Below are 922,746 nucleotides of genomic sequence, written 5' to 3' on the forward strand. Positions count from 1 at the left end.
GATTTTTGCCACGGTACTGTCGTAATCAACCGCCGTATCTAAACTAATCCATAACTCGGTAAAATTCGGTCCTACCACTTCGTCGGCAACTTCAGCCCGGCCAATATGCGAACCGAAATTGCGCACACCGGGAATCGCCCTTAGTTCCTTGCTGACCTGTATCGTAATGCGGCGCATGGCTTCCAGCGAGGTACCGGGCTTTTCGACCCAGTGCATCAAAAAATCGGTTTCCTTGAAGTTGGGCAGAAACGACTCACCGAGTCGCGGTAATGCGATGGCTGTCGATATAAAAGCCATCATCAGGAAACCTGTTGCCCATTGCGGACGGCTGACGATAGCCGGCAAGAGTTGACGATAATGCCGCTTTAAAACCTGCGTCAGCGGCGCTTCGCTTTGGCGTGGCTTGGCATTCGGCAGCAGCATCAGGCACAAAGCCGGCGTCACGGTCAGCGCCACCAGCAGCGAAGCCAGAATCGCCAATAAATAGGAAAACGCCAGTGGCCTAAAAAAGGTGCCGGCCAAGCCGTCCAGGAAAAACACCGGCACGAACACCAGCGCGACGATCAAACTGGCAAACACCACCGCACTACGCACTTCCAGTGAGGCCTTCAAGACTACGCGGAAATTTGACAGCGGATGGACCGCCTCTCGGTTCAATCGCAGCCGACGCATGATGTTTTCGACGTCGATAATGGCGTCATCCACCACTTCACCGACTGCAATCACCAGGCCGGCCAGTACCATGGTGTTAAGCGTGCCGCCGCGCAAATACAGCACCAGAGCAGCCGTCAGCAGCGACAGCGGAATCGCCGACAGGCTGATCACGGCAGTTCGCCACTCGAACAAAAAGGCGATCAGAATGACCGCCACTAAAATGCACCCCAATATCAGTGCATCACTTAAATTATTTAACGAACGTTCGATGAAGGTTGCCGGACGAAAGATAGTCGGATCGATGTCGACCTCATGCAGACCGGGTTGCAAAGCCGCCAGTGTCGCTTCGACCTTACGAGTCACATCCAAGGTATTGCCCCAGGGTTGTTTTTCGACAATCAGCAGTAAGCCCGGCCCATCGTTGATCACCGCATCGCCAATCGGCGGCGGATGACTTTCAACGATTTCAGCCACATCGCCCAAGCGCAACGGCGCTCCGCCAGTAAACTGCACCACGGTGCGCGCCATATCGTCCGGTGTTTGCAGCGAAGACACGTGTGTCACCGGCAGGCGTTGATTGGGTAGATCAACAAAGCCGCCAGCCGATACGGTGGCCGCATCGCCCGCCGCACGCACCACCGCATCCAGCGTCACGCCGTTGGCGGCCAGGCGATCAGGATCGACCCGCACCTGTAACTGCCGATCACGTTGCCCCCAAATGGCTACGTTGGCCACACCCGGCACCGCCATCAAGCGTGGGCGAATGGTCCACAAAGCCAATTCGGACAATTCCATTTGCGACAGTTTTTTCGATGTAACGCCAATCTTCAGCGCCCGACTGGTGGACGATAACGGCGATAACATCACCGGAGCGCGAGCCACAGCCGGTAGTCGTGGTGTGACGGTGGCGACGCGCTCCTGCACCAACTGTCTGGCCCGCATCAAATCCGTACCCTCCTGAAAGATACAGACCACTGACGACAGACCCAACACCGACTTGGAACGAAGGGTTTTGAGCCAGGCCGTGCCGTTGACCGCGTTTTCCAAGGGTACGGTGATCAGGCTCTCCACTTCCTCTGTGGACAATCCGGGTGCTTCAGTCTGGATTTCCACCAGCGGCGGCGCGAATTCCGGGAACACGTCCAACGGCATTTGCCGGGCGGCTTGCACACCCAATATCACCAGTACCACAGCCAAGGCCAACACTAATAGACGTTGGCGTAAGGCAACAGTAATCAACCAGCGCATCATTTGCCGACTCCAAATTCGGTGCCGAACAATTCGGCCACACCGGAAGTAACCACTTCGATACCCGCCACGATGTCGCCCGTTATGGCGGCTTGATCGTCAACCACCCGCAGTACCTGTACCCGTCGGCGCATATACCTATTGGTTTCCAACACTTGATATATCCAGCTGCCACCACTCACGTCATGCACAATCGCCGACCAGGGTACGACGAGATTTTCGTCATCGCTACGCAGCGGGATTGAAACACCGACCCGCTGACCGGGGCGTAATGAGGTATCCGAATTTTTCACCGCATAGAACAGATCGACCGTGGCGGCAGCCGGATTGGCGGAAGGCGGCGCAGCGACCGGCACGGCAGGACGAGAGACATTTTCAGGCGAATCTTTCAGCCCGCTAACACGGGCTTGGGCTGTGGTGTTCAATCCCGATACATCATCGACATAGACCGGCACCCGCACCCAAAACGTGCTCCGGTTGTTGACGTCTAACAGCGCTGGACCAAGCAAATCGCGGCGTTCGTACGCGGTTTTTAGATTGGCCTCGGCCAAGCCTAGCTGTATTCGTGCATCATCGACCGAGCGTTCGGTGCCCACCTTGTCGCGGCGCATCTGTTCGGCGCGATTCAAGGCTATTTGCGCGGCTTGCACTTGCACCTTGGCCTGTTCCACCTGACCGTCGGCGTCGATTTGCGATTGCGCCAAACGCACGAGCTCTGCCGGTGCCAGCGATGGCAGAATGGTATAAACCGATTGCTTGTTACCTTTTCCTGAACCATTCAGCGCCGGCAACGTGATCTCGCCGCCAAACAAGCGCGTGCGCGTTAGGGATCGCTTGTCAACCGTTGTGGTAATGATGCCGAGCCGGTTGACGGCTTCCGCTGTCAAGACAACTTTGGTCAGATCGCTTTCCTTCACGGGATGTTCGATTTTGGCAGGCGGCGGCGATGTCGATTCGGCGGCCGGTAGGTTGCCGGTCATTAGTAATAAAACTGACAGCAGGAGTCGACAAGTCGATGACTTGTGGTTTGGATGTGCTGGGTTCATAAATATCCGACCTTGGAGTCCAGTAATGTGTAAGTTAAGAAGGCTTCAGACGCTGGCCAACGCTGCGTTCCAGCTCTGCGTGGGCGCGGCGTAAATCGGCGGCGGCTTGCGCGGTTTTCAATTGCGCGTCCAGCCAACGGCGTTGGGTTTCGAGTACGAAGAGGTAGGTGACATTGCCTGCCGCGTAGGCGTTTTTAGCATCCTGTATGGCGGCTCGCAGCGGCGGCAAGATAGTCTGTTGCCACTGTTTCAGACTTTCACTGGCCTGTTGCAATCGGGCATGGGCTTCGCGGACATCCAAGGCAATCCGTTGTCGGGTGGCGACATATTGCCTGGCGGCCTTATCAAAGCGTGCCTGGGCTTGCGCGACGCCACCTTGATTTTGATTAACGATAGGCAATGTCACGTCTAAGCCTGGTCCTGCCAATAAAGGCCCGTTGACTTGCTTGGCGTTGAGGCTGGCGGTGAAATTAAATACCTCGGCGCGCGCCAAGCCGATACGTTCGCCTGCGGCTTCTACATTAATTTCTGCGGCACGTAGATCGGGGCGAGCCAGTAACGCCTCCGCGACCAGTTTTTCCGACTCAAATTTTTCGCCATTGGCTGAGGCTTCCGTACTGATGGCATTGGGCCACTGTTCCAGACTCAGGCCGACCAGATGCCGTAAACGCTCATTCGCTATCTCGCAATCGTGTTGCAGGCGGCTTTGTTGTTCCTGGGCTTGCAGGGCATCGACTTGAGCATTGGTGACTTCCAGCTCGCTGGCGTCGCCAGCGCGCAACCTAGCTTGTGTGAGTTCGGCAATATTGTGAATCAGGGTCACAGCGGCTTGAGCCAGTTGCAGGCGTTCCTTGGCTAACGTTAGCTCGGCATGCGCCAACCTGACGTCGCGAATCAAGTCCAATCCAGTCTGCACCAGGCGTTGCGCGGTTTGTTCAACATCCAATTTGGCCAACTCGACCCGTTGTGGGCGCAGCCAGAAAATTTCCAAGGGGTAGCGTATCGTCAGTTCCAAAGGTTTTGCTCCCCAAGGTACCAACATCGAAAATGTGGGATTGGGCAGCATCCCGGCTTGCACGAGATCGGCGCGAGACAGGCCTAAATCCGCCAAGGTCGCGCGAAAGGCCGCATTGTTCCAGAGCGCCAAACTGACCAACTCGTCATCGGATAAGCCGTCATTTGAAGTGACATTGGCGGGCCATGCCGTTTCGTCGGCACCGGTTTCGGCAAAATGCTGACCAGTACGTCGCTCCAGATCGTCGGCAACGTCATTCAAATCCATGCCTTGTGGAGTACAGGCCGTCAACGACAAAGCGAGAAGCGTTATTGGAAAACGACTGGAAACAAAAGGTGTCATGCGCTCGCCTCCGGGAACGTCACAATCACCTTGAGGCCAACTCCGCCATCCCCATCGGCCAGCCTAATATCAGCCTGATGCTGCTCGGCTATTCGCCGCACAATGGATAAGCCAAGACCACTGCCTGATTCGGCGCTATTCAATACGCGGTAGAATCTGTCGAACACGCGAGCCCGCTCATCCAAGGCAATGCCTGGCCCGGTGTCGTTGACTTCCAGACGAATCGCAGTGGCTTCGCCGGTGACACTGACGTCAATCCGTGCATCTGCTGGTGAATAGCGGATGGCGTTATCGAGCAGATTGCCGAGTAGAATGCGCAGCGCCTCTTCGGTGCCGGCAACCCTGACATGATCGGCGTGCGACAGGCCGAGATCGATGTGGCTATGGGCGGCTTGTGGGGCAAAATCGGCTACCACGTTCCGCGCCAAATCATCCAAAAATAGCGGCGTGAGCGGATAATCGCCAGCCTCCGGATCGAGCCGAGCCAAGATCAGCAATTGCTGAACCAGATGACTGGCACGGGCTATACCTTGTCGTAAAGTTTGCATAGCTAGATCACGCTGAGCGGGTTCAGTGGCACGCTCGGCCAGTTGTGCTTGCAAGGACAGTGCAGTGAGCGGACTCCGCAGTTCGTGCGCCGCATCAGCAGTAAACTGGCGCTGTGCCGCCAGTGCCTGATCCAATTGACTCAGCAGCGTGTTTATTGCGCTGACTAAGATGCTAACTTCTTCCGGTAAGCCCATATTCGGGATCGGATCTAATGAATGAGGATTGCGACACGTCACTGCTTCAGCCACCTGAGCCAATGGCGCTAAACCGCGACCAATCGCCCAGCCAACCCATAAAGCTAATCCCGGCAGTAAAATCAGTAACGGCGTCAATACATGCAAGGCAACTTCGTTGGCGGTTTCACGGCGTTCTTGAGCCGTTTGAGCCACCTGGACAAATCCACTATCGGTTTTTAAATTAAATACTCGCCAGTCTTGGTTCTGCCAGTTAAGCGTGTCGTATCCCAGTTTTCCGCCTTGCGGTAATGGCGAAAACGAATGGGATCGAAACAGAATTCGACCATCCGGGCCACGGATCTGACTGACTAAATCAATCCCATCGCTGTATTGCGCAGGGCTGCTTGTGCTGGGTTTAACATCTTGCAAGCTGTTTGAATGGGACAAGGAATAAGCGGCTTCACGCAACACCTTGTCGAATAGTTCGTCAATTTCTTCGTGAACGTTCAGCCAAGTCGGCACGGCAAACGTGATACCGGCAACCAGCAAGACGGGTATTAACCAATAGGTTAGCCGGTTGCGAATAGAAGTAGTCATGGCTTCACCACTTTAAAACCGACGCCACGGACATTAAAAATAATGTCAGCACCGAGTTTGCGGCGCAGATTGTGCAGGTGGACATCGACCGCATTACTCGCCACTTCCTGGCCCCATCCATAGAGGCGCTCTTCCAATTGCGGACGAGACAGTACAGCGCCAGGCTGTTCCATCAAAGCATGTAGCAATGCGAACTCGCGGGCGGATAAATCTACTAAGGTGTCGTGTAACCAAGCCTCGTGACTCAGCGGGTTAATGCGCAAGGCGCCGTATTCAATGTCTGAAGTGCCGCGTCCAGCACTTCTGCGTACCAGCGCATGAATACGGGCAACGAGTTCTTCCAAGGCAAACGGTTTGACTAGATAATCGTCGGCGCCGCTATTAAGACCGGCGACTCGATCACTTAGCCCATCGCGTGCTGTTAGGATTAACACCGGGATGGTGTTGCCGGATTTACGAAGTTCGACCAGCAGTTCCTGGCCGGATAGACGCGGAAGCCCTAAGTCGAGCAACAGTAAAGCGTACTCGTTCGCCGCATATGATAGGGCTTGTTTGGCTTGTTCACCGTCTTGTACCCAATCGACCACGAAGCCATCCCACTGCAATCCATCTCGGATCGACTGGCCGATCATCGGATCGTCTTCCGCTAATATCAAACGCATGTTGACCTTTAAAGTTTCTTCATCTGGCCAACAGTGTAAATGATCAAGATTTAAGTAATAGTTAAGGCGCTTCGAATGTTCGAGAAGGTATCGATAACGGTCGTTCGTTATTGGAGTTGATCAAGGGCGGCTTGGGGTCGAGGCTGTGTAAAAACGCAGGAATAAAATTAAAAAATTAAAATTTCCTCCACCTTTCTGGTTATTTCGCCTATTTGTGGAATAAGTCTTTCCACCCAGAAACAAAATAGCCAGTCAAGCTAACTTATTTTTCCACCGTTCTTTGCAGTTTTACGTTTTTACACGGCCTGGGTCGTTAACGACAATTGTTTCTTGGTGAATTTAAATATCTTGGACGTCGGCTTTCAAGATAGCCATGGCTATGAAGCCGGGCTTAGTGAAAAGGCTAAATCGTCAATCGTTCAATTCAATTGCTGACCAGACTTAAGGCGTGTTTGGGCGGAATGAGTTTACGTTTGCGTCTGCCAATTCACAAAACTGGCAAACCGGTCGAAATTTGCTCTCGTAGAATACCGAAAAATTATGTCGACAGCGTGGGCAATATTTCAAGGCGACTTGTCCTTCGCGCATACCTTGCGCTAAAACCCAGGCTTCGTTGAAGTTGGCGGGCCGAACTTTGCCATAAGGTCGCTCTTCGGGGATAAGGTGTTCATAGGATCGATGGAAATAATCCCATGTAAACAAAATGGCCGGCACGTCCATTCGCGACTGAGGATTAACCTTGCAGGTGATTTGATAGATTGACAGAAATAACGTCAGATATAGAAACGACTCGCGTGATGCCGGAATGGTTTTAGCCAGCGGTAATTGACCATTGGAGGGGCCGTGAAAGTGAATGGCATAGTACATGGCCTTAAGCTCATGTTGGCTAATCGTTTTAATATGCGCTTTCACGAACGTCGGCCGCAATTTTCGTTTCAGTAATTGATAGGCAAGATAATGATCTCTTAGCCGGTCTTCGTAGGTGTACCAAGCACTCATGCTATATCGCCTGATCCCGTGAGCAGTATTAGCAAGTCACGCGCCTGGCTATCACACGTATCTCCCTCATGCACTGACTGATCGACCTGAAGATAACGCCCCCAAAAGCTGGCATTGAATCTGGGGGTAAAGGCCAGGCATTCACGCCGAGCTATCTCCCTAATTTGCTGCACCTGCAATTTTTTCAGGATACCCACTGCTTCTGGCGTTAATCCCAAGCTAAACATCGCCTGTTCTTCTTGTCCGGACAGCACCATTTCCCTCGCTAACAACAGATAATCCAATTGCAGATGATAGAGGCTATCCTCCATCTCAAATCACCTGTTTCACTCGGTCAGCTATGGCCATCACACTTTGTCCATAGGCTTTCGCGGCCTTTTCATCGTTCCAACTATAGTAGCGTCCAATCCCCAAAGCCAAGTCATGCGGAGCTGAACCAATGGCGGTTGCTAATAGTTCGGCACCTATTTGTACATTGGTAATGGGATCCAGTAATTGCGCCGGCGCGCTCACTCTGTGACCATGCCAGCGGACATTGATTTGCATTAACCCCACGTCTACCAACCGATTGCCTTCGTCTATCGATTGCTTGAGCAAGGCATGGGCTTCTCGCTGCGAGGCTGGCATCAAGGATTGTCCGGATTTATTAAGTGCCCATGGCCAGGGTTTTACTGCGGTCGGATCGGTATCGTTCGCGGATTCTTTTAATGCAACCGCATACAGTATGTAAGGATCCAAATGGTGCTGCTTTGCAATCTGCCACCAAAGCGTATTTTGTAGCGTGCGTGCGGCGCTAGTCGCTCGCGTCTGTTTACTGACATTGCCATGGGCTAAACACGATGCACTGCAGACCATAAAGCTCAGCAAAATCGGCAGCGGATAGAGACAATGCTGTTTAGCGGCGCATAGCCGTCGGAAACCGGATTTCAAATCGATAGTGTGCATAGCAGAAGTGACTGGTAGGGTTGCCCCGAGTCTACTGAAAAAATCACTATTTCAAGCGTTCAAAAAAGGCCTTATTTCGACCTAATTACACCCTCAATAACTCCCCAACAAACCAATTTATAGAAAATACAAGCGGTTACGCATTGTCAATCACTTTTTATCACTGAAGCATCGGCTACCACCTTGCCAAGCCACGCCCCGCAAGGCTTTGCGCGGAAAGTACCCCAAAAACACCCACTTTCCGCGCGTGACGATTACAAAACCAGTCTTTTAGTATTACCCCATGTCGTAATCCATTAGAGAACAGAGCATGGCCACCCTAGAAGACGATCTGACGCAACTGAATTTTCAATATCTGATGCTATTGAGAGAATGCGCCCGTAGCAATCCCATGGAAGCCGCCTGGCGGTTTGGTGTCGTTCCAGAGACGGTCGATCGTGTAGCCGATTTGTCGTTGGAACAGATTAAAGAACAGGCGGCGATTAACCGTGCCGTGATCAGTTTGCTGCCATTGGGTAACCACCCGGTTTCAGCCGCCGCTCATGCGGCCTTGCTGGTTCATGGTGCTCATGATCAGGGTGATCATCATGGATAACGGCGGCTTCGTTGACTTGTCGCATTTTGGCGCTGAACTGATGTTGGCAAAGACATTGTTCGACTACGGAGCCAGAACACCGGTGGTTTCTGCTCTCTGTGGTATCAAACGTAAAACAGCCACACGCATTTACAGGCTTGCGCAAGAACAAGCACCGATTAAAGGCATGCTGCCTTGGGATCCACACTGGATAAGTCGTTCAACCATTAACAACCTGCACGCCTCAATATTCTTGGGGTTAATTCAGGATTATGTTTCTGGTCGTGCCAATGGTACTGAGCTTGGGCTGCAGTTTTGCAACGCATATATGTTGTACTGCAGTATCGTTGCCCACAATCCCAAGCCATGCAGCCGGGAGGCAGGATTCGAACACCATAGAGTGTTGGATATCAATCGAGCATGGCAACTGACAAGACAATTTCATGCCTCTGCATTGCATTTTGTGATGTGTCTTTGCTGTCAATCGCGATTCCTGATCCCCCGCCAAGAAAATCAACAGGCTGCCCGCTGTCCCGTATGTGAAAACAAGACTGGCAGTGTAGCCCGTCAACATCGAATTTCGCGGCCATTTTCACAAAATGCCGGCAAAACTTTGACCATATGTCTTGACCGTTTCTAACGGCCAAGGAGAGTCATAATGTATTTACTTGTTCAATCAATTCAATCTCGAACCCTACTGGATGCGGCGGAAGGAAAAAATTTAGCCCGTCTGGCACGAGAATGCTTTTTCAACCATCAACCCTTAATCCTTGACTTTGTCAACGTCGAGCAGGTTACCGCGCATTTTTGCCAGGCGTTATTGTGCCCGTTGACGAACGAGTTCGGCGCGGATTATTTGAATCAATGGTTACAGATAAAAAACCTGTCCTCCCACGTCAGGCAAATCATACAGTCTGCCATGGGCGAATTGGATGATTACTTTGATTGTTTGGAGCGCGCACAGGCTCAGAGCGTTGATCAGGAAATAACGTCGTTGAATTGTTTATGGCTTATCAAAGCCCGTGATCTCTGTCGAGATAACCCTCTGTTCGCTGGTTTTATGCTGGGCATTTCGGATAAGGCGTTAATTGAGGCCATTGGTCGTTTGTCAATTGAGGACATTGAGCATATCGCTCAATCGGGTTGGCTGTGTTTTGCGCCAAGGATTTCAAATCATTTTTTTGAGTACATAAATCGCAAGCAGCACACTGCCGTTGATGTGTTGCTGACGTTAAGGGAGGGCGTGAATCATGGAGGCTAAAAAAATGATCAAAACGCTTAAACAGTATCAGTTGGCCATTACCCTGATTCAACGCCAAGCCAGAATCGCGGTTATTGTCAGAGAAACTACCATCCCCAGAGAGCTGATAAAGGCCACTTACAAGGAGATTCTGGGGCGATCTGGTAGTTCGGGTCCCATCAAAGAGTCAATTCGTGGCTTGACGCACAACATGAAACGGTACAAGGAAGCCACGCTCTTCGCCAAGATATTTCGTGCAATTGAAGCCGAAAACATTCACGGCGATATTCATAACGTTATCCAGGCATTCGATTTTTTTAAAATTTCCTTGCCCAGTGGCAGCCTCGATTTCACCACGGCATGGTTGGTGGCACGAGACTTGAGAAATAAAAAATTGCTGTTGACGGAGTGTGGTCATTGTTATGCAGCGGTATTGATCATTTTGGGCAGCGAAAAGTCGCTAGACCGGTGTTGTGTTTGTAAAACCGCTTTATAACAGTCAATAAGTTGAGCAGTTTTTTCTATTAACAGCTAGCAAAATGCCGGGCTACCGTGCTCACGCTAATGGAATTGAATTTAGAGAATATGTTTATCTAACCAATTGATATGACAGATCTTGTCTCTATTGATCAACTCAAAATAGCTACTGGTTACGATAGACCCGGTGACATTGAGCGATGCCTAAGAAAAAATGGCGTCCGTTACCTATATGGACAAGGTGGTAAAATTTTTACCACGATAGATGCAATCAACGCCGCTATGGGATTAAAATTGAACGATACAAACGCCATAGTTGAGGAGATCGATTTTATCGATTAACCAAGATGCCCAAAGGTCCACCACGAACAGCTCCCATCCCAGCACGCATTGACGCAAAAAAATTGCCAACCGGCGTTTGGTGGAATAAATCCGGTCTTGGTAAGTGGATGATTAAGATTAAAGATAACGCCACGGGAAAGTGGAAATCGAAACGCTTATGTGGGCCATCAGCGACATTGGCAGAAATTTGGCAAGCTTGTGAAAGTCAAAATTCGGCAGTGGTTACTACTTTCTCAACCATCAGCAGAGACTTTCAAGCTACTCCAATTTGGCGAAAACTTGCGACATCCACACAGAAAGATTATTTGGATTGTCATCAGCATATTTGCGGACGAAGCATTTCAACGAACGGCAAACTGGGTGATCTGCCAATTACCTCCTGGACAGTCGGGCTTGTTCGAAAATACCGTGATTCTCGAGGCGAATCCTCTGAAAGCCGTGCCAATAAAGAAATCGCTTATATTAAACGCGTATTTTCATGGGCATACGAATACGAAAAAATCAAAAGCAATCCCACTCTCGGGGTTAAAAAATTATCAATCAAACCTCGTCAGCACTACGCAGAAGATCGGGATTACGAGTTCATGCTACAAGTTGCAAGAGCGTCAAATTATTGGTATGTCTGGCCAGCCATGGAAATTGCCTATCTTTGCCGCATGCGTTTGTCTGAAGTGCTGGATCTCACTGATGCAAACGAATTGCCGGAAGGCCTTCTGATTAAACGCCGCAAGGGATCTCGTGACAACATTACAGAGTGGAATCCGCGACTGCGTTCTGCGTGGGATTTCGCGGTGTCTACTAGGAACCGGATTTTGGCAGAACGAAAGCAACCTCATCCAATCCGTGCAGAAGATAGGCACATTATTGTCAGTGAACGTACAGGGGATAAAATTGTCGTCGACAGCCTAAAAACAGCTATGGGGCGAATCACTGTTTCAACAAAAAAAGCAGCTGAAGAAATGGGGGTAAATTGGATACCCTTCACTTTCCATGATTTAAAAAGGAAAGGTGTAAGCGATACCACGGGCAACAAACTGGATGCCAGTGGGCACCGGACCGCTGCAATGTTGAATGTTTATGATGTAAAAATGAAGACGGTAAAACCATCAAATGAATGACTATTTGTCACCAGCTTTGTCACCAGCTGGTAGGAATGAGACCAATAACTCTTCTTAAGTTATTGAATTTATTGGGGTGAACGATGGGGCTCGAACCCACGACAACCGGAATCACAATCCGGGACTCTACCAACTGAGCTACGCTCACCATAATGATGAATTTTTGCGATGGCACGCTTGGCAGGACTCGAACCTGCGACCCTCGGCTTAGAAGGCCGATGCTCTATCCAGCTGAGCTACAAGCGCAAATCTTGGTCGGGGTAGAGAGATTCGAACTCCCGACATTCTGCTCCCAAAGCAGACGCGCTACCAGACTGCGCTATACCCCGAATTGACCTTCTTATTATCCCGAAGAGCAGAAGCGCTCCAGAAAGATGTCTATGATAAAGACATTGATCGCTTACGTCAACAGATTTTTCACATTGATCTGATAAACCGATTTTGGTCCTCAAATAGTTGGTACAAAAAGCCCCAAAAAAGCTTTAAAACTCTCAATAATATGATCCAGAACCGGCAAAGTATTAAACAACACACTCCAGCCCATCTACTTTTTGGAAGCCTCGCGGCAATGCTGTGCCACGATTGGCACGATTGCCAGTGTATTGAGCAATATCCATAGACTTGAGGGTGACATGTCGTTTACCAGAGACGATTTTCAATTCGCTATTCGCCGACAACGCCGTTACCGCAACCACTGCATCCTTACCGGCAACCAAGTCCCCGCCAGGAATCTGAATCAGCTTATTACCCTTGCCTTTCGCCAGTTCGGGCAGATCCAAAGCTGGAAATATCAACAATCTGCCCTGCAAGGTCGCAACCGCAAGCAAGTCGTGACCACTTGGAATCGACGCCGGCGTTAAAACTTTGGCGCCAGTCGGCAAGCTCAACAACGCCTTACCGGCTTTATTTTTACTTTGCAGCTCTTTTAGCTGCACTCGAAAACCGTAACCAGCGTTACTGGCAATCAATAACCAATCGTCGGGTTGCCCCGCAAACACATCGGTAAACAAACTACCCGGCGGCGGATTAAGCCGGCCAGTCAGCGGCTCACCCTGACTCCGCGCGGAGGGCAAATCATGAGTCGTGATGGTATAGACTCGACCCGTGGAGCCCAATACATAGGCCGATTGCGTGGTCCGGCCTTTCGCTGACGATAAATAAGCATCGCCGGCCCGATAGCTCAAACTTTCGACTTCTATATCATAGCCTTTGGCCGCCCTGATCCAGCCTTTTTGCGACAAGATAATCGTCACCGGTTCATTGGCAATCAGCTCAGTGGTATCCAGGGCCTGAGCCGCATCCCGCGCGACGATGGGCGACCGCCGATCATCACCGTATTTTTCCGCGTCGCGCTCGATTTCCTTGCGTATCAGTCGATTCAATAAGCGTTCGGAACCCAAAGTTTTTTCCAAAGCCTGGCGCTCCTGCTCCAGTTCGTCCTGCTCGCCACGAATCTTCATTTCCTCGAGCTTGGCCAAGTGCCGCAATTTCAGCTCAAGGATCGCTTCCGCCTGCAAATCACTCAAACCAAACCGTTCCATCAAAACCGGCTTGGGATGATCTTCGCGACGGATGATGGCGATCACTTCGTCGATATTCAGATAAGCGATTAGCAAACCTTCCAGAATATGCAGGCGCGCCAAAACCTTATCCAAACGATATTGCAAACGGCGGCGCACAGTTTCGGTTCTAAAGCTGATCCATTCGGTCAAAATCATCCGTAGATTTTTGACCTGCGGCTTCCCGTTCAAGCCGATCATATTCATATTGACCCGGTAATTTTTCTCCAGGTCAGTGGTGGCAAATAAGTGCGACATTACCGCATCGACGTCGATGCGCTTGGTCTTGGGAATCACTAAGAGGCGCGTTGGATTTTCGTGATCGGATTCGTCGCGCAAATCCTCGATCATTGGCAACTTTTTCGCCAGCATTTGCGCGGCAATTTGCTCCAACAGCTTGGCGCCGGAGACTTGATGCGGCAAAGCCGTGATAACGATATTACCGTCTTCCAGCTCGTATTTGGCACGCATCTTTACCGAGCCGTTGCCAGTCGCATACATTTTTTGAATATCGGCACTAGCCGTGACGATCTCGGCATCGGTTGGATAATCAGGCCCTTTGATATGCGTCAGCAAGCTTTCGAGTGGCGTTTCAGGATCGTCCAGTAATTGCAGACAAGCGTTGGCAACTTCGCGTAGATTGTGCGGCGGAATATCGGTCGCCATACCCACTGCGATGCCCATGGTGCCGTTCAGCAGCACATTCGGCAAGCGGGCCGGCATTAAACTGGGTTCTTTCAAAGTGCCGTCGAAATTGTCCGTCCAATCTACCGTGCCCTGTCCCAATTCACTGAGCAAGGTTTGCGCGTAAGCCGTCAGCCGCGATTCGGTGTACCGCATCGCCGCGAACGATTTCGGATCATCCGGCGAACCCCAGTTACCCTGACCGTCAATCAATGGATAGCGGTAAGAAAAGTCCTGGGCCATCAACACCATGGCCTCGTAGCAAGCCGAATCACCATGAGGATGATATTTACCCAGCACGTCACCGACGGTACGCGCAGATTTCTTGTATTTGGCCAGCGCCGTTAGGCCCAACTCGGACATCGCGTACACGATACGGCGCTGTACTGGCTTTAGACCGTCGCCGATGTGCGGTAAAGCCCGATCCAAAATGACATACATGGAATAATCCAGGTAGGCTTTTTCGGTGAATTCTTTTAGCGGGAGCTGTTCGAAATTTTCCTGTACACCCATGGTTTTGCGAGTAATCCTGTTTAGTAAGCCGGCGAATGGCGGCGCGATTTAGGGCGGCTAAAATACCATAGTCGCGAAAGGATGGCGTATCGGAAATAGCGTGCAATCAGTCGGACGAGCCTGGCGGGATCGTGAAGGACAGGGAAAAATCTCGTGTCAGCACCAGGTGAGGCATGCAATTTAACAAGCTCTGTTACACTGTAATCTACAGTGACATTAATTCAAGGCAAACGTGACTGAAACCAACCCCACTAAGGTCACTTGCCAAACTTGCAAGCTGGCCGAATTATGCCTGCCTTTCGGTTTACGACAGTCTGAAGTTGCGGAACTGGCGACAATAGTCCGTGACCGGCGCCCCCTGCAAATGGATGATTTACTCTATCGGCAAGGCGATACTTGCCACAGCTTGTATGCAGTCAAATCCGGCTCTTTCCGCAACTTTATCGCTAACGCGGAAGGCGAGGAACAAACCATGGGCTTTTATTTGCCGGGAGAATTAATGGGATTGGATTCTCTGCAACACGGGCGTTTTACTTGCTCGACTGTTGCACTGGAAACTGCCTCAGTTTGCGAATTGCCGTTAAGCAATCTCAACGAACTATGTGGCAAGATACCTAGCTTACATAGCCAGCTGATGCGCATTTTAGGTAAGGAAATTGCGTCCGATCACGACAAGATCATCTTGCTGGGACATCGCTCCGCCAAAGAAAGGATGGCTACTTTTTTGTTGATGCTCTCGCAACGCTATGCGGCATTGGGCTTTTCCAGCACAGCATTTAATTTAACGATGAGCCGTTTACATATTGCCAATTTTCTGGGTCTGACGATTGAAACAGTCAGCCGGCAATTAGCTTACTTAAGCCAACAAGGCATTATTTCGGTCAAGCAACGCGGGATACAAATCCACAATTTGGGTGAACTAAAAACCGTGGTTAGCTCTTGCACGGTAAATTGCGCTGTCGATGCCAGCACCTCGGATTGATATTGCCGCAAAGCGAAGACACGGCAATATCGCATTCCAAACTAAAGCCCTTATTTGACTTCTTTAGAGGAATCAGCTTTTGGCTTGCTCGGACCGACACCTTGCTCGCCGCATGCGGCTAGGGTGCTGACGGCGATAACTAACAATAATACTTGGCTGATTAATTTCATAATTTTTCCGGTTGTGACGATGTTTTTATAATTCGCCTTTACCGCGCAACTGCGCGTTATCAAAGGAGATGCTGTCCAAGCCTTAAGGCTTGGACAGCATCATGACATTGATTAGGCGAAGCCATTTGATCGATGTCAAATGCCCCCATGACGGTCGGAATAATTTTAGAGAGTCGATAGAGCCGTGCTTGACTCCTCATTGCACAACGCACCCACATTACTAACAAATCAGCAGTGGTCCGATCCGCTCTTCTCTTCTTATCAAAATAGCCACAACAATGCTAAATTCCTGTTTCAGAGAACATCTGTGATAACCCTAAAAATCGAAATCACTTGCCAGCTGTTCCTAACAGAATCATGTAAATAAATCCGGCAGAGTAAATCCTATGAGTACATTAAAAAGCCTTTTAATCGCGACCCTTTGTATAGCAGGTCAAAGCACGCTTGCTGACAGCCTCTCTTGGAAACCTGACCTGCCCAGAGCTAAAACCGCGTTCGAACGAGAAACACGTGTAGCGTTGCGGGAAGGACACCACGTCGAACCCACTATTTTTCCGGGCTTTTATGCGGTCCGTTCGGGGCAGCCAGGCGCTCCATCCGCCTATTTTCGAGAAGATATGGCTTGGCTGGGAAATGTACGGACTCAGGGATGGAGCATTCGCTCTCCCTTGGAAAGCAACTCAGAAGGCAAAAGAAATTGGCTGAAAGAACAGATCAAATATCTGCCATTTGAAAATCTTATTTTTATTCAACGCAGAAAACCGGCAGTTGCGATAATTTGGTCAGCTCCAGATTGTCCATTTTGCCGAAAACTTGAAAGAGCGCTTGAGCAAGAAGATGTTTCCGCTTTTATTGCACCGATTGGATTAACTGAAGAAGGCTACCGGCAAGCGGCCAATATTTATTGTTCTAGCAATGCCGCAAAATCCTGGCAGGCAATGATACGCGGAAATACATCTAGCGAACCCACTAGTGCAGATTGCTCATATCCACGCGAAATGATGAACGATATTGGATTTTTCTTAGGGATGGGGCGAATGGCGACACCTATCGTCGTCTTCGCGGACGGTTCTACTATAAGCGGCTGGGATGATCACCAGGCTCTCGCATTGCTACGCGAGAAAATTAAGCAGTCACTATTTTTTCCGAATCCTAACACCGACCGGTAACGCTCAAACTATCTGGAGGCATCAGCATGACATTGAGTACCGCAAACCGAGGTCTGCGGTACTTCTCAAAGAGACTGCCTGAAAGAAAAAACTACTATCATGAGCGGGCATTCTGATTTTCCCAACTACCCGCTCCAATCTTCAGGCTATTTATGACACCTAAATTAAGCAGCGATCGTATTAACCTTACCGTTACGACGCGCCAAACGGCTCATACCCAACAAACCGCCACCTAGCAGAGCCAAGGTGCCTGGCTCTGGAACGGTTTCTACTACTGGTGGAGTCACAGCACCGAAGCCGTCGAGGTAGACATAGCCTCTATGCCCGGTTGGCTCACAATCCGCAGCCAATAAGCTCAGCTGGTAAGTATGACCTAGCGTAAGGTTGGTCAACTGCTCAACTTGCCAACTAGTGTAATAGTATCCGGTTGAAGCGTTATAGGTAAAACGCGAGTCAACGCCGGAACCGGTAGTAGCCGCGTTATATTCTCTGTTTACCAAAACCGACATACTGGTCAAATCTGTTAAAGTTAATTTGAAAGTGGCGGCATCATTGACACCATGAGCACCTTGCAATACCGCAGCCCACGCAAAGAAAATGCTGCTGTCTTGATAATTGCTTACCGTTTGCGTAATCGCGGAACCATAACCACCAGTAACAGTGTCTTCCACTCGATATGAGTAATTCCCGCTATAGACCCGATTAAGATTGTTCCCTGTATTGGCATCAAAACCGGCAGTCACGATAGCAGAATGATTTATGGCTGGATTGTAGTTACTGCCTCCTGGCAAGTAATTCACAGGATCCAGAGTAGAGTTAAATTCGTTACCTCTGAAGCCGCCGCCAGTTGTCCAACCGCTAGTGTCGCCAGTTTCAAAATTACCATTCACAAATCCCGCGTGTGCAGCTGGGGTTATTAGCACAGCAGCAACAAGCGCCGCAAAAGCATTGGTTTTCATAGTATCTCCAAAAAAGTGGATATTAAGTTCTCGATGGCGGCAGCTAAAAATAGCTGCACGCACCTGTTAGATAGCAAAATACAGACCACTTTAAATAAATGAAAACCAATTAATTGATGTGCATATACTTTTTCTCTCGAAAAACCCAAAACGCAATTGGCTTTTTACCGAGAATGTAAAATATTTCGACGTTTAATTCCTCGATACTCGGAAAAGGGTAATGCCTTTTGACGCGGAGCATATTCCCGTTATTGACCGAAAAAATTTACGCTTCTGCTGGGAAAAAACAAAATTCGGGGAAGTTGTTCGATTTGTGGAATCAGGCTGGTCGGCACTCGCTCACTGAACCACGCGCGGCATTATCCCGGACCAGAGATCAGGGACTTACAGGACGATCCTAGAGGCCCGGCACGGCTGCGCCGGGCATTGTATTCTAAAGAATTGCAGAATAATCAGCGCCCACCTCGGCGATGATGACCTTCATGCCTGTCGTCCGCGGATTCGCAACGTCTCGGAGAATCGGCGCTAACGGCATTTATCGACGCGTCGCGCGCTGCGACCCCGGTGTCGGCAAAGTCGGTAAACAAGCCATCCACACCCAAATCAAAGTAATAGGTCATTTCCTGTTGCGGATCGGCGAAACCGTAGCCACTGGCATCGTTGCGAAAAGTCCAGGTGTGTACCAGCAAGCCTTTGTCGTGGGCCATTTCCACCACGCCGGTACTGCCTTCTAGCCGGCGGTCGTTGATCGTGATGCTGCCGTCGCCGTCACGGTCCACACCATCGGCCACCGTTTTTACCAAATACGGCTTCCAAGGACCAATTGCATCCGCGTAGGACTTAACAAAATCCAGACCTTCGTTGCTCAGCAAGTCGGCAAAAGTACGTTGATCACCTTTTATTACAAAGTCATAAGGCTGTTTGTAAGGCGCAACCAGAGATATTGAGCCGTCCGCATTGACGTCGTCTGCATCAATCAGCTGTACCAGTTTAATGTCCGTCTTGCGGCTTAAATATTGCAGATTGCTGACTTCGAAAGACTGGATAAACACCGGTGCGCAAGCACTGTTGCCGTATTCCTTATGCAGTTTTTTCAACAATTTGTCTTCGAAGAAATGCTTGCCAAATAGCGGCTTACCTTTAGCGTCCTGCAGTTCGGCGTGATAAGTGGAATGCTTGATTTCAGGGTAGATGCCAATCCGGCGACCGGTTTTTGCGCTTTGCTGCTTGGCCAGCGCGATTACTTCGTTCAAAGTGGGGATTTCAAACTCACCGTCATATGAATTATCCCGGCCGCGGGTTTGGATGGCGCGCAGGGTTTTGATTTCTTTCAAGGTAAAGTCGCTGGCAAACCAATCGGTTACCGCAAAGCCATCCACCATACGAGTAGTCTTCCGATCAGCAAATTCCGGATGATTGGCCACATCGGTGGTGCCGCCTATCATCGGTTCGTGGCGGGCAATCATCTGGCCGTCCTTGGTCAGCACCAGATCCGGTTCGATAAAATCCGCGCCCAGTTCAATCGCCAAAGCATAGCCTGCCAACGTATGTTCGGGCCGATAGCCTGACGCGCCGCGATGGCCGATGACCAACGGACCGGCACTGGCGTGTTCGTGATGTTCGCTGTGCGGCAGCGCCTGGGCAGTGTTTTGCGCACCGATGGCAGCCAGCATGGCCATAGTCAATAACGTGGGTTTCAACATGAATAGAGTCCTAATTTTGCTTGAATTTAAAGGGCTTAACCAGAGAAATGGCCGGGCGGCACTACCGTCCCGGCCACTTGGCTTTTAGTCGTGATCGCGGTCGTTATGATCGTGCTCGCGTTCACGTTCGGCTTCCGCCGCCAGGGTTTTGCTGAAGACCACAGCGCCGTCGATGTCCTTAAAATCCACCGTCATAGCGCGGCTTTTCTTGTCGATATTCACTTCACCAAAAAATTGCAGGCCGGCGTAAGGCGACAGATTGGCTTGGCCGGCTGGCGGCGCTTTGGAGAAAACCACTTGCGGACCGAATGTACCGTCGGTGCTGTTGGGGCCGAAGGAGCCGGCATTTAACGGACCGGCGACGAACTCCCAGAACGGCGCAAAGTCTTTGGATGCTGCTTTGGCAGGATCGTAATAGTGCGCAGCGGCATAATGGACATCGGCAGTCAGCCAAACCAGGTTGTTGATTTGCTCATGCTTGATAAAACTCAACAGACGAGCCATTTCCAATTCCCGACCCGCTGCCGGTCCATCGTTGCCGTTGGCTACGGCCTCCCAACGCGCTTGGCCTTGGGCCGTGTTACCGTCGCCGATATTCAAACCAATCGGCATGTCGGCGGAGATGACTTTCCAGGTGGCTTTGGAGTGTTTCAACTCGTCCTGCAACCAAGCCATTTGCTCCGCACCGAGGAAGGCGGTTTCGGCATTTTCTTGAGTTTGCAGATTGGCAGTGTTAGGGCCGCGATAGCTGCGCATATCCAATACAAATACATCCAGCAGCTTGCCGTAAGAAATTTTGCGATAAATCCGTTCAGATTCTTCGGCATCGTGCGGACGCAACGGCGCATACTCAAAAAAGGCTTTGGTAGCGCGGGCGATCAGCGTCGGTACATTCTTTTCGGTGTAGCGCGAATCGGTGCTCAGGTCTTTGGAATCCGACCAGTTATTCACCACTTCATGATCGTCCCACTGCCAGATTTGCGGCACTTCGGCATTGAAGCGGCGGATGTTTTCGTCTAACAAATTGTATTTGTAACGGCCACGGAACTCGTCCAAGGTTTCCGCAACTTTGCTCACTTCCGGCGTAACCACGTTAGTCCAAATCTGGCCGTTCTCGGCCAGTTTACTTTCCGGAATCGGACCATCGGAATAGACATTGTCACCACTTTGAATGAAAAACTGCGGCTGGACTTGGCGCATGGCTTCGTAGATTTTCATGCCGCCAAAACTTTCGTTGATACCCCAGCCTTGACCAGCGGTGTCACCGCCCCAAACAAAGCGGATATCGTCGCGCTTGCCGATCGTATGAAAATGGCCGACCACCGGTGCGCTTTTGCCACGGGCGTTGGTCAAATCCTCAAACCAGACTTTCACATAAACGTCTTTGCCATCCACTAATCCAGTCAAGTCCTGGCGGGCGGTAAAATCGGTCTCGGCCAATGCATACGGGCCGCGGACACTAATCGCGTCCTTAAACTGCGGGTTATAGGCATATTCCACCATCATGCGCGCCGGGCGATCCGCGCGGCTCCACACGATAGCGCGGCCGGGCGCTAAATCGCCGATCTGAATGCCTTGCTCCATTTGCGGTACATCAACGGTTTCTGCAAATACCGGCGCGTTCAGCGTTAACAAGCCGGCTATTGCCAATGCCAGTTTGGCCGGTTTTACGAATAGCGGCCTGGGTTTTAGTAATTGCATTGCGACTGCTCCTAAACGTTGTGAAGAGGCCGGGATTATAGGCAGCGACAAATGACAATCTGATTAAGGTCCTAAGAGAAAGAACCGGAAGGGCTTTTGGGCGATTCCGGCGGCAGAGACGCTTTCCGCTTGCTAGGCAACAGGCAGGCAAAATCCACCGCGTTTTGTGACGCACCTCGCATTTAGGCACGGTTGTTGCTAAGCAACATTTTGTCTTTCGCTTTTTATTTCAATTAGTTACGATTGGTCTATTATTGATACTCCGTTAAAGCTCGGCGCTTGGTTCACGGGTGGATTAACAATTGCTTAGCTGCCAATAACGGCACACGTAAGCAGCCCGGCAAGTTGTTTTACCCAGCGCGCATATCAACATGCCATTCAAGCCGACATCACTAAACAGTCATCGGTGTATGCCAGCTATAGCATTAATAACTATAACAATAGCAAGCAAGAGGAAGGAATCATGATCAAACCCGGAAGCACGTGGCGCGGCGCCAAATCCAAACAACTGAATCGTTTATTGACGATTCCGGTATCTCATATCAGCGAATTAGTACGTTGGATGCTCGACTACGGCGGGGTGCCGTACCGGGAAGAAGGTAGCGTGCCGATGCTGCATTTACCCGCCTTCTTGTTGGCGGGTGCCGATGTTAAGGCCATGCCGGTGCTGATCACCAGCGAAGCAACCTTATGTAACATGCACGAATCGCTGCAATACATCGACGCCCGTTTGCCCGCCGAACTGCGGCTGTATCCGCGCGACGAGAAAGGCCTAGCGGAAACCGAACGCTTGCTGGCCTTGCTGGTGGACAAATTAGGCTTGGCGACCCGCAATTACGGCTATGCGATGTTGCTGCCACACAAAGAAACCGTGCTGTCTTTCTGGCAACAGCGGGTACCTGCCTGGCAAAAATGGTTAGCCGAACGCGCTTATCCGCTATTGGCTCAAGCCATGGAAAAATCCCTACCTGCCGATCCCGGACAAATCGAACCCTGCAAACAACAAATCGAGGCGATCTTTGCGGAGCTGGATGCGCTGCTGGCCGACGGCAGAACCTATTTGTTGGGCAACCAACCCAGCATCGCCGATTATTGCCTGGCAGCACTGTCTGCACCAGTGCTGTTGCCGGCCCAATTCGGCGGTGTACAGCCTAGCAAAGCAGAATTGCCGGCCGCATACCAGGCTTTTGTCGAGCAATTGGCAGCTACCCCCACCGGCACTCTGGCCTTGAAAATGTACCGCGAGCATAGGCCCGCGCCCGCACCTGTCCTAGATCATCACCCCACTTCCACTACCGCGCAAAATATCGTCAGTTATTACCTGGCGCGCGGCGTCGCGATGCTGACCGGCGCCACGGTGCAACGCTGGCTATTCGGATTGTTACGTAAACATAAACCGGTACTGGTGCTTGGCAAACGCGCCTTAGTGACCCGCGACAGCGACGTGCGCGAAACACTGGCCCGCGACACCGAATTTACCATCGCCGAAATCAACGCGCCCAATATGCAGCGTCTGAACGGACCGTTTTTCTTAGGTATGGACCGCTCGGAAGCCTACAGCAAAGAGCAAGGCGCGCTGCGCCGAGTGATCAAGCCTGGCGAAGACCAATTGATTCGCCTCATCGTCCGCCAGCATTGCGACGAGATGATCCAGGCTGCGTTGCCGGTGGGCCGAATCGACATGGTGTCGCAATTAACCCGGCCGGTAGCGCGGCGCTTTATCCGCGATTACCTGGGGGTGCCGGGACCGGACGAAGTGACGATGATGCGCTGGATGCGCTCACTGTTTCACGACCTGTTTTTGAATCTGAGTAACCAACGCAGCATTCAAATCACCGCCGAACAGTCCTTTCATGAGATGGGGCCGTATCTGCTCAATCTGATCGCCGAACGTCGGCAGCACATCAAACAAGGCCAGCAGTTTGAAGATTTTCTGTCGCGGCTCATCAAAATGGGCATGGATGGCGAACACGATCTGGACGACGACGGCATCCGCCGCAATATCTCGGGCTTGATCGTCGGCGCGCTGGATACCACCTCGATGGCAACTACCTTGATTGTCGAACAACTGCTCAGCAAACCCGATGTCTTGCAACGCGCCAAACAGGCGGCGAACGACGAAGACAAGCTTTTACATCTGTGCTTCGACGTATTCCGTTTCAATACGATGGCCGCGGCCATGCGCCGGCATTGCAAAAACGGCGCGGAGATTGCCGGCGTGAAAATCCCGCCCGGCACTGAAGTCTTCGCCTTTACCGCCTCGGCGATGTTCGACGACAGCGCCTGGCCGGAGCCATTCAGTGTGCGCGATGATCGCGCGCTGGATCGTTACATGCACTTCGGTGACGGCATGCACCGCTGCTTTGGCGAATACATCAATCGTATCCAGATCCCCACCTTGGTAGGCGGTTTGCTGCGCTTGAACAACTTAAAAATAAACAGCGGCATTTTGTACGACGGACCGTTTCCCGATCAATTTGTCCTGAGTTTTGATCGGTAACTTTTTACCAGCACGATAATAATTTCAAGAGGACGTGTGTATGCAACAAAATCCCATGACCGTTATTACGGAAATATTGCCGGACCAGCTGCAAAAGCTGGAAGCGTATCTGACGCCTATAGGCACCGATATCAAAAACAATCCGGCGATTAAATTTTCCAATTATCAACAGCTGCACTATTGCACTTTTTTCGTCATCCCCGGTAAACATCCGTCCGAGGTGGATACCGGCGAGCCGGCGCTACTGGCTTTCGAAGCCAATATCGACGGCGAGGTGAAGCAATTTATCAAAGACTTGATCGCCGGCAATCCGGATTTTGTAAATACCGTTTACAGTTGCTGCAAGGATTATCCTGGCAACAACGCCAGCCAACTGGCCGAGTATTTAACAAAAAATGATCATGGCGCCAATGCTTTTTACGTCGCCCATCCCGGCCAAACGCGCAATACGATTTACGAGCAACAGCAAATCCGTGAACGCACCGAAGCCTACATCGATGCCAATCGAGCGGAACTGGCGGCCAAGCAGCCGACCGAAATTCACGCCGACATCGTCAAACATTTAGGCACGATCAACAAACCCACGCCGCAACCGTTTTTAAACAGCATGGGACAAATGATCTTCAACGGCTTACTCGTAGCGTTGGGGATTTTATTGGTCGGCGGCTTCTTCGGCATGTTCGGACCGCTGGTGGAATTTTTGGCGGTACTAGCGCTGATAGCCGGCGTCGCATTCGCAGTGCTGTTGCGCTGGAACGAAATGCGCGATAAGCAGGATGACAAGCCTTGGACAGTCTCCGAACAGATGCAAGCCATCCAGCGCGTCGAGGATAGGCAATTACAAAACCATCTGACCAGCGTCATCGAAATCAAGCCCGGCTGGTTCAGATTGACCACCTTAAAAATAGTGCTGGCCGGTATCAATTTGGTCGCCAAACTGGTGGCGACCAAAGGCGACTTGAGCGGTATCGTCACCATCCATTTTGCCCGCTGGGTGATTCTGCCCGGCAATAAACGTCTGTTGTTCATGAGCAATTACGACGGCAGCTGGGAAAACTACCTGGGCGAATTTATCGACCACGCCAGCGTCGGCTTGACCGCCGTATGGAGCAACACCCAATTGGGCAAAGACCGAGGCTTTCCAGATACCCAATGGCTGGCCTTGCGCGGCGGCTCCCGCGACGAACAACGCTTCAAAAATTTCGCCAGAAACAGCCAGCTTGCCGAGTTGGTTTGGTACAGCGCCTACATTGATTTGTCCGTGAAAAATGTCGCCAATAACCGGGCGATCCACGAAGGCTTGTTTTCCACGACTAATCTGGCTGCTTGGCTGAAATGCTTATAAAAGGACTCCAACAATGACCACCATCGATAAATTAGACGACGTACAAGGCATCGTGTTTAGCGGCTATAACAAATACATGGCCTGCTGCAGTTATTATTTGTTAAAAATCGACGACGCGGCCAAAGCCAAGCCCTGGCTGAAAAACCTGGTCGAACAAAATCAAATCAGCCACGGCGCGGATAAACCCACCGATGAAACTGAAAACCGTATCAACCTGGCGATTACTTATTCCGGTTTCGAACAGCTCAATCTGGATAAAGACAGCCTGTACAGCTTCGAACTGTCCTTCCGGGAAGGCATGCATTCCGAACATCGTTCCGCACTGCTCGGCGACCGCGGCATCAACGACCCCAGCGGATGGGATTGGGGTAGCGGCGCCAAACGCGTGGACCTGTTGTTCATGCTATTTTCCAAAAACGAGGCTATCCACAACGCCAGCCAGAAATACCATGAAAAAGCCTTTAAAGGCGCCGGCTTAAGCGTGGTCCAGCGCTTGGATGCCGGCGAGAAAAAGCAGGACGCCAACGGCTTTACCTTGGAGCATTTCGGCTTTGCAGACGGCATTTCCGACCCTATCGTAGACGGCTTCCCGACCACCAGCGGCACCGGCGAAATCGCTACCGGCGAGTTTTTGCTGGGTTATCCGAATCAATACGACGGCAAACTCACCAAAATGCCGCAGTTGGGTAGTGTTGGCGAAGCGTTCGGCAAAAACGGCACTTATTTGGTGTTGCGGCAATTGAAACAGGATGTCGGCGCGTTCTGGCAGTTCATGGAAGACGAAGCCGCGCGGCAAGGTATTACCGCCGATTATCTGGCTGCCAAATTCGTCGGCCGCTGGAAAAGCGGTGCGGTGGTGGAGCCCAATCAAGACACCGATCCGAATAAAGTTAATAACAGCTTTGACTTCACGAAAGACTCACACGGCACCGGCTGCCCGCTGGGCTCGCACATTCGCCGCGCCAATCCCAGAGCAGTCGGCTTGGGTGCCACCGCGGAAGAAGCTTTGAAAGTCGCCAACCGCCACCGCATCCTGCGCCGCGGCCGCAGCTACGGCAGTTTTCTGGATAATCCGGCAAAAGACGACGGCACAGAAAGGGGTTTGTTATTCATCTGCTTGAACGCCAATATCGAACGCCAATTCGAGTTTGTGCAACACACCTGGATTAACAGCGTCAAATTCGCTGGCTTGTACGACGAAGACGATCCGTTGATTGGTAGCGGCGTCGCAGAGAACCGCAATTTCACCATTCAGGATGAACCATTGCGGCGGCGGGTTTGCGGGTTTCAACAGTTTGTGACGACGCGCGGTGGCAGTTATTTCTTTCTACCCAGCTTGAGTGCGCTGGGTTTGCTGGCTAGTTCCTGATTGAGCATTTGCAGAAAGCATTGCTATTGAATACGCTTGGCGAAAGGAGCACCAGCCCCTTTCGCCAAGCTGCGACAACCATGCCAACACCTTCCAAACGTTCCTTTCAACGCTAACTTTTGGTGCAACACATCTAAATTATCGGCGCAATCAGCCAATTAATCTTTTCAGTTTGCATCATGGCAAACTCCATCTGCTTCTTCTATGCTTAAAATCAATTATTAACGGCCGGGAGGAGTTGATGAGCATCAAGAATTGGCCCACAGACGAGCGACCCCGCGAAAAACTATTGCAGCGCGGCGCAAGCTCACTGACCGACGCCGAGCTACTGGCGATTTTTCTGCGTACCGGCACGCCCGGCAAGTCGGCGGTGGACATGGCCCGCGATTTGTTGAGCGAATACGGTTCCTTGCAGGCGCTACTCGGTGCCGATCAGCAACGCTTTTGCCGGAGCAACGGTTTAGGCGATGCAAAATACGCCCAATTACAAGCCGTACTGGAAATGGCCCGCCGCCATTTCGCCGAGATATTGCAACGCGGCAGCGCCTTGACCAGCCCGGACATCACGCGGGCTTATCTCAGCGCCCAATTGCGTAGCTACAGTTTTGAAGTGTTCGCCTGCCTGTTTCTGGACAACCAGCACCGGGTGATTCAATGGGAAGAGCTGTTTCGCGGCACCATCGACGGTGCCAGCGTCTATCCGCGCGAAGTAGCAAAAAGGGCCTTATTTCATCATGCGGCGGCGGTCATATTTGCCCACAATCACCCGTCCGGCATCAACGAACCCAGCCAGGCCGACCGGCAAATTACCGACAAACTCAAACAGGCCTTGGGCCTGTTTGACATCCGCGTACTGGACCATTTCATCGTCGGCGACGGCCAGCCTTTTTCGTTTGCCGAACATGGCTTGCTTTAGCGAAAGACAGCCGCTACTGGCTATCTTGGCCGATGGTTGGCTTATACTGGCTCAACACCCGCTCCGCCAAGCGCGAAAACGGCATGCTTTGGATCCACACCGAACCGGTGCCTTTCAGTGTCGCCAGAAACAAACCTTCCCCGCCGAACAACATACTTTTCAAGCCGCCGCTCATGCCGATGTTGTAATCGATGTCGCCGCTGAACGCCACCAGACAGCCGGTATCCAGACGCAAGGTTTCGTTACGCAATTCCTTACGAATCACCGTGCCGCCGGCGTGGATAAAGGCCATACCGTCACCGCGCAGGCGTTGCAGAATAAAACCTTCGCCGCCGAAAAAGCCGCTGCCCAAGCGTTTGTTAAAGGCAATATCCACTTGAGTGCCATAAGCGGCCGCTAAAAACGCCGATTTCTGGCAAATCACTTCTTCACCCAATTCAGCCATGTTCAATGCTGCGATTGAGCCTGGAAACGGCGCGGCAAACGCCACCCGGCGTTTTTGCGAACCGTGATTGGTAAAATGAGTCAAAAATACCGACTCGCCGGTCAGCATACGTTTGCCGATACCAAACAATTTATCCATCACGCCACCGGAACCGTCGCCCATCTTGGCTTCGAAGTCTATATCCTGCTCCAGATACGTCATCGCCCCCGCTTCGGCGATCACGGTTTCTTTGGGGTCGAGCTCGACTTCGACCATTTGAATGTCATGACCGATAATCTGAAAATCGACTTGATGGCAACGCATAGGTATCTCCTCTTATTTAGTTGAAAAATTAAACGCTTGCTGAGCAGACTCAACCGAGCTGAAAAAATTCATAGCAGTCGCGGCCATGCTGTTTGGCAAGATACATGGCCTGATCGGCGTGACTGAGCAAACAGTCCGACGTCCCCTCATCCAGCGGACATAAGGTAATACCGCTACTGACGCCAATCTTCGCGATTTGGCCGCCGATATAGTAGGGCTGGGAAATCGCCTGATGAACACGCAGCAACGCTTGCTCGCAGTGCGGTTTGGATTCCAGACCGCCCATCAATAAGGCAAATTCATCGCCACCTAATCGGCACACCGTGTCATCCTCGCGCAGATTGGCCTTTATCCGCTTAGCCACCTCGATCAGCAATGTATCGCCAGCCTCGTGGCCGAACTGGTCGTTGACCTGTTTGAATCCGTCCAGATCCATATACACGACGCCCAATAAGGTACTATCGCGTTTACAGCGCGCCAAGGCCTGACAAAATCTATCGTTGAACAAGATGCGGTTAGGCAATTGCGTCAACGGATCGTGATGCGCCAAGCGCTCCAGTTCCTGCTGCTGGAGTTTGGCTTGGGTAATGTCGGAAAACAAACCGACATAATTCAGAATTTCGCCGGTGCGGTTGCGCATGGCCGAGATCGTCAGCGATTCGACATATAACTCGCCGCTTTTCTTGCGATTCCATATCTCGCCTTGCCAGCAACCCTCGGTTTGCAGGGTTTGCCATAAGTCTTTATAGAATTGCGCATCGTGTTTTCCTGATTGCAGAATACTATGATTGCGTCCGATTACTTCCTCTCGGGCATAGCCGGTTATCGCGCAAAAAGTCGGGTTGGCATCGATAATATTGCCGGCCGCATCGGTAATGGTGATGCCTTCATGCGCATCGCTAAACACCCTGGCCGCCAATTGCAACTTATCTTCGGCGCGCTTGCGCTCGGTAATGTTGGTCAAAATACAATGAATAACCGCCGGACGAGTTTTATCGCCTTGTAAACGGCCATCCAGAATCACGGTCAGCATGTGACCCAATTTTGTCAGCAGCGACAATTCGCATTCCAGCAAACCGTAATGATTCAGCAAATGCAGTTTTAGCCGAAAATCCTGTCCGGTTTCCGGCGAAATGAACTCAAACAGTGTTCGGCCTATCAGTTCATCAACGTCGTAGTCCAGCAGTGCGCAGAGTTGCGGATTGACATCCAACAAATTTCCTTGCCTATCCAGTGCCAGATAGGCCACCGGCGAGTTTTCGAACAAGCTGCGGAACCGGCTTTCGCTTTGCCGTAACGACTCGGTCAATTGCAGGGCAATCGCCGCGTTTCGGCGCACATTGATATAGGCCAAGGTAATAAAAAACAGCAAAAAGCTGATCAGCACCATCGCCAGTACTTCAACCCAGGGCGGCTCGAATTTCGCGGTCTTGCTGAAAGCTGGCATGGCACTGTAACGCAAGGTCCAAAAATGCCCGCCTAAATCCAAACGCTGTATGCGGGTCTTGGCATCGTCCTGGGTTTTAAACACTGACGGCACCAAGCCGGTCTGGCTATCGTAAAGCAAGCCATCGGCGCTGAGATCGTCCTGATCAAAAATTTCCAGGCGCAAAGCCAATAAATCCTGTCCCAGGATAGCTTTCAGCAAGTCGTTCATACGATATGGCATGTATACCCAGCCCAGTAGCGCGGAACGGCGCTGCTCTAAGGTTTGCGGGATGCTGCCATTGCGATACACCGGGAAATACGCCACTATCCCGGCTTGTAAATCCGCCTTGGTTTCCTGGATTAGAACCACCTTACCGGTATAAGCCAACTCGCCGTTGTCCCGCGCGCGCTCCATCGCTTTGCGCCGAACCGGTTCAGAGTACATATCGTAGCCAAAGGCGCGGAGATTACGGCCAGTGAACGGCTCCAAGTAGATAATGCTGGAATACTCGGTGCGCGGCTCTAACGGATTAACTACATAGTCAGGAAAACCCTGGCGGCGAATATCGGCAATATGCTGTTCAAGCTGCCCGGCGGGAATCCAGACCGTATAGCCCACGCCTTGCACCCCAGGATGGCTGCGATCCAACTCCAGCATTTCGACAAAAGCGCGCCAGTCCGTACGGGTCACTTCTTGGCTAGCGGCAAACAAGCCGGCGGCGCTGCGTAGTGTTTGGCCATGCAAAGCCATGCGTTTGCTAATGTCACTGGTAAGGCGTTGGGTTTCGAAATCGAAATATTCCTGTAAGCGCTGTTGATAGCGCCAATTCAGATCTTGCCAAGCCACAAACAAAGCGGACAGCGAAATCAGCAAAATCAGGAGAGCCGGATAGTAATGCCGGTAGCGCGCCAATAACTTTTGTGGAGCAGGGCTAGTAGTCATGCTTTCCCCTGTTGATATCGGAATATTCCGTTTCAGACCGTCGGCCAAACTTAAGCCACAATCTAGGCTTAAAAGTATAGCGTGGTCGTAGGGATTAGTATCCGGCGAAATTTCAGCATCAAACCTTCGGTCATCACTACTTGAAGATAATCCCTTGAGCGCTTCAGCATAGCTAAATCATGGGCCGGCGCTTCTCTAACTTGCCGGCAGTTTGGGCAAGGTATTAGATGGCGAATGGGCGGCGACCGGGAGAAGACAATTGTTTAAATGGGCCTGTTACGGACCCTGTGTAGGCAGTTGGACTCCCGCAGAAGCGGGAGTGCCTATATTTTAAGAACCTGCTTAATGCGCCAGCAAATTGACCAAAATCTGTTGGTAAATCCGGCTTAAAACTTCCAACTCGTCCAGGCCGATATGCTCGTTAACCTTGTGAATGCTGGCGTTCAACGGCCCCAGCTCAATCACTTGCGCACCCGTTGGGGCGATGAAGCGGCCATCGGAAGTTCCGCCGCCGGTATCATCCAAAGTGCTGAAACCACAGACACTTTCGATCGCCGCGTGCGTGGCGTCGATTAATGCGCCTTGTGAGATCAGGAATGGATTGCCGGACAAGCGCCATTGCAGATCGTATTTAAACCCGTGTTTGTCCAAAATCGCCTGGGTGCGGCTCTTGATCGTGGCTTCATCCAATTCGGTGCAAAACCGCAGATTGAACTGCACTTCCACCTGGCCGGGAATGATGTTTTCCGCGCCAGTGCCGCCGTTGATGTTGGAAACCTGCAAGCGGGTTGGTGGAAAAAATTGATTGCCATGATCCCAAACTTCTTCGGTCAACTCTTTCAGAGCCGGCGCGAAAGTGTGAATCGGATTTTCCGCCAGCTCCGGATAAGCCACATGGCCTTGAATACCCAACACAGTCAGCTTGGCGCATAAAGAACCGCGCCGACCAACGCGAATCACGTCGCCGATTTTTTGGTCGCTGGACGGTTCGCCAACCAGGCACCAGTCGATCTTTTCGCCGCGCTGTTCCAGCACTTCGACCACTTTGACCACGCCGTGGGTGGCAATACCCTCCTCGTCACTGGTCATCATGATGGCTATCGAGCCTTTGTGCTCGGGAAATTCGGCAACAAAACGCTCGACGGCTGTGACAAACGCCGCGATGCCGCCTTTCATGTCCGCCGCGCCACGGCCGTAAAGCTTACCGTCGCGGATGGTTGGCTCGAACGGCGGCGAATCCCACGCCGCCAGCGGCCCGGTTGGTACCACGTCGGTATGCCCTAGAAACACAAATAGCGGCGCTTCTTGCCCTTTTCGCAACCAGAGGTTTTGGGTATCGGCAAAATTCAGGCGTTCGTCAGTAAAGCCAAGCTTGGTCAGGCGCTGCGCCAGCAAATCCTGACAACCGGCGTCGTGGGGGGTTACTGATTCGCGACGAATCAGCGCTTCTAACAAAGAAAGGGTTTCGCTCATGATGCGGTTGGATACTGATCGGGGTTAAAGCCGACGATCAGTTGCTGTCCATCATCCAGAATTGGGCGCTTGATCAGGATCGGCACAGCCAGCATGAGTTGCAAGGCTTTGTCGGGGGTTAAATCGGTTTTTTGGGCGTCGTCCAATTGGCGCCAGCTGGTACTGCGCTGGTTAAGCACGGCATCCACGCCCAGCGTATCGACAAAGCGCTGCAGCAAAGCCGCATCCAGTCCATCGATTCGATAGTCGTGGAAGCGGTAGGCAATCTGCCGCGCCTCCAGCCAGGTCCGCGCCTTTTTGACGCTATCGCAGTTTTTGATGCCGTAAACTACGATCATGCAGGATTAGCCTTCTTCGCCGGCCAGCAATTCTTCGATGCTGGGTAGCGAGTCGTCAGCTTTGGCGCGCGCTTTGTAAACGTCGACAAATTCCATGAAGGCTTGCTCCAAATCGTCCAGCACTTCTTCTTCGTCTGTCACTTCATCTTCAGGAATCTCCCCGGATTCCAGGTAGTCTTTTTGGATAGCAATCTCGCCGTTCAGGGATAGCAGGGCGAGGATTAGGGCATTATTGGAAATATTTTCTGGCATGGTGTGCTCGCAGGTTAGGATTGAAGAGAAAAACGGGGCCGGCAACTGGCGGCATTTAAATCAACTGCGCGTAGGCAGCGTATCGAAAGGGTCGCATTCATGCTGTGTTGCCTCCTTGGAACTTATACCCGCATTGTAACGCATAGCCGCTCATCCTTGCCATGCGTTAAAACTCCCTCATGCGCCGTCATACTTTCCCTGATCGGCTATTTTCCGCCGGGCATGCTCCCGCTTCGATTCTCAACCGCTAGCTTACCAGCTACATTTGCAATTACACCGCTTGGTTCGGAAAACTCCTCTCTAGGTCTTCATAGCCGCAAAAGCTCGAGCGGCAGACCGCGTCCGGTCGATCTATTCGCTTAAAGCCGTTTTAACTGTATCCGCGTTCTAAACACCGGCAGCCAGCTTCTGCTTGAAAAATGCAGGCAAGGGACGTTTTGCGGCGTGATAGTCACTTGCCAATCCTCATCTCGAAAAAACCTAAGCTTGAGGTTGGCGTCGTCCACCACCCACACCTCGTCTAGCCAGAAAGAGCCGTAGGGCACGCCAAAAGAACGCACCGCCAGCACTTTAAACTGGCTATCCAGCAAGATTATCTCTGTGGCTTCTTCAAAGGGGCAATCCCAATCGCAAATTAACAGGTATTCATGCGCGGGAGTTTGAAATTGATGCAAAAGCCGATAGCCAGGCACATAAGACGAACTCGGCAAGCCATGTATCAATAATTGGGTCTGCAACGGCCAAGTTTGATATTCGCCGGCGTGGCTTTTCAGGGAAAAAATATCAGTTGTTTACATCGTCTCGACCTGGATAAAACTAGGTTACGGCTTGATTTTCTCACAGTCGAAAGTTCGACAATCCTGAGTCTATCGGCAGCACCTGCTTACAGAAACATCATCAAGGCAATCTGAAATCCCCCATATTCCCAGCCCTGTTGTTTACAATAGCCCTCAAGGCACTTATTTTTGAGACAAATGACCGCAGACTGGCAACTTATGCCGTATCGCGCTCCCTACAAACCCACTCAAATATAGCCATACCTAATACCGTAAAACCATTACAGCACAGGATACATTTTCCACGATGAAATTCACCGACACAGGCACCCTAGTCAATTGGCAGTTAGACGACATTCATATTATCCAACCCTTACACGATAAAGCCGGCGGCGGCTCGCGCGGCGGCGTGTATCTGTGCATACCCAATTTTGAAGAATTATCGCCGCCTTTCGCGCTTAAACACGGTGAATACCGCATAACGCCTTGCGAGACTGATCTACCGCACCAAAAAAACCTCACCGCGCCGGACGAAACCAACTGGGGCAGCGTCGAAGTAATCACCGATTGGCAAGAGCAGACGGAAGCCAACAGTAAAACCCTGACCGTCAGCACCCGCATTCGCGCGGTGTCGGAAACCGCCTTGGTTCGCCCCGGCTTTCACCCCTATTTTTCGATTTCGCCCAACAGTTTTATCGATATTGCGGACACGCATATTGAGGTCTCGGCTCTCCCGCACGATAGCTTGAGAGTACATCACGCCAACTCGCCAGCGGCACCGATCAAGCTAAGCACGGCAGATTACGTGGTCACAATGACTTGCGACATCTCGCCATTGTCGGCAGGCTTGGCATTGGCGTTTGGCATTTGGAGCGACAAAAAAGCCGAGTATGTCTGTATCGAGCCGATCATCGGCAAACAACCCGGCCCGGACGGCCTGCCGATGCCGTTGACCTTGCAACAGGATGAAGAGTTGGTGATGGTGTTTACGATTCGGGCGGAGAGATTGATATTTGCGAGTTAATTTATCACATTCGTAAGATGGGCTAAGCAACGTGTAGCCCATCGTATGATATTGGGTTAGCCATTTTCTCCAAGCACTTTGCGTAGTTCGTCCTCAAGCGCATCAAACAGCAGATTACAATCTTCGTTGAACTTTTCAAAGAAATAGAAATGCGTACTTACATTTGGCTCTTTTGCTTCTAGTACCGAACGCGTAAACCCTTCAGATGTCAAACGCATCTCACCCAAAATACGTTCCATAAGTAACGCAATATGCCTTGGTAAGAATATCTTGGTGTGACCGAAATACACTTCACACTCATCGAGTGCTACTGAAACTTCATTTCGTTTTTTAATACGGCTGTTGATATCGACGTCGCCAAAAAATTTGAGGTACGCCTCTGTATTGCACTTCAAACGTATTAACTTTACATATGTTTCTTTAATTACTTCAACACGCTGATCATGTAGGCGTGTGAAGGTTAAGTTTTGTTTAGCGATCGTGGCAGAGAGCTCCGCTTTTTTATCTTCAAGATCAGCATCTGACTGAAACTTTAGCTTGTCCTTGTGTGCCTCCAGATCTTTAGAAAGGCGATGTGCTAAAAAGTTTTTGAACAGCCATACTACAGTTGCGACTGCTGCTGTTCCTCCAAACGAACCCAGAATCATATCTATCCAATTCACCGAGCCTGACTCCGGACATAGGGCGGTAGGCTGGGTCGAATGCAATGAAACCCAGCATTGACGAACCTAAAGCTGGGTTTCACTTTCGTTCTACCCAGCCTACAGTTCCGACACTAAACTCAATCCCGCAACAACTCATTAATCCCGGTTTTGCTGCGGGTTTTTTCGTCCACCTGCTTGATAATCACCGCACAATACAGGCTGTGGCTGCCGTCTTTGGAAGGCAGGTTGCCGGAGACGACCACGGAGCCTGCGGGAATGCGACCATAAGTCACTTCGCCGGTCATGCGGTTGAAAATTTTGGTGCTTTGACCAATATAGACGCCCATCGATACCACACAGTTGTCTTCGACGATGACGCCTTCGACGATCTCGGAGCGGGCGCCGATGAAGCAGTTGTCGCCGATGATAGTCGGGTTGGCTTGCAGAGGCTCCAATACGCCGCCGATGCCGACGCCGCCGGACAAATGCACGTTTTTACCGATTTGCGCGCAGGAGCCCACGGTCACCCAGGTATCGACCATCGTGCCGCTATCGACGTAAGCGCCAATGTTGACGTAGGACGGCATCAAGATCGCGCCCGGCGCAATGTAAGAACCGTAACGAGCCACCGCATTCGGCACCACGCGCACACCGGCTTGGGCGAAATCGGCTTCGCTGTATTGACCGAATTTGGTCGGCACTTTGTCGTAGTAACGCACGTCGCCACTTTCGATGACTTTGTTTTCGTTGATACGAAACGACAGCAGCACGGCTTTTTTCAGCCATTGATTGGTCACCCAATCGCCGTCTTTTTTCTCGGCGACGCGGGCTTCGCCTTTGTCGAGCATATTCAAGACTTCGGCAACCGCGTTGCGGACTTCGGTTGAGACGGTGGACGGGCTGATTTCGGCGCGGTTTTCAAACGCGTCGTTAATGATGGTTTCCAGATTTGACATGGTATTTCTTAGGGTTAGTGATTAACGGGGATAGGATATGCCGACGCTAGGAGGCGCATCGCCTTCGCGACCGATGCGCTTCACGTTGTTCAGCACATCCTATGGGTTGTTTTCATTAAGAAAAGCTTTGATACGTTGCGCGGCCTCGACGCATTCCTCAATCGGCGCGACCAAGGCAATGCGGACATGGTTGGCGCCGGGATTAATGCCGCCGCTGTCGCGGGATAAATAACTACCGGGCAACACGGTAATGTTTTGCTGGGCAAATAATTGTTTAGCAAACTCAGCGTCATCAATCGGCGTCTTAAGCCAGATGTAAAAACTGGCTGGCGGCCGGCTGATGTCGCAGACATCCTGCAAAATCTCGATGAATGCGCTGAACTTATCACGGTACAACTGGCGGTTGTGCTGGACGTGCTCCTCGTCGTTCCAGGCGGCGATGCTGGCGTGCTGGGTCGGCACCGGCATCGGGCAGCCATGGTAGGTGCGGTATTTGAAATACTGCTGCAACACCTCGGCGTCGCCGGCCACGAAACCTGAGCGCAAGCCGGGCGCGTTGGAGCGTTTGGAGAGACTTTGGAAAATCACGCAGCGCTTAAAATCGCTATTGCCGGCCTGATAAGCGCTTTGCAACAAGCCTTGCGGCGGCTGGGCTTCGTCGTCGTACAGCTCGGTGTAACACTCGTCAGAGGCAATCACAAAGTCGTACTTATCGGCCAAAGCTAATAACTTCAGATGATCGGCTTGTGTCAACACAGTGCCGGTAGGGTTACCCGGCGAGCAAATAAACATCAGTTGGCAGCGCTGCCAAATTGTCTCCGGCACGCTATCAAAGTCCGGCAAGTAACCATCAGCCTCGACCGTATTCAGATAATACGGCTCGGCGCCGGCTAGCAAAGCCGCGCCTTCATAGATCTGATAAAACGGGTTGGGCATGATCACCACCGGCTTGTCGGCCGGATTGACCACGGCCTGCACCAGTGAAAACAAAGCCTCGCGGGTGCCGTTGACCGGCAAGACCTGGGTCTCGGCATCCACACCGCCGGCCGGAATGCCAAATCGGCGGCAGGTCCAGTCGGCAATAGTCTGGCGCAATTCCGGTAAACCTTTGGTGGTGGGATATTGGGTCAAGCCATGCAAATGCCGCAGCAAAGCTTCTTGAATAAAATGCGGCGTGGCGTGTTTCGGCTCGCCTATCGACAAGGCAATGTGCGCTTTCTCGGCCGGCGGCGTAATGCCTTGTTTCAGCGTGGCAAGTTTTTCAAACGGGTACGGATGTAACTGGGATAAATGCGGGTTCATTATTTGCTGCAACGCGGTTGTCTGCCGGCACCCCAGGCTTGTTGCTGTAGCTGGACGGCTCTGCCCATATTTTGATTCAAATTATCGATGCGACTGGCATGCGAGGGATGGGTGGACATAAATTCGATGGGCTGACCGCCTTGCGCGGCTTTGTCCATCTTCAACCAAAGGTTCACGCTTTGCCGCGGATCAAAACCGGCTTTAGCCATTAAATCCAGGCCTATGGTATCGGCTTCGGTCTCGTGAATCCGGCTGTACGGCAGGATTACGCCGTATTGCGCGCCCACCCCCAGCAAGCCCAAGGCGGTTTGACCCAACGCGGTTTGCGGCTGCGTCACCGCCTGCACCATAGACAAACCGGTGCTAACCGCGGTTTCTTGAGACAAACGCTCATTGCTGTGTCTGGATAATACGTGGCCGATTTCATGACCGATTACCGCCGCCAGTTGATCCTGATTATCCACCAGATTGATCAGACCGGTATGCACGCCGATTTTGTTGCCGGGTAAGGCAAAGGCGTTCAAGGATTCATCTTCAAACACCACTACTTCCCATTGACCACCCGTCTGCTGGGTAATCGCGTAAGCCACGCATTGGGCGAACTGGCTGTAGCGCTGATTACCGCTGATCGGGTTTTTGCTCTTCATGCTGCTGAAGGCTTGCAAACCCATCTGATCGACCTGGTTGTCCGGCATATAGATAAACTGCGAACGGCCGGTAGGGCTGGTGGCACAAGCGTTTAGCAACAAGGAAGCAGCGGTGCAAAGAAAGAGTTTTTTCAACATGGCGACAACATCCGCAAGGAAAAGAAGCGGCATTTTAACGTAACTTGTGAGCCGGAGTTAAAAGCTTTTTGGCCGATCAAGCCCTGTTCCGACTCTGGATTGAACTCAGGCTATTTGCAGAACAGCCCCTGGAAACATCTCGATCAGCCGCTTCCGAAGAAATAAAAATCGCCGGGATTAGGCGTTTTCCAGCATGTGTAAAAGTTGCTGCAAGCAAAACAGCGTTGCCTGCTGGCGTATCGACTGCCGGTCGCCGCTGAATTGTTTCTGCAGGCAAGCACCGTTAGCACCGCGCTTTTGCCAGGCGATAAATACGGTTCCGACCGGCTTTACCGGCGTACCGCCGTCCGGCCCGGCAATGCCGGTGACAGCCAAAGCCAGATCGGCCAGACTATAAGTCAAAGTGCCCGCCACCATTTCCAAAGCAGTCTCCTCGCTAACCGCCCCCACTCTCTCCAAAGTCTGCGGTTTGACACCCAGCATATCGATTTTGGCATCGTTGCTGTAGGTGACGAAACCCCGATCAAACCATCCGGAGCTGCCCGGCACATCGGTAATTGCCTTGGCAATGCCGCCACCGGTGCAGGATTCCGCCAAAGCCAGACGTAGACTCAGGGTGTTTAGTCGATTGCCGAGCGCTTCGGCGAGTAAATAGCTGGGATCGTGCATGACAGTCCGGTTAGCTGATACGGCATCAAGCCGAGAAGGGATTTTGTTGCAGCGAAAGCTCATCGCTGCAACAGACGGGAGAATTTACTTAGGTAATTTGGCGATTTCCGAGACTTTTTCGAAATCGGCGCCGACGCTGATGATAAAGCTGGTCACTTGCTCGATACTCATGTCCGATTTAATCACTTTCGACTCGTGAACAATCACCGCAAACCCTGAAGTAGGATTGGGCGATGTCGGCACAAACAACACATAACGGTCGTCGGTCTTGTTGGTTACGTAGGCAGGTACCCAAATGCCCTCTTTTGGATATTCGATATAAACCACTTCGCGCGGCTCTTGCAACTGATGCCCGGCGATCATGTTCACCAGCTTTTTGGTGACGCGGTAAATCGTGCTTAACAGCGGGATGCGCTCGATCAGGTGTTCGAACATCGCGATGATGGAAAACCGGCCCAGGCTGACCCGACTCCCCACATAGGTAATGGTCGCGAAGCTGGCGGCAAACAACAGAAACGTCACCAGATAATTATCGGAATAACCGTAAACGAATTGAAACAAATCGGTAAGTCGGTCTTTCACGAACAACACGATCTGCACAATCACCATAATCGGAATAAATGCCAGAACGCCGATCAAGGTGTGATTAAGGATTTTCTTCATGATGCGCCTACCTTTATTAGTTATAGTTGTTAGGAAACTAGGTTTTAGCAGAGTTATGCCGGTTAAGGAAGTCTCGATGCATGCATTGCCTCCGAAACACCCCTAGCCTTACTCAAGGTAACATTTTATAAAGGCCGCGCGTGGCAATCGCCATCAGCGGCAGCATTACTCCGGTCAAGCACAGCAGTGCGTTTAAGGTCATCAGACTGGCGCTGGCATCCCATATAGTTAAAGAACTATTTAAAGAGATATTGGACGGTGCCAAAAACGGAAACAAGGACGCTCCCATGGTCAAAATCACCATCACCAGCATCACGGCACTAGCCAGCAGCGCCCAATATGCCTTATCCAGACGGGACAACACCAACGCGGCTATCCCGCAGACAAAGGCCAAAGCGGGTAAGGCCCATAAGGCCGGTTCGTGCTCGTAATTGTCCAGCCACAAACCATCGCCGCGTTTCACAAATTTGGTCAAAGGGTTGGAAACCCCATTCGGCATAATATCGGTGCTGACGTGATAGCCCTCCAGATGAGTAATCCAACCGCCGGCCAAAGCAAACAACACCAAAAACGCCAGGCCGCTGGACATGGCCAGCGCCTTGCTGCGCTGATATAGCTCGTCTTGGCTATGCGTTTGCAGGTAAATCGCGCCATGCACTGCCAATAAGGCTACGCAGGTAGCGCCGACCAAGGACGCAAACGGACTGAATAGCCCGGAAAAGCTGCCCAGAAAAGCAATGTGCATATCACTGGCCAGATGAAACGGCACGCCTTTCAACAGATTGCCAGCCATCACCCCCAATAACGCCGCCGGCAGCAAGCCACTGATAAACAAGGCCTTATCCCATTGTTTCAGACTATCCTCGCGCGTCACGCTAGCTCTGAAATACCAGCCCAAAGGCCGCACGAATAGCGACAACACCATCAACAACAGCAAAGGCTGAAAACTGGCAAACGTGGCCGCATACACCGTCGGCCAGCCGGCAAACAACACACCTATAGTTGCCAATAGCCAGACCTGATTGCCGGCGCTGGTTGGCGCCAACCTGGCAACCAGCCCGGCGCGCTGCGCTTCGGAGGTATGCAAAAAGGGTAACAACAGGCTGACGCCAATCTCGATACCGCTACTCAGGACAAAACCTATCACGAACAAACCCAACACGCCCCAACAAACCAAGCGCAGCATTTCATAATCAAGCAACATAACTAGGCTCCTGGTTAATCGGCAACGCGGTGGCGCTACCCTGCCCGATAAACTTTAAAGTTAACATGACAGCCAGCGCCAGCAGGCCGGTATAGGTCAAACCGTAAGCCGCCAAGCTGACTGCCAGATCAGCGACAGCCAATGTGGAAACCCCTTGCCAGATGGGCAGCATATCGGCCACCAGCCAAGGCTGCCGGCCGAACTCCGAGATAAACCAGCCGCTGGCGCTTGCCAACCACGGCAACGGTAAGGCATAAACACTGGCCTTCAATAACCAGGCATGCCGCCAACCGACGAAATTGACCGCGTTTGCCGCTACAAACAGCAGCGCCAGCAAAGCGCCGGCGGCAATCATCAATTTATATCCCCAATACAAACGCCCGCCAGCCGGCACGCTGGCGCTGACGGCTTGTTCTATCTGCGCCGGACTGGCATCGGTCACGCTCTCTCGCCAACGCTTCAGCAATAGGCCGTAACCCAAATCAACTTTGGCGGCGGCAAACGCGGCCAACAGTTCCGGCTCCTTTTTGTCGTCACGCAATTCTTGCAACAGCGCGTAAGCTTTTATGCCATTGTCGATGCGCTGGCGATTTTGTGCCAAAGTCTCATGATTGGGCAGACCGTTAATGGCTGCCAACTTGTTATGCTGCATCGCGCCGGCGCCATAAACACTGGTGTCGCCTATCGCCGCGGTAGCGATCACACTCGCCAATCCCAAAGCGGCCGCGATGCGGTAAGAACACTGTGCCAATTCGGTTTCGCGCTGCTTCAGTAAATAGTAAGCGCTAATAGCCAACACAAAACCGGCAGCCACCACATAACTGGCTAGCAGACTATGCACAAATTTCGCCAGTGCCAGCGGATTGCACAGCACCATCGACACATCAAGCAACTCCAGGCGCAGCGTTTGGGTATTCAATTCCGCACCCACGGGATTTTGCATCCAGCCGCTGGCGATCAGAAAGCCGAAAACACTCAAGTGACAGCCAATCGCGATTAGCCAAGTTACCGCCAGATGTGTGCCTTTGCCCAGGCGCTGCCAACCCAATAAAAACCAGCCCAGACCATTGGCAGCTATAAACAAACCGGCAAACCCCAGCAATAGAGGTAGGGCAAACACATCGCCGACATAATGCGCAAAATACGACCAATGGGTGCCGAATTGACTAGCCATCACCAGAGAAGAAGCCATACTCAAGCCAAAACCGATGGCGAACAACTTGCCCCAGAACTGCGTGATACGTTGATAAACGCCCTGTCCGCTGAGCACAAACCAGGATTCCATAGCCGTCAGCAAGAGCGACAAACCCAGCGTCAATGGTACGAATAAAAAATATTGCACCGCATGCAGCGCAAACTGCGCCCGCGATAACTCAACAACCGTTTCGGAAATCATCCCCACTCCTCGGTCAATCTCAAAAATGCGGGCAATTATAGAGTTATCCGCTTGCTTGTCTGCGATTTTTCTCGACCGATTCGCATTAAAACCCGCGTGAAAAACTGGAGAATACAGACGACTGATATACACTTTTCAACTTACAAGCACACATTCCAAAACCTCATGGGCTTTACTCCGCGCCACATCGTTGGACTGAAAATAGTCGGTATAGCCCTGCTCTACGCCATGCTGGCCAAACTGGTACTGGCTTTCTTTTCCGACAACGGCAATGTCACGCTGGTTTGGTTTCCAGCTGGTCTGGGGATGGCCACGTTTCTGTTGGGCGGCAAGCGCTATTGGCCGGGCGTGTTCATCGGTGGGTTTCTTGCGGGCATGTTGGTCGGCGACTCCTGGTTAATCTCCGCCTGCATCGCCACCGGCAATATCCTGGAATCCTGGCTTGGCGCCTGGCTACTGCTCGGCAACCCAGGCTTTTCGATATCGCTACGTCATCCTCGGGATTTTGCCTGGCTGACCTTGACAGGCATCATTGCCGCCTGCTTCAGCGCGCTGATCGGCCCCATGACCTTGTTTTTAAGCAAGTATCTGCCTGCCGAAGCCCTGCTGCCCAGTATGCGACACTGGTGGATGGCCGATGTATTGGGAATCGCCTTAGTCACGCCTTTAATTCTGATCTGGCGACACTGGCCGAAAGACTGGTTCGCACCCAAACGCTTGCTGGAAACGCTGGCCTTCATAGCAACGAGTTTTTTGAGCGGCCAGGCGGTGTTTTTAAGCTGGTTTCCCACCCTGCTGAACGCTTACGGCGAAACTTATTGGGCCTTCCTGTTTGTGGTTTGGGCCGCGGTCCGATTCGGCCGTCACGGCGTGCTGCTTTTGGTAACCATGACCGCCATTCAATGCCTGTGGGGTTTACAGCATCAGTTGGGCGCCTTCGCCACCACACACCTGCAAAGCGGCCTGCTAAACATCTGGTTTTACCTGTTCATCCTGGCTAGCGTGGGCATCCCATTGGCCCTGACTTTATTCCATCAACAACAAATCAACCAGGCCTTGCAGCAAAGTGAAGCCCGCTTGAGTTTTGCATTGGAAACCATCGATACCGGCGCCTGGGATATGGATTTGCAAGATTATTCGGTGCAACGCACGGCCATACACGATCAAATCTTCGGCTACAGCCAGCTGCTGTCGCATTGGACCTATCATACTTTTCTCGGCCATGTCACACCGGAACATCGGGATATGGTCAATGCCGGTTTCCAGACTGCCTGCACCCAACACAGCAACTGGGATTTCGAATGCCGGATTCGCCGTATCGACGGTGCAATCCGCTGGATTCGCGGCTCCGGTTGCCACCAACTCGGCAATAGCCCGCGCATGACCGGTATTCTGCAAGACATCACGGCATACAAATTGGCTGAAGAAGATCGGCAATTAGGTATGTTGTTTTACCAAAATTGCAGCGAAGCGATGATGATCACCGAAGCGGATGCCACCATCGTCTCGATTAACCCGGCATTCAGCCGCATTACCGGCTACTCCGCCGAAGAAATAATCGGCAAGAACGCCCGGATTCTGGGCTCCGGCCGGCATGACGATAGTTTTTTCCAAGCCATGTGGCAAATCATCAATAGCAAAGGAAAGTGGCAGGGCGAAATCTGGAATCGACGTAAAAACGGCGAGCTCTATGTCGAGCAGCTCAACATCAACACCATTTTCGACCGCAACGGCCTACCGCTAAAGCGTATTGGCCTGTTTTTCGACATTACCCAGCGTAAGCTCGGTGAAGAACAACTGTGGAAACAGGTCAATTTAGATCCGCTCACGGGTGTCGGCAACCGCCGACTGTTTTACGACAGACTGGAGCAAGACATTAAAAAAGCGCAGCGCGGCGGCTGGTTTTTGGCATTGCTGGTGGTGGACATCGAGCACTTCAAAGACATTAACAAGCGCTTTGGGTATGCGCAAGGCGACAGCATTTTGCAGGAAGCCGCACAACGCGTGCTGGCGAATGTGCGGGAAACCGATTTGGTGGCGCGAATGGATGGTGCGGAATTTGCGATCATCCTTGCCGAGCTGGAAAAAACCGACAGCGCGGAGCGCATCGCGCAATTAATTATCGAAAAACTCGCCGAACCGTTTACGCTGGAACACGACACAGCCCAACTCAATTGCCGTATCGGTATCGCCATCTGCCCTGATCATGCCGACAATACCGAAGCGCTAAAACAAGCCGCTATGGATGCCGCCAAAAAAGCCGCTTCGCAAACTTACCGATTCGCCAATCCGCCGATCACGTTTTAACCGCGATTCAGTCACGCCTCAACACACGCGCTGCCGCGGAAACACGCAGCGGAATTTACTGCCTTTCCCCAGTTGGCTTTCAATGTCCAGCTTGGCATCATGCCTGACCAACACATGCTTGACGATGGCCAATCCCAAACCGGTGCCTGGGATTTTTTGATTGCGTTTCACTTCCGCGCGGTAGAAGCGTTCGGTAATTCGGGGAATATCCACACTGGAGATCCCGTCGCCAAAATCTTCCACTTCAAAATAAACGCTGCCGTCGGGCTTGCCCCGCCAACTCACTTTAACCGGTGAGCTAGGCTGCGAATATTTCATGGCATTGACCAACAGATTGCTGAAAGCGCTACGCAATTCCTCCATATCGCCACGCACATTCGCTCGGCTATCCAACACCAGCTCGACGCGGCGCTCATCCTTTTCCAACAAATCGCTTTCCTGGCAAACCTGCACAAGCAAATCAGGAATATTCACGCATTCGAATTTCTTGGTTTTGCTCTCCAGCCGCGCCAGTAGCAGTAAATCATCGATCAAGGCTTGCATGCGCTCGGTTTGTGCCGCCATGTTTTGGAATGAGCGGGTGTAGGGGCTGGCGCCGTCATCCAATTCTTGCAGGGTTTCCAGATAACCGCGCAATACCGTAATCGGCGTGCGCAACTCGTGCGAGACATTGGCTACAAAGTCGGTACGCATCCGTTCGATATTCTTCAAATGGGTGACATCCTGAGCCATCAGCAGACGCAATCCGGCCCCATAGGGGAAGATGCCGATTTGCAAAATCATGTTTTCGTTGATCGGCGAGGGAATACAAACCTTGTTGTGGTAATCCTGGTCCTTCAGATACTGAATAAACAAGGGGTGCCGGACCAAGTTAGGAATCCGCTGCCCGTTATCGGAACGTTTCAGGCCCAGATAGTCATAGGCCACTTTGTTGCTCCACTCGATTTCGCCGTTGCTGCCTAGTACCACAATGGCGTCAGGCAAGGCGCTGGTCGATTTGCGAAACCCATCCAGCATTTTGCCCAGCTTCTTCTTCTGGCGTTTTTGGCTTTTGCGAATTTTATAAAAGTGGTAGTAGATGTCGCCCCAGATCCCTTTAAAATCGGGACGCTCTCCGCGGCCGCCCTGGCTTAACCAACGTTCCAGGCGGCTCACGTTGATCGATTGCTTAATGTAGAGCAAAAGGGTGATTGCCCATAAGAAATAGCTGAGGTGCCCGACAAAAAAACTCAGCAGTAAAGCCGGTATCAGTAAAGCAATAGCAATATTTATTTCCCGCTGCCAACGCTGCATGAATAATCAGTTTGCCATCGAAAAGCGGTAGCCAAATCCGCGTACGGTCTGAATCAATTCCTCGCGGCCGTATTCGGCCAGAATTTTGCGCAAGCGGCGAATATGTACATCCACGGTACGCTCCTCTATGTACACGCTACGCCCCCAGACCTGATCCAGCAGATGGGTGCGGCTGTAGACCTTATCGGGATTGGTCATGAAAAACTGCATTAATCTAAACTCGGTAGGACTGACTTCTAGACTGCGGCCGGCGATAGTCAGTTTGTGTTGCTCGGCATCCAAAGTGAGGTCGCCGACGCTGAGCTGCCCGGATTCCGACAACTTGCCGCTGCGACGCATCACGGCCTTGATCCGGGCGATCAGTTCTTTCGGCGAAAAAGGCTTGGTCACATAATCGTCGGCACCGATTTCCAAACCGCGAATTTTGTCCTCTTCTTCGCCGCGCGCGGTGAGCAAAATGATAGGCAATTCCTTGTAACCCGGCTCGTTTTTCAAGCGTCTGGCCAATTCCACGCCGCTGATGCCCGGCAGCATCCAGTCCAGGATAATTAAATCCACCATATTATCGGCCAAACTCTCCCTGGCCTGCTCGGCACTGCCAACGGCGATCACAGTCAAATTGGCCTGTTCCAGCACCATGACCAGCATCTCCCTGATCGCTTCTTCGTCTTCCACGACCAGGATTTTCAAGTTCGACATAAGCATGTTTAGTCTAAAGGGTCCAAGGATCAGGCTAATTTAGCAGCGCTATATTACCGTTTTGTGACAAAAAAAGCCGGCCAATCCCCGAGCTATCGTCCCTTGCCAGGGTCCGACATCGGCCGCGCCGTCACGCCACTATCGCCAACCGGCGCGACAAAGGCATCGGAAACTAACGCGCCTACATTGCCGCCGCTCAGCGCTTCCAAAAACGCCACCAGGTCGTCGCTTTCCCGGTCAGACAAGCCCAGCGGTTTGAGTAAGGGCGACAAATTTTCATTTGCCGCACCGCCTTGATTATAAAACTTCACCACCTCGGCCAAAGTCGGTAAAGAACCGTTATGCATATAAGGCGCGCTGAGCGCGACGTTACGCAACGAAGGAGTTTTGTAAGCCCAGCGGTCAGCGGGGTTTTGACTGATTTCGTAATAGCCCAAGTCGCCGGGCTTCTCGGTATTCACACCTTTCAGATGCTCGCTATTCACAACCACAAACACGCCCGGCGCCACTTGCACCCGTTGTTTTTCCGGCGACTTTTGCATGGATTCGGCATAGCCAACCCCGGTGTTATGGCGTTTTTGATCGGTGAACAAGGCAGTTTTTTCGCCGATGCTATGACAAGTGCTGCAAGCGGCTTTACCGGTAAACAAAGCAAAACCCCGCCGGGCCGCTTCACTAATCGCCGCTTTTTGTTTACCGAAATACCAGCGGTCGAACGGCGAATCAGCAGAATTTAATGTGCGCTGATAACTAGCCAAGGCCTGACCGATGGTTTCCATCGTCGGCCCTTTGTTAAAGGATTTTTCAAACAACCCGCGATAATCGGCACTGGCTTTTAGCTTGTCCACCACATAACCAATTGACGGATTCCCCATTTCATTATGCGCCAGCAGCGGTCCCCAGGCTTGTTGCTCCAGACTGTTTTCGCGGCCATCGTGAAACAACAACTGCGCGTAGCCGACGTTATACAACGACGGACTATTACGCCGCACGCTACGCCCTTCAATACCCACCGCCGTGGTCATTTCGTTATTACTAAAGCCTTGTTCCGGGATATGGCAGATGGCACAAGAAAAAGTATTGTTCAGCGACAGCCGGCGGTCGAAAAACAACTTGCGGCCCAATTCGATTTTGGCGGGCGTCAGTGGATTGTCTTTGGAAACTGGCAACTTCGGCAAACCCAGTGGCGGCTTTAGCGCAAAGTCGATCAACTTTGCCGGCTGGCCCTGGCGCTGTGCCAGTGCCAGGGAGCGGGTTTGGTAATCGACTTGCTGATAATTTTGCTTATTGTCACCGGGCTGGAACAACACATCCGCCGGCACAGTGGAGGGCGCGACTTGCGGCTTGGCATCGGCCAGCAAGGTCTTTACATCATTGATCAGCGTGTCGGCATGCAGAAAATCCACGCTATAGATATTGCGGACGTTCTTGTCTTTATCGATCAAATACACCCGCAACAAATGCGAAAACGTGCCGGTGAACTGGCCTTTATCGTCGTAGACTTTTTGTACGTTTTGCTGATAACCGTCGAGAATGGGCTGCAAGCTGGCCTCGTCTTTGGTGGTCAGAAATTGCCAATCGAAATCGCCGGTTTTAAAACCCTCGCCGTAATGGCGCATCATTTCCGGGGTGTCTTGCGTGGGGTTAAAGCTCAGCGTCAACAACCTGAGTTTGTCCGCCAATTCCGGCTGTTTTTGCAATTGCCTACTGATTTTGTGCAACACCTGGGTCGCCAACGGGCAGCCGTTGACGTCACTGCAGGCGGCGTAAATAAAGCTGAGCAATACCAGTTTGTCGCCCATTAAGTCGTGGAGGTGTTTGGGTTGGTTGTTGGTAGTTATTACTTCGCCGTTGGCGGCTTTGGTGATGATGGGTAGGGCGTAGGTGCCGGGTTTTGCGGGTTCAAATGGCAATGCGGTGTAGCCGGGGGCTAAGGGTTTGGTTTCTTGAGCTTGGCTTATAGGCGTTATCAGGTTAAGGAGAAAGCACAGTAACGCTATCATTCCCATGCTCCAGCGTGGGAATGCCGCTGCAGACGCTCCAGCGTCCGCTTTCAGACAAAGTAGACTGAGGCGATAAGGAAGTTTCATGATTGTTGTTTATTTGGGATAGGTGTCGCTGACGCGACGGCTTATTTTAATGTCGGTTCGCGGACCGACAACCGCGATACTTTCGCTACGAAAACCATCCCTGGTTTTCGCCCTGCGGGCCAGCCTATCGGCTGTTCAAATTCGCTCCAGGCGAATTTGTGCTTGGCCAAAAGAAAGTATCCAAAGAAAAAGCCCCCCCCGGACGCCGCTTATTCCCTGCGCGCCGAAGCTTTTGAACGGGGTTGCCGAAAGGGGCTTCCTGCCCCTTCGTCAACGTGCGGCATCCATGCCGCACCCCTACGGGCTGATCCGTTCAAAAGCTCCGGTGCTCAGCGCGGCATACGGGAGAAAAACCATCCCGAAATTTGAAGGACACTTTGTTTTTACGTAAATAAAGTAGCCTCGATGCAGTGAAACGGAATCGAGGGGAAGATAGCTTCGATTATCCTCGATTCTACTTCGCTCCATCGAGGTTACTTGCTATAGCCTTGACGAATAAGTACCTCCGATGCAGCACGAATTCTCAACCAACTTGCAAAGCCACCGATATGGTCATACTCGAATGGCAGCCCATGAAGAGAACTAAGATCAATTTCAATTACTGTGCCGCTAACTTTAATCGAGATCATTCGTGCATATTGCGCCCCTCGCACCTCCCACAGAGGTAGCGCTGGATTGTGCGCAAACGCACATCTGACCATATAAACCAGCGTACGCAATTCATCATTCGGTTGCCGAGAATTCGGATTGTTTTTGAATCCAGCCACTTCGAATGCGGCGTCCAGTACCATCGCAGACGCGCCGAAAGCCATACCGACTAGGGCTTGCGCAGGAGTAATAACTGCTTCGATGTCTGAAAATGATCCCGAAGGAAAGCCGACGTTTTCTCGCTCGAATAAAATGGATACATCGGCATCAAAATCCTTCAGTTCCAGATGACCAGACTCGCAGTAACACATGAGGCGAATCGCAAATTCTAGGTAACGAAACGCATTGTTAACATCCACGAGCGCTTCAGTGGCAGTATTTAGTAACGACATCAGAATACAAACTAACTTTGACAGTAGGATGTCAGAATAGAACGCGTCATTGCCTCGCGATAGTGCTTATCCCGTATTGAAGGGTTTCTACGTACGAATTCAACATATGTATCGGCCATATCTTTGACAGATACGCGCTGTATGCAAGTAGCGAGCTCTATGACCTTATTTACTCTAGGAGCCATATCTTTCATTTTGACATCTTTCACCAAGGCTGAAATCTGTGGATCATACTTGTATGTATCCGTTGCCCCCTTCCCGACACCTTCGATGAATCCATCCATATAAACCTTCACAATCAGCAAACAGGACGTACGCTCAGCTTCTGAGCTGGCGGTACAAAGTTTCTCTAGATCTTCGGCCTTGACTGATTGGGCAAACAAGCTTGCAGAGAAGAATATGCAGATAAATGTGAGAACTAAGTGTTTCATGGCATTCCATTAAAGTTAGGTAGAGTGGGTACAGTTATGTAGGGTACGCACCGCGTACCTTTTTAGGCTTTGAACAAGCAATGAATTCAAGATGGTACGCGATGCGTACCCTACTTCTACCGCCACCTTTAAAATCAAATTTCGCAGTCACCTTCCAATCTCTGGGTGAGGTTTTCGTCCCGTATGCCGCGCCGAGCACCGAAGCTTTTATCGAGATCAGCCCGAAGGGGTGCGGCAGGGATGCCGCACGTCGGCGGAGGGGCTGGGAAGCCCCTTCTGCCGACCCTCGATAAAAGCTTCGGAGCGCAGGATCAAAGCGGCATCCGGGCCGCCTTTTCTTTGGATACTTTCTTTTGGCCAAGCAAAAGAAAGTATCTCGGCTGTCGGGCCGAGACCCGACTTTAAATCAAGCCGTCGCGACAGCGACACAAATACGACAACCCCGGAAGTTACCCCGAACACGAAAGTTATTTAGGCGAACCCCCATACAAAGAATAAGCCCCAAACCGCATTTGATGCGCCCTACCCAACTTCTCTTTTGTAAAATCAATCGAGAACTGCTCGGTCAACTTGCTGCCATCCCAGCTATAGGCTTTGAAGAATTGCTCGTTATCCGCCCCCTTCTTGTCCCAATTGGCCAGCAGCGACGAGGTGTAATACAAGCGCTTGCCGTCCCAGCTTGAGGACACCATATTCACTTGCGCGCCGATTTTTTGCTCGAACACTTGCTTCGGGTGGAACGGATCGCTGATGTCGAAGCGGCGGGTCATGCCATCCATGAAGGTATTCACCCACAAGGTTTTATCGTCGCTGGAGATGGAGATGTCCACCGGCAACGGGATTTTGGCCGGTTCGCCGATGTCGGCAACATCTTTAGCTTGCCATTCGCCTTTGTCGTCTTGATGTATCAGCCAGATTTTCGAAGTCAACGCGGTGCTGGTGAAGCAGTAGTTGTGGTCTTCCGCCCAGGCGCAACGGATTTCCAGAGGCGCGCCGGGTACGTCGAAGACTTTTTTCGGTTGACGGCTGTGTAAATCCCATTGCACCACGGTGTTGCCGAAGCGTTTCATCGCTTCCGGGTCGGCCAGCATTTTTCCGAAGTCCATCATGTAATTCGACCAGCCGGTAAACGACGAAGTCAGCATCAGGTTTTTGCGCGGCAATACTCGTACGTCGTAGTTATAGCCGTCGGCATATTTGCCGGATTTGATCGCGCCTTCCAGGTTGCTGTCGGTCGGCAGCCAGTAGGTGGCGATGTAATCGCCGGCGTTGCTGTATTCCACAATCGCGGTGCGGCCGCCGTGGTCTTTGTTGTTGGACAAACCGGTGATGATCATTCGCCCAGGCAAGGCGTACAAGCTGTGCGGGCCCACCACGCCGCCGCTTTTGGCGACGAAATCAGTGATAGTTTTGCTCAACTTAGGCTTGGCGGGATCGGTGGCCACGTCGAAGATGAAAATCTTGTTGGTATCCAAGCCGCCGGCCCACAGAAATTTACGGTCGTCGGTAAAGTCGGAATGGTGGGCTTCGTTACGGCCACCCACCGACAAACTGCCGATCACCTTGCCGTATTGTTTGGATTTGGGATTGACGTCGACGGTGACCAGCTTGTCCTGCTCATCGCCGACGCCTTCCGCGCCCAAGGTCCAGATGTACACAAAATCTTCCTGGCCAGTAATTTTCGCCATATATGGCGAAGCGCAGGTTTCATCGGCACTGGCCGACAAGCTAGCGGTGCCGAGCAATAGCGCGGTGGTGAAGGTGCTTAGTTTGAATGTCATGAGTTCTCTCCCCTGGTTGTTGTTATTGTTCCCACGCTCCAGCGCGGGAATGCATGTTGAACCGCTCTAGCGGTTCGGGACGCAGGAGCGTCCCTGGCTCGGTTCCAACGCCGGAGCGTGGGAACCATGAAATGCTTAATCGCCCGTAGTCGGATCGATGATGCTGGTAATTTGTTCGATCCGATTGGCAGGAAACCCGCCTTGTGCGGCATGCTCGCGAATCGCTTGTTCGCTGTCGGCGATGTAGACGCAATAGATTTTGTCGCCGGTAACATAGCTGTGCAACCATTGAATCTGCGGCCCCATATTGCGCAGCACGCCGCAGGATTTTTGCGAAATGCCTTGCAGCTCGGCTGGCGTCAGTTTGCCAGCACCGGGAATGTCTCGTTCGATAAGATATTTGGGCATGATGACCTCCTAATAAATGACCGGTCGTCTAATTTGCCGGCGTTAAAAAATGCTGCCTACTTGGGCAGCGGTTATTTCGATTCGTAGACTGGGTAGAGCGAAAGCGAAACCCAGCTAGGCGCTTGCCAATTCTGGGTTTCCTTGCATTCAGTCCCGCCTGCTCACTTCTTCAAGTAAAAACGGATATTCATGTTCAAAGAGCAATTTAACAAAATCGAATAATTCATGATCCTCTTGACCGGAAGTATGCCGCGATATGCATAGATAATAGTTTTGATGCCTATACTTTGCGAAAATGATCCATTCTCCGGTGAGCCCCGCCAATCCCTTCCTATCTGTTCTTTCCTTATATGCGCCAATTACCATCTCGTGAGCAAGACGCCCCGGCCAACCAAGATTCGACGGAGATCTCTCTTCCTCAAATGTAACTCGCTCAAACAACGAGTTGAATTTTGGACTATTTTCGAAACCCAGCCCCCAATGATTGTAAATATTTTTCACAATGAAGCTTGCATGATGAAAATGGGCCTTCCAAAGACCCTTTAGAGGTAAATATTTAAAAGACTCGATACGCTGTTGACAACCACGACCGACACCTTCAAGTTCTTGTATTACTTCAGTAATTGCAAACGAGTTATAAATCCTATGCTTTTGAATTGCGGCTAACTGAATCAGCAAAAACTGACTTACACGAGATAAATCGACATTGCATAAGCCTGGGTGATTATTCTTAAAATGTTCAACTTCATCCTTAGAAAGATCAAAACCTTCGTATACATCTTCAGAAGAATTATTCATTTGGTTTTAACCAAGATTCCGAGTGAAATATTGGCTTATTTCAAATTCAAAAAACATCGACAATGAAAGATCACGTTTTATTTCAAGCCCGAAAATAATCATCCAACAAATCCCGGCAAACCGCCTGTAACGGCTCCACCGATTGCTCGACTTTCATCCGCAGCAACGCACCCTGCCAGCCGTTCAGCATCAAATCCGCCATGCTTTTCGCGGAGCGATCCAACCGCACCGAGCCTTGCCTTTGACCGCGCTCCAACGCCACTTGCTGCAAGGCACTGTAGCGACCGACGGCATCCAACAAAGCATCGCGGCATAAGGGACTGGTATCGCCAATCTCGCCCATCAAATTGCCCAACAAGCAACCGCCTTTGAAACCACTTATCGCCACTTCACCGATCAAGCCGGTGTAGTAGGCTTTCAAAGCCGCCAAACCATCCAGTTCCGGGTCTTGCAAATGGCCAGACAAGCGCAGGATAAACGGCTCGATGTAATGGTGTATCGCCTCGGCGGCGAATTGCTCTTTGCTGCCGAAATAACTGTAAAACGAGCCTTTCGGGATTTGCACCGTATCCAAGATCTCTTTCAAGCCAGTGGCGTGATAGCCTTTTTCCAGTAGCAAGCTGACGCCCTGCTCCAGGAGTTTGTCTTTTTTGATCTGTTTGGGTGCCAATTTCGCCATGGAGTGCATTATGCGACCGGTCGCCTTATTTTGTAAATAAGTTTTTTCTAATTTAGAAAAATAATCACCTGCTCCTTATAGAGCAGGACGCGCGTCCGCGCTCCACATCAATTTAAGCGTGTCTCGTAACCACTTGTTCGGCAACCTGACCTAGCTCATACTGCTTCTTACAGCATAACCCAGCACAGCAACCGCCAAACCTCAACAAATTAGCGCCTTTCGGCAAGGCAATTAGCGATTTTTCCCGCCTAATATGCTATTTTGAAGCCTCTGTTATTTTTCCCTACCCAATCAGCAACATGAGCATAAAATCAGACAAATGGATACGCCGCATGTCCGAGCAACACGGCATGATCGAGCCGTTTCAGGCCGGGCAAGTCCGTGAATCCGCGCAAGGCCGCATCATTTCCTACGGCACCTCCAGTTACGGCTACGACGTGCGCTGCTCCAACGAGTTTAAAATCTTCACCAACATCAATTCCACCATCGTCGATCCGAAAGATTTTGACGAAGGAAGTTTCGTGGACGTGAAATCCGACGTCTGCATTATTCCGCCCAATTCGTTTGCCCTGGCGCGCACCGTGGAATTTTTCCGGATTCCGCGCGATGTGCTCGTCATCTGTTTGGGCAAATCGACCTATGCCCGCTGCGGCATTATCGTCAACGTCACCCCGCTGGAGCCGGAATGGGAAGGCCATGTGACTTTAGAGTTTTCCAACACCACCCCGTTACCGGCAAAAATCTACGCCAACGAAGGCGTCGCCCAGATGCTGTTTTTCGGCGGCGACGAAGTCTGCGAAACCTCTTATCGAGATCGCGGCGGTAAATATCAAGGCCAAACCGGAGTAACCTTGCCCAAGGCTTGAGTGCCCAATTCTTTAAACGCCACATCACAATCCACTAAATACATGATGCCGACCAGTCAAACCGAGACGCTCGACCAGTATTATCAGCAAGTTCACGACATTATCCTGAAACGCCAGGATTGGATCAGCGGCCTGCTGCCGGCCAGTACCGCCGTCACCACCCACGGCAATTACACCGACGCCTGGGTAAGGGACAATGTCTACAGCATTTTGGCGGCCTGGGGCCTGGGGCTGGCGTACCGCAAAGTAGAGGGGCAGCAGGAGCGCACCTATCTATTGGAACAAAGTGTCGTCAAATTGATGCGCGGCCTGCTGACGGCGATGATGCGGCAAGCGGCAAAAGTGGAAAAATTCAAGCACAGCCAGGACCCGCTGGACGCGCTGCACGCCAAATACAAAACCAGCAGCGGCGAAGTGGTGGTGGGCGACAGCGAATGGGGCCATTTACAGCTCGACGCCACGTCCTTGTTCTTGTTGATGCTGGCGCAAATGACCGCCTCCGGTTTGCGGATTGTGTTCAGCATCGACGAAGTCAATTTCGTGCAAAACCTGGTGCATTACGTCAGCCGGGCTTACCGTACGCCGGACTATGGCATCTGGGAGCGGGGCAATAAGATGAATCACGGTCTGGCGGAATTGAACGCCAGCTCGATAGGCATGGCCAAGGCTGCGCTGGAAGCGATGTCCGGCTGTAATTTGTTCGGTAAGGACGGCGGCCAGACCGCGATCATCCATGTGATCAGCGACGACATCGCCCGCACCCGGATTACTCTGGAAGCCCTGCTGCCGCGCGAATCCATCTCCAAGGAAGTCGATTCGGCAGTACTCAGCGTCACCGGTTTTCCGGCCTTCGCGGTGGACAATAAAGCGCTGCGCGAGCGTACCGAGGCTTTAATCGTCGATAAACTGCAAGGGCGCTACGGCTGCAAACGCTTCCTGCTGGACGGCCACCAAACTGTTATCGAAGACCATCAGCGCCTGCATTACGAACCCAATGAGTTGAAGCAATTCATGGACATCGAGTGCGAATGGCCACTGTTTTTCTGCTACTTATTACTGAATAAACTGTTTGCCGGCGATAGCGAAGGGGTTGGCGATTATCGCCGCCGCCTGGAAGACTTGCTGGTCGAACAAAACGGCCAATGGTTGCTGCCCGAACTTTACATCGTGCCGGAAAGTGCCATCGCCGCCGAAAAACGCCACCCGCATAGTCAGACGCGCATCGCCAACGAAAACGTACCGCTGGTCTGGGCGCAGAGCCTTTATATATTGGGTGGCTTGCTGCAAGACGGCTTGATCAGCATGGACGACATCGACCCGCTGGGGCGCTACAAGGCTACTCGCCTGTATCCCGACTCTACGCTGCAGATTGCCTTGTTAGCCGAAGACGAACAGGTGCAAAGCGAATTGCGCGAGCGCGGCATTCCCTCGCAAACCTTGACCGAGATTGCGCCGATTCAAGTCCGCGACGCCAGCGAATTGGCCGACGCCTACACCCAAGTCGGCCGCAACGACCGCATTGGCCTCAGCGGTAGGCCGCTGCGGCAATTGCGCACTCTGGCCACCTCCAAGCTCTATGTATTGGCCGGCGAGCCTTTATTGTTTTTGCCGCAATTTATGAACCAAAAAGGGTTCTATATTGCGATGGACAACCAGTTGCTGATTCAGCGACTGCGTACTGAAATGGCGTACATCATCCGTCACTGGGACAACCCCGCTCAACCGCTGTTGGTGATCAACATCAAGCACAACATGCTCGGCAATGAAGACCGGCAAGTGTTGCTGGGGTTTATTGAACAACTCAGCCAAGGCAATGTGCAAGGCACGCCGGTTAAGCTGGGGCTATTGACCGATTTTGTGCAAACGGCCAGCCACGAAAAAATCGGTAACCTGCACGGTTTTTGTTTTTCCCAAGCCAGTTGGGAAGACGTCGAGCGCCCTTTTGCCAATTCACTGGCTTATGCCGACCAAGCCCCGCAAGCCTTGGACAGTTTCGTGTTAACCGAGTGGGAAATCGGTGACGACAGCCAATTAGTCGAGCAACTGCGCAACAACCCCAACCTCTACGCCCAGTTAGAAGCCCTCACCTTGCTCTGCCAACGCCACGGACTGGATTACGACACCGGCTTACGCAACGATGATAACCAGCCAGGACGCGTGCGCGACTTATTGGAAGAAGTCTATGCCCGCGCCGGCGACCGCCACGCCTGGTATGTGGTACGGCGTTGCGCCAGCTTGCTGGGCAAATATGACATTAACCTGGAGCAAGCCGCCACCGAGATTCTGGTGCGCCAGCATGGCCTGACCGTGGGCCGTGCTTACAGCGGCAAAGCCACCTTGCGCCGTCCGACCGATTCCTGGCAAATCCTGGATACCATCCGCACCTTTAACCCTAACGACAGCAGCCAGCAGATCATCGTGCAGGAATTGATTATCTACCTGGGGATGCTGATCAAGTTAAAGCCGGAACTGTTCGCCGACATGCACACTATTCGCGTCGGCCACATCCTGCAATTGATTATCGCCCGACAAAAGCGTCTGAGCAGCAGTTCGTTGGATCAGGCGTTTAGCGATATTTTGTCCCTGCCACCGCATCAAGTCGCGGACTTATTGCAAGAGACTTTAGAAGATTACAACAACAGCGAAAACCAGTTGGGTCAAGTCGAAACCCTGCACTGCGAAGGCCCACAGCGTGACCTTGCAGCCGCGCGTTTTCCGGAATCGATGAATCCAAAAGACCGCGGCGACGCCGACGATTGGTATGCCTGGCGCGAACAGCAAGGCAGCGTCGGCCGTGAGAACGAAGCCTTCTTCGCCGGCGTCTGGGACTTGCTGCACCATTGCAAGGGCTTGATGGTCGGTGAAAAATACAATAGTAAACGCCGGATCGACAGCGAGATCATGCTGGCGCAAATGACCGCTGGCGAACAAAGCTTCAGGCTGCATATCAACCATATTCTGAATAAAATTCAAGCGCCGGTGTATCGGCAATTGAGCGTGGAAGCCTTGCGCGCTCTAGCATCCATCGTCCGCGATTATCCCGATTTATACATTGATGACACTTTGGTTACGGATATTTTGATCGGCCACGCGGTCAGAATAAGTTGGCTGCAACAGCATCCGCACTACCGCGATCATTACGAAGAATGCGTATCGCTGGCTTGGCAAGCGTTTTACCAACTGCCGCCGCATGCGCTGGCCAACGCGATACTCGATGCTTTGATCCACTTGCTCAACAACGCCACCCCAACCTCATGAGGACGCATATGATTCTAGCCGGCGACATTGGCGGAACCAAAACGGTTCTGGCCTTACTCGACAGACAAGCCGACGGCACGCTGAGCTGTTTGCAGGAACAAACCTTTGCCAGCGGGGAATTTCAAACGTTTGAGGAAATTCTGGATCTGTTCCTGAGCGACAATCCGCCGGTGTCGTCAGCTTGTTTCGGCATCGCCGGCCCGGTGGTCAATCAACGCTGCCAGACAACGAATTTGCCCTGGCTGGTGGACGGCGAACAACTCAAACTCCGCTTGGGCACCGAACGCGTGAAATTGTTGAACGATCTGGAAGCCATGGCAATTGGCATGCTGCACCTGCGAGACCAAGACTTCATCGAGCTAAATCCCGACGCCGAGCCGCAAACCGGCAATATTGCCGTAATCGCCGCTGGCACCGGCTTGGGCGAAGCCATATTGCATTGGGACGGCGAACAGTATAATCCGATTGCCACCGAGGGCGGTCATTGCGATTTTGCCCCGCAAAACCCGCAACAAGACCAACTTTTGATTTATCTGCGCGACCGTTATCCTGCGCATGTCAGCTGCGAACGGGTGCTGTCCGGTATCGGCTTCAGCAATATCTACGATTTTCTGGCGCACATCCGCTTCGCTCCTCCCTGCCCCGCGGTTCCCCCGGCCGGCGAAACCCGCGGCGTTGATCGCAACGCGCTGATTTCCCGCCTGGGTGTGGACGGCGAAGATCCCTTGTGCCGCGAAACCGTGCGCTTGTTCGCGGAACTTTACGGCGCGGAAGCCGGCAATTTGGCTTTAAAAGCCTTTGCCACCGGCGGCGTCTTCATCGGCGGCGGTATTGGCCCGAAAATCAGATCGGTTTTGGAATCTGGGGAATTTATCCAGGCTTTTGTCGCCAAAGGCCGGTTTCAACCCATGCTCACCAAACTATCGGTTAAGTTGGCTTTGAACCCACGCACGCCCTTACTGGGGGCGATGCATTACTTTGCCGGTCAATAAGCATTGGGTATTGATCGGCATAAAATAGTACGGCACTGTCGGAATCGGCTAGGCTTATAAATCAACCTTTTAATAAGCCTTTGCTAGAGTTACCTACTAGCAGTATAGCCAAGTCATGGTCCAGTCCAAGCAGAAACAAGTCAGTTTGCAAAAATCGCTATCAATCCTTCAAGCCGCACTCGACTCCAGTACCGACGCTATATTGGTAGTCGATCTGTTCGGCAAAATCGCCACCTTCAATCCTCAATTCATGCGGATTTGGGGCATCCCGGCAGGTTCTTTAAAGATAGGCGACGATGAAAAATCGCTGAGTTATGCCCTGAAACTCCTAAAAGACCGAACCGCCTTCCTAAACCGAATCGAAGAGATTTATAAATACCCCAAGCAACGTTACGCCAGCGAACTGGAGTTTAAGGACGGCCGCTTTATCGAAAGCTATTGCCAACCACAATATCTGGATGGCCAACCGGCGGGCCGGGTCTGGAGTTTTCGGGACATTACCGAGCAAAAAACCTCGCGCAGGCGTTTAGCCCAATTAAGCTTTGGCATGGATCAAATGCATGACAGCGCTTATTTGATTACCGAGAATGCCAGCTTCATTTATGTCAACAACCAATCCTGCAAGGCTTTGGGCTATAGCCATCAAGAGCTGTTGCGGTTGAGCGTGTTTGATGTAGACCCTTGCTTTCCGCGCCAAGTCTGGGCCGCGCATTGGGAGGAGCTGAAAATTAAGCGCTCGAACAAGTTGGAAACCATCCACAAAACCAAAGATGGCAGATTGTTTCCGGTGGAAGTGGTGGCCAATTATTTCGAATACGCCAACGTCGGTTATAACCTGGCTATCGCTCGGGACATTAGCGAACGTAAGCGCATCGAAGAAGCCCTGCAACAGGCCGCGCTGATTTATCAAAACAGCAGCGAAGCCATGTTGTTGGCAGACTCGGATGATCGCATCCTGACCGTCAACGCCGCCTTCACCACCATTACCGGCTACCAATCCGATGAAGTGGTCGGTAAGCACATTGGCATTCTAAACAGCAGCAACCACAGCGAAGCCATGTGGCAAGCCATTCAAAGCAAGGGCAGTTGGCAGGGCGAAATCTGGGACAAGCGTAAAAACGGCGAGTTATATGCCAAGTGGTTAACCGTCAACACCATCTTTGATGCGCAGCAGACCATGCAGCGGCGGGTGGCTTTGTTTTCCGATATTACCGTAAAGAAAAAAACCGAAGGCGTGATCTGGCAACAAGCCAATTTCGACCCATTAACCCAATTGCCGAATCGGCGCATGTTTTACGACCGGCTGAGCCAGGACATCAAAAAGGCCCACCAGGAACATAAGCGTCTGGCTCTGTTGTTTATCGACCTGGACTTATTCAAGGAAGTGAACGACACCCTGGGACACGACATGGGCGACGAGCTGCTGCAAATCGCCGCCCACCGTATTTTAGCCAGCGTGCGGGAGACCGATACCGTAGCCCGCCTGGGCGGCGACGAGTTTACTGTGATCCTGAGCGATGTCGGCGACCCCGGCAACGCCGAGCGCATAGCCGGCAACCTGTTGCAAAAAATGACGGAGTGTTTTCAGCTGGGTAACGAAATTGCCTATATTTCCACCAGTATCGGCATCGCTTTTTTCCCGGATGACGCCGACAACCTGAAATCCCTGTTAAAACATGCGGACCAGGCCATGTATGCCGCCAAGCGCCAGGGCCGGAATCAGTATTGTTTTTTCATCCCCACCATGCAGGAATCCGCGCAGGCCCGGCTGCGGCTCAGCAACGACCTAAGACAGGCTCTGGCCGGGCAGCAGTTTTATTTGTGTTACCAACCCATCGTCGAACTGGCTACTAATACTGTGCGCAAAGCGGAAGCACTGATCCGCTGGCAACATCCAACACGCGGCCTGATCAATCCAGCGGATTTTATTCCGATTGCCGAAGAAACCGGTTTGATCAGCAGTATCGGTAATTGGATTTTTCAGGAAGCCGCCGAACAAACCAGCCGCTGGCGGCAATCGATACACGAAAAATTCCAGATCAGTATTAATAAATCGCCGGTCCAGTTTCGGAATGAGCGCGAAAGCCATCGCGATTGGCTCGAAAGGCTGGAGGCGCTGAGTCTTTCCGGGCAAAGCGTCGTCATCGAAATTACCGAAGGCCTGCTACTGGATGCCAATAGCAGCGTGGCCGAGCAGCTGTTGTCGTTCCGCGACGCCGGCATTCAGGTGTCGCTGGATGATTTCGGCACCGGCTATTCCTCGCTGTCTTATCTGAAAAAATTCGACATCGATTATCTGAAAATAGATCAGAGCTTCGTCCGCAATCTGGCGATCGGCTCCGACGACATGGCCTTATGCGAGGCGATCATCGTGATGGCTCACAAATTGGGCATAAAAGTGATTGCCGAAGGCATAGAAACCTCAAGCCAACGGGATTTGCTTACTGCGGCAGGTTGCGATTTCGGACAGGGTTATTTGTTCGCAAAGCCATTACCGGCTCAGGAGTTCGAAAGGTTGTTTGCCGATTGTAAGCTTTGAAAGATCGACAACGGGGGGGAGTAAGGGAAGTATGCCAGGCAGGCATTAACATCGAAAACAGTTTAGTTGGGAGCCACCGAGAAAACACGTCTTCCGGTGGCAGCCGTTAATCAATCCAGACTGAATTGATTAGATGCGTCCTTAGTGAGCGGCGCTATAAACTTTCATCATTTCTTTGTAAAGTTCCAGAGTCGCTTTCAAACTTGCTGAGGCATTGGCGTCGCCTTTTTCGATCTCATCGCGAGCAACTTTCAATTTGTCACCAGCTCTTTGACGCAAACGCTCGGTTTGCTCATAACGGAACTCTTTTTGCGACTGGCGAACGTCGCCCAGTGCTTTCAAAGTGCCTTCTTTGTCGCCTTTTTCCAACAAACTTACAGCTTCTTCTACTTTGGCAACGGTCGCTTCACCGGCTGCACGAACTTTGGCGTCGCCAGCACTGTTTGCATTAGCTGATGTGGAAACTAATGCTGCGGCGATCACTAAAAATGAAGCCAAGGTTTTTTTTACTGTGTTCATACAAATCCTACCAATTGATATATAAGTGTTTTTTATTGCCACATTAAAATTACAAATTTAAGACTGTACATTTTAATCAGGCTGCTTGGTCAAAGCATTTTTATCGTACCATAGATTTACAAAATCGCACCGAAACAGCCAAAAATAGCCAAATTACCATACGAATAAAGCGGTATAAATCATTACGTTACCAGACCAGCAATATGCTTGATAAAGCCGGCTTCATTGACGAAGGTAATATCGTACATTTTGGTCAACCCCGACACCTGCTCATCACTAACACCCAGGACCAGTAACAGAAAGTTTTCCTTAGCAATATCCAGCCTACGCCGCATTTTGCAGTACTTTTCGATAAAGGAACGAAATTCTCCGGATTTACACTCTATAAATACCGGTATACGCCCGTTAATTAGAAAAAACACATCCACTTCATATTTATCTTCGTTCGCAAACTGAATATTAAAGTTTCTTAAGCAAGAGAAAAGTCCTTTACTTTCGTAGAAGTGTTTCAGCAATTTCATAAACACATACCACTCCAACCATTCACCATTAAAAAATCCGACAATGGCCGACATACTCTGTAACGTCAAATGGACTCTCTTTTCATTTTTATTATAAAAATACTTGGCAACAAAAGAGAATTCGTACAGGTTTTTACAAAAGCCGGTAATGGTTTTAATTTGATTTTGACTGTAATCGTTTAAATTCAAAACGACCGATGCGTAGTTATTTCTTTGGGCTTTTCTAATTCTATCCAGTACATCCTGCAACACCGGGAAGTTATCGCCCAATTCAACCGCCACCTCATCATAAAAACCTTGCGTATCCAAGGCGTTATGATTTACTTCGACCTGAACATTCTTCCGCTCGAACCAGCTGATAATAGGCTTGTACTGCATGCTATTGGTCATCACCGCAGTATTATGCAAATCCACCTCTTCGACTTTAAGCAAGCGCGTATCGGATCGCAGAACTTCCGTACCGGGGCTCGCCGCCTGCTCTAACTCCCGATATTTACCCAATAACACACCGTATTTATCGATCAGTTTCTTCACAAAAACGACGGTATCGTGAATTGCCGATGCTTGTTCGCAAACCGGACACTTAACCGTTTTGCCCACATGCTCGTTCGGCACTTCACGTAAATAGGCACAATTGTTACAGCGCAGAATTGCCATAAGGCGTCCTTGAATATTTATTACGGTAATGAATGTACTTGGCTGGATTCAAAATAACCACGTAATCAGCTTGCACTAAAACAGGCGTTTAGCTATTAACCCGGCCCTTAAATAGCGTTCGCCTTTATGTCCTTTAGAGTAAGGACCTTGTCGAAGGGCACGCCAGCTTGAGCTGCGACGAGCTCAGCCCGAACCGAACATCAGAGCCAAATAGGGCCGGTTTAATAATCCCGTTTTATGACAAACCTAAATCTAACGGGTAACGCGGGCCGCTGTGTCACAAATCACCCCATCGGTCTTGCAATTGTAGACATGCCTGCACAGACCTCAACTGAAAAATACGGCAGAAACACCTATCTAACTGATATAAAACAAAAAATCAGATACGCCGGTAATTTTTGAATCTGGATCAAAATTTGCTGAGAAGTTTAAAACGGCTGCACAAGCCTTATCCCGCACTCTCGATCACAGGTGATTTATGAGCAAAATCGGCATTTTTTTCGGAACGGATACCGGCAGCACCCGGCTAGTGGCAAAAAAGATTTTCAGTTTGTTAGGCGAAGAGCTGGCCGACAAACCCAAAAACATCAATCGAGTTAAACCCGAAGAACTATTACAGTACGACGCGCTGATTTTGGGCACCCCCAGCTACGGCATAGGGGACTTGCCTGGTTTGGGTGCCGGATGCCAGGAGCGCAGCTGGCAAGAGTTTGTACCTACCCTGGATGGCGCCGACCTTTCCGACAAACGCATCGCGCTATTCGGCTTGGGCCATCAAGAACGCTACGCCTCGCGCTTCGCCAGCTCCCTGATCCAGCTTTATCGGGTGTTTTACGGCTACGGCGCCGAAATGATCGGCCGCTGGAGCACGGAAGGTTACACCTTCGAACATTCCGACTCGGTGATAGACGATCAATTCGTCGGTCTGGTATTGGATCAGCGCGGCCAACCGCATTTGACTGACGAGCGCATCAGAGTCTGGCTGGCGCAAGTGACGCCGCAGTTGTTGCCGGTCTTGGCGGAGGCCGCCTAGATGTCGGCCTCATCCTTAGCAGAACAAGATCATTTTGATCTAACCCCCTTAGCCGACTGCTCCCACTGCGCTTACCGGGATACCTTACTGGCCACAGGCACCTGCAAACCGGGTGATCGCTGCGTGGTAGCGGAAAGCGGCCGACAAATCGACCGGTTTTTCAAAGCTCATCCTGTCTACGCGTTAAATTACACCCAAGACCCTTTCTGGGAACGGCGCGCGATTGCAGCCCAATATTTGCCGACCAATCATTTACGCCCCTTACTCACCGACCCGGACGAAGCCGTGCGCAGGGTGCTGGCCTACCGCGTACCGGTGGAATGGCTGCTGGAATTAAGCCAAGACAGCGATAGAGAAGTCAGGGTCACCGTCGCTGATCGCCTACCGGAAAGCCAGCTCGAATTAATGGTCAATGATCCGGATTACTTGGTACGCACATACGTTGCCAAGCGCTTGCCTAAAGGCCGCCTGTTTCGTTTAGTCGCCGATCCGGACAACGAAGTGCGCCGCACCGTCGCGGAACGCATACCCAGCGTGAGCTTGGGCTTGATGGCCGATGACCAGGAAGTGAATATTCGACGTATCGTCGCGCAACGCATGGAGGTTGATGATCTAGCCATGATGAGCAAGGATGAGGACTGGACCGTACGTTACGAAGTGGCGTTGCGCGCCGAGCCGGAACTGCTTAAACAGATGTTCGACGACATCGACGAAGAAGTCAGCTTTACCGCAAGGGAGCGCTGGGAAGCTTTGACGATGGAGGCAAGGCATGCCGCAGACTGAACACATCGTCGGCCTAACCTATGCGGATCGCCTGCGGATGGCGACCGAATCTCGCCACCAAGCGCTGCAGGAACACCTGGGTTCTAAATTGGCGGCGCTGACCTCGCTGATGGGGCCGATGAGCGACGGGCCGGAATGGCCAGCTGGCGCGGCCTGGCTGGCGGCTCGGCATAGCCAGAACGCTTGCGTGATCTCGGATGGTTTATCCGACCCCTGGGTGGAACGTGACAGACCGGAAACCGGCCTGGGCCTGGAAGTATTTATCGAAAGCCCGGATTCCGGTGCCGCCGCCGATGTACCGCTCAGCAAACTCGCAGACACCTGGTTATTTCCGCTAACTGCCGAAGTCAGCCACACCCTGGCCGGCTTTCCGCGTTTAAGCGAACGGCTGTTGAACGGCGAACTGCTATCGATGGAATTCGCTATCGACCACATCAAGGATGGCCGCGGCCAAATTGGCGCCTTATTGGGCGCTAATAGCCAACCCGGCAAACCCCTAACGCTAGCAGGCGGCGAGATAAAACTGGTTGCCATCACCTTGCTGACCGGCAGCGAATTGAAATATCTGCGCGGCAAAGGCGAACCAGCCCGTCACGAGTTGGCCGACAAATTGAAAACCGCCGGTGTCGGCCATTTATCCTTACTCCACCGCCCCTCTGTGGTCTGATCTGTATGCCTCTTACGCCCAAAATAGACGCCTGGCTGCTGGAAAACGGCTTTCAATTAGGCCTCAATCCTCACGGCAAACACCCATTGATTCTGTCCGCCCAACAAGGCCGGAGCGATGTGCTGGCCTATCTGTTGGCGCAAGGTGCAGATCTTACGGCACTGGACGCGTACGGCAACAACGCGCTTTGGGCCGCATGTTTTGCCGAAGCGGGCGAGTGCATCAGCTTGTTGCTAGAGGCTGGCATCGATATTAATTATCAAAACCCTAGTGGCGCCAGCGCGCTAACTTATGCATCTTCCAGCGGTAAGCACGCCGTGGTCAGGCAATTGCTGGAAGCCGGCGCCGATCCGCTACTGACTACGCAGGACGATTTCAGCGCGCTGGACCTGGCCGGCAATCGCCAATGTTTGCAGTTGTTGCGTAGTGCGGTAAAAACCTTGCAGGCATAGCGCCGCGGGAGTTTATTCACTCGGGCCTTAAATAGCCGCGCTCCCGCGAAGGCGGAAGACCAGCGGCTACACTGGATTCACTGTGCGTTCTCACAATCCTCCAGCCTCTCCTGAATGTATCGGGATCGCATGCCGCAATAGCACTCCGTCCCAAATAAACAGAGGTGGTTGGCCGCCCATCTAAACCCTAAGCCGGATAGCCCGCCTATTGCCGCAATCCCAGCTCGGGCATAGAATGCGGCCTTTCTCAACATACTCCGAGGACGCACCATGTCAGACTCTTATTGGTTTAGAACCGGCGAAGCCACCGTATTTTCCAGCGAAGGCCAAGGCACCGACGCCATGCCGGAAATTCTGATTGGCGACGTCAAAGGCCCGGCCGGTCATGCTTTTGCCAATCTGATGGGCCAGACCGCAGGCCACACGCGCATGTTTGCGATCCGCGCCACTAACCAACAAGTGCGCCCGGCCACCATCATGGTGCCGAAAGTCACGATCAAATCCTCGGCTTACGTTAACTTGTTGGGCGGCCCGGTACAGTCCGCGGTAGCCGATGCGGTGATCGATAGTGTTGCCGACGGCGTTATTCCGCGCCTGCAAGCCAACGAGTTGTGCATCATCGCCATGATCTGGATAGACCCCTCCTGCGCGGAAAACCCGGAGCTGGACCGCAAAGATTTGTACCGCACCAACTACGAAGCGATGAAGCTGGCAATTTCCCGAGCCATGAGCAACTCGCCGAGCATCGACGAATTGATCGCCAACCGCCACAAAATCTTCCACGAAATGTACGACCCAGAGACTGGCGAATCGCAGTGGTAGGATTATAAAGCAAACCGTCAGGGAGCCGCGATAGCGGCAACCTGACTTACTGCTTGACCCGCCATAAAGCGTATTGTCTGAGCATCACCAGATTCAAAGGCAAATCAGCCCACTCTGCAGCCTAATCCCTTTGCCACCTCCAGCAAGCAGTGTTATTATCCCCGCGCCGTATCCGCCCGCACCGCAGCGAGCGATTCGCGTCAACGGGGACGCAATAGGCTGGTTTTCAAGGTTATACGTTCGTCCTCCGCTTTGTTAAAATCCGCCGTTTTTTTGCCCTCGCGGCCAACCCAGTTTGCTAGGGTGTAATATCAATGCCGCTTGTTCCAATTCCGCAGAGTTTGACTACATGCCAACCCAACCGCTCGAAACGCTGTTCCGCTCCGAAGTCTTGTCCATGTCGGCCTACCATGTCGCCGATGCCAGCAACTTCATCAAACTCGATGCCATGGAAAATCCTTATAGCTGGCCGGAAGACATTCAAGCACGCTGGTTGGAATCACTGAAAACCTGCCCGATCAACCGCTACCCGGACCCGGAAGCCAAGACCCTGGCGGTCGCATTGCGCCGAGCTAACGGCATTCCGGAGCAAGCCGCCTTGCTGCTCGGCAACGGCTCAGACGAAATCATTCAAATATTACTAATGGCTTTAAGCGCCGATGCCGCTGTGTTGGCACCGGAACCCGGTTTTGTGATGTACAAGCAAGTGGCACAAAGCCTGGGCCTGCGTTACCTTGGCGTGCCATTGCTGGCAGACAGTTTTGAACTGGACATGCCGGCCATGCGCGCAGCGATTGCCGAATCACGACCTGCCCTGATTTTTATCGCCTATCCCAACAATCCCACCGGCAACTTATTCGATGCCGACGCCATCAAGGAAATACTTAGCCTAGCCCCCGGCTTGGTAGTGGTTGACGAAGCGTATGCGCCGTTTGCCGACGCCAGTTTTATCGGCGAGATGGGAGATTATCCTAATTTACTGGTGATGCGTACCGTTTCCAAGTTGGGGCTGGCCGGCTTACGCCTGGGATTTCTGGCCGGCAATTCGGCAATTGTGGAGCAGTTGCATAAAGTCCGCTTACCTTACAACATCAATAGCCTGACCCAAATCACGGTGGGCTTTGCGTTGGATCATGGCGAGTTTCTGCTAGAACAAACCCAAACGCTGCGAGAAGAGCGCGCTTTAGTTTTTCAAGCCTTAGACGAGACACCCGGCGTTCGCGCCTACTCTAGCGCCGCTAACTTCATTTTGTTCCGCACCCTCAACAAAGCCGCAGACGACGTATTTGCCTCTTTGAAATCGCAAGGCGTGTTGATCAAGAATCTGTCCCCACAAGGCGGGCTGTTACACAATTGCCTGCGCGTCACCATCGGGAAACCGGAAGAAAATCAAGCCTTTTTAAGCGCGTTGGCAGTTGCTTTAAAGTGATGATTCTCACTATCCGCAAAGGCCTGAAACCCTTGAATAGCGCTGTCGCAAGAACAATTTCAATAATCACGGACAGTAGGGTATATTTGCTGAAAATTATAATAATCGATGTATCGCGATATACATCACATCATCAGGAGTGTTACTTATGAACCACGAAGGCGTCGATCATTCCAAACGCCAGTTTCTGACCTCGGCACTGTCGGTGGTTGGTGCAGTGGGTGCCGGCTATTTGGCCGTCCCCTTTCTCTCGCAAATGCAGCCCAGCGCCAAAGCCATGGCCGCGGGGGCTCCCGTCGATGTCGATATCAGCAAGATGGAACCCGGCCAGCTAATTCGTGTAGCTTGGCGCGGCAAGCCGGTGTGGGTCTTGAATCGAACGCCGGAGGTTATATCCACTCTGGCGACGCTGGACAGCAAACTGGCGGACCCGGTATCCAACGAATCCATGCAGCCGGAGAACAGCAAAAATCCGCTGCGTTCCATTAAACCGGAAATTTTTGTCGCGGTCGGCCTGTGCACGCATTTAGGCTGCTCGCCCACGTTTCGCCCGGAAATTGCCCCTAACGATTTAGGCCCGGACTGGAAAGGTGGTTTCTTTTGCCCGTGTCACGGCTCCTGGTTCGATCTGGCCGGTCGTGTGTATCGCGGCGTTCCCGCCCCTACCAATCTTGAAATACCGCCTTATCGATATGAAACAGACAATCTGATTGTCGTTGGCGAAGAAAGCGAGGCAAACCCAGCATGAAGCGAAAAATGAATCAATGCAGCGAATGGCTGCTGGAGCGTTTTCCACTCTCCGATTTGTGGAATGAACACATGGCGCATTACTACGCGCCCAAAAACTTTAACATCTGGTATTTTTTCGGCTCGTTGGCCCTATTGGTGTTGGTCAATCAGTTCATCACCGGCATTTTGCTGACCATGAATTACAAGCCGGACGCCAAACTGGCTTTCGATTCGGTCGAATACATCATGCGCGACGTCAACTGGGGTTGGCTGGTGCGTTACATGCATTCCACCGGCGCTTCGGCGTTCTTCATCGTCGTCTATCTGCACATGTTCCGCGGCCTGATTTACGGCTCGTTCAAGCAACCGCGCGAACTGATCTGGATCTTCGGCATGCTGATCTTCGTCTGTTTGATGGCGGAAGCGTTTATGGGATATTTGCTGCCTTGGGGCCAAATGTCTTACTGGGGCGCCCAGGTAATTATTTCCTTGTTTAGCGCGATTCCAGTGATCGGCGACGAGTTATCACTGTGGGTGCGTGGCGACTATGTGGTGTCCGACGCCACGCTGAACCGCTTCTTCGCGTTTCACGTCATCGCTGTGCCGCTGGTATTGTTGATCCTGGTATTCCTGCATATCGTAGCGCTGCACGAAGTGGGTTCCAACAACCCTGACGGCGTTGAAATCAAGCTGTCAAAAGATCCTTGGGGACATCCGGTCGACGGCATTCCCTTCCACCCTTACTATACCGTCAAGGACATCGTCGGTGTCGGCGTGTTCATGTTCTTCTTCGCCACGGTGATTTTCTACATGCCTGAATTGGGCGGCTACTTTCTGGAGCACGCCAATTTTATCCCGGCTGATCCCTTGAAAACCCCGGAACATATCGCCCCGGTCTGGTATTTCACCCCGTTCTACGCCATTCTGCGCGCGGTACCGGATAAATTTGCCGGCGTGATTGCGATGGGCGGCGCGATTGTGGTGCTGTTCATGCTGCCTTGGCTGGATCGCAGCCCGGTCAAATCCATTCGTTACCGTGGCGGCATCTTCAAAAAAGCCGTGGCATTGTTTGTAGTCGCGTTTATCGGTTTGGGTTATTTGGGAACTCAGCCTGCTACGCCAGGTGCCACCACGGTTGCTCGGGTATTGACTGCAGTTTACTTCGGATTTTTCCTGTTGATGCCTTTGTATACCCGTTGGGAAAAAACCAAACCGGTACCGAATCGCCTGACCGACCAGCCGAGCCTGGAAGATCGCATTCCCGCTCTGCTGGCCTTAGTCGATGAAGTCGTTGAGGTACAGCAAGTTCCTGACAATATCGGCGGTACTATCGCCAAGAAAAGGCCGAACTGGTCCGGCATCTCAGCCGTACTGATTCGTTTTGCAAAAAACCTGAAAAAGAGCCTGGATTAAGCCATGAAAAAGATACTCTACACTCTTTTGTTTTTGCTGCCTTTCAACGTGCTGGCCAGCAGCGGCGTCAAGTTGGATAGCGCCGACATCGACCTAACCGATACGATGGCTATGGAACGCGGCGCGAAATATTACGTTACCTATTGCTTGGGCTGCCATTCGGCAAAACACATCCGCTATAAACGTATCGCGATAGATTTGAAACTGGATGAAACTGAAGTGCTGAAAGTGGTGGCGCCTTTCGGGGCCGGCATTTACGATCAGATGCATTCGGCGATGAACGCGCACGACGCGGAAAAATGGTTTGGCACCACGCCGCCGGATTTATCGCTGATTGCCCGTTCGCGCGGCGCCGACTGGTTGTACACCTATCTGCGCAGCTTCTATGCCGAGCCGGGAAAAGCACCTTTAGGCGTTAACAATGTCGTGTTCCCTGATGTCGGCATGCCCAACGTGTTCTGGCAACTGCAAGGTACGCAGTCGGCGATTACGCAGAAAATTGACGGCCATGACGTTATTACCGGTCTGAAACTGGAACAACCCGGTCAAATGACACCCAAGGAATTCGACAAAATGGTCAACGACCTGGTCAATTTCCTGGTTTACGTTGGCGAACCGGTACAATTGGAAAGACAACAAATGGGTAAATACGTGCTGTTCTTTATCCTGATGTTTATCGCTCTGGCTTATCTGCTGAAAAAAGAGTACTGGAAAGACGTACACTAATTACAGCTTGAGCTCGTTATATCAAACCGGTATCGGCTGAGCTGATACCGGTTTTTTTATGGCCGCGGGTTTAACAAACAATCGATTTGTAAATCCGGTTAAAATCTCGATTAGACTCTCCGTAACGCAATACAGTAAGCTCGAACACTGGAAACAACTCTATCCTTGACCGTCGAAAGCCAATATGAAAAAAACTAAGCCAACATCTGAAACAACTGTCTCTGCCACTGAAAAGCCTGCTCCAGCGAAAGCGACTAAAAAATCCCCTAGCAAATCGGTTGCCGTTAAAACAGCACAAGATACCTCCGCCGCCGCACCGGGCAAAACCCAAGCCAAAGCTAAACCCAAAGCAACTAAAACGCCTAAGGCCGTAAAAGCAGCGGCTGAAGCACTGACCGCCCCGGAAAGTATCGAAAAAGCCCCAGAAGCGGCCACCGCTAAAGCAGCCGCGAAAAAAGCCAATCCAAAGCCCAAAGCCGCCCAAGTAGAGTCTACTGTGCAAGCCGAGCCAAGTGGCACTGCGCCAGTCGAGATTTCCATGCTTGAACGCATAGGTTTAACCGCGGGGGTTATCTGGCATCATTTGGCTGAAAACGGCGCGACACCGGTCGCCAAATTAGTTTATGTACTCCCGGAGGAAGAGGCCATCATTCAAAGAAGTATCGGTTGGTTAGCCCAAGAGGACAAAATCACGCTGTCGGCCAGAGGCGGTGACCAAGTCGAAACCATCGTGCTGAAGGGCTAGCTTTTGCGGCTGAGACAATCGTTCCTCACACGACACTTAGCCGCTTGCTTTGAATATAACAATTGTTGAGGCATAAAGACCTCTCGCTTTAAACGACAAGCAACAGACGGTCAATTGCGAGAGCCATCCAAACCTCAGCAATGACCAAATAAGCGCTCTATTAATTATTCGGAGGATGAACCATGAAAAACATTATTTTGGCAATCGTAGCTTTATTTTTCTTAAGCCAAACGACGTATGCGGCCGACGCAGATTGCGAAGCGAAGGCGACTGAAAAAAAACTGGCTGGCGCCGCCAAAAATAGCTTTCTTAAAAAATGCGAGAAAGACGCCAAAATCACTGCCGCTAAAGCCAGTTGCGATGCAAAAGCAGCTGAGAAAAATTTGAAAGGCGCGGCCAAAAACAGCTTCACCAAAAAATGCGTCACTGACGCAAGCAAATAGCACTTTCGATAAACACCAATCCTCCGTCCCTAAGAAATGCCAGCAGCGAATTTCTACTGGGGGTCCCCAAAGTTGCAATCGCTCCGAAAATGCGTTTTTTGCAAAATGACGTGTTTCAGCCCCACTGACATTTACGCGACAGCTATTAACCCCGCGCCTCAATAAGCTAGCTCCCAAGCCGGGAGCCCAGTTGCTGCACTGGAGCCCCCTCTTCTCGGGAATGGCGGCCTCAGGAAACTTAAGAACCGCGTTAAACATAGCGGTTTCGAGAAGCCCGCTTTACGTCACCCAACCTGCAACAGCCCACAAGCAGAAAGTTTTTCCGAGAACTTGAAAATTTTATTTGTTCTGTATTTGTTTTCATTGTATGCTTTATCAAAACAAATACAGAACAACCATGACACTTACCCGTAAACAACAAGAAATTTTCGACTTCCTGCTACAAAACCAGGAGCTATTCAGTCATCCGCCGACACTGGAAGAATTGTGCGCAGCGATGGGCTTGAAATCACGCGGTTCCTTGCATAGCCAGATTAAGGCGTTAATCGATGCCGATTTGATAGAAGCACCGGAACGCAAGCAACGCGGCATCCGCCTGACCGAACATGCCAAATCGCTGCTTAACAAAACCGAAGCATCCGGCATGTTGCCTTTTGTCGGCACCATAGCTGCCGGCAGACCGATAGAAGCGATCGAAAACATTTCTTATATGGCAGTGCCGGAAGAATTGAAAACCGAGAACCCTTGTTATGTACTGAAAGTAAAGGGGGATTCGATGCAGGAAGAAGGCATCTTCGACGGCGACTGGGTCATCATCGAACAACGCAGCCATGCCCGTAACGGCGAAATCGTCGTGGCATTGGTCGAAAAAGCCGAAGCAACATTGAAATTTATCGAGCAGTACCCACACGAAACCCTGCTAATTCCCGCCAATTCCTCGATGCAGGCCATGCGTTACCGGCCCGAGCAAGTGGAAATACAAGGGGTATTAGTCGGACAAATGCGTAGCTATACCAACCACCACTAGGAGGAGATTATGCTTCATCAATCCGTTCATATGCGCGATCAAAAAGCCAATCAAACAGCCATGCTGAACAGAGCGGACCGACAGGCCGCCATCAACATGATCGAGGAAATTACGCTGGTAGTGGTGCTGTGGGGCGTGTTTTTACTGGCTACCGGCTGATGTCCGTAACCATAAGCTGCACGGCATGGTCAGTGGGCATCCGGCACTATGTATAAGCTGAGTTTTTATGTGCCGGTGAGCCATGCCGAGCAGCTGAAACAAGCGTTGTTCGAGCAGGGCGCCGGGCGTATCGGCGATTACGACAGTTGTGCCTGGCAAGTGCTGGGAGAGGGCCAATTCCGACCTCTTGTCGGTAGCGAGCCCTATCTGGGCAGTATCGGTGAAATAGAGCAGGTCGCCGAATATAAGATAGAAATGGTCTGCGCCGATGATTTAATTAAAACGGTGGTGCAAACCTTGCTGGCTTGCCATCCTTATCAGCAGCCGGCCTACGAGGTTTATAAGATCCTCAGCATCACAGACTTATCCTAGCCTGTTCAAATCAGTTTTAGGATCTGTGCACACGCTGATTCCATTGGAATTCGAAGCGTATCAAGCGGAACTATCGATTGCCACTCGCTGGCAAAATGGCCCATCGTCGGTTTTTATGTCTTGATAGCCCCGTCATTCCCACAACAGGCAATCCAGTTTTTTGAATTTCCCGGCTTCCCGCTTTCGTTGCAACGACAAAGCAAGGATTTTTGAGACATTCTTTGGAATTTCCTTAATGCCCCCCACTTTCCTCATCACCCTCTTTCTTGGTGATTTCTTCCAAAGCAAGACCGCCGGCCAACGAACTGGGATTTTTGGTCGCCGACCCCAAACCTTCGCTCAAATTGATTTTCAGTTTTAAATTATTCGGCGAATCCGAATTGCGCAAGGCCTCCTCCAAGGTGATCACACCGCCTTTGTAGAGTTTGAGCAAATGGCTGTCAAAAGTCTGCATGCCAATATTTTCGGATTTTTCCATCGCTTCCTTGATGGCGTGAATATCGCCTTTATGGATTAAATCGCTGACCAATTTCGTGCCCAGCAAAATTTCGATAGCTGCCACCCGCTTGCCTTCGACAGTAGGCACGAGACGTTGGGAAATAAAGGCTTGCAGATTCAAGGACAAATCCATCAATAACTGCGGACGGCGCTCTTCCGGGAAAAAGTTGATGATCCGATCCAAAGCCTGATTGGCGTTATTGGCATGTAATGTGGACAAGCAAAGATGCCCGGTTTCGGCAAAAGCCAAAGCGTGTTCCATGGTCTCCTGACTGCGAATTTCGCCAATCAGAATCACATCCGGCGCCTGCCGCAAGGTGTTTTTCAGCGCATCTTCATAACTGAGGGTATCGACCCCCACTTCACGTTGATTGACCAAGGATTTTTTATGCGGATGCACAAACTCGATAGGGTCTTCGATGGTGATGATATGCCCGGACGAGTTGCTGTTGCGATAATCGATCAAGGCTGCCAACGATGTCGATTTACCGGAACCGGTGCCGCCGACGAACAAAATCAGCCCGCGCTTTTCCATGATTTTATCTTTCAGGATTTGCGGCAAGCCCAAGGCGTCGGCACTGGGAATATCGACCTTGATGTTGCGGATCACCAAGGCGTGGCAATTGCGCTGTTTAAAAATATTCACCCGAAACCGTCCGATTCCTTCTTCGGTGATAGCCAGATTCATTTCCGGCACCTGTTCGAAGGCGGCGCGTTGCTCGGCGTCCATGATGCCGTCGGCAATCTCCTTGATACGTTCACGGCTAAGTTTGACGTTTTCCAGCGGTTTTAAGCTGCCTTGGAACTTGGCCGCCGGCGGAGCGCCCGCCGTCAGGTAAAGGTCCGAACCATCGTGTTGGACGAGGATTTTTAGATAGTCTTTAAATTCCATGCGGGCGACTCTCGAATTGATATGCCCAAAGTGTAGGCCAATCCGCCGACAAGTGAAGCCGGGACTCTATTCGCTCGATTGCTCGAGCATGCCCGTTAATTTCTTTGCCAGAAAATGTAATAGCTCGTTTATGCTTGCATTCCCAAACCATTGCTAATTCGTCGAGATGCCAAACCGCCGACTCAACTTGAGTAATTTTGCCCATGAAACCGACTTGCTCTACGGGATCATAGACAGCATTAAAGAAGCCGTCATCGTTTTCGACGCAACGCACACAATCATCTGCGTCAACCGCTGCGCCGAACTTTTGCTGGGGATTGGCTCAACAGCCGATTGGGAGAATCGACATTACCTGTTTGCCGCGGACGGCAACACGCCTTTTCCTGTTGGGCTTTTACCGTGTTTCCAGCCTGTTGGCCCAGGCATGGCGGAAGCTATCGAATTAAGTGTAAGGCGCGCAGACGGCAGCAATGTCCGCGTCAGCGCTAGCGGTCGAGGCCTACCGGATCGGCATGGCACTATATCGGCATGGCTAACGATACTTTCGGACATTTCGTTGCCAAACAACCCGGAGAAACATGCCGAAATTTTAGAGCGCCAACAGAATTTAGGCTCCGTCCTCAACCATATGCCGGCGATGATCGGCTACTGGGACAAAAATCTTATCAACAAATTTGGCAACAAAGCCTATGAAGAATGGTTCGGCTTTACTTCCGAAAACTTGCTCGGCAAACATATTCGCGAAGTCATCGGCGACAATCTCTATACGCTGAATAAGCCGTTTATCGATGCCGTGCTGAAAGGAGAACCGCAGTATTTTGAGCGCACCATCGTCAATGTCGCGGGCGCAGTTCGTCATACCCAAACCGCCTATTTGCCTGATGGCACGGTAGGGCAAGTGAAAGGGTTTTTCGTTTTGGTGACCGACATTACCGCATTGAAGTTCGCGCAAAAACGCGTCAGCGAGTCCGAAGCCCGCCTACGTGCGATGTACGATAGCCTGCCATTCTTGGCCTGGATGAAGGACAAAAACGGCAAATATATTCAAGCCAACAAACATTGGCTAAACGCCGTGGGCATCGACCATCTACGCGATTCAGAAGATGTGACTGATTTCGAGATCTGGCCGGAAGGCCTAGCTGAGCATTATCGCGCGGTTGACCAAGAAGTGATGCTGACTCGGCAACAAATATCGCTGACCGAGAGAGCCTTCGACGCTGGACGGGAAACCTGGACCGAAACAATCAAAGCCCCCATCGTCGATGATAAAGACGATGTACTGGGCACCATCGGTTTGGCGCGCGATATAACCGAAAGCCGCAGCGCGGAAGAGCGACTCCGCAATTACAGCGAACGCTTGAGCTTGGCCACCAAAGCCGCCGCAATCGGCATTTGCGAGTGGGATCTGGCGTTGGGCGTCGGGGATTGGGATGAACGCATGTACGAGATGTTCGGTATTCCTTTGGGGACGCCCATAGACTACCAGACCTGGGAGGCCTTGGTGGTGGTCGAAGACTTACCGCGTACCGAAGCCACCCTTCGCAAGCTGATTCGAGACCAGCAGGAAAAGCATTGGGAGTTTAGGATTCGCCGGCAGAGCGACGGCGTCTTACGCTTCATTCAGGCTTCAGCCATCATAGTCGGCGACCCCAAGAGCGGCGGGCAAAAAATCGTCGGAGTCAACATGGATGTCAGCAATTTTAAGTTGATCGAAAATGCCTTGCGCGAAAGCGAAGCGCATCTGGCTAACGCCCAAGCCCAGGCGCATTTAGGCAGTTGGTCCTTGAACATCAGAGAGCGTTCTCTGAAATGGTCTGACGAAAATTACCGAATATTCGGCATGCCTTTGGGCACGCCGATAAGCTACAAGCGCTTCTTGGAATGTGTCCATCCGGCTGACCGTCATTACGTGCGCCGCGCCTGGCAGGCTGCCATGCGTGGCGCGCCTTACGACATCCAACACCGTATCGTAGCGAACGGTAAAATAAAATGGCTTAGGGAACGCGCCGACCTGGCATTTGCCGGGGATGGCAGTTTCCTGCGCGGCATAGGCACATCGCAGGACATCACCGAGCTGAAAATAATAGAAAAAGACCTGGAATCGTCCCGCTTGCAATTGCGGCAACTGGCCGCCCGCCGAGAAAAGGCCCGTGAAGAAGAACGCAAGCACATGGCCCGCGAAGTTCACGACGAACTGGGACAAATGTTGACTGCTCTGCGCATGGAAATGTCGCTGCTGCGTATGAAATTCGCCATCAGCAACCGGGGGCTGGCGGAACAAGTCCGCAACATCATGGAATTACTGGACCAAACCATCCAGGTTACCCGCGATGTGGCAACCTCGTTACGCCCCTCGGCGATAGAAATGGGAATCGTGCCGGCTTTGGAGTGGCTGGTAAGAAAATTCGCGGAACAATCCGGGATTCAGTGCGATCTGTTGTATCCGGAAGATGATTTCGATATGGACGAAGAATGCGCCATCGTGATTTTTCGGATCGCCCAAGAATCGCTGACCAATGTGCTGCGGCATGCGGCAGCCAGCCAGGTAAAAATTGCCGTCAATTTGGATAAGGACCACTATTGCCTGAAAATTGACGATAATGGTCGTGGTTTCGACGCCCATGCGCCCACTAAGACCAAGTCTTTTGGCCTGATCGGCATACGTGAACGCTCCTTGATGTTGGGCGGAGAAACCAGTATTTCCAGTGCCCCGGGCCAAGGTACCTCTATCCAGGTACGTATCCCGGCTAACCCTAAAAGACCAGAACTATGATCCGACTAATTATTGCCGACGACCATGCCATTGTGCGGGGCGGTCTGAAACAACTATTCGCACTCTCCACCGATATTACCGTCGTCGGCGAGGCCGAAAACAGCCAGCAACTGTTGAGTTTTCTCGATGAAAACTCCGTTGATCTGGTGTTGCTGGATCTGACCATGCCCGATCTAGGCGGCGTGGAAATGATCAGCCGGATTCGCGGCCAATATCCGGCATTGCCCATCCTGATTTTGAGCATGCACAACGAACTACAAATCGTCTCGCGCGCTCTAAAAACCGGCGCGAATGGCTATCTAACCAAGGATAACGATCCGGAGACCTTGCTGATAGCGATCCGCCGAGTCGCCAGCGACGGCCGTTTTATCGACCCTAAACTCGCCGAAAAAATGGTATTTGAATTCGAGAGCTCCGAGCCAAGTAAACCGCATGAAAAACTATCCGAGCGCGAGTTTCAAATCTTGCAGTTATTGGCTAAGGGCCAAAGCCTTAACGACATCGGCAGGGACCTGGCGATCAGCAACAAGACTGTCAGCACATACAAAGCCCGGCTGTTTGAAAAATTGCACATCAGCAATAACGCCGAATTGATCCGCTACTACGATGCACACCGCCTGAATATGTAGCCCCTTGCCTGCATAAGCAGGAAATGGACTACAAAAAATTACATTTTTACTTGCCTGAAATTTCGGATTGACTGATATTCAGACGCCCCACATTTACATATGATGCAGAATCCAGAATTTTGAATGTATCGGGGTTCATCTATGCAAGTATCGGTAACAGGTGAATTGTTTGAGGTGACTATCCGTAACACCTTGGAGTTTGCAAAATGCCGTGAATTACTGGCGTCATGCAAGGCCCACTCCAAAACCAATCCGCGCGCCGGCGCCAAGATAAGGCTCGAGAATATCCCTACATTCAATATGTGCGGTATTGCCACTATCTCGCTAATCTGCGACTGGATGCATGCCGGCGTCGAACTGCATCTGCAAGGCTGTGGCGGCGACGTACATCAGATTTTCGATACTGGCATATTCGATAAATACTTCAGCAAACACGCGCCATTCGTTCGCGCCGCCTGCCATGACTGCCTGGAGCCCACAAAACCGCGTTTAGCCAAGGATTGCCCGATACATAAAAAACCGTCCACGGTTACGGCCAGACCAAACCGTACTGGAAAATTAGCGTGAAAACATCATTCTTCGATTTTTTCAGCGCGGGCGGACTGATGCCGCACGGGTTTTGCCTGAAGTGGACGCCTGGTCTGCTCTGGTCGTATGTGATTTCCGATGCCTTAATCACCCTAGCCTATTTCGCGATTGCCGTCATTCTGGCTTATGTCGTATCGCAGCGCCGAGACCTGAAATTTCGCGGCATCTATTTGATGTTCAGCTCATTTATTCTGGCCTGCGGGGCATCGCACTTGATGTCCATCTTCCTGATCTGGCAACCCTTGTATTGGTTGGATACCACCATAAAAGCCTTGACGGCAACCATCTCCTTGGCAGCGGCAATATTGCTGCTCAAGTTGGTGCCGCATGCATTGAAACTACCGAGCAATCGGCAACTGGCAGCCGAAATTGCCGTGCGCACGCAGGCGCAACAGGATCTACAAGAAAGCGAAAGCAAACTAAAAGCCCTCAGCCAGCAACTCATCAGCCTGATAGAAGCCATTCCCGACGCCATTCTGTTCAAAGACGGCGACGGCCGCTTGTTATTCGCCAATGAGCACGCGCAACAGTTATTCCGATTTGACGGCATGGATTGGCAGGGCAAGACCTATCTGGAACTGGCAGATCAACAGCCGGAGACACTAGACAAGCATATAAAACTATTTTCGGATGAAGAAGCGGTATGGAAGGCCGGGCACTTGATCATGTTCGAAGATCACATTGTCAACGACGAGGGGCGTTTGATCGAAATAGAGGTACGCAAAACGCCGATTTATCAGGAAAACGGCCAACGCAAAGGCATGGTGGTGATTAGCCGGGACATCAGCAACATCCGCTGGGCGGAGAGTCAATTGCGCATTGCCGAGCGCGCGATCGAGTCCCAGGAAGGGATCATGATTACCGATGAAAATAATATCATCCTGCGCGTCAACAACGCCTTCACCCGGTTGACCGGTTACCAGCCGGACGAAGTAATCGGCAACAAGCCCTCGATTTTAAAATCCGGCCGCCACGGCCAAGAGTTTTACCGGGAAATGTGGGCCGCTCTGAAGCGCGAGAAATTCTGGCAAGGCGAAGTGTGGGACAGGCGCAAAAACGGCGAGGTCTATCCGAAATGGCTGACGATCAGCGTCGTGACCGGCGCGGACGGCCACACCTGCAACTACGTGGCGGCCTTTACCGACATTAGCCAGCACAAGGAAGCGCAAGCCGCCATTCACCGCCTGGCCTACTACGACCCGCTCACCGACCTGCCCAATCGCCGCCTGTTGCAAGACCGGCTACATCAGGCTTTACACAACAGCCGTTGCGTGCACAAGCATGGCGCGGTGTTGATGATCGATGTCGATAACTTCAAAACGATTAACGATACCCAGGGCCACCAAATCGGCGATCAGCTATTAATAGAAATTGCCTCGCGCCTAAAGACCTGCGTTCGTCAAGGCGATACCGTTGCCCGGCTGGGCGGCGACGAGTTTATCGTGCTGCTGGAAAATCTGGGTAGCGCGCAAGCGGAGGCAACCGCGAATGCCGAAGACGTTGCGCACAAAATATTGTGCGCCATCAATACCGGCATGTTGTTAAACGGTAAGGAACATCTCAGCTCCATCAGTATCGGGATTGCCATATTCGACGAACACAACAACTCGTTCGACGACACGCTGAGACGCGCCGACGCGGCGCTGTACCAGGCCAAGGATGCCGGCCGCAACACGCTGCGCTTCTTCGATCCGCAGATGCAGGCCTTATTGGAATCGCGCGTACTGCTGGAGTTCGATTTGCGCCATGCCCAAGCCCAAGACCAGTTGAGCCTGCATTACCAGCCACAGGTCGATAAAAACGCCCAGATTTTTGGCGCAGAAGTGCTATTACGCTGGGAACACCCGCAAAAAGGCATGATTTCGCCGACCGAGTTTATCCCACTAGCCGAAGAATCCGGGTTGATTCTGCCTATCGGCGAATGGGTGTTGCAATGCGCCTGCGAGCAACTAAAGGCCTGGGAACAAAATCCGCTCACCCAGCATTTACAGCTTGCCGTCAATGTGAGCGCCAGACAGTTCCGTCAAGCCGATTTCGTCGAATCGATCTGCCGAATTCTTAACAACTCGGGCGCCAACTCGGCGAAACTCAAACTGGAACTGACCGAAAGCATGGTATTGCACGATGTCGGAGACGCCATCGAAAAAATGCAAACGCTGAAATCATTGGGCGTGCGTTTTTCGATGGACGACTTCGGCACCGGCTATTCCTCACTGAGTTATCTAAAGAAGCTGCCGCTTAGCCAACTCAAAATTGATCAAAGCTTTGTGCGTGACCTTATCGTTGACCCTAACGATGCCGTAATTGCCCAAACCATTATCGGCATGGGCCACAATCTGGGCCTGAATGTGATTGCGGAAGGCGTGGAAACCCAGGATCAACGCATCTGCCTGGAGCGTATAGGCTGCGATGCTTTTCAAGGCTATCTATTCGGTAAGCCCATGCCATTACCTGAGTTCGAACGCGTTATACACAGCTTGAACAGGGCGATTCGACCACAAAACATCCGTAACGGCAGCTAAATGGTCGTCATTTTAAGCCCCCATTGATTTTCTACACCACTTGGCGGCATGGCATGCTTGATCGTCCGTCTGCCGGTTCACTCACTCTTATAACAATAAATTTAACGGGGGAAATCTTATGTTCTTAATGAACTGGCATTCGGTCGGAGTCAAAGTGGTGGCAATAACCACGGGCATACTCTTCATCCTAGGCTTGGGCTTGTTGTTGATGTTTGCCAACATCGAAAAACAAAAACTGATAGGCCGCAAGATTGAATCGTCCCGGCAATTGCTGCTGCTATCCGAATCAATTCGCGACAATGTGACCGAAAAGTGGCAAAGCGGCCTTTATTCGCCGGAATACCTCCGGCAGTTAGTACAAGGCAAGGATGAAGCCAGCCGCCGGTCGTTGATTGTCGCGACAGTCCCCACCGCCAATGCCTGGAACGTGATAGAAGCCAAAGCCAAGGAAGGCGGTTTTCGTTTTAAAGCGCCGGCACTTAATCCGCGCAATCCGCCCAGAAACATGCCGGACCAACTGGAACAACAGGTTTTGGACAAATTCCAAAAAGACCCGGCGCTAACCGAATACAGCATGGTCGACGAGGAAAAACAAGAAATTCGCTATTTCAGACCGGTGAAAATGACCAAACAATGCGAGCTTTGCCACGGCGACCCGCAAACCTCGCAAGACTTGTGGGGCAACGGCAAGGGCCAGGATTTACTCGGTTATGCCATGGAAAACCGCCGAACCGGCGACTTGCACGGCGCATTCGAAATCATCACCCCCTTCAGCACCGCCTTTAGCGAGTTGAAGCAAACCGTGTTTTACGCTATCGGCTTTTTGGGTTTGACGCTTTTAATCGTCGGTATCACCGGTTATCTGGTGATGAGCAAAATCATCATCGGCCCACTGACCGCATTGGCGCTGAACCTGCAAGCCATTTGCAGCGGAGACGGCGATTTGCGCGCCAGGCTCAGCGCATCGGGTAAATCCGAGTTTGCCTGGGTGGCCTCCAGTTTTAATGCCTTCGTGAAGAAAATCGCCAAAACCGTTGAAGAAATCAGCGTGACCAGCGACCGGCTGGCGCAGGCAGCCAACAAACTGGCAACCATCACCCAATCCACCCAACAAGGCGTAGAGAAGCAATTGCAAGAAACCACGCTGGTGGCTAATGCGATGAAACAAATGACATCGACTGTACAAGAGGTCGCCAAAAACGCGGTCAAAGCATCCGAAGCCGCCGAAAATGCAGACCGGGAAGCCACGTCGGGCAAAAATATCGTCACGCAAGCGGTTGGCGGTATTAACGAATTAGCCACCGAAGTGGAAAATGCCGCCAATGTGATTCACGACCTGGAAACCGACAGCAACAGCATAGGCGAAGTATTGAGCGTGATTCAGGGCATCGCCGAGCAAACCAATTTATTGGCGTTGAATGCGGCGATTGAAGCGGCCCGCGCCGGCGAGCAAGGCCGCGGCTTTGCAGTGGTGGCGGATGAAGTCAGAACCTTGGCCAGTCGCACGCAAAACTCGACGCTGGAAATCAGGCAAACCATAGAAAGGCTGCAAGGCCGGGCGAAACAAGCGGTTTCGGTGATGGAAAACGGCAGAAAACGCGCCGCCTCCAGCGTTGAGCAAGCCGCTTCGGCTGGGGATTCGATCAATACCATCAGCGAGAGAATATTTACCATCAACGACATGAATAATCAGATCGCCACCGCCGCGGAGCAACAGACAGCGGTCGCGGAAGAAATTAACCGTAATGTCAGCAATATCAGCCATGTGTCCCAAGAAACCTCCAGCGGCGCCAAACACACCGCCGATGCCTGCCACGAGTTGCTTGAACTGGCCAATCAATTACGCCAGACGGTTGGCCATTTCAGAATTTAAAGCCATCGCTTCGCCGGCCATCAGCGGCCGGCGAATCAGCGACCAACCAGGGCAAACCCCTGATTTTTTGGTGGATTTTCCCGCCGAAATTTGCCCAATTAATTGTTTGCCCGCGTTGCTCACCGCCGCATATTGCTGAAATCCACAGTATAATGCGGCGTTTTTCCTGCTAGACATCCGATTTATGAGTCAACAAAGAAAAGCGGTGGCGCTGATTTCCGGCGGCCTGGACTCCATGCTGGCTACCCAAGCCATCCTTGAGCAAGGTATCCATGTCGAGGGCATCAATTTTTTCACCGGCTTTTGCGTGGAAGGCCACACCCACGCGATACGCAAGCAAGACGCCGACAAGGTCAAACGCAACAACTCGCTGTGGGTGGCCGAGCAGCTGGGCATCAAGCTGCATATCATCGATGTTATCGAAGAATACAAAAACGTCCTTCTAAACCCCAAGCACGGTTACGGCGCCAATCTCAATCCTTGCCTGGATTGCAAGATTTTCATGGTCAACAAGGCCAAACAGTGGATGGTGGAAAACGGCTTTGATTTCATCATCACCGGCGAAGTGGTCGGCCAACGCCCGATGTCGCAGCGCAAGCAAACCATGCCCATCGTCGCCGCTCAATCCGGTGCCGACGATTTACTGGTCAGACCCTTGTCCGCGCAAAACCTACCCGCCACGTTGCCGGAACGCGAAGGCTGGATCAGTCGCGAGAAAATGTTTGGTTTCAGCGGCCGGTCACGCAAACCGCAAATGACCTTGGCGAAAGAATATGGATTTACTGACTACGCCCAACCCGCCGGCGGCTGCTGCTTTTTGACCGACGAAGCCTATTCATTGAAGTTGGTTGATCTATGGAAAGCACGCGGCGAGCGGGATTACGATCTGGACGACGTGATGCTGCTGAAAGTGGGCCGCCACATTCGCCCCAAACCACATTTCAAAGTCATCATAGCGCGCGAGGACGGCGAAGCCCGCTTCATGAGCGGTTATAAAAAAGAATTTATGAGTATGAACTGCGCCAGCCATCGCGGCCCGCTGGCCTTAATCGACGGCACGCCCAGCGAAGACGATTTGCTGCAGGCCGCTCAGATTACCGCCCGCTACGGCCAAGGCCGCGAAGCCGAGCAGGTGGAAGTGACCATCCGCGACCGGGAAGGCAACGAGCGCAATGTTTTCGTTAAACCTTTGCTTGCCGACGACATTCCGCAAGAGTGGTTCGTATGAGTGAACATGTTTTGAACGCCCGCCGCCTGCTTTGTCCGTTGCCGGTGATCCGCACTCAGGACAAAGTCAAAACCCTGGTGACCGGCGACGTGCTGACTGTCGAGTGCACTGATCCGGGCGTGATGCAGGATATTCCGGCTTGGTGTCGGATTAATGGGCATCGGGTGTTGGAGACTCGGGCGGATGGTGGGGAGTATGTGATTGTGTTGGAAGTAGGCTGAGCTGTTTGGTTGGTTGTGTCGCTGTCGCGACGGGTTTTAGATGTCGGGTCTCGGCCCGACAGCCGAGATACTTTTCTTTGCTTGTCCAAAGAAAAGTATCCAAAAGAAAAGACACCCGGATGCCGCTTTTTTCCTGCGCGCCGAAGCTTTCGACGGGGATCGACAGAAGGGGCTTCCTGCCCCTCTGTCGATGTGCGGCATCCATGCCGCACCCCTGCGGGCTATTCCCGCCGAAAGCTCCGGTGCTCGGCGCAGCATACGGGAGGAAAACCGTCGCGATAGTAAGAATTGCTTTATTTACGGAAATGGATGATATACAGAAACCATCTAAAAACTTCTTTGGCGTCAGAATCATGACTGATATTGGAAACAGTAAAGCTCACTCGACCGTTCGTTCGTCTCCACGCGACGCGACAGAAAACGTTATCCCCCATTGGAATCCCACAACAGAACTGGACGCCATCTGCAGGAACGTAAAGGAGCTTCGGCATCGCGGCGCATCCGAAGAGGCTATCACCACACACTTTGGAGAACAACTGCAGGCCATTACTGCCAGACAAAACAAAGAAACCGCTGAAGTAGTAGTCGATATTTATGCGTCACAAGCCTATGCAAATGGATTCGTTTCCCCAAAGTGGAATCTTCTTTCTATAATCGCTCTAGCGACTGTTTTTGCTGGTTTTTCCTTGGAGCTTACCATAGGCAACCAATTTGTCTTTTCAGCCGCGAATCAATACCGCGCTGCGTTCCCTTGGTTGACGGCATTCTTAGCTATCATTTCTGCTTGGATATGGTTTTCCCTTCAGCACAAAAATCACATCTGGGCGAAACACTACCCTACTTGGTGGGTCCGCTGGCTTCTTGTGTTTCCCGGCATGGTTGCTACATCTTCGATCATAGTCGCTATATCTCCACTAGGCTGGTTAGCATTGTATGGGTGGATTTTTGGTTCGCCAACTGAAGGTCACGAAGCAAAGATGCTTAGTGTTGCCGCTTACCATTCAGGTTCGCGCGGTTGCCATCAAAACGCAGAAATCATCATAAACGGCAACTCGGCCACAGTCTGCCTCGACAAAGCCATATCAGGTAGAGTGCCTGCGGTTGGCGAAGCTGTAACCGTGGCTGGCCGGATCTCAAGGGCTGGTGTGTTCGTTGATGAGATACGCGCAAGGTAATGAAACGCGGTAAGCCACGTAGGTACGCACCGCGTACCTTTTTGAGTTTTAAGCGGCCAGCCATTTGAACATGGTACGCGATGCGTACCCTACTTATTTTGAATCAAGCCCGGTAGGGTGGGCACGGCTGTTTGTGTCCACGCGGTTTTATAGTTATCGGCTCAACAAGGTGGGCAAAAAAGCGTTGCCCACACTACATTTGAATGTGGTGTTAAGGTTAAGGCCACGAAGTGTATCTAAATTACGGGACGGTTTTGTCCCGTATGCCGCGCCGAGCACCGGAGCTTTTGGACGGAATAGCCCGTAGGGGTGCGGCATGGATGCCGCACGTTGTCGAAGGGGCAGGAAGCCCCTTCGACAACCCCGTTCAAAAGCGAGGAGCGCAGGGAATAAGCGGCATCCGGGTGTCTTTTCTTTTGGGTACTTTTCTTTGGACAAGCAAAGAAAAGTACCTCGGCTGTCGGGCCGAGACCCGACGTTAAATCAAGCCGTCGCGATAGCGACACAAAGTAGAACAGCTAATTAGTATTAACAGGTTACAACTATGGCAGTAGGACAAATCGACTTCCCCACCATGCATGCCGTCAAAGGCATCAAACTCGGCACCTGCAATGCCGGCATCAAACAAACCGTCCGCGACGATATTTTAGTCATCGAAATGGCGGACGGCGGTAGTTGCGCGGCAGTATTTACCCAAAATGCCTTTTGCGCGGCACCAGTGCATATCGCCAAAGCGCATTTGTCGCAAAACCCGCGTTGGTTGCTGGTCAATTCCGGCAACGCCAATGCCGGGACCGGCAAGCAAGGCTTGCAAGATGCCTTCGCTTGCTGCGCCAATCTGGCTGGGGAAGTAGAGGCCTTGGCGCAACAAGTGTTGCCGTTCTCTACCGGCGTCATCGGCGAACCGCTGCCGGTGGAAAAACTCACGGCGGCATTGCCGAGCGCCGTCGAAAACCTAGCTGAAAGCCATTGGGACAAAGCCGCGCGCGCCATTATGACGACCGACACCTTTCCCAAGGGCGCTTCGCTCGTCATCGATATAGCCGGCCATCCGGTGACGATCACCGGCATTTCCAAGGGCGCCGGCATGATTCAACCCAATATGGCGACCATGCTGGGTTTTGTGGCTACCGATGCCCGTATCGAGCAATCCTTGTTACAACAATGTTTGTCCGCGGCAGCGGAAAAATCCTTTAATCGCATTACCGTAGACGGCGATACCTCAACTAACGATGCCTGCGTGCTATTAGCCAGCGGCAGTAGCGCAGCCCCGGAAATTTTGGCCGGCAGCGCGGAGTATGCGGCCTTCGCCGAGGCCGTGATGACGGTTTGCAAACGCCTGGCGGAACTGATTATTCGCGACGGCGAAGGCGCTACCAAGCTGATGCGCATTGTGGTCGAACAAGCCCGCGACAGCGCTGAGGCGGTGCAAGTCGCCAAAACCATTGCTCACTCACCTCTGGTGAAAACAGCGTTTTTTGCCAGCGACCCGAACTGGGGTCGGATTCTGGCGGCGGTCGGCCGGGCCGGGGTCGAAAACATGGATCTGGATAAAATCGAAATTTATCTAGGCACGGTGTGCATCGTCGAAAACGGCGGCAGAGCCCGCTCTTACACGGAGCAAGACGGCCAGCGCGTGATGAATCAGGAGGAAATCGTCGTCACCGTCAGACTGGGACGCGGCGTGATTAGCGAGGAAGTGCTGACTTGCGACTTTTCCTACGATTACGTGAAAATCAACGCTGAATACCGTACCTAAGCGCGGGAAAAGCATGTCCACCCATAACCAGCTTCTGCATGTCGCGGTCGGCGTAATCCGCGACGACGACGGCAGGATTTTGATTACCCAACGCGCCAAACACGCGCATCAAGGCGGCTTGTGGGAATTTCCCGGCGGTAAACTGGAAGCAGATGAACCGGTACAGCAAGCACTAGCCCGTGAGCTGGCGGAAGAAGTCGGTATTCAGGTACAAACCGCAACACCGCTGATCAAAATCAACCACGATTACGGCGACAGGCATGTGTTATTGGACGTCTGGAATGTCACGGCTTTTACCGGCAAGGCCAGAGGCTGCGAAGGCCAGGCGATGCGCTGGGTTGATGCCGAGCAACTAAGGGAGTTTACCTTCCCGGCCGCCAACATCCCCATCATCGCCGCCGCGCAACTTCCGCATTATTACGCCATCATGGAAGGCCGTAGCGCTGCCGAAGCATGGGACAATTGCCAACGGATTTTGGCGACTGGCATCAAACTACTGCAATTTCGGGTTAAGTCTTTACCTATTGCCGATTTGCAAACTGTCTTCGAGCAAGTTTCTCAGCTTTGCCGGCAGCAACAGGTTAGCTTGCTGGTCAACGCCGATTTGCCTGTCGATACGGTTAATGCGCAAGGCCTGCACCTGAGCAGCCGCGCCTTGCTGGCCTGTCATGAACGGCCAAACGGCTATCGCTGGGTGGCGGCATCGTGTCATAACCTTGATGAACTGAAACACGCAGAAGCGCTGGGCCTGGACTTTGCGGTTTTAGCACCTATCCAAGCAACCGCATCCCATCCGGACGCCACGCCGCTAGGCTGGCAGGCTTTGAGCGAATTGCTTGAGCACATCAATTTACCGGTGTTTGCCTTGGGAGGTTTGGGGAAGCACGACCTGAACCGAGCCCTTGCCGCCGGCGCCCAGGGCATAGCCGGCATCAGCACCTTTTTAGCGGCAGATTAGCAAGATAAACTCCGGCTTAGTAGGATTCGAAATCCGAATTTTCGTCGTCTTCGTCAAGCAGCGGCGGACCGGGGATTTTGTGAGCTTCGGTAGCCCAATCACCTAAATCGATTATTTTGCAACGTTCCGAACAGAACGGTTTGAATAGTTCGGCCGCTATCCAGGCTACCGGCTTGCGACACGTGGGGCATGCCACCATAGGTGGGGTATTCGTGGTCATCAGAACATGCAGCGGGTCAAGGAAAATTCGACATCGTCGAGCGTCTGGCTGGGCCGGTTTTCATCGACAGACGGGTTCATAAAACGAATGCTAAACCGATGCTTGCCGCCACTGATTTCGGCAAAACAAGGCATATCGGCGGCTAATCCCACGCGTAGCAATTGCACCGGATGATTTTTATTGTCCAGCGCCAATTGGAAAAATCCGGCCTTGGCAAGTTCCTGCGTAGGCACGCTGCTTTGCCTGATAAAACCCAGGATCAAATCGATAGCCACGCGAATATCCACGAACGGTTGAGTCCAGCGTTCCAGGTCTTTTTGCTGCTCGGCTTCGTGTTGCTCCAGCCAGTAATGAAAGGCAGGCAAATCAAAAGAACAGCTGCCGCCGGGGATGGAGTTGCGCTGCGAAATACTTTGAAACAAATCGCTTTCCATCACGCTGATGCCGATTTTGCCGTTCGCGCTATACAAATTACGGCTGGCTTGATTCAGCTCGAGCAGAATTTCCTGCAATTTTTCATCATCGACGCCGTGAGTATGCGCCAGTTGATTCAATACTTTGGTGTGCCTATCCAGCTCTTTGATCAACTCGGATTTCAAGTCGCTGCGGCTGAAGATCATCAAGATGTCGAGTAAAACCGAAATGGCGGCGCGTTTATCGAAAACCGAAGCGCCCAACATGAAGTGACTGAGCTGTTGAAAGAGTTGCTCCAAGCGCATAAACACCCGAATTCGTTCATTGAGAGGGAATTCGTAGATAGTTTGTGTATTCAAGCCGATTGTGTCCTGACGGTGGCTAACAAAATGTAGGAATTGTGCAGTCTTTTAACCTGTTCTGCAAGCTGCTCGGGGCCGGCGATATTCTCGATGACATCGTCCGCTTTGCTTAAGCGGTCTTGCCGCGACATTTGGCTGTCGATGATGGCTTGCACTTGCTGACGAGTGAGTTTATCGCGCGCGGTAACCCGTGCTATTTGTACATCCACCGGGCAGTCGATTAACAAAACCCGATCCACGACATAAGGATTTTTCGACTCCAGCAGCAGCGGCACGGCAATTATGCAATAGTCGGCCGTTAGCGTATTTACCTCCGCCGCAATTTGCGCATAGACCAAGGGATGCATGATGCCATCCAATTCACGCTTTTTGTCCGCATCAGTGAATACCGCATCGCGCAGTCTGGCGCGATTCAAGCTACCGTCCTGGTTAAGCATCTGTTGCCCAAAAGACTTAGCGATCAGCGACAGAGCAGGCTGCCCCGTCTCGACCAACTGTCGGGCAATCAAATCTGCATCGACAATGGGCACACCAAATTCGGCAAACAACCGGCAAACCGTCGATTTACCGCTGCCTATGCCGCCCGTCAGACCAATCTTCAGCATCGCCTACAAACCGGCACTATGCAGATATAAGGCATTCAGCTCCGGCCCGAACAACATCGCCAGCCAGCCGGCCATAGCCAGATAAGGCCCGAAGGGTATCGGTTTGCCGGCATCGCGTTTGCCGAACACGATCATCGCAATGCCGATGACCGCGCCCACCAAAGAAGACAGGAGAATAATCAGCGGTAGATATTGCCAACCCAGCCAAGCACCGAACAGCGCCAGCAGTTTGAAATCGCCATACCCCATTCCTTCCTTGCCGGTCAGCAATTTAAAAATTTGATAAACGCTCCACAGGCTCAAATAGCCTACAACCGCGCCGATAATCGCGTCGTGGCTATTCGTGTAAATATCAAACAGGCTTAACAGCAGACCCAGCCACAGCATGGGCAGCGTGATCGAATCCGGTAACAATTGCTGATCGATGTCGATAAAACTCAATGCAATCAAACACCAAGTCAAGGGCAATGCAAACGCTAAAGCCAAGCCGTAGCCGAAATGCCAAGCCACGACCGCAGAACACAGCCCAGTAAACGCTTCGATAAGCGGGTAACGGATGGCGATTTTCACCCCACAATGTGCGCATTTACCGCCCAACAACAGGTAACTGATGACCGGAATGTTTTGATAGGCTTTGATCTCGGCTTTGCAAGACGGGCAATGCGAGGCCGGCAACATCAGGTTGAACACTTCGCTTGCTTCATCATGCGGGAGCTGCAAATATTCCCGGCATTCGCGCCGCCAACCCGTCTGCATCATCACCGGCAAACGGTAGATCACCACGTTCAGAAAACTGCCGACCAACAGGCCCAGCACGCAAATGACGCTAATCAGAAACAGCGGATATTGTTGTAGAGTGGCAAAAACCATGAGGGGAGAGGATGTGTGTAATTCGGCCCCGGCGCTCGGCCCAACGATGGCAAGCAGCCGGGGAATAACAAAAATTAAATAGCGGCGCCCAGCTTGAAGATAGGCAGATACATCGCGACAATCAAGCCGCCGACGAGGATACCCAGGATCACCATGATGATTGGCTCCATCAAACTGCTCAGGTTATCGACCAGGTTATCCACTTCTTCTTCGTAAAAGTCGGCTACTTTGTCCAGCATCGCATCAATGGAACCGGACTCCTCGCCGATCGCCACCATTTGTACCACCATATTCGGAAACATGCCGGTGGTCTCCAAAGCAAACTTCAATTGCTGGCCGGTGGAAACGTCGTCGCGCACAGCCATCACCGCTTCGTAAAACAAAATATTGCCGCAGGCCCCGGCCACCGAAACCAGCGCTTCAACCAAGGGCACGCCAGCCGCCGACATGGTGGACAGCGTTCTGGCAAAACGGGCGATGGCCGATTTTTCCAGAATCATCCCGACGACCGGGATTTTCAGCAAAGTCTTATCCAGAAAATGGTTAAACGCCTTCGAGCGCTTTTTAAAATAATTGAATACATAAGCGGTAATACCGATAACCCCAATTACCGCCCACCACCATTCCTGCACCCACGCCGACAGCTCAATAACAAATTGGGTAAATGCCGGCAGGTCGGCACCGAAACCTTTAAACAAATCCTCGAACACCGGCACCACGAAAATCAGCAAAATCGCGGTGACGATAAACGCGACCACCAACACCGCAATCGGGTAGGTCAATGCTTTTTTAACCTTCTTTTTGATCGACTCGGTTTTTTCTTTGTAGGTGGCAATCTTGTCGAGCAAAGTTTCCAATACCCCTGCATGTTCCCCTGCCTCGACCAAATTGCAGAACAGGGCATCGAAATACAGTGGCTTACGGTTTAGGGCCTGGGCTAGGGTGTCGCCGCCTTCCACATCAGCTTTTATCGATAGCAGCAATTCCGACATACTGGCGTTGTCGTGTCCCTTGCCGATAATGTCGAACGATTGCACCAAAGGCACACCAGCGGCCAGCATCGTCGCCAGCTGTCTGGCGAACACCGCGATGTCGCCGGGTGTGATTTTCTGCACTCTGGCACCGAATAAGGGCTTGGACTTGGCTTTGATACCGATGACCCGAATGCCCATCCGCCGCAATTCGGCGCGCGCGATGACCTCGCTCTTGGCGCTGATGGTGCCTTTGGTTTTCTTGTTTTGCCTATCGAAACCGTCCCAATTGAACTCGATTTGCTCATCTTGCTTTGCCATGATTATTCCTTGGTGACCCGGTCAATTTCTTGCAACGAGGTGACGCCTTGCTTAATTTTTAATAGCCCCGACATTCTTAAATCGTTGATTCCTTCGCTTTTCGACAATTCTGCCATTTGCATGGAATTACCGCCGTTCAAAATCAGCGCACGCATTTTTTCGGTAATAGGCATTACTTGGTAGATCCCTACCCGGCCCTTGTAACCGTTATTGCAATGTTCGCAACCCACCGGACCGTAGACTTTAAACGTACCGATTTCCTCCTGCTTAAACCCGGCCGACAGCAAGGCGCTTTCCGGATAATCGACTTCCTGTTTGCAATGCTCGCATAAGCGCCGCGCCAGCCGTTGCGCCATGATCAAAATGACCGCCGAAACAATATTGAACGGCTCGATGCCCATTTGCACCAACCGGTTGATGGTTTGCGGCGCGTCGTTGGTATGCAGCGTGGACAACACCATATGACCGGTTTGCGCAGCTTTAACGGCGATACTGGCGGTTTCCAGGTCGCGAATCTCACCGACCATGATTATGTCCGGGTCTTGCCGCAAAAACGCCCGTAGCGCTTCGGCAAAGGTCAGCCCAGCCTTGGGATTGACATTGACCTGATTGATGCCTTCCACGGTGATCTCCACCGGATCTTCGGCGGTGGAAATATTGGTTTCGATACTGTTGAGAATATTAAGGCCAGTATAGAGCGACACGGTTTTTCCGCTACCGGTCGGCCCGGTGACCAACACCATGCCGTAGGGCTTGTGGATCGCCTCTAAAAAGTGTTTCTGCTGCTCGGGCTCGAAGCCGAGTTTCTCGATGCCAATTTGCGCACTGGTCGGGTCGAGAATCCGCATCACCACTTTTTCACCGAACAACGTCGGACAGGTGTTAACCCGAAAATCGATGGCCCGGTTCTTGGAAATCTGCATCTTGATCCGGCCGTCCTGCGGCACCCGCCGCTCGGCGATGTCCATTCTGGACATGACTTTCAGCCTGGAGATAATCCGGTTGGCAATCCCCACCGGCGGACTGGCCACTTCCGACAAAATTCCGTCGGCCCGAAATCGGATACGGAATTTTTTCTCGAAGGGCTCCAGGTGTATATCCGAAACGCCGCGTTTGATCGAGTCCAGCAGAATTTTATTCACAAAACGGACGATAGGCGCATCGTCGATATCCGAACCCATTGCTTCGTCGGCGGGTTTGCTGTCGTCGCCTGCAGAAATATCGATATTGTCCAGATCGTCGTCCAACAGATCCTTCATCGACGTGTCGGCAGCTTCCAGCGCCGTGTCTATCATCCTGATCAGCTTGTCTTCTTCGACCAGAATATTTTCGGTATTGTGCCGCGTATGGAACTTGATCTCGTCCAGCGCCTGAAAATTGGTCGGATCGGCGGTGGCGACAAACAAGCGATTGCCGCGCTTGAATAAAGGTAAGGCGTGATGCTGGCGAATCAATTTCTCGCTGACCAGTTTGATCGGCAGGAACGAAGGATCTATGGCATCCAGATCGAAAAACGGTACGCCAAACTCCGCCGAAGCCAGCGTCGCCACGGTTTTGCTGTCCGCATACTTATGCTCCACCAGATAGCTGATAAACGCTTGTTTACGCTTCTGCGCCTCCTGCAAACAGGTCGCAGCCGATTCCTCGGTCAACAAACCTTGCTGAATCAGGCATTTGACCAAGCCGCTGAAATGGATGTTAGAGGGTGCTGTCGCCATGAAAAAAAGTCTGGATTGGTTTTACTGCAACTAAGTGCTGCAACTATAGATGAAGTAAGGATTTTATCCAAACTCATCAAGCCATGCTCAAGACTTTAACATGGTTATATTGGCATGCCGCCAAGCGCTGTTTTTAAGCTGGCGATCATTTGGAACCGCCAGCGGTGCCAAGAACAGCACCGCTGACGAAGGGGACAAGAATCAGATTTCGTGATAAATCGCAGCGCCTTCTTCCAGGAATTGCTTGGACTTTTCTTCCATACCAATTTTCAAGGCTTCCGCTTCTTCCAGGCCTTTTTGCTCGGCGTAATTACGCACATCCTGGGTGATTTTCATCGAGCAGAAGTGCGGGCCACACATCGAGCAAAAGTGCGCGACCTTGGCCGAATCTTTCGGCAAGGTTTCGTCGTGGAATGAGCGGGCTTTCTCAGGATCCAGCGCGATGTTGAATTGATCTTCCCAACGGAACTCGAAACGCGCCTTGGACATGGCGTTGTCGCGAATCTGCGCGCCGGGATGGCCTTTCGCCAAATCAGCAGCATGCGCAGCAATTTTGTAGGTGACGATACCTTCGCGCACGTCTTGCTTATTAGGCAGGCCCAAATGCTCTTTTTGAGTCACGTAGCACAGCATCGCACAGCCGTACCAGCCAATGTTGGCAGCACCGATGGCTGAAGTGATGTGGTCGTAGCCGGGCGCAATGTCAGTGGTCAAAGGTCCCAGGGTGTAGAACGGCGCTTCGTAGCAATCTTCCAATTGCTTGTCCATGTTGACCTTGATCATTTGTAACGGCACGTGGCCGGGGCCTTCGATCATAGTTTGCACGTCGTGTTTCCAGGCGACTTGGGTCAATTCGCCCAAGGTTTCCAGTTCGCCGAATTGCGCGGCGTCGTTGGCATCGTAAATCGAGCCGGGACGCAAACCATCGCCCAAGGAGAACGATACGTCGTAAGCCTTCATGATTTCGCAGATTTCTTCGAAATTCGTGTAGAGGAAGCTTTCGGTGTGATGCGCCAAACACCATTTGGCCATAATCGAACCGCCGCGCGACACGATACCGGTCAGGCGTTTGGCGGTTAACGGCACGTGATGCAGGCGCACGCCAGCGTGAATAGTAAAGTAATCCACGCCCTGCTCGGCTTGTTCAATCAATGTATCGCGGAAGATTTCCCAAGTCAGTTCTTCAGCTTTGCCGTCGACTTTTTCCAAGGCTTGGTAAATCGGCACGGTGCCGATAGGCACAGGTGAGTTCCGTAAGATCCATTCGCGGGTTTCGTGGATGTTTTTACCGGTCGACAAATCCATGATGGTGTCAGCGCCCCAACGGATGCCCCATAGCATTTTCTCGACTTCTTCTTCGATGGAAGAAGTCACGGCAGAGTTACCCAGGTTACCGTTGATTTTGACCAGGAAATTCCGGCCGATAATCATCGGCTCCAATTCCGGATGGTTGATGTTGGCCGGGATGATGGCGCGGCCTCTGGCAACTTCGGAACGGACGAATTCTGGCGTGATGAAGGACTGGATATTGGCGCCATAGGAAAAGCCGGGATGCTGGCCTTGATAGCGGTCGCGCATTGCTTCCAGATTCTGGTTTTCGCGGATGGCGATATATTCCATTTCCGGGGTAATGATGCCTTTCCGTGCATAATGCATCTGGCTGACGTTGTGACCGGACTTGGCGCGGCGCGGATTGCGGGTCAGTTCGAAACGCAGATGCGCGGTTTTCGGATCGTGTAAGCGCTCGTGACCATACTTTGAGGTCGGTCCACTCAATAATTCTGTGTCACCTCGCTCCGCAACCCAGTTACCGCGAATCGAACCCAAACCTTTATGTAAGTTCACATCCACATTAGGATCGGTGTAAACCCCGGAGGTATCGTAAACATAAATCGGTGGATTTTTTTCCGCGCCGAAGTGGGCCGGGGTGTCCGACATGCTGATTTTACGCATCGGCACTTGGATATCCGCGCGACTGCCCTGGATATAAATTTTCTCGGAGGCGGGGTAGGAATCGATTCTTACGCTACTACCCGTGTCGGTAGTAATCTCATTGCGGACAGCGCTCATGCTTATCTCCAAAATCTCAATAAATCGCAAGCGCAGGGAAGATAGGGCTTTCCTACGCCGGTGTTAACCGGTTCAGGTTCGAAGGGTTTTTCTCAGCTTTCCGGGCTTGCATACAACGGAAAGCACCCCTAGCCTTTCAGGTGACTTGCTAAGTTAAATGATAATTGAGCCAATTGCAAGCGCAGCGCCAAGCTCCCAAGGCGCAAAAAGCTTATAAAACAATGGGTTTTATAAGCCTATCAATCACTGCCGACACTCTTGCTATCATAAACATTCACCGCGACGCCAGAGCATATGCAGCCACAGCAATCAACGGACGGAAAAAACCAGGAGAAAACATGGCATCCCTAAAAAAACAAAGCAAACGCCTGCTCAACGACATAGAGGATTCAGCAAATCAGTTGGTATATTTGACCAGCGATTTAAGCTTGCTTGCAGACACAAACAAACTGGCGCTAAGCCTAAAAACAAACATCGAGACATTAAACCGGCAATTAGCCGGCTTAAAAAAGGCAGAATTCAACGCCACCTTGGCAGAATCGGAGATACTGGAGATCTTGGATGAGCTAATCGATAGTGATCCGATCAGCACACTGGAACAACGTCTGTTTGCAGCTCATACCGATCAAGAATCGAACGAAGTAGGCGAGTTTTTCCAACAGTTGCTAGATAAAATCGAAAAACTGTATTCGCCGCTACTATCGGCCATCCAGCAATTAACTGCGATGAGGGATAAGCTGTAAGCCGTCAGTGACTGCGTTGCACCGAGAAGCGCGCCAACTCTTCAAGAGCCTGTTTGTAATCGGAATCAGGCAAGGATTGTAGTGCAGCAATCGCCTTTGCAGCCGCCCTATCCGCACATTGCTCGGTGTATTCTATCGCGTTGGTAGCTTTGACTACTTCATAGACATCGTTAAACGCCTCGCGCGAACCTTGCCGAATCGCATCGACCACAATTTTAGCCTGCTGCTCGTTCCCATGCTGGATGGCATAGATCAACGGCAAAGTCGGTTTACCTTCAGCCAAGTCGTCGCCCAAGTTTTTACCCAGTTCTTCGCTATTGGCTTTGTAATCCAATGCATCATCTATCAACTGAAACGCCACACCCAATTGCTGACCATAAACCGCCAGCGCTTCTTCCGTAGCCGGGTCTGTTGCAGAAACGACTGCCGCCAAACGGGTGGCCGTACTAAACAAAATGGCGGTTTTACGGGCAATGACTTCTAAATATCTAGCTTCACTGGTCTCCGGGTTATTGCAATTCAACAGCTGCAGCACCTCACCCTCGGCAATCGCAGTGGTGGTTTTGGACATGATGGCCATCACCCGCATGTTATCGGTGCGAACCATCATTTCGAAGGCACTGGAGTATAAATAATCACCCACCAGGACGCTTGCGGCATTACCCCACACAGCGTTGGCCGACTCTTTGCCGCGCCGCAGAGCCGATTCGTCGACCACATCGTCGTGCAACAACGTGGCGGTATGAATGAATTCGATCACTGCCGCCAGGATCAGATGATGGTCATCAACCTTGCCCAAGGCTTTTGCCGCCAACAGCAACAGCATCGGCCGCAATCTTTTTCCGCCATTACCGATTATGTAATGTCCAATTTGATTAATCAGCACAACATCGGAACTCAGTTCCTCTAAAATCAACCGGTCGACGGCTTGAGTTTCCGCACTGGTTAAATTTTTGATGGAATCGAAGTCTATAGTGACTGACGCTGGCGTTGAAACTTTAGCTATCATGTGATGTTGTGAACTCGTCGCTCGGTAGCGTATAACGTGAATAACCGGTCATGCTATGAAGAATACCGAGTAGTGTCAATAGCACTTCCCGCATAAGCCTGCTCGACAGCAGGTTTCTCCTGGAATTTTAGTTTGACTGTGACTTAAATAAAAAATATAATCCTCTGTTCACTATTAACAGATTATGCTTGATGGAGCTTACGCTGATGTATGCGGTAATTCAAACAGGTGGTAAACAGTATCGGGTCGCAGAGGGTACTACCTTAAAAATAGAAAAACTTGAGTTGGGCGCAGGCGACAGCGTAGAGTTCGACAAAGTGCTGATGGTCCAATCAGGCGACTCCATAAAAGTAGGTCAGCCATTTGTCGAAGGCGGCAAAGTGACTGCGACCGTGGTTTCCCAGGGCAGACACAAAAAAGTCAGAATCATTAAATTCAGAAGACGTAAGCACCACATGAAACAAATGGGGCATCGTCAATACTACACAGAAATCCAGATTACTGGCATTTCTGCTTAATATAACGAGGATAAGAAATGGCTCATAAGAAGGCAGGCGGCAGTACTCGTAACGGCCGCGACTCACAGGCGCAGCGCCTCGGTGTCAAACGTTTCGGTGGTCAAGTGGTTAAAGCCGGCAACATTTTGGTTCGTCAACGTGGCACCCAGTTTCACCCTGGCACCAATGTCGGTATCGGCAAAGACCACACCTTGTTTGCAACAGTCGATGGCAAAGTGGTTTTTGAAGAAAAAGGTCCTAAAAACCGCAAATACGTCAGCATTGCAGCAGCGTAAATTTCTTGGCTGTGCTGATTGGCACAACTGAAAAGAAAAGCCTCGTTTTCAGCGGGGCTTTTTTGTTTATACCGGTAGATTATGAGATTTGTTGACGAAGCGGAAATCCGCGTAGAAGCAGGCGACGGCGGCAATGGCAAAGCCTCATTTCGCCGCGAAAAATATATTCCTTTGGGCGGCCCGGACGGCGGCGATGGCGGTGACGGCGGCAGCGTTTATCTGGTCGCTACCGAAAACGTCAACACGCTGGTGGATTTTCGCTATCACTCGACACATCGCGCCCAACGCGGACAGAACGGCGGCAGCCGGGACTGCACCGGCAAAAAAGGTGACGACTGCTTCGTCCCAGTCCCACCTGGCACCATCGTCTACGAAGCTGATACCGGCGAAAAAATTGGCGATCTTACCAAACCTGGCCAGCAACTATTAGTCGCTAAAGGAGGCTTCCACGGCCTCGGCAACACTCGCTTCAAAAGCAGCGTCAATCGTGCCCCGCAACAAACTAGCAAAGGTTCGGCCGGCGAACATCGAATGTTACGCCTGGAATTAATGGTTATCGCCGACGTAGGTTTATTGGGCATGCCCAATGCCGGTAAATCCAGCCTAATCCGCACAGTCTCTTCCGCACGCCCCAAAGTCGCGGACTACCCATTCACCACCTTACACCCCAACCTGGGCGTCGTGCGTGTAGACGATTTACGTAGCTTTGTCATCGCAGACATTCCCGGCGTCATCGAAGGCGCCGCAGAAGGCGCAGGCCTTGGCTTGCAGTTTTTAAAACATCTATCCAGAACCGGCTTGTTGCTGCACATCGTAGATATTGCCCCCTACGAAAGTGACGAAACACCCGTCAGCGCTGCACGTAAAATCATTCGCGAAGTGGAAAAATGGAGCGACGACCTGTCCAGCAAGCCTCGCTGGCTGGTACTAAATAAGATCGACAATGTGCCTGACGACGAAGTCGAGCAACATTGCCAAGCCATCGTCGACGAACTCGACTGGACCGGCCCGGTATTCCTGATTTCCGCCTTAAAAAATCAAGGCACGCAGGCACTAATGTACGCCATCATGGACTTTCTCGACCAACAAAAGACCGAGCAGGATCAGCAAGCGCAGGAGCCGCGTCATGAGCCGTTCTGAGTTTTCGCAAGCCCAGCGCGTTGTTGTCAAAATCGGCAGCTCGTTGCTGACCGATGGCGGACGAGGCCTCAATAAACCGGCCATCGCCGGCTGGGTCGCGCAAATGGCCGCCCTCAAACGCCAAGGCGTCGATGTGGTACTGGTATCTTCCGGCTCTGTCGCGGAAGGCATGTCCCGCTTAAAGCTAAAAACCCGGCCGAAAACCTTACATGAATTGCAAGCCGCCGCCTCAGTAGGACAAATGGGCTTGGTCAGACGCTTTGAAGACGAATTTCAAGTACACAGCCTGCTGGCCGCGCAAGTATTGCTGACCCATGACGATCTTTCTGACCGCCAGCGCTACTTGAATGCCCGCAGCACTTTACTCACCTTGCTCGATTTCGGTGTCGTGCCGGTCATCAATGAGAACGATGCCGTCGCTACTGAAGAAATCCGCTTCGGCGACAACGATACCTTGGGCGCCTTGGTTGCCAACTTGGTAGAAGCCGATTTGTTGATCATTCTTACCGATCAAACCGGCTTATTCGACGCCAACCCTAGTTTGAATCCAAACGCTCGACTGATTTCCAGTATTAGCGTCAACGAAAGCCTGCTTGACGAAGTTGCCGGCGGCAGCATCAGCGGCCTGGGACGTGGCGGCATGTACACCAAAGTCCGGGCCGCCAGACTGGCCGCGCGCTCTGGAGCAGCAACAGTGATCGTATCCGGCAAAATTGACAACGTCATCCACGCGGTATTCGACGGCAATGATTTAGGTACTTATTTAATACCCAACATTGCACCTCTGGTGGCGCGCAAACAATGGCTGGCCGGGCAATTACAACTGAAAGGCAGCGTGGTATTGGACGATGGCGCGGTAAAAATCCTGAAAGATGCCGGCAAAAGCCTGCTCGCGGTCGGCGTTAAAAGCGTACAAGGTTCGTTTAAACGTGGCGACCTGGTCTCTTGCCTGGATTTGCAAGGCAATGAAATCGCCCGCGGCTTAATCAATTACGGCGCGGACGACACCAATAAAATCGCCGGCAAACCCAGCAGCGAATTCGAAACCTTGCTGGGCTACGCCGACGAAGACGAACTTATCCATCGCGATAATTTAGTGTTGGTCTAAGGCTAGACAACTTCGCTACCAGCCAAGTCGTCTACCATCAATCTCAGGTATTCTGGATAACAATATTCGGAAACCGGCCGCTGTAATCCCGCGAGCGCATCGCCAACTTGGCGGCCATTTTCCGGGCAATCGCTTTGTAGATTTGCGCCGACCGACCATCCGGATCGGCTACTACGGTAGGCCTGCCGCTATCAGCGTACTCGCGAATCTGTATATCCAGCGGCAAAGAGCCCAGCAAATCCAGCTTATTCTTGACCGCCATCGCCACCCCACCGCCTTGCCCGAAAATCGCCTCTTCGTGTCCGCAATTGCTGCAAATATGCACGCTCATATTTTCCACTAGCCCCAATATAGGCACGTTGACCTTTTCGAACATCCCCAAGCCGCGTTGCGCATCGATCAGGGCAATATCCTGCGGTGTAGTCACGATCACCGCGCCACTCACCGGTATTTGTTGAGCCAATGTCAGCTGAATATCGCCAGTACCGGGCGGCAAATCGATAATCAAGTAATCTACATCCTGCCACTGGGTTTGATTCAGTAATTGCTGCAACGCCCCGGTAACCATAGGCCCACGCCAGATCATCGGTTGGTCCGGGTCTATCAAATAGCCTATGGAAATGGTCTGCACGCCAAACGAGATTTTTGGCAACATGCTTTTGCCGTCCGGGCTATCAGGCTTGCCGGACAGCCCCAGCATGGTCGGAATGCTGGGGCCGTAAATATCCGCATCCAAAATACCGACATTGGCACCTTCTGCCGCCAACGCCAGAGCCAGATTAACGGATGTGGTCGATTTGCCCACCCCGCCCTTGCCGGATGCCACCGCAATAATATTTTTCACATTCGGCAAGGGCTTTAACGCTTTTTGCACCGAGTGCGAAACCACATTGAAACCGACCGACACATCCAGCTTGCCGACGTCAGGCAAAGTTTGCAGACGCTGAGTTACCGCCGCCTTTAACTCTTCAAGATAACTTTTAGCCGGATAACCCAACTCGATAACGACACTGACATCATTGCCATCCACACTGATTTTCTTCACGGATTTTGCCGACACCAAGTCGGTTTCCACATTCGGATCGATAAAGTGTTTAAGTAAATTTTCGACAGCCGTTTTGTCAATGTTCGCCATGCGGAACTCCGAAGTAAGGGGAAATAATAACCAAGTAAAATAGTGCGAATATGATACCACCTTAACAGGCTGCCATTAAATCCACGCCATTGTTAAAAAATAGTTTTCTCTTTAAGAATAATGCTTTATCGTAATGACTTAACTATTAGCCTTAATAGTTAATTCTTAATTAGGACTTAATGCTGCCTTCATCTGATTTTAATTTGGATCGCTTACCTTCAATCATTCAGCTCCGTCACTATCCGCGCCTATCATAAACATGTCAGCAGTCATTCAAAACCGTGCTGTTTCACCGATACCGCTAGTATTCGTTGCGACAATCATCAGCGCCTTGCTTAGCGGTTGCCAAAGCATACCGTTGTTTTCCGACAATCAGCCGGAACACATAGTCTGGAACTCCAAACCGGACAATATTGCCAGTCATGAGTTTAACCTGAGCAGTGGCCAAGGCATGGTCGGCACGCTAGCCAGTATCAGCAGCCGCGAAAACGATACGCTGTCCGACATCGGCCGCCATTACGGCTTGGGTTACAACGACATTACCATCGCCAATGCCAATCTCGATCCTTGGACATTGCCTGCCGAGCAAACCGTGTTGCTGCCATTGCGCTTCGTACTCCCCGACGCCCCGCGCAAAGGCATCGTGTTAAATCTGGCCAATATGCGCATGTTCTATTACCCCAAAAATCAAGCCAATACTGTGCTGACTTATCCGGTGGGCATTGGCCGCCAAGGCTGGAACACACCGTTAGGACAGACCCAGATTGTCGCAAAAAAGGCCAATCCGGACTGGACGGTGCCGGAATCGATTCACCGCGAACATCAGGCATTGGGCGACCCGCTACCAAAAGTGATACGTTCCGGCCCGGACAACCCCTTGGGCAGCTACGCCATGCCCTTGGGTTTCAGCGGCTATTTGATCCACGGCACCAACAAGCCTTACGGAATTGGTTTACAAGTCAGTCATGGCTGCGTACAGCTATACCCTGAAGATATAGAAGTCTTATTCAACAAAGTAGAAGTCGGCACCCCGGTTCGTATCGTCCACCAGCCGTACATGGCAACCTGGCAAGATGACATGCTTTATCTGGAAGCCCATCGGCCCTTAGACAAATGGGAAAAACAACAAAAACAGCTGCAAAAAGATATTCGGAAAAAATTGCAACAGCTAGCATCCGAAAAGCAAGCAACGGTTGACTGGAGCAAAGTCGAGCGTATTTTACAACGGGCCGACGGCGTCCCCACCCCGGTATTGCCGAACAGTGCAGACCTACCCGAACTCACAGCCGATGCGGTGCAACTTGCCCATCCTGAACAATTCTTCGGCCAACCGGTCATCGACGAATTGAGCGACAACGACTGGTCGATTCTGGCCGCCAGCTTCGAAAATGAGACCGACGCCCAAAAGCTCGCGGCCATGCTCAATCACCAAGGGCCGCCGATTCCTGCGCGTAAAATTGCCAAAGATGGTAGCTTTCAAGTGGTTGCCGGACCGTTTAAGAATAAGAAAGAAGCCAAAACCGTTGCACAACGCATCAAATTGAATTTCGACATGGACGTTAAAGCCATCGATCCGAAGCAGGCTTCAAGAAATTGAGTGCAGCCAGGACTTATTGGCGTTCCAGCAAGGACTGCCGCAACAAGGCCGACGCCTGCTCGGCAGGAACGGGTTTGCTGAAAAAATACCCCTGTCCGTAATTGCACTGCTGTCCGCCCAAAAAATCCAACTGACTCTGATCTTCGACACCTTCGGCCACCAGCTCCAGTTTCAGCTGCCCCGCCATTGCCGAAATAGCCGACACTATCGCTCTATCGTTGGCATCCGTGGAAATATCCTTCACGAACGATTTATCGATTTTTAAGGTATCGAGCGGAAAACGCTTCAAATAACTTAACGAAGAATAACCGGTACCGAAATCATCCACCGAAATCCGCACTCCCAACTGCTTGATCTGACTCAGCGTGTCCAGCGTCGTATCCAGCTTATGCATCAAGATGCTTTCGGTAATCTCCAACTCCAGCAACTCCGGCGAAAGCCCGGTTTCTTGCAACACATCCAACACCACATCCAGCAACTGGCGCTGATCTTGGAAGCGGTGAAACTGCCGCCCGGACAAATTGACCGCAATTCGAATCGGCATCCCGGCCAACTGCCAGGCCCGTGCTTGTTTGCATGCGGTGCGCAATACCCAAGCACCTATCGGGACGATCAAGCCAGTCTCTTCCGCCAAGCTGATGAATTGATCCGGCATGACGATACCCATGGCGTGATTATGCCAACGGATCAAAGCCTCCATACCGATGATGCAACCATTATCGATTTTCACCTGCGGCTGATAATGCAATACCAGCTCGTCCAACTCCAGGGCCTGGCGCAAATGATGCTCCAGCTTCAGATAATGCTGAGCAGCACTGTTCATTTCGGGAGTAAAAAACTGGTAATTATTTTTACCCAGTTTTTTGGCGTGATACAAAGCGGAATCGGCCTGCGCCAGTAATTCGTCAAACGAAAGCGAATTATCCGGATAAATACTGATACCGATACTGGCCCGGGAATAGATTTGATGCTGATGAACCTGTAAAGGCTCGTTCAAGGTATGTAATATTTTGATGGCCACTTTGGCGGCATCCAGACTATCGGCAATGTTAGGCAGCATGACAATAAACTCATCGCCACCCATCCTGGAAGGTGTATCGCCTTCCCTCAAACAACCGGCAATTCGCTTGGCAACAGCTCTAAGCAATTCATCGCCCACGGCATGCCCAAAGGTATCGTTGATCGCCTTGAAGTTATCCAGATCGAGAAATAGAAACGCGATAATCTCGTTCTTGCGCTGCGCTTGCGTAATGAACTGCAAGGCTCTATCGGTTAATAAGGTGCGGTTCGGCAACTCGGTAAGCGCATCGAAATGGGCAATGTAATCCAGGCGTTGCCGTGCGCGTTTCACTTCCTCAATTTCCCGGGCATTATCGATTACCAGCGACAGTGAATGCGCAAAACTCAACGCCAACTCTTCATCGTTCTTGGTAAACAGCTCGCCACTGTATTTGTCGCTGAGATAGATACGACCATACACCCGGCCTTGGTGGGAAATAGGCACCGCCAATAAGGATTTCATCTGCGGATGATGCGGCGGAAAACCGGCGCTGCGCGGGTCCTTACCCATATCCGCAAGCCTCAACGAGACATTTTCCTCAATCACAACCCCCAACAAGCCCCGGCCTTCCGGTAAATGACCTATGCGCTGAGCCTGTTCATCGCTGATTCCGGCATAAATAAATTCATTCATCGCACCGACATTGTCGACAATGCCAATAGCGCCATAACGGGCATCCAATAGCTTGCAAAGCGCATCGATGCCGGCCTGCAATAACTCGGTTTCGATTGAGGTGTGCGCCAACACGCCCAATAAACTGCGCGCAGCATCGTTCAATGCCGCCAAACGTTCGACCCACACGACAGTTTGCTCGTGGTTGGTTTCCGCTGCAATCTTAAGACGCATAGTCTCTTTCAGTAACTGCCGTTCGCGGTTTAGTAGCGCTTCCAAAATACTTTGCCGGGTAACCACGCCGACGAATTGACCTTTATTGAGCACAGCCAAGGCGCCCAGCTGATTGTCATCCAGCAGACCTAAGGCTTTGCGGACGCCAAGCTTGGGAGCGACACTAAGCATCGGCCGATGCTCCACCAAATCCGCAAAAATCCAATTGGGATGTTTTGATATATCGTGATCGGTGGCTAACCCGCAAAACTCTTCCGCCGGAGCGTCCCGAAACACGGCAAAAACAATATCGCATGCCACGCTATAAGGACGATCCTCCTCCTTGACCCTAGAAACGTGCGGCCATAAACAATCGCCAACCGCCAGTTGTTTCATAGCTTGGTATTGAGTTGAACGGAAATATCCATCTCCGCATGCAATATTTCATCGGCACTCATCAAGGGCTTTATCTGATTCAACACAAAGTCGATCAACGCGCCTTTACTGATGCGTTTTAGCAAGCTTTGTCTCACCAAAATATCGCTGATCACATCGTCGTCAAACTCAATATGCTCAAACGGTGCTTTTACCAATAATTCGATTGCCCGGCGCATGGCGATGCAACCAATCGGTGACTCCTTACCTAGCACCAACATGTCTTTTAACGGTGGAATAGCGTATTCGCCCAAGTTGGCCGAAATATGAATTTGATTTTGGCTGGCTTTATACATGGTCTAAAGATCGAATTATCTGACAAATTGAAAGGTTAATTTAGCAGATTTTCAGCTTTGGGAATTATTTCAGCAGCCGCCGACACCAGCTTGTAGGCTTCGCTTACCGCTCTGCCACAGGTTATGAGAAGGGAGAAAGGAGGATTTAAAAGTACCGCTAAAATCATGCGCTTTAGCGGAGTATTCATCCGTAGCGGCTAAAGAAAGCCCTCGGAAAGCGGGAGTTTGCATTGCGTTTGCCGGCTTGCTTAGTTAAAGAACGAGGCAACCAAGCAAACCGGTAAACGCTATCCGGACAATCGATTAAGGGGATTGCCCGGTCACAAAACAGGCGGCAGTGCCCGCCAAAAACAACTATCTTGGTTCAAACCAAACCATTCAAAACCCTCTATCAAACCGACTCTTAAACTCCCTGGATTCGTCATTCCCGAGAAGGTCGCCACCGTTATGAGCACTCAGCGAATCCAGCATAGCCACTGGATTCCCGCCTTCGCAGGAGCGACGATATTTAAGAACTGGATGAATCATATCGTAAAGTCTTGGCCGGCAAGTGATTGAACCGGATAGATTTAACAAGTATCAGTTGCCGCCTTTGAAGGTAATTTCCAACGCGTGCAAGGAATTAGCGCAATTGGCGCTACCTTGAATAGCCGGGTCATCGTGACAGGCTTGGTTTTGGGCGCGAGCTTCCTTAATGTTAGCTACATACCAGGCGACGGTTTTGACATCCTCGCCAGCCGCTTCATTCGCATTAGTAACATTCAACGCCGTGGTCAAACCCAGCGCGGCAACAGCAGCGGCTACTATCATCATATGTGCTTTTTTCATAAAAAACTCCTTGGCTTTTCGATTATCGGGGGGACGATTAAAGCCCATGCAAACCCGCATGAGCTGGCGATAATCTAGCAAAGAATCCTAACGTTTAAAATGTGGCCGATTGCCGCGCGACAATATGTCTCTACAGTGCGGCATATCACACAATTTTGCACAAAAAACCCCAAATGCAGCTGACAAAAAGCGTTAATAGCAAATCCCAACAAAAGACAGCGGGTCAGCCCGGACAGGTTTGTTGGAGAAAAGAGAAGACGGCGCAATAAGCCAAAGCCATTGCGCCAGGGATTTATTTGATTTTGACCAGTTCCTTACCATTGCTGGAGAAACTGCAGATACCGGCTGCGAAATAATTGCATTCGTCCGATTGCTCCAGCTTGGCACCGTTAGGCGCCAGATGAATCTTGATTGAGCAAGAGCGCGCTTCGCCCTCAATATGTTTTTTCAATACCAATTCGTTCTCACCGACACTTTTGGCTTCATCGGATACCGTTGCGGAACAGGCGTGCTTGCCGGCTTCATCGGGATTGGGTTCGAAATCCACATCCACCGTGGCGTTAATTTCTTTACCTAAGGTCGTGACCTTCAAATGCTGTACATGATTGCCGTCGCGCAACAGATAATGATCAGTAGCCGCCGTAGCAGTACCGGAAGCCAGCATCGCGATGGCCAGAAACAACGTTTTTCTCATGATGTTACCTCTTCTTATAAGTTTAAGTGGTTCAAAAAGGGCTAAGGCCGATCCGACTTTAGTATGCCATGCCGGACGGTATAGCGCTTAAGCTGGAGGCTTGATTGGGATTGTACCTTACTGATCCCTATTACCAAACATCCCGCGCCCCCGCATCCGGGTAACCCACCAGCAATCGGCAAACCGCTGCCCAAACCATGAAAGCCCTGGCGATTTATGCCATAATCCGCCCTCATTTTCCCAGGCTGTTTTAACCCCATGTCTAACCGAAAAATCCTTGTTACCAGCGCCCTGCCGTATGCCAATGGCCCGATTCATTTAGGCCACCTCGTCGAATACATCCAAACCGACATCTGGGTACGGTTCCAGAAACAACGCGGGCACAATTGTTACTACGTTTGCGCCGACGACACCCACGGCACGCCGATCATGCTGCGCGCGGACAAGGAAGGCATTACCCCGGAACAACTGATCGCCGACGTGGAAAAACAGCATCGCGCCGATTTCCAGGAATTTGGTGTCGCGTTCGATCAATACCACAGCACCCATTCGCCGGAAAACAAAGAATTCTCAGCGCTGATCTACAAACGCCTGCGCGACGGTGGTCATATCAGCCAACGTAGCATCACCCAGGCTTACGATCCGGTGAAAAACATGTTTCTGCCGGACCGTTTCATTAAAGGCGAATGCCCGAAATGCGGCGCGGCCGATCAATACGGCGACAGCTGCGAAGCCTGCGGCGCCACCTATTCGCCCACCGAACTGAAAAACGCCGTTTCAGCGATCTCCGGTGAGCGCCCCATCGAAAAAGATTCCGAGCACTATTTCTTCGAACTCGGCCATTTTGCCGAGATGCTGCGCGACTGGACCACCGCCGGCCACTTGCAACCGGAAGTCAGCAACAAGATGGCCGAATGGCTGGAGAACGGTTTGCAGCAATGGGACATCTCCCGCGATGCGCCGTATTTTGGTTTCGAAATTCCAGACGCGCCGGGCAAGTATTTCTACGTCTGGCTGGATGCACCCATCGGTTACATGGCCAGCTTCAAGCATTTCTGCGACCGCCAGAGCCTGGATTTCGACCAGTTTTGGCAAAAAGACAGCACCACCGAGCTGTACCATTTCATCGGCAAGGACATCATTTATTTCCACGCCCTGTTCTGGCCGGCCATGCTGCACGGCGCAGACTTTAGAACGCCCAGCGCGATTTTCGCCCACGGCTTTTTAACCGTCAACGGCGAGAAAATGTCCAAATCGCGCGGCACCTTCATCAAGGCCCGCACCTACCTGGACCATCTGAATCCCGAATATCTGCGCTATTACTTCGCCGCCAAACTCAGCGCCGGCGTCGATGACATTGATTTAAACTTCGACGACTTCAGCCAACGCGTCAACTCCGATCTGGTCGGCAAAGTAGTCAACATCGCCAGCCGCTGCAGTGGCTTCATCGCCAAGCGTTTCGACGGCGTACTTTCGGCGGAATGCGCCGAGCCGGCCTTATTCCAACAGTTTGTCGACGCTAACAGCACCATCGCCGATCTGTATGAAAGCCGCGAATTCGGCAAAGCGATGCGGGAAATCATGGCACTGGCAGACAAGGCCAACCAATACATCGACGAGAAAAAACCCTGGCTGATCGCTAAAGAAGAAGGCCGTGACGCCGAGTTGCACGCGGTATGCAGCATGGGCGTCAACCTGTTTCGGCTGCTGGTCGTTTATCTGCGCCCGGTCATTCCAACGCTGGCAAGCAACGCCGAGAGCTTTTTAAACATCCCGGCGCAAACCTGGCCGAGCGATGCCCAGCCGCTGCTCGGCCATAAAATCAATAGCTTTACACCGTTGATGACCCGGGTAGAGCCAGACAAAATCGCCGCGATTGTGGAAGCCTCCAAGGAAAACCTGGAAAAAACCCCGCCGGTAACAGCTAAGCCAGCCAAACCAGTTGCCGCCGTGACCACAAACCCGGAGCAAGTGGCAAAAGCCATAGCCGAACCCATCGCCGAAGCCATCGAAATCGAAGACTTCGCCAAGATCGACTTACGCATCGCTCGCATCGTCAAAGCCGAATCGGTGGAAGGCGCGGAGAAACTGCTGCAACTCACTGTCGATCTGGGCGACGAAACTCGTAATATTTTCGCCGGCATTAAATCGGCCTACGCCCCGGAAGAATTGGAAGGCAAACTGACCGTGGTAGTGGCTAATCTGAAGCCGCGCAAAATGCGCTTCGGCACCTCGGAAGGCATGGTGCTGGCGGCTGGCCCCGGCGGCAAAGACATCTGGGTGTTATCGCCGGACCAAGGCGCACAGCCGGGCATGCGGGTTAAGTAAGGCAAAGCAGTGGAGATTGATCATTATTAGTCCGGCTCTATTTATCACGGGTATCCCACTCGGGCTGAGCGCGTCGAAGCCCAGGCTGCTGCCCTTCGGCAGGCTAACGGTATTTAAGGGCCAGCTTAACAATTGGCTATGAGCGAACAAAACGCGACATCCCTGGCCGAACAAATCGACGCACTACTACCGCAAACCCAATGCCGTAAATGCGGCTATCAGGGCTGCCGGCCTTATGCGGAAGCTATCGCTAGTGGCGAAGCGGACATCAACCAATGCCCGCCCGGCGGCGACCATGGGATCCAATTGCTGGCCGATTTATTAACCGTAACCGTCAAGCCTTTGAATCCGACATTCGGTGTCCATCGCCCACTACACGTAGCCGTGATAGATGAGGCAGCTTGCATAGGCTGCACAAAATGTCTGCCGCCTTGCCCGACCGACGCCATCCTGGGTGCATCCAAGCACATGCATACTGTCATCGCCGCCTTATGTACCGGCTGCGAATTATGTATTGCCCCCTGCCCGGTCAACTGCATCAGCATGATCCCGGCAAACGCCGAATGGACCGCCGATAATGCGGACCAATCCAGACAGCGTCACCAAGCCAAAAACCAGCGCCAAACCCGGGCGGAAGCGGAAAAGTCCGAACGGCTGAATCGACAAAAACAGCTGCTGGCGAAACTTAATAAAGGAAAAACCACCGTTTAAACCCGGATTGGCAATGACTTTAACGGCATTTAATCTTATAATGGCGCGCTTACCCGATTCGGCCCAGTGGCCGATACGTATCCTGAAAGTAAATCCTCTTAGGTTTTCAAGATTAGGGTAAAAAGCCTACACCGCTTGACCGCAAATCACATTGCGCCCGTAGCTCAGCTGGATAGAGCGCAGCCCTCCGGAGGCTGAGGCCAGAGGTTCGAATCCTCTCGGGCGCGCCATTTGACATGTTTCCTACCCTATCTTGACTCTGCGTACCAAGGTACCGAGAGGCCTCTAATAGCAAATACTCTTTGCCATGCCCGCAAACCCGCTTCCGTGACGCAGCGCCAGGGGTGTTTATTACCATGGCCCCTAAATACCGTCGACTTTAATGAGGGCAGGCACTGAGTCTATCGAAGGGCGAACCAGTTCAGGCTTCGACGAAAGTAGCCTGAATGGGGCAGCGGGGATAACTAGACCTGGGTGAATACTATTTGCCCCGCCCATAACGGCTCTGGATTCCTCATTCCCGCGAACGCGGAAATCCTATATGGCCGCAAGCCTCCGGCCGTTGCGGGCGCGGCGATATTTAAAGACTAATAGATAGGCGAATCCGGATTGAAGTCACTCAACACGTTTTCAAGTTCCTCCAACAAGCTCTTTAAGGCTTCGGCTTCTTGAAGCAAATCGCTATTTTCCTGGCGGACGACTCGCACCGGAACGGCATCAGCTTTAATGCTTGGTTTATCCGCTGCCGATTTAGCCGGCATATCGATTAATAGAGCCTCAAGCCCGCGACCCAGGCCGCGTTTGGGTGGAATATTATTCATATCAAGTTAATGACAACAGCAAGTCCGCTGCATTTGCGGCCGCTTAAGGCCATCATCTCCGGCGCATCCACCCTGGTAACTTTGGCGAAGCCTCGCTGCAACATCATATAAATTCCTCTTCTAATCCCGGGGAACCGAGCTAATACAAACCGAATCAACGAATACCGGAAATCATCCACTTCGCCTGCCAACGAGCCATTTTAGCAATTTCCCTACCGGCAAGCCGATCAGAAATACCCGATCCGGCAGAATACCCACCGTATTCCATGCCTCGACACTTGCACCAGCGCCACGAATCAATAGGAAACGCAACACAGCGAGGACCATCCAGCAGGCGTCAACGCCAATAAGCCAGAATTCGGTTTGGCGATGTCACACCATGCCCTGCTCTTGCAGCATGGCGTAGGCGGCGTTGATTTGTCGGGTTTCTTCCTCGGCGAGTTGTTTGATTTTTTCGCCAAACACGCCGACTCGGTCCGGGTGGTATTCGGAAATTTTCTTTTTGTATGCCGCTTTGATGTCTATCGGTATGGCATCAGCAGTCAGGCCGAGAATTAAATAACAATCCGCTAACGATTTGATGTGTTGATCGTCTTCAGGTAGTTTTATTTCGGTTATATACACATTGCGATGTTCGTCGATGTCCAATTTGAATTGTGCATGACACTTTCGGCATCGCGCTTTATTACTCTCGATGGGCAACGTAAATTTAATGTGCTGCGCGCAGGATGGACAGGAAATTGTCCTTACATTGGCAGGCGTTCTAAGAGCGAGCTGTTTTTGATTTTGATTTTTGCGTCGAGTTTTTCTGGCATTGAATACCAGCAGCCCGACCAAAATAATGTTCAATATTAACGATGCGGACAACGCAATATTGGTCATCATCCAGGCTAATTGACTGATCGACGAAATTTAAAATAATGAAGCGGTGTTAAACAGGCGCCCCGTACTCGTTTGCACGGTCATCGCCTTTTGACACCATCCAGATGAAATACGGAATGATGCCGATGATGGTCAGAATAATCAGATACCACCAGCCGCTATGCCCGGTATCGTGTAATCGGCGGATATTAACAGCCAACGATGGAAATAAAATTACCAAGTTGGTGATCGCTGTGACGGTTGCTGGCTCGCCGTAGGACGATTGATCTATGATCCCCGCCATCATCGATACCAATAGCGTGAAAAGCGCAAACCACCAGTATTCAGCGCGTGATGCTCTGCCTGTAAAAACAAATGCCTTTGCAAAACAGCCGGACACCGATTCGGTAAACGTCATATCCCGTCCGTTAGTCACTGGCCCGCGATAGCCGGTATTCGATTGCATGGCGGCGCCACACTCAAGGCAGAAATTCGCATTTTCCGGATTTTGTTTTCCACAATTTGGACAATACATTTTGCTCTCCGACAGACTCTTTACGTAACGATATTACTGCGATATGGAAAATTGTGTAGCCCGTTTGCACATTTTCATTCAGTTTCGTACAGCCGCTTTGGCAAAAGGGATGAAACCCTTTGCAATGCTGAACGGCTACCATCCTTGCGCGGCATGCCAATGACCAAACTAATCCCGGCAAATAGAGAAAGCACCACCTCACCAGGTTTATCGCCACTTTTTACGACACGATAGACGCAGAAAAATCAGGTGGATCTTGCCTGAATGAGTGAACAAAAAACGGCTGGCAGTCCTTTCGCAAAAGGGCTGCATAACCCGACTAAACCGCGTTGCACGGTTTACGCGGATTAACTATTTATTCTGGTCGTCCACCGCATCGGCATCGTCTTTCGGGGCGGCATCGACAACGCGTTTTTTCGGCTTCTTAATAGCGGTCTGCTGATTGATCCGTTCAAGCTGGGCTAGAAAGTACGAGTCGTAATTCCAGTTTGGTTTTGCTGCGATGGGTTCGGGTTTGGTATCTCTGATATCGCTCATAGTATTTTCGTTGATTACACTCGTTTGTGGGCAGATTAACTGCATTGACATAAATTAGCGCGCATCGCCAGTCACCCAGAATCGCATAGGCACTTCGCCTGAAACATAAAGTTTGATTCCGTGGATTATTTGAACGACTCGCGCTGGACGTATTAAACAGCAGCCGGCTTTAGCATTGAGGTTTTGCCTACCATAATATCCGCGGCTTTCAGCATGCGTTTAAATACCGATTCCTGGCAGTAAGGAATATTATGTTTTGCGCACAGCGCTTTCACTTGCGGCTGCAATTTTTGGTATTGGCTTAGCGGCAAATCCGGCCATAAATGGTGCTCAATTTGATAATTCAACCAGCCGTAGAAAAAGTCGTTGAAATTAGACCCGGTTGGATAATTCACCGAACCCAAAATCTGCCGCAGATAAAACTCGCCTTTACTATGCGATTTTTCATCGAACATCATCACGTCGTCGCCGGCATGATTGGGGATCATCACCAGAAAGCTATGCATATTGGTGAAAATTTCCGCCAGAATCGAATTGATCAATACGCTGACAGCGGCAAACGCACCCAACGGTAAAAACAGCAGCGGTATTAGTACAAAACGATACGCGCTATACGGCAATACGCTTTGCAGCCATAGCGCCTTACCTTGCGGGGTAAACAGGCTCCAGGCACCGATACGTGTGGTCTCGGGCTTGGGTTTACCTTGCAGGCGGGCGGCATTTAAAACCAATTCTTTGTGCGTGCGCGGGGTGTAATAAATGATTTTCCAGATACCGGAAAAAAACGCCACAATGGCATAGCGCTGCCACATCGGCAGTTTGGATTGCCGCAACCATTCCATGTTGTGCTGGGCATTGTTGGGATCGGTCTCCTCACCCAGATTGTAATGATGCAATAAGTCGTGTTCGTGATGCCAACCGGCCGGGGTCATCCAATCCGGCCAATCCAAAAACCGCCGCCAACCCTGTGCAAACTTCTTGCTGGTGTAGTTTTTGTCCACGTCCCGCATTTTATCGAAGGCTTTATGCACGATGGGATGACCCACCCCGGTCCAGCGGGAAAAACTACCTTGACTGATCAACAATGCGGAAATCGGGTTGGGGAAAATCCAGGCGGTCGCGTAACCAATGAGAGAGCAAACCTTTCCCCAGCGTTCGACTTTTTTTAAATGTTCGAAATCGGCAGGACCAATATCGGCTAACGCTTGTTTGTGAATTTGACTGATGTCTTTGGCTAATTGTTCGCGATCAACCGACTGGTAACTATTTAAACTCAAAATGTATTGTCTCTGTATAGTGCAAGGGAAGGATTAGAACACCTTCGGATAAAATGTCAGGATTTAAAGCGTCCGGACGGCGCTAAAAAATAGCTGTTTAATCAGCCGCCGGCGAGGGACAAACCGACTGACCGAGCAAGATGGCATAAGTCTATACACCCTCTGCAATTTTGCAGGCTTTCTCAACCATCCCGGAGCTTTGCCCGTGGGTATCACTAAGCAACTTTTGCAAATGTCTGAAAAGGGTAGCGTGTGATTTAAATGGTGCCGGCAATAGGAATCGAACCTACGACCTTCGCGTTACGAGTGCGCTGCTCTACCTGCTGAGCTATGCCGGCGTGTGATTGTCTATTTGTAGATGGCTTTGGGGTCTTTCAGTACCGACTCGGTGGTTTGCCATTCAGCATCTTTCAGGCTGCGGTAAAAGCAGCTTTCCCGACCGGTATGACAGGCGATACCGCCTTCCTGCTCAATTTTAAGCAATATTACATCAGCATCGCAATCCAATTGCATGTCGATGACTTTTTGTCTATGCCCGGACTCTTCGCCCTTGCGCCATAATCGGTTGCGGGAGCGCGACCAGTAGACAGCATAGCCTTCGGCTGCGGTTAAAGCCAAAGACTCACGATTCATCCAGGCAAACATCACCACCCGGCCGCTATCGTGCTGTTGGGCAATGACCGGCACCAAACCGTCTTCGGTCCACTGGATTTCCTCCAACCAACTTTCACTCATAAGCGCACCTCTATACCTCTGGCTTGCATGTGTTTTTTGGCTTGCTCTATCGTGTATTCGGCAAAATGGAAAATGCTGGCGGCCAAAACCGCATCGGCTTTACCTTGGGTAATGCCATCGGCTAGATGGTCCAGATTGCCGACGCCGCCGGAGGCAATAACCGGAATACTGACCGCTTCGCTGATCGCCCGGGTCAAGGCCAAGTCAAAGCCGGATTTGGTGCCGTCGCGGTCCATGCTGGTCAATAAAATTTCACCCGCGCCGTAGTCTTTCATTCTGACAGCCCACTCGACCGCATTGATGCCAGTCGGTTTGCGGCCGCCGTGGGTAAAGATTTCCCAACGGCTTTCCTCGCCTTCCTGACTGACTTTTTTGGCGTCGATAGCCACCACGATACATTGCGAACCAAACTTTTCGGCCGCTTCCTTAACAAACTCCGGCCGAAATACTGCCGCGCTGTTGATACCGACCTTGTCCGCGCCGGCATTAAGCATACGGCGGATGTCTTCCAACACCCGGATGCCACCGCCCACGGTCAGCGGTATGAATACTTCGCTGGCGACCTGTTCGACCACATGGACGATGGTGTCGCGGTTGTCGTGGGTGGCGGTGATGTCCAGAAAAGTGATTTCGTCGGCACCTTCTCTATCGTAGCGACGAGCAATTTCCACCGGATCACCGGCATCGCGGATGTCGACAAACTTCACGCCTTTAACGACGCGGCCGTTATCGACATCCAGGCAAGGAATAATACGTTTGGCTAAGCTCATGGTTTACGATTTAACGGCTAATAGCTCAGACATCGGCTCCGCCGAAAGACTCGGCGAGCTTTTCGCCTTCGGCAAAATCCAGTGTGCCTTCGTAAATGGCGCGGCCAGTAATGGCACCCATGATGCCTTCGTGTGCCACAGCGCCAAGTGCGCGAATATCGTCCAAGTTTGTAATGCCGCCCGAGGCGATGATAGGAATGTGAACCGAACGCGCCAATTTGGCGGTCGCTTCGACATTGACGCCTTGCATCATGCCGTCGCGGGAAATATCGGTGTAGATGATGGCAGCAACGCCGTTGGACTCAAATTTTTGCGCTAGGTCAATCACGTCGTGGCGGGACAGTTTCGACCAACCGTCGATCGCTACTTTGCCGTCACGGGCATCCAGGCCGATGATGATGTGGCCGGGAAACTCAATCGATACGTCGCGCACGAAATGCGGTTCGCTGACGGCCTTGGTGCCGATAATTACGTACTGTACGCCGGCTTCCAGGTAAGCCTGGATGGTGTCTTCGTCGCGGATACCGCCGCCGATTTGCACCGGCACATCGGGATAAGCCTGGACGATGGCGTTAATAACCTGGGCATTTTTCGGTTTACCGGCGAAGGCACCGTCTAAATCGACTAGGTGCAATCGTTTTGCCCCTGCTTCAACCCAGCGCCCGGCCACAGCCACCGGATCGTCCGAGAATACGGTATCGTCTTCCATACGACCCTGGCGCAAACGGACACATTTTCCTTCCTTCAAGTCAATTGCGGGTATCAGCAACATATTTAAATCTCGACAGTTAAAACACTAAATCTAAAGGTTAGTAAAGCCAACGTCTAAGGGTTGGGGAGTTACGCGTTTCCATCCCAGGCCAGGAAGTTTTGCAATAGCTGCAAGCCGACGGTCTGGCTTTTTTCGGGATGAAATTGCACGGCAAATTTATTATCTTTTGCCAGTGCGCAGGTAAATGCTTGCGGATAATCGGCGGTGGCAGCACTGTCGCGCTGATCATCCGGAGCCGCATAATAGCTGTGTACGAAATAAAAGCGGCTATGATCAGGAATATCCTGCCAGAGCGGATGTGGAGTTTGTTTGACCTGATTCCAGCCCATGTGTGGAATTTTCAGCACATTGCCATCACCGTCCAGCATTTGATCGGCAAAACGGCGGGCATGACCGGGGAATATATTCAGACAGGCAATACCGTCATTTTCCTCGCTGTCGGTCAGCAAGGCCTGCATACCCAGGCAGATGCCCAGAAAAGGTTTGCTTTGCGCTACTTCGCGGATCACATCCGCCAAACCACTCTCGTTCAAGGCTTGCATACAATCGCGTATCGCGCCGACCCCCGGAAATACCACGCGATCCGCCGAGCGAATCACCATGGCATCGGCCGTTATTTGCACGTTTACCCGGCTATCGGCATGTTGAAGCGCTTTGGCAATGGAATGCAGATTTCCCATTCCGTAATCGATAACGGCTACTGATGACATAAAACTAGAGATACAAGGTCGGGGTTTCTAGGCGAAAAGTGTGGAAATTATAGACTGCCTTTAGTCGAAGGCATGATGCCAGCCATCCTCTCGTCGTGACTAATTGCCATCCGCACGGCCCGGCCGAATGCCTTGAATACGGTTTCGGCAATATGATGGGCATTGCCACCCTTCAGGTTATCGATGTGCAAAGTCACGCCGGCATGATTGACAAAGCCCTGGAAAAACTCTTTGAACAAATCAACGTCAAAGCTGCCGATAAAGGCGCGTTTGAATTCCACTTGGTAGAACAAACCGGGTCGGCCGGAAAAATCTATTACCACCCGCGACAAGGATTCATCCAGCGGGCAATAGGCGTGACCATAGCGATAAATGCCTTTTTTATCGCCCAGCGCTTTGGCAAAGGCTTGACCGAGCGTAATGCCGATGTCTTCCACACTGTGATGGGCATCGATATGCAGATCGCCATGGGACACGATCTCCATGTCTATCAAGCCGTGTCTGGCTATCTGATCCAGCATGTGATCCAAAAACGGCAAGCCGGTAGTAAACGCGGCTGTGCCGTTACCGTCGAGATTAATGGAAACTTTGATCTGGGTTTCGAGCGTATTGCGCTCAACCTGGGCGGTGCGTGGGTTCATGCTTAATGCGGATGGCTTATTTCGGCGCTAGTTTACGTGATTGTGACAACTACGCCAAACTCTTGCTGGCGATCTCATAGACATCCTTAGATAGATGCTCGGTAGCGACGATACGCTGTAATTGCTGTTTCATCAAGCCCTGCCGGGCTGCGTCATAACGCCGCCATTGCGCCAGCCCGGTCACCATCCGCGAGGCGATTTGCGGATTGAGGGTATTCAGCGCCAAAACCTGGTCGGCCAGGAAGCGATAACCCTCACCGTTTTGGGCATGAAAATGTAGCGGATTGGCTTGGCTGAAGGCGCCAATCAACGACCGCACCCGATTTGGGATCTTCATATCAAACGCCGGATGTTTCATCAAGGCCTGCACTGTGGCAAAGGTGTTAGGCATGCTGCTGGTGGCTTGCAAGGTAAACCATTTGTCGATAACCAGCGCTTCTTGCCGCCATTTCTCGTAAAAACTATCCAGACTTCTGGCCTTGGCCGGATGGTTACTGTTGACGATAGCCGACAACGCCGCCAATTGATCGGTCATATTCCGGGCGCTGTAAAATTGCTGCTCGGCAACATGATAAACGTCCTGATTTTCCAGCTTGCTCAAATAACTCAAACAGGCATTTTTCAAGCGCCGCCGCCCCACCGCTCCGGCATCGAAACTACCGGATTCGTCGCGGTGATGTTGGACATATAGCTGTTTAAACTCGGCTTGTAATTGCTCGGCCAGTGTCTTTTTGACAAACTCCCGGGCTTGATGAATCGCTTCGACATCGATAACAGCCATCTGCCCGGACAAATAACTTTCTTCCGGCAGCGCCAGCAGCAACGCTTGATAAGACAAATCACCGCCGCTATCGGTCAACACGCTACGATAGGCATCGACGATAACCGGCTCCAACTGCAAAGGCCGACCCAACTCAATAGCGTCGACCAGCTTAAAAATCACTTGCACCGCCAACTGTTGACCGGCTTCCCAGCGGTTAAAGGTATCGCTATCGTGCCGCAGCAGAAAGTCCAATTCGTCCAGGCTACGCTCCATTTTCAGGGTAACCGGCGCGGAAAAGCCTCTTAGCAGCGACACTACCGGCTGCTGCGATAACCTATCAAAGCTAAAGGTTTGCTCCGCTTCCGTGACATTCAAGGTGATTTCCGCCTGACTGGAAGCCTTGTAATGAATCTGCGCAGCCGAACCGTCGGCGGCGAGTAAACCCATTTTTAAAGGAATATGCAGCGGCGCTTTCACCGGTTGATTTGGGGTGGGTGCGCAGCTTTGCTGTATGGTCAAATGCAGATGTTGCGATTCGGCGTCGTATTGCTGACTGACCGTCAATACCGGCGTGCCGGCTTGGGAATACCAAAGACGAAATTGATTTAATTCCACACCGTTAGCGTCTTCCAAGGCCTTGACAAAATCCTCGCAAGTCACCGCCTGGCCGTCGTGGCGCTGAAAATATAAATCACAGCCATTTCTGAAACCGGCCGCGCCCAGCAAGGTGTGCAGCATCCTTACCACTTCCGCGCCTTTTTCATAGACGGTCAGCGTGTAGAAATTGTTGATTTCGATATACGCTTCCGGACGAATCGGATGCGCCAGCGGGCCGGCATCCTCGGCAAACTGCCGGGTGCGCAAGGCGTTGACGTCTTCGATGCGTTTCACGGCCGGCGAAGTGCGATCACCGCTGAATTGCTGGTCGCGGAACACGGTAAAGCCTTCCTTCAAACTCAACTGAAACCAGTCGCGGCAAGTGACGCGATTGCCGGACCAGTTATGGAAATATTCGTGACCGATCACGCCTTCGATGTGCTCGTAATCGCTGTCGGTCGCAGTATCCGGGCGCGCCAACACGAACTTGGTGTTGAATACGTTCAGGCCCTTGTTTTCCATCGCCCCCATATTGAAATGGTCGACCGCGACGATCATGTACAAATCCAGGTCGTATTCCAGGCCGTAAGTCTCTTCGTCCCAGCGCATCGCGTTTTTTAAGGACTGCATCGCGTGAGCGCATTTGTCGACATTGTGCTGCTCGACAAATATTTCCAGCGCGATATTGCGACCGCTCATCGTAGTAAATTGGTCAGCCACGCATTCCAACTGCCCGGCCACCAAGGCAAATAAGTAACAAGGCTTGGCGAAGGGGTCTTCCCAGCTTACCCAGTGCCGATTGCCATCCAATTCGCCGCTGCCGGTTTTATTGCCGTTGGACAGCAAGACCGGATATTTGCTCTTATCGCCAATCAAAGTGGTTTTAAAGCGGCTCATCACATCCGGCCGGTCCAGAAACCAGGTGATTTTCCGAAAACCCTGCGCCTCGCATTGCGTGCACAGCATGCTGCTGGACAGATACAAACCCTCCAGTGCGGTATTGGCTTGCGGGTTGATGATGTTTTCGATGACGACTTGAAACGGCCTGTCCTGCGGTACTTCATGCACGATCAAGGCTTCCTCGTCCAGCATATACTGGCTTTTCTCCAGCGCTTGGCCGTCTATCGCAATGCTCACCAGCTGCAATTCCTCGCCGAGCAATTTCAATGTAGCGCTGCTGTCCTGGCTCAGCGGATTGCGGCGTAAACTCAAGGTGGAGCGCACCTGCGTGCGTCGTTCGTCCAAGTCGAAATGCAATTCGACCTGATCGATCAGATATTCGGGCGGAGTGTAGTCTTTCAGGAAAACCGTTTGCGGGCTTGCATCGCGCATCATTTATCGCTCGTCTTGTTTGACAGGTTGTGGCGGTTTATAAGAAATCAGCCAGTAAGTAAGGCCCAGCGCCACGATGACCGCAGCGATGGCCATAATATAAGCCGGATCCAAATCCTTGAAATCCAGCATGATCACTTTTCGGGCCACGGCCATCAAAGCGGTGGCTATGACCATTTTAATCGGTAGCGTGTCGTGTTTGATGTACAGCGTGATGTTGATAAATATCTCTATCGCGATCAACACCGCCATGAATGACCCAAAAATCACCAGTATGTCGGAGACCGTCAGCATCAAAAACGGCGCCGCGACCACACGCTGATACATCACATAACCCACATCAGCCACGCCCCACAAAATCACCAACACCATCAGCACCGCCAATATTCTGACCGCGAAATGAATTACCGCATGCAGGACTTTGAGCATGGCATCTTCCGGAACCGGCGGCACTTTTACCTCGTGGCTTTCCTCGCGCAAATTGCGGTTAGCGTTAGGGCGAGAAGATGCTGGTGGTGGCATGGAAGGTCGAACGGGCGGTTTAGTGTCCATCTACAACTCCTGGTTTTTCTGCCAAGCCACATAAGCCAACAAAGCCCATGCGGCTAAAAAAGCCAGGCCGCCCAACGGCGTAATCATACCCAGCCAACCGATATTGAATATCGCCAGTAAGTATAGACTGCCGGAAAACAGCACGACGCCGGCCACCAAACACCAGCCGGCCCAGCGCAATAATTTATGCTCCGGTAACACCGCAATCAAGGCCAGAACCAATACATGCCACATCTGGTAGCTTACCGCGGTTTTATAAACATCCAGCAGATGTTCGGATAATAAATGCTTCAAGCCATGCGCACCGAATGCGCCCATCGCCACGCCGATAAATCCGCCAACGGCAGCTAGAAACAAAAAAGGTGGACGCATCATTTCTCCAACAGGCGCGGCATCAGTTGCACCAGATTACACGGCCGGGTGCGGTAATCCAATTGCTCCTTGATCAAGGACTCCCAGGCAGTCCGGCAAGCACCGGTCGAACCAGGCACGCAGAAAATATACGTGGCGTTTGCGACACCGGCGATGGCCCGCGATTGCATCGTCGAGCTTTTGATGTCCTGATAAGAAAGCATCCGAAACACTTCGCCAAAGCCATCCAATACTTTATCCAGCAGCGGCTGAATCGCTTCCGGGGTGCCATCGCGCCCCGTCACGCCGGTGCCGCCAGTGGTAATCACCGCATTGACCTGCGGATCGGCGATCCAATGACTGACGGCGGCGCGGATCTGGTAAATGTCGTCGGGGACGATTTTTTTATCGATCAAGTTATGACCGGCAGCAGTCAAACCGGTCACTAAGGTTTGCCCGGATACGTCGTCCAGTTCGGTACGAGTATCAGACACCGTCAACACGGCAATATTGATAGGAATAAACTCGCGGACTTCGCTCACGGCAGGGCTCCAGATAAAGGCTACCGCATTCTATGTAAAGCGCCGCCGGACAAGCAAGCATTGTTTAATTCGCTGGCTGTCATACCGGCTTAACCGATAATGCCGTAAACTCCGGACATTGATGTCAATTCAGTTAGCTGCCGCCTACTCGATCATGCCTATCCAGATTTCCCGTTACGAAAAAATCGCCAGTCTGGCCGCCTTGTGCCTGCTGCTATTTGCCTGCTATCAGGTATTAAAACCGTTTATTTTCGATTTGTTGTGGGCGGCAATTCTGTGTTTTGTCACCTGGCCGCTATATCTGCGTTTGCGCGATTGGAAGCTAACCGCCAACTGGGCCGCCACCGCCATGGTCCTGCCGATAGGCATATTACTGCTGACGCCGTTCGTCGCCGCCACGCTGACATTTACCGAAGACATAAACCACTTGCTGCAATGGCTGAATCAAAGCCGGCATGTGTGGCCGGAAGCGCCGGCTTGGCTGCAATCCTTGCCCTTAGTCGGCGACAACGCTGTCGCGGCCTGGCAAAGCGTCGGCGAAGACTCCAGCCGCCTCGTCAATCTGGCCCGGCAATATGCTTTGGGCGCCAGTAGCTGGTTGCTGCAACAAGGCATAGGTTTGGCCGGCGAGCTGATGCATATGGGCCTGGCTATTTTGGTGCTGTTTTTTTTCTATCGCGACGGCGAGCGCGTTGCTCAGCATGTCGTGATTGGCGTCGAACGCCTGGCCGGCGAACGCACCCAACGCATCTTGCACATCGTGCGCTCCAGCCTGAGGGCGGTGGTATACGGCATACTCGGCACCGCGTTGGTACAAGCACTGGCTTCCATCCTGGGTTTTGTGATTGCCGGCGTGCCTTACGCCTTTGTACTGGGCGTCATCGCTTTCTTTTTAATGATCATCCCTGCGGCCGGGACGGTGATTTGGCTGCCGATTGCCTTGTGGTTGCTGGCAGAAGGCGAGACCGGCTGGGCGATCTTCATTGCCCTGTGGTTTTTGCTGTTCGTGGGCACGATAGACAACTGGCTGCGGCCGATATTGATCAGCAGGGAAGTGGAATTGCCGTTTGTGTTGATCGTATTCGGCATTTTCGGCGGCTTGTTGGCGTTTGGTTTTATCGGCGTATTCATCGGCCCAACCTTGCTGGCCACCAGTTACGCCCTGATCCTGGACTGGCTGATCCGTAACGAACACGAGGAACAAAACAACGAAGCCGGCTTGAATGACAGCTGATTTTGCGGCTAGTTGACTGCAATACCAACGCTGATTGCCGGCCCCACACTAGACTGAAATACGCCAAAGTAAGTTATTGCTATCATTGTCGCCAGTTTCCTGGTAGATTCGAAGCCGTGATCGAACCGCAGTGAGATCACAAACGACCGACAATGACAGCAAAACTGCAACCTTGCCCCTCGTACTCCTACCGTCTCCTCTTGTAATTGCCTTCCGGCAGCCCGAAGAAACGTCTTAATTAATTCAGCACTACCCCAGCAAAAATCGAGGCTTTATGATTTTACGCACACCCCCGCCACCCCGTATCGGCTGGCACTACGATACCTATTTCCTGGCCCAATTAAACAAAACCAAGAAACAGGCAACAGCGTCTTAATACCCGCTAGTTCGAATACGCTCGCTAAACTATAGCGACAAACGCCAATTCGCCGACGATTGGTCATTGAAACCAAAAGTTTTGTGGCCTGAGGTTTGCTTCCGTCACTGACGGAGGATAAAAATCATGTCGGTGAAACACCCCTTTACCATCTGCCACGCGCAACAAGTTCCCGAACTCGGCAAATTTTCGTTTAACCTGCTGTATCGAGGCACGCCGCGACATGCGGTTCTGGTGCGCTTCCACGGAGCGGTTTACGGCTATCTAAACCAATGCGTACACATGCCTAAGACGTTGGATTGTGAGAACAACAACATTTTCGACGCATCCGGACGCTATTTGCAGTGTTCCATGCACAGCATTTGCTACGACCCGGTCAGCGGCGAGTCTTTAAGCGAAATTTGTTTGGGCAAAAAGCTGACCGCATTAAAGGTCAAAGAACAAGACGATTGGATTTATTTAGTGGATAAGAGGACCACAATTAGCGAGTGAGGCCTGGACCCGGGGCGAACAATAAGCATCGCCCCATTGACTTTCAGACGGTTGCCCGGCAAACCCATCCGACCTTAGCCGTGCGCGGCGCCTTCCTTAATCTGCTGTTCCAGCTTTTCGTGCGCGCGTTCCAACTTGGCAAACACTCTTAAAATATCGGTAGCGGATAATATGCCTACCAATTTGTCTTTTTCCACCACCGGCAAAGCGCCGACTCTGTGTTCCGCCATCATTGCCGCTGCTTCCGAAGCAGGCGTTTCCGGGGTAACGGTGTAAACGCCGCGATGCATGATATGCACGACTTTTTGCGAGACCACATGCAGTTGGGTGTTGTCTTTGTTTGTCTCGACTGCATTGGAATTACTTTTTGGCCCCAGAGCCTTGTATAAATCCCGGTCGGAAACAATACCGACCAATTTGCCTTTTTCAACCACAGGCAAGTGGCGGATTTTCTCGTAATGGATCAAAAAGAACACACGATCAATCAGATCGTGCGGTTCCACGGTAAATACCTTGGTGGTCATTAACTCTGCTACACGCATGCTGTTTCTCCAATAAAAATGTCTAAAAAAGTAAGTAAATTCTGACGCAATAGTGACACTATAGCCAGGCAAAATTAAGAAATATCGCCGATTGATGGCTTCACGCAACCATTCAGTCGCGAAGAACGGGTCGTGAACCCTTCGCCCGCGGCGTTTAAATCAATTCAATAAATCGTCCCGCCCAAATCCAGACAGGTCAGATAAAGCCGCATATCAAATTCCCATTGGTGATAGTCCGGCGCCATGTACTCGCATAATTTGTAAAACGCCTTGTTATGCTGTTTTTCGCGCAGATGCGAAAGCTCATGAACGACGATCATCTGCAAAAACTCCGGCGGCGCCAGTTTAAAGATCGCGCCGATGCGAATTTCATTTTTTGACTTTAAATTGCCGCCCTGCACCCGCGAGACTACCGAATGCAAACCCAAAGCCTGATGCAAGACATCGATTTTGTCGTCGTAAACAACTTTACTGAGAGGGCTGGATTGCCGCAGAAATTGATTTTTAAGATCCATCGTGTAGACATAAAGCGCCTTGTCAGTCTTAATATCATGCGGCCGGGGGTATTTTTTCAGCAGTAGCTCGGGCAGTTTGTCGCTGTCGATCAGCGCATGCACTTGCGCGGTGATGGCAGGCGCATAGCAGGCCAGGTATTTTAACGGGCGCATAAGCTAAAACCGCGCACCGCTTGGTTCAATCCCATGGCGGCTCGTCTCCGTCATAGGCTACGAAGTTTTTATCGCTTGACCGAGTTGTGCCGCCGACGACACTGTCGGCTTTTGAACTTTTCGGCTCGCCGCCGGGCAATTGCCCAACACCGGACTCCACCTGCCATTTGGCAAACAGCGCCACGTCTTTATTGGCGGGGACATACCATTTCTTGACAGCAGCATCCCATCTGGCGCCAAGCGCTTTCGCCGCATCCTTTTCGGCATAGGGTACGTTCAGATAAATTTTCGCGTCAGCCATTTACCGCAGCCGGTCAAAGATTAATTGCATCGCAATATTGTAAAGCATTGCTTATGCAAGCGACGCGGATAATCCAATCTTAGCTAGAAAACCTAACGCTGAACCCGTTTATCAAAATGCCCGCCGGCTCAGCCAGGCGGCAGGACAATCAAGTTCTAAGGTTTTTTGCGACTCGAACCCATAGTGCTGGCAAAAGTGGTCGCCGCGAACAATGCCGAGGAAACAATAAAATCACCCGAAATAAACTCAATAACGCCAGTCACAAACACCAGCCCGGTCAAAATATCTTTATGTAAGCGTTTCATGGTCGCTTCCCGAAGTAATTAATGCATTTAGACTATATGCCCGCCTACATTAATTAACAATGACACTAAAAACACATTGATTAATCGCTAAAAGGAAACAACCTAATAAACCAAACCCCAAGCCGGTTTAACTGGGCTTATCGACTACGTAGACGCCGAAACGGCAGCGCCAACAGACCGACAAAGCCCAGTTGGTTACTATCGCGAAACTCGGACAAACCTATCATCATGGCAGTCTGTGCTTCGCGCGCTTGTGGACAATAGGTTTTGAACAATCTATCCCAGCATGACAGCGAGAAGCCGTAGTTGCTGTCGGTTTCCGGTTGAAATGCCGAGTGATGAATGCGATGCATGTCGGGTGTCACTATCAAATAGCGCAAGCCGCGCTCTAGCGCAGGCGGCAAGCCGACATTACCGTGATTGAATAACGCGCAACCGTTCAATATGACTTCAAAAGCGATCACCGCGAGCGGATCGACCCCGAGCAACAGCACCAGCGCAACCTTGTAAAGCATGGATAGCATGATTTCCAAGGGATGAAAGCGCACCGCTGTCGTGGTATCGAAATCCATATCGCTGTGATGCACTTGATGCAACCGCCAGAACCAGCGCCAGCGATGGGCGGCGATATGTTGGGCGTAAATTGCCAGATCCAGCAGCAACAGGCTCAGCGTTATCGACAACCAAAGCGGCACCGGCAACACATGGAATAAACCGATTTGTTGCTCGGCAGCCCAATTCGCAGCCAGCCAAGCCGCGGCACCGATGCTAAGCCGCATCACGCCGACATTCAGAATCGCCAAGCCCAGGTTGACCGGCCAGCGTCGGCGGCGCTCTGCCGCCAATCGCCGCTTGGGCCGCAACCACTCCCAGGCCGCCATTAACAAGAATATCCCCAAAAACACGCTCAAGCGCACCATTGCTTCCATCACTGCCTCCGATAATACCGCGCCGCCAGTGCATCCGGATGAGCTCCGAAAAAATACCGCAGCCGCAAGCACCACATCAATAATATCGTTCTGAGGATACCGTGTTGTTGCCAACGCCGCGCGGCAGTAACGACCTTAGCCTTTAAACAGCAAGGTTTACCGAGCTTTTTCAGCGCCGCACTGATGGCAATATCTTCCATCAACGCAATTTCCGGAAAACCACCCACAGCCTGAAATGCCTGGCGGGTGATGAAAATGGCTTGATCGCCGGTAGCAATACCGGTCAACCGGGAGCGCGCGTTCATCATGCCGGCAATCAATTTAAAAATGGCTTGAGGGCTGTCGAATTGCACATCAAAACGCCCCCACGACCAGCCTTGCTCGACCGCCGACAAAATTAAATCGATAGCCTGATCCGGCAGCTAGGTATCTGCATGCAAGAACAGCAACACCTCGGCTTGGGCGTGATGCACACCCAGGTTCATTTGCCTGGCCCGCCCACGCTGACTTTGCAAAACCTGATCGACCAAAGGCTTCGCCATAACTGGACTGGCATCACGACTGCCGCCATCGACCACCAGCAATTCGCAGCGCGATCTCAGCGCCTGCAAGGCTTGCAATGTATCGGCAAGCCGCGCCGCCTCGTTGACTACCGGAATGACAATGCTAATCTGGGGTTTCATTGAGCTAACGCATCTTCGTCTGCACTACCGATTACAGTTCGTTTCTAACAAAGGCAGCAACGCTTGTGCCAGCAGCATTGAGCAAGACCGCGATTAAAGCACGCCCCGCTCTATCTCTTGCAAATAGATAAATTCCGGTGCTTTTACGCCGGCCTGTTTTCTGATTTCCACCAATTCGGCTGACTCGAAAAAGCACCGGGCAGCGTCCAGCGAGGTCCAAGCAGAAAAGTGGACGATATTATTGGCATCGTTATCGTAGCGCAGCAGTTGGTAGCTGATTTCTCCTGCGCATTTCCTGATCTCGGCTGCCTGATCGAAAATCTGCTTCCAGGCCGGGTAGGCGGCAACCTCATGGATGATTAGTACGTGTGGCATAGACTTCACTCCTTGCGGTCCTATGGTTCGTAGGGCTCGCCGTCTTTATGGGCGAATTGCCAATTGCCGTCTACCAGCAACGCTTGCAAGTCATCGTCCGGGTAAATGACGGCGTCACCAGCCGTCCTGTCGCCGATTTCCAGGTATTGCACCTCTGCGTTCGAGCGATTCAGCAACTGGTGCGCATTGCCGGTGCCGGCTTTAAACCCTGCGCACATACCCGGCGCAAGCATAGTTTCCCCTGCATCCGTCACCAGTATTGGGTGGCCTTGCAATATGTAAATAAACTCGTCTTGCAGCGAATGCGCGTGGCGTAAAGCCGAACAGGCACCGGGCGCCAGCATGCTTAGATTGACACCAAAATTTGCCAGGCCGAATAGATCGCCGAGGCGGCGCTTTTCTCGCCCCGCCATGCGCGAGGCAAATGGCTCCGGGTAGAGCGATGTAGTCCGCGCCCTCAAATCTTCCGCCGCCACGGCGATTGGCGTATGTTTAATGTTCATGCTTATCTCGCAAGTAGAAATCCGCGCGCAAAGCCTAAGGCCTTCAGCATCTGGCCCGGTTTTTTTAAAATCCAGTGGATATTAGCCCAAGCCTTTGGGCACGATAACCAAGCTGGCTGACATCCTGAACAAGCACACGACTTCCCCAAAGCGCCGAGATTATCATGCTCGCTGGTTCGGCAGCGGTGCTTGAAAAAAAGCTGACCTCTGCGGCGCGCTCAGCGGAAACCGGCAGAAGATTGCCTTGCAGACGCCGCGCCAGCTCTTTTGCCACGGCGGTAGCCGGGTCGATTATCGCCAGGTCAGGTCCCACAATTTCGCGAATCAGCGGCGCCAGAAACGGGTAATGCGTGCAGCCTAATACGATGGTATCGGCACCGGCCAGCAACAGCGGCGACAAGTAACCGACCAAAAGCTCGCGGGTCACATCACTGTGCAATTGCGCCTTTTCAACTTGCTCGACCAGACCGGGACAAGGCTGCAACAATATTGCAATGTCTTTACCGTAGGCCGCGCACAGCCTGGCGACACTAGGACTGGCCAGCGTGCGGCTGGTGGCCAGCACACCGATCACTCCGGATTTCGTGGTTTGCGCCGCTGGTTTGATGGCCGGTTCCATCGCCACCACCGGCACCGGGCACCAAGCACGCAGCTTTTCGATTGCGACCACGGTAGCGGTGTTACAGGCCACCACGATGGCCTTCACACCGGCATCAAGCAGCAGCTCGGTAATCGTTGTAGCCCTATCCGCAATAAACTCCGCATCCCGGTCACCATAGGGTGCATAGCCGGAATCTGCCACATACAGCAAATCTTCCATGGGTAGCGCCGCGCGGATGGCTCGCAGCACGGACAGGCCGCCAACGCCGGAATCGAATACGCCAATGGGGGCGTCAGTGCTTAACGCTGTCATGGATGGATACTGTCTATTCTCAAATCGATCAGGCCTGGCGCTGTTGCAAATATTCTTCGTTAAGACGGATGGCTTGCAGGGCTGCCGGACGCGCATAGATCCGCGCCACATATTCCTCGAACAACGGGCGCTTCTCGATGCTGCCGAACATCATGCCCCAACCCAGCTGCGAGCCGACATAGACATCCGCAGCGGTAAATTGCTCGCCGCAAATATAAGGTCCGGGCCGCAGGGCTGTTTCGACGGCATTAATTGCCGCCTCGTAACTACCGAAGCCGACAAAGCCATTTTTGCCCTCAGGCACCTGCCAACCCAAGGTCTTGGCGGTAACGGCCTGTTCCAGCGGACCGGCCGCGAAAAACAGCCAACGAAAATAGTCCGCTCGGGCGGGATGGTTTGCAGCCGGCAGCAGATTCTTCTGCGGAAAACGATCAGCCAAATACGCGCAAATGGCGGCGGTTTCCGTGACGAACGCCGCACCGTGTTTCAGCGCCGGCACTTTGCCCAGCGGGTTAAGAGCTAAATAGTCGGGGCTTTTCATCGCGGCACCGAATTCCAGCCAGACCGTTTCGTAAGGCTCGCCGATTTCTTCCAGCATCCAGTGGACGATGCGCCCACGCGACTGCGGATTGGTATAAAACACCAGATCGTTCATTGTGCGATTCTCCTTGGCGGGATGTTGAACTAACGGTATATGGCGGCGGATTTTACACCGATAAACTCGCCCCGACTCAGACGATCTTTTGGGGCCGGCTGTAGATTCTGACTCATCAGGAACAATATTCAGCAGCTATCCCAGCGTTTCCAATGCAGTCAGTGATTCGGTCACTACCCGTTTGAACTCGGCGTAGTCGGCCTGATTTAAACTGTCCTGCTCGAGCGACATACAAAATGTTGTCGCTGCCTGCTCCACACGATTTGCCCCCAAGTTAGCGGCTACGCCTTTCAAACCATGCAGCAGGTCTCGCGCCTTTTGCAAATCGCGCTTACCCAGCAAATCATCCAGCTCTATCAACGTGCTTGCGATGCTATTTCTGAAACTACCCAGTAACTCGCTCAAAAAGCCTTCGTCGCCATCCAACAGATCCAGCGTGTTGCTGAAATCAAAACCGGACAAATCTCGTAAGCTAAACGCGGAAACGTCAAGCTCATGTTTAACGGTCCCGTTTGCCGAAGCGCCAACCGGACCTCGCCTTATCTGCCGGCACAACACCTCAACCAGCTGCATCGGTTGAATCGGCTTGACGACAAATTCGTTCATGCCGCTGGCCAGGCATTTGTCCCGCTCCTCTTGGGTCACACCGGCGCTCAGTGCAATAATCGGCAGGGATTTATACTCGGGGTTACGGCGAATCTGTTCGGTGGCAGCTAAACCGCTCATCACCGGCATATGAATATCCATCAGCACCGCATCATAAGCATGCTCTGCCAACATAGCCAGGGCATCGCGGCCGTTGCCAGCAAGATCGACACTAACCCCGCATAAGGCCAAAAATTCCTGCAAAATTTTCTGATTGATAGCATGGTCTTCGGCCACCAGGATACGCATGCCCCGCAATGCGCTACCTTGCTCGGCAAGAGTCTTAGACAAGCCACCGGCCTGGGTGTCAGTATGCTGCCGCGCCGCCGGCAAGTCGGCTTGCTGCGCGGTAACGCCTAGCACTAAGTCAAAACTAAAATTCGAACCCTGCCCCGGATTACTTTCGACATGAAAATCACTGCCCATTAGTTGCAGCAGCTTTTGGCTGATGCTCAAGCCCAACCCTGTGCCACCGAAGCGGCGAGTAATCGACCCATCCAACTGACTGAAGGAACGAAACAACTTAGGCAGATCCGCTTCGGGAATGCCGATACCGGTATCCATCACGCTGAAACGAATCTTTACTTGGGCACCTTGCAATTCCAGCAAGGCCACTTGCAGCGTGACGCTGCCTTGTTCAGTAAACTTCAGCGCATTTCCCAGCAAGTTGGAGAGAATCTGTTGCAAACGCAGCGCATCACCCACCAAGCTTAAGGGCACATCGGGCGCAACGTCTATCTTGATGTCCAGACATTTTTCCGCGGCGTACAGGGCGAACAGATTATGCAGGTTATCCAACACGTTATTCAGGTTGAATTCGACCTGTTCGACACCCAGTTTACCGGCCTCCATTTTTGAGAAGTCGAGAATGTCGTTGAGTATGCCGAGTAAACTGACCGAACTACCATGAATCTTTTGCAGATAATCCCTTACCTCAGCGGATACCGGCTTATTCAATGCCAGCTGCGACAAACCGATTACGGCGTTCATCGGTGTGCGGATTTCGTGCGACATGTTCGCCAGAAACTCCGATTTGAAGGCCGCCATGCTCTCGGCGGCTTCTTTGGCTTCGATCAAGGCCTGTTCCACCCGCTTCTGCTCGCTAAGATCGCGAACCACGCTTTGTAACACCACGTGGCCGTCCAGGCTAATCCGCGCCAGCTTCACCAAAGCCGGGAAAATACGGCCGTCGGCACGCCGATGCAGCCACTCGAACTCCAAGTGGCCGTTTTTGATCGCCTTAGCCATATACTCGTTCGCCAGCTCTACTGAATCCCTGCCGTTTGCCTGGTTTGGCGGCGAAACCTTACCTGGGTGCAAGCGGCAGAACTCGGACACGGCGTCGTAACCGAATAAATCCAAGGTAGCCTGGTTACAATCCAGAAACCCGCTGCTATCGGCCATCATGACTGCATCGCTGGAACTGTTGAACAGCTTTCGATACTTCAACTCGCTTTGCTGCAGCACTTCTTTATTGGCTTTGGCTTGGGTAACGTCCTCGGCAATGAACCAAATATAATCGTGACCATCGGTGCCGGCGACTTTGGTGCCGCTTAGTTGCAACGACACTGGCCGCCCTCTTTTATGGGTAAACGTGGCTTCGTCCGAACCATACTGCCCGGTTCTGGCTAACCAATTTAATTGTTCGGCCAAACTCTGCTCTTTATCGGCGGATAAGCTTAAATAATCCAGCTGTTTGAGTTCGTCCTCCGCATAGCCTGTCATCCGTTGGAACGCATGATTGAATTCAACGAATTTGCCCTGCACGTCCAGTAAAGCGATGCCCAAGGGCGATAGCTCGTATAAATCCCGAAGCTTTTGGCCCTTCTCCGCCAAGCTGATATAAGCATTCTTTAAGCTTGAGTTTGCCGCATCAAGCTCGGCGGTACGCTGATCGACCAGTGCCGCCACCATCGCCGCCCTGCCGGTGGCCGACAACAAGTAAACACTTAACAGCATGGTAAACAGCAATCCACCCAGCAACACCATCCACGGTAACCACGAGGCATGCGTCGCAATAAACACGGCTTCCGGCTGGGCCATAACTTCCAACAACCGATTGCCAAAACGGATGGAATACCTGGACTCGTTTATGCCGGTCGTCAACGGTTTCAGCGCCCCGTACAACGGTATGGCGTGGTTTTCCGCATCGTAATAGAGTAATGCCACGTTCATATCTTCAAGATTTAAGCCTTGCATGGCCGCCTTCACCAAGGAATCGATGCGCACCACTGTGGACAAAAATCCGCTAAACACTGGCTCCGAACTGTTGGTATTAGCCAGGTATACAGGCATCATCAGCAATAAGGCTTGATTAGCTTGCCCATCTTGCACCAATTGAATAGGCCGGGTGACGCTGACTGCTTGACTGGACCTGGCTTCCGTCAACGCTTCTCGGCGATTGGCCTCGGAATTCAAGTCAAAGCCCAGCGCCGGTTTATTAGTTGATAAAGGCTCGATGTAGGTGACCGGGAAATACTCGGCACGCTCCTGAGCCTTGATAAACTGGCGATCCGCAACCAGCTCCTTGATCGTAAAATCTTTATATCCTTCATCGCGGAACGACTGTTCGTAAGACGCCCGCTGTTCGTTGGGGATCTGGGATACCCAGCTCAGCGCTTGAATGTGCGAATTTTGTGTCAGCACACCATTAGCAAAAACGCCGAATTTATCCCGGTCAACCGGTCCGGCCGCTTGAAAGAAACTATTGAGCGAAAAGGACGCTTTTAACACGGCGGAAAAGTTGTCTGCCAAGGCTTTATTAACCGCGCTGGCATTGCTGTCAAATTGCAACTGTAGCCGACTATCTTCCGCTCGCAAAACCAGTAGAAAAGTAACGATCAGCCCGGCCAACATGGCTACCAGAGGCATAGCCACGCCTATCAGCCTGGGGCGCCAGAGCGCTCTTGGCTCTGCAAACAAGCAAAAAACCAAGGGGGATATAATGATGGTCCCCAAACAATCGCCTATCCACCAATTCCACCAAGCCACCAAAATGTTGGCATGGGTTAAAACACCCAATCCAAGCAAGGTGCTGACCCCGAAGGAGGCGGCGATCAAACAACTTAAAGGTCCAACTAATAAGACATACCGAAAAATTTTTTTGCCGTTATCCAAGCGCGGCGCGCCTTGCTCCAGAAAGCGTTGCGACAACCAAGCACCGGCCAATGCTTGCAACGTGCTTCCAACAGCAATGCCCATTGCGACATACGCCGCCTGCGGGGTCAACTCACCGCTTAGATCATAGCCATAGAACAGATTGGTCAGGAACGATCCGCACCCTATCGCCGGCCAAACTTTCTTGCCCCAGAGTAATACCGCAGCCAGCGCAATCCCGGCCGGCGGCCAAATCGGGCTGGCATAGCCCGGCGGTAAAGCCAGACGCAGCCCTGCCCACCCCGCGAACACAATACTGGCTATCAGAAAAATATATCGGTAAAAGCTCAAACGCATTCCTTCTCTGCCCAACAAGCCAAGAAAAGTGAGAGAAGGTGATTATAGGTCAAATGTTTTGCTAGAGATGCGGATAGGCCAAAACCCAAACCATCCGCTATGACAAGGCTTCATCGCAAATCCAGTTTAGCAACTGGGCTCCCGCCGACGCGGGAGCGACGATACTTAGAGGGCCGTGACAATCTTTATGACAGGCACTTAGCCCGGTAAGGTTGCCATATCGATCACAAAGCGGTATTTCACGTCGCTTTTCAACATGCGCTGATAGGCATCATTGATGCCGGCCATCGGAATCAGCTCAATATCGGACACAATGCCGTGCTCGGCGCAGAAATCCAGCATTTCCTGGGTCTCACGGATGCCGCCGATCAGCGACCCGGCCAACGCACGGCGGCGAAATATCAGGTTGCCAACGTTCGGCGAGGGATGCGGCTCGGACGGCACGCCGACCAGACACATCGTGCCGTCGCGCTTCAACAGACTGAGATATTGATCCAGATCGTGCTGCGCGGCGACGGTATTTAAAATGAAATCAAAGCTGTTTAAATGCTTTTCCATCTCGTCGGCGTGTTTGGAAATTACCACTTCGCTCGCACCCAAGCGTTTAGCATCCGCTTCTTTACCTGGCGAAGTTGTAAACAACACGACTTCCGCACCAAAGGCGTGGGCAAACTTCAAGCCCATGTGACCTAATCCGCCCAATCCAACGATGCCTACTTTGTGGCCTTTGCCGATTTTCCAGTGCCGCAACGGCGAATAGGTGGTGATGCCGGCACATAACAAGGGCGCTACCGCCGCCAATTCCAGCTTATCGGAAACACGCAACACAAACCCCTGATCGACCACGATCTGGCTGGAGTAGCCGCCGTAAGTCATTTTGCCGGTGTGTTTGTCCGGGCTGTTGTAGGTAAATATTGTCTGGTCGCAAAACTGTTCCTGATGATCTTGGCAATCAGGGCAGACACCGCAGGAATCCACCATGCAGCCTACCCCGGCCAAATCACCCAACTTGAAATTAGTCACTTGGGAGCCGACTTCTACCACCCTACCGACAATTTCGTGGCCCGGCACTATCGGAAACGTCGTGCCGCGCCATTCGTTGCGCACTTGATGCAAATCGCTATGGCAAACCCCGCAATACAGAATTTCGATACGCACATCCGTGGGGCCGGGTTGCCGGCGCTCGAAATGAAAAGAACGTAGCGGGGTTTGCGGGTTGTAGGCAGCATAGCCAACCGTTTTAAGCATATCGATCTCCTGCGTTTAGAAGGTTTACTGATTGCCCCTGCGCCGACCCACTTGGCAGGATGGCGCAACAGCCAATTCCGGATGCTAACTCGTCAATTTCAAATACTTCTGATACAGGCTGTCCTTATCCTCCACCACATCCGGATCCTTATCGATACAATCCACCGGACAAACTTCCATGCACTGCGGCTTGTCGTGGTGGCCTATGCATTCAGTGCATAGGGACGGATTGATCACGTAAATATCATCACCTTGCGAAATGGCGCCGTTCGGGCACTCCGGTTCGCAGACATCGCAGTTGATACAGTCGTCGCTGATAATGAGCGCCATAATTACTCCTCGGAAAATTTTTCGGTTAAGCGTTGTTTGACGACATCCGGCACGAAGCTCGACACGTCGCCGTTCAGTTGGGCGATTTCGCGGATCATGCTGGACGAGATAAATTCGTATTGTTCGGCGGGGGTGAGAAATACCGTTTCGATATGGGGCGACAGGCGGCGGTTCATACCGGCCAATTGAAATTCGTATTCAAAATCCGACACCGCGCGCAAGCCGCGGATGATCACGCTGGCTTGATGTTGCTTGGCGCATTCGACCAGCAAGGTGTCGAAACCGATCACGCTGACATTGCTGAACTCGGTGACCACTTCCTGAATTAACGCAACGCGCTCTTCCAGCGAAAATAGCGGCTGTTTGCCGCGACTGACCGCGACGGCAACAATCACATGTTGGTAAAGTCGGGAGGCGCGGTGGATCAAGTCCAGGTGACCGTTGGTGATGGGATCGAAGGTGCCGGGATAAATCGCGGTAATGTTCATCGGCTTTAGAAACAGGCAAAAGCGGCTTATCTTAAACCATTCGCCGCGGCAAAAGTATCCGATTGCTTTTGCAGCAGGTGGTAGCTGACTTCGCCGGCCGTCTTGGCTTTCAGCAAGCGCCAGCCGGCGGGCAGATCGTCCAGCGGCCGATTGCGTTCGCATTCCAGATAGATTTTGGCGTAATCGGCCAGCCAACCCTTGGCATCCAACAACTGGCAGGTCGGCCCGATTAAATCTTGCCCAAACGGCGGATCGAGGAACACCAAATCAAATGGCTGCGCCGGCCCGTTTAAAAAATGACTGACATCCTGTTGCACCACCTGAATCTGCTTTGCTGCCAATTTGGCGATGTTCTCGCGGAGCTTTTGACAACTACCGGGATTGTTTTCCACTTGCACCACGTGCTTGGCACCCCGCGAGGCAGCTTCCACCCCCAGCGCACCGCTGCCGGCGTACAAATCCAGGCAGCGGCTATTCAGAACGTCGGCTTGCAGCCAGTTGAACAAGGTTTCCCGCACCCGCGACGGCGTCGGCCGCAAACCCGGCGCGTCGTCGAATACGATTTGCCGGCTACGCCATTCGCCGCCGATGATGCGGATTTGGTTAGACATTTTATTTACCGGCACCGACCGTCACGGTTTGCAACAGCTCAGGTTTTACTCGGCGTTTGAACGCATCCTTGATTTGCTCGATACTGACGGCTTCGATATTGCTCTGAAAGGTATCCAGATAATCCAGGGGCTGCTGATAAAAGCCGATCATCGCCACATAATCGGTCAGCTTGCTGTTGGTATCGAAACGCATCGCAAAGCCGCCAGTGATGTTTTGCTTAGCAGCGGTCAGCTCTTTATCGCTGGGGCCTTTTTCCAGAAACTCGTTGAAAGTCTTCAGCAACACATCCAAAGCTTGCTCGGTTTGATCATTGCGGGTTTGCAAACTCATCATAAACGGCCCTTGCCGGTACATCGGCGCAAACACACTGTACGCACCATACGCCAATCCGCGTTTCTCCCGCACTTCTTCAAACAACCGGGAAACCATGCTGCCGCCACCCAAAATATGGTTGCCTACGTACAAGGCGAAATAGTCTGGATCCTTGCGATAGGTGCCGGGCAAACCGACCAACACATGGGTTTGCGTGGAAGGAAACTCGATGTGCTGCTTGCTGGCTTTGCTGGGCATCGTCACAGCAGGGATTTCGGCGGGTTTGCTGCCGACCGGTAATTTGCTCAGCAACTGATTCGCAGTCTGCTCAGCTTGCTCCCGACTGACGTCACCGACGATGACCACCATTGCGTTGGCAGCCACATAGTATTTTTGATAAAAGTTTTTCAGATCATCAGCGCTAAAACCGGCCACTGTTTCCACCACACCCGTCTCTGGATGGGCGTAGGGGTGATCACCGTACAACGCTTTATTGAAGGCAATACCGGCCAGCTCGCCCGGCGATTCTTCCCGGTGTTTCAAACCGGCCAGAGTACGGGCTTTTTCCCGCTCAAAGTCGGCTTGATTAAAGGCCGGCTTGCTCAACACGGTTTCAAAAGTCGCCAGGGCTTTGTCAAACAAGGCTTTTTCGGTCAAGGTTCGCACCGCCAGCCAAGCCATGTCTTCGCTGACGCCGGCTGAATAGTTGGCGCCTACCGATTCGAAGCGCTGGGCAATGTCGTCGGCGCTCAACTCACCGGCGCCGCTATCCAGCAACGCAGAGGTCAACGCGGCAACGCCGAACTGCGCTTCGTCGCGGGCGCTACCGGCATCGAATACTACTCGCACGTCCACCATCGGCAAACCGGCGGTGCGTACGTAGTAAACCCGGCTACCTTGCGGGGTTTGCCAGTTTTCGATTTTGGCGGCGGACCAGACGGTCTGGCTCAACAGTAATAATGCCAAACCAATTAAATTAAAATGCATGATGGCCTCCTATGGCTTTTGCAGGTTTGGCGGCTTGAGTGATCGGTTGCGGTTCGAGATAAGCGACGGTCAAGGTGTCCTCGATCAAATATTTACGCGCCACTTCCCTAACCTGCTCGGCGGTGACTTGATTGACCTTGTCCACATACTCGTCGGCTTTTTGCCAGCCGATACCCACGGTTTCCAGCGTGCCCAACTGCATGGCTTGATAGAAGTTGGAATCTTTCTGATACACCGCGCTGGCCAACACTTGCGCCTTGATGCGTTGCAATTCGTCCTTGGCTATCAGTTCGTTCTTCAATTGATACACTTCATCCAGCAAGGCGTATTCCAGATCAAATACGGTTTTGCCTTCGGCGGGGGTGGCTTCCAATAGAAAAACATCGGGCAAGCGCGAGGTAAAGTCATAACCAGCACCGGCCGATACCGCGATTTGCTTGCCCCTCACCAGACGCGAAGACAAGCGAGCACTATCGCCGCCGTCCAGCACGCCCGCCAGCACTTCCAGCGCGTAGGCCTCCCATTCCGGCTTGGCGGTTTTTAATACCGGCACTTTATAGCCCATCATCAGGTAGGGCAGTTTGGCTGGAGCTTTCACGGTGATGCGCCGCACGCCTCTCTGCTCGCTTTCATCCTGAGGCTTTACCGGCTTCAACACGCTGGGTTGTAGCGGCGCGAAATATTGCTCAGCCAGCTTTTCGACTTGCTGCGCATCGACATCACCGACCACCACCAACGTGGCGTTATTGGGTGCGTACCATTGCTGATACCAGGCTTGCAGGTCTTCGACTTTATAATTGGCAATATCGGACGGCCAACCTATAACCGGATTTTGGTACGGGCTGTTAGTGAAAGCCGTCGCCATGAATTGCTCATGCACTTTGGCGCGCGGCTGGTCGTCGGTGCGCATGCGCCGTTCTTCGGTGACCACTTCCAGTTCTTTTTTCAGTTCCTCGGCTTTTAAGTCCAGATTGCGCATCCGGTCGCTTTCCAGTTTAAAGCTGATTTCCAGACGCGATTTTTCCAGGGTTTGGAAATAAGCCGTGTAATCCTGACCGGTAAACGCGTTCTCGTTGCCGCCGTTTTCGGCGATGATCCGGGAAAACTCGCCGACCGGATATTTTGCGGTGCCTTTGAACATCATGTGTTCCAGCATGTGCGAAATCCCAGTGATACCGCCCGGCTCGTAACTGGACCCAACTTTGTACCAAACTTGCGATACTACCACCGGCGAACGATGGTCCTCCTTTACCAATAGTTTTAAGCCGTTGCTGAAAACATGTTCGTGTACCTTGCCGGCCTCGGCATGAGCCGCGACAGCAGGGCAAAGCAGCGCTAACGCCGCGAGCCTATAGTTCATAAATCCCTCGTTGACTAAAAGATGGTGAGCGCTTGTGATTATTTTAATAATCAATGGTTCACTGTTATTCTATATGTTTAAAGACCTGTAAATCCATTTGGTACTTGATGACCGACACCACCTCCGCGCTATCCTGGAAAGACTACTTAGAACTCTGTAAGCCCAGAGTCGTGGCATTGATCGTGTTTACCGCCATCGTCGGCATGTTGCTGGCCGTGCCAGGGATGCCGCCGCTGGATAACTTTTTCTACGGCAGCATAGGCATCGCCCTGGCGGCATCCTCGGCAGCGGCGATCAATCATTTCATCGACCAAAAAGCCGATGCGCAGATGGGCCGCACCAAGAACAGACCACTACCTACCGGCCATTTAAACTCGTACCAGGTCTTGGTGTTCGCTAGTTTTATCGGCTTTGTCGCCATGGCCATCCTGACCATCAAAATCAACGTGTTGACCGCCTTCTTGACGTTTTTGTCACTGATCGGCTACGCATTAATTTATACGGTATACCTTAAAAAATTGACGCCGCAGAATATCGTCATAGGCGGCGCGGCCGGCGCAGCGCCACCGGTATTGGGCTGGGCGGCGATTACCGGCGAAGTCCATCCGCACGCCTTACTACTGTTTTTAATTATCTTCGTTTGGACCCCGCCGCACTTTTGGGCTTTGGCTATCGCCAAGCGCGACGAATACGCCAAAGTTGCAATACCAATGTTGCCGGTCACGCATGGCGTGGAATTCACCCGGCTACAGATTCTGCTTTACACCATTTTATTGCTGATTAGTACGCTGCTGCCCTATCTAACCGGCATGAGCGGCGTGATTTATTTACTGGCCGCCGTGATATTAGGCTTGGGTTTTATCTATTACGCCGTGCAAATGATGCGTAAAAAAGACAATAAAACTGCAATGCGCACCTTCGGCTACTCCATTGTTTATCTGATGCTGATTTTCGCGGCGTTGCTGATCGATCATTACTTCCCACTGTCATTCTCATGAGCTTGTTGACCCAGGAACATCCGTTCGCGGAATTTATCAAGATACTTGGTAAAGGCAAAAAAGGCGCCCGGCCGCTAACCCAAGACGAAGCCTACCGGGCCATGCAAATGATCTTGGCCGACGATCAAGTCGAGCCAATTCAACTTGGCGCGTTTTTGATGCTGATGCGCGTCAAGGAAGAAACCTGCGAAGAATTGGCCGGCTTCGTGCAGGCTGCACGGGAGAGTTTTGCCTTCGAATCGAAAGTAGCCGTCGATTTGGATTGGTCGTCTTACGCCGGCAAACGCCGCCATCTGCCCTGGTTTTTGTTATCCACGCTGCTGCTGGCCGAAAACGGCATAAAAGTATTCATGCACGGCGCCGGCGGTCACACCCAAGGCCGTTTGTATACCGAGAACGCGCTGCAAGCCCTGGGAATCAAAGCTGCAACCTCGATAACCGAAGCCGGCAAACAATTAGAGCAAGGCAATTTCAGCTATCTGTCACTGGAATTTATTTGCCCAAAACTGTACGACATGATCAATCTGCGGCCGGTTATGGGCTTGCGCTCGCCGGTGCATACCCTGGTTAGACTATTGAATCCGTTCGACGCCACAGCCAGCATTCAAGGCATCTTTCATCCCAGCTACCGGCAAGTGCATCAAAAAGCCGCGTTGCTGCTGAATCAAAAACACATGGCGGTGTTAAAAGGCGAAGGCGGCGAAACCGAGCGCAATCCTGATGTGGAATGTTTGGTGCAAAGCGTCAATAACGGTGAGCTTAACGATGAGACCTGGCCGGCCTTGTTTGAACGTCGGCATATGAAAGCCGAAGACATGGGCCCGCAGCTATTGGCGCAGTTCTGGCGCGGCGAGGTTAACGACGAATTTGGCGAGGCAACCGTGATAGCGACTGCAGCGGTGGCATTGAAGCTATTGGGCAAAGCCGACAACCAAGAACAAGCCCACCAATTGGCGACGGACTTTTGGGCCGCGCGCAATCGGCAGCGTTTTTAAATCTCAGCCCGACAGCACTTTAAATCTAGCCTGCTTCCAACGGCGGATAGCTAAAATTAGGAATCCCCTTAATGTAGTCGCGCTGCAAATGCAGATACTGCAAGCCCATCAGCGTGGAAATCTCGTCGTGATCAATCCAGACCACTTTAACCTCGCCTTCCAGATTCAAATGTTTGTAATCGAACTTGGCCACCGTACCGTCCGGCACTTCAACTCTGCCCAGCATGCGTATCATCAAACCATCCACCGAGACATTTTCGGTATTGAACGCATAATCGTTGCCGTTGAAGACAATATGGCCGGGCGCGGTCATGTTTTTGCGGTAGGCGCGACGGCTGTAGAGCAAGTTATCGGTATCGTAAGACAGGTTGCGAAACTCGATGGCAATTTCAAATCCGTCCTCGGCTGCTTCGGCGCGCACCATTTCCGCCTCGCCGGCCAAGCGCATACTGGGCAGATAAAAATCGACTATCGGCGAAACTTGCAAAGCATTAAAAATGTCTTTGATGCCATTGACCTGAGGCTCGACCTTTAACACCGCCAGCAAGCCGGACAACGACAGATTCACGACCCAAATTTCGTGTTCTTCAAAGCCCAGATATAGCAATCCTTGGCTAGCCAGGTTTTTGCGATAAGCGCGTTTTTCGGTCGTTGGCATGATAATCCTTCTGTTTGGCAGGGCTTTTGAAAGGTAAGTCCTTTTAGCAATCTATTTTATTGAGACATGAAAAGCAGAATAATTTCTCTCGCTAGTCTAGCCGTTTTATCGGCGTGTACAACCATGCCGCCGAAAAACCCGGAAAATATCTGTCAAATCTTCCGGGAAAAAGACGACTGGTATCAAGCCACCTTAAGTTCTGCGCGGCGCTGGGGCGTACCGATTGCGGTGCAGATGGCCATCATCAACCAGGAATCCAGCTTCGTTGCCGACGCCCAACCGCCCCGGCCCTTGATTCTGGGCTTTATCCCGTGGTTTCGTTCCAGCAGCGCTTACGGCTATCCGCAAGCCAAGGACGAAACCTGGGCGGACTACCAGCAAAAAGCCGGCAACGGCTGGGCCGATAGAGAGGATTTTGCCGACAGCTGCGACTTCGTGGCTTGGTATTGCGCCACCAGCAACCGCAAGTTGGGCATCCCCACCTCCGAAACAGACAAACTATATCTAACCTATCACGAAGGGCTTGGCGGCTATCAGCGCAGCAGTTACTTATCCAAGCAATGGTTGCTGAACACCGCGCAAAAAGTCCATCAGCGCGCCTTGCGTTACGACGCGCAACTGGCAAGCTGCCGGCAGGAGCTGGAACAAAAAAACTGATAAACTAGCCGCCCCAATCATCTAACGGGAGTTTTCATGAAATCCACGAAACAACGTGTCATCGCCATTTTAATCGCATTTATTACAGGATTTGCTATGTTCTCACTGGCCAACGCCAACGCCCCCACCCCAGCCGAAAATAAAGCCGCCGGGGAAAAATTTCTGGCCGAAAACGCCAAAACCGCCGGCGTGGTCACCACCGCCAGCGGCCTGCAGTATGTGGTATTCACCGAAGGCACCGGCGCGCAACCCAAAGCCACCGACAACGTCACCGTCCATTACAAAGGCACCACCATCGACGGCAAGGAATTCGACAGCTCCTACGGCCGCGGCGAACCCGCCACTTTTCCATTGAACCGCGTCATCGCGGGCTGGACCGAAGGCGTGCAATTGATGAAAGAAGGCGCGAAATACCGTTTCTTTATTCCTTCTAACCTGGCTTATGGTGAGCGTGGGGCGGGACGGGATATTGGGCCGAATGCGGCGCTGATTTTTGATGTTGAGTTGATTAAGGTCAACTGAGTTTTTGTGTCGCTAGCGCGACGGATTATTTAGAAGTCGGGTCTCGGCCCGACGGCCGAGACACTTTCTTTTGCTCCGCCAAAAGAAAGTGTCCAAAGAAAAGGCGGCCCGAACGCCGCTTATTCCCTGCGCTCCTCGTTTTTGCCGGGGGTTGACGAAAGGGGCTTCCTGCCCCTTCGTCAACGCGCCGCATCCCTGCGGCGCCCCTTCGGGCTACTCACTCAGTACATCCATGTACCTCGCCCTTCGGGTGCTGCGCATGCAAATCGGCTATCCTGCCGATTTGTCCCGTCAAAAGCTCCGGTGCTCGGCGCGGCATACGGGGTAAACCCATCCCATAATCCAAGATCAAACCAAGGTACGTCGAGCGGCATCCTTAAGCATGCTGCAATATTGTTTTTGGCTCGAACAAAATCTGAATCCTTTTTCCAGCTAGACTTTGACATAACATGTATATCACCCAATTCAGGGAGATATACAGAAATTATGTAATCACTTGTTATGCTCTTTGGAAATAAGTTATGGAAGATATAGTTGAATACCTTGGTAGAGGTTTGTTTGTATTCGTCAGGTTACTTGTAGCCCTAATTTGGAGTGCAATAGAGCTTGCGTATGAAAAAGTTTTTTGGTGGCTCGGGTGGCCGGTCTTAAGAGCTTTAACGTTAGGTAAGTTCCCAAAGGAGGGATTCATCCAGGATAATCATGCTGCGCCAATAATACATTTTCTTGTGAGTCTGGCTGGCGTTACGTCTCCAATGGTTGCTCTTTATATCCTTGCACAGAATTATGGTTAAAGTAAGCTTACGCATAACTAAGCGCTTCACCCGACCAAAAACCGCGATGCGGTTTTAGTCGGGTGAGCTCCACGTTAGAAATCACAGGACTCATATGCCCGCACCCAAACGCACCCCGAGCCAAGACGAAATAAAGAAATCCGTTGACTCCTCTCATACCCCGATCTCCAACTGGAAGGACCTCCATGGGAAGTTAGAATCAATGCGGGACTCCGGCTGGATATTTAGAGGCGTGTCATCACCGACACACTACTTGGTGCCGAGCATTGGCCGCGAAGTGGTTTACGGACAGTACAAACTAGCACAAGAACAGAGACTATTCGAAGAGTTCAAGAATCGCGCAATCGCCCTCGTAAATGACCCAAGATTTGACGATTGGGATTGGCTTGCATATGCGCAGCACATCGGCGTTCCAACACGCCTTCTGGATTGGTCAGTTAATCCGTTGGTAGCTCTGTACTTCGCCCTTGAATCAGACGCAGACACTGATCGAGTGATCTACGCCGTTCAATATTCAAAGTACATCCACGAAGTGGATCATCGCAACACAAGCCCATTTGCTAATACAAAGGAAGGTCGCTTCACCGCACCACTTGCATTCGATCGAATTCGTGCGCAACGAGGGATGTTCACGATCCATCCACATCCCACGAAAGTCTTTCATCCTGACGGTCTCCGAAGCTTTCTGCTCAAACAATCTCTCGTAAAAAACTTTCGAAAACGCCTTTTCAAGTACGGCATAGACCACTGGCACATTTATCCAGATGCTCACGGTCTTGGACTTCAACTAGCCTGGCAGTTCAAGAACAAAGTTGGTCTGGGTTCTCTATTTGTCTAGGCAGCTCGGTAGGGCCGATTAGCGCAGCGTAATCGGACGCATGTTGAATCAAATCTATCAAGGCATGCCCTGCCAAAGAATACTTGGAATATTCTTCTTTCCTCCGAATACGCTTCGCTATTCGGAGCTACTCCACCACATCCAAAACTATTGTGAAAACTTTCGAGCTTGCCAGTGGTTGTCTCCCGTATGCCGCGCCGAGCACCGGAGCTTTTGGCGAGAATTGCCCGAAGGGGTGCGGCAGGGATGCCGCACGTCGGCGGAGGGGCTGGGAAGCCCCTTCTGCCGACCCTCGGCAAAAGCGAGGAGCGCAGGAAACAAGCGGCGTCCGGGTGGCCTTTTCTTTGGATACTTTCTTTTAAGTATCTCGCCTGTCGGTGCGAGAACCGACTTCTAAACAAGCCGTCGCGCCAGCGACACAAAAACACAACCTCCCTACGCCAACACCCTAGCAAACAGCCTGTGAGAATATTCCTGCTCCCGCTGCAAAATAGTTTCGTTTTTTATATCCTTGAGTTTTTTCACCAACACTTCCCCGGTTTCCGGAAAGAAATACACCTTACGGGGATAGATACCGAGCATATCGTCAGCCAGGACCGGAATGTTCCGGCCGGCCAGATAACTGCGTAAAAACTGCGCACTTCGAGCGCCGACATTATTGCGTTGCATGCCGTTAAGAATATTACCGCCGCCAAACACCTTGGCTTCCAGCTCGCCCTCTTCCGCCCCCATGCCGACCAGATGATTGATGAAATTGTCCATACCGTTACTAGCCATGTTCTCCATGCGTTGGTTGAGCGGCTGGTCTGCGTTGACGTTCACCACCATGAATTGATACATGCCGCCTATGCCCCGCCGCCGATCTCGAATACAGGCAATCACGCAGGACCCCAACACGGTAACAATAAGCTCGCCGGAATTGGTCACACAATATTCGCCGGGAGTGATTTTGCAGGCGCGAATGCGTTGGTGCGGGTCGTAGTAGGTTTCGGAGAATTTTTTCGGATGCATAGCCAGGACCATCTTGAGAGTTGTAGAACATTGATGCTTAGCAAGCAATAAATCGGCCACTATGCAATTTACTTTCCGCCTCAAATCTTTAGCATTTCAAAGCACGACCTTACCGAAGCGGTTGTAAAACGCTTCGACAACTATTGCTTGATCGGGTATCTGCCGGCGCGCCAAAACACAAGCACCAAGACTATCGACACACAGAACCACCAACGGGCCGGAGTGGTGCGTAGCGCTCGCGATTGGCGCACAACTGTTTTTGCCATTGCCCCAACCCGCGTCGTCACCGGCATATCCCCGCAGCCCCGGCAAACCATGCTGAATGCAGCGGTTGTTTGCAGTTTTGTTATAAAAATATCCGCCTCAGTAGCAGCACATTTTAGTATCCTAGCCAGCCATTCCGTACCCAGCCGTCAACCATGAGCCAATACCCACTTTTTGCCACCACACCTAAGGCGATGGAAGGCATCCTCGCCAACGAAATCAAAGCCCTGGGCGGCCAAAACGTCCGCGAAAAAATGGCCGGCGTGGCTTTTGAAGGTGATTTGGCCTTGGCTTACCGGGTCTGCCTGTGGTCGCGCACCGCCAATCGGGTGTTTTTGCCGCTGAGCAGTTTCGAGGTCAAATCGCAGCAGGATTTGTACGACGGCGTGAAAAAGATCAACTGGTTCGAACACATCAAACCGGACGACAGCCTCGCGGTATCGTTTAGCAGCAAAAACAATCCCGCCATCAACAATACCCATTTCGGCGCCTTGAAAGTCAAGGATGCCATCGTCGATCAGATGCGTGCCAAGTTCAACAAACGCCCCAATATCGACACGGATCGGCCCAGCATCCGCGTGAACGTGTATCTGCACAACGAAACCGCGCAACTGAGCCTGGATTTGTCCGGCGAGAGTTTGCACAAGCGCGGCTACCGCGACATCAACATCGCCGCACCCATAAAGGAAAACCTGGCGGCAGCGATTTTGCTGCGCGCCGGCTGGCCGAAAATCGCCGAGGAAGGCGGGTCCTTGCTCGATCCGATGTGCGGGTCCGGCACTATGCTGCTGGAAGGCGCGATGATCGCCGCCGATTACGCACCCGGTTTGCAGCGTGATTATTTCGGCTTTTTAGGTTGGAAAAAACACGATGCCGCAATTTGGCAAAGCCTGCTGGACGAAGCCAAGCAACGCCGCGATATTGGCTTAAGCAAAATGCCGGTCATCGTCGGTTTCGATCAAGATCGGCGCACCGTCGTGGCCGCCTTGCAGCACGTCGAAAATGCCGGCTTAACCGGCAAGATTCATATTGAAAGGCGCGACATTGGCGACGCAACGGCAGCGGAAAGCTGGCCCAAGGGCTTGATCGCCTGTAATCCGCCCTACGGAGAACGACTGGGCGACGAGGCGGAAACCTCCGAGCTGTATCGGCGCTTTGGCGAGGTATTGAAGCAGCGTTTCGTCGGCTGGCAGGTGGCGATGATCATCAGCAACCCGGAACTGGGTTTTAGATTGGGCGTGCGTTCGCAAAAGCCAATCACTTTGTTCAACGGCGCGCTGGAGTGCAAATTGCTGCGCTTTAATATTGAAGAACAAACTTTTTTTGAACCCAAAGCAAAATCCCAGCAAGAACGCATCGAACAAATCAGCCGGCGCACCGAAACCGAGCAGCCTGACAATCAAGCAGACATGTTCGCCAACCGCTTACGCAAGAATCTGAAAAAAATCGGCAAATGGGCCAAGCAAAATCAGGTCAGTTGCTACCGGCTGTACGATGCCGATTTGCCGGAATATGCGGTGGCAGTGGATGTTTACCAAGGCGCACAAACCTGGGTCAACGTCCAGGAATACGAATCGCCGAAAACCATCGATCCCGCCAAGGCCAATCAGCGCCTGGCCGGGGCGATGGTCGAAATCCCCAAGGTGCTGGAGATACCGAAGGAACAAGTGTTTCTGAAAATCCGCCGCAAACAGAAAAGTACTGATCAATACGAAAAGCAGGGCGAATCCGGCCGTTTTCATGTCGTTGAAGAAGGCGGCTGCAAGTTTTGGGTGAATTTCGAAGACTATCTGGATACCGGTCTGTTTCTGGACCACCGGCCGATTCGATTGATGATACAAAAACAAGCCAAGGGCAAGCGTTTCTTGAATCTATTTGCCTACACCGGCAGCGCCAGCGTGCATGCTGCAGTCGGTGGCGCAGCATCCAGCCTCACGGTGGACATGTCCAACACTTATCTGGACTGGGCCAAGCGCAATTTTGATCTGAACGGCATTCAAGGTGATCACAAACTACTGCGCGCCAATTGCGTGGAATGGCTGGCGGAACAGGCCGGCGCCAAAGACAAACCGCAGTTCGATCTAATCTTTCTCGACCCGCCAACCTTTTCCAATTCCAAGAAAATGGACGAAGCCTTTGATATTCAGAACGATCATCTGCATTTGCTACGCAGTGCCGTAGCTTTGTTAGCACCGGAAGGCGTTCTGTACTTTTCCACCAACTTCCGCCGCTTCAAGCTGGATAAGCAAGCCTTGGCGGATTTACAGATAGAAGACATCAGCGCAAAAACCATTCCGGAGGATTTCGCCCGCGATCAAAAAATTCATTATTGCTGGAGGATTAGCCGATGAGCGAATGTTTACACATCATCGTCAAGGGGCGGGTGCAGGGCGTGTATTTTCGCGCCTATACCCAAAAGCAGGCGGTGAAATTGAATGTGAAAGGTTTTGTCAGAAATCTGGCCGACGGCTCGGTGGAAATCGTCGCCAACGGCCATGCGGAGGACGTGCAAAAACTGGTGGCGTGGTGTCACAAAGGACCGATGTTGGCCAAGGTCTCCGAAGTAATCGTCAATCCACATAATTCCAGTGAGCATTTTGAGTTGTTCGAGATTAGGTAGGTATTGCCTGATCAATGCGCGTGCGTTCGTCAATAGGGAAACAGAACGCTAATATTCCCTGAAAGCGCAAACACACAGACGGCGCTGGCAATGGCGGCCAATATGTAACCGCAGACGCGGACTTTTAGCCATAATCCGACTGAAAACAAAACCAGCACCAACAAGGCCAGAGATAAGGCTAGCCAAAAATTGATCTGCACAAAATATATCAACCACTGAGCAGCGATATAAATCGCAATGGCTGCTCCCGCTAGGAGTAGTAAAAGTTCGTACATATTCCAATGGACGCGAATTTAAAATTCGTCTGATTGTTGAAATTAGAGAACTTTAACCAAGAACAACGTTTGAAGCCAATTCTCTCGCCCCATTCCCGCCGTCTCTGCAACGCTTATAACTTCTACCCACCTTCCCCGCCAAATCGGATTACAATAGACAACATTTATTCTCAACAAAGGGCGCAGCTTAGACGCCCGCCAGCAATCGGCAGGAGCAATTTTGGCAGACAGAATTATTCGCATCGCTACCCGGCAAAGCCCGCTGGCCTTGTGGCAGGCCGAGCATGTCGCGGCACGGCTGCAACAGGCATTTCCCGGCTTACAAACCGAACTGGTAAAAATGGTCACCCGCGGCGACAAAATTCTCGACGCGCCATTGGCCAAAGTCGGCGGCAAGGGTTTGTTTGTCAAGGAACTGGAACAAGGCATGCTGGAAGGCACAGCCGACATCGCGGTGCATTCCATGAAAGACGTGCCAGTGGAGTTTCCAGAAGGCCTGCACCTGGCGGTAATTCTGGATAGAGAAGATCCGACCGACGCGTTTGTTTCCAATCACTATCGCAGCCTGGCCGAATTGCCCGCTAACGCGCGCATTGGCACCTCCAGCTTACGCCGCCAATGCCAAATCAAGGAAAAATTCCCGAATGCGGAAATCCTGAGTTTGCGCGGCAACGTCAACACCCGGCTGGCTAAGTTAGATGCTGGCGAATACGATGCCATTATTTTGGCGTCGGCCGGTTTGAAACGTCTGGGAATGGGCGAACGTATCACCGCCCAATTGCAGCCGGCAGAAAGCTTGCCGGCGATGGGTCAAGGCGCTATCGGTATCGAATGCCGGATCGACGACGTCGAGATTCACGAGTATTTAAAGGTGTTGCACGACGAGGACACCAGCATTCGAGTTGGCGCCGAGAGAGCGATGAACGCCCGACTCAACGGCGGCTGCCAAGTACCGATTGCCGGTTTTGCCGAAATCAAAGGCGAGCGTTTATTGCTGCGCGGCCTGGTCGGCAGCCCCAACGGCACTTTGTTATATAGAGCCGAGGCGGAAAGCAGCCTCAGCGACTTCGAAGCGTTGGGCAAAACCGTGGCCGAGGATTTATTAGCGCAAGGCGCGGATCGGATATTGCGCGAGCTATACCAGTGAACTCAGCTTTAATCGGCGCGCGGATCTTGGTGACACGACCCGCGGCGCAGGCTGAAAATCTGTGCCATTTGATAGAACAACACGGCGGTGTGCCGATACGCTTTCCGACCCTGGAAATCGTCGAAACCCCGCCCGATCCGCAGTTGTTAAGCCAAGCCGCCGCCAGCGACTGGCTGATTTTTACCAGTACCAACGCTGTGGATTTTGCTATCAAGGCGTTCGGTGGCAAAATGCCGGCCTTGCGTAAATTCAAAATCGCGGCTGTCGGTGCCGCGACCGCCAACGCCTTGCAGCAAGCGGAATGGCCGGTGGATTGCGTGCCGGCCAGCGAATTCAACAGTGAAGGCTTGTTGGCTGAACCTGAATTGCAAGCTGTAGCCGGCACGCGCTGCGTCATTGTGCGTGGCGTCGGCGGCCGGGAGAAACTGGCGGAGAGCTTGCGCAGCCGCGGCGCGGAAGCGAGTTATCTGGAAGTGTATAGCCGCCGGCAGCCGATGGCGGACAGCGCGGACTTGCGGAGAGACATAGCCCAAGGGCGGCTGGATGTAGTGACGATCACCAGCGTCGAAGCTTTACAAAACTTGTTGGCGATGCTGGATGACGAGTCGATAGTATGGTTGAAATCGATACTTTTAGTCGTCGTGAGCAAGCGGATAGGCCAAGCGGCCGAAGATTTCGGATTTAAACAGATTGCAGTGAGCGCACAGCCCACGGATGCAGCGATTTTAGAGACCTTGACGACGTTATTGAACGGGGAAAACAGTGGCCGAAGTAATTGAAGAACAACAAGAAAATCCAGCTCCGGTAGTGGTGGTTAAAAAGTCTCACGCCGGATTGTGGATAGGCATCACCTCTATCGTATTGGTGATTGCTTTGGCGGGTGCGGGTTTTTTCTTTTTCCAGCAATTGCGCTTCAGTCAAGATACCGAAAACAATCAGGATAACCTGAAGATACTTGAACTGGACAAAGAACTTAACGGCCTGCGCGAACAGCTAAATGGCGTGCAAACGCAAATCGCCAATGTCAACGCGGAGATGACCGGCAAAGACAATCATTTCAACGAAACCTTGGCCGATTTTTCCAAACTGCATGAAGAACGCCTGGGCACTGCGCGCAAAGAGCTGGAAGCCTCAATTGTGGCCTTGCAACGGCAGTTGGGTAAAACCCGTGGCGACTGGCTACTGGCCGATGCCGAATATCTGTTGACCGTTGCCAATCAGCGTTTGCATTTGGTCGGTGACGTCACCACCACCCGCGAAGCGCTGGAAGCTGCCGATCAACGGCTCAGAGAAAGCGGTGACGCGGCGGTATTTAAAGTCCGTGAGCAAATCGCCAAGGAAATTGCTTTGTTAAACGGCGCCACCGTGCCGGACATCGTCGGTATCTATTCCGGCATCCAGCATTTACAAGACGCGGTGGAAAATTTATCGGTGTTTCTGCCGCATGCCGGCAAGCAGCCGGAAAAACCCGAACCCAATAGCGACCTATCCGAACACGGCCATGAAATCTTGAATACGGTCGCCAAGCAGCTGGAAGGCTACGTGGTGCTGCGCCACACCGAACAACCGGTCAACGCCATCCTGACCCCGGAAGAAGCGCACTTTATCAAGCAGCAGCTGAAGGTCCGGCTGGAGATGATCGAAATTGCGCTGGTGCAACAAAACGATACCTTGTTTGCCAGCAGCATCGCCGACGCCAAACAATGGCTGAAGAAAAATTTCGCGGAAAATCAGCAAACCGATAACTTCTTGGCTGAACTGGACAAACTGGCGAGCGTGCAAATCCGCAGCCAATATCCGGATGTCAGTGGCTCGTTGAAGCTGCTGAAAGACATCAGTAAATTGCGTATCGAATCCGATAAAGCCGTGCTGAATAATCCGCCAGAGGAAGCCGCCACACCGGCAAATCCCACTGCCGGTCAGCAATAAGCGAGTGGCATTATGAAAAATCTCATGTACTTTCTCGGGTCCTTGCTTTGTGCGGTTTTGGTGGCGTTTTTGCTGCACAGCTGGCTGGTCAAACAAAACGATCCCGGTTATGTGTTAATCGGTTTCGGCCACTGGTCTTTAGAAACCTCTTTGACCGTATTTGCGGTTGCGCAAGTGATCGGCTTTTTCGTTCTCTACAATTTTTTCCGCTTGATGGGCGTGTTGATTCGCATGCCCAACCAATTTGCCAAGCGCCGCCGCAATATCCGTTTTAATCGCTCGCAGGAAGCCCTGGTTGCCGGCTTATTCGATGCGGCAGACGGTAATTGGGAGCGCGCGGAGAAAGTGCTGATCAAGCATGCCGCGCATAGCGGTGCCCCGTTACTACATTATTTGACTGCCGCCAGAGCCGCACAATCGCGCGGTGCGCTAGACAAGCGTGACGAATATCTGCAAAAAGCCAGCGAACAATCCTCGGATACCAATATGACCGTCGGCTTGACCCAAGCCGAATTGCATCTGTCTGAAAAGCAATTCGAACAAGCCTTGGAAACCTTGGGTAAATTGCACTCAATCAATCCCGGCCATGCGCGGGTTTTGAAAATGATGCATCAGGCTTATCAACATTTGGGTGACTGGGAGGGTTTGAGCAAAATACTGCCTTCGCTGCAACAACATAAGGTGTTGATGGAAACCGAGGTTAAATTACTGGAAACGGAAACCTACAGCCGCCTGCTAAAGCAAACCATTGCGCAGGGTGACCGCCAAGCGATCCAAACCTGCTGGGAAGGCATCCCCGATCACATTAAAGCGCTGCCGGGTATCGCCAATATCTATTTTGCGGCGATGATTGCCGCCGGGGTCGGCGCCAGCGTCGAATCGGCGATGCTTAAGCAATTGGGCCGGCATTGGGACGACACCTTGCTGGTGTTGGTTTCGAATATTGAAGCCGAAGACAAAGCCAAACAATTGCAGTCGGTCGAACAATGGCTGGCGGTTTACCCCAGCAATGCAGTGTTGTTAAGAGTGCTGGGCAAGCTGGCTTTGAAAGCCGAGCAAATGGAAAAAGCCGAACAATATTTGTTGAAAAGCCTGAATACCGAAGCATCGGTGGCGACCTATCAATTACTGGGCGAATTATTGTTTAGCAAAGGCGACAAGGACCAAGCCTGCGATTACTTCAAACGCGGCATGGAGTTAGCATCAGCCGAGCTGATTAGCGGTGTGGAATCGATTCGCGCAGCTTAACAACTTAAAAAAACCCGCAATCAGTTCAAATCCTGAATAACCTCGGCGTCGGCATATTCGCTTTTGATAATCAAAATTTCCGGCAAATTCTTTTTTAACAGCGGCGCTAATTTAGGATCGAAATGTTTGCCGGATTCCGAGGCGATATAAGCCAACGTTTCTTCCACTGACCAGGCCGGCTTATACGGACGTTGCGACGTCAGCGCGTCGAACACGTCGGCTAGCGCGCAAATCCTGCCGGCGATAGATATATCTTCTTCTCTCAAGCCATTCGGGTAGCCGGTGCCATCCCACTTTTCATGGTGATGTTGCGCAATGGTGCGCGCAGCGCGCATCAACTCGGTCGGCGAGCCGGATAAGATATTGGCGCCCATTTGCACATGAGTTTGCATGATCCGCCATTCTTCAGGATCCAGCTTACCGGTTTTTAACAGAATCCGGTCCGGAATACCGATTTTGCCTATATCGTGCATCGGCGCCGCATTCAGAATAATTTCCGCTTCCTGCTCAGTTAAACCATACGCCAAAGCCAACAACTGCGCATATTTACTCATGCGAATAATATGGTTGCCGGTTTCGTTATCCCGATATTCGGCGGCCAACCCCAGCCTGCGTATCACTTCCTGACGAGTTCGATACAATTCGTCGGTTCTGGATTTAACCTGTTGTTCAAGAAGGCGGTTTTGATCGCGGACCTGATTATGCATCAAGCGCACTTCCAGCAGATTGTGGATGCGGGTAATGGCTTCCAGTTGATCGAAGGGCTTGGTCAAAAAATCCTTGGCGCCCAAACTCAACGCTCTCAGGCGGGTCTCCATGTCCGGTTGCGCACTCAGCACCAACACGGGCAAATAGTCATCCCTAAAGCGCTGTTGCAGCTGCTCCATGACATCGAAACCGCTTAAATGCGGCATGCGGATGTCTAATAAAAAGGCATCGAAACGCGTGGTATCGCACAGAGAAGTTACTTCGCGAGAATCGCAGGTCGATTGAATATTCCGATAACCCTGGCGCTGCAAAATTTTTTCCAACAATTTGACGTTAGCGGGTTCGTCGTCGACGATGAGAATGGCGGCTTGCAGAATATGCTGTTTTAAGTCCACGTTGCTGTTTTCAAAGAATCATGAAGTGGGGAGCGAAAACCTAGCGGTCCGGCTCGTGCCGAGCCGTCCCTGCTGAGTGGGTTATCCGCGAGATTCTGAGTATAGACAAATTAGTTGAGTCTGCTTTTTACAGCATGACGCCAACATTCAATCTAACAGCCAAAAAGATTCCAGAAATACAAGCCAGCCGGCCCAAGATCGAAATATTCAGCGACAGCGAATGGCCATACAGGAAATATCGTCTTGCGCTTCCCGGTTCAGCATATGCGCTTCCAAGGCTTGTTGTATTGCCGCTACTTCAGCACCGGGCGGCGCCGTTCTGAGAATTTGCAGCACACGCTCTTGGCCGAATAAATCGCCGTCAGGATCCTGGGCATCGGTCAAGCCATCAGAATACATAAATAACTCGCAAGCCTCCCGCCAATGCCAGATTTCGCAAGTATCGTCGAATTGCCGGTTGTCGAGAACGCCGGCAGAGGGGTGTGAGGAACGAAAGGTGTGAGCCGGATTGCCTTCGCCATCCAGCACATAAACATCGGGTAAGCCGCCATTCCACAATTCCACCGACTTTTTTTCACCATCTATCATGCCCAATACCAAAGCCACGAATCGGCCCGTCGGCATCTGACTGTGCACCAGGCGATTGATCTCGCGGACGATAATGGGGACGGCCAAGCCCTTTTTAGTCATCGCCTGAAATGCCTGATTGACAATAACCGTCGGTAACGCTGCCGCCAAGCCATGGCCGGTCGAATCGGCAAGCATAAAGTAAATTTGTTGCTTGCTGACGCGTCTGGCGCAAATCAAATCGCCGCTAAAAAGTTTGGCCGGCAATAACCAAAACTGCAAATGATCGTCTTTCAGATCGCTCTGTTTAATTAACCTTTCAAAAATACTCTGTAAAAATTGCTGCTCCGCTTCATTTTCGTCGCGATAGGCTTTAAGTAGCTGGGTATCGGCAATAATCAGGTTTTGCATATCGATCACGCGTTGTACCGAACCTAATTTAGCGGCAAGAATGGCCCGATTGAACGGTTTTTGCAGATAATCGTCAGCACCGGCTTGCAGCCCATCCAGGACATTTTGGTCATCGGCTAGCGCGCTGAGCACAAAAATCGGCACCCACTTGTCCTGGGTCAGTTGTCTAATCGCTTTGATAGCCTCCAGCCCATCCATGACCGGCATCATAATATCCATCAGAATTAGGTCGGGATTTACGCTGGCCAGTGATTTAACCGCCTGCTCCCCATTTTCGACCAGAATGACTTCATGCTGCATCTTGCTCAGTAATTTATCGAGCAATAGCCTGTTTTCGTAGAAATCGTCGACAACCAATATTTTCATTAGGATTTGTACCGTTATACAAGCGAATCGGCAGTCTACCCTAGTTAAATAGGGTATCCCACATCGCATCCACTTTTTTGATGACATCCTCACTCATTACAATCGGACGCCCCCACTCCCGGTTGGTTTCGCCCGGCCATTTGTTGGTCGCATCGAAACCGACCTTGGACCCCAAGCCCGACACCGGCGAAGCAAAGTCCAGATAATCTATAGGCGTGTTTTCCAAAATCGTCAAATCCCGAGCCGGGTCCATCCGCGTGGTAATCGCCCAAATCACGTCCTGCCAATTGCGGACATCGACATCGTCATCCACCACGATCACAAATTTGGTGTACATAAACTGGCGCAGATACGACCAGGTACCCAGCATCACCCGCTTGGCGTGACCGGCGTATTGCTTCTTCATGCTGATCACCGCCATGCGATACGAACAGCCTTCCGGCGGCAGATAGAAATCAACAATTTCCGGAAACTGCTTTTGCAGGATGGGTACGAAGACTTCATTTAAGGCCACACCCAAAATAGCCGGTTCATCGGGCGGACGGCCGGTGTAAGTGCTGTGATAGATTGGCACCTGCCGCTGGGTAATGCGTTCGATGGTAAACACAGGAAACTCATCGACTTCGTTGTAATAACCGGTGTGGTCGCCGTACGGCCCTTCCGGTGCGGTTTCGCCCGGATAGATAAAGCCCTCCAAGACAATTTCGGCACTGGCCGGCACTTGCAAGTCGTTGGACAAACATTTGACCACTTCGGTCTTACTGCCACGCAACAAACCCGCGAAGGCATACTCGGACAAAGAATCCGGCACCGGTGTGACCGACGCCAATATCGTCGCCGGGTCCGCTCCTAGAGCCACCGCCACCGGAAACGGCTTGCCCGGATGCGCTTGCTGCCATTCCTTGAAATCCAATGCCCCGCCGCGATGCGCCAGCCAGCGCATGATGACTTTGTTTTTGCCGATGACTTGCTGGCGGTAAATTCCCAGGTTTTGCCTGTCCTTGTTCGGCCCTTTGGTGATTACCAAAGGCCAGGTGATCAAAGGCGCGGCATCTTCCGGCCAGCAGGTTTGAATCGGATAAACGCTTAAATCGACTTCGTCACCGACCCGAATCACTTCCTGACAGGGCGCGGAGCTGACTATTTTCGGGGCCATATTCAACACCTGCTTGAATACGGGGAATTTTTCCAGCGCGTCTTTCATGCCTTTGGGCGGCTCAGGCTCTTTCAGATAGGCCAGTAACTCGCCGATACCGCGCAATTCGGAAACGTCTTTGGCTCCCATGCCCATCGCTACCCGCTTCGGCGTCCCAAACAAATTGCCGAGCACGGCGATGTTGGAACCTTTCGGGTTTTCGAACAGCAAAGCCGGACCGCCCTGCTTCAACACCCGGTCGCATATCACCGTCATTTCCAACACCGGATCGACTTCCTGTTTGATGCGCTTTAGTTCGCCCTGCTTTTCCAGCTGGGCGATAAAGTCTCGTAAATCTCTATATTTCATGCATGGTCCTTAAAAGGGGGAGGCCGAACTTCGTGCCATGGAGTGCAAAAATTAAACCGGCAATCATACGCTGAGTTAAGCTAGACAAGAAAACCAAAGAGACAAGTAATTAGACTATGATCTCTTATGAGCTAATTTTTTTAATCCGAACCGTTTACATTTGATTATTCCATTGCCAGAAATCAAACCCGTGCCATACTTTTGACGAGGGGTCAGCTTGCCGCGTTAACAGTCGTAGATGTCGGAGCAGCATTTGAGAGCTAGTCCCGAAAGAAAGATTTAATTTTATTCGTGGAGATTTGTTATGGGATTTGCATTAACTGATGTATGTGGCTTTCGTCCTGCAACTTATGCGGGACGTCCAATTCCAGAAAAAGACTTGGCGAGCGGAGGGCTAGGAAAATTCGACACCCACTTCGGCATCAATGGGGACGTATCGGCGATTGTCAATGATGGCGATATTAATACATACGGCCCTCGCGCAATCGATTTGAATCAACGCGGGGGTATTGTTGCCGAAACGCTTTGGAATAAGTGGCAAGACAATCCATCTGATAGTGACGTATCAGGTTTTTTGACTTTTTTTGAAGAAGTCGGTGGCAAAAAGGCCCCAAAGAACACGCAATATCCGGTAGGAGCGAAGATTAGCGGCGTCGATGTAGGAGGAGATGAAAAATATAAGTTCGGCGCGACCAACAAAAAAACTTCTAGTATTTCCGACGAGAATAGTGAAGGCGCCATGTTTCAGTTGGGTACTCGCTGGTCTAAAGTGGCTTTAGAACATACCGTTAAAAATGGAGGGCGTATTCACTTTCATTTAGATGGGATGGGAGATATTAGCGACCTTTTGAATAAGTTAGGCGATTTTAATTACAACGTCACGACCCGAGAGTTACGCTATGTCTACCGTAATTGGATTAGATTGGGTAAGTCTGCGATTTTTTATAATGGCTTTTCTAAAACTTCGTCTGGAATTTACAAAGCGGTTATCGTCGATAGACCCTGGTAAAAAGTACTAACGTCCAGCGTAGTGAAGGCACTTTTGTGCCGATGGCAATAAGTAACACCCTCGGCGCGACGCATTCCGAATGTGAAAAATCCATAACCATACAAGCTAACTGGAAACTATTGGACGCTCTTTACTGGAAACTTTTCAAAGCCGTTTGGCATATCGCAACCGTCGCGAAAACTTTACTGATCAACCATCAACCATCAACGCCTCAACACGTGTAGCGGTGGCTGATTAACCACCTGCCTAACCCCCCAGTACCCTGCCAGCCCCACTGTTATCGCACCTATCGCCGGCAATGCGCCCCACAAATGGTAGCCGGGACGGTAATCGATATGCATCACGCGAGTATACAGCGCATACAAAATCGCTTCGCTAGCCAGTGCCGCCATGACGCCAGCCAAGGTGCCGAGCAAGCCAAACTCAATCACATGCGTGGTACGTAAAAAGCCGCGCCGAGCACCCAAAGTCCTCATCAGCGCACCTTCGTAGATCCGTTGATCCAGCGTGGCATAGACGGCGGCAAACAACACGGTAAAACCGGCCGCCAAGGCGAAATACAGCAGTAGATTGATGGCCTTGGTCAACTGCGTCAGGATCATCTTGAACTGCTTCAAGATCTGATCAACTTCCAGTATCGTGATGGCCGGATACTTTTTCAGCAGCGTATTCAACAGAATTTTTTGGGTATCGGCCAGATAAAAGCTGGTCATGTACATGGTCGGAAAGTTATCCAGCGTGCCGGGCGAGAAGATCATGTAAAAATTGGGCCGCATCGTATCCCACTGCACGCTGCGTAGTTGGGCTACCTTTGCACTGAATTGCGCGCTCCCCACCGTAAAGGTCAATTCATCGCCCACCTTGATTTTTAGGCTTTCCGCCAGTTTTTGCTCTACCGATACCAGTCCCGGCTGATCGGCTTGCCAAACACCGCCATCGGTGGCCTTGTTATCGTCCGGCAATTGTACCGCCCAGGTCAGACTCAATTCGCGTTGGGTAGCGCCTTCGCCCTGGGTGTCTTTGCTGACCCGGCCTTGCACCGCTTCGCTATTGATCGTTACCAAGCGCCCGCGCACCACCGGATAAAACCGGCTGCTGGCGATTTGCGCCTGCTGTAATTCGTTTTGAAATGCCTGCTGGCGTTCCGGCAGGATATTCAAGGCAAAATGATTCGGCGCCTGTTCCGGCAATTGCTGTTGCCAGTTGTCGATCAAATCGCTGCGTACCGTAAAACTCAGAGCCATGGCGGTGAGCGTGATGCTGAAGGCCAATATCTGGCTGACACTGGCCTGGCTGTTCCGCAGTAATCCCTGCAAACCGAAACGCCAATTCAAGCCCATCCTCGGCAACAGCTTACGCGCCAGCAATAACAAACCGTATATCGCCGCCCCTAAGCCCAGTAATGTCAGCGTGCCCAAACCCAATATGATGGAGGTCATTTTCGGGTCTTCGGTATAGCGCCAAATCAAGCCGCCAATAATCGCCAGCGCCAAACCGTAAATCAACCATCCGCTGGTGGGTAAGGGCTCCAGCTCACGGCGCAACACCCGCAATGGCGAGACTTTTTGCAAGCGCAGCAACGGCGGCAAAGCAAAACCCAGCAAGATTGCCAAGCCCGTCGTCAACCCAAAAAATACCGCCAACCAACTGGGACTGGCCAATTCTTCCGGCAACAAGGATTTTAACAGCTCGAATAAACCAAACTGCACCAACCAGCCCAGGCCGCAGCCGACGCCGCTGGCTAACAGGCCCAACACCAAAAACTGCAAACCGTACAGCCAGACAATTTCCGCTTGCTTACACCCCAGGCAGCGCAACAAGGCAGTGGCGTTGAAATGCCGTTCGGTGTAACGGCGGGTAGCCATCGCAATCGCCACGCCGGCAATCAAGATCACCACGATGCTGGACAAACCCAGGTAACGCTCGGCGCGCTGCAATGCCGATCCCAGTTCCGGGCGATCCTCATGTATATCCAGGATTTTTTGCGAACTGTTCAGTTGCGGCTTCAACCAGGTTTTAAAGGTAGCCAAGGCCTGTTCGTCACCGCTGAACTGGAAGGCGTAACGCACATGACTGCCGGGTTGAATCACGCCGGTCGCGGCCAAGTCGCTTTGATTGATCATCACCCGCGGCGAAAAGCTGTAAAAGTCGCCGCGTTTGTCCGGCTCGTAACTCAACACCCGGCCGATGGTCAGAGGTTTTTCGCCTACCGTCAATTTATCGCCGATTTTTAGATGCAGAGCCGGCAAGATGCGTTTGTCCACCCAGACCAAGCCGGGTTCCGGGCCCTGGCTGGCGACGACTTCATCCTGCGACTCGGCATCGCTGGTTTTCAATTTGCCGCGCAGCGGGTAGCCGCTGCTGACCGATTTTACCGAGGCCAACAGCATTTCCTGGTTTTCCAACAAAACGCTGGCAAACTCGCTAGTTTGCGAGTGGGATAAACCCAATTCGCCGGCCTTGGCCAACCAGGTTTCCGCTATGAGCGCCGGCGCAGCCACCACCAGATCGCCGGCTAAAAACTCGGCGGCTTGCACCGTCATGGTCCGATGCAAACGGTCGGCGAATAGCGATATGGCGGTGGAGCTGCTGACCGCAATCAGTAACGCCAACAACAATAAGGTCAACTCTCCGGAACGGCTGTCGCGCCACAACAGTTTCAGCGCCAGATTGACGCGTTTCATACCATGCTCCCGGCATCCAGACGAATCGTGCGCTGACAACGTCCGGCCAAAGTCATGTCGTGAGTCACCAAAATCAAAGTGGTATGTTGTTCTTGATTGAGCTCGAACAGCAGATCGATGATGTGCGCGCCGGTTTTGCTGTCCAGATTACCGGTCGGTTCGTCGGCAAACAAGATGGCCGGCTGGGTGACAAAGGCCCGCGCCAAGGCTACTCGTTGCTGTTCGCCGCCCGACAATTGCTTGGGGGTATGCGTCAAGCGCTGCGACAAGCCTACTCTGTCCAGCAAGGCCCGGGCAGCGGTCGCCGCTTGAGCATGCCCGCTGAGTTCCAGCGGCAGCATGACGTTTTCCAGAGCCGTCAACCCCGGCAGCAGTTGAAACGACTGAAACACGAAACCGACCAATTCGTTGCGCAGCAAGGCGCGGCCGTCTTCGTCCAATTTGGTCAGATCGCGGCCATTGACGACCACCCGGCCGGTGCTGGGCGTATCCAATCCAGCCAGCAAACTGAGCAGGGTGGATTTGCCGGAACCGGACTCGCCGACAATGGCCATACTCTCGCCCGGATTGATGATTAAATTCACCGAGGACAAGATGTGTAAAATGCCCTCGGAAGTTGGCACCGATTTACCGAGCTGTTCGGTAACGATAATCGGGGAACTGGTCTTATCAATATGAGTATTCAACATGTATAGCGTGGTCCTTGCCGTAATTCTGGGTTTACTACCGATAAACGCCATGGCGAAATCGATAGTGGTATTGGGTGACAGTATTAGTGCCGGTTACGGCATCGAAGTTCAGCTGGGCTGGGTGGCTTTGTTGCAAAACAAGCTGACCGACCTGCATAGCGACTATGTTATCAGTAACGAAAGCATCAGCGGCGATACTTCGGCTGGCGGCCTGGCGCGACTGGAGCAAATTTTATCGCGGCATAAACCGGATATTGTGTTGGTGGAGTTGGGCGCCAACGACGGCTTACGCGGTTTATCGCCGGCGGAAATGAAAAATAATCTGACCGAAATCACCCGGCGTTCGCAAAACGTCGGTGCCAAAGTGATGCTGCTGGGGATGAAGATCCCGCCCAATTACGGTAAGCGTTATGTCGAGATGTTTTACGAGGTTTTTCCGCAGCTATCCGCGGAATTGAAGATCCCGTACGTGCCGTTTATCCTGGAAGAGGTGGCGTTAAACCCGGAGATGATGCAGGCCGACGGCCTACATCCGAATGAGCTGGCACAACCGGTGATTGCCGAAAAGATTTGGGGATATTTACAAGCCTTGCTATAAACGCGAATCGCTAATTTGCCGCCAATGCTTGTTTAAACGCCGGCAATTGCCGATAACCGGCGATTTCGCCAGCCGTAAACATCCATTTCATTTTTTTTTGTAAGCGTTGCTGCTCGCGCGGTTCCAGCCAAAAACTCACGATCCTGCTCAGATAATGCCGCAGCAAATACAGTGGGATACCGGCTATATTTTTTCCGCCGGGTACATCGGCATACGCCAGCACCTGACAACGGGCCACGTTGAACATCCACCGGCAGACGTAGGCTTTCGTCATCCGCTCCGGGATGTTGCAGTGATACAGCAATGCTTCCGGCACATACCAAAACTCGCCGCCACCGCGCCGAAAACGGCCCATGTATTCGGTGTCTTCGGTAAACGGCACCGAAGTGCCCGGCCCAAGTTCTTCGCGAAACCAGCCATTTTTGGCGACGGCCTCGGCTCTTAACGCCGTATTGACGCCGCCCGGAATCACCTGTTCATCCAAAAATTGCTGGGACATGCCGAAATCGCGGGTATTGGTAATGCCACGCGGCAAGGCAAACTCACCTTCGGTATGCAACCAGTCGGGGATGTCGCCCAGCCATTTGGGTAATACTTTGCCGGCAAAACCGTCGATTTCCGGATGCAGCGCTGCGGCATCAATGTAAGCCTGCAGCCAGCTTGCTTGCGGTTCGACATCGTCGTCGGTGAACACCAATAATTCACCTTGCGCTTGCTTGATGGCGCGATTCAAAGCGCGGGACTTACCGGGAATCGGCTCAGTGACGCAAAGCACCGGCAGTCGACCACGCTCAGCTTCGGCGGCGATCACCGCAACAGTGTCGTCGCTGCTGCCGTTATCAACCATCAGCAATTCCCAGCGGGTCTCCCTATTCAGCCGCATGGCGGCCAATGCGTCGAACAAGCGCGGCAATATCGACGCTCTGTTACGGGTGCTGATAATCACGGAGGCGTTTAACATAGGTTGCAGACCTAATTTTGAATTTTGGATTAAGCAATATTACAGCGGATGATCGAAATAATCGCCATCGATCCCGCTTCGGTACCAATTTTGCAAAATGTTGCCGGCTAGCGGCGGCTCGCGATAGATCAGATAGCGGTTACCGCGCGACGGCACTGCTTCATAGCCAAGACTGCGGAACAGACTGGTCAATGACGGCGAGGCGACTTCCAGACTGCCCCAGCTAATCCCGTTCTCCCGCCAATAAGCAAATAGGTAATACAACAGAGTCTGTAAGGCCGGCTCATCGTCCAAGGGATAAAACACGTCACGCAATACTGCCATGCTGATAGCATCCCCAAAGCCTTGCTGATGCCAGACTGCATAAGCGCGCAATTTGCCGGCGGCGTCGCGCAGCGCGAAAAGCCTTAAAGGACAGGTAGGGAAATCGAATAAACGCCAATTCAAATAGCGACTGCTACGTTCCAGACAAGCGGCATAGCCCGCTTTCGCCCGTTCCCACAATTCATCAAACTCGGTGTCACAACGGAAAACCTCCGCGAATGTAAAACCGCCGCTACGCAATTTGACATTACGTAAGCGCAAGTTGATGTCGAATATGCTGCCCAACAAATAGCCCAACGATTTGCCGGCGCGTTTCTCCCAGGAGCCGCGATAACCGACGCGCAAACGATAAAAATCGTTATCGCTGCCGCCAATCGGCACAAAGCCGCATTTTTTGAAGGCTTTCTGGGTAATCACGCCGGCAGTCACCGTGCCGTTGAACCGGGCAAATTCGAGGCTGTGTTCGATCAGCTTGGTGGCTAAGCCCTGCCCGCGAAACTGCTCATCTACACAGGTATTGGAACCGAAGGCAAGCGTTACGGATTCGCCGTTCAACCACCAGGGTTGCACGAACATGGCCCGGAAACCCGCCAAACGCCCATTGTGCCAAACCCCGACGCCGGCGCACGGCAAGGCGTTCTGCCATGGGTTATGCACGATACGGGATTCGAACCATTGCTGGATATATTCGGGGTGTTGCTGAAACTCCTCGAAATTGGCAACGGCAATTCGAATGCAATCCGGAATATCCGCCAGTTGGATAGGTCCATAAACAAAATGGTCTGCAACAGCGGACATAGGCTTTCTCGAAAAGATGCGGAAAATGATTAGCGAGGCCTAACTATCGTTAGCAAAGGCATCAACGAAAATCGAAAACTATTATCGGTGCAAACTTGCTGTAATACCAAACGACAGCTTAGTTTTAAAAGGATTGACGGGGCAGGAAGGTGATACTGGGCAACGCGCACACGTTGCCCAAGTCCACACCATAGCTGTATAGCGCTTACCGGACTGAATTCAAAACTGCTTTGGCATCAAGCAAATTGCTGCGTTTTTTCAAACCCAGGATGCCCAGCATCCCGCTGAGAAAAAACCAGGCCGCCGTGGGTAAGGCGGCTTTCAATTCAGCTGTTTTGCTTTCGTCTATCACTGGCTGGAAAACCGTGCCAAGCAGACCAAGTAAACCCGTTTGCGAAACAATGTCGCCAAGCCCTGCTATGTCCGACAAAGCTTGCTGAAATGTCACGACTGCACTGGTTTTGACCCGTGTAAACAGTGTCAGCGCATAGTCCTGCAAGGGCTTATCCGCTACTGGATTCAATGGAGGCTCCTGATAAGCGCTTGGCAAATCCGGCAAAATCGTTTGGAAGGATTCGAGCGGGTTTAACGTATTTTCGGTTGTAGCCGCTTGCGCAAGCTGTATCCCCCAAAACGATAAACCGATAAAAAATAACGCGGAAAGTAACGGCTTGTTTGTGTCCATATTAAAACCCCAGAATTAATCAATTAGTTAAGAGGTGAAACCCTACTCACACAAGCCGGACCGATTACGGCAGACATCGGCTCATAGTATAGGCATCCATACACAGGAGAATAGCACTATACGTGCCAAATGCAAGAGGCTGATTTATATCAATATTTCCCATCCACCTTTAAAACTTGTTGGCACAGAAGCCACAAAAAGCCGATTAAATGCTGCTAACACAACAACTTAGCGGCCAACGGCGTCATCAAAACCTCAACAGCAAATTCCACCGAACCAGCCGGTTTTTTCTGTTCGAATCCAGTGACCGGCAACACCGCCACCACCCAAGCTAAAGGCTAATCTCCCATCGACAAACGGCGGTTTTCTTGTTGAAAGATAGCCATAAATTGTTAGAGTAGTAGGCAAGTGACTGAACACTAAGACTCGGGAGCATCATGTTACGCAAAATACTGATCGCCAATCGCGGCGAAATTGCCGTCCGAATCATTCGGGCCTGCGCGGAAATGGGCATTCGTTCAGCAGCTATCTATTCAGAAGCCGATCGATTTGCCTTGCACGTTAAAAAAGCTGACGAATCGCATTACATCGGCAGCGAACCACTGGCCGGTTATTTAAACATCTACGGCTTGGTGGATTTGGCCTTGCGCACCGGCTGCGATGCCATTCATCCCGGCTACGGTTTTTTATCGGAAAACGCCCAATTCGCCAAAGCCTGCCAGGAACGTGGCTTGGTGTTTATCGGCCCGTCCGCGGAAGTGATTCAGCGCATGGGCGATAAGACCGAAGCCCGCAGCGCGATGATAGCCGCGGGTCTGCCGGTGACGCCCGGCTCGGACGGCAACCTGGATAGCGTCGAACACGCCTTGCAGGTCGCCGAACAAATCGGTTATCCGATCATGCTGAAAGCGACATCCGGTGGCGGGGGTCGCGGCATCCGGCGTTGCGACAATCCCAACGAATTGCGGCAAAACTATCAGCGAGTGATTTCCGAAGCCACCAAAGCCTTCGGCAGCGCCGATGTGTTTTTGGAAAAGTGCGTGGTCAACCCGATTCACATTGAGGTGCAGGTATTGGCCGACCATTTCGGTAACACCATCCATCTTTACGAGCGTGATTGCTCGGTGCAGCGCCGCAACCAGAAATTGATCGAAATTGCCCCTTCGCCGCAACTGGATGAGGCGCAACGTCAGTACCTGGGCGGTTTGGCTGTGATGGCCGCCAAAGCGGTCGGTTACACCAATGCCGGCACGGTGGAGTTTCTGCTGGACACCAACGGTCGCTTCTACTTCATGGAAATGAACACCCGGGTGCAAGTCGAGCACACCATCACCGAAACCATCACCGGCGTGGATATTGTTGAGGAACAAATCCGCGTCGCCGCGGGTTTGCCGCTACGTTTCAAGCAGGAAGAAATCGTCAGACGCGGTTATGCGATTCAATTTAGGGTCAATGCCGAAGACCCGAAAAATAATTTCCTGCCCAGCTTCGGCCACATTAGCCGCTACTATGCCCCCGGCGGCCCCGGCGTGCGCACCGATACGGCGATTTATACCGGATACGAAGTGCCGCCGTTTTACGACTCGATGCTGGCTAAAGTCATCGTCAGCGCGATGACCTGGGAAGATGCGATCAATCGCGGTGAGCGCGCCTTGAAAGACATGGGCTTGTTCGGCATCAAAACCACGATTCCGTATTACTTAAAAATTCTCGGTCATCCGGATTTTCGCCGCGGTCGGTTCAACACTGGCTTTGTCGAAGCCAATCCCGATCTGATCAACTATTCCAACAAGCCGCGACCGGAAATTCTGGCCAGCGTGCTGGCGGCGGTTGTCGCCTCTCATACTGGCCTGTAAACCCAAGGAAACCCCATGAGCAAAGTTTACGTAACCGACGTTATCCTCCGCGACGCCCACCAATCACTCATCGCCACTCGCATGCGCACCGAAGACATGCTGCCGGCCTGCGCCATGCTGGACGACATCGGCTATTGGTCTCTGGAATGCTGGGGCGGCGCCACCTTCGACGCCTGTCTGCGTTTCTTGAAGGAAGACCCCTGGGAACGGCTGAGCAAGCTGAAAGCCGCCCTACCCAATACCCGCCTGCAAATGCTGTTGCGCGGGCAAAACCTGCTCGGCTACCGGCATTATTCGGACGACGTGGTGCGCAAGTTTGTCGAAACGGCAGCTCTCAACGGCATGGACGTGTTCCGCATCTTCGATGCACTAAACGACATCCGCAACCTAGAAACTGCCATCGAAGCCACCAAAGCCGCCGGCAAACATGCGCAAGGTACGATTTGTTACACCACCAGCCCGGTGCATGACATCGCCAGTTTCATCAAATTGGGTAAAGGCCTGGCCGACTTGGGCTGCAATTCGATTGCCATCAAAGACATGGCCGGTCTGTTGACGCCTTACGTCGCCGGCGAATTGGTCAAAGCACTGAAAGATGCCGTCGATTTGCCGCTGCACCTGCATTGCCACGCTACCGCAGGCTTGGCAGAAATGTGTCAGCTCAAGGCTATTGAAGCCGGCTGCGAACATGTCGATACCGCGCTGTCCTCCTGGGCCGGCGGCACCAGCCATCCGCCAACCGAATCATTGGTCACCGCGCTACGCGGCACCGATTACGACACCGGCCTGGATTTGGATAAACTGCAATCGGTGAATCAGTATTTTCTGGAAGTACGAAAAAAATACCGCCGCTTCGAAAGCGAATTTACCGGCATAGACACCCGTGTGCATATCTTCCAGGTGCCCGGTGGCATGATCTCCAACCTGGCCAACCAATTAAAAGAGCGCAATGCTTTGGATCGCATGGCCGAGGTGTATAAAGAAATTCCCGAAGTCCGCAAAGACTTGGGCTACCCGCCATTGGTGACCCCCACTTCACAAATCGTCGGCACGCAAGCCGTGTTGAACGTGCTGACCGGCAAGCGTTACGACACCATCAGCAATGAAGTGAAACGCTACCTGCACGGCGGCTACGGCAAAGCGCCGGCGCCGGTCAATCCGCAACTGCTAGCCAAGGCAGTCGGCAAGGAAGAAGTGATCGAGTGCCGTCCGGCGGATTTGCTCAAACCGGAATTCGAACATCTGCGTCACGAAATCGCCCATCTGGCGATGAATGACGAAGACGTGCTGAGCTTTGCGATGTTCCCGGAAATTGGTAAACAATTTTTGGAGCTGCGCTCCACCGACAGCTTGGTCGCCGAACCCCTGGAGTTGGAAGAAGCCCCTGTGTCTGCGGAAGTTAAAAAAGCCGCCACCGAATTCAACGTGGCGCTACACGGCGAGCAATATCACGTCAAAGTCACCGGTGCGGGCCCGAAAAACCAAAGCTTGCGGCATTTTTACTTCACCGTGGACGGTATGCCTGAAGAAATCGTCATCGAAACCCTGGACGAAATTGTGCTGGACGGCGGCGCGCAAGGCGCGGTGCAAAGCGCCATCGCCAGCAAACGCCGCCGGCCTAGCGAGCCGGGCGACGTGGTCACCAGCATGCCTTGCAATATCATCGATGTGTTGGTCAAGGAAGGCCAAAAAGTCAAGGCCGGCCAATCTTTGCTGGTGACTGAAGCGATGAAAATGGAAACCGAGATCACGGCGCCGATAGCCGGCATCGTCAAAGCCATTTATGTGGCAAAAGGTGATGCAGTTAACCCTAATGAGGTTCTGGTCGAAATTAATTAGGAGAAAAGACTAAAGGCGACAGGTAAAATGGCGCGTTTGCCGCAAGGATGACTATTATATTTTTGCGGCTGTTTGCTTCGGCGAATAATTTCACCACTACAATTATGTCGGCCGCTCGTCTTTTTAGATTTTCATCTTTCGCCTGATTACTTTGAATCCTAAACCCGTCACCGAAGAATCCATCCGCCACGCCGTCGAACTGTTACGGCAAGGCCAATTGGTCGCCTTTCCGACCGAAACCGTATACGGACTCGGCGCGGATGCAGCCAATCCCGATGCGGTTGCCAAAATTTTTGCCGCGAAAGGTAGACCGGCCGATCATCCGCTGATCGTGCATATTGCCAGCGCCGCACAAATGCACGATTGGGCGGAAGCCGTGCCGGAAGCGGCATTAAGGCTGGCCGAACACTTCTGGCCGGGCCCGCTGACGATAATATTGAATAAAAAATCGACCGTTCCGGCCTCCGTTACCGGCGGTCAGGATACGGTGGGGTTACGGGTGCCGGCCAATCCGGTTGCGCTGCAATTATTGTCGGCCTTCGGCGGCGGCATCGCCGCGCCATCGGCCAATCGCTTCGGCCATATCAGCCCGACACAAGCCGAACATGTCGCGGAAGAACTCGGCGATAGCGTGGGCTGCATCCTGGACGGCGGCGCTTGTTCGGTGGGCGTGGAATCGACCATTATCGATCTCAGCGACGGTGTTCCCGCCATTCTCAGACCTGGCCGGATTACCCGCAGCCAATTGAAAGCGGTACTGCAAACCGATGTGCGCCTGTCGACGCAAAGCAAGATTCGCGCCCCCGGCATGCTGGCGGTGCATTACGCGCCCAATACCATGGCCTTGCTGTGCCCGGCCGATACCCTGATCACGATGACCGACGATTTGTGCGCACAAGGCAATCACATCGGCATCTTGGCCTTCAGCACGGAAATCGCCGAAATTCCCTGTCTGCATTTACTCAGATTACCGGCCGATGCCGAGCTTTACGAACCGGCTTTGTATAGCTCCTTACGCGCCCTGGACAATCTGCAGCTAGATACCATCCTGATTGAGCAACCGCCCGACAACGAAGCCTGGGCAGCGGTCAACGACCGGCTGAATAAAGCCACGGTTTAACATGACCGACGAAGAATGGCTGCGCCATGCCATCCGCCTGGCACAGCGCGCCGAAAGCCAAGGAGAAGTCCCGGTCGGCGCGCTGCTGGTTCATGAAGGCCGCTGCATCGCCGAAGGCTGGAATCAACCCATACAAAGCAACGATCCCACCGCCCACGCGGAAATGGTCGCGCTACGCAAGGCCGGTCAAGTCTTGAACAATTATCGCCTGATAGACACCACCCTATATGTCACCTTGGAGCCCTGCGTGATGTGCATGGGCGCCATCGCCCACGCCCGGGTCAAGCGTTTGGTATTCGGCGCTTATGACCCCAAACGCGGCGCAGTCTGCCATGCGCTGCAACTCAGCGATGCGGCGTTTTTAAATCACCGCGTGGAATGGACGGGGGGGATTCTGGAGGCGGATTGCGCGGAACTACTCAGCGATTTTTTCAAAGCCAAACGCCAGCAGTCGAAAGGCCGATAATACATCCAACCCAAACAAATTATTCAATTGGCCTATCCGCTAGCATGTCGAATAGCTGCCTGCCTATTGCCTGGATCCGCTTGCAGTTATTGATGCGTAAAGTACCTTGATAACAACCCTCTTAAATCTTTAATGCCTTGGCGAGCAGGCTTTTTTATTGGTTATGCCTGCCTAAACTGTCTTCAACTCTCAATTAGACAGCCTGTTTACTTCATTTGCGTCGATTCTGAATGTCTATTCTCAGGCTCTTCGGCTACATTTTCCAAATGCCGATGAAACATAAAACGCTGTAGCGTACCGGTATAAGTCACACCCGAGTGGTAATCGTAAATCTCCACTTTAGATTCTTCCTCGGTTTGCAATGGCGCTTTTAACTTGGTGCTTTCATGATGTTCCGCAATAGCGGCAGTTGCAAATCCCATACTCAAAACGGCAGATATGGCGAGTTTTATCGTGTTTTTAACTCGTTTCATGATGATCACTCCTATCCAGTAGCAAACGATCCAGGCGTTTTCGAGACTTTCCGAATTGACGATCGTTCCTAAATCCACTGTTGATTAAAACACGCGTAACTGACTCGCTTGAAATTTGCTAAACACGCTCCCATTTTGCCGACGGAGCGGTTCAGTGGAATTGATTATCCAGCGCTGCCGCCATTTTAAAATAGCTCTGATCCGTTCCCACGATTCTGGGTAGGAACCAACAAACCGGAGGCCGACATGCAACATCCCAATCATCCCGATTCGCCCGATGTATTCATTAAACGCGTATTCGCCGTCGGTGCAGTGGCCGCCCTGCTGATATTGCTTTGGCATTGGCAGCCGGGAGCACCGGTGACCGAGTCCGCCCCGATCAGAACCGTCACCGCGCGCGGCGATTTGGCGGCGGACGAAAAAAGCACCATCGAACTGTTCGAAAAGTCGCGAGATTCGGTGGTTTACATCAGCACCGCCGCGCTAGTGCGCAATGTCTGGACCCGCGACGTGTTTGCAGTTCCCAAGGGCACGGGTTCCGGATTTATCTGGGACGAAGCCGGCCACGTGGTGACTAACTTTCATGTCATTGCCGGTGCCAACGAAGCCACGGTAAAACTAGCCGACGGCCGCGATTACAAGGCGGCGCTGGTTGGCGCCAGCCAGGTGCATGATATTGCGGTGTTGAAAATCGGCGTCGAGTTCAAACGGCCGCCGCCGGTACCGATCGGCACCAGCCGCGACTTAAAAGTTGGCCAAAAAGTATTCGCTATCGGTAACCCATTTGGCTTGGACTGGACCTTGACTGGCGGCATCGTCTCCGCGCTGGACCGCTCGCTGGGCGGCCAGGAGGGACGGGCTGTCGAGCATTTGATACAAACCGACGCGGCCATCAATCCCGGCAACTCCGGCGGTCCGCTACTGGATTCCGCCGGCCGCCTGATTGGCATCAATACTGCAATTTATAGCCCGAGCGGCGCTTCGGCCGGCATCGGTTTTGCGGTGCCAGTGGTTACGGTGATGCGGGTGGTGCCGGAATTGATCAAGCAAGGCAAATACATCCGCCCGGCCTTAGGCATCGAAATAGACCAGCAGATGAACGAGCAATTGGCGGCTTTGACCGGCACAGCCGGCGTCGCAGTATTGCGGGTGCAACCCGGTTCGGCGGCGGAAAAAGCCGGCCTACAAGGCGTATCGATAACGGCCAACGGCGTGGAGCCGGGTGACATCATCGTCGCCATCAACGGTAAGGAAGTCGATACGCTCTCAAAACTGTTCGCCCGCCTGGACGACCAGAAGATCGGCGACGTCGTGAAAATCCAGGTCGTTAATAACGGCAACAAACGGGAGGTCGAAGTAACTTTACAGCCGGGAAATTGATTGCTTCAGCGGCATGGCGCCGATCTCGCCATTTCGGGATCGGCTGGTATGCTCGGTAAAGACATTCCTCAAGCAGACCAAGCCATGCCGACCGCCAAATCACCCAGGCTGAACCCGAATAAATTACTGCTCAGCAAATGGACCGCTGTTACCCCGCAAAACAAGGAAAAACACTTTATCGTCAGTAAATTACTGCTGCCGGACGATCCTGACGCGCCGCTGGAAATGATCGAGCTGGAAGCGGTGTTTAGCAAACGGGTGCAAATCATGCCGTGGCGGGATTTACGTAATACCGACAACTGGCGCCAGGGCTGGCATTGAGCGATGAGCTACAACCTGGTTTGGTTCAAGCGTGATCTGCGGGTACACGACCATGCGCCACTGCTGAACGCCGGCCGCAACGCGCCGGTGTTGTGTTTGTTTATCATCGAACCCAGTTTGTGGGCGGCGGCCGACGCAGCAACGCAACACTACCAATTTTTACGGGAAAGCCTGCTTGATTTGGATGCTGCGTTACGTAAACGCGGCGGCGGTTTACGTATCGAAGTGGGCGAAGCCGTGGCGGTTTTGCAGCGGCTTTGGCAGGAAGCGCCGTTCCTGGCGGTGTATTCCCATCAGGAAACCGGCAACTGGCTGAGCTTTCAGCGCGACTTGGCGGTGCGAGGCTGGTGCCGGGAACGCGGCTTGCATTGGCAGGAATTTGCCCAGTTTGGTGTGGTCCGCCGATTGCGAGATCGCGATGCGTGGAAAGCGCATTGGGAAGCGCTGATGGCCGAACCCTGCCTGGAACCTCCAGTTTGCGATTGGATAGCCGTCCCTAAACTGCCGATCTTGCCCGAGCCGCACACCCTGGGCTTAATCCATCCCGACCCGCCGCAGCGCCAAATAGGCGGCCGTCGCCAAGGTATCGAAACCTTGCGTGACTTTCTGTTCGACCGTTGCGGTGCTTACCGAGGCAGCATCTCCTCGCCCTTATCCGCACCGACGGCCTGTTCGCGACTTTCTGCTTACCTGGCCTTCGGCTGTTTAAGTTTGCGGGAGGTCGTACAAGCCACCCGCCGCCAGTTGGCTGCTTTACCGCGCGGCGATGCCCGTCGAGCCGGTTTGACGGCTTTCATCAGCCGCTTGTACTGGCATTGCCATTTCATGCAAAAGCTGGAAAGCGAACCGGAACTGGAATTTACCAACCTGCATCGCGGCTATGACGGCTTGCGCGAAGCGGACTGGAACCCGGCGCATTTTCAGGCCTTAAGCGCAGGGCAAACGGGTTGGCCATTGGTCGATGCCTGTGTGGCGATGCTACAGCAAACCGGCTGGCTGAATTTCCGCATGCGGGCCATGCTGGTATCGGTGGCGAGTTATCCGCTATGGCTGCATTGGCAACCGGTCGGCACTTGGCTGGCCCGGCAATTTCTGGATTATGAACCCGGCATCCACTGGAGCCAGATGCAAATGCAAGCCGGCACCACCGGCATTAATACCACCCGAGTCTACAACCCGATCAAACAGGCCCGAGACCACGATCCGCACGGTCATTTTGTCCGACATTGGCTGCCAGCCTTACGCCGCGTGCCACAGGAATGGCTGTTCGAACCGTGGCGCATGCCGGTAAAACTGCAACAGCAATGCGGCGTAAGCGTCGGTGTCGATATTGCCGAACCGCCGGTCGATCTTGAACGCGCCACCCGGCAGGCCAAAGCCCGTCTTTACCAACTGCGAGGCCGCGCCGACGTGAAAGTCGCCAAGGCCGCTATCGTCGAAAAACACGGTTCGCGCAAACAGCCGATCCGCCGTAAAACCAAAATCGCTGTCGGCGACTGGGTACAAACCCAGTTCGAGTTTTAATGCATCAAAAAGCCCTGCTACCTGCCAAGCCCTGCGCGGTCTGCGGTCGCCCCTTCGTTTGGCGTAAAAAATGGGCCAGGGTTTGGGATGCGGTGAAATATTGCTCAGAGCGTTGCCGCCGGCAACGCGGCACGGCCAAGACCGCATGACGACCTTGCGGCTCATTCTGGGCGATCAGTTAAATCCGCTGCACAGTTGGTTTGCACAAACCGATAGAGAAGTGGTTTATACACTGATGGAAATCCGCCAGGAAACCGATTACGTCTTGCATCATGCGCAAAAAATCATCGGCATTTTCGCGGCGATGCGCGATTTCGCTCAGCATTTATCGGCCCAAGGCCATCGCGTGCATTACCTGAAAATTGGCGATAGCGGCAACCGCCAGTCGCTGACCGCCAATTTGGATGCGTTGATTGCGCAGTATCGGGTCCAGCATTTTGAATACCAACTCCCCGACGAATGGCGTTTGGATCAGCAATTGCGCAGCTATTGCCAACAGTTGCCCATCAGCAGCCAAGCCTGCGACAGCGAGCACTTCTATAGCCAGCGGGATGAAGCGGCACAACTGTTCGGTGCCAAGTCGCATTGGCTGATGGAAATGTTCTATCGGCGCATGCGCATCAAACACCGGGTGTTATTGGCGGACAATCAGCGACCAATGGGTGGACAATGGAATTACGATCACGACAACCGCAAGACTTGGCCGGGCACACCGGCGGTCCCTGTTGACACTCGGCCCCGTCACGACCATAGCGCGATTTGGCAAAGCATCGTCGCGGCGAGCGTGAACAGTTTCGGCGCGGCCGACGCCGATGATTTCCGCTGGCCGCTGAATCGCACTGAAGCCTTGCAGCAACTGGAAGCCTTCATCGCCGATAGCTTGCCGCAGTTCGGCGATTTTCAGGATGCCATGAGCCGGCGCAGTTGGCGGCTGTTTCATTCGCTGCTGTCGTTTGCGCTGAACACCAAAATGCTCAATCCGCGCGAAGTGGTCGAACGTGCCGAACAGGCTTATCGCCAAGGCCACGCGCCACTGGCGGCAGCGGAAGGCTTCATCCGGCAGATTCTCGGTTGGCGCGAGTACGTGCGCGGCGTGTATTGGGCAAAGATGCCGGACTATACCGCGCACAATTATTTCGGCCACGACCGACCTTTACCCGCCTGGTTCTGGACCGGCGAAACCCAAATGAATTGCCTGGCGGCCGCCATCGGCCAATCGCTGCAGTATGCTTATGCCCACCACATTCAACGGCTGATGGTGATCGGCAACTTCGCCCTGCTGGCGGGCCTGGCACCGGAAGCCGTGCATCGTTGGTATCTGGGCGTGTATATCGACGCTTTTGAATGGGTGGAATTGCCTAACACGCTGGGCATGAGCCAGTTTGCCGACGGCGGCCTGCTGGCCACCAAACCCTATGTATCCAGCGCCGCGTACATCGACCGGATGAGCGATTATTGCAAGGGCTGCCACTACGACAAAAAAGCCCGCACCGGCGAGCGAGCCTGTCCATTCAATGCGCTGTACTGGGATTTTTTTATCCGCCATCGCGACAAGCTAAACCACAACCCGCGCCTGAGTATGGTCTATCGCAATCTGGATCGGTTTACCGCTGCTGAGCTTGAGGCGATCACTCGGCGTGCGGAAACGGTTTTGGAGGATTTGCCGGGGCTTTGAAACTACTTTTAATCGGGCTCTTAATAACGCTGACGTTTCCGTTTAGGATAAATTGGACCAGCCGTTTTTTGCAACCATAGCGGATACTTTGAATGATGAGTGTAATCAGTAAACCAGCCAATCCTCAGGGCAAGGGAAGCGTCGCGGTATTGGACAGTTTGCAGCAGGCCAAAAAGCAGCTGATTGCCCCCGCCAAAAACATTCAGCAAATCAGCAGCGATTTATTTACCTCGTTGTTTGTTTTGAATAGCCAAATTCGTTTTAAACCGACCACGGGACAAGCGTATTGGCTGTATTTTAAGGATGAGCAATATCGCCTGTCGTTGATTGCGCCGGAACAATGGCCGCCAAGCCAGTCCGGCCGGTGCATAGGCACTTGCGAATTACAGTCGGATTTAACCTGGACCTTGGCCTTATCCGAGGCTTGCGCCAATGACGGTGCTTTTATCCAAGAGATTGCGGATCAGCGCCTACAACTGGAACAGACACTACAACAGGCCGAAAAAATCGACGATGTATTGCCGGTTTATCTGGAAACCCTGCCCTACTATTCCCGAGTACTGGCCGCGACGCTGGCCTATTCGCTGAAGCAATCCATGCAAAAATCGGGTATTTTGGGTTTGAGTTTTCGGCAAGCGGAAAAGTTACTAATAAACCATATCGATTAAATAATCTCGCAGACGATTCGACCCAACGTCTTTGATTTTAAGGCGTTAAAGCCAATAGTCTAGCCATTGCCGTCATTGGGCTATAAAATCGAATGTCGGTTTTAGTAATGTTTTCGATCATTGATGATGTCAAAAATAAAATGCAGGTCGGGCAATGCTTTTCTGCCCACCTTTTGAAGATAACAGCTTTAATTCCGCGTGGGCACAAAAAACCTGTGCCCTACTAGGCTGGCCTTATTCGAGTTTTCAGAATTAGGTCAAGCAAGGAATCTATCCCGAAAACTGGGTGGCGTTATGCCGCTGGATATTGAAGGCATTGAATAACTCGAAAGATGCGCCGCCCGTTGGTTAGCGCATCCTAGGGGCTAAATTATCTTCGATCTTCTATACAACCAGACTCCCAAGGATCTGGTGCCGGATTTAGCCAGCTTTCAGCTGTTACAGCATCTTTAATAGCACCTTCAAGTTCAAATAATGCTCGGCCATAAATAACCGATTTATTTTTTTCGCCCGAATTAAAAGTAATTTTCATATATGACATATCAGTCCATGTTAAATGCTTTTTCTTCATTTCCTCTGAATAATCATCAGGGCGATCAAAAAAACCAACTTCGTCGAACTTTGCTATTAAATCCTTAATCTTTATTTTTTCTATATTTTTATAGCGATCTCCTTTTATATGTACATAATGCTTACCCTGCCAATGAACATTACCGGTACTGAAAATTTCGATTTTATACTCATAAGCGCAAGTGCATGATGGGCAATATGTTTGCAACGTGATAATGGGGCGGCTATTTTTAGCCGAAGCCACCGTAGAATAAAATATCCAAAAGAACACACTGAGCAATATCGTAATTGCCGTTTTTTTTGATTCTTCAATTTCACATTAATCTCCCTCATTTCCTGTACTTTTTGTCAATCATGAGCAAGCAGACTTGATGGAATCGAGGATTCGAAGGCCAACACCCTTAAAAATAGTCAGCTAATGGCCGATAGTCGCCCAAACTCTCGGGAAAAGCCACCCTTCAAACCGTTCGCATTGTTAATTTAGCGCCTCTGTCAGTTGGGCGTTTTGGATAGCAATTGAGGCAAGGTGTGGCCGCCATACTCGGTCGAAGACGGCCCACTTGCTCAATTCACCTTAGGCCTCGCCGCTCCTCGGCAACGGGCCTTGATACAATTCCGCCATCGCCTGAAACACGTAAGCCAATAGCGGCTGGTCGATAAACGTGCCGAAGAACAGATAAGGTTCGGCCTGATTGGCGGCGCGAATCTTGGCATGAGTTTCCGGATTATCGCCGGCGTAGGCGCGGAACAATTCCAGCCAGGTCCGGGCCAGTTGCTGCATGCGCGGATCGCTCGGCGGCGTGCCGTCTTCCCTATGTTGGCGTATCGCGGCGATCAGCGGCGGCCACTCGTCGGCGCGCTTACCATAGTTCTCGCGCATAAAGCTGAATTCATCGGCAGCGAGGTATTTTTCGTAGATCGTCAATTTAGTCTCGATGAACGCGCTTTGAATGTAAGCAACGAGTTCCGGGGTCACGCCGGTTTTGGCTTGCATCGTCGGTTCACCGACCATCATGGCGTTGAGTTTGACGAGTAGCCGAGGATCGCCTTGGGTGTCGCGCTCCAGCATGCTGATCCATTGCCGTGCCAATTCCTGGGCCTCGGCACTCTCCGGCACAAACCCGGCTTGCATCGCCTCGTGCACCACTTGAACCAGTGCCGCCCATTCGCCGGCAGTGGAGTTCTCGTCTATATCCAGTAGCGGCAAGCGCTTCAGGTCGTTGGCGGAAAAATATTTATCGTACATGGTCATCATCTCCAGTGTGGTTAGCCAATCGGCAAGCTCCGGCTCTTCTCCGCGCGTTAATTGCAGTTGCAGGCCACACAAACGCTCGCGCAAGGCTTGGCTTTGCGCAATCTGCCGGTCCAAGGCTTCAATCTGCCGTTCGACGATAGTCGCGAGATTCAGTCCGGAGTTTGCCAAAATGTCTCCGATGTCGGCCAGCGACAAACCAAACCGCCGTAAGGCTTGAATTTGATGCAATCTGGAAATGTCCGCCCGGTTATACAGCCGGTAGCCGCTATCGGAACGCGCGGAAGGCTTAAGCAAGCCAATGCTGTCGTAGTGATGCAGGGTACGGACCGTCAGTCCGCAGCGTTTGGCGAGATCGCCCACTTTAAGCAGCATGGATTAGCTCCTTCGTTATGCGTGCCGCCAGCATAGAGCGTGACGTTGCGTCAGGGTCAAGCGCCATGGTTAAGATAAATTGATCGCCGATTGGATCTGGGTTATTGAAGTGTTGATGGCCGCTTCCGGGGCCTCAAGCCATCACATCCAGTTTCGGCGGCAAGGCCATGCCGTCGATACGTTTAACGTTGCTCAACACTTTTTCCAGAAAAGCGGTGTCTTCGTGACGGCTTTTCTGAAATTCGATCTGCCCTTCGATCTGGCCCAAATAATCCATCTTCACGTCGCCGACATTGCCTGCGCCGGACGAGTTGATGGTGGCGGTTGGAATGTAAGGCACGACGTCTAGCAAACCGTCCACGCCGGATTTGATCAAGGCGTTGATTTCATTGAGCGAGACCTGGCACATATTGACGGTCCGCGGCGCTTGGCTCTGATCGGCTATCTCGGCGACTTTTGCGATTGCCGGAGACGGCAAGGTTTTTCCGCTGACTGCGTGACTAGCGGCAAGGTTGGGTCCTATAGTCGAAATATTCATCGCAAACTCCTGGTTTTAGGGTGAGTATCCATCGCACCTAGCAAAATAGACGCCATTTGTTGAGACTTGAGATTATCGAATTGGCGTTTTTACGAGTGGTCTTTGTCGGCCGGCGGCAATAACCGGCTCAGCAGGGCATATAAGGCCTCCGGGTCCAAGGGCTTATGCAGTACCAGGTAACCTTCCTGCTCGGCTTGGGCCAGGGCCGGGGAATTGAATTCGCCGCTGATCATCGCCCCGGCGGCGTCCGGGCAGCACTCCAGCAAGGCTTGCAACAACTCGAAGCCGCTTTCGCCCGAGCGCAAGCGCTGGTCGCAAAAAATGGCGTGCGGTGCGAAGCCGGCATCGAGCAGGGCCAATGCGTCGTTGGCCGATGCCGCGCAAGCCGTTTCCACGCCCCACGAATTCAATAAGGCTTGCCAGGCATTGCGCACTTGCGGTTCGTCGTCGATCACCAGGCAACGGCCGCTAAGCACTGCGGCTTGCTCGACCGGTGCGACGGCTTGGTCAGCCGCCATAGCCCACCGCTCGGGGCTGGGAGCGGCGGCCGACAATCGCAACCAAAAGCGTGAACCGCGGCCTTCTCGCGAACTCAAACCCTGGCTGGCGCCCATCAAATCCGCGCAACGCGCCACCACCGCCAAACCCAAGCCGTGTCCGGCGTTATCGATGCGCCAGGCATGCTCGGGACGAAAGAATGGCGAGTAAATCCGCTGTTGGTCATCTTCGGCGATGCCGACCCCGGTATCCCAAACCTCGAACTGCCAACAAGCGCTGCGCCGCCGCGCCGCCATCAGCACCCCGCCTTGCTGGGTATAGCGCAAGGCATTTTGCATCAGGTTGATCATGGACTGGCGCAACAACATGGCATCGGCGGTGACTAAGGCTCGGCCGCCGCTCAACCGCACTCTGAGATCGATTTGCCGTGAGCGGGCTTCTTCTCGAAACAGCGTCGCGACATCGTTCATCAGCGGGTCTAGCGCGACAGTTTGCAGATTGACCGGCTGGGCACCCGACTCGATTCTGGACAAATCCAACAGCGAGTTGAACATCTGCGTCACCGACTGCACGCTTTGCCGCAAATCCTGCAAGGCTGGGCCCAACAGTAAATCCCGGTTGCGGCGGGAAATCGATTCGATCAAAAAGCCCATCGCATGCACCGGCTGGCGCAAGTCGTGGCTGGCCGTGGTCAGGAACTGGTTTTTGGCGCGTAATGCGGCTTCGGCTTCAATCTTGGCAAGCCGATAGTTTTCGGCCAACTTGGCGCTATCTTCTTCCAACTTTATCTGTTGCAGGAAGAAGCGATGGGCAATGGAAGAGTGCCGGTATATCGATAAGACATAACTGAGGCACAAAGGTAACGTCAAAAACCAGTGTTCGGGAAACACCCAAGGCGTTAGTAGAGTACACCCGCCCCAACCCGCGGCAAAGAAGCGCCGAAACGCGCTGAATACCGGCGATTGATGGGTGGCGTTGGCCGCCATGATGGAGGCGAGGGTCATATACAGCGTTAATGCGTATTCGAAGGGTACCCGTCCGGCCACAACGATTACCAGCGCGGCCAAGCCCGCGCCGTGAAGCAGCGCCATCCTCTGAATGACCGGCAACCATTTGGCGACTGCCGCAAGCGGATCGAGACTGGCCCTATCACGCCGGTATTGCCGCTGTTGCAGGCGGACGGCCACGACGGCGATAAAGTACGACAGCGTCCAAACCAACAATCCCCAGGCGTTTTGGTCGAGGTAATGTTTCCAGTATAAGAAGGGCATGCCGACGAAAGGGATGATGCTGATGCTGTAAACCAAACGGTTATGCGTCATATCCAACAGGCTAGCTTGGCCGGCCGGGCTGATGTCTGCAAAGCGCAGCGGCTTGCTGTCCCTTGAATCTGGCAGTGTGGCTTGCATCAGGAGCCTTCCAGCTTTTTGCCGCGCAACATAGTGATTACCTCAATCCGATTGCGCGCACCTAGGCGTTCCAAAATACCGGTGACGTGCTCTTTGATGGTTTGTTCGGACAGCGACAGGTTCAAGGCGATGCGTTTGTTGGGCAAACCTTTCAACATCATTGCCAGTACTTGGCCTTGGCGGGCGGTCAAACCCAGTTCGGCGGCGGTGACCGGCAGTTCCTTGAGCGGCTGATTGATGCCTGCCACGGCAAATGGACCGGTCCTAAACCAAGTGTCACCCCGCAGTAACGCGGCCACGGCACGACCGAAAATCTCCGGCGCTTCCTGCTTGTGCAGAAAGCCGTCGGCGCCGGCCTCGCGAGCCTTGTCAGACACGGCCGCATTGTCGTCTGCGCTGATTGCCAGCAAACGTGTCGCCGGGTACTGCCGTTTCATTTGCACTAACAACGGCAGCGACGCACCTTCCGGCAGCCAAAAATCCACAACAGCCAACGACGGCGGCTGGGCGGCATCGAGAATCGCCCAAAACTCGGCGATGCTGGATACCGGCCGGGCCTGGCCGAAGCCGCAATGCGATAGCAAAAAATCGGCGATGCCGCTCGCCAACAGCGGATGGTCGTCGATAACCAACGCGCTAGCCGAATTTGTCACGCTCAACTCTCCCTAATGGTCGATAGCCTGGTTCGGCATTTTGCGTCGAACCAGGCTATTGCTAAAACATGCAAAATAATTACATCTTAACAAACCGCCGATGCGCACCAACACCCTACTACGGTAGGGTTACGCCGCCGCGCCGCGCTTCCGATAATGCTGCCCAGGCTTGTCGCCGTTCGTCAGGGTTCCGGGCATTTGCATCCGTGTAAAACGACTGTTTGGAGAACGCTTTTTTGATCTCACTGATTTATCAATCAAAAGCAACCCACGACGAGATACTGCAAATGACAAATTTTATAAGACATTCGATGCCGTTACATCAACCTTAGGTCTATCAATTAAAAAGGGGCGACGCTATGAAAACGTACTTTCCATCGTTACCGGTTATGGTTGTTTTAACCATCAGTGGGCGTGTTTTACGTTTGCGCGGCAATGACAAGGCGAATCCATGAAAAATGTTATGGCAATCATTGCCTCGTCCATGCTTTGTTCATGTGGTTTTATGACGCCAGCCAAGCAATATTCGGGCGGTACCCTTAGCGCTGACGAGATTGCGGTAATCCAAAGTGTTGTGGGTGCCCCTTTTGCCGATGCCTATCACGCGACCATTATCGGCTACACGAAGATCGAAGCCAACGGCGCGGGTGAACAAAAGGAATTTGGCTGGCCGGGTTTTACGGACTACCCCAGCGAGATTCATGTCTTGCCTGGAGAGTATGAAATTCAAGTCTATTGCTTTAAAGGATTTTCGAGTCATAGACCCAAGAAAACCCTGGCGTTACAAGCAGGCCAAACCTATTTGCTCACATGCGATGTCCGAAGCGATCAGGCGTTTATCGGGGTGAGCTCGCGCGCCAGTTAGGGCGGTTGGGTTTTGCCCGCCATGGTTAACTCGATCCATGATTTTTGCCCGGTCAAAACCCATTTTCCGAGACCAACGCGCTGCTTAGCAATACGTTACAAGAATGGCAATAGCTGATGCCAATGATTGAATCGGCGCCGCGCAGGTTTGCCTTATGCCTGATCGTATCTCTGTCGATACATCTTGGGATAGTGTTGGCGTTGAACGATATAGATCGGCCGAGGAAATCGGCTGACCGTTTGACAGCGCTATCAGTGGAATTCAAGATCCTACGCTTAGCGGAACAAGATAGGCAAAATCAGTTGCCGCTAAGTCCGCCATCCAGGGTAGCCGGACGCAGATCAAGGACGCTTCCAAAGCCGGTGCCGATTTTGACGGGTCGTGGCGACTCTTCGCCGCGGCAAACGAACAACGCCGCGGCGCGGACCGACAAGTCAGCGAATCCCGCGCCTCCCGAGTCTGCCAAACTCGACCTATCCAAGGTATTGGACGATATGCGCCAAGTCGCCCGAGAATCGGCCGAACTTGAAGGGGAGAATAAGTTTGATCGCCGCAAATTGGCGGTTGCCCCGGAAAATCTTAAGGCGCCGGATAGCGGGCCCATGGCAGAAACGGAAACCTATACGCTTCCCAACGGTTACCAGCGCCGATGTGTCGTCAACGCGGACGGCGTAAAGCAATGTATGAGTAAAGAGGCGGATGACGGCGGTATTTGGAACGCTAAGATTTATTTACCGGACTCGCTGCCAGCCGACGGCAAATCCATCGAATTCGCTCGACGTCTACAGCAGGCTGCCGGAAAACATTAGCGCCATCGGTCGACTCGATGAAAATGTATGACTTTAGGGTTGCTTCGTGACTTCAGCCCGGCCAATGTAGGCTTGAGTTAATTGCGCGGCGCTTGCCAATGCTAGCCAGCCGAACAGTAGGCTTTCGGTAAGGCGTTGAATCAGTCCTCTATGGCTGGCCAGAATCGGCAGCGTCATAAACGCAAGCCCAGTCAGCACTAGAACGCCGGAAATTTTCAAAGGGATGGCGATGCGGGAGCCAGGAATACGCCCAAACAGCAGCAAGCCATAACCGCCTCCCAGATATTCAAGCGCACCGAACAGGTTATGAATTTGCTGGCGCCAGGAGCCCATAAGCGGAGAGCCGGGATCGCACGGGAATAGCGCGCAAAAGACATAAGCCGTTCCCACCCAGGAAAACGCCAGTAAACCCCGGCGTAGCGTGGGGTTCTGCTTGAGCATGCGGTACTGGCAGGCCAGTGCCAGGCATTGCATCAAGCCCACTGGCAGGAAAAGTCCGTAATTGATTTGGTGCGCCAATGGCGTTCCGAACGCAGACAATTCGCTAATGGTCTGGCGCACGGCGTCGTAGTTGGGGAGCGTTTGGGCGTAGTGCCAGTTACCCCAAGCCAACAGGCCCGAGGAAGCCAGCCCCAGCCACCCGGCAAGACTAATATTAGGCGATTTCATTTTTCTTGGTTATCCCTGTTAGCGGATCGGATGGCAATAGCCGGCTCAGCAAGGCGTACAGGGCCTCCGGGTCCAACGGTTTGTGCAGTACCAGGTAACCTTCCTGTTCGGCTTGGGCCAGGGCCGGCGAGTCGAACTCGCCGCTAATCATCGCCCCGGCGGCGTCCGGGCAGCGTTCCAGCAAGGCTTGCAACAACTCGAAGCCGCTTTCGCCGGCGCGCAGGCGCTGGTCGCAAAAGATGGCGTGTGGCTCGAAGCCGGCATCGAGCAAGGCCAATGCGTCGTTGGCGGACGCGGCGCACGCCGTTTCCACGCCCCACGAATTCAACAAGGCTTGCCAGGCGTTGCGCACTTGCGGTTCGTCGTCGATCACCAGACAGCGGCCGCTCAGCGTTTCGCTACGGCCGGCCGGCGCAAAATCCGGGTCGCGCGCCACAGCGCGCCGCTCCTCAATCCGCGCGGACGGCAGCCGTAGCCAAAACCGCGAGCCTCGGCCTTCTCGCGAACTCAAGCCCTGGCTGGCGCCCATCAAATCCGCGCAACGCGCCACTACCGCCAAACCCAAGCCGTGGCCGGCGTTGTCGATACGCCAGGCGTGTTCGGGGCGGAAGAACGGCGAATAGATATGCTGTTGATCGGCTTCCGCTATGCCGACGCCGGTATCCCAAACTTCGAACTGCCAACTGTCGTTCCGCCGCCTCGCCGCCATCAACACCCCGCCGCTTTGGGTATAGCGCAAGGCATTTTGCATCAGGTTGATCATCGTTTGGCGCAGCAACATGGCATCGGCGGTGACTAGGGCTCGGCCACCGCTCAACCGCACTCTCAGATCGATTTGCCGTGAGTGGGCTTCTTCCCGAAACAGCGTGGCGACATCGTTCATCAACGGGTCCAAGGCCACGGTCTGTAGATTGACCGGCTGGGCGCCCAGCTCGATCCTGGACAAATCCAACAGCGAGTTGAACATCTGCGTCACCGACTGCACACTTTGCCGCAAATCCTGCAAGGCTGGGCCCAACAGTAAATCCCGGTTGCGGCGGGAAATCGATTCGATCAAAAAGCCCATGGCATGCACCGGCTGGCGCAAGTCGTGGCTGGCCGTGGTGAGAAACTGGTTTTTGGCGCGTAAGGCGGCTTCGGCTAGATCCTTGGAGGCGCGGTAGCCTTCTTCCAGGAATATCTGTTGCAAAAAAAACCGGTGCACGAGCACCGCGTGTTTGTAAATCGACAAAATGTAGAGCGCGGACAGCGGCATTACATAGGGCCAATGCGCGGGGAATACCCACGGCAATAGCAGTGTCGAGGCGCCCCAACTGGCAGCGAAGAAACGTTGGAAAGCACTCAGGATAGGCGACTGGTGGGTGGCGTTGCCGGCCACAATCGACGCGCAGGTGACCAGAAACAGCATCGCAAACTCAAAGGGATAGTCGCCGCTGCACATGATCATCACCGGTACCGACAGGCTGAATCCGTAAAGCAGCGCCAGCGCATGCACCTTGGGCAGCCAATCGTGCATTGCCCGTTCGGCGCCCAGTTGTGCGCAGTCGCGCCGATAGCGGCGAAACAACAGACGAACGACCAGCGCTACCGATGTAAACACACCTGCCCAAGCCCAAAAGGCGCGAGCGTCCCGGCCGATTTGATGCAGCCAGACAATAAACGGTGCGGCGACCACGGGGATCAAACCAAAACCGAAGGCAATACGCCCGAAACTCAAGTCCAGTAGGCGTAGTTGACCGTTCGGACTGATGTCCGAGAAGCAAACCGCCTCGTCTTGGCGGGGATTAGAAAAAAGTTTTTCCATTTTGCTCTTCCGGTTCTGTTGCCGCCCAGCCTTAGTGCGGTTAGTCAGGTTTTCGTGTCCGGATACCCGTGCGTTAACACGCGGTTTTATAACCTTCCGCTAGCCACCGGCTCTGTGTCAAGGGAGCACGGAGCGTCGCCTTGAGCTCCGTGTCGAGTATTACTTCAGCATTTGCCTGCCGCCTGCAGCAAAGCGTTGCAACTTGCCTTGTTGGTTTTACCTACGTCGCTTGATCCTTTGGTGAAATCGGTACACATGGCGTCCGCTCCACTTGCCATGCCCCAGGTCGCGAATTTCCCGAAACCGGATGGCTCTAAAATCTCACATTTAAAGGTCGCACCATCATTCGTTTTAACGGTGTACTGCATGCCGTTATAACCAGCGGGGGCTTCGGTTGCCTGTGAATTGGTGATTTTGAAGTTGCCAATTTCACGGCCAATCGCCATTGATATTTTACTCTCCGCTTTGTTGTTTCCTTGGGCGGGAGGGTTATTTGCCGTTGTTGCGCAGCCGGACAGCATCAACACGAGAGTTACCGTCAGAAGTTTTTGTGCCATTTTTGATTCTCCAACGCTCCAAGCTAAAGAAACGCAAGGCATGGGAGCGTGAAGATATGCCTAACGTCGAGTGGCGGCAGCAAGCCGCCCAACTAAGTATCTGGGTTAGTGTTGGCTGAGTAGTCGAGTGCCAGCACTAGTCGCTTTTCGGCTGCTGGCTCGGAACTAAATCAGGCCGGTTCAAAACATGCAAAATAATTACATCTTAACAGGCTGTCTGGGCGGCACACACCCTACTCCGGTAGGGTTCCCTCGCCACGCGGCACTTTCGATAATGTCGCCCAGTCTTGGCGCCGTTAGTTGTTCGCCAAGTGTTCGTATCCTATTAAGAACGACCTTTTGGAGAAAACCGATGAAACGTAACAACTCATTCGCTGCATTGTTCACGCTCTGCACACTGGCGGCCGGAAGCGCGCAAGCGCAGTTGTTCGACCGTGGCGGCGGGCTGATCTACGATAGTGCGCAAAACGTCACCTGGCTGGCTGACGCCAACTACGCCAAAACCAGCGGCTTCGACGCCGAAGGCAAGATGAGCTGGCAAAACGCCGTGGCCTGGGTGGACGGTCTCAGCTACTCGGACAGCGTGCGCGGCACCACCTACAGCGATTGGCGCTTGCCGACCTTCAACGACCTGGGCGTGCCCGGTTGCGACTATGGATACAGCGGTAGCGATTGCGGTTTCAACGTCTCCACGGCCAGTTCGGAGCTCGCGCATCTGTTCTACGGCGATTTCGGTAACAAAGGCTCCCTCGATTCGCGTGGCGGACCGCAGTCCGGCTACGGCATCGTCGACGATCCGGCGACCGCCGACGACGAAAGTCTGTTCAGCCATATTCAATCCTTTGGTTACTGGCTGGGTACCAGTTACGGTGGCGACGCCAGCAAAGCCTGGTACCTGAGCACCGCGACCGGCATGCAAAACTACATCAGCAAAGGCACCAATTATTACGTTTGGGCGGTGCGCGACGGCGATGTCGCGGCGGTGCCGCTGCCCGGTGCGGTGTGGTTTTTTGGCGCGCCATTGTTGGGGTGGATGGTTAATCAGCGTCGCCATCCACGGCCTGCCAATGGGCATTTCTGAAATGACCCCTTGGCGAGTTTCGGTGGCACCGAGTTTAGCGTTTAGATTTTTTAATCCTTAGGAACAGATGTATGAATAATTTTATTGCGCGTAAATCCCAATGGGCATTGTCGGTGTTATTGGTCGGCGGTATCAACATGCCGGCCAACGCCGCGTTGCTAGATAGAGGCAACGGCATGCTTTATGACACCGTTTTGAACGTGACTTGGTTGCAAGATGCCAACTACGCTAAAACCAGCGGCTATGACGATGATGGCTTGATGAGTTTGACGGAAGCCAAAACTTGGACCGAGAATTTAACGTTTGGCGGGGCGACAAACTGGCGACTGGCGAGCAATAGCCCAATCAATGGCGTTGATTTTGTATTTTCTAGTGACTTCTATAGCGGCTCGGCCGATCAAGGCTATAACGTTGTCAGCCCCAACGCCGAATTGAGCTACATGTTTTACGTCAACCTTGGACTGCATGGCCGGTACAACACCAACGGCACTCCGCGAAGCGACAATGGTGTATTTGGTAACGGCAATCTGTTCGAGCTTGATGCGGGTGGCAACGTAGTGGGTGGTGCCGATGCGGGGCTGATTAAAAATTTGCAAAATAGGGCGTATTGGCTCAACACAAATGAAGGCCCGGCCTCTAATTGGATTTTTATGCCTTACGACGGTTGGCAAGGCGTTTATTCCAATGAGAATCAGCTTTACGCCTGGGCCGTACATGACGGCGATGTGGCGGCTGTGCCGTTGCCCGGTGCCGTTTGGCTGTTCGGCGCAGGTCTGGCCGGTTTGCTGGCTCGTGGCAAGCGCTAGCAAAACCATTGCTCCCGGCAATTTGGCCAGGAATAACCATCGTGAAACACGCCCAGCGCTAATTCGACTGATAGGGGAAGCGGCTGATGAAATTTAGACCATCAGTAATGGTCATTCTGTTGCTATTGCTAATCGTGCTAAGCGGCTGTGCCGCCACCATCACGAACGTGACAACGGCGGAAGTCGCCGGCCGGAAAGTAGAATTTGCGCTTAGCAAGCAGCAGACCGTACCGGTCATCTTCGAAAACGGACTGGGAGGCACTTTAGAAGGGTGGGCAGAAATTTATCCCACGATAGCACGCGATAACACGGCCTTGGTATACAACCGCGCCGGCTACGGTAACAGCGAAGCGTCGGCAACGGCCCGCGACGGCCGGCATATTATCGAAGAGTTGCGCGGATTGCTTGCCAGCCAAGGCCTAATCCCGCCTTATGTGCTGGTGGGGCATTCGTTGGGCGGGTTGTATATGCAATGGTATGCCCGGCATCACCCAGACGAAGTCGCGGCCTTGATTCTGGTTGATTCCACTCATCCTGCTCAACTCAAAGGCGCTGGGGCAATCGAAAACTGGCCGCTCTGGGTGCGTTGGCTGTTCGATTTGATGATATCGGCAACTGCCGAACAAGAGCTGGCCGCTCTGGACCTGACCGGTGACGAAGTATTGGCCGCTCCACCCTATAGCGGCGGACCGATCATAGTGCTGAGCGCTGCGCAACCTCTGGAATATACCTCGGAGCTGGCGCTCGACGCCAATCAAAAACGCAAGGATATTGCGCGGCTATATCCGGGGGCAATTCAACGCTGGGTAGATAGCGGCCACGTCATTCCGCTGGAAAAGCCGGAGTCTATCATTTCCGCCATCCGCGAAGTCTTGTTGACCATGCAACCAAACACCACCAAGCCGAATGTTGCACCCGCACCCTAAGTGGGACCTACCCAGCAGTAACTCAGTTTAGCTTTTGTTTTTTGAATCAATTTGTGCGCCCGCGAGAGGCGCGACCTGAATCATCACAATCTGTGAAGGATCAAACTCATCATTAGAAAATGCAACCATGGCCATATAACCATCGCCTGAAGAGAATACCTAATTCGCTCAGACACTAAGCCATAGTATCCTCCAGCATTGATCTCCAAGGTCAAATTACCGGAGGTGCGGCTGCGCTGGTGATCAGTTTCCGCCAGCAGACGCTTGTTTCGCCTTGCGCGGTGTGTTTAACGATGCGCCGGCCCAAGGCGTCGTAGCGGTATTGCGTCGTGCCATTTGGCGTTTCGGCGCGGACCAGACGGTTGTCGCTATCGTATTGGTAACGGGTGACGATGTGGCCGGCCTTGCCGCGTTTTTCTTCGGTTAGGTTGCCGGCCGTAAGCGCGAGAAGCGTTTTAATTCAACTCATGGCGACACGTTACCGCGTACGATTGCGCTAACAGTATCTACACCCAATGTTCTGTCCCATACCCAGGAAATATTTTTTCTTCAAAAAATCGTCGTCCTTGCCGGTATCAAAAAAATGAAGAAGGCGATCTCTAACATGCACATCACCCCACATATTCGTCAATTCATATGTCTCTATAATTTCCTTATCGGCTGGAAATGATAGATCCTCTTGCACCACTCGCCCCGCAGTGGTGCTGATATTTCCTTCCGTGCCAATATCGATAAGATTCCCACCCTTAAAGGGGTAACCGCCATCAAAATTAAGCTTGGGCTTTATCCAGTATGGTTCACAGGACGCAGCGCTCGGCTTTACATCTTTATCTGAAACTTTTTTGTCAACCAAATTATGTAACACGATATTTCCAATAAATAGCGTAAATATTGGATCGACTTCGTTTAGATCAATATTATGCCAATTGCCATCGCCACTAGGGGCTGTTGCCATTTTGTCATAATCCCTTTGAAAATCGATTGGCGAGCCTCATTGATTGAGTTTTCAATCAAACGATAGCTAGCCAATGCCACGCCAACTGTTTACAGATATTCACTGGGAAAAGCTAAAAACGATTATGTTGAGTTTTAGCATTTACGATAAGCCCGGTCTTCGGCAAACGGTCGAAGGGATTTTTTATCGTTTGCGTGTTGGCTGCCCTTGGCGAGACTTACCCGTCGCGTTTGGTAAGTGGAATGCTGTGTACAAGCGCTTCAATGCCTGGTCACTGCAAGAAAAACTGATGGGTATCTTTCAGGCGCTAGTGATTGAGCCTGATTTGGAATGGCTATTTAGTCGCCCCTGAAAAGCCACAAATTCACGGCTAAAGCATTGAAACACAATAAATAATTGAAGAAAAAGACGGGCAATAATTGCAAGAAATTAGTAAAATAGATATTAATTTCTTGCAAATTTTTATCGAAAATGAAGCCAAAATCCCAAGAAAGTAGCGGCCAAATCGATCTATTCAACACACCACTGGCCGACCTGTTGAATCCGAAGCATGAGCTTTACCAACTGGCAAATTTGATCGATTGGAAAGTACTGGATGATGCGTTCGGTGAATTTTTTACCGAGAACCAAGGCGCTCCGGCGTTGCCAACGCGTCTTATTGCCGGGCTTCATTACCTCAAACATGCGTTTGCACGCTCGGACGAAGCGGTCGTGGCACAGTGGCTTGAAAATCCCTATTGGCAATATTTTTGTGGCGAAGAGTATTTCCAACACCAGATACCTTGCCACCCCACGTCACTGACCTATTGGCGAAAACGGATCGGAGAAGAAGGTTGCGAGTGGATGTTATCGGTGACGATCCAGGCTGGCGTAGCCAGCAAGACCGTGAAGAAACAGGATTTTGAATCGGTGACGGTTGATAGCACGGTGCAAGAGAAAGCCATCACGTATCCGACCGATGGAAAATTGTATGAACGCTGTCGCCAGCACATGGTACGTCTGGCTGAGCAGCATGAGATTACACTACGGCAGAACTACAACCGCAAAGCCCCCTATTTGCTGATGATGGCGAACCGGTACAGTCATGCCAAGCAAATGAAGCGCAAACGCAAAATGCTCAAACAGCTCAAAACTTTGGTGGGTCGGGTTTACCGAGATATCGAGCGCCAATTGACGGATCAATCCGATGCAGTCAAATTGGCTTTTAAAGAGACGCTAGAGAAAACCCAACGGATTTTGAACCAACAACCCCAGGATAAAAACAAGCTGTACAGTTTCCACGCCACGGAAGTCGAATGCATTTCCAAAGGCAAAGTCCACAAGAAGTATGAATTCGGCGTCAAAGTGGGCATCACCGTCACCAACAAAAGTAATTTTGTGCTCGGCGCCCGCAGCTTTTCCGGTAATCCCTACGATGGACACACCCTGGAATCGTGTCTGGAACAGGCGGAGATTCTAAGCGGTACACGCGCAAAAGAAGCTTTTGTGGATTTAGGATACCGTGGTGTCGAGGTCCCGAACGTGACCATTTACAAAGCCCGGCAAAAGAGAGGAATAAACACCCGGCGACTCAAACGCGCCCTCAAACGCCGCAATGCCATCGAACCCGTCATCGGGCACCTCAAAAACGACGGATTGCTGGGCCGCAATTACCTGAAAGGCGAACTGGGCGATGCCATGCATGCCATCTTATGCGGTGCTGGCCACAATATCCGTATGATCCTCAGGCAGTTGAGGATTTTTTTGCCTCATTTTTGGAGACCGCCATGTCGGATTTTGGCGCGGCCATTGAGCGCGCCGTTTTTATTGTCGGCCTGAATGCTGGTGTTCGGAAAATATCGGCTTTTTCAGGGACGACTATTTATCGATGGCAGCATTGTTAAAGCCCATCAACACAGTAGCGGTGCCGCCCATGAAAATCCAGCAGCCATCGGAAAGTCGGTCGCAGGCAACACGACCAAAATCTATATGGCGGTTGATGCCGGAGGCCTTCCCATCCAGTTCTCGATCACGGGCGGCGAAGTCCATGACTGCAAAGAGGCGCCGGAATTTGTGGCCAAGCTACCCCTGGCGGACTACATGATTGCAGACAAAGGGTATGACAGCGAGCTATTACGGATTCAAATTCGAGACCAAGGTGCGGTGCCCGTCATACCAAGAAAACAAAATTCAATAATCGGGACTGAGGATATGGACTGGTGCCTCTATAAATATCGCCACCTCGTCGAAAACGTATTTGCGCGGCTGAAACATTTCAGAGCCATTGCTACCCGATATGACAAACTGAAACGCAATTTTGAAGGCGCTATCGCCCTCGCTTGCGCATTCATATGGTTACCGATGTAAAACGGCAACAGCCCCTAGTAATATTGAAAAACCGCATGGTCGCTCGACCCAACATTTGCCCCAACGTGTAAAGGTCCTCGCGAAGCTTAAGGCTGACCACATTATTGTGTTTCCAGACGATTCTTTTGGTCATTTCTCGATCTCATTGTTCCGGTCGGGTGACGATTGGCCGGCCTTGCCATATTGTTCTTCGATCAGGTTGCCGCACGAACATAGGCTAGGCTTTGCTGCATACGATTACACTAAAGCTAATAGCGCCTATGCGGGCTAAGATTTTCGCAGAAATTTCTCTGGCTCATCTCTTACTTCCACAATAACGTTCCGCACAATATCTTCAACGCCAGAACTATCTGTTTTATATTTATTAAATACAAAAATCACACCTTTAGCAACGTATGGCAGCGCATACGACACTTTATCTACAAAATCTACAATTTCTTTATATGGAATAAAAATAACAAATTCAGCCGCCGGCTTTTTTCGCACCAAATTCGGCCCTTTTATATTAAGCTCATCGGTCTTACGAGTTGCGGAAATAATAAATACTAATTTGAAATCAGCGTTTTTAAAAATTCTATTAAAGTGTGAAATTTCCTTTCCAAGAACATCTAGCTCTTCTCGCAACCTTTTAAGCAACAAGCTCGGCAAATCAAAGTCCGTATCTAATTCCACATATATTTGCCCAAACTCAATATTCATCATCACCCGTAATCTCCTTTGAGTTTAAAGCTTCTTTGATTGCCCTTCGGCACCGAGCCGTATTTTTCAAAGTGTTCTTCTAATTTTGCCGTCTCAGCCGCCTTTGCTTCTGACGTTGAACCATAACCCTCCTCAATGACCTTGCTTTTTACATTTTCCCTTCCAAACCAATCCGCAAGCATTCGGTCATGCTGGTATAGACGTGTAGGCAGGCCACTGGATTGTGTAACCCTATTCAAATCAGCTTTTCCTCAGCAGAAAACTCTACTTTTAAGTCCTACTTTTTTCAGGGCGATTACCGTCCCTTGCCGAGTTTTTCTTCGATCAGGTTGCCGGTCGTAAGCGGGCGAGGCTTTTTGATTCAAGATTTTGCAATACTTCTCCACCTACGATTTAAACCACGTGATGCTATATTGCAAAACCAGACTCCTATGTTTGTACCAATATTTGTAACTTACATTCTTTCGCGGCCTAGCAATCGATTCCGATTTACGGGTTTTCGGCCATTTCCAATATGCTCCGCAGCACTTCATTTACGCCAGAACTATCTCCACTATATTTATCAAAAATACTCACCAATCCGCATCGCAAATTTTCGACAACATAAGAAAACTCATCATAAGAGCTATCGAGTTTTTTATAGGGAATATGAAATACAAAATCAACACGATTATATCGATTAAAAAATGTAGGCCCCATGACCAAAGGCTTATCTTTTTCACATGTTGCCGAAATAACAATGCCAAGCTCAAAATCTTGCCCGTTAAATATATCCTTAAAGGGAATTATTTCTTTATTCAATGAGTTTAATCTTTTCCGCAACTCCTTCATAAGAAAGCTTGGGATTTTATAACTTAGATCAACTTCTGGATAAACTTGACAGGTAGATATATTCATCGCATCAAATACCCTTAGTTTTTGTCGGCTTGCCGACCGGACTCTGGCAAAGCCATCTAATTCAAAGCTTGACCGCAAATCAGTACACTTCCCTTCGTACCGTTACGCTGGCGCTAATCGTACCTATGCAGGCTAATCTTCATATTCATCAGATTCGACAAGCTGGTTTACAAACCATTGAAAAGATACGCCTAACTTCTTTTTTGCCTTCTCATGATTTTGTTCGTCATTCAGCGCTTCATCCCATCTGTCAACCGCATAAAAGTAAACTTCGCCAAATGTATCGATGCAAAAGTAATTTCCCCCATGATCAATGGCAAACGGAATCAATGCCTTGGGCATTACATTCTTTGCAACCATCAGTAAGTAACTATCTTCCAAAGTCCGCTCGGTTCCAACCGGGAATTTCATGGGCAAGAATTTTTTAACCCATAAAGAACAGCCATCCTCCAAAATCCAAAAACTATTTGAAGGTATACCGCCGTTGTGCATTAAATAATGATTTACTAATTCTTCCGGCAAAACGGGATTCAAATATTGCTGGATATTTACAATATCTTCCGGAGATAAATTCGACCTACCCTTTGAAAAAAATATTTTTGACACGATAGCAGTATCTTGCATTATCTACTTGAGTTTTCAACATATAAATTTTTGCAATATGCGTCACTCGTTATAAAGAGCAGCCACGAACTCGTCAAAGGAGCCGCATACGTATATCTTGTCGGCTGTATCAGTGGTGAGTAGATATACACGTTCATAGTCATCATCCAGTAATGACATGTAGAATATGTTACCGCCAGCATCATTGGCAAAAGGCAGAAAACAACCATCGGGCTCAGATACCTGCATATCCCTTACTAGCCTCTCGATAGGTAGGAATCCATATTTAATAGGGATAAACCCATCAATCGAAAATACGTGTAGGTTTCCCTTAACATAATTCGAATTTGGAAATCCTCCGTTGTTTCTCAAATAAAGAAGTGGCCCCAATGTTTTGAACAGAAAATCGCTGATTTAAAGTGAAATCCCTGCCATGGTTTAGGCTGCCAAGTTGATGCTTGGCAGCCCATCGTTATACGCCTGATGCGGCGTTTTTCGTTTCAAACGGGAATGCGGTCGATCGTGGTTGTACCACTCGAAATAATCCAGGATCGAAGCGCGGGCTTGGCCGACGGAATCGTAAGCATGCAGGTAAACCCGCTCATACTTGACCGAACGCCATAGCCGCTCGACAAACACATTATCCCGCCAAACGCCCCGACCGTCCATGCTGAGCTGACAACCTTGGCCTTTCACCGCGTCGACAAATGCCTTGGCGGTAAACTGACTGCCTTGGTCGGTGTTGACGATGTCCGGTCTGCCATAGTATTTGAGGGCTTGCTCCAGCACATCCACGGCATGACAGGCTTCCAGGGTGATCGCGACCTTGGCGGCCAGCACTTTGCGACTGGCCCAATCGACGACTGCCGTTAAATACGCGAACCCTTTGGCCAGCGGGATATAGGTCGTATCCAGGGCCCAAACCTGATTGGCTCGGTTGATGGTCATACCGCGCAGCAGATAGGGATAGATTTCGTGGCCTGGTGTCTTCTTACTGGTATTGGGTTTGCAGTACACCGCTTCGATGCCCATTTTCGTCATCAAGGTTTTCACACGCTTGCGGCCGATCTGGACGCCTTGCCGATTCAGCTGATCCCGTAACTGGCGAGCGCCCATAAACGGGTGCTTCAGGTGCAGTTTGTCGAGGCGGCGCATAATGTCTAAATCGCGCTCCGCAACTGGCTTGGGCAAGTAATACACACTACCACGACTGATACCTAATAGCTTGGCTTGCCGACCAATCGGCAACTTGGCTTGACGGTCGATCATCGCTTTGCGCTCAGCAATCCCGCCTTGGTGAGCGCGCCCTCTACCCCGCAGGGCACAAGTAAAAAATCATTCTCCAACGTCAACTGGCCGATTTTCGCATGCAGGGCTTGCAGATCGACCGGCGGCGATTCGGACTCCGCAGGCTTCCCAAACACTTCGGCAGCCCGCTCGCTCAGCTGCTTTTTCCAATCGACAATCTGATTTTGATGCACCTCGAATTCCTGCGTCAATTGGGCTAAGGTTTTATCGCCCGCCAAGGCCGCCAGCGCAACTTTGGCTTTGAAGGCCGGTGAATGTTTCCTTCTCGGTTTTTTGGACATCTTCTGCTCCATTTTTTGTCCTTACGGACGTTCAAAAGTAGCAGGGTTTTTCACTTAGTCGGCTGTCCAATTTTTTGGGGCCATCTCTGTATTGGGCGGTGTCATTCGGCGTTTCGGCGCGGACCAGGCGGTTGTCGCTATCGTACTGGTAGCGGGTGACGATTTGGCCGGACTTACATGTTCGTTAGCAGGCGCCGCCCCTATTAGGACGAAGCCTTTTGATTCAGGGCAAACTTGCGGATCTGTAAGATTCCTGGCGGACGAGTAAGTTGACGGCAATCCTCCCCGCAAGTCGTAATTACACGGGAGACTTAATCAGCATCGATTCTGTAGTCACAAATTCGTTGGATATAATCTCACAGTGTCGGCTTTGCCTTGAACCCACCCATGAATATCACTTGGCATACCATTTACATCTAACAAAATAATACTTTCTGCCAATTTAATTACAAGACACCCATCGCCTTCATATGAAACCACTTCTGCAACAAAGGAAAATCCATTATTATCTAACGCTATCCCACTAGTTTTATTATTTGAAATTGATAGAGTCACTCCCCACTGCAAAGTGTCCTCAACATCTATCTCGACATCGATTAATTGTCCTGCCGCCAACAATTCACCCTCCCAAATACCTCTTCCAACTCCAACAGGAGTTTCAAACTTGATGTTTTTTTTACCTTTAGATGAATCAATGTTTATTATCTTGATAATCATAATTAATTCTTAGGAAGTGGGACGCGAACAACTTTGTTATCTACATTCATAACATTACTTACAGAATCAAATGTCCATGTTTCTTCGTGATAATGATGTTTGGTTGGAGTGCTATTCATTTCATGAGAACCATATCGAATACTCCGTTTCCCATCAGCTGAAACAATACGGTCAGGATCAGGTAATCCCGTTCTAGGGTGTATATTTGAGTGAGGTCCAGGCCCTAGGAACTCATCCCACTTATCAACTGCGTTCTCGGGTTTTACGGGCTTACTTGCGTAAACTTCTTTGTGATACCCCTTTGCTGGCAAACTATTTGTAGTTTCCGAACACGTCAATCCCAAAGGATCAATCCAATTCACCGGATTCGGTACGTATTGGTATAGGTTATTCCCACCCAATAGCCCTATCGGGTCCTGATGAATAAACCTCCCTGCATTAGGATCGTAATAGCGATTCAGGTTGTAATGCAAACCGGTTTCTTGGTCGTAATACTGGCCTTGGAAACGTAGTGGGTTGTCGATGGCTTCGACGTCGGCCAGGGCCAGATTGCCGTAGGCGCGGTAGCGGGCGGACCAGACGATTCTGCCATCGGTATCGGTCAGCTCCCTGGGCGTGCCGAGATGGTCCAGGTGGTAGTGGTAGGTGGTGCCGCTGGCTTGGCTGTTGTCTTGTTCGTACAGCGCCAAGGGCCGGAAGCTGCCGGGTTCGAACAGGTAGGTGCGGCTGCACTGGCTATCGATTTCCGCCAGCAGGCGCGGGCCGTCGTATTGAAAGCGGGTTTCGCCTTGCGCGGTGTGTTTGGCGATGCGCCGGCCCAGGGCGTCGTAGCGGTATTCGCTGATTCCTTGCGGCGTTTCGGCGCGAATCAGGCGGCTGTCGCTATCATATGGTAGCGAATGAGATTTGGCCGGCCTTAATTTGTCCCGCCGTTCCGAGCGTTTCTTCGATCAGGTTGCTGTCCCGGAATAATTGGCTAGTTGATATACTGCTTCAGCTCTTTGTAATGCCCGAACCAATACATAAAGTTATCTCGATTCACTCCATCTTTTCCTGTCCAAAAATCCACGGGGTATTTCCAATCCGAACTACGTGTCTTTCTAGGAGCCAAACTTATATTCACATATCTATGCAACAGTCCTTCGTGACTTGGTGTTTGCAAAACGCCACAATAGCCAAGTGTTTCGAGGAGAACTTTTATCTGCTCCTTGGTCGCTTTAAAAGATAGAATACTTTTTAATTGCTTTTGAAGAGTTGAAATTGTAGTTAATTGATCTGCCCGTCTGATTGCCTGCAAAATGCTTCCAAATATTTCGAAATCCAAAGTATTTGGATATACATCAGACAACTTTTGATGCTGCAAAAGAAAAAAACTAATCTCAGCTGGACTTCCAGAAAATAGTCCACCACAAAAAAAGCGCAAATTGTTAAGCGCGGAAAGATCTACAACCCTTTGCTTTGGATAGGAGCACAATTTGCAATAGTGCCCATCCAGCATGTCAAATTCGTGATGCGGAAATGACTGCATGATTGCATATGCTGCCAATCCACTCCGATAATCAAGTCTGTTGATACTAAGACTAGCCAAAAAAAGATTTGTAAAATGTTCCTTGCGGCAATCGGAAAAAATCTCAAAGCAAGCCCTGACGGCTTCGTCATGGTTAATATTCTCCTTATCGAACATTAGCCCTTTATCCTTTGCATATATGAAATCAGCTTGCAAAGTATCTTCCGGGCGAGTCAGATTATACTTGCGCAATATCTGGAGTGCTTTTTCATCTACTTCATTCATACAACTACGCCCCACATTCGGTCTTTATTGGTTTAAGGTCGCTCACGCGATTAACTCCATTTTCTTTTAGATGAGCGTCTGCCGTGTCCATTCTAAGGCGACCTTGTACCGAGTTTTGTTTAACTTCAGATATGCCATTAATTTTATTACCCCTCACGTTCGGACTTCCTCGGCCTAATAATTCATTTTCTGCGATACCGCGTTGCTCAATGCCTCTAACCGTATCATAAGGCGTTCCATTTGGCGTAACCTGTGATATTTTGTCTCCTGCACCAAATCTCATCCCATCCGCGCCTTTGGTTCTGGAATGGCGCCCCATCACATCTGCCAGAGTCTCATTATCAGAGGCACGGCCATGGTAATAAACTTCTCCATTAGAGTTTGTTAAAAAATAATTCCAATCTAAACCCAAAGGATCAATCCAATTAAGCGGATTTTGCACATATTGGTATAGGTTATTCCCGCCTTCCAACCCAATCGGATCCTGATGAATAAACCGCCCCGCATTCGGATCGTAATATCGATTCAGGTTGTAGTGCAAACCGGTTTCTTGGTCGTAATACTGGCCTTGGAAACGTAGTGGGTTGTCGATGGCTTCGACGTCGGCCAGGGCCAGATTGCCGTAGGCGCGGTAGCGGGCGGACCAGACGATTCTGCCATCGGTATCGGTCAGCTCCCTGGGCGTGCCGAGATGGTCCAGGTGGTAGTGGTAGGTGGTGCCGCTGGCTTGGCTGTTGTCTTGTTCGTACAGCGCCAAGGGCCGGAAGCTGCCGGGTTCGAACAGGTAGGTGCGGCTGCACTGGCTATCGATTTCCGCCAGCAGGCGCGGGCCGTCGTATTGAAAGCGGGTTTCGCCTTGCGCGGTATGCTTGGCGATGCGCCGGCCCAAGGCGTCGTAGCGGTATTCGCTGATTCCTTGCGGCGTTTCGGCGCGAATCAGGCGGTTGTCGCTATCGTACTGGTAGCGGGTGACGATATGGCCGGCCTTGCCGCGTTTTTCTTCGATCAGGTTGCCGGCGGCGTCGTAGCTGTAGTGGCGGTCGCCCATCATCAGCAAGCGGTCGCCTTCGACGAGGCCGGCTTCGGCGCTGGCGCCCAATAGGTTGCCGGCCGGGTCGTGGACGAAGCTTTCCGGGCTGAGGCCTTCGCTGCGGATCAGGCGAGCGGCGGGGTCGTAGTGGTATTGGCTGCGGCCTTGGCGCAGGTCATCCAGTTCGCGCAGTTTGCCGGCCGTATCGTAGCTGTACTGGCGACCGATCAGCGGCGCTTGGCCTTTGCCGGCGACGCGTTGCCGCAATAGGCGGCCCAGCGGATCGTAGTCGTAGTCGGTGTTGAGTAGGCCTTGGCTGCGGCCAATTTCCCGGCCCAGGTCGTCGTAGCGGTGGCTGGTGAGGGTTTGGCCGTCGAGTTCGATGCTATCCAGGTAGCGCTCGCCGAAACGGTAGTCGATGCGGTGCCGGTTCGGGGTTTCCGTGTGGATGCGTCGGCCCAGCAGGTCGTATTTGTGGCGGACGATGGCGCCGTTCTGATTTTCCTGGTTGATCTGGCCCAGGGCGTTGTAGCCTAGCAGCACCAGGCTGTCGGCATTTTTCGCCAGTTGTAAGCGGCCCAACGGATCGTAGCCGTATTGGCTCAGGCTGCCGTCGGCGGCGTGTTTTTTCAGTAAGCGGCCGAGGCGGTCGCGTTCGAAGCGGGTGACGTTCCAATCGCCGTCGGCGCCGGGTTGCAGGTAGGCTTCCAGCGCGCCGGCGGCGTTGTAGCGGTAGCGTTGGATGCGGCCGTCGAAGCCGATTTCTTCGATGAGATTTTCGTCGCGGTCGTAGTTAAGGCTGTAGGTTTCGCCTTTCGGGTTGATCAGGCCGATCAGGTTGCGTTCGCTGTCATAGCGATACCGCATTTCGTGGCCCAGCGGATCGATGCGGGCGGTGGGTTGGGACAGGCCGTCGTCGTAGCGGTATTCGGTGGTGTGGCCCAGGCCGTCGATGTAGTGGGTCAGCAGGCCGGCGGCGTTGTAGCGCAGTTGCACGGTGCTGCCGTCCGCGTGTTGTACCGCAGTCACGCGGCCGGCCGCGTCGTAGCCGTAACGGGTGGTGCGTTTGTCTTGATCGACGATGGCGACGATACGCTCGTCATCGTCGTATTGGTAGCGGGTCTTGATGCCGTCGAAGCCGATCTCGCCGACCAGGCGTAATTGCTCGTCCCACAACAGCGAGCGGGTTCGGCCCAGTGCATCAGTGATGCGCACCGGCACGCCTTGGGCGTTGTATTGGTATTGGGTGACCGCGCCGTTGGCGGCGACGGTTTCTTCCAGACGGCCGCCTGCGTCGTAGCGGCGCAGCCAGCGCTGATCCAATGCATCGATCAGTTCGACCGGACGGCCTTGTTTGTCGTATTTGACGCGTTGGCTAAAGCCCAGCGCATCGGACACGCCGACCAAGCGGCCTTCCTGGTCGTAGCTAAAGCGGGTGACGCCGCCGTCCGGTGCCACGGTTTGCGCCAGTTGATTGTCGGCGTTGTAGCTGTGGCGGGTTTCCCGGCCTTCCGGGCTGCGCTCGGAAAGCAACAGGCCTTGCGGATCGTGGCGATACACTGCGACGCCGCCGCGCGAATCGATGGCATGGCTGACGCCGTCCGGCAACCATTCGAAGCGGTAATCGTAAACGCCGTTATCGCCCCAGTTGTGCAGACATTTGCCTTGCGGCGTGTCTTGATCCCATTCGAAGTAAAAGTTAAAGCCGCTGGGCAGGGTGCGGCGGGCGATGACATGGTTGCGATAAGCGTAGCTTTCGCCTTGATCGAGGCGGTCGTGAGCGCCGATTAAGTCACCTTCGTCGCTATAAAGATAATTTACCAACGGGTCGCCGGCCGCTTCGAATCCGCTCCCTTGTCGTTTGCCGGGACGAATAGAAACGATGCGCCGGCCTTGGCGTTCCAGCAGTAAATGCTTGTTCCAACTGGCGGAGATGCGTTCGACGTCGCCGTTGGCGTCGCGATGAAAATACAGACTTTGACCCTGGCTGTTGTGCCAGGCCCGCAAAGGGCAACGGCCAGACCGACCGGTGAAGGTTTTCGCCAATCCGCTAGGTTCGACGATGCGATACTGGCCGCTTTCCCGGTACAAGCGAACTTGTTCCGGTAGATTAATGCTATGGGCTCCGGGCTTGGGCAAGGGCAAATCGATACGCTGACCATCGGCATTGCAGAACGTCACGCGCTCGCCGATTTCCAGCCACTCGTCCAACGGCGTCAGCCAGCCGTAGCCCAATTGGTGATCGACATCGGATTGGCTGCTACGGTAATAACGCCGCCAAGGCAAGGGCAATGGGCCATCCCAAGTAAAGTCGATTTTTTCCAGCATTTCCTCGCCGGTAAGCATGCTGATCGGCTCACCGGCGGTTTTGCAATCCTTACCCGGACATGCGGTTTGTTTAGAGGTGGAGGCCCCGCCGGCGGCTTCACCCTCCGCCGCCGCACCCGCCGGCGCTTTACCGGATGCCGTTTTGCCGGTTGCTTGCGATGGCGTTACCGCTTCCGAGGCGGCTCCCGATTCGCGGGCCAAGCCTTTTTTTCCGCGTAGCGAGCGCACTTTTGCTAACAGCGCGACAAAGGCCGCGACACCGATCACCGCGATGGCGTCCGCCAGGTGCGTGGCGGCTTCGTCGAGATCTTGTTCGTTACCGGCGGTGGCTGTGATCGCCAAAAATTCGCCCAGGTCGCGGGCGACGCCGAATACCGCCAGTCCGAACATCAGGATGCCGCCCACCAACATCAGAATATCGACGATTTCGCCAACGCCAAACACATGGGCGCCCGCCCAAATCACCAATGTTGCGGCCATGATCGCCAAGCTTTCCGGACTGAGCAGCGCTTCAAACTCGCGGCGCATACTGCCAGACAGTTTCGGCGCGGTTAAACGCAGGGCTTCGGAGAATTTGCGTTCCAGCGTCCAGCTCCCCACCGTTTCCATCGGTATCGGCATAGGCATGTTAGGTGCGGGAGTCGATTGGACTGCGCTACTACTGGCACTTGCGGGTGGCGGCATCGGTGCAGCAACTTGCGCTTTATCCCCTTTCAGCAGATAAAACCAGGTGTCTTTACCGACGATACCGTCAGCGTTAATGCCGACGCTTTTTTGATACTGGCGCACGGCATTCGCGGTAGCCTGAGCAAATCGCCCATCAAGGACCAAGTTTGGCGATGGGCTAAGACAGGCGTTAAGTAGGCTTTGCAACTGCCGAACCTCGGCACCTTGCGAGCCGGGCTTTAATATCGGCAGACCGCTACGAGTCGGAACTATGCGCGGCGCGGCCTTGGCCGGTTGGCCGGGTAATACGCCTATGGGGGTCGGCCGTGGCGAAGAATCGCGGATCGTCGTGCCGGCATCGATGTTGCGTGGCCGGATCTCGGAGCCCGTTGGCCTGGGATCTTTCCATCCGGCCATCTATGCCTCCATCCAGGCACACGCTGTAGCCAGGATGGACGAATTGTCGTCGCGACCCAGCTCGACGCCGGCCCGGCGTCCTTTATCCCTGTTGTATTCCAGCATTATCCTTACTCTATCCGGTTGGTTTCGCGCGGCGGAAAAATGATCATCAGTTGATCATCACCATCCCGCCTTTAAGGGTCAGCATGCCATCACCACTCACCGTGGTCTGCAAGCCCTTCAACTCGGCCTGGGTGTCTGCCTGGATTTTAACGGTCATGCCTTTGATCGTAACGCCACTGTTGTCGATTTTGATGCTGTTGGAGCCCACTTTGAGCTCTATGGACTGCCCGGCTTCCTCGGAAATGCTGCCGGCACTGACCTTGATGGTCCGATTCCCCTGGCTGACGGTCAAACTGTCGTTGCCTTTATTGATTTCAACGGTGTGATTGCCAGTTTTGACCGTCAATTTATCATTGCCTTGATCCAGCGTGATGGTGCGGTGATTGTAGATGTCCACGGTTTGGTCGCCGGCATCTTTTTTCTCAAAGCCGATTTTTTGCACGTCGTTATTTTCAACGATGCGCGTAAAGTTTTTCTCGGCGTGCATGTAGAGCTCTTCGTTACCTTTCTTGTCTTCGAAGCGAATTTCGTTGAAATTTTCAGCGGCCCCATTCGGCGTGCTGCGGGTTTTAATACCGCTTTGGGTTTTGTTGGCATCCAAAGCATACGGCGGCATTTGTTGGGCGTTATACACGCGCCCGGTGATGATAGGGTTATCCGGATTGCCTTCCAGAAAATCGACGATCACTTCCTGGCCGACGCGCGGAATAAACATAGACCCCCAATTGTTGCCGGCCCATATTTGCGCAACCCGCACCCAAAATGAGCTATTTTCATTTTTTGTGCCGAGCCGATCCCAGTGAAATTGCACCTTAACCCGGCCATATTGATCGGTCAGGATTTCGTCGCCGCCGCCACCGACGACTATGGCGGTTTGCACACCCTGCACTACCGGCACACGGGTGCGCCGAGGCGGACGGTAGGCGTATTCGGTACTGATAACGGAATAGGTACATTGAAACTCGTCCATGCCGCCCGCTTCGGCAATACCGTAGTCGTTGTTTTGGATCTGGAATTGGGTGGATACCGTCAGATATTCACGGTTTTGATCGGCGCGCGGAAATTCCGACAAGGTGAATTTTTGTCCTACCGCCAGCGTGCGCACATTGCCGAGCGCAACGGTTTGCTCGTGCTCCGCGCGCAGTTCTTCCATGCGCAGGCGCGAGTAACGCTCACCCTCGCTGTCTACTTTGAACTCCCCCGGGTAGTCGTAGACGGTTTTGCTGGCTTGAGCATGTTCGCCAGGCAGCTCTTTGACTTTGTCCAAAGGCGCGGTTGTCGCCTCGAAATCAAAATCCTTTAAGCGGTAACTGCCGGAACGAATTTGCCGTCCAAGCCGCCATTGGTAAAAATGTTCCTCGTCGCGCCCGCCCTGGTTTGCGGCAGGGTAGTATTTGACCGTGGCCGGTGTCGCAGCCGTCAACATGGTAATGTCGTCGCACAACACCAGCGAATGAATGCTGTCGGTATGCGTGAAGTAATAGTAGATACCTTCTTCTTCGAGCAGCCGGCTAATAAAATTGAAGTCGGTTTCCCGGTACTGCACGCAAAAATCGCGGGGCTGGTAGGTGGTGGAAAACTTTGTGGTTACGTCGGTATAACCATGCTCGGCGAGGACAGCCTTGACCATGTCCGGTACATTTTTGGTTGCCGGCGCCGGCGATAAAACCCGGCAGTTACTGGCTTGCGTCAGTAACCACACTTTCGGATGTACGATAGCCCGGTAGAAATACAGGTCGCCGAGCATACCGAATTGGTTTATCTGCGTGACAATGCCGTTGAACGGCCGTAGCGCACCGTTGTCGAGTTGCAGTTTGACGGTAATGCTGGTGCCCAACACCGTTTGCAGATCAATATCGCCGTTCTCGCTCAGCAATTCCAACTCGTACTCAAACAAACTGCTCAATTGTTCTTTACCAGTCATCCGATACAGCACGAAGGTATCCGCACCGGCGGCTGTCACCACCGAAGCGGTGCGAGATTCTTGAGAAAGTGGCATGGTGAAATCCTAACGCTAAAACGATAATTTTGTGATAAAGCCGGCGTCAGCCACCGATCAGTACCGTAGGGTAACCAAGGACAATGGTGCCGCCGTGGGCGCACATATCGCCCATCCTGGCGGCCGGCATGTTGGCTATCAAAACCGTCGCCGAGCCTTTGGCAATAGTATCCGGCGGCCCAACGCAAGTCGCCATGTCGGTAGCGCGTGCTGCCGGCATTTTGCCTATCATCACCGTGGGCGCACCAGGAGGCAAAATCGGCCCCCCGACATGCGGCACGGGGCCGGTAAACATTGGACAAACATGCATATCAGTTATACGTGCAGCCGGCTGTCCCATCGCAATCTCCTTAAGCGGCCTGCCAAAGCCGGCCGTTACCGCCGTTGGCAATATCAATAGCCTGATCGATAAAAAACTGGTATTTCTCGTAGGCTTTTTCCGGCTGAGTCAATACCGCCGCCAACATTACCGCACCGGCCACCGCCTTGGCCGTCAGATTATCCGCGGGAGGCACCGACGGCGCATCTTCCGGTGCCATACTGCCGTCACTCCAAAACGCGGCCATGGCTGCCCATGCGGCAGGATTTTCGAAGGATGCGCTGTGAGCGGCAGCGTTAGCGGCCCGGCGATTCGGCTCGGTTGGCTTAAACACCCACAACTCCGCAGCATCAAGCGCTTTAACCACTTCAGGGGGCGTTTGCGGGCTCACCACACTGCGCGCAGAAAGGCAGGCCCACCAGGTCGCTTCGCGCTTGGGTAACGCTCTGGCCATAAAACGCACGGCATCGGGATAAAGTTGCTGTTCGAGCAATTTATTCAAAAAATCAACCGGCGCAGGGTCGGCAAGCAGGCCTGCAGTTGCCTGCTGATCCAGTTGAATATCCTGGCAAATCGCCGAGGCTTTAGGTATCGATACTTTAGTTAATGACACTGCGCCAGCCATGTATTCCCCACTTTCCGTTCACCTTTCAAATATAAATCGAAAAACCGTTCAGCTTATTATGCAGTTTCTCTCACTACGCAGACTCATCATCGTCACTCCATTCTTTTTCATATCCGGCGTTAACCAGATAAGATCTTAGTGTGTTCATGATGTACTCATCATAGGCTTGAAGATCGCGATGACCGGCAGCATCCAAACCTTGCTCAGCATCTTTAACCGACTCGTCGACCATCTGCCAGAAAAACGCCGTCAGCAGTTTGGCCTCGTTGGCGTTTTTTACATATCCTTTGTCAATAATCTCGATGATGCCATTTGCTTGTAGTTTATGAGCATAGTGCATGAGTATTTCTTTTTCCTCAGGATACTTGTAGGCTATCATTTCAAGAACCTTTCCACATGCGGATATACTGCCATTCTATCGGCAATCATCAATAATTTTGCCACTAAGGCGTCGATGGTCATGCGCTCGGTGACTGTTAACAAATAGTGCTGACTATCCCGAGTATCTTGCACAAACCTTAACCCAGCCGGCAATTCAAAGCTCGCCAATAACCAGTTAATATCAATCGACTTATCTTTATTCCATTTACGCTTTAATTTTATCTGATCTTTTAAATGATTCCATCCAGCGGAAAATGAAAGCCCCATTTGCTCATGCGGCTCCACCCAGTTTTTACAAGGCGAAAACAAATAGTCCTTTTCCCGTATACCTTTAATCATCGCTCCTTGACTATGATCTATATACAAGGTCGGATGCTGTCCGGCAACAATAGGCCGAGCCCGAAACTCCCCCAGCCCTTTAATATATTCCCGCAAATCATTGACTGAATTTAAATGTGTCATCTTTGTTCACAGGGAATATGCATAGGCAACTAATGAGCGCTTATCGCCAGCTTTTCAAAGATACGGCACACCCACCCAAACTTCAATAAAATCTAAACTTCGGCATTGCTAATTTGGCCGCCCACACAACTCCTAATAGCATTAGCGTATTCGGAGGAATGTAGACTTTAATTAGTCCGAATACGTTTCACTATTCGGACCTACAGCCCTTCGAAAGGATCGATATTCGCCCAATCGGTCTGCAAGACCGCCTGCCAGCAATTGGTTTTACCGTGAGCGCCGCTGCCGGTGGCATTGGGCAAATCGACCACCATGCCGACATGGTCGCCAGCCAAGCCTTCCACGCTAACCGGATCGCCGGCTATTCGAAAATTGATGCCAGGGCAATCGGAAGCCCCTTTCGATTGCCAAGTCCGAATCATCATTTGCGGTTTCAAAATATTCACGTGCGCGGCCTTGATCACTTGCGCCATCGCTGGCGCATTGAAGGTCACGAACGGCACACCTTCCCAAACACCAACCACTTGCGCCAAACCGCCACCCAACGAATGACCGGTTAGCGATAGCCGCCGGCCGCCAGCGATTTGCTTGGCGGCCTTCAGCATCTGCAGAGCCGACGAGCATTGGTTGGGCAGAATACGCAAACCGATTCTCAGGTCCGCCCCAATATCGGAGAATAGTTTTCCTTTTTGCCCCGGATTCGTGCCGCAGCAACCGACCACGACATCGGTGCTGTTGCACCAAATACCGCCTTGAAAGCCGTCACCGTACCAAGTCCCCGATTCCCATTTCTTCACCTGCCAGTCATCGACCATGTGTCCCGGCGGCTCGGCACAATACTGATTGGTATTTTTGTAATATGCGGCAATCGCAATTTTTGCAAAATCTAAACAAGTGGCCATAATCGATCCGCTAAATGCTGCTCATTAAATGAAATATCGACTGACATAAAGTTAAGTTAGAAAGATATGTTGAATTTTGACCGGCTACGTTTATTCCGCCAAGAAATAGCTGTATAGGCAGATGCCAATTAACCGCGGCGAATGCTGTCCCCTTCGATCACTAGGGTGGTGGTACCCGTGCCGAACCGTTGCATCACACGACTGGCTTCATTGGCAATTTTTTGACTCATTCCTTTTTCCATATGGCCATTCACCAATCCAAGCACTGTGTAAGAAACGCTGTCGAACAATAGATTTAACTGTGCATTTCCGCCAACATGGATATGATTCACATTAGTAGATCCCGGAGCACTCCTACCCTTTGCAGTTTTGTTGAAAACCATGCGCAGAGCACCTGCCAGAATCGAATTACCAGCCAATACCTCGCCTACCGCATCATTTACCACCAAGCCCTGAGCTAACGGTTCCGGCATGGGCATGTCGACATAATAGGCCAAGTGACCATCGCAACCGCCTTCGCCGCAGTCGTAGTCGCCGTAAGGTAACTTCTTGGTGGTTTTGGTCCCGCATTTGTTGCAAACGTATTTATATACCATCACTGAATCTCCAAAAAAAATCGTTCTTGTAAGTCTAAATATTTCACATAGTTGACCAGCATTTCGCTATGCCGTTAGATATTATCACCTTGCGTTTGCCAAAAGACTTAGCTTATAAGCCTACTTAACAGATTGTTGAATTTCTATATTTGGCGCGTTAGCGCAATCTACATTTACTAAAAAGTCTTCATATAAACCACAATATATAGCCAGCTTGTCGCTCCAAAAACATTTGTTCAACGGTATTTCAACAGCCTTCTAGGGTGTTGTTTTCGTTGCAGATTTATTCAAACAAAATCTTTGTATCTGGGTTTTAGCTTTATTTGGCGGCGTAGGTGTGCCGGTCCGATTCTCAACACGGCAAGCCAGCCAATGGACAACACAAGTATCATTGGTATTTCCTGCTATTTCGGTAGCGAATTTGAGTATTTCGTTCAACGTAATCTCATCGGTATCCAAGCCGAATTTCCGGTCGGTTATTTTTTTGTCGGAACCATCCCAACCACTGGTTGCAAAACATCCAAAACTGTGGCGATTAGGATCATCCTTTGGGCCGGGGCCGTGGACAATGTAATTAAACAAAAACTTGTCAGCAGCCTGCCCGCCCGTAATCAGGGAGGGCCAATCCGCTCCAAAACTGGGCATCAAATGACTGTAATTGGTAAGCGGGGTATTCTTCTCTATGGGCTTCATCTCAAGCTTTCCGCGTAATCTCAACAATCCACCTTCGAGATCCGATTTATTCTGGAATTTTTTTTTCATGATTTCATCTTTTAGGCTCGTCGCTAAATCGGCACTAATCTCTTGCCCTGGTGGCACATAAAAGACAACCCAAACATTATTTGGTAAGGTTAGTGTATCGGGATCGTCCGTCCCATCTACAAGAATCCCGCCGTGGCCAATCGCGCAAAAATGTTGCATACCCATAATCGATTACCTCAAAAATAATTGGCGCCTTAAATCGCCCGCATGCCGCAGCACAAAAATGCGGAAAATATCAAAACTTCAGTTCCGCAAAATTTAGGAGAGGTGTTGTTCGCCAACCTTAGTCCCATCGCTTTGAATACTTTTATTTAAGTTGTTACCGCTTTCATTGGCATGAACGACAACCGGACTTCCTCGGTCACCCGAAATCAGAACGCCACAGCCGTTGAGTTGATAAGTCAAAAATTTTGATTGCGTACCCAGCGGCATCCAGCACAGCCGGTCAAATCCCCACGGCAACAGACAGGAATCGCCGCTCATATCAAGAGTACCGGTAAGCGTGTATTCCCCGGTAATCGAACTTTGACTGTCATCGATTCGGCCAATGGACAATGAACAATCCACGACATTGTAAATGCCAAAACGTCCGGTCGCTCCGGGAGGGGAGGGAACCTTGCCTTGCAGGAAACGACGTTTTTGTCTTTTACCGCAGTACCGTCAATCAGTTTTTCGTACCATGCCATTTGCGGAGCACCTCATTAAAGTGGGCGAATAAGTTGACGAGCGACGCATTTCTCTTTTGTTATGGCGTTGAGCGAATGCGAATAACGCTACGTATCTGGATCAGAGACCGCGTGCGTCACTCAAACTCAAACCCATACCCAAAATCCCCATTCTCAACCTTAACGTGTACTCGCTCAATCGCGACTCCCTCCATCATCCGGGTCAAAAACTCCTCGCTGATCTTCGGCAACACGGTATTGGTCAAAATGGCGTCTATCATCCGCCCGCCACTTTCCAACTCGGTACAACGGCTGGCAATGAGTTTGATGACTTCGTCGTCGTAACTGAACGGGACTTTATGCGATTCTTCGACGCGTTTTTTGATCCGGCCCAATTGCAAACGGGCAATTGCGCCTATCATTTCGTCGTTGAGAGGGTAGTAAGGAATAACGACTAAACGTCCAAGCAAGGCTGGCGGAAATACTTTTAACAAGGGCTCCCGCAAAGCCTTGGCAATGCCTTCCGGCTCCGGCATTAAATCCGGGTCTTTGCACAAGTTGGCAATCAAGTCGGTGCCGGCGTTGGTGGTCAGCAAGATCAAGGTATTTTTGAAATCGATCACCCGGCCCTCGCCGTCTTCCATCCAGCCTTTGTCGAACACCTGGAAGAAAATCTCGTGCACGTCGGGATGGGCTTTTTCTACTTCGTCCAGCAACACCACGCTGTAAGGACGGCGGCGCACGGCTTCGGTCAACACGCCGCCCTCGCCATAACCGACATAGCCCGGAGGCGCGCCTTTCAAGGTGGAAACGGTATGCGCTTCCTGGTATTCGCTCATGTTGATGGTGATGACGTTTTGCTCGCCGCCGTACAATGTTTCGGCTAGCGCCAACGCGGTTTCGGTCTTACCAACGCCGGAAGTACCGGCCAGCATGAATACGCCGATAGGCTTGTTCGGGTTATCCAACCCGGCGCGCGAAGTCTGGATGCGCTTGGCGATCATCTCCAGCGCGTGGCGTTGGCCGATGATGCGCTGCTCCAGTAAATCCGGCAGTTTCAACACCGTTTCGATTTCATTTTTCACCATCCGGCCAACCGGAATGCCGGTCCAATCTTGCACAACAGCGCCTACAGCCTGTTGATCGACGGTTGGCAGAATTAATGGTGACTCGCCTTGTTGTGCGTGGAGTTGAGCCTGCAAGGCTTTCAATTCAGTTAACCAATTATCGCGGTCATTGGCCTCACTACTGGCATCTCCCTCCGCCGGTTCGGCTGCATCAACAGCGTGTCCAGCCGATCTGAGTTTGCCGCGCAATTCCAAAATCTTGCCGACCAATTCCTTCTCGGCATTCCAACGCTCTTCCAGACCAGCCAGCCGTTCCTGTTCGGCAGCCAATTTTTCGTTAGCCGCTTGCTCCCGCGCAGCCACTTCGACACCGACTGCTTTTTCCCGACCGATAATCGCCAACTCAGTTTCCAAGGCTTCTATACGTTTACGGCAGTCGTCTACTTCGGCGGGCACCGCGTGTTGGCTAATGCCAACCCGGGCACAGGCGGTGTCCAGTAAACTGACGGCCTTGTCCGGTAATTGCCGGGCCGGGATATAGCGGTGGGATAATTTGACGGCGGCTTCCAGTGCTTCATCCAGAATCAACACCTGGTGATGTTTTTCCTGCACCGACACCACGCCGCGCATCATGCCGATGGCTTTGGCTTCGCTAGGCTCCAACACTTGCACGACCTGAAAACGCCGGGTCAAGGCCGGGTCTTTTTCGATATGTTTTTTGTATTCCGCCCAGGTAGTGGCCGCCACGGTGCGCAATTGACCGCGCGCCAGCGCCGGTTTTAATAAATTGGCGGCATCGCCGGTACCCGCCGCGCCGCCGGCACCGACCAAGGTGTGGGCTTCATCGATAAACAGAATGATGGGTTTGGGCGAGGCTTGTACTTCTTCAATAACTTGCCTTAGGCGGTTTTCGAATTCGCCCTTCATACTGGCACCGGCCTGCAGCAAGCCGACATCCAAGGTCCGCAAGCTCACATCGCGTAATGACGGCGGCACGTCGCCGGCGACGATCTTCAGCGCAAAGCCTTCGACGACCGCAGTTTTACCAACGCCCGCTTCGCCGGTCAGAATCGGATTGTTCTGCCGGCGGCGCATCAGAATATCGATAACCTGCCGAATTTCCTCTTCACGACCAACGATAGGATCGATTTTGCCGTTACGCGCCTGCTCGGTCAGGTCAACGGTAAATTGTTTCAGCGCCTCCTGCTTACCCATCGCTGCCGGTGCGATAGCGCCGCTGGCTTCACCGGGCGTAGCTCCAACCAGCGAACCATCATTGGCAACCAAACCGTCTTCCGGTGAACCGGACACAATCTTCGGCAGCTCGTCGGAAACCGTATCCGGTTTGAGTTTTTCGAACTCTTTGGAAATTCCCAGCAACTCGTTGCGCAAGGATTTGGTTTTCAACATGCCGACCAACAAATGACCGCTGCGTACCTGGGCTTCCCCGAACATCAGCGTGCCGAATACCCAACCACGTTCGACACTATCCTCGATATGCGGCGAAAAATCGGAAATAGCCGTAGAACCGCGCGGCAAGCGGTCCAGCGCGTTAGTCACGTCCTTGGCAATGACCGAGGCATCCAAACCGTAATGCTTCACCAAGCGGTGCAAATCGGAGTCTTGCAGTTGTAGCAGTTGGCTTAACCAATGCACCAACTCGACATAGGGGTTGCCTCTTAGTTTGCAAAACACCGTCGCACCCTCGACGGCTTTGTAACAAACCTTGTTCAATTTCCCAAACAACTTGACTCGGCTAATTTCCGCCATGGTGTTTATTCCTCGCTAAAGTTTAAGTGTGGTTCAGCAGGCAGCATCAGCCTGTATAAACGGATTAAGCGTTAAATCATCGGCATCGCCTGCACCGCGACGCGGTCCCAACCAAGTACTCCAACCCAATTGCGCATCGCCGTTCATACTATTCGCGCCGGGCGTTTCGGGTTTTCCTAAGGCCAGTTCTTCCGGCACTTCGGCCTTTTCCAGGATCAATTGCGCGTCCCAGACCATTTCGTCACCGACATAATTGCGGACGATAGCCACCAACTTGGGCAATAACGCCCCACCCGGCAGCAAGGCCAAATACAGGCTGCGACGCAACGGCCCGATAACGACACGAAATTTATGTTGGCAACCCCAGACGCTGGCGCCGATCACAACAGAGCTCCCCAGAGAACAGGTGTCTGCGCTCCAGCCCAAACGCGTTTGCTCACGGGGCTGAATGTCCATCCACTCGCCAACGAATTCTGCAACGCGCACCGGCACTTTAAAAATATCCGAGACAATGGCCTGTAAACCTGCAGGATGTTTGGTCTGCGCGGCAAAATGCCCGGCATAAAACAATTTGCCCCGATCTGTCAGTGCGTCCCGGTTCTGAAACGGCGCCCCGGATATACCCAGCATGGCACCCACGTAAAACCCGAAGCGATCCGTATCCGGCCGGTCGTAATGCACTTCAGGCCGGGCATTAGCCCAAGCCCGGTAAAACAAACTAATCATGCGATGATGAAATACATCGGCGAAACGAGAGAACGTCGGATCGTGATGGTGGCGCTGCCGCTCCCGGGCATATTCGGTCAAATGCAGAGGCAGCGGACCGTTGGGACCGAACAAACCCATAAAATTGACTGCCAGCCTCGGTTTAGTCGAACCCGTGCCGCCAGGAGAATAGTGATCGACTGCGGTAGCCGGAAATTCCAGCTCCGGCTCCTGGGAAAAACGCACAGCATCATCAACTGCTTTGACGCTGGTGCCGAAGCGCGGTTTGTCCCTGTTCATACATTCGATCAAGCGCACCGCCTCAAAAAAATCGAAGCGCGACGCATCCTTCGTCAATTCACCAATTAAATCGTGTGCCGACATCCCATCCTCGCAGGCCAACGTGCCACTTCACCGCGGTCGCTGGTACGCACCACCGTCTCGACGAAAGAATTGATCGATACATACCGAGCGAAAAACCGCTCCAATACCGTTGCCAATAGAAAATAGCCACCACCTTCAAACGCCGACTCGTCCAGCGTGACGGTAATTTCCAGGCCGCGCCCGAACACCATCGGCCCCTTGGCATCGATGCGCCTGACCACATTTTTCGCAGCGACGGAAAGTACGCCCTCGATCTGCTTCTTGATAGCCGGCTCGCGTTGATCGGCATACAGGCCCAATAATTCCCGCAATGCCGCCGCACCGGTCTTGGCATCGGTATCCAGCAGCGACAGATAGTTCAGTGACAAATGATTGATCAGGCGCCACACGGTATCCGCCTCATAAGCAGCGGGCAGCGGCCGAGTCGGGCCGGCGATGCAGCGTATCGACTTCACCGGCGCACTAACCTGCAAGGTAAAGTCAGTATCGCCTTGACCGACAGGCATCACCAGCGGCAAGTCACGGTTGGTGCATAATGTTTCCAATCCCAATTGCGCCAACTTACTGGAATAAGGTGTCTGAGCCGCATCGACCAACGAGACAAAAACTTCGCTGCCGATATAGCTGGAGCGCACGCCTTTTCTACGTTGATTGGATGACAGCACGCGATTCACGCGCCGTAGACTGAAAAATGCGGTTTCACCGGCGTGTTGATAGGACGCTTTAGAGCCGTAAAAAGGCAGAAATGCTTGTTCGCTCCCCTGATCGGCACCGAAACCGGTGGCTTCATTGACGCTGTGAACTTCGTAATCCATCGGCCGGCTGCGATCCACCACAACGTGATATTCAGACTGACGCTGGTCGATATGAATCCGGTCGGCACGTTTAGGGAACAAGTTGATAGCCGGCACGCAGAACAAGGCCAAATTGTTTTGATCCAAAACATTAATCAGTTGCGGCTCACTTCTATCAAACAGTATGAACAGCTCGATCTGTTCGCTATCGCAGACGGCGGCCACGTCATCCAACCCGCCCAGCTCGACAAACAGATAACGATCAGGGAAAGCGAAATATTCCTGCAATATTCGATAACCGTCGAACGAGCGCGGCGTCTGTCTGAGTAAAGCCTCATCCGGCTCGAAACCCAGACCGCGTACTACCCCTGCAGACAGCGTACGAAATTCCGTCGAAACACCGTTCTGGAAACTGCCGACGATGCCGCTTACATTTGCCAACAGTTGTTCGTACAAGCGATACGGGATATTGCCGACACCGCGCAGAAACAGCGGCAATCGGTCTAGGGCAATTTCGTTGAACTTTAAACCGCCGACACTGTTCAGGACGATACGTAACGCCGCCTTGACCGGTCCGCGAAAATGCTTGGCCGTCAAGCCGCGACTGGAAACGGCGGCCAGACTTGGCAGATATTCAATTTGGCCTATCTGCAACGGTAACAGTTGCAAGTCTTGCGACGTGCGGTACTCGCAGGCGGTTTGTTCGCCTCTGGCGATCTGACTGCGCAACACGGTATCCTTGGCTATCGTGATCCCGTCTGCCAGAGCCGCTTCGGCAAAATCGGGTTTCAACTCCACCACGGTCATCGATGGCGTAGCCGACAAATAGTGCGGATAGATAATCTGTAATAATTGCTGGGTAAAGTTGGGGAATTCGGAATCGACCTTCAATTGCACCCGAGCCGCCATAAAAGCGAAGCCTTCGAATAAGCGCTCTACGTAGGGGTCGGAACATTCAAAGGTATCCAACCCCAAGCGATTGGCTATTTTCGGAAACTCTGTGGCAAACTCCGCGCCTACTTCACGGACGTATTGCAATTCGCGGTTATAGTATTTGAGCAGCCGGGGATCCATGGTTAACCGTCCAGTTCCTTGACGCTGATTTCGCCGGTTTCCAGATCCAGATCGCTGCGAATGTATAAATGTATCGGCAACGGCTGCGCCCACAAATCGCCTTCGATACGAAACGACAGCGCCTTGTGATTCATTTGATCATCGGCTTTCGCCAATTCCACCGACAGCGAATCCGCCAAGATTCTCGGCTCGAAATCATTAATTGCCTGCCTAACCTTGCGTTCAATCTTTTTAACATCGATCCCGGTCAGCGAAACGCCGGACAAGACTGGTGTTCCGTAATTCAGTACCGAACGCGCTACAAACGGATAGTCGGCCAAATTGACCATACTCTCGAAAGCGGCGGTATTCAGCAGCCAGCTTAAATCGCGTAATACGCTTTGCCGCAACTGGCGTAAGGACATGACGCGTTGCTCACGGGTTTCCGCGCGTTTGTCGGGAGCTTCATCGGTCAACCGATCCAGCAAGGATGGTTGAAGACGTTCCGCATGCAGTAAATCGGCCATTATTCCAGCCCTGCCGGCGCATTGAACTCTATGGTACGGACATCCAACAGCGCATAATCGTCCACGTCGGTGGCCAATAGGCGTTGCCCCTTACCATGCATGACACCCTCGGCGACTTCGTTCCATTCGGTTAAACGCGACAGGCGGATGCGGGCGTCCGAGTCGGCTTCCGAGCCCGGATAACGGCAAGGTATCAAGCCGCTGGCTTCGCCGCCATTGATCCAGGTAAATTGCGCCGGTATCCATACCAAGTCGCGTAAATCGGTGGGTTTTTCCAGCTGTATCTTGCTGATCTGCATAAACGGCACCCAGTAATAGCGGCCATTGACGATGGCCTCCAACACTGGTCCCAAACGGCTATCAGCGTCTGCTAACCATTCAAACGGTGTACCGTCCAACGCTCCGGCAGTAGCCGGTGCCTGCTGCAAAGCCTCAGTTCGTAATGCCACGGCCTGCTGAAAATCACCGCTGTTTTCCCGTATTAACGCTTCTAACAGTAAAGCCAACCACGCTGGCGGCTCGCCAAAAATCAGCGGCGTTTTGCGTGCGGCAAACACGTCTTTGCGTAAGGCTTCACAGAGTAAAACTTGTTCGTAGGTACTAACCATCAATAAGGTGGAGGCGTCCAAGTCGCGCAACACATTAAGTTGATTTAGCGCCTTGTCCCATAGGCCCCGCACGCAATACAGCTGAAACAGCAGGATCCGAGATTTAGGATCGGCCGGATTTTGCCTGATGTGCTGCTGGGTCTGCTGCAATGCCGCGTCCAGCTCGCCTTCGGCGATAAGACGTGAAACGTCCTGCATACGATTCTCCGATGAGTGCAAAAATAACCCCAGTGGTGTTGGTTCCACCGGGGTCGGGGATTACACGGTTTCGTTTTTCATCAAGTTCCAGCCTTTGAATGCGCCGGCGGCTGGTGCTTCGCCTTCGCCGAAAGTGTTGTACTTCATTTTAACTTCGTTGAAGTTGATGGATATGCTCTCGTGAGGGCGGTCACCACCGCTGGATTGGCTGTAACCGCTGACGATAGCGTCGGACAGTTCGATTTCCAGATACACTTGACCCTTGGCATCTGCGCCGCCGGTTTGGATGAAATGGAATGTTGCTGTACCCAAGCTTTTGCCACAGATGGACTGCATCCACAGGTCCACGGACGCGATGTCCATGCTTTTAGTCAGGGTGACTTCGGAAAACGAAGGATTGCTGGTATCGCGGTCTTTGCCGACGCCGCTGGTCGAAATGGCACGACCTACGCCCATTTGCAAACTGTCCACGGTAATCCAGTCCGTATGGCTGGCTACGGTGCTATCGCCTTTAATTTCGGTCGCGAATTTTAATAAGATCATAGTGCTCTCCTTTCGAAGTTAGTGAAAAAATATAAACGGGTATCCACCCACAGATTTACAGCTCCGGCAAGCCGGGATATAAAACGACTGACCGCCACTGCCGGGAATTTCGTATTACTGCCCCGGCAACTAGCGTACTTCCTAGCCTTATTCAACGAATAGGACCTAACCTTTTTGCGACGGTAATTTAGATGTCAGTCGCAAGGAAACCGTCAAGCCTTCCAACTGATAGTGCGGCCTCAGAAAAAACTTAGATTGATAATATCCAGGATTACCCTCGACTTCCTCGACCACCACTTCCGCACCAGCCAATGGTCGACGCGCTTTATCTTTTTCGGTAGCCACAGCGGGGTTGGTCAACACGTATTGGCTGATCCAGGTGTTCAACCACGCCTGCATGTCTTGGCGTTCCTTGAACGATCCGATTTTGTCTCGAACGATGCATTTCAGATAATGCGCAAACCGGCAGGTGGCAAACAAGTAAGGCAGACGCGCAGCCAGATTGGCGTTGGCGGTAGCATCCGGATCGGTGTATTCGGCCGGTTTCTGCAGCGATTGCGCACCGATGAACGCGGCGAAATCGGTATTTTTTTTGTGCAACAAGGGCATGAAACCGCTTTTGGCCAATTCCGCTTCACGGCGGTCGGTAATGGCGATCTCGGTCGGGCACTTCATGTCGACGCCGCCTTCGTCGGTCGGAAACGAATGCACCGGTAATCCTTCCACTGCGCCACCGGATTCAATACCGCGAATCTGCGAACACCAACCGTAATATTTGAAGGAGCGATTGATATTGACTGCCATCGCGTAAGCAGCATTGGACCAAGTATATTTACTACTATCGGCGCCAGAGGTATCTTCCTCGAAATCAAACTCTTCGACCGGATCGGTTTTCGAGCCATAAGGTAAACGGCTCAGGAAGCGCGGCATAGCCAAACCGAGGTAACGGGAATCTTCGGACTCCCGCAACGAGCGCCAAGCCGCGTATTCCGGCGTTTGAAAAATTTTGGTCAAATCGCGTGGATTGGCCAATTCAGACCAACTCTCCATTTGCAGCACCGATGGCGCCACGCCGGAAATGAACGGGGTATGCGCGGAGGCACTGATTTTTGCCATCTCGCCCAACAATTCCACATCTTGCGGACTGTGATCGAAATGGTAGTCGCCCACCAAGCACCCGAAGGGTTCGCCGCCAAACGTGCCGTATTCTTCTTCGTACAGTTTTTTGAACAGCGGGCTTTGGTCCCAGGCGGTACCTTTGAATTTTTTCAGGGTTTTACCCAGCTCGTTTTTGGTGATATTCAACACGCGAATTTTCAACATTTCGTCGGTTTCGGTGTTGTTGACCAAATAATGCAAGCCGCGCCAAGCGCCTTCCAGTTTTTGAAAGTCGGGATGGTGTATGACGAGATTCAATTGTTCGGTGATTTTCTGATCCAGGCTGGAAATAATCGACTGGATAGTTTTAATGGCATCATCGGATACTTTGGAAACATCCTGCAACGCGTATTGCGCCAGCGTTGTTACTGCGGTATTGACCTGATTGGCCGCCTCGGTGCCTGGTTTGAACTCCTTGGACAATAATGCGGAAAAATCGTCCAATTCCAGGGTTTGGGTAGCACCTTGTCCGCCTTGGGTTTCTAATTCGGCCATGGCTTACTCCCCTTTCCCTTCAGCGGCATCACCGCCTGCTTCCGCCGGTTTCGCCGAAGCAGCCAAGGTTTGTAACAACGCGGGGTCGTTAACTAACTTCGCGATTAATTCCTCTGCGCCGGTTTTGCCATCCATATAGGTAATCAAATTGGACAACTGGGTTCTGGCTTCCAAGACTTTATCCAAGCCCGCCACTTTTTTGGCAACGGCTGCGGGAGAAAAATCATCCATACTTTCGAACGTAATGTCGACATTCAAATTGCCTTCACCGGTCAAGGTATTGGCAACTTGGAATGCGACCCGCGGTTTCATCGATTTCAATCGATCATTGAAATTATCGACATCAATTTCCAACAATTTACGATCAGCCACCGGCGCCAACGGTTCAGCCGGCTTGCCGGACAAATCCGACATGACGCCCATCACGAATGGCAATTGCACCTTTTTCTCGGAACCATAGAGTTCGACATCGTATTCAATCTGCACCCGGGGAGCCCGGTTTCGTTGTATAAACTTCTGACTACTTTCAGCCATTGTATTCTCCGCTTGACATTAAGAAGGACTACCAAAAATCAGTTTCTAACTTGGGTCGGGACCCTTTATCGCACTTATTTGGGAAAGCGCATCCGGCATTAAGTTTTGGACGATTTCCAAGAAATCCGCAGTTGCCAGATGCTTGGCCCGGCGCAACAAGATGGGCACGGGACTGGACGGCTCGTAATCCGCATAATATTTACAAAGCGCATCCAATGTTCTCACCACATCTTGGCGCGACTCAATGGCACCGCTCACCGCTTTGGATTTAACTGGCTTTACATCATTAGCTGCCTCGGCGGTGCTTCCATCGTCGCTTGCCTCAGTCTCGGCATCGCTAGACAACCGCGACCCGGCGTAATGATCGAAATCATCCCGGACTTCCTTCAGTAAAGCTTTCAACGGCGTCAATACCGCGCCTTGGCTGGCTCCGACTTTTTCGTTGACGAAAGCGTCGATCCGCTCGACGATCTTGATACTGTCGACTAAGGCCTGATAATTATCAACTAACGCCGCGTCATCCATATCCAGAAAAGCCGCGTTGATAGCACCATTGTCTGGCTTTGTCAGGCCCTTGGGCACCTCCAGCCGATCAGTTGCATACTGAATGTCACGCAAACAAAACCTGCCGATGGCTTTCGACTCAACCAGCACCGCCAAACTAAGAGGCCTGATTATCAGGTCGAAGCTGGCAAGCTCTTCCAAAATATTGATTCGCGACGTCGGATCCATACCGTCGTCGGGATCGAGCTGAGGGTGTATGGAATCCCAATAACGGGTCAAAGATTCTTCCAGAAAGCCCAGCCCATCGCGAAAACCTCTCCACCCTTCAACGTTGATCAGTGTCCGGACCAAGTACAAAATGACTTGCAAATCCTTGGAACGCTGCAATAACGCCAAAGCCTCCTTGTAGACCTCGCGCCAGTTAGGCGGCAGCGCCTTCTCGCCAGAAAACTGATTTTCCGGGGTTCCTAAAATATTGGTGTCCAATGCCACTCTGGCATTGTCATATTCAAGGTTCTCGCCGCAAGGCTGCTCCGCCGAAACAGGTTCTAGTAATCCGGACAAATCCGCCATTTTTACGCCTCTATCGTCATCCAATTGTTAACATCAACCGATTGAAAAGCGGTAACGAAACCGTGTGCCTTGCGCCCCGTTTCTTACAATCGACCCAATTCTATAGTGCCCCGGACTTGTTACGCCTGTATTAAGCCCAAAACCAATTCGCATTAGTCTAGTCGGTTTTTCATGTCGCGCTTTAAACTAAAAAACCCTAAATGTCGCAGAATCTTATACCTATCAAGTTGCATTTGCTTATCAATAGATAACGCATCTGGATCATTTAACATGCCAACTCATGCCCCCTCCGCCCGAAAAACCGTAAGGCATTGATATAAATTAACTTATAATTCAAACGGTGTGCTAAAACACAACATGAACACCCCATTGCAGCGCCAGGTCGGCACGATATTTCGTAACGGATACGATATTCGGTACTTGCGGTGATTGGCTACCGCGAGGGGAAATACCGTTTTCCATTGAGAAAATCCGTCAACTGTTCGTGCCGCAAAAACCTCTCGCGTGCTAGCCACCGAATGATCACATCGGCTGCTCACATCATTGGGTCTATCTGTACTATACAAACTTTGACAGACATTCCCCAAAGACACCAACTACCACAGCCGTCCGCTCGGGGATTCACGCGTTTATACAATTGTTAAATCGTCTTACGCCCAAAACATTCGAGGAACCTAAGAACCTGGACGGCAGTATCCTGATTTCGGCTTAACCACTAAATTCGGCGACTAGTACGGTAATATTATCTCGGCCGCTTCTGCTCAACGCTTGGTTAATCAGGGCTTCGGCGGCCGACTGGCAACTCCCTGAACCCATCAATTCCGCAATTTCGGCTTCCGATAATTCTTTATCCAAGCCGTCGCTACATAGCAGATAACGATCACCGCCGGCAGCCTGAAAGCGCAGCACATCCAACGCCAACGTCAATTGCCCACCCACCGCGCGGGTAATCACATTCGCTCCCACTTGCTGGGTCGCCACTTCCCGAGTCATCACACCAGAATCCATCAATTCGTCGATCAAGGTATGGTCGCGGGTAATCTGCGTAAACTCGCCTTGGCGCAATTGGTATAAGCGGCTGTCACCAGCCCAAATGGCCGCGCACTGGTCGCCCTTGGCCAGCAAGGCGACTACCGTGGTTCCGACAATACTGCCTGGCTGGATGCCCGAGGCAAAGCGGCATAAATCGTCGTTGATCTTATGTAATTTGAGGGAAACAGCTTCGACCTGATTATCCAGATTTTCGGTAAATTCCAACGTCGATAAAGAATCCACCACCAAGCGGCTGGCAACATCGCCGGATTGATGCCCGCCCATGCCATCAGCAACCACCCACAGACCCAGCGACGGGCAATCGAGCAAGGCATCCTCATTGTGCTTACGCTTATTGCCGACCACCGTAACCCCGTAGGAAGCCCACTTTGTCGAGTTTGGAAGCGTTATGTCCTGGCTCGCCGTCGCGCCTACCGCAGAGGCGCTCGGCTCTCTCCCGACTTTCTTCACGCTTTGGTCTTGGCGATAGCTCTGCACCTGCCAAGATCTGCCAGCCTGCGGCATACCCTGTAAAAAACTCGCGTAAGCATCGATAGGCGGCAAGCCTTCGCAAACCAGCAAATTGGGGCGATTCGATTGGCCGCCTTCACTTGCCCAAATGCTATAACCCGGTATAAAGCGATCCAGCAAACTCTGACTCAAGCGAGGAAACAGCGCATCCGTCTGATCCAGGCCCTCCAAATCGAAACGAAATGCGAGCTTGCCGTTAAATGCCCCCAATCCGCCGCTAGAATCAGCTTGAAAATACTGCGGCGTCAAATTGTCAGCCGAACCGATTTCCATCAGCCCCTTATCAAACCGATCCAGATCGCAGGAGTCGTTCAACACCGATAGCGCAGCATCTTCCAATTGTGCAAACCATTCCGATTCCGGCGAAAACAAGGACAGCAAAGATTCCGCACTGACGGCTTGCGCCAACGTCAACGGATAATAGCGCCCGACCCTATCGACGCTGGGCATCATGACACCGGCCCAAGCACTCGCACCGCACACGCCAGGTCTCAAAGCAAAGCGCCAAAGCGGGCTAACCAAAAACAAGGATAACCAACTATCTCCTAATGTTTCCTGGCTGGAACGCATCGATGCCTGTAACCACTGGTCCCATGGCTCGATAAAGTGCCTGGGCAGCCGCCGACTGACAAAATCGCCAAGGCCCGGCACTTTTCCAAAAAAGCCGACGCTCAGTCCATCCATAGAACTCATAGTGACTCCGGACAACGGAAGCTTTGATATTCGCTGATGCCAAACGGATTGTTGACGCTGGCCGCGCGCAACTCAAATTTTGCGGTATAGCCCTCCAGTTGTACGGTCAAATTGAAGCGATCCGGCAAACCAGTGGGTTGGATGTTGAATTCGTCGAACATCCTGAACAACGCCCAGGCCCCTTCCTTGGACTTGCTGACTTGCTTGCCGTCCAAACCTTCGAACACCACTCTGACACCGGCACTATTATTGGTGCCGGGCCACTGAAACTTGGTGAGTTGCTCAGGACCGTGGCGGTAAACCAACTCCTGGCCTTCGACATTTAATCTGAAGGTACTGACCTTGTCGTCCAAGGCCAAGGGTTTTAACTCGAATTGCACTTGCGGGACCGCGCCGCCACTAGGAAAAAATGCGTCGCGAATTTTCGCCGCGATCTGGAACTGGCGAATACTGGCTGCCGATAAACCTAAAGCCTTATCAGAACTAAGCTCCTGCCACTGCACCGCCGCAGTATCAACAAATGCCTTGAGATTCGTGTTAAAAAATTGATCGACAATCCCGTTAGCGGCAAAAACTTTACCGAAATCAGCCATCAACACGTCCTGCTGGGTATTTTTTGCAAACGGATAACGGCCGGCCAAAGCGCTTTTGCAGGGCATCGTCACCGCGGTTTTCAACATTTCGTTGAGCTGCCCTTTCGCGCCGGTTTTGATTTGTTGCCCACCCGTGCTAGTCAACGCGTTCAGTGAGGCTGCGACCGGACCGGGTAAACGGGCAAATTCCATTTTTGCGGCTTGCAACGGATCGACACCACCGCCGGCAAACCGCGCCGCTTCGGTAGACAAAGCCTGGCCACCGCTATTGGGTGCCGAACCAATCTGCATCAGATAATCGTGCAGATTTTTGATACTCGCCATCGTCGCATTGATCGGAGCAGGCCTATCGGCGGCGCCCCGCACTTGCATATTGTAAGGTTCGAAGTAAGTCTCCAAGGCCTTGACCGGGTCAACACCGCCGTCACTTTGCTTGGCCATCGCCAGCAGTTTTTGGGTAGCAGCCTCCGGAACCGCCAAGGCCCCGCCTGTGGATTTTGCCAACGCATCGGCCAATTCGGATGAGAGCTTACTTAACGCGGTATTTTTTTCGACCAACTCCAACAAGAGCTTCAATGGCGAATCGGGACGCGATAGCAGATCCAGCGTATCAACCAGCTGATTATTGCTGGGCTGCGGGCGGAACTTAACCGCCGTCAGCACGCTATCCCAGGTCTTTTGGTAATCTCCCAAATACAGGCGTTTGAAATCGCTATATAAACGATCAATTTCGACTGGCGTACTTGCGCCGTTTACACCGAGTACCCAATTCTGTTCGCTGGCTTCCTTGACGTAAACCATGCCTTTTTTCAGAAACAGCTCCGTATAACCGTAACTGCTAAACAAACCGGGCACCACCAACGTATCCAATTCTTTGCCGTTCGCGGTAAACACTCGGCCGCCGTTCGGCGCCAGTTGTCCGGCGACCGAAATGTCGTGACTGCGATCAAACAGCGCCTCACTTTTAAAACGGCTATAAAGTTGATTGACCAGAGGAATTTGCGTCAATTTATTACGTACCGCGTCGACAAAGCTGTTGTCGATAGCAGCCGGATCCAAATTCAAAGCCAACAAATTATCTAGATGTAACTGTAATTTGGCTTGAGTCTCCGGGTCAGTAGCAAACATTTGCTCCCAATCCAATTTCACCCAAGGCTGGGCAACTTTGGCGTCCATCCGCTTTGGCTCGCCGAACATCAGGTAGACACGCAATAATTGGTAGAGTACATCCAGATTTTTGCCTTCATCGCTTTGCATACGCTCTTTCAAGCGCAGCGTAATCAAGGCTTGAAAATTTTCGCGAAGCAAGCGTTGATAGGCAATATCAACAGCAGAATCGATTTTATCGCCCTGATATAAGCCAAATCCGCTGCTCCAACCGGTTTGCGCATACACGTCTTTGGCGGCTTGCAAGGCATTAAGCTTGGGCAATAAGGCCAGAAAACCGGAGCGCGAATCAGTGGGAGACAGATTGCTGGCCCGGTAAATTTCTATTTGCTTTTCTACATCGGCAATCGCCGACTTATTCGTGGCAAAACTGACCATCCAAACCACGACCGCTATCGCTACAAGCGCAAAGGTGGCGGCAAAGCCGGCGAGGTTCATCAAACGAAAACGCCGCTCGACCTTTGGGTCCACGCCAACCAATTCGGCTTCGGGAAACACGACTTGCTTCAGAAGTTTAGTCAGAAAATAGCTTTTACCGCGCCCGCTCATTAACGGTGTTGCTTGCCTTTCCAATCTAAAGCTTGAGGCCAACGCTGCCATCACTCTATCTATCGGCGTCCCCTCTTGGGTGCCGCTGTTGAAATAAACCCCGCGTAATAGGAAAGGCTCTTCGTAGCGATTGGTGGCAAATGCGGCATCCAGAAACCCGGTCGCCACCGATTTAAACAGCATCATTTGTTGCGGAAAATCAAAAATAGCCGTACGCCGCTGCACATCGCGCTCTTCCTGGATACGCTTCAAACGGCGTTGCACCAACCTCTCAGTTAATTCGTCATAGGCCTTTTCGAATTGCAGTAAGTGAGCGGCCAGATCTTCTTTATCGTTATCGGCACGAATAAACGTCTCACCCCACACCTGGCTACGCTCGTCTTCGGTTAAATTGGCGAAGAAATCGCTAAATCCCGCTACAAGGTCCACTTTCGTGAACAACACGTAGACTGGCAATTGCACACCCAATTGCGCATTAAGTTCCGTAATCCGCCGCCGAATTGCTGCGGCATGTTGGCGTAACTCTTCCTCGGTCTGCTGAATTAAATCGCTGACACTCACCGCCACAAATACCCCGTTCAGAGGGCGGCGTGGTCGATATTTTTTTAATAGCTGCAAGAAACCGTGCCAGGCGGTCGCATCCACTTCTTGATGGCTATCTTGGGTGGTATACCGACCGGCAGTATCCAATAACACCGCTTCGTCGGCGAACCACCAATCACAATCTCGCGTGCCGCTGACACCTTTTACCGAATGCTTGCCCAAGCGTTCGGCCAAGGGGAAATGTAATCCGGAATTGATTAACGCTGTGGTTTTGCCGGAGCCTGGTGCGCCGATAATGGCGTACCAAGGTAATTCGTAAAGATACTGCTTCCGACCGCGTTGTTTGGCGCTGGTAGTTTTCAGTAAAGTCAAAGCCTCATCGAAACCGCGATTCAACACATCCAGCTCGGCCGCCGAGGCCGTTTGCGCATCGTTTGCATCAGCGCCGCCAGCCAAATCGGCCATCAAACGCTGCTCGCGCTTACGCGACAACAGCCACCCGACCAACCGGTAAATCAACCAACATCCAAATATGACGCTTATCGTTATAATCCGGCTTGAATCGGTCTCCAACGGCACACTGCCGGCAATTGCGATTAAAGGCCCGATAAACCAAATCAGTACCGACAAAATCACGATACCGATCAGTTCTAGCACCCACTTTGTTTTAAAAAAACTGATTATCCGTTCCACGCGGTATTCTCACTTAATCAAGATGTCGACGCGCCGATTTAGGGCTCGATGTTCAGGCGTATCATTAGGCGCCAAAGGCTCGCCATCGGCCCGGCCTTCTGCTCTGGCCGAACCTTTTAGTTGGGCGGATGCGGTCAAAATTGCCAATACGTTTTTAGCGCGTGCTGTGGACAAATGCCAATTGGATGGAAAGCGCGCCGACACGATGGGCTTGTCGTCGGTATGACCGGTTACCAAGATCGAATCTTGTTCATTCTCGAGTTCTTTGGCGATTTTTTTCAACATCGGCAGAAACTCCGGTTTCACTTGATCGCTACCGGAGGGGAAGGAATTACGAACGCGAATGATGCTATCGTCCACTACTTCGACCATATTCTGGGCAATTTCATCGCGTAATAACGGTTTAAAGCGTTCCAATCGGTTGGCGACAACCGGTGCAGGCGGAGTGATCGTAGCGGCCGCGGCCGCTTGTACCGGCTCCTTGACCAATTTCAGTAATTCCCGATAGGCAGGATCGGATGCCGAATTAATAAAAAATGCAAAACCCAGATAACAAAGCAGCAACAGACCACCTGCTACGCTGGCGAACACCCATAAGGGCACTTGCGTTATCAACGAGCTATTTCCGCTTTTTTGCCCATGCCAGCGTGGAGACAGCTCCGTTGGAAAATCCCCTCTTACTCGCTGAATCAATTGATACAACTCAAGACGTTGTTTTTCCAATTCGTTAGCACCATTGGCCATGACCCGATATTTACCTTCGAATCCAAAACTTAACAACACATAGCAAAGCTCGATGAGCGGCAAATTTTGCGCCGGCTGTTTCACCAGATGTTCGAGTATTTGGAAGAAGCGTTCGCCGCCCCAGGCTTCTTTATGAAATAGGATAAGCAGGCTTTGATGCCCCCAATTACTCTGCGAGCCCCAAGGCGTGTTTTGGATAATTTCATCCAGAAAAGTACATAAATCGTAACTCGCCATACGCATGGTTTCTTGCTGAAACCCGGCATTCAAGCCACGGTTCTCGAATTCTCTGACTTCTTTAGCCAACTTTTGCTTTAGTTCATCAACCCCGGAATAGCTAACGGTTGCTCTAAGTCTAGCCGCCAAAGACAGAATGCCGGCTGATAAGGTCAGTAATGAACCGCTATCCGCTCCGGAAAGTAAACTGAGCGACGGAATGTTGATATTTGAGGCCGGCTGCAGGGGCTGTGGAGATGGCGGTATTTGTGTAACTGATGGCTGTTGCGGCATTCGTCCACCTGGCGAGGGCCGCAACACTGTTTTGTCGTCGTCGCCGAAAGGTCCTTGTTGCACCATGTCATCACCCTTTTTTTATTGCCCAGAATTCCAACTCCAATCCCGGAAAATTACCGCCAATATGAAACGCAAAGCCGCCGGAGTCCATCATTTTCTTCCAATACGGGCTTTGCTTATCGAGTTCGAAATAAGAGCATCCGGCGTGATACGGCAATTGCCTTGGGGCAACGGGCAAAGGATGAATTGAAATACCGGGCAGTGCAGCTGTGACCAATTGCGTGATCTCTTCCACCGGGCCAATTTTCACCTGCGGTGGAAAATGCGTACGCAACATCTCCGAAGATACTTGTGCGCTGGCTGCCAAGACGTAGATTGCCTGCTCCAATAATTTCACATCGGGACGCCCCGAGTAATAAACCGACTGGCTATGTTTGGTTAACGGAATTTGAATCGCATTTTGTTCAAGCACCATGCTTAGCAGGCGTCTTAGCTCATCAATTAACGGGATAAAGCAAATACGCAAATCGTCATGTCTATATTCGGGCAGCACTGCGGGGCGTTTATTTTGGCGGTAGAAGGTCGCTAGATCTCCCATCAGCTGCAAGCATAACGAAAAAAATGCTTCTGGATGTAACAGCGCATCTCCGGCCAAATGTGCCAGCAATGGCTCATAACGATTGATGGTTTGCAGCAACATAAAGTCTGCAACCTCAGCCACTCCTGCACCTTGCGAGGTTCCCGCCACGCGGGCCGCCAAAGCCTCCCCTCTGGTATGCAACAGGCCTTGCAGCTCCCGGACGAAGCCGTTCAAAATACTACTGGCTGACGACTGTAGCACCACGGGAATGTATTTGTCATCCAGTACGACTGTTTTGTCGGCGCGCACCTCAATGATATTAGCGACTCCCAAGCACAGATAACCTGACCTTTCTTGGTTGCCAAGCATAAGTCTCGGACGAATGCTACCAATCTGCACGGGATAACGAGCGTCGTAACCCGCGTTGTTGTCTCTGACGTCCCTATGAGTAATGCGGTATCTCGCCAATCCATCGGGGTTATTGTCGCTATCAACTTCAACAGAGTCCGGACGACTCAGCGGCAATGCTAAATAAACCACTTCATTGGCGATGTCTTCAGAAACATCAAGTGGTAGCGGCAGCTCGTCCTCGTTTGGCAAATGGAATGGGGTACCATCCTGGAAAATCCCTCTAGCAACGGCCAGAGTGATTTTTCCAATCGCCAATTGCCCACTATCCAGTTTTAACGAAGAAAAGCCCCAATCATATGCCCTGATTCCGTAACAGCGGCCATCAATACGGCTTTCAAGATAACGATCATGTTGTTGAAAGTGCTGAGGTCTAAGGAACATGCCTTCCGACCAAACAATCCGGTTATTGATTGACATACTCTATTCGGTACCGTTTATTATTTAATAACAATGACTTATGAAATTTTCGCCACCAACTCAATTGAGTTGCAAACTTTCACCGCCTCGCAAATAGACGCATCTGCTTTTCATAAGCTTCAGCGAACTCTTCTCCAAAAAATCCTTCAATTGTTTGTGTTTTCAGTTCCGGATATTTTTCGCAAAAAAGCTCCCAACACTTGGCTTTTCGCTGAAAAACAATCCCTTCGCCCAACACCTTTTCGAAAGTGTCTGGATCGAAACGATGCAAAATCTCCCCTAACGCGGCCTGAATACCCGCCGTCATCGCCAATTGATGAAACTTAACATCCTTGAACGCTTCAGTTACTGCATCATTTGAATTTATAAACGCGGGATTATTCGGTGCGAGCATCAGCTTGAGCACACTTTCCACATCTGGGTTGAATTTTAGCGGGTTATTGTCAAATGAACGGATTGTGGTGACGGAAACTCGAAATTCACTTTTCATTTCCGCTCGTGCGCGTAAAACATCCATCAAACCTTCGATCAAATTTCGGAATAACACACCGGTCGCTTTCATCGCCTCCGGCCACTGCTCTTCTGTCAAAAACGATTGATCTTTTATTCCCGCCCCATCCAAAAACATCTTCATGAGCGAAGCATCACCCGATTTAGAACTGACATATGGCTCTTTGCTCGTTGTTATCGTAATTCCTACACTGGATTGCGAAGCCGCCTGCTCATCCTCACGCTCAATATTAGACGTATTTTGGAATACGTCTTTAGAATCTACCGCTATGCTCGAAGAAATAGACTCGGATATATGTATTGCTTCCAAACTCGGGAGCTCTAACTCGGGAGACGCGTTGAATGGTGTATTCAAAGCACCTAAGGAATCTAAGCCTTTTAAGAATTCGGCAATATCTTTACCATCGCTCTGGGGAGGTAACACCTCGGGTGCGGTAAAGCTATCGTGAAAAGGGGAAGCAGGCGGGCGCTCTCCGAAGGGAAAACTCGCTGCGTTAGGCGAAATCGAGAAATTTAGAGGTTCGTTGACTATTGACTGCTGATCATTTTGAAACGATTCGGCAAATGGTGAAGGCGAAAGATTCTCAACGCTCATGGGTGGAACTGGTGATATTTCGGCTGAAGACAGTTCCACAATAATTTCATATTCGCCGATGCGCAAAATTTCACGATCTAACAATCTGGCTTGCGTATCATTTATATTCAATCCGGCATTTGATAAATATGTACCATTTTTGCTTGTGTCTTTGATCAAATAACCACCGTCCTCATAAAGGATTTCAGCATGATGGCCTGATACAAAGTTTTCCGCATCAGGTAATACCAAGGTATTTCCTGCTTTTCTACCTATTGTTCCGCCTAACTGACCGAATTCGGCACTCAATTCAGTAGGTAGTGGCAAACCTTTGTAAGAAAGTACTTTTAAGATAATTGGCACGATTGTCGTCCTACCGTTAGCATTAGTTAAATAGCTTAGCAACTTACGTCAGCATTTATCTAAAAACTTAGTCATTTTAGCAGTCTAACTTTATTACTTGGCGCGATTCTCAATCATAAGAACAGTCATCGCAGATTGTTAATTGTCGAAATAATAATTATACAATGAGTAGAAAACCGCCTTCTTTTTTCTAGCGCGTGTACTATGCTGCCTCTCAAGCGAGGAATGCATATTGAACCCGATGACGTTGCCTATTTAATCTCGCTGCACGAATGCATTTTAATACTAAGAGGATACCGCCGTTACTTGATAACCCGGCGAGTTAAGCCGGGATGTAGTGTTTAGATTAGCAAGCTATCTTATGACCTGGGGAAGTTGCCTAACGTCAAGGCAAGTACTGTACAGTTCTCTCAGAGACTAAGGATAACGACGGCGATGATACATTCAGCTAGTGACAGTTTCCGCAATGTTTCTGGCCTTTAGTTACCTTTCTAATATCGTCGCTTTGCAGCCAGAAACTCCAGTTTCATTCATTTTTAACCTGAAGATACTGGCAACCCTTCCAACGGCACGCCTTGCTCATATTTGGGCTTGTACTTCACTTTTGAGTGATAACTAAAATAGCTTTCGTGAAAAGTTTACATTTTATTCATTCAATTAAATTTCGAATGATTTATACCTGGACTGTTTCGTCAGATTTTACTATTTTGCATTTTTCAATTTTTCCTCTCCGCCAGTCACTAATCCAGACATACATTCGACTACGCTTTCGACATAATTTGAATGCGCTTCTGCAAGCTCTTTAGGTGCACCGAAACTTTCTCGTAATTCGATTAAGGTCTTTTGTGGATCCGTTGACTTATTGAGATCTAACATTTTCGCGTAATTTTTATACGCTTTGCGCCTTTCAGGGTCTAATAAGAATAACCCAGGCATAGCATTCGACGAAGTATCGACGACACATTTTGTCATTACTTCCGGCTCAATTCCGTAGTCCTTAATATCTTTATCTTGCTTCATCTGCTCCAACACCACGGACTGATACTCTTCTTTTTCCGAGCAACCGCTCAGTACTAACACCCCAACAATTACTAGCACTTTTTTCATTTTTAACGTTTTCCTGCACTTTCCGAGCATATTAGCCAAAAAAAACCCCCGCTATCTTTCAATAGCGAGGGTTTTCAATTTCTTCCTAAGTATTTCGACTTAGAAAACTTTCAACATTAGATGAAAGTTGGGATCAGAGGAGCATCAACTGTTACCAATTGACGGTTACCTTTTTCATCCCAGAAGAACAACAGACCTGCGAAGCGGCTGTCTGGATCGTAGATCAAGTCAGCTAAGCGATATACTTCCCAAGCAGCATCAGAAGCAGTTACTTCGACAGTGCGTGTTTCGCCTGGAGCCAGAGGACTGTTATCGCTAACAGTTAAACCTTCTTCAGCCAGCAAATCATCTGGGTAAGCAGTATCATCTTCATGAACCGCTGGATCTAAGAAACGTACACCTGCAGTGTTGAACTCACCCAAACGAACAGCTGAATCGCCATTGTTTGTAATGGTCAAGGTCATTTGCATCGCACGACCAGGAACACGGTATGTAGCATCATCAACTTTAACTGAAACGTTAGCTTCAGGCATTTGATAAGTTTTCATGCCGCGCAACAAACCAGCTTGTAAAGGAGTTGTTACAGGATATTTTTCGTTGGTTGCCCCCATAGAGGCAGCAACGATAACCAATGTACCAACAGCAAACACCATACCGATTTTTTTGTCACCTGCAGAAATTAAAGAGTCTGCTTTGCCAGATGCTACAGCGATGTGACGTGGAACGAACAGAGGACGTTTGATCCAGAACAACAGCCATGCGAACGCGATAGCGAACCATACTGCGTGCCAGAAATAAACGTTATCCAGAGCGTAGTTTTCCAAGTTGATTGTTTGACCAGTCAAAGTAGTAACTGGGTTAACAAACTCGCTCATAGAACCAGTAATGGTTACCCATTTACCTGGACCGATGATAGGACCACCGCCTTGTACGTTCATCATAGAGTGAACGTGCCAGTCACCTGGACGACGAGCTTTCAACAGAACTTTAAACTCGTAAACTTCGCCCAATTCCAGAGACACTGAACGAGGAACCAATTGACCGCCGATCCAAGAGCCTGCACGGATAAATACAGGACCAGGGATACCAACGTTCAAAAATGAAACTTCTGGTTTATCAACAGTCTCTGGCCAGCCTGCGAATACCAGGAATTTACCAGAAATTGTCATAGTTTCATTAACAGGCACTTCTTCTTTTGACCAGTTCAAGTCAAACCAGTGAATCGTCCGCATACGCATGAACGCAGCCTGTGATTTTTCACCGTGAGCAGATGCTGTTGGAGCATAGAACATCGCTGCTGTCATTGCGACCAACAGTGCGACAAAGGACAGTTTTGCAACTTTGTCTTTTATTATTTTCATATTTCCTCCTCTATCACTAGAGAATTTTAATTAAGACTTTCTGGTAGTTATCTAAAACCACCAGGTTCATTTTCTTACTATAATTAAGACGCGTCGTCAGCGATGAAGTCGGTTTTAGCGAACCATCTGCCGAAGAAGTGCCACAAGAAGTAAATAATGATAGAAACGAATCCAGAGAAGAACGCTGATACTGGAGCAACGTCTTTACCGAAAGTTCTTAATGTACCTTTCTCTACCATACGGATGTACTCAGGTGTACCGGTACGAACATAGTGGTAACCTTGTAAGTCAGCCAAAGTCATCATCATGCCGTTGTATTCTACAGGCACGTGCAATGGCGCGATTACAGGCCAGTTACCTGGATAGAACAACAAGCCATAAGCCAAACCACCCAATACAGCAGTCAAAGTCATGCTGTTACCCAACATCAGGATAACGTCAAGAACGATAGCGCCTGGCAGCAGGTTAGATGGGAAGCAAATGTTAACTGGGAAGTATGTCCAACCCCAGAAATTCATATAACGGTTGATCCACTCACCAACCATCAGAGCAACAACAGAAATAGTTGCACCGATTGGCAAACGGTATCTCCACCACAAGCATGCTTGAACAGCCGCAGGGAATGTAATAGAAACAATAGGTGCCACGGTTACCCATAGACGTCTATCTTTCCAGTCAGTCCAGAAATCCCAGTCACCGCCAGTCAACATATAGTGAATGTGGTAACCGCCCAGAACTGCTGTGAACAGTGTAAAAAGAATCATCCAGTCAAACGTACGGGAAACTTGTACCGCTTCCGCACGTGAACGTACAGCTGATTGAGATGCGCTCATTAGCTTACCTCCTAAAGAATTAAAATTATATTTTTTCACTTCCCTTTATCCTACCGCCACTTAAACAAAGCAGCGGCAGGAAAGGAGATAGTATTTTTACTTTTAAAGATAAGCTATTAAGCCAAATCTTTTTTCAGCAATTTTGCAATTGCCATTACTTCGGTATTCACAACACCCATGATAGCCAGAGCAGCCCAACCAAAGAATACGAAACCGTAGTGCAATGGAGCAACGAACAACTCTTCCATAAACCAGAATGTGTGACCCCACTCGTTCAAACCTACGTTAGGCAGAATCATGAATGGACCGATAACCGCAATCAGATACATCAAGTGCAGACCTTCGTGGTATGTAGGCAATCTTGTTTTTGCATACATGAAAGCAGCCGAACCAGTGATGATGTAGATTGGGTATGACAGGTAAAACTCAATGATGTGACTTGGAGTAAAGTCAGTATCACGAACGATAGTTTGGTGCCATGTACCGTCTTGCTCTGTGAAGTAAGAAGCACCCCAGTAGATAGCCCAACCGTAGCAAACCAACCATGTCCAGTGTGTGAAATGACGACGCAATTCTTCACGTGGAGTGATTGACATGACTTTACGGTCACGAGTTTTCCAGATATAGCCATTGATACCAGCAAACAACAGTACTTCGATAACGATTTCGATGTACAGCATGTTCATCCAGTATGTTTCAAACTCTGGAGCAAATGAGTCTAAGCCAGCTGACCAGCCATAAACACCTTCGTACCAACGAATGAAAGAATAAAAAACCAAGTACAGGGTAATACCTGCCCACAGGTTTTTTTGATTTAAAAGCGGTGCTTCCGCAGCATCAGCCTTAACTGATTCAGTTGTAGCAGCCATTTCTACCTCCTAAAAGATTATCTAAATCCCCGATCGAATCGGGAGTTCTTTGTTTTTCCATGTTATTTAGCCTTCTTATTGAAGACACCCCGGTCCCTTGAGGTGCGTGGCAGTCTACCACTTGCCAAATCCTTGTCAAGATAAATTAAGCTATTTTATGTGAGTGCCTGTTGTCACCTATTAGCAAATTTCCTGTCAACAAAACTCGGACACCTATCCGAGAGACGTTTCGATAAAATCGCCCTTCGAATTCAGCTGGGATAGAAAAATACCAAATACTGTGTATACGATAAGTCGCCGCCCTAGTGGATCGGACTAAGCTTTGCCATATATCTGCCTCGCGTATCGCCTCACACGCTGATAATCTTGGAAACGGAGCGTTAGTTTTTAGTCCCCGAAGCCGTAGCGCCGGGCGGGCTTTCGAAGCGAAGCGGAGAAAACGTGCGACTGGCTGGTAGCCAGCAAACTGGTGAAAGTCCAGCCACTGCCCAGTGAGATGGGAAAATGTAGGCGAAAGGCAAGGGCGTCCAAAGAAACTCGGTATTGCTACCCAAGGGGAATCTGTGGGTATCGCAATCGAAGCCATTCAACGGGAACAGCAGTAAACCCTCGATAGCCTGAACTAGACCAAAACGCCTTGAGAGCCCTTGCTCCAAGTGGCCCCACTTCGGTACAGCCTTTGACGATCTCAGTTATGGCTAACCTCCAGACGAAATCTCCGACCAGGGAATTGTCACAGTGAGCCACCGTATCGGCCTCGACGAAGCCGGACGGGGTTTCGTCCCTATGATGAGTGCGAGTGGGAATTCGGGAGAGCTTAACAGCGAACCAGGCTTGGTGCCGAACATGCTCTTGGGATGCTGAACGCGCAATGGCTTGAGCAAGCGATCCAGGGTCACCACCGACACCTTCAACAAGTCAGCGCGGACGTTGTCCGCCAAGATGCCGTATTGGTCTTCGTAATGCGGCAGCCAACGTGGAATTGCCGCCTTCAAGCGCTTGCCGCACAGTTGATGACTGGCGAACCAGATGCGCTTCAAAGGTTCCAGCAATACCTCATCTTGATATTTTCGCTTGGGTCGAAGCCGTTTGGTTGGCGAAGCGACTGGCTTTGCTTTTCGATTCTGCAAACCAATCTAGTACTCGCTGGCGTAGCCGCAAACCTTGCAAAACATCGTTCACGATCTTTTATTTAGTGCTCTACGCTTTGTCGGTAGCGTTTTTGGATGGCTTATAATAGGGGCTCGTCGCTCGTGTTTTTCCATGGTGGTAACCGTATAAATGGGGCAACGACCCGTTTTTATGGACCTCTTCGGTTACTTTTAATTTGAGGCAACGCCCCATGGCTTTGAAATGAAAATGGTAGATAACATAAAAGCTGACCACCACATGCTTCATTTTCACGAAATTTAGCGCTGGATACTTAGGAATATCGTTTACTCTAACTGGGGCCAGAACTAAGGCTGCACACCTATTGCGCGGCGGTCACTTTAGCCAGCAAATTAATGAGCTCGCCATTATTAAACAGATCGATAACGATGTCGCAGCCACCGATTAATTCGCCGTTGATATACAGTTGGGGATAAGTGGGCCAGTTCGAGTATTCTTTTAAGGCTTCGCGCACTTCAGGATCTTCGAAGATATTGACGTGGGCATAATCCGCGTTGCAGGCTTGCAAGACTTGCACCACGCGGCTGGAAAATCCACACTGGGGAAAATCCGGCGTGCCTTTCATGTATAAGACCACGGGATGACTGGCTAATTGGGCTTGGATTCTGTCTATTGCACTCATGCGTTTTCTCGCTAAACATTGTGTGAGGGGATTCTAACAACCCCATTCGCAAAAGAGAAGGGTGTTGGTATATGGATGATTTGGGGTCAAAAAAAAAGCCCGGCTATTGCTAGCGGGGCTTTCGTATTAAGAGCTTGGCGATGACCTACTTTCACATGGCAACCTGCCACACTATCATCGGCGCTAAGCGGTTTCACTTCCGAGTTCGGGATGGGATCGGGTGGTTCACGCTTGCTATGTTCACCAAGCAAACTGGTTTGGCTGGTTTTAGTCAGCCGTCATAAACAGGTTATAAGCCTTTGGCTTTTAGGAAAATACCTTTGGGTCATGCGTTCGCAATTAACTTAGGTTGTTTCCGGTCCTGTTTTTCATGGAAATCTGTATCGAGTGTGTCGTTTTCTTACGTTTATCAGCGTGTCAGTGACACCCAAACGCATTGGGTGTTATATGGTCAAGCCTCACGGGCAATTAGTACACGTTAGCTTCACACATTACTGCGCTTCCACACCGTGCCTATCAACGTCGTAGTCTCCGACGGCCCTTCAGGGGACTTAAAGTCCCAGTGAGATCTCATCTTGGGAGGGGCTTCCCGCTTAGATGCTTTCAGCGGTTATCCTGTCCGAACGTGGCTACCCGGCAATGCCATTGGCATGACAACCGGAACACCAGAGGTTCGTCCACTCCGGTCCTCTCGTACTAGGAGCAGCTTCCCTCAAATCTCAAACGCCCACGGCAGATAGGGACCGAACTGTCTCACGACGTTCTGAACCCAGCTCGCGTACCACTTTAAATGGCGAACAGCCATACCCTTGGGACCTGCTTCAGCCCCAGGATGTGATGAGCCGACATCGAGGTGCCAAACACCGCCGTCGATATGAACTCTTGGGCGGTATCAGCCTGTTATCCCCGGCGTACCTTTTATCCGTTGAGCGATGGCCCTTCCATACAGAACCACCGGATCACTAAGACCTACTTTCGTACCTGCTCGACTTGTCCGTCTCGCAGTCAAGCACCCTTATGCCTTTGCACTCATTGCCTGATTTCCGACCAGGCTGAGGGTACCTTCGTGCTCCTCCGTTACTCTTTAGGAGGAGACCGCCCCAGTCAAACTACCCACCAGACACTGTCCCTAACCCGGATAACGGGTCGAGGTTAGAACTCCAAACATACCAGGGTGGTATTTCAAGGTTGGCTCCACGAGAACTGGCGTTCCCGCTTCAAAGCCTCCCACCTATCCTACACAAGTAGGTTCAAAGTCCAGTGTCAAGCTATAGTAAAGGTGCACGGGGTCTTTCCGTCTAGCCGCGGGTACACTGCATCTTCACAGCGATTTCAATTTCACTGAGTCCCAGGTGGAGACAGTGTGGCCATCGTTACGCCATTCGTGCAGGTCGGAACTTACCCGACAAGGAATTTCGCTACCTTAGGACCGTTATAGTTACGGCCGCCGTTTACTGGGGCTTCGATCAAGAGCTTCTCCGAAGATAACCCCATCAATTAACCTTCCAGCACCGGGCAGGCGTCACACCCTATACGTCCACTTTCGTGTTTGCAGAGTGCTATGTTTTTGCTAAACAGTCGCAGCCACCGATTTTTTGCAACCCCCTTCCGCTCCAGTCGCGAGGACCTTCACGTAATGAGGGCATACCTTCTCCCGAAGTTACGGTATCATTTTGCCTAGTTCCTTCACCTGGGTTCTCTCAAGCGCCTTAGAATTTTCATCCCACCCACCTGTGTCGGTTTGGGGTACGGCCACTAGTAACCTGAAGCTTAGAGGTTTTTCCTGGAAGCAGGGCATCTATCACTTCGCTGTTCTTTCGAACCGCTCGTCATCACGTCTCAGCATAGAGCACCCCGGATTTGCCTAAGATGCATGCCTACCTGCTTAAACTGCCACTTCCAACCGACAGCTGATATAGCCTTCTCCGTCACCCCATCGCAGTTACTACTGGTACAGGAATATTAACCTGTTTTCCATCGACTACGCTTTTCAGCCTCGCCTTAGGTGCCGACTAACCCTGCGTCGATTAACGTTGCGCAGGAAACCTTGGGTTTTCGGCGAGGGGGTTTTTCACCCCCTTTATCGTTACTTATGTCAGCATTCGCACTTCCGATACCTCCAGCCCACTTCTCAATGAACCTTCGCAGGCGTACGGAACGCTCCTCTACCACTCACGCTTAACGCGTAAATCCGTAGCTTCGGTACTATGCTTAGCCCCGGTAAATCTTCCGCGCAGACCGACTCGACCAGTGAGCTATTACGCTTTCTTTAAAGGATGGCTGCTTCTAAGCCAACCTCCTGGCTGTCTGTGCCTTTCCACATCGTTTCCCACTGAGCATAGATTTGGGGACCTTAGCTGACGGTCTGGGCTGTTTCCCTTTTCACGACGGACCTTATCACCCGCCGTGTGTCTCCCGTGCTTGCACTTGCTGGTATTCGGAGTTTGCATCGGGTTGGTAAGTCGGGATGACCCCCTAGCCGAAACAGTGCTCTACCCCCAGCAGTGATACACGAGGCGCTACCTAAATAGCTTTCGAGGAGAACCAGCTATCTCCGAGCTTGATTAGCCTTTCACTCCGATCCACAACTCATCCCCGTATTTTTCAACAGACGTGGGTTCGGCCCTCCAGTTAGTATTACCCAACCTTCAGCCTGGTCATGGATAGATCGCCCGGTTTCGGGTCTACACCTTGCGACTAAACGCCCTATTAAGACTCGCTTTCGCTACGCCTCCCCTATTCGGTTAAGCTTGCCACAAAATGTAAGTCGCTGACCCATTATACAAAAGGTACGCAGTCACCCCACGAAGGGGCTCCCACTGCTTGTACGCATACGGTTTCAGGTTCTATTTCACTCCGCTCTCCGCGGTTCTTTTCGCCTTTCCCTCACGGTACTAGTTCACTATCGGTCAGTAAGGAGTATTTAGCCTTGGAGGATGGTCCCCCCATATTCAGTCAAAGTTTCACGTGCTCCGACCTACTCGATTTCACTAGAAAAAGGTTTTCGTGTACGGGGCTATCACCCTGTATCGCCGGACTTTCCAGACCGTTCCACTAACCTTATCCTAGCTTAAGGGCTAGTCCCCGTTCGCTCGCCACTACTTAGGGAATCTCGGTTGATTTCTTTTCCTCCGGGTACTTAGATGTTTCAGTTCTCCGGGTTCGCTTCAGTGAGCTATGTATTCACTCAAAGATGACGTGCTTATGCACGCCGGGTTTCCCCATTCGGACATCTCTGGATCACAGCCGGTTTGCAGGCTCCCCAAAGCTTTTCGCATGCTACAACGTCCTTCATCGCCTCTTACTGCCTAGGCATTCACCGTATGCGCTTATTCACTTGACCATATAACCCGAATACGTCTGTATTTTGGTTATACTGTCAGCTGACATTTTCGCTGATTTTTTCTGCTTGAGAACGACATGCTGCTTGTATTCCACCTGCCTCATTCGAGCCAGACTTCATCCAAACCGCAACTCGTTTTAGTTTTGATCATTGCTGATCGTTACTATAGTTACAGATTTCCATATTGTTAAAGAGCTATCGGTACGAATACCAATGCTATAAAGTCTTTATCTATTAACGAAGATAAAACCTCATAGCGTTGATGTTCTAACATCGACTATCTATTGGCGACGAACTGGTTGACCCTCAGCATTCAGCGTGATGGTGGAGCCAGGGAGGATCGAACTCCCGACCTCCTGCGTGCAAGGCAGGCGCTCTCCCAGCTGAGCTATGGCCCCTAAAACAGACTAAAGACCAAGACTCAAGCAGAAACCCAACTATTCGCAACCCTATCTATCTAAGCAGGAGTGTTGCTTGATCGTTTTCCGCCTTATTGCTTTCGCCTTTTATGCGTTGGTGGGTCTGGGAGGAGTTGAACCTCCGACCTCACCCTTATCAGGGGTGCGCTCTAACCAACTGAGCTACAGACCCAGGTGCGTCTTTCAATCGAAATAATTTGTTGTGAGTACGTGCAACGGTGTGCCGTCTTTGTAAGGAGGTGATCCAGCCCCAGGTTCCCCTAGGGCTACCTTGTTACGACTTCACCCCAGTCATGAATCACAAAGTGGTAAGCGCCCTCCCGAAGGTTAAACTACCTACTTCTTTTGCAACCCACTCCCATGGTGTGACGGGCGGTGTGTACAAGGCCCGGGAACGTATTCACCGCGGCATTCTGATCCGCGATTACTAGCGATTCCGACTTCACGCAGTCGAGTTGCAGACTGCGATCCGGACTGGGACCGGCTTTTTGGGATTCGCTTACTCTCGCGAGTTCGCAGCCCTCTGTACCGGCCATTGTAGCACGTGTGTAGCCCTACCCATAAGGGCCATGATGACTTGACGTCGTCCCCACCTTCCTCCGGTTTATCACCGGCAGTCTCCCTAGAGTTCCCGGCATGACCCGCTGGCAACTAAGGATAAGGGTTGCGCTCGTTACGGGACTTAACCCAACATTTCACAACACGAGCTGACGACAGCCATGCAGCACCTGTCTCAGAGTTCCCGAAGGCACTCCGCTATCTCTAACAGATTCTCTGGATGTCAAGGGTAGGTAAGGTTCTTCGCGTTGCATCGAATTAAACCACATGCTCCACCGCTTGTGCGGGCCCCCGTCAATTCATTTGAGTTTTAGCCTTGCGGCCGTACTCCCCAGGCGGTCAACTTAATACGTTAGCTCCACTACTAAGTTCTTTAAGAACCCAACAGTTAGTTGACATCGTTTACGGCGTGGACTACCAGGGTATCTAATCCTGTTTGCTACCCACGCTTTCGTACCTCAGCGTCAGTTTTAGTCCAGGGAGCCGCCTTCGCCACTGGTGTTCCTTCAGATCTCTACGCATTTCACCGCTACACCTGAAATTCCACTCCCCTCTACTAAACTCTAGTTGCCCAGTATCAAATGCAGTTCCCAGGTTAAGCCCAGGGCTTTCACATCTGACTTAAACAACCGCCTACGCACGCTTTACGCCCAGTAATTCCGATTAACGCTTGCACCCTCCGTATTACCGCGGCTGCTGGCACGGAGTTAGCCGGTGCTTCTTGTATAGGTAATGTCAGTCTACCGGGTATTAACCGGCAGGTATTCCTTCCTATTGAAAGTGCTTTACAACCCTCAGGCCTTCTTCACACACGCGGTATTGCTGGATCAGGCTTTCGCCCATTGTCCAATATTCCCCACTGCTGCCTCCCGTAGGAGTCTGGGCCGTGTCTCAGTCCCAGTGTGGCTGATCATCCTCTCAGACCAGCTATGGATCGTCGCCTTGGTAGGCCTTTACCCTACCAACTAGCTAATCCAACATAGGCTCATCTATTAGCGCCAGGCCCGAAGGTCCCCAGCTTTCCCCCGTAGGGCGTATGCGGTATTAGCGTGAGTTTCCCCACGTTGTCCCCCACTAATAGGCAGATTCCTATGCATTACTCACCCGTCCGCCACTCGTCAGCGCCCGAAGGCCTGCTACCGTTCGACTTGCATGTGTTAAGCATACCGCCAGCGTTCAATCTGAGCCATGATCAAACTCTTCAGTTTAATTTTAACTTGTTACTAAATAAGATTAGTAACCAATCTTGGCTCGACTACAGAACATCTTTTCTTGCGAATTGACGTGGTTTCTGTGTCGACTATTTTTAAACAGCACATAGTCGCTACACATACCCACACAAATTATTTCGATTTCGTTTGTTAAAGAGCTAGAGCATTTCGCCCTGTTGAGCCGACATATTCTACAGCGTTTTCAATGTTTGTCAAATTTATTTTTAAGTCATTTCAAAAACCGAAACCCAAAAAACAAACCCGCCAAACCAAGCCGACCACTTCACCGCTAAAATTTAAAAGTCAGAGCAGTGAAGAGCCGCTCATTCTAATCACTCGCCAGCCTCGCGTCAAGAACTTTTTTATTTAACAGTCTTCAACCCTTGCGCGAGCGCGGATGCGCTTGATCATAAACAGCCGCTAAATGTTGAAAATCCAGGTGTGTGTATATCTGCGTAGTAGATATATTGCTATGCCCTAATAACTCTTGCACAGCCCTAATATCTTTACTCGCTTCAAGCAGATGGCTTGCGAACGAATGCCTTAACATATGCGGATGAAGGTGCTCCGCTATTCCGTTTTTTTTGCCCCAACGATCCAATCTAAGTTGCACACTTCTTCGAGATAATCGACGTCCCTGCAAGGAGACAAACACCGCCTGCCCCTCCCCCTCAGGTCGACTCACCAGCCAAACCCTAAGCGCATCAAGTGCTTTGCTACCAACAGGCAATTGCCTTTGCTTGCCGCCTTTACCATAGCGCACTCTCAAAAAGCCTTCGCTAAGATCGATGTCCGGCAAATCAAGCATTACCAGCTCGCTCAATCGCAAACCTGATGAATAAAACAATTCGAACATCGCCAAATCGCGGACTTCCAAAATCGAATCTGGCGTCGCATTTAACATCCCCACCAGCTGATCGACATCCAAAACATGCGGCAGCCTTTTTGACGCCTTAGGAGCTTGCACATGCTGAGCAGGGTTATGCTCCACTTGCTTGGCTTTGAGCAAAAATCGATAAAAACTACGTAGCGCGGCAAGTTCGCGCTGAATCGTCTTGCTGCCGATACCGTTTTTATGACGCCCAGCAATATAATTCCGCACATCACGATCCTGAACTTGCTGCCAAAACATGAGCTCTTGCATAGAGCAAAAACTTTGAAATCGTTTTAAATCCCTTTGGTAGTTTGTTGACGTATGATCTGCAACGCGCCTTTCCGAAACCAAATAGCGAAAATACCGCAGTAAGGCGTCATCCGCCTCGGCATGCATGACAATCAATCCGTTTGGTGTAGCAATGAAATCAGACGGGTCCCGATAATCTCACTCATTTGAGTAAGAAATATACTGCCCATACTATAGTGAAAGCGCGACTCATCGCGGCTACCGATTGCCAACAGCCCATCAAGCTGCGTAAACACCATAGGAATGATTGCACACGAGCGAACTTCCGCTGCCACATCACCAAATAAAAACCTCGCTTGCGCCAAAGTCGGCCGACCGCATTTCGGCTGGCTTGTGGTTAATTCATTGGAAAAATGCTTCAAATTAGCATCGTCCGCCCCGACGAATAAATTACTGATAGGCGATAGCGGTTGCTCTTTAATGATTTTAATGGCCACGAAGTCAGTGAAAAAACACTCAGCCAACACTTCACTCAAATTTGCTACCGCATCCTCCAGGGAATTTGCTTCCAGCATAGCTAGGGTCAATTCATGCATGCGATTGAACGACGCGTCGTTTTCCCGGGCAATATCGATCAACGCGGTCAATTGATTTTCTTGCTCCTGATGCTTCGCCCGAAACATTTCCAGTTGCTTAGATATTAGAGATATTGCATTTCCGCTGGGATGCGGGATATGCATCTTCTCCAGCAAATCCAGATGATTTTGGAAAAACTCGGGATGCTCTTGCAGATAGGCCTTAACGAGGGCTTCAGTCAATAAGACTTTTGATTCACTGCTCATAACTTAATTTGTCCTTCGAATACCGTGGTCGCGGCTCCCGTCATCATGACAGGATGACCAATACCAAGCCAGCTAACGATTAATTCCCCGCCAGGCAGTTGTACCTGAACATTCTGCTCCAACAAACCTTGCTCAATACCGGCCACAACAGCAGCACAAGCCCCGCTGCCACAAGCCAGTGTTTCAGCTGCGCCACGCTCGTAAACTCGCAACTTGATTTGTTGACGATTAACAATTTGCATGAAACCAATATTAGCTCGCTCCGGAAACAGCTCATGACACTCCAGTCTAGCGCCGACAGATGCAACGGGCGCGCTAATTACATCATCGACCTGGATAACCGCATGAGGATTACCCATAGAGACAGCTGCGAACGCAACTTCTGCCTCCGCCAACATCACTTTATATAATTTAGACTGTTCGGAAACTTTCAGCGGTATTTGCTCAGGCTCCAGTGCGGGAACCCCCATGTCAACGGTGATCAAACCGCCCGCATCGAATCGAAGCGTCAGTTGTCTCGCGTCAGTATCAACAATAATTTCGTCTTTATTACTTAAGCCTTTGTCGCGCACAAAGCGTGCGAAGCAACGCGCACCGTTCCCACATTGCGCAACCTCGCTACCGTCAGCGTTGAAAATCCGGTATTTAAACTCGGCGTTATCGCTGACCGGTTTTTCCACCAATAACAATTGATCGCAGCCCACGCCAAAGTGGCGATCCGCCAAAAATCGAATCTGCTCTGTCGTCAATTGGATTGGCTGGTTTATGGCGTCGATCACGACAAAATCATTGCCCAAGCCCTGCATTTTGGTGAAATTAATCATCATCGCTACTCAGGCAAAAGCTGCTCGCCAACCCACAGTTGCTCCAAGGTTTCTCGAGCTCGAATAAGATGCGTTTTATCGCCATCCACCATTACCTCGGCCGCTCTTGGCCTCGAGTTATAGTTTGAACTCATCGTAAACCCGTAGGCTCCCGCTGAGCGAACCACCAATAAATCACCTTGTCTCAACTTTAACGACCGCGCTTTACCCAGAAAATCGCCCGTCTCGCACACCGGCCCGACAATGTCCCAATCCAACTCGGCCTGATCGCTTTCGGTGTTCGCCGGAATGATTGCCTGCCACGCCCCGTATAGAGCCGGCCGAACTAGATCATTCATGGCCGCATCCACAATCGCAAAATTTTTATTCGCTGTTGGCTTAAGGTATTCCACTCTGGTTAACAATATTCCCGCATTGCCGACGATCGCGCGCCCCGGCTCCAATAGAATTTCAAAACTCCGTCCCGCTAAACGCTGCAGCAAAGCTGAAATATATTCAGAAGGTTGCGGCGGATGCTCATCGCGATAACAAATACCCAGCCCGCCTCCTAAATCGAGGTGGTGCAATTCAATACCTTCCTCTTGCAGTTCATCGACTAACGCCAACACCCTATCCAACGCATCCAAAAACGGCACTGTTTCAGTTAATTGAGAGCCAATATGGCAATCGATACCGACTATTTGGATATTAGGCATCTGTGCGGCACGCCGATACTCATGAATGGCTTGCTTGATATCGATCCCGAATTTATTTTCTTTCAAGCCGGTGGAAATATAGGGGTGCGTCTTAGCATCAACATCCGGATTGACCCGAAAAGACACGGGAGCAATAACACCCAGCTCACCGGCTAAACGGTTGATCCGATCAAGTTCGCCGCTGACTTCAATATTAAAACAGCGTATACCTATTTTCAGCGCCGCCAAGATTTCGTCCTCGCGTTTACCCACACCGGAAAACACAATTTTTTCAGGACTGCCGCCCGCAGTTAATACGCGCTGCATTTCCCCAAGCGACACAATGTCGAACCCAGATCCCAGTCGCGCCAGCACGTTGAGAACAGCAATATTTGAATTTGCTTTTACGGCATAGCAAATAAGGTGCGGGTGCCCGGCAAAGCCTTGATCGAAGGCTTGCCAATGCATCTCCAAGGTCGCTCGCGAATAGACATAGCAGGGAGTGCCGTAATTTTGGGCAATTTTGTCAACAGGAATGCTTTCGGCAAACAACTCGTGTTGCCGATAATTAAAAAAATCCATGGCTTATTTGTCTTGTTTGGGTACGTAAATTGGCGGCGGGCTATCCGGCATATATAAAGGCCCGGTTTGACCGCAGGCCTGCAACAACAGCGCCCAAAGAACTAGAGTTAAAATTTTGTTTGTCGTCATGTTCGTAACGATTATCGGGTGAATGCGGAATATAGCATAGCCGCCATCTTAAAAGAACGAACGCGATACAGCCAACCAATCTCGGCAAGCCACAAAAAAAGGGGCATGAAGCCCCTTTTTGTCACTAGGCCAGACGACGACTCACTTTACCGTCATAGACTCTTTCACCACTTTAGGCGTGATAAACACCAACAACTCTTTTTTGGTATCGTTTTTTACACTTTTCTTGAACATCCAGCCAATCACCGGTAAATCCGACACCCAAGGCACAGTATTGTAGGATTCCTGAACAGTTGACTCATAGATGCCACCCAACACCACCGTTTCGCCATCTTCAACTTGAACCTTGGTTTTCAATTGCCGGGTGTCGATAGGTACGGTTGCATTACCGCCAGTAGCCAAGGGTGTTCCGGGCGAATCTTTTTTGATGTCGAGCAGCATGATAACACTGCCACTCGGCGTAATCTGCGGCGTGACATTCAGCTCCAACACTGCATCGACCAGCTCCGTCACCGGACCAGTCGCCTGACTTTGGGTTTGATACGGAATCTGCACACCTTGTTTGATTGAAGCTTGCACCATGTCGCTAGTCATTACCCGCGGATTGGATACCAACTCGCCTTTACCATCATCTTGCAGTGCACTAATCTCAAGGTTCAAAAGATAATCTGCTCCGCGCGCCAAGGTCAATGCCAAAGCACCACCACTGGAAGCAGCCAATGCCGATCCCAAATCCGACAGAATTTGCGAATTTTCGCTGGTTTCGGCGCCACTGGCCGTCATTCCGTATTGCGTTCCGCTATTTACGTCGGTTTTATGTGCCACCCCAAACTTGGTACCCAAGTTCTGCGCAAACGAGGTATCAGCTATGACGATTCGCGATTCGATCAGCACTTGGCGCACAGGTACGTCCAATAGCTTGATCATTCTCCGCACATCTTCCATAGCCTTTGCCGTATCCTTGACAATCAGCGTATTGGTCCTGGCATCGACAATCGCCGTACCGCGTGGCGATAGCAATCGCATACTTGCTGGACCGCCCCCTTGGCTATTCTGGCCGGAGCCGGCCTGTTGCGACGCGACGGAACTACCGCTACCACCGCCGCAACCACCACCTCCGCCACTGCTTGCACCTGCGCCGGACTGACCACCTTGCGAGCTATTCCCCACCCCCATTAATACACCGCAAATCTCGCCTGCTTTTGCGTAATTAATCTGAATATTTTCGGTTTTTAACGGCTCCAGCTCTTCGAATATTTTTTTCGAATCCAGCTCTTCCTGCTCGATTTTCATGATCTCAGCAACCGGCGCCACCATCACCACATTGCCGTTCTGCCTTTTTGCCAAACCTTTGGATTTTAAAATCAGCTCCAAAGCCTGATCCCAAGGCACGTCGTTCAATCTAAGCGTCACATTGCCCGCTACCGAATCGGCAGCAATGATATTCAGCTCGGTAAAGTCGGCCAAAATTTGCAGCACCGAACGCACTTCAATATCTTGAAAATTCAATGACAACTTATTGCCGATATACGGGAATTTTTCTTTTTGCTGCGCTTCCTTCTCCGCTGGTGTCAACGGCCGAAACTCAACCGTCAATAAATTTTCGGACTGATAGGACGAGTAATCGTAATTACCATTGTTGGGTGTTATGACAATGTTGACGCTATCTCCTCTCGGAGAGGCTTCGATTTTTTGTACAGGTGTCGCAAAGTCCGACACGTCAAAACTTTTAACCAAAGACTCCGGCAACCTGGTGTTTAGGAAACTTAAAACCACTTTACCGGCATTTTGCTTAGCGTCCACGACGGTATTTGCCGCGGATAAACCCAACAACAAGCGTCCCTCACCGTTTGGGCCGCGTCGAAAATCAATACTTTTTATGTTTTGTTCCGGCAAAAATTTACTAATCACCGAATCCTTCGCAGCAGGCGCTTGCTGTACGGCTCGGTTTACCGCAGCAACGGTCCCGCTGGACTTCAATACCACATAAAATTTATTGCCCTCGATTTTGGTTTCGTAAGGTACTTTTTCTACCAAATTGATAATAACTCGAGTCCGCCCCGACGCCTCAACCACATACACCGTGCCTGCAGCACCTTGATTGATGGGAAAGCTCTTTTTTGCCAGATTACTTTTTACGCCGGCAAAGTCCAATGCGATTCTAGAAGGGTTATCGGTCTGGAAGATTTTCGGCTCCACTATCGGGCCATCCATTTCCAGTTGCACTTGCACTTGGTTTCCGGCCAAGGTGGAAAACTCTAAGTTGTTTATCGCTCCGTCATCGGCATGCACCAGCGCAACATGCATAAAACAACTGAGTAACACTGAACACCAGAAACCGAAGCCGGCCACTTTCCATCCGTTTTTATTTTGTTTAATACTCATTTCTATAACCCTTTTTCATCGGCCAATGCTAGTGAAGACTGCTGTTCGCGCCAAGTGCCCGGCTTATCAGGTACGATTTCCATTAGCTCTATTTTGTCGTCAAGAATACGCAGTATCTTGCCGTAATTTTGCCCCATGTGATGCCCAATCTGGACGCGGTGAATAGTCCCATCTCTAGCTCTTACTAACCCCCAATAGCCTTTGTCGTTACGTAACGTTCCAACCATGCGTAGACTGTCCAGAGGGTAGGCTTCCAACTCTTCCTTGCGGCGCTCTATATCAGGTCTAATACCGTTGATACCGGAGACATCGACATTACTATCGTCATCTTTTCTTTCAATTGACCTGAACGGATCCCTCAATCCATCGGGCTTGAATATAAACGATTCAACCACTTTAATTTCAGGCAAGGGTTCGATAGCGGACTTGGGGCGAGCTTTTACCTCTTGAATATATTTGGTCAAGTCGCTGACATCGTCGCCACCGCATCCTACCATCCCGATCAAAAGCAAACTCAACATCGGTAGAGTCGGAAGCACTTTCACACCGGCGCACCTCATTGCCCTCTCCTTTTCTTAGCCGCCGGTCCGCCAGCGGCTTGCGCTGTTTCGCCCTCGTTATAGGTTTTTATCGTTGCCGTCATGCTCATACCATCTTTGCCTTCTTTACCCATCGGCGTCATGACCACATCGTGCACCGTCACAATCCGGGGCAGGGAAGCCAAACCGCTAACAAATAACCCCAGCTCTTCATACTTCCCTACGACATGGATACCAATTGGTAACTCAGAATAAAACTCCCTGTTAATTTCGGTACTGGGCTGAAACAATTTAAACTCCAGACCACTTGCCAAACCGGTTTGGGAAATATCCACCAATAAACTGGCGACTTCAGCTTTGGTAGGCATCTGCTTCAACATCTCGCCCAGCGACGCTTCGATTTGATCCAGCTGATCGCGGTAATCCTGGAGGTTGACAGCCTTTTTCTGCTTAACTTCAAACGCACTTTTCAAACTCTCTTCTTGTTTTTCAAGCACATCCAATTCATCCAACTGCGGCACCGTCACAAAGTAAACGCCAGCCGCCGCTGTTAATACCGCAAAAATAAGGATGACGATGATTTTTAGTGGCGTTGGCCAGCTGCCCGCCGAATTAATGTCCCAATTGATTTCAGACAAATTCATTTGACGGCTCCTGATTGAGGCTTATCTATCTTCTTACCTTGCTTGGCTGTCAATGTGAAGTCGTTCATCTGCCCGTCCTTCTTGCCTTCACCTTTGATGACAGTAAGCACCGAGGTATTCATCCACGGCGAGTTATCGATAGCCCGCATGTAAGCGGACACCCGCGCATTCGATTCCGCCTTGCCGTCCAAAGTCAAAACCGACCCGGCTTGGGTAAATTTCGTCAGGTAAATACCATCCGGCGTGGTTTTGGCCAATTCATCGAATAAATGCACCACCTCGGGACGGCTTTCCTGCAACTTTTGGATGACTTCAATTTTGGTCAATAACCGGTTTTTCTTATCTTCGATTTCTTTGATTTCTTGAATTCTCTTATCCAAGATGGCTATTTCGTTTTGTAGTAGCGTGTTTCTGCGGGTCTGATACTCTTTGATCCCTTCGATATACATATAGACCACGACCAAAATCAGTGCTGTCACCAAAATACCGGCACCAATACCCGCCACAAAATCCTGCTGCTTCTTTTTACGCAGCTCTTCTCGCCAGGGGAGTAAATTAATTCTTGCCATTAATCGAAACTCCTTAACGCTAAACCGCACGCTATCATCATCGCAGGCGTATCGTTGCTCAGACTTTGCGGTTTGACCCGGTTAGAAAGCGCCATATTGATAAATGGATTGGCAATGTAAGAAGGAATACCAAGGTCGCGTTCCACTAATTTGTCCAAACCCGCGATTGACGCGCAACCACCGGCAAGTACCAAGGCATCGACGCCGCGATTGGCGCTAGAGGAAACGAAGAATTGCAACGATCTGGCGATTTGCTGCAGCATGGCTTTTTTGAAGGGCTCCAGCACATCCGTGACGTAATTGTCCGGCAGGCCGCCGTGCTTCTTGGCCAAACCGGCTTCTTCATACGACAGACCATAGCGGCGCTGAATCTCTTCAGTTAGCTGTTTTCCGCCAAAGCCCTGCTCCCGGGTATAAACAGTTTTACCTTCATGCAGAATGTTCAGAGAGGTCATGGTTGCGCCAATGTCGGCAATCGCAACAGTCATATTACCGGCACCTTCCGGTAACTGATCCGCCAATAAGGAAAACGCATTTTCCATCGCAAAAGCTTCCACATCGACAACAACAGCTTTCAGGCCGGCATAGGCCAATGCGGCCACCCTATCTTCAATATTTTCCCGCCGAGAAGCCGCCAGCAACACATCGACCATATCAGGGTTATTTTTGGTGATGCCCTGAACTTCGAAATCGAGATTGACTTCGTCCAGTGAATAAGGAATGTACTGATCCGCTTCCACCATGATCTGCTCCTCCATGTCCCTATCGGACAAGGAGGCAGGCATCGAAATGATTTTGGTCATCACCGACGAACCTGCAACCGCAACGCTCGCCTGCTTTGCCCGAGTGCCGGATTGCTTGACCGCCGCTTTTATTACTGCGCCGATTTGCTCTATATTGGTGATGTTCTTATCGACTATCGCATCTTGAGGTAAGGGCGCCACCGAGTAACTTTCTACCCGGTAACGAGCACCGACCCGGCTCAATTCCAACAATTTAACCGCAGCTGTACTAATATCCACACCCAGTACAGCCGACGGATTCCTGCTCAACCAGCTCATGAATGAACCCTTTTTAGATCGAATATGATTGAATTTGGCTCAAGCATGCTCAGACGAGTCTTGCAGAACCCACATGGGCCTGAAGTATAGTAGATTTTTTTATTTTCATCCCCTTAGATAAACCACTTTACAAGTAACTTTAGGTTGTTCCTATTATCAAAAGGGTTTATTTTGACCGGCAATTTGTATTTTAGCAGTGCGTTTGAATTTCAGTGCCCATTAAGAAAGACCCCAAACCCAAATCCCTGATCAAGACAGTTTTTAAGTGGCTGACCATCTGCTTGTTCGCTTTCATCGGTACGTTTCTGGTTGCTGTTTATTTTTTTCTGGTCGAGTTCGACAAGGAACTCCCGGATATAGACCAGTTACAACACGTTCAATATCAGATGCCGTTTAATATCTACAGCCAAGATAAGCTACTGATAGCGCAGTTTGGCGAGAAACGCAGAATCCCAACCGACATCACGCAAGTGCCGCCCCTATTGATCAAGGCATTCATTGCAGCGGAAGATGATCGTTTCTATAAACATAACGGTGTCGATTTCAAAGGCCTGCTGCGAGCCGTCGGCCAGTTAGCCCTTACCGGCAAAAAGAGACAAGGTGGCAGTACCATCACCATGCAAGTTGCCCGCAATTTTCTGCTGAGTAACGAAAGAACCTATTTGCGTAAACTCAAGGAAATCATTCTTGCCCTGAAAATTGAGCGGCAATTTTCCAAAGATCAGATTATGGATCTTTATTTGAACAAAATTTATATGGGTCAGCGCGCCTATGGCGTCGCAGCGGCCGCGCAAACCTATTACGGTAAAGATATTTCCGAGTTAGCCCTGCACCAACAAGCGATGATTGCCGGCTTGCCAAAAGCACCATCGATTTACAATCCGATCGCCAATCCGCAGCGCGCCTTAGAGCGGCGGAATTATGTGTTACGCCGAATGCTCGATTTAAACTATATAAGCCAGCGGGATTACGAAATTGCCGTTCAAGAGGTCGATAACGCTGAAATTCAGGCGATAAATGTCGAGCTACAATCGCCACACATCGCGGAAATGGTTAGGCAAGAAGTTATGTCTAAGTATGGGGAGACAGCCTATACCTTAGGTTTGAAAATTTTCATCACCGTCCCTAGCCAATTTCAGTTAGCCGCGGAAGACGCTTTGCAAAAAACACTGCACGAATATGACGAGCGCCACGGCTATCGCGGTTTTCCACATAAGAATGCGCAAAAAAATGGCGTTCAACTTGAGGACAATGTTGTTGGGGATACCCAACAAGCCTTGGTAACAGCAGTAACCGATTCCGGTGTAACCGCAAAACTCTATGACCATACGCAGATCGGCATAAGCTGGAAAAATATTGAATGGGCAAGACCGTACCCGGAAAAAAATATTGGCACCAGCAAGGCTTTTCTCAAACCGAACGACATCATCTGGGTTAGACCGGTAGAAAATAACGAATGGGCACTCACGCAAATTCCGACTGCTGAAGCTGCTTTTGTAGCGCTTAATCCCAACAATGGCGCGATTTTGGCGTTATGCGGCGGCTTTGATTTTTATCACAGCAAATATAACAGGGCTACGCAGTCCAAACGCCAGCCGGGCTCGGGATTCAAGCCTGTTATTTACACAGCCGCATTAGAAAAAGGCTTCACCGCAGCCAGCATTATTAATGACGCCCCCATCGTAATCGAGGATCCTTCGCAAGAAAACGACTGGCGCCCCGAAAACTATAGCCGCCGCTTTCTGGGGCCGACGTCATTGCGGGTTGCACTCCGGGAATCGATCAATCTGGTCTCAGTGCGATTGCTGCAGGAAATCGGAATACCTCAGGCAATCGATACAGCCATGCGCTTTGGTTTCGATAAAGAACAATTACCCGGCACACTGTCTCTGGCCTTGGGTAGCGGCTATGCATCACCGTTGCGTATGGCGTCGGCCTATGCAGTCTTTGCCAATGGCGGCTTTTTGGTAAAACCCTACCTCATCGAGCGCATCGAAGATCACAAAGGTAACCTGTTGTTCCAAGCCAACCCACCCCTGGCATGCGCCGATTGCCCCGACCAAGACCCGCCACCAAACCGCGCGCCGCGCGCTATTTCAGCAAAAATTAATTTCCTGGCAAACAGCCTGCTGAGAGATGTTGTCCAGCGCGGCACGGCAACCCAGGCCAAACAATTGGGCCGTAACGATTTGGCGGGTAAAACCGGCACCACGAACGAACAAAGAGACGCTTGGTTTAACGGTTTTGCTACCGATATAGTGGCCTCTGCATGGATAGGCTTCGATAATTCATTACCGCTTGGTCACGGCGAGACTGGCGGTAAAGCAGCGTTACCGATGTGGATTAAATTCATGAAGGCCGTACAACAAAACTTCCCGGAAAAGCCATTAATGCAACCAAACGGGATCGTCCAGGCCTACATTAATCCGGCGGACGGATTACTGCTGGATCAGGAAGCGAGAGGCGGTATTTGGGAATATTTCAGCGAAGAAACGGTACCAACGGCAAAATCCGCACCTAAATCTGAAGACTCGGCAGAGGACGAGATTTTTGCTGAAGAAGCGTTATTTTGAAGGCTTTATATAGCTTGGAAGAATCTGGCCGCCAATTGATCGACGGCCGAACAAGACTTCTTGAAAAAATCTTTATTTTCCGAATTTTTTACGGAATTTATCAACACGGCCCGACGTATCAACGACGCGTTGTTTACCGGTATAAAACGGATGGCAAGAAGAACACACCTCAATGTGTAAATCAGAAGCCAGCACAGAACCGGTTTGAAAAGTATTGCCGCACCCGCAAGTAACGGTAATTTGTTTATATTCTGGATGTATTTCTGGTTTCATAGCGCTCACATACCCGTTCCGGGCTACATACTTGATAGAGAACTGCTTATGATACGATTTCAGCAAGCAATCTGCAACACAAAAACGGCTTTAAGCACTAAGCTAGCGCTCACGGGCATCGCTACCGATTCCAGACCGCATTAATAACATTACCAGAATCAACGCAGGCAGCCCGATAACCGCTGAATAAGTAAAGAAGGCATAATAGCCATAGTCAGCAACTATATCCCCTGAAAATCCGCCAATCAACTTTGCCGGCAAGGTCATTAGCGAACTAAACAATGCGTACTGAGTGGCGGTATATGCAGAATTGGTGAGACTAGACAAATAAGCAATAAACGCTGCGGAGGCTATGCCACCACTAAGATTATCGGCACTAATGACGCCAGCCAGCAACATAATATCCGGCCGAACTGTCGCTAAAGCTGCAAACAATAGATTGGTCGCCGCGACAATGACAGCGCCTAGTAACAGGGGCCGCATAATACCAAAGCGAACCACCAGAACGCCGCCTAGCGAAGTACCGATAATTGTCATGAAAAAGCCGAAAATCTTACTGACATCGGCAATATCTTTTTTACTGAAGCCCAGTTCTAAATAAAACGGGTTAGCCATCACACCCATCGCAATATCGCTCATTTTATAAACGGCGATCAGCGCTAAAATCCAGACACCGGCCTTACCGTTGCGCTGAAAAAACTCGACAAATGGACTTACCACCGCATCCGAAAACCATGCCACTAAACGCGCTAGGCAGCTAGAATCCTGCGTAACACCCAAGGCTGTCTCTATTCTTTCTTCAAGCTGCCTGACCCGAGAGTCGACGGCATGCTCTGGCTCAGAAACCAGTAATGTCGCCGCTACGCCGACCAACATCGCAGCGGCCATTGCCTCATAAGCCAGATGCCAACTTTGATATTCGGCAATGTAAAAGACCCCCGCCCCCGCAACCAGCAAAGACAAGCGGTAACCGAAGACATACGTCGCCGCCATCGCCCCCTGGTACTGCGGCGCGACGGCTTCGATCCGATAGGCATCAATCGCAACATCTTGAGTAGCAGAGCAAAACGCCACCCATGTCGCCAACCAAGCTAACTCTTGCAAGTGATTGACCGGCTCCAACTCGCTCATCCCCAATAGCCCTATCCCGACACCGAGTTGCGCGAATAACATCCAGCTTCGCCTTTTTCCCAACAAGCGGTCGAACAAAGGTAGAGGCAATCTGTCGACAACCGGCGCCCAAAACACCTTGATTGAGTAAGCCGCACCAACGAGACTGAAATAACCGATAACGGATAAAGAGACCTGCGTATCAGCCAGCCAGGCCGACAAGGTCGTTGACACCAGAGAGAAAGGAAGTCCGGCGGAAAAGCCGAGGAAAATCATACTCAGCACCCTGCGCTGAGTATAAATAGAGAAAGCGCTACGCCAACTATTGACAGTCTTTGTCACGCGCTTTCCCTAGTTTTATTGCAGTTTTATCAAAATCGACGAATTAACCGTTGATCAGATAGTGGGTAACGATACTCGCCGCATAGCCTGCAGCGATAACCGGCGTCCATTTCAAGTGACTGAAGAAGGTGTATTTGTGATTGGATTGCCCCATCAACGCTACACCTGCCGCAGAACCCACCGAGAACAATGAACCACCCACACCGGCAGTCAATGTCACCAACAGCCATTGATACAAATCCATATCCAGATTCATATTCAGTACCGCGAACATCACAGGAATGTTGTCAACTATTGCTGAAATAATACCGACCAGGATGTTGGCAGTGGTTTGACCCAAGCCGTCGTACATCGCGCCGGACAACAATTCCAGGTAACCGATATAACCTAAACCACCTACCGCGAAGACCACACCAAAGAAGAACAGCAAGGTATCCCATTCAGCTTCCTTTACGCGATCAAATACATCAAGATGCACCGCATCAGCCGATGCGAAGCGCATCTTTATGTAGTAGATAAACAACATCAATATGGACAACCCTGCCATCATGCCCATGAACGGTGGCAAATGCAGAAATTGTTTGAAGCTAACCGCCAAACCGATGGTAACGCCAAACAAACCGCAAACCACCCAGCCACCGGGCTTCAATTCCACAGCCGCCTCGTTGGTTGCTTTCGGCTGACCACTTGGAATCGCTTGCGCCATGAAGAAGGCTGGCACGACGAAATTGACGACAGAGGGAATGAACAACTTGAAGAAATCGAAGAACTCAGCATAACCCGCTTGCCATACCATCAAGGTAGTGATGTCACCGAACGGGCAAAACGCGCCACCGGCGTTTGCCGCAATCACTAGGTTCACGAAACCGATTGAGACGAATTTCTCATTATCCGCGCCCACGGCCATCACCACGGCACCAACCAACAGCGCAGAAGTCAGATTGTCCGCTACGGACGACAGGAAAAAGGTAATGATGCCGGTGATCCAGAACAATTGCTTGTAGCCAAATTGTTTACGAATCAACCACGAGCGCAGTGCTTCAAACACATTACGTTCCGCCATAGTGTTGATATAGGTCATTGCCACCAGCAAAAACAACATTAATTCGGCATATTCTTTTAGATCGTGCTCAAAAGCCTTATGCAGCTCTTCACCGGAAACACCGGCTTCCTGAGCCAATATCGCCACATGCCCCCAAATGACGGCCGCGGCAAAAATAACCGGCTTGGATTTACGCAAATGCGTAAATTCTTCTGCCATCACAAATCCATAGGCCACCAAAAAGATCAGAACGGTATAAATGCCCCGCTCGGTTCCGGTTAAGCCGAGATTGTGAAACTCTTCAGCCATGGCGATTTCCGGCAAAAACAGCAAGCCGGCCAAAATTAACAGTAAGCGCAACAAGATAGCCCCCTTTATCCTCTATGTTTTAGTCATTATTGAAAGCGGAAAAAACTAACCGGGCATGTTATCACCATACAATATTCTTTGTCATTTAATCCCGGCCAGTATATTATTCAGATACCTAGCAAAATAGTATGTAAACTAAGCATCGCCTTTAAATGTATCAATATAACAAGCAAGATCAAACACTTATCGAAGAGCGCGTTAATGAGTTTCGCGGTCAAACCCAACGCTTTTTAAGCGGCGAACTCGGCCCCGACCAATTTAGAGCCTTGCGGCTGATGAATGGATTGTATGTGCAAACTCATGCACCCATGCTCCGTGTCGCAGTACCTTACGGACTACTGTCATCCAAGCAATTGCGCAAGCTGGCGTCGGTAGCCCGCGACTATGATCGCGGCTATTGCCATTTCACCACCCGCCAAAACGTGCAATACAACTGGCCGGAACTTAGTCGAGTACCTGACCTGCTTGCCGAACTGGCGACGGTGCAAATGCACGCCATTCAAACCAGCGGCAATTGCCTGAGAAATACAACCTCAGACCCCTTAGCGGGCATTTGCAAAGACGAGATCGAAGATCCGCGTCCCTACTGCGAAATTATTAGACAGTGGACGACACTGCATCCGGAATTTGCTTATCTGCCGCGCAAATTCAAGATTGCCGTCAGCGGCGCGACGCATGACCGCGCCGCCGTGCAATTCCACGACATTGGCGTCTATTTGGTTAAAAACGAAGCTGGCGAAATCGGCTTCAGAGTTCTGGCGGGCGGCGGCCTGGGTAGAACCCCCATCATTGGTCAAACCGTTAGACTTTTTCTGGAAAAACAACATCTATTATCGTATTTGGAAGCGATCTTACGGGTCTACAACCTATTCGGCAGACGCGACAACAAATATAAAGCCCGCATCAAAATCCTGGTCAAGGAGACCGGATTGGAGAAATTTACCGCCATGGTCGAAAGGGAATGGCTGCGCATTAAGGAAGATATGATTCTGAGCAATGAACGGATTGAGGAAATCAAAGCACAGTTTTTACCACCCGCTTACGACCCCAGCGCCGCCATTGACAACACCCTGACAGCGCAGTTGGCCGGCAACAGCGATTTTACGAAGTGGTTTAAATACAATACCGTCGAACACAAAATTGCCGGCTATCGCGGTGTTTACGTTTCGCTAAAAGCCCCGGACTCTCCTCCAGGCGACATGACTGATAAACAGCTTGAAGCGGTAGCCGATTTGGCTGATCAATATAGCTTTGGCGAAATTAGAAGCACTCATAGACAGAACTTGGTCTTGGCTGACGTGAAACAAGCCGACCTATTTACAGTATGGCAGCAACTAAACGCCATCAAATTGGCTACGCCCAACATCGGCACCGTCACCGACATGATCTGTTGCCCGGGCCTGGATTTTTGCTCGCTGGCCAATGCCGGCTCTATCGGCGTAGCAAAGGAACTCAACGAAGCATTGGATGATTTGGATTACATCCACGACATCGGCGAGATCAAAATCAACATGTCCGGCTGCATGAACGGCTGCGCCCATCAAAGCGTTGGCCATATCGGCATCCTCGGTGTGGATAAGCATGGTGAAGAGTGGTATCAAATCACCTTGGGCGGCTCTTCTGAAAACGAAGCAGCAATAGGCGAGCGCCTGGGGCCATCAGTTCCCAAAGACCAAATCACCTCGACCATCACAACGATATTAGACGTTTACATCAAGCAACGCCTTGAAGACGAAGCATTCTTAGAGACCGTAAAACGCGTTGGCCTGGAACCATTTAAAGAAAGAGTTTATGCAAATCATTAAAGATCGACAGTTGGTAGAAAACACCTGGACTTTTATTGCCGACGACACTCCGTTACCAGAAAATGGCGACATTACAGTCACATTAGCGCGTTGGCTGGCAGATAAAGAACAACTAGTCAAACGCTCCAGCCAAACCGGTGTACGCCTCATCCCCAGCGATCAAATTGAATCGCTGACTGACGACTTAAGCAAAATTGGTGTAATAGAGCTTAATTTTCCGATATTCGGCGATGGCAGACTTTTTTCGCAAGCACGCTTGTTAAGGAGCCGCGACGGTTATCAAGGGGAAATTAGAGCCGTTGGCGATTATTTGCCTGACCAAGTTTTTTATTTGGCGCGCGTGGGCGTTAATGCGTTTGAGTTTTCCGATCCAAACCATATCCAAGAGGCTCTGGCGGCCATGAACAATTTCTCGGTACGCTATCAAGCATCGACAAACTAAGCCAAAATCAGCGAGTTGTCTTAAGTACCTGACAAGAAGTAAAAGCCACACAATAAAAAACCCGCTTGACGAATATCGTCAAGCGGGTTTTTCTTTGCCCTATATCTGGACTACTTTTTCATAATGCTGATACCTTTCAGCAGATTCAACGCTTCATGCAAAGGATAGTCGCGAATTTCCGCTTCTGAAGATTCGTTGGTATCGCCATCTTTTTCAGACGGGTCTTTCGCATCATCTTTATCCTCTTCTTCGGATTTTTTCTCCGGCTTCGCGTTACCGTTAGTCAAGTGGTGCGTCAGATCGGCTTCTTTAATCGACTCGATCTTGGCTTTTTCCAATGATTCCAGCTTAACTCTCGCCAAAGTCACATCAGGCTCGATGCCCTGCGCCTGAATTGAGCGACCGGATGGCGTGAAGTAACGGGCTGTGGTCAACTTCACCGCCGCGCCATTACTGGTCGGCAGAATGGTTTGCACCGAACCCTTCCCGAAAGACTTTTCGCCCATAATGATGGCTCGTTTATGATCCTGCAACGCACCGGCAACAATTTCCGATGCCGATGCCGATCCGCCATTAATCAACACCACAATCGGCGCACCATTAATAATGTCATCCGGCGTTGCACTAAAACGCATTTCTGAGTTTTTGATTCTGCCTTCGGTGTAAACGATCAAACCGGACTCGATAAACGCATCACTGACATCAACAGCAGCATTCAATACACCGCCAGGGTTGTTACGCAAATCCAACACGATACCTTTCAACGGGCCTTCGTTTTCTTTTTTCAGCTCGTCGACCGCATCCAACAAACCCTGCCCTGTACCGGATTGAAAACTACTGATCCTCAAGTAACCGTAATTTTTTTCCAACAGTTTGTTTTTAACACTTTTGACTTTGATGATGTCGCGGGTCAATGTAAATTTAAGCGGCGCTTCTTCGCCTTCCCGAACAACAGTCAATACGATGTCGCTACCCGGCTCGCCACGCATAATTTTTACTGCATCGGCCAGTGTCATGCCTTTAACCGGCTTGTCGTCCAGTCGCACGATCAAATCGCCCGCCTTGATACCGGCGCGCTGAGCAGGCGTATCATCAATCGGCGAAACGACTTTAACAAAACCATTTTCCATACCCACCTCAATTCCCAAACCGCCGAACTGACCAGTGGTGCCTTCTTGCAACTCTTTGTATTCTTCGCTAGCCAGATAAGCCGAGTGCGGATCAAGGCCTGACAACATCCCGCGAATCGCATCTTCTAACAGTTTTTTGTCAGATACAGGCTCGACATAATCCTGTTTAATACGCCCGAATATCTCGGTAAATGTCCGCAACTCATCGAACGGCAAAGCCTGTAAATCATCGACCTTGGTCGAAACCGGCGCTTCCTTTTCCGCCAGCACACTACTGCACAAGCTCAGCGTCGCACCCAAAATAAACCCGACCAATAAAATCAATATATTTCTGTTTTTTAGCATGTGTTCTAAAACTCCAACAACCTGTTCCTGTAAATGATTAACCCTTGCCCGGCTTACGGCACCATTGCTCGGGATCTATGGGCCGACCTTGTTTCCTGATGCCGAAGTACAATGCCGCATCAGCACGCCCCCCGCTACGCCCAACCGAAGCCAGTGTTTCACCGGCTCTAACATGCTCCCCCACGCTTTTATGCAAACTTTGATTGAATGCATACAAACTCATATAACCCTTACCGTGATCGACAATGATCATCAAACCATAACCCCGCAACCAATCGGCGTATACCACTCTCCCGGCATTAACTGCATGAATATCGGCACCTTCGCGAGCGCTAATCACCACGCCGTCCCAGGTTGTTTCGTAACGGCGACTACCGAAACGATCCGTTATCGCCCCTTGCACCGGCCAAGGCAGCTTTCCTTGCAACTCGGAAAAAGAAAGACCCGCCGGTTCGCGAACAGGATTAGCTTCGGATTTTTTTGGCGGCTCGGGTTGTTCAGCAGGCTTTTCGTGCTTATCAAGCACACTCTCCGGCTCAACCGCGGGTTCATTATCATCAGTTTTCTGCAATGACGCTACCAAGGCTTGCAATTTTTTCTCGTCATGCATTAAGCCAGCCAGCTGGACGCTTTTCGATGCATAGTCTTGCTGAATGCCGGCAAGCAAGGCTTCTCGCTGCTTTTTCAGCGTCTGCATCGCCTCGGTTTCTTGTTGTTTCTTGTCGAGAGACACTTGCAATAACTGAGTTTCCGTGTCTTTTTGGGCTTCCAACTGCCGCAAAACATTGAAATCCTCAGCCATGGCCTGAAGCTTTTCTAAGCGGGCCTTACTGATGTAATCGTAGTAAACCAACATGCGACTCGATACCGCCGGATTACGTTGGTTAAGGATAACTTTCAAACCTTCCTTATCGCCGCCCATCGCATAAACCGACTTAATCAGCCCCTCAAGCTCTTTCTCCTGACTACGCATGTCCTTTTGCGTGGCAACGCTTTTATTCCGAACCTCCTGCAATGCCTGTTCTTGCTGCCTGATTTCAGCCTTAATAGCTCGCAGACTATTCGCAAGATCGCCGTATTGCCGCTCCAGTTTTTGCAACTGCTCTAATAACCGAGACTTTTCAGCCCCCAGGCTTCTGACGTCATCGCCAACTTGCTGAATTTGCGATTGCACTTCTACCAAGCTGCGGGCTTTTACGGGATCGCCCTTAGCCGGCAATGCCCAGGCAATGGCAATCCAAGCAATCAAAAAATATTGGTAAACACGCATCAACTAGGCTACCAGCAATAACCGTCCAATCATTTCCGCGGGGAGCAGCGATAACGGTTTTGCTAGACTGACCATTTATTACAGACTCCAAACATTAGTTTTGCGGGCGTTAAGGCAGATAAAATTTGGCCTAGTCAAAAAACGAGCCAACCCAAGCAGCTCCGAGCTATTTTCCTAAGCCTCTAGCCGAGGGTATTGAACAATAAAGCCCACTCTGTTAGATTTGCTCACCTTTTATTGCGTTAGCGCAAGCAATTAAACCCACTTGCACCATAGCGACATTATACCAGCACAAGGATGTCGTCATAGTTCGAAAAGTGCCATTGTTCGCTCACTGTTCTTAACTTTTGCCACGATCATCGTTATTAAATGGAAGACAAAAACGATACCATCCTCTACGACGACAACGATATTAATCGGGCCGCGCGCTGCTTGAAAGCAATGTCTCATCCATTGCGCCTGAAAATCCTGTGCGTACTGGGCAATAACTCGATCAGTGTACAAGACATCGTTGAGCAAGTTGGCACCAGTCAAAGCAATATTTCCCAGCACTTGGCAATACTGCGAGACAAGGGCATTCTCGATTACAAAAAAGAAGCCAATCGGGTTTACTACTTTATCGACGATGAGCGCGTAATACACCTGATTCAAATGATGCGCAGCGTTTTTTGCGGCACGTAAAGAGCATTCAATAACCACTAAAATAAACCAACGCGATGGACCAATATATAGAATTTGCCACCAACCACTATTTGCTAGCATTCTCGCTGGTATGCGTAATCTTTTTGCTAATCCAGGATTTGCTCGCGAACTCGTTTAATAAGTACGAAAGCATTTCTCCGTTGATAGCAGTCACCAAAATGAACAGTGACGATGTCGTTGTGCTTGATGTGCGAGAAACCAACGAGTTTGTCAAAAGCCACATCGAAAACGCGATCAACATTCCCTTGGGCAAAGTAGAAGAACAACTTGGCTCTCTGGAAAAGCATAAAAATCATCCTATGATCGTGACCTGCCAGACTGGCGCCCGCTCGGTGGCGGCTTGCAAAACGCTGACCAAAGCCGGATTTGAGCATGTATTTAATATGACGGGCGGCATGCAATCCTGGGAAGATAACAAGCTCCCCATCAAAGTCAGCAGTAAAAACTAAAAATTAATCAACCAACCTTAACAAGTAATCATCATGGCCGAAATCAACGCATCCAGCGAAAAGCAGTTCGCGATTCAAAAGATCTATACCAAAGACATTTCTTTTGAAACCCCCAATGCTCCAAAAATATTCACCCAAAAATGGGAGCCAGCACTGGATCTTAATCTCGGCACGCACGTTCAACACATCGAAAACTCGATATACGAAGTATCCCTGACATTAACTGTCACCGTAAAAATAGCCGATACTACTGCCTATTTAGTTGAAGTGAATCAATCCGGGATTTTTTCTATTGCGGGATTCAGCGAACAGGAAATGGGGCCAATGCTGGGCAGCTTTTGCCCCAACGTCTTGTTCCCTTATGCGAGAGAAGTCATTTCCGATCTTGTCAATAAAGGCGGTTTTCCACAGCTAATCTTGGCACCGGTCAATTTCGATGCACTGTATATGCAGCACTTGCAACAAGCGCAAACCCAACAGGAACCTGAAGCTAAAACTCTAAACTAAGCGGGATGCCACCATCTATCAGTATCCTTGGCGCCGGCTCATGGGGAACCGCTTTAGCGGTACAAGCAGCCAGAAATGGCTGCAATACCCTATTGTGGGGACATAATCCCAAACACATAGCCGCATTAAAGCAAACCGGCGAAAATGCACGCTATTTACCCGGTGTCCATTTTCCGGAAAACCTGCAATTCACCGACAATCTTGCTAAAGCCGTGGGGTTCAGCTCGGTATTGCTTATTTCGGTCCCCAGCCACGCCTTTAGGGACTTATTGGCGCAAATCAAACCCATGCTCAGTGAAAGATCCCTCATCGCGTGGGCCACCAAGGGTTTCGATTCCCAAGACGGCGCCCTGTTAAGCGAGGTGACGGCACAAATACTGGGGGCGAATATCGAATGCGCCGCACTCTCCGGCCCTACATTCGCCCAAGAAGTAGCTGCCGACCTTCCGACCGCGCTCACTATCGCCTCTAACTCGGAAGGCTTCGCCGCCCAACTTAGCGAACGATTGCACAACCAACGATTTAGGATCTACACCAGCAACGATATTATTGGCGTTCAGGTAGGCGGAGCCTGCAAAAATGTTTTGGCAATCGCGGCCGGCATCGCTGACGGCCTTGGCTTTGGCGCCAATACACGGGCCGCGCTAATCACTCGCGGCCTAACGGAAATAATGCGACTCGGCATCAAGCTTGGCGGCCAAGCCGACACTTTTATGGGACTAGCCGGTCTGGGCGACCTGATTTTGACTTGTACCGACAATCAATCCAGAAACCGCCGCTTTGGCTTGGCATTAGGCCAAGGCAAAGACCAAAGATACGCATTAAGCGAAATCAATCAGGAAGTCGAAGGCGTATCCGCCGCTCGAGAAGCGCACCGCCTATCGCAAAAATACAGCGTCGAAATGCCAATTACCGAACAAGTCTACAAGGTTTTATTCGAACAACTCCCACCCAAACAGGCCGTCCAAAACCTGCTGACACGTGATCAAAAGCCGGAAAGTTTGTAATTTTTGTCTGAAATAGCCCAACGATATCAATCCAAGGGCTTTATCACTATTTATCCCAACCCCTCTGATCGCCAATTTTTTGCTCAGCAAAACCAGCCTTATCGCGAACCCCCCCCGCTCACTACAGCAAACCGCGCGCAAAAAGTGAGAATTAGCACTTAATAATTGCAATCCACATCAAAAACCATCATTAACTTTTTGATACAAATCATTTTTACTCGAAACCCTTACATCTACCGCCGAATACGCACCAACCCTGCGTAAGTCCTTGTAGAAAAAGAAAGAATTTAATTTAAATGCCTCTTGACTAAGCACCCGTTGAAAACTATAGTGGTGCAAAAGTGATGTAAAGTGGTCAGAAATGGATTTTTTTGGAATTTTTGAGGTTCATCTTGTTTCGAGGCATAAGTTCAATCAGTTTGGATGCGAAAGGGCGCATTGCAATTCCTACCCGCTATCGGGAGGAGTTACAGGAGTCCTGCGACCGCCAAATGGTTGTGACTGTTGCAGTTGACGACAAATGCGTCGGTGAACCGGGTTGCCTGTGGTTATACCCGTTACCTGAGTGGGAAAAGCTCGAACAAACCATCAGCAAACTGCCGACATTAAACAAAATGGCCGGCAAGCTGCGGCGTTTTGTGATCGGCAATGCCTCGGAATGTGAAATGGATAGCCAAGGACGCCTGCTGCTACCGGAAACCCTCCGAGAGTTTGCCGGCATGGAAAAGCACATCATGCTGGTTGGTCAGCTCAACAAATTTGAAATATGGAACGAAGCAGCCTGGAAGGCCAAAGAACAGGAATGGATGGACGGCAACGACACAGAGGGCCTTGAAGAACTTGGCTCGCTGTCGTTTTGACGGAGATGACCGCCCATCAGACGGTTTTGTACGAAGAGGCCTTAGAGCAGCTCAACATAAAACCGGACGGTATTTATCTGGACTGCACCTTCGGGCGTGGCGGACACAGCAGCGGCATTCTGAAAGCACTGAATAGCGCCGGCAGATTGCTGGCGCTTGACAGAGACATGGATGCGATTGCTAGCAACGAAGCCAAGCGCTTGCTGGAAGACAGCCGCTTTAGTTTGCATCACGCCAGTTTTTTGGAACTGAGCGCCATTATTGAACAACAAGGCTATAAGCGTAAAGTCGACGGCATTCTGATGGACCTGGGCGTATCGTCCCCACAACTAGACAATGCGGAACGCGGCTTCAGTTTTTTGCGTGACGGTCCTTTGGACATGCGCATGGATAGCAATCACGGCCTATCGGCTGCAGAGTATTTGGAGCGAGTCGACGAAAAAGAATTGGTTCGCGTGCTGTTTGAATATGGAGAAGAACGTTTTGCCAGGCGAATTGCCAACGCTGTTATCAGTCAACGCCAGCAGCAGCCGGTGCAGACGACCTTACAGCTGGCAAAACTGATCGAAAACAGCGTGCCGTTTCGCGACAAGCACAAACATCCTGCAACCCGCAGTTTCCAAGCGATCAGGATAGAGATTAACCAAGAACTCGAACAGATTAAAATCGGATTGAAACAAGCCGCGGACGTATTGGCACCGAGCGGACGTTTAGTCGTGATCGCCTTTCACTCGCTGGAAGATCGTATCGTCAAACGCTTCATTCGCGACCAAGCCGGCCCGAAAATCAATCCAGGCAAGCTGCCGATCAAAGAGCAAGACATCGAACAAGGTCAGTTACGCAAAATAGGCAAGTCGATAAGAGCACAACAACAGGAATTGCAACAAAACCCACGCGCACGTAGCGCGGTCATGCGAGTTGGGGAGAAACGTTAATGGCGATTGCAAGAAATATCCTGCTGACATTACTGGTGGCGATGCTGATGATTTCAGGCATTGCCGTGATTTACAGCAAATACCAATCGCGCCTGCTGTTTATCGACATTCAGAAAAAAGAAAAAGAGCTCGACGATTACGAAGTGGAATGGGGCCGATTACAACTCGAATTGACCACGCTGACCGAAGAAAACCGGGTTGAAATCGAAGCAAGAACGCGGCTGATGCTCACTTTGCCGGCCCAAGACAAAATTATTTATATAAAGCCGTAAATGCGAATTGCCTCCGGCGCGGGCACGATACCGCGCCACAATACAGATTTTGTGATCCGCCGCAGAGTGCTGCTGTCGGTAATGTTGTTGGCCATGCTCGGATTGGTTGCGCGCGCGGTTTACCTGCAAATTCTGGATAAAGAATTTCTGCAGGACAAAGGCGATATGCAACACGTCGGCGTGGTCTCGGTATCAGCATATCGCGGGCAGATTAAAGATAGGAATGGCGAACCGCTGGCGATCAGCACCCCGGTACAATCGATTTGGGTCAACCCGCGCCAACTAAGAGATGCGGAACAGGACAAATTGACACCGATGGCGAAAATCCTCGGTTTTCCGGAAAAGGAACTGCGCGCGCTGTTAAAAAAGGAAAAAGACGCCAATAAGCGCTTCGTCTATTTACGCCGGCAGATTAACCCGGATATCGCCGAAAAGGTCAAAGCGCTGGAAATTACTGGCGTGTACTTCGAGCGAGAGTTCAAGCGTTACTATCCGGCTGGCGCGGTATCCGGGCATCTATTGGGTTTTACCAATATCGACGACATTGGCCAGGAAGGCATAGAGCACGGCTACGAACACATTCTGCGCGGCCAGCCCGGCAAAAAGCGCGTGATCAAGGACGGCAAAGGCCAGATCATCAAGGACGTGGAAAATATTGAAGAAGCCATCCCGGGCCGCGACCTGGTATTGACTATCGATGAACGCCTGCAATACCTGGCTTATCGGGAATTGCAGAATGCGATGATCCAGAACAAGGCACATTCGGCATCCTTAGTGGTGTTGGATGCCAAAAACGGCGATGTCTTGGCGACTGTCAGCCAACCGGCTTTCAATCCCAACAACCGTAAGGAATTGAGCAGTAACCGTTATCGCAACCGGGCCATGGTAGACAGTTTCGAGCCAGGCTCGACGGTCAAACCCTTCGTGGTAGCAGCAGCACTGGATGGTGGCTATATCAAGCCGAATGTATTGATAGAAACCCATGGTGTCTATCACTTGGGTCGTAACGTCGTTAAGGACGTGCATAACTACGGCACGATGGATTTGACCCACGTGTTGCAAAAATCCAGCAATATCGCGGTCACGCAAATCGCGATGAGTATGCCGCCGGAGTACTTTTGGGGCGTATACAGCAGACTGGGTTTCGGCACCTCCGCCGGCGTTGGTTTTCCGGGAGAAGCTAGCGGCTCTTTGCTGGATTATCAAGGCTGGCACGAATTCGACCAGGCGATTTTATCGTTCGGTTACGGGGTTTCCACCTCGATTTTACAATTGGCCAGAGCTTATACCGCTTTGGCGGACGACGGCATCATTCATTCCGTGGCTTTACTGAAGCGCGACGAAGATCCTGACGCTCAACGGATTTTCAAACCCGAAACCGCTAGAAAGGTCAGGGAAATGCTGGAACACGTGATCAGCAAAGAAGGTACGGCATACCAAGCCAGAGTCGAAGGTTATCGGGTAGCGGGTAAAACCGGCACCGTGAAAAAAGCCGGAGCGGGCGGTTATAGCGAAGATAAGTATTTATCAGTGTTCGTAGGCATGGCCCCTGCCAGCAATCCGCGCTTCATTATCGCGATCGTGGTGGACGAACCCACCACCGGCCAATATTACGGCGGCCTGGTGGCGGCACCGGCTTTCTCGAAAGTGATGGCGGGCGCACTGCGAGTTTATGGCGTTGAGCCGGACGGCATGGACAACATGCATTTATTGTTGAGCAAACAATGAAGCTAGCCCAATTGCTAAACGGACTGACAGTAAATCCAGCGGATTTGGAGATTCGTGGATTGTGTTTGGACAGCCGAAACATCCAAGCCGGCGATGCTTTTGTAGCATTGAACGGCGCAGCCCAGCATGGCATCGCGCACGCGGAACAGGCCGTTGCCAAGGGCGCGATAGCAGTTATTTACGACCCAGGCGGTGCGGATATAAAGATAGTCGGCACATTAAAAGCCCCTTGTTTGGCGATAACCGGCTTATCCCAAAAACTGGGCGAGATAGCGGCAAAATTTTACGGCAACCCATCGCAACTATTGGCTGTAATCGGTGTGACCGGCACCAACGGCAAAACCACCTGCAGCCAATTAATTGCGCAGGCTTTGCCGGCTTGCGGCGTTATCGGCACGCTGGGCTGGGGCGACGTTGGCAGCTTACAGCCGACCTCCAACACCACGCCGGATGCGCTGGCAGTGCAGCAGATGCTGAGCGAATTTGTAAAACAGAGTAAGCGTAACGCGGCCATGGAAGTATCCTCGCACGGATTGCACCAAGGCCGGGTTAACGGGGTGAGTTTTAAAGGTGCGGTCTTCACCAATTTGAGCCGCGACCATTTGGATTATCACGGCAGCATGGCTAAATACCTGCAAGCCAAACTGACGTTATTTAAAACGCCGGGCCTGCAATTCGCCGTGGTCAATCTGGACGATGCCAACAGCGCCGAGGTATTGCAGAGCCTGCCGGACGCAGTGCAGTGCTGGACCTACAGCGCGACAGGCATGCGCGGGACCGCTAAAGAAGCCGTAAGCGCCGAACAGGTAAAACACAGCGCCGCCGGCATCGAATTCGACGTCATATGGCAAGAGCAAAGACGCCGGGCAAAGACTTCGCTGGTGGGCGGCTTTAACCTGGATAACGTGCTGGCCGTGCTTTGCGTACTGCTGGCAACCGGCAGCGAATTCGACGCGGCGATCACGCAACTGGCGAAATTAACCGCCATTCCCGGCCGCATGGAAAAATTCGGCGGCAACGGCAAGCCGACGATATTTGTGGATTATGCCCACAGTCCTGACGCACTTGAAAAAGTGCTGAAAGCCGTGAAGGGCGCAAACCGACTGCGAGTCGTATTCGGCTGCGGCGGCGACCGCGACAAGGGCAAGCGCCCACAGATGGGCAAGATTGCCGAAACCTGGGCGGATCAAGTCATCGTCACCGACGACAATCCGCGCAGCGAAGCACCCGCAGCGATTATTAAAGACATTTTGAGCGGCTGCCAAAGCCAAAAAATAACGGTAATTAACGATAGAACCACGGCCATAAACACAGTGATACGACAAGCAGACCCAGACGATTGCGTAGTGATAGCCGGCAAGGGCCACGAGAACTATCAAGAAATCGGCGGCGTAAAGCAGCCGTTCAGCGATAGCGCGGTCGTCAAGCAAGCACTGGCGGCCTGGAGCAAGCAATGAAGCTGCAACTTAGCGAAATAGCCCAAGCCGTCAACGGCACGCTAATCGGCGAAGACAGAGAAATCCACGCCACCGGCATCGATACCCGCACCTTACAAGCCGGCGCGCTGTACATCGCAATAAACGGCAAAAATTTCGACGGCCACAGCTTTATCGATAAAGCCGAGCAAGCCGGTGCGGCTGCGCTGTTGCTTGAGCAAGCCGCCGCGTCGCCTTTACCGCAAATCATCGTTGCCGATACCCATTTGGCGTTGGCGGAGCTGGCTGGATACTGGCGCAAAACCTTGTCGGTCAAAGTGGCCGGCGTCACCGGCAGCAACGGCAAAACCACCGTCAAGGAAATGATTGCGGCGATTTTCGCCACCCAAGGCCGCACTCTATCGACGCAAGGCAATCTGAACAACGACATCGGCGTACCGCTGACGCTGTTGAAACTGGATGACTCTCATCGCTACGCAGTCATTGAAATGGGCGCCAACCACCCTGGCGAAATTGCTTATACCAGCCGTTATGCGCAAGCCGATGTCAGCGTCATCACCAATATCGGCGCCGCCCATATCGAAGGTTTCGGCAGCATCGAAGGCGTGGCCAAAACCAAAAGCGAAATCGTCAAAAGCCTCGCTGAAGACGGCGTCGCGGTATTAAATCGCGATGATGCTTTTTACGATTTCTTGCTGACCACGGCCGGCAACCGTCGCAGCGTATCTTTCGGCTTGCACCCCGCAGCCGACGTTACTGCGTTAAATATTGCCACAGCCTTGGACGCACAAGGCTTTAACACCTATTTCGAATTAAAAACGGCGACCGACAGCTTACCAATCCGCCTGCATCTGGCCGGCACCCACAATGTGAAAAACGCTTTGGCCGCAGCGGCAGTAGCACTGCAATTCGGTATCAGCCTGGCAGACATTAAACAGGGCCTGGAACAACTCCAACCGGTCACCGGCCGTATGCAACCCTTATTGGGTCGTAAGGGCAATATCGTCATCGACGACACCTATAACGCTAACCCCAACTCGCTGAAAGCCGCGCTGGACGTGCTGACCGATTGCGGCGGCGAATCTTGGGTGGCCCTGGGCGCTTTCGGCGAGCTCGGCCCGGACAGCCCGGCGATACACCGGGAAATGGGCGAATTAATCAAGGCAAAATCGGTGAAGCGTTTGTTCGCCACTGGCGCGTTGGCACAACATGCCGTTGAAGCCTTTGGCGACGGCGGCCAGTTTTTCGACGATCAGGAACAATTAATAGACACCCTGACAAAAGCCGTTACAGGTAAGGAAACCCTATTAATTAAAGGCTCGCGCGCCCAGAAAATGGAGAACGTGGTGGCGGCGATGGTCAACAATTTCAGAGCAGCCTAATGTTACTTTTACTCGCGGATTATTTAAGCAATATCGACAGCGGCTTCCGGGTGCTGCATTACCTGACCTTTCGCGCGATTTTAGGGGTGCTGACCGCACTCAGTATTTCCTTACTGGTCGGCCCGGCCATGATCGAAAAATTGACTCGCAAAAAAATCGGCCAAAGCGTGCGCGACGACGGCCCACAAAGCCATTTTTCCAAATCGGGCACACCGACGATGGGCGGGGCGATGATTTTGTTCGCCGTAGCGATCAGCACCCTGCTCTGCGCGGATTTGAGCAATCGTTATGTCTGGGTGGTGTTACTGGTGACACTGGCTCACGGCGTGATTGGTTTTATAGACGACTATAAAAAAGTCCTGCTCGGCAATAGCGACGGCTTGTCTGCCCGCGCTAAATATTTCTGGCAGTCCGTGGTGGCGCTAGGCGCCGCCTTATACTTATACAACACAGCGCAAGTAGCGGCGGAAACCCAATTCATCGTGCCGTTTTTCAAGAACGTCACCGTGGACATCGGTTGGGGCTACGTCGTGCTGACCTATTTCGTCATCGTCGGCTCCAGCAACGCGGTCAATCTGACCGACGGCCTGGATGGCCTCGCCATCATGCCGACCGTAATGATCGCCGCCGCTTTGGCGATTTTTGCGTATTTATCCGGCCATGTTAATTTCTCGCAATATCTGGCTATCCCGCACATCCCCAAAGCCGGCGAACTGGTGGTATTTTGCGCAGCCCTGGTCGGCTCGGGGCTGGGCTTTTTGTGGTTTAACACTTATCCGGCCATGGTGTTCATGGGCGACGTGGGCGCGCTAGCCTTGGGCGCCGCATTGGGTATCGTCGCCGTGCTGGTCAGGCAGGAAATCGTGCTGGTGATCATGGGCGGTATTTTCGTGATGGAAACCATTTCAGTGATTATCCAGGTCGCGTCGTTTAAAACCCGTAAAAAACGGGTGTTTTTGATGGCGCCGATTCACCATCATTACGAATTGAAAGGCTGGCCTGAGCCGCGCATCATCGTGCGTTTCTGGATTATCTCGGTCATCCTGGTGCTGATCGGTCTGGCCACTTTGAAACTGAGATAAGCATGAACACCAACGCCCTACTCAGCAATCTGGAAACCCATTTCAACTTAAATCCGGATAGCGCTCGCCTATTGATCGTCGGTTTGGGCGCTACCGGCTATTCGGCTGCACAATTTTTGCAAAAGACCCCGATTAAATTCGCCGTGATCGACAGTCGAAAAAATCCGCCGCTGATCGATAATTTGCGCGAACAAATGCCGGATGTGCCGGTGTTTTCCGGCGGTTTCGACCAATCCGCATTGGATGTCGCCACTCACTTGCTGGTCAGCCCTGGCGTGTCTTTACACGAAGCGGCCATCCAAAAAGCCGTGCAGGCCGGTGTTACCGTACTGAGCGACATCGACTTATTCGCCTGCGCTACCGACAAACCGGTTATCGGGATTACCGGCTCCAACGGCAAAAGCACCGTCACCACCATGTTGGGCGAAATGGCAAACGCCGCCGGCGTCAAAACCGCCATCGGCGGCAATCTCGGCACACCCGCGCTGGATTTGCTACAACAGGACGCCGAACTCTACGTATTGGAACTGTCCAGCTTCCAGCTGGAACGCACCACCGCTTTAAACGCAAAAGTCGCCACGGTATTAAACGTCAGTCCGGATCATCTGGATCGCCATGACGGCATGGCGGGCTATGCGGCGGAAAAACAGCGTGTATTTCGGGGCGACGGCGTAATGATCTTGAATGCCGACGACCCGATGGTCATGGCCATGCGCGATTCGGCCCGACAAACATTGACTTTTTCCACCCAAACTCAAGCCGATTTTTATCTGCGTCGTGGCGAAACCGATACTTTGATGCAAGGCGAGCAAGCCCTGATGGCGGCGAGCAAATTGCGCCTGGAAGGCAGCCATAACATCGCCAATGCGTTAGCGGCGCTTGCCTTAGGTACGGCTGCCGGCCTAAGCATCACCAAAATGTGCGATGCGCTCAGACAATTCAAGGGCTTGCCGCACCGCATGCAAAAAGTCGCGGAAAAAGGCGGCATTAATTGGGTTAACGATTCCAAAGCCACCAACATCGGTGCGTGTATCGCCGCGCTAAACGGCTACGAGCATAAAGTGATTTTAATTGCCGGCGGCGAAACTAAAGGCGCGGACATGAGTGAACTAGTGCCTGCCGTCACCGAAAAAACCAAGGCCGTGGTCCTGATAGGCAAAGATGCGCCATTGATCGCACAGGCTTTGAATCACTGTGTGCCCATCCATTTCGCCGGCAATATGAAAGAAGCGGTCACCATCGCCGCCAGTTTGGCCAGCGAAGGCGACAGCGTCCTGCTGTCACCGGCTTGCGCCAGCCTGGATCAATACCGCAGCTATGTTGACCGCGGCAATAAATTCGCCGAAGCCGTGATGAGCCTGCCCTTATGTTGAAACCGACGCCCAAGCCCCGCGCGCAAAACCGTCTGCACGTCGACCCGGTGTTGATGTTGGCGTGCTTCAGCCTGCTGGGCATCGGTTTTATGCTGGTCACGTCGTCCTCTTTGCATTTGGGCGTAAAAATGGCCGACGACATTTCGCACTATCCCTTCAAGCAGCTGATTCATATCGCTTTTGGCTTGGGCTTTTCCGCGATCATTTTGAACATACCCATGCAAAGCTGGGAAAGAATGGGCCAAACCCTGTTCATCGCCGGCCTGGCCTTGCTGCTAGTGGTATTGATTCCCGGCGTAGGCATCAGGGTTAACGGCAGTATCCGCTGGCTATCGATTCTGGGTTTGCGCATCCAGGTATCGGAAGTCGTGAAATTCATCTCGGTGATTTATATGGCCGGTTACGTCACCCGTCACGCCGACCATGTCCGCCGCTCCGCGTTCGGCTTGGTCAAGCCCTTGATGCTGTTTTCGGTGGCGTGCGTACTGTTACTGCTAGAGCCTGACTTCGGCTCCGCCGTGGTGATTCTGATCATTGCCATGGGCATGATGTTTTTAGGCGGCGCCCGTATTTCTCAATTCATTATTTTATTGGGCCTGGTCGCCGGTTTGGCGGTGATCTTGGTTATTGAATCGCCCTATCGATTGGCGCGGGTAACCAGCTTCATGGACCCGTGGGCCGATGCCAGAGATACCGGCTTTCAGCTCACCCAGGCCTTGATTTCTTTCGGTCGCGGCGAGTTTTTCGGCGTGGGCTTGGGCAACGGCCTGCAAAAACTGTTTTACCTGCCGGAAGCGCATACCGACTTTTTGTTCTCCGTGCTGGGTGAAGAACTCGGCCTGCTCGGCGTGTTGCTGATCATCGGCCTATTCGCCGCCCTGGTCGTTCGCGCCTTTGCGATTGGCGAACAAGCCGAGCAAGCCGGTCTGAAATTTTCTGCCTTGGCCGCTTATGGCTTGGGTATCTGGTTTGGCTTCCAATCCTTCGTGAATATGGGCGTCAACATGGGCATGCTGCCCACCAAAGGTTTAACCCTGCCGCTGATGAGTTACGGCGGCGGCAGTATGATCGTCATGTGCGGCGCGATGGCGGTATTGTTTCGGATTCACTACGAAGTGACCGAGCACAATAAAAGCAATGTGAAGGGTAAACACACATGAGCGGCCGCATCGTCATCATGGCAGGCGGCACCGGCGGACACGTGTTTCCGGCACTAGCGGTTGCCCAGGAAATGCGCGCCCGCGGCTGGCAAGTCAGCTGGCTGGGTACTGAGAAAGGCCTAGAAAGCCGAGTGGTGCCCGCCAACAACATAGACATCGACTGGCTCGCGGTAGCTGGCATGCGCGGCAAGGGCCCGTTCTCCAAACTTGCAGCCGGTTTTAAATTGATTCAAGCCTGTCTGCAGGCGCGGCGCATACTGAAGCAGCGTCAACCCAATGTGGTATTGGGCATGGGCGGCTTTGTGGCCGGACCCGGCGGGCTAATGGCGAAATGGCTGGGCATCCCGCTGGTGATACATGAACAAAACCGGGTACCGGGCACCACCAACCGCTTGTTGGTAAAGCTCGCTGCCAGCAAAGTATTGGAAGCGTTTCCGGACAGCTTCGCCAAGTCGGTGCACGCCGTCTGCACCGGCAATCCATTAAGGGATGCGTTCATTAACCTGCCGGAAAAATCCGAATGGCATCCACAAGCCGGGCGGAATTTAAGGATTTTGATCCTGGGTGGCAGCCAGGGCGCCAAAGTCCTGAACGACACGGTGCCCGAGGCATTGGCCGGGTTGAGCAATCTTGACGTAAAGCACCAGACCGGCAGCGCGATGCAAGCTGAAGTGGCCGAGCGCTACCGCAAGCTGGGACTGAACGCCGAAGCTTTGGCCTTTATCGAGGATATGGCCGGCGCTTACCAATGGGCCGACTTGATCATCTGCCGGGCCGGCGCGATGACCGTCAGCGAGGTCGCCGCCTGCGGTTTGCCGGCGATCTTCGTACCCTTGCTGCACGCCATCGACGATCACCAGTCCGCCAATGCCCAATATTTAACCGAAGCCGGCGCCGCATTGTTGCTGCCGCAACCCGAACTCAACGCGGACAATCTGCGTAAAACCATAGAACAAGCCATGACATCATTAACTTCCATGAGCCGGGCCGCCAAAGCCAAGGCCAGACTCGCCGCCACTCAGACCGTAGCGGATATTTGCGTTGCGAAGGCTGCCGTATGAACCGCCCCAACATCGAAAACCAGGCACTGGGCGACATCGACAAAATCCATTTTGTCGGCATCGGCGGCACCGGCATGAGCGGCATCGCCGAAGTGCTATCCAACTTGGGCTATAGCGTGTCCGGCTCGGATATCAAAGGCTCGGCGGTCACCGACCGTCTGCAAGCCATGGGCGTAAAAGTCTATTTTGGCCACCATGCCGACAATGTGACCGACGTCGATGTGGTCGTCACGTCTACCGCTGTCGATAGAACCAACCCGGAAATCGTTACCGCCTACGAGAACCGTATCCCGGTGATTCCGCGCGCGGAAATGCTGGCGGAACTGATGCGTTTCAGATTTGGCATCGCCGTCGCCGGCACCCACGGCAAAACCACCACCACCAGCCTGACCACCATGATGCTGGCGGAAGGCGGCTTGGACCCTACTTTTGTGATCGGCGGCCGTTTAAACAGCGCCGGGGCCAACGCCAAACTGGGTTTGGGTAAATATTTGGTCGCCGAAGCCGACGAAAGCGATGCATCGTTTCTGTACCTGCAACCGATGATGGCGATTGTCACCAACATCGATCAAGACCACATGGAGACCTATGGCGGCAGCTACAGCAAACTCAAGGACACTTTCCTGAAGTTCCTGCATCAATTGCCGTTCTACGGTTTGGCGGTAATGTGCATCGACGACCCCGGTGTCTGTGCCATTTTGCCGAACATCTCCAAACCGGTGAAAACTTATGGCGTCAATGAAGACGCCGACGTGCGCGCCATCGACATCAAACAGGATGGTTTGCGCACCCATTTCACCGTGCTGCGCTGGGGCGGACAACCGCCGCTGAAAGTCACTCTAAATTTACCCGGCTGGCACAACATGCTGAACGCCTTGGCCGCCACGACCATAGCCACAGCGCTGGGCGTGGATGATGCAGCCATCGTGAAAAGTCTGGCCGAATTCAAAGGCGTGGGCAGACGTTTTCAAATCAATGGCGACGTAGATTTCAACGGAGGCAAATTAACCTTGGTCGACGATTACGGCCACCATCCGCGCGAGCTGGCTGCCACGCTGGAAGCCTTACGTCAAGCTTGGCCGACCCGCCGCAAGGTGGTGGTATTTCAACCGCATCGCTACACCCGCACCCGCGATTTGTTCGAAGATTTCGTCGATGTGCTGTCCAGCGTCGACGTACTGATATTGCTGGATGTGTATTCGGCCGGCGAAGCGCCGATTACCGGTGCCGACGGCAAAGCCTTGAGCCGCTCGATTCGCGTGCGAGGGCAAGTTGACCCGGTATTCGTGCAAAACCGCGAAGATTTGGCGACCATCCTGGCCGGCATCGTCGAAAAAGACGACGTGGTATTGACCATGGGCGCCGGCAACGTCGGCCAAATCGCCGCCGAATTGCCGCAACAATTGGCCGAGGCCCTAAAGTAATGGTGACCAGAGGCACTTTATTAAACAACGAGCCGCTGGCGAAATACACCAGTTGGCGGGTCGGCGGGCCGGCCCAACACCTGTACATCCCGGAAAACAAGGCCGACCTGATCGAATTTATCGCCAGCCTGCCGGCAGGCGAGCCACTGTATTGGATGGGCTTGGGTAGCAATTTATTGGTACGCGACGGCGGCATTCGCGGCACGGTGATCAACACTCGCGGCCGCCTGAAAGAAATGTATCTGGCCGATTCCGAACGGGTTTACGTGGAAGCTGGCGTGCCCTGCGCGCATGTCGCCCGCTTTTGCGCGGATTTGGGCCTGACCGGCGCCGAATTTTTAGCCGGCATCCCCGGCACGATGGGCGGCGCACTGAAAATGAATGCCGGTGCGTTTGGCGGTGAAACCTGGAGCATCGTCGAGAAAGTGGAAATGATTAACCCGCGCGGCGGAGTGATTCAGCGCGATCATCACGAATTTGAAGTGGCCTATCGTTCAGTTAAAGGTCTGGCCGACGAATGGTTTTTGTCAGCCCAATTGAAGTTGAACAAAGGCAACAGCGAAGCCAGCCAACAACACATCAAGGCGCTGTTGGAAAAACGTAACGCCTCGCAACCTACCAACAAGCCGACTTGCGGCTCGGTATTCAAGAACCCGCCCGGCGATTACGCGGCGCGCTTGATCGAAGCCTGCGGCCTGAAAGGCTTTGCCATCGGCGGCGCGGTGGTGTCGGAAAAACACGCCAATTTTATCGAAAATCGCGGCAACGCCAGCTCGGAAGACATAGAAACCTTGATCGAACATATTCAAACCCAAGTACAAACGCAGTTCGGCATCAGTCTGCAAACTGAAGTCTGCCGGGTAGGTGATAAAGCATGAAGCCATTACGCATCAAAAATGCCGCTGATTTCGGCAAAGTCGCCGTGCTGTTGGGCGGCTCCGCTGCCGAGCGCGAAATATCCTTGAACAGCGGCAACGCAGTGTATCAAGCCCTCAAGGCACAAGGCGTCGACGCGGTAGCGATAGACGTAACCGGCAGCCCGATTGAGGCTTTAGCCAATATCAAAGTCGACAGAGTGTTCAACGTCATCCACGGCCGCGGCGGCGAAGACGGCGTGTTGCAAGCGGTGTTGCAAGTGTTGGGTTTGCCCTATACCGGTTCCGGGGTGATGGCGTCGGCATTGAGCATGGACAAATTGCGCACCAAGCTGTGCTGGCAAGGTTTGGGCTTGAGCACTCCACTTTGGTTTGTGCTGAAAAGCACTACCGATATTGACGCCTGCATCGCCAAATTGGGTTTTCCGGTGATCGTCAAACCGGCCCAAGAAGGCTCCAGCATCGGCATGAGCAAAGCCACTAATCGCGACGAATTGACCGCCGCTTTAGAACTCGCCAGCCAGTTTCATTGCGACGTTTATGCCGAGCAATGGGTGCAAGGCCAGGAATACACCGTCGGTGTGCTGGACGGCGAGGCGCTGCCTGCCATCCGTTTGGAAACGCCGAATACCTTTTACGATTTCGACGCCAAGTATCGGGCCAATACCACGCAATACCATTGCCCCTGCGGCTTAAGCGCGGAGCGCGAACAACAATTGCAAGCCTTGGCGGTACAAGCCTGCCAAGCCTTGAACGTAAAAAGCTGGGCGCGGGTGGATGTGTTTATCGACAGCAACGGCCAATCGCAACTGATCGAAGTGAATACCGTACCCGGTATGACCGACCACAGTTTGGTGCCGATGGCGGCGAAAGCGGTCGGCATCAGTTTCGAGGAATTGGTCTGGCGCATTTTGGAAACCAGCATGGCGGGTGCAGGTGAGCCGGTTTAGTGTGATCTTGATGACCGCGCTGTTGATCGGCGGCGGCTGGTGGACTTGGCAGCAATTCGGTGCCAGCGCACTGAGCAGCAAGCCGATCCGCTACGTCAAGATTGAAGGCGCGTTCCAATACACCAGCAAGGATAGGCTGAAAGAAGTATTGGCGCCGCAAATGAAACAGGGCTATTACCAGGCCGACATGAACGCGATTCATCAAGCGATCAAAGCGCTGCCATTGGTGGATAAGGTCGATGTGAAGCGGGTATGGCCGGATGCGGTGCATATCAAAATCACCGAGCAAAAGCCGGTGGTGCGCTGGGGCAAATCGGCGCTGTTGAACAAACAAGGCGATTTGTTGGTGCCGGACAATATCGACGAATTTAAAAATTTACCGCTGATTACCGGCCCGGACGGCCAAGAAAAGAAACTGCTGGAGATCATGAAAGGCGTCTACATCGTGTTGAAGGATAAATCGATGCAGCTTGCGGAATTTCATGTCAACGAACGGCGAGCCTGGCGGATTAAGTTAGCCAGCGGCATGGAAATGCAATTGGGCAGAAAAGCGCCGCTGGAAAATATGCAACGCTTTTTAAGAACCATGGATTTATTGGGCGAGGAACAGCTGGCGCAAATAGCCAGCGTGGATACCCGATACCCAAACGGCTTTGCAGTGACCTGGAAACCGGAAGTCACTAACATCGATTGGAAAGCAATCGTGGAAAAAAATAAAAACCTGATTTAAACGCTTACTGAGCATAAACAATGGCCAAAAAGACAGATCGAAATTTATTAGTGGGGCTGGATATAGGCACGTCGAAAGTCGCGGCTATCGTCGGTGAATACCGCGGTGGCGACGAAATCGAAGTGATCGGTATCGGCACCGCACCGTCCAAGGGCCTGAAAAAAGGCATCGTGGTCAATCTGGAATCGACCGTGCACTCCATCCAACGGGCGATAGAAGAAGCCGAATTGATGGCGGGTTGCCAGATCAAATCGGTATTTGCCGGGATTGCCGGCAGCCATATTAAAAGCCTGAATTCGCACGGCATCGTGGCGATCAAGGAAAAGGAAGTGACCCAACACGACATCGATAGAGTGATCGATTCGGCGCGGGCGGTAGCGATTCCGGCCGATCAGAAAATCCTGCACATCTTGCCGCAGGAGTTTGTGATCGACCAGCAGGAAGGCATCAAGGAGCCGATCGGTATGTCCGGTATTCGCCTGGAAGCCAAGGTACACATGGTCACCAGCAGCGTCAGCGCCGAACAGAACATCGTCAAATGTATTCGTAAATGCGGACTAGATGTCGATGACATTGTGCTGGAACAACTGGCTTCCTGCGCGGCGGTGTTGACCGACGACGAAAAAGATCTGGGCGTCTGTCTGATCGACATCGGCGGCGGCACCACCGATATAGCGATTTTCTCGGAAGGCGCGATCAAGCACACGGCGGTGATTCCTATCGCCGGCGATCAAGTCACCAACGACATCGCCGTGGCGCTGCGCACACCGACCAAAAACGCAGAGGAAATCAAACGCCAATACGCTTGCGCGTTGACGCAATTGGCGGACCCGCAACAAACCATCGCGGTGCCTAGCATCGGCGACCGCGAGCCGCGCAAGATTTCGGCGCAGAATCTGGCTGAGATCGTCGAACCGCGCTATGAAGAATTAATGCTGCTGGTACAAGCAGAGTTAAGAAGAAGTGGCTATGAAGATTTAATTGCCGCCGGCATGGTGATTACCGGCGGCAGTTCGCAAGTGAGGGGATTGGTCGAATTGGCGGAGGAAATATTCCATATGCCGGTTCGCATGGGGGTACCGCTGCATGTATCCGGATTGACCGATGTAGCGGAAAACCCGATTTATTCGACCGCGGTGGGTTTGTTGCTTTACGGCAAGGATCATCACGGCCGGGCGTTAGGCATGAACGATGATGGCGCGGATCTGTTGTCAAAAATCAAAAGCTGGTTTCAAGGAAATTTTTAATTTTTTGTCTGGAGGGTGTGAAAATGAAATATGAATTATTGGATAGTAGCGGCACCGCGGTTATCAAAGTCATCGGCGTAGGTGGCGGTGGCGGCAACGCGGTCAATCACATGGTGGAAGACGGTATCGATGGCGTGCAATTTATCTGCGCCAACACCGATGCCCAAGCCCTGCGGGAAATGAGCGTAGAGTCCATCGTGCAATTGGGTGTTGAACTCACCAAAGGCCTGGGAGCGGGCACCCGTCCTGAAGTCGGCAGAGCAGCAGCGGAAGAAAATCGTGACCGCATCCGCGAAGTCATTGCCGGCGCCGACATGGTGTTTCTGACCGCAGGCATGGGCGGCGGTACCGGTACCGGAGCGATCGCAGTATTTGCCGAAGTGGCGAAAGAACTGGGCGTGTTGACAGTCGCTGTCGTATCCAAACCTTTTGATTTTGAAGGTTCCAAGAAAAAAGGCGTGGCCGATGCCGGTTTACGCGAACTGGAAAAACTGGTCGATTCATTGATCATCATTCCTAACCAAAAATTGCTGCCGACTTTGGGCAACAATAAATCGCTGGTGGAAGCGTTCCGCGCTGCTAACGACGTGTTGCGCGACGCGGTACAAGGTATCACCGAGCTGATTACTCACCCTGGCCTGATGAACGTCGACTTTGCCGACGTGAAAACCGTGATGTCCAATATGGGCAGCGCCATCATGGGCACCGGCGTGGCGAGCGGCGAAAATCGCGCCCGTTTGGCGGCGGAAAAAGCCATCGCTTGCCCATTGTTGGACGACAACAATCTGCAAGGCGCGCGCGGGATTCTGGTGAACGTCACCTCCAACGGCGACTTGGGCTTGAACGAGTTTGACGAAATCGGCAGCATCATGCATGCCTTCGCTTCCGAAGACGCCGACATGAAAATCGGTATGGCGGTCAACCCGGCGATGGGCCAGGAAATTAAAGTCACCGTCGTTGCCACCGGCATGGGTGAAAAAGCCAAACAAGCGGCTTCGCCTATCAGCTTGGTGAAAAAAGTCGCGGCCGGCGAAATCAATTACGATCAACTGGACAAACCGACCATCGTCCGCCAGCAAAAACAGGAATCGACTCGGGAATCCCGCTTCGGCGCGCAACCTAGAAACGATGTGGACCTGGATTACCTGGACGTACCGGCTTTCTTAAGACGCCAAGCAGACTAAGGGCCGCTTTTGCGGCACGTCTATGAGGCAGCTGAGCCAAGTTCGGGGGGAGCTATCGCATAATCTGTGATAGACTCCCCGGCCTTGTTTTACCTATTTGTCGGCATTTCATGATTAAACAGCGTACTTTAAAAAACACCATCAGAGCCACTGGCGTTGGTTTGCATACCGGCGATAAAGTGTATCTGACCCTGCACCCCTCCGAGCCCGATACCGGCATCCGTTTTCGCCGTGTGGATTTGGAAACTCCGGTGATGATAGCCGCGCGTCCTGAAAATGTCGGCGAAACCAAGCTGTCCACGACTTTGGTCCGCGATGGCGTCAAGGTGTCTACCGTCGAACATTTGCTGTCGGCTTTGGCCGGTTTGGGCATAGACAACGCGATTGTCGACGTCAGCGCCGCCGAAGTGCCTATCATGGACGGCAGCGCCGGACCGTTTGTGTTTCTGTTGCAATCGGCCGGAGTGGTCGAGCAGGACGTACCCAAACAATATATCCGTATCAAACGCGCCATACGTGTGGAAGACGGCGACAAATGGGCCGCGTTCGAACCATTCGATGGCTTTAAAGTCACCTTTACCATCGATTTCGAACATCCGGCGTTTTCCGAGCATTTGAAAACGGCGGTGATGGATTTCTCTTCGACTACGTTTGTGAAGGAAGTCAGCCGAGCCCGCACCTTTGGCTTTATGAAGGACATCGAGTTTTTACGCGAGAACAATCTGGCACTGGGCGGCAGCCTGGATAACGCCATCGTGGTGGACGACGATAAAGTCTTAAACGAGGATGGTCTGCGTTATGCAGACGAATTCGTGAAACACAAAATCCTTGATGCCATAGGCGACTTGTATTTGCTGGGCTACAGCCTGATCGGCGAATACCAGGGCTTCAAATCCGGTCATGCGCTGAACAACAAGTTGCTGCTAAGCCTGATGAACGACAAAGACGCCTGGGAAATGGTGACTTTCGAAAATGCCGAGGACGCACCGATTTCCTTCATGCATTCCGCGCAAACATCGGCACGCGCGACGGGCTAATCCCTCATCACGCATACATAAAGCTGTTCCGTGGCCGGTCAACTTGATCGGCCACAATCCTGCCAAAACTTCCTAATCTTCCCGCAAGCGTTTCGCCAACGTAGCGCCCAAACGCGTCAACGCCGCAGCCAAAACATCCTGTTCATCCGCCAGCTTAAACTGCTGTGCAATCAAACCGACATTTTCCGCTGACGGCAAGCGCGGTGTGCGTTTTGGCCGAACGGGCTCGGCTATCGGCGGGACAATGCGCACCTGCAAGCGGACAATATAGGGATGCCCCGCAGCATGCAATTTGTCTAAAATCGCTCGATTGAAAAACCGAATTTGCGATGCCCAGCTGGCCGAATCGCAGTACAATAGCATCTGCGCACCCGACACCACGCAATGTTGAGCGTGCGGAGCAATCTCAGCCGGTAACGCCGCCCTAACAATAGCCAGCAAGGCCTGTTGCGCGGTAATTTTGACCAAACACAGGTTTAGTTGCTTGTTGTCAAAATCAAGAGCCGTCCTAAACATATTTTTGCGATAACTCGTCATTGCGAATTCATTTGCTCTGAGCCGACTTTTGGATACTCCAGAATCAGGCCCTGTTGATCATTTTTAATAATATGCCAGCCATTTGCCACTATTCGCCGTTCATCGACGGCTGACAAAGGCAAATTTTCAGTTTCCACACCGAATCGACCCGGAAATAAACCGACGCGTATTGGCCTGCTGCCAGCTTGCTGTTTTATGTCGCTGACAACGTCGAGCACTGAAACATACCCATCGCCGGCGGACATGAACGCTCGCATTTCATCACCCTTTGGCCCCGCCGCAATTGCCTCAATCTGGCGGACTCGTGCGCCGCACTCTATCCGAAACACATGCGCCCAATTAGACACCAAGTAAGTATCGGCCTGATTGCCGCACAAATAGGCTTTTCCAGTTGAAAATGCCTGCGCCAATTTCGGGTAATCGTTATCGCTGTTGCGGAAACTCTCCGAAGAGACCGCATAATTAACATGGAAAAACACCAAGCAAACAAACATCGCCAATTTGGCCTGCTTCCAAGCATTAAGAACGGGCTGCGTGCCATGATCGGCCAACAGCGCAAACATTCCAGCCCATAAAAAAGGGGAATATTGCAGAGTGTGGCGAAGATTAATCACCTCGCCCCATTGATAGCGGGTACGGGCAGCAACGACCACACAGGACCCTACAGCCAGATAAATCGTTGAAATAGCGAAAGCTTTTTTACCGAAAGTCGGTAGCTTGGACCAGCGGTATTTATAAACCGCGTAGGCAGCGGCAATAATCAAAACCCCGAAACCCAGTAAACCGGGCAGAGACCACGCCACATACCGGGCACATTCGCTACAGGCCGTCGCATCCTTTAGCAAAGCCTCGATATATGTGCGCAAATTCTCGACAAAACCTATCGTGCTTGGCCCCATCAAATAGGGATTCAGCGACCCAAAGATCAGTATATTTCTGAGCAGCAGCGGCGCTACGACCACGGACATGCCAAACATCGCCGCGACAGCGTGCAGTAAAACAACGCGCCGTTCCCCTGCTGCACTGCTTAACCAGCAATAGCCAAAATATAAAATAACGCTAGCCAGCAGTGCTAAATGCGCATTTCTGATTGCGTAAGCCATACCGGCAAGCAAACCGGCGAAGATAAAGCCATAGATTGACCGCGAGTTAAGCGTCAACCCAATGACGGCCACCGCTAACCATAAACCGAACACATCGGTCAGCCCCATCAACGAATGCCTGAGCACACCCGGTGATAACGCCGCCAATCCTGCCAACAGTAAGGCGAGGATGGGGCCGATGCTATGGCGAAAACTGAAAAATAATAACCACGGCAATGTAATGGCAGAAAAATGCGCCAAACCTATCGCGGCATCTTTTGCATCGATACCAAAACTGGAAACAGCCGCCAGGACGACGGCAAAACCCACGGGAAACAAGCGATTCTCGACCTGATCCTGATCTCCCGGCGCCAAACCATACGGAGTAATCAGCAAGCTGCCGGAATTGAGAAAATTTCTGGCTTGTTCAATATAGCTGGCGCTATCAGGGGTAAACGGAAAACTCGGCGACCGGTAGTGCATATGCACCATCAGCATTAGCGACATCGCTGACAGAATGCATAATTGATGTAAAAGAGCTCTGAATTGCCAAGTCATACTTATTAGTTATCTCGTAACAGGGTCAGGAATTGGCCACCAACCAAACTCCCTCGCAAATCAACAAAATGCCCAAGACGCGGAAAGCGGTGACAGTCTCGCCGAGCAGCATCCCGATCAGCACGGTTAATGCGAAACCCAAGCCTACCAAGGGATAGGCTTTACTGACATCCCAGGATGCCAAAACCTTCAACCAAACTATGGCGCCGACACCGTATAAGGTAAATCCGGCAAACACAAATTTGTTGGTAAATACGATCCAAGGCAGGCGCGGCGTCAGCGGCCCGGCCATAGCTTGCTTCACATCCACACTGGACATGCCGAGCTTCAACATAAACTGCGCGGCGACAGACAGGACGATGCTAAAAATAGCGATCAGTAGAATTTGCATGAATTATTCCCAATGTGAAAAATGAGCGGCTAATGTGGCGAACAGCATCAAGAGAACTGTGATCCGACTACCGAAGTCACGCACCGCGAACACTAACGGGTCATCATGCATTTCGCCGCGAGCGGTTTTTATCCACAACCGCGCCAGCCAGTAAATCAGGCCTATCGCCACAAACCATAACAGCTGTGGATTTAGGTAACGTATCTGAGTCTCCGCCGAGGTAATAAATAAACCAAACACCACCACCGCGCACAACGCGGAACTGACGCCCAAGGGCCAAAGCACTACCAGATCCACCGCCCGGTAATCACGGCCATGTGTGGTTTCCTGGCCTTTTTGTTGCAAAGCGACCAGTTCGGAACAACGCTTGACTAAAGCCAGACTGAAAAAGATAAACACCGAAAAAGCCAACAACCAGGAACTGGTCGCTACCGCCGCGGCCACGGAACCGGCAATAATCCTGAGGGTATACAGCAGAGATAGCACCATTACATCGATCAACACATAGGATTTCAATAGCCATGTATAAGTCGTGGTGACGAATAAATACAGCAGCAACATGCCCAAAAAGGCCTGCGATACGGCCAACGCTAACACCAGGCCGGTTAGCAATAGCCCGCAAGCGGCTGCCAAACCTTTCAAAATGGGCAATTCGGCGCTGGCAAACGGCCTAAATTTCTTACGCGGATGATTACGGTCGCTATCCAGATCCCACAAATCGTTACCCATATATGTGGCGGACGCGGCCAAGGAAAACCCGAAGAAGCCCAGTACAACAGTACCCAACTTATCCAAATCATCAAACGAAAACGCCGTTAACAACGGCACGAATATCAACAGATTTTTCATCCATTGATGCACCCGCAACGCCCGCAACCACAAGCGGAGTTGATTGACGCCGGAAGTAAACTCCTGTTCTATCTGGGTATTTGCCCGCACAGTTTTAGCGACGGACTTTGAGGTATTGACCAGTATCGCCGCCTGCGCAGCCTGCCAAATCGGCAAATCGGCCTTGCTGTCGCCCGCATAGACAAAATTAGGCCCCACCGCCTCGCGGATGGCCTCCAGCTTGTTGATACCTTTAAGGTTATGGTTCTCATCGCTGCCCAGCACCTTATCGAACAAATCCAGATGCTTGGCAACAGCATCGGCTATATCGGAATGTGCGGCGGTGGCCAGCACCAACTGCCTGCCCTTCCGTTTTTCCGCGCGCAAATACTCAAGTAAATCGGTTCGATAAGGCAAACTCTCGACATCAAGCGACGAAGCTTGTGCTACGCGGGTTTTAAAAACCGCCCGTCCCTTCGCTAACCAAATCGGCAATTTAAATACAGCGAACGACTGCCGTTTGCAGACCTGCAACACCGACTCAACCAGGGTATCGGTGGGCGTCAGCGTACCATCCAAATCAACGACAAGCGCGGCTAGCGAAGTTTCTGTCATGTTATTTTTTGTATAAGGCAAATAATGCAACGCTGAAAAGTCGAAAACGCTTAGGTTTTCAAACACATTGTAATGTAACAGCAATTCCGCAAGCTACGTTAACTGAACCGGCGCGTCGTTACAAAGCCCCCGGCCAACTTGCCGATAATTCCGAGCAAAGCCCAGTTACAATCACTACCGTATTTTCTGGTTGAGTCTGACTAAGACCCTGTTACTATCAACCAAAAACGGTTCTGACTAGCGCATTACCCGAACCAACAATGACAATATTGCGGAGGTTTTAATGACAAACTTATCGATCAAAACAGTAATAACGCTAATTCTGGCGAGTCAAAGCATAGCCTATGCCGCCGACCTCACCCGAGCCCAAGTGGAACAAATGCTGGCCAAAGCGGACAAGCAACACCCCGCCGACCTGCGTCGTAAGGATTTGACCGATCTGGACTTATCCAACCTGGATTTTCGCAATGCCGATTTATGGGGCGCCGATTTAAGACGTTCCAATCTGAACAAAAGCAATCTGCAAGGCCTGACGCTGGATTTAACGGTGATGACCAACATCAAGCTCAGCGCCGCCAATCTAGCCAACACCAGCATCTTCGGCGTCAGCCTGATGCACGCCGACCTCAGCAACGCCGACATGAGCGGTAGCCGGGTGGTAGCCATTATGGACGGCGCCAATTTAAGCCATGCCAATCTCAGCAATGTGCAGTGGGCGGCGGACATGAAGAACCAATCGATGGGCTTGATGCGCGCCAGCTTGAAAGGCGCCAATTTGACCGGCGCCAACCTCAGCAATGCCCAACTCGGCCGCGCCATGTTGAAACACGCCAAATTAAATAACGCCAACTTACAGAACGCTGACCTGTATTCCGCTGAAATGGATGGCGCCAACCTGACCGGCGCCAATCTGACCAATGCCAATTTCTCGCAAGCCAAATTGCACGATGCGATCTTCACCGAGGCGGTGACGACCGGCACCCGCTTTGACGGCGCCCAAAACCTGCCCGATTCAGTCAAGCCGGCCCCTTCCAAATAATCGAGACCACTTCATGCAAATCCCCAAGCAGTTACTGCAACGCAAATCCGTCGAAGCCCTGACCGGTGTCCAGCATGGCTTAAAGCAAACCCTCACCGCCAAGGACTTAACCATCCTAGGCATCGGCGCAGTCATCGGCGCCGGTATCTTCGTGTTGACCGGCATCGCCGCCGCCAAATATGCCGGCCCAGCCATCGTGGTGTCGTTCATTTTAGCCGGCATCGCCTGCGGCCTGGCAGCCATGTGTTACAGCGAACTGGCGGCCATGATTCCGGTGTCCGGTAGCGCTTATAGTTACGCTTACGCGACTATGGGCGAACTCATGGCCTGGATTATCGGCTGGGATTTGATCCTGGAATATGCACTCGCCAGCAGCACGGTCGCGATAGGCTGGGCCGGCTACCTCACCAGCTTTCTGGAAAACTTTGGGGTGCATTTACCCACTTATCTGACCACGGCTTATCTGGCCAACCCTGAGGCCGGCTTCATCAACTTACCCGCCGTCAGCATTATCTTGCTACTGACCGGCTTGCTGGTAATCGGCATCCGCCAATCCGCGATCTTCAATTTCGTGATGGTGTTGATCAAACTCTCGGTGATCGTGGTGTTTATCGTCGCTGGCTCCGGGCATATCCAAGCCGACAACTGGGCCAACTTTACCCCCTTCGGCTTCGGCGGCGTCCTAACCGGCGCCGGGGTGATTTTCTTTGCCTACATCGGCTTCGATGCCGTATCCACCGCCGCGCAGGAAGCGATTAACCCGCAACGCGACGTACCCATCGGCATCATCGCTTCGCTGGCGGTCTGCACCTTGCTTTACATTCTGGTGGCCGGCGTATTGACCGGCATCATTCCTTACACCGAACTCAACGTCCCAGCGCCGATTGCGCTGGCCGTCGATCATGTCGGCATGAGCTGGCTGTCGCCGATTATTAAAATTGCCGCCATTGCCGGCCTGACCTCGGTGATGCTGGTACTGCTGATGGGGCAAAGCCGGATCTTCTTCTCCATGGCCAAAGATCAATTGCTGCCGCCGTTGTTCGCGCAAGTGCATCCCAAATTCCAAACCCCGCATTTATCCACCATTCTGGTCGGCGTCGCAGTCTCTTTGTTGGCTGGCTTCATGCCCATCGAGAAACTCAGCGAGTTGGTCAGTATCGGTACTTTGTTTGCGTTTGTGCTGGTCTGCGGCGGCGTCTGGATCTTGCGCAACAGCCACCCGGAAATGGAACGCCACTTCAAATGCCCGGCCGTACCTTACGTGCCGATTGGCGGGATTTTAGTGTGCTTGAGTTTGATGGCGGGCTTGCCTGTAGATACCTGGATCAGGTTGTTCGTTTGGCTGGCGATTGGGTTTTTGATTTATTTTGGGTATGGGGTGAAGCATAGTCAGCTTCGATCTTCTTAGCTTTGTGTCGCTGGCGCGACTGCTGGTTTTAATGCCGGTTCGCGGACCGACAGCCGCGATACTTTCGCTACGAAAACCATCCTTGGTTTTCGCCCTTCGGGCCAGCCTATCGGCTGTTCAAATTCGCTCCAGGCGAATTTGTGCGTGGCCAAAAGAAAGTATCCAAAGAAAAGGCCACCCGGATGCCGCTTAGCTCACTCGGCAAATCCTTGTGCCTCGCCCTTCGGGTGCGGTGCATGCAAATCGGCTATCCTGCCGATTTGTCCTGCGCTCCTCGCTTTTGAACGGGGTTGCCGAAAGGGGCTTCCTGCCCCTTCGTCAACGCGCCGCGTCCCTGCGACGCCCCTAACGGGCTTGATCCGTTCAAAAGCTCCGGTGCTCGGCGCGGCATACGGGAGAAAAACATCCCCTTGTAGGGTGGGCAATTTTGCCCACCATTGGCTTTCACCCCGCGTGGGCACTAAATCGTGCCCACCCTACTGGGCTTTTATGTTCCTCTTTGCGTCACTGTGTTGGAGTGGCACGAATTTTTTCTGATGCCTAACGCCAGTGCTAAGAGGCGCGCGGCTCTTCCGCGCGTCCTTCTTGAGCACTTTGTTGGGTGCCCATAGCCACCTCAATGAAATACGGGATTTGGACAACTTGTGATGAAGGCGCACCTTCAATGTCAATTGTACGTGCGCCGAGGCTATAGAGGTTGCCACCCAAATTCCGTTCTAGACAGGCGACCATCAGCGAACCGATGACAACATTAACCCACCCAACGGCGCGGCTAGTCTCGGAGATGAGACCAGAAAATGCCCTAGCAGGATCACCCGGAGCGATGGCTTCCAGCATCGCTCGTCCAGCAATCGTGTCCGCAAATGCAAAGAGCGAGTTGGCGTTTGCCTGAGCCAAATAGATATCGAGAGGTTCACCGTCTGCTAGTGAACGGAATCCATTCTGAATTTGCTCTATGTCATAGTGAAATGCGTGGTGGTTACGCACACGCGCAATCAGATTGTCACGCCCGAAGTAACGCCTCATAGATACAAGCGCGTTCCGACCAGCATCATCTATGGCGGTGTCGTAAGTGCGCGATAGGGCACTTGCGAAGTAGCCAGTCTGAAGAAGATTCCAGAATTCATACAATTTTCCCGTCAACAATCTTCCCAATAGAAGCGCTTGCGAATTCTCGGCGCGCTCAAGCACAGGAATGTCCGATCGATTGCCGGAGCAAAAATGAAACAACTTCGCCAGCACGCTAATTTCGTTCGCGGCATGAGCAAGCATTACAAGGAGATTTCGCTCAGGCTCAGGCATTTGATTGAGCTGAGCCTTTGTTAACTCGAAGTGATGCAGTTGAATCGTCATTTCTTACGCCCAACAAACCGTATATCTTTCTGAAAATGCGCTTCGATACGGTAATTTATTGATCTGCATATGATCTTCCTTTCTGTGTATCATTTACTCGTTCCCACGCGCCGCTTGGGAATTCAAGCCTGCCGCGCTGCGGTCAGCTAAAACCAATCCCGATAAACCGCCAGCAAGTAGCCTGGATGAAGCGCAGCGGAATCCGGGGAATGGAAGCCATCAAAACCTCAATTTCGTTTCACTCCATCGAGGCTACATTGTTTGTCATCAACCGACTTTTAATTCCGGGACGGTTTTCTCCCGTATGCCGCGCCGAGCACCGAAGCGTTTATCGAGATCAGCCCAAAGGGGCGCCGCAAGGATGCGGCGCGTCGGCGGAGGGGCTGGGAAGCCCCTTCTGCCGACCCTCGATAAAAGCTCCGGCCCGCAGGGAATAAGCGGCATCCGGGCCGCCTTTTCTTTGGGTACTTTCTTTTGGCCGAGCACAAATTCGCCAGGAGCGAATTTGAACAGCCGATAGGCTGGCCCGAAGGGCGAAAACCAGGGATGGTTTTCGTAGCGAAAGTACATCGGCTGTCGGGCCGAGACCCTACATTAAATCAAACCGTCGCGCCAGCGACACCTTGACTTCGATAACCCTTGGACAAGCCCGGGGCAAACGAAACCCAATAAAAAAACTAATCAACGCCCAATCGCGTAATACTGCAACCCAAACTGCTTAACCAACCTCGGCTCATACATATTCCGCCCATCGAATATCACCTTGTCTTTCAACAGGCGACCCAAATCGTCGAAATCCGGGCTACGGAACTGTTTCCATTCGGTGACAATGATCAATGCATCCACATCGTTCAGCGTATCCGCCTGTTTGGCGCAATATACCAAACCGGCTTTGTCGCCGTAGATCCGATGCGCTTCTTCCATCGCTTCCGGGTCGTAGGCACGCACCGTCGCCCCAGCATCAATCAAGGCTTCCAGCAGCACGCGACTGGGGGCTTCGCGCATGTCGTCGGTGTTGGGTTTAAACGCCAGCCCCCACAACGCGAAGGTTTTGCCTTTCACGCCATCAGGGTAGTGTGTGGAAACTTTCTCGAACAAGCGATGTTTTTGCCGGTCGTTGACGTTTTCCACTGCACTCAGCAATTCGGCTTGATAGCCGTAATCGCGGGCGGTGCGTTCCAGGGCTTTCACGTCTTTGGGGAAGCAGGAACCGCCGTAGCCGCAGCCGGGGTAGATAAAGCTGTATCCGATACGGCTGTCGGAACCGATACCATGGCGAACATTTTCGATGTCGGCACCCAATCTTTCCGCCAGATTGGCCAGTTCATTCATGAAGCTGATTTTGGTGGCCAGCATCGCGTTGGCCGCGTATTTGGTCAACTCGGCAGAGCGAATGTCCATCGTAATCACCCGTTCCCGGCTGCGATTGAATGGCGCGTACAGCGCTTTCAATAATTCGGCGGTTCTGGGATTGTCGGTGCCGATGATGATGCGGTCCGGCTTCATGAAATCGTCCAGCGCCGAGCCTTCTTTCAAAAACTCCGGATTGGAGACCACATCAAATTCCAATTCCTGGCTGCGCTCGGCCAATACGCCCTTGATGGCCTGTTTGACTTTGTCGGCGGTGCCGACCGGTACGGTGGATTTATCGACGACAATTTTATAATCGCTCATGTGTTCGGCGATGCTTTTCGCCACGGCCAGTACGTATTTCAAATCGGCCGAACCATCTTCGTCCGGCGGCGTGCCGACGGCGATGAATTGAAACAAGCCAAAATCCACAGCTTCTTTAACATCGGTGGTAAAGCTCAAACGTCCTGCGGCAACGTTGTCCTTGACCATCTCGTCCAGACCCGGCTCGTAAATCGGAATGACGCCTTGTTTGAGTTGGTCGATTTTGCGCTGGTCTACATCCATGCACAGCACTTGATTGCCCACTTCGGCCAGACAGGCGCCCGTCACCAAACCTACATATCCACTGCCAAACACCGTAATTTTCATCGTTACACCTTGTAAACTAATTGGGAGATCGTTTCTGTTTTAATCGATACAACGCGGAAATATCCTCGTCGCCATAACCTTTGGCCATCAGTTTGGCATAGTCTGCGAGCGTAGTAATGGTTAGCGGGCAACCTACGCCGGCATGTTGCGCCATATGCTGGGCTATTTTTAAGTCTTTATGATGAAGCGCTAATTTAAATCCGGGGGGAAATTGGTTTTGCGTCATGGTCTTGCCGCGATGCTGCAAGAACCAGTTGCCGGCTGCGCCGCCGCTGACGATTTCGATGACTTTGTCCATCGGCAAACCTTGCGCCTCCGCAAAAGCCAAGGCTTCGGTAACCGCTTGGTTAATCCCGGCACACATGATTTGGTTCACTGCTTTGCAGGCTTGCCCGGAGCCGACACTGCCCATGTGTTCGATACGTGCGGTCATGGCCGCCAACACCGGCCGTACTTTTTCGAGTACCTCGGCCTCACCGCCCACCATCATGGCCAACGTACCTTTGTTGGCGCCTTCCACCCCGCCGGATACCGGCGCATCGAGGAAAGCCGCATGCTTTTCCGCAAGTTTTTGCGCCGCGACTGTAGCCGTCTCACTGCTGACTGTGGACATATCCACCACCACACAGCCGGGCCGGATGGCTTTGGCAATAGCATCAACCACCACCAACACGTCTTTGTCGGCCGACACACAGATCAACACGGCATCGACTTGACCGGCCAGTTGTTCGATAGTCTCGCAAGCCTCAATTTGCAATTCGGTCGCCAAGGCATCGGCCTTGCTAAAGGTACGATTGTAAACCGCGGTCAAGAGGCCGGCCTTGGCAAGATTACGCGCCATGCCCTGGCCCATTGCCCCCAATCCGATCAAGCCTACCCGCATGTCATATCCCCCGAAATGTTGTCTGGACCATTATAGCGTCTTAGTTGGGTACTAAAAGACCGCGCGGGCGATTATAACGCTCCGTGTTTTTGTAATAACGCGACCACATTTTCCGCCAAAAGCCGATATCCCCTATCATTTGGATGGACCGTATCCGACTTAAGCTCGTTATTTGCCAGAATGTTAGGCAAACTATCCAGATCGCTAGGCACACCTTCGGAAGCAGCCAGCTCTTCATAAATTTTGGCGCTATGTAAAAACACGATCCCAAACGCCGGCACACCGAAGACAACTACCGGGATATTGCGTTGCCTGGCTTCGGCTATCATGGCTTTCAGATTGTCGCGGGTTTGTTCCGCCGCGATTTGTTGCAAAATATCGTTGCCGCCGTGTATCAAAATTAATAGGTCGGGCCGATATTCATCCAGCAATGCCGGTAAGCGCTGCCGGCCTGCACTGCTGATTTCTCCAGGAACTCCTTCATTAATGACCTCGCGGCCGGTCAGTTGCGTGAGTATGCTGGGGTAATCATGTTGGGCCGAAGCGCCGGTTCCATAAGTTAGGCTATCGCCAAAGGCCAGAATGACGGCGTTATCCGGCAGCTTGCTTAAGGCTGGCTTTGGTTTATTGCAAGCCATACCACCGAATAGCAATACTAAAACCATCAGAACTATTTTCATGCGCGCCCTCGTTCCTTTAAGCGCCTGAGGCGCAGTACCCTTATCTATCCTTCAATCGCCTTAGCTATTTTTCCAAGTAGGTATAAGCATTCAATCCGGCCAGCAGCTCCTGCTCGAAAGTCTGCTTTTGCACTGCCGTTAATCCGCTAACGTCCAACTTTTGCCGGTAGGCGGTTTTTAACGCTTCGGTATTGATATGCACATAATCCAGCAATTCGCTGACATCCTCGCCTTCCATGAAATCGCCGAAACGATAGCCTTGCTCGTCCAACTCGACGTTAATAGAATGCGTGTCACCGAATAGATTATGCATATCACCCAAAATTTCCTGATAGGCGCCGACCATGAAGAAGCCGATCAGATAGTCCTGATCTTCGGTAATGGTATGCAGCGGCATGGTATTGGCGATGTTCTGATGATCGACATATTGATCGATACGACCATCCGAATCGCAGGTTAAGTCTTGTAGAACCGCGCGCCGGTTGGGTTGCTGTTGCAAGTGATGAATGGGCATGATCGGGAAAATCTGGTCTATACCCCAAATGTCCGGCATCGATTGAAACAAGGAGAAATTGCAGAATACCTTGTCCGCCAGCTTTTCATCCAGTTCCTGCAAAATCTCCCGGTGATGGTGGTTATCCAGGTTCAACTCGCGCTGAATTTGCTGACACAAACTGACATAGTGCTTTTCGGCTTCGGCGAGCTCGGTCAGCGACAAATCGCCCTGCACAAACTGGGCCCGAGCTTCGGCCATATTGAATTGGGCATTGTGGTAGGCCTCGGCGATATTTTGCCCGCTAATCGCCACCGCTGTCGCCGCACCTTGCAGGCTTTCCACTTCGGTGACGTTGGTAATTAACACCGCGTGGTGCGCGGTGATGGCCCGGCCGGATTCGGTGATGATATTGGGCTGCGGCAAGCCGTGTTGCTGCGCCATTTCCGCAAAGGCGCGGACGATGTTTTCCGCGTACTCGTTGACGCTGTAATTAATCGAACATTCGCGGCGCGAACCACTGCCGTCGTAATCCACGCCCAAACCGCCGCCGGCATCGACGGTGGTGATATTGGCACCCAATTGATGCAATTGCAGATAAAACTGGCCGGCTTCTTTCAAGGCCAATTTGATGTCGTGGATATTGGCGATCTGCGAACCCATATGAAAATGCATCAGTTGCAAGCAGTTCAGCATCTTCAATTGCTGCAAGCGGGCAATCAGTTGCAACACTTCGCTGGCGTGTAAGCCAAACTTGGATTTTTCCCCGCCGCTGTTTTGCCATTTGCCGGCGCTGATGGTTGATAATCGCACTCGCAAACCGATCAACGGCGTCACCTGTAACTTGGCGGCTTCTTCGATGATCATCTCCAGTTCGGACGGCTTTTCGATGACGATGAACACCGACAAGCCCATCAACTGGCCCATCAAAGCCATGCGGATATAAGCCCGGTCCTTGTAACCGTTGCAGACGATGGTGCCGCCAGGTTTGGCCAGTCCTAAGATCGCCAATAACTCCGGTTTGCTGCCAGCTTCCAGGCCGATGTGCTCGGCGGCAACGATGCTTTCCACCACATTGCCTTGCTGATTAACCTTGATCGGATAGACCGGCGTGTAATGGCCGCTGTAATGGTTCGCGGCTCTGGCTTGGTCGAAGGCCTGCTGCAACTGGCGGATGCGGTCGCACAAAATATCGGTAAAGCGCACCAGCACCGGGAAGTTCAAGCCCTTGCCCCGCAAGGCCTGGGCGATGTCGAACAGATCGATTTCGGTCGCGCAATCGGCTTGCGGCTTTACGCAGACATGGCCTTGGTCGTTAATCGAAAAATAACCGTTACCCCATTGCTGAATAGCGTAAAGCTGCTTGGATTGTTCAATCGACCAGGGTTGTGTCGGCACGCGCGGTATCCTAACTGTCATAAAGAGGTAGAAATTCTAAAGTATAATGATGAACGTTATATGACTTTTTACAGGACTTTCACATGCTCGACGCCCAATGGTTCAGCGAAGCCCAAGAGCCTTCCGGTTCGGCCTTTTCATTAAAAATTAAACGTAAACTGCACGAGGAGCAATCCGAATTTCAGTTTCTGGAAATCTACGAAACCGAACAGTTCGGTAATCTGATGGTGATCGACGGCTGCACCATGGTCTCCACCCGGGATAATTTCTTTTATCACGAGATGATCAGCCATCCAGTATTGTTCACCCATCCCAACCCAAAAAACGTGTTGATCATCGGTGGCGGCGACTGCGGTACTTTGCGGGAAGTATTGAAGCATCCGGGCGTGGAAAAAGCCGTGCAAATCGACATCGACGAGCGCGTCACCCGCTTGGCGGAAATCTATTTTCCGGAACTATGCGAATCCAACAACGATCCGCGCGCCGACCTGAAATTCATCGACGGCATCAAATGGGTGAAAGACGCCGCGCCAAATAGCGTGGACATTATCATCGTCGACAGCACCGATCCGGTCGGCCCGGCCGAAGGCTTGTTCAGCGCCGATTTTTACAAGGATTGCTACAAAGCCTTGAGTGAAAACGGCATCGTCGTGCAGCAAAGCGAATCGGCCTTGCTGCATATGAAAATCCTGAAAGAAATGCGCGAGGAAATGCGGACCGCCGGCTTTGAACACCAGCAAACCGTATTCTTCCCGCAATGTATTTATCCATCCGGTTGGTGGAGCGCAACGATGGCTAGCAAAGCCAACTTGTCCACATTCCGCGAGCAGGACGCCGCCAATAAAGGTTTCGAGACGGTTTATTACAACAGCGACATTCACAAAGCCAGTCTGGCAATGCCGGAGTTTTTCAAAAAAGCCTTTGCTTAACCACTAATCGAGCCGAAGCCACGCGCTTCGGCTCCGCTGAGCGGTTCTTACCGCGCCACGCAGAACATGGCCTCAAATCGTTTGGCCACGTGCTCACAGCATCGTCCCTTGCTAGCTATCCGGCTATCTGCGACACTGAGGCCATGTAGGAGGTTTCTTACAGCACGCCTAGCCGGCAAGATAGTCTCACAATTGCCCGAGTAACGCCCCAAAAGCATATTTGCTTGCCCAAGCCAGGAGATGATTAGGACTCGCCCGATGACCACGCCTCCCGACAAAACTCAGTTAATCTTGTCCAACACCTTAATCGGCAAATTATCCGAAAACGGTCGTGACGCTTCGGAGCTGGAGCCGTATTTGGTGGTGTTATCCGGCAGCGATCAAGGCAAGCAATACAAATTACACCATCATCAGCATGTGTTGGGCCGCGAACCTGCCGTGGACATCCTGATTCCCGACCCTAAGGTCTCCCGGCGCCACGGCCGGCTCTGGGTACAAAACCAGCATATCCTGCTGGAAGACTTAAACTCCACCAACGGCACCTACGTCAACGGCAAGCGCGTCGCAAAGCATAAACTCGAATTACTCGACAGAATCCTGTTGGGCGACACCTACCTAAAAATCGATTACAAACGCCCCAACGAAGCTAAATCCGAACAGGCGCTTTACGCGGCGGCGAATCTGGATGCGATGACCAACATTCTTAACCGCAACGCCTTCATGCTGCGCGCGCAACAGGAATTGTCTTTTTGTAAACGCAACGAAACCCGATTGACGGTGATGATGTGCGACGCCGACCATTTCAAGCGCACCAACGACAATTTCGGCCATCTCGCCGGCGATCAGGTCCTTAAAGAATTGGCGAAAATCCTGAATGCGGAAATGCGCCAGGAGGATTTCCTGGCCCGTTACGGCGGCGAGGAATTCATCATGTTATTGCGGGATATTTCCAGCGATGCCGCTACCGCGCTGGCGGAGCGCATCAGACTAACAGTAATGCGGCATGCGTTTCAATACCAAAATCAGCCCATACCTACCACCCTTTCGATTGGCGTCTGCTCGTGCCGGATATTAGCCGACACCTCCCTGGAAGCCGTTATTCAAGCCGCCGACGACGCCCTTTACCGCGCCAAGAAAAACGGCCGAAATCGCGTAGAAATCGACGCCCGATAACTTTGGCTTGCCAACCGGGCAATACAAACACCTGGCTTCATAAGGTATTTGCATTTCTTCGCGCCGTGCGTTACTGTCCAACTTCCAGTGTTTTCGGCATTCTGCTGCTATGCTTAGGCATGCTAAGTAGAATTAAATTTGTAACACCACGGGAGTACCTAACATGAATAAAAATAAATTCCTCACCACCTGTTTGCTGTCAGGTGCATTGTTGGCCAGCCAAATGGCAAATGCGGACGAAAACCATCCGGGTTATCTGGCAGGTTTCACTTCCAGAGTTAGCCAAGGCTTTGCTAACACCACCTTCAGTTTTATTGAAATCCCTAAAAACGTGGTCAACATCACTCACGACCAAAACATTCTGCTGGGTTCGAGTTGGGGCCTGCTGCGTGGCGTGGCTCACACCGTCAGCCGCACTGTAATAGGCGTAGCGGAGCTGATTGCCTCGCCGATTCCCACCGATGAATTTATCTCTCCGCCATACGTCTGGGATCGTTTTAGCGAAGATACCCGTTACTTCGGCCTGCATTACCCCGGCTACTGGACTCATTTCGGCCCGCTGGATCACGGCTATACCGACACGCTGGATCATGGCAAGTAACGCGGACGATACCGCTCGATATTGAGGATAAGATCATGACAAAAAAATACGTATACATCCCGCTTGCCGTTCTGGCTTTATCGCTGACCGCCTGTTCCACTCCGAAAAAGGATGTGGCCGGGCTCAGCGCTGAAATTGATGCTGCATCCAAAGGTCATTACGGCCAAGCTTTGCTCCACGCCTCAGCGGCTGAACAGGACTTGAAAACAGCCAATCATGTGTTGAAACACTGGCAAAACGATTATTACTGGAACATCGACGAGACTCTGAAAGCGCAAGAGGCGGCAAAATCAGCTGCGGCACACGTTTTGGCCTCGGAAAAAGAGTATTGCCAATGGCTGACCGAAGCTCATTCGCAAAACCACCATCACGTGGAAACCATTCACGAAACCGTGGCCTACTTCAAATCCGGCAGCCATGTGCCGTTTAAAACCAAGGAAGACACCATCAGCCATATCGGTCACTTTTTACACGACCACCCCGATTCGACAGCAACGGTCACCGCTTCCACCGACACAGTGGGCAAACCTGCGGCTAACCAAGCCTTATCGGAAAGAAGGGCTAAATCGGTTAGCGAACTGCTGATTAAAAACGGCGCCAGAGCTTCGCAACTGGTCTCTAAAGCTATCGGCGAAGCGGGCGGCCCCGATAACACGGCGGATCAGAATCACCGGGTTGCCGTGGTTATTTCCGCACATCCCGACTATCTCGACTGCCCTAAATTTAAGTAAGCCCAACCCACCCTGCTCGCACCAGCGGCAGGGTACTTGGCGGCAGAGATTCAATAACATCGGGTATCGAATCTCTGCCCCACCTTACATCTCGTCTGCCTGCTGTTTCTGCCGATCCGCGCTTTCAAAAATCTGCTTTTCTGCGTCCCTGGCCTGATCCATGGGTTGCTTCATTGCATCTGCCAGCGGCTGCGACACGGCTGTCGGCGGGTTGGATTTATCGGCGGGTGCCGAGTCGCAAGCCTGCAAACCGCCAGCCATTAGCAAAAAAATTAAAGCGTTTTTCATGGTTTTACGGAATCGGCGAACTCAAAGGTTAATGGCAAAAACTCAATCATTCCGATGCTCGCGAGGCCGGCGCAAAACCTGCTGTATCGCCTGCTCCACCGCCATATCGACAGCGTTGGCCATCTCCTGATATTGCTGCTCGCTGACATTAATACCCTTATCGATAGTGTTTCGCACATAACACGGCGGTAATTTGTTCAGCGCCAGACAAGCCACGTCTTCCTGAAATGCTTGACTGAAAGGCTCGTCGGCCTGCTCAGCAAGCTTCCAAAGCCGGTCTATCACCAATCGCTCGTAATAATTACTAATATTCAGCATAAAGGCCTCTTGAAAAACATTGGCTGCAAATGCTGATAAGCATAGCCCAGAATCCAACTTGGCCGAAGCCAATCGCCAGGCTGACAGACGCCGCGATAATCCTTATTTTTACGGCGGTGCTGGGCATGATGCAGATCACTCCGCCCGCAACGCTTCCAGCGGATTCAGTCTGGCGGCCTTGATGGCCGGCACCACACCGGCTGCAACGCCGATAAACAGGGAAATTGCAAAAGCGGCAACGATGTAATTCCAGGCCAATTGCACCGGTAGCGCCGGAACGAAAGCGGCGGCGAGTTTTACTAGTGCCACGCCCAACAAAACGCCGCCGGAACCGCCGACCAGGCTCAGCAACATCGCTTCGCCGAGAAACAGCTTAAACACCATGCCACGCTCGGCACCAATAGCCCGCAACAAACCAATCTCCGACACCCGTTCCGACACAGCGATGGTCATGATGGTGAGAATACCGACCGAGCCCACCAGTAACGAGATGCTGCCCAGCGCCGCCACCGCCAAGGTTAATACACTCAATACCGAATCCATTTTCTCCAGCATCTGGTTTTGGGTAACGATCGTAAAATCCTCGGCACCGTGCCGCGCTATCAAGCGACGTTTGATGGCTTGCTCCACCGTTTCCGCGTTGGTCTCGCTGCTGTATAGCAAATCGATTTCCATCAAACTCTGCCGATCAAACATCTCCATGGCCTTGCCGCTGGCAACGAACACCGTATCGTCCAGGTCAAAACCCAACATCTGCCCTTTGGCCTGCATCACCCCGATCACCCGAAACCGGTCGCTGCCGATGCGAATCCGTTGCCCTAGCGGATTGATATTACCGAATAATTCAGCGCGCATCTTGCTGCCTAACACCGCGAACGCGCGCGGATTATCCAGACCGTCGTCGGGTAAAAAGCGGCCGCTATCGACTTTTAATTGCCATACTTGCGGCAATGCGGCACCGACGCCAAATACATTGGCGCGGCGTTGTTTGTTGCCGGCCTCGATCCGGGCATTGCCTTGTACCATCGGCATCGCTGCCAATACATGATCCAGATTTTCCAGGCTAGCGGCATCGGCCGTGGACAAAGGCCGCACGGTGCTGATGGTGGCGCCGGACAAGCCAAAGGTCGTGGTTTTACCGGGATAAACCGCGATCAGATGCGTGCCGAACTGGGTAAATTCCGCCAACACAAAACTATGAATACCGCGGCCGATGGAGGTCAAAATCACCACGGCGGCGATGCCGATAATCAGGCCCAGGGCGGTCAACAACGAGCGCTGCTTGTGGCTGCTGATGCTGCGTAACGCCAGTTTGGCTAAATCCAGCCAGTTCATCTTAGCGCCTCGCCAATGCCGCGACCGGGTCGAGTCGCGCCGCCTTGCGAGCCGGCAACACCCCAAAAACAAGCCCCGTCACTAAAGCGACGGCCAAGGCCGACACTCTGGCCCAAATCGGCAAAGCAACCGGAAAATTCGGATACAACCACTGCAAGATCAAAATACCGAACTGGCCGATCACACTGCCGACCAGCGCGCCGGCCAGGGATAGCAAGGCTGCTTCGCATAAAAACCAGCGTTGTAGTTGGCCTTGCGTGGCGCCCAAGGCTTTCAGCAAGCCAATTTCGGCAGTGCGTTGGCTGACGCTGACCAGCATCACATTCATCACCAAAACCCCGGCCACCGCCAGACTGACGGCGGCAATCCCGGCCACCGTGAAAGTCAACGCGGTGAGGATTTTGTCGAAGGTATTGACCACGCTATCCTGGGTAATCACCGTCACGTCGTCCTCGCCTTCATGGCGCAGCTTGATGATATTGCGGACCTCGTCGACGGCCTTATACATGGCCGCTTCCGAATGCGCTTCAATTAAAATCCGAAACAAGGAATGACTATCGAACAAGGCTTGCGCGGAGGCCACCGGCACAATGATTAGTTCGTCGAAACCGGTACCTATCGATTGACCTTCCTTGGCTAATACGCCGATGACGCGAAAACGTCGGTCGTTGATACGCAGCCACTGGCCCACCGTTTGCTGGTGCGCAAACAGTTCCTCGCTGATTTTTTTGCCGATCACGCACACCGAGACTTCCTTATCGGCGTCGGCCTCCGGCAGAAACTGGCCTTGCGCCATCGTCAAATGCCGCACACGCAGCAAAGCATGCGTGGAACCCATCACATTGGTTTCCCGCTCTAGGCCGCCTACCGACACCGGCGCGGAACCGATGCTAACCGGCGCTATCGCCGCGACGTGTTTGCTGCGGAATAAGGCAGCGGCATCGTCCAACGTCAAATCTCGAGGGGTTTCGCCGAACAAGGGCGGGTGGCCGCCGGTGGTTTCGGTGCGGCCGGGCAGGACGATAACCAGATGGGTACCCAACGATTCGAATTCGTGGACCACATAATTGCGGGCGCTGTCGCCCAATGCAGTCAACACGTTCACGGCAGCCACGCCTATGCTCATCGCCAAAATAATCAGCGCGGCGCGCAGGGGTTGAGTCCGGATGGCTTTGCCGGCCTGAAGGAGTAAGTCTTTACTGAGCATGGCGATTGGGTAACAAGCTTAGCCGGCAGTTTAGCCGGAACCGCCAACAAATACCCAGCTAAAACGTGAGCGCGCCACAAACGGCGAGATTAGCGCCTTGAGCGAGGATACTGAGCCTGCCGAAGAGCACACCAGCCTCGGCTTCGATGCGCTCACCCCGAGCGGAGTCCCGGTGGTAAATCAAGAGCGCCAGCATTTTTCGGTAAAGCTGAAATGGGTCCCATCCGATTTCAGCGCGAAAAATTTGCTGGCAGTTCATGCCTGCGGAGGCCCCGATTCGTCCGCGTCACCTCGTTCCGATCCAACAAGGGGTCGAAACTTAGGCTCTCGCATGACTTGACGCCGTGTCGCGATGCCTTGCAGGTTTTCTCCGCTTCGCTGCGAAAACCCGCCCGGCGCTACGGCTATCGGGGACTAAAAATCTTCACTCCGCTGACGCTCCGTTTCCAAGATTTTCAGCGAGGGCCGGGGCAACAATCAATTTCCGAAATAATTTATTATCAGCTTGCCGCCGGACATCACCAAATCAGGGTATTCCAATAATTTAAGCTTTTGAGTCGGATCACCTTTCACCGCGATCAAATCGGCTGGCGCGCTAGGTAATAAGGTGCCAAGTAAGGGCATATTCAGATACTGACCGGCTTTGGAGGTTGCGGTCCGCAACACGTCCAACGGCGCCATGCCGGCCAGATGTTGCAGGTACAGCAACTCCTGGCCGTCTATGCCCCAAGGAATGTCGGGGTGAGCGATTTCCGCGCCATACAAAAACTCCGCGCCCAACTCGGCCAAGCGCCTGACATTACTGCTCACGCCCGGACATTTCGACAAAGTATCGATGGTACCGACGATTCTGACTTGTTGCGCCACGGCCCGCTGCAATTGCGCGTCCGGCAATCTGTCGCAAGGCGCGTGGGCCCATTCGTCGATACCGGCATCCAAGGCCAATTGCGCGCCTTTGGGCTCGGCAAGATGAGCCGCCACCCGGCGACCGAGTAAATGGGCTTCGTCGACAATCGCCGCCAACACCGCCGGCGCTAACATCGGCCAGCTACGGGGCTTATCGTGCGTTTTGCTGTGAGGAGCTTGGGAATGTGCATGCGTGTGCCCGCCAGACCAAGGCGCGCCTGCTTCGCCGCCGGGCTCCAGCGCGACTTTAATCAATACCGCACCGCCGGCTACCAGTTTACGCACCGCTTGCCGCGCCTGCTGCTCATCGGCTACCGGCATGGCAATGTCGGTTTCGCCGAGGTTAGGGATCGGATAGCCTGCCGGCGCGGTGATAATCGGCCCGGACGTCATCAGCCTTAAACTGCCATCGCCGCCATAGGGTTGATGCAGCGGCCCGCCGACATCGCGCACGGTGGTAATGCCATGACGCAACACGGTATCGGCCGGCACGTGTTGATAGCTGAGATGCGCGTGCAATTCGATAAAACCGGGCAACAAGGTTGCATCTCCGAGATCGAGCCGGGGCGCATCGCTATCATTAAACGCGTCCCGGCTGTCTATCCTGGCGACCTTACCGTCGTTTATCAGCACCGCCGCGTCGTTTCTGAACACATAGCCATCGAAAACCCGCGCCGCCGCGATGAGCAAACGTTGGTCTTGGGCGAAGGCGACGCTGCCCGTCAACGTCAACATCAGAACTAACAATAATCGGCGGCAGTGGTTGAAACTAGATTGAGATTTCATAGCTATTTCGCAAAAAAGCAGCGCCGGCAAAAACCGGGCTGTCGAGTGGATACGGATTAAATCACCTAGAAGCTGGCGGCAATACCGATTTGCCCCCAAATACCCGGCATTTGATAACCAGGGCGATAGACATAGCGTTTGTCGAACAAGTTTTCCACGCTGACAAACACTTCGCCTTTTTTGCCTAACTCGGCAATCGGATAGGCCAGCCGGGTATTCGCCACAGTAAATGCTTCGACACGTTGGTTATTCACTTCGGCGACATTCCGGGCGCGGTTCAACGCCCAGGTTCTGGATTGATATTGCAGATCGAAGGAAAAACGTAACGGGCCAATCGGGCCGTTGATGCCGGCGGTCACCGCTTGTTCAGGGGTGTAGGGCAAATTCGGGATGCTTGGGTTCAGTAAGGTCAATCCGGCAAATAGGCTCCAGTCGGCGATCAGGTCTTGTTTTACCGACGCTTCCAAGCCGCGCATCCAGTACGAGCCATAATTGATATAAGCGCCTTGGGTTAAATCGAACACGTAGCGATTCTTGACGTTATCGATGAAAAAGCTCAGATCGATTTGCGTGCTTTTGAAAGGCGAGGCTTTCAAACCCACTTCAGCATGATCGACGTTTTCCGGCGACAAGTTTTGCCAGCCGTCGGCTGAAAAATTCGGTAAAAAGCCGCCGGAAAATAGATTTAACGGCACATTCGACAAGGCGCCTGAGTTAGCGGCCGCGTCAATGCCGGGATAGTTGACGCCGTTCGAGACGTTGCCGAACACGGTTAAGTCGTCGGACACAAATGACAAACCGGCATGCGGTGAGGCTTTGGATTGGTAATGGCTATGGTCGTAAAAGCGTACACCGATTGACGGCACCATCACCCAGTCTTTGCTCAGCACCAAGTCGTGATTCAACGCCAGGTAAGGACTGGTGAGCCTAAACGTGGGGGTAGCGAATTGATAGACTTGGTTTCCGGTCTGGCTGCCCAAGTTAGTCACTTTACCGTTCAGCCACTCGTTATCTATCCCAGCCGTTAAGGTGCCACCCTGCCAGGGCGAAAGCTGTTCTTTCCAGCGAAAACCGTCCATGCTGTATTGGCTGAGCAGATTCGAGCGATTGTCGGCAAAGCCGGTAAAGTACGTATTTTGACTCAGCCAGTTACCGTCGCCACCGTTATGGTAAAGGGTAAATTTGCCGTGCCAATCGCCATGCGCGTGGCTGACGCTGGCGGCGACCATACCGGCAACCGTATCGTACTCGCCGATAGGCGGGGTTACCCCATATTGTCCGGGGTCGCCGGCTCGGTTATCCGCGTAGAGAAACGTCACGTCCGAGCGCCATTGCGGATTTAGCTGATAGCCGGCTTTTCCCATCACATTGCGTAACTCACCGTAGCCGTTTTGGCGGTGGCCGTCTGATTTGGCGTAACCTTGCGCCAGTGAGAAATCGAAATCGCCGTACTTGCCTTGCACATCGGCTTGCTCGGTAATCGTGCCGAAAAAGCCGCCCGACAACCGGCCGCTACCGTGCAAACCGTCCTCCGCCGCAGCTTTGGTTTGCAGGTTGATCGAACCGAAATTGTTGCCGTTGATAGCCGGCTGCGGGCCCTTATAAACCGTAATCGATTGCATGCCATTGACCGGCAACAAATCCAGTAGTGGGTGATTCCAAGTCGCCATATACATCGGAATGTCGTCAATATAGGTCTTGATCTCGCTACCTGGACGGCCGGCACCTTGGCCACGAATCGCCACCGCGCCGCCCTGGTCACCGCCGAACGCACCGACGGGGTTATACCGCGAGATTTGCACACCGGGTGTTCTTTTCAATACCGACGCCAGATCCAAGGCATTTTGGTCGCGGATTTGCTCTTCGGTCACGACTGCGGATACGCCGGAGAACTCGTCTACATGGTTTTCTTCGATAACAGGGCTGGCGACTACCTCGGTGGAACCGAGCTGATCAGTCTTTTCCTCCGCTATGACGGCGGTACCGGCTTGCAGCAGCGTCAAGGAAACCAGCAAGGATTTGGGTAAACTCAGTTGGGACAGCACGGTGTATTTCATGATCATTCCAGTCAACATTCGGCAAATATAAAACTCGATCCACTGAACATTTATCGACGAATGTTCGAATATGGAAAGCGTTTATCACAATGCTGATTTTAACGAATCACCCACCTCATCCTGAGTTCCTTTAATATGCTAAAAGTAATATTTTTTATGCTATAAGTAGCAGCCGGTAATACCCGAATTTTCGACTACTTCATCCCAAACACTTAGCGGCTTATTTAATAATCTTTAATTAAGCCAAATAACATAGTTTAAATAAAAATTGCTTATTGGTATCAACACAGGGATTGCCATGACGAAGAAAACGGCGGGACGCTGGCGCATCAAAAACGATGAATTGCAATCCCGACAGCAAGGCAACTGCCTGACTGAGTCTCTGCCGAATGAAATAGGCAAAGGCTACTCGACGCTATTTCCGCTCGACCAAGACCTGAACTATATCGAAACCCATTATCAGCCCAGTCAGGATTTAACTATTCTGACTCGAATGGATCAGCACAACCCGCGCCTGGTTGTGACTTTGGGAATGCAAGGGCAATCGCGATTCGTTGATGCGCAGGGCCAGGAAATTACTTTTAATGAAGGCTATACGTCGATAACCTCATTCAGCTCCAGTATTGGCGAACGCCAATATCAAGCCAATAATCCGATGGCTCAAGTGCGGTTTTCGATGAGCAAATCCTGGTTGAGTAGATATTTCGGTGAAAATACCGCATCGCGATTTTTTAATAAGAACGGCATTAGTTTAATAAGCTATAAACCCATTTCAAATACCGCATTAATGGCCACGCGGCAGCTATTAAATTGCGATACGAATAATCCGGCAAGACATGTATTTATGCACGGCCAAGCCCTGTCGATATTAGCCGCGGAAATGGCCCATCTATGGCAAGATAATCAGAAGATATCGCCGGTATTTTCAAAAAAAGACCAGGCCATCGCTCAAGCCGCGCATAACATTCTGTTAAATGAATATAAAAACCCGCCATCGGTTGCCGAATTATCCAGACGCGTCGGCACCAATCAATTTAAATTAAAACAATTGTTTCATCACTTTTTTAATACGACGCCGTATGGCTTATTATTAGAGATTCGCATGAAAACCGCCTATCAGTTATTAGAATCCAGCCGCTGCCAAATCGATGTTGCCGCCGCCTATGTCGGCTACAATCACGCCAGCAATTTCAGCACTGCATTTAGCAAATATTTCGGAATATCCCCCGGCAGTATCGCCAAAAACCACACATCCAAACCTTAAGAGGTTAATATAGCTGGGACGCTGACTAGACCCGTGCGTCGGTAGCCGGCGCAATGACGTGCATTTTGGACTCGCAAGCCATCAGGCCGAACCGATACGGCCCGATCCTCAACCTATTCGCCCTTACCGCCTCTCTTAAGCCAAGCACCCGTGCCCGCCGACACTAATCAGCCGCAAGCCATTCAGACTCCCAAGCCTATCTTGCCGCTGCCAAACAGCCGCCTCGGCCTAATCTATATGCTGATCGCATGTGTGTTGTTTTCGGTGATGAACGCCGGCGCATACGCTATCGGCCTATTCGATACTGGCTTGCCGCCCAGCATGATCAGCTTTATCCGCATCCTGGCCAATTTCTTGATCCTGACAATCCCGGCGCAGATCGGCGGCCGACTACTCGGCCTGTTCGGCGACGCCCGCCCCTCGTTGTGGTTGCGCGGCTTGTTCGGCAGCACGGCCTTGATGCTGTCATTTGCGGCCATCGCCCGCATCGGTCCCGGCGAGAGCGCATTTCTGACCGCCAGTAGCGGTGTGTTCGTCATGCTGTTAGGACCACTGGTTTTAGGCCAAAAAAACTCGCTGCTGGTTTGGCTGGCAATTATCGGCTCGTTTAGTGGAGTATCCCTGCTATTTGATTTCGAAAATAGCCACAACTTGTTCGGCCAAGCCATGGCCTTGCTGGCAGGCCTGCTGTCGGCGCTGGCTTATTTGATGGTGGCGCGTGCCGGGCGCAGCAATACCCCGCAAACGGTAATTTTCTATTTTTGCCTGGTCGGTGTGGCGTTACACAGCATTTATTTTGCCCGGTTTGGCTATCGCCTGCCGGGCTCGGTGGAAAGTTGGGGCTTATTGCTCTTGGTAGGCGTGTCGGGTAGCGGCGCCCAACATTACATGACCAGGGCTTATCAAGCGGCGCCAGCGGCCTTGGTCAGTTCCATCGGTTATTTGGCCCCGGTATTAAGCCTGGCCTGGAGCGTCTTGCTATTCGAACAAATTCCCGGCCAAACCGCCCTAATCGGCACCGCGCTGATTTTGGTGTTTGGCGTGATGTTGCCGTTTCTACGTTAATCCAAACCAGCTAAACGCCTGTTCTTCAGATAACGGGGCTGGCAACGCCCGACCAAAGGTATGTCATTGCTGAATTGACAGGCGCTTTCGAGACCTGATTTTAAGCCGCAACCTTGCAATAGGAAGGAATCCAACTGCGGGCGACCATATAGTCCGGCAATTGATTAAAATCAAACGCTTCGCCGTGAGCGATCATTTGCTTGACATCGAACAATTCGCCCACTTCCGGAATATCCTGATAAAACAGTATGTAAAACGGCTTAACCAGATAGCGAGCAATCTTAATGCCCAACGGCCCGATGAAATTACGGCGTTGCCCGACGTGCGCGACTTCGTCGATGGTGATTTCGTCCAGCAAGGCTTTTAGACGATCTCTAACTTCCGGCTCGTCGGCCAATATCTCGTCGAATAGGGGATACAAATGGCAATAGAAGCTGACGCCCATTAACTCGGTGACGAAGGCCGGCGTATCCATCAATACCCCAGGAAACTTGGGAAACTGTTCGTAGATCATTTCCTTAAACGGGGTTAACGGTTCCCATACCACCCTCTCTAGGCCACAGGTTTTCAGCATTTCATCAAACAAACGCCAATGGCAAAATTCTTCGGCCAGATGTACTCGGGAAATTTTGTCTTCCACGCTATGCGAATTTGCCATATCCGGTACCACATCCCAAGCCCCTTTGATGCCCACCCATTCATGCCGAGCAAATTTGTAGATACCGCAGAGTAGCAAAGTCAGCTTGTCCAGGGATTTGGGGTCATCCACCATCTTCACATAATTGCGATAAAACGCCTCCGGGTCCGCCAAAGGCTTGTGCAAGCGCACCGGATTATTTTGAAAATACGCCAATCGTTCGCGCTTTTTAGCCAAATCCCGGTCCGCTTCCAATAACTCACCGCCATGCTGTTGGGTAAACAGCCAATAATCGGCAAAATTTTCCTGCCGTTGTGCGTCGCTGGCTGGCGTAAAAATAGAACGATATTTGAGCTGAGTCACAAAAAACTTCCCAATCTGTGGCTAAAAACACAGATTCTAACGAATTAATGACTTGGAGGTGGATTTTAAAATTTTTCCGTCGTGATCGTTCGTTTCCCGCTGCATTCCCAACCACATCAACGCATCGTCGCGATTATTGAAAATCCGATAAACCCAATCGGCGTCCCGCGGCATTGACAACATAACTTGAGTGGTTAGCTGGCTGATATGGGTATACACCACAAATGCCGCCGCTTTAATACCGAGCAAAGTGCCCATAGCGGTTTGCGAGGCAAAGTCATAGTGGTAGGCGTTTACTTTGTGCACCAGCAGCAGATAGGGCCTCTGCAAATGCGCCACGATCCAAGCATGATATTCGTCCACCAGCGCCAAGTTGAGTTCCACCCCCTCATCGACAATAAACTCCGCCAAGTCCTCATCCAGCTTGATGGCATTACAAAAACTTAATCTATATCGCTCCATCATCCCTCCTCAGCCTACTGGCGTGTCAACTCTGTGGACAGTATCGCACAACCAGGAAAACTCTAACGACAAAGTTATAGCTGCCACGCTTTTTTAGTGCCAATCTAACTGAAAAACTAAACCGAGCCGTCCGCCAAACGACCATCCACAATGCGCAATTGCCGTTTGGCTCTGCCGCCGACATTTTGGTCGTGAGTGATGATGATTAAAGTCACTCCTTGCCGATTTAAATTCTCCAGCAACTCGATGATGTCTCGACCGGATTTGCTGTCCAGATTGCCGGTCGGCTCGTCGGCCAGCAAAATACCGGGGTGCATGATCATCGCCCTAGCAATAGCAATGCGCTGCAACTGGCCGCCGGACAATTGATTGGGCTTGTGTTCGGCTCGATCCAGCAAACTCACGGACGTCAGCGCCTGTAACACCCGCTGCTTGCGCTGCTTACTATCGACCCCGGCCAGAATCATCGGCATTTCGATGTTTTCGGCTGCGGTGAGCCTGGGGATCAAATGAAAAAACTGAAACACAAAGCCGATATTGTCGCGGCGAATACGCGCCAGTTCGTCATCGCTTTGCCGGGTGACATCGGTGCCGTTTAATAAGTATTGGCCCGACGAGGGCTGGTCAAGCAGCGCGACAATGTTTAACAGCGTCGATTTGCCAGATCCGGACGGCCCCATCACCGACACATATTCGCCGGGCCCGATAGACAGGTCTATACCGTTCAAGGCCTGTACAGTCTGCTCGCCGACCTGAAATATCCGGCGAATGCCGCTGAGTTGAATCATGGCTTGACGCGGACCGTTACGCCGGCGGCCACACCTTCCTTGCCAACCGACGTCACTACTTGGTCGCCCGCTTTCAGCCCGGACAATACTTCCGTAAAACTCCAGTTGGATAGGCCGGGCTGGAAGCTTTGTTCGTGCAACGCATGGTCTTCGTCTATCAACAACACCCGATGATTCTCCAGAATCGCCTCGGCCGGCAAACGCAGCGTGCGCTCTTTTTGACTTAATAAAACTTCAATGTCGGCGCTGTAACCCGGCAACAACTCCGCCAAATCTTTCGGGTCACGCAGCGTCACTTCCACTTCCACCGTACGCGCCTGTTTTTCCTTTTCTAGCACATAGGGTGCGACGCGGGTGACGATGCCGGAACAACGCTTGTCGGGAAAGGCATCCAGCGACACACAAGCGCTCATCCCTGTCTTGATGCTGGCCGCATCCACCTCATCGATAGGCGCAGAAACGGTCAAACAGCTGACATCCAGCAAATCGATAGGAGGCAAGGTTGGAATCCCCGGCGGCGATGGTGTGACAAACTCGCCCAATTCGGCATTCACTTCCGCCACCGTGCCGTCGAACGGCGCTTTCACCAACGTACGCAGAACCGCCGCTTCCGCCACGCCCAATTGCGCCTCTGCTACCTCAATGGCTTGCAGCGCGGCCCGGCACGCCGCGCGCTGCGACTTGCCGCCCGTCACTGATTTATCGACTTGCTCCACAGACACCACGTTTTTGTGTTTTTGCAATTGCGTCATCCTTGCCGCTTCGCGCTCCGCACCACCGGCCAATTGGCAAGCTTGTTCGGCGCTGGCCCGGCTAGCATCGATCTGAGCTTTTTGCAGTTCAACCTGAGCTTTTAGGTCCTGGTTCCAAACCTCCAACAACACTTGGCCCTGCTTGACTTTGTCGCCTTCCTTAACCCGCAACTGCGCCACTTGACCGCCGGTCGCCGGCGCCAAATACGCGCGCCGGCACGCCTTAACGGTTCCCACTCGGGTATTCGCCACCGTCGCCCGCACCTCACCTTCCGTCAAGGTGTAAGCCTCCACTTCCACTGGCTGCGGACGGCGGCTATAGAGAAATAGTACGGCGACAGCTATAAGCAAGGCGGCAACAATCAGTGTTTTACTTTTCATGGAGCGAGTGGGCGGATAAGGGCTAGACCGGTAGCCTACATTGACAATGCTTGATTGCCAAGCGGCGAACTACTTCCTACGAAACTCAGTAGCCGGGACCGGGCCGGGGTGTTTGATCGCCGTTTTAAGCCGGATGTGTTGCTGCACGTTGGGATTCCGTTTTTCTATGCTTCGCTTTGGCTGGCGAAAACCGGGGCAAAGGCTTACTTGCGCTTTTTGCTGCTTCGCCACGTGCCCTCCCTACATTTTGTGGGTAGTAATCGCCAGTTGAGCTTGCTGGTAATGCCGGTAACGCTGGCGGCCGGCCTGTTTGCATGCTTCGCTGTTGTCCAATATTTCCAGGATGCGCTCGGTCGGGGCCGTGGTCGGCGGGTACAAACTGGATAGGTTGACGACAATTTTCTGCCAGCCCTCCGGAATGTTTTCGTCGCCGATCAGGATGGTGCCGGTAAATGCCGGGATTTCTCCGCGGTAGGTTTGGTGCGGAATAAAACTGCCGGCCCGGAAGGTCCACAAGGCTTTATCGATTTGTTCGGCTTGTTCCGCCGAATCGGTCAGCACATAGGGAAAGTGGCCGCTGCGGTAGATTTTCTCGATCAGCTTGCAGGCGAAGTCCTGGCGTTGTTGCTGGTCGTGCGTTGCCAGCACGTAGAAGCTGACTTCGGGGAGGGATGGCGAATGACTGGGGTTGGTCATATCGTTTTAAATCTGCAGAAAGTGCAGGAGCTTTCGCGACCCGAGATCACCGCGAAAGCCCCTTTTACGCCCGGCCTTAAGCAGAGGCGCGGTTGAGCAAATACTGGCTTACCAGTGGTACCGGCCGGCCGGTGGCGCCTTTGTTGGCGCCAGTGCGCCAAGCAGTGCCGGCGATGTCGATATGCGCCCAGCGGTATTCTTCAGCAAATTTGGATAAAAACACTGCTGCCGTGATGCTGCCGCCGTCCGGGCCGCCGATGTTGGCCAAATCGGCGAAGTTGGATTTTAATTGCTCCTGATATTCTTCCCAGATCGGCATGCGCCACACCAAATCGCACGCGGCATCGCCGGCGCTGAGCAAATCGTTGCAGAGTTTGTCGTCGTTGCCGAATAAACCGCTTGGCACCCGACCCAAGGCCACGATGCAGGCGCCGGTAAGCGTTGCCATGTCAATGACTACATCAGGATTGTATTTTTTGGCGTAGGTGAGCGTGTCGCATAAAATCAAGCGGCCTTCGGCGTCGGTGTTCAGGATTTCGATGGTCTTACCGGCCATGCTGGTCCAGATGTCGCCGGGTTTGTTGGCAGCGCCATCCGGCAGGTTTTCCGAAGCCGGAATCAAACCGACGATGTTCAATTTCAGATTCAACAATGTCGCCATGCGCACCAGACCCAACACGCTGGCGCCGCCGCACATGTCGTATTTCATTTCGTCCATGCCCAGGCCGGGCTTCAAGGAAATGCCGCCAGCGTCGAAAGTTAGACCCTTACCGATCAAGACAATGGGTTTGGCGTTGCTGTCGCCGCCTTGGTAATCCAGGCAAATCAATTTAGCAGGCTGGCGGCTACCGCGCGACACCGACAGAAATGAGCCCATGCCCAGGGCTTCCATGTCGCTTTCTTCCAGAATCTCGCAGGTGAGTTTATCGTGCTCGCCGGCCAGCGCCAGGGCTTGTTCGGCCAGATGGCTAGGCGTACATATGTTACCGGGCAGATCGGCCAAGTGTTTGGTCAATTCCATGCCTTTCGCAATAGCGATACCTTGTTGTAGACCGGTTTCGGCAAGGGCTTTTTGGCTATCATCGGCGACTACGGCTAAGCGTTGCAGCGGGTTTTTGTCGTCGACTTTTTTGGTGGCACTGTATTGGTACATGCCATCGTTAAACACTTCGACAACTTGGCGGGCTTTCCATTGGCTGTCTGCGCCGTTGACGTCTATATCCAGCAGCGCGCAGCTGGCGGCACTGACTTTGCTGTCCTTGACGGTTTTGATCGCAGCCGCCAAGGCTTTACGGTATTGCTTGCGCGTGACTTTGCTGCGCTCACCAAACCCGAGCAGCACAATGCGGGCGATATTGCCGTCAGGCAGGTTATTGATCAGTAGGGTTTCGGCGTTTTTGCCCCTGATGTCGCCGCGGCCGATTAGCTTAGTCAACAAACCGCCTAATTGGCTGTCCAGTTGGGTTGCCGCAGGGCTGAGTTGTTGATTTTCGTAGATTCCGACCAGCAGACAGTCGCTTTGCAGTTTGTCTAAGGGTGAGCTTTCTATAGAATAGTCCATGAGAGTAGTCTGTAAGTATCTGGGATTGAGGGTTTGCGCCGGATGCAGCGGTCTGTGGTTCGATTATACCTTAGAAATTAGGAGTGAGTTGTTGAGCATTGAGCGAGGATTACCCAGCGCGGGCCGGCCTTTCCGGCTGTTGACGGTGCTGGATAAAATGATAATCAAAGAGCTGTTTAACACCGTCACCGCCGTGTTGGTGGTATTGGTGGTGATCATCGTCAGCCGCAAATTTATCAAGGTATTGGCGCAAGCTATCGAGGGCAATATCGCCAACGATACGGTGATGACCTTATTAGGTTTGAAAATCGTCGTCGCCACGACCACCTTCCTACCCGCCGCGCTGTTCATGGCGGTATTGATGGTATTGGGCCGGATGTACCGCGAGCAGGAGATGGCGGCAATTTCCTCGGCCGGCGGCAGCGTGTTTACCATTTATCGGGCAATATTTATGCTAGTCATCCCGTTAAGTCTGGCGGGCATGGCACTCTCGATGCTGGCTTCGCCGTGGGCGGAGGCCAAAACCGAGCAGTTGATGCATCAGGACAAACAAAATGCCGATATTCGCGGCATCGCTGCCGGCCGCTTCAGCGAGTACAGCGACGGCGAGTTAATTTTTTACACCGAAAACGTCGACGACGAAGGCCGCATGCACAAGGTGTTCGTGCAAAACAAACAAGGCGACAAAGCCGGCGTGGTAAACGCCGAATACGGTTGGTTGAAAAATTTGCCCGGCGGTTTGTATCTGGTGTTGGAAAATGGCGAGCGGATTCAAGGTGTACCGGGTAACAAGGACTTCACCATTGAGACATTTAAAGAATATGCCGTGCTGATCGAAAAAAAGGTCACCATTTTGAATTTGGGCCGCGAGGCTACTACTACCGAGAATTTATGGCTGTCTCCGGAACTGCGCGATGTCGCCGAGTTACAGGATCGTTTCAGCACGCCGCTAGGGGTTATTTTATTGGCTTTTCTGGCAGTGCCTTTAGCCAAGCTGTCGCCACGCGGCGGCATATACGGCAGTATGCTGGTGGCTTTTGGGATTTATTTCGTTTACGGCAATTTGCAGCGGGTCAATCACAGCTGGGTAATCAGCGGGGCGCTGCCGTCCTGGCTGGGTTATTTCTGGGTGGACGCCTTGTTACTGGTCTTGGGTTTGTTGATGTTGGTACGTTTGTACGGCTGGCAATGGTTGTCGCAAAGCCTTAAGGAGAAGCTGTCATGATCAACGTATTGACCATTTACATCGTCAAAGAAGTCGTCAAGGGCTCCTTGATTGCGGTGATATTGTTATTGACCTTGTTCAATCTGTTCAGCTTCAGCGACGAGTTAAAAGATTTGGGGCAAGGCGGTTACGGCTTGAAACAGATTTTATGGTTTTTGACCTTAACCTCACCACGGGTATTTTACGAGCTGGTGCCGTCGGCGGCGTTACTGGGTAGCTTGTTCGTCGTGGGCTCGATGGCGAATAACCGCGAGATTGTGGCGATGCGCGGCGCCGGTTTATCCATCGCCTGGATTATCAGAACGATTATGCTGGCAGGCTTGCTGCTGGTGAGCGTTGCCGTAATGGTGGGCGAATTCGTGGCGCCGTCTTGCGAACGCGCTGCGCAAGTGCTGAAAACCACGGCGCTGCACGACGGCGTAGTGATGCGTTCCCAATATGGCATGTGGCTGAGAGAGGGCAACAGCTTTATTAATGTCCGCAAAATTCTGGATGACGGCTCGCTGGCCGATGTGCGGATTTACGATGTCGACGATGCGCATAAACTCAACCGCATCACTCAGGCCGAGCATGCGCAGTTTTTAGGCGACAAACAATGGCGCTTGGAAAGCGTCAAACAATCCGAAATCAATCGGCAGCAAATTTATGCCGGCACTCAAGCAGAGCAAAGCTGGAAATCCAGCATCGACTCGGATTTGTTGAAAGTGGCCGTCGTTAAATCCGACAACCTATCGCTTTACGATTTGTTCATGTACATCGACTTCCTGAAGCAGAACAATCAAAAGTCGCAAAGTTACGAGTTGGCATTCTGGAGCCGTTTAATCAACCCGTTTGTAACCTTTGTGATGTTGATGGTGTCGGCGCCATTTGTGATTGGTATAGGTCGCGGCACCAGCACCGGCGCGCGCATCATGATGGGCATCGTGATCGGGATGACGTTTAACATTTTCGACAAGATTGCCGGCCATGTCGGCTTGGTTTACGACATGAATCCAATGTTGATGGCGATGTTGCCGAGTGCTTTGGTGTTTTTAGGCGCGCTGATCGCGGTTAAGCGGGTCAGCTAGGCGGCAAATGCTTCTCTGCGGAACGGAAAACCCTTGCTTCCGTTCCGTGGAGCGTTATGACGGCGGTTATTTGCGCGTCATGAACAAATAAAGAAATTTACATTTCAAAACCGCATCTTTTTCGTCCATTTCCACCACAGCGCAATCTTCGTATTTTTCCCGGCCGGGCGTGACTTGCTTTTTTATCACGCCGTCGGCCACGCTATATTTAATTGGGATAGTCATTTCCCCAATGCCGCTACGCGCATCTTCACCGGTGGTTATCAAGGTGCCGTCTTTTTGAAATTCCCAAGTGACGTGCAAGGGCTTCTTTTCGCGGTCAAGAGCCAGGGCTTCGTGAGTGACCTGCCATTTACCCAGTAATTTGGAGTTATCCGCCAGTTTGACTTCGGCGTTGGCGGTGCCGGCAGCAACGGCGGCAAACAGGGAGAAAAGTATTGTTATTGTTTTCATTGTATATTCCCGGCTGGTAGGTTGATCGAGCCTGGAATATAGCATATTCGCTTTTGCCGTCAGCGCTTTTCTTCCTGAAAAACCAGCCGGGTTTTTGACAGGTAATCGTGCCAGCATTGGCCGTTTTTATCGAATAGGCACCAGACAAATCCCAGCCCCAAGCAAGCCCAGGATAATAAGCCGCCAAGGAAGCGGATGCCGGCTTGCCGCCAACCGGGAGACCGACCATCCAAGGCGCTGACTTTAACTTTCCAGGCGCGCAAACCCAGGGTCTGGCCGCCGTGGGTCCAAAACCAACCGTAGAAAACAAAGCTGATGCCGAGCAGATAGAGTGGATAAAAAAACTGATCGCTGGCGAATGCCTGGCCGGCATTAAAAGGCAGAGCGATGGCCGTGGCGAAAAACCATATCGCCAGCAGTAAGAAAGCATCGTAACCAGCAGCGGCCAGCCGACGCAAAAAACCCGGCGCGGAGGGTAAATCCACGCCGGGCTTTGGGGTGTTTGCTTTAGCGGATTGTCGCAATTATTTGTCGAAAATCGCCAGTTTTTGCCCCATGTACATGCTCATGGCCACCAGCGCGCCCATCATGACAATTGAAAATAAAAAGGGCGGTCTATGGAAAACCAACAACGCGAAATCGGCAACGAATAGACTAGTAAATACAGGCTGGTCTACAAAACCCAGTAAAATTTTTTTAAACATACGCTCCACTCTCCGATATAAATTCCCCGTCACCGGCCTAAGGGCGACAAGTACAGCCAATTTTTATGTTATTACACCAAAATATTCGGCGAATGGCGAAATTCTACATTCAACGCAAGGGAATGTAAAAGAATGTGCTGGATTGAGCTTAAATCTGGCGAGGTGTTATGATAAGACCGCTAGGACGTTCGCGCCCGAAGCCTCGAAAAAGCTGGCACACGTCATTCTAAATTAAGGGATAAAGTCATTTTTAGTTTCTTCAAAAAAATCTTTTCGCCGGTCGAGCAAGTTGCCGAACCGGTTAATGAGTCGGCGGGGTCGAGTGCCGTGAAGATTTATCCGCGTTCAGAGCATTGCATTTCCCGTGCACAAATCAGTGAAAACGCTCTGAAAGTGCTGCAGCGCTTGAAAAAAGCCGATTACGAGGCCTATTTGGTGGGAGGCTGCGTCAGGGATTTGCTGCTGGGGCGGGAACCTAAGGATTTCGACGTAGCGACTAACGCCAGCCCGGAACAAATCAAGCAAGTATTTCGTAATTGCCGAATTATTGGCCGGCGCTTTCGCTTGGCGCATGTGTTTTTCGGCCGCGAAATTATCGAGGTAGCGACGTTTCGCGGTTCCGAATCAGCAGAATCAGACCAGCAAGTCGTGCACGAAGATGGCCGATTATTGCGCGATAACGTGTTCGGCACGCTGGAGCAAGATGTCTGGCGCCGAGATTTCACCGTCAACGCGCTTTATTACAACATCCGCGATTTTTCCGTGGTTGATTATACCGGCGGCATGCAGGACCACGCGGCGGCGGTCATGCGCCTCATCGGCGACCCGGAAGTGCGCTATAGAGAAGACCCGGTGCGGATGCTGCGCGCCATCCGTTTTGCCGTGAAGCTGGGCTTTACGCTGCATCCTGATACCGAAAAACCGATTTACGCCCAAGCCGATTTATTGAAGAGCATCCCCTCGGCGCGTCTTTACGATGAAGTCATTAAGTTGTTTTTGTCCGGTTACGGCCTGCAATCCTTCGAGATGCTCAGGCATTACGGCTTGTTCGCAATTTTGTTTCCGGAAACCGACCGCTGCCTGGCCAGCGAGGACCACGATTTTCCGCGCTTGTTCTTGATCCGGGCCTTGGAAAACTCCGACACCCGCTTCAACGATGGTAAAACGCTGACACCTTATTTTTTACTAGCTGCATTATTGTGGGAACCGCTGCAATTGGCTGCGCAAAGACGCATCGCCCACGGCGAAAACGAAACGCTGGCCTATCAGAACGCCGCCAACGAAGTGCTGACCAGACAAATCAAGGTCACCGCACTACCGCGCCACATCACCCAATCAATGCGCGAAGTGTGGTTCTTGCAGAATAAGTTTTCCAGGACGGTTGGCCCTCGGCCTTATCGCTTGCTGGAGCAGCCTAAATTTAGAGCGGCCTACGACTTTTTACGGCTACGCGCGGAAACCGGCGGCGCCGATCCGGAATTGGTCGAATGGTGGACAGGTTTTCAGGAAGCCGACGATGCGGAGCGGGAAAGAATGACCGCGCCGCCAAAATCCGGCGGCGGTAAACCCCGGAATCGTAAAACCGGCCGTTACCGTTCTCGAGGCAAACCCGCCCCCATCGGCAATGACGCTAGCTAAGTCAGCTGTCGAAGCCTATATAGGCTTGGGCAGCAACCTCGAAGACTCTATCGATCATGTCAACCGGGCCAGACAGGAAATCGCGGCCTTGCCGGGTGTGGCCGAAATTGCCTTCTCTCCCTTGTACCGCAGCACGCCGGTCGGCCCGCAAGATCAACCCGATTATGTCAACGCAGTAATGCGAATCTCGACCGAGTTGGAACCCGTGGCTTTACTCAGACAATTACAGCAAATCGAAAACCAGCATGGCCGGCTGCGCAGCGTACGCTGGGGAGCCAGAACCCTGGATTTGGATGTATTGCTTTACGCGCAACAGCGAATTAACGAACCGGATCTGGTTGTGCCACATCCGGAGTTGGCTAAGCGCGCGTTTGTGCTGTACCCAATGGCCGACGTGGCAAGCTGCGATTTGACAATTCCGGGCCAGGATTCGTTGCCTCATCTCTTGGCGGCTTGCCCTCCCGACGGCTTGCGGAAAATAGCCTCATGAGTCCATACGCTGATGCCTTAAAGGCGCTGACTATCAGCGATCTAGCGGCGATGAAAAAAGCCGGCGAAAAAATCAGCTGTCTGACCGCTTATGACGCCAGTTTCAGCGCCCTGCTCGACCGAGTCGGTATTGATGTACTGCTGATAGGCGATTCATTGGGCATGGTGATTCAAGGGCATGGTAGTACCTTGCCGGTCACAGTGAATGATATGGTCTATCACAGCCGCAGCGTGGCCATGGCCAGAAAGCGGGCTTTTGTAGTTACCGATTTACCGTTTGCCAGTTACGCCACACCGGAGCAGGCATTGCCGAACGCGGCAAGCTTGATGCAGGCTGGCGGCGCGCAAATGGTCAAGCTGGAAGGCGCCAAGCTTGACGTGATTCGCTTTCTGGTAGATCAAGGCATTCCGGTCTGTGGTCATTTGGGCCTGTTACCGCAATCGGTGAATCACTTGGGTGGCTATAAGGTACAGGGACGGGAAGCGCAACAAGCCCGGCAAATCATCGCTGATGCCGAAAAAATCGAACAAGCCGGCGCGAGTCTCTTGGTGCTGGAGTGTGTACCTGCGCAACTGGCCGCCGAAATAAGTCAGCGCCTGAGTATCCCGACCATCGGCATCGGCGCCGGCGTCGATTGCGATGGGCAGGTGCTGGTGTTGTATGACATGCTGAATATCAGCATCGGCAAGCGACCGCGCTTTTCCAAAGACTTCATGGCCGATGCTTCCAGCATAGAAGAGGCGGTACGCCTTTACCATCAAGCGGTTAAATCCGCGCAATTTCCAACGTCCGAACACAGTTATTGAGCATATGCAGATAGTCACTACCGTCGCGGCCTTGAGAGAAGTCATCCGGCAATGGCGGCAAACCGGCCATAGTGTCGGCTTCGTACCGACCATGGGCAATCTGCATGCCGGGCATATCAAATTGGTTAGCACAGCCAAAAAGCAGGCCGATAAAGTGGTCGTCAGCATTTTCGTCAACCCCACCCAATTCGGGCCGAACGAAGATTTTGCCAGTTACCCTCGTACCGAACAGCAGGATCAGGAAAAGCTGATAGCAAGCGGCGCCGATTTGCTGTTCTTGCCGGCGGTGACTGAAATGTATCCGCAAGCCGCGCAAACCGGGATTTCGGTTGGCAGCTTGTCGGGATTACATTGCGGCGCCAACCGGCCCGGACATTTCGACGGCGTCGCCCTGGTGGTGTGCAAGTTATTGAATATGGTACAGCCCGATCTGCTGCTGCTGGGAGAGAAGGATTTTCAACAGCTGACGCTGATTCGGCAAATGGTCGCCGATTTGAATATACCCGTTGCAGTCCAGGGCGTGACAACGGTTCGGGAAGACGATGGCTTGGCGATGAGTTCGCGCAATGGTTATCTGTCTGTGGAACAAAGACAGCAGGCGCCCAAACTGTATCAAGCCTTGTGCAAAGCACGCGACGACATTCTAGCCGGGCACGACGATTATCGGGCAGTCGCAGCGCAGCAATGCCAAAATTTGCAACAAGCCGGTTTTACCGTCGATTATTTCAGTGTCTGCCGTAGCGCCGATTTAAGGCCTGCCAGCGCCAGCGATGCTAATCTGCTGATTTTGGCTGCAGCCAAGCTGGGCACCACACGTCTGATCGATAACTTGTATTTTTCTAAAACAAACAACTGACTGCGTTGGTTTTTACCTTTGAAAGCTAATGCTTAAATTTGATAGCAAGGTCAATTTAAGGCATAATCGCCGGCCCTAGTATTCGACCTTGTTTACCATGAACATAAACATGCTTAAAGCTAAGTTACACCGTGCGCGGGTAACGCATTCCGAGCTGGATTACGAAGGATCGTGTGCTATAGACGGCAAAATTCTGGATTTTTCCGGCATCAGGGAGTACGAGCAAATCCATATTTACAATATTAACAATGGTCAACGCTTTACCACCTATGCGATTCGCGCCGAAGAAGATTCCGGCGTATTTTCGATTAACGGTGCAGCTGCAAGGTTGGCGTGCCCTGGCGATTTGATTATCGTTTGCGCGTTCGCCAGCTTAGATGAGAAGGAACTGACGAACTACAAGCCAACTTTGGTGTATTTCGACGGCAACAATCGTATTAGCCATTCCAGTCATTCCATTCCTGTTCAGGCCGCCTGATTTAAACAACCGCCGGCACTGCCGTCGGCGGTTGTTTGCATTTTTAAGCTTCAGATACGTCTATTTCACTGACCTTCTCGGTCAGCGTGATACTTTGTTCGATTGCCACCAATACTTTTTGCATGCCGATGCGTTTGTTGGCATTGATTAAGATTGGCGATTTGATCGAGCCTTTGATAGTCGGCTTGCCATTATCCTGCTCATTGTCTTTGTGCAGCAGAATTAATATAACGAGTTCGTCGCCCGGCTCTAATTGCAGCAACGCTTCCTCGGGATCGGTTACCGTAAAATTATAATTGATGTTGAAGTGCGACGGATGAGCCGCGGAAAAAGTCAGCTCCGCGTTATCGACCGATTGCAGCCAATAGACGATCTCGCTGCCTTCCTGATGAAATAATTTAAAGCGGGTCTGATCTTCAAAACCGGGTAGGCCGCGCGGAAAATTGATGATAGTGTCCGGATTGATGTCTTGGTTGCCTAACAATTTCGATTGAATTTCCATGATCCCGCCCGTATTCGTTGAAGTCTAAGTTAACAGCATTAATCAATGCACCAATGTATAGCACGGAAAGGGGTATTTGCAATGCTGATTGCCTGGAACTAAGCAGGTATTCTTGCTATATCTTGCCCGACTACATACAATTGCGCCCTTCTTTCAGGTGTTTGCGCCGTTTCTCGGCCAAACTGAAACAGGAAGTCGGTGCGGTGGTTTTACCACCCATGCCGACGCTGCCCCCGCAACGGTAGATAAGTAAAGAGCTGCGTTTTTGCCACTGTGCGCTTTGCATGGGAAGGTCGCAGATCAGGCGTCTAGCCACTTATGAGCCCGGAGACTGGCCCGGAAGATCATTCGAGACAGCGGAGGGCTGTTTACGGAATGGCCTGAGCCGTGCCTAGCCTGCCTCCGTCTTTTTCGTTTTCCGTTTTTCCTCTGTCCTTTTTCACCCGGATGCGCGGCGGGCGCAGAGGATAATATGCAAACAATTCTATACAGATCTTTATTGCTGGCGAGCACACCTTTTACAGTGTTGGCGGCGACCAGCGATGAAGCCGTCAACCTTGCCGAAACAGTCGTGACGGCTACCCGAACCGAGACTCGACAGAACGAATTAGCCACGGCGATGACGGTTTATACGCGCCACGACATCGAGAAACTTCAGGTCAGAACCCTACCCGAATTACTAAAAGGCACGCCGGGTGTGGACATGGTGCAAAGCGGCGGTTACGGCAAGGACACCAATGTCTATCTGCGCGGCACCAATGCCGATCATGTGTTGGTACTGATCGACGGCATCAAGGCCGGTTCGGTTACCACCGGCACCAGCGCCTTCCAGTTTATTCCTATCGACCAAATCGAACGCGTGGAAATTATCCGTGGCCCTCAATCCAGCCTGTATGGCTCGGAAGCGATTGGCGGGGTGATTCAGATATTTACCCGCAAGGGCGGCACCAGCGAACGGCCGAACATTGCGCTGGAAGCCGGCGGCGGTTCATACGAAACCTATAATGGCTCGGCGGCCATCAACGGTAAATGGGGCAAGGCTTGGTATAGTTTGAGCGCCGCTCAATTCGGCAGCCAGGGCATCAACGCGCTGAGCGGGGTCAGCGTCGCTAATGGCTTTAATCCGGATCGCGACGGCTATAACAACACGAGTGTGAATGCGAAAACCGGTTACCGCTTCGACAACGGCGCGGAACTGGAAGCGTTTTTCCTGCGGGCCGAAGGCGAAACCGAGATTGATAATTCCATCAGCAGTAGTACGGAATTTATCAATCAGACGCTAGGAGCCACAGCCAGCGCAAATTTCAGCGATATGTGGAAATCTACTTTGCGGGTGGGACAAAGCATGGACGATGCCGACCAATTTCGACATAACGGCCAATTTACCAGCCGATTCAACACGACGCGCTGGAACGCCAGTTGGCTGAACGAACTGGCCCTGCATAAGGATCACCAATTGACAGTCGGCGCGGATTACCGCTTCGACGAAGTCGACAGTAGCACACGCTATGTCGAAACCTCGCGTTACGATGTCGGGGTGTTCACCGACTTGCACAGCCGGATTTTCGATAGGCATTTTCTAAATGCTTCCTTGCGGTGGGACGAAAACCAGGCTTTCGGCGATAGTGTCACCGGCAATTTCGGCTGGCGGTTTAATTGGGATTACGGTCTCAGCGCTTTTGCCAGTTTCGGCAATGCTTTTAAGGCACCGACCTTTAACCAGTTATACTTTCCGGGCTTCGGTAACGCTGGCTTAAAGCCGGAAAAGTCCACCAGCTTCGAAGCCGGTTTTGCCGGCCATCACGATTGGGGCAATTGGGAACTGCGCGCGTATCACACCAATATCGAAGATTTAATTGTTTTCAGTGGCACGCCATCCACCGCCAAAAACATCGGCAAGGCGCAGATAGATGGCATAGAAGCGGAAGTGTCCACGCCAATTTTCGGCTGGAACAACAAATTGAGCATGAACCTAATGACACCGAAGGACAGGCAGACCAACTTGCGCTTGCCGCGCCGGGTGACGGAAAGTCTGAGCTACGATGTCTCCCGTTCGTTCGGTGACCTTGATATTGGTGCGTCCGTACTGGCGCAAGGCGAGCGTTTCGACAATATTTCCAATACCGTGCGACTGGGCAGCTTTATGACCGCGGACTTACGCACGGCTTATCGTATCGACAAAAATTGGATGTTAAGTGCCAAACTGAATAATATGTTCGACAAACGCTATCAAACGGTTAACACCTATAACAGCTTCGGCAGAAATTTCTATTTTTCGATCCATTACAATTACTAAACCTTTTTGGAGAACCCTATGAGTTTGAATCAAACCTTGGCTGTTAAACCTGGCGCAGTTGCGTTGATGGCCCTAATGGCGGCCACCCGTTTTCACCATTTCGGCACCCCATTCGCATTGCCGGACGCTTCATTGGCGGTATTTTTCTTCGCCGGCTTATGGCTGGGCGGACGCTATTTATTTGCATTGTTGCTGGCGGAAGCGGTGCTGATTGATTACTTAGCGATCACCAAACTCGGTGTCAGCGACTTTTGTGTGTCCAAAGCCTATGTATTTCTGGTCGGCTCTTACGGCGCAATGTGGCTGGGCGGCAAATGGTGCCGCAGGTTTACCGAGTTGTCGGTTGTAAGTGCGGCGCAACGCTTGATGGCCTTGGTGGCAGCCACCTCCATCGCATTTTTGTTTTCCAACGGCAGCTTTTACTGGCTGTCCGGCCGTTATCCCAACGGCTCATTCACACAATATGCCGAGCGCGTCGCGATGTATTACCCACCTTACCTGACGTCTACCTTGACCTATGGCGTGGTCATTTTTGGCTTGGTAACTGTCGTAAAATACTTACTGGCTGCCAAAGCCACCCGCGAAGCCCTCTAATAGCATTCCAGAATCCAGCGGGGCGATTTTCATTGCCCCGCTGGTCCGGGCTATGTCGGCAAGCATGCTCCTTCCGCTCTTCCAGTTTGACAAGACCTGTTTATCCAACGTAAATCATGATTCTCACCCTCAGCATTGTGTTGGCCGTAGCCATCGATTTTTGGCTGGGCGAGCCGCGCAATGCCTATCACCCGCTGGTGACATTCGGCAAATGGGCCAGTGCTGTAGAAATGCGGCTGTTAAACAACGAGCAATCGGCTTTTCGCCAGCGAGTCAGCGGCTTTTTAGCATTGGCGATAGCCTTAATTCCCTTTCTGCTATGGTTGCTGCTTCTGCCGAGCTGGCCGCCGCTACAAACTACCGTCGATGTACTGGTTTTGTATTTTTGTATCGCTGCCCGCAGTTTGCAGCAACATGCCTTAGCCGTTCATTCCGCCTTGTCGGATAGCGATTTGCCGTTAGCACGGCAACAGGTGGGTAAAATCGTCAGTCGTCAAACCGAAGCAATGACCGAGGCCGACGTACGCCGTGCAACTATCGAATCGGTGCTGGAAAACGGTGCCGACGCGGTGTTTGCACCCTTGTTCTGGTTCGTTGTACTGGGGCCGTTCGGCGCCTTGCTCTACCGCTTCAGCAATACCCTGGACGCCATGTGGGGCTACAAAAATCAACGCTATTTATATTTCGGCTGGGCTGCTGCCCGCTTCGACGATGTATTGAATTGGTTGCCGGCACGCTTGACGGCCTTAAGTTATGCTCTGCTCGGCAACACCGCACAGGCTATCAAGTCCTGGCGGACGCAAGCGCATCTACTGGACAGCCCTAACGCCGGCCCCGTGATGACGTCCGGCGGCGGCGCCTTACTACTGCAACTGGGCGGGCCGGCCTGTTATCACGGCCAACTAAAACAAAAACCTTGGTTCGGTGGCCCTCAACTACCGGAAAACGACGATATTAAGCGCGCCTGCAAGCTGATGTACCGAACTCTGCTGTTGTGGTTGATCGTAATCGTTACGGGAGATGCCCTTGCTTGAACACGGCGGACGCTTGCGGCAAGCCGCAAGCCAATATGGCATTCCTTTGGCCGACTGGCTGGATCTATCCACCGGTATCAACCCAAACGGCTGGCCGGTGCCTGCCGTTCCTGCCGATTGCTGGCAACGCCTGCCGGAAGATGATGATGATGGATTATTAACGGCAGCGCGGGCCTACTACCAAAACGACTCCTTGCTGGCGGTGGCCGGCTCGCAAGCGGCGATTCAATCATTACCTTTGTTACGTCCAAAATCGCGAGTCGGCGTGCTTCATCCTGCCTATGCCGAACATGCCGGCAGTTGGCAAAAAGCTGGGCATCACGTTATCAGAGTCGAAGCGGGGGCAATAGACGGCCGGCTGGATGATTTGGATGTGTTGATTCTGGTCAATCCCAATAATCCCACAGGCCGGCTATGGAGCCGGGCGCAGTTGCTGAGTTGGCATGAAAGTCTTAGCCGGCGTGGCGGTTGGCTGCTGATCGACGAAGCATTTATAGACAGCCTGCCGACCGAATACAGTCTAGCGCCATTAGCGGTGCGGCCGGGCTTAATCGTATTGCGTTCGGTGGGTAAGTTTTTCGGTTTGGCCGGCATCCGTTGCGGCTTCGTGATGACCGAACCGGACTTATTGGTAAGACTTGCTGAGCTGCTAGGACCATGGACTATCAGCCATCCCGGCCGCTATGTCGCGGCGATGGCGCTGGCTGATCGAGACTGGCAATCAGCCAATGCCGCATCATTAGGAATGCTGAGTCTACGCCTGAAACAGCTTTTGACCGACTGCGGCTGGCCACCCGGCGGTGGATGCGATTTGTTTCAATGGGTGAAATGCGAACAGGCTGCTAAGCTGCACCATCTATTGGCTGGGCAGGGCATTCTGACCCGCTTGTTTCAGGAGCCTGCTAGTTTGCGTTTCGGCTTACCGAAGGACGAGTCAGCCTGGCAACGCTTGGCCCAGGCACTGACTCATCCTGATATCAGACAATTAAGCCTGTTTGCGCATCCGCAAACCGAATCCGGCGATAACGCTTGCAAATGACCACGCCGCGCCGGGTAGCGGCACAGGCGTAAACACGTGAGTGTCGACAACGTCGCTAGCGGTAATGACGCCGGCGCCACGAAAATCTTCGCTGTCGCCTAATTTTCGGTTAACTTCAAAAACCAAAAACTTCAAATTATCGGCAAATGCTAAGCCAAACAGGCTGGGCAGTTTAGTGGGATCAAGGTCTACCCCGCCCAGTAATAGCTGATCAAAAAAACCTGTCACCGAAAATTCCGCACCGGATACCAACAGGCCACTATCATCGTATTGGTTGCTAGCTGATTCCATATGGAGGGTCAGGATGTCGTAAGTACCCGGCGTTACTTGGGTGCTGGTAAATCCCTGACTGTTTATCTGAGCTTCGCTGACTGTGGTGTTGTCGACGATATTTAGCACAGCGTGGTCGTTATCGATCACCAGCGCTTGTCCGTTAGCTAATATGGAAAGAGGAGCACTTAGGGAGTAGCCCAAACGTAAACTGGCGGATTCGCTGCCTGACGCCGGAAAAACGTCGATGGAGCTCGGTAACAAAGCATCAACAGTGACTTGTCCTGAAAAATTGCCGGTGCTGAAATTGACGAAATCGCCTGAAAAAGTAAATTCAAGAGCCGCAGTCGCGTTAGCCGAATACAAAAACGTCGCTAATAGGGCAGATAGTATTTTCATGGTTTGTCCTTAAAGTAAATTTAGTGATGCGACTTCTTAGACTTAGCAGCAAGACTAAGTGGAGACGCAGGGGATACCAATATTTTTGTGAGCGAGTTCAATCTCTGGACCGATTATCGCGGCAGCCGGTCGATACCGTCAACCCTTGATTTTCCTGGGCAAGCGTTAGCTTGCTGCAAACCAGTTGCCCAATTAGGGCGCTGAGAGCCGGGCTAACTAAAAAAGCTTGTCCAAAATCGACATCACAATCTCCACAGCAATCAGCCAGATAATGATCCACTCCAAGGCCGAGGAATGCTGGTGTTTTTGTTCATCTGCCAGCATTTCCAGCAGCTCGTGTATGGTCTCAAGCTTTTTTGACAATACGTCGGTGCGTTGCTGAATTTCCAGGTAATTGGCCGCCATTGAATAAATATGCTGGTATTCGGGATGTTCCCAGAAAAATTCCGGGGTATCCAGCAAGTCGTAATTGAGGATGATGTCGCTCTTGGTGAGGAACAACTGGCCGCGGATCATCGCCATGGTTTTGCGATTGAGCTTGATCTTGCCTTCCCGCGCCAGCGATTGCGGCAAATGGCTGGTGGCACGGATCGTGTCGATGGCATGGCCTTCGAAAGCCGCCAGTTTAATCGATTGCGCCATCGCGTGCGACAGTGCCAACAGCACCTTGAAGTCAGCGGACTGCAATTCGATATGATCATGCTGAATCCGGTCCTGCTCACAACCTATTTCATAGCTGAAATTGTCTTCCTGCGGCTCAGCGTCAGGCTTGATCGCATAATCCAGCAATAAATCCTGCAAGGCGCGGCGGTCGTCGAGATTCAGGTTCCAACACACCATCACCCCATAGGCAAACACAATCGCGCAGCCGGTTTTGTAATCGACCACCAAGGCGTTTCTGAACAGTTGCGCGCGGGTGGTATCCAGCAGTTTTTCCCGCAATTGCGCGAATTCGAAGGATTGCGCCAGGCACACCGTCAAGCAGCGTTTAATGGGTCTGTCGTCTGTCATGTCCGGGTTTTCTCAGGTCGGTTTCGGCATTAGTTTGTAACACCGACAGGCAAAACGGTTAAAATAGCCAATTAATCCATCTACTGAAAGCGTATTGCTGAGTGTCATGCCAACTAACTATAACACCGATGATTTAAGAATTTGTGAAACCAAGGACGTGGTGGCGCCGATTCAAGTTCATGAAGAAATTCCGATGACCGAGCAGGCCGCCGCCACCATTCTGCATACGCGGGCGGCGATTCACAACATTCTCACCGGTGCCGACGATAGATTGCTGGTGATTATCGGTCCTTGCTCCATCCACGACCCGGCAGCGGCAGTGGAATATGCCGGACGCTTGAAACTCATCATGGACGAGTTACAAGAAGACCTGGTGATCGTCATGCGGGTTTACTTCGAAAAACCCCGCACCACGGTAGGCTGGAAAGGCTTAATCAACGATCCGGATTTAAACTCCAGCTTCAACATCAACAAAGGCCTACGGATGGCCCGCCAAGTATTGTTGGATGTGAACAACCTTGGCGTGCCGGCTGCCACCGAGTATTTGGACTTGATCACCCCGCAATACGTCTCCGACTTGATTTCCTGGGGCGCCATCGGTGCCAGAACCACCGAAAGCCAAGTGCACCGCGAATTGGCGTCCGGCTTATCTTGTCCGGTCGGCTTCAAAAACGCCACTGACGGCGGCATTCAAATCGCCATCGATGCGATCAATGCCGCGATGAGCCCGCACCACTTCCTGTCGCTCACCAAAGAAGGCCGCTCGGCGATTTTCTCGACCCGCGGCAACGAAGATGCCCACATCATTCTGCGCGGCGGCAACAGCCGCCCGAACTATGACGAGGTCAGCGTCGATCAAGTCGCCGAAGGTCTGGAAAAAGCCGGTTTGCGCCCCAACATCATGATTGATTTCAGCCACGCCAACAGCCTGAAAAAATACCAGCGGCAAATGTTGGTGTCCGAAGATGTTGCCAGCCAAATACGCGGCGGCGACAACCGTATCATCGGCGCAATGGTGGAAAGCCACCTAGTAGGTGGTCGTCAGGATGTCGAAGAAGGTAAACCACTGACTTACGGCCAAAGCATCACCGACGCCTGTCTGGGTTGGGACGATAGCGCCGAATTGTTACATCATCTGGCCGGTGCCGTGGAACGCCGCCGTGCCGCCAAAACACACAAGGTTTAACGCATGAAAATACAGGTCAATGGCGATAACCGCGAATATGGCGAGGACGCTACCGTTGCCGACGTAATTGCCGATTTAGGCTTGACCGGCAAACGCATCGCCGTGGAATTGAATAAGGAAATTTTGCCGTTTACCCAGCACGCCAGCCAACGCTTGCAAGCTGACGATAGATTGGAAATTGTGCAGGCCATCGGCGGCGGACAGGATGATTATTTCACGCTGGCCGGCAAACAATACCGCTCGCGCTTGTTGGTCGGTAGCGGCAAATACAAGGATCTGGAAGAAACCCGCCTGGCTACCGAAGCCAGCGGCGCCGAGATCATTACTGTCGCGATTCGCCGTACCAACATCGGCCAAAATCCCGGCGAACCTAGCTTGCTGGACGTGATTTCTCCGGACAAATACACCATCCTGCCCAATACCGCCGGTTGCTATACCGCTGACGATGCCGTGCGGACTTGCCGGCTGGCCCGGGAGTTATTGGGTGGCCATAAGCTGGTCAAGCTGGAAGTATTGGCCGATCAACTGACCTTGTTTCCGGATGTTGCCGAAACCTATGTCGCCGCCGAATTGCTGGTCAAGGAAGGCTTCGATGTGATGGTTTACACCAACGACGACCCGATTGCCGCCAAACGCCTGGAAGAAATCGGCTGCGTCGCCGTGATGCCGCTGGCCGCGCCGATTGGTTCTGGTTTGGGCATCCGTAACCCCTACAACATTCTAACCATCGTCGAAAACGCCAAGGTGCCGATCCTGGTCGACGCCGGCGTCGGCACTGCGTCCGATGCGGCGATGGCAATGGAACTGGGTTGCGACGGCGTGTTGATGAACACCGCGATAGCCGCTGCGAAAAACCCGGTACTGATGGCCTCGGCGATGAAAAAAGGCATAGAAGCCGGACGCGAAGCTTTTCTGGCCGGACGCATGCCGCGTAAGCGTTTTGCCTCGGCGTCTTCGCCGATTGACGGGTTGTTTTTGTAACGGAGACTCCTTGGAAATATCGGAACGCTTAGCATTAAAACTTCTGATTTTAGCGATTACTCTTGGGGTCTATTTTTTATTAAAAACTATAGTCCCAAATTTGGATTTCGAGAGTTTGCACAAGAAAGTAATACTGATAGTTGCAGTGACTTCAATTGGATTTTTTTATCTTTGTAACTTTTAAATACGGAATGTAGGCTGGATTAACAACCCGATAAGACATGACCCAAGATTTCAAACCAAACATGTAGAGTTAAACCTTGCAAAGTTACTCTACTCTATACGCTGCTTAATACCTTGATTATGAACGCCGTACAACCGGACACTGAGAACAATGTGCTTTGCTATTACAGCGGCACCACCGTGCAGCAAATCAAACAGCTGCTCGACAGCGGTGTTATCGATCCGGAACGTATTTCCCGCATCACCGGTGCCGCATCGGGTTGCGGCGGCTGCGAATTCGAATTCCAGCAATTGATAGCCGAACACGGCTGATATTCCACAATGGCCTGCTGCGACGATCCCACCGAACCAAAAAAGATCGATCGCCGCGAACTGATCCGCGTGCAGGAGCAATACGGTGAACTGGTCCGCGACCTGTTGACCGACGACCCGGAAAAGGTCACCCTCAAACTGCTAAACAGCACCAACGCTTATCTGACCGAGCTGGCAGCGCTAAACGCCCACCACGCATCGGTCAGATTGCGAGCTATCGGTTTATTGGAAAAATCGAGTTTATCGGTACTGCAACGGATCATCGAAAAGGAACCGGAATCAGAATTTGGGTTGGCGGCGAAGTCGAGACTGGAGCAGGTTGGCGATTAGAACTCATTTCAACCCGGATTACGCTACGCTTCATCCAGGCTACTTGCTGGGAAAACCGAGCATTGCCGTGTTGCACGGAATTGTCCAAAAAGAGCTGGAGCCTGCATTTGGTTTGGTGGCAAAAGAGCGGCTTGGACAGATAGGGGGTAAAGTCTGTGTTAATACTCGAAGCTAAGCTGTTGAGTAATGTTTGTCTTAGTATGTTGTAAAATGCGCCTCATCGGATTAAACAATTCAGCATGAAATTCACCCAATATTTTCAAAGCATGCGCCAGCGCCCGGATCGTAGCGGTATAGAGCTAGCTTGGATTGAGAGGGTGATTGATCAACCGGTCAAGCAAACGATTCAGCCGGATGGCAGAATCCGTTGCTGGGCGGCCATTGATGAAGCAGACGGGCGATATTTGCGCGTCGTATTGCTGGAAGATGGCGAAACCATTCATAACGCGTTTTTTGATAGGTCGTTTACACCATGAAAATCAAATATTTCGAAGACACAGACACCTTGTATATCGAATTTCGCGAGGCCACAATCCTGGAAACCCGCGATTATGATGACAATACCCTGATCGATATTGATGCTACCGGACAGGTTTGCGGTATCACCTTGGAACACGCCAAGCATCGCGTCGATCTTCCGGCTTTTTCGTATGAACAGATCGGTAGACAAGCCGCGTAATACGGTAGTTTTTTTCCCTGATTATGCTTTGCTTTATCCGGGCTACTTCACTGGGTGAGCGGTGCTCATGTCAAAAAACTCAATCTCTATTGAACAAATAAGAATGGCTTGTGGGCATTGTGAAGAACTGATACAAGCTGGAGTTACTGAAAATTTAGCTATCAGAACATTAGAAATATTCACTGACATATATGCAAAGCTGTCACAAGAAAATGGCAACGCTTCACCCCACCATGTGAATCAAGTACCCAAAAAACAATGGTCGGTGAAAGCAAAGGAAAAAATTGCTGCTGATCCTCATTTGAAACCGAAAGATGGACTGAGGGTAGAGCATGGCACTCCTCGACGTGCATTTGCAAGAATGGCGTTGAAACTATACAAAAAAGAGCAGTTGAATGACGAAAATATGCGCGAATTAGTCCATCAGCATTGGAAGCTTGCTGTTATAACAATCGAGGAAGATCAAAAACTAAACCAAGCAGCACGATCAAAGAAATTTGACACGCCCGATGAGCGTTGGGCTTCAGTCGGCATTACGTTTTAATCCACTATAGCCCGTTAAGTTGAAGATATGATGAGGCGACATTTATTAGCAGTTCGACAGAGCGTCGACCCAAATTAAAAAATCATCTGATGACATTCGTGCTACGTTTTACCCGGCGAACAATCGCTATACCTCAATGACCACCCCAAAAAAAATCGACCCCACCCGCATCAAAAGCTTCATTCGCCGCCAGGGCCACGCCACGGCCGGTCAAAAGCAGGCGCTGGAAAGCCACTGGGATAAGTATTGCCTGTCTCCGCAAGCCAACTTCGATTCCGAGCGAGCCTTCGGCCGCCTAGCGCCGTTGATCGTCGAGATCGGGTTCGGCAACGGCGACAGCCTGGCGGCGATGGCTGAGGCCAATCCGGATTTGAATTATCTGGGTATCGAAGTGCACCGCCCCGGCGTCGGCCATTTGATGATGTTGCTGGAGCAGCGCGGGATTAACAACGTACGGATTTACCATTACGACGCGATCGAGATTCTGGAACAGAAAATTGCCGATCATAGCCTGGCTGGCATGCATCTGTTTTTCCCCGATCCCTGGCAGAAACGTCGTCACCACAAGCGCCGTATCGTTCGCCCCAGTTTCGTGGAATTGCTGAACAAGAAACTGCTGACTGGCGGCTACTTTCATGCGGCTACCGATTGGGAACATTACGCCCACGATATGCTGGGGATATTGTCGGCCGGCACTGGTTTGCATAACACCAGCGCCAGCAACGATTTCTGCGAACGGCCAAGTTATCGGCCTTTAACTAAGTTCGAAAACCGTGGCCTGGGTTTGGGACACGGGGTTTGGGATTTGATTTTCCGGAAGGTCTAACGCTTCACCACATCAAGTCGTCCGGAATCTGAAACTCTGCATACGGATCGTCAGCGGCGGAAACATCTTGCGTCGCTTCGTTCAACACCACAATACTGGCAACGTCCCGCGCCTGCACTTTACGGGCGACCTCCGCCGGCACGATCTCGTAATGACTGTCTATTTTGGCGATGCCTGCCCGGCCATTGATCAAGGCCTCCCGCACTTTTTCCGCCACGTATAGCGTTTTGACTTTGCTGTCGTCAGTGAAGTTGTAAGCCAAGCCGTTTGCGTCTTGAGTGATACGATTCATTTCGACAATTTGTTTGATTTGCGCGCCCAGGGCTTTTTGTTCCTCGGCCAATTTGCGTTGCCGATTCAGTTCGCGGTCGCGCTCCACCTGTTGCTGCCGCAATTGCTCCGCACTCAGTTTCACCTCATCGACGATCTCGACGCCGTTATTGCGTTCCAGCTTGGTTTGTTTGCGCTTCTCGGCTTTGACTTGCTTGAGTTTGGCGTCGTTGCTAAGGCCGGATTTAAGCAATTGTTCTTGCAGGGATAGGGTTTGCGGTTTTTTCATGGCTGGACAGCGGTTTAGCGAGGTTAAAATTCAGGGTCAGCATAGTATAAAGTGTTACTGGCCCAGCATCTTGCCGGTAGCGTATTGCCACCAGCTTAGCGGCTTGGTCAACGGCATCTGGCAACGGTCGTAGCCCTGGTATTCGATGCCGCGAAAAATCTCGTCGCGCAGCCAGCGGTAGGCGGCCGGCGCGCTTTGTTGCAAGCGTTCCGGGATCAGGATGTATTGCGCCACTAACTCGGCCAGTTTTTCTTGCGTGGTGCCGTCATAACGGCCTTCATTGACTTCGCCCAAATATTCAAAGGCCTCGAACCATTTCGACGGCCACAACGCCAATTTAGCCTCAGCGATGATTTTTATGATGTCTTCGTCGTTGGAAATCTTGTGGTACTTGTAGAAAAAATACAGATCATCCTGGCCGTTCCAGAAATGAAAATTGTCGATGGTATGGGCGATTTCATGCACGACGATAGGCAGCCTAAAATCCACCAGATATTGCACGGCGATGTCGCGATAGGTGCCGCCTTCCTTGCCCTTGTCGAAGGCCTTGACGGTAAACACGATCAGGTTTTGACCGCTGAATACCTGAGCCACGGTCTGCGAGCGAAAACCGATGCCCGGCACCAGCGTCAACGGATGAGTATGATCCTGCCAGATGCTGTTTTTGTAGTCTTCCTGAAACGCGTCGCGAATCAGTTCCTGCATCACCGTGGGCTTGTCGGCGATTTCCTGTTCCAAATTATCTACCGGCTTGGCTTTGCTGATGCTTTGTCTTAAAAAGGCCGGGATTTTGCGAATGGCTTTTTCGAAAAGACGCAGATGGTCTACGCTGAAGCGCCGCACTTCATATCGATAGTCATCGCTGTGTTTGACCACGGTTTTGGTGTCGTAGAACAAGGCCAATGCCCGCCAGGCGGCTTCGCGATCGTCCCAATATTTTTCCAATACGCAGAGTTCGCCGGCGATGTTGTTGGCGCAGTCTTCGCGGTAATCGGCCAAGTCGTCGAGATGATCCTGGTTTTTATGATCAGTCAGCACCGCCACAGCTTGTTTGCGCAAGTCCGGGTGGCCCGCTTCATAAAAGCGGATGATGTCGGCTAGTACTGCGGTAGGGGTAAAGTGTTGCTGGCTGGTAGCGCAGACCAGTTCAGTGTTCTGCGACAACGTGAAAAAGCGGTTTTGAAACAGCGGTACCGGCTCGGTTGCGTATACAAAGCCGGCATTTAACAGCAGCCAGCCTAAGCAAGCAGGCCGCAACAAGGTCAAACGGCGCAAGTTTTATTTATCCAGACCCATGGCGTCCCACACCTTTTGAATGGCGCCTTCATCCTTGTAATTGGCTTGCGGCGCGCCGGCCGGATAATTCAAGGTATAAATCCGTTCGGCATCGGCGGCCAACTCGTCCATCCCCAACTGCCGATAGCCGTCCTGCATGATTTGCAAGGCAAACGGTACCGCCGGCGTGCGCTGATATTCTTTAATTATGTAATTGGCGCGGTTTACCGCCGCGACATAGGCTTTACGGCGCATGTAAAAGTCCGCGACATGGACCTCGTACATCGCCATGTTGTTGCGTAAGGCGACCATTCGCAGTTTGGCGTCGGCGACATACTGGCTGTTGGGGTAGCGGCGGATTAATTCCTGAAAATTATCATAAGAGTCTTTGGCCGGACCAGGGTCGCGTTGCGACGAGTCGGTAGGCAGAAAGCGGTCTATAAAGCCGATGCCGCGGTTGTAATTGATCAGGCCTTTTAGATAATAGGCATAATCGACATTGGGGTTACGCGGGTGGATTTTAATGAAGCGGTCGGCGGCGGCTAAGCCCGCTTCCGGATCGTCGTTTTTATAGTAAGCGTAAGCAACGTTTAATTGCGCCTGGGCCGCATAGTCGCCAAATGGATAACGCGATTCCAGCGCTTCGTAAAGAGTCACCGCTTTTTGATAGTTTTTATTGTCCAGCGCTTCCTTGGCTTTTTCATGAAACATCTTGTCGTCCCAGCCGGCGTATTCTTCGTCTTTGCTAGCGGAAGAATCCTTGCTCATAAAGGCATCCAGGGTCTCGCAGCCTTGCAGCATCCAAGTCAGACTGGCGATAAAAACGGTTTTTACTAAAACTAATCGCATACGTTTATCAACACGTTGTAATATTGCGGGTTTTTTGCAGCTTTTGGCGGCATTCTGGCCGCGAGTATAACTTAAAAACGACTATGACGATATTGACGGCAAGGGTTCCAGAGGAACTGGCGGGTATGCGACTGGACCAGTGTCTGGCCGAAGTGTTTCCCGATTATTCGCGCAGCAAACTGCAAACCTGGATCAAAGCTGGCCGGGTTTTGGTGGATGGCGAGGTCATGAAAGGCCGCGAGAAATTGGATGGCGGTGAGGAAATCGAGTTGGACGCCGAAGCCGAGCGCGTGATCGAATATGCGCCTCAGGAAATCCCGCTAGACATTGTTTATGAAGACGACTCTTTACTCATCGTCAACAAACCGGCCGGTTTGGTCGTGCATCCGGCGGTCGGCAACTGGGACGGCACTTTAGTCAATGCCTTGCTCAATCATGCTCCCAGTCTGGATACCCTGCCGCGCGCCGGTATCGTGCATCGTATCGACAAGGATACCAGCGGTTTGTTGATGATTGCCAAAACCTTGCAGGCGCATAACAGTCTGGTCGAGCAACTCCAGGCGCGCAGCATCCATCGCGAATATCTGGCGCTGGTCAAGGGCTGGATGACCGCAGGCGGCACCGTGGACGAGCCCATTGGCCGCCATCCGGTGGATCGTAAACGCAATGCCGTAGTGCGTCGCGGCGGTAAAGAAGCGATTACCCACTACCGCCTCGAACAGCGCTTTAAGCGCCATACGCTGATTCGAGTGAAGCTGGAAACCGGCAGAACGCATCAGATTAGAGTGCATATGTCGCACATTAATTATCCGCTGGTCGGCGATCAAGTCTACGGCGGCCGCTTCCAGATGCCAGCCGACTGCAACCCGGCTTTGGCAGAAGCCTTGCGCAACTTTAAGCGCCAAGCCTTGCATGCCGCGAAATTGGGTTTGGAGCATCCGGAAACCGGCGAGTATTGCGAATGGGAACAACCCATCCCCGAAGACATGCAAAATCTGTTGAAATTATTGGCCGAAAATGAATTGGATCAAGCCTGATTGGCCGCTGCCGGCGCATGTGCATGCCGCCGTCACCTTGCGCACAGGCGGAGTCAGTACCGGCCCTTACGCCAGTTTGAATCCGGCCAGCCACGTCAACGACGACCCGCAGCACGTCAAAACCAACCGTTACATCATTAAGGACATGCTGCGACTGCCGTCCGAACCGGTCTGGTTGCAGCAAGTGCACGGGACACGCGTGGTGAACGCCGACGAAACCGAGAGCTTAGTGGAAGCTGACGCCAGCTTTGCCGATCAATCCGGCACGGTGTGCGCGGTGCTGACGGCGGATTGTCTGCCAGTGCTGTTCTGTGGAGACGATGGCGAAGTAGTTGCCGCCGCCCACGCCGGCTGGCGCGGCTTGCAGGCCGGCATCATCGCCGAAACCCTGTATGCGATGAGTTGTCAGGATGTGCATGTTTGGCTGGGGCCGGCAATAGGCCCGGATAATTTCGAAGTGGGTGACGAGGTGCGGGACGCTTTTATTAAAGACAACCCGATTACCGCCGTCGCATTTCGCGCCCGACAGCCAGGCAAATGGCTGGCCGATATTTACCGTTTGGCGCGCATTAAACTAGCCGAACTGGGTGTGGAACACGTTTATGGCGGTGACCTGTGCACCGTCGCCGATCCGCAACGTTTTTACTCGTACCGCCGTGACGGCGCAACTACTGGCCGCATGGCCAGCTTGATCTGGAGAGACTAATTTGACTGTATTGTTGTCGATTATCTTGTTCACCGCGCTGGGTGGCGTGCTTAGTGTGCTGGCTGCTGCGGTGTTTTTATTGTTGCCGGAACACAAACAAAAGCATGTGCTGCCGCACGGCATCAGCTTTGCGATTGGCGCGTTGTTGACCGGCGCATTTTGCGGGTTGATCCCGCACGCTTTTGAGGAAGTGCCGGTCGAGGATATGTCTAACCTTTCGGCGACTATTTTGGCCGGCATCCTGCTATTTTTTGTGTTGGAAAAACTGCTGGTCTGGCGCCATTGTCATTCCCACGCCTGCGAAGCCCACGGCGAAGAATCGCATGAAGACCATCACCACGAACACGGCCATACGCATTCAATCCAAGCGGCCGGCCATCGCCCCGCCGGGATGTTTATCATTCTCGGCGACAGCATCCATAATTTTGTCGATGGCGTGTTAATCGGCGCAGCGTTTTTAACCGACGTGCAACTGGGCATCGTCACCAGCTTGGCGGTGGCCGCGCATGAAATTCCGCAAGAAGTCGGCGACTTCGCAATATTGCTGCACAGTGGCTACAAACGCGGCGAAGCCTTGTTTTACAACGTGCTTGCCAGCTTGAGCACGGTGGTTGGCGGCGTTTTGGCGTATTTCAGCCTTGGCGACCTGCATCACATCTTGCCTTACTTTTTAACCTTGGCGGCTTCCAGTTTTATTTATATCGCGGTGGCCGATTTGATCCCGTCTTTGCATCAGAAGACCGACATCAAAACCTCATTACAACAGATTGGTTTTATTTTGGCTGGGGTGGTGTTGATTTTGGTGATGCAAGGCATAGCGCATCAGTTTGAAGGGAAAATTGACGGAGATAGAGTCGAGCAAACTGGTATCGTTTGATTCAGAGTTTATAGGGTCACGATTCTGCTATCTCTTCGCCATGCGGGCAAACTTAGGTTGCCAGCACCGTGGCTTAGTAATCGTAAGCGTCGTCTCGTAATCGGCGGCTAATTTGATAGATGTTTTCAGTATCGAATACATTCGTGTAAGCGGCGGCTTGCCCTTCATGCTTGATATTGCAACGCCGTTCGCCTTTACGCTTTTCCAGTATGTCTGTCGATACCGGCTGCTGCGTTAAGCGTCTGTCGTTTTTATGCGAACGAATAAAATATTCTCTGACCTCGACGATTTTATTTTTAAAACGCTTGCCATGCAGTTTTTTGATGGCAAGCCTACCGGCTTTGTCATCGTCAATAAAAATACGACCATGAAACGACAGCACATTGGTCTTGATATTTTTAAGACAAAAAATGTCTGTTTTCAGAATATTGCCAAGCTTGACGGGAAGTAGCAGGCAAAACTTGAGGGCAGGGGCGACAAAGTCTCCCAACTCGCTTTCTTGCGTAATCGACGGGATATTTTTAATAATCAATATCATAAAGACACTCTAGCAGTACTTAGCTGTATCCCAAGGATGGTTAATAAGATTTGGGCCAACGCTCACTACCCCTGATGCGGAAACCATGAAAATCAAGTTGCCGGACTGCCGGTAAATTGATTGGCTTTGACCCTCTTGCTTACCCTATATAGCGTCAACCAGTCGTTTTACTTTAGGTGATGGAAACATAGTCCACGTTGCGGATAAATACAACTAACGCGACCTTGCCCTTCGGGTAGACCACTCAGCCTCCCTCGCCCAGGGTTGGAGCCATCTTTTATCCGATTAATTAGAGCTTGAACGAACCCCATGGTTCCAAGCCCGCCAGTGAGCTGTTTGATATTTTTCCACTGGCGATTTGGGATTGTGTATAGGCGAGGCGTGTTTCGGCAACACACTACCATCCATTCAATTTGCCCCATAAAGCTGCGCTGCCGCGAAAAATAAAATAAATTTTTTGCGGCTTATAATCCCCCAATAGTAGAAGCGACTTGAATAACTAATTGATTTTCCATAGAACGTTTTCTGTTAATTGTCTCACGGCTATACAGGCTATCCGTTTCAATTTATACACAAATTAGTAGGTATTTAATAAGTCTTGCAAAGCCCGTTTTAATGGGTGTAAGGTTCAATACGACGGCATAAAAAACAAATTTAAGACTACAAAATAGCAACGGCTTGTGTAAAAAAGCAGCGTTATTGTAGTTAATTAGCAACGAATATTTGCCGAAGCTAAATATTATCTTTGTTCTATGTCGCGTTTAAAAATGACAGCGTAACAACTAGATGCGCGTCTATAAAAATAATGTCCTCACCATGAGATTAGTTATGTCCAAATTTCCAATCGATCTTGGCGCTTATCAGCGCATCAGCTTAGATCCAAAAAACCCAACCTTAACCGATGCACAACGTGCCAGCCTGAAAGCCAACATTCAACTATGCCGTGACGCGATCGTCTATTTCACAGCCAACGGCGCAGCCCGTGGCGTGGGCGGCCATACCGGCGGCCCATACGATACCGTACCGGAAGTCATGATCATGGATGCGCTGTTCCATAGCTCCAATGATTTTGTACCCATCTTCTTTGATGAAGCCGGCCACCGTGTCGCCACCCAGTATCTGATGTCCACGCTGAACGGCGATTTACCGGCAGAACGCTTGATCGAATACCGCGCCGCGCATTCACATTTGCCGGGCCATCCTGAATTGGATTTCACCCCCGGCGTAAAATTCAGCTCTGGTCGTTTGGGCCACATGTGGCCGTATGTCAACGGCGTAGCCATCGCCAACCCGGCCAAAACCGTTTTCTGCCTGGGTTCGGACGGCTCGCAGCAGGAAGGTAACGACGCCGAAGCGGCGCGTCTGGCTGTGGCGCAAGGCCTGAACGTCAAACTGATCATCGATGACAACAACGTCACCATCGCCGGCCACCCATCCGAGTATTTGAAAGGCTGCAGCACCGCCAAAACCTTGGCTGGTCAAGGCGTCACCGTGCTGGAAGGCGACGGCGAAGATCTGGATGATTTGTACAAACGCATCATCACCGCTATTAACACCCCAGGTCCGGTGGCAGTGATTAACCACCGTCCGATGTGCCCTGGTATTGTCGGTCTGGAAGGCTCCACCCACGGCCACGACGTCGTGTCAGTGAAAGTGGCGCTGGAATACCTGGAGTCACATGGTCAACAAGCCGCTGCCGATGCATTGCGCGAAGTCAAAGCACCGAAAAACGACGCAGTATTTTTGGGCTCCAGCGACAAATGGGATGCCAACCGCAACGTCTTCGGCGATGCTTGCGTGGAAGTTTTGGGCCGTTTGAGCGAAGCGGAACGGGTTGCCAAAGTGCGGGTAGTGGATAGCGACTTGGAAGGTTCTTGCGGCCTGTTCAAAATCCATAAAGCCTTCCCGGAAGTGTTTATCTCCTCCGGCATCATGGAGCGCGGTAACTTCTCCGCTGCAGCCGGTTTTGGTATGGAAGCGGGCAAACAAGGTATTTTCGGCACTTTCAGCGCATTCTTAGAAATGCTGATGTCCGAAATCACCATGGCCCGCTTGAACAAATCCAACGTGCTCAGCCACTTCTCGCATTCCGGCATCGACGACATGGCCGACAACACCTGCCATTTCGGTCTGAACAACATGTTCGCCGACAACGGTTTGAGCGACGGCTATGAAACCAAACTGTATTTCCCGGCTGATCCTTTGCAAATGAAAGCCTGCGTGGAAAAAGTCTTCTTCGATCCCGGTTTGCGTTTCATCTTCTCCACCCGTTCCAAAGTGCCAACCATTCTGGACAGCAACGGTAACGAGTTTTTCGGCGGCGACTATAAATTCGTGCCCGGCAAAGACGAAGTCATTCGTGAAGGCACGGCAGGTTATATCGTCAGCTTCGGTGAAGCCTTGTACCGGGCGCTGGATGCGGTCGAGCGTCTGAAACAACAAGGCGTCGATGTGGGCCTGATCAACAAACCGACCCTGAACGTCATCGATGAAGACATGCTGGCCAAAATCGGCAAATCACCGAAAGTGATGGTGGTTGAGTCCTTCAACCGTAAAACCGGTTTGGGTAGCCGCATGGGCACCTGGTTGCTAGAGCGTGGCTACACACCGAAATACGCTTATATTGCTACACATAAAGAAGGCTGCGGCGGTTTGTGGGAGCAATTCCCGCATCAAGGTATTGACCCGGCAGGCATCATGGCCAGCTTTTTAAAGGGTTAAGCCTCCCTCTCGACTTGGGGCGCAGGGACGCGCCCATATTTTCGGCTGCGGTTTGTGGGCGCAATAGACATTTTCACTTGGCAAATTCGCAGTAAAAACACTTAGCTCTCACCGGGACCGAGCCATGCCGGAATACCTTATTTCCAATCAGCCCGTTATTAGGCATGCGCTGATTACCGATCAAATTAGGGGCCAATCGCACTCAAGTTAAAAATTTCAGCCAATCAATTCTGACAAACATAACCGGATTCAAATCATTTCGACTGATTAATACAGTCCAAAGCTAGGTAAACCATGCAAAAACGAATTATCGGTAACAGTCGGCCCGACAAAGTCTGCTTAATGACAGAGCAGTTAAACCTGGAGGCGCTTGCTGACGTTGAAGTGTCATCCGAGGAAAAGGAACACCCTATTGAAGCCGCACTCCTGCCTGGCTTTAGCGGCGGATGGCGAGCGGGAATGCCGGGATCGCAAGTTATCCGGTTACTGTTTAAGCAGGCCCAGCCTGTGAAATCTATTCAACTGGATTTTTTGGAATCGGCTATAGCCAGAACCCAGGAATACGTCCTGTGTATTTCTGCTGATAACGGACAGTCGTTTCGCGAAATCGTCCGCCAACAATGGAATTTTAATCCGCAAGGGTGCACGGCGGAGTCGGAACAACACGTTGTCGACTTGCCTGCGGTAAGTATTATCGAACTACATATCACTCCGGATATTAGCAACTCAAGCGCGTTTGCTTCGCTTGAAACAATGCGTGTATTTTGAATTTTCACCGGTAATTTTTAGGCTTGAAAAAGCCTTGGGAAAACTTGATACACCCTATAAAACCTATTCGGCCAGCAGTTTATTTTTTCTAAAGATTTAACCATGTCAGCGCCCACACACAATATCCATCAATTAACCAAAAATACTATTGCTTTAATTCTTGCCGGCGGACGCGGTTCGCGCTTAATGAATATGACGGATTGGCGCGCCAAGCCCGCAGTACCTTTTGGCGGCAAGTTTCGGATTATCGATTTTCCGTTATCCAATTGCGTGAATTCCGGTATCCGTAAAATCGGCGTGATGACGCAATACAAAGCCGATTCACTGATTAGGCATATTCAGAAAGGCTGGGGATTTATGCGCGGCGAATTCGGAGAATATGTCGACATCATGCCGGCGCAACAGCGGATAGACGAGACTTCCTGGTACAAAGGTACCGCTGACGCTGTGTTGCAGAATATCGACATTCTGCGGGCCCGCGGGCCACAGCATATTTTAATTCTGGCCGGCGATCATATTTATAAAATGGATTATGCGGCCATGCTAATCGACCACGTCGAAAAAAACGCCGACCTAACCATAGGGTGTCTGGAAGTATCCTTAAAAGACGCCTCCGCTTTTGGCGTGATGGATGTGGATGCAAATCGCCGCGTTCGGGCGTTTGTAGAAAAACCGGTCAATCCACCCGTGATGCCGGGTAGAACCAATACCGCATTGGCCTCGATGGGTATTTATATCTTTAACGCCGATTTTTTATGGGAACAATTAATTAAAGACTCCCAAACTGAAAATTCCACCAACGATTTTGGTAAAGATATTATTCCCGCCGTCATTGACGATCATATAGTTAATGCCTATCCGTTTTTGGATTTACAAAGCGGCCAACAAAGTTATTGGCGCGATGTCGGGACCATAGACGCCTATTGGGCTTCCAATTTGGAGTTAATCGGCGTCAAGCCGGATTTGAATTTATATGATGCGTCCTGGCCGATATGGACCTATCAGGAACAAACACCGCCGGCCAAATTTGTGTTCGACGACAGCGGCCGGCGTGGTTTGGCCGTCGATTCGATGATTGCCGGCGGCTCCATTATTTCCGGCGCAACCATCCAGCATTCCATGGTGTTCTCCAATGTCACCGTAAACGAATCAGCGCTTATCAAAGACAGCATTCTGTTGCCGCAAGTCTGCGTAGGCCAAAATTGCCGAATTACCAAAGCCATCGTTGAAAAAGGTTGCGAGGTACCGGCGGGCACAGTGATTGGTGAGAATCTTGACGACGACAAAAACAGGTTTTATGTCAGCGAAGGCGGAGTAGTGCTGGTAACTGCCGAAATGTTGGGGCAAAAACTACATTACGTTAGGTAATTAAGTATGAAAACGCCCGTTATCCGATTGAATGATAACGGGCGCTTGAGGGCTCAGCCGCCAAATAACTGATGATCGATTAAATCGCATAGGCAATGCGAAATCAACAAATGCACTTCCTGAATGCGGGCGGTGGAATAAGACGGTACACGGATTTCAATATCGGCTTCGTTCAACGCGCCAGCCAACACACCGCCATCTTTACCGCTTAGCGCAATGACCGTCATGTCGCGGTCATGCGCCACTTTCACGGCTTTAATGATATTGCCGGAGTTACCGCTGCTGGTGTAGACCAGCAAGATGTCGCCAGCCTGCCCCAAAGCGCGCAATTGCTTCGCAAAAATTTCGTCGTAGTGGTAGTCGTTGGCGATAGAGGTGATGGTTGAGGTATCGGTGCTCAACGCAATCGCCGGCAACGCGGGACGCTCCCGCTCAAAACGGTTGAGCATTTCCGAAGAAAAATGCTGCGCATCACCCGCCGAACCGCCGTTGCCGCAGGTCAGGACTTTTTTATCGTTTACCAGTGCTTCGACGATTTTTTGCGAGGCGAATTCGATAAGCTCGCACAGACTGGCCATCGCATCCTGTTTGGTTTGAATACTATCGGAAAAGTGGGCGATGATGCGGTCTTGTAAACTCATATTACTCAGGTTTGAAATGCGTTTTTAATCCAGTCCAGGCGATTATCGCCGGATACAGCCACCACGTCGAAACGAATCGAGAGTTGGCTCAGGTTGTTGATTATGACATAGTGTTGAGTGGCGGCGACGATGCGCGCCTGTTTTTGCCGGGTGATACTGGCTAGAGCCCCGCCGAATTGTTCGGATTTACGAAAGCGTACTTCCACAATCACCAGCGCCGCGCCGTCTTTCATCACCAGGTCCAGCTCACCCATTTTGCAGCGGAAGTTGCTGCACACCCATTCCAAACCGTGCTTTTGCAAATAAGCCAAGGCTAATTGTTCGGCGCTATCGCCCTTTTGCAAATGCAGCGGCTTGGTTTTGCCGAATAACATACTATTCGACAAAACCCGAGGCGACGGGCACGCCACCTTTAAACTGCGCACAGACCAGTTTGCGGGTGACGCGGTTTTCGCCGTTTAAGGACAGCCGACCGGTTGCCCCGGCATAAGACCCGCCCGCCAACTGCGGTAATTGGCCGATGATGTTGTAAGCATCTATGCCCAACGCCACCAGCTTGACCTGACTATCGCTCAGGCCTTGCCAAGTATTCTGCACGGCTTGCTGGCTGAGCGCGCCGGTGTAAGCGTCACTAAACACCCATGGCAAATCGCAGAAATTAATCTTGCCCAATTCACTATCGCGCACTGGGTTTTGCCGACCGCTATAGATATTTGGCATCGCATAAACCGACAAATCGCTGCTTTGTGAATACTTTAGTTGCGGCGCCAACTCGCGAGCCAATTCCGGGCTGGCGCTAACGAATAAAGCCAAGGGTTGTTTCTGGCCATTCGCGCTGACGCTGGAGCTGAGCAAGGTTTTTACAATGGCTGCGAAATCGTGTTGTTTCGGGTCGTAGCTCTCAACGCCAACCACCGCACCGCCGACTGCTTGCCAAGCCGACATCAGATAATGACGCACGCGCTGGCCTTGTGTGGTGTCCGGTGTCAACAACACGGCGTTCTGTTGGCCGTCACGCTTGGCTTTTTGCACCAATTGCTCCGCGTCGTCTATCGGGCTGAGGCCGAATTGATAGAGATTGGTTTTGCTGAGATTTTCCACATGATTCAGCGCCAACACCGGCACGCTTAATTCGGTCGATTGCGCCAGACTTTGGATTTGCTCTTTCACCAGCGGCCCTATCACCTGTTTGGCGCCGTCGCTGACGGCTTGCCGATAGACATTGGCTATATCGTCTTTTTCGCTGTCGTAATACTTTAGCGGCATTTGCGGCGCGGCGCTGGCCGCCAGACGATGGGCTACCGTCAACCCTTCCCTGATGGCTTTAGCCGCGCTGGCATAAGACCCCGAGCTGGGCAGCAATACGGCAATGGTTGAGCCCGGAGCGGGCGGTTGCGCCTGTTGCTCCGGTTCTTGGGCTGCCTGCTCACTGGCAGGCGGCGGATTCAGATAGGCTTGCAGATAATCAGCGTTGGCCGGATGGCCGGGAAACATTTGCCGCCATTGCTGGATTTGACCGGCTGTGTCGAAACCGGCCACGTTGCGTTGCTTCAGAATTTTAGCCAAGGCCATCCAGCCGCTCAGTTCGTCAACGATGGGTGACGGGCCGCTAAGGGTTTCCAGCGGCAACACGCTAAGCGCATCCAGGATGGCAATAATGTTTTGTTTTTGCTGCTCGGGTTTTTGCAACAGTCGGCCCAGTTTCAAGCGCGCCCTGACGCTGGGCACAACATCGCCCAACAAAGCATGCACAAAGGCCACGGATTGGTAATAAGCAATTTGATCGGCGTCGGTCAGTATGGCGGGCCGCACACCCTCCAGCTTTTTCAAGGCTTGTTCCGCATCGCCCATGCTCAACGCTACTTGAGCTTGGAGCAATTTGTATTTGCTGAACAATTCCGGCGGCAACTGTTCGGCGTTGATTTTATCCAAGGCTTTTTGCGCGGCCTGACTATCGCCGGCTTGCAGGCGGGTGTCGGCATCCAGCAGATGCAGGCTGTTTTGATTGTCGGCCATCCGGTAACTGCGCGGCGGCTCGGCCGGTTTGGCTTTCCGGGCGCTGGTCTGCGGACGCACTTCCAGCTGGGTTTTATTTTTGACCGGTTGTTCGCTGCACGCAGCCAGCAGCAACAGGCCGAAAAACCAGCGATTTAAAACACGACACGGCATAATGGCGGCAAATTTGCGATGAGACATAGCACGGGGACTGAAGAATAAATGTACGGAAAATTATACGTGGTTGCCACGCCAATCGGTAATCTGGCCGATTTCAGTTTTCGGGCAGTGGACATATTGAAACAAGTAGACTTGATCGCCGCCGAAGATACCCGCCACGTCAAGATGCTGCTGCAACATTACGGCATCAATAAGCCGCTGCAATCGCTGCATCAACATAACGAAGAACATGCTTCGCAAGGCCTGATCGATAAAATCCGCGAAGGATTATCGGTGGCGCTGGTATCCGATGCCGGCACGCCGATGATCAGCGATCCCGGCTTTCCTCTGGTCAAATTGGCCAGACAGCAAGGTGTGGACGTATGTCCGATACCCGGGGCCTGCGCGCTGATTGCCGCCTTGTCGGTGGCCGGCTTGCCGACCAGCCGCTTCAGTTTCGAAGGCTTTTTGCCACGAACCGGCTCGGCGCGACGCAGCTTCTTCGAACACAAGTTGGCTGACGGCTCGACTTGGGCCTTTTACGAATCCAGCCATCGTATCCAGGCCGCCTTGGAAGATATGCTGACGGTATTTCCGGCTGATCATCAAATCGTCGTAGCTCGCGAGATCACTAAACTGCACGAAACTATCGTCGGCAATGGACTAGCCAAAGTACTAGAAAAAGTGCAGACCGACGAAAACATGCGCAAGGGTGAGTTCGTGGTGTTGGTAGCCGGTCGCGAGCCTGGCGAGCAAGACGATGAATTAACCGACGAGCAGCGGCGGATTTTGGGCATATTGCTGACAGAATGTTCTACCAAAACCGCCGCAGCACTGGCGGCCGAGATTACCGGCCAGCGTAAAAAAACCTTGTATCAGGCGGCGCTGGCGATGCAGGACAAGCAAGGTAGCTAAGTTCCAATCTTCCGCCGATCAAACCCGGACATCGATACCGTTCGCCGGCACGCTGGCCGACTCCAATAACTTCAAGGCATTTTGCCCTTGTTGTTCCTGCATTTCCTTGGCTTTAGCCAGCACAGCAACTTGGACTTGCTGACCGGTTTTTTGAGTGGACATTTGTGTCGCCAGTGCGGCGACGGAAGAGACGGAATCAAGCATGGCGTGGCCTCGTCGGGTTGGTTTATGAAAGCGGTTGCCTTAGCGGCTAAAAAGGTTATCGAACCGCAAGCCGATAACTTTAGGCTATCGATAAAAATAGCCGCTTACCTGCGTTCTGCCTAAGCCTTGGGGCATACACTATAATGTCCTATGGCATCAGCTATTCGGCACCCTTGAAAATCGAACGGCGTCCGAATGGTTTCGAACGAATTAGCGCTCCGGCACGTCGCAAACGATATGAGCCTGCCCAGGAAAACATTGGCGTATTTTGCTGAAAACTGCGTTTGGCAGGGTATCCTGGAAGCATTACGGCAAACCGATTAAAGAGTTTTATGACATATAAAGGCAATATTCTCGCCGTTGACGACACCCCTGCCTCCTTAAAGTTGTTAACGGATATTCTGAAGGACGAAGGCTACGAGGTTCGTTCCGCTATTAACGGCGAATTAGCCTTAAATTCCGCTTTAAAAAACCCGCCGGAGCTGGTGCTGTTGGATATTCGCATGCCGGAGATGGATGGCTTCGAAGTTTGCCGGCAACTCAAAGCTAACCCGAACACTTGCGATGTTCCGGTCATCTTCGTCAGCGCGATAATGGATACCGACGAAAAAGTGCGCGGCTTTGACTTGGGTGCAGTGGATTTCGTCACCAAGCCCTATCAGCGCGACGAATTATTGGTTAGGGTGCGCACTCATTTGGAGTTTGACCGCCTGCGCAACCATCTGGAAGAACAGGTGGAAGAGCGGACCCGTAAACTGATGGAAAGCGAGAGAAATTTGCGCGCCGGCATGCTGGATTTCGTGACTGCGATTGCGGCCACTATCGAAGCGCGCGATCCATACACCGCCGGCCATCAGCGCCGCGTCGCCCACCTCGCCACGGCTATCGCCCGCGGCTTGCAATTGCCGGAAGAGCGGATAGAGGGGCTGACGTTGGCGAGCGTGGTACACGATATAGGCAAAATTCGAATCCCCGCCGAAATACTCTGCAAGCCCGGACGGCTGGACGATTTGGAATTCAGCCTAATCAAGCGGCACGCCGAAACCGGCTACGACATCCTCAAATCCATCAACTTCCCCTGGCCTATCGCGCAAATCGTCTTGCAGCATCACGAACGCCCCAACGGCAGTGGCTACCCGGGCGGCCTAAAGAAGGGTGAGATATTGCTGGAAGCGGAGATTCTGGCGGTTGCCGATGTGGTGGAAGCGATGAAGTCTCATCGTCCTTACCGCGCCGGTTTAGGTCTGGATGCAGCACTTCAGGAGATTTCCGACAATCGCGGTGTGCTGTATAACGCCGAAGTAGTCGAGATTTGTTTAAAGCTTTTTCAGGAACGGGATTACTGCCTGCCCGCTTAAGCGGCTCCTTAGAATTCCGCTAAAAATAACCTCCCGAAATGACTTTTCCCGGCAAACCGTTCGTGCTCGACGTGCCTGGATGCAGGAGCACTTGCCGAGAGCGCAGTCGAAGTATGAACGGTTTGGGGCGATGGATGCCCGGATTTCCCCGCCGACCCTTCGACACGCACGGGAAAGTCTTGGTTATCCGCAATAGAGAAATGACTTAACCATATCCTTAGGTGTTTAGCAGCGCATTTAAGGAATACGATGAGACCGTTTGCCCGCGCACACTTAAGGGCTGCCAATACACCACAACAGTCTTGTGAGTTCAGCTATGCCAGGTCAGCTTGATTTTCCAAACAACGTATCGAGGCGGCTAATTGCCGGGGCGGTAATCCTTAATCTGTTGGTTATCGCCACCGTGGGGTTTGCGCTGTATCGCAGCTTCGACAAATATCAACAGCGCGCCGAAATCACGACGCAGAACTTGGCCAAAGTGATCACGCAAAACTTAGATAGCGTTATCGAAAAGGTCGACTTAGGCGTGTTGGTGGCCGTGGAGGAAATCCAGCGGCAACAGGCTTTGGGGAGCGTTGATGCAGAGGCGCTGTCGGTTTTTATGCAGCGCTTACAATCGCGTTTGCCATGGGTTATCGGTCTTCGGGCTACCGACGAGCAGGGTTGGCTAGTCTATGGCGTGGATGTGCCTAAAGATACGCGGCTCAGCATGGCGGATCGACTCTATTTTTCTAGTTTGCGCGATAATCCGGCGCTTGGGCTATTTATCAATAAGCCGGTGATGTCTTATGTCAATAAGGTTTGGGTGCTTAATTTTGCGCGCCGCCTTAACCGCGCCGACGGCAGTTTTGCCGGCGTGGTTTTTGCCAATGTTTCACTGGATAACTTGGGTAAAGCGATTTCCAACGTTGATATTGGCAGTCGCGGGGCGATTAACCTGAGAGATGCCGACATGGGCTTGATCGTTCGCTATCCCGACCATGCCGAGCCCGGCAGCATGATTGGCGATAAAACCATTTCGCCGGAATTTCGCCAGATGCTCGCGTCCGGACACACCTCGGGAGTCTTCCACACGCCTTTCAGCTTCGACAATACCGCCAGGGTGGTATCTTTTCGCAAACTGGACGCCTACCCGTTATGGGTAAGTGTCGGTCTGGCTCGGGACGATTTTCTGGTGGAGTGGTGGAATGAAGTCCTGGAAATGGCCGGACTGGTCCTGCTGTTTGCCTTGATTTCGGCTAGCAGCGCCAGGTACATCATCGGTGCGTGGCGAAAGCAATTGCAGGTTGCCGCCAAGTTGGCGGCCGAGGAGGAAAAGTTCCATACCGTCGCGGACTACACCTTCGACTGGGAATATTGGGAAGGCGACGATCAGCAGATTTTGTATATGACCCCATCCAGCTTGCGGGTTACCGGCTATGCGGCCGAGGAGTTTATCGCCGATGCCGGGTTATTGCCGCGCATCATACATGCCGATGACCGGCATTTGCTGACCGATCATCGCCACGATATCGAGCATTTACGCCTGGCTGAAGTGGATTTTCGGATTGTCCGCCGCGATGGTGAAATACGCTGGATCTCGCATTGTTGCCAGGCCGTGTTCGGGGCGGACAATAGCTATCGGGGCCGGCGTATCACTAACCGCGACATTACAGAACGACACCTATTTGCCACCGAAATCAATCGGCTGGCACAAGCAGCGGATCAGAATCCGACCGGCATCCAGATTACCGACCTGCAGGGCGTATTGACCTATACCAACCACGCTTACACGCGGATTACCGGGTATACGTTCGGCGAGGCTTACAAAATGACGCCTCGCGCATTATTGTCCAGTGAAATAACTGCCGACGCTTACCAAGCCTGCCAGGCAAAATTGGCAGCCGGCAAACTATGGAATTGCTCGCTGACCAATCGCCACAAAAACGGCGAGCTGCGCTGGGAACAGATCACCGCATCGCCGATTTACGACGACGCCTATCAGGTTTGCAATTATCTTTATTTACGCACGGACATCACCGAAGCCAAGCGAACGGAAGCTGCCTTATATAAGCTCAATCGCGAGTTGCGCGCGATCAGTAATTGCAATCAGGCCTTGCTGCGACATGACAACGAACCAAGTCTGCTCAAAGAAATCTGCCGTATCGTCTGCGATGAAGCCGAATATCGCATGGCGTGGGTCGGTTACTTGGAAAACGGCCCTCCCAAAACAATACGCCCGGTGGCCTGGGCCGGTTTTGAAGACGGCTATCTGGCCGCCACCGATCACAGTTGCGGGGATGCGGCCGGCGCGCACAGTCCCGCTGCCGCCGCCATTTGCAGCGGCGAAAAAGTCTATGTTCAGGATGTCTGCACCGATGCGCTGATGGCTTGGGCTCGAGATGCGGCGTTGCCACGCGGCTATCGCTCGGTTATCGCCTTGCCTTTGGCCGATCAGAACGCGGATATTTTCGGCGCGCTGACGATTTATTCCTCAGAGCCCAATGCGATCACGCCAGCGGAGATCCGTTTGTTAGAGGAACTGGCCGGAGATTTGGCCTTTGGCATTTCCGTGCTCCGCGATAAGGCTGAACGCTTACGCACGGAAGAGCATTTACGCGACTCGGAGGAACGCTTGCGGTTGACGTTGGAAGCCGCCCAGGTTGGGGTTTGGGACTGGGATGTAAAAAACGACCAATGGTACGCCTCACCGACCTATTACACGATGCTCGGTTACCCTGTTCAGACCGGTATGGCTGATCGGCGCGAATGGTTCGAAAGCGTTCATCCGGAAGATCAAGCGGAAGTCAGCGTCAAAATGAGCGGCGTGTTGTCCCAGGATTTTACGGAATATCAATATCAAGCGCGCATGCGCCACGCCGACGGCAGTTATCGTTGGCAGTATGTCCGCGGTTTCGGTATTCAGCGCGATTCGGACGGTAAGGTCATTCGCATGCTGGGTATTCGTATGGACATCCATGATCGCAAGCAAAACGAGGAAGAATTACGGCGCTACAAAGAACACCTTGAAGATGAAATCCAACAGCGCACCACCGACCTGATAGTAGCGCGCGATGCGGCAGAAGCGGCCAATAGGGCCAAGAGCGTATTCCTGGCCAATATGAGCCACGAATTGCGTACCCCGCTGAACGCTATTCTCGGATTCTCAAAATTGATGAGGAAAAATCCCCAACTGTCCGACGAGCAAAGGCAAAACCTGGATATTATCAATCGCAGCGGTGAGCATCTGTTGATGTTGATTAACGATGTATTGGAAATGGCTAAAATCGAAGTAGGTCGGCTACATCTGGAAAACGCGCCTTTCGATTTGGGCAATATGGTGCGCGACATTACCGACATGATGAGTGTCCGCGCCGCCGAAAAGGGCCTGAGGTTATTGATCGACCAGGCATCGCAATTTCCGCGTTTCATTGTTGGAGACGAAGCCCGCTTGCGGCAAGTGCTGATTAATCTAGTGGGCAATGCCATTAAATTTACTCAGCAAGGCGGTGTTACCTTGCGCCTAAGCACCCGCAAAAATCGAATTTCGCATCTACAGATCGAGGTCGAAGATTCCGGCGTGGGGATCCCGGCGGCTGATCAGCAACGTATTTTCGAACCGTTCGTACAGCTAGGCGAGCAAAGGGATAGCCAAGGCACCGGCTTGGGATTGACCATTACCCGCCAGTTTGTGGAATTAATGGGGGGGCGCTTACGTTGGAAAGCCACCCGGATCAAGGCGCTTTATTTAGAATAGATCTGCCGCTCGCAGAGGTGAATCAGGCGGATATTACCGGCCCCAGCACCGATAAAGCCGAAGTCGGCGCCATCATCGGCTTAGTGGAAGGGCAAAACGAATACCGCATATTAGTCGTTGAAGATCAGCCCGAAAATCAGTTATTGCTGGCAAAATTGATGGAATCGGTCGGGTTCTCCTGCAAAGTGGCCGGCAACGGCGCGGAAGGCATAGCGCTATTTCAAACATGGCAACCGCATTTTATCTGGATGGATAGGCAAATGCCGATAATGGACGGCTTGGAGGCCACGAAAAGAATCCGGGAGCTGCCTGGCGGGCGGGAGGTCGTCATTGTTGCCGTCACAGCCTCGGCGTTCCTGGAGCAGCGTAGCGAGCTTCTGGAAGCCGGTATGAACGATTTTGTGCGCAAGCCTTATCGCTTCAACGAAATCTATGACTGTCTGGCCAAGCACTTAGGGGTGCGTTATGTTTACGAGGGTGCTCCGGAACAAACCCCACCAATCGCGCCATTAACGCCGGACATGTTAGCCGGCTTGCCGGCATCGGCTCGGGAGGAATTGAAAAATGCACTGGAAAGCCTGGAACCGGAACGTATAGCAAATGCGATAGTTCTGGCAACGGCGCAGGATCCTCAATTGCGCAAAACCCTGGCCTATTTGGCTGATAACTTTGACTATCCAGCCATTCTGAAGGCTTTGCCCAGCTGATTTTATCGTTCGCCGTTTTGAGTTGCCGTGTTGCGGCATGTGCAATTCGGCTATCGCCAAACCGATACTACGTCCGGCTTGCTGACGGGTATTCACTTGTATCAACGACTATGCTGAATGCTTTCAATTGCAGGCTGTCGAACGGCCAATTCAGTTGCTTTTGGCTTGGAGCATGCCACAACACCGGAATCAGCAAGCCATACTTCCCCTGCCATTGCTCGTTGTCCATAATGTCCCGGCTCGTAAAATCCAGCCCAGCGACTACCAATAAGGCTTCCGCCTCTTCGCACAAATGGCAGCCTTCGGTGCCAAACAGAATAAACTCCGCCATAGCTGAATCGATCAATGATTCAAATGCGCCGCTAACCAACGTTCAGCGACTTCAAGCTTTAAGCCTTTACGCCGCGCGTAGTCTTCCAACTGGTCCTGATCGATCTTGCCGACGTTGAAATACTGCGAATCCGGATGCGAGAAATACCAGCCGCTAACCGCTGCGGTGGGATACATCGCAAAGTTTTCGGTCAGTTCGATCGTGGTATTTTCGGTGACGTTCAGCAATTCGAATAACTTGGCCTTTTCGGTGTGGTCCGGGCAAGCCGGGTAGCCGGGAGCCGGACGGATGCCTTGATAGGCTTCTTCGATCAGGGCATGGTTGTCATGCTGTTCATCTTCGGCATAACCCCAGTAATCGCGGCGCACGGCTTGATGCATGTATTCCGCGAACGCTTCGGCCAGCCGGTCGGCCAGGGCTTTCAGCATAATAGAACTGTAGTCGTCGTGATCTTTTTCGAATTCAGCCAGTTTGGTTTCGATACCGATACCGGAAGTCACCGCGAATCCGCCCAGATAATCGGCAATACTGCTACCGACCGGGGCGATGAAGTCAGACAGACAGTAGTTGGGGCGGCCCGGTGCCTTGACGTTTTGCTGGCGCAAATGATGCAACTTTTCGCGTTGCTGACTGCGACTGTCGTCGGTGTACAACACGATGTCATCGCCATCGCTGTTGGCTGGGAAGAAACCGATGACGGCCTTGGCTGTCAGCCATTGTTCGCGAATCAGGTGTTTCAGCATCTCTTGCGCATCTTCAAACAGTTTTTTTGCTTCGACGCCAACCACGTGATCGTTAAGAATGGCGGGATAACTGCCGGACAATTCCCAAGTCTGGAAGAACGGCGTCCAGTCGATATACCAAACCAGCGTATCCAGCGGGAAATTATCGATGACTTTAGTGCCGAGGAATTTAGGCTTAACCGGCTGATGGCTGGCGTAATCGAATTTGTTCAGCCGGGCTTTTTCCAGATTATGTTGGGGATTCTTGGCGTGCCGCCCCTTGTGACGTTCACGTACCACTTCATACTCGGCACGGGTTTTCTCGACAAAATCGGCTTTTAACTCGTCGCTGAGCAGGGAGCTGACCACGCCGACACTGCGCGATGCATCCGTGACATAGACGGTCGGCGACTGATAATGCGGTTCGATTTTGACAGCGGTATGGGCGCGCGAAGTGGTCGCACCGCCTATCATCAATGGGATGGTAAAGCCTTGGCGCTGCATTTCTTTGGCGACATGCACCATTTCATCCAGCGACGGCGTGATCAAGCCGCTGAGGCCGATCACATCGACGTTTTGCTCACGGGCGGTTTTCAAAATAGTCTCGGCCGGCACCATCACCCCCAAATCGATGACTTCGTAGTTATTGCATTGCAGGACCACGCCGACGATATTTTTGCCGATGTCGTGCACATCACCCTTCACGGTGGCCATCAGCACCTTGCCGTTGGTTTGCCGCTCGCTGCCGTCGACCTCCGCATCCATAAACGGCATCAGATAGGCCACGGCTTTTTTCATGACGCGTGCCGATTTGACGACTTGCGGCAGGAACATTTTGCCTTCGCCGAACAAGTCACCGACCACGTTCATGCCGTCCATCAACGGGCCTTCGATGACATGCAGCGGTTTTTCGGCTTCCAGCCTGGCTGCTTCGGTATCTTCTTCGATGTAATCGGCGATGCCTTTTACCAGCGCGTGTTCCAAACGTTTGGTCACAGGCCACTCGCGCCATTCCAGGGTTTCCACCTTGGCTGCCTGGCCGCTGCCGCGATATTTCTCGGCAATTTCCAGCAGCTTTTCGGTGCCTTCCGGAGTGCGATTCAAAATCACGTCTTCGACGGCGTTGCGCAGTTCTTCCGGAATATCGGCATAAATCGCCAGTTGGCCGGCGTTGACGATACCCATATCCATGCCGGCATGCACGGCGTGGTAAAGGAATACCGCATGGATCGCTTCGCGCACCGGATTGTTGCCGCGGAACGAGAACGAGACATTGGAAACGCCGCCGGAAATCAAGGCATGCGGCAAGGTCTGCTTGATGATACGGGTGGCTTCGATGAAATCGACGCCGTAGTTGTTGTGCTCTTCGATGCCGGTAGCGACCGCGAAAATGTTGGGGTCGAAGATGATGTCTTCCGGCGGAAAGCCGATTTGTTCGGTCAGAATTTTATAGGCGCGGGTACAGATTTCCACTTTGCGCGCCATCGTGTCGGCCTGGCCTTGTTCGTCGAAGGCCATCACAATCACGGCAGCGCCATAGCGGCGCACCAGTTTGGCGTGATTGATAAAGGCTTCTTCGCCTTCCTTGATGGAAATCGAATTAACCACGCCCTTGCCCTGGATGCATTTCAAGCCGGCTTCCAGAATTTCCCATTTGGAAGAGTCCAGCATGATCGGCACTTTGGCGATGTCCGGTTCGGCAGCCAGCAGGTTCAAAAAGCGCACCATCGCGGCTTTCGAATCCAACATGCCTTCGTCCATGTTGATGTCGATGATTTGTGCGCCGTTTTCTACCTGCTGTTTGGCAACTTCCAGGGCTTCTTCGTAACGCTCTTCAATGATCATTTTTTTGAACACTGCGGAGCCGGTGACGTTGGTGCGTTCGCCGACGTTGACAAACAAGGTCTCGGGACCGATGCTCATCGCTTCCAAGCCGGCCAGGTGGCAGCGTTTTTCCAATTCCGGAATCTTGCGCGGCGGATATTTTTCCAGCGCAGCGACGATGGCACGGATGGTGTCCGGTGAAGTGCCGCAGCAACCGCCGATGATGTTCAAATAGCCGCTCGCGGCCCAATCGGCCAATTCGGCGGCCATTTGCTCCGGTGTTTCGTCGTATTCGCCGAATTCGTTGGGCAATCCGGCGTTTGGATGTGCGGAAACGTAAGTGTCAGCGATGTTGGAAAGTTCTTCGATGTATTGGCGCAGTTCCTGGGCGCCGAGCGCGCAGTTGAAGCCGATCGAGATGGGTTGCACGTGTTTCAACGAATACCAAAACGCGGCAGCGGTTTGGCCGGACAGCGTGCGGCCGGAGGCGTCAGTGATCGTGCCGGAGATCATCACCGGCAATTTGTAACCGAGTTTATCGAAAGTCTGTTCTACCGCAAAAATCGCCGCTTTTGCGTTCAAGGTGTCGAAAACGGTCTCGATCAGGATGATGTCGGCGCCGCCGTCGATCAGGCCTTGAGTGGCTTCGCTGTAGGCTTCGACCAAGTTGTCGAAGGTAATATTGCGGAAGCCGGGATCGTTGACATCCGGCGACATCGAAGAGGTGCGATTGGTCGGTCCCAAGACGCCGGCGACGAAACGCGGCTTGTCCGGCGTTAACGCGCTGACTTCCTCTGCCGCCTGTTTGGCAACCCTTGCCGAAGCTACATTGATTTCGTAAGCGAGGTCTTCCATCCGATAATCGGCCATGGCGATACGGGTGGAATTGAACGTATTGGTTTCCAGAATATCCGAGCCTACATCCAGATAGGCGCGATGAATCGCCTTGATTACCTCAGGCTGAGTAATCGATAATAAATCGTTGTTGCCCTTAAGATCGACAGGCCAGTCGGCAAAGCGTACGCCGCGATAATCCTTCTCCTCCAATTTGTAGCTCTGAATCATGGTGCCCATCGCGCCGTCCAGAAACAAAATCCGTTGAGATAGTAACTGGTGTAATCTTTGTGTGCTGTTCATACTGCCTGAGGGTCGTAAGGGTGAATATCGGTGGGCTAGTCCGCTTTATTATCAAACCAAATTTTGAGGGAAATCATGTCTAAACCCAGTCTATTGCATGTCATAAAAAGCGTGTTTGCCGCCGTGATCGGCGTACAAAGCAATAAGAATAGAGAGCTTGATTTTCAGCACGGCTCTTTGCCTGCCTATATTGTCGTCGGGCTGATTGCGACTGTGTTGTTTATTTTAACCATAGTCAGCATTGTATCCGCAGTTACCGGCGGCTGAGGAGTTTCAGCGGTAACGAAGCCCAAGCGGCCTTGGGCTTCGGTGTCAGCAGGGTTAGTTGCTGGAGGTTTTGAAGCTGTTTTTGATGCTGACAAACAACTCTTTGATGCCGCTGAACAGGTTGGCTGGTGTCAGCGCTTGTTTCAAAATAAACTGACAACGAATAAGAGCCACGGCCAGTACACCGGCAAACGGCGGCAGTAATTCGAAGAAAACCGGCATGAACCAGCCGCCGGCGCCTTCCTGGGTTTTTCTATCGCCGACGCTGGTCAGGTCGCGATCATATTCGCCGCCGACATCTTTACCGTCCAAGCCGTCGATGATCATGATGTTGATGTTGTAAAACATCACCTGAATGACCAAGAACACTATGGCACAGCCGGCAACCCACATCAGCACATTACCCGTTTTGGCTTTTATCAGGGTTTGATATACCCAGATTGCCGTCAAAATCATTATTACGCCACCAATCATATCTATTCCCCTTGTTGTAACTGTTTTTATAATTCTCAAAATTCAGGTTGAGAAGGCATACTACCATAATCCACCTGGATGGCAATTGCGGTCGGATGTTTCCGCGATAGCCATGAATCGCTTGACTTTGAAGGTGGCTAAAGTAACATATGAAGCTCGACCGCCAAAGACATGGCAAATTTTATAACAACTAACTAAAGGTAGGAGGCACCCATGGGAGCGATCTTAGATTTAACAGAAATGCTGAAAGAACCGTCGGGCATGATTGGAGCGCTGGTTATCATCGCTGCAGGATACTTCTTTGTGAAATGGGTTTTTGCTGAGCCTAAAGACGAAGAGTAAGCTACACCCCTCGCTTACAAAGCTTTTCTGGAAAAAGCGGCTACGGATAGATCCCGTAGCCGCTTTTTTTTTGCCTGACGCATACCTCGTTCAAATCCCTTATAATCTGTGGACTTTTAGCCTGCCGACCCGCCATGTACAAACTGTTAGCTCAGAAAGTCAATGCTCTTTACTCTAAAAAAGTACCCGCTACCGGCGTAGGCTTTTTCAGGCTTTTGTTCGGGTTGGTGACACTGCAGGAAGTTTTCTTTCTGCTGTATTTCAACCACTTGATATTCGACCCCATCCCGTTTATGGATGTCGAGTTTCCGATGATTCCGTTCTTCCTTTGGCTGTGGGCCCTGGTGGCGTTTTGCTTGGCCATCGGCTACCGCTGCCAGGCGGCCAGTGTTGCTAACTACATTTTTTGGCTGCTATTCGTTAATTTCACGCCTATGCAGCGCGATTTCGACGGCGGCTTCGATTTGTTCATGATCGGCGCCAATTTCTTTCTGATCTTTATGCCTATGGAGCAAGCCTTTTCCGTTGATAGCCTCAGGAAGAAATTGCTGCGCCCCTTCACCCATTATTCTCAATACCCAGCTCCGGAAGTATCCGCACTGACCTACTATCTGCCGGTCGCAATTTGTCTGGGCTTTTTGTATTTCGATTCTGCGATACACAAGATGTTTGCCGAGCATTGGCGCAACGGCTTGGGTGCTTGGTTGCCGTCTTCGATTCCGTATTACATGTCCGCTCTGGATTTGTCCTGGCTGTTAAATATCGAGATTTTGCAGAAAATCATCGGCTACACCATCATCGTATTCCAGTTTACTTTCCTGTTGTTTTTTCATCGCCGCCAGTTCAGATGGTTGTACTTTCTGGTCGGGATTTCCTTGCATTTGGGCATTACCCTATCCTTCAATATTTACCCGTTCGGAATGGGCATGCTGATTTTCTATGCCTTGGTGATGCCATTTGCTTGGTATAGAAATATCGGTACCTTTCTACGGGTCAAACAGCCACTATTGACGGTGTTTTACGACCAACAATGCCCATTGTGCAATCGCACGGTTTTGACGCTGAATCATTTCGACGTTTTGCACGGTGTCGATTTCAAACCCGCACAAGTGTTCGCAATTGACTATCCAGCTCTAGCCGAGTTGGGCGAAAAACAACTGCTGACCGATTTGTACGCGGTGGATGGCGATGGACGGGTTTATGCCGGCGTTGATACTTATTCGCAAATTTTAATCTCGATGCGCTACACCGCGATGATAGGTTGGACCATGAAACTGCCGCTACTTTATCAGTTAATATGCGGGCGCTATCGGGCGATTGCCGATTCGCGGACGCGATTGGCGTGCGATGTGAGCTGTCTGCCGGCATCAGCTGAAAACTTACCACCGAGTTGGTATGAGCGAATTTTCGAAGCGGAACATGCCTTACCGGCCAGAAGTCGGGTACACAAAATCAGCAAAGTGTTGCTGGTGTTGATCTTATTTCAGTTCAACAGCAGCTTTCACTATGGCTTGCTGTACCGCTTGCATGTCGATACCCGCCAGTCGCCGATAACCAGTATGCTGGCGGATATGAGCAACGCGGTCTTGATGATGTCTCACACGTTTTTGGGCATCACCCCGCACGCGCTGTATCTTCACGACCATTTCGAAGGCTATGACCGCTTACTGGCTATTTCCTATTTGAATGCCAACGGTGAAGAGCAATGGTTACCGTTTGTTGATCGGCAAGGCCGCTTGTTGGCGCCGAATTGGGGACGGGTGCACTCCATGTGGGCCAACATCGCGGTAACGCCGAATATCGACGAGCTCCGCTTGAAAAAATTCATCATGAAAGTGACGGCGTTCTGGGGGATAAAGACCGACTTAGACCTGGATAGCACACAATTTATCGTCAAAATGAAAAGAATTCGAGCACCGTTTGTGTGGGAAAAAGACCTCAGGAACAGCAACTTGGCTGGAGAATGGCAAGCAATAGGCACCGCACAATGGGCTGGAAAGGACATAAAGATCAATCTACCGAAGGACATCGATATTTTGTAAACATCTAGGGTATTGCATACTCGGTTTTGTCATGCTATAAATTTTGCGTGCTTGAATTTGAGTACACACAAAAATAAAAAACCTTTAAATCGGAGGATGTTATGAAAAAAGTATTTTCTGTCTTGGCTATGGTGATGATGATTGTAAGCTTGAGCGGTTGCATGGACGACCCAGACCAAGGCAATCCAAAACCAAAAGGCTATGGTTCACCTAGCCAACAAGGTTCAGGGGTTAAATAATCCTAGCCCTGGCAGGATATTCCTTCCTGAGTAAGGCCCACGCATGTGGGCCTTATATTCCTGATTCTTTTCCTCCAAACAGATTTAGTTTGCGCCAAACTGCTTCGGCATGTTTAAATCTCGCCGTGCTTAATTTTTTGTTTAGATTCAGCACGCGCAAAAATATAAAAAACTTTTATTTTGGAGGATGTTATGAAAAAAGTATTATCTCTTTTAGCTATGACCCTGATGATTGTTGGCCTGAGCGGTTGCATGGACGATCCAGATGCGTCAAAACAAAAAGTTTCTAGCTCTACTTCTGTAGCACTTTAATCTTTAAGCTTGAAGAAAAAGGCCCGCGAATGCGGGCCTTTTTTTTGCAGATTAAGTTTTGATTCCCTAATTCGAATTACCCTGCTGTTCGTTCTGCATCGATTTCCAACATCGCTTTATTAATCCAGGCTTCGGCCTCTGCATTAATATCCTTTGATTTTTTATCGATGCTACTAATAGCTGGCCCAATCTTGACCTTAATAACGCCCGGATATTTCAAAAAGCTGTTGCGCGGCCAATATTCACCCGCATTGTGAGCCAGCGGAATCACCGGAAAACCGGATTTTTGCGCCAGCATTGAGCCGCCCGCATTAAATTTTTTATGCGCTCCCGGTGCCACTCGGGTTCCTTCTGGGAATACCACCACGAACAAACCTTCCTGCAAGCGCTGGATGCCTTGATCGATCAGCATTTTTAGCGCCTCTTTCTGATTCTGCCGGTCTATGGCGATGGGTTTTAATGTAGCTAACGCCCAGCCGCCAAACGGAATTTGCAGCAACGATTTTTTCAGGACCGCAGTTTGCGGGGAAATGAATTGCCGCAAAGCCACCGTTTCCCAAGCCGATTGATGTTTGCTGAGGATAATCGCCGCGCTGTCGCGCGGAATGTTTTCCAGCCCTTCCAGTTCATAACTTAAGCCGCAACACAACTTCAGCATAAACAGTAGGCAGTTGATCCAAACATCGGCGATTTTATAGCGCATCGGAAACGGCAGAAAAAACCCGCCCAAAATGGCTACCCCAACAATCAGCGTCGAGAATACTATGTAAATGAATAGTAATGTCGAGCCTAAATAGACTCTGAAATCAGCTTGTCGAGATGATGTGCGTGGCTGCGTCATAAAGATTGTCGAAAATAGGAACGTTGAGTAGGGGATTATCAATAGCGGTTTTTTCGCCTTTCCCGGTTCTGACCAAAATCGGTTTGGCACCGGCTGACTCAGCAGCCTGAATATCGCGCAAGGAGTCGCCAATCGCATAAGTTCGGCTCAAATCGGCTTGCGTGTCGGCGGCAAACCTCTGAAACAGTCCGTCCTGGGGTTTGCGGCAGTCGCAAGTGTCCTTGGGACCGTGGGGGCAAAAATAAATGGCTTCTATGTGTCCGTCGGCCAGCGACGTCAATTGCAGCATTTTGGCATGTATCGCCGCCAGCGTTGCCAAATCGAATAAGCCCCTGGCAATCCCCGACTGATTCGTGATCACCACGACTTTGTAGCCATGCCGATTTAACAGGGCAATGGCTTCCAGGCTGCCGGCCAGCGGCAGCCATTCTTCCGGTGATTTGATAAAGTCGTCGGAATCGACATTGATAGTGCCGTCCCGATCCAGAATAACGTAACGCTCGGTCACGATTGCAGTTTGGAAATATCGGCGATTTTCAAGAATTGATTGGACAATTTGGCCAGTAATGCCAAACGGCTGTTACGTAACGCTTCGTCGTCGGTGTTGACCATCACGTTATCGAAAAACGCATCGACGCTATCGCGTAATTGCGCCAGCCGGCTCAAAGCCAGCGGATAATTCTGTTCGGCCAGCAAGGGCAAAATGTCGGTTTCCGATTGCTCGGCTGCCGCCAACAAATTTTTCTCCGCCGCTTCGACCAGAGCACCAATCGTCTCAGTAGGTGCTTGATCCGATTTTTTCAAAATATTGATGATGCGCTTGTTGGCCGCCGCCAGGCTCTCCGCTTCCGGCAAGGCTCTAAAGCTTTGTACCGCGCGAATACGCAGCATGAAATCCAAAGGACTGGTTGGGTTGACCGCCAAGACCGCTTCGAACTCGTGGCTGGTGTAGCCCTGATCCAGACAATAGCCTTTTAAGCGATCGAACAGAAAAGCGATCACTTTCTGCCGGGTTTCGCTTTTATTAAAGCCGTGGCTGAATTGATCCAACGCCGCGTCCAGCAGTTCCACGACATCCAGCGCAATACCGTTTTCGATCAACACCCGCAAGATGCCCAGTGTAGCTCGGCGCAAAGCGTATGGGTCTTTGTCGCCTGTTGGAATCAAGCCTGCGCTGAAAATACCGGCCAGGGTGTCTATTTTTTCCGCCAGTGCCAACACTTGGCCGATTTGGCCGCTCGGCGTCGCGCCGCCGGACTGCTTGGGATAATAATGTTCTTCCAATGCTAAAGCCACGTCGGCATGTTCGCCGTCCGCAGCTGCGTAATAGCGACCCATCGTGCCTTGCAGATTGGCGAATTCGCCGACCATATTGGTCATCAAATCGGTTTTAGCCAGCAGTGCGGCGCGCTTGGCTAATTCCACATCCGCGTCCAACTTTTCGGCGATCAACGCCGCCAGATGCGCAACGCGTTCGGTTTTATCGAACAAGGTACCCAGGTCTTTTTGGAAGACGATGCTTTTCAGGCTGTCGACGCGCTCAGCCAGCGATTGTTTTCTATCCTGTTTCCAGAAAAACTCGGCATCGACCAAACGCGGCAACACCACGCGCTCATTGCCCTGCCGGATGGAATCGGGGTTGGAGCTTTCGATATTGGCGAAGGTAATGAAATGCGGCAGCAACCTTCCGGTGACATTTTTCACCGGAAAATATTTTTGGTTGGCCTGCATCGTAGTAATCAACACCTCCTGCGGCAATTCCAGAAAACGCGCATCGAAATTACCCACGACCGGCACCGGCCATTCGTTTAATGCCGCCACTTCTTCCAGCAAGTCGTCTTCGATATGGGCAATGCCGCCAACATTGCTGGCCGCCTGATTGGCAGCATCGCGGATAATGGTCATGCGTTCTTCGAAGTCGGCCAGCACCTTGCCATGCTGTTTGAGGATGTCCAAATATTCGTGCGGACTGCCGATGCTCAAATCCAGTGGTGAATGAAAGCGGTGGCCACGGGTGACGCGGCCGGTCGTGCGACCAAGAATATCGGTAATCAGAATTTCAGAACCAAACAGCAAAACCGCCCAATGTACTGGCCGGGCAAATTCGGCATCGAAACTGCCCCAGCGCATGCGTTTGGCAATCGGTAAATTGGCCAGGCTTTTGCGGATAATCTCAGGGATCAACTCGGCAGTGGCTTGGCCTTTCACCGCTTGTTTGAAGATCAGCCATGAACCCTTGTCGGTTTCCAGCTTCTCCAAATCCTCAAAAGACGCACCACAACTGGCGGCAAAACCCAATGCGGCTTTGCTGGGCGTGCCATCGGGTCCGTATGCCGCCTGAATGGCGGGGCCGCGCTTTTCCACAACTTTATCGGCCTGAAAGGTTTGCAGATCGTCTATCAATACCGCCAAACGGCGTGGCGTGGCATAGGCACGGCCTTGGTCGTAGCTCAAGCCGGCTTCTTGCAAACCGGCCAAAATGTTGTCCAGCAAGGCCTGACTGAGTTTTTTCAAAGACTTCGGCGGCAATTCCTCGCAGCCCAGTTCAAACAATAAATGATTGGTCTCGGTCATGATTACGCTCCCTGTCTGGCGAGAATCGGAAAGCCCAACGCTTCCCGGCGGTTGTAATAGGCTTCGGCGACCGATTTGGCCATATTGCGTACCCGTAAGATGTAGCGTTGCCGCTCGGTGACCGAAATAGCGTGGCGGGCATCGAGTAGATTAAAGGAGTGAGAAGCTTTTAACACCATTTCGTAAGCCGGCAGCGGCAAGTTTTTCTCCAGCAGCATCAGGCATTCACGCTCGTAGGTGTCGAAGCATTGGAATAGAAAATCGACATTGGCGTGATCGAAGTTGAACTCGGACATTTCCACTTCGTTTTGATGGAACACGTCGCCATAGGTAACCACGCCTTGCGGACCGCGGGTCCAAACCAAATCGTACACAGACTCCACACCTTGCAGATACATCGCAATCCGTTCCAGGCCGTAAGTAATTTCACCGCTTACCGGCCGGCATTCCAGGCCGCCGACCTGTTGGAAATAGGTAAACTGGGTCACTTCCATGCCGTTCAACCAGACTTCCCAGCCCAATCCCCAAGCACCCAGCGTTGGCGACTCCCAGTTGTCTTCCACAAAACGGATGTCGTGTTCCAGCAAATCCAGGCCCAGATGCCGCAATGATCCCAGGTACAACTCCTGGATATTATCCGGCGACGGCTTCATGATCACCTGAAACTGATAATAGTGCTGCAAGCGGTTGGGATTTTCGCCGAAACGACCGTCGGTCGGGCGCCGCGAAGGTTGTACGTAAGCGCTGTTCCAAGGCTCCGGACCGATGGCGCGCAAGAACGTGGCGGGGTGGAAAGTGCCGGCACCCACTTCCTGATCCAAAGGTTGCAACAACACACAACCCTGATTTGACCAGTATTCCTGCAAGGTCAGAATCAGGCCCTGAAAAGTAGAGACATCGTTTTTGCTAATCGACACGTCGGGAGCCACTTGATAGATAAAAAATGAGTTTATTGTACCTGAAAAGTGCTCGCCAGAGACGTCAACGGGGCTTTGAAGAATCGTACTAATATCGCTCCAGACAAGCAGAATCTGTGCATTGATATTCCGGCGCCGTCATCACCAGGAGCGCTATACCACGCCGCAACTGACTTCTCAGCCGCCAACAATGGTAGCTCTCCGATGAAAGACATTCAGCCAATATTCCTTCTCCGCCAATAACCAGTTAAGATCAGCTCCCAGAAAATAATAACTATAAAAAATAAGAGGGTGGATCATGCAAAACCCCAGTCGGCACATTCCGGGTTACCGACCGCTGAAACGCCTGCGTACTGCACTGGCTATTGCCCAAGGAGCCGGTTTATTGTCGACCTTGCTGCAAGAGCTGGAAATCACTGTTTCGCACGACCAGACCAAGCGTGTCACTTATATGACCGGCTTGTACTCGCGCATTCATCGCGAAATGTTCAGTGATTGGAAGGAACAGCCCACGGTCACGCACCGGCCCGGCACCATGCCGGATGCCGGTAAGCGCAAACAGTTTCGCGTGGCCATCGAGCGTTTGGTGTTGGATGGTGACAGCAATAGCGATACGGCGATTTTCGACAACAACGGCTTTGTGATTCATAGCGACGACATCGCCGAGCGGCTTGCCAACTTTTATCACTCGTTACGCGTGATCCGGCCTTATGGCTACGGCAATCGCATCACCCTAGATTTTTTCATTACCGCGCTGGGTAACCTGCCGGCCTTCAAGGCCGTCTACGAACAAGGCATCGATTTTCGCCGCCTAACCGCCGAAGACGCCTTGGTGTTGCACGATCACGGCAGCCAGCACCGGGCCCTGAGCCGGGCCTTTGCCCACGCCCTCGATCCCCGGCGGATCAAAAGCCTACATAACAGGGCCAACCGCTACGGCAAATGGCCGGAGAACAAACGCTTTTTGCTGGGTATTCCATTCCTGTCGCATACCACGAGCGACGGCATCGAATGCCTAGTGACGGTGACCGGCGGCCTAGTGCCGTTGAGCAGCATTACCGCCGAACAACTGATCGCCGGCCAGCACTTTGCCGACAATCCCTTGAGCGTGTCCGAGCACATCATCGGCTATCTGCCGGGCACCGAAGATTTGCGCGCCCCCGGCAAATTCGAGATCGACGCAATCCCGATCCGCGAAGACGGTGTCGCCCCGCTGTTTTGCCTGGACGTGAACATGCTCACCGGCTTGCGTTCCCCCAGCCAAGCCGAATTAATAGACTTATTGAAACAATGCGCCGGCGAGCAAGCCAATCTGTTTTTATTGGCGGACAACGAAGCCTTAAAACAAAAAATGCTGGTCGCTGCCCGCCACGAAGTGCGCTTGCGCCGTACCGTGGAAATTGCCTACGAGCGTCTGGCTAAAATTACCCGGATTTTAATCGCTGCCCGGGACGCTATTTTTGCCGGTAAAACCCCGGTAGACCAACCGCAGTTTCTGATGAGCATGGGCGGCGCCGGGGCCGGTAAAACCGCGGTCGAAGAAATCGCCACGGCGCTATGCGGCGACAATTTCGTCATCGCCTCCCTGGACGAATTCAGAAAGCTCAGCGATTTGTACCGTTTGTTGACCGCCGCCAATCACCATAGCGACGACTACGTTTACGTCGAGCCCTTCGCCAATCGGCTGCGCGACTTGGTTGCGCAACAGGCCCGCGAGCTGCGGATCAATATTCTCTACGACGGCACCGGCATTCCCTATTCGCCGCGCTATTCAACCGCCATCAAACACTTCCAGGCCGCCGGCTTTCGCACCCAGATTGCCGCCGTCGATGCATTTCTGGTGAAACCGGTCGGGCGGGAACTGGAATTGTCGCGTTCCGGTGTGATCGGCAGCGTGAAGTCGCGTTTTGAAGCCACCGGTCGCGCCTTGCCCTGGGTAGTCACCATCGACAAACATATTCGTTCGCCGCAAGAATTTCTTAATGCCCTGGAAGACACAGCGGTAGCGAAAATCTCCTTGTTCGCCAACGATGGCGAGCGCGACCGGCATTATTTGGTCGCGGAAAGCTTTTTGTGCAGCGATGCGGAACTGGAGCAATTGCAACAGCAGCAACTGACTGGCAACTTGGTCGCGCATTTACAGCAATTGATCCGCCAGCATCCGGATTCGGTGTTGAAAAGCTTGGCCGGTATTTGCGACGAACAACTCGCTGCGTTGATTGCTCGCAACCCGGATTTAAGTGAGGACAACGTGGGCTATTTAATCTACAAAGGCAGTGAAACTAATCGCGTACTGCTGGTTTATCACCTGAGACGGATGATCGATTTTGTGGAAAAACGCCAACTCAACCCTAACGCGTCCGGTGAGGAAGGCTTGCTGCACAAACCGGTGGCGCTGGCATTTCATGTTGACCCGAATGCGAAAGACGCTTGGATTACCCGTTTGCAGGGGACGCAGGAATAACTTCATCCGTGGTTACTACCCTTTTGGGAGGGTTGTGAGCCACTTTCTGAGTCTATAGAATAAAGCATCGAATTTAAAATCATGAGAGACCTTGCAATGAAATCGTTCGTTTTAAGCAAATCGTTTGTAGCAGCTGGAGTATTGCTGTTATCCAGCGCCCAAGTTTTTGCGTCGCCCATAAGCCTCGGTTTTACGCGTGTTACCAGTAACAGTAGTCAAAACGTGGCGAGCCAATTGAGTGTTGAAGTATTCAATCAAGCCGATGCTTTTTCAATTTTGAACCAAAGTATCGGCACCAATGACGTGTTATTCACCTTTAAAAATGCTGTTGGCATTGCTTCCAATATTGCCGAAATCTATTTTGACGATAGCAATTTTCTGCTGTCTCAATATGCTCCGTTTCTACAGCTTGGTGGCACTACCGATTTCGGCAGTACCTTGAACCCAAGCAATTTGCCAGCCGGCAACACACTGGCTAGCCCTTTTGTTGCAACTTCCGGCTTTGGTGCGGACGTTAATCCAGGCAATCCCAGTAAAGGGATCAACGCCAGTAACGATTTACTGGGTATTCGTATAGCATTGCAAACTAGCGTTAGCTTTTTGGACCTTGGGCGCGGCTTGCAAGACGACGTATTGCGTATCGGCTTACATGTCAGATCAATTGGCGCGAACGGAGATAGTGATTCATTTGTTAGCAACGGCGATACAGCCGGCGGCGGCGGTTTAGGTTCTCCGATTCCGCTGCCAGCTGCTGCCTGGATGTTCTTGAGTGGTTTGGTTGGCTTTTTGGGTCTGCAACGCCGTCGGATTTCAATTTAATTCTGACCTCGGCATATCCGGCTAATAACAGGCGCTTATCGGCTACCCTTCTTTTGCCGTTTATCTCTTGACTTAAGAAGATCCCTCGCTCCAGGCGGAACGAGGGATTTTTTTTGCGCCAAAAAATCTGGTCTGTCCACGTTACGCAGAACAACCGGCAGTTAGATTTGCCGTTAGCCGATTTGCTTGCTACATTTCCAGCACTGATTACATCCCATAGCCCGATGGAGGCCTCAATGCGGATACCTCATTTGTTCGATGCCCGCCGGCTGGGCTGCTTTGCCGCCGTGCTGCTGGTTTTATCGACTCAAAGCTTCGCCGCGCCTAGCGACGATCCGGATATTCTGGCCCGTCGTGGTCAGCAACATCCAGTCCCTACCGGGCCGGCCACAGCGCCAACGTTGACACTAAGTAAGCCGGCCGGCGGTTGGACCAGCGGTCTGCAGATCACGGTAGCCGGCACCTGTTCCGACCCGGCAGCCGATCCGATTGTGGTCAACATCAACGGCGTGCGTTATTACGTGCGCAATACCAACGGCAGCTTTTCCAGGGCGTTTCCAGCCGCAAAAGGCAAGAACACCGTGATTGCCGAATGTGCCAACAGCGCAGGTGTCGCCAAAGCTTCGACCACGGTCGATGCAGTGATTTCTTCGATTGGCCTGAAAGTAGTGCTAACCAGCGACAGCGACGGCGTCTACACCGACTTACATATCTATGAGCCGGATAACAGCCATGTATATTGGGCCGATACTAATTCCAACAGCGGCGGCATCTTCTTTTTAAATCAAAACGGCGACAATTTCGATCAACCCGGCTACGGGCCTTATCTTTACGTGCATCCGGCCCCGCCGCTCGGCGTGTTCCGCATCGACACCAATTATTGGCCGGGCGGCGCGGTGCAACATACCCTAGCCAATCTGGACGTTATTCTCGACGAAGGCTTACCCACAGAAAGCCGGCGCCGCGTGCAAAAACCACTGGCCCGGCCCGGCGAAACCAAAACCCTGGCTTACGTGGTGATCCAAGGCAACCGCCAGCCGGCGAAAATCTATGTACCCGGCCAGGATGCCGAACGGGATATGCCGGCGGAAGTGAAGGAATACATCAAACACGAACCCAAGCGCGAAGGCGAGGCCGAGGATGGCGCGGCAGAATTGGGCTATCTGCCTCCGCAAGACGCCGACGCGTTGCGCCAAGTCGTCACCGATGTGGCCTTGCTGCAAGCCCGCAAACTCAGCCCACTCTGGGAACCCAAACAACGCGATTGCGCCGGCCTAGTTAGATTTGCCTATCGCACCGCTTTAGAACCTCGCGACGCCACCCGCACCGCCAAACTCGGCGTCCCGGCCAAACTAAAATTGCCACCTTTATCCGAACAGGCCCGCAAAGCCATTCCGGACTACCCGCAAATCTGGCAAACCGGCCTGAGTAACGGTCAACCGCGTTACGGCCATTTTGCCGATGCCGAAACCTTGATCGGCTACAACTTTCGTTTGAAATCCCGCGACCTGGCTGCGGCACAAAGTGGCGATTTGTTGGTTTATCAAAAACCTTTGGTCAACGACGAGCCCTATCACTTGATGCTGTTTGCTGCCGGTCATCCGCAGAATCTGGCGGTGTACCACAACGGCGCCCAGGGCGAAGAAGCCCAGGTGCGGGTGGTCAGCGTCGCCGAATTATTGCAATCGCCCGATCCGGTGTGGATCCCCCGCCCGGAAAATCCCTATTTCCTTGGAGTGTACGAATGGAACCGCTTAGCCCCGCAAAACGCCTGACCGTGATCGTCTCGGCGGCGGTGCTGACCGCTACCGCCGGCATCGTTGGCTACCAGGATTATTCCCGGCAACCCTTAAGCCGCTTGATGCGCGCCGGCCTGCCCTTGCTGGATCTCACTGTAAAATTGCGCGATGCGGTCAACAACGATTTGGACGCCAACACCTCGTTGGTGGGCAGCAATGACGAAGTGCCGGCCGGCGACGACCATTGCCCAGCCTTGACCGGCGGCGATGTCGGCTCAGGTACTACGATGGACGTGACTGTGCAGCGCCCGGCCGATTGTCCAAAGAAGGCAACTTGGTATGTAAAGAAACATCCGGTGGCGTTTACCCTGAATTTCAATCAGGGCGAAGCGTTTTTAAACTGGTGGGATGCGCAGCCGCAAGTGCAAAGCTTAGTCGGCAATCGCTTCGTACAAGGCCTGTTTTTCGGCTTGCTGCAAAGTCTAAAAGTCAAAGCCGAGCAACTCAACCTGGAAGGCCTGCAAGGCGAATTTCTGGCGCAACTGCTGCGCGACGCCATCGCCGCCAACGCCGAGCTGCATTACGACATGGCCCACGCCAGCCAGGGCTGGGTCATCAGCTATTCGCGCAGCGACAGCCAGTTTGCCGATCAAGCCATGCCGGCCTTGGCCGGCGTGTTGGCAACTAGTGGTTACCGCCTCAATAAATTGCCGGAACCGATCCTGGAAACCCGCATTGGTTTGCAAAAGCTGTTTTTCACTCAATTCCGCGAGCGGATTTATCTGGCGCAAAGCTTGGAAGCCTTGCTCAACGTCATCGACAGCATCGCCCCGCAAAGCCGCCGCAGCGATGCGCCATTGAGTTTGACCTTACGCAGCGAAGCCTTTATCGATAATTTGCTGCCGGTGCTGACCGGGGCGCCGACCTATCCGTTGCAATGGGATTTTGTGTTGAAAGACGGTCAACTGGGTACGCTGAATCTGCCAGCTGCGGCTTGGCAAGCCCAATTGCACGGGCAATTATTCGAAGGTGTGTTAGCCAGTATTCCGCATGACGCTTTTGCCGGCGTCGCCGCCAGCTTGGCCCTATCGCCCGATCTGACTACCGAAGACTGGCAAGCATTGGCGGCGAACGGCCCGTCTCCCAATCCGCCCGGCATCGAGCCGGCCGGTGTGGGCCTAGTTTGGGATTTCACCGCCGACAGTCCGACCGGCGCAGTCGGCGTCATCGTCGCCAATCCTCAGCAGCCGCAAGCCAGCGCGGCCTATTCTCAATATTTAAAAAATCCGGATCTCGGCGCGGAATGTGCCGGCGGCAGCTTGTTCCTGGCCGCCAGCTCGGAAAGCCTGTTGACCCGAATGAAAGACGCCTGCAATAAACAATCCTTAAGTCCCTTGGATTGGCAGCGCGGCGCCGAGAAGCAGCGTATGCAAGCGGCGCAACTGACAGCCTTCATCAACCCCGGCGCGGCGGTGCGCGAACTGTTTCTGGCTGGTGGCGCGGGCGTTGCCCAAGAAGCCAACGAGTTTGCGCCGCGCTGGCAGCAAGACTATGAAGCCGCCAAGGCAGCGATGCGGCAGGAGGGGGATAAGTTGTTTTTGAGCTTGCCGATTTTGAGTTATGCGGGAAGGATTGAGGGGGATTCTAGTGCTGTTTTGGCAGGTAAGTTGATAGCTCAGGAAGGTGGGAAATGAGTGGGTTTTTGATCTTGTTGTTGAGTTGTTTGGAGAATGTGTCGCTATCGCGACGGGCTGTTTAATGTCGGTTCGCGGACCGACAGCCGCGATACTTTCTTTTGCGTGGCCAAAAGAAAGTATCCAAAGAAAAGGCCACCCGAACGCCGCTTGTTTCCTGCGCGCCGAAGCTTTTGCCGAGGGTTTTCGGAAGGGGCTTCCCAGCCCCTCCGAAAACGAGCGGCATCCCTGCCGCCCCCCTATCGGGCTATTCTCGGCAAAAGCTTCGGTGCTCGGCGCGGCATACGGGATAAAACCACTGGCTGCCATGAGTTTTCAAGAAAAAATTGAATGCCAATTGTTATAAAGGCAAAAACCGATGGGAGCGATAGCGTAGACGCATAACCAAGCGGCTTCTGAAAATGAAGGATAAAACGATGGGCTGCTCACCCGAACGAAATATAAAAACAAAATGCCGGGCCACAGAAAACAAATAGTCGCTAACACATCTGTTTTTAAGCCAAATATTGGCGGAAGACCAATCCATAAAATAAGAAAACCGAAAATTAGATAAATAGCTGAAAAACCAATAACGACCCAACCTTGCGGAGTTGACAGTAATGGGCCGCGAAGAAAATCAGCTATCGGGCTATGCAGGTAGTCCATGCAGCTTTTCCATATTTCAACAGGAAATCCAATGTTAGCTCAGTTTGCTTCTGTAAGTGCCAGGTTTTTATCCCGTATGCCGCGCCGAGCACCGGAGGCTTGGAACGGATCAGCCCGACAGGGGCGATGCAGGGATGCATCGCGTTTTCCGCAGGGGCTGGGAAGCCCCTGCGGAAAACCCGGTTCCAAGCCTTCGGCGCGCAGGGCTGAAGCGGCATCCGGGTGGCTTTTCTTTTGGATACTTTTCTTTGGCCAAACAAAGAAAAGTATCGCGGCTGTCGGTCCGCGAAGCGACATCAAGTTACCCGTCGCGACAGCGACACAAAATCCCAATGCCCTACTCAAAGCCATCAGCCATTTCTTACTGCTAGTAACATTACTAACCTCAACCGCTTCATGGGCCGGCAGCCCATTTTATTTAACCGCCGAACGCAGCTTCACCAACACTGAAGCGCCCAACATCCGCCTGGACTACACCCTAACCGACCAACCCATGCTGTTTCGGGTGCTGAAAGCCAATAATCTGGAATCCTTTCTGGATGGCCAATTCAACGTCAGCCGCAGTTACGAGCAGCCGGTTAGTGAGCTTAATCCCGGGCATTACTTCGCCAAGGGCCTGAACAACGCGCAATCTCCGCTGCAGTTGCTGCGCGGCATGCTGGATGTGGAGTTTCGCAAGTCTTTAAAAGAAACCAACTTCAGCGGTTCGGTGCTGACCGTCACCGAAAAACCGTTAGTGTCGGTGCCGCAGCAGGTGTTGGTGGCACCGCCGAAGGGTTTTACGGTAGTGAAGGAAAGCTATCTGGATTTGCTGCGCAACGGCCAGCAAACCCATGATTTGGGTTGGTGGTTTAACGAAGACACCTGGAGCGAGCATCGTTATAAAGTCCGCCAGATTGCACTCGATCTGTTGCCGGACGGTATTTATCTGCTGCAAGCGGTGCAAGGCAAGAACGAAGCGCAGTGTCTGATTCAGGTCAGCAGCCTGGCGGTGCAGGTCAAGCAATCCAGCGAGCAGCTGCTGGTGCGGGCGATGAACCGCGATTTGCAACCGCTGGCTGGCGCCAAAGTCAGTTATCGCGATGGTCGTGGCCGCTGGCAAACCTTGCCGGCCGGCACCAACGCCGCCGGCGAGCTGAGCTTTAACAATCCCGACGGCGTTCTGGACGGCAAATTGCTGGTTCGAGTCGATGCGCCGGCCGCCAAACCCGGCGAAGCGGCGCGTACCGCGCTGACCGCTACCGACTTTCTGCCGACGCAAGCCAAGGACGACGCGGTATTCGTGATGACCGACCGGCCGATCTTCAAGCCTGGCGAGACTTTTTTCTACAAAGGCATCGTGCGTAATTTGCAGGACGGCCAGTTGCGGATTCCGGCCTTTCAATCCAAACAAACCGATGTGTCGCTGATTCGCGCCGACGGCAATGCCACCGGTTTGCAAGGCCAGACGCAGTTGACCGACTTCGGTTCGTTTTCCGGCAGTTTCGATCTGGATGCCAGCCAGACGCCGGGCTTGTATCGTTTGTTGGCGGAGATCGATCACAAAGCTTACGGCGGCGAATTTCGGGTGCGCGATTACATCAAACCCACGTTTTACCTGGAATGGCTGGATCGCAGCCCGCTGGTGCAGGCTGGTCAGCCGTTTAAATTAAAATTCCGCGCCAAACGCTACAGCGGTGGCGTGCCGCAGAACGTCAAATTCGAGGTGTTTCTGTACCGGAAAAAATTCGAAGCGCCGCAATTCGTCACGGAAGCGGGCGCGGGGTTGACGGCTGGCAACGATTATTTCGGCCAAGTTAAATCCGCCGCGCCATTAACTCAGCCGCAACGCTTGTACAGTTCTATCGAAGAACGGCAAGCGGTCGATGCCAGCAACCCTTGGGAAACCGCCGCCAAGCTGGACGAAAGCGGCGACGGCAGCTTCGAATTTACCGTGCCCACCTCAGACAAAGAAACGCCGGATCAGGAATGGATTTATTCCTTGATGGTGCGCGCCCAGGACGCGGCCGGCGGCAATGCGATTTTGACCGACAGCATCTACGCTACTTTGTCGGAAGCACAACCAGCGGTGCGTTTTAACAAAACTGTGGCGGCGGTGGGCGATCAGGATTTGCAGCTACTGCTGCAATCCAGCTATGCCGACGGCAAACCGGCTGCTAAGGCTGGCGGCGTGGTCGATGTGATGTTGGAACAACCCGGCAGTGGCAAGCGCAGTCTGGTGAAACTGGATTTTGCCACCGACGAACGCGGTCAGCAAAAGCTCACTATCCCGGCCTTGAAGGAATTCGGTCGGCTCACCGCTGTGGCCCGTCTGGAAAACCTGGATGGCAAAAATCTTAGCCATCCGGCCAGCTCGCAGCCCAGCACTTTAATCGTGGCCGGTAATGGCGGCGAGGCGGTGGCGGACAATCCGGAACTGGAGTTGTACACACCCACCACCATCCTCAGCCCCGGCGAGCAAGCCAAGGTGTTCGCCTTATTGCCCAAGGCCTGGGGCAATAACGAAAGCGGCGCGATCTGGGAAACCGTGGCCGGCGCGCGTTTGTTCGATAGCCGCAGCGCCCAAGCTCAAGGCCGCAGCCGCTGGTTTGAAGTGACTGCCAAACCCGAATACGGCACCGGCTTTTACCACACCGTGACCGTGCCGGTAGCTGGCGGCAAATACAAGGAACAAACCCTGGGTTTTCGTATCGTGCCCTGGGAAAAGCGTTTGCAAATCGCTATCGAGCCGGAAAAAGCCGAAACCGAACCGCTGAAACCCACCCAAATCAAGCTGCAAGTCAAACGTGCGGACGGCAGTCCGGCAGCGAATACCGAAATCGCGGTATCCATCGTCGACCGCGCAGTGTATGCGGTGCAAGCCGAGTTTCGGCCCGGCATTTTCGACTTTTTCTATCCGCTGCAACGCAGCAATTTAGCGACCTTCTACTCCGACGATCTGCAAGGCTACGGCTACGCAGACTTGCTGCGTAAACCCAACTTCTCGCTCAGCGCCTTGAAAAGCCAAAGCAAGTTGGCGAAAAAAGCCATGCGCGACACCGCCGGTTGGTTTCCGCATGTGGTTACCGACGCCAAAGGCAGAGCCACTATTGATGTGGATATGCCGGCCAACGTCACCGAATGGCTGGTCACGGCGGTTGCCAGCGATAAGGACGGCCGCCTCGGCGAAACCACCGGCCAATTCCGTAGCGTCACCGATGTAGCGGTGGACATGGTTGGGCCGCAATTTTTGCGGCAAGGCGATGAAGTGGACTTAGCGGTGAAACTGACCAACCATTTGGCCCAGCCGGTGAAACTGGCCGGCAGCATCAGCCTTCCGGACACCCTGCCTTTGCAAAGCGGCGAAACCGCGCCGCAAGCCGAACTGGCCGGCAAAGCTGAGCAACTGTGGCCGTTGCGCTTAAGTGCCAACGACCGGCAAGGCGCGCCGGCGCTGAAGGTGGCTTTAAAGGCCCCAGCCGGCGTGCGGGTCGGCGGTGCCGAGGAATTTGAGATTCCGTTAAAAGCCGCCGCGCTGCCGCAGGTGTTTAGCAGCGTGCAACAGGACAATCTGTTGCGTATCGATCTGCCCCCCCAAGCCGAGCCTCGGCAAGTGACGGTGCGGGTCAACTCCGGTCTGTTGGGCGCTGCGCTGCAAGCGGCGGCCATGCTGGTGCAATACCCTTACGGTTGCACCGAGCAGCTGGCGCACAGCACCGTGCCGAATCTGGTGTTGCTGGATTTAATCGCCCGCGCCGGCCTGCAGCCCGAGCAATTGGGACCGCTGGAAAAGACTTTGCAACGCGCCAAACAGAATGCGGCATTGGGTGTGCGTAAATTGATTCAAAATCAAAAATCCGACGGCGGCTTTGCCTTGTGGCCTAGCGACAGCGAAGCCACCGTGCCGGTGACTTTGATCGCATTACAAGCCTTGAAATACGCCAACGAACTGCAACTGGAGGGGGTGAATAACGCCTACTACAAAGGCATGGAATGGCTGAATCTGCACGGCGAAGGCAATACCCTGCTGGATGGTTTTGTGTTGAGCGGCTTTGCAACGGTGGGCTATGCCTACAACGCACCTTGGCAACAGCAAGCCGATTTTGTCGAAAAAACACTTGCGAATGCGCATGCCGGGGCCGACGACTTGGTCGCGGCTTTGCGTATGGTCAAGGCCTACGAAAATCAAAATTGGCACAGTTTTAATCAACAGTTCAAAGACCGGCCGCAGCTGAAAAACGACTTGGTCAAACGCTTACAACTAGCCTTGGATGCCATCGACCTGGCTAGCTATCAACGTCAAGATGGCGCGTTGTATAACAGCTTGGGTTTTGGCTTTGGGCTGCCCAGCCTAGTCTCCTCTGGCTTGGGCGTGTTAAATGATGTACAGGCCTTGCCACCGGCGCTGGAAGCCAAGCTGAAACGCCTGCTGTTGCAAACCCAGCAAAACGGCTATTGGCAATCCACTTACGATACCGCGCAGGTGATTTTCAACAGTCGCGAATTGCTCAGTAAGGAAGCGGTCGCCGCTGCCAAGCAGAGCGCTCGCAGCATTTCGATCAGCAGCAAGGAAGGATTCACGTTGGGCACCTTGCAGCGTATCCCCGGCGGCTATCTCGGCAACTTCAACCGCTTTGGCGACACGCCTGATCTCAGCGAAATCCGGCTCGCCGAGCTGAATGCCGACGAAATCGCCAGCGCCACAGTTGGCGTTGAGGTGCCATATCCGGCTCTCGCGGCCCGCGCCGCCGGTCTGGAAGTACAACGCAGCTTCCGCCGCATCACCGCCAAAGGCAGCGAGTTGATCGACATGAGCCAAGCTTTGAAACCCGGCGACGTGGTAGTCAGCGAAGTGCGGGTCAAACGCAGCGCCGACGCCGGCCGGCCTACACCCGGCAGCGAGTTTGTGGTCATCGAAGACGGCATCCCCAGCCTGGCGGAAGGCCAGGAAAACGACGAAACCTACCTGGCCGACGCCAAAATCCAAGCCAAAGACGACAGCTATTGGGCCGGAATCAAGGAAACCCAACGCTACCCGGATCGCATCATCCGCGTCGCCAAACTCCAAGTCGGCGGCGAATTGACCTTGTACCAAGTCTGGCGCGTCGCCCGAGCTGGCAGTGCTTCAATCCCGCCAGCGAGTGGCTTTGATATGTATAACGAAGTGGTGCAGGGGAATAGTTTGGCGGGGCGGGTAGTTGTCCGGTAATGTTAACCAAACGTCAATTTTGCAAATTCTAATTCAAGGAGCTATTACGTGAAAAAACAGTTGATTACATTAGTTTTTTTGCTAATGCATATAACTTTTGTTCCTGCCGCTCAGTGGCCAGATTTTCCAATATTGTATGCGACGGGAGAAGCCGAAAAAGAAGTTCAGCCCAACACGGTAACTATTACTTTTTATGTAGGTGCTTATGATGAGAACTCGGAGAAAGCATTTGCTACCGTACAAAAACAAAGTCTGGAAATTATCGACTTTTATCATGCGTTAGGACTTAAAAGAGAGGGGCTGGAAACATATGATATCGATAAAACCGTCGTTCGGGAGGAAAAAGATTATACGGAACTAAAAATCTTGGGATATGAGGTTAAGCAGAAGTTTTCAATCATACTACCGAATCTAGATTCTTATACGTCATTGATGGAAAAGCTATTGAAAATTGCCAATGTGTCCGACATTGATTCAAAATTCGATGTCGTTCAACGTAAGGAAATCGAAGCGGCACTGATGGTTGAAGCCTGTTCCAACGCTCAAGCCGACGCTGAAAATATGGCAAATGGCATGCACACTTCATTGGAAGCACCTTATGCAATATCGGAAAGTGGTTTCCGAGGCTTGGACGAATATTTCGGTATTTCCCATCCAAATTTGAAATCGGACATGATGTTCAAAAAATCGCAACACCGTGACGATAAAACCAAAATCACCTTCATCCCGTCGAGAATCAAGATCGTAAAGCATGTTAACGTGATTTATCGGCTTTCGAGCAAATAACTCTAGTTTCATCATTCCCAAGCTCTGCGTGAAAATGATAGTTAACTGGCAATCCAGATAGTCCAGCAACTCAATCTCGCCAAGGGTTGATCACATCAAGCTCAGGATAATTGAAGTCACGCTTGCGGGTTACCAGTTTTAATCCATGCATCAACGCGATAAGCCGTACTAATACTCCGATAGGACGTGATCATAGGGTGCAATAGGCGTTAGCCGTATTGCACCGAGTGTTGGCTTTCGAATTGGTGCAATACGCTGGCGCTATTGCACCCTATACAATCTGAGCTGGTAATATAAAAAGCGCAATACGCTGTAATCCTCTACCTTTTCGTCGGATATGGATCACTTATGTCCAACTATCGCCGTTACCGTATTCCTGGCGGGACTTATTTTTTTACCGTCAATCTCCTGGAACGTCATTCCAACGACCTGCTGGTTCGGCATATCGACCTGCTTCGAGAGTCTGTTAAGCAAACCCGAAAACGTTGGTCGTTTCACATCGATGCCTGGGTGGTGTTGCCGGACCATTTGCATTGTGTTTGGACGCTGCCCGATGGTGATGAAGATAACACTAACCGCTGGCGAGTCATCAAACAAGCATTTTCCAAAGCGTTGCCCGCCACGGAAAAACGGTCTGCGGTGCGTATTGCCAGAGGCGAACGTGGCATTTGGCAACGCCGATTTTGGGAGCATATGATTCTCGATGAAGCCGATTATGCAAACCATATCGACTATTGCCACATCAACCCGTTAAAACATGGCTTGGTTAAACAAGTCGCCGATTGGCCGTATTCGACATTTCACCTTTACGTGGCGCGTGGACTGTATCCAAGCAATTGGTCGAATGATTCGGATTTCCTGGATGTCGATGAAGGATGGCGTTAGGCCTGTAACTATTTACATAGGGTGCAATTGCGCAGCGTATTGCACCGACTCTAAGGCTAACCCCCGGTGCAATACGGCTGTCGCCTATTGCACCCTATGCACCGATGGATAGAGCCGAGCGGCGAGAAATCAAGCAAAGCATCCGCAAAAGCCCTAAGATCAAAGCATCCCCGCTAACTGTTCTTAATCCGTTATGAAAAACCACCACCGATTACTGCTGAGTTTAGTGCTGGGCGCTTGCGCCGGACTGATCTGCCATGGCTTTGCCGACAGCGAGGCTCTGCAGATTATCAACCGTTACTTGGTGGAGCCCATCGGCCAGATATTCTTACGGCTGATTTTCATGATCGTGGTGCCGATGGTGATGAGCGGTTTGATGCTGGGGGTGTATCAACTCAGCAATCATCATGGATTGGCGCGGGTCGCCCAGCGCACCTTGTTTTTTACCTTGCTGGCCAGTTCGGCGTCGGTGGCTGTGGGGATTTCGCTGGTCAATCTGGCGCAGCCTGGTGTTGGTTTGGATATTTCGCAGATGTTGGGCGATAGCAGCGGCGTGAACAAAATCCAGCAAAACGTGGCGCAAGCCAAGCCGGTGGTGCAATCCTTGTTGGAGATCATCCCCAAAAACCCGTTCGCCAGCGCCACACAGGCTTTGGAAGGCGAGATGCTGTCTTTGATGTTTTTTTCCTTGGCGTTCGGCGCGGCGCTGGCGGCGACCAATGGCGGCAAGCCGTCGCGCTGGGTGGAGTTATTGGAAGAAACCTACGTCGCGTGCTTGCTGGTGGTGGATACCGCGATGAAACTGGCGCCGATTGCTGTGTTTGCACTGGTGTTTCAATCGACGTTCAAGTTTGGACATCACATTTTATTTTCGCTGGGATTTTACGTGCTGGTGGTGGTGACCGGTTTGCTGGTGCAGCAAGCTGTGGTCTACAGCATGCTGCTGCGCTTTTTTACCCGGATCAAACCCTTGAGTTTTTTTCGGCAATGCCGGGATGTTTATCTTTACGCCTTCGCCACCGCCTCTTCAAACGCCACATTGCCACGCTCGCTGGAATTGGCGGAACAGGATTTAAAACTGCGGCCGGAAGTGGCGCGCTTCGTGTTGACGATAGGCTCTACCGCCAACCAGAACGGCACGGCCTTGTTCGAAGGCATTACTGTGCTGTTCCTGGCCCAAGTTTATGGTGTCGATTTATCGTTGGCGCAGCAGGTGCAGGTGGTGTTGATGTCGATATTGGCCGGCATCGGCACCGCCGGCGTGCCGGGCGGCTCCTTGCCCTTGATCATGATTTTGATGCAACAGGTCGGCATTCCACCGGAAGGCATGGGTTTGATTTTGGGTGTGGATCGCTTCCTGGACATGTGCCGCACCACTTTGAATGTTAGCGGCGATTTGGTCATCGCAGCCTTGGTCGATGAGCCGGAATCGGAACGCACATAGGCAGGACTAAGTCATCACGCGCCATAAAACTTTTATTAACCCGGCCCTTTTTATGACGGGTATTCCGTTCGGGCTGAGCTCGTCGAAGCCCAGCCTGATGTGGCCTTCGATAGACAAATGGGGAACGGTATTTTAGGGGCCGATTAATAATATATCTGAAGAATCACCACTCCCGCCTTCGCGGAAATGACAAATCACACTTTGCGGTGGGGTTTTTGCGTGCTTCATACGTCTTACACATGACGGCAATGATTGCCGCATGCTATTGGACATCCTGGAGCCGCTATGAAAATCCGCCCCTTTTGGGTAGTTGTGCATCGTTACGCCGGGCTGGCGATGACAGTGTTTTTGATCATCGTCGGTTTAACCGGCAGTCTGTTGGCGTTTTACAGCGAATTGGACCAGTTAATCAGTCCGCAGTTATTCGCTCCGACATCTGCTTCGCCGCGCTTGAGTCCGCCCTTGCTGAAAGCCAAGGCCGAACTGCTGGTGCCGCAAGGCAGTATCAATTCGATCTGGCTGGAACACGATGCCGCGCATCTCGATGTGGCTCCGCGTACCGATCCGGCTAGCGGTAAGCCGTACGAACTTGGTTTTACGCAACTGATTCTGAATCCCTACACCGGCGAAGAACTTGGCCGGCGCACTTGGGGGGCGATTTCCGAAGGCTGGATCAACCTGATGCCCTTCGTCTACAAGTTGCATTATGCCCTGGCGCTGGATGAAATCGGCGGCTGGATTTTAGGCATTACCGCGCTGGTGTGGACGCTGGATTGTTTTGTGGGTTTTTATCTGACGCTACCGGCAGCGAAAAAAACCAAAATTGTCGCGGTTGCCGGCGAACCGCGTTCGTTTTGGCAACGCTGGGCACCGGCCTGGAAAATTAAATGGCAGGGGTCGAACTATCGAATCAACTTCGATCTGCATCGGGCCGGCGGTTTGTGGCTGTGGGTTATGTTGTTGATATTTGCCTGGTCCAGCGTACTTATGAATCTGTCCGACACGGTATATGCGCCTGTCACCCGTGCGGTATTTACCGATTATCACGAACCCTGGATCGATTTTCCCGATCTTGAAAAACCGCTGGAACAACCGGCGGTCAACTGGGCCGATGCCTACCGTATCGCGGTTGAGTTTATGGATCAGGCAGCCCGCCAACAAGGGTTTACTATCGAATCTCAGCAAGGCTTCCGCTACAATCCGGCCAAGGGTTTTTATGTGTATAACGTACGCAGTAGCGCGGACGTCGAGGAGAAACACGGCAGTACTCGCATGGTTATCGATGCCAACTCCGGTGCTCAGAAACTGCTGATACTGCCCACCGGCCAATATGCCGGCAATACCGTCACCAGCTGGTTGGCGGCCTTGCACATGGCCAACGTGTTCGGCATGCCTTACCGGATTTTTGTGTGCGTATTAGGTTTGGCGATAGTGATGCTATCAGTAACCGGAGTAGTCATCTGGCTGAAAAAACGCCGGGCCAGACTGCAAAAAGCGGTTTTGCAGGATTAAGCTCAAGAGGCAGATTGCCAGGCGTCTTGCTGTTTTTGCTGCAAAAAACTCAGGACGTCTTCGTTGTCGACACGCTCGTAAATGTCTTCCACGGCCATGCTGATACCTAAGGATGCAAAGCTAATCCGGTCGCCCAGGTAGTAGTAAAACGATTGCCAGTGGTGGGCGCGACTGAACAGTTGGATCTCGCCTTTGTCCTGTTCTATCAAGACATACTCTTGCAGGCTGGGGATGTTCTTGCAGCGCAGACGTTTGGCGGTTTGATCGAATTTGCGGGTGGTTTTAGATAGTAGGCGCCGTTTTATAATAAGCATCGAGATTATCCTCACTGCAAACCACCATCACGTCGGGATAGAAAAAATCGTCGGCCACGCGTAGTTTCATGTCGGATATTAACGTTCTGCATGGCGTGTCTTTTAGCTGCAGTTTGAGTTTGCACGCAATATTGCCAGTCAGTAAATTGTGATTGGAACTGACGTCCGGCATTTGATGCGGCATGCCATCGATTAGTTGATGCTTGATGTTAGAAACCCGCTCGCTTTGTAAATATTCTTCCGGGCTAATTCTGCGTTGGGTTTGCGGTAATGCCATGACTGAACTCACGAGGAAAGCGGTTTTCAAACAGTGCGATGCAACATAGTCGATAGCCGGCCAGGCAGTCAAGCGTCCAGGCGCGCACTGGTAATAACGCACTTGCAGCCATCAGCGCGGCCCTGTATCGTTGCGGGAACCTTACTGTTGCTTGTTCACTCTCCATGTCCGATTCCGCCCCAAATAAATTGATCCTGGTCGACGGTTCGTCGTTTCTATTTCGCGCCTTTCATGCCGTACCACCGTTGACCAATGCCCAGGGCGAGCCGACCAATGCGGTTTACGGCGTCTCCAACATGCTGCGCAAGCTGATCAACGATTACAACACGCCCTATATCACCGTGGTATTCGATGCGCCGGGCAAGACTTTCCGCCACGATTTGTACGATCAATACAAAGCCCATCGACCGCCGATGCCCGATGATTTGCGGGTGCAAATTGCGCCTTTGCACGACTTGATCCGGTCCTTGGGTTTGCCGCTGATTATCGAACACGGCGTAGAAGCTGACGACGTGCTGGGCAGTCTGGCGCAAAACGCCGCGCGGCAAGATTTTGAGGTGATTATTTCCACCGGCGACAAAGACATGGCGCAGTTGGTGAACGAGCAAATCACCTTGGAAAACACCATGACCAATACCCGCATGGACATCCAGGGCGTGCAGGACAAATTCGGCGTCAAGCCTGAGCAAATCATCGATTATCTGGCGCTGATGGGCGATGCGGTGGATAACATCCCCGGCGTGCCAAAAGTCGGTCCGAAAACCGCCGCCAAATGGTTGCAGGAATACGGCACGCTGGACAATCTGATCGCCCGCGCCGACGAGATCAAGGGCAAGATCGGCGATAACTTGCGCGAGGCCTTGGGCCAGTTACCCTTGTCCCGCGAACTGACCACCATCAAATGCGACGTGGCTTTGCATTACAGTCTGGACGATTTGAAGCGTAAGGAGCCGGACATGGCCGCGCTGAAAAACCAACTGGGCCATTTAGGGTTTAGCAGCTGGCTAAAAACTTTGAATGGCGATGCCGCGCCGTCCTCGACTTCTTCGCAACCGACAGCCACCGAAAAACCGGTTGAAGTTGCCAGACCTGCACCTGTCACTAAGGACTACCAAACCATTCTCACCCAAACCGATTTCGATACCTGGCTAGAAAAACTCCGGCAAGCCGAGCTGTTTGCTTTCGACACCGAAACCACCAGCCTGAATTACAGCGATGCGCAAATCGTCGGCTTATCATTTGCGGTAGAAGCCGGTCAAGCGGCGTATCTGCCAGTGGCGCACGATTATCCCGATGCGCCAACTCAGCTTGATCGGCAAGCCGTATTGGACGCACTAAAACCCTTGCTGGAAGACCCGAATAAACCCAAGCTGGGCCAAAACCTGAAATACGACGCTCATGTGCTGGTCAATCACGGCATTGCACTGCGTGGCATCCAACACGACACCATGTTGGAATCGTATGTGCTGAACAGCACCGCGACCAAGCACAACATGGACGACCTGGCCAAGCATTACCTGGGGGTGGACACCATTCATTTTGAAGACGTGGCCGGCAAGGGCGCCAAGCAGATCGGTTTCGCCGAAGTGGTCATCGAACAAGCCAGCGAATATGCCGCCGAGGATGCCGACATCACCCTGCGCCTGCATCAAACCTTGTCCGATCAATTGCAACAACATCCCCGTTTATGGGCTTTGTATAAGGAGATCGAAGTGCCGCTGATCAGCGTGTTGGCGCGTATCGAAGAAAACGGCGTGCTGATCGACAGTGCGATGCTGGCCCAGCAAAGTCTGGAGTTGGCGAACCGGATGATAGGCATCGAGCAGCAAGCCCACGATCTGGCCGGCTCGGCGTTCAATCTGGGTTCACCCAAGCAGATTCAGGAAATTTTGTACGACCGTTTGAACCTGCCGGTGCTTAAGAAAACCCCGAAAGGCCAGCCGTCCACCGACGAATCGGTGTTGCAAGAGTTGGCCGTGGATTATGCCTTGCCCCGGCTGATTCTGGATTTTCGCGGCATGAGCAAGCTTAAATCCACCTACACCGACAAACTGCCGCAACAGGTCAACGACCGCACCGGTCGCGTTCATACTTCCTACCATCAAGCGGTGGCCACGACCGGGCGTTTATCCTCGTCCGACCCCAACCTGCAAAACATCCCAATTCGTAGCGAGGAAGGCCGAAAGATCCGGCAGGCCTTCATCGCCCCGCCCGGCTATAAAATCGTCGCGGCCGACTATTCGCAGATCGAGTTGCGGATCATGGCCCACCTATCCGGCGATGCCGGCCTGCTGGCGGCGTTTTCGCAAGGCGTGGATGTGCACAGCGCCACGGCGGCGGAAGTATTTGAAGTGGAACTGGAGCAAGTCACCCACGATTTGCGCCGTTCCGCAAAGGCCATCAATTTTGGTTTGATTTACGGCATGTCGGCGTTTGGTTTGGCGCAGCAATTGGGTTTGCCGCGCAACCAAGCCCAGGCATATATCGATCTATACTTCAGCCGTTACCCCGGCGTGAAACAGTATATGGACAGCACCCGCGAACTGGCGAAACAGCAAGGCTATGTCGAAACCATTTTCGGCCGCCGTCTGTATTTGCCGGAGATCAACTCCCGCAACGCCGCGATGCGCCAATACGCCGAGCGCACCGCCATCAACGCGCCGATGCAGGGCACCGCCGCCGACATCATCAAGCGGGCGATGCTGGCTTGCGACGCCTGGGTAGGCGCGGACAATCCGGACGTGAAAATGATCATGCAAGTACACGACGAACTGGTGTTCGAGGTGGCGGAAACACGGCTAGCGGAACATATGGAAACCATCCGCGGCATCATGTCCGCCGCCGCCGATCTGCATGTACCCTTGCTGGTGGAAGTGGGCAACGGCGAGAATTGGGACGAAGCGCATTGAGTGTTACAGAGGCTGTCAGGCCATGAAATTCAAATTTTGGGGCGTACGCGGCTCAATCGCCACGCCGGGACCGAGCACCGTCAAATACGGCGGCAACACCACCTGTATCGAAGTCACCAGCAGCGCCGGCGACTTAATTATTCTGGATGCTGGTACCGGCATCCACGCGCTGGCGCAAAGCCTGCCCCAACAAGCCTTGACCGCGCATATTTTGATTACCCATACCCATTGGGACCATATTCAGGGCTTGCCGTTTTTCCTGCCAATGTTCAAATCCGGCAATATCATCAATATCTACGGCGGCCTGGAGCCCTTGACCCATCAAGGTATCGAGCGGGCTATGCATGTGCAGTTACAACACAGTTATTTTCCGATCAGCGAAGCGCAGTTAAAGGCCGAGGTGCGTTATTTCACACTGAAAGCCGGCGTACCGATTAACGTGGGTAGCGTACGCGTCACACCGACGGTACTGAATCATCCGGTATATAACTTTGGTTATCGCCTCGATGACACCGACGGCAGCTCTTTGTTTTTTACTGGCGATTACGAACCGCAGCTTATTCCTTATCAGCCGGATCATCCGGGGTACCCGGCTATGCAAGAGTTGATCGAGCAAAAGCACGAGGAAGTGATCGCGGCGATGGCCGGCGTCGATGCGTTGATTATGGACAGTTCCTACACCGACGCCGAATATGCTAACCGGCATGGCTGGGGTCATGGCACGTATCGCTCGGCGATGAATTTCGCGGCGCAAGCGGGTGCCAAGCGCTTGTTTTTGACGCATCATGAGCCGACGCGGAGCGATGCTGATTTGGAGGCGATTTTTGCATCGCTTTTGCAAGCGGGTGAGGTTTCGGTTTGTTTGGCTCGGGAGGGGGAGAGGTTTGAGTTGTTGGATGACTCTGGTCAGTCCGAATAAGTTAGGCCTGATTTTGCGGGGGTTTGGTTTTTTGTGTCGCTGGCGCGACGGTTTGATTTAATGTCGGTTTGCGGACCGACAACCGCGATACTTTCGCTACGAAAACCATCCCTGGTTTTCGCCCTTCGGGCCAGCCTATAGGCTGTTCAAATTCGCTCCAAGCGAATTTGTGCTCCGCCAAAAGAAAGTATCCAAAGAAAAGGCGGCCCGGATGCCGCTTGTTCCCTGCGCGCCGAAGCGTTTATCGAGGGTCGGCAGAAGGGGCTTCCCAGCCCCTCCGCCGACGCGCCGCATCCTTGCGGCGCCCCTTCGGGCTAATCTCGATAAACGCTCCGGTGCTCGGCGCGGCATACGGGAGAAAACCGTCCCGGGATAAAAGTCGGTTGGTGAAATATCCTCGTTCCCACGCGCTGCGTGGGAATGCAGACTATCCGCGCCAGCGGTAGCATACGACCAAGCAATCAAACGAGGTCAAACTCATGGGCCGCAGTCGTTACCGTATTCTCCAATCCCAGCCGCCGCATTTCATAACCTGCATGGTACTTAACTGGATACCGTTATTCACCCGCCCGGCTACCGTGCAAATCGTACTGGACGCTTTGCTTTACCGCCAACAACAGCACAATTGGCGAATATACGGCTACGTCATTCTGGAAAACCATTTGCACCTGCTAGTACAAACTGACGATTTACCTGATCAATTGACCCACTTCAAATCGTATACGGCGCGGCATTTGATCGATTACCTGGAATCTATCAATGCCGAACGTTTATTGCAGCAGTTACGCTGGTTCCGCAAAACACACAAAACTGACAGGGAATATCAGTTGTGGGAGGAAGGTAGTCATCCGCAGATGATCGAAAACCCTGAGGTCTTGCGGCAGAAATTGGACTACATCCACCTGAATCCGGTGAAACGCGGTTATGTTGATTTACCAGAGCATTGGCGCTATTCGAGTGCCCGGAATTATGCGGGCCAGGAAGGATTGTTGCCGGTCTATCGGGATTGGTTTTAGCCTGACCGCAGCGCGGCTGGTTTGCGTTCCCACGCGGCGCGTGGGAACGAGATAAATCTTTTTTGGCTGGCTATCAGGAGGATATAGTCTCAATTCCGCGTGGGCACAAAACCCGTGCCCACCCTTAGCTGGACTGACCCTACTGGACCTTAGTAGTCAATCATTTATCTCCGCATAAACGGCACGAATCAACGTAAGCACTTCGCGGCAAAGTGGCATAACGGGAACACCTTCGTCTCGCATACTCCCAAAATGGAAGTCCTCAGGCAAAGTTGTCCCTATGGCCATAATTGAGAGAGGAAAGTGATGGGTATTTTTCTTCCGGAACTCGTAGAGTTGCTTGGTTAATGGTGTTAAGCCCGCTGTTTTTACAAAATTCGGCTTTTTAGCGTTTTGTTCCACCTTTACGTGCCTCCTTAAGATGGCAAGCCCTTCATGGTCTTCATAAGACTCCCCACTTTCAGGGTCTGTAAACCGGAAGTAGGCTGTGAGTGCGGTTGACTCAAAGAAGCTATATGCGGCATTCAGGAACGCGGAAACCAACCACCGAAAACTGTTTCGGTTGGTTTGTGTGGAAAGCGCATCGAAGAAAAACTCGCACTCTTTGACTTTGTCATCAAGATCGGGAACTGCCTCCATGTCCCACCGACTGAACCAGTCATTCAAATCAATTGCTTCAGTACTAGACATGAGAAACCTAACAATGAATTATATTGTTTCCGTATATATTCCACATAGTTTAGACATACGGAAAAGCATCATCACCCCGCCCTCTCAATCATCCCCTCAGCCTGCTTAGCAAACGCCTTCAAATCGCCTTTCTTCACCGTAGCGCGCGGAATCACAATCGCCGCATCGATATCGACATACAGATAAACATAGTCTTTATGCTTCTCCACCCTCAGCATGTCTTTCCAAAGGGTTTTGCTTTTGCCGCCGGGGGCGCGTTCCTGCAGGAATTCCGGCTCGATGCTCAGCCAATGGATGCCAAACAGTGCCTTCTTTTCCGCCTCGGTGTATTTGTTGAAAAACTGCCGGCGCAAATCCATCTTCATGATGAACGGCGAGGCGAACGACCAGGCCAGCGCCAGGATGGTGATGTAGGCGGTGGTAGTCATATCCACGTAGTACACGTAATAAAACAAGGCAATAGCCATCATCACGCCGGGGGCGAAGATGCGGTTTTGGCGGAGCTTTTTCTGCATTTCCGGGTCTTTTTTCAGCCTTTCCTCATTAAAGTGGACCAGGTCTTCTTCACGGAATTCGTATTCGATTTCTAACATGGGTATCGCTCAGTGGAGTTGTGGGTTAGTGCATTTTCATTTTGGCGTGGGTACTGCGCCGGAATAGGTTGGATAAGGTCAGCATCCCAGTGCGGAAGTAGCCGTGGATTGCGACTTGGTGCATTTTGTATAACGACAAATACACCGCATAGGCGATAAAGCCGCCGACGCTGACGGTGCCCATCAAACTGCCCATCAAGCTGCCAACCGTGCTGAATTTACCGAGTGACACCAAGGAACCGTAATCCCGGTAGACAAACGGCACAGCCGGCTTGCCTTTCAGGCGGTTGACGATGGTTTTGGCTACCGTGGAGGCCATTTGGTGGGCGGATTGGGCCCGCGGCGGGACGTTGCCGCCGTGGCCGACCCACTCGCAGGCGGCGCAATCGCCGATGGCAAAGATGTTCGAATCGCTGGTTTGTAGGGTTTGATCAACCACCAATTGATTGATGTGGTTGGATTCCAAACCGTCCAAATTTTTCATCCAATCCGGCGCCTTGATGCCGGCCGCCCAGACTTTTAAATCCGCATCGAACACTTCGCCGTCGTAGGTATGCACTTCGGTTTCGGTGACTTCGGTGACTTTGCGGCCCAGTTTTAACTGGATGCCGAGTTTAATCAATTGCTCCTGGGTGGCTTGCGACAAGCGCGGCGGCAGGGCGGGCAATAATTGGGTGGCGGCTTCGATGATGGTGATGTTGACGTCTATCGAGCCTTCCAGGCCGTAAGTCGCCAGCAATTTGGTCACTTCGTGCAACTCGGCGGACAATTCCACGCCGGTGGCGCCGGCACCGATGATGACAATCGACAGCGGCTTGTCGCGCTGGCGGCTTTGGTTGGCGTAGGACTGAATGTAATAGGTCTCCACCAATTGCTTTTGAAAGCGGAAGGCTTCCTTGGTAGTGTCGATAAAGCGGCAATATTTGTCCACGCCCTTGATGCCGAAGGTGTTGCTGACGCTGCCGACCGCCATCACCAGCGTGTCGTACTTGAAACGGCGTTGCGGAATGATTTCTTCGCCTTTCTTGTTGGTGATTGCCCCAACGACGACTTCCTTGTTTGCTCTATCCAGGCCTTCCATCCGGCCGAACAGAAAGCGGAAATGATTGCGGTGGGCCTGGGACAGATATTCAATTTCCTCGGCTTCGGCCAGCGTACCGGACGCCACTTCGTGCAACAGCGGTTTCCAGATGTGGGTGGACGCGGCATCCAGCAAAGTCACTTCCACCTTGCCGGCTTTGCCGAGTTTATGCCCCAATTCCGTGGCTAATTCCAGCCCCGCCGCTCCGCCGCCAACGATCAAGATTTTAGGTAATGCATCCGCCATGTATCTTCCCCTCAAGTGCTGTTTGCCACGTTGGCAAACAAAAAAAATCGCTATCCCGGCCTTAGTTGTCTATTTCCTGATGCCGGCATTATAACCAAACCTGTTCGGGCTGGCCGATTTTGACGGGATGAACTCGCGCCGGCAACGGTCGGCTAGTCGGAAGACGGGAAAGGCGCTGATAAAGCAACCGGATTTTAACGAGAGCTTTAAATTATGCTTAGATATTGCTAGCGCATGCGCGCCCAGTAAATTACGCCCTGTGGAGTTATCGAATGCCGCGAAACCAACTAGCCCAGGCGCTTGTCAATCCAGGCTTTTTATTGATTTTATTCGGCCTGCTAGCGGGCTGTGCATCCGAGCCGCCACAGCCTTCCATGCCGGTCCAGTTGCCGGAGTATCAAAACAATGCCGCTTACAACAAGCCTTACACCGTCAAAGGCATCACGTATTACCCATTGGCATCGGGGAATGGTTACCGGGAAACCAGCCTAGCTTCCTGGTACGGCGCGGAATCGGGCAATCGCACGGCCGACGGTAGTCGCTTTGATCCGCAAGGTCTATCGGCAGCGCACAAAACCCTGCCGATACCGTCGAAAGTCCGCGTCACCAATTTACGCAATGGCCGTTATGTGGACGTGCTGATTAATGATAGAGGGCCGTTCAGTCCGAATCGGTTGATCGATTTATCGCAAGGCGCGGCCAAGCAAATCGGTATCAGCGGCTTGACGGAAGTAGAGGTAAGTTATCTGGCAACGCCGTCCGGCGTGGAATGAAGTCGCAAACCCGCTCCAGCCTCTAAAAACAACAGGAACGGGTTTACCAGCTCTCAATGTGCTGTTATTGAATTAGACAATGGCTGTGGATTTCATTGTTACCGCAAAACGCCGCTTGCTGTTGCCAGCTAACTTGAACATCGCAAACACCGAACCAAACAGCCAAAACGCACCAGGGAGCGGTACGACTTGCACCGGGGCGTTGATTGCATCGGGAGCAAAATCGGAGATTTGTCCAAAACCCGCAGGCAGAGCCCCGTCGCGCGGCCAGAGATTCCAGGTGTAGCTCGATTTGGCAAGACCATTCGAGGGCAGCAAGCTCGCGGCAATGTCGGCAATCAACTGATTGTCTTTAATTTTGGCGGTCCCCGCGGCGAAAGCGGTAGTGGAAGAAGTCGGAGCCAACAGGCTTACCAAACCGCTGCCGTCCATGTTGAAACGCACGACCGAATCGAACAGTACTTGCGGCAAGCCATTTGCGGTAAACCGTCCGCTGCCGGCGCCGCGGTCGAAGCCCCAAATGTAGTAACCTAACGGCGAGCCGCCGAGGTTACCGGCAAAGGTGCTTTCGAAATGAAAAATATCGCTGGCCGGGTTGTAAGTAACCGAGGCACTGATCACATCCAGATCGCCGGTCTTACTGCCGAAATAAGTTGCCAGATAATCGCCGGGGGCATCATGCACGGCACTGGCATTCGCTGGCGCCGCACCCATCAACAAAACGGCGGCAAATACTGTTTTAGCAATGTTTAATCTCATACTTCTATCCTCTGTCGATAAGATCATTAAGGTACAGCTAACCAGCGGCAAGCCTCGGGTTGGCTGCGATTTTTGTTCCATGGGAACCTTTGCTGTTGCGTCGGCATTGACCAACTGCCTAGCGTGAATGCGGCTCTGCCTTCAGTCAACTTAGGGGACTTGCTCAAAGCAAACTGCATTCCGAGGTTTATTCCGCCAAGTAGTCGCCAAGTTCAATGCGTTTGAAATTTATTTTTCGGACAATTGATAGCGGGATAATTTCAGCAATGCGCTGACGGCAACTATCGAGCAGATCAAAACGGTAATTTGCCGGGAGCGTTATTAACCCGGCTCTTAAATACCGTTCGCCTTAATACCCTTGCCTGTTGAAGGATACAGCCGCCCGGGCTTCGACGAGCTCAGCCCGAACGGAATACCTGGATAAATAGGGCCCGGTTAATAAGCGCCACCGATACCGCAAGTACGGACGATTGATCAACTCCTGGCTTAGCGGTGCAGCACGATCAAATAATCGCCAAACCGCGTAGAGCGCAGCTGCAGAGAGGTCTCCAAGGCCGCCAGCACCGACAGGGCTTGGTCGGTACGAAACACACCATTGACGCGGCGTTGGGCCAGTTCAGGATCGTTGATAAGCAAAAATCCACGGTGATAGCGATTCAGCTCGGCAAGCACTTCGCCCAAGGGCCGATTCTCGAACACCAGCTTGCCACGCTGCCAGGCGGTAACGGTCTGGCTATCGATGTTTTGCAAATTGCCCAAGCCCGTTTCGACGCTGTAGGTTATTTGCTGGCCCTCGGCGACAACGGTGTGCAGCGCTTTGCCGTCGGCTTGTTGCAAATCTACCGCCACGCTGTGTTGAGTGACGCTGACTTCGGTTTTACCGTCACGCAGCCGCACGTTAAACGCCGTGCCCAGCGCGGTGACGCTGCCATGCTCTGTATTTACCCGGAAAGGCCTGGCTTTGTCGGGGCTGACTTCAAACCAGGCTTCGCCCTGTAGCAGCGTCAATTGCCGCTGGACACCGTCAATATTCACATCCAACGCACTATTGCTGTTCAAATGTAGCGTCGAACCATCGCTAAGATATACGTCACGCCGCTCGCCGAAACCGGTATGAAAATCGGCGCGTAACACCGTCCACAAAGGATTAAACAACCACAAAGCCAGACAGCCGCCCGCTAATGCTGGCAGCGCCCAAGCCCGGGAACGAAAGAACGGCTTGGGTTTGAGCGCCGGGGAAATCTCTATCCTTGGCGCTACAGCATCCAGCGCTCCCCATAATTCACGCAACTGTGCATAGGCTTGGCGATGCAAGGGATCGGCGGCCAACCAGCGGCTAAACTCGGCCTGTTCAGTCGCGCTAAATTTACCGCTATCCTGCCTGACCCACCAATCACGGGCTGCGGCTTTAATCTCGGCAGAGATTTTCATTGCCAATGTCCGCTTGGAGCCAAGACAGGGCAACGCATCCTGCCAAGTAAGCGATAAGAGCTAAAGATTGTCATTGGGCGTAATTCAGGGTTGGTGACATGCCATTATAGGACGCATAACCCCGTGAAAACAGGAGGGAATCGGCTAAAAATCGTCTAGCGCTTGCAAGGCGGCTAAGGCATTGCGCAAATGTTTTTCCACCATATTGCGGGATATGCCCAAGCGTTGGGCGATTTCCGCATGACTGAGTTCTTCGAACTTGCGCAGCACGAAGACCGTCCGGCATTTGGCGGGGAGTCTATCTATCGCCGCGACCAAACGGTCCAAGCGCTCGCGCGCCAGACTAATTTGCTCCGGGTCGATACCGTCGCTAACCTGCAAGGCCGCGTCGCCAGTATCATCATGGTCTACATGTTGATTGCGAGTATTGCGGCGGCGCTCGTAATCGGTGGCCAGATTAGCGGCGATGCGATGCAGCAAAGCGCGCGGGTTATCGGCTTGCTGCCATAAATTGCCAGCAAACATGCGTTGGTAGGTTTCCTGCACGATGTCGGCGGCGGTATCGAGACAGCCACAGCGTCTAAACATCACCCGGCGTAATTCCTCGTCGTAAGCCTCAATCAGGCGGGAGATGTGGAGAGCGTTGCTCATGGTTAGGGTATGCGGATTTTGGTGTCGTTAATTGGGCGAACAACCAAGATTCATGCCAGAGCACTAAAATAGCGGTATTTAAGGCATTTGGCGGCAAATTGACCAGCATTACCGGAGCAATACGCTCTAAACAATGCGGGATATAGCCTATTTAATAAAGTTATTTAACATAGTTAATTTCCATCCGGCGCAGTTGAAGCCGATAGCTTATTGGCCCTATTTATCACTAGTATGCCGTTCGGGCTGAGCTCGTCCAAGCCCAGGCGGGTGCACCCATCGACAGACTGAATACGCTCAGGGGTATAAGACGAACGTTATTTTAGGGCCGGGTTCATAACGCTAGAATCAACAACGCGACGAACTCCGCATTTAAAATACTGTAATCCCAAGCCTCCACCAGCCTGGCGATACCCTTACACACCTATACAAAATCCCAGGCAAGCCAGGTTGCGACCGTGTCGGAAATAAGACAAAAACCTGAACGGGAATATAGCTTTTAGAGCTAACTGCCTGACCGGCAACTAAGTTATGCTGTTATCCACAAAAGCTGTGGATAACCTTGGGGATAAAAAGTTTTTTCGCGCTCTAAATGCCTAATTTTTGGGGCCTTTGCTTAGATTGACTCAATTTTAGACAACAGTTTATACAATTTAAAATCAATAACTTACATGCAATACATGAACATTAGGGCCTACGGCCAGGCATTCTTTGGCCGCCGACAGTGTCAAGTAATTTTTTGTGCATAATTAAAATTAATCTCTTGCATTTTTGCCTAAATAATCTAACCGTTTTCCACCTGAAACCATTCTAAATTTGCCTGGGAGCATTCATATTATTGTCATTAAATACCCGACAATTGCCGTATCGGACACTGGCTGTTATTCGATGGCTTTGACCAACGTCAATGTCGACAACAAATCGTGAATGGCAGGTTGATTTGGCGAACCTTTACCGACCGCAAAGCAACTGACTTGGACAACTCGTCAACTTAAGGTTAATTCGCAACGTGTAGCATCAGCAGCCCATTTACGAAAAATTCAATACTCAAGAAAAGGAGCTCCCAGCATCGACATGGCCCGGCCAAACCCATACCGGCTAAGACCAGAGTGCGCCAATGGCTGGTTGTTATGCGAATTGACGGACGTACCGACGTTGGTCAAGCCGCGTTTTATTAACTTTAATTCGCCATAGCGACCAAGATTGCTCATACATTGCAAAAAAAACCGGTAGTCAAAATAATTGACTACCGGCTTGGGAGAAACAATGAATAAGCTATTGCACGGAGCAAATTTTCACACTCCGCGATTGCACTGACCGAAAGTCATTTTCAAAGTTCCATTTTAATTTGAAGCTGCTGCTACTCCCACTCTATCGTCGCGGGTGGCTTGCCGGAGATGTCGTAGGTGACGCGGGAAATACCCGGTACCTCGTTGATGATTCGGCGTGAGATCAAGTCCAGAAAATCGTAAGGCAAATGTGCCCAGCGCGCGGTCATGAAGTCTATGGTTTCGACAGCGCGGATCGCCACCACGTAGTCGTATTTGCGGCCATCGCCCATGACGCCCACCGATTTAACCGGCAAGAACACCGCGAAGGCTTGGCTGACTTTGTGGTACAGGTCGTGGCGATACAGCTCTTCGATGAAAATCGCATCGGCTTGGCGCAGCAAATCGGCGTATGGTTTTTTAACTTCGCCGAGAATGCGCACTCCCAGGCCGGGGCCGGGGAAGGGGTGGCGGTGGATCATGTCGGCCGGCAAGCCCAGCTCCAAGCCCAGTTTACGTACTTCGTCCTTGAACAATTCGCGCAAGGGCTCGACCAGCTTCAACTTCATGTTTTCGGGCAGGCCGCCGACATTGTGATGCGATTTGATCAGATGCGCCTTGCCGCTTTTGGCGCCGGCCGATTCGATCACGTCCGGGTAAATGGTGCCTTGCGCCAGCCATTTGGCGTCGGTGAGTTTGCCGGCTTCTTCGTCGAAGATGTCCACAAACAGGCCGCCGATGATTTTGCGTTTTTGTTCGGGGTCATTAACGCCGGCGAGTGCAGTCATGTAACGGGCTTCGGCATCGACGCGGATTACCTTGATACCCATATGTTGGGCGAACATCGCCATCACCTGATCGCCTTCGTGCAAGCGCAGCAAGCCGGTGTCGACGAATACGCAAGTCAGTTGTTCGCCGATAGCGCGATGCAGTAAAGCCGCCACCACTGAGGAATCGACACCGCCTGACAGACCCAAAATCACTTGATCGCTGCCGACTTTTTCGCGCACAGCAGCGATGCTGTCCTCGATGATATTGCTGGCATTCCACAACGCTTGACAACCGCAGATTTCCAACACAAACCGGCTTAAAATCCGCCCGCCTTGCTTGGTGTGAGTCACTTCCGGGTGGAATTGCAAGGCATAGAAGTGTTTGTCTTCGTCGGCGATGCCGGCTATCGGCGCACCGTCGGAGCTGGCGATTAATTTAAAGCCGGTCGGTAATTCGACGACACGGTCGCCGTGGCTCATCCACACATCCAATAAGCCGAAACCTTCCGGTGAGGCATGATCTTCGATGTTCAACAACAATTTGGAATGGCCGCGGGCACGAATCTGCGCGTAACCAAATTCGCGGTGATCGGACGATTCTACTTTGCCGCCTAGCTGCTCGGCCATGGTTTGCATGCCGTAGCAAATACCCAGAACCGGCACGCCCATTTCAAAAACGACTTGCGGCGCGCGCGGCGTGTCGCTGCTGGTCACGGTTTCCGGGCCGCCGGAGAGGATGATGCCGTTGGGCGCAAAGTTTTTGACTTCATCGGCACTGCAATCGCAGGAATAGATTTCGCAATACACACCAATTTCGCGGATGCGACGGGCGATCAGTTGCGTGTACTGCGAGCCGAAGTCGAGAATCAGGATCTTGTCGGAATGGATATTGGTCGCGTGGGATGACATGACGGAAAACCTTTCAAAAATGGAGGGTGGGCCGACTACGAGCCCACCGGAAAATCTAAGTGACGAACGTACTACAAGCCCCGATACAACTGATCGAGCAGACTTTTATTGTTATCGAAACCTTTGACGTGCCGATTTTCGAGCAGCGAACGCGTCATACGTTTGATAAACCGCAAATAAGGGGCCGCGCGCATGTAATGCCGTAAATTGCTATGGCCGCGTACAATCGCGGAAATTCGTTCGGCATTTTCTGGGATTCCCCAGCTCATGGCTTGGTCGGCAGGGTGTTCTGCTTTTTTGAAAAACATCGTCACATTACCGCCGTCTTCGGAAAACACATGTCTATCCTCGATCAGACCGGCTTTTTCACCCATGCGGCGCAGTGTCGCCAAATTGAAATTGTACAGATGCGCCTCATGAAAAGTGCTACTCGGCGATTGGCAAGTGGCTTCTATGTTCGGTACTTCCACTACCAACACGCCGTCCGGTTTCAACAAGCTGCGCAACTTGCCCAACACAAACAAAGGGTCTTCGGTGTGTTCCAATACGTGCCAAATGGTGATCACATCAAAGCTGTTCTCTGCGAACTGCGCATCTTGAATAAAGCCAAATTGCAAATTCAGATCGTATTGCGCGGCGGAATATTGGCCGTAACCCTTGTTCGGTTCGATGCCGTGCAGATCGTGGCCCAGCGATTTGATTAAATAAGCAAACTCACCGCCGCCGGTGCCCACGTCCAGTAGAGTTTGCGGTTTATGCAATAAGTGTTTGATTTTTTCATGCCTGGCCAGCGCAACTCGGCCGGCGCGCAGGATGTGTTTGGCTTTGGGGGCGTAGGTGTTTTTGTACTCCAGCCGATAATCTTCTTCGTAAAACTGCCGAGGATCGTGCGGAAACGGATCGCTCCAGACCAGTCCGCAGTCCTTGCAGATGACGCTACGCAACTCGGCGCCGCTACGACTGCGCATGGATAACACGGCAACGTGGTTGCCGCCGCAAAGATTGCATGGAGTTGAAGATGTTTCGGACATTAAGCTACTTCTGTGATTTGTGTTCGATTAAAGCGGGTCAACGCGAAAGGCGCAGGCCCGAGAGTAAAAGCTTGAGGGCCGGATTTAGTTCATATGGTAATTCGGCGCTTCCTTGGTAATCGTCACATCGTGGACATGGCTTTCGCGCATGCCGGCACTGGTGACGCGCACAAACTGGGCGTTTTCGTGCATCAACGCGATGGTGCTATTGCCGGTGTAACCCATACTCGAGCGGATGCCACCCAACAATTGATGCACAATCGCCAGCACGCTGCCTTTATATGGCACCCGGCCTTCAATACCTTCCGGCACCAATTTTTCCACTTGATCGGTATCTTCCTGGAAATAGCGGTCGCTGGAGCCCTGCTGCTGCGACATGGCGCCCAGTGAGCCCATGCCGCGATAAGATTTGTAGGATCGGCCTTGGAATAATTCCACTTCGCCAGGCGCTTCTTCAGTGCCGGCAAACAAACCGCCCAACATTACCGCATGCGCGCCGGCCGCCAAGGCTTTGGCAACGTCGCCGGAATAACGGATACCGCCGTCGGCAATCAAAGGTACGCCTGTTCCTCTTAACGCATCCGCTACATTGCTAACGGCAGTAATTTGCGGCACGCCGACACCGGCGACAATCCGCGTGGTACAGATAGAGCCCGGACCAATACCCACTTTGACGCCGTCTGCACCCGCTTCGACCAATGCCAAGGCGGCCGCTGCGGTGGCAATATTGCCGCCGATAACCTGGACTTGCGGGAAGTTTTGTTTTACCCAACGTACTTTATCCAGCACGCCTTGCGAATGGCCGTGAGCGGTATCGACGATAATGACATCGACGCCAGCTTCCACCAACGCGCCAACCCGTTCTCCGGTATCCGCGCCAGTGCCGACCGCCGCACCGACGATCAGTCTTTCCTGTTCGTCCTTGCAGGCTTGCGGATTGTCTTTAGCTTTTTGAATGTCTTTTACGGTGATCATGCCGCGCAAATGAAAGGCATCGTTGACGACCAGCACTTTCTCGATGCGGTGCTTGTGCAGCAAGTCTATGACTTCCTTGTGCTTAAACGACTCATGGACCGTTACCAGTTTGTCTTTCGGCGTCATGATCGAACGAATCGATTCGTCCAGCCGGGTCTCGAAGCGCAGATCGCGGCTGGTGACGATGCCAACCAATTCTTCGCCATCCACCACGGGCACGCCGGATATATTTTTAGCGCGGGTTAATTCCATTACTTCGCGAACCGTGACGTTGGGCGACACAGTGATCGGATCTTTAATCACGCCGCTTTCGTATTTTTTAACGCGTCTGACTTCCGCCGCTTGCTGCTCGACAGTCATATTTTTATGAATGATGCCGATGCCGCCTTCCTGAGCAATAGCAATGGCCAGGCGGGCTTCGGTCACCGTATCCATTGCCGCGGACACTAGCGGGATGTTCAGCTTAATTTTGCGAGTCAGCTGGGTTTTTAGTTCGACTTCGCGCGGGAGTACGCTGGAGTGGGCGGGCACCAATAAAACATCGTCAAAGGTGAGAGCTTCTTGAATGATTTGCATAATCACACCGGGTGGCTAATCGTAAATAAGCCAGCCATTGTACAACTTAACCTGCAATCCGAAAAATCGGAAATAGTCAATGGTATTTAGGTCCGTGCTGGTTTTTGCTTGAGAGCGCAGCCGCAATGGCTAAATATTCGCTGGTATTGGGCTTATGCAGGAAAATCCCCAGTACACCCATCGCACTGAAAATATACAAGGTGTTAAATCCATCGCCGAGAATGAACATCGCGAAGCCGAACAAGCTCACGAGTTCGATCAAAAACTGCGTGACAACTATTGTAGACAAGTAGCGCTGCTTGGCGGTTTTCGGTCCCGGCATGGTTTGATTCAGACGCAGCAGGATGTGCCGCAGCAGTTTGGTAACAGGAAACAACAAAATCGCTAAGCCGTAGAGCACACTCCTGATCAGCACTCGTTGCGCTTCGTCAATGCCTAGTTGCAGTTCGCTGGCCCAGAGATGGCAAGCCAGGTTGTAGCCCACTACCGTTAGCAACGCGCCTGCACAGATAAGCCAGTGCGGACGCAGGTCTTCGGCTGATGGCTGGGATCGAGCGGACATCGAGAACTCCTAACAAGCGCGGTTGCGGTAATCGCGGAGGATAACAACAAACGCCACAAAATCATAAACAGCATGAATCACCATGGGCACCAGTAGATTGCGTTCGCCACCATAATCCAGCATTACTCCCATATACAAGCCCATTAGCATCGCTAAAACCGCGTATAGCGGTGTGACCGCATGCACCAAGGCAAACAACAGATTGCTAGCCCACAAGCCTACGCTTGCGCCCCAGCCGTTTTCCAGCCAGGGTTGCAAGAAACCGCGAAACAGCGCTTCTTCAGCAAAGCCGGCAATCGCCGCCAGTATCAGCAAATCGGTCCAATGCCGGTATGCCAGCCTGGCACCCAAGGTTTCCAGCAGTAAATCGCGAATCTTTTGGATTGGCGGATAGCTCAGCTGTTGCATCGCAAAAAACAATACCAGTAGTGGCCCGGTTGCTAATAAACCAATACCCAATGCCGCCTCGGAAAACGCCAGACTGGCGAACGGATCAAGGTCGGCAAGCCAGCCTAAAGCCAGCGCCAATACCGCTAAAGAACCCTCGAAATAACAGGCAATTCTGAAAAAAGCGTTTGAAGCGGCAGGCTGGTTTTCCATGGCATTGGGCTTTAGGCAAACGGGGGACTGAAAATTCTAAACAAAAACCATTAGAATTGGCAGCATTAGCGATCACAGATCATCATCATGCAATGTTTCATCTATAAAAGCCTGAAAAAAGACGAACTCTATTTATATCTGGACAAAAAAGACGACTTTTCCGCCGTACCGGAAGCCTTGTTCAAAAGCCTTGGCCGCTTAACATTTGTGATGGAGTTGCAGTTGAGCCCGGATCGCAAATTAGCCAGGGAAAATCCGGAAAAAGTCATGGCCAGCCTGCAAAGCAAAGGCTTTTTCGTGCAATTGCCGCCGACATTGATCAGTGCCATGCCAGCGTCGCTGGACAAGCACCTGCACTGAAATCGGGCGCGCCATATTGGTATATCCGTGCTAACATGCTCACAAAAAATCTTTATCGGAAAGCACGGTTTTTGCTCACTTATTTTAGTCAGACCAGGATACGCAACACATGTCAGATAATCCATTAGCTTACGAAGACGCAAAGTCTAAGGGCATACTTTGGGGTTTTGGTTCGCTGTTAGCCGTTGTTCTGATTATCATGCTGGTGTTAGGTGAATGGTGGAGCCGGGAGCCCGAGCAATTCAGCGTTCAGGACGAAGCGATCGAACGGATGAATGTCACACATACCGATCAAATGCCGATTGGCTATGTGTATGCCAACACCTTGGCGCATATCGCCGACGTGATTCTGTTCAAATCCGGCGGCTACTTGTCCAACGACGTAGCCCCGCCCGGACTGTTTTGCGATAACATTCAAAACTTCGAATACGGCGCACTGGTCATGTTGCGCGACGGCACCACCGCATTGCGTAACCATTTCGCCCGCGACCAATCGCAATCCGCGGAAGATCCCGATTTGGCAAAAGCCGAGCCTTACTTTTACTACGAACGTAACTCCTGGGCCTTGCCATCCACCGAATCGGAATACGTAAAAGGTATCGAAGCGCTGCACGCTTACATGGTTCGCCTGCAAAACCCGTCTTCGACTTCAAAAGCCGCACAGTTTCACTCCAGAGCCGATAACCTTTGGCAATATACCGAAGTTGTCATCAAGCGGCTGGGCGGTCTCTCCACCCGTTTAGCAGCCAGTACCGACAAATTTTCCGGTGCTACCCACGGCGACCCCTCCAATCCGGTCGACATCAATATGCCTACCATCGGCCAAACGCCCTGGATGGAGATCGATAACGTTTTTTACGAAGCGCGCGGCTCCTGCTGGGCCCTGTTACATATTCTGAAAGCCATCAAGCATGACTTTTCCGACATTCTGCTGGACAAGCGGGCGATGAATACCTTGGACAATATGATCCAGGCCCTGGAAAACGCCTTGTCTCCTACCTTGAGTCCGGTGGTATTGAACGGCGACGGTTTTGGTATCTTCGCCAACTATTCGCTGGCGATGGCTAACTACATTGCTCGCGCCAATGCCGCTGCGCTGGACTTGCGGGACGTGATGAACAGAGGTTAATGGCATCATGCAGGAACAAATTAACGAAAATCTGAAAAAAATCGAGACCTGGAAACGCATCATTTTCATGCTGATTTTCGCGGCCATCGACAGCTTGGTTAAACTGCTATTGTGGCTGGTGATTTTATTGCAGGTCGGTTCCGTGCTGTTTACCGGTGACGCTAACGCGAATATCCTCAACTTTGGCCGTAGCCTGTCAACTTACCATTATCATATTTTGCTGTTTTTGACTTTCAATACCGAGCAACTGCCGTTTCCATTTTCCGATTGGAACGAAACCGCCAAACTGGAATTGCTCGGCAAGCAGTAAACCTCCATGGAAGCAGCGCCGCGCAAAATCATCCACATCGACATGGATGCATTTTATGCGGCGGTTGAACAGCGCGACCATCCCCAATATCGAAATAAGCCCATCATTGTTGGCGGCAAGCCCGATTCGCGCGGCGTAGTCGCCACCTGTAGTTACGAAGCCCGCCAATTTGGCGTGCGTTCGGCCATGCCTTCCACACATGCTTACCGGCTCTGCCCGCAAGCCATTTTCGTTAAGCCGCGTTTTGATGTTTACCGGGAAGCCTCCGAGATTATCCGTGGTATTTTCGCTCGTTACTGTGAGCGTTTCGAACCCTTGTCGCTGGACGAAGCCTATCTGGATGTTAGCGATAGCGAGCTTTACCAAGGCTCGGCGACTTTGCTGGCCAAGCACATCAAGCAGGAGATACGCAGACAAACCCAGTTAGTGGCCTCCGCCGGCATTTCCTACAATAAATTTCTCGCCAAAATCGCCTCCGACCTGGGCAAACCGGACGGCTTGTATCTCATTACACCCGAACAAGGCCCGGCGTTTGTGGAAAATCTGGCTATCGGCAAGTTTCACGGCATCGGCCGCGCTACCGAACAGAAAATGTACGACTTGGGCATCGTCACCGGCAAAGATCTAAAGCAACTGCCGCTGGCGGAATTGCAACGGCATTTCGGCAAAGCCGGCCAACATTATTACAATATCGCCCGCGGCATTGATCCGCGCCCGGTCAATGCCAACCGAGTGCGTAAATCGGTAGGTATCGAAACCACCTTCGACCACGACATCGCCGATTTGAGCACCATTCTGCGTTATTTGCAGGACTTGCTGGAAAAAGCCCTAGTCAGATTGGCGGAAAAACAGCTGACGGCTTATACGCTAACCGTGAAAATCAAATATCAAAACTTTGTGCAAATTACCCGTGGACGCACCTTAGCGGAACCGATCAGCGATAGCCCGACGACTAAAATGCTATTAACGGATTTGCTGAAAAATACCGGAGTCGGTACTACGAAAGTTCGCCTGCTGGGCATTACCTTATCCGGTCTGGAAAATGGTCATAGCCGCCTGCGCCAATATAGGCAAATGGATATGTTCGACCTGGGTTGAAATAGCTTCGCCGCAGCAAGACGCACTGGAATAGTTCTGCCGCAATCTCGTCCGTATTTACACATTCACTCTCTTTCATCGGAAGCTCAATTACCCAACATGTTCAATCAGTTAAAAATTGCCGTCCTTATTCCCTGCCATAACGAAGAAGTGTCTATTGCCAAAGTGGTAAGCGACTTCAAACTGGCTTTGCCGGATGCGGCTATTCATGTGTTCGACAACAACTCCAGTGACAACACCGCCAGCGAAGCGCGGTCGGCGGGTGCGATAGTGCGCCATGAAACCCAGCAAGGGAAAGGCCATGTCGTACGCCGCATGTTCCGGGACATAGATGCCGACTTTTACCTGATGGTGGACGGCGACGACACCTATGACGCCAGTTTGGCGCCGGACATGGTCAAGTTGGCCATGAGCGGGCCTTACGATTTGGTGAATTGTATCCGCCGCGAAACCGGCGATGCGGCATATCGGGGCGGACATCGCTTCGGAAACCGTCTTCTAACCGGCGTGGTAAGGCAAATTTTCGGCAATAGGATTCTGGATATGCTCTCCGGCTACAAGGTGTTTTCCCGGCGCTTTGTTAAGTCCTTTCCGGCGCTGTCCACCGGCTTTGATATTGAAACCGAATTGACCGTACATACACTCGAGTTGTCGATGCCGGCAGCCCACCTCGAAGGCGAATATCGCGGGCGTGCCGAAGGCTCCGAGAGTAAATTGCGCACCTATCGCGACGGCTGGCGCATCCTGATGCTGATTATCAGACTGGTAAGGCACGAGCGGCCCATGGTGTTTTTTGGAGTACTGGCAGGTTTGCTAGTCATGGCCGCCTTGCTGCTGATCTGGCCCGTGATCGTGACTTATCTGGATACGGGCTTGGTGCCCAGATTTCCGACAGCCTTTCTTGCTATGGGCATTATGCTGCTGGCCTCATTAAGCGTTTTTACCGGCACGATTCTGGATACCGTGACGCGCGGGCGCAAGGAGTTGCGCATGCTGACCTATTTGCAATACCCGGCACCGGCCTATGCGCCAATTGATAGCACCAATTCAGCCGCCATCCGGTCTGCCGACAATAATGCTTTAACTGGCGGCAACGACGATCTGCTCGGGCAGATGTGGCGCTTCGGATTGGTGGGTATCGTGGGTTATATGGTGAATGCCGGCTTGGTCGAGTCGCTGGTTCTCAACATGGGACCGCTACGCGCGCAAATGCTGGCTTTTCCGGCGGCCGTTACCGTCACTTGGTGGCTTAACCGGCGCTTTACCTTCGGCGCCAGCCGCCATGCCATACACCATGAATGGCTGCGTTATGTGCTGGCCAATATGCTGGGCTGGAGCGCCAATAACGGCGCTTACTTGTGGATGATTTTCAGCGTACCGCTGGCTTACCAACATCCAGCACTGGCAGTTGCCGTGGGTTCATTGGCCGGGATGGTGCTAAATTTTTCGGCCTCGCGATTACTCGTGTTCAAAAAAACTCGCGAAGTCTAATGGTATTGACCCAAAAAATAGGCGTGCTTGTGCGAATGCAGCGAATTGAATTGATTTTTATCGGCGGATTCTTAGCCCATTTCGGCATCATGTATCCGGGCTTCATGTGCTATGACGCGGTCAATCAAATCCTTGAAGCCCGCGAAGGCGTCTATTCCGACTGGCATCCGCCGTTAATGGCGCTTATTTGGCGCGTCACCGACAACATCGTGCCGGGCCCTGCGGGCATGCTGTTTCTACAACTCGGTTTGGTGTGGACCGGCGCCTACCTGACCTTTCAAGCCTTTTTTAAGCCCTATGGCGGCAAGGCCTTAGCGCCATTACTTGGCGCAATATTATTTTTGCCGCCGTTGTTCGGTATCAGCGGCGCGATTTTGAAAGACATGCTGATGTGGGGCGCGCTATTCAGCGCTTTTGGCATTGCGGGGCATATAAGAAATCATGACGAACAAACCCCGCGCATTGCGTTTCTGTTACTCGCACTGATAGTTTTGGTTTTATGGTTAGCCATCTTGATCAGACACAATGCATTGTTCGCAACAATCCCCATACTCAGCTTTGCTTTATATCGCTTATATCCCAAAAACAGCCTATTCGGCTTGGTACGCGCAGCCGTTCCTGGCGCGGCGCTTACGCTGATCTTATTTGTAGCGACCGGAGCGATAAACAACCGGCTTGCCGACCGACATACCTATCCCTGGGTCGCCAACGCCTCATTTGATATTGCCGGCGTTATCAAAAGGCTTGAAGATAAAGGCAGACAACAAGCTATTTTCGATCAATTGGCTGGCAGCCTAAATTCAACAGGTTCTGTCGAGCCCTTGCTAAAAGCCTATACGCCGATGTATTGGCGGGAGGTTTTCCGCACCAAGCCGCCCACCTTGCAGCTGCCAACAAATTCGATGGAATCGCAGATCCATGGCTTTGAAAGCCTCTCCGACCAGCAACGGCAAACCCTGCATACGCTGTGGATACACACCCTACTCGCAGAGCCGGTTTTATGGGTGCGTCACCGCTTAGCTGTATCGAAATATGTCCTGGGTCTGGTGCCGGATAACAGCTGGAGCCCGGTGATAATGGCTAAAGATTTTCCCAGCGACTTAGAACAAGTCTATGGTTCCCATCCGCAAACGACCAAATTACAGGAGTGGCTAGAGGCTGGTATGTCGAAGTATGTCGAATACTGGTTTTTTCAACCCTGGCCTTATTTCGTGCTGACAATTTGTCTATTTTTTGCCGCCGCATTTCGTGGCGTGACTGTCAATATCGAAGTCATTTGCCTAACTTCCAGCGCCATTCTGCATGAATTTGGCTTGATGCTGGCAGCCCCTTCACCCGATTTTCGTTACTCACACTACATGGTTTTTTGTAGCCTGCTTAGTTTGCTGTTACTGGCGCGTCCCTGGTTGGCAAAAGCCAAATAATACCTTGGCTTTTGCAGTTTGAGTATGCCAGTAGAAAATGACGGTTTCTGGAAGTGATGAATTGTCACAATAGACCCAAATCGATCTATCGCCTAAAGTGATTCAATGGCTGCAATTTGAACATTACCAGCCATAACTAACTTTCACCGATGATATACAGAATAGATAATCACATGATGATCAAAAATTATTTTTTCGAAGACCATTTTTTGGTAGATGTACGGAAACTAACGAATTCCTTGTTAGGCTGCAGCGATGAGCGCTCCTTGCTGACGGAGATGCGTCTGAAAACGATCGGCATAGTCTTCGACGACGGCATCCCTCACGCTGGGGCGCGCCGCAAGCGCCGTGCGCCAGCCCGAAATGCGCGGAAGGCCGTCGAAGATCTGATGCGCGACCGTCGCGTCGATGATTCCGAAGTAACGGAAGAGCGGGGCGTAAACCGCATCGACCATGCCAAAGGCCGCGCCGGCGAAATATGGCCCCGTGCCTAGTTCTGACTCCAGCTTGCCGAGCCGGTCGCGGAAGGCGGCGCGCTTGGCATCGGCGGTCTCAGAGTCGCGAGCGAGGAGGAACTGCCAGCCTTCGGCGAAGGTCTGGGTGGCAAACTCGATCCACGCGCGGTGCTGGGCGCGAGGCAGTGCATCAGCGGGGTACATCGGCACGCCGCCTTGCGTTTCGTTGAGGAACTCGCAGATGACCACGCTTTCGAACAGGGTCGCGTCCTCCGCATTAGCCTGGCGCACCTTGAGCAACGGCACCTTGCCGGTCGGCGAAAGTGCCAGGAACCAGTTTGGCCTGGCTGACAGATCGACGTTTATCCGATCGAATTCCACGCCCTTCTCAAGAAGCACGATCGCGGCGCGCTGGACGAAGGGGCACAGCGGGTGGCTTATCAGGGTAAGTACAGTCATAGTGATGTGAGGCTCTAGATGGTTTATGGAGGGGAAACAGGGCACGGTTTTTTCCCCGCGTACCGCTGTTTCCTGTGCTTGGACTGGGGGGCTGTCGCTCAGCGCTGAAGCAGGCCTTCAGCGCCTCGTTGACTCAGCCCGAGCCAAGTCGCTTTCGCCGAACGTCTGGGCTGCGCGCTTAACCATTCAGCAGGCGGCCGCCGTCAACGACGATTTCGGAGCCCACCGTCCAGCGCGACTCATCGGAAGCCAGATACAGCACGGCTTTGGCCACCTCGTCGGCCGTACCGAAGCGGCCAAGCGGAATGCTCGCCGCAATATCTTTGTTGACCTGGTCGCGGTACGCCTCAGGAATCCCGAGTTTGTCGTACAGCGGCGTCGCGACCGGTCCGGGGCTAACCGCGTTGACACGAATGCCGCGTCCCAGCAATTCAGTTGAAAGCGTCTTCGACATATTCAGGAACGCAGCCTTAGTGGCGGCATACACGGACGAGCGGTCTGCGCCTGCATGCGCGCTGACGGAAGTGGTGAGCACGACGGAGGCGGGATTCGCGAAGACCGGGAGCAGTGCCTGCAGCAGGAAGTAGGGGCCCTTGACATTGATGTCGAAAGAGCGGTCGAACATCTCTTCCGTCCATTCCTCGATGGGCAGCCAGACAGATACGCCGGCATTGAGGAAGGCAACGTCTAGTTGGCCGTAGTGGTCCTTGATGACTTGTGCCAGTTCCTTTTGCGCGGCGACGCTGGCCGAGTCGGCGCGCAGCACCAGAACTTCGGGTCCCAGTTCGGCTTGGGCCTTTGCGATCGAATCGGGATTGACGCCCGTGACGATGACGCGGGCGCCTTCCGCTAGAAACTGCTTTGCAGTTTCCAGCCCGATGCCACTGGTGCCGCCAGTGATGAGAGTACGTTTACCTTGCAAGCGTGACATTGATTTCTCCTGTGAATGACGACCGACATGGTCGACAAGGCGAAATGATGCGCTCATACTCATAAATAGATAAGATCGTACTTTTGTATATAATTCATGCTAAATCCGCATGAATGGAGGTAACGACATGGACCGACTTCTTTTGATGACATGCTTCGCGCGCGCCGTAGAAACCGGAAGCTTTTCCGCCGCAGGGCGCGACCTGGGCCTAGGGCAACCCAATGTCAGCCGCTATGTGGCAGCGCTGGAAGATCATTTGCAGACGCGTCTGCTCCACCGGTCCACGCGAAAACTGTCTTTGACGCCGGAGGGCCAACGCTACTACGCGGACATCCGGCGAATCCTAGATGCGGTGGATGAATCCGAATCGTCCTTCAGGAACAACGTCGAGCCATCGGGGCTCTTGCGCGTAGCCTGCCCGACGGCGCTCGCACACGCATTCGTATTGCCGCACGTACCGACGTTTTTGGAGCGGTACCCCCAATTGACGTTGGATCTTCAGCTCAACGATCGTTACGTGGACCTGGTCAATGAAGGGACCGAACTCGCCATTCGCATCGGACACCTGGAGGACAGCGCCCTGCGCGCTCGGCGTCTTGGATGGTACGACCGCGTCTTCGTGGCCAGCAAGGACTATCTGGCCAAACGCGGAATCCCGCAGACACCGGATGACCTGCGCGACCACGACTGCGTCATCTACACCTTGCTGGCGTCTGGCGCGACATGGCGCTTCCGGGACACTGACATTCCGGTCTCCGGCAGGCTCAGGGTCAACTCGCCCGACGCCGTAGGCGCTGCGGTCACGGCAGGTTTAGGGGTGGGACATGGACCTGCGTGGCTGTTTGAGGACGGGTTGAACAGTGGTCGATTGCAGTTCATCCTGACGGGCTATGCTGTTCCGCCCGTCCCGGTGCAGATCGTCTATGTGGCCAACAGACTGCTCCCCACGCGAGCGATCGTGTTCATGGATTTCATGGCTGACGTGTTTTCGAGGATTCCAGCCTTGAACGCCAACACCCCTTTGCCGACGCTGTAAGAGGAACGACTGTCTCACGGGTAGCCATTTCATTTCTGCTGCTGGTTTTTGTCGCACTGAATGTGCGTGCTCAGGGTCAAGGTATGGCTCCTGTGAAGGTCAGCGTTCCCGACGCGGCGGTTATTTTGTTGAACGGTAAGCCAGCGTCCCTTGCTGACATCGATGTTGCATTTCGGGCCGCGTCTGCCGCGAAGTTAGGCAGCCCGGTAGGATACGCACCGCGTACCCTCTGGCTTTTGCTACCATGAAGGCTCCAATGATACGCGGTGCGTGCCCTACATCTGAGTGCAATTAGCATTGATCAAGCGTTATACGCTCCGAACTGGACATACAGAAAGGAACCTCAACAGTCCGCTTTTGGCCGATCCAAGGCGTTCAATATCCGGACAGGGTTTACAAAATGCATAGCCAGTTAGCAATATACAGTGAGCGGACGGCGAATAGCCTGTCTATAATATGCAAATTGATGATTTTGTTGCCGATAAATCCGATGTCCATCTGTCTATCTTACCGCCGCGCTTTATTACTGCTGGTTCAGATAGTGGCGGTTGCCATGCTCAGCCAGCTTACCGGCTGCGCCAGCAAGGAAAAAGCGCCGCTGACGGTGTTGCCCGCCCCCGAAGGCGGCAACCGGATCGCAGCGAATGATGCGCTGCAATTACAAGGTGCCCCTTATGTTTACGGAGGGGAGTCGCCCAGCCAAGGCTTCGATTGCAGCGGTTTGGTGTATTACGTCTATAACCGCCAGGGGGTGCGCCTACCGCGCGACACCCAATCCTTAGCCAGACAATTGCCGGCCATACAGCCCGAGCAAAAACAACCGGGCGATCTGTTGTTTTTCACCACCGAGCGGCCGTTTTCGCATGTGGGGATTTATATCGGCGATGAACGGTTCGTGCATGCACCGAGTAGTCGGACCGGGCAGGTGATGGTGTCTGACTTAAGACAGCCGTATTGGCGGGAACGCTTTATCGGGGTGCGCCGTCCTGTGGCGCGTTACTCGCTGTCGCTGAACGACAGCGATTTCATTGGCTGCCGTCTGAATTAATCCAACCAGCGTACCACCGCATCGCGCTGTTGCCGGGTCTTCGGCCGCGCCGGCGGGTTTTTCCGGTAGCCGAAGGCCACCATATACGCCGCCGACCAGTGTTCTAAATTTACGTCGGCGTCTTCCGCCAAGATCCGTTCTACTTCCACACGCTCAAAACCTTCTATCGGACAGGAATCGATACCGATCAGCGCCGCCACCGTCATCATATTGGCCAGCGGCAGATAGGTTTGCCGGGTGGCCCAATCGGTTAGGGTGCGTTCGGAACCCAGCAAGTCAAAATCGCTGCGCTGAAATTTCTCGATCAAACCGCTACGCAGGCTGATGATGTCTTCCGGAAACTGCTGCACCTCGCGCATGATGTGTTGCAGATAGGCGCTGTCGTAGCGCATGAAATGGCTTTTGCGGACCAGCGTCAACACCACATGGCTGGCGGTAGGCAGCTGCTTTTGCCCACCCCAGGTAACCGCCCGCAGTTTTTCCCGTAATTCCGGGTTTTGCACGACCAGAAACTGCCACGGCTCCAGTCCAAACGAACTGGGCGAGAGCCTGGCAACTTCTAAAATAAAATCGAAATCCGCGCCGGCGATTTTGCGCTCGGCGTCGAATTCCTTACAGGCGTGACGAAATTGAAATGCGTCGAGAATATCCTGTTTACTGATAGCCATCTTACAAGCTGTCGCCAACTTCACGTTGATAAAACGGCCATTTCTTCACGTGCAAATGCTTTCTGATCGGAGTTTTGATCACCGACACGCACAGCGCAATCGAGAACAAACACCATACCGCGCAATACTCGTTCGGATCGTTGGTGGTGACGTCGGAAATCCAGGGGCCGATCAAATAATGGAAAGCCACGAAGCGCCAGGAACCATACATGATAGGTAGATAAAACGCCGCCAGGATATACGAAAACGCATGCAAGCCCCAATTAAAGCCAAACAACCAAGTCACGGGTTGCGACATCAAGCCGTTCAAAGGCATTTGCCAGGCAATGTGCCACTCGCCGGACACCGAACAGGTTTGTACACCGCAAAAGCCTTCAGTACCGGGCACGCAGTCGCCGGCCCAGGCGAACGGATACATTTTAATCAGCATCGCCAGCGAACTGATGGCACATAAGGTGTAAACCGTGGTTCTAATTTTTAATTTGACGCTTTCCGGAATGAAGTACATCGCCACCATATTCACGAAAAACGGTTGGAAAGCGATATGCAGATAACCGAGCAGGGTGAGCACCTGATTATTGGGGTTATCGCACAAATTGATATACACATACGTTGCCGCCTGTAGCAGTTCCATCAGGGCAAAATAAGTTAACGGAATCCATAATTCCTTGGATTCGCCTTTGTAAGCCACGTAAACGGCGGTTGTTAAACCTGCGGCAGCCAGAACGCCTGACGCTTCTCCACTCCAACACATTGAAAAATACCTTCTTTATTTTAGTTATAGGCATAGACACCTAGTTTGTAAGCGTGCAATCCAACGGCGCTTAAGTTACTGATTCAGATGTCTATGGGTTCTGCTACGGTCCATCGTAAAGGGCGGGAATTATTACATAAACCGGACTAAATCGCCGGATTTTGGCGGATCAGGCTAGTACAAGTCCACCGGATCGACATCCAGCGACCAGCGCACCTTCTTGGCTTGTTTCAGCGCATAAATGGCGGGCAACAAATTGTCCAGCAAATGGTGCAATTCTTTGCGCTGCGGACTCTGCAATAGCAACTGGTAACGGAACAAACCTGCGCGCCTGGCCATCGGCGCCGTCACCGGTCCCAGGACCTGCACTTTGCCGGGATTTAGCTCGCTGATTTTCTGACAAACCGCCTGTAAAAATTGTTGCGGCTCTTCGGCTTTGCCGGCTTGCGCTCGCAGCAAGGCCTGATGGCCGAAGGGTGGCAAGCCGGCCTGCCGCCGTTCCTGCAGCGCACTTTGTGCGAAAGCCCGATAGCCTTTGCTTAGCAAGGTCTCCAGCAAGGGATGTTGCGGATGCCGGGTTTGCAATACCACCTTGCCGGGTTGATCGGCGCGGCCGGCACGGCCGGCAACCTGCACGATCAATTGCGCCAGCCGCTCGCTGCCGTGGTAATCAATGCTGAACAGCCCGCTGTCTATATCCAGAATGGCGACCAGCGTTACCCCCGGAAAATGATGGCCCTTGGCGAGCATTTGCGTCCCGAGAATTATATCGACCTGGCCATCGTGAATCTGTTCCAGATACTGTTCCAGCGAACCTTTACGCTGCGTCGTGTCTCGGTCCAGGCGGACTATCGTCTTGTCTGGAAACAAGCTTGCCAGGGTCTGTTCGATACGTTCGGTACCCAAACCTAGCGCCTGTAGTTCGCCGGTTTTACAGGCCGGGCACTGCTTGAGCAAAGGTTGTTCGCTACCGCAGTGGTGGCAGCGCAGCAAGCGGTCGGCGGCGTGAATTACCAAATTGGCATCGCAACGCCGGCAGCGCGACACCCAGCCGCAGCCATGGCAAATCTGCACCGGCGCATAGCCGCGGCGGTTGAGAAAAATCAGCGCTTGTTGTTTTTTGGCCAGCGTGGCTTGAATTTCAGCCAACAACGGTTCGGACAGACCGGCTTGCATGCGTTTATTACGTATGTCCAATAACTGAAAACTTGGCGCAGTGGCATTGCCGGCCCGATTCGGCAAATGCAACAGTTGGTAGCGGTGCTGGGCGACGTTCGCCATGCTCTCCAGCGACGGCGTCGCCGAGCCCAGTAGTACCGGAATGCCTAAACCCTTGGCCCTGGCGATGGCGACGTCCCGCGCGGAAAAGCGGAAGCCTTCCTGTTGTTTGAACGAGCTGTCGTGCTCTTCGTCAAGAATGATCAGACCGGGGCGCGGCATCGGCGTAAACAACGCGGACCGGGTGCCGAGCATGATGGCGGCATGGCCTTGTTGCATGCTCAGCCAGGCCTGCAAACGCTGGTTATCGGTTAATTTGGAATGGGTGGACACCAGGTTCACCGCAAAACGCTTGAGAAAGCGCTGCTCCAATTGCGGCGTCAGACTGATTTCCGGCAGTAAAACCAGGACTTGCTTACCCTGCGCCAAGACCTTGGCGATGATCTGCATATACACTTCGGTTTTGCCGCTACCGGTCACGCCCTCCAGCAACGATACGGCAAAGCGGCCCAGGTTGGCGATGACCGCATCGATAGCGGCCTGCTGTTCGGGGTTGGCCGGTAAAGCGGTCTTAGTGACGGCTAATCCGGCTCCCGCAACGGGATCTTGCGCCATGACCAAACCCTTATCGAGCAAGGCCTTCAACGCCGGCTTATAGGCACTAAGCGCGGCACCTGTCATCGCACTACCGGTGGCCTGCAACAAAGCCAATAGTGCTTGTTGCTTGGGCGCGCGGCGTAATTGTTCCGGGGAAACCAGCTGACCCTGCGGGCTGAGGCCGAAACAGGGTTGGTGTTGCAGTAACGCCGGCCGGCCTTGGCGCAAGGCCACCGGAAACGCTGCAGCCAGCACTTCACCAATCGGGTGGTGATAATAGCGGCTGGCCCAGCGTAATAACCGGATGTCGGTGTCAGCCAATAGCGGCTGGGCATCCATAATGGCGATGGCCGGTTTGAGTTTATCTATCCGGACGCAGGAATTGTCCGCGACCGCTAGCAAAATCCCCACCTGCTGGCGCTTACCGAAGGGCACCAACACTCTGACACCCACTTGCCATGCGGGCACACTAACGCCGGCTGGCGGCAGATAATCGAATAAACCATCCAACGGAACTGGCACAGCAACTTTCAAAATTAAATTGCCGGAAGTCTCACAGTTAGGCATGTCTTGTGATGTTTTTTTGATATTAGCTAGCTAAGTCGTTAACAGGATTGAGGAATCTGAGTTACCCACAAAAGCTGTGGATAACTCTGTGGATAGGCTTTTGAGGGAAACGCTTAGTGTCGGTTTTTATTACACATTTGTTAAATTGTGCAAATTTAAGCCAGCTAATTTGCCGATTATAAATCAATGACTTAGGCAAAAAATTAATCTGTGTTAAATATCGCAGGCGTTATAGCAATGCCGGGCAGGCTATGCCCCGTTTTTGTGCATAACCTGTTGCGAAGCTGTATCGATTCGACGCGGTAACTGCTGAAATTGCAACAATGGGGTGCCGCGAAAAAATCAGGGGTCCGACACCGGCGGCTTTTGACATAGCTGAACCAATTTGCGAATCCCGTAGCTAGACGGGATCGGCATCGTTAAAAAACTGCAGGCTTGCCCAACCCGCCAACAACAAAAACGCGAATAAGGTCCAGGCCGGAATACTCAGTCCCAGCAAGGTCCAATCGATCTTCGCGCATTCGCCGGTGCCGGTGAGCATCAATTTGATCGTATCCGCCAGCGGGAAATGTTGAAACACGTATTCCAGCCCCGGACTGCATTCCGGCACCTCTTCGGGCGGCAGATGTTGCAACCAGACATGGCGGGCCGAAACGCTGGAGCCAATCAGCGCCGCGGCGGCACTGCACAGCGCGTAAACTTTGCGGCCGCGATTATGCAAACCACCGATTAAAAAAATCACGCCTGTCGCCAAAATTGCCAACCGCTGTGAAATACATAGCGGGCAAGGCTCCAGCTCTTCGACAAATTGCAAATAAGCACCGACCGCCAACAGCCCAGCGCAGGCGGCAAAGCCCAGGAAAAAACAAATACGTGGATTAAATTTTAAAAAATTCATTTTCTATGTCTTGGATTAATACGGAAGCTGCAAAACTTCGGTTTAGGGCAAAAGCTGACTCAAACCCTGTTCATGCCAAAGGAGAAACAAAACCGTCCGGCTTGACTGCGAGCACTGAACATTGGATACCGTTAAGGATAACTTCAGCAGTGTTGCCGATGATCAAACCTTTGATGCCGGTACGCGCCACAGTTCCCATCACCAGTAAGTTGACGTCCAATCTTGCCGCCAAAGCCGGAATATCATCCCGCGCACTCCCTCTGACCAAGTGCAGCTGTGGCGACAAGTAATTGTAAGCCTCATCGCCTATCCAATGCCGTAATTTAGCGGCCAAGCCATCGAGCCCGGACTGGTAGCGGACTCTTTCGGCTTCAATCTGCATTTCGACGGTTTTATGTGGAATATCGCCTGCCCACGCGCTCAGCATCGAGTCCCAAACGTGTACCAGATGCAGTTCGGCAAAATCGGCGAGCGCTACGGAACTGGCGAGTTCCAAAATTCTGCGGTTCAATCCGTCAATCGCCGCGTCCGCCGACCAGGGATCGAAATCGACGGCGGCCATAATTTTGGCAGAATTGGTTTTTTGTTCCGACCGCATCAACCAGACCGGGCGCGGGCACTTGCGCAGCAAATGCATGTCCGTACTGCCGAACAAATGATCATGGATACCATGGTCGCCAGCGGCCAATTTGATGACCAAATCATGGTCGCCATCCAGGGTCTGACGCACGATTTCGATAAAAGGGCTGCCAACCCGGATTTGCACATCAACGGGATTGACGCTGCTGTAGCCAAGCAGTAAAGCCTCCAGCTTATGGCGCTCCTGCTCGCGCAGCTGATTGTCGACTTGCTCCGGCGTGTAAAGGTCAAGCAAAGCGCCCAGACGCGGTTGTTCGACGACCTGTAAAAACGTCAATCTGGCTTGGTTATTTGCGGCCAGCGCCATCACCCGCTCGATAGCCGGACGCTGGTCGACGGCAAATTCGGCGACATACAGGATGTTTTTGAATCGGTTCATAGCCATGGTGTTTAGATCGTATAAATAGCCGGCATGCTTAGATTCCGACTATATTGTCGGCAATCGAAAGCCAATTTGGCGGCGGATGCGCGCCCAATACCAAAAATTTCCGTTTTCAGCTGGGCCATGCGCTTACACTCCGGCCTCAGACTTTACCGCTTCACGACAAGTGAGGCAATCGCCGCTGTTTACCGGCACGCCACAAATCGACGTGGGAAGTAAGACACGATTTGATCGGACCGAACATGCGTGCTTAGGCTTGCAAGATAGCTCATATACCCATACATCTTAATTACCATGAATTCCGGATCACAGAGAATCACCCATGCCCTCCATTGAATTAGTCAGCCTGGTTGGTGCCAGCTTATTATTAATCAGCGTGTTTTCCAGCAAACTGGCCAGCAAAGTGGGCATTCCTTCGCTGCTGTTTTTTCTATTGACCGGCTGGCTGATCGGCGAATTTGGCGGACCTGAACTGCATAGCCCGGAAATTGCAAAATTTATCGGCGATTTTGCGCTGATTTTTATTTTGTTTACCGGCGGCCTGGATTCGCATTGGCCCAATATACGCCCGGTGTTGTGGCAGGGATTATGCTTGTCCACTCTGGGCGTGTTTATCACCATGCTGCTACTGGGCGGTTTTGCCTGGTTTATCCTCGGCTCGTTCAGTACGTTTTCGCTGGGCGTGCATGGCATCACGTTGCCTCAAGGCCTGTTGCTGGCCGCGATCGTCTCTTCCACGGATGCTGCCGCGGTGTTTTCCGTGCTGCGCTCCAGTCACATCGTCTTGAAAGGCAAGTTGCAACCGTTGCTTGAGTTGGAGTCCAGCAGCAACGATCCGATGGCAGTGTTATTGACCGTTACCTTGCTGAATTATTCGACCGGGGCCGAATCGGCTTTTCTGGAAGGCGGCCTGTTTCTGGTTATGCAACTGTTGATCGGTGTGGCCCTGGGTTATGGCGGTGGGCGTTTCATGGTCTGGTTGCTGAATCACATGGGCTTAAGCTCGGCCGGGTTGTATGCCATCGCCTCCATAGCATTGGTGCTGCTTACGTATAGCGGCGCTACGTTTATGCATGGCAATGGTTTTCTGGCGGTTTACGTGGCCGGCATTGTGGCCGGGAACCGGGAGGTTACCCACCACCACTACATCAATGCCTTCCATGACAGCTTCGCCTGGCTGATGCAGATCATTATGTTTTTAACCTTGGGCATGCTGTCAGTACCCTATCGCGCCGAATTGTCGTCCTTGGCCAGTGTAGCCGTGGCTATCAGTTTGTTTCTGATGTTTGTAGCCCGCCCGGTCAGCGTCTTCATCAGTTTGCTGTGGGCCAAGATCAGTTTTAAGGAAAAGCTGCTGGTTTCCTGGGTGGGCCTGCGGGGTTCCGTACCTATCGTACTGGCAACTTTCCCGTTGGCGGCCGGTATCAAAGAGGCAGGAGAGATTTTTGTCCTGATCAGTTTTATTGTAGTGATGTCCGTGTTGATTCAAGGTTTTTCGCTAGCGGCTTTGGCGCGTTGGCTGGGATTGGCTGAGAAAAAATAAAATCGGCTGGGCGTAGTCCAAGTGCGAACTAGATTTTACAAAACTCATTTTCGACGTCCTTTTTAAATGCTCTAATTTCCCGCGAGGGCCCCAATATCACCAATATATCGCCAACACTCAATCGGCGATCAAATTCCTCCGCCACAAAATGCATTTGTTCGCTGACTTGTTTATTGACGATGCCGATCAGTATCAAATTGTACTGCGAACTTAAATGCAGCTGGGTGACATGGGCATTCTCTAGATAGCTGTTTTCCGGAATCGTCACCTCAGCCAGATGTAAATCGTGTCTGCCGAATACGGTGTGATCGAAAATATCATTGATGTCCGGCCGCTTCAGCATATCGTGAATTTTGCGCCCGCAGATTTCATACGGGTCGATAATCTTGTTGGCGCCCGCCGCTATCAGTTTTTCCGCCGACTCCGGACTATCGACAATCGCGACGATATTCAACGCCTTATCCAGCGCCCGCGCCGATAGCGTCAGAAATACATTTTCCGAGTCGGTATCGAAAAAGCAAAACAGCGTATCGATATGCGCACCAATCCCGATCAGCTTCAAATCATCGTCGCTACGGAAATCGATATTGGCGGTTTCGAAGCCGTTTTCCCGCGCCAGCGCCGCTTTGACCGGATCGTGATCGATCACGGTGATTTGATAGAGCTCTTTATCCAGCCGGCTAATCGCCTCGAACGACAGCCGGTTGTAACCGAATACGGCGATGTTTTTCATTTAGGCTGCCTGCTGAATAGGCGGCGTTGTTCCACCTGATCGCGAAAATGATCGATACCATACTTGCGGCCCAATAACACCAGCATGTCGCCGTGCCGCAGGATAAAGTCCACTTCCGGATTGAAATAAAAATGTTGCTGATTCACCTGGTATTTATTCTTATGTTTCAGATGAATCGGATTGTCGCTGATCACGCCCAGCAAGGTGAGCTTGCGCTGCTGCAAATCCAGTTGGCCGATTTTTTGATTATCCAGCGGCGACTTTTCGCTCACCAACACCGACTCCATCACGGTCTCGGTTTGATTGTGCAAAATGCCGGAGATAGCCTCGAAAGCGACGGGCTGACCCACAAATTCCGCCGCCAGCAAACCGGCAATCTCGAACGGCCTGATGACATTATCAGCGCCGGCCTGGTAGAGCTTATTGACGTTGTCGTGCCGGTTGGCGCGGGAAATAATCCGCAGGTTCTTATTCAAGTGCCGGCTGGTTAAAGTCACATAGACGTTAATCACATCGTCGCCGGTAATGCACAGAATGGCGCTGGCACCGCGGCAAATACCGGCGTTGATCAACACTTCATTGTTACTGGCATCGCTTTCTATCGCCAGATAACCGCGTTTCTTAGCCAAATCAATTCGCGCCGAGACTCTATCGATGACTAAAAATTTTTGTCTGTCGTTGTGTAAATGCCGGGCAATTTCCTGCCCGACCCGGCCAAAGCCGCAAATGATGATGAAATTGTCATAGCGGTCCAGTTCGGCGTAGGTTCTGGATTCACGAACCGACAACATTTTCTCGCTGAAAGCGGCGATCAGGATGGAGGTGAAAAACGACAACACGCCCAAGCTGGCCAGTATCAAAAAAATCGTCACCCAGCGCCCGCCGGTGGTTTGCGGCGTGATGTCGCCAAAGCCCACCGTCGCCAAGGTAACGATGGTCCAATAAAAGGCGTCGAATAAATTATGGATGCCGCTATCGGGCGCTTGGTACTCGAACATGTAAATCGACACGCTGGCGATAAACACCAAAAAGCAGGTGAAGATCAACAAGGTCATCAATTCGAAGCGTTTGCTGGCCAAGGCGTCGGCGAACAATTTGGCGCTATTGGAGTATCGAAATAGCTTGAATAGCCGAAAAATGATGAAGATACGCAGGATCGCCAACGGCCGGTAGCTGGGCAAAATAGCCAGAATATCGATAATCGCAAACGGCGAGGTGATGTACTCAATATCTCTGACAAAGGCTTTGCGAAATACCCCGAGCAGCTTGAAATCCAGATTTAAATACAGCGCTTTCTCGTATTCCTCGATGATGACTTTGTAGGTGTCCGAGTAAATCCAGCCCCTGATCAGATATTCGACGATGAACACCATCAAAATCGCCAGCTCGAAATAGCCGCCCATCTTGCTGTCTTCGTGTTCGATGTCGTAAATCAGAAAAATCACGCTCAAAATCAGCAAGCAGATCATCGTCGCGTCGAAATATTTCTTTTTGCGGCTATGGCTGTTTTCCAGCAGGTCGTAAAAAAACAGCTTGGCTCTGCGATACCAGTCGGCGGATTTTAAGTAGTAAGCGCAATAAACGATTAGTTTGGCTAGCATTTGGGGTTATTTCTTAAATTCGATCACTTTGCTGGATGGGTTTAAATTGATTTCGTCGATGACGCAATGCGGGCCGGCTTGCAGGATATAAGAAACCGCATCGGCAATATCCTCCACCAGCAAGGCTTGGCCGGACTGTTTGCCCGGTGCGAATGACAAGGTATCAAAAAATGCGGTATCGACCATGCCCGGATTAACCAAGGACACCCGCACTGGGCTTTTGCCGCACTCGTCGCGCAAGGCCTGGCTAAAGCCGCGTAAGGCAAATTTACTGGCGCAATAGATGCTGCCGTTGCGGCTGCCTTTTAACGCGGCTTCCGAGCCGATATACACCAGGTTGGCGTGTGCTTGTTGCTTTAGCTTTGGTAGCAGTGCCCGCGTCAAATAGGCTTGAGCGGTGAAATTTACCGTCATCAAGTTATCGATTTGCGCGTAGGAAAACTGCTCCAAACCGCCGAATTGGCCGTAACCGGCGGCAAATACCACCGCATCCAATGCCGGGAAATCGCTTTGCAGTTGCTTGGCAAACGGCGGCACATCGGCCAATTGCGCTAGATCCAGCTCGCGGCCGATAAAATGGGGGTGATGTTTGGAAAACTTCCGGCAATCGCGCGATGTACCAATTACTTGATGACCTTGCGCCAGCAATTGCTGGGCTATCGCCCGACCAATACCGGAACTGGCGCCGGTCACCAGTACCGTGCGCTTTACAGTGTGCATGGGAAAAAGGCGCTTTGCGGGATGTATTCCAGCAGCATTTGCGCGCAATCGGCCATCATCGCCTGTTCCAGATCGGCGCGGTAAGACACCATGCCGGACGCAGTTTGCAGCGGGCTGGCGAACAATCTTTCATCCGGATATAGCTTATGAATTTTTTTGAAATATTGCTCCGGCAAACGAAACACGCCCAGGCTGACCGAATGTAGTGCCTGGGCATCGATGACCGCAAAGACTTGATCGAACAAGGCCCGGTATTGCTGGCGATAGTCGTGCTGATAAATCAAGGGGTCGAAGCGCAAACCGATTTGCCAGCCTTGTTGCTGCAATTTAGCGGCGGCTTCGATACGCTTGGCCACCACCGGGGCTTTGGCTTCCACTTTATCGGCCACCGCATCCGGCGACAGGCTGAAAGCCACCACGCAACGCGGCACCACTTCGCGGCTTAATAGGCTTCTGATCTGTGTGCTCTTGGTGCGCAACTCCAACCAGGCATTGGGCAACTCGGCAAACACCGGCAAAAACTGTTCAGCAAAGTCGGTGACCGGTTCAAAAGCCAGGCTGTCGCAATCGTAACCCGAGAAAAAGTACACATCCTGTTCCGGCGTTTCCAGGCAGGTTTGGCGAATCTGTTCCTGAAAATCCTCGTAATTCACAAACAGCACATAATTGGCCGACTGGTACATGCCCTGCAAAAAACAGTAACGGCAGTCGTATAAGCAATTGAGCATGTGCGAAAAATAATAATTGCGCTCGCCGCCGATGCCGTAACCGGCCGGCGCCGGCAACACGAACTTTTGGTATTTTTCTGCCAGAATCAGGGCTGGATGCTGTTTTTGTAAGCGAAAGTTCTGCGCCTTGGGATTGAACACCTCACCGTATCGCTCGCAAACCACCGTCCGCGCTTGCGGAAAACGCCGCCGAATCGTTGCTACGCGCGGGTGCTGCTCGATAGCGGATTCGATGTACAGAGTGTCTATCATGATGGATGAATGCGGCAAAAGGCGGGTGGGGCATTATAAATCATTGCCGGCGGCAGAACGCCTGCTTGCGTCCAATAAAGCTGCGAATCGGCGCGTTGCGGCAACTTGTCGCAACTGCCCGGCGCAAATGGTCCATTGCCGGCACGCTAAATCCGTTATGATGGCCCCTGAAAAGCAATAACGTTTTTCAATTGGACCCAGTAGGAAAAAAGATACTTCCCATCAGCATGGATTTGCTTCAAGCCTTCTGTCGGCTATATGGCAAAGGTGCTGTACCGGTGCTACTTCACGACGAACTTAGACTTATAAGTTGCCGGTGCAAAAAATCTATTCTGTGATGACGTGTTTTTTAGGGCATTGGACCTATTAACCATCACACGAAATCTACTTAATGAAATTATTTACAAAAGCAGTTTTAACTCTGTCATTGGCAGCATCTTTGAGTCTGGTCAGCGTTTGCGCCTTTGCTGCCGAAGAAGCACCGGCTGCTGCAACACAATCAGGTACCGCCGGCATTATCGCTCACATCGAAAAAGCGTTGGTTGAAGTAAGCAAAAGCGATTTCTCCGCTGCGCAGATTCATCTGAAAGCCGCTAGAACTAGTTCCGAAGCGATTGCCAGCACCTCCGAAGCGGCTAAAAAAGCTCATGCCTCTTTGATGCAAGGACAAATTCTGTCCAAAAGCGGTAACGTAGCCAAAGCTACCGAGCAATTGACCAAGACAATCGAACTGTATAAAGCGCTGTAAGGCTTGAACAGGGCTGGGCTGTTATGTCGGTCCAGCCTAATTCAGGGGAAAACCATAGCCCCTACATCCCAAAATAGGCATAGCCGCTCACAGCTATAACGCCGATTCCGACAATCTTGATCTTGTCTACCAGCGCTTGCTGGCTCCAAAAATAAAGGCAACTGGCTTTTTTGCGACACCAGAAGGCTATCAGCCCATTGCCCGCCCGCCGACAGTTGTGCGGAACAATACGCCAAACAAAGTAAAGACCGGTCAAGCCGAGCGCACATAAAATATAAAAAACGATGACTTGCGTAGTATGCGTATCGGTATGGAATGCGTGTTCTATGACATGATCTAGATTGTATTCGGCAGACTCGAAGATCAGGTGTATGAAGTGTAAAACCACTTCGAAAACATGATGGATCAAGCCCATCAGCAGCCCGAATGCGGCATCAGGCATGGCCAGAACTAATAAGGCCAGGCTTAACAGCAGGCCGTTCACCGCCCGCTGTTGTTTTTTGGTTTTGTCGATATGCTTGTTTAACAGAGCGGTATCTTCGGGCGTCAGATTGACGAATTGGGCGCCGATTAAATACGGATAACGGTCGTTTTCGTAAGGGTTGCTGGGTTTGCAATGCACCACCTGACAGCAGGTCGTGATTGCAGTCATGCTGGATAACAGCAATATCCGCAGCATTAGATAATCGCCGGCTTGCAAAGAATCTTTTGAGGTAAACGCAATGCCGCTGGCGCTAATATTGACGTTGAGCGTGTCGTTTTCCTCGCTTTGTGAATCGGGCAGTGCATGAGGCGTCGCCGCATCAGACAGATCAAGGTTACCCAACAAACTATCGAAGTTTTCCAGCGCTTGCCCGTGCCGATTTTGGTCAATTTTTCGATAGAAAAGATTGGCATGTTCATAGATGCGAAAAGCCACTCTACGATTCAATTTCTTGCTGTTTACCTTAGCCATATTCATCAAACTCTAAAAATCGCCTGTTACGTACTGTCGATGATAGTCCAAGACCGTAAACTCTCAATCAGCATAAAAAATAACCCCGCCACAGCGATATGCCGGCTCATGTTTGGTCTTTGTTAACCCAATGTTTTATAGCGGGTGGCTGATAATTGGCATAACGCTCCAACAATAACTGCGGGTCGGACTCGACCATTAACATATCTCTGTGGTGCGGCTTAACGAATTGCTCCGCCGCGACGTGGTCCAGAAAACTAATCAAGGCATCGTAATAGCCCGCCACATTCAACACGCCGCAGGGCTTTTGATGAAAGCCCAGCTGCGCCCAGGTCCAAATCTCGAATAATTCCTCCAGGGTGCCGATGCCGCCGGGTAGCGCGATAAAGCCGTCCGCCAGTTCGGCCATCAGCATTTTTCGCTCGTGCATGGATTGGGTGACGTGCAATTCGGTGAGATTGGGATGGGCGACCTCCTTGTGCGCCAAGGCTTTGGGAATAACGCCAATGGCTTGACCGCCGAGCTTTAACACCTGATCCGCGACCGTACCCATGATGCCGATTCCAGCACCGCCGTATACCAAGCGGATGTTACGGCTGACCAGGGCTTTGGCCAAGGTCTGCGCGGCCTCGCCATACGCATCAATCCGGCCGGGACTGGAGCCGCAATAGATGCAAATGCTGTTTATCGTTGTCATGTCGGGTATGCCGGAGAATTAGGGTGACTTATATTCGGTGGAAAACCATGACGCGGCAAGACGAATTTTACTGCCGCTCAATGCACGGGCAACTGCTGGCATGGTCGCTCAAGGGCTGTTACTGATAGAATTAGGCTTTTTAGTCAGACAGCCATCATGCGCTTAATTAGGGGTTTGAATCATCTTGAGCCGTTACGTAACGGCTGCGTGTTGACCATAGGCAATTTCGACGGTCTGCATCTTGGACATCAACTGGTGATCGAAAAGCTGGCGGAGCATGGCCGGCGCTTGCACTTGCCGACCTTGGCAATGGTCTTTGAACCCCAGCCTTTGGAGTATTTCCTCGGCGACCACGCACCGTCCAGACTGACCCGTTTGCGCGAGAAAACCATTCAGTTTGCTAAATTGCCGGTCGACGAATTGCTGGTTTTACCCTTTAACCGCAATCTGGCCGATTACGATGCGGAGCATTTCATTCGCGACATTTTGGTCGAGCGCTTGCGCGTCAAGCATTTGGTGGTCGGTGACGATTTTCACTTTGGCAAGGCGCGGCGCGGCAATTTTGCGCTGTTGCAGCATCGCGGCCACGAGTATGGCTTTGCGGTGGAAGATAGTCATTCTTTCGAGCTCGCCGGTTTGCGAGTCAGCAGCACGCTGATTCGCGATGCTCTCGGCGAAGGCGAATTGGAGCAAGCCAAGCTGATGTTGGGCCGGGACTATTCGGTCTGCGGCCGGGTGGCGCACGGCGACAAACGCGGCAGGGAGTTGGGCTTTCCGACCGCCAATGTGCGGATGTTTCGGAAAAATACGCCGGTCGTGGGCGTATTCGCGGTGACGATGACCGGTTTGAATGGCAACGAGTACCAAGGGGTCGCCAATGTCGGCACCCGCCCCACTTTCGACGGCGGTGCCAAGGTAGTCTTGGAAACGCATTTATTCAACTTCAATCAAGACATTTACGGGCATTACGTGGAAGTGCATTTTAAAAAGAAGCTGCGCGACGAAATCCGTTTTGCCTCGCTGAGCGAGTTGAAACTGCAAATCAGCCGGGATGTCGAACAGGCTCAGCAGTTTTTCAGTGAAACATCGGACATGAAATGATTAACTCCGCAAACTTCCCGGCATCGCCTTGTGTCCGTAACTGTTGTCTGAACGACGACGATATTTGCTTGGGCTGTTACCGCTCACTGGATGAAATCCGCCTGTGGTCTACGGCGGATACACAGACTCGCGAACTGTTTTTGCAGCAGGCTGCCGAGCGACGTAGCAAGATTTTGCAAGCCACTCGGTTGAGGCCTATCTATGTCGAACAGTTGCCGAAAGCTTAAGCGCTACGCCGCCTTTGTAATATCGGCCTGACATCCAGCCAAGCAGCAATGCCTATATAAGTAGCCAAGCCCAGGCTACCCGCCAGCCATACATTCACCTGATAAATATCCAACACGTAACGGTTGGCAAAATATAGCGCCAGACCCAAGCCGAAATAACCGGTGATCTTCATGAGCGGATAGCTCACCGGATAATAGTGCCGGCCCAAAGCCCAAGAGCAAACCACCATAAACAAATAACAAGCCAGCGTTGCCCACGCCGAGCCGACATAGCCCCAAATCGGTATCCAGCAGATATTCAAAACAATCGTCAGGCCCGCTCCGGCCAGCGATACCCAGGCGCCCAAGCCGGTGCGGTCACTTAGCTTGTACCAAACCGATAGATTGACATAGATCCCCAGCAGCAGATTTGCCATCAGCAATATAGGCACCACCTCCAGACCCACTCGATACTCTTCGCCGATAAAATATTTGAACAGGTCGATGAACAGCATCACGACTAAAAAGATAAACATCCCTGCAATGACGAAATACTGCATCACCAGCGCATAAGCGCGTTTGGCGTCGGCACGACCGGCGTAGGAGAAGAAAAACGGCTCGCCGGCGTAGCGAAAGGCCTGCACGAATAAGCTCATCAAAATCGACAGCTTGTAGCAGGCACCGTAAATCCCCAGCATTTTCAAATTGGTGGGCAAATCGTAAGGCAACAAGACTTTCAGAATCGCCCTATCCAGCATTTCGTTGACCATGCCGGCAAAGCCGATGATGACCATGGGCAGAGAGTAACGCAGCATCGGTCCGAGCACGCTCGGGTCGAGCTGGAAACGCACCGCACGAAATTGCGGCAGTAATAGCAGCAGCTTACAAATACTGGCGGCCAGATTGGCTAAAAATATGTAACCCACGCCCAGTTTAGGGTCGTAATAGTCGGCCAGCTCATTATCCGGCCAGAGGTTTTGCAACTTGGGCCAGACCAACAAAAACAACAGATTCAAAGCAATGCCGATGAAAATCTCGGTCATTTTGATGCCGGCGAAACGCCAGGCCCGGTTCTCGGCGCGCAGCCGGGCAAACGGCAGTGCCGACAAGGCATCCAGCGCCAGAAGCCAGCCGAACCACAGCAAATACTCCGGATGCTGTGGATACTGCAGCCAGTCGGCCAATGGCTGTTGCCAATAGTAGATTGCTGCGATGAAACCGAGATTGGCTATCAGTAAAAAGCTTAAAGCAGTACGGTAAATCTGGTCGCCGCTAAATTCCGGCCGCTGTCGGAAGCGGAAATAACCGGTCTCCAAACCCAGCACTAACAACACCGCAAAAAATCCGGCATAAGCATAAAACTCGGAGACCACGCCGTATTCGCCGGCGCTGAAGGTGTAGGTGTACAGCGGCACCAGCAGATAATTCAAAAAACGGCCGACGATACTGCTGAGACCGTAGATGGCGGTTTGCGAAACGAGTTGGCGTAGTGAGCTCAAAAGCAGTTGGATCCAAAGATTGATGAGACCTCTCATTGAGGTCTAAGGTAGCCATATTGTAAGGTAGTTGCCGGCTTACCGCTCTACACGACACAGCCAGCTGCCTGGGTTACGTTTATTCTGCGCAGGCTAAACTTTGTTCGATCAGGACTTTCGCGGCGGCGGCGGCGGTGCGCATTGCCCCGGATTCTCGGCGTCTCTGTTCGCTAACCATGGCCCCGGAAATCAGCATTGCCAATTGTTGGGACAGTGCTTCCGGATTCCGTGCGCCGGCTTGCCGGGCTAAATCTGTCAATATTTGTTGAAAGGTGTCGGAAAACTCGGCGGCGGCTAATTGCACCGGGTTGGAGGCTTCGGCAAATTCGGCAGCCGCATTGATAAACGGGCAGCCGCGAAACTCCGGGCTGGATGATAATTCATCGAATACCGCAAACACCGCCAGCAACTTTTGCTTGGGTTCGCTGGCGTGCTGTTCCATGCCGGCCAGGATGCGATTGAGCATGGCTTCCCGGCTTTTGCTTAGGTGCGCCAAGACCAGATCGTCTTTTGACGGAAAGTACTTATACAGACTCATTTTGGTGGTGCCGGCGGCTTTTACTATTGTATCGACGCCGGTGGCCTTGATGCCTTGGCTGTAAAACAGCGCAGAGGCGGTTTGCAAAATGTGATCTTGGAGATTACGAGCCATAATTTAAGTATCTGGAAAAAACAGGTTGCAACTATACAGACCGGTATGTATTATTTCAATAGACTGACCGGTCTGTTATAGCGCAGTCTTTAATTCAACTACTGGAGATTATTCGATGATTACTTTGTACGGCGTGGCAATCAGCAACTATTACAACAAAATCAAATTTGCGTTGATGGAAAAAGATATAGCGTTCATCGAAGAGTTTACCCCGCCCAGCCAGAGCGAAGAATTGTTAAAGCGTTCGCCGCTGGGAAAAATCCCGTTCATCAAAACCAGCGACGGTTATCTATCCGAATCGCAAGCCATCCTGGAGTATCTGGAAGATGCATTCCCAGAGCATCCGCTGTATCCGACCGATGCTTACGAGCGCGGCAAATGTCGGGAATTTATCCAGCATCTTGAATTGAACGTTGAACTGATCGCCCGCCGCTTGTATGGGGAAGTGCTGTTCGGCAACGCCATATCGCAAGAAACCAAGGACGAAGTCAGAGCCAAGCTCGATACCGGGCTAAAGGGCTTAGCCAAGCTGCTGAAATTATCGCCCTACGCGCTGGGCGACCGTTTTAGTACGGCAGACATTGTGGCTTGGCCGCATCTGCAATTGGTGGGCTTTGTCACCCAAAAAATCTACGGCGAGAATTTGGTGAATACGCATATTCCGGGCATTGAGGCTTATATACAACTGATCGAAAGTCGCCCGCACGCGCAAATAGTCAGTGCCGACCGGGCAAAAGCGTTAGAAGCGTTTTTTCGGAATAAATAGTCCCCGCTCTGCTATTCCTCAGGTGATTTAGCACAATACCCTCTTATAACTTTCTTGCATTAAGCCGTCGGCGCAATGATGCCGACGGCCACTCCCATAGTGATTTGCGTATTCCGATCAAATCAGTGAAGGCGGACCGAGCGAGCGGAGTGCCTGCTACGCTAGGACTTCGACGCCTGATATTCAGGACATTTACGCATAGACCAATTCAGAACTAATTGTCTATACTTCGTTTCCTAACGGCTATCACAATTTGTTTTCGAACATTTAGCGGGAGCCAAGCTCCGCAACCTTCACTTTAGGAATTCACTCATGCGACTATTAGCAACTGAACCCGCCAGTATTGCGAAAATTTTGGATGCCAGTATCAAACTGTATTCGGCCTGCTTCAGCAGACTATGGGGCATTTTTTCAATACTTGCCGCGCTTTTCATCGCAACGAGCTTAATAACACTGCAATTGCAACCCTCGCCGTCAACTCCGCCGACCGAAGCAATGGCATTTCCCGGCGAACACCTTCCCTTACTAGGCTTTTTAATTGTAATTATCGCTTTGACTTTTGTACCTTATGCCGCCCTTATTTACCGCATGGATAATGTCATCAACGAACGGGAAGACAGTTTTTCCGAAGCGATAACGGCCGGATTCAGAGCTTTTCCCTCGACGTTCCTTGCCGCGTTCCTATATATGGTTGCGATAATCGTGGGCTATATCCTGCTGCTGGTACCGGGCTTGATTTTGACCTTGTCTTTGATGTTTTATCTCTATTTCATCGTCATCGACGGCCTTGGCGGCTATAGAGCTCTTAGAGCCAGCCACTCTTTAGTTTGGGGACATTGGTGGCGGACTGCGACAATCTTTACCGTACCGATGGTCATCTGGATGGCAGTACTGTTTGCTATGGGGTTTTTGATGGCCTTTCTGGCGACGGCAGACAATCAAGTCTTAATGCAAATTTTGATGAACTTATTGTCGGTGTTTTTCATGCCCTATTTTTTCGCGCTGGGTTACGTCCAGTTTCACGACTTGAAGTTGCGTAAATCGGGCAGCGACCTTGCCTCTCGCCTAGGCAGATAATGCGGTTTGCTGCTTTACTGCTGTTGTGTCTGGCCGGCTCATCCCAGGCGCAAGACAGCAGCTTACAAACCTGTCTGAACCTTGCCCGGCAACAAACCGGGCAACAGCTGAATATAAAAAAAGACTGTCCGGCTCTGTTCAAGGAATTGGCAAACCAGGGCCTGCTGACCAGTTTAGATCCACCATTAACCGCCGACGTTAGCGCCACGCAACTGGCGCTGTTGGCCGACAGCCTGGGTAATTCGGGGACTATCCGCCAAGAAGGCCTGACGCTATTGTTAGCTGAAATTTTGATCGCACCAACCGATGACTCGCAAGCGGATTGGTGGCAAACCATCCTGAAATGGCTGGATAGCCTCAAGCCGGCGGATCATGAAGACCAATACCAGTGGCTGCAACGCTGGCTGGCAGCCTTAAAGCCATCGCAACAAGCGGCAGAGATTATCATCTACGTGTCGATTGCCTTATTGCTGGCGCTATCGACCTGGCTGGTGATTAGCGAATTGTATCAAGCCGGCGTTTTTCGCAAATTTTCCGGCAAGCGCCAGCCCGTCAGCCCCGCCGATAAGATCACTGAAACGCAATCATCGGCTTCGCATCCGGCGATTAAGGCCTTAACGCCGCAAGAGCAAATCGGCGCCTTGCTGGCCCAACTGATAAACGCGTTGGTCCAACGCCAACTGCTTCCGGCCGACCCCAGCCTGACCCATCGACAACTCGTTAGTCATTTTCAACAACAAGCCCGACAACCGGACTCGGCATTTCCCCGCTTGGTCCGTCAATCCGAACCCTTGCTTTACGGCCATCGCCCTGTTGATGCGGACTTGGTCGGCAATTACCGGCGCGAGGTGCAGGCGCTATTGGGCAAATCGCGCTCATGAAGGAACGTTTGATTACCCTTCTGACGGCACTGGCGGCATTGGCGCTGGTGATTTTGTTGTTGTCGCCGCGCCATCCCGATGCGCAAAAACCGCTATCGCTACCGACCAGCGCAGACCGTGGAACAGATGGACTGAAAGGGCTTTTTACCTGGTTACAACGCGAAGGGCTGAATGTCGTCAGTTTTCGCAAACGCTATAGCGATCTGAATAAAGACAAAACCCTTCCGGAGCGCGGCAATGTGCTGATTGCCAGCATGCCCGCTTCCAAAGAAATCAGAGAAACGGAGTGGCCGGCGCTGGCGGACTGGCTGGAGCAAGGCAACACGCTGATCGTTCTGGGCGCCGTGTATCAGCATCCGGGTTGGGCCGCTGCCGAGGATTGCTTTTGCGATGTTAAGGAATTTTTGTCACGCTACGATTGGATCCTGGATTCCCCAGATCAGCAAGATGAGCAAAACGACTCGGAAGCAGAGACTGATAAAACCCTGCAAAGCACCCTAAACACCCTACAAAACAGCCTCAAAGGCGCTCTCCCTCAAGACAGCCAGTTGCTTGCTCAATCCTCGCACCCCCTGCTGCAGGGCGTAACCAGCCTACAGACCCAAACCTCGGCAGAGTTGTTAAAGAGCGCATGGACGCTGACCGGCAGCGAGCCTAAGAATCTCTCGTTGCGCTTGCTGTCCGAGCGCGATAGCCATCTCACCACCGCCTGGTGGATGAATGCCGGCTCCGGCCGGATCGTGTTGCTACTGACCCCGAATTTGTTTAGTAACCAGCGGCTGGGGCAAGCAGACAACGCCCGGTTTATCGGCAATCTGCTCAAGCAATCCCTGACGCCGGAAGGCCGATTGCTGTTCGACGATTACCATTTCGGTTTGTCCGAACTGTACGATCCCGAGCATTTTTTTAAAGACCAACGGCTGCATAAAACCTTGTGGTGCTTTGGCATATTCTGGCTGCTTTACGTGGCCGGTTACACCAGCCGCTTGGCGCCGGTGCGCCAAGCTGACAGTCAACTATCCAAGCGGGATTTCATCAAGGTTACCGCCGAATTTTTCGCGCGCCGCCTGAACAAGCCTGTATTGGCCGAGGCCCTGGTTAAGCATCTGTTGGCGGATATTCATGCTCGGCGGGGAATGCGTAGCGAAGCCGAAGTCTGGCTTTGGCTGGAACAGCATAGTCGGTTAAGTAACGATCAGATCACACTACTAAAACGGGCGTTAGCCAAACAACGTCTTTCATTACTGCGTTTATCCAACACCATTACTTACATCAGGACAGTCACGCTATGAGCAACAACGCAGCGCAAAATTTGAATCTTCACCTGCGGCAACAAATAGGCAAGGTGGTATTCGGCATGGATGAGGTGCTGCATGGCTTGGTCATCGCCTGGATTGCCGACGGCCATGTGCTGCTGGAGGGTGCGCCGGGCCTGGGGAAAACCCTGTTGGCCAAATCGCTGGCGCAATTGATGAGCGGCAGTTTCGGGCGCATCCAAGGCACCGCCGATCTGATGCCGTCCGACATTACCGGTCTGCACATCTTCAACACCGAGGCTAACAGTTTCGAATTCGTCCCCGGCCCCTTGTTTAATGAAGTGGTGCTGGTTGACGAAATCAACCGCGCCGGCCCCAAGACCCAATCGGCATTGTTGCAGGCAATGGAAGAAAAACTGGTGACGCTGGATAGAAAAACCTACCCGCTGGCGGAAAACTTTTTTCTGATTGCCGCTCAAAACCCCTTCGATTTCGAGGGCGTTTATCCCTTGCTGGAATCGCAACTGGATCGCTTTTTGGTGCGTCTGGACATTGCTTATCCGCAACTGTCGGCGGAGGTGGCGGTGCTCAGCCATTACGATAAACCGGGCGGCGGGCACAGCACGGCGTTGCAACAAATCCAGGCCCTGCCCGACACGTTGCTGCAGCAAGCGCGCCAAGAGGCCGCCGCTGTTCATGTCGAAGACTGTTTGTACCATTATGCCATTATGCTGGCGGAAGCCAGCCGTAACCATCCACGTTTAAGCCTGGGCCTATCGACCCGCGGCGCACTTGCCGTGATGCGCTGCGCGCGAGTCGAAGCAGTTCTGGACGGCCGCGATTTCCTGATCCCCGACGACATCAAAGCGGTCGCGCCGCTGGTAGTCGGGCATCGTTTACTGCTCAGCTCCGAAGCCATGCTGGAAGGCTACTCCGCCATCCAAATCTACCGGGAAATCGAAAATCAGGTCGCCGTTCCCCGCAGCGCGGAAGCGAGATAATGTCGATATCGCGTTTGACACTGCTGCTGGCCGGCTTGATTATTCTGCTGGCCATCGTCGGTATCTGGAGCGGCGAACCGCTGCAAGGTTTCTGGCGATGGCCGGCGGCCTTGCTGATTACGCTGATGGCTTGGGAACGCTTCAGGTTGACGGACAATATTGAGTTGCATAGGCAAATTCCGGCCACTCTGGCACTGGGCGAATCAGTCGGCTACAGCATTCAAGTCAGCAACCGGGCCGGCTCCAAGGTCCGATTCGAAACCCAAAGCGACTATCCCACCGCCATTTCCGGCGACAACTCACTGCAGCCTTGGCTGCTAGGCGCACATGAAACCCAAAGCCGGCAGTTTTCGATTACGCCCACCCGTTTGGGCTGCACGTCTTTGGGCAGTTTGTATTTAAAACAGCTGGGCGCGTTCGGCTTGTGCTGGTGGACCCGGCGGATAGACGACGACATCGCCATGCGGATAGAACCCGCCCGACTGAACAACTTCGTAGACCTCTCCGGCATGCAACAGCTTGGTAGCCGTGGCAGCGCCCTGGCTCGCAGTAGCGGCGTCGAGTTTTTGGATTTAAGCGAGTATCGTCGCGGCGATTCCTTGCGCAGCATAGACTGGAAGGCCACGGCCCGGCGCGGCAAGCCCATGGTGCGGCACTTCGAACGCGAACATTTGCTGGAAATTGCGGTGCTGATCGATTGCGGTTTGAGCAGCCGCTTGCAAAGCGAACACATGGACCGCTTGCATCATTACATCAACGTCGCCGCCAAATTGACGGAATTCGCCAGCAACCAAGGCGACCGGATCGCCTGTCTGGCCTACGCCCAACAAACCGTCGATAAAACACCGATGGCCGGCGGCATGAAATCGGTCCGGGCCATACGCCAGTTGTTGAGCCGGCTCACAGTCTTTAACGAGAACGCCAATGCCCTGAATGCCGCACTGGAGGTCAAGCAACTGCTGAAACGGCGCGGCCTGGTGATTTTTCTGACCGAACTGGAACAGCCGGAAGCCGCTTTGCAGCTGGTTCAAGCCGGGAAATTACTTTCCACCAAACATCAAGTCCTGGTCGCAACACTGGACGAGCCGGCGATTGGCGATGACCTGAAACAAAACGGGGTCTACTGGCAGGACCCTTATCGGAAATTCGCCATTCTCGAATACCTGCGCGGCCGCGAGTTGACCCGCAAGCGTTTACAGGGCAGCGGCGTTGCGGTAACCAGCGCCACCGCACAGAATCTGGACCGGCAGATACTGGCTTATTACCGGAACAAGCGCGACACCATCGCGGCAGCCTGATGTTAGACACCCGGCACCAACCTGAATACACAATTGCCCTATTTTTAAGATGATGAATAACACCCCGAATAAACCCGGTTCCTTCCAGGATTACCTGTGCATACAATCGGCGGACGGTATGGATTACCAGTTGGAAATTGCCGGAATGGGCGCCCGCACCTATGCCTTCGTCATCGACTGGCATATACGGCTGTTGTTGGCGATCAGCTGGTTAGCGATCTGCGGCTTGGCGTTTTTTAACTGGGAAGAAATACGCAACGTGTTTAAACCGGGGCATCCCGGCGACACCGGCCTGGTTTTAATCTTGCCGACGCTACTGATATATTTTTTGTATCACCCGGTACTGGAAATCCTGATGGCCGGACGAACGCCCGGCAAGCGCATGACCGGTGTTCGCCTAGTGGATTTACAAGGGCATACGCCCGGCATCGGCGCGCTGTTGTTGCGTAATGTGTTTCGCCTGATAGACTCGCTACCCGGCTTTTATTTTCTGGGCTTGGTGGCTGTCGCCCTCACCGGCAAGCACCAGCGGATCGGCGATTTAGCGGCGGGCTTGGTATTGGTGTATGACAACGTCGACAAAACTCATTCCTTACAGCAAATTTCCACGTTAACCCTGCATTCCCGTTTAAGCGGCGACGATCAGACCCTGCTGCTGGATTTGTTAAAACGCTGGGACGAATTGGCTTCCGAGCGCCGGATCTTGTTCGCCACACAATTTTTAAGCCGAATCGGCCGCGACATTCCCGAAGCAAGTGGCAGACACACGCAAGAACAGGCCTTAAAACGGGCGCTGAAAAGCTTGTTAAGCAAATCCTGAGTCGGCGATGCAGCAGTTAAACAACCAATCTCAAGCGCTGTCCCACTGGTTAAATGCCCGGAAAAGCCAATGGGAACATCTGGAAAACACCCTTAAACCGACGACTAGCCGCCGCGATCGGGAAATCGGTGATGCCCGCCAGCTGTTGTCAGGCTATCGCGCACTATTGAGCGATTTGTCCTTGTCGCGCCGGGTAAACGGCAAAGCCATGATTACCCGTTACCTGGAAAACCTGTTCTTAAAAGCCCACGAAGAAATCTACCGTCCGTCCAATCATCCATTGGCACGGCTGATCGATTTATATCATTGGGAAATACCGCAGCTGATGCGAGAATTGAAAACCGCAATCTTCAGCGCCTTTGCACTGTTCGCGCTGGGCATTGCCGCCGGCTGGTGGCTGATTGGCAGCTATCCCGATTTGATCGGTCTGCTGGCCTCGCCGAAGATGATAGACCACGTTCAGAAAGGCGAATTATGGACCGACGGCCTGCTCAACGTCGCGCCGTCCTCGGTATTGTCGCTTAGCATTGCCGCCAACAACATCACGGTGACACTGTTCGCCTTTGGCTTGGGGGCGTTCTACGGCGTCGGCACCCTGTACATCATCGGCTTCAACGGTTTCATGCTGGGCGGAATCTTTGCCTTTACCGCCGCTTACCAACTAGACGGGCGATTGTTTGCCTTCATCATCGGCCATGGCGTGGTCGAATTGAGCGTTATCATCATCGCCGGCGCGATGGGCTTGCAACTCGGCGAAGCGCTGATACGGCCGGGCACCCGCAATCGACTGCAAGCGTTTCAGGAAACCAGCATCAGTGCCGGCAAAGTACTGCTTGCGGTAACCCCATTTCTGCTTTTCGCCGGTTTGATCGAAGGCTTTGTCTCTCCCGATCAAGCCTTCAATTTGCCGCAAAGAGCGGTAATCGGCTGCTGCAGCGGCACGATATTCTGGCTGATTCTGTTGTTCGGCGTGCCGGGAAAATCCAGACAGCAGTGACAATACTTCGCAGCTATTCGGCATAGGCTAATACGGTTTAAGGTATTGCGTTGCCGATAATATCGATAGCTTGGTTGTCGAAACGATAGGTTGAATTGGAGATGACGAGGTAGATGCTTGCCGCTTTTTAAGCTCGGCTAGCGCCAGTCTTGTATTGAAAAGCCCGAGTAATAAGTCTGGTAAAAGCGGCGCGGGCGGGCCTGTGAGGACGCCGGCCCGCGCCTTCTAAAGCTTAAGCTTCGTAGTTGGCGCTGGCGAATTCCCAGTTAACCAAGGCCCAGAAAGCTTCCAGATATTTGGGACGCAGATTGCGGAAATCGATGTAATAAGCGTGTTCCCAAACATCGCAAGTCAACAACGGCGTTTGGCCGGCAGTTAACGGGCAACCGGCGTTACTGGTGCTAACCAGTTCCAGACCGCCTTTGTCGTTTTTCACCAGCCACGCCCAGCCTGAGCCGAAAGTGGTGACCGCGCATTTGGTGAATTCTTCTTTGAATTTCTCGAAAGAACCGAAAGTTCTGTCAATCGCATTTGCCAAACCGCCGGTAGGCTCGCCGCCGCCGTTGGGAGACAGGCTGTTCCAATAGAAGGTGTGGTTCCAGATTTGCGCTGCGTTGTTGAATACGCCGCCAGAGGATTTTTTCACGATCTCTTCCAGAGACAAGCCTTCAAACTCGGTGCCAGGAACCAGATTGTTCAGGTTGGTGACATAAGTTTGGTGATGTTTGCCGTAGTGAAATTCGATCGTTTCTGCGGAAATGTGCGGCGCCAATGCGTCTTTTGCGTACGGTAATGCAGGTAATTCAAAAGCCATCTTTATTCTCCAGATTGATTGAACAGCAGCAGTGATTAGGCGCGGGCTTACCGCCCAAACCTAATTACCCAGCATTATAATAAAGAATTATTGCTTAACACTACCTAATCTAAGGAAAACAACGATGGCACTTGAGGTTGAACATAAGTTTTTACTGGCGAACGACGACTGGCGCGGCGAAATAGATCACTCCGTACACTATAAACAAGGCTATTTGAGCAGCAGTCCGCTCAGCTCGGTGCGTGTGCGGATTTCCGACAAACAGGCTTGGCTGAATATCAAGAGCGCCACTATCGGCAGCCATCGCCAGGAGTTCGAGTATGAAATCCCGTTGAATGACGCCAACAGTATTCTCGACGAGCTGTGCCATAAGCCGTTAGTGGAAAAGACCCGTCATTTTGTCTATCGCGACCGGCACGTTTGGGAAATTGATGAGTTTATGGGCGATAACCAAGGTTTGATTGTCGCTGAGATCGAATTGTCGGCAGTAGGCGAGGCCTTTGTTAAGCCGGACTGGGTCGGCATGGAAGTTACCGACGATATACGCTATTACAACAATAATCTCTGCAAGTATCCGTTCAAGGATTGGGATAAATAAGCGGCAACAATCCAAATAGGCGATGAAAATTGCCGTTTTCTGAGGTTTGCGGCGCTTGTTGCAAAACTGGGACAAGATATTCGCAGAGTCGCTACAGCGCTACAAATGCATATCTAGCCTGCCTCACTAAGGCCTGGCGCTTAGCGAATTTTTGCGATAGGCAATACTTTGTTAAAACAATAATTTAAAGGACGTATTGAAATCCAAAATGCAATGCTCTATATTGAATGTATGAGCAAAGCTACTTTTGTTGTTTTATTGATACTTTTTGCCGGCCCGCTGCATGCATCGGAGCTGGCAACCGCTATCGCCCGTTTGGAAAGCGACTGGGCCAGCGTTTATTATCAAAGCGACGAAACCCGGCAAAGGCAAACTTATCCGCAATTGCTGGAAACAGCCGCCGAATTAACCAAACGCTACCCGAATGCCGCCGAGCCGAAAATCTGGCAAGCGACGATTATCGCCACCAATGCGGCTTTTCAATCTTCGCTGAGAGCCTTGTCTAGCTTGCAAACCGCCAAGACGCTCTTGGAAGAAGCCATTGCTCAAAATCCCAATGCGCTGGATGGCGCGGCCTATGTCACGCTGGGCACGCTGTATTATATGGTGCCTGGCTGGCCGGTATCTTTTGGGGATAATCAGCTTGCGGAGCAAATGTTGAAAGCCAGCTTGAAAATCAACCCCAACGGTATCGACGCCAATTACTTCTACGCCGATTATTTGCTGCAACAGGATCGCAGCGCGGAAGCTGAGGAATATTTGCACAAGGCCGTCCAGGCCCCGCTGCGCAAGCAGCAAGTATTTGCCGATAGCCAGTTGCAAAACGAAGCCAAAATGGCGCTGGCACATACCCAGCAACGTAAATCCAACGCCGGCAAAAATAAATTTCAATCGTTGTTCACTTCCGCGACAGCCGACTAAATCCGCCTGGCCCGTTTGCCTTTGGCTGTAGAATAACCCTACTTTCAAAACAGGCCACCACTGGCATTTATGAAAAAAACCATTTTCGGACTGTCCGCGGTATTTTTTTTACTGTTTTGTACGTCCAGCGCCGCTGACACACCTGCAGCAAATCGGCCGCTGGAGACAGTAACGCTGCAATTAAAATGGTTTCACCAATTCCAATTTGCCGGTTATTACGCGGCTATCGAGCAAGGCTATTATGCCGAGGAAGGCTTGCAGGTAGCGATACGCGAGCGCAATCCTGACCAAGACTACGTAGAACAGGTCGCATCCGGGGGAGCCGAATACGGCATCGGCGATTCCGGCATCATTGCCCAGTATGCCAACGGCAAGCCCATCGCGGCTCTAGCCGCCCTATTTCAGCACGATGCGCTGGTGCTGTTCAGCAAACAAGCTTCCGGCATCGTCAGTCCCTACGAAATGGCCGGCAAGCGCATCATGTACGATGTGGTGGGCGAGAATAATGCGCAGATTCGCGCCTTACTCGCCGAAGCCAATCTAAACGAAAGCCGCTATCAAAAAATTGCCGAGACCTTTAACAACGCCGACTTTATTGCGGATAAAGTCGATGTGATGTCCGGCTATATCACCGACCGACCATTCAACTTTCGCGCCGCCGGCATCAAATTCAACATTATCAATCCACAAAATTACGGTATCGACTTTTACGGCGACTTGCTTTTCACCAGCCGCAACGAGCTACAGCAACATCCCGGCCGCGCCGAGCGCTTCCTCCGGGCCAGTTTGAAAGGCTGGGAATATGCGCTGTCTCATCCCGATTTGCTGATCGAGCTGATCCAACACAAATACCCAAGCAAACTCAATTCGGAACAACTGCGCTACGAAGCCGAGGAAACCCGTAAGCTGATCATGCCGGACAACATCCCGCTGGGCCAGATAGAGACTGCCCGCTTACGCCGGGTAGCCGACATTTATGCCAACCTGAAATTAGCGCGTCCTTTGAGCGACGGCCAACTCAATGAGTTTGTCTACGGCGGCAGACAATCCGCCAATTTGCCATTGAACGACGCGGAACGGCAGTGGCTGGCTGAGCATCCTGAAATTCGGGTGGGCATAGACAGAAATTTTCCGCCATACGAATGGCTGGATGCGGCTGGCGAGCATCAAGGCATGATTGCCGAACACCTCAAGCTAATCGAGCAGAGATTGGGCGTGAAGTTCGTTCTGATCAAGGACAAATCCTGGCAGGACGTGCTGGACATGGCCAAACGCGGCGAACTGGACATGCTCGCCGGGGCGACCAAAACCCCTGACCGAGAGCAGTACCTGAGTTTTACCCAACCCTATATCAGTACGCCGACGGTGATCATCGGCGACAAAAGCGGTGCTTATATCAATTCCCTGCCACTACTGACAGGGAGACGGGTCGCCATCGAACAAGGGTATTTTGTTCAGGAATTGCTGAGCAGAGACTACCCAGGGATACAGTTGCTGACTGCCCCCTCGGTGCAAGAAGCGCTTAATCTGCTGGCCGAAGGCAAAGTGGATGCTTATGTCGGCGATGCGGCCTCGGCCAGTTACGCAATCAGACAACAAGGCTTATTGAATCTGCAAATTGCCGGCCAACCAGGCTACCTCAACGAAACCCGGATGGCCGCGCTCACATCTCAGCCGCAATTGCTGTCGCTGCTGGAAAAAGCTCTGGCCAGTATCAGCCAAGCCGAACACGATGCCATTATTAACCGCTGGATGGCTTTGAAGGTAGAGCAAGGCATTCAAGTGGAAGCGCTGTTGCGATCCGCCGCCGTTGCCCTGCTGGCCCTGTTGTTTTTCGTCTATTGGGTGTTCAGGCTGCGTAAGGAAATCAAGGCCCGCAAACGTAGCGAAGCCGACCTGGCGCGGCTTTACACCAATATGTCGCTGGGCTTTGCGCTACATCAGGTAATACGCGACGACAGCGGCAAAATCGTCGATTATCGCTATCTGGATATCAACCCGGCCTTTGAAAAAATGACCGGTATTGCCCGCGAGAACTGGATAGGCAAAACTGTGAAACAGGTGTTGCCGAATACCGAGGGAGCCTGGATCGCCAGCTTCGATGGGCTGGATACCAGCGGCGAGCCGCAACATTTTGAAAACTGCGTGACCGATTTGGGCCGCTGGTATGCCATCGATAGCTATAAAGCCAGTCCCGACCGTTTCGTCGTGTTAGTCCAGGACATTACCGAGCGCAAACAGACCGAACTGGCACTAAAAGAGAGTGAAGAACGCTTTCGGATCAGCCAAATCTATGGTGGAGTGGGGATCTGGGAAGCGGATTTATTGAAAAATCGCCAGTTCTGGTCGGAAATCGTCACGACTGAATTGGGTTTTCCACATAAGGCACAAAATACCTGGAACGATTTCCTGGAAGTGGTTTGTCCGGAGGATAGACATTTAATTTTGGAAGCGACCCGCGAGCACCTTGAACGCGGCGCCAATTACGATGTGGAGTACCGTATCCAAACCCCTAGCGGCGAAAAGCGCTGGATGCGCTCGGTGGGCCAGGTCGAACGCGACGGTAACGGCAAACCGGTAAGAATGCGCGGCATTGTCCATGATGTCAGCAAACGCAAAGCGGCCGAAGAAAAACTGCGGCTGTCGGCGCGGGTATTTTCGGACGCCCACGAAGGCATCATCATTACCGACCTCAACGCCTGTATCATCGATGTCAACGCCGCCTTCACCGACATCACCGGCTACAGCCGCGAAGAAGCGCTCGGGCAAAATCCCAGCTTTTTGAAATCCGGCCGGCAAGCGCCGGAGTTTTATGACGCCATGTGGGCCATCATAAACCAGACCGGTCATTGGCAAGGCGAAGTCTGGAATCGCCGGAAAAATGGGGATTTGTATGCCGAACTGTTAACGGTTTCGGCCTTGCGCGATGACGCCGGCAATATCATCAATTACCTGGGCTTGTTCTCGGACATCACCGAAAGCAAACAACAGCAGCAAGCCCTGGAAGTGCTGGCGCATTTCGATCCGCTTACCCAATTGCCCAATCGCGCCTTATTCGCCGACCGCTTTGCCCAGGCTATCGCCCACAGCAAACGTGCCGAATCGCTATTGGCGGTGTGCTACCTGGATTTAGATGGATTCAAGCAAGTTAACGATAACTTCGGCCACGAAACCGGCGACCAGCTATTGGTGGAAGTGGCCAAGCGCATCAAGTTAAAGCTGCGCGAAGGCGATACGGTTTGCCGGCTGGGCGGTGACGAATTCGCGTTGCTATTTGAAAACTTGCAATCGGTGCAGCAATGCGAAGATGCCTTGACCCGCATTCATCAGGCCATGGCCGAACCTTTCGAGTTGGAAAACCGCCATGTGCGGATTGCCGCCAGCAGCGGCGTGACCATCTATCCGCTGGATTTGGAAGATCCGGATATTCTGTTGCGCCACGCCGACCAAGCCATGTATCAGGCCAAATTGGATGGCCGCAACCGCTATCGGATTTACGATCATTTGCCGGGCCAATCGAGCAGCATCAATCATCGCCCCAGCCGTTTGGAGCAAGCCTTGGCCGAAGTCGGCCAGGCGCTGATGGATAGCCAGTTTTGCATGTATTACCAACCCAGGGTCAATATCAAAACCGGCGAAGTGGTCGGCGCAGAAGCGCTGATCCGTTGGCATCATCCGGAACGCGGCGTGTTGCCGCCGGCCGAGTTTCTGCCCATAGTCGAAAACACTACCTTGGAAATCGACCTGAGCAACTGGGTGCTACGGCAAGCCTTTAAACAATTGCAGGTTTGGCACGATCTCGGCTTGAATCTGCAAGTGAGCGTGAACATATCCCCGCGCCATCTGCAATGGCCGGATTTCATCAAAACCCTGGAAACCTTATTAACGGAATACCCGCAAATTCCTTCCTGGCAATTGGAATTGGAAGTATTGGAAAGTAGCGTACTGGAAGACTTGATCTCGGTTGGGGAAACGCTGAAACAATGCTATTACGACCTCGGCGTACCCTGTGCGCTCGACGATTTCGGCACCGGTTATTCGTCGCTGGCGCATTTGCGGCATTTGACCATCAACACGGTAAAGATCGATCAGAGTTTTGTCCGCAATATGATAGACGACCCGGATGACATGGCCATTGTCGAAAGTGTGATTGCGCTGGCCAAAGCCTTTAAACGCGAAGCGGTTGCCGAAGGCGTGGAAGATATAGAACACGGGATTTTTCTGATCGATTTGGGCTGCAGCATCGCTCAAGGCTGCGCCATCGCCGAGGCCATGCCGGCCGACGCGGTGTTGGCTTGGGTCAACAGTTATCGCAACCCTACGGCCTGGACTGATTGCGCCGGACTTTCGCTGACGAATTGGCAAAACCAATTGGAATTATTGAAACTTCAGCAGCAGTATTGGATGCGCCGTCTGGAACAATGTCTGCATCCTCCAACCGGCAGCAGTCCACGCTGGCCTATCCTGAACTCGAAAAAATCGCATCTGGGTAGATGGCTGGAACGGCTCAAACACGAGCGCGGCATTGATGCACGTTTACTGGAACAACTGGAGCGGGCGCAATCCCGCCAACAAATTCTGGCGGAACAACTCCAACGTCATCGGCTGGACGGCAGGAGCGGCGACAGCGCAGATTTTAGCCAATTACGTGAAGCCAATCTGCAAATAGTGCAGTTACTGGAGCGTCTAGAACCGGCGGCCTAAGCCTATTCTGACCAACGCCAGCCGGATTTTGAACCCATTAGAACAGCCACAATGCGCCTGACTAAACAAACCAACTTTACGGACCGCATCCACTTTGCTTAAGGGCAAAGCCACAAGCCTCGCGCGAATCGTTTATTGGCCTGCGCGCGAGGCTTTCAAGTTTGGGGTTGCACCCATTTGGCTTAGTCAAATAGCTTTTTACCTGGCCCGCAAAGTTATGGTGGTTTGCGATTAAAGCAATTTGCTATCGGCGAGAACCGTTTCCGCTTGCGCGCTTGCCCAGTCAGCTTTGCGATTGAAGCTATTTGCCTTGCACGAACGGCTAAATGGCTGGCGCGCAAGGTCGAGTAGGTTTAAGTTTGAACCAAATTGGCGTAGCCGAATAGCTTTTTGCCTCGCGCACAAAGCTATCTTGGCTGGCAATTAAAGCGATTTGCTATGGACGAGAACTGTTTTAGCTTGCGCGCTTGCTTAGGCCAGTTTGCGATTGCAGCTATTCGCCTTGCGAGCATGGCTTTTTAGCTTGTCGGCATGCCTTAGAACTCGGCGCTTAAGGCTAAAAGGTATTCGGGAAGGGCAAAAAGCCTGGGATTGGTAGCGTTGAAGCTCAGCGGTATAGCCTTGCGGTCGGCCGTCCCCCGCGGCCGGTTGCAAACGCCACCGTCAAGCTTAGCCGGCGGCTGGTTCGACTTTGCTCTTGGCGCCACGATTGAAACGCACCGCCATCGCCTGCCGCAGCGTTTCCAGCGCCGCGCCTTTGCCGGCGATTTTTAAAGAAGCGTAGGCGTCCAGGCAAAAGCTGTAAATATCGCTGCCCAGCGCCATGTCGGTATCATCGCCGCGCGCCTGCAAATCCCGCAGCCGATGCAAGCGTGGGCGGAGTTGGTCGAGGCTGGTCATGTCCGCTTGCGCCTCGGGCATGTTCAGATTGGGCGGGATCGCCTGAGCATTTTGGGCGGCCAGCAGCATGGTCTGCCGACAGAAGGCTTCGGTCTTATCGCCCATCTTGAGAATATTGCGGCGCTGGTCGGGTGACAGCGACGCGAAGCCGGCGAAATGGGTTTCCAGGGTATTCAAAGCCGCGTCGATCTCCGCCAACGCCGCATCACTGAAAGTTAACGATAACAAATTCTGACTCATCTTAATCTCCTACATAGTCGTCCCTGAAAAAGCCGATATTTTCCGAACACCAGCATTCAGGCCGACAATAAAAACGGCGCGCTCAATGGCCGCGCCAAAATCCGACATGGCGGTCTCCAAAAATGAGGCAAAAAAATCCTCAACTGCCTGAGGATCATACGGATATTGTGGCCAGCACCGCATAAGATGGCATGCATGGCATCGCCCAGTTCGCCTTTCAGGTAATTGCGGCCCAGCAATCCGTCGTTTTTGAGGTGCCCGATGACGGGTTCGATGGCATTGCGGCGTTTGAGGGCGCGTTTGAGTCGCCGGGTGTTTATTCCTCTCTTTTGCCGGGCTTTGTAAATGGTCACGTTCGGGACCTCGACACCACGGTATCCTAAATCCACAAAAGCTTCTTTTGCGCGTGTACCGCTTAGAATCTCCGCCTGTTCCAGACACGATTCCAGGGTGTGTCCATCGTAGGGATTACCGGAAAAGCTGCGGGCGCCGAGCACAAAATTACTTTTGTTGGTGACGGTGATGCCCACTTTGACGCCGAATTCATACTTCTTGTGGACTTTGCCTTTGGAAATGCATTCGACTTCCGTGGCGTGGAAACTGTACAGCTTGTTTTTATCCTGGGGTTGTTGGTTCAAAATCCGTTGGGTTTTCTCTAGCGTCTCTTTAAAAGCCAATTTGACTGCATCGGATTGATCCGTCAATTGGCGCTCGATATCTCGGTAAACCCGACCCACCAAAGTTTTGAGCTGTTTGAGCATTTTGCGTTTGCGCTTCATTTGCTTGGCATGACTGTACCGGTTCGCCATCATCAGCAAATAGGGGGCTTTGCGGTTGTAGTTCTGCCGTAGTGTAATCTCATGCTGCTCAGCCAGACGTACCATGTGCTGGCGACAGCGTTCATACAATTTTCCATCGGTCGGATACGTGATGGCTTTCTCTTGCACCGTGCTATCAACCGTCACCGATTCAAAATCCTGTTTCTTCACGGTCTTGCTGGCTACGCCAGCCTGGATCGTCACCGATAACATCCACTCGCAACCTTCTTCTCCGATCCGTTTTCGCCAATAGGTCAGTGACGTGGGGTGGCAAGGTATCTGGTGTTGGAAATACTCTTCGCCACAAAAATATTGCCAATAGGGATTTTCAAGCCACTGTGCCACGACCGCTTCGTCCGAGCGTGCAAACGCATGTTTGAGGTAATGAAGCCCGGCAATAAGACGCGTTGGCAACGCCGGAGCGCCTTGGTTCTCGGTAAAAAATTCACCGAACGCATCATCCAGTACTTTCCAATCGATCAAATTTGCCAGTTGGTAAAGCTCATGCTTCGGATTCAACAGGTCGGCCAGTGGTGTGTTGAATAGATCGATTTGGCCGCTACTTTCTTGGGATTTTGGCTTCATTTTCGATAAAAATTTGCAAGAAATTAATATCTATTTTACTAATTTCTTGCAATTATTGCCCGTCTTTTTCTTCAATTATTTATTGTGTTTCAATGCTTTAGCCGTGAATTTGTGGCTTTTCAGGGGCGACTACATAGTTGCCGAATACGCGAACCAGCAGCACCGGTCCGCAGAGAAAAAGCGTAGGCTATTTTTCTAAAAAGGAGTGATTTTATATGTTAGAGATGGGCGTTTTTTTTGGTAAGGTGCGTAGCCTGGATGAAGCGAAGCGGAATCCGGGATTGCGGCTCAAATTTCCATGGATTACGCTACTCCTGTCTGATCGGCTACCCTCAGAGGGGAAAGCATAAAGCGGCCATAAGCACCGGACGAATTCAAGAGAGCTAATCGCAAAGGCCTACAAAGGCAAGCGTAGGGTGTGGTGAGTTTACGAACCGCACCATTCGCGAACGATGCGCTTCACACTGTTCAGCACATCCTACGGTCTCGGTATCATTCAAGCATTGAGTTAAGTCTAGGGTACGCCTAGCGTAATCATGTTGATAAACGCCAGAAGGTACGCGACGCGTACCCTTGTATCTTACTTCTCGCCATGGTTAGCTACCTTGGCACTGAGACAGAAAGAGCTTGTGCGTACCCTTAAGGTTCGACCTTGGCATGTAGATTAAGCCTTCTGTCTCACTTCTGACGCCAACGAAGACACTGAACGGTAGCCAAGGGCAATGACCCTGCATGCACAAGGCAAGTGGGCTCAGTTGGTTTATTTTGTTTCTTCACACTGAGTTGCCTTATGTTTTTTATCGGTATCGATGTCTCTAAAGCCAAGCTCGACTGTAGTCTGTTGCTGGACACCTGCATCAATAAACGTCGCGCCAAATCCGTTGCCAATTCCAAAACGGGCTTCGACGATCTGCTGACTTGGTGCGCCAAACAACGCGTGTGTCCACAAGAATTGCATGCCATTCTCGAAGGCACGGGCGTTTACCACGAGCAGGCCGCCTTAGCCTTAGCGGATGCAGGGGTAACGGTGTCTATCGTGAACCCGGCACAGGTCAAGGATTTTGGCCGCAGCCTGGGTGTGCGCACCAAAACCGACGGCGTTGATAGCCTGGTGTTGGCCCGTTACGGCGCGTTGTTGAATCCCAAGCCTTGGACACCTCCAACCCCAGAAGCTCGCACGTTGCAAGCCCTGCTATCCCGCCGCGAAGCGATTGCCCAGGATTTGCAACGTGAGCGCAACCGCCTCGAAAAAGCCCAGGCCACCGATACCCCGGCACTGATTCACCAGTCCTTGCTCGACTCTATTACCTTCCTGGAAGCACAACTCGCTAAACTCCAGATCGACATCGACGACCATATCGATCAGTACCCTGAACTGAAAGCGGACCGGATGCTGTTAATCAGTATTCCCGGCGTCGGTCCCCAGGTTAGCAATCACTTGTTAGCGGTCATGCACAATCATCGCTTTCAATCCGCCGAACAACTGGCCGCTTACCTGGGGTTGGTGCCCGTGGAGCGACAGTCCGGTTCGTCGATTCAAGGGCGACCCAGACTATCCAAAGCCGGGCCGGCCCGTATGCGGGCCATCCTCTATATGGCTGCCGTAGTCGGCGTTCAATACAATCCGCACCTCAAAGCACTCTATTTGCGCTTGCAAGCACGCGGTAAATCAAAAATGTCGGCTCTCGGTGGCGCCATGCGCAAACTCGTGCATTTGTGCTTTGGCGTCTTGAAAACTCGTGAGCCTTACCGGGTCGATTACGCTCTCCACAGTTGACTTTTAAGACGGTATCTACCGGGCTGCCTATCGGGCGGATTTCTGAATGACCGTGATGCCGGAACTTAATCGATTAACGCGGCATTTAGAGGCTTATCCGTTGAAATGATTTGTTAAAGACTGCATGAACTCTCTTCAATCCGAACGTTATGTATTTTCTCAATTAGCAGATCTGTAAACTGGTTAAGTTGACTGTCGCGATCTTGGCTGGGATCAAAAGTGAACCCACCAGTGCCGTTTGTTAGATCAAACATTCCTGGCGGGCAGTCGGAAAACCACAGAGGAATTACGCAGTTTTCTCCAAATCTTTCTTTGAAATTGTCAGCTTCGAATTTACACCAAACTCTCGATGGATAGTTCTTGCTGAGTATAGCGACGATAAATCTCGATTCCGACCTGTATATAGGTGCAAGATACTCCTCTACGTTTTGAGAAAGAATTCTTGCTTGTTCATTATTGTCATAAAATACAGATATTTCATTATCAGACAATTTTTGTTGAATGTAGTCGGCAATATTTCGCTCTAATCCAGTAAAAGATAGTGCGTAGTCATACTCTGAAGAAAATTCAACTGTATGAAAGCCAATTTTTTTAGCAACTTTAGACCATGGTAGATTTTTAATATAGAAAAAGTACTTTGGGTCTTCGATGGAAAGCTCGGTAGTCTCGTTGTTGTAATATATAACCTCAGAGTAACTCTCATTTCCTTCATAATGTTCTTTGAGATGACCTTTAGTCAGAATCTGACCAACGCTATTTCTATGATTTGGTTGTTCAATAAGAGTTGATTCAATATTTATACTCATGCTCTCAGACTTAGAAAGCCAATATAGAACATGAAGGTATGGAGCCCGACTTCCTTTCTTTACTCTCTGACCTTTACAGAAGCGAGTAGTTAACTGTGAAAAACTAGTTGATAAGTCATCAAGGATGAACTCCTTTAATGCCTCAAAGCTTACAGTTGTAGGGGTGAGAATTTCACATTCTTCCAAAATATTGCTTTTCAAGCAAGCGTGATGAGCAAGCATCTGTGCGAGATGGAAGCTACCCTGCGATCCTAAAATTATTTCCGATTTAACATTCAGCTCTACCTTTAGACATTGCTCTCCCTTTTCCAAGAGCTCTTCCAGTTTTTCTTCTGAATTTGATTCAAACTTTATTATGTCTATTCGGTTTCTTAGATCTGCTGAATACTGGAACAAAGAATGGCCAGTTTTATTGATTCCAACAAGTACTAGCTTTGAATTTTCATTTTCTTCATCAGCAAGAATTTTTAGTAGATCAGAAAGTTTCTGTTTCAAAGGTTCTTCGAGCTTATGAAAGTCATCAATTATAACTGTTCCAAAATTTTCGTTATCGATTAGCGCCTCTATGACTGGTTTGTCAAGACGTTTCCTTCCAGATAGAACTCGAATATTGCTATTATCCCCCAGTCGATCAAGGACTTTTAGCACACAAGTTGTTTTTCCTATACCCGACGGCCCTTCAACTACGAGCCCTCTACCTTTAGAACGTAGCGCAACGAAAAGCCGAGTATATTCTGCTGGTTCAACGAAGGTGAACTCAGGCACACCTGACAGTTTAAAAACGTCTTCTAGATTCTTCTTTTCTGTCATCGTGATCCCTAAACTTATGTTTCGATATATTTTAACTAGTTATTATCTAGGACCGTAGGGTGGATAAGCGCAGCGCCATCCACTTAATTTAAAATTCTTCTACTCTATGGCGGATGACGCTACGCTTATCCACCCTACAACTTTCGTTATTTGAATATCAAACCGGCGTGCTGGATTAAATACACCAATTTCAGCTTCGGTCCGATCGTAAGCAAACAGCCCTACCATATCGTCAGCCGGTAGCCACTATGATTTAATTCCTGTCACTGAACGGCAGCAGCCCGCTCCAATTAGCGATAGCGTAATCGGAGGGAGGTTGACTTCGAAATGTGCGATTACGCAAGCTAATCGCACCTACATTTTGAATGACAACTTATTGGCCTTTCCTTTACCGTTCACCGCAAATTAAATCTTATCTGGCAACAATAAGTCGGGCGGTGACCATGAGATAAATCGCCATTCAGCGCAGAAAACCTGTTTCGAAAAAACGCAATGTTTAGCGCAGTTTGCTGGAGCGTTGGGTTAGGCGACTACTCAAAACCAATGGTTGGTCTGACCCCCCATTGGTTTCTACACACCAATTATTTTTCCTTTTGTAGCTCAGCAGGCACCTTGTTCTCCGCGGGCACTACCACCTCAGTCGGCGTTTGTGTCTCAGCTGCCTTTTTTGCCTCTCTCTCCGCCGCCTTTTTTGCCAGCGCGGCCTTCTGATCAGCAGCCTGTCTCGCAGCTACCGACCCGGTTTCTGCCGCAGCCAATAACATTACTGTGTCTGCCTGGGTTGGCACTGGAGTTAACATTACTGATAGCGTGCAAAGGCAAACCGCCAATCTAATTTCTTTTGATTTCATACTCAACATAACGACCTCGCTGTAATAGTTATTTTAGATTTGTGCAACTCGGTAGGCTCCGAGGGTGGATAAGGTAAAGCAAGGGGGATCTAATTACTTTTACCCCCATCCTTACTGCAATTTACCAAATTTTGGTGATTTTGATTTGATCATCTTACATAACAATGTAGAACGCCCATCCGTTATCAGGCACTGATCAGCCCGATCAATCAATTTCCGCGAATGGCTGTCTAGGTCGATCTCGCTATTCCCCGTTGTTACCTAACTCCAAATTCAACGAGTAGATCGCAACCAGCAAAAAAGGGTTTGCCAAGACTTAACCCGACAAACCCTTAAACCCAAACCGAACATACTCGGAATCCGTTCCGTCGAATCCCCCGCTATTCCACCGTCACCGACTTGGCTAAATTGCGCGGTTGGTCTACATCGGTGCCTTTCAGCACGGCAACGTGGTAGGACAGCAGTTGCAGCGGGACGGTATAGACGATAGGCGAGATGATGTTGGCGACGCTGGGCATTTTGACGATTTGCACGTTTTCGTCGCTGCTTTCCGCCAGTTCTTCATCCATGAACACGATCAACTGGCCACCACGGGCACTGACTTCCTGGATGTTGGATTTCAATTTTTCCAGCAGGTTATTGTTGGGCGCGACTGTTACCACCGGCATTTCCGCATCGATCAAAGCCAGCGGGCCGTGTTTCAGCTCTCCGGCTGGGTAGGCTTCGGCGTGAATGTAGGAAATCTCCTTTAGCTTCAAGGCACCTTCCATCGCTATCGGGTAATGGGTGCCGCGCCCCAAGAACAAAGCATTGTGTTTGTCGGCAAAGCGCTGCGACAGCAGTTCGATAGCGTTATCCAGTTTCAGCACTTTTTCGATGTTGCCGGGCAGACCGAACAATTCGGAGACAATTTGTTCTTCCGTTTCCTTGGTCAAGGCAAAACGGCGGCCGACGGCGATGATTAACATCAGCAAGGCTACCAGCTGGGTGGTGAAGGCTTTGGTCGAGGCGACACCGATTTCCGGGCCGGCGCGAGTCATCATCACCAGATCGGACTCACGAACCAGCGAGCTTTCCGGGGCGTTGCAAATCACCAAAGAGTGTTTAACGCCCAGGCGTTTGGCTTCCAATAAGGCGGCCAAGGTGTCGGCGGTTTCGCCGGATTGGGAGATGGTGACGACCAGGGTATCGGGGGAAATTACCGGATTGCGGTATCTAAATTCGCTGGCCACTTCGATATGGCAAGGCACCCGTGCCAATTTTTCGAACCAGTAACGCGCTACCAAACCGGCATGGAAGCTGGTGCCGCAGGCCAGAATTTGTACCGATTTGATTTGATCGAAGACTTCCGCTGCGTTGTGGCCGAAGGCATTGTCCTGCAGGCGGTTGTCGATGAAGCGGCCTTCCAGGGTTTCGGAAACCGCCCAGGCTTGCTCGTAAATTTCCTTGAGCATGTAGTGGCGGTATTTGCCTTTGTCGACCGAATCGGCTTTTAGTTGGCTTTCGACGATAGGGCGCTCGACGCGGCGATTATGTTCGTCGTAAATTACCAGGCTATCGATTTTCAATTCAGCGATGTCGCCGTCTTCCAGGAAAATGAAGCGCTGGGTAACCGGTAATAGGGCGGCAATGTCGGAGGCGATGAAGTATTCGCCGATACCGACACCGATCACCAGCGGACTGCCTTTACGGCAGGCGATTAAGGTATCGGGGCAGTCGATGTAGACCACGCCGAGTGCATAGGCGCCTTGCAAAGTGGCGACCGTGGCCTTGACCGCATTTAACAGACTATCGGCGGTTTGCAGGTCTTCGGCAATTTTATGCACGATGACTTCGGTATCGGTTTCGGAGGTAAATACGAAACCGTTTTGCTGCAAGGCCGTACGCAGGTGGTCGTGGTTTTCGATAATACCGTTATGCACTACCGCCACTTTATCGCGGCTAACATGCGGGTGGGCATTGCGGGTGCTGGGTTTACCGTGGGTGGCCCAGCGGGTATGGGCGATACCGATAGTGCCTTCAATAGGATCGGCGGTGATTAATGCTTCCAGTCCTTTGACTTTACCCAGTTCACGTTTGCGGAATATCTCGCCTTGACTCACCACGGCCAAACCAGCGGAATCGTAGCCGCGATATTCCAAGCGTTTTAGGCCTTCCAGCAAAATAGGCACAACATTACGCTGTGCAACTCCCGCGACTATCCCACACATATTATTTCTCCGACTGACAAGGAGGTAAGGAGTGCGGAGAATTGTCGGAAACAATCTCCGCCAGTTTAACCGGCCGCTGCCAGGTCGGCACGCTAAGCTGTTTGGTCCGGCTAAGGGTTAACTGATTTTCCGGCGTATCGCGGGTAATGGTCGAACCGGCGCCAATGGTGGCATTTTTACCGACCGTGACCGGCGCCACCAACTGCGTATCGGAGCCGATAAAGGCGCCATCGCCGATAATGGTTTTAAATTTATTCACGCCATCGTAATTGCATGTAATAGTGCCGGCGCCAATATTGACTTTACTACCCACTTCGCTATCGCCAATATAGCTTAAATGGTTAATCTTGCTGCCGGTGGCGACGGTGGATTTTTTGATTTCTACGAAATTGCCTATATGCACATGGTCGGCCAGTTCGGTTTGCGGACGCAGACGGGCGAAAGGGCCGATTCGGCTGCCGACGCCGACTGCGGCGTCCTCTATCACGCTGTTGGCAAAAATCTCCACATCGTTAGCGATGCTGGCATTTTTAATCAAACAATTGGGACCGATTTTGACGTTTGAGCCTATGCGGTTAATACCTTCGAAGATTACGTTGATGTCCACATCAATGTCTTGACCAAGCTCGGCGAAACTGCCCCGCACATCCACGCGGGCCGGATCGCGCAGCGTGACGCCTTTTTCCATCAACGCTTGCGCTTGCTCCGATTGATAGACGCGCTCCAAATGCGCCAATTGGCTGCGATTATTGACACCTAATACTTCATCCTGACTGCCGGCTTGGGTGGTTTCGACACTCAACCCGTCTTCCACAGCCATTTCGATAATATCGGTCAAATAGTATTCGTTTTGTGCGTTGCTATTGCTCAGCCTGGACAGCCATTGTTTCAACTGACTACCTTTGCAAGCCAGAATACCGGTATTGCCTTCGCTGATTTGCAATTCCACTTCGTTGGCGTCTTTTTGCTCGACTATTTTAACGACAGCATGGTCTTTATCCCTCACGATACGGCCGTAGCCGGTTGGGTCGTCCAAGTTAACCGTCAGTAAAGCCAAGGACGTCAAGCTGACCTTATGCAACAGGGTTTGGATGGTTTTGGCTTTTAGTAGTGGGACATCGCCGTACAAAATCAATACGGTATCCGGATCGTCAACATGGTGAATGGCTTGTTGCACCGCATGGCCGGTACCTAACTGCTGCTTTTGCTCTATCCAAGTAGCATCCAGACTACTTAAAGTTTGTTTTACGGTTTCGCCGCCGTGGCCGTAAATAATGAAAATCTGATTGTTTTCCAGCGAGAGACTGGTTTCATAGACATGCTGCAACAATGCTTTATTGGCGATTTCGTGCAGTACTTTCGGCCGTGACGAACGCATTCTGGTGCCCTGGCCGGCTGCTAAGATGATGGTTTTAATCGACATTGCTATTCCTTAAAACAAAAAAAGCCCGATAACGAAACGTCATCGGGCTTATATTTTTACGCGTTAAATGGTTTACGCACCACGTTTTCTTAATCTTTCCAAAGTTCTCAACTGGTTTACAGCTTGCGCCAATTCGGCTTGTGCAATCGCGTAATCGTATTTACCCGATTTATCGCTGAGCATTTCTTCCGCTCTGGATTTGGCTTGCAAGGCTGCGGCTTCGTCGATGTCTTTTGCTCTGATCGCGGTATCCGCCAAAACGGTCACCAAATGCGGCTGAACTTCCAGAAAACCACCGGACACATAAAATGCTTGATAGTCTTTATCGCTCAGCTTAACCCGAACTTCACCGGGTTTCAGCTTGGTGATTAGCGGCGCATGGCGTGGCGCGATACCGACATCGCCCATTTCGGCCGGTGCAAAGACCATTTCAGCCAAGCCGGAAAAGATTTCCTGCTCCGCGCTGACGATGTCCACATGAATTGTCATTGCCATGTTAAAACTCTCCTATGAGGTGGTTTACATGCCTTTGGCTTTTTCAATGGCTTCGTCGATTGTGCCGACCATGTAGAAAGCTTGCTCGGGAAGACTGTCGTAATCGCCGCTGATAATGCCTTTGAAGCCGGCAATGGTATCTTTCAAAGATACGTATTTACCAGGTGAACCGGTAAAGACTTCCGCCACGAAGAACGGTTGCGACAAGAAACGCTGGATTTTACGCGCTCTGGATACGGTCAGTTTGTCGTCTTCCGACAACTCGTCCATACCCAAGATGGCGATAATATCGCGCAGTTCTTTATAGCGTTGCAAAATACCTTGTACAGAACGAGCTACTTCGTAATGCTCTTGACCAATTACCAATGGGTCCAACTGACGGCTGCTGGAATCCAGCGGATCGATAGCAGGATAAATACCCAGCTCGGCGATTTGGCGGGACAATACCACGGTCGCGTCCAAGTGAGCGAAGGTTGTCGCAGGCGACGGGTCGGTCAAGTCGTCCGCAGGTACGTAGACCGCTTGGATAGAAGTGATAGAACCGGTTTTGGTGGAAGTAATCCGCTCCTGCAGTACACCCATCTCTTCCGCCAGTGTAGGTTGGTAACCTACCGCGGAAGGCATACGTCCCAGCAGCGCCGATACTTCGGTACCTGCCAGAGTGTAACGATAAATATTGTCAACGAAGAACAATACGTCGCGGCCTTCGTCACGGAAAAACTCAGCCATGGTCAAACCGGTTAACGCGACGCGCAAACGGTTGCCTGGTGGCTCATTCATTTGACCGTAAACCAGTGATACTTTGTCGATAACGTTGGAATCGGTCATCTCGTGATAGAAGTCGTTACCTTCACGAGTCCGCTCGCCCACACCGGCAAACACCGAGAAACCGCTGTGCTCGATCGCGATGTTACGGATCAACTCCATCATGTTAACGGTCTTGCCTACGCCGGCACCGCCGAACAGACCAACCTTACCGCCTTTCGCGAAGGGGCAAACCAAATCGATAACTTTAATACCGGTTTCCAACAATTCGTTGGCTGGCGCTTGTTCGTCGTAAGAAGGAGCATCGCGATGGATGGTCCATTTCTCTTTTTCGCCGATAGGACCTTTTTCGTCAATAGCTTCGCCGAGGACATTCATGATGCGTCCCAGTGTCGCCTGACCGACCGGCACCTTGATCGCTTCGCCAGTGTTACTGACTTCAACGCCTCGGCTTAAGCCATCGGTGGAACCCATCGCAATGGTCCGGACTACGCCGTCGCCCAATTGCTGCTGAACTTCCAAAACCAGACCGCCCTTAACATTTAACGCATCATATACTTTCGGCAGGTTGTCGCGTGGAAACTCCACGTCTACTACCGCACCGATGATCTGAACGATTTTACCCAAACTCATTATGTCGTCCTCTTTTAAAATCTCTAAACTTGTCTTGATGCACTAAACGGCAGCAGCGCCGGCCACGATCTCGGAAATCTCTTGCGTAATTGCCGCCTGCCTGGCTTTGTTATAAACCAGTTGCAATTCTTTAATGATATTCCCGGCGTTATCGGATGCGCTTTTCATTGCCACCATTCGGGCAGCCTGCTCGCAGGCGTTGTTTTCCACTAAACCTTGGAAAACTGCGGATTCCACATATCGGATCAACAAACTGTCCAATACTTCTTTAGCATCAGGTTCGTATAAGTAATCCCAGCGGCCTTTGGACTCGTCGCCCAAATCACCCACAGCAACCGGCAACAATTTTTGCACAACCGGTTTTTGTGTCATGGTGTTTACGAAGTCATTACTAATCAAAAATAACTCGTCAATTTCTCCGGCGGCGAACGCATCCAGCATGATTTTGATCGTGCCGATAATTTCGCTTTGATGCGGCGTATCGCCCAATTTCGAGACTTGTCCGACCAGGTTAGCTTTGATCATGCTGAAAAAACCCGCCGCTTTGCTACCGATGGTACAGACGTCTACTTCGATCTGGCGGCTTTGCCATTGCTGCATTTCGCCTAAAACTTTTCGAAACAAGTTGGCATTGAGGCCGCCGCACAAGCCTCTATCGGAGCTCACTACGATGATACCGATGCGCTTGACTTCGCGTTCGATCAAAAAAGGATGCTTGTATTCGGGATTGGCATAAGCCAGATGTTTGATGATCTGGCCTATCTTTTTCGCGTAAGGCCGGGTGGCCTGCATTCTGTCTTTGGTTTTACGCATCTTGCTCGCCGCCACCATTTCCATGGCCCGAGTAATCTTCTGAGTATTTTTAATACTCGCGATCTTGGTACGTATCTCTTTGCCAACAGCCATGTGCGGACCCTTTACCAGCTACCGGTCTTGACGAAACGTTCAATGGCACTGTGGATGCCTTTTTGAATGTCGTCGTTGTAGTCGCCTTTCTCGTTGATTTTAGCCATCAAAGCAGATTCGTCGGCGTGCATGAAGTCCAGCAAGGCCGCTTCGAAATCGCGTACTTTTTTAACTTCCAGGCTATCCAGGAATCCGGCGTTTGCGGCATACAAGGAAACCGCCATGTCCGCGACCGACATCGGCGCGTATTGGTTTTGTTTCATCAGCTCGGTAACGCGTTGGCCGCGTTCGATTTGCTTACGTGTGCTTTCGTCCAAGTCGGAGGCAAACTGGGCAAACGCCGCCAATTCGCGGAACTGCGCCAAGTCCAAACGAATGCCGCCGCCCAGTTTTTTGATGATCTTGGTTTGTGCCGCACCGCCAACCCGCGACACTGACAGACCGGCGTTAACCGCAGGACGAATACCCGAATTGAACAGACCGGTTTCCAAGAAAATCTGGCCGTCGGTAATGGAGATCACGTTGGTCGGTACGAAAGCCGACACGTCGCCACCTTGTGTTTCGATAATCGGCAATGCGGTCAATGAACCGGTTTTGCCTTTTACTTTACCGTTGGTCAACTTCTCTACTTCAACCGCATTGATACGCGCAGCACGTTCCAGCAACCGCGAGTGAATGTAGAACACGTCGCCTGGATACGCTTCGCGACCTGGCGGACGGCGCAACAGCAAGGAAATTTGGCGATACGCCCAAGCTTGCTTGGTCAAATCATCATAAATAATTAGTGCATCTTCGCCAATGTCGCGGAAATATTCGCCCATTGAGCAACCGGTGTAAGGCGCAATAAATTGCAGCGCCGCCGATTCAGAAGCTGAAGCCACCACGATGATGGTGTGCTCCATCGCGCCGTGCTCTTCCAGTTTGCGAACCACGTTGGCAATAGATGAACGTTTTTGACCGATAGCCACATAGATACATTTGATGCCGGTGCCTTTTTGATTGATGATCGCATCAATCGCAATGGCGGTTTTACCGGTTTGTCTATCACCAATAATCAACTCCCGTTGGCCGCGACCAACTGGAATCATCGAGTCAATCGCTTTCAAACCGATTTGCACCGGTTGATCGACTGATTGTCTGGCAATAACGCCTGGAGCAATTTTTTCGATAGGCGAGCTTAATTTGGTTTCGATAGCGCCTTTGCCGTCGATCGGGTTACCCAAGGCATCGACCACGCGACCCAGCAAGGCTTCACCAACCGGCACTTCCAAAATTCTACCGGTACATTTAACGGTATCGCCTTCGGTAATATGTTGGTACGCACCGAGCATTACCACACCGACCGAGTCTCTTTCCAAGTTCAAAGCCATGCCGTAAGAGCCGCCAGGGAATTCCAGCATTTCGCCTTGCATTGCTTCCGACAGACCGTGAACCCGAACAATACCGTCGGTGACACTGACTACGGTGCCTTCGGTATGTGCCTCAACATGGGCGTCGAAGTTCTCGATCTTCTTTTTGATCAGATCACTTATTTCTGATGGATTTAATTGCATTTTATTTTCCCGCTCTAACTCTTAAAGTCTTTTAGCTAATTGATGAAGCTGGCCTTTGATAGAACCGTCGATGACTTTGTCGCCCGCTTTAGCGAGGATGCCCCCAATTAACGATTTATCGACAGAAACGGATGCATTGACCTTTTTATGCAAAAGCTTTTCCAGCATGGCGACATACTTGCCTTGCTCGGCTTTTGTTAGCGAGTACGCACTGTATAAATCAACATTGACGTAGCCTTCATCATCCGCCTTGTACTGCTCGAACATCACCGAAATTTGCGGCAATAAGGGCAGCTTGTCATTTTCTATCAACACTTTCAGAAGATTCTTGGCTTCGTCATGTATTTGATCCTGGCAAATATCCAGAATCAACTGTGCTGTATGCTGTTTGCCAACCCGAGGATTTTTGACAATGGCAGCTAATGCCTCATCCTGGATGACCAAGGACAAAAACGTCAACGAATCGGACCATTGCTTGGACGACCCCGTTTCCTTGGCACGCTTGAAAGCTGCTTCCGCGTAAGGTCTTGCTAATGTCGATAACTCAGCCATTGCTTAACCCAATTGATCCGCTGCTTTGCTGAGAATGTCTTGATGCTTGGCTTTGTCGATTTCTTCTTTCAAAATCTGTTCAGCGGCACGCAAAGCCAGTGAGGATACTTCTTTGCGCAAGCTCTCTTTAGCGTGCAACATTTCCTGCTCTATCTGGGCTTTTGCTGCTTCAAGCAAACGCTCGCCTTCTTTTTTGGCTTGATCTTTCGACTCTTCAACCAGCTGATTGGCGCGTTTTTGCGCTGCACTGACGATTTCCGCCGATTGTTCTTTCGCTTCCTTCAGCAGGCTCTTGGCTTTTTTCTCGGCCAATTTAATTTCTTCCTGGCCTTTCTCGGCCGCGGCCAAACCTTCGGAAATTTTGGTTTTGCGCTCTTCCAGAGCGGCAATGATCGGTGGCCAGACATACTTCATGGTAAACCAAACCAGAAGTGTGAAAGTTATCATCTGCCCGATCAGAGTAGCATTGATGCTCATTGATGCTTTCCTCGTAATGCCGTTGTCATTCTATCGGTATGCGAATAGGGTTTAGCCTATTCAACTGAATCCGATAATTGCTAATTAACCTGCGACAGATTGAACGGCTGAAAGGAATGGGTTTGCGAAGGTCAACATCAGAGCCAGACCGACACCGATCATAGTTACCGCGTCAAGCAAACCGGCGATGATGAACATTTTGACCTGCAACATTGGAACTAACTCAGGTTGACGAGCAGCACCTTCCAGGAATTTACCGCCCAGCAGACCGAAGCCGATAGCAGTACCGATTGCGCCCAAGCCCAAAATGATGCCAACGGCGATAACGGTGAAGCCTTGTACGTTGGCAATTAATGATGCGAGTTCCATAGTGTCTCCTAAATATTGATATGAAAGTTGAAAATAAAACTATTAATGATCTTCGTGAGCCAAGCTCAAATACACAATGGTTAACACCATGAATATGAAGGCTTGCAGGGTAATAACCAGGATATGAAATACTGCCCAAGGAAAACCCAGCAATGGCTGAACGATAGGCGGCAGCAAAGCGATCAGGATAAATACCAGCTCACCGGCATACAAATTACCGAATAACCGCAGACCCAGCGATATAGGTTTCGCCAATTCTTCAACTGTTTTCAGCAGCAGATTGAAAGGCATCATTTTCGGGCCGAAAGGTGTGCAAGTCATTTCCTTGGCAAACCCCATCAATCCTTTAACCTTGATGCTGTAAAAGAAGATCAGGAAGAATACGCTGATCGACAAGGCAAAGGTACCGTTCAAATCGGTACTCGGCACCACACGCATGTATTCCATGCCCATCAAGCTGCCTATCATCGGTAACAAATCCACCGGCAACATGTCCATCGCATTCCACATGAACACCCAGCAGAAAATCGTTAACGACAGCGGCGCAATCAAAGGACTACGACCGTGGAAACTGTCTTTAACTTGCGTATCAACGAATTCGACCAAAGTCTCCGCAATATTTTGCGCCAAGCCAGGCACACCGGATGTCGCTCTTTCCGCTACCGTTTTGAAAAACAGGATGAACAAGCCGCCCAAAAACGCGGAGAAAAACAAGGTATCCAGATGCAATGTCCAAAATCCCTCACCCACCGATAACGGTGTCAAGTGATGGACTATATAACCGGTTGCGCCACCTTCAGTACTCATTTGTCCTCGCTAAAAAACTAATCACGCCATAAAAACAGCGCAAACCAAAAAACCGACAACACTGCGATGTAACCCACCATCAGTGTTAAGAAATCAACAGAGGGAATCTGTAAAACAATAGAAAACAGGGCTACCGTCAAAATTAACTTAACCGTTTCGCCTGCATAAAATGCATTAACGATACCCTGCGCGCCCAAATCCTTGGCCAGATAGATTTTGTAGGCAAAATACAGATTGGGCAATAAAGCCACAAACCCTCCGAATAACGGGGACACCGCACTTTTCCAACCGCCTATCAATAAAAATCCCGACGCCACTAATGCAGCCATCAGGACCTGTCCAAAAACTACTTTTCTGACAGTAGAAAAATCATTTCTAGCTGTCATGTACTTCCCCTTTCGTCTTGAGCTGGGCGATTATATCCAGCCAGCACGTCTAAAGCAAGGTAAGCACGTTCAGCAAGAAGCAATCAGCGTCGCCACCTTGTTGATTTGGCAAGACTATCCCAACAAGCTCTCTGCCAGCACCAAACCACAACAGGCATATTCCAAACATTCAATCCCAACGCTTACAGCAATACACATGCCATTTTGTAACATACTGATTTTTTGAAACATTGCCCAAAGCAGCAATGTAGCAAATCCGACAAAACACTGAACCATGGCCGGAATACGACATTTGCCGGCACCGGCGCACTCAATTGATTTTTTTTATGATGCCTTCCAGCTCTTCCAAACTGGTGTAAGTAAAAATCAATTTACCTTTGCCACTGCTTTGATGATTGATTTCCACCTTGGCACCGGTTCGTTCACTCAGGTCGCGTTGCAAACGCAAGGTATCCGGGTCGACTTTTTTTACCGCGGCGGGCTTATCCTCATGCAGTTCGCGCACCAGCTTTTCTACCGCTCTGACGGTCAAACCCTGTTTGACGGCTTTATTGGCAATTTCGACCTGTTTGGCTTCGTCCAGACCCAGCAATGCGCGGGCATGTCCCATTTCCAGCAAACCCTTGCCCAACATGCCTTTCACTTCACCGGCCAGTTCCAGCAGGCGAAGTAAATTAGTGATCGTAGTGCGCGACTTGCCCACTGCGGTAGCGATCTGCTGATGAGTGAGCTCGAACTCGTCCTGCAACCGATGCAGCGCCTCGGCTTCTTCCAGCGCATTCAAATCCTCGCGCTGAATGTTCTCGATTAAGGCTATCGCCATCACCGAACGATCATCCAAATCCTTGATCAATACCGGCACGTCCTGCAACTCGGCCAATTGCGCCGCCCGCCAACGGCGTTCGCCGGCGATGATTTCGTATTTTTCGCTATCTATTTTGCGGACGATGATAGGTTGGATGATGCCTTGCGCGGCAATCGAATCGGACAACTCCTTCAGCTTCTCCGGATCCATGTCCTTGCGCGGCTGATACTTGCCGCGCTGCAAAAACTCGATAGGCAAACTTTGCGTGTCTTGAGATTTTTCCGGCACCGGTGCGCTCACGTCGCCCAGCAACTCGCTCAAACCTCGCCCTAAACCGCGTTTTTTTTGTATCATTTTTTTGCCGCTTTTTCTTTTCTGATCATTTCGCCGGCCAGCGCGATGTATGCCATCGCCCCGCGCGAAGCTTTATCGTAAGCCAACACCGGTACGCCATGACTAGGCGCCTCGGCCAGGCGAATGTTTCTGGGAATGGTGGTTCGGAAAACTTTGTCGCCGAAATATTCGATCAACTGATCAGAAACATCCTTGCCCAATCTACTGCGGCTATCCACCATGGTTCGCAAGATACCTTCCAGATACAAACCCGGATTGACGCTATCGCGGATGCTGCGCAAAGTCGACATCAATGACGACAAGCCTTCCAGCGAATAATATTCGCACTGCATCGGAATCAACACGCTGTTGGCGGCCACCATCGCGTTTAGGGTCAGCATATTTAGGGACGGCGGACAGTCGATCAAGATGTAGTCGTACTGTTCTTTTATTGTCAATAAAGCGTCGGCCAAGCGCCGCTCACGATGCTGCGCACTCATCAACTGCACTTCGGCGGCCGTTAAATCGGCGTTACCGGGAATCAAATCAAAACCCAGCTGCTTGTTTTTCACGACAATCTCGGAAACCGGCACTTCTTCCAGCAACAACTCGCAGCTGGAATATTCGATTTCTTCTTTATTCACGCCGCAGCCCATCGCCGCATTGCCTTGCGGGTCCAGGTCGATTAACAACACCTTGCGCTTGGTAGCCGCCAACGCCGCCGCCAGATTGACGCTGGTGGTGGTTTTGCCAACTCCGCCTTTTTGGTTGGTAATTGCGATAATCTTAGCCATGCTTGGGTTTCTCCAGTCGAATCAGGCAGCGCTCGGCGTCTATGCCGGGTACCGTCAGCGGAATCACGCTGTATGTTGCGGCCAAGTCTATCAGCTCCTGCTCGGGCTGCTGACCTTTCATCGCCAGCAGCACGCCATCGTCCGCCAGCAAATGACCGGTGAGTTGCAGAATATCTGGCATGCTGGCAAACGCCCTGCAAAGCACCGTGGAAAATAATTCTGCCGGCTCCAGCAGCTCAACGCGGCTATGCACTACCTCGACATTTTTCAGCTTTAACTCCAGCACGGCCTGTTGAACGAAACGGGTTTTTTTGGAGTTGGAATCGACCAAGGTGAAATGGCAATCCGGCCGGCAAATCGCCAACGGAATGCCCGGCAAACCAGCACCAGTGCCAATATCCGCAACGCGCGAACCATGAAGATACGGCAAAATCGCCAAGCTATCCAGGATGTGCAGATTAACCATCTCCAACGGATCGCGCACTGCCGTCAGGTTATAGGCTTTGTTCCATTTTGCTATTAAGTTGACGAACCGCAGCAAAGCATCGATTCGCTCGCCGCCAATGTCCAGCGACAAGGCACTTAAGCCTTGCTCCAGTTTTTCGCGACAGATGTCCATCAAGCGCTTTTCTTCTTCAAATGCACCAACAATAAAGAAATCGCCGCCGGGGTGATGCCGGGAATCCGTGAGGCCTGGCCCAGGGTTTCCGGGCGTTGTTTTTTGAGTTTTTCGCTGACTTCGTTAGACAGGCCAGACACCAGACTGTAATCGACGTTTTCGGGTAATTTCAAATGCTCGTAGCGCTGAGTCCGGTTAATTTCGGTTTGCTGCCTGTCAATATAGCCGGCGTATTTGGCTTGAATCGCCACCTGTTCGGCCACTTGCTCATCGACTTCGGTTTCGTCACTGAAACGCAGCAGATTCTCGACATCGACTTCGGGCCGACGCAGCATTTCCATCAAGCTAGCTTCTTTCAACAACTTTTTACCCCACAACTCTTCGGCCAGCGCGGCTTCATCAGATTCGGTTCTGATCCATTTTTTCGCCAACTTGCCTTGCAGATTAGCAATGGCTTCGCGCTTTTCCTCAAAACGTTGCCAGCGGGCATCATCAACCAAACCCAGCTCCCGGCCTTGTTCGGTCAAACGCAAATCGGCATTGTCTTCGCGCAACTGCAAACGGTATTCGGCGCGACTGGTGAACATTCGGTAAGGCTCGGCGGTGCCGCGCGTGATCAGATCGTCGATCATCACGCCAATGTAGGCTTCCTCCCGACCGGGACACCAGCTTTCCAGGCCTTTGGCCAGGCGGGCGGCGTTCAAGCCGGCGATCAAACCTTGGGCGGCAGCTTCTTCGTAGCCGGTGGTGCCATTGACTTGGCCGGCGAAGAACAGTGCGTTCATGTGCTTGGTTTCCAGCGAGGTTTTCAAATCGCGCGGATCGAAAAAATCGTATTCGATCGCATAACCGGGGCGGACGATCTCGGCATTCTCGAAACCCAGCATGGTGCGAATGAACCGGTATTGAATATCAAACGGCAAACTGGTGGAAATACCGTTCGGGTAGACTTCATTGGTGGTCAAACCTTCCGGTTCGACGAAAACCTGATGCGAATCGCGGTCGGCAAAACGCACTACTTTATCTTCGATAGACGGACAGTAACGCGGACCGACACCTTCAATAATCCCGGAATACATCGGCGACCTATCCAGGCCGGAGCGAATGATGTCGTGGGTTTCTTGATTGGTGCGGGTGATATGGCAGCAAATTTGCCGTGGATGCTGTTCACGGCTACCCATGAACGAGAACACCGGCAACGGGGTGTCGCCGTGCTGTTCCTGCAAACTGCTGTAATCGATGGTCCGGCCATCGATACGCGCCGGCGTGCCGGTTTTCAACCGGCCAATCCGAAACGGCAACTCCCGCAAACGCTCGGCCAAGGCAATCGATGCTGCATCGCCGGCGCGGCCGCCGCTGTAATTTTCCAGACCGATGTGTATACGTCCAGCCAGGAAAGTACCGGCGGTCAGCACCACAGCTCTAGCGTTAAACTCCAGGCCCATCTGGGTTTTTACGCCCACCACTCGCTCGCCTTCGACCAACAAATCGGAAACGGTTTGCTGAAACAAAGCCAGATTGGGTTGATTTTCCAGCGCAGTGCGCACTGCCTGTTTATACAACATCCGGTCCGCCTGCGCCCGGGTCGCCCGCACTGCGGGGCCTTTGCTGGCATTCAGAATGCGGAACTGGATGCCGCCTTTGTCGATGGCCTGTGCCATGATACCGCCCAGCGCATCTACTTCCTTGACCAGATGACCCTTGCCGATGCCACCTATCGCCGGGTTGCAGCTCATCTGCCCCAGGGTCTCAATGTTTTGCGATAACAACAGAGTTTGCGCACCAGAACGGGCAGCAGCCAAGGCTGCCTCGGTACCGGCATGACCACCGCCCACTACTATCACATCAAAGTCTTTCTGGAATTTCACAGGCATTCTATGTTCAAATAAAACGTTATTTTAATAGCTTGCGGAGAAAAAAGCATGAGAAAACAAAACCCCAGCAAGGACTTGCAAGACAAGCCCAGCAAAAACCCGGTGGCGAAATTCGCCCATCAGTTCAACAAAGCGCAGGTTTTCGCCGACAAAACCCGCTATCGCCGCAAAGCCAAACATGCAGGCCTGGAGCCTTTCGTAATCGTTGCCCACTCAGCAATTACGAAAGGCTCCAGGCTATTGGCCATCGCTTCTGCCGCTAAGCAGTCGCGCGCACGTGCCGCTTAATGCCGCAGATTGAGGACTCCCACAGCAGTGAAAGCAAGCATAGAAGACAAAGTTCAAACCCGAATTCCCACCAAACACGGCGAATTCATCCTGCACTACTACAGCAACAACCTGGATAAAAAAGAACACGTCGCCTTCGTGAAAGGCGAGGTAGCCGGCAAGGAAGACGTGCCGGTACGCATCCATTCCGAGTGCTTTACCGGCGATGTGCTGGGCTCGCGGCGTTGCGATTGCGGGGAACAGCTAGATATGGCCCTAGATTTGATCAACACCGCTGGCTGCGGCGTACTGATTTATCTGCGCCAGGAAGGCCGCGGCATCGGTTTGCTGAAAAAACTCCAGGCTTATAACCTGCAAGACCAGGGGCTGGATACCGTGGATGCCAACATCAAACTCGGCCACTTGGCCGACGAACGCCAATACGACATTGCCGCGCTGATTTTGAATAGCTTGCAAGTCCGCTCTATCGAACTGATCACCAACAATCCATTGAAAATAGACGAACTGACCAAGCTGGGCATCAAGGTGAACAACCGCATTGCCATCGAAACCCGCATTCATCAAGACAATCTTGAATATCTGAAAACCAAAGCCGAACGCATGAGCCACATGCTGTCGATGCCTAACAGCAAATAACCCGCATCATGCTTGAACAATTAAAATTGCCGGTCTCAGCCCTGAAGCTGGCGATTGACTTGCCCAGCGCCGCGCCAAGCACACAACACAACGTCATCCTCGGCCAAACTCGCGCCCAATCGGCTCTAGCTTTTGGCATCGCGATGAAGGCACCGGGCTACAACATCTTCGTGATGGGCGACCCCGGCACCGGCCGCCTGTCCATGGTCAGCCATTATTTAAGCACCTATGCCGAACAGCAAGAATCGCCGCTGTCTTACGCCTATGTCGATAACTTCGAGAATCAACGCGAGCCGGTAGCTATCGAATTACCATCCGGGGAAGGGCATAGTTTTGCCAAGGACATCGAAAAGCTGATCGACGACGTGCTGGCCACCTTTCCGGCCGCCTTCGAAAGCCCTAGTTACCAACAAAAAAAGACGGCGATAGAGCGCCGCTTTAACCAGCGTTACAACGCCGCCATCGATCTGGTCGACGCCAAAGCCCGGGAGATGAGCGTGGCGCTGTATCGTGACAGCGACACCATCACCTTTCTACCAATTCGCAACGACAAAGCGCTGGACGAAGATCAGTTCACCCTGCTGCCGCAAGCGGAGCGCGACGCCTTCCACCAGCACACTGAAGAATTGGAAGAATTTCTTGGCGACGTATTGCTGGAACTGCCGCAATGGCGGCGCACGCTGGTGGAAGAAACCCGCCAGCTCGACAACGACACCATCAAGCAGGCTTTGGAACCGCTGCTGGCCGAGCTGAACGACAAATACCAAAACGTCGATGACGTGATTACTTACTTGGCGGAAATCGAAAAAAGCCTGAGCAATACCATCGGTGAATTGCTGATGCCCAGCCGCAGTCAGGATAGCCGAGAGATCATCGCCAAGCGCTTGGCGCTAATCGAGCAATATCTGCCCAATATCCTGGTAGATTGCAAACACGACGGCAACGGCGCGCCAGTCATTTACGAACCACATCCGATCTATCAAAACCTGTTCGGCCGCATTGAGTACATCAGCGACCAAGGCACGCTGGTGACCAGTTACCGGCGCATTTGCCCCGGCTCCTTGCATCGCGCCAACGGCGGTTATCTGATCCTGGATGCGGAGAAAATCCTGACTTACCCCTTCGTCTGGGAAGGATTGAAGCGAGCGCTACAAGCTGGCCGTATCGAAATCGAATCACCTTATTCCGAACTGGGCATCAACACCATTACGCTGAAACCCGGCGTGATTCCGCTCAATGTCAAAGTCATCCTGGTCGGCTCGCGCGACATTTACTATTTACTGGAAGAGCTGGATAGCGAATTCAACGAAATGTTCCGGGTATTGGCCGACTTTGACGACCACATCAAACGCAGCCCGGACAATGTCAGCCAATTTGTCACATTGTTAAAACGCCACGCCGCCGACTCCGGCGCCAAAGCCTTGACCGACGGCGCCTTGCTGCGCTTGATCGAATACAGCTGCCGCTTAGCCGAAAACCAACAACGCCTGTCCGCGCACGTCAACAGCTGTCTGGAAATCATCGCCGAAGCCAATTTGTTGGCCAGCCAAACCAACGCGGCTAACATCGATAAGGCCGAGATTGAACTGGCACTATCGGCACGTGAACAACGCAACGGCCGCATTGCCGAAGCCATCCTGGAAGAAATGCTGGAAGGCACCATTTTGATCGACACCGACGGCGAGGCCATAGGTAAAGTCAACGGCCTAACGGTGATGGACATCGGCGGCAGCAGTTTCGGCGCGCCGGCGCGGATCACCGCCACCGTGCACCCAGGATCCAGAGGCATCGTCGATATTGAGCGTGAAGTGGAACTGGGCCAACCCATCCACTCCAAAGGCGTGATGATTTTGAGCGGCTATCTCGGCCATTGCTATGCCCAGCAATTTCCGTTGGCGATCTCTGCCAGCATTGCCATGGAACAATCCTACGGCCACATAGACGGCGACAGCGCCTCCTTGGCCGAGCTGTGCTGTTTGATCTCGGCACTGACGCGCACACCGATTCAACAAGGTTTTGCCATGACCGGCTCAATCAATCAGTACGGCGAAGTACAAGCCATCGGTGGCGTTAACGAAAAAATCGAAGGATTTTTCGAACTTTGCGCGGCGCGCGGTTTGACCGGCCAGCAAGCCGTGATCATTCCGGCATCCAACAAACGCAATTTAATGCTGAAACAGCAAGTGGTGGATGCGGTGGAGCAAGGCCTATTTGCCATTTACACCGTATCCAGCGTCGATGAAGCCTTAAGCCTGCTCACCGGCCAGGAAGCCGGCCGCATTAACTCAGAAGGCCAATATCCGGAAGGCAGCGTCAACTTCAAAGCCGTCGCGCGTTTGAAGGAAATTTCCGATATGTCGGTGGATGAGGATAAGGAAACCGAGACCGGGGCATAATTCCGCCCCGGCTCATCAACCAAGATTACAGCAAGATACAACCCGTACAGTCAGCGGCAACCGATTGAAAATGCTCACTATCTCTGAGACATGAGTGAGAGCAAACCCTTAAAGACGAGGGCTTCAATAAACCTAGTTAGCCTTAATCGAAGACATTCGGATAAGGCTGACCAGGCGGTTTAGAATAAAAAAGAGTTATCGCAAGCTAGGCCATATCGCGCTTGCGATTCAGCCATGACAGGCCGAACAGGGCCGCGCCGAAAGACCAGACCGCTGCCGGCAATGGAACCGGAGCAGGTGCGCCGTAGAGGTATTGGATGCCGGCGATGTCGTCTGCATCCAGCGTGCGATTGATTTTGCCGAAACAGGACCCGCCCACTTCCATCACCGGGCAACTACTGTCAAACGTGGCCGGGTGCGCCAAACCCAGGGCGTGTCCCAGTTCGTGCAGCAACAGGCTCTCGAAGTCATTCGGTGCGGTAGAAGAGCCTCCCGGAAAAAAAGTATCGCCATCCTTGCCCGGTTGAAAGCCATAAAAAGAGTTCGCATCAAAAATTATATCGCCGCTACCGGTACCGCCGTTGGGTGGTGGCGCATAGCCAACCGCACCACCGCCGGAAGCAAACGCAAATACGCCGATGCGTATATCCGGATTGCCAGCCGCCGGGTTATTGATGGCTAATCCGGAATCTGCAAACGGTCCGACAAAGCTGATGTTGGCGACGCTGGCCCATTTATCCATCGCAGCTTCAATAGCGCCCTGTAAATCCGTCAGCAACGTCGGGGTGTAACCTGTGCCCGGCGAATTTTCGATGTTGAGCATGGTTTGGGCGGTGCCCGGGCAAGCATCGCCGCAATAAGCCGACCCAGGGGTGCCGGCCGGGATAAAGCCCCAAGTTATCGTGCCGCCCGGCGTGCCCGGTGTATTGCTCCCACCCCACTTCAATACCCCGCCACTGACGTCATCAAAAGTGTTAAACGCCATCGAGGCATTGGAAACCAGCAAAAAGCCGATGCCGGCAAACACTCTATACAATCTGTTAACCATGATAATTCCCCCAATTTCCGTCTTTAATCCAACCGAGGCCGCAAACAATCGCGACCGCACCAAAAGCAAGCAGCATTTTTGCCCTTATGCTTTTGTGATCCATTTAACATATATTTGAAAAATCGCAAAAATAAATAGTCGATACTCGCTTTGCCGGCAAAATAGGGATTGGCAGCTAAACTTTGTTTCGAAATGCTATTTTGTAAAATGGCAGACTGTCTGTGAGGCCAGGGCTACTAAAATGTTTGCATTATCCGGAGCTTCAAGGAGATTTGGCGTTGAAATCCAATTCCGACTATAAAGCCAGCATCCTCATCGCCGACGATGCTCAACTGATGCGGGACATCCTCCGCACATATCTGCAATCCGCCGGGTACGAAGTTCAATCCGCGGAGGACGGACTCGAAGCTTGGCAAATGTTGAACAGTAGCGAAAAGCCGTTTGACATTGTGGTTACCGACCGCAACATGCCGCAGATGGATGGCATGGCCTTATTGGCCAAAATCAAAGCTGACCCGCGTTTTAGCGATTTGCCGGTTATTTTTCAGACCGGTGAGTCATCGCGAGAGTCAATTGTGGAAGGCATTCAAGCCGGGGTTTACCATTACCTGACCAAGCCCTACGACGAAAAAATTTTACTGGCTTTCGTAGCGGCAGCACTGGAAGACAGCCGCCGCCACAAAGCGTTAAGAAACCGGATTAGCAACAAAAAGGTGGCGCTCGGTTTATTGAGAAAAGCGGAGTTTTCTTTCCAGACCTTGAGCGAGGCCAATGGCTTGACCGCACTGCTGACCGGTTTGTCATGCAACCCGGAAAAGGTCGCCACCGGGCTTTCCGAATTGCTGCTCAACGCCGTCGAGCATGGCAATCTGGGCATTAGTTATCAAGAAAAAACCGAACTGGTAAGTCAAGGTTGTTGGCGGGAAGAAATCGAGCGCCGACTGGGGTTGCCCGAATATACAGATAAATTCGTGCAGGTTAAAATCGTTAGAACACCCACTCAGACCATCTTTACCATCAAGGACCAGGGCAAAGGCTTCGATCCATCTCCTTACCTGGACTTTTCCCCTGAACGCGCCACCGATCTGCATGGCCGCGGCATAGCCTTGTCGCGAATGTTGAGTTTCGACGCGCTGGAATACCTTGGAAACGGCAATCAAGTGATTGCCACCGTTAATTTACCGGCCTAGGTTTTGCGCTTAAACAGCCTGGCTTACAGGTACTTTTCCAGTAACTCCAGAGACAAATCCGCCACTTTTGGCGTCCACATCTCAGGATTTAGCGGAAACGCTTTGCTAATACCTGTACGCCGATAGCCGCGCCGTTCGTAAAACGCCATCAATTCGGCCCGACAAGGGATCACCGCCATCACCAAATGATTAACTCCCCAAGTTTGCACAGCCTCCGCTTCCGCCGCCGCCAACAAACGCTTGCCAATTCCCAGACCTTGCATAGCCGGCGCGACCGCCAACATGCCGATATGCACCTGTTGATCGACATTTTGTAAATGCACCGAACCTAACAACTCTCCCTGCCGCCGACACTGCAAAATCATGGTCCCCGCACCGGCGATTAAGCCCATAATATCCGCCGCATCAGTACGCCGACCATCCAGCAAATCAGCTTCAGTGGTCCAGCCCTGCCGGCTGGATTCGCCGCGATACGCCGCATTGATAAACTCCGCCAATTGCTCGGCATCGGCCGGTTCGGCTCTGGTAAATGTCAGTTCCAACATGATTAACCTCAAAAAAGTCGCTGCTTCGGCAAATTAACTTGCGCGCAAATAAAACCTTCCCGGAGCAGAAAAAATCCCGGCCTTGCTGCTAAGGTTTATGGGCAATAATCTGCGTTCATCTTCCCCACCAAGCCTGGAGCCCCAACATGAAGCCATGCCCCAAGTGTCATCGGGATGTGCCGCCCGCGGAGGAAACCTGCCCTCACTGCTGCATCGTCTTTGCTAAATAGTCGTCCCTGAAAAAGCCGATATTTTCCGAACACCAGCATTCAGGCCGACAATAAAAACGGCGCGCTCAATGGCCGCGCCAAAATCCGACATGGCGGTCTCCAAAAATGAGGCAAAAAAATCCTCAACTGCCTGAGGATCATACGGATATTGTGGCCAGCACCGCATAAGATGGCATGCATGGCATCGCCCAGTTCGCCTTTCAGGTAATTGCGGCCCAGCAATCCGTCGTTTTTGAGGTGCCCGATGACGGGTTCGATGGCATTGCGGCGTTTGAGGGCGCGTTTGAGTCGCCGGGTGTTTATTCCTCTCTTTTGCCGGGCTTTGTAAATGGTCACGTTCGGGACCTCGACACCACGGTATCCTAAATCCACAAAAGCTTCTTTTGCGCGTGTACCGCTTAGAATCTCCGCCTGTTCCAGACACGATTCCAGGGTGTGTCCATCGTAGGGATTACCGGAAAAGCTGCGGGCGCCGAGCACAAAATTACTTTTGTTGGTGACGGTGATGCCCACTTTGACGCCGAATTCATACTTCTTGTGGACTTTGCCTTTGGAAATGCATTCGACTTCCGTGGCGTGGAAACTGTACAGCTTGTTTTTATCCTGGGGTTGTTGGTTCAAAATCCGTTGGGTTTTCTCTAGCGTCTCTTTAAAAGCCAATTTGACTGCATCGGATTGATCCGTCAATTGGCGCTCGATATCTCGGTAAACCCGACCCACCAAAGTTTTGAGCTGTTTGAGCATTTTGCGTTTGCGCTTCATTTGCTTGGCATGACTGTACCGGTTCGCCATCATCAGCAAATAGGGGGCTTTGCGGTTGTAGTTCTGCCGTAGTGTAATCTCATGCTGCTCAGCCAGACGTACCATGTGCTGGCGACAGCGTTCATACAATTTTCCATCGGTCGGATACGTGATGGCTTTCTCTTGCACCGTGCTATCAACCGTCACCGATTCAAAATCCTGTTTCTTCACGGTCTTGCTGGCTACGCCAGCCTGGATCGTCACCGATAACATCCACTCGCAACCTTCTTCTCCGATCCGTTTTCGCCAATAGGTCAGTGACGTGGGGTGGCAAGGTATCTGGTGTTGGAAATACTCTTCGCCACAAAAATATTGCCAATAGGGATTTTCAAGCCACTGTGCCACGACCGCTTCGTCCGAGCGTGCAAACGCATGTTTGAGGTAATGAAGCCCGGCAATAAGACGCGTTGGCAACGCCGGAGCGCCTTGGTTCTCGGTAAAAAATTCACCGAACGCATCATCCAGTACTTTCCAATCGATCAAATTTGCCAGTTGGTAAAGCTCATGCTTCGGATTCAACAGGTCGGCCAGTGGTGTGTTGAATAGATCGATTTGGCCGCTACTTTCTTGGGATTTTGGCTTCATTTTCGATAAAAATTTGCAAGAAATTAATATCTATTTTACTAATTTCTTGCAATTATTGCCCGTCTTTTTCTTCAATTATTTATTGTGTTTCAATGCTTTAGCCGTGAATTTGTGGCTTTTCAGGGGCGACTAAATATTTCAAATACCACGGCGATACGCCTATGTCGGCGGCGGAACGCCCGCAAGTTGTCATTACTATTGATGCACCCGCGGACACAGTATTTGGCGACGACGCCTACCGGGACAGCGAAGCCATCTTTATCGGCCGTTGCCTATTATTACCAGGATTTTTGCTGTGGAGCTGGTTGCTGATTACGCCGGGACTGGCTAGCAATGCGGTCGGCGCATCGTTTCTGCACCTGGTCAACCTGCCGTTTCACGAAGCCGGCCATGTGATTTTCCGGCCGTTCGGACAATTTATCACTTCGCTGGGCGGCACCTTAGGCCAACTCTTGATGCCTACTATTTGCATGCTGACCTTATTATTGAAAACCCGTGATCCGTTTGGCGCCGGCCTGTGTTTATGGTGGGTGGGCGAGAATTTCCTGGATATTGCCCCGTATATCAACGACGCCCGCGCCGGCCAATTGCCTTTGCTGGGCGGCAATTTCGGCCATTCCGCACCTTACGGTTTTCACGATTGGGAATATTTGCTGACCGAATCCGGCCTATTAGCCCAGGATCATACGCTGGCAAAACTCGCACAACTACTGGGTACCATCTTGATGATAGCGGCCCTGATCGGCTGCGGCTACGTGTTGTTCAAACAGCGGCAAAATCTGACTGGCTCAAAACCCGATTAGCCGCCAAGAATTTAGCCCAACCATGCTTTCACTTTTGCCTTCACCTGCGCTTTTACCTGCCGCGACCAACGGTAAATCTCGGTATCGACAATCTTGGCATGCGCCCACTGCAGCCAGCCCATCACGGTGTGATACACAAAAGCGATAAGCCCGAAGGTCAGCAACTGCGGCTTGGTCAATTTAAACACCCGCGACACCAGCAAGGTCCCCAGTAACTTGGCGAACACCTCTAATAAAATGCCTTGCAACAACAGGCCATGCACGATCAAAGACAGCGCCGCCAGATTCAGCGGAGTGACGATCAATACCGGAATCGTAAATGCCAGCAAAGCCATGGCCGGCGAAGTTTGCGCCAACCAGCGCTCAACACTTTCCAGCCTGAGCAGCAGAGCCAGATAGTGTCCGCAAGCCGACAGGAAATCCCACAACCATTCTTCAATGATCAGCAGGATGGCCAGCAGCGTAAGCAGGAGTTTTTTCATGGTGATTTCCCGATAGTTAGACGCAGACACTATACCCAAGCGCACTTACGCTTGTCGCCAATTTAAGTCTTAAAGGATTTGAATAGCCGGAATGCGTAGCTTAGCGGCAATCCGCTAACAGCCTAAGCAACGCTATGATTTGATTCCGCTTGCGCCGACAACTGGGCAATCATCTCGTCAAACCGGCGCAAGGTTTCATTGTCAGCTTGCAACATCTGTAACAGGCTTAAAATGCCGCGCGCTTCTTGCCAATCCTGCCGGCCCAAATTTTCGTACAGCGCCCGATATAGCTGTTGCAGCAAAAAGCCTTGCAACAGCTTTGCTGCAGGCGTTTGCTTGAAACTCAAGGAGCGCAACAGCGCCGGCACCGCGGTAGCCAACCGGCCGGCCCGCGTGGTTTGCAATGCGACACCTAGCCACTGCTCGGCCAAGCGTTGGCTACGGAAGATGGGCTGCAACTCGGCGCCGCAGCGCGGACACAGCGTATCCGCGCCTAGCCGGGCGTTGCAGGCCGGGCAGCGCTGCATCACGATTCCAGGTAGTAGATGATGTCGTTCAAGCGTTCGACCGGCTCCTTCAAACCGGCCTCGTCGTCGCTCTCCAGACAAGTCGAAATGGTTTCGATCAAATCGACCATGTCTTCCTTGTCTTCGGCGGAAACGGTTTCGAACAAGGCTTCCGCCTTCTTGATGACTTGCCGCGCGGCGGCCACGGCCGAGCTGTCGGCGGTCCGCCCGGCTTGTTCGGCCGAATCGCCGAACAAGCCGTCGATACGCTGTTTGGCGCTGCTCAGTTCGCCGCTATCGAAGCGGGAAATCGCGTTGTTGATGGTGATGGCTTTTTCCTTGCCGGAGGCTTTTTCCCTCGCCGAGACATGCAAGATGCCGTTCAAATCCAGATCCAGCGTCAAGGTGATGATGTTGCCGGCCGGCACGTCCAACAAGCCTTCGACCAAAAATTCGCCGATTTCGACGTTGTTCAACGCATCCGGGTCCTCGCCTTGAAAAATCCGCACGTTCACTTCGCGTTGATTGTCGGTAAAGGTTTCAAAAGCTTCGGACTTGCGCACCGGCAACACGCTATTTTTATGCACGATAGGTATGTATTGATACGGATAGGGCATGCCGTCCAGATAACCGACCGCGCAAGTGCCGAAGGTATAGGGCGTCACGTCGACCAAGACTGTGCCGATGTCCTCGCCGTTGATCATTGCCGCCTGCATCGCCGCGCCCATCGCCACGCACAAGTCGGGATCGACTTCGCCGTGCGGTTCGAAACCGAATTCCTCGAACAGCCGCTCGCGGATGCAAGGCGTGCGCGTCGAGCCGCCGACCAGGATGATTTCGTCGATGTCCGAGGCGATCAGCTTGGCGCCTTTTAGCGCAATGTGGGTGGCGTCCAGCGTGGCATTGATGTGGTCGGCGATCAGATCTTCGTATTCCGAACGCGCCAACTCCAGCGTCAAATGCAGCGGCGTGCCTTGGCGCTCCAGCAAATATTCTTCCTCTATCGTCGCATAGGGTTCGTCGGACAAGACCAATTTTGCTTGTTCCGCCGCCCTTACGATCCGCGCCATCGCCTTGCCGTGCGGCTCGACTTCGATGCCGAATTGCTGACGAATATGCGCCAAAATCCGCTCGACGATCAGTTGATCGAAATCGTCGCCGCCCAGATGATTGTCGCCATGGCTGGCCAGCACCTCGACGACGCCGCTCTGCACATTGACCACCGATACATCGAAGGTGCCGCCGCCCAAGTCGTAGACCAGCATACGCTTGGCATCGAGCTGGCCGGCGCCGTAAACCAACGCGGCGGCGGTCGGCTCGTTAATCATCCGCACCACCTCCAGCCCGGCGATTTCGCCGGCTTCGCGGGTCGCCTGGCGCTGAGCATCGGAAAAATAGGCCGGCACGGTAATCACCGCCTTGGCTATAGACCGGCCGACATAGGCTTCGGCAATCGCCTTCAAACGCTTCAGAATGATCGCGGAAATTTCCTGCGGCGTGTAAGCCTGACCGGCCATCGTGACTCGGGTATCCTGACCCATCAAGCGCTTGATCGACTTGACGGTGCGCTCCGGGTAAATCAGATATTGGTTGCGGGCGCTGGCGCCGACCAGAATCTCGCCGTTATCGTCCAGCCCGACGAAAGACGGCAAAATCTTGTGACCGTTGTCGGCGATCACGGTGACTTTGCCGTTTTCGACGATGGCGACTTCGGAGTTGGTGGTCCCTAGATCGATGCCGATGATGATGTCGTTCATGTGTATTCCCTGAATGCTTAAAGTTTATTGACCTTGACTTCCGCCAAGCGCAGCACTTGGTCTTCCATTAAAAAGCCCTTGCGCAGTTCTTCCAACACAACGGCGTTTGCCTGAGTGGGATCGTTACCGATGGCGAGGGTCGTCATGGTCCGCGCGTCGAAGGGCCGGCCGACGCAATCGATGGCAAACACCCGCCGGCGTTGCAGCATTTGTTCCAAGCGCTTCAGCGTGATTTCCTGGCCTTCGCCAACGCTGGCGATGAAGCGCACGTCCTGCGGTTTGGAATGCCGGAACAAGCCATCGACCGGCCGATACTGTCGCACGGCCCGGTAGCCGGCATCGAGCCGGTCGTAAATATCCAGCCACTCCAGCAGCAGCGCTCGTTCGTCCTCGCGACGTTGTAGTTGCAGGCGTTCGTTGGCTTTTGCCAATTCGTCCGCCAGGGCTTGATTATCGGCTTTCAGCGCGGCGACCGCATCACTCAAGCTATCCAGCGTGGCTTTAAATTGCCGCGACTCGGCTTTGACCTCGGTTTTCAACCCGGCCAAATCGCTGAATAAAGCGGTCAAATCCGGTTGGTCGATTGCGGTCAGATGGGCGAAATCGGTTTCCTGTAGATAGTGCTGCAAGGCTGTCAGCAATTCGTCTTGCGGGGTGTCTGTGGTCATGATGGCGTTTTAGTCAATTGAGCGAGCGATTTTTCGATGGACAGCGTGCTCAACAGTTTTAAGAAGTCGTCCGCGGCCATCGGCTCGCTGGCGCCCTGTTGACCAAACGCTTGCGCCAACAACGCGTCGAATTCGATGTGGGGCATAGCAAACAAAGCGTGGCGCAGCCGGCTGTCTTGGTCCTTGATCGCTTCGAAAGCCTCTTGAATTTGCCGAAAGCGCGCGGGGTCGCGGTCGGGCGGATTGTCCTTGACCCGCTGCAAATAGGCTTGTTTGATGTCGGCGTCGCTAGCCTGTTCGGGCACGCCCAGAATGTCATACGGTGAAATCATAAGCACTTAATTGAAAGGCAGCGAATACTGCGGAGAATCGTGGTTGAAGCGGGCAATGATGTCGTCGAAACCGACGCCGATCTCGAGTTTCAGTTCCTCGGCGGCGGCGAATACCGTCACACACCATAAGAAGTCTTGATTCATGAACAAAATCGCCAGGTTTTGCTCATCGCGGCCGTTGCCGTATTGACGCATGATGTTGGCGACGAACTGTTCGGGACCGCGCTTGCGCACCAACTCCTCGATTTTCTTTTCAATGCGCGCGAACACGGCATCCGGAATGTGGCCGAACAAATCTTCAATCGGATCGTCGCTGATGGGCGGCTGGTCGAAGTCGTCCGCTTCATCCTCCATCGGCAAATACTCGGGTCCGCCTCTAGCCCGTTCGAGCAGGCGTGCGATCAATCCGGCGGTCCTGTTGTCGCTATCCGCCCGCGCCTCCGCCGAAGCAATTTCCAAGCGGCATAAGCTCATGAAGTCCAAGTGGCTGGCATCGCCCTGGCATTCGGCCAGCGTCCGGTAATACATCAAGGCCGGCGTGTGTCGGCGGGCCTGAGCCGTTTTGGCGCAGTGCTTCAATAGCTCGAAATGACCGATGCTTTCCAAAGCTTGGCACCAGGCGAGCAACAGCGTTTCATGGTCCAGCAGCCATTCCACCGACTTCTTCAGCGGCGCTTTGACTTTGTCCAGGGCTTTCAGGATCAGGCTGTTATCGTCCAATTGCTCGTCGTAATCATTCAGCAAGCCGATCAGCCGCTGCAATTGCGGGGCGGACAGCAGATAGTCCTTAAACGCCGGCAGCGCGCGGCTAATTCCCTGTGTCGGCAGTTCCAACAGACCAGCTTCGATTTGCGCCTGCACATGCATATTGACTGGATCGTCGTACAGGCTTGCCAGCGTATCGGCGATGCGTTGCAAGCCCTGAGCCTTGTCCTCGGCCTGCCACAGATAAAAACCGCGCAACAACTCGGCTTGGCGGCGCAGGCTTTTATCGATGGTCAATTGTTCCGCCGCTTGAATTTCCTTTTCCACCAAATGAAATTTTTCGGCTTTCACCAAGCGGCGGGCGTGGGCCATGTGATTGGCAAACAATAGCTGTTTAGCCAAGGTATTGACCGGGTCTATCTGCAACAAGGCTTTGGCGTAGGCCGCGGCCTTTTTGAAGGCTTTTCTGGCGGCGGCGGATTTGGCTGCCCGCACCAGTAAATCGGTATCGCTGGGAAAACGTTGCAAGCCGCGTTCCAACCAGTGTTCGTACTGAGCCATATTTGGCCGCTGTTCCTGGTAAATCGTTAGCAGCTTCAGATAGCTTTGCCGGTCGTCAGGGTCGTATTCCAAGCTGTCGGCCAACAACGCCGCCGCTTCGGCGGAATAAGCCTTGTCGGCCATACGCCTGAGGATCAAGGCAATTTTGCGGTCGTTGGCCGGCCGGTCTTGTTTCAGAATATCGATGCAGCGTTGCCAAAAAAAACCGGCGTCGTAAGCGTTTTCGGCTTGTTCGTGCAACAAGGCCTGCAAGCGGTTTTCCTCGAACGGGTCCTTGCTGGCGAAGTGTTTGAAGTAGTCTTTTTCGCCGCCCGGATACTCGGCCAACGCGCCCAGACAATAGGCTTGCGCGGCGTCGTTGCCGAATACATCCCGATATTGCAAAACGAGATTGAAGCGGGTCTTGGCGTCGAGCTGACCGTTGAGTTTGACCAGCGCTTCCAATAACTGGCTTTGGCGGGCGTTGAGACCTTTGGCCTGGGCAACGATGCGGCGTTGATTGTGTTCCAAATTCGACAGACTGGCTAAGAAGTCCGCGCCGGATTGACGGTAAGCCAAGCAGGCCTTAGCCAGCGGTTGATAAGGTGATTCGTCGGGGATTTTGGCTAGCATGGCCGGTGCTTGCTCGAAATCCGCGCCCTCCAGTAGCTGAACTTTCAGCAGGGTGCGCAGATCGCGAAACGCCGAACGGAACGGCAATGGTTTCAAGGCATGCTCGCAGCCCTCGCGCTCGCCGTTACGATAGGCCGCCAGCGCTTGGCTGGCCCATTGCCAATGCTTGAGCAATGCGGAATCCTGGGGCAAATGCGGCAACAGCTCCGTGGCCCCGGAGACCAACAGCGCTCCCAAATAAACCGCAAGCGCCGGAAGCTCTTCGTCCAACTGCCGCGCGTCAAATCCATCCAATATGGCGTAGGCCTTCCGCTCGTTTTTGCCAGCCAACAGCCACAACTGGTAAACATCTTGCATTTGCAGCGGCGATTGCGCGTTAGCGGCGTAATTTTCCCAAAGCACGCAGGCTTCCTTGAACATGGCCTTGGCCGCCATGCCCCTGGCCCGCTGCAGATAGCAATCGGCCAGATAACGCTTGGTCTCGGCATCGCCAGATTGTTTTAATAACTCCTTGAACAGATCGCTCGCTTCCTTGTAGCGCCCGGCGGCATAGTGCGCCTGCGCTTTTTCCGGCAACGACGATTCCGAGAGCCCGGCAGAAATTTTTTGGATGATTTTTTTCATGGCTGTTTCGACATTAGTCCTTCCTGGAAAAGGGCATTATAAAACAGCGAGGGGGATAGGTGGCCGGTTATGCTTTTGTGTCTGGACTTCGATAAGCGTTTCTTTGATTGGCTACTCGCGAACGAGCAAAATCGACCCTTTGCAGACACCAGTACTATGCGCTTTATTGTCGGCAGTAGAATACATACCTGTCGTTAAAGGTAACAATAGTGCTTGATTACAAGACTTGACCCCGTTTTCGCGCTGGGTCCGGTTGGTTAATAATTATCAGGGAACCCTCTGCACTCTCTGATCAATCTTGTTACCTGAATCTCGACAAACTGAAATAGATGGTTTGGTGTTCTTCTGTACAGAGTTCTTCATGTTAGTAATCACCAATTCTTTTTCGGTTTTAGGTATCTTAGACATATACCTAAAACTCTGATGAATCTGTTGGAAATTGGCATAAAGCAATTCTATAAACTCATCTTTGTCGTAACTTAGAAGCCAAGGAAAATCTGCTTCATTCAAGACATCGGCCAATCTTTTGTGATCAACTGTTTTGTAATGAAATCTATAAAGTTGGGAGCCCTGTTTAAAATATGGGGGGTCAATATAATAAAAACATTCTTTAGTGTTTTTAGCGTTAAACTTATTTAAAAACGATAACGCATCACCAAACGTAATAAAAATACGTTCTTTTAGCTGCGCAATATTTTTAATCCGAGAAACGATGTCTTTTTTTATAAAGCGGCAATCAATTTTATATTGCGAGCTTTGGCTTCTACCGCCAATAGGTCCGCTATGTAAAACTCCAGAAAAATTTGTTCTATTTAAAAAAATACAAGCTAATGCCAATTCGACAACACGATCTTCGTCAGGCTGATCGTGTTTAAGAAGCTCTCTAAAATAATGCCATGAATCAATATTAACGCTGACGCCCTCTATTTTAGAAACCAGAGCATCCGTGTGATTAAAAACAGCTTTCCAAAAAGAATAAATAAGGGAGGGGGCTCTTTCGATCAAAGTTGCTTTACTAACAACCTCATTTGCTACGAGAGAAAGTGAAACAATAGCACTTCCTGCATACGGCTCTACTATTTCTTTTTTCTGTAAGTTATAAGTTTTAATGAAGTCTAAAACAACATTTAGAAACGTTGTCTCATTTCCAGAATACCGCGGTGGACTTAGTGTTTGTTCCTAAGCATAGACACAAGCGTCGCGAAATTTTTCGATTACATCATTCACCCATGCGCTGATTACGTCTATGTCATCTAACCTTTCAATAACTAAGTTATTATTGCATCGGCCAATTTCTAAACCCGCTTTTGCAAGTAGTGGAATTCGATATCTATAAAATAAGCTCCCAAAGCGTCTAGTTAGTACTGATATTCTATCTTGCAGCGTTTCTTTGTTGGTTGGAACAATGTTAAAAGGAATAAACATAGCAGGTATTGATCTGCTTGCAGGAGGTATTTCGAACCAATTTGCATGGAAAGCATCAATAGCCCCCGTTATGCTTTTATCAGGCCAATTATTTCCAGATGCAACTTGCCCTAATATATAGTAAGTTCCAGGAGCATTATCTTGTCTAGGGCGCCAAGCTATAATGTCGATTTCCTCATCTTTAGGATTAATAGATACACCAGGGATAGGTTCATTTCTTACCTTGCCATCGGAAAACTTTTGGTAAACGGCTGTAAGCTTAGGTAAGAAGCTAGAATGGTCTGGGCGAGGAAAGCCAAAAGAATAAGAATGCCCTTGAACTTCACCTGCCGCCGCCCAAGTGGAGCATGCTTGAAATAAATCCCTTACTTGATTATTAATAGAAAAAAAAGAGTCATCATCGAATATGGCTCTATTATTTGCGTTAGAGATAAACAAACAGAATATGTATATGACAGAACCTTCATTTAACGTATGTTTATTGAAAACAAGCTCTTCATCATTATCGCTAAATATAAAGGGGTAACAATCTCCCAGGCAATCCATTCTTTCCCGAGCAGTTTGATAAATCTTTTCTAGAAATTCATCGTCTTCGGAGCTTGAAGATGCCTGAAAATCTAGTTTTTCAGTATTTCTACGCTTATCCCACATTCTGGATAGTTCGCTAAACATTGCCACGTGAAATTCGGACGATAAAGCGTACAGTTCAAGCCAATCGCAAATTTCTTGGACATCGCTATCCAGAGGCAGCATCGCCAGCGGTGTTTCAATCATGGCATCCTTTTCCAGGATTATTTATTTTCTGATTTACCATGCTTACGTAGCATAGTCATTAATAATGTTTCTGATTTTTCAACCAGTTCTGTAGCAACTGATAGCAAAGAAGATGAACCATCGTATTTTGCAAGCAAGGCAATTGACGCATCAATTTTAAGGCTTGCCTGAACCAATGCTTCACTGAATACCGCCCCTCCGTCACGGACTTCATTGTGAGCTGTTTTAAGATCCGCACCACCTCTGATTTTTTCTAAGGCAACAGGATGAACCAATATTTCACCCAAGTTTTTTAGGTCTGGATTTTGGCTCTTGATCAGGGAGGGTTCGTCGTCTTTCTTTGAGCCGTAGAGATACGTTAAAACTTCTTTAAGTTGCGAGATTTTTTTCTGATTTACCGGTTGTTCATCCGGTGCTTGGTTCCAACCTTTAGCTAATCCCAGAAACTCTTGGTATTCTTTTCGTCCCAATGCTGTGTAAAGATGAGAGAACGCGAACCGGCCTCGATTGTAACGATCTTTAATTTCAAACAAGCGTTCGTTTTCCGCTTGCTCCAAGACTAAGACCGCGCCAATATAAGCGCGAATAGTGTCGTTATCATCGCCTAGTTGTCTGGTAATGGACTCTATAGTTAATCCATTGCTTTTATCTTTTTTATACCAGTCGGCAACGAAACGAGCCTTGGCATAGGCATCCCAACGATAAGGCCCTACGATATGTTTAAAACCTATAAACGCCTGCGCATCAACTTTTTCTTGCACTCGCCAGACGCTGACATGCATGATGGAATCAAGTACTTTTTGTGAAATAGTGGCGGGTAGTGAAACCTTACAGTCCCTAGCTAATTCGCGATCTTTAATCAGTTTGATCGCCGCGAGGCGTCTATTGCCTTCCAAGACGGTAAAACGGCCATCTGTTTTAGCCAATACAATCAAGGGTTCAAGATTAAAATAACCGTTGTTACAGATAGACTGAATCAGTTCGTCCAATGCCGCAATATCACGCAGCGAACAAATCATGTTTTTTTCGTCATGTGTAGACAGATTGTCGCCAGTCGTTAGGCGCGGATTTTCGTAATCGAAATCCAACAACGATGTTGGGCAATCTGGAGTTGCCTCGCCTATTTTTGCTTGAAATTCTGACACCTTGATAGACCTATTTTAGAACGAAGCCGGCTCAACTTAGCCATGCGGTTATCCTGTAAAATACTTATTACATTCCGCTTTAACAATAAGAATTGTAACGTATCTGCCCTCCAAAAGACATGGTAGGGCCGTAGGATGCCAGGGCAATCGCGCTAAAACGTCCTTGAAAACAGAAAGCCGTTGAGGTAATTGGTTTATCTTTTTGATTGCTAAAAGATGAGCCTGCCCAGCGCTTCGATACTTCAACATTTTGCCAACCTTGCTGATCCGCGCATCAATCGGCAGAAAAAACACCAACTCCAGGACATTTTCTTCATCACGCTGTGCGCCGTGATCTGCGGCGCCGATAACTGGGTGGAGATCGAAGAATACGGCTGCGCCAAAGAGGACTGGTTTACCGAGCAGTTGGGCCTTACCAACGGCATTCCGTCTCACGACACGTTTGGCGCAGTGTTTGCCGCCATTGACCCAACCCAATTCAGTGAGTGTTTTTCGCGTTGGGTGGCCGACTTGGCTGCGCTCACCGAGGGTGAAATCATCGCGATTGACGGTAAATGCCTGCGCCGTAGTATCGATAGCTCATCGAAGAAGGCGGCTATTCATCTGGTCAGCGCTTGGGCGCAGCAAAATCGCTTGGTCTTGGGTCAAGTCAAAGTCGACGACAAATCCAACGAAATCACGGCGATTCCCAAATTATTGGAACGGTTGGACATCGCCGGTGCTGTCATTACCATCGATGCGATGGGTTGCCAGAAGAAAATTGCCGAACAGATCGTCCGACAGGGTGGGAATTACGTGTTGAGTTTGAAAGGCAATCAAGGCAGCCTGTTGGACGATGTCGAGACGTTTTTCACCTCAGCCTTAGCGCCCGATGCTGTGGCTGTCGGCGTCGATGGCGAGCATGGCCGCCTGGAAACCCGCACGATTGCCGCCACCGATGACATCGGTTGGCTACGCGAACGCCACGACTGGCCGGGGCTGAACAGTATTCTCGCGGTCACGCTACGCCAGGAAAGCGGCCAAACAATCCGCGAAGACACCCGATATTTTATTTCCAGCCTGAAAGCCGACGATCACCGGCACCTAGCAAACGCCGTCCGCGCTCACTGGTCTATCGAGAATAATCTGCATTGGGTGCTGGATGTGGCTTTCGACGAAGACCGCAACCGCACTCGTCAGGGCCATAGCGCCGCCAACCTCGCGGTGATTCGGCATATCGCCTTGAATCTACTCAAGAACGAAACCTCCCGCAAGGTTGGAATTAAAGTCAAACGCAAGCGTGCCGGTTGGGATAATGACTATTTGCTGCGCTTGATTCGAGGAATTTAAGCGCGATTGCCCTGCGTAGGATGCTGAACAGCGTGAAGTACATCGTTCGCGATTGGTGCGGTTCGTAAACTCGCCACACCCTACGGCTGCTTTAGGCTGGACATTTCTCATTGGGATTTTTGTTCCATCTGGCGGCTTTTGGCCGAACTAAACCGATCAAAAATATTCAACCTCCCTTTTTCGGTCACTTCATAATAACTTCACTCGAAAATTCCGACGTTCTAGCTATCCCGGCAATTGACGCCCACGCCGTGATCACCGAAGATCAAGGCTTTTACGGGAGCTGTGATGAGCACCAACGACTTTATTATTTCCGCCGCCGGCGTGCGTATGCCGGGGATTATTTATGGTACGGCCTGGAAGCAGGAGCGGACCGCCGCGCTGGTGGAACAGGCGCTGACGCTGGGGTTTCGCGGCATCGATACGGCTTGCCAGCCCAAACATTATCACGAGGCCGGGGTTGGCGAAGGCGTGTCGGCGGCTTGCCGGACATTAGGTTTGGCGCGCGCCGATCTTTACTTGCAAAGCAAATTCACGCCGCTGAACGGCCACGATCCGCTACGGATACCTTACGATGCCAAGGCCAGTCTGCCCGAGCAAGTCGCACAATCGTTCCAGGTTTCGTTAAAAAATCTGCAAACCGATTATCTGGATGGCTTGGTGCTGCATTCGCCGTTGGCGGACCGCAAGCAATTGCTGGAGGTTTGGCAAGCGCTGGAAGCGATCCAGCAAAGCGGCGGCGCTAAGCAATTGGGCATCAGTAATTGCTACGATCCGGCCTTGTTCGAGTTTTTGTACGAAAACGCCACGGTTAAACCCGCCGTGTTGCAGAACCGGTTTTATGCCGATACCGGCTACGATAAACAGCTGCGGGCGTTTTGCCGGCAGCGGCAAATCGTCTACCAAAGCTTCTGGACGCTGACGGCCAACCCCAAAATCCTGGCTGACGCGGCTGTGAATGCGTTGGCGGAAAAATACCAGCGCGGCCCGGCGCAAATATTCTTCCGCTATTTAACGCAGAACGGCATCGTGCCGTTAACCGGCACTACATCCGCCGCACATATCCGCGAGGATTTGGCTATTTTCGATTTTGAGTTGACTAGCGCGGAATGCGCGGCAGTGGCGGCCTTGCTTTAAGCATAGCTCGACAGCGCGAAGAATCAGTACCCAATACTCCCGGCGGAGGACGTCGAAAAAACGGCAACTCCCCCGGCACAGGCTTATAGAACGGTGGTAAATTACTGTTTTATAAGCCTCATCCTAACCTTCTTCCGAGGGGAGAAGGAACAAAACCCTGTTTTACGACACCTGCGAGGAGAGGCTTTTATTCAATCCCGCAGGCTGGCTAGTTTGCCATGGTTCTCTATTGACCCAGCCCATCATCAACTGATTTGCCCAGTTAACGCTTAAGGCTTTTATAATAACGGCAACCTTGCCTCTCCACGCCTAAATGTCATGCTGATTAACCGTTATCTGCGTCAATTCGCCTACTTTTGCAGCGGACTTTGTCTGGCAAATATGCAAGTGCTTGCTCAAGGAAACCCGGCCGACATCGAAGCGACCAACGAATTGCTGCCGCTAAGTTGGGAGGAACTCACCGAACTGGAAGTATCCAGCCTGGCGCGGCAAGAACAAACCGTCAAGGACAGCCCAGCCGCAGCGTTCGTGATCACCTCGGAAGACATCCGCCGTTCCGGCGCCACCAGCCTGCCCGAGGTTTTGCGCATGGTGCCGGGCATGAATGTGGCTAAAATCAATGCCTGGAATTGGGCGGTGAGCGCACGCGGTTTTAACGATTTGTACGCCAACAAGCTGCAAGTGATGATAGACGGCCGCAGCATCTACGATCCACTGATCAGCGGCGTGTATTGGGGCCAGCAAAACCCGTCGCTGCCGGACATTGAACGCATCGAAGTATTACGCGGCCCCAGCGGCAGTTTGTGGGGGGCCAATGCCGTGAACGGCACCATCAACATCATCACCCGTTCGGCTCGCGATACCCAGGGCGGCTTGCTCAATGCCGGCGGCGGCACCGAGGAGCGCGGTTTCGGCGGGATTCGCTACGGCCAAAAGTTGTCTGAATCGACATTCTTGCGCGGCACCATCAGTACGATGGTGCGCGACGCCAGTATTGATTTGGCCGGCCGGCAAGATACCCACGACACCGGCGATACCGAGACCGCCAATTTTCGGTTGGACAGCCAACTCAGCGCCCAGGACAAATTGATGCTGGAAGCCAACGTCTCCCGCTACCGGCTGGGGGGTTACTATATCGGCAAAACCTCGACGACAGCGCCGCTGTGGCAAAACGACGATTTCGGCAGAGACGGCGTAACCGGCAGTTTGCAGGGCAACTGGTCGCATCGCACCGACAGCGGCCACGATTGGCGATTGAATATGGCGTTTACCCAAACCGAATGGCAATTGGCGGTCAATCGGATGAGCCGCTCGCATTACGACCTGGATTTTCAACATACCCTGCCGGCCATCATCGACAACCACAAACTGATGTGGGGGTTGAATTATCAGAATATCGCCGATAGTTTCGACAATACCCTAACCCTGGGCTTTGAGCCGAATCAATTCACGCAACACAATGTCGGGGTATTTTTACAGGATCAAATCGATTTAACGGACGATCTTAAACTGACTATTGGCAACCGGGTGGAGCATTTCACCTTTACCGGCTGGGAAACCGAACCCAACGCTCGGCTGCTGTGGACACCCAACAAGCAGCACAGCTTGTGGGCGGCAGTGTCGCGAGCCGTAGTCTTGCCAAATCGGGCGCAACACAGCATTCGTTTATTCAAACAAATCCCGGATACCAACCGGTTTTTCGAAGCCAAAGCCAACCCGGACATGCTCACGGAAAACTTGCTGGCCTACGAATTGGGCTGGCGTTGGCAAGTTTCCACGAGTTTCGATATTGATAGCGCCTTGTTTTACAACATCTATGATCGGATGCAAGGCACCAAATTTACCAGTGTGACCTATAACAACCCTATTTTCGGCACTATCAAACAGGCCACCGTGGCCAATTACCGGCAAGTGGACAGTTACGGCCTGGAGTTGGCGGTCAATTACCGGGTAAATCCCGATTGGCGGCTGCAAGCGTCGTATAGTGCCAACCAATTCTCGGTCAATTACGATAAAAATCAGCCCTGGTTTCGCGATCCGCTCACCGAAGAACATTTCAATCCGCAACACAATGTCTCACTGCGCTCTTTGTACAACCTGACCAGCGAAATCGAACTGGACGCCTGGGCCCGTTATGTCGATGAAGTGTATATCGACCGACGCAGCATTCCGGCCTATATCTCGCTGGACTTGCGGCTGGGCTGGCACCCGCATAAAAATTTGGAGTTATCGATCAGCGGGCAAAATCTGCTGGATAACCAGCATCCGGAATTCAGCGACGTACTGTACATACCGGTCGCCAGCCAGATTCAACGCGGCTATCTGGCGCAAATCTCCTGGCATTTTTAAGACGGTTGATAGCGCCCATGCGTCTGCTCACCCTTTTGCTACTCAGCGTCTGCGTTTGGTTCGCCGGATCAGCGCGCGCGCAGGAAAATAGCCAAAGCCGTGAGTTTCAATTAAAGACCGCCTATCTGTTCCATTTTGCAGAATTGGCGCAATGGCCGACTACCAAGCCGGTGACGATTTGTTTGCAAGGCCACAGCCTGTTACGCGCCTATCTGCCGGTTTTGGAAGGCCAGCAAATCAACGGTAATGCGGTTCATGTCAATCTGGCCGACGCCCCCGACATTACCCAATGCAGCATCTTATTTCTAAGCGACTTGGCCGGCTTAACACCGGTATTGACCGAGCAAGCCCGCCTGCATCATGTGTTGTTGGTCGGCGACGTGGAAAACTTTGCTAACCACGGGGGTATGGTGCAATTTACGTTGCGCGACAACAGGTTAAAACTGGTGGTAAATTTAGCCGCGGTGAAATCAGCCGATTTAAAGCTGAGTTCGAAATTACTGCGGATGGCCGAAATAATAGAATGACAGCGTCAACAAATCCTCGCATTTCCATCAGCCGCAAGCTGGGTAAAATCCTGCGAGTGATGGTGATGTTAAGCCTGATGGTGGCGACGGTGTCGCTGTCGATTCGGGAATATTCGGCTTTGCAGCAGAACATTGGTCAAAAACTGACCTTGACCGCGAATATGATCGGCCAAAACAGCAGCTTTGCCTTGTTGTTCGACGATAATCAAACCGCCCAGGAAGTATTGGATGCGCTGGCCCACGATCCGGACATCATCGCCGGGCAAATCCAAACCCCCAGCGGCGTCACGCTGGTCCGTTACGCAAAACCGGCAAGCAATTGGCACGGCTGGTGGCCGGCCTGGCTATCGAAAACCAGGCAGATCACCCTGCCGATTTTGCATAAAAATAAACAGATTGTCGGCCACATTACCCTGGTTGCCGACCTGAAACGCTCTTACCACTCCTTGCTGTTCAATACCCTGATTAACACCGGCATTATCCTGATCGCCTTGAGTGTGGTGGCCTTGTATGTGCAGCGTTTGCAGCGTTCGTTTTTGGGGCCCTTGTTGAAATTGGCCAATACCGCGCGTCAAATCGAAAAAGACCACGATTACAGCCGGCGCTCGGATTATTCCGGTAACGACGAAATCAGCGATTTGGCCGAAGCCTTTAATAATATGCTCGCGCAAATCCAGGCGCACGAGACCGATTTGGAAAGCCAGGTGCGAAGCCGCACGCAGGAGCTTGAGCTCGCCAAACGGGATGCGGAATCCGCCAATCAGGCCAAGGGCCAGTTCCTGGCCAATATGAGCCATGAAATCCGCACGCCGATGAACGCGATTGTCGGCTTGGTGGAGCTGTGCCTAAATAGCGAACTGAGCTTTAAACAGCGCGAATATCTGAAACGGGTGGAGTCGTCCGCGCATTCCTTGATGACACTGATCGGCGACATTCTGGATTTCTCCAAAATGGAAGCCGGCAAAATGCAGATGGAGACCATACCCTTTCTACTGGAAGAGATGCTGGAGCATGTGTTTTCCACCATGTTGCAACTTAGCGCGAATAAGGGGATTCAACTAATCAGGCCGCCGGCCGGCGAGTATCATGCGGTAATCGGCGACCCGCAACGGCTGCGGCAGGTTTTAATCAATCTCATCGGTAACGCCATCAAGTTTACCGAGCACGGCGAGATAACCGTCAGCTTCAGCGAAATCAGCCGCGATGCGCGCTCGGTGCGTCTGCAATTCGCCATCAGCGACACCGGCATCGGCATCACCGCCGAACAGCAAACCAAGTTGTTCCAGGCTTTTAGCCAGGGCGACAGCAGCGTGACCCGCAACTACGGCGGCACCGGCTTGGGTTTGATAATCTCCAAACAATTGATAGAGCAAATGGCCGGCAGCATAGAAGTCCGCAGCGAACCCGGCGTCGGCTCCACCTTTACCTTTAACGTGCTGCTGGGTGCCACCGATTTGAATACCATCCGCAATTTCCAAATCCGCCGTCACCGCACCAGCATAGACATCGGTAAATTGGCGCGGCTGCAGGGGCGGCGGGTGTTGCTGGTGGAAGATAACGAAATCAACCGTATCGTCGCCATCGAGCTGTTGGAACAAGCGCAATTAGCGGTGGATATTGCCGAAAACGGCGAACTGGCCTTGGAGAAGTTGCGGCATAACCACTACGACTGTGTGCTGATGGATGTGCAAATGCCGGTGATGGACGGCTACCAAGCTACCCGGCTGTTACGGCAAATCCCGGCGTGCCGCGACCTACCGGTCATTGCGATGACCGCCAACGTGATGCACGGCGATCATCAACACTGCCTGGCCGCCGGCATGAACGACTTCATCGGCAAACCGATTCTGCCGGCCACGCTTTACGAGGCCTTATTGAAATGGATGAAACCCGTTGCCGACCAACCTTTGGACCTGGGATAGGGTTCACAACGCCCTATCTACCCCAAGGCATCACCGGCACAGTCGACACGCTGTTGGCCGGCGCGCCTTCGATCACTCTGCGACTAATCGCCAAATAAACCAGGGTATTGTGCTTGGCATCCCACAAACGGGTAATGTTGGTGGACTTGAAAAACAGCGAGGTGCTTTCCGAAAACACGGTTTCTTCCGTGCTCAGTTTGGCAGGCAATGTGATCGGGCCGATTTGCCGGCAAGCCAGCGAAAATTCCGACGGATCTTCCGACAGACCCAAACCGCCGGAAATACCCCCCGATCTGGCCTGGCTGATATGGCAAATCACGTTAGGGATTTTCGGATCTTCAAACGCATCGACGCAGACCTTGTGATTGGCACCGATCAGTTTCCAGGCCGTAGTTACGCAACCCACTTCATCGGCCTGCGCCGCGCCCGCCAGCATTAGCAACACGCCGCAGCATAAGCGGCCGCTACGTTTTAAGGATGTTTTCAACATAAATTTCTCGCAGACAATGAGTTGATCGGAATGGACGAGCTCAGGGTAACAAGCGCCAGTCGCTAAAACAAGCCGCCTGGCCGTAATACGCTTGCGCATTATCGTAGACATTCCACACCACCGCCCGCTCGATCAAAAAACGCTTACCGGATTTGGCGATACGCACGCCGCTGTAATTGTCGATATAACCCTGGCTGGTCACTTGATTCAGCAAGCGCTCGCGTTCCTCGCGGTTGACGGGTTCCGCCGAAAAACGCGACGGCATGCCGATAAATTCCGGCCAACTTAGTTCGAATAAATCTTGTGCGGTGCAGTTGGCGTAATTGAATACAGGATCGGCGGCGGTGTCGTGAGATAGCAAAGCAAAATCGGCTTCATAGACTTGCCGGCCCAACGCCATGTTTGCGGACGTTTCCAATAGCGGCTTGCCCAGTAGTTGCTGATAGCTTTGGAGCAGCAATTGGATATGGGTCTCGTAAAAATCGTTTTCTTGGCTGGGTGCTGGCAAATCGAGCATGGTTATCCGTTACACACCGGGCTGGTAAAGTTCTTTTTTATAAACCGTGCTGATTTGCCGGCCGTCCCACACATAGCAATAATGCGCGCCTTGTTTGACCGGCGCCAGCAAACGCGGTTTAAACACCGCCACACATTCGCCACCGGCAGCGCGCACGCTGGAATAGACGATACCGTCCGCGCCGTCTGCTCGCAACTGCCTGGCCCAGGCCTGCGCGGCAGCGTAATTGCCGGTGTCGGCGTCGTAAATTTCCGATAATTCGGTTTGCCGGCCGCGAATGTCGTGCAAATCGGCATTCAAATCCGACGCATAGCTGCGCATGTCGATGTCAATCGGTGCCTGTTGCGTCGCGGCCATAAACCGATTGCGATGAAAACGGGTCTCGGCAATCGCGGTATCGATGTCCTTGGCCGCGTAATACACGCCGTAACTGCCGTCACAAAACCGGCTGCCTTCCGGATTGAGATGCGTGAAGGCCGCCATGATAGGTGTAGTCCCCGGTCCGACAATCCGGTCCGCCGCCGCGACCAAGCTGATTTCGCCGGCTTCATCGCGCAGCCTGTCGTTAGTCAACGCTTCGATAGCAAACACCACGTCCAGGTCGGCCGGGTCGGCCACTCTGTCGAATAAACCCGTGGGCGGAAACCGGCTGGGCACCAAGCGCCAGCAAGGCCGCCAATCTATCCGACTGATTTTCGCTACCACCATCAGGCCCAACCGCACTGCGCATCCAGATACTGGCGCACCACGTATAAATCCGCCACTCGCCCGGACAACATGCGTTGCAACGCAGATTGCCCGGAAAACAGCGCCGCCTGATTGGCTTGATGCAGCCAGCCATCCGCCGCGTCCGGCTTAGGCAGTAAAATCTGCAAGGCTTTATAAATCCCAAAGATATAAGACAGCCTTTCCAGTTTATCGGCGTTAAGACTGGCGCTTTCCGGGTTTTTCTTCCATTTAAAATACGTGCTGCGCGAATCCAGCCCCAGTAAAACCATCGCCTGCTCGACATTCAAACCCCAGGCATCGGCGATATTAAAAAAGGTCCGTAATGCCGCGCCGGCCACCAGCGCGCTGTCGGCCGGTAAATGCGCTTGAGCGGTAAATAACATAAGCCCTCCAAACAACTTATCTAAACTTTTAGTTAAAATAAGTCTATTTATGGACTTTGTCAAAGGGGATTTGGACTTGGATGCAAAACTGGCGATGCTTTGGGCCGAGGGGCCTTTCGATCATGTCCATACGCAGATGGACGACATGCAGTTCGATATCGCTTGTCGCGGCTACGCAGTTGCCCAGTTGGCCGTGTTCGAAAAGTATCTGGGCTGGTTTTTCTGGAGCTATAAAACCGAGAATATGCCACAATGGAATTTTCGAGAATGCGTCGAGCGTGGCTGGTTACCGGGTATGTATGCTTGACGGTTGGAGCGATTGCTAAAATATTTGGTATTTTAAGTGGGGGATTTACGTTCTGGAACGTCTTACTATTAACAGCATCGTAGCAATCATGCCGAATGGGTATGCTTTAGCCGATAATGATGATTAGGTGTAATATGAAAACAAGACGATCTCGAACCAAATTGGACAAAATGTCGCCGGAAGCCTTGGATGCCTGCTTTCCGTCGGCGCGCTATTTTCAAGTTCACTTCGAATATCTGCATGAAACCATCAATGAACTGAAACAGCAGCTTACTCAGTCCAACCAGCAAATTGCCGAACTGCAACAGCAGCTGCAAGCCCAGTCATTGGCCGAAATGCCAACGGTAAATTACGCTGCCGAGTCAAAGGCCACCGGTAATTTGCGCCAGTCTTAACTGGCATTACGGTTACTTTGAATAGCCGTCACTGTTCTTTTCGACCCAGCGTATTTGCCCGGATTCCAAGGTTTCCCGTTTCCAAAACGGCGCCTGGCTTTTCAAGTTTTCCATAATGAAGCGGCTGGCATCAAAAGCGTCGCCGCGGTGCGCGGACCACACGGCCACCAGCACCAGCGTATCGTTGGGCAATATCTGGCCGATGCGATGGATCAGCAACACGTCCAACAATTGCCACTGGCCTTGGGCTTGTTCGACAACACGCTGCAATTGCTTTTCGGTCATCCCCGGATAATGCTCCAGGTACATACCGCGTACCTCGTCGCCTTGATTGAAGTCGCGCATGGTGCCGACGAAAACGCCGGTGGCGCCGTATTTGCCGGCCATGTCGACAGCTTGGGCTTGAAAGTCGACCAATTCTTGCCAGGGATCGAAAATCTCGGCGCTAAGTTTGATGGTCATCATTTCAACCTCCGGTGACCGGGGGGAAAAACGCGACGTCGTCGCCATCGCTAACCTTGGCATCCAGACCGACGTACTCCATATTCACCGCCGCCAACAGCGTATCGGGTATGTCCATGTTCGGATTAAGCCGTTGCCAAACCTCAACTACCGTCAGCGGCGCCTCGATTGTCAGTTCGTCGCCGCTCCGGCCAATCCGGTCCTTCAAGCTTGCAAAGTAAAGCACTTTAATCGACATCTTTATTCACCCGGTAATACAATGCTTGGCTGATTTCACTTGCCTAGTATGCCATGTCCCATTCGCCGCTCACTCATTTTAATGCCGCCGGAGAAGCCCATATGGTGGATGTCGGGGATAAGGCCATCACCCAGCGTCAAGCGGTTTGCGAGGGTTACATAGAGATGCAGCCGGAAACCTTGGCGCTGATTGTGGCCGGTACCCACAAGAAGGGCGATGTGCTGGGCATCGCCCGCATTGCCGGCATCATGGCCAGTAAAAAAACCGCCGACCTGATTCCCTTATGCCACCCCTTGCCGATCAGCCATGTCGAGCTTAGCCTGCAAGCCCAAATCGACTTGAGTCGCGTGTATTGTCAAACCATCGTGAAGACCGCCGGCCAAACCGGCGTGGAAATGGAAGCCCTCACCGCGACGCAGATTGCTTTGCTGACTATTTACGATATGTGCAAAGCCGTGGATCGCGGCATGACGATTCAAGGGGTGCGTTTGCTAGAAAAAAGCGGCGGCAAGTCCGGGCATTGGCGCCGGGACGACGCTTAATTCAAGCCTTCCCGCTTACTCGTCGGCCTTCTTGTCAGGTGGGCGGTTGATGATTTTTTCGTCTATGGCCTTGTGCAGCAGGCGAATCAGTTCTGCCGAGCCATCTTCGCCAAACTCCAGGTCTTCCGGTTTTGTCAGGCTGGCGTTGACGGTTAAGCCACGCCGCTCTTCTTTCAATTTGATGGTGTATTCGGCTTCATCGTAATCATTATTCAATAAAGCGCGCAACAAGCCGACATCCTTGCCGCTGGTGTCGGGGTCATAACGCACCTGAAAGCGTTGATCTTCCTGGCTTTTATCCAGCACTTCGATATTGCTGATTTTCAATGCCGTAGCAACCATTTCCCAAGCCCGGTCGGGGCGGGTATTCAAAGTAAGTACGGGTTTGCCGGCATCGTCGGTAAACGCCATCAAATCGGCAAGAGCCGATTTGGGTTTCAAATCATCGACGGCTAATGCCGGTTGCGGATTGGTATGTTCTATCGGCAAAACCGGCGGCAGTTCCAGGTGGTGGGTGTCGCGGTATTTGTCCGGCGCATCCGCGCAAGCTACCAGCAACAGGCAAGGCAGGCTGTAAGTCAGCGTTCTCAACAACATAAGGCTCACTCGCAAAAAAAGCGTCTATGTTCCAGCACCGGGAAAGACAGGCGGGTTTTTTCCAGGCGGCTTTTATCAACTTCGGCGCTGACAAAGCCAGGGCCGGTTTTGTAACAATCCAGCACCACGCCCCAAGGATCGATCACCATGCTGTGGCCGTAGGTTTGCCGGCCGTTCATATGAAAGCCGCCTTGGTTTGGCGCAATGACGTAGCAAAGGTTTTCGATGGCGCGGGCCCGCAATAACACTTCCCAGTGCGCGGCGCCGGTTTTGGCAGTAAACGCGGAAGGGATGACCAATATGTCCAGGCCTTGCCGGGTCATCGGCCGAAAAAATTCCGGGAAGCGCAAATCGTAGCAAACCGCCACGCCCAGCCGGCCGAACGGCGTATCGATCACGCAGGAAGCGTCGCCGGCTTCCACCGAGTCGGACTCGCGGTATTCCTCGGCGGTATCCGGCACGCTGACGTCAAACAAATGCACTTTGTCGTAACGGGCGACTCGCTCGCCCTGCTCGTTGTAAATCAAACAAGCCGCGCGGACTTTATTGGGGGCGGAGGCCTGCATCGGCATGGTGCCACCTATTACCCAGATGCCGTATTTTTTTGCGGTGGCAGCCAGAAAATCCTGAATCGGGCCGTTTCCATCCTGCTCGCTGACTTTAACCTTGTCGTATTCATTCATACCCATGATGGCAAAGTTTTCCGGCAAGGCTACCAGTTTCGCACCGGCTTTTACGGCTTCGGCGATCTGTTTCTCGGCTTCGAGCAAATTGGCGCTGACTTGCGGTCCGGAGGCCATCTGGATGGCGGCACATATGGTCATGAGGTGTCCCTGATTCTAATTGTTTTCGATAGTTTTAACTGTTGGGGAAGTTTATTCAGCAGAGCCGTTCATTTGCTCAGCGACTCCAGCCAGCCGCCGGTTAATCCGCGCCAAGCTTTTTGCACCAAGCCGTCCTGATCGTGTAACGGCGTGACCTCGACATTGCCCCAGGGCCCGGCAAGTTTGTATTGCGAGCCGAAAAAATAACCTTCTTTGTAATCGTCAGTCACCACTTGGGTAATGACGGCAGCGATACCGCCCACGATTGTACCAGCAATCGGCACGGCCCCGGAACTCTTGGGCACGACGGCAACGCGGTGGTCCATGGTCTTTTTCACCAGGTCTGCGGTGCCGGCTATGCTGAGTTTCGCCGATACCGCGTCGATCAATAAATTGTCGGTATAGGCCAAGCCGTTGCTGATTTTAAAGTCGCCGGTAATCTGATCAAAGGCCAAGCCCTGCCGGTAGACGTCGGTAAAGTCCAAACTCAAGCGTTTGGCCCATTGTTCCATGGCGATCAAGCCCAGCAAGCGGCCAAAGCCGGGTTCTATGCTGGAAATGCGGCCGTCGCTGAACTTGAGCTGCATTTGCCCGGTCAGGTTGGCTGTTGAAAACTGCTGTGGCGCGCCGCGCCAGCCGGCGTTGAAATTGATTTCGGCATGCGTGCCTCTTAAATCATCGGTGAAACCTAGCTGCGACAAGAACAAGCCAAAGCCGTTCATGTTCAGCTTACCGGTCAATTGCGTCGAGCTGCCGCCGACCAGTTTGATCCAGTCTGCGCTGAAATCTATCGTCCCAGCCACGCTGGCCAGTTGCACATGCTTGAAATGAATGCCGTTGATCAGCCGCTCGGTATCCAGCTTTAAGCTGCCCAAATCGACACCGCGCCATAGCAGCTGTTTACTATCGATGTCGATCAAGGGCAGATCGGTGACCACTTCTTCCGCAGCATCGAAATTCAAACCGTCCATCGCCGATAAATTCAGGTAATCCATTTGCAGCTTGATGATGTTGGTGCCGCCGCGCTGGTCGGGGATCGTCAATTTGCCGCGTGCCATCGCGCTGTCCAACGTGGCTTGCCAAGCTTGATTGATATGCTGCAACCGGCATTTTAGTGCGCCGATGTTCTGGCCTTGCCAGATCAGTTGCTCGGTATCCAGAATAACTTCTTTTAACGCCGGCAAACGTTGCTGGGTTTCGTTGTCGGAGAATGCCGCAAGCGCGTCGGACAATTTGAATTGCGGCTGCTTGATTTCCAGTTTCAAACCCGCAGGCTCGTAAAAGTCCGCCGAGTTCCGGCCGAAGACGATATGCCCGGAATGGAGTTGATTTTGTTTGCCGTCGATCAACAGCGCAGAGTTCAACTCCTTGCCGTAAGTAATTTTTAGTGGCAAATATGGGCTGTTGTTAAAAATAAAGCTTAGATTCAATGCTTGCTCTTGATCGGCCGATTTGGCCAGAGCATCCTGGGTGTTGATCGTTACGCCCTGTAAGTTGCTGTTAATGCTCAGGGTGGACGGCTTAGCCGCATCGTAAGGCAGCGTCAATACGGTTTGATAGTTAAAACTGCCGTCGGCAACCTGATTTTTCAGGAAGCTGAATTGCTTTTCCAAGCGCTGGATGTCGGTGGTGCCGTCTATCAGGATTTGCGTGGCGCTGGCATCGCTTTGCAGGATGGCATGTATCGGATAACCCAGAGTACTGCCTTCCAGGCGGTTGCTGCTGACCCGGTCTTCGGTAAAACGCAGCACACCGCTAATGTCGTTGACGGCCAGATCGACCGGCTTCACCATTAAGCGAGCCTTATCCAGATGCGCATCCACTTTAACGGTGGTCGGCAGCGTTTCGTAGTAAGCGATTTTCAGATCCAGATCGACTTGGGTATGGCCATCCGGTGCCAACACTTTGGCCAGCGGATCGATTTTGGCGCGTAACGGGGTTTTTTGCAGATACTGCAAACTCTGCGGTAACTTGCTCTGCACCTGGCCCAACACGTAAACGTAGTCGCTATTGGCTAGGTCAGGAATCGAGACCACGGCTTGATTGATGTCGACGTTTTCGCTATGGCCGCCATTGATCGCCACTTTCAGGTCCGCGCCGAGAAATTGCACATCGGCATGTACCGCGCGCAAATGCGGCCACAGGGCATTGAACTGAATTTCGCCGTCGTCTATCTCAAACACTACTTCAAATAGGCCGGGACCGTTGGTAAACGGGAAGTCCGCCAATTTGCCATTCAAGCGCATTTCGCCCTTGTCGATATGCCCGCCGATAAAAGCATCGTCCAGCCAGGCGACCGCATCCTTACCCATGATTTTGGCCGGCAGGTATTGCGGTACGTTACTGATGTCTTTGAAATTGTCGAAACGGGTGCACATATCAATGACAGCGCTGTCGTCATTCTTGGGGATGCTGAGTTGCAGATGGGTTTGCGTGCGAAAGGCCGCGCTGTCCAGTTGCAGATTTTCGCTGGAGATTTGCCATTCGCTGTCGGTCTGCCGCCAGTTGACTCGGCCTTGCAAGCGCGGGACGTCCAGGCTACTCCTAAACATTTGTGGCGCATTGAATTTGGCGTTTGTGCTGTCGAATATCAGTTGCCCGCCCTGGTCGCCGGCAACGATTGAGCCGCTTAGCTCTTGTATTTGCGGCACGTCGTCTTGCGCATCGTTACCAAGGTGGCTGAAATGGCCGTTGAGTGCATAGCGTTGCTGATTACTCTCAGCGTAAAACGACAGATCGTGCAAAGTGCCGCGTGGATTGAGTTCCAGCCATTTAGCCCAATCGGTTTGCTCTGCCGGCAGAAACGGCGGTATCAAATGCATCAAGGCTTGCAAATTCAACTGTTTGATCACGCCGCTGAGGTTGCCTTGCGCATCCTGCTGTAGATAGAGCTCGCCATCCCGCCAGCGCTGATGATTGGCGAAGACATTGACGTCGTAGGCGCTCCAGCGTTGCCGACCATTTTGTTCAGCCCAGGCCAGATTGCCTTCAAAGGTGTCGAGTTGCAGCGGTTTGCCTTGCTGTCTGCTGAGTTTAATCTGTTGGCCTTGCAGATAACCGCTTACTTGGTAGGGCATCGATTCGCGCCATTGGCTCCAGATCCGTATATCGCCTGAGCCGGATTCCAAATGCAAGCCCAGCGGTAAATCCTCGATCAGCCAAGCCGGCCCTTGCAGATTGCTGCCTTCCACATAAATTTGGCCGTTTATGCCATTGGCCTGGAAGATATTGCCGTCAAGTCGGGCGGAAATGCGCAAGCTGTCACCGTATTGCTCCGGCAAACTACTTATTAGATGAAGCTCGTGGCTTTGATCCAGATAGTGGTTTTTGATCAGCAAATCGAAGTGTTCGACAGTCACCGGCGGCCGATGCCGCTTCAGATCCTGCCACGTCACCTGGCTTTGCAGAATCTCGTATTTGCCGCCCTGTAACAGCCACAACGGTTGCCCGTCGCTGCTTTGCAAACCTTTGATGCTGAGGCTGCCGTCCTCATTACGCAGAATATCCAGTTTGGCGCCCACCAGCGTCACCCAACTCGCAGCCATGGGGTCCTGGGTCAATAGCCATTCCAGCAAATCGATGCCGATCCGTACTTCTTGCAGGCGGATAGCCGGCTTGGCCCCGGCTTCGGTGGCTTCGATAGCGATTTCCCGCAACAATAATTCCGGGCTGAAGCCGCGCATATTCGCGCCCAGCCTGCCGATATGCAGCGGAATACCGGTGGTCTCGCGGACTTTTTGCTCCAGCGCGCTGCGGTAATCGGCGATATCGATCAAAAAAACCCGTACCGCGCTCAAGACGAGGGCAATCGTGATCAGCGACCAGAACAACAGGTGTCGGGTAGCCCGGGTAACGTGATGAATAACCAAAATAGCCGCCTATAACAACACCACGTCGTAGTGCTCCTGGTTATATTCGGCTTCGGCGCGGATTTTAATACCGACTTTCAAGAACATTTCCAGCTCCGCCAGCATATCGGCTTCTTCGTCCAGCAGCATTTCCACGACTTGCTCGGACGCTAATACCAGGATCTGCTGGACATTGTATTGCCTGACCACGCGAATAATTTCCCGAAAAATTTCCAGACAGATCGATTCGGCGGTTTTCAAGACGCCGCGGCCGCCGCAAGTCGAGCAAGGCTCGCAGAGGATATGCTCCAGACTCTCGCGGGTGCGTTTGCGGGTCATTTCTACCAGACCCAGTGCGGATACTTCGGTGATCTTGGTCTTGGCGTGATCCTTGTCCAGATTGCGCTGCAAGGCGGTCAACACCTGCTTTTTGTGATCCTCGCTTTGCATATCGATGAAATCGATAATGATGATACCGCCCAAATTGCGCAGCCGCAGCTGACGGGAAATGGTCTGGGCCGCCTCCAGATTGGTCTTGAAGATGGTTTCTTCCAGATTGCGGCCACCGACGTAGCCGCCGGTATTGACGTCAACGGTGGTCATCGATTCGGTCTGATCGAATACCAAATGGCCGCCGGATTTGAGTTTGACCTTACGGTCCAGCGCCTTGCTGATTTCGTCTTCGACGTTGTAAATATCGAACACCGGCCGTTCGCCGGAATAATGCTCGATCACCGAAACGATCTCCGGTACGAAGGTTTCGGCGAATTCGACCAGTCTGAGAAAGGTTTCCTTGGAATCGACCCGAATTTTTTCGATGCCGTCTTTGTACAAATCCCGCAAGGTGCGAATGCTGAGCGGCAGATCTTCGTGGATCAAGGTTTTGACCTTGGCCTTGCTGCTTTTTTCCAGGATGGATTCCCAGAGTTTGTGCAAAAAAGTCATGTCAGAATACAAAATCACGTCTTCCACACACTCGGCCGCAGTACGGGCGATGAAGCCGCCCGGCACCTGGTGTTTCAGCTGATAGGCTTCGATGCAAGCCCGCAAGCGGGTGCGCTCGGATTCGCATTCGATACGTTGCGACACGCCGGAGTTACCGGCATAGGGCATGTAAACTTGGTAGCGGGACGGGATGGAAATGTCGGTGGTCAGTCGCGCGCCCTTGTTGCCGAGCGGATCTTTGGTAACTTGCACCACCAGTTTTTGGCCTTCCTTTAAATAATGCTCGATATTTTCCGAGGCTTTTTCGGCCAGTTCCTTGCTACTGAAATCGGATAAATGTAAAAACGCCGCCTTTTCCAAACCAATATCGACAAAAGCCGCCTGCATGCCCGGCAACACGCGGCACACCTCGCCTTTGTAGATGTTGCCGACCAAACCTTTTTGCCGGACCCGTTCGATAATCAGTTCTTGCAGGACGCCGTTTTCGATCACCGCTACCCGAGTTTCCGGCGGCGTGACGTTGATTAATATTTCTTCGCTCATGGGATGATGTCTATGCCTGCTAGGCTTAATATTTGCGCGGTTTCGAAGAGCGGTAAGCCCATCACGCCGGAAAAACTGCCGGTGATCGATTCGATAAATACGCTGGCCAAGCCTTGAATGGCATAGGCGCCAGCCTTGTCGCACGGTTCCCCGGTTTGCCAATAGGCGACGATTTCCTGATGGCTCAAGTGTCGGAAGCGTACTTCGCTGACGCTAAGCGCTTGCCAGTGTTGCTCACCGCGTAAGGATACCGCGCTATAGACTTGATGGCTGCGACCAGACAGATGACTGAGCATTTCAATGGCGTGCTGCAAATCGTCCGGTTTGCCGAGGATGCGGCCGTCGCAAATCACGCTGGTATCCGCGGCCAGTACCGGTAAATCAGTGCCGACCGTCGCCAGGCAGAGCGCGGACTTTTCCGCTGCTACCCGTTCGACGTAAGCGGCCGGCGCTTCGCCCGGCCAAGGCGTTTCGTCAATATCGACCGCCATGATACTGTGACGGATGCCGATTTGCTTGAGCAATTCGCTGCGGCGTGGTGAGGCGGAGGCCAGGATCAGTTGTGGATACATGCGCTTAACGATGGTACGGGTGATTATTCAGCAGACTCCAGGCCCGGTAGATTTGTTCAGCGACAATTACTCGAACCAAAGGATGCGGGAAGGTCAGCGGTGAGAGGCTCCAGGATTCCTGCGCCAGGTCGCGCACTTGCTGAGACAAGCCTTCCGGTCCGCCTATCATCAGTGCCACCGGCTGGCCGTTACCCAGCCAGCGTTGCAGCGCTTGCGCCAGATTAGGCGTGGTCCAGGGCTTGCCGGGTATGTCCAGCGTCACCACGTGCGCCCTGCTGGGCAATGCCGCTATCATCCGTTCTCCTTCGTCCTTGGTTATCCGGGCAATGTCGCCGCTGCGGCGCTTGTCCGGGGCAATTTCCTTGAGCAGCAACTCGCATTCGCGCGGCAACCGCTTGGCATATTCATTATAACCTTGCTGTACCCAGTCCGGCATTTTGTTGCCGACGGCTATCATGTGGATTTGCATAGTTGTTACAGGCTATCAATTCGCGGGAAAACGGGACAAAGAACTTGGGTGGCATTCATGCGCACAGCGTTTACAAAAGTCGCAGAGTTATTGTCGCCAATCGCCAGCGTGACCTTATTAGGCATGTGTAGGATCCCCAAATCCCGATACTTTTTGCTGCGCTTAGGTTACACGAAGCGCCAGGCTTTGCGAAATCGGCTCTATCGCCCGAGGTGCGAAGTCTTAAGGATAGGGCTGGTTTATTTAAACCAATTTTTTCCCAAATTGGCTTTTTTCAACCAAATGTCGTTAGAATGCTTGTTGTATTGGACTTAAACGATAACAATGGTGATGCTAAGCGCGCTGTTATGGACCCCGGCGCTGGGGGCAATATTGCTGGTAATGGTCTCCGGCCGGAATAGCCGATTGATCAGAATTGTAGCTAATGTATTCAGCTTGGCGGCGTTGTTGCTGGCCTGCTTGCTATTGGCCCGGTTCGACGCCGGCGACACGACACTGCAATTTAGCGAGTTCTATCCCCTTAACCCCAAGCTTGGCAGCGCCTACGCGCTCGGTGTAGACGGCCTGTCCATGCCGATGCTGGTACTGGCGACCTTGTTGACTAGTATTTCCCTGTTGGCTTCGTTTTCCCTGTCCGATAGCATCAAGGGCTATCACATCTCCATTCTCTTGCTGGAATTCGGCATGCTCGGCGTGTTTATGGCGCAAGACTGGGCGCTGTTTTACATCTTCTGGGAAGTCACCTTGATCCCGCTGTTTTTCCTGATCGACCGCTGGGGCGGCAAGCGCCGGCATGCCGCCAGCCTGAATTTCGTGTTGTACACGATGGGCGGCTCGGTATTCATGTTGCTGAGTTTATTGGCGATCAGTCAATACGATCTGGAAAACCAGGGCTCATTGATGGCCTCAATGGGCCAAGCCGCGCAAAACATGCCGGAGATCGAACAGGTTTTGGTTCTGCTGGGTTTCCTGATTGGCTTTGGCGTGAAAATGCCGATATTTCCCTTGCATGGCTGGCTACCGTTGGCTCACGTTGAAGCACCCAGCCCGATTAGTATTTTGCTATCCGGTATTTTGCTGAAAATGGGCGCCTATGGCTTGCTGCGCTGCGTGGTGATGTTGCCGGTTGCCGCCAAACTCATCCAACCGTTGCTGGTATTTCTGGCTCTATTCGGCATGCTTTACGGTGGCTTGCTGGCCTGGCGGCAACGCGATCTGAAAGCCATGGTGGCTTACTCCTCATTGAGTCATATGGGCGTGGTCCTGCTGGGCATTGCCGCGCTGAATCAAACCGGCTTCACCGGCGCAATTCTACAAATGACTGCGCACGGCTTGATCGCCGGCGCGTTATTTTTATTGGTGGGCCTGCTTTACGAGCGCACGCATACCCGCAACATTCAAGATTACAGTTCGCTGGTGCAGGTCATGCCGCGCTTCGCCACCTTAACCACCTTGACTTTGCTGGCGGCCATGGGCTTGCCCGGCTCCGTGGGATTTATTGCGGAACTGCATACCCTAATCGGCGGCTTTCAGGAATGGGGAGGTTTGATGGTGTTTTTTAGCCTCAGTATTCTGATCAGCGCTGCCTATGCGATGCGCACCATCGGCTTACTGTTTACCGGGCCGGTGAAACCGCAGATGCGCGAGATTGCCGACCTGAAATCTTTGGAACTGATGGCTTCCGGCGTGTTGGTTGGCGGCATTGTGTTGTTTGGTTTGCTGCCGGCGCCGTTGATTGATTTGTCGACCGCGACGGTGGGGAAGATGTTGGCGGTGATGGGGGAGAGGTTGCCGTGATGTTGTTTTTTGTTGCACATGCGGTCGCTTGGATAATGATGTGTCGCTATCGCGACGGCATTTTAATGTCGGTTCTCGGACCGACAGCCGAGCTACTTTCTTTTGCTCCGCCAAAAGAAAGTAGCCAAAGAAAAGGCGGCCCGGATGCAGCTCATTTCCTGCGCTCCTCGCTTTTGGCAGGGGTTGCCGAAAGGGGCTTCCTGCCCCTTCGGCAACGCGATGCATCCCTGCATCGCCCCTACGGGCTGATCCTGCCAAAAGCTCCGGTGCTCGGCGCAGCATACGGGATAAACACCCTTACCAACTTCAACGGACGACCCCAATTGTTCGGCGTGTCAATGAATATGGAATTGATTTGATCATGCACGATTCCATATCAAACATCGCTTCTCCGCGCGACATCATCATAGGCGCGATCCATCACCTAGATCATCTGCTGCCGGGGCAAGCGCCGATTCACGACTTCGTGCATCACAACACCTTGCATGGCTTTCAGCATTTGCCGTTCGAACAAGCGCTGGCGGAATTTACCGAATTGACGGGTGTCAGTTGTTATCTGCCTGCCGAACAGTTTCGCGAGTTTTATGCGCAGGGCCGGATAGCCGATGACGACATCGATGCCGCGTTGGCGCAGCAATTTGCGGATGCGCTAGACGCCGAAATTTGCACAATTAATGGCAAAATCATCACGCGAGACATGCTTTACCGACTGTCATTGCTGCACGATTTGGCGGCCCTGACGCCCGCGCAATTCGATTGGCAGGTGCGTGAGCTCGGGGTCTTGGAGAACATGTCAAGCAACGGCGAAAAGGCTTCAGAGTTATGGGATGGCTTGCTCGCCAAGCTTGGTTTGCAAATGCCGGATTTGCATCCGGAAGATTTGCTCGATCTGTCCGTCGAGCAAATCCGGCAATGGCTGCCGAATGCGGCGAATGCCGGCGCAGAACAGCAGATGCGCCAATCCGGCATGGAGAGCCTCGAAAGCCTTTTTGCACGGGTCGGCGGCAGTTTGACCTTACGCGGATTGCTGCTGGCGTTGACCGGCAAGGATATTCTGGACACGGTGCGGCGGCAATTGATTCGCCTGTGCGCATCCTTATTGGATGAAGGATTGGCGGCCTGGCGTTTACCCAAGCGGGAAGAATTGGGTTTGTATCAAGCTTGGCGGGAGAGTTTGATCTACGATGCCCAACCGATTTTTCATGAATTGCATGATTGGCAAGCAGTGACCGCGGCGCTGCCCGCCGACGCCATCGACGCCATCGCCCAACAACTGACGGCGCTGGCAGTCCCGGAATCACGCTGGGCAGACTATTTGCAAAGACTGGCGCTTGAGCTGCCTGGTTGGTCGGGTTTGATCAACTGGCGGCAAACTCATCCCGATTATCAAGCGGGCGACGCCACCCAACCTCTATTGGCGGATTACCTGGCGATACGCTTAACCCTGGATCGGGTTTACGCGGAACAGCTATGTCGGCGGCAATGGAGTTGCGAGGCGCAACTGGACAAACTCCGCGGTTATTTTTTGAAAAACCTGGCTGAGTTTTCGGTCAGGCATACTTTGTTTCAAGGTCAATTGCCGGAGTATTTGGCGCTGGCGGCGCAGGCTTTGCTTAACGATGCGGCGCGGGACAAGCAGGCCTGGCAGACTTTGGCCGAACGAATTTGGACCTGGCAACTCAGTCCATTGGCACCCCCATCCTCAAATCTCAATGTTTATAACCAGGGTTGGCGGCTGTTTCGATTCTGCCAGTTACTCGGCTTAACTGCCCGCGACGTGCAGCATATCGAATCCGCCCAATTATTGAATTGCTTGGCCAGCATCGACGCTTTCAGCGAAGCCGATCGCAATACTGTCTGGCTTAGCGCTTACGAGCGCCACTATCAGCAAGCGCTGCTGCACGCCTTGCATGCCAATCACAATAGAGGTCGTTGGGCGCAGCGCGACAGCCGACCCGAAGCACAAATCGTGTTTTGCATGGACGACCGCGAGGAAGGCATCCGCCGGCATTTGGAAGAACTCAATCCGGCTATCGAAACGCTGGGAGCCGCCGGTTTTTTTGGCGTACCGATGAATTATCAAGGCCTGGACGACAGCAAATTAACGGCCCTTTGTCCGGTAGTGGTCGTGCCTGCCCACAATGTTCAAGAGTGCAGCCATCCCGGCCAGGAACAAGCACTGGCTCGCCACCGGCAAGGCCGCAATCTGAAACAACGGATCGTCAATTTGCTCCAGCACGGTTTGCGCCGCGATGCGCTACTAGCGTATCCGGTGATTAATGCCATGGCGCCGTTTACTTTGCTCGGTTTGCTGGCGAAAAGTTTCATTCCCAAAGCGCAGCATCAGTTGCTGACTGCGGTGGCGAAAGGAATCGCGCCCGACGTGCCATCGCAATTACATTTTACCGCTGGCAACCCCGAGACGCCGGCCTCGCCCCAACAACCCAGATTTGGCTTTACCGACCAGGAGCAAGCCGAGCGCATAGCCGGATTTTTGCGTAATACCGGTCTGACTTACGGCTTTGCCGAATTGGTCGTATTGATGGGCCACGGCTCGATGAGCCAAAACAATCCGCATTTATCTGCATACGATTGCGGCGCCTGCAGCGGCCGACACGGCGGACCGAACGCCCGGCTGTTCGCGGCAATGGCAAACCGGCCAGAAGTCAGGCAATTACTGGCCGAACGCGGCATCGTTATCCCTGCCGACACCTGGTTCATCGGCGCCGAACACAACACCTGCGACGAAGACATCATCTGGTATGACAGCAGCGCCGTACCGCAGGAGCGCCAACTGGCTTTCAACAAATTTAAGCAGCAGATGCAACACGCGCAGCGCATGTCGGCACACGAACGTTGCCGGCGTTTGGCGTCGGCGCCGCGCCGGCCACAGCCCAAACAGGCCTTGCGACATTTTCTAAATCGCGCTGCCGATTTTTCCCAGGCTCGACCGGAGCTGGGCCATGCCACCAACGCGGCTGCGTTGGTCGGCAGGCGCTCGTTAACGCAAGGTGCGTTTTTTGACCGCCGCCTGTTTTTGATTTCCTACGATCCTAGCCAGGACCCGGAGGGGACAGTGCTGGAAGGCATCTTGCTGGCGGTCGGTCCGGTCGGCGCCGGCATCAATCTGGAATATTATTTTTCCACCGTGAATAACGAGCGGCTGGGTTGCGGCTCGAAAGTGCCGCACAATCTGACCGGTTTTTGCGCGGTGATGGAAGGCGCCGGCAGCGATTTGCGCACCGGTTTGCCCCGGCAGATGATAGAAATTCACGAGGCCATGCGTTTACAAATCATCGTCGAGGCTAAAACCGCGGTGTTGGAGCAAATTTACGGCCGGCAGGAAAGCCTGCGGGAACTGATCGGCGGCGGCTGGGTGCATCTCAGTGCCAAAGACCCGGACAGCGGCGAGATTTTTGTGTTTCAGCGCGGTGTCGGCTTTGGGCCTTGGCAACCGGACAACAGCGATCTGCCGCTGCGGGACAACTCGCCGGATTGTTACCGGGACGAAACCCAGCCGGTGGCGCCTATGTTGATCAAGCAACCCGAGTTTGGAGCGGCGGCGTGAGTATGGATACCTCTGCAACCCTGATTCCCTTGTTTCCGCTATTGGCTGCGCTATTGATTGGCGGCCTGCATTTTTGCCGAATAGTCGATGGCGAGGCCGGCGAGAAAACCACGGCCCGGCTGGGCGTGACAGCCATTAGCCTATCGGTACTGACGGCTTTGGCTTTATTAGCCGGCGATTTGTCCGGCCAACTGGCCGACTCGGTGTCGTACGGCACCTGGCTGCGTAGCGGCTCGCTGAGCATAGACTACACACTCAGCACCGGCGGTTTTAATCTGGCCTTGGCCGGTTTGTTCTCGCTGTTACTGCTGGTCGTGATGCGCTTTTCGGTGAATTACCTGCACCGCGAGGCCGGCTTTCACCGCTTTTTTTTCATCCTGAATTTATTCGCGGCGGCGATGCTGTTGTTGGTGTTGTCCGGCAACGCGGTGTTTACCTTTGTCGCCTGGGAGATGGCCGGGGTTTGTTCTTACTGGCTGATTGCTTACGCCTACGACCGGCCCATCGCCGCGCATAACGCCACCCGTGTATTTGTCTCCAATCGCATCGGCGACGGCGGTTTTATTTTGGCGATTGGCCTGTCCCTAGCTTGGCTGGAGAATGCCGATTGGCAAACCATCAACCTCAGTGCGGCCGATCTGGAAGCGGGCGATGCTACCTTGCTGGCCCTGAGTTTTGCCGTGGCGGCATTTGCCAAATCCGCGCAGATTCCGTTCACACCCTGGCTGGCGCGGGCAATGGAAGGGCCAACGCCGTCCAGCGCGATTTTCTATGGTGGGGCCATGATCCATGCCGGCGTGTTCTTGATGATTCAATTGCAACCTTTGTTCATGCAAGCACCGCTGGCCATGCTGGTACTGGCGGTGGTCGGCGCACTGACCTCAATTTACAGTTACTGGGTAGGCTTGAGCCAGACCGACATTAAAAGCTCGCAAATCTTCGCCACCTCCGCGCAACTGGGCCTGATGTTTGTCGAATGCGGCTTGGGATTTTGGACATTGGCGGCCTGGCATCTGGCCGCGCATGCCGTGGTACGTTGTTATTTGCTGCTAACCGCGCCGTCCATTTTGCACAACACCCACGGAGAACCGATTCAAACGGTGTCACCGGTTCTGGCAAATTGCCGCTGGGCCTTTATCGCCTCCTTGCAGCGCGGCTGGTTGGAGCCGGCCATGGATTGGTTGCTGGTCAAACCGGTTTTGCGCTTGGCCAAGGATGCGCGCTTTATCGACGAACACATTGTGGATAAGGCCTTGGGTGCGCCGGCACCGGCTATCAAAGCGGTGTCGTCCTTGGCGCAGTGGGAAGAGCAAAAAATGGGCGCCAACCTGGATAGCCAGGAAGACAGCTTCGCCCAAGGCAGCGGTCTGGCCGGCAAACTGGCGCAATGGACCGCCGCCTTGCTGAACTGGTTTGAATATCACTTCATTCTGCGCGGCATCGGCCGCGATTCGATTCGATTTGGCCGGCGCCTGGGCCAGGCTGCCAACCGTTTTGAGCAATTATTGTTACAGCCGCGCTATCTGGCGTTGTTTGTGTTGATCACCTTGATGGTGGCGCTGGGATACCGATGAATACCCCTATTGTTTTCTGGCACGTCGTGGCGGCGGTGCCGCTGTTAACGGTGTTGACGCTGGTGCCTTTGCTGACCATGCTGGCGGTGGTGTTCGCCAAGCCGATTTACAGCGTACGGCTGGCCTTTGCCGGCGCATTGCTGAACGTATTGCTGAGCATTTATCTATTGCTGATATTCGACGCGGAAACGCCCGGGCTCCATCTTGCCGAACATTTTCAATTATTGGGGATGCACTATCGGGTTGGCGTGGACGGCACCAATATTCTGTTTATTCCGCTGACGGCGATTTTAGGCTTGCTGGCACTGATCTATACCTTGATCACCCGCCATCGTAGCGACCGCCTGTTCATCGCCTGCCTGCTGGCCTACCAAGGCATTTTAATCGGCGCGTTCGCGGCGCTGAATACGCTGCAATTCTGGTTCTGGTGCTTGCTGGAGCTGGTGCCGGTGGTGTTATTGACGGTATTTGCCGGTACCGGTAAGCAGCGCAATCAGGTGGTGAAATCGGTCTTGCAATACTGGCTGTCCGGTTTGGCGATGAGTCTGGCCGGCTTTGTATTGCTGAGCTATGGTTTAGCGCAAAACGGCTTGGATTTGAGCTTTGATTGGTTGACCTTAAAACATCACAATCTGGCGATTCCCAACGAAACCCTAATCTTTATCCTGCTGTTTTTCGGCTTTGCCATCCGCATGCCGTTGTTTCCGTTTCATGCCTGGTTGCCCTTGCTGGCGGAGCACGGCACCGCCGCCAGCGCGGCGATTTTTCTCACCGGTTTGAAGCTGGGCATCTACGCCTTGATCCGCTTCATCCTGCCGCTAGTGCCGGGTGCAGCCGAGCAATGGGTGCATTTTGTCGTCGATTTGGGCTTGATCGGGATTTTTTACGGCGCCCTGCTGGCGCTGATGCAAATCAATATGCGCCGGCTGTTGGCGTTTGCGGTGATCAGTCATACCGGCATGTTGGCGATAGGCGTGTTTTCCTTCAACGATTTTGCCTTGGAAGGCAGCATTTTGCTGTCGATAGCTTATGGGTTGGCGACAGCCGGCATGCTGTTCAGCATCGGTTTGATTTACGAGCGCACCCGCACCTCGTTCCTGCCCCGTTTGGGCGGACTGTTCGAGACCAATTCGACGATAGCCTTGTTGTTTTTGATTTCCGCGCTCAGCACCATGGTTATGCCCGGCACACCGGGTTTCGATGCCGCGCATCTATTAATCGAAGGCACCATAGAGGAACACGGCTGGTATATCGCCATTGCGATTTTGTTGGGCAACGTGCTGGGCGCCGCTTTTCTGCTGTGGGCATTTCAAAGGCTGTTTATTGCTCATGCCAAGCGCATTGTTCAGCCTTACGGCAGCCTTCACCATCCGGTGCTTAAGGAGCGGATTATCGCTGTGACCATCTGCGGCCTGCTGATCGGCACCGGTTTTTACACTACGCCCTGGCTGAAATTTATCGATCAGGAAGCCAAGGAAATCGGCGAACATTACCCGGAACATCACAGCCACCACATGAACGGCCCGCACCATGACTGATAGTTTTCCCTTACTGTCCCTCTGTCTGGCCTGGCCTTTGTTGGGGGCCTTATCGCTGGCGTTCATCCAGGATACCCAGTTAGCCAAGCGCGGCGCTTTGTTGGTGGCCGTTGTGGAATTGCTGTTTACCGTCGCTGCGGCTGGGGTTTTCGATAGCGCACGCGGCGATTTTCAGTTGCTGGAAGACTATGCCTGGATACCGGGCCTGAATATTCACTATCAGCTCGGTGTGGACGGCATCTCGATCCCGTTTTTGCCGATGACGGCCTTGCTGACCCTGATGGCTTTGTTGGCCGGCTGGAACAGCGTGCGGCAGTTAAATCGCTTTCAGTTGGCGTTGATGTTAGCGCTGGAGAGCGTGACTATCGGTGTGTTTACCGCATTGGATTTGGCTTTGTTCTTCCTGTTTTGGGAGCTGACCTTGCCGCCGATTTTTTTCTTGATCGGTTTATGGGGCATAGGCGCGGAGCGACGGTACGCGGCGATGAAATATACCTTGTATATGTTATTCGGCGGCGTGCCGCTGTTGTTCGGGATCATTTTGCTGGCGATGAATCACGCGCAGGCTAGCGGGGGGGCAATTCCGCAGGATTTGGCTTTCAGTTTGCCGGTTTTACTCAACACGCCGATACCCGAGCCGGCGCAAGGCCTGATCTTTCTGCTGCTGTTTTTGGGGTTTGCGGTGAAAGCGCCGCTGCTACCGTTTCATACCTGGCTGCCGACCACGGCCATTGAGGCCCCGACTTTTCTGAGCGCGTTGCTGGTTGGTTTGAAACTGGGCGTTTACGGCATCATCCGTTTTGCGATACCGCTGGCGCCGCAAGCGGCCTTGGAACATCGCTGGTTGTTGGCGATACTCGGTGCGGTGACGCTAGTTTACGGCGCCTTGATCGCGTTGCGGCAAACCAATCTGCGTCGCTTGCTGGCTTATTCCAGCATTAGCCATGTCGGCCTGGTCATCGTTGGCATCGCCGCTTTTAATTTGCAAGGTTTGCAGGGCGCGGTCATGCAGTTGTTGAATTTCGGCATCGTCGCCGGCAGCCTGATGTTGATCGCCGGCATGATCCAGCAACGCTTGGGTAGCAACGATCTGGTTCATCTCGGCGGCTTGGCCAAACCCATGCCGCGCTTAACTACGCTATTTTTCGTGTTTGCGCTGTCCAGTATCGGCGTGCCCGGCACCAATGGCTTCCCGGCGGAATTGCTGATGATACTCGGCGCGTTGCAGGCTTATCCGGCACTGGCAATGGTGGCTTTGTTTGGCGCGGTATTGGGCGCGGCGTATTTGTTGGGTTTTGTCAGACGGGCATTCTTTGGCCCGGTTGTGCATGACAGCGTAGCCAGAACCCAGGACCTGCGCCCACGCGAGTTGGCATTGCTGGTCGTGCCGGCGCTGCTGGTATTGGTGATAGGCCTGTATCCGCAATGGCTGTTGTCCTGGCAAGAAACCAGTGTGCAGTCCTGGTGGCAGCGGATAAGCGTGGCGGTTCCGCAGGCGGCAACGGCATCGAAACTCCCGCAGAGACCCACAATTTCAGGCGTGCCGAGCGATGGTTCAATATAACTTTTGATTTAGCCCAGATTTAGGTCGCAAAGCAATTGCTATATAGTTTCGATTCGATATAGTATTGCCCATAAAGACACATTCTTTTGAACAACCCGTTCCGGATCCGCTCCAGAACGCATAGTGATAGAAAATAAGGACACCCATTATGATTACACCCACGAAATTACTGCTTGAAAACAAAGCCTGGTCGGAAGAAGTCAGCGGGAAAGACCCGGATTTTTTCGTCCAGTTGGCCAAAGAGCAAAAGCCCGACTTTTTGTGGATAGGCTGCTCGGATAGCCGGGTGCCTGCGGAGACAGTCGTCAACGCCAAGCCCGGCGAAATTTTTGTGCATCGCAATATTGCCAATCAGGTCATCGTCACCGATTTCAATTGCCTGAGCGTCTTGCAATATGCCATTTCGGTCTTAAAAGTTAAGCACGTTATCGTTTGCGGCCATTACGGCTGCGGCGGCGTGAAAGCGGCCTTGCAGCCGCAAAAATCCGATCTGGTTATCACCAATAAATGGTTGCTGCATATTAAAGATGTCTACCGTTTGCATCAGGAAGAGCTTGAGTCTATTCCGCCGGAGAAAAAAACCGATCGCCTGATCGAGCTGAATATCATCGAGCAAGTTTATCGTCTGGCGCATACCTCGATTATTCAGTCCGCCTGGAAACACGGACACAAGCCCACTTTACATGGTTGGGTATACGGCCTGAACGACGGTTTGATCAATGAATTGATCAAACTCGACCATAACACGCAAATCAATCCGATTTACCGCTATGCCGACTAACATCCGGATTTTCGCAACAACTGGGTAAACCAATGACATCGCAATTGAATTCTTATATGAAACATCTGCACCAGGACTTACCGGCCGGTATCGTGGTCTTTCTGGTGGCTTTACCGTTATGCCTGGGGGTTGCATTAGCCTCCGGTGCGCCGTTGTTCTCCGGCATTATCGCCGGCTTGGTGGGCGGTATTCTGGTTTCCTGGGCCAGCGGCTCGCAATTGAGCGTTTCGGGACCGGCAGCCGGATTGACGGTTATCGTTTTCGAAGCCATCGAAACCTTGGGTGGCTTTGGCGGATTTTTGCTGAGTTTGGTGCTGGCCGGCGGCTTGCAAATAATTCTGGGTTTTTTGAAAGCCGGGGTAATCGGCGCATTTTTTCCGGCTTCGGTAATTAAAGGCATGCTGGCGGCGATTGGCTTGATTTTGATTATCAAACAAACGCCGCATGCCACCGGTTACGACGCCAGTTTCGAAGGCGATGAAAGTTATATGCAGGAGAGCGCCGAATCAAGCTTCTTTGAATTGTCCGAGGCCTTGGAAGCAATTACCCCCGGCGTTACCATCGTCAGCGCCGTGGCACTATTAATTTTGGTGATCTGGGATTCCGGGTTTATCAAGCAATTCAAGCTTTTAAAGCTGATTCCCGGTCCGTTACTAGCGGTGATTTGGGGTGTCAGTTTCAACACTCTGGCAGTGCATTTTGCCCCGGAAATGATGATAGGCGAAAAGCACTTGGTGTCGCTTCCCGAGTTGGGCAGCACCGCCAATTTTATCAACCAATTGCGTCTGCCGGATTTCACTGCTTTCAGCAATCCGAAAATTTACGGCGTTGCGATGACCATTGCGATTATCGCCAGTCTGGAAACCTTGCTGAGCATAGAGGCGGTCGATAAATTGGACCCGCACAAACGCGTTGCGCCGACCAATCGGGAGCTGAAAGCGCAGGGTTTGGGCAACATGGTCAGCGGCTTGATGGGTGGCCTGCCGATTACCGCCGTAATCGTGCGTAGTTCGGCCAATATCAATGCCGGCGGCCAAACCAAAATAGCGTCTTTCTTACACGGCGTTTTGCTATTGGTCAGCGTGCTGTTTTTTGCGAAATATTTGAATATGATTCCGTTGGCCTGTTTGGCGGCGATTTTGCTGCAAACCGGCTACAAACTGGCCAAGCCGGCTTTGTTCGTGGAGTTTTATCGGAAGGGCTGGAATCAGTTTGCGCCGTTTGCGATTACCGTTGTGGCGATTTTATTCACTGACCTGTTGCTAGGCATTGCCATTGGTATGGCGGCCGGATTCTACTTTGTATTGAAAGCCAACTTCCATGCGGCGATTACCTTGACCCAGCACGGCGATCATTATTTGTTGCGCTTACATAAAGATGTCTCCTTCTTGAATAAGGCCTTGCTACGTAAGCATCTATCCGCCGTATCCGATGACTGTGAATTGCTGATTGACGGCTCCAAAGCGTTGTTCATCGATCAAGACATCATTGAAACCATCGCGGATTTTCTACTAGCCGCGCCGGATCGCGGTATTAATGTGGAAATCCAGGGTTTTAGCGTCTCTGCTGAGATGTCTTCGTCGCCTCACTAAAGCAAACCGGCGACTTTAAGCCGCTACAAATAGAAAGTTGCTCATCGGTTTCGGAAAAAGCCGCACCGAAACCGATTTTTTGACGCATGAATTTCGAATGTTTTTGCTAGCGGAGTCTAATTGCTAAACTCCGCTTTTCTAAAAATCCCAGCAGTCACCTTTTAAATTCTTAGCCCTATAATAGCCGGGGCGGTTGGCGACTTTCGCCGTGCCAATTTTTCCAAGCTCCCCAAGGCTATATCAACCATGTCCAAAATGCGCGTTGCCTCCTTGTCGATTGCCGGTGTTATTTTCGGTGGAATTGCTTTGGTAGCAGGACTATTGCTGGCATCGCTACCCGCCGAAAATGGCAAAGTGGTTTTACCCGGCCTTTCCAGTCAAGCCAGCGTCAAAAGCGATACATTCGGTGTGCCGGAAATCGAAGCAACCCAGCGGGAAGACACCTATCGCGTGCTGGGCTACTTGCATGCCCGCGACCGCTTGTTTCAGATGGAATTGATGCGCCGCAGAAGCGCCGGACGCCTAGCCGAGCTGTTTGGCGCCAAGGCATTGGAAGCCGACCGCAAGCAACGTGTTTATCAAATGGACCGCGCGGCGCAACGCATCGTTGCCGATTTGCCCCCCGCTCAGCGCTTGGCGCTGCAAGCTTATGTCGATGGCGTGAATCAATTTATCGGCAATACTCGCATTCTGCCGCCGGAGTTTCTGGCGCTGCGCCACCACCCCGAGCCTTGGCGTCCCGAAGACAGTATCTTGGTCGAGTTGGCGATGTTTCAAACCCTGAACGGTCAGGAACAGGACGAGCGCATGGTCAGCGTCATGGCTCGCGCGCTGCCTCAGGAATTGGTGACCTTCTTGACGCCGGATACCGATCTCTACGCCAAGGCATTAATCGGCGGCAGCCTGCCGCGCCGCTTTAATCCGTCAATTCCGCTTGAGGCCCTGGCCAGCCTGCCCGGCAGCAAGTCAACGCTGGCGCTTAACCAAGCAGTGGATGCCGAAAACGTGGTGTCCGGCTCCAACAACTGGGTGGTTGCCGGCAGCAAAACCCGCGATGGTCGGGCGATGATCGCCAGCGATATGCACTTGGCGCTGAATGTGCCCAACATCTGGTATCGCGCCGATCTGAGCTACGGCAACCGCCATATCTACGGCGTGACCTTACCTGGCGCTCCCGCCGTGATCCTGGGTGGCAACGATGATGTGGCCTGGGGCTTTACCAATGTCACAGGCGACTTTCTGGATTTGATTCGCCTGGAAACTGATCCGGCCCATCCCGGCCAATATCGCACACCGCAAGGCTGGCAAGCGTTTAGCGAACACCGGGAAACCATTCGGGTTAAAGGCGAACCTGACGTGATGCTGACCTTACGCGACAGCGAGTGGGGTCCAGTGTCAGATCAGGACCTGCTGGGCCAACCCGTGGCGATCAAATGGATTGCGCTTGAGCCGCACTTTGTGGACCTGGGCCTGATGGATATGGACCAAGCCCGCAATACCCAGCAAGCCATGGCGGTGATGAATCGCTTCGGCGGGCCGCCGCAGAATGTGGTGATTGCTGATCGTGATGGCCATATCGCCTGGACTTACATGGGCCGCTTCCCCAAACGCCGCGGATTCGACGGCCTGATCAGCCAGTCCTGGGCCGACGGCAACTTTGCTTGGGACGGCTCTATCCCTCCCGATGAATTGCCACGGCTGTTGGACCCGGCCGAGGGTTTTATCGTCACCGCCAACAATCGCACCCTAGGCCGGGATTACCCGTATGTGATCGGCCACAACTGGTCCTTGAGCTACCGGGCGTACCGCATTGAAGAGTTGCTGAAAAATCGCAGTGGTTTAAACGAACAGGACTTGCTGGCAATTCAGTTGGATACCCGCAGCGAAATTCTGGCGTTTTACCAGCAATTGGCGCTGGACGCTTTGGACCATCTGAACGAGGCGGACGACAATTTGCAAAAAGCCCGCAACGCCATCGCCGCCTGGGACGGTTATATGCAAACCGGCAGCATCGGCGCGCCAATCTTGAGTGAATTCCGCACCCGCCTGGCCGGCGCAGTGTTTGAGAAAGTGGTCGCGGCAGGCCAAACACTGGACCCGCAATTTCGTTACGCCTGGCGGGAAATGGAAACGCCGCTGCGGCAATTGCTGACGCAACGGCCCAAAGGCGTGCTGAACCCGCGTTATCAAGACGATTGGCAGGCCATGATCGTGGCGACCTTGCGGCAAACCGTACAAGCATTGCGCGAGAAATACCCCACTGTCGAACCCGATCAACTGACCTGGGGCATGACCCACCCGGTTAATTTGCGCCACCCGTTCAGCAAAGTGGCGTCTGCGTTGAGCGGCGTGCTGGATATGCCGGCCTTCGACAGCGACGGCTGCGCCAGCGTTTGCGTCAAGGTCATGGACAACGCCCATGGTGCCAGCGAACGGCTGGTCTTGTCACCGTCACACTCGGAAAACGCCCTGTTCCACATGCCGGGCGGCCAGTCCGGCCACCCTTTATCGGCACATTACCGCGACCAGCAGAATTTTTGGCGGGATGGAGTGGCCTTGCCGATGCGGTCGGCGAAGGCTGGAGATGTGTTGCAGTTTGTACCACGGTTATAGAGCCAATGTGGGCGCTCTGTCCCTCATACTTACATTATTAACCTGGCTGCCCCTGTCACTGGTGTTCTCTGATGCTCAAGCGGTGATGAACGGCTTTTTCAAAAATCTGTAAAAAATGTGTCAGAGTTGTTGCTTCCTGGACATTGAACGTCGTCACGACAAATCGCCCAACTCCTGCTCAATCTGTTCAATACTCGGCAAATTTTTGGTTAGCTCAACTGGCAGAGATTCAACAAGCTGATACTCTGCCACACCGATCGGCTTGTTGGTGTCACGCAAAGCATATTCGGCAACGATCCGGTTTTGCGTCTTGCACAGCAACAGGCCAATGGTTGGCTGGTCGTGCTCGGATTTCAGTTGCACATCTACCGCCGTCAGGTAAAAGCTCAATTGCCCCGTGTGTTCCGGCTTGAAAGCACCGGTTTTGAGCTCCACCACCACGTAGCAGCGCAGCTTCAGGTGGTAAAACAACAAGTCGATGAAAAAATCGTCGCCACCCACTTCCAGATGATACTGCCGGCCGACAAAGGCAAAGCCAGCGCCAAGTTCGATCAGAAAACGTGTGATGTGCTGGACCAGCGCGTTTTCAATTTCTCGTTCATCGGCTTCCTGGCCGATGCCGAGAAAATCGAACAAGTAAGGGTCTTTCAAAGATTCGCGGGCCAAATCCGAATGGGGTTTTGGCAAATTGGCTTCGAAATTGGTGACAGCATTACCTTCCCGTTCCAACAAACGGGTTTCGATGTGGATGTTCAGCACATTGCGCGACCAAGCGTATTCGATAGCCCGCTCGGCGTAGCGCTTACGGTTTTCAGCGTCTTTTAGCTTGCTGAGTAACACCAAGTTATGGCCCCAGGGTAATCGTCCAACAAGCTGTTGGACAATTTCGGCATCGGGCCAGGCTTCCGCGAAAGCGCGCATGTACATCAGATTGGCTCGCGAAAAGCCTTTCATATCCGGAAACGCGGTGCGCAAATCGTGTGCAAGGACTTGCTGACCGCGAGGCTTTCCACGCCTTCACATAACGCTGCACTGCACTATAGCCACCGATATAACCTTCCACCTGTAAGCATTCGTACAAGCGCTGGGCGGTACGCTTACGCTTTTTGCCCGGCAAGGCCGCATCGGTCTCCAGCCACGTCGTCAATTGCTCGATAAAGTCGCCCAGTTTCAAATGGGGTTGATGCTGACGGGGCGGATAGACCGGCTCTTCGATCGTTTTGAGGTGTTTACGAATCGTGGGACGGGACAACTTGAACTGCTTCGCCAAGTCGCTGATGGTGACGTTTTCAACAAAATGCAGTCGCCTGATTTCGGGTATGACATCCATTTTTATCACTCCAGGTTTCTCCGGCAAAAAGCCGGTCATTGAACTACCTGGGGTGGAAACTTTTCAACGCTCTTTTCCCCAGGACCCTGGAAAGTTTTGCACGCCGTTTTGCAACCAACGCTCGTCGATTTCGTTTTTCGCCGCAGTCTCAGGGCTTCTAAGAATGATGCCCAAGACGGCTTCTTCGAATCTATCTTGTTTAGTCTGTGTGCTCATTTTTTTAGTAAACCTTGCGTCTGGATTTGGGTAGCGGTTCTGGTTCGGTTGTCGCGTATTTCAGGAAAAGTGGAAGCGTAGGCGGGTACCTTTCTCCCGAATCAATGCAGCCTTGCACCCCTCTCTCGACCTGAGTTGAGGAAAGCCGGTCGATTTGCCTTGCCCATTCAATTTTGGCTAACCGAAGCGCGTCCAACGACGAGAAACTGTCCGTCCAAAGCCTCTGGTAGATTGCCATCATCCTCGCGAACAAATAGTCCGTTTGTTCCATCGCCTCGTTGCTCGGGGTTATAGCGCTGCGCAACTGCTCCAATGATTTCGGAAGAGATGTTTGTTGATTGCTGGTACTTGTTCGCATAAGAATTTGCTCCGGTTTTGGGTGTGATGGTTGAGTCCTGGATAAAGCCTTCGGTCTTGTCCGCATTGCGGAATATCAGACCTAGCGAGTCATAAACCTTGCCATCTTTGTTCTGGCCCATATGCCAGGCCGATTTTGCACAGCCGTTTATGGCTGCCTTTAGCCTCTCTGGTGTGTAATTTTTTAGAGCCTTGGTGATAACTAATTTTCTTTTGTCATCTAACACTGCTCCAGGGTGATTCATTGTTTTCTGCCAATAATTGAAAACATCGCTCACTGGATCGACTTGAATTTCATCCTCATTTTTTTGAGGTGGTGAAGTGATGTTTATATTATTGGGGGTTAATAAGGGGGGTTCTATTGGGGGTTCATGTACACGGTGTGGACTTTTCGGGTTCGAGGTGTGTACTTTTCGAGGTTCGAGGTGTGTACTTATCGCGCGTCTTTTAATGTCACGTAGGTTGTTGATTTTCTCGATAAGTTCGAGGCGTGTACTATTGAAAAGTACAAACCGCGGACTTTTCGCCGGATCGTAGATAATTTTTTCAAACCAACTTTCATCAAAAGTTATTTGATATGTGTTTACTTTTCGTCCCTCCCCAATTTCTGCATGGGCTCTAATTTCAATTAGGCCAGCGCCACTTAGAACGTGAAGGCATTTTGAAATGGTGGATTTCGACTTAATTGAAGTTTCAAACATCAGCGCTTGATAGCCCACGAAGCAAAACCCATTGTCATTTGCGTGATCGCAAAGCACGATAAGAACGAGTTTCTCCATTGCGTCGAGTGGCATGTGATAAGCCATATTGATATGTTTATTACTCATTTCCTACCGTCCTGTCTGGCTACAGCAGCTAACGCCTTGTATGATGCAAGACCGGCATATAGCTTGTCGTAAGCCTGGCAGGTGGGGCTGGCGTGGTATTCGCCGGCCCGTAACGGGGTACCGCAGCCACGACACAGGCGGATAGTGTTGTTATTGGTCGGCATGACGCCACCTACGCCGCGTAAGAGCGCGCTGCTACCAAATCAGATACTAATTTTTTAATATCTGTTTCTGATTTTCCCGCGATTAGGGCTTTATTAACTAAATCAATTTCGTTGTCCGGCCAGGCTGATGCCTCACCTATTTTGATCGGTGGTGGGAGTAACCCGGCTTTGATTGCCCGGTAAAATGAAGTGCGCGGTCTGCCGGTTGCCTCGCTGGCAGCGGAGAATCGCAATAACTTGATTATGTTTTGGTTTGCCACTTTTAACCCCTTTTTGCTTGGGTCAGCGCGGAATGCGCTGGAACATGTGTGGCGTAGTTTTATTGTTTTGTAATTCTCAAATAAGGCAGCATATTTATTTTAATTTATATTCACCTGCCTATGCCATTGAATTTGTTTATATTTTTAACTCTCCATACCCGTCAATTGCTTCATCATCCCCTTGTTTCCAAGTCCACATCCGCCCATTATAAATAAGCTCGCCATTACTGATTTTAATGCCCCGCTTATCTAGCAAAACAATAATCCCAAGCGGCTCGGAATTCACAATAACTTTTGCATCACTTGGTATTTTGTGCATGTTCCGAGCCTTACGAATACTGCTATCATTTTCCAAGCCAAGTAACTCTGCTGCTAAATCCGTAGCTTTATTACTGAACTGGCCTTTTGCATTACCATTATTTGATTCAACAGTTTGAATTATGCGTTTCGATAAATGATAGGCAAGTGCGTAAGCTAGCATTTTATTGCCGGCCCTTTTCTTTCGCTGTTTTTTAAAAAATGCAACTGGAAGCACAATAGTTGCATTGCATGCTTTTTTCCCGTCAAAAAATACTTGACCAAAAGAAGTAACATCATCCTGATCACTATAATTTGTCATCAAGTCGAATTTTATCCGCTGGTCGTCAGATTCAATCTTCCATTTGATACTATCTAGCTTAGCCATTTTTCACCTTCCTGATGGGAGTGACATTCCATGACTTGCCTTTGTCACAAGCCTCCAGCAAGTTCGCCAGCTTTTGCAAAGCCGATTTACGTTCGTCAAAGTAATCATGGCGGTTGTAGATACCCTCGACGCCTTTGATTTTATGGTTAAGGCAACGCTCGGCAATATGAGAATCGACGCCAAGTGCGGCCAGGTGGGTACGGGCTGTGCGCCTAAAGTCGTGGATCGTGAAAGGTTCGACGCCGGGCATATTGGCTTTCACTTTGGACAGGGCCACATTCAATGTGTTTTCATGGATATACGGTAATCGCTGTTCCTGGTATTTCCGGGCCGGGAACAGGTATTCACCATCGGACAGCCGGATAATATCCCGCAGTAACTCAACCGCCTGTTTGGGTAGTGGGATAGTAATTTCAGCCTTGGTTTTGGTGTCGCTGGTGGTGAGTCGCCACGTAGCGTTATCCAGGTCGAACTGGTCGACACGCGCCGTTATCAGTTCGCCTTTTCTTACGGCCAACATCAATAAGAGCTTCATCGTCATTTCATTCATTGATGAAAAGCCCTTGGTTTTGCGCATGGCCTCGAACAGCGTAACCAATTCATCACGGGATAGCGCTCTATCCCTTGCTTCTTCCTTGCCGCCAGCGTCGGACAAGTCAAAAGCCGACGCCGGATTGAATTGGTGATATGGCGCTTGATGGCGAAATCGAACATACGCTTAGTCCATCGCAACACGTCGTTTGCGATGGTGGGCGCCCCACGCTCGACAATGGTTTCCAGCATCCTGGAAATATCCATCGGCTTTACATCCTCGACCGGAATTTTGCCGATATTCGGTTTAATGTCCTTCTCGATCCTAGCCCGGACAATGTTGGGATGCTTCCAACGGCCAAGAATAGTCTTGTTGAAATACTCCTCCGCCAGCTCCGCCACGGTGTAAGCGTTTTTAGCGGCTTCGATCTTGGCTAAGGCTTCCGCTTTGCGTTCCTGCTTTTCGCCTGCCACGTCATAACCTAGCGCCACACGTGCCCGCAGTTTTTTGGCTTGGCGGCGAGCTTCTGCCAAGGATAGGTCGGCGTATGTGCCAAGGTTCATGACTCGACGGACACCAGCGAACCGATAACGAAACCGCCAAACCGGTGTTGCCATGTCTTTACGAAAGCTCATAAACAAACCGCCACCGTCGCCGCGTTGTTCAAAACGTTCGCCGCTTTTAATCCATGCCCTGATTTGAATGTCTGTTAGTTCACGCATAGTAGCCTCCAGTGGTGGGCACCAGTAAAAGTGAAGGTTTTTGGTTGCTGGTGCCCTCACTGGTGCACGGGTATTATGCGCTTCCCTGGGACAATATGAAACTAATAGGCACAAAAAAGCCGCGAATTACGCGGCCTGTAGTGGGTTAGTGAGACTGTCCGGGACAGTCTGAAACTTCATTCAATATTTTGTATTTGCTCACGCATCTGTTCGATAAGCACTTTCAAATCGATGGAAATCTGCGTCATTTCCCGGTCGGCGGATTTGGAGCCCAAGGTGTTAGCCTCGCGGTTCATTTCCTGCATTAAAAAATCCAGGCGGCGGCCGGTGGGTTCCGGTTGTTTCAGGGTGCGCTGTACTTCGGCGACATGGGTTTCCAAGCGATCCAATTCTTCGGCCACATCCAGCTTTTGCGCCAGCAACACCAACTCCTGCTCCAAGCGATCAAAATTCGGCTCTGCGACCATCTCCAGCACCCGGCTGGTAAGCTTGCTACGCAGGTTATGCAGCACATCGGGCATACGTTTGTGGGCCGCTTCGACCAACAAATTAATCTTTTGACAGCGGTCTTCCAGAAGTTGCGCCAGTTGCGCACCTTCACGGGCGCGGGTTTCCAGCATTTTGTCCAGCGTTAAGTCCAGCAACCGGACGATTTTTTCGCGTAGCGCTTCCTTGTCGGTTTCGGTTTCTTGTTGCACCCCCGGAAACGCCAACACCTCCAGTGCGGAAAACGGCTGCGGATTGCTCATCAAGGTTTCGATACCGGCAGTAGCGGACAGCAGTTTTTCGATTATTTCCCGATTCACATTAAAGCTGTTGTCGCTGGCTTGTTTTTTGTAACTCAAGGCGCATTCGATTTTGCCGCGCTTGAGTTTGTCGGCAATCAGGCGGCGGGCATCGGCTTCGACAAAGCGCAGTCGCTCCGGCAACTTGACGCTAACATCGCTGTAACGATGGTTAACCGAACGTAATTCGCAAAGGATGGTCAGATTGTCGGCGCTTATTTCGCCGTCCGCGAAAGCGGTCATGCTTCTTATCATTTTTCACCTATAATCGTTACGCTTAACCCGCGCAGCTTGCACATGGCCGAATACTACGATCCAGAAACTTATCCCAAGGAATGGAATTACCTTCAATCGGGAACCATTATAGATCAGTACATGATCGAGCGGGAATTGGCGCACGGCGGTTTCAGCTCGGTGTATCTGGCCAGACAGTTGGCCGATCAAATTCAGGTGGCGATCAAGGAGTATCTACCGCGCAAACTGGCGCACCGCACCTGGAACAATCTAGTCGTACCCAATAATGAGGAGGCCAAGACGCTGTTCATGCGCGGCCGGGCGTTGTTTTTTGAGGAAGCCAAAGTGCTGGCGATGTTGAAGCACCACAATATCGTCGATGTGATTAATTTCTTCCAGGCCAACGACACCGTATATATGGTGATGACTTACGATTACGGCATCACGCTGGACAAAATCCTGCATAAACGCAGCCTGCCGATCAACGAAGCCTTCCTGCTGACGGTATTCAAGCTGTTGCTGACCGGCGTGGAAGCGGTGCACGAAAAAGGTCTGGTACATCTGGACATCAAACCCGCGAATATTCTGATCCGCAGTGAAAACGACCCCTTGCTGCTGGATTTTGGCGCCATCCGCAAAATCACGCTGGACCCGCAACGCAACCGCGCCAAGGTGTTGACCAACGGTTATTCACCTATCGAACAATACGATAACAATGGTAATCTCGGGCCGTGGTCGGACCTTTATGCGGTGGGCGCCAGCATGCGCGCCTGTCTGGATTATAAAATCCCGCAGCCCTCGCCGGATCGCATCAAACAGGACGATTTAGCACCGGCCGTGAAGGCGCATAAACGGCATTTTCCGGAGTATTTACTAAAAGCCATCGATTGGGCTATGGCGGTTTTTCCGGAGAACAGACCGCAAAGCGTGGCGGAGTTACAGCAGGCCCTCAGTCTCGGCAATAGTTAAAAATCCGCCCGGTAAAGCCAGTATAATGCCGGCAATTTATAGACCAGCGAGATGAATATGAGACCAAGCGGACGCAACCCCGATCAACTGCGCGAAATACGCTTTACCTGCAATTACACCAAACACGCCGAAGGTTCGGTGTTAGTGGAATTTGGCGATACTCGGGTTCTGTGCACCGCCAGCGTCGATAATAGCGTCCCGCGTTTTCTAAAAGGCAAAGGCGAAGGCTGGGTCACCGCCGAATACGGCATGTTGCCGCGTTCCACTCACAGCCGGATGGACCGCGAAGCCGGCCGCGGCAAACAAGGTGGCCGCACCCTGGAAATTCAACGCCTGATCGGCCGCTCCTTACGCGCCGCGATCGATCTGAAAGCCTTGGGTGAAAACACCATCACCATCGATTGCGACGTGATCCAGGCCGACGGCGGCACCCGCACCGCATCCATCACCGGCGGCTTTGTCGCGCTGTCGATTGCGATCGAACATCTGTTAAAAACCCACAAAATCAAGAAAAATCCGTTACACGGCCAGGTCGCTTCGGTATCGGTCGGTATTTACAACGGCGTGCCGGTGTTGGACTTGGACTATGCCGAAGATCACCAAGCCGAAACCGATATGAACGTGGTGATGAACGAAGCCGGCCACTTCATCGAAGTGCAAGGTACTGCCGAAGGCCATGCATTTAGAAAAGACGAACTTAACGCGATGCTGGAGTTGGCAGAGTTGGGTATCAATCAGCTGCTGGAAAAACAGCAAGCCGCATTGCGGGAAGCCAAAAAGCCCGCGCCGCTGCGAGTCGTGCTGTAAAAGAAATGAGTTCGATCGTTTTAGCCAGCGGTAATGCCGGCAAGATTCGGGAAATTCAGGCCATCCTGCAAAACGACCAAATCCTGCCGCAATCGCAATTCAACGTGGTCGAACCGGAAGAAACCGGCGCGACCTTCATCGAAAATGCCATCATCAAGGCCCGCAACGCCGCCGCACATTGCAACTTGCCGGCCATCGCCGACGATTCCGGTTTGGCGGTTGATGCGCTGGGCGGCGCGCCGGGGGTGATTTCGGCGCGTTATGCCGGCTTCGGCGCTTCGGACCAAGCGAATCTGGACAAGCTGCTGGAAGAAATGCGCGACGTGCCGGACGCAGAACGCAGCGCGCGTTTCATCTGCGTGATGGTCTATTTGCGCCACGCGTTGGACCCAACGCCCATCGTCGCTCAAGGTGTTTGGGAAGGCCGGATTCTGCGGCAGGCTGTCGGTGAAAACGGCTTTGGCTACGACCCGGTGTTCTGGGTCGAGCAATACCAATGCTCGTCGGCGCAACTAGCCCCGGAATTAAAAAACGCCCTCAGCCATCGCGGCCAAGCTTTGCGGGCGCTTAGCCAACAACTTGCCGGACTGTGAATCGGCTACAGCAGATAGCCGAACAATTTACCGGCCTCGGCAGCGACCCGCAGATCAGCCCGCTGGGTAACGGCTTGATCAACGACACCTATCTCGTCACCTCAAATAACGGCAGCCGCTTTGTGTTGCAAGGCCTGAACGGCCGAGTGTTTCCAGAACCGGAACGGGTTATCGCCAATCTGCAACGGCTGAATCGGCACATCGGCTCTCAGCGTGCCGCCGATGTGCATTTGCAAATTCCGGTCATGCTACCCACCTTGGAAGGTTCAGCGAGTTACCGGGACGACAGCGGCCAAGTCTGGCGGGCGTTGCAGTTAATCGAGCCCGCCGAGAGTCGCGAGCACATCAGCAACTCGGCGGAAGCCAGCCAGGTAGGTTTTGCCCTGGCGCACTTCCACAAACTATGCGCCAATCTGCCCGCCACTGAACTGCACGACACCCTGCCGGGCTTTCATATCACGCCAAGCTATTTTGAAACTTATCGGCAACGGCTGGCGCAGCCATTGCAAGTCATCGTCGATGCGGCATTTAACCAATGCCGGGATTTTATCGACCGGATGCAGCAACAAATCCCCGTCCTGGAACACGCAAAGCAGCGCGGCGAACTGCGCGAACGGGTAATCCACGGCGATCCGAAACTGAACAATTTTCTATTCGAACCCGGCAGCGACCGCATCGTCAGCCTGATTGATCTGGACACCGTCAAACCCGGCCTGGTGCACTACGACATCGGCGACTGCCTGCGCTCCTGCTGCCACAATCCCAGCAACAACGAATTCGACCTGGCCCGCTGCCAGACCATACTGGAAAGCTACCTGCAAGAAGCCGGCGAGTTTTTCACCGCCAACGACTACGACTATCTCTACCCGGCCATTTGGCTGATTCCGTTCGAACTGGGCCTGCGCTTTTTCAGCGATTACCTGGACGGTAACCAATACTTCAAAGTCAGCACACCCCGGCAAAACCTGGAACGGGCGCAGGCGCTATTTGACTTGTGCGGGAGTATTGAGCGGCAAAAAGGGGATTTACAGCAATTGTTAGCCAAGCGTACAGGTTGATGGCCTAGCCGCCTTGAGTTTTTAAAATTCCGAAGGGCGAATTTCCGTCGAAGGCTTGTTGCTGAACAATCAAAGTCACCAAGCCACTTGAATTTGCAACCCGACATAACGATGCCAGAATTGAGTGGCTGAATTCAGCAACTTCCAGTCGTCCGTCATGTGGTTATGACTATTTTATCTCCAGTGTAAGTCATGATTTGGCCGGCGAAGAGGCCGTGTCAACATGCTGGTTTAAATTAGGAACTGCATGGTCCTAGGGATCGCCTAGGTGATCTAGGATATGACCCGGGAGCAAGATAGCTTATGCAGGAATTAGATCTAAGAAGAGTCACTTATCGCAAACATAACCTCGATTCAATTTGAATTAACGCTTTCACTCTTGATAGGTGGGCTTACCACCTAGACGTTGCAAGTCACTCAAGCCAGGCTGTCCTAACCATTCCAAAAAAGACTGCGCAGATAATGAGCCTAGCAGCACACGCAAAACCCCCTCAATGAACACAGTATGTTCGATGAGGGTTATGTCATGCGCACCAGCGACCTTCTTCTTACAGGTTTCATCAAATTGGGGCTTACCAAGCGTCACACGCTTATAACTCCGGTCGTAATCTGCCGCTTTCTGAAGTACTGCCCAAGCCTCCTCCTTTCCAATCAACGGCACCTTCTTTTGAGTTGTTTTGCATTCTATTATGATCGTGATTGTGCCCAGTTGTACCATCAGGTCAGGATCGTTCTGGCGTTTGCCATCATCTATTTCAGTGACGACCCAAGAAGGCTCCTCTCTCAAGAGAGCTGCTATAGCGGCCTCATAGGGGGTGCCAAGCTGCGCGTTACATTCATTTACCAACTCGTCGACCCCAACGGATTTTGCGACTCGCGAATGTGCGTGTTTTAGTCGATCCTCTGTTATGCCGGATACCGAGGAGACTGCTTGAACCAGTGCCTCGGCACGTGTTTGATGACGTAAGATTGAAGTCAGTTTGTCAATGCTGATTGTCAACACGTCTTTGAGCGTTGTAATTCCTTGCGCTACTAGAGCCATAGCGCGCTGTCTTCCCAAACCGGGAACCTGGTGTTTCTGGGCGATACGCAAAACATCTAATGCTTCAGGGGGGCACCCCAACGAACCATTCGCGACAACATTGCCAAATGGTTCGTCACATTCTGTGAACATTGGAATTCAGGCACGCATGAGAGCTTTTGAAAACCTTCTAGTACCCACGCAACATCATTTGAGAGTCGGTGCAAATTCCCGGAAGTGACGTTAGTCCGGTGAGCGATCTTTCTTTCCTGTTCTCCTTGAGAAAATAGCAGAATCGCATGTGCGCACTGAGCTAACTGCAAATTTGCAGGGTCCAATCTTACAAGCAGATCTAAGCCTCGCAAGAACGACAGCGACTCATATTCCTCTCTTTGAAAAGTTAGAAAGCGAGTTCGGTGTTCACCTATAAATTCTTCGCTGGACACGGCAGCATGGATTAATCCTGGAATTGCATTCTCAAACGCGTCTTCCAAGCGATTTCGGTGTAAATCTAAGAGTTTTGCAAATTGAACTGCTGTAGAGGGTAATAGCCCTGTTGTTGCAGTTACTGCACCAAATGGCGTTACCAAAAGCTCCGTTCCTTCACTGGTAATCAAACCGTGATCCAACAGCCAGTTGATTGCATCGACCGTCTTCGCTTCCAATGCTTGAAGTTTTATTGGATTGGTTTCAAGTGTTTGGTACCAATACAGCGTATTTCTGAAGAAGCCCATGACGGACTCAAGACTGCCCACAAGACCAGCGGCAAGTAGAGCCAAAATCGTTTTTCTCAATCCGACTGAGAAGTATCGGGATTCGAGCCGGTCATTCTCAGGAAGGACAAGTTGTTTCGCGTGTTCAAGTTCAACATTATTTCTCGGAAGAATGACCGAGTATCCGACTTCATGCATCCCTAAGCGACCGGCTCGTCCAGACATGTTTCGATAATCCCATCTGGCGATGCGCGTACCGCTTCTGTCACCCCACTGGTACGTTAACTTCCAGAACAAAATAGTGCGAAAAGGAAAATTCACACCCGCTGCTAGAGTCGTCGTAGCGAAGCATACATCTATATCACCCTCGCCGATTCCACGCTCAATTACCTGTCTTTCCTGAGGCGAAAGGTCAGCCGTGTGAAACGTAACGTGGCGCTCCGCATTTGCACGAAGACTATTGGATGATTCGGTAGGCTCAGAGAAAAGCTCTAGCTGATTCGATAGCTCGATGCCCCGACTCTGCTTAGGCCGCCTCTGAGAAAAAGATTCCGCTAATTGTGTCGCTTCCCGGCGAGATTCAGTGAACACAAGAATGGGTCCTCGATCAAGCTCCAAAAGCTTAGAAACCACATCTTCTATATTAAAAGGCGCTCTGCCACCAACATCGACTATCTCACCTTGTTCTTGACCAAAAGTCGTTGCGTATGCTTCACCGTTGAACCAAATTTCCTGATGCAGCGGAATATCACGATGAATACTCGAAACCAGATTACATTCCATCCATCCAGCCAAATCTTCCGCATTTTCCACAGTAGCTGTTAACGCAATGAACTGACCGATACCACGTTGCCGGAGCGCTGAACACAAGGTCTCGATTTCGGGTCCTCTGCCATCCTCACGAAGGATCTGAAGTTCGTCCGCAATGACAACTGAATCATTGGGTCGAAGCTGTCCAGCCAACAATAAACCCAACGCTTTTTCATAAGTCGCGATCATGAACTGAGCATCAATATCGCCCTCCTCACGATCACCAGTACTTAGGCCAACCGGAGCCAAAGGTATTGGCGCTTCATCCCCAAAGCGTTGACGAAAATCGAGATACTTTTGATCGGCAAGTGCTTTATGTGAGACCAGATAAATGATTCGCCTACCATTCCGAAGACCGGCGAGAGCCGCAATTTCACCAACGAGTGTTTTTCCAGAAGATGTCGGTGCGCTAACGATTATGCTCTCTCCCTGTATTACGCCAGCCTCTAATGCTCGCTGTTGAATAACAGTAAGCGACTGAATTCCCCAACTCGTTAATATTCCCTTGATGAAATCATCAAATCCGTTTGCTACTACTGACTGAATTTCCATTGTTTTCCTTAGAATCTTTCTGATGCTATTAGTAACAGCCAATCTACTTCATTGTTTTACGTTCCAAAGCTGCACCCAAACGCCACCAATCGACGATTGGTTTATTCATTCTGACCATCTATACCATTTGTTCCAACTCAAAAAAAACCAGATTCCCATAGGGTTACCTGGTTTTCTAAGGTGTTATTGAGAATTTAGCAGTAGGTGAAATTGCCGCATTATTTCACTATCTATGTCACTATTTTTTCACTAACTTGGCACACTTTTCACTAATTGTGGCATCCGACTGTCAGATCTCATAATTGATGAAAAATTGACCTTCATAAAAATCAACCAGTTGCATAAATTATGAGATTTTCATTTCTTTAAAAAATCTCACAATTAGAGGTTAAAGGCTAACAAAATCTCACAATTTATGAAATGCTGGCCGGCAAGTCCCGGCCAAAACCAGACATCCAAAATAACTCAAAATCAATCTGTTGAATGGCTGCATTTGAGTCAAGTTCGGTCTTTCAAGATCTAACACTCTCTTTTCGACAAATTTCTAAACGCGTCTAAATGTGCCGGGTGCAACTCCAATATGGCGTTTGAAGGCCTTGCTGAAGGCCGGCACCGACTCGTAACCGCTTCGTTCAGCTACGCGCTCCACGGTCATGTTCGGCTCCAGCAACCAGTGCGCAGCGATTTGCAAGCGCCATATGGTTAGATATTCGATGGGAGAATGGCCGATCAAGGCGGCAAATTTCTCCGACAACACTGACTTGGAAACACCAGCTTGGGCGCATAATGTGTTGAGAGTCCATGCTTGCCAAGGCTGTTCGTGAATCAAGCCCAGCGCTTTGGCCAAGCGCTTATCCTGCATGGCCGCAAATACGCCCTTCCGCACCAAGTCTTGCTCGATGCAATGACGAATCGCCAATACGAACAAACTATCGCACAAGCGCTCCACGACTGAATCGCTGCCAAAACGCGGCGTTGAGGTTTCGCTAATCACCAGTTCGAGCAATCGCGTCAAGATTGTTCCGGCCTCGGTTTGCCGAATCACGATTTCGGCCGGTAGCGCTTGCCACAACAGGGATTTTGGGGCGGCCAGTCGAATTTCGCCGCAAACGAAACCGGCTTCGCCATCCTGCCAAGCTGTCATCCTATTGTCGCATTCATCGGCGGGCAAATCCTCGGCGCTATACGACAGAAAATGCCGGGCAGCGTGCGGCAAAAACAGGATCAAATCGCCGGTGTCCAGCGTCAATGGATCAGGCCAACTTGGTGAGTGGACAAAACCTCGTCCCTTGCTGACCAAGTGAAACCAGACCGAGGTTTCCGAATTATGGTCCATCAACCAACGTCCGCACACCCCACCCGAATAGACCAATTTGGCGTGCAGATTCAAGCCGTTGATCAACGGCGTCAAGGCATCCATCGTTTACTCCCGGAATATCGGACAAGTACGCCGGAAGCGTGCGCATGGGATGAAGCAATGGTTTTTCTTAACCTATTCCCGTCGAAACGAATTCGCATCGGCATTACACCTCATGTTTTTAAATTAAAGGAGAGACAGCATGTCCCAATTTCAAATTCATTCCATCCTGACCGCCAATGCTACGGCAAAACCTTTACTGGAAGGCTCGCTGAAAAAATACGGCTTCGTGCCCAATTTGCACGGCGGCTTGGCCGAAGCGCCGGCGGCACTGACAGCCTATATCGAATTAACGGCCTTGTTCGATCAAACCTCGTTTAGTCCGACAGAACGGCAAGTCATTTTGCTGGCCGTTAGCGTCGAAAACCATTGCACTTATTGTGTCGCCGCGCACTCGATGATCGCCAAACACATGGCCAAGGCAGATCGGGCGATCGTCGAAGCCCTGCGCAACGGCAAACCGCTGCCGGATAGCAAATTAGAAGCCTTGGCCGGCTTTACCCGCTCGGTGGTGAAAAATCGCGGCGTAGTTTGCGGGCAAACCTTGGACAAATTTATCACGGCGGGCTACAGCCGGGCGCAGGTATTGGAAGTGTTGCTGGGCGTGGCGTTCAAAACCTTGAGCAATTACACCAACCATATTATCCATGCTCCGCTGGATACCGCTTTTCAGGCCGAAGCCTGGGAAGAGCCCGCGCAATGCAGCAGTCGGCAGTGTGCTTGATCGTTTGACTCATCAATAGGCAAACACCATGAACTCAAAACAAACCGCAGTGGTTTTATTAGAACTGCAAAACGACTTTCTAACTGAAGGCGGCAAACTTTACCCGTTATTGAAGTCGGTATTAGAAACCTACGATGTCAAAGCCCACCAAAATCTGTTGATTCGGGCGGCACGGGCTAGCGGTATGCTGATCGTGCATGTGCCTATCGGCTTCTCGGCCGATTACCGGGAAATGGGCGATGCGCCATACGGCATTCTGCAGGCGGTAAAAAATGCCGGTGCCTTGATCAAGGATACCTGGGGCAGTGCGATTGCCGACGGTGTCGATATTCAATCCGGCGATATTGTGATCGAGGGCAAATCAGGCATCGACGCCTTCGCCGGCACGCATCTGGATTTTGTTTTGCGAACGCATGGCATCACCACCATCGCACTGGCAGGACAACTAACCAATATTTGTATCGAATCCACGATGCGCGCCGCTTACGACAAGGGCTATCGCGCGATCGGGATTACCGATGCAACCGCAACCATCGGCTTGGAGCAGTACGATGCTTCGATCGAACATAACTGGCCGATGTTCAGCGAGCCCATGACTCATCGCCAATTTCTGGATCGGGTCGCGGCATAAGCGCATGCCAGGATGCGTCGCTTCTTTCGAGTTGGCGCATCCTGACTTCTTTAAATACTTAGACATTAAATCAGGAGTTACACCATGCCACTCGTACAAATCAAAGGCATCAGCGGCTATTTGTCGCTACAACAAAAACAGGACATCATCAGCAAAGTCACCGATGCTATCGTCTCGGTTGAAGGCGAAGGACTGCGTCCGGTCACCTGGGTATTGATCGAAGATGTCGCGTCAGGCGAATGGGGCGTTGGCGGACAACCCGTGACCACCGACGCAATAAGGTCAATGAGTCAAGGTAATCCGTAAATTCAAGGTTTTGGGCGCGGCGGAGCTTTCTGCCGCCTCAGTCATTTACCAACAGTAAATAGCGTTGCCAATCTTGGTAAGTATCTACATCCCATTGACTGTCCAGTTCGTACAGGTTCAAACCGATGTCCTTTACCCGGCTACGGGTAATGGTCATCACCTGGTCATGTCCCCAGCTCATGTCGCTAAACAATCGCGATTGCACCTGGTTTAAGCCGATCATGACGTAACCGCCATCGTCCGCCGGCGCGATGACTGCGTCATAACCTGCGCGTAACTTTAGCAATGCCCGATGCAAATCGTCGGCGGAAAGACTGGGGCAGTCGCAACCCATCAGCACGGCGTGCTGGTATCTGCTCAATGCATCCGAGAAGGCTTGCTGCATACGTTCGCCCAAGTCGGTGCCGTGTTGTACCTTCAGAGCCAGCGGATAACGTCGCGCGCAATCCTGAAAAAAGTCATGGCCGGTGTCCGGCGCACAGTGTAGTTCCACCGCGCAGAAAGGCTGCTGAAAAGCCCGCTGCAAGGTCATGTCGGTCAACCGCCTATGGGCATGAGCCGCTTGCTCCGCGCTTAAGGCCGGTTGTAGACGGGTTTTGACTTGGCCAGGGATTGGGGCTTTGCAAAAAATCAGTAGCACGCTGTCGGGAAATGGATAAGCCATGGCTCAGTGCTTGCGCAAAGGTCGAAACGGCATGGCTAATAACTGAAAGAAACCCAGCTCATGTCGGTCGCGAAATCCGTTCAAGCCAATAGTCATCTCAGCTTGTGGTTGCTGCGATTGATGGCAGTAGGTCTTGAACAGGCGGTCCCAGCACGACAAGGAAAATCCAAAATTGCTGTCGGTTTCCTGTTGCCGGGCGGAATGATGAATCCGGTGCATGTTCGGCGTGACCAACAGATAACGCAGCATCCGCTCGACCAGCGGCGGCAGGCTGACATTACCGTGGTTGAACAACGCGCAGCCATTCAGGATGATTTCGAACGCGATGACGGCCATAGGATCGGCACCGAGTACTATCACTAGCAATACTTTGTAAGCCATGGACAGCATGATCTCGATCGGATGAAAGCGCACCGCGGTGGAGGTGTCGAAATCAAGGTCGCTGTGGTGGACTTGATGCAAACGCCAAAACCATTGCCAACGATGGGCTGCGACATGTTGTGCGTAAATCGCCAGATCCAGTAATAGCAGGCTGAGCAAAATATTTAGCCAACCGGGTACGGCCAGGTGATTTAACAGGCCAAGATGTTGCACCACGGCCCAGTTCGCTGCCGACCAGGCCGCCGCGCCGATGCTGATCCGCATCACGCCGACATTCAATGCCGCCAAACCGAGATTGATCAGCCAGCGTTGACGGCGAGGGATGCGCAAATGCCGCGTGGGACTTAGCGCTTCCCAAATCGCCATCAACAACAAAATGCCGATAAACACGCCAAAGCGCAGCATGGCTTCCATCATCGTCTCCCGTAATAACGCATCGCCAGATCATCTGGATCGGCACCGAAAAAATAGGCTAAGCGTAGCCGCCACATCAGTAGGATGGTTTTGCATATACCCTGCTGGAGCCAGCGCCGTTCCGAAGTCTGCACCTTGGCTTTTAAGCAACAGGGTTTACCGAGTTTTTTCAGCTTGTTGCTGATCGCAATATCTTCCATCAACGCAATCGCCGGAAATCCACCTACCGCTACAAATGCTGGTCGGGTCATGAACACCGCTTGGTCACCGGTGGCAATGCCGGTTAGCCGCGAGCGCTGATTCATCATGAAGGCAATCAATTTGAAGATGGGTTTGGGATTGTCGAATGCCACGTCGAAACGTCCCCAGTGGAATCCTTCGGCTATGGCTTGGCTAATCAAATCCATCGCATTATTCGGCAATCGGGTATCGGCATGTAAAAACAGCAGAATCTCCGCCTCAGCTTGTAAAGCGCCCGCATTCATTTGCATGGCCCGGCCGCGAGGGCCGAGTATAACCTTGTCGACCAGAGACTTCGCAATTTCCGGGCTGTCATCGTGACTGCCGCCGTCGACCAGCAGCAGTTGGCAACGATCACGAAATCCCTGCAAAGCTTGTAGTTTGCCGGCGAGATGTCCTGCCTCGTTGAGTACCGGGACAACGATAGTGGCTTGATAAGTCATTCTAATTCATCCCTCAGGCGTTGCGCCGCCAAGTATGATAACGGCCCAGCCATGCCAGTACGCGCTGGGGCGCGTGATTGCGCTTCCAGACGCCGGCCGCATATTTATTGGCTTCCGCCAGGGTCGGATAGATATGGATGGTGCCGAGGATTTTATTCAAGCCGATGCCGTGTTTCATCGCCAGCACGAATTCGGCCAGCAAATCGCCGGCATGTGCGCCGACAATCGTGACACCGAGAATTTTATCCTTGCCCGGCACGGTCAGCACTTTGACGGAGCCATGAGCTTCGCCGTCGGCAATCGCCCGATCCAGGTCGGCTATGCCATAGGTAGAGACTTCATAAGCGACGTTCTGCGCTTGCGCCTCCAGTTCGTTCAAACCGACGCGAGCGACTTCCGGATCGGTAAAGGTCGACCAGGGAATCACTGAATAATCGGTGCGAAACTTTTTGAAGGGGGCAAACAGGGCATTCACCGCCGCATACCAAGCTTGATGGGCCGCTGTGTGGGTAAACTGGTATGGCCCCGCTACATCGCCGACCGCATAAATGTTGAGGTAATTGGTTTGCTGGAATGGATTGGTGTCCAAGGTTTTGCGCGGCGACAAGGCGATGCCCAGTTCTTCCACGCCGTATCCCTGCACATTGGCCGCGCGGCCAAGCGCTACCAATACCTTGTCAAAGGCAATCCTGACCGTCTGGCCGGCATGTTCGGCCAGCAGAATATGTTCGCCGTTGTCGATGACAAAATGCTTGGCGGTGTGATTCAGCCTGACATCTACGCCTTCCTGGCGAAACCGCGTTTGTACCGATTCGGATACGTCGACGTCTTCCCGAGCCATGAGGCGTGGCGCCATTTCCACTTGGGTGACCTGGCAACCCAGGCGATTGAAAGTTTGCGCCAGTTCGCAGCCAATCGGGCCGCCGCCCAGCACTAATAAGCACTTCGGTTTTTTTCGCAGTTGCCAGACCGTGTCGGAGGTCAGATAGTCGATATCGGCCAATCCCGGAATCGGCGGCACGAAGGGCCGGGCGCCTGCGGCGATGACGATAGCGAGGCTGGTGATAGTTTTGACGCCGTCTGTTGTCGTGACTTCCACCGCCCAGGGCGAAACGATTTTGGCCGAGCCTTCGATGACCTCCACACCCAGTTTGGTATACCGTTCGACGGAATCATGATGCGCTACGGTGTTGATCACCTGTTGCACCCGCTCCATCACGACAGCAAAATCAAATTCAACCTCGGCTTTGGCGATGCCGAACTCGGATGCACGTTTGATATGCGACAGCAACTTGGCCGAACGAATTAGCGCCTTGGATGGCACACAGCCGGTATTCAAACAGTCGCCGCCCATTTTGTGCTTTTCGATCAGCGTGACTTTGGCTTTGACAGCAGCAGCGATATAAGCCGACACCAAACCGCCGGCGCCCGCGCCGATGACAATTAGGTTATTGTCGAAACGCGCCGGTTTGGTCCAGCGCGGGTAGACTTTGCGTTTTTGAATGACTTCTAGCATTTTCTTCGCCCCTAATGGAAACACACCAAGCAAGGCAAACGAACCCAACAAAGCCGGTGAGAGAATAGCGGACAGGGAGTCGATTTTCGCCAACTGGGTACCGGCATTGACGTAAACCAAGGTGCCTGCCAGCATACCGACTTGGCTGACCCAGTAAAACGTTCTGGTCTTAATGGGCGTCAAACCCATCGCCAGATTGATCATGAAGAACGGGAACAACGGCACCAAACGCAAGGTAAACAAATAAAACGCGCCGTCGCGTCTTACGCCCTCGTCTATAACCTGCAAACGGGGGCCGAAGTGGGATTTGACCCAGTCGCGTAATAAAAACCGTGCAGCCAAAAATGCCAGCGTTGCACCAATGCTGGAAGCAAATGAGACGATCAGTGTCCCCCAGAGCAAACCGAACACTGCGCCACCGGCCAGCGTCAATATCGTCGCCCCTGGCAGCGACAATCCAGTGACCGCGATATACAACGTGGCATAAGTGGCTGCCGCCAGCAATGGGTGAACCTGGCCGTAATTGGCAATGCCGGTTTGCCGGGCTTTTAAATTTTCCAGTGTCAGATAGTGCGGCAAATCCAGTGCAAAAAAAGCCGCCATCAACGCAGCAATACCCAGCAATAACAAGATTTTGGAGGTTTTCATGCAAACTTACCGCTTCTGAGTGGGTGAGGCTTCAATGGGTGTTTGCATGTTGTCTGGGTAAACATCTACGTTCCTTAAATACTGTTGGGCTTGCCTGTTAGTCGTGTTTGTCTGTCATTCCTGACAACGATCTCAGCAAATCTAATTTCACCAGCTTAATAAACATCATCGCCGCTTAGTAGATAAAGATGTTTGCAGGCATTTCAGGTAGGCAAAATTTGTGTTCGGTTGATGCAATACCTACACTATGTGACGTCTACTTTATATTTTGTCACCCATTATGCGCCTGCCGCCTAAACACCAGCGCGATGTTCTTAAAATCGGTGAAGTGGCCGACGAACTCGGCACTACGCCAAGAACGATTCGCCTGTACGAGGAACTAGGACTGATCGTCCCCGACCGCACCGAAGGCGGCACACGTCTTTATGCCCGGAAAGATTTGAAGCGCATGGCTATCGCGTTGCAGCTTGGTCGTGTCGGTATCGAATTGGAATCAGTACAAAAGCTAGCTCAAACCCGGCAGCTATGTGCTTCCGGGAAAGAAGCATCAGCCGCGATGCAGCCACTCCTGCATGATTTGCGCAGCAGAATACGGGGATTGTTGGATGATCTGGAGGAACTGGATCGCGATCTGGAGCGGGCGGACATGTTGATCCGCCAATGCGGGAATTGCGCCAATCGCCCCAATCGCCAGGATTGCCCGGAATGTCCGGTGAATAAAAACGTCGATTTGACAAGCATAGGGCGCCTGGTTTGGGATCCCAGTTGTCCGTAACCGGGTTGCCGGGCCATTTCAAATATTACGTTAATGCAGCTTATTGGTGTAGGTCGTAATCCGATGGAACTTAATTATCGTAGCCTTATTACGTCGCATGCATTCGATTAACATTTGGTGCATTACCCGTTAGTCATTGCACCTTGTAGCCTGTTCAAACCACAAATCGCACCGCTTTCAGCTATTCAAGACCTTAGCAGCCAGTTCCGTGCCGATAACGCGGGCCTTGATTTTGGCGAATGCCGTGTCCCGGCCGGTCGATGTGTCGTCTTCGAAAGGCGAAAAGCCGCAGTCGTCGGTGGAGCCGAGCTGATGCAGCGGGATGTACTCAGCGGCGCGCAATACGCGGTCCCGCACCAATTCCGGTTCTTCCACGTCGGGATTCAGCACGTCGATCACGCCGACAAACACCCGCTGGTTGGGACGAAGATTGTCCTTGACGATAGCCAACACGTGCTCTGGCTCTTTTTCGTTAGCCATCTGCATGTAGAAATTACCGGCGTTGAGCTGGAACAAATTCGGTAGCAGCTCGGCGTAATCGACATCGGCGCTGTGGGTGGAATCATGGTCGCCGCCGGGACAGGTATGCACGCCGATGCGTTGGCGTTGTTCCGGGGTAAAGTGTGCCAATACCCGGTTGTTCAAGTCGATAAACTGCCGCAGCAATTGCTTGGATGGATCGAGTTTGACCGACAATCGCCCTTCGGTGAAATCGATTTGCACATGGTGTGCGCCTTGGTCCAAACAGCCGCGAATATCCGCTACCGTTTCCTTGACCAAGTCATCGATGAACACTTCTCGTGAGTAACCGGTTATGCCTTCTGGCGGATAAAGCAGGCTCAAGGCGGAAGCCGAAATCACCGCCTGTTTGAGCGGGCGCGTGGTATAGCGTTTGGCGGCCTGCACAAATGCGCCGGCATAGACGCCGTAGCGAAACGGTCCCGTGGTTAATCGGGGCAATTGCCGGGTATGGCCATCGGCAAATGGAATCACGATGCCGTCTTCGGCGATATTGTGTAAACCTTGCAACGGGTAGGTGGCGAAGCTGGACTTGGTCTGTTCACCATCTGAGATCACCAGCGAACCCGTGTCCGCAAAACGTTGTAAAGTGTCGCGCACCGCTTCGTCGTAGCAGGCATCGAGTCGTTGTTGCGATAGTCGGCCCGCGCGAAACTCCCGCAGTGCTTCGAGCAATTGCGGCGGACGGGGAATACTGCCTATGGATTCGGTGGGTATGGACATGGAGTGTTCCTGTATAGCGTTAAGTGGTTGCGGGGCTAAGGTCAAGGGAATGGGCTGGCTTTACGGGTCTGTCCGTTGATGAGCAATCGTGGTTAATGCGCCGTAAGTAGACACCAGAAAAGGCACGTTATAGGTTAATAGCGCCTTGACCACATCGAGACTCTGCATCGCCGGGTAATCGAAAGACAACAGACCGAGCACGGCTTGCGGTTGATTGATCAGATTCAACAGAGTGCCAACGACAAAGGCGACCTTGCCGGAGCGGCGGTATATGTCTAGCCGGGTGGCCGTGCGATGCAGATCAAGTAATTTTGCAAAGCAATTTCCTACTGCGTCATTGCAACCCATCCACTTAAACATCCAGGATCACCTCTAACAAAAATGTAGATTTGGAGCGCGCTGTATGGCAAAAATCAATGCGCATAAATCCATGCAATTAAGCGCTGGCGATAAAAAGGATAGGTCACGCTCTTTGTTCAAAATATACCATTAAGGTTATATTTTGCAAAATCTCGCACGTTTTATTCAATGCACAAAACCATCCAAGCAAGCGCTTTTGCATTGCTTGCTTAAGCGCGGATAAGGACAAAGTTCAGGCCAAGGCCCCGCCGCAACTGCTGCCTTGGCCGGCGGTACAACCGTAACAATGGGCGGCGGTGGCGATCGGTGCGTCTTGCAGTTGTGCGAGCGACAACTCGCTGATATGTAGTCTGGGTTTGGCTACGGCGCCTAATGGCAAATCCAGCATCTGATTGAAATCACAGTCGTAGACGTAGCCTTGCCAGTCGATGCTGAGGGTATTTAGGCACATCAGGTTTTCAAGGTTGTCGGCGCGAAAGCTGCTTTTCAGTAAAGTCAGATAAGATTCGAAGCGGCCATGGCTGATCAAGGTGCTGCCGAAACGCTGAATCGGCATGTTGGCGATGGCAAACAGGCGGTTGAAGACGATGCCGTAGTGTTGCTGCAAGTGCTGTTTGTATGCTTGTTCCAGTTGCTGCTGGTCAGGCGGCAACACGGCGTCTTGTGGGTTGAAAACCAAATTCAACTCCAACCCGCTGTCAGGCTGACCATAACCCAAGCGATTCAGGCGCTGCAAGGCTGCCAGACTGTCTTTGAACACGCCTTTGCCGCGTTGTTTGTCGACATTGTCTTCCAAATAACATGGTAAGGAAGCCACAATCTGTACCTGCTGCAGAGCTAAAAAATCTGCCAAGTCTTCGTAACCGGGCGCTTCCAGAATAGTCAGATTGCAACGGTCAATTACCTCGATGCCAAGATCACGCGCGGCTCGCACCAGATACCGAAAATCGGCATGCATTTCCGGTGCGCCGCCGGTCAAATCCAGCGTGTGAATGTTAGCGGCTTCGGCCAAAGCCAGTACCTGATCAACGGTCTCCCGTCTCATCATCTCGGTGCGATTGGGGCCGGCATTGACATGGCAATGCACGCAACTCAGATTGCACAAATAGCCCAGATTGACTTGCAAGACTTCCAACGGCTTGCGGAATAGGGCCGGAAAGTCGCTGTCGATCAGCAGAGGTTTGGTGTCGTGCATGCTTAGTCCTTGGAAAACCAGATGTCGCCGTAAACAGCAGACACCGAGCCATTGCTATTGTCGGTATCGGTCATGATGGCGACGGCATCGATAGTGCTGATGTCTTCACCGAATAGTTTCTTGAAATCGGCCCGGACATTGCGTTTTTCGGCTTGCCAAACATTTAGTGAGGCTTCCGGCCCGTGTAAAGCCATCATCATCGCATGATCACCGGCAAAAGCATTAGGCCAGACTGTATCCTTTTTTGTGTTACCGGCCCAAACATAATTGATGGCCTTGGTTTGCCAAAACGCCAGCCCGCCTTTGACCACCACATACACCCGCGCCGCGTAATCGTCGCCTGCCTTGCTTTGTTCATTCAAGCCGGTCAAACGATTGCCGATGCGCCACGACCAGTTCAGGAACGGGGTTTGTTCCAGGTCGATGACTTGCTCTTTGAACATGCCGGAACCGGCGGCACGACTATCGGCCGTCAATACCGTCACGCCATCGACAGCTTGTAGACGGTATTGAGTTTCGCCTTTGAAGCTTTTATGCTCCCAACCCTCCAGGCGATTTTGGCTGAATTCGCCGATAGGCAATTTGTTATCGGCAACCGCCGCGTGATTTAGCGAGAGCATCGTTAAAAATATCCACCAGAATTTTTTCATGTTTAATCTGCTGTGCGTTGTTTCAACCCATTATCAATAGCCAAGCCGCCACTGCCACTCAGCATCAGCGAACCGAGCATGAACAAATAAACCAACGGCAATTTGTAATTGCCATAACCTTGATCGGTGATGGCATAGCCTTTCCATAATTCGGCCAGCGTGTGCCATTCGGCTGGCCAATGCACGGCGGCGATGGCAACCACGGTCAACACCATCAACGCCGCACTGAAAAAGCGGGTCATGAATCCCAGTATCAACGCAATTGGGGCGATGATTTCTATACCGGTTGCCAAGGTCCAACTAAAGTCCGTGGGCAATATGCTGAACGGAAATGGGAAGCTCAGGTCGGCAAACCAATTCTCGCCATGGAGTTTTTCCAGGCCGGCTTCGCCGAACTCGTAAGCCAGCAACAGACGAAGAAAAATTGGCGCCAGGCCCTGTAAGTTTCTGTCGAAATAGCCAGAAAGCCAGTTTGGCATAGTACATAGCCGTTCGATACAGGAAGGAATCAAACAGGCTTTACAAGGGGCTTGGACGGATTTAGCGAGGTCGTTCATGAGTGAGGCTCCAAAGTCCAAACCGGGCGAATGTCGATAATCGCGCCCTGGCTATGTAGATCGACCAGAATCTGCTGACCGAATTGCGTGAGTTCTAAAAATGGCGCGTCTGGGAGTTCGCCGCCACTCATGGCTTGCAAGGCCTGTTGCCCGGTCAAGCCGTTATTTAACAACAGGATCAGCTTGGCTGTGGCCATATTCAGGGTTACAAACTGCACTTGATCATCGCTATCGCGAAAACCCAGGATATGAATTGCCGTGGTCTGTGGTTCGCTAGGCAAAAAGTTTGGTCCAATGTCCTGCACCGGCCATTGGTAGCACAGCAATTGCATGACCGGTGCAAACACAGGCACATTGGCCAGTAATTCGGCATCGGACAACTGCTTTCGCGTGACCGGCTCCGCCTCGGCAATTGACAGCTGTAATTCGATCCATTCGAACTGCGCCAGTTCGGCCAGAAACGGCCAATCATCCAGATGCTCACGTTCCTGTTGCAGATACTGCAAAAATTCGTCGGGAATCTGCCGGTAATACGGCGTCAGGCAGCGATGTTTTGCGATGAAATTCAGCAGCAACGCCCGCCATTTATCTTTAGATAATATGCTGCAGATGACCGGAAAGCAGGCCGTCAGGCTCTCGTCGAATTTGTTATAGAGCAGATCGACATACACGGCCAGTCTCTCAGGGGCGAAGCCTGCAGGTAGCTGCGCTGTTTGCGGTTGCCGCAAGTAATGCAGAAACTGCCGTTGCTGCTGTTGAAAAGCCGGTGTTGGGTTCATGCCGCCTCCTCGCTGAGGACATGTGCGTTGCGGCAGAGCCGATGAGTATTTTGCAAGTCACGAATCCGTTCTACTTCGACCAATAACTCGGCCAAGGGTGGAATATTGCTATCCCGTTCCACTAAGGTCGGAAACACGCCAAAACTTCGATAAGCCTCGGCCAGCAAGTCCCAAACCGGTGCTATGGTATTCTGGCCGTGGGTGTCGATGATCAAGCCGGATGGCTCCAGGTCGTGACCGGCCACATGCCCATAAACGATGCGCTCGCCGGGCAAGCCGCGTAAAAACGCCACCGGATCGTAGCCGTGGTTAACGCTGTTGACATAAATATTGTTCACATCCAGATGCAGGTAACAGTCGGCTTCGGCCAATACCGCATTGATGAAAGTCAGTTCGTCCATCTCCGCCTGTGGCGGCTGCACGTAGTAAGAGGCGTTTTCCAAAGCAATCGGTCGTTCCAGAATCTCCTGAGTCTGGCGAATCCGGTCGGCGACATGTTTGACCGCCTGTTCGGTAAACGGGATCGGGTATAAGTCGTAAAAATGGCCTTCGTCGCTGCAAAAACTCAAGTGTTCGGTGTACAGGGCAAAATCGTGACGATCGAGAAATTGTTTCAGTTCGCCTAAAAAGCCGGTATCGAGCGGCGCGGGGCCGCCCAACGACAAGGCCAAACCGTGCGCCACGAAACGGTGACGCTCGGTCAGACTGCGAAATTGCTTGCCGAGCTGACCGCCGACGCCCACCCAGTTTTCCGGCGAGACTTCAAAAAAATCGATGCCGTTCGGTACGCCGGTTTGCAACGCGGGCAACAGCGCCCGGCGCAAACCCAAACCGGAACCCGCAAGGCCGAAAGGATAGTCAGTGGTCATCGGCGCTTCCTCCGGCTTATTTCGCGGTTTTACCGCTGCAACCCCCTTCAAGCATCTTGCCGCTACAACCGGCTTCCGGCATTTTGGCACTGCAACCACCCTCGGCGCCTTTCATGTCTTTCATTTTGTTGGCGCCGCATTTGCCTTCACCACATTTACCTTCCTTCATCTTTGCGCTGCAACCGGCTTCGGCAGACTTGCCGTCCGCCGCAGCCAATTGTTGAGAGGGATTGATGCTGGACATCGCAAACGGATTTTCGCCGGCTTGAATGACGGGCGCCGCGCTCATCAATGTTGAAGCCAACGCGCTGCTTAATGTCAAAGACAAGGTTTTTTTGTTCATGGTGTTCTCTCCGGTAGGTTAATGAATGATCAGGACAAGCAACAATGCTTTCCTACCTCATCAGTCGGAGTCGGTTTGGATTCCTTACAAAATGTTTCGTCCTGTGTACGCATGAAGTCAGCGTTAAGAAACTTCAAAGCATATTGTAAGGAAAATCGGTTAAGTTGCGACTTAATCAATGGTCAAGCCCCATCCATTCAGATTGATTCATCGAACAAGGACAAGCCATGAAAAATATCCATACACAGGATTTATTGCATACGCTCTACAGCATGGCCTTTCTGGTTGAAGCCCGCGATCCTTATACCGGTGGGCATCTATGGCGAGTGTCGCAGTATTCGACGCGGCTGGCTTTGGCGTGTGGATTTTCTAAACAGGACGCCGTGGTTGCCGGGCTGGGCGGCTTTTTACATGACTTGGGCAAGGTTGGCGTACCGGACAGCATTCTCAACCATACCGGCAAGCTTAGCGATGCGGAATATGCTGTAATGAAAACCCATCCGGCCCTGGGGGCGCAGGTATTACAAGGGCATCCCTTGGCGCCGTTGGCGATGGATGCTGTGTTAAGCCACCATGAGCGCATTGATGGCCGGGGCTATCCGTCCGGTTTAAGCGGCCGAAAGATTGCAGAAACCGCTCGCATCGTCGGTATCGCCGATGCCTTCGATGCGATGACCAGCACTCGGCCTTATCGTAAGGGTATGCCGTTGGCGGCGGCCATTGAGCAGATCGAGGCAAATTTGGATAAACAATTTGATCTGCATTTCGGCCGCCGCTTCATCGAATTGGCACAAGCCAATGAGCTGGATGGCATCATCGGACATAGCGATACTGGTATACCGATGCACGAATGCCCGATGTGCGGCCCAGTAGTGACGGTGCATAAACACCAGAAAGCCGGCGACAAGGTCTTCTGCCGGGTGTGTGGCAATGGCTTTGCTCTGGAAAAGCAGCAAGGCAAACTGGCACTGAAACCAACGATGCAAAAAGGCAGCGCGCAGGATTTACAAGCGCTGATTGATCATGATTTGCTGGCAAGATTGCTGGAGGAATCGCTGCCGTATTTACCGGTCGAAAGTGGCAACGGCAAAAGCTGGCTGCGGCGACTGCGGGACAGGCTCTGAATCAGGCTCCGCAGCAACACCCGGCCTGTTTGCCATGCAACTGCATCGGCGGACATGAGAATGCTTCCATCGCTACATAAGGAGGTACCTTAACGGCTGACCGCTAGCCCGTTGCCGTAAACTCGCAAGGGTCTGTCGCTTTCGAAACGGGGAGTTGGTTTAGTGTTTAACTGGCGGAGGCGGTGTATAGCGATGGTCGAGAATGTTATCAATCTTGACTGTCAAGCTTTCAACTGCTTTTATCGTCAATTCAGCATTAGGCCCTTTCGATTCTGAAATGAATTTGCCCACTAGCTGAGCGTCTTTAACTCGTACTAAATTCCCCATTAGGTAAGCAAACAAAAAACTTGGTTTGTGCAATCTTCCTACTAGCACATAGTCGGCATCAAATTTTTTACCTAACTGGGCCGCGACATCGGCATGATCAAACAGATAACCCACTCCACTATCGGCTTCTTGTTGTGCGGGTAAAGGAATATTGACGATCTGATACCCGGCAGATCGCAATTCACCTTCTAGCAATGGTTTTATGGAGGTGGTGCGCTTGATTTCCGCTGGGACACCGGGCTTCAATGTTAAATCTTTTAACTCAAACTCAAGTACGGCAAGGCTTGGAGCCGCCTGTAAATTAATACTCATTAAGCCAAAAGACAGAAAAACAATAAGATTTTGTCTCATAAACAGTTACTCAATAGTCATGTGGGGGGGCTCTACTCTAATTTTAATGGCTACAACTCGTTAGCAAGATTTGAGCACAATCGGACATTATCGGTAAAACATGAGTAACTTCAATGGTTGTTATGTTTCGGTTTTGTTATCCGGCTGATGATGCAAATTTTTGATATAGCCTTTTGCTGCTCGACGGATAAATTGGGATTGGCTCTGGAAGTTACGGCAGCTGGAACACATCATCACATGCAAGCCTATCGCCAGGCGTTCGCCCAAGCTAAGTTTCTTGTCCAAGCCCTGAGACACCAGGGCAGTAATATCGCGACAACTACGCATGGTTGTTCTCCTTTTTTGTTTTCGGTTGATTGAACCAGCGAATTTCCAGGCACTCCCGCAATCGCAAGCGGGCGCGGTGCATGGTGACCCAGTAATTGGCGTCGCTGATGCCCGCTTCCTGGCAGACTTCGTCGGTGTCCAGGCCGACCAATTCCCTAAGCATGAACACCTGGGCCATTTTGGCGGGTAGATTGTTATGGCAGGTTTCGTAAATGGTCCAAAATTCCTGCTGCTTGAATGCCGCTTCGGGATCGTTCCAGGTGCTGGGGCCGCCGTTCCAATGGCCATTGCTCATGAAAAACGCATCTTCATCGGATTCGTCCTCATCGTTATCGATTTGATCGAACTCGGCGGTGACGACTTCACGCGCACTGCGCCGCCAGTGATCGGCGATCTTGTGCTTCAGAATGCCGATCAGCCAGGTCCGCAAGCCGGCCCTGCCTTCGAAATTCGCGGACGCTTGCCAAGCGGCCAATAACGTTTCCTGCACCGCGTCGTCGGCCAGTTCGCTATCTTTGAGTTGCAGCAATGCATAGCGAAACAGCACGGGGCGATGCTCGGCCAGCAAGGCTTCGTTCAATTGATCGGGTGGGTTCATCTCGGCGCTCAGCAACATGGGCTATCGGATTTTCCACCTTCATGGTCAGGTCCGGGCGTGCAATCGAACAACCCGAAATGTCGGGATTTATCGCCCATTACTTGAAAGTGAGCACTATATCGGCTGCTCGCCAGCATATCGGCGGTATTGCCGCAGACCCTTAACGGCCGGCCGGTTTCGAAATGATGATGATCGTCCAGATCGAAGCTGTGCGGATGTTGGTCAACAGTGCCCAAATAGACGGCGACTTGGCCGAAGTCTTCGCAACGGTCCTCCAAAGGCATTTTGAATGCGCGCACCGTGACCGAATCGAATTTGACCATGCCGATTTTGGCGAACACCTCGGGATCGTCAATGCTGATAGCATTTTGCTTGACCTTACGAACATCGGGGCAGCCCAAATTCTGCAAAATACGTCGGAAGTCTTCCCAGTACAAAGCGCCGCCCAAACACTCGCCTAGCAACACCGGATCCTGGCGCAGTTCAGCCGGGATACGACGATCGGCAAATACATCGGAAAAATACAGCTCACCGCCTGGTTTCAGCACTCGAAATATTTCCGCGAGCACCTTGGGCTTTTCCGGCGAGAGGTTGATCACGCAATTGGAAACTACGACATCGATGCTGTTATCGGCAATACCCACGGTGTGCAAATTTTCAATATGGCCGAGCAGAAACTCCACATTGGCAAAGCCAAACTGTTCGGCATGCCAGTCGCGATGACGCATGGCGACTTCCAGCTGTTCTGGGGTCATATCGACGCCGATCACCCGGCCTTTCGGTCCGACCAGTTTCGACAGTAAATAACAATCCCGGCCGCTTCCGCAGCCCAAATCCAGCACGGTCTTACCTTCCAAGGCTGGCGGCAACGGCGAGCCGCAGCCGTAAAAGCGTTCCAGCACTTCCGGATGCAAGCCGGCCAGCAGCGCTTTTAAATAAGTCGGCATAGCATCGATGCTGCAACAGGCGCTGGTTTTCAGGTCGCTGCTGGATTGCAGCACCTGCCCGTAATAGTGCTGGACGGATTCGCTGATTTCGAGGGTGGTGGTCATGAGAGCGCTCGTATTTTTATTATTGAAGATAGGCGTTTAGGTAGTATGAGATTGCGGCAGAACAGATAGCCGCACACGGCAAGGTCAGCAACCAGGATAAGGCAATCGACGTGATCACGCCTGAATTGGCCCTGCCGCTGACTAAACCAATACCGAATAATGAACCCACCGAAACATGGGTAGTGGAAACCGGCATGCCAAGCTTGCTGGCAAAAATGACTAACAGTGCCGTAACCAGATTAGCCGATAAACCTTGTTCATGCGTGATGGTGGTGATTTTATGACTCATGGTTTCCGCTACCCGCCGTGCATTGAACACCCCACCCAACATCATCGCCGTCGCAACCAGGATAATGATCCAATGCAAATCAAAACCGGGGGCCAGCAATAACAAGGCGGCAATTTTCGGTGTGTCGTTCAGGCCGCGCGCAAAACAAACCGCACCGGCGCTGCAAAAATGCAGGCCGTCACGCAGACGCTCCAGATTAAAGCCCAAAGCTAGGCTAGATTGTCGCTCGACGCAAGCCTCTTTACTATCAAGGCTTAAAGATGGAACGATTGCCGAATCGATTGCCAGGGTCATATGGGCGTTACTGGCCAGCGCCAGACTTTCCGGATTTTCAATGCATAAACAGAGGTTGTTAGTGAGTTGGCTACGGTTACGCCAACTACTCAGACCTCGATACAATAAGCCGGCGAACAATAACGCCACAAACGGACTCAATAGTAATGGCAGCACGAAGTTGCTCAGCAACGGTGCCAGACTGATATTGCCGGATGTCGCTAATAGTGTGCTACCCGCCATGGCGCCTAATAAAGCATGGGTCGTGGAAATCGGAAAGCCGTAACGCGTCGCTAGAATCACTGTCATTCCAGCACCACCTGCGACGGCAATCATGAACGGTAACGTGTGTATCAATTCGTCCGGCGCCAAGCCTTTACCGGAAAACTTGACCAGCAAAGTCTGAGCTAAAAACAATGCTGTAATCGAACCGGCCAAGGTTGTCAACGACGCCCAGGTCAATGCCTGACGAAAATTGGCGGTGTCGCTGCCGAACAAACTCGCCACACCCTTGAAGTTGTCATTGGCGCCGTTGGCATAGGCCAGAAAGCAAACGCTGATAAATAATATGCTGGTGAGCATGAAAAATATCCTGGATTGGGTCGACTATTTGTTCTAAGTCGTTAGGAGAGGATCAAACCTTACATAAAATATTCTGTATTCGGGAAATCGATAATATGCCCTGATGTTAAGCAACATCGTAAGTTGCATGATGGGTTGTTTTTCCGAAATTGGCTAGACCTAGCCAATGACGGCGTTACAGAGCCACTGTTAAAAATGCCTAACTGTCCGATTTCAATGCCCTAAGCACGTTAAATCTTGGTTTCACCCACGAGCATTCTTGTTATGCATGCCGAAAGCAATCTCGTCAGGATTTTCAAGGGATGCCAATCTGCTGTTTACAACCCCAAATCGCTCAAACTGGCATGATCGTCGGGACGACGTCCCAGCGACCAGTGGAACAAACGCTGCTCTTCTTTGATCGGCAAGTCGTTGATGCTGGCAAAGCGCCGTTGCATGAAACCTTGCGGGTTGAATTCCCAGTTCTCGTTGCCGTAGCTGCGGAACCACTGGCCGGAATCGTCGCGCCATTCGTAGGCAAAGCGTACGGCAATGCGGTGGTCGGTAAACGCCCACAATTCCTTGATCAAGCGGTAATCCAGTTCCCTGGCCCATTTGCGTTGCAAAAACTGGCGGACTTGTTCGCGGCCTTGTGGAAATTCGGCGCGATTACGCCAGAGGGTGTCTTCGGTATAAACCAGAGCCACGCGGTCCGGGTCGCGCGAGTTCCAGGCGTCTTCGGCCATGCGCACTTTTTGCGCGGCGGTTTCAGCGGTAAAGGGTGGAACGGGGGCTTTGATTTCTTGGGTCATGCTATTTCTCCGTGATGAAAAGGAATCGATTTACGCTTGCCACATGCCGGGCATGGCCACGTAACCGGGCAAGGCACGAAGGCGTTGGAACCAGGCGAGGGTGTTGCTGTAAGTCTCAATGTCCAAACCGCCTTCCGGAGCCAACGCCAAATAGGGATAGACGGCAATGTCGGCGATGGATACCGAATCACCGACCAGCCAGTCTTGGTTTTGCAGATGGCGGTCGATAATGCCCAGCACCTTGTCGGCGGTGTGCCCGGCGGCTGCCGTATCGATAGGGCTGCCGAATTTGTGGTGTACCCGCAGTTTGGCAGGACCGTTGGCAACTTCATTGGCGGCGGTCGATAGCCAGGCGGCAATCTGCGCGAGCTGATAGGCATCGTCCGGCCACCATTTTTCGCCACCATAGCGTTTGGCCAGATACACCAAAATGGCCTGGCTGTCGCGGATGATCAGCCCCTCGTCATCCAGTACCGGCACTTGGCCGAAGGGATTGCGTTGCAAATGCTCCGGGCTGCGTTGCTCGCCGCCGCGTAAATCCACGGCTTGGATTTGATAGGGCAAGACCAGCAAACCGAGCAATAAGCGCACTTTGTGGCAGTTGCCGGATAACGACATATCGTAGAGGGTAATCATGTTGGACTCCTTCGGTTAATTAAAGCTTTCGAATTGCACCCGGTCGTCGGTAATGCCGAGCTGGCGGGCGGTTTGGCGCACGCTGTCGATCAAACGGCTTGGGCCGCAGACATAGATGACGGTATCGGACGCTGCGTTACTGAGTATGTCCGGTACGTCCAATCGGGTCGGACTTTGTGCTTGGCTGAAATAAAACCGGCATTGATCGGGAAACCGGCGTTGCAAATCTTTGCTAAAAGCCATGTCTTGCGGCGTGCGGCCGGTGTAATGCAGTTGAAATGCCGTACCGCGCGCGGCCAAGGTTTCGGCCATGGCTTTGATGGGCGTGATGCCGATGCCGCCGGCGATCAACAGCGCCGGACTTTCGTCGTGGTGCAATGGAAAATAATTGTCCGGCGTGTCGATGTTGAGGCGGGTGCCGATCTGCCAGCCATCGTGCAATGCCGACGAGCCGCCTTCGCCATCCTCTACCCGCAACACCGCGATACGGTAGCAATCCTGGTCACCCGCTACAGCCGTCAGCGAATAGGCCCGACTGGTGATCGTACCGTCGGGCAGCGCTATCGGCACACGCAGATGTGCGCCGGCTTGGTAAGCGGGCAACGACTCACCATCGACATGGCGCAATTCGTAAGCGCGAATCTGTGGCGTCAACTGGCGAATTCCGCTTATGGTCAAGGGCAACACGCCATTTCCCAAAACGATGGGGGCTTGCGGTGCTACCGGATTGATTTGTTGTTGAGATCGAGTTTGCTCCAAGAGCGTTTCGACTTCGCGTTGGCTGTAGCGTGGCGTGATGTATTTCGGGCAATTCCAGTCGAAAGCTTCGACGCGAATGACGATACCGCGCTCGACCGGGGCGCGAAAGTCGGCCAGCTCAAGTTGAGACAGCAATTCCGGTTCTCTACGTTCGTCCACCACCCGCGCCCGTCCCCAGATTTTCAGGCGCTGCCGTCCCGGATAGTCCATTAACAGCAAGCTGACCCGGTCGTCGCCGCGCAAATTGCCCACCGAAAGGTATTGGCGGTTGCCGCTGAAATCGGCATAGCCGATGGTTTGTTCATCCAATATTTTCAGAAATCCCGCCGGGCCACCGCGATGCTGTACATAAGGCCAACCGGTCTGGCTGACGGTGGCTTGATAAAAGCTGTCGCGCTCGGCGATGAAGGCTTGTTCGAACTCCGTAAGCGCCACTGTTTCGGTATCGCCGAGTTCGGCTGACCGGTAAGCCGTTCGGCTGCCCATTTCGGTCTGCACCATTTGGACATCGGGTGTGAAGCTGATCTTGGCAAATGCACGGGCCATGGTCTTTACTCCGGACGGGGTGAAATGTTTAGGGCTACTCTGGCACAATCACTAGTCGTGATGAATAGCCATAATTTGCAATACCGTATTCCATTCAGCGGAATAAACCGGGCCAAACGCAATCCCTGCGCTTTGCCCGGTTAGGGTTTAGGCGGCTAGTTTTAACGCCACTTTCGGGAAGTCGATGTCGACCCGGCTGGCTTTGCCCAGGATGTTGGTCATGATGTTCATGCCGACGTGAGTAATCACCTCGACGATGTCGGCCTCACTGAAACCGGCATCGCGCATGGCTTGCAACTCGGTATTGGTCACCTCACCCTTATGCTCGACCAGGGCGCGGGCGAACTTGACCGCCACCGCTGCTTTGGCGTCCTGGCTGGTGCCGGCGCGGTTGGCTTCGATTTCCGAGCCATTCAAACCGGCTTTGCGGCCGATAGCGGTATGGGCGGACAGGCAGTATTCACATTGATTCTGCTGCGCCAAGGCCAGCGCGATGCGTTCGCGGGTGCTGGCATCCAGCGAGCCATGATTGGCGATGTGGTGCAAGCCGAGGAAGGCTTTCAAGGCATCCGGCGAGTGGGCGAATACCCGCAGAAAATTGGGCACCATACCCAATTGACCCTGGATGGCTTCGAACAGGGCGCGTTGTTCTATATTGGCGGTTTCGTTGCTGACGCTAGTAATACGGCTCATGAGTGTTCTCCAAAATAATGAAAGGGGTTTTCGTAGGCCTGAAGGAAATTCAACAGGCGGGTACAGTGTGATCTATTGCGAAATAATAAAGAATGCCTAAAATATTCAATTAACTATTCCTATAAGTGGAATTAAAAATGGACAGATTACATTTGATGAGCGTTTATGTAGCGGTGGTCGAAGCCGAAGGCTTTGCTGGCGGAGCGCGCAAATTACACATGTCGCCGCCCGCCGTGACGCGGGCAGTAGCGGCATTGGAAGAACGCTTGGGGGTTAAGTTGCTGAACCGTACCACCCGCTATGTGCGCATGACCGAGGCCGGTCAGAAGTATTACGAGGATGCCAAACGTATCATTGCCTTGGCTGATGAAGCCGATGACGCGGCGTTGGGCATCAACGCCGAACCGCGTGGCCAACTCACGGTGACCGCCTCGGTATTGTTTGGGCGCTTGTTCATCATGCCGGGCATTGTCGAGTATTTACGCCGCTATCCGGTGGTGGAAGTCAATGCTCTGTTTGTCGACCGCATCGTCAATATGCTGGAAGAAGGCATTGACGTAGCGATCCGTATCGGCGATTTGCCCGATTCGTCTTACCGGGCGTTGCGGGTGGGTTCGGTCAGGAGGGTGCTGTGCGCATCGCCGGATTATCTGGCCGAACACGGTATCCCGCAGATACCCGATGATTTAACCCAACATCACATCATTCTGGCGCGTGGTCTGAATCCGAACAATGACATGCGCTTTCAATACGACGGACAGGCGCAGACGGTCAAATTGCAACCGCTTTTGAGCGTCAGCGACAACGACTCCGCCGCCAGCGCGGCCATGGCCGGACTGGGCATCACTCGCCTGCTGAACTATCAAATTGCCGAACCGTTGCGAACTGGCCAATTGCAAATTGTCCTGGGTGAATACGAAAGCCCGCCGGTTCCCGTGCATATTCTGCACCGCGAGGGCCGCCACTCGTCGGCGAAAATTCGTTCGTTCGTCGATTTGATGGCTATCCGTTTACGTGCCGAGTTGTCGCTGAATTAAGCAACTGAATTATTGCTGTTAGCGATACCGGAGAGGTAAAACAAGATGATCACTTTAGTGGGCTTGATCATTCACTAAATCGGCTTTAATGAGAAGCTGGGCTTGTAGCCAGACTTTGTGAGTTTAATCGGCGGTGGCAATACCGCCAGGACTAATTAGCCATTTGCAAAATTTCCAGAATGTCAGCTTTAGGAAAATCTTGAGACATTCAACTAGGTGAAGAGCGTCAGACAGCTAAGGGTCGATAGGACCAATTCGCTAGATACCGAAACCAACATTCATCTACGACATAATCAAAATGTTATATCGGTTGGGCTTCGGATAGTATCTGATGGCGCCATTTGGGCGGAAGGTCGCCAGGAGTCACAAGATCGACTCTTACAGTAAGTAAGTCTTGCAATTCGACCTGCAGGCCGCCAAGATCAAATAAAGTCGTACCGTCCAAGGTATCGACCAATAAATCGAGATCACTGTCGTTGCGGTCAGTTCCATGTAATACCGAGCCAAAAACGCGTGGATTGGTCGCGCGAAAGCTTTCAACCAAACGGCGTATCTCGATGCGATGCAATTCCAGCGCTTCTGATGGTCTCACTAGTATATCTTTGTCATGCAAAACGCCACATCGCTGGGTCATTCAATTCAAATGGGTTGCTCATCTTCAATGTCGCAGCCCATTGTAAAGTGGTCTTAGAAAATGAAAAAATTTCATTGGAAATTCCAGTCCCATACAGGGATGAATTGAAAAATCAGCTCAGCCAGGTAGCTTTCTGTGGCGCCAATTACTCGAAGATTAGGAAATATTACATTCCATGATCGAAAACCTAAGGAGTAGTGATGAACTCGATTTATGCCACCAAGCTACGTCAGCTCTTACCGGATTGGCTTAGACAAGCGCAGCAAGGCGAAGAAATTGTCATACTGATCGTGGCAAAACCATCGCTCGAATGATTCCCACTAAGGCTACGAGCTTTAAAAATTGCCTTCAGTGAAAAATCTCCGCACTAATTGCGAACGGTAAAAACAGAGAATCCAAAGCAAAACTGAATGGTAGGTCAACCAACGGATAGCTCGGGGGTTCAGCCTTGAACTTTCGGATAGTCACATCATCGTTTTCTAAGAGTTATAACTAAATCTGGTGTACAGCCGGACTTGAAGAAAGGTGGCGCCCTCTGCTGAAATGAGATTGTCGAGATCGAATACCAGCAAAATGAGAGACGCCATGAGTAAAGATAATGCAAAAGAGTGGGATAGCGCTAGTGCGCTCAACGACCCTTTGACAGATTTGTTGAAGATGGGCGCTAAGGCCTTGATCCAACAGGCCGTTGAGTCGGAGTTACAAGCGTTTCTGGGCGAATATGCCAAGGTGACCGATTTACGGGGCCGACAAACGGTGGTGTGTAATGGCTATTTGCCGGAGCGGGAAATCGTGACGGGTGTGGGTAACGTGACGGTCAAAATCCCCAAGGTTCGAGATCGTTCTGGCGGCGGGGTCAAGTTCAACTCGTCGCTAGTGCCGCCGTATGTTCGCAAGGCCAAGCGGGTGGAAGCGGCATTGCCCTGGCTGTATTTGCGCGGTATATCGACGGGTGACATGCAGGACGCCTTGTCGGTCCTGCTGGGCACAGAGGCGAAAGGCTTGTCGCCAGCGGTGGTCAGTCGTTTGAAAGCGCAATGGGCCGAGGATTATCAAGCCTGGCATCGGCGGGATTTGTCGAATCAGCGCTATGTGTATGTGTGGGCCGACGGTATTTATTCGACCCTGCGCGGCGAAGATGACCGCTTGTGTCTGTTGGTGATCATTGGTGTCAATGAGCACGGTGAAAAGCGGCTTTTGGCGCTCTCGGATGGCTATCGAGAATCCAAGGCATCCTGGCTGAGCGTGTTGCAAGATTTGCAGACTCGCGGTTTACAGGACGCGCCGAAACTGGCCACCGGCGATGGGGCTCTGGGTTTCTGGGCGGCGGTGAATGAAACCTGGCCGCAGACACGGACGCAACGCTGCTGGGTGCATAAAACGGCGAATGTGCTGGCTGCATTACCGGATTCGATTCAGGCTAAAGCCAAGGCTGGCTTGAAAAATATCTGGCTGGCAGAAACCAAAGACCATGCCAGCAAAGCCTTTGACAGCTTCCGGCGTGACTTTGAGGCCAAATACCCCAAAGCGGTCAATATTCTGGAAAAAGACCGTGAATCGTTACTGGCGTTTTACGATTTTCCCGCTGAACACTGGGTACACATCCGCACCACCAATCCGATCGAATCGAGCTTTGCGACCATTCGCCATCGGACAACGCGGACCAAGAACTGCGTGTCACGGCATTCGCTGCTAGGCCTAGTGTTCCAGTTGGCACTGACCGCCGAAAAAAGTTGGCGCAAGATACGCGGATTTAAACAACTACCGGATGTGATCAACGGCATTCGATTTCAGGATGGCATTGCTGTCATTACTGAGTCGGATAAAGCCGCAGAAAATCAGCAGATCGCCGCCTGATTCAATTTGCCTATACACCAGATTTGACTATTTCTCGTTTTCTAACGCTGCCCAATTTAGCCTGGTTCCGCTGAAGACAAAAACACGCTCATACAAGGGCACCTCGGCGTTTAAGCTTTTGAACGTTGCGCATCCCGATAGAACGAAGACACAAACAATTCCACCTATGAGCTTCTTCAACCTTATCCCCTCCTTTAGCGACAAATATGCGAATTGCGTGGCTTGCTATGGGCTAGAACTGTTGTTCGCAAGGAATGCCGTCATTGTCACCATCCATCTTCGTACCAGGGCAATTTTGTAGATAAAATTCAGCTTCTTCATACGAGGTCATTTCAGAGCAATATACCTTGCCACGACACTGAAAAATCTGAGTCGGTTTTGGTGGTTCAGCTATTGGTAATACTGGCTGACCACTAGATACATTTTGATTACCAAACTTGCTGAGGATCGAAACCACAGCAACTACCAGCAGCACCGGAATAAATCGATATCCAGATTTCTTATACGGTGGTCTATAGGTGTTGTAGTCTCTGTGAGGCCTTTGTTGCGGAAAACTTGATGGCTGTGTTTTTCGCTTTCTGTCTATCGGTGCAACTGTCAGAACCTGAGCTACACCTTCGATTTTTGCGTTGATCGCGCGTAGCTTGCCTTTATCGTCAAGGCTGGTTTCGTAAAAAATAATGTCCCCGACTAAAGGCGGACGACTCATAGTTTTTAACGCCGATATATGGATAAAAATATCGGCTCCGCCAGACTCGGGTTTTATGAATCCAAATCCTTTATCGTCTATCCAACGAACCAGTTGGCCTTTTTCGGTTTCCATAGCCTAGTTATTTAACATGATAGGGTTAACTAGCCTAGTCAAATGCCTGCCAATTACAAATCACTAACTCTCCATCAAATCAAGCACCCCTTCGCAAACGCATAGCCACACTAAATTAAGCACCGCTCGTCATCATGCCTTGGATTATTCACATAGCCGCTGATCGGTGTTGTAGTCATATCAGCGTACGCATGATTATCCAGTAGTTGAAATAAGTCATCTTCCCCTGCTGATTTATTCAGCCAATCCCGATAATGGTCTATAGGTATGATAACCGGCATACGCTCATGAATCGGTTGCATCAGTTGTGTTGCTGCGGTCGTGATGATGGTGCAGGAATAGAGCGTTTGCGCATCGTGCTCCCAATGTTCCCAGAGTCCAGCAAAGGCAAATAACTGATTGTCTTTATGATGGATATGAAAGGCTTGTTTGCCGTGTTCTAATTTTTGCCACTCATAAAATCCGTTTGCGACAATCAGGCAGCGGCGCTTATGAAAGGCAGTGCGAAAACTGGTTTTTTCTCTGATGGTTTCCGCTCGTGCGTTGATCAGGTGATGGCTATTTTTATTGTCCTTAGACCATGACGGCACTAAGCCCCAAAACAGGTTTACCGATTTTAATGATTGGTCGTCTAGCTCAACGATGCACAGGATTTTTTGCGCAGGGGTAATGTTGTAGCTGGGGTTAAAGCGCGGTAAACGTGGCAACTCAAAATGTTCAGCTATGCTTTCCGGGGCTGCCGTGAGGTTGTAGCGACCGCACATACCGACAATTCCTTACCTGTAGTTCGTAAGACCCATACCGATTAAACCCACCATTGGACTCATTAAATGGATATTAACCAAATTTTGTTACAAGCGTTTGCGCCCATGATAGCAAGCTATGGGTGGCTGTTTGTCTTGTTGATCGTCATCGGTTTCTTGAAAACACCGTTCATGAAAGGTGTGATCGGAGAAGCCCTGGTCAATTTGGCGGCAACGTTGTTTTTGGATAAAACCATCTATCGCTTGTTCAAAAACGTCACGCTACCCACCGAAGACGGTACGACGCAAGTAGATCATGTCATCGTATCGCCTTATGGCATTTTCGTCATTGAAACCAAGAATCTGAAAGGCTGGATCTTTGGCAATGCGCAGCAGAAGATGTGGACGCAACAAATCTACAAGCACAAAAACCAGTTCCAAAATCCCTTACATCAAAACTATAAGCACACGCAAACGCTGCAATCGGCATTGGAGATTGAACCTAGCAAACTATTTTCGCTAGTGGTGTTTGTTGGTGATAGTGAATTTAAAACCCCGATGCCGGAGAATGTCGTGTATGCCGGTGGTTACATTCGCTTTATCAAGAGCAAGCAACAACGCTTATTGACCGAAAACGAAGTTGCGGAGGTTTGCCGCAAAATCCAAGCGGGTCGTCTGAAGCCTTCTATCAAAACTCATATAGAGCACGTCAAGCATGTTAAGACCATCGTAGAGCAAAAGCAGCAGCAATCTGAAAACGCTTGTCCCAAATGCGGAAAACCAATGATCCTAAGAACAGCTAAAACCGGAGACAACCAAGGCAATCAGTTTTGGGGCTGCAGCGCGTATCCTAGATGCAGGGCTGTGAAAGCTGTTTAACGTTAGATTTGATCAGGCGGATTTTATCTATGACACTTTTTGCTCGATCTCAGACTTTAACATTGTGGTTCCTAATGTACGCGTTACACGCGTTTTTGAGTGTGATCATGGTCTTTTTCGGCCGTAAATGCCGAAGAATACGTACATTAGGAACCGGTCTGCGTACTTTAGGAATCACTAATATTTTTTAATTGATTTCCTACAAGGCAATCACCAATCTATTACTCATCTGCCGGTAACCAACCTTGCGCAAGCTGAATCTGCATCAGCACCTTCATTCTCTGGAGTGCATCTAACTCGCCAGTTATAGGCGAGTTTCCGGTAAATGTTGTACGTAGCGAAACAAGAAACTGGATTTCAATAAATCTTCTCGTGCATACAGTATCTGTCGCAATTTTTTCCTATCGCCATGATCAACGGGATAAATTTCGGCGTCTTCAAGTATGCTCATTATTCGACTCGAAGCGATCTCAGATGTTTCCGAGAGCTTGGATAAGATAACGAATTCCCGCCTAAATCGCCGAATATGATCTGGAAATACCAACTTAGTGCCTCGAGGGCCGACGCTATGAATTAGATAGCCGCGATTGACTAACTGATAGGCAAATTCTTCGCTGATACGAAACAGTTCTGCCACGTCAGTAATCGTCATAGCATTTGATTGAGGTTGCAGCCCTTTTATCCATTTGCAAAACTCCACTTTGTCTAACCAGAATTCCCGAAATGTTCGAGACTTAGCATCGGGTTTTCGAACAATAATCTGCCCAGAGACAATCCCTCTGAAAACTTGTAAGAACGGCAGATCGATCCGCCCTTGGATGCGGTTTTTCATGGTTGGAGCCAGAAGTACGCAGTCTTCCGTAGGCGTTGCTGCGCTTTTGTTGATGGTTTCCATCAACGTTTCTAGTTCCAATTTGGAATATTGCCATGTTGTACAGTAGCCCCTACGCGGAGCCACTTCAAATTTAAAACAGCCATTATTTTGCAATTGTAGAAATTGCGCCTTGGTCACACCCAGGATGTTGGCAGCCTCGTACGCTGTCACAAGCCCCTTTAGATGTGGCAGAATCTTCTCCAAGTCAGGGCGATAAACCGAGCACATACTGTACTCGGTATTGGTTTGTTCAAGATGAACAGCGACTTGTTTATCTATAATCGCTCGATTTAGCTCCGATGGCGCTAGATTGTATTCCCTACATGCCCGGCTAAACGAATACCACCGTTGCATTTTCTTGGCATCAGGGCTGAATAAGGTATTCTTTTTCGTGATGTCGCGGATCAAATTTTCCGTGGCGTATTGTTCGACAATTTCCTTTAACCGCTGAAACAACGGTTCAGGAAATTCATTGAAAAATTGTCGGTAAAAATACACCAGCCTTTTTTGCTGAATGCCAATAAAACTGGCTCGGGCAAGATGTATCGTTTGCAAGTACCGCCAAAATCCGTTCTGGTCGGAAAACAAGGCATCAGCACATTGTTTTGTCCTCACGCTAAAGTCAGCCATGTGCTCGAAGGTCTGGCGACCAGGTTTAGCCGAATCCTCCCCGATTGCCAGCCAACTCATTAAGAACACCAATAATTCGTAACGTCGAGCCAATGGCAACCACTGCGATGTATCGAAGAACGGATGGTCGCCGGTCAACATACCCGTCTCCAAAAACTGTTGCAACCGAATCACCGCTATCGGCGCAGGTTTGGTTTCGGCTCTGGCAAGATATTCCAAACACTTGCTGGAATTCTTGCGCGGACCATGAAAACGGTATGGCTTTTGGCAATGAGGGCACAAGTCCTTTAACCATATTCGATGCTGTATGCAGGCAACCGATATTTTAAGTTGCCAGCTAATTCGCCAGTAGTTCTCTTCCTGTAAACAAATTGGGCAATAACGGAGCCACTTGGAATTCAGATGGGTTTTCGGTAATGCGCAGATCTGACTAAGATGGTAGGCTGTACTTTCAAACCCGGTCCATTCAGTGTCAAAACAGGCTTGATACAATTTTTCAAAATCGACAGTTTTTCCGCCTTTGCCCTCCAACAACCACCGGTACGACGAATAAGTATTCTTATCGGCCAATCGCGTTAGGTAACTAATCGGGTTTTCATCAAAATAGCAATTGGTCCGAAGAGGCGGGCAAATCAGAGATAATTGGGTATCGCTCATAGCCGCTCCTTTTTTCTCGCCTTTGCCAACTCCACAGCCGGCGCTTTGTAAAACACCATGCCGCGTTGGTCGAAGCGTTGACCAAAAAAGTCAGTATGAAAGGGATTCAATTTGCCGACGCCTTCCACCCAAATCGATTCGCTGAACGCTGCTTGCAAACAATGGTGGTCGATGCCCGACAACTCTAGGTTCACTGCAATTTGATAAGCGCCCAGCATCAACTTGACCATATAGTCCATGATGCCATTAGTCGCGAAATGCAATTGCCGGGCAATCCCGTCCTGCTGCAAGTCCAGCGGCTTCGGTAAGCCGAGCGTGGCGTCGATCTTTTTAATGACGCCTAGAAAGTGACTGCGACTGGTAGGACATTCGAGATCAAAAGGTTTGAGGTCGATTCGCCGACTAAAGCGGCGGCGAAGCTGTTCGTTGGAATCGAGAATGATTTGGGTGCGCTCCAAGCCCATGATCACGGTCGAAATCTGGGCTTTATCGATCAAGGTCTTAAGCCAATCGGCGACTTCGGCCGGCGCTCGCTTATTTCCTCGGTCGATGAAATGCTGCATCTCGTCGAACACAATCAGTTTGACGTCACAAACCTTGATAAGATGCAGAATGCGAGTGGTTTTATCTATCGCCGAGCCTCGATGAAACAGTGGATCGCCCAGGTACACCAAGATCTCTTCGGCGAGATTTTTGATGGTGGGCAATGCGGGAATATTAATGGCTAACACCGGGATACTACGATGATCGTCCGTCTCTACCGGCGGGAATTCTTTCACCAACATATCCATCAACGTGGTTTTTCCAGTCCCCGAAGGACCGACCAGCCAATAGTTCTTGGATAGCCCGGTTTGCTGATTAAACAGGTAGGCATTCCTCAGCGCTTGATAGGCTTGGTTAAAGCCCGGATGTTTAATGATCAGGCGTGATAAGTTGGCCCAGGTCTGATTCAATTCGTTCTGTTCAATCATGATCAGCCTCCTTACTATCCACGTCAAAGTCAGGAATATCGAGCACTTGATAATCCTCATCGGAGGGTTTATTGATTTTTTCCGGCAATGTGTTGGATGTGAACGGCGTTTCTTGCAGTGCTTTGGTATCGTAGCGAGCCGCTTTTTTACGCTGGCTGAGTTTCTTGCTGGTGTTAGCCATCGCGATAAGCTGACGCAGCTTTTCCTTACCGCGCTGGTAAAGACTCACATCCACACGCTCCGCACTGGTTTGGTTGGCATGCTACCGAATCAATAGATGCTGGGCCAGGGTGAGATTATTGGCGTACTCCGGATAGGTGCAGGGCACGGTGAAATAATCACCTTGTTGTTCATCGAACACCCAAATGGCGCCCAGGTCTTCCGGGTTGATGCGGATGGTGGCCGATCCAACACCGCGTTTGCGCAACACCGCCAGTTCCGCCGAGTTGTACATCAGACCTTTGAATTGCACGCCTTCGTGATTCAGCTTACGGGTTTTCTGAATAGCCAATATCAAGTCCAGCTTTTCCTTGCTTTCCGGCAGTACAGGCTCGATGATTTTCAGACCATCTTGCCAGGCCAGCGCCGGAGTGATGCCCAAGCTTTTGTGACGGGCCTGGCTATAGACATCAATGACCCAGACATGAAGCAGCTTTTTAAACTCGGCCAGGGTCATGTTCGCAGAATTTTCGGCGTCGTAATCCCCGCGCTCGGTAATATTAGAGAACGTGGTTCCGGCAATTTTGTGGCTCAGTTGCCGATTAAACTTCCCTAAGAATCGCTCGATGGCACCTTTGTAGTGCGGCTGCTTTTTGGGGCAGTAGATGATTTCGATATTCAACTCAGCGCACATGCGTTTCAATTGCTCCGAATGGAATTCCAGACCGTTATCGCAGACCAGTGTGACCATGATGCCGTATGCAAGCCATTGGCATTCAACGTCCGGATACTGCTGGGCCACATAGTTTTTGGGCAGGATGGCATGCCGTAGCGCACGCATGACGGCCAGTTCTGACGGTGGCTCAAAGCCGATTTCAAAACCCAACGGTAACCTGGAATAGCGATCAAGAATGAATGTCACCGTGGGTCGACCAATGGTTAATCCGGTCAGATCATCAATGAGCAATAAATCCAAGGGCGTATGGTCAACTTCCGCCCGCTCCAAGATATATTTCGGTTCCGGGCCTCTGCCCGTTGCCCGGAAATGTTTGTCGGCCGCTTGCTTGCCTTTCCGAGCCGCCATGACCAAGTATTCATCATAGGTGCCAACGTAACGGTAGACGGTTGCTCGGCTGGGAATAGCGAGCGGGGTATTTCGATTGACGTTTAGTGCCTTAATTTTACGAGCCAATGCCTCATAGACATCATTAACACTATTGCCTTCGGGTTTTAGATAGATTTCTTCGACGAGCTGTTGAACCAAATTCTCCAGCTCTTTAACAATCTGGCGTTTATTTTTTGGGCCCTTGGCATATTTCACTAGAGCGGTAACCGAGCGATCTGCTTTTATCCAGCGTTTCCGCCAGCGATATAGACTGATTGTTGAAGGAGGAGCGCAGTCACCACTCTCATCAGACACTAACGTTATTACTCTGGATAAACCGGAACATGTGATTGCTTCTCCCAATAATTCATCGGCTTTTTTCAAGTATTTCAGCCGATAATAGACTTGTTGCTGTATCGACTCAGGATATGAAGATAAGTCCGGCTCAATCCGCTGCTTACTTTCCGGTGTCGCTGTTATGATCTGCTGACCGCCTAATATCAGTTCTCCAGAGCTGATAAAACCTAGCAGCGTGGTTTTGATATAACTGACTAATGACAAATCACTTTTGCGCTCTAACTGGCATTGACCATCCTCAAGCATGCGGATTAGACGGTACGGCACATTGTTTAAAATCAGGTCCTGTCCGGTATGTAAAGAAGCAAGTTTCATGATGGTCTCCAATAGCTGAGGTAAAAAGTGGGCTGGTGTTGTCGAGCGGTTGGTCAAAGTCAAAGCCGATATGCAATTGCGCAATAAGGGCAAAGGCCGTAGACCGGAAACCCAAAAATCGACTTAAAGCTTCCAAGGTTGGATCAGTTGTCTGTTCCACCCAAGCCTTGGCTTGTTCGGAAATATGAGGGGGAATCTGGAAACGCAGATACGGTCTTAGATTTGAAAAATTCCGGATTCGATGGGGAAAATTCAATTCGTCTTCGGTCAAGACGATGAAGTGGTAGCCTTTTTCGGCCAGAAACTGGTTGGCTACCTGTAGCCGCTCCAGTACTTTCAGCGTGAACAACTTAGATAACGGCTTTACTTCAACGTAACAAATTTCGCCGTTCTGCAAGGTCAGCTCAAAGTCCGGCGTATATCGGAACATTCCCTTTGATGCTGGTAGGTAGAAGGTTTGCGGCTGCTCCCTAAATGCCTTGACCACTGGGGAAAACTCAAAGTGGTAACAAGCTTTTTGTTCCAGTTGTGATTCCCACGCAACCATGCGATTCATCTTGGTCGATGAGTGTTGACCACGGACCAGTCCCCGAGAACGTGTCACGGGCTCTCTTGCCCGCTCGGCTTTGGGTTGTGGCGTAATATTCAGGCGCAACGCGGCACCCTGGCCGGCGCTATTGCGCCCGCCATACGAATTTATAGACATAACGATTCCTTACCGTGTTCGGTAATGAAGTTTTCTGTAGGTGGTAAGTTGTGCCAGGGTAGGCTTGACGAGAACCGTAAGCGGGGAGATACTAAACTTTCCAGGGCGGAGTATCTACTTCGCTTGCAGTGCGGGGCAAGCCATCTGGTTTGTTCCGTGCTGCACTTTACATATCGATTCTCCTTATTTTGGATTGTTTACTTGTAGGTGTACCTAGGGCGAGGACATTCAAGATTATCGCAACTTGTAATTCGGTTAACCTTCCCAGTTGTTTCCGCAATTCGTTGATCATCCGATATTCAACAAGCATCATGCCATCCGGTAATTGAAATGACTTTTGGGACTGTTCTACACTGTCCCATAAGGAAGCTTGCTCATCTTTGTCCAAATCCAAAGCGATAATCAGCTTATCCAATACTTGTTTCGATGGCGGTGCTTTTCGGCCTTTTTCCAGTGAACTGATGTAACAAGCCTGAACACCCAAATCTGTAGCCAATTGTTTTTGTTGCAATTGGCGACTTCGCCTGGTTTTCTCTAAAAAGAGACCGAATGGGGTCACAATGCTTCCTGATCCAAGTAACGTGCGACGAGGTTAATGAATTTTTTTCTGATTTGCAAATTCACTTTTCAAAAAAAATTATTTGTCAAGTATTTTTACCTGACAAGTAAGCTTTTTTACCGGACAAGGTCCAACTCAGAAAAATGCGTGGCTGGTCTCAAGAACAGCTCGCACCGGAATGCGGCATGGCACGAAGTTATTTGGGCGGAGTAGAGCGGGGAAAAAGAAACATCGCCTTACTGAATATTTGCAAATTAGCTGATGCGTTATCGGTCTCGCCAGCAGAAATGCTAAAGTTTCAAAGCAATTAAACGCGAGGCCTTAGATTTCAACTCCGATTCGATAGGAAAAATTCTCAGTAGTACTGCCGAATATAGCTATACGCCTTCTCAAACAGCTCCTCACCGGCATGCAGTTTGTATTTGAACAAGGATTTTCGTAGCGCCTTTTTGACCTCCCGCTCGCCGGCCAGGGTATTTTGCCAACCGGGAAAACGCACCAGCCGGACGATTTCGTCGATGTCCACCAGCAGGCGTTCAATAATAATTGGTGTATCGGCGATGACAAACCTTCGTTACAGTTGTAGAGCTGGGTTTGAAATGGCTTACTGGAAAATTTTCTTCACTTAAGAGGCTGTTACTTAGGTAGTAAAACCCAGTTTCAACAATAAAAACTCATTTAATTTCAGTTACGTAGCCGCTCTAATGGAAGTAATCAATGGTGATTCTACGGAATCGTAGATAAGATGAACCTGTGTTTTAGCACGGGTTAAGCCAACATAGAAAAGGCGTGATGCCTCTTTCAACTGCTCGTCGGTTCTATCAAACCCACTTGGGAATACACCATTCTCCAACCCTATCATTATGACCGCTTGGAACTCTAGCCCTTTCGAGCTGTGCAGCGTCATCAAGTTGAGCTGATCCGGACTCTTACCCTGATTCCCAAAGATTTCGACCGTGAAACCCTGCAAAATCCCACCTTTCGCTGCGGCATTTATCAGTTCTTCGAGGTTGTCTTTCTCGTCGGCGAGACCAGGCTCTTGTTCGAGCATTTCATTCAGCACATCACGACGTAGCGCCAAGATCCAACGGTGCAAAGGCAACGCGCCGCCCCGTAGCGAAAACAGGGCCGTAATTAAGTGCTTGCGAGCGGTCAACAATTCGGACTCATTCATCACTGAGCGGTACATGCGCCGCCATGCTTTTAGCAGCTGAGAAAGAGACACTTCTCCAGTCTGCCAACCTCCCGAGCACCAACGTGCTGCATCCATGAGCCACTCGCTCAAGCGTGTGCGCTTGATGGGCGAGCCGTTATCAAGCCGAAAATATCTCAGACTAAGAGCATCCGCCGCCTGTGCAATCGGTGAACCCTCATTAAGCGTCCGGTATAGTAGCGCTATATCTCCTGGCACCCACGAGGGATTCGCCTTCAGCAACGCTGGCACCAGCATCTGGAGTGCATAGTCCGCCTGCTCGCGGATGCCACACTCTAGGCGGTGAATCTGAATTTCGCCAGACCTCCCATCATGAGACTGGAACTCTGCCGGCTCAGGTAAAAGAGCCATGGAGGCAGCAATGATTCGATCTGCGCAACGGTAGTTCAACTTGAGTGCAACCGACTCCATTTGCCGGAGACCAGCCAAGGCTCTCAACAGACCCGGCTGAGCACCAGTGAATCCATAAATGGACTGGTCCGGGTCACCCACAGCAACGATTCGAACTCCCGCCCGAAGCAGTGCTAACACGATCCGATGCAGGGGTAAGCCGAGGTCCTGATATTCGTCGATCACGACCACCGGATACTTCGCCCGAATGGCGCGCCGGATCCACTCGTGCTTCTCGATAAGCTGCAAGCCGGCGAGAACCAGTCCGTCAAAGTCGATCAGGCCATTCTGTAGAAGCAAGGTTTCATAGGCCTCGACTACCTCCGTTTCTCGGCCGTCCCACGCATGCCACTCGTCGCTGCCGCGATCTGGAATGGTGCGCCTTAGCTTGTCGCTGGCGATACGAAACCACCCTGGCGCATTCCCACCCAGTTGTCTGCGATAGGCATCGCCAAATAGCGATCTCGCCTGCCTTGGCGAAGCCACAACCAAGGGATTGGGAACATCGAGCCCTGCCATCGCGGCGTAAGGCAACACCAGCTCAGTCAGACAGAATGAGTGGACGGTGGATAGAGAGAGACGATCACCGTCATCCACACCTAGCTTGGTTAACCGCGATCGCAACTCGCCGACACAAGCATTACTATAGGTGATGCATGCGATGCGGCGTGGACGGCGCACATCCTCAGCAATCAGTTGGGCGATCTTGACGGTGATCGTCTTAGTCTTGCCACTTCCAGGACCTGCCAGAATGACGCAGTTCCCCGATGACCGGTAAGCTCGCCACTGGTCTTCGTTTCCTCTCAAATCTTCTGCAACCTTGAGATAGGGCGGCGCCAGAGCACTCATGCGAGTTTGGCCTTCAGATACTTCAGAGCTTCCTTGATGTACACGGGGCATACATCGGCGCGCTCGTCAACGAGAACCGCCGAGAGGCGCTGTGCAACCCTTCCCTTGCCAATGGAGTCAATGTCCTTGAGGAACTGCAAGGGATCAAGCGAATCAGGATCGGCGGAAAGGTCTTTGAAGCGTGCATGCATCTTCTTATTGGTGGAGAGCTTCGTGATGGCTGTCAGGAAGTAATCTGCGGCTCCAGCCTTGAAGACATCAATTTCAAACGTGAACTCGTTCAGAAACACGCCGTAATTCGGTGCGAGCTTCATGACCTTCGCGAAATCACTCTTCGTCCAGACCTCTTCGTTCAGCAAGTGCTGCATGATCTGATTGACGACGCGATTTTCGCCATAGCTGTTCACGACGCCCACCTCATCTGGGTCAGCATCCTCTTGACTCACCACTTCACCCTTCGGGTCGAAGTCAGTCAGTATCACAAACGGAATATTAAGCCCTTTCGGACCCAATAGCTGAACATAGGGGGCGAAGTTTGTGCCGGCAATAGAGCAGACGGAGATGCCCAACGCATCAAAGTCCAAAGTCTCGTCATGCAGCTTAGCCAACGTGGGTAAGAGGAACTTCTCCGCATCACCCTCAACCAGGATGATCCCCTTCGAGAAAAATAGCTCACCGCGCGTGACGTCGATATAGCGTTCCAAATCTTCGCGATCGCTGGCGTTGAGCTTGATACCTTTTAGAGATCGCCCAATAGTGTGACCTTCTCCGGCAACATGGCGCAAAACCACCACATTGGCGAGCGGCGCCACACTTGCCACATTCGGTGAATGCGTCGTGAGAAGAATACTGCGCGGCTCTGGACCGGCCTGCGTTTCGTCTCGCGTCTGTAAGTAATTTCGGTAGATGAGCCGCTGCAGGTGAGGATGCAGGTGGGCCTCGGGTTCTTCTATCGCCAAAAACGTATGTTGCCGTTCTCCTTCATCCACTAAATACTGGTGCTCAAGATGCTTTAGCGCGAGGTAAAGCACATTGGCGGAACCAAGGCTGGCCTCGGCCACACCGCGCTTTCCACCATCGATCATCATTTGCAGTGCGCGCAGTAAACGTTCCGGATCAGTCGGCGAAAACCCCAGGGCTGTTTCCACGGCATGTTTATCGCCTACCATGGTAATCAGTTGATCGTTGACTTGGCTGACGACACTGGAAAGCTCAGGGAGTGCAGCAATCTTTGAGGTTATTGTGTGAACCTCGCCGGCGATCGCATTGAGCTCTTTCACATCCACCGTCTTAGCAGCTCGATCCAACAATGGTCTCAGCGGAGACCTCGACCAACGCGCCAGGTCAGACTCGGCGTCGCGCAAGGCCGGGAACAGGTCCATCGGCATCCATCGCCTTAATTCATAGCCGATCGAGTTTTCTGGCCGATCTCCACCGAAGAGAATGAATTCGTAATCCGCTTCGCTACGCGGTGCTCTTTCAAGCCCCTGCACTGGCTGATAGCGATAGGTAACTCGCGCTACCATCGGGTCTGGCTTCACCAAGTGATCTGCTAGTACCGCCAACAGATTCTCGTTGCCTTCAAAGTCCCGAAACTCGACGGACACCTCAATGATGTCTTCCGCTTTCAGTGGGCGGGTCAGCCCATCCCAAAAGTCATCAAGGCGCAGCTTACGCAATGAATCGGGAAGTGCTGGATCAAGGATCAACCGAAGTGCAAACAGGAGATTGGTCTTGCCGACCTTATTCTCACCAAGAACAACAGCATGCTCGCCAAGTCTGATATCAAGGTGCTTGAAGTTTCTAAAGTTTTTGATAATGATACGGCTTAGTCGCATAACAGTCTTGTCTCTTCCTCTAGATCTTTTTCTCAGAACCTGAGATCGGATGCGCATAGATGAGGCCTCTGGTCTGAGCGGCTTTCACTTTGCGGTCGATCATGTCACGCATGGTAAGGTGTCCCTCCAACACTAGAATTAGGTCCTCGCCATCAACAAAGAGCGTCTGAATCTCTTTGCCGATGACGAGGCTGTGAATTACTTCGGGACTAAAGCCGTTCACGGAAATGAACAGTCCACGTCCGTAAAGCTTACCTGCCACCTTTCCAGCGAACTGATAAACCGGCTCGTTGCTGGCAGACCTTTCCTGCCACTTGGCCTCAATGAGGTAATGCTCTCCGTCAAACTTCACAGCACCATCAACTTGTTCTCCGTTGACGCGGAACGCTTCCGTCGTTTCTAGACGCGAGAGACGGGAAAGTTCGGCGAGGATACGTTCTAGTGCGTAGCCGCGCTGCTGTCGTGACGTTTTGTTTGCAAGCAAATCGAGATATTCGCTGCGTAATTGTTCCAGCGAAGCGGTCGGCTGCTGTCGAACGGCGTCTTGAAAGACACGTCGTTCACGATCGGATTTGATCTTGGCATCTCGAATTTCCTGCAGTTGGCGCAAGTGGTCAAGGTTCCGCGTCGCTACGGAGCGATCCAATTTGCGAAGCTTGTCAAAGTAGTATGGGTCGAAGTGAGACCAGGTCAACAGCGACTGCAGCATCGCTCGAAATGAACCGAGTCCATTGTCTGGGCGTGCCGCAAGTGCATTGAAAAGTGTATCAATGACTTCATGACGCTTAAGAGCGTTCTCACCTTCAATCTGCAAAGAGCTGATTTCGGCCTTGGTGCATCCATGCTTCTCAAAGAAACCGACGATTTCCTTGCGTGGCCAAAACAGCGACAAAATGCAGTCCTTCATGCAGCCTTTAATGTCAGCTGGAAAATTCAACTTAAAATTTCCACTTAATCTACCAAACTAGTCTTTACTGATTCGTTTCATAAAATTTGAGATTTCATTTCACAATTGTGAGATTTTTTTCATGAATTATGAGATCTGACACCGACACACCGTTATACATCCAAATTCGCCACATCCAAAGCGTTCTTAACTATGAAATCCCGACGCGGTTCCACCACATCGCCCATTAAGGTGGTGAAGATTTCGTCGGCGGCGACTACGTCGTTGATGGTCACTTGCAACATGCGGCGGCTGTTGGCATCCAGGGTGGTTTCCCAGAGTTGTTCCGGGTTCATTTCGCCCAAACCTTTGTAGCGCTGGATGTGCTGGCCTTTTTTGACTTCCTTCATCATCCATTCGAATGCTTGCTTGAAGTTATCCACTTGCTGTTCGCGTTCGCCCATGCGCATGACGGAGGTTTCGCCGAACATGCTGAGGGTTTTTTCCACGTAGCGAGCGATTTTTTGATAATCGTTACCGGCGAAGAACGGCGCGTGCAAAACAAAGCTTTTGGTAATGCCGTGCAGGCGTTTGCTGACTTCTACATCAAAGTCATCGCTGCCGCGATATTTTAGCTGGGTGCTGAAGATGGCTTTGTGGCCACCTTCGTTCAGATTTTTTTGCAGTAAATCCAACCAGGCTTGCAGCTTCTGCTGGTCGGCTTTGATTTCGTCGCTTAACACCTGCATGTAAGTCATTTGCTCCAGATACAGGTCGTCGTAGCGTCTGGACAGGCGATTGATAATGCTCATCACATCGGCAAATTCCGTCGCGAGTTTTTCCAGGCCTTGGCCTTGTATGACCGGGGTATCGGCATCGGTTTGCAATTGCGCTTTATCCAAAGCGAGTTGGATCAAGTATTGGTTTAAGGCATTGTCGTCTTTGACGTAATGTTCTTGTTTGCCTTTTTTGACTTTGTACAACGGCGGTTGGGCGATGTAGATGTGGCCACGTTCGACCAACTCCGGCAATTGCCGATAGAAGAAGGTCAGTAGCAGCGTGCGAATGTGCGAGCCGTCGACGTCCGCGTCGGTCATGATGATGATGCGGTGGTAGCGGAGCTTATCGATGTTGTATTCGTCTTTACCGATACCGCAGCCCAACGCGGTGATCAGGGTGCCGACTTCTTCCGAGGAAATCATACGGTCGAAGCGGGCGCGTTCCACGTTAAGGATTTTACCTTTCAACGGCAGGATGGCTTGGGTGCGACGATCACGGCCCTGTTTTGCGGAGCCGCCCGCCGAGTCCCCTTCCACGATGAACAGTTCGGACAAGGCCGGGTCTTTTTCCTGGCAATCGGCGAGTTTGCCGGGTAAGCCGGCAATATCCAGGGTAGTTTTGCGACGGGTCATCTCGCGGGCTTTTCTGGCGGCCTCACGTGCTCTGGCGGCATCGATGATCTTGTTAACGATGGCTTTGGCAACTTGCGGCTGTTCAAGTAGGAACTCTTGCAGCTTTTCGTTCATGGTCGATTCGACCAAGGGTTTTACTTCCGATGAAACTAACTTGTCTTTGGTTTGCGAGGAGAACTTAGGATCGGGGACCTTCACCGATAACACAGCGGTTAAACCTTCGCGAGCATCGTCGCCGGTGGTGGCGACCTTTTCTTTTTTAGCCAGGCCGTTGGTTTCGATGTACTGATTGATGGTGCGGGTTAATGCACCTCTAAATCCGGCCAAATGCGTGCCGCCGTCGCGCTGTGGGATGTTGTTGGTGTAGCAGAACACGTTCTCTTGATAAGAGTCGTTCCATTGCATTGCCACTTCCACCGTTACGCCTTCTTTTTCGGCGATAAAGTGAAAGACTTTTTCAAACAACGGGGTTTTGTTTTTGTTGAGATGCTGGACAAAAGCGCTGATGCCGCCGTCGAATTCGAATACATCTTCTTTGCCGGTTCTTTCGTCGCGCAGCGAGATTCGCACACCGGAATTCAAAAACGACAGTTCGCGTAAGCGCTTAGCCAGGATGTCGTAGTGAAATTCGATATTGGTAAAGATAGTCGGGCTGGGCTTGAAGTTTATGTAGGTACCGCTTCCCTCACAATCACCTATCACCGCTAAAGGTGCTACGGGCTCGCCGAGCACGTATTTTTGCATGTGCAGTTTGCCGTTCTTACGAATCTTCAGCGTTAGCTCTTCAGACAAGGCATTTACCACGGAGACGCCTACGCCGTGTAAACCGCCGGAGACCTTATAGGCGTTGTCGTCGAACTTACCGCCAGCATGCAAGATAGTCATAATTACTTCGGCGGCGGAACGGCCTTCTTCTTTGTGTATATCCACCGGAATGCCGCGACCATCGTCATAAACGGATACGGACCCATTTTCATGAATGACGACATCGACGCCTTTGCAATAACCAGCCAGCGCTTCGTCGATGGAGTTATCAACCACTTCGAACACCATGTGATGCAAGCCGGAACCATCATCTGTGTCGCCAATGTACATGCCAGGACGTTTTCTGACCGCATCCAAGCCTTTTAGTACTGTGATATTCGAACTGTCGTAATTTTCACTCATGGGTGTATCCATTGTGTTGTGTTTTACCGCAACGATGCACGGTCTTCATGTCACGCATGAATCGGTTGTATCGTGTGTGATGGGAGTTGTTAATTTTTATTATTTGTTCCACGTGAAACATCAAAATTGTTTTACATCGCCGTGTTCCACGTGAAACCATTTATAGTTTTCTACTGAACTTAAATCGCCAAAATCAGCTATATCGGTACTGCTGATAAAAACCTGGCAACTTAATCCAACAAGGTATTTTATCAATTTTGCCCGGTTTTCGGCATCCAATTCGGATGTTAGATCGTCTATCAAAATGCAACAGGCATTCGGGCTTTCCTGATTCAATAAGGTGACTTGCGCTAACAGCAAAGCCAGGACTAAAAGCTTTTGCTGTCCACGGGACAAATAGTCTCTTGCCAACCTTTTGTGCAGATACGTTTGAAAATCGGCGCGATGCGGACCACTATGGGTAAACCCGTAACGCATATCTCGATCCAAATCATTTTTTAATATCAAGTCTAAGGGTTGGCTACTATCCCAACCGGATAGGAAGCGCAAATCGACGTTTTCCTGATTCAAAAAATGCTTAGCCATTTCCAGAAACACCGGTTGCAGGCTTGCCAAGTAGGTCACTCGAAAATCGTTAATCACCTGACCGTATTCCACAAGTTCCTTATCCCAAGCTGAGAGCTGTTTAATCTGTCGCGTCTTCAACAAGGCATTCCGTTGCTGCAAAGCCTTATTAAACTTGCGCCAACAGGGCAAAAAGTTTTTGTGCTGATTAAAAATCCCCCAGTCTAAAAACTCTCTACGGATTTGCGGTCCGGAATCCAGCAAGCGATAACTCTTGGGATGAATCAACTGCACTGGCAAGGCGTAAGCCAGATCGGCTTTTTGTCTATCTTCCTGGTCGATGCGAATCTGGCATTGCTTATTATCAATTTGAATACCCAGCGTGCTGACGGATCCGGACTGTTGCCTATTTTGTGCGGAAACCGTCAATTGCGGCTGATCAAACGAAATAGCCTGTTTGGTATGAGTGGTTCTGAACGAGCGGGACCTACCCAAGATAAAAATGGCTTCCAGCAGCGAACTCTTACCGCTGGCATTGGCACCGGTGATGAAATTAATGGCAGGAGACGGCGAAATACTTGCGGAATGGATGTTTCTGACCGACAGCACATCCAGCTTTAACAAGGTCATAATCCCTGGACAACCTACATCCGCATTGGCATCACAATAAATTTAAATAAAGGCTGTTCGGGTTCTTCAATAAAACAACTGCTGGCATTGCCGGCTATGGTCAGCACCGCCATTTCGGAATCCAAATTGGACACAGCATCCAACATATACTGCGAGTTAAACGAAATACTCAAGGGCTCACCTTGATAATCGATGATCAGCTCTTCCTCGGCCTCATCATGTTCTGGATTATGGGTGCTGAGCTTCAGCAAATCGCCGGATATATCGAAAGTCACACCTTTGTACTTCTCGTTGGACAGAATCGCCACCCTGGTCAAGGCATCTCGCAAGACTTGCTTTTGGATCAGCAACGGACTCATAAAGCTTTGATTGAACACTTTACTGAAGTCCGGAAATTTGGCATCGATCAACTTGGAAGAAAACACCACATCCTTGTAATAAATTCGGATGTTGTTGCTGGAAAACTGGATATTCAATTCAGCATCTGCATCATCGAGCAAACGACTGAGTTCCTGCACCGCTTTTCTGGGCATGATGATGCGGGATTCATAACCGGTCGCTTGGCCAATATCGTCTTCATAAATCGACAAACGATGACCATCGGAAGCCACCAGCTTCAGCCTGGAATTACTCACATTCAGGAGCAATCCGTTCAAGTAGTAGCGTACATCCTGATTAGCCATGCAAAACACGGTTTTATCCAACGCCTTCTTGAATTTGCCGGCATTCAGCAAAAAGCTGTGCTCAAACTCTGACTCATTGAATTCAGGGTAATGCTCAGCCGGCAAGGTGCTTAAGGAAAATCTGCTGCGGCCGGATACAACTTTGACTTTATCGTCTTGTAATTCGAAGTGAATTTCCGCGCCATTAGGTAATAAGCGGCAAATATCCAGAAATTTTCTGGCTGGAACCGTGATTTCACCGGAATGTGCTATTGATTCAATATTTAACTTAGCAACGATCTGAATTTCCGTATCCGTACCGGTCATCACCAGCTGCTCGTCGCTGGCCTGCAACAACACATTGGACAGAATCGGCATGGTTTGCCGTTTCTCGATAACGCTGACGATTTGCTGCAACGGCGGCAAAATTTGATCTCTGCTAATAATAAATTTCATATAAATATCTTTTATATATTGTTACTACTATGTAAACAAAAAGCTGTGGAAAACTGGTTTTATCTAATTTAAATCAAAATCTTAGCATGTATCAAACATTGTTGTCGGATACCCTTATAGCTTGTATGGGGTTTGTGGATAAGCTGGATAGGCTATTTCCGGCACACTTTATCCACAACTTAAGCGCAATTAATGCGATAAGGTTCTCAACAGGTTTTTGTAATCTTCCGCCATCTTCACATCGTCATCTTTCAACTCAGCCACCCGCTTGCAAGCGTTGATGACCGTGGTGTGATCGCGTCCGCCAAACGCATCGCCGATTTCCGGGTAGCTGTGGGAGGTCAATTCCCTGGCCAGACACATGGCTACCTGTCTGGGCCGGGTGATGGATTGTTTGCGGTTTTTTGACGATAAATCGGCCACTCTAATCTTGAAATACTCGGCCACGGTCTTTTGAATGTTATCGATACTGATCAACTTGTCTTGCAGGCTAATCAAATCGTGCAACGCTTCTTTGGTAAATTCCAAGGTGATGTCGCGGCCGGTAAATTGCGAGTTGGCAACCACCCGGCGCAACGCACCTTCCAGATCTCTAACATTGGAAGGTATGCGTTTAGCAATGAAGAAAGCGATATCTTGATCCAGATCCACACCGACCTGCATGGCCTTTTTAATCAAGATCGCGGCGCGGGTTTCCAGATCCGGCGGTTCTATGGCCACCGGTAAACCCCAACCAAAGCGGGATTTCAAACGGTCTTCCAAGCCATCGATTTCTTTCGGATATTTATCGCAGGTTAAAACCACCTGATGTTTGTTATCCAGCAGGTTATTAAAGGTATGGAAAAACTCTTCCTGCGAGCGTTCCTTACCTGCCAGAAACTGGATGTCGTCCATCAATAAAATATCAATGCTGCGGTAGTACTCTTTAAATTGATTGATGCTGTTTTGTTGCAGTGCCTTGACCATGTCCTGCACAAACTTCTCGGAATGCAGATAGACAATATTGGCATCGGGTTTTTTCAACAACACCGCGTTGCCTATGGCATGCATCAAGTGGGTTTTGCCCAGACCGGAACTGCCATAGATAAATAGCGGGTTGTAGACCTTACCGATATTATCGGAAACCGTCATCGAAGCCGCTCTGGCCAATTGATTGGATTTACCTTCCACAAAGCTTTCAAAGGTGAAGGCTTTGTTTAAAAAATTCGGTTGATTCTTCTTTTGCGCCGGACTCTTATTAAGTGTCGGTACTTTGATGGTCGGCGATTTTTTACTGCCAATTTCAAACTGCACCGCCAAGGTTGCATTGGAAAACTCGTTGACGGCGTCCTCGATGATCGCGAAAAAATGCTGTTTGATGTGGTCGATAATAAACCGGTTGGGGGCAAGCAATTTTAACTGGCTGTCGGTTTCCACTGCTTGCAGCGGCCTGATCCAGGTGCTGAAATCGGTACTGGGAATTTCATGTTCAAGCTTGGCGAGGCAGTTGTTCCAAATCACACTCATCGGCATTCAAGAAGGGGCTTAGAAAGGCCTTGCATGATACCACAGTGACCGCTTAGGGCTTGACTCTGTGGACGTTATCAGAAAAGAATGACGGCCGCATGGATTACCCTCATTACTACACATGATTTCGGGCAAACTTTATATTATTTCCGCTCCATCCGGGGCGGGCAAAACCAGCTTGGTTAAACAACTCATTGCCGAGATGGACGATTTGGCCGTGTCGGTATCCCACACGACGCGAGCAATGCGCAGCGGCGAACAGGATGGTGTCGATTACTTCTTTGTTTCGGTCGAGACTTTTAAAGCCATGATCGAGCGGCAAGCCTTTTTAGAGCATGCGCAAGTGTTCGACAACTTTTATGGCACCGCACAACAAACCGTAGAAGATAATTTGGCCAAAGGGCTGGATGTGATCTTGGAAATTGATTGGCAAGGCGCTCAGCAGGTCAGAAGGATGTTGCCGGAAAGCCTATCGATTTTCATCCTGCCGCCATCCATCGAGGTATTGAGCCAGCGCCTGCAAAACCGCGGCCAGGATAATCCGGAGGTGATTGCCCGGCGCATGCGCGACGCGGTGACGGAAATGAGCCATTATCCGGAGTACGATTATTTGATCGTTAACGACGATTTCAATCTGGCGTTGCAGCAATTAAAAAGCATTGTGACCGCAAACCGCTTAACCCAAAATCAACAACAAAAAACCTTGGCAGCATTGTTGCAAGATTTACTTAACTAATAGAACTAACAACACTTATGAAAACTAGAAAAACGTCTTATCTGTTTGCCACGCTGATTGTTTCGGCGTTGACCCTTGCCGGCTGCTCCAGCGATGAAGCGGAAACTCCCAAAGCCAGTGCCCCATCTGCAAGTAAAAAAGCTGTCCACCGCGTGGATAGCGGTGAAGCGACCGAACCTGAGAAACGTCAATTCGAAAAAGAATTTTCGGCCAAATGCGTCGCGCGGGAACTGAAAAACTCGAATAATAAAGACGTCGATCAAAAGCGCTTTGAAGAAAGTTGCGACTGCATTGCAGAACACATCATGAAAGATCTATCGGAAATTGATGCCGAAAAATATCTGGAAGATCACGAAGACACCCACACCTTGCAGATCAAATTTGATGCTGCGGCGTATTTCTGTTTGCAAAACAAACCGCAGCCCAAAGGCCCACATTTATTCGGCAAACCGCAATAACATCGTAGGTTGGGTTAGCTCGATAAATCACAACTCAACATTCAAAGTTTACGTGTTGGGTTACGGCTAGCGCCTAACCCAACCTACCGTTTTACCCAATCCATCATTCCCCATGACACTATCTTCCGAATTATTTTCTCAAGCCAAACAATACATTCCCGGTGGCGTTAACTCGCCGGTGCGTTCCTTCAGTGGCGTCGGCGGTACGCCGGTATATTTCGATCATGCGGCCGGCGCTTACGTTTACGACAGCGAAGGTAAGCGCTACATCGATTATGTCGGTTCCTGGGGGCCAATGATTTTGGGCCACGCGCATCCGGCCGTGATCGATGCGGTTAAACATAGCGCCGAAAAAGGCTTGAGCTTTGGTGCGCCCACCGAAATAGAAACGCTGATGGCGCAAACAGTCTGCGAACTGCTACCGTCCATAGAAATGATCCGCATGGTCAGCTCCGGCACCGAAGCCACCATGAGTGCATTGCGCCTGGCACGCGGTTATACCGGCCGCGACAAGATCGTTAAATTCGAAGGCTGCTACCACGGCCATTCCGATTCCTTGCTGGTCAAAGCCGGTTCCGGCGCTTTGACTTTTGGCGTACCCAGCTCACCCGGCGTGCCAGCCTCGGTAGCTGCCGATACCCTCACCCTGACTTACAACGACAGCGATGCGGTGCGCAACACCTTCGCCGAGCTGGGTGACAAGATTGCCTGCATCATCGTTGAACCGGTAGCCGGCAATATGAACTGTATTCCGCCCGAGCCGGGATTTCTGCAAACCTTGCGCGAGGTTTGCGACCAATACGGCAGCGTGTTGATTTTCGACGAAGTGATGACCGGCTTCCGCGTCGGCTTGCAAGGCGCACAAGGTCTGTACGGCATCAAACCGGATCTGACCACGCTCGGTAAAATCATCGGCGGCGGCCTGCCGGTCGGCGCCTTTGGCGGCAGCCGCAAAATCATGGAATATCTGGCGCCGCTGGGTCCTGTCTATCAAGCCGGCACCTTGTCCGGCTGCCCGGTGGCGATGGCCGCCGGCTTGAAAACTCTGGAACTGATCAACCAGCCGGGTTTCTACGAAGATTTAACCGCCAAAACCGCTAAATTATTGGCCGGATTACAAGCTGCTGCCGATCAGGCCGGCATCGCCTTTACCACCAACCAGGTCGGCGGCATGTTTGGTTTGTTCTTTAGCGATGAAAAATCGGTCAGCCGTTTTTCACAGGTTATGGCTTGCGATGTCAATCGCTTTAAGCAATTCTTCCATGCGATGCTGGATAAAGGTGTCTACCTAGCGCCGTCGGCTTTTGAAGCCGGATTTGTTTCCGCCGCGCATACGGATGAGGATTTGCAGGCAACGGTGGATGCGGCGGCTGAGGTGTTTAAAGCGTTGTGAGATTGTGGTGTCCGAGTAATATATGAAAACCTTTTAATTACTTGTTAGGCTTATGTATCACTATAACCCCTTCATCTATTTCGCTTTAATTGTTGCCTTAACTCTTATTGGCTGCTCTCATGAGTTTGAATTTGGTGTGGTGAGTGGACCACTTCAAATCCCCGCGAACACACGGGTGTCAATCAGAAATCCAGAACATATAGTAACCCCGAACCATTATGATTCTGTTTGCGTGCTTCCAGCCGAGCCATATGTGGTTGCGGACGCAGTTTTCGGGCCAAATGGGGTGGTACCACCAAAATTTGTCGGCCCCAATGGAGCGTCGTTCTCACCGAAAATCTTTGTTAGGAATGCCTCAGGTATAGAGGATCCTTTACCAAGCATTTCCGAAGCTCTTACCAAAACCGGAACTTGGCTTTGTTTTAGGTCATTGGACAGCAATCAAAAAATACACTTACCGTATACTGAGATAGCACTAGAAAGCTCTGAGGCTATGTATATAAAGTCAATTAAGTGGGATAGCACTGAAATATCGTTCTAACAGGGCTACTTTGTGCGGTTACGTAAGCTCCGCTAACCGCACTTTAATGCCCTGCTTGGGCCAGTTAAGTGGCTTGGTTTCGCGTTGCTCTTCCCAGCCTATCTATTCTCCAGTTCTGAGTTAGATCGCTGTATTTCTAACAAGCGATCATCGCGTTCACGCACCAGCCAATACGTCACGCCTAATACTAACGTCGCTACTGCCAAGGCCAGCAATACCTCGGCGGAGGTTTTGCCCAGATCCAGCACGATAAACTTGCGCGCAAGCGCCAACATGGCAATCAACAGCACGACCTTGGTTTGAATGACACTTTGCTCGCGGGTCACGACGTATTGCAAGGTGTGATTAAACTCCAGCGCAATCAGCAGGGTCATGATTTCGCCGAACACCTGTTGAAATATTTCGTGGTCCAAAGGATTCAAAGCATCGAATACCAGTCCGCCGATTACCCCAACGAATAACCTGAACAAAGCGACGCTGACCACTAACATCACCAAAAAGGTCAGCGAAAACGCGACGCCGCTTTCGAAGCGTTGATAAAACGTCAATGCATTCCAGTCCTTACAAAAATTTCGCCAACTTGATATGTGATTTTTCATGCCGTTTACTCCTTGATCTTCAAAAGATAAATGCACTTAGTATGAATATGCGCGAAAGTAGTTGCCGCGAGTTAGAATTTCAATAGTTCCCCCATTCTTGGCGCGACAGTGGTTTTTACAGATAACCGATTTGGACTAAAACAGATGAATAGACTGACCAAGCACATTGAATCGCTTTTATCGGTTTGTAACCAGAAATGCGCGTACCCACATAACAAATTAAACGAGTCTTTGCTTTTGGTGTTTGGCTTGCTCACCGTATTTCCACATCTGAGCCACGCCGATTTTGTTACCCACCCACTGAACGACGCCCCGACCGCTCAATCAGCGGAATCCCCAGCCCCGCCAGCCGCTACCGAGACTGAGCAGCCCAATCAAGCGGAAGTTGACTTTAACGAGCAGTTTGGCGAAAAGAAACTGGGCACTTGCAGCATGACCTACAAGATGGAGGGCTTTTCGCTGGCTTATAAGCAATACGACGGCACCGGCGAAATCACCTGCCGAAATGGCCAAAAGGCCCCGGTCAAGCTGTCCTCAAAAAGCATAGGTTTTACGATTGGTTATTCGGTTATCGAAGGCGAAGGCCATTTCACCGATGTGAAATATATCAGCGAAATTTTTGGCGATTACATTTCGCTGGGCAATCACTTTGGCATTAAAAACTCGGTGGATAGGCAAGTATTGACCCGCGGCGAAATTTCTCTGGTGTTAATGGGTAAAGGCAAGGGCTTTGATATTGGCTTTACGATTGGGGATTTATCGATCAAGCCGCGATAAGCCGTTCGCTTGATGCATTAAGAGGGTTTCGATGGAAATAGGAATAGGGATGGCACTGGCGGCAATACCGTTGGCGACTTTGCTTGGTTACCTGGCTTGCACCTGGCTGAGCGGTAAGCGGCAGCGCGAATTGCAAAGTCAGTTAGAGCAGCAGCAACAGCAAGTCCAACAACAGGCTGTTAAATTGGCGGTGGCCGAAGAGCGGGTTTTGCTGTTGGCGCAAAAAGAATCCGAACTGAAGTTGCTACAGCAACAATTGTTAGAGTTGAAAACCGAAAACGCGGATCTCAACGCCCGTCAGCAAGAACAACACAAAAGCAACGCTGAGAAAATCCGCCTACTGCAAGATGCGGAAAATCAGCTAAAAACCCAGTTCGAGAATCTGGCGCATAAGATCTTCGAAGAACGTGGCAAGCAATTTACCGAACACAATAAAGTCAGTATCGAAAGTTTGGTCGCGCCGCTTAAGCAACAACTCGGCGAATTTAAAAACCGGGTTGAAAGTGTTTACGACAACGAAACCAAGGACCGCATTTCCTTACGCGAAGAAATCGTCTCGCTACGCCGCGATACTGCCAAAATGAATCAGGAAGCGCTGAACCTGACCCGCGCCTTGAAAGGCGATCATAAAACCCAAGGCAACTGGGGCGAAATGATCCTGGAAAAAGTCTTGGAACAATCCGGTTTACGCAAAGGCATCGAATACGAAACCCAAGGTGCGTTTCGCGACGAAGATAATCGGCTGTTCAAGCCCGATGTCATCGTCCGCTTACCGGAAAACAAGGATGTAATCATCGATTCCAAAGTTTCATTGGTGGCCTACGAGCGTTATTGCTCGGCGGAAGACGATAACCAACGCATCGAAGCGCTGAAACAACATACCGAAGCAGTCAGAAACCACATCAAAGGTTTAAGCAATAAAGACTACTCCAGTTTGAAAGGTCTACGTTCACTCGACTTTGTATTGCTGTTCATGCCCATAGAAGCCGCTTTCATGGCAGCGTTCCAAGCAGACGAAAAATTATTCAACGATGCGTTTGAACACAAAATCGTCGTCGTTACGCCTACGACATTGCTGGCGACTTTACGCACCGTGCAAAACATCTGGCGTTACGAGCAACAAAACGAAAACGCCCGCTTGATCGCCGATAAAGCCGGCAGCCTTTACGACAAGATTAGAGGTTTTGTCGAAGACATTGAAAAACTGGGCAACCAACTCAGCACGATACAAAAAACCTACGACGGCATCGTCAACAAACTGAGTAGCGGCAGCGGCAATTTGCTGCGTCAAGCCGGGGCCTTAGAAGAATTGGGAGTGAAAGTTAAGAAGAAGTTGCCTAAAAGCCTGACCGAACAACTATCTGCAGAAGATTGATGTTTCTTGGGGGGCTTAATGGCTAGAATCTAGGCGCAATAATAGTAATAACTTTATATAGATCTTAAGATTATTATTACTATTAGCTGTGAAAAATCTGTGGAAAACACCGTTTATTAACCTTAATTCAAAGTCTTATTGAAAATTAACGCTGTTATGCGTAAGGCTTTTTGCTTGTTTATAGACTGGGGATAATTCGAATCCGGGTTTTTTCAGACAACTTATCCACAAATTCATAGCCCATCGACCAACAAGTTTTCAACAGAAACCGTTTTTTGGGCCGTCTTTTCCGGTGATACGATTAACAGCTAAATAGATGTGGGTCGAACCACAAGCGCCATCTCTTAACATTGCCCGTTGAAATACACCTATCCGGACCCTATGTCCGGATGGGCCCAAGTAATCCATGCAGCGTGCTAACATGACTAAAATTTCCAAAAGGAATGTTTACTGAACTAGGCTAGAGATACTCATGGTCAACCCGGCAGAATTACGCCCCAAAATAAAAGCTTGCCTCAATGCATTGGATGCTACCCGGCCCGTGGTATTCGGCGAGCATCCTTTGATCGCGGACGGGGTTAGCGAAGACCTTTACGTGGAAGGTTTACACGGACCCGATAGGCCCCTGGTTCGGGTACTGGCCGATCGCATAGATTTTGACGAAGGCGGCGGTACCTATTTATTTTCCGGAAACCGTGGCACCGGCAAGACCACCGAACTGATGCGTCTGGCGGAAATGCTGCGCGAGCAGGGTTGCGAAGTGTTTTACGTTGATATGGCGGAATACTTGAATTTAACCATGGCCGTGGAAATCACCGATTTTCTGATCAGCATGCTCGGCGGTTTATCGGAAAAAATCGAAGACCGCTACGGTCACGATCCCGCCAACATCGGCTTTTTCGAACGGGTTTGGAATTTTCTGCAAAGTGAAGTCAACATTGAGGAACTTGGCTTGGAAGCCGGCGAGGACCTCAAAGCCAGCTTGAAAATGTCGCTGCGGGAAAATCCCATTTTCAAGAAAAGACTCCAGGAAGGCACTCGCGGTCACGTCGCCAGATTGGTACAGGAAGCGCGCAAATTCGTCGAAAACGTTGTGGCTGTCGCCCGCCGCAAAGCAGGTCAGCCCGATAAAAAAGTGGTGTTACTGTTGGATTCGGTGGAACGCTTGCGCGGCGTCGGCGATAGCGAAGACATAGGTAAAGTGTTCAAGAGCGTGGAAACCATTTTTTCCGGGCATGCCGACAAATTGCGTTTTCCGCCGCTGTATTTGGTTTGCACTATTCCGCCGTATTTGACAGCCTTGGCCGGTAGCCTGGCTGCTTTGTATTCCGGCGGCAAAATTTATATGCTGCCCAGCGTGCATGTTTACGAAAACCGTCCGTTAGACGGCGCAGCGCCGGTGCCTTCCGAAACCGGACTGAATGCGATGGTGGATATTGTCGGTCGGCGTTTTCCGGCATGGAGTCAGTTTTTTCATAGACAGCAACTATTGCGCTTGGCCGCCAATTCCGGTGGCGATTTGCGCGATTTTTTCCGGTTGGTGGGTTTATGCATCACCGAAGCCCTGTACCAGGAATCCCTGCCGTTGCCCGATGCGGTGCTGACCAGCGCGGAAAGCGCCTTGCGTAACGATATGCCGCTGGCGCGCGACGACAAACAGGTGTTGGCGCGGGTGTTGGAAAAGCACGACCGGCAATTGGAAAGCCTGGACAAACTCCCGGATTTTGCCCGCTTGACCGAAGGCAAATACATCCTCAACTACCGCAACGGCGATGACTGGTTTGATGTGCATCCGCTGCTGCGCGACATCGTTGCCAAAGGTGACTGACGCCGATTATCAAAACGAGCTGGACCGCATTTGGCGTAGGCTGCGCCCGCATCTGGAATGGGCGCGCGGCTTTATGCTGGCGGTGTTGTTCAGCCGGCATCCGGCACCGATCCAGGCCTTAAAACAGCGCCTGCAAGACTTGCTGAGTATCAATACCCTACCGTTACGGCATTTTGTTTTGCAACAGCCCGACCAACTGGATGCCACTTTGGCGGCGATACTGGCTGTCCGGCCACTGGGCGACAAACGTCCGCCCTTGTGGTTGGAGCTGCGCTTGGATGGCGATAGCCAGCGCCGGGCGGTGTGGCAGTTGCTGGCCCGTCTTAACGAAAGACGCTTTTTATTGGAGCGCGATGTCGCCTGCCCTCTAGTAGTGCTGTTGCCGGCCGAGTTTCGTATTGATGTGCCCAGCATGCTGCCGGATTTATGGAGCATCCGCAGCTTTACCGCCGATTTACCGACGCCGGTGCCTATCGTACCGACAAGCCGCTCCGAGTATGTACCGGCTTATGCCAGCTTGGCGGCCAGCCGGGAATTGTCGGCTGCCGAACTGGAATGGCGGCGCTTGTGGGCAAACACCACCGACAAACAGCGGCTGTCGGCGGATGCGGCTTTTGCCGCGCTTGACGCAGCTATGGAGAGAATGGATTACGCTGCCGCCGGGCAAGTTGTCGAGCAAATGTTGCCGGTATTGCGGCAATCGGCCGAGAAGCCTGACACGCCCGACGCCAAGCGCAGTGTCAGCATGATTTTGGCTTACGCCGGCGATATAAACCAAGCCTTGGGTCGGCTGGAGGATGCACGGGTAGCCTACGCCGAAAGCCTGGACTTGAGCCGGCAACTGCGGGAGGCGCTGGGCGACAGTCCGCAAGTGCTGCGCGATTTGAGTATTTCGCTGGACAACATCGGCAATGTGGATAATGCCCTGGGCCGCTTGGAAGAAGCGCGGGCGCCCTATGCCGAAAGCCTGAGTTTGCGCCGGCAACTACGGGAGGCGCTGGGCGACAGTCCGCAAGCGCTGCGCGATTTAAGTGTGTCGCTGGACAACATCGGCGACGTGGATAATGCCCTGGGTCGCCTGGAAGCCGCGCGAGCGGCCTGCGCCGAAAGCTTGGGCTTGCGCCGGCAACTGCGGGAGGCGCTGGGCGACAGTCCGCAAGCGCTACGCGATTTGAGTGTGTCGTTGAATAACATCGGCGATGTGGATAATGCCTTGGGCCGCCTGGAAGCCGCGCGGGCGGCCTACGCCGAAAGCCTGGACTTGAGCCGGCAACTGCGGGAGGCGCTGGGCGACAGTCCGCAAGTGCTGCGCGATTTGAGTATTTCGCTGGAGAAGATCGGCGATGTGGATAATGCCCTGGGCCGCTTGGAAGAAGCGCGGGCGGCCTATGCCGAAAGCCTGAGTTTGCGCCGGCAGCTGCGGGAAGCGCTGGGTGACAATCCGCAAGTGCTGCGCGATTTAAGTGTGTCGCTGGACAAGATCGGCAATGTGGATAATGCCTTGGGCCGCCTGGAAGTGGCGCGGGCGGCCTACGCCGAAAGCCTCGACTTGAGCCGGCAACTGCGGGAGGCACTGGGCGACAGTCCGCAAGCGCTGCGCGATTTGAGTATTTCGCTGAACAAGATCGGCAATGTGGATGAAGCCCTGGGCCGCCTGGAAGCCGCGCGGGCGGCCTATGCCGAAAGCCTGGGCTTGTGCCGGCAACTGCGGGAGGCGCTGGGCGGCAGTCCGCAAGCGTTACGCGATTTGAGTATTTCGCTGAACAAGATAGGCGCGGTGGATAAAGCCCAGGGCCGCCTGGAAGAAGCGTGGACGGCCTATGCCGAAAGCTTGGGCTTGCGCCGGCAACTGCGGGAGGCGCTGGGCGACAGTCCGCAAGCGCTGCGCGATTTAAGTGTGTCGCTGGACAACATCGGCGACGTGGATAATGCCCTGGGTCGCCTGGAAGCCGCGCGAGCGGCCTGCGCCGAAAGCTTGGGCTTGCGCCGGCAACTGCGGGAGGCGCTGGGCGACAGTCCGCAAGCGCTACGCGATTTGAGTGTGTCGTTGAATAACATCGGCGATGTGGATAATGCCTTGGGCCGCCTGGAAGCCGCGCGAGCGGCCTGCGCCGAAAGCTTGGGCTTGCGCCGGCAACTGCGGGAGGCGCTGGGCGACAGTCCGCAAACGCTGCGCGAATTGTTCGTGTCGTTAATCAGGATCGGCGTGGTGGAGCAGGCCCTCGGACGGTCGCGTGAGGCAGAGGTCTTTTTTAAGGAAAGCAAGGAGTTAGCCGCAAAACTGGCGGCGGCCTTTCCCAATATTCCGCAATATGCCAAAGATCTGGCCTGGGTCAGCGCCCGCCTGCAAGCCCTGGAAAACAACGATCAGCTAGACTAAGCTGCAAACGCAGTATGCCGCCTTTGCCAAGTTTGTGATGCCGATGATAGGTGGTAGCATGCGGCGAGTTGAATCGCCTTGTATCCAAAGCCCAGCGGAGACCGCCTCTATGAATCAAAATAAGCCGGACGTTTTCAGCCAGCTGCATATCGACATCGCCCGCAATTCCACAGACGATTTCAATCTGTTCCACGATAGCCGGAAGTGGCAGAACATCAACGGCAATCCGTTTAATGGCCCGATTACCTTGGGGTTTCAGCTGGAGTCCTTGATCGAAGGCAAGATAGCCGATTATCGCCGGCAACATGACGAAGAAAAATTGCTAGCCGAACAGGGCTTGAACTTCAGCAATTACCAGTTTGCCTTTGCCAATGCCATTAAGCCGGGCCAGGCGATTGAAGTGGATATTAAAGACTCGGTATTTAAGAACGAACCGTCGCCAAGCTTGAGCAATCGGATTATCGTCAAGGCCGACGGCAAACTGGCTCTGACCGGCTATAAAAAAGAAACCGCTGAGCCGCTGTTTTTAGATCAGCCGGATTTGTCTCGGGTCGGCGAATTAAAAATCCAGCCTGACCGTTGTTTTTTGAATAATGGTTTTTTTCTAAAACGTAAGTTCATGATGACCAGCAATGCCAAGAATTTTCTGTGTGCATCGCTACGTGATCAAACCCAGTATTTCGACGAATTGCAGGATAAGGTGATTTTCCCGGAGATGTTTCCGTGCGCACTGCTCTCCAGTGCGTTACTGGAAAAAGCTTTGAAATGGCTGCACGATTTCGAGCGTAACCCCATGGTCTATACTTCGCACAAAATTTCTATCGACAGGCGCTGTTTGTCGCAGCTTAAAAGTAACGACGCGGTGCATATTTTGATCAAACCCGCGGCAGATTGCGCCGCGCACGATTTCGGCGATTTGAACGCCACACCCTTGGATTACGAATGTTATGGCCTCGTCAACAATCATAATGCCTTGTTGTTTAGAGCATTGATTTCGTTGGTGCCGCTGGAGTTAATCCGCAAGGCAATGGCATAAGTAACGCTGGATGCCGTTCGGTCTATTTTAAAGGGGATAAAATGAAATATTTGTTGTTGACGTTGCCGCTATTGCTGGCTGCTTGCGAAAAACCAGCGCCCACGGCATCAGCGCCCAGACCGGCTTTAGTGGTGACAGTAGGCGAACAAACCGCAGCCGCTCCTATCATATTGGTAGGTGAAATTCGCTCCCGCTACGAAAGTGCTCAAGGTTTTCGCATCAACGGCAAAATTATCGAACGCAATGTTGATACAGGCGCAGTGGTGACGAAAGGTCAGCTGTTGGCCAAACTGGATAGTATGGATACCGGTTTATCCACCCAAGCGGCGCAGGCGGAAGTCCGGGCGGCGGAAGCCGATTTAGCCTTGGCCCAAGCAGAGCTGGATAGGCAACGCCAATTACACGCCAGCAAATTCATTTCCAACCAGGCTTTGGATATTCAGGAAGCGCAATTCAAGGCCGCGGCGGCCAGGGTAAAGCAAACCCGCGCACAAGCCGCGGTAACCGGCAATCAGTCGCGCTACACGCAGTTACTGGCGGAGCGGGATGGCGTGGTTACCCGAGTTCAGGCCGAACCGGGCCAGGTGGTTGCTGCCGGCGAGCCTATTGTCCGTATCGCAGTGCCGGAGAATAAGGAAGTAGAAATAGCCGTTCCCGAGTCGCGCATGCTGGGCATTGCTGTTGATGTGCCGGCGGAAATCAGATTGTGGGCCAATCCCACTACCGTATACAAAGGTAAGGTTCGTGAAGTGGCACCGGCGGCCGATAATCTCACACGTACTTTTCAAGTACGTGTGGTTTTGCTGGATGCGGACGATTCGGTACGTTTGGGCATGACGGCCGGCGTCCGTTTTTATCATCAGGACACCAAGGATTTTTTATTACCCACCACAGCCCTCACTCAGCGTGAAGGTCAATCCGTCGTCTGGGTGGTGAATCCGACGAACGGTGAAGTTCAGCCTAGAACCGTTCAGGCTGGCGCGTTTCGCGAAGATGGCGTGTTGATTGCCGGCGGTATCCAAAAAGGCGAACAAGTAGTGGTGGCTGGGGTGCAAACTTTGATACCCGGCCAGAAAGTCCGGGCAACGCCGCTGCGGAGCCAACCATGAAATCGGGCTTCAATCTCTCCGAGTGGGCTTTGCGGCACCCGGCATTGGTTTTATATGCCATGTTGATGCTGACCTTGGTGGGGATGCTTTCGTATACCAGGCTGGGCCAGTCGGAAGATCCGCCGTTCACTTTCAAAGTGATGGTTATCCGCACCGGTTGGCCCGGTGCCAGCGCCCAGGAAGTGGAACAACAAGTCACCGATAAACTGGAAAAAAAACTCCAGGAAGTACCCTGGCTGGACAATTTACGCAGCTATTCCAGGCCGGGGGAATCGTTAATTTTTCTGTCGGCCAAGGACTCCACACCCGCGGCGCAAGTCCCGGATATTTTTTATCAAGTTCGCAAAAAAATCGGCGATATTGCTTATACCCTGCCGGCCGGCGTTGAAGGGCCGACGTTCAACGATGAGTTTGGGGATGTATACGGAAACTTGTATGCCTTGACCGGCGACGGCTACGACTATGCGGAACTGAAGCGTCACGCGGAAACCTTGCGCGCCGAACTGCTCAGAGTGAACGATGTCGCCAAGGTCGATTTTTTCGGCGAGCAGAAACAACGCATTTACGTCGAATTGTCCAATGCCAAATTAGCGACCATCGGCATCGACGTAGCCACCTTGCTTCGCACCTTGCAAGCGCAGAATCTGGTGACAGGTAGCGGTAATTTCGATTCTGAAAACGAGCATATTCGAATTGCGGTAACCGGTCGTTACGATAGATTGGAAGAGCTGCGGGACGTGCGTTTTCGCGCCAATAACAACGAATTTCGGCTGGGCGATGTCGCCAAAGTCAGCCGCGGCTTTGAAGATCCTCCCAAGGACCGGGTGCGCTATCAAGGCCATGACGCGCTGTTGATCGGTGTGGCGATGCGTGCTGGCGGCGATATCATCAAGCTGGGCCGCGATCTGGACCAGGCCGTGGTAACTACCCAAGCCCAATTGCCGGTGGGTTTGGAATTGCATACTGTGTCTTCGCAGCCGAAAGCGGTGCAGCGCTCGGTTAACGAGTTTGCCAAATCGCTGACCGAAGCGGTCGTCATAGTATTAGGCGTTAGCCTGCTGTCGTTGGGTTTACGCACCGGCATCGTGGTCGCGATCACGATTCCGGTGGTGTTGGCGGTCACTTTTTGGCTGATGCATCTGTTTGGCGTTGGCTTGCATAAAATTTCCCTGGGTGCGTTGATTTTGGCCTTGGGCTTGTTGGTGGACGATGCCATTATCGCCGTGGAAATGATGGCTTCTAAGATGGAACAGGGTTGGGATAGAACCCGTGCTGCCGCATTTGCCTATACATCCACCGCCATGCCGATGCTGAGCGGCACATTAGTCACGGCTGCCGGCTTTTTGCCGATTGCCACGGCCGCGTCTTCTACCGGCGAATACACCCGCTCGATCTTTCAAGTGGTGGTCATCGCCTTATTGGTATCCTGGTTCGCGGCGGTAGTGTTTGTACCGTATTTAGGCCATCGCTTGTTGCCTGACTTGAGCAAGGGACAAGAGCAAGCGTCGAGTTGGGCGCGGATTTGGGCCAAGTTACGGAAAAAACCACATGCCGAACAGCCCAATAACCACGCCCACGAGCTATATCAAACGCCGTTTTATCTGCGCTTCCGAAAACTGGTGGCCGCTTGCGTTATCCACCGTTGGCTAGTGATTTTTTTAACCATAGCCATGTTTATTACATCAATTTTCGGTTTTAAGTTTGTTCAGCAACAGTTTTTTCCGGACTCCACTCGGCCAGAGTTAATCGTCGATTTGCGCTTGGCGGAAGGCGTGTCATATGCCGCTACCGAAGCCGATGTGAAAAAACTGGAGGCATGGCTGGATAAGCAAAGCGGCATCGACAACTACGTGGCTTATGTTGGCAACGGCAGTCCGCGCTTTTATTTGCCTTTGGATCAGCAACTACCGCAACGCAGCTTTGCGCAGTTTGTAATCTTGACCGATGGCCCTGCGGAGCGAGAACAGCTGCGCGATAAACTCATACACTTATTCGAACAGGATTTTCCGGATATGCGCGGTAGCGTATTACGTTTGGAGAATGGCCCGCCGGTAGGTTTTCCCGTGCAATTCAGAGTCTCCGGGCCGGATTTATTAACGCTACGCACGATTGCTCATCAGGTGGCGGATGTGATGCGCGCCAATCCTTATCCGTCCAACGTGCAGTTGGATTGGGAAGAGCCGGTGAAAGTGGTGCGCGTGAATGTTGACCAATCTAAAGCCAGATTGCTGGGGATTAGTTCCAGCGATATTGCCAATATTGTCAATGGTGCGCTACAAGGCTTGTATGTGACCGAATTTCGCGAAGGCATCGAGCGCATCGACTTATTGGTGCGTGGCGCCGAAATCGAACGTAAGCATTTATCGCGGCTGCAAAATTTGATGATTCCGATCCCCGGCGGACGCAGTGTGCCCCTGTCGCAGGTCGCGGAACTGGAATACGGTTTTGAGGAAGGTTTGATTTGGCGGCGTAATCGTATTCCTACCGTCACGGTGCGTGCGAATTTGTATGGCAATATGCAGGCGCCAATGGTGTCGGCACAGATAGAAGAACAATTGGTCGACATAAAGCGGCAATTACCGCCCGGCTACCGCCTGGAGACCGGCGGCGCGGTGGAAGAATCGGCTAAGGGCGGCGATTCGGTGGCTGCCGGTATGCCTTTGTTCTTTTTAACAGTATTAACTGTTCTGATGATTCAGCTGCACAGTTTTTCGCGGATGGCCCTGGTGTTATTAACAGCGCCGCTCGGTTTGATCGGCGTGACCTTGTTTTTGTTGATTTTTCAACAACCGTTCGGCTTTGTGGCGATGTTGGGCACCATCGCACTTTCCGGAATGATCATGCGTAATTCGGTGATTCTTGTCGATCAAATCGATCAGGATAAGCAGGCCGGGCGTTCGGATTTTGATGCGATTGTCGATTCGACGGTGCGCCGGTTCCGGCCTATCGTACTAACGGCGGCGGCGGCAATATTGGCGATGATTCCCCTCACCCACAGCGCGTTTTTCGGGCCGATGGCGGTGGCGATTATGGGGGGGTTGACTGTTGCGACTGCATTAACTCTGCTGTTTTTGCCGGCTTTGTATGCAGCTTGGTTCAGAATCGCAGTTTAATTGTTAAGAACAATATCGCAGCGCTTATGCGGGTATCGGCTATTTTCGCGGTTCCCGCGCCCCGGTCTGCACAGGGGACAAGCTTTGCGGGAACACATTATCAATGCTTAGCCAAGTGTTATAGGTATTTTTAGGCTAAGGAAATACGGATGGTGGTTTTCAGTTTTTATTAAAGTGATAAACGTCGCCGAATTTGCCTTTTAAGGTCATCGATTTATCGGTTTTTTCCTGCAAGGCAAAGATGTCGAATTTATCCGGTCTACCCAAAATGGCGATTTTCAATTTACCGCCTTCAATTTCATAAGCCACGGGCGATTGGTCGTAAAAAGTACCTTCGCGCGGGATGTGGGTGATAGTGACTTTGCCGTCTTTAAAGGTCCAAGTATCTTCGCGCTTAATGGTTTCCGTGGAGGTAACCGATTTTTTGGTATATTCCAATTTCCAGCTGCCTTGTACTTCTTCATTGGATTGCAGCGGAACATCCGCAAAACTCAGGCCGGAAAATACGGATAAGCCGAGTAAAACTGCGGTTAATTTGATTTTTTTCATAGTGCTCTCCCGTTGGTAAATAACAAGAGAATCATTCTACGCTCAGGTAGTGGCAAAGTATCTTTATATTATTGTGGTAAATCGGCAAGTGCTTACACCGCTTATTCAAACGCGGTGATTACCTCGCTTTCCAACTTGCCGGCTTCCAGCCAGGCGTTTACAGCCGGGCAGGCCAGCACCGAGTCCACATAAGCCTGCGCCTCTTTATTGGTTGCCAATTGATAACTGTGAAATCGCAAGGCGACGGGGGCGAACATCGCATCGACTATCGTAAAACGCCCAAATAACCACGGACCGTCGTGGCGGTGCAGTTGCCGGTAGTGTTGCCAAATTTCACCGAGACGTTCGATGTCCGGATGCACCGCTTCCGGTAAGGGTTTGGCAGAGGGTTTGCGCTTGCAATTCATGCCGCAATAGGTACGTAGCGCAGTAAATCCGGAATGCATTTCGGCAGCTAAGGAGCGGGCCGCAGCGCGTTCGGCAAAATCCTCCGGCCAGCCTTGGGTTTGCGGAAAGCGTTCTGCCAGATATTCCAATATTGCCAGCGAATCCCAAACCTTAAGCTCAGCATCCAGCAAAACCGGTACTTTACCGGTCGGCGAGTATTGCAGCAGCTTGTCTTTCGAATCCTCTCGATACAGCGGGATGCGGATTTCCGTGAAATCGATGTCGTGATATTTCAAAAACAACCAAGGCCGTAACGACCAAGATGAGTAATTTTTGTTACCGATGACTAAGGACAGACTCATAAACGAAAACTCCTTTGCAGATTATGGATCGAGAATTTATTAAATCGGATATCGTCGTCCCGGAGAATGAGGGAACCCAGGGAAATTAAAGGCCCTGTTCCACCCACAAGGGATTGACATCGAAGAACGCCTTTAGGTATCAGCGCATCATTCCCGCCGTTTTATAATAATTAACCGCATAGAGCAATGCCATTTTGCAACGGACGTTTAGTTGGGGTCTACGGCTGTGCTATTCAACGGATGGAATCAGCGGCAAATCTTGGTTTAGCAACAATCCTCACCGATGTCTTCAAACCAAATCTTTGGCGATTGAGCAATAAAACGGCTCATCAACTCGATGCAGACGGGGTCGTTCAATTCCACAATCTTGACGCCGGCTTCTCTTAGCCAGTCCAGATGCCCGGAAAAATTGCTTGATTCACCGATCACCACCGTGCCGATGTTGAATTGCCGAATCAATCCCGAGCAATACCAGCACGGCGCCAAGGTGGTGACCAAAATTTTATCGCGGTAACTGGTTTGCCGGCCGGCTTTGCGGAAGGCATCGGTTTCGCCGTGCACAGACGGATCGTTATCTTGCACGCGGCGGTTGCGGCCGCGGCCCAGCAAGGTGCCATCAGCATCGAACAAGGCTGCGCCCACCGGCACGCCGCCTTCGTCAAAACCGGCTTTTGCTTCGGCAAAGGCAACGGCGAGCATCTCGTGATAGTTCATCGCAAATCCTAAAATCAATTGGGTAGGGTTGAAAATCGGTTCTACAAGGGTCGGGTAGATGGGTACTGGCTTAAGTTGAGTTTTGGGGGCTCCAAAAACCTTTTTGAAAAAAGGGGGAGATTTTCCAAATCTAAGCGCCTCGATCCGCTATTGCCAATAAGCCAACACAATGCCAACAAACACTGCCAGACCAAACCAGTTATTGTTTAAAAATGCTTTGAAACAACTGGGTTTATCGAAATGAAAAATCAGTTTCTGTTGGTAAACCGCCAGACCGCTGGCGACCAACAGACCGGCGTAATAGGGCCAACTTAGTTGTTGCATCGTGCCCACTGTAACCAACAAGCCCATAATCACAACTTGTAGACCAGCGGTAATTTCCCGCACCCGTTTGCCGAACAAAATGGCTGTGGATTTCACGCCGATTTTCAAATCATCGTCGATGTCCACCATCGCATACATAGTGTCGTACACCAGCGCCCACAGCAGAACCGCTAGATATAAAATCCAGCCCATCAAGGGGATTTCATTGGTTTGCGCGGCAAACGCCATGGGTACCGCAAACCCAAATGCCGCGCCCAGGTAAGCCTGGGGCAAATGGGTAAAGCGCTTCATAAACGGATAACTGGCCGCTAAAAACGCGCCGATGAACGACAAACCGATGGTGTACCAGTTCATCAGCAACACCAAGCCAAATGCAGTTAGACACAACACCGCAAACACGACCAAAGCTTCCTTGGGCTTAACCTTCCCGGCCGCGATGGGCCGCAACTTGGTGCGATCGACATGCGGATCGAAATCCTTATCGGCGTAGTCATTAATCACGCAACCGGCAGCGCGCATCAGCACGACGCCCAGCGTAAACACCATCAAAACCAATAAATCCGGTTTGCCGTCACCGGCAATCCATAAGGCCCATAATGTCGGCCACAGCAGTATGAAAATGCCGATGGGTTTGTCGAAGCGGGCCAGGAGCCAGTATTGGTGGAGGCGGTCGGTTAAGTTCATTTTAATAGTTAAATCTGATAGGGTTTCAAAAATGTAGTTAGGTGCCTGGTTTTAGAGTGGTTAAGAAAACAATCCACTGAAATCATCAGACCACAGCGAACTTGCCCGATTCGGAAAAAAGTAAGCACTGCCTCCTGAATCAATAAATCCACTCTGCTGGGGGAAAAGATTGCTTTTGCTAACAAAACCGACACCGATTACAGCATCTCGGTTTGGGGTAGAAAGAAAATTGCTCACACCTAGCCGCAAGGCCGTTGCTGGTTCTGACGAGTCTTTATCCTGGGACGCAATTGAGATGAGTCGCTCTGCGTCTACCCCAAATAACTCAACCCAAAAAAGACCACTACGACTGCCAGATAATTGCTTTTTCGCAGAATCGCTCAACGTGTCAAAAATAGCCTTTATGAGTGTGTCGTCTTTGCCGCTTTGGACTGTAAATGCTAACGCACCACCCGCTTTTGTCCCAATGACCATTGTTTCTCGGTTACGAGTATCGGAAATTTCATCAATTACTGAACGAGCCTCTTTAGGATTTGATGTGCTCGGAAAAGAACTTAGCTGCCGAATATCAAAATCAGTTATTTTGAGGCTCGAACCATCTGGTAGGGTCGTACTTTGTCCAAAAATAACGTGTTTACTAATTTGCTTCGCCAGTTCTGTTCGAGATTTATAGTCCTTTGGAAGTCGATCAGGAACGGTTAGGACAACTGAAAGGCCAGTTTGAAGCCCTTTCCGCGTTGTTTGAAGATAAGTCCACAATAACCCATAGAAATCCAACACTTCTTGCCTATGAATTTTTCGTCCCTTGTTTGTCGAAATCGATTTGCACTCGACTTCTAGGCCATTTGATCCAAGTTCCTCAATGAAAAGGTCAAATGAGCCAATCCCGGTCAACTCTGGCCAACTAATTTTCAGTCCACGCTGAGCAAAATGCGTTGCCGCGCTAAGCTCCAGTAGTAATGCGCGCATATCGTCCGGGTTTTTCAGCGCACCGTGAATTCGCCTTTTGAGCTGTTCAGCGAATTGTTTTGGTGACGTGTCCATGATGGATAGTGCTTGAGAAGCAAAGCTTGCAGCAGGATAAATGGCTTGGTTGTTAAACTCCCAAGATGGAACAGTGCCGAATTTTGTAGTTAGCTCGCGTAAGCGTTCAAGTTGGAAGGCGATCGAATTTTCACTTTGAATGTAATCAACAAGAAAGATATTTCCCTTTATATCTTGCTTTAGTAGTGCAACTCGATTTTTCCAATGTTGATCACCTATAACTTCGGCGAATCTTTTATAGATTTCTGGGATTTCCCATGTATGTATTTCAGTAGGGATCATCGTCCAAACTCAGACGTGTTGTGACAAATATTCTTCAGCTGCTTGTTTTGCTGAAGCAATTTCTTCGTCCACATCGGCGCTATGTACCAGTTGGTCATTTTCCAATGCGGCCAATATCGACATTTCCTCGTTATCGAACATGGTCTTCCCCTTGGTAACGTTTTTGGCTTTGCAAATTGAAACAATGGTTTTAAAGGCATTGGATATGCCTGCTTTAGAAGGGGGAAAAATCGCGGAAACCAGAAAACCTAAACCAAATCATCCAAATCCACACCCAACGCTTCGGCTATCTTTTTCAATACAGCCACGGTTCCAGTGCGCTTACCGCATTCAATTTGGGCGATACTGGCTTGGGCCATGTTGCAGCTCTCGGCCAGCCCCGCCTGAGTCAGACCGCGATGTTCGCGCCATACTTTGATTTTGTTCTCGCCATTCAACAGCCGATTGACGATTTCGGCGGGAACCAGTTCGTCTTCGCTCGCCAGGGCTTGGTCAAAGGTCGCGATGTCATCCAGCATTTCCGCCTTTTCCAACAGTTTTTCGTAGTCGGCGACGGGCACAACCGCATATTGTTTTTGGCCGTTTTGTTCGATAAATTGCACGCTCATTTGTAAATATCTCCCCGGCTACCAACCTTAAGCACTTCTATAATCAGCACATCGTGCAATTTGCGGTAAATCGCACGGTAACCGCCAATTCGCAATCTAAAGCCTTCTCTGCCTTCCAGTTTTTTTATGTCCAGTCCGTCTTCGTGATCAATTGCCATCTGCTCGAATGCTTTTTTGAATTGTTCGGCTACTCTAAGCGGCATTTTGAGTAATGCTTTGGCAGCAGTTTTTCGATAGAGGACTTGATACATTAGTCGATAATAGCATTTAGTTATAAATAATAGCTAAAATAAATAACAAAATTCGAGTCGCATTTGCGTATCTTGGCTATTAGCTGTCAGTTGCCAGTTTTATCTCTAATCGTCTGAATAATCGAAGTCGTCGAATGCCCCTCAATAAACGACAAAATCTTCACTTCGCCGCCGTTGGCTAATACGCTTTCGTGGCCGGCTATACTGGTGATGTCGGTGTAGTCGCCGCCTTTGACCAGGATGTCGGGCAGTAATTGGTCGATGACTTCTTTTGGCGTGTCTTGTTCGAATTCCACCACCCAGTCTACGCATTCCAAGGCCGCCAGCATTTCCATTCGATGATCCAGTTTGTTCACGGGGCGCTCCGGGCCTTTCAGGCGTTGCACCGAGGCGTCGCTGTTGACTAACACCACCAAGCGATCACCCAGGGTTTTAGCCTGTTGCAGATAGCGGACATGGCCGGGATGCAGGATGTCGAAACAGCCATTGGTGGCGACGATTTTCTCGCCGTTTTGTTTGGCCGCGGCGCGTTCTGCGAGCAGGTCCGGCAGGCTGCAGACGCCTTTGTGGTGGGCGCGCGGGCCTTGCAAGGCATTGGCCAATTCGTCGGTATTCACAGTGGCGGTACCCATTTTGCCGACGACGATGCCGGCCCCGATATTGGCCAGTTGCGTGGCTTCGGCCAGCGTTTTTTTTGCGGCCAAACTGGCGGCTAATACGGAAATAACCGTATCACCGGCGCCGGTGACGTCGAATACCTCGCGGGCATGCGTTGGTAGATGTAAGGGTTCTTCATTCTTGCTGAGCAGGGTCATGCCGTTTTCGCCGCGGGTGACCAGCAAGGCTTGCAGTTCCAGGTCGCTTAGCAAATTCATGCCGCGTTCGACGATTTGTGCTTGGTCGGCGCAGCGGCCCACTACTGCCTCAAATTCGCTGAGGTTGGGCGTGATCAGCGTGGCTTGACGGTATATCGAAAAATCGCTGCCTTTCGGATCGACCAACACCGGTTTGTTCAGCTGCTTCGCCAATTTGATGAATTGTTGCACTTGGCTTAGGGTGCCTTTGCCGTAATCAGACAGTACGATGACTTGCGATTGCATCATTTCGGCGTGGTATAGATGCAGTAACGCGTCGCTATCGACATTGTTAAAACCGTCTTCAAAATCCAGGCGGATTAGTTGTTGATGGCGGCTCATCACTCGTAATTTGGTGATGGTGGGATAACCCGGCACCGCCTGAAACAGACACAAAACCTTGGCCTGTTGCAGCAAGGTTTTCAAAGCCGCCGCCGCTTCGTCTTCGCCGGTAAAACCCAGCAAGGACACTTTGGCGCCCAGTGCGGCGATATTCAATGCCACGTTACCGGCCCCGCCGGCGCGTTGTTCGTCTTGTTTGACGTGCACCACCGGTACCGGCGCTTCCGGGGATATTCTGGAAGTTGCGCCGTGCCAGTAACGGTCCAGCATCAGGTCGCCGACCACCAGCACGCGGGCGGTTGAATAGTTGGGTAATTGCATGGCTTTGGGGGCTTATCCGTGATTCGAAGGGTGCTATTATAGCCGCAACCCGTCATGATTAAGGTGCAAACCATGAGCGTTAAAATCTATCACAACCCGCGTTGCGGCAAATCCCGCGACACCTTGAAATTACTGGAAGCGCAAGGCGTCACGCCGGAGGTTGTGGAATATCTCAAATCCCCGCCTACCGCCGCTGAATTGCAAGATATTCTGACCAAACTCAACATCAAGCCGCGCGAGTTGATGCGTACCAAAGAGCCGGAATACAAAGACAACGGCCTGGATGATAAATCCTTAAGCGATGCTGATTTGATCGAAGCGATGATCAGAATCCCCAAATTGATCGAACGGCCCATCGTCTTGAAAGATGGCAAAGCCGCCATCGGCCGGCCGCCGGAAAACGTGTTGGCGATACTCTGATGGCGAAAATCCTGATTGTTTATTACAGTCGCGACGGCAGCACTATGCGGATGGCACAACAGATCGGTCGGGGCGTGGAGTCGGTGGCCGGCGCGGAAGCGGTGTTGCGCACGGTGCCGGAAGTGTCGGCGGTGTGCGAGAAAATCGCCGATAGCATTCCCGATGTCGGCGCGCCGTATGCAAGCTTGCAAGATCTGGAAACCTGCGACGGCTTGGCGCTCGGCAGCCCTACGCATTTCGGCAATATGGCGGCTTCGTTAAAGCATTTTCTGGATGGCACGACCGCGTTGTGGTTTTCCGGTGCGTTGTCCGGCAAACCGGCCGGCGTATTTACGTCCACCGGCAGCATGCACGGCGGTCAGGAAACCACGCTGTTATCGATGATGCTGCCCTTGATGCATCACGGCATGTTGTTGATGAGCCTACCGTGCAACGAAATCGCCCTGCGCGAAACGGTCAGCGGCGGCACGCCTTACGGGCCCAGCCATGTCGCCGACACCGATGCGGAACTCACCGAGCACGAAAAACGCTTGTGCTGGGTGCTAGGGGAACGTCTAGCAAAAACGGCACTGGCGTTGCGAGCCGGCTAATCCGTTGAGCTTAGAATATCCCTAAGGCCTTAAGGCAGGCCTTGCCAAGTTCGACGCGCTTGGGCGCATCCGCAGTTTGGGTAATATCGATGTTCAAAGCAAAACTATACAGCTGTTGTCCATTGGTAACCCAGCCCACCCACCAGCCGATACCTGGGTTGGGCGCGTTTAACCAGCCGGTCTTGCCGTATAAAACCCGTTCGCCGCTTTGCTCGAGCATGGCGATTTCCCGGACTTTGCTCTGAACATCGGCAGAGAGCGGTAATTGATCCCGCGCCAAGCGGGCCAAAAATGCCGCCTGTTCCACCGCGCTGATTTGTAATGGACCATCCAGCCAAAACCGGTCAACCGTATCTCCTATATCGGCGTTACCGTAGCCCAAGTTGGCAACTCCCTCGCGCATCCGCTCATGGCCGATGCGTCGTGCTAGTGCTTGATAAATAGGCACGTTGGACAGCTTGATCGCCTCGCGCAAGCCCATATCCCGTTCCCATTCTTTGATCATTTGTGCTTGGCCGCCGTATGGCAACGGCTCGTCTACGCTACTGACCGCACCTACCGACAAGCCAATCAAACTATTGACTATCTTGAATGTCGAGGCCGGGATAAAGGGAGTTTCCGCGCGGAGCCGGTTGTGGCCGATTAGCCTATCCGCATCGACATCGTAGGCTACGAAAGTGCCATGCACGCCGGCGGCGCCAAACAGGGTGTCGAGCGCAGGACTGTCCACCCATTCGATAGCGTTGGCCCGGCTGGCAAGGAGTAATAGTAGAGCGGCGAATAGCGGTTTCATCAGGATTGTGCGTAGGCTAGTTTTAAGGTGTCTATATCTATTTTGGTCATTTTTAGCATGGCCTGCATTACCCGTCCGGCTTTTACCGGGTCGGGGTCGCTTAATAATTCAATCAGGATATTCGGCACGATTTGCCAGGTTACGCCAAATTTATCGTCCAGCCAGGCGCATTGATTGGGCTTACCGCCTGCCGAAAGCTTTTCCCAATAGTGGTCGACTTCCGCTTGAGTTTCGCAGTGTACGACAAAGGAAATCGCTGGCGATAATTTGTAGACAGGTCCGCCGTTGAGCGCGGTGAAAACTTGTCCGTTCAGCTCGAAACTGGCCGTCATCACGCCGCCTTTCGGTCCCGGCCCGGCATCGCCGTAGCGGTTGATACTCAATACTTTCGAGTCTTTAAAGATAGACAGGTAAAAATTCATCGCCTGTTCGGCTTGGTCGTCGAACCATAAAAACGGGGTGATTTTGGGCATGGTGTTTACTCGGTAAGTGATAGAAAGTAATGACCGGCTTACAGGCTGGCTACCAGTTCGGCCAGTTGGTCGGTGGCCTTGCTCCAGCATTCGTGGAAGCCCATCTCTTCGTGGGTTTTCCGGTCTGCCGCGCTCCAATGCAATACGCGGGCGGTGTAACGAGTCTTTCCGGCTTCAGGCGTAAAGGTGATGATGCCGGTCATGAAGGGTTTGGCGGAGGGTTCCCAGGCGCTGGTGTAGGCGTCAGTGAACACCAGACGGCGGTTTTGCACCACTTCAAGATAGATACCTTGGTTCGGAAACTCCTGGCCTTCCGGACTACGCATCACGATGCTGCTGGTGCCGCCGGCTCTGACATCGAGTTCGGCAGATGCCACCGTCCAAGGCTTTGGGCAAAACCATTGCATCAGCAATTCCGGCTCGGTCCAGGCGCTATAGAGTTTCTCGGGTGGCGCATCGATCAGGCGCGTCAGCATTAATTCACGCGATTCAGCTGTTTGTTCCGTTGGATTCATGGCGTTTCCTCTGTCATTGAACACTATAATTACTTTTCGGCGATGGTCTTTAGCGCGGCCAAACCTTCCTCGAATTTCCCGCCTATCATCTTGTCCATGCTGAACACCAGGCTCATCATTTTCGATAGGAAGGGGCTGGGGCCGTATATCGCTTGAGTGACATGAGTAACACCGCCTTCGGCTTGCAGCGTAAATTCCACGGTGTTCTCGGCTGGAAATGGCTTAATAAAAGTCAGCCGCAGCATCAGCTTTACGGGCGGATTGATTTCCAGAATTTCCATGCGACCCTGGCCTATCTCCTTGTTACCGTCCCATTCGTAGACCGCGCCGGGACCGTTGGCTGAGCCGCTGTATGAGCGCTTCATGCCCGGATCGACTTTCTCCCAAGCCGACCACGCTTGCATGTTGTGTAAATCGTTGATCAACGGAAAAATCTTATCCGGGGCCGCTTTGATGGTGATCGAGCGTTGTACGCGGAAGGTATCGGGTTTGCTTGCCGCATAGATCAGCAGCGCGACGAGTATGACGACTAACACGATAAGGATGGTTTTGATCATGGTCTACTCCTAAAGCTGGGTAAGTTCAATCGCCGGGTAGGCCCGGAATCTCGATCAGCGGCCGCACTTCGACGGTACCCTTGCGCGCCATCGGGATTTGTTCGGCGATAGCGATAGCGGCATCCAGATCCTGAGCGTCGACCAGATAGTAGCCGCCCAGTTGTTCGCGGGTTTCTGCGAACGGGCCATCGGTGATGAAGCGTTTGCCGTCACGCACCCGCACGCTAGTCGCCATGGTGGTGGGTTGCAACGGACTGGCGGCCAGATATTGGCCGTTGGCTTTCAGTTGGTGCGCGAGCTGGGTGGATTCGGCATAACAAGCTTGCCGGTCGGCTTCATCCAAACTGTGCTCTTCCAGATAAATCAGTAACATATATTTCATTGCGTTCTCCGCTAGCCGATGCTTAGCCCTGGCAGCTCGTGCCGGGCTCCATGTAGACCAATTCCCAGATATGGCCATCCAAATCCTGAAAACCGTGCGCATACATAAAGCCGTGGTCCAGCGGCTGGTTATAAGTGCTGCCGCCGGCGGCGACGGCCTTGCTAACCCTGTCGTCCACCTCTTCGCGGCTTTGGCAGGATAAGCAGATCAGTACTTCCGTGCTTTTGGTGGCGTCGCAAATGCTTTTAGGCGTGAACGTGCGGAACTTGTCTTCCGTCAACAGCATCACGAAGATGTTCTCGCTGACGATCATGCAGGTAGCGGTTTCATCGGTAAATTGCGCGTTGAAGGTGTAGCCCAGCGCGGTAAAAAACGCCACGGATTGATCGAGATGTTTTACCGGCAGATTGACGAATATTTGCGTGTTCATATTGCTTCCTTTAAGGGGGTGATAAGGCCGAAATCGGCTGTGTTAAGCTTGACCGGCTGCCGCCTGGGCCGCAAAAAAAGCCTCCATTCTGCCCTGGAACTCGCTGGGGTCGACATCTTCGATATGCGTGGCGATCAGCCATTTATGGCCGAACGGGTCGCTTACCGCGCTCATCCTGTCGCCCCAGAACTGGTCGGAGGGGGGCATGATTTCTGTTGCGCCGGCTGCTATTGCGGCGGCGAACACCGTGTCGGTATCGGTGACGTAAAGGTGCAGTTTCACCGGCGTGCCGCCTAGTGCCTGCGGTGAAATATCGCTGCAATTCGGGTTTTCGTCCGCCAGCATAAAATGCGAGTCACCGATTTTGAATTCGGCGTGGGCAATAAGTCCGCCGGGCGCGTTGAGGCGCATCAGCTCGGTGGCGGCAAAGGCTTTTGCATAAAATTCCAATGCCGCCGCCGCGCCGCGCACCACTAGGTAAGGGGTTAAGGTGTGGTGACCGTCGGGGATCGGTTTGATGTTGTTGTTCATGATGGTGCTCCTGGTGTTAAGTCGAGCGTTGGTAAAATGTTGCTAGTACCTGTTGTCGAACCGCAGACGCGTAAATCGACACATCGCGGCAAATTTTTTTCGGTACACAGCAGCTGGCAATCCGACCGACTAACGCAAATTGTCCGGTTCCAAAAAACCCAGCGCCTGTAGCGTTTGCTGATCTTCCGCTATCGGCCGCACTTCCACGCAGCCCAGCTTGGCGCCGGGAATCCGCGCGGCTACCTGGATGGCCTCGTTCAAATCGCGGGCTTCGATGACGTAATAGCCGCCGAATTGTTCCTTGGTTTCTGCAAACGGGCCGTCGGTGGTGGAAATCTTGCCGTCTCGCACCCGCAGGGTAATCGCCGCATCGGCCGGCAGTAAGCGATTGCAGCTGAGGTAATGTCCGCTATCGCGGATAGCTTGGGTGAATTCGGCGTATTCCGCAAAGTGTCGATCGGCATCTTCTTTCGGCATTTGTTCCATTACCTTCTCGGCGCAAATCAAGCATAAATATTTCATGGTCAACTCCTTGGTTAAAAATAGTGTTCGCACCGAATAGTCGTTCGGCGCTGGGCATATTCGACAACTGGAACGTCTTTATCGTTGAAACGAGCTACTGAAAGTGGTGTCGTGCATGGCGACAATTTCCCCTGCTTGCCTTGAGCCAAAGCCGGCTGTCGCTTACCATGAACTGATAGACTCAATTTTTTCGCAATCTAACCGGAGATGAACTATGACGCTTTGCCCTTGCGGCTCCAAACTGGATTATGCCGAATGTTGTGGCCCGATTATCGACGGTACGCCGGCGCCTACGGCCGAGGCCTTGATGCGCTCGCGTTACACGGCATTCGTACGACGCAAGCTGGATCATATCGAGCGTACTCACGCCCCGGAAATTAAGGAGGACTTCAATCGAGCTGAAGCCGAGCGGATGGCGGAAGAATGCGAGTGGCGGAGTCTGGAAATCCGCAACGCCACGGAAACCGGTGATACGGCACAAGTCGAGTTCACGATTAAATTTCGCCGCGACAAACAGGATAGGGTACAAACCGAGTTGGCTAGTTTCCGCCGCGAAAATGGCGAATGGCTGTATGTCAGCGGCGACCTTAATCCCAAAGTCACGCAACGGGTAGTCAGCAAAGTGGGCCGTAACGATCCATGCCCGTGTGGGTCGGGCAAAAAGGCCAAAAAATGCTGCGGCACCACGACTGAACTCGAGCAGGAATGACGCAGCGATTTCTCTGTACCGCTTGCGGCAAATGCTGTTATGGACAGTTACCGCTGACGATAAACGATGCCTTTAAGCACGCCGCCCGCTTCCCGCTGGCCATGGTCTGGACGCCGCTACGGCAAGGCAGTAAGGATTTTGCGATGGTGTCCCAGCTGGGCGCCACGATAAAACTAGCCAACCGGAAAGAGTTGGCGGCATTGATAGTGCCCACCGCCTATATTCCGCCATCGTTTCCATGTCCGGCGCTGGCGCATGACAATCTTTGCGGTATTCACGCCGATAAACCCGCCCGCTGTCGAACTATGCCGTTATATCCGTATCGGGACGAGCAATTTCAAGCCGAGCTATTAAAACCGCAACCCGGTTGGGCTTGCGATACCTCCGAATCGGCGCCGTTGGTGTTTGCCGACAAAAAAATCGTGCTTCGCGAAGATTTCGACGCCGAGCGCCAGGCCTTGGAGGAGCAGATTCCACAGATTCGCCGTTATGCAGACTATATGTTGAAGTACACGCCACAGTTGGTCGATAGTCTGGCTAAAGTGTCGCTTAAGCCCAAAGGCGGGCAAGTGGTGACAAGCCTGTCGTCATTTCTGACCGCGATTCGCTACCCTAATGCCCAACAGATTGCCGAACAGCAACTACCGGTGTTGAACGGTTATGTAGAAAAAACCGCATCGGAACCTGGCCTGGTGGAATACCATCGCCATTATCTGGCCGGGGCCAAAGAAATGCAGTATTTATCTCGGAAGAATAGATAGCTAGTCGCGCATTTCGAATCTCAAAATTAATGAAAAAAGGTTCACAATTGTGAAATAAAATCTCAATTGCCTATGTGTCAATCAAATTAATCGGAGAATCGAGCGTGTCACTGAAATCTACGAAGGAACAGCTTGAAAAATTGCTTGACGACAAAGACAACAAAGTTATTGCTCTGTCAGGTAAATGGGGTACAGGCAAGAGTCATATGTGGGATGAAATCAAGAAGTCATCCAATGACGAGAACGTCAAGACTGCTTTATACGCATCTCTCTTTGGATTATCCAGCCTCGACCAAATTAAAACCAAGCTACTACAAAGCGCAGTTCCATCAATAAAAAACAATCCACGTCTATGGAAGGGCGCTAAGCAAATGTACAGTACTGGAGTGAAAGCTCTCGAAGGTTTCCATAAGAGCTTTGGTGCTCTTAATGACATTAGTTTACTTTTCGCACCTGCATTACTTCAAAATAAAATAATTGTCCTTGACGATATAGAACGGAAACACGACAAACTAAATATTGATGAACTATTGGGATTTATAGATGAATATAAACAACAATATAATTCCCGCTGGATACTCATCCTAAATAACGATCAACTTAATCAACCAACAATATGGAACACCTTTCGAGAGAAGGTTATTGACCAAGAGCTGCAACTGAGAACATCCGCCGGGGAAGCGTTGGAAATTGCTATCGGACTAAATTCGTCAAAATATTCAAAACAAATTGCTAAGGCCGTTGAATCATGTGGAGTAACAAATATTCGCATCATTTGTAAAATCATCAAAGCAGTCAATCATATCCTCCATGGTCGGAACGATATGAACGATGCGGTGCTTTCTCGCATCATTCCGTCAACGGTATTATTATCGGCTATTCATTACAAAGGCCTAGACGATGGACCAACGGTTGAATTTGTTCTTTCGAAAAGTGCAACTCAAGACTGGAGCCATTTTCTTACAGAAAGAGAGAAAAAAGAGAAGGAAGATACACCGGATAGTCAACGAATATCAAGATGGCAACTACTTATGTCGAAGCTCGGAATTGCCGTTTCCGATAACTTTGAGCTTGTCGTTGTTGAGTATTTAGAATCCGGGCTATTCGATGATTCCGAAGTAGCGAAAATTATTGATCGCTATATCGCTGAAACCGATGCCATGAATGCCAGAGAAGCATGCCATACATTTTTCGACCGTTTTCGTTGGCATCACCAGCTAACGCAAGAACAGTTACTTGAAGAAGCAAAACAAATTGTGACTAAAGGGTCTCTGCTTGACGCTTCCACTGTCACGTTACTACACAAACTTGTCAATGAACTACCTGGCGGAGGTGACTTAGCCGATACAGCCATAACGAACTGGATCGATGCGTTTAAGGCCAAGGATCATAACGACATGACGTTTCGTGGCTTTTATGATCACTCACTTCACCCCTCAATCGTTGATGCCTTCAAAGAAACTGAAGGTAATATGCAAAATAACACGACAGCATTGGATGCATGCGTTTATGTTGCTGAGCATAACGGTTGGGGAGAGCGCCAGAAAATCGCATTGAATTCGACCAGTGTTCAAAGCATGGAGGCGATAATTCGAACTCTTGAACCTGATAAACTCAAACGGTTTATGTTTGGCATGATAGATATGTGCCAACACAAAGAATGTTATACAAACGACTTTGGGACTGGAATAGGCAATTTTATCCAAGCTTGCAAGAACATCTTTGACGACACAAACTCCACTCGACTCTGTGATCTGATCAAAGTTTTATTTACCGACGCTGGGCTCTCTCACTTAATTGAAATCAATAATCAGCCACAAGCCTAAGCTGGATGGAAATTCTTAATTGTGAGATTTCGTTAGGTTTTTACCATTAATAGTGAGATTTTTACGAAAACCGGAATCCCATAATTTGGGTAACCTATTGAAAATTAAATAAACCGATTTGTCACTAACTTATGAGAATCGACAGCAAGTAGCCTCGATGGAATCGAGGTTTCGAAGGCCAGCTTCTGTTAATTGCCGATGTGGGTTTGATGGCCGATAGGCCGACGCCCTCGATTTCGCTAACGCTGCATCGAGGCTACAATGGCCCGACTTCCATCGACGCAATTTCGTAGCGGGTGGCACCTATTTTTTTATGTCGGGTGGGCTTTGGCCGACCTTGTTCTATCAGAAAGACGGGGCGCGAAACTTTTCATTTTTGTGTCAAAAAGTGGGAATGGTACGTGACTCAAATTATGAAATAGTACTTTAAAATCAATCTCCCATTTTTCATTAATTCTGTCACTCGACACGGATTTCCCGTAGTCTTCGCGCCAAAAAGCGCCGCTCCGGTTCCTGCCGCGCCAAAGCCAGGGCTTGTTCGTAAGCCGCGATAGCTTCGTCGGTTCTGCCCAGACGCCGGTATAAGTCTGCCCGCGCCGCGTGCGCCAGGTGATAATCGCTAAGGTCGCCATTCTGTAAAATCGCATCGATCAAAGCCAGCCCGGCTGCGGGTCCATCCCGCATCGCTACCGCGACGGCACTGTTTAATTCGATCACCGGCGAAGCATCGATTTGCAATAAGATGTCGTAGAGTGCGACGATTTGCGGCCAGTCGGTAGCCGCGGCATGGCTAGCGTTGGCATGCACCGCGGCAATGGCGGCTTGCACGGCATAAGGGCCAAAGCGCTGTGACCCTAATGCCCGTTGCACCAGCGCCGAGCCTTCGGCGATGCGGTCCCTATCCCACAAGCTGCGGTCTTGGTCGTCCAACAAGATCAGTTCGCCGTCGGCTGTGGCTCTGGCGGCGCGGCGCGATTCGTGCAGCAGCATCAACGCTAATAAGCCTTGCGCTTCCGGTTCCGGCAGCAACTCGACCAAAAAACGTCCCAAGCGTATCGCTTCTTCCGACAAATCGTGCCGGGTTAACGCAGCGCCGGATGAGGCGGAGTAACCTTCATTGAACACCAGATAAACAACCCGCAACACCGAATCCAAGCGTTGCGGCAGTTCGGCCGGTGCCGGTACTTGATAGGGAATCTTGGCATCGCGGATCTTGGTTTTGGCGCGGACGATGCGTTGCGCCAGCGTTGGCGTTGGCGTCAGAAACGCGCGGGCGATTTCCTCGGTGGCCAGGCCGCAGACCTCGCGTAGCGTCAATGCCACTTGCGCATCCGGGGATAGCGCGGGATGGCAACAAGTAAAGATCAGCCGCAGCCGGTCGTCTTCCAGGGCTTCTACTTCCGTGTCGTCAACTTCGCTGGCCGGATCGGCCAAGGCATCGGCATCTTCCAGCGCATCGAAACGGGCTTGCCGACGCAGGCCGTCGATAGCCTTGAAGCGGCCGGCCGACACCAGCCAACTGCGCGGATTGGCCGGTAAGCCGTCGCGCGGCCATTGTTCGAGCGCAGCGCGAAAGGCATCGTGTAGCGCTTCCTCGGCCACATCGAAATCGCCGAGCAGCCGAATCAAGGTGGCCAGCACATGACGGGATTCGCTTTGGTAGATGGCGTCGATTTTTTCGCGCAATGTCGTTTCGCCTCCGTCGGCTTTCAGCCTTGTGTACTCAAGCTGCGCATTACTTGATGCCAGCCGGCTTCGGCTTCGGCGCCGACTTGTGCGAATACCGTTTGCAGTTGTTGCATTTGCGTGCCGGTCAGTTGCGCTTCCAATTCTGCGCCGTCCGGCGTTAAGCTGAGTTCGCGCACCCGTTTGTCGTGCGCGGCCGTGTCTATCATGACCAGTTGCATGTCCATTAATTGCCGCAATGGGGCGTTCAAAGCTTGTTTACTGACGCTGAGCATGCCCAGCAGCGCGTTCACGGAAATCCGCGGGTTGCGGCCGACGAAATACAAGATCCGGTGATGCACCCGCCCCAGTCCGCGCTCGGCCAGGATGCGGTCCGGCTGTACGGTAAAGGCGCGATAGCCGAAGTAAAACTGTTCGATAGCCAAGCGTAACGCGGCTTCGCGCCTGTCCGGCGTCGGCATTTCATCAAGCGGGGGATTATCGATAGCGGCTATTTGGTCAACCATATTGACATTATAGGCAGGCAGCCGTTAGCATGGCTATAGGTCAACTTTATTGACATTTATCAATGCCCACCATGAACTCATTATCGCCGCAGCACCTTATCCGCTTTTCCGCTCGTACCCAAGACCTGCATCCGTCACCAATCCGCGAAATTCTGGCCGTCGTCGACCGACCCGGCATGATTTCCTTTGCCGGCGGTTTGCCGTCGTTGGACAGCTTCCCGCAATTCACGCTAGAGGCCATGCCGCAGCACATGCTGCAATACGGCGCCAGCGAAGGCGAAGCGGAGCTGCGCGAGCGGATTGCCGCGGACATGCAAGGCCTGGGCGTTAAATGTTCGGCCGAACAGGTGTTGATCCTGTCCGGTTCGCAGCAAGGCATCGATCTGGTCGCCAAACTATTCATCGATCCCGGCACGCCAGTGGCCGTGGAGGCGCCGACCTACCTGGCGGCTTTGCAGGTGTTCCGCTTTTTCGGAGCCCGTTTTGTGGCTTACGATGTCGGGGCGCCCGACCTGCATACCTTGCAGCAGGAAAAGCCGGCGTTTGCCTATGCTATACCCACGTTTCAGAATCCCAGCGGCCGTTGCCTGGATGCATCGGAACGCGCCGCCTTGGCCGCAGCCTGCGATGCGGCCGATATTCCCTTGTTCGAAGACGACCCTTACCGCGATTTAGTGTATGACGATTGCGAACGCACGCCGGTGTGTGCCGGTTTGCAACAAGCACCGTGGATTTACCAGGGCTCGTTTTCGAAAAGTCTGGCGCCGGGCTTGCGCTTGGGTTACTTGGTCGCGTCGCCGGAACTGATGCCCTTTTTGACCCGCTTGAAACAAGCGGCCGATTTGCACAGCAATCGACTTAGCCAATGGCTGGTATTGCAACAATTGAAAAATCCCGAGCGCAGCCGGCAGTTGGTGGCGCTGGCCGGGCATTACCGGCAGCGCCGCGATGCGTTCGAAGCCGCGCTGCGTCGGCATTTTTCAGATCTGGCGGTTTGGCAAACCCCGCCCGGTGGTTTGTTTTTTTGGCTTACGCTGAATCGCCGCGTCGATACCCGCCTGATGTTGCCTAAAGCTATAGCAGCCGGCGTAGCTTTTATGCCCGGCGAATCCTTCCTGCCAATGGCGGTGGACGCTTGCGGCCAACTGCGTTTGAATTTCAGCCACGCCAGTAGCGAGGATGCCGAATCAGGCTTGCGGATTTTGGCTGATTTGGTGCGAGAGTTTATTTAAGCTAAGGTTGCAGCCGCGCCAGATTATGCAAACCCACCGTGGGTGCGGCGCCGAAAGTCTTGCGAAATTCGTGGCTGAAGTGGGCGGAATCGGAAAATCCGGTGGCGTGCGCGGCAGTCGTGAAGTTTTGGCCCTTGATGACTTCTTGTATCGCCTGCCGCATCCGGTTCCAGCTGCGATAGCGGCGAAACGGCACGCCGATCTGTTGGCTGAATAGATGCTGCAGCCGTGATGCGGATAGTCCCACGTTCGCGGCCAGCGTCAGCACCGAAGTCAAATCGTCGCCCTGTGCAAACAAAAACTCGACGATTTGGCTGATGCGCGGATCTAGTCTGTCGGCTTGCGACCGGCGTTTCGAAAAATCCAGCAGATCGACTAAGGGCTGCCCACTCCAATTTGGGTGATAGCGATCTTCGTACAGCTCGCGCATGAAATTGATTTCCCCGCCATTGCCGACCAAGGCACCATTCACCGGGCGGGTATCGCGGATTAAAGGTAACAGCGCCTCGGTGCCGGCGATGGTCGGTTCAATGTAAAACACCGCCACTGGGTCGCCGCCCACATCCAATTCGTGCCAGACCCCGGCCGGAATCACCGCCGTGCGGCAAGACAGCCAATCGCTACCCGCCACTTTCAAACGAAATTTCCCATACAGACCGGCCAGAAACACCGGAGCCCCGTGTTGGTGGTTGGCGTTGTAATACAGCGGACCGCAAAAAAATGTGCGGCCGCCGCTGATGTCCCACAGCGCATCGAAAGGAGCGGCCGTGGCGGTAGCACGTTCATACAAGCGTGGCGTATTGGTCATCGTTTAAGCTCCCTGTCGCGTCCGGCTCGCCGGCAGTTTGCCAAGCAGTCTAGTCAATGCACAGGTGCTTGGCAACGGGCTTGGGGCGTTTGCCTTATACGGCATTCAATCAGCGGGGCTAAGCTCCCCATTACTTTGAGGATAAATATGAGCAAGCAAACATTTCCACCCGAACCGTTGACCAACGTATTCCTACTGGCGTTTGCCATATTCTGCCTGGCGATAGCCTTGAGCATTGCCTGGGTATTGGGGTTTACGCTGTTTTTTCCCGACGGCGCGTTGGCCGGCCATTTGGTCGAACGGGCGGACATAATCCGCGCTCACATCGATTACCTGATGATGGCCCAATTTCTGTTCATTTTCTTTTTGCTGTTTCGGCAATATGCGGTCACGCCGCCGGTTTGGGTGGTGGGTGCTTGCTGCTTTGGGGCGTTTTTCAACCCGCTGTCGTTTTTGCTCAGAGGCCTATCGGCCAAGCCGGATGCCTCGGCTTTACCGGTCGAGCCGCACTTCCCGATCCAGGCCGGCATCAGTTTTACCCTGACCACGGTCGGTTTTCTAACGGCGGCGATTCTGGTGGCCCAAGCGGCCTGGAAATCGAGATCGGAACAGGGTTAACCCAAATCGGTTGGCGGCGCTTGACGGAAAAATCTGGCGATCCAGCTTTAAAAACAACCATGTAAGGCTTGTTTAGCGATGCGCAACCTCACGGTCAAATTGGTGTACTCTGATCGCATGGATGAGCCGCAGGCATTGAGGCCGCAAAATTTACGTTGGACCTAAAATATTTCTATCTCTATTAACTTATCAGAAGGAGAGATTCATGAAAGCTGCTACACCACTGCGTCTTGCGCTGGCATCAAACGCCACATTTTCACTTTCGTCCGCACTTATTATGCTGTTTCAGCCTGCGCTAGTTGGTGAGTGGCTTGGAGTGGATGATCAATTCATCCTTCAACTCATCGGTATCGGCTTGGTTGCCTTTGCCGCCGAGCTGTTTTATCAGGCAACGCGTCAGCGCGCTAACACATGGCGCGCGCTTCTTGCAAGCGCTGCCGATTTTTCGTGGGTAGTTGGATCTGTCGTTCTACTGCTCACCTTGCCGCAGCTATTTTCTCCTCTCGGTAGCCGAATTGTTATCGGTGTGGCAGGGATGGTGTTCATTTTTGGGGGCTGGCAGTTATGGGCGGCTGGGCGAGCGCACAGAATTTCAGAAATTGGCAAATATCGCCACTGTATTATCGTTGAAACCAATGCGCCAGCTGAAAAGCTATGGCGGGTCATAGGCGACATTGGCGACATCAAGACCTACATGCCATCATTGAAGCACTCTGTTGTTATGGACGGGAAACAACCCAGCCTTGGGGTAGTTAGGTTCTGTGAAGACCATGCCGGCAAGCAATGGTCTGAGGAATGTACCGAATTCAACCCCGGTCGCAGCTTTACAGTCCGCTTTCGTTCCGAAGCCCCGAATTTCCCGTTTCCGGCAAAAGCGATGCTTGGCGGTTGGGAGGTCTCGCCTTCAAATGCTGGTTCCCAGGTGATGGTCTGGTGGGAGCTAATCCCAAAAAGCAGACTCCTTGTACCCATAATCCTCCCTATCCTGGCTTTTCAGGTTGATCGTGATTTCCCAAAAATAATTCAGCGCATGACTGCAGTCGCCCTTGAACAGGACGGTGAAGTACAAATAAATCGAAACGTTGGTGTTTTTACACGGCTGTTGCCATTTATTTGTTAGGGCCGTAGAGCCGCAGATACTCTGTTCAAAAGCAACAAATTTCGTCGTTTCTTTATTCCGCGACGGCCGATGCAGGAATGGCATAAAACCGTATGTTATCGAACGGCTGATTGTGCTTCAGCATGCCATTGTAGTGGTCTAATAAAAATGGGCACCCCGGTAGGTTGATAAACTATCAATCTACCAAGTTAGCATAATGAAACAAGAAAGACGCAGTTTTGACCGCGGCGTTCAAGCTGCAAGTGGTGAAAATGGTCCAGGAGCAAGGGCTGATGGTGGTGCAGGTTTGCCAGGAGCTCAAGCTGGGTGAGACGGCGGTGCGTCGCTGGCTGAAGGTGCAAGGGGAGCAATCCGGTCAAGCGGGCATCGGCAAGCCGTTAACACTTGATCAGGGCCGTAGATACTGTTATCCAAGTCAAGCTAAATGAATAGCCGAATCGAAAGGTTTAGCTGATTTCAAGACACCGAACGCCACATGAATCAATTTACGCATCATGGCACCGATAATCAGCTTATTGGGTTTACCAGCACCGGCTAATCGTCCACGGAACTGTTTACCCCAGGCTGTTTTATAAAGCGTCACCATGGCCGGCATATAAAGCGCTTTGCGCAGGAAGGCATGGCCTATTTTGGAGAGCCTGGGCTTGCCCTTGATGCTGCTGCCCGATTCGTATTGCCGGGGATCGAGTCCAGCAAAAGCGGCGGCCTGCCGACTATTGGCGAAGCGCGAGGTATCGGCGTAGAACGCCAGGATAATAGCGCTGGTACGTTCGCCAATGCCGGGAATGCTGTCGAGCAGTTCGCGTTGTTGCTTCAGATCGGGATGTTGGTCGATATGGTTATTGATGGCGTCAATCAACTGTTGAATGGCTGTATCCAGCCAATTCAGATGCTGTTGAATGTCCTCACGTACCGGTTCGCGCGCCACCAGCAAACGATTGCTTTCCTGGGTGCGCATGGTTTGTAAGGCGTCCAGGCGCAACACCAATGCACGTAGCGTGATTTCCGCCTCGCTACGGGGCTGCCAAGCAGGCGGTTGGCGCTCGGCGCAGAAATCGGCGATGAGTTTAGCATCGACCGTATCGGTTTTACTGCGGGTGAGCCGTGAACCTCCATAGGCCTTAATTTGTGCTGGATTGACGACGCTCACGGTGAAACCAGCGGTTGCCAGATGCTGAGCAACGTCTTCCCAATAAATGCCGGTCGCTTCCATGCAGACATGAGGCGATTCGGCCTTTTGAGCGGCCAACCACGTCAACAACGTCGCGAAGCCGTCGAGAGAATTGGGAATGACTTTGGCGCGAAACTTACCGTTGGGCAGACGCAATGCGCAATCCAACTTGGCTTTAGCAACATCGATACCGAGATAAAAATGGGACATGAAAACCTCAAATGATCTACCTTGTGAATGCAGGCTGCCGGAAACCGGGCCGAAGAGACTGTCCGATCGTTGATCGAGGGTGGGTCGCTGCTGCAAAGATCTACGCCGGGGATTTCGAAATCCAAGCTCCGATACGGCATCCAGCGACCCAAACCTGAGGTGCCCCTCAGGTGTGTTTTCATGGTTTATTATCCTTTGAAAAGCACGCTTGGATAATACAAGGTCCGATTAGCGCAGCGTAATCGGACGAATGTTTGACGTCGTTCCTCCGATTAGGCTTCGCTAATCGGAGGAACGCGGGCTAATCATGATTATTATGATGCTGATAATAGTAAGACGTTCCAGAATGCAGATTCCCTACTTAAAATACCAAATATTTTAGTAGTCGCGCCAAACGTCAAGCATACTTACTCGGCAACCAGCCACGCTCGACGCATTCTCGAAAATTCCATTGCGGCATATTCTCGGTTTTATAGCTCCAGAAAAACCAGCCCAGATACTTTTCGAACACCGCTAACTGGGCAGCTGCGTAGCCGCGACAAGCGATATCGAATTGCATGTCGTCCATCTGCGTATGGACATGATCGAAAGGCCCCTCGGCCCAAAGCGCCGCCAGTTTTGTATCCAATCCCAAACTCCATTCGCCGACATAGGTCGGCAAACCCAGGCCGCTGATAATCTCGTCAGCTTCTGTTTTCCAGTCACAAACCACTTTTTGCAGATGCCGATAAATATCCCTGTCGATATCGTCCTGCACAAAACATTGATAACGGTGTATATCAAAGATCACATTGCCATGCTCGGGCGGCTGTAAAAAACCGGCGTATTCGCGAAACGACCGGAAACCATCATGAAATATCACCGCCACCTGTTCGGCCGGACAATGGCGGCGAATGCGCCAATAAGCGGCCTCGGTGTAACGTTTCAACAATTCCGTATCCACATCCCAGCGCGGCTCGTTTAAGACCTCAATTCCATGCAATGCCGGGCGCATGCCATAACGCCGGGCCAATCGCTCCAGGGTCTCCAGGGAGTAGTCGATAAAGTTGTCTTGCGTGTGCCACTCGCAAACGTCCTGGATGCCGCCATTATCGAAACCGTTCTGACAGCCGGGCGCGGCATGGAGATCGACAACTATCTTTAAGCCAAACTCTTCGGCCCATTCGAAAGCCCGGTCAAGCACCTCCATGCCGCCGCCGACAAAAGGAAATCGCACTGCGCCGAAACTATGATGATAGGGATAATCGGTTGTGAACAGCCAATAGCCAACCGGGATGCGCACCGCATTGATCCCGACTTGCGCCAACCAGGCAAAGTCGGCGCGGGTGATGAAGGTTTGCCAATGTTGCGGCAACCGGGTTTTGGCTTCGCAGCCCAATTCGACGCACCAACTGGTCTCGTCCCTGGCATTCAACCCGGCAAACAAACTGGGCGTCATCCATTTTTCTAAAACCAACCATCCGCCCAGATTAACCCCGCGCAGTTTATTGGCAGACATAGGAAAACCCCGGTAACAAAGCGCCTTAGAGCACGTTTCCCGTTAGCAGAGCGTAATTCGCCGGTTGTACAGGGCCTGTATATTGGGCACCTTGGTGATGGTCAGGACCGCCGAATCCGAAAGCCTTTTATGGATCAGATTGACCATGTCCACTTCGCTGTCAGGGTCGAGAGAATCGAAAGCTTCCTGCATCAATATCCATTTAGGTTTGTGCAGCAACAGTCGCACCAAGCCTAAGCGTTGTTGTTGTTCACGCTCAAGATTCTTTTCCCAATCGGCAACTTGGTCTAACTGCTCTTCCAACTCTTTCACACCGGCCAGCTGAAGGGCATGTTCCAAAACCTGTTGATCGAAAGCGGAGGGGTTGGATGGGTAGCAAATTGACGCGCGCAAAGTGCCTGTCGGCAGATAAGGACGCGGCGGCATAAAGAACATTCGTTCATCATCAGGCAATTCGATCACGCCTTCGCCCCAGGGCCAAAGACCGGCTATGGCTTTAAACAGCTTGTTACCGGAAAAGGCGTTACCGGCAATCAACACCCGCTCTCCAGACTTGATTTCTTCGTTGAGGGTGGATACGCAAACGATTCTGTCCAAACGCGAAATACATAAATCACGAAACGCCAACACGGAATTCTCGCTTTTCACCAACCGAATCCGATGAGGATCGGGTTTGGCAATTTCCCGCTCCAATTGCTCCAGGGCCTTGCTCAATCCCAACACTCGCTCGACAGAGGCACGCCACTCCGCCACCTTACCCATATTGTCAACCGGCCATGACAACGCCGCGACCATTTGCTGGAAAGCCTGCGCGGATTGCATCAACGCTCCCAGACTGATCGTGCCCAGAATAAAGCGCGGCGCCGACACCAGGATAGGAAATGCCATGGACAGTATTGAATAACCGGAGCTGAACATGGTGATGCGCTGCCAGGCGTGGGTTTGCTGATTCCATGCGTCGACAATATTCCCAAATAAATGATGAAAATGCGGATTCTCATGGCGCTCACCGTGGATTAACGCAATGGCTTGCGCATTCTCCCGGGCTTTGACCAGCGCGAAGCGGAAATTGGCTTCCACGGTCTGTCTATTGTCGGTAGCCATGGTGAGCGGCTTACCGATCCACCAACCCAGCGTGGATGCGCTAGCGGCGTAAATCAGCGCCAACCAGACCAAATGGCCTTGAACGGGGATTTCGACCAAACCTAGATTTACCGTAACGGTCCCCGACAAGGTCCACAGTATCTCGGTAAAACTGGTCAACAACAGCACGCAGTAAAAAAAAGTGTGTAACAGATCGATTGCGTATTCAGTGGATATTCGCACATCTTCGGCGATCCGGCCATCGGGATTATCATGCTGGCCCGGCAAGTGGGTAACCAGATAATGCCGGCCGTCGCGCATCCATTGCCCGATCAATTTGTCGGTTAACCAGCCCCGCCAGCTCAATTGCAAACGACGTTTGACGACCAAATGGGTGGCCGTAATTGCCATATTCGCGATAAAAATCAAAACGATTAATCCAACTTGGGTAAACAGTCTCGACATCGAGCGCTGCTCCAAGGCATCGAATAAATCCGCGCTCCATTCGGTAATAATCACCGAAACCGCAATTTGCGCCACTGTCAGCGCGACCAAAAACGCCGACAATGTGCGGATTGTAGTCTTATTTTCGGAGCACCAGAAAGGGCCCGCCAATCGGACGAATTGCATAAAAAATTTGCTGGTTGTTCGCAAGGCCGTACTCCTCGTTTAAGGTCGTCGCGCAATATAACAAAATTAATTGCATCAATAACCATCAAATGTGTTGCTGCGCTGCTGGCCGCGCATCAGACTAAGGATAGGCTTTTGTGTTTTATGACAAAAAAGAGAAAAACAGCAGAGGGGATGTTTGACGAGTTTGTGACGAGCGCTGTAGCGCTCGTCTGTACAGGTGTTTTGCGCTCAGCGCTTCATCGAATCGAAAAATGCGGCGTTGGTTTTAAAATCTTTGAGTTTGCCCAACAAAAATTCTGATGCGGCCAACTCGTCCATTGGCTGCAGGATTTTGCGCAAAATCCAGGTTTTTTGCAGTTCGTCAGGATCAACCAGATATTCCTCGCGGCGGGTGCCGGAGCGGTTGATGTTAATGGCCGGATAGATGCGTTTTTCAGCGATTTTCCGCTCCAGATGCAGTTCCATGTTGCCGGTACCTTTGAATTCTTCGAAGATCACTTCGTCCATTCGCGAGCCGGTTTCTACCAGCGCCGTGGCAATGATAGTCAAACTGCCGCCTTCTTCGATATTCCGGGCGGCGCCGAAAAAGCGTTTGGGTTTTTCCAGCGCATTGGCGTCGACACCACCGGACAACAGTTTGCCGGAAGACGGTACCACCATGTTGTAAGCGCGGGCCAGACGGGTAATTGAGTCTAACAGGATAACCACGTCGTGCTTATGTTCAACCATACGCCGGGCTTTCTCGATCACCATATCAGCCACTTGCACGTGGCGGGTAGCGGGTTCGTCGAAGGTACTGGAGACTACTTCGCCGCGTACGCAACGCTCCATCTCGGTTACCTCTTCCGGGCGCTCGTCGATCAGCAACACGATCAGATAACACTCGGGATTGTTCTCGGCAATGGCATGGGCGATGCTTTGCATGATCATGGTTTTACCGGCTTTCGGCGGCGAAACGATCAAGCCACGCTGGCCTTTACCGATAGGGGCGATCAAGTCGATGATGCGGGCGGTTAAATCTTCGCTGGTGCCGTTGCCTTGCTCCAGGCGGAAGCGTTTGTTGGCAAACAGCGGTGTCAGGTTGGAAAAGGAGATTTTGTTTTTGGATTGCTCGGGCGATTCGAAGTTGATGCTTTCGACCTTCAACATCGCGAAATACCGTTCACCTTCCTTGGGTGGGCGGATTTTACCGCTGACCGTATCGCCGGTGCGTAAACCGAAACGTCTAATCTGACTGGGCGATACGTAAATGTCGTCCGGTCCCGCTAGATAGGAGCAACCCGGTGTCCTTAAAAAACCGAACCCATCCGCCAGTATCTCCAAAACCCCATCGCCAAAAATATCTTCCCCACTCTTCGCCTGTTTCTTCAAAATCGCAAAAATCAATTCCTGCTTTCGGGCTCTGTCGATGTTTTCGAGACCCAGGGATTCAGCGATTGCAATGATTTCAGTGGCTTGTTTAAGTTTTAACTCGGTAAGATTCATGTTGATTAAGGGAAATGAAAGAAATGCAAAACAGCAGAGTGCTGTTTACAGCGGCAGGTAGTTGTTGGATTTGTTAAGGACTTTCAGAATGCGAACAAGCAAGCGGGGAAAATTCTAGCGCAATAACCGGACTTATCAAAAACATTTTTAATAAATCCGGTGATTCGGCGTAATTTATATGTTGCTATCGATAAACGCAGCCAATTGGGATTTGGTTAAGGCGCCAACTTTAGTCGCTTCCACTTCGCCGCCTTTAAAAAGCATCAAAGTCGGAATACCGCGCACACCGTAGTGCTGCGGGGTTTTAGGGTTTTCGTCGATATTCAGCTTGGCAACAGTGAGTTTGTCTTGATATTCGGATGCAATTTCATCCAAAACCGGGGCAATCATTTTGCATGGACCGCACCATTCGGCCCAATAATCGACCAACACCGGTGTACCGGCTTTCAACACAGTTTCATTAAAATCAGCGTCTGATACATGAAGGACTAGGTCGCTCACGCCATTCTCCATTAGTTTACAAAGTCAAGACTATAGTTTCGCGGCGCTTTAATTGTCAATCGATTTCAACCGCGCGGCTTTTTAGTTTATCCTATCGGGCTATGAAGAAAACACATTTGACGGAAACGCGTTTTAGCAATTTGGAGCTGTCCGACTCCATCATTAAAGGTCTGAAAGAAGCAGGATTCATCAACTGCACACCCATTCAGGATAAATCCTTGCCCTTGTCCTTACGCGGCAAAGACATTGCCGGCCAAGCCCAAACCGGCACTGGCAAAACCGCCACATTTTTGCTGGCGACCTTTCAGCACCTGATCAACGACGAAAGCGAAAAAATCAAGAACCCGCGCGCGCTGATTCTCGCTCCAACCCGTGAGCTGGCGATCCAGATTCACAAAGACGCGGTGGCTTTGAGCAAGTATCTGAACCTGAAATTTGCGCTGATCTACGGCGGTACCGACTATCAAAAACAGTTGGATAAAATCAAAGGCAATGTCGACATCATTATCGGCACACCGGGCCGCATTATCGATTTTTACCGGCAGGGCGCTTTCACGCTGGATAATATTCAAGTCACCGTGATGGACGAAGCTGACCGCATGTTCGATTTGGGCTTTATCAAAGACATCCGCTTCCTGTTGCGCCGCATGCCGCCGGCGGAAAAGCGCTTGAATATGCTGTTTTCGGCCACCTTATCTTATAAGGTCACCGAACTGGCCTATGAGCACATGAACAACCCGGTACTGATTCGCATCGAATCCGAGGAAGTGACTTCCAAAGCCATCAATCAGGTGGCGTATTGCCCTGCCAATGACCAAAAAATCCCGCTATTACTGGGCTTGCTGAAGCATCACCAGCCGCAGCGCAGCATCGTTTTCGTCAACACCAAACGCTGTGCCGAGCAGCTCGACGATTACCTGGCTGCTAACGGCCACAAAGTAGCCATGCTCAGCGGCGACGTGCCGCAGGAAAAGCGCCAGCGCCTGCTCAACGACTTCCAGGAAAACCGGGTCACTTTATTGATAGCGACCGACGTAGCGGCCCGCGGTCTGCACATTCCGGATGTGTCGCATGTTTTCAACTACGACTTGCCGCAAGATGTCGAAGATTACGTGCATCGTATTGGCCGTACCGCCCGTTTTGGCGCCAGCGGCGAGGCTATCAGCTTCATTTGCGAGGAATACGCTTATTCGATGCCGGACATCGAAGATTACATTGGCGAGAAAGTGCCGGTGCAAAGCATCACGCCGGAATTGATGGTGGAAGACGTCATAAAACCCCAACGCCGCGAACCGCGCGAACGGGTCATGCCGCGCGATAAACGCCCACCGCGTTCGGAGCACAAGCCCAGGGAACACCGTTCACCGCGCCCGGAACCCGCTACAAACCAGGCATCAACGCCCGAAAATCCTCCGCCGCCGCAAACTCAGCAACCTGCTTAACCGGCCGTTGACTATCCGGCTTGCTGATCGACACCAGATGAGCAATGCCGAACGTCCGGGCGGATGCCAGCACGGCAACACTATCGTCTACCAGCAACGTTCTATCCTTTGCAAACCGATGTGTGTCTTGCAGGATTTGCCAAAAACCTTGCTGCTCCTTAGCAAAACCAAAATCGTGCGACGAGACAATTTCGTCGAAAAAACCATGCAGACAGGTTTTTTCCATCTTCAGATTCAAGCTGTCACGATGGGCGTTCGTCACCAGCAATAGGCGCTTGCTGCTGGCTCGCGCCGCGTCCAAAAACTCAGTGACATGCGGATGCACTGCAATCAAACCGGCCAACTCCTGCTTCAGCCCGGCGATATTCAAAGCCAATTCCTGGGTCCAATAATCCAGGCAATACCATTCCAATTTGCCTTCCATCGCTTTGAAACGCGGTGCCAACTGCTGTTTGGCGTCCTCTAGCGTCAGGCTATGCAGTTCGGCAAAGCGCAAGGGCACAAACTCCTGCCAAAAATGATTATCGAAATTCAAATCCAGTAAAGTGCCGTCCATGTCCAGTAGTACGGTATCGATTTGTTTCCAGTCGAGCATTTCAGTTTATCCCTATCATTTAATAGCTCTTGTCATTCCCACACACAGCCTAAATTAGTTTTTTATTCTAACCGGAAAATCCCTAAGTTCAGCTAGGCTTGATGTCTATAAGAAAAAGGATTAAAAGCTTTTATATCTGTTCTGTCACGGCATCGGCCGTCGAAAGGAGTTAAATTCATGAGCACCATGAAAGTGCGAACCCGTTTAGGCTTGGGTTTTAGCGGAGTCTTGCTGCTACTGGCCATGATTGCCGGCATCAGCATCAACAGCATGAACGACTTGTTGTCCAACATCGACAACATGGTCAACGATAAATTTCCGAAAACAGTCTGGGCCAATAACGTCATCGGCAACATCAACGTTATTGCCCGCTCGATGCGCAATACCCTGATTATCAAAGACCGAGCCACCATCGATAAAGAACTGGCCCGCATTCAAGACGCACGGCGAGCTATCAAGGAAAATCTGGATAAACTTGACGAGACTATTAGCAGCGCGGAAGGTAAAGCCGTACTCAAAAAAGTGTTGGATGCCCGGACACCTTACGTGAATGCCCAGGATCAGTTCATCAAATTAGCCGGCGAGGGCAAGCAAGCGGAAGCGGCGGATTTTCTGCTGTCCCAAGTCAGGAAGTTGCAAACCGAGTATATCGATTCGGTAGCCGCGCTAATTGATTTTCAAACCAAGCTAATGAAACAATCCGGAGTAGAAGCCAAGGAAACGGTCAATCACAGCGTGAATTTGATTACCACACTGGCGCTAGTTTCCGTACTGATTGGTGGCGTTGCCGGCTATCTGATCACTAAAAGCTTAATGACGCAGCTTGGCGGAGAACCCGGCTATGCTGCCGAAGCGGTCAATACCATGGCCGCCGGCGATCTTTCCGTAGCGATAGAACTGCGGGAAGGCGACACCAGCAGTTTGTTGTACGATTTAAAAGGCATGCGCGACCAGCTTAGTAACGTCGTCCAGCAAGTTTTGGGTAATGCCGACGTGTTAAGTTCGGCGTCCAAGGAAGTTAGCGCTACCGCGCAATCGATCAGCCAAGCCACCACCGAGCAGGCGGCCAGTGTCGAAGAAACCACCAGCTCCATCGAACAACTCAGCGCCTCGGTGCAACAAAATACCGAGAATGCCCACGTCACCGAACAGATGGCCGGTAAATCCGCCAGCGAGGCCAAACAAGGCGGCGAAGCGGTAATCGAAACCGTCAATGCCATGAAACATATCGCCAAAAAAATCGGGCTGATCGAAGACATTGCCTACAAAACCAATTTATTGTCCTTAAACGCGGCAATCGAGGCCGCCTCGGCCGGCGAACACGGTAAAGGCTTTGCCGTGGTGGCGGCGGAAGTCCGTAAATTGGCGGAAAGCAGCCGCACCACGGCGGCGGAAATCAACGAATTGGCATCCAACAGCGTCTCGATTGCCGAAAAAGCCGGGGTGCTCATCGGCCATGTGCTGCCGGACATTGTGAAAACAGCGGACCTGGTCCAAGAGATCAATGCCGCGTCAGCAGAACAAGCCAGCGGCATCAAACAAATCAGCGAGGCCATGCGGCAGTTGGACAGAGTCACGCAACAAAACGCGGCCGCCTCGGAAGAAATGGCCGCAACCGCCGAGGAATTGAACGGCCAAGCCGAACAACTGCAAAGCGTGGTTGGTTTTTTCAAGTTAGCGAACAGTTAAAAGTGCTTTCACGCCGATCTTGGCATGGAAAGGAAACCCACGTCAGCAACCCAACCAGCGACCAAGCTGTAAACCCTGAGCCGATGCCCAACAGACCAAAAATCCTGAAACAAACCGTCATCGCCCAAACCCGGCAATTCTGCATCGAAGCCCTGGACCTGGAGTTTAGTAACGGCGAGCGCCGCCAATACGAGCGTCTGGCTCGCAGCGCCTCGCACGGTGCGGTACTGGTGGTGCCGATGCTAGACCCCGATACTGTGCTGCTGGTTCGGGAATACGCCGCCGGCATCCATCGTTACGAGCTGGGTTTACCCAAAGGCAAGCTGGATGCCGGCGAGGATATGCTGGACGCCGCCAATCGCGAGTTGAAAGAAGAAATTGGTTATGGTGCGGCCAAATTACACCATTTGCACCGGGTATCGCTGGCGCCGGCCTATCTGGAACACACGATAGATATTATTCTCGCTGAAGACCTGTATCCGGAAAAACTGGTCGGCGATGAACCTGAAGAACTGCAAGTGGTGCCTTGGCCGTTAAATAGTATCGATACCTTGCTAGCCAGCGGCGAATGCAGCGAAGCCCGTTCGATTGCCGCCTTGTATATGGCGTTGGCGCATTTGAACGAGCGCGGTTGAGCTGTCGATCACTACGGTAAAGACGCAGGAGTTTGCACCTCTACAGCTTTGAACTTTAAATTTTGAATAGGGGCTCCAAACCGTCGTCGCTTTTCCCTTTGCCGCTGACCGCTGCGGGTTTAGTGGAAAACACCTGCCAAAGATTCTGGCCTTGCCAATCTTGATTCTGCCCGGAATATAACAAGCGATTCAGCGCCAAAATCTCTTCACGGAGCCCATCGGCACAATGGGCCGCAATCGCCCCCAAACTCTCCGCGCCGAACTCGGCCTTACCCCATTGCAGCAAAGCCTCCTTGGCGGCCTGCGGGTTATTTTCCCAACAAGCACGTTTCAGCGTCTTTTCCATAGCGGTTTCCTGCACCCGCTCAACAGGCTTGTCCGTTGGCGCTTTGCCGGAAGGGCGGCGATAAAACACAACAATAGTCAGTAGCCAGCCCAGCGCCAACGTCGCCGATACCACTTGCCAAAAGCGGGTGTCGCTGCTGTTGGTCACGGTAATTGGCGTCGTGGTCATCGGGCTCGCTACCGGCTCTTGCGGTGCACTCGATGCAGCGGGCGAAGCGGGATTTTGGGCATCCATGCTGCCGGCTAAGGCCGTGAGCTTGACGCTAGGCAGGTGCGCTGTTTCCATTTTCTGGGTTTTGGTGTTGAACCAAACGATGTCCAGCGCCGGCAAGGTATATTCGCCAGGCTTGGAAGGGATGAAGGCAATTTTTTCTTCGCGTAGCGCCGTTAAACCGTCGCTGCCTTTGTCTTCCTTTAGCAGCGGTTGGTCGGGATAGGTTTTGATGCCATCGATAGCGGTTTTATCAAGCAGTTCCGGCAACTGGCCGACCGTGGCGCCTTTCGCGCTCAGTGTCAGCGTGCGGGTCAAAGGCTCTCCAACTTTGGTTTGCAAGCTGGTAGCCGACCAGGTTTCGCTGAGTTTTAAAGATTCGGCGCTCAACCAATTCGGGCCTTTAAAGCTGGCCGGCACCGCTTGTACGTTCAACGTGATGGCTTTGGAAGCCACCCGCCGAGATTCCGTATCCGGCCGATTGAAGAAACCGTTGAAACGCGGCTGGCGTTGATTGCTCAGGTATTCGGCATTCAGTATCAACGGCGCGATGGTAAATACGCCGCTTTGCTGCGGAAAAATCGCATATTTCCGTTCCGTCACCCAATAATCCACGCCCTTGACTTGGGTGGCGTAGGTGCTGTCCTCGCCCAGTTTTTCGACTAAGGCATCCTTAATCTCCGGTTCGCTAAGACTGGCCTGGGTAATCTGTACCTTGCGGAATAACTTCAGCGTGTACAACACCTGCGACTGCACGTAGGGCTGCTCGGGCGTGGCGGTCACGTCCAGAAATATGTCGTCGTTACCTTGCGGAGCAGCGGTATTTTCATTCACAACCAGTTTCAACGGCTTGCTGCTATCGGCACCGAAGGCAATCGACGGGATGAACAACTCGCCGGCTTGTTTGGCCATCGCCCGAACTATCCATTGTTCGGTCCGGCTACTTTTGCCGTTGATCCACGAGGAATTGCTGCTGCGCTGCTGACTGAGAATGTCGAAATTCTCCTGCAAGGGCGCAAAATCCGGATTGCCGTCCGGCTCTGCGCTGGCGGTAAAGGTAATTTGAAACGATTCAGTAAGGCCGACCGGGTTGCGGTCAACCGCCACTTGAATCTCCGCCGCCTGTATCGCGGCGCTAATCAGCATTAACAGGCCATACAGCAGCCACGAGTAACTATGTCTATGCATACAATGGATCATTTACTTCATTGAAAAAGGTTTATGAACATCAGGGCGGTCATCGAACCAGCCGTATAACACTGGCAATACCACCAAGGTCAGCAGCGTGGAACTAATCAAGCCGCCTATCACCACGATAGCCAGGGGCTTTTGCACTTCCGAACCAGGGCCGATGGCGAATAAAAACGGCACCAGACCCAGCAAGGCCACCGTGGCGGTCATCATCACCGGCCGAAAGCGTTGTTCGCAGCCGCGGCGTATCGCATACTCCAGACTCAGACCGCTTTCGCGCTGGGAGCGGATATACGATACCAACACCACCCCATTCAGCACCGCTATGCCCCATAAGGCGATGAATCCCACCGAAGCCGGGACCGATAGGTACTCGCCGCTGATAAACAGCGTGATGATGCCGCCTATCGACGCAAACGGCAGTACCAGAATAATCAACGCGGCAAAGCGCAGCGATTTAAACAACATAAACAACAAAAAGAAAATCGCCGCGATAGTAACCGGAATGATCATTTGCAAATGCCCCAAGGCCCGCTCCATATTCTGGAATTGACCGCCCCATTGCAGATAATAGCCTTCCGGCAATTGCACTTTGTCGGCCACGGCTTTTTGCAGCTCGGCGACGAAACCGCCCAAATCCCGGTCGCGCACGTTAATCCCCACGACAATCCGGCGCTTACCCATTTCCCGGCTGATCAAGGCCGGACCATCGTTTAAGGTGATATTGCAGACATCGCCCAGGGGCACGCGCGCGCCGTTCGCTGACGTCAGCATCAACGCATCTATGGCACCGATATTGTTCCGAAATCGCTCCGGCAAGCGCACCGCCGCCGAAAAGCGCCGTTCGCCTTGATAAATCTCGGTAGCCACTTTGCCGGCTATCGCGGTTTCTATGACATCGTGTATGTCCGATGCGTTTAAACCGTGGCGAGCGATGGCTTGCCTATCAACGGTGATATTCAAATATTGCTGACCGGTCAAACGCTCAACCCGTATATCGCGGGCACCGTTAACATCGTTCGCCACCCCGGCAATGGCGTCCGCCAGGCGTTTCAATTCAGCCAGATCGTCGCCGAAGACTTTCACCGCCACGTCGGAACGCACGCCGGTGACCATTTCATCCACCCGGTCGGAAATCGGCTGGGCCATCACCACCTGCATGCCGGGCAGGTTTTCGGTGAGTTTCGCGCTCATCGCATCGGCGATGTCGTCCTGAGTCCAGCCTTTCGGCCATTCTTCCCGCGGTTTCAATGTAACGATAGGCGTGGACTCGTTTTGCGCTTGCGGATCGGCGGGGCTTTCGCCGCGGCCCACGCCGCTGACTACGGTTTTTACGCCGGGGATTTCCATCACCATTTTCATCGCCTGCATTTCCACATTGATGCTTTCCTCAAGCGAAATGTTCGGCATCCGGTTAATGCCCGGCACGATGGAGCCTTCCTTCATTTCCGGAATGAACGATGTGCCCAGCAAGGGCAGTAAGGCCAAGGTCGCGGCGAACACGCCGACCGCACCCCCCACCACCTTCAGCCGATTGGCCATCGCCCAATCCAGCATCCGTAAATAAATCCGCTTGATGAAAGCGATCAGCCGGGTGTCGTGCTCGCCGTCGTGGCCTTCCAGTAAAAAGGCGCAGAGTACCGGCGACAAGGTCAGCGACACGAGCAGCGAAATCAGCAAAGCAATAGCAATGGTATAAGCCAGCGGCGCGAACATCTTGCCCTCCATGCCTTGCAGCGTCATCAGCGGCAAAAATACCAGCACGATGATGCCGACACCGAACAACACCGGCGTCGCCACTTCCTGGGCGGCGGTCTGCACCACGCGCACCCGGCTGGTTGCCCGGCCTTTTCGTTCGCCGAGCAGCCGAAACGCGTTTTCCACCACGACTACCGAACCGTCTACCATTAAGCCAATGGCAATCGCCAAGCCGCCCAGCGACATCAGATTAGCGGACAGACCCAACTGATTCATTGCGATAAACGTCACCAAAGGCGTGACGATCAAGGTACTGACCACGATCAGACTGGAGCGCACATCGCCCAGAAACAGGAACAACACGATCACCACCAGCACTATGCCTTCCAGCAGCACTTTGGTCACGGTATGCAAAGCCGCATCGACCAAATCGCTACGGTCGTAATAGGAGACAATTTTCAGGTCATGCGGCAGCATGCCTTTCGCGTTGATTTCCGCCACTCGCGCCTTGATGCGGCTGACCACTTCCTTGGCGTTGCCGCCGCGCAGCATCATGACAATGCCGCCCACGGATTCGGTGTAGCCGTCCTTGAGCACTGCACCCGCCCGGACTTCATGGCCGATTTTGACTTCGGCGACATCATGCATATGCACCGGTACCGAGTCTTCTTCCTTCAAGACGATATTGCCGATGTCTTTGACGTCGTTAATCAAGCCGACGCCGCGAATCAGATATTGTTCGGCATAATGCGGCAGTACGCCACCGCCGCTATTGGCGTTATTTCTAGCCAGCGCCTCGAATACTTCGGTCAATGAAATCCGGTAATGATGCAAGCGGTTGGGGTCAACCAACACCTGGTATTGTTTGACATAGCCGCCCTGGGAATTGATTTCCGCCACGCCGGGAATCCCGCGCAGCAACGGCCGCACCACCCAGTCCTGCGCTTCGCGGCGCTGTTGCAATTCCTCTTGGGTCAAGGCCCGTTTGCCATCATCGTCGCGCTCCAAGGTGTATTGATACACCTCGCCCAAACCGGTGGAAACCGGCCCCAGCACCGGATTGATGCCTTCCGGCATCTGCTGCTTCACCTCTATCAGCCGTTCCATTACCAACTGCCGGGCGAAGTAAACCTCGGTCTTATCGGTAAAAATTAACGTAATCAAGGACAAGCCGTTCTTATTCATCGAACGCATTTCTTCCAGGCCGGGCAAGCCGGCCATCGCTATTTCCAAGGGCACGGTGACCAATCGTTCGACTTCGTCCGGCGATTTACCGGTCGCTTCGGTGGCGATTTGTACCTGGATATTGGTGACATCCGGAAATGCATCCACCGACAGCTGCTGCACGGCGCGCGCACCGAACAGCGTGACCGCCACTGCCAGCACCGCCACCAGAACACGCTGATGCAGAGCGGCTGCTATAAGGCTGTTAATCATGCTCTACTCCAAGGTGCTGCGCAGGCGTTCGTTATTCAAATGAAACGCGCCACCCACGACAATTTTTTCACCCGCTTTCAAGCCTTCCAGTAAGGGCCGTTTCTGAGCTTCTTCGCGGCCCAGCCGCACCGGACGTAACTCAAAACGTGCGGCAGCGGTTTCCACGAACACAAAATCCTTATCATTTTCCCTGACCACCGCCTGGCTGGGCACGATCAAGGTCTGTGAGCCGGGCTTGCTGATTTTTAAGGTGGCCAACATTTGCGGCTTGAACAAACGCTGTGGATTGGCTAGGGCCATCCGCACTGTCACCGTGCGGGTGTCGGAATCGACCATATCGGCGACATAAATCAGTTTGCCGCTAACTTCCTGTCCAGGTAGTGCCGGTACTTCGGCGAAGGCTTGGTCGCCTTGCCGCGCCCAGTGCGCTTGTTGCTCGGGAATTTCCGCAACTAGCCACAGTTGCGACAAGTCCGCGACGGTATACAAAGCGTCTGCCGGCTGTACCACCTGGCCGATGGCGACGTTCCGTTCGATGACGACGCCGTCTATGCTGGCCGTAACCGGCGAAAAGGAGTGAATGCTGCGCTGTTTGTCTATGCGTTTCAAATCCGCGTCACTCATGCCCATTACCCGCAACTGGTCCGCGGCGGCGCGTAAATCCACATCGGCTTCAGTCAACACGCTCTGCCGCTCCTGAAACTCGGCTTCCGAGATCACGCCGCTTTCCAGCAGGCGCTCGGCGCGCTTGACGGTAATCCGCCGCAAATTGACTTGCGACGCGGCTTTTAAATAGTCGGACTGTGCTTTACCCAGCTCGGTGCTATTCAGTAGCGCCAGACGTTCGCCCTTTTTTACCACTTGGCCGAGCATGGCATCGATTTCGGTAATCCGCCCGGTAACCGAGGCGCCGATGCGCGCGACCCGGTGTTGATCCAATTCCACCCGGGCCGAAAGATTCAGCGACTCGGCGACTTCGCCGGGTTTGACCTCGGCGATGTTCAACAGCTTTAGCAAGGCAGGCGAGGCTTCCAGGACCGGTTTCAAATCGGCGCTAAAGGCGGGTAAGGCAAAACTCAGCAAAAATAGCGCTGCCATAAGCGGCGAAGAGCGGAATGGCGTCTGGAGCTTGGCTTTCATGGTATTTCCTTTAAGCAAAAAATCTTTTCAAACAATTTACAAATCACGGACTACTTCTACGTTGTCAGATTATTTTCTAGGTCATCTTGTCATCTAACGACGTAAAGCTAAGGCCGATGCAAGCAATGTTGGCGTATAACTCAGGTGTCGCCAATTGCGCTTTAGGCCGACAAACTCAACTTAGCGAATGGCTAAATTGCCGCCTCGGATGGTTTGGCGCTGACCAACACCTTATCGATACGCGTACCGTCGATGTCGACGATCTCGAAACGCCACTGCCGAAATTCGAAGTTGTCCGTTACTTGGGGAATTTTTTCCAGGTAAAACAAAATAAAGCCGCCGACGGTGTGATAGGCGCTGTCGGCTTCGCCGGGCAAATTGCCGTCTATACCGATCACCGTCTTCAAACGCTGGATCGATAAACCGCCATCCACCAACCACGAACCATCGCTACGTTGCACCACATCGACGTCCAGATTGGTGCGGCTGGGTAGATGGCCGACGATGGCTTTTAGGACATCGCTGAGCGTGACCAAGCCTTCAATATCGCCATATTCGTTTACCACCAGCGCCAAATCGGCACGCTTTTCCTGGAAAAACTCCAGTAATTGCCTTAGTGTCATGGCTTCAGGCACATACAACGGTGCATGCAGGATCGGCGCTATATCCAAGGTCTTGTCGGCCATCGCCAGCTTTAGCAGATCGCTTCTCTGCAAGATTCCGACCACATTTTCCAAGCCGTCTTGGCAAACTACCGCTCTGGCGTAGGGGCAGTCGGCGATTTCGGCATGTACTGTCGCTTCCGGATCGCTTAAATCGATAGCGTATATCTGCTGCCTCGGCGTCATGGCCGCGCCGAGCATTTGTTCATCCAGTTGCAAGACGTTGCCAACCAAATGGCTTTCGCTGGCGTGAAATACACCGGATTCCGCACCGATTTCCATCAGCAGTTTGATTTCTTCGTTGGTGACACTGGTCTGCGGCGGCCGATGTGCGCCAAATAGCCGCAATATCAGCGTGCTGGATGAGGACAGCAGCCAGACGATAGGGCTGGCAACCAGCGACAGCGTATGCATGGGCCGGGCGATAAACACCGCAATCCGCTCCGGATGCAGTAGGGCCAGTCGCTTGGGCACCAGTTCGCCGATCACTACCGAACAATAAGTAATCAGAAATACCGTGGCGATTAATGCAATGCTCTGGGCATAGGGCGCCAGCAGAGGAATGTTCAGCAGTTGCCGATACAAGGGACGGGTTAAGGCATCCTCGCCCAAGGCGCCACTGAGAATGCCGACCGAGGTTATGCCGACCTGCACGGTAGACAAAAATCGGGACGGATCCTGGTGCAATTTCAGCGCGGTGCGCGCACCCGCGCGTTTTTCGCCGGCCAATTTCTGCAAGCGCGCCAGCCCGGAAGAGACCAGCGACATTTCCGACATTGCAAACACGCCGTTGATCAGGATTAAAATCAGTATCAGGCCAATATCCATGGGTTTATAGCATCCAAAAGTAATAAGTGTCGGTAGTACGCCAATTGGTTCCCGGTTCTCGATCCGTCAATTTACCAGGCCGGACCGGTCGGGTTAGCTCGATTGCGCTGCCCATATTGATATTTGAATTTACGCTTTAACAAGCCGGTCGGCTCGTCGGGTATGCGCTTTAGCCAAGCATCGTCGGATTGCTTGTCCTCATCGAGTTTAGGCTGAACCATTTGAGCGGCACTTTCTTTATTTGGCGGCATCTGTTCTGAATCAGGTTGGAACTCTTTAGGATTACGCGATTTTTTTGTATCTGAGTCGGGTTTTGGGGATTCAGAATCATCGGTACCTTTAGAAGAATTTTGGTCGCTGCTTTTATCGTTTGGTGATGGTGTTTTTTGTTTATCTTCGCCATCATCAGAAGGCTTATTTTGCTGAGAAGACGTGCAGTCAGGATTTTGTTGCTGCGTTTCATCGCACGTTTCCCGGTTTTCTTGCTTTTCTTGTTTTTGTTGCTCTTCTAAAGCTTTTTTAGTTACCTCGAGATTATCTTTAGCATCCTGATTATTCGGATTGAGTTTTAAAGATTTCTCATACTCCATCAGCGCTTCCTGCAACTGGCCGGCCTGAGCCAAGGCATTGCCGCGGTTGTAATGGCCTTCCGCGCTTTGGGTGTTTTTCAAGGTCTCGGCGGCTTCTTGGAATTTACCGGCCTTGTATTGAGCGGCGGCACGCCAATCCGGGTTATCGAACTGCTCGGCGGCTTGTTGGTATTGCTGTTGCTCAAACGCCTGCTTGGCGCGTTGATCGGGCGTTTGCCACAGGCTCTGCCAATCCAGGGCATAGCTGTTCTTCGGCAGCGGCAACAGGCACAGCAAGGCCAATAACAAACCTTTTCTAAATTGCAAAGCCGCCCACGGTAGCACCAGCAATAGCAGCCAGGGTCCCTTTTCATCCCATTGTTGCAGCAACAGATTGTTATCCAAATTTTCGTTACCGGTTTCGGCGCTATTGAACAAACGCCCCAAATTCTCTACATCCGCATCGTTTGCGGTCACCGGCTGGTAAATGCCGCGACCATGTTGCGCCAGCGTACTCAGGGCCGCTTCGTCCAACTTGGCGACCACGATGGATCCGTTACTATCTTTTACAAACCCAGCGCCTTTAAGTTGGATAGGCGCCCCTTCCGGCGTGCCCATCGCCAGTACCGAGAGCCGATAATCGCCCAGCCAATGTTCGGCCTGCTCAGCCACGTCGGCATCGACGCCATCGGTGACCAGCAGGATATGTCCCTTGACCAAGCCGGCTTGGCGCAGCAATGCCACCGCAGCATTCAATGCGTCACTGGTGTTGCTGCCCGGACTGGGCATGATGTCGGTGGTCAGTGCGCTTAGCTGGCTATCGATGGTAGCGGTATCGTTGGTCAACGGAGTGACGGTAAAAGCGTCGCCGCCGTAGACCAGCAGCGCGGTTTGACCATCCTTGCGTTGCTTCAGTAAATCGGCGATTTTGTAACGGGCCTTACCGATGCGGCTGGGTTTGATGTCGGCGGCATCCATGGATTTGGACAAATCCAGCGCAATCACCAGCGCAGCATCGTTTCTAAAGGCTGGGCCGGGCAAGCGCTGCCAGGTCGGACCGGCCAAGGCGATGATGGTCAGCAACGCGGCAAAGCCGGCGCCGAACAAAGGGCCACGCGAGGCTTGCAGCGGTTTGTCTTGCAAAATAAAGGGCAGCAACTCGGCATCGCAAACCTCGCTCCAGTTACCGCGCCCTTGCCGATGCCGCACCAACAAGATCAAAAACAGCACGGTCGGCAGTAATGCCAGCAACCACCAGGGCCGCAGGAAATGAAAATCAGCAAAATTCATGACCACCTCAAGCGGGCCAAGGTTAAGCATCCCGTCAATAACAAGGCCAGGCCCAGCGGCCAATAAAACAGCTCGCTACGCGGCCGGAAGTATTGTTTGTCTTTTTCAACTGGTTCCAACTGATCCAACATCAGGTAGATTTTTTCCAGCTCTTCGGTGTTTCGAGCGCGGAAATAGTGGCCACCGGTGGCGTCGGCAATCGCAGTCAGAGTTTTTTCGTCAAGATCGGCCGAGGGATTGACTCGGCGAGTACCGAACAGGCTGCGCACCAACACTTCGTCGGCGCCTATGCCTATCGTGTAGATTTTCAGGTGATGTTCCGCCGCCAGTTCGGCAGCTTTTAACGGCGTTAATTCGCCGGCGGTATTGGCGCCGTCGGTCAATAAAATCAACACTCGGCTGGCATCTTGCTGTTGTTGCAGACGCTTGATCGCCAAGCCGATGGCGTCACCTATCGAAGTTTTCGGATCGTCCTCGGTGATGCCGATAAACGCCTCGTGCAACAAGGTTTGCACGGTCTTGCGATCAAAGGTTAACGGCACGTGCAAATAGGCTTGCGTACCGAACAGGATCAAACCCAAGCGGTCACCCACCCGGCGCTGAATAAAATCGCCGGCCACATGTTTGATGGCGGTTAAGCGGTCCACACGCTGCTTGCCAATGATGAAGTCCTCTTCCTGCATACTGCCGGATACATCCACTGCCAGCATCAAGTCACGGCCGCTGACCGCTTGCTCTATGGGTTCGCCCAGCCATTGCGGACGCGTGGCGGCTAACAGTAAACAGGCCCAGGCAAAAGCTGCCAGCCATAGAGGCCAGCGCCGTTCGCTGCTGACCACCCTCGTTTCGCTGGGGCCAAGATCGTCCAGAAACGGCACTTTCAAGGCCGCCTGTTGGGCGACGGCGCGCGCCGGTAACAGCCAACGCAATATCAGCGGTAGTGGCAATAGAGATAGCAACCAGGGCCAGTACAATTCGATCATCGTTTTTTCGCCTGTTGTTTCAACCAGCGTTCGCACAATTCAAACAAGGCCTCCAGCTCGGTATCGGCGGGCGGCGTTTGCCGATAATGGCCGTCGGCCAGACAACGGCCGGGACCTTGGCTAAACGGCGCATCCGGCAGGGATTGATCCAGGTAGCTAAGCCAGGCTTCGCCGCGCAAGCTGGCGGCATCGCTGCGCGGCGCCGTACTAATGGCTACGCGCCGCAACAACGCAGACAAAGCCACCAAGGTCTGTCTGGCGTCGGCACCGCCATCACGGCGAATCGCGGATAACAATTTGCCGGCGGTTTTCACCGCTGTCTGCCGGCGGATGCGTTTATAAAGATACCGGCACAAAAAAATCAACAGCGGCAGCAATACCGCTAACAACCACCAACCCGGCGCCGGCGGCCAAAAAGCCACCGAAGCGGGTAAATGAATATCTTTTAAGGGCAATGGTTCCATATTGAATATCTACATCGCTTCCAAATTGGGGAGTGGGGTATACAAAATCAACATGTCGTCGATTTGCTGCTGAATAGCCCGCAGATCGTTAAAACCAGCCCGAGCGGCATCGTGCTGGCCGGTCTCGTAGCGTTTCAACAAACTTTCGGCCAGCACATGCAATTGCTGCTGTAATTGTTCGATATGCTCCAGCCAATCCTGGGCATACTGTCGGTCGTGTTGTACTTGCTTCAACCAGCGGCCCAGATGGGTACGACGTGGATCCATGATGGGCCTGCTTTTTACGACAGCTTGCGGCTCCGTGAACAGGCAGGCGTGGACCCGTTGCAACCACTGCCGGGTGTCGAATCGGCGAATCGCTATGGCGATCTGTTCCGCCGACAACTCGGCATCCGCATAAATTTGCCAGTCGTTGAAAGGCCGGTAAGCAATCACCCAGTCGGCAATCGCCGCAGCCGGCATCGGCCGGGCAATCGCATAGCCTTGCAGTAAATGGCAACCCAACAACAACAGCACGATGCCTTGCTCCTGGCTTTCCACGCCTTCCGCGACCACTTCCCGGTTAAAAGCCTGGCTGAGCGCAATCACGCTTTCGATGATGGCGTAGTCGTCGGGATCGTCGAGCATGTCGCGAACAAAGGTCTGATCGATTTTCACGGTATCCACCGACAAATGCCGCAAATGCGTCAACGAGGAGTAGCCGGTGCCGAAGTCGTCCAGGGCCACGCTGATCCCCAGTTGCTCCCGGCAGCTGGTGATAATCCGGTTCACAGCTGACAAATCATCCAATGCGGTACTTTCCAGAATTTCCAATTGCAGATACCGGGCATCCAGTTCCGGATGAAGGCGCAAAGTGTCTTCGATATAAGCGCCAATGCCGGACCACAGCAAATGATAAGAGGAGATATTGACGCTGACCTCCAGTTGCAAACCGCGCGCATGCCAGCCCGCCAACTGCTCGCAGGCTTGCGCAATGACCCAATTGCCGATGCGGATCTCCAGATCGGTGGAGGCAATCACCGGCAGAAACTCCAGCGGTGGCACCATGCCGCGCTGCGGATGTTGCCAACGGATCAAGGCTTCCACACCTTTAACCTGGCCGGATTTAATATCCACCTTGGGCTGGTAATACATGCACAACTCGTTGTTTAAAAACGCCGCTTCGATGTCGCGTAGTTGTTGGTGGCGATGCATGATCTGTTGGTCGTGGCTGGCATCGAACAACTGGCAACGGTTTTTGCCTGCCAATTTAGCCTGATACATGGCGTAGTCGGCATGCCGCAATAAGGCGTCGGCGTCGGCGTCATCCAGCGGATATACGGTAAAACCGCTACTGGCGCCGACCGAAATCGGCTGATCGTCGATGACATACGGCTGGGCAATCGCCCGGTGAATCCGCATGATGGTTTGTTCGCATTGTTCAATCGAGTCTATATCGCCTAGCAATAGCGCGAATTCGTCGCCGCCGTGGCGGGATACGCTGTCTTCCTCGCGAATCGCGTTTTTGATTCTGTCGGCCACTTCAACCAGCACTCGATCGCCGGTGTCGTGGCCGAATTGGTCGTTGACCGGCTTGAAGCCGTCCAGGTCCAGAAAGCAAATCGCCAGCAAGCTGTTTTCCCGCTTGCTGTGGGCGATGGCCTGATTCAAGCGATCAGCGAATAAAATCCGATTCGGCAGGCGGGTGAGCGGATCGTAATGGGCAAATAATTCCAGCATCTGTTGCTGCTGCTTGGCCTGGGTGACATCGGAAAATAGCCCGATATAGTGAGTGACCTTGCCGTCTGCATCACACAAGGCGGAAACCGTCAGCCACTCAGCATACAACTCGCCGTTTTTTTTACGGTTCCACAATTCGCCTTGCCAGTGCTGCGCTTCATGCAAGGCTTGCCACATATCCCGGTAAAAATCCGCACCGTATTTGCCGGATTTCAAGATACTGGGGTTGCGGCCTATCACTTCGGCGCGGCTATAGCCGGTAATCTCGGAAAAAGTCGGATTCACATCGACGATGATCCCGGCGGGATCGGTAATTAAAATGCCTTCGTGCGCCTCGCTGAATACCCGCGCGGCCAGTTTCAGATGTTCCTCGGCCTGCTTGCGTTCGGTAATGTCGCGGGTCAAACCCAACAGGGCTACGATATTGCCTTCCGCATCGCGCATCGGCACAGCGTGGGTGTCGAGCCAGCGCTGCCGGCCTTTCAGGCCGACGATTTCAAATTCTAGTGTGCCTGATGCGCCGGCAAACACCCGCCGAGTCAACTTTTTAAAGGCTGCCCGGTACCTAGGCAATACCAAATCTTCCATGCGTCCATGTTGGGCTTGTTCCAGCGTGTCGGCTTCTATCATGTCCAGACCGGCGCGGTTCATTTGCAATAAGCTGCCGTCCCGCGCCAGCAGTTTCACGCACTCCGGTTCGGAATCGACGATAGTGCGCAGCTTTAATTCCGATTCCTTGGCGATATTGGCGGTGGTTTCCAATTCCGCAACCGCATTGGCCAGCGCCTGGGTGCGTGCGTCCACCAAAGCTTGCACGGAGGCAGTTCTGCCGCTGATTATCAGCAATAAAATACTCAGCAAACTGGTAAAACAGAGCCCGCCGATCAGCGTAATCAAAGGTAGCGATGAACCTTGTTCGTTGACAAAATCGCTATCCGGAGTGACGGTGATTTGCCAATTACGATCCACAAACGCAAAACTACGCTGCCATTTTTTTAGGTCGTAGTTTAGCGACACCGGTTTGCGTACCGGTTTTACATACAAAGCCGTTTGTCCGGCGGGCGCGTTGAGGTCATCAATACTGATACCCAGCGTATCGGTGTTTAGTCCCCTGGTGACTGTTTCCACCATTTTGGTCGGCAGAACGATTGCCGAGACATAGCCGGCAATATCCAAGGCGTCGCCGCCGGCGCCATGCCGGCGAACCGGAATGGACACCAAAATGCCGGGATCCGTATCGTCACGCTGCATCAGCGTCAGTTTTTGCGAGGCAGTGGGTTTACCGCTGGCGCGGGCTAGGCTTTTTGCTTGGCGGCTAAGAGGATTTGTCATGGAATCGAAGCCGATGGCTTTTTCGTTGCCAGCCATTGGTTCCACAAACATGATCGGAAAATATTCCGGTCTGGCGCTGGCTTTGACCAATTGACCGGTATTGTCCCGTTCGATAACCCGAAAATTGGGAAATCCTTCGGCGCGGACCGCTTGTTCGAAGGCAGACAAATCGGCTTGGACGATCAGCGGTAGCCATTCCAGGGCCAGAATTTCCGGATGGCGTTGCAGGATACCCTGGGAAAACACGCTAAATTCGGCTCTGCTTACGTGCCCGGATGCCAAAAATACATCTCTTAGCGCCAGCGTACTGTCGATTACATCGATTGCATATTCCGCCAACAGCCGGTCTATCTCGGCGGCCCGACTGTCGAAAGCTTGTTGAATGCGTGCGCGTTCCGCTTGAAAGGCTTGCAAAAATACCAGCACCAATGCCAGCAGTGTGCCCAATAACGGCAGCGCGACACTCAAGCGCCGCGCCTGCCAAAGCGCACGGGGGCGTCCGAAATAACAAAACAATAGCGGCGTCACAATCATCACGCCCAAACTGTCGCCAACCCACCAGTTTCGCCAGGACGACCAGAGTTGCGCCTGGCTCATCAAATCCAATGAATAAAGTACAGCTCCGCCTACGCTGGGTGCGATCAGACACGCTACCGGCCCGGCCAGGACAAAAAACTTGAGGATGGCGGCAGGACTATCCAATTTGGGCAAACCTAGCGCCACGTAGGCTTTGGATAAGGCCAGGGCCGCCAACGCTTGCAAGGCGCTGCCGCCGCCAATGGCAAAGGAAGACATTGCGGTTTGAGCGGTCAGTTGGCCGGAAAACTCAATAGTCACCAGGAAATTGCTGAGTGCTGCGCCTAGCCAGATTCCGGGCCAAAGCTTGCGGCCGCCGATAAACAGCGCCGCCAACGCGATCCCGGCTGGCGGCCATAGCGGACTGGCATAGCCCGGCGGAATGATCATTTTGACGCCCAGCCAGCCGCCGGTAAACATCACCAAACTCAGTACGCCGATTTGTATCAGCAATACCATGGGGTTGACGAGTGCTACGCTTTGGTCCTTGGGCTCCGGCGCCGGAAAATCTGTTGAATGAGACAAATTGGGGATGCGCATGGCCTGATCGAGAACGTCTTAGGCCGCGGGACGCGCGCGGGTACCGTTCAATGCGTCCAAAGGCGCTTGCTGGGTCGTGCAGGGGATCAAGGTCAGACGCAGTTTATTGGCCAGCTTTTGCAGATAAGCCCGCCGGTCCTGAAAACGTTGCCGATAGGCTTGCAAGCGCTGTTTGTCGCCGCTATCGAACAGCACTTCGCGCCAGCCGTCGGTAAAACGGTAGCGGCCTTGGGAGGGTAAACTGCTTTCCAGCGGATCGGCGATATGCACCAACACCACTTCGCAATGCCGGGCCAGATTGGCCAGATGATTTTCGGCCGCGCTATTCATCCCGCGAAAATCGCTGAGAATATACACCCGGCTGCCGGGCCGGGCATGATGCAGCAATCTGAACAGAGGTTGCGCCAGATTGACCACAGCCGCACCGTTGTAGTTCGGATTGACCAGGGCGTTCAAAAACCGTAACAGCGCCGGCTTGCCGGTTTGCGGTTTCACTTCCTGGCAACCGTCATCGCTGAAAATCTGCCCGCCGATGCGGTCGCCTTGCTTCAGTGCCGCCCAAGCCAGTAAACCGGCCAAGCGGGCAGCCTGCACGGATTTGAACACGCCGCGCGTCGCAAATGCCATGGTCGCGCGGTAATCCACCGCGATGAACATGGGCCTTTCCCGTTCTTCCTTGAAAATCTTGCTGTGGGGCTTATCGGTGCGGGCCGTGACGCGCCAGTCGATGCGGCGCACATCATCGCCCGGTTGATAAAGGCGGGTTTCGTCGAAAGCCATGCCGCGCCCTTTCAGATGAGACAGATAATTACCGCTTTGCGCGGCGCGGATATTGGCGTGCCCCAGACTGAGCATGCCGGCCGGCTTGGCCAGGTCCACCAAGGCTTTTAAAGTGACCGTCACCCGGGGGTTGTCGGTCGCTGGCGATTTATTCATTTAGGGTACGGCAATTCTGGCTATCAATTCTTTGATCACATAATCACTGCTAATGCCTTCGGCTTCAGCCTCGTAAGACAGAATCAGACGGTGGCGCAGCACATCGTAAGCCATATCTTGGATGTCGCCGGGATCGACGAAATCGCGCTGTTGCAGCCAGGCCTTGGCGCGCGCGCAGCGGTCCAAGGCAATGCTGGCGCGCGGGCTGGCGCCGTATTGAATCCAGCCGGCCAAATCTTGACCATAAGCGCCGGGATTGCGGGTCGCCAGCACGATTTGCAGCAGATATTGCTCCAAGCTGTCGGCCAGATATAAATCCAACACTTCGCCGCGTGCGGCAAATAGGGCTTGCTGACTCACTTTAGGCTGTGCGCTGCCCTGGTTTTGCAGAGCGCCCTTGGCCTCGGCACGGGCCAGATGCAGGATGGCTTGCTCGTGTTCGGCATTGGGATAATCGATTTCTACATGCAGTAAAAATCTATCCAGTTGCGCTTCCGGTAAAGGATAAGTGCCTTCCTGCTCAATAGGATTTTGCGTCGCCATCACCATAAATAAAGGCGGTAGCGGATACGTGGCTTTGCCGACCGTGATCTGCCGTTCCGCCATGGCTTCCAGCAACGCGGCCTGGACTTTAGCCGGTGCACGGTTGATTTCGTCGGCCAGGATTAAGTTATGAAACAGTGGGCCTTTCTGAAACTCGAAGCTGCCTTGCTGCGGCCGGTAAATTTCGGTACCGGTCAAATCGGCCGGTAACAAGTCCGGGGTAAATTGCACGCGGTGAAAATCGGCTTCTATGCCTTGGCTCAGTACGTTGATGGCGCGGGTTTTCGCCAAACCCGGCGCGCCCTCCACTAACAAATGGCCATCGGCCAGCAGGGCGATCAGCATCCTCTCAACCAGTACTTCCTGGCCGATGATTTGGGTATTGATGTGGGTTTTGAGATTTTGTAAGGCGGCTTGGCTGGGGCTGAGACTTGTCGCAGTCATGTGTATAAAAAATCCTTATGTTTAACAAAAATGTGACCGAGTTGAGTCCTGAAAGTTGCGCGGTGCTTAATTTTTGCGCTGCAAATCTTTCCACTCGCGATGGGCAATCATAATATCAACCACTTGTTGCGGATCGTCGGTAACGGTAATCAGCTTTAAATCGTCCGCGGAAATGGTGCCGTATTCCATCATCTTGGCTTTCATCCAATCCATCAGGCCGCTCCAGAAATCGCTGCCGAACAATACCAATGGAATCGGATAGATCTTGTGGGTTTGCATCAAGGTCAACGCTTCGAAAAACTCATCCAGCGTGCCGAAACCGCCCGGCATACAAACGTAACCGATCGAATAGCGCACGAACATCACCTTGCGCACGAAAAAATAGCGGAAATTCAGCGAAATATTTTGGTAAGGATTCGGCGTTTGCTCCATCGGCAATTCGATGTTCAAGCCGATAGACGGCTGATCGTGCAAAATCGCGCCTTTGTTGGCGGCTTCCATCACGCCGGGCCCGCCGCCGCTGATCACCGCAAAGCCTTCCTTGCTGAGCATTTCCGCCAATTCCACGGTTTTTTGATAATAAAAATGCTCGGGTGGCAGTCGGGCGGAACCGAAAATCGAAATCGCATCGCACAAACCGGACAGTTCGTCGAAACCTTCGGTAAATTCGCTGATGATGCGAAAAATACGCCAGGATTGATCGCCTTTCAGGTCGTCGATGATACTGGAGGACGTCGAGCCGTCGGTGCGGCGATTTTTGATGCAACTCATGATTTATTCCTTAATGAGCACGCTGTGCTCCTGGCAATGGGACGAAAGAACCTGTTCACGGCAGCTCAGCCAAGCCATACACCACCTTACCGGCCAGCAAGGTATGGGTCACGCGCCCAGTCAAGGTCTGCTGCCAATAAGGCGTATTGCACCCGGCGCTAAGCCAGTTGTCGCGGTTAACCTGCCAACTGGCTTGCGGATCGAAAATGCACACATCGGCCGCAGAACCCGGCTTTAATGTGCCGCTAGCCAGACCCAAAATTTGTGCAGGTTTGCAGGTTAGACTGGCGATGGCTTGCAATAGACCGATGCGATGTTGTTGGGTCAGTGCCAGCGTCAATGGCAACAGGGTTTCCAGTGCAGCCACGCCCGCTTCGGTTTCCGGAAAGGCGCCGAGTTTGGCATCCAGGTCGTGCGGTTGGTGGTCGGAGCAAATCGCGTCGATGGTGCCGTTTACCAAGCCCTCGCGCAGATATTGGCGGTCGATGGCGCTGCGCAGCGGCGGCAACACGTGGTAGTTGCTGTCGAATGGGGTGATATTGTCTTCGGTCAGATGCAGTTGGTGAATTGCCACGTCGGCCGTGACGTTGAGGCCGTATTTCTTGGCCTGCTGCAATTTGATTACCGATTGTTTGCAGCTGATTTGGCTGATATGTACCCGGCAGCCGGTCAACTCCGCCAACTCCAGACATTGCGCCAAGGCAATGGATTCGGCGGCTTCCGGGATACCCGGCAAACCGTAGCGGCTGGCTACCGCGCCTTCGTGCGCGCAGCCCTTGCCGGACAGAGCGGGTTCATTGGCGCGATACATCAATAATAAATCGTGGGTGGCGGCATATTCCATCGCACGCCGTAATATCAATAAATTGCCGAGCGGCTCGCTGGCGTTGCTGACAGCAATGCAGCCGGCCTGTTTCAACGCGAACATGGCACTCAGTTCGCTGCCGCCTAAGCGCTGCGTCAATGCGCCGATACTGTATAAATTGGGGTAATCGGCTTTTTCGGCCTTGTCCTTGATGAACTCGACCACCGCCGGACTATCGATGCAGGGTTTGGTATCCGGCGGCAAGCACAATGAGGTGACGCCTGCGCTAAGCGCGGCGCGGGTTTCGCTGAGGATGTTGCCTTTCTGGGTATGGCCGGGTTCGCGCAAGCGTACGCTGAAATCGACGAAGCCGGGGCAGACGATTTGACCGTTGGCGTCGATTGTCTGCTCGGCTGTGAAATCGGCGGCTTGCTCCAACACGGAGACAATCTTGCCACCAGCAATACAAACAGAACCGATGGCATCGATATTGTTGGCCGGATCGATGACGCGGCCGTTTTTAATCAAAATCTTATTCATGCCACACCTCCCTGGCTGTGCATGGCCATCGACATAATCGCCATCCTCACCGCCACGCCATTGCTGACTTGTTGCAAGATCACCGATTGCGGGCCGTCGGCGACGCTGGAGGCAATTTCCACTCCTCGGTTGATTGGCCCGGGATGCATCACGATGGCATCGGCTTTGGCGCGTTTAAGCTTGGCTTCGGTCAAACCAAAGCAGCGGAAAAATTCGCTTTCGCTGGGCAAAAACGCCGAGTTCATGCGTTCTTTCTGCAAACGCAGCATGATGACCACATCCACATCGTCCAGGCCTTCGTCCATATCGTGCATGGGTATCACGCCCATGGTTTTGACTTGCGCCGGCAGCAAAGTCTTCGGTGCAATTACCCGCACTTCTGATACCCCTAAGGTATTCAAAGCCAGAATCTGCGAGCGCGCCACCCGCGAATGCAAAATATCGCCGACGATGGCGACCTTCAGGCCTACGAATTGTTTCTTGTGTTGGCGGATCGTGAACATGTCCAGCATCGCCTGGGTGGGATGGGCGTGCTGGCCGTCGCCGGCATTGATCACGCTGATATGCGGTGCGGTGTGTTGGGCGATGAAATGCGCGGCCCCGCTCAGCGCGTGACGGACAACGAACATGTCCACATGCATCGCTTCCAAGTTGTGAATGGTGTCCAGCAGGCTTTCGCCCTTGGAGGTCGCGGACGTGGCGATATTCATGCTCAGCACGTCCGCCGACAGCCGGGTGGCGGCTAGTTCGAAGGTGGTGCGGGTGCGAGTGCTGTTTTCGAAAAACAGGTTGACGATGGTTTTGCCGCGCAGCAATGGCACTTTTTTGACTTGATGTTCCGACATGCCGGCAAACGACTCGGCGGTATCCAGAATTTCGGTCAGCAGTTCCTTGTCCAGTCCTTCGATCGTCAGAAAATGCTTGAGCTTACCCTGTTCGGTCAGCTGAATATGTCGCGTCATGCCGCCACCACTTGCGGGGATTGAATCTCGATGCCCAATGGGTCGGGGCCGGTCAGTTTGATACGTTGATCGCCCGCCAGATCGATACGGATACCGTAACAGTCCGGTTGCAAGGGAATCTGCCGGCCGTTACGTTCAATTAAGACTGCCAGCACCACTTGATTGGGGCGGCCGTAATCGAAAATCTCGTTCAGCGCAGCGCGGATGGTACGGCCGGTATAAAACACATCGTCGATCAGAATGATGTCGCGGCCTTCCAGATGCGGCGGCAATTGGCTGGTTTTGACCTTGGGATGCATGCCGATTTGGGAAAAATCGTCGCGATAAAAGGTGATGTCCAGCATGCCCAAAGGTTCGCTCAAACCCAAACGCTGATGTATCTGCCGCGCGATCCAAGCTCCACCGCTATGAATGCCGATCAGCAAGGGATTCTGCAGATTACGCTCGCTAATCTGCCGGCGAATCGCGGCTTCCAGAGTGTCGAGCAGGTTGTCGATATTCAGAGTGGTGATGGGCATGGCGGTTACAGGGGGAATCTTGTTATTGTTATAAAATTCGGGAAAAGGCCGAAAGCGAGAAGATAAAAAGGCTGTGTGGCAGTAAAACCCTTGTCGTCTTTTTACTGATCAAACCAGCTTTGCAGAATGATCTGAGCGGCCAGCTGATCTTGCACTGCCCATAGTTTAGCAGCGCTAACCTTGAGGTCGTCGAACAGCATTTGCTTGGCAGCGAACGTGGTCAGTGTTTCGTCGATTTGGTGTACCGGCAGATTGTAACGACCATTCAATTGCCGACAGAATTTTTGCATGCGCGGCGTAATCACATTATCCGAACCATCATTCTGCCTGGAAATGCCGACCACCAAACCTATGGGCCGCCATTCGGCGATCAGTTGACCGATTTTATGCCAGTCCGGAACTTGATTAAGCGATTGGATGGTTTGCAGCGGACTGGCAATGCCGGTATCCGCATGCCCCACCGCGACCCCAATTTTTTTGTTGCCGAAATCAAACCCCAGATACGCGTCGCTGCTGAATTTTGCCACCAGCGGATCGAGCTTAACCATGACCTGCCGGTGTGGTCAGACGATTAATATCGATACCCAACTGGCCCGCCGCCGCATTCCAGCGCTGGCTGATCGGTGTTTCGTAGAGTATCTCTTCACCGCATGGCGTGTTCAGCCAGGCGTTTTCGACCATTTCTTTCTCTAGTTGGCCGCTACCCCAGCCGGCGTAACCTAACGCGATCAAATAATGGTTGGGACCTTTACCTTCGGCAATGGCCTCGAGAATGTCGCGAGAGCTGGTCAGGGTAATGTTCTCGGCGGTACTGATACTGGAATCCCAGCGTTGTTCGCAGGCATCGTGAATGACAAAGCCGCGTTCCTGCTGTACCGGACCGCCGGCGAACACCGGGGTCTCCAATACATTTTCCAGCTCGGTTTTGATCCCCATTTGCTCGAAAATGTCGCGCAATTTCATGCCGGTCGGTCGGTTGATGACGATGCCGAGCGCGCCTTCTTCATTGTGCTGGCACAGGTAGGTCACCGTGTGAAAAAAATGCGGGTCGGCTAAGCCGGGCATCGCAATCAAAAACTGGTTATTTAAATAAGTAACGTCTGTCATTGGAGTGCTGTATGGGCTAGCGGGCAGTCATGCCGGTTTCGTCTGAGAATTTCCAGACCCTGGTAATCACCAAAACGTTCACTTCTCTCAACAAATCATCGGGTAAAGCGGCAAACGGGGCACTCATCTTCACAATCCGTTTCGCGGCGTCATCCAGCGCGGAATTGCCGGACGATCTGACGACGCGCATGCTGTAAATACTGCCGTCGGCATTGATCCCCACATCCATGGTCAAGGATTGCGAAACGCCTTTTTTGCGCGCGGCCTCAGGATAATTCAGATTGCCGGTGCGCTCAACCTTGTCCTCCCAATCTTTGACATATTGCGCCGCGAGATACTTGTGCGTGCTAACCGCGTTGACGAATTTAATCTTAGTATCTTGCGCGCTTTGTTGGGTATTTCTGATGCGCTCGCCGAGTTGGGCGATTTGTTGCTGAAGCGCTTCCGGGGATAATTTTGGGGCGGACTCCAGAACTTCAACAGCTTCCGGTAATTCTACCGGTTGCTCGGGTTCCGTCACCACCTTAACCGGTGCTTTGGCTTGGGTAAGCAGCTTCTCGGCGACCGGTTTGACTTGCGGAACCACCGGATGCGGCAAGACTTTCTTTGCCGGAGGACTGATCGATTGTTCCTGAGTAGCTATTTTCTGCTGCGGCGGCTCGGGTTTGTGGGTTTCCTCTCCGGCACCTATTTGATGCTCCGTTGCCAGATGTTTCGCATCCTTGGGAGCCTTTTTCACCGGAGCATGGGCGACGGTGATTTCAATCGAGCGGTTGATCTTAGGTGGCTGCGGTGCGGTGAAATTAACGCCCAACAACACAATGACATGCAGTATCGCTGCCACAAACAAAGCCGTCAGCAGCGAATCACCTTGCGACAACGGCGTGGGAGTCAATTCCGGCGCGTGCATATCAGGCCTGGCATTGGGCGGCGATGTGGTCCATCAATTGAGCGCTGATATTGATACCGAACTGTTTATCCAGCTCCTGCACGCAGGTCGGACTGGTGACGTTGACTTCGGTCAGATAGTCGCCGATGACATCCAGGCCGACAAATATCAGGCCTTTTTCGCGTAAGGTTGGCCCGACCTGTTCGGCAATCCAGCGATCGCGATCACTCAATGGCCGGCCTTCGCCGCGTCCGCCGGCAGCCAGATTGCCCCGGCTTTCGCCGCTGGCCGGAATCCGCGCCAGACAATATGGCACCGGGTCGCCGTTGACCACCAGGATCCGCTTGTCGCCGTCTTTCACGGCAGGCAGGTATTTTTGCGCCATGATGTAACTGCTGCCGTGCTGGGTCATAGTTTCCAGAATCACGCTGAGATTGGGGTCGTGTTCTTTGACGTAAAATATCGAGGCGCCGCCCATGCCATCCAAGGGTTTCAGGATGATTTCCTGTTGCTCTTTTAAGAAGTCGCGGATTTTTTGCGGGTCTCGGGCTACCAAAGTGTCGGTGCAGCATTGCGGAAACCAGGCTGTGAACATTTTTTCGTTGGCGTCGCGCAGCGATTGCGGTTTGTTGACCACGTAAACACCCTGGCGCTCCGCCTGTTCCAGCATATAAGTGGCGTAGATATATTCCTGGTTAAAGGGCGGGTCCTTGCGCATGATGATCGCGTCCAATTCGGACAAAGCAATTTGCTGTTCACCGAGAAACCTATGCCACTGCTTGTCGTCGCGTTCGACTTCCAGCACGCGGGAACGGGCATAAGCGTTACCGTTGCGCATGTACAGGTCGGACAGTTCCATGTAATGCAGCTCCCAACCACGCGCCTGCGCTTCCAGCAACATAGCGAAACTGGTGTCCTTCTTGATATTGATTTGGCCGATGGGGTCCATGACCATGCCGAGTTTAATAGCCATTAAAGTCCTGTAAATTCCGAAGCAAGGGGAAATAAAACCAATTTTATCAAATTTATTTTGCAGGCTGTTGTTTACCAACAAAAGTTTTTTTGTTATAAAGCGCGGCTATTTTGAATTAAAAGCTCGCATTGAGGTAGTCATGTCCAGAGTATGCCAAGTAACAGGTAAACGCCCAGTAACAGGGCACAACGTTTCACACGCGATGAACAGAACCAAAAGACGTTTTACGCCTAATCTGCACCACCACAGATTCTGGGTTGAAAGCGAAAACCGTTGGGTTCGTTTGAGAGTATCTTCCAAAGCTATGCGTATCATCGACAAAAACGGCATCGATGCTGTTCTGGCCGATATGCGTAAACGCGGCGAACAATATTAAGGAGACTGACAATGCGCGACAAAATCAAATTGGTATCTAGCGAAGGCACCGGCCATTTCTACACCACCACTAAAAACAAAAAAACCATGCCTGAAAAAATGGAGATCAAAAAATTTGATCCCGTGGTTCGTAAGCATGTGATGTACAAAGAAGCGAAGATCAAATAAACAGCGTTTTATTGATCCGCATTCAGGCGTTGGCGGGCTAGTAGCAAGGTTTTTTCCGACTAGCCACCGCCACCGGCTTTCTTCATCGCTTCCAGCTCGGCTTTTAGCGATTCCGTAAATTTGGCAAGTGCCAAATATTTCATCTCCAAAGCTTTTTTCTCGGCTTCCAAAATATTGTATTTGGTTTTAAGCTGCTGCAGAAAACGCCGCAAACGCTCCATATCATCTTGTATTGAGGATTGTTCTGTGAACGAGTGACTCGTTTCGCTCTCGCCGCCAGCCCCTCTAAAATTACTGGTCTCAATACCGTCGTCGATGGGAAACGATGAAGGTGCTTTCAGTTCGTCCGGGTTAATGCTGTCGATACCGCCGCTTAAAATCAGCGCATTGAATTTATGTCGCATCAGGATGAAAGCCGCCGTTTCGCTAATCTTGCCGTTCTGGCAAACCACGACGATGGGATGCTGCCGATTTAAGGTTTTTAGCTGCATGCGCAAGGAAAAAAACGGCAGATTGATGCTGAACGGCAAATGCTTTGGCTTGTATTCATCGGGCTCGCGCACATCGATCAAATCGGCACCCTTGGTCACCAAGTCTTGGGCGTCTTTATAGCTGATATATTTAAGCGTCGGCTGCTTGATCAAGTTCAGAAACTGCTCCTTACCCAATCGCAACAGGCAAACATCCGTCAGCGCGCTAACGGAAACATTGCGAGGCTCACCCGAAATCAACGCATCCTCTCCGAAAGTATCCTGATCGCTGAGTTGCGCCAGCTTAATTTCCTTGGCGTTGGGAGCCGGTTTCCTACTTACCAGGCATTGCCCTCTTTTAATGATGTAGTAAAAATCGCCCTGCTCACCTTGATTGACAATGACAGTGCCTGCATTCACGCGCACTTCCTCCATGCCCATCAAAATTTTTTGCAAATTAGCCGGAGGCAACGCCCGAAATACCGGCGACTTCAACAAGGTCGTCATCCAGTCGTCATTGTCCTCCACCTCTTCAACTACCATAAAACTCTCTGCTTCTTCATACGGGACATCTTGAACCGATTTCATCATATCAGCATTCAATCGCAAAAAACGAATTCGGCTATTGGCAACGGCATGCACTTTCCTGGGGATTTGATGTGCCAGCGCAAAGCGCGCCGAAGGACTATCCGACTTGATTGTTTCGATCTTCAAGAGATCGGTCTGTAAGGTCACGCTACCATCGATCAAATACACCAGATCGTTACGCTCATCCCCGCATTTGAATAAAAATTGGCCTTCTTCCGCATCCTCGATCTTGATTTGTGCGCACAGCGCCTCAAATTTACTGAAGGGCAAGGTGGATAGCGGAATTAGTTGCCGAATCACACGGCCTTCAGCGGAATGGATGTCGACAGCCACGTACTCGTCGCGAATAAAAAGTGAAGGGAAACCAACAAGAAAACTTAATCTATGATAGTCGATTATTAAGTAAACTCTCAGTGAAACATTTTCCCGCCCAGCGAGTCCATGCTGGCAACTTAACTGCCTGGAATGCAAAAACCATGACGAACATGAACAAACTATTCCTGATTATCTTGTTTGGCCTGAGCAGCTGGCGAGCCAATGCGTTCTTACCCGGACAAGTCGACGGTGCACCTTTGCCGTCCCTGGCGCCGATGCTGGAGCAAAGTATGCCGGCCGTCGTCAATATCTCCACGTCGACCAATGTGCGGGTACAGGAAAATCCGTTGATGAACGATCCGATGTTTCGGCGTTTTTTCAACATTCCCAAAAACCAGCGGCAACAGCAAAAAAACAGCTTGGGTTCCGGCGTCATTATCGATAAGGATCAGGGTTATGTGTTGACCAATAATCACGTCATCGACAAAGCGGACAAAATTACCGTCACGCTTAGCGACGGCCGGCAGCTCAACGCCAAACTGCTGGGCACCGACCCGGAAGCCGACGTCGCGGTGATCCAAATTCCCGCCGACAACCTCAGTGCATTGAAGATCGCCGATTCCAGCCAACTGAAAGTTGGCGACTTCGTGGTCGCCATCGGCAACCCGTTCGGCTTGGGCCAAACCGTCACCTCCGGCATTGTCAGTGCCCTGGGTCGTTCCAATTTGGGCATCGAAGGTTACGAAGACTTTATTCAGACCGATGCCTCGATTAACCCCGGCAACTCCGGCGGTGCCTTGGTGAATTTACGCGGCGAGTTTGTCGGCATGAACACCGCAATATTGGCACCCAGCGGCGGCAACGTCGGTATCGGTTTTGCAATCCCGTCAAATATGGCGGTTCGCTTGATGGAATCGCTGGTGCAACACGGCGAAGTGCGGCGCGGTTTGTTGGGTGTGACCACGCAAGATCTGACGCCGGAACTGGTAAAAGCCTTTGCTTTGAAAAGCCAGCACGGCGCGGTCGTCAGCCGAGTGGAGGCCGGATCGCCCGCCGAAAAAGCCGGCCTGGAGCCTGGGGATATTATTCTGGTCATTAACGGCCAGGACGTAAAAGGCGGTAGCGCGCAAATTCGCAATGCGGTGGGCTTGCTGCAAATCGGCGACACCGCCAACCTGGAGGTCATGCGCGGCGAGGAACGCAAATCGTTGCAAGCCACCATCGGCAAACCGAAGCGGCCGGAGCTGGATGGCAATAAACTGCATCCGACTTTAAGCGGCGCGGTGCTGGGAGTGACGCCCAAGGATCAAGTGGAAGGGGTGATGATAGAAAAAGTCGAACAAAACTCCAAAGCCTGGAAAACCGGCTTGCGGCCCGGCGACATCATCGTCACCGCCAACCGTTACCGGGTCAGAAACCTGGATGAAATCAAGCAGGTGGTTAATCCGAATGCGCCGCTGTTAGTCAATCTGCAACGCGGCGGCGAAGGCTTTTTCGTAGTGCTGCAATAAGCTCAATTCAGCATCGTTTTCAGCGCGGCAAGACTAGCCTTGCCGCGCTGTTTAATTTCTTCCGGCGGCAACTGTTTTTTGTTAGCCCATTCCAAATCCTCTTCCGGCAACTCGTTTAAAAACCGGCTGGGTTCGCACTCGGTCAAGTCACCAAAACGCTTGCGGTGCGTGCAATAACTAAAGGTCAAGGTCTGCTGAGCCCTAGTGATACCCACGTACGCCAAGCGCCGCTCCTCCTCGATATTATCGGTTTCGATGCTGTTTTGATGCGGCAGCAGGTTTTCTTCCATGCCGATCAAAAACACGTGCGGAAACTCCAGGCCTTTGGCGGCATGCAAGGTCATCAAACTGACCTGGTCGCCGGCCTCGTCTTCCTGATTGCGGTCCAGAATATCCAGCAGCATCACCTTGGCGATAACATCGGCCAGCGATTGCTCAACGCCTTGTTCCTTGGTAGCAATCCGCTGCAGCCACTCGACCAACTCATATACATTTTTCAATTTGCGCTCGGCCGAGGCCGGGGTTTTGCTGTTTTCCTGCAGCCAGGCCGAATAGTTGATTTCGTCGATCATCCGGTTGATTGTGACAAAGGTGTCCTCGCGCTCGATCTTGATCGCCGTGTCTTTCAACCAATCGCAAAACTTGCTCAAACGCTGTACCGATTTTTCCGGCAGCCGTTGTTGCAGGCCTAACTCGTTGCAGGCTGCAAACAGACTGATATGCCGTTCGTTGGCATAAGCGCCGAGCTTTTCCAGCGTGGTCGGCCCAATCTCGCGGCGCGGCGTGTTGATCACCCGCAAAAACGCCGCGTCATCATCGCGATTGACCAGCAAACGCAGGTAGGCCAACACATCCTTGATTTCCGCATACGAAAAAAACGAGGCGCTGCCACTGATAAAGTAGGGCACGTTGTTCTCGCGTAATTCCTTTTCGAATAGGCGCGACTGGTGATTACCTCGGTACAGAATCGCGTAGTCGCCGTAAGAACCGCCGGTCTTGAAGCGATGATGCACAATCTCGGCCGTCACCTGCTTGGCTTCGGCCACGTCGTTTTTATGGCTTAGTACCCGCAACGGGTCGCCGTAACCCAGCTCGCTCCAGAGTTTTTTCTCGAAGGCATGCGGATTATTGGCGATCAACTGATTGGCTACTTTCAAAATCCGCCCGGCGGAACGGTAATTCTGTTCCAGCTTGATGACTTGCAAGCGACTGTAATCTTTTTGCAGTTGGCTAAGGTTTTCCGGCTGAGCGCCGCGCCAGGCGTAAATCGATTGGTCGTCGTCACCCACCACGGTAAAGCGGCCGAGATTGCCGGCCAATAGCTTGACCAATTGGTATTGGGTGATGTTGGTGTCCTGGTATTCGTCCACCAGCAGATAGCGAATCTTGTTCTGCCATTTTTCCAATACTTCGGGATGTTGCTGGAACAGCAGCACAGGCAACAAAATCAAATCGTCGAAATCGGTGGCGTTATAAGCCTTGAGACTACGGGTGAAGGCCTCATACAGCAGCGCCGCAGGCAAGCTGATGGCATCGGCTTGGCTCAAAGCCTGGATGGGCGTCACAAAGGCATTTTTCCACTGGCCGATTTGCCAGTTGTACTGCTCCACATTATCAATGTCGCAGCCGCCGACGCCATGGCTGATCAGATTGCGTAGCAAGGTCAGCCGGTCCTGTTCGTCGAACAAGGTAATCGCCGCCTTGTAGCCCAGGGCTTTGTGTTCCTTGCGCAGAATATCCAAGCCCAGGGAATGAAAAGTCGATACCCGCAAGCCGCGACTGGCTTTGTCATCAATCAGCCTGCCGACCCGGCTTTTCATTTCCCGCGCCGCCTTGTTGGTAAAAGTCACCGCCGCGATATGCCGCGCCGACGTGCCTTGTTGCACCAAATACGCGATCTTCTCGGTAATCACTCGCGTCTTGCCACTACCGGCACCTGCCAGTACCAACAAGGGATGATCGATGGTTTTAACGGCAGCGAGTTGTTGGGGGTTGAGTTTGGGGGCCACGAAAACAAAGGGGTTATTGACAGGCCGGCCATTATCGCAGGGCTAGCTGAAATTGTGTGAACTTGGGCGAATGGGAGTGGGCTTGATGGGATTCGTGTAGCCTCGATGCAGCGTCAGCGAAATCGAGGACGTCGGCTTGCCGACTACCAAACCCAAATCAGCAAATGAGAGAAGTTGGCCTTCGAAATCTCGATTTCATTGAGGCTACTTGCTTGCTTTCGTCGCTGGAGTATTGCAGCATGGGGTCTAACCATTCCGTCGAGAGGGACTGCTCGCAAGCTGCGCTTGTAGGTGCCCTTAAAGGCTTCGCCGCTAAGGCGGTCCATCACTTCAAGCATTAGTTGGTAATTCCGATGAAACTTCACAAGTCAGAGGTGGCTCGTCGCCAACTTGAGATAGCCGCAAAGTTGTTGGTGTCCGGTGGAGAGCCTTTGGCCGTCGTGACACTCGCCAGCGCGGCAGAGGAAATATTCGGCAATCTGTTGCGGCGATCAGACCGTCTAGCGATGATTGACAAAATCATTGACCTTGATCGTCGGATCACAGGAGGAAGAGACTTCAAGGTCGTAAATGAAGAAGCAAATGGTCTACGCAATGCGCTCAAGCACGCAAAGGAACCTACAGACGATGAAATTGAAGTCAGCGAGCACGCTCCGCACGCGATGCTCGCTCGCGCACTAGTCAACTACACCCTGTGGGGCGGTGAGTTGTCGGCGGCAATGCGTCAAGCCTATGAAGCGATTAGTGCTGAGTTCCCGGATGCCTGCTAACCTAGCCGCCAAAAAGGATCGTAAGGCGCATTAGCGATAGCGTAATGCGCCGAATGAATGTAACGACTCTCCTCCTCTTGGTTCGTTTAGGGTTGCGTTAGTTTGTTCGCAGTCATGCTACTTCCGTGATTTAAAAACCCTGCGTTTACCTGGCGCGAACTGCTACCCGCACACACGCTGATGCCGCCTTCTGCGGTAAAGCAAGGGTGGGTGCCAGCGGGCACATCCCCGATTATGACGGGTACGAACTGCTGCACTTGTCCCTCAATAGTTGTCGAAACCCCATATAGTATCGGTGAAACGATAGGAAATAGAACCACTGCTAAATCAAAGCTATCGGCATCGATGTTTTCGATAGACAGTTTTGTAACAGTATTGCCATTGGTATCGACCGACGGTGATAAAACCAGGTCAAAATGCACGGTACTATCCACATCACCCAAGATACTGGCATCATGGACGATAATCGGAACACTCATCGCAAGCTTGCTTTCGCTCACAAAACGCGACGTCGTCGAGCTGCCATTTCTTAATTCCCCTTTGCCGTGCAAACTGTGGCCAAAGGTTGCTTCAATTCGGGAGCGTAACCAGTCGCCATCAATACCTACGAAAAAAGGCAGGTCCAAATTAGCCCATGCGGGAGAGGAGCGAGTTTCACTTCTAAAAGCAGTCAGTTGATTATTGCCATTTAGCCACTGGCATGAGGTTTGTCCATCGCTAAAGCTTTTTTGGAAGGCCGATTGGCCATCAATTAACAGCTCAAATTCCGCGACACACACACTATCGTTGCCCGGTTTTCGGAGTGAAATTAATGTGATATCCGAAGCCTGCGATATATTGTTCAGCATCAAATCATAGGTTTTATTTGTACCACGCTCCAGGTCGTCATCTGTGGAGTCCAGCCAGGTATGGTTACCGCGCGGATACCAGTTGGTTACCGTTGTCACCAATCCGGTCGGAGTCTGCAACAGTACCTCCACACCATTATCCGTTCCGGCATCGTTGATATTAGGGACGCGAATGCGCAGTTGCAGCCGGTGCACGACCAACTCGTCTCTACCATCTCGAGTAACGTAGCAACGCTGTGGTGAGGTGATGCTCGCCCCAGTGTTGGCCTCGTCGGACACAATAATGGCGTAGCAATTTTCTGAATCTGCTGCTGCGTTTTCATCCAGAAATGATGCATATTTATTTTCAGGGAGTGCAGCGAAAGTCTGGATGGTTTGCCAGGCGCCGCCGTTTATACTTCGAATCACTTGCGTTTGCGGCGCTCGTTTGTTGTACCAACCTAATCCAACCGAGGTGGGGCTCGGAGAACTTAGGGTGAAATCTTGGACTGGATACACACCAGGATCAATCGTCGGTTCAACCCACCCAAATTGGCCCATAGTGTTTGTATTAAAAATGGTCGCTTTCTGCAGAGCGGCTGCATTCTCAACGGCTAACAGACCAACAATTAACAAAATCGCTTTAGAATTGAAAGCACCGGAATTTATGAATTTTTTTGAGATAGTAGTCATGGATCGCTCCTTATTTTGATTGGTGCGATCCAAGATAAAGCCAAAAACTAACCTTGGGCTATGAAGTAACTAACGTAAAACTTGTGATTAAATCACGTTGGCTAAAAGATTCATTGCCGCGGAACAGCTATTGCATATATTTTGGTATTACTCTAATTTGAAGTTGAAAATGAGCTTGTCGGCGTTAGAGGCTCACTATTATCCGACAAGCTCAAAACCCATAATAAACAAAGTTAAACAACACTGATGGAGTAAATTAAAGCACTACTTATCAGCGCGCTGACAAAACAATATCGCGTCTCGCCAATCCAAACCTTTTCCCGTGGCATTTTGGAAGCACTCTACGGTGTTTTTGGCATTATTGGTGCCAGCACATAGATTAATAATATTTTGCCAATCCCAACTGATACCCTTGCCCCAGTTCACTCGGCCGTCGAGTACGCTTAGAAAACATGCGCCAGGTTCTGCGGGTTTAGTGGTTCCAGCACAAAGCTGCTTGACGTTTTTTGGCTCCCAATTCATATTCTTGTCATCATTCCAAGGAATTTTGCCTTGGACCGAATTAAAACATTCCGATTCGTGATCGGATGCATGAGCCGGCAAAGGATTGAAGAAAAAAGCTATTGAGCCAATCGCAACCGTGAGCTTAATAACTCGGTAAATGGTAGTTGACATTTTCATAGATAACCCCTTACATTTTTTAATTTTGACAATGAATATAATTTAACATTTATAAAATTATAATTCTTGGCAAGCCAATGATTATCTCGAATTATTGAGCATTTGGTCACTGACTAACGCAATATCACTATTCCATGAAAAAAATGTTTGTCTAATCCTTATAAATTCATAACTAATTTAATACGAGCATCAATAAAATAGTTGGGACAATTAAAACTATAGGATTAAATCCTCGACTAATAATAACTGGCGTTTACAAAACTTTCTGATTTAATACATATATCTACCAATATTCAAACTCGTGGTCTAATAAATCTCTCTGATTTCGCCGGAATTCATCATTCGGCTGAATAAGACAGTAATATCAAATCCTGATAGCCGAAATTCCCCCATCGACATGCATGACTTGCCCGGTAATCCAGGCGGCATTTTCGGACAGTAAAAACCAAGCCATCTGGGCAATATCCTCCGCTTCACCCAAACGTTTCAGCGGGTGCCGCGCCGCCGCAGCCTGTTTTTTACTGTCTTCGCGCAGCAAACTTTCCGCTAATGGCGTGTCGGTCAATGACGGCGCGATGGCGTTTACCCGGATTTTTGGCGCCCATTCCGCCGCCAAGGCACGGGTCAAACCCTCTATCCCACCCTTGGATGCAGAGACCGTGGCATGGAAAGGAAACCCGGTTTGCACTGCCACCGTGCTGAACAGCACGACCGAAGCACCCTTCGCCGCTTGCAGATTGCCCTGATAGTGCTGCAAGCACCGCACGGCACCGATCAAGTTAAGTTGAAAATCCGCGACAAACTCCTCGGGTTTGATCCTGGCAAACGGCTTTAAATTGATACTGCCGGGGCAATACACCAAACCTTGCAAGGGTTCATCGATGGCCGGCAATGCGTCGTTTGATACATCGCAACTAAAATGCTTGAACACGTTCGGCGCCGCAGCAGAACGGCTTAAGGAGTAAACTTGGCAGTTCGGCTGAGCCAAACCGGCAAGCGCGGCCCCAATCCCGCTACTGGCTCCTACAATCAAAACATTACGCATCTGGTGCCTCTGTCAGCCGATCAATCCAAACAAAATCTGTCGTTTGCGGTGGGGGTGCTAATGATTTCTTCTTGTATGCGCCGTAACAGACTGAGTTTTGCACCACTAGCCCCCCGTGGTCTGAAGGCTACCTTGCGGATGCAGTTAGTCAATGCACTACGCACGGCTAAGCTGGGCGGGATAAACTAGTGTTTTTTACGTGACGAGATTTGCGGATGAATCCTGGCCGATTTGGCATCTTTAGCGGTATCGCGGCTCCGGTCATATGGCTATCGTTGATAGGTTTGGCGGGTGCCATGCGCCCGGAGTTCAGCCACAGCTATCAGTACATCAGCGAGTTGGGCGAACGCGGCAGTAGTACGGAAATACCGATGCGCTATATCGGCTTCGGGTTCGCCGGCTTTTTGTATGTGTGCTTTGCATTAGCCGTGCCGGCAGCGTTGCGCGGAGGTTGGCGTTCGGCGCTGCTTGCCACACTGATTGGTCTGGATGGAATTGGGCGGATTGGGGCCGGCGTATTCGCCTGCGACCCTGGCTGCGATGGCTTGTCGTCCAGCCAGGAATTACATCGGCTGTTTGCGATGACCGGGTTTTCCGCGGCTATTCTGGCAACACTTGTTTGCGGTGTGGTGTTCCGGCGCCATGCGTGGCTGGGCATGCTTAGCGTTTACTCGATTGGCAGCGGCTTGCTGGCGACGATTTTACTACTGCTGATGACTTGGGAGGCCAATCCCATCCAAACACCCGGCCTGTTTGAACACTTGGCAACCGGCGTACTTTCCATCTGGACATTGGTGCTTGCGGTGCGTTTACAGCAAACGTCGGCTGTGACGGATGAATAATGTTCTTGCTGCCAACTTTAGTTATTGCCCGGCCCTTAATAACGACAATCCGACACAGGCGATTGTCCAGCTAGCAGTGGAGTGAAATTTAAGGGCCCGCTTGATGGCAGGAACTTTCCAGGATTTCAACTACCGAAATTTCAACAGCAAAACCGCGGGAGAAGATTGTGATCAGTGCCATATATGCCGCGTTGGCGGCCTTATTGATAGTCTGGTTGTCACAGAGAGTTATCAAGCTGCGCCGGACGAAAAAAGTGATTTTCGGCGATGGCGGCGAAACCGATCTGCAAATCGCCATCCGCGCCCAAGGCAACGCCACGGAATACATACCGATATTGTTGATTTTATTGGCGCTGCTGGAATTAAGCGGCGGACACGCCGCGCTGCTGCATATCGGCGGCTTTGCGATCATCCTGGGTCGAATAGTCCACGCCCTGGGCTTGCTGCGCGCGAATCTGGATCAACGAGTGCTTGGTATGCAAATCACTATTTTCACCCTAATTGGCCTGGCTGTCGCCAATTTGGGCTACGCCGCTTATGCCGCATTCGGTTAGCTGACGCTTTGGCAATAATCTGCGGAATGGCTGGATAGCTTAAGGCCGTTTGAGCAGGGCTAAAATGCCCGTGGTCAAGATGATTTCTCTAAGAAAACACAAAAGACCCGCTATCAGCGCCAGCATCGACGCCACAAACAAAAAAGAGACGGCATCCAAGAGATCGATGGACAAGTTAAACTCGCACCTTGCCCACTGTCGAAAAATTTTACAATCAGTGTTGCATTTAATGCGTGTCCGGTTAAAGTGACCGATCAGATAAATTCGACCGCCAACCTCACGGAGTAACGTGTGTTTCCCGTTAAGTCATGCAAATTCGCCCTGCTCGGGCTTATCGTCAGCCAGCTGCTTTGCGCGCCAACATTCGCCGCCCCTGTCTCGCCTATGTACCGGCCTTCTTCGGCGCTAACCGGTCAAGATCTGGCGGTCGTTGTCAATGACGCCGACCCCTTGAGCGTGCAAATCGCCGCTTATTACCAAAAGCGGCGGCAAATTCCGGCGGAACAGATGATACATGTGCGTTTTGTGCCGAAACAGGCGGTAATGTCCAAACGCCAATTCGAGCACGTGAAGCAGGAAGTCGATCAAAAAACGCCGGCGCATGTGCAAGCCTTTGCCTTGACCTGGTTACAACCGTTTCGGGTCGAATGCATGTCCATCACCACGGCCTTCGCGGCCGGTTTTAGCGAATCATTTTGCGCGAAAGGCTGCGTACAAACCCATAGCAGTCCTTATTTCACCTCCGAAACCGATAAGCCGTTTAAAACCCACGGCTGGCGGCCCACCATGGCCGTGGCCGGCAAGACCTTCGCGGAAGCGAAAAAACTGATCGATACCGGTGTCGCCTCGGATTATTCGCATCCGCAAGGCTCGGCATATTTGTTGAAAACTTCGGACAAGGCGCGCAGCTCCCGAGCGGTAATGTTCCCGAAAGTGGCCGAATCGCTGACCAGCTTTTGGCCTGTGCATTATCTGGAGCAAGAGTACATTGAGGGTCGGCAGGATGTGATGTTTTATTTCACTGGACTGACCAAGGTGCCCCATCTGGCGGATAACCGCTATTTACCGGGCGCTGTTGCCGACCATCTCACCTCTTCGGGTGGCGTGATGTCGGGCAGCGACCAGATGAATATCATCGAATGGCTGCGTGCCGGCGCTACCGCCAGCTATGGCGCGGTGGTGGAGCCCTGTAATTTCCCGGCCAAGTTTCCCAATCCGGGCGTATTGATGTATTTCTACCTGCGCGGCAGCAGCGTGATCGAAGCCTACTGGAAAAGCGTCGCCCAACCCGGCCAAGGTATTTTCGTCGGCGAACCGCTGGCTAAACCGTTTGCTTATCAGCCGCACCAAGCGCCAGCTCCTTAGTAGGCATCCCTAAAATCCCTTCTCCCCTGCTGCGAAGGGATTTTAGAGGTTACCCCACATCAGCTTCTTCATCCGCGACGACAAGCCGATTGCGGCCGGCTTCCTTGGCGACGTAAAGGGCTTGGTCTGCGCGAGTTAACAGATCGAGCCGATTGCCGCCATGCACCGGATAAATCGCCACACCTATCGATACAGTCACCTGCGGCAACTGATGATTACCAAACTTCAGCGATAGGCTTTCGATAGCCACGCGCAAAGCTTCCAGACGTTGCAGGATTTTGTCCGGCTGGATTTCAGTAGTGACCACCACGAATTCTTCGCCGCCGAAACGGCAAACCATATCGCTGCCTTCCCGAAAACCGTTCATTAATTGCGCGGTTTTTTTCAAAACTTCGTCACCGGCGTCGTGGCCGTAGTTATCGTTAAAAATTTTAAAATGATCGATGTCTAGCATCGCTACAGCCAGCATTTTGCCGCAGCGGCTCATCCGCAATAATTCCCGATCCAACACTTCTTCCAGAAAACGCCGATTGAACAAACCGGTGAGCGGATCGCGTATCGATAACTCGTGCAATTCCTCGCGCAAGCTCAAGTTCGCCAAGGCCAGCCTGGCGCTATCGGCGGCGGCTTCGGCTATCGACAGCTCGCGTTGAATATCTTCCGGGTGGTCACTGGTCAGCCTGTGTTCGATGTAAATCAAACCCAAAGCGCGCGAATGCGCTAACAGCGGAATGCACAGATAAGGGCTGGTCCCCGGTTTTACGTGGCTGCAAACCGGATTGATACTCTGACCAACGCGCGCCATATGAATACAGCCGCGCCGCATGCCCCAGCATTCGTTGGGGGTAAACACGGCTTCCAGTTCGCTTTCGCCGCTTCCCCAAGCATCGGCCAGCACCAGCGAATTACCGGCGGCGTCCAGCATATAAAGACCACCGACGGAATCGGCAAACAAACGTACGAATGCCGCTTTGATAATCGGATAGGCCTCGTCCACTTTTTGGCAGCTCTGTAAAAGATCAGTCATCTCGCGGATTAATTGCATATGCAAAATCGCGGCTTCCAATTCGGTTTGGGCTTTTTTTAAAGCGGTGACGTCCCGCGCCGCAGCAAAAATCCCGGCGACGTCACCTTTGTCATCCCGATAAACCGAGGCGTTGTACATCACCTCGGTGATCTGGCCGGAGGTATGACAGATAGCCAGTGGATAATCCGTGACTTTGCCTTGCGAAAACGCCAGGCGATAACCGTCGCGGGCTTTTTGCGGGTCGGTAAAGTAAGTGGAAAAATCGCTGCCGATCAATTGTTGGCGCGGTACGCCGGTGACTTTTTCGGTAGCGCTGTTCACGTCCATGATCTTACCTTCCGCGCTGATAGTCACCAGCGGATCGAGACTGGCCTCGATCAGGCTGCGCGCATAGGAGGTTTTAATATTTTTCATTCGCGCGACTCAATACAACCGCAGTTCATCATTATCAGCGGCGCTTATTTAAATGCCTCGCCCCATTGCCCGAGATAAAACCGTTGCTCCAGGGCCGCACGGCTGCGTTCCGCCTGCTCGCCGGCTTGAAACTCTTCGGCTAGATTATTGGCTTCGGCTTGATAGCCCAATGCCAACATCGCCATTGGCGTACAGTCATCCGGTAACTTTAGCACTTGCCGGGCTTTATCGGCATCGAAACCGCCCATTTGATGGGTGATCAAGCCTAAGGCGTTGGCTTGCAAGCATAAGCTCAGCGTGGCAGCACCAGTGTCGTAAGCGGCAAAGCGGTTGGCTTTGCCGTTGTGATTGAAATTCTGCATCGCCACCGTCAAGATGAACACCGGGGCGTTTTTGGCCCAGAGCTGATTTTTTTCGACAATCACCGATAGCGCGGTTTCCCAGGCTGCCAGATTGCTGGATTTGTCGCAAACCACAAAGCGCCAAGGCTGGTCGTTAAAACAAGACGGCGCCCAGCGCGCCGCTTCCAGACACGCGGTCAAATCCGGGTGGCTCACCGCTTTATCCGCAGCAAAAGCCCGCGGGCTCCAACGGCTAGCGATCAAGTCGTGAATCTGAGCCTGGGTGGTGGCGCGTTTATGTTGCATGGTTGAGCCTCTTCTGTGTGCTTAAGTGATTTTTAGTGCGTGCCGGACCAGTTATTGCCGACCCAGTGCCACGCATAAACCCGCCGGTAAATTTCCTAAATCAGCAAACCGGATACGCTGGCCGATGGTAACTCGCCGACGCCGTCCCGTCTATTTTTAGCACGGTTCACCGCCCAGCGCCGAGTAGGCTTTATGCCACTTGGCACTTGGTGCTAAAATCGCGCGTTTACTATCATCCTTAGACTCATTCGGCTAATCGGCGCAACCGTTATTTTCAGCGGCCTAAGTCCGCAACCCAGCCGCTGGAATGCAACGCAGACAACACATGACCATGGATTACAAACAAACCCTGAACCTCCCCAAGACCGAGTTTGCGATGAAAGCCAATCTGGCGCAACGCGAGCCGGAGATGCTGAAAAAATGGAACGAAAACCAGCTCTATCAAAAAATTCGCGAGGTCTGCGCCGGCCGGCCTAAATTTGTATTGCACGACGGCCCTCCTTACGCCAACGGCGCGATTCATATCGGCCACGCGGTCAATAAGGTGTTGAAGGACATCATCGTCAAATCCAAAACCCTCAGCGGTTTCGATGCGCCTTACGTGCCTGGCTGGGATTGCCACGGTTTGCCGATCGAATTGATGGTAGAAAAGTCGGTCGGCAAGGCCGGCGTCAAAGTGTCGCCTGCCGAATTCCGTAAAGAATGCCGCGCCTACGCCAAGAAGCAAGTCAATATCCAGAAAGAAGAATTCATTCGTCTGGGTGTGTTGGGCGATTGGGACAATCCGTATTTGACCATGGATTTTGCCTTTGAAGCCGACATCGTCCGCGCCTTGGGCAAAATCGCCGCCAACGGCCACCTCAGCAAAGGCGCCAAGCCGGTGCATTGGTGTACCGATTGCGGCTCGGCGCTCGCCGAGGCGGAAGTGGAATATGAAGACAAACACTCGCCGGCTATCGACGTGCGCTTCTCCGTGGTAGACGAACATGCGTTCATGGCCAAGTGCCACCACGCCGGCGATCGCGAAGGCAAAGGCCCGCTGTCGGTGGTGATCTGGACCACCACGCCGTGGACGCTGCCGGCCAACCAGGCCGTCGCGCTGAACCCGGATCTGGAATACGCGGTCGTGCAATGCGACATCGACGGCCAAACCGAGCGCCTGGTCATCGCCGAAGCCTTGTTGAAAGACGCCGTTTTACGTTATGGCATCGGCGAACATCACATCGTTGGCTACTGCAAAGGCGCGACCCTGGAAAATCAACTGCTGCAACACCCGTTTTACGACCGGCAAGTGCCCGTCATATTGGGCGATCATGTGACCACCGATGCCGGTACCGGCGCGGTACACACCGCCCCCGGCCACGGCCAGGAAGACTATGTCGTCGGTATGAAATACGGCCTGCCGGTAGACAACCCGGTCGGCAGCAATGGCGTATTTTTGCCAAGTACAGAACTGTTCGCTGGCCTACATGTGTTTACCGCCAACGATAAGGTGCTGGAAGTGTTGCGCGAACGCGGCAAGTTATTGCATCACCATGCCTTGCTGCATAGCTACCCGCATTGCTGGCGCCACAAAACCCCGATTATTTTCCGCGCGACCCCGCAATGGTTCATCTCCATGGAGAAAAACCGCCTGCGCGACACTGCCTTGAACGAAGTGAAGCGGGTGGACTGGATTCCCGATTGGGGTCAAGCTCGCATCGAAGCCATGCTGAATAACCGGCCGGACTGGTGTATCTCCCGCCAGCGTACCTGGGGTGTGCCGATTGCCTTTTTCGTGCATAAAGAATCAGGCGAATTGCATCCGCGTACCGGCGAATTGATTGAGCAAGTAGCCAAACGTATCGAACAACAAGGCATAGACGCCTGGTTTGAACTGGACGCCGCGGAATTGATTGGTGCCGATGCCGAGCATTACCAAAAAATGACCGACACGCTGGATGTCTGGTTTGATTCCGGCGTGACCCATGCCGCGGTTTTGGAGCGCCGCGAGCAACTGCGTTTTCCGGCCGACCTGTATTTGGAAGGCTCGGATCAGCATCGCGGCTGGTTCCAGTCATCCTTGTTGGCGTCGGTAGCGATGAACGACGTCGCGCCGTATAAACAAGTCTTGACCCACGGCTTTACCGTCGATGCCGAGGGCAAGAAAATGTCCAAATCCAAAGGCAACGTGGTGTTGCCGCAAACCGTGATGAAATCGCTGGGCGCGGACGTATTGCGTTTATGGGTGGCCGGCACCGATTACCGCGGCGAAATGTCGGTGTCCGACGAGATTTTGAAACGCACCTCCGACGGCTACCGTCGCCTGCGTAACACCGCGCGCTTCCTGCTTTCCAATCTGGACGGTTTCGATCCGGCGCAACATCTGGTCGCCAAAGACGATTTGCTGGCGTTGGACCGTTGGGCCGTCGATAAAGCTTGGCAGTTGCAGGAAGAGATCAAAACGGCGTACCACACCTATCAGTTCCAAAGCATCTACCAAAAAGTGCTGACCTTCTGCAGCATCGACTTGGGCGGTTTTTATCTGGACATCATCAAGGACAGACAATACACCGCCAAGGAAGATTGCCTGGCCCGACGCTCCGCACAAACCGCGATGTACCATGTCATCGAAGCCTTGACCCGCTGGTTGGCCCCCATCACCAGCTACACCGCCGACGAATTATGGCAATTCATTCCCGGTCAACGCGGCGAATCGGTATTTCTGGAAACCTGGTACGAAGGCTTGTTCCCGCTAGACGCCAACGCGACGATCAGCCGCGACACCTGGGACAAAGTGATGGCGGTACGCACCGTGGTGTCCAAAGAGTTGGAGCAACTGCGCGGCAAGGGGGCGATTGGCGCTTCGCTAAATGCCGAAGTTGAATTGTATTGCGACGAAACTTATGGTGCGGAGCTAAACAAACTGGCCAGCGAACTGCATTTTGTCTTTATCACTTCCAACGCCGGCGTCGCCGACATGCAATTCTGCCCGGACGATGCGGTAGCGACCGAATTGGACGGCGTAAAACTAAAAGTGACGGTATCCGAGCATCCAAAATGCGTGCGCTGCTGGCACCAACGCTACGACATCGGCGAAAACCCTGAGCATCCGGAACTATGCGGACGCTGCGTGGAAAACGTCGCCGGCAATGGCGAGACCCGTCGTTATGCTTAAGTGGTTGTGGATTTCCGCGGTCACACTGATCCTTGATCAGGCCAGTAAGCTGGCGGTGGACGGTAACATGCAGCTGTTTGAATCGATTCCGCTGCTGCCGTATTTCAACCTGACCTACGTGCATAACACCGGCGCGGCCTTCAGCTTCCTGGCTCAGGCCGGCGGCTGGCAGCGCTGGCTATTCGCCGGCTTGGCGGTGGTGATGAGCAGCATCATTGCCGTCTGGTTGCATCGTTTAAAAAAACACGAGACCTTGATGGCCGTGGCTTTGTCCTTGGTTTTGGGTGGCGCCATCGGCAATCTGATTGATCGGGTGGCTTATGGCTATGTGATCGATTTTCTGGATGTTTATTACCAAAACTGGCACTGGCCGGCATTCAATATCGCGGATTCGGCGATTTGTGTTGGCGTGGGTTTGATGTTGTTGGAGAGTTTTGGGGTTGGGCGGAAAGTTGTCGACGTTTTGGAATAGGCTTTTTCGAATTACTTTTTGATCAAACGTTAGCCAAAAACTGTGAATTCTGCTTATTTCCCCTCTTTGGAAAAGAGGGGCTAGGGGAGATTTTCCAATAAGGTGTCGCTAACGCGACGGCTGATTTTAATGTCGGGTCTCGGCCCGACAGCCGAGATACTTTCTTTTGCTTGGCCAAAAGAAAGTATCCAAAGAAAAGGCCACCCGGACGCCGCTTTTCCCCTGCGCTCCTCGCTTTTGAACGGGGTTGCCGAAAGGGGCTTCCTGCCCCTTCGGCAACGCGATGCATCCCTGCATCGCCCCTGCGGGCTGTTCCGTTCAAAAGCTCCGGTGCTCGGCGCGGCATACGGGAGAAAAACAATCCCATGATTTTAAAAGTGTTTGGCATTGGAAAATCCAAGCTGCAATAGCACCAATGTATTGCTCCAATTTAAAGACTAATATTCCTTGTAATAAAGCGAATTCCTAGTACCCCCTATAATCTCTCTTTATAGGACTGGATTTCACTTTAGCTAACCCAATCACTCTCGAAAATCTATAAGAATTGCCGTGGATACGACAGTAAAAGGAAACCAATTAGAAGACCAAGTTTATGCTTTGTTTTCTAAAATGATCTCAGAAGGCCAATTCCCTGCCCGGAGCGAGCATTGCCAGATTTACAAAAAGAAGGGCTATTACTCGAAAGATCGAGAAAATGAAATTATCTTTGATATTTCCATAGAGATACGGTTTCCTGGGCAAAGCACCCTTTTTATGTTGGTTCTCATTGAATGCAAGAATTATAACCACCGTGTACCTGTTGACGATGTAGAAGAGTTCTTTGCGAAAGTGGAGCAAGTATCTCCTTCGAACACCAAATCAATAGTTGTTTCAACGAACGCGTTTCAAGAAGGCACATTCAAATTTGCCAAATCTAAAGGAATGGCGCTTCTGCGTTATTTTGATCCAGAAGAGCATGACTGGGTACTCACACGCTCCCCATCAATTACTGCTCCTTGGAACATTGCTAATTCAAGTTTTTCCAACACATATAAGGGCCTGCATTTACAAGATTACGTAAGTAGATATTTTGACTTCTATGGATTTATCGGTGGCACTTACATGAACTCGCTGAATCAGTTTTTTAATGAAATTGTTCAGTTAGACTCCGACCGAAAGGTAGCAGAGTTACTCGAAGGACTAAGGTGCGAAACTCAGTCCAATACTTACTTGGTTTCTTACAGAGAAACCGAGGAAATAGAGTCTCTCTCCCAAGATATCTTGAAAAAAGTTAATTATGTTGATGGCGCCGCACCGCTAGATGAGATTTGCGAGTCCCTAGCCATAGGTTTAGGACTAGAAGTAAGGAGAACAGCTAATTTGGCAAAGGGAGTACTTGGTACCATTTCGTTTAATCCACCGATAATACAAATTGACGACGTTCAGGCAGGTGGAGAGCCAAGAATAAGATTTACTGTCGCTCACGAATTGGGGCACTTTATCCTTGGACATCAAAGGTATATGACGAAAGAAAAATGCCATAAACAAGACATTGAGCCCGAAAGTGCTGAAGATATTTGCATCAAAGACATTGCACGTATGGAGTGGCAGGCAAACTATTTTGCCTCGTGCTTGCTACTTCCCAGCGAACAATTACTAATGTCATTCCGATCAGAGCTTACGAAGCGGGCAGTTGTTGATCGAGGGTACGGACTGCTATACCTAGATGACCAGCCATGCAATGTAGACGCTTATTATGCGGTCACCACACCGATAATGAACAAATTCAATGTCTCTCGAAGTGCAATTAAAATAAGACTTAAACACCTTGGCCTATTGAGTGAAAATACATCTCTGAGGCGGCTAAAAACTACAAGTACGTTTTGGAGTGTCGGTGATTCATAGCCTAGATTAAGCTCGTATGTGCTGAACAGTTAGGAGCGCTTCGTTCGCGACCGTTGCGCCTCGCCGCAGGCTCGGCACAACCTATGGATGCGCAACTTTTTACGTTGATCGTACCAGATTGAATTTCAAATCTGCGGCGGGTTTCTCCCTTATGCCGCGCCGAGTACCGGAGCTTTTGGACGGATTAGCCCGTTAGGGGCGATGCATGGATGCATCGCGTTGCCGAAGGGGCAGGAAGCCCCTTTCGGCAACCCCGTTCAAAAGCGAGGAGCGCAGGGAATAAGCGGCATTCGGGTGGCGTTTCTTTTGGTGACTTTTCTTTGGCCAAACAAAGAAAAGTTACTCGGCTGTCGGGCCGAGACCCGACATTAAAACCAGCCGTCGCGCTAGCGACACCTAAAACACCAACCGCATTGGCGTTATCGCCGAAATCTCAAATCCCGCCCACAGAACCGTTACGCGGAAAAATTATCCTTGTCCGTTGATAACCTAATCAGCTGGCAATCTTGAGCTTCGGCAAATTCGGAACACAACCCCAGCCACGCTAAGGTCAAAAATCCCACGTCAAACAAACCGCTAACCCTTCCTGCCACTCACACAATTCCGCGAATTTGAATGACGGTAGCTATTTTGCGCTACAGATTACAAAAGTTCCGGGTAATTTGTTTCCATAAAGGAAACAAATAATGAATTAAATGCCTGATTGTAAATAATTTTGGCAGGTATATAGTGAAGTCGTACTTACAAAACGACTAAACATAGTCAAGGTGGACCCCATGAATATTTCAAAAAACATATATAGAGACGTAATGATTGGCTTGTTTTTTGTCACCGGCGTGCTCAGCTTCGTCTCCGGTCAATTTATCCTATCCACACTTTTATTTGGTTCCGCATCATTGGCCAGTAACTTGAATCAAGCAACGCCAGCGCGGGTTTAAGAGTGTAGGTCGACCGCTAGGCAACGTGTGGCGCAGACTCAAATGCGGGCATTGCTAATCATTGGCGGAACCTTATTGGAAGTTTTATAACCAAAGCTAACTCGTCGACACATTAAAGATCCTTACAGTCATTCACTGCCAAGCATAAAGCCATAGGAGAAATACCATGAATTTACGTTACGCAAATATGAAAAGTGCGCTTGAATTTTTATATGCGCCTCCCGTCACGCTGGCGATTATCGAATCATGGAGCGATGACGAGTTTGATGATGTATTGAACTGGATTGAACAAATGACTCGCCGCAATTGGCATCGAATACTGCAGCGACCAGAAGTGTTCGTGCAACAAAGGCCGGATGTTTTGAATGTATTGGATGTTGAAATGTAATGGAGAGATTCAAATACGGCGTTTTTCTGGGAGTTGTTATTGATTAACCCGGCCCCTAAATACCGTTCGCCTTGAGTCTATCGAAGGGGGCCCAGCCTGGGCTGCGACGGGCTCAGCCCGAGCGGCACCCGTGTCACTTGTTCCGCTCTAACCAGGGCTTGATTTAGATTCTCCCGCAATTTGGCGCTGCGGCTATCGAGGACTAAAAGCCTTCACTTCGCTGCCGCTGCGTTTCCAAAATTGAATACACAAATCATCATCAATGTACTGAATGGTTCGTGATGAATGGATGTCATTTAACAGGGGTTTAACGATCCAGTATGGTGTTGCCTAACCCAACAACTTACTGGAGATGATAATGAACCGTGGAATCCTATTTTGCACCGCCATGGTGTTTACGGCCTTTGAGGCTTTGGCGGATGGCAATTCAAATTTTGATGTATTCGCCAACCTCGATAACGGCCCAGGCAATGTCACGGCCACGGCCAACGGCCGGATCATCATGAGCCAACATCAGTTTTATCAACCGCAATACACCGTGGTGGAATACAAGGATCAAACCTTGCTGCCTTTTCCTAATAAGGAGCTGTCCGCGGCCGACTCGACTGCGCCGATCAAACTCGACTCGGTGCTGGGTATCCGCTCCGATAGCAACGGTGTCGTCTGGATGCTGGACAACGGCATGCGCAGCGGCGTGACGCCCAAGCTGGTTGGCTGGAATACCAAAACCAACAAACTCCAGCGGCTAATTTACCTGCCGGCCCCGATTGCCCCGAAAGATGCGTTCGTCAACGACTTTGCGTTGGACACCCACCACAATCATGCCTTCATCAGTGATCCGGCCGGCGGTGCCAATGCCGGCTTGATCGTGGTCAACTTGTCCACCGGCGCGGCGCGGCGGGTGCTGGAAGGCCATAAAAGTGTGATACCGGAGAACGTCGATTTGGTCATCGATAATGTGCCGATTCAGGTCAAGACTCCGACGGGCGAATTGGTGAAGCCGCATATTGGCGTGAATCCGATTACCGAAGATTTGGCCAACGAATGGGTCTATTTCGGCCCGATGCACGGCCTCAGTCTTTACCGGATTAAAGCGGCGGACTTGATCAACGAGTCGTTAACGCCTGAAGAACTCGCGAAGCAGGTGGAACGCTACAGCGACAAACCGATTTCGGACGGCATCAGCATTGATGAAAACAACAATATTTATCTGGGGGACTTGGCGAATAATGCGATTGGCGTGATCGCGCCTAACCGCCAATACCGGCAATTGGCCCAGTGTCCAAGATTGTCATGGGTGGACTCGTTTAGTTTTGGTGCCAACGGACAACTCTATGCAGTGGTGAATCGCTTACATCGTTCGGCCACACTGAACGGCGGCGACAACCAATCCAAACCGCCTTACTTTCTGTTGAAGGTCAAAGCCTTGGCTGGCGGATTGCCGGGACGTTAAAGATTGATTTGAGATGCGCTTATTTTCCGGCCTATGCTGTTGATTTGCTCACGCAACCAACCGTGGGCCGGGTCTTTTTCCCATAGCGGATGCCAAATCATCGCCAAATCGTAGTCCGGCAAACTCACCGGCACCGGTAATACTTGCAGCGGCACCAGTTTCTGAAAAGCGATGGCCAAGCGATAAGGCAAAGACAAAATCATATGGGTCTGGGCCACGATCAAGGGTGCCGATAGAAAATGCGGCACGATGAAATTGATACGCCGCTCCAGACCAAGCTCGGTCAATTTCTCGTCTATCACCCCCAACTTATCGCCGGTTCGGGAAATCAGCATGTGCGTCCCCGCCAAATAGTCCTCCAACGACGGCGCGGCTTGGATGCAGGGATGATCCTGCCTAACCACGCAAGCCATGCGATCCATGAATAAATGTTCGCAGTGCAAATGCGCCGGCGGATTTAGTACCGAAGCAAAGCCCAACACCACATCCAGACTGCCGTTTTCCAACTGCGCCAACGGAAAAGCAGATTCCGTGCGTTTGACATGAATATCCACGCCCGGCGCCGTTTGCTCAATCAATTGCGACAACTCGGGCAAGATCAAAAACTCCATGTAATCGGTCGCGGCGATGGTGAAACGGCGCTGACTGGATGCTGGATCGAAGGCTTGCGGAGCCTCAAGCAAGCGTTCCATTTCCTGTAACAGACTGCGTACCGGTTCCACCAAGGCCAGCGCCAGTGCGGTCGGCTGCATGCCAGCGGGCGATTTAACCAAGACCGGATCGTTCAACTGCTGGCGCAAGCGGTGCAAGGTATGGCTCATCGCCGACTGCGTGACGAACATGCATTCCGCCGCGCGGGTGACATTGCGCTCCCGCATCAAAACATCGAAAGCCAGCAACAGGTTTAAGTCGAAAGTGCGTAGGTTGGCCATCCTGAGTTCCTCAAAAAATTCGGCTGCATACTAAACAAAATCGCTGCTGGCCGGTATGAACAGTCTTGATGGTAGCGGATGAAATTTCACCATTTCACAGCTAGGCCGTTTCTCCCTACCTTATACCCCGAGCGCGTCGTCCAAGCCTAGAAGGTTTAACTCCCCCCAAGGGTAGCTTTTCGGTTGGCGGCGCGCCCAAATACTCAATGGCGACTGCCATTCACTAAAGCATATTACGGGGGATTCTTACTATGTCTGCACAAATTCCAATTTCAACATTCAAACCTTATCGGGGCGAAAAAGCCAGGTTAGCCAGAGCTTACGATTATCTGATCCTGGTGCTGGCCCTATTCTTATTCATCGGCTCGTTCCATCTGCATTTTGCCCTGACCGTCGGCGACTGGGACTTCTGGGTGGATTGGAAAGATCGGCAATGGTGGCCTTTGGTCACACCGCTGATCGGCATCACCTTTCCAGCGGCTGTTCAAGCTGTGTTATGGGATAAGTTCCGGCTACCTTTGGGCGCCACGCTCTGCGTCGCGGCCTTATTGCTCGGCACCTGGGTCACTCGCGTGTTTGCCTATCACTACTGGAATTTCTTCCCCATCAACATGGTGCTGCCAGCGACCATGGTGCCGGGTGCCTTGGTATTGGATACCTTGTTGATGCTCACCAACAGCTTGACCATCACCTCGATTTTCGGCGGCGGCGCGTTTGCCTTGTTGTTCTACCCCACCAACTGGCCGATTTTCGGCATGTTCCACCAAGCGGTCGATTACCACAATAGCCAGCTTTCGGTGGCCGATGTGTTCGGTTTCCAATACATCCGCACCGGCATGCCCGAATACCTGCGCATCATCGAACGCGGTACCTTGCGTACCTATGGTCAGTACGCCACGCCATTGTCGGCATTTTGTTCAGCGTTGTTGTGTTCATTGATGTATCCGCTGTGGTGGAAAATCGGCAAGTTGTTCGCTGACACCCGTTATCTGAAAAGAATCTAAGGAGCACAGTCATGAAATCACTTTTTAAACCTTGGCTGATGGCAGTGCTTTGCATCAACGTATTGTCGATATTTGCCGTACCCTCCGCGCAGGCCCATGGCGAAAAAGCCCTGGAGCCGTTCATCAGGATGCGCACCATCCAGTGGTACGACGTGCAATGGTCCACGCAAAAATTCAACGTCAACGATGAAGTCAGTGTCAGCGGCAAGTTTCATGTTGCCGAAGACTGGCCGATCAGTGTGCCGAAACCGGAAGCCAGCTTCTTGAATATCTCCACCCCAGGACCGGTGCTGATCCGTACCGAGCGCTACCTGAACGGTAAACCCTGGACCAACTCGGTGTCGCTGGAGCCGGGTGGCGACTACGAGTTCAAGGTGGTCATGAAAGGCCGTTTGCCTGGTCATTATCACATCCATCCGTTTTTTAATTTAAAAGACGCCGGTCAGGTGATGGGGCCTGGGGTGTGGCTGGACATTGGCGGCGATCCCGCGGACTTTAGCAATACCATTCAAACCATCAACGGTGAAATGATCGACATGGAAAGCTTCGGCTTTGCCAATGGCGTGTTCTGGCATCTGTTCTGGGGATTATTGGCGGCTGCCTGGCTGTTATGGTGGGTGCGCCGGCCCTTGTTCATCAGCCGCTACCGCATGCTGGATGCCGGTTTGGAGCATGAGTTGATCACCGATCAGGACAAAACCATCGCCAAGGCGGTGTTAGTCGGCGTGCCGGTATTGGTGTTGGCGCTGAATGCCGTCACCGCCAACCAGTACCCGGACGCCATCCCGTTACAAGCGGGCTTGGATAGGATTTTGCCTCTGCCGGCGCAAGTCAATGCCGGACTGGTCAATGTCGATACGCTCAAAGCGGAATACAACGTGGCGCAACGCGCGATGCTGTTGCAGTTTAGTATCGACAATCGCAGCCAAGGCGCGGTCAGGATCGGCCAATTTTCCACTTCCAACGTGCATTTCATGAACGCTGACTTAGCCAGTGTGAACAGCAAACCCGGCAAGGATGATGTCAGTAATAACGGTCTGAGCCTGAGTGACAATACACCTATCGCCCCCGGCGAACAACGCACCGTCACCGTAGAAGTGCGCGATGCGGCCTGGGAATCGGAAAAGCTGGATGGGCTGATCAAAGATGCGGACAGCCGGCTGGGTGGCCTGCTGTTTCTTTACGACGATGTGATGGGAAAACGCTATATCTCCAGCATTTCCGCCGCCGTCATTCCCAAATTCAATTAATTCAGGAGCACACATCATGGCTACCACGACAGAACACGTGAGCTTAAGCACCGAAAAACCCAAATCATTGCCTTGGTATTTGCTTGACTTACCTAAATACCTAAAAGGTTTTGGTCTATTAGCTGTTATCTACATCAGTTTACGCCTGTATCAGGGCGCTTTTGCCATCGAGCACGGCTTGGATTCCTCGGAACCGGCGTTCGAACAATACTGGATGCGGCTGTTTTATATCGAACTGGCGGTTCTCGCCGCCGTCGTCAGCGGCTTTTGGGGTTACTTATGGACCACGCGCGACCGCAATCTGGATCAACTGGCACCCAAGGAAGAAATTCGCCGTTATTTCACCTTGACGATGTGGATCAGCATTTACACCTTTGCCGTGTACTGGGCAGGCAGTTATTTTGCCGAACAGGACAACTCCTGGCATCAGGTGGCGATCCGCGATACGCCGTTTACCGCCAATCACATCATCGAGTTTTATTTCAACTTCCCGTTGTACGTGATCCTGGGCGGCTGCGCCTGGCTATACGCCAGAACCCGCTTGCCCTTGTATGCCAAAGGCATATCGCTGCCTTTGACCTTGGCGGTGTTTGGCCCCTTCATGATTTTGGTCAGCGTCGGCTTCAACGAATGGGGACATACCTTCTGGTTTAGAGAGGAATTCTTCGCCGCGCCGATTCATTGGGGCTTTGTGATTGGGGTTTGGTTTGCGTTGGGCGTCGGCGGCATTCTGCTGCAAGGCGTGACGCGGCTGATCGAACTCATGGAAAAAATCGAAGACGCCGAATAGGTCTGCTTACTATTAACCCGGCCCTATTTAATACTGGTACACCGTTCGGGCTGAGCCTGTCGAAGCCTGATCTGGCGCGTTGAGCGCAGCCAAAGGGCTCAGGACGAACGGTATTTAAAGGCCGGGTTAATAATCAATAATCTCTTCCCGTTTAAGTTGGGACTTTTTTTAAGGTTAAGCCTTTAGGTGTCCCGCTTTAAACGGAAAACCTGACTATTAAACCCACACGACCATGTTTCAATCCAAGTCTGATGTCGCCATGCCAAAGAGTCACATTGATTCGGTTCACTATGCCTGGGTCGTACTCGCGGTCACGTTTCTTTGCTTGTTTATGGCATCGGCACTGCGCTCCGTTCCAGGGATCATCATGCTGTCCCTGGAACAGGAGTTTGCCTGGAACCGGGAAACCATTAGCGGCGCCATTTCACTCAACCTGCTGTTATTTGGCCTTGCCGGGCCATTTTTAGGCCGATTGATGGATGTCTACGGCGCAAAACGGATCAGCCTTATCACCCTGATATTGTCGGTGGTGGGCGCTGGTGGCAGCGTTTTTATGCAGGCGTCCTGGCAACTGTATTTACTTTGGGGATTGCTGATTGGCGCAGGTTCGGGCGGCACTTCCATGATTATGGGGTCGGCGTTGATTAATCGCTGGTTTCATAAACACCGGGGGCTGGCGTTAGGCATATTGGGCGCTGCTTTCTCCTCCGGCCAGTTAGTGTTCACCCCGGTCCTCATGCAGATCAATGTGTATGAAGGCTGGCGCGCGGCGACGCTGTTTATCTCCGTGGGTTTGGGCCTGGTGGCTTTACCGTTGGTGCTAAAATTTTTAAGAGACGATCCCGAATCAAAAGGTCTGTCGGCCTATGGCGACCATGGCGTTCATCGAACAATGCTTAAGCCTGATCAAAATCCCATGCGCTCGGCCATGCGCAGTCCGCAATTCTGGTTGTTGGCCTTGAGTTTTGGCATTTGCGGTTTAACTACCTCCGGCTTGTTCCAGACCCATTTGATTCCGCACGGCATCGAACACGGCTTCACCGAAATGACCATGGCCATGTCCTTAGGCGTCATGGGCGCGGCCGATGTGTTCGGCACCATTTTATCCGGATGGTTATGCGACCGGTACGGGAAGCGCTGGCCGCTGGCGTTTTATTACCTCGTCAGAGGCGCAACGCTAATCGTTCTGCCCAGCATCGATAGCACCGGGCAATTAATGCTGTTCTCGATTATTTACGGCATGAATTGGTTGTCCACCATTCCCGCCACTTCAGCCTTGACCGCCGATTTGTTCGGGAAACAAAACGTTGGCGTGGTATTCGGCTGGATTTGTTTCGCGCATCAAATCGGAGCGGCCATTGCCGCCTACAGTGCCGGGTATGTTCATAGTCTGATGGGTGACTATCACCTGGCTTTTGTGGCCTCGGGCCTATTCGCTTTTGTCGCAACCGGCATCGTTCTTTTTATCAGAGAGCCGCAAACTGTTCGTTTTTAATTTAATTTTGGAGGAATAACATGCCCCTAGTTCGAATATCGTTAATGAAGCAAGAAAATAAAGAGTTCGGGAGAAAGATTGGCAAAATCGTTCACCAAGAAATGGTGCACACAATCAGCGTACCCGAAAAAGATCGTTTTCAGGTTATTACCGAGCATGATAATAATTCTTTAATTTACGATTCCAATTATCTTGGCATACATCGTAGCGACGGTATTATTTTTATACAAATAACCTTGAATGAAGGCAGGGATGTCGGCTTAAAGAAGTCGCTTTATAAAAATATAGCCGATAGCCTGCATAATCAGCTAGATATACGCAGAGAAGATGTCTTAATAAGTCTCGTTGAAGTCAAAAAGGAAAATTGGTCGTTCGGGAATGGCATTGCGCAGTATGCTTAATAAGTGGTCAACTCTCCAGTATTTCACCAAGCTGATTAAATATTTTTAACAAAATAAGGAGGCTATTATGTCAATCGATATGTATCAATCGTCAATACCAGTTTTTATCAAAATGCTGGGCAATTTATCGAAAATACTTGATAAAGCCGCAATCCATGCCGAAGCGAAAAAAATTGATCCATCGGTCTTAATAAATTGCCGTTTGGCCCCCGATATGTTTCCGCTCAGCAAACAAGTTCAAATTGCAACGGATATGGCCAAAGGCTGTGCGGCCCGCCTGGCGGGATTAGAGGTCCCATGCTATGAAGACAATGAAACCACATTTGCCGATTTGCAGGCTCGTATATCCAAAACCATCGCTTTTATCCAAGATGTAACCCCGGAACAAATAAATGGCAAAGAAAACCTTGATATTAGTTTCAAGATTGGCGGCGCCGAGAAAAACTTTGTCGGTCTTCCATACTTGCTAGATTTTGTCCTGCCAAATTTTTATTTCCACATCGCGATGACTTACGCAATCCTTAGGCACAATGGGATTGAATTGGGGAAATTGGACTTTTTGGGGGGTGATTAATTCCGCGATTGAATTATCCATGTCTTTTGTTTTCCATAGGTAAAATGGATCGTTTTGCCTATGGTGATTCTATTCCTTGACCTGGAATACGCAGAGTCTTGATCACGACTTGGATTTCAAGTTATGGCTGATTCGTGGCAAGGCAATCCAGTTCGTAGGATGCGGTGAACAATGTGAACCACATCAATCGCGAACGATGCAGTTCGTGCCTAACCGCATCCTACTGTCCTTTCTGTATGCCTGGTTTGGAGCCTATAACCCTCGACAAAGGCTAATTGCATAATAGATGTAGGGTACGCACCGCGTACCATCGGAGCCATCATGGATGAGCAAAAGTCAGAAGGTACGCGGTGCGTACCCTACCGGGCTCCAATCGCTGGAAAGCCATCAAGATACGTTTCGTACAGGCGATTCCCGCTACCGAGCGCCGTTCGACGGTGCGGATGGCACGCGGCGAAGTCTGTAAGGCGGAACCGGTTTACCGGTTTATTTATGGGTTAGAGAGTATTCTTTATAAGAACGGAGAAGGATGTAACTTCTTTAAGATCAGGAAATTCATCCCCCATTCTTCCCCACCAACTTTTAATATCAAAATATAGCAATCCAAGATACATATGGTTTTTCTCATAAAAATCAGATAAATTTAAATCTGATCTATGGTGGCTAACATGTGCACTAACTTTATTTCTAGCCTGTCGGAAATCTTCAGCAAACGCCTCCGGTATTTTTTCTGGATAGTAACTAATATGATTCTCCCAATTCGGGGCTGTACCATTCATAATTGCTTGTCGTCTATTCGTTAAGATGCGTTGTGTATGACTGGAAACATATTTATCCGCCATTTCAAAAGATAGTTTTTCAGTATTATTACGCTCTCTTGAAATTGCCCCTAACATAAACTCATAGAGATGGTGAATAAATCTAGCGTAGGCATTATATGTTTTGTATGCAATACGCCGATTTTCGCCTGTCATAATCATGGTTTTTGCAGACTCTGCAAAATCATTGAAAGAATCATCGCAACGTAAAAACTCATGTTTCAATGCAATACATAATGCAATATCTGTGGAATCACCAGTTTTGAATTTCATATCACTCTACCCATTATTTTTGCTAACCTAACATCGGCTTAGGGTTTTTTTGCTGTCATTGGAAAAACTATTGTGATTGTCGCTTTTGGGTCGTAACAAGATGATCAAGCTCTACCCAACCACGCCATGAGGTATCAGAAAATCAAATTCCAAGCACTTGATCGAGTTCAATGATAAAGGCTGTCGGTCATCATTCCAACCTCATTCTGCCAATAGCCTTTTTATTTCCACATCACGACGACCTACATCACTGTGGCGCTCATCATCAGAGCGCCAACCAGTCCCGCGCCCTTCCAGTTCCGATTTATAGCGGCAGGCGGAGTTATCAAAAAATGGCTCGCGCTATTCACATGGAAAACAATCAGGCTGGCGTAGCCAGACGTGGCGCGGACTGGCCGGTTTGCGTCGCCGCGAAGAGTTCGGACCGGTGAGCGTCGTATCGGTCCCAATGCCCGGCGTCAGCCAGGGAGGGCCAGGTGACCAATTCACCTTGGTCGAACCCTGCCAGCGCGGCATCGACAAGATGCTTGGTAGTCATCACTGCTTCTTCTGGAAACGCGGTCAGTGGCATCCCGGCGGTATCCCAAAGTTCGGTGGCTGTGGCGGCAGGCAACACCACTTGAACCCTAATCCCCGTATTTGCCAGTTCTTGCTGTAGACCGCGACTGAAATTGAGCACGAACGCTTTCGTGCCGCTGTATACCGAGCTCACCGGAAACGTATGAACAGCCAATACCGAGGCGATATTGATAATGACACCTTCGTTGCGTGCCTTGAACCCAGGTAACACGGCATGCGTCAATCGCGTCAGCGCCGTGATATTCAACGCGATCTGCGACAAGGAGTCTTTCACTGGCGCTTCAGTCACAGGGCTGAGTCTGGCAATGCCGGCATTGTTGACCAGTAAACTGATAGCGGGATTGGCAGCGAGAACGGCTTCAAGACCCGCTAGATCTGTTTCGTTCTCAAGATCGGCCACCCGCGTTTCGGCCTTGATGCCGTAAGCCTGCTCAAGTTTGGCGGCGAGATTTTGCAAGCGGTCGCCGCGCCGGGCGACCAGCAAAAGGTCGTATCCGCGTTGAGCTAGACGATCGGCGTAGATGGATCCGATGCCGGAAGAAGCACCTGTTACAACAGCGATTTTTTTAGATGAAGTCATGTTTTTTTACCTTTGGAAGTGTTTGAAAAATGTGGAGCTTGGGTTGTCTTCTGTTCACAGCAACTTGACGACGACTTTCCCCTTCGAACGTCCCTGGGCGAGGTAGGCAAGCGCATCTTTTGCTTCCTCGAACGGAAACACCTTGTCGATCACAGGCTTGATACGCTCGGCTTCGAGGAGTTTGCCGATTTCGCTGAGCTGAGCGCCATCGGGACGCACGAACAGAAATGAATAAGTGACAGCCCGTTTTCTGGCAAGCCGCATGATCTTGCGGCTCATCAGCCCGAATACGAACCTGAGGAAGAAATTCAAGCGCTTGGCATCCGCGAACGCCGCATCCAGAGGCCCGATCAGAGAGACGATCTTGCCCCCCGGCTTGAGGATGCCGACGGTTCTCTCGAGCTCGGCCCCCTTGAGCGTGCCAAGCACCACGTCGTAGCCGCCTAGCACTTTCTCGAAATCCTGCTTCTTGTAGTCGACGACTTCGTCCGCTCCCAGGCTGCGCACCAATTCAACGTTGCCCGTGCTGGTGGTGGTTGCCACCGTGGCGCCAAGGTGCTTTGCCAACTGGATTGCAAAGGTGCCAATGCCGCCGGACCCTGCCGGGATGAACACCTTCTGACCGGCCCGAAGATTGGCGCGTTCCTTCAGCGCTTGCCAGGAAGTAAGCCCGACCATCGGAATGGATGCGGCCTGCACGAAATCCAGATTGGCCGGCTTCGGCGCGGCGGCGCTCTCCGGCACCACCGCGAATTCGGCCAGCGACCCTTTGCCAAGATCGAAGATGCTGGCGAAGACGGCATCGCCGGGTTTGAAGCGAGTCACGCGGCTGCCGACTTCAATCACCACACCCGCCAGATCGCTGCCCAGCGTGGCCAGCAACTGGAAATGCAGGACCGGCTTGAACATCCCGGTTGGAATCATGTTGTCGATCGGGTTCAGGCCCGCTGCGTGGACTTTTACCAGTAGTTCGTCAGCCTTCGGTGTGGGACGAGAAATGTCGGAAAAACCGATCTCGGGCGACTTGCCGTAGCGTTTGAAGGTGAGGGCTTTCATGGTTAAGGTGCTGTTCACAAAAAATTCCTTGTTGCTAAGTTCAGACTAAATCGTTGTTGATTCGCATAAAGCGGAAGCAGTCGTGGCGCAGGCTAGGGGACGTTCGCCGACGGCATGCACCTGGACCAATACTTCGATATTGACCGGTTTGGGCTTGGGTATTTCGGTTATTTGCCATGCCTTTCTTTCCATAACGATGGACGACAAACGCCTTCATGACATTTGTGGTTTTTTTATTGCGTCTAGCCGCAGATCTTTTCGAAGCCCCGCGTCCAATACGCGAGCAGGCGCGAATCTGCGTAGCAAGCTCAAGCGCCTAGCGAGACCACCCGCTGTATATCGGAGCTTCGGACGAGCCGCTCTGGCTGCTTTCAACACAACATCGGCCACGACTTCCGGCTCGTCGGCAATAGCCATCACTTCCCCCAGCACCTTGTCCAAGACCGTGCGGGTTTCGTGATACTCTTCAAGCTGCGAATCGGCAGCCAGAAGGTTCGCGTCAAACTTCGTTTTTGTGTATGCGGGCTCGATGACGGAGACTCGGATGCCTCTGGTACGCAACTCGTGGTCGAGCGATTCCGAATAGCCTTCGATCGCGTGCTTGCTCGCGGCATAAATCGCCATATACGGCATCGGCAATACGCCAAGCACGGAGCCAATATTGATGATGCGACCGCTGCCTTGGTGCCGCATATGGGGTGTAACGGCACGAGTCATGCGGACGATACCGAAGAAGTTCGTATCAAAAACCGACTGGGACTGTTCGATCGAACTCTCTTCCGCGCCAGCAGGCGCAACCCCGAAACCAGCGTTGTTCACAAGCAGGTCAATGCGTCCTTCCCGTTGCATCACCTCGCTAACGGCGGCTTCGACGGAGACATCGCTAGTCACGTCGAGAGGCAGCATCTCAAAAGAACGTTGACCCGTTTGGACGGCACCCCGTCTGCTGGTTCCATAAACCTTGTAGCCTGCCGCCGTCAGCCGCAGAGCGGTTGCTTCGCCGATGCCCGAGGATGCGCCGGTAACCAGCGCGACACTAATATTTTGTTTAATACTCATAACTCAAATCTCCTTGCGGGGTGGATTGTCTATCATCTAAGTGTTACTATCATTTCGGAAGTAATGTTACTATCAATTTGAAAGTAAGTCACTACCAAAATTGTATGAACGATAAAAATATTTGTGATGACCCTTGTCCAATCGCGCGCTGCTTGGCTTTCCTTGGCGACGCATGGAGTCTTTTGATCCTGCGGGACGCCCATTTCGGCCTCACCCGCTTTGACCAGTTTCGGAAAAACCTGGGAATAGGACCCGCGATCCTGACCCGAAGATTGGCGACTCTGACAGCGGAAGGATTATTGGAAAAAAGGCTTTATTCGGAGCGCCCGCCGCGCGAGGAGTATGTGTTGACTGCCGCCGGCCGCGATTTTCTGCCGGTGCTGTTCACGATTGGTGCCTGGGGACGTAAATATCGCGGCGAGGGCCGGCTGGTGCGCATCTTGGATGCCGAAACGGGTGCAGAAATCAGACCGGTGCTTGTGGACGAGGTCACCGGGATAAAGATCGGGGATCGCCCAATATGCATTGCCGAACCGGATGGCGACTAGGGGTTGTTGCCGTTTTGGAATGCTAGCCTTGAAATCGAACTGATTGGCCCAATGGCTTGAATTTTTGAATCAAAAGATAATCCAGCGCTGTCACGACAATTGTTCACGGACGAATACTGGAATAAATTCAAAGCCATCAGTTGAGCCTGGTGGTTTACGACCAGCATTCGCTCCGGCAAACGATTCAAGGACTGCAAAGAAGCGCCGAAATGCGTAGCCAAAAAGAACGGGGTTTATGCAAAAATCCGCTGTCGGAAATGGCGTATATTTCAGCCATCGGCTGCAACGGTTGATCGTCAGCAAGCTCGACCGGTAGATGTCGCCAGCGCTTCCAGCAAGGCGAAATTGCAATGCGTTGCCAGACAATCGGCCAGACGCTCGATACCGGCTTCGCGCACGGCGTTGAAATCCAGGGCTTGCGCTTGCCGATAGCCTGCCCAATGCAACAGCGCATCGCAGGCGGCGGGCAAATCGAATAAACCGTGCAGATAGCTACCCGCTACTTGCCCGTCTGCCGAAACGGCGCCATCGTTACCATCCGCTAGCGAAAATAAGGGTTGTGCCAGTGCCGGACCACTGCTGACGCCCATATGAATCTCGTAGCCCGCCACCTGCGTAGCTTGCCCATAAAACGTGCCGGTGGTTTGTTTCAAGCATTTTTCCGCTTGCAAAACCGTCTGCATATCCAATAAATCCAGGCCGGCAGCACTACCGGCCGGACCTTCCAGTCCGAGCGGGTCGTCTATGCTTTTGCCCAACATCTGAAAGCCGCCGCAAATCCCCAGCAGCTTGCCGCCGTAACGCAAATGGCGAGCAATAAATTTGTCCCAGCCTTGCTCCCTAAGCCTAGCTAAATCGCTACGCACCGACTTGCTGCCGGGCAGGACAATCAAGTCTGCACCGGCTACCTGGTCCGGGCTTTTCGCAAAACTGACCTGAACGCCGGGGTGCAATTGCAATGGATCGAAGTCGGTATGATTGCTGAAGCTGGGCAGATGCGGCACGACGATATGAAAAGCTCCGGTTTGGCCCTGTTGGGCATGCCGAGTGGATAAAGCATCTTCGGCTTCCAGATAAAGATCGTGCAGATATGGCAGCACGGCCAATACCGGCTTGCCGGTTCGCTGTTCCAGCCAGTCCAAGCCGGGGTTTAGCAGCGCAATATCGCCCCGGAAGCGGTTGATGACAAAACCGATCACGCGCTGTTGTTCGCTTGCCGACAGCAATTCCAGCGTGCCGACCAAGTGCGCAAACACGCCGCCACGATCAATGTCGGCGATCAAAATTACCGGACAATCCACTGCTTCGGCAAAGCCCATGTTGGCGATGTCGCCGGCGCGTAAATTGATCTCCGCCGGACTACCGGCGCCCTCGACGATCAGCATCTGGTATTGAGCGCCCAAGCGTTGCCACGATTCCAGAACCGCTTGCTTGGCGACTTTTTTATAATCGTGGTATTGGCTGGCCGATTGGTTTTGCAGGACTTTGCCGTGAATAATGACTTGCGCGGTGGTGTCGGTATTGGGCTTGAGCAGCACCGGATTCATATCGCTATGCGGTGGCAAACCGCAGGCTACGGCTTGCGCGGCTTGGGCGCGGCCGATCTCGCCGCCGTCTATCGTTACCGCGCTATTCAATGCCATGTTTTGCGGCTTGAACGGCGCGACGGCAATACCTTGACGCCGGTAATAACGACACAAGGCGGTTACCAAGGTGCTTTTGCCGGCATCGGAGGTGGTACCTTGCACCATTAGGGCTTGGAAAGGTGGCTTAGGATGCATCGGGCCAGCCGTTTTCGTAGACAAACGCCGATAAAGGTTGCGGCGATGCCCAGTTTTCCAGTTCCAACATCGGTTTGGGGTAAAACTCGGCGACATGGCCCAAGCAAAGCACCGCAATCGGCCGGCTACCGGTAGGCATTTTCAATAGTTGCGCCAACGCATCCGGATCGAATAGAGATACCCAGCCCAGCCCCAGGCCTTCCGCGCGGGCCGCCAGCCACAGGTTTTGAATCGCGCAGGCCGCCGAGGCCAAATCCATTTCCGGCAGCGTGCGCCGACCGAAAATGTGTTGTTCGCGCCGGTCCGGCAATGCGACGATCAGCAATTCTCCGCAATCGAGTATGCCTTCCACTTTAAGCTTCATGAATTCATCGTGCCGTTCGGCGAGGGCTTCGGCGGTAAGTTTCCTTTCCTGTTCGACCAGCGCGTAAATATCGTTACGTAAACGGCGATCAGTGACGCGGATAAAGCGCCAAGGCTGCATCAAGCCGACGCTGCCGGCTTGATGCGCGGCTTGTAACAGACGAGACAAGATCTCGGCATCCACCGGATCGGAAAGAAAATGCCGCATATCGCGGCGTTCGGCAATGGCACGATAGACGCCGGCGAGTTGGTGGTCGGGAAAACGGTGCGCGGCAGAGGCGTCTTGCGGTGCTGATTTGTGCTCGGGAGTTGCCGGTGAACGCGGCGATTGCTGTGTCATTGCAGCATGGCAACCATTAGCACGGCGGCTTCCGTTAGCTCGACCGCCGCACCGTAAACGTCGCCGGTTACCCCGCCCAAGCGCGAGACCGCGGTTTGCCGTACCCAAAATAATACAACACCGGTGAACAGTACAGCCGGTAAACCTAAAAACACCGTGGCAGTCAGGAGGCTAATCACCAATACCGCTTGGGCATGCGCTCTTGGCAATTGTTGCAATAGCGCCTCGGCCAGGCCTTGCGGGCGAATATAGTCGGTTGTCAGCATCAAACCCAGAATTGCGGCTCGCCCTAAAACGGGAGCCAGCAGCAAAGGGGCGAAGCGAGTTTGCTCGAACATGGCGGTCAGCGCGGCAAACTTCAGGACTAAAACCAGCACCAGCAAGCTAACCGCAATCGGCCCGGAAGCCGGATCTTTCATGATCTGCAGGCTACGCTGTTTGTCGCCGTAGCCGCCGACCCAAGCATCGGCGCAATCGGCCAGACCGTCCAAATGCAGGCCGCCGGTTAGTAATACCCAGCCGGTCAATACGATAGCCGCCAACAGCATGGGCGAACTGCCGGCAAACAGTATCGGCGGCAAGCTTAGTAGCATGCCCAGCAGCAGGCCGACCGCCGGATAGTACAAAACCGAACGCCCCAATAAGGGAGCGCCCGCTTCGTCACGACAACTAACGGGGATGCGGGTCAGAAATTGCAAGGCAAGCAGAAAAGCATCCACGATTATTTAAGATGACGTCCCTTGGCATCTTTGTAGATATGGCCGGTTGCAATCAACACGCCTTCGATGAATCCCCACATGACGCCAAAACCGCCGGTAACCAGCGTGACTACGGCTTGGGTGAAGCCGAGGAAATAAAAGCCCAGATAAATCCGGTGCAAGCCGATCGCGCCGAGCGCGATCCCTAGCAAAGCCGCGACCAACTTGCTTTTGACTGGCTTGGCTTCCATCAGATAAGCGCCGACCAGGCTGACGTCAGTGACTTTATCTTCATCGTGATCGAAATCCACATCGTCGCCGACTTTGGGCGGCGCTTCCGATGTCCATTGATCCAGGTGGAATTCGTAGAATTGACCTTCGTATTTGATCACGCCGGTCTGGCATCTTTCATCGTAACTTTCTATGTGTCCTAGCATGTTGTTTACCAAATCAGTTGTATGTTTTTATTATTATGTGCAGCTGCCATTGGGGGACAACTGCCGGTCTCAAAGCAAGCTCGACGTCAGCGCAGCTTATTTTTCGCGGCTAATGATACGGGAAAGCCCAAGGCCCCGCCATTGCGCCTGAAGCAGATTGCCAAAGCAAGCCTATTTCAGGCGGTAGAGACTTGCGCCTGACTGAATGTGGCCATTTCATTGTGTAAACGACAGGCCATTTGCAGTAAGGGTACCGCCAACACCGCGCCGCTACCTTCGCCTAAGCGCATCTGTAGATTCAACAACGGCTGAGCGTTCAAGGCTTGCAGGACACGGGCATGGCCTTTTTCCGCGGAACAGTGGCCGTAAAAAAACCAGTCCACGCAGCCGGGATTGATCCCTACCGCCAGCAACGCCGCGACACTGCTGATAAAACCATCTATCAACACCGGCAAACCTTGCTGCGCGGCGCTGATATAGGCTGCGGTGAGCGCGGCGATTTCAAATCCGCCCAAAGTTTTTAAAATATCCAAAGGCGACTGCAAAACGGCATGGTGGTGCTGTAAGGCCGAGTCGATAACGCGGGCTTTGTGGTCGATTTGTCCGGCATTCAAACCGGTGCCGGCCCCGGTAATGTCGGCGGCCGGTATCCGCAAACTGGCGGCCGCCAATGCGCTGGCGCTGGTGGTATTGGCGATGCCCATTTCCCCGCCGATAAACAAATCGGCCCCGTTCGCTACCGCCCGCTCGACGGCAGATCGGCCTGCGGCCAACGCGATAGTTAACTGTTCGTCGTTCATCGCCGCTGTCCGTGAGAAATTGGCGGTGCCTGCGCCGGCTTGATGGTTGATTACATTGGGTAAGGCCACTGGTTGCAATAGACCAACATCGACGACTTCGAAATAGGCATCGACATGTCGGGCCAGCACATTCACCGCTGCACCGCCGGCCGCGAAGTTTTTTACCATTTCCATCGTCACTACTTGCGGAAACGCTGACACGCCTTCCTCGGCAATGCCGTGATCGGCGGCAAATACGCTGACATGGATTTTTTCCAGTTTAGGCATTGCCCGGCGTTGCATCGCCGCCAACCTGACCGCGCAATCCTCCAGCAAACCCAGGGAGCCGGGCGGCTTGGTCAATTGCGCTTGCCTGCTTAAAGCTTGTTGGTAATAAGTGGCGTCAGGCGCGGTAATCGGCGCGGATAAACTGTGCATAATGAAATTAGAGGGCTTTGAGGATTTGCGGCAAACCGGCGGTGACCAGCACCACTTTATCGCTGATTTGCGCGAGTCTTTGATGTAAAAAGCCGGCTTCATCGACGAAACGGCGCGTCATGGCGTCGGCGGCTACGACACCCAGGCCCACTTCGTTGCTGACCATAATCACCCGTTGCCTGCCGGCCGCCAGCACCGCGCATAATGCATCGGTTTGTTGCCGATAGCGCTGTTCTTGCAGATTGCCTTGTTTATCGAATAACACATTGCATAACCAAAGTGTCAGACAGTCCACCAGCAAGCAATGTTGTTTGCTGGCATAGTCGCCAATCACATCCGCCAAGGCGATAGGTTCTTCAACGGTTAACCAATGCGGCGGCCGGCGTTGTTGATGGTGCTGGATGCGGCTGTGCATTTCGTCGTCGCCGGCTTCAGCGGTGGCGATGTAGACCACCGGCAGGCCTGAGGCCAAAGCTTGTTGCTCGGCATAGCGGCTTTTACCGGAACGGGCGCCGCCCAACACCAGCTCAATCATCCGCTAACCGCACCGCCAGTACATCGCACTTAGCGTGATGCAGCACGCCGTTGGCAGTAGAGCCTAGCAACAAAGCAAAACCATGGCGGCCGTGCGAACCCACGACGATCAAGTCGGCCTGAATCTCTTCGGCTACCCGGACGATTTCCAGCTTGGGGCTACCCATTTCCAGATGTTGCCGTTCTGCGGGAACCTGTAGTTTCTCGCCCAGCTCGTGCAGGCGTTTCTTGGTGGCATCCATCAACTCCTGGGTCAGATCCAAGTCGAAGGGAATGATGGGGCCATAGGCCGGGTCGGTAATCGGCAAATTATCGACTACATGTACCAAGCTCAGTTGAGCTGCGGCTTGCTCGGCGATTTGCCTGGCTTTTTCGGCAACTTGACCGCCATGTTCAAAAAAATCGGCGGCCAATAAAACATGTTTATACATCGTCATACATCCTCCTAATCGCTAACGGCAATCTCGGTAAATAACAGCGTCATTGCCTGTGTGGAAATCAGTATATATAAAAAAGCCAACGCCAAGCCGAACATCAACGGTCTATCCAGGGCATGCCGAAAAATATTGCCGTTAACCAGCCAATGCCAGCCCATCAGCACGATCATCGCGATGTATGCCACCTGACTGATCTGGGTATTAAGGCTGGCGACCGCCGGAATGGCGCACAAACTAATCACCACATCGGAACCCAATAATGCCGTCAGGGTTTGCGGAAAACGGGCGGTTTTCCCGGAAAAATAGAGTAGCGGATAGCAAAAACCTATCATCAACACCGTCTCGGCTGCAATTTGCAGCAGGGCATGCGACCAATCGCTATCCAGCAGCAAAATCAATAGATTAACCAGCAAATAGGGTATGAACATCAGCCGCACTAACCAAGGCGACGCCGGCACATCCTGTGGGCCTTTGCGCATAATGCAAATCTCAAAAAACAACACCATCAGTTGGTACATGATCACTCCGCTTGTTGTAGGTTTTCCTCCGCTGCCAGCCAATCCATCTCGGCCTGTTCCAGCGCGCTATCGATTTGGCCTTTCCGACTCAGTAACTGCTTTAATTGTTCCTTATATTCCTCGGCATAAATGGCCGGGTCGGCCAATTGTTCTTCCAGATCCCGCTGTTGCTGATGAAACTTTTCCACCGCCGCTTCGGCTTTTTTCACCGCGTCCAACAACGGCTTTAAACGCTGCCGGCGCTCCGCATCGAGTTTCCGCTGATCCTTGCGCGACACCCCGCCGCCATTGTCGTTGGCGATCGGTTCGTCGCCAGCTTTCTTTTGTTCGGCCAGCCATTGCTTGTAATCGTCCAAATCACCATCGAACGGCTGGATTTTGCCGCCGGCCACCAATAACAGTTGGTCGGTCACCGAACGCAGTAAATGCCTGTCATGCGAAACCACCACCAGAGCGCCCTGGTATTCCTGCAAAGCCACGCTTAGCGCGTGGCGCATTTCCAAATCCAGATGGTTGGTCGGTTCGTCCAACAGCAGTAAATTCGGGTTTTGATAAACCAACATCGCCAGCACCAAGCGGGCTTTTTCGCCGCCGGAAAACGGTCCTACCGGATCGTTGACCTTGTCGCCGCGAAAATCAAAGCCGCCCAAAAAATTGCGCAAATCTTTTTCAGTCGCTTGTTTATCCAGCTTTTGCAAATGCCAGAGCGGGCTTTCTTCAAGGTTTAGCAATTCCAGTTGGTGCTGGGCGAAATAGCCGATATGCAAATCCTGAGCGGTTTGTAGCTTACCAGTCAATGCCGGCATTTGCCCGGAAAGTACTTTGATCAGGCTGGACTTGCCGGCGCCGTTGGGGCCGAGCAGGCCGATACGGTCGCCCGGCGCAATCGACAGGCTGGCGTTTTTGATCACCACTTTATCGCCGTAGCCAATGTCGGCTTCTTCGATTTTCAGCAGCGGATTGGGCATTTTCTTCGGCGGCGGAAAACTAAAACCAAACGGCGAATCGATATGGGCCTGAGCAATCAACTCCATGCGCTCCAAAGCTTTGATACGACTTTGCGCTTGTCTGGCTTTGGTGGCTTGCGCTTTAAAGCGGTCGACAAAGCTTTGGATATGGGCAATCTCACGCTGCTGCTTTTCGTAGGCGGTTTGTTGCTGAGCCAGTTTTTCGGCGCGCATGCGTTCGAAGTCGGAATAATTGCCCGTGTATATTTCGGCTCTGTTTTGCTCGATATGCACGATGTGGTCGGTGATGGTGTCCAGAAAATCGCGATCATGGGAAATCAACAGCAGCGTGCCGGGGTATTTACCGAGCCAATCCTGTAGATAAATCACTGCGTCCAAATCCAAGTGGTTGGTGGGCTCGTCCAAAAGTAAAACATCGGAACGACACATCAGCGCTTGCGCCAAATTTAAACGCATACGCCAACCACCGGAGAATGAGCTGACCGGCCGGCTTTCTTGCTCTGTGCTAAAACCCAGACCGTTTAATAAACGCGACGCCCGAGCTTGCGCCGTGTATCCGCCGACATGATCCAAAGCGGCATGTAGCTCCGCCAATTTGATGCCGTCGTGCGCTTGCTCGGCCGTATGCAACTTTGCCTGCAACGCACGTAACTCTCTGTCGCCGTCCAGCACATAATCGATGGCTGAACATTCCAAGGCCGGGGTTTCCTGGGCGACATGGGCGATTTCCAGATTCGGCGGCATGGAAAAATCACCTTCGTCGGCATGCAATTCGCCGCGCAGTAACGCAAAAAGGCTGGATTTGCCGGCACCATTGGCCCCGGTCAGACCGATTTTTTGGCCTTTATGTATCGTGAAAGAGGCCTCGCTAAACAGCAAACGGTTGCCGCGACGGATGGCGATGTTCTTGAAATTGAGCATGATGGTCGAAAGTTGGCTGAGTGCGACGTCGCACAATAGGGGGATTTTAGCGCGGGAGGGGGTTGCGCGTCTTTTGCAGTTTACGTGACGACGCAGAGCCGTCTGTTTGCGGGCTTGTTGTTGAGCTGGGCAACAGAATCTTTTGGAAGAGGAGGGATAAGCCGCTAGGGAATGTAAGCGGGAGCAGCAATGTTTTTAAGGCTATCCCGATTTCGGGTGAATTATCGTCAACCGGGATAACTTTGGAATCAGTCGGGGACGGCTAAGAACCAGCCGCCCCCGAGCATTCACTTACCAGGACAAACTGCGTGAAATAGCGCCACTACCATCGTACAAGTAGCCATTTTTAACTACCTTGGTGACGGTGAACGCGCAGGTACCCTTACTGTTGCTAGGTAACAGAGCGCTGCTCAAACTGGTCGAACCATTTGTGCCGGTAATGGAATAGCTTGCCCCGGTCACATTAGTTTTGGTGGTACCGGAGGTGATCGAACCACTCCAGGTACCATAGACGCCAGCACCGGTAATGGTCGATGTTCCGGATTTAACGGTAATGTTGGCGACGCATTGCGATTTACCTCCGCTTAACAATTTTCGAGTCATCACGGTACTGGCAACTTTCATATTCATCGCTACGACACTTTGCGCCGCCTGGATATTTTGTGTGGTGCTGGTTTTCAAACCGCTGCTATCGGTAACGGTTAGTGTTGCGGTATAGGCGCCAGGGGTATTGTAGATGTGGCTGACCGATGTGCCAGTTGTTGCCGCAGAACCATCGCCGAAATTCCAGGCGTATGAAGAGATCGAGCCGTTTTTAGCGCTGGAGCCGGCACCATTCAATGTAACATTGAGCGGAGCGTCGCCGACAGTTGGTAGCGCCGTGATGACCGCTGAGGGAGGCACCAAAGCTACAACCGGGTAATTGCCGGTAATTTGGTATTGGCCAAGGCTGCCGTAGTCAGAGTAACCCGTAGTTAAGTCGCCTTTACCTACCCCTTCGATTTTCAGGAAATATTTTCCGGCGTTGAGCGAAACGTTTAAGGACGCCGCCAAACTGTCCACTGGATTGGCTTGGGCTACGGTATTGCCTTGCGCGTCAATTAACTTTAACAATACATCCAAATTGGGTGCTATTGCATCGGGCGTGACATTGAACTGCGCGCTGCCCCCGCCGGTTGAAAACACGAAAATATCGGCGTCGGTCGTGCGTTCGATGATGCCACTTTGTGAAACCGCGCTGGCGTCGCCGGCTAATGGTGCCGCGCTGGCAGTTGTATCAGGGAAGTCATCGGGCCGCACAGAAGCACCCGCAGCATTTATCACCGCAAGATCATCCTGTAAATTGTTAGCGCCCGGATACTCGCCTTTACTCCATTGTGCGACAGGTTTGTAATAGCCCACCCCCATGATCGGCGCCCAGCCGGTAGCGCCGCTACCATGGCCGGCATAGTAGCCGGTGCTGGCGTTGCCATCATGATTGAGGTTTAAGTTATGCCCTACTTCGTGTGAAATAGCTTCCGCAACATATTTGGGATAACCATTGCCCAGTTTGTCGAAGAATACCCAGGCGGGCCGATAGCGTTCCGGGTAGGCGGCGGAATAATATGAAAACACATTCACGTAAGCCACCCCGCCGCAAGTCTGGTTGCAAAGTTCCGGCATAGACCGGGTAACCACAGCTCGGGTGCCGTACTGAACGTCGCTGGTGCTACTGCGCCTCAAGGCATCCAAAATGGGTTCCTGGGTCGTCACGTCAACATCGAATGGGGCGTAGTCTTCTGCTACCCGCTGCCATATTTCGCGAATGTTATTTAATTCCGTAGTGCTGAATGCGCCCGGGTTGCCATCGATATCATAGGCTTGAGCGGTAAGCGTAGTCATACTCCAGGCCGTGTTGGTCGCGACGTGGCCATTGAAATCCAAATAAATAACGCGATTCGAACCAGGCTTGCTGTGCAGGGCGAATGGGTCGGCAGTTGCCGTACTGGCTACGCTGCTACCGGTGCTGGTGACCGTGGCGGTTTCTTGCTCGCCTTGACCCGGAGGAACTTTGGTATGGTCGTCAATATAGAGCAAGCGACCACTTTCATCGATCCAGGCCGATGAATCGGTGCGCAATATATCTTCCAGGCGTTCGCTGGACATGTCGTAGGCTTTTGCGACATCCCCCAGCTTATCGCCCAATGCGTCGATAGCAGCTTGGCCGTTTTTTTTGCCTGTTAGGGTAATTTGCGGAAATGCCATTTCAGTTTCCGCCTCGGCCAAGTCGGTAATCTTGGCTGATGAACTTTGCGACTTTGCCCTAACCACGTCGAATGGGTTTTCCATGCCCGACCCGTTTAAACCCGAGACAAATGCTTGAACCCGGCCATCGGCAAGCAGGGTCAGCCCGTAGTTGTAACCGATCAAAGCGCTTTCGGCTTCTTGTTGCGAAGAAAAGTACAGTGGCTCTGAAGATATGCCGGCGGCTGAAGCCGGTAATTCGGTACTCAAATCATTTTCGATGGTCGCTTTCTGCTCCATAGGCGGCGTGGCGCAACCCACTAAAGTAGTGATGACGGCGGATGCGATGAATGTCTGTTTGTTCATGGTGGACTCCCGTGTATGGAAAGATCTCTGTACCCAGTCTCAAAATCGGCAGGCACAGGCAAGTAATACTGACGACAAAGTAAAGAACAATGCGTCCAAAAATTCTGAGATCAGAGTGGCTATTTTTTAAAAAGAACGGAAAAAACTGAACGGCGCCGACCTTTCCCAAGGTAACTCATAACAATACCCAATCGCCGCTCCCCAGAAAGCGCGAGCCCTTTGCAATCACCTTACTAGATCCGCGCATACACAACGATGACAAATTTTTCAGACCTCCCTAAAGCTATGATTGTAGTAGTTGAATATACCCGTCACTGCCACCGTACCTCGCAGCATAACACCGGCTTGATGGGATTGCCTTACAACGCGAATCCGCCGCTAATTTAGGCAGCGGTGGAAACACCGGTACCTGCAAAAAAACCACCGCCACCAATGCATCAAGCGAGACTTACCGCTTTGGTTTTTACATCGATACCGTCTATCGTCTGGCCCCCAAAATCGCGTAGCAAACCGGTGTCAAAATCAAGCTGGCTGCCATACCGATCAACAGGCCGGCCGACAGCGACAAAGTCATCGGAATCAAGAACTGCGCTTGTTGACTGGTTTCTATCAGCGTCGGCAGGAAGCCGGCGAAGTTGGTTAGAAAAGCCAGCAATATCGGTCGAAAACGGGCAATACAGGCGGCGCTGATCAGGGTTTCCACCGGCGTGTCGTCATCACCGTGCTGGCGGATGTAATCCAGCAGCACCAGGCTGTCGTTCACCACCACGCCGCTGGCGGCGATCATGCCCACCAACGACTCCATCGACAAGGGCAGGCCAGCCGCCCAATGCGCCAGCACCGCGCCGCTCCAGGCCACCGGAGCGGCCAACAGAAAGATCAGCGGTTTGCTGTAGGATTTAAACGGCACCGCGATCAAGGCATAGATCACCAACAACGCGATCAAGGTATTTTTGCCGAAGGCCGCCAGCATCGCTTCCTGTTCCTGGCGCTGCTGGCCGATTTGCACATTCAAGCCGGGAAACGCCTGCTCCAGATGAGGCAAAGCACTGTTCTCCAACTCGGCGTAAATGCCGTTGACATCGGCCTTGGTCGGATCGACGCGGGCCTGCACCTTCAATACCCGATGCCGGTCTTCGCGAATCAGCCGGGAATAGCCTTGTTCCAACTTGATCTCGGCCAGATCGTTCAGCGGCACGCTGCTGCCGTTGGGTAGGCGTACCGGTTGTGCCTTCAACGCGTCCAGCGATTGCCGCTGTTCCAACGGATAGCGCACCATCACTTTCACTTCGCGGCGGCCGCGCAGGAAGCGGTGTACCTCCTCGCCATAATAACCCTGGCGGACTTGCTCGGCCAGTTGTTCCAGGCGCAAGCCCAGGCGCTCGGCTTCCGGCTTCAGCGCCAGCCGTACTTCCGGTTTGCCGGGTTCGGACGAGTCGATCACATCGTAAACGCCGGGAAAGGCTTCCAATGCCTGTTTAAGTTGCTCGGCGGCGGGTTGCAGCAGACTCGGGGCGCTGGCGCCCAGGCTCAAGTCGATGTCGTAAGGTACGTCGCCTTCCTTATAAATAAAATCGACCTTGCCGCGGCCGATGTCGCCGATCCGTTGCCGCCAATCGCGGATGAATTGTTCCACTTTCAAGCGCCTGCGGCCTTCCGCCGAGAACTCCAGCCAGATGCCGGCGCCATGATCCCAGATCGCCGTTTCCACGCCGACGATGACGCTATTGTCGTTGGCATGGGCGGCGGCAACGCTATCGGCGGCGGGTTGACCGGTTTGCGCGACGCCGTCCAACTCGTCGCGCAACGCAAACAAGGCTTTTTCCACCTGGGTCGCCAAGGCTTGAGTCTCGCTGTACGGCGCGCTCTGCGGCAAGCGCATCGATACCCAGAAGCTGTCCTTGGTCACGTCGGGATTGATCGATTGCCGCACCCGGTCGCTGAGCACCAGCGCCGCGCAGATTGCCAACAGCGCGATGAACAAGGCCACGGTCAAATAGCGCCAGGCCAGCGCGGTTTCCAGCAAGGGGCGGTAAATCCGCTCGACAAAATGATCCAAGCCCCGATTCATGCGTTCGCGCAAGCGTTGTAAGCCGCCGGGCTTGGCTTCGGTGTCGATGTCGCCGACCAGATGCGACGGCAGAATCAGCAAGGCTTCCACCAGCGAAAACACCAGCGTCAATAGCATCACCAGGCAAATCGGCCGCATCATCTGTCCGGCCCAGCCGGGTAAAAACAGACCGGGCAAAAACGCCACCAATACGATCAAGACCGACAAGCCGACCGGCAGCGCGACTTCCCGCACGCCGTTAATCGTGGCTTGCAGCGGCGACTCTCGGCCTTCGGTCTGCCGGCTATGCACGCTTTCGCCGATGATGATGGCGTCGTCCACTAAAATCCCCATCGCCAACAGAAAGCCGAACAAGGACAGCATGTTCAGGGAAATATCCAGGGCCGGCATCAGCCAGAACGCGCCCAGCACCGAGGTGAAAATGCCGACGCCGGCCCACAGCGCCACCCGCAAGCGTAAGAACAAGGTCAGCACCAGACAGACCAGTACGAAACCGCTCAAGCCGTCTTCCAGCAAGGTGCCGATGCGCTCATCGTAAGCTTGCGAATCGTCCCACCAGGTAATCAGGCGCAGGCCCTCCGGCAATTGCGCGCGCATCTCTTCGACATAGGCCTTGACCCGCCGCGCCACCGCGACGCTGTCTTGCTCGGTGTGAATCTCCCAACCCTGCGCGGTCTGGCCGTTGTGATGCCAGGTCCACAAGCGTTCTTCCAGACCATCCTTGATGGTGGCGATCTGATCCATGCGCACCCGGTTGCCGTCCGGCAAGGTCTTGACGATCAAGGCGCCGACCGCGTCGGCATCGCGGGCCCTGCCGTTGACCCGCAGTAATAGCTCGCCGTCGGGATTTTTGATCAGGCCGCCCGGCAGATCTACCGAGGCCTTGCGCACCGCTTGCGCCACTTCGTCCAACGTCAGTTGGTATTTGCGCAATTGTTGCGGTAACACTTCGATGTCGATTTCATAGGCCAGCTCGCCGTAATTGCGGGCTTTACTGACGCCGGGTATCGCCGCCAATTGTTCCTGAATCCGGTCGCCGTAGCGCTGCAGGGTGGCGGCATCGGTGGCGCCGTGCAAAGCCAGCCAGATCACGCCGTCGTCGTCCTCGCGGTTGGCCGGCAACACCTGGATTTTTTCCAATTGCTTCGGTAGGCGCGGAATGGCTTGTACCCGGCTTTGTAGAGTCGCCATCATCTGGTTGCGGTCGTGGTCCGGCAACACCTCCACATCGATCTCGCAGGCACCGCCCCAAATTTCGACGTGCAGATGCTTGACGCCCGGCACGTCGTGGATGGCTTCCTCAATGGGTACGCACACCGATTCCTCGACTTCCGCCGGTCCGGCGCCCGGAAAAACCGTTTCGATATGAATTTTATGCGGGCTGAAACGCGGAAATACTTCCTTATCGACGCCGAGGATGCCCAGCACGCCGCCGGTCAGGATCAACAGCATCAACAAATTGGCCGCGACCGGATTGCCGGCAAACCAGGCCAATAGGCCTAAACGCTGGTTGGCTGATGTCATTGGTCGGCTTCAGGCTGAGTTTCGACGGCGTTGACTTTCATGCCGGCCACCGGCACCGGCATTTCCGACACCACCACCCGTTCGCCGGCATTTAAACCAGCCTTGATGACGACACGCTCGGCTTCCTGGCGCAGCACTTGCAGTTGGCGAATTTCCAAGCGTTGCTCGGCGTCGACCAGCTTGGCTTGTTGCAAGCCGTTCAATGCGCTGCGCGGCAGCGCAAACAGACCGTCGCGGCGCACGCCTTCGATCTCGGCTTGCACGAATAAACCGCTCAGCAAGGGTGGGCTATCCGAGGTTTCCCGGAACGGCTCGGCGACTTGAGCGACCAGATAGAGCTGACCGCTGTTGTCGTCCAGCGCCGCTTCGCTGCGGACGATGCGGCCTTGCCAGCTTTGCGGTTTGCCGGCCAGTTCGGCGCGCAAGGTCGCCGCCGGCCAGAGGCCGGTCTTGGCGTTTTGCCCGAGAGGCAGTTCCAAGAAGGCCAGTTGCTCGGTGCCGATCGGCAGGCGTATTTCGGCGACGTCGCTGGCGTAAATGCGAGCCACGGCCGCGCCGGACTGAATATATTGCCCCAATCCGGCTTGCTTGTTCAGTACCCGGCCGGCAAACGGCGCCCGCAATTCGCAGCGGCCGCGGTTGAGTTTGGCCTTGGCCAGATCGGCTTCGGCGGCCTTGAGCTTGGCTTGTGCCTCGGCCAATTGCGGCTTACGCAGTGCCAACGCAGTAGGCTCGCCTTCGCCCAAGGCTTGCCATTCGCTGTGTGCCTGCTCGACTTGCGCCTGTTCGTTGATCAGCACCCGTTGGGCCTCGGCCAGTTGGGCTTCGGCGGCAACGATGGCGTAATCGTAATCGCGCGGGTCTATCGTCAGCAGCAATTCGTTGGCGGCGAAGAAACCGCCGGCGACCATGGCCGGGTGGACTTGCACCAGCTTGCCGCCCACTTCGCTCACCAAATCGATAGTCTCGCGCGGCGCTACCACGCCTTGCGACATGACGTTCAGCCGCAGGCTTTGCGGCTCGGCGCGGACGACGTTGACCTTGGGAATGGTCGGTTCGGCGTTTTGCTGAACGGTTTGCGGCTTGCTGGCGATGATCGCCCAGGCCGTGCCGGCCGCCGCCAGTAACACCAGGACCGGTAACAGGATTTTTAAATTGAGTGTTTGCGGATTCAAACGCCACCGCCTAATGCCAGATAGAGGTTGATACGATTGTTCAATAATTGCCGCTGTACGGCCAAATGCGCGCTTTGCGCATTGAGGGTGCTGCGGTAGCTGTCGAGTAAAGTCAGGATTTCGATCAAACCCTGTCGGTAGGAATACACCGCCAGCTTGCGGCTGGCCTCGGTTTGCTCGACGGCTTCGCGCAAGGCCTGTTCCTGGGTGCGGAGCCAGGCCTCGGCGGCCAGCGCTTGCTCTACCTCGCGAAAGGCGTTCAAGGCCACGCTTTGGTATTGGTTGAACGCTTCTTGGACTTTAGCCTGATTAAAGCGAATCTCGCCCTGCAGCCGGTCGCCGGTAAATAGCGGCTGGGCCAGGCCGGCGGCCAGATTCCAGGCTGCCGCGCGCGGATCGATGATCTCGGTCAAAGCCGCGCTGCTAGAGCCGCCGGCGCCGGTCAACGTCACGCGCGGCAGCAGGGCTTTTTCGGCGCTTTCCAAGCGCGAGTCGGCGGCCCGCAGGCGTTTGAACGCGGCGATGACGTCCGGGCGGCGTTCCAATAACTCGGCCGGCAAGCCGGCGCTCAAGGTTTCCGGCGGCTGTGGTAAGTGGAATGTAGCATCGAATTCAGTCGCCCCCTCTTGCCCGTTCCCCGGATACCGGCCCAGCAAGGTTTGCAGGCGCTTGCCGATTAACTGCGCATCGTTTCTAGCCTGGGCCAGCTGCGCTTGGGCATTCGCCAGATCGGTCAGCACCAAGCGCAAATCCAGGCCGCGGGTCAAACCCCGGTTGAAACGGCCGCGCACCAGATCGACAATGGTGCCGCGGTCTTTGACCGACTGTGCCGCCACCGTCGCTTGCAATTGCGCTTCAGTGAATTCGAAATAGGCTTGGGCAATCCGCGCGGCCAGCGATAATTGCGCGGCGCGATAATCGTCGCCAGTTGCTTCGGCTTCGGTTTCCGCCGCTTGTTGTCCGGCCTTGATCCGGCCCCAGACATCCAGCTCCCAGCTCAGGTTGAACAGTGCCGTAAACGCGCCGGATTCGCTGCTTTCGCCACCCACATTGGACTTTGCGCGTTGATAGACTGGTGTTAACGACAGTTGCGGCCAACGGCCGGAACCGGCGATAACCGCTTGTTCGCGCGCCGCATCAACACGGGCCGCGGCACTTTTTAAATCAAAGTTATCGGCCAGGCCGCTACTTACCAAGCCCGTCAGATGCTCATCATTAAAAGCGGCCAACCAGCCCGTTGCGGCGGCTTCGGCAAAATGGCCGTTGCTGCTCCAGCGTGGTGGTGTCTGAAAAGCCAAAGCATGTGGGTCCCGAGGCGCGGGCGATTCGCAGCCAACGGCCCACAGCGCCGATAGAGCTGACAAAATCCATAACATCGGGCGACAAGGTTTGGCGGGCATTAGGTCGGGATAGGGCGGGAATGGCAGAATAAATCCGATGAATAGAGGCGGCTATTGAGTAAGACGTTCAAGCCGGCCAAATCCCCACCGCAAGCGAAAAATAATAGAGGCAAACCAATCGCAGGGACAGCTTGGGGTCAACATAAGTGCGCAACGAACCCGCCGGGGCGAATTTATGCCACCTCTTGGCGCTTAGGCTGCTTTAGCCAAACCAAAGAAATCCGCCATGTCCACCGGGCTTTGTTTTTACTGCGTTACAATCCATACTTTGCGCATCGCGTTCGTTTCCCGTCAATTCTTTAACTACCCAGCCACACGATGAATATTTCGTTTGAAATCGTCCCTCGCAGCCTAGAGGCCTTCGACCAGCAATACGGCTTTGTGCAAACTCTGGACAAAGGGATCAACATCATTAATGTCCCGGACATCCAACGCTTCGATACCCGCAGCTGGGAGTTGGCGACCCGCGTCGATCGAAGCAAATACCGGTTTATTCCGCATTTCCGCGCGATAGACTTCAAAATCGAAAGCGGCGAACTCTACCGCGTCATCGAAGAATATGCGCTGGACAGCGTGTTGTTGGTGTCCGGCGATCCGCCGGAAGGTTTGAAGCGGTCGTTTTACAATACCGATGTGGTGGATTTGATTCGGGCCGTGCGCCAGCGTTTCCCCAGTCTACATATTTATGCCGGCTTCGACCCGCATCGCAGCGGCGTTCAGGATGAATGCGATTACGTCCAGCGCAAGGTCGATGCCGGCGCCGGCGGCTTTTTCTCCCAGCCTTTCTACGACAGCCGCATGATCGACATCTACGCCGAGCACATGCAAGACCTGGAAACCTATATCGGCATCAGCCCGATCACCAGCAAGGCCTCAATGAACTATTGGGAAGTAAAGAATAAGGTGAAGTTTCCGAAGAGTTTTCGGCCGGATTACGACTGGAACGTCGAGTTTGCCAATGGCGTGATTGCCTCGGCGGCGGCGAATGGCTTGAATGTCTATTTCATGCCGATACGGATTGATTTGGCGCGGTATTTTGGCGAGATTAAATTGGGCGAGTGACCAAGCGATTGGTTCCCTTGAGTTCCCGCTTTCGCGGGAACCAATACGAGAAGAATCTGTATCTTTTTCTCTAAAAAAACAACTCACGCATTTTTTTGCCTGGCGATTCGGCACGCATAAACACTTCGCCGACCAGGAAGGTGTAGATGCCGTTGTCCTGCATCAATTTCACATCGGCCGGGGTGTGGATGCCACTTTCGGTGACGATCAACTTGTCGGCCGGGAGGGTGTTTTTCAAATCCAGCGTGGTTTGCAAGGACACGTCAAAAGTACGTAGGTTGCGGTTGTTGATGCCTATCATATTCGTGTTGAGCTTTAGCGCCCGTTCCAGCTCCTCCGCGTCGTGCACTTCGGTCAACACGTCCATGCCCAGGCCGGTGGCGGTGTCGGCCAGTTCCTTCAGCATCGCGTCGTCCAGTGCGGCGACAATCAGGAGGATGCAATCCGCACCCAGTGCGCGCGATTCGTGGATTTGATACGGATCGATCATGAAGTCCTTGCGAATCGCCGGCAGCGGGCAATTTTGCCGCACCATTTGCAGATTGGCTTCCGAACCCTGGAAAAACTCCTTGTCGGTCAGCACCGACAAACAGGTCGCGCCGCTGAACGCATAATCGACGGCGATTTCTACCGGCTTGAAGTTCTCGCGGATCACGCCCTGGCTGGGCGAGGCCTTCTTAATTTCGGCGATGATAGCCGGCTTTTTCTGATCGGCTTTGCTGCGCAACGCCGAATAAAAGCCGCGTGGGCCTTGCACGGTGCCGGCCAATTCTTCCAGCAGCGACAACGGCGTATTGCTTTTGCGGCGGGCTACTTCTTCGGCTTTTTTGGCAAGGATGGTTTTTAGGATGTCGGGTGTGTCGGTCATGTTTCTTGTTTAGTTTGTGTCGCTGTCGCGACGGTTATTTTAAAGTCGGGTTCACGAAACACATCCGTGTGTTTTGTCCTACGGATGCTTCGCATGCAAATCGGCTATCCTGCCGATTTGTCGGCCCGACAGCCGAGATACTTTCTTTTGTTTGGCCAAAAGAAAGTATCCAAAGAAAAAGCCACCCCGATGCCGCTTATTTCCTGCGCGCCGGAGGGGGAGAAAACCATCCCGGAATTAAAAGTCGCTTGGTCTGCAAATCAGGTAGCCTGGATGTAGTGAAAAGAAATCGAGGTTTTGATGGCTTTGATTACCTGGATTCCGCTACGCTTAATCCAGGCTTTTAATATTAATGGCTAAGTAGTATTGATTAAGATTCGCCAACTTTTTCATAATCATCTATTACTTTGAGAATCTGATCCGTATATTGATATATATCATCAACCTCAATGATCGGGATTCTCTCACCACTTCTACCGAGCTCTATATATTTTTTGGATGCATTAAAGTGCAGTCTACATATTGGCTTTCTATTGTTATCGTCAAGCAAAATTCCACAATAGCTTTTAGTGTCTCTCATTACAATACGATCAAGCTTTATCGCTTGCCGTGCAATTGCTTTCACAATTAGAAAGCCATCTGTTTCTTCTTGAGTTGTTATGACGTCTTGTTTTTCGTCTATAGGAGCGTTTGCAGGTTCTGGGTCTGGCTGTGGGGCTTTGATTTGTGGTTGCGACAGGGCCGATTTCAAGCGTAAGTTAATTCTATTGTTGATGAATTCGTTAAGCCCCTCTTTTACCAATTTACTAAATAATTCAATAATGGGTTGAGTAGCTCTTCCAGTGTATATTTGAGAGACAAAGAACTTTACAAGTGCGTCGGAAGGGGCTTCTGCTTCACGTTCTAGGCATTTAATCAATTCGCCTTTATATTTTAGGGAGCTAGCCGTAGTGAGAATATCGGTTAGCGAAAAATTGCTTTTAGCAAACTTTTTTAATTCCTCAATATGATTGTCGCCAATATCACGTATATCTATTTCAAAAAACGGCTTTTCATCCATTTTATTTGGCTCTTCAATGTCCGAATAAAACTGATAAATCAATCCATTTGTTAATACGCCGAAGCGAGCTGCCGACGTATGAAAATACCGATATAGTTGAGATGCATGTTCGTTTTGTAAATTCGCACCACAATGTTTACATTCAAAAAGCATGATAATTTGATCATCCTTTTTAATAGCATAATCAACTTTTTCACCTTTCTTAATGCCTACATCAGCGGTAAACTCCGGAATTACTTCTGATGGGTTGAATATATCGTAACCGAGTGCAGCTATAAACGGCATTATTAGAGCATTTTTTGTCGCCTCCTCCGTTTGTATGTTTGCTGCTTGCTTATCGTAACGATTGGCAATTTCCTTTATTTTGTCGATTAAGTCCATAGCAACTCCTTTTCTCCAAATTTAGATTATTGTTTTAATTTCACTATTATCACTTTATAACCCGTATAAATATACTACGCATGAACTAAGCACATCGGTCGCGAACGATGCGCCTCCTAACGTCGGCAGCATCCTACATTAGAACACTTACCCAAGCTTCGAAAATTATCTGCCGCCTTTAGTTTTCAAGGCGCGAGGTTGGTCCCCTATGCCGCGCCGAGCACCGGAGAGTTTGGGCGGATAAGCCCGAAGGGGCGACGCATGGATGCGTCGCGTTGCATGTAGGGGCTGGGAAGCCCCTTCAGGCAACCCCGCTCAAACTCTCCGGTGCGCAGGATCAAAGCGGCATCGGGGTGGCCTTTTCTTTGGATACTTTCTTTTGGCCAAGCAAAAGAAAGTATCTCGGCTGTCGGGCCGAGACCCGACATTAAAACAAACCCGTCGCGACAGCGACACAACACCCCAAGAATTTCCGGCGCTATTGATCTATCTCACTTCTGACGAAACCTTCTCAAGTCGCTCGGCAAGCCAAACTTTGATGATGGATTGTCTGGTGACACCAAGCTTTCCAGCTTCCCGGTCAAGCGATTCAATCATCCAAGTCGGAAAGTCGACATTGACTCGTTTCTGTTCTTGCAATACCCGCTTCGTGTTAGACAAATCCAGTGATGCGGTAATATCCACATCGGCATCAAATTGCTGGTCGAAGTCTTTAGCTTTCATATAGATTCACCTCCTCGGTGCGAGAACGACGAACGGAAATTAGTCGTATATTGTTAGACCGGTAAGTAATCACGGCCGACCAGTGTTTGCCTAGAATCTTTCCAATTACCAGATAGCGCGGCTCATCTTCCGTTTTTGCAGGAATTTCCAATAGTCTCGGATCATTCCATAGCAACTGGGCATCAACAAAATTGATGCCGTGTTTCAGAAGGTTTGCCTGACTTTTTGCCTCGTCAAACTCAAAAGTTATCATGGTATAAAAAATATACCTTTATTAAGTTAAAGGCAATCGGCGAATGACTTGGATGGGCGGCATTTAAGAATACCCAATCAACGCCTCAAATTTCCCCAAAGCACTCCCATCCGCCAACACCTGATGCGCCCGGCGAATGCCGGCATCCAGGGAATCAGCCAAGTCGGCGGCATAAATCGCCGCGCCGGCATTTAATGCCACAATGTCGCGGGCCGGGCCGGCTTGGTTATTTAATACCGCGCGCATAATTGCTAGGCTATCGGCTGCGCAAGTAATCGACAAGGTTGCCAGGCTGGCGCGCGGCATGCCGAATTGTTCCGGGGTGACGGTGTAGCTGTGCACGATACCATCGATTAGTTCAGCGACATCGGTGGGTGCGGCGATGCTGATTTCATCCAGGCCGTCGCGCGCATGTACCACCAGCACATGCTTGCTGCCCAGTTTTTTCAAAACTTCCGCAACGGGCACCAGCCATTGTTTATCGAACACGCCGATCAACTGATGCGGCGCATTGGCCGGATTGGAGAGTGGGCCGATCAGGTTGAACAGGGTGCGCACACCCATTTCCTTGCGCGGACCGACCGTGTGACGCACTGCGCTGTGGTGCTTGGCGGCAAACAAAAAGCCGACGCCGATGTCTTTGACGCATTGCGCCACTTGTTCGGCCGGCATATCCAGATTGATGCCGGCGGCTTCCAATACATCGGCGCTGCCGCAACTACTGGATACCGAGCGATTGCCGTGTTTGGCCACCTTGCCGCCCGCCGCCGCGACCACAAAAGCCGCCGTCGTCGAGATATTGAAGGTATTGGCCCCGTCACCGCCCGTGCCGCAGGTGTCGATGACGTGTTCGCCGTGCACCGGCACCGGCCGCACTAACTCGCGTAACACGCTGACCGCCGCTGCGATTTCTTCGATAGTTTCGCCCTTGCAGCGCAAGGCGATCAAAAAACCAGCGATCTGCGCGTCGGTTAATTCGCCTTGCATCATTGTACGCATCACATCGCGCATTTCCTCGGTGCTGAGGTCTTGTTTATCCAGAAGTTTTTGCAGCGTGGCTTGGATTTGCATGGAGTGGGTAGCCGGTGTTTTGGTCAAGGCAGGGATGATAGCAAACGACAGCTCATATCGAAAACCTTGCGGGCTGGCAATCCCTCGCGACTGAGGGCGCTTGCCTATACGACCTCGAGAATGGGTAGATAAAGAAAGGCGATTTTATTGCAAGCCAGCTTATAAATTTCAAGTTTTATTGACGTAGCGCATTGATTAAGCCGTTTTATTTTTATGGTAATTGACGGGGATTGGCTTAGCTGTTAAATGATGACCAAGACTAGCATTTTAAATAAGCGGCTTATCGCTAAGAGTTAGTCTTGACTAGCATGGCGACGGCTTTTGGCCGTTTGGTCATGTGGTGAAAATTTGTTCTCGTTAATCAATGGAGAAATTACCATGAAACACCTTGCCAAGCCGATTCGGCGACCTTACTTTAAGACTTATCTGTTTAGCATCCTGGTGCTACCGCTTTGCCTTGCTCAATCCGCCGAGGCGGCCACGGTTTCCGCGAGCGCGGTCATCGATTGGAGTACCTTTAAAATTACCGCCATCGATATTGGCAATGGCCTGCCAACCTTGACCTGGAGTAATCAGTACGACAATAGCCAAGTGAATTATGGTTACTACTATAACGCCAATGACAGCGCGGCAAATTGGAGTTCAGGGACTTCGACTACAGAAGGACTATCCACATCGACCTATAGCAGATCTGCTTCCAGCGCCACATCGATTAACGAAATCAATGCCAATGCCTCTCTAAACGGCGCTTTTCCGTATCAAAGCTTATCAGCCAGCAGCAGTAGCCAGCGATCCGGCAGTTTTACTGTGCAAGGCAGCGGACTGTTAATTTTCGAAGCAAACTACAGTTTGATGGGGGACCTGGGCGCCTCAAGTAATGCCTCCGCAAACTCCAACGCAAGCTTCAATTTGAGTTACTACAATGGCGGAAACTCCGGGTCAGTCAACCAAAATGTCAGTCGCTATCTATCGACCGGCTCCGCGCCAGTGACGGAAAACGATATATTGTCTGTTGCTTTGGTCTTTAAAGACGGTTGGAGCGGAAGTTTTTCCGCGAATACGAGTGCATCGGTTTACGGGTACGACTACGGAACCGGAGGCGGCGGAAGTGTACCGTTACCGGGTGCTTTCTGGCTATTTGGTAGTGTCTTGGCCGGAGCCGCCTCGTTGCGGTCGGCTAATACAATTCGCGGAATATGGCCATTTGCAGAAGTCGCAAGCTAAATAAGATGTTGAAGGGGTGGCGCCAGCTACCCCATTATGGCTGTGTATTTATTAAATGACTACGTAATCACGATGCTTGTGATGTCATAGGATGGGTCGTGTGTTAAACCACACATCCAACTGATGATATTTTATCCTATAGTCATTTAACATTCGTATTTACTGGTCAGCATCCTTGGCTCGTTGTTTAGGAGGAGTTTGTTTTTGAGGTCTATAGCATATTTCCATTAAAAACTCATTCAATTCCGACAGAACACTACCGGCCAATTTCCGACCTTCGGGGTTGATTTTGAATGGCAGGTTTATGTCATAAAATGCTCGTGTAACGTAAAATTAGGCCGATGCCGTGGCACAACAGGCGAGACTGAATCTAGAATCAAAGTGGGTGTCCTCTTCTTCCTACTGAGGCCAGATAGAAGCATAATGCTACCAATATTGATTTGGCCCCGTGTTTTCCATTAACTGAGAGGGTTTAGATTCTTGTCCATCGGAATAGTTTGTGTTAGATCCAATGCTTTCCACCACGCCAACGCTTTTTCTGCTACATCGTAGAAATAATCTTGCTTCGAGCCGTATTTGATAATTGGCACCAAGAGCAATGTTGTTCCCTTTTCTAACATGACACTAAAACCTTTTTGGGTATATTCGTTTATTTGCTCTTGCGGAAAAGCAGATGTGTCCCAAATCGGCGATATCAAGACTTTCTCGGCAATAAAATTTGGATGCTTTCTATTTGCATGATTGCACTCGTTTGATATGTCGATGAAGGTTGCAACCTCAGAACTCTGCGAGCGAATCCAGTTACAAAAATGTATTTCTGTCTTGTTGTTCCACTTCGGGTCTCTAGCCAGATGAAGATGAAATGTCCAGTCAGCTACGGATGACACCGCTATAGCGAAATTGATGAAGTGGTCGTATATAAAATAGGGATGTCGACAATCCTTTATGCGATCTAGTTCGCGCCGGGCTTTTTCAAGCATGTATTCATCATTAAAGCCTGAGCCATTTAGTAGTGTCTGTGCTGAGATTGTGTTCACGATTTTAGAATCCAAGTGAAGTTGCTTATTGGGAATCTAGTGAAATGTATCGTTAGCCGAGGCGAACTAATACATTGCGCGTTCAACATCTAGCGCCCTCCACTGCTGTTGCGTTCCGTCCCTGTCAGTCCATAAGTAAGCAGGATTCAAGTTGTTAATCTGCTCCGCATTTTCCTGCAGGCGCATGCAATACGTAGTGTAGCGCTGACGGTTGGCTGCGCGATTTAAAATGATTCCTTTGTCATCAGTAGTGAAATCAAATTCTGGATGGTTCTCGGCAATTACAGAGTCAATAACTCCGCATTTGTCAGGGTCAATAAATGCGCACACTTTGGATGAAAAGGCTATTTGAAGCTGAGGCAATTCGTTTAGTGTTCTTAATGCCCCGCTGTAATTATTGTTTTCTATTTGGAGAATTGCCTCAGATATTCTGGCAGTAACAAAAGCTTCACCCAAGTCAACAACCCCTCTCATGCGTTGATTTTGGCCATTAACCGCACGGGCTCTTCCGTCGCGAGCTAGTGCAACTTTGCCTAGCGCTCGTTCCTGACGAATAGCGCCGTCCTGACCACTATAGAAACCCCAGAATACTACCGACAAATAACCTAGTATTTTTTCCTGGGAATTATCAGATAGCAGCAGTTCGTGAATATGATTATCCATTGCCGTAGTCGTATTGAAGTATTCCACGTCAGGATTACGGTAGTTTCCGCGAAGTGCAACTGCCGGATACATATAGTTATTACGACGTTGTTGGAGATTTCTATAAGGCACAACTATTTCCTTTACGCATAACAAGTTATTAAGTTGTTAACAGTATAACCACCTAAAAACGACCTTGACATGCGCTGCGAGGCCTGGAAAGCAAAGCGGTAGCGAGCGAAGACCGAGTAGTCCCTGGAAGCCGCAGCGCCGGGCGGTTTTACTCATTCGATTTCCATAGAGCACTACCGGCAATAGTAGGCGGACAATAACGTCCGCTGGAAGACTTGTTTGGCATCACTCGCATCTTACTCCCATCGCGCGAAGCACGCGAGGTATTCGTCAATCACAATTCGAACTTCTATTCCATTTCCCAGCGATGCAAGGTATCGATAACGATCTGACTGTACTTCAATCCAACCCAAAGCAAAAGTATTTGCGCCCTGAACCAGAAGGCGCTGCATCGCTCGACTCCCAATTTCGGGCCAGCAAGATGAAAATTCAGGAGTCTCGAAGAATTCTCGTTGCTGTGGAGACATAAGTTTGAGAGGACCAAACTCAAGCTCGTCCGGATCATGAGTGCAAGACTCATGAAGTTCGTAGAGCGCGTGACCTTTGGCAAGCTTGGTGAGAACAGAAACCACCCGATCTCGAATCGGCTCGTGTGTTGTTCTTCCGCCAACTTCGGAACGAGACTGCTCTATCAGCTCTCGAAGTGCGGGCTTTGTCTCAAGAATTCGCTTGGTTTTTTTGCGAGGGAGTGCTTCTGGATATGTTGAACCAGCCAGTGTACACGACAAAAGGCAGGCCAAATATTCCTCATCCGCAGAGAACCCTGAATTGCCATTCCGACACGCAGGGACAACTGGCAAGTTCTCTGGATATGGCTCATCAAGAAAGACCTTTGATGGGCAATGATCTCGTGTGCCTGTCTCGCCCCTGCAGAACGCACAGAACTCGAGCGTTCTCTGATCACCATAGTTCGGAATCTGCTGCACTACCTTACCTCAGATACCCAACGCACTAGCTCGTAACACGTCCCATGGTGTGCAAGTTTGACCTTTGACTGGCGCAACAATGAGAATGGCGGCGCTTAAGACTTTTCATGGCGATTTAGCCAGTCACGCACACCCAGCCCCGCGCGCAGACCTGTGGCGAAGCAGGCTGTGAGTAAATACCCCCCAGTAGGAGCATCCCAGTCAATCATCTCGCCGGCGGCAAAAACACCAGGTAGAGCGGTGAGCATGAGGTTTTGATCAAGGCTATTAAAACTCACGCCACCGGCGGTGCTGATCGCTTCAGAGATGGGTCGGGTTGCATTTACGGTGATTGGCAAGGCTTTTATCGTCTTCGCTAAAATGGCTGCATCAGCAAATTGTTCCTTACTGAGCACCTCGTGCAGCAAGGCCACCTTGACGCCGGCAATGCCGACGCGACTTTGCAAGTGGTTAGATATGGATCTGGAGCCACGGGGATGGCTGATTTCGGCTAGTATCCGTTCGGCGTCGCGCCCCGGAGTCAAATCAATCGTGAACGTGGTGCTTCCGTGGATATTCAGGTGCTCGCGCAGCCGCCGCGAGAACGCGTAAATCAAGCTGCCTTCTACGCCATGCGCGCTAATCACCATTTCGCCTTGCCGCTGCTCGGTTCGGCCCTGACTGTCGGTAAATGTTAGTGCTACCGATTTGAGGGGCGCGCCGGCAAATTTGTCTTGTAGATGCGCGCTCCACGCCACCTCAAATCCGCAATTAGCGCTTTGCAATGGCAAAATTTCAACGCCCCGACCCCTCAACCAAGGAACCCAGGCTCCATCCGACCCCAGGTGCGGCCAGCTGGCGCCGCCCAATGCCAGCACTGTCGCCTGCGGCTTGATCAAGATTTCGCCGTCTGGATTGACCAGCAGCATTGCACCATCGTCATCCCATCCAAGCCAGCGATGACGCACGTGTAGGCGCACACCCGCACAACGAAGGCGACGCAGCCAAGCACGTAGTAGCGGCGCGGCTTTCATCTGCGTTGGAAATACTCGGCCCGAGCTGCCAACAAAGGTATCTACACCCAGACCGTGTACCCACGAGCGCAAGGCACTTGGCGGTAGACAGTCGAGCATTGCCTGCAACTGTGGCAGCTGATCGCCGTAGCGAGCGCAAAAGGTTTCGTATGCTTCACTGTGGGTGATATTCAGACCACCGACGCCAGCCTGCAAAAACTTGCGGCCGAGCGATGGCATTGCGTCATAAACATCGACCTTTATACCGGCAAGACTAAGTGTTTCGGCAGCCATCAGCCCAGCCGGACCTCCACCGATAACTGCAACTTGTGGGGCCGTGCGATCAGGCATAGAGCTACTTGGCTGATGAAGTTTAAACATGCTCACATTTTAACCTTAATTCCGTTTTAATAATTTTAGGGGGATTCTGCTTGCACAAGCTTTTTCTGGACACTAAATAAATGTAGGCTAATAGATACATACTATTTGCATTGACTAAATAGACCCATTATATGAAAACCATTTTCTTCGTCCGCCACGGCCAAAGCACCGCAAATGCCGGCGGCATAACGATGGCACACGACGCGATTCCATTATCGGAACTGGGTAGACTCCAAGCACGATCCTTAGCCGATGCCCTCGAACTGCAACCCTCGGCCATTTACGTATCCGAGTATGTCCGCACTCATGAGACCGCCCAGCCTTTTTGCAAAAAAGCATCAATTCAGCCGAACATCCATCCGTTGCTCAACGAATTTTCAAGTATCGATCCTGCATTGATAAAAGGTATGAACGGCGAACAGCGCCGCCCGATTGCAGATGCCTATTGGCAATCGGGCGACCCGACAAAGCGCATGGGAGAACAAGCGGATACCTTTCATGAATTCGAGCAACGGGTCGCAGATTTCATCTCCGAATTGGATACCCTACCCGATAAAACGTTGATATTTGGTCACTGTATTTGGTTTGGTATGTTGACCTGGAAATTACTTGGGTTTAATGGCAGAGGTAGTCAATGCATGAAAGCCTTCCGCCGCTTTCAACTTGGATTGCCTATGCCGAATTGCGCGGTCTACCGTTTGGAATCTCCAGAACCTGGATATTGGCGAGCGAGAGCCGACGAGGCATCAATGCTCAGAATATTATCGACAACATCTACTGATCGTAGCTAACTATTACCGTGCCTGTTTGGTAGTACGACGAGATCTATCGGCGTGTGGAGTCCCTCATCGTTAGCCTTCAAGAATAAATCGTGTAGGACATAGCTCATCATGCTCCGTGGACAATTAAAATTTCGTCGAAAAGGAGTCACTGACCAATCGTTGGCTCTTGCTTTGTCCGCCCAGCGTTGGCAGGCACCTATCATGTAATTGGCGGCATGCCTTGGCGTGGAGCTCTGTCTGACTAAAAAGTCGGCGGCGTATTGCGCTCCCGACTGGATAATGTGAAAGCACTGCCCTGTCGAAAAATCTGCCAGCAGGTTTCTGAGCATAGCGGTTACGCTTTTGTCGTCGGTATTTGGAAACATTCGTTCGCTAGCGCAAAAATCGTAGAACTCTTTGCATTCCGCAAACGCTAGGTCGAAGGCCATTTCCGAAACTTGTTCATACCACTGAGCTGGCCAGTTGCAACGCGAGACGAGTGTTTCAATGTCCCGAATCAACTCTGACGAAACGGCGCGGGGTAAACTCCATTGTGCCGTATAACTCAACGCTAATTTGTTATCAGCCAGGGAGAAGGCGTGGGGATTCGATTGATGGGAGAAGCTGAGCAGTCTGGCGTCGACCAAGCGATTCAAGACTTCTTCGCCATATCCACTTGACGGAGCAAAAGGCGCTTTCAACATTTTTGATGAACAAAGAGACATACCATTTTTTATCGTTGCGGTGCCATAACACCGCATTAGCGCCAGTAACGACACCGCTTGCTCCAGATTTAAATCGTAGGCATTGATTTGGCCGCCGGTTGGCTTGTGATAGTCGGGAGTGTTGATTTCAGCAACTTTCCTCGCTGAACTCTGAATACCTTGCTTACTTTTCTTTAGGCAATAGGCACAGAAGCAGCTTCCTTTTGCACGATGTTCGCACTGCGAACATCGCAAGCGGTGTTTGTGTTCATTCCGGTAAGCACTTTTGGATATTCTTGACAGAACCATCGGCGCGCCGCAATTTGGGCAAAGCTCTCTGCTGATTTCGGGCGGAAATAGCTTATATAATTGAGAAGGTAAGCAATCGATACTAAAGTGCTGAATCAAATCCTTAACCAGTTTCTTGGCGTAATATTCGCTGATTAATTCGGTTACTTGTTCATTTGTCAGGTGAGCAAGTTTCGAATGAAGTGGCGGATTGGACATAGAGGAATGCGATTAAACTAAAGCGACAAATATAAGCCGATAAATCGCAATTGTCACTCATAGAGCGTGGCCTCATAAGGTTCCGGTCAGTAGCATGAGACTATGCCTGACCATGTTTCTTCTACATCTGATCCCCGAATATTGTTTGGAGAGCGTCTTATCCAGCTTCGAAAGCTGCGTGGTTGGTCTCAAGAACGATTGTCTCTAGAAAGCGGAGTTGCGCGCAGTTACTTGGGAGGCGTCGAAAGGGGGCAACGAAATATTGCATTGCTTAACATTTGCCGACTGGCAGAGGCTCTATCGGTTTCCCCTGAGGAGTTGCTTCGGTTTGATGCCTCGTAACTACGCACTCCAATCATAAAACCCGCCAGATCTTCCAATTGAAACGGCCACTAGTCCCGATGCAAAACCAGCCAAATCCAAAATGACTTAGTTCGCCCAAAACCTTCTAACAACAATCTTACGAAAATTGAGTTAAGCAAGGAAAACTATCACACAGAACCTAGCGTTTAGTTATTCCTTCAGCAATCTTGCATACACGTTGTAATGATTCATTTTTATGTGTTAGCCTGGCAAAATGTCAGGAGGACTAGATTGAGCTTTTGATGACTTTTTGCAGATGTTCCTGGATGCTCAAAGAATCAAGGCATTGATTAACAACGCAGCCTTTATATTAAATATTATATATGCTTGGATTTATCGATTTGTTCTGTGGGGGAGGCTTTGGCGCTCGAGGCGCTGTATTCGGTGGAGGCAAACCATTGCTGGCCGTCGATGCATGGGATCTTGCAACGGAAACCTATAAAGCAAACTTCCCTGAAGCCACTGTGATACAGAAAAAAATTGAGGAAATAGACCCGTTTCAATACAGAAGCAAATTTCGTCCCGATGTTTTATTGACATCGCCTGAATGTACTGCTCATTCCATAGCTCGCGGAGCAAAACCCGGAAATGAAAAAAGCCGCGAAACAGCGATAAGCATATTCCCATGGATAGATGCGTTCAATCCACGGTGGGTCATTGTCGAAAATGTAAACCGAATGAAGCAATGGGAACGGCATGAGGAACTGATTACCACTCTGGAAAGATATGGTTATACTGTAAGTCAGCTACTTTTAAATGCGTCAGAATTTGGCACTCCACAGTCCAGAAAACGGCTTTTTCTTATCTGCGATAGAGACGGAGCAACCATCACCAAAGAAACACTTTTGGCATCGCATCAAAAGACTCAGAAAAATGCCAAATCAATCATTGATTGGAGCGGTCAATACAAAAGCACCCCTCTCTATAAACCTGGACGCGCACAATCCACAGTAGAGCGGGCCGAACGCGCAATTGCTTCGCTGGGAAAAAATATACCATTTCTGATCGTTTATTACGGATCAGATTATGCGGGCGGATGGCAGACATTGGATGCCCCGCTGCGTACCGTCACAACTATTGATCGATTTGGCTTGGTGACTTGGGACAAAGGCGAGCCTATGTTGCGCATGCTACAACCACCCGAATTGCTCAAGGCAATGGGGGCTGGCAGCAGTCACCAGCTTCCGGCTGGCAACAGAAGGGATAAAGTTAAACTATGTGGCAATGGTGTCTGCTCACCAGTTATGGAAGTCATTTTCGGTGAAATAAACCGGATTATGCAGTCAGAACACAGTCTTGCTATCGCTGTCTGAATTCAAACGATCCTAACATTAGCGGGGCGATTCTCGAAATTCCTGTGAAACCCGCTCTACACACTCAGATAATCCGGTTTTGATCTCATGCTTGCATATTCCACCCCAAACCCACCACCCATTCCGATTGAAAACAGCCACGTGTTCCGATTGATTGTCGGCCACCGATTCCAATCGCAAAACCGCCACTCGTTCCGATAAAAAACCCGCCACGGGACGGGTTCTATTTTGCTGCCTGAATTCGGCGGGATTATTCTTTCACCTCCGAGTTTTGCGCACGCCGTTTCCGCATCGAGCTACCCTTGAGTTCGATGCGGTGGGCGCCGCTGACCAAACGATCCAGGATCGCATCGGCTAGGGTAGAATTACCGCCACTCAAGTAGTCATGCCAACGATCCACCGGCAATTGACTGGTCACCAGCGTCGACCGAATGCCGGTTCGCTGCTCGATGACTTCCAGTAAATCACTGCGACCGATGGCGTTCATCGCAGCGATGCCAAAGTCGTCCAGAATCAGCAAATCCGCTTTGGCCAGTTGATTCAGCCGCTTGCGAAAACTACCGTCGCCGTGGGCGATAGCCAGGTCTTCCAGCAGCAATGGCAAACGATGGAATATTACCGTCAAGCCCAGTCGGCAGGCCCGATTACCCAAGGCGCAGCCCAACCAGGTTTTACCGGTTCCGGTCGGGCCGGTCATCAGCAGGTTAGCGCCCTGCCGAACCCACTGGCACTGCGCGAGCGAAGCCATTAAACTGCGCTCCAGTCCGCGTTCCGGTACATAATCAATGTCTTCGACACAGCCGCTTTCCCGAAATTTGGCCGCTTTCAATAAGCGTTGCAGGCGACGATTTTCCCGATAGGTCATTTCCTGGTCGACCAAAAGGCCGAAACGTTCCTCGAACGCTAAGTGATGGGCAGACGGGTTGCTCAATTGATCCTCGAAACCCTTGGCAAGACCGGATAATTTCATTTCATGCAATTTGCGTAATGTTTCCTGACTTAACATGTTTCTGGACCTCAATGATAGTGATGGGGACCGCGAACATTGTCATGCTCGAAGTTGACTTCCTGGCGTTGTTCTTCGGCCGATACCACCCGGTCCAATTGATTGCGCAGAATAGATCGCACGTTACTGACCGACGTGGCGCCGATTTCAATCGCTCGCTGGCAAGCAGGATTAAGCCGGTCCTCGCCAAATTCTTTTGCCAGCCCTTTCAGCATGTTGTGCAAGCGATAGCCCTGTTCGTGGGTTTTGGTGTCGTTCAGAAGTTGAGCCATAAATTGCCGCACATGGTTTCCGACTTGCTCGGCCCAGGCCAGTGCTTAGTCGGGTTGCCACAAACCGTAATAACGGTGCGCGGCTTCCATATGCTCAGGCACGGTAACTTTAGCGATACCAAACTGCCGCGCATGGCTGGCTACCCTCCGACCCCGAGACAGCACCTCCAGTGTCGACGCGGTAATTCGTAACTCGATTCCCTGTTTTTTGTATTGATACGGTACGCTGTAATAACAGCCGTCGAATTCGACGTGGTAATCAAGGCCGACCCGCGCTTTATGAAATTCCGCGTATTGATAAGGCGAGACCGGTAACGGCTGCATGGCCGGACGCTCGAGGGTTTCGAACGCTTCCCGCCGGCAGCCGGGCAGTTTTTGAAACGGCCGGTTATTCAAATCCACCAACAATTCGGCAATGGCCTGATTCACCTCGGCCAGACTATGAAACACCCGCTTGCGCAGCCGAAACAGAATCCAGCGTTCCACGATCAGCACGCCGTTTTCGGCTTTGGCTTTATCCTTGGGTTTGTAGGGACGTGCCGGCGAAATCACGGTGCCATAGTGGCCAAATTTTGGTAGGTGGCATTGACAACCGGTTCCCGTCGGCTGGCTTTATTGACGGCCGACTTGAGGTTATCGCACACCACCGCGGCCGGGACCGAACCGAAAAACTCGAACATCCGGACATGGGCGGCAATCCAATTCGGCAAACTCTGCGACAGATGTCCCTCGGCATAGGTATAACAGGAGGCACCCAGCACGCCGACAAAGATTTGCACCTGGCGAACAAAGCCGCTGACCCGGTCTGTCAGCGGTAAAGTCGGGCCTGCGTAATCCACAAATACTTTCTCGCCGGCGATGTGGATTTGCCGCATGGAGCGTTTCAATGTCTCCATGAACTCCTGATGGCGAAGGCAGAACATGCTGTACCCCAGACCACCAGGGTATTCGGTCAGATATTCCGTATGCAACACCATCAAGGTGGCACCTTTGCGTTTCAAGTCTTGATGAATCTTGGCCCAATCCGGTTCCGGCTTACGTCCGGTTTTGGTGGCAATCGCGAGGGGAAATAAGCGTTGTTCCAATGTGTTGTCGTCGATGTCCTCGGCAATCGGCCAACCGATACCGGCTGCCGCCGAGCGGGTCAAATAATCGGCGACGGCGTCTCGGGATAAGCCAAGACTACCAGCAATCTGCCGACGGCTGAGCTTCGATTCATAATGCAGGCGTAATACCTGGCGGATTTTTCTCATAGCAATTCTCCTGTTGGCCATCATTAGACCTTGTTGGCATCAACCAACGTTTTGCTCCAGTGGGGGTTAGATACCGGCGCGTTGCAGCCTCGCAGCGCAAGTGGCAGCGATAAAAAAGCATGTAGGCAGGCCGCCCGTACTTGACAGACGGGCAAGGGAATCGCAGAATTGACATTGAAGGCACACTTCAAAATGCAGTTCCGCGAAGCCTCTGGAGCGTTAACTCCAGGGGCTTTGCTATTCCTGGCCTGGTAATACGGTCAGCAAGTGTTAAGTCATGTTTTTTCTCCTGTTATCGATTCGGCTTTGATTTTGGTGCGATGCGATGACGGCCCTCTCGGCTTGAAGCTGTAGCGCCCGGGCCAAATTTCATCAACCTTGCATTCCAACAGACCGGCAATATGGCGGGCAATCTCGTAGGCCGTAATCCGGTCATGAATCACGTTATTCACCACACCGCCCGACACGCCCAATTCGCGGGCAATTTGCGCTTGGCTTTTACCCAGGCGTTGCGGGCGGTAAATGATTTCAATGGCGTCCATCATAGCTACAGGTGACATCGTATCGGGCGGAGAGTAATCTATCTTTACACAGAACAGCATTATATCAATACAATAGAGACAATTTGCAATACAAAAGAGAATGATTGAGCATGCCCTCCCCCAAAACTCCAGCCTCGGCCTTGATGGCTTCCCGGCGCGACTGAATCAACTGATTGTGCAAACTGCGCTTAGCCAAGCAGAATTTGCCCGGCAAATCCGCATCTCTCCGGGTTTTTTAAGCGACGTGATCAAAGGCCGAAAAAAACCGGGTACGGACTTTCTCTACGGCATTCGTAGTGTTTTCGGCGCCTCAATCGATTGGCTGCTCACCGGCGAAGGTACGATGTTTGGGCGTAACGATATCGATCTGGATTTACTGAGGAACATCGAGCTCTATATCGCCGTCGCTCGCTCGGCGGTCGTGGATAATGACCCAACCGCCAAAGCGCTGCTACTGCTTTGCCAAGCCGGGCACATACAAGAGGCTCTGGCCGATCCTGCTTTAAATGACTTTCTGGAACGCATCGCGCCCCACAGCGACCTCAATTTGGCGGCGGAACTCTACAACAGCCATCTCTGGTACCACGACCCCGCATTCCGTCGGCGCAACCTGCTCGCCTCCGCCCAAGCCCACTTCGAAGCTCAAAAGCCGCACGACAAACGGGCCGCGTTTGCCAATACACCCAGCGCTCCGATTCAAATCAATTTTGGCGGTTCGCAACGTAACTCCGGCCGTGACTACTACGAAAAATAAGTGCTCGAAACCGCCGGAGATGACCAAGCGATGAACCAGGAGCAGGAGCAAAACGCCAACCCAAACCCAAACAACAACCAAACCGGCACTCACCTCAACATTGATGGCATTCAACGCAATGCCGGCCGAGATTACTACGAACTCATTGCCATAAGTTCGATTAAAACCCTGCTGACGTGCGCCCCAAAAGCCCAGCTTGCGCTGAAAATCTTGGAAACGGAGCGTCAGCGGAGTGAAGATTTTTAGTCCCCGATAGCCGTAGCGCCGGGCGGGTTTTCGCAGCGAAGCGGAGAAAACCTGCAAGGCATCGCGACACGGCGTCAAGTCATGCGAGAGCCTAAGTTTCGACCCCTTGTTGGATCGGAACGAGGTGACGCGGACGAATCGGGGCCGCCGCAGGCATGAACTGCCAGCAAATTTTTCGCGCTGAAATCGGATGGGACCCATTTCAGCTTTACCGAAAAATGCTGGCGCTCTTGATCGAATAGCGTTGGATAACTCGAGAATGTTCAAATACCGGTTTGGTTTGGTTTCGAAACGTCTCGAACCATTCGGCGGCAGATTCTGGCGATCCAGAGTCGTTACGACTTTACCGACAAACAAATGCGCGGATTCCGTGTATCGGGCACCTTAAAGATCACCCCCGAAGAAGTCAAACTGGCGCCCAGTCGGCGGGCGTTGGTCGTCGGCTGGGCGCAGGTCTGGATGCTCAGCCTCTACTGCGTGGCAATGTTATACCTCGTGGGTTATTCGCTTCCGCCTACGCCGAAACAGCTACAAGCTCTGGTGCTGCTCTGCGGATTCTGGCTGATCATAGCCTGGATGCTTAACAAGCTCTACATCGCGTCCTGGTACATCGCCAAACAAGCCGGCGTCCCGTCGACGCAACCAGCCCGTTGCAGCCCAAGCTCATTTCGAAACCCAAACACCCCATGACTAAAAGGGCTCAAAAATAAGGTCTCAATACCATCGGAGAGGACGACGTCATGAACAGACAACCAGATCAAAACCACAACAGCACCCAACTCAATTTCGGCGGCATTCAACGCAACGCCAGCCGCGACTACTACGAGTATTTAGTGGCAAGCTCCCTCAAATTGCTGTTGGCGTGGACACCAACGGCGGAGCTTGACCGCAGAGCACTGGATAATCCTAAGCTATTCAAGTGCCGTTTCGGGTTTGCACCACCGACCATCATCCGCGAACAGGTCATTGCTATTCGCCGGCACTACGATTTCACGGATCAGCAAATCCGCTGGCTACGCTACTCAGGCTTGTTGAAAATCAGCGCCAAGGAAGCCAAGCTAGCGCCCAGTCAACTGATATTCATGGCAGGATGGCTGCAATTGATCGTCGTGAGCCTGGTTTGCTCCTCCATGTTGTTTCAAATTACTTACCCCATCGCCATCGTTCCCGCCTGGAAACAAATGGCAGGATACCTATTCATTTGCGGATATTGGATGATGATGGCCTGGCCGCTAGGCAAGCTCTATCTGGAGCCGTGGTACGTGCTGAAACGCGCCGGTGTGATTAAGCCGACCGGGTTTAACGGCAAGCCAACGGCGATCTAAACAAAGTGAACAGCCGAATCCAGCCGCAGGTTGGACTTTAGGACAATTATGATCGAAAAACGAATTGCGATAATACGCTAACGCCAATGATTATTAGCGTGATCGAAAAATCATGACATCAACGGGCAAGCCACCTATTTCAGCGACTAACCAAATAGAACGAATGGAATCGATAAACCACAGGGGAAGTTCCGCCTGGCTACGCAACCACCACTTACGGCATCGGCCCGCATTCGCCGGCCCGCACCAATGGCGAAACCTGAACCCAATCGTTATCGGCATAATGCCGGGAGCGGCCGGCGAAAAGCTGGGAGGCGTCAATCTGGCGCAACGCCTGACCGATCTCGCCGCAGCCACGACCCGCGACGCCCAGCAAGCCCAGGTCGATCCTATCCTGAAGGCTTGGTCGGAACCCGCTGCAGCCCTCCACCTTTAACGGCGCCTATGCCGGCCACGCCTTGACGGTCAATGGCCTGCCTGCGGCCGGACCACAAGCGTCGGAAAACATAATCTCGCTGCTGGAACGCTTCAACGGCCACACGTTCAATACCTTACTGGCCGTATCAGCGGCAAATGATACAAGTTGGAGGTTAGCAGCATGAATACCACAATGATTTTTAACTTTAAACAACCTTACTTACCGAGTCATCAAGACAATCAGGAGAATAACATGGCTTTTGTGAACGAGACCTTGACCGAGCAAGATAAAGCTTGGTTTGCAAGTTTTAATTTTCAATCTGAGTTTTCCAGAGAGCCTGTTCCCGTGCCTAGAAAATGGACCATTGATCATGAAAACGAAGCCGTGTTGATTGTGTTGGAAGGCCAAGGTGCCGATGGCTATGATGTGCCGCCGCTGTTTCTAACGCTCATTTGGAAAGGAACTGTAGTAAAAATAGAGGCTTATAACAAAGGCACTGGCAATTTTAAAACTGGGACGGAAGAGTGGTGGCGAGTCACGGAAATCCGATGCCCCAAAATACTCGAAGTTGAAAGTAGTACGGTACTGCAGTTGATTCAAGAAGGTCTAGATGCGTTGGGAAGCGGCCATAGGCGTGACGTTGTTAAAGCCGTACATATTCAGTTACCCACCCCCAAATTTGCGTAATCAAGGAAAGATTCATCATGACGACCACTATTCAGAATGTAATTGATTTTGTTGATGCTTGGAGAACAAACAACAATTTGTCCGTTGACCATCAGCTGACTGCGACAGAAGTTGAAAAATTCTCAACTGATCTCCAGGCTAAAGTTAGCGAGATGAGTTTTACTCTTTCAAGTAAGCCGGGAGCAAATGCTCTTCCTTATTCTGGGGCAATAGGTAACGCTAATGCACCGGGATGGCAAGTGGCGGCGGCAATATCAGCAAATAGCGATGGCAAATTTGTTTATATCAGCGATATTGACCCGGGAAAACTACTGAATTCGTCCGAGTTAAAAGATTCGGTTTTAAATGCTGTTGGTGATCGTTCAATTCGCGATGCTCTATTCAACGGAGCAATGAATACCGATGGCGTTCGCAGTCGTTATGGCGTTGGGGAAGTTTTAGCACTCAACGATTTTGTGTCGAAAGAGTTCATGCTAGCGAACGCCAAGGGTAATGTTCTTACATTAACGCCTAAAGGCGCACCTGACAACGTTTGGGCCCAGACAGAGTTTCCTACTCTATTAGCGCATCCTGATGTTACTCATATCAACGGTATTCCAGTCGAAGACCTGAGACAGATGAGAACTGACATTTTGGCGACGGGAGCAACAGCTACGCAGGCGGATGCTAATAAAATCGTCTTAGACTACGTTAATCACGAGTCCTCTATCCAAGCAAGAAACTTACAACTTCAATTCGATTCCGAAAACAAACTGGCCGGGGTTGGAACACGGGAATATTTCAACAATTCTGGCATGACAGGAGTGGGTTACGAACTGACTTCGGCTCCAGGATACAAAATAGAATACGCTGATACTCTCAAGGTACCAGAAACGACGGCGGAGATCGACTCGTTGCGCAATGCGGTAACTGGTAACCAAATGATCAGGGGTTACGAGCAGCAACGAGTTTCCGCATTCGAAGCGGTTGGTGATTTAGGCCGCGCCGCAGAAGCGAGCAAATCGCTCAGCCGCGCAAACGCCGCAGGCTTGGTTATGGGCTTAATGCTAATAGGTTCCAAAGCCAGTGCGGCTGAGAAAGCGGGAGACCATGAGCAAGCAAAACAAATCGTTACCAATGGACTGGTGGAATTTGCCAAAGGAGCAGCAATGTTCGGAGGCGCCCAGCTGGCAGCCACGGCAATAGGTGCTATTTTGGGCATACCTCTCGGCGCTTTTGTAGGCGGTGCCTTGGCAGTATATGGTGCCTATGAGGCAGCCAAACTTGTTCCTGTTTTATGGGATAGCATCGCCAACCTCTTCACCTCCGCCACCGTCGCCACCCCACCCGTGCGCCGCGATCCCTTGGTCTTCGACCTGGACGGCGATGGCCTGGAAACCGCCGGCGTCAACACCGCCAATCCTATCTACTTCGACCACGACGCCGACGGCGTCAAGACCGCGACCGGTTGGGTCAAAGCCGACGACGCCTTCCTGGTTTTGGATAAAAACGCCAACGGCACCATCGACAGCGGCCGCGAGCTGTTCGGCGATGCGATGCTCAAAAGCAACGGCCAACTGGCCGCCGACGGCTTCGACGCCTTGCGCGACCTGGACGCCAACCTGGACGGCAAAGTCGATGCCAATGACGCCCAATTCGCCAACCTGCGCCTGTGGCGCGACCTGAACCAGGACGGCATCAGCCAAGCCAACGAACTGTTCACGCTGGGCAGCCAAAACATCGCCGCCATAAACGTCGGCAGCACCGAGCACAGCCAAGTCGTCGCCAACGGCAACCAGCTGGCCGACCTGGGCAGCTACGTCAAAACCGACGGCAGCAGCGGAGCTCTGGGCGAGGTCAGCGGCGACCTGGGCGACATCAACCTGATCCAGGACACCTTCCACAGCCAATTCAGCGACCACCTGAACACCACCGGCTTCGAAGCACTGCCCGATATGCAAGGCGCCGGCCAAGTCCGCAGTCTGCGCGAAGCCGCCACCCTGTCGCCGGTACTGGCGCAATTGCTAACCGACTTCGCCGCCGCCGGCAGCGCTGCCTACAACGCCTGGGCCGACAAACTGACCGTCCTGGAACACTTCAACGGCCGCACCTTCAACACCGTACCGGCCGGCACGACGGCAGCGACTATCAACTTATGGAGCGTCACTCAGGATTTGTTGCAAAGCAGTTATGAAGCGTTGAAAAACTCGGTTTATCAAAGCCTAGTGTTACAGACACGGGTGAAACCGTTGTTGGATTTGATTTCGTTGCGCGTAAACGAAAATGGCATTGCCTTGGATTTTACCGAAGTGAATGCGGAATTTGATCGCCGCGCCGCGCTAAACCCGGGCAGCGCAGCCGCAGACCTTGCGGAATTTACCATCATGACCAAAGACTCGCTTAAAGATAGCGGCTGGCAGGGCTGGGAAAAACTGGTTGAATACGTTAACACCTACCCGATGACACCGGAACTGCGCAGTGAGTTGGTGTTGGTGGGGGTGAAATTCGACGGTACAAGTAGCGACGACACTGTCGTGGGCGATGCCGGCAACAACACCATTTCAGGCGGGACCGGCAACGATACGATTTATGGGGCGAATGGGGATGATAATCTTAGCGGCGGCGACAGCGAGGATACCCTATTGGGCGGTGCCGGCGACGACATATTAAGCGGCGGCAACGGCTACGACACCCTGGCCGGTGGCTTGGGCAACGACACCTTGTACGGCGGCTACCATGCCGACACCTATCTTTTCAACCGGGGCGACGGTGCCGACACGATTCAGGAAAGCGGCACTGGTCCTGAGACGGGTTTCTGGGGTGGCGCCGGCGACAAGCTGATATTCGGCGCCGGCATTGCGACGGCAGACATGAGTTTTACCCAGGTCGGCAATGATCTGATCATGGGCCTGGGTCAAGGTGATCGATTGACCTTCAAGGATTGGTATGTGTTTGACGGCAGTTACGGCAATTTCCCCTATCAGGTGGACAGCTTCCAGTTTGCCGACGGCACGGTCATGAGTGCCACGGCGTTGTTGAACACCAAAGGCGTCGACATGGCCGGCACCGACGGCAACGACAACGTTTTGAGCGGTGCCGAGATCGACCGGATCGCTACCGGGCTGGGTAACGATACCGTGAACGCCGGCGCCGGTGACGACACCGTGAACGGCGGTGCCGGCAACGACGTGTTGAACGGCCAGGACGGTAACGATACCGTGGACGGCGATGGGGGCGACGATACCCTCAGTGGCGGCAACGGTAACGACGTGTTGTTGGGTGGTCAGGGCATCGATGTGCTGAACGGCGATGCCGGCAACGACCGCCTGGAAGGCGGTGACGGCAACGACACTCTGAACGGCGGCGACAGCGAGGATACCCTATTGGGCGGTGCCGGCGACGACATATTAAGCGGCGGCAACGGCTACGACACCCTGGCCGGTGGCTTGGGCAACGACACCTTGTACGGCGGCTACCATGCCGACACCTATCTTTTCAACCGGGGCGACGGTGCCGACACGATTCAGGAAAGCGGCACTGGTCCTGAGACGGGTTTCTGGGGTGGCGCCGGCGACAAGCTGATATTCGGCGCCGGCATTGCGACGGCAGACATGAGTTTTACCCAGGTCGGCAATGATCTGATCATGGGCCTGGGTCAAGGTGATCGATTGACCTTCAAGGATTGGTATGTGTTTGACGGCAGTTACGGCAATTTCCCCTATCAGGTGGACAGCTTCCAGTTTGCCGACGGCACGGTCATGAGTGCCACGGCGTTGTTGAACACCAAAGGGGTCGACATGGCCGGCACCGACGGCAACGACAACGTTTTGAGCGGTGCCGAGACCGATCGGATCAACGGCGGCCTGGGCAATGACACCGTCAACGCCGGAGCGGGTGACGACTATTTGGATGGCGGGCTTGGTATAGATACTTTAATAGGTGGTTTGGGTAACGATACTTATGTGGTTGACAATGCTGGAGATATTGTTACCGAAGGTGCGGGGGCCGGGACAGATACTGTCATTAGTAGCATTGATTACAATTTAAATAATGTTGCCAACGTAGAGAACCTAACGTTGATCGGCTCTACCGCTACCAATGTGACAGGCAATGCCTCGAATAATTTATTAAAAGGTAATAACATTGCCAATAGTTTGGCAGGCAATGCGGGTGCCGATACCCTGGACGGTCTAGGCGGCGCGGATACCCTAACCGGCGGCACCGGCAACGACACCTACGTCTTGGGCCGGGGTTACGCTGCGGATACAGTAGTGGAGAACGATGCGACGGCGGGTAACACCGACATCGCGCAATTCCTGTCGGGCATCACCGCCGACCAGCTCTGGTTCCAGCATGTCGGCAACAATCTGGAAGCCAGTATTATCGGTACCTCAGACAAATTGGTGTTGAAAGACTGGTATGCCGGCACGGCCAACCACGTCGAGCAGTTCAAAACCACCGACGGTGCGTTGACCCTGCTGGATAGCCAAGTGGAAAACCTAGTGTCGGCGATGGCCGCGTTCGCGCCGCCGGCCGCCGGTCAAACCACTTTGCCGACTAATTACCAGACGGCACTGGCACCGGTGATTGCGGCTAACTGGCATTAAAGGACCTTCGAGTTACCGGCTAAACGCCAAAGCCGCGCGAGTCGGCCAGTCTGACTCGATGCGGCTTTGGCCTTGGTTTGGTGCTCCGGGTCTCTACCATTTAATATTTTTACTCTCCTTTTCCTTTCAAGCAGTTTTTGCGTGCAATGACAAATTACTCTCCTGCTAGCGGTGCTCCCACCGCTACCCTCGACACCGGCCTGGCCTGCTTGGCGATGCTGGCCCGTCTGCACGGCGTTGCCGTCGATCCGGATCAACTGGCTCACCAGTTTCGGCCTAGTGGCCAGCTATTGGCTTGTGACGATATTCTGCTGGCCGCCAAAACGCTAGGCTTGCAGGCCAAACGGGTTAAGACTTCATTGGCCCGCTTGGACAAGACGCCGCTGCCGGCGGTAGCGGTTTCAGGCGACGGGACCTTTTTTGTGCTAGCCCGCGTCGATATCGGCCAAGTGTTGATTCACGACCCGGCTGCCGCTCGCCCGGAACAAATGCCGTTAGAAGCTTTCGCCGAGCGTTGGTCCGGCGCCCTGATCTTGTTTACCTCGCGCGCCTCGCTGGCCGCCGAGCTGGGCAAATTCGATTTCACCTGGTTTATCCCGGCCATCGTCAAATACCGCAAGCTGTTACTGGAAGTGTTGCTGGTCAGTTTCGTGTTGCAGTTGTTTGCCTTGGTCACGCCTTTGTTCTTTCAGGTGGTGATGGACAAGGTCCTGGTGCATAGAGGTTTTACCACGCTGGACGTGATCGCCCTCGGCCTGTTGGTAGTGACCTTGTTCGAAGTGCTGCTGACCGGCTTGCGCGGTTATGTGTTCGCCCACACCACCAGCCGGATCGATGTCGAGCTGGGGGCTCGGTTGTTTCGGCACTTGTTGAATCTGCCGATGGCCTACTTCGAAGCCCGCCGGGTTGGTGATTCGGTGGCTCGGGTGCGCGAATTGGAAAACATTCGGGCTTTTCTGACCGGCAATGCGGTGACGGTGCTGCTGGACTTGTTGTTCTCGGTGGTGTTTCTGGCGGTGATGGCCTATTACAGCGTGGACCTGACCTTGATCGTCTTGGTGTCTTTACCGTGTTATGTCTTGCTGTCGGTATTGTACACCCCGCTATTGCGCGGCCGCTTGCACGAGAAATTCAATCGCGGCGCCGAGAACCAGGCTTTTCTGGTGGAAGCGATTTCCGGCATCGGTACGGTCAAAGCCATGGCAGTGGAGCCGCAATTGACCCGGCATTGGGACAAGCAACTGGCCGGCTATGTCTCGGCCGGCTTTCGTACCGCCAGCGTCGGCCTGTTCGCCAATGCCGGCGTCACCTTGATCGGTAAACTGGTCACCGTCGCCACCATGTGGCTGGGCGCCCGTCTGGTCATTGATGGCGAACTCAGTGTCGGCCAGTTGATCGCCTTCAACATGCTGGCCGGCCATGTGGCGCAACCGGTGATGCGGTTGTCGCAGCTGTGGACCGATTTTCAACAGACCGGCATCTCCATGCAGCGCCTGGGCGACATCCTCAATAGCCGTGGCGAGACGGCTGGCAACAAGAGCAGTTTGCCGCCGATTCAAGGCAAAATCGAGTTCGACCAAGTGGTGTTCCGCTATAACCCGGACGGCTCGGAAGTGCTGAAAGGTATCAGTCTGGACATCGCGGCCGGCGAAGTGATCGGCATCGTCGGCCGCTCCGGTTCCGGCAAGAGTACCCTAACCAAGCTCGTACAACGCCTGTATGTCCCCGAACGCGGGCGGGTGTTGGTGGACGGCATGGATTTGGCGCTGGCCGACGTCTCGTCCCTGCGCCGGCAGATCGGCGTGGTATTGCAGGAAAACGTGCTGTTCAACCGTAGCATTCGCGACAACATTGCCTTGACCGATCCCGGCGCACCCTTGCCGCAAATTATTGCTGCCGCCAAACTGGCCGGCGCCCACGACTTTATCCTAGAACTGCCGGAAGCCTACGACACCATGGTCGGTGAGCACGGCTCGACCCTATCCGGCGGCCAACGCCAGCGCATCGCCATCGCCCGGGCCTTGATCAGCAATCCGCGTATCCTGATCTTCGACGAAGCCACCAGTGCGCTGGACTACGAATCCGAGCGCATCATCCAGAACAATATGAAAGCCATTTGCCAAGGTAGAACCGTCATCATCATCGCCCACCGCTTGAGCGCGGTACGCGATGCCAACCGTATTATCGTCATGGAGCGCGGCCAGGTCGTTGAGGCCGGCAGTCATAGTGAATTGTTGACCCACGAGTTGGGCCATTACAGCCGGCTGCATCGGCTGCAGATGGGATAATACGATGTTGAAACTTCAAGTAAGCCTAGAACTGTTACACCGCTACCGACAAGCCTTTCGACACGCCTGGTCAAGGCGCGCGGAACTGGACAGTGTGCCCCGTTTGGCGCACGAAAGCGCTTTTCTGCCCGCCGCACTGGCTTTGCAGGAAACCCCGGTTTCCCCGGCACCGCGCGTGGCGATCTGGTGTTTGATTGGCTTTGCCCTGTTGGCAGTGCTGTGGGCCGGTTTCGGCCGGATCGACATCGTCGCTACCGCCCAGGGCAAGATCGTCCCCAACGACAGGGTCAAGACTATTCAGCCCTTGGAAACCGCCACGGTCAAAGCCATCCACGTCAACGACGGCCAAGCAGTTAAAGCCGGCGATGTGCTGATCGAACTGGATGCAACCGCCGCCGATGCCGATACCGCCAGCATCGCCAACGATTTGCGCACCGCGCAACTGACGGCAGCCCGCGATAGCGCCTTTTTGCAGAGCCTGGCTGCTTTGCAAAACGGTAAACCGCTAAAGCCGCGACTCCAGGCGCCGGACGCGATGCCTTCTGAGCAAGTCCAACACGAACAACGCCTGCTGGATGGCGAATGGCAGGAACTGACCAGTAAACTGGAACGCCTGGAAGCGGATAAATCCAGCCGCCAAGCGGCTTTGCGTTCGGTACAGGCCACAGTGGCTAAACTGGCGCAGTCCGCACCGATTGCCCGCCGCTTGGCCGAGGATTATCAACAACTACAAGCCAAGAAATTCGTCTCCAGCCACAACTATTTGGAGCGCGAACAGGCCCGCATCGAACAGGAAGGCGAGTTGGCCACGCAACGGGAAAAGCAACAGGAACTCAGCGCGGCGATTCAGGAAGCCGCCAAACAACAAAGCGAACTGTTAGCCGCCGCTCGCCGCACCGCATTGGACCGGCTGCACGACAGCGAACAGAAAATCGAAACCTATACCCAGGCCGGCATCAAGGCCCGCCAGCGCGGCCAATTGTTGACTCTGACCGCACCGGTGGACGGCATCGTCCAGCAACTGGCGATTCACACCGTCGGCGGCGTGGTCACCCCGGCGCAACCGCTGCTGATCGTAGTCCCTGCCGACCAAACCATGGAAATCGAAGCGTTCGTCGAAAACAAAGACATTGGCTTTGTGAATCCCGGCCAGGAAGCCGAAATTAAAATCGAAACCTTCCCTTACACCAAATACGGCACCCTGCACGGCGAAGTGACGCATGTGTCCAGCGACGCCATCAACGATGAGAAGCGCGGTTTGATTTACTCATCCCGCGTCAAACTGCCGCGCACCACGATGCAAGTTGAGAACAAAACCGTCAACCTGACGCCGGGCATGGCGGTGACGGTGGAAGTCAAGACCGGCCAGCGTAGGGTGATTGAATATTTCCTAAGCCCACTGATCGAACATGTGGGAGAAAGTTTGCGGGAGCGGTAAGGTTGAATGGCTCTGCCTTAGCTCAACAGCTAACTTAATCATCGGCTCCACCGGCTGTTTTGGTATCGGAATCCCTGGTGGTTTTGAAGTCGGAATGGGTGGCGGTTTTTATCGGAATACGCACTCATGCTCCCAAAAGCGAAGTACTTTCCAACCTTGCTGTATTAGCATTAAATTAACTTCTTGATCTCGGGCTCTGTTTTTAACAATTTCTCTTCCCAGAATGCACGATTTTCCACGGGCATCTGGCAATGCTCAGGACAACCATGCCAGAAACAACCATCCACAAAAATCACCAACCGTCTCCCAGGGAAGTACAAATCCGGCCGACCAAGTAAATCACTTTTTAATCGGTATCGTAATCCCGCATTCCATAGTGCCTTACGAAGCGCAAGCTCCGGCTTTGTGTTTTTATCCCGAATGCGGGACATGCAAAAGCTACGCTGGCGTTTGGATAAAACATCGCTCATTCAGAAAATGAGGTAATCCCGGGTCTGATTGAATGATTGCCCCAGGCAAATGCTATTTCATTGATAATCTGTTCTTTAAGTCTAAACATGGGAATGTCCAAAACCTCACTATTCTCATGCAATCCAGCAACATATCTGAAAGACACCAAAAGAACGTAGTTTTTATCTTTGTAACGAAATATAGGAGAGCGATAAATTCCTTCGTGGGCTTTAGTTCTTTTGGTTTTGGAGTCGGATACCAGTTTTAAGTATTTTGAAGGTACTAATGCTGCAAGAACATATTTATGAAGTCGATTCTTTCGTTGAGCATGATCACATGCGGCACCAATCTCAAGCCAACCAAGTATAGTTGCTTGACGAGCTTTTTCTCTGTAGCTCGGTCCATTGATTTTTCCACCAACATTATTATTAAATAGAAACTCTTCCGTCATTAATGCCTTATGACTTCTTCCAAACTGACCTTTAAATTTCTGATCATTAGTATTAATCGTTTCAGATAGCCTGACAAAAACACCGCGCTTAAGTTTTGAAAAGCCTTCATTCAGTTCAGCAACGTTGTAAAATGTATTCAAATTAGAAATATCATCCAGTTCTAAAGTTGAAAGATTTTTTCTATCTCCGAGGTTATTTAGGCAAGATTTCCAATCATTATTTAATCTTGCAACATCTAATTCACTTGCCATACTGAGTAGATTGTCCTCAAGAATAGGCATTAATCCCGTCTCGATAGAATGGTTTGGTGCATCCTTTGCATTCTGATGTCCAATCGATGCATGTGCAATATGGGTCAATAAATTGATCAATTTCTCTCGGGTTTCGTCTATTTTCCATCCTTTATCGTGTCGCGAAGCTGCAATTCTATAAAGTTCTGAAAGGGTGTCTGACGCGGCATGAATTGTCCTGCTTTCCCATTCATGTAATAACTTAAATACTTTTACTTCTCCTATTACTTGGCTTAGTTTGTCTTTTAATTTGTTAATGTCATTTTCTGAAAAGTCAGTTTTATCAAGGAAGCTCCATCCAATTGGTGCCGTAATTACATCTTTCGATCGCTGGGAAAGCAAATTAAAAATCTCTTCGGGCAGTTCTTTATATTTCGACCAAAATATCAAATAGTAGGGGCCTATCGGATTTAACTTTTCTAAAACTTTCTCTATTGTTGGGTACAATTGCCTTGCATCTTGAGTATTTTGAGCTTCTCTTAGATTTATATCTATTGCGATAACCCGTGCGTGTTTAGTGTTTGCATTAACGTGATCAACACCAGTTGTATTATCAGGATCATCACCATCAAATCGTATAGGCAAACATGGTTGACCTGATAGAGCAAATGCACGATTAAGTGTGTCGAGATATTCCTGATTATCATCAATCAATATAATAGGCGTTCTGAACATTATTTTTTCCTAGTTTTAAACAACAGTACTACTGCTGCTCCAGCATAAGCAGATGGCAACTCAAGTTCATCAGGCGTCATAAACAACAATCTTCCACCTATGTTTTCCATAACCAAATTGACAAAATAGAGACCAAGCCCCTGTCCTCCTGGACGATCTGTCACAAATGGTTTAATGGCATCCTCAGGATTCAAAGAAAATCCAGGCCCATTATCGGCAATCACGATTGCTGGGCCTTCTTCAAAACAATCAACAAGTGTGAATATTCCAATTGCAGGGCTATGAGTGCTGTTTTTTTCGGCTTGCAAGCGACTCCAATACATCGCATTTTCAATAATGTTTTGAATTCCTGACATTACAAGTCCATAGGGTGCTGTTATTGTGAAATCAATATCTTCCTTTGTCAGTATAGGGGTGCTTAAAATAATTTTGTGATACTGAAGCCTTCGTTGCATAGGAGAAACGGTATTTTGTATGACTTTTGAAATTTCAAAAGTTTTTTGTTCATTTCTTCTTAATAGTGGTTGAAAGCCTTCTAACAGACTAACCAAGTGTTCTGATATTTGAATCAAAACATCTCTTGTCGCTTGATTTTTTATAGCCGTGTTAAGTGAAAAAATCTCTCTTTCAACTTCATGAAATATGATTGAAAGATTAAGCCCTTTTCCAGTATTGAGAGCCACCTCTCTCATTCTTAGGTACTCTGAATTTATATAATCAATTTTATTTCCAATTTCTTTCTCAAGACCATGCTTTTTGATTTCGCCATTTACTTCATTAATGAGTTTCTCGAAAGTTGCATCAGGAGATGGTTTTTTAACGTCTCGAATGTCTCCAAGATATCTGTCAATTTCCTCTCGATCCGTCCTGTGAAGATTGAAAAACTTATCAAAAATGCTGCTTACAATCCATCTAAATCGTTTATATGCTCCGTTTTCATCAAATCCTTCCCTGTTCGTTTTTTCTTGCAGGTGATCAACACCATTGGCGACATCAAAACTTTCTCGCAAATTTAAGCTTATGCCTGAAATTATAGAATTAGGACCAAACATTTCTGTCGGTTTATTTATTCTACGCAAATTAAGACCAAGCCAATCATCTCCTGGCTCACCATAATTGAAAACTCGTATGCCATCCCTGTATATCCTTATACCTGTCTGATCGTTAAGGTAATCTTTTATATACGCATAATTTCCATCGGCACCTAATACTTCCTTCCTTAAATAATAAAAATAGCACTTTCCTTTTATAGGGCCAATACCAGATAACATGTCTGAGGAAAGGATAAGATTATCTGACAGGTGTTTTTGATCACTTTCCTCATGAAGATAAGGTGAAGGACTTAACTCAAGAAAGTCTTTTTTATCCAGACTTCTTTTGCCGATGCTTTTGAATTTAAAAGGGGGATTAAATTTATAAGACCAAGAGAATTCGCCATCGTTGTTTATTTCGAATTCAAAACTCCAGATGGCACGATCAAGTATATCTTCAACATCTGGCAAATCGGATAACCATGATTCACGCCCTGGTACCTTTAGAGTGACTTTGAAATCGTAGACGGACTGAAATGGTGAGACCAAGCTTTTAATAAGTTTTGCAAGAGCGCGTACGTCTCTTCTGGTCCAGTCGATTTGATGAAGGCCAGTCACTTCAAGCAAAGTTCCAGTATTATTAAGGTATTCTACGGGAGATACATTTGCGACAATGTCTACACTTGCATCGTTAATGTACTCGGATGACTTTATCAGTTCTGGCCAATCCACATTTATCGAGTATTCCTGGTTTCCCTCTGATCTTGTAATCAATTTCAGTTTTGTTCCAAGTTTATGAACTGCTAATCGTCCGACTCCTTTTTCGCCAAGTGGTAATCGTTCAAATGGAGGGGGCGTCGGTTTTCTATTGTCACCTCGCTTGCTGTTAGTTCCTAACTCTAGCCATTTGTTTTCAATGGTTTCTATATCCATGCCAAAACCATTGTCTTGTATCCTAATTTTGGGGGGATTGGATTCAAGATCCAGTAAGACGTTTACTTCAGTGGCATTTGCGTCATAAGCATTTTTCACAAGCTCAAATATGGCGAGACGATCATTGCCAATCAACTGGTCTCCCAATAGCTTCAAAAGGTGGGCGCGCGCTTTAAAATGCCTATTATTCTGCATTTAATTTAACCAATTTATTAATGGTTACAGGATTTATCATTGCTTATCGTCGCAAGAAATTTAATATGGGAATAGTTTTTCAGAAAAAACAAGTCTTTTATTACTGACTGGAATATACCAAGCATTCATCCGCTTATACCATGCACAGGCCTGAACAAATGCCCCCATGAAAAGCGAAATAAATTTATTAGTTCATAATCCGTGGATAACTTTACTAGCAGTAAATACTCAAATAACTGCTTGTCAGGATGCTCTGCATCTGGGTATATCGTGCTGGATTTTTTTGCTTTCATTTGCGTTTTGATAGAGTACTGATCGCCATCTCGTGAAAGGGCATCAATATTTTTTTCATCTGTTGCGGCCGCCATAAGATTTGGCAATTTTGGAGTTGAATTGAAAAACTCAATTGCGATTTTTTCGCCAAATTCGCCTACTATGAAATTTATGCCCCTGCGGGCCAGCTCCTTATCAACTCCGATTCGGAATCCAACTAGTTCATTGTCTGTTAGTGTACTTCGGTCAAACTGTTTATAACTTCCATTGTTGATCATTTTGGACATCCAATTCAATGTGAATCAGTTCAGCGATAATCAGGATTCTATGAAATCCCTAACTCTATTGCTTAGGGCAAAACACCAATGATAGACGAAAACTTTGCCGAAAATACACGTATAGTCGCGTATTAGATAGGTTTGGATCATTGCATATCATCTGGATGGGGCGGCGATTTGTTAAGCCATCGTTCAAATTGATGCGCTATCAGACAACCGTCGGCTGATTTACGTAATACTTTCCATCGCCATTCTGCATCCACAGGAAGCCCAAGTTTTGTCCAACCTCGCGGGTAACCAAGCTCCTCCTCGGCATCTTCAGCTGTCTTGCCTTGCACGTGAAAATGTTCCTCCGTGAAGTAGTGTTGTCCATTGATCAAGGTCGCAAACTGAATGTAACATTCGAAGACCAGTTCCAAGACAGAGATAAATTGCATTTGGCATGCCGTAGCAACATCTAGGTCTGGAACATTGGGAAGATCATGACATGGTAGGAAAAAATATTTCGTGCCATTCCTGTCGTTTAGCCCACCGCCGACCAAATTGGCTCCGATATGGTTTGTCACGGTCCGGAAGTCATGGAAAAACTTTGCAAGAGGATCGTTTCGTAGTTTCGCTTGTTTCAGGGAGTACCAATCATCAAACTGCGTTGTGCCCTTCAACGACGCTTGCATCGCAAAGGTGACGCTTCTAAGGGCAGTGACAAACGCGGAACCAACAAACTGTACCTCCATGAAATTCAGTCGTTTTCCTGCACACAGTAATTGATCCAAGAAGTACTCAGCTTCTTGGATCTTGTAATCGACAAGACCAAATGACCGTCCCATCTATCAATCCTTTATCTTCTTTGGGAGTGCGATGACTTTCGCAGCATTTGTCTTCTCCAAAAGCGCCCGCAACGCGTCATTATCATCGCGCAACTTCTTAAGTTCTCTTCGCATGTCGAGCATTTCAAGCTCGGCAAGGCGGTAGTTTTCCGCGATGGCCGAATGATGACGCTTCCATTCCTCCGCGCGATCCGTGACTGCCCGACGCACGCTCTTGCGTCCCGTTATCGAAGCGCTTTGCATACGAGTGAGCCATTCATTAACCATTTTCAGGGTGGTATCCCGATGAACAGGCGTGGACAGAGTAACTTGGCTGATCTTAGCCCGGCGGCACAACTCAGCCTAGCTTAGTTTGCCGCCATTGTAGGGATATATTCCTTCATTAACGTCAATCTCTGCTTCGATCACCTTCTGCGCATCTCGCAGTTTCTTGATGACTACCTGCGAGCGCTGTTTTGCATGCTCAAGCAGACCGGTTGGAATGGTTTCAGTCATTCCGGCTTCTCCTCATGACGCAAGATTTCCTGGATGGATGAGTTAGCAGACCATTTTTCCCGTAAGTCATCAAATCGTTTCAGGTGGCTCAGAACCTGCCCAGACCAGAAGTCCTGCATCAGACCGTTACCGGCATCCCGCTCGGCTTGATAGTACTTGATCGAATCGGCAATGGCTCCATCGACATCCTGGCGTAAAAAATCTTCTTCCAGGCGATGGTCACAACCAGACCCACAGTGAGAGGGCTCGGGGTGCCCCACTTTCTTGGCATATTCACCATAACTTCCGGGCAGTTTCGTACAGATCACTCCGGGTCGCACCATTTCCCAAGACTGACCATTCATAGTCAGAATTTCGGCCAGTTCACGAATATCCTCAGCACCAAGGTCCTTACCAAACCTAAAGCGTCTTTGGTCCACCATGTGCTTAATGGTCTTGGTCACCCTACCACCATAGTCGTCAATGTTCTCTATGGCCGTGATTGCGCGCATGATGACCATCTCTTCGCTAATTTGTTTCGCTTCAGCTGCAATATCTGGATCAGTCAGAATGTAATATAGAGTCATCTCGATGGTCTTGTGTCCAAACAGATCCATGAGAACCTTAGGTGCGCCGGTAACAGCGAGTGCAACGAGGCGGGCAATTGTCTTCCTGAAACGGTGTGTACTAAGGTATTGGTCGTCCGGATTGGCCGATAAGCCAAGACTTTGGACCAATACGCGTAAGCCCGCACTCACTGAAGTCGAATCCAATTCGCTTAGTGTTCCATACGAAATCCATAGGGAATTCGAAAGGTTAGGCTCGTCATCTTTCGGATCGCCGCTCCAGACACCAATCTCTTTGAAAACTTCTCGTAATTCTTCCTGCTGCTTAATAGTCTCAAGCGCTATATCCGGTAAAGGCCAATCGCGATCCTTACCCCGAAACCCAAACCAGCCAAACGCCCCCAAGATTGGCGCCCGGAAGAACGCTTGCTGGCACTCCATGAAAGCCATGGCTTGACCGGTGAGGCGCTGAATGCTTGGTGTCGGCAACGCGGGCTATTTGCGCATCAACTCGTCCAGTGGCGAAGCGATTTTTGCGCTGCCGCTCGACCGCGTTCAGGTGGCTATGACAGTCTGATGCTGCGCGGCCTGAAAGCCGAGAATCAACGTCTGGAGCGCGAACTGAACCGTAAGGACAAAGCCCTGGCTGAAGCCGCTGCCTTGCTGATCCTGCAAATACCCACAGGGCACAAGAAAAGGTCCGGGCGCTGTTGGGGGAGAGGTCGAATGACCTCTGTGCAACAGCGCCAAAATCTGATTGATGCTACTACCGAAGCGATAACCGCCGGTGCCCGCCAAGACCAAGCCTGTGCCGTACTGGGTCTGAGTTCGCGCACCTTGCAGCGCTGGCAAGTCGGTGAAACCCAGGCTGAAGATCGACGATCGCAGCGTCAATACTCACCGACGCACGCGCTAACGGAATCTGAGCGCGCCGAAGTCTTGGCGGTGGCCAATTCCGCTGAGTTTGCGGATTGTCCGCCGAGTCAGATTGTCCCACGCCTAGCCGACCAAGGTATTTATCTGGCGTCCGAATCGACGTTCTACCGCATCCTGAAAGCCGCCCAGCAACTGAAACACCGCCGCAGTGAACGCCCTAGTCAGTCGCGCACCAAGCCCAAGGCCTTGAGCGCCACCGCGCCCAATCAGCTTTACAGCTGGGATATTACCTATCTGCCGACGGCCATCAAAGGCCAGTTCTACTACCTCTACCTATTCCTCGATATTTTCAGTCGTCAGATCGTCGGATGGCAGGTGTTTGAAGAAGAAAGCAGCCACTATGCTAGTGAGCTGTTGCGGGATATTGTTGAGCGCCAACACCTACAACCTGGGCAAGTCACCCTACATTCCGATAACGGTAGCCCCATACCCACAGGGCACAAGTGAAAGGTGCCACCATGTTGACCACACTGCAACAGCTCGGCGTCATGCCCTCGCTGAGTCGCCCGGCGGTGAGTAACGACAATCCGTTTTCGGAATCGCTGTTCAAAACCTTGAAATATCGGCCGCCATACCCGTTGAAACCGTTTGCTGATCTCACCCGCGCCCGGCAGTGGGTAGCTGACTTGGTGCATTGGTATAACCACGAACACCGACATAGCGCCATTGGCTTTGTGACGCCGGCCCAACGCCATGCTGGATTGGACGAGGCGCTATTGAATCAACGCAAATCGCTCTATGAAGACGCCCGCCGCCAAAATCCGCGACGATGGTGCCAAAACACTCGGAATTGGAACAGAGTCCATACCGTGAAATTAAATCCCGATCATGCCGAACCCCAAAACAAAACCACCCAGGAGATTAATAACCAGGAGAAAATAGCTGCTTAAGATTTTCACCGTGAGGCGACAACTAGCTTGAAATTTTCCGCTGGCTGTCCGCCAGTCCACCAAGCGCACTTCCATCCACTCCAGAAAATTGGTCAGCGACTCAGCATAGCCTTGAAGGCTTTGCTTCGTGGGGTATCGCTTCAAATGACTTTCTTTGGAGTCAGGCCACGTGCACGTTGCTCGTTCGATCAGGTACGTGGAGCTTTCACGGTGGTATTTCCAATTCGAATCAAAGATACAAGGAACGTGAGCGACACGCCCATACCCTCGCTTTGCAATTTCGAGTGGATCTGCCCAAAAAATGAAATAAGACATTTAACACTAATGACGGGTTACCATAAGTTTAACAATAGCATAAAAAACGGAAAACATAAGCGTCATTTAACAAAAAACAAGGACATCCATAACCAGCATCTCGCCGGCGACAAATACGCCGGGTAACGCGGTAAGCATAAGATTTTGATCAACGCTGGTAAAGCTCACGCCGCCGGCGCTGCTGATCGCCTCGGCGATGGGCCGGGTGGCATGGACGGTGATGGGTAAAGCTTTGATAGTCCTCGCCAGAATGGCTGCATCAGCAAATTGCGCTTTACTGAGCACCTCATGCAGTAAGGCCGCTTTGACGCCGGAAATGCCAACCCGACTCTGTAAATGGCTGGATAAGGACCGGGAACCCCGAGGGCGGCTGATTTCGGCCAGCACCCGTTCTTCATCGCGTCCGGGCAGTAGGTCAACCGTGAAGGTAGCATTGCCGTGAACATGCAGATATTCGCGCAGCCGCCGCGAAAACGCGTAAATCAGGCTGCCTTCCACGCCGTGCGCGCTAATCACCATTTCGCCTAGTCTGCGTTCGGTATAGCCCTGCGTGTCGGTAAAGGTCAGCGCTACCGATTTGAGCGGCGCGCCGGCAAACTTCTCGCGCAGATGCGCACTCCACGCTACTTCAAATCCGCAATTAGCGCTTTGCAAGGGTGCAATTTCCACACCGCGCGCCTGCAACCAAGTCACCCAAGCGCCATCCGACCCCAGTTGCGGCCAGCTGGCACCGCCCAGGGCCAACACGGTTGCCTGTGGCTTGACCGAAATTTCGCCTTCCGGATTGCTCAGACGCAACGCCCCATCGTCATCCCAACCCAGCCAGCGGTGGCGCATATGAAAGTGCACACCGTTCGAACGCAAGCGATGCAACCAGGCGCGCAGCAGCGGTGCGGCCTTCATCTCCGTTGGAAACACGCGGCCGGATGTGCCGACAAAGGTTGCTATGCCCAAGCCTTGCACCCAGGTTCGTAAGGCCTCCGGAGAAAAGGCGTTCAGCATCGGTTCCAGTGCGGCACGTTGTGTGCCGTAGCGAGACAAAAACGGCTCGAACGGTTCCGAATGGGTAATGTTTAATCCACCTTTGCCGGCCATCAAAAACTTACGCCCGGCAGAGGGCATCGCGTCATACACAGCGACGCTCAAGCCGGCCTGGCTTAGCACTTCGGCGGCCATCAAGCCGGCCGGGCCGGCGCCGATGATGGCGACGGAATGTTTTGATTGGATCACGGATCTAAAAGGTAGGAATGGATATTGCGGTAGCTATTTAGCCAGTGCTACAGGATAGTTCGGATGTTGCGGATTGACTATCAACACCTGCTAGGGTCACGACCTGCCGGCTGACCTCGGTAATATGGAAGCCAAGTTGCAAGGCGATTTCTTCGGTAACGCACATGAAAGTTGCGCCGGTATCGACCAAGGCATCAATATCGACTTGTTTGCAGTTGAAGAGGTTGGTTAATTTGAGAATGACAGCCGAACTATTAATACACATATCGAATGAGCACGAACGATGATAGATCAAGATTGGATCAAACCAAAAGAGGAGAGTTCTGTCATTTGTCTTGGTTGCCGTCCGGGTAGAAGCTTTCCAGATACTCGAATATAAGCACCTTCGGTCATATGTGCTTTGTCTGCTTCCTGATATTGCTGAGGGTCCAGAGAGACTCTTGCCCTGACACTTTCACCTTCTTGAAGCAGCAAATTTAGTATGACCTCGCCTGATCTATGCCCGCCCTCACCAATTTCGCCGGAAAGACGTTCGACGGTTCCGATAAATGTATCGATAGAGTGACCCTCCTTAGGGCGAAGTTCACGACGAATCTCTTCAATTCTTCCAAAATAATCTCGTTGAAATCGTAACGTCCCGTTTATTGAATCCTTTGCTGAAATCGGCTCTAACGCCGACCAGTCAAAGCTTATATCAAGAGAGTTACCTAAGGTTTCATCATAAAACTGTGTTAAAGCTTCGCAAAGATTTGAGGAAAGAATGGGGGTTGGTGTTGATTTCAATGACTCTACAAATTGATCCAGCGAGTCCCCTTCGATTGCGAATATCAATTGTTCCATGCCTCGTTTTAAAGCAAGCGTTACTCGACGGACAAACGGTAAATCACTTTCGTCTCCCATTGGCAGAGCCCCTTGAATATCAAGAGCATGAATCGGACACGAAACTTGGAGCACGAAACTACCTGGCTCTGTGTGACCAAATCTGGATTTTTCTATAAGTTGTTGTGCTTCCGTAAACGCCAAGCGAGGGTGATATGCTCTTGGCCGCATAACGGTGCAGGCTGAGGCCTTCAATAATTGTTGTAAGCCGGAAACCAGTGATGTAGTAAAGCTTAACGGAAGAGAACGGTCCCCGTTTTGCTCAGAAAATATTCGGAACCGCAAAGAGTCTTCACGAACATTTAATGCTCGTGTTCTAATTGATCTAGGGTGTTCGTCCAGAATTTCGCTAAGCTTGTCTATTACTCGTTGGGTGGACTCGGCATAATCTGGAGCCACCAAATCCATTGGAAATGTTAATTGCCGATTAGGGAACTTAGGATTTCGCAATACATATAATCGATCTGAAAGCCCTTCTTTCAACAACTCCCAGCCTAGCGATTTCGTAAAATCCCGTAAATCTGTCGGCGAAATCAATGATTCTTGATTCATTTAATCACCTCAGAGTATTGGGGAACTTTGTTATGGGAAAGCGATGCCATTAAAGCCATTAGTCCTTCAGGATCAAAGCGATTAGCTTTCGGTAAATATATTGTTTGGGCCGAGGTATTGTTAGATGGTTTTGCTCCTCTCAAGCTTACCCAATATGCACATTTTCTTAAAGTCAGGGCATCTTCATTCAGACTAAGCCATTCTTTGCTACTTTCAGGTAGAAATAGCACAACTAAAATTCTAGGTGTCGAAATAGCTTCGCTACGAAGGTCATCGTAACGAGAAATACCTGCTAGGGAATAAGACCAAAATTTATCTTCGGATTCTATAGGTTGTTTTACTGTTGCCTTCAATTGAACCTTAATATCAATTTCTTGCCGATAACCTCCGCCAGGAAATGGTCCCCAACCTGTCAGTTCTGCGTCTATACCTGCATTATCATCATGTCTGGAACCGAGCTTGCAACCAACTCCCGCCTTGGAAGCTACAGCGTGAATATAGGCGTAACTCAATTCTGCTTCGATATCGTTAGTTGAGAGCGGTCTCACGTATTTTCCCTTTTGAAAAATTGATCTCTGTGGACGGTGCTTGTTCAGTATAGTTACAAAACGGATCAACCGATTCCCAGCGATTACCGCTCCAAAAAATTCCGCAACATGTCATGCCCATGCTCGGTCAGAATCGATTCGGGGTGGAATTGCACGCCTTCAATATCTAGCGTTTTATGCCGCACGCCCATGATTTCGTCGATGTTGCCGGCATCGTCCTGAGTCCAGGCGGTCACTTCCAGGCAATCGGGCATGGTCACTTGCTCGATGACCAGCGAGTGATAACGGGTCGCGGTGAACGGATTGCTCAAGCCTTTGAACACGCCTAAATCTTTGTGATACACCGGCGACACTTTGCCATGCATGATCTGCTTGGCATGGATGATGTTGCCGCCGAAGGCGTAGCCTATGCTTTGGTGGCCCAGGCAGACGCCTAATATCGGATACTTGCCGGCGTAGCGGTGGATGGTGTCCACGGAAATGCCGGCTTCCTTTGGTGTGCAGGGACCGGGGGAAATGACGATTTTGTCGGGGCGCAACCCGTCGATATCCTCCACCGTCACTTCGTCGTTGCGCACCACCACCACGTCGGCGCCGAGTTCGCCGAAATATTGCACCAGGTTGTAGGTGAAGGAATCGTAGTTGTCGACCATCACCAATCTGACGCCGCTCATGTTTGTGCTCCTTTAGATTGAGCCGCGCTGCTCAGGAGGCCGGCTTCGGCCATGCTGACGGCGCGGAACACCGCGCGGCCTTTGTTCATTGTTTCATCCCATTCGTTACGTGGTACGGAATCGTAAACGATGCCGGCACCGGCCTGAATGTGTAAAGTTTGATCTTTAATCACCGCCGTGCGAATGGCGATGGCGGTATCCAGATTGCCGGACCAGGAGATATAACCCACAGCGCCGGAATAAATGCCGCGTTTAACCGGCTCCAGTTCGTCGATGATTTCCATTGCGCGAATTTTCGGCGCACCACTGACGGTGCCGGCCGGAAAGGTGGCTGCCAATACGTCGAAGGCGTTCTTGCCCTCTTGCAATTCGCCGGTGACGTTGGAAACGATGTGCATCACATGCGAATAGCGCTCGACGATCATTTTATCGGTGAGTTTAACGCTACCGATTTTCGCTACCCGGCCGGTATCGTTGCGGCCCAGGTCGATTAGCATCAAATGCTCGGCGATTTCTTTCGGATCAGCCAGCAGTTCTTTTTCCAGCTCCAGATCCTGCTCATGGGTTTCGCCGCGTTTGCGGGTGCCGGCGATTGGTCGCACCGTCACTTCGTTGTCTTCCAGTCGCACCAGAATTTCCGGCGACGAGCCCACTACATATAGATCGTCCAGGTTCATGAAAAACATATACGGCGACGGATTCAAGCAACGTAAAGCCCGATACAAATCCAGCGGCGCGGCTTCAAACGGAATCGACATACGTTGCGACAACACCACCTGCATGCAATCGCCGTCGGTGATGTATTGCTTGGCTTTTCGCACTGCATCTTCGTAGCCTTGCTGGGTAAAGCCGGAGACAAAATCGTGTTCGTGCACGTGCTTAACGGCCGGGTGCGCTTGCGGATTGGCTTGCAGTTCGCGCAGTTTTACCACCAGTTCGTCTAGTCTGGCCTTGGCGTTTTCGTAGGCGTGGGCTTGTGCCGGATCGGCATGGGTCAGCAACAGCATTTTGCCGGACAGGTTGTCGAATATCAGCAAGTCTTGCGACACCATCAACAGGATGTCCGGCGCGCCGATAGGGTCCGGCTTGCCACTGGGTTGTAAACGCGGCTCAATGTAACCTATCGTTTCATAACCGAAATAGCCAACCAGACCGCCGTTGAAGCGCGGCAAACCCGGCACATCCGGCACCTTGTAGTTCTGCCGAAATTCTTCTATCCATTCCAGCGGTTGAGCGTGCTCGAAAGTTTGGGTGTCCTGGCCGTCTTTTTCGACCGTGATGCTATGGCCGCTGATTTTGATCCGAGTTTTGCAAGGCAAGCCGATGATCGAATACCGTCCCCACTGTTCGCCGCCATGCACGGACTCAAACAAATAGGAATAAGGGCCGTCGGCCAGCTTTAAATAAGCGCTGAGCGGCGTGTCCAGATCGGCCAGCACTTCGCGGCAGATCGGGATGCGGTTATAGCCTTGTTGGGCGTATGCGGTAAATTCGGCGGGTGTCATTATTATTCTCTTGAAGCAACCGGTTGTGCAACTCGCGATTGTAACGCACAACGCGCCCAGCAGCGACCCGCGCGGCTGAAAACTGAGCCTACTGCGAAATTGCAGACTGTTTACACGTCCAAAATTAAACTGGTTGCACGTTGATAGCCTTATATTTTGCACCCCATCTAACGGGTTGATAAAAATAGAGTCGTTACAGCGTGACATTGAGGCGTTGGAGCAGGAAAAGCGTCAGCGTTTGGGACAAGAGGCGGCAGCAACTGATCAAGGGCCTTCGGCAGCTGATAGCCCTGTCGGCAAGGTTAAAACATTGACGGTGAATAAAGGGGCATTGGAGAGTCCATGCGCATTTCAGGTGTTGCACTTCGGTTTTGAATCTGCCGGTTGTGCCGAGTTATGCGAGGCGCAACGGTCGCGAACGATGCGCCTGTCGGCAGCATCCTATAGCGCATATATGGACTCCTCCCCAATTGCCAGCCAAGATTCCCAAAAATAATGTTTCCAACAGAGATCGAGATTGCAGCCATATATTCGGTCTCTTGATGAAGGTGCTTGATTGACCTTCGGACCCTGATGAATCTATCCGCGCGCTTTTTCCACTAACACCTTAACGGTTTCTAAAGAACCTATGCGCTAAACGGGATTTAAAAGCACCGGTCTGACCTGTTGAATGTCATCACTTTTGAGTGACTTGCCTCCGCAATCTGTTGAACTCGTTTATAGCGTTTGCATCACCGGATTGAGAGTTGTCCACGCTTTGCCCGACGCCGGAACCCTTCTCTCGTGTGGAGGCGTTGGGCAAAGGGTGGGCAACTCGGACATCACTCAATCAAGCCACTTGGGCCGCATATTCGCCAGAGCCAGTGGCCAGTGCCCAGATAATCCGGGCATTCTTGTTAGCTAAGGCCACGGCGGCCTTGTTGAAGCCTCGCCGTTCGATTAAGGCTTGTAGCCAGCGGCTCAACGGGTCGCTCTTGTCGCCGCAGTATTTCAATACCGCCCGGGCGCCGTGGATCAACAAGGTGCGCAAGCGCCGATTACCCCGTTTGCTGATGCCGAGCAAGACTTGGCGGTCGCCGCTACTATGCTGTCTGGGCACCACGCCCAAACTGGCGGCGTAATCACGACTGGACGTATAACCTTTGCCATCCCCCACATCGGCGGCGGCCAAAGTGGCGGTGAGCGGGCCTATGCCCGGAATGGCAATCAGACGTTTGCTCAAGGCATTTTGCCGGCACAGCGCTTCGATCTGCCGATCCATAGTTTTGATGGCCTCATCAATCGCCACCAGGGCTTGATACTGTTCGGCAAACAGCGCGCGGCTGAGCGTCGACAGTTGCTTCTCGGCATCTTCCAACATCAACGGCAACTGTTTTCTGACCTGATGGGCACTTTTCGGCAACACCAGCCCGCGCTCGGCCAAATGCCCGCGAATCTGATTGATCAAGGCCGTACGCTCCTCGACTTTGCCTTGGCGAATGCCATGCACCATGGCCAGGTCTTGTTGTTCCATGTTTTTAATGGCCACCGTACGTTTGTTCGGTTGCCGCGCCGCCGTAAAGATCGCCTCGGCATCGTTGAAATCGTTTTTGTTGCCCACCACGAAGGCTTTCACGTAACGGGCGTTCAATAGCACGACCTCATGACCCAGTGCTTGGAACGACCGTGCCCAGTGGTGCGAACCACCGCAGGCTTCCAGCGCGATCAGGCTTGGTGGTAGTTGAGCTATGAATTCCAGGAGTTCCGAGCGCTTTAGTTTCCGCTTGATCGCTTTGCCCTCGAGCATCATGAACAGATGAAACACTTGTTTTGCTATATCCAAACCCACTACGTTACGATTCATTTCGGACTCCTCTTTGTCCCGTTTAAATTTTCGGGTGCATTGTGACACCGCTAGGGGTGAGGAGGAGTCCATGTCATCACCTTATCGCGTTGCTATTGCCGCCCAACCTGTCGCATCGCGAATGGGTCAAGTTCGCCGGACTCGATCCCAAAGCGTTTGAATCCGGCAAAAGCGTACACAAGAAAATGCGGCTGTCCAAGGCCGGTAACCGGCATATTCGTTCGGCATTGTATATGCCGGCTTTGAGCGCCAAACAGCACGATCCGCATGTGCGGGCGTATTTCCAACATCTGATCGACAACGGCAAGAAACCGTTACAAGCCGTCTGCGCCGTCATGCGTAAATTACTGCATGCGATTCATGGCATGCTGAAGCACGACCAGCCGTTTGATAACACGCGGTTTTATGCCATCCCAGAATCCATCATCGCCGAGTAAAAGATGATGAAATTAGTTGCTTTTGAACAGAGTATCTTACGGACTTGCTGGAATTGCTGGCCGAACGGGAAGCGCGGCGGCCATCGCAAAAAGGACGCTCTAACCGGGCCATTTTTTTCGCGATGCAGGCGGAAGTGAAAGCCGCGTTGGACGAAGGTTGGACAGTGGTGCAGATTTATCGGGTCTTGCAGGCCGAGGGCCGAATCAAGTTTAGCTACCAGTCGTTCAGGCTGTATGTGGACAGGTTGATTTTAAATCCGGGGCATACGCGAAAGACATCCAAGGGTGATAAGCCGGCGACGCCACAGGCCAAAAAGCCTGAGCCCGCCGCCACACAAGCTGCGGACAAAGCCAAGGGGTTTGTCTGGAAACAAAACCATAGCAAGGAAGATTTGATTTGACGGGCAAGGCCGGTTGAGGCAAAGACCGTGGGGCGTTTTCGCGATAGCAAAACGCCGGGTGGTTTCGAGGTTTTGGCGGATTGTCGCTACCGCTCCGAATCCGCCTTACGGCCTTAAAGTCAGGCCGTTGCCGTAACTCAGCGCCTTGACCGGGCCGAACGGCAGGTGCTGGATAGTGTCGGCGAGAATGCGGGTCGCGGTTGTTTGGTTGGCATCGTTATCGGTGACCTGGATACGTTGCAGTTGGCCGGCACCCCGATAGGATTTGCCGCGCGAAGCAAGGAGCAACTCTCGCGACCGATGCGCCTAACGGCAGCATCTTATAAGGATGTGCACGTTATCGAGTTGATTTTGAACAGAGCATCTTACGTGTTCACAGCCAAAACCACTATTAAAAAAGAACTTATATAAATTAAAATCATTAAGGCTTTTTCACTAACATTATATTTATTCGGATAAAGTATCCACGAATTTCTATCTTCTACGTTCTCATCGATTTCAAGTCCAACTCTGTTCAAATATTTTCTATTTACCAAAGCTGGACCAAAATATATTAGTAGTGCCGAAAGAATTACTAAAAGAACTTGAGGTACGTTTAATCTCCATAACGCATCAACAAGCTTGGAAAAATCAAACATAATTATTAGACTCCTAAGCCCGCGTAGGGCGCATTAGCGATAGCGTAATGCGCCGAATGTTTAAAGGCCAACATGCGGCGCAATACGGCTACGCCTATTGACGCCCTACGATTGCGCCTTACGGCCTTTGGCAATATTTTGGGAGAGGTGATGGGCAAAATCCATCACCCTAACCCGATCACAAGCTATGTGTAATCTTCACGACGACGATAAACTTTTCGAGTTCCAGGCTCTATTTGTAGATTGTCTTCTTTGCTAATAGTCGTTTCCGCTTCAAATTTTACTGCTCCTGCTTTAGCTTCAGGATATATATCCATCAGGAACACATCAAAGTCGGTGATTATGTCTTCTATTTCTTCCCGGTCAATTTCGTTATCATCTTCCAATACAAACTGAAGCTTCCAAACTGGATTTTTAAATGAAATAGAAACCATCCTAAAGTTAGGGGAAACAGAGCCTAGCAATGCTTGCACTAGCATGACTACAATTTTATTTTCTTCATCTAATGTCATTTTGAGGCGAATCAGTTGTTTTAGTTTGGAGTTGTTGGAACCACGCTTGGTCTTGTAGTTCCTTTGATTATAAAGACATTTGTTGCTTGTCCCGCTATGCCTGCACCAACATTAACATTAGTGCCGACGACACCTTCAACTTGGACAATTGGGAATCCCTGGGAAGTTGTGCCGACTATATTAGCCGACCCATTACGATAAGCATCAAGCACAGCCTGCGCATCAGCAACGCTATTCATATACCCGCCACCACCTCGCTCAGCTAATTCAGCCCTTCCAGCTATATGTCTTAATTGCTTCTGACTAATTTGTGATGCTACAGCAGGAAAATCAGCTGCAGTCTTTCCAATTGACGGACATTTAGGAAATGACGTCGCTGGTTTAATTCCTGGAATAAACGCCATCCCCGCCTCAGCAAACGTTGCTGCTTGTCCAACAGGGCTCAATGGACCATTCATCGGTGAGCCGTCAGGTGGTGCTCGCATACCAGTTGTGCAATTAGACCTTTGTCCATTTGCAGCACATATTTGAATCAATCCACTGTCTTCAAGTCCTTCTGGATCGATGAGGTTTACCGGATTATTCCGAACATAGGTATAGGTATTAATTAATACCCCCATCAACCCAATCGGATCGGATTGCAGGTAGCGCCCGAGGTTAGGATCGTAGAAACGGGCGATATTGTAATGCAGGCCGGTTTCTTCATCGTAGTATTGACCGGGGAAACGCAGGTTCTGGGTGATGAAGGCCGTGGTCGGCGTGGCCTTGCCGAACGGATCGAAACCTGCCGCCCAACTGACGTTGCCCGTGCGGTCCGTGGTTTTTTGGGGCGTGCCCAACCGGTCGTTGTGATAGTAATGGATAGGCCAGGGTGTCTGGTTTGGATCCGAGTCCACGTCATAGTTGATCCGCGCCAATGGCTCGCCTTCCAGGTAAACGTAGCTGTGCGAGAAGGATGTGCCTCCCCACTTGGTTTCATCCAGCAGGTTGCCGCTCAATACGTCATAGTCAAACGCGACGTTACCGTTGTTCGTCAGTTTCATGCTGCGATAGCCGAAGGCGTCGTACTTATTAGCCTGAGCCGAGACTAGGCTTCCGCCCACCTCATCCTTGATGGCTGTCACCAAATGGTCGGTGGTCTGGTAAAAATGCCGGCTGCCTTTCCGGCTTACGTCGCCGTTCGCGTCGTACTGGTAGCTGGCCTGCTGCGCGCCCGTGAGCGCCAGCAGCCCGCGTAGGGCGCATTAGCGATAGCGTAATGCGCCGAATGTTTAAAGGCCAACATGCGGCGCAATACGGCTACGCCTATTGACGCCCTACGATTGCGCCTTACGGCCTTGATTTTAAATCCGGGGCAGACTCGTCGAAAGGCCAAGGGCAATCAGCCGCCGAAACAGCAGGACGCAAAGCCGGAACCCGCCGACAAACAAAAGGAAGACGAGTTGAAAGGGTTTGTCTGGAACCAAAACTATAGCAAGAAAGATTTGACTTGAGGCAAGAACCGCCGAGTGAAGAAGGTGGATGATGGGCACAGGTTGCCAGTCGAGTGAATAACCCGTGGCCGGTTCCGCCTTACGGCCTTAATCATTAAATAATGATAAATATCCATCGCTGTTATAGTCCCAAACAATCTTATGGCCAAACATTTCATAAACTCCATTAATATATCGATTTCGAGTTTGTGTACATCTTTTGTCAGCGTTTGGTATATTCGACCACAATGGACATGTTTCAAAAAAATGAATATCACCTATCCACATTTCTCGTTCATAATTTTCTTTTAGACCTGCCGCCCGATAAAAAACAGCATTTTGATAATGCAAAATGATGTCAGCATCCCACATACATTTTGCAAGTAATAAGCAACTGCTTTTACTTTTATTTGATGCTAACCGTGAGGATAAAGCTTCTTTATAATTCCCCTGTCGATAATAAGAGAATGCCATAAGATTCAATGAGCTTTTATCAGCCAACCCGGCCTTTTTCAGATTATTCACTATCTTAATTGTATCAACGTCATTGGCTTTTAGAAGCTGCAAGTGCTGCTTAGTACAGCCTTCTTTAGCTAACTCTTTTGGATTAATTTTTACAACATAGTCATAATTTATGTCTTTACAGGCATAGGATAAGGTTGAAATAAAAAACAATATCAAGAATATAAATATATTTTTCATATTTTAATTTTATGGATTAATGAGAAGGCCCAGGGCAACATGTTCCATTTTGCAATGTAGTTACTGGCCCATTACCAGAGCGAGTTGGATCAGGGACATACATCTTAATCATGCCACCGGGCGTTCCAAGATAGCTTGGGACTTCACGAAAATCAGCTTGCCAAACATCTGACGGTCGTCCTCTGGAAAAATCATCCTCAGTATCCTTATTAGTACACTGCCCGTGTGTATGGTAAAAGGCAACGGCATCCTCAGCATACCCACTTGGCGGGTAGCTAGGATTTGACTGGGAATTATTACCTTTATCCGATGGATTTGGATAAGAGGCATAAAATTGCGATGGGTCTTGATTACTAACTAGACCTGAATAAACGCTCCCTGCCCATTCTCTTTGATCATTCATGAGAGGGCCTGAACCAGACGTTGAAGTTGACCCATATACCCAATTAATTGCATCCATTGCAGCGGCTTGAGGTGTATTAAATGGATCGCCAGGTTTTAATCCCAGAGGGTCAATCCATCTCAGAGGGTTGTTGCGGGCGTATGCATAGGAATTCAAGCCCCCCGCCAACCCAATCGGATCGGATTGCAGGTAGCGCCCGATGTTAGGATCGTAGAAACGGGCGATATTGTAATGCAGGCCGGTTTCTTCATCGTAGTATTGACCGGGGAAACGCAGGTTCTGGGTGATGAAGGCCGTGGTCGGCGTGGCCTTGCCGAACGGATCGAAATCTGCCGCCCAACTGATGTTGCCCGTGCGGTCCGTGGTTTTTTGGGGCGTGCCCAACCGGTCGTTGTGGTAATAATGGATAGGCCAGGGTGTCTGGTTTGGATCCGAGTCCACGTCATAGTTGATCCGCGCCAGTGGCTCGCCTTCCAGGTAAACGTAGCTGTGCGAGAAGGATGTGCCTCCCCACTTGGTTTCATCCAGCAGATTGCCGCTCAATACGTCATAATCAATCGCGACGTTACCGCTGTTTGTCAGTTTCATACTGCGATAGCCGAAGGCGTCGTACTTATTAGCCTGAACCGAGACTAGGCTTCCGCCCACCTCATCCTTGATGGCCGTGACCAAATGGTCGGTGGTCTGGTAAAAATGCCGGCTGCCTTTCCGGCTTACGTCGCCGTTCGCGTCGTACTGGTAGCTGGCCTGCTGCGCGCCCGTGAGCGCCAGCAGTTTCTGGCTGCCGAGGTCGTAGGTATGCGAGGTCTGTGCGCCATTCCGTTCACTGCTCAGACGGTTGCCTACATCGTCATAGCTAAAGGCATGGGTGTTCACGCCGGTGGTGTTGGACAGCCGGTCCAGCGGGTCGTAACCGAAATTTCGATGACTCCCCGAGGAGCTTAATTCGTCGGCCACATTGTCGAGGTTACCGTTCAAGTCATAGCCATAGGTGGCGGCCATGACGCCCGGCACGGTGCGCCCGGTTTCCCGGTAGTCTAAGTCGTAGCGACGGCTGATCTGTTTGCCATTGCCGTAGGTGAGCGATTTGACCGGGCCGAACGGCAGATGGGTGATGTGAGTTGCTAGCGGTGTTGTTATGTCGTAGACCCAGCTAACGGTACCATCATCCCAGTCGTGCAGCGATACCGAGTCGACTTGGCCGGCCGCATCAAAGCCATAAAGAACTTCACGGTATCCCGAATGCGATATTTTTTCTACTTTGCCATCGGCGTCGTAGGCATAGTAAATAAAGTTATCGTAGGTATACGGCAAACCCTTGGCGGTGATGGAAGTCAACCGTCCTGCCCGGTCGTACTTGAGAGTCCGGTTACCGCTGTAGCCCGAACGCAAGGCGCGCGACAGCTTGCCCAGGTTGCCGTTTTCGTCGTAATAAAACTGCGCGCCGCCGTCGCCACTTTTAATCCGATTCAGCGCATCGTAGGTATATGTTACCGACACATTGGCCGCATCCGTTTTACCGATCCGGTTACCGGCGCTGTCGTAGCCGTATTGAGTAATCCCGGTATTGGGACTGTCCAGTTGCATCAGGTTGCCGAGGCCGTTGTAGCTGTAGACGGTGTCGTGGTTGTTGGCATCGGTGACTTGGGTGAGGCGGTCTTGACCGTCGTAGCGATAGTCGGTCAAGCCGGCGAGAGCATCGGTGCTGCGGATCAGCCGGTTCAGGCTGTCGTATTGGTGCTGGGTGGCATGGCCGTTAGCGTCCGTGACCTGGGTCAGGTTGCCGTTGGCGTCGTATTCGTAGCGTGTGGTCTGGTTGTAGGCGCCGATGTCTTGGGCCAGGCGGTTCAAGGCGTCGTAGACGCGACTGCGGGTTTTAACCACTGCGCCGCTGCTATCGAGAATTTCCTCTTTGGTGCGGTTCCCCATCGCATCCAGCGTGTAATGAATCTTGCCGCCCAGGGCGTCGGTGATGTCGGTCAGGCGGTGCGCAGCGTCGTAGGTAAACGTATGGGTCACTCCGGCTGCCGAGGTAGTTTGAGTCAGGTTGCCGGCTTTGTCGTACGTATAGGCGGTGGTGTTGCCGTCGACGGTTTTTTGGGTCAGGCGGCCGCGAGCGTCGTAAGCAAAGCCGATCACCAAGCCGTTAGGATCGGTCAGTCTGAGCAGGCGGCCGTTGGCATCATAGGCGGTAAAGGTAGTGGTGTGGCCCAGGGCATTGGTGATTTTCCACAGGTCGCCGGGATGGTGAGTGGCCGAGGTATCCGAGTAATAGCTATAGGCGGTGATGTCGCTAACGTCGGTACGCGGGCCGTCGGCGCTCAGCACTTGGCCGAGGTTGTTGTAGGTATAGCTCCACCTGCGGTTTTGCCCGGTCGCGGTATCGGTGACGGTTTTGCTTAGCAGGTTGCCGCCCGCGTCGTAATTGAAGGCGGTGCGCCGGCCAGCCTCGTCGATTTGGGTGGGCAGGCGGTAGTTGGCGTGCCACTGGGTACTGCGTTTGCGTTCGATGCTGTTCGGCGCCGGCGTGTAAGCACTGAGGTTGGCCGGGCAACTCGAACTGGGCGCCAGGCCTTCCACCCGGACGGTTTCCAGGTTGTGGCTAAGATCGTAGGCATAACAGCTGAGGTTGCCGTTGAAGTCGGTGCGGCTGGCGAGATTGCCGTTGGCGTCGTAGCTTTGGGTACGGCTTGCCGCAACACTACCGGCTCCGGCGGGCTGGCTAATAGCGGTTAGTTTCTGAACGTTTAAAATTGTTTGAAATGTGTAATGCCGACTGGCATTGAAACTGTCGACGACATCGGTGCTGTTGTCGTTGTTATAGCTCAAGGTTACTTGTTCGGTACCGCCGGCATGTTGCGATAAATTGGCGCGACCTTGGCTATCGTAGTTCCAAGTTGCATAGCGATTGCCGTTTTCGTCGGTGATGCCGGTCAGGGCATGCGGGAAGGCGGTGTTTTCGTAATGGTAAAGTTTGAAGCTGCCATCCTGATAGATCACTTTGCTGAGATTGCCGGCACTATCGTATTGATATTGGCTACTCAGGCCGTCCGGGTAGGTGACGCTGCTGATTCGGTTAGCGGTATCGTAAGCCAGTTGCAGGCTGTGGCCGAAGGGACCGGTGACTCTGGTCAGGCGTTGATTGCTGTCATAGCTGTATGTCGTAGTGCGACCACTGGCTTCGGTGCGGGACACGATGCGGCCGCTGGTATTATAGCGTTCCACCACGCCCAGTTGATCGGTTAGTGTGTAGCCGCTAGCGTCTTGCGTCAGGCTTAACAGGCTATCGGCATCGCCTTGCCAGAGGCCGTTGCTCAATGTGAACCATTCGGCACGGCCATCGGTTTGGTGGATAAAAATCTTGCCGGTTAGAATTTCCAGACTAGACGCTAGCTGGTAGCTCCAGCCGTAGCCCAATGGACCGTTTACATTGAAGGCGCCGCTGTTGTAATGGCGGGTAAAACCCAGGCCGATGGCATCATTTTCAAAGTCGGTTTCGGCTTGGTATTTGTTGCCGGTTGCTGGGTTACAAGGGTTGCCAACGCAGATTTGGGGTTTGCCTATGGTTTTGGGTGGGAAGCTATAAGCGGTGTAGCATTGGTTGGTGGCAGGGTCTAGGGTTTGGCCGGTAGGGCAAGTAACAATGCATTGTGTACCCGATGCATCAAGAGTTTGATTTGCAATAGTACAGTTTGGTTTAAAACCATAAGCGCAAAATGTATGCGGTATAAAATATGCGGGATAGGCATAGTGCCAATATAGCCAAGCAGCGACTCGCCCGGTTGCACAAGACGGGCCAGAAGACCAGCCGCCGTACAACTTACATTCAGAAATATTCCAACCAATATTATTTCCAGTTGCTATGCAGGCATTATGGGCGCTAGATTCATCAACATATTCAGCCGGATATGCAAACGCGGTTGATGAGACTATTTGAATGATCAAGAAAAACAATTGTTTTGGGACAATCCGCACAAAAGCTCCTAATGCAACATTACTTTGCTTTTTCTAATAAAATGTTTAAAAAGTAGAACTCACCAACACCCCTTCTACGTTTTGTCAGCTCAGCATAGCCGTATAAACTAATTGCAGGATTGGGGTTAACGACTAACGGTTACTCTTTTGTGACCGATTCCACACTCGGCCTAATTTGATCAGCGCTTCAGTCAACCCAACAAACAGAGAAAAAATCATGGGCAACAGCTCTAAAAGCTAACCAAAAAACATATTCGCCAATTGACTAACGGGTAAAACGGGCCATGCAAGGGAGAATCAATGCGGAAGCTGAAAGGCAAAAATACGGCCTAAAACGATCACTTGCTTACACGTCAGCCCGAGGTTTTGCAAGTTGGATGCAATTACGCGCCTGCCGAATCAATGTGATTCTTACCCGACTTTGGAATGCTCCCGCCAGTCGATTTTATCCAGCCCGAAGCGTTCGATTTTACGGTACAGCGTAGTCCGTGTTATCCCCAGGTTTTTCGCCGCCAGGGAAATATTGCCCGCGCATTCCCGCAGGCTGGCTTTAATGCCGTGTAACTCCCAGTCTTCCAGGGTCATGGTACGGCCCGCAGCCGCCGATATTGGATAAGTCAGCAGGTTGTCCAAAGCTTTATTGTCGTTCCCCGGCAGCACTTTACCCAGCTCTTCGACAAAATCCAGCGGCAAATCCTGGCGGGTAATCAGTGTGTCGCCGGCGGTGTATAGCGTCGCCCTGATGACGTTGATTAGCTGGCGAATATTGCCCGGCCACGGGTGCTGCTCGATTAAGGCAATCACGCTGGGGCAAATACTGATTGCCTGCGGATTGGGTAGATTAGCCAGTTCGCGCTGCAAGATGTGGTGAATGATGCCGAGTTTGTCCTCGCGTTCGCGCAAGGGCGGCAGGTGAATTTGTGCGCCGTTCAAACGGTAATACAAATCGCGGCGGAAGCGTCCGGCTTCGACAGCTTCCAACAAGGGTACATTGGTAGCCGCGACTATCTGCACATCCACCTTGAGCGGTTTGCTGCCGCCGACTGGCGTGAATTCCGAGGTTTCCAGGACACGTAACAGCGTGGACTGCAAATCCAGGCTCATATCGCCGATTTCGTCCAGAAACAGAATACCTTTGTCGGCTAACAGAAATTTCCCCGGTTTGCCGGCACTGCGCGCGCCGGTAAAACTACCGGCCTCGTACCCGAACAGTTCGCTTTCGATCAAGTCATGCGGAATTGATGCACAGTTGATCGCAATCAAAGGCTGATTTTTCCGCGGCCCGGCCTGTTTCAGCAGATTGACGAAATGATCCTTACCCACGCCCGATTCGCCGGTAATCAGCATCGGAATCTTATGGTGTTGCAGTTTCACGGCCTTATCTACCAAGGCGGTCAATTGTTCTGAGATTGCCGATTCGTATTGGCTGGGTGGTCTTTTGGCGGGTTTGAACGGGATTTTTTCCAACACCCTCGCTTGCGCAACCGGACTCTGGGTTAAGGGCAGGTTGGTATTTAGTAGTACGCACAACAAATGCAAGAATGCGAACAAGGAGTTCATGCTTTCCTGTCTATCGCTGATCAAGCCGATCACGGCTTGGACGTTGTCGTCCTCATCCAGCAAGGGGTAACCGACCGTGGTGAAGGGGTGTAACAGACTGACAAAATGCTCCATGCCCTGAAAGGCAATCGGTTTTTTCAGTTGCGCGGCGGTGCCGATACCGTTATTACCGAGCACCGCCTCGCTCCAGCGGCTGTGCTTTTCGTACAAACTCAGCATGAAGGGGCTGGCAAATGGATTTTCGCCCAAGACTTGTAACAGGTGTCCGTCGGCATCGGTCAATACCAACATAACGCCGGCTTCCTTCAAAAACACGTCGAACTGATGCCCCAAATGCAGCAGCATTTCGGCAATATTGTGAGCGGCACGGTTGATACGCGGCTCCGGATCGGTGGTGAAACGCCAATGATCCCAGCGCGCGTAATTGCCCAATGGCAATTGGTATTCTTCCAGACAGCGGCGCCAGGATTCCGAGACTTCCGGGCGTACCCAGTCCGTATGATCGGGCACGCAACGGCTTTGCGCCATCCAGCGCCAGGCCTGTATCGGTCGATCAACTTCAAACGCTAGGGAGGTTTTGAACGCGCAGGCTTCTTTGATGATTTTAACGTTGTGGGGCAAGTGCAAGGCAATATCCATTTTTCCTCTTGTATTTTGGTGCGCCAATTTAGTATCGGCACAAAACAAAAATATAAAAAACAGAGGTTTAGCTGCTTTTTACGGCGATGTTGTCCAAAATAACAAAATCAAAAAAAGAGGCAATGCGACATAACGTCACATTGCCTTACTCCATTGCAGAATAATGGATAGCTCTAACTTTCGGAGAGAGGAGGTTGAGGTAGAAATAACAATTACATACGGGGATCTTCACGGGTGGCGGCGGCCCATTCCGGCGAATAGCCGGCCATGATGGACAAGTCCGGCACGTTCATGATCACGGTCTCGCTGCTGATCAAAGTAGCCACCACGCTGACTGCATTGCGCAAGGCGGTGCGCAACACTTTTACCGGATCGATAATCCCAATATCCAGAAAATGCCCGTAGTTCAAATACTGCATATCGACGGCAAATGCCGGGTCAGCCTGGGTGGCTAAGCGCATCAGCACGTCTTCGTTATTCAGGCCGCCATTGTTCAACAATTGCCGGAGCGGCGCGCCCAGTGCCTGCTTGACGATGGCGATGCCTTGCTGCTGCTCGGCATTTTCGGCAATCACTTCATCCAGCACCGTTGTGCAACGCCACAAACCCACGCCGCCGCCGGGTAATACCCCTTCTTGCAGCGCAGCCTTGGCGGACAAATAGGCATTTTCGATGCGCACCAGCCGCTCTTTGATTTCCACGTCGGAGATGCCGCCGAGCTGGAAGCTGCCGGTCTTGCCCGACAGGATAGCGATGCGCTCTTCCAGTTCTTCAGCTTCGTGTAAATTACCGGTGGCGGAACCTTCGCCGGGTTTACGGGCGCGAACCAGCGCCAACTCGCGCCGGAGCGCCTCTATGCGGGTGTTCACGGGTTCGCGCGTACCCGCCGCGCCGATGATCGTCGTATTGCCTTCTGAGATGACCGCGCGCTGCGCCTGACCCAGTTGCGCCAGCGTGACGTCTTCCAGCCGCATGGCCTGCACCTCCAAAATGGCAGTACCGCCGGTCAATAAGGCCAAATCGCTCAGCCTGTTGATGCGTTTGTCACCAAAGCCGGGCGGCTTGACCGCTACCACTTTGAAAATGCCGCGCACATGATTCAGTAACAAGCCCGTTAACGCTTTTTCAGCCACCGCTTCGGCGATTACCAGTAATGGACGGCCTTCAGCAGCCACTTCTTCCAGAATAGGCACCAGATCCATAAAGTCACTGATTTCCCGGTCGTACAACAGAATGTAGGGCCGCTCCAAAACCGCTTCGGCGCGGGTTTTATCGGTGATGAAATACGGCGATAAAAAGCCTTGTTCGTAATGGATACCTTCCACAATCTCCAGTTGGTCTTCGCGGCCATTACCCAGTTGAAAGGTCAAGGTGCCCGCTTCGCCAAGCTCGGCCAGAGCCTGTTTCAGGAGCTTGCCGACACCGGCTTCGCCTTTGCTGGCGACCCGCGTAATCTTTTCGACCCAGTCTTCCGAACTGTCGGTGACAGCCGTTTTTTGCAAATGCTGCTCCACCAAGATCAGCGCCAACTCCATGCCTTTTTGCAACTGCATGGGATGAAAACCGGCCGCGACGCTTTTCAAAGCTTCGACCGCCAGACTGTGCGCCAACACAATTGCCGTGGTGGTGCCGTCTCCGACTTCGCGAGACACCGAACCGGCCACATCCCGCAACATGCGGGCACCCAAATCGGCAATCCGATCTTCCATGACGATGGCATTGGCAACCGTAACGCCATCTCGGGTAAAGATGGGCATGATGCCGTCGGTTCGGTGTTGAATCATCACGGCAGGGCCGGCACTACCCAGCGTAACGCTCGCCGCCCGTGCTACCGCATTGATGCCTTGCAGCAGACGTTGGCGAGCTTCCGGGTTGTAAATAACGTGTTTACTCATGTCTAGGGTGTCCCCATCGGTTAGAGGTGCGAATTTAATTTCATCAAGGTTTGCCCTACCTGGGCGCGGGTTTGCCGAGCACGTTGCGCATTGGCCCAGGTACGAATCAGGATTTTGTCCCAGTAATCCAGGCTGCGTTTAAAGTCCAGCTCTTCTTCATCCGTGAATTCCTGATTCCAGAACGCCTTTAATTCCTGAACTCTGGCATCGCCTAATTTTTCAAAAATCTCCTGCTCATCTATCACCAGTTTTCTGATCGTTTCGTCCAGTTGCACAGCCATACCAACAAGAAACTCTACATCGTCGGCTTTCATAGTCGCCTCAGCGTGGTTGCGCGATTTTTCGATAGGAAAAAAAGGCTGATTTGGATCGGCAAACAGGGTGGCCGCGCATGGCAACGGCAGCGCAGCACCCTGTTTGCCCGTGGCGTTAAGGCGAACCGCTAGGCAGGAATTTTTCAAGGTAGATACGTTCCTTAGGGATGCCCATTTCCGCGCACACCGCAAAGGTGGCGTCGACCATACCCGGCGGCCCGCATAGATATAAATCGGGCTTGGCGCCGGTATCCTGCAAATCGCGGCGCAGGATGTCGACCACGCTACCTTTTTCGCAATGCCAATCGTCCGAACATTTCCAGACGCAGTTTCTCAGCTCCAGCGTCGGCATTTGTGCGGCCAGTTGATTCAGTTCATCCAGATGGAAAATTTCCGCCTCGGTGTTGACGCCAAAATAGATGATGCACTTTTGCGGTTCTTCCCATTCGTGCATCCGCCGCACCATCGATAAGATCGGTGCCAGCCCGGTACCGCCGGCCACAAAATAGCGTGGGGTAAAGCCGTTTTCTTTCAAACCGAAAATGCCCGATGGGCCTTTGACATTTAATTTCTGACCCGGCTTGGCGTCGTTTTTTAAATATTCTGAAAATTTGCCGCCATCGACGATGCGAATCAAAAACTCCAGATCGCCGGTTTTATTGGACGTGTTGGCGGGGGAATAAGAACGGGTGATGGTCGTGCCGGGAATTTCCAAATCAAAAAACTGCCCGGAGTCGAACTTGATGGTTTGATCGTCGCCCGTGCGCCGCAGCAGAAGTTTCACCACGTTGATGGAAATTTGCGTCAACTCAATCACTTCCGCTAAGAACGTTAAACCTTCCGGTGAAAATGAAATCCGGTCGTAGGTATAAGGCACTTCGACTTCTAAATTGCTTACGGGGTAGCAACGGCACAACAACACTTCACCTGCTTCTTCCTCTTCATAGGGCAAAGCCTGTGAACTGCATTTGCCCAAAATATAATCGCCTTCGGCGCAAAATCCTTTGCAAGTCGCACAGCCGCCTTCCCGGCAAGACGACATCAAATAAATATCCTGCCGCACCGCTGCCGTGATGACATCCTCGTCTTCGTAACAGTCAAAGCCGACGGATTCCCCGTCTTGCGTAATGATTTTAATTTGATGGGCGCTCATGTCATTCTCCAAGGCATTGGCTTTTGGCCGACACGCTGAAAAATGCCAATACGTGGTCAACCGCACGCCGCGATGCATCCAGGGTTAGCGAGCAGCCTTCCTGCACCAGTTTTTGGTCACGGTAGATGGTCCAGCGCCACATAAACTCCAGATCTTCGCAGAAAGCAGCGTAGGGCGCGGTGTCGTATAGCGTGGTGAGTTTGTCGGCTTCACTCGGAAATGCGGGCGCAACCGCCGACTTAAAATTTGAGAAAAAATCCATAATACTGATTCTATGAAATGGTTCGTTAAGATCGAAGCGCACACAAACGCCATCTCGCTCACGGCTATGTGAGTGACCAGCAGATTTTGTCCGCTATCGGTTTGTTGGCTATAAAGGATGCGCCACGCGCACAGCGTGGCGCATCCTGCCGGACGATTACTGCAAGGTAACCACTTTCACACCGCGTTTCTTACGCAATTCCTCTAACGGCAAGGCGTAGTAGTCGGTGTTGCGCAGTTCCATCAACTTGGTCCCCAACAGGCGGTCGGTGTCCAGAAACACGTTGACCGGCATAACGGGCGGCTTGCAAGCCAGCCGGAAGTTAATGTGAATGCGCTCCGCTTCGTACATGTCCGTGCATGCCTCCATTTTGACGATCACCTCATTGGCCACTTGCTGGGCATTGGCGCCGCAGGTGCAATTGTTGAGCAATTGGGTGTCGTTGAATTCCTTATGTTTCAACAGCGCCAGCTTTTCTTCGATTTTCAACTCGATCCACAGGCCATCCAATTCCAGCGACCAATCGGTTTTGAACGGGCTCATGTGCTTGGCGCGGAAGTCAGTAATGAAGGCGTGCGCCTTTGCCAGGGTATCCAGCGTGGCAATTTTGGCCATCCAGGCATTACGGGTGGGATTGTCATGAATATTTGCCATGGTGTTCTCCTACGCCGCAGCCAAGTCTTTCAGTTTGACGTCAAGACCCATCAACTCGGACGTGATGGTGAAGGTCTCGCCCAGGGTATAAGCTCGGCCGATGGTGGACGACACATCCACCAACAGATCGTAAACACTGTAGTGCTTGCCCAGTAATTCCGAGACTTCGACGCAGTCGATCTCGATTTTGCCGGTGGCTTTCAACCACCAAAAACCGGCGCGGTCTTCCACCACCAGCGTGGGGTTGTCCGCTTTATGCGACCCCAGCAAAATCTCTTCCACCACGGTGTTGAGTTCATCGGATTTTTTCAGAACCAGCACCACTTCGTGGCTTTCATGTACGACCTGGTTGTCTTCGGCAAAGTATTCATCGGCAAAGGCTTTGCCGTGTTTTTGCATGATGCCTGCGTTGTAAGCATTTGAACTTTTCGACATGAGTTTTCCTTATTTGAGTCCGCTTAACACGGTTTTGACGAGGGCGGCGGTATCGACTTTGTAGTTAATCGGATCGGCAAAATCGCGTTTCCAATCGGCAAACACCCTGACCAACGCGGCTTCGATGGCGGCTTTGTCGCTGACGCCTTTGATTTCCGGAATCGTGGCGTAAATTGCCATGAAGTCCTTCAGCGCATTAACGGTTCTGGGCAGCCATTTATTGGCCCAGGCCCGCATCAGCCGGTTGTTGTAATCACCAAACTCCACATCGGCACCCAGACAGGTATGGAACATGTCGGTGGTGATGCCTTTGGTTTGCGAGAAATACAACTGCATTTGATTGATAAAGAACGGGGTCAAGTTGTCGCCGTAGTAAGACGACAAACGCATAAAGAACTCCCGGCGTACAAATTGACCGAAGATCGGATCGCAAATCATATGACCCGAGAACAAGATTTCATTCCAGTCATAGGTGGCTTGCCAAATATCCTGTACCAGTTCCCTGGCGCCTTTGAAAATCGCGCCTTTAGTCCATTCCTGTTTAGGAATGTCGGTGGACTCGGGGAAGCCCGGCACCAATTTAGACAAAAAGGTTCGTTCCGCTTGAATCATTTGCGCGTTATCGACCTTGTCCAAACCGATCATCGCACTGCTCATCCGCAAGGTGTCGCCCAGGCAATCGCGCACCACGGAGGAGTGCGAATTGAACAAGCCATACTCGTAAAAGCCGAAGGCGCCGAGATAATCGCCCAATACTTCATCGCGCCAGACCGGATCGATGGAACGCACATGGCCGTCGGCGGAATAGGCTTTCAGGAAGCGGTCGGTATAGCGCCACTCTTCGGCTTTATCCTTGACGTACAGCGCATGCCAACGAAAGGCTGGATCGCGGTGCGCCAGCCAATCCGAGCTGCGCATTTCGGTGGATTCGTTACTCCAAGACGGACGGCCGCCATGGAACTTTTGAGTCCAATCACCCCAGTCCAAACCGCCGGGAATCCAGTCCGGTGTGGGCTGGCTATAGCAGCACAACACTTCGTATTCATTGATCCGCTTGCCGCGCGGCTTCATGAAGTAGTTCATTTTGCGCTGGGTTTCCAGAGGTTTGTCCGGCACTGCGGCCATGATCACTGCGGCAATTTCCGGGTCGGTCAGGCCGCGTCTGCCGCCATTTACTTCTATAGACATAAGCTATTTCCTTAAAGAATTGAAACGATTACAGGGCTTTCAAAGGATCGGAAAACACGCAGTTAATCTTTTTGATGTCGTCCAGCGTCCACAACTTGCCGTCTTTGTTGGTGTGTGGCTGGCTGATCAGGGTTTTGCCGTCGCTACGCACGCCAAAGCCTTCGGCAATCACCTCGGACAACTCGCGGCCTTCGTATTGTTCGAAGATGTTTTGGCACTCATAACGCTCAGGCTCGGACAGCCACATTCTTTCGCCCCATTGGTCGCTGAAGGAATGTTTTTTGCCGTTGTATTCCAGTACCCGCAAGGTGCTTTCGCCTTTGCAGTAACTCGGGCAGAACGGTACTTGCGAAACCCGGTCGATATAGATCGGATGGTTGTTTTCGATGAACCATTGGATGGGTAGAAAGCCGCTGCTGGGATCTTCGCAACCACGGGCGCGCCATTCGTCGTAGACTTTGCCGTACATGTCGTACCAGCCTGGGTAGTTGGCTTCGTACCACTCAGCCTCTTCCTGGGTCGGCAGGCTCAAACGGAAGAAGCCGGTGGGCCATAAGGCATAAGCGATCAGGAACAAGTCGTGATGCGCCCAGTAAGCGTCTTTTTTGGCGTCGCGCAAGCTGCGTGGCGACTCGACGCCGTATTTGCCCAAACGGCCGATCCAGATACCGCCCCAATCTTCGTACACCCAGCGGTTCCAGGTTTTCACCCAAGGCTCGACTTTGAAATGACTGCCGTACTCGAACATCATGCCCAATACCGGTGTGAAGTATTTTTGTTGGGTCCAGAAGGCGTTGTTCAAATCGGTATTCAGATATTTCGAAGCCGCTTCGTCGTTGGCGATGGATACCACGGTTTGATAACCGTTAGCCATGTGACGCAACTCGTCGGTTTCGATGGACAAGAACACGGTCGGCGTCATTTCGTCGCCGTTGGCGGACGCCCATTCGGTTACGGCCACGATCAATGGATTGGTAAAGCAGGCTTCGCCGACCAACTGCAGGTTGATGGAGCATTCCACCGCGTCACCGGAAATAAAGCCGTCCGAGAATACCCGTTTCATGCCTTTCCACAGCGGACCAATGGCCCGAGTGCGGCGGGCATCGTTATGACCGGCAGCGTCTTGCCCTTGTTTGGCAAAGTAATAGTTGATGTAAGCACATTGATTGGTGTGACGAATTTCGTCCAGCACTTGGCCCAAGTAACCGTTTTTTTGTTCGGGCGCGGTTGCCGAATCCCACAGCATGCCGGTCGCGGCAATGGCGTTGTATTCGCCCACTTCCAGGAAGTTGGAGATGACCTTCATCGACTCATTCCATTTCGGATGCACGCGGTTCGCGGCATCCACCCGCGTCAACACGTCTTGCAAGCTGCCGAATTGACGCTCGTCCTTCACCGATTCCATGCGGGCATATTCTTTAGCGATTAGCTTGAATTGCTCCTTGGTATCGTTGGCCATTTTGTATTTGGTCGAATACTTGGTGCGATTCTTATCAAAATCCCAGGTAAAGCTCTGCATCCATCTGTGAACCTCCTGTGCCCCTACGCTAACAGGCGCCGGATTGGCGGCCAATGCGTCGGTTGCGGCTTTTGTAGCGGTGCTTATAGCCATATTGAATCCTCGTTGTGGTGTTATAAGAATGGCGAGGCTGTCGTCATTAAGCTAAGCGGTGACTTTCCGTTGCCTTAAAGCGCTGATTGGCCTGGACTGACGCCAGCCTCGGTGGTCAGAGTGCAACACGTGTGCCAGTATTGCGTTATTTGATTAAGCCTTTTATTAACAATGTCTTAGGTGGCATTGCCTATAGCTTGGAGCCGGCGCTTTTTAAAGAATGGGCGTCCAATAACTGGACACTGCTTAGAAATAAGACGTCCAGTTCGCGGGTTTTACTGGTCGATACCGGCACTGCGATACAATGCGGATTTTGTTTGGATGAAGAGTTGATTCGGTATGAAACTACTGAGCTATAAATACAATGGTCAAGCACATATTGGCGCACTGGTTGGCGAGCAAATCGTCCCGGCTGGCTCGGATTTGCCCGACAATATGCTCGATTTTCTGGCGGCTGGGGAGTCGGCGCAACAAGCGCTGCAAACATTGATCACTGCTGGCGGCAAGCGCATCGGCCTAGGCGACGTGCAGTTGCTGGCGCCGATTCCGCGTCCCGGCAAGCTGTTGGGTGTTGGTTTGAATTACGCCGATCACATCGGTGAAACCGGTATGGAAAAACCGGAATATCCGACCTTTTTCACCAAACAAAGTACCTGCGTCATCGCCGATGGCGACGCGATTCATCTGCCGCCGGTGTCGGACAAGGTTGATTACGAAGGTGAGTTGGCGTTTGTGATTGGAAAGCGCTGCAAACAGGTGCCTGTCGAGCAAGCGCATGAAGTCATCGCTGGCTACACCATTTGCAACGATGTGACGGTGCGCGATTGGCAGCAACGCACACCGACCTGGACCTTGGGAAAATCCTTCGATACTCATGGTCCACTGGGGCCATGGCTGGTGACGGCCGACGAAATCGCCGATCCGCATAATCTAAGTTTAAAAACCTGGGTGGGCGAGGAGTTACGGCAAAACGGTAATACCGGCGAGATGATTTTTAATTGTTACGAGTTGATTGCTTATCTGACGCAAGTGATGACTTTGGAGCCGGGCGATGTGATCAGTACCGGTACACCGGCCGGGGTGGGTGTCAAAATGAAGCCGCGCGGTTATCTGAAGCCGGGGCAAACCGTGCGTATCGAGATTGAAGGCATCGGCGCGCTAAGCAACCCGGTGATTGCCGAGCCGGAACATTTTTGGGTCGGCGCCTGAGGTTAAGCATCGATTAAGTCTGCCTCGGATATGCTAAGCCCAACTTTACATTAGAGGGCCAACCAGCCAAGAGGCAGTCATGAAAACCATACAAGTCAGCATTCTTACTATCGCCGTATTAACCCTGTCGGGTTGTGCGACCGGCTATTATCAGCGTGACTATGGTTATGGCAGTGCTTACTCGTCGCCCGGTTATTACCAAAGCTACGGGCGTAGTTATTCCAGCCCGAGTACCAGTATTACTTACGGCCGCTACTATGTGCAGCCGAGTTATCGCCCGGAGCATCATCACGACGATCATCATGACTGGCACCTACCTGCGCCGCATTTCGATCATCGTGTTGGCGGTTGGCAGGGGCGGGACTTGGGGCGTCGGGACTTTGATCGTGAACGGCATACCGAACAAAGATCCCTGCAGCAGCAATCGATGCCGGAGCGGCAGGAACGCGGTTTCGGGCGCAGGGACAGCGACGGCGACCATCAGCGCGGCGGCTGGGGTGGCCGTTTCGGCAGACGCGGCGACTAAGCGCGCCGAGGCGCGCAGTGGATTTCTACAATTCGATGCGGATTCCCAGCTCGATCACGCGTTCGACGGGGATTTTGAAATACTCTATCGCGCTGCTGGAATTATGCGTTAAGAAGCTGAACAAGGAACGCCGCCATTTCGGCATCGGGCTTTTGCGGCGGAACGACAGTTTCTCGCTACCGATAAAAAACGATACGGATTTTTGATCGATATCCAAGCCTTCGTGGCAGCAAAGTTGCAGGGCGCGGCGCACGTCCTGTTCCTCCTGAAATCCGAAATACAATTTCACCCGATAAAAGCCACCGCTATCGCCGAACATGCGGATTTTGACCCTATGGGCTTCATCCACGTAAGGTTCTTCGCGGGTCACGATGGTCAGCACGATGAGTTTTTTGTGCATCACATGGTTGTGCTCTAGGTTATGCAGCAAAACCTGCGGCACACCATGTACGCTCCGGGCCATATAGATAGCCGTGCCGGGCACCGTAACCAGAGGCCGGTCTTTCAAGCGTTCGTCCAAGTCCTCGAACAACACCCGTTTTTCGTCCAGGTATCTGGCTAACAATTCCTTGCCTTTGATCCATGTGGTCATAATCAAGAAAAACACCGTACCCACCACCAGCGGCAACCAGCCGCCGTGCGGGATTTTCAGACTGTTGGAAGACAGGAACAGCAGGTCGATAATCAAAAAGGTCGACAGAAAAGCAATGCTGGTGGCTTTGTTCCATTGCCATAGGGCCTGGATGACGATAAAGGCCAGGATGGTGTCGACAATCATCGTGCCGGTCACCGCAATGCCGTAAGCGGATGCCAATGCGGACGACGATCTGAAGCTCAAGACCAGAATAAACACCGAAACCATCAGCAACCAATTCACGGCAGGTAAATAGACTTGCCCCATTTCGTCGCCGGACGTGTGGCGAACATTCATCCTGGGGCAGTAACCGAGTTGTATGGCTTGCCGGGTTACCGAAAACGCCCCGGAAATGACGGCTTGCGAGGCGATCACGGTGGACAGTGTCGCCAGAATCAGCAACGGATACAGGGCCCAATGCGGTGCCATCAAATAAAACGGATTTTCGACGGCTTTGGGATTGCCGATTAACAACGCGCCTTGACCAAAGTAATTCAGCAGCAAGGCCGGAAATACGAAATAGAACCAGGCGCGCCGAATTGGTTTCAAGCCGAAATGTCCCATATCGGCATATAAGGCTTCGGCGCCGGTTATCGCCAACACCACTGCGCCCATGATTAAAAAGCCTTTCCAGCCCAATTCTATTAATAAGCTGACCGCGTAATAGGGGTTGACTGCCATCAATACATCCGGATGCTGGACAATACTGATGCCCCCCAAAAGACCCAGCGTGGCAAACCAGAAACACATGATGGGTGCAAACATTCTGCCGACTTTGCCGGTGCCTTTGGTCTGGATAAAAAACAGAACACTGAGTACGACAATGGTAATTGGCAAAACGTAATGGTCCAAGCGCGGCGCCACGATTTGCAAACCTTCCACGGCGCTGAGTACCGAAATGGCCGGGGTAATCATGCTGTCGCCATAAAACAACGAGGCGCCAAGCAGGCCGATGGTGACGATAAATGCCTTGCGTTCCGGATTATCTTTGGACCCCTGCAAAGCCAACGCCATCAAGGCCATGATGCCGCCTTCGCCCTTATTGTCGGCGCGCATGATGAAAATCGCGTATTTGGTGGTGACCACCAAGGTGATAGCCCAAAAAATCAAGGACAGCACCCCGAGCACGTGGGTGGCGTCGGTAGGCAAGCCGCCGTGAAAAACCTCTTTTACCGCATACAAAGGGCTGGTGCCGATGTCCCCAAACACCACGCCTATCGCACTTAAAGCCAGTGTGTTGACTTGTCCCTGGGTATGATCGGAGTGTTTTACGGGCATATGGAATAAATCGGAGATACAAGACGGGAGTGGAAATTATGCCACAGATTGTAAATTAGCCCGAAACAGTCATCAGCCAGTGGGGATTTTGACGGCTGAAACGTCTTAGTAAGGAATGGTTAGATAGTGTTGTTTCCTGTAAGGATGGCTGTCGCGCTAAGACGTATTAATTTACAATGCCCGGCTAAATTCGAATCGCGCTTAATTTTGTATTCAACAGTTTATATGTATTTATTTAAAAACCACGAGGATGCTTTGCAAAATAAAGAGTTAGCGTCGTTCGGCGGTTATCTGCCGGCAGTGGCAAGCGGTTCCGGCTCATTTTGGCGGACGCTATGGGGAGAGGAACGGCCCGCCAGCATGCTGAGGCTGTTAACGCTATTAGTCGCGTTGCTGCATGTTTGGGCTTTGCAGCAATTATTGAAACCCGAGGAAAAAGTCACGCCGGCGCAGCCTTTGATGATGGAAGTATCGATGATTGCGATGTCTGCGCCTAAGCCCGCCGCCGCCCCACCACCTCCCGCCCCGCCGCCACCCAAAAAAGAGCCGCCGCCGAAAAAGCCGCAGCCAAAGCCGGTACCCAAAAAAGCGCCGCCCATCGTGCAAAAGGCGCCTGAGTATGCGCCGGTTGAGCCGGTTTCCGAGCCGCCGCCGACACCGGTAAGCAATACAGCGAGCAGTGCGCCGGTAACGACTACGACGACCAACACGACCGCAACCAACGCCGAGCAGTTTACCGAAGCCAATTTTCGGGCGAACTACGCCCACAACCCCAAGCCGGAATATCCGATGATTGCGAAAAGCCGCGGATGGCAGGGCAAGGTGATGTTACGGGTGCAAGTCTCACCGGAGGGTTTAAGCGATTCGGTGGCGGTCGAGCACAGCAGCGGCCACGAGATGCTAGACGAATCGGCGGTGGAAGCCGTGAAAAAATGGAAATTCATTCCGGCCAAACGCGGCGAAACGCCGGTGGCCAGTTCGGTGATTGTGCCAATAATTTTTACTTTGCGTGAATAAAAATCGGAGAGATTAATGCCCTACCATATAGCCCCGGAAGCGGTTATCGACGCTACCCTTTACACATTGCTGGTGTTTTCGTTGATAACGTGGACGTTGATTTTTTTCAAAATCTGGCAGTTTGCCAAGAATAATTATTACAACAAACAATACGACAGCGCTTTTTGGGACACTACTGATTTAAAAGCCGCCGAGCAACTGCCCGCCGAAACCGCACGCGGCCCCAAAGCTCGCGTTGCAGCCTGCGGCTTTGCCTGGTTGGCGGAAATGACCCATCCGGAAACCTGCACCAGCCTGAAGTTTCGTGGCTCTCCACAAGACTTGCTGGAACAAACCTTGCGTAAACAGACGCAGGACGAGCAGCGCCGAATGGAAAGCGGCTTGACGATGTTGGCCAGTATCGGCAGCACCGCGCCATTCGTCGGCCTGTTCGGTACGGTACTGGGCATTATGCATGCCATGCACGACATCAGTGCCAGCGGTTCGGCCAGTTTGGACGTAGTTGCCGGGCCAATCGGTGATGCATTAATTGCTACGGCTATCGGTATCGCCGTAGCCGTTCCGGCAGTGTTGGCCTATAATTTCTTCCAGCGTCGCGCCAAGCACCATCGGGCTTCGCTGGAAAATTTCGTCGAAGGTTTCCTGCATATCGCCTTCGGCGACTCAAACATCAATACCAGTAAAAACAAGGATTAATTACATGGGATTTAAAACAAACTCAGACGACGATGGGCCGGTTAGCGAGATTAATGTTACGCCGCTGGTAGATGTGATGTTGGTGTTGGTGATTATCTTGTTGGTCACCGCACCGTTGTTGACCCAATCGGTCAATGTGGCTTTGCCGAAAACGGCCTCCACGACGCCGGATTTGGAAAAACAGCCTATGCAATTGGGTATCGACGCGCAAGGTGCCGTAACCCTGAATAAAAACGCCGTGGCCGATTTAGCGGCGTTGGATACCACGCTGAGGAACGAATTGGCCGGCAACCCCGAGCTAATTATTCACATTTATGCCGATCAAGGCGTGAATTACGGTAAAGTTGCGGAAGTGATGGCGACAGTGCAGCATGCCGGGATTTCCAAACTGGCATTTGTGACGCTGGAAAAATAACCAATATCGGCTGGGTTTTCTTACCCAACCCGCGCTCCACCCTCGAACGCGTTAACTATTCTGTTTACTAAATCCGGGTTACCGATTACCCGGATTTATTTTTCCCCACATTCTTTTCAATATATTCGATCATCAAGCCGGCAATATCCTTGTCGCTGGTTTTTTCTATGCCTTCCAAACCAGGGGAAGAATTGACTTCCATCACCAGCGGTCCGCGTTTGGAACGCAGCAAATCTACGCCGCAGACATTGAGACCCATGATTTTGGCGGCGCGCACTGCCGCCGAGCGTTCCTGCGGGGTCAATCGGACCAGCGTGGCCGTACCGCCCCGATGCAGATTGGAACGAAACTCGCCTTCGCGGCCTTGCCGCTTCATTGCCGCCACCACCTTGTCGCCGATGACAAAGCAACGAATATCGCTACCTGCCGCTTCCTGAATGAACTCCTGCACCATGATGTTGGCATTTAGGCCCATAAAGGCTTGAATCACACTATGCGCGGCGTTATGAGTTTCCGCCAGCACGACGCCTATGCCTTGCGAACCTTCCACCAGTTTGATCACCAGGGGCGCGCCGCCGACTTCGGCGATTAGATCTTCGATGTTGTCCGGATTGTGGGCAAACGCGGTAATCGGCAGATCTATACCCTTGCGCGCCAGCAACTGGCTGGACGCCAGTTTGTCGCGGGAGCGGCTGATCGATGCAGAATTGTTGAGGACGAAGGTGTTCATTACCTCGAATTGCCTAAGCACCGCCGTGCCGTAAAAGGTGATAGACGCGCCGATGCGGGGAATAACCGCGTCGTAACCCACCAGATTTTCACCCATATAATGAATGGACGGCTTCATGGAGGTGATGTTCATGTAACAGTGGGTCGGATCCAATACCCTGGCCTCATGGCCGCGAGCGGCGGCGGCCTCCAGCAGCCGGACGCTGGAATACAGCGTCGCGTCGCGCGACAAGATTGCTATTTTCATAGGTAAACAGTGCCGGGTTTACAGATGAATGCCGTCAAAATCGCTGACTTGCACGTGTTCAGTGCCGGAGTCGGGAGCCTGGTCGCGGACCAGCCAGCAAGTCGCGAAGCCGGCCTGGCGGGCGGCGTCCAATTCGTCTTTTATATCCGACAAAAACAGGATTTGTTCGGCCGGCAAGCCCAGCTCGGCGGCAATTCGCTCATACGATGTTGCCTCTTTCTTGCCCCCAATGTGCGTATCGAAGTAACCGGAAAATATGGGGGTAAGATCGCCGAAGTCGCTGTACCCAAACAGCAGCTTTTGCGCCTGCACCGAGCCGGAGGAATAGACATACAACTTATAACCCAGGCCAAACCAGTTTCTTAAATTGCGCACAGCGTCTTCGTAGACATGGCCGGTAAAATCAGTGTTGCGATAGCCTTCCTGCCAGATCAAGCCCTGTAAGGATTTCAACGGCGTAATCTTTTGATCGGTATCTATCCAGTGGATGAACTGCGCAATCAGCGCGTCCTCATCCAGTTCGCCGCCGGCTAACTGGTTGGCATCGGCCAATAATAGCTTGATCTCGGCTTGCTCTCGATGGCGTCTCACAAAATCCGGCAAGCGGGCGCGGGCGTACGGAAACAACACGTCTTTAACAAACGACAGCGATGACGTTGTGCCCTCAATGTCGGTAACGATAGCCTTGATCATAAGCCGGCGACGTATTGGTCCAACGTCGGAAAACTTTCTGCAATCGGATTGCCGGTAAAATCCGCCACCCAGCCGTCTTCGGTGGTGAACAGGCGTATGCATTTAAACGCCGGATTTTCACCCATATCGAACCAATGCGTCGTATTGGCAGGCACACTGATCAGATCGCCTTGCTCGCACAGCACCGCATAAACTTGATCACCGACGTGCAGATAAAACAGCCCTTTGCCTTCTACGAAGAAACGCACTTCAAAATCGCTGTGGGTATGCTCGGACAAAAACTTCTGCCGCAAGGCCTCTTTATTGGGATGGTCTGCGTTCAGGCTGATGACGTCCACCGACTGAAAACTGTATTGCTGTTTGAGTTTGTCTATCGAGCTTTGATAAGCCTTTAGTACCGCTTCGGCATCATCCGCCTGCGAAAATTCGCAATCGGCCTGCCAGCGTTCGAACTGTACGCCAATCCCTTTTAGTTGCTCGGCGATGGCTGCAAAGTCGCGAAACGTATGGCCTTGTTGAGGTTGATCGGCAGGGTAAAGGGTTAATGCGCTCATAATCGTGTTACTCCATGTAGGCGAATTTCAACGTCGAATAAAAATTCCAGTGCTTCCAGATGCCGTAAGGCATCATCTACCGATGCGCCCCAAGTATAAAAACCGTGGCCGGCAATAATATAACCGTAAACATCATGAGTATGATGGTTCAGGTAATTGTCCACCTTGTCGGCTAATCGGGGAATGTCCTGATCGTTAGCAAAAATCGGGATGGAAATGCGGGTCTCATGGGTATTGATGCCGGCAAAGGCCTTGAGCAGTTCGTAATCCTTCAGCACGATCTCATGTTTGAACAAGCGCGCCGTCAACGTGGCGTTGATCGAATGGGGATGTAGCACCGCCTGGACGTCGGGAAAACGTTGGTACAGTGAAGTATGCAATAGCGTTTCCGCCGAGGGCTTCTTGCCGTCCAGGGAATGACCTTTGCTGTCGATCAACATGATGTCATCGGTTTGCAAGCGGCCTTTATGGCGGCCGGATACGGTAATCGCAATATTGCCGTCGCTGAGTTTGGCGGAAAAATTGCCGCTGGTGGCTGGCACCCAGCCCTTGCTGTCGATGAAGCGGCCGGCGGCAATCAACTGATCTGCCTTGCGGAAAAATTCGTCGGTTTTTGCTGTCATGGAGTATTTTGCGGATTGCAAAAGAAAAAGAAGAGAAAGAGTTGGCCTGTAAGCCGGGTTCTGTCTTGAACAGCCATTCATCTAGGCGTCAGATCACTCTGACGCTCAAGCAATCTACCCAGGAGCAGCGCGGGCCACGCCAATGCTCCTCTATTTGATCTTGCTCCGGGTGGGGTTTACCCTGCCACACCTGTTACCAGTTGCGCGGTGCGCTCTTACCGCACCATTTCACCCTTACCGGGTTCCGAAAAACCAGGCGGTATATTTTCTGCGGCACTTTCCGTAGGCTCACGCCTCCCAGGCATTACCTGGCACCCTGCCCTATGGAGCCCGGACTTTCCTCCCTTTTATTTGCATAAAACGGCGACTGTTCGGCCAACTCTGCTGGGGATTATACAGGCAATGCCGGGAAATAGGGGTAATTGCGCACTTTAGCTGCCCAGGGAGGAAACATACGGGATGTGCTGGATTCGGTAGCCGCAAAAGTCGAAGACCACTGTGGCGGCGAAAGCGAAAAGGTACGCGATGCCTATCAAGCTTCAAATCACTGGACGGGGTTTTCTCCCGTATGCCGCGCCGAGCACCGGAGCTTTTATCGAGAACAGCCCGAAGGGGCACCGCAGGGATGCGGTGCGTCGGCGGAGGGGCTGGGAAGCCCCTTCTGCCGACCCTCGATAAAAGCTTCGGAGCGCAGGATAAAAGCGGCATCCGGGCCGCCTTTTCTTTGGATACTTTCTTTTGGCGGAGCAAAAGAAAGTATCTCGGTTGTCGGTCCGAGAATCGACATTAAATCCAGCCGTCGCGTTAGCGACGCAAAGCCGTGCCCACCCGACGAAGATATGAAGCTACCGAATTTCATGTTTTGTAGATATTTGAGTTGTATCAAAGCATTCTTTGAGTGGTGAAAAGAAAATCAATGCCAAGATTGCTCCCCACAGCGTACCGGCGAGATCCGTTAGAACTAGTGACCAGCCTGACGCAACATTAATACCAAGCAATGGCCAAACAAATAAAGCAAGGACCGTGATAACAACAGCGAGACGCCGTGCCCAAGGACGAAATAAGTACAACCCTACAATTACCACAGCGAGGCTCACCAATAAAACCAAAATCAATATTGCCAAACAAATTAGCACTATTAATGACAGATTAGCGTCGCTGGCTTCTTGAGCATTTCTTAGTGATTCGGGTATGAAAAAAGGGAAAACAAAGTCGAATACGCCGCCCAATATAGCAAGCACCATGTATGTTAAAAGAGTGTATCGAAATTGCGTTGGAGACATAGCCTTTACCCATCTGCTGTCATGTGCCGAAAAAATTAAGTCGCTTGTTAGTCAGTAACCCGCATAAAGCAATGCTATCAACCCCCGATTACAAACACCCTACAGTTTCAAGAAAAACAAACTCACTCACAAACCTCCACCTCAAACACCGTCCCCTTAACCGCCACCACTTTCACCTTAGCCCCCAGCGGACTATCCTCCCCGTGCACCTTCCAAAAGGTATCATCCACCTTAATCTTGCCCTGACCATTCTCGATAGGCGCGATCAGAAAAAAGGTGCGGCCGATGTATTGCGCACCGCGCTGATTCAATAAAGGATGATCGGTGGCATCCACGACGCGGGTGCGGGCGTATTTGCGCCAGCCCAATACCGACAACACCGCCAACAAGGAAAACATCAATAACTGCACGTTGAACGGCGTGGTCGGCACTAACAGCACCACCGCGCCGACGATGAACGCCGACACCGCCAACCAAAGAAAAAAGAAGCCGGTGACGACGATTTCCAAGGCTAAAAATCCTACCGCCAACACCCACCAATACCAAAACACAATATCTTGCTCCCCCATAATCAGGCCTTTTTGTTTAAGGCTTCTTTAGCCAGTTCGCCGATGCCGCCCAGCGCGCCGATGACGCTGGAGGCTTCCAGTGGCATAAAAATCAGCTTGCTGTTGTTGGCTGAGGCGACGTCTTTCAAGGATTCGATATATTTTTGCGCCACGAAATAATTGATGGCTTGCACGTCGCCCTTGGAGATGGCTTCGGACACCATCATCGTGGCGCGGGCTTCCGCTTCCGCCAGACGTTCGCGGGCTTCGGCGTCGCGGAACGCGGCTTCTTTACGGCCTTCCGCATCCAAAATCGCGCCTTGTTTCAATCCCTCGGCTTTCAAGATTTCCGCTTGCCGCAAACCTTCTGCTTCCAGAATCTGTGCGCGTTTTTCCCGCTCGGCTTTCATTTGCCGGGCCATGGAATCCACCAAATCTTTGGGCGGGGCAATGTCCTTGATTTCGATACGGGTGACTTTAATGCCCCACGGTGAGGTGGCCTCGTCGACCACGTTTAGCAGGCGGGCGTTGATTTCGTCGCGGCGCGACAGCAGTTCGTCCAGGTCCATCGAACCCATCACGGTGCGGATATTGGTCATCACCAGATTGATCACCGCCACGTCCAGGAAATTGACCTCATAGGCTGCTTTGGCAGCATCCATGATCTGGTAAAAAATCACCCCGTCCACCCGCACCATCGCGTTGTCTTTGGTAATCACCTCTTGCGACGGCACGTCCAGCACCTGTTCCATCATATTCAGCTTGCGGCCGATGCGGTCGATGATCGGCATGATGATATTTAAGCCGGGCGTCAAAGTCGCGGTATATTTACCGAAGCGTTCGACGGTGTACTCCATGCCTTGCGGAACAGATTTAACGCTCATGAACACCATCAAAACCGCAAATACCAACAACATTATTGCGAATAAACCAAAGCCGCCCATAGCGCCTCCTAAATTATGAAAATGAATTGTGTATTGCCAACGGTCACGCGGCTAATAATAATGTATGTCTCTTTAACTTGCTGGAAACAGGGTTCCGATTCATGAATACTTTGATCTACTACAGTTTTAACGTAATGATATTGGCGGTGGTTATATTGATCATCGGCATGATCAAACCCAAGTGGATACTGCTGTGGATGGACAAACCCGGCCGCCTGCCTATCATCGCCATTGCCGGCGCCATATTCATGGCTGGCGCGGTGATGTTCGGCGAAGGCAATAAACAAAAACAGCAGGAACAAGCCGCGGCCGCGGCCAAGCAACCCGCGCAAAAAGGTGGTGAAGAAGTGCCGGATTTACATTAATCCATCGAATGAGTTCGCGCTGCAAATTTCGCTTTTTGCTTCCCTCACTCCTGCCCGCTCCCTGATGGCTATCAAGCAGGTATGCTGAAATTTGCGGTAGGAAAGGTATATTTAAACTCTAAAGCGCGCGACCAACTTTTTTAAAACCTGCAAATCGCCGGCTTCGCTGTCGGCTTGGTAGCGTAAGCGAATATAAAGCGCGGTGATCCGCTCAATGGCTTCGGCCAAATCCGGGCGCAATTTTTTGGCGCGCTCGGCGACGGTTTGGGGGCCGTCGCCAATTTCAATGCTTAAGCCGGCTTTAGCGAACTTGGCGCAGAACTGCCGGTACAAGCGCAACGCCGGATCTTGGCGGCGCCGGTTCGGCCGCAACAAGCGCCAAGCCACGACACCACCGATGCCCGCCACGCTAATCACCAGCCAATAGCCAAGCTTGACGAAATTATCGATGCCTAAGCTCTGTAAAAACGCTTTCTGATTAACCGTGTCGTAGTTGATGACCCAGCGTTGCCAGTTGTAATCGACGCTTTGCCAAAGTTGCCGACCGCGTTGCAGCCAGGATAAGGTCTTGGCATCGAGTTGCACCGGGCTGAAATTCACCGCGCCGCTGGCGATTTGTAAATCCACATTCACGCCGCGCTCGATGCGCTCCGGGGCGATGGCGGCGGTCGGATCGAATCTAACCCAGCCGCGTCCTTCCAGCCAGGCTTCCGCCCAGGCATGGGCATCGGCTTGCCTGATTTCCAGAAAGCCGCCAACTTCATTGATCTGCCCACCTTGATAACCGCCCACCACTCGCGCCGGAATCTCCGCCACCCGCAGCAAATACACGAAGGCCGTGGCGTAATGGCCGCAAAACCCGGCGCGGCGCTCGAACAAAAACGTCTCTATGGGTTTATCCGGCATCGCCTCTGGGCTAAGGGTGTAATGAAAATTTTCCTGGCGGAAATGTTGTAACAAATTACCGATGAACAATTCGGGCCGGGCTTGCTTGCCTTGTAACTGCTTAACCAGCTCGACCACTCTGTCAGAAGGTTTACCGGGCAATTGCAGGTTTTCCTTGCGCTCGGTTTTACTGATGCCGCCGCTGTTATAGCTAGGCGACGAGCTAATCTGGTACTCGGCACGGTCGCCGGGGTTTTTATTAGTGATTAGCTGATATAAACCGTTGCGGCGTAACCCGCCGCCAAACTCGGTGGGCATCTCCAGCGCAAACACCCAGTTTTGCTTTTGCGGCTCCATCATCAGCGTATAGGCGTAGCTCGGATCGCTGAACGTGGGTTGATCCGGGTTGTTCTCGCGGCCTAACACCGGCGGCGCGCGCCAACTTACTCCGTCGGTACTGGCGTAAATAGGTCCGCGCCAATAGCGCTGCGCGGGCGGCGGCAGTTCACCGTCAAATTTGACCCGAAACACCAGTTCCGGCGAAAGACTTAATTCGGCAATCGAACCCGGTTCCAAGGTATTACTCAGGCCGCTTTTGGCATGAATATCATCGTCCAGCCAACTCCAGTGCGGCGCTTCCAGACGCGGAAACAACACAAACAACACCAGGGCCAACGGCAGGCTTTGTAGAATAATCGCTGCCGAGGTTTTTAATGCCGCCAGGGTTTGCGGCGTGTGACTGTTTTGCGTAATCAAGGTGGCCAGCAAGACCCCGCACACCAGTAGGATATAAAGCGCCATCAAGATACTTTCTTCGTACAAAAACTGGGTGACGGCGACGATAAAAGCCAGATAAACGATCACATACACATCGCGCCGGCCATGAATTTCCAGCAACTTCAAACCCAAGGCCACGACGAATAGGCTGGTGCCGGCATCGCGGCCGAATACCGAGTGCTGCTGGCTGTATAACAAGCCTATTCCCAGCAGCATCAATAAAAACACGCCAAACCGGTTTGGCAAATAGCGGGGTTGCCAAATACTCAGCAAGCGCCAAAGCAGCAGCAGGGTAAAAAAACTGAACAATACCGGCGGAATATGCCAGGCATGCGGCAAGGTAATCAGGCCTATCGAACCCAACATAAACAACATCAGCCGCGTGGAGGGTAGAAAAGGCATGCTCAAAACAGCGCCAAGGCTTGCAGGCAGTTACGGTAATGCGCGGCGCCGTTGTCTGGCGGCAGACGCAAGCCAGGCAGCACCAAGCCGTAGCGTAAACCGGTCTGTTCAGCGTCCACCACCCAACGACATAGCTGGCTGAGACGTTCTTCGGTGTGATGTCCTGGTGCCTGTTGATAATCCAGCCACAATTCGCTGGCACTGGCGCCGCTGTAATGTTTACTGTGCACGCCCTGGCCTTTGGCAAAGGCTTTCCAATGGATTTGCCGAATCGCGTCGCCGCGTTGATAGACTCTTACCCCTTCAAACTCATCGCCGCGGCGGCGATTTTGGCCGGGCTTATCCTGACCGCCGTCGCTATCCGGAAACGGCAGTAGTTTGCTGGCCGGCTTGGGATACACCAGCAAAGGACTATCGAAACGCAAGGGCGCCCAAGCCCGAAATAAACCTAAGGGGTAGGTGCTGGATAGGGTCAGCGTACCCGGCAATAGCCAGCCGCGGTGCGGGGTGGATTGATATAGCGTGATGGTTTGGGTTTGCTCGGCGGCCAAGCTTATCGATAACTCGGATTGCAAAGCCAAATCCAACGCAAAGCGCGGCTGCGAACCGGGATTACTGATCTGGAAATTAAACGGTCCGGCCTGGCCGGCAAACACCGCTTGCTGCCGCGCGGGCTGAATCGTTAATCCGGCCAAGGCTTTGAAGCTGTGCAGGATGGTCACGAAAAAAATGCTGGCCAGCAAAAATCCCAGTAAATAAGCCAGATTATTGTTGTAGACAAAGCCGATCAGCACCAGCAACAGAATCAACAACACAAATGCCAAACCGCGTCGCGTCGGCAAAATAAATACCCGCCGCTGCGTCAATACAATCGGTCCTTGGGTCGGCGCCTCGCCGGTAAAAAAGCGCGACAGTTTAAAGCGCTGTTTTAAGGATAAGGCCGCTTCGTTCAAAGTACCGGTACGTGTTTGAGAATGGGCGCGACGATGGCGGCCGAATCGTTGGCGCCCACGTTCAAACGATGCCCGGCCACTGCCGGCAAAACCGCTTGCAGATCTTCCGGCAACACGGCCTTGCGCTTGTCAATAAGAGCCCATGCCTTGGCGGCGGCCAACAATCCCAGTCCGGCCCGCGGCGACAAACCGCTGGCAAAGTCCGTGGATTGGCGGCTGAACGCCAGAATGGCTTGCAGATAATCCAGCAAGGCCGGCGATACGTGTACCTGATCCGCCGCCTGTTGCAAATCGGCCAACTGCGCGGGTAGTAAAGCCGCCGGCAGCTCGTCGATCAAGACATGTCTAGGTTGACCGCTCAGCAGCTCCCGTTCGGCTTGCCGGCTGGGGTAACCCAACTCGACACGCATCAAAAACCGGTCGACTTGCGACTCCGGCAACGGAAAGGTGCCGATCTGGTGCGCCGGATTTTGCGTAGCGATGACAAAAAACGGTTGAGGCAAGGGGTAAGTTCGGCCTTCTACCGTCACCTGCCGTTCTTCCATCGCTTCCAACAAGGCGCTTTGCGCCTTGGGCGTGGCCCGGTTGATCTCGTCGGCCAGGATCATTTGCTTAAAAATCGGCCCAGGGTGAAAACTGAATAACTGCTGATGGGCGTCGAATACTGACGAACCGACGATGTCGGCCGGCAAAATATCGCTGGTGAATTGAATCCGCTGATATTCCAGACCAAACAAGCGCGCCAGCGTGTGTGAGAGGGTGGTTTTGCCGACACCGGGAATGTCCTCGATCAGTAAATGCCCGCGCGCTAATAAGCAGCAAACGGCTAGGCGAATTTGTGATTGTTTACCGAGAATGACTTGATTGGCGGCGGCGAGTAAGTGGTCGAGAGCAAGGTCCATTGTGCAAAAAGCTAGAAATGTCGATGAATCGAGTATAGATCAGCTTGGTTGCACCTGCTATCGGCTTCATTGTATAAACTAGGCATTGACTATCCGGCCAACAGAAGCCGGTTATTAAACCATGCAGCCCTGCTGCGGAGAGCACCATGAAAGACTATACCGATGTACGCGACCAACTATTGAATATGCTGGAAGACCTGGACGACAGGCTGGGGAAAATCACCGAAGACGTCAGACACACCGATAAGCCGCTGGCCCAGGACTTTTCCGAACAGGCCGTCGAAACCGAAAATGACGAAGTATTGGACGCCTTGGGCAATGCCACGCGCGACGAAGTCGAAAAAATTAAACAAGCCATCTCCCGTATCGATGCCGGCACCTACGGCATTTGCCTGAGCTGCGGCGAACCCATAAAAATGGAACGCTTGGCTGCGGTACCCTACGCCAATCAATGTATTCACTGCGCCGAAAAAAGCCAGCACCGCTAGGCCGGTCCACCACGCACTAGCATAAGGGTTGATGCCATGCAGGAATAAGCCGGCCGGTTTTGAATTGTGTACTATCCTTGCCGACGATCATTCCTTTTATTGTTGGGACATAAATCATGGATATCGCCGAACTCTTGACCTTTTCCGTCAAAAACAAAGCCTCCGACTTGCATCTTTCCGCCGGCTTGCCGCCGATGATTCGGGTGGACGGCGACATCCGCCGCATCAATATCCCATCCTTAAATCATAAGGAAGTTCATGCGCTGATTTACGACATCATGAACGACAAGCAGCGCCGCGATTACGAAGAGTTTCTGGAAACCGACTTCTCGTTCGCGCTGCCCGGCGTGGCCCGCTTCCGGGTGAACGCATTCAATCAGGATAGAGGCGCCGGCGCGGTATTCCGGACCATTCCGTCCAAGGTGTTAACCCTGGAAGACCTGGATGCACCAAAGTTTTTTGCGGAGCTGTGTACCAAACCGCGCGGCCTGATTCTGGTCACCGGCCCGACCGGTTCCGGTAAGTCCACCACGCTGGCGGCGATGGTGAATCACATTAATACCAACGATTACGCGCACATCCTGACCGTCGAAGACCCTATCGAGTTTGTCCACGAAAGCCAGAAATGCCTGATCAACCAGCGCGAAGTACATCGCGATACCTTAGGTTTCAACGAAGCCTTGCGCTCGGCACTGCGGGAAGACCCGGACATCATTCTGGTGGGTGAGATGCGGGATTTGGAAACCATCCGCCTGGCCTTGACCGCTGCGGAAACCGGACACTTGGTGTTCGGCACGCTGCATACCACCTCGGCCGCGAAAACCATAGACCGGATTATCGACGTGTTCCCCGCCGCCGAAAAAGATATGATCCGGGCCATGCTGTCCGAATCCTTGCAGGCGGTTATCTCGCAAACGCTGTTGAAAAAAGTCGGCGGCGGCCGGATTGCCGCACACGAAATCATGGTCGGCACGCCGGCCATCCGTAACTTGATCCGCGAAGCCAAGGTGGCGCAGATGTATTCCGCGATCCAAACCGGCCGCAAGGACGGCATGCAGACCCTGGACCAAAACCTAAAAGAATTGGTCGACAAAGGCTTGATTACCGCGAAAGGCGCGATGGTCAAAGCCGTCAACAAAGATATGTTCCGTTAAATTTTAGGAGGCGTCATGGACTTTAAAGCCCTATTGGCCCTGATGGTGGAAAAGAAAGCGTCCGACCTGTTTATCACCGCGGGCCGGCCGCCGTCGATGAAAGTTAACGGCAAGGTCGTCGAAGTGTCCAAAACCGTTTTAACTAGCGAACAGACCATGATGCTGGTCCTCAGCATCATGTCGCAACGCCAACGCGACGAGTTTGAAAACACTCACGAATGCCAGTTTGCCTTAAGCGCCCACAGTCTTGGACGGTTCCGGGTCAGCGCCTTCACCCAACGCGACTCGGCTGGCATGGTGTTGCGCCGCATCGAAACCACCATCCCCAGCGCCGAGGAATTGCACCTGCCGCCGGTGTTGAAAGAATTGATCATGTACAAGCGCGGTCTGGTGATGTTTGTCGGTGCCACCGGTACCGGTAAATCCACCTCGCTGGCGGCCTTGATTCGGCACCGCAACGAAAACAGCAGCGGCCATATCATTTCCATCGAAGACCCTATCGAGTTTATCCATCCGCACAAGGGCTGCATCATTACCCAGCGCGAAGTGGGCCTGGATACCGAGTCGTTTGAAGTGGCGTTAAAAAACACGCTGAGGCAAGCCCCAGACGTGATTTTGATCGGCGAGGTCAGGAGCAGGGATACCATGCAACACGCCATCACCTTCGCGGAAACCGGCCATTTGTGCGTTTGTACCCTGCACGCCAATAACGCCAACCAGGCCTTAGACCGCATTCTGCATTTTTTCCCGGAAGAAATGCACAGCCAGCTGTTCATGGATTTGTCTTTGAATCTGCGCGGCATCGTCGCCCAACAATTAATTCAACGCGCCGACGGCAAGGGCCGCTACCCGGCTATCGAAATTCTGTTGAATACGCCTTTGGTGTCGGACATGATCCGCAAGGGCGAAGTACACAAATTAAAAGAACTGATGAAAAGCTCGCGCGAGCATGGCATGCAGACTTTCGACCAAGCGCTTTACGATCTGTATACGGCCGGTAAAATTGGTTACGATGACGCGTTGCACGCTGCCGACTCCCGTAACGAGGTGCGCCTGATGATTAAACTGGGCGCAGAAAACGTCAATTTCGAAACCGCCGGCATGACCCTGGCCGAAAACGACGACGAGGGAGGCAGTCTTTTTAAATAACCCTGGATATAGCTCGCTTGTATACTTTTAACGCCCGTAAAGTTTCGCTAAAAAGTGCCGGTTCGGCACTGTTAATAACACTTCTAGCCGGCTGCGCCTCGCAGCCGCCGGCCGGTGATAAAGCCAATAATCGCGTCCGCACACCCACCCAACAAACGGCTCCCCACCAATCGCGTCAAGCTACGCCTGATCTAAGGCCGTTCGCCAGCGTCGGCGGCTATCACGCCACAGCAGTCACCGGTGATTACGCCGGCTACCCGGCCTTGAACCAATTCATCGAACAGATGGTGCAAAAGCACGGTTTCAACCGCGAATATCTGCAAGGCTTGTTCTCGCAGGCCAAACGCAAGCAATGGACGCTGGATTATCTAGCCAAATCCGATCAGGGCATGAAAGGCAAACCCAGCAAAGGCGGCTGGACCCGCTATCGCGCACAATTTCTGGACGACCGGCACATCAACGCCGGCATCAGCTTCTGGCAACAACATCACGCAACGCTGCAACGCGCCAGCCAGCAATACGGCGTACCTGCAGAATACATCCTGGGCATCATGGCGGTGGAAACCACCTTTGGCAGCTTCGTCGGCAACCATAGAATCATCGATGCCTTGACCACCTTGGGCTTTGACTATCAGCGCCGTGGCGAATATTTCCGCAGTGAACTGGAAAACTTTCTGGTCATGACCCGCAGCGAGGGCCTGGACCCCGGCAAACCGGTCGGCTCCTTCGCCGGTGCGATGGGCCTGGGCCAATTCATGCCCAGCAGTTTTCTGCAGTGGGCGGTGGATTTTAACGGCGACGGCCGCCGCGACCTGTGGAACCCGGACGACGTCATCGGCAGCGTCGCCAATTATTTTGTCCAACACGGCTGGCAGCCAGGCCAACCCATCGTCTCGGCGATACGCGGCAGCTTCAGCGGCATAGACAGCCTGGAACCCGGCGCTGATCATGCTTACCCCTTGGATACCTTGGTTAAAGCTGGAGTAGAGCCGGCTGATGCCTGTAGTTGTGATTATCCGTTGCGATTGTTATTGCTCAGACATCAAAGCAAAGATGAGTATTTACTGGGCCACCCCAACTTTTACGCGATCACCCGGTACAACCAGAGCACGCATTACGCCATGGCGGTGCATGAGTTGGCTTTGGCGATTAAGAGGGGGTATCAGAGGGTAGCCGGGTCGCGCGATATTGCTGGCTAGTTTGTATTTGTGTCGCTGGCGAGACGGCTGGGTTTAACGTCGGTTTCACGAAAAATATCCTTGTTTTTCGTCCTTCGGGGGCGAGCGCATGCAAATCGGCTATCCTGCCGAATTGTCGGCCCGACAGCCTAGTAACTTTTCTTTGTTTGGCCAAAGAAAAGTCACCAAAAGAATCCATCGAAGTGCACCTGATAGGAATCAATAGTCAATATGTTAAAGTTCAAATTTAGCATAACGTAAATGTTAGGGTTGTTGCCTTGCAGCAGCCATGCTCTATCCCGCATGGAGAGCGGTCTGATCAGAGTTCTCCGCCAGGCCCCACAAAATATTAGAGCGTGCTAATCTATACTTGCTTTGGATGTTAGACCATGGCGAATTAAGTTAGACTCTGGCTGCATTTGCTTACGCTGACGATTAACCAACGACAAAAGGAGCTAGCTTTGCCAACCCGACGGGTCGGCAAGTCCCAGCGATTGCGCGGCTCAGCATCTTAAGGGCCTTCGCCGCAATATCGTTCGAAAACAGAGAATCTGCAAATTATTGGGAAATTAACGAAGCCCACCGGTTCATCGGGTGGGAGGAGCAAGCATGGAACTGTTACTTTTTCTTATCGGTGAAAAATATTTTTGCCTACCGCTATCCAGCGTCAAACGGATTGTGCCAATCTCCCCGGTTTATCCCTACAGCGGGCAGACCTCCGACCCCTTCTACGGTATCGATGGCGAGGTTTTTCCTTATGTGTCGCTTTGGGATTTATTGGATATCAAGTCGAAATACTTTGAATATGAGGAATTAAAGTCCTTTTTGGAAATTCGCAGAAAGGATCACCTGGAATGGGTTGCCGAACTGGAATATTCGGTCCGCAACCACGGCACTTTCAGCAAGGCCAGAAACCCCAGGGAATGCGCATTCGGAAAGTGGTATTACGCTTACACACCCCGACACAAAAGACTGCATTTGTTGTTGTCTTGTTTCGAAAGGCCGCATGCCGCCATACATGAACTAGCCGATAAATTGCTGAATATGGCGGAAACCGGCCGAGTCGATGAAGCTTTGTCGGCTTTGAATCAGGCTAAACACACCACGTTAATGGAGCTTTTGAATATTTTCGACTCAACGATTGAATTGGTCGTCGACCTGCAAAGACGCCTAGTCTTGCTCGCCAAACATGATGCCAATTACCTGGCTATCGGCATTGATGAGGTATCTGACATCGTTAAAGTGAAGGCGTCGATGCGTCGTGACAACCCTATTGCAAGGTCCGAGCATTTTTCCGAGTTCGTATCCTTTGAGAATGGCCAGGCTGTGCCGATTATTAATCTTGCATCCTTAGCCAACAATGCGCCGGGGTTGATGGGTAAATCAGCGAACTCGGCAATTTAGCACCCGCAGTGCCGGGCAGATAATGAAATCATCCTCACTTCCAAGTTGTCGTTTTATATTTTAATACCGACGGCTTGGGCGACCAGTTTTTGATTCAGGACGCTAGCGGTTCGTGATAAATTCCCAATTCTCCTTCATAGCCCGACGACCACCATGACCACCATTCGCCAAGCCGATTTCATCCAAAGCATCGCCGATGCCTTGCAGTTCATTTCCTATTACCATCCCAAGGATTTCATCGACGCCTTGTATGTGGCTTACCAAAAAGAGGAAAGCCCGGCGGCGAAAGATGCAATGGCGCAAATTTTGATCAACTCGCGGATGTGCGCCGAGGGCCGCCGGCCGATTTGCCAGGATACCGGCATCGTCACAGTGTTTTTAAAAATCGGCATGGACGTGCGTTGGGATGCGAAATTGAGCGTGACCGAGATGGTTAACGAGGGTGTGCGCCGGGCTTATTTGCATCCGGACAACGTCTTGCGTGCGTCAATCCTATCCGATCCGGCCGGCAAGCGCATCAACACCAAAGACAATACCCCGGCAGTGGTGCATATGGAATTGGTGCCGGGCGACAAAGTGGACGTGGAAGTGGCCGCGAAGGGCGGTGGTTCGGAAGCCAAGTCCAAATTCGTGATGTTGAACCCGGCCGACAACATCGTTGATTGGGTGTTGAAAACCGTGCCAACCATGGGCGCGGGTTGGTGTCCGCCGGGCATTTTGGGCATAGGCATCGGCGGTACTGCCGAAAAAGCGATGTTGTTGGCCAAACAGGCGTGCATGGGTTCTATCGACATTCAGGAATTGATCGCCCGCGGCCCATCGAATGCCATTGAAGAGTTGCGCCTGGAGTTATACTACAAGGTCAACGCGCTTGGCATAGGCGCACAAGGCTTGGGTGGCCTGACTACGGTGCTGGACGTGAAAATTCTGGATTACCCAACTCACGCCGCCAACAAGCCGGTGGCGATGATCCCCAACTGCGCCGCCACCCGCCACGCGCATTTCGTATTGGACGGTTCCGGTCCAGCCATTTTGACGCCACCCAAATTATCCGATTGGCCGGAAATCACTCAAGCCGCCAGCACTGCTCGCCGCGTCAACATCGACGGCCTGACCAAGCAGGACGTTGCCGACTGGAAACCCGGCGAAACCTTGCTGCTCAGCGGCACCTTGTTGACCGGCCGCGATGCCGCTCACAAGCGTATCGTCGATCTGCTGAACAAAGGCGAGCCGTTACCGGACGGCGTCGATTTAAAAGACAAATTCATTTACTACGTGGGCCCGGTCGATGCGGTGCGCGATGAAGTGGTCGGCCCCGCCGGTCCGACTACTGCCACACGTATGGATAGTTTCACCGATAAGGTACTGGAAAAAACCGGCCTGTTAGGCATGATAGGCAAATCCGAACGCGGCCCGAAAGCGATAGAAGCCATCGCCAAGCATCAATCCGTGTATTTGATTGCGGTCGGCGGCGCGGCTTATCTGGTTTCCAAAGCTATCAAACAGGCGCGGGTCGTGGCGTTTCCGGAATTGGGCATGGAGGCGGTACACGAATTCGTGGTCGAGGATATGCCGGTGACGGTGGCGGTGGATAGCCGGGGCGAGTCGATTCACAATACAGCACCGAAAGAGTGGCAATCAAAAATTGGGAAGATTCCGGTGGTATTGGCTTAGGCTTTAGCTCGAAAGCTGCAGGAGTTAAGACTTACGCCGCGCCTTCAAACACGATGCCTTCATAAATCTCGGCGACCGGCAATTCCAGGCCGATGGACTGCAACATTGCCAGCTCGCCGGCTTGATACAGCCGTAAGTCCCATTGTTCGGCGCGCCGGTAACATTCCACGCGTTGCGTGTCCTGAGCGACTAACACATATTCTTCCAGGCTGGGCAACTTGCGGTAGTGATGAAACTTCTCGGCTCGGTCGTACCGTTCCGTGGCGTCGGATAGCACTTCAATAATCAGTTTCGGCTGGCTGTTGTAATGTTCGGCAGTGTCAGCTATCGAGCAGGTGACGTGTAAATCCGGGTAGAAGAAACAGTCGTCGTGGGCAGATTGGACGTGTACTTTCATATCGGAATTAAAAACCCGGCAAGATGTACCACGTAGATGCGCGAAAACCAGACCAGCCAGGTTCATGCTGATGACGTTATGCGACCTTTTCGCTCCCGCCATCGCATACACCTCGCCACTAATATATTCATGCTTGATGTCGCTGACCAATTCGCCTTGCAGATAATTCGCCACGCTGATCGTTAATTTTTCCGCTAGAGCCATGTGCAATGTCCTCGTATTCGCCCGCCAGCGATTTTAACGGCTAGAGTCGTCAATAGATAGTGCCGGTCCAAACCTTGGCCGACCTAAAAACAAGGGCTAAACTCAAAATTCTTTTTTGCTTGGTCATCCATGTCTATTGCTGCGCTGTTATTTATCGGTTTCTCACTCGGTGCCGCCTTGCTGTTGCTGGTCGGCAATATCTTGCAAGCCAGGGAGCCTACGCGCTTTACGTCAAAATTAGCCGGGTTTCTATTGATAGCCGGCTTGGCCGGTATCCAAAGCCTGCATTTAGGCTACTTGTTAAATCGATACGACCAGGTGCATTCCGCGCTGTATTTATTTCTGTTGTACGGGATTGCCCCCAGTTTTTATTTTTACAGCCGGCAACTGTTGCGTGCCGAAAGCAGCTATAGCCGGCGCGATATATTGCATGTCCTGCCGTTCGCGCTGTGCCTGATTTTGCCTTATCGATTGGCCTTGCCCGGTGCCTTTTTCCTCGGCGGCGGCTATTTGCTGTGGCTGGCAAAAACAGTCTATGCATTGCGCGGACAAAGACAACGCTTTCATTGGGAGTTATTGGCGCTGGGGGTTTTGTTTGCCATCGCGGTGGCGGTTTTAGTGTTGGGCTTCATCTGGCCACTACTGGATGAAACCGACTTTATCGGCGCTTACAGTATCTTGATTGGTATGGCGTTTTTTGCGGTGGCGTTGACCTTACTGCGTTTCCCCGGCATTGCCGCCGACGTGTCTGAAGCGGTGCAAGCGACTTATGCGGAATCGACCTTAAAAAATATCGATAAACCGGCAGTGCTGGCCAAACTGGACGCGTTGATGACACAGGACAAACTATATGCGCTGGAAACCCTGAACCTAGGCTTGCTGGCCGAGCAATTGGAGCTGAGTCAGCATCAGTTGTCCGAACTGATCAATACCGAATTTCAACAAGGCTTTTCCCGCTACATCCGCGAACAACGCATCTCAGCTGCCAAAAAACTGCTATTGGCAGAACCCAATGCATCGGTATTGTCGATAGGCTTGACGGTGGGCTTTAGCACCCAGTCCAATTTTTACGCGGCGTTTCGCGATATCGTCGGCGTCGCGCCCGGACAGTATCGAAAAACACACGCCGGCTAAACAAAAAGCTCCAGTTTTATCATTTTGTAAATCCGTAACACTTTGAAATTTATGGGTTTATATCCCGCGTAACTTATTTCTATTCCTGTCCTATCAATCTGGAAGTTTGACCGTTCCGCGGTCGTTAATCTGCTCCTGCCTCTCAACATTTGGAGCAAAACCATGAAAGTTCTATTAACCGGCGTGACCGGTTTTATCGGCTGCGCCGTATTACACGACTTGCTGCGACAGGGCCACCAGGTTACGGCTTGTTGCCGCCATCCCGAACGTCTACTGATCGATAATCCAAACCTGATCCGGTTAAAATTGGATTTTGCCCAGGCCTGCGTGATCGACTCCTGGCTACCGCATCTGCAAGCTATCGACGCAATCGTCAATTGCGTGGGCATTATTGCCGAGAACAACAACCAAAGCTTTGCCCAGTTACATAGCCAAGCACCGATAGCCTTGTTTCAGGCAGGAGCGCAAGCCGGGGTCAAAAAGATCGTGCAAGTTTCGGCTCTGGTTGCCGACGCAGGTGCCGAATCAAATTACCACCTCAGCAAAAAAGCTGCCGACGATGCATTGCGTGACTTGGCCGTGGACTGGTTTGTACTGCAACCGTCGCTGGTTTATGGACCCGGTGGGCAAAGTAGCGGCTTGTTTCATGCGTTTGCCGCTTTACCCGTGCATGTTCTACCGGATGGTGGCCGCCAGCTTTTGCAACCCATTCATATCGCCGATGTAGCCGCCACCGTCTGCCGTTGTCTTGAGCCGGTGGTCTCCGGTCATAAGACCTTGGCCTTGGTAGGCCCCAGCCCGATCAGTTATGCGGACTGGCTGCAAGGGCTTAGGCGACGATTATGCAAACCAACGGCCAGAACTTGCTCCGTACCTTACCAACTTGCTCTGAGCATGGCGGGTATGGGCAAATGGCTAAACGAGCCGATTGTCAGCAAAGACAACCTAGCGATGCTGAATCGCGGCAATAGCGCGGATCCAGCGCCGCTCACCCAGTTCTTGGGTCGAGCGCCCATCGACTTGAACGAGCAATGGTTTGCGCAACCGGCCAGCCAAGCAGAGCGTTGGCATGCGGGTTTGTATTTTCTCAAGCCTTTATTGCGATACACGATTGCCTTCGTTTGGTTATGGAGCGGTATCACCTCGCTGTTTTTCTATCCGCATCAACTCAGTTACCAGTTGTTAGTGCCACTCGGCATTTCCGGCGTGGGCGCGCCAATGACTTTATACGGCTTGGCAGCCATGGATATTGCCTTGGGTTTGGCGACCTTAGCTCGGTTTAGGGTCAGCAAGCTCATGCTTTGGTAGTTTTGGATCGTCCTGGGCTATAGCCTGATAGTGGCCGCATGTTTACCGGAATTTGTATTCCACCCGTTCGGACCGCTGTTGAAAAATCTGCCGTTTTTAATGTGCTTGTTACTTGTCAGAGAATTGGAAGGAGAGCCGTCATGATGTATTTATCTTTAAAATTGATCCACATCCTCAGCGCCATCGTGCTGTTTGGCTTGGGTTCCGGCACGGTGTTTTACAAAGTAATGGCCGATAAAAGCGGCGATCATGCGGCAATTGCCACGACCAGCAAGCATGTAGTGCTGGCCGATTGGTGGTTCACCACGCCGACCGTGATTATCCAACCTTTAACCGGTGTGTTATTGGCCGATCAATTGTCGGCTTCGTTCGGCGACGGCTGGCTGTGGTGGACATTGCTGCTGTATTTAATCACCGGGCTGTGCTGGTTGCCGGTGGTGATTTTGCAGATCCGCATGCGCGACATCGCCGCCGAGTCACTGGCACAAGGCCGCCCCTTACCTTATCTGTACCACTACTATTCCAAGATTTGGCTATGTTTGGGCCTGCCGGCTTTCTTCGGCATGATAGGTATCACTACCTTGATGGTATTTCATAATTCACTCTGGAGCTAAGCCATGTCTGTATCATTAATGCAAAAAGTGTTGGGCGACGACTGGCAACAATTGCCGGAGGTTATTCAAAGACATTATCGAATTAGCGACGGCCAACAAAGCCGGCTAGTGGGTGTGATGGAGATAGGCTATCCGGGTTATCTGTTTCCGTTGATTTGGCTGATTCATTTGTTCGGCGGCTTGTTGCTTTGGCGCGGGCAGGCGGCGCAAGCCGAAGTGGACAAGACCGCCGTTGGCGAACTCTTGCATTGGCAGCGGACGATGACCTATGCGGACGGTAAAACCGACTGCTTTAGTTCGCGGATGAGTTATGCGGCTGACCACGAGTTAGTCGAACTGATAGGCTTTGGCTTTGGTTTGCACTTACACGTCAGCGTTGAAAACGGCGAATTGCTGTATCGCAGCAACGGTCATTTCTGGCAATGCGGTTCGCTACGCCTGAATATTCCAGACTGGTTATTGCTGGGTTCGGCAAGCATCAGCGAACGTGCTGTTTCAAAAGACGAGTTTTATCTGGATTTCAGTATCCGTCATCCTTGGTGGGGAGTGAGTTATTACTACCGGGGAAACTTTCGCTATTGTTGATAGGGTTTATCGATGGGAAGGGTTGCTAATGACCGGGATACAAATGCTGCTTTTCCCAAGCTTGATGCGCCGTATGCATGTCCGCAAAGAACTGGATATGGCGGCGCAACCGGAGCGGGTTTGGGCCTGGTTGCTTCAGGCATCATTGCGGCTGAGCGCGAACAGTTGCGACGTGTTGACTGAAGAAACCCTGCATGGCTGGCTGGCGCGTCTTGGCCAACTGTTTTTACCAAAGCGGATGTCCAAATATCAGCAAATTTGGCTGGAGTCATTGCAGGCCAAGGCTTTGTCTGGATTTCCGGGGGGCGATTAAGATCTCTCTGGGAGAATCGCAACCGACTGGCGTGTAACACGTGTGGTTCCCGCCTGCGCGCGGGAACCACAAGATTTTTTAGCTCACTTCCGCTACCAGACTCGGGTAATCGGTATAGCCAATTCTCGGATCCTGCCCCGCGGCGCCATAAAAGGTTTCCGCATGGTAGGGGTTAAGAGCCACATTCAGTCGCAGGCGCCGGACTAAATCGGGATTGGCAATATAATCCTTACCAAACGAGACGGCATCGGCTTCGCCGGCCGCAATGACTTGCTGCGCGGTCTCCCGATTAAAGCCTTCGTTGGCAATCAACACCCCGCCGAAACGCTTTTTCAACGCCGGGCTGATACGGTTCTCTCCGAGCGATTCTCGGGTAAAAATGAACGCAATGCCGCGTTTGCCCAATTGCTCGGCTAGATAGCCAAATGTATTTAACGGATCGGAATCACCCATCGTATGCGAGTCGCCTCTGGGCGCAAGATGCACACCCACGCGACCGGGTCCCCATACCGAAATGGCAGCGTCCGTCACTTCCAGCATCAGACGGGCGCGGTTTTCCACCGAACCACCGTAGGCATCGGTTCTTTTATTGGTGCTGTCTTGCAAAAACTGATCTAACAGATAGCCATTGGCGCCGTGAATCTCCACACCGTCAAAACCGGCACGTTTGGCGTTTTCCGCGCCTTTGCGGTAAGTCTCGACAATGCCGGGAATCTCGCTGATGTCCAAGGCTCTGGGAGTCACGTAGTCTCGCATCGGGCGGAGCAGGCTGACATGCCCTAGGGGCGCAATCGCGCTAGGCGCGATGGGCAGCTCGCCATTTAGGTAATCCGGATGCGACACCCGGCCGACGTGCCAGAGTTGCAGGAAAATTCGTCCGCCGGCTGCATGTACCGCTTGGGTTACCTTGGTCCAGCCCGCCACTTGCTCTTCCGACCAAATGCCGGGCGTGTCCGGATAGCCCACACCTTGCGCGGAGACACTGGTGGCCTCGCTTAAGATTAACCCGGCATCCGCTCGCTGTGCGTAGTATTCGGCCATCAATTCGTTGGGTACCCAGCCGGCGCTGGCCCGGCAACGCGTTAAAGGTGCCAGCACGATGCGGTTAGGTAAATTGATGTCCCCCACTTTGATGGGCTCAAACAGGTTGCTCATATCGTCTCCATGTTAAATGCAATTGTTAGCTGTTTTACCTGACAACATACTATCCAGCCAGATATTTTATGGAAATATGCAATCAGGCGGAACCATTCATACCGAGCGCGGAAAAGTCAGCTTAAGAATATTCGTCAGTTAAGAGATGTTTAAGCCTGCGAGAGAACAATGAGCCGCAACTGAAGATCCCGGATAAGGAGGATTTATGTTCAGGCTTACCACGCTATTGGCAATCATCTTGCTATTTTCGAGCGCAACATTTGCGCATGACGGCAACTGGGGCGGCAGACATCATCATAATTATCAGCGCGATAACTATGGGTATCACTATAACAATCCATATTACCGGGCGTATGTGCCGCCGCCCGCAGTCGGCTATTACCAGGCCCCTGCAGATTATTACGGGTTGCCGCCAGTCAGAGGGTTTGTCTATCAACAACCCATACCCGCTCCGCGTTGTGATCGGAATATACGGCAAGGGTGGTAGTCGTGAACACGCGAATACGCCTTGCCCTGATGTTTTTGAGTCTGACGATGCTGAGCGGTTGTGTGGCTTACGCACCCTACGCCGAGTCCTATCCCGCGACATATACGCCGTATGGTTACGGTAGCTATGGCTACAGTTACGGCTATTCGGCGCCTGTTGTGCCGGTCCCTGTGCCAATGTTTCGCGGCGGGTGGGGATACGGAGGCCATAGAGGCTATGGAGGCCATTACGGTCACGGGCATTTTGGCCGCCATGGGCATCATTAAGCTGAGTTTCAGCTAGGTCGCACGTGACATTATGTCGCATTCCCGGCATTAGGAAACACTGATATTATACGCACCATTGCAGAGATGTTCAGCGCAATAACTTCCTCCCTCAATCCGGCCTCGTGTCGGAATTTTTTTGCCTAAAAATTAGCCTTCTGATGCCGGGTAAATAAAGACCAGTCACATTAAGGACCAGCTTAATAATCAGGACCTGATTTGTCTGAGCGGCTCGAGCAAAGGTTTTAGGCCGTTGTGATCCATTTCCTGCATCAATGCCAATAGCCTGCCTAGTTCACCGGTAGGAAATCCCTCGCGCGCGAACCAATTAAGGTAGTGGCCGGGCAAATCTGCGATAACGCGGCCCTTGTATTTGCCGTAAGGCATAGTAACACTGACCAGCTTTTGTAAATCTTCGGGTTTCATGGATGAGTTTCCCGGCTATTCCCTATGACCTGTTAAGCTTTAATAAAGTGCATCGTCCTACTTGGCTTGAAATGACAGGAGGTTGCATAAGATAGCGAAATGGTCTTCAAACAGCGTTTCTTCCAGCGCCGGCAGTTGCGTTATGGGTATCCAGGCCACGCTTTCAAGATCGTCCGCCGCTTTTATCTCTGGCCAAGACCCATCAAGCCAAGGAATTGTCAAAGCAAAGTGATGCGCATGCGTAATCACGCGTCCACGGCACGATCTTCTGGGGTGGGAAAAAACTTTAACCTGTTGCAGGCAGTCTCGCAAACTGGCATCCGGCACGTTCAGGCTGGTTTCTTCTTTCAATTCGCGGATCGCGCCTTGCAGCAAGGATTCGCGTTTTTCCAGAAAGCCGCCGGGGATAGCCCACAAGCCTTTGCCGGGATAATATTTGCGCTTGCCCAGCAACACGTGATCGTTGACAGTGACTACCGCATCGACGGTGGTGGCAATAATATCCCAGGGAATGCTGGCATAGACTTGATTCTCTTCAGCGATTTTGGCGTATTCGGCTTTTAATACCGCGTACTCGGGATTCTTTGCCCAATCATTTAAAAAATCCCGCACCGGCACAGAAATCCGGCTGGCGATGTTTGCCAATGCGGTCTCCGCGTTTTCTGCCGCAAACAATTGTTGGCGTAGCGCCGTCGCATCAATATCCAGCTCGGACTTTATCGCCTCCATCGACCAATCGGGAAAATTATCCAGGTAGTAAGTGGACTCGTCTTTGTTAAAGCCGACTAACGCAACCCGTTCGCCGTCGGCCACACATGCACCAACTTGCCGCCTAACATCGGCATTCCACAGCGTGTCGTCGTAATAATCCCGCACCGGTAAAAATGTCAGGCGGGCTTGCTCGCCCTCCGGCAGCGTAGCGGCGATCATGGCAGCCCGTTCGGTCCATTTAAACGGATTGCGGATGTTTCTGGACTGAAAGGATGAGCCGACGATTACCAGCACCTTGTCAGCAATCTCCAAGGCCCGGCGGGTTAGTTGCTCGTGTCCTTTGTGATAAATTTGGTAACGGCCAATCACAATGGCTTTTTGGTATTTAGTCATCGCTCTAGCCTTAATGCTTGGCCGCTATCGGCATTTGCCGGCCGGCGCCAAACGCTCTGGGTCGCACCCGAATAATGGGCGGTGCTTGCCGGCGTTTGTATTCGTTGCGGGCTATCATGCCGACGATGCGCTGGTACACCGCTTCGCCGGCGGCGGTGGTTCGATAGCCAGCCACAAACTCGCGGGCTTGTTGATATTCGTGGTCAGCCAGCTGCTTGCCTTCGATCAGCAGTTTCAAGATTTCATCCAACACCTCGTAAGGCGGCAAGCTATCGGTGTCTTTCTGATCGGGCGCCAATTCTGCAGAAGGCGGTTTGGTTAAAATCGCTGCGGGAATAATCTCGCGATTGGCGCGTTGGTTGATATAAGCGGACAGGCGATACACCTCAGTTTTGTACAAGTCGCCGATCAGGCCCAAGCCGCCGTTGGTGTCGCCGTATAGCGTGCAATAACCCACCGATATTTCGCTTTTGTTACCGGTGGTGAGGACCATCGCGCCGGAGTGGTTGGAGTACGCCATCAGGATGGTGCCGCGCAGCCGAGCCTGTAAGTTTTCCAAGCTCAAGCCGCGCAAATCGTCGCTAAAACTGCTGTGAAATTGCTCGGCAAAATCATTCACCAATGCCTTGATCGGATAGCTGAAAAGCGGTACACCCAAAGCCTCGCAAAGCAGTTGCGAGTCGCTCACCGAACCGCTACTGGAAAATGCCGACGGCATCGTGATAGCAATGACATTTTCCGGCCCCAAGGCCTCTGCAGCAATCGCAATCGTCAACGCCGAATCAATACCGCCCGACGAACCTACGACCACTTGTTTAAAGCCACAGCGCCGCACGTAGTCCCGTAAACCCAGCAGAATATGTTGCAGAATGAATTCCTGATCATTATCTGTTTGAGGTTCTGCCGGTGGCGGACTGATTTGAAATCCGCCTTCTGCAAAACGCAGCGTGTCTATCACGGTTTGGAAAGCCGGCCATTCGCGCGCAAGTTCGCCATCGGCATTCACGGCAAAGGAAGTACCGTCAAATACGATGCTGTCTTGTCCACCGACTTGATTGACATACAGTATCGGCAAGCCATGTCGGCGGGCCGCGCCGCAAATCACCTGATGCCGTTGGGTGCGTTTACCGATATTGGACGGGCTGGCATTGATGCTGACCACCAAGTCCGGGTTGATCAGGGCAAGTGCTTCGTAAGGATTAACCGGATAATCGTCGGCATTATCGTTCCAGCCGTCTTCGCAAATCATCAGCCCGACCTTGTAGCCGCCGATCTCGATACTCACCGCACCCTGTTGACCCGGTTCGAAGTGGCGGCGCTCGTCGAAAATATTGTAGGTGGGCAACAGTTGCTTGTGGTATTCCGCAATGGTCTCGCCGTTATGGATGGCAATTAGCGCGTTATACAGCGGCTTGCCGGGCCCGCTTGCTTTTATGGGCGTACCGACAATCGCAATGAGGCCCGGAAATTGTGTCGAGAAAGCGGTCAGCTCCGCCAACGCCTCGTAGGCTTTGCGAATAAAGGCCGATTCGTTTAACAGGTCGCCGGGGTAATAACCGCACAAGGACAACTCCGGGAATACCAATAGTTGCGAGTGCTGCGCGGCAGCTTGGCGATAAGCATCTTTGGCAATCGCCAAGTTGCCGGCAAAATCGCCGACCATAGGATTGATTTGGGCGATGGCGACGGTCAAGGGATGTTTAGACATAACAATTCCTATGCAGAATTTAGGCGTAGTGATTAAAAATCTGCCGCAAGTAGGCAATAAAGGTTTGGTCGTTGCATAAAGTCTTGCCGGGGGCATCGGATAATTTCGCCACCGGGTCGCCGTTGCAGCGCACCAGTTTCATCACAATATTCAAAGGCTTGGGGCCGCCAAGATCGTTGGTTAAATTTGTGCCGATCCCAAAGCCCAATTGAATGCGGTCAGCAAAGTGCTGATAAAGATTGATTGCCTTGGGAATATCCAATCCATCGGAGAACACCAAGCGTTTGCCATGCGGATTGATGCGTAGTTTTTGATAATGGCCGATGGCTTTTTCACCCCAAACCACCGGGTCGCCGGAGTCATGGCGCAGGCCGTCAAACAACTTGGCAAAATACAAATCAAAATCGCGCAGAAAGGCATCCATGCCAATGGTGTCAGTCAACGCCACGCCCAAATCGCCGCGAAACTCCTGTGCCCAATCTTCCAAGGCCATGCGTTGAAATTCGCGCAGCCGCACCACATGCGCTTGGTAAGATTGCAGATATTCATGCGCCATGGTGCCGATCGGCGTTAAGCCAAATTGTTTGGCCAGATACACATTGGACGTGCCTTTAAACAAGCCGGGCACTTCGGCTTGAAAGGTCCGCACCACTTCCTCTTGCCAGCTACCCCAAGCACGCCGGCGCAAACCAAAATCGAAAATTTCAAAGGCATGGGTTTTTGCGGGTTGCTCGGCAAAGGCTTTAAGAGTGGCTAATTTTGCCTGCAAGCGGCGGCGGCCTTCCGCCAATAACGCAGCATGGTCGAAGCGGCGAAAATACAGCTCCGAGACGATGTACAAACAAAATATCTCGAAATTCATCACATGCACTTGCGGACCCTGGGCTTGAATTCTCAGGATGTCGCCTTCGGCAAATGCCTTGATGTATTTGCTTCTAAACCGAAACAAGGACAGGAATTCGATGAAATCGGGTTTTAAGTAACGTAGTTTGGCTAAGTAGGCCAGTTCGTCGTCGGCAAATTGCAGCGAACAAAGGTGGTCCAGCTCTTTTTTGACATCATCCAGCAAGTCGGCCAGCGGATATTCCGGCGTACTCCGGCAGATAAAATCGTATTCGGCGCTGGCTTCCGGCCGTTTATGCAGCATGGTTTGCCACATCGGAAATTTGTACAAGTCGTTTTCGAGCAGGCTTTTGACGATGGGAGTCATGTGCATTCCTTAGTTTTTGCTATTTTCGGAGACAAGTTCTAATGCAATTTCGGCGCTGGTTGCCAGACGAATGTCTTGTGCGCGCAGTTCGGTAAAAAATTGTTCGACGGCTGCTTCGAATCCACTTACAGGACTCATGCAGTCAGTCAGGATCACCAGCTTGCGTTTTAGCTCGGCGGCGCCGAACTGCAAAATGTCGCTGATCGTTTCTTTGACGCAGTGGCTGCTGGCTTGGCCGGCGATTAATAAACGATCCGACTGAGCGAGCATTTCCAGTACGGCCTGATTCAACTGCGTGGCCGGATCGGCAGGGGCCGGGATGACGGCTTTTAGTGCGGAAAAGCTTTCCGTCCAAATGTTTTCGCCTTTTTGCACCAGCGTAACGGGCTTGGAGGTTCGCGTTTCCCAATGGCTTAAGGCTTGCGCCAACTCGGGGTTAAGATTGTGTCCCGGCGTCCCGATTAAACAGTGCGGTGGCCAAAGGATAAAAGACCGCTGCATCTGCTCCAGTTGTTGCAGGTAGTTTAGAGCATAATCGTTTTGCTCCGGTGACACCGTTGTGCCGGCTAGGCGATAACGGCCCGCTAAAAAGTCAGTGGCGGTCACCCGGGAAAATGGCGGTGGCGCTACGCCATCTTCAGTTAGCCAAGAGCTGTTGTGCGCCAGATCGATCATGTGATGGGTATCGAGCGTGGCGATAACGCCGTTAATGGCAAGTCCGGCTTGCTCAATTAGCTGCGCCAGTCTCAGGCAATCCTGATAGGCGCCCGGCACGGGTAGAGCCGGGGCATACTCTTCGGGGGCGTGATCGCAAAAATCGTTTTGCGCATCGATGATCAGTAATTGAGTGTTTGCCATGAGCTTTAACCTGCGACGAGTTTTGAGATGGGCTTAGCTTAATCATGTTAGTTACATAATGCAACTAACAAAAATTTATCGTAAGCTCTTTTGCATGCCGGTATAGTTATAATTCTTTACTAAGTAAGATGCCTCACGTCGCCCAACTCAATATTGCTATGCCCGAGCCCATTATTTCAACTGTTGATATTGTCTTGCTGATCATCCAAGAGGACCGCTTGTGCGTCACGCTGTCCAAGCGCGACAAAGAACCCTACGCAAACCAGGAAGCCTTGCCCGGCGGGTATATACATGCGCAAGACGATAGGGATTGCCTGGACGCCGCTGTACGCATCCTGCAACAAAAAACCGGTTTGCTGCCACCCTATTTAGAGCAACTGAAAACCTTTGCCGGCGCAGCGCGGGACCCGCGCGGCTGGTCAATCTCGGTGGTGTATTTTGCTTTGGTCGATGCCGATTTGATCTTGTCCGCAAACCATCCCGGCCTGACTATTTGTGCAGTGGATGCCTTGCGGCGCCTACCGTTTGACCATAACGACATCATTGCCGCCGCGGTGGAGCGGATTCGTAACAAGTCGCAGTATTCCTCCTTGCCTTGTTACTTGGCCGGTGAAACCTTCAGTCTGCCAAGATTGCAAAAGATTTACGAGGCTTGCTTAGGCGAAACCCTGAATAAAGTCAGTTTTCGACGAAAAATGGAGGAACTGGGGGTGTTGGAAACAGTTGAAGGGCAAACCGAATCCGCCGGCGCGCATAGGCCCGCGCAGCTTTATCGGCTGAAAAGCGAATTTAAAAATCAGTTGAAACTATTGGTGCGCGGATTATAGAGTCCGGCCTTTTTCGGAATCGCTTTTTTGTATTAAGCCATCCAGGGTCAAGCCGCAACTCGGCGCAAAAGCCCGCATAAAAAACACCACTTCCGGCTGTTGCAGTTCGTGGATATTTTTAGCCAGTTGCTCCGCGGCCATCTCAAACTCGGTATTGCCGGCTTTGAGTTCGGCTTTGCATTTTAGATAGGCGGAAATCTTGTCGGCCGCTTTAATGATTTGCTGATGAGCCTCCGGCAGGCTTTCGTGTTGAATAAATGCGCGAAAATCCTCGCGCAATGCCGCGGGCAACAAATTCAACAATTCGGTCTCCGCTTGGTGCTCGATTTGCTTGTAGGCATCCAGAATCGCCGGCGAGTGGTATTTGATCGGCGTCGGCAAATCGCCGGTAATCACTTCTATTACATCATGATACAGCGCGGCGGTGGCGACCGCATTGGCGTCGAGTTGACCGTCAAAATAACGGTTTTTGATTAAGGCCAGCATGTGGGCAATCACCGCCACTTCCCAGCTATGCTCCATGACATTTTCTTCATGGGCGTTGCGCTTCAAACCCCAGCGCTTGATCCAACGCAAGCGGGAGAGGTATGCGTAGAAGCTGCTGCTAATGGCCGGCATTAATGATCGCTATAGGTTGTTGTGCAAACCTGGCGTTCATCGCAGTGCAAGGTTTTTTTGATGGTCGTGGGTTTTTTAGCAGATTGATTGGCGGCTAAGCTCTCCAGGCTGGCCATGGACTGATTCGCGGGTTTGATGCCGGCTTGGTTATTGGCTAGCAAGGTCAGCGTATTGCCGGCTTGGGTGATCTGGAAATATTTTAAAGTATTCATGCCAATCAACACTTCATCCAGGTGGTCGTTGATGTGCGCATCAAGATTTTTAATGACGGCACTACCCAGAACCAGACTTGAGATTTGAGTCGCGCGATCCGATACTTTGCCGCCGGCAGTATTGGATTGCACCACGCCGCCGAACGGCAAACCGGCTTGGATTGCCATGCTGCTTGGAATCACGGTTTTGGTCGCCCCGGTATCGATCAGAAAAGGCATAGGTACGTTATTGATTAACACCGTACCGCGAAAATGGCCTTGCGGGTCGGTTTTCAAGACAACGCCACCGGCTTTGGGGGAAATCAGATTGGATTGTGGTTGGGCTTGCGGAGCAATAGCCACTGGTAGCGGTATGTCAGCCTGCCTTTTGGCCTTTTCGAACCGCAAAAAGGCATCGGCGCCGTACCACAGCGCGGCAATGGTTAAGACCGGAAACAAAAGATAGCGAATGCCGCTGTTACTTGATTTTCCGCGACCCCGCTGAATCGTCTGATTGGCGACAAAATCAGGACCGCCAACTTTAGACGCTTGTTTATATTTTTCCCGATAGTAGTCGCGATCCTGTATACCCATGTTCTGTTCCGATAATCTGCGTTCAGCGATAAAACTCGTAACATTCTCAGCTACGTGCCGATTATTACCTAAAACACATCATGCCGGTGAGCGGGAAGTGAGAAAACTGCATATCGATACGGAGCATCCGAGACCGAGAGATAATCAAAAATCTGGATCTCCGCATGAGTGTGGCGGGCGTTTAAGGGAAACCAACTATTCGAAGTTAAGGACAGAATTAGAATTCAAGGTCGATCATGGTTATTCCAAACTTTATATTAGCCAAGCCCTTAAATTCCCTGATACCGTCATTCCCGCGTAAGCGGGAATCCAGTGTGAAAACCGAGCTCCTGCTTACGCGGGAGCGACGATATTTGAGGGCCGGGTTAATAAACTGGGTTTCGCTTGGCTCAACCCAGTTCTATGCCGATCAATCCACCGGTTACGCGAAATACAACGCACGCAGTTCACTCTGCGATGCAGCGCTTAACTCTTTGCCATCGCTTTTGCGGGTGACTGTGTACACACCTTTGCCGAGAACGATTTCCTCGCCATCGCTGGCAAAGCCGACGACATTATGATTGGCGTCGAAAGGAATACGATGCAGACCGCCGTTGTGGCTGTTGAAGTCGGCGATAATGCCCATATGCGGCGGGTTTTTTACCGAATCCCACCAAGGCAGTTTGCCGGCATCCTGCGCCCAAGTTTCACTCAAGGCTTCCGGAGGCAGGCAACGTTCGACCAAGTACTGGCCGATCACAGCAAATTGCATACGGGCGATTTTCTCGGGTTCGGTGCCGACCATATCCCGAGTTTCCAGAATATCACCACTCAGAAACGCATCGCTTTTTGAAACAACGCGGTTCCAAGTGCCGTCAAGATTTTTGTGTTCAAACATTTTATTCCCCTTAGTCGATTTGATTTGGACAGGCATTAACCGCCAAGCAAAATCATGACCAATTTCCGCCAGCTGCAAAATTCGGAAATAACTGTTTGTTTTTAAAACTTAACGCGGCTCTGAGTAAGTCCATCACCAGGCTCAAGGCGAACCATATGTTATTGATTCCGTTCGTGGTGAGCTTGTCGATCCACTAGTGCGACCAGCGTGTTCAGCGTGTCCTTGTAAACAGAAAGTCGGCACTTTCATGGCAACCCCCAAGCCCGCCAAAAAGCCTATCTCCGGGAACGCTTGCCAACTGTCCGACAATTTATCGAATTCCCGACAAAAACGCTCAGAATCATAAGGTAAGTCTTAGTGAAAAAATGTCGAAAGCCTGATGCCATTTTTCATGCTAAGGATCAATAATTCGTTTTACAGCTACCAGCGTCCGCGAGGGTGATTCTCGAACCCCGGCATTTGCTGCGGTTGCGGAGGGTAGACGAAACCCCTGACTGGCGGTAATCCATAATAATCGGCTGGAGCCTGATAGCCGGTCGGAGGCTGCGGAATGTAGCCCCGATAACCACCTCGATAGCCCTGAAAACCCTGATTGCCTTGATTTCTTTGATAGTCTTGATAATCACGATCACGATCACGATCACGATCACGATCACGATCACGATCCTGGTCATAGTCATTGCTGTAATCGTCTCGGCGATTGTATTGCCGCTGTTCGGGTTGCTGCCGGTATTGTCGTTGCTGCGGCTGTTGACGAGGCGTGTAGACCCAGTCATCTTGATCACCGAAGGCCGTACCTGACAACAGCCAACCAAATACCAATACTATCGCCTGCCTAACCATAAATCCTCCTAAAGTTGGATTTTAGTGAATACGCGTCAGTTTACTAAAAGATGGCCTCGGGCTCAGTCATTTCGGTATTGAGCAATAGTGCGCTCAGGCTGATAAATATCTAAAAATTAAATATACATATGCAATTTAATCATTAATAAGCTGAGTGGCGGCGCTGGCATAATGAAGCCACTTATCGAATATTATGAAGTTTAAGGTGATTGTCTATGAATTTAATGTATACGGCATCCGGGTTTTTCGTGGGTATGCTGGTGGGTGTTACCGGTGTTGGCGGCGGTTCGTTGATGACGCCGCTTCTGATCTTTTTGTTTGGCTTTAAACCCGCCGTCGCGGTAGGGACGGATTTACTGTATGCGTCGATTACGAAAACCGCCGGGGTGTTTGTTCATCACGGCAAGCACGGTTCGGTGGACTGGAAAATCGTCGGCTGGTTGGCGCTGGGTAGTTTGCCGTTTGCCGGTATAACTTTGTATGTGCTGAAAAATCTGATGGAGGTCGGCAAGGAAGTGACCGGCGCGATTACCTTTACCTTAGGTGTGGCGCTGTTACTGACGGCTCTGGCCTTGCTGGTCCGCAGCATTTTGTTGCGTAAAGCTGCCAAGACTGCGGCAATCGATGACGAGCATAGTAATCAGGAAAACAGCGGCCGCTTTTCCCCACGCTGGGAAAAAATTGCCACGGTGTTTACCGGTGCGGTGCTGGGCGTGTTGGTGACATTATCCTCGGTTGGCGCCGGGGCTTTAGGGACTGTGGCTTTGCTATTTCTGTATCCTAGAATGACCACCTTGAAAATCGTCGGTACCGATTTGGCGCATGCGATTCCTTTAACCGCCGTGGCTGGTTTAGGGCATTTGAGCCTGGGAAATTTTGATCTGGATTTGTTGATCAGCTTGTTGCTGGGGTCGGTGCCGGGGATCTGGATCGGCAGTCATCTAAGTGCGAAGATTCCCGAATATTTTTTGCGGCCGGTTTTAGCGACTTTGCTGCTGGTGATAGGCTTAAAATTCGTGTTGCAATAAGCCCAATCCGGTTTTCTGAATAGAAAAGCCGTGCTCGTCTTTGCGACGAGCACGGCTTTTTATTTGACTATTTTGGCGCGCGCTTGCGTTCGTTTTCAGTCAATAAGATTTTACGTAGACGAATTGATTTAGGTGTCACTTCGACCAGTTCGTCATCGCTGATAAATTCCAAAGCTTGTTCCAAGGTCATTTTTTGAATTTTGGCGCAGGTTAAGCTGTCGTCAGTACCCGCGGCACGAATGTTGGTTAAAGGTTTGGGTTTTGTGGGGTTAACCACTAAATCGCTACTGCGTGAATGGATGCCGACTAATTGTCCTTCGTAGATTTCATCGCCATTAACCACCAGCAACTCACCCCGAGCTTGCAGTGGATACAGCGAATAATCGACCGCTTTACCCTTAGCCATGGAAATCAACACCCCGCGCACACGACTGCCGACCGCGCCTTCTTTCACGGGGCCATAATGGTCGAAGACGTGGTAGAACAAGCCCGATCCGGACGTGGCGGTCAGGAACTCGGTCTGGAAGCCCAGTAAACCACGGGAAGGCACGACATATTCCAAGCGGATACGGCCTTTACCATCAGGTACCATGTCTTTCAGGTCGCCTTTACGCTCGCCCAATTTTTCCATGATGGTGCCTTGGTGCTGCTCTTCCACCTCAATCGTGACGTTTTCAAACGGTTCCTGTTTGATGCCGTCAATTTCTTTGATGATCACTTGCGGGCGCGACACGCCTAGTTCGAAGCCTTCGCGGCGCATGTTCTCGATCAACACCGACAAGTGCAACTCGCCACGACCCGAAACCTTAAACTTGTCCGGATCATCGGTGGTTTCCACACGCAGAGCCACGTTGTGCTGCAACTCTTTTTGTAAACGGTCGTAAATTTGGCGAGTGGTAATAAATTTACCTTCTCTGCCGGCAAACGGCGAATTGTTGACCTGGAAGGTCATGCTCACGGTCGGCTCGTCTACCGATAGCGGCGGCAAGGCAACTACGTTGTTAGGGTCGCACAAGGTTTCCGAGATTTTCAGATTCTCGATACCGCAGAAGGCAATGATGTCGCCGGCTTGCGCGGTTTCCACTTCGACGCGTTCTAAGCCATGGAAACCGTACAGTTTCAGCATGCGGCCGCTACGGGTTTTACCATCGTTATCGACAATCGTTAACGGCATATTACGCGTGACTTTACCGTGTTGAATACGACCGATACCGATAACGCCGACATAGGAGTTGTAATCCAGGCTGATGACCTGCATTTGAAACGGCGCGTCCACTTCAACCGGCGGCGGCGCGACTTTATCGACAATAGTTTGAAACAGCGGTGTCATATCGCCGCCGGATACGTCGGCTTCCAAACCGGCGAAACCATTTAACGCCGAGGCATACACAATCGGGAAATCCAATTGTTCATCGGTGGCACCGAGGTTATCAAACAAATCGAAAGTTTGATCGACGACCCAATCAGGGCGGGCGCCAGGGCGGTCCACTTTATTGATGACGACGATGGGTTTTAAGCCCAAGGCAAAGGCTTTTTTCGTGACAAAGCGGGTTTGCGGCATCGGGCCGTCAACCGCATCCACTAACAATAAAACCGAATCCACCATCGATAAAACCCGTTCGACTTCGCCACCGAAGTCGGCGTGGCCTGGGGTGTCGACGATGTTGATGTGATAGCCGTTCCAGTCGATCGCGGTGTTTTTCGCCAGAATGGTAATGCCGCGTTCTTTTTCCAGCGCGTTGGAGTCCATCACCCGTTCGTCGACTTTAGTGTGCGCGTCGAAGGTGCCGGATTGCTGTAAAAGTTGGTCAACTAAGGTGGTTTTGCCGTGGTCGACGTGAGCGATGATCGCGATGTTTCTAAGTTTTTCTATCACAATAATTTACTAGATGATTTTTAAGGAACAGATAGGCCGAACGGACAAGCCGCACAGCGGGATTTAGTTTTGGTTTTCGCGCTGGCGCGGACCGATGGGCTGGGGATTAACTTTGTTGCCAAGGCAAGCCGTGAAAACGCCAGCCGCCGGTATTGCCGCGGTGTTTGTTTTCATCCAGCGGGCCTTCGAAGCCTTCCAGGATGTTGATCAGATGCTCGTAGCCCGCTGCTTCCAGGGCTTTGGCTGCATCTACAGAGCGCTGTCCGCTGCGGCACAGCAGTAGAATCGGCGCGGCTTTATTCGGGGCATGCTGTTGCACTTGCTCTACGAAACCCGTGTTTAACTGCATGCCGGGAAATTCTTTCCAGGCGACATGAACCGCTTGCGGCGGGTGGCCGACAAAGCTGTGCTCGATGGCTGTCCTGACATCGATCAGCACCGCTGCCGGATTAGTTTGTAATACAGCCCAGGATTGTTTGGGGTCGAGATTTTCTATCATTAATTTACCGCTTCATTTTTGCCCGATAAAACAGGCTTCGTTTCTATTGCCGAATCGCACATCGCCGAGTTTTGCGTATTCTTGGTAAAAAACCACGCTTAAGGAGCTGAATAGCCGCAATAATTCGTTGTTTGCCAGTAAGTACTCGGGATTGCTGGGGCCTTGTTGGTCAAGTTTGTTGCGGGTAAATGTTTGATAAAACAGCAGGCCGCCCGGTTTCAAGGCTGCCATTATCGCATTACACAGGGCTCGGTCAAGAAAACGACAGATGACAATCACATCGTAAGTCTGCGGCGCCAGAGTTTCGGCGCTGATATGGCATTGCCGCGTGGCGATTGGCAGGCCGTTTTCGGTAGCTTGTTGTTGCAGTATTTGTAAAGCGACCGGGGAAATATCCCAAGCGTCCACATCAAGGCCGGACTCGGCGAGGAGGAGGGCGTTGCCGCCCAGGCCGCAGGCCAAGTCCAGCGCTTTGCCTTGCTTGGGTAGCAGGTATTGAAGCTGGCTAAGGACCTCGGCAGGTAGTGGTGGAGAGCAGGCATTTTGGTAAATGGCATCCCATTTGTCTTGCAGGTCGCTCATCGGTTCATGCCGATTCGATGCGGTAGCCAGGCTTGAATAAACTCCAAAAACGAGCGTACTTTGGCCGACAAATATTTGCGGTGCGGGTACACCGCATAAATTTCCAGCGGCGCGATACCGTATTGCTCCATCACTACTTGCAGTCGGCCTTGCTCGATGTCGCGGCCAACAATGTAGCGCGGTAACATGATCAGGCCCAAGCCATTCACCGCGGCGTTGCGGATCGGATCGGCCATGTTGGCCTGCATCCGGCCCGTGACCGTGACCGTGCGTTCCCCCAGGATACCCTTGAAACGCCATTTGTTACGCGGCGGGATCGCCCAGTTGATCAAGCAGCTATGGTCTTCCAGGTCTTCCGGGTCTTGCGGCGTGCCGTGTGCTTTAAGATATTCCGGGGACGCGCAAACGACCAGCGACGAGCTGGCCAGCTTTCGGGCCACCAGGCTGGTGTCGTTGAGTTGTCCCAAATAAATAGCCAAATCGACGCCCTCATCGATTAAATCGACTTGTCCGCCTTTCAGCACCATCTCTACTGAGAGATCGGGGTAGCTTTTTAGATATTCGGTCAAGCCCGGCGAAATATGGCTGGCGCCGATGACTGGCGGCGCCAGAATTTTCAGGGTGCCGCGTGGCTCTGTTTGCAGGTGAGTGATCGCCGATTCCATCTCGGCCACGTCCAGTAGGACTTGTTGGCAACGCTCCAGATAAGCCTCGCCGGCTTCCGTCAGGCTTAAGCTGCGGGTTGTGCGATTGAATAAGCGCGTATTGAGTTCGCTTTCCAGTTGCATAATGTGTTTGGTAGCCATCGCTCTGGAAATATCGAGATCTTTGGCGGCTCCGGCAAAGCTGCCGGCTTTGGCGACGCGGACAAAGACATTCATGCTGGTTAGTTTGTCCATGGTATCTCCTGGAAAGTAAAAAATTCACCAAAAAGCGTTGACATTTTTATTGTTTCTAAATTGTATACAATTTATTTAGTAAAAGCCTAATTGTAAACTTTTTTCTATCCTGTATAGTGCGCTGCAACTGAAGAGCAAGTACATGAAGTCTTGTCAAGCGCAAGATTTAAAAATAGAGAATTTGAGCACAATGAACGACTTTAAAAAAGACATCTTAATAGGCGCTCTTTTTATCGTCGGTGTTTGGAGCTTTATTTCGGGCTTGTTCGTCATCTCCACTATGCTGTTCGCTGTCACCTCCATATTTAGCAATATGTCGACTAAGGCGCTGCTGAATAGCTGATCCAAGAATTTGTAACTACCTCCTGGTGTTGTAATAACGAGCGGAACCTCCTTCTAAGCACTCCGCTGGTTTTTTTGCCTCCCTCTGCGTAAGCATAGGGAGGCTTTTTTTTGCCGATAGATTTTTTTGGGCTGTTTCGGCAACGTGCTATGATTTTGCAATTTTCAATCCAAACAAAAGCTAATGAGCGAAGTTTTACAGCAATTGGCCGAGGTCCTTGAGCAGCGCAAGCTGCAAACCGCCGATCAGTCCTACGTGGCCAGTTTATACGCCAAGGGCTTGGATCATATTTTAAAAAAAATCGGCGAAGAGGCTACCGAGACGGTGATTGCCGCCAAAGACGGCGATAAGGATAAAATAGTGTATGAAACCGCCGATCTTTGGTTTCATTGCATGGTGATGTTAGCGCATCAGGAACTCGGGCCGGAACATGTGATCAGTGAGTTGCAAAGGCGCTTCGGATTGTCCGGTTTACAGGAAAAAGCGCAGCGCGATATTTCCTGATGGTAAAAATTAAGGAGTGAACAATGGGTTTAAGCATCCCTCATTTATTAGTAGTTTTAGTTATCGTGATCTTGGTGTTTGGCACCAAGCGCCTGAAAAATATCGGCGCCGATCTTGGCGAGGCGATTAAGGGGTTTCGTTCGGCTGTTAAGGAAGGCAGCGAAGATAAGGCGATTGCAAACAAGGAAGAAGAGCCTTTGGAGGGCGAAGTCACTAACAAAGAAAAAGACCGAGCCTAGTCTGCGATATGTTCGACGTCGGTTTTTCAGAATTGTTGATGGTTGGGTTGGTGGCGCTATTGGTGCTAGGCCCGGAAAAATTGCCGAAAGCGGCCCGCTTGGCCGGGTTTTGGGTAGGAAAAGCCCGTACTGTGCTGGCTACCGCTAAGGCGGAAATTAAGCAAGAATTGCACGCCGAGGAAATGCGCCAGTTAATCCAGCAACAGTCCATAGCCGGCGAATTGCAGAAAGTGGTGCAGGATACTCAGTCGGCTCTCGACGATATTAACTTCAATGCTCAGGCAGCGACAGAAATCAATCAGGACGATGACAAGCCAAGCGCCGCTGGATAACGAGCAGTCTTTTTTTAGCCATTTAGTCGAACTGCGCGACCGCCTGTTAAAGGTCGTGTTATGCGTGCTGCTGGTATTTGTTGGTACCGCCAGTTACGCCAATGAGATTTATGCCTATCTGGCCGAGCCGCTGTTACTACACATGCCGAAAAACAGCACGATGATCGCCATCGATGTGGCCTCGCCGTTTTTCACGCCGTTCAAGCTTGCGTTTGTGGTCGCTGTGTTCGTTTCCATTCCCTTCATTCTGTACCAGTTCTGGGGTTTTGTGGCGCCCGGCTTATATCGCCATGAAAAACTGATGGTGGCGCCATTGTTATTGGCTAGTACGCTGTTGTTTTACAGTGGTGTGGCCTTCGCCTATTTTTTGGTATTCCCGTTGGTATTCGGCTATCTCACCTCGGCGGCGCCAGCCGGCGTGGCGGTGATGACCGATATAGCCACTTATCTGGATTTTGTGTTGGCGATGTTTTTTGCCTTCGGTTTATCGTTCGAAATTCCGATTTTTACTATTGTGCTGGTTTGGACCGGCATCATTACGCCGGAAACGCTGTCAGAAAAGCGGCCGTATGTGATTGTCGGCGTGTTCGTCATCGCGATGTTTTTGACGCCGCCAGACGCTTTGTCGCAAACCCTGCTGGCAGTGCCGATGTGGTTGTTGTTTGAGTCCGGTTTGCTGTTCTCGCGCTTGTTCGTCAAAAAAGATTCGGCGGCTGAGGATCGTGAGTAGTATCGCTCAGCGTTTTGCCACTGTACGCAAGCAACTCCGTCAGGCCGAAATCAATGCGCAGCGTTTGCCCGGTAGTGTGCAGTTATTGGCGGTCAGCAAGACCAAGCCGTCGTCTGATATTGCAGAGGCCTACCGGATTGGTCAACGCCATTTCGGCGAAAATTATTTACAGGAAGCCCTGAAAAAACAGCAGGAATTGGCGGCATTCAATATCAGCTGGCATTTCATTGGTCCGATTCAATCTAATAAAACCAAGCCTATTGCCCAGCACTTTGCCTGGGTGCACAGCGTTGATCGCCTAAAAATAGCCGAACGCCTCAGCGAGCAGCGTCCGGACTATTTGCCGCCGTTGAATATCTGTTTGCAAGTCAACATCAGTGACGAAGCCAGCAAGTCCGGCATTGAATTGGCCGATTTGCCGGCGCTGATCGAACAAGTCGGGACGCTGCCCAACTTGCGTTTGCGTGGGGTAATGGCTATTCCGGAGCCGCAACAGGATTACCAAGCACAATGTCTGCCGTACCGCCGGCTGTATCAAGCAGTGGGGCAACTTGAGCGTCACGATCTCGATACTTTTTCGTTTGGCATGAGTGGCGATTTACAGGCGGCGGTTGCCGAAGGCTCAACGCTGGTGCGGATAGGTACGGCGCTGTTCGGCGAGCGTCCTAGCCAATAATTTGTTTTTAATGGATAATGGCGGCTATTTTCCGATAAATCCCCATTCTTCAACGCGATGAAACAAAAGCTGGAATCCCTTTTACAACAAGCCGTTACAGCCCTTAAAACTCAAGGTATTCTCGAAAACGATTTTATTGCGCAAATCAATTTAGAACGTACGCGCGATGTGCTGCATGGCGATTTCGCCACCAACCTGGCAATGATGCTGGCCAAGCCGGCCAAACTTAATCCTAGACAACTGGCCGAAAAAATCGTCGCGGCGCTGCCGAATGACGCGCTAATCAGCAAGGTTGACATTGCTGGCCCCGGATTTATCAATTTCTTCATCAATCCCGACAGCCAGTTCCAGATTGTCAAACAGGTGCTCGACGCCGGAGCGGAGTTCGGCTCAAGCAAAATCGGAGTTGGCAAACGTGTCCAGGTCGAATTCGTTTCCGCCAATCCCACCGGGCCCTTGCATGTCGGCCATGGCCGCGGTGCTGCGTATGGTTCCGCTGTAGCGGACTTGCTGGCTGCCGCCGGCTTTGAAGTCGAGCGCGAATACTATGTCAACGATGCCGGTCGGCAAATGGACATTCTCGCCACCAGCGTCTGGCTGCGTTATCTGGAAGCCTGCGGCGAAGTTTTACCGTTTCCAAGCAATGGCTATCGCGGCGAGTATGTCCGAGATATTTCCGCCAATTTGCATAAAAAGGCTGGTGACGCCTACCGCCGAGCCTCCACGCTAGTGATGGCTGATTTACCTGCCGATGAACCGCAGGGCGGCGATAAGGAAAAACACATTGATGCGCTGATAGACCGAGCCAAAACCTTGCTCGGCGAGGCTTATAAGGAAGTGTTTCAAGCCGGTCTGGACGAAATCCTGGACGATATTAAAGACGACTTGGCCGAATTCGGCGTCAGCTATCAGCAGTGGTTTTCCGAGCGTTCGCTGATGGACGATCATTCCGTTGAGCAGGCTTTGCGGCGTCTGGATGCGGCCGGCTATCTTTACCAGCAGGAAGGTGCTACTTGGTTTGCCTCTAGCCGCCTGGGCGACGAAAAAGACAGAGTGGTCGTGCGCGATAACGGCCAGACCACCTATTTTGCTTCCGATATTGCCTACCACATGCACAAGTTGGATCGGGGCTTCGATCAAATCGTCAACATCTGGGGTGCGGATCACCACGGTTATATTCCGCGCGTGAAAGCGGCGATGCAAGCCTTGGGTGCCGACGAATCCAAACTGAAAGTATTGCTGGTGCAATTTGCGATCTTGTATCGCGGCGACGAGAAGGTGCAAATGTCGACCCGCTCCGGCGAGTTTGTCACCCTAAGGCAGCTGCGTAGCGAAGTGGGTAGAGATGCTTGCCGCTTCTTTTATGTGATGCGTAAATCCGAGCAACATATGGATTTCGATTTGAAGCTAGCCACTTCCAGAAGCAACGAAAACCCGGTTTATTATGTGCAGTATGCGCATGCCCGGGTGTGCAGTGTGTTGCGCCAGCTCGACGAAAAAGGCCGGCAGCGCAATCCGCATTTGGGGATGGAGAACCTGAATCTGTTGACCGAAGAGCAGGAAGCCGCGTTACTGACTACACTTTCCAAGTACCCGGAAACTTTGGAACGTGCTGCTGTGAATTACGAACCTCATCAATTGATTCATTACTTGCGTGAACTGGCCAATCAGTTCCACAGTTATTACAACGCACACCAGTTTCTGGTAGACGACGAAAAGCTTTGCAACGCGCGTATCAATTTGATTTGCGCCGTGAAGCAGGTATTGGTCAACGCCCTATCCCTATTGAAAATCAATGCACCTGAAGCGATGTAATGGCCAGAGACTATAAGCACCGCGTTCAAAGCCCCAGTTACACCAATAGCCGCAGAAAGCCGAAAAAGTCCTCGGTCGCGCCTTGGCGTTGGTTACTGGTCATCGCGCTGATTGTAGCTTTTGGGGTGTTTTTGAACATGATCCGCAAAATGGTGCCGGAGTTGGTGGCAGGCAAGCCGGAGGCGGAAATCCCGCAAGTGGTGGAAAAGCTTAAGCAGGAATTACCGGTCAAACCGCAAGCTCAAGCGGCCGTTGAGCCGGAAAAGCCCGTGGAGCCGCCGCAACCAGCGGAACCGGAAGAACCGCGGTACGATTTTTATACCATACTGCCACAAGCGGAAGTCGTGGTGCCTGACTACGAAATCAAAACCCGGGTACGCGAGCAACTGGTCGGCAAAACCAAGGCTGCCAAATACATTATGCAGGCCGGTTCCTTCCGGGAAGCCTCGGAAGCCGAGCGTCACAAGGCTAAGCTGGCGTCGCTCGGCATAGAGTCGCGGGTCGAAAAAGCTAAGGTCGGCAATGTTATCTGGCATCGCGTTAAGGTCGGTCCTTACGATAATCCCGCCAGCGTTTCCACGATTAAGGAATTGCTGCAGAAAAACGGCATCGGTGTGATTGTTACCGAAAGCGGTCAATAAGCGTTCAAAAAAATCCAGGGATTTGCCTGGCGTCGTTCAAGCAATTCTCCAGCGCAATGCTGTGTATACTGCGGTAGTAAATTAGATTGACTGGCTTGCTGTTTTAAGCTCTGATAACTTCAACAATTACGAGAGGAGAGGTCTTATGGTTAACAAAAAGACGATGGCGCTGATGGCTTTGGCGCTGATCATGCTGAGCGGTTGCAGCCGGGGTTTTCGGGCTAGCGAAGTCAAAGACGACGATTTGGTCGAGGTAAGCTACGAGGCAGTCGATCAGCTCCTTCTCGATTTGCGCGAACCTTTGCCTAGAGGCAGTCTGGTGGTTATCAATTCGCTGGTTAATGTCGGCGAACTCGAGCAAACACTGGCGTTTGGCCGAATTGTCTCCGATCAAATTTCTTCGGCCTTTCATCGTTCCGGTTACCGGGTGATGGGTATGGAGCTGCCTACCGAAATTTTTGCTAAAAACGAAGCCGGCATCCTGCAACTGCCTGATAAAACTAAGGAAGCTTTAAATAATGTCGGGGCTAAAGCGGTCGTCGTAGGATCATTTGCTCCTGGCTACAACAATGTCTATGTGTCGCTGAGGGTTGTGGACATCGCCAGTCAGAACGTGATTTCCTCCACCGACTATTCTGTGTCGATGGGACCGGACGCCAAGGTTTTGGTTAAAAAACCGCCTGCACCCGCGCCCGCTAAGCCATAGTACCCAACGAATAAGCGGATTGCCTGTTGGCAATCCGCTCCTCGCTACAGTGTAGCCGTCAGGCTTGACGCACTATAAAATCCAACCGTAATTACAGCTGTTCGTAGGCCAAGTTCTGTGCCAAATACTCAGAAATTGCCTGCGGTGTGTCGAAATTGCTGTAAGCCAATAATAATTTGGCGTAAGCCACTTCCAACGACGTATTCCAGATCATTTCAGCGCCCATATCCAATAGCTCGCGAGTTGAGGCGTATGCGCTTTCCGAATATAGCGCCGGTGCCAGATAAATTTTGATGTCCTGCCTGGTGCAACGTTTGACGAATTCCACCAGGCTGTATTGCTCTCCTGCTGCGGCAGAGGCGCAAGCCGTCCCGGAGTGATAGAGGTCGTGTAACACGGCATCGACCTTATCGAGATTGTAAGCAGCGTAATCCAGGCCTGGGTAAGGTCTGATCAATAATATTCGTTTGGAAAAGTTGGGTTTAAGCGCAATCGGCGAGCGAGTGCCGGGGGCCAAATTTTGCAGGGAGTGGAAGCGTCCGTTCTCGAAGCGCATCCAGGCCTGCGACTGCACGCTGACAAAGTCGCTACTTAAGGGCAGACAGGATGACAAGCGGCTGCCGAGATGAATCAGCATCGCTTGGCCTGGATTGCGATAAGGCACGAACACGCCGGCCAGACCAATTTGACGGATAAATTCCACCGCACACAAAAAGTTCGCCACGCCGTTGGCTTGTGGGTTATCCAGCGGCAAATCGCTGGAAATCAAGAGTAGCGGGATCGACAAACCATTAAAATACAGGCTCAGCGCGGCGGCGCTAAAAGCCAGGCTGTCGGTGCCGTGGGTGACGATAATGCCGTCGAATTGTGTCAAATCCTGGGTTTCAATTGCAGCGATGATCTGTGGCCAGTGGCTGGGATGCAAGTTTTCGCTGAGAATCTGCACGGGTTGCAAAGTCTTGAAGTTAACCGAATCCGGTTTGGGGTCTTGTTCCGCAAAGCGTTGCAATAAACTAAAGCCGGCGTTGCCGTTAGTATTGATGGTGTCGCCGCTAAGCTGCGAACCGATGGTGCCGCCGGTAAATACCAGCAGGATGTTTTTCTTCATAAACGATGGTTTCTAGTATTATGTTTTGCTCACAAAGCCCATCTTAAACACTCCGCATGAAAATATCACTGATCGTGGCGATGGCCAGCAATCGTGCCATTGGCCTGAACGGCCAAATGCCCTGGCATCTCTCGGCCGACTTGAAACGCTTCAAGCAAATCACCATGGGGTCGCCGATCTTGATGGGCCGTAAGACCTTCGAGGCCATCGGCCGGCCCTTGCCGGGACGGGAGAATATCATTATCAGCCGCGATCCGAGTTATCAACAGCCCGGTTGCCGGGTGTTTAGCGACATCGATAGCGTGTTGCAATGCTATTTGGATAGCCCAGAGCTATTCGTGATTGGCGGTGCCACCTTATATGAAGCCATGCTGGCGTATGCCGATTATTTGTATCTGACCGAAATCCATAAAACCTTCGAGGGCGATACCTTTTTCCCGGAGATCGAGGCCGGGCAATGGCGGGAGCTTGCCAGAGAGGATGTTGAAAATGATCAAGCCGTTGATTTTAGCTACAGTTTTTTAAAGTTGGAAAACGTCCGGGCTGGCTTGAGTGGAGTGCTGGATTTTCGCGGGCGTTCAGGATTAGGTGTGTTGTCATAAAACTGTCACATTTGCTTCATACTATTGTCACGCTAGGTTGGCAATATGAATCTTAAGTTTTAAACATTTCGAGAAAATATATGAAAAATACATTCAAGCTGAAATCGCTGGTTTTAGGATTTGGTTTTGCATCGGCTGCTTTAGTCGGCGGCGAAGCTGTGGCGGCTCCCGCGACTTTGGACCCTGCTTTGCCCGAATACGCGGCAGCCAGCGGCGTGTCCGGCAATATCTCCAGCGTTGGCTCGGATACTTTAGCTAACTTGATGACCTTGTGGGCCGAAGAATTCGGCAAGATTTACCCCAACGTCAACATTCAGATTCAAGCAGCCGGTTCTTCGACCGCGCCGCCAGCTTTGACCGAAGGTACTGCTAATCTGGGCCCGATGAGCCGGAAAATGAAAGACAACGAAATCGACGATTTCGAAAGCAAATACGGATACAAACCCACTGCGGTGCCGGTTGCTATCGATGCGCTGGCGGTTTTCGTCAACAAGGATAACCCGGTTAAAGGCTTGAGCCTTCCGCAAGTGGATGCGATCTTGTCTTCAACCCGTAAATGCGGTTATGCCACTGACATCACCACCTGGGGTCAAGCCGGCTTGACGGGCGGATGGGCAAGCAAACCTATTCAACTGTATGGCCGTAACTCAGTGTCCGGTACATACGGTTTCTTCAAAGATGAAGCCTTGTGCAAAGGTGATTTCAAAAGTAACGTCAACGAACAGCCGGGTTCCGCGTCGGTCGTACAATCGGTTACGACGTCTGCAAACGGTATTGGTTATTCCGGTATCGGTTACTCCACCTCGGGTGTAAAAGCCGTGCCTCTGGCATTGAAGGACGGCCAGCCGTTTGTTGAGGCTTCGCCTGAGAACGCTACATCAGGTGCTTATCCCCTGTCGCGTTTCTTGTACGTTTACGTCAACAAAAAACCTAACGAGCCGTTGGCACCGATGGAAAAAGAGTTCATCAAAATGGTGTTGTCTAAAACCGGCCAGCAAGTCGTGATCAAGGACGGCTACATTCCATTGCCAGCCAAGGCAGTCGAAAAAGCTTTGACTCTGATTCAGTAATTACATCAGCCAAGGATGCCTGATAAAGGGACAATTCTGCATGGATGCAGCAAGGGATTGGCTAATACAAACAATGTCATTGCCCCTTTCGCCAAGTAATGGCGGATGATCTTGTATACTATCAAGCCGATAACTCTGCAGTTTTATCGGCTTTTTTGTCTCTAAACGCGTTGTGATTGTTCGGCGCTGCTTTTTGTTAACCAACGATACCTTGTTATGACTGAAGCCCATTCCACTCAAGCTAAAGCCACGCTGTTTCAGACGGCGACTAGTGAGCGCTATCAGCGTTGGCGGCTAGTAAAGGACAAAATGGTGGCTCGCGGCGTCGTAGCCGGCGGGTTGAGTATTATCCTGGCGGTGGTGTTAATCTTTTTTTATCTGCTGTATGTGGTATTTCCGATACTGCTGCCCTCTCATGCGGAAGTGGTCGGCCGTTACGACGTGCCCGAGCAGGCGCTGGGCAATACCGTTTTCCTGTCGATGGAAGAGCAGAACGAAGTGGCGGTGCGGTTTACCGACACCGGCAAAGCCATATTTTTTAGCGTTGCCACGGGCCAACTCATTCGCGCGGATGCACTGCCTATCCCCGAGCAAGTACAAATTACCAGTTACGCGCACGGCGGTGTCGATAAAGGGGTAATCGCCTTTGGTTTATCAGATGGCCGTGCCGTGGTCGTCAAGCATGATTACAAATTGTCTTATCCCGGCGGCAAGCGGGTCATTACCCCCGCTATTCAATATCCCTTAGGCGCCGAACCGCTGGTAGTGGATAAGCAAGGCCAGGCGCTCACCAAGTTGGCGGTGAAGTTAGGCGATAAAAACAGCACTTTGCTGGCTAAAACCGCTGATAACCGCATGGTGCTGAGCAGTCTTAGTAAAAAAGAATCGCTGTTCGATGACGAAGGCACTTGGGAAGCCACCGACTCCGTGGTCGAAATGGCTGCGGATGACGTGGATTTCATCCTGTTGGATAAAGAGTTGCGCAACCTCTACCTGGCCAGCCGTGCCGGGGATTTGACTGTGGTTGATATTCTCGACAAGAGCAAGCCCGAGATCAAACATAAACTTAATGTGCTGAACCAGGGCGTGCAAATCAGCAGCATGGAGTTTTTGAATGGCGACATTTCTCTGCTGATCGGCGATACCAGCGGCGTGATGGCGCAATGGTCCATGGTCCGCGACCAGCAAAACCATTTCAGCATTGAAAAATTGCGAGCGTTTAAAGTATCCGACGCGCCGATTATTACCATCAATCCGGAACAGCGCCGCAAGGGTATGCTGGCGGCGGATGCCAACGGCGAGATCGGTATCTATAGTTCCACCGCCGAGCGGGAATTGATCAAGGAAAAAATCGCCGGCGGAAAGCCAGTTTCCGTCACCTTGTCGCCGCGCGCCAATGCAATGTTACTGCAAACCGAAGACGGCAAAATCAATCATTGGACTATCGAAAACGAACATCCGGAAGTATCGTGGCGTTCGTTATGGCACAAGGTTTGGTACGAAAGTTATCCAAAACCGGATTACATCTGGCAATCCTCGGCGGCCAGCAACGATTTCGAACCGAAAATGAGCTTGACGCCGTTGGTTTTCGGCACCTTAAAAGCTTCGTTCTACGCGATGCTGATGGGTGTGCCGCTGGCTTTGTTTGGGGCGATTTATACCGGCTATTTCATGGCGCCCAGTGTGCGTCAGTACGTAAAGCCAGGCGTGGAAATCATGGGCGCCTTGCCCACCGTTATTTTGGGCTTTTTAGCCGGCTTGTGGCTGGCGCCTTTCGTGGAAGCCAATCTCACCGGGATTTTTGCCTTATTGATGATTGTGCCACTGTCCGTGATGATTTTTGCCTATTTTTGGCAATTCGTACCGGAACAAACCCGCCACAAAATCCCCGACGGTTGGGATGCGGTGGTGCTGATCCCGGTGGTGATATTCGGCGCCTGGCTGGCTTTTCAGTTAAGTCCGACTATCGAAGCCTTATGTTTTAAAGGTGATCTGCGCACCTGGATGCGCGAGGAATTTGGTATCGGTTACGATCAGCGCAACACCTTGGTCGTGGGTTTGGCGATGGGTTTTGCGGTCATTCCGATGATTTTCTCCATCGCCGAAGACGCAATTTTCAGTGTACCCAAGCATTTGACTACCGGCTCTTTGGCGCTGGGAGCTACACCCTGGCAAACCATGACCAAGGTGGTGTTGCTGACTGCCAGCCCCGGTATTTTCTCAGCAATCATGATCGGTTTCGGCCGTGCGGTGGGTGAGACGATGATCGTCCTGATGGCCACCGGCAATACCGCAGTGATGGATTTGAGCATCTTCCAGGGTCTGCGCACACTGTCGGCGAATATCGCGGTGGAAATGCCGGAATCGGAAGTCAACAGCACCCACTATCGCGTATTGTTCCTGGCCGCCTTGGTATTGTTTATGTTCACTTTTGTAGTCAACACGCTGGCTGAAGTTATTCGGCAGAATCTAAGACAAAAATACAGCTCATTATGATTAAAGCATGGTTTAAGAGCGGTTCTCCCTGGATATGGATGACCGCCGGTGCGGTCAGTTTGAATCTGATATTGGTGGTGGGCTTGCTGCTGCTGATTGCGGTGCGGGGCTTGGGGCATTTTTGGCCGGCCGACATTATCGAATATCGCTATCAAGATCGCGATGGCCCGGAGAGTTCCATTATCGGTGAAGCGGTGGCTACCTCGCTATTACCGGCCGCGCAAGCCAGGGCTGCCGGCCATGAGTTGCTGGATAACGGCGAATACCTGGTGCAGCATCTGGTAAAAACCGGTAACCGCGATATTCTCGGCAGCGATTTTCGCTGGATTCAGCAGCAATATATTCACAGCCAATCCACGCCGGATGATTTGATCATGGTGGAACGCCGCGAGTGGGGTAATTTCTACGGCCGCTTGCTGGCGGTTAAAGAAGACGGCGCGGTAATCGCTCAAGGCGAGCAGGCCTGGCAGGTGGCGCAGCAGAAACTGGCTGCGGTGTTGGAACAGCACGACGAAATCGATAGTTTACAAGACCACGAAGTTGGGGCGATCAATTATGAATTGGAGCGCTTGCGTTTGAAGCAACGCGCGCTGGAACTGAAAAATGTCTGGAACGATGCGGCCAAGCAGGAATTTGCCGCGCTAAAGCAGACATACGAAAAACAATACCAAGCCATCCAGCAACAAATCGGCAAGTTGAGCAAGGAAAGCAAACGCTACAGCCTGGTGGTGGCGGAAGCCGGACAAAAAGAAATCAGCCTGCCCTTGAATCGGGTGGTGAAAATGACCCGCCCCAACACGATGAGCGTGCTGGATAAATGTATCGAATATGTCGGTAATTTCGCCACGTTTGTTAGCGATGAGCCGCGTGAAGCCAACACCGAGGGCGGTATCTTTCCGGCTATTTTCGGTACCGTGTTAATGGTGATGCTGATGGCCGTAGTGGTGACACCGTTCGGCGTGATCGCCGCGGTTTATCTGCGCGAATATGCCAAGCAAGGCTTTATCACCCGAGTAATCCGAATTGCCGTCAATAACTTGGCCGGCGTGCCGTCCATCGTTTATGGCGTGTTTGGTTTGGGCTTTTTCGTCTATATCATCGGTGGCAATATCGACCGTTTGTTTTTTCCGGAAGCGGCCCCTGCACCGGTCTTCGGTACGCCGGGCTTGCTGTGGGCCTCGTTGACGCTGGCCTTGATGACCTTGCCGGTGGTGATCGTCGCCACCGAAGAAGGCTTGTCGCGGATTCCCAAATCGATTCGAGAAGGCAGTTTGGCCTTGGGCGCAACCAAAGCTGAAACCCTGTGGCGCACGGTATTGCCGATGGCTAGCCCGGCGATCATGACAGGTTTGATTTTAGCCGTGGCGCGCGCTGCGGGCGAAGTGGCGCCGTTGATGCTGGTTGGTGTGGTGAAACTGGCACCAACCTTACCGTTGGACGGTAACTTTCCTTATCTGCATCTGGACAGAAAGTTTATGCATTTGGGATTTCATATTTACGACGTCGGCTTCCAGAGCCCTAATGTCGAAGCGGCCAGACCTTTGGTTTACGCTACCTCCCTATTACTGGTGATGGTTATTATCGGTCTGAATATGTTCGCTATCTCGATACGTAACAATTTGCGGGAAAAATACCGCGCCCTGGAAAATTAAATTCGCATATCCATCCGGAAGACTGGACCCTATATCATGACAACAGCCCAAAAGAATACCCACGCCATTGACATTAGCGCGTTGAAAAGGGAAGACAGAAAAAGCGTCGAGCAATTGGAAACCTGCATCAAAGTCGAAAATCTGGATTTGTTCTACGGCCAGAAGCAGGCCTTGCATGGCGTGAACATGGAAATGCCGCGTAAGAAAGTGACGGCCTATATCGGTCCCAGCGGTTGCGGCAAATCGACTTTGTTGCGCTGCATTAATCGGATGAACGATCTGGTGGACGGCGTCAGCATCAAAGGCAAGATCCTACTGGATGGCGAGGATATATACGATAAATCGGTCAACGTTGCGGCTTTGCGCCGGCGAGTAGGCATGGTGTTTCAAAAACCCAATCCGTTTCCTAAGACCATTTATGAAAACGTCGCCTATGGCCTGCGGATTCAGGGCATCAATGACCGGCGCATTCTGGATGAAGTCGTGGAAAAGTCTCTACGCGGCGCCGCGTTATGGGATGAGATGAAAGATCGCTTGAACGATAATGCCTTGGGCATGTCGGGTGGTCAGCAACAGCGGCTGGTGATCGCGCGGGCCATCGCTATCGAGCCGGAAGTGATCCTGTTGGACGAACCGGCCTCGGCGCTGGACCCGATATCGACCTTGAAAATCGAAGAATTGATCAATGAATTAAAAGAGAAATATACGATAGTGATCGTTACCCACAATATGCAGCAGGCGGCGCGGGTATCCGATTTCACCGCTTTTATGTACATGGGCGAATTAATCGAATTTGGTGAAACCAGCGAGTTGTTTACCAATCCGGCGAAAAAACAAACAGAAGATTACATTACCGGCAGGTACGGCTAGGAGGTAGACAATGGATAACAGCAAAATCAAATCGCACATTTCCCGCCAATTCAACGAGGAGATGGAAGATATTCGCAACAAGGTGCTGACCATGGGCGGCCTAGTCGAGCAGCAAGTCGATCTGGCGACCAAGGCTTTCATGGGTAACGACATGGAAAATGCCGAAAAAGTGGTGCTGCAGGATCAGTATGTCAACGAGATGGAAAAAGACATCGACCACGAATGCACCGAAATCATGGCCAAGCGCCAGCCGGCGGCTTTTGATTTACGCATGCTGATTGCGACTATCAAAATCATCACCGACCTGGAGCGGATTGGCGACGAAGCCGCACGTATCGCCAAAATGACCATGCGTCTGGAAGGCGCTGATTATTATCAAGACAAGTACTACGAAATCGAACATCTGCTGAACTTGGTCAAGGACATGCTGAACGGTGCTTTGGATGCTTATGCCCGCAACGATGTCGAGGAAGTGATTGCCATTACCGAACAGGATGCCAAGGTTGATAGGGAATACACCAGCATCACCCGGCAGTTGATCACGCAGATGATGGAAAACCCGCGTAACATCACCCGAGCCCTGGATATGTTATGGGCTGCGCGCGCGCTGGAACGGATAGGCGATCACTCCTGCAACGTCTGTGAGCAGGTGATATACATGGTGAAAGGCAAGGATGTGCGCCATCTCAGCCGCGAAGAATTGGAGCGTACCGTTAATTCGGCTCGCTAGCTATGAGGCCAATTTGATTCAGGGTATGGGTTAATCCTTTACCCTGTTTTACTGGTTTAGATACTTGGGGTTGCCGCCCCTCAGCTCCAAAGTCATTCGACGGCACAGATGCAGACCCATGCGAGGTGGCGAGATCAGTAACCCATCAAGCCATGTTCAAACTTGCCCGGAGAATTGCTGTCGGCAGCTACTCAATCAGCCGCGAACTGCGCAATAGCTTGGAACTAATCGCCAAACCTATTCGTGTCACATTTTTCAGTTGTATAACCGGTTGGACACGGAGGCCGTCATTAGCCAGTCGGATCATGCCGCCCCGGTGTTCGAAATCGGCAATATCGCTGACCGTCAACACCGGAAAGGGTCTGACAAACTCCAGGGTCGCCGCGAGAATTCTTTCCTGTTGCGCCGGAATATAAATCACCTGGCATTCGTGCAATTGTTCGGGTATTGGGTCGATAACCATCTGCATCGGTAGATCGTTTACCCGCTCACCTTCGATCAGCTTGGCCAGTATGCCGGTGACAGGCGAATTGGCGTAACTGCAAAACAGAAATGCCTTATTGGCCGTCGGCCAGGTAACGAAGTAGGCAAAGTTATATAAATATGCCGCTTTAAGTTCCGTCTCGTTAAAGCGCTGCTCGCCGGCTGTGCCCGATGATTGCAGCGGCGGTAAACAGGCCAACAACAGCATTAACAGGCACCGCCACGCAACTGCGCCGGTGCTTGTCAAAAATCTGCGTAGGCTTGGACGCCGCATCTAGTAGCGTACCGTGGCTTTAAGGTAATAATTGCGTTCGAATTCGCTACTGATCACCGCGTTATCTATATTAGGGCTGAATTCGAGATGCCGGTTGTCCAGTAAATTCTGCGCGCCGACAGCCAGTTCGAAATGCAGATTCGGCTGCCAGCCCAAGCGTAGGTCCAGTCGATGATAGGCCGGCACCTGATTGATCAGGTGGTCGGTGTAATACCAATGCGCATCAAATTCCAATTGATACGGCAGATTGAAGTAGGAACTGAGATTGAAACGGTTGCGGGCGCTATTTCCCTCTGCGACTGTCGCCGCGCTATCCAGGCTACCGTCGCGCTGGTGCAAGGCAATTGCAAACAGACTGTAACTACCTTGCACGCGCCATCGTTCGGAAATCCGCCAATTCAGTGCAGTTTCCCAGCCGTAGGCTTCACCTTTTGCCTTGTTGGCAATCAGGAACGGGATAGTGATGTTATCGCCGTTTACAAGCGGTGTTTGTGGTTCTGTGGTGCTTAGCCGGCCGTAATCGCTATAAAACAGCGTCGTATCCAGGTTAAAGATGTCGTTGGGGAAAAAGCGGTAGCCCAATTCGTAAGTGATTGCGCTCTCCGAGTCAAAATTATCGTCGCCCATGATGTTGGCTGTAGTTCCGGGGCCTACGTTGAATAAGACATTGACATCGTGATCGGCTCGGGCAGGTACGCGAACTGCTCGGGATACCGCACCCCACAGACTGTGTTGTTGATTGGGCACCCACAACAGCCGCGCGGAGGGCTGGATCTCAAAACCGGTAAAATCGTTATGCTCGACTTTACTGCCGTATATCAAGCGCAATTCGTCTGCCAGAAATCGCCATTCGTCTTGCGCAAAGACGTTGAACAAGTGCACATCGCGTTCGGAAGGATCGAAGTGTAGCAACACCTGTTTTTGCTGAAGTTGATCGCTATTGAAGCGATAACCCGCTCCCCACGTTACGTTATGAGCCTGCCAACGGAAATCATGCTGCAGATCCAGATCGAAGGTGCTGCGTCTATAGTCTAATCGGCTATTGTTACGGACCGCATGATCTACGTAGCTGCGGACTTGTAAGCGGCTATCGTTTTCCAGGGTTTGCTGCCAGAGTAACAGCAGATTGCCGCCATATTTTTTGGTGTTGTCGGGGCTAATTGGCGATACCGGGTCGAGACTATTGAGCGATTGCTGCATGTCGCCATTGAAATAATCGCCCTGCACGATCAGGTTTTTGCGGGCGTCCGGAGTCCAATCGCTGCGAAAACCGGCGCGACCCATATCCAGGCTGTCGTTGGCTTTGTCGCCGTTACTGAAATGAAAATCCTCGCGATGATTGTATTTGCCGTAGACGCGATAATTAAAATCCGGACTGAGTCGGCCGCCATAACGAAAGGTGCCGAAGCCGGGTTCTTCCTTGCTGGTGCCGCCTGACAACAATACGCCTTGCGATTCCTGGGCGGAACGGGTAACGATATTGATGACGCCGTTGACGGCATTGGAGCCCCACAGTGTTGCGCCGGGGCCGCGAATTACTTCGATACGGTCTATGTCTTCTAGCGGGTAGTCCTGCTCATTCCAGTAAACGCCGGAGTTCAGTGGGTCGTAAACGGTGCGGCCGTCCATCATCACCAATAGCTTGTTGGCATTTATCCCGTTAAAGCCACGGCTACTGATCGCCCACTGATTGCCATCCACCCGGGCGACTTCCAAGCCAGGTACTTTGCGCAGCAGTTCCGGAATCGACTGCATCCCGGAACGCCTGATTTCTTCGTGGCTGATGACGAATACCGCCGATGGGGTTTCGCTGATAGGTTGTTGATTTTTCGAGGCGATGGAAACGGTGGTCGCACTCAGCTCTTGAAGCGATAAGGTTTTTAAATGGGATAGGGTATCGTCGGCCCCAGCTGGGGCGGCGGTTCGCAGGGCCATACAGAAAAGCGCCAATCGCTGAATGTTGCTCGCCAATTTTAACTTGTTTGCCATAACTTCCGTCTTTTACGCCCGATTAAGCACGCGTGCATTGTAGACGCCGGCGATTGAATAGTAAAAACCGCCCTGATGAGCGGTTTTGCGATGAAGATTTATTTGATGGCGCGGATCAGTTTGATCATGTCGCTGCTGGCGGGATCGACAAAGATTTTTTGGAACGGGCAAGCTTGCACACTTTTTAAGGTCTGCCGGTTAATATTGGCGCCCAAAGTATTCAAAATCAGCGGGTTGAACAAATTCATCATCATCGCCAAAGCTTTGTTGGAACTTAAAACGTGTTCCAACAACAGCACTTGACCGCCAGGCTTGCAAACGCGATAGAGCTCTTTCAGGCCCTTTCTGGGTTTCGGTACCGAACAAAACACAAAACTGGCGATGACCGTGTCGAAACTATTATCGGCATAATCCAGAGCTTGCACGTCCATCAAGGCCAGATCGACCGCAATTTGTTTACGCTGTTGTTTCCGGCGGGCCATCTCCAGCATGTTCGGGCTGAAATCGATAGCGGTGATTCGGGCGTCATCAGGGTAGAACGGGAAGTTTTTCCCCGTTCCTACCCCAACTTCCAAAATGTGGGCGCCGCTAGCCTGCGACCAGAGCTTTTTACGTAAACGGCGGAACAGCAAGCCTTCCAGAAAGCCTTCCAGGCCATCGAAATAGGGCGCAAGCCTATCGTAGCGCTGTCTGACTTTTGTGCTGTCCGCCGTCATGCCGGATTATTCTGCAAATTGCTGAATGCCGTCCAGGAACCAGCGGCTTTGATTGCTGTTGATGGGTTTGACGAAATGCCATACTTCTTTGATGGCTTCAGCTTGAGCGCCGTCTTCGCTGATCAGCGCGTCGAACAAGACCACCGCTTCGAGTTCAGTGCCGGCTTCGCGGACATCAATTAATTCGGCGTTCAGTTTCAGTATGTCGGTTTTGTTGCTGGCGCTGGAGGCTTGCAATTGCTCTTGAATTTCCACAAACACCTTGTCGGTGGTTAAGCCGCGGATTTCCGCCAAGTCGCGGCTATCCCAAGCGGCTTGCAGGTAGCGGTAGGCACTTTCCGCGCCGCTTAAAAACGCGCGTTGATCGAATCCCGCAGGCAACTTGTTTGCATCGAAACTAGCTACTTGTTGATAGTCATTGCTGCTTGATCCTGCTGTTCTGCCTTTTTTGAACAGCACATCGGTATCGAAACCCGAGCCGCCGGCTGCCGGTTGCTGGTTCTCGCGATAATAATTTTGCGATTCCGCTGGTTGCGAGTGAGCGGGTCCGTAACCGGCTGGCGCGGCGGGTTGCTGACGTGATCTGGCCGCAAACAAGCGATACAGCAGATAAGCGACGCCGGCAAACAGCAGCATGTCCATCAGATTGATGTTTTCGAAGGCGCCGCCGAAGAACAATGAGCCCAATAATCCGCCTAAAGCCAAGCCGCCCAGCATGCCCATCAGGCCGCCGCGACCGGCCCAGTTTTGTCTGGCTGTTTGATTTTGTGCAGCGGCTTGCTGCTGGCTAGCCGAACGGGTCGGCTGGCTGCTGGCTCCACTGGGAGAGGTAGAGCGTTGAAACGGCGTGCTGTAGCTCGGCTTGCTACCGAAAGACTTTCCGCCGCCCATGCGTTTAGCCTGCGCTTCCTGGACACTGCCTAGCAGTAAGGCCAGCGCAATGAATAATGTTGCCAAGGTACCGATCTTTCTGTTCATAGGTATGTTTGCCTAAAGTGAATAAATGTATGCCGATATTCGGGGTAAAATCGCGTAATTCAAGTAGAATAGCCTTTCGCATTGTCCTATACAACCGCCGGCTACTGATTAACGACACCTCACAGACATTCTGAAAACATAAATGGTTGCATATTTGCGTCAATTTCTAGTTATGTTTTTGCTGCTTTTGCAAGTGGCAGCGCCGCTGGTGCATGCCCATGTCGGTAGAGAAGCCATGCAGGGCGGCCTGCATTTGCACGAATTCGAAGCGTTGCATATCGATCATGATGGCGACCCCGCATTGATGGCTGTCGAGCACGATCTGCAAACTCAAAATAGCATTGTCAATTTGGGTTCCGCGATTAAACAGCAGCAATGGCTGGACAGGCTGGCGCCGGTTTTCTATCTGCTGGTCAGCTTAGTGCCTGATTTGGCGATTACGCGGCAAATCGAAGCCGTTAATTTTTCCCCGCATATACCGCTGTTCGCGCCCGACCCCGTACTTACTCACAATCCATCCCGCGCGCCGCCGCTCTGAAAGGGGTAGGCTTCGCTGTAGAAGCCGGCTTGGTTAACACCTGGCAGCCCCTCGTCCCCAAAATTGGCCAACAGCCCATAAGGCCTTTGGCTGCTCAGCCCTTTCAATTACTGCTTTGGAGTGCTCCATGAATGGATACCGTTATCTAAAATGCGGTTTACCTGTATTACTGCTGTTTACGGCGCCTTGCCTTGCCGAAATAAATCCTGTCGGAGAGAGCTTGGGGGCGACTCGCGGCGAAATGTTTTCAGAAAATTTGATTGTCGAACACATGGATCCTATCGAAACCGATCCGTCGCTAAGTTTGTCGCAATTAGTCGACATAACCGTGGAAAAATACCCCGATCGCCTGGTCGGCGAAGCCTTGGCCCAGGAAGCCAATGCCTTGGCCGAACGCAGTGACGCTTGGGTTGCCGGCTCTACGGCTGTTGGTTTGAATTACATGGATGACCGAATTGCCGACGACCTGGGTTCGCGCGAAGCCTCCGCCCAAGTCGAAGTCACGACCTGGAAATGGGGGCAGCGCGATGCCGGTCAGGCGGTAGCGGAACGGGCCGGCGTTTCGGCGCAAAAGCAATCGGCGGCGGTTAAGCTGGAAGTCACGCGCTTGATCAGAGATGCTTTATGGAATATGGAAATCGCCAATATCGGGTTGCAACAGGCGCAAAATGCCTTGTCGATTGCCGAGCAATTGATGAAAAAAGTCGAACGCCGGGTGGAACTGGGCGATTTACCGCGCGCGGATTTGTTGCTGGCCAAGGGTGAATATCTGCAAAACCGGGCGTTGGTCACCCAAGCCGAGGCGGAAGTGATGCATAGCCGTAAAGCCTATGCCAGCTTGACTACCTTGTCGCGGGTGCCGGGCAATTATCAGGAAAAACTGAGCGATATTACCTCGGTGACCAGCAACCATCCGATGCTGGAAGCTATCAACGCCATTATCGACCGCAAACAGGCGGAAATTGAATGGACCAAAACCACTGATCCTATCAATCAACCCAAGCTCAGTGTAGGTGCGAAAAGCCAGCGGGATGGCCGTAGCGGGCAAGACATTGAGAGTGTCGGCGTCGGCGTGGTGATGCTATTCGGCGGCGAGGCTTACAATGCGCCGGAAATCGCCAAAGTTAATCTGGAACTGAACAATGCCAAAGCCCAGCGCGAGCATCTTTACCGGCAATTGGAGAAAAATCTGCACGAGGCTGAGCATGCTCTGGAAGTAACGCGGGCGGAACTGACAATAGCCAACGAGTTGAAACAAATCGCCGAAACTCATCTGAAAATGACCGAAATCAGCTTCTCGGCCGGCGAAATTAACCTGTTGGACCTCTTAAAAATCCAGGCTCGCAGTCTGGAAGCGATTCGCAATGCCAAATTGCAAGAGGTTAAATTACAGCGCAACATCGCTTTCTACAATCAAGCGGTAGGCATACAGCCATGAGGCGGTTAATCTTTGGCCTGTTTTTGACGCAGGCCTTAAGCGCGTTTGCTCAAGATACCCAGATCAAAATTACACAGCAGCAGATCGACAATTTGGATATAAAAGTCGCGCCGCTTACCGCTAGCCAGCAAATTCCGCTGTTTTACGCGCCAGGCAAAGTGGTGGTGCCGGCTGATCGGGAGGTGTTGATCAGTAGCAGCCAGCCCGGTCTGGTCACCCAATTGCCGGTCAATATCGGCGACAAGATCCATAAAGGCCAACTTTTGGCGCAGTTGAACAGCCCGGAACTCGTCGGATTACAGCAAGCATTTTTAACCGCTGCCAGCGAACTGAATTTATCCGGCCAAGAGCGCAACCGCGATCAAAAATTATTGCAGGAAGGTGTGATTGCGCAGCGGCGATGGCAGGAAACCCAGACGTTGCACAGCAGCAAATCGGCCAAGGCCGATGAGGCGCGGCAGTTGCTATTGTTGGCCGGCATGTCGGCAGCCGAGATCAAAAGTTTGGGCCAAAGCCACAAGCTGGACAATCGTTTGACTATTCGCGCACCCATCGACGGGGTGGTATTGGAGCGTCTGACCAATTTGGGTGCCCGCTTGGATATGCAGGCACCGCTGTATCGGATTGCCGATTTATCCGAACTGTGGCTGGAAATCAATATTCCGCAGGAACGCTTGAGCGGTATTCGGCTCGGCGATTCGGTGCGGCTGAAAGGCAGCGAGATCACTGCCAAAATTAGTTTGCTGGGCCAAAGCGTCAACCGCGACAATCAGACAGTATTGGCCAGGGCGGTGATTGACGGCAAAGCCGAGGGTTTACGCGTGGGACAGAACGTCAATGTGCAGATCATGCAAAATAGTGCACAGACCGGCTTCGTCGTACCCAATACCTCCATTGCCCAGAACGAAGGGCGCGCCTATGTGTTTGTGCGCAATCAAGATGGTTTCGTGGTGACCGAAGTGACTGTTACCGGTAAACAGGATGCCAATTCCTTGATCAGCGGACCGTTGTCCGGCAACGAGCAAATCGCCATAAAAGGCGCGGTGGCCTTGAAAGCCAATTGGTTAGGTTTGGGAGGCGACGAGTAATGGCGGGGTTAATTCGCTTTGCGTTGACCCAGCGGCTGTTGATTTTACTCGGCGTATTGTTGCTGGTGGGCGGCGGTTACTATGCGGTTAAACACATCCCCATCGACGCTTTTCCCGAGGTGTCGCCGACGCAGGTCAAGATCATCGTCAAGGCCAACGGCATGACGCCGGAAGAAGTGGAAGCCAGAATTACCGCGCCGATTGAAGTTGAGCTACTGGGCATTCCGCATCAAACCATGCTGCGCTCGCTGGCTAAATATGCCATTACTGATATTACGCTGGACTTTGAAGAAGGCACCGATATTTATTGGGCCAGGCAGCAAGTCGCGGAACGGTTGAACGCCTTGTGGAGTAATTTGCCGGAGGGTGTGCAGGGCGGTATCGCGCCGATGACCACGCCGCTGGGTGAGATGTTCATGTTCGCCATTGAGGGTGGCGATTTGTCACTGATGCAACGGCGAGAATTGCTGGATTGGACCATCCGCCCGGCTCTGCGTACCGTCAGCGGCGTGGCCGATGTGAATGCGCTGGGCGGGCTGGTGCGCAGCTTTGAAGTGGTGCCCGACAATATCCGCATGGCGTCTCGCAATATCGATATCCAGCAATTAAAAGCGGCTTTGCAAAATAATAACCGCAACGACGGTGCCGGTCGGCTGAGCGAAGGCGAGGAAGCGTTGATTGTGCGCGCCGAAGGCCGGATCAAGAACGAGCAGGATGTGAAAGCCATTGTGGTGGCGCAACACGAAGGCCTGCCGACGCGAGTGGACGATATTGCCGAGGTCAGAATCGGCGCATTGACGCGTTATGGTGCGGTCAGTAAAGGCGGAGACGGCGAAACCGTGACAGCGGTGGTGCTCAGTTTGCGCGGTGCCAATGCTAGGCAAACTATCGAGCAACTGGAAAGCAAGATGGCGGAATTACAACCCAGTTTGCCGGAAGGCGTGCGCCTGAATGTGTTCTACAACCGGGGGGTGTTGGTGGGCAAGGCGGTGAACACCGTTTCCAAAGCCCTGCTGGAAGCCATCGTTTTGGTAGTGGTGCTGCTGATACTGTTTTTAGGCGATTTGCGCGCCGCCTTGACCGTCGCATTGGCCTTGCCATTGGCGGCGCTGGTGACCTTCATCCTGATGTACGCGTTCGGTATGTCGGCGAATCTGATGAGTCTGGGCGGTCTGGCTATCGCGATCGGGATGTTGGTGGATGGTGCGGTAGTGGTCGTGGAAAACGTGATTACGCAGTTGGCCGATCATCAAAAGGCCGAGAGGTTACCGCGTCTGCATCTGATTTATCGCGCTACCCGCGAAGTAGCGGTGCCGGTGACGTCGGGCATCTTGATCATTGTCATCGTATTCTTACCGCTGCTGACCTTGCAGGGCTTGGAAGGCAAATTGTTCGGGCCAGTGGCGATGACTATCGTGTTTGCATTAACGGGCTCCTTGATTTTGTCATTGACGGTGATCCCGGTACTGGCGTCGCTGTTGCTGAAACAGGTGTCGCATGAGGAGCCCTGGTTGCCGCGCAAACTGTTGCAGTGGTATCAGCCTATTCTGGTCTGGTGTCTGACTAACAGCAAAAAAGTCTTTATCGGCGCTGGTGCGATGTTGGTGGCAAGCGTATTGGTATTCACCCAGATCGGCAGTACTTTCATGCCGACGATGGATGAAGGCGACATTATCGTGCAACTGGAAAAATTGCCGTCTATTACCTTGCTGGATTCGGTGGCCTTGGACGGCCGTGTGCAGAAAAACATCCTCGAGCATATCCCGGAAGTGCAGACCGTGGTATCCAGAGTCGGTACCGACGAGCTGGGGTTGGACCCGATGAGCTTGAACGATACCGACACGTTTTTGATCCTGAAGCCCAAAGCGGAATGGCGGATGGAAACCAAGGAAGCGCTGATCGAGGAGATTCGCAAGATTATGGATCATACGCCGGGCATAGCCTTTGGTTTTACCCAGCCCATCGAGATGCGGGTTTCGGAGATGTTGACCGGAACGCGCGGTGACGTAGCGATCAAATTATTCGGCGCCGAGCTGGATACGTTGAATCATAAAGCCGAGCAAATCGAAGCGGTGCTGAAGACCATTCCCGGCGCCAGTGATGTGTTTACCCGTAAAAATGAAGGCATGCAGTTTCTGCAGTTGAGTATTGATCGAGAAGCTGCCGGCCGTTTCGGGTTGGATAGTAATAGCATCGAAGATATGTTGCGCGCGCAGATTGAAGGCGTGCAACTGGGTATTGTCCAAGAGGGGGTGAAACGTACGCCTCTGCTGCTACGCGGCGACAGCAACACCGCCAACTTTGATAATTTACAAATCAGTTTGCCGAATGGCGAGCATGTGCCGATTACCGCAGTGGCGAAAATTCAAGCGGTGGAAGGCGTGGTGTCTATAGACCGGGAAAAGGGTCAGCGCTTCGTAGTGATCCGTTGTAACGTAGAGGGTCGTGATTTGGTGGGTTTTGTTGACGAGGCGCGCAAGGCGGTGGCAGAACGCGTCAAATTGCCGGGTGGTTTCCATGTGGCGTTTGGCGGTCAGTTTGAAAATCAGCAACGTGCGTCCGCGCGGTTGTCGCTGGTGATTCCATTGTCGCTGGGATTGATATTTCTGTTGTTGTTTTCCACCTTCGGCTCGGTGCGGCAGGCGGTGCTGGTGCTGTCCAATATCCCGTTGGCCATGATAGGCGGCGTGTTCGCGCTGTGGTTGTCCGGCGAATATCTGTCGGTGCCGGCTTCAGTGGGTTTCATCGCCCTGCTCGGCATTGCGGTTTTGAACGGGGTGGTGATGGTCAGCTATTTTAATCAGCTGTGCGCGACCGGTATGGAATTGTCGCGGGTGGTGATTATCGGTTCCGGGCGGCGGTTGCGGCCGGTACTGATGACGGCCAGCATCGCCGCCTTCGGCTTGATTCCGTTACTGTTTGCGTCGGGTCCCGGCTCAGAAATTCAGCGGCCATTGGCTATTGTGGTTACCGGCGGTCTGTTGTCCTCAACCTTATTAACACTGATTTTGCTGCCGATACTTTACCAACTGTTTGGCCGCCACCCGGAGCGTTGCTGATGAGTCACGAAGCGTTTTTATTGACGGTGAATGTGCCGCCCAGCCTGGAGGAGGCACTGGTCGATTGTTTGCTGTCATTGGAATGGTCGCAGGGTTTCACCAGTTTTCCGGCCAATGTTCACGATCACAATCAGCAGGGTTTGTCGCTGGCAGAGCAGGTTGCGGGACATCAACGCAAAATTCGTTTTCAAATGTATGTGGAAAGACAAAACATTTCTGCATTATTGACTAAGCTAAAGGCGGATTTTACCGGTTCCGGCCTGCACTATTGGCTGGTACCGGCTATCGAACAAGGCATCATCTAAGCATAAAGTATGCAGAAAACGACTGGGGATGCTACAGTTCAGACAAACAGCGGTTAAACATTTTTGAATGAGCTATTTTTCTTGCCACACATAGCCCTATGAACATCTTTTTGCGACGCATTCCTGCTAATACCAGGCATACTGAAATCTCCGAATTTGTGGCCCCCGCTTTGAAAAGCGGTTTATTCAGAAAATCCGGCCGTATAGTCGATGTGGAGATTCTGGCCTTACAGGATACCCGTATAGGCACTATCGAATATCACGGAGTGGTAACGCTGGATTCTGAGCTTTCCGTGCAAAGAGTTATTAAAGGTCTAAAAAATCGCCGGTTTAACGGCAGAATGGTGGTGGTTAGGCCTTATTACCATCGTAGTTGGTACAACGACCCTCGCCAAAATCAGACGCCTGTGTCTGCCGATATTATCGAAAAGCGCAAGGGCGACCGCAGGCGTGGTAAGTATCTGCAAGTGATCAAAAATGCATCTGATCGTTTTAACAGTGAAGATGATTTTTTTCGAACCGTGCATCATCAACAGTTCTCCATTTCATTTATCGTGCCGCCTGTCATGGAGGGGCCGATGATGGAGTGCCTGATCAGTTTTGAGGAAGAACTTCTTAATAGCGATACCGGTGAGCGCAAGATCACCAAATTTCTCACCGAAGCCGACGATGCCGATCAGCAAACCGCGCGCTTTCAGATTTACGCCGAGAAAATGGCTATTTCCGCCTTGCTGGAAAAATTGAAGTCCGAATTTGCCGGGTCCGGTATCCATTACTGGATTATGCCGGTGGTCGAGAAGGGTGAAATTTAGTTACTAGCGATTGCTTTAACGCTGGGTTGAGCCAATACCCTTCGGCATATGAAGGGTATTGGGTCGGTATCTCATTAATCAATGACAGTTCTTACTTTTCCAATAACGCAAGTTTGCCGGGTTTACCGTTCCATTCGTCGGCATCCGGCAGCGCGTCTTTCACTTCGGTGATGATAGGCCATTGTTTGGCCAGTTCTGCGTTCAGTGCCGCGAAGTGTTCTTGACCTTCCGGCAACTCGTCTTCCGCGTGGATGGCGTTAGCTGGGCATTCGGGTTCGCACAAGGTGCAATCGATACATTCGTCGGGGTCTATAACCAGAAAATTAGGACCTTCATGAAAGCAATCGACGGGGCATACGTCAACACAGTCGGTAAATTTGCATTTGATGCAGTTTTCGGTGATTACAAAAGCCATATTGTTCTTCCAAGGTTGGTAAAATGAACAAGTTCCCGTACATAGCGGAAACTGTATGGTTAAAAATGCACCTGCCGCTTAACGCGGCAGGTGACTGATCGGTAATGCTAAGCAGAGTAAGGGCCGACAAGATCAGCCCATATGATGCTTATTTGTCTTTGTTACGTTCCTTAACTTCCTTGATCACTTCTTCCGCTACATTGCGCGGGCAAGCGGTGTAGTGTGAGAACTCCATCGAGAACTGGCCACGACCGGATGTCATAGTGCGCAAATCGCCGATGTATCCAAACATATCACTCAGCGGTACGTCGGCTTTAATACGCACGCCGGTGATACCTGCATCTTGTGATTTGATCATGCCACGGCGGCGGTTCAAGTCGCCGATCACGTCACCGACATGGGCATCCGGCGTGAAGACGTCGACTTTCATGATTGGTTCCAGCAATTGCGGATTACCTTTCGGGATCGATTGACGATACGCGGCGCGGGCAGCGATTTCGAACGCGATGGACGAGGAGTCAACCGCGTGGAAGCCACCATCAGTCAGAATGACTTTGAAGTCCAAGCAAGGGAAGCCTGCCAACACACCTTTGTCGATACTGGCTTTAAAGCCTTTTTCAACCGCAGGCCAGTATTCGCGAGGTACGTTACCGCCGGTTACTTGTGATTCGAATACAAAACCGCTGCCTGGCTCGCCTGGCTCGATGACGTAATCGATTTTCGCGTATTGACCGGAACCGCCCGATTGCTTTTTGTGGGTGTAGCTGTCTTCGATGCGTTGGGTAATGGTTTCGCGGTAAGCAACTTGTGGTTTACCGACGTTGACGTCTACACCGTGGGTACGGCGCAAGATGTCGACTTTAATGTCAAGATGCAACTCGCCCATGCCTTTGATGATGGTTTCGCCGGATTCTTGGTCGGTTTCGACGCGGAATGACGGATCTTCCTGCACCATTTTGCCAATCGCGATGCCCATTTTTTCGTTGCTGCCTTTGTCTTTTGGCGAAATAGCAATCGAGATGACGGGGTCAGGGAATACCATCGGCTCCAGAGTAGCCGGTTGGTCTGGGTCGCACAAGGTATGACCGGTTTGCACGTTTTTCAAACCAATCAAGGCCACGATGTCACCGGCTTGCGCGGTTTCGATCTCGTTGCGGTCGTCGGCATGCATTTCCACCATCCGGCCGATACGCTCGGTTTTTCCGGTAAAAGTGTTTAACAGCGTGTCGCCTTTTTTGATGCGGCCGGAGTAGATGCGGACAAAGTTCAAGGCGCCGAAACGGTCATCCATGATTTTGAAGACCAGCGCGCGCAATGGGCGGTCGGCATCGACAATCGCGTGCTCGCCAGTTGGGACGCCTTCCAGGTCGGTTTCAGGTTGTGGATTAACTTCGGTTGGGTTCGGCAAATATTCGATAACGCCGTCCAGTACCAATTGCACGCCTTTGTTTTTGAAAGACGAACCGCAAAAAGTCGGGAAGAAATCCATCGCGATGGTGCCTTTACGGATGCAGTGTTTGATTTCTTCAACGGTAGGCTCTTCACCTTCCAGATATTTTTCCATGATGTCGTCGTCTTGATCAGCCACTTGGTCGATCAATTTCGCGCGCCATTCTTCCACTTGCTCTGCCATATCAGCAGGGACGTCTTTAATTTCGTATTTCAATGGGTCGCCGGAGTTATCCCACACCCAAGCTTTACGGGTCAGCAAATCGACTACGCCGACAAAGTTTTCTTCTTCGCCGATAGGCAGTGTCATCACAACCGGTTTTGCGCCCAATACTTGTTCGACCTGTTTTACGACGCGGTAGAAGTTGGCACCCATTCTGTCCAGTTTGTTGACGTAGATAACGCGCGATACTTTGGAGTCGTTCGCATAACGCCAGTTGGTTTCGGATTGTGGCTCTACGCCGCCGGAACCGCAAAATACGCCCACACCGCCGTCCAATACTTTCAAGGAACGATACACTTCGATAGTAAAGTCAACGTGCCCGGGGGTGTCGATAATATTGAAACGGTGTGGTTGAAATTGGTTGGTGCTGCCCGGCCAAAAACAGGTAGTCGCAGCCGATTGGATGGTGATGCCGCGCTCTTGCTCCTGCACCATGAAGTCTGTCGTCGCCGCGCCATCGTGTACTTCGCCGATTTTGTGGATTTTTCCGGTCAGCTTCAAAATCCGCTCGGTGGTAGTGGTTTTACCGGCATCGACGTGAGCGAAGATGCCGATGTTTCTGTAAAGCGATAGATCAGTCATGGTTATACTCTAAAAATGGACATAAAAACTTTTAAACCCCAGCACCATTGCCACGGTTGGTTGTGGATCACATAGCTGCTAGTCTAGCGAAATATGCGGCCGGTCTTCGCTTTGCAAGGGTCTGAGGCGAAATTCACACGGCTTCTTCAAAGACAAGGTCAATGAAAATCTTCACATTCTAACCGAAAAATAACAAAAAGCAGAATGTCAATTGCGTGAATTAGTTAAGAAGGCTATTAGAACGGATTTGCAGTTCCCGGAGTTGCATCAATACATAAAGCGATTGCAGGCAAGGACAGTCTACACCGTGCCGCTGGGCGGCGCGCACCGCATTGCCGAGAATAGCCTCGGTTTCCATCGTATGGCCGCGTTCGAAATCCAGCAGCATGCTGGTTTTATAGGGCGGCATATCACGGGTCAGGGCAATATGAGCTTCGACAATATCGGCCGGGAGCGCATGGCCGCAAGCCTCGGCAATACTACAGACTTCCTGCATGACGCGGCGCACAAAATTTTCCTGATTCTGCAATATTGCCTGAGTTGCCAAGCCACCGGACAGCACCGACAGCGGGTTGAACGGCGCATTCCACACGCACTTTTGCCAGCGGCTGGCGACAATATCTTCACTAATCACGCATTCGATACCGGCTTGTAGGAACAAATCACGCAAATGCGATGTTTTAGGTTCGTGGCTATCTGACAGATTACCCAGAATCAACTTGCCGTAAGCCAAGTGGCTAATCTCGCCGGGAGCCAGGCGGTTACAGCAGATAAATGCCAAGCCGCTGATTAACAGGTTGTCCGGGAAAGCTTGTTGCAGCTCCTCTTCAATCTCGACACCGTTTTGGATCAGCACAATTGCGGTTTGCGGAGCGACTGCATCGCGAATCAGCGCAACTCGATCAATGTCCGGGGTGACTTTGCTGCATAAAATCAGGTAATCGGCTTGACCATCGTAGTCGGCGGCATCGCGCAATACCTGGTCAGGCATGAATTGCCAGCAGCCCAAGGCATGGCTTTTTATACGGTAACCCTGCTGTTTGACGATGTGATAATCGGAGCGGCACACCACTGAGACCTCCGCACCAGCCTTGGCCAGCAGGCCTCCGTAAAAGCCGCCGATAGCGCCGGCTCCCACGATCAATACCTTGCTACTCATGTTTCCTCAGCCAGAATCTGCTTTAAAAACGGAATGGTTAATTTGCGTTGCGCGGCCAAGGTGGCGCGGTCGATTTTTTCCAGCAGAAGCCATAGCGCGGCTAAATCGTGAACATAATGATTCAACAAAAATCGCCCCACTGCCGGCGGAATGTCGAATCCCAAAAAATGGGCTTTATAAGTCAGCGCCTCGATTAACTGATCGTCGCGCAAAGGCTGGATTTTTAAGGTCAGCCCCCAAGCCATTCGGGTTTTCAGGTCGGGTAAATCAAAGCCTAAAAACTTTGGCGGGCAATCGGCGGCCAGCAGCAATTTATGATTGTTCTGCCGATGCGTATTATAAAAAGCAAACAGCGCGTGTTCCCAGTCGAGGTGGCCGGCCAGTGCTTGCATATTGTCGAAACAGACCAATTCCAGGTCTTCCAGGCCGTCCAGCAAGGTCGGTGCCGGCAAATGGTCGGCATCAAAAGCCATATAGAACGGGTCTTTACCCGCTAGCTTGGCTTGCTGACAACAGGCCTGCAACAAGTGGCTTTTCCCGCTGCCGGCATCGCCCCAGATAAAAATCTGCTGTTCCTGGCCGTTTTCTGCCAGGGCCTGCAACTGCGTGACGATTTCAGCGTTATTGCCGGGAAAAAAACTGGCAAAGGTCTGATCGTTCTGAAACTCGAATTGTAACGGGACTTGCATGCCGCTGGTGCTCAGGCTTTTTCCGCTTTGTAGACATACAGGCCGGCGCCGAAGCACAGCAGCAGGCTGAATAGCACTTCCAGTAGCGCATACGGTCGTTCGATTTGATTGACATAGGCTTCAGCGGCGCCATGCGCGAAATACGGTAGGCTCAAATAACACATCCAGGTGCAGCTTTTCAGGTTGCGGTTTAATAAGCCTTTAAACGGCAGCAATAGCGGTCCGACCGAGATTAACAACATTAATGCTGTTGGCAACTTGTTCGATGGTGACAATAACGTATGCCAAGCCATCATTAACAAAAACAGGCCGAAGAAGCCCACCAAGGCCGCGTAATAGTAATAGATTCGTTGCATGAGAGCGGCAAATGGCCAGAGTGATAGAGTTAAGCTGATCTATTATCACAAAGTCTCTGCAATAATGCAGTGTCGCTCGCTTTTTAACCCACAAAGGAGATAGTCATGATTCGAAAACTTTGCTCCATAACCGCTGCCAGCCTGTTGAGTTTTAGCGTGTTGGCCGCCGATAGTTATACCATCGATAGCCATCACACCTTCCCCAGCTTTGAAATCAGCCATTTGGGTTTTTCCACGCAACGCGGCCGTTTTAACGAAACCAGTGGCAAAGTGACGCTGGATACCGCAGCGGGTAAAGGCAGCATCGATATCAGCGTCAACACCGCGTCTATTAGTACCGGTTTGAAGGAGTTGGAAGAGCATTTGCGCGGCAAGGAGTTTTTCGATAGCGGTCAATATCCGCTGATGACCTTTAAATCTGACACGCTCAGTTTTCAAGGCGAAAAACTGGTCGGTGCCGATGGCATTTTGACCTTACACGGCATCAGCAAGCCCGTGCATTTGGACGTCGAGCACTTTTACTGCGGGATGAATGTCATCAGATTAAAGTACACCTGTGGCGCCGATGCGGTGGGCACGATAAAACGCTCGGAGTTTGGTATCGATAAATATGTGCCGGCAGTGGGCGATGAAGTCAAGGTGCTCATCCAGGTTGAAGCCGTTAAGGATTAAGTTGCCAAGTGGTTTGAGCTATGCGGAAACAACTCTTTACCAATGTGCCGAACAGTGCGCTTTAAACCCTCGGTCGGATACGGGAGATGGAAGTGGAAATAAGCCTGGCCGGCGTTGCCGACATCCCGGCGCTTTGCCATCTGCTAAGCGAACTATTTACTCAAGAAGCAGAGTTTCAGCCTGATTATGCCGCTCAGCATCGGGGCTTGACGCGCATCATCGCCGACCCAAATGTCGGTCATATCCTGGTGGCGCGGCATGACAGCCAAGTTGTCGGTATGGTTAATCTGCTTTACACAGTTTCCACCGCGCTGGGCGAACGGGTGGCCTGGCTGGAAGATATGGTCGTGCCAAGCGAGGTTCGCGGCCTAGGCGTTGGTAGCCGGTTGTTGGAACACGCGGTGGCGTTTGCCCGGCAAAATGGCTGTCGCCGGCTCAGCTTGTTGACCGACGCCGATAATCTGCATGCTCAGCGCTTTTACCAAAGACAGGGCTTCAGCGCGTCTCAGATGCTGCCCATGCGCTTGGTTTTTTGAATAAGAGTGCCGCATTGCGCAAAAATGGCCCGCTTTAGTGGTCGAGGGCAAAGTGCGGATGGGCAATGATGTTTATCCAGTAGTATGCCTGAGTTGCAGAAAAACGGCTGGCGACGATGTTTTTTCCATGTCGCCGGTGATCATCAACGAAGTGTTGCCTGCCCTGCTCAACAAATCGCCCCATTTGTCGCCTATTGCTAACCCGGCCCTCAGCCCGAGCGGTTTGGGGCGGTCGATGCCCGGATTTCCCATTCATCCTTAGAATCTCAACACGAACGGGAAAATCCGCTTTTAGAACTCGTATTTCAAGGAACCCAATACGCTGATGGGTGAGCCGGGAATGCTGGTGTTGCGTCCGCCCGACGTATTTGCGTAGTAATCCTTGTCCAAAACATTATTGATGTTCAGTTGCAAAGTAAGCTTGTGTTGACCAATGCGAGGGCTATACGCCGCCATCGCATCCACGCGAGCGTAGCCGGGCAATGAGCAGGTATTGGCGGTGTCGCATGGCCGGCTACCAACGGCTACAGCACCTAAGCCCGCTTTAAAGGTATCGGTAAACTGCCAGGTGCCCCACAGGCTGCCCTGGTGCTCGGGTACATTCTCCAACCGGTTGCCCCTCAGCCCGCTGAAGCTTTGCACATAGTTGACCTGGGTATAGGCATACGTCCCCAATAAATGCAGTTGCTCGGTAATTTGCCCGGCCAGATCCAATTCAATACCTTTACTGCGGATTTTTCCGGCCAGAATCTGGTAGTCGGGATTGGCTTCGTTAGGGTCGTCGGTTAGCAGATTGCTCTTGGTTAAATGAAAAAACGCCAGGGTCGATGAAAAGCGCTTGTCATGCGACTCAGTCTTCAGGCCGATTTCATATTGCTTACCTATCTGCGGCGCAAAACTGGTGCCGCCAACGCTCACGCCATTGTTGCCGCTGAAAGATTTAGTGTAACTGCCGTAAATCGACAGCCAATCCTGGACTTGGTAAAGAATACCGGCTCTCGGGCTAAATGCGTTGTCTTCCCGCTCTATCCGTCCGGCTTTGGCCGCATCCAGGGACGCAGTCGAGGCAATGGCACCCGTGGTGACGTTGTCGTAACGACCGCCCAACATAATGTGCAACTTATCAAATAACGTTATCTGGTCCTGGACGTATGCGCCCACCCACGATTCTTCGCGATAAAAGAATCTGTTGTAGGTCGATAAGGCGGCAAAATTTACTTGCCCATAAACCGGATTATATATGTCGATAGACGCAGCCGAGCCATTTGCCGATGGCGCCTCGGTCGTGGCGTGAAAGCCATCGACGCCAACCAACAGATTGTGCTTGCTGCCCAGCAGTTCGAATTTACCGTTCAAATCAATATTACCGGAATGTGTTCTTACATCTTGTACGCCCACGGAGGCGGAACGATTCAGAATGCGGTTGTTAGCCTGTAAGCCACCGTTGAAAATGGCCGGACCGCTTAGCGACCAATCCTTAAACAGATAACGCTGAGTAATTTTCCAATCGTCGTTAAAGCGGTAAGTCCAGTCGTAACCCACCAGGGTACTTTCCACGGTTTGGCGCTGAAAGCCATCTTTTAGACTGCGGTCGAAGGGAATGGCTGCCGGGCGGTTGCCAATCGCGGGAATGCCGAAATCCGCGTTAAAGTTGTCATGCTTGTACTCCAGCTCGAGATTAGTTTCGAACTTTTCATTCGGCCGCCAGGTAACGACCGGCGCCACAAACACTCGTTCGTTGCCGACAAAATCCCTGAACGACTGATTATCCGTGTAAGAGCCATTGAATCGATAGAGCAGCGTCTTGTTGTCGTCCAGCGGCCCGGTGGCATCGATCAAGGTGCGGTATTGGTCGTAAGAGCCGAACTGTTGTTGCAGAGAATAGTAAGCAGTATCCAGCGGTTTTTTGGTCACATAATTCACTAAGCCGCCTGGTTCGATTCGGCCGTACAGTACCGCCGCCGGCCCCTTAAGAATCTCCACCTGCTCAATATTGGCGATGTCGTAAATATCCTGGCGGTTGAACAGGCCGTTTCGATACGCATCGCCAAAGCCGGAGCCGGCCAAGCCGCGGATGATAAAGTTGTCGTACAGAAATCCGCCGCCGGTTCGGCCGAGTACGCCGCTGACATGGCCGTTGACCGCATCGGGCAGTGTCATCGATTGTTTGTCCGCCAACACGGCTTTGGGAATTACCTGTATGGAAACCGGCGTTTCCATGATCGGAGTATCGGTCTTGGTGGCGGTCGTGGCGTTGGGGCGGTTGTAATCGGTATTGTAGGGATCGGTGGCGTCGTAAATCGTCTGACCGATAACATTCACCGGTTGTAACATTGTCGCGTCCTTGCCCGCCGCCTTGATCGATACCGAACCGTCGCCGGCAATCGCAAAACTCAGGCCGCTGGCGGATAACAGCCTGCTCAGAGCCTCGTTTAGTGTCATTGTGCCTCGTAACGCCGATCCATTGCGGCCGGCCACGCTATCGTGAGCGTAAAAAATTTGTACGCCGGATTGCGCCGCCAGTTTTGGCAACGCCGCCGCCAATTCCTGGGCCGGGATGTCAAAGCTGTAGGTGGTTTCGGTAGCCCGCACTTCGCAGGCTGAGGCCAACAAGGCGCCGAACAATAGCGGTTGTGTTAAAAACTTCATCCATCTTCTCCTTTTGCTGGGGTTTCCAGAATGAAACGCACCAAGCCGAAAAAGACGCCAAAAATTATGGGAGGGGAATAAACGCTGTGCGGTCTTGGCGGCCTCAGCGTGCGGCCAATATCGCCTGTCCCGGCGAAGTCCGCTGAATATCGACCGGCAGAGTCATCGCGATCACATTTAGCGCGCTATCAATATTGCCAATGTGGAAGGTGCCGCTGACTTTTAGTTTGGCTAGGTTTGGGTCGGCCAAGGTCAGGCGGATATTGTGAAAGCGTTCCAGCTCGCTTAATACTTCATCCAACCGCCGGTTTTCGAACACCAGTTGGCCGCGCAGCCAAGCTGTAATGGTGGCCGGTTTGTCTTGGCTTTCCAGAAAGTCGCCGCGCTGATCGTAAGCGAGTACTTGATTGGCGCTGATTTCCCGGCTGCCGGTCGTTACAATCTTTACCGCGCCTTCCAGCACCGCGACAGCTACCTGCTGGTTTTGCAAGCGCACGTCGAACTTGGTGCCAATATCAACGATACTGCCATGGCCGGCCTGCACCTCAAACGGCTGTTGCGGGTTATGCGCCACGCTGAAAAACGCCTCGCCCTTGATCAGTTCAACCGAGCGTCGCCAACGGTTGACCCGCAGTGTCAGCTCGGTATCGCCGCTTAGTTCCAAACGCGAGCCGTCGGCCAGATGTACGGTTTGGCGGCTGCCGCGCTCGGTCACATAGTGGCTAGGGTAGCCGTACCAGCCGTATTCCGAAAAAGTGGCAATGCCCAAGCCCAATAGCAGCGAAGCGGCTAATGCCAGCTCGCTAAGCCGGCGCATTACTTTTTGGGGTGCCCGGTAGCTCAGCGCTTGCCGACGCACCGGAAAGTCCCGGCCCTTATAGCTATCCAGTTTGTTCCAACGGCTGGCCAACTGCTGATAAATGCGTCGCCGGTCTTCGCCCTGCGCCAGCCACTCTGCGAAGGCCTGGCGATCTGCGGGTGTGCAGGCAGCCGAATCCAACCGCAGAATCCACTCTATGGCTTGTTGCTGCAGAACGGTTGAGGTCTCGATGTTGGGCATGTTAAACAGAGGACATTAGGTTGCGCTTGGCGAGCATTATCACGTAGCCGCCCAACATTTAAAATCCGGCAAATGAGACGGTGAGAAAAACCGCTGCGCCGGCCATGGGCTTAATCATCAAGCGAGGCGAAGCGCAGCAGAACGTGTTGCGCGGCGATACCGAGCAACCGCACGGAATTACGTTCGGAAACGCCCAGTCGCCGGCCAATTTCCTTGTGTGACAATCCTTCCAGCCGGTAAAGCACGAAGACGTTGCGTGTTGCCTCCGGTAATTCCTGCAAAATGCCATTTAAGGCATGCAACTCCTGTTCCGAGGCTAATCTATCTTCCGGTAGTGGCTCGGGAGTCGGTATGTCATGCAATGCCTGATCGTCGTTGTTTTCGGCATGAAAACGGTCGCGGACGTTTTGGCGGCGGTGTTGATCGACGCTGAGATTGGCGATTGTTCGATATAGAAAGGCCCTGGCATTGTCGATTGATTCCGGTTCGGGATGTTGCATCAGCCGCAAATAAGCTTCCTGTACCAAATCCTCGGCAAACTCATTGCCGCCACGCAGGCCGGCAAACGTTCTGAGCTCATGGCTATGCCGCTGAAATAGCCGATCAAACAGCGATGGTTTGGATTTTGGCACTACGAGACCCGATGTTAAAAAGTTAACGGCCAGACAAATTACAAATCTCCGTTTGGCCAGCTCCGGCCTACGTTGATCGAATGCAAGCACCCGCAAAAATTATTCCATCTGCTCAATTGAAGGCTGCCGGGCAGGTTTAGTGCGCTTTTAAATGCTTTTAAAACAATGGACTGTCTGTGTGATGAGGAGGATAGGCTGGCTTGGCTGGCGGGAAATCTGGCGGATCCGGATAGGTCAAATCACGCAAAATGGCATGCTAATGCGCCAAAACACGCAATCAATTTGGCGGTGATGGCTTGAGCGCTGTGAGAATGCGGTCTGTTATGAGACGGTGGACGGATTTTGCAAGGCTATGCCTGCGTCATGGCTTGAAAGTTAGGCAAGGCCAAACGGTTACCGCCTCAACTATAACCGCGCCAACACCTTGTCCGTCCGGATCGATACCATGACCCGTTGGCCCTGTTGCTATATTGAATGCTGGTGATCGGTCGGATGGGTTTTTGAGAATCCATCGGTGCTCGGCTTGCATGGAAGCCGGAGGGAGCGCAACGCAGCAGCACTTGCCGAGCGCTCAGTCGAAGCATGGAGGATTTGGGGGATGCCCGGAGTTTTCCGTCCATCCTTCCAATCTCAGGACGAACGGGAAAATCCTTATCCTTAGCAACTGCTTAGAACTCGTATTTCAACGAACCCATCACATTGATGGGATAGCCGGGGATAGCACCACGGCTGCCGCCATCCGAATTGGCGTAATACTCTTTGTCTAAAAGATTGTTGATATTCAACTGCGCCGTCAGCCTGTGTTGGCCGATGCGATGGGTGTAAGCCGCCATCGCATCCAACCGCGCGTAACCCGGCAGGATGAAAGTATTATCGGAGTCACCTGGCCGGCTACCAACGGCCACCACGCCCAAGCCCGCCTTAAAGGCTTCATTAAACTGCCAAGTACCCCACAGGCTGCCCTGATGCCTGGGCACATTCTCCAGGCGATTGCCTCGCAAACCGCTGAAGTCCTCGAGGTAATTGACCTGGGTATAGGCATAGGTCGCCAAAAGATGGAGTTGGTCGGTGATTTGCCCAGCGAGGTCCAGTTCTATGCCTTTACTTCTGATTTTACCGGCGAGTATCCGGAAATTTGGGTCGGCCTGATTAGGATCGTCGGTCAGTAAATTGCTTTTGGTTAAATGAAAGAAGGCCAATGTCGAAGAAAATCGCTTGTCATGCGATTCCGTCTTAAGCCCGACTTCGTATTGCTGACCTTCTTGCGGGTCAAAGCTTGTGCCGTTGGCGCCGACGCCGTTGTTGGCACTAAAAGACTCGGTATAACTACCGTAAGCCGATAGCCAATCTTGTACTTGATAAAGCACGCCGGCTCGCGGGCTGAACGCGCTATCCTCCTTTGCTTCTCGGCCTGCTTTTGCGGTATTCAAGGAAACCGGCGAGAAATTCTCCCCTGTCGTGACGCTATCGTAGCGACCGCCCAGCAATACATGCAGTTTGTCGAACAAAGTAATCTGATCCTGCACATAGGCGCCCACCCAGGATTCCTTGCGATAGAAAAACGCATTTTCGTTCGTCAATGCCGAAAAATCGACTTGTCCGTAAACCGGGTTATAGATATCGATGGCAGGTGCCGGGTTATCGGCGTCATGCGAATCTGTTGTGGCGTGGAAGCCGTCTACACCCACTAACAGATTGTGCCGGCTGCCCAGCAGTTCGAACTTGCCGTTCAAATCGATATTACCGGAATGGGTCACCACATCTTGCACACCGGTGGTGGCGATACGATTCAACATGCGCTGGTCATTTTGTAAGCCTAAATAATTGTAAAACGTCGGACCGCTCAGCGACCAATCCTTAAACAAATAGCGTTGGGTGATTTTCCAATCGTCGTTGAAATGGTAAGTCCAGTCGAAGCCGACCAGGGTACTTTCCATCAATTGTCGCTGCGGGCCGTCTTTCAGCGTGCGGGTGATCGGTATCGGTGCGGGACGCCCATTCACAGCGGGAATGCCGTAGTCGGCGTTCATGCGGTCGCGCTTGTATTCCAATTGCAGGTTGCTCTCGAACTTTTCGTTGGGTCGCCAAGTAAGCGATGGGGCGACAAAAAACCGCTCGTTGCCGACAAATTCTCTGAACGATTGATTATCCGTGTAAGAGCCATTCAGCCGATACAGTAGCGTCTTATCGTCGTCCAGCGGCCCGGTCGCATCGATCAAGGTGCGGTATTGGTCGTAAGAACCGAACTGTTGCTGCAGCGAATAGTACGGCGTGTCGCGCGGTTTCTTGGTCACGTAGTTCACCAGGCCGCCGGGCTCGATACGGCCATACAGTACCGCCGCCGGGCCCTTGAGAATTTCGATCTGCTCGATATTAGCGATGTCGTAAATATCCTGGCGGTTGTATAAGCCGTTGCGGTAAGCATCGCCGAAACCCGAGCCAGCCAAACCGCGGATGACAAAGTTGTCGTACAGATAGCCGCCGCCGGTGCGCCCCAACACGCCGCTGACATGGCCGTTGACCGCGTCGGGCAAGTTCGTGGACTGCTTGTCCGCCAGCACCGCTTTGGGAATGACTTGTATGGAAATAGGCGTTTCCATAATTGGCGTATCGGTTTTCGTCGCTGTCGTGGCGTTGGGCAGCCTGTAGTCGGGATTATAGGGGGCCGTAGCATCATAGGCCGCTTTGCCGACTACGGTCACCGCGCCCATCATCGTGGCGTCTCCGGCCCCGGAAGCCGGCTTGAGTGTCACCGTGCCGTCCGAGTTGATGCTTTGCGTAAGGCCGCTGCCCTTTAACAGCTTACGAAGGGCTTCCTCGGTGGTGTATTCACCTTGCAGCGCTGAACTGGTTTTACCGGTAGTGGATTGCTCCGCATACAACATCGCGGCACCGGATTGCGCTGAGAGTTGTTGCAGGGCTGCCGCCAGGGGCTGGGCCGGAATATCGAAATAGTGTTTGCCATCCTCGGCGTAGGCTTGCGCCGAGACCAGGGCGACGGCAGCGGCGAGGCGTTTGATTGCGAATGTCATAGTCCATGTCTCCAATTTTTTAGGGTTCATGGGCATAGACGCGGCGGCTGAAAAAAGCCGCCAACCAGCATAAATTAATTTATCTCTAGTAGTAAGCGGCTTCAGCTAATAGCCTGGCCCTATTTATCGCGGGGACTACGTTCGCACCCTCAGGGGCATAAAGTCTGAGTTCGACGAAGCCGGCTGGCGCGCCCTTCTACAGTAACCTCAAGGGCATTAAGGCGAACGGTATTAGGTTAAATAAGCAGGTAATTTATTGCGCCTTGTGAAGCGAAGAAAGCATTAATGCTTGCCCGAAACCGCTTCCAGAACAATTTCGCGCTCGCCGACTCGTTTGACACTGATCGGCAATAGTGTGGCGACCGCATTTAACAGACTGTCCAGTTGCTCGGTGCGGAAGCTGCCGTTAACGCGCAATTCCGCCAATGTCGGATCGGGCAGGCGGATGTTTACCTCGTGATAACGGCCTATCTCGGCCAGCACTTCAGCCAGTCGCCGGCCGTTAAAAATCAGCAGTCCTTGGCGCCAGGCCGTTGCGCTAGCAATATTGTTGGATGTGGCCGCAGCGAAACGCTGATCATCGCTGTAAGCTAATTGCTGCCCGGCCTGTAATTCGCGGCGGTCGCTCGGGCTGAGCATTTCCACCATGCCTTCTTGTACTGCCACGCTAACCCGATCAGCTTGTTTATACACATTAAAAGCCGTGCCTATGTCGCGCACGCTGAGATTGCCCGCCTGCACACGAAACGGCCTTTCGGCATCGTGAGCCACCTTAAAGAAGGCTTCGCCGCGAATCATGTCCACTTGGCGCTGTGCATGGTTGAAATGGACTCGTACTTCCGTGTCGGTATTCAATTCCAGCTCGGTGCCATCCGACAAGGCTAAGACCTGCCGTTGGCCTTTGCCGGTGCTGTAGCTGTGCGGCAGGCCGTACCAGCCTTGCGGGGAAAATATCGTCAAACCGAGCGTCAACAACACGGTCGCCGCCGCAGCGTAAGCCAGCCATTTTCGCCTGACAGACGGACGCGTAGCTGGCCGATAACGCAAGGCTGCGTCGCGCGCCGGAAAGCTGTGCTGCTTGAAAGGCTCCAGCCAGGCCCATTGCGCTTGCACCTGCCGATAGGCCGCTTGGTGAGCGGGGTCAGCGGCCAGCCAGTCTGCAAATTCACGTTGGCTTGCTGCGTCTTCCGGCGCATCGCGCAAGCGTAGCAGCCAGGCTATCGCTTGGTCGCGCAGGGTTTGGCTGGTAGATTCGCTGTCTGACACGCTGAGTGACTGAAGTGTGTTTATCAAAGGAACAGTTTACCGGACTTTGTCATAGACGGGCCAGACGGCAATTACCGCCAAGTATGCTCCGGTTCAGCGCTGAGTTTGGCGCTGATATGTTGCATCGCCAGCATCACATAACGTTCCGAGCAACGTACCGAAATGCCCAGGCGCCGGGCAATTTCGGCATGTGAACAGCCTTCTATGCGGTATAACACAAAGGCATGGCGGCGCAATTCCGGCAATTCGTCCAGCCAGCTGGAGAATTTTTCCAATTGCTGATGAGTTTGCCAATAATGCTCCGGCGAAAGGCGCTGGTCGGCAACATGCTCGATGTCTGCGTCGGCTTCATCGAAGCGTGCGCGCGTTTCGCGGCGGCGATGGCGATCAACCGTTAGATTGGCGGCGGTCTGAAATAAAAACGCCCTGGGGTTTTGAATGGTTTGCGGCTCGGAATATTGCGATAAGCGCAGAAAAGTTTCTTGCACAATGTCGCTTACATCGGGCTCTCGCGGCCAACGGCCGCGTAAAAAGCTGCCGATTTCGTGCGCGTGTTGCAGAAACAGCGTGTGCAGAAATCCGGAAAGGTCTTTGGGCATTGGCGATTGTTTGCGGTGGAACGGCTGGCGCGAAACCAGCAATGTTCACGCCATGACGCTGAAATTCACCTGACGTAGCGGTTTGCGCCGACCGCCGCGTTATCTTGTGTCGGTGCTGGGTTTTACCAACTGATTGGATGCTGTGTGATATGCCGCAGTTTTTGAAAAGTCGCGGCATATCACACACTAGAATCTTTGCGGCTATTTTGGCCGGCTCTACGCTTTTGCCGCCAGCGGATCACGCCAGTGACGAACAATACCGGGCAGGCCAGGCCGGTGATGAACACCAAAATCCGTCCGCTCATGCCAAAGGCTTGGCCGGAGTGCAAAGGCCATTGCCAGTGGGTGAAGACTTCGCCGGCAGTCGCGGTTGGCAGGCTCGGATCGTCCAAGTCCAGAATCTTGCCGCTGTAGCGGTCAATCACCGTGCAGCGGCGCTGCAGGATACTCCCCGGTGCGTCGACGCCGTCCTGGCATACCGTGTAGGTTTGAGTCGGCTCCGCCGCGCCGTAAATCCAGTGCGGCCGGCCTTGCGGGTATTGTTTCAACGCAATAGCCACAGCGCTATCCATGCCGATGGCCGGCGCATTATCGGCAGGCGGCGTAGATTGAAACCAATAACGATAAGTCACCGGTGAGAAGAGCTCCAGCACCGGTACCACGTTTTGCGGCAGCACCATGTACACGCCGGAGAACAGCACCGGAACCATCACCAACGCGGTGTAAAAGCCGCTGATCTTGTGCAGATCGTAATTGAAGCGCACCTTGCCGGCGTTGGCCTTAAAGGTTAATGCGTTGCGCCAATGCCCGGTCAGCGGCCACCAGACGATCAGGCCGGTTAAACTGGAAATGATCAACAACGCACTGGAGACACCAACCACCAGCGCACTAACATCCTCGGCCGGAATCAATAGGGCGTAATGCAATTCGAAAATCAGGCCGATAAACGTGGCCGGCAACCAGTCTGCCGATCTGCCTTGCAGTTGTTTGCCGGTGACCTGAGCGGTGTAAGGATTAACCGCCACCAGCCAACGCTCCGTTCCAGCGGGCGTATCAACCGAAAAGTAGAGTTTAAATGCCGCGAACTCATTGCGCGGGTAAGTCGCAAAAACAGGCTTGGCCCGCGTCGGCATCGCATCCCGGCCCGCCGCAAAAATCTCGGACAATGGCCGATAGGCTGCCTGAGACGGCATTTTCACCACCAACACATCAGCTTGCAGCCACTCGGCAATTTCAGTTTGAAATACCAGGATACTCCCCGTGACACCGTAGATTGACAGTAGCAATCCCAGACTCAAACCCAAGTAAAGATGCACGCCCAGCCAGCGTTTTCGACGCCTTTTAAGCTTAGTTAGCGTCAGGCTTGATGGCGAGGCTTGATCGATCAAATGGCTTTGATTTGTCTCGGTGTTGGTCGTTATCCGACGCATACAGGATAGAGGGTTTTTGCCGCGTATATCTCGGTCTGGCATATGGCTGTTCGATGTTTGCTCACCCGCTTATCCGGCTAAAACTCCAGCCGCACCGTTCCCATCGCGGTGAGTGGCGCGCCAGGGTAAATACCGACACGCGGCGGAGCATTTTGGAAAGGATCGGTGGATTCGTAATAGGTTTTATCCAGCAGATTGCGGATATTAAATTGGGTGATCAGCCGGGATTTGCCGAGTTGATAGGTATAGCTGGCAAAGGCATCCAAGCGGGCGTAGCCGGGTAACGCAAACGTGTTGTCGTTATCGCCTTGCCGTTGTCCGGCGGCAAACATGCCCAAGCCAAAACTCAAACCGTTCAACGGTTCGTAGTGATGAATATCGTATTTGAGCCATAAACTGCCGGAATGCTCCGGCACATTGTTCAGACGGTTGCCCTGCAGCCCGGAAAAGTCTTTGGTGATACGGGCATCGGTAAAGGCATAGTTGCCGATGATGCTGATCTCGTCGGTCAGCCGACCGGCCATATCCAGCTCGATACCTTGACTGCGGGCTTTGCCGATAGCCGCGCTGGCGAAAGGATCCGGGCTATTGAAATCGCGGGTCATTAAATTTTCCTTGGTTAAATGGTAGTACGCCAAGGTCGTGGACAAGCGCTGGTCGAAAAACTCGGTTTTAACCCCGGCTTCGTATTGCTCGCCGATTTCCGGATTGATCGTCGCACCGCTGGCGGTTATGCCGTTGTTGGCGCCGAATGAAGTGGTCCAGTTGCCGTAGATACTGGCCCAGGCCCACGGCTGATAGAGAACCCCCACTCGAGGGCTAAAGCCTTCATCCCGGCGCGAAGGTAAAGCGGCATCGGCGGCGCTAGCCGAATTACCTATGCCCAAGCCGGTTCTCGCCCAATCGTAGCGGCCACCGCCCAGGATATGCACTTTATCCCACAGGGTAATGTGATCCTGAAAATACGCGCCGTACCAGTCGTCCCGGAACAGGTAATGGTTGGCGCCGTCGTCGGAAGGCGTTGCCAGCGCGTTGGCGTAATAGCTCGGATCGATACCGTATTGGGGATTATAAATATCGATATCCAAACCCGGCACAGGGTCCTGGTAGTTGCCGTAGAATTCATAGCGGCCGACTGCGCGCAAGTAATCGACGCCAATCAGGGTTTGATGATTTACGCCCAGTAATTTGAATTTTCCGGTCAAATCCAGATTGGTCGTATAGGTTTCGTTGTCGGAAGTTTGGGAAAATATATTCCGTGCATAGCGGCGATTACCCGTGCTCGGATCGAAAAACTGTTCGACGGTAAAGCCATTGGCGGGTTTGACCGAGGTATTTTTATCGTAAATAAACGAAGCCAGGAAGCGATTGCGCAAGGTCCATTTATCGTTGAAAGCATGGCTTAGATTGAAGCCAAGGTTTACCTTCGAGTTAGTGTCGACCGGATCGTTAGGGTCGATAAAGGACCGGCTAACCGGAATCGGCGCCGGGCGATTGCCGATAGCGAACAAGCCTCTATCAACCTGGTAATCCTCATGCAAGGCTTCCAGCTCCAGAGACATTTCCGTCGCATCGCTGGGCCGCCAAGTTACTGACGGATTGACCAGCACCCGATCATTGAAATTAAAATCCCGAAACGATTTATTGTTTTGATAAGCACCGGAAAAACGATAGCTCAAAGACTTATCGCCGGTCAGCGGTCCGGTGGCATCCCATTCGGTTCTATAAAAATCGTACGCGCCGAAACGCTGCTCCACCGAGTAATAGGCCTCGTCGCGAGGTTTTTTGGTCACCAGGTTAATTAAGCCGCCAGGCTCGATACGGCCAAACAAAACCGCCGCAGGGCCTTTCAACACTTCGACACGTTCCAAATTCGCCGAATCGAATTGAGCCCCCTCGCCAATACCCAGGCCGTTGGCGACCAGACCATTGCGATAAACCCGGCCGTTCCTAAAGCCACGGACGATGTAGGCATTACTCAGGCCCAAGGACGATTGCGGACGTATGCTGCTGACGTTTTCGAGCGCATCTTTAATGGTCGTGGTTTTTTGATCGTTCATCACCGCCCTGGGCACTACCTGAATCGATACCGGGGTGTCCATAATCGGCGTATCGGTTTTCGTCGCGGCGCTGGCGTTGGGTGGGCGATAGTCCGAGTTATAGGGATCGTTAGGGTCCGATAGGGTTTTGCCCAGCACGGTTACGCTCGGCAAAGTTGTCGTACCGGCCGCCGACTGGGGTTCGGTGGGTTTTGCCGACTTTTCCAGCGTCACGGTGCCATCGGCCGCGGTTTGTGTTGTCAGACCGCTGCCGCTCAACAGTTTGTCCAGCGCCTGCTGCGGTGTAAAGCGGCCTTGCACGGCGTTGCCGCGCAGCTTGCCTGCCAGTTGTGAACTGAAAAACACCTTGGTGCCGCTGGTTTCGGAAAATTGCAGTAGGGCGTCCGCCAACGGAGCGGCCGGAATGGCGAAATCGATAGCGCTTTCCGCCGCGCACCACGGGCTGGCGCTCATTGCTACGGCAAAAACGGTTAAACAGAACGGGTTAAAGGGCGGTAGTGTGCGTTGACTCATTGGGCATCCTGGCTTGTGATTGTGGTGACGGCGGTTGGCGAAGGAAGGTGTTCCGTCGGCGTATCCGCAGGGGTTCCAAAGCAAAGACGAAGGGAGGGGTGGGTTTTATAACCTGGCTGAGAAAATATTTTTGGCCGAGGACTCAGCGGAATGTCCTCATCGACCGGATGGGCCTTAGGCTCATGCGCCACGCCGCTCCGTAAAAGTTATGAAATTCACCCGGTCAATAGTCCGAATTCCCGTGTAGGCGGGAATGGCGAATTTGTTGGAAAGGGCGAAAAATTAATGGCGGTGCAGAACGATCAATGCGTCGGTCAGGCGGGTTTCGCTAACCGCTAAGGTGTTCTCGATAACAGCCAACGCCGCTTCCGGGGCGTTGGCATCGAATACGCCGGTCACCCCGTGCGCGGCCAAGTCGGGATCGGCGATGACGATTTTTCCCGGGCGGTAGCGGTTTAGATCGTCGATGACTTGTTGCAGCGGCTTTTCCTTAAACACCAGGCGCCGCTCCTGCCAGGCGGCGGCTTGCTTGAGATTGGCCTGTTCCGGCGTGCCGCTTTTACCGTCGCGCGACGCGACGCGCTGGCCCTCCGGCAGGCGCTCGATGGTCGCGCCGTCGGCAAACGCAACGCGCACACTGTGCTCGTACACAGTGACTGCCAGGTCGCCTTGCCACTGTTTAACGTCAAATGCCGTGCCCAAGGCGCGGACTCTTCCGCCGCTGGCAACGACCTCGAACGGTCTTGCGGGATCGGCGGCCACTTTGAAATACGCCTCGCCGCCGTGCAATCGAATTACCCGCTGTTTTTCGGAAAAATCCACCGACAGCGACGAAGCGGTATTCAGAATCACCGTCGAGCCGTCGCTGAGCTGAATTCGGCGCTGCTCGCCGGTGCCGGTGCGGAAGTCGGCAAAATAGCCGGCGTTAAACGCCCAGCCCAAACATAATGCCAGCATCAGGCAGGCTGCAATGGGCCATCGCCATAGACTCGGCCCGGCCGCAGCTGCTCTGCCGGCTTTTTGCACTGATTGTTCGATCCGGCGAACTTGGGCCGGATGCAAGGTCTCCATCCGCCGAAAAAAAAGCTGTGTTTGTTGCCAGGCTTCCAGGTTCTCTCGGCTGGCCGCCAGCCAGGCCTGCCACAATTTCTCCTGCTCACTGTCGTAGAACGGCGATTCGCGCAGGGCCAGCCAATATTCGGCTTGCTCCTCGGCGCTGGCGTCGGGAAAAGGCGGGAAGGAATGGTTCATAACTAATGTGGCGGCGCTGTCAACTCGGTGTCCTGATTATAAAACGCTTGTTGGTAAACTCAGGCCCGATGGGCAAAAACTATTAACCCGACCCAAAATGCCACTCGCCCTGCGGGTGTTGAAGGACTCAGGGCCAACCGAGTGCCGGGCGTGGTCATGGGCGGCTTAATAAATAAATCCGGTCAATTCAGATCGCCGACCTTCGCCCGGCAATGGCGCATGGCCTGGGTCAAATATTTAAAGATCATGGTTTGCGATATGCCTAACCTTTGTTCCACTTCCGCGTAACTGTAATGCTTGAGTTTGAGCAAGATAAACACTTCCCGGCATTTGGGCGATAGATCATCCAAAGCGGTGATCAGTTGCTCTAGTTGTTGCTGTGACATGACAGTCCGTTCGGCGGATAGCGAAGATTGTACGTCAACTTCTGCCTCGTCATTTGCGGCGGCTTCCAGATCTGGGCCGGCATGGCGGCTGCGGCTGCGCAAATAGTCGGTAGCCAGATTGGCGGCGATTCGGAAAATGAAGGCGCGGGGATTTTCTACGCTATCTTTGCCGCCGTAACCGGCATAGCGAATGAAGGTTTCTTGAAAAATATCCTGCGCCGTATCCGTACAACTGATGCGTTGCGATAAAAACCGCAATAATTCGTGGCGATGCTTGTGCATCAGATCGGCAATGTCGGCGGCAGTCAATTCAAGCATGGGATAGTTTATGTAGGCGGCCCAATATGGCGATTATTAACCCGGCCCTGTTTATCGCTGGTATGCCGTTCGGGCTGGCTCAGTATCTTAAGGGCGCTAAGGCGAGCGACATTAAGGGCTGGGTTAATAAGCAAGCAATATTTGCACCCAAACTTAGAAAAGAGAGGTTTTTTAGCGTGAGATTGTCCGGAAAGCCCGCCAGGGTTGAGGGATGGCGAGAATCGCTCAGGGCAATTGGGAAAAGTTGGCGGTCAATACGCGGCGATACAACTGGATAAACTGTGTCATATGCCGCGTTTGGGAATGCTGGCGAAGTGCTCCGGACGAGCCGGATATCTCAAGGTCAAGCTGCTCTTTTAGGGGCTTGTTTAGTCGATGGATAAACTGACCAGGCGTACTTTCTTCTGAAGCGGATCGGTCCAGGCCACAAAAGCTCGCTTGCCGACACGGGCCAGCGCCAGGTATTTGCTGGGCCATTTCGGGAAGCTGCCGCGATATACGGTGGTTTGCCGGCTGACTTTGCCGTTGCTGGTCACTTTGGCAACCCTTAACTCATCGTCAGGACCATTGCGGCCGCGCCAGCTGACCAAGGCCGAGCCGTCATCCAGCAGCAAGGCGTTGGTATAGCCGCTGGCGTCGGCATCCAGCTCGATAGGCGAATTAAAATGCGCGCCTTGGTCAGTGGAGAAGGCCAGTTTCACCCGGCCTTTGCCGTCGGCGGCAGTGAACCAAGCCGCCACGCCGTTGGTGGGAGTCAGATCAATGGATGGCCCATTGCTGGGGCAACCGCCGATCACCCAGCCGTCTGCATGCACGTTAGCGATTTGCGGATTGCCGCCGGCTTGCCAGCGCACGGCGCTGATGTCGCGAATTTCGCCGACGGCATGATCACGGTAGACCGTGACCAATTGCTCGCCCTGTGCGTCGGTATAGCTGCGGCAGCAGGAGCAGACATCGTCATCCAGCACGGTCTCCGGGCTGGCTTGCCAGTTTTTGTCGATGATGCTTGCCATCAGTTGGTAGCGGTTGGTTTTCTTATCGGCCGCCGGGTCGTGGCTGGCGTGGCGCATGTCGGTCCAGACCAGCGCCAGCCGTGCATCGGGTAGCGCGGCCAAAGACATTTGCGCGTCGTAGATATGCGCTTCGTCGCCATACGGCTTTAACGGCGGCGACCACGTCAAGCCGCCGTCTATCGATCTGGCCAGATAGATCTCTGCCGCATAGCGGTCTGGGGAGTTCTTGACATAGGGCATCCAGGCCGCCGCCAAGCTGCCGTCGCTCAGGCCCAGCACTACCGGCGGGTCAGCCAATTTACCCTCGACCTTGACCACTGCTAACGGCATGCTCCAACCTTGTTCTTCCAAAACGGCAAATTTCGCCGTACTGGTCCCCATATCGGTTTCCACCCAACTGAGCAGTAACTGCCCATCTCCGGTTTTTTCCAGGTGATGCTGCTGGCTAAAGCCCGACACCGGCAACTCCAGTTCACGGAACGGCAACGGCTTCGCCGACACACCCTGGCAGATGCCGCAATACAGTAAAAAGCCGGCGACGGACTTTAAAATTTGCGTGATTTTGGACATGGCAGACTTCTCGACAACGATGAAATAGCTGAGCAATTTAGCGGGTTTGCGCTCAATATTCCACTCGAATCGAGCCGATTGCGGTCAGCGGCGCGCCCGGATAAACCCCCAGCCCCGGCGCGACATTGGAGTCGGGGTCGGTGGATTCGTAGTAGCGTTTGTCGAGTAGGTTGCGAATATTAAACTGTGCACTTATGCGCGAGCCACCGACTTTTTGCTTATAAGCGATGAAGGCGTCCATCCTGACATAACCCGGCATCTGGAAGCTATTGGCGTTATCGCCTTCGCGCGTGCCGGCGGCCACGCCGCCCAGACCGGCGCTAAAGCCATCCCGCGCCGCATAGCCGTTCATGTCGTACTTGAGCCATAGGCTGCCGGAATGTTCGGGGACATTGTTCAAGCGGTTGCCCTGGGTGCCGCCGTTGTAGTCCTTGATGATACGGGCATCGGTAAAGGCGTAGCTGCCGATCAGGCTGACGTTATTGCTCAGATACCCGGTCATATCCAGCTCGATGCCTTGGCTGCGTTGTAGATTGGCAATTTTGTCGTAGGGATTGGCCGTGCTCAGATCGTTGACCAGGATGTTGTCCTTGGTCAAATGGTAGTACGCCAAGGTGGCCAGCAGGCGTTGATCAAACAACTGGGTCTTTATGCCCGCTTCGAATTGCTCGCCGATTTGCGGATCGAAGCGGGTACCATTGGAAGCTGGCGCATTATTGGCGCCGAGCGAGCTTATCCAATTGCCGTATATGCTCAATTGATCGAATGCTTCGTAGAGTATGCCCACTCGTGGGCTGAACCCCTCGTCTTTACGGGTGTTAGGCCTCACCAGCGCGTCGGCGTCCGCAAAACTGGCGGCATTGCCGCGTCCGGTTTCCGCCCAGTCGTAACGGCCACCGCCCATGATATGCAGTTTGTCCCATAGCGTGATTTGGTCTTGGAAATAGGCGCCGTACCAATTGTTGTATATCACGCTGCGATTCAAACCCGGCTCGGAATCGCTCAAGTAAGCGGCGTCGAACGTTGCCGGCGAGATGCCGTAACTGGGAAATGGGTTATTGATGTCGATTGCCAGGGCTGGATTCGCGTCTACCCATTGGCCTGAAGTGCCGTATCGGTTAAAAGTGCGGTAAAAATCGAAACCGAACAGTACATCGTGTTTGGTTTCGCCGATCATGAACCTGCCGGTAACATCCAAGTTAGTCGCGTAATGTTCCTGCTCGGTGGTCTGCCGAAAGATGTTGCGTTGCAGAATGCCGGTGGCTTGATTCAACGCTAAGCCAGGGTCGAAGGCCGGCGCCGGATTGACGAAGGTGGTCGTGCTGTCGGATAGGCTGACCAGAAAACGGTTATGTATCGCCCAGTCTTCGTTAAAGCGGTGGTTAACTTCGCTGCCGATTTTGATGCTGGATTGGTCTCCCATCGGTGTATTCGGATCACCCAGGTTGCGACTGATCGGGATGTTGGCCGGGCGTTTACCTATGACGGGAATGCCGAAATCCGCCGGTGCGTTTTTGTCGCTACCTTCAATGTCGACGGTAATGTCGGTAGCGTCGCTGGGACGCCAGGTGACACTGGGATTGAACAGCATTCTGTCCACGGATACAAAGTCGCGGAACGAGCCGTTGCTTTGGTACGCGCCGGAAAATCGGTACAACAGCGATTTATTACCGTTAATCGGCCCACCGGCATCCCATTGGGTGCGATACAAATCGTAGGAGCCAAACTGTTGTTCCAAGGAGTAATAGGGGTGATCTAAGGGTTTTTTGGTTGTTAGGTTGATCATGCCGCCCGGCTCGGTCCTACCGTAGAGTTGCGACGGGCCTTTAATGACCTCGATGTTCTCCAAATTTCCGGAGTCCATGTCACCGAAATAGCCGCCGTCTTGTAACAGGCCGTTACGATAAACATTATTAGTATTAAAACCGCGGACAATGAAGCCGACGCCACCGCCCAACGACGGCTGGGGACGCACGCCGCTAACATTTTCCAACACGTCTTTAACCTTGCCGGATTTCTGGTCGTCCATCACCGATCTCGGTATTACCTGAATCGAAATAGGCGTTTCTATCAGCGGGGTGTCGGTCTTGGTGGCGGCAAAGGCGTTGGTTACCGCGTAATCCTTGCTGTAAGGGTCGACTGCGTTGGCATACTGGCGATTGCCGGACACGGTGACCGCCGACAAGGTTGAAACATCGTTGTGCGAATCCGGCGCTTTTTGCAGCGTAATGGTGCCGTTATCGGTAGCACCGGCTACCACGCCGGTGCCGGCCAGCAGCTTTTGTAAGGCTTGCCGGACCGTCAATTGGCCGCTGACACCGGGCGATTTCAAGCCTGCCGTCATTTCTGCCGGATAACTGAGCTGAACGTTGGCGATGTCGGCAAAGGCATTTAATGCGCCGCTTAAGCTTTGCGCGGGAATGTCGAAAGCGATGTTTTGTTCGGCGGCAATCGCGGCCGGCGTGCTGAGCGCGGCGGCGATTGTCAGCGACAAAGTCCAAAAGTTGTATCGGGTCGGTTTGCCCATGCCGGGGGCTTTGCGGAACGGATAAGATGCCATTAGATTCTCCCTAAGCGAATGAATTGATCCCCCCAAAGTTTGGGATTGCAATGGAGACGGGCGAAGCGGGTTTTTCCTCAGCTTGACGGTAAAACTTTTTTTCTCGGCAAAGACGGTGGCTGAATAACGGAGGGCTTTGGCGGGTGTTTTGCTTAGGCAATAAGCTTGGCGACACTCAAACGATCACTACCAGCCATGGTGTTAATCGGTAAATTCGGATAGGTAGGGTTTGTTGCAACGATTCCAGGGTTTTATCGGTGTCGCGAATATCGAAGCGGCCGCTGACTTTAAGATCCTGCAGTGCCTGATTGCGGATTATCAGGCTACCACGCCGATAGCGGCCAATTTCCGCAATCACCGCCTTGAGCGGAGCGTTGTCGAACGAGGCACTGCCTTTTAACCACGCCGTGGCGTTGCCGGTTGACTGGTGGCTGACTTCGCTTTGGTGGCGAGCGTCGACCGCAATGCTGTCATTGGCTTTTAAAGTGGCCGGATTTTGCCGATTCCGGCTGACTTCCACCACCCCGCTCACCACGCTGACAATGTCGCTGTCGGCGTCTTCCCTAACCACAAAACGCGTGCCTAATACCCGCGTATTGCTGTAGCGGCCATCCACTTGAAAAGGATGTTGGGGGTCGTGTTGCACCTCAAAAAATGCTTCGCCCCGGGCTAGTTGGATATGGCGCAGGCCGTTACGCATGTTAACGTTAAGCGCGGTGCCGGAATTTAAGGTGACATGGCTGCCGTCACTGAGCTGTACGGTTTTTATCTCGCCAACGGCGGTGCAGTAGTCCGCCTGCCAGCAGCTTAAAGCCGGCTGATAGACAATCGCGGCGATGACCAGGCTGGCGGCTGCGGCTAACAACGGTTTGGCACCGGAGGCGATGCCGAAACGCCGCCGGGGGCTGTTGGACGGCGTACTACATCGCAACATTGGCGGCGACAGCGTGGCGGCGTCCAGCGTGGTGTGGAAATCGGCATCCTCCCAAAACGCAACGATTTCGGCATAGGCCTCGCGGTGAGCCGGGTCGGCTTGATGCCAGATTTGAAATTGCCGGCGTTCGTCTACCGCTACCGACTCGGCACGCAACCGGACAAACCATGTCATCGCCTGCTCGCTGATGGCATCAGGGTTATCAGAGTCTGCGGGCGGTTGGTTTTCGGTCATGGCTGCATTATAGGGCGCTGGGGTAGGCGTATGCCTCGGGAATATCGGTAAGACGGTTAAGGCGGCAAAAACCTCAGTCGGTCCGATAGGGACGGCCGAAATGACGGCCCAGCTGTTTGCGGCAATACAGCAAGCCTTTGAGGATGTGTTTCTCCACGGCGCTCTCGGAAATATCCAGAAAATTAGCCACTTCCCGATAACTCAAGCCATGAATTTTATGCAGGATAAATGCATCACGGCAGCGCGGCGGTAATTCGTAGATGGTTTGGTGCAACAGGACGCGCCATTGCTGATCGGCTAATTCGTTTTCCACTCCGGCCAGTTGCGGCTCATCCAAATGCCGCGCCGCTTCCTGATGACGCTCGACGACTTTATGGTGGCGCAGGTGATCCATCGCCAGATTGCTGGCGGTGCGGTATAAAAATCCGCGCGGGTGGTCTATGGGTGTATCGTTGGCGGTGCGGGCCAAAATCAGATAGCTTTCTTGCAGCAAATCTTCCGCAGTTTCCGGGCATTTGACTATCCGCAGCAAATGGTGCAACAGCTCCTTGCAATGCATACGATACAGCGAGCTGATGTCGGGGGTCATGAGGCGAGGCTGGATTTTAGTCGTTTCAGAAGCTCCGTCCCATGCCTGATTCGTGCCAGTAATGACGCGAATGCCGGCCAAGGTGCCGAATATCCTGTCTTTGCTGGCCTGGAGTCAAACTTGGCGGCTGGCATTCACGCTAGCCGCACAAATTATACCGGTGCTGAATAGGTTATATGGCGCACTGGGTACGGCATATAACCTATTTTCGACGGCGGCGCATACCATGCCGGAAAGCGAAATAGGCGTAAGGATTCGCGGACTAACGAAATGCTCCGTAAAGCGCTTGAGGCGCCGGCGCCTGCAATGTAAGCCTCAGCCGATTGGCGGCAATGAATTTTCATCCTTCACCTCCTGTTTTATGCCTGTCGTGCGTCAAAACAACGATAGTCATTATTTAACAACAGCGAGGGAAATTCATGGCGTTGAAACAAACATTTAGCGGCGGCCTGTTTGGGCATGCTTCGGCACTGGTATTAGGGGCTGTGTTGGCGGTTTCCGGGACAGCGGCGGCAGATAGCGTCAGCCGGGCGTTCAGTATCCCCGCGGGCTCTCTGTCTACCGCGCTGAATCGCTTGGCGGAATCCGGCGGCTTGCAACTGGTCTACGACGCGGCAATCACTGAAGGTTTGCAAAGCAAGGGCCTTAGCGGCAATTACACGCCGGAAGCCGCGTTGCAACGTCTGCTGGGAGACAGCGGTTTGAGTTACCGCATTGCTGAAAACGGCAATATTTTGATCGAAAGGCAGTCTCTAAATTACAAACAGGACCCTACGGCATTGCCGGCGGTGAATGTGGTGGGCAAAGTCTCCAGCAGCTTTGACGGCGAAGACCCATACAACAAAGACTACATGCGACCGAATGCCATAACCGCCACCAAGACCGACACGCCGCTGATGCAGACGCCGATGTCGGTCAAGGTTGTGCCGCAACAGGTATTAAAAGATCAGCAGGCTATTACCGTCGACCAAGCGCTCAGCAATGTCAGTGGTGTAACCAGTGGTCTTGGCGGTTCGGGCATGTTTTTTATGCGTGGTTTTGGCAACTACAATGTTTATCGTGATGGTTTTTTAAATCAAAGTCAGTGGGCGCATACCGAGGATTTGGCTAACATCGAACGAGTGGAAGTATTAAAAGGCCCTGGCTCATTGCTTTATGGCCGTTCCGAACCGGGCGGCTTGGTCAATTTTGTCACCAAACAGCCTTTGGATACACCGTATTACAGTCTGCGCCAGCAGTTTGGCTCCTTCGACATGTATCGCACCAGTGTCGATGCCACCGGTCCGCTCACCGCCAACAAAGACTTGGCTTATCGTTTTAACCTGGGTTACCAAAGCAATCATAGCTTCCAGGAATTTGGCGGCAACGAACGACTGTTGGTAGCCCCAAGTTTACGTTGGAATATCAGTGACAGGACAACCTCGACTTTGAAACTGGAATATAGCGATATTAAAGAAACGGGGCTCGGAAAGGTACCACTCCAAGGTAATCGACCAGCTTCCATTTCTCGCGCCCTGAATCTCGGCGATCCCTGGAATTTTCAGGAAGATGAATATGTGATGTTGTCGCTGAATACCGAGCATGCATTTAATGATGCCTGGAAATTACGGCATCGGTTTAATTTCAGTAATCACGAATTAACCATGTCTGGCATTTTTCCGGGAACGCCGAGCGTACAACCTAATAGTGATGTGAGACGAATATTTTTTGCACAAAATACCGATGGTGGCGATTATCAGCATAATTTTTTCAATGCCTTGGAATTGACCGGAAAATTCGATACCGGAGCGCTGAAGCATACCCTGTTGGTTGGCGGCGATTATTATCGAACTGATTATCGGGCAAGTTCGTCAGGATTTGGCGATGGGCCGGATCAATTTGATACTAGCAATATCTATAATCCTATTCATAGGGCCGTTCCTCCAGTCATTCCGGCTGATGCTATTTCTTACTCAAATTACAGTTTGCCGTGGTTTGGACTGTATGCTCAGGATCAAATTGAACTGCCTTACCACGTTCATCTCATGGGTGGTTTACGTTATGACAGTGCCGAAACCTCGGGCACCAGTACCGGACTATGGGGTGGTCCGATTCAAAGTACCAGTGAAGATCGCGTATCACCGCGTGGCGGGATAGTTTGGCAACCCTTACCTGAACTATCTTTTTACGGTAGTTATACCGAAAACTTTGGTCAATCCAATGCATTTATGTGGAATAAGCCTCTTCCTCCACAAACCGCTCAGCAGTGGGAAACCGGCATCAAAACCGAATTGTTCGATGGTCGATTGATGGCATCCGTGGCTTATTTTGATCTAAAAAAACAAAATGTGCCGATGCAAGTTGACCCCTTAACGACCAAAGCCATTGGAGCTGCAGAAAGCAGAGGTATCGAGTTTGATGTAAGCGGAGAGATATTGCCAGGATGGAATGTGATAGGCGGCTATGCTTATACGCCGTTTGCCAAAACCACCAAGGACTCCTTTGATGGTTCGGACGCTGGAAATACCGGGTTTCGCTTAAACAATGCACCTAAACATAACGGCAGCCTATGGACCACCTACGAATTGCAAAGCGGGGATTTCCAAGGCTTGAAATTTGGGGTCGGGGTAAAAGCGTTGAGTCAGCGGGAAATTGGCTACGACGAAAGCGCCCAGGCACCGGGCTATGCCACTCTCAATCTGATGGGAAGCCAAGCCTGGAAAGTAGGGAAGTCCAAAATTACTGCTCAGCTTAATGTCGATAACCTGCTCGACAAGACCTATACGGCGTCAATATACAGTTATGGTCCTACCTACTATGGGGCACCCCGTACATTCATGGGGGCTATAAAAATCGAGTATTAACACAATCTAGGCAGGTCCAGTGTAGGTCGGGATTTGCACTCCCGGCCTCACTTCGAACTCTTATAGCAAAGCCATCAAAACATGGCTGATCGGTTTAAGATTCCCTTTTTGTGTTATTAACAAATTGAGTTTGACAGCCTTTTGCGCGTCTAATGGAGACCAAGAATAATATTGTCGGTCTGCAGATAGTGCTATTAGGGTGCGGGGTCAAAAAGCAATTGGCTCAGTAATGCTGGCTTGCTGCATCAAGAGAATGCTTCAAGATCATTTTGGGGTAATGGAAGAAAAATAAGAAATTGCGTGGCGTGATTTTAATCATCCCTGCCCGGATAAAAGCGTTTTTCCGCGCTTTTATCCAGGTAATCCCTGGCGTCTTGTTTTCCATGTTCACGGGGGAGAGAACTTAAACATCCCTGACACCGGTATTTATATAACAATATCCATGCCAAACCCTGAAGGCTACGTGATTCAGGGTTTTTCGCTAAAATCGACGGCCATCCTGTTAGTTTCTATGTTATTTGCCGTAATAAAGGCTTTGCTTTGCGGCATTTCCCGCAAAAGCCGCGGTTAGTCAATTCCGCGTTCAATCATGGATAATAAACATCCCCGTCACAACGCTTGAATCGCCCGTGAAGCATTTCCGCCATCCGGCCCGCTATCGCCAATTTTGGCGCCAACCCAAAACGGCGCTTTCTTTGCTGCAACGTTTCAAGCGCGGATTGGTTTATGTGGCGCTGTTTTTTTTGCTTAGTTCGCTGCTGCTGGTAGGCGTATTGCGGTACCTACCCGCGCCGACGTCGGCATTCATGCTGCATCAGCATGTTGACGACCTGGTAGAAGGCCGGCGCTATAAAGGCATTGATCAGCGCTGGGTTAGTCGCCGGCATATTTCCCCGCACGCCTTTGCTGCGGTGGTCGCGTCCGAAGATCAATTGTTTTATCAGCATAACGGCTTCGATGTTGACGCCATCGCCAAGGCTTTTAACCAATATTTGCGCGGCGGTAAACTGCGTGGGGCCAGTACGATCAGTCAGCAAGTCACGAAGAATTTGTTTTTAAGTCCGGCCAAAAACTTCGGCCGTAAGGCATTGGAGATCTGGTTTACGCTGTTGATAGAGGTTGTTTGGGACAAACAGCGGATTCTGGAAATGTATTTGAATATTGCCGAGTTCGGCGATCATTTATTTGGCATAGAAGCGGCCAGTCGCCGTTATTTCGGTATTTCTGCCCAGCAGCTCTCTGCCAATCAGGCTGCGCTGTTGGCGGCTACATTGCCGAACCCAATACTGTTAAAAGCCGATCAGCCCAGCGCTTATTTACATAAGCGCCAAAGCTGGATCTTGGGCCAGATGCGGGTGTTGGGGAATTGATTTTGTGTTAATCCTCTGCATCCTGATCGTCCTGCACGTCTTCTTCAGAGAGCGGCAGGCCGGACGCATCGGCAATCAGTTCTTTCAGATATTTGTATAACAAGCGCGCCGACTTAGGCGGTTTGGCTTCCTTGGCTTCTTTTTGCGCGTTGCGTTGCAATTGGCGCAAATGTTGGCTATCCGCGCCCGGAAATTCTTCCATAAATTGGGTCAATTGCTGATTACCATTGGCTGCCAGCAGTAGGTCGCGCCAGCGCTCGGCCTGATGATGTTCTCTGACAGCATGGGCGCTGCGATTTTTCATCCGCGCCAATTTTTCATGGATCGCGGCGGTATCCAGCTTTCTGAGCTGCGCGGTGATATATTTCAACAAGCGCTTTCTGGCGGAGTTTTGCCCCATTTTGCCGGCGTCGCGCAGGGCTTGTTCTATGTTCTCGGGTAATTCGAATTCAGCAATATGTGCAGGGGATAGTGCGCAAATTTCCTCAGCCATCGCAAACACTTCGGCTATTTCTTTTTTGATGCGGGTTTTGTTGGGGCGTATCGCGTAATGTTCGACTTCGTCGTCGTCGCTTTCGCCGTCGTCCTCGTCATGGGGTTCGTCGTAATAATCTTCTTCTTCGAATTCTTCTTGATAATCTTCGTCGTTCATGTCAAACCATTGCTATTAAGAAAAGCACGAACATCACCACCATCAACAGAGGCACAATAACGCTGGGCCAATCGGACGGTGTTTGTTTGCTGCGCGCAATTGCGGCTTTGATGCCAGGCTGCATCCAGAACAAAAGCAGCAGCGCCAGGGCGCCGAGTATCAGGTTTTCCCAGGTTGACAGCATGATGTGACCGCTTTGTTGTGAGTGAGGGACTTTACTATGCGGCATTCTAACAAACCTTGCCAAGCAATAAGACATTGCTTGCTGCGACAAATTAAAAGTTGTTTGTCTGGATTTATCGCTAAGCAATTATTGCGGCTGGGTAAATTCAGTTATTCACAGAAGCTGTGGATAACTCTGTGTATTAAATGTCGAAAGCCTTTGCTGTTCCCCGGTAGCTCTGGGCTGCGGTCAAATTGTATAGTATTAGGTCATTATTATTAGTTGATAATAATCAATGATTTACAAATGATTTCTTGTATTTCAACGAGTTATTTTGTCAAGCGTTTTATGGTCTTGTCGTAAACGGTTTAATGTGCATAACTTGTTTACAGGCCAAGCAAATTTGCAGCCAAACTGTGTTTTTTAGCTAGTCTTTAAATGGGTCGGCTTATATGGTGTGCGCAAATTTGCGATAATGGCCGGTTTTTAAAAAAGAGTCATTTCATGTGGTTTAAAAATCTTGCTGTCTACCGTTTTACCGAGCCATTTACTCTGGATGCTGTTGCTTTGGAGCAAAAATTGCAACAACAGCCGTTCCGATCTTGTGGTAGCCACGATGAGTTCAGTTTTGGTTGGACTGCGCCGCTCGGCAGGGCCTCGGATGCGCTGGTGCATGCCAATAATGGTTTCTTGATGCTATGCGGCAAGAAAGAAGAAAAGGTCGTGCCGGCATCGGTGATCAACGAAATGCTGCAAGAGCGGATCAATGAAATCGAAGAGCGCGAGGCGCGCAAATTACCTGCGAAAGAGCGTAGTCGGATCAAGGACGAATTGATATTCGAACTGCTACCGCGGGCGTTTTCGTTTTCCCGTAAAACCTATGCTTATATCGATAGCCAAGGTGGCTGGCTGGTTGTGGATGCGGCATCGGCTAAAAAAGCCGAAGATATGCTCAGCCAGTTGCGTAAATGTCTGGGTTCCTTGCCTATCGTACCGCTCACCGCCACCGCCAAACCGGCTAGTGTGATGACGCAATGGTTGATCGACAACACCTCGCCGAAAGATATTTTGATTGAAGACGAGTGCGAACTGCGTTCGCCGGAAGAAGATGGCTCGATTATTCGTTGCAAACGGCATGACTTGGCCTTGCCGGAAATCAAGAATCATCTGGATAGCGGCAAGCAAGTGATTAAGCTGGCAATGAGCTGGGCCGAACGCATTTCGTTTGTGTTGGATGAGAACTTGGCGGTCAAACGGCTAAAGTTTCTTGATCTTATTCAGGAGCAAGCCGCCGATATTGAGGCATTTGACGAAGTCGAGCAGTTTGATGCCGATTTTTCTATTATGACTGCGGAACTTGCTCAGTTTTTGCCGCGTCTGCTTGAATTATTTACTGCTGAAGGTAATGCCTAATGAAAACCCGTTTGTTATTCAGTTTGTTGCTGACAGCCAGTACAGCGGCGTCGGCACTGACGCTGCCGGCACCGGATAGGCCGGGTGACAGCTTGATCGGCAATCCGCCACATGAAGTCAAATATGTCGCCGCCAAGCAGGAGGACACGCTGATTGACATCGCCGTCAACTTCCGATTGGGTCAGGACGAAATCGTGCTGGCCAATCCCCATGTTGACCGTTGGCTGCCGCGCGAAGGCACGCAGGTGCGGATTCCCAGTAGCTTTATACTGCCCAATGCGCCGCGCCAAGGCATCGTGATCAATCTGCCGGAAATGCGTATTTATTATTTTCCGGATTCCAGCAAGGTCGTAACCTACGCGATCGGTATCGGTCGGGAAGATAACTGGAAAACGCCGTTGGGTAAAACCCATGTGGCCGGTAAGACCGAAAATCCTTCGTGGACCCCACCGAAATCGATCATTGCCGAGCACTTGGCCGAGGGCGATGTATTGGATCCTTATTATCCACCCGGCCCTGACAACCCGCTGGGTTTGTTTGCGTTTAAACTCGGTATACCAGGCTATCTGATTCACAGCACCAACAAAACCAACGGTGTCGGCATGCGGGTAAGTCACGGCTGCATTCGAATGTATCCGGCCGACATCGAGCAGTTTTTTCCGATGGTCAAGGTCGGCGCTCAGGTCAATATCGTTAATCAATCCATTAAGGTGGGCTGGTATCACGACACGTTGTATATGGAAGTCTATCCGGAGATGGAAGAAACGCCGGCTACCTATGAGCAGCGCCTGCATACAGCATTGAATTTGATAGAGCAAGCCAACGGTGGGCAAATGCCGGTAATCAAAGGCTCCGTTTTAAAAGCGGCAGTAGAAAAAGCGACGGGTATTCCGGTGGCTATTTATGAGCGTCCTACCCAGACGCCTCCTGTCGTGCAAAGCCAAGCTGCACCGGCAAAATAGAGGCAACAAAAAAGCCCGTGGCCTTGCGGCTCACGGGCTTTTTAAAATCAACAACAGCAATAAAGCTTATTTGTGTTGTGATTTTTTGAACATACGGTCCAATTTGCTGTTGGTGTCTTGAGCATATTGAGCAGCACGGTTAGCAGCAGCTTCAGCAGCAGCAGCTTTTGCAGCAGCTTCAGCAGCAGCGGCTTTAGCAGAAGCAGCGTCAGCAGATGCAGTAGCAACTTTGCCTTCCAAAGTGCCAACTCTTGCGTCCAAAGCTTCCAGGTCTGAAGTGCTTGCGCAACCGGTTGCCAAAGCTGCAATTGCAACAACTGCTGATAATGTAATAGCTCTCATCATGGTTTTCCCCTTGATTGTGGTTTCAAAAAATAATAAATGAAAAACGGTGGTAATTGTCCAACATTTTTTTGGATTTTACCAACATTATTTCACCGTTACGAGTGTCCCTTTTTCTACCCATTGACTTAACTGATCAATTTGATCGTTAGTCAACGCGATACATCCGTGTGTCCAATTCATGGATCTGTGGATGGACAGACTACCGCTGCCCAAACCATGAATACCGATTTGCCCACCGAGATCGGTATTTTGCGGCGGAATTTGTCCGGCAGAATGCGCTCTGGCAATAGCTTCGTAAGTGTCGAGATCGATTTTGCCTTTTTTCAAGGCATTATCGGCATTGTCTACATTGGGATAGGTCAATCCGAAGAATTTACGGAAAGCGCTTCTTTCGTTGATCCAGCCGATCCGATAGTTACCGAGCGGCGTGATGTCATCGCCGCGATGATTCTTTTCGCCGGCGCCATTGCGGCCAATAGCGATATTTTCCAGCACGGCAACTGTCTTGTCGCCCTTCCTGACTTCCATGCTTTGCGTCTGCGTATCAACCACCAACCAAACATCCTCGCCAGCGAAGCTGCGCGCCGATACGGTACAGCCCATCACAATCAAAACACCTAATAATTTTTTCTTTATCATGGCAATCTGTAAATAATCAAAGTTTTGGTGTAATTTAACCCTTTCGAAACGAGGTATTACAAAGGGTAGCATATGACAACAACAATCACCAAAACGACTCCCTACGATGATCAAAAACCCGGCACATCGGGCTTACGCAAAAAAGTCAAAGTCTTCCAGCAACCCAAATATCTGGAGAATTTCGTCCAATCCATCTTCGACAGTCTGGAGGATTTTCAGGGCAAAACCTTGGTGATTGGCGGCGATGGCCGCTACTTTAACCGTAAAGCCATCCAGATCATTATAAAAATGGCGGCAGCCAACGGTTTCGGTGAGCTCATTATAGGCCAAGGCGGCTTGTTGTCCACTCCTGCCGCATCAAATATTATTAGGAAATACAATGCGTTCGGAGGCATTGTTCTATCAGCTAGTCACAATCCCGGCGGCCCTGAAGAAGATTTTGGGATCAAATATAACGTCAGCAACGGCGGCCCGGCTCCGGAAAAGTTCACCGACAAACTGTACGAGAATACCAAAACCATCACTGGCTACAAAAAAGCCCGTTTCGGCGACATAGATTTAGACCTTATCGGTGAAGTAGAGAAAGGTGGTGTGAAAATTCGGATTATCGATTCGGTAGCCGATTACGCTGAACTAATGGCAAAAATATTCGATTTCGACCTGCTCAAACAAAGCATCCATAACGGCTTTATCACGCTGCGTTTCGATGCGATGCATGCCATCACTGGACCTTACGCCAAGCATATCTTGGAAGATACGTTGGGCGCAGCGCCTGGCTCGGTATTTAACGCCGTGCCGCTGGAAGACTTTGGCGGCGGCCATCCAGACCCGAATATGGCTCATGCCCACGAGCTTTGTGAAATTATGTTCGGCGCCGATGCGCCTACTTTTGGTGCCGCATCAGACGGCGATGGCGACCGTAATATGGTGATGGGCGCGAACATATTTGTTACTCCCAGCGACAGCTTGGCGATTATGGCCGCCAACGCCAAACTAATTCCGGCTTATGCCAAAGGGATTAGCGGTGTGGCCCGCTCCATGCCGACCAGCCAGGCGGTTGACCGCGTTGCCGATAAGCTAAGCTTGCCTTGCTACGAAACCCCAACCGGCTGGAAATTTTTCGGCAACTTGCTTGATGCCGACAAAATTACTATCTGCGGCGAAGAAAGCTTCGGCTCCGGCTCCAATCATGTCCGTGAAAAAGACGGCTTGTGGGCTGTGTTGTTTTGGTTGAATTTAATCGCGCGCAAACGCGAATCGGTGGAAGACATTGTCCATGAACACTGGCAAAAATACGGCCGCGACATTTACTGCCGACACGATTACGAAGCGGTCGATTCCGAGATTGCCAACGGCATCGTTGAACATTTGCGTAGCCAGTTAAGCAGCTTGCCTGGTAAAAGCTGGGGTGATTACGAAGTCAAATTTGCCGATGAGTTCAGTTACACCGATCCGGTCGACGGCAGTGTCAGTAGCAACCAAGGTATCCGCATCGGCTTTGTGAACAGCTCGCGCATCGTGTTCCGGTTGTCCGGTACCGGCACGGTCGGCGCTACCTTGCGTATTTATTTGGAGCGCTACGAGCGTGATGTCAGCAAACACGCTCAGGACGCTCAGGTTGCGCTGGCGGAATTAATAGAGATTGCCGAGCAGTTGTGCGAAGTCAAAAAGCGTACCGGCAGAACCGAGCCTGACGTGACCACTTGATCGACATTAACGGAATAAAGCGTTAGGTCTGGCCTTAACTGCCCGACCTAACGGCTCTGCCCGTAAGCATCCCGTAAAATCTGCTCCGCAGTTCGACCGCCCTCTGCCAAAGTCTGAGCTCTGTCGATGGATAAGCCCAGGCCGTGTCCGGCGCCTATGCCTGCAAATTGCCAGGTCTGACCATCGGCAGCTGTTACCGAATCGGGGCAAGAAGGTAGCTTCAGGGTATTACGAAAAATCTCGCAACTGAGCAGCTCTTCGCTGGTCGGATAAAATAAGCGGATAAACAACTCGCCGTCCTTACGCCGTTCGCGGCGAATATCCAGGATTTGATTTTCCGCAAATACCCGGCGTAATTCTTCGCTTGAAAGCTGCCGTTGCCAGTGTTGATCACCGCCGTTGGCAAACGGCAACCAGTTCAATCCGGATTTGGCCGCCAGTTGGTCCAAAAGCGCCAGTAACGCAACATCGGTGTGGCTGCTGCGTCGCGGCTTGTCCTCAGGCAACTCGCCGAGATAGACCATGCAATGCGTGGTGTCGCAAAGCGAACTTGATTCATTGTGTCTATGGCTGCCGTGACTGCCGTTCCAGGCAATCACTGCCCGCATCGCTTCGCGGGCACTGCCCGCCAAATTTTGGGCCTCGGCAGCTAACACGCCATCGACATAGCTATCGACATCCGTTTCCAGTACGGTTGGCCCATGCTCATCAGCTTGTCGTAGAACACCTTTCACAATCCGCTCTGATCGGCTGGCTCGCGCGGTCGAAACGATTCTAAGTTGTCCGCAAATTGTAAAACGCCGGTATTGGTCCGCCACTAGCGGACACTCCGCTTCCGCATTCCAGCTCGCAGGGTTGGTAGAGCTTAACAAGCTAACCCTAACTGCCGCAAAGCGGCTGGGATAGTCGCGTTGCCAAGTGCTTAGCAAGGCGGCGGCTTTGCTTAATATTGCTGCGCCACTGACGCCGCGTTGCCGAAATATCGCCAGAAATACCGGATGCGTAGCCGGCCAGGCCAGCATTAAGTGGCCTGCCAAGGGGTGGCCGTCAACAGTCGAAACCGTGCCGGTTTTTGCTAGAACTTGAAGTTGGCGCAACAATTTTTTATCGATTTCGCTTTGCCCCGCCAAGGTGGAATTGGGCAGGATGCCGTTTTGACTCAGGCCGCGAAAATATTCCGGCTTGGATAGCAAGGCTGCCCGCATTGTTAGTGCCAGTTCGGGCAAGTTGGCCTGTAAAGCAAAATCGCCGTCGGCGTTACGTTCGCCCAGATAAGATCGCCAAGCTTGTAGATCCGATGGCGCAGTTTGCGCCGGAAGCTTTTGGTCTTTGATAGACGACAATAACAGACGATAGCGCTCGCCTTGAAATTGTTCGCGGCGCAGCAAAAGCTTTTCGGTATCGCTCGCCGCCAGTTCTGGACCCAGCAAAACCGGATCTGCTTGCGCTAATGCTGCGGCATAAGGAGTTTTCAACAACGAACCCGGGGGTAAGCGGCTGATTTGGTCGCCACCGCTTGCTAATATCCGCCCGGATAGCAGGCTCATCAACAGAAAAGAGCTATCCCCCGCATCGTCGAACGCCACACCGAGCATTTCATTTAATTTTGCCGACACGGCACACGGTTCGCTAGGCCAGCCGGCGTTAACCAACATTCGGGCCAATACCGCGCGGTCATTGCTATCAAATTCGGCGCCTTGTCTGACCCGGTTTTTGATGCGTTGCAATTCAAGCGAACTGGGCTTGTCTCCAGGCGCTAGACTCGCCAATTCGCCACTAAAATACATCGCCCCCGCTTCTTCAGCCCAAGCCGGTAAACGGCCGCCGCAGCTGCGATGACTGGCTTCGTGAAATAGTTCGTGACGCAGATATACCGCCTCGCTCAGCCCTCCTTGCGGTTGTTGCCGCAGATAAATACTGCCAGGCCGCCAGCCGCCGGCATGACCGCCGCTGAACGCTCCACTGGTCAACGCGGGAAACACCCGCACCGGATCGTCCTCGCTAGGTATCTTGTAGCCCTGCGCAGCTAGTTCACTAACGGCAATAGTCGCGGCTTGTCGTAATTCAGCTTGCTGGGTTAGCGCCCCGAAAAACAAAATCGCCGCACCAACATCAAACAAATATTGCCGCCTGATGCATCGTTTTAATGGAGCATTCATTGGTAGTTAAAGGTTTATGCTGAGCATGGGTAATCCCGCAAATTGCCGAATAGCGAAGATAGACTCGGAAGTGTCTAAATACTGGATTTTACGATTTAAATTGACAATCAGTCGAATCAGCCTAGAATGCAAGCCAGCTAGAAAATACGATTTACCCTTTGTTTACCAGCTCGATGTCTCTTCAGTAGTCCTTCGTCCTAGTTTTTCATTAAGTAATTTCCACATTTACCAGCGTTACCCGCCTTACTTTAGCTAAGGCTTTATCTAAATTTTTATAGGACTTATTATGTCTACAATGACAACTGGCGTCGTAAAATGGTTTAACGCAGACAAAGGCTTCGGCTTTATCGAACAAAAACAAGGCCCTGACGTTTTCGTACATTTCAAAAACATTCTGAACCCAAACAACAGCTACAGAACGCTGGACGAAGGTCAGCACGTACAGTTCAAATTGGGCCGCGGCCCTAAAGGCCCACAAGCCGAAGAAGTAACCATCGTTTAAAGATTAAGCCGTAGTTGCCAACTGGTACCTACGGCTTTTTTGTTAGATAGAGTGGAAATCAAACGCGGTTTCCACTTTCGTTCTCCCGCCTTTCATTCCTGCACACTGGATTGCTTTTAAAAGCTTCTAGCGAAGCATTCAGTAGACTAAACTTTAATTGTCCGCGATAGTCCAACGGCTATTACAAATTTCAATCAAGCAAAGAGGTGGGTCATGTCGCTAAAAAACGAATTTGAAAGTTTGCTCGTTAGTCTGGATTCGGTTCGCGAAGAGCTGCAACTGAAGCTGCATCTGGCTTCAATGGATGCCAAGGATGAATTTGCAGAAGCCGAAAAACAGTGGTTGCAGATTAAAAGTAAAGCCGCTGAAATTGCCGACGAATCGATAGAGACTTCCGAAGAGTACATCGCCAAGGCAAAAATTGTTGGAGAGGAGTTGAAGGACGCTTATCAGCGAGTAGCCAAGCGCCTTTCCGAGTGATCTGCCTAAACTCAAAAGCTGGCAGCTTTAATCAATTTGAGACCAGCCTTGCCGTTAGTGCAGGCTGATTCATAAGGCTATTTCCTTTGGTATGCAAGACCTTGGAACAGGTAGCTTGCAATTTTGTGGCCACTGCGGTTTGCACTTTATCAAATCAAAGCCGATATTTGCAGTGTGGTTAAGCTATCGAATTAGCATCGCGATTTCAGCTGCAAATCTAGCTTTCCTCAACTGTCGTCTTGCCAAGCTTCGAGCCGCAATTCTGGCAATATTGTTGACCAGCCGAAACAGCGGCTTCGCATGCGGGACATGCATTGGATGATTGGGTTTTATGTCCGCAGGTATTACAAAAATGAGTATTTGCGGTAATGTCTGCGCCGCATTGCTGACAGATCAGGTTTTGCTGAGGGAGCAGTCTTGATAACATTTTAACCAGCTTGGCAATGGTATCGATTAGATAAGTCGCATGGCTATACGCTCTGATCACAAACCAAATACTGACGCTTACAATCAGAATGATCGCGCTACTATGGTAAATCGTTCTACCCAAGCTATCGACGAACGGCGCCAATAACTCCCAAAACAATGCCTGTACGGTAATCAAAATCAACAGAGCGGTTAGCGGCTCCGCAATACCTTTGGCAAATGACAACGCACCGCCGCTGTTGGGAATGGCCTCTATGACGTAGCCGGCAAAAAAATAAAATAAGATTAATGCGGCCAGCCTAGCGAAAAACCAGACTACGGCCGCGGCCTTGAATACGCCAGCCACTTCCAATTCCGTCATTACCGGTACTAATGTAATTAGCTGGCCTATTGTCAGGATGCTGGCAATGGTAATGAATAGCTGGGCGGCCCGCAGCCATGCGTTGCTTGATGAGGCAATCAGAGAAAACATAAGCATTGCAACTCCTGTTTGTAGGGGACCGAATTTGAATCGATCAGTAGCTCGCTGAGAGGGACATGATTTCTTAAGTAGAGAATATCATACAAAAAAGCGCATACCTTTCCTGGCTAAACCGCCTGGCACGGTACTCAAACACGGTTTGACTATTTCCGGCGCGGAGACTACAGCCGAAAAACGGTTTTTGCCTTATCTAAATCCTTTACGATACCATTGGCTGGCAATGCCTAATTGATTTTTCCCTTCCCCCTAGCGACATGTTCCCCGAGCAATTCCAACAAAAACTCTTTAATTGGTTTGATAGCCATGGCCGCAAGGATTTGCCATGGCAACTGGACATTAATCCTTATCGAGTGTGGGTGTCGGAGATTATGTTGCAGCAAACGCAAGTAGTCAGCGTGATTGCATATTTCAATCGCTTCGTCGCTAGATTTCCGACGGTGCAAAGTCTGGCCAGCGCGGAACTGGACGAAGTTTTACAGCTCTGGTCCGGGCTTGGCTATTATGCGCGGGCCCGAAACCTGCACAAAACCGCGCAAATCGTTGCCGGCAATGCCGGCGTATTCCCGCACACGGTCGCAGAGTTCAGTGCCTTGCCAGGTATCGGCCGCTCCACTGCCGGGGCGATACTCAGCATCGCTTGCGGGCAAAGCCAGCCCATATTGGACGGCAACGTCAAGCGCGTGCTGGCGCGGTTTCATGCCGTACATGGCTGGCCGGGTGACAATAAAGTGGCTGCGCAGTTGTGGCAAATTAGTCAGTGCTATACGCCGATGCAAAGAACTGGCGATTACACACAGGCAATGATGGATTTAGGCGCCACGCTCTGCACCCGCAGTAAGCCGCTATGCGAAGTCTGCCCTGTTGCTGACGGCTGTCAGGCCAGGCAGTTGGGCTTAGTAAAACAGTTGCCAGGCGCCAAGCCTCGCAAGGAGGTACCGGTAAAACAACTATATTTCCTGCTGTTACTAGACAAGGAAAATCGGATTTTACTGGAAAGACGGCCGCCGACCGGCATTTGGGGCGGACTATGGAGCGTGCCGGAATTTGCCGATCCGCAGGCTTTGCAAGACTGGTGTCTGCAACGCAATTACCGAATCCATGCTTCGCAAGCCTTGCCAGACCAGCGCCACAGTTTCACGCATTATCATCTGGACTACACACCGATCCTGGCAAAATTGGAAAACCCCATAAACAATGTGATGGAAGGCGAGCGGGCGGTTTGGTATAAAACCGCCGAGATTAATACTTTAGGTCTGCCGGCGCCGATCAAGCGTCTGCTGCAACAACATGTCACAGAGGATCAAAATGACGAGAATGATTAAATGCGTAAAACTGGGCGTTGAGGCTGAGGGTTTGGATGCGCCGCCGTTTCCGGGTGCCAACGGCCAACGCATTTTCGAGCATGTATCGAAACAGGCCTGGAAGGACTGGTTAGCGATGCAAACCATGATAATTAACGAGCAGCGGCTGTCCAGTTTCGATCCGGCGGCGAAAAAAATATTGGAAGCCGAGCGCGAGAAATTTTTGTTTGCCGGTGGTTTCGAGTTGCCGGAAGGCTATGTGCCGAAAAAATAGTGCCGGTTGGGCTTTAGGCGCGTTGTCGGCGTGGAAGTATTTGTAAAGTTTCGTGTACAGGCTTTGTATGGTTTTAATGCGGATAAAATGTTGACAAAAACACTGTGTCTGGAAAGCTCAGGATGTATATTAAAACTGTCATCCGGAGAAACGTTATGAACGCAACTGTAGCACCTCAGATCTATGCTTTGCGCGCCGCTCTCAGCGACCACGTCATGATCGGTAAAATAGTCGATGTGTTTTATGCAAAAATGCTGGACGACTATCGGATTAACCGCTTCTTCTTCACTCGCCCGGCTGCTGAGCAGGCCGATGCGCTAAAAGCCTATTTGAAAGCTTAATTCAATAGTTTCAATAGTGCCGATGAGAGAGTATTAGAGGCATTGGACGGGTATTTTACGGCAGCGTTTGCCCGCACTAACGCCAAACCGAGTTTGGTTACCGGTAACGATTTTGCCTTCCTGCTGGATATCGTTGGCGGGCAAGAAATAAGAAGCATCACGTTGTTAACGCCGGCTCATTGTTTTTTGGTCAAGCTCGGTCCTGAGGATTTCCATTACGACATAGCGATGGAGCATTTGGCCGCCTCTTTAAAACAATTGAATATCGCCGAAGATTTGGCTTATCAAATCTTGGCTTTGGCGGAGAAAGGTCGAGATGGTTTGTTGGCTAGAGGCGTAGAAGTTAAGAAAGCTGCTTGAAGAGCGTTTTAGTCGTTCGGGTTTCGCTCGCTTAGGCATGGCCTAAGCGAGCAAATCACTAGCTGTCGTCCTTTATCATTGCAACAAGAAAATCTACGAAGCTCTGAATGGCTAAGCCGGTGCCGACTGCAGTTGCCATGTTTGCCAGTAATTTGCTGACAACACCTAAAAGTTTTTCAAGCAGTTTGTGGCCGCCGATAATTTCTATTCCGTACAGCAAAAACTCGCCTAGAAAATGATTGATGACGGCGAGCTTCAGATTTAGCTGGGTTCCCAATAAGCCTTGCGCTAACAGCGTGTGGGTGTCTGCACGTTGCAAACCGTCTTTTAACGCCGAAAAGTTCGGATTAAGCTCCATCCAGGCTTTCTTATAATCGTCGCGAAATTTCGGCTGAAAATACTCGCCATTATTTATCACCTTCTCTAAAAACTGCTGCAGAGCATCAACGAAATTCAGCAATCTTTTTCTGTCATCTTCGCCAGCCCCAAAGACAAATTTTTCCACTCGCTGTTCCTTCTATATGATGTTGGCGTTCTCACCAAAAAATGGCAAGCTGACGATTAACCCGCTCACGAATTTTGCGCTTAGCAAAATAAGGACTATTTCTTTACATACAGGTCGGTAATCGTCCCTTCTATCATTTCCGCCGCAAACGCAAAGGTTTCCGATAAAGTTGGATGCGGATGGATGCTGAGGCTAATGTCTGTCGCATCCGCACCCATTTCCAGAGCCAGCACGGCTTCTGCCACTAATTCTCCGGCACCGGGGCCGGTAAAGCCGGCGCCGAGAATACGGCCGGTGGTTTTGTCGGTCAGGATTTTAGTAATACCTTCGCTGCGGCCCAGTGCCAAAGATCGGCCACTGGCGGCCCAAGGGAATACGGCTTTGTCGAATTCCACGCCTTGCTGTTGCGCCTGGGTTTCCGTCAAGCCCATCCAGGCGACTTCCGGATCGGTATAAGCCACCGATGGAATAGTCAGCGCATCGAAACCGGCTTTGTGGCCGGCAATCACTTCAGCGGCGATTTTGCCTTCGTGCGTGGCTTTGTGGGCCAGCATCGGATTGCCGACGATGTCGCCGATCGCAAAAATATTGCTGACGTTGGTGCGGCCTTGCTTGTCCACCGGGATGAAGCCACGCTCATCAACATTGACGCCCGCCTTGTCGGCGTCGATCAGTTTGCCGTTGGGACGGCGGCCGACGGCCACCAATACCGCGTCGAACACTTCGGATTCCGGTGCGCCTTTGCCTTCCATCGTGACTTTAATGCCGGTGTCGGTAGCTTCCATCGCCTTAACGCTCGTTTGTAGCCACAGATTCTCATACTGCTTTTTGATTTTGCGTTGCAGTGGTGTGACCAAGTCTTTATCGCAGCCGGGGATAATCTGATCCATCAATTCCACGACACTGATTTTCGAACCCAGCGCATGGTAAACAGTCGCCATTTCCAGGCCGATAATCCCGCCGCCGACAATTAATAGTTTTTCCGGCACCGATTTCAGTTCTAGTGCGTCGGTGGAATCCCAAACCCGAGGGTCGTCATGCGGAAAGCTGGGGATTTTAGTTGGTTGCGAGCCGGCTGCGATGATCGCGTTGTCGAAAGTGACGGTTTGCTCGCCGGCATCGCTAGTCACAGTCAAACTATTGGCCGAGGCAAATTTACCCACGCCATGGATTACCGTGACTTTGCGTTGCTTGGCCAGTTTGCCCAAGCCCTGATTCAGGCTTTGGCTGACGCTTTGTTTCCACGCTCTGATCTGGTCCAGATTGATGTTTGGCTTGCCAAAACTGACGCCGTGTTCGGCCATGGCTTCGGCTTCGTGTATCACTTGCGCGCTGTGTAGCAAAGCTTTGGAGGGAATGCAGCCGACATTTAAACAAACACCACCCAGAACGGGATAGCGTTCGACTAGTACGACTTGCTTGCCCAAATCGGCAGCGCGGAAGGCAGCGGTATAACCGCCGGGGCCGCCGCCCAGAACTAACACTTCGGCATGCGTGACAGAATTGCTCATATCCCTACTCCTACAATAACAGCCGGCGAATGTCGCCCAGATAAGATTTTAATGCTTCCATAAAACGCGCACCTTCGGCGCCGTCTATGACGCGGTGGTCGTAGGTAATGTCCAATGGCAGCATCAATTTCGGTTCGAATTCCTTGCCGTTCCACATCGGTTGTACCTTGGAGCGGGTGACGCCCAAAATCGCCACTTCCGGGGCATTGACGATAGGTGTGAATGCGGTGCCGCCAATCCCGCCCAAGCTGGAGATGGTCATGCAGCCACCCTGCATGTCGGCTGGTTTCAACTTGCCGGTTCTGGCCAGTTCGCTTTTTTCGGCCAGTTCGGTGGACAGTTGGAAAATGCCTTTTTTATCCACATCGCGAATGACCGGTACGACGAGACCATTTGGGGTATCGACGGCGATGCCGATGTGGAAGTATTTTTTGAAATACAGTTTGTCGCCTTCCGGTGATAGCGAGCTGTTGAACGCCGGATATTTCTGCATCGCGGCGACCAAGGCCTTCATGATGAAGATCAGGCCGGTGACTTTGACGGCATCTTTTGCCAAGCCGGCGTTAACCGACTTGCGGAAGTCTTCCATCGCATCAATGGCCACCTCATCGTGGTAAGTCACCAATGGCAAATTCAGCCAGACGCGAGTCAGATTTTGCCCGGTCAGACGCTTGATTTTACTGAGTGGTTTTTCCTCGATTTCGCCGAATTGGGTGAAATCGACGGCTGGAATGGCCGGTATACCTGCGCCACCGCTGGTCGAACCACCGGAGGCCATGACTTGCTTAACGAAGTTTTTCACATCGTCTTGCAGGATACGGCCCTTACGGCCGCTGCCGGTTTGGATTTTGCTCAGATCGACGCCCAATTCGCGGGCAAACAGTCTGACGCTGGGGGTGGCGTGTGCTTTAAACCCTTCATTACTGCTTGCCATGGGCGCAGTAGGTGCTGCGGCTGGTTGGGCCTGTTCTACTTTTGGGGCTTCCGCAACCGGAGCTGGGCTCGGTTCCACTGAGGCAGGCGGTGATGCCGGTGCCGGTTCGGCTGGAGCTGTAGCGGCTGCCTCGCCCACTTCAATCGTAGCGATCAGTGTACCCTCGGAGACTTTATCGCCGGGTTTGATATGCACGGTTTTGATGGTGCCAGCCGCGCTGGACGGTAAGTCCATCGTCGCTTTGTCGGTTTCCATCACCGCCAGGGTTTGCTCCACCGCGACCACGTCGCCAGGCTTGATCAGCACCTCGACGATGTCGATTTCAGGGACATTGCCGACGTCGGGCACCTTTATTTCAATTACAGAACTCATATGTTGCTTTCCGTTAGATCAACCAAGGAGCGGTTGCGTCAGGGTTGATGTTGTATTTAGCAATGGCTACCTCGACCTTGGCGGCGTCGAACTCGCCGGCTTGCGCCAAGCTGTGAAGAGCGGCGACGGTAACGTGGTATCTGTCCACTTCGAAGAAGCTACGCAGCTTGGCGCGGGTGTCCGAGCGGCCGAAACCGTCCGTACCCAGTACCGCGTAAGAGCGTTTCACCCATGGGCGAATTTGTTCGGCAAATGCGCGCATGTAATCGGTAGCGGCAATGATCGGCCCTTTGCTGTTGTCCAGGCAATGCGCGATATGGTTGGTGCGCGGCTTTTCGGTAGGGTGCAAGCGATTCCAGCGCTCGCAGGTTTGGCCGTCGCGAGCCAGCTCAGTGAAACTTGGGCAGCTCCAGATGTCGGCGTCCACCCCCCAATCATCGTGCAGCAGTTTGGCGGCTTCGATGACTTCGATAAAGATGGTGCCGGAACCCAGCAGTTGCACTCGCGGTTTTTTGCTGTTCGGACCTTTTTTGAACAAATACATGCCTTTCAGAATGTCGGCCTCTGCGCCTTCCGGCATGGCCGGCTGGTCGTAGTTCTCGTTCATCAGGGTGATGTAATAGAAAATATCTTCCTGTTCGACAAACATCCGGCGCAAGCCGTCCTGAATGATCACCGCCAATTCGCAGGCAAAGGTGGGATCGTAGGAATAGCAGTTTGGCACGGTTGCCGACATCAGATGGCTGTGGCCGTCTTCGTGCTGCAAACCTTCGCCGTTCAAGGTGGTTCTGCCGGCGGTGCCGCCCAGCAGGAAACCGCGGGTGCGTTGATCGGCCGCGGCCCAGATCAAATCACCGACCCGTTGGAAGCCAAACATCGAGTAATAGATGAAGAACGGAATCATCGGTACGCCGTGGGTCGAATAGGCGGTACCCGCCGCAATCCAGTCGCACAGGCCGCCTGCTTCGTTGATACCCTCCTGCAACACCTGGCCGTGCTTGTCTTCCTTGTAAAACATCAGTTGCTCGGCGTCTTGCGGGGTGTAGAGCTGGCCGACTTGAGACCAGATACCCAGCTGCCGGAACATGCCTTCCATACCAAAAGTGCGCGATTCGTCCGGGACAATCGGTACTACGCGCTTGCCGATTTGCTTGTCCTTGACCAGGATATTCAGAATGCGCACAAAGGCCATCGTGGTGGAAATTTCGTGGCCTTCGCCGGTGCCGTCCAATAGCGCTTTGAAAGCGGATAAGGCCGGTATTTCGAGTGGGTAGGACTTGGCGCGGCGAGCCGGCAGATAACCGCCCAGATCGACGCGGCGTTGGCGCAGGTAATTCAGTTCCGCAGAGTCTTCCGCAAAACGCAGGTAGGGCAGGTTGATCAATTCTTCGTCGCTGACCGGCAATTGATAGCGATCGCGGATGTATTTGATCGATTCCATGCTCATCTTCTTTTGCTGATGACTAGTGTTTTGCGCCTGTCCCGAATCGCCCATGCCGTAACCTTTAATGGTTTTAGCCAGAACCACGGTGGGTTGGCCGGTATGATTGACTGCAGCATTGAAAGCCGCGAAGACTTTGATCGGGTCGTGGCCGCCGCGATTCAATTCCCAGATGTCGCGGTCGGTGTAATCCTTGACGAGTTCCTGCAGTTCGGGTGTATTGAAGAATTTTTCCCGGACGTAGGCGCCGTCCTTGGATTTGAAGGTTTGGTAATCGCCATCGACGCATTCCATCATGCGTTTAACCACCAGACCGTCCTTGTCGCGGGACAGGATGGCGTCCCAGCGCCGGCCCCAGATTACTTTGATGACATTCCAGTTGGCGCCGCGGAAGTTGGCTTCCAATTCTTGAATAATCTTGCCGTTGCCGCGTACCGGGCCGTCCAGACGTTGCAGGTTGCAGTTGACGACGAAAATCAGGTTATCCAGTTTTTCGCGGCCGGCCATGCCGATCGCGCCCAGGGTTTCCGGTTCGTCGGTTTCGCCGTCGCCTAGGAAGGCCCAGACTTTACGGCCTTCGGTGTTGGCAAAACCGCGGTTTTGCATATAACGCATGAAGCGTGCTTGGTAGATCGCCATGATCGGGCCCAGACCCATCGATACGGTGGGGAATTGCCAGAAGTCCGGCATCAGCCAAGGGTGGGGATAAGACGACAAGCCGTTGCCGCCCACTTCCTGTCTAAAACTATCCATTTGTTCTTCGCTCAAACGGCCCAGCAAGAAGGCGTGAGCATAGGTACCAGGCGCGGAATGGCCCTGCGAGAAAATCAGGTCGCCACCGTGTTTGTCCGAAGGTGCACTCCAGAAATGATTTTGACCGACGTCGTACAAGGTGACCGCGGACGCGAAACTGGCAATATGGCCGCCGACATTGGTGTATTTGTTGGCACGTAACACCATCATCATGGCATTCCAGCGCACATAGGAGCGGATGGTGCGTTCGATGTCGGTGTTGCCGGGGAATTTGGGTTGCCGGTCTATCGGGATGGTGTTGATGTAAGGCGTATTGGCGGAGAACGGAATGTCCATGCCGGCTTGTCTGGCGGTACTGAGCAGGGTTTCGATCAAAAAGCTGGCGCGTTCGCCGCCTTCTTTTTCTATCACCGCTTGCAGTGCCTCCATCCATTCTAGGGTTTCAGCAGGATCAATATCGTGTTTGGCGGCAATATCGGTATTGTTGGTCATTACGGAACCTTGGAAAACGTTGGATTAGCTTAAAAAGGATACCTGAAATGACTGGTTTGAGCATATTTTTTTAGTAATCCGCTGCCAGCAAATCAGGCTAGAATCCAGGTAAAACCTGGATGTAGCCAAAAAACGCAGCGGTTTGGTTTTTTCAAACCTGCAAAAGGTTATTGCATGGATAGAATTGCATTGGATTTAATGAGTTTCAGCCCTTAAGTACAGTTGGCTTTGCAATCCGACATAACGTAAAATTTGCGCCAGTACTCATTTTTAAGGAAACCCTGATGTTTAATCGAATATTTAAATCCATGCTTGCTGTGTTTCTTGCTTCCGCAAGTTTAGAGGCTGGTGCTGCGATATTTACATCTCAAGTATTTCTTAAGGCCCAGGAGAGCGATGGTGAGCTTTTCCGCTTTACGGTCGAAAATGCACCGTTTGCCGCCATGGTTGACGGTACCCTGTTGATCCGCGCGCGTGGCGATTACAGTGAAAATTCCAGTGAAAATATTGAGGTGACGGTTGATGAGGCGCCACTAGGCTTAGTGTCCCCTTCTGACGGCGGTAACATTATCACTAGCTATCACGAGGATCATGTGGAATGGGAGCAAGTACTGGTGTTAAATGCCGCCGATTTAGTGAATTGGACTAGCGATCATAAGATTGTTATTGGGCTGAATTTGAGCTCGGACGTGGAATATAATCTGGCCGCTGGAAGCTCAACTCTGGTCGATGCAGACAAACGTCTGCGTTTTGTAGAGGCGACCCTGGTTTACGAAACGTCTGCTGTGCCGTTGCCGGCAGCAGTCTGGGTGTTCCTGAGCGGTTTAATCGGCATGGTTGGTTACGGCAGGTCGCGCAAAACCATGTGATTCCAGCTATCTTGCTCACACAAAAAAACCGGCCCAGGCCGGTTTTTTTGTGTGAGCAAGATAGCTCTGCTAAGATTAGGAAATAAGGCTATCCGGATGCTGTAAATCTGGCGATATTGGCGCGGTGATATTGTTCAGCAGCGCGTCGGTATCCACGCTAAAGCTACCTCTAACACTATCGCCGTCGCCGTCAGTCGCCGTAAAGCCAAAGTTTAACGTTAAACTTTGGGCGCTAGGGAGGTTGTATTTTACGCCCCCTAACTCGAACTTGCCCGCAGTCATTTCGATTTTCAATGTATCGTAGCCGCCGGAGATATTGATCGCCGAGGTAAAGCCGCTGCTGGCGGGTGCGGTAACGTTTGCTCTGCTTCCCACTAAGTTGCCGTCTTTAAAGGCAGTCCAGGAAAATCTATCCGGGCCGGATTGATCGATATTGAATTCGTTGAGTTGAACGGCGTTGACCGCTGTCCCGAATTTAAACGTAATCGTTTCGCCTCTGTCCAAGGTCGCGTCGTTAACGCCAATGTGGTTTTGGCTTAAAGCAAGGTTGTTACCTTCCACCAGTACGTTACCCACAGAAATCTGTCCCGGCGATAAAATGTTGGCGTTTTCAAAAGTTAGCGTCACAGGGCTTGGGGCAGGCATATCCAATATGTCGAATAGCGTTAACTTATAAGCGCCATCCGGAGCGCTGTCGATGGTTGGGGACAACGAAAATACCAAGCGATCTTCAATGCCGGGAAAGTTTTCATTTTTTTCGCCTCTGTCGACAAAAGCATAAAGCTCATCCAAGCCATCATTGTTTGAATCGAATACTGTGATGCTGAGTCTGTCCGATTTCGAGGTTAATCTACCATTCAAATTCTCCAACTCGACTTTGCCTAAACCGTCAAACCCTAAGTCGTAATCGATTAATCCGGTCAATGTGGTGCCTGCAACGTCTTTAATGCTGCCATTGCTATTAGCAACGACGGGGCCGTCGTCGAATACACTGGCTGTGAAGCTAGTATTAGCCGTATTGCCATTCTGATCGCTTAACGTTGCAGAAAATGTAAAATCTTTAACAGGCGACTCCTGATTGCCTACGTCCTCGTGGGGCAGTGCTTGCAGCAGGGTGAAAGTATATGTGCCATTTTTAACGGTGACTTGATATGAGCCGTCGTTGGCGGTCAATGTTTGCGTAGCACTATCCCAAGTTGCTCCGTTGGCCGACAGCACAACGGACGTTGGAGCCTGATCATTAATACGTAATATTCCAGATTCGGTTGGCAACACATTAGCGCTAGCTTCACTTTCATCCACAAATACATTGCCTGCAGTAGCACCTTGGCTCGGATTCAATATCAAAACTTCGGGCACAATCGGCGGAAATGCCACCTCAGGACCCGTGGTATCGAAACCGTTAGTGACAGGTGCTACGGGGTTGAGATATTCGACGGTAACCGGCACATGGCCCTCGTTACCTGCCCCAGGTGCGCCTCCTGCTCCCGGCGCACCGCCAGCGGCAGTCGCTTCAGCTATTGTGGTTGGATCGGCGCCGGCCAGTAAGGCCGCCTGAATATCTTCGGCGCTGGGCCCGGCGGGTGTCGGGTTCTCTGCGCTCTGAGCGGGCTCACCTTGCTCCTGCAGCGCTGCAGCAAGCTGCATGCTGTCGTTGCCGCCCATATCAACAAAAGAGCCATTGGCAAGCTGTATCATCACCGTGCTGCCATCGGCAGTGGTCAAAAGATCGGTTGGGTAAACGCGGTCGCCCACCTGCAAAATACGTTTACTGCCGTCGGCGGCAATGGCGGTAACGGTGCCAGTTGCGATTTTAACGATGCCGATTTCTTTGGCCATGCTTTGCTCCGGAGTTTATTCCAAATAAATAACGTGATTTTGTGGCCGAATAATAAGCTAATTTGAACAAGTTGACATAGTACCTTGGTTCGAAATTTGCCGAGACGAGTTGTTAGGAACTGCAGGACAGCATGGAACAACCGGCGCGTTGCTTGGCCCAATCGGGCCGCTTAGCGGCAAAACTCTGCTTGTCCGCTTGATCGGCGTAAGGATGGCGCAGCACTTCAAGCAATTCCTGAACTAAAGAAAAATCACCTTGTTCTGCCTGGTCAATAGCCAATTGCGCTAGGTAATTACGCAATACATATTTCGGATTGACTTCATTCATCGCCGAACTGCGCTCCAGCGCTAGCCGGCCATCGCGCTGACTGCGTAGGCAGTAAATGGCGAACCAGCGGGTAGCTTGCTCCATAATATCGTCGCTTAAGGGCTCGTAGCTGGTGCGTTGCAACAGCGCTAAAAATTGCGCCGGCGAATTGGCTTCCGCGCTGACATCGATATCAGCCAGCTGTCGATAAAACAAGGTCATATCGGTTTCAGCGGCTTGCATGAGCTGGGTTAAGTCGTTCACCAAGGTCTCGTCTTCGCCGGGTTCGAACATTGTTAAGCCCAATTTGGCGGCCATCATCGCCTGCCAGCCAGCGTCGAAGGTCTCGGTATAGGCCGATAAAGCTTGTTGCAAACTTTCGGCGCGCATAATCAGCGGATACAAAGCGTTGGCGAGTTGTACCAAATTCCAATACGCAATTTTCGCCTGATTGCCGAAGCGGTAACGGCGGCCTTGTGCATCAGTGGTGTTGGGGGTCCAGTCCGGATCGTAATTTTCCAGCCAGCCGTAAGGACCATAATCGATGGTCAAACCCAGGATCGACATATTGTCGGTGTTCATTACCCCGTGCACGAAACCGACCCGCTGCCAATGCACGATCATCTCGGCGGTTTTGCGGCAGACTTGCTTAAACCAATCCAGATACACAGGAATCGATGGTTCGCCCAACTCCGGAAAATCGGTACGTATGGTGTAATCCACCAGTTTTTTCAGCGAGTCGATGTCATCGCGCGCTGTGAATATTTGAAAACTGCCGAAGCGCACGAAAGACGGTGCCACCCGGCATACCACCGCGCTAGGTTCCATTTGCGGATTACCGTCGTAAAACATATCTCGCACCACCTGTTTGCCGGTTAGGATCACGCTTAAGGCGCGGGTGGTCGGCACGCCGAGATGATGCATGGCTTCGCTGCACAAAAACTCACGTATTGACGAACGCAGTACCGCCAAGCCGTCGGCGCTGCGGGAATAGGGCGTCACGCCCGCGCCTTTCAGTTGTAGGGTGTAGCGTTGTTTACGCTGATTAAGCACCTCGCCCAAATTGATGGCCCGGCCATCGCCGAGCTGGCCGGCCCAATGGCCGAATTGATGGCCGCCGTAGCACATTGCATACGCTTCCATGCCTTTTGCGAGTCTGCTGCCGGCGAATACCTGGCAAAAATCATCCGATTCACAGATTTCGGCGGATAAGCCCAAATCTTCCGCGACTTCTTTGGAATAAGCGACTAGCCTGGGTTGCTGCGCCGGCGTCGGATTTACCCGGGAATAGCAGGCTGCATAAACTTGGCGCCGAAAATTATCCGGTTCGGGATCACCAGGCAACTCGCGGATAAAACGATTGTCGAAGTTCAGATTATCGAGGGCTGAATTGTGGTTTTCGGTAGGCATGATGACATCTTATCGGTGGCTAAAAAATTTTCGAATCGCGGCTGGAACCGGCTAAGATAAGCCACTAACAGCTAGTTTATATCAATCAACTTTTCAATCAGGGAATACCAATGAACAATTTTCTTGCAAAACGCGGACCACGCGCTTTTGGCTTTAGTTCACTTCTATTAGTCGCCAGCCTTGCGACGACGCAATTGACCGGTTGCTTTACTGTCGGCCAAGAGTTTTCCCCCGTCAGAGTTCCGGAAATTAAGGTCGGCCAAACCCGTAAGCAAGATATTACCGAAATGTTCGGCACGCCTTGGCGCACCGGTATGGAAGATGGTAAGCCTACCTGGACTTACGGGATCTACAAATATGCCTTGTTCGGCGGTAACGATTCCCAGGATTTGCTGATTCGCTTCGACGCGCAAGGCGTGGTGCGCTCTTACACCTTTAGTTCGACCCGCAAATAATCGTGGTGGCCGGTGTTTGCTCGCGGCATTTTAGCTATCTCGCTGTTACTGGCGTCCAGTAGCGGCGTAGCTAAAAAGCTTTATAAATATCAGGACGTTGAGGGTAATTGGTATTTTACCGATCAGGCCCCCGCATCGAATCAGCCGGTAGAAGTCAGACAGTTAAAAACCGCCAATCCTAAGCGCGTTTGGCTGGAAAAAACGGCCGATGATTTGCAACCGAGTTTTTTTGCGCTGAACGCCTATCCGGGGCCTATCGAACTGGCAGTCGATTGGCGAGAGCGGGAAAATGTCAGCGCCAATCCGGATTTGCCGCGCCGCTTTGTCGTTGAATCCGGACGGTCCGGCAGCTTGTTTTCGCTTATTCCCAAGCAAAGCGCCGGATTTTGTAGTGTCAATCTGCAATATAGCTACGTGGTTGGGCGGCCTTTACCCGGCTATGTGAGTCAAACGCTTTATAAACCACCCTTGCCTGCCGGTACGCAGTTTCAAATTACCCAGGCTTTTAATGGACCATACAGCCATAACGATGAACAGAATCGTTATGCGGTAGACATCATGATGCCGGTTGATACTCCGATTTACGCCGCCCGAGGCGGTATCGTGCTGGAAGTGGAAAATGACTATACCAGTCATGGCACTAGCCAGTCTTACGCCAGCAAAGCCAACAGTATCAGGATCTTGCATGAAGACGGCTCCATGGCTGTGTACGCGCATCTGGCTTTGGAAAAAGCCCAAGTCACGCCAGGAATGCGGGTGACAACCGGGCAGTTGATAGGTTACTCCGGCAATACCGGCTTGACGACCGGGCCGCATTTGCATTTTGCGGTGCAGATCAATCGCGGTATGGAGCTGATTTCCGTACCGTTTCAATTTACCGACTTGAACGGTCTGGCGGTGGAGCCAAGGCTTGGCCTGTGGTTGTCCGGGCCGGCGGCTGCCGCCGGCAATTAGCCTTAGGCTTCGGAGCTGAAAAACCGAAAGCAGTCACGCCCCGCGCATTTGGCTTGGTACATCGCATTGTCGGCGTTTTTCATCAGGCTATTTGCCTCCAGGCCGTCATCGGGATAAACGGCAATCCCTATGCTGGAAGAAATATCCAGCGTGTGTTGTTGAATCACAAACGGCTGATTCAGACTGGTCAAGATGTTTTCGGCGACCAGCCCGGCCGCTGAGTGTCGGTCCAATTGGCTGAGTAAAATCACAAACTCATCGCCGCCCAAACGCGACACGGTATCCGTTTCCCGCTTGACGCACGCTTCCAGGCGATTCGCCACCTCTTTCAGCAATAAGTCGCCGACATCGTGACCGAAGCTGTCGTTGACCGGCTTGAACTTGTCCAGATCCAAATAGAGCAAGGCCAGCAAACTGTGCTCGCGTCTGGCCTGAGCGATAGCCTGATGCAAGCGGTCGATCAGTAAGGTGCGATTGGGCAGGTCGGTCAGTGCGTCGAAGTGGGCCAGATGATGAATGTGTTGCTCTATGGCTTTACGCGCCGTTATGTCCATCATCGTGCCGACATAATGGGTAATTTTGCCATCCGGGTTTTTCACGGCGCTGATGGTGAGCCATTCCGGAAATATATTGCCGTTCTTACGCCGATTCCAGATTTCACCTTGCCAGACGCCTTCGCTATCAATGGATTGCCACATTTCGGCAAAAAACAGCGCATCGTGAATGCCGGAATTGAGGATGTTCATTTTTTGACCGATGGCTTCTTCGCTGGAGTAGCCGGTAATCGCGGTAAAGGATTTATTCACCTTTAAAATGACGGCATCGGCATCGGCATCGGTAATCATCATGCCCTCCTGCGATTCGAAAGCCGTCGCGGCAATCCGCAGTTCGGTGTCCAGGCGTTTGCGTTCGCAAATGTTTTGCGCGAAGGTAAAACTCAGTTCCAAGCCATTGTGAGCGATGTAGTGGCAGGTGAGCTCGACAGGGAATACTGTGCCATCTTTACGCCGATGAAGGCTTTCGTGGCTGACAATTTCGCAGTCGCGCAAACGCTGCCAAATGGCTGGCCAGGCACTGGCCGCAAAGTCCGGATCGAATTCCCAAGGGGCCATGCCCACCAATTCGTCCCGCGAATAGCCCAAAGATTGACACGCGTAATCATTGACGTACGTCACCATGCCCTTGGGATTAAGACAGAAGAAAGCGGTCTTGCTTTTATCGACCATGGTTTTGGCCAGCCACAACTCGTTTTCAATCTTCTTTAGCTCGGTGATGTCATCGTATACCCCCAATATTCCGATGGTTTCGCCCAGACTATTGCGCAGTGGCGCTTTAGAGGTTCGCAGCAGAATCTCTTTGCCCTCGGGAGTGGTTTGCGGCTCTTCGTAAGCCAGCTTAGGCATGTTCGATTGCATGACCTGGCGGTCATCGGCGCGGTAGAGCAAGGCCTGGTTTCGCCAGGACAGTTGCTGATCGACTTTACCGAGGAGGTCTTCGGCTCTAGTGAAACCGCCATCTCGAGCGAACTGCGAGTTGCAGCCGAGATAGCGCGATTGCAGGTCTTTCCAAAATACCCGCATAGGTATGGTTTCTATGACCGATTGCAGCAAGCTGCGTGACTCGGCGAGCGCGTTCATCGCATTGATGCGTTTGGAAATATCGTAGAGTAATACCAGTTGCATTTTCTGATCGGCTCCGCCTATACGCGTGGCGGTGGCCATGACGTGTTTGTTCAGGTCGTTTTTGCAACGAACTTTGATTTCCAGGGGCTGAAATTCTTGGTCGTCATTTTCGAAGCGCTTTTGCCATTCCGCGCCAATCGTTTCACGGTAAACGGGATCGGGGAAGGCCTGTAATTGCCAATCGGATAGGTTGGGAATATCCCGGAGCTGGTACCCGAAGACCTTGGTAAATTCCGGGTTCAGCATTTGCAGATTGCGCTTGTCGTCGAATAGCGCCAGAGGAATGGGCAGTGCGGTGACAATAGTGCTTAACTGGATATTGTCGTCGTGCAAACTGCTCAGATGGTCTAAAAAAACAATGATCATGGCGCAGATCAACGAGGCGACCAGCAGTGAAGCGACCAAGCCGGTAAGTAGATAATCAAAGCTGATTTCGCCTTTCAGCAGCAAATCTATTATCGCCACAATAGATTCCGTAAGCACTGTCGCCAGAACAACCGAAATCAGCCAAAGCTGGTATTTATTGATACGTGGTAAACGGCTGAGAAGGATGTATTTCAAACTAGGCTTTAAGTACTTATTCGGCTGAAACGCTCAGTCGTTGATGAGATTTTTTGTACGCTAAAGCTTACATCTTTGTAGGCCTATTTCAAAATTTATCGGGAGTTTTTCCTTTTTTAGTCTACGGTTGCGCCAATAAACGCTCAATGAGCCGCTTTAAACTGGCGACGAGCGATGAGGATGCATAAGGCAATTAAACAAAATCCGGCACCCGCATAAAACGTAAACTCGGCGCCGTAACAATCCCACAGCATACCCGCCATGACGCTAGCCAACAGCATGGCGATGCCGCCGACCAGATTGAAAAATCCGTAAGCGGTGCCGCGCAGGTCGGCGGGTGAAGTGTCCGCGACCATTTTTGCCAGCAAGCCTTGGGTCATGCCCATGTGCACCCCCCAAAGCCCTACGCCGGCCAGCACCACCCGCCAATCGGCGCTGCTGGCCAGTACCAGGTCGGCGGCGATCAGTACGATCAGTCCCCAAGCCAGCAGTTTTCGATGCGATATGCTGTCGGAAAGCCTGCCGAACGGGTAAGCTGTAGCCGAATAAACGACGTTCATCGCCACCATTGCCAAAGGTAACAGCGCAATTGGAATGCCGCTTTGTTGGGCGCGCAGCACCAAAAAGGCCTCGCTGAATCGCGCCAGCGTGAACACCGCGCCGATCATCACGACCCGCCAATAATCGGCATGCAAGCGTTGCAGATTAGCGCGTTTGATGGGATTGCCGTGTTGCGAACGCTGTATATGCTTGGGTTCCCGCACCCCAAACAGCAACATCAGCACCGACAACCCGCCGGGGATCACCGCCACCCAAAAGACCGCCCGAAAATCGTTGGTCCACAGCAGCATCAGCGCCACCGCCAGCAATGGTCCCAGAAAAGAGCCGACCGTATCCAGTGATTGCCTGAGGCCAAAGGCCGCACCGCGAATTTCCGGCGGGGTGATGTCGGCGACGAGCGCGTCGCGCGGTGCGCCGCGTATGCCCTTGCCGACCCGGTCCAGCAGGCGGGCGGTTAAGACCATGCCGCTGCTGCCGGCAATCGCAAACAAGGGTTTGGTCAGGGCTCCCAGGCTATAACCTATCAAGGCCAGGCTTTTCCGCTTGCCCAGATAATCGCTGAGCACGCCGGAAAACACCTTGACGATCAAGGCGGTAGCCTCGGCGGCGCCTTCAATCAAGCCGATACTTAAGCCGCTGGCATGCAAGGTGGTGAGCATGAATACAGGCAGCAGGCTGTGGATCATTTCCGAGGAAATATCCATCAACATACTGACAAAGCCCAATGCCCAAACACTTTTCGGGATTTGTCGCCAGATAGGTTTTGCGCCGGAGTGCGTCATGGAGTCTATTTTGCAGTTCGTTTAAAGCAAATCACTAGCGTCTAGTTTGCTGTAAAACCCGCCGCCACGGTGAAATTTTATTGTCGCAAGGCCCTAGAGATTGACAAGGCCCGTTAGCGGTGTAAACGTAAGCCCATTTTTCTCAACGGGAGGTTTTTTATAATGCGCAGTTTATTCTTTTTGGCCTTATTGTTCAGCTCGAGTTTGCAAGCGGCATTGCAGGAACAAACCGTCAGTTACACCGCCGGCGATACCACGCTAAAAGGTTATCTGGTGTGGGACGATACGAAAGGCGACAAGCAGCCCGGCGTGCTGGTGGTCCACGAATGGTGGGGCTTGAACGACTATGCCCGGCAGCGGGCGAAGATGTTGGCGGAACTGGGCTATACCGCGCTGGCGGTTGATATGTACGGCGACGGCAAATCCAGCGAGCATGCCACCGAAGCCTCAACCTTCATGAATAGCGTCGTGGAGCGGGCCGGCGTTTCGCAATTGCGTTTTACGGCGGCTTTAGCCTTTTTACAAAAACAAGCCAGTGTTGATAAGGGCAAGATTGCGGCGATAGGTTATTGTTTCGGCGGTGCGACAGTCTTGAATATGGCGCGCTTGGGTACCGATCTGGCGGCGGTGGTGAGCTTTCACGGTAATCTTGCCACGCAAACCCCGGCGCGGGCCGGGCAGGTCAAGTCGCGGGTATTGGTGTTAAACGGTGCAGCCGACGAGTTCGTCAGCGCCGACAGTATTGCGGCTTTTGAAAAAGAAATGACCCAGGCCGGTGTGGACTATCGTTTGGTTAACTATCCCGGCGCGCGGCACGGATTCACCAACCCCGACGCGGATAGGTTGGGCAAAGCCAATAATTTGCCTATTGCTTATGATGCCGAGGCGGATAAACAATCCTGGGAAGCCATGCAACAGTTGTTTCGTGAACTGTTCAAGCAATAGCTAATCGTGAGTCAAATCGCTGGCAGTCGGCGCATAGGCCCTGATAAACGCGCTGACGGCGCGCTCGACTGTCGCTTTAACTTGTTTGGGTTTCAATTCCCGGCGGGCGTTGAACAAGCCCGACTCGTACACTTCAGATTCCAGCAGGCCGCGAAAATGCGCGGCCACCACATGTGGATCGGCGCGCCGCAACTGGCCGGCATTCATCGCTTGTGCGAAAAATTGCGCGGTAATTTGCATGCCCTTGGCGGGGCCGTTTTCGAAAAACAGGCGGCCGGCTTCCGGCTGAGTCGCGGCTGCTGCGATCAACATGCGTCGGGCCGCCAAACTTTTCAAGGACAGAAAGTTACTCATCACGCCTTCGCCGAAACGTTGCAAAGTGGCCGGCAAGTCGTCGGAAGGTTGTAACAGTGTCAGGACTTGGTTGATCTGGTCTGGCAGTGTATCGAGAGATGCGTTGCCGTAGTCCTGCATCAGCAAGGAAAATAATTGCTCGCTGTGGCGATCGGCGGAACGGCGCGCCAATTCCAGGAATAACTGTTCCTTGGAGCTGAAATAGTTGTACAACGTGGCCTTGGAGTGGCCGGCGGTAGCGGCGATTTCTGCCATCGTCGCTTGCTCGAAACCGACTTTTTCAAACATGATTTTTGCCGCATCCAGAATGGATTGGCAACGTTCTCCACTTTTCTTTCTCATGGAACCTTCCTTATTCAAACGTGTCGGCTGAGTTTCGAGTAATAGGCCGCTGTTTGGCTTATTCTAGACCCGATGGTTCAGTTTTAAATTGTCGTATAGACTTGGAGCTGAGTAATGTTTGCCGAGATTTTTCGTCATGATGACACACCTAACGCGTCCTATAAGCTTTTATACCTTTTATTCCCAGCGTGGATTGGCACGCGGTTCGTTGCTTATCGGGATTTTTACCGTACTGGCATGCTGTGCGGTATTTTTTATAGTTTGGTTGTTAAACCGGGAAAGTCCAGGCGCTGCCGCTCCGGGAAAAACGGTGCCGGCGCTGACTGTGACACGGGCAGTGCCGCAATGGCGTCAGTGGCCGACCACCCTGGAAGCGTCGGGGGCGATTGCGGCCTGGCAAGAAGCCGTCATCGGCGCCCAGCAGGTCGGATTACGGTTAATCGAAGTCAATGTCAATGTCGGCGATCAGGTAAAACGCGGTCAACTACTGGCCCGTTTCGATGCTGATATGCTGCGCGCCGATCTGGCGCAATTGCAGGCCAATCTGGCACAGGCACGGGCCACCGCCGCGCAAGCCGAAATCAACAAACAGCGGGTGTTAAAACTGAAAAACGCAGCGACGCTAAGTCAACAGGAGTTGTTGCGTTACGAAACCGAAGCGGAAACCTCCCGCATCCAGGTCGATGCCATCAAGGCCCAGTTGGCAGCTAAGCAGTTGCAACTAAGCTATGCCGAGGTGCGGGCGCCGGACGACGGCGCGATTAGCGCGCGAATGGCAACCCTGGGCGCAGTGGCCGGCAGCGGGCAGGAATTGTTTCGGTTAATTCGGCAAAATCGCTTGGAATGGCGCGGTGAATTGACTGCCGGGCAAATCGCGCAAATCCAGACAGGGCAAGCGATTCAACTCAGTTTGCCGGACGGCAGCGTTGCCCAAGCCAAGGTGCGGCAACTGGCGCCAGCCTTGGACGAGCAGTCGCGGTTGGGCGTTATGTACGCCGATATCCTGCCCGGTAGCCAGGCGCGGGCCGGTATGTATGCCAATGGCCGAATCGAGTTAAGTCAACGTCCGGCGCTAGTGGTGCCGGCCGCCGGCGTGGTGATCCGCGACGGACGCAGTTATGTGTTGAAGCTGCACAGCGATGCCGATACCTCGCCGGTTAGTTTACAGTCAGTCGCTACCGGCCGGCGGCAGGGCGTGGAAATCGAAATTGTCCAAGGCTTGAACGAAACGGATCGGGTGGTGGTAGAGGGCGCCGGTTTTCTCAACGATGGCGATCTCGTACACATCGCGCCGGCGAGGGTGGATTGATGAGTTTTGCCTCTTGGTCGATTCGCAACCCCATTCCATCGATTTTACTGTTTATCTTACTGTCATTAGCTGGACTGCGCGGCTTGCAGCAATTGTCGATACAGAGCTTGCCGGATCTGGATTTACCCAGCGTTATCGTCAAACTTAATCAACCGGGCGCGGCGCCGGCACAGTTGGAAACTGAAGTGGCGCGCAAAGTCGAGGATTCGATTGCCACGCTGTCCGGGCTGAAGCATATCCGCACCTCGATTACCGATGGCTTGGTGCAAATCAATGTCGAATTTATCCTAGAAAAAAAGCTTTCAGATGCCTTGATAGAAACCAAGGACGCCGTGGACCGGGTGCGCTCGGATTTACCTAGCAGTGTGCTGCAACCCAGTATTAGTGCGGTGACAGTGGGCGGTGCGCCGATTTTGACCTATGCGATCGCCTCGACCAAACTGGACGAGGAGGCCTTGTCCTGGCAGGTGGACGATAACGTCAGCAAGGTCATGTTGGGCGTGGCCGGCGTCGGTCGCTTCGAGCGGTTGGGCGGTGTGCAGCGGGAAATACACTTGGAAGTCGATCCGGTGCGGTTGGCGTCTCTGGGTATCACCGCGACTGATGTGTCGCGAGCCTTGAAACAGGCGCAGCAGGAGTCTTCCGGCGGTCGGGGTAATGTGGGCTTGGCGGAGCAATCCTTACGCACGCTGGCCACGGTGCGGCAGGCCAGCGAACTGGCGGCCTTGCCGGTGGCGATAGCCAACGGCCGCGAGGTGCGCTTGGACCAAATCGCCACGGTCCGCGATACCGTCGCTGAGCGCACGCAATTGGCTGCGTTGGACGGCAAGCCGTTGATCGGATTCAACATCTACAGGGCCAAGGGTTTTGATGAAACCCGTATCGCCAGTGATGTGGAGCAGGCCTTAGCGCGGATGCGGGAAGCCGATCCCGCCTTGAGTTTTACCTTGATTTCCGGTTCGGTGGCCTATTCGCAAGAGCAATATGAAGGCTCGATGATGATGCTCTACGAAGGCGCGCTGTTGGCGGTCTTGGTGGTGTGGTGGTTCTTGCGCGATTGGCGGGCAACTTTGGTATCGGCGTCGGCCCTGCCTTTGTCGATTCTGCCGACATTCGCGGTGATGCATTGGCTGGGGTTTTCCATGAACATGCTGACCATGCTGGCCTTGGCCATCGTGGTTGGGATTTTGGTGGACGATGCGATTGTGGAAATCGAAAACATCGCCCGGCACGTGCGGATGGGCAAAAGCATCCGCCAGGCCGCCGCCGAAGCTGTCGACGAAATCGCACTGGCGGTCATCGCCACTACCTTGACGCTGGTGGTGGTGTTCATGCCTACCGCGCTGATGAGCGGGGTATCGGGATTGTTTTTTCGGCAGTTCGGTTGGACCGCTGTGGTGGCGGTGCTGGCGTCCTTGCTGGTGGCGCGCTTGCTGACGCCGATGCTGGCAGCTTATTTGCTCACCGAAGGTCATCATCCGGCCAGTGTCGATGGCAGATTAATGCCCATTTACCTGCAAGCCGTGCAGTGGACCTTGCGCCATCGCCAGGCGACGATGCTGTTATCCACGCTGTTTTTTATCGGCGCGTGCTTATTGCTGCCCTTGATTCCTGCGGGTTTCGTGCCGCCCGCTGATCGCGGCTACACCACGGTGCAACTCGAATTGCCGCCGGGCAGTTCGATAAACGATGCCGGTCGAGTCGCTGAAGCCGCAAGAGCTGTTCTGCAACCGCTGGCAGGTGTTGAACACATTTTTACCGCAGTCGGCAGTAGTCAAATAGTCGGTGGCGGCGTGACCAGGCCGGGCGAACAACGCAAAGGGGCGCTGACCTTAACCTTGAGCGAGCGGGGACAGCGGCCGCATCAAGCGCAGATTGAACAGGCGGTGCGGGCAGTATTACGCGAAGTGCCCGGTGCTCGTTTTTCCATTGGCATCGGTGGTCCGGGCGAGAAGATGTCTTTGATACTGTCCAGCGATAATGCGGCGGCTTTAAAGGCCAGTGCGCAGGCCTTAGAGCGCGATTTGCGTAATATGGGTAGTTTGAGCAGCATCAGCTCCACGGCCAGCCTGGAGCGGCCGGAAATCGCCATTCGACCGGACTGGCAGCGCGCTGCCGAACTGGGCGTGACGGCCGAGCTAATCGGAGAAACGGTCAGAATTGCCACCAGCGGCGATTTTGATGCCCAGCTGGCCAAGTTGAATCTGGATAACCGCCAGCTCGCGATTCGAGTAAGGATAGCCGATGCCGCGCGGCAGGATTTGCAGGTCTTAGCCAATCTACGAGTGAGGGCGGGGGATAGGATGGTACCTCTGTCCAGTGTGGCCGAGCTATCTTTAGCCAGCGGTTCGGCGCAGGTGGATCGGTATGATCGCCGCCGCTATGTCATGGTCAATGCCGAACTGGGCGGCATGTCCCTGGGTGATGCGCTGGCCGCCGCCAAAACTTTGCCGGCAGTGGTCAATATGCCGTCCAGCGTTAAATTGATTCGTACCGGCGATGCGGAAATTATGGCCGAATTGGCCAGCAGTTTTTGTATGGCGATGCTGACCGGATTGCTGTGTGTGTTTTGCGTATTGGTGTTGCTATTCAAGGATTTTTTTCAACCCTTGACCATCCTGTCGGCGATACCGCTATCGATGGGCGGTGCGTTTGTCGCACTGTTGCTGACTGGCGGCGAGTTGAATATTCCGTCGATGATAGGCTTGATCATGTTGATGGGCATCGTCACCAAAAATTCGATCCTCCTGGTGGAATATGCGTTGTTAGCGATGCGCGAACACAACTTAAGTCGGCACGAGGCGTTGTTGGATGCTTGCCATAAGCGCGCCAGGCCGATTGTCATGACCACGGTGGCCATGATTGCCGGCATGTTGCCGATTGCGTTGGGATGGGGTGCCGACGCCAGTTTTCGTCAGCCGATGGCGGTGGCGGTGATAGGCGGCTTGATCAGCTCTACTTTGTTGAGTCTGCTGGTGGTGCCGGTGGTGTTCACCTATATCGATGGTGCTCGGCAAAGCTTGGTAAGGCCGTTTTTTGGTAGTGTCTCAAAGGGCGAATGAATTCGCCCTTCACTCGGGGTTAACGCGTGCCGAATACCACGATGGTTTTACCGTGCGCGGTGATCAGGCCCTTGTCTTCCAGCTCTTTCAATACGCGTCCGGCCATCTCGCGGGAACAACCGACGATGCGGCCGATTTCCTGGCGGGTGATATGTAACTGCATGCCGTCTGGATGGGTAATCGCGTCCGGTTCTTTGGCCAGATCCAACAGGGTGCGGGCGATACGGCCTTCCACGTCCATAAACGCCAGGTCGCGGTATTTGCGGCTGGTGATCAGCAAACGCGTGGACAGCTGTTCACCGAGTACCGTCAAAATCTCCACCGCCTGATCGCGCAACTCGGCGTTTAACAGCATTTTGAAGCGTTCATAACCGATTTCCGCCATCTGGCATTTGGTGCGGGTTTTCACCAATACGCTACGCGTCTCGGCGTTTTTGAACACCCCGATCTCACCGACGAAATCGTGTTTGTTCAAATACGCCAAAATCAACTCGCGGCCTTCCTCGTCTTCGACGCTGACGCTGACCGAGCCATCGACCACAAACAACAGTTTGTCTCCTATATCGCCAGGGCGGACAATGGTGATTTTGGCTGGATAGCTCCTAACATGGCAGAAGCGTAAAAAGGCGTCCAGGGCAGAGGGTGAAATCTTGTTTTGTTTAACAAAGCTCATAATTTGTAATAATTCTGTGAACTAGATTGGTTACCCTATCAAGGTGCAGTAGTTTTACAAAAAAATCAAGACATTTGACGGGTTCGTTGTAAAATTCGCGACAATTTTGAATTTGGTTGGGGTTTAGCATGCAGGCAACGATTAAATGGGTCGACGGCAGATTATTCGTCGGCGAGTCCGGCAGCGGGCACACGGTAGTGATGGACGGTCCGCCGGATCACGGCGGCCGCAACCTCGGGGTGCGCCCCATGGAGATGCTGTTGTTGGGCGTGGGCGGCTGTTCGTCGTTCGACGTCGTGGATATTCTGCAAAAAGGCCGCCACGAGATTGTACATTGCACTGCTGAGCTGACTGCGGAACGGGTGGACACAGTGCCGGCCGTATTCAGCAAAATTCATTTGCACTTCAAGGTTACGGGTAAAAATCTGCCGGTTGCCGCAGTGGAACGGGCGGTGAAGTTATCCGCCGAAAAATATTGCTCGGCTTCCATTATGTTGGGCAAAGCGGGCGTGGAAATAAGTCATGATTTTGAAGTTATAGAGGGTTGATCGGTTGAGCAAATTACAGTTACACGGGTTTAATAACCTGACCAAATCGTTGAGTTTTAATATTTACGACGTTTGCTATGCACCCAAAGAGCAGGAAAAAGCCTACATCGAATATATCGACGAAGCGTATAACGCCAAGCGGTTGACGCAGATTTTAAAAGACGTAGCCAATATAATCGGCGCGCAAATTTTGAATATCGCCCATCAGGATTACGATCCGCAAGGTGCCAGTGTGACGATGCTGATTTCCGAAGGTGCAGTGATTCCGGCCGGCATGAATTCCGAGTCACCCGGTCCGTTGCCGGAAACGGTTCTGGCGCATTTGGATAAAAGCCATATCACCGTACACACTTATCCGGAAAGCCATCCGGATACCGATATTTGTACGTTCCGGGCCGACATCGACGTGTCAACCTGTGGGCAAATTTCACCGCTGAAAGCCTTGAATTATCTGATTCACAGTTTCGAGTCCGACATCGTCATCATGGACTACCGGGTGCGCGGCTTTACCCGCGACGTATCCGGGCAAAAACATTACATCGATCATAAAATCAATTCCATCCAGAATTACATCGCGGAAAGCACCAAAGAGCTGTACCAGATGATCGACGTCAACGTGTATCAGGAAAATATCTTCCACACCAAGATGATGTTGAAAGAAACCGAACTGGAAAATTACTTGTTCGAGAAAGAAAGTAATTTCAGCGACGAGGATCAGGAAGAAATCCAAGGCATGCTGCAGGAAGAAATGGCCGAGATTTTTTACGGCCGAAATTTCTCTTAAAAAATACGCGGGCTCAAACAACGGCCTCAGCAGTCACAGCGACTGCTGAGGCCGTTTGGTTTATGGGGCCGGTTTACGAGATGCTTGCTCGCGCATCTGTTCCTGGTGCTGTTTACGCAAATCGTCCATTTTCTGCATTTGTTCAGGGCTTAACACCTCTTTCATCCGGCTGTGCGACTCTTCGTGGATGGCGCGGAATTTTTCGTGCTGCTCTTTAAAAATCGCTTCCAGTTTGGTTTTTTGCTCCGGGCTGAGTTGCAGCAGTTTGTTCAAGCTTTCTAGCTTGTGATCCACCGGTTGGCCATAGTCGTTTTCACTAGGGTAAGCGAAGGCGGTTAACGGCAAGGCCAGGATGACGGCAAGGAACAGGTTTTTTCGCATGGTCTAATCTCGAGTTAAGTTGGTGTGGTGCTTGATGTGCGAGCAAATTGATGTCGGAGCGTCGGCAAAAGTTCACTAATCTGAAAAAGCCTTGGGATTATGCGAGGCCGCGCAGTCGATGCTGAAGCGTCTGGGTTGTTCGGACAGTTCCAGCGCCGTCAATTGTCCGCCCCACAAGCAGCCGGTGTCTATTGAGTAACAGTTATAGCCGGCGAAATAGCCCAGCGTGGACCAATGGCCGAAGATGATGCGCATATCGATACTTTTGCGGCCCGGCACTTCAAACCAGGGCATCAAGTGCTCGGGCTGGCTGCCGGGCGCGCCTTTTGGTCCGAAATCCATCACGCCGTCCAGGGTGCAATAGCGCAGCCGGCTGAAACAATTGATTGCAAAGCGCAGCTTTTCGGTTTTCAATAAATCGTCGCGCCAGACCACGGGCTTGTTACCGTACATGGAGCGGAAAAAGCGTTCGTGATCCGGGCTTTGCATGGCTTGCTCGGTTTCACGTGCCATGCGCACCGTGGTTTCAAAATCCCACTGCGGCGGCAGGCCTGCGTGCAGCATGCAAAAATCGTCGTTGTGATGGAATAGCTTTTGATGGCGTAGCCACGTTATCAGCTCTTCGCAATCCTCGGCCCTTAAAACGTCGCTCAGCGTGTCTTTTTTGCCGGCCTTGCCCAGTGATACTACGGTTGCAATCAAATGCAGATCGTGATTGCCCAGCACTGTAACGGCAGCAGACCCCAAGCCTTTCACAAAGCGCAGCGTTTCCAATGATTTTGGGCCACGATTAACCAAATCGCCGGCCAACCAGAGTTGATCCTGATTCGGATCGAAGCTTATATGGTCCAGTAAGCGACGGAACTCGTCGTAGCAGCCCTGAATGTCACCAATTGCATAAATCGCCATTAGTGCAGGGTTCTAGGTATCGATAAAGTGAATTTGGGAATGGCTGCGTTAAAATTTTCGCCGGCGTCCGACTGCATCTGATATTTGCCCTGCATCACCCCGACCGGAGTTTCTATCATCGCCGCGCTAGTATAGCGGAACGAGTCGCCGGGGCTAAGATGCGGGTTTTCTCCCACCACGCCCTCGCCGTTGACTTCCTGCACCTTTCCGTTGGCATCAGTGATCAGCCAGTGCCTGGTCAGCAATTTTGCCGGTGTCGAGCCGACGTTGGTGATGGTGATGGTATAGGCGAACACATAGCGGTTCTGTTCGGGGGACGATTGGGCCTCTATGTAGTAGGGTTGGGCTTCAACTAAAACTTTGTTTTTTTCGCTCATTGATAGATGATGTAAATCAGTATTTGCCTTATTTCAACCCAACTCATACCCAAACGCAAGCAAGCAATCCGATGAATATCCGCAGAATTCTGAGCGCCGGGCTAATCGTCTGGTCCTTGCAGGCGCTTGCCGAAGATACTAAAGATTTATTTGCCGCCGCGGCCACTGGGAAGTTGGACCGCGTCGAGGCGCTATTGGCGCAAGGCTTGGACGTCAATGGCAAACTGGAGACCGACCGTACCGCGCTGATGGCAGCCAGTTTTAACGGCAATTTAAGGATTGTCAAGGCGCTGCTGGCTTATGGTGCCGACGTTAATTTGGCCGATAAACTCGGCTCCACCGCGCTAACGGATGCGGTAATGTTCGGCAGTGCCGAGATTGTTGGCGTGTTAATCGCCGCCGGCGCCAACGTCAATGCCACCGATAGCCAGAGTGTGAAAATACTCGATAAGGCTAAAAAGCTTGGTCGTGAAAACATCGTAAAGCTGTTAGAAGCGGCCGGTGCCAAGGGATCGGAAGCCAAAGTCGAAGAAAAGATCGAAGGCGAACCCAAGCCTGAGGAAGAAAAAAAGCCGGAAGAACCGAAAAAATGATCCAATTCGCTGCCGACCGAATTTCCGGATTTGCATCTAATTAACACCGCTAAAATTATCAGAATGACAGAATTACAAAAGCCATTACACATTCACATCCTCGGCATTTGCGGCACCTTCATGGGCGGCTTGGCCTTAATCGCCCGCGAATTGGGCTACACCGTCAGCGGCTCGGACCAGAACGTCTATCCACCGATGAGCACGCAGTTGGAAGAGCAAGGCATCCGGTTGATGAACGGCTACAAAGCCGAAAACCTGGACTGCAAACCCGATTTGGTCGTGGTGGGTAATGCGATGTCGCGCGGCAATCCGGAAGTGGAAGCGGTATTGAACTTAGGCTTGCCGTATATCTCCGGCCCGCAATGGTTGGCCGAGCATGTGTTGCAGCATAAATGGGTACTGGCTGTGGCCGGGACTCACGGCAAGACCACCACCAGCAGCATGTTGGCTTGGGTCTTGGAATATAACGGTTTCAAACCGGGCTTTCTGATCGGCGGCATCCCGCTGAATTTCGGCATTTCCGCGCGCTTGGGCGAGTCGGATTTTTTTGTCATCGAAGCCGACGAATACGACTGCGCCTTTTTCGATAAACGCTCCAAATTCGTCCATTACCGCCCTCGCACCGCGATCTTGAACAACCTGGAATACGATCACGCCGACATCTTCGAAAACCTGGACGCCATTAAAAAACAGTTTCACCATCTGGTGCGCACCATACCCAGCGAAGGTCTGATCATCGCACCGGCTTGCGAACAACACGTCACCGAGGTGCTGGAAACAGGCTGTTGGACGCCGGTCGTGAAAACCGCCATCGACGATGAAGGTGATTGGCAGGCGCACTTGTTAAAAGCTGGCGGCAGTAGCTTCAGCGTCAGTTTTGCCGGTGAAGAACAAGGAGTAGTCGAGTGGACTTTAACCGGCCGTCATAGCGTTTACAACGCCCTGTCTGCCGTCGCCGCCGCCCGGCATATTGGCATTCTGGCAAAAGATGCGATAGCGGCTTTGCAGCAGTTTCAAAACGTGAAACGGCGCATGGAAGTCATCGTCAAAAGCGCCGGCGTTACCGTTTACGACGACTTTGCTCACCATCCCACCGCGATAAAAACCACGCTGGACGGCTTGCGCCAACAAGTCGGTAACGAAAAAATCCTGGCCATCGTCGAACCGCGTTCCAACACCATGCGATTGGGCGTGCATACGCAATCGTTGGCCGAATCATTGGGCCAGGCCGACCGGGCCATCGTTTATCAGCCCGACAATCTGGGCTGGGACTTAAGCCAACTGCTGAAATACGCCGGCAACATCGAGATTTGCAATGACCTGGAAACCATCATTTCCACCATCAAAGCCGAAACCGGCGGCGTATGTCATGTGTTGCTGATGAGTAACGGCAGTTTCGGCGGCATATACAAACGCCTGCGGGACGAGTTGTAAGCGATGAATCGCGTCGAAATCCGCTATTGCACGCAATGCCGCTGGCTACTGCGCGCGGCCTGGATGGCTCAGGAATTGTTAAGCACTTTTGAACAGGAACTGGACGAACTGGTGCTGCAGCCCGACACCGGCGGCATTTTCGAGGTGCGCGCCAACGGCGAATTAGTTTGGTCCCGCAAGCAGCAAGGCCGCTTTCCGGAGATTACCGAGTTAAAGCAATTGGTGCACGACTACATTGCCCCGGAGCGCGACCTGGGGCACGCCGACCGCAAGCCCGCGCCGAAGTCTTGATTTTTCTGCACTGACATACAATACGGCCAAGCTGTCTGAGATGATGCTCCCGGAAGACGACGCCACCCTCATTAAACCCAAAGACGACGATCTGACCCGGATCAAGCCTCGCCCCTACCCACAGGTGTTGAACGACAGCCCTGGGCAGGACGGTAAATTCAACGATGATTATTCCTTGCGCGGCGCAGTGGGGGTGGGTGGTGGCGGTCAGGTGTTGCTGGGTTTTGACGAGCGCATCGGCCGCGAAGTGGCAATTAAAGAATTACTGGATCAGGCTGCGAATGATGATGTCGAGCTGAGCGCACGTTTTCTGCGCGAAGCCCGCATCACCGGCCGCCTGGAACATCCGGGGATAGTGCCGGTTTACGATCTGGGGACGAAGCAAAGCGGAGCGCCCTATTATGTGATGCGCTTGGTGCGTGGCGATACGCTGGCCAAAGCCCTAAAAGCCTGTAATGACGAGGTGCTGGCCGAGCATGCCCTGTCGCGGCGCCTGAGCTTGTTGGACAGATTAATCGACGTTTGCGAAGCGGTGGCTTATGCCCACTCCAAAGGCGTGATTCACCGTGACATCAAACCCGGCAATATCGTACTGGGCCCGTTCGGTGAAACGATTGTGCTGGATTGGGGTTTGGCCAAGGTGGAAAACGAAGCCGATCTGGCGCCACCAATATCTGCCGTACCAAAACAGGTAGCCGACGATGCGGATCTGACCCGGATCGGCGACATTCTCGGCACCCCGGCCTATATGGCGCCTGAACAAGCCAATCCTGATTTCGGCGCGGTAGATACCCGCTCCGACGTATTTGCCCTCGGTTGCATTCTCTATTATCTGCTGGCCGGCCATCCGCCGCTGCGCGGCAGTGCCGATGAGATATTGGCGCAACTCAGTTCGCTGGCTCCTATGCCCACGGCGCGCGATCCGAAACTGCCAATGCCGCCGGAATTGATCGCCATCTGCGATAAGGCGTTGTCCAAGGATAAATCCCTACGGTTTCCGAATGCGGCTGCGTTAGCCGACGAGTTGCGGGCCTATCGCGACGGCCGCTTGGTGAGTGCCTATGCCTATTCGCGGGGCGAACTGCTCCGACGCTTCATCGCCCGTAACAAAGTCGTGCTGGCGGCTAGCCTGGCAGTATTGCTGGCGATTTTGATCGGCGCCGGGCTGGCCTTCAAATTTGGCGTGGAGGCGCATAAAGCGCGAAATTTGGTGGTGGCTGAAGGCGAAATCGTCAAGCAGGAAAAGCAGCAGGTGGAGCGTGCGCTGGCCGATGTCACCCGTATTTCCAACCAGAACCTGACGGCTGCCAACCAAATGGCGGCCAGCATACTTGGTAATATCAATGAAATACGCATGGGCATGCAGCAAACTGCAGAGTCCTTACACCGCAACGCCGATTTAGCCGCATCCAGCGGCTTACTGGAGAGCTTGCTGCAACATTATCCGCGCGGTGAAAGTTTTGCCACGACCCGTGCGCCCGGCACCATCGTTGCGGTGGCTCCGGGCAAATATCGCCAAGCGCTGGGCGCGGATACCTCGCAACTTGAGCACAACCGAATGACTTTGGAACGGGGCGTGCCGATTCTGAGCCGGATTTATCAAGCCCCGGAAGGCTTTCCCGCCGTCACGTTAGTGGTGCCGATCAAACAAGGTAAAACCATCCTGGGCTTTATTTCCATGCGCATCAAGCCGGTCGATTTTCTCGGTGGCTTGCTGGCCGAGAATACTCAGCCCCAAAAACGCACCGTGTGGGTCGTGCAAGATGACGGCCTGCTGCTTTACGATAGCGATCCTCAGGAGATTGGCCTTAATTTGTTCCGTGAGGAACGCTTTAATCAGATACCGGAATTGCGCCAGCTCGCGGCTGAAATCGCCGATCAAGACGCCGGAGTGGGCTATTACCAAAACCAGTCAGCCGGTCAATCCGCGCCGTCAAGGCAAATCGCAGCCTGGGTAAGTTTGCGGCCGGCGGAGAATCGGGTCTGGAAAGTGGTCGTTTTAGAAGCTTGGTGACGCGGTATTATTGCAAAGTATCGTCCATGGAGTTTGTAAAAGGCCCGGCGAAAGCATTGAGTTGAAGCGTTCGGTGAGTAGCCGGTTAGAGAAAGCCTAGACGGTCATTGCACGTGATAAAGCCCCCGGTTCAGCCGGGGGCATTTGCTATGTCAATCGTCTGATTTCGGCAGGCCCACTTGAGGCTGCGATTTTTTCCAAAGCCCACCGCCGGCAAAACAGTTCCAGCCCCAGCGCAGCCAATTCAACAACGCTACGGCCATCCACAAAGACCAAGCCAACATCAGAATCCGGTAGGCCAGCAAAGGCAGGCTTACTACTGTGGCAACGGCTAGCTGCGGGCCATTGCGATCCTGATACCAGTTCAGCAAAGTTGCAGAGGATTGATTTCCGGCAATTTGCATATCCGGATTTCCCAACAAACCTTGTTCGACGGCAATCGCTATTAACAATAATGAAAATAGCGTCAAACCGGCCAAGCCGATTTGCGCCAGATTGAACCAGCGCGGCCGTTCCGGCGCATGATGGGCGCGGAATCCCAACGCAAACAGCCAGCCCACCACTAAAAATGCGGCAGCAATATGCAGTTGGCTCAGGCCGATCAACAATAAAAACCACTGCCAATGCCGCAACGGCGTGATGCTCAGCTTACCCAAGCCGAATGCCAATAAGGCCAGTACGATCAGCAAGCCCCAAATCAACACGGCCGGACCAAATTTTGGGCCGAAGGTCCACAGCAACCAACGCTGTTGCGGCATCAGCAATTGAATACGGCTGTTGACGCTGGCAACACCAAGATCGACCAGCGGCGTGTGCAACAGCACCCCCGGTTCTTTAGCCGCTTGCCAATTGAGCACGATTTGCTGGGTGCCGGGATGTATCGGCAAGCCGACCGTCGCGCCTTGCTGGCGAATCGGTTGACTGACGCCGTCTATCGTCACGCTTTGCAGCTCCGCCAGTTCCGGCAGCTTTACGGGGTGTTGTCCGCCTTTGGAGCTGCGGATGCTCAAAATCAGTTCGACTGTTTCGCTGCGTTGCCCAGGCTTGACCGCCAATTCGCTTCTATCGATAGTCAAGGTTGAGCCGGCCACTGCTTGCGGTCGGCTGATAGTCAGATTGACCTTTTCGCCAGGCCAGGGCCGCCATTCCGGTAGCCACTGGCCCTGCCCGTCCTGGTGATGCACCACCGCAATGCCATCGGCTTGTAAATGCCAGATCGGGCTGACATCGGCGCGCCACACCTCGGTCCATTGCGGCGTATCGGCGGCTTGCAATGCCAATTGCTCGGTTTTCGCCAGTGCAGACTCCCATTCCAAAGTAGCTTGACCCGCAGCCATGTTCACCAAGACTTTGCCGTCCTTCACCCGCACCTGCGGACTGGTAACCGCTTCGCCCGGCAACAACGGTAGCTCCAGTAACACCGGGCTGAGTGCGCCGGCCAATTGCTCGACGCGGGTGGTCACCCGCCAGTCCAAGCCCAAATGCAGAGTTCTTTCCACTCGCACGAATGCCGGCAAGGCGGTTTGCTGTAATTTATTTTTCAGCCCGCTATCGAGTTGCAGCCTGCTGAACTCCAGTTGTGGACCCACCTTGCCGTCTTCGTATAAACCATCCACCCGCCAGCCGTCGGCAGTGACGCCGGCATGTTGCGGCGGCAATGGCAGCGGCAAACTAAATTTATCCTGCGCGGTATAGCGGCCTTGCATCGTCACTTTGTGTACGCCTGACGACACGGCTAACCACAAGCTGCCGTCCTCCTGTCTGATCAAAGCTTGCGCCTCGCCGCCGTCGACGCTGACCTGCTCCGGAAACCATTGCTCAAGCTGGGCTGGCAAAGGTACCGCCAAATCTTGCTGGGCGTGCAATTGCAGTTCGATACGCAGCACTTCCGGCTTGACCAGTAATTGCATGTCGGCAATCTGCGCGCAAATGGGTAGGCATTGCGGCGCTTGTAGCAAGCGGGTTTTCAATTGCTCCAGCATTGGCGCGTCGGGCAGATCGGCATAGGCCTTTTCGTTTGGCGCCATCAACAGCGGCAACAGCAACAGGCAAGTGAAACTCGGCAAGGACAAGCGCCAGTTGGCGGCGATGGCTCCCAGCATTTTCAACACCAACACCGCCACCAACAGGGCCTGGGCAAAATGCAGCAACATCAGCATAAATGGCGACAAATACCACAGCCGGATTTGCTGACCACTATCGACCGCGCCATTCCAGCTTAACTCCACGCGCTGCCAGCCCCAGTGCGGCAAACCGGGACCGGTTTGCAGATTGGCGTCCGGATCGATGCGCTGCAAACTGGCAGCGCTGCCTCCATAAGCTCTCGACATCTTGGGTTTAGCTGAATACTCGGGCTCCGTTTTAGCAAGTTCACTTATTTCCGGCTCCATCGCCGAATCCGCCATCTGTTCTACTTGCATCGCCATCGGTGCGGCAGCACTCACCATCGAATGCAAACGTTGAATGGACTGTCCGGGCAGTTCCAGCTGTGGGTAAATGCCGATACGAATCTGCGCTATCATGAATGGAATCGTCAGCATCAACAGCGCCAGCCAGCTGGCGTTGCGATACCATCTCAACCATTGCCAAACGCTAGCTACCGGCAATACCCGCAGCAACGCCAACACCGCCAGCACATTCAGCCAAATCAAGCGCGGCGCATCGGTCTCATGCCAAATCAGCGCCAAACTGAGCAAGGCAAACCCGCCCCATTGCGGCGACCAGAGTCGGCCCACGGCTAATGCGGCAATCAAGACCAAAAACAAGTCCAGCAAAGTCCAGCGGTTTAACCAGCTATTCGGCACATTATCCACACCGCTGATCGCCAGCAGACGCCAGCCCGGCGGGATATTTAGTTCGGCCTGCACCTGTTGAAAACGCTGTTGCCAGCCGCTGGCACTTAAGCTACCCAAATCGGCTTCGATCCGGCTGTCGGCATTCAGGTGGATGGCACCGCGCCGCACTTCCACGCCCTGGCTGCCGTCCGCCAGTTGTGTAATCAATTGGCTCTGACCATCCAGTTGTACTTGTCCCAAGCCCAGCGCAGGCAAGGCGTTCAAGCGCCAGTCGCGGCTCATGCTACCGGTGATGTTATCGCTGACCGTGTAGCCGCCGCCCTCGAAATCCAGCCACAGCGTGCGCTGCAGCTTGAGTTGATTCGGCTCGGGCTCCGGGTCGCCGCGGCGCACGACCTTAAACTTCATGCTCTCGCCTTGCTGGAGCTGATAGGTAGGTAAATGCTGCCATTCGGCGGGCAGATTGGTTTGGCTGCCGTCTATCGCGGTCAAATTCTCGATCTCGACCAAACGCAAAGCGGGCATGGCCTGGAAAGCCCACAACTCGTCCGCCGGCCAGTTCGGGTCTGTTACGGCCAAATCCAGATGCGTCAAGGCTTGCGGATGGCGGGCATGAATGTCGATACTCCAGCGTCCCGGCCGTACTTGCACCAAGAGCCGCCCGTTACCGTCCAGACGAGCCGGCAGCGGGCTATTCAAAGCCACCGGGATAAAGTTAGGCAGTAAAGCATAAGGAAACTCGATCTCGCGCGCCTTGCCGGAGACTTCCAAATCCAGACGTGTAATGACTTGCAGCGGCACCTCGTCCTGCACTTGCCGGAATACTTGCAGGTCCAGCCTATCCTGCTCCCGGTCGACAGTGTCGGCGTTCTCGGTATTGAGCCACAAGGCACCTTGTTTGATGGGTGGATAAGCCACCGGCTTATCGTTGACGCTGAGCTGAATCAAGCCGCTGGCTTCGGGTAAGGCCAGTTGCTCCGGCAAACTTTCCCAGAAAAATTCGCCGCTGATCTGGTAGCGGCCGGCCGGTAAGTGCAGGGCCGGCTTACCGTCTTTTTCCACGACCGGCTGGGTTTGTTTGTTGATGGTGACCGCCTGCGGCCAATGTTGCGTGTCGCCCGGCAAGCTAATCCAATCCTGGCGATATATGGTCCATTCGGCAACGAAGCTGCCGTGCTTAGCTTGTAAATTAAGGTGCAGGGCGCCCGGCCAAGCGCAGTGTTTTTGTTGAAAATCGTCGAAGAAAAACGGGCAACGATACTGAGTTTCATCCGCCAAAACCCAGTTGACCCAGGGCTTTAACGGTTCCGGAACGTCTTGCATGTCCAACGCCCTTGCCGTTGGCAACGGCGCCAGCCCAAGCAGTAGCCACAGCATAAAAACCAGTCGTCCCATATTATCCTCCCGCCCTCATCCCATTTAAGGGACTTGATAAACATCATAGAAAACTCTCTCCCTCCGCACCCAGGGCATAAAGGGATTTATGTATCTTAGCATTCGTCATGCTTATCTAGCGTGGGAGCGATTTGTCCGTAGCCGGGCTAAAGCTCGTCAAATCGGCCAAGCTCGGGTTTTTGCTTTTGATGCTGGCTAAGGCACTGCGCCGTCTGCCTCTTGTACTAGACAAGTCGCTGGTTGCCTTGCTATTGGTTTGATGGTGCCATGGAAATCTTTTTCAGCGGCGGATCAACGGATTAATGACCCTAAGTAGCTGAGCTCTGATAGCATGACTACTGCCCAGATCAGAATGCTAATGCCAGCAGCGGCTGCGGCAATATCCTTGATAACACGGATTTTTTCGTTTTGCCGAGTTTCCACGAAATCGCAGAGCGCCTCTATGGTGGTGTTAAACATTTCGCATATCAGCATCAGCCCGGTGGCGGTAAGTACCGAGATGAAATCCACCCATTGGCGAAAATAAAAGCACACGGCCAAAATCAACACGGAAAGTACGAGTTTGTAGGCCACACTGAAATCATACACAACCGCGTAGCGTAGACCTGACAAACAGACCTTCAATTTTCTTAAAGGGTGATAACCGCTCTGTCCGGTATTAAGAAATTTGTTTCGCATGACTCACCTGATGAAGATGCCGCCGTTTTGCAGCAGATTAACTAAACCCAGCACCCACAATAATCCCAGTAAGGCGCCACCGACTACATCCGAGGGGAAATGAACTTGCAGATAGACGCGAGAGACGGCAACCAGGGATACCATCAATAGCGCAAACCCCGTCAACGCGTAAAAGTTAAGCCCCAGTTTGTCGGGTTTGCATATCCAACATAAGGCCACAGCAAAGGCAACGATTTGCGCGGTGTGGGCGCTTGGGAAGGAGGCGTCCAAGGGGATTTCACCCACAACGGGGAAAAAGTCCGGCCGCGGGCGAGCGAACCAAAGCTTGGCGAGACGGCTGAACAGGGCAACACCGGCTAGGCTCAAAACCATCAGCCCAGCCTCTTTGGTTCGGCTGTTTCTGACCAGAACACCGCTTAGCACTGCGGTTACCGGGGCCAGAATGAACAGCGAACCAGCCCAGGTGATGGCTGCAAAAAAACGATCCAGCAAGATATTTCTAATGCCGTGGGCGGTACTCAGCAGAAAGCGATCCCACTGGTACCAGTGTGCACTGATGCGCTCGATAAAAACCAGCAATGCGATTGCTGCTAACCAACAACCAAACGTCGGGAGATATTTCAAACCTAACATTTTCACTGTTTTGCCTCCGTGTTAGTCAACCACTAATCCGACCGTTAAATCTCGCTGCTTCCGGGCAGTCGAGAGTTTTATTGATACCATGGATTCCGGCTTTCGCCGGAAACATCTGCCGCTACACCGCGGCTTTTGGTCTCGCCTATCATGCGTCTTGGCGTATTAACGACAAAATGTTAGGAAAGCGGCAGGGTTTTAGTCGGTAAAAAATTATTTTTCATTATATAACAATGCTTTATGAGCTTTAATTGATGGCATTTTAATTGCTGAGCAAGAGTCGCCGACACAGGCCTCGTTGACTTGGCAACCTGGCTTGGCCGGTATTCTTTATTAGTCATGAGGTGTTGATATGTTCGAAGCCATTGTATTGTTCATACTGAGTGGCCTAGTCGCTGCGTGCGCATACTCGTCTCAGGGTTGCGGACTTTCCTTTTTCGGCAAATTTTTCCGTTCCGCTAAAGGCCAAACGCCAGCGACTTTGACCAGCCAGTCTCTCGTTACTGACAGCACGGAGCCAAGCTCCAGTTTTCTGGAACAGCTGCAAAGTGAAATTGAAGCCACCTTATTTCCGCGTCCTACCGACTCGGTATTGCGGCGTCATTACGATGCCTTGGTTGCTGTGGAAGTGAAAAACCGGTTGAGCTTTTTTAGCTGAGAGCCGAGGATTCTATATGCAGCCCAGCCGGGTTGCATATAGAGTCAGTCCAAAGCTCGGTCTTGGGGGCTCGCTGGTGTTAGCGAAAAACCCCCATCAAAAATCCCCGCATTCTTCTGGCTTAGAAATTGACATTGATATTGGTTAGCCAGACGTGATTGGTGACATCAGGCGAGCCATAGTTATGGATGTATTGCAATTGATAGCCGGTATCGACATTCAAATTTTTGGTCACTTTGTAACCCACCCCGACATAGCTACGATTCTGGTTGATACCGGTCTGCACGGATCGCGCCAGCCGGCCCTCGTCTATCGAGTTGAAATACACAAACAACTCATCAAGCGCGATCAGATAAGCTTGGCTGTCCGGTATCGAATAGACTAAACGGAATCGGTGCCGCATGCGGTGGCCGACGTCGCCTTCGTGGGCGAAGAAGCGTTGCTCGAGACGAAACCGGTATTGAAAATTCAGTTGTTGGGTCCAGTTGTCTATCCACTGCACCTGCTGCATCGCATCGTTAGTGGCCATTTCAAAGTCGGTTTGTTCGCTGTATTCGCCTTGCCAAGTATAACCTAACCAGAGTTGCAATTTATTAGTTAGCTTATAGCCGAGCAGCGGACGGACAATAATTTGATTAAACAAGGTATTGTCGGTTTTGGTGCGCGGCGCCAACTCCAGAAAAGCTAAATAGGGGCTGCCGCCGAAATCAGTTTGATAGGTATTGCTGATCCAGGTGCTGAAATCGTCTTGCACGGGGCCGGCCTCGGCCGCGAGCGATGTCAGCGTAAGGCCGGTAAACAGCAGGGCTAAGTGAGTTTTTTGCATATTTTTATACCGAAGAACTTGATTTTAAACGAACGGCGTCACGTTCAGCGAGGTTTTGCGTGTGAGGGGGTACGGTTTATCTGCTGGAGATAAGCTTATCTCAATTCTTGATAAATGTGCTTATTCAGGGTGGTTATTCTATGTGCTGCGCAGCGGGGTAGGTTTTTAAGTTTGTTACTTCAGGGCGTCGAGCGTAAGCCCTCTGCTTGCCGCCGTGCGGCCTTGTAGGAGCGGGAAAACCAGGCCTGTATTACATCGTACACAAGCCGCTTGCCAAAGATGTCTGCAGCAGAAAAAGTTATTAAACGGTGACGTGATTCAGAGCTGTTTTAGACAAACCCTCCGGTAGCCGGAGGGGATGTGCCCGCGAGATGACTGCGGCTTAATCGGTCAATCCGCTTACACCTTCGACGGACCAATTTTCGAAATCGCTGACGCCGGAGGTGTCGTCGCCTTTACTGTATTGAATCCGGCAAGCGTAGTGGCGCATCACGTTGGGGCTATCTTTGCCGCTGATTTCCACGTCGGCATTGACAATATATTCGTAGTTGCCGAGAGTCCAGGCGTTGGTCGGTTGGCTGGCAAATGACAGACTTTGATCTTCGTCGGCTTCGTTTTTGATGTAGGTGTTGCAGTGCGCGAAAGCCAGTGCGGTCATGTCGGTATTAATGGACATAGGATTGGCCGCGTCCTTGCTTTCCACCAAAAATAAATCAGAAGCGGCGATGTCGTACATAAACGGCAGGAAAAACTTAATCTGAATGGCTAGCAGGCCTGCCAGACAGACGGCAAATATTATAATTTTCTTTTTATTCATGGCTCAAATGGTGGTTTTTATTGGTTTAATTATCTAGCGATCACCCGCGATTCTAACAAAGATCGCGGACGGTAGGAAATGCCAACCCTCGCCGGCTAATTTACCGTGAATTTAATATTGTCCAAGCGCGCGGTTTTACTGCGTCGTTTTCGGCAATGCCGGTCTAGCTTGGTTTATCCCATTGTTCGCGCTAGCGCGCGCCAAGCTGCTTGTTGATCGATTCCATCCAGGCCATCGCTATCGTTGGTCAATACTAAGTTATGTGGCAGCTCCTCGGTTTGCAATGCTTCGGCGCCGGCCTTGGCTTTGTCCGACACGCTCAAGTCGGCTTCCGACGCGTCGCCGCCTTGTTCTTGTCTACGCTGTATACGTTGCCGCAACACCTTATCCTTGGCCTGTATCGAAAGAATGACGAAAGGAATTCCCAGGCTTTGTGCCAGTAACTGGAACGGGCGGCGTTGGGTGTGTTTCAAAAATGCGGCGTCGACAATAATCGGGAACCCATTATTAAGTAGGGCTTGTGTCAGGCTTAACAAATGTTGGTAGGTTTTTTGGCTGGCTTGTGGATGGTATATACCGTTATCGATTGCCGAACCGCTTTTTTGCAGGGCGTCTAAACCAAACAACCGTTTTCTCTCGACATCCGAACGCAAGCGGATCAGCTGATGTTTTTCAATTAGTATTTGCGATACCGTGCTTTTACCGCAACCAGGCAGACCGTGGGTCAGAATCAATGCCGGTTTGCGCGGGCTTAAACTGCTGTCGGCCAAACTTAAATAACTTAGGCATTCTTGTCTAGCCGATTCTGCGCCGGTTTGCGCGAACCTAATGCCGGCAATTTTCGCGCGCACCGCAGCCCGGTAACTTAGATAAAAACGCATCACGCCGAGGCCGGCGTAATCCCCGCTGATTTGCAAATAGCCATTCAAAAACCGGTATGCCAGATCGGCGCGCCCGCGATGGAGCAAGTCCATGATCAGGAATGCCGCATCGCTAATCGTGTCTATCCAGCGCAATTCCGGCGAAAACTCGATACCGTCGAATGCGACCGGCCGACCTCTTAACAACACGATATTGCCCAGATGTAGGTCGCCATGACATTCACGAATAAAACCGGCTTGTTGCCGCTGCATAAACATGTTTTCGGCCGCTAAAAATGCTTGCCGACAGTTATCTTGCATTGGCTTGATCAATGCGGCATCTTCGGGTTTCATCAGCTCAAGCAATTGCTGAAAATTTTGCCGGGCCGGCGCTTCAATAGTGGCCGGAGAGCCGTAGTTCGAGTCCGGACTCGCCGGTGCCAAGCCCATATGAAACCGGGCGATGGTGTCGGCCAGGCTGTCAATATGCGCTGGCGTAATTTCCTGATGGGTCAGTAAAGTATCCAACAGCTTACCGGCAGCAAAGCGGCGCATTTTTACCGCATATTCAAACGCCGGCTCCACGTTGATTCGGGGTTGCTTGGGGCTTCCGCCAATGGCCTCCACCTGCAAATAAATACTGGGTGCCAGACGCCGATTCAAGCGAATTTCTTCCTGGCAGTAAAAGTGGCGCTGGCTAAGTTGGCTGAAATCCAGAAAGCCCAGATCGACCGGTTTTTTAATCTTGTAAGCGTAGCGGCCGGCCAGTAACACCCAGGAAATATGGGTTTCCAGCACGGTGACCCGTTTGACCGGATGCGGGAAACAGGCCGGATCGCAAAGAGCGGTTATCAGCGGTGGGTATGCATTTACCATGATTAAACACCTTCGCAGAGTGAGCGCGACTGACTGCGTAATGGCAGTTTCAGCGTTACCGGCGATTCTGGCAGATCGGCAAGTGCTATGCAAAGCACGCCTTAACCTAAATTGCTGCCAGGCATGTCTGTCATAAATACCAGGATTTGCCGTGCCTTACAGGGTAAAGTTACGTAATGGTTGAGATTTCGACTATAATCCCGCCCCGCTTATATGGCTTTTTCATAGGCTTACCAAATTCGACTGGTTTACATCAACTTCATCGACATGCTGATTTCGACCCTGGTACCTGACTGGTACGGAGCCTGATAAAAAATGGACATTACCCTCATCATTAAATCCCTGATACTCGGCGTAGTTGAAGGATTAACCGAATTTCTCCCTATTTCCAGCACTGGCCACTTAATTCTAGCCGGCGATTTGCTGAATTTTAACGACGACAAGGCCAAGCTGTTTACCATCGTCATTCAGGTCGGCGCGATCCTGGCGATTTGCTGGGAATACCGGGCCAAGATCGGCTCGGTATTGAGTGGCTTGACCAGCGACAGGCAGGCGCAAAAATTTGTGTTGAATCTGGCGATTGCGTTTATGCCGCTGGCGACGCTGGGCTTGTTGTTTGGCAAACATATCAAGGCCGCGCTGTTCAAGCCTGTGCCGGTAGCCTTGGCGTTTATCATCGGTGCGTTCGTGATTATCTGGGCGGAAAAGCGCGAGCACAAAATCCGGGTCGATAATGTTGACGATCTCAGCCCGCTGGATGCCTTGAAATTGGGTATTGCCCAAGCTTTTGCCTTGATCCCCGGCACGTCCCGTTCCGGCGCGACCATTATCGGCGGCTTGTTGTTCGGTTTGTCGCGTAAGGCGTCTACCGAGTTTTCTTTCTTTTTGGCGATTCCCACCTTGGTAGTCGCCAGTCTGTACGACTTATACAAGCACCGCGACTTACTGCATATCGAAAGCGATGCGCTGTCGTTCGCGGTCGGTTTAGTCGCGGCTTTTATCAGTGCCTTGCTGGCGGTTAAAGGTTTGCTGCGTTACATCAGCCATCACGATTTCATCATTTTTGCTTGGTATCGAATTGTGTTTGGCGTGGTGGTGATTGCCAGTGCTTACAGCGGTCTGGTGCAGTGGACGGTGGATTAGCATTCGGCGTCACGTAGGGCAGTATTTCGGTTTTTTGATCTTTAAAATTTAAGGGTAGGTTATGGCTTTGCCACTATTGATGATAGTCATCGGTCTGATTGTGTTGGTTTGGAGTGCCGATATTTTTGTCGAAGGAGCTGCGGCGATAGCGCGTTTTCTGGGCATGTCGCCGTTGTTAATTGGGATGGTGGTGATCGGTTTCGGCACGTCTGCGCCGGAATTGACGGTGTCCGCCTTGTCTGCCTGGCAAGGTAATCCGGGGATAGCGCTGGGTAATGCCTACGGGTCTAATATCACCAATATCGCCTTGATTCTCGGTGCCGTGGCGCTGATTAGTCCCATCGTAGTGCATTCGCAAATCATCAAAAAAGAGCTGCCCGTGTTGTTTGGGGTGACGATATTTGCACTCGGCCAAGTATATGACGGTGATCTGTCAAGGGTGGACGCAGTTTTGGAACTGGCGGTGTTCGTTGGGGTGATGACCTGGATGATCCGCCAAGGCTTAAGCAAAACGGCCGAGACAACTGATGTATTAGGCGCGGAGATGGCCGAAGAGTTGGAGGAGCAGTCTATGTCTTTCGCTCAATCAGTGATTTGGCTGATCAGCGGATTGCTGTTGTTGGTGATCAGTTCCAGATTGTTGGTGTGGGGTGCGGTAACCATTGCCAAGGACTTGGGCGTCAGCGATTTGGTGATCGGCTTAACCATCGTCGCCATCGGTACCTCCTTGCCTGAGTTGGCATCGTCGATTGCCGCCGCCCGCAAAGGCGAGCACGATCTGGCCTTGGGCAATATCATCGGCTCCAATTTATTCAACACGCTGGCTGTAGTCGGTTTGGCTGGGGTCATTCACCCGATGTCGATTCCATTGGAAATCGTTAATCGCGATTGGCCGTTGATGGCCTTGTTAACGGTGTCGCTGTTCTTTTTGGGATACGCCAGGAAGGGTGAGCAAGGCCGGATCAATCGGGTCGAAGGCGGTATTTTATTGGCGGTATATGCCAGTTACACCGTGTACTTGATTAACACCGTCGTGAGCGCTTAAGCATGTCCTTGGAAAAACGTTTGGGAAATATCGCCTTTCGTTGGGGCAACTGGCTGCTGTATTCGCCGGGATTAGTGTTACTTGCCTCGATAATCTTGGCTTATCTTGCGGTTCAGTACACCGGCAATCATCTGACCGTCAACACCGATACGGCGGAACTGATCGCGCCGGAAGCACCGTTTCAGCAAAACCGCCGCAAATTCGAGCAGCAGTTCGGCCAGGAAGTCCATACCTTGCTGCTGGTGATAGAGTCTTCCAGTCCGGAATTGACCAAGGCCGCCGCCCAGCGCTTAAGCCGGGAACTCAGAGCCGATACCGAACATTTCACCAAGGTCTATCGGCCGGATGAAAATGCGTTTTTCCAGCGCAACGGTCTGCTGTATCTGGATACCGATAAGTTGCAGGATTTTTCGGTGACACTGGCGCAAGCCCAGCCGTTTATCGGCCGAATCTCCCAAGATCCCAGCTTGAACGGTTTTTTCTCGATTTTCGAAGACGCGCTGAATGCGGAAACCAAAACCGAAGAAGTACCCATCGATCTGATGTCGCTGATCGACAAGGTCAGCAACTCGCTGCATAAGACGCTGAACGGCGAAACCGACCTGCTGTCCTGGCAAAAACTGATTGCCGAAAACAAGATCAGCGAAGAGCAATCGGACAAAGCGTTTATATTCGTCACGCCGAAATTTGATTACACGCAGATTTTGCCGGTAGAGCCGGCTATCAATGTCATCCGTCACGCCGCCGACAAAATTCAAGATCCCAACCTGCCGGCCGTCAAAGTCTGGGTGACCGGCGAAGTCGGTTTGGAACACGATGAAATGGCTGGCATGAGTGAGGGTACCTTTACCGCCAGCATTTTTTCCATCGTGTTGGTTTGCGGCATTTTGTTGGTGGCTTACCGTTCCTGGCTGTTGATGCTGGCTACCTTGCTGACATTGGCTTTGGGCATGGTGTTTTGCGGTTTGTTTGCCTCCGTGGCGGTTAAACAGCTGAATCTGATTTCGGTGGCCTTCGCGGTGTCCAATATCGGTTTGGGCGTAGAGTATGCGATCCATTTTTGCCTGCGTTATCGCGACAATTTGGATCTCTACGGCAGCGACAAGGGCAAGGCGATTCGTTCGGCCCTATTGGCGACCAGTCCGTCTTTAATTCTGTGCGCCGGTACCACCTCCATCGGTTTGTATGCCTTTATTCCCACCGATTACCAAGGTATTTCCGAGTTGGGTTTGCTGGCCGGTACCAGCTTGTTCATTTGCCTATTCATTACGTTGACCGTGCTGCCGGTGCTGCTTAAGGTGTTGCCGAATCCGCCCGTGCATCAATTGCATGGTGAACAACCCGGCGAATCGAAGTTTACCCACGTGCTGGCGCACTTTACCTTGCACTATGCCAAACCGATTTCCTTGTTGACTTTGCTTGGCGCGGTCGTTGCCGTGTACTTTGTGTTTCAGGTGCAAACCGATTTCAACCCGTTAAATCTGCGCGATCCGCATACCGAGTCGGTGATTGCCTTCAAGGACTTGATGAAGGAGCGCGAAACTTCGCCGATGACTTTGACTGTGTTGGTGAAAAACGAAGACGAAGCCAGAGCTGCGCAGAAAAAGCTGGAGAGTCTGAAAACCGTGGATAAAACCGTCAGCTTGTTCGACTTTGTGCCTGACGATCAAGAAAGCAAATTGGGTATCATCGACGATATGGTGCTGACGCTGGGTCCGCAGAGCCAGTTTTTCCCGCAATTGAAAACCGGTACTGATCCGTTGCCGGCCATCAAGCGGATGATCGCCGCGATAGACAACAATCTGCCGAAAAAAACCAATCCGGCGGACATCAAATCCCTGCAAACCTTTAAACAGCAGTTGCAAGACGTGATGGTGGAATTGGAAGCCAGATTCCAGCCTGACCGTGGCGTATTTATCGAAAAAATTCAAACCTCGCTGCTCGGCACTTTGCCTACTGTCATGAACCAGCTTCTGATCGGTTTCCATGCCGAGGAAATTGTACCGACCAGTATCCCGGCGGAAATCAAGGAACGCTGGTTGAGTAAAGACGGTTTATACCGTATTCAGATTTTTCCCAAGGAAGATTTGAACGATCTCGGTAATTTGCAGACTTTTATCACCGATGTGCAGGCGGTCGCGCCAAACGCCACCGATTTGCCGGTGATGTATTGGGAATCCATGAAAGCGGTGATTGGCGCCTTCCAGGAAGCCATCATCATTGCATTAGTGGCGATAGCCTTGCTGTTGATGTTCATACGCCGCAGTATCGTCGATACGCTGTTGGTGATGACGCCGCTGGTATTGGCCGGCTTGTTCACGATGGCGACCACCGTGTTTACCGGCACGCCGATCAACTTTGCTAATATTATTGCCCTGCCTTTATTAATGGGGCTGGGTGTCGATAACGGTATCCATATGGTTGAAAAACTGCATCATTCGCTGTCGGAGGATCAGAATATTTATCAATCCAGTACCGCGCGCGGCATGTTCTACGGCGCGTTGACCACCATCTCCAGCTTTGTTGGTTTGGCATTTTCCCCGCATCAGGGCATCTCCAGCATGGGCTTGGTCATCACTATCGGCATTTTCTGGATCATGACTTGTACTTTTGTGGTGCTGCCGGCTATCAGCAAGCTGGTTTTAAAAAAAACTGAACATTTAGCCTGAGAGTTTGAAAACCATAGCCTAGACTTATCCGGCAACTTACATGGCGGCCGGTAAAACGAGTGAATCCAGGGTAAGTTTGGAATTTATAATTAACTTTTAGTTTTTAGAGGCAACCATGTTTGTAATCATTGGTTATGTGATCATTTTGGGCTGCGTATTGGGTGGCTTCATGATGGCCGGTGGCCACTTGGGCGTACTTTGGCAACCGGTGGAGGTGCTGATCATCGTCGGTGCCGCCTTTGGTTCCTTTTTAGCTAGTAACTCCTTAGCCAACAGCAAGGCTGCCATGGCTGGCGGTACTGCCACATTGAAAGGCAGCACTTACACCAAGGAATACTATATGGAACTGCTGATGAGCTTTAACGCGCTCAGTCAGAAGGCCCGCAAGGAAGGTTTATTATCCCTGGAAAAAGTGGTGGATGATCCGGAAGGCAGCTCGATTTTCGGTGAAAAAATCGTCCACGATCACCATCTGATGGAATTCATTTGCGACAAACTCAGGCTGATCCTGACGGGTGTCGATGTTAACCAGCTTGAAGACATCATGGACGCGGAAATCGAAGTGCACCATGCCGAAGGCAATGAGCCAATCAAGGCCGTGCAAAAAGTTGGTGACGGCATGCCGGCTTTCGGTATCGTCGCGGCGGTAATGGGGGTGGTACATACGATGGAATCGGTGGGGATTCCGCCGGCGGAGTTGGGCAAACTGATCGCGGCGGCGCTGGTCGGTACCTTCCTGGGTATTTTGGTGTCTTACGGCTTTATCGGCCCCGTGGCGTCGGTGATGGAAGCGCGCCTGGAAGAAGAAAGTAATGCTTACAAATGCACCCAAAAAGGCCTGCTGAACTGCGCGAAAGGCACGTCGCCGGCAATGACGGTGGAATTCATGCGTACCGCCATTCCGCATAATGCCAGACCGACCTTTACCGAGTTGGAAGAACAATTGAAAGCCGGCAAAGGATAAGCAGAGATGGCCGAACAACCCATAATCATCAAAAAAATCAAGAAAGGCGGTCACGGCGGCCACCACGGTGGGGCTTGGAAAATCGCCTATGCCGACTTCGTGACGGCGATGATGGCCTTCTTTTTGTTGATGTGGCTGCTCGGTTCCACCGATGAAAAAACTAAAAAAGGCATTTCAGAATATTTCCAGAACCCCTTCGGCGTCGCGATTACCAATAGTAGCGGCGAAGGGACCGGCGACCGCACCAG

The 922,746-nt window shown here is 52.1% G+C and carries 872 protein-coding genes, 7 tRNA genes, 3 rRNA genes, 1 other RNA gene, 4 pseudogenes and 2 riboswitches (2 of these 889 running past the window's edge); of the genes and pseudogenes, 363 read left to right on the forward strand and 524 right to left on the reverse strand.

The genetic code is table 11. From position 1 onward, the window contains the following. From EBB_RS00260 to EBB_RS00295, 8 genes are all read right to left on the reverse strand, one after another. Positions 1-1,905, reverse strand: the 5' portion of a protein-coding gene (locus EBB_RS00260) for an efflux RND transporter permease subunit (RefSeq protein WP_225587187.1). The gene continues 1,161 nt to the left of window position 1, outside the view; 1,905 of the gene's 3,066 nt are visible here — the first part of the coding sequence; its start codon is at positions 1,903-1,905; its stop codon lies off the left edge, out of view. After that, the gene (locus tag EBB_RS00265) at positions 1,902-2,882 is read right to left on the reverse strand and encodes an efflux RND transporter periplasmic adaptor subunit (protein WP_225587188.1); all 981 of its coding nucleotides are present in this window, start codon (positions 2,880-2,882) and stop codon (positions 1,902-1,904) included. The genes EBB_RS00260 and EBB_RS00265 overlap by 4 nt, the downstream gene beginning before the upstream one ends. Before the next feature lie 100 nt (positions 2,883-2,982). Then, positions 2,983-4,305 (reverse strand): TolC family protein, encoded by a 1,323-nt coding sequence (locus EBB_RS00270; RefSeq protein ID WP_192391953.1) that lies wholly within the window; start codon positions 4,303-4,305, stop codon positions 2,983-2,985. Next, on the reverse strand, positions 4,302-5,627 hold the full coding sequence (locus EBB_RS00275; protein ID WP_192391954.1) for an ATP-binding protein: 1,326 nt from the start codon (positions 5,625-5,627) through the stop codon (positions 4,302-4,304). The genes EBB_RS00270 and EBB_RS00275 overlap by 4 nt, the downstream gene beginning before the upstream one ends. After that, positions 5,624-6,289, reverse strand: a complete 666-nt coding sequence (locus EBB_RS00280; RefSeq protein ID WP_192391955.1) for a response regulator transcription factor — start codon at positions 6,287-6,289, stop codon at positions 5,624-5,626. Before EBB_RS00280 ends, EBB_RS00275 begins: the two co-directional genes overlap by 4 nt. 441 nt (positions 6,290-6,730) lie before the next feature. Next, positions 6,731-7,288 (reverse strand): FlhC family transcriptional regulator, encoded by a 558-nt coding sequence (locus EBB_RS00285; RefSeq protein ID WP_192391956.1) that lies wholly within the window; start codon positions 7,286-7,288, stop codon positions 6,731-6,733. Next, positions 7,285-7,599: a flagellar transcriptional regulator FlhD gene (locus EBB_RS00290; protein ID WP_192391957.1), complete on the reverse strand. Its 315-nt coding sequence runs from the start codon at positions 7,597-7,599 to the stop codon at positions 7,285-7,287. Before EBB_RS00290 ends, EBB_RS00285 begins: the two co-directional genes overlap by 4 nt. A 1-nt stretch (position 7,600) precedes the next feature. Then, positions 7,601-8,233 carry a transglycosylase SLT domain-containing protein gene (locus tag EBB_RS00295; RefSeq protein WP_192391958.1) on the reverse strand — a complete coding sequence of 211 codons (633 nt, stop codon included), beginning with the start codon at positions 8,231-8,233 and terminating at the stop codon, positions 7,601-7,603. A 310-nt stretch (positions 8,234-8,543) separates the two neighbouring features. Between EBB_RS00295 and EBB_RS00300 the strand changes: the two genes are divergently transcribed. The 6 genes from EBB_RS00300 to EBB_RS00325 all read left to right on the forward strand — a co-directional run bounded on the left by EBB_RS00300 (position 8,544) and on the right by EBB_RS00325 (position 11,984). Next, positions 8,544-8,828 carry a flagellar transcriptional regulator FlhD gene (locus tag EBB_RS00300; RefSeq protein ID WP_192391959.1) on the forward strand — a complete coding sequence of 95 codons (285 nt, stop codon included), beginning with the start codon at positions 8,544-8,546 and terminating at the stop codon, positions 8,826-8,828. Further along, positions 8,821-9,447 carry a FlhC family transcriptional regulator gene (locus EBB_RS00305; protein WP_192391960.1) on the forward strand — a complete coding sequence of 209 codons (627 nt, stop codon included), beginning with the start codon at positions 8,821-8,823 and terminating at the stop codon, positions 9,445-9,447. The genes EBB_RS00300 and EBB_RS00305 overlap by 8 nt, the downstream gene beginning before the upstream one ends. An 18-nt stretch (positions 9,448-9,465) precedes the next feature. Further along, positions 9,466-10,068 (forward strand): flagellar transcriptional regulator FlhD, encoded by a 603-nt coding sequence (locus EBB_RS00310; RefSeq protein ID WP_192391961.1) that lies wholly within the window; start codon positions 9,466-9,468, stop codon positions 10,066-10,068. Further along, entirely contained in the window at positions 10,058-10,543 is a 486-nt protein-coding gene (locus EBB_RS00315) for a FlhC family transcriptional regulator (RefSeq protein ID WP_195880846.1), read from the forward strand. Before EBB_RS00310 ends, EBB_RS00315 begins: the two co-directional genes overlap by 11 nt. Positions 10,544-10,653: 110 nt before the next feature. Beyond that, positions 10,654-10,866 carry a hypothetical protein gene (locus EBB_RS00320; protein ID WP_192391963.1) on the forward strand — a complete coding sequence of 71 codons (213 nt, stop codon included), beginning with the start codon at positions 10,654-10,656 and terminating at the stop codon, positions 10,864-10,866. A gap of 5 nt (positions 10,867-10,871) precedes the next feature. Beyond that, entirely contained in the window at positions 10,872-11,984 is a 1,113-nt protein-coding gene (locus tag EBB_RS00325) for a site-specific integrase (protein ID WP_192391964.1), read from the forward strand. Between the two features lie 72 nt (positions 11,985-12,056). On the opposite strand, the gene EBB_RS00330 is transcribed toward EBB_RS00325, so the two are convergent. The 4 genes from EBB_RS00330 to parC form a co-directional block, all read right to left on the reverse strand. Then, positions 12,057-12,132: transfer RNA gene (locus EBB_RS00330), tRNA-His, on the reverse strand. Positions 12,133-12,153: 21 nt separating this feature from the next. Then, a tRNA-Arg gene (locus tag EBB_RS00335) sits at positions 12,154-12,230 on the reverse strand. A 6-nt stretch (positions 12,231-12,236) separates the two neighbouring features. Then, positions 12,237-12,313 (reverse strand) — tRNA-Pro (locus EBB_RS00340). 192 nt (positions 12,314-12,505) lie between these two features. Continuing rightward, on the reverse strand, positions 12,506-14,740 hold the full coding sequence (parC, locus tag EBB_RS00345; RefSeq protein ID WP_192391965.1) for a DNA topoisomerase IV subunit A: 2,235 nt from the start codon (positions 14,738-14,740) through the stop codon (positions 12,506-12,508). Positions 14,741-14,972: 232 nt separating this feature from the next. Between parC and fnr the strand changes: the two genes are divergently transcribed. Then, on the forward strand, positions 14,973-15,722 hold the full coding sequence (gene fnr / locus EBB_RS00350; RefSeq protein ID WP_192391966.1) for a fumarate/nitrate reduction transcriptional regulator Fnr: 750 nt from the start codon (positions 14,973-14,975) through the stop codon (positions 15,720-15,722). 556 nt (positions 15,723-16,278) lie between these two features. Continuing rightward, on the forward strand, positions 16,279-17,061 hold the full coding sequence (locus tag EBB_RS00355; protein WP_192391967.1) for a thioredoxin domain-containing protein: 783 nt from the start codon (positions 16,279-16,281) through the stop codon (positions 17,059-17,061). Between the two features lie 164 nt (positions 17,062-17,225). Here the strand turns inward: EBB_RS00355 and EBB_RS00360 are convergent, their stop codons facing one another. The 3 genes from EBB_RS00360 to EBB_RS00370 form a co-directional block, all read right to left on the reverse strand. Then, positions 17,226-18,020 (reverse strand): PEP-CTERM sorting domain-containing protein, encoded by a 795-nt coding sequence (locus EBB_RS00360; protein ID WP_192391968.1) that lies wholly within the window; start codon positions 18,018-18,020, stop codon positions 17,226-17,228. A 452-nt stretch (positions 18,021-18,472) separates the two neighbouring features. Beyond that, the gene (locus tag EBB_RS00365; RefSeq protein WP_192391969.1) at positions 18,473-19,723 is read right to left on the reverse strand and encodes a glycerophosphodiester phosphodiesterase; all 1,251 of its coding nucleotides are present in this window, start codon (positions 19,721-19,723) and stop codon (positions 18,473-18,475) included. A gap of 84 nt (positions 19,724-19,807) precedes the next feature. Further along, on the reverse strand, positions 19,808-21,424 hold the full coding sequence (locus EBB_RS00370) for an alkaline phosphatase D family protein (RefSeq protein ID WP_192391970.1): 1,617 nt from the start codon (positions 21,422-21,424) through the stop codon (positions 19,808-19,810). A 463-nt stretch (positions 21,425-21,887) separates the two neighbouring features. Between EBB_RS00370 and EBB_RS00375 the strand changes: the two genes are divergently transcribed. The 4 genes from EBB_RS00375 (at position 21,888) to radC (ending at position 27,554) form a co-directional block, all read left to right on the forward strand. Then, positions 21,888-23,924 carry a cytochrome P450 gene (locus EBB_RS00375; RefSeq protein ID WP_192391971.1) on the forward strand — a complete coding sequence of 679 codons (2,037 nt, stop codon included), beginning with the start codon at positions 21,888-21,890 and terminating at the stop codon, positions 23,922-23,924. Between the two features lie 40 nt (positions 23,925-23,964). Beyond that, positions 23,965-25,269 carry a hypothetical protein gene (locus tag EBB_RS00380; protein WP_192391972.1) on the forward strand — a complete coding sequence of 435 codons (1,305 nt, stop codon included), beginning with the start codon at positions 23,965-23,967 and terminating at the stop codon, positions 25,267-25,269. A gap of 13 nt (positions 25,270-25,282) precedes the next feature. Further along, on the forward strand, positions 25,283-26,638 hold the full coding sequence (locus EBB_RS00385) for a Dyp-type peroxidase (RefSeq protein ID WP_192391973.1): 1,356 nt from the start codon (positions 25,283-25,285) through the stop codon (positions 26,636-26,638). A 241-nt stretch (positions 26,639-26,879) separates the two neighbouring features. Further along, positions 26,880-27,554 (forward strand): RadC family protein, encoded by a 675-nt coding sequence (gene radC, locus EBB_RS00390; RefSeq protein ID WP_192391974.1) that lies wholly within the window; start codon positions 26,880-26,882, stop codon positions 27,552-27,554. 13 nt (positions 27,555-27,567) lie between these two features. Here radC and EBB_RS00395 read toward each other — a convergent pair whose 3' ends face one another. From EBB_RS00395 to EBB_RS00420, 6 genes are all read right to left on the reverse strand, one after another. After that, a complete protein-coding gene (locus tag EBB_RS00395; RefSeq protein WP_192391975.1) occupies positions 27,568-28,302 on the reverse strand; it encodes a TIGR00266 family protein in 735 nt (244 codons plus the stop codon). Between the two features lie 49 nt (positions 28,303-28,351). Further along, entirely contained in the window at positions 28,352-30,673 is a 2,322-nt protein-coding gene (locus EBB_RS00400) for a sensor domain-containing diguanylate cyclase (protein WP_192391976.1), read from the reverse strand. A 342-nt stretch (positions 30,674-31,015) separates the two neighbouring features. Then, positions 31,016-32,146 carry a succinyl-diaminopimelate desuccinylase gene (gene dapE, locus EBB_RS00405; protein ID WP_192391977.1) on the reverse strand — a complete coding sequence of 377 codons (1,131 nt, stop codon included), beginning with the start codon at positions 32,144-32,146 and terminating at the stop codon, positions 31,016-31,018. Then, a complete protein-coding gene (locus tag EBB_RS00410) occupies positions 32,143-32,484 on the reverse strand; it encodes an ArsC family reductase (protein WP_192391978.1) in 342 nt (113 codons plus the stop codon). Before EBB_RS00410 ends, dapE begins: the two co-directional genes overlap by 4 nt. 6 nt (positions 32,485-32,490) lie before the next feature. Then, on the reverse strand, positions 32,491-32,736 hold the full coding sequence (locus EBB_RS00415; protein ID WP_020484624.1) for a hypothetical protein: 246 nt from the start codon (positions 32,734-32,736) through the stop codon (positions 32,491-32,493). Positions 32,737-33,095: 359 nt separating this feature from the next. Continuing rightward, positions 33,096-33,473 (reverse strand): hypothetical protein, encoded by a 378-nt coding sequence (locus EBB_RS00420; protein ID WP_192391979.1) that lies wholly within the window; start codon positions 33,471-33,473, stop codon positions 33,096-33,098. Between the two features lie 346 nt (positions 33,474-33,819). Here EBB_RS00420 and EBB_RS00425 point away from each other — a divergent pair, with 346 nt between their 5' ends. Further along, complete coding sequence (locus EBB_RS00425; protein ID WP_192391980.1) at positions 33,820-34,536, forward strand: aldose epimerase family protein; 717 nt, start codon at positions 33,820-33,822, stop codon at positions 34,534-34,536. Between the two features lie 56 nt (positions 34,537-34,592). On the opposite strand, the gene EBB_RS00430 is transcribed toward EBB_RS00425, so the two are convergent. The 8 genes from EBB_RS00430 to EBB_RS00465 form a co-directional block, all read right to left on the reverse strand. Continuing rightward, a complete protein-coding gene (locus EBB_RS00430) occupies positions 34,593-35,198 on the reverse strand; it encodes a hypothetical protein (protein ID WP_192391981.1) in 606 nt (201 codons plus the stop codon). A gap of 119 nt (positions 35,199-35,317) precedes the next feature. Beyond that, positions 35,318-36,136: a 2,3,4,5-tetrahydropyridine-2,6-dicarboxylate N-succinyltransferase gene (gene dapD, locus EBB_RS00435; protein WP_192391982.1), complete on the reverse strand. Its 819-nt coding sequence runs from the start codon at positions 36,134-36,136 to the stop codon at positions 35,318-35,320. Positions 36,137-36,235: 99 nt separating this feature from the next. Further along, positions 36,236-37,438 (reverse strand): succinyldiaminopimelate transaminase, encoded by a 1,203-nt coding sequence (gene dapC / locus EBB_RS00440; protein WP_192391983.1) that lies wholly within the window; start codon positions 37,436-37,438, stop codon positions 36,236-36,238. Further along, positions 37,438-38,223: a M48 family metallopeptidase gene (locus EBB_RS00445; protein ID WP_192391984.1), complete on the reverse strand. Its 786-nt coding sequence runs from the start codon at positions 38,221-38,223 to the stop codon at positions 37,438-37,440. Before EBB_RS00445 ends, dapC begins: the two co-directional genes overlap by 1 nt. 177 nt (positions 38,224-38,400) lie before the next feature. Beyond that, positions 38,401-38,892 (reverse strand): CinA family protein, encoded by a 492-nt coding sequence (locus tag EBB_RS00450; RefSeq protein ID WP_192391985.1) that lies wholly within the window; start codon positions 38,890-38,892, stop codon positions 38,401-38,403. Between the two features lie 84 nt (positions 38,893-38,976). Continuing rightward, the gene (locus EBB_RS00455) at positions 38,977-39,555 is read right to left on the reverse strand and encodes a DUF502 domain-containing protein (RefSeq protein ID WP_192391986.1); all 579 of its coding nucleotides are present in this window, start codon (positions 39,553-39,555) and stop codon (positions 38,977-38,979) included. 112 nt (positions 39,556-39,667) lie between these two features. Then, entirely contained in the window at positions 39,668-40,759 is a 1,092-nt protein-coding gene (gene cydB / locus EBB_RS00460; RefSeq protein WP_192391987.1) for a cytochrome d ubiquinol oxidase subunit II, read from the reverse strand. Beyond that, positions 40,749-42,155: a cytochrome ubiquinol oxidase subunit I gene (locus tag EBB_RS00465; protein ID WP_192391988.1), complete on the reverse strand. Its 1,407-nt coding sequence runs from the start codon at positions 42,153-42,155 to the stop codon at positions 40,749-40,751. The genes cydB and EBB_RS00465 overlap by 11 nt, the downstream gene beginning before the upstream one ends. A gap of 165 nt (positions 42,156-42,320) precedes the next feature. On the opposite strand from EBB_RS00465, the gene EBB_RS00470 reads away from it, so the two are divergent. Continuing rightward, the gene (locus EBB_RS00470) at positions 42,321-44,462 is read left to right on the forward strand and encodes a diguanylate cyclase domain-containing protein (protein ID WP_192391989.1); all 2,142 of its coding nucleotides are present in this window, start codon (positions 42,321-42,323) and stop codon (positions 44,460-44,462) included. 18 nt (positions 44,463-44,480) lie between these two features. Here the strand turns inward: EBB_RS00470 and phoR are convergent, their stop codons facing one another. From phoR to EBB_RS00515, 9 genes are all read right to left on the reverse strand, one after another. Then, a complete protein-coding gene (phoR, locus tag EBB_RS00475; protein WP_192391990.1) occupies positions 44,481-45,755 on the reverse strand; it encodes a phosphate regulon sensor histidine kinase PhoR in 1,275 nt (424 codons plus the stop codon). Positions 45,756-45,761: 6 nt separating this feature from the next. Next, positions 45,762-46,454, reverse strand: a complete 693-nt coding sequence (gene phoB / locus EBB_RS00480; RefSeq protein ID WP_171696657.1) for a phosphate regulon transcriptional regulator PhoB — start codon at positions 46,452-46,454, stop codon at positions 45,762-45,764. Positions 46,455-46,546: 92 nt separating this feature from the next. Further along, the gene (locus EBB_RS00485; protein WP_192393492.1) at positions 46,547-48,463 is read right to left on the reverse strand and encodes a cytochrome c peroxidase; all 1,917 of its coding nucleotides are present in this window, start codon (positions 48,461-48,463) and stop codon (positions 46,547-46,549) included. 554 nt (positions 48,464-49,017) lie between these two features. Next, the gene (locus EBB_RS00490) at positions 49,018-49,584 is read right to left on the reverse strand and encodes a hypothetical protein (protein WP_192391991.1); all 567 of its coding nucleotides are present in this window, start codon (positions 49,582-49,584) and stop codon (positions 49,018-49,020) included. An 11-nt stretch (positions 49,585-49,595) separates the two neighbouring features. Continuing rightward, a complete protein-coding gene (locus tag EBB_RS00495) occupies positions 49,596-50,015 on the reverse strand; it encodes a hypothetical protein (RefSeq protein ID WP_192391992.1) in 420 nt (139 codons plus the stop codon). Positions 50,016-50,482: 467 nt separating this feature from the next. Beyond that, positions 50,483-51,796 (reverse strand): methanethiol oxidase, encoded by a 1,314-nt coding sequence (gene mtoX / locus EBB_RS00500; RefSeq protein ID WP_192391993.1) that lies wholly within the window; start codon positions 51,794-51,796, stop codon positions 50,483-50,485. A 135-nt stretch (positions 51,797-51,931) separates the two neighbouring features. Beyond that, complete coding sequence (locus EBB_RS00505) at positions 51,932-52,204, reverse strand: DUF4242 domain-containing protein (RefSeq protein WP_192391994.1); 273 nt, start codon at positions 52,202-52,204, stop codon at positions 51,932-51,934. 147 nt (positions 52,205-52,351) lie between these two features. After that, positions 52,352-53,002, reverse strand: coding sequence for a hypothetical protein (locus tag EBB_RS00510; RefSeq protein WP_192391995.1), 651 nt, complete (start codon positions 53,000-53,002; stop codon positions 52,352-52,354). Positions 53,003-53,084: 82 nt separating this feature from the next. Continuing rightward, complete coding sequence (locus EBB_RS00515; RefSeq protein ID WP_192391996.1) at positions 53,085-53,681, reverse strand: TetR/AcrR family transcriptional regulator; 597 nt, start codon at positions 53,679-53,681, stop codon at positions 53,085-53,087. Between the two features lie 299 nt (positions 53,682-53,980). Between EBB_RS00515 and dcd the strand changes: the two genes are divergently transcribed. From dcd to EBB_RS00535, 4 genes are all read left to right on the forward strand, one after another. Continuing rightward, complete coding sequence (gene dcd, locus EBB_RS00520) at positions 53,981-54,547, forward strand: dCTP deaminase (protein ID WP_062328840.1); 567 nt, start codon at positions 53,981-53,983, stop codon at positions 54,545-54,547. A 42-nt stretch (positions 54,548-54,589) separates the two neighbouring features. Further along, positions 54,590-57,805 carry a phosphorylase b kinase regulatory subunit alpha/beta gene (locus EBB_RS00525; RefSeq protein ID WP_192391997.1) on the forward strand — a complete coding sequence of 1,072 codons (3,216 nt, stop codon included), beginning with the start codon at positions 54,590-54,592 and terminating at the stop codon, positions 57,803-57,805. Between the two features lie 8 nt (positions 57,806-57,813). Continuing rightward, entirely contained in the window at positions 57,814-58,797 is a 984-nt protein-coding gene (glk, locus tag EBB_RS00530; protein WP_192391998.1) for a glucokinase, read from the forward strand. A gap of 115 nt (positions 58,798-58,912) precedes the next feature. Next, positions 58,913-61,336: a sensor domain-containing protein gene (locus tag EBB_RS00535; protein ID WP_192391999.1), complete on the forward strand. Its 2,424-nt coding sequence runs from the start codon at positions 58,913-58,915 to the stop codon at positions 61,334-61,336. A gap of 141 nt (positions 61,337-61,477) precedes the next feature. Here the strand turns inward: EBB_RS00535 and EBB_RS00540 are convergent, their stop codons facing one another. Beyond that, positions 61,478-61,855, reverse strand: coding sequence for a hypothetical protein (locus EBB_RS00540; RefSeq protein WP_020484595.1), 378 nt, complete (start codon positions 61,853-61,855; stop codon positions 61,478-61,480). Between the two features lie 182 nt (positions 61,856-62,037). Beyond that, entirely contained in the window at positions 62,038-63,033 is a 996-nt protein-coding gene (locus EBB_RS00545; protein WP_192392000.1) for a hypothetical protein, read from the reverse strand. A gap of 478 nt (positions 63,034-63,511) precedes the next feature. On the opposite strand from EBB_RS00545, the gene EBB_RS00550 reads away from it, so the two are divergent. From EBB_RS00550 to EBB_RS00615, 14 genes are all read left to right on the forward strand, one after another. After that, positions 63,512-64,066, forward strand: coding sequence for a flavodoxin (locus EBB_RS00550; protein WP_192392001.1), 555 nt, complete (start codon positions 63,512-63,514; stop codon positions 64,064-64,066). Next, positions 64,067-64,849, forward strand: a complete 783-nt coding sequence (locus tag EBB_RS00555) for a 4Fe4S-binding leucine-rich repeat protein (RefSeq protein WP_192392002.1) — start codon at positions 64,067-64,069, stop codon at positions 64,847-64,849. Beyond that, positions 64,836-65,516: a hypothetical protein gene (locus tag EBB_RS00560; RefSeq protein ID WP_192392003.1), complete on the forward strand. Its 681-nt coding sequence runs from the start codon at positions 64,836-64,838 to the stop codon at positions 65,514-65,516. The genes EBB_RS00555 and EBB_RS00560 overlap by 14 nt, the downstream gene beginning before the upstream one ends. Before the next feature lie 5 nt (positions 65,517-65,521). Then, positions 65,522-65,968, forward strand: a complete 447-nt coding sequence (locus tag EBB_RS00565; RefSeq protein WP_192392004.1) for an ankyrin repeat domain-containing protein — start codon at positions 65,522-65,524, stop codon at positions 65,966-65,968. Positions 65,969-66,238: 270 nt separating this feature from the next. Further along, on the forward strand, positions 66,239-66,790 hold the full coding sequence (fae, locus tag EBB_RS00570) for a formaldehyde-activating enzyme (RefSeq protein WP_171696673.1): 552 nt from the start codon (positions 66,239-66,241) through the stop codon (positions 66,788-66,790). Positions 66,791-67,139: 349 nt separating this feature from the next. Continuing rightward, the gene (gene hisC / locus EBB_RS00575) at positions 67,140-68,219 is read left to right on the forward strand and encodes a histidinol-phosphate transaminase (RefSeq protein ID WP_192392005.1); all 1,080 of its coding nucleotides are present in this window, start codon (positions 67,140-67,142) and stop codon (positions 68,217-68,219) included. Between the two features lie 148 nt (positions 68,220-68,367). Further along, positions 68,368-68,967, forward strand: a complete 600-nt coding sequence (gene petA, locus EBB_RS00580; protein ID WP_192392006.1) for a ubiquinol-cytochrome c reductase iron-sulfur subunit — start codon at positions 68,368-68,370, stop codon at positions 68,965-68,967. Then, positions 68,964-70,361 carry a cytochrome b gene (locus EBB_RS00585; protein ID WP_192392007.1) on the forward strand — a complete coding sequence of 466 codons (1,398 nt, stop codon included), beginning with the start codon at positions 68,964-68,966 and terminating at the stop codon, positions 70,359-70,361. Before petA ends, EBB_RS00585 begins: the two co-directional genes overlap by 4 nt. Before the next feature lie 3 nt (positions 70,362-70,364). Beyond that, positions 70,365-71,087: a cytochrome c1 gene (locus EBB_RS00590; RefSeq protein WP_192392008.1), complete on the forward strand. Its 723-nt coding sequence runs from the start codon at positions 70,365-70,367 to the stop codon at positions 71,085-71,087. A 184-nt stretch (positions 71,088-71,271) separates the two neighbouring features. Beyond that, entirely contained in the window at positions 71,272-71,832 is a 561-nt protein-coding gene (locus tag EBB_RS00595; protein WP_192392009.1) for a winged helix-turn-helix domain-containing protein, read from the forward strand. A gap of 182 nt (positions 71,833-72,014) precedes the next feature. Further along, positions 72,015-72,275, forward strand: a complete 261-nt coding sequence (locus EBB_RS00600) for a hypothetical protein (RefSeq protein ID WP_192392010.1) — start codon at positions 72,015-72,017, stop codon at positions 72,273-72,275. Between the two features lie 397 nt (positions 72,276-72,672). Further along, positions 72,673-73,302 (forward strand): transcriptional repressor LexA, encoded by a 630-nt coding sequence (gene lexA / locus EBB_RS00605; RefSeq protein WP_192392011.1) that lies wholly within the window; start codon positions 72,673-72,675, stop codon positions 73,300-73,302. A gap of 9 nt (positions 73,303-73,311) precedes the next feature. Next, positions 73,312-73,461 (forward strand): hypothetical protein, encoded by a 150-nt coding sequence (locus EBB_RS00610; protein ID WP_165385910.1) that lies wholly within the window; start codon positions 73,312-73,314, stop codon positions 73,459-73,461. Positions 73,462-73,509: 48 nt separating this feature from the next. After that, complete coding sequence (locus tag EBB_RS00615; RefSeq protein ID WP_192392012.1) at positions 73,510-73,833, forward strand: YqfO family protein; 324 nt, start codon at positions 73,510-73,512, stop codon at positions 73,831-73,833. Between the two features lie 232 nt (positions 73,834-74,065). Here EBB_RS00615 and EBB_RS00620 read toward each other — a convergent pair whose 3' ends face one another. Further along, entirely contained in the window at positions 74,066-75,223 is a 1,158-nt protein-coding gene (locus EBB_RS00620; protein WP_192392013.1) for a PilT/PilU family type 4a pilus ATPase, read from the reverse strand. Between the two features lie 187 nt (positions 75,224-75,410). Between EBB_RS00620 and EBB_RS00625 the strand changes: the two genes are divergently transcribed. The 10 genes from EBB_RS00625 (at position 75,411) to EBB_RS00670 (ending at position 88,949) form a co-directional block, all read left to right on the forward strand. Next, positions 75,411-77,996, forward strand: coding sequence for a PAS domain S-box protein (locus EBB_RS00625; protein WP_192392014.1), 2,586 nt, complete (start codon positions 75,411-75,413; stop codon positions 77,994-77,996). Further along, entirely contained in the window at positions 77,993-78,625 is a 633-nt protein-coding gene (locus EBB_RS00630) for a response regulator (protein ID WP_192392015.1), read from the forward strand. Before EBB_RS00625 ends, EBB_RS00630 begins: the two co-directional genes overlap by 4 nt. 141 nt (positions 78,626-78,766) lie before the next feature. Beyond that, on the forward strand, positions 78,767-79,192 hold the full coding sequence (locus EBB_RS00635) for a hypothetical protein (protein ID WP_192392016.1): 426 nt from the start codon (positions 78,767-78,769) through the stop codon (positions 79,190-79,192). Further along, entirely contained in the window at positions 79,189-81,735 is a 2,547-nt protein-coding gene (locus EBB_RS00640) for a putative bifunctional diguanylate cyclase/phosphodiesterase (RefSeq protein ID WP_192392017.1), read from the forward strand. Before EBB_RS00635 ends, EBB_RS00640 begins: the two co-directional genes overlap by 4 nt. Positions 81,736-81,853: 118 nt before the next feature. Continuing rightward, the gene (locus tag EBB_RS00645) at positions 81,854-83,608 is read left to right on the forward strand and encodes a methyl-accepting chemotaxis protein (RefSeq protein ID WP_192392018.1); all 1,755 of its coding nucleotides are present in this window, start codon (positions 81,854-81,856) and stop codon (positions 83,606-83,608) included. 184 nt (positions 83,609-83,792) lie between these two features. Then, positions 83,793-84,836: a tRNA (5-methylaminomethyl-2-thiouridylate)-methyltransferase gene (locus EBB_RS00650; RefSeq protein ID WP_192392019.1), complete on the forward strand. Its 1,044-nt coding sequence runs from the start codon at positions 83,793-83,795 to the stop codon at positions 84,834-84,836. Continuing rightward, positions 84,833-85,057, forward strand: coding sequence for a sulfurtransferase TusA family protein (locus EBB_RS00655; RefSeq protein ID WP_192392020.1), 225 nt, complete (start codon positions 84,833-84,835; stop codon positions 85,055-85,057). The genes EBB_RS00650 and EBB_RS00655 overlap by 4 nt, the downstream gene beginning before the upstream one ends. A gap of 119 nt (positions 85,058-85,176) precedes the next feature. Beyond that, positions 85,177-86,232 (forward strand): hypothetical protein, encoded by a 1,056-nt coding sequence (locus tag EBB_RS00660; RefSeq protein WP_195880848.1) that lies wholly within the window; start codon positions 85,177-85,179, stop codon positions 86,230-86,232. Positions 86,233-86,776: 544 nt separating this feature from the next. Further along, positions 86,777-87,991, forward strand: coding sequence for a bifunctional glutamate N-acetyltransferase/amino-acid acetyltransferase ArgJ (argJ, locus tag EBB_RS00665; RefSeq protein WP_192392022.1), 1,215 nt, complete (start codon positions 86,777-86,779; stop codon positions 87,989-87,991). A 13-nt stretch (positions 87,992-88,004) separates the two neighbouring features. Then, entirely contained in the window at positions 88,005-88,949 is a 945-nt protein-coding gene (locus tag EBB_RS00670; protein ID WP_192392023.1) for a Nudix family hydrolase, read from the forward strand. Positions 88,950-88,965: 16 nt separating this feature from the next. On the opposite strand, the gene yacG is transcribed toward EBB_RS00670, so the two are convergent. The 7 genes from yacG to thiC form a co-directional block, all read right to left on the reverse strand. Next, positions 88,966-89,169: a DNA gyrase inhibitor YacG gene (yacG, locus tag EBB_RS00675; protein WP_192392024.1), complete on the reverse strand. Its 204-nt coding sequence runs from the start codon at positions 89,167-89,169 to the stop codon at positions 88,966-88,968. Further along, a complete protein-coding gene (gene zapD, locus EBB_RS00680; protein WP_192392025.1) occupies positions 89,169-89,942 on the reverse strand; it encodes a cell division protein ZapD in 774 nt (257 codons plus the stop codon). Before zapD ends, yacG begins: the two co-directional genes overlap by 1 nt. Continuing rightward, entirely contained in the window at positions 89,939-90,550 is a 612-nt protein-coding gene (gene coaE / locus EBB_RS00685) for a dephospho-CoA kinase (protein ID WP_192392026.1), read from the reverse strand. Before coaE ends, zapD begins: the two co-directional genes overlap by 4 nt. 3 nt (positions 90,551-90,553) lie before the next feature. Beyond that, positions 90,554-91,420, reverse strand: a complete 867-nt coding sequence (locus EBB_RS00690) for a prepilin peptidase (protein WP_192392027.1) — start codon at positions 91,418-91,420, stop codon at positions 90,554-90,556. Between the two features lie 74 nt (positions 91,421-91,494). Continuing rightward, positions 91,495-92,712, reverse strand: a complete 1,218-nt coding sequence (locus tag EBB_RS00695; protein WP_192392028.1) for a type II secretion system F family protein — start codon at positions 92,710-92,712, stop codon at positions 91,495-91,497. Positions 92,713-92,714: 2 nt separating this feature from the next. Continuing rightward, on the reverse strand, positions 92,715-94,430 hold the full coding sequence (pilB, locus tag EBB_RS00700; RefSeq protein WP_225587189.1) for a type IV-A pilus assembly ATPase PilB: 1,716 nt from the start codon (positions 94,428-94,430) through the stop codon (positions 92,715-92,717). Positions 94,431-94,631: 201 nt separating this feature from the next. Beyond that, on the reverse strand, positions 94,632-96,500 hold the full coding sequence (gene thiC, locus EBB_RS00705) for a phosphomethylpyrimidine synthase ThiC (RefSeq protein ID WP_192392029.1): 1,869 nt from the start codon (positions 96,498-96,500) through the stop codon (positions 94,632-94,634). A gap of 32 nt (positions 96,501-96,532) precedes the next feature. Continuing rightward, a riboswitch (TPP riboswitch) is annotated at positions 96,533-96,640 on the reverse strand. Positions 96,641-96,664: 24 nt separating this feature from the next. On the opposite strand from thiC, the gene EBB_RS00710 reads away from it, so the two are divergent. After that, the gene (locus EBB_RS00710) at positions 96,665-97,243 is read left to right on the forward strand and encodes a hypothetical protein (RefSeq protein ID WP_192392030.1); all 579 of its coding nucleotides are present in this window, start codon (positions 96,665-96,667) and stop codon (positions 97,241-97,243) included. Between the two features lie 4 nt (positions 97,244-97,247). Here the strand turns inward: EBB_RS00710 and EBB_RS00715 are convergent, their stop codons facing one another. After that, entirely contained in the window at positions 97,248-98,252 is a 1,005-nt protein-coding gene (locus tag EBB_RS00715; protein WP_192392031.1) for a polyprenyl synthetase family protein, read from the reverse strand. Positions 98,253-98,458: 206 nt separating this feature from the next. On the opposite strand from EBB_RS00715, the gene rplU reads away from it, so the two are divergent. The 4 genes from rplU to proB all read left to right on the forward strand — a co-directional run bounded on the left by rplU (position 98,459) and on the right by proB (position 101,293). Further along, on the forward strand, positions 98,459-98,770 hold the full coding sequence (gene rplU / locus EBB_RS00720) for a 50S ribosomal protein L21 (RefSeq protein WP_020484555.1): 312 nt from the start codon (positions 98,459-98,461) through the stop codon (positions 98,768-98,770). A 17-nt stretch (positions 98,771-98,787) separates the two neighbouring features. Further along, positions 98,788-99,045, forward strand: coding sequence for a 50S ribosomal protein L27 (rpmA, locus tag EBB_RS00725; protein ID WP_020484554.1), 258 nt, complete (start codon positions 98,788-98,790; stop codon positions 99,043-99,045). Between the two features lie 81 nt (positions 99,046-99,126). Further along, complete coding sequence (gene cgtA / locus EBB_RS00730; protein WP_192392032.1) at positions 99,127-100,185, forward strand: Obg family GTPase CgtA; 1,059 nt, start codon at positions 99,127-99,129, stop codon at positions 100,183-100,185. Further along, on the forward strand, positions 100,172-101,293 hold the full coding sequence (proB, locus tag EBB_RS00735) for a glutamate 5-kinase (protein ID WP_192392033.1): 1,122 nt from the start codon (positions 100,172-100,174) through the stop codon (positions 101,291-101,293). The genes cgtA and proB overlap by 14 nt, the downstream gene beginning before the upstream one ends. Positions 101,294-101,336: 43 nt before the next feature. Here the strand turns inward: proB and apbC are convergent, their stop codons facing one another. Then, the gene (gene apbC, locus EBB_RS00740) at positions 101,337-102,428 is read right to left on the reverse strand and encodes an iron-sulfur cluster carrier protein ApbC (RefSeq protein WP_192392034.1); all 1,092 of its coding nucleotides are present in this window, start codon (positions 102,426-102,428) and stop codon (positions 101,337-101,339) included. Between the two features lie 259 nt (positions 102,429-102,687). Between apbC and EBB_RS00745 the strand changes: the two genes are divergently transcribed. Next, entirely contained in the window at positions 102,688-104,025 is a 1,338-nt protein-coding gene (locus tag EBB_RS00745; RefSeq protein WP_192392035.1) for a L,D-transpeptidase family protein, read from the forward strand. A gap of 13 nt (positions 104,026-104,038) precedes the next feature. Here the strand turns inward: EBB_RS00745 and EBB_RS00750 are convergent, their stop codons facing one another. The 4 genes from EBB_RS00750 to EBB_RS00765 all read right to left on the reverse strand — a co-directional run bounded on the left by EBB_RS00750 (position 104,039) and on the right by EBB_RS00765 (position 108,163). Beyond that, positions 104,039-106,306 carry an EAL domain-containing protein gene (locus tag EBB_RS00750; protein WP_192392036.1) on the reverse strand — a complete coding sequence of 756 codons (2,268 nt, stop codon included), beginning with the start codon at positions 106,304-106,306 and terminating at the stop codon, positions 104,039-104,041. Then, on the reverse strand, positions 106,303-106,641 hold the full coding sequence (locus tag EBB_RS00755) for a hypothetical protein (protein ID WP_192392037.1): 339 nt from the start codon (positions 106,639-106,641) through the stop codon (positions 106,303-106,305). The genes EBB_RS00750 and EBB_RS00755 overlap by 4 nt, the downstream gene beginning before the upstream one ends. A 579-nt stretch (positions 106,642-107,220) precedes the next feature. Next, positions 107,221-107,469: an EexN family lipoprotein gene (locus EBB_RS00760; protein ID WP_020484530.1), complete on the reverse strand. Its 249-nt coding sequence runs from the start codon at positions 107,467-107,469 to the stop codon at positions 107,221-107,223. 292 nt (positions 107,470-107,761) lie between these two features. After that, positions 107,762-108,163, reverse strand: a complete 402-nt coding sequence (locus EBB_RS00765; protein WP_192392038.1) for a hypothetical protein — start codon at positions 108,161-108,163, stop codon at positions 107,762-107,764. 258 nt (positions 108,164-108,421) lie between these two features. Between EBB_RS00765 and metG the strand changes: the two genes are divergently transcribed. The 3 genes from metG (at position 108,422) to EBB_RS00780 (ending at position 111,432) form a co-directional block, all read left to right on the forward strand. Then, positions 108,422-110,491 (forward strand): methionine--tRNA ligase, encoded by a 2,070-nt coding sequence (metG, locus tag EBB_RS00770; RefSeq protein ID WP_192392039.1) that lies wholly within the window; start codon positions 108,422-108,424, stop codon positions 110,489-110,491. Between the two features lie 138 nt (positions 110,492-110,629). Then, positions 110,630-111,202: an RnfABCDGE type electron transport complex subunit B gene (locus tag EBB_RS00775; protein WP_192392040.1), complete on the forward strand. Its 573-nt coding sequence runs from the start codon at positions 110,630-110,632 to the stop codon at positions 111,200-111,202. A 153-nt stretch (positions 111,203-111,355) separates the two neighbouring features. Next, a tRNA-Arg gene (locus EBB_RS00780) sits at positions 111,356-111,432 on the forward strand. A gap of 357 nt (positions 111,433-111,789) precedes the next feature. On the opposite strand, the gene EBB_RS00785 is transcribed toward EBB_RS00780, so the two are convergent. Together EBB_RS00785 and EBB_RS00790 are read right to left on the reverse strand one after the other, a co-directional pair. Continuing rightward, complete coding sequence (locus EBB_RS00785; RefSeq protein ID WP_192392041.1) at positions 111,790-112,023, reverse strand: hypothetical protein; 234 nt, start codon at positions 112,021-112,023, stop codon at positions 111,790-111,792. A gap of 372 nt (positions 112,024-112,395) precedes the next feature. Then, positions 112,396-112,671, reverse strand: coding sequence for a J domain-containing protein (locus EBB_RS00790; protein WP_171696714.1), 276 nt, complete (start codon positions 112,669-112,671; stop codon positions 112,396-112,398). A gap of 12 nt (positions 112,672-112,683) precedes the next feature. Between EBB_RS00790 and EBB_RS00795 the strand changes: the two genes are divergently transcribed. Continuing rightward, complete coding sequence (locus EBB_RS00795) at positions 112,684-112,878, forward strand: hypothetical protein (protein WP_192392042.1); 195 nt, start codon at positions 112,684-112,686, stop codon at positions 112,876-112,878. Between the two features lie 76 nt (positions 112,879-112,954). On the opposite strand, the gene EBB_RS00800 is transcribed toward EBB_RS00795, so the two are convergent. From EBB_RS00800 to moaB, 13 genes are all read right to left on the reverse strand, one after another. Next, positions 112,955-113,419: a DUF805 domain-containing protein gene (locus tag EBB_RS00800; protein WP_192392043.1), complete on the reverse strand. Its 465-nt coding sequence runs from the start codon at positions 113,417-113,419 to the stop codon at positions 112,955-112,957. Positions 113,420-113,770: 351 nt separating this feature from the next. After that, complete coding sequence (locus tag EBB_RS00805; protein WP_192392044.1) at positions 113,771-113,956, reverse strand: hypothetical protein; 186 nt, start codon at positions 113,954-113,956, stop codon at positions 113,771-113,773. A gap of 152 nt (positions 113,957-114,108) precedes the next feature. Beyond that, positions 114,109-115,233, reverse strand: coding sequence for a fatty acid desaturase family protein (locus EBB_RS00810; protein WP_192392045.1), 1,125 nt, complete (start codon positions 115,231-115,233; stop codon positions 114,109-114,111). A 262-nt stretch (positions 115,234-115,495) separates the two neighbouring features. Beyond that, positions 115,496-115,571, reverse strand: a tRNA-Thr gene (locus EBB_RS00815). A gap of 10 nt (positions 115,572-115,581) precedes the next feature. Continuing rightward, the gene (hisI, locus tag EBB_RS00820) at positions 115,582-115,968 is read right to left on the reverse strand and encodes a phosphoribosyl-AMP cyclohydrolase (RefSeq protein ID WP_192392046.1); all 387 of its coding nucleotides are present in this window, start codon (positions 115,966-115,968) and stop codon (positions 115,582-115,584) included. Beyond that, positions 115,965-116,738 carry an imidazole glycerol phosphate synthase subunit HisF gene (gene hisF, locus EBB_RS00825; RefSeq protein WP_192392047.1) on the reverse strand — a complete coding sequence of 258 codons (774 nt, stop codon included), beginning with the start codon at positions 116,736-116,738 and terminating at the stop codon, positions 115,965-115,967. Before hisF ends, hisI begins: the two co-directional genes overlap by 4 nt. A 25-nt stretch (positions 116,739-116,763) precedes the next feature. Further along, positions 116,764-117,510 carry a 1-(5-phosphoribosyl)-5-[(5-phosphoribosylamino)methylideneamino]imidazole-4-carboxamide isomerase gene (hisA, locus tag EBB_RS00830; protein WP_192392048.1) on the reverse strand — a complete coding sequence of 249 codons (747 nt, stop codon included), beginning with the start codon at positions 117,508-117,510 and terminating at the stop codon, positions 116,764-116,766. A gap of 68 nt (positions 117,511-117,578) precedes the next feature. Next, positions 117,579-118,220: an imidazole glycerol phosphate synthase subunit HisH gene (gene hisH, locus EBB_RS00835; protein ID WP_192392049.1), complete on the reverse strand. Its 642-nt coding sequence runs from the start codon at positions 118,218-118,220 to the stop codon at positions 117,579-117,581. Positions 118,221-118,267: 47 nt separating this feature from the next. Continuing rightward, entirely contained in the window at positions 118,268-118,861 is a 594-nt protein-coding gene (gene hisB / locus EBB_RS00840; RefSeq protein ID WP_192392050.1) for an imidazoleglycerol-phosphate dehydratase HisB, read from the reverse strand. 49 nt (positions 118,862-118,910) lie between these two features. Beyond that, a complete protein-coding gene (pepN, locus tag EBB_RS00845) occupies positions 118,911-121,553 on the reverse strand; it encodes an aminopeptidase N (RefSeq protein WP_192393494.1) in 2,643 nt (880 codons plus the stop codon). A gap of 3 nt (positions 121,554-121,556) precedes the next feature. Continuing rightward, positions 121,557-122,105 carry a phosphate-starvation-inducible PsiE family protein gene (locus EBB_RS00850; RefSeq protein ID WP_192392051.1) on the reverse strand — a complete coding sequence of 183 codons (549 nt, stop codon included), beginning with the start codon at positions 122,103-122,105 and terminating at the stop codon, positions 121,557-121,559. Next, the gene (locus tag EBB_RS00855) at positions 122,106-122,477 is read right to left on the reverse strand and encodes a DUF423 domain-containing protein (RefSeq protein WP_192392052.1); all 372 of its coding nucleotides are present in this window, start codon (positions 122,475-122,477) and stop codon (positions 122,106-122,108) included. It lies immediately after the preceding gene. Then, positions 122,477-122,998 (reverse strand): molybdenum cofactor biosynthesis protein B, encoded by a 522-nt coding sequence (moaB, locus tag EBB_RS00860; protein ID WP_192392053.1) that lies wholly within the window; start codon positions 122,996-122,998, stop codon positions 122,477-122,479. The genes EBB_RS00855 and moaB overlap by 1 nt, the downstream gene beginning before the upstream one ends. Before the next feature lie 121 nt (positions 122,999-123,119). Here moaB and EBB_RS00865 point away from each other — a divergent pair, with 121 nt between their 5' ends. Together EBB_RS00865 and EBB_RS00870 are read left to right on the forward strand one after the other, a co-directional pair. Next, positions 123,120-124,232: an AI-2E family transporter gene (locus tag EBB_RS00865; RefSeq protein ID WP_225587190.1), complete on the forward strand. Its 1,113-nt coding sequence runs from the start codon at positions 123,120-123,122 to the stop codon at positions 124,230-124,232. Positions 124,233-124,734: 502 nt separating this feature from the next. Next, complete coding sequence (locus tag EBB_RS00870) at positions 124,735-125,100, forward strand: Rieske (2Fe-2S) protein (protein WP_192392054.1); 366 nt, start codon at positions 124,735-124,737, stop codon at positions 125,098-125,100. 74 nt (positions 125,101-125,174) lie between these two features. Here the strand turns inward: EBB_RS00870 and EBB_RS00875 are convergent, their stop codons facing one another. The 18 genes from EBB_RS00875 to EBB_RS00955 all read right to left on the reverse strand — a co-directional run bounded on the left by EBB_RS00875 (position 125,175) and on the right by EBB_RS00955 (position 140,409). Continuing rightward, complete coding sequence (locus tag EBB_RS00875) at positions 125,175-125,642, reverse strand: CBS domain-containing protein (protein ID WP_192392055.1); 468 nt, start codon at positions 125,640-125,642, stop codon at positions 125,175-125,177. Between the two features lie 164 nt (positions 125,643-125,806). Next, positions 125,807-126,310, reverse strand: coding sequence for a YgjP-like metallopeptidase domain-containing protein (locus EBB_RS00880; RefSeq protein WP_192392056.1), 504 nt, complete (start codon positions 126,308-126,310; stop codon positions 125,807-125,809). A 25-nt stretch (positions 126,311-126,335) separates the two neighbouring features. After that, complete coding sequence (locus tag EBB_RS00885; protein WP_192392057.1) at positions 126,336-126,611, reverse strand: DUF5710 domain-containing protein; 276 nt, start codon at positions 126,609-126,611, stop codon at positions 126,336-126,338. Positions 126,612-126,766: 155 nt separating this feature from the next. Then, the gene (locus EBB_RS00890; protein WP_165385908.1) at positions 126,767-126,916 is read right to left on the reverse strand and encodes a hypothetical protein; all 150 of its coding nucleotides are present in this window, start codon (positions 126,914-126,916) and stop codon (positions 126,767-126,769) included. Between the two features lie 137 nt (positions 126,917-127,053). Further along, positions 127,054-127,845: a sterol desaturase family protein gene (locus EBB_RS00895; RefSeq protein ID WP_192392058.1), complete on the reverse strand. Its 792-nt coding sequence runs from the start codon at positions 127,843-127,845 to the stop codon at positions 127,054-127,056. Next, complete coding sequence (locus EBB_RS26375) at positions 127,845-128,240, reverse strand: hypothetical protein (RefSeq protein ID WP_306789977.1); 396 nt, start codon at positions 128,238-128,240, stop codon at positions 127,845-127,847. The genes EBB_RS00895 and EBB_RS26375 overlap by 1 nt, the downstream gene beginning before the upstream one ends. Positions 128,241-128,267: 27 nt before the next feature. Continuing rightward, positions 128,268-128,528 carry a glycosyltransferase gene (locus EBB_RS26380; RefSeq protein WP_306789978.1) on the reverse strand — a complete coding sequence of 87 codons (261 nt, stop codon included), beginning with the start codon at positions 128,526-128,528 and terminating at the stop codon, positions 128,268-128,270. Between the two features lie 93 nt (positions 128,529-128,621). Continuing rightward, positions 128,622-128,903 carry an antibiotic biosynthesis monooxygenase gene (locus EBB_RS00905; protein WP_192392059.1) on the reverse strand — a complete coding sequence of 94 codons (282 nt, stop codon included), beginning with the start codon at positions 128,901-128,903 and terminating at the stop codon, positions 128,622-128,624. A 20-nt stretch (positions 128,904-128,923) separates the two neighbouring features. After that, positions 128,924-129,406: a cupin domain-containing protein gene (locus EBB_RS00910; RefSeq protein WP_192392060.1), complete on the reverse strand. Its 483-nt coding sequence runs from the start codon at positions 129,404-129,406 to the stop codon at positions 128,924-128,926. A gap of 64 nt (positions 129,407-129,470) precedes the next feature. Then, positions 129,471-130,319 carry a glutamate racemase gene (gene murI, locus EBB_RS00915; protein ID WP_192392061.1) on the reverse strand — a complete coding sequence of 283 codons (849 nt, stop codon included), beginning with the start codon at positions 130,317-130,319 and terminating at the stop codon, positions 129,471-129,473. A 28-nt stretch (positions 130,320-130,347) separates the two neighbouring features. Beyond that, positions 130,348-130,974 carry a glutathione S-transferase family protein gene (locus EBB_RS00920; RefSeq protein ID WP_192392062.1) on the reverse strand — a complete coding sequence of 209 codons (627 nt, stop codon included), beginning with the start codon at positions 130,972-130,974 and terminating at the stop codon, positions 130,348-130,350. 135 nt (positions 130,975-131,109) lie between these two features. Continuing rightward, complete coding sequence (locus EBB_RS00925) at positions 131,110-135,072, reverse strand: CHASE domain-containing protein (RefSeq protein WP_192392063.1); 3,963 nt, start codon at positions 135,070-135,072, stop codon at positions 131,110-131,112. 198 nt (positions 135,073-135,270) lie between these two features. Then, the gene (locus EBB_RS00930) at positions 135,271-136,320 is read right to left on the reverse strand and encodes an NAD(P)-dependent alcohol dehydrogenase (RefSeq protein ID WP_192392064.1); all 1,050 of its coding nucleotides are present in this window, start codon (positions 136,318-136,320) and stop codon (positions 135,271-135,273) included. An 84-nt stretch (positions 136,321-136,404) separates the two neighbouring features. Beyond that, positions 136,405-136,650, reverse strand: a complete 246-nt coding sequence (locus EBB_RS00935; protein WP_192392065.1) for a YfhL family 4Fe-4S dicluster ferredoxin — start codon at positions 136,648-136,650, stop codon at positions 136,405-136,407. A gap of 2 nt (positions 136,651-136,652) precedes the next feature. Beyond that, on the reverse strand, positions 136,653-137,138 hold the full coding sequence (gene coaD, locus EBB_RS00940) for a pantetheine-phosphate adenylyltransferase (protein WP_192392066.1): 486 nt from the start codon (positions 137,136-137,138) through the stop codon (positions 136,653-136,655). 26 nt (positions 137,139-137,164) lie between these two features. Beyond that, the gene (gene rsmD / locus EBB_RS00945; RefSeq protein ID WP_192392067.1) at positions 137,165-137,749 is read right to left on the reverse strand and encodes a 16S rRNA (guanine(966)-N(2))-methyltransferase RsmD; all 585 of its coding nucleotides are present in this window, start codon (positions 137,747-137,749) and stop codon (positions 137,165-137,167) included. A 1-nt stretch (position 137,750) separates the two neighbouring features. Beyond that, positions 137,751-139,049: a M16 family metallopeptidase gene (locus EBB_RS00950; RefSeq protein ID WP_192392068.1), complete on the reverse strand. Its 1,299-nt coding sequence runs from the start codon at positions 139,047-139,049 to the stop codon at positions 137,751-137,753. Next, a complete protein-coding gene (locus EBB_RS00955) occupies positions 139,039-140,409 on the reverse strand; it encodes a M16 family metallopeptidase (RefSeq protein WP_192392069.1) in 1,371 nt (456 codons plus the stop codon). The genes EBB_RS00950 and EBB_RS00955 overlap by 11 nt, the downstream gene beginning before the upstream one ends. A 107-nt stretch (positions 140,410-140,516) precedes the next feature. On the opposite strand from EBB_RS00955, the gene cyoE reads away from it, so the two are divergent. Further along, on the forward strand, positions 140,517-141,407 hold the full coding sequence (cyoE, locus tag EBB_RS00960) for a heme o synthase (RefSeq protein WP_192392070.1): 891 nt from the start codon (positions 140,517-140,519) through the stop codon (positions 141,405-141,407). After that, the gene (locus EBB_RS00965) at positions 141,404-142,402 is read left to right on the forward strand and encodes a glycosyl transferase family protein (protein ID WP_192392071.1); all 999 of its coding nucleotides are present in this window, start codon (positions 141,404-141,406) and stop codon (positions 142,400-142,402) included. Before cyoE ends, EBB_RS00965 begins: the two co-directional genes overlap by 4 nt. 25 nt (positions 142,403-142,427) lie before the next feature. Here EBB_RS00965 and EBB_RS00970 read toward each other — a convergent pair whose 3' ends face one another. Next, complete coding sequence (locus tag EBB_RS00970; RefSeq protein ID WP_192392072.1) at positions 142,428-143,060, reverse strand: PilZ domain-containing protein; 633 nt, start codon at positions 143,058-143,060, stop codon at positions 142,428-142,430. Positions 143,061-143,126: 66 nt separating this feature from the next. On the opposite strand from EBB_RS00970, the gene EBB_RS00975 reads away from it, so the two are divergent. From EBB_RS00975 to EBB_RS00990, 4 genes are all read left to right on the forward strand, one after another. Next, positions 143,127-143,717 carry a transglycosylase SLT domain-containing protein gene (locus EBB_RS00975; protein ID WP_223146783.1) on the forward strand — a complete coding sequence of 197 codons (591 nt, stop codon included), beginning with the start codon at positions 143,127-143,129 and terminating at the stop codon, positions 143,715-143,717. Between the two features lie 36 nt (positions 143,718-143,753). Beyond that, positions 143,754-144,239 (forward strand): FKBP-type peptidyl-prolyl cis-trans isomerase, encoded by a 486-nt coding sequence (locus EBB_RS00980; protein ID WP_192392074.1) that lies wholly within the window; start codon positions 143,754-143,756, stop codon positions 144,237-144,239. 521 nt (positions 144,240-144,760) lie between these two features. Beyond that, complete coding sequence (locus EBB_RS00985; protein WP_192392075.1) at positions 144,761-145,033, forward strand: hypothetical protein; 273 nt, start codon at positions 144,761-144,763, stop codon at positions 145,031-145,033. A 94-nt stretch (positions 145,034-145,127) separates the two neighbouring features. Continuing rightward, positions 145,128-145,871 carry an FRG domain-containing protein gene (locus tag EBB_RS00990; protein WP_192392076.1) on the forward strand — a complete coding sequence of 248 codons (744 nt, stop codon included), beginning with the start codon at positions 145,128-145,130 and terminating at the stop codon, positions 145,869-145,871. Between the two features lie 435 nt (positions 145,872-146,306). On the opposite strand, the gene EBB_RS00995 is transcribed toward EBB_RS00990, so the two are convergent. Continuing rightward, positions 146,307-146,882: a chemoreceptor glutamine deamidase CheD gene (locus EBB_RS00995; protein WP_192392077.1), complete on the reverse strand. Its 576-nt coding sequence runs from the start codon at positions 146,880-146,882 to the stop codon at positions 146,307-146,309. Positions 146,883-147,301: 419 nt separating this feature from the next. Between EBB_RS00995 and rlmKL the strand changes: the two genes are divergently transcribed. Both rlmKL and yccX read left to right on the forward strand, forming a co-directional pair. Further along, positions 147,302-149,497: a bifunctional 23S rRNA (guanine(2069)-N(7))-methyltransferase RlmK/23S rRNA (guanine(2445)-N(2))-methyltransferase RlmL gene (rlmKL, locus tag EBB_RS01000; RefSeq protein ID WP_192392078.1), complete on the forward strand. Its 2,196-nt coding sequence runs from the start codon at positions 147,302-147,304 to the stop codon at positions 149,495-149,497. Further along, a complete protein-coding gene (gene yccX / locus EBB_RS01005; RefSeq protein ID WP_192392079.1) occupies positions 149,494-149,766 on the forward strand; it encodes an acylphosphatase in 273 nt (90 codons plus the stop codon). Before rlmKL ends, yccX begins: the two co-directional genes overlap by 4 nt. Positions 149,767-149,795: 29 nt before the next feature. On the opposite strand, the gene EBB_RS25725 is transcribed toward yccX, so the two are convergent. After that, on the reverse strand, positions 149,796-150,041 hold the full coding sequence (locus EBB_RS25725) for a hypothetical protein (protein ID WP_195880849.1): 246 nt from the start codon (positions 150,039-150,041) through the stop codon (positions 149,796-149,798). 220 nt (positions 150,042-150,261) lie between these two features. Between EBB_RS25725 and hemC the strand changes: the two genes are divergently transcribed. Genes hemC through EBB_RS01025 form a run of 4 tightly spaced genes read left to right on the forward strand, consistent with a single transcriptional unit; the run spans position 150,262 to position 154,365 of the window. After that, positions 150,262-151,188: a hydroxymethylbilane synthase gene (gene hemC / locus EBB_RS01010; RefSeq protein WP_192392080.1), complete on the forward strand. Its 927-nt coding sequence runs from the start codon at positions 150,262-150,264 to the stop codon at positions 151,186-151,188. Then, positions 151,185-151,967, forward strand: a complete 783-nt coding sequence (locus tag EBB_RS01015; RefSeq protein WP_192392081.1) for a uroporphyrinogen-III synthase — start codon at positions 151,185-151,187, stop codon at positions 151,965-151,967. The genes hemC and EBB_RS01015 overlap by 4 nt, the downstream gene beginning before the upstream one ends. Beyond that, positions 151,951-153,117, forward strand: coding sequence for a uroporphyrinogen-III C-methyltransferase (locus tag EBB_RS01020; RefSeq protein WP_192392082.1), 1,167 nt, complete (start codon positions 151,951-151,953; stop codon positions 153,115-153,117). Before EBB_RS01015 ends, EBB_RS01020 begins: the two co-directional genes overlap by 17 nt. A gap of 12 nt (positions 153,118-153,129) precedes the next feature. After that, the gene (locus EBB_RS01025) at positions 153,130-154,365 is read left to right on the forward strand and encodes a heme biosynthesis HemY N-terminal domain-containing protein (RefSeq protein ID WP_192392083.1); all 1,236 of its coding nucleotides are present in this window, start codon (positions 153,130-153,132) and stop codon (positions 154,363-154,365) included. Between the two features lie 20 nt (positions 154,366-154,385). On the opposite strand, the gene EBB_RS01030 is transcribed toward EBB_RS01025, so the two are convergent. The 3 genes from EBB_RS01030 to ubiD all read right to left on the reverse strand — a co-directional run bounded on the left by EBB_RS01030 (position 154,386) and on the right by ubiD (position 158,316). After that, complete coding sequence (locus tag EBB_RS01030) at positions 154,386-155,468, reverse strand: HD domain-containing phosphohydrolase (RefSeq protein ID WP_192392084.1); 1,083 nt, start codon at positions 155,466-155,468, stop codon at positions 154,386-154,388. Between the two features lie 207 nt (positions 155,469-155,675). Further along, positions 155,676-156,812, reverse strand: coding sequence for a PP2C family protein-serine/threonine phosphatase (locus EBB_RS01035; RefSeq protein WP_192392085.1), 1,137 nt, complete (start codon positions 156,810-156,812; stop codon positions 155,676-155,678). Positions 156,813-156,852: 40 nt separating this feature from the next. Continuing rightward, entirely contained in the window at positions 156,853-158,316 is a 1,464-nt protein-coding gene (gene ubiD / locus EBB_RS01040) for a 4-hydroxy-3-polyprenylbenzoate decarboxylase (RefSeq protein ID WP_192392086.1), read from the reverse strand. Positions 158,317-158,620: 304 nt separating this feature from the next. Between ubiD and EBB_RS01045 the strand changes: the two genes are divergently transcribed. Next, positions 158,621-159,325 (forward strand): hypothetical protein, encoded by a 705-nt coding sequence (locus EBB_RS01045; protein ID WP_192392087.1) that lies wholly within the window; start codon positions 158,621-158,623, stop codon positions 159,323-159,325. Positions 159,326-159,528: 203 nt separating this feature from the next. Here EBB_RS01045 and EBB_RS01050 read toward each other — a convergent pair whose 3' ends face one another. Further along, positions 159,529-162,009, reverse strand: coding sequence for an ABC transporter permease (locus EBB_RS01050; protein ID WP_192392088.1), 2,481 nt, complete (start codon positions 162,007-162,009; stop codon positions 159,529-159,531). Next, positions 162,006-162,698, reverse strand: coding sequence for an ABC transporter ATP-binding protein (locus EBB_RS01055; protein ID WP_192392089.1), 693 nt, complete (start codon positions 162,696-162,698; stop codon positions 162,006-162,008). The genes EBB_RS01050 and EBB_RS01055 overlap by 4 nt, the downstream gene beginning before the upstream one ends. On the opposite strand from EBB_RS01055, the gene EBB_RS01060 reads away from it, so the two are divergent. Further along, complete coding sequence (locus EBB_RS01060) at positions 162,697-163,296, forward strand: arylesterase (RefSeq protein ID WP_192392090.1); 600 nt, start codon at positions 162,697-162,699, stop codon at positions 163,294-163,296. The genes EBB_RS01055 and EBB_RS01060 overlap by 2 nt on opposite strands. Before the next feature lie 10 nt (positions 163,297-163,306). Here the strand turns inward: EBB_RS01060 and EBB_RS01065 are convergent, their stop codons facing one another. From EBB_RS01065 to EBB_RS01075, 3 genes are all read right to left on the reverse strand, one after another. Then, positions 163,307-164,257, reverse strand: coding sequence for a glycosyltransferase family 2 protein (locus EBB_RS01065; protein ID WP_192392091.1), 951 nt, complete (start codon positions 164,255-164,257; stop codon positions 163,307-163,309). A 39-nt stretch (positions 164,258-164,296) separates the two neighbouring features. Continuing rightward, positions 164,297-165,379 carry a GNAT family N-acetyltransferase gene (locus EBB_RS01070; RefSeq protein ID WP_192392092.1) on the reverse strand — a complete coding sequence of 361 codons (1,083 nt, stop codon included), beginning with the start codon at positions 165,377-165,379 and terminating at the stop codon, positions 164,297-164,299. Positions 165,380-165,584: 205 nt separating this feature from the next. Continuing rightward, positions 165,585-166,064, reverse strand: a complete 480-nt coding sequence (locus EBB_RS01075; RefSeq protein WP_192392093.1) for a hypothetical protein — start codon at positions 166,062-166,064, stop codon at positions 165,585-165,587. A gap of 437 nt (positions 166,065-166,501) precedes the next feature. On the opposite strand from EBB_RS01075, the gene EBB_RS01080 reads away from it, so the two are divergent. The 4 genes from EBB_RS01080 to tadA all read left to right on the forward strand — a co-directional run bounded on the left by EBB_RS01080 (position 166,502) and on the right by tadA (position 171,345). Continuing rightward, positions 166,502-167,920 carry an acetyl-CoA carboxylase biotin carboxylase subunit gene (locus EBB_RS01080; RefSeq protein WP_192392094.1) on the forward strand — a complete coding sequence of 473 codons (1,419 nt, stop codon included), beginning with the start codon at positions 166,502-166,504 and terminating at the stop codon, positions 167,918-167,920. Positions 167,921-167,935: 15 nt separating this feature from the next. After that, positions 167,936-169,759, forward strand: a complete 1,824-nt coding sequence (gene oadA, locus EBB_RS01085) for a sodium-extruding oxaloacetate decarboxylase subunit alpha (RefSeq protein ID WP_192392095.1) — start codon at positions 167,936-167,938, stop codon at positions 169,757-169,759. A gap of 151 nt (positions 169,760-169,910) precedes the next feature. Further along, positions 169,911-170,879: an L-threonylcarbamoyladenylate synthase gene (locus tag EBB_RS01090; RefSeq protein WP_192392096.1), complete on the forward strand. Its 969-nt coding sequence runs from the start codon at positions 169,911-169,913 to the stop codon at positions 170,877-170,879. 1 nt (position 170,880) lies between these two features. Then, the gene (tadA, locus tag EBB_RS01095; RefSeq protein ID WP_192392097.1) at positions 170,881-171,345 is read left to right on the forward strand and encodes a tRNA adenosine(34) deaminase TadA; all 465 of its coding nucleotides are present in this window, start codon (positions 170,881-170,883) and stop codon (positions 171,343-171,345) included. A 206-nt stretch (positions 171,346-171,551) separates the two neighbouring features. Here tadA and EBB_RS01100 read toward each other — a convergent pair whose 3' ends face one another. After that, positions 171,552-171,818 carry a hypothetical protein gene (locus tag EBB_RS01100; protein ID WP_192392098.1) on the reverse strand — a complete coding sequence of 89 codons (267 nt, stop codon included), beginning with the start codon at positions 171,816-171,818 and terminating at the stop codon, positions 171,552-171,554. A gap of 246 nt (positions 171,819-172,064) precedes the next feature. On the opposite strand from EBB_RS01100, the gene EBB_RS01105 reads away from it, so the two are divergent. From EBB_RS01105 to EBB_RS01125, 6 genes are all read left to right on the forward strand, one after another. Further along, complete coding sequence (locus tag EBB_RS01105) at positions 172,065-173,198, forward strand: S1C family serine protease (RefSeq protein ID WP_192392099.1); 1,134 nt, start codon at positions 172,065-172,067, stop codon at positions 173,196-173,198. Positions 173,199-173,246: 48 nt separating this feature from the next. Next, positions 173,247-173,519: a TIGR02450 family Trp-rich protein gene (locus EBB_RS01110; protein WP_225587191.1), complete on the forward strand. Its 273-nt coding sequence runs from the start codon at positions 173,247-173,249 to the stop codon at positions 173,517-173,519. 3 nt (positions 173,520-173,522) lie between these two features. Then, the gene (locus tag EBB_RS01115) at positions 173,523-175,043 is read left to right on the forward strand and encodes an FAD-binding domain-containing protein (protein ID WP_192392100.1); all 1,521 of its coding nucleotides are present in this window, start codon (positions 173,523-173,525) and stop codon (positions 175,041-175,043) included. Next, a complete protein-coding gene (locus tag EBB_RS26605) occupies positions 175,043-175,192 on the forward strand; it encodes a DUF2256 domain-containing protein (RefSeq protein ID WP_225587192.1) in 150 nt (49 codons plus the stop codon). The genes EBB_RS01115 and EBB_RS26605 overlap by 1 nt, the downstream gene beginning before the upstream one ends. Continuing rightward, positions 175,156-176,718: a cryptochrome/photolyase family protein gene (locus EBB_RS01120; RefSeq protein ID WP_225587304.1), complete on the forward strand. Its 1,563-nt coding sequence runs from the start codon at positions 175,156-175,158 to the stop codon at positions 176,716-176,718. The genes EBB_RS26605 and EBB_RS01120 overlap by 37 nt, the downstream gene beginning before the upstream one ends. 92 nt (positions 176,719-176,810) lie before the next feature. After that, the gene (locus EBB_RS01125) at positions 176,811-177,386 is read left to right on the forward strand and encodes a DUF2452 domain-containing protein (RefSeq protein WP_225587193.1); all 576 of its coding nucleotides are present in this window, start codon (positions 176,811-176,813) and stop codon (positions 177,384-177,386) included. A 370-nt stretch (positions 177,387-177,756) separates the two neighbouring features. Here the strand turns inward: EBB_RS01125 and EBB_RS01130 are convergent, their stop codons facing one another. From EBB_RS01130 to EBB_RS01150, 5 genes are all read right to left on the reverse strand, one after another. After that, complete coding sequence (locus EBB_RS01130; protein ID WP_192392102.1) at positions 177,757-178,200, reverse strand: DUF6438 domain-containing protein; 444 nt, start codon at positions 178,198-178,200, stop codon at positions 177,757-177,759. A 330-nt stretch (positions 178,201-178,530) separates the two neighbouring features. Then, positions 178,531-179,583: a MerR family transcriptional regulator gene (locus EBB_RS01135; RefSeq protein WP_192392103.1), complete on the reverse strand. Its 1,053-nt coding sequence runs from the start codon at positions 179,581-179,583 to the stop codon at positions 178,531-178,533. Between the two features lie 133 nt (positions 179,584-179,716). Further along, positions 179,717-180,121: a hypothetical protein gene (locus EBB_RS01140; RefSeq protein WP_192392104.1), complete on the reverse strand. Its 405-nt coding sequence runs from the start codon at positions 180,119-180,121 to the stop codon at positions 179,717-179,719. 89 nt (positions 180,122-180,210) lie between these two features. Beyond that, positions 180,211-182,028, reverse strand: a complete 1,818-nt coding sequence (locus EBB_RS01145; RefSeq protein ID WP_192392105.1) for an ATP-binding response regulator — start codon at positions 182,026-182,028, stop codon at positions 180,211-180,213. Further along, the gene (locus EBB_RS01150) at positions 182,028-182,681 is read right to left on the reverse strand and encodes a LuxR C-terminal-related transcriptional regulator (protein WP_192392106.1); all 654 of its coding nucleotides are present in this window, start codon (positions 182,679-182,681) and stop codon (positions 182,028-182,030) included. Before EBB_RS01150 ends, EBB_RS01145 begins: the two co-directional genes overlap by 1 nt. A 451-nt stretch (positions 182,682-183,132) precedes the next feature. On the opposite strand from EBB_RS01150, the gene EBB_RS01155 reads away from it, so the two are divergent. Both EBB_RS01155 and EBB_RS01160 read left to right on the forward strand, forming a co-directional pair. Next, positions 183,133-183,546 (forward strand): hypothetical protein, encoded by a 414-nt coding sequence (locus EBB_RS01155; RefSeq protein WP_192392107.1) that lies wholly within the window; start codon positions 183,133-183,135, stop codon positions 183,544-183,546. 116 nt (positions 183,547-183,662) lie between these two features. Continuing rightward, positions 183,663-184,355 (forward strand): hypothetical protein, encoded by a 693-nt coding sequence (locus EBB_RS01160; RefSeq protein WP_195880850.1) that lies wholly within the window; start codon positions 183,663-183,665, stop codon positions 184,353-184,355. Between the two features lie 33 nt (positions 184,356-184,388). Here the strand turns inward: EBB_RS01160 and EBB_RS01165 are convergent, their stop codons facing one another. The 3 genes from EBB_RS01165 to EBB_RS01175 form a co-directional block, all read right to left on the reverse strand. After that, the gene (locus tag EBB_RS01165) at positions 184,389-185,024 is read right to left on the reverse strand and encodes a DUF998 domain-containing protein (RefSeq protein ID WP_192392109.1); all 636 of its coding nucleotides are present in this window, start codon (positions 185,022-185,024) and stop codon (positions 184,389-184,391) included. Continuing rightward, complete coding sequence (locus EBB_RS01170; RefSeq protein WP_192392110.1) at positions 185,011-186,828, reverse strand: ATP-binding response regulator; 1,818 nt, start codon at positions 186,826-186,828, stop codon at positions 185,011-185,013. Before EBB_RS01170 ends, EBB_RS01165 begins: the two co-directional genes overlap by 14 nt. A 164-nt stretch (positions 186,829-186,992) precedes the next feature. Then, positions 186,993-187,385 carry a hypothetical protein gene (locus EBB_RS01175; protein ID WP_192392111.1) on the reverse strand — a complete coding sequence of 131 codons (393 nt, stop codon included), beginning with the start codon at positions 187,383-187,385 and terminating at the stop codon, positions 186,993-186,995. Between the two features lie 352 nt (positions 187,386-187,737). Between EBB_RS01175 and EBB_RS01180 the strand changes: the two genes are divergently transcribed. The 4 genes from EBB_RS01180 to EBB_RS26835 all read left to right on the forward strand — a co-directional run bounded on the left by EBB_RS01180 (position 187,738) and on the right by EBB_RS26835 (position 190,625). Continuing rightward, the gene (locus EBB_RS01180; protein ID WP_192392112.1) at positions 187,738-188,466 is read left to right on the forward strand and encodes an Lcl C-terminal domain-containing protein; all 729 of its coding nucleotides are present in this window, start codon (positions 187,738-187,740) and stop codon (positions 188,464-188,466) included. A 71-nt stretch (positions 188,467-188,537) separates the two neighbouring features. Continuing rightward, positions 188,538-189,272 (forward strand): PEP-CTERM sorting domain-containing protein, encoded by a 735-nt coding sequence (locus EBB_RS01185; RefSeq protein ID WP_192392113.1) that lies wholly within the window; start codon positions 188,538-188,540, stop codon positions 189,270-189,272. Positions 189,273-189,358: 86 nt separating this feature from the next. Then, positions 189,359-190,198 carry an alpha/beta fold hydrolase gene (locus EBB_RS01190; protein WP_192392114.1) on the forward strand — a complete coding sequence of 280 codons (840 nt, stop codon included), beginning with the start codon at positions 189,359-189,361 and terminating at the stop codon, positions 190,196-190,198. Positions 190,199-190,481: 283 nt separating this feature from the next. Next, complete coding sequence (locus tag EBB_RS26835; protein WP_229429400.1) at positions 190,482-190,625, forward strand: hypothetical protein; 144 nt, start codon at positions 190,482-190,484, stop codon at positions 190,623-190,625. 69 nt (positions 190,626-190,694) lie between these two features. Here the strand turns inward: EBB_RS26835 and EBB_RS01200 are convergent, their stop codons facing one another. Beyond that, complete coding sequence (locus tag EBB_RS01200; RefSeq protein WP_192392115.1) at positions 190,695-191,153, reverse strand: DUF8309 domain-containing protein; 459 nt, start codon at positions 191,151-191,153, stop codon at positions 190,695-190,697. Positions 191,154-191,226: 73 nt separating this feature from the next. Here EBB_RS01200 and EBB_RS01205 point away from each other — a divergent pair. The 3 genes and pseudogenes from EBB_RS01205 to EBB_RS01215 form a co-directional block, all read left to right on the forward strand. Continuing rightward, positions 191,227-191,493: pseudogene (locus tag EBB_RS01205) on the forward strand (transposase); the annotation flags it as partial. Positions 191,494-191,624: 131 nt separating this feature from the next. Beyond that, positions 191,625-192,971, forward strand: coding sequence for an IS5 family transposase (locus EBB_RS01210; protein WP_225587194.1), 1,347 nt, complete (start codon positions 191,625-191,627; stop codon positions 192,969-192,971). Next, the gene (locus EBB_RS01215; RefSeq protein WP_306789979.1) at positions 192,972-193,499 is read left to right on the forward strand and encodes an IS5 family transposase; all 528 of its coding nucleotides are present in this window, start codon (positions 192,972-192,974) and stop codon (positions 193,497-193,499) included. Here the strand turns inward: EBB_RS01215 and EBB_RS26860 are convergent. The 11 genes from EBB_RS26860 to EBB_RS01265 form a co-directional block, all read right to left on the reverse strand. After that, complete coding sequence (locus EBB_RS26860; protein ID WP_503466899.1) at positions 193,480-193,632, reverse strand: DUF8309 domain-containing protein; 153 nt, start codon at positions 193,630-193,632, stop codon at positions 193,480-193,482. The genes EBB_RS01215 and EBB_RS26860 overlap by 20 nt on opposite strands. 134 nt (positions 193,633-193,766) lie before the next feature. Then, complete coding sequence (locus tag EBB_RS01220; protein ID WP_192392116.1) at positions 193,767-194,204, reverse strand: hypothetical protein; 438 nt, start codon at positions 194,202-194,204, stop codon at positions 193,767-193,769. After that, positions 194,201-194,380, reverse strand: a complete 180-nt coding sequence (locus EBB_RS01225) for a hypothetical protein (protein WP_223146784.1) — start codon at positions 194,378-194,380, stop codon at positions 194,201-194,203. Before EBB_RS01225 ends, EBB_RS01220 begins: the two co-directional genes overlap by 4 nt. 307 nt (positions 194,381-194,687) lie before the next feature. Next, positions 194,688-195,095 carry a hypothetical protein gene (locus tag EBB_RS01230; RefSeq protein ID WP_192392118.1) on the reverse strand — a complete coding sequence of 136 codons (408 nt, stop codon included), beginning with the start codon at positions 195,093-195,095 and terminating at the stop codon, positions 194,688-194,690. Between the two features lie 132 nt (positions 195,096-195,227). Next, the gene (locus tag EBB_RS01235) at positions 195,228-195,719 is read right to left on the reverse strand and encodes an SMI1/KNR4 family protein (RefSeq protein ID WP_192392119.1); all 492 of its coding nucleotides are present in this window, start codon (positions 195,717-195,719) and stop codon (positions 195,228-195,230) included. 42 nt (positions 195,720-195,761) lie between these two features. Further along, entirely contained in the window at positions 195,762-196,088 is a 327-nt protein-coding gene (locus EBB_RS26615; protein WP_225587195.1) for an SMI1/KNR4 family protein, read from the reverse strand. A 48-nt stretch (positions 196,089-196,136) separates the two neighbouring features. Next, positions 196,137-197,287 (reverse strand): IS3 family transposase gene (locus EBB_RS01245; RefSeq protein ID WP_371741529.1). Its coding sequence is split into 2 segments (ribosomal slippage): positions 196,137-197,021 and positions 197,024-197,287, totalling 1,149 coding nucleotides; the frame shifts between segments, so codons are not numbered across the junction. 333 nt (positions 197,288-197,620) lie between these two features. Continuing rightward, the gene (locus tag EBB_RS01250; RefSeq protein WP_192392121.1) at positions 197,621-198,004 is read right to left on the reverse strand and encodes a hypothetical protein; all 384 of its coding nucleotides are present in this window, start codon (positions 198,002-198,004) and stop codon (positions 197,621-197,623) included. Between the two features lie 2 nt (positions 198,005-198,006). After that, positions 198,007-198,876, reverse strand: a complete 870-nt coding sequence (locus tag EBB_RS26385) for an RHS repeat-associated core domain-containing protein (RefSeq protein ID WP_192393499.1) — start codon at positions 198,874-198,876, stop codon at positions 198,007-198,009. Between the two features lie 104 nt (positions 198,877-198,980). Beyond that, positions 198,981-199,796, reverse strand: a complete 816-nt coding sequence (locus tag EBB_RS01260) for a hypothetical protein (protein WP_192392122.1) — start codon at positions 199,794-199,796, stop codon at positions 198,981-198,983. A 4-nt stretch (positions 199,797-199,800) separates the two neighbouring features. Then, on the reverse strand, positions 199,801-204,198 hold the full coding sequence (locus tag EBB_RS01265; protein ID WP_229427557.1) for an RHS repeat-associated core domain-containing protein: 4,398 nt from the start codon (positions 204,196-204,198) through the stop codon (positions 199,801-199,803). On the opposite strand from EBB_RS01265, the gene EBB_RS26620 reads away from it, so the two are divergent. Further along, positions 204,092-204,385 (forward strand): hypothetical protein, encoded by a 294-nt coding sequence (locus EBB_RS26620; RefSeq protein WP_229427567.1) that lies wholly within the window; start codon positions 204,092-204,094, stop codon positions 204,383-204,385. The two genes, EBB_RS01265 and EBB_RS26620, sit on opposite strands and share 107 nt — an antisense overlap. A 3-nt stretch (positions 204,386-204,388) precedes the next feature. On the opposite strand, the gene EBB_RS01270 is transcribed toward EBB_RS26620, so the two are convergent. The 44 genes from EBB_RS01270 to EBB_RS01485 all read right to left on the reverse strand — a co-directional run bounded on the left by EBB_RS01270 (position 204,389) and on the right by EBB_RS01485 (position 252,744). Further along, positions 204,389-206,341: a type VI secretion system Vgr family protein gene (locus EBB_RS01270; RefSeq protein ID WP_192392123.1), complete on the reverse strand. Its 1,953-nt coding sequence runs from the start codon at positions 206,339-206,341 to the stop codon at positions 204,389-204,391. Positions 206,342-206,387: 46 nt separating this feature from the next. Continuing rightward, positions 206,388-206,681: a PAAR domain-containing protein gene (locus tag EBB_RS01275; RefSeq protein ID WP_026147045.1), complete on the reverse strand. Its 294-nt coding sequence runs from the start codon at positions 206,679-206,681 to the stop codon at positions 206,388-206,390. A gap of 10 nt (positions 206,682-206,691) precedes the next feature. Further along, positions 206,692-207,273 (reverse strand): DUF6931 family protein, encoded by a 582-nt coding sequence (locus EBB_RS01280; protein WP_225892927.1) that lies wholly within the window; start codon positions 207,271-207,273, stop codon positions 206,692-206,694. 85 nt (positions 207,274-207,358) lie between these two features. Beyond that, positions 207,359-207,664, reverse strand: coding sequence for a hypothetical protein (locus tag EBB_RS01285; RefSeq protein WP_192392124.1), 306 nt, complete (start codon positions 207,662-207,664; stop codon positions 207,359-207,361). Next, the gene (locus EBB_RS01290; protein WP_192392125.1) at positions 207,661-208,128 is read right to left on the reverse strand and encodes a hypothetical protein; all 468 of its coding nucleotides are present in this window, start codon (positions 208,126-208,128) and stop codon (positions 207,661-207,663) included. The genes EBB_RS01285 and EBB_RS01290 overlap by 4 nt, the downstream gene beginning before the upstream one ends. A gap of 200 nt (positions 208,129-208,328) precedes the next feature. Then, on the reverse strand, positions 208,329-209,030 hold the full coding sequence (locus tag EBB_RS01295) for a Tle-like phospholipase domain-containing protein (protein WP_192392126.1): 702 nt from the start codon (positions 209,028-209,030) through the stop codon (positions 208,329-208,331). 128 nt (positions 209,031-209,158) lie between these two features. After that, positions 209,159-209,629 carry a carbohydrate kinase family protein gene (locus EBB_RS01300; RefSeq protein ID WP_195880851.1) on the reverse strand — a complete coding sequence of 157 codons (471 nt, stop codon included), beginning with the start codon at positions 209,627-209,629 and terminating at the stop codon, positions 209,159-209,161. A gap of 255 nt (positions 209,630-209,884) precedes the next feature. Then, positions 209,885-210,553: a putative adhesin gene (locus tag EBB_RS01305; protein WP_192392128.1), complete on the reverse strand. Its 669-nt coding sequence runs from the start codon at positions 210,551-210,553 to the stop codon at positions 209,885-209,887. A gap of 93 nt (positions 210,554-210,646) precedes the next feature. Next, entirely contained in the window at positions 210,647-210,871 is a 225-nt protein-coding gene (locus EBB_RS01310; protein ID WP_192392129.1) for a hypothetical protein, read from the reverse strand. Positions 210,872-211,190: 319 nt separating this feature from the next. Continuing rightward, positions 211,191-213,890 (reverse strand): type VI secretion system ATPase TssH, encoded by a 2,700-nt coding sequence (gene tssH, locus EBB_RS01315; protein WP_192392130.1) that lies wholly within the window; start codon positions 213,888-213,890, stop codon positions 211,191-211,193. A gap of 33 nt (positions 213,891-213,923) precedes the next feature. Then, the gene (tssG, locus tag EBB_RS01320) at positions 213,924-214,979 is read right to left on the reverse strand and encodes a type VI secretion system baseplate subunit TssG (RefSeq protein WP_192392131.1); all 1,056 of its coding nucleotides are present in this window, start codon (positions 214,977-214,979) and stop codon (positions 213,924-213,926) included. Next, positions 214,961-216,847, reverse strand: a complete 1,887-nt coding sequence (gene tssF / locus EBB_RS01325) for a type VI secretion system baseplate subunit TssF (RefSeq protein WP_192392132.1) — start codon at positions 216,845-216,847, stop codon at positions 214,961-214,963. The genes tssG and tssF overlap by 19 nt, the downstream gene beginning before the upstream one ends. Before the next feature lie 2 nt (positions 216,848-216,849). After that, positions 216,850-217,353 carry a type VI secretion system baseplate subunit TssE gene (gene tssE, locus EBB_RS01330; protein ID WP_026603015.1) on the reverse strand — a complete coding sequence of 168 codons (504 nt, stop codon included), beginning with the start codon at positions 217,351-217,353 and terminating at the stop codon, positions 216,850-216,852. Next, on the reverse strand, positions 217,353-218,159 hold the full coding sequence (locus EBB_RS01335) for a type VI secretion system accessory protein TagJ (RefSeq protein WP_192392133.1): 807 nt from the start codon (positions 218,157-218,159) through the stop codon (positions 217,353-217,355). The genes tssE and EBB_RS01335 overlap by 1 nt, the downstream gene beginning before the upstream one ends. Before the next feature lie 60 nt (positions 218,160-218,219). Continuing rightward, positions 218,220-218,702, reverse strand: coding sequence for an Hcp family type VI secretion system effector (locus EBB_RS01340; RefSeq protein WP_192392134.1), 483 nt, complete (start codon positions 218,700-218,702; stop codon positions 218,220-218,222). 165 nt (positions 218,703-218,867) lie between these two features. Further along, on the reverse strand, positions 218,868-220,355 hold the full coding sequence (gene tssC, locus EBB_RS01345) for a type VI secretion system contractile sheath large subunit (RefSeq protein WP_192392135.1): 1,488 nt from the start codon (positions 220,353-220,355) through the stop codon (positions 218,868-218,870). A 3-nt stretch (positions 220,356-220,358) separates the two neighbouring features. Then, positions 220,359-220,889 (reverse strand): type VI secretion system contractile sheath small subunit, encoded by a 531-nt coding sequence (tssB, locus tag EBB_RS01350; RefSeq protein WP_026603011.1) that lies wholly within the window; start codon positions 220,887-220,889, stop codon positions 220,359-220,361. Positions 220,890-220,934: 45 nt separating this feature from the next. Next, positions 220,935-221,966, reverse strand: a complete 1,032-nt coding sequence (gene tssA / locus EBB_RS01355; RefSeq protein WP_192392136.1) for a type VI secretion system protein TssA — start codon at positions 221,964-221,966, stop codon at positions 220,935-220,937. A gap of 708 nt (positions 221,967-222,674) precedes the next feature. Then, a complete protein-coding gene (gene tagF, locus EBB_RS01360; protein ID WP_192392137.1) occupies positions 222,675-224,222 on the reverse strand; it encodes a type VI secretion system-associated protein TagF in 1,548 nt (515 codons plus the stop codon). Then, on the reverse strand, positions 224,219-227,731 hold the full coding sequence (tssM, locus tag EBB_RS01365; RefSeq protein WP_229427519.1) for a type VI secretion system membrane subunit TssM: 3,513 nt from the start codon (positions 227,729-227,731) through the stop codon (positions 224,219-224,221). Before tssM ends, tagF begins: the two co-directional genes overlap by 4 nt. Positions 227,732-227,776: 45 nt before the next feature. Beyond that, positions 227,777-229,087 (reverse strand): type IVB secretion system protein IcmH/DotU, encoded by a 1,311-nt coding sequence (gene icmH, locus EBB_RS01370; RefSeq protein ID WP_192392139.1) that lies wholly within the window; start codon positions 229,085-229,087, stop codon positions 227,777-227,779. A gap of 4 nt (positions 229,088-229,091) precedes the next feature. Further along, positions 229,092-230,432 carry a type VI secretion system baseplate subunit TssK gene (tssK, locus tag EBB_RS01375; RefSeq protein ID WP_192392140.1) on the reverse strand — a complete coding sequence of 447 codons (1,341 nt, stop codon included), beginning with the start codon at positions 230,430-230,432 and terminating at the stop codon, positions 229,092-229,094. Between the two features lie 79 nt (positions 230,433-230,511). After that, a complete protein-coding gene (tagH, locus tag EBB_RS01380) occupies positions 230,512-231,879 on the reverse strand; it encodes a type VI secretion system-associated FHA domain protein TagH (RefSeq protein WP_192392141.1) in 1,368 nt (455 codons plus the stop codon). A 702-nt stretch (positions 231,880-232,581) separates the two neighbouring features. Further along, on the reverse strand, positions 232,582-232,986 hold the full coding sequence (locus EBB_RS01385) for a hypothetical protein (RefSeq protein WP_192392142.1): 405 nt from the start codon (positions 232,984-232,986) through the stop codon (positions 232,582-232,584). Positions 232,987-233,102: 116 nt separating this feature from the next. Next, entirely contained in the window at positions 233,103-234,347 is a 1,245-nt protein-coding gene (amoB, locus tag EBB_RS01390; protein WP_192392143.1) for a bacterial ammonia monooxygenase, subunit AmoB, read from the reverse strand. 83 nt (positions 234,348-234,430) lie between these two features. Further along, a complete protein-coding gene (gene amoA / locus EBB_RS01395; RefSeq protein WP_192392144.1) occupies positions 234,431-235,180 on the reverse strand; it encodes a bacterial ammonia monooxygenase, subunit AmoA in 750 nt (249 codons plus the stop codon). A gap of 116 nt (positions 235,181-235,296) precedes the next feature. Next, entirely contained in the window at positions 235,297-236,049 is a 753-nt protein-coding gene (gene amoC, locus EBB_RS01400) for a bacterial ammonia monooxygenase, subunit AmoC (protein ID WP_036280014.1), read from the reverse strand. Between the two features lie 698 nt (positions 236,050-236,747). Beyond that, complete coding sequence (locus EBB_RS01405) at positions 236,748-237,179, reverse strand: hypothetical protein (RefSeq protein ID WP_192392145.1); 432 nt, start codon at positions 237,177-237,179, stop codon at positions 236,748-236,750. Between the two features lie 341 nt (positions 237,180-237,520). Continuing rightward, the gene (grxD, locus tag EBB_RS01410) at positions 237,521-237,841 is read right to left on the reverse strand and encodes a Grx4 family monothiol glutaredoxin (protein WP_192392146.1); all 321 of its coding nucleotides are present in this window, start codon (positions 237,839-237,841) and stop codon (positions 237,521-237,523) included. A gap of 132 nt (positions 237,842-237,973) precedes the next feature. Next, positions 237,974-238,089, reverse strand: a 5S ribosomal RNA gene (rrf, locus tag EBB_RS01415). A 199-nt stretch (positions 238,090-238,288) separates the two neighbouring features. Next, positions 238,289-241,184: ribosomal RNA gene (locus EBB_RS01420) — 23S ribosomal RNA — on the reverse strand. Between the two features lie 322 nt (positions 241,185-241,506). Beyond that, a tRNA-Ala gene (locus EBB_RS01425) sits at positions 241,507-241,582 on the reverse strand. 116 nt (positions 241,583-241,698) lie between these two features. Next, positions 241,699-241,775, reverse strand: a tRNA-Ile gene (locus EBB_RS01430). Between the two features lie 60 nt (positions 241,776-241,835). Next, a 16S ribosomal RNA gene (locus EBB_RS01435) occupies positions 241,836-243,369 on the reverse strand. The 16S, 23S and 5S rRNA genes sit together here with 2 tRNA genes alongside, the layout of an rRNA operon. 379 nt (positions 243,370-243,748) lie before the next feature. Then, complete coding sequence (gene xerC, locus EBB_RS01440; RefSeq protein WP_192392147.1) at positions 243,749-244,642, reverse strand: tyrosine recombinase XerC; 894 nt, start codon at positions 244,640-244,642, stop codon at positions 243,749-243,751. Between the two features lie 5 nt (positions 244,643-244,647). Then, positions 244,648-245,337, reverse strand: coding sequence for a DUF484 family protein (locus tag EBB_RS01445; RefSeq protein ID WP_192392148.1), 690 nt, complete (start codon positions 245,335-245,337; stop codon positions 244,648-244,650). Then, positions 245,334-246,161 carry a diaminopimelate epimerase gene (gene dapF / locus EBB_RS01450; protein ID WP_192393500.1) on the reverse strand — a complete coding sequence of 276 codons (828 nt, stop codon included), beginning with the start codon at positions 246,159-246,161 and terminating at the stop codon, positions 245,334-245,336. The genes EBB_RS01445 and dapF overlap by 4 nt, the downstream gene beginning before the upstream one ends. 5 nt (positions 246,162-246,166) lie before the next feature. Further along, positions 246,167-247,417 (reverse strand): diaminopimelate decarboxylase, encoded by a 1,251-nt coding sequence (gene lysA, locus EBB_RS01455; RefSeq protein WP_192392149.1) that lies wholly within the window; start codon positions 247,415-247,417, stop codon positions 246,167-246,169. 3 nt (positions 247,418-247,420) lie between these two features. Next, complete coding sequence (gene lptM, locus EBB_RS01460) at positions 247,421-247,546, reverse strand: LPS translocon maturation chaperone LptM (RefSeq protein WP_084153286.1); 126 nt, start codon at positions 247,544-247,546, stop codon at positions 247,421-247,423. Positions 247,547-247,687: 141 nt separating this feature from the next. Then, complete coding sequence (locus EBB_RS01465) at positions 247,688-249,931, reverse strand: type IV pilus secretin PilQ (RefSeq protein WP_192392150.1); 2,244 nt, start codon at positions 249,929-249,931, stop codon at positions 247,688-247,690. Between the two features lie 2 nt (positions 249,932-249,933). Further along, positions 249,934-250,452 (reverse strand): pilus assembly protein PilP, encoded by a 519-nt coding sequence (locus EBB_RS01470; protein WP_306790058.1) that lies wholly within the window; start codon positions 250,450-250,452, stop codon positions 249,934-249,936. A 35-nt stretch (positions 250,453-250,487) separates the two neighbouring features. Then, on the reverse strand, positions 250,488-251,114 hold the full coding sequence (locus EBB_RS01475) for a type IV pilus inner membrane component PilO (protein ID WP_192392152.1): 627 nt from the start codon (positions 251,112-251,114) through the stop codon (positions 250,488-250,490). After that, positions 251,111-251,683 (reverse strand): PilN domain-containing protein, encoded by a 573-nt coding sequence (locus EBB_RS01480; RefSeq protein ID WP_192392153.1) that lies wholly within the window; start codon positions 251,681-251,683, stop codon positions 251,111-251,113. The genes EBB_RS01475 and EBB_RS01480 overlap by 4 nt, the downstream gene beginning before the upstream one ends. Beyond that, entirely contained in the window at positions 251,683-252,744 is a 1,062-nt protein-coding gene (locus EBB_RS01485; RefSeq protein ID WP_020483743.1) for a pilus assembly protein PilM, read from the reverse strand. The genes EBB_RS01480 and EBB_RS01485 overlap by 1 nt, the downstream gene beginning before the upstream one ends. Positions 252,745-252,956: 212 nt before the next feature. Here EBB_RS01485 and EBB_RS01490 point away from each other — a divergent pair, with 212 nt between their 5' ends. Then, complete coding sequence (locus EBB_RS01490; protein ID WP_192392154.1) at positions 252,957-255,317, forward strand: penicillin-binding protein 1A; 2,361 nt, start codon at positions 252,957-252,959, stop codon at positions 255,315-255,317. A gap of 72 nt (positions 255,318-255,389) precedes the next feature. Here EBB_RS01490 and rpmE read toward each other — a convergent pair whose 3' ends face one another. The 3 genes from rpmE to nhaD form a co-directional block, all read right to left on the reverse strand. Then, on the reverse strand, positions 255,390-255,590 hold the full coding sequence (rpmE, locus tag EBB_RS01495; RefSeq protein WP_081607938.1) for a 50S ribosomal protein L31: 201 nt from the start codon (positions 255,588-255,590) through the stop codon (positions 255,390-255,392). A 102-nt stretch (positions 255,591-255,692) separates the two neighbouring features. Continuing rightward, positions 255,693-257,042, reverse strand: coding sequence for an AmpG family muropeptide MFS transporter (locus tag EBB_RS01500; RefSeq protein ID WP_229427520.1), 1,350 nt, complete (start codon positions 257,040-257,042; stop codon positions 255,693-255,695). A gap of 43 nt (positions 257,043-257,085) precedes the next feature. Further along, positions 257,086-258,393 (reverse strand): sodium:proton antiporter NhaD, encoded by a 1,308-nt coding sequence (nhaD, locus tag EBB_RS01505; RefSeq protein WP_225587310.1) that lies wholly within the window; start codon positions 258,391-258,393, stop codon positions 257,086-257,088. A gap of 212 nt (positions 258,394-258,605) precedes the next feature. Between nhaD and EBB_RS01510 the strand changes: the two genes are divergently transcribed. Then, entirely contained in the window at positions 258,606-260,258 is a 1,653-nt protein-coding gene (locus tag EBB_RS01510) for a nitrite/sulfite reductase (protein WP_192392155.1), read from the forward strand. After that, positions 260,245-260,700, forward strand: a complete 456-nt coding sequence (locus EBB_RS01515) for a DUF934 domain-containing protein (RefSeq protein WP_192392156.1) — start codon at positions 260,245-260,247, stop codon at positions 260,698-260,700. The genes EBB_RS01510 and EBB_RS01515 overlap by 14 nt, the downstream gene beginning before the upstream one ends. 110 nt (positions 260,701-260,810) lie before the next feature. Here EBB_RS01515 and EBB_RS01520 read toward each other — a convergent pair whose 3' ends face one another. Both EBB_RS01520 and EBB_RS01525 read right to left on the reverse strand, forming a co-directional pair. After that, positions 260,811-262,175 (reverse strand): S41 family peptidase, encoded by a 1,365-nt coding sequence (locus EBB_RS01520; RefSeq protein ID WP_192392157.1) that lies wholly within the window; start codon positions 262,173-262,175, stop codon positions 260,811-260,813. A 37-nt stretch (positions 262,176-262,212) separates the two neighbouring features. After that, a complete protein-coding gene (locus tag EBB_RS01525; protein ID WP_192392158.1) occupies positions 262,213-263,445 on the reverse strand; it encodes a murein hydrolase activator EnvC family protein in 1,233 nt (410 codons plus the stop codon). 369 nt (positions 263,446-263,814) lie between these two features. On the opposite strand from EBB_RS01525, the gene EBB_RS01530 reads away from it, so the two are divergent. The 21 genes from EBB_RS01530 (at position 263,815) to lpxC (ending at position 284,846) form a co-directional block, all read left to right on the forward strand. Then, positions 263,815-264,126 (forward strand): ArsR/SmtB family transcription factor, encoded by a 312-nt coding sequence (locus tag EBB_RS01530; RefSeq protein WP_064036555.1) that lies wholly within the window; start codon positions 263,815-263,817, stop codon positions 264,124-264,126. 179 nt (positions 264,127-264,305) lie between these two features. Next, positions 264,306-264,596, forward strand: coding sequence for a rhodanese-like domain-containing protein (locus EBB_RS01535; RefSeq protein ID WP_306789981.1), 291 nt, complete (start codon positions 264,306-264,308; stop codon positions 264,594-264,596). Positions 264,597-264,629: 33 nt separating this feature from the next. After that, positions 264,630-265,103: a protein-export chaperone SecB gene (gene secB, locus EBB_RS01540; RefSeq protein WP_192392160.1), complete on the forward strand. Its 474-nt coding sequence runs from the start codon at positions 264,630-264,632 to the stop codon at positions 265,101-265,103. Positions 265,104-265,108: 5 nt separating this feature from the next. Beyond that, positions 265,109-266,110 (forward strand): NAD(P)H-dependent glycerol-3-phosphate dehydrogenase, encoded by a 1,002-nt coding sequence (locus tag EBB_RS01545; RefSeq protein WP_192392161.1) that lies wholly within the window; start codon positions 265,109-265,111, stop codon positions 266,108-266,110. Positions 266,111-266,502: 392 nt separating this feature from the next. Beyond that, on the forward strand, positions 266,503-266,970 hold the full coding sequence (gene mraZ, locus EBB_RS01550) for a division/cell wall cluster transcriptional repressor MraZ (RefSeq protein ID WP_026147052.1): 468 nt from the start codon (positions 266,503-266,505) through the stop codon (positions 266,968-266,970). Positions 266,971-266,975: 5 nt separating this feature from the next. Further along, positions 266,976-267,905, forward strand: coding sequence for a 16S rRNA (cytosine(1402)-N(4))-methyltransferase RsmH (gene rsmH, locus EBB_RS01555; protein WP_192392162.1), 930 nt, complete (start codon positions 266,976-266,978; stop codon positions 267,903-267,905). Then, complete coding sequence (ftsL, locus tag EBB_RS01560) at positions 267,905-268,177, forward strand: cell division protein FtsL (RefSeq protein WP_020483757.1); 273 nt, start codon at positions 267,905-267,907, stop codon at positions 268,175-268,177. Before rsmH ends, ftsL begins: the two co-directional genes overlap by 1 nt. Beyond that, positions 268,178-269,905, forward strand: a complete 1,728-nt coding sequence (locus EBB_RS01565) for a peptidoglycan D,D-transpeptidase FtsI family protein (protein ID WP_192392163.1) — start codon at positions 268,178-268,180, stop codon at positions 269,903-269,905. After that, positions 269,902-271,362, forward strand: a complete 1,461-nt coding sequence (locus EBB_RS01570; RefSeq protein WP_192392164.1) for a UDP-N-acetylmuramoyl-L-alanyl-D-glutamate--2,6-diaminopimelate ligase — start codon at positions 269,902-269,904, stop codon at positions 271,360-271,362. Before EBB_RS01565 ends, EBB_RS01570 begins: the two co-directional genes overlap by 4 nt. Further along, on the forward strand, positions 271,359-272,723 hold the full coding sequence (locus tag EBB_RS01575) for a UDP-N-acetylmuramoyl-tripeptide--D-alanyl-D-alanine ligase (protein WP_192392165.1): 1,365 nt from the start codon (positions 271,359-271,361) through the stop codon (positions 272,721-272,723). The genes EBB_RS01570 and EBB_RS01575 overlap by 4 nt, the downstream gene beginning before the upstream one ends. Then, complete coding sequence (gene mraY / locus EBB_RS01580; protein WP_192392166.1) at positions 272,723-273,805, forward strand: phospho-N-acetylmuramoyl-pentapeptide-transferase; 1,083 nt, start codon at positions 272,723-272,725, stop codon at positions 273,803-273,805. The genes EBB_RS01575 and mraY overlap by 1 nt, the downstream gene beginning before the upstream one ends. Positions 273,806-273,807: 2 nt before the next feature. After that, complete coding sequence (gene murD / locus EBB_RS01585) at positions 273,808-275,178, forward strand: UDP-N-acetylmuramoyl-L-alanine--D-glutamate ligase (RefSeq protein ID WP_192392167.1); 1,371 nt, start codon at positions 273,808-273,810, stop codon at positions 275,176-275,178. Beyond that, positions 275,172-276,338, forward strand: coding sequence for a putative lipid II flippase FtsW (ftsW, locus tag EBB_RS01590; protein ID WP_192392168.1), 1,167 nt, complete (start codon positions 275,172-275,174; stop codon positions 276,336-276,338). The genes murD and ftsW overlap by 7 nt, the downstream gene beginning before the upstream one ends. Continuing rightward, complete coding sequence (gene murG, locus EBB_RS01595) at positions 276,335-277,399, forward strand: undecaprenyldiphospho-muramoylpentapeptide beta-N-acetylglucosaminyltransferase (RefSeq protein WP_192392169.1); 1,065 nt, start codon at positions 276,335-276,337, stop codon at positions 277,397-277,399. Before ftsW ends, murG begins: the two co-directional genes overlap by 4 nt. Beyond that, the gene (gene murC, locus EBB_RS01600; protein WP_192392170.1) at positions 277,396-278,823 is read left to right on the forward strand and encodes a UDP-N-acetylmuramate--L-alanine ligase; all 1,428 of its coding nucleotides are present in this window, start codon (positions 277,396-277,398) and stop codon (positions 278,821-278,823) included. Before murG ends, murC begins: the two co-directional genes overlap by 4 nt. Further along, positions 278,823-279,701: a UDP-N-acetylmuramate dehydrogenase gene (gene murB, locus EBB_RS01605; RefSeq protein WP_192392171.1), complete on the forward strand. Its 879-nt coding sequence runs from the start codon at positions 278,823-278,825 to the stop codon at positions 279,699-279,701. The genes murC and murB overlap by 1 nt, the downstream gene beginning before the upstream one ends. Continuing rightward, the gene (locus EBB_RS01610) at positions 279,698-280,648 is read left to right on the forward strand and encodes a D-alanine--D-alanine ligase (RefSeq protein WP_192392172.1); all 951 of its coding nucleotides are present in this window, start codon (positions 279,698-279,700) and stop codon (positions 280,646-280,648) included. Before murB ends, EBB_RS01610 begins: the two co-directional genes overlap by 4 nt. Next, positions 280,635-281,378 (forward strand): cell division protein FtsQ/DivIB, encoded by a 744-nt coding sequence (locus EBB_RS01615; protein ID WP_192392173.1) that lies wholly within the window; start codon positions 280,635-280,637, stop codon positions 281,376-281,378. Before EBB_RS01610 ends, EBB_RS01615 begins: the two co-directional genes overlap by 14 nt. A 20-nt stretch (positions 281,379-281,398) precedes the next feature. Next, entirely contained in the window at positions 281,399-282,625 is a 1,227-nt protein-coding gene (gene ftsA, locus EBB_RS01620) for a cell division protein FtsA (RefSeq protein ID WP_020483769.1), read from the forward strand. 23 nt (positions 282,626-282,648) lie between these two features. Beyond that, the gene (gene ftsZ, locus EBB_RS01625) at positions 282,649-283,809 is read left to right on the forward strand and encodes a cell division protein FtsZ (RefSeq protein ID WP_036278068.1); all 1,161 of its coding nucleotides are present in this window, start codon (positions 282,649-282,651) and stop codon (positions 283,807-283,809) included. Between the two features lie 110 nt (positions 283,810-283,919). Continuing rightward, positions 283,920-284,846 (forward strand): UDP-3-O-acyl-N-acetylglucosamine deacetylase, encoded by a 927-nt coding sequence (lpxC, locus tag EBB_RS01630; protein WP_192392174.1) that lies wholly within the window; start codon positions 283,920-283,922, stop codon positions 284,844-284,846. Between the two features lie 72 nt (positions 284,847-284,918). Here the strand turns inward: lpxC and EBB_RS01635 are convergent, their stop codons facing one another. From EBB_RS01635 to EBB_RS01650, 4 genes are read right to left on the reverse strand one after another with little or no spacing between them, the layout of a single operon-like run. Next, positions 284,919-285,362, reverse strand: a complete 444-nt coding sequence (locus tag EBB_RS01635) for a DciA family protein (RefSeq protein ID WP_192392175.1) — start codon at positions 285,360-285,362, stop codon at positions 284,919-284,921. A 17-nt stretch (positions 285,363-285,379) separates the two neighbouring features. Continuing rightward, positions 285,380-287,023, reverse strand: coding sequence for a hypothetical protein (locus EBB_RS01640; RefSeq protein WP_192392176.1), 1,644 nt, complete (start codon positions 287,021-287,023; stop codon positions 285,380-285,382). Positions 287,024-287,048: 25 nt separating this feature from the next. After that, positions 287,049-287,414, reverse strand: coding sequence for a DMT family transporter (locus EBB_RS01645; RefSeq protein WP_033156796.1), 366 nt, complete (start codon positions 287,412-287,414; stop codon positions 287,049-287,051). A gap of 3 nt (positions 287,415-287,417) precedes the next feature. Then, on the reverse strand, positions 287,418-288,857 hold the full coding sequence (locus tag EBB_RS01650) for a UbiA family prenyltransferase (protein WP_192392177.1): 1,440 nt from the start codon (positions 288,855-288,857) through the stop codon (positions 287,418-287,420). Between the two features lie 283 nt (positions 288,858-289,140). On the opposite strand from EBB_RS01650, the gene EBB_RS01655 reads away from it, so the two are divergent. Both EBB_RS01655 and EBB_RS01660 read left to right on the forward strand, forming a co-directional pair. Then, positions 289,141-289,896 (forward strand): pentapeptide repeat-containing protein, encoded by a 756-nt coding sequence (locus EBB_RS01655; protein ID WP_225587198.1) that lies wholly within the window; start codon positions 289,141-289,143, stop codon positions 289,894-289,896. A 13-nt stretch (positions 289,897-289,909) separates the two neighbouring features. Next, positions 289,910-291,304 carry an amino acid permease gene (locus tag EBB_RS01660; RefSeq protein ID WP_192392178.1) on the forward strand — a complete coding sequence of 465 codons (1,395 nt, stop codon included), beginning with the start codon at positions 289,910-289,912 and terminating at the stop codon, positions 291,302-291,304. 552 nt (positions 291,305-291,856) lie between these two features. Here EBB_RS01660 and EBB_RS01665 read toward each other — a convergent pair. The 5 genes from EBB_RS01665 to speA form a co-directional block, all read right to left on the reverse strand. Then, positions 291,857-292,657, reverse strand: a complete 801-nt coding sequence (locus EBB_RS01665) for a hypothetical protein (protein ID WP_192392179.1) — start codon at positions 292,655-292,657, stop codon at positions 291,857-291,859. A 681-nt stretch (positions 292,658-293,338) separates the two neighbouring features. Then, complete coding sequence (locus EBB_RS01670; RefSeq protein ID WP_192392180.1) at positions 293,339-294,658, reverse strand: UDP-glucose dehydrogenase family protein; 1,320 nt, start codon at positions 294,656-294,658, stop codon at positions 293,339-293,341. 16 nt (positions 294,659-294,674) lie between these two features. Continuing rightward, positions 294,675-295,541: an NAD(P)-dependent oxidoreductase gene (locus tag EBB_RS01675; protein WP_192392181.1), complete on the reverse strand. Its 867-nt coding sequence runs from the start codon at positions 295,539-295,541 to the stop codon at positions 294,675-294,677. 71 nt (positions 295,542-295,612) lie between these two features. Further along, a complete protein-coding gene (locus EBB_RS01680; RefSeq protein ID WP_192392182.1) occupies positions 295,613-296,221 on the reverse strand; it encodes a GDSL-type esterase/lipase family protein in 609 nt (202 codons plus the stop codon). A gap of 64 nt (positions 296,222-296,285) precedes the next feature. Continuing rightward, on the reverse strand, positions 296,286-298,112 hold the full coding sequence (gene speA, locus EBB_RS01685) for a biosynthetic arginine decarboxylase (protein WP_229427521.1): 1,827 nt from the start codon (positions 298,110-298,112) through the stop codon (positions 296,286-296,288). An 83-nt stretch (positions 298,113-298,195) separates the two neighbouring features. On the opposite strand from speA, the gene speE reads away from it, so the two are divergent. The 4 genes from speE to EBB_RS01705 all read left to right on the forward strand — a co-directional run bounded on the left by speE (position 298,196) and on the right by EBB_RS01705 (position 301,546). Next, a complete protein-coding gene (gene speE / locus EBB_RS01690) occupies positions 298,196-299,041 on the forward strand; it encodes a polyamine aminopropyltransferase (protein WP_192392184.1) in 846 nt (281 codons plus the stop codon). Positions 299,042-299,299: 258 nt separating this feature from the next. Then, a complete protein-coding gene (locus EBB_RS01695; protein ID WP_192392185.1) occupies positions 299,300-300,214 on the forward strand; it encodes a GGDEF domain-containing protein in 915 nt (304 codons plus the stop codon). A gap of 163 nt (positions 300,215-300,377) precedes the next feature. Next, entirely contained in the window at positions 300,378-300,815 is a 438-nt protein-coding gene (locus tag EBB_RS01700) for an exosortase system-associated protein, TIGR04073 family (protein ID WP_033156807.1), read from the forward strand. 35 nt (positions 300,816-300,850) lie between these two features. Next, positions 300,851-301,546, forward strand: a complete 696-nt coding sequence (locus EBB_RS01705; protein ID WP_192392186.1) for an OmpA family protein — start codon at positions 300,851-300,853, stop codon at positions 301,544-301,546. 84 nt (positions 301,547-301,630) lie between these two features. Here EBB_RS01705 and EBB_RS01710 read toward each other — a convergent pair whose 3' ends face one another. From EBB_RS01710 to EBB_RS01735, 6 genes are all read right to left on the reverse strand, one after another. Further along, complete coding sequence (locus tag EBB_RS01710; protein WP_192392187.1) at positions 301,631-301,834, reverse strand: hypothetical protein; 204 nt, start codon at positions 301,832-301,834, stop codon at positions 301,631-301,633. A gap of 42 nt (positions 301,835-301,876) precedes the next feature. Then, a complete protein-coding gene (locus EBB_RS01715; RefSeq protein WP_192392188.1) occupies positions 301,877-302,152 on the reverse strand; it encodes a late competence development ComFB family protein in 276 nt (91 codons plus the stop codon). A gap of 135 nt (positions 302,153-302,287) precedes the next feature. Next, complete coding sequence (locus tag EBB_RS01720; protein WP_192392189.1) at positions 302,288-303,487, reverse strand: ABC transporter permease; 1,200 nt, start codon at positions 303,485-303,487, stop codon at positions 302,288-302,290. A 1-nt stretch (position 303,488) separates the two neighbouring features. Next, positions 303,489-304,694 (reverse strand): ABC transporter permease, encoded by a 1,206-nt coding sequence (locus EBB_RS01725; RefSeq protein WP_192392190.1) that lies wholly within the window; start codon positions 304,692-304,694, stop codon positions 303,489-303,491. 477 nt (positions 304,695-305,171) lie between these two features. Beyond that, entirely contained in the window at positions 305,172-306,386 is a 1,215-nt protein-coding gene (locus tag EBB_RS01730; protein WP_192392191.1) for an amidohydrolase family protein, read from the reverse strand. A 65-nt stretch (positions 306,387-306,451) separates the two neighbouring features. Then, complete coding sequence (locus EBB_RS01735) at positions 306,452-308,443, reverse strand: TonB-dependent receptor (RefSeq protein ID WP_192392192.1); 1,992 nt, start codon at positions 308,441-308,443, stop codon at positions 306,452-306,454. A 298-nt stretch (positions 308,444-308,741) separates the two neighbouring features. Between EBB_RS01735 and EBB_RS01740 the strand changes: the two genes are divergently transcribed. Both EBB_RS01740 and EBB_RS01745 read left to right on the forward strand, forming a co-directional pair. Beyond that, positions 308,742-309,707 (forward strand): helix-turn-helix domain-containing protein, encoded by a 966-nt coding sequence (locus EBB_RS01740; RefSeq protein WP_192392193.1) that lies wholly within the window; start codon positions 308,742-308,744, stop codon positions 309,705-309,707. Between the two features lie 150 nt (positions 309,708-309,857). Next, positions 309,858-310,772, forward strand: a complete 915-nt coding sequence (locus tag EBB_RS01745; RefSeq protein WP_229427522.1) for a DMT family transporter — start codon at positions 309,858-309,860, stop codon at positions 310,770-310,772. A gap of 100 nt (positions 310,773-310,872) precedes the next feature. Here the strand turns inward: EBB_RS01745 and EBB_RS01750 are convergent, their stop codons facing one another. The 6 genes from EBB_RS01750 to EBB_RS01775 form a co-directional block, all read right to left on the reverse strand. Further along, positions 310,873-311,772, reverse strand: coding sequence for a hypothetical protein (locus EBB_RS01750; protein ID WP_192392194.1), 900 nt, complete (start codon positions 311,770-311,772; stop codon positions 310,873-310,875). 36 nt (positions 311,773-311,808) lie between these two features. Continuing rightward, on the reverse strand, positions 311,809-312,234 hold the full coding sequence (locus EBB_RS01755; protein ID WP_192392195.1) for a hypothetical protein: 426 nt from the start codon (positions 312,232-312,234) through the stop codon (positions 311,809-311,811). Between the two features lie 116 nt (positions 312,235-312,350). Further along, the gene (locus tag EBB_RS01760; RefSeq protein WP_192392196.1) at positions 312,351-313,022 is read right to left on the reverse strand and encodes an ABC transporter ATP-binding protein; all 672 of its coding nucleotides are present in this window, start codon (positions 313,020-313,022) and stop codon (positions 312,351-312,353) included. Next, complete coding sequence (locus tag EBB_RS01765) at positions 313,019-314,155, reverse strand: efflux RND transporter periplasmic adaptor subunit (RefSeq protein WP_192392197.1); 1,137 nt, start codon at positions 314,153-314,155, stop codon at positions 313,019-313,021. Before EBB_RS01765 ends, EBB_RS01760 begins: the two co-directional genes overlap by 4 nt. Before the next feature lie 240 nt (positions 314,156-314,395). Beyond that, complete coding sequence (locus tag EBB_RS01770) at positions 314,396-314,851, reverse strand: DNA polymerase III subunit chi (protein ID WP_192392198.1); 456 nt, start codon at positions 314,849-314,851, stop codon at positions 314,396-314,398. A gap of 76 nt (positions 314,852-314,927) precedes the next feature. Continuing rightward, a complete protein-coding gene (locus EBB_RS01775) occupies positions 314,928-316,412 on the reverse strand; it encodes a leucyl aminopeptidase (protein ID WP_192392199.1) in 1,485 nt (494 codons plus the stop codon). Positions 316,413-316,503: 91 nt separating this feature from the next. On the opposite strand from EBB_RS01775, the gene lptF reads away from it, so the two are divergent. Further along, a complete protein-coding gene (gene lptF, locus EBB_RS01780) occupies positions 316,504-317,637 on the forward strand; it encodes an LPS export ABC transporter permease LptF (protein WP_192392200.1) in 1,134 nt (377 codons plus the stop codon). Beyond that, a complete protein-coding gene (gene lptG, locus EBB_RS01785) occupies positions 317,634-318,704 on the forward strand; it encodes an LPS export ABC transporter permease LptG (protein WP_225587199.1) in 1,071 nt (356 codons plus the stop codon). The genes lptF and lptG overlap by 4 nt, the downstream gene beginning before the upstream one ends. Positions 318,705-318,770: 66 nt before the next feature. Here the strand turns inward: lptG and EBB_RS01790 are convergent, their stop codons facing one another. Genes EBB_RS01790 through EBB_RS01800 form a run of 3 tightly spaced genes read right to left on the reverse strand, consistent with a single transcriptional unit; the run spans position 318,771 to position 319,861 of the window. Further along, positions 318,771-319,157, reverse strand: coding sequence for a hypothetical protein (locus EBB_RS01790; RefSeq protein ID WP_192392201.1), 387 nt, complete (start codon positions 319,155-319,157; stop codon positions 318,771-318,773). Between the two features lie 59 nt (positions 319,158-319,216). After that, positions 319,217-319,642 carry an RDD family protein gene (locus tag EBB_RS01795; RefSeq protein WP_371741531.1) on the reverse strand — a complete coding sequence of 142 codons (426 nt, stop codon included), beginning with the start codon at positions 319,640-319,642 and terminating at the stop codon, positions 319,217-319,219. Positions 319,643-319,681: 39 nt separating this feature from the next. Continuing rightward, a complete protein-coding gene (locus EBB_RS01800; RefSeq protein ID WP_171697246.1) occupies positions 319,682-319,861 on the reverse strand; it encodes a hypothetical protein in 180 nt (59 codons plus the stop codon). A gap of 327 nt (positions 319,862-320,188) precedes the next feature. Between EBB_RS01800 and pcnB the strand changes: the two genes are divergently transcribed. The 5 genes from pcnB to panD all read left to right on the forward strand — a co-directional run bounded on the left by pcnB (position 320,189) and on the right by panD (position 324,129). Continuing rightward, on the forward strand, positions 320,189-321,499 hold the full coding sequence (gene pcnB / locus EBB_RS01805; protein WP_223146785.1) for a polynucleotide adenylyltransferase PcnB: 1,311 nt from the start codon (positions 320,189-320,191) through the stop codon (positions 321,497-321,499). Further along, a complete protein-coding gene (gene folK, locus EBB_RS01810; protein WP_192392203.1) occupies positions 321,486-321,989 on the forward strand; it encodes a 2-amino-4-hydroxy-6-hydroxymethyldihydropteridine diphosphokinase in 504 nt (167 codons plus the stop codon). Before pcnB ends, folK begins: the two co-directional genes overlap by 14 nt. Further along, complete coding sequence (gene panB, locus EBB_RS01815; protein WP_192392204.1) at positions 321,986-322,795, forward strand: 3-methyl-2-oxobutanoate hydroxymethyltransferase; 810 nt, start codon at positions 321,986-321,988, stop codon at positions 322,793-322,795. The genes folK and panB overlap by 4 nt, the downstream gene beginning before the upstream one ends. Positions 322,796-322,799: 4 nt before the next feature. Then, positions 322,800-323,651, forward strand: a complete 852-nt coding sequence (gene panC, locus EBB_RS01820) for a pantoate--beta-alanine ligase (RefSeq protein ID WP_192392205.1) — start codon at positions 322,800-322,802, stop codon at positions 323,649-323,651. Between the two features lie 97 nt (positions 323,652-323,748). Beyond that, positions 323,749-324,129, forward strand: a complete 381-nt coding sequence (gene panD, locus EBB_RS01825) for an aspartate 1-decarboxylase (protein WP_033156827.1) — start codon at positions 323,749-323,751, stop codon at positions 324,127-324,129. A gap of 43 nt (positions 324,130-324,172) precedes the next feature. Here panD and fliW read toward each other — a convergent pair whose 3' ends face one another. Continuing rightward, positions 324,173-324,631, reverse strand: a complete 459-nt coding sequence (fliW, locus tag EBB_RS01830; RefSeq protein ID WP_033156828.1) for a flagellar assembly protein FliW — start codon at positions 324,629-324,631, stop codon at positions 324,173-324,175. Positions 324,632-324,769: 138 nt separating this feature from the next. Beyond that, a riboswitch (cobalamin riboswitch) is annotated at positions 324,770-324,985 on the forward strand. A gap of 118 nt (positions 324,986-325,103) precedes the next feature. On the opposite strand from fliW, the gene EBB_RS01835 reads away from it, so the two are divergent. The 4 genes from EBB_RS01835 (at position 325,104) to cobD (ending at position 329,594) form a co-directional block, all read left to right on the forward strand. Then, positions 325,104-326,927 carry a TonB-dependent receptor domain-containing protein gene (locus tag EBB_RS01835; protein ID WP_192392206.1) on the forward strand — a complete coding sequence of 608 codons (1,824 nt, stop codon included), beginning with the start codon at positions 325,104-325,106 and terminating at the stop codon, positions 326,925-326,927. A gap of 18 nt (positions 326,928-326,945) precedes the next feature. Further along, positions 326,946-327,521: a hypothetical protein gene (locus EBB_RS01840; RefSeq protein WP_192392207.1), complete on the forward strand. Its 576-nt coding sequence runs from the start codon at positions 326,946-326,948 to the stop codon at positions 327,519-327,521. A gap of 116 nt (positions 327,522-327,637) precedes the next feature. Then, a complete protein-coding gene (gene cbiB / locus EBB_RS01845) occupies positions 327,638-328,555 on the forward strand; it encodes an adenosylcobinamide-phosphate synthase CbiB (RefSeq protein WP_192392208.1) in 918 nt (305 codons plus the stop codon). Beyond that, positions 328,548-329,594 (forward strand): threonine-phosphate decarboxylase CobD, encoded by a 1,047-nt coding sequence (gene cobD / locus EBB_RS01850; protein ID WP_192392209.1) that lies wholly within the window; start codon positions 328,548-328,550, stop codon positions 329,592-329,594. Before cbiB ends, cobD begins: the two co-directional genes overlap by 8 nt. On the opposite strand, the gene EBB_RS01855 is transcribed toward cobD, so the two are convergent. Further along, complete coding sequence (locus EBB_RS01855) at positions 329,541-330,263, reverse strand: hypothetical protein (RefSeq protein ID WP_192392210.1); 723 nt, start codon at positions 330,261-330,263, stop codon at positions 329,541-329,543. The genes cobD and EBB_RS01855 overlap by 54 nt on opposite strands. 216 nt (positions 330,264-330,479) lie before the next feature. Beyond that, a complete protein-coding gene (locus EBB_RS01860) occupies positions 330,480-331,274 on the reverse strand; it encodes an RMD1 family protein (protein WP_033156832.1) in 795 nt (264 codons plus the stop codon). Positions 331,275-331,380: 106 nt separating this feature from the next. Between EBB_RS01860 and aroG the strand changes: the two genes are divergently transcribed. The 8 genes from aroG (at position 331,381) to trmB (ending at position 336,315) form a co-directional block, all read left to right on the forward strand. Then, positions 331,381-332,460: a 3-deoxy-7-phosphoheptulonate synthase AroG gene (aroG, locus tag EBB_RS01865; protein WP_192392211.1), complete on the forward strand. Its 1,080-nt coding sequence runs from the start codon at positions 331,381-331,383 to the stop codon at positions 332,458-332,460. A gap of 3 nt (positions 332,461-332,463) precedes the next feature. Further along, a complete protein-coding gene (gene thiS, locus EBB_RS01870) occupies positions 332,464-333,441 on the forward strand; it encodes a sulfur carrier protein ThiS (protein WP_192392212.1) in 978 nt (325 codons plus the stop codon). A 303-nt stretch (positions 333,442-333,744) separates the two neighbouring features. Beyond that, the gene (locus EBB_RS01875) at positions 333,745-333,936 is read left to right on the forward strand and encodes a (2Fe-2S)-binding protein (protein ID WP_192392213.1); all 192 of its coding nucleotides are present in this window, start codon (positions 333,745-333,747) and stop codon (positions 333,934-333,936) included. 9 nt (positions 333,937-333,945) lie between these two features. Further along, a complete protein-coding gene (locus tag EBB_RS01880) occupies positions 333,946-334,266 on the forward strand; it encodes a hypothetical protein (protein ID WP_192392214.1) in 321 nt (106 codons plus the stop codon). A 239-nt stretch (positions 334,267-334,505) separates the two neighbouring features. After that, positions 334,506-334,742, forward strand: coding sequence for a hypothetical protein (locus EBB_RS01885; protein WP_192392215.1), 237 nt, complete (start codon positions 334,506-334,508; stop codon positions 334,740-334,742). Beyond that, a complete protein-coding gene (locus EBB_RS01890; RefSeq protein WP_192392216.1) occupies positions 334,739-334,945 on the forward strand; it encodes a DUF2283 domain-containing protein in 207 nt (68 codons plus the stop codon). Before EBB_RS01885 ends, EBB_RS01890 begins: the two co-directional genes overlap by 4 nt. A 67-nt stretch (positions 334,946-335,012) precedes the next feature. Further along, entirely contained in the window at positions 335,013-335,489 is a 477-nt protein-coding gene (locus EBB_RS01895; RefSeq protein WP_192392217.1) for a hypothetical protein, read from the forward strand. 136 nt (positions 335,490-335,625) lie between these two features. Continuing rightward, positions 335,626-336,315, forward strand: coding sequence for a tRNA (guanosine(46)-N7)-methyltransferase TrmB (gene trmB / locus EBB_RS01900; protein ID WP_192392218.1), 690 nt, complete (start codon positions 335,626-335,628; stop codon positions 336,313-336,315). A gap of 4 nt (positions 336,316-336,319) precedes the next feature. Here the strand turns inward: trmB and EBB_RS01905 are convergent, their stop codons facing one another. From EBB_RS01905 to EBB_RS01915, 3 genes are read right to left on the reverse strand one after another with little or no spacing between them, the layout of a single operon-like run. Beyond that, positions 336,320-336,874: a DUF2058 domain-containing protein gene (locus EBB_RS01905; RefSeq protein WP_192392219.1), complete on the reverse strand. Its 555-nt coding sequence runs from the start codon at positions 336,872-336,874 to the stop codon at positions 336,320-336,322. Between the two features lie 54 nt (positions 336,875-336,928). Further along, on the reverse strand, positions 336,929-338,149 hold the full coding sequence (locus tag EBB_RS01910; protein WP_192392220.1) for a hypothetical protein: 1,221 nt from the start codon (positions 338,147-338,149) through the stop codon (positions 336,929-336,931). A gap of 3 nt (positions 338,150-338,152) precedes the next feature. Then, positions 338,153-338,998, reverse strand: a complete 846-nt coding sequence (locus EBB_RS01915; protein ID WP_192392221.1) for an outer membrane protein assembly factor BamD — start codon at positions 338,996-338,998, stop codon at positions 338,153-338,155. Between the two features lie 83 nt (positions 338,999-339,081). On the opposite strand from EBB_RS01915, the gene rluD reads away from it, so the two are divergent. Genes rluD through EBB_RS01930 form a run of 3 tightly spaced genes read left to right on the forward strand, consistent with a single transcriptional unit; the run spans position 339,082 to position 341,618 of the window. Further along, positions 339,082-340,035, forward strand: coding sequence for a 23S rRNA pseudouridine(1911/1915/1917) synthase RluD (gene rluD, locus EBB_RS01920; protein ID WP_192392222.1), 954 nt, complete (start codon positions 339,082-339,084; stop codon positions 340,033-340,035). After that, positions 340,016-340,741 (forward strand): peptidoglycan editing factor PgeF, encoded by a 726-nt coding sequence (pgeF, locus tag EBB_RS01925; RefSeq protein WP_192392223.1) that lies wholly within the window; start codon positions 340,016-340,018, stop codon positions 340,739-340,741. The genes rluD and pgeF overlap by 20 nt, the downstream gene beginning before the upstream one ends. 1 nt (position 340,742) lies before the next feature. Continuing rightward, positions 340,743-341,618 (forward strand): ZIP family metal transporter, encoded by an 876-nt coding sequence (locus EBB_RS01930; RefSeq protein ID WP_192392224.1) that lies wholly within the window; start codon positions 340,743-340,745, stop codon positions 341,616-341,618. A 73-nt stretch (positions 341,619-341,691) separates the two neighbouring features. Here the strand turns inward: EBB_RS01930 and EBB_RS01935 are convergent, their stop codons facing one another. Further along, positions 341,692-342,156 carry a hypothetical protein gene (locus EBB_RS01935; protein WP_192392225.1) on the reverse strand — a complete coding sequence of 155 codons (465 nt, stop codon included), beginning with the start codon at positions 342,154-342,156 and terminating at the stop codon, positions 341,692-341,694. Positions 342,157-342,984: 828 nt separating this feature from the next. Here EBB_RS01935 and EBB_RS01940 point away from each other — a divergent pair. From EBB_RS01940 to glgC, 3 genes are all read left to right on the forward strand, one after another. Then, positions 342,985-344,877 carry a thiamine pyrophosphate-binding protein gene (locus tag EBB_RS01940; RefSeq protein WP_192392226.1) on the forward strand — a complete coding sequence of 631 codons (1,893 nt, stop codon included), beginning with the start codon at positions 342,985-342,987 and terminating at the stop codon, positions 344,875-344,877. Positions 344,878-345,171: 294 nt separating this feature from the next. After that, complete coding sequence (locus EBB_RS01945) at positions 345,172-345,645, forward strand: carbohydrate-binding protein (protein WP_192392227.1); 474 nt, start codon at positions 345,172-345,174, stop codon at positions 345,643-345,645. 102 nt (positions 345,646-345,747) lie between these two features. After that, positions 345,748-347,013 carry a glucose-1-phosphate adenylyltransferase gene (glgC, locus tag EBB_RS01950; protein WP_192392228.1) on the forward strand — a complete coding sequence of 422 codons (1,266 nt, stop codon included), beginning with the start codon at positions 345,748-345,750 and terminating at the stop codon, positions 347,011-347,013. 53 nt (positions 347,014-347,066) lie between these two features. Here glgC and EBB_RS01955 read toward each other — a convergent pair whose 3' ends face one another. The 3 genes from EBB_RS01955 to EBB_RS01965 are packed head-to-tail and all read right to left on the reverse strand — an operon-like array spanning position 347,067 to position 349,850. After that, positions 347,067-347,654: a phosphoheptose isomerase gene (locus EBB_RS01955; RefSeq protein ID WP_020483819.1), complete on the reverse strand. Its 588-nt coding sequence runs from the start codon at positions 347,652-347,654 to the stop codon at positions 347,067-347,069. Between the two features lie 5 nt (positions 347,655-347,659). Beyond that, positions 347,660-348,028, reverse strand: coding sequence for a YraN family protein (locus EBB_RS01960; RefSeq protein ID WP_192392229.1), 369 nt, complete (start codon positions 348,026-348,028; stop codon positions 347,660-347,662). A 1-nt stretch (position 348,029) separates the two neighbouring features. Then, the gene (locus EBB_RS01965; RefSeq protein WP_192392230.1) at positions 348,030-349,850 is read right to left on the reverse strand and encodes a penicillin-binding protein activator; all 1,821 of its coding nucleotides are present in this window, start codon (positions 349,848-349,850) and stop codon (positions 348,030-348,032) included. A gap of 21 nt (positions 349,851-349,871) precedes the next feature. Here EBB_RS01965 and rsmI point away from each other — a divergent pair, with 21 nt between their 5' ends. After that, positions 349,872-350,723, forward strand: coding sequence for a 16S rRNA (cytidine(1402)-2'-O)-methyltransferase (rsmI, locus tag EBB_RS01970; protein ID WP_192392231.1), 852 nt, complete (start codon positions 349,872-349,874; stop codon positions 350,721-350,723). An 18-nt stretch (positions 350,724-350,741) separates the two neighbouring features. Here the strand turns inward: rsmI and EBB_RS01975 are convergent, their stop codons facing one another. Then, entirely contained in the window at positions 350,742-350,927 is a 186-nt protein-coding gene (locus tag EBB_RS01975; protein ID WP_192392232.1) for a YjfB family protein, read from the reverse strand. 332 nt (positions 350,928-351,259) lie between these two features. Between EBB_RS01975 and EBB_RS01980 the strand changes: the two genes are divergently transcribed. From EBB_RS01980 to EBB_RS01990, 3 genes are all read left to right on the forward strand, one after another. Further along, positions 351,260-352,285, forward strand: coding sequence for an HD domain-containing phosphohydrolase (locus tag EBB_RS01980; protein WP_192392233.1), 1,026 nt, complete (start codon positions 351,260-351,262; stop codon positions 352,283-352,285). Positions 352,286-352,601: 316 nt separating this feature from the next. Beyond that, positions 352,602-356,021, forward strand: a complete 3,420-nt coding sequence (locus tag EBB_RS01985) for a PAS domain-containing protein (RefSeq protein ID WP_192392234.1) — start codon at positions 352,602-352,604, stop codon at positions 356,019-356,021. Continuing rightward, positions 355,982-356,728 (forward strand): response regulator, encoded by a 747-nt coding sequence (locus EBB_RS01990; protein ID WP_192392235.1) that lies wholly within the window; start codon positions 355,982-355,984, stop codon positions 356,726-356,728. The genes EBB_RS01985 and EBB_RS01990 overlap by 40 nt, the downstream gene beginning before the upstream one ends. Positions 356,729-356,795: 67 nt before the next feature. On the opposite strand, the gene EBB_RS01995 is transcribed toward EBB_RS01990, so the two are convergent. Beyond that, entirely contained in the window at positions 356,796-357,059 is a 264-nt protein-coding gene (locus EBB_RS01995; RefSeq protein WP_192392236.1) for a glutaredoxin family protein, read from the reverse strand. Between the two features lie 11 nt (positions 357,060-357,070). Further along, complete coding sequence (metH, locus tag EBB_RS02000; protein WP_192392237.1) at positions 357,071-360,742, reverse strand: methionine synthase; 3,672 nt, start codon at positions 360,740-360,742, stop codon at positions 357,071-357,073. Positions 360,743-360,817: 75 nt separating this feature from the next. On the opposite strand from metH, the gene EBB_RS02005 reads away from it, so the two are divergent. Beyond that, entirely contained in the window at positions 360,818-361,009 is a 192-nt protein-coding gene (locus tag EBB_RS02005; RefSeq protein WP_033156854.1) for a DUF2970 domain-containing protein, read from the forward strand. A gap of 54 nt (positions 361,010-361,063) precedes the next feature. Here the strand turns inward: EBB_RS02005 and EBB_RS02010 are convergent, their stop codons facing one another. After that, positions 361,064-361,483, reverse strand: coding sequence for a hypothetical protein (locus EBB_RS02010; RefSeq protein WP_026147058.1), 420 nt, complete (start codon positions 361,481-361,483; stop codon positions 361,064-361,066). Between the two features lie 213 nt (positions 361,484-361,696). Here EBB_RS02010 and EBB_RS26395 point away from each other — a divergent pair, with 213 nt between their 5' ends. From EBB_RS26395 to EBB_RS02020, 3 genes are all read left to right on the forward strand, one after another. Then, positions 361,697-361,825, forward strand: coding sequence for a hypothetical protein (locus EBB_RS26395; RefSeq protein WP_020483807.1), 129 nt, complete (start codon positions 361,697-361,699; stop codon positions 361,823-361,825). A gap of 134 nt (positions 361,826-361,959) precedes the next feature. Further along, a complete protein-coding gene (locus EBB_RS02015) occupies positions 361,960-363,867 on the forward strand; it encodes a DCC1-like thiol-disulfide oxidoreductase family protein (RefSeq protein ID WP_192392238.1) in 1,908 nt (635 codons plus the stop codon). Positions 363,868-363,968: 101 nt separating this feature from the next. Further along, positions 363,969-364,106, forward strand: coding sequence for a hypothetical protein (locus EBB_RS02020; protein WP_020483805.1), 138 nt, complete (start codon positions 363,969-363,971; stop codon positions 364,104-364,106). Between the two features lie 388 nt (positions 364,107-364,494). On the opposite strand, the gene EBB_RS02025 is transcribed toward EBB_RS02020, so the two are convergent. Genes EBB_RS02025 through glyQ form a run of 4 tightly spaced genes read right to left on the reverse strand, consistent with a single transcriptional unit; the run spans position 364,495 to position 368,750 of the window. Further along, on the reverse strand, positions 364,495-365,259 hold the full coding sequence (locus EBB_RS02025) for a lysophospholipid acyltransferase family protein (protein ID WP_192392239.1): 765 nt from the start codon (positions 365,257-365,259) through the stop codon (positions 364,495-364,497). Continuing rightward, the gene (gene gmhB, locus EBB_RS02030) at positions 365,225-365,767 is read right to left on the reverse strand and encodes a D-glycero-beta-D-manno-heptose 1,7-bisphosphate 7-phosphatase (protein ID WP_192392240.1); all 543 of its coding nucleotides are present in this window, start codon (positions 365,765-365,767) and stop codon (positions 365,225-365,227) included. The genes EBB_RS02025 and gmhB overlap by 35 nt, the downstream gene beginning before the upstream one ends. Next, positions 365,764-367,833 carry a glycine--tRNA ligase subunit beta gene (glyS, locus tag EBB_RS02035; protein ID WP_192392241.1) on the reverse strand — a complete coding sequence of 690 codons (2,070 nt, stop codon included), beginning with the start codon at positions 367,831-367,833 and terminating at the stop codon, positions 365,764-365,766. The genes gmhB and glyS overlap by 4 nt, the downstream gene beginning before the upstream one ends. Before the next feature lie 2 nt (positions 367,834-367,835). Then, on the reverse strand, positions 367,836-368,750 hold the full coding sequence (gene glyQ, locus EBB_RS02040; protein ID WP_033156860.1) for a glycine--tRNA ligase subunit alpha: 915 nt from the start codon (positions 368,748-368,750) through the stop codon (positions 367,836-367,838). A 298-nt stretch (positions 368,751-369,048) separates the two neighbouring features. On the opposite strand from glyQ, the gene EBB_RS02045 reads away from it, so the two are divergent. The 4 genes from EBB_RS02045 to EBB_RS02060 all read left to right on the forward strand — a co-directional run bounded on the left by EBB_RS02045 (position 369,049) and on the right by EBB_RS02060 (position 375,466). After that, on the forward strand, positions 369,049-371,214 hold the full coding sequence (locus EBB_RS02045) for a zeta toxin family protein (protein WP_192392242.1): 2,166 nt from the start codon (positions 369,049-369,051) through the stop codon (positions 371,212-371,214). A 96-nt stretch (positions 371,215-371,310) separates the two neighbouring features. Then, a complete protein-coding gene (locus EBB_RS02050) occupies positions 371,311-372,033 on the forward strand; it encodes a VPLPA-CTERM sorting domain-containing protein (protein WP_192392243.1) in 723 nt (240 codons plus the stop codon). A 236-nt stretch (positions 372,034-372,269) separates the two neighbouring features. Further along, on the forward strand, positions 372,270-373,808 hold the full coding sequence (locus tag EBB_RS02055) for a DUF1175 family protein (protein WP_192392244.1): 1,539 nt from the start codon (positions 372,270-372,272) through the stop codon (positions 373,806-373,808). After that, positions 373,778-375,466 carry a hypothetical protein gene (locus EBB_RS02060; protein ID WP_192392245.1) on the forward strand — a complete coding sequence of 563 codons (1,689 nt, stop codon included), beginning with the start codon at positions 373,778-373,780 and terminating at the stop codon, positions 375,464-375,466. The genes EBB_RS02055 and EBB_RS02060 overlap by 31 nt, the downstream gene beginning before the upstream one ends. Positions 375,467-375,781: 315 nt before the next feature. On the opposite strand, the gene EBB_RS02065 is transcribed toward EBB_RS02060, so the two are convergent. Continuing rightward, positions 375,782-376,111 (reverse strand): hypothetical protein, encoded by a 330-nt coding sequence (locus tag EBB_RS02065; protein ID WP_192392246.1) that lies wholly within the window; start codon positions 376,109-376,111, stop codon positions 375,782-375,784. Between the two features lie 493 nt (positions 376,112-376,604). Between EBB_RS02065 and EBB_RS02070 the strand changes: the two genes are divergently transcribed. The 5 genes from EBB_RS02070 (at position 376,605) to EBB_RS02090 (ending at position 385,926) form a co-directional block, all read left to right on the forward strand. Then, positions 376,605-381,299, forward strand: coding sequence for an MG2 domain-containing protein (locus EBB_RS02070; RefSeq protein WP_225587200.1), 4,695 nt, complete (start codon positions 376,605-376,607; stop codon positions 381,297-381,299). Positions 381,300-381,347: 48 nt separating this feature from the next. After that, the gene (locus tag EBB_RS02075; protein WP_192392247.1) at positions 381,348-382,085 is read left to right on the forward strand and encodes an SIMPL domain-containing protein; all 738 of its coding nucleotides are present in this window, start codon (positions 381,348-381,350) and stop codon (positions 382,083-382,085) included. A 348-nt stretch (positions 382,086-382,433) separates the two neighbouring features. Next, entirely contained in the window at positions 382,434-382,970 is a 537-nt protein-coding gene (locus EBB_RS02080; protein WP_192392248.1) for an REP-associated tyrosine transposase, read from the forward strand. A 193-nt stretch (positions 382,971-383,163) separates the two neighbouring features. Further along, the gene (locus tag EBB_RS02085; RefSeq protein WP_192392249.1) at positions 383,164-384,414 is read left to right on the forward strand and encodes a dicarboxylate/amino acid:cation symporter; all 1,251 of its coding nucleotides are present in this window, start codon (positions 383,164-383,166) and stop codon (positions 384,412-384,414) included. A 285-nt stretch (positions 384,415-384,699) separates the two neighbouring features. Next, on the forward strand, positions 384,700-385,926 hold the full coding sequence (locus tag EBB_RS02090; RefSeq protein ID WP_192392250.1) for a PepSY-associated TM helix domain-containing protein: 1,227 nt from the start codon (positions 384,700-384,702) through the stop codon (positions 385,924-385,926). Between the two features lie 2 nt (positions 385,927-385,928). Here the strand turns inward: EBB_RS02090 and EBB_RS25740 are convergent, their stop codons facing one another. Then, positions 385,929-386,240, reverse strand: coding sequence for a Uma2 family endonuclease (locus EBB_RS25740; protein ID WP_225587201.1), 312 nt, complete (start codon positions 386,238-386,240; stop codon positions 385,929-385,931). Further along, on the reverse strand, positions 386,209-386,517 hold the full coding sequence (locus EBB_RS25745) for a Uma2 family endonuclease (RefSeq protein ID WP_225587202.1): 309 nt from the start codon (positions 386,515-386,517) through the stop codon (positions 386,209-386,211). The genes EBB_RS25740 and EBB_RS25745 overlap by 32 nt, the downstream gene beginning before the upstream one ends. Before the next feature lie 164 nt (positions 386,518-386,681). Here EBB_RS25745 and polA point away from each other — a divergent pair, with 164 nt between their 5' ends. The 3 genes from polA (at position 386,682) to EBB_RS02110 (ending at position 391,361) form a co-directional block, all read left to right on the forward strand. Further along, positions 386,682-389,426: a DNA polymerase I gene (polA, locus tag EBB_RS02100; protein ID WP_192392251.1), complete on the forward strand. Its 2,745-nt coding sequence runs from the start codon at positions 386,682-386,684 to the stop codon at positions 389,424-389,426. Between the two features lie 22 nt (positions 389,427-389,448). Continuing rightward, positions 389,449-390,345, forward strand: coding sequence for an MBL fold metallo-hydrolase (locus EBB_RS02105; protein ID WP_192392252.1), 897 nt, complete (start codon positions 389,449-389,451; stop codon positions 390,343-390,345). A gap of 479 nt (positions 390,346-390,824) precedes the next feature. Next, positions 390,825-391,361, forward strand: coding sequence for an REP-associated tyrosine transposase (locus EBB_RS02110; RefSeq protein ID WP_192392253.1), 537 nt, complete (start codon positions 390,825-390,827; stop codon positions 391,359-391,361). A gap of 156 nt (positions 391,362-391,517) precedes the next feature. On the opposite strand, the gene EBB_RS02115 is transcribed toward EBB_RS02110, so the two are convergent. The 3 genes from EBB_RS02115 to EBB_RS02125 all read right to left on the reverse strand — a co-directional run bounded on the left by EBB_RS02115 (position 391,518) and on the right by EBB_RS02125 (position 393,971). After that, positions 391,518-392,051: a hypothetical protein gene (locus EBB_RS02115; RefSeq protein WP_192392254.1), complete on the reverse strand. Its 534-nt coding sequence runs from the start codon at positions 392,049-392,051 to the stop codon at positions 391,518-391,520. Between the two features lie 71 nt (positions 392,052-392,122). Next, entirely contained in the window at positions 392,123-392,644 is a 522-nt protein-coding gene (locus EBB_RS02120; protein ID WP_192392255.1) for a YcxB family protein, read from the reverse strand. 25 nt (positions 392,645-392,669) lie between these two features. Then, complete coding sequence (locus EBB_RS02125) at positions 392,670-393,971, reverse strand: NAD(P)/FAD-dependent oxidoreductase (protein ID WP_192392256.1); 1,302 nt, start codon at positions 393,969-393,971, stop codon at positions 392,670-392,672. Positions 393,972-394,243: 272 nt separating this feature from the next. Between EBB_RS02125 and EBB_RS02130 the strand changes: the two genes are divergently transcribed. Next, entirely contained in the window at positions 394,244-394,744 is a 501-nt protein-coding gene (locus EBB_RS02130) for a septal ring lytic transglycosylase RlpA family protein (protein WP_192392257.1), read from the forward strand. A gap of 72 nt (positions 394,745-394,816) precedes the next feature. On the opposite strand, the gene EBB_RS02135 is transcribed toward EBB_RS02130, so the two are convergent. The 8 genes from EBB_RS02135 to EBB_RS02170 form a co-directional block, all read right to left on the reverse strand. Beyond that, the gene (locus EBB_RS02135; RefSeq protein WP_192392258.1) at positions 394,817-395,503 is read right to left on the reverse strand and encodes a hypothetical protein; all 687 of its coding nucleotides are present in this window, start codon (positions 395,501-395,503) and stop codon (positions 394,817-394,819) included. A 486-nt stretch (positions 395,504-395,989) separates the two neighbouring features. Continuing rightward, a complete protein-coding gene (locus tag EBB_RS02140; protein ID WP_192392259.1) occupies positions 395,990-396,934 on the reverse strand; it encodes a FecR family protein in 945 nt (314 codons plus the stop codon). Between the two features lie 144 nt (positions 396,935-397,078). Continuing rightward, positions 397,079-397,585: an RNA polymerase sigma factor gene (locus EBB_RS02145; RefSeq protein ID WP_192392260.1), complete on the reverse strand. Its 507-nt coding sequence runs from the start codon at positions 397,583-397,585 to the stop codon at positions 397,079-397,081. A 1,357-nt stretch (positions 397,586-398,942) separates the two neighbouring features. Then, positions 398,943-400,529, reverse strand: coding sequence for a glutamine-hydrolyzing GMP synthase (gene guaA, locus EBB_RS02150; protein ID WP_192392261.1), 1,587 nt, complete (start codon positions 400,527-400,529; stop codon positions 398,943-398,945). A gap of 71 nt (positions 400,530-400,600) precedes the next feature. Beyond that, complete coding sequence (locus tag EBB_RS02155; protein ID WP_225587203.1) at positions 400,601-401,560, reverse strand: class I SAM-dependent methyltransferase; 960 nt, start codon at positions 401,558-401,560, stop codon at positions 400,601-400,603. A gap of 84 nt (positions 401,561-401,644) precedes the next feature. Continuing rightward, the gene (gene guaB, locus EBB_RS02160) at positions 401,645-403,111 is read right to left on the reverse strand and encodes an IMP dehydrogenase (protein ID WP_192392262.1); all 1,467 of its coding nucleotides are present in this window, start codon (positions 403,109-403,111) and stop codon (positions 401,645-401,647) included. Positions 403,112-403,187: 76 nt separating this feature from the next. Then, entirely contained in the window at positions 403,188-403,673 is a 486-nt protein-coding gene (locus EBB_RS02165; protein WP_225587204.1) for a hypothetical protein, read from the reverse strand. Between the two features lie 9 nt (positions 403,674-403,682). Continuing rightward, complete coding sequence (locus EBB_RS02170) at positions 403,683-404,273, reverse strand: CPBP family intramembrane glutamic endopeptidase (RefSeq protein WP_192392263.1); 591 nt, start codon at positions 404,271-404,273, stop codon at positions 403,683-403,685. 87 nt (positions 404,274-404,360) lie between these two features. Here EBB_RS02170 and EBB_RS02175 point away from each other — a divergent pair, with 87 nt between their 5' ends. The 6 genes from EBB_RS02175 (at position 404,361) to EBB_RS02200 (ending at position 410,085) form a co-directional block, all read left to right on the forward strand. Further along, positions 404,361-404,633, forward strand: a complete 273-nt coding sequence (locus EBB_RS02175; RefSeq protein WP_192392264.1) for a YcgL domain-containing protein — start codon at positions 404,361-404,363, stop codon at positions 404,631-404,633. Between the two features lie 109 nt (positions 404,634-404,742). Further along, a complete protein-coding gene (locus EBB_RS02180) occupies positions 404,743-405,762 on the forward strand; it encodes a DUF2333 family protein (protein WP_192392265.1) in 1,020 nt (339 codons plus the stop codon). 7 nt (positions 405,763-405,769) lie between these two features. Then, on the forward strand, positions 405,770-406,072 hold the full coding sequence (locus tag EBB_RS02185) for a DUF4389 domain-containing protein (RefSeq protein ID WP_036272969.1): 303 nt from the start codon (positions 405,770-405,772) through the stop codon (positions 406,070-406,072). A gap of 6 nt (positions 406,073-406,078) precedes the next feature. After that, positions 406,079-407,170 (forward strand): DNA polymerase IV, encoded by a 1,092-nt coding sequence (gene dinB / locus EBB_RS02190; RefSeq protein ID WP_192392266.1) that lies wholly within the window; start codon positions 406,079-406,081, stop codon positions 407,168-407,170. 99 nt (positions 407,171-407,269) lie between these two features. Beyond that, positions 407,270-408,661, forward strand: a complete 1,392-nt coding sequence (locus tag EBB_RS02195) for a bifunctional glycosyltransferase family 2/GtrA family protein (protein WP_192392267.1) — start codon at positions 407,270-407,272, stop codon at positions 408,659-408,661. 35 nt (positions 408,662-408,696) lie between these two features. Continuing rightward, entirely contained in the window at positions 408,697-410,085 is a 1,389-nt protein-coding gene (locus tag EBB_RS02200) for a hypothetical protein (RefSeq protein ID WP_192392268.1), read from the forward strand. A 242-nt stretch (positions 410,086-410,327) separates the two neighbouring features. On the opposite strand, the gene EBB_RS02205 is transcribed toward EBB_RS02200, so the two are convergent. Both EBB_RS02205 and EBB_RS02210 read right to left on the reverse strand, forming a co-directional pair. Beyond that, positions 410,328-410,999: a glutathione S-transferase family protein gene (locus EBB_RS02205; protein ID WP_223146786.1), complete on the reverse strand. Its 672-nt coding sequence runs from the start codon at positions 410,997-410,999 to the stop codon at positions 410,328-410,330. A gap of 178 nt (positions 411,000-411,177) precedes the next feature. Further along, entirely contained in the window at positions 411,178-411,930 is a 753-nt protein-coding gene (locus EBB_RS02210) for an SDR family oxidoreductase (RefSeq protein ID WP_192392269.1), read from the reverse strand. A 127-nt stretch (positions 411,931-412,057) separates the two neighbouring features. Between EBB_RS02210 and EBB_RS02215 the strand changes: the two genes are divergently transcribed. Then, positions 412,058-412,966: a LysR family transcriptional regulator gene (locus EBB_RS02215; protein WP_192392270.1), complete on the forward strand. Its 909-nt coding sequence runs from the start codon at positions 412,058-412,060 to the stop codon at positions 412,964-412,966. 490 nt (positions 412,967-413,456) lie between these two features. After that, positions 413,457-414,014: a C40 family peptidase gene (locus EBB_RS02220; RefSeq protein ID WP_225587205.1), complete on the forward strand. Its 558-nt coding sequence runs from the start codon at positions 413,457-413,459 to the stop codon at positions 414,012-414,014. On the opposite strand, the gene EBB_RS02225 is transcribed toward EBB_RS02220, so the two are convergent. The 5 genes from EBB_RS02225 to EBB_RS02245 all read right to left on the reverse strand — a co-directional run bounded on the left by EBB_RS02225 (position 414,011) and on the right by EBB_RS02245 (position 419,740). Further along, positions 414,011-414,682 (reverse strand): NAD(P)H-dependent oxidoreductase, encoded by a 672-nt coding sequence (locus tag EBB_RS02225; RefSeq protein ID WP_192392271.1) that lies wholly within the window; start codon positions 414,680-414,682, stop codon positions 414,011-414,013. The genes EBB_RS02220 and EBB_RS02225 overlap by 4 nt on opposite strands. A 1-nt stretch (position 414,683) precedes the next feature. Continuing rightward, positions 414,684-415,436, reverse strand: a complete 753-nt coding sequence (locus tag EBB_RS02230) for a DUF5765 domain-containing protein (RefSeq protein ID WP_192392272.1) — start codon at positions 415,434-415,436, stop codon at positions 414,684-414,686. 174 nt (positions 415,437-415,610) lie between these two features. Beyond that, entirely contained in the window at positions 415,611-417,818 is a 2,208-nt protein-coding gene (locus EBB_RS02235; protein ID WP_192392273.1) for a primosomal protein N', read from the reverse strand. 400 nt (positions 417,819-418,218) lie between these two features. Continuing rightward, positions 418,219-418,716 carry a disulfide bond formation protein B gene (locus EBB_RS02240; protein ID WP_192392274.1) on the reverse strand — a complete coding sequence of 166 codons (498 nt, stop codon included), beginning with the start codon at positions 418,714-418,716 and terminating at the stop codon, positions 418,219-418,221. A gap of 70 nt (positions 418,717-418,786) precedes the next feature. Next, the gene (locus EBB_RS02245) at positions 418,787-419,740 is read right to left on the reverse strand and encodes a universal stress protein (RefSeq protein WP_192392275.1); all 954 of its coding nucleotides are present in this window, start codon (positions 419,738-419,740) and stop codon (positions 418,787-418,789) included. 319 nt (positions 419,741-420,059) lie between these two features. Here EBB_RS02245 and EBB_RS02250 point away from each other — a divergent pair, with 319 nt between their 5' ends. Beyond that, positions 420,060-421,280 carry a potassium/proton antiporter gene (locus EBB_RS02250; RefSeq protein WP_192392276.1) on the forward strand — a complete coding sequence of 407 codons (1,221 nt, stop codon included), beginning with the start codon at positions 420,060-420,062 and terminating at the stop codon, positions 421,278-421,280. Positions 421,281-421,308: 28 nt separating this feature from the next. Here EBB_RS02250 and EBB_RS02255 read toward each other — a convergent pair whose 3' ends face one another. From EBB_RS02255 to EBB_RS02270, 4 genes are read right to left on the reverse strand one after another with little or no spacing between them, the layout of a single operon-like run. Then, positions 421,309-422,013, reverse strand: coding sequence for a potassium channel family protein (locus EBB_RS02255; protein WP_192392277.1), 705 nt, complete (start codon positions 422,011-422,013; stop codon positions 421,309-421,311). Then, entirely contained in the window at positions 422,010-423,614 is a 1,605-nt protein-coding gene (locus tag EBB_RS02260) for an NAD-binding protein (RefSeq protein ID WP_192392278.1), read from the reverse strand. Before EBB_RS02260 ends, EBB_RS02255 begins: the two co-directional genes overlap by 4 nt. Before the next feature lie 6 nt (positions 423,615-423,620). Then, entirely contained in the window at positions 423,621-424,334 is a 714-nt protein-coding gene (locus EBB_RS02265; protein WP_192392279.1) for an SDR family oxidoreductase, read from the reverse strand. Beyond that, positions 424,322-425,314: an SPL family radical SAM protein gene (locus EBB_RS02270; protein WP_192392280.1), complete on the reverse strand. Its 993-nt coding sequence runs from the start codon at positions 425,312-425,314 to the stop codon at positions 424,322-424,324. Before EBB_RS02270 ends, EBB_RS02265 begins: the two co-directional genes overlap by 13 nt. 391 nt (positions 425,315-425,705) lie before the next feature. On the opposite strand from EBB_RS02270, the gene EBB_RS02275 reads away from it, so the two are divergent. Next, positions 425,706-426,062, forward strand: coding sequence for a hypothetical protein (locus tag EBB_RS02275; protein ID WP_192392281.1), 357 nt, complete (start codon positions 425,706-425,708; stop codon positions 426,060-426,062). Between the two features lie 61 nt (positions 426,063-426,123). On the opposite strand, the gene EBB_RS02280 is transcribed toward EBB_RS02275, so the two are convergent. Continuing rightward, positions 426,124-427,017, reverse strand: coding sequence for a PilZ domain-containing protein (locus EBB_RS02280; protein ID WP_192392282.1), 894 nt, complete (start codon positions 427,015-427,017; stop codon positions 426,124-426,126). A gap of 106 nt (positions 427,018-427,123) precedes the next feature. Then, complete coding sequence (locus EBB_RS02285) at positions 427,124-427,714, reverse strand: LOG family protein (protein ID WP_192392283.1); 591 nt, start codon at positions 427,712-427,714, stop codon at positions 427,124-427,126. A 156-nt stretch (positions 427,715-427,870) separates the two neighbouring features. Between EBB_RS02285 and ribF the strand changes: the two genes are divergently transcribed. Further along, positions 427,871-428,815 (forward strand): bifunctional riboflavin kinase/FAD synthetase, encoded by a 945-nt coding sequence (ribF, locus tag EBB_RS02290; protein ID WP_192392284.1) that lies wholly within the window; start codon positions 427,871-427,873, stop codon positions 428,813-428,815. Then, positions 428,812-429,042 (forward strand): DUF1289 domain-containing protein, encoded by a 231-nt coding sequence (locus tag EBB_RS02295; RefSeq protein WP_192392285.1) that lies wholly within the window; start codon positions 428,812-428,814, stop codon positions 429,040-429,042. The genes ribF and EBB_RS02295 overlap by 4 nt, the downstream gene beginning before the upstream one ends. Here EBB_RS02295 and EBB_RS02300 read toward each other — a convergent pair. Together EBB_RS02300 and EBB_RS02305 are read right to left on the reverse strand one after the other, a co-directional pair. Further along, positions 429,039-430,520, reverse strand: coding sequence for a polysaccharide biosynthesis C-terminal domain-containing protein (locus tag EBB_RS02300; RefSeq protein WP_192392286.1), 1,482 nt, complete (start codon positions 430,518-430,520; stop codon positions 429,039-429,041). The two genes, EBB_RS02295 and EBB_RS02300, sit on opposite strands and share 4 nt — an antisense overlap. A gap of 115 nt (positions 430,521-430,635) precedes the next feature. Beyond that, positions 430,636-431,208: a TetR/AcrR family transcriptional regulator gene (locus tag EBB_RS02305; protein WP_192392287.1), complete on the reverse strand. Its 573-nt coding sequence runs from the start codon at positions 431,206-431,208 to the stop codon at positions 430,636-430,638. A 115-nt stretch (positions 431,209-431,323) separates the two neighbouring features. Between EBB_RS02305 and EBB_RS02310 the strand changes: the two genes are divergently transcribed. The 8 genes from EBB_RS02310 (at position 431,324) to EBB_RS02345 (ending at position 439,304) form a co-directional block, all read left to right on the forward strand. Then, positions 431,324-431,974, forward strand: coding sequence for a glutathione S-transferase family protein (locus tag EBB_RS02310; protein WP_192392288.1), 651 nt, complete (start codon positions 431,324-431,326; stop codon positions 431,972-431,974). Positions 431,975-432,286: 312 nt separating this feature from the next. Further along, positions 432,287-433,051, forward strand: a complete 765-nt coding sequence (locus EBB_RS02315) for a YciC family protein (protein WP_192392289.1) — start codon at positions 432,287-432,289, stop codon at positions 433,049-433,051. Beyond that, complete coding sequence (locus EBB_RS02320) at positions 433,051-433,932, forward strand: DUF4129 domain-containing protein (RefSeq protein ID WP_192392290.1); 882 nt, start codon at positions 433,051-433,053, stop codon at positions 433,930-433,932. Before EBB_RS02315 ends, EBB_RS02320 begins: the two co-directional genes overlap by 1 nt. After that, positions 433,929-435,224, forward strand: coding sequence for a DUF4350 domain-containing protein (locus EBB_RS02325; protein ID WP_192392291.1), 1,296 nt, complete (start codon positions 433,929-433,931; stop codon positions 435,222-435,224). The genes EBB_RS02320 and EBB_RS02325 overlap by 4 nt, the downstream gene beginning before the upstream one ends. Beyond that, positions 435,221-436,189, forward strand: coding sequence for an AAA family ATPase (locus EBB_RS02330; protein WP_192392292.1), 969 nt, complete (start codon positions 435,221-435,223; stop codon positions 436,187-436,189). The genes EBB_RS02325 and EBB_RS02330 overlap by 4 nt, the downstream gene beginning before the upstream one ends. Then, positions 436,189-437,487 (forward strand): DUF58 domain-containing protein, encoded by a 1,299-nt coding sequence (locus EBB_RS02335; protein ID WP_192392293.1) that lies wholly within the window; start codon positions 436,189-436,191, stop codon positions 437,485-437,487. The genes EBB_RS02330 and EBB_RS02335 overlap by 1 nt, the downstream gene beginning before the upstream one ends. 49 nt (positions 437,488-437,536) lie before the next feature. Beyond that, positions 437,537-438,307, forward strand: coding sequence for an RDD family protein (locus tag EBB_RS02340; RefSeq protein WP_192392294.1), 771 nt, complete (start codon positions 437,537-437,539; stop codon positions 438,305-438,307). Between the two features lie 7 nt (positions 438,308-438,314). Beyond that, positions 438,315-439,304 carry a stage II sporulation protein M gene (locus EBB_RS02345; protein WP_192392295.1) on the forward strand — a complete coding sequence of 330 codons (990 nt, stop codon included), beginning with the start codon at positions 438,315-438,317 and terminating at the stop codon, positions 439,302-439,304. A 232-nt stretch (positions 439,305-439,536) separates the two neighbouring features. Here EBB_RS02345 and sodB read toward each other — a convergent pair whose 3' ends face one another. Beyond that, entirely contained in the window at positions 439,537-440,118 is a 582-nt protein-coding gene (gene sodB / locus EBB_RS02350; protein ID WP_033156944.1) for a superoxide dismutase [Fe], read from the reverse strand. 124 nt (positions 440,119-440,242) lie between these two features. On the opposite strand from sodB, the gene EBB_RS02355 reads away from it, so the two are divergent. From EBB_RS02355 to EBB_RS02365, 3 genes are all read left to right on the forward strand, one after another. After that, positions 440,243-440,716: a CYTH domain-containing protein gene (locus tag EBB_RS02355; RefSeq protein WP_192392296.1), complete on the forward strand. Its 474-nt coding sequence runs from the start codon at positions 440,243-440,245 to the stop codon at positions 440,714-440,716. 231 nt (positions 440,717-440,947) lie between these two features. Continuing rightward, positions 440,948-441,637 carry a tetratricopeptide repeat protein gene (locus EBB_RS02360; RefSeq protein WP_192392297.1) on the forward strand — a complete coding sequence of 230 codons (690 nt, stop codon included), beginning with the start codon at positions 440,948-440,950 and terminating at the stop codon, positions 441,635-441,637. A 69-nt stretch (positions 441,638-441,706) separates the two neighbouring features. Further along, positions 441,707-446,341: an EAL domain-containing protein gene (locus EBB_RS02365; protein WP_192392298.1), complete on the forward strand. Its 4,635-nt coding sequence runs from the start codon at positions 441,707-441,709 to the stop codon at positions 446,339-446,341. Positions 446,342-447,010: 669 nt separating this feature from the next. Here EBB_RS02365 and EBB_RS02370 read toward each other — a convergent pair. Together EBB_RS02370 and EBB_RS02375 are read right to left on the reverse strand one after the other, a co-directional pair. Continuing rightward, positions 447,011-447,481 (reverse strand): hypothetical protein, encoded by a 471-nt coding sequence (locus tag EBB_RS02370; protein ID WP_192392299.1) that lies wholly within the window; start codon positions 447,479-447,481, stop codon positions 447,011-447,013. A 56-nt stretch (positions 447,482-447,537) separates the two neighbouring features. Continuing rightward, positions 447,538-448,884: an IS5 family transposase gene (locus EBB_RS02375; protein ID WP_225587194.1), complete on the reverse strand. Its 1,347-nt coding sequence runs from the start codon at positions 448,882-448,884 to the stop codon at positions 447,538-447,540. 790 nt (positions 448,885-449,674) lie between these two features. Between EBB_RS02375 and EBB_RS02380 the strand changes: the two genes are divergently transcribed. Beyond that, positions 449,675-450,661: an IS110 family RNA-guided transposase gene (locus EBB_RS02380; protein WP_192392300.1), complete on the forward strand. Its 987-nt coding sequence runs from the start codon at positions 449,675-449,677 to the stop codon at positions 450,659-450,661. Between the two features lie 113 nt (positions 450,662-450,774). Here EBB_RS02380 and EBB_RS02385 read toward each other — a convergent pair whose 3' ends face one another. The 17 genes from EBB_RS02385 to mnmG all read right to left on the reverse strand — a co-directional run bounded on the left by EBB_RS02385 (position 450,775) and on the right by mnmG (position 468,123). After that, positions 450,775-452,277, reverse strand: a complete 1,503-nt coding sequence (locus tag EBB_RS02385) for a TIR domain-containing protein (protein ID WP_192392301.1) — start codon at positions 452,275-452,277, stop codon at positions 450,775-450,777. Positions 452,278-452,858: 581 nt separating this feature from the next. Then, complete coding sequence (locus EBB_RS02390; protein WP_192392302.1) at positions 452,859-453,137, reverse strand: hypothetical protein; 279 nt, start codon at positions 453,135-453,137, stop codon at positions 452,859-452,861. Positions 453,138-453,508: 371 nt separating this feature from the next. Continuing rightward, positions 453,509-455,338 carry a glutamine--fructose-6-phosphate transaminase (isomerizing) gene (gene glmS / locus EBB_RS02395; RefSeq protein ID WP_192392303.1) on the reverse strand — a complete coding sequence of 610 codons (1,830 nt, stop codon included), beginning with the start codon at positions 455,336-455,338 and terminating at the stop codon, positions 453,509-453,511. A gap of 1 nt (position 455,339) precedes the next feature. After that, on the reverse strand, positions 455,340-456,761 hold the full coding sequence (glmU, locus tag EBB_RS02400) for a bifunctional UDP-N-acetylglucosamine diphosphorylase/glucosamine-1-phosphate N-acetyltransferase GlmU (protein ID WP_192392304.1): 1,422 nt from the start codon (positions 456,759-456,761) through the stop codon (positions 455,340-455,342). A gap of 72 nt (positions 456,762-456,833) precedes the next feature. Further along, complete coding sequence (locus EBB_RS02405; RefSeq protein ID WP_192392305.1) at positions 456,834-457,256, reverse strand: F0F1 ATP synthase subunit epsilon; 423 nt, start codon at positions 457,254-457,256, stop codon at positions 456,834-456,836. Between the two features lie 24 nt (positions 457,257-457,280). Then, the gene (atpD, locus tag EBB_RS02410; protein WP_192392306.1) at positions 457,281-458,654 is read right to left on the reverse strand and encodes a F0F1 ATP synthase subunit beta; all 1,374 of its coding nucleotides are present in this window, start codon (positions 458,652-458,654) and stop codon (positions 457,281-457,283) included. A gap of 42 nt (positions 458,655-458,696) precedes the next feature. Next, positions 458,697-459,560 (reverse strand): F0F1 ATP synthase subunit gamma, encoded by an 864-nt coding sequence (atpG, locus tag EBB_RS02415; RefSeq protein ID WP_192392307.1) that lies wholly within the window; start codon positions 459,558-459,560, stop codon positions 458,697-458,699. 11 nt (positions 459,561-459,571) lie between these two features. Continuing rightward, complete coding sequence (atpA, locus tag EBB_RS02420) at positions 459,572-461,113, reverse strand: F0F1 ATP synthase subunit alpha (protein WP_192392308.1); 1,542 nt, start codon at positions 461,111-461,113, stop codon at positions 459,572-459,574. Between the two features lie 21 nt (positions 461,114-461,134). Beyond that, on the reverse strand, positions 461,135-461,665 hold the full coding sequence (locus EBB_RS02425) for a F0F1 ATP synthase subunit delta (RefSeq protein WP_192392309.1): 531 nt from the start codon (positions 461,663-461,665) through the stop codon (positions 461,135-461,137). Between the two features lie 3 nt (positions 461,666-461,668). Beyond that, on the reverse strand, positions 461,669-462,142 hold the full coding sequence (locus EBB_RS02430; protein WP_192392310.1) for a F0F1 ATP synthase subunit B: 474 nt from the start codon (positions 462,140-462,142) through the stop codon (positions 461,669-461,671). Between the two features lie 84 nt (positions 462,143-462,226). Further along, positions 462,227-462,511, reverse strand: coding sequence for a F0F1 ATP synthase subunit C (atpE, locus tag EBB_RS02435; RefSeq protein ID WP_020484117.1), 285 nt, complete (start codon positions 462,509-462,511; stop codon positions 462,227-462,229). Positions 462,512-462,553: 42 nt separating this feature from the next. After that, positions 462,554-463,318, reverse strand: a complete 765-nt coding sequence (gene atpB, locus EBB_RS02440; protein ID WP_026147085.1) for a F0F1 ATP synthase subunit A — start codon at positions 463,316-463,318, stop codon at positions 462,554-462,556. A gap of 17 nt (positions 463,319-463,335) precedes the next feature. Then, positions 463,336-463,704 carry an ATP synthase subunit I gene (locus tag EBB_RS02445; protein WP_026147084.1) on the reverse strand — a complete coding sequence of 123 codons (369 nt, stop codon included), beginning with the start codon at positions 463,702-463,704 and terminating at the stop codon, positions 463,336-463,338. Between the two features lie 310 nt (positions 463,705-464,014). Beyond that, positions 464,015-464,863 carry a ParB/RepB/Spo0J family partition protein gene (locus EBB_RS02450; RefSeq protein ID WP_192392311.1) on the reverse strand — a complete coding sequence of 283 codons (849 nt, stop codon included), beginning with the start codon at positions 464,861-464,863 and terminating at the stop codon, positions 464,015-464,017. After that, positions 464,860-465,636: a ParA family protein gene (locus EBB_RS02455; protein WP_192392312.1), complete on the reverse strand. Its 777-nt coding sequence runs from the start codon at positions 465,634-465,636 to the stop codon at positions 464,860-464,862. The genes EBB_RS02450 and EBB_RS02455 overlap by 4 nt, the downstream gene beginning before the upstream one ends. Further along, entirely contained in the window at positions 465,629-466,255 is a 627-nt protein-coding gene (gene rsmG / locus EBB_RS02460; RefSeq protein WP_192392313.1) for a 16S rRNA (guanine(527)-N(7))-methyltransferase RsmG, read from the reverse strand. Before rsmG ends, EBB_RS02455 begins: the two co-directional genes overlap by 8 nt. Next, entirely contained in the window at positions 466,255-468,123 is a 1,869-nt protein-coding gene (mnmG, locus tag EBB_RS02465; RefSeq protein ID WP_229427560.1) for a tRNA uridine-5-carboxymethylaminomethyl(34) synthesis enzyme MnmG, read from the reverse strand. Before mnmG ends, rsmG begins: the two co-directional genes overlap by 1 nt. Before the next feature lie 54 nt (positions 468,124-468,177). On the opposite strand from mnmG, the gene EBB_RS02470 reads away from it, so the two are divergent. Genes EBB_RS02470 through EBB_RS02480 form a run of 3 tightly spaced genes read left to right on the forward strand, consistent with a single transcriptional unit; the run spans position 468,178 to position 471,449 of the window. Continuing rightward, a complete protein-coding gene (locus EBB_RS02470) occupies positions 468,178-468,417 on the forward strand; it encodes a DUF7230 family protein (protein ID WP_192392315.1) in 240 nt (79 codons plus the stop codon). Positions 468,418-468,444: 27 nt separating this feature from the next. Then, the gene (gene ribA / locus EBB_RS02475; RefSeq protein WP_192392316.1) at positions 468,445-469,053 is read left to right on the forward strand and encodes a GTP cyclohydrolase II; all 609 of its coding nucleotides are present in this window, start codon (positions 468,445-468,447) and stop codon (positions 469,051-469,053) included. Positions 469,054-469,061: 8 nt separating this feature from the next. Continuing rightward, positions 469,062-471,449 carry a Lon protease family protein gene (locus EBB_RS02480; protein ID WP_192392317.1) on the forward strand — a complete coding sequence of 796 codons (2,388 nt, stop codon included), beginning with the start codon at positions 469,062-469,064 and terminating at the stop codon, positions 471,447-471,449. Positions 471,450-471,654: 205 nt separating this feature from the next. Here EBB_RS02480 and EBB_RS02485 read toward each other — a convergent pair whose 3' ends face one another. Continuing rightward, complete coding sequence (locus tag EBB_RS02485; RefSeq protein ID WP_192392318.1) at positions 471,655-472,497, reverse strand: matrixin family metalloprotease; 843 nt, start codon at positions 472,495-472,497, stop codon at positions 471,655-471,657. 278 nt (positions 472,498-472,775) lie between these two features. Between EBB_RS02485 and EBB_RS02490 the strand changes: the two genes are divergently transcribed. Next, positions 472,776-473,687: an ATP-binding response regulator gene (locus tag EBB_RS02490; protein ID WP_223146787.1), complete on the forward strand. Its 912-nt coding sequence runs from the start codon at positions 472,776-472,778 to the stop codon at positions 473,685-473,687. 23 nt (positions 473,688-473,710) lie between these two features. Here EBB_RS02490 and EBB_RS02495 read toward each other — a convergent pair whose 3' ends face one another. Together EBB_RS02495 and EBB_RS02500 are read right to left on the reverse strand one after the other, a co-directional pair. Beyond that, positions 473,711-474,232: a GNAT family N-acetyltransferase gene (locus tag EBB_RS02495; RefSeq protein ID WP_192392319.1), complete on the reverse strand. Its 522-nt coding sequence runs from the start codon at positions 474,230-474,232 to the stop codon at positions 473,711-473,713. Between the two features lie 269 nt (positions 474,233-474,501). Further along, positions 474,502-475,848, reverse strand: a complete 1,347-nt coding sequence (locus tag EBB_RS02500) for an IS5 family transposase (protein WP_225587194.1) — start codon at positions 475,846-475,848, stop codon at positions 474,502-474,504. 161 nt (positions 475,849-476,009) lie between these two features. On the opposite strand from EBB_RS02500, the gene EBB_RS02505 reads away from it, so the two are divergent. Continuing rightward, the gene (locus tag EBB_RS02505; RefSeq protein WP_225587207.1) at positions 476,010-476,651 is read left to right on the forward strand and encodes a zinc ribbon domain-containing protein; all 642 of its coding nucleotides are present in this window, start codon (positions 476,010-476,012) and stop codon (positions 476,649-476,651) included. An 11-nt stretch (positions 476,652-476,662) separates the two neighbouring features. On the opposite strand, the gene EBB_RS02510 is transcribed toward EBB_RS02505, so the two are convergent. From EBB_RS02510 to EBB_RS02550, 9 genes and pseudogenes are all read right to left on the reverse strand, one after another. Continuing rightward, a complete protein-coding gene (locus EBB_RS02510) occupies positions 476,663-477,133 on the reverse strand; it encodes a hypothetical protein (RefSeq protein ID WP_192392320.1) in 471 nt (156 codons plus the stop codon). A 122-nt stretch (positions 477,134-477,255) separates the two neighbouring features. Then, positions 477,256-477,660: a hypothetical protein gene (locus EBB_RS02515; protein ID WP_192392321.1), complete on the reverse strand. Its 405-nt coding sequence runs from the start codon at positions 477,658-477,660 to the stop codon at positions 477,256-477,258. Next, positions 477,660-479,396: an Hsp70 family protein gene (locus EBB_RS02520; RefSeq protein ID WP_192392322.1), complete on the reverse strand. Its 1,737-nt coding sequence runs from the start codon at positions 479,394-479,396 to the stop codon at positions 477,660-477,662. The genes EBB_RS02515 and EBB_RS02520 overlap by 1 nt, the downstream gene beginning before the upstream one ends. 17 nt (positions 479,397-479,413) lie before the next feature. Beyond that, entirely contained in the window at positions 479,414-480,064 is a 651-nt protein-coding gene (grpE, locus tag EBB_RS02525; RefSeq protein ID WP_192392323.1) for a nucleotide exchange factor GrpE, read from the reverse strand. Next, positions 480,061-480,396, reverse strand: coding sequence for a J domain-containing protein (locus tag EBB_RS02530; RefSeq protein WP_192392324.1), 336 nt, complete (start codon positions 480,394-480,396; stop codon positions 480,061-480,063). The genes grpE and EBB_RS02530 overlap by 4 nt, the downstream gene beginning before the upstream one ends. A gap of 6 nt (positions 480,397-480,402) precedes the next feature. After that, a complete protein-coding gene (locus tag EBB_RS02535; protein ID WP_192392325.1) occupies positions 480,403-482,898 on the reverse strand; it encodes a hypothetical protein in 2,496 nt (831 codons plus the stop codon). 267 nt (positions 482,899-483,165) lie between these two features. Further along, positions 483,166-484,041, reverse strand: a pseudogene (locus EBB_RS02540) (DNA adenine methylase); the annotation flags it as partial. 36 nt (positions 484,042-484,077) lie between these two features. Further along, a complete protein-coding gene (locus EBB_RS02545) occupies positions 484,078-485,097 on the reverse strand; it encodes a hypothetical protein (protein ID WP_192392326.1) in 1,020 nt (339 codons plus the stop codon). 17 nt (positions 485,098-485,114) lie between these two features. After that, the gene (locus EBB_RS02550) at positions 485,115-486,242 is read right to left on the reverse strand and encodes a ParB/Srx family N-terminal domain-containing protein (RefSeq protein WP_192392327.1); all 1,128 of its coding nucleotides are present in this window, start codon (positions 486,240-486,242) and stop codon (positions 485,115-485,117) included. Between the two features lie 216 nt (positions 486,243-486,458). Between EBB_RS02550 and EBB_RS02555 the strand changes: the two genes are divergently transcribed. The 5 genes from EBB_RS02555 (at position 486,459) to EBB_RS02575 (ending at position 493,506) form a co-directional block, all read left to right on the forward strand. Next, positions 486,459-487,571, forward strand: coding sequence for an ISAs1 family transposase (locus EBB_RS02555; protein WP_192392328.1), 1,113 nt, complete (start codon positions 486,459-486,461; stop codon positions 487,569-487,571). Between the two features lie 288 nt (positions 487,572-487,859). After that, on the forward strand, positions 487,860-488,708 hold the full coding sequence (locus EBB_RS02560) for an aldo/keto reductase family protein (protein ID WP_192392329.1): 849 nt from the start codon (positions 487,860-487,862) through the stop codon (positions 488,706-488,708). A gap of 318 nt (positions 488,709-489,026) precedes the next feature. Continuing rightward, positions 489,027-491,057: a TonB-dependent receptor plug domain-containing protein gene (locus EBB_RS02565; protein ID WP_192392330.1), complete on the forward strand. Its 2,031-nt coding sequence runs from the start codon at positions 489,027-489,029 to the stop codon at positions 491,055-491,057. 17 nt (positions 491,058-491,074) lie between these two features. After that, complete coding sequence (locus tag EBB_RS02570; protein ID WP_192392331.1) at positions 491,075-491,584, forward strand: YfiR family protein; 510 nt, start codon at positions 491,075-491,077, stop codon at positions 491,582-491,584. After that, on the forward strand, positions 491,581-493,506 hold the full coding sequence (locus EBB_RS02575; RefSeq protein WP_192392332.1) for an ATP-binding protein: 1,926 nt from the start codon (positions 491,581-491,583) through the stop codon (positions 493,504-493,506). Before EBB_RS02570 ends, EBB_RS02575 begins: the two co-directional genes overlap by 4 nt. Before the next feature lie 13 nt (positions 493,507-493,519). Here the strand turns inward: EBB_RS02575 and EBB_RS02580 are convergent, their stop codons facing one another. Genes EBB_RS02580 through EBB_RS02595 form a run of 4 tightly spaced genes read right to left on the reverse strand, consistent with a single transcriptional unit; the run spans position 493,520 to position 495,625 of the window. Beyond that, positions 493,520-493,996, reverse strand: coding sequence for a CreA family protein (locus tag EBB_RS02580; RefSeq protein ID WP_192392333.1), 477 nt, complete (start codon positions 493,994-493,996; stop codon positions 493,520-493,522). Between the two features lie 40 nt (positions 493,997-494,036). Beyond that, positions 494,037-494,513, reverse strand: a complete 477-nt coding sequence (locus tag EBB_RS02585; protein ID WP_192392334.1) for an MEKHLA domain-containing protein — start codon at positions 494,511-494,513, stop codon at positions 494,037-494,039. Between the two features lie 9 nt (positions 494,514-494,522). Beyond that, the gene (locus tag EBB_RS02590; RefSeq protein ID WP_229427524.1) at positions 494,523-495,236 is read right to left on the reverse strand and encodes an RES family NAD+ phosphorylase; all 714 of its coding nucleotides are present in this window, start codon (positions 495,234-495,236) and stop codon (positions 494,523-494,525) included. Then, positions 495,221-495,625: an MbcA/ParS/Xre antitoxin family protein gene (locus EBB_RS02595; RefSeq protein ID WP_192392335.1), complete on the reverse strand. Its 405-nt coding sequence runs from the start codon at positions 495,623-495,625 to the stop codon at positions 495,221-495,223. Before EBB_RS02595 ends, EBB_RS02590 begins: the two co-directional genes overlap by 16 nt. 49 nt (positions 495,626-495,674) lie before the next feature. On the opposite strand from EBB_RS02595, the gene EBB_RS02600 reads away from it, so the two are divergent. Continuing rightward, a complete protein-coding gene (locus EBB_RS02600; RefSeq protein WP_225587208.1) occupies positions 495,675-495,932 on the forward strand; it encodes a hypothetical protein in 258 nt (85 codons plus the stop codon). Between the two features lie 134 nt (positions 495,933-496,066). Continuing rightward, positions 496,067-496,327, forward strand: a complete 261-nt coding sequence (locus EBB_RS02605; protein WP_192392336.1) for a hypothetical protein — start codon at positions 496,067-496,069, stop codon at positions 496,325-496,327. A 12-nt stretch (positions 496,328-496,339) separates the two neighbouring features. Here the strand turns inward: EBB_RS02605 and EBB_RS02610 are convergent, their stop codons facing one another. Together EBB_RS02610 and EBB_RS02615 are read right to left on the reverse strand one after the other, a co-directional pair. Next, positions 496,340-496,789: a molybdenum cofactor biosynthesis protein MoaE gene (locus EBB_RS02610; protein WP_192393513.1), complete on the reverse strand. Its 450-nt coding sequence runs from the start codon at positions 496,787-496,789 to the stop codon at positions 496,340-496,342. A 4-nt stretch (positions 496,790-496,793) separates the two neighbouring features. Then, positions 496,794-497,027 (reverse strand): MoaD/ThiS family protein, encoded by a 234-nt coding sequence (locus EBB_RS02615; RefSeq protein WP_192392337.1) that lies wholly within the window; start codon positions 497,025-497,027, stop codon positions 496,794-496,796. A gap of 53 nt (positions 497,028-497,080) precedes the next feature. On the opposite strand from EBB_RS02615, the gene moaC reads away from it, so the two are divergent. Beyond that, positions 497,081-497,569, forward strand: coding sequence for a cyclic pyranopterin monophosphate synthase MoaC (gene moaC / locus EBB_RS02620; protein ID WP_192392338.1), 489 nt, complete (start codon positions 497,081-497,083; stop codon positions 497,567-497,569). A 15-nt stretch (positions 497,570-497,584) separates the two neighbouring features. Here the strand turns inward: moaC and EBB_RS02625 are convergent, their stop codons facing one another. The 6 genes from EBB_RS02625 to rlmH form a co-directional block, all read right to left on the reverse strand. Beyond that, entirely contained in the window at positions 497,585-498,166 is a 582-nt protein-coding gene (locus tag EBB_RS02625) for an outer membrane protein assembly factor BamC (RefSeq protein WP_192392339.1), read from the reverse strand. 5 nt (positions 498,167-498,171) lie between these two features. Beyond that, entirely contained in the window at positions 498,172-498,990 is an 819-nt protein-coding gene (locus tag EBB_RS02630) for a carbon-nitrogen hydrolase family protein (RefSeq protein WP_192392340.1), read from the reverse strand. Between the two features lie 68 nt (positions 498,991-499,058). Then, positions 499,059-502,859: a YhdP family protein gene (locus EBB_RS02635; protein ID WP_192392341.1), complete on the reverse strand. Its 3,801-nt coding sequence runs from the start codon at positions 502,857-502,859 to the stop codon at positions 499,059-499,061. A gap of 9 nt (positions 502,860-502,868) precedes the next feature. Next, complete coding sequence (gene rng / locus EBB_RS02640) at positions 502,869-504,326, reverse strand: ribonuclease G (RefSeq protein WP_192392342.1); 1,458 nt, start codon at positions 504,324-504,326, stop codon at positions 502,869-502,871. After that, the gene (locus EBB_RS02645) at positions 504,323-504,898 is read right to left on the reverse strand and encodes a Maf family protein (RefSeq protein ID WP_192392343.1); all 576 of its coding nucleotides are present in this window, start codon (positions 504,896-504,898) and stop codon (positions 504,323-504,325) included. Before EBB_RS02645 ends, rng begins: the two co-directional genes overlap by 4 nt. A 4-nt stretch (positions 504,899-504,902) precedes the next feature. Further along, a complete protein-coding gene (gene rlmH, locus EBB_RS02650) occupies positions 504,903-505,367 on the reverse strand; it encodes a 23S rRNA (pseudouridine(1915)-N(3))-methyltransferase RlmH (protein WP_033157571.1) in 465 nt (154 codons plus the stop codon). 324 nt (positions 505,368-505,691) lie between these two features. Here rlmH and EBB_RS02655 point away from each other — a divergent pair, with 324 nt between their 5' ends. From EBB_RS02655 to EBB_RS02695, 9 genes are all read left to right on the forward strand, one after another. Next, positions 505,692-507,164, forward strand: coding sequence for a complex I subunit 4 family protein (locus EBB_RS02655; protein ID WP_192392344.1), 1,473 nt, complete (start codon positions 505,692-505,694; stop codon positions 507,162-507,164). Continuing rightward, on the forward strand, positions 507,161-507,523 hold the full coding sequence (locus EBB_RS02660) for a hypothetical protein (RefSeq protein ID WP_192392345.1): 363 nt from the start codon (positions 507,161-507,163) through the stop codon (positions 507,521-507,523). The genes EBB_RS02655 and EBB_RS02660 overlap by 4 nt, the downstream gene beginning before the upstream one ends. A 2-nt stretch (positions 507,524-507,525) precedes the next feature. Continuing rightward, positions 507,526-510,732: a DUF2309 domain-containing protein gene (locus EBB_RS02665; RefSeq protein WP_192392346.1), complete on the forward strand. Its 3,207-nt coding sequence runs from the start codon at positions 507,526-507,528 to the stop codon at positions 510,730-510,732. Between the two features lie 2 nt (positions 510,733-510,734). Next, a complete protein-coding gene (locus EBB_RS02670) occupies positions 510,735-512,306 on the forward strand; it encodes a proton-conducting transporter transmembrane domain-containing protein (RefSeq protein ID WP_192393514.1) in 1,572 nt (523 codons plus the stop codon). Continuing rightward, the gene (locus EBB_RS02675) at positions 512,303-513,844 is read left to right on the forward strand and encodes a complex I subunit 4 family protein (RefSeq protein WP_192392347.1); all 1,542 of its coding nucleotides are present in this window, start codon (positions 512,303-512,305) and stop codon (positions 513,842-513,844) included. Before EBB_RS02670 ends, EBB_RS02675 begins: the two co-directional genes overlap by 4 nt. Further along, complete coding sequence (locus tag EBB_RS02680; RefSeq protein WP_192392348.1) at positions 513,837-515,408, forward strand: complex I subunit 4 family protein; 1,572 nt, start codon at positions 513,837-513,839, stop codon at positions 515,406-515,408. The genes EBB_RS02675 and EBB_RS02680 overlap by 8 nt, the downstream gene beginning before the upstream one ends. Positions 515,409-515,556: 148 nt before the next feature. Continuing rightward, a complete protein-coding gene (can, locus tag EBB_RS02685) occupies positions 515,557-516,189 on the forward strand; it encodes a carbonate dehydratase (protein WP_192392349.1) in 633 nt (210 codons plus the stop codon). A 32-nt stretch (positions 516,190-516,221) separates the two neighbouring features. Beyond that, on the forward strand, positions 516,222-517,781 hold the full coding sequence (locus EBB_RS02690; protein ID WP_192392350.1) for a SulP family inorganic anion transporter: 1,560 nt from the start codon (positions 516,222-516,224) through the stop codon (positions 517,779-517,781). Between the two features lie 246 nt (positions 517,782-518,027). Beyond that, the gene (locus EBB_RS02695) at positions 518,028-520,394 is read left to right on the forward strand and encodes a penicillin acylase family protein (protein ID WP_225587209.1); all 2,367 of its coding nucleotides are present in this window, start codon (positions 518,028-518,030) and stop codon (positions 520,392-520,394) included. A gap of 153 nt (positions 520,395-520,547) precedes the next feature. Here EBB_RS02695 and EBB_RS02700 read toward each other — a convergent pair whose 3' ends face one another. From EBB_RS02700 to EBB_RS02740, 10 genes are all read right to left on the reverse strand, one after another. Further along, the gene (locus tag EBB_RS02700) at positions 520,548-521,348 is read right to left on the reverse strand and encodes a PDDEXK nuclease domain-containing protein (RefSeq protein WP_225587210.1); all 801 of its coding nucleotides are present in this window, start codon (positions 521,346-521,348) and stop codon (positions 520,548-520,550) included. Next, on the reverse strand, positions 521,239-521,763 hold the full coding sequence (locus tag EBB_RS02705; RefSeq protein WP_225587211.1) for an ArsR family transcriptional regulator: 525 nt from the start codon (positions 521,761-521,763) through the stop codon (positions 521,239-521,241). The genes EBB_RS02700 and EBB_RS02705 overlap by 110 nt, the downstream gene beginning before the upstream one ends. A 24-nt stretch (positions 521,764-521,787) precedes the next feature. Continuing rightward, complete coding sequence (locus EBB_RS02710; RefSeq protein WP_192392351.1) at positions 521,788-521,940, reverse strand: hypothetical protein; 153 nt, start codon at positions 521,938-521,940, stop codon at positions 521,788-521,790. A gap of 167 nt (positions 521,941-522,107) precedes the next feature. Then, the gene (locus EBB_RS02715) at positions 522,108-523,124 is read right to left on the reverse strand and encodes a helix-turn-helix domain-containing protein (protein WP_192392352.1); all 1,017 of its coding nucleotides are present in this window, start codon (positions 523,122-523,124) and stop codon (positions 522,108-522,110) included. Then, a complete protein-coding gene (locus tag EBB_RS02720) occupies positions 523,121-523,288 on the reverse strand; it encodes a hypothetical protein (protein WP_192392353.1) in 168 nt (55 codons plus the stop codon). The genes EBB_RS02715 and EBB_RS02720 overlap by 4 nt, the downstream gene beginning before the upstream one ends. An 8-nt stretch (positions 523,289-523,296) precedes the next feature. Then, positions 523,297-523,548 (reverse strand): helix-turn-helix transcriptional regulator, encoded by a 252-nt coding sequence (locus tag EBB_RS02725; protein ID WP_229427525.1) that lies wholly within the window; start codon positions 523,546-523,548, stop codon positions 523,297-523,299. Positions 523,549-523,684: 136 nt separating this feature from the next. Beyond that, positions 523,685-524,233, reverse strand: a complete 549-nt coding sequence (locus EBB_RS02730; RefSeq protein WP_192392354.1) for a hypothetical protein — start codon at positions 524,231-524,233, stop codon at positions 523,685-523,687. Beyond that, positions 524,226-524,810: a tyrosine-type recombinase/integrase gene (locus tag EBB_RS25750; RefSeq protein WP_223146788.1), complete on the reverse strand. Its 585-nt coding sequence runs from the start codon at positions 524,808-524,810 to the stop codon at positions 524,226-524,228. Before EBB_RS25750 ends, EBB_RS02730 begins: the two co-directional genes overlap by 8 nt. Then, positions 524,780-525,487, reverse strand: a complete 708-nt coding sequence (locus EBB_RS25755; RefSeq protein WP_223146789.1) for a tyrosine-type recombinase/integrase — start codon at positions 525,485-525,487, stop codon at positions 524,780-524,782. Before EBB_RS25755 ends, EBB_RS25750 begins: the two co-directional genes overlap by 31 nt. A gap of 176 nt (positions 525,488-525,663) precedes the next feature. Continuing rightward, the gene (locus tag EBB_RS02740) at positions 525,664-526,515 is read right to left on the reverse strand and encodes a YicC/YloC family endoribonuclease (protein ID WP_229427526.1); all 852 of its coding nucleotides are present in this window, start codon (positions 526,513-526,515) and stop codon (positions 525,664-525,666) included. A 54-nt stretch (positions 526,516-526,569) separates the two neighbouring features. On the opposite strand from EBB_RS02740, the gene EBB_RS02745 reads away from it, so the two are divergent. The 4 genes from EBB_RS02745 to EBB_RS02760 are packed head-to-tail and all read left to right on the forward strand — an operon-like array spanning position 526,570 to position 529,933. Beyond that, a complete protein-coding gene (locus tag EBB_RS02745) occupies positions 526,570-527,475 on the forward strand; it encodes a serine/threonine protein kinase (protein ID WP_192392356.1) in 906 nt (301 codons plus the stop codon). A 57-nt stretch (positions 527,476-527,532) separates the two neighbouring features. Continuing rightward, complete coding sequence (gene rph / locus EBB_RS02750; protein ID WP_033157559.1) at positions 527,533-528,282, forward strand: ribonuclease PH; 750 nt, start codon at positions 527,533-527,535, stop codon at positions 528,280-528,282. 5 nt (positions 528,283-528,287) lie between these two features. Beyond that, the gene (gene rdgB, locus EBB_RS02755; RefSeq protein ID WP_192392357.1) at positions 528,288-528,875 is read left to right on the forward strand and encodes an RdgB/HAM1 family non-canonical purine NTP pyrophosphatase; all 588 of its coding nucleotides are present in this window, start codon (positions 528,288-528,290) and stop codon (positions 528,873-528,875) included. Then, positions 528,872-529,933 (forward strand): phosphotransferase enzyme family protein, encoded by a 1,062-nt coding sequence (locus tag EBB_RS02760; protein ID WP_192392358.1) that lies wholly within the window; start codon positions 528,872-528,874, stop codon positions 529,931-529,933. Before rdgB ends, EBB_RS02760 begins: the two co-directional genes overlap by 4 nt. A 373-nt stretch (positions 529,934-530,306) precedes the next feature. Here the strand turns inward: EBB_RS02760 and EBB_RS02765 are convergent, their stop codons facing one another. The 3 genes from EBB_RS02765 to EBB_RS02775 all read right to left on the reverse strand — a co-directional run bounded on the left by EBB_RS02765 (position 530,307) and on the right by EBB_RS02775 (position 534,449). Further along, positions 530,307-531,107: a helix-hairpin-helix domain-containing protein gene (locus EBB_RS02765; RefSeq protein ID WP_225587213.1), complete on the reverse strand. Its 801-nt coding sequence runs from the start codon at positions 531,105-531,107 to the stop codon at positions 530,307-530,309. Then, positions 531,032-533,029 (reverse strand): DEAD/DEAH box helicase, encoded by a 1,998-nt coding sequence (locus tag EBB_RS02770; RefSeq protein WP_192392360.1) that lies wholly within the window; start codon positions 533,027-533,029, stop codon positions 531,032-531,034. The genes EBB_RS02765 and EBB_RS02770 overlap by 76 nt, the downstream gene beginning before the upstream one ends. 544 nt (positions 533,030-533,573) lie before the next feature. Then, a complete protein-coding gene (locus EBB_RS02775; RefSeq protein ID WP_192392361.1) occupies positions 533,574-534,449 on the reverse strand; it encodes an AraC family transcriptional regulator in 876 nt (291 codons plus the stop codon). Positions 534,450-534,588: 139 nt separating this feature from the next. On the opposite strand from EBB_RS02775, the gene EBB_RS02780 reads away from it, so the two are divergent. The 3 genes from EBB_RS02780 to EBB_RS02790 all read left to right on the forward strand — a co-directional run bounded on the left by EBB_RS02780 (position 534,589) and on the right by EBB_RS02790 (position 536,107). Next, entirely contained in the window at positions 534,589-535,170 is a 582-nt protein-coding gene (locus EBB_RS02780; protein WP_192392362.1) for a carboxymuconolactone decarboxylase family protein, read from the forward strand. A gap of 28 nt (positions 535,171-535,198) precedes the next feature. Then, on the forward strand, positions 535,199-535,801 hold the full coding sequence (locus tag EBB_RS02785) for a cysteine hydrolase family protein (RefSeq protein WP_192392363.1): 603 nt from the start codon (positions 535,199-535,201) through the stop codon (positions 535,799-535,801). Between the two features lie 84 nt (positions 535,802-535,885). Beyond that, the gene (locus EBB_RS02790) at positions 535,886-536,107 is read left to right on the forward strand and encodes a tautomerase family protein (protein ID WP_192392364.1); all 222 of its coding nucleotides are present in this window, start codon (positions 535,886-535,888) and stop codon (positions 536,105-536,107) included. Between the two features lie 37 nt (positions 536,108-536,144). Here EBB_RS02790 and EBB_RS02795 read toward each other — a convergent pair whose 3' ends face one another. The 4 genes from EBB_RS02795 to EBB_RS02810 are packed head-to-tail and all read right to left on the reverse strand — an operon-like array spanning position 536,145 to position 540,413. Further along, on the reverse strand, positions 536,145-536,771 hold the full coding sequence (locus tag EBB_RS02795; protein WP_192392365.1) for a TIGR04282 family arsenosugar biosynthesis glycosyltransferase: 627 nt from the start codon (positions 536,769-536,771) through the stop codon (positions 536,145-536,147). A 3-nt stretch (positions 536,772-536,774) separates the two neighbouring features. Then, positions 536,775-537,566, reverse strand: coding sequence for a sterol desaturase family protein (locus EBB_RS02800; protein WP_192392366.1), 792 nt, complete (start codon positions 537,564-537,566; stop codon positions 536,775-536,777). After that, positions 537,566-538,249, reverse strand: coding sequence for a TIGR04283 family arsenosugar biosynthesis glycosyltransferase (locus EBB_RS02805; protein WP_192392367.1), 684 nt, complete (start codon positions 538,247-538,249; stop codon positions 537,566-537,568). Before EBB_RS02805 ends, EBB_RS02800 begins: the two co-directional genes overlap by 1 nt. A 13-nt stretch (positions 538,250-538,262) precedes the next feature. Then, positions 538,263-540,413 (reverse strand): dihydrolipoyl dehydrogenase family protein, encoded by a 2,151-nt coding sequence (locus tag EBB_RS02810; RefSeq protein WP_192392368.1) that lies wholly within the window; start codon positions 540,411-540,413, stop codon positions 538,263-538,265. A 280-nt stretch (positions 540,414-540,693) separates the two neighbouring features. On the opposite strand from EBB_RS02810, the gene EBB_RS02815 reads away from it, so the two are divergent. Next, positions 540,694-541,188 (forward strand): MerR family transcriptional regulator, encoded by a 495-nt coding sequence (locus EBB_RS02815; RefSeq protein ID WP_192392369.1) that lies wholly within the window; start codon positions 540,694-540,696, stop codon positions 541,186-541,188. A gap of 177 nt (positions 541,189-541,365) precedes the next feature. Here EBB_RS02815 and EBB_RS02820 read toward each other — a convergent pair whose 3' ends face one another. The 8 genes from EBB_RS02820 to EBB_RS02855 all read right to left on the reverse strand — a co-directional run bounded on the left by EBB_RS02820 (position 541,366) and on the right by EBB_RS02855 (position 547,183). After that, positions 541,366-542,430 carry a cobalamin-independent methionine synthase II family protein gene (locus tag EBB_RS02820; protein ID WP_192392370.1) on the reverse strand — a complete coding sequence of 355 codons (1,065 nt, stop codon included), beginning with the start codon at positions 542,428-542,430 and terminating at the stop codon, positions 541,366-541,368. 60 nt (positions 542,431-542,490) lie between these two features. Then, on the reverse strand, positions 542,491-542,790 hold the full coding sequence (gene nrtS / locus EBB_RS02825) for a nitrate/nitrite transporter NrtS (protein WP_223146790.1): 300 nt from the start codon (positions 542,788-542,790) through the stop codon (positions 542,491-542,493). Between the two features lie 232 nt (positions 542,791-543,022). Then, positions 543,023-543,985: an arsenosugar biosynthesis radical SAM (seleno)protein ArsS gene (gene arsS, locus EBB_RS02830; RefSeq protein WP_192392371.1), complete on the reverse strand. Its 963-nt coding sequence runs from the start codon at positions 543,983-543,985 to the stop codon at positions 543,023-543,025. A 2-nt stretch (positions 543,986-543,987) separates the two neighbouring features. Next, positions 543,988-544,635, reverse strand: a complete 648-nt coding sequence (locus EBB_RS02835) for a DUF3047 domain-containing protein (protein ID WP_192392372.1) — start codon at positions 544,633-544,635, stop codon at positions 543,988-543,990. A gap of 2 nt (positions 544,636-544,637) precedes the next feature. Further along, a complete protein-coding gene (locus EBB_RS02840) occupies positions 544,638-545,114 on the reverse strand; it encodes an HvfX family Cu-binding RiPP maturation protein (protein ID WP_192393518.1) in 477 nt (158 codons plus the stop codon). A gap of 74 nt (positions 545,115-545,188) precedes the next feature. Beyond that, complete coding sequence (locus EBB_RS02845) at positions 545,189-545,971, reverse strand: HvfC family RiPP maturation protein (RefSeq protein ID WP_192392373.1); 783 nt, start codon at positions 545,969-545,971, stop codon at positions 545,189-545,191. Next, positions 545,968-546,840: an HvfB family MNIO-type RiPP peptide maturase gene (locus EBB_RS02850; protein ID WP_192392374.1), complete on the reverse strand. Its 873-nt coding sequence runs from the start codon at positions 546,838-546,840 to the stop codon at positions 545,968-545,970. Before EBB_RS02850 ends, EBB_RS02845 begins: the two co-directional genes overlap by 4 nt. A 16-nt stretch (positions 546,841-546,856) precedes the next feature. Beyond that, positions 546,857-547,183, reverse strand: a complete 327-nt coding sequence (locus EBB_RS02855; protein ID WP_192392375.1) for an HvfA family oxazolone/thioamide-modified RiPP metallophore — start codon at positions 547,181-547,183, stop codon at positions 546,857-546,859. 227 nt (positions 547,184-547,410) lie between these two features. Between EBB_RS02855 and EBB_RS02860 the strand changes: the two genes are divergently transcribed. Continuing rightward, positions 547,411-548,307: an HD-GYP domain-containing protein gene (locus EBB_RS02860; protein ID WP_192392376.1), complete on the forward strand. Its 897-nt coding sequence runs from the start codon at positions 547,411-547,413 to the stop codon at positions 548,305-548,307. A gap of 159 nt (positions 548,308-548,466) precedes the next feature. Here the strand turns inward: EBB_RS02860 and EBB_RS02865 are convergent, their stop codons facing one another. From EBB_RS02865 to EBB_RS02905, 9 genes are all read right to left on the reverse strand, one after another. After that, positions 548,467-548,985: a DUF2380 domain-containing protein gene (locus tag EBB_RS02865; protein WP_225587214.1), complete on the reverse strand. Its 519-nt coding sequence runs from the start codon at positions 548,983-548,985 to the stop codon at positions 548,467-548,469. Positions 548,986-549,105: 120 nt separating this feature from the next. Continuing rightward, positions 549,106-549,312: a zf-HC2 domain-containing protein gene (locus EBB_RS02870; protein WP_192392377.1), complete on the reverse strand. Its 207-nt coding sequence runs from the start codon at positions 549,310-549,312 to the stop codon at positions 549,106-549,108. After that, positions 549,305-549,910 carry a sigma-70 family RNA polymerase sigma factor gene (locus EBB_RS02875; protein ID WP_225587215.1) on the reverse strand — a complete coding sequence of 202 codons (606 nt, stop codon included), beginning with the start codon at positions 549,908-549,910 and terminating at the stop codon, positions 549,305-549,307. The genes EBB_RS02870 and EBB_RS02875 overlap by 8 nt, the downstream gene beginning before the upstream one ends. 8 nt (positions 549,911-549,918) lie before the next feature. Continuing rightward, positions 549,919-550,962 (reverse strand): methyltransferase domain-containing protein, encoded by a 1,044-nt coding sequence (locus EBB_RS02880; protein WP_192392379.1) that lies wholly within the window; start codon positions 550,960-550,962, stop codon positions 549,919-549,921. A 19-nt stretch (positions 550,963-550,981) separates the two neighbouring features. Next, entirely contained in the window at positions 550,982-552,106 is a 1,125-nt protein-coding gene (locus EBB_RS02885) for an inorganic phosphate transporter (RefSeq protein WP_192392380.1), read from the reverse strand. A gap of 317 nt (positions 552,107-552,423) precedes the next feature. Further along, on the reverse strand, positions 552,424-552,897 hold the full coding sequence (locus EBB_RS02890; protein ID WP_192392381.1) for a nuclear transport factor 2 family protein: 474 nt from the start codon (positions 552,895-552,897) through the stop codon (positions 552,424-552,426). A 30-nt stretch (positions 552,898-552,927) separates the two neighbouring features. Beyond that, a complete protein-coding gene (locus tag EBB_RS02895) occupies positions 552,928-553,533 on the reverse strand; it encodes a glutathione S-transferase family protein (protein ID WP_192392382.1) in 606 nt (201 codons plus the stop codon). Positions 553,534-553,548: 15 nt separating this feature from the next. Continuing rightward, positions 553,549-554,838 (reverse strand): pyridoxamine 5'-phosphate oxidase family protein, encoded by a 1,290-nt coding sequence (locus tag EBB_RS02900; RefSeq protein WP_192392383.1) that lies wholly within the window; start codon positions 554,836-554,838, stop codon positions 553,549-553,551. Positions 554,839-554,985: 147 nt separating this feature from the next. Beyond that, positions 554,986-555,531 (reverse strand): carboxymuconolactone decarboxylase family protein, encoded by a 546-nt coding sequence (locus EBB_RS02905; RefSeq protein WP_192392384.1) that lies wholly within the window; start codon positions 555,529-555,531, stop codon positions 554,986-554,988. Positions 555,532-555,668: 137 nt separating this feature from the next. Between EBB_RS02905 and EBB_RS02910 the strand changes: the two genes are divergently transcribed. Next, positions 555,669-556,568: a LysR family transcriptional regulator gene (locus tag EBB_RS02910; RefSeq protein WP_192392385.1), complete on the forward strand. Its 900-nt coding sequence runs from the start codon at positions 555,669-555,671 to the stop codon at positions 556,566-556,568. 301 nt (positions 556,569-556,869) lie between these two features. Here the strand turns inward: EBB_RS02910 and EBB_RS02915 are convergent, their stop codons facing one another. After that, positions 556,870-557,160: a nucleotidyltransferase family protein gene (locus tag EBB_RS02915; RefSeq protein WP_192392386.1), complete on the reverse strand. Its 291-nt coding sequence runs from the start codon at positions 557,158-557,160 to the stop codon at positions 556,870-556,872. Positions 557,161-557,787: 627 nt separating this feature from the next. Here EBB_RS02915 and EBB_RS02925 point away from each other — a divergent pair. After that, the gene (locus EBB_RS02925) at positions 557,788-559,059 is read left to right on the forward strand and encodes an IS256 family transposase (RefSeq protein WP_192392388.1); all 1,272 of its coding nucleotides are present in this window, start codon (positions 557,788-557,790) and stop codon (positions 559,057-559,059) included. A gap of 232 nt (positions 559,060-559,291) precedes the next feature. On the opposite strand, the gene EBB_RS02930 is transcribed toward EBB_RS02925, so the two are convergent. Further along, positions 559,292-559,882, reverse strand: a complete 591-nt coding sequence (locus tag EBB_RS02930; RefSeq protein ID WP_192392389.1) for an excalibur calcium-binding domain-containing protein — start codon at positions 559,880-559,882, stop codon at positions 559,292-559,294. A gap of 110 nt (positions 559,883-559,992) precedes the next feature. After that, positions 559,993-560,646, reverse strand: a complete 654-nt coding sequence (locus EBB_RS02935; RefSeq protein ID WP_192392390.1) for an SOS response-associated peptidase — start codon at positions 560,644-560,646, stop codon at positions 559,993-559,995. 66 nt (positions 560,647-560,712) lie between these two features. Between EBB_RS02935 and EBB_RS02940 the strand changes: the two genes are divergently transcribed. Next, entirely contained in the window at positions 560,713-561,504 is a 792-nt protein-coding gene (locus tag EBB_RS02940; protein WP_192392391.1) for a nuclease-related domain-containing protein, read from the forward strand. Positions 561,505-561,808: 304 nt separating this feature from the next. Here the strand turns inward: EBB_RS02940 and EBB_RS02945 are convergent, their stop codons facing one another. The 6 genes from EBB_RS02945 to EBB_RS02965 all read right to left on the reverse strand — a co-directional run bounded on the left by EBB_RS02945 (position 561,809) and on the right by EBB_RS02965 (position 567,837). Next, positions 561,809-563,665 (reverse strand): TniQ family protein, encoded by a 1,857-nt coding sequence (locus EBB_RS02945; protein WP_192392392.1) that lies wholly within the window; start codon positions 563,663-563,665, stop codon positions 561,809-561,811. After that, positions 563,662-564,636 carry a TniB family NTP-binding protein gene (locus EBB_RS02950; RefSeq protein ID WP_192392393.1) on the reverse strand — a complete coding sequence of 325 codons (975 nt, stop codon included), beginning with the start codon at positions 564,634-564,636 and terminating at the stop codon, positions 563,662-563,664. The genes EBB_RS02945 and EBB_RS02950 overlap by 4 nt, the downstream gene beginning before the upstream one ends. Further along, positions 564,629-564,865: a hypothetical protein gene (locus EBB_RS25760; RefSeq protein ID WP_225587217.1), complete on the reverse strand. Its 237-nt coding sequence runs from the start codon at positions 564,863-564,865 to the stop codon at positions 564,629-564,631. Before EBB_RS25760 ends, EBB_RS02950 begins: the two co-directional genes overlap by 8 nt. 33 nt (positions 564,866-564,898) lie before the next feature. After that, entirely contained in the window at positions 564,899-566,572 is a 1,674-nt protein-coding gene (locus EBB_RS02955) for a TnsB C-terminal domain-containing protein (RefSeq protein ID WP_225587218.1), read from the reverse strand. After that, the gene (locus EBB_RS02960) at positions 566,496-567,278 is read right to left on the reverse strand and encodes a TnsA endonuclease N-terminal domain-containing protein (RefSeq protein WP_192392394.1); all 783 of its coding nucleotides are present in this window, start codon (positions 567,276-567,278) and stop codon (positions 566,496-566,498) included. The genes EBB_RS02955 and EBB_RS02960 overlap by 77 nt, the downstream gene beginning before the upstream one ends. A gap of 166 nt (positions 567,279-567,444) precedes the next feature. After that, a complete protein-coding gene (locus EBB_RS02965; RefSeq protein ID WP_192392395.1) occupies positions 567,445-567,837 on the reverse strand; it encodes a helix-turn-helix domain-containing protein in 393 nt (130 codons plus the stop codon). 143 nt (positions 567,838-567,980) lie between these two features. On the opposite strand from EBB_RS02965, the gene EBB_RS02970 reads away from it, so the two are divergent. After that, complete coding sequence (locus tag EBB_RS02970; protein ID WP_192392396.1) at positions 567,981-568,148, forward strand: helix-turn-helix domain-containing protein; 168 nt, start codon at positions 567,981-567,983, stop codon at positions 568,146-568,148. 44 nt (positions 568,149-568,192) lie between these two features. Here EBB_RS02970 and EBB_RS02975 read toward each other — a convergent pair whose 3' ends face one another. The 8 genes from EBB_RS02975 to dnaA all read right to left on the reverse strand — a co-directional run bounded on the left by EBB_RS02975 (position 568,193) and on the right by dnaA (position 579,410). Continuing rightward, positions 568,193-568,363, reverse strand: a complete 171-nt coding sequence (locus tag EBB_RS02975; RefSeq protein WP_223146791.1) for a hypothetical protein — start codon at positions 568,361-568,363, stop codon at positions 568,193-568,195. 162 nt (positions 568,364-568,525) lie between these two features. After that, positions 568,526-570,289 (reverse strand): ATP-dependent helicase, encoded by a 1,764-nt coding sequence (locus EBB_RS02980; protein WP_192392397.1) that lies wholly within the window; start codon positions 570,287-570,289, stop codon positions 568,526-568,528. Beyond that, positions 570,286-572,127 (reverse strand): ATP-dependent nuclease, encoded by a 1,842-nt coding sequence (locus EBB_RS02985; RefSeq protein WP_192392398.1) that lies wholly within the window; start codon positions 572,125-572,127, stop codon positions 570,286-570,288. The genes EBB_RS02980 and EBB_RS02985 overlap by 4 nt, the downstream gene beginning before the upstream one ends. 19 nt (positions 572,128-572,146) lie before the next feature. After that, positions 572,147-573,064: a restriction endonuclease gene (locus tag EBB_RS02990; RefSeq protein ID WP_192392399.1), complete on the reverse strand. Its 918-nt coding sequence runs from the start codon at positions 573,062-573,064 to the stop codon at positions 572,147-572,149. A gap of 122 nt (positions 573,065-573,186) precedes the next feature. Continuing rightward, on the reverse strand, positions 573,187-575,592 hold the full coding sequence (gyrB, locus tag EBB_RS02995; RefSeq protein WP_192392400.1) for a DNA topoisomerase (ATP-hydrolyzing) subunit B: 2,406 nt from the start codon (positions 575,590-575,592) through the stop codon (positions 573,187-573,189). 120 nt (positions 575,593-575,712) lie between these two features. Then, positions 575,713-576,786, reverse strand: coding sequence for a DNA replication/repair protein RecF (gene recF, locus EBB_RS03000; protein WP_192392401.1), 1,074 nt, complete (start codon positions 576,784-576,786; stop codon positions 575,713-575,715). Between the two features lie 14 nt (positions 576,787-576,800). Further along, positions 576,801-577,904: a DNA polymerase III subunit beta gene (dnaN, locus tag EBB_RS03005; protein WP_192392402.1), complete on the reverse strand. Its 1,104-nt coding sequence runs from the start codon at positions 577,902-577,904 to the stop codon at positions 576,801-576,803. A gap of 189 nt (positions 577,905-578,093) precedes the next feature. Continuing rightward, positions 578,094-579,410: a chromosomal replication initiator protein DnaA gene (gene dnaA, locus EBB_RS03010; protein ID WP_192392403.1), complete on the reverse strand. Its 1,317-nt coding sequence runs from the start codon at positions 579,408-579,410 to the stop codon at positions 578,094-578,096. 121 nt (positions 579,411-579,531) lie between these two features. Between dnaA and gmk the strand changes: the two genes are divergently transcribed. The 3 genes from gmk to hemL all read left to right on the forward strand — a co-directional run bounded on the left by gmk (position 579,532) and on the right by hemL (position 581,997). Then, complete coding sequence (gene gmk / locus EBB_RS03015) at positions 579,532-580,146, forward strand: guanylate kinase (protein ID WP_192392404.1); 615 nt, start codon at positions 579,532-579,534, stop codon at positions 580,144-580,146. Positions 580,147-580,163: 17 nt separating this feature from the next. Further along, positions 580,164-580,604, forward strand: coding sequence for a hypothetical protein (locus tag EBB_RS03020; protein WP_192392405.1), 441 nt, complete (start codon positions 580,164-580,166; stop codon positions 580,602-580,604). Positions 580,605-580,716: 112 nt separating this feature from the next. Then, positions 580,717-581,997, forward strand: coding sequence for a glutamate-1-semialdehyde 2,1-aminomutase (gene hemL / locus EBB_RS03025; RefSeq protein ID WP_192392406.1), 1,281 nt, complete (start codon positions 580,717-580,719; stop codon positions 581,995-581,997). A gap of 639 nt (positions 581,998-582,636) precedes the next feature. Here hemL and EBB_RS03030 read toward each other — a convergent pair. Continuing rightward, positions 582,637-583,137, reverse strand: a complete 501-nt coding sequence (locus EBB_RS03030) for a phosphate-starvation-inducible PsiE family protein (protein WP_192392407.1) — start codon at positions 583,135-583,137, stop codon at positions 582,637-582,639. A 144-nt stretch (positions 583,138-583,281) separates the two neighbouring features. Between EBB_RS03030 and EBB_RS03035 the strand changes: the two genes are divergently transcribed. The 7 genes from EBB_RS03035 to EBB_RS03065 all read left to right on the forward strand — a co-directional run bounded on the left by EBB_RS03035 (position 583,282) and on the right by EBB_RS03065 (position 594,755). Then, the gene (locus EBB_RS03035; RefSeq protein WP_192392408.1) at positions 583,282-583,914 is read left to right on the forward strand and encodes a hypothetical protein; all 633 of its coding nucleotides are present in this window, start codon (positions 583,282-583,284) and stop codon (positions 583,912-583,914) included. Positions 583,915-583,945: 31 nt separating this feature from the next. Then, the gene (locus EBB_RS03040; RefSeq protein WP_225587219.1) at positions 583,946-585,289 is read left to right on the forward strand and encodes a DNA recombination protein RmuC; all 1,344 of its coding nucleotides are present in this window, start codon (positions 583,946-583,948) and stop codon (positions 585,287-585,289) included. Positions 585,290-585,761: 472 nt separating this feature from the next. Beyond that, on the forward strand, positions 585,762-587,117 hold the full coding sequence (locus tag EBB_RS03045) for a P-loop NTPase family protein (protein ID WP_192392409.1): 1,356 nt from the start codon (positions 585,762-585,764) through the stop codon (positions 587,115-587,117). Beyond that, positions 587,062-589,497, forward strand: coding sequence for a tetratricopeptide repeat protein (locus tag EBB_RS03050; protein WP_192392410.1), 2,436 nt, complete (start codon positions 587,062-587,064; stop codon positions 589,495-589,497). Before EBB_RS03045 ends, EBB_RS03050 begins: the two co-directional genes overlap by 56 nt. Before the next feature lie 109 nt (positions 589,498-589,606). Next, on the forward strand, positions 589,607-590,533 hold the full coding sequence (locus tag EBB_RS03055) for a hypothetical protein (RefSeq protein WP_192392411.1): 927 nt from the start codon (positions 589,607-589,609) through the stop codon (positions 590,531-590,533). Between the two features lie 41 nt (positions 590,534-590,574). Beyond that, on the forward strand, positions 590,575-591,642 hold the full coding sequence (locus EBB_RS03060) for an efflux RND transporter periplasmic adaptor subunit (RefSeq protein ID WP_192392412.1): 1,068 nt from the start codon (positions 590,575-590,577) through the stop codon (positions 591,640-591,642). Continuing rightward, on the forward strand, positions 591,639-594,755 hold the full coding sequence (locus tag EBB_RS03065) for an efflux RND transporter permease subunit (protein ID WP_192392413.1): 3,117 nt from the start codon (positions 591,639-591,641) through the stop codon (positions 594,753-594,755). The genes EBB_RS03060 and EBB_RS03065 overlap by 4 nt, the downstream gene beginning before the upstream one ends. Before the next feature lie 159 nt (positions 594,756-594,914). Here the strand turns inward: EBB_RS03065 and EBB_RS03070 are convergent, their stop codons facing one another. The 9 genes from EBB_RS03070 to hldE all read right to left on the reverse strand — a co-directional run bounded on the left by EBB_RS03070 (position 594,915) and on the right by hldE (position 601,477). Further along, positions 594,915-595,304 carry a lipocalin family protein gene (locus EBB_RS03070; protein WP_192392414.1) on the reverse strand — a complete coding sequence of 130 codons (390 nt, stop codon included), beginning with the start codon at positions 595,302-595,304 and terminating at the stop codon, positions 594,915-594,917. A gap of 101 nt (positions 595,305-595,405) precedes the next feature. Further along, positions 595,406-596,053, reverse strand: a complete 648-nt coding sequence (locus EBB_RS03075; RefSeq protein ID WP_192392415.1) for a glutathione S-transferase family protein — start codon at positions 596,051-596,053, stop codon at positions 595,406-595,408. Between the two features lie 264 nt (positions 596,054-596,317). Then, entirely contained in the window at positions 596,318-596,767 is a 450-nt protein-coding gene (locus EBB_RS03080) for a nucleoside deaminase (RefSeq protein WP_192392416.1), read from the reverse strand. 147 nt (positions 596,768-596,914) lie between these two features. Further along, complete coding sequence (gene ubiA / locus EBB_RS03085; RefSeq protein ID WP_192392417.1) at positions 596,915-597,775, reverse strand: 4-hydroxybenzoate octaprenyltransferase; 861 nt, start codon at positions 597,773-597,775, stop codon at positions 596,915-596,917. Between the two features lie 60 nt (positions 597,776-597,835). Beyond that, on the reverse strand, positions 597,836-599,101 hold the full coding sequence (locus tag EBB_RS03090) for a hypothetical protein (protein ID WP_192392418.1): 1,266 nt from the start codon (positions 599,099-599,101) through the stop codon (positions 597,836-597,838). A 9-nt stretch (positions 599,102-599,110) separates the two neighbouring features. Then, the gene (locus tag EBB_RS26400) at positions 599,111-599,242 is read right to left on the reverse strand and encodes a hypothetical protein (protein ID WP_306789983.1); all 132 of its coding nucleotides are present in this window, start codon (positions 599,240-599,242) and stop codon (positions 599,111-599,113) included. A 107-nt stretch (positions 599,243-599,349) separates the two neighbouring features. Beyond that, positions 599,350-599,709, reverse strand: a complete 360-nt coding sequence (locus EBB_RS03095) for a helix-turn-helix domain-containing protein (protein ID WP_192392419.1) — start codon at positions 599,707-599,709, stop codon at positions 599,350-599,352. Then, positions 599,706-599,960, reverse strand: coding sequence for a type II toxin-antitoxin system RelE family toxin (locus tag EBB_RS03100; RefSeq protein WP_192392420.1), 255 nt, complete (start codon positions 599,958-599,960; stop codon positions 599,706-599,708). Before EBB_RS03100 ends, EBB_RS03095 begins: the two co-directional genes overlap by 4 nt. 86 nt (positions 599,961-600,046) lie before the next feature. Beyond that, complete coding sequence (gene hldE / locus EBB_RS03105) at positions 600,047-601,477, reverse strand: bifunctional D-glycero-beta-D-manno-heptose-7-phosphate kinase/D-glycero-beta-D-manno-heptose 1-phosphate adenylyltransferase HldE (protein WP_192392421.1); 1,431 nt, start codon at positions 601,475-601,477, stop codon at positions 600,047-600,049. Positions 601,478-601,549: 72 nt separating this feature from the next. Here hldE and arsC point away from each other — a divergent pair, with 72 nt between their 5' ends. Both arsC and wrbA read left to right on the forward strand, forming a co-directional pair. Next, on the forward strand, positions 601,550-601,897 hold the full coding sequence (gene arsC, locus EBB_RS03110; RefSeq protein WP_036276172.1) for an arsenate reductase (glutaredoxin): 348 nt from the start codon (positions 601,550-601,552) through the stop codon (positions 601,895-601,897). Further along, the gene (wrbA, locus tag EBB_RS03115) at positions 601,897-602,487 is read left to right on the forward strand and encodes an NAD(P)H:quinone oxidoreductase (protein ID WP_192392422.1); all 591 of its coding nucleotides are present in this window, start codon (positions 601,897-601,899) and stop codon (positions 602,485-602,487) included. The genes arsC and wrbA overlap by 1 nt, the downstream gene beginning before the upstream one ends. Before the next feature lie 10 nt (positions 602,488-602,497). Here the strand turns inward: wrbA and blaOXA are convergent, their stop codons facing one another. The 8 genes from blaOXA to EBB_RS03155 all read right to left on the reverse strand — a co-directional run bounded on the left by blaOXA (position 602,498) and on the right by EBB_RS03155 (position 606,690). Next, positions 602,498-603,280 carry a class D beta-lactamase gene (gene blaOXA, locus EBB_RS03120; RefSeq protein WP_192392423.1) on the reverse strand — a complete coding sequence of 261 codons (783 nt, stop codon included), beginning with the start codon at positions 603,278-603,280 and terminating at the stop codon, positions 602,498-602,500. Then, on the reverse strand, positions 603,280-603,753 hold the full coding sequence (locus EBB_RS03125) for a VOC family protein (RefSeq protein ID WP_192392424.1): 474 nt from the start codon (positions 603,751-603,753) through the stop codon (positions 603,280-603,282). Before EBB_RS03125 ends, blaOXA begins: the two co-directional genes overlap by 1 nt. 38 nt (positions 603,754-603,791) lie before the next feature. Beyond that, positions 603,792-604,268 (reverse strand): SRPBCC family protein, encoded by a 477-nt coding sequence (locus EBB_RS03130; RefSeq protein ID WP_192392425.1) that lies wholly within the window; start codon positions 604,266-604,268, stop codon positions 603,792-603,794. Between the two features lie 29 nt (positions 604,269-604,297). Continuing rightward, positions 604,298-604,825 carry an SRPBCC family protein gene (locus tag EBB_RS03135; RefSeq protein WP_192392426.1) on the reverse strand — a complete coding sequence of 176 codons (528 nt, stop codon included), beginning with the start codon at positions 604,823-604,825 and terminating at the stop codon, positions 604,298-604,300. A 25-nt stretch (positions 604,826-604,850) separates the two neighbouring features. After that, the gene (locus EBB_RS03140) at positions 604,851-605,207 is read right to left on the reverse strand and encodes a YciI family protein (protein ID WP_192392427.1); all 357 of its coding nucleotides are present in this window, start codon (positions 605,205-605,207) and stop codon (positions 604,851-604,853) included. Positions 605,208-605,229: 22 nt separating this feature from the next. Next, a complete protein-coding gene (locus EBB_RS03145) occupies positions 605,230-605,637 on the reverse strand; it encodes a VOC family protein (RefSeq protein ID WP_192392428.1) in 408 nt (135 codons plus the stop codon). Positions 605,638-605,679: 42 nt separating this feature from the next. After that, a complete protein-coding gene (locus EBB_RS03150) occupies positions 605,680-606,168 on the reverse strand; it encodes a VOC family protein (protein WP_192392429.1) in 489 nt (162 codons plus the stop codon). 129 nt (positions 606,169-606,297) lie between these two features. Next, positions 606,298-606,690: a YciI family protein gene (locus tag EBB_RS03155; protein ID WP_192392430.1), complete on the reverse strand. Its 393-nt coding sequence runs from the start codon at positions 606,688-606,690 to the stop codon at positions 606,298-606,300. Between the two features lie 214 nt (positions 606,691-606,904). Between EBB_RS03155 and EBB_RS03160 the strand changes: the two genes are divergently transcribed. The 3 genes from EBB_RS03160 (at position 606,905) to EBB_RS03170 (ending at position 609,986) form a co-directional block, all read left to right on the forward strand. Beyond that, on the forward strand, positions 606,905-607,399 hold the full coding sequence (locus EBB_RS03160; protein ID WP_192392431.1) for a YchJ family protein: 495 nt from the start codon (positions 606,905-606,907) through the stop codon (positions 607,397-607,399). Further along, positions 607,396-608,160: a YkgJ family cysteine cluster protein gene (locus EBB_RS03165; RefSeq protein ID WP_192392432.1), complete on the forward strand. Its 765-nt coding sequence runs from the start codon at positions 607,396-607,398 to the stop codon at positions 608,158-608,160. The genes EBB_RS03160 and EBB_RS03165 overlap by 4 nt, the downstream gene beginning before the upstream one ends. A 104-nt stretch (positions 608,161-608,264) precedes the next feature. Then, a complete protein-coding gene (locus EBB_RS03170; protein WP_192392433.1) occupies positions 608,265-609,986 on the forward strand; it encodes a P-loop NTPase fold protein in 1,722 nt (573 codons plus the stop codon). A gap of 459 nt (positions 609,987-610,445) precedes the next feature. On the opposite strand, the gene EBB_RS03175 is transcribed toward EBB_RS03170, so the two are convergent. Both EBB_RS03175 and EBB_RS03180 read right to left on the reverse strand, forming a co-directional pair. Next, positions 610,446-611,672: an RNA polymerase sigma factor gene (locus EBB_RS03175; RefSeq protein WP_192392434.1), complete on the reverse strand. Its 1,227-nt coding sequence runs from the start codon at positions 611,670-611,672 to the stop codon at positions 610,446-610,448. Positions 611,673-611,695: 23 nt separating this feature from the next. Next, positions 611,696-612,178 carry a MarR family winged helix-turn-helix transcriptional regulator gene (locus EBB_RS03180; RefSeq protein ID WP_192392435.1) on the reverse strand — a complete coding sequence of 161 codons (483 nt, stop codon included), beginning with the start codon at positions 612,176-612,178 and terminating at the stop codon, positions 611,696-611,698. Positions 612,179-612,249: 71 nt separating this feature from the next. Between EBB_RS03180 and EBB_RS03185 the strand changes: the two genes are divergently transcribed. Continuing rightward, positions 612,250-613,410, forward strand: a complete 1,161-nt coding sequence (locus EBB_RS03185; RefSeq protein ID WP_192392436.1) for an aminotransferase-like domain-containing protein — start codon at positions 612,250-612,252, stop codon at positions 613,408-613,410. Between the two features lies 1 nt (position 613,411). On the opposite strand, the gene EBB_RS03190 is transcribed toward EBB_RS03185, so the two are convergent. Further along, the gene (locus EBB_RS03190) at positions 613,412-614,218 is read right to left on the reverse strand and encodes a helix-turn-helix domain-containing protein (protein ID WP_192392437.1); all 807 of its coding nucleotides are present in this window, start codon (positions 614,216-614,218) and stop codon (positions 613,412-613,414) included. 147 nt (positions 614,219-614,365) lie between these two features. Here EBB_RS03190 and EBB_RS03195 point away from each other — a divergent pair, with 147 nt between their 5' ends. The 3 genes from EBB_RS03195 to EBB_RS03205 all read left to right on the forward strand — a co-directional run bounded on the left by EBB_RS03195 (position 614,366) and on the right by EBB_RS03205 (position 616,384). Then, entirely contained in the window at positions 614,366-614,836 is a 471-nt protein-coding gene (locus EBB_RS03195; RefSeq protein ID WP_192392438.1) for a hypothetical protein, read from the forward strand. 205 nt (positions 614,837-615,041) lie between these two features. After that, a complete protein-coding gene (locus EBB_RS03200) occupies positions 615,042-615,956 on the forward strand; it encodes an SRPBCC family protein (protein WP_192392439.1) in 915 nt (304 codons plus the stop codon). 218 nt (positions 615,957-616,174) lie between these two features. After that, on the forward strand, positions 616,175-616,384 hold the full coding sequence (locus tag EBB_RS03205) for a transposase (protein WP_192392440.1): 210 nt from the start codon (positions 616,175-616,177) through the stop codon (positions 616,382-616,384). On the opposite strand, the gene EBB_RS03210 is transcribed toward EBB_RS03205, so the two are convergent. The 5 genes from EBB_RS03210 to trxA form a co-directional block, all read right to left on the reverse strand. After that, the gene (locus EBB_RS03210; RefSeq protein WP_192392441.1) at positions 616,372-617,337 is read right to left on the reverse strand and encodes an IS110 family RNA-guided transposase; all 966 of its coding nucleotides are present in this window, start codon (positions 617,335-617,337) and stop codon (positions 616,372-616,374) included. The genes EBB_RS03205 and EBB_RS03210 overlap by 13 nt on opposite strands. A 397-nt stretch (positions 617,338-617,734) precedes the next feature. Further along, positions 617,735-618,835, reverse strand: a complete 1,101-nt coding sequence (locus tag EBB_RS03215; protein ID WP_192392442.1) for a glycoside hydrolase family 5 protein — start codon at positions 618,833-618,835, stop codon at positions 617,735-617,737. A 42-nt stretch (positions 618,836-618,877) separates the two neighbouring features. After that, positions 618,878-620,548 (reverse strand): ABC transporter ATP-binding protein/permease, encoded by a 1,671-nt coding sequence (locus tag EBB_RS03220; protein ID WP_192392443.1) that lies wholly within the window; start codon positions 620,546-620,548, stop codon positions 618,878-618,880. 231 nt (positions 620,549-620,779) lie between these two features. Beyond that, complete coding sequence (rho, locus tag EBB_RS03225; RefSeq protein WP_033157583.1) at positions 620,780-622,036, reverse strand: transcription termination factor Rho; 1,257 nt, start codon at positions 622,034-622,036, stop codon at positions 620,780-620,782. Positions 622,037-622,210: 174 nt separating this feature from the next. Then, positions 622,211-622,537 (reverse strand): thioredoxin TrxA, encoded by a 327-nt coding sequence (gene trxA, locus EBB_RS03230; protein WP_223146792.1) that lies wholly within the window; start codon positions 622,535-622,537, stop codon positions 622,211-622,213. Positions 622,538-622,638: 101 nt separating this feature from the next. Between trxA and rhlB the strand changes: the two genes are divergently transcribed. Beyond that, positions 622,639-623,979 carry an ATP-dependent RNA helicase RhlB gene (rhlB, locus tag EBB_RS03235; protein WP_192392445.1) on the forward strand — a complete coding sequence of 447 codons (1,341 nt, stop codon included), beginning with the start codon at positions 622,639-622,641 and terminating at the stop codon, positions 623,977-623,979. Here rhlB and yrfG read toward each other — a convergent pair. After that, positions 623,918-624,574 (reverse strand): GMP/IMP nucleotidase, encoded by a 657-nt coding sequence (yrfG, locus tag EBB_RS03240; protein ID WP_192392446.1) that lies wholly within the window; start codon positions 624,572-624,574, stop codon positions 623,918-623,920. The genes rhlB and yrfG overlap by 62 nt on opposite strands. A 177-nt stretch (positions 624,575-624,751) precedes the next feature. On the opposite strand from yrfG, the gene EBB_RS03245 reads away from it, so the two are divergent. Continuing rightward, positions 624,752-626,263 (forward strand): methyl-accepting chemotaxis protein, encoded by a 1,512-nt coding sequence (locus EBB_RS03245; protein ID WP_192392447.1) that lies wholly within the window; start codon positions 624,752-624,754, stop codon positions 626,261-626,263. An 83-nt stretch (positions 626,264-626,346) separates the two neighbouring features. Next, complete coding sequence (nudE, locus tag EBB_RS03250) at positions 626,347-626,898, forward strand: ADP compounds hydrolase NudE (protein WP_192392448.1); 552 nt, start codon at positions 626,347-626,349, stop codon at positions 626,896-626,898. Positions 626,899-626,953: 55 nt separating this feature from the next. On the opposite strand, the gene EBB_RS03255 is transcribed toward nudE, so the two are convergent. The 18 genes from EBB_RS03255 to gshB form a co-directional block, all read right to left on the reverse strand. Next, positions 626,954-628,642 (reverse strand): BatD family protein, encoded by a 1,689-nt coding sequence (locus EBB_RS03255; protein ID WP_225587220.1) that lies wholly within the window; start codon positions 628,640-628,642, stop codon positions 626,954-626,956. 12 nt (positions 628,643-628,654) lie between these two features. Next, positions 628,655-631,780: an efflux RND transporter permease subunit gene (locus EBB_RS03260; protein WP_192392450.1), complete on the reverse strand. Its 3,126-nt coding sequence runs from the start codon at positions 631,778-631,780 to the stop codon at positions 628,655-628,657. 3 nt (positions 631,781-631,783) lie between these two features. Further along, positions 631,784-632,920: an efflux RND transporter periplasmic adaptor subunit gene (locus EBB_RS03265; protein WP_225587221.1), complete on the reverse strand. Its 1,137-nt coding sequence runs from the start codon at positions 632,918-632,920 to the stop codon at positions 631,784-631,786. A 191-nt stretch (positions 632,921-633,111) separates the two neighbouring features. Next, positions 633,112-634,410 (reverse strand): hemolysin family protein, encoded by a 1,299-nt coding sequence (locus EBB_RS03270; RefSeq protein WP_192392451.1) that lies wholly within the window; start codon positions 634,408-634,410, stop codon positions 633,112-633,114. A 71-nt stretch (positions 634,411-634,481) separates the two neighbouring features. Then, positions 634,482-636,269 carry a VWA domain-containing protein gene (locus EBB_RS03275; RefSeq protein ID WP_192392452.1) on the reverse strand — a complete coding sequence of 596 codons (1,788 nt, stop codon included), beginning with the start codon at positions 636,267-636,269 and terminating at the stop codon, positions 634,482-634,484. Beyond that, positions 636,266-637,252, reverse strand: a complete 987-nt coding sequence (locus EBB_RS03280; protein WP_192392453.1) for a vWA domain-containing protein — start codon at positions 637,250-637,252, stop codon at positions 636,266-636,268. Before EBB_RS03280 ends, EBB_RS03275 begins: the two co-directional genes overlap by 4 nt. Further along, positions 637,249-637,716, reverse strand: a complete 468-nt coding sequence (locus EBB_RS03285) for a DUF4381 domain-containing protein (protein ID WP_192392454.1) — start codon at positions 637,714-637,716, stop codon at positions 637,249-637,251. Before EBB_RS03285 ends, EBB_RS03280 begins: the two co-directional genes overlap by 4 nt. Before the next feature lie 9 nt (positions 637,717-637,725). Further along, positions 637,726-641,883, reverse strand: a complete 4,158-nt coding sequence (locus tag EBB_RS03290) for an EAL domain-containing protein (RefSeq protein ID WP_192392455.1) — start codon at positions 641,881-641,883, stop codon at positions 637,726-637,728. A gap of 18 nt (positions 641,884-641,901) precedes the next feature. Next, positions 641,902-642,819, reverse strand: coding sequence for a DUF58 domain-containing protein (locus tag EBB_RS03295; RefSeq protein ID WP_192392456.1), 918 nt, complete (start codon positions 642,817-642,819; stop codon positions 641,902-641,904). After that, positions 642,820-643,806, reverse strand: a complete 987-nt coding sequence (locus tag EBB_RS03300) for an AAA family ATPase (RefSeq protein WP_192392457.1) — start codon at positions 643,804-643,806, stop codon at positions 642,820-642,822. It lies immediately after the preceding gene. 66 nt (positions 643,807-643,872) lie between these two features. Next, positions 643,873-644,577, reverse strand: a complete 705-nt coding sequence (locus EBB_RS03305) for an LOG family protein (RefSeq protein WP_192392458.1) — start codon at positions 644,575-644,577, stop codon at positions 643,873-643,875. Positions 644,578-644,632: 55 nt separating this feature from the next. After that, positions 644,633-645,922, reverse strand: coding sequence for a dihydroorotase (locus EBB_RS03310; RefSeq protein WP_192392459.1), 1,290 nt, complete (start codon positions 645,920-645,922; stop codon positions 644,633-644,635). Further along, entirely contained in the window at positions 645,919-646,884 is a 966-nt protein-coding gene (locus EBB_RS03315; RefSeq protein ID WP_192392460.1) for an aspartate carbamoyltransferase catalytic subunit, read from the reverse strand. The genes EBB_RS03310 and EBB_RS03315 overlap by 4 nt, the downstream gene beginning before the upstream one ends. Continuing rightward, positions 646,881-647,402: a bifunctional pyr operon transcriptional regulator/uracil phosphoribosyltransferase PyrR gene (pyrR, locus tag EBB_RS03320; protein ID WP_192392461.1), complete on the reverse strand. Its 522-nt coding sequence runs from the start codon at positions 647,400-647,402 to the stop codon at positions 646,881-646,883. Before pyrR ends, EBB_RS03315 begins: the two co-directional genes overlap by 4 nt. Positions 647,403-647,503: 101 nt before the next feature. Then, on the reverse strand, positions 647,504-647,950 hold the full coding sequence (gene ruvX / locus EBB_RS03325; protein ID WP_192392462.1) for a Holliday junction resolvase RuvX: 447 nt from the start codon (positions 647,948-647,950) through the stop codon (positions 647,504-647,506). Then, the gene (locus EBB_RS03330; RefSeq protein WP_020483975.1) at positions 647,943-648,509 is read right to left on the reverse strand and encodes a YqgE/AlgH family protein; all 567 of its coding nucleotides are present in this window, start codon (positions 648,507-648,509) and stop codon (positions 647,943-647,945) included. Before EBB_RS03330 ends, ruvX begins: the two co-directional genes overlap by 8 nt. Before the next feature lie 16 nt (positions 648,510-648,525). After that, entirely contained in the window at positions 648,526-649,419 is an 894-nt protein-coding gene (locus EBB_RS03335; protein ID WP_192392463.1) for an energy transducer TonB, read from the reverse strand. Position 649,420: 1 nt separating this feature from the next. Continuing rightward, entirely contained in the window at positions 649,421-650,371 is a 951-nt protein-coding gene (gene gshB, locus EBB_RS03340; RefSeq protein ID WP_192392464.1) for a glutathione synthase, read from the reverse strand. A 139-nt stretch (positions 650,372-650,510) separates the two neighbouring features. Between gshB and rpmB the strand changes: the two genes are divergently transcribed. Then, entirely contained in the window at positions 650,511-650,747 is a 237-nt protein-coding gene (gene rpmB, locus EBB_RS03345) for a 50S ribosomal protein L28 (protein WP_192393522.1), read from the forward strand. 11 nt (positions 650,748-650,758) lie between these two features. Beyond that, complete coding sequence (rpmG, locus tag EBB_RS03350) at positions 650,759-650,914, forward strand: 50S ribosomal protein L33 (protein WP_013816853.1); 156 nt, start codon at positions 650,759-650,761, stop codon at positions 650,912-650,914. 59 nt (positions 650,915-650,973) lie between these two features. Here the strand turns inward: rpmG and EBB_RS03355 are convergent, their stop codons facing one another. Then, on the reverse strand, positions 650,974-652,305 hold the full coding sequence (locus EBB_RS03355) for a cyclic nucleotide-binding domain-containing protein (protein ID WP_192392465.1): 1,332 nt from the start codon (positions 652,303-652,305) through the stop codon (positions 650,974-650,976). Positions 652,306-652,457: 152 nt separating this feature from the next. Between EBB_RS03355 and EBB_RS03360 the strand changes: the two genes are divergently transcribed. After that, positions 652,458-653,798 (forward strand): DegQ family serine endoprotease, encoded by a 1,341-nt coding sequence (locus EBB_RS03360; RefSeq protein ID WP_192393523.1) that lies wholly within the window; start codon positions 652,458-652,460, stop codon positions 653,796-653,798. Positions 653,799-653,800: 2 nt separating this feature from the next. Here EBB_RS03360 and rep read toward each other — a convergent pair whose 3' ends face one another. Continuing rightward, positions 653,801-655,807, reverse strand: coding sequence for a DNA helicase Rep (gene rep / locus EBB_RS03365; RefSeq protein ID WP_192392466.1), 2,007 nt, complete (start codon positions 655,805-655,807; stop codon positions 653,801-653,803). Positions 655,808-656,160: 353 nt separating this feature from the next. On the opposite strand from rep, the gene EBB_RS03370 reads away from it, so the two are divergent. After that, positions 656,161-656,577, forward strand: a complete 417-nt coding sequence (locus EBB_RS03370) for a hypothetical protein (protein WP_192392467.1) — start codon at positions 656,161-656,163, stop codon at positions 656,575-656,577. Positions 656,578-656,663: 86 nt separating this feature from the next. On the opposite strand, the gene EBB_RS03375 is transcribed toward EBB_RS03370, so the two are convergent. From EBB_RS03375 to EBB_RS03385, 3 genes are all read right to left on the reverse strand, one after another. Beyond that, entirely contained in the window at positions 656,664-658,097 is a 1,434-nt protein-coding gene (locus EBB_RS03375) for a hypothetical protein (protein WP_192392468.1), read from the reverse strand. 264 nt (positions 658,098-658,361) lie between these two features. Further along, on the reverse strand, positions 658,362-658,778 hold the full coding sequence (locus tag EBB_RS03380; RefSeq protein WP_192392469.1) for a hypothetical protein: 417 nt from the start codon (positions 658,776-658,778) through the stop codon (positions 658,362-658,364). 364 nt (positions 658,779-659,142) lie between these two features. Further along, a complete protein-coding gene (locus EBB_RS03385) occupies positions 659,143-659,823 on the reverse strand; it encodes an SDR family NAD(P)-dependent oxidoreductase (RefSeq protein ID WP_192392470.1) in 681 nt (226 codons plus the stop codon). Between EBB_RS03385 and EBB_RS03390 the strand changes: the two genes are divergently transcribed. The 3 genes from EBB_RS03390 to EBB_RS03400 all read left to right on the forward strand — a co-directional run bounded on the left by EBB_RS03390 (position 659,746) and on the right by EBB_RS03400 (position 661,219). Then, positions 659,746-660,012, forward strand: coding sequence for a hypothetical protein (locus EBB_RS03390; RefSeq protein ID WP_192393626.1), 267 nt, complete (start codon positions 659,746-659,748; stop codon positions 660,010-660,012). The genes EBB_RS03385 and EBB_RS03390 overlap by 78 nt on opposite strands. A gap of 26 nt (positions 660,013-660,038) precedes the next feature. Further along, positions 660,039-660,665, forward strand: a complete 627-nt coding sequence (locus EBB_RS03395) for a DUF998 domain-containing protein (RefSeq protein ID WP_192392471.1) — start codon at positions 660,039-660,041, stop codon at positions 660,663-660,665. Positions 660,666-660,832: 167 nt separating this feature from the next. Beyond that, entirely contained in the window at positions 660,833-661,219 is a 387-nt protein-coding gene (locus tag EBB_RS03400; RefSeq protein ID WP_192392472.1) for an MAPEG family protein, read from the forward strand. 39 nt (positions 661,220-661,258) lie between these two features. Here the strand turns inward: EBB_RS03400 and EBB_RS26405 are convergent, their stop codons facing one another. After that, positions 661,259-661,393: a hypothetical protein gene (locus tag EBB_RS26405; protein WP_306789984.1), complete on the reverse strand. Its 135-nt coding sequence runs from the start codon at positions 661,391-661,393 to the stop codon at positions 661,259-661,261. 117 nt (positions 661,394-661,510) lie between these two features. On the opposite strand from EBB_RS26405, the gene EBB_RS03410 reads away from it, so the two are divergent. After that, positions 661,511-662,584, forward strand: a complete 1,074-nt coding sequence (locus EBB_RS03410; protein WP_192392473.1) for a TIGR03790 family protein — start codon at positions 661,511-661,513, stop codon at positions 662,582-662,584. 49 nt (positions 662,585-662,633) lie between these two features. On the opposite strand, the gene EBB_RS03415 is transcribed toward EBB_RS03410, so the two are convergent. After that, on the reverse strand, positions 662,634-664,025 hold the full coding sequence (locus tag EBB_RS03415; protein ID WP_192392474.1) for a sensor domain-containing diguanylate cyclase: 1,392 nt from the start codon (positions 664,023-664,025) through the stop codon (positions 662,634-662,636). 44 nt (positions 664,026-664,069) lie between these two features. After that, a complete protein-coding gene (locus tag EBB_RS03420) occupies positions 664,070-664,672 on the reverse strand; it encodes a nitroreductase family protein (RefSeq protein ID WP_192392475.1) in 603 nt (200 codons plus the stop codon). A gap of 325 nt (positions 664,673-664,997) precedes the next feature. Between EBB_RS03420 and ileS the strand changes: the two genes are divergently transcribed. From ileS to EBB_RS03450, 6 genes are all read left to right on the forward strand, one after another. Further along, positions 664,998-667,829, forward strand: coding sequence for an isoleucine--tRNA ligase (ileS, locus tag EBB_RS03425; RefSeq protein ID WP_192392476.1), 2,832 nt, complete (start codon positions 664,998-665,000; stop codon positions 667,827-667,829). Beyond that, positions 667,822-668,301 carry a signal peptidase II gene (gene lspA, locus EBB_RS03430; RefSeq protein WP_192393524.1) on the forward strand — a complete coding sequence of 160 codons (480 nt, stop codon included), beginning with the start codon at positions 667,822-667,824 and terminating at the stop codon, positions 668,299-668,301. Before ileS ends, lspA begins: the two co-directional genes overlap by 8 nt. Before the next feature lie 549 nt (positions 668,302-668,850). Continuing rightward, the gene (locus EBB_RS03435) at positions 668,851-670,185 is read left to right on the forward strand and encodes an ImmA/IrrE family metallo-endopeptidase (protein WP_192392477.1); all 1,335 of its coding nucleotides are present in this window, start codon (positions 668,851-668,853) and stop codon (positions 670,183-670,185) included. 776 nt (positions 670,186-670,961) lie between these two features. Then, positions 670,962-671,123, forward strand: coding sequence for a hypothetical protein (locus EBB_RS03440; RefSeq protein ID WP_165385901.1), 162 nt, complete (start codon positions 670,962-670,964; stop codon positions 671,121-671,123). Positions 671,124-671,289: 166 nt separating this feature from the next. Then, complete coding sequence (locus EBB_RS03445) at positions 671,290-671,511, forward strand: hypothetical protein (RefSeq protein ID WP_192392478.1); 222 nt, start codon at positions 671,290-671,292, stop codon at positions 671,509-671,511. Between the two features lie 358 nt (positions 671,512-671,869). After that, positions 671,870-672,964: an L-dopachrome tautomerase-related protein gene (locus EBB_RS03450; RefSeq protein WP_192392479.1), complete on the forward strand. Its 1,095-nt coding sequence runs from the start codon at positions 671,870-671,872 to the stop codon at positions 672,962-672,964. On the opposite strand, the gene EBB_RS03455 is transcribed toward EBB_RS03450, so the two are convergent. Next, positions 672,961-673,896, reverse strand: coding sequence for a LysR family transcriptional regulator (locus EBB_RS03455; RefSeq protein ID WP_192392480.1), 936 nt, complete (start codon positions 673,894-673,896; stop codon positions 672,961-672,963). The two genes, EBB_RS03450 and EBB_RS03455, sit on opposite strands and share 4 nt — an antisense overlap. 251 nt (positions 673,897-674,147) lie before the next feature. On the opposite strand from EBB_RS03455, the gene amoA (EBB_RS03460) reads away from it, so the two are divergent. The 7 genes from amoA (EBB_RS03460) to EBB_RS03490 all read left to right on the forward strand — a co-directional run bounded on the left by amoA (EBB_RS03460) (position 674,148) and on the right by EBB_RS03490 (position 679,876). Further along, on the forward strand, positions 674,148-674,900 hold the full coding sequence (amoA, locus tag EBB_RS03460) for a bacterial ammonia monooxygenase, subunit AmoA (RefSeq protein WP_192392481.1): 753 nt from the start codon (positions 674,148-674,150) through the stop codon (positions 674,898-674,900). 11 nt (positions 674,901-674,911) lie between these two features. After that, positions 674,912-676,150: a bacterial ammonia monooxygenase, subunit AmoB gene (gene amoB, locus EBB_RS03465; protein ID WP_192392482.1), complete on the forward strand. Its 1,239-nt coding sequence runs from the start codon at positions 674,912-674,914 to the stop codon at positions 676,148-676,150. A gap of 16 nt (positions 676,151-676,166) precedes the next feature. Beyond that, the gene (gene amoC, locus EBB_RS03470; protein WP_192392483.1) at positions 676,167-676,940 is read left to right on the forward strand and encodes a bacterial ammonia monooxygenase, subunit AmoC; all 774 of its coding nucleotides are present in this window, start codon (positions 676,167-676,169) and stop codon (positions 676,938-676,940) included. A 232-nt stretch (positions 676,941-677,172) separates the two neighbouring features. Further along, positions 677,173-678,435 (forward strand): MFS transporter, encoded by a 1,263-nt coding sequence (locus tag EBB_RS03475; RefSeq protein ID WP_225587222.1) that lies wholly within the window; start codon positions 677,173-677,175, stop codon positions 678,433-678,435. A gap of 20 nt (positions 678,436-678,455) precedes the next feature. After that, positions 678,456-678,836 carry a tautomerase family protein gene (locus EBB_RS03480; protein WP_192392484.1) on the forward strand — a complete coding sequence of 127 codons (381 nt, stop codon included), beginning with the start codon at positions 678,456-678,458 and terminating at the stop codon, positions 678,834-678,836. Between the two features lie 67 nt (positions 678,837-678,903). Beyond that, positions 678,904-679,410, forward strand: a complete 507-nt coding sequence (locus EBB_RS03485) for a DUF1993 domain-containing protein (RefSeq protein ID WP_192392485.1) — start codon at positions 678,904-678,906, stop codon at positions 679,408-679,410. A gap of 325 nt (positions 679,411-679,735) precedes the next feature. Further along, entirely contained in the window at positions 679,736-679,876 is a 141-nt protein-coding gene (locus EBB_RS03490) for a hypothetical protein (RefSeq protein ID WP_192392486.1), read from the forward strand. A gap of 31 nt (positions 679,877-679,907) precedes the next feature. Here EBB_RS03490 and EBB_RS03495 read toward each other — a convergent pair whose 3' ends face one another. From EBB_RS03495 to EBB_RS03510, 4 genes are all read right to left on the reverse strand, one after another. After that, positions 679,908-680,501 carry a hypothetical protein gene (locus tag EBB_RS03495; protein WP_192392487.1) on the reverse strand — a complete coding sequence of 198 codons (594 nt, stop codon included), beginning with the start codon at positions 680,499-680,501 and terminating at the stop codon, positions 679,908-679,910. A 361-nt stretch (positions 680,502-680,862) separates the two neighbouring features. After that, complete coding sequence (locus EBB_RS03500; protein WP_192392488.1) at positions 680,863-681,660, reverse strand: SDR family NAD(P)-dependent oxidoreductase; 798 nt, start codon at positions 681,658-681,660, stop codon at positions 680,863-680,865. A gap of 54 nt (positions 681,661-681,714) precedes the next feature. Continuing rightward, the gene (locus EBB_RS03505) at positions 681,715-682,734 is read right to left on the reverse strand and encodes an NADP-dependent oxidoreductase (protein WP_223146794.1); all 1,020 of its coding nucleotides are present in this window, start codon (positions 682,732-682,734) and stop codon (positions 681,715-681,717) included. 195 nt (positions 682,735-682,929) lie between these two features. Beyond that, complete coding sequence (locus EBB_RS03510; RefSeq protein WP_192392489.1) at positions 682,930-683,775, reverse strand: oxidoreductase; 846 nt, start codon at positions 683,773-683,775, stop codon at positions 682,930-682,932. 104 nt (positions 683,776-683,879) lie between these two features. Between EBB_RS03510 and EBB_RS03515 the strand changes: the two genes are divergently transcribed. After that, positions 683,880-684,323, forward strand: coding sequence for a winged helix-turn-helix transcriptional regulator (locus tag EBB_RS03515; protein ID WP_192392490.1), 444 nt, complete (start codon positions 683,880-683,882; stop codon positions 684,321-684,323). Between the two features lie 296 nt (positions 684,324-684,619). On the opposite strand, the gene EBB_RS03525 is transcribed toward EBB_RS03515, so the two are convergent. The 13 genes from EBB_RS03525 to EBB_RS03585 form a co-directional block, all read right to left on the reverse strand. Further along, complete coding sequence (locus EBB_RS03525) at positions 684,620-686,104, reverse strand: cobyric acid synthase (protein WP_192392492.1); 1,485 nt, start codon at positions 686,102-686,104, stop codon at positions 684,620-684,622. Continuing rightward, positions 686,094-686,807: a 5,6-dimethylbenzimidazole synthase gene (gene bluB / locus EBB_RS03530; RefSeq protein WP_192392493.1), complete on the reverse strand. Its 714-nt coding sequence runs from the start codon at positions 686,805-686,807 to the stop codon at positions 686,094-686,096. The genes EBB_RS03525 and bluB overlap by 11 nt, the downstream gene beginning before the upstream one ends. Next, positions 686,804-687,526, reverse strand: coding sequence for an adenosylcobinamide-GDP ribazoletransferase (locus EBB_RS03535; RefSeq protein WP_192392494.1), 723 nt, complete (start codon positions 687,524-687,526; stop codon positions 686,804-686,806). The genes bluB and EBB_RS03535 overlap by 4 nt, the downstream gene beginning before the upstream one ends. Positions 687,527-687,528: 2 nt before the next feature. After that, entirely contained in the window at positions 687,529-687,942 is a 414-nt protein-coding gene (locus EBB_RS03540) for a TM2 domain-containing protein (RefSeq protein WP_192392495.1), read from the reverse strand. Positions 687,943-688,118: 176 nt separating this feature from the next. Further along, positions 688,119-689,159: a nicotinate-nucleotide--dimethylbenzimidazole phosphoribosyltransferase gene (gene cobT / locus EBB_RS03545; RefSeq protein ID WP_192392496.1), complete on the reverse strand. Its 1,041-nt coding sequence runs from the start codon at positions 689,157-689,159 to the stop codon at positions 688,119-688,121. A gap of 7 nt (positions 689,160-689,166) precedes the next feature. Beyond that, positions 689,167-689,694 carry a bifunctional adenosylcobinamide kinase/adenosylcobinamide-phosphate guanylyltransferase gene (gene cobU, locus EBB_RS03550; RefSeq protein ID WP_192392497.1) on the reverse strand — a complete coding sequence of 176 codons (528 nt, stop codon included), beginning with the start codon at positions 689,692-689,694 and terminating at the stop codon, positions 689,167-689,169. After that, on the reverse strand, positions 689,687-690,130 hold the full coding sequence (locus tag EBB_RS03555) for a universal stress protein (RefSeq protein ID WP_192392498.1): 444 nt from the start codon (positions 690,128-690,130) through the stop codon (positions 689,687-689,689). The genes cobU and EBB_RS03555 overlap by 8 nt, the downstream gene beginning before the upstream one ends. 8 nt (positions 690,131-690,138) lie before the next feature. Beyond that, positions 690,139-690,648, reverse strand: a complete 510-nt coding sequence (locus EBB_RS03560; protein WP_192392499.1) for a hypothetical protein — start codon at positions 690,646-690,648, stop codon at positions 690,139-690,141. A gap of 2 nt (positions 690,649-690,650) precedes the next feature. Next, a complete protein-coding gene (locus EBB_RS03565; RefSeq protein WP_192392500.1) occupies positions 690,651-692,537 on the reverse strand; it encodes an ATP-binding cassette domain-containing protein in 1,887 nt (628 codons plus the stop codon). A 291-nt stretch (positions 692,538-692,828) separates the two neighbouring features. Next, positions 692,829-695,126: a PKD domain-containing protein gene (locus EBB_RS03570; protein ID WP_192392501.1), complete on the reverse strand. Its 2,298-nt coding sequence runs from the start codon at positions 695,124-695,126 to the stop codon at positions 692,829-692,831. 478 nt (positions 695,127-695,604) lie between these two features. Continuing rightward, entirely contained in the window at positions 695,605-698,721 is a 3,117-nt protein-coding gene (locus EBB_RS03575) for an efflux RND transporter permease subunit (protein WP_192392502.1), read from the reverse strand. Then, positions 698,718-699,896 carry an efflux RND transporter periplasmic adaptor subunit gene (locus EBB_RS03580; protein ID WP_192392503.1) on the reverse strand — a complete coding sequence of 393 codons (1,179 nt, stop codon included), beginning with the start codon at positions 699,894-699,896 and terminating at the stop codon, positions 698,718-698,720. Before EBB_RS03580 ends, EBB_RS03575 begins: the two co-directional genes overlap by 4 nt. Next, entirely contained in the window at positions 699,893-701,296 is a 1,404-nt protein-coding gene (locus tag EBB_RS03585; protein ID WP_192392504.1) for an efflux transporter outer membrane subunit, read from the reverse strand. The genes EBB_RS03580 and EBB_RS03585 overlap by 4 nt, the downstream gene beginning before the upstream one ends. Positions 701,297-701,614: 318 nt before the next feature. Between EBB_RS03585 and EBB_RS03590 the strand changes: the two genes are divergently transcribed. Then, positions 701,615-702,358: a methylenetetrahydrofolate reductase gene (locus EBB_RS03590; RefSeq protein WP_192392505.1), complete on the forward strand. Its 744-nt coding sequence runs from the start codon at positions 701,615-701,617 to the stop codon at positions 702,356-702,358. A 70-nt stretch (positions 702,359-702,428) separates the two neighbouring features. Here EBB_RS03590 and trpC read toward each other — a convergent pair whose 3' ends face one another. Next, complete coding sequence (gene trpC / locus EBB_RS03595) at positions 702,429-703,226, reverse strand: indole-3-glycerol phosphate synthase TrpC (RefSeq protein WP_192392506.1); 798 nt, start codon at positions 703,224-703,226, stop codon at positions 702,429-702,431. 93 nt (positions 703,227-703,319) lie between these two features. On the opposite strand from trpC, the gene EBB_RS03600 reads away from it, so the two are divergent. After that, positions 703,320-703,505: a hypothetical protein gene (locus EBB_RS03600; protein WP_192392507.1), complete on the forward strand. Its 186-nt coding sequence runs from the start codon at positions 703,320-703,322 to the stop codon at positions 703,503-703,505. Between the two features lie 91 nt (positions 703,506-703,596). Here the strand turns inward: EBB_RS03600 and EBB_RS03605 are convergent, their stop codons facing one another. From EBB_RS03605 to trpD, 4 genes are all read right to left on the reverse strand, one after another. After that, on the reverse strand, positions 703,597-704,667 hold the full coding sequence (locus tag EBB_RS03605) for a type I restriction endonuclease (protein WP_192392508.1): 1,071 nt from the start codon (positions 704,665-704,667) through the stop codon (positions 703,597-703,599). A gap of 486 nt (positions 704,668-705,153) precedes the next feature. Next, entirely contained in the window at positions 705,154-705,390 is a 237-nt protein-coding gene (gene brnA, locus EBB_RS03610; RefSeq protein ID WP_192392509.1) for a type II toxin-antitoxin system BrnA family antitoxin, read from the reverse strand. Next, entirely contained in the window at positions 705,380-705,643 is a 264-nt protein-coding gene (locus EBB_RS03615; RefSeq protein ID WP_192392510.1) for a BrnT family toxin, read from the reverse strand. The genes brnA and EBB_RS03615 overlap by 11 nt, the downstream gene beginning before the upstream one ends. 63 nt (positions 705,644-705,706) lie before the next feature. Then, the gene (gene trpD / locus EBB_RS03620; RefSeq protein ID WP_192393527.1) at positions 705,707-706,714 is read right to left on the reverse strand and encodes an anthranilate phosphoribosyltransferase; all 1,008 of its coding nucleotides are present in this window, start codon (positions 706,712-706,714) and stop codon (positions 705,707-705,709) included. A 378-nt stretch (positions 706,715-707,092) separates the two neighbouring features. Here trpD and EBB_RS03625 point away from each other — a divergent pair, with 378 nt between their 5' ends. Further along, entirely contained in the window at positions 707,093-707,938 is an 846-nt protein-coding gene (locus EBB_RS03625) for a hypothetical protein (RefSeq protein WP_192392511.1), read from the forward strand. Between the two features lie 458 nt (positions 707,939-708,396). Here the strand turns inward: EBB_RS03625 and EBB_RS03630 are convergent, their stop codons facing one another. From EBB_RS03630 to EBB_RS03645, 4 genes are all read right to left on the reverse strand, one after another. Beyond that, entirely contained in the window at positions 708,397-708,975 is a 579-nt protein-coding gene (locus EBB_RS03630; protein WP_192392512.1) for a hypothetical protein, read from the reverse strand. 66 nt (positions 708,976-709,041) lie between these two features. Continuing rightward, positions 709,042-709,749, reverse strand: a complete 708-nt coding sequence (locus EBB_RS03635; protein WP_192392513.1) for a hypothetical protein — start codon at positions 709,747-709,749, stop codon at positions 709,042-709,044. 236 nt (positions 709,750-709,985) lie between these two features. Then, positions 709,986-710,675, reverse strand: a complete 690-nt coding sequence (locus EBB_RS03640) for a hypothetical protein (protein ID WP_223146795.1) — start codon at positions 710,673-710,675, stop codon at positions 709,986-709,988. Between the two features lie 95 nt (positions 710,676-710,770). Further along, complete coding sequence (locus tag EBB_RS03645; RefSeq protein ID WP_225587223.1) at positions 710,771-712,048, reverse strand: TIGR03862 family flavoprotein; 1,278 nt, start codon at positions 712,046-712,048, stop codon at positions 710,771-710,773. A 131-nt stretch (positions 712,049-712,179) separates the two neighbouring features. On the opposite strand from EBB_RS03645, the gene EBB_RS03650 reads away from it, so the two are divergent. Further along, positions 712,180-712,839: a histidine phosphatase family protein gene (locus tag EBB_RS03650; protein ID WP_192392514.1), complete on the forward strand. Its 660-nt coding sequence runs from the start codon at positions 712,180-712,182 to the stop codon at positions 712,837-712,839. Here the strand turns inward: EBB_RS03650 and EBB_RS03655 are convergent. Next, a complete protein-coding gene (locus tag EBB_RS03655; RefSeq protein ID WP_192392515.1) occupies positions 712,836-714,020 on the reverse strand; it encodes a hypothetical protein in 1,185 nt (394 codons plus the stop codon). The two genes, EBB_RS03650 and EBB_RS03655, sit on opposite strands and share 4 nt — an antisense overlap. A 102-nt stretch (positions 714,021-714,122) precedes the next feature. Between EBB_RS03655 and EBB_RS03660 the strand changes: the two genes are divergently transcribed. Both EBB_RS03660 and EBB_RS03665 read left to right on the forward strand, forming a co-directional pair. Then, on the forward strand, positions 714,123-714,362 hold the full coding sequence (locus EBB_RS03660; protein ID WP_192392516.1) for a helix-turn-helix domain-containing protein: 240 nt from the start codon (positions 714,123-714,125) through the stop codon (positions 714,360-714,362). Positions 714,363-714,706: 344 nt separating this feature from the next. Continuing rightward, a complete protein-coding gene (locus EBB_RS03665; RefSeq protein ID WP_192392517.1) occupies positions 714,707-715,696 on the forward strand; it encodes a DNA cytosine methyltransferase in 990 nt (329 codons plus the stop codon). Positions 715,697-715,946: 250 nt separating this feature from the next. Here the strand turns inward: EBB_RS03665 and istB are convergent, their stop codons facing one another. From istB to EBB_RS03680, 3 genes and pseudogenes are all read right to left on the reverse strand, one after another. Next, complete coding sequence (gene istB / locus EBB_RS03670) at positions 715,947-716,702, reverse strand: IS21-like element helper ATPase IstB (protein WP_192392518.1); 756 nt, start codon at positions 716,700-716,702, stop codon at positions 715,947-715,949. Between the two features lie 11 nt (positions 716,703-716,713). Then, positions 716,714-718,227: pseudogene (istA, locus tag EBB_RS03675) on the reverse strand (IS21 family transposase). A 275-nt stretch (positions 718,228-718,502) separates the two neighbouring features. Next, positions 718,503-718,772 (reverse strand): helix-turn-helix domain-containing protein, encoded by a 270-nt coding sequence (locus EBB_RS03680; protein ID WP_192392519.1) that lies wholly within the window; start codon positions 718,770-718,772, stop codon positions 718,503-718,505. A gap of 97 nt (positions 718,773-718,869) precedes the next feature. On the opposite strand from EBB_RS03680, the gene EBB_RS03685 reads away from it, so the two are divergent. The 9 genes from EBB_RS03685 to EBB_RS03720 all read left to right on the forward strand — a co-directional run bounded on the left by EBB_RS03685 (position 718,870) and on the right by EBB_RS03720 (position 730,511). Beyond that, entirely contained in the window at positions 718,870-719,523 is a 654-nt protein-coding gene (locus EBB_RS03685) for a helix-turn-helix domain-containing protein (protein WP_192392520.1), read from the forward strand. Continuing rightward, positions 719,524-719,769: a hypothetical protein gene (locus tag EBB_RS03690; protein ID WP_192392521.1), complete on the forward strand. Its 246-nt coding sequence runs from the start codon at positions 719,524-719,526 to the stop codon at positions 719,767-719,769. A 357-nt stretch (positions 719,770-720,126) separates the two neighbouring features. After that, complete coding sequence (locus tag EBB_RS25765) at positions 720,127-720,459, forward strand: hypothetical protein (RefSeq protein ID WP_225587224.1); 333 nt, start codon at positions 720,127-720,129, stop codon at positions 720,457-720,459. A gap of 50 nt (positions 720,460-720,509) precedes the next feature. Next, entirely contained in the window at positions 720,510-721,094 is a 585-nt protein-coding gene (locus EBB_RS03695) for a hypothetical protein (RefSeq protein WP_192392522.1), read from the forward strand. A 163-nt stretch (positions 721,095-721,257) separates the two neighbouring features. Next, positions 721,258-721,530 (forward strand): hypothetical protein, encoded by a 273-nt coding sequence (locus EBB_RS03700; RefSeq protein ID WP_192392523.1) that lies wholly within the window; start codon positions 721,258-721,260, stop codon positions 721,528-721,530. A gap of 162 nt (positions 721,531-721,692) precedes the next feature. After that, complete coding sequence (locus EBB_RS03705) at positions 721,693-722,199, forward strand: hypothetical protein (RefSeq protein WP_192392524.1); 507 nt, start codon at positions 721,693-721,695, stop codon at positions 722,197-722,199. Positions 722,200-723,119: 920 nt separating this feature from the next. Further along, the gene (locus EBB_RS03710; protein ID WP_192392525.1) at positions 723,120-726,785 is read left to right on the forward strand and encodes an SPM autocatalytic domain-containing protein; all 3,666 of its coding nucleotides are present in this window, start codon (positions 723,120-723,122) and stop codon (positions 726,783-726,785) included. Between the two features lie 146 nt (positions 726,786-726,931). Next, positions 726,932-729,073 (forward strand): type I secretion system permease/ATPase, encoded by a 2,142-nt coding sequence (locus tag EBB_RS03715; protein ID WP_192392526.1) that lies wholly within the window; start codon positions 726,932-726,934, stop codon positions 729,071-729,073. Between the two features lie 4 nt (positions 729,074-729,077). Beyond that, a complete protein-coding gene (locus tag EBB_RS03720; RefSeq protein WP_192392527.1) occupies positions 729,078-730,511 on the forward strand; it encodes an HlyD family type I secretion periplasmic adaptor subunit in 1,434 nt (477 codons plus the stop codon). A gap of 170 nt (positions 730,512-730,681) precedes the next feature. Here the strand turns inward: EBB_RS03720 and EBB_RS03725 are convergent, their stop codons facing one another. From EBB_RS03725 to EBB_RS03760, 8 genes are all read right to left on the reverse strand, one after another. After that, positions 730,682-730,981: a very short patch repair endonuclease gene (locus EBB_RS03725; RefSeq protein WP_223146796.1), complete on the reverse strand. Its 300-nt coding sequence runs from the start codon at positions 730,979-730,981 to the stop codon at positions 730,682-730,684. Continuing rightward, positions 730,978-732,378: a hypothetical protein gene (locus EBB_RS03730; RefSeq protein WP_192392528.1), complete on the reverse strand. Its 1,401-nt coding sequence runs from the start codon at positions 732,376-732,378 to the stop codon at positions 730,978-730,980. The genes EBB_RS03725 and EBB_RS03730 overlap by 4 nt, the downstream gene beginning before the upstream one ends. Beyond that, the gene (locus EBB_RS03735; RefSeq protein WP_192392529.1) at positions 732,378-734,537 is read right to left on the reverse strand and encodes an ATP-binding protein; all 2,160 of its coding nucleotides are present in this window, start codon (positions 734,535-734,537) and stop codon (positions 732,378-732,380) included. Before EBB_RS03735 ends, EBB_RS03730 begins: the two co-directional genes overlap by 1 nt. 125 nt (positions 734,538-734,662) lie before the next feature. Continuing rightward, positions 734,663-735,088: a hypothetical protein gene (locus tag EBB_RS03740; RefSeq protein WP_192392530.1), complete on the reverse strand. Its 426-nt coding sequence runs from the start codon at positions 735,086-735,088 to the stop codon at positions 734,663-734,665. A gap of 146 nt (positions 735,089-735,234) precedes the next feature. Continuing rightward, the gene (locus tag EBB_RS03745; protein ID WP_192392531.1) at positions 735,235-735,915 is read right to left on the reverse strand and encodes an Ea47 family protein; all 681 of its coding nucleotides are present in this window, start codon (positions 735,913-735,915) and stop codon (positions 735,235-735,237) included. Positions 735,916-735,918: 3 nt separating this feature from the next. Then, a complete protein-coding gene (locus EBB_RS03750; RefSeq protein WP_195880856.1) occupies positions 735,919-736,158 on the reverse strand; it encodes a hypothetical protein in 240 nt (79 codons plus the stop codon). Between the two features lie 99 nt (positions 736,159-736,257). Further along, positions 736,258-736,410 (reverse strand): hypothetical protein, encoded by a 153-nt coding sequence (locus EBB_RS03755; protein ID WP_192392533.1) that lies wholly within the window; start codon positions 736,408-736,410, stop codon positions 736,258-736,260. Continuing rightward, a complete protein-coding gene (locus tag EBB_RS03760) occupies positions 736,407-737,405 on the reverse strand; it encodes a site-specific integrase (protein ID WP_192392534.1) in 999 nt (332 codons plus the stop codon). The genes EBB_RS03755 and EBB_RS03760 overlap by 4 nt, the downstream gene beginning before the upstream one ends. Between EBB_RS03760 and EBB_RS03765 the strand changes: the two genes are divergently transcribed. Together EBB_RS03765 and EBB_RS03770 are read left to right on the forward strand one after the other, a co-directional pair. Continuing rightward, the gene (locus EBB_RS03765) at positions 737,382-738,338 is read left to right on the forward strand and encodes a DDE-type integrase/transposase/recombinase (protein WP_192392535.1); all 957 of its coding nucleotides are present in this window, start codon (positions 737,382-737,384) and stop codon (positions 738,336-738,338) included. The two genes, EBB_RS03760 and EBB_RS03765, sit on opposite strands and share 24 nt — an antisense overlap. A gap of 11 nt (positions 738,339-738,349) precedes the next feature. Next, complete coding sequence (locus EBB_RS03770) at positions 738,350-738,781, forward strand: integrase core domain-containing protein (protein WP_192392536.1); 432 nt, start codon at positions 738,350-738,352, stop codon at positions 738,779-738,781. Between the two features lie 381 nt (positions 738,782-739,162). Here the strand turns inward: EBB_RS03770 and EBB_RS03775 are convergent, their stop codons facing one another. From EBB_RS03775 to trpE, 6 genes are all read right to left on the reverse strand, one after another. Continuing rightward, positions 739,163-740,326: a TIGR03862 family flavoprotein gene (locus tag EBB_RS03775; protein WP_229427530.1), complete on the reverse strand. Its 1,164-nt coding sequence runs from the start codon at positions 740,324-740,326 to the stop codon at positions 739,163-739,165. A 37-nt stretch (positions 740,327-740,363) separates the two neighbouring features. After that, positions 740,364-740,591, reverse strand: coding sequence for an aspartyl protease family protein (locus EBB_RS03780; RefSeq protein ID WP_192392537.1), 228 nt, complete (start codon positions 740,589-740,591; stop codon positions 740,364-740,366). A 26-nt stretch (positions 740,592-740,617) separates the two neighbouring features. Then, positions 740,618-741,757 carry a hypothetical protein gene (locus EBB_RS03785; protein WP_192392538.1) on the reverse strand — a complete coding sequence of 380 codons (1,140 nt, stop codon included), beginning with the start codon at positions 741,755-741,757 and terminating at the stop codon, positions 740,618-740,620. After that, a complete protein-coding gene (locus EBB_RS03790) occupies positions 741,754-742,305 on the reverse strand; it encodes a DUF4365 domain-containing protein (protein WP_192392539.1) in 552 nt (183 codons plus the stop codon). The genes EBB_RS03785 and EBB_RS03790 overlap by 4 nt, the downstream gene beginning before the upstream one ends. A gap of 83 nt (positions 742,306-742,388) precedes the next feature. Beyond that, positions 742,389-742,979, reverse strand: coding sequence for an anthranilate synthase component II (locus tag EBB_RS03795; RefSeq protein ID WP_192392540.1), 591 nt, complete (start codon positions 742,977-742,979; stop codon positions 742,389-742,391). After that, positions 742,976-744,484, reverse strand: a complete 1,509-nt coding sequence (gene trpE, locus EBB_RS03800) for an anthranilate synthase component I (RefSeq protein WP_192392541.1) — start codon at positions 744,482-744,484, stop codon at positions 742,976-742,978. Before trpE ends, EBB_RS03795 begins: the two co-directional genes overlap by 4 nt. Positions 744,485-744,659: 175 nt before the next feature. On the opposite strand from trpE, the gene EBB_RS03805 reads away from it, so the two are divergent. After that, positions 744,660-744,980 (forward strand): hypothetical protein, encoded by a 321-nt coding sequence (locus tag EBB_RS03805; RefSeq protein ID WP_192392542.1) that lies wholly within the window; start codon positions 744,660-744,662, stop codon positions 744,978-744,980. 333 nt (positions 744,981-745,313) lie between these two features. Here the strand turns inward: EBB_RS03805 and EBB_RS03810 are convergent, their stop codons facing one another. Continuing rightward, positions 745,314-746,327, reverse strand: coding sequence for an IS110 family RNA-guided transposase (locus EBB_RS03810; protein WP_192392543.1), 1,014 nt, complete (start codon positions 746,325-746,327; stop codon positions 745,314-745,316). A 95-nt stretch (positions 746,328-746,422) separates the two neighbouring features. Between EBB_RS03810 and EBB_RS03815 the strand changes: the two genes are divergently transcribed. After that, positions 746,423-746,764: a transposase gene (locus EBB_RS03815; RefSeq protein WP_225587226.1), complete on the forward strand. Its 342-nt coding sequence runs from the start codon at positions 746,423-746,425 to the stop codon at positions 746,762-746,764. 44 nt (positions 746,765-746,808) lie between these two features. After that, a complete protein-coding gene (locus tag EBB_RS03820; protein ID WP_192392544.1) occupies positions 746,809-747,165 on the forward strand; it encodes a TraK family protein in 357 nt (118 codons plus the stop codon). A 105-nt stretch (positions 747,166-747,270) separates the two neighbouring features. Here EBB_RS03820 and EBB_RS03825 read toward each other — a convergent pair whose 3' ends face one another. The 4 genes from EBB_RS03825 to EBB_RS03840 all read right to left on the reverse strand — a co-directional run bounded on the left by EBB_RS03825 (position 747,271) and on the right by EBB_RS03840 (position 749,439). Further along, complete coding sequence (locus EBB_RS03825) at positions 747,271-747,453, reverse strand: hypothetical protein (RefSeq protein ID WP_192392545.1); 183 nt, start codon at positions 747,451-747,453, stop codon at positions 747,271-747,273. 77 nt (positions 747,454-747,530) lie between these two features. Continuing rightward, positions 747,531-747,803 (reverse strand): hypothetical protein, encoded by a 273-nt coding sequence (locus tag EBB_RS03830; RefSeq protein WP_192392546.1) that lies wholly within the window; start codon positions 747,801-747,803, stop codon positions 747,531-747,533. A gap of 185 nt (positions 747,804-747,988) precedes the next feature. Continuing rightward, a complete protein-coding gene (locus EBB_RS03835) occupies positions 747,989-748,315 on the reverse strand; it encodes a MafI2 family immunity protein (RefSeq protein WP_192392547.1) in 327 nt (108 codons plus the stop codon). A gap of 20 nt (positions 748,316-748,335) precedes the next feature. Beyond that, the gene (locus tag EBB_RS03840) at positions 748,336-749,439 is read right to left on the reverse strand and encodes an RHS repeat-associated core domain-containing protein (RefSeq protein WP_192392548.1); all 1,104 of its coding nucleotides are present in this window, start codon (positions 749,437-749,439) and stop codon (positions 748,336-748,338) included. A 198-nt stretch (positions 749,440-749,637) separates the two neighbouring features. Here EBB_RS03840 and EBB_RS03845 point away from each other — a divergent pair, with 198 nt between their 5' ends. Next, on the forward strand, positions 749,638-749,808 hold the full coding sequence (locus tag EBB_RS03845) for a hypothetical protein (RefSeq protein WP_192392549.1): 171 nt from the start codon (positions 749,638-749,640) through the stop codon (positions 749,806-749,808). A gap of 87 nt (positions 749,809-749,895) precedes the next feature. On the opposite strand, the gene EBB_RS03850 is transcribed toward EBB_RS03845, so the two are convergent. From EBB_RS03850 to mmoX, 11 genes are all read right to left on the reverse strand, one after another. Continuing rightward, the gene (locus tag EBB_RS03850) at positions 749,896-750,489 is read right to left on the reverse strand and encodes a hypothetical protein (protein WP_192392550.1); all 594 of its coding nucleotides are present in this window, start codon (positions 750,487-750,489) and stop codon (positions 749,896-749,898) included. Between the two features lie 16 nt (positions 750,490-750,505). Then, positions 750,506-754,867, reverse strand: coding sequence for an RHS repeat-associated core domain-containing protein (locus EBB_RS03855; protein WP_192392551.1), 4,362 nt, complete (start codon positions 754,865-754,867; stop codon positions 750,506-750,508). 411 nt (positions 754,868-755,278) lie between these two features. Continuing rightward, positions 755,279-757,066, reverse strand: a complete 1,788-nt coding sequence (locus EBB_RS03860) for a sigma-54-dependent Fis family transcriptional regulator (protein ID WP_192392552.1) — start codon at positions 757,064-757,066, stop codon at positions 755,279-755,281. Between the two features lie 212 nt (positions 757,067-757,278). Next, positions 757,279-758,961, reverse strand: a complete 1,683-nt coding sequence (gene groEL, locus EBB_RS03865; protein ID WP_192392553.1) for a chaperonin GroEL — start codon at positions 758,959-758,961, stop codon at positions 757,279-757,281. A 20-nt stretch (positions 758,962-758,981) separates the two neighbouring features. Further along, a complete protein-coding gene (locus EBB_RS03870) occupies positions 758,982-759,422 on the reverse strand; it encodes a hypothetical protein (protein WP_225587227.1) in 441 nt (146 codons plus the stop codon). Next, on the reverse strand, positions 759,391-760,428 hold the full coding sequence (mmoC, locus tag EBB_RS03875) for an aromatic/alkene monooxygenase hydroxylase FAD-binding subunit MmoC (RefSeq protein ID WP_192392554.1): 1,038 nt from the start codon (positions 760,426-760,428) through the stop codon (positions 759,391-759,393). Before mmoC ends, EBB_RS03870 begins: the two co-directional genes overlap by 32 nt. 1 nt (position 760,429) lies before the next feature. Next, positions 760,430-760,690 (reverse strand): soluble methane monooxygenase-binding protein MmoD, encoded by a 261-nt coding sequence (gene mmoD, locus EBB_RS03880; protein ID WP_192392555.1) that lies wholly within the window; start codon positions 760,688-760,690, stop codon positions 760,430-760,432. A 156-nt stretch (positions 760,691-760,846) separates the two neighbouring features. Next, a complete protein-coding gene (gene mmoZ, locus EBB_RS03885) occupies positions 760,847-761,344 on the reverse strand; it encodes an aromatic/alkene monooxygenase hydroxylase subunit gamma (RefSeq protein ID WP_192392556.1) in 498 nt (165 codons plus the stop codon). Between the two features lie 9 nt (positions 761,345-761,353). Beyond that, positions 761,354-761,779, reverse strand: a complete 426-nt coding sequence (gene mmoB / locus EBB_RS03890; protein ID WP_192392557.1) for a methane monooxygenase regulator MmoB — start codon at positions 761,777-761,779, stop codon at positions 761,354-761,356. Between the two features lie 9 nt (positions 761,780-761,788). Further along, entirely contained in the window at positions 761,789-762,967 is a 1,179-nt protein-coding gene (mmoY, locus tag EBB_RS03895; RefSeq protein ID WP_192392558.1) for an aromatic/alkene monooxygenase hydroxylase subunit beta, read from the reverse strand. A gap of 28 nt (positions 762,968-762,995) precedes the next feature. Continuing rightward, positions 762,996-764,579 carry an aromatic/alkene monooxygenase hydroxylase subunit alpha gene (gene mmoX, locus EBB_RS03900; protein WP_192392559.1) on the reverse strand — a complete coding sequence of 528 codons (1,584 nt, stop codon included), beginning with the start codon at positions 764,577-764,579 and terminating at the stop codon, positions 762,996-762,998. A gap of 339 nt (positions 764,580-764,918) precedes the next feature. Between mmoX and EBB_RS03905 the strand changes: the two genes are divergently transcribed. Together EBB_RS03905 and EBB_RS03910 are read left to right on the forward strand one after the other, a co-directional pair. Continuing rightward, complete coding sequence (locus EBB_RS03905) at positions 764,919-765,788, forward strand: fumarylacetoacetate hydrolase family protein (protein ID WP_192392560.1); 870 nt, start codon at positions 764,919-764,921, stop codon at positions 765,786-765,788. A gap of 79 nt (positions 765,789-765,867) precedes the next feature. Further along, positions 765,868-766,314, forward strand: a complete 447-nt coding sequence (locus EBB_RS03910) for a hypothetical protein (RefSeq protein WP_192392561.1) — start codon at positions 765,868-765,870, stop codon at positions 766,312-766,314. Between the two features lie 25 nt (positions 766,315-766,339). On the opposite strand, the gene EBB_RS03915 is transcribed toward EBB_RS03910, so the two are convergent. Further along, a complete protein-coding gene (locus EBB_RS03915; protein ID WP_192392562.1) occupies positions 766,340-768,226 on the reverse strand; it encodes a potassium transporter Kup in 1,887 nt (628 codons plus the stop codon). Between the two features lie 225 nt (positions 768,227-768,451). Here EBB_RS03915 and EBB_RS03920 point away from each other — a divergent pair, with 225 nt between their 5' ends. Genes EBB_RS03920 through EBB_RS03930 form a run of 3 tightly spaced genes read left to right on the forward strand, consistent with a single transcriptional unit; the run spans position 768,452 to position 770,354 of the window. Next, positions 768,452-769,243, forward strand: coding sequence for an energy transducer TonB (locus tag EBB_RS03920; RefSeq protein WP_225587228.1), 792 nt, complete (start codon positions 768,452-768,454; stop codon positions 769,241-769,243). A gap of 15 nt (positions 769,244-769,258) precedes the next feature. Beyond that, positions 769,259-769,939, forward strand: coding sequence for a MotA/TolQ/ExbB proton channel family protein (locus tag EBB_RS03925; RefSeq protein WP_192392563.1), 681 nt, complete (start codon positions 769,259-769,261; stop codon positions 769,937-769,939). Between the two features lie 4 nt (positions 769,940-769,943). After that, positions 769,944-770,354 (forward strand): ExbD/TolR family protein, encoded by a 411-nt coding sequence (locus EBB_RS03930; protein ID WP_033157489.1) that lies wholly within the window; start codon positions 769,944-769,946, stop codon positions 770,352-770,354. An 85-nt stretch (positions 770,355-770,439) separates the two neighbouring features. Here EBB_RS03930 and rimK read toward each other — a convergent pair whose 3' ends face one another. The 8 genes from rimK to EBB_RS03970 all read right to left on the reverse strand — a co-directional run bounded on the left by rimK (position 770,440) and on the right by EBB_RS03970 (position 775,975). Next, positions 770,440-771,330, reverse strand: a complete 891-nt coding sequence (gene rimK / locus EBB_RS03935; protein WP_192392564.1) for a 30S ribosomal protein S6--L-glutamate ligase — start codon at positions 771,328-771,330, stop codon at positions 770,440-770,442. An 18-nt stretch (positions 771,331-771,348) separates the two neighbouring features. Further along, positions 771,349-772,023: an acireductone synthase gene (mtnC, locus tag EBB_RS03940; protein WP_192392565.1), complete on the reverse strand. Its 675-nt coding sequence runs from the start codon at positions 772,021-772,023 to the stop codon at positions 771,349-771,351. Further along, the gene (locus tag EBB_RS03945; protein ID WP_192392566.1) at positions 772,020-772,577 is read right to left on the reverse strand and encodes a 1,2-dihydroxy-3-keto-5-methylthiopentene dioxygenase; all 558 of its coding nucleotides are present in this window, start codon (positions 772,575-772,577) and stop codon (positions 772,020-772,022) included. The genes mtnC and EBB_RS03945 overlap by 4 nt, the downstream gene beginning before the upstream one ends. Continuing rightward, on the reverse strand, positions 772,574-773,200 hold the full coding sequence (locus EBB_RS03950; protein ID WP_192392567.1) for a methylthioribulose 1-phosphate dehydratase: 627 nt from the start codon (positions 773,198-773,200) through the stop codon (positions 772,574-772,576). The genes EBB_RS03945 and EBB_RS03950 overlap by 4 nt, the downstream gene beginning before the upstream one ends. Before the next feature lie 33 nt (positions 773,201-773,233). Further along, an RNA gene (rnpB, locus tag EBB_RS03955) (RNase P RNA component class A) lies at positions 773,234-773,583 on the reverse strand. Positions 773,584-774,045: 462 nt separating this feature from the next. Next, positions 774,046-774,483: a hypothetical protein gene (locus tag EBB_RS03960; RefSeq protein ID WP_192392568.1), complete on the reverse strand. Its 438-nt coding sequence runs from the start codon at positions 774,481-774,483 to the stop codon at positions 774,046-774,048. Between the two features lie 122 nt (positions 774,484-774,605). Then, positions 774,606-775,052 carry an NfeD family protein gene (locus tag EBB_RS03965; protein WP_192392569.1) on the reverse strand — a complete coding sequence of 149 codons (447 nt, stop codon included), beginning with the start codon at positions 775,050-775,052 and terminating at the stop codon, positions 774,606-774,608. Positions 775,053-775,054: 2 nt separating this feature from the next. After that, complete coding sequence (locus tag EBB_RS03970; protein WP_192392570.1) at positions 775,055-775,975, reverse strand: SPFH domain-containing protein; 921 nt, start codon at positions 775,973-775,975, stop codon at positions 775,055-775,057. A 101-nt stretch (positions 775,976-776,076) separates the two neighbouring features. Here EBB_RS03970 and EBB_RS03975 point away from each other — a divergent pair, with 101 nt between their 5' ends. Further along, entirely contained in the window at positions 776,077-776,340 is a 264-nt protein-coding gene (locus EBB_RS03975) for a hypothetical protein (RefSeq protein WP_192392571.1), read from the forward strand. Positions 776,341-776,451: 111 nt separating this feature from the next. Here the strand turns inward: EBB_RS03975 and EBB_RS03980 are convergent, their stop codons facing one another. The 3 genes from EBB_RS03980 to EBB_RS03990 are packed head-to-tail and all read right to left on the reverse strand — an operon-like array spanning position 776,452 to position 780,259. Next, complete coding sequence (locus tag EBB_RS03980; RefSeq protein ID WP_192392572.1) at positions 776,452-778,404, reverse strand: transglutaminase TgpA family protein; 1,953 nt, start codon at positions 778,402-778,404, stop codon at positions 776,452-776,454. A gap of 2 nt (positions 778,405-778,406) precedes the next feature. Then, a complete protein-coding gene (locus EBB_RS03985) occupies positions 778,407-779,357 on the reverse strand; it encodes a DUF58 domain-containing protein (RefSeq protein WP_192392573.1) in 951 nt (316 codons plus the stop codon). Next, positions 779,354-780,259, reverse strand: a complete 906-nt coding sequence (locus EBB_RS03990) for an AAA family ATPase (protein ID WP_192392574.1) — start codon at positions 780,257-780,259, stop codon at positions 779,354-779,356. Before EBB_RS03990 ends, EBB_RS03985 begins: the two co-directional genes overlap by 4 nt. A 146-nt stretch (positions 780,260-780,405) precedes the next feature. Here EBB_RS03990 and EBB_RS03995 point away from each other — a divergent pair, with 146 nt between their 5' ends. The 6 genes from EBB_RS03995 (at position 780,406) to EBB_RS04020 (ending at position 787,306) form a co-directional block, all read left to right on the forward strand. Continuing rightward, on the forward strand, positions 780,406-780,747 hold the full coding sequence (locus EBB_RS03995; protein ID WP_192392575.1) for a TraR/DksA family transcriptional regulator: 342 nt from the start codon (positions 780,406-780,408) through the stop codon (positions 780,745-780,747). Positions 780,748-780,863: 116 nt separating this feature from the next. Next, positions 780,864-781,901, forward strand: a complete 1,038-nt coding sequence (locus EBB_RS04000) for a type IV pilus twitching motility protein PilT (RefSeq protein ID WP_101053853.1) — start codon at positions 780,864-780,866, stop codon at positions 781,899-781,901. A gap of 15 nt (positions 781,902-781,916) precedes the next feature. Then, positions 781,917-783,050 carry a PilT/PilU family type 4a pilus ATPase gene (locus EBB_RS04005; RefSeq protein ID WP_192392576.1) on the forward strand — a complete coding sequence of 378 codons (1,134 nt, stop codon included), beginning with the start codon at positions 781,917-781,919 and terminating at the stop codon, positions 783,048-783,050. Positions 783,051-783,067: 17 nt separating this feature from the next. Continuing rightward, on the forward strand, positions 783,068-784,249 hold the full coding sequence (gene mltB, locus EBB_RS04010) for a lytic murein transglycosylase B (RefSeq protein ID WP_192392577.1): 1,182 nt from the start codon (positions 783,068-783,070) through the stop codon (positions 784,247-784,249). Between the two features lie 588 nt (positions 784,250-784,837). After that, entirely contained in the window at positions 784,838-785,632 is a 795-nt protein-coding gene (locus EBB_RS04015; RefSeq protein WP_192392578.1) for a chemotaxis protein CheW, read from the forward strand. A gap of 153 nt (positions 785,633-785,785) precedes the next feature. After that, the gene (locus EBB_RS04020; RefSeq protein WP_192392579.1) at positions 785,786-787,306 is read left to right on the forward strand and encodes a fumarate hydratase; all 1,521 of its coding nucleotides are present in this window, start codon (positions 785,786-785,788) and stop codon (positions 787,304-787,306) included. 31 nt (positions 787,307-787,337) lie between these two features. Here the strand turns inward: EBB_RS04020 and EBB_RS04025 are convergent, their stop codons facing one another. Continuing rightward, entirely contained in the window at positions 787,338-787,907 is a 570-nt protein-coding gene (locus tag EBB_RS04025; RefSeq protein ID WP_192392580.1) for a Uma2 family endonuclease, read from the reverse strand. A gap of 129 nt (positions 787,908-788,036) precedes the next feature. On the opposite strand from EBB_RS04025, the gene EBB_RS04030 reads away from it, so the two are divergent. The 5 genes and pseudogenes from EBB_RS04030 to EBB_RS04050 all read left to right on the forward strand — a co-directional run bounded on the left by EBB_RS04030 (position 788,037) and on the right by EBB_RS04050 (position 791,861). Then, positions 788,037-789,041: a helix-turn-helix domain-containing protein gene (locus tag EBB_RS04030; protein WP_192392581.1), complete on the forward strand. Its 1,005-nt coding sequence runs from the start codon at positions 788,037-788,039 to the stop codon at positions 789,039-789,041. 162 nt (positions 789,042-789,203) lie between these two features. Beyond that, positions 789,204-790,493 (forward strand): annotated as a pseudogene (locus tag EBB_RS04035) (NAD(P)H-binding protein). Then, entirely contained in the window at positions 790,490-790,963 is a 474-nt protein-coding gene (locus EBB_RS04040; protein WP_192392582.1) for a DUF2269 family protein, read from the forward strand. Before EBB_RS04035 ends, EBB_RS04040 begins: the two are co-directional and overlap by 4 nt. A 3-nt stretch (positions 790,964-790,966) precedes the next feature. After that, positions 790,967-791,548, forward strand: a complete 582-nt coding sequence (locus tag EBB_RS04045; RefSeq protein ID WP_225587229.1) for a DUF4166 domain-containing protein — start codon at positions 790,967-790,969, stop codon at positions 791,546-791,548. A gap of 28 nt (positions 791,549-791,576) precedes the next feature. Then, positions 791,577-791,861 (forward strand): SRPBCC family protein, encoded by a 285-nt coding sequence (locus EBB_RS04050; protein WP_192392583.1) that lies wholly within the window; start codon positions 791,577-791,579, stop codon positions 791,859-791,861. A gap of 78 nt (positions 791,862-791,939) precedes the next feature. On the opposite strand, the gene EBB_RS04055 is transcribed toward EBB_RS04050, so the two are convergent. After that, entirely contained in the window at positions 791,940-793,016 is a 1,077-nt protein-coding gene (locus EBB_RS04055) for an alkene reductase (RefSeq protein WP_192392584.1), read from the reverse strand. A gap of 489 nt (positions 793,017-793,505) precedes the next feature. Here EBB_RS04055 and EBB_RS04060 point away from each other — a divergent pair, with 489 nt between their 5' ends. Beyond that, the gene (locus EBB_RS04060; protein WP_223146797.1) at positions 793,506-793,769 is read left to right on the forward strand and encodes a hypothetical protein; all 264 of its coding nucleotides are present in this window, start codon (positions 793,506-793,508) and stop codon (positions 793,767-793,769) included. Positions 793,770-793,973: 204 nt separating this feature from the next. Here the strand turns inward: EBB_RS04060 and EBB_RS04065 are convergent, their stop codons facing one another. From EBB_RS04065 to EBB_RS04085, 5 genes are read right to left on the reverse strand one after another with little or no spacing between them, the layout of a single operon-like run. Next, a complete protein-coding gene (locus EBB_RS04065; RefSeq protein ID WP_192392585.1) occupies positions 793,974-794,192 on the reverse strand; it encodes a DUF3820 family protein in 219 nt (72 codons plus the stop codon). A gap of 57 nt (positions 794,193-794,249) precedes the next feature. Further along, positions 794,250-795,296, reverse strand: a complete 1,047-nt coding sequence (locus EBB_RS04070) for a bifunctional nicotinamide-nucleotide adenylyltransferase/Nudix hydroxylase (protein ID WP_192392586.1) — start codon at positions 795,294-795,296, stop codon at positions 794,250-794,252. Between the two features lie 10 nt (positions 795,297-795,306). Then, positions 795,307-797,004, reverse strand: a complete 1,698-nt coding sequence (locus tag EBB_RS04075; protein WP_192392587.1) for an NAD+ synthase — start codon at positions 797,002-797,004, stop codon at positions 795,307-795,309. A gap of 19 nt (positions 797,005-797,023) precedes the next feature. Next, positions 797,024-798,214: a nicotinate phosphoribosyltransferase gene (gene pncB / locus EBB_RS04080; RefSeq protein ID WP_192392588.1), complete on the reverse strand. Its 1,191-nt coding sequence runs from the start codon at positions 798,212-798,214 to the stop codon at positions 797,024-797,026. Positions 798,215-798,223: 9 nt separating this feature from the next. Further along, complete coding sequence (locus tag EBB_RS04085) at positions 798,224-799,072, reverse strand: cysteine hydrolase family protein (protein ID WP_192392589.1); 849 nt, start codon at positions 799,070-799,072, stop codon at positions 798,224-798,226. Positions 799,073-799,230: 158 nt separating this feature from the next. Between EBB_RS04085 and EBB_RS04090 the strand changes: the two genes are divergently transcribed. Then, the gene (locus tag EBB_RS04090) at positions 799,231-799,899 is read left to right on the forward strand and encodes an NUDIX hydrolase (protein WP_225587231.1); all 669 of its coding nucleotides are present in this window, start codon (positions 799,231-799,233) and stop codon (positions 799,897-799,899) included. Here EBB_RS04090 and yfbR read toward each other — a convergent pair. The 4 genes from yfbR to EBB_RS04110 all read right to left on the reverse strand — a co-directional run bounded on the left by yfbR (position 799,894) and on the right by EBB_RS04110 (position 803,022). Then, positions 799,894-800,517, reverse strand: a complete 624-nt coding sequence (yfbR, locus tag EBB_RS04095) for a 5'-deoxynucleotidase (RefSeq protein ID WP_192392591.1) — start codon at positions 800,515-800,517, stop codon at positions 799,894-799,896. The genes EBB_RS04090 and yfbR overlap by 6 nt on opposite strands. Next, positions 800,517-801,302 (reverse strand): retropepsin-like aspartic protease family protein, encoded by a 786-nt coding sequence (locus EBB_RS04100; protein ID WP_192392592.1) that lies wholly within the window; start codon positions 801,300-801,302, stop codon positions 800,517-800,519. The genes yfbR and EBB_RS04100 overlap by 1 nt, the downstream gene beginning before the upstream one ends. A gap of 421 nt (positions 801,303-801,723) precedes the next feature. After that, the gene (locus tag EBB_RS04105; protein ID WP_020484205.1) at positions 801,724-802,179 is read right to left on the reverse strand and encodes a hypothetical protein; all 456 of its coding nucleotides are present in this window, start codon (positions 802,177-802,179) and stop codon (positions 801,724-801,726) included. A gap of 420 nt (positions 802,180-802,599) precedes the next feature. Further along, positions 802,600-803,022: a hypothetical protein gene (locus EBB_RS04110; RefSeq protein ID WP_192392593.1), complete on the reverse strand. Its 423-nt coding sequence runs from the start codon at positions 803,020-803,022 to the stop codon at positions 802,600-802,602. A 215-nt stretch (positions 803,023-803,237) separates the two neighbouring features. On the opposite strand from EBB_RS04110, the gene EBB_RS04115 reads away from it, so the two are divergent. Beyond that, positions 803,238-804,050 (forward strand): sulfite exporter TauE/SafE family protein, encoded by an 813-nt coding sequence (locus EBB_RS04115; protein WP_192392594.1) that lies wholly within the window; start codon positions 803,238-803,240, stop codon positions 804,048-804,050. Between the two features lie 67 nt (positions 804,051-804,117). Here EBB_RS04115 and typA read toward each other — a convergent pair whose 3' ends face one another. From typA to EBB_RS04135, 4 genes are all read right to left on the reverse strand, one after another. Next, positions 804,118-805,926, reverse strand: coding sequence for a translational GTPase TypA (typA, locus tag EBB_RS04120; protein ID WP_192392595.1), 1,809 nt, complete (start codon positions 805,924-805,926; stop codon positions 804,118-804,120). A 106-nt stretch (positions 805,927-806,032) separates the two neighbouring features. After that, on the reverse strand, positions 806,033-806,425 hold the full coding sequence (locus tag EBB_RS04125) for a rhodanese-like domain-containing protein (protein ID WP_192392596.1): 393 nt from the start codon (positions 806,423-806,425) through the stop codon (positions 806,033-806,035). Positions 806,426-806,437: 12 nt separating this feature from the next. Next, entirely contained in the window at positions 806,438-807,007 is a 570-nt protein-coding gene (locus tag EBB_RS04130; protein WP_192392597.1) for a class I SAM-dependent methyltransferase, read from the reverse strand. Next, a complete protein-coding gene (locus EBB_RS04135) occupies positions 807,004-807,906 on the reverse strand; it encodes a LysR family transcriptional regulator (protein WP_192392598.1) in 903 nt (300 codons plus the stop codon). Before EBB_RS04135 ends, EBB_RS04130 begins: the two co-directional genes overlap by 4 nt. A gap of 142 nt (positions 807,907-808,048) precedes the next feature. Between EBB_RS04135 and EBB_RS04140 the strand changes: the two genes are divergently transcribed. The 9 genes from EBB_RS04140 (at position 808,049) to EBB_RS04180 (ending at position 813,892) form a co-directional block, all read left to right on the forward strand. Further along, positions 808,049-808,249, forward strand: a complete 201-nt coding sequence (locus EBB_RS04140; RefSeq protein ID WP_192393628.1) for a hypothetical protein — start codon at positions 808,049-808,051, stop codon at positions 808,247-808,249. A gap of 183 nt (positions 808,250-808,432) precedes the next feature. After that, the gene (locus EBB_RS04145; protein ID WP_171697187.1) at positions 808,433-808,753 is read left to right on the forward strand and encodes a phosphoribosyl-ATP diphosphatase; all 321 of its coding nucleotides are present in this window, start codon (positions 808,433-808,435) and stop codon (positions 808,751-808,753) included. 23 nt (positions 808,754-808,776) lie between these two features. After that, on the forward strand, positions 808,777-808,992 hold the full coding sequence (tatA, locus tag EBB_RS04150; RefSeq protein WP_192392599.1) for a Sec-independent protein translocase subunit TatA: 216 nt from the start codon (positions 808,777-808,779) through the stop codon (positions 808,990-808,992). 8 nt (positions 808,993-809,000) lie between these two features. After that, a complete protein-coding gene (tatB, locus tag EBB_RS04155) occupies positions 809,001-809,324 on the forward strand; it encodes a Sec-independent protein translocase protein TatB (RefSeq protein ID WP_026602621.1) in 324 nt (107 codons plus the stop codon). Further along, on the forward strand, positions 809,299-810,054 hold the full coding sequence (gene tatC, locus EBB_RS04160; RefSeq protein ID WP_192392600.1) for a twin-arginine translocase subunit TatC: 756 nt from the start codon (positions 809,299-809,301) through the stop codon (positions 810,052-810,054). The genes tatB and tatC overlap by 26 nt, the downstream gene beginning before the upstream one ends. Next, entirely contained in the window at positions 810,047-810,730 is a 684-nt protein-coding gene (locus EBB_RS04165; protein ID WP_192392601.1) for a YggS family pyridoxal phosphate-dependent enzyme, read from the forward strand. The genes tatC and EBB_RS04165 overlap by 8 nt, the downstream gene beginning before the upstream one ends. Positions 810,731-810,787: 57 nt before the next feature. After that, positions 810,788-812,545 (forward strand): arginine--tRNA ligase, encoded by a 1,758-nt coding sequence (gene argS, locus EBB_RS04170; protein WP_192392602.1) that lies wholly within the window; start codon positions 810,788-810,790, stop codon positions 812,543-812,545. After that, entirely contained in the window at positions 812,545-813,186 is a 642-nt protein-coding gene (locus EBB_RS04175; RefSeq protein ID WP_192392603.1) for an SPOR domain-containing protein, read from the forward strand. The genes argS and EBB_RS04175 overlap by 1 nt, the downstream gene beginning before the upstream one ends. A 145-nt stretch (positions 813,187-813,331) precedes the next feature. Next, positions 813,332-813,892 (forward strand): FlgO family outer membrane protein, encoded by a 561-nt coding sequence (locus EBB_RS04180; RefSeq protein WP_192392604.1) that lies wholly within the window; start codon positions 813,332-813,334, stop codon positions 813,890-813,892. A 91-nt stretch (positions 813,893-813,983) separates the two neighbouring features. Here EBB_RS04180 and EBB_RS04185 read toward each other — a convergent pair whose 3' ends face one another. Beyond that, the gene (locus tag EBB_RS04185) at positions 813,984-815,000 is read right to left on the reverse strand and encodes an asparaginase (RefSeq protein ID WP_192392605.1); all 1,017 of its coding nucleotides are present in this window, start codon (positions 814,998-815,000) and stop codon (positions 813,984-813,986) included. 56 nt (positions 815,001-815,056) lie between these two features. On the opposite strand from EBB_RS04185, the gene EBB_RS04190 reads away from it, so the two are divergent. The 6 genes from EBB_RS04190 to phoU all read left to right on the forward strand — a co-directional run bounded on the left by EBB_RS04190 (position 815,057) and on the right by phoU (position 822,420). Continuing rightward, a complete protein-coding gene (locus EBB_RS04190) occupies positions 815,057-815,602 on the forward strand; it encodes a dihydrofolate reductase (RefSeq protein WP_192392606.1) in 546 nt (181 codons plus the stop codon). Between the two features lie 80 nt (positions 815,603-815,682). Further along, entirely contained in the window at positions 815,683-816,672 is a 990-nt protein-coding gene (locus tag EBB_RS04195; RefSeq protein WP_192392607.1) for a PstS family phosphate ABC transporter substrate-binding protein, read from the forward strand. A gap of 216 nt (positions 816,673-816,888) precedes the next feature. Then, complete coding sequence (locus EBB_RS04200; RefSeq protein ID WP_192392608.1) at positions 816,889-819,168, forward strand: ABC transporter permease subunit; 2,280 nt, start codon at positions 816,889-816,891, stop codon at positions 819,166-819,168. Beyond that, positions 819,165-820,820 carry a phosphate ABC transporter permease PstA gene (gene pstA, locus EBB_RS04205; RefSeq protein WP_192392609.1) on the forward strand — a complete coding sequence of 552 codons (1,656 nt, stop codon included), beginning with the start codon at positions 819,165-819,167 and terminating at the stop codon, positions 820,818-820,820. Before EBB_RS04200 ends, pstA begins: the two co-directional genes overlap by 4 nt. A gap of 36 nt (positions 820,821-820,856) precedes the next feature. Beyond that, positions 820,857-821,690, forward strand: coding sequence for a phosphate ABC transporter ATP-binding protein PstB (pstB, locus tag EBB_RS04210; RefSeq protein ID WP_033156874.1), 834 nt, complete (start codon positions 820,857-820,859; stop codon positions 821,688-821,690). A gap of 10 nt (positions 821,691-821,700) precedes the next feature. Further along, entirely contained in the window at positions 821,701-822,420 is a 720-nt protein-coding gene (gene phoU / locus EBB_RS04215) for a phosphate signaling complex protein PhoU (protein ID WP_033156873.1), read from the forward strand. 187 nt (positions 822,421-822,607) lie between these two features. Here the strand turns inward: phoU and EBB_RS04220 are convergent, their stop codons facing one another. The 4 genes from EBB_RS04220 to EBB_RS04235 form a co-directional block, all read right to left on the reverse strand. Next, the gene (locus EBB_RS04220) at positions 822,608-823,111 is read right to left on the reverse strand and encodes a YfiR family protein (RefSeq protein ID WP_192392610.1); all 504 of its coding nucleotides are present in this window, start codon (positions 823,109-823,111) and stop codon (positions 822,608-822,610) included. 66 nt (positions 823,112-823,177) lie between these two features. Beyond that, the gene (locus EBB_RS04225; protein WP_192392611.1) at positions 823,178-825,166 is read right to left on the reverse strand and encodes a TOL_0244 family TonB-dependent receptor; all 1,989 of its coding nucleotides are present in this window, start codon (positions 825,164-825,166) and stop codon (positions 823,178-823,180) included. Positions 825,167-825,264: 98 nt separating this feature from the next. After that, positions 825,265-825,882: a class I SAM-dependent methyltransferase gene (locus EBB_RS04230; protein ID WP_192392612.1), complete on the reverse strand. Its 618-nt coding sequence runs from the start codon at positions 825,880-825,882 to the stop codon at positions 825,265-825,267. 6 nt (positions 825,883-825,888) lie between these two features. Beyond that, positions 825,889-826,860, reverse strand: a complete 972-nt coding sequence (locus EBB_RS04235; RefSeq protein WP_192392613.1) for a Tim44 domain-containing protein — start codon at positions 826,858-826,860, stop codon at positions 825,889-825,891. A gap of 172 nt (positions 826,861-827,032) precedes the next feature. Here EBB_RS04235 and EBB_RS04240 point away from each other — a divergent pair, with 172 nt between their 5' ends. The 6 genes from EBB_RS04240 (at position 827,033) to EBB_RS04265 (ending at position 834,100) form a co-directional block, all read left to right on the forward strand. After that, positions 827,033-827,398 (forward strand): hypothetical protein, encoded by a 366-nt coding sequence (locus tag EBB_RS04240; protein WP_192392614.1) that lies wholly within the window; start codon positions 827,033-827,035, stop codon positions 827,396-827,398. Positions 827,399-827,525: 127 nt separating this feature from the next. Beyond that, positions 827,526-828,836 carry a TolC family protein gene (locus EBB_RS04245; RefSeq protein WP_192392615.1) on the forward strand — a complete coding sequence of 437 codons (1,311 nt, stop codon included), beginning with the start codon at positions 827,526-827,528 and terminating at the stop codon, positions 828,834-828,836. Continuing rightward, positions 828,833-829,924 (forward strand): efflux RND transporter periplasmic adaptor subunit, encoded by a 1,092-nt coding sequence (locus EBB_RS04250; protein ID WP_192392616.1) that lies wholly within the window; start codon positions 828,833-828,835, stop codon positions 829,922-829,924. The genes EBB_RS04245 and EBB_RS04250 overlap by 4 nt, the downstream gene beginning before the upstream one ends. Then, positions 829,924-832,983, forward strand: coding sequence for an efflux RND transporter permease subunit (locus EBB_RS04255; protein WP_192392617.1), 3,060 nt, complete (start codon positions 829,924-829,926; stop codon positions 832,981-832,983). Before EBB_RS04250 ends, EBB_RS04255 begins: the two co-directional genes overlap by 1 nt. Further along, on the forward strand, positions 832,983-833,288 hold the full coding sequence (locus EBB_RS04260; protein ID WP_101052728.1) for a DUF3240 family protein: 306 nt from the start codon (positions 832,983-832,985) through the stop codon (positions 833,286-833,288). Before EBB_RS04255 ends, EBB_RS04260 begins: the two co-directional genes overlap by 1 nt. A gap of 98 nt (positions 833,289-833,386) precedes the next feature. Then, entirely contained in the window at positions 833,387-834,100 is a 714-nt protein-coding gene (locus EBB_RS04265) for a DUF3240 family protein (protein ID WP_192392618.1), read from the forward strand. 91 nt (positions 834,101-834,191) lie between these two features. Here EBB_RS04265 and fdxA read toward each other — a convergent pair whose 3' ends face one another. From fdxA to EBB_RS04290, 5 genes are all read right to left on the reverse strand, one after another. Continuing rightward, positions 834,192-834,515, reverse strand: a complete 324-nt coding sequence (gene fdxA / locus EBB_RS04270) for a ferredoxin FdxA (RefSeq protein WP_192392619.1) — start codon at positions 834,513-834,515, stop codon at positions 834,192-834,194. 148 nt (positions 834,516-834,663) lie between these two features. Continuing rightward, positions 834,664-836,769 carry an elongation factor G gene (gene fusA / locus EBB_RS04275; protein ID WP_192392620.1) on the reverse strand — a complete coding sequence of 702 codons (2,106 nt, stop codon included), beginning with the start codon at positions 836,767-836,769 and terminating at the stop codon, positions 834,664-834,666. A 220-nt stretch (positions 836,770-836,989) separates the two neighbouring features. After that, complete coding sequence (locus EBB_RS04280) at positions 836,990-837,928, reverse strand: ketopantoate reductase family protein (protein WP_192392621.1); 939 nt, start codon at positions 837,926-837,928, stop codon at positions 836,990-836,992. Next, positions 837,925-838,617: a DnaA regulatory inactivator Hda gene (gene hda, locus EBB_RS04285; RefSeq protein WP_192392622.1), complete on the reverse strand. Its 693-nt coding sequence runs from the start codon at positions 838,615-838,617 to the stop codon at positions 837,925-837,927. Before hda ends, EBB_RS04280 begins: the two co-directional genes overlap by 4 nt. An 11-nt stretch (positions 838,618-838,628) precedes the next feature. Beyond that, positions 838,629-838,973 carry a DUF2069 domain-containing protein gene (locus EBB_RS04290; protein ID WP_192392623.1) on the reverse strand — a complete coding sequence of 115 codons (345 nt, stop codon included), beginning with the start codon at positions 838,971-838,973 and terminating at the stop codon, positions 838,629-838,631. Positions 838,974-839,078: 105 nt separating this feature from the next. On the opposite strand from EBB_RS04290, the gene EBB_RS04295 reads away from it, so the two are divergent. Next, positions 839,079-839,645 carry a YceI family protein gene (locus tag EBB_RS04295; RefSeq protein WP_192392624.1) on the forward strand — a complete coding sequence of 189 codons (567 nt, stop codon included), beginning with the start codon at positions 839,079-839,081 and terminating at the stop codon, positions 839,643-839,645. Positions 839,646-839,731: 86 nt separating this feature from the next. Further along, entirely contained in the window at positions 839,732-840,181 is a 450-nt protein-coding gene (locus EBB_RS04300) for a GNAT family N-acetyltransferase (RefSeq protein ID WP_225587232.1), read from the forward strand. 291 nt (positions 840,182-840,472) lie between these two features. On the opposite strand, the gene EBB_RS04305 is transcribed toward EBB_RS04300, so the two are convergent. From EBB_RS04305 to EBB_RS04370, 14 genes are all read right to left on the reverse strand, one after another. Continuing rightward, a complete protein-coding gene (locus tag EBB_RS04305; protein WP_192392625.1) occupies positions 840,473-842,830 on the reverse strand; it encodes a TonB-dependent siderophore receptor in 2,358 nt (785 codons plus the stop codon). A gap of 103 nt (positions 842,831-842,933) precedes the next feature. Next, on the reverse strand, positions 842,934-843,890 hold the full coding sequence (locus EBB_RS04310) for a FecR family protein (protein ID WP_192392626.1): 957 nt from the start codon (positions 843,888-843,890) through the stop codon (positions 842,934-842,936). A gap of 110 nt (positions 843,891-844,000) precedes the next feature. Further along, positions 844,001-844,522, reverse strand: coding sequence for an RNA polymerase sigma factor (locus EBB_RS04315; RefSeq protein ID WP_229427531.1), 522 nt, complete (start codon positions 844,520-844,522; stop codon positions 844,001-844,003). Between the two features lie 668 nt (positions 844,523-845,190). Continuing rightward, complete coding sequence (locus tag EBB_RS04320) at positions 845,191-847,554, reverse strand: TonB-dependent siderophore receptor (RefSeq protein WP_192392627.1); 2,364 nt, start codon at positions 847,552-847,554, stop codon at positions 845,191-845,193. A 282-nt stretch (positions 847,555-847,836) separates the two neighbouring features. Next, positions 847,837-848,820 carry a FecR family protein gene (locus EBB_RS04325; protein WP_229427532.1) on the reverse strand — a complete coding sequence of 328 codons (984 nt, stop codon included), beginning with the start codon at positions 848,818-848,820 and terminating at the stop codon, positions 847,837-847,839. A gap of 71 nt (positions 848,821-848,891) precedes the next feature. Then, on the reverse strand, positions 848,892-849,419 hold the full coding sequence (locus tag EBB_RS04330; protein WP_192392629.1) for an RNA polymerase sigma factor: 528 nt from the start codon (positions 849,417-849,419) through the stop codon (positions 848,892-848,894). A 179-nt stretch (positions 849,420-849,598) separates the two neighbouring features. Further along, the gene (locus tag EBB_RS04335; RefSeq protein WP_225587233.1) at positions 849,599-850,891 is read right to left on the reverse strand and encodes a PepSY-associated TM helix domain-containing protein; all 1,293 of its coding nucleotides are present in this window, start codon (positions 850,889-850,891) and stop codon (positions 849,599-849,601) included. A 35-nt stretch (positions 850,892-850,926) separates the two neighbouring features. Continuing rightward, positions 850,927-853,422, reverse strand: a complete 2,496-nt coding sequence (locus EBB_RS04340; protein WP_192392630.1) for a TonB-dependent siderophore receptor — start codon at positions 853,420-853,422, stop codon at positions 850,927-850,929. Positions 853,423-853,704: 282 nt separating this feature from the next. Beyond that, positions 853,705-854,673 (reverse strand): FecR family protein, encoded by a 969-nt coding sequence (locus EBB_RS04345; RefSeq protein ID WP_192392631.1) that lies wholly within the window; start codon positions 854,671-854,673, stop codon positions 853,705-853,707. Positions 854,674-854,855: 182 nt separating this feature from the next. Then, complete coding sequence (locus EBB_RS04350) at positions 854,856-855,377, reverse strand: RNA polymerase sigma factor (RefSeq protein WP_192392632.1); 522 nt, start codon at positions 855,375-855,377, stop codon at positions 854,856-854,858. Between the two features lie 368 nt (positions 855,378-855,745). Continuing rightward, the gene (locus tag EBB_RS04355) at positions 855,746-856,960 is read right to left on the reverse strand and encodes a sialidase family protein (protein ID WP_192392633.1); all 1,215 of its coding nucleotides are present in this window, start codon (positions 856,958-856,960) and stop codon (positions 855,746-855,748) included. 52 nt (positions 856,961-857,012) lie between these two features. Beyond that, positions 857,013-859,520, reverse strand: coding sequence for a TonB-dependent siderophore receptor (locus tag EBB_RS04360; RefSeq protein WP_192392634.1), 2,508 nt, complete (start codon positions 859,518-859,520; stop codon positions 857,013-857,015). A 175-nt stretch (positions 859,521-859,695) separates the two neighbouring features. Further along, a complete protein-coding gene (locus tag EBB_RS04365) occupies positions 859,696-860,688 on the reverse strand; it encodes a FecR family protein (protein ID WP_192392635.1) in 993 nt (330 codons plus the stop codon). Positions 860,689-860,761: 73 nt separating this feature from the next. Continuing rightward, positions 860,762-861,277 (reverse strand): RNA polymerase sigma factor, encoded by a 516-nt coding sequence (locus EBB_RS04370; RefSeq protein WP_192392636.1) that lies wholly within the window; start codon positions 861,275-861,277, stop codon positions 860,762-860,764. 70 nt (positions 861,278-861,347) lie between these two features. Here EBB_RS04370 and EBB_RS04375 point away from each other — a divergent pair, with 70 nt between their 5' ends. The 3 genes from EBB_RS04375 (at position 861,348) to mtgA (ending at position 865,490) form a co-directional block, all read left to right on the forward strand. Further along, positions 861,348-861,719, forward strand: coding sequence for a hypothetical protein (locus EBB_RS04375; RefSeq protein ID WP_192392637.1), 372 nt, complete (start codon positions 861,348-861,350; stop codon positions 861,717-861,719). Next, entirely contained in the window at positions 861,697-864,120 is a 2,424-nt protein-coding gene (locus tag EBB_RS04380; RefSeq protein WP_192392638.1) for a TonB-dependent siderophore receptor, read from the forward strand. The genes EBB_RS04375 and EBB_RS04380 overlap by 23 nt, the downstream gene beginning before the upstream one ends. A gap of 629 nt (positions 864,121-864,749) precedes the next feature. Further along, positions 864,750-865,490: a monofunctional biosynthetic peptidoglycan transglycosylase gene (gene mtgA / locus EBB_RS04385; protein WP_192392639.1), complete on the forward strand. Its 741-nt coding sequence runs from the start codon at positions 864,750-864,752 to the stop codon at positions 865,488-865,490. A gap of 7 nt (positions 865,491-865,497) precedes the next feature. Here the strand turns inward: mtgA and yjgA are convergent, their stop codons facing one another. After that, positions 865,498-866,142, reverse strand: coding sequence for a ribosome biogenesis factor YjgA (yjgA, locus tag EBB_RS04390; RefSeq protein ID WP_192392640.1), 645 nt, complete (start codon positions 866,140-866,142; stop codon positions 865,498-865,500). A gap of 1 nt (position 866,143) precedes the next feature. Then, the gene (locus EBB_RS25770; protein ID WP_225587234.1) at positions 866,144-866,452 is read right to left on the reverse strand and encodes a hypothetical protein; all 309 of its coding nucleotides are present in this window, start codon (positions 866,450-866,452) and stop codon (positions 866,144-866,146) included. A 357-nt stretch (positions 866,453-866,809) separates the two neighbouring features. Between EBB_RS25770 and rdgC the strand changes: the two genes are divergently transcribed. Together rdgC and EBB_RS04405 are read left to right on the forward strand one after the other, a co-directional pair. Beyond that, positions 866,810-867,718, forward strand: a complete 909-nt coding sequence (gene rdgC / locus EBB_RS04400; RefSeq protein WP_192392641.1) for a recombination-associated protein RdgC — start codon at positions 866,810-866,812, stop codon at positions 867,716-867,718. Then, entirely contained in the window at positions 867,718-868,680 is a 963-nt protein-coding gene (locus EBB_RS04405) for a L,D-transpeptidase family protein (RefSeq protein WP_192392642.1), read from the forward strand. The genes rdgC and EBB_RS04405 overlap by 1 nt, the downstream gene beginning before the upstream one ends. Before the next feature lie 66 nt (positions 868,681-868,746). Here the strand turns inward: EBB_RS04405 and EBB_RS04410 are convergent, their stop codons facing one another. Together EBB_RS04410 and EBB_RS04415 are read right to left on the reverse strand one after the other, a co-directional pair. After that, positions 868,747-869,025, reverse strand: a complete 279-nt coding sequence (locus EBB_RS04410; RefSeq protein WP_165385904.1) for an Lpp/OprI family alanine-zipper lipoprotein — start codon at positions 869,023-869,025, stop codon at positions 868,747-868,749. Between the two features lie 84 nt (positions 869,026-869,109). Further along, the gene (locus tag EBB_RS04415; RefSeq protein WP_225587235.1) at positions 869,110-869,664 is read right to left on the reverse strand and encodes a L,D-transpeptidase family protein; all 555 of its coding nucleotides are present in this window, start codon (positions 869,662-869,664) and stop codon (positions 869,110-869,112) included. A gap of 72 nt (positions 869,665-869,736) precedes the next feature. Here EBB_RS04415 and EBB_RS04420 point away from each other — a divergent pair, with 72 nt between their 5' ends. After that, positions 869,737-871,371 carry an alpha-D-glucose phosphate-specific phosphoglucomutase gene (locus EBB_RS04420; RefSeq protein ID WP_192392643.1) on the forward strand — a complete coding sequence of 545 codons (1,635 nt, stop codon included), beginning with the start codon at positions 869,737-869,739 and terminating at the stop codon, positions 871,369-871,371. 47 nt (positions 871,372-871,418) lie between these two features. Here EBB_RS04420 and EBB_RS04425 read toward each other — a convergent pair whose 3' ends face one another. Next, a complete protein-coding gene (locus EBB_RS04425) occupies positions 871,419-873,530 on the reverse strand; it encodes a hypothetical protein (RefSeq protein WP_192392644.1) in 2,112 nt (703 codons plus the stop codon). 295 nt (positions 873,531-873,825) lie between these two features. Between EBB_RS04425 and EBB_RS04430 the strand changes: the two genes are divergently transcribed. Both EBB_RS04430 and EBB_RS04435 read left to right on the forward strand, forming a co-directional pair. Continuing rightward, a complete protein-coding gene (locus EBB_RS04430) occupies positions 873,826-874,032 on the forward strand; it encodes a cold-shock protein (RefSeq protein ID WP_033158255.1) in 207 nt (68 codons plus the stop codon). Between the two features lie 213 nt (positions 874,033-874,245). Further along, the gene (locus EBB_RS04435; RefSeq protein WP_192392645.1) at positions 874,246-874,512 is read left to right on the forward strand and encodes a hypothetical protein; all 267 of its coding nucleotides are present in this window, start codon (positions 874,246-874,248) and stop codon (positions 874,510-874,512) included. 217 nt (positions 874,513-874,729) lie between these two features. On the opposite strand, the gene EBB_RS04440 is transcribed toward EBB_RS04435, so the two are convergent. Then, positions 874,730-875,416, reverse strand: a complete 687-nt coding sequence (locus EBB_RS04440) for a zinc ribbon domain-containing protein (protein ID WP_192392646.1) — start codon at positions 875,414-875,416, stop codon at positions 874,730-874,732. 257 nt (positions 875,417-875,673) lie between these two features. Here EBB_RS04440 and mutY point away from each other — a divergent pair, with 257 nt between their 5' ends. From mutY to EBB_RS25780, 4 genes are all read left to right on the forward strand, one after another. After that, complete coding sequence (mutY, locus tag EBB_RS04445) at positions 875,674-876,741, forward strand: A/G-specific adenine glycosylase (protein WP_192392647.1); 1,068 nt, start codon at positions 875,674-875,676, stop codon at positions 876,739-876,741. After that, complete coding sequence (locus EBB_RS04450; protein WP_192392648.1) at positions 876,725-876,994, forward strand: oxidative damage protection protein; 270 nt, start codon at positions 876,725-876,727, stop codon at positions 876,992-876,994. Before mutY ends, EBB_RS04450 begins: the two co-directional genes overlap by 17 nt. Before the next feature lie 155 nt (positions 876,995-877,149). Then, positions 877,150-877,335 carry a globin family protein gene (locus EBB_RS25775; protein WP_225587236.1) on the forward strand — a complete coding sequence of 62 codons (186 nt, stop codon included), beginning with the start codon at positions 877,150-877,152 and terminating at the stop codon, positions 877,333-877,335. A gap of 42 nt (positions 877,336-877,377) precedes the next feature. Next, positions 877,378-877,695 (forward strand): globin family protein, encoded by a 318-nt coding sequence (locus EBB_RS25780; protein ID WP_225587237.1) that lies wholly within the window; start codon positions 877,378-877,380, stop codon positions 877,693-877,695. Between the two features lie 58 nt (positions 877,696-877,753). On the opposite strand, the gene EBB_RS04460 is transcribed toward EBB_RS25780, so the two are convergent. The 4 genes from EBB_RS04460 to aceE form a co-directional block, all read right to left on the reverse strand. After that, entirely contained in the window at positions 877,754-878,200 is a 447-nt protein-coding gene (locus tag EBB_RS04460; RefSeq protein ID WP_192392649.1) for a hypothetical protein, read from the reverse strand. A 95-nt stretch (positions 878,201-878,295) separates the two neighbouring features. Continuing rightward, a complete protein-coding gene (lpdA, locus tag EBB_RS04465; RefSeq protein WP_192392650.1) occupies positions 878,296-879,711 on the reverse strand; it encodes a dihydrolipoyl dehydrogenase in 1,416 nt (471 codons plus the stop codon). A 10-nt stretch (positions 879,712-879,721) separates the two neighbouring features. Beyond that, positions 879,722-881,017 (reverse strand): 2-oxo acid dehydrogenase subunit E2, encoded by a 1,296-nt coding sequence (locus EBB_RS04470; RefSeq protein ID WP_192392651.1) that lies wholly within the window; start codon positions 881,015-881,017, stop codon positions 879,722-879,724. A 13-nt stretch (positions 881,018-881,030) separates the two neighbouring features. After that, positions 881,031-883,703, reverse strand: coding sequence for a pyruvate dehydrogenase (acetyl-transferring), homodimeric type (aceE, locus tag EBB_RS04475; protein ID WP_192392652.1), 2,673 nt, complete (start codon positions 883,701-883,703; stop codon positions 881,031-881,033). Positions 883,704-883,987: 284 nt separating this feature from the next. Between aceE and EBB_RS04480 the strand changes: the two genes are divergently transcribed. Next, positions 883,988-884,572 (forward strand): VPLPA-CTERM sorting domain-containing protein, encoded by a 585-nt coding sequence (locus EBB_RS04480; protein WP_192392653.1) that lies wholly within the window; start codon positions 883,988-883,990, stop codon positions 884,570-884,572. A gap of 75 nt (positions 884,573-884,647) precedes the next feature. On the opposite strand, the gene EBB_RS04485 is transcribed toward EBB_RS04480, so the two are convergent. After that, positions 884,648-886,411: a retention module-containing protein gene (locus EBB_RS04485; protein WP_192392654.1), complete on the reverse strand. Its 1,764-nt coding sequence runs from the start codon at positions 886,409-886,411 to the stop codon at positions 884,648-884,650. Positions 886,412-886,523: 112 nt separating this feature from the next. Then, positions 886,524-888,128: a protein adenylyltransferase SelO gene (locus EBB_RS04490; RefSeq protein WP_192392655.1), complete on the reverse strand. Its 1,605-nt coding sequence runs from the start codon at positions 888,126-888,128 to the stop codon at positions 886,524-886,526. Positions 888,129-888,238: 110 nt separating this feature from the next. Between EBB_RS04490 and bamE the strand changes: the two genes are divergently transcribed. Next, positions 888,239-888,583 carry an outer membrane protein assembly factor BamE domain-containing protein gene (gene bamE / locus EBB_RS04495; protein WP_026602570.1) on the forward strand — a complete coding sequence of 115 codons (345 nt, stop codon included), beginning with the start codon at positions 888,239-888,241 and terminating at the stop codon, positions 888,581-888,583. A 12-nt stretch (positions 888,584-888,595) separates the two neighbouring features. After that, positions 888,596-889,537 (forward strand): M23 family metallopeptidase, encoded by a 942-nt coding sequence (locus EBB_RS04500; protein ID WP_192392656.1) that lies wholly within the window; start codon positions 888,596-888,598, stop codon positions 889,535-889,537. Between the two features lie 2 nt (positions 889,538-889,539). Here EBB_RS04500 and EBB_RS04505 read toward each other — a convergent pair whose 3' ends face one another. Next, positions 889,540-891,684, reverse strand: coding sequence for a sensor domain-containing diguanylate cyclase (locus tag EBB_RS04505; RefSeq protein ID WP_192392657.1), 2,145 nt, complete (start codon positions 891,682-891,684; stop codon positions 889,540-889,542). Between the two features lie 239 nt (positions 891,685-891,923). After that, positions 891,924-893,123 carry an MFS transporter gene (locus tag EBB_RS04510; RefSeq protein ID WP_192392658.1) on the reverse strand — a complete coding sequence of 400 codons (1,200 nt, stop codon included), beginning with the start codon at positions 893,121-893,123 and terminating at the stop codon, positions 891,924-891,926. Between the two features lie 162 nt (positions 893,124-893,285). Here EBB_RS04510 and EBB_RS04515 point away from each other — a divergent pair, with 162 nt between their 5' ends. Beyond that, a complete protein-coding gene (locus EBB_RS04515; protein WP_192392659.1) occupies positions 893,286-894,068 on the forward strand; it encodes a dienelactone hydrolase family protein in 783 nt (260 codons plus the stop codon). Here the strand turns inward: EBB_RS04515 and EBB_RS04520 are convergent, their stop codons facing one another. After that, positions 894,069-894,764 carry a TetR/AcrR family transcriptional regulator gene (locus EBB_RS04520; RefSeq protein ID WP_192392660.1) on the reverse strand — a complete coding sequence of 232 codons (696 nt, stop codon included), beginning with the start codon at positions 894,762-894,764 and terminating at the stop codon, positions 894,069-894,071. Between the two features lie 136 nt (positions 894,765-894,900). Between EBB_RS04520 and EBB_RS04525 the strand changes: the two genes are divergently transcribed. Both EBB_RS04525 and EBB_RS04530 read left to right on the forward strand, forming a co-directional pair. Then, positions 894,901-896,073: an efflux RND transporter periplasmic adaptor subunit gene (locus EBB_RS04525; RefSeq protein WP_225587238.1), complete on the forward strand. Its 1,173-nt coding sequence runs from the start codon at positions 894,901-894,903 to the stop codon at positions 896,071-896,073. Next, positions 896,073-899,135, forward strand: coding sequence for an efflux RND transporter permease subunit (locus EBB_RS04530; protein ID WP_192392661.1), 3,063 nt, complete (start codon positions 896,073-896,075; stop codon positions 899,133-899,135). Before EBB_RS04525 ends, EBB_RS04530 begins: the two co-directional genes overlap by 1 nt. 19 nt (positions 899,136-899,154) lie before the next feature. Here EBB_RS04530 and crp read toward each other — a convergent pair whose 3' ends face one another. Next, positions 899,155-899,808, reverse strand: a complete 654-nt coding sequence (crp, locus tag EBB_RS04535; protein ID WP_033158235.1) for a cAMP-activated global transcriptional regulator CRP — start codon at positions 899,806-899,808, stop codon at positions 899,155-899,157. Between the two features lie 128 nt (positions 899,809-899,936). Between crp and EBB_RS04540 the strand changes: the two genes are divergently transcribed. Continuing rightward, complete coding sequence (locus EBB_RS04540) at positions 899,937-900,356, forward strand: OsmC family protein (RefSeq protein WP_033158234.1); 420 nt, start codon at positions 899,937-899,939, stop codon at positions 900,354-900,356. 4 nt (positions 900,357-900,360) lie between these two features. Beyond that, the gene (gene speD, locus EBB_RS04545) at positions 900,361-901,140 is read left to right on the forward strand and encodes an adenosylmethionine decarboxylase (protein ID WP_033158233.1); all 780 of its coding nucleotides are present in this window, start codon (positions 900,361-900,363) and stop codon (positions 901,138-901,140) included. A 60-nt stretch (positions 901,141-901,200) separates the two neighbouring features. Here the strand turns inward: speD and EBB_RS04550 are convergent, their stop codons facing one another. The 3 genes from EBB_RS04550 to apaG form a co-directional block, all read right to left on the reverse strand. Further along, entirely contained in the window at positions 901,201-901,521 is a 321-nt protein-coding gene (locus tag EBB_RS04550) for a periplasmic heavy metal sensor (RefSeq protein WP_192392662.1), read from the reverse strand. A 75-nt stretch (positions 901,522-901,596) separates the two neighbouring features. Further along, positions 901,597-902,430 (reverse strand): symmetrical bis(5'-nucleosyl)-tetraphosphatase, encoded by an 834-nt coding sequence (locus EBB_RS04555; protein WP_192392663.1) that lies wholly within the window; start codon positions 902,428-902,430, stop codon positions 901,597-901,599. Then, positions 902,430-902,807 (reverse strand): Co2+/Mg2+ efflux facilitator ApaG/CorD, encoded by a 378-nt coding sequence (gene apaG, locus EBB_RS04560; RefSeq protein WP_192392664.1) that lies wholly within the window; start codon positions 902,805-902,807, stop codon positions 902,430-902,432. The genes EBB_RS04555 and apaG overlap by 1 nt, the downstream gene beginning before the upstream one ends. Positions 902,808-902,878: 71 nt before the next feature. On the opposite strand from apaG, the gene EBB_RS04565 reads away from it, so the two are divergent. From EBB_RS04565 to EBB_RS04580, 4 genes are all read left to right on the forward strand, one after another. Further along, complete coding sequence (locus EBB_RS04565) at positions 902,879-903,400, forward strand: ankyrin repeat domain-containing protein (RefSeq protein WP_192392665.1); 522 nt, start codon at positions 902,879-902,881, stop codon at positions 903,398-903,400. A 63-nt stretch (positions 903,401-903,463) separates the two neighbouring features. After that, positions 903,464-904,834: a UDP-N-acetylmuramate:L-alanyl-gamma-D-glutamyl-meso-diaminopimelate ligase gene (gene mpl, locus EBB_RS04570; protein ID WP_192392666.1), complete on the forward strand. Its 1,371-nt coding sequence runs from the start codon at positions 903,464-903,466 to the stop codon at positions 904,832-904,834. 3 nt (positions 904,835-904,837) lie between these two features. Continuing rightward, complete coding sequence (locus tag EBB_RS04575; protein WP_192392667.1) at positions 904,838-905,125, forward strand: Rdx family protein; 288 nt, start codon at positions 904,838-904,840, stop codon at positions 905,123-905,125. A 40-nt stretch (positions 905,126-905,165) separates the two neighbouring features. Continuing rightward, entirely contained in the window at positions 905,166-907,139 is a 1,974-nt protein-coding gene (locus tag EBB_RS04580) for a serine/threonine protein kinase (protein ID WP_192392668.1), read from the forward strand. A 152-nt stretch (positions 907,140-907,291) separates the two neighbouring features. Here EBB_RS04580 and EBB_RS04585 read toward each other — a convergent pair whose 3' ends face one another. The 3 genes from EBB_RS04585 to EBB_RS04595 all read right to left on the reverse strand — a co-directional run bounded on the left by EBB_RS04585 (position 907,292) and on the right by EBB_RS04595 (position 912,640). Next, positions 907,292-911,329: a hypothetical protein gene (locus EBB_RS04585; protein ID WP_192392669.1), complete on the reverse strand. Its 4,038-nt coding sequence runs from the start codon at positions 911,327-911,329 to the stop codon at positions 907,292-907,294. Between the two features lie 291 nt (positions 911,330-911,620). Then, positions 911,621-912,007, reverse strand: a complete 387-nt coding sequence (locus EBB_RS04590; RefSeq protein WP_192392670.1) for a diacylglycerol kinase — start codon at positions 912,005-912,007, stop codon at positions 911,621-911,623. A 3-nt stretch (positions 912,008-912,010) separates the two neighbouring features. Then, a complete protein-coding gene (locus EBB_RS04595) occupies positions 912,011-912,640 on the reverse strand; it encodes a phosphatase PAP2 family protein (RefSeq protein WP_225587336.1) in 630 nt (209 codons plus the stop codon). Between the two features lie 352 nt (positions 912,641-912,992). Between EBB_RS04595 and EBB_RS04600 the strand changes: the two genes are divergently transcribed. Further along, positions 912,993-913,298 (forward strand): hypothetical protein, encoded by a 306-nt coding sequence (locus EBB_RS04600; RefSeq protein ID WP_192392672.1) that lies wholly within the window; start codon positions 912,993-912,995, stop codon positions 913,296-913,298. Between the two features lie 121 nt (positions 913,299-913,419). Here EBB_RS04600 and EBB_RS04605 read toward each other — a convergent pair whose 3' ends face one another. From EBB_RS04605 to EBB_RS04615, 3 genes are all read right to left on the reverse strand, one after another. Then, the gene (locus EBB_RS04605) at positions 913,420-914,124 is read right to left on the reverse strand and encodes a DUF2490 domain-containing protein (RefSeq protein ID WP_192392673.1); all 705 of its coding nucleotides are present in this window, start codon (positions 914,122-914,124) and stop codon (positions 913,420-913,422) included. A 382-nt stretch (positions 914,125-914,506) separates the two neighbouring features. Then, complete coding sequence (locus tag EBB_RS04610) at positions 914,507-914,941, reverse strand: hypothetical protein (RefSeq protein ID WP_192392674.1); 435 nt, start codon at positions 914,939-914,941, stop codon at positions 914,507-914,509. Positions 914,942-915,114: 173 nt separating this feature from the next. Next, a complete protein-coding gene (locus EBB_RS04615; protein ID WP_192392675.1) occupies positions 915,115-916,677 on the reverse strand; it encodes a bifunctional aminoglycoside phosphotransferase/ATP-binding protein in 1,563 nt (520 codons plus the stop codon). A 315-nt stretch (positions 916,678-916,992) separates the two neighbouring features. On the opposite strand from EBB_RS04615, the gene EBB_RS04620 reads away from it, so the two are divergent. The 5 genes from EBB_RS04620 to motB all read left to right on the forward strand — a co-directional run. Next, the gene (locus EBB_RS04620) at positions 916,993-917,820 is read left to right on the forward strand and encodes an undecaprenyl-diphosphate phosphatase (RefSeq protein ID WP_033158221.1); all 828 of its coding nucleotides are present in this window, start codon (positions 916,993-916,995) and stop codon (positions 917,818-917,820) included. Between the two features lie 61 nt (positions 917,821-917,881). After that, the gene (locus EBB_RS04625; protein WP_192392676.1) at positions 917,882-918,865 is read left to right on the forward strand and encodes a calcium/sodium antiporter; all 984 of its coding nucleotides are present in this window, start codon (positions 917,882-917,884) and stop codon (positions 918,863-918,865) included. Between the two features lie 2 nt (positions 918,866-918,867). After that, positions 918,868-921,534 carry an MMPL family transporter gene (locus EBB_RS04630; protein WP_192392677.1) on the forward strand — a complete coding sequence of 889 codons (2,667 nt, stop codon included), beginning with the start codon at positions 918,868-918,870 and terminating at the stop codon, positions 921,532-921,534. Positions 921,535-921,649: 115 nt separating this feature from the next. Continuing rightward, the gene (gene motA / locus EBB_RS04635; protein ID WP_192392678.1) at positions 921,650-922,498 is read left to right on the forward strand and encodes a flagellar motor stator protein MotA; all 849 of its coding nucleotides are present in this window, start codon (positions 921,650-921,652) and stop codon (positions 922,496-922,498) included. Positions 922,499-922,504: 6 nt separating this feature from the next. Further along, positions 922,505-922,746: the start of a flagellar motor protein MotB gene (gene motB, locus EBB_RS04640; protein ID WP_192392679.1), read on the forward strand. 730 nt of this gene lie beyond the right edge of the window; only the first 242 of its 972 coding nucleotides appear in the window; its start codon is at positions 922,505-922,507; the stop codon falls past the right edge of the window.

It is taken from the genome of Methylomonas fluvii (genome assembly GCF_014850975.1).
Taxonomy (GTDB): Bacteria; Pseudomonadota; Gammaproteobacteria; order Methylococcales; family Methylomonadaceae; genus Methylomonas; species Methylomonas fluvii.

Excerpts from the sequence above, each read along its gene's own strand:
- EBB_RS00265 (WP_225587188.1), bottom strand. The coding sequence starts at position 2,882 with ATGACCGGCAACCTACCGGCCGCCGAATCGACATCGCCGCCGCCTGCC.
- EBB_RS00270 (WP_192391953.1), bottom strand. The coding sequence starts at position 4,305 with ATGACACCTTTTGTTTCCAGTCGTTTTCCAATAACGCTTCTCGCTTTG.
- EBB_RS00275 (WP_192391954.1), bottom strand. The coding sequence starts at position 5,627 with ATGACTACTTCTATTCGCAACCGGCTAACCTATTGGTTAATACCCGTC.
- EBB_RS00280 (WP_192391955.1), bottom strand. The coding sequence starts at position 6,289 with ATGCGTTTGATATTAGCGGAAGACGATCCGATGATCGGCCAGTCGATC.
- EBB_RS00285 (WP_192391956.1), bottom strand. The coding sequence starts at position 7,288 with ATGAGTGCTTGGTACACCTACGAAGACCGGCTAAGAGATCATTATCTT.
- EBB_RS00290 (WP_192391957.1), bottom strand. The coding sequence starts at position 7,599 with ATGGAGGATAGCCTCTATCATCTGCAATTGGATTATCTGTTGTTAGCG.
- EBB_RS00295 (WP_192391958.1), bottom strand. The coding sequence starts at position 8,233 with ATGCACACTATCGATTTGAAATCCGGTTTCCGACGGCTATGCGCCGCT.
- EBB_RS00300 (WP_192391959.1), top strand. The coding sequence starts at position 8,544 with ATGGCCACCCTAGAAGACGATCTGACGCAACTGAATTTTCAATATCTG.
- EBB_RS00305 (WP_192391960.1), top strand. The coding sequence starts at position 8,821 with ATGGATAACGGCGGCTTCGTTGACTTGTCGCATTTTGGCGCTGAACTG.
- EBB_RS00310 (WP_192391961.1), top strand. The coding sequence starts at position 9,466 with ATGTATTTACTTGTTCAATCAATTCAATCTCGAACCCTACTGGATGCG.
- EBB_RS00315 (WP_195880846.1), top strand. The coding sequence starts at position 10,058 with ATGGAGGCTAAAAAAATGATCAAAACGCTTAAACAGTATCAGTTGGCC.
- EBB_RS00320 (WP_192391963.1), top strand. The coding sequence starts at position 10,654 with ATGACAGATCTTGTCTCTATTGATCAACTCAAAATAGCTACTGGTTAC.
- EBB_RS00325 (WP_192391964.1), top strand. The coding sequence starts at position 10,872 with ATGCCCAAAGGTCCACCACGAACAGCTCCCATCCCAGCACGCATTGAC.
- parC (WP_192391965.1), bottom strand. The coding sequence starts at position 14,740 with ATGGGTGTACAGGAAAATTTCGAACAGCTCCCGCTAAAAGAATTCACC.
- EBB_RS00355 (WP_192391967.1), top strand. The coding sequence starts at position 16,279 with ATGAGTACATTAAAAAGCCTTTTAATCGCGACCCTTTGTATAGCAGGT.
- EBB_RS00360 (WP_192391968.1), bottom strand. The coding sequence starts at position 18,020 with ATGAAAACCAATGCTTTTGCGGCGCTTGTTGCTGCTGTGCTAATAACC.
- EBB_RS00365 (WP_192391969.1), bottom strand. The coding sequence starts at position 19,723 with ATGTTGAAACCCACGTTATTGACTATGGCCATGCTGGCTGCCATCGGT.
- EBB_RS00370 (WP_192391970.1), bottom strand. The coding sequence starts at position 21,424 with ATGCAATTACTAAAACCCAGGCCGCTATTCGTAAAACCGGCCAAACTG.
- EBB_RS00375 (WP_192391971.1), top strand. The coding sequence starts at position 21,888 with ATGATCAAACCCGGAAGCACGTGGCGCGGCGCCAAATCCAAACAACTG.
- EBB_RS00380 (WP_192391972.1), top strand. The coding sequence starts at position 23,965 with ATGCAACAAAATCCCATGACCGTTATTACGGAAATATTGCCGGACCAG.
- EBB_RS00385 (WP_192391973.1), top strand. The coding sequence starts at position 25,283 with ATGACCACCATCGATAAATTAGACGACGTACAAGGCATCGTGTTTAGC.
- radC (WP_192391974.1), top strand. The coding sequence starts at position 26,880 with ATGAGCATCAAGAATTGGCCCACAGACGAGCGACCCCGCGAAAAACTA.
- EBB_RS00395 (WP_192391975.1), bottom strand. The coding sequence starts at position 28,302 with ATGCGTTGCCATCAAGTCGATTTTCAGATTATCGGTCATGACATTCAA.
- EBB_RS00400 (WP_192391976.1), bottom strand. The coding sequence starts at position 30,673 with ATGACTACTAGCCCTGCTCCACAAAAGTTATTGGCGCGCTACCGGCAT.
- dapE (WP_192391977.1), bottom strand. The coding sequence starts at position 32,146 with ATGAGCGAAACCCTTTCTTTGTTAGAAGCGCTGATTCGTCGCGAATCA.
- EBB_RS00410 (WP_192391978.1), bottom strand. The coding sequence starts at position 32,484 with ATGATCGTAGTTTACGGCATCAAAAACTGCGATAGCGTCAAAAAGGCG.
- EBB_RS00415 (WP_020484624.1), bottom strand. The coding sequence starts at position 32,736 with ATGCCAGAAAATATTTCCAATAATGCCCTAATCCTCGCCCTGCTATCC.
- EBB_RS00425 (WP_192391980.1), top strand. The coding sequence starts at position 33,820 with ATGAAATTCACCGACACAGGCACCCTAGTCAATTGGCAGTTAGACGAC.
- dapD (WP_192391982.1), bottom strand. The coding sequence starts at position 36,136 with ATGTCAAATCTGGAAACCATCATTAACGACGCGTTTGAAAACCGCGCC.
- dapC (WP_192391983.1), bottom strand. The coding sequence starts at position 37,438 with ATGAACCCGCATTTATCCCAGTTACATCCGTACCCGTTTGAAAAACTT.
- EBB_RS00445 (WP_192391984.1), bottom strand. The coding sequence starts at position 38,223 with ATGTTGAAAAAACTCTTTCTTTGCACCGCTGCTTCCTTGTTGCTAAAC.
- EBB_RS00450 (WP_192391985.1), bottom strand. The coding sequence starts at position 38,892 with ATGCACGATCCCAGCTATTTACTCGCCGAAGCGCTCGGCAATCGACTA.
- EBB_RS00455 (WP_192391986.1), bottom strand. The coding sequence starts at position 39,555 with ATGAAGAAAATCCTTAATCACACCTTGATCGGCGTTCTGGCATTTATT.
- cydB (WP_192391987.1), bottom strand. The coding sequence starts at position 40,759 with ATGTTGCTTGATTATGAAATGCTGCGCTTGGTTTGTTGGGGCGTGTTG.
- EBB_RS00465 (WP_192391988.1), bottom strand. The coding sequence starts at position 42,155 with ATGATTTCCGAAACGGTTGTTGAGTTATCGCGGGCGCAGTTTGCGCTG.
- EBB_RS00470 (WP_192391989.1), top strand. The coding sequence starts at position 42,321 with ATGGGCTTTACTCCGCGCCACATCGTTGGACTGAAAATAGTCGGTATA.
- phoR (WP_192391990.1), bottom strand. The coding sequence starts at position 45,755 with ATGCAGCGTTGGCAGCGGGAAATAAATATTGCTATTGCTTTACTGATA.
- phoB (WP_171696657.1), bottom strand. The coding sequence starts at position 46,454 with ATGTCGAACTTGAAAATCCTGGTCGTGGAAGACGAAGAAGCGATCAGG.
- EBB_RS00485 (WP_192393492.1), bottom strand. The coding sequence starts at position 48,463 with ATGGGAATGATAGCGTTACTGTGCTTTCTCCTTAACCTGATAACGCCT.
- EBB_RS00490 (WP_192391991.1), bottom strand. The coding sequence starts at position 49,584 with ATGTCGTTACTAAATACTGCCACTGAAGCGCTCGTGGATGTTAACAAT.
- EBB_RS00495 (WP_192391992.1), bottom strand. The coding sequence starts at position 50,015 with ATGAAACACTTAGTTCTCACATTTATCTGCATATTCTTCTCTGCAAGC.
- mtoX (WP_192391993.1), bottom strand. The coding sequence starts at position 51,796 with ATGACATTCAAACTAAGCACCTTCACCACCGCGCTATTGCTCGGCACC.
- EBB_RS00505 (WP_192391994.1), bottom strand. The coding sequence starts at position 52,204 with ATGCCCAAATATCTTATCGAACGAGACATTCCCGGTGCTGGCAAACTG.
- EBB_RS00510 (WP_192391995.1), bottom strand. The coding sequence starts at position 53,002 with ATGAATAATTCTTCTGAAGATGTATACGAAGGTTTTGATCTTTCTAAG.
- EBB_RS00515 (WP_192391996.1), bottom strand. The coding sequence starts at position 53,681 with ATGGCGAAATTGGCACCCAAACAGATCAAAAAAGACAAACTCCTGGAG.
- dcd (WP_062328840.1), top strand. The coding sequence starts at position 53,981 with ATGAGCATAAAATCAGACAAATGGATACGCCGCATGTCCGAGCAACAC.
- EBB_RS00525 (WP_192391997.1), top strand. The coding sequence starts at position 54,590 with ATGATGCCGACCAGTCAAACCGAGACGCTCGACCAGTATTATCAGCAA.
- glk (WP_192391998.1), top strand. The coding sequence starts at position 57,814 with ATGATTCTAGCCGGCGACATTGGCGGAACCAAAACGGTTCTGGCCTTA.
- EBB_RS00535 (WP_192391999.1), top strand. The coding sequence starts at position 58,913 with ATGGTCCAGTCCAAGCAGAAACAAGTCAGTTTGCAAAAATCGCTATCA.
- EBB_RS00540 (WP_020484595.1), bottom strand. The coding sequence starts at position 61,855 with ATGAACACAGTAAAAAAAACCTTGGCTTCATTTTTAGTGATCGCCGCA.
- EBB_RS00545 (WP_192392000.1), bottom strand. The coding sequence starts at position 63,033 with ATGGCAATTCTGCGCTGTAACAATTGTGCCTATTTACGTGAAGTGCCG.
- EBB_RS00550 (WP_192392001.1), top strand. The coding sequence starts at position 63,512 with ATGAGCAAAATCGGCATTTTTTTCGGAACGGATACCGGCAGCACCCGG.
- EBB_RS00555 (WP_192392002.1), top strand. The coding sequence starts at position 64,067 with ATGTCGGCCTCATCCTTAGCAGAACAAGATCATTTTGATCTAACCCCC.
- EBB_RS00560 (WP_192392003.1), top strand. The coding sequence starts at position 64,836 with ATGCCGCAGACTGAACACATCGTCGGCCTAACCTATGCGGATCGCCTG.
- EBB_RS00565 (WP_192392004.1), top strand. The coding sequence starts at position 65,522 with ATGCCTCTTACGCCCAAAATAGACGCCTGGCTGCTGGAAAACGGCTTT.
- fae (WP_171696673.1), top strand. The coding sequence starts at position 66,239 with ATGTCAGACTCTTATTGGTTTAGAACCGGCGAAGCCACCGTATTTTCC.
- hisC (WP_192392005.1), top strand. The coding sequence starts at position 67,140 with ATGCCAACCCAACCGCTCGAAACGCTGTTCCGCTCCGAAGTCTTGTCC.
- petA (WP_192392006.1), top strand. The coding sequence starts at position 68,368 with ATGAACCACGAAGGCGTCGATCATTCCAAACGCCAGTTTCTGACCTCG.
- EBB_RS00585 (WP_192392007.1), top strand. The coding sequence starts at position 68,964 with ATGAAGCGAAAAATGAATCAATGCAGCGAATGGCTGCTGGAGCGTTTT.
- EBB_RS00590 (WP_192392008.1), top strand. The coding sequence starts at position 70,365 with ATGAAAAAGATACTCTACACTCTTTTGTTTTTGCTGCCTTTCAACGTG.
- EBB_RS00595 (WP_192392009.1), top strand. The coding sequence starts at position 71,272 with ATGAAAAAAACTAAGCCAACATCTGAAACAACTGTCTCTGCCACTGAA.
- EBB_RS00600 (WP_192392010.1), top strand. The coding sequence starts at position 72,015 with ATGAAAAACATTATTTTGGCAATCGTAGCTTTATTTTTCTTAAGCCAA.
- lexA (WP_192392011.1), top strand. The coding sequence starts at position 72,673 with ATGACACTTACCCGTAAACAACAAGAAATTTTCGACTTCCTGCTACAA.
- EBB_RS00610 (WP_165385910.1), top strand. The coding sequence starts at position 73,312 with ATGCTTCATCAATCCGTTCATATGCGCGATCAAAAAGCCAATCAAACA.
- EBB_RS00615 (WP_192392012.1), top strand. The coding sequence starts at position 73,510 with ATGTATAAGCTGAGTTTTTATGTGCCGGTGAGCCATGCCGAGCAGCTG.
- EBB_RS00620 (WP_192392013.1), bottom strand. The coding sequence starts at position 75,223 with ATGGAATTTAAAGACTATCTAAAAATCCTCGTCCAACACGATGGTTCG.
- EBB_RS00630 (WP_192392015.1), top strand. The coding sequence starts at position 77,993 with ATGATCCGACTAATTATTGCCGACGACCATGCCATTGTGCGGGGCGGT.
- EBB_RS00635 (WP_192392016.1), top strand. The coding sequence starts at position 78,767 with ATGCAAGTATCGGTAACAGGTGAATTGTTTGAGGTGACTATCCGTAAC.
- EBB_RS00645 (WP_192392018.1), top strand. The coding sequence starts at position 81,854 with ATGTTCTTAATGAACTGGCATTCGGTCGGAGTCAAAGTGGTGGCAATA.
- EBB_RS00650 (WP_192392019.1), top strand. The coding sequence starts at position 83,793 with ATGAGTCAACAAAGAAAAGCGGTGGCGCTGATTTCCGGCGGCCTGGAC.
- EBB_RS00655 (WP_192392020.1), top strand. The coding sequence starts at position 84,833 with ATGAGTGAACATGTTTTGAACGCCCGCCGCCTGCTTTGTCCGTTGCCG.
- EBB_RS00660 (WP_195880848.1), top strand. The coding sequence starts at position 85,177 with ATGCCGCTTTTTTCCTGCGCGCCGAAGCTTTCGACGGGGATCGACAGA.
- argJ (WP_192392022.1), top strand. The coding sequence starts at position 86,777 with ATGGCAGTAGGACAAATCGACTTCCCCACCATGCATGCCGTCAAAGGC.
- EBB_RS00670 (WP_192392023.1), top strand. The coding sequence starts at position 88,005 with ATGTCCACCCATAACCAGCTTCTGCATGTCGCGGTCGGCGTAATCCGC.
- yacG (WP_192392024.1), bottom strand. The coding sequence starts at position 89,169 with ATGACCACGAATACCCCACCTATGGTGGCATGCCCCACGTGTCGCAAG.
- coaE (WP_192392026.1), bottom strand. The coding sequence starts at position 90,550 with ATGCTGAAGATTGGTCTGACGGGCGGCATAGGCAGCGGTAAATCGACG.
- EBB_RS00690 (WP_192392027.1), bottom strand. The coding sequence starts at position 91,420 with ATGGTTTTTGCCACTCTACAACAATATCCGCTGTTTCTGATTAGCGTC.
- EBB_RS00695 (WP_192392028.1), bottom strand. The coding sequence starts at position 92,712 with ATGGCAAAGCAAGATGAGCAAATCGAGTTCAATTGGGACGGTTTCGAT.
- pilB (WP_225587189.1), bottom strand. The coding sequence starts at position 94,430 with ATGGCGACAGCACCCTCTAACATCCATTTCAGCGGCTTGGTCAAATGC.
- thiC (WP_192392029.1), bottom strand. The coding sequence starts at position 96,500 with ATGAGCGCTGTCCGCAATGAGATTACTACCGACACGGGTAGTAGCGTA.
- EBB_RS00715 (WP_192392031.1), bottom strand. The coding sequence starts at position 98,252 with ATGATAGCTAAAGTTTCAACGCCAGCGTCAGTCACTATAGACTTCGAT.
- rplU (WP_020484555.1), top strand. The coding sequence starts at position 98,459 with ATGTATGCGGTAATTCAAACAGGTGGTAAACAGTATCGGGTCGCAGAG.
- rpmA (WP_020484554.1), top strand. The coding sequence starts at position 98,788 with ATGGCTCATAAGAAGGCAGGCGGCAGTACTCGTAACGGCCGCGACTCA.
- cgtA (WP_192392032.1), top strand. The coding sequence starts at position 99,127 with ATGAGATTTGTTGACGAAGCGGAAATCCGCGTAGAAGCAGGCGACGGC.
- proB (WP_192392033.1), top strand. The coding sequence starts at position 100,172 with ATGAGCCGTTCTGAGTTTTCGCAAGCCCAGCGCGTTGTTGTCAAAATC.
- apbC (WP_192392034.1), bottom strand. The coding sequence starts at position 102,428 with ATGGCGAACATTGACAAAACGGCTGTCGAAAATTTACTTAAACACTTT.
- EBB_RS00745 (WP_192392035.1), top strand. The coding sequence starts at position 102,688 with ATGTCAGCAGTCATTCAAAACCGTGCTGTTTCACCGATACCGCTAGTA.
- EBB_RS00750 (WP_192392036.1), bottom strand. The coding sequence starts at position 106,306 with ATGAAACAACTGGCGGTTGGCGATTGTTTATGGCCGCACGTTTCTAGG.
- EBB_RS00755 (WP_192392037.1), bottom strand. The coding sequence starts at position 106,641 with ATGTATAAAGCCAGCCAAAATCAAATTCATATTTCGGCCAACTTGGGC.
- EBB_RS00760 (WP_020484530.1), bottom strand. The coding sequence starts at position 107,469 with ATGAAAAAAGCACATATGATGATAGTAGCCGCTGCTGTTGCCGCGCTG.
- EBB_RS00765 (WP_192392038.1), bottom strand. The coding sequence starts at position 108,163 with ATGAGAAAAACGTTGTTTCTGGCCATCGCGATGCTGGCTTCCGGTACT.
- metG (WP_192392039.1), top strand. The coding sequence starts at position 108,422 with ATGTCTAACCGAAAAATCCTTGTTACCAGCGCCCTGCCGTATGCCAAT.
- EBB_RS00775 (WP_192392040.1), top strand. The coding sequence starts at position 110,630 with ATGAGCGAACAAAACGCGACATCCCTGGCCGAACAAATCGACGCACTA.
- EBB_RS00785 (WP_192392041.1), bottom strand. The coding sequence starts at position 112,023 with ATGAATAATATTCCACCCAAACGCGGCCTGGGTCGCGGGCTTGAGGCT.
- EBB_RS00795 (WP_192392042.1), top strand. The coding sequence starts at position 112,684 with ATGACACTTTCGGCATCGCGCTTTATTACTCTCGATGGGCAACGTAAA.
- EBB_RS00800 (WP_192392043.1), bottom strand. The coding sequence starts at position 113,419 with ATGTATTGTCCAAATTGTGGAAAACAAAATCCGGAAAATGCGAATTTC.
- EBB_RS00805 (WP_192392044.1), bottom strand. The coding sequence starts at position 113,956 with ATGAGCGATATCAGAGATACCAAACCCGAACCCATCGCAGCAAAACCA.
- hisI (WP_192392046.1), bottom strand. The coding sequence starts at position 115,968 with ATGAGTGAAAGTTGGTTGGAGGAAATCCAGTGGACCGAAGACGGTTTG.
- hisF (WP_192392047.1), bottom strand. The coding sequence starts at position 116,738 with ATGAGCTTAGCCAAACGTATTATTCCTTGCCTGGATGTCGATAACGGC.
- hisA (WP_192392048.1), bottom strand. The coding sequence starts at position 117,510 with ATGTTGCTGATACCCGCAATTGACTTGAAGGAAGGAAAATGTGTCCGT.
- hisH (WP_192392049.1), bottom strand. The coding sequence starts at position 118,220 with ATGTCATCAGTAGCCGTTATCGATTACGGAATGGGAAATCTGCATTCC.
- hisB (WP_192392050.1), bottom strand. The coding sequence starts at position 118,861 with ATGAACCCACGCACCGCCCAGGTTGAGCGCAATACGCTCGAAACCCAG.
- pepN (WP_192393494.1), bottom strand. The coding sequence starts at position 121,553 with ATGCGCGATGCAAGCCCGCAAACGGTTTTCCTGAAAGACTACACTCCG.
- EBB_RS00850 (WP_192392051.1), bottom strand. The coding sequence starts at position 122,105 with ATGGACACTAAACCGCCCGTTCGACCTTCCATGCCACCACCAGCATCT.
- EBB_RS00855 (WP_192392052.1), bottom strand. The coding sequence starts at position 122,477 with ATGCGTCCACCTTTTTTGTTTCTAGCTGCCGTTGGCGGATTTATCGGC.
- EBB_RS00865 (WP_225587190.1), top strand. The coding sequence starts at position 123,120 with ATGTCAATTCAGTTAGCTGCCGCCTACTCGATCATGCCTATCCAGATT.
- EBB_RS00870 (WP_192392054.1), top strand. The coding sequence starts at position 124,735 with ATGTCGGTGAAACACCCCTTTACCATCTGCCACGCGCAACAAGTTCCC.
- EBB_RS00875 (WP_192392055.1), bottom strand. The coding sequence starts at position 125,642 with ATGCGTGTAGCAGAGTTAATGACCACCAAGGTATTTACCGTGGAACCG.
- EBB_RS00880 (WP_192392056.1), bottom strand. The coding sequence starts at position 126,310 with ATGCGCCCGTTAAAATACCTGGCCTGCTATGCGCCTGCCATCACCGCG.
- EBB_RS00885 (WP_192392057.1), bottom strand. The coding sequence starts at position 126,611 with ATGGCTGACGCGAAAATTTATCTGAACGTACCCTATGCCGAAAAGGAT.
- EBB_RS00890 (WP_165385908.1), bottom strand. The coding sequence starts at position 126,916 with ATGAAACGCTTACATAAAGATATTTTGACCGGGCTGGTGTTTGTGACT.
- EBB_RS00895 (WP_192392058.1), bottom strand. The coding sequence starts at position 127,845 with ATGGAAGCAATGGTGCGCTTGAGCGTGTTTTTGGGGATATTCTTGTTA.
- EBB_RS26380 (WP_306789978.1), bottom strand. The coding sequence starts at position 128,528 with ATGAAACCCCAGATTAGCATTGTCATTCCGGTAGTCAACGAGGCGGCG.
- EBB_RS00905 (WP_192392059.1), bottom strand. The coding sequence starts at position 128,903 with ATGCCACACGTACTAATCATCCATGAGGTTGCCGCCTACCCGGCCTGG.
- EBB_RS00910 (WP_192392060.1), bottom strand. The coding sequence starts at position 129,406 with ATGAACATTAAACATACGCCAATCGCCGTGGCGGCGGAAGATTTGAGG.
- murI (WP_192392061.1), bottom strand. The coding sequence starts at position 130,319 with ATGACAGCGTTAAGCACTGACGCCCCCATTGGCGTATTCGATTCCGGC.
- EBB_RS00920 (WP_192392062.1), bottom strand. The coding sequence starts at position 130,974 with ATGAACGATCTGGTGTTTTATACCAATCCGCAGTCGCGTGGGCGCATC.
- EBB_RS00925 (WP_192392063.1), bottom strand. The coding sequence starts at position 135,072 with ATGCGTTTGAGCTTTTACCGATATATTTTTCTGATAGCCAGTATTGTG.
- EBB_RS00930 (WP_192392064.1), bottom strand. The coding sequence starts at position 136,320 with ATGCTTAAAACGGTTGGCTATGCTGCCTACAACCCGCAAACCCCGCTA.
- EBB_RS00935 (WP_192392065.1), bottom strand. The coding sequence starts at position 136,650 with ATGGCGCTCATTATCAGCGACGACTGTATCAACTGCGATGTCTGCGAA.
- coaD (WP_192392066.1), bottom strand. The coding sequence starts at position 137,138 with ATGAACATTACCGCGATTTATCCCGGCACCTTCGATCCCATCACCAAC.
- rsmD (WP_192392067.1), bottom strand. The coding sequence starts at position 137,749 with ATGTCTAACCAAATCCGCATCATCGGCGGCGAATGGCGTAGCCGGCAA.
- EBB_RS00950 (WP_192392068.1), bottom strand. The coding sequence starts at position 139,049 with ATGCATTTTAATTTAATTGGTTTGGCATTATTACTGTTGAGCCAGACC.
- EBB_RS00955 (WP_192392069.1), bottom strand. The coding sequence starts at position 140,409 with ATGAACTATAGGCTCGCGGCGTTAGCGCTGCTTTGCCCTGCTGTCGCG.
- cyoE (WP_192392070.1), top strand. The coding sequence starts at position 140,517 with ATGACCGACACCACCTCCGCGCTATCCTGGAAAGACTACTTAGAACTC.
- EBB_RS00965 (WP_192392071.1), top strand. The coding sequence starts at position 141,404 with ATGAGCTTGTTGACCCAGGAACATCCGTTCGCGGAATTTATCAAGATA.
- EBB_RS00970 (WP_192392072.1), bottom strand. The coding sequence starts at position 143,060 with ATGCCAACGACCGAAAAACGCGCTTATCGCAAAAACCTGGCTAGCCAA.
- EBB_RS00975 (WP_223146783.1), top strand. The coding sequence starts at position 143,127 with ATGAAAAGCAGAATAATTTCTCTCGCTAGTCTAGCCGTTTTATCGGCG.
- EBB_RS00980 (WP_192392074.1), top strand. The coding sequence starts at position 143,754 with ATGAAATCCACGAAACAACGTGTCATCGCCATTTTAATCGCATTTATT.
- EBB_RS00985 (WP_192392075.1), top strand. The coding sequence starts at position 144,761 with ATGGAAGATATAGTTGAATACCTTGGTAGAGGTTTGTTTGTATTCGTC.
- EBB_RS00990 (WP_192392076.1), top strand. The coding sequence starts at position 145,128 with ATGCCCGCACCCAAACGCACCCCGAGCCAAGACGAAATAAAGAAATCC.
- EBB_RS00995 (WP_192392077.1), bottom strand. The coding sequence starts at position 146,882 with ATGCATCCGAAAAAATTCTCCGAAACCTACTACGACCCGCACCAACGC.
- rlmKL (WP_192392078.1), top strand. The coding sequence starts at position 147,302 with ATGAGCCAATACCCACTTTTTGCCACCACACCTAAGGCGATGGAAGGC.
- yccX (WP_192392079.1), top strand. The coding sequence starts at position 149,494 with ATGAGCGAATGTTTACACATCATCGTCAAGGGGCGGGTGCAGGGCGTG.
- EBB_RS25725 (WP_195880849.1), bottom strand. The coding sequence starts at position 150,041 with ATGTACGAACTTTTACTACTCCTAGCGGGAGCAGCCATTGCGATTTAT.
- EBB_RS01025 (WP_192392083.1), top strand. The coding sequence starts at position 153,130 with ATGAAAAATCTCATGTACTTTCTCGGGTCCTTGCTTTGTGCGGTTTTG.
- EBB_RS01035 (WP_192392085.1), bottom strand. The coding sequence starts at position 156,812 with ATGAAAATATTGGTTGTCGACGATTTCTACGAAAACAGGCTATTGCTC.
- ubiD (WP_192392086.1), bottom strand. The coding sequence starts at position 158,316 with ATGAAATATAGAGATTTACGAGACTTTATCGCCCAGCTGGAAAAGCAG.
- EBB_RS01045 (WP_192392087.1), top strand. The coding sequence starts at position 158,621 with ATGGGATTTGCATTAACTGATGTATGTGGCTTTCGTCCTGCAACTTAT.
- EBB_RS01050 (WP_192392088.1), bottom strand. The coding sequence starts at position 162,009 with ATGAAACGCGTCAATCTGGCGCTGAAACTGTTGTGGCGCGACAGCCGT.
- EBB_RS01060 (WP_192392090.1), top strand. The coding sequence starts at position 162,697 with ATGTATAGCGTGGTCCTTGCCGTAATTCTGGGTTTACTACCGATAAAC.
- EBB_RS01055 (WP_192392089.1), bottom strand. The coding sequence starts at position 162,698 with ATGTTGAATACTCATATTGATAAGACCAGTTCCCCGATTATCGTTACC.
- EBB_RS01065 (WP_192392091.1), bottom strand. The coding sequence starts at position 164,257 with ATGTTAAACGCCTCCGTGATTATCAGCACCCGTAACAGAGCGTCGATA.
- EBB_RS01070 (WP_192392092.1), bottom strand. The coding sequence starts at position 165,379 with ATGTCCGCTGTTGCAGACCATTTTGTTTATGGACCTATCCAACTGGCG.
- EBB_RS01075 (WP_192392093.1), bottom strand. The coding sequence starts at position 166,064 with ATGGACACAAACAAGCCGTTACTTTCCGCGTTATTTTTTATCGGTTTA.
- EBB_RS01080 (WP_192392094.1), top strand. The coding sequence starts at position 166,502 with ATGTTACGCAAAATACTGATCGCCAATCGCGGCGAAATTGCCGTCCGA.
- oadA (WP_192392095.1), top strand. The coding sequence starts at position 167,936 with ATGAGCAAAGTTTACGTAACCGACGTTATCCTCCGCGACGCCCACCAA.
- tadA (WP_192392097.1), top strand. The coding sequence starts at position 170,881 with ATGACCGACGAAGAATGGCTGCGCCATGCCATCCGCCTGGCACAGCGC.
- EBB_RS01100 (WP_192392098.1), bottom strand. The coding sequence starts at position 171,818 with ATGAAACGAGTTAAAAACACGATAAAACTCGCCATATCTGCCGTTTTG.
- EBB_RS01105 (WP_192392099.1), top strand. The coding sequence starts at position 172,065 with ATGCAACATCCCAATCATCCCGATTCGCCCGATGTATTCATTAAACGC.
- EBB_RS01110 (WP_225587191.1), top strand. The coding sequence starts at position 173,247 with ATGCTCGGTAAAGACATTCCTCAAGCAGACCAAGCCATGCCGACCGCC.
- EBB_RS01115 (WP_192392100.1), top strand. The coding sequence starts at position 173,523 with ATGAGCTACAACCTGGTTTGGTTCAAGCGTGATCTGCGGGTACACGAC.
- EBB_RS26605 (WP_225587192.1), top strand. The coding sequence starts at position 175,043 with ATGCATCAAAAAGCCCTGCTACCTGCCAAGCCCTGCGCGGTCTGCGGT.
- EBB_RS01125 (WP_225587193.1), top strand. The coding sequence starts at position 176,811 with ATGATGAGTGTAATCAGTAAACCAGCCAATCCTCAGGGCAAGGGAAGC.
- EBB_RS01135 (WP_192392103.1), bottom strand. The coding sequence starts at position 179,583 with ATGCTGCTTAAAGTGGGCGATCTCGCCAAACGCTGCGGACTGACGGTC.
- EBB_RS01140 (WP_192392104.1), bottom strand. The coding sequence starts at position 180,121 with ATGAATATTTCGACTATAGGACCCAACCTTGCCGCTAGTCACGCAGTC.
- EBB_RS01145 (WP_192392105.1), bottom strand. The coding sequence starts at position 182,028 with ATGCAAGCCACACTGCCAGATTCAAGGGACAGCAAGCCGCTGCGCTTT.
- EBB_RS01155 (WP_192392107.1), top strand. The coding sequence starts at position 183,133 with ATGAAAAATGTTATGGCAATCATTGCCTCGTCCATGCTTTGTTCATGT.
- EBB_RS01160 (WP_195880850.1), top strand. The coding sequence starts at position 183,663 with ATGCCAATGATTGAATCGGCGCCGCGCAGGTTTGCCTTATGCCTGATC.
- EBB_RS01165 (WP_192392109.1), bottom strand. The coding sequence starts at position 185,024 with ATGAAATCGCCTAATATTAGTCTTGCCGGGTGGCTGGGGCTGGCTTCC.
- EBB_RS01170 (WP_192392110.1), bottom strand. The coding sequence starts at position 186,828 with ATGGAAAAACTTTTTTCTAATCCCCGCCAAGACGAGGCGGTTTGCTTC.
- EBB_RS01175 (WP_192392111.1), bottom strand. The coding sequence starts at position 187,385 with ATGGCACAAAAACTTCTGACGGTAACTCTCGTGTTGATGCTGTCCGGC.
- EBB_RS01180 (WP_192392112.1), top strand. The coding sequence starts at position 187,738 with ATGAAACGTAACAACTCATTCGCTGCATTGTTCACGCTCTGCACACTG.
- EBB_RS01185 (WP_192392113.1), top strand. The coding sequence starts at position 188,538 with ATGAATAATTTTATTGCGCGTAAATCCCAATGGGCATTGTCGGTGTTA.
- EBB_RS01190 (WP_192392114.1), top strand. The coding sequence starts at position 189,359 with ATGAAATTTAGACCATCAGTAATGGTCATTCTGTTGCTATTGCTAATC.
- EBB_RS01200 (WP_192392115.1), bottom strand. The coding sequence starts at position 191,153 with ATGGCAACAGCCCCTAGTGGCGATGGCAATTGGCATAATATTGATCTA.
- EBB_RS01210 (WP_225587194.1), top strand. The coding sequence starts at position 191,625 with ATGAAGCCAAAATCCCAAGAAAGTAGCGGCCAAATCGATCTATTCAAC.
- EBB_RS01215 (WP_306789979.1), top strand. The coding sequence starts at position 192,972 with ATGCTGGTGTTCGGAAAATATCGGCTTTTTCAGGGACGACTATTTATC.
- EBB_RS26860 (WP_503466899.1), bottom strand. The coding sequence starts at position 193,632 with ATGACCAAAAGAATCGTCTGGAAACACAATAATGTGGTCAGCCTTAAG.
- EBB_RS01225 (WP_223146784.1), bottom strand. The coding sequence starts at position 194,380 with ATGCTTGCGGATTGGTTTGGAAGGGAAAATGTAAAAAGCAAGGTCATT.
- EBB_RS01230 (WP_192392118.1), bottom strand. The coding sequence starts at position 195,095 with ATGAATATATCTACCTGTCAAGTTTATCCAGAAGTTGATCTAAGTTAT.
- EBB_RS01235 (WP_192392119.1), bottom strand. The coding sequence starts at position 195,719 with ATGCAAGATACTGCTATCGTGTCAAAAATATTTTTTTCAAAGGGTAGG.
- EBB_RS01250 (WP_192392121.1), bottom strand. The coding sequence starts at position 198,004 with ATGATTATCAAGATAATAAACATTGATTCATCTAAAGGTAAAAAAAAC.
- EBB_RS01260 (WP_192392122.1), bottom strand. The coding sequence starts at position 199,796 with ATGAATGAAGTAGATGAAAAAGCACTCCAGATATTGCGCAAGTATAAT.
- EBB_RS26620 (WP_229427567.1), top strand. The coding sequence starts at position 204,092 with ATGCGCGGCGCGGCCTTGGCCGGTTGGCCGGGTAATACGCCTATGGGG.
- EBB_RS01270 (WP_192392123.1), bottom strand. The coding sequence starts at position 206,341 with ATGCCACTTTCTCAAGAATCTCGCACCGCTTCGGTGGTGACAGCCGCC.
- EBB_RS01275 (WP_026147045.1), bottom strand. The coding sequence starts at position 206,681 with ATGGGACAGCCGGCTGCACGTATAACTGATATGCATGTTTGTCCAATG.
- EBB_RS01285 (WP_192392124.1), bottom strand. The coding sequence starts at position 207,664 with ATGATAGCCTACAAGTATCCTGAGGAAAAAGAAATACTCATGCACTAT.
- EBB_RS01290 (WP_192392125.1), bottom strand. The coding sequence starts at position 208,128 with ATGACACATTTAAATTCAGTCAATGATTTGCGGGAATATATTAAAGGG.
- EBB_RS01295 (WP_192392126.1), bottom strand. The coding sequence starts at position 209,030 with ATGGCCACTTGTTTAGATTTTGCAAAAATTGCGATTGCCGCATATTAC.
- EBB_RS01305 (WP_192392128.1), bottom strand. The coding sequence starts at position 210,553 with ATGGGTATGCAACATTTTTGCGCGATTGGCCACGGCGGGATTCTTGTA.
- EBB_RS01310 (WP_192392129.1), bottom strand. The coding sequence starts at position 210,871 with ATGAGCGGCGATTCCTGTCTGTTGCCGTGGGGATTTGACCGGCTGTGC.
- tssH (WP_192392130.1), bottom strand. The coding sequence starts at position 213,890 with ATGGCGGAAATTAGCCGAGTCAAGTTGTTTGGGAAATTGAACAAGGTT.
- tssG (WP_192392131.1), bottom strand. The coding sequence starts at position 214,979 with ATGTCGGCACACGATTTAATTGGTGAATTGACGAAGGATGCGTCGCGC.
- tssF (WP_192392132.1), bottom strand. The coding sequence starts at position 216,847 with ATGGATCCCCGGCTGCTCAAATACTATAACCGCGAATTGCAATACGTC.
- tssE (WP_026603015.1), bottom strand. The coding sequence starts at position 217,353 with ATGGCCGATTTACTGCATGCGGAACGTCTTCAACCATCCTTGCTGGAT.
- EBB_RS01335 (WP_192392133.1), bottom strand. The coding sequence starts at position 218,159 with ATGCAGGACGTTTCACGTCTTATCGCCGAAGGCGAGCTGGACGCGGCA.
- EBB_RS01340 (WP_192392134.1), bottom strand. The coding sequence starts at position 218,702 with ATGATCTTATTAAAATTCGCGACCGAAATTAAAGGCGATAGCACCGTA.
- tssC (WP_192392135.1), bottom strand. The coding sequence starts at position 220,355 with ATGGCCGAATTAGAAACCCAAGGCGGACAAGGTGCTACCCAAACCCTG.
- tssB (WP_026603011.1), bottom strand. The coding sequence starts at position 220,889 with ATGGCTGAAAGTAGTCAGAAGTTTATACAACGAAACCGGGCTCCCCGG.
- tssA (WP_192392136.1), bottom strand. The coding sequence starts at position 221,966 with ATGGCGGATTTGTCCGGATTACTAGAACCTGTTTCGGCGGAGCAGCCT.
- tagF (WP_192392137.1), bottom strand. The coding sequence starts at position 224,222 with ATGAGTTCTATGGATGGACTGAGCGTCGGCTTTTTTGGAAAAGTGCCG.
- icmH (WP_192392139.1), bottom strand. The coding sequence starts at position 229,087 with ATGGTGCAACAAGGACCTTTCGGCGACGACGACAAAACAGTGTTGCGG.
- tssK (WP_192392140.1), bottom strand. The coding sequence starts at position 230,432 with ATGTCAATCAATAACCGGATTGTTTGGTCGGAAGGCATGTTCCTTAGA.
- EBB_RS01385 (WP_192392142.1), bottom strand. The coding sequence starts at position 232,986 with ATGAAAAAAGTGCTAGTAATTGTTGGGGTGTTAGTACTGAGCGGTTGC.
- amoB (WP_192392143.1), bottom strand. The coding sequence starts at position 234,347 with ATGAAAATAATAAAAGACAAAGTTGCAAAACTGTCCTTTGTCGCACTG.
- amoA (WP_192392144.1), bottom strand. The coding sequence starts at position 235,180 with ATGAGCGCATCTCAATCAGCTGTACGTTCACGTGCGGAAGCGGTACAA.
- amoC (WP_036280014.1), bottom strand. The coding sequence starts at position 236,049 with ATGGCTGCTACAACTGAATCAGTTAAGGCTGATGCTGCGGAAGCACCG.
- grxD (WP_192392146.1), bottom strand. The coding sequence starts at position 237,841 with ATGAGTGCAATAGACAGAATCCAAGCCCAATTAGCCAGTCATCCCGTG.
- xerC (WP_192392147.1), bottom strand. The coding sequence starts at position 244,642 with ATGCATGCCGAGGCGGATGACGCCTTACTGCGGTATTTTCGCTATTTG.
- EBB_RS01445 (WP_192392148.1), bottom strand. The coding sequence starts at position 245,337 with ATGAGCAGTGAATCAAAAGTCTTATTGACTGAAGCCCTCGTTAAGGCC.
- dapF (WP_192393500.1), bottom strand. The coding sequence starts at position 246,161 with ATGATTAATTTCACCAAAATGCAGGGCTTGGGCAATGATTTTGTCGTG.
- lysA (WP_192392149.1), bottom strand. The coding sequence starts at position 247,417 with ATGGATTTTTTTAATTATCGGCAACACGAGTTGTTTGCCGAAAGCATT.
- lptM (WP_084153286.1), bottom strand. The coding sequence starts at position 247,546 with ATGACGACAAACAAAATTTTAACTCTAGTTCTTTGGGCGCTGTTGTTG.
- EBB_RS01465 (WP_192392150.1), bottom strand. The coding sequence starts at position 249,931 with ATGAGTATTAAACAAAATAAAAACGGATGGAAAGTGGCCGGCTTCGGT.
- EBB_RS01470 (WP_306790058.1), bottom strand. The coding sequence starts at position 250,452 with ATGTTGAGTTTGCTTTTGATCGGGATGGTAGGATGCGGTGGCGACGAT.
- EBB_RS01475 (WP_192392152.1), bottom strand. The coding sequence starts at position 251,114 with ATGAATTTGTCTGAAATCAATTGGGACATTAATTCGGCGGGCAGCTGG.
- EBB_RS01480 (WP_192392153.1), bottom strand. The coding sequence starts at position 251,683 with ATGGCAAGAATTAATTTACTCCCCTGGCGAGAAGAGCTGCGTAAAAAG.
- EBB_RS01485 (WP_020483743.1), bottom strand. The coding sequence starts at position 252,744 with ATGAGCTGGTTGAGCAGGAATCCGTCGGCTGTACTGGGTGTGGATATT.
- rpmE (WP_081607938.1), bottom strand. The coding sequence starts at position 255,590 with ATGAAACCAGAAATACATCCAGAATATAAACAAATTACCGTTACTTGC.
- nhaD (WP_225587310.1), bottom strand. The coding sequence starts at position 258,393 with ATGGCTGAAGAGTTTCACAATCTCGGCTTAACCGGAACCGAGCGGGGC.
- EBB_RS01510 (WP_192392155.1), top strand. The coding sequence starts at position 258,606 with ATGTATCAATATAACAAGCAAGATCAAACACTTATCGAAGAGCGCGTT.
- EBB_RS01515 (WP_192392156.1), top strand. The coding sequence starts at position 260,245 with ATGCAAATCATTAAAGATCGACAGTTGGTAGAAAACACCTGGACTTTT.
- EBB_RS01520 (WP_192392157.1), bottom strand. The coding sequence starts at position 262,175 with ATGCTAAAAAACAGAAATATATTGATTTTATTGGTCGGGTTTATTTTG.
- EBB_RS01525 (WP_192392158.1), bottom strand. The coding sequence starts at position 263,445 with ATGCGTGTTTACCAATATTTTTTGATTGCTTGGATTGCCATTGCCTGG.
- EBB_RS01530 (WP_064036555.1), top strand. The coding sequence starts at position 263,815 with ATGGAAGACAAAAACGATACCATCCTCTACGACGACAACGATATTAAT.
- EBB_RS01535 (WP_306789981.1), top strand. The coding sequence starts at position 264,306 with ATGAACAGTGACGATGTCGTTGTGCTTGATGTGCGAGAAACCAACGAG.
- secB (WP_192392160.1), top strand. The coding sequence starts at position 264,630 with ATGGCCGAAATCAACGCATCCAGCGAAAAGCAGTTCGCGATTCAAAAG.
- EBB_RS01545 (WP_192392161.1), top strand. The coding sequence starts at position 265,109 with ATGCCACCATCTATCAGTATCCTTGGCGCCGGCTCATGGGGAACCGCT.
- rsmH (WP_192392162.1), top strand. The coding sequence starts at position 266,976 with ATGACCGCCCATCAGACGGTTTTGTACGAAGAGGCCTTAGAGCAGCTC.
- ftsL (WP_020483757.1), top strand. The coding sequence starts at position 267,905 with ATGGCGATTGCAAGAAATATCCTGCTGACATTACTGGTGGCGATGCTG.
- EBB_RS01565 (WP_192392163.1), top strand. The coding sequence starts at position 268,178 with ATGCGAATTGCCTCCGGCGCGGGCACGATACCGCGCCACAATACAGAT.
- EBB_RS01570 (WP_192392164.1), top strand. The coding sequence starts at position 269,902 with ATGAAGCTAGCCCAATTGCTAAACGGACTGACAGTAAATCCAGCGGAT.
- EBB_RS01575 (WP_192392165.1), top strand. The coding sequence starts at position 271,359 with ATGAAGCTGCAACTTAGCGAAATAGCCCAAGCCGTCAACGGCACGCTA.
- mraY (WP_192392166.1), top strand. The coding sequence starts at position 272,723 with ATGTTACTTTTACTCGCGGATTATTTAAGCAATATCGACAGCGGCTTC.
- murD (WP_192392167.1), top strand. The coding sequence starts at position 273,808 with ATGAACACCAACGCCCTACTCAGCAATCTGGAAACCCATTTCAACTTA.
- ftsW (WP_192392168.1), top strand. The coding sequence starts at position 275,172 with ATGTTGAAACCGACGCCCAAGCCCCGCGCGCAAAACCGTCTGCACGTC.
- murG (WP_192392169.1), top strand. The coding sequence starts at position 276,335 with ATGAGCGGCCGCATCGTCATCATGGCAGGCGGCACCGGCGGACACGTG.
- murC (WP_192392170.1), top strand. The coding sequence starts at position 277,396 with ATGAACCGCCCCAACATCGAAAACCAGGCACTGGGCGACATCGACAAA.
- murB (WP_192392171.1), top strand. The coding sequence starts at position 278,823 with ATGGTGACCAGAGGCACTTTATTAAACAACGAGCCGCTGGCGAAATAC.
- EBB_RS01610 (WP_192392172.1), top strand. The coding sequence starts at position 279,698 with ATGAAGCCATTACGCATCAAAAATGCCGCTGATTTCGGCAAAGTCGCC.
- ftsA (WP_020483769.1), top strand. The coding sequence starts at position 281,399 with ATGGCCAAAAAGACAGATCGAAATTTATTAGTGGGGCTGGATATAGGC.
- ftsZ (WP_036278068.1), top strand. The coding sequence starts at position 282,649 with ATGAAATATGAATTATTGGATAGTAGCGGCACCGCGGTTATCAAAGTC.
- lpxC (WP_192392174.1), top strand. The coding sequence starts at position 283,920 with ATGATTAAACAGCGTACTTTAAAAAACACCATCAGAGCCACTGGCGTT.
- EBB_RS01635 (WP_192392175.1), bottom strand. The coding sequence starts at position 285,362 with ATGTTTAGGACGGCTCTTGATTTTGACAACAAGCAACTAAACCTGTGT.
- EBB_RS01640 (WP_192392176.1), bottom strand. The coding sequence starts at position 287,023 with ATGACTTGGCAATTCAGAGCTCTTTTACATCAATTATGCATTCTGTCA.
- EBB_RS01645 (WP_033156796.1), bottom strand. The coding sequence starts at position 287,414 with ATGCAAATTCTACTGATCGCTATTTTTAGCATCGTCCTGTCTGTCGCC.
- EBB_RS01650 (WP_192392177.1), bottom strand. The coding sequence starts at position 288,857 with ATGACAGAAACTTCGCTAGCCGCGCTTGTCGTTGATTTGGATGGTACG.
- EBB_RS01655 (WP_225587198.1), top strand. The coding sequence starts at position 289,141 with ATGACAAACTTATCGATCAAAACAGTAATAACGCTAATTCTGGCGAGT.
- EBB_RS01660 (WP_192392178.1), top strand. The coding sequence starts at position 289,910 with ATGCAAATCCCCAAGCAGTTACTGCAACGCAAATCCGTCGAAGCCCTG.
- EBB_RS01665 (WP_192392179.1), bottom strand. The coding sequence starts at position 292,657 with ATGACGATTCAACTGCATCACTTCGAGTTAACAAAGGCTCAGCTCAAT.
- EBB_RS01670 (WP_192392180.1), bottom strand. The coding sequence starts at position 294,658 with ATGAAAATTACGGTGTTTGGCAGTGGATATGTAGGTTTGGTGACGGGC.
- EBB_RS01675 (WP_192392181.1), bottom strand. The coding sequence starts at position 295,541 with ATGCGGGTAGGCTTGATCGGATTGGGGGCAATGGGCCAGGGCATGGCG.
- EBB_RS01680 (WP_192392182.1), bottom strand. The coding sequence starts at position 296,221 with ATGAAAATAGTTCTGATGGTTTTAGTATTGCTATTCGGTGGTATGGCT.
- speE (WP_192392184.1), top strand. The coding sequence starts at position 298,196 with ATGCTCGACGCCCAATGGTTCAGCGAAGCCCAAGAGCCTTCCGGTTCG.
- EBB_RS01695 (WP_192392185.1), top strand. The coding sequence starts at position 299,300 with ATGACCACGCCTCCCGACAAAACTCAGTTAATCTTGTCCAACACCTTA.
- EBB_RS01700 (WP_033156807.1), top strand. The coding sequence starts at position 300,378 with ATGAATAAAAATAAATTCCTCACCACCTGTTTGCTGTCAGGTGCATTG.
- EBB_RS01705 (WP_192392186.1), top strand. The coding sequence starts at position 300,851 with ATGACAAAAAAATACGTATACATCCCGCTTGCCGTTCTGGCTTTATCG.
- EBB_RS01710 (WP_192392187.1), bottom strand. The coding sequence starts at position 301,834 with ATGAAAAACGCTTTAATTTTTTTGCTAATGGCTGGCGGTTTGCAGGCT.
- EBB_RS01715 (WP_192392188.1), bottom strand. The coding sequence starts at position 302,152 with ATGCTGAATATTAGTAATTATTACGAGCGATTGGTGATAGACCGGCTT.
- EBB_RS01720 (WP_192392189.1), bottom strand. The coding sequence starts at position 303,487 with ATGAACTGGCTGGATTTAGCCAAACTGGCGTTACGCAGCATCAGCAGC.
- EBB_RS01725 (WP_192392190.1), bottom strand. The coding sequence starts at position 304,694 with ATGCTCAGTAAAGACTTACTCCTTCAGGCCGGCAAAGCCATCCGGACT.
- EBB_RS01730 (WP_192392191.1), bottom strand. The coding sequence starts at position 306,386 with ATGAAATCTCAATCTAGTTTCAACCACTGCCGCCGATTATTGTTAGTT.
- EBB_RS01735 (WP_192392192.1), bottom strand. The coding sequence starts at position 308,443 with ATGAAATACACCGTGCTGTCCCAACTGAGTTTACCCAAATCCTTGCTG.
- EBB_RS01740 (WP_192392193.1), top strand. The coding sequence starts at position 308,742 with ATGACGAAGAAAACGGCGGGACGCTGGCGCATCAAAAACGATGAATTG.
- EBB_RS01755 (WP_192392195.1), bottom strand. The coding sequence starts at position 312,234 with ATGGAGCGATATAGATTAAGTTTTTGTAATGCCATCAAGCTGGATGAG.
- EBB_RS01760 (WP_192392196.1), bottom strand. The coding sequence starts at position 313,022 with ATGATTCAACTCAGCGGCATTCGCCGGATATTTCAGGTCGGCGAGCAG.
- EBB_RS01765 (WP_192392197.1), bottom strand. The coding sequence starts at position 314,155 with ATGAAAAGTAAAACACTGATTGTTGCCGCCTTGCTTATAGCTGTCGCC.
- EBB_RS01770 (WP_192392198.1), bottom strand. The coding sequence starts at position 314,851 with ATGACCAACCCCAGTCATTCGCCATCCCTCCCCGAAGTCAGCTTCTAC.
- EBB_RS01775 (WP_192392199.1), bottom strand. The coding sequence starts at position 316,412 with ATGGACTATTCTATAGAAAGCTCACCCTTAGACAAACTGCAAAGCGAC.
- lptG (WP_225587199.1), top strand. The coding sequence starts at position 317,634 with ATGATCAACGTATTGACCATTTACATCGTCAAAGAAGTCGTCAAGGGC.
- EBB_RS01790 (WP_192392201.1), bottom strand. The coding sequence starts at position 319,157 with ATGAAAACAATAACAATACTTTTCTCCCTGTTTGCCGCCGTTGCTGCC.
- EBB_RS01800 (WP_171697246.1), bottom strand. The coding sequence starts at position 319,861 with ATGTTTAAAAAAATTTTACTGGGTTTTGTAGACCAGCCTGTATTTACT.
- folK (WP_192392203.1), top strand. The coding sequence starts at position 321,486 with ATGACGCTAGCTAAGTCAGCTGTCGAAGCCTATATAGGCTTGGGCAGC.
- panB (WP_192392204.1), top strand. The coding sequence starts at position 321,986 with ATGAGTCCATACGCTGATGCCTTAAAGGCGCTGACTATCAGCGATCTA.
- panC (WP_192392205.1), top strand. The coding sequence starts at position 322,800 with ATGCAGATAGTCACTACCGTCGCGGCCTTGAGAGAAGTCATCCGGCAA.
- panD (WP_033156827.1), top strand. The coding sequence starts at position 323,749 with ATGAACATAAACATGCTTAAAGCTAAGTTACACCGTGCGCGGGTAACG.
- fliW (WP_033156828.1), bottom strand. The coding sequence starts at position 324,631 with ATGGAAATTCAATCGAAATTGTTAGGCAACCAAGACATCAATCCGGAC.
- EBB_RS01835 (WP_192392206.1), top strand. The coding sequence starts at position 325,104 with ATGCAAACAATTCTATACAGATCTTTATTGCTGGCGAGCACACCTTTT.
- EBB_RS01840 (WP_192392207.1), top strand. The coding sequence starts at position 326,946 with ATGAGTTTGAATCAAACCTTGGCTGTTAAACCTGGCGCAGTTGCGTTG.
- cbiB (WP_192392208.1), top strand. The coding sequence starts at position 327,638 with ATGATTCTCACCCTCAGCATTGTGTTGGCCGTAGCCATCGATTTTTGG.
- EBB_RS01855 (WP_192392210.1), bottom strand. The coding sequence starts at position 330,263 with ATGAAAATACTATCTGCCCTATTAGCGACGTTTTTGTATTCGGCTAAC.
- EBB_RS01860 (WP_033156832.1), bottom strand. The coding sequence starts at position 331,274 with ATGACAGACGACAGACCCATTAAACGCTGCTTGACGGTGTGCCTGGCG.
- aroG (WP_192392211.1), top strand. The coding sequence starts at position 331,381 with ATGCCAACTAACTATAACACCGATGATTTAAGAATTTGTGAAACCAAG.
- thiS (WP_192392212.1), top strand. The coding sequence starts at position 332,464 with ATGAAAATACAGGTCAATGGCGATAACCGCGAATATGGCGAGGACGCT.
- EBB_RS01875 (WP_192392213.1), top strand. The coding sequence starts at position 333,745 with ATGAACGCCGTACAACCGGACACTGAGAACAATGTGCTTTGCTATTAC.
- EBB_RS01880 (WP_192392214.1), top strand. The coding sequence starts at position 333,946 with ATGGCCTGCTGCGACGATCCCACCGAACCAAAAAAGATCGATCGCCGC.
- EBB_RS01885 (WP_192392215.1), top strand. The coding sequence starts at position 334,506 with ATGAAATTCACCCAATATTTTCAAAGCATGCGCCAGCGCCCGGATCGT.
- EBB_RS01890 (WP_192392216.1), top strand. The coding sequence starts at position 334,739 with ATGAAAATCAAATATTTCGAAGACACAGACACCTTGTATATCGAATTT.
- EBB_RS01895 (WP_192392217.1), top strand. The coding sequence starts at position 335,013 with ATGTCAAAAAACTCAATCTCTATTGAACAAATAAGAATGGCTTGTGGG.
- trmB (WP_192392218.1), top strand. The coding sequence starts at position 335,626 with ATGACCACCCCAAAAAAAATCGACCCCACCCGCATCAAAAGCTTCATT.
- EBB_RS01905 (WP_192392219.1), bottom strand. The coding sequence starts at position 336,874 with ATGAAAAAACCGCAAACCCTATCCCTGCAAGAACAATTGCTTAAATCC.
- EBB_RS01915 (WP_192392221.1), bottom strand. The coding sequence starts at position 338,998 with ATGCGATTAGTTTTAGTAAAAACCGTTTTTATCGCCAGTCTGACTTGG.
- rluD (WP_192392222.1), top strand. The coding sequence starts at position 339,082 with ATGACGATATTGACGGCAAGGGTTCCAGAGGAACTGGCGGGTATGCGA.
- pgeF (WP_192392223.1), top strand. The coding sequence starts at position 340,016 with ATGAATTGGATCAAGCCTGATTGGCCGCTGCCGGCGCATGTGCATGCC.
- EBB_RS01935 (WP_192392225.1), bottom strand. The coding sequence starts at position 342,156 with ATGATATTGATTATTAAAAATATCCCGTCGATTACGCAAGAAAGCGAG.
- EBB_RS01940 (WP_192392226.1), top strand. The coding sequence starts at position 342,985 with ATGTCCAAATTTCCAATCGATCTTGGCGCTTATCAGCGCATCAGCTTA.
- EBB_RS01945 (WP_192392227.1), top strand. The coding sequence starts at position 345,172 with ATGCAAAAACGAATTATCGGTAACAGTCGGCCCGACAAAGTCTGCTTA.
- glgC (WP_192392228.1), top strand. The coding sequence starts at position 345,748 with ATGTCAGCGCCCACACACAATATCCATCAATTAACCAAAAATACTATT.
- EBB_RS01955 (WP_020483819.1), bottom strand. The coding sequence starts at position 347,654 with ATGAGTTTACAAGACCGCATCATCGCCCACTTTTCCGATAGTATTCAA.
- EBB_RS01960 (WP_192392229.1), bottom strand. The coding sequence starts at position 348,028 with ATGTTATTCGGCAAAACCAAGCCGCTGCATTTGCAAAAGGGCGATAGC.
- EBB_RS01965 (WP_192392230.1), bottom strand. The coding sequence starts at position 349,850 with ATGTCTCATCGCAAATTTGCCGCCATTATGCCGTGTCGTGTTTTAAAT.
- rsmI (WP_192392231.1), top strand. The coding sequence starts at position 349,872 with ATGTACGGAAAATTATACGTGGTTGCCACGCCAATCGGTAATCTGGCC.
- EBB_RS01975 (WP_192392232.1), bottom strand. The coding sequence starts at position 350,927 with ATGCTTGATTCCGTCTCTTCCGTCGCCGCACTGGCGACACAAATGTCC.
- EBB_RS01980 (WP_192392233.1), top strand. The coding sequence starts at position 351,260 with ATGACATATAAAGGCAATATTCTCGCCGTTGACGACACCCCTGCCTCC.
- EBB_RS01985 (WP_192392234.1), top strand. The coding sequence starts at position 352,602 with ATGCCAGGTCAGCTTGATTTTCCAAACAACGTATCGAGGCGGCTAATT.
- EBB_RS01995 (WP_192392236.1), bottom strand. The coding sequence starts at position 357,059 with ATGGCGGAGTTTATTCTGTTTGGCACCGAAGGCTGCCATTTGTGCGAA.
- metH (WP_192392237.1), bottom strand. The coding sequence starts at position 360,742 with ATGAACAGCACACAAAGATTACACCAGTTACTATCTCAACGGATTTTG.
- EBB_RS02005 (WP_033156854.1), top strand. The coding sequence starts at position 360,818 with ATGTCTAAACCCAGTCTATTGCATGTCATAAAAAGCGTGTTTGCCGCC.
- EBB_RS02010 (WP_026147058.1), bottom strand. The coding sequence starts at position 361,483 with ATGATTGGTGGCGTAATAATGATTTTGACGGCAATCTGGGTATATCAA.
- EBB_RS26395 (WP_020483807.1), top strand. The coding sequence starts at position 361,697 with ATGGGAGCGATCTTAGATTTAACAGAAATGCTGAAAGAACCGTCGGGC.
- EBB_RS02015 (WP_192392238.1), top strand. The coding sequence starts at position 361,960 with ATGTACAAACTGTTAGCTCAGAAAGTCAATGCTCTTTACTCTAAAAAA.
- EBB_RS02020 (WP_020483805.1), top strand. The coding sequence starts at position 363,969 with ATGAAAAAAGTATTTTCTGTCTTGGCTATGGTGATGATGATTGTAAGC.
- EBB_RS02025 (WP_192392239.1), bottom strand. The coding sequence starts at position 365,259 with ATGACGCAGCCACGCACATCATCTCGACAAGCTGATTTCAGAGTCTAT.
- glyS (WP_192392241.1), bottom strand. The coding sequence starts at position 367,833 with ATGACCGAGACCAATCATTTATTGTTTGAACTGGGCTGCGAGGAATTG.
- EBB_RS02045 (WP_192392242.1), top strand. The coding sequence starts at position 369,049 with ATGCAAAACCCCAGTCGGCACATTCCGGGTTACCGACCGCTGAAACGC.
- EBB_RS02050 (WP_192392243.1), top strand. The coding sequence starts at position 371,311 with ATGAAATCGTTCGTTTTAAGCAAATCGTTTGTAGCAGCTGGAGTATTG.
- EBB_RS02055 (WP_192392244.1), top strand. The coding sequence starts at position 372,270 with ATGCGGATACCTCATTTGTTCGATGCCCGCCGGCTGGGCTGCTTTGCC.
- EBB_RS02060 (WP_192392245.1), top strand. The coding sequence starts at position 373,778 with ATGGAACCGCTTAGCCCCGCAAAACGCCTGACCGTGATCGTCTCGGCG.
- EBB_RS02065 (WP_192392246.1), bottom strand. The coding sequence starts at position 376,111 with ATGGACTACCTGCATAGCCCGATAGCTGATTTTCTTCGCGGCCCATTA.
- EBB_RS02070 (WP_225587200.1), top strand. The coding sequence starts at position 376,605 with ATGCTGTTTCGGGTGCTGAAAGCCAATAATCTGGAATCCTTTCTGGAT.
- EBB_RS02080 (WP_192392248.1), top strand. The coding sequence starts at position 382,434 with ATGTCCAACTATCGCCGTTACCGTATTCCTGGCGGGACTTATTTTTTT.
- EBB_RS02085 (WP_192392249.1), top strand. The coding sequence starts at position 383,164 with ATGAAAAACCACCACCGATTACTGCTGAGTTTAGTGCTGGGCGCTTGC.
- EBB_RS02090 (WP_192392250.1), top strand. The coding sequence starts at position 384,700 with ATGAAAATCCGCCCCTTTTGGGTAGTTGTGCATCGTTACGCCGGGCTG.
- EBB_RS25740 (WP_225587201.1), bottom strand. The coding sequence starts at position 386,240 with ATGCTTATTATAAAACGGCGCCTACTATCTAAAACCACCCGCAAATTC.
- EBB_RS25745 (WP_225587202.1), bottom strand. The coding sequence starts at position 386,517 with ATGGCATTACCGCAAACCCAACGCAGAATTAGCCCGGAAGAATATTTA.
- polA (WP_192392251.1), top strand. The coding sequence starts at position 386,682 with ATGTCCGATTCCGCCCCAAATAAATTGATCCTGGTCGACGGTTCGTCG.
- EBB_RS02105 (WP_192392252.1), top strand. The coding sequence starts at position 389,449 with ATGAAATTCAAATTTTGGGGCGTACGCGGCTCAATCGCCACGCCGGGA.
- EBB_RS02110 (WP_192392253.1), top strand. The coding sequence starts at position 390,825 with ATGGGCCGCAGTCGTTACCGTATTCTCCAATCCCAGCCGCCGCATTTC.
- EBB_RS02115 (WP_192392254.1), bottom strand. The coding sequence starts at position 392,051 with ATGTCTAGTACTGAAGCAATTGATTTGAATGACTGGTTCAGTCGGTGG.
- EBB_RS02120 (WP_192392255.1), bottom strand. The coding sequence starts at position 392,644 with ATGTTAGAAATCGAATACGAATTCCGTGAAGAAGACCTGGTCCACTTT.
- EBB_RS02125 (WP_192392256.1), bottom strand. The coding sequence starts at position 393,971 with ATGGCGGATGCATTACCTAAAATCTTGATCGTTGGCGGCGGAGCGGCG.
- EBB_RS02130 (WP_192392257.1), top strand. The coding sequence starts at position 394,244 with ATGCCGCGAAACCAACTAGCCCAGGCGCTTGTCAATCCAGGCTTTTTA.
- EBB_RS02135 (WP_192392258.1), bottom strand. The coding sequence starts at position 395,503 with ATGAGATTAAACATTGCTAAAACAGTATTTGCCGCCGTTTTGTTGATG.
- EBB_RS02140 (WP_192392259.1), bottom strand. The coding sequence starts at position 396,934 with ATGAAAATCTCTGCCGAGATTAAAGCCGCAGCCCGTGATTGGTGGGTC.
- EBB_RS02145 (WP_192392260.1), bottom strand. The coding sequence starts at position 397,585 with ATGAGCAACGCTCTCCACATCTCCCGCCTGATTGAGGCTTACGACGAG.
- guaA (WP_192392261.1), bottom strand. The coding sequence starts at position 400,529 with ATGTCATCCCACGCGACCAATATCCATTCCGACAAGATCCTGATTCTC.
- EBB_RS02155 (WP_225587203.1), bottom strand. The coding sequence starts at position 401,560 with ATGTCCGAAACATCTTCAACTCCATGCAATCTTTGCGGCGGCAACCAC.
- guaB (WP_192392262.1), bottom strand. The coding sequence starts at position 403,111 with ATGCAAATCATTCAAGAAGCTCTCACCTTTGACGATGTTTTATTGGTG.
- EBB_RS02165 (WP_225587204.1), bottom strand. The coding sequence starts at position 403,673 with ATGTCCGCTCGATCCCAGCCATCAGCCGAAGACCTGCGTCCGCACTGG.
- EBB_RS02170 (WP_192392263.1), bottom strand. The coding sequence starts at position 404,273 with ATGGAAAACCAGCCTGCCGCTTCAAACGCTTTTTTCAGAATTGCCTGT.
- EBB_RS02175 (WP_192392264.1), top strand. The coding sequence starts at position 404,361 with ATGCAATGTTTCATCTATAAAAGCCTGAAAAAAGACGAACTCTATTTA.
- EBB_RS02180 (WP_192392265.1), top strand. The coding sequence starts at position 404,743 with ATGTCAGATAATCCATTAGCTTACGAAGACGCAAAGTCTAAGGGCATA.
- EBB_RS02185 (WP_036272969.1), top strand. The coding sequence starts at position 405,770 with ATGCAGGAACAAATTAACGAAAATCTGAAAAAAATCGAGACCTGGAAA.
- dinB (WP_192392266.1), top strand. The coding sequence starts at position 406,079 with ATGGAAGCAGCGCCGCGCAAAATCATCCACATCGACATGGATGCATTT.
- EBB_RS02195 (WP_192392267.1), top strand. The coding sequence starts at position 407,270 with ATGTTCAATCAGTTAAAAATTGCCGTCCTTATTCCCTGCCATAACGAA.
- EBB_RS02200 (WP_192392268.1), top strand. The coding sequence starts at position 408,697 with ATGCAGCGAATTGAATTGATTTTTATCGGCGGATTCTTAGCCCATTTC.
- EBB_RS02205 (WP_223146786.1), bottom strand. The coding sequence starts at position 410,999 with ATGACTGTACTTACCCTGATAAGCCACCCGCTGTGCCCCTTCGTCCAG.
- EBB_RS02210 (WP_192392269.1), bottom strand. The coding sequence starts at position 411,930 with ATGTCACGCTTGCAAGGTAAACGTACTCTCATCACTGGCGGCACCAGT.
- EBB_RS02215 (WP_192392270.1), top strand. The coding sequence starts at position 412,058 with ATGGACCGACTTCTTTTGATGACATGCTTCGCGCGCGCCGTAGAAACC.
- EBB_RS02220 (WP_225587205.1), top strand. The coding sequence starts at position 413,457 with ATGTCCATCTGTCTATCTTACCGCCGCGCTTTATTACTGCTGGTTCAG.
- EBB_RS02225 (WP_192392271.1), bottom strand. The coding sequence starts at position 414,682 with ATGGCTATCAGTAAACAGGATATTCTCGACGCATTTCAATTTCGTCAC.
- EBB_RS02230 (WP_192392272.1), bottom strand. The coding sequence starts at position 415,436 with ATGTGTTGGAGTGGAGAAGCGTCAGGCGTTCTGGCTGCCGCAGGTTTA.
- EBB_RS02235 (WP_192392273.1), bottom strand. The coding sequence starts at position 417,818 with ATGCCTAACTGTGAGACTTCCGGCAATTTAATTTTGAAAGTTGCTGTG.
- EBB_RS02240 (WP_192392274.1), bottom strand. The coding sequence starts at position 418,716 with ATGAATTTTTTAAAATTTAATCCACGTATTTGTTTTTTCCTGGGCTTT.
- EBB_RS02245 (WP_192392275.1), bottom strand. The coding sequence starts at position 419,740 with ATGGCTATGAACCGATTCAAAAACATCCTGTATGTCGCCGAATTTGCC.
- EBB_RS02250 (WP_192392276.1), top strand. The coding sequence starts at position 420,060 with ATGCCCTCCATTGAATTAGTCAGCCTGGTTGGTGCCAGCTTATTATTA.
- EBB_RS02255 (WP_192392277.1), bottom strand. The coding sequence starts at position 422,013 with ATGAAAAACATCGCCGTATTCGGTTACAACCGGCTGTCGTTCGAGGCG.
- EBB_RS02260 (WP_192392278.1), bottom strand. The coding sequence starts at position 423,614 with ATGCTAGCCAAACTAATCGTTTATTGCGCTTACTACTTAAAATCCGCC.
- EBB_RS02265 (WP_192392279.1), bottom strand. The coding sequence starts at position 424,334 with ATGCACACTGTAAAGCGCACGGTACTGGTGACCGGCGCCAGTTCCGGT.
- EBB_RS02270 (WP_192392280.1), bottom strand. The coding sequence starts at position 425,314 with ATGATAGACACTCTGTACATCGAATCCGCTATCGAGCAGCACCCGCGC.
- EBB_RS02275 (WP_192392281.1), top strand. The coding sequence starts at position 425,706 with ATGAAATTATTTACAAAAGCAGTTTTAACTCTGTCATTGGCAGCATCT.
- EBB_RS02280 (WP_192392282.1), bottom strand. The coding sequence starts at position 427,017 with ATGGCTAAGGTAAACAGCAAGAAATTGAATCGTAGAGTGGCTTTTCGC.
- EBB_RS02285 (WP_192392283.1), bottom strand. The coding sequence starts at position 427,714 with ATGACAACGATAAACAGCATTTGCATCTATTGCGGCTCCAGTCCCGGC.
- ribF (WP_192392284.1), top strand. The coding sequence starts at position 427,871 with ATGCGCTTAATTAGGGGTTTGAATCATCTTGAGCCGTTACGTAACGGC.
- EBB_RS02295 (WP_192392285.1), top strand. The coding sequence starts at position 428,812 with ATGATTAACTCCGCAAACTTCCCGGCATCGCCTTGTGTCCGTAACTGT.
- EBB_RS02305 (WP_192392287.1), bottom strand. The coding sequence starts at position 431,208 with ATGGCTCGTAATCTCCAAGATCACATTTTGCAAACCGCCTCTGCGCTG.
- EBB_RS02310 (WP_192392288.1), top strand. The coding sequence starts at position 431,324 with ATGATTACTTTGTACGGCGTGGCAATCAGCAACTATTACAACAAAATC.
- EBB_RS02315 (WP_192392289.1), top strand. The coding sequence starts at position 432,287 with ATGCGACTATTAGCAACTGAACCCGCCAGTATTGCGAAAATTTTGGAT.
- EBB_RS02320 (WP_192392290.1), top strand. The coding sequence starts at position 433,051 with ATGCGGTTTGCTGCTTTACTGCTGTTGTGTCTGGCCGGCTCATCCCAG.
- EBB_RS02325 (WP_192392291.1), top strand. The coding sequence starts at position 433,929 with ATGAAGGAACGTTTGATTACCCTTCTGACGGCACTGGCGGCATTGGCG.
- EBB_RS02330 (WP_192392292.1), top strand. The coding sequence starts at position 435,221 with ATGAGCAACAACGCAGCGCAAAATTTGAATCTTCACCTGCGGCAACAA.
- EBB_RS02335 (WP_192392293.1), top strand. The coding sequence starts at position 436,189 with ATGTCGATATCGCGTTTGACACTGCTGCTGGCCGGCTTGATTATTCTG.
- EBB_RS02340 (WP_192392294.1), top strand. The coding sequence starts at position 437,537 with ATGATGAATAACACCCCGAATAAACCCGGTTCCTTCCAGGATTACCTG.
- EBB_RS02345 (WP_192392295.1), top strand. The coding sequence starts at position 438,315 with ATGCAGCAGTTAAACAACCAATCTCAAGCGCTGTCCCACTGGTTAAAT.
- sodB (WP_033156944.1), bottom strand. The coding sequence starts at position 440,118 with ATGGCTTTTGAATTACCTGCATTACCGTACGCAAAAGACGCATTGGCG.
- EBB_RS02355 (WP_192392296.1), top strand. The coding sequence starts at position 440,243 with ATGGCACTTGAGGTTGAACATAAGTTTTTACTGGCGAACGACGACTGG.
- EBB_RS02360 (WP_192392297.1), top strand. The coding sequence starts at position 440,948 with ATGAGCAAAGCTACTTTTGTTGTTTTATTGATACTTTTTGCCGGCCCG.
- EBB_RS02365 (WP_192392298.1), top strand. The coding sequence starts at position 441,707 with ATGAAAAAAACCATTTTCGGACTGTCCGCGGTATTTTTTTTACTGTTT.
- EBB_RS02370 (WP_192392299.1), bottom strand. The coding sequence starts at position 447,481 with ATGAGTCAGAATTTGTTATCGTTAACTTTCAGTGATGCGGCGTTGGCG.
- EBB_RS02375 (WP_225587194.1), bottom strand. The coding sequence starts at position 448,884 with ATGAAGCCAAAATCCCAAGAAAGTAGCGGCCAAATCGATCTATTCAAC.
- EBB_RS02380 (WP_192392300.1), top strand. The coding sequence starts at position 449,675 with ATGTTTTTTATCGGTATCGATGTCTCTAAAGCCAAGCTCGACTGTAGT.
- EBB_RS02385 (WP_192392301.1), bottom strand. The coding sequence starts at position 452,277 with ATGACAGAAAAGAAGAATCTAGAAGACGTTTTTAAACTGTCAGGTGTG.
- EBB_RS02390 (WP_192392302.1), bottom strand. The coding sequence starts at position 453,137 with ATGTTGAGTATGAAATCAAAAGAAATTAGATTGGCGGTTTGCCTTTGC.
- glmS (WP_192392303.1), bottom strand. The coding sequence starts at position 455,338 with ATGTGTGGGATAGTCGCGGGAGTTGCACAGCGTAATGTTGTGCCTATT.
- glmU (WP_192392304.1), bottom strand. The coding sequence starts at position 456,761 with ATGTCGATTAAAACCATCATCTTAGCAGCCGGCCAGGGCACCAGAATG.
- EBB_RS02405 (WP_192392305.1), bottom strand. The coding sequence starts at position 457,256 with ATGGCAATGACAATTCATGTGGACATCGTCAGCGCGGAGCAGGAAATC.
- atpD (WP_192392306.1), bottom strand. The coding sequence starts at position 458,654 with ATGAGTTTGGGTAAAATCGTTCAGATCATCGGTGCGGTAGTAGACGTG.
- atpG (WP_192392307.1), bottom strand. The coding sequence starts at position 459,560 with ATGGCTGTTGGCAAAGAGATACGTACCAAGATCGCGAGTATTAAAAAT.
- atpA (WP_192392308.1), bottom strand. The coding sequence starts at position 461,113 with ATGCAATTAAATCCATCAGAAATAAGTGATCTGATCAAAAAGAAGATC.
- EBB_RS02425 (WP_192392309.1), bottom strand. The coding sequence starts at position 461,665 with ATGGCTGAGTTATCGACATTAGCAAGACCTTACGCGGAAGCAGCTTTC.
- EBB_RS02430 (WP_192392310.1), bottom strand. The coding sequence starts at position 462,142 with ATGAGCATCAATGCTACTCTGATCGGGCAGATGATAACTTTCACACTT.
- atpE (WP_020484117.1), bottom strand. The coding sequence starts at position 462,511 with ATGGAACTCGCATCATTAATTGCCAACGTACAAGGCTTCACCGTTATC.
- atpB (WP_026147085.1), bottom strand. The coding sequence starts at position 463,318 with ATGAGTACTGAAGGTGGCGCAACCGGTTATATAGTCCATCACTTGACA.
- EBB_RS02445 (WP_026147084.1), bottom strand. The coding sequence starts at position 463,704 with ATGACAGCTAGAAATGATTTTTCTACTGTCAGAAAAGTAGTTTTTGGA.
- EBB_RS02450 (WP_192392311.1), bottom strand. The coding sequence starts at position 464,863 with ATGATACAAAAAAAACGCGGTTTAGGGCGAGGTTTGAGCGAGTTGCTG.
- EBB_RS02455 (WP_192392312.1), bottom strand. The coding sequence starts at position 465,636 with ATGGCTAAGATTATCGCAATTACCAACCAAAAAGGCGGAGTTGGCAAA.
- rsmG (WP_192392313.1), bottom strand. The coding sequence starts at position 466,255 with ATGGACATCTGTCGCGAAAAACTGGAGCAAGGCTTAAGTGCCTTGTCG.
- EBB_RS02470 (WP_192392315.1), top strand. The coding sequence starts at position 468,178 with ATGAGAAAACAAAACCCCAGCAAGGACTTGCAAGACAAGCCCAGCAAA.
- EBB_RS02480 (WP_192392317.1), top strand. The coding sequence starts at position 469,062 with ATGCTTGAACAATTAAAATTGCCGGTCTCAGCCCTGAAGCTGGCGATT.
- EBB_RS02485 (WP_192392318.1), bottom strand. The coding sequence starts at position 472,497 with ATGGTTAACAGATTGTATAGAGTGTTTGCCGGCATCGGCTTTTTGCTG.
- EBB_RS02495 (WP_192392319.1), bottom strand. The coding sequence starts at position 474,232 with ATGTTGGAACTGACATTTACCAGAGCCGAACCGGCCGATGCCGAGCAA.
- EBB_RS02500 (WP_225587194.1), bottom strand. The coding sequence starts at position 475,848 with ATGAAGCCAAAATCCCAAGAAAGTAGCGGCCAAATCGATCTATTCAAC.
- EBB_RS02505 (WP_225587207.1), top strand. The coding sequence starts at position 476,010 with ATGTCGGCGGCGGAACGCCCGCAAGTTGTCATTACTATTGATGCACCC.
- EBB_RS02510 (WP_192392320.1), bottom strand. The coding sequence starts at position 477,133 with ATGAAAAAACTCCTGCTTACGCTGCTGGCCATCCTGCTGATCATTGAA.
- EBB_RS02515 (WP_192392321.1), bottom strand. The coding sequence starts at position 477,660 with ATGCAGCGCTGCCCGGCCTGCAACGCCCGGCTAGGCGCGGATACGCTG.
- EBB_RS02520 (WP_192392322.1), bottom strand. The coding sequence starts at position 479,396 with ATGAACGACATCATCATCGGCATCGATCTAGGGACCACCAACTCCGAA.
- grpE (WP_192392323.1), bottom strand. The coding sequence starts at position 480,064 with ATGACCACAGACACCCCGCAAGACGAATTGCTGACAGCCTTGCAGCAC.
- EBB_RS02530 (WP_192392324.1), bottom strand. The coding sequence starts at position 480,396 with ATGATTTCACCGTATGACATTCTGGGCGTGCCCGAACAGGCTAGCGAC.
- EBB_RS02535 (WP_192392325.1), bottom strand. The coding sequence starts at position 482,898 with ATGAAAAAAATCATCCAAAAAATTTCTGCCGGGCTCTCGGAATCGTCG.
- EBB_RS02545 (WP_192392326.1), bottom strand. The coding sequence starts at position 485,097 with ATGATTGAAACACCGCTGGCGATGCTGCCTCTGGATAGCGATGTCCAA.
- EBB_RS02555 (WP_192392328.1), top strand. The coding sequence starts at position 486,459 with ATGAGCCTGCCCAGCGCTTCGATACTTCAACATTTTGCCAACCTTGCT.
- EBB_RS02560 (WP_192392329.1), top strand. The coding sequence starts at position 487,860 with ATGAGCACCAACGACTTTATTATTTCCGCCGCCGGCGTGCGTATGCCG.
- EBB_RS02565 (WP_192392330.1), top strand. The coding sequence starts at position 489,027 with ATGCTGATTAACCGTTATCTGCGTCAATTCGCCTACTTTTGCAGCGGA.
- EBB_RS02570 (WP_192392331.1), top strand. The coding sequence starts at position 491,075 with ATGCGTCTGCTCACCCTTTTGCTACTCAGCGTCTGCGTTTGGTTCGCC.
- EBB_RS02575 (WP_192392332.1), top strand. The coding sequence starts at position 491,581 with ATGACAGCGTCAACAAATCCTCGCATTTCCATCAGCCGCAAGCTGGGT.
- EBB_RS02580 (WP_192392333.1), bottom strand. The coding sequence starts at position 493,996 with ATGTTGAAAACATCCTTAAAACGTAGCGGCCGCTTATGCTGCGGCGTG.
- EBB_RS02585 (WP_192392334.1), bottom strand. The coding sequence starts at position 494,513 with ATGCTCGATTTGCCAGCACCCAGCCAAGAAAACGATTTTTACGAGACC.
- EBB_RS02595 (WP_192392335.1), bottom strand. The coding sequence starts at position 495,625 with ATGTTATTTACCGCTCAAGCGCATTTACCGGCCGACAGCGCGCTGGTG.
- EBB_RS02600 (WP_225587208.1), top strand. The coding sequence starts at position 495,675 with ATGGACTTTGTCAAAGGGGATTTGGACTTGGATGCAAAACTGGCGATG.
- EBB_RS02605 (WP_192392336.1), top strand. The coding sequence starts at position 496,067 with ATGAAAACAAGACGATCTCGAACCAAATTGGACAAAATGTCGCCGGAA.
- EBB_RS02610 (WP_192393513.1), bottom strand. The coding sequence starts at position 496,789 with ATGACCATCAAACTTAGCGCCGAGATTTTCGATCCCTGGCAAGAATTG.
- EBB_RS02615 (WP_192392337.1), bottom strand. The coding sequence starts at position 497,027 with ATGTCGATTAAAGTGCTTTACTTTGCAAGCTTGAAGGACCGGATTGGC.
- moaC (WP_192392338.1), top strand. The coding sequence starts at position 497,081 with ATGTCCCATTCGCCGCTCACTCATTTTAATGCCGCCGGAGAAGCCCAT.
- EBB_RS02625 (WP_192392339.1), bottom strand. The coding sequence starts at position 498,166 with ATGTTGTTGAGAACGCTGACTTACAGCCTGCCTTGCCTGTTGCTGGTA.
- EBB_RS02630 (WP_192392340.1), bottom strand. The coding sequence starts at position 498,990 with ATGACCATATGTGCCGCCATCCAGATGGCCTCCGGACCGCAAGTCAGC.
- rng (WP_192392342.1), bottom strand. The coding sequence starts at position 504,326 with ATGAGCGAAGAAATATTAATCAACGTCACGCCGCCGGAAACTCGGGTA.
- EBB_RS02645 (WP_192392343.1), bottom strand. The coding sequence starts at position 504,898 with ATGTATCCACAACTGATCCTGGCCTCCGCCTCACCACGCCGCAGCGAA.
- rlmH (WP_033157571.1), bottom strand. The coding sequence starts at position 505,367 with ATGCAAATCCACATGATAGCCGTCGGCAACAAAATGCCGGACTGGGTA.
- EBB_RS02655 (WP_192392344.1), top strand. The coding sequence starts at position 505,692 with ATGGTGATGCTAAGCGCGCTGTTATGGACCCCGGCGCTGGGGGCAATA.
- EBB_RS02665 (WP_192392346.1), top strand. The coding sequence starts at position 507,526 with ATGCACGATTCCATATCAAACATCGCTTCTCCGCGCGACATCATCATA.
- EBB_RS02670 (WP_192393514.1), top strand. The coding sequence starts at position 510,735 with ATGGATACCTCTGCAACCCTGATTCCCTTGTTTCCGCTATTGGCTGCG.
- EBB_RS02675 (WP_192392347.1), top strand. The coding sequence starts at position 512,303 with ATGAATACCCCTATTGTTTTCTGGCACGTCGTGGCGGCGGTGCCGCTG.
- EBB_RS02680 (WP_192392348.1), top strand. The coding sequence starts at position 513,837 with ATGACTGATAGTTTTCCCTTACTGTCCCTCTGTCTGGCCTGGCCTTTG.
- can (WP_192392349.1), top strand. The coding sequence starts at position 515,557 with ATGATTACACCCACGAAATTACTGCTTGAAAACAAAGCCTGGTCGGAA.
- EBB_RS02690 (WP_192392350.1), top strand. The coding sequence starts at position 516,222 with ATGACATCGCAATTGAATTCTTATATGAAACATCTGCACCAGGACTTA.
- EBB_RS02695 (WP_225587209.1), top strand. The coding sequence starts at position 518,028 with ATGTCCAAAATGCGCGTTGCCTCCTTGTCGATTGCCGGTGTTATTTTC.
- EBB_RS02700 (WP_225587210.1), bottom strand. The coding sequence starts at position 521,348 with ATGAAAGGCTTTTCGCGAGCCAATCTGATGTACATGCGCGCTTTCGCG.
- EBB_RS02705 (WP_225587211.1), bottom strand. The coding sequence starts at position 521,763 with ATGACCGGCTTTTTGCCGGAGAAACCTGGAGTGATAAAAATGGATGTC.
- EBB_RS02710 (WP_192392351.1), bottom strand. The coding sequence starts at position 521,940 with ATGAGCACACAGACTAAACAAGATAGATTCGAAGAAGCCGTCTTGGGC.
- EBB_RS02715 (WP_192392352.1), bottom strand. The coding sequence starts at position 523,124 with ATGAGTAATAAACATATCAATATGGCTTATCACATGCCACTCGACGCA.
- EBB_RS02720 (WP_192392353.1), bottom strand. The coding sequence starts at position 523,288 with ATGCCGACCAATAACAACACTATCCGCCTGTGTCGTGGCTGCGGTACC.
- EBB_RS02730 (WP_192392354.1), bottom strand. The coding sequence starts at position 524,233 with ATGGCTAAGCTAGATAGTATCAAATGGAAGATTGAATCTGACGACCAG.
- EBB_RS25750 (WP_223146788.1), bottom strand. The coding sequence starts at position 524,810 with ATGCGCAAAACCAAGGGCTTTTCATCAATGAATGAAATGACGATGAAG.
- EBB_RS25755 (WP_223146789.1), bottom strand. The coding sequence starts at position 525,487 with ATGCGTGAACTAACAGACATTCAAATCAGGGCATGGATTAAAAGCGGC.
- EBB_RS02740 (WP_229427526.1), bottom strand. The coding sequence starts at position 526,515 with ATGACCGCTTTCGCGGACGGCGAAATAAGCGCCGACAATCTGACCATC.
- EBB_RS02745 (WP_192392356.1), top strand. The coding sequence starts at position 526,570 with ATGGCCGAATACTACGATCCAGAAACTTATCCCAAGGAATGGAATTAC.
- rph (WP_033157559.1), top strand. The coding sequence starts at position 527,533 with ATGAGACCAAGCGGACGCAACCCCGATCAACTGCGCGAAATACGCTTT.
- rdgB (WP_192392357.1), top strand. The coding sequence starts at position 528,288 with ATGAGTTCGATCGTTTTAGCCAGCGGTAATGCCGGCAAGATTCGGGAA.
- EBB_RS02765 (WP_225587213.1), bottom strand. The coding sequence starts at position 531,107 with ATGTTCACAGAATGTGACGAACCATTTGGCAATGTTGTCGCGAATGGT.
- EBB_RS02770 (WP_192392360.1), bottom strand. The coding sequence starts at position 533,029 with ATGGAAATTCAGTCAGTAGTAGCAAACGGATTTGATGATTTCATCAAG.
- EBB_RS02775 (WP_192392361.1), bottom strand. The coding sequence starts at position 534,449 with ATGGATGCCTTGACGCCGTTGATCAACGGCTTGAATCTGCACGCCAAA.
- EBB_RS02780 (WP_192392362.1), top strand. The coding sequence starts at position 534,589 with ATGTCCCAATTTCAAATTCATTCCATCCTGACCGCCAATGCTACGGCA.
- EBB_RS02785 (WP_192392363.1), top strand. The coding sequence starts at position 535,199 with ATGAACTCAAAACAAACCGCAGTGGTTTTATTAGAACTGCAAAACGAC.
- EBB_RS02790 (WP_192392364.1), top strand. The coding sequence starts at position 535,886 with ATGCCACTCGTACAAATCAAAGGCATCAGCGGCTATTTGTCGCTACAA.
- EBB_RS02795 (WP_192392365.1), bottom strand. The coding sequence starts at position 536,771 with ATGGCTTATCCATTTCCCGACAGCGTGCTACTGATTTTTTGCAAAGCC.
- EBB_RS02800 (WP_192392366.1), bottom strand. The coding sequence starts at position 537,566 with ATGGAAGCCATGCTGCGCTTTGGCGTGTTTATCGGCATTTTGTTGTTG.
- EBB_RS02805 (WP_192392367.1), bottom strand. The coding sequence starts at position 538,249 with ATGACTTATCAAGCCACTATCGTTGTCCCGGTACTCAACGAGGCAGGA.
- EBB_RS02810 (WP_192392368.1), bottom strand. The coding sequence starts at position 540,413 with ATGAAAACCTCCAAAATCTTGTTATTGCTGGGTATTGCTGCGTTGATG.
- EBB_RS02815 (WP_192392369.1), top strand. The coding sequence starts at position 540,694 with ATGCGCCTGCCGCCTAAACACCAGCGCGATGTTCTTAAAATCGGTGAA.
- EBB_RS02820 (WP_192392370.1), bottom strand. The coding sequence starts at position 542,430 with ATGTCCATACCCACCGAATCCATAGGCAGTATTCCCCGTCCGCCGCAA.
- nrtS (WP_223146790.1), bottom strand. The coding sequence starts at position 542,790 with ATGTTTAAGTGGATGGGTTGCAATGACGCAGTAGGAAATTGCTTTGCA.
- arsS (WP_192392371.1), bottom strand. The coding sequence starts at position 543,985 with ATGCACGACACCAAACCTCTGCTGATCGACAGCGACTTTCCGGCCCTA.
- EBB_RS02835 (WP_192392372.1), bottom strand. The coding sequence starts at position 544,635 with ATGAAAAAATTCTGGTGGATATTTTTAACGATGCTCTCGCTAAATCAC.
- EBB_RS02840 (WP_192393518.1), bottom strand. The coding sequence starts at position 545,114 with ATGCCAAACTGGCTTTCTGGCTATTTCGACAGAAACTTACAGGGCCTG.
- EBB_RS02845 (WP_192392373.1), bottom strand. The coding sequence starts at position 545,971 with ATGAACCCAACACCGGCTTTTCAACAGCAGCAACGGCAGTTTCTGCAT.
- EBB_RS02850 (WP_192392374.1), bottom strand. The coding sequence starts at position 546,840 with ATGACCACTGACTATCCTTTCGGCCTTGCGGGTTCCGGTTTGGGTTTG.
- EBB_RS02855 (WP_192392375.1), bottom strand. The coding sequence starts at position 547,183 with ATGAACAAAAAAACCTTGTCTTTGACATTAAGCAGCGCGTTGGCTTCA.
- EBB_RS02860 (WP_192392376.1), top strand. The coding sequence starts at position 547,411 with ATGAAAAATATCCATACACAGGATTTATTGCATACGCTCTACAGCATG.
- EBB_RS02865 (WP_225587214.1), bottom strand. The coding sequence starts at position 548,985 with ATGAGACAAAATCTTATTGTTTTTCTGTCTTTTGGCTTAATGAGTATT.
- EBB_RS02870 (WP_192392377.1), bottom strand. The coding sequence starts at position 549,312 with ATGCGTAGTTGTCGCGATATTACTGCCCTGGTGTCTCAGGGCTTGGAC.
- EBB_RS02875 (WP_225587215.1), bottom strand. The coding sequence starts at position 549,910 with ATGAACCCACCCGATCAATTGAACGAAGCCTTGCTGGCCGAGCATCGC.
- EBB_RS02880 (WP_192392379.1), bottom strand. The coding sequence starts at position 550,962 with ATGACCACCACCCTCGAAATCAGCGAATCCGTCCAGCACTATTACGGG.
- EBB_RS02885 (WP_192392380.1), bottom strand. The coding sequence starts at position 552,106 with ATGCTCACCAGCATATTATTTATCAGCGTTTGCTTTCTGGCCTATGCC.
- EBB_RS02890 (WP_192392381.1), bottom strand. The coding sequence starts at position 552,897 with ATGACCCAAGAAATCAAAGCCCCCGTTCCACCCTTTACCGCTGAAACC.
- EBB_RS02895 (WP_192392382.1), bottom strand. The coding sequence starts at position 553,533 with ATGATTACCCTCTACGATATGTCGTTATCCGGCAACTGCCACAAAGTG.
- EBB_RS02900 (WP_192392383.1), bottom strand. The coding sequence starts at position 554,838 with ATGGCCCGTGCATTTGCCAAGATCAGCTTCACACCCGATGTCCAAATG.
- EBB_RS02905 (WP_192392384.1), bottom strand. The coding sequence starts at position 555,531 with ATGAGCCGTATTACTAGCGTCAGCAACGAAACCGCCAATATAGAACAA.
- EBB_RS02910 (WP_192392385.1), top strand. The coding sequence starts at position 555,669 with ATGGACAGATTACATTTGATGAGCGTTTATGTAGCGGTGGTCGAAGCC.
- EBB_RS02925 (WP_192392388.1), top strand. The coding sequence starts at position 557,788 with ATGAGTAAAGATAATGCAAAAGAGTGGGATAGCGCTAGTGCGCTCAAC.
- EBB_RS02930 (WP_192392389.1), bottom strand. The coding sequence starts at position 559,882 with ATGGAAACCGAAAAAGGCCAACTGGTTCGTTGGATAGACGATAAAGGA.
- EBB_RS02935 (WP_192392390.1), bottom strand. The coding sequence starts at position 560,646 with ATGTGCGGTCGCTACAACCTCACGGCAGCCCCGGAAAGCATAGCTGAA.
- EBB_RS02940 (WP_192392391.1), top strand. The coding sequence starts at position 560,713 with ATGGATATTAACCAAATTTTGTTACAAGCGTTTGCGCCCATGATAGCA.
- EBB_RS02945 (WP_192392392.1), bottom strand. The coding sequence starts at position 563,665 with ATGAGCGATACCCAATTATCTCTGATTTGCCCGCCTCTTCGGACCAAT.
- EBB_RS02950 (WP_192392393.1), bottom strand. The coding sequence starts at position 564,636 with ATGATTGAACAGAACGAATTGAATCAGACCTGGGCCAACTTATCACGC.
- EBB_RS02955 (WP_225587218.1), bottom strand. The coding sequence starts at position 566,572 with ATGAAACTTGCTTCTTTACATACCGGACAGGACCTGATTTTAAACAAT.
- EBB_RS02960 (WP_192392394.1), bottom strand. The coding sequence starts at position 567,278 with ATGTCTATAAATTCGTATGGCGGGCGCAATAGCGCCGGCCAGGGTGCC.
- EBB_RS02970 (WP_192392396.1), top strand. The coding sequence starts at position 567,981 with ATGCGTGGCTGGTCTCAAGAACAGCTCGCACCGGAATGCGGCATGGCA.
- EBB_RS02980 (WP_192392397.1), bottom strand. The coding sequence starts at position 570,289 with ATGAGTGCTCTGGCGCCGCCCTATCTCAAGGTTGCAGAAGATTTGAGA.
- EBB_RS02985 (WP_192392398.1), bottom strand. The coding sequence starts at position 572,127 with ATGCGACTAAGCCGTATCATTATCAAAAACTTTAGAAACTTCAAGCAC.
- gyrB (WP_192392400.1), bottom strand. The coding sequence starts at position 575,592 with ATGAGTGAAAATTACGACAGTTCGAATATCACAGTACTAAAAGGCTTG.
- recF (WP_192392401.1), bottom strand. The coding sequence starts at position 576,786 with ATGACCTTGTTAAAGCTGGATGTGCTGTCGGTCAGAAACATCCATTCC.
- dnaN (WP_192392402.1), bottom strand. The coding sequence starts at position 577,904 with ATGAAATTTATTATTAGCAGAGATCAAATTTTGCCGCCGTTGCAGCAA.
- dnaA (WP_192392403.1), bottom strand. The coding sequence starts at position 579,410 with ATGAGTGTGATTTGGAACAACTGCCTCGCCAAGCTTGAACATGAAATT.
- gmk (WP_192392404.1), top strand. The coding sequence starts at position 579,532 with ATGATTTCGGGCAAACTTTATATTATTTCCGCTCCATCCGGGGCGGGC.
- EBB_RS03020 (WP_192392405.1), top strand. The coding sequence starts at position 580,164 with ATGAAAACTAGAAAAACGTCTTATCTGTTTGCCACGCTGATTGTTTCG.
- hemL (WP_192392406.1), top strand. The coding sequence starts at position 580,717 with ATGACACTATCTTCCGAATTATTTTCTCAAGCCAAACAATACATTCCC.
- EBB_RS03030 (WP_192392407.1), bottom strand. The coding sequence starts at position 583,137 with ATGAAAAATCACATATCAAGTTGGCGAAATTTTTGTAAGGACTGGAAT.
- EBB_RS03035 (WP_192392408.1), top strand. The coding sequence starts at position 583,282 with ATGAATAGACTGACCAAGCACATTGAATCGCTTTTATCGGTTTGTAAC.
- EBB_RS03040 (WP_225587219.1), top strand. The coding sequence starts at position 583,946 with ATGGAAATAGGAATAGGGATGGCACTGGCGGCAATACCGTTGGCGACT.
- EBB_RS03045 (WP_192392409.1), top strand. The coding sequence starts at position 585,762 with ATGGTCAACCCGGCAGAATTACGCCCCAAAATAAAAGCTTGCCTCAAT.
- EBB_RS03050 (WP_192392410.1), top strand. The coding sequence starts at position 587,062 with ATGACTGGTTTGATGTGCATCCGCTGCTGCGCGACATCGTTGCCAAAG.
- EBB_RS03055 (WP_192392411.1), top strand. The coding sequence starts at position 589,607 with ATGAATCAAAATAAGCCGGACGTTTTCAGCCAGCTGCATATCGACATC.
- EBB_RS03060 (WP_192392412.1), top strand. The coding sequence starts at position 590,575 with ATGAAATATTTGTTGTTGACGTTGCCGCTATTGCTGGCTGCTTGCGAA.
- EBB_RS03065 (WP_192392413.1), top strand. The coding sequence starts at position 591,639 with ATGAAATCGGGCTTCAATCTCTCCGAGTGGGCTTTGCGGCACCCGGCA.
- EBB_RS03070 (WP_192392414.1), bottom strand. The coding sequence starts at position 595,304 with ATGAAAAAAATCAAATTAACCGCAGTTTTACTCGGCTTATCCGTATTT.
- EBB_RS03075 (WP_192392415.1), bottom strand. The coding sequence starts at position 596,053 with ATGAGTCTGTCCTTAGTCATCGGTAACAAAAATTACTCATCTTGGTCG.
- EBB_RS03080 (WP_192392416.1), bottom strand. The coding sequence starts at position 596,767 with ATGAACTATCACGAGATGCTCGCCGTTGCCTTTGCCGAAGCAAAAGCC.
- ubiA (WP_192392417.1), bottom strand. The coding sequence starts at position 597,775 with ATGAACTTAACCGACCGCCTCCACCAATACTGGCTCCTGGCCCGCTTC.
- EBB_RS03090 (WP_192392418.1), bottom strand. The coding sequence starts at position 599,101 with ATGATCCCTACTGAAATACATACATGGGAAATCCCAGAAATCTATAAA.
- EBB_RS26400 (WP_306789983.1), bottom strand. The coding sequence starts at position 599,242 with ATGTTCGATAACGAGGAAATGTCGATATTGGCCGCATTGGAAAATGAC.
- EBB_RS03095 (WP_192392419.1), bottom strand. The coding sequence starts at position 599,709 with ATGAGCGTGCAATTTATCGAACAAAACGGCCAAAAACAATATGCGGTT.
- EBB_RS03100 (WP_192392420.1), bottom strand. The coding sequence starts at position 599,960 with ATGTATCAAGTCCTCTATCGAAAAACTGCTGCCAAAGCATTACTCAAA.
- hldE (WP_192392421.1), bottom strand. The coding sequence starts at position 601,477 with ATGCAATTACCCAACTATTCAACCGCCCGCGTGCTGGTGGTCGGCGAC.
- arsC (WP_036276172.1), top strand. The coding sequence starts at position 601,550 with ATGAGCGTTAAAATCTATCACAACCCGCGTTGCGGCAAATCCCGCGAC.
- wrbA (WP_192392422.1), top strand. The coding sequence starts at position 601,897 with ATGGCGAAAATCCTGATTGTTTATTACAGTCGCGACGGCAGCACTATG.
- blaOXA (WP_192392423.1), bottom strand. The coding sequence starts at position 603,280 with ATGAAACCGCTATTCGCCGCTCTACTATTACTCCTTGCCAGCCGGGCC.
- EBB_RS03125 (WP_192392424.1), bottom strand. The coding sequence starts at position 603,753 with ATGCCCAAAATCACCCCGTTTTTATGGTTCGACGACCAAGCCGAACAG.
- EBB_RS03130 (WP_192392425.1), bottom strand. The coding sequence starts at position 604,268 with ATGAATCCAACGGAACAAACAGCTGAATCGCGTGAATTAATGCTGACG.
- EBB_RS03135 (WP_192392426.1), bottom strand. The coding sequence starts at position 604,825 with ATGATCAAAACCATCCTTATCGTGTTAGTCGTCATACTCGTCGCGCTG.
- EBB_RS03140 (WP_192392427.1), bottom strand. The coding sequence starts at position 605,207 with ATGAAATATATGTTACTGATTTATCTGGAAGAGCACAGTTTGGATGAA.
- EBB_RS03145 (WP_192392428.1), bottom strand. The coding sequence starts at position 605,637 with ATGAACACGCAAATATTCGTCAATCTGCCGGTAAAACATCTCGATCAA.
- EBB_RS03150 (WP_192392429.1), bottom strand. The coding sequence starts at position 606,168 with ATGAACAACAACATCAAACCGATCCCCGACGGTCACCACACCTTAACC.
- EBB_RS03155 (WP_192392430.1), bottom strand. The coding sequence starts at position 606,690 with ATGAAATATTTATGCTTGATTTGCGCCGAGAAGGTAATGGAACAAATG.
- EBB_RS03160 (WP_192392431.1), top strand. The coding sequence starts at position 606,905 with ATGACGCTTTGCCCTTGCGGCTCCAAACTGGATTATGCCGAATGTTGT.
- EBB_RS03165 (WP_192392432.1), top strand. The coding sequence starts at position 607,396 with ATGACGCAGCGATTTCTCTGTACCGCTTGCGGCAAATGCTGTTATGGA.
- EBB_RS03180 (WP_192392435.1), bottom strand. The coding sequence starts at position 612,178 with ATGGTTGACCAAATAGCCGCTATCGATAATCCCCCGCTTGATGAAATG.
- EBB_RS03185 (WP_192392436.1), top strand. The coding sequence starts at position 612,250 with ATGAACTCATTATCGCCGCAGCACCTTATCCGCTTTTCCGCTCGTACC.
- EBB_RS03190 (WP_192392437.1), bottom strand. The coding sequence starts at position 614,218 with ATGACCAATACGCCACGCTTGTATGAACGTGCTACCGCCACGGCCGCT.
- EBB_RS03195 (WP_192392438.1), top strand. The coding sequence starts at position 614,366 with ATGAGCAAGCAAACATTTCCACCCGAACCGTTGACCAACGTATTCCTA.
- EBB_RS03200 (WP_192392439.1), top strand. The coding sequence starts at position 615,042 with ATGAAAGCTGCTACACCACTGCGTCTTGCGCTGGCATCAAACGCCACA.
- EBB_RS03210 (WP_192392441.1), bottom strand. The coding sequence starts at position 617,337 with ATGTCCCATTTTTATCTCGGTATCGATGTTGCTAAAGCCAAGTTGGAT.
- EBB_RS03215 (WP_192392442.1), bottom strand. The coding sequence starts at position 618,835 with ATGTCTGCCAATAAACTGCGCGGGGTTAATCTGGGCGGATGGTTGGTT.
- EBB_RS03220 (WP_192392443.1), bottom strand. The coding sequence starts at position 620,548 with ATGCAATTCGTCCGATTGGCGGGCCCTTTCTGGTGCTCCGAAAATAAG.
- rho (WP_033157583.1), bottom strand. The coding sequence starts at position 622,036 with ATGAATCTTACCGAGTTAAAACTTAAACAAGCCACTGAAATCATTGCA.
- rhlB (WP_192392445.1), top strand. The coding sequence starts at position 622,639 with ATGAAGAAAACACATTTGACGGAAACGCGTTTTAGCAATTTGGAGCTG.
- yrfG (WP_192392446.1), bottom strand. The coding sequence starts at position 624,574 with ATGCTCGACTGGAAACAAATCGATACCGTACTACTGGACATGGACGGC.
- EBB_RS03245 (WP_192392447.1), top strand. The coding sequence starts at position 624,752 with ATGAGCACCATGAAAGTGCGAACCCGTTTAGGCTTGGGTTTTAGCGGA.
- nudE (WP_192392448.1), top strand. The coding sequence starts at position 626,347 with ATGCCCAACAGACCAAAAATCCTGAAACAAACCGTCATCGCCCAAACC.
- EBB_RS03255 (WP_225587220.1), bottom strand. The coding sequence starts at position 628,642 with ATGCATAGACATAGTTACTCGTGGCTGCTGTATGGCCTGTTAATGCTG.
- EBB_RS03260 (WP_192392450.1), bottom strand. The coding sequence starts at position 631,780 with ATGATTAACAGCCTTATAGCAGCCGCTCTGCATCAGCGTGTTCTGGTG.
- EBB_RS03265 (WP_225587221.1), bottom strand. The coding sequence starts at position 632,920 with ATGAAAGCCAAGCTCCAGACGCCATTCCGCTCTTCGCCGCTTATGGCA.
- EBB_RS03270 (WP_192392451.1), bottom strand. The coding sequence starts at position 634,410 with ATGGATATTGGCCTGATACTGATTTTAATCCTGATCAACGGCGTGTTT.
- EBB_RS03275 (WP_192392452.1), bottom strand. The coding sequence starts at position 636,269 with ATGAATTTTGCTGATTTTCATTTCCTGCGGCCCTGGTGGTTGCTGGCA.
- EBB_RS03280 (WP_192392453.1), bottom strand. The coding sequence starts at position 637,252 with ATGATCGAATTGTACTGGCCCTGGTTGCTATCTCTATTGCCACTACCG.
- EBB_RS03285 (WP_192392454.1), bottom strand. The coding sequence starts at position 637,716 with ATGGAACCATTGCCCTTAAAAGATATTCATTTACCCGCTTCGGTGGCT.
- EBB_RS03290 (WP_192392455.1), bottom strand. The coding sequence starts at position 641,883 with ATGCGCATCCCCAATTTGTCTCATTCAACAGATTTTCCGGCGCCGGAG.
- EBB_RS03295 (WP_192392456.1), bottom strand. The coding sequence starts at position 642,819 with ATGAATAAATCGCCAGCGACCGACAACCCCCGGGTGACGGTCACTTTA.
- EBB_RS03300 (WP_192392457.1), bottom strand. The coding sequence starts at position 643,806 with ATGACTGCGACAAGTCTCAGCCCCAGCCAAGCCGCCTTACAAAATCTC.
- EBB_RS03305 (WP_192392458.1), bottom strand. The coding sequence starts at position 644,577 with ATGAGTTGCATCAAAAATCGCCGCACCGACGGCTCGACGTCCTCCAGT.
- EBB_RS03310 (WP_192392459.1), bottom strand. The coding sequence starts at position 645,922 with ATGAATAAGATTTTGATTAAAAACGGCCGCGTCATCGATCCGGCCAAC.
- EBB_RS03315 (WP_192392460.1), bottom strand. The coding sequence starts at position 646,884 with ATGACGCGACATATTCAGCTGACCGAACAGGGTAAGCTCAAGCATTTT.
- pyrR (WP_192392461.1), bottom strand. The coding sequence starts at position 647,402 with ATGCCCATCACCACTCTGAATATCGACAACCTGCTCGACACTCTGGAA.
- ruvX (WP_192392462.1), bottom strand. The coding sequence starts at position 647,950 with ATGGTTAAGCTCGATCCGCTGGTGGCAAAATTCAGCAGCGACGCGTAT.
- EBB_RS03330 (WP_020483975.1), bottom strand. The coding sequence starts at position 648,509 with ATGACAGACGTTACTTATTTAAATAACCAGTTTTTGATTGCGATGCCC.
- EBB_RS03335 (WP_192392463.1), bottom strand. The coding sequence starts at position 649,419 with ATGCACGCGCCGGAATTGACTCCCACGCCGTTGTCGCAAGGTGATTCG.
- gshB (WP_192392464.1), bottom strand. The coding sequence starts at position 650,371 with ATGGCTATTAAACTCGGCATGGTCATGGACCCCATCGGCCAAATCAAT.
- rpmB (WP_192393522.1), top strand. The coding sequence starts at position 650,511 with ATGTCCAGAGTATGCCAAGTAACAGGTAAACGCCCAGTAACAGGGCAC.
- rpmG (WP_013816853.1), top strand. The coding sequence starts at position 650,759 with ATGCGCGACAAAATCAAATTGGTATCTAGCGAAGGCACCGGCCATTTC.
- EBB_RS03360 (WP_192393523.1), top strand. The coding sequence starts at position 652,458 with ATGAACAAACTATTCCTGATTATCTTGTTTGGCCTGAGCAGCTGGCGA.
- EBB_RS03370 (WP_192392467.1), top strand. The coding sequence starts at position 656,161 with ATGAAACTTCACAAGTCAGAGGTGGCTCGTCGCCAACTTGAGATAGCC.
- EBB_RS03375 (WP_192392468.1), bottom strand. The coding sequence starts at position 658,097 with ATGACTACTATCTCAAAAAAATTCATAAATTCCGGTGCTTTCAATTCT.
- EBB_RS03380 (WP_192392469.1), bottom strand. The coding sequence starts at position 658,778 with ATGAAAATGTCAACTACCATTTACCGAGTTATTAAGCTCACGGTTGCG.
- EBB_RS03385 (WP_192392470.1), bottom strand. The coding sequence starts at position 659,823 with ATGCGTAATGTTTTGATTGTAGGAGCCAGTAGCGGGATTGGGGCCGCG.
- EBB_RS03395 (WP_192392471.1), top strand. The coding sequence starts at position 660,039 with ATGAATCCTGGCCGATTTGGCATCTTTAGCGGTATCGCGGCTCCGGTC.
- EBB_RS03415 (WP_192392474.1), bottom strand. The coding sequence starts at position 664,025 with ATGAAAAATATTAAAACCTCCTATGCGCGCAGCCTGATCGAGGCCAGT.
- EBB_RS03420 (WP_192392475.1), bottom strand. The coding sequence starts at position 664,672 with ATGCAACATAAACGCGCCACCACCCAGGCTCAGATTCACGACTTGATC.
- ileS (WP_192392476.1), top strand. The coding sequence starts at position 664,998 with ATGACCATGGATTACAAACAAACCCTGAACCTCCCCAAGACCGAGTTT.
- lspA (WP_192393524.1), top strand. The coding sequence starts at position 667,822 with ATGCTTAAGTGGTTGTGGATTTCCGCGGTCACACTGATCCTTGATCAG.
- EBB_RS03440 (WP_165385901.1), top strand. The coding sequence starts at position 670,962 with ATGAATATTTCAAAAAACATATATAGAGACGTAATGATTGGCTTGTTT.
- EBB_RS03445 (WP_192392478.1), top strand. The coding sequence starts at position 671,290 with ATGAATTTACGTTACGCAAATATGAAAAGTGCGCTTGAATTTTTATAT.
- EBB_RS03450 (WP_192392479.1), top strand. The coding sequence starts at position 671,870 with ATGAACCGTGGAATCCTATTTTGCACCGCCATGGTGTTTACGGCCTTT.
- EBB_RS03455 (WP_192392480.1), bottom strand. The coding sequence starts at position 673,896 with ATGGCCAACCTACGCACTTTCGACTTAAACCTGTTGCTGGCTTTCGAT.
- amoA (WP_192392481.1), top strand. The coding sequence starts at position 674,148 with ATGTCTGCACAAATTCCAATTTCAACATTCAAACCTTATCGGGGCGAA.
- amoB (WP_192392482.1), top strand. The coding sequence starts at position 674,912 with ATGAAATCACTTTTTAAACCTTGGCTGATGGCAGTGCTTTGCATCAAC.
- amoC (WP_192392483.1), top strand. The coding sequence starts at position 676,167 with ATGGCTACCACGACAGAACACGTGAGCTTAAGCACCGAAAAACCCAAA.
- EBB_RS03475 (WP_225587222.1), top strand. The coding sequence starts at position 677,173 with ATGTTTCAATCCAAGTCTGATGTCGCCATGCCAAAGAGTCACATTGAT.
- EBB_RS03480 (WP_192392484.1), top strand. The coding sequence starts at position 678,456 with ATGCCCCTAGTTCGAATATCGTTAATGAAGCAAGAAAATAAAGAGTTC.
- EBB_RS03485 (WP_192392485.1), top strand. The coding sequence starts at position 678,904 with ATGTCAATCGATATGTATCAATCGTCAATACCAGTTTTTATCAAAATG.
- EBB_RS03490 (WP_192392486.1), top strand. The coding sequence starts at position 679,736 with ATGAGCAAAAGTCAGAAGGTACGCGGTGCGTACCCTACCGGGCTCCAA.
- EBB_RS03495 (WP_192392487.1), bottom strand. The coding sequence starts at position 680,501 with ATGAAATTCAAAACTGGTGATTCCACAGATATTGCATTATGTATTGCA.
- EBB_RS03500 (WP_192392488.1), bottom strand. The coding sequence starts at position 681,660 with ATGACTTCATCTAAAAAAATCGCTGTTGTAACAGGTGCTTCTTCCGGC.
- EBB_RS03510 (WP_192392489.1), bottom strand. The coding sequence starts at position 683,775 with ATGAGTATTAAACAAAATATTAGTGTCGCGCTGGTTACCGGCGCATCC.
- EBB_RS03515 (WP_192392490.1), top strand. The coding sequence starts at position 683,880 with ATGAACGATAAAAATATTTGTGATGACCCTTGTCCAATCGCGCGCTGC.
- EBB_RS03525 (WP_192392492.1), bottom strand. The coding sequence starts at position 686,104 with ATGCATCCTAAGCCACCTTTCCAAGCCCTAATGGTGCAAGGTACCACC.
- bluB (WP_192392493.1), bottom strand. The coding sequence starts at position 686,807 with ATGACACAGCAATCGCCGCGTTCACCGGCAACTCCCGAGCACAAATCA.
- EBB_RS03540 (WP_192392495.1), bottom strand. The coding sequence starts at position 687,942 with ATGCTAGGACACATAGAAAGTTACGATGAAAGATGCCAGACCGGCGTG.
- cobT (WP_192392496.1), bottom strand. The coding sequence starts at position 689,159 with ATGCACAGTTTATCCGCGCCGATTACCGCGCCTGACGCCACTTATTAC.
- cobU (WP_192392497.1), bottom strand. The coding sequence starts at position 689,694 with ATGATTGAGCTGGTGTTGGGCGGCGCCCGTTCCGGTAAAAGCCGCTAT.
- EBB_RS03555 (WP_192392498.1), bottom strand. The coding sequence starts at position 690,130 with ATGACGATGTATAAACATGTTTTATTGGCCGCCGATTTTTTTGAACAT.
- EBB_RS03560 (WP_192392499.1), bottom strand. The coding sequence starts at position 690,648 with ATGTACCAACTGATGGTGTTGTTTTTTGAGATTTGCATTATGCGCAAA.
- EBB_RS03565 (WP_192392500.1), bottom strand. The coding sequence starts at position 692,537 with ATGCTCAATTTCAAGAACATCGCCATCCGTCGCGGCAACCGTTTGCTG.
- EBB_RS03570 (WP_192392501.1), bottom strand. The coding sequence starts at position 695,126 with ATGAACAAACAGACATTCATCGCATCCGCCGTCATCACTACTTTAGTG.
- EBB_RS03575 (WP_192392502.1), bottom strand. The coding sequence starts at position 698,721 with ATGACATCAGCCAACCAGCGTTTAGGCCTATTGGCCTGGTTTGCCGGC.
- EBB_RS03585 (WP_192392504.1), bottom strand. The coding sequence starts at position 701,296 with ATGCCCGCCAAACCTTGTCGCCCGATGTTATGGATTTTGTCAGCTCTA.
- EBB_RS03590 (WP_192392505.1), top strand. The coding sequence starts at position 701,615 with ATGAATATTTCGTTTGAAATCGTCCCTCGCAGCCTAGAGGCCTTCGAC.
- trpC (WP_192392506.1), bottom strand. The coding sequence starts at position 703,226 with ATGACCGACACACCCGACATCCTAAAAACCATCCTTGCCAAAAAAGCC.
- EBB_RS03600 (WP_192392507.1), top strand. The coding sequence starts at position 703,320 with ATGCAAATCGGCTATCCTGCCGATTTGTCGGCCCGACAGCCGAGATAC.
- EBB_RS03605 (WP_192392508.1), bottom strand. The coding sequence starts at position 704,667 with ATGGACTTAATCGACAAAATAAAGGAAATTGCCAATCGTTACGATAAG.
- brnA (WP_192392509.1), bottom strand. The coding sequence starts at position 705,390 with ATGAAAGCTAAAGACTTCGACCAGCAATTTGATGCCGATGTGGATATT.
- EBB_RS03615 (WP_192392510.1), bottom strand. The coding sequence starts at position 705,643 with ATGATAACTTTTGAGTTTGACGAGGCAAAAAGTCAGGCAAACCTTCTG.
- trpD (WP_192393527.1), bottom strand. The coding sequence starts at position 706,714 with ATGCAAATCCAAGCCACGCTGCAAAAACTTCTGGATAAACAAGACCTC.
- EBB_RS03625 (WP_192392511.1), top strand. The coding sequence starts at position 707,093 with ATGAAACACCTTGCCAAGCCGATTCGGCGACCTTACTTTAAGACTTAT.
- EBB_RS03645 (WP_225587223.1), bottom strand. The coding sequence starts at position 712,048 with ATGTTTAAACTTCATCAGCCAAGTAGCTCTATGCCTGATCGCACGGCC.
- EBB_RS03650 (WP_192392514.1), top strand. The coding sequence starts at position 712,180 with ATGAAAACCATTTTCTTCGTCCGCCACGGCCAAAGCACCGCAAATGCC.
- EBB_RS03655 (WP_192392515.1), bottom strand. The coding sequence starts at position 714,020 with ATGTCCAATCCGCCACTTCATTCGAAACTTGCTCACCTGACAAATGAA.
- EBB_RS03660 (WP_192392516.1), top strand. The coding sequence starts at position 714,123 with ATGCCTGACCATGTTTCTTCTACATCTGATCCCCGAATATTGTTTGGA.
- EBB_RS03665 (WP_192392517.1), top strand. The coding sequence starts at position 714,707 with ATGCTTGGATTTATCGATTTGTTCTGTGGGGGAGGCTTTGGCGCTCGA.
- istB (WP_192392518.1), bottom strand. The coding sequence starts at position 716,702 with ATGTTAAGTCAGGAAACATTACGCAAATTGCATGAAATGAAATTATCC.
- EBB_RS03680 (WP_192392519.1), bottom strand. The coding sequence starts at position 718,772 with ATGATGGACGCCATTGAAATCATTTACCGCCCGCAACGCCTGGGTAAA.
- EBB_RS03685 (WP_192392520.1), top strand. The coding sequence starts at position 718,870 with ATGATTGAGCATGCCCTCCCCCAAAACTCCAGCCTCGGCCTTGATGGC.
- EBB_RS25765 (WP_225587224.1), top strand. The coding sequence starts at position 720,127 with ATGCGCGGATTCCGTGTATCGGGCACCTTAAAGATCACCCCCGAAGAA.
- EBB_RS03695 (WP_192392522.1), top strand. The coding sequence starts at position 720,510 with ATGAACAGACAACCAGATCAAAACCACAACAGCACCCAACTCAATTTC.
- EBB_RS03700 (WP_192392523.1), top strand. The coding sequence starts at position 721,258 with ATGGAATCGATAAACCACAGGGGAAGTTCCGCCTGGCTACGCAACCAC.
- EBB_RS03705 (WP_192392524.1), top strand. The coding sequence starts at position 721,693 with ATGAATACCACAATGATTTTTAACTTTAAACAACCTTACTTACCGAGT.
- EBB_RS03710 (WP_192392525.1), top strand. The coding sequence starts at position 723,120 with ATGATCAGGGGTTACGAGCAGCAACGAGTTTCCGCATTCGAAGCGGTT.
- EBB_RS03715 (WP_192392526.1), top strand. The coding sequence starts at position 726,932 with ATGACAAATTACTCTCCTGCTAGCGGTGCTCCCACCGCTACCCTCGAC.
- EBB_RS03720 (WP_192392527.1), top strand. The coding sequence starts at position 729,078 with ATGTTGAAACTTCAAGTAAGCCTAGAACTGTTACACCGCTACCGACAA.
- EBB_RS03725 (WP_223146796.1), bottom strand. The coding sequence starts at position 730,981 with ATGAGCGATGTTTTATCCAAACGCCAGCGTAGCTTTTGCATGTCCCGC.
- EBB_RS03730 (WP_192392528.1), bottom strand. The coding sequence starts at position 732,378 with ATGTTCAGAACGCCTATTATATTGATTGATGATAATCAGGAATATCTC.
- EBB_RS03735 (WP_192392529.1), bottom strand. The coding sequence starts at position 734,537 with ATGCAGAATAATAGGCATTTTAAAGCGCGCGCCCACCTTTTGAAGCTA.
- EBB_RS03740 (WP_192392530.1), bottom strand. The coding sequence starts at position 735,088 with ATGATCAACAATGGAAGTTATAAACAGTTTGACCGAAGTACACTAACA.
- EBB_RS03745 (WP_192392531.1), bottom strand. The coding sequence starts at position 735,915 with ATGGGACGGTCATTTGGTCTTGTCGATTACAAGATCCAAGAAGCTGAG.
- EBB_RS03750 (WP_195880856.1), bottom strand. The coding sequence starts at position 736,158 with ATGCAAAGCGCTTCGATAACGGGACGCAAGAGCGTGCGTCGGGCAGTC.
- EBB_RS03755 (WP_192392533.1), bottom strand. The coding sequence starts at position 736,410 with ATGACTGAAACCATTCCAACCGGTCTGCTTGAGCATGCAAAACAGCGC.
- EBB_RS03760 (WP_192392534.1), bottom strand. The coding sequence starts at position 737,405 with ATGGCTTTCATGGAGTGCCAGCAAGCGTTCTTCCGGGCGCCAATCTTG.
- EBB_RS03770 (WP_192392536.1), top strand. The coding sequence starts at position 738,350 with ATGTTGACCACACTGCAACAGCTCGGCGTCATGCCCTCGCTGAGTCGC.
- EBB_RS03780 (WP_192392537.1), bottom strand. The coding sequence starts at position 740,591 with ATGTGTATTAATAGTTCGGCTGTCATTCTCAAATTAACCAACCTCTTC.
- EBB_RS03785 (WP_192392538.1), bottom strand. The coding sequence starts at position 741,757 with ATGAATCAAGAATCATTGATTTCGCCGACAGATTTACGGGATTTTACG.
- EBB_RS03795 (WP_192392540.1), bottom strand. The coding sequence starts at position 742,979 with ATGAGCGGCGTCAGATTGGTGATGGTCGACAACTACGATTCCTTCACC.
- trpE (WP_192392541.1), bottom strand. The coding sequence starts at position 744,484 with ATGACACCCGCCGAATTTACCGCATACGCCCAACAAGGCTATAACCGC.
- EBB_RS03810 (WP_192392543.1), bottom strand. The coding sequence starts at position 746,327 with ATGAATCGTAACGTAGTGGGTTTGGATATAGCAAAACAAGTGTTTCAT.
- EBB_RS03830 (WP_192392546.1), bottom strand. The coding sequence starts at position 747,803 with ATGTTTGATTTTTCCAAGCTTGTTGATGCGTTATGGAGATTAAACGTA.
- EBB_RS03835 (WP_192392547.1), bottom strand. The coding sequence starts at position 748,315 with ATGACATTAGATGAAGAAAATAAAATTGTAGTCATGCTAGTGCAAGCA.
- EBB_RS03850 (WP_192392550.1), bottom strand. The coding sequence starts at position 750,489 with ATGAAAAATATATTTATATTCTTGATATTGTTTTTTATTTCAACCTTA.
- EBB_RS03860 (WP_192392552.1), bottom strand. The coding sequence starts at position 757,066 with ATGGATATTGCCTTGCACTTGCCCCACAACGTTAAAATCATCAAAGAA.
- groEL (WP_192392553.1), bottom strand. The coding sequence starts at position 758,961 with ATGAGTAAACACGTTATTTACAACCCGGAAGCTCGCCAACGTCTGCTG.
- mmoC (WP_192392554.1), bottom strand. The coding sequence starts at position 760,428 with ATGAGCGCCCATCAAATTAAAATCATTACGCAAGACGGGGAATCCGTC.
- mmoD (WP_192392555.1), bottom strand. The coding sequence starts at position 760,690 with ATGGATTTTTTCTCAAATTTTAAGTCGGCGGTTGCGCCCGCATTTCCG.
- mmoZ (WP_192392556.1), bottom strand. The coding sequence starts at position 761,344 with ATGGCAAATATTCATGACAATCCCACCCGTAATGCCTGGATGGCCAAA.
- mmoB (WP_192392557.1), bottom strand. The coding sequence starts at position 761,779 with ATGTCGAAAAGTTCAAATGCTTACAACGCAGGCATCATGCAAAAACAC.
- mmoY (WP_192392558.1), bottom strand. The coding sequence starts at position 762,967 with ATGTCTATAGAAGTAAATGGCGGCAGACGCGGCCTGACCGACCCGGAA.
- mmoX (WP_192392559.1), bottom strand. The coding sequence starts at position 764,579 with ATGGCTATAAGCACCGCTACAAAAGCCGCAACCGACGCATTGGCCGCC.
- EBB_RS03905 (WP_192392560.1), top strand. The coding sequence starts at position 764,919 with ATGAAACTACTGAGCTATAAATACAATGGTCAAGCACATATTGGCGCA.
- EBB_RS03910 (WP_192392561.1), top strand. The coding sequence starts at position 765,868 with ATGAAAACCATACAAGTCAGCATTCTTACTATCGCCGTATTAACCCTG.
- EBB_RS03915 (WP_192392562.1), bottom strand. The coding sequence starts at position 768,226 with ATGCCCGTAAAACACTCCGATCATACCCAGGGACAAGTCAACACACTG.
- EBB_RS03920 (WP_225587228.1), top strand. The coding sequence starts at position 768,452 with ATGTATTTATTTAAAAACCACGAGGATGCTTTGCAAAATAAAGAGTTA.
- EBB_RS03925 (WP_192392563.1), top strand. The coding sequence starts at position 769,259 with ATGCCCTACCATATAGCCCCGGAAGCGGTTATCGACGCTACCCTTTAC.
- EBB_RS03930 (WP_033157489.1), top strand. The coding sequence starts at position 769,944 with ATGGGATTTAAAACAAACTCAGACGACGATGGGCCGGTTAGCGAGATT.
- rimK (WP_192392564.1), bottom strand. The coding sequence starts at position 771,330 with ATGAAAATAGCAATCTTGTCGCGCGACGCGACGCTGTATTCCAGCGTC.
- mtnC (WP_192392565.1), bottom strand. The coding sequence starts at position 772,023 with ATGATCAAGGCTATCGTTACCGACATTGAGGGCACAACGTCATCGCTG.
- EBB_RS03945 (WP_192392566.1), bottom strand. The coding sequence starts at position 772,577 with ATGAGCGCATTAACCCTTTACCCTGCCGATCAACCTCAACAAGGCCAT.
- EBB_RS03950 (WP_192392567.1), bottom strand. The coding sequence starts at position 773,200 with ATGACAGCAAAAACCGACGAATTTTTCCGCAAGGCAGATCAGTTGATT.
- EBB_RS03960 (WP_192392568.1), bottom strand. The coding sequence starts at position 774,483 with ATGTCTCCAACGCAATTTCGATACACTCTTTTAACATACATGGTGCTT.
- EBB_RS03965 (WP_192392569.1), bottom strand. The coding sequence starts at position 775,052 with ATGGGGGAGCAAGATATTGTGTTTTGGTATTGGTGGGTGTTGGCGGTA.
- EBB_RS03970 (WP_192392570.1), bottom strand. The coding sequence starts at position 775,975 with ATGGGCGGCTTTGGTTTATTCGCAATAATGTTGTTGGTATTTGCGGTT.
- EBB_RS03975 (WP_192392571.1), top strand. The coding sequence starts at position 776,077 with ATGAATACTTTGATCTACTACAGTTTTAACGTAATGATATTGGCGGTG.
- EBB_RS03980 (WP_192392572.1), bottom strand. The coding sequence starts at position 778,404 with ATGCCTTTTCTACCCTCCACGCGGCTGATGTTGTTTATGTTGGGTTCG.
- EBB_RS03990 (WP_192392574.1), bottom strand. The coding sequence starts at position 780,259 with ATGGACCTTGCTCTCGACCACTTACTCGCCGCCGCCAATCAAGTCATT.
- EBB_RS03995 (WP_192392575.1), top strand. The coding sequence starts at position 780,406 with ATGAAAGACTATACCGATGTACGCGACCAACTATTGAATATGCTGGAA.
- EBB_RS04000 (WP_101053853.1), top strand. The coding sequence starts at position 780,864 with ATGGATATCGCCGAACTCTTGACCTTTTCCGTCAAAAACAAAGCCTCC.
- EBB_RS04005 (WP_192392576.1), top strand. The coding sequence starts at position 781,917 with ATGGACTTTAAAGCCCTATTGGCCCTGATGGTGGAAAAGAAAGCGTCC.
- EBB_RS04015 (WP_192392578.1), top strand. The coding sequence starts at position 784,838 with ATGGAACTGTTACTTTTTCTTATCGGTGAAAAATATTTTTGCCTACCG.
- EBB_RS04020 (WP_192392579.1), top strand. The coding sequence starts at position 785,786 with ATGACCACCATTCGCCAAGCCGATTTCATCCAAAGCATCGCCGATGCC.
- EBB_RS04025 (WP_192392580.1), bottom strand. The coding sequence starts at position 787,907 with ATGGCTCTAGCGGAAAAATTAACGATCAGCGTGGCGAATTATCTGCAA.
- EBB_RS04030 (WP_192392581.1), top strand. The coding sequence starts at position 788,037 with ATGTCTATTGCTGCGCTGTTATTTATCGGTTTCTCACTCGGTGCCGCC.
- EBB_RS04040 (WP_192392582.1), top strand. The coding sequence starts at position 790,490 with ATGATGTATTTATCTTTAAAATTGATCCACATCCTCAGCGCCATCGTG.
- EBB_RS04045 (WP_225587229.1), top strand. The coding sequence starts at position 790,967 with ATGTCTGTATCATTAATGCAAAAAGTGTTGGGCGACGACTGGCAACAA.
- EBB_RS04050 (WP_192392583.1), top strand. The coding sequence starts at position 791,577 with ATGACCGGGATACAAATGCTGCTTTTCCCAAGCTTGATGCGCCGTATG.
- EBB_RS04055 (WP_192392584.1), bottom strand. The coding sequence starts at position 793,016 with ATGAGCAACCTGTTTGAGCCCATCAAAGTGGGGGACATCAATTTACCT.
- EBB_RS04065 (WP_192392585.1), bottom strand. The coding sequence starts at position 794,192 with ATGAAACCCGAAGATTTACAAAAGCTGGTCAGTGTTACTATGCCTTAC.
- EBB_RS04070 (WP_192392586.1), bottom strand. The coding sequence starts at position 795,296 with ATGACTAAATACCAAAAAGCCATTGTGATTGGCCGTTACCAAATTTAT.
- EBB_RS04075 (WP_192392587.1), bottom strand. The coding sequence starts at position 797,004 with ATGTCTAAACATCCCTTGACCGTCGCCATCGCCCAAATCAATCCTATG.
- pncB (WP_192392588.1), bottom strand. The coding sequence starts at position 798,214 with ATGACTCCCATCGTCAAAAGCCTGCTCGAAAACGACTTGTACAAATTT.
- EBB_RS04085 (WP_192392589.1), bottom strand. The coding sequence starts at position 799,072 with ATGGCAAACACTCAATTACTGATCATCGATGCGCAAAACGATTTTTGC.
- EBB_RS04090 (WP_225587231.1), top strand. The coding sequence starts at position 799,231 with ATGCCCGAGCCCATTATTTCAACTGTTGATATTGTCTTGCTGATCATC.
- yfbR (WP_192392591.1), bottom strand. The coding sequence starts at position 800,517 with ATGCCGGCCATTAGCAGCAGCTTCTACGCATACCTCTCCCGCTTGCGT.
- EBB_RS04100 (WP_192392592.1), bottom strand. The coding sequence starts at position 801,302 with ATGGGTATACAGGATCGCGACTACTATCGGGAAAAATATAAACAAGCG.
- EBB_RS04105 (WP_020484205.1), bottom strand. The coding sequence starts at position 802,179 with ATGTTTGAACACAAAAATCTTGACGGCACTTGGAACCGCGTTGTTTCA.
- EBB_RS04110 (WP_192392593.1), bottom strand. The coding sequence starts at position 803,022 with ATGGTTAGGCAGGCGATAGTATTGGTATTTGGTTGGCTGTTGTCAGGT.
- EBB_RS04115 (WP_192392594.1), top strand. The coding sequence starts at position 803,238 with ATGAATTTAATGTATACGGCATCCGGGTTTTTCGTGGGTATGCTGGTG.
- EBB_RS04125 (WP_192392596.1), bottom strand. The coding sequence starts at position 806,425 with ATGATAGAAAATCTCGACCCCAAACAATCCTGGGCTGTATTACAAACT.
- EBB_RS04130 (WP_192392597.1), bottom strand. The coding sequence starts at position 807,007 with ATGAGCGACCTGCAAGACAAATGGGATGCCATTTACCAAAATGCCTGC.
- EBB_RS04135 (WP_192392598.1), bottom strand. The coding sequence starts at position 807,906 with ATGGACAAACTAACCAGCATGAATGTCTTTGTCCGCGTCGCCAAAGCC.
- EBB_RS04140 (WP_192393628.1), top strand. The coding sequence starts at position 808,049 with ATGAAGTCTTGTCAAGCGCAAGATTTAAAAATAGAGAATTTGAGCACA.
- EBB_RS04145 (WP_171697187.1), top strand. The coding sequence starts at position 808,433 with ATGAGCGAAGTTTTACAGCAATTGGCCGAGGTCCTTGAGCAGCGCAAG.
- tatA (WP_192392599.1), top strand. The coding sequence starts at position 808,777 with ATGGGTTTAAGCATCCCTCATTTATTAGTAGTTTTAGTTATCGTGATC.
- tatB (WP_026602621.1), top strand. The coding sequence starts at position 809,001 with ATGTTCGACGTCGGTTTTTCAGAATTGTTGATGGTTGGGTTGGTGGCG.
- tatC (WP_192392600.1), top strand. The coding sequence starts at position 809,299 with ATGACAAGCCAAGCGCCGCTGGATAACGAGCAGTCTTTTTTTAGCCAT.
- argS (WP_192392602.1), top strand. The coding sequence starts at position 810,788 with ATGAAACAAAAGCTGGAATCCCTTTTACAACAAGCCGTTACAGCCCTT.
- EBB_RS04175 (WP_192392603.1), top strand. The coding sequence starts at position 812,545 with ATGGCCAGAGACTATAAGCACCGCGTTCAAAGCCCCAGTTACACCAAT.
- EBB_RS04180 (WP_192392604.1), top strand. The coding sequence starts at position 813,332 with ATGGTTAACAAAAAGACGATGGCGCTGATGGCTTTGGCGCTGATCATG.
- EBB_RS04185 (WP_192392605.1), bottom strand. The coding sequence starts at position 815,000 with ATGAAGAAAAACATCCTGCTGGTATTTACCGGCGGCACCATCGGTTCG.
- EBB_RS04190 (WP_192392606.1), top strand. The coding sequence starts at position 815,057 with ATGAAAATATCACTGATCGTGGCGATGGCCAGCAATCGTGCCATTGGC.
- EBB_RS04195 (WP_192392607.1), top strand. The coding sequence starts at position 815,683 with ATGAAAAATACATTCAAGCTGAAATCGCTGGTTTTAGGATTTGGTTTT.
- EBB_RS04200 (WP_192392608.1), top strand. The coding sequence starts at position 816,889 with ATGACTGAAGCCCATTCCACTCAAGCTAAAGCCACGCTGTTTCAGACG.
- pstA (WP_192392609.1), top strand. The coding sequence starts at position 819,165 with ATGATTAAAGCATGGTTTAAGAGCGGTTCTCCCTGGATATGGATGACC.
- pstB (WP_033156874.1), top strand. The coding sequence starts at position 820,857 with ATGACAACAGCCCAAAAGAATACCCACGCCATTGACATTAGCGCGTTG.
- phoU (WP_033156873.1), top strand. The coding sequence starts at position 821,701 with ATGGATAACAGCAAAATCAAATCGCACATTTCCCGCCAATTCAACGAG.
- EBB_RS04220 (WP_192392610.1), bottom strand. The coding sequence starts at position 823,111 with ATGCTGTTGTTGGCCTGTTTACCGCCGCTGCAATCATCGGGCACAGCC.
- EBB_RS04225 (WP_192392611.1), bottom strand. The coding sequence starts at position 825,166 with ATGGCAAACAAGTTAAAATTGGCGAGCAACATTCAGCGATTGGCGCTT.
- EBB_RS04230 (WP_192392612.1), bottom strand. The coding sequence starts at position 825,882 with ATGACGGCGGACAGCACAAAAGTCAGACAGCGCTACGATAGGCTTGCG.
- EBB_RS04235 (WP_192392613.1), bottom strand. The coding sequence starts at position 826,860 with ATGAACAGAAAGATCGGTACCTTGGCAACATTATTCATTGCGCTGGCC.
- EBB_RS04240 (WP_192392614.1), top strand. The coding sequence starts at position 827,033 with ATGTTTTTGCTGCTTTTGCAAGTGGCAGCGCCGCTGGTGCATGCCCAT.
- EBB_RS04245 (WP_192392615.1), top strand. The coding sequence starts at position 827,526 with ATGAATGGATACCGTTATCTAAAATGCGGTTTACCTGTATTACTGCTG.
- EBB_RS04250 (WP_192392616.1), top strand. The coding sequence starts at position 828,833 with ATGAGGCGGTTAATCTTTGGCCTGTTTTTGACGCAGGCCTTAAGCGCG.
- EBB_RS04255 (WP_192392617.1), top strand. The coding sequence starts at position 829,924 with ATGGCGGGGTTAATTCGCTTTGCGTTGACCCAGCGGCTGTTGATTTTA.
- EBB_RS04260 (WP_101052728.1), top strand. The coding sequence starts at position 832,983 with ATGAGTCACGAAGCGTTTTTATTGACGGTGAATGTGCCGCCCAGCCTG.
- EBB_RS04265 (WP_192392618.1), top strand. The coding sequence starts at position 833,387 with ATGAACATCTTTTTGCGACGCATTCCTGCTAATACCAGGCATACTGAA.
- fdxA (WP_192392619.1), bottom strand. The coding sequence starts at position 834,515 with ATGGCTTTTGTAATCACCGAAAACTGCATCAAATGCAAATTTACCGAC.
- fusA (WP_192392620.1), bottom strand. The coding sequence starts at position 836,769 with ATGACTGATCTATCGCTTTACAGAAACATCGGCATCTTCGCTCACGTC.
- EBB_RS04280 (WP_192392621.1), bottom strand. The coding sequence starts at position 837,928 with ATGAGTAGCAAGGTATTGATCGTGGGAGCCGGCGCTATCGGCGGCTTT.
- hda (WP_192392622.1), bottom strand. The coding sequence starts at position 838,617 with ATGCAAGTCCCGTTACAATTCGAGTTTCAGAACGATCAGACCTTTGCC.
- EBB_RS04290 (WP_192392623.1), bottom strand. The coding sequence starts at position 838,973 with ATGCAACGAATCTATTACTATTACGCGGCCTTGGTGGGCTTCTTCGGC.
- EBB_RS04295 (WP_192392624.1), top strand. The coding sequence starts at position 839,079 with ATGATTCGAAAACTTTGCTCCATAACCGCTGCCAGCCTGTTGAGTTTT.
- EBB_RS04300 (WP_225587232.1), top strand. The coding sequence starts at position 839,732 with ATGGAAGTGGAAATAAGCCTGGCCGGCGTTGCCGACATCCCGGCGCTT.
- EBB_RS04305 (WP_192392625.1), bottom strand. The coding sequence starts at position 842,830 with ATGAAGTTTTTAACACAACCGCTATTGTTCGGCGCCTTGTTGGCCTCA.
- EBB_RS04310 (WP_192392626.1), bottom strand. The coding sequence starts at position 843,890 with ATGCCCAACATCGAGACCTCAACCGTTCTGCAGCAACAAGCCATAGAG.
- EBB_RS04320 (WP_192392627.1), bottom strand. The coding sequence starts at position 847,554 with ATGACATTCGCAATCAAACGCCTCGCCGCTGCCGTCGCCCTGGTCTCG.
- EBB_RS04330 (WP_192392629.1), bottom strand. The coding sequence starts at position 849,419 with ATGCCCAAAGACCTTTCCGGATTTCTGCACACGCTGTTTCTGCAACAC.
- EBB_RS04335 (WP_225587233.1), bottom strand. The coding sequence starts at position 850,891 with ATGCCAGACCGAGATATACGCGGCAAAAACCCTCTATCCTGTATGCGT.
- EBB_RS04340 (WP_192392630.1), bottom strand. The coding sequence starts at position 853,422 with ATGAGTCAACGCACACTACCGCCCTTTAACCCGTTCTGTTTAACCGTT.
- EBB_RS04345 (WP_192392631.1), bottom strand. The coding sequence starts at position 854,673 with ATGAACCATTCCTTCCCGCCTTTTCCCGACGCCAGCGCCGAGGAGCAA.
- EBB_RS04350 (WP_192392632.1), bottom strand. The coding sequence starts at position 855,377 with ATGCTTGAATTGACTGCCGCCGACATTGCCGATCTGATGCACAAGCAT.
- EBB_RS04355 (WP_192392633.1), bottom strand. The coding sequence starts at position 856,960 with ATGTCCAAAATCACGCAAATTTTAAAGTCCGTCGCCGGCTTTTTACTG.
- EBB_RS04360 (WP_192392634.1), bottom strand. The coding sequence starts at position 859,520 with ATGGCATCTTATCCGTTCCGCAAAGCCCCCGGCATGGGCAAACCGACC.
- EBB_RS04365 (WP_192392635.1), bottom strand. The coding sequence starts at position 860,688 with ATGACCGAAAACCAACCGCCCGCAGACTCTGATAACCCTGATGCCATC.
- EBB_RS04370 (WP_192392636.1), bottom strand. The coding sequence starts at position 861,277 with ATGACCCCCGACATCAGCTCGCTGTATCGTATGCATTGCAAGGAGCTG.
- EBB_RS04375 (WP_192392637.1), top strand. The coding sequence starts at position 861,348 with ATGCCGGCCAAGGTGCCGAATATCCTGTCTTTGCTGGCCTGGAGTCAA.
- EBB_RS04380 (WP_192392638.1), top strand. The coding sequence starts at position 861,697 with ATGGCGTTGAAACAAACATTTAGCGGCGGCCTGTTTGGGCATGCTTCG.
- yjgA (WP_192392640.1), bottom strand. The coding sequence starts at position 866,142 with ATGAACGACGAAGATTATCAAGAAGAATTCGAAGAAGAAGATTATTAC.
- rdgC (WP_192392641.1), top strand. The coding sequence starts at position 866,810 with ATGTGGTTTAAAAATCTTGCTGTCTACCGTTTTACCGAGCCATTTACT.
- EBB_RS04405 (WP_192392642.1), top strand. The coding sequence starts at position 867,718 with ATGAAAACCCGTTTGTTATTCAGTTTGTTGCTGACAGCCAGTACAGCG.
- EBB_RS04410 (WP_165385904.1), bottom strand. The coding sequence starts at position 869,025 with ATGATGAGAGCTATTACATTATCAGCAGTTGTTGCAATTGCAGCTTTG.
- EBB_RS04415 (WP_225587235.1), bottom strand. The coding sequence starts at position 869,664 with ATGATAAAGAAAAAATTATTAGGTGTTTTGATTGTGATGGGCTGTACC.
- EBB_RS04420 (WP_192392643.1), top strand. The coding sequence starts at position 869,737 with ATGACAACAACAATCACCAAAACGACTCCCTACGATGATCAAAAACCC.
- EBB_RS04425 (WP_192392644.1), bottom strand. The coding sequence starts at position 873,530 with ATGAATGCTCCATTAAAACGATGCATCAGGCGGCAATATTTGTTTGAT.
- EBB_RS04430 (WP_033158255.1), top strand. The coding sequence starts at position 873,826 with ATGACAACTGGCGTCGTAAAATGGTTTAACGCAGACAAAGGCTTCGGC.
- EBB_RS04435 (WP_192392645.1), top strand. The coding sequence starts at position 874,246 with ATGTCGCTAAAAAACGAATTTGAAAGTTTGCTCGTTAGTCTGGATTCG.
- EBB_RS04440 (WP_192392646.1), bottom strand. The coding sequence starts at position 875,416 with ATGCTTATGTTTTCTCTGATTGCCTCATCAAGCAACGCATGGCTGCGG.
- mutY (WP_192392647.1), top strand. The coding sequence starts at position 875,674 with ATGTTCCCCGAGCAATTCCAACAAAAACTCTTTAATTGGTTTGATAGC.
- EBB_RS04450 (WP_192392648.1), top strand. The coding sequence starts at position 876,725 with ATGACGAGAATGATTAAATGCGTAAAACTGGGCGTTGAGGCTGAGGGT.
- EBB_RS25775 (WP_225587236.1), top strand. The coding sequence starts at position 877,150 with ATGAACGCAACTGTAGCACCTCAGATCTATGCTTTGCGCGCCGCTCTC.
- lpdA (WP_192392650.1), bottom strand. The coding sequence starts at position 879,711 with ATGAGCAATTCTGTCACGCATGCCGAAGTGTTAGTTCTGGGCGGCGGC.
- EBB_RS04470 (WP_192392651.1), bottom strand. The coding sequence starts at position 881,017 with ATGAGTTCTGTAATTGAAATAAAGGTGCCCGACGTCGGCAATGTCCCT.
- aceE (WP_192392652.1), bottom strand. The coding sequence starts at position 883,703 with ATGACCAACAATACCGATATTGCCGCCAAACACGATATTGATCCTGCT.
- EBB_RS04480 (WP_192392653.1), top strand. The coding sequence starts at position 883,988 with ATGTTTAATCGAATATTTAAATCCATGCTTGCTGTGTTTCTTGCTTCC.
- EBB_RS04485 (WP_192392654.1), bottom strand. The coding sequence starts at position 886,411 with ATGGCCAAAGAAATCGGCATCGTTAAAATCGCAACTGGCACCGTTACC.
- EBB_RS04490 (WP_192392655.1), bottom strand. The coding sequence starts at position 888,128 with ATGCCTACCGAAAACCACAATTCAGCCCTCGATAATCTGAACTTCGAC.
- bamE (WP_026602570.1), top strand. The coding sequence starts at position 888,239 with ATGAACAATTTTCTTGCAAAACGCGGACCACGCGCTTTTGGCTTTAGT.
- EBB_RS04510 (WP_192392658.1), bottom strand. The coding sequence starts at position 893,123 with ATGACGCACTCCGGCGCAAAACCTATCTGGCGACAAATCCCGAAAAGT.
- EBB_RS04515 (WP_192392659.1), top strand. The coding sequence starts at position 893,286 with ATGCGCAGTTTATTCTTTTTGGCCTTATTGTTCAGCTCGAGTTTGCAA.
- EBB_RS04520 (WP_192392660.1), bottom strand. The coding sequence starts at position 894,764 with ATGAGAAAGAAAAGTGGAGAACGTTGCCAATCCATTCTGGATGCGGCA.
- EBB_RS04525 (WP_225587238.1), top strand. The coding sequence starts at position 894,901 with ATGATGACACACCTAACGCGTCCTATAAGCTTTTATACCTTTTATTCC.
- EBB_RS04530 (WP_192392661.1), top strand. The coding sequence starts at position 896,073 with ATGAGTTTTGCCTCTTGGTCGATTCGCAACCCCATTCCATCGATTTTA.
- crp (WP_033158235.1), bottom strand. The coding sequence starts at position 899,808 with ATGAGCTTTGTTAAACAAAACAAGATTTCACCCTCTGCCCTGGACGCC.
- EBB_RS04540 (WP_033158234.1), top strand. The coding sequence starts at position 899,937 with ATGCAGGCAACGATTAAATGGGTCGACGGCAGATTATTCGTCGGCGAG.
- EBB_RS04550 (WP_192392662.1), bottom strand. The coding sequence starts at position 901,521 with ATGCGAAAAAACCTGTTCCTTGCCGTCATCCTGGCCTTGCCGTTAACC.
- EBB_RS04555 (WP_192392663.1), bottom strand. The coding sequence starts at position 902,430 with ATGGCGATTTATGCAATTGGTGACATTCAGGGCTGCTACGACGAGTTC.
- apaG (WP_192392664.1), bottom strand. The coding sequence starts at position 902,807 with ATGAGCGAAAAAAACAAAGTTTTAGTTGAAGCCCAACCCTACTACATA.
- EBB_RS04565 (WP_192392665.1), top strand. The coding sequence starts at position 902,879 with ATGAATATCCGCAGAATTCTGAGCGCCGGGCTAATCGTCTGGTCCTTG.
- mpl (WP_192392666.1), top strand. The coding sequence starts at position 903,464 with ATGACAGAATTACAAAAGCCATTACACATTCACATCCTCGGCATTTGC.
- EBB_RS04575 (WP_192392667.1), top strand. The coding sequence starts at position 904,838 with ATGAATCGCGTCGAAATCCGCTATTGCACGCAATGCCGCTGGCTACTG.
- EBB_RS04580 (WP_192392668.1), top strand. The coding sequence starts at position 905,166 with ATGATGCTCCCGGAAGACGACGCCACCCTCATTAAACCCAAAGACGAC.
- EBB_RS04585 (WP_192392669.1), bottom strand. The coding sequence starts at position 911,329 with ATGGGACGACTGGTTTTTATGCTGTGGCTACTGCTTGGGCTGGCGCCG.
- EBB_RS04590 (WP_192392670.1), bottom strand. The coding sequence starts at position 912,007 with ATGCGAAACAAATTTCTTAATACCGGACAGAGCGGTTATCACCCTTTA.
- EBB_RS04595 (WP_225587336.1), bottom strand. The coding sequence starts at position 912,640 with ATGTTAGGTTTGAAATATCTCCCGACGTTTGGTTGTTGGTTAGCAGCA.
- EBB_RS04600 (WP_192392672.1), top strand. The coding sequence starts at position 912,993 with ATGTTCGAAGCCATTGTATTGTTCATACTGAGTGGCCTAGTCGCTGCG.
- EBB_RS04605 (WP_192392673.1), bottom strand. The coding sequence starts at position 914,124 with ATGCAAAAAACTCACTTAGCCCTGCTGTTTACCGGCCTTACGCTGACA.
- EBB_RS04610 (WP_192392674.1), bottom strand. The coding sequence starts at position 914,941 with ATGAATAAAAAGAAAATTATAATATTTGCCGTCTGTCTGGCAGGCCTG.
- EBB_RS04615 (WP_192392675.1), bottom strand. The coding sequence starts at position 916,677 with ATGGTAAATGCATACCCACCGCTGATAACCGCTCTTTGCGATCCGGCC.
- EBB_RS04620 (WP_033158221.1), top strand. The coding sequence starts at position 916,993 with ATGGACATTACCCTCATCATTAAATCCCTGATACTCGGCGTAGTTGAA.
- EBB_RS04625 (WP_192392676.1), top strand. The coding sequence starts at position 917,882 with ATGGCTTTGCCACTATTGATGATAGTCATCGGTCTGATTGTGTTGGTT.
- EBB_RS04630 (WP_192392677.1), top strand. The coding sequence starts at position 918,868 with ATGTCCTTGGAAAAACGTTTGGGAAATATCGCCTTTCGTTGGGGCAAC.
- motA (WP_192392678.1), top strand. The coding sequence starts at position 921,650 with ATGTTTGTAATCATTGGTTATGTGATCATTTTGGGCTGCGTATTGGGT.